The organism is Paenibacillus sp. MBLB1832 (assembly GCF_032271945.1).
Taxonomy (GTDB): domain Bacteria; phylum Bacillota; class Bacilli; order Paenibacillales; family NBRC-103111; genus Paenibacillus_E; species Paenibacillus_E roseopurpureus.
Genome location: NZ_CP130319.1, coordinates 2,865,146 through 3,787,891, shown reverse-complemented (window position 1 = coordinate 3,787,891; position 922,746 = coordinate 2,865,146). Strand labels below are relative to the sequence as shown.

At 46.3% G+C, this 922,746-nt stretch carries 867 protein-coding genes, 1 tRNA gene, 12 pseudogenes, 2 riboswitches and 1 other annotated feature (2 of these 883 only partly in view); of the genes and pseudogenes, 721 read left to right on the top strand and 159 right to left on the bottom strand.

All coding sequences use genetic code 11. The features are described 5' to 3' along the window. The 13 genes from MJB10_RS17055 to MJB10_RS16995 form a co-directional block, all read left to right on the top strand. On the top strand, positions 1–2,081 hold the 3' portion of the coding sequence (locus tag MJB10_RS17055; RefSeq protein ID WP_314796588.1) for a right-handed parallel beta-helix repeat-containing protein. Its footprint begins 817 nt before the window's first position; the window shows 2,081 of its 2,898 coding nt (coding positions 818–2,898); its start codon lies beyond the left edge, outside the window; its stop codon occupies positions 2,079–2,081. A gap of 241 nt (positions 2,082–2,322) precedes the next feature. After that, positions 2,323–2,601: a helix-turn-helix domain-containing protein gene (locus MJB10_RS17050; protein WP_314796586.1), complete on the top strand. Its 279-nt coding sequence runs from the start codon at positions 2,323–2,325 to the stop codon at positions 2,599–2,601. Positions 2,602–2,698: 97 nt separating this feature from the next. Beyond that, positions 2,699–3,658, top strand: a complete 960-nt coding sequence (locus MJB10_RS17045) for an ABC transporter permease (RefSeq protein WP_314796584.1) — start codon at positions 2,699–2,701, stop codon at positions 3,656–3,658. Between the two features lie 14 nt (positions 3,659–3,672). Further along, on the top strand, positions 3,673–4,566 hold the full coding sequence (locus tag MJB10_RS17040; protein ID WP_314796582.1) for a carbohydrate ABC transporter permease: 894 nt from the start codon (positions 3,673–3,675) through the stop codon (positions 4,564–4,566). Between the two features lie 86 nt (positions 4,567–4,652). Beyond that, on the top strand, positions 4,653–6,149 hold the full coding sequence (locus tag MJB10_RS17035) for an ABC transporter substrate-binding protein (RefSeq protein ID WP_314796581.1): 1,497 nt from the start codon (positions 4,653–4,655) through the stop codon (positions 6,147–6,149). Positions 6,150–6,244: 95 nt separating this feature from the next. Next, the gene (locus MJB10_RS17030) at positions 6,245–8,026 is read left to right on the top strand and encodes a hypothetical protein (protein WP_314796580.1); all 1,782 of its coding nucleotides are present in this window, start codon (positions 6,245–6,247) and stop codon (positions 8,024–8,026) included. A 26-nt stretch (positions 8,027–8,052) separates the two neighbouring features. Next, positions 8,053–9,099: a beta-galactosidase BglB gene (gene bglB, locus MJB10_RS17025; protein WP_314796578.1), complete on the top strand. Its 1,047-nt coding sequence runs from the start codon at positions 8,053–8,055 to the stop codon at positions 9,097–9,099. A 54-nt stretch (positions 9,100–9,153) separates the two neighbouring features. Further along, positions 9,154–11,088, top strand: a complete 1,935-nt coding sequence (locus tag MJB10_RS17020; RefSeq protein ID WP_314796576.1) for a hypothetical protein — start codon at positions 9,154–9,156, stop codon at positions 11,086–11,088. Between the two features lie 36 nt (positions 11,089–11,124). Then, on the top strand, positions 11,125–11,742 hold the full coding sequence (locus MJB10_RS17015) for an SGNH/GDSL hydrolase family protein (RefSeq protein ID WP_314796575.1): 618 nt from the start codon (positions 11,125–11,127) through the stop codon (positions 11,740–11,742). A 132-nt stretch (positions 11,743–11,874) separates the two neighbouring features. Then, on the top strand, positions 11,875–12,963 hold the full coding sequence (locus tag MJB10_RS17010; RefSeq protein ID WP_314796574.1) for an amidohydrolase family protein: 1,089 nt from the start codon (positions 11,875–11,877) through the stop codon (positions 12,961–12,963). Position 12,964: 1 nt separating this feature from the next. Beyond that, positions 12,965–13,327: a Rieske (2Fe-2S) protein gene (locus MJB10_RS17005; protein ID WP_314796572.1), complete on the top strand. Its 363-nt coding sequence runs from the start codon at positions 12,965–12,967 to the stop codon at positions 13,325–13,327. Positions 13,328–13,405: 78 nt separating this feature from the next. Beyond that, positions 13,406–14,899: a glycoside hydrolase family 88 protein gene (locus tag MJB10_RS17000; protein ID WP_314796570.1), complete on the top strand. Its 1,494-nt coding sequence runs from the start codon at positions 13,406–13,408 to the stop codon at positions 14,897–14,899. A 57-nt stretch (positions 14,900–14,956) separates the two neighbouring features. Further along, a complete protein-coding gene (locus MJB10_RS16995; protein ID WP_314796568.1) occupies positions 14,957–15,790 on the top strand; it encodes an AraC family transcriptional regulator in 834 nt (277 codons plus the stop codon). Positions 15,791–15,846: 56 nt separating this feature from the next. Here MJB10_RS16995 and MJB10_RS16990 read toward each other — a convergent pair whose 3' ends face one another. From MJB10_RS16990 to MJB10_RS16980, 3 genes are all read right to left on the bottom strand, one after another. Then, positions 15,847–17,382, bottom strand: coding sequence for a type 2 periplasmic-binding domain-containing protein (locus MJB10_RS16990; protein WP_314796566.1), 1,536 nt, complete (start codon positions 17,380–17,382; stop codon positions 15,847–15,849). Positions 17,383–17,465: 83 nt separating this feature from the next. Continuing rightward, the gene (locus tag MJB10_RS16985; protein WP_314796564.1) at positions 17,466–18,347 is read right to left on the bottom strand and encodes a carbohydrate ABC transporter permease; all 882 of its coding nucleotides are present in this window, start codon (positions 18,345–18,347) and stop codon (positions 17,466–17,468) included. Positions 18,348–18,359: 12 nt separating this feature from the next. After that, positions 18,360–19,277, bottom strand: coding sequence for an ABC transporter permease (locus MJB10_RS16980; RefSeq protein ID WP_314796562.1), 918 nt, complete (start codon positions 19,275–19,277; stop codon positions 18,360–18,362). Positions 19,278–19,553: 276 nt separating this feature from the next. Between MJB10_RS16980 and MJB10_RS16975 the strand changes: the two genes are divergently transcribed. The 3 genes from MJB10_RS16975 (at position 19,554) to MJB10_RS16965 (ending at position 23,287) form a co-directional block, all read left to right on the top strand. Next, complete coding sequence (locus MJB10_RS16975) at positions 19,554–21,848, top strand: helix-turn-helix transcriptional regulator (protein WP_314796560.1); 2,295 nt, start codon at positions 19,554–19,556, stop codon at positions 21,846–21,848. 184 nt (positions 21,849–22,032) lie between these two features. Further along, the gene (locus MJB10_RS16970; RefSeq protein ID WP_314796559.1) at positions 22,033–22,473 is read left to right on the top strand and encodes a hypothetical protein; all 441 of its coding nucleotides are present in this window, start codon (positions 22,033–22,035) and stop codon (positions 22,471–22,473) included. A gap of 70 nt (positions 22,474–22,543) precedes the next feature. Next, positions 22,544–23,287 carry a GntR family transcriptional regulator gene (locus MJB10_RS16965; protein ID WP_314796558.1) on the top strand — a complete coding sequence of 248 codons (744 nt, stop codon included), beginning with the start codon at positions 22,544–22,546 and terminating at the stop codon, positions 23,285–23,287. Between the two features lie 65 nt (positions 23,288–23,352). Here MJB10_RS16965 and MJB10_RS16960 read toward each other — a convergent pair whose 3' ends face one another. Beyond that, on the bottom strand, positions 23,353–24,645 hold the full coding sequence (locus MJB10_RS16960) for a GGDEF domain-containing protein (RefSeq protein ID WP_314796557.1): 1,293 nt from the start codon (positions 24,643–24,645) through the stop codon (positions 23,353–23,355). 285 nt (positions 24,646–24,930) lie between these two features. Between MJB10_RS16960 and MJB10_RS16955 the strand changes: the two genes are divergently transcribed. From MJB10_RS16955 to MJB10_RS16935, 5 genes are read left to right on the top strand one after another with little or no spacing between them, the layout of a single operon-like run. Next, on the top strand, positions 24,931–25,914 hold the full coding sequence (locus tag MJB10_RS16955; protein ID WP_314796556.1) for a phosphotriesterase family protein: 984 nt from the start codon (positions 24,931–24,933) through the stop codon (positions 25,912–25,914). A gap of 1 nt (position 25,915) precedes the next feature. Then, positions 25,916–26,692, top strand: coding sequence for an SDR family NAD(P)-dependent oxidoreductase (locus tag MJB10_RS16950; protein WP_314796555.1), 777 nt, complete (start codon positions 25,916–25,918; stop codon positions 26,690–26,692). Between the two features lie 23 nt (positions 26,693–26,715). Further along, positions 26,716–27,507 (top strand): SIS domain-containing protein, encoded by a 792-nt coding sequence (locus MJB10_RS16945; protein ID WP_314796554.1) that lies wholly within the window; start codon positions 26,716–26,718, stop codon positions 27,505–27,507. A 16-nt stretch (positions 27,508–27,523) separates the two neighbouring features. After that, positions 27,524–28,798 carry an FAD-dependent oxidoreductase gene (locus MJB10_RS16940; RefSeq protein WP_314796553.1) on the top strand — a complete coding sequence of 425 codons (1,275 nt, stop codon included), beginning with the start codon at positions 27,524–27,526 and terminating at the stop codon, positions 28,796–28,798. Between the two features lie 38 nt (positions 28,799–28,836). Beyond that, positions 28,837–31,068: a hypothetical protein gene (locus MJB10_RS16935; RefSeq protein WP_314796552.1), complete on the top strand. Its 2,232-nt coding sequence runs from the start codon at positions 28,837–28,839 to the stop codon at positions 31,066–31,068. 140 nt (positions 31,069–31,208) lie between these two features. Here MJB10_RS16935 and MJB10_RS16930 read toward each other — a convergent pair whose 3' ends face one another. The 4 genes from MJB10_RS16930 to MJB10_RS16915 all read right to left on the bottom strand — a co-directional run bounded on the left by MJB10_RS16930 (position 31,209) and on the right by MJB10_RS16915 (position 34,649). After that, positions 31,209–31,727: a DUF3231 family protein gene (locus tag MJB10_RS16930; RefSeq protein WP_314796549.1), complete on the bottom strand. Its 519-nt coding sequence runs from the start codon at positions 31,725–31,727 to the stop codon at positions 31,209–31,211. A 36-nt stretch (positions 31,728–31,763) separates the two neighbouring features. Beyond that, positions 31,764–32,150, bottom strand: a complete 387-nt coding sequence (locus MJB10_RS16925; RefSeq protein WP_314796547.1) for a WGxxGxxG family protein — start codon at positions 32,148–32,150, stop codon at positions 31,764–31,766. A 332-nt stretch (positions 32,151–32,482) separates the two neighbouring features. After that, positions 32,483–33,676 carry an MFS transporter gene (locus MJB10_RS16920; protein ID WP_314805697.1) on the bottom strand — a complete coding sequence of 398 codons (1,194 nt, stop codon included), beginning with the start codon at positions 33,674–33,676 and terminating at the stop codon, positions 32,483–32,485. A gap of 139 nt (positions 33,677–33,815) precedes the next feature. Then, complete coding sequence (locus MJB10_RS16915; protein ID WP_314796546.1) at positions 33,816–34,649, bottom strand: MBL fold metallo-hydrolase; 834 nt, start codon at positions 34,647–34,649, stop codon at positions 33,816–33,818. Positions 34,650–34,903: 254 nt separating this feature from the next. Here MJB10_RS16915 and MJB10_RS16910 point away from each other — a divergent pair, with 254 nt between their 5' ends. The 3 genes from MJB10_RS16910 (at position 34,904) to MJB10_RS16900 (ending at position 38,083) form a co-directional block, all read left to right on the top strand. Next, complete coding sequence (locus tag MJB10_RS16910; RefSeq protein ID WP_314796544.1) at positions 34,904–36,577, top strand: ribonuclease J; 1,674 nt, start codon at positions 34,904–34,906, stop codon at positions 36,575–36,577. Positions 36,578–36,653: 76 nt separating this feature from the next. Continuing rightward, the gene (locus MJB10_RS16905) at positions 36,654–36,836 is read left to right on the top strand and encodes a hypothetical protein (RefSeq protein ID WP_314796542.1); all 183 of its coding nucleotides are present in this window, start codon (positions 36,654–36,656) and stop codon (positions 36,834–36,836) included. A gap of 104 nt (positions 36,837–36,940) precedes the next feature. Then, positions 36,941–38,083: a zinc-dependent alcohol dehydrogenase gene (locus MJB10_RS16900; RefSeq protein ID WP_314796541.1), complete on the top strand. Its 1,143-nt coding sequence runs from the start codon at positions 36,941–36,943 to the stop codon at positions 38,081–38,083. Between the two features lie 177 nt (positions 38,084–38,260). Here the strand turns inward: MJB10_RS16900 and MJB10_RS16895 are convergent, their stop codons facing one another. Next, positions 38,261–40,069, bottom strand: coding sequence for a sensor histidine kinase (locus MJB10_RS16895; RefSeq protein ID WP_314796538.1), 1,809 nt, complete (start codon positions 40,067–40,069; stop codon positions 38,261–38,263). Beyond that, complete coding sequence (locus tag MJB10_RS16890) at positions 40,053–41,654, bottom strand: response regulator (RefSeq protein WP_314796537.1); 1,602 nt, start codon at positions 41,652–41,654, stop codon at positions 40,053–40,055. Before MJB10_RS16890 ends, MJB10_RS16895 begins: the two co-directional genes overlap by 17 nt. A gap of 230 nt (positions 41,655–41,884) precedes the next feature. Here MJB10_RS16890 and MJB10_RS16885 point away from each other — a divergent pair, with 230 nt between their 5' ends. The 24 genes from MJB10_RS16885 (at position 41,885) to MJB10_RS16770 (ending at position 71,687) form a co-directional block, all read left to right on the top strand. After that, positions 41,885–42,853 (top strand): ABC transporter permease, encoded by a 969-nt coding sequence (locus tag MJB10_RS16885; RefSeq protein WP_314796535.1) that lies wholly within the window; start codon positions 41,885–41,887, stop codon positions 42,851–42,853. Between the two features lie 36 nt (positions 42,854–42,889). Then, on the top strand, positions 42,890–43,783 hold the full coding sequence (locus tag MJB10_RS16880; RefSeq protein ID WP_314796533.1) for a carbohydrate ABC transporter permease: 894 nt from the start codon (positions 42,890–42,892) through the stop codon (positions 43,781–43,783). A gap of 92 nt (positions 43,784–43,875) precedes the next feature. Continuing rightward, positions 43,876–45,480 carry an ABC transporter substrate-binding protein gene (locus MJB10_RS16875; RefSeq protein ID WP_314796531.1) on the top strand — a complete coding sequence of 535 codons (1,605 nt, stop codon included), beginning with the start codon at positions 43,876–43,878 and terminating at the stop codon, positions 45,478–45,480. A gap of 146 nt (positions 45,481–45,626) precedes the next feature. Continuing rightward, positions 45,627–46,979 (top strand): alpha-L-fucosidase, encoded by a 1,353-nt coding sequence (locus MJB10_RS16870; protein ID WP_314796529.1) that lies wholly within the window; start codon positions 45,627–45,629, stop codon positions 46,977–46,979. Between the two features lie 383 nt (positions 46,980–47,362). Then, positions 47,363–47,782, top strand: a complete 420-nt coding sequence (locus tag MJB10_RS16865) for a hypothetical protein (RefSeq protein ID WP_314796527.1) — start codon at positions 47,363–47,365, stop codon at positions 47,780–47,782. 38 nt (positions 47,783–47,820) lie between these two features. Continuing rightward, positions 47,821–48,690, top strand: coding sequence for a hypothetical protein (locus MJB10_RS16860; protein WP_314796525.1), 870 nt, complete (start codon positions 47,821–47,823; stop codon positions 48,688–48,690). After that, positions 48,687–49,010, top strand: a complete 324-nt coding sequence (locus MJB10_RS16855) for a hypothetical protein (RefSeq protein WP_314796523.1) — start codon at positions 48,687–48,689, stop codon at positions 49,008–49,010. The genes MJB10_RS16860 and MJB10_RS16855 overlap by 4 nt, the downstream gene beginning before the upstream one ends. Continuing rightward, positions 48,973–49,380, top strand: coding sequence for a LamG domain-containing protein (locus tag MJB10_RS16850; RefSeq protein WP_314796522.1), 408 nt, complete (start codon positions 48,973–48,975; stop codon positions 49,378–49,380). The genes MJB10_RS16855 and MJB10_RS16850 overlap by 38 nt, the downstream gene beginning before the upstream one ends. Positions 49,381–49,468: 88 nt before the next feature. Then, complete coding sequence (locus MJB10_RS16845) at positions 49,469–51,739, top strand: DUF5703 domain-containing protein (protein ID WP_314796520.1); 2,271 nt, start codon at positions 49,469–49,471, stop codon at positions 51,737–51,739. Positions 51,740–51,773: 34 nt separating this feature from the next. Continuing rightward, the gene (locus MJB10_RS16840) at positions 51,774–52,700 is read left to right on the top strand and encodes an aldo/keto reductase (RefSeq protein ID WP_314796519.1); all 927 of its coding nucleotides are present in this window, start codon (positions 51,774–51,776) and stop codon (positions 52,698–52,700) included. A gap of 162 nt (positions 52,701–52,862) precedes the next feature. Continuing rightward, positions 52,863–53,477: an SGNH/GDSL hydrolase family protein gene (locus MJB10_RS16835; protein WP_314796518.1), complete on the top strand. Its 615-nt coding sequence runs from the start codon at positions 52,863–52,865 to the stop codon at positions 53,475–53,477. A gap of 162 nt (positions 53,478–53,639) precedes the next feature. Further along, entirely contained in the window at positions 53,640–54,626 is a 987-nt protein-coding gene (locus tag MJB10_RS16830) for a DUF5703 domain-containing protein (RefSeq protein WP_314796517.1), read from the top strand. Continuing rightward, a complete protein-coding gene (locus MJB10_RS16825) occupies positions 54,610–54,870 on the top strand; it encodes a hypothetical protein (protein ID WP_314796516.1) in 261 nt (86 codons plus the stop codon). The genes MJB10_RS16830 and MJB10_RS16825 overlap by 17 nt, the downstream gene beginning before the upstream one ends. 166 nt (positions 54,871–55,036) lie before the next feature. Continuing rightward, positions 55,037–55,897, top strand: coding sequence for an alpha/beta hydrolase (locus tag MJB10_RS16820; protein WP_314796514.1), 861 nt, complete (start codon positions 55,037–55,039; stop codon positions 55,895–55,897). Positions 55,898–56,431: 534 nt separating this feature from the next. Beyond that, a complete protein-coding gene (locus MJB10_RS16815; RefSeq protein ID WP_314796512.1) occupies positions 56,432–56,701 on the top strand; it encodes a hypothetical protein in 270 nt (89 codons plus the stop codon). Beyond that, positions 56,698–56,967, top strand: a complete 270-nt coding sequence (locus MJB10_RS16810; RefSeq protein ID WP_314796511.1) for a hypothetical protein — start codon at positions 56,698–56,700, stop codon at positions 56,965–56,967. Before MJB10_RS16815 ends, MJB10_RS16810 begins: the two co-directional genes overlap by 4 nt. Positions 56,968–57,126: 159 nt before the next feature. Then, complete coding sequence (locus MJB10_RS16805; RefSeq protein ID WP_314796509.1) at positions 57,127–57,327, top strand: hypothetical protein; 201 nt, start codon at positions 57,127–57,129, stop codon at positions 57,325–57,327. A gap of 43 nt (positions 57,328–57,370) precedes the next feature. Further along, complete coding sequence (locus tag MJB10_RS16800) at positions 57,371–59,665, top strand: AraC family transcriptional regulator (protein ID WP_314796507.1); 2,295 nt, start codon at positions 57,371–57,373, stop codon at positions 59,663–59,665. Positions 59,666–59,916: 251 nt separating this feature from the next. After that, a complete protein-coding gene (locus tag MJB10_RS16795) occupies positions 59,917–60,834 on the top strand; it encodes an ABC transporter permease (RefSeq protein ID WP_314796505.1) in 918 nt (305 codons plus the stop codon). A 1-nt stretch (position 60,835) separates the two neighbouring features. Further along, positions 60,836–61,690: a carbohydrate ABC transporter permease gene (locus MJB10_RS16790; RefSeq protein ID WP_314796504.1), complete on the top strand. Its 855-nt coding sequence runs from the start codon at positions 60,836–60,838 to the stop codon at positions 61,688–61,690. Between the two features lie 113 nt (positions 61,691–61,803). Continuing rightward, complete coding sequence (locus MJB10_RS16785; protein ID WP_314796503.1) at positions 61,804–63,375, top strand: extracellular solute-binding protein; 1,572 nt, start codon at positions 61,804–61,806, stop codon at positions 63,373–63,375. 152 nt (positions 63,376–63,527) lie between these two features. Then, positions 63,528–68,342, top strand: a complete 4,815-nt coding sequence (locus MJB10_RS16780; RefSeq protein WP_314796500.1) for a CBM96 family carbohydrate-binding protein — start codon at positions 63,528–63,530, stop codon at positions 68,340–68,342. Positions 68,343–68,535: 193 nt separating this feature from the next. Next, positions 68,536–69,321 carry a sugar phosphate isomerase/epimerase family protein gene (locus MJB10_RS16775; RefSeq protein WP_314796498.1) on the top strand — a complete coding sequence of 262 codons (786 nt, stop codon included), beginning with the start codon at positions 68,536–68,538 and terminating at the stop codon, positions 69,319–69,321. Between the two features lie 173 nt (positions 69,322–69,494). Continuing rightward, positions 69,495–71,687 carry a malectin domain-containing carbohydrate-binding protein gene (locus MJB10_RS16770; RefSeq protein WP_314796497.1) on the top strand — a complete coding sequence of 731 codons (2,193 nt, stop codon included), beginning with the start codon at positions 69,495–69,497 and terminating at the stop codon, positions 71,685–71,687. 174 nt (positions 71,688–71,861) lie between these two features. Here the strand turns inward: MJB10_RS16770 and MJB10_RS16765 are convergent, their stop codons facing one another. The 4 genes from MJB10_RS16765 to MJB10_RS16750 all read right to left on the bottom strand — a co-directional run bounded on the left by MJB10_RS16765 (position 71,862) and on the right by MJB10_RS16750 (position 76,878). Then, positions 71,862–73,394, bottom strand: a complete 1,533-nt coding sequence (locus MJB10_RS16765; RefSeq protein ID WP_314796495.1) for an ABC transporter substrate-binding protein — start codon at positions 73,392–73,394, stop codon at positions 71,862–71,864. Positions 73,395–73,540: 146 nt separating this feature from the next. After that, positions 73,541–75,097: an ABC transporter substrate-binding protein gene (locus MJB10_RS16760; protein ID WP_314796494.1), complete on the bottom strand. Its 1,557-nt coding sequence runs from the start codon at positions 75,095–75,097 to the stop codon at positions 73,541–73,543. Between the two features lie 63 nt (positions 75,098–75,160). After that, positions 75,161–76,042: a carbohydrate ABC transporter permease gene (locus tag MJB10_RS16755; protein WP_314796492.1), complete on the bottom strand. Its 882-nt coding sequence runs from the start codon at positions 76,040–76,042 to the stop codon at positions 75,161–75,163. A 20-nt stretch (positions 76,043–76,062) separates the two neighbouring features. Beyond that, positions 76,063–76,878: an ABC transporter permease gene (locus MJB10_RS16750; RefSeq protein ID WP_314796490.1), complete on the bottom strand. Its 816-nt coding sequence runs from the start codon at positions 76,876–76,878 to the stop codon at positions 76,063–76,065. Between the two features lie 370 nt (positions 76,879–77,248). On the opposite strand from MJB10_RS16750, the gene MJB10_RS16745 reads away from it, so the two are divergent. Beyond that, positions 77,249–79,483, top strand: a complete 2,235-nt coding sequence (locus MJB10_RS16745) for an AraC family transcriptional regulator (RefSeq protein WP_314796488.1) — start codon at positions 77,249–77,251, stop codon at positions 79,481–79,483. Between the two features lie 231 nt (positions 79,484–79,714). Here MJB10_RS16745 and MJB10_RS16740 read toward each other — a convergent pair whose 3' ends face one another. Both MJB10_RS16740 and MJB10_RS16735 read right to left on the bottom strand, forming a co-directional pair. Continuing rightward, positions 79,715–81,436, bottom strand: a complete 1,722-nt coding sequence (locus MJB10_RS16740) for a cache domain-containing sensor histidine kinase (RefSeq protein WP_314796486.1) — start codon at positions 81,434–81,436, stop codon at positions 79,715–79,717. A 104-nt stretch (positions 81,437–81,540) separates the two neighbouring features. Next, on the bottom strand, positions 81,541–83,097 hold the full coding sequence (locus MJB10_RS16735) for a response regulator transcription factor (protein ID WP_314796485.1): 1,557 nt from the start codon (positions 83,095–83,097) through the stop codon (positions 81,541–81,543). Between the two features lie 152 nt (positions 83,098–83,249). Here MJB10_RS16735 and MJB10_RS16730 point away from each other — a divergent pair, with 152 nt between their 5' ends. From MJB10_RS16730 to MJB10_RS16690, 9 genes are all read left to right on the top strand, one after another. Further along, the gene (locus MJB10_RS16730; RefSeq protein WP_314796484.1) at positions 83,250–84,200 is read left to right on the top strand and encodes an ABC transporter permease; all 951 of its coding nucleotides are present in this window, start codon (positions 83,250–83,252) and stop codon (positions 84,198–84,200) included. A gap of 18 nt (positions 84,201–84,218) precedes the next feature. Continuing rightward, positions 84,219–85,115 carry a carbohydrate ABC transporter permease gene (locus tag MJB10_RS16725; RefSeq protein ID WP_314796482.1) on the top strand — a complete coding sequence of 299 codons (897 nt, stop codon included), beginning with the start codon at positions 84,219–84,221 and terminating at the stop codon, positions 85,113–85,115. A 46-nt stretch (positions 85,116–85,161) separates the two neighbouring features. Beyond that, positions 85,162–86,904: an extracellular solute-binding protein gene (locus MJB10_RS16720; protein WP_314796480.1), complete on the top strand. Its 1,743-nt coding sequence runs from the start codon at positions 85,162–85,164 to the stop codon at positions 86,902–86,904. 97 nt (positions 86,905–87,001) lie between these two features. Next, positions 87,002–89,293, top strand: a complete 2,292-nt coding sequence (locus MJB10_RS16715) for a DUF5703 domain-containing protein (RefSeq protein ID WP_314805695.1) — start codon at positions 87,002–87,004, stop codon at positions 89,291–89,293. A 2-nt stretch (positions 89,294–89,295) separates the two neighbouring features. Beyond that, positions 89,296–91,530 carry a hypothetical protein gene (locus MJB10_RS16710; RefSeq protein ID WP_314796478.1) on the top strand — a complete coding sequence of 745 codons (2,235 nt, stop codon included), beginning with the start codon at positions 89,296–89,298 and terminating at the stop codon, positions 91,528–91,530. A 122-nt stretch (positions 91,531–91,652) separates the two neighbouring features. Next, the gene (locus MJB10_RS16705) at positions 91,653–92,552 is read left to right on the top strand and encodes an aldo/keto reductase (protein WP_314796476.1); all 900 of its coding nucleotides are present in this window, start codon (positions 91,653–91,655) and stop codon (positions 92,550–92,552) included. A 33-nt stretch (positions 92,553–92,585) separates the two neighbouring features. Beyond that, on the top strand, positions 92,586–94,514 hold the full coding sequence (locus MJB10_RS16700; protein WP_314796475.1) for a hypothetical protein: 1,929 nt from the start codon (positions 92,586–92,588) through the stop codon (positions 94,512–94,514). Between the two features lie 28 nt (positions 94,515–94,542). After that, positions 94,543–94,848, top strand: a complete 306-nt coding sequence (locus MJB10_RS16695; protein WP_314796473.1) for a hypothetical protein — start codon at positions 94,543–94,545, stop codon at positions 94,846–94,848. 104 nt (positions 94,849–94,952) lie between these two features. After that, a complete protein-coding gene (locus MJB10_RS16690; protein WP_314796471.1) occupies positions 94,953–95,234 on the top strand; it encodes a hypothetical protein in 282 nt (93 codons plus the stop codon). A 126-nt stretch (positions 95,235–95,360) separates the two neighbouring features. Here MJB10_RS16690 and MJB10_RS16685 read toward each other — a convergent pair whose 3' ends face one another. Continuing rightward, positions 95,361–96,281 carry an AraC family transcriptional regulator gene (locus tag MJB10_RS16685; protein WP_314796470.1) on the bottom strand — a complete coding sequence of 307 codons (921 nt, stop codon included), beginning with the start codon at positions 96,279–96,281 and terminating at the stop codon, positions 95,361–95,363. Between the two features lie 128 nt (positions 96,282–96,409). On the opposite strand from MJB10_RS16685, the gene MJB10_RS16680 reads away from it, so the two are divergent. The 10 genes from MJB10_RS16680 (at position 96,410) to MJB10_RS16635 (ending at position 117,371) form a co-directional block, all read left to right on the top strand. Next, positions 96,410–98,344, top strand: coding sequence for a cellulase family glycosylhydrolase (locus tag MJB10_RS16680; RefSeq protein ID WP_314796468.1), 1,935 nt, complete (start codon positions 96,410–96,412; stop codon positions 98,342–98,344). Positions 98,345–98,403: 59 nt separating this feature from the next. After that, complete coding sequence (locus MJB10_RS16675) at positions 98,404–100,206, top strand: sensor histidine kinase (protein ID WP_314796466.1); 1,803 nt, start codon at positions 98,404–98,406, stop codon at positions 100,204–100,206. 3 nt (positions 100,207–100,209) lie between these two features. Then, positions 100,210–101,298: a response regulator transcription factor gene (locus MJB10_RS16670; RefSeq protein WP_314796464.1), complete on the top strand. Its 1,089-nt coding sequence runs from the start codon at positions 100,210–100,212 to the stop codon at positions 101,296–101,298. A gap of 184 nt (positions 101,299–101,482) precedes the next feature. Then, complete coding sequence (locus tag MJB10_RS16665) at positions 101,483–103,651, top strand: glycoside hydrolase family 52 protein (RefSeq protein WP_314805692.1); 2,169 nt, start codon at positions 101,483–101,485, stop codon at positions 103,649–103,651. 102 nt (positions 103,652–103,753) lie between these two features. Then, positions 103,754–104,734: an ABC transporter permease gene (locus MJB10_RS16660; RefSeq protein WP_314796461.1), complete on the top strand. Its 981-nt coding sequence runs from the start codon at positions 103,754–103,756 to the stop codon at positions 104,732–104,734. A 10-nt stretch (positions 104,735–104,744) separates the two neighbouring features. Further along, positions 104,745–105,626, top strand: coding sequence for a carbohydrate ABC transporter permease (locus MJB10_RS16655; protein ID WP_314796459.1), 882 nt, complete (start codon positions 104,745–104,747; stop codon positions 105,624–105,626). 112 nt (positions 105,627–105,738) lie between these two features. Next, positions 105,739–107,307 carry a type 2 periplasmic-binding domain-containing protein gene (locus tag MJB10_RS16650; protein WP_314796456.1) on the top strand — a complete coding sequence of 523 codons (1,569 nt, stop codon included), beginning with the start codon at positions 105,739–105,741 and terminating at the stop codon, positions 107,305–107,307. A gap of 159 nt (positions 107,308–107,466) precedes the next feature. After that, on the top strand, positions 107,467–114,099 hold the full coding sequence (locus MJB10_RS16645; RefSeq protein ID WP_314796454.1) for a CBM96 family carbohydrate-binding protein: 6,633 nt from the start codon (positions 107,467–107,469) through the stop codon (positions 114,097–114,099). Between the two features lie 104 nt (positions 114,100–114,203). Next, complete coding sequence (locus MJB10_RS16640; protein WP_314796452.1) at positions 114,204–115,601, top strand: carbohydrate-binding protein; 1,398 nt, start codon at positions 114,204–114,206, stop codon at positions 115,599–115,601. Between the two features lie 33 nt (positions 115,602–115,634). Further along, positions 115,635–117,371: an S-layer homology domain-containing protein gene (locus MJB10_RS16635; protein ID WP_314796449.1), complete on the top strand. Its 1,737-nt coding sequence runs from the start codon at positions 115,635–115,637 to the stop codon at positions 117,369–117,371. A 47-nt stretch (positions 117,372–117,418) separates the two neighbouring features. On the opposite strand, the gene MJB10_RS16630 is transcribed toward MJB10_RS16635, so the two are convergent. Beyond that, positions 117,419–118,345 carry a helix-turn-helix transcriptional regulator gene (locus MJB10_RS16630; protein WP_314796447.1) on the bottom strand — a complete coding sequence of 309 codons (927 nt, stop codon included), beginning with the start codon at positions 118,343–118,345 and terminating at the stop codon, positions 117,419–117,421. Further along, positions 118,285–119,106, bottom strand: a complete 822-nt coding sequence (locus tag MJB10_RS16625; protein WP_314796445.1) for a sugar phosphate isomerase/epimerase family protein — start codon at positions 119,104–119,106, stop codon at positions 118,285–118,287. Before MJB10_RS16625 ends, MJB10_RS16630 begins: the two co-directional genes overlap by 61 nt. Before the next feature lie 235 nt (positions 119,107–119,341). On the opposite strand from MJB10_RS16625, the gene MJB10_RS16620 reads away from it, so the two are divergent. Beyond that, complete coding sequence (locus MJB10_RS16620; protein WP_314796443.1) at positions 119,342–120,085, top strand: phytanoyl-CoA dioxygenase family protein; 744 nt, start codon at positions 119,342–119,344, stop codon at positions 120,083–120,085. Between the two features lie 47 nt (positions 120,086–120,132). On the opposite strand, the gene MJB10_RS16615 is transcribed toward MJB10_RS16620, so the two are convergent. Continuing rightward, positions 120,133–120,885, bottom strand: a complete 753-nt coding sequence (locus MJB10_RS16615; RefSeq protein WP_314796441.1) for a helix-turn-helix domain-containing protein — start codon at positions 120,883–120,885, stop codon at positions 120,133–120,135. 163 nt (positions 120,886–121,048) lie between these two features. On the opposite strand from MJB10_RS16615, the gene MJB10_RS16610 reads away from it, so the two are divergent. The 5 genes from MJB10_RS16610 to MJB10_RS16590 all read left to right on the top strand — a co-directional run bounded on the left by MJB10_RS16610 (position 121,049) and on the right by MJB10_RS16590 (position 125,874). Beyond that, complete coding sequence (locus MJB10_RS16610; RefSeq protein ID WP_314796439.1) at positions 121,049–121,963, top strand: nucleoside hydrolase; 915 nt, start codon at positions 121,049–121,051, stop codon at positions 121,961–121,963. 12 nt (positions 121,964–121,975) lie between these two features. Next, positions 121,976–122,116: a hypothetical protein gene (locus MJB10_RS16605; protein WP_314796437.1), complete on the top strand. Its 141-nt coding sequence runs from the start codon at positions 121,976–121,978 to the stop codon at positions 122,114–122,116. 121 nt (positions 122,117–122,237) lie between these two features. Beyond that, on the top strand, positions 122,238–123,677 hold the full coding sequence (locus MJB10_RS16600; RefSeq protein WP_314796435.1) for a spore germination protein: 1,440 nt from the start codon (positions 122,238–122,240) through the stop codon (positions 123,675–123,677). Continuing rightward, positions 123,674–124,774, top strand: a complete 1,101-nt coding sequence (locus MJB10_RS16595) for a GerAB/ArcD/ProY family transporter (protein WP_314796433.1) — start codon at positions 123,674–123,676, stop codon at positions 124,772–124,774. The genes MJB10_RS16600 and MJB10_RS16595 overlap by 4 nt, the downstream gene beginning before the upstream one ends. Continuing rightward, entirely contained in the window at positions 124,771–125,874 is a 1,104-nt protein-coding gene (locus MJB10_RS16590; RefSeq protein ID WP_314796432.1) for a Ger(x)C family spore germination protein, read from the top strand. Before MJB10_RS16595 ends, MJB10_RS16590 begins: the two co-directional genes overlap by 4 nt. Before the next feature lie 443 nt (positions 125,875–126,317). Here MJB10_RS16590 and MJB10_RS16585 read toward each other — a convergent pair whose 3' ends face one another. Continuing rightward, positions 126,318–127,226 (bottom strand): AraC family transcriptional regulator, encoded by a 909-nt coding sequence (locus MJB10_RS16585; RefSeq protein ID WP_314796431.1) that lies wholly within the window; start codon positions 127,224–127,226, stop codon positions 126,318–126,320. Positions 127,227–127,356: 130 nt separating this feature from the next. Here MJB10_RS16585 and MJB10_RS16580 point away from each other — a divergent pair, with 130 nt between their 5' ends. Genes MJB10_RS16580 through MJB10_RS16570 form a run of 3 tightly spaced genes read left to right on the top strand, consistent with a single transcriptional unit; the run spans position 127,357 to position 130,243 of the window. After that, positions 127,357–128,730, top strand: coding sequence for a hypothetical protein (locus MJB10_RS16580; protein ID WP_314796429.1), 1,374 nt, complete (start codon positions 127,357–127,359; stop codon positions 128,728–128,730). Next, positions 128,727–129,464, top strand: coding sequence for an SDR family oxidoreductase (locus tag MJB10_RS16575; protein ID WP_314796427.1), 738 nt, complete (start codon positions 128,727–128,729; stop codon positions 129,462–129,464). The genes MJB10_RS16580 and MJB10_RS16575 overlap by 4 nt, the downstream gene beginning before the upstream one ends. Further along, a complete protein-coding gene (locus MJB10_RS16570) occupies positions 129,461–130,243 on the top strand; it encodes an alpha/beta hydrolase (RefSeq protein ID WP_314796425.1) in 783 nt (260 codons plus the stop codon). The genes MJB10_RS16575 and MJB10_RS16570 overlap by 4 nt, the downstream gene beginning before the upstream one ends. A 68-nt stretch (positions 130,244–130,311) precedes the next feature. On the opposite strand, the gene MJB10_RS16565 is transcribed toward MJB10_RS16570, so the two are convergent. After that, positions 130,312–132,651, bottom strand: a complete 2,340-nt coding sequence (locus MJB10_RS16565) for a helix-turn-helix domain-containing protein (RefSeq protein ID WP_314796423.1) — start codon at positions 132,649–132,651, stop codon at positions 130,312–130,314. Between the two features lie 147 nt (positions 132,652–132,798). Here MJB10_RS16565 and MJB10_RS16560 point away from each other — a divergent pair, with 147 nt between their 5' ends. From MJB10_RS16560 to MJB10_RS16490, 15 genes are all read left to right on the top strand, one after another. Continuing rightward, positions 132,799–134,316 (top strand): ABC transporter substrate-binding protein, encoded by a 1,518-nt coding sequence (locus MJB10_RS16560; protein WP_314796421.1) that lies wholly within the window; start codon positions 132,799–132,801, stop codon positions 134,314–134,316. Positions 134,317–134,626: 310 nt separating this feature from the next. Continuing rightward, complete coding sequence (locus MJB10_RS16555; protein ID WP_397386639.1) at positions 134,627–135,502, top strand: ABC transporter permease; 876 nt, start codon at positions 134,627–134,629, stop codon at positions 135,500–135,502. 12 nt (positions 135,503–135,514) lie between these two features. Continuing rightward, positions 135,515–136,390: a carbohydrate ABC transporter permease gene (locus MJB10_RS16550; RefSeq protein WP_314796417.1), complete on the top strand. Its 876-nt coding sequence runs from the start codon at positions 135,515–135,517 to the stop codon at positions 136,388–136,390. A gap of 63 nt (positions 136,391–136,453) precedes the next feature. Beyond that, a complete protein-coding gene (locus MJB10_RS16545; RefSeq protein ID WP_314796415.1) occupies positions 136,454–138,028 on the top strand; it encodes an ABC transporter substrate-binding protein in 1,575 nt (524 codons plus the stop codon). A gap of 122 nt (positions 138,029–138,150) precedes the next feature. Next, on the top strand, positions 138,151–140,616 hold the full coding sequence (locus MJB10_RS16540) for a glycoside hydrolase family 38 N-terminal domain-containing protein (protein WP_314796413.1): 2,466 nt from the start codon (positions 138,151–138,153) through the stop codon (positions 140,614–140,616). Between the two features lie 148 nt (positions 140,617–140,764). Beyond that, positions 140,765–142,051 (top strand): Gfo/Idh/MocA family protein, encoded by a 1,287-nt coding sequence (locus MJB10_RS16535; RefSeq protein ID WP_314796411.1) that lies wholly within the window; start codon positions 140,765–140,767, stop codon positions 142,049–142,051. After that, a complete protein-coding gene (locus MJB10_RS16530; RefSeq protein WP_314796409.1) occupies positions 142,048–142,818 on the top strand; it encodes an SDR family NAD(P)-dependent oxidoreductase in 771 nt (256 codons plus the stop codon). Before MJB10_RS16535 ends, MJB10_RS16530 begins: the two co-directional genes overlap by 4 nt. Before the next feature lie 2 nt (positions 142,819–142,820). Continuing rightward, positions 142,821–143,708, top strand: coding sequence for an ROK family protein (locus MJB10_RS16525; RefSeq protein ID WP_314796408.1), 888 nt, complete (start codon positions 142,821–142,823; stop codon positions 143,706–143,708). Positions 143,709–143,729: 21 nt separating this feature from the next. Then, positions 143,730–144,461, top strand: coding sequence for an SIS domain-containing protein (locus tag MJB10_RS16520; protein ID WP_314796407.1), 732 nt, complete (start codon positions 143,730–143,732; stop codon positions 144,459–144,461). A 26-nt stretch (positions 144,462–144,487) separates the two neighbouring features. Then, a complete protein-coding gene (locus MJB10_RS16515) occupies positions 144,488–144,667 on the top strand; it encodes a hypothetical protein (protein ID WP_314796404.1) in 180 nt (59 codons plus the stop codon). 142 nt (positions 144,668–144,809) lie between these two features. Further along, positions 144,810–145,136, top strand: a complete 327-nt coding sequence (locus MJB10_RS16510) for a hypothetical protein (protein ID WP_314796402.1) — start codon at positions 144,810–144,812, stop codon at positions 145,134–145,136. 767 nt (positions 145,137–145,903) lie between these two features. Then, a complete protein-coding gene (locus MJB10_RS16505; RefSeq protein WP_314796400.1) occupies positions 145,904–146,029 on the top strand; it encodes a hypothetical protein in 126 nt (41 codons plus the stop codon). Positions 146,030–146,261: 232 nt separating this feature from the next. Next, on the top strand, positions 146,262–147,479 hold the full coding sequence (gene fdhA / locus MJB10_RS16500; protein WP_314796398.1) for a formaldehyde dehydrogenase, glutathione-independent: 1,218 nt from the start codon (positions 146,262–146,264) through the stop codon (positions 147,477–147,479). Between the two features lie 148 nt (positions 147,480–147,627). After that, positions 147,628–147,882 (top strand): hypothetical protein, encoded by a 255-nt coding sequence (locus tag MJB10_RS16495; protein WP_314796395.1) that lies wholly within the window; start codon positions 147,628–147,630, stop codon positions 147,880–147,882. Between the two features lie 342 nt (positions 147,883–148,224). After that, complete coding sequence (locus MJB10_RS16490; protein WP_314796393.1) at positions 148,225–149,094, top strand: AraC family transcriptional regulator; 870 nt, start codon at positions 148,225–148,227, stop codon at positions 149,092–149,094. Between the two features lie 293 nt (positions 149,095–149,387). On the opposite strand, the gene MJB10_RS16485 is transcribed toward MJB10_RS16490, so the two are convergent. The 5 genes from MJB10_RS16485 to MJB10_RS16465 form a co-directional block, all read right to left on the bottom strand. Then, positions 149,388–149,678 (bottom strand): hypothetical protein, encoded by a 291-nt coding sequence (locus MJB10_RS16485; RefSeq protein ID WP_314796392.1) that lies wholly within the window; start codon positions 149,676–149,678, stop codon positions 149,388–149,390. Positions 149,679–149,859: 181 nt separating this feature from the next. Beyond that, entirely contained in the window at positions 149,860–149,997 is a 138-nt protein-coding gene (locus MJB10_RS16480; protein ID WP_314796390.1) for a hypothetical protein, read from the bottom strand. Between the two features lie 248 nt (positions 149,998–150,245). Then, the gene (locus MJB10_RS16475) at positions 150,246–150,464 is read right to left on the bottom strand and encodes a hypothetical protein (RefSeq protein ID WP_314796388.1); all 219 of its coding nucleotides are present in this window, start codon (positions 150,462–150,464) and stop codon (positions 150,246–150,248) included. A gap of 9 nt (positions 150,465–150,473) precedes the next feature. Further along, complete coding sequence (locus tag MJB10_RS16470) at positions 150,474–150,680, bottom strand: hypothetical protein (protein ID WP_314796386.1); 207 nt, start codon at positions 150,678–150,680, stop codon at positions 150,474–150,476. After that, the gene (locus MJB10_RS16465; RefSeq protein ID WP_314796384.1) at positions 150,662–150,784 is read right to left on the bottom strand and encodes a hypothetical protein; all 123 of its coding nucleotides are present in this window, start codon (positions 150,782–150,784) and stop codon (positions 150,662–150,664) included. Before MJB10_RS16465 ends, MJB10_RS16470 begins: the two co-directional genes overlap by 19 nt. A 276-nt stretch (positions 150,785–151,060) precedes the next feature. Between MJB10_RS16465 and MJB10_RS16460 the strand changes: the two genes are divergently transcribed. The 13 genes from MJB10_RS16460 to MJB10_RS16400 all read left to right on the top strand — a co-directional run bounded on the left by MJB10_RS16460 (position 151,061) and on the right by MJB10_RS16400 (position 163,715). Beyond that, positions 151,061–152,149 carry a fatty acid desaturase family protein gene (locus MJB10_RS16460; protein ID WP_314796381.1) on the top strand — a complete coding sequence of 363 codons (1,089 nt, stop codon included), beginning with the start codon at positions 151,061–151,063 and terminating at the stop codon, positions 152,147–152,149. 51 nt (positions 152,150–152,200) lie between these two features. Continuing rightward, positions 152,201–153,415 carry a formaldehyde dehydrogenase, glutathione-independent gene (gene fdhA / locus MJB10_RS16455; protein WP_314796379.1) on the top strand — a complete coding sequence of 405 codons (1,215 nt, stop codon included), beginning with the start codon at positions 152,201–152,203 and terminating at the stop codon, positions 153,413–153,415. Between the two features lie 28 nt (positions 153,416–153,443). Then, the gene (locus MJB10_RS16450; protein ID WP_314796376.1) at positions 153,444–153,767 is read left to right on the top strand and encodes a MocE family 2Fe-2S type ferredoxin; all 324 of its coding nucleotides are present in this window, start codon (positions 153,444–153,446) and stop codon (positions 153,765–153,767) included. 13 nt (positions 153,768–153,780) lie between these two features. After that, positions 153,781–155,907 carry an FAD-dependent oxidoreductase gene (locus MJB10_RS16445; RefSeq protein WP_314796374.1) on the top strand — a complete coding sequence of 709 codons (2,127 nt, stop codon included), beginning with the start codon at positions 153,781–153,783 and terminating at the stop codon, positions 155,905–155,907. A gap of 70 nt (positions 155,908–155,977) precedes the next feature. Next, positions 155,978–156,232, top strand: a complete 255-nt coding sequence (locus MJB10_RS16440) for a hypothetical protein (RefSeq protein WP_314796372.1) — start codon at positions 155,978–155,980, stop codon at positions 156,230–156,232. A gap of 145 nt (positions 156,233–156,377) precedes the next feature. Next, complete coding sequence (locus MJB10_RS16435; protein WP_314796369.1) at positions 156,378–156,809, top strand: MarR family winged helix-turn-helix transcriptional regulator; 432 nt, start codon at positions 156,378–156,380, stop codon at positions 156,807–156,809. 127 nt (positions 156,810–156,936) lie between these two features. Continuing rightward, positions 156,937–157,413 (top strand): thioredoxin family protein, encoded by a 477-nt coding sequence (locus MJB10_RS16430; RefSeq protein ID WP_314796366.1) that lies wholly within the window; start codon positions 156,937–156,939, stop codon positions 157,411–157,413. Continuing rightward, on the top strand, positions 157,406–157,651 hold the full coding sequence (locus tag MJB10_RS16425) for a thioredoxin family protein (protein ID WP_314796364.1): 246 nt from the start codon (positions 157,406–157,408) through the stop codon (positions 157,649–157,651). Before MJB10_RS16430 ends, MJB10_RS16425 begins: the two co-directional genes overlap by 8 nt. 21 nt (positions 157,652–157,672) lie before the next feature. Beyond that, the gene (locus MJB10_RS16420; RefSeq protein WP_314796361.1) at positions 157,673–158,734 is read left to right on the top strand and encodes a gluconate 2-dehydrogenase subunit 3 family protein; all 1,062 of its coding nucleotides are present in this window, start codon (positions 157,673–157,675) and stop codon (positions 158,732–158,734) included. 15 nt (positions 158,735–158,749) lie between these two features. Then, on the top strand, positions 158,750–160,582 hold the full coding sequence (locus tag MJB10_RS16415; protein ID WP_314796358.1) for a GMC family oxidoreductase: 1,833 nt from the start codon (positions 158,750–158,752) through the stop codon (positions 160,580–160,582). After that, a complete protein-coding gene (locus MJB10_RS16410) occupies positions 160,582–161,748 on the top strand; it encodes a cupin domain-containing protein (protein ID WP_314796356.1) in 1,167 nt (388 codons plus the stop codon). Before MJB10_RS16415 ends, MJB10_RS16410 begins: the two co-directional genes overlap by 1 nt. 15 nt (positions 161,749–161,763) lie before the next feature. Then, positions 161,764–163,023 carry a cupin domain-containing protein gene (locus tag MJB10_RS16405; protein WP_314796355.1) on the top strand — a complete coding sequence of 420 codons (1,260 nt, stop codon included), beginning with the start codon at positions 161,764–161,766 and terminating at the stop codon, positions 163,021–163,023. Positions 163,024–163,079: 56 nt separating this feature from the next. Beyond that, entirely contained in the window at positions 163,080–163,715 is a 636-nt protein-coding gene (locus tag MJB10_RS16400) for an NADPH-dependent F420 reductase (protein WP_314796353.1), read from the top strand. Between the two features lie 86 nt (positions 163,716–163,801). Here the strand turns inward: MJB10_RS16400 and MJB10_RS16395 are convergent, their stop codons facing one another. Next, positions 163,802–164,686: an AraC family transcriptional regulator gene (locus MJB10_RS16395; protein WP_314796351.1), complete on the bottom strand. Its 885-nt coding sequence runs from the start codon at positions 164,684–164,686 to the stop codon at positions 163,802–163,804. 287 nt (positions 164,687–164,973) lie between these two features. Here MJB10_RS16395 and MJB10_RS16390 point away from each other — a divergent pair, with 287 nt between their 5' ends. The 9 genes from MJB10_RS16390 (at position 164,974) to MJB10_RS16350 (ending at position 174,326) form a co-directional block, all read left to right on the top strand. Beyond that, positions 164,974–165,951 carry a Gfo/Idh/MocA family protein gene (locus MJB10_RS16390; RefSeq protein WP_314796349.1) on the top strand — a complete coding sequence of 326 codons (978 nt, stop codon included), beginning with the start codon at positions 164,974–164,976 and terminating at the stop codon, positions 165,949–165,951. 32 nt (positions 165,952–165,983) lie between these two features. After that, a complete protein-coding gene (locus MJB10_RS16385; protein ID WP_314796347.1) occupies positions 165,984–166,886 on the top strand; it encodes an aldo/keto reductase in 903 nt (300 codons plus the stop codon). Between the two features lie 24 nt (positions 166,887–166,910). Next, positions 166,911–168,029 (top strand): glycoside hydrolase family 88 protein, encoded by a 1,119-nt coding sequence (locus MJB10_RS16380; protein WP_314796345.1) that lies wholly within the window; start codon positions 166,911–166,913, stop codon positions 168,027–168,029. Between the two features lie 14 nt (positions 168,030–168,043). Continuing rightward, a complete protein-coding gene (locus MJB10_RS16375) occupies positions 168,044–169,471 on the top strand; it encodes a glycoside hydrolase family protein (RefSeq protein ID WP_314796343.1) in 1,428 nt (475 codons plus the stop codon). A gap of 45 nt (positions 169,472–169,516) precedes the next feature. Further along, positions 169,517–170,476 (top strand): fumarylacetoacetate hydrolase family protein, encoded by a 960-nt coding sequence (locus MJB10_RS16370; RefSeq protein ID WP_314796341.1) that lies wholly within the window; start codon positions 169,517–169,519, stop codon positions 170,474–170,476. Continuing rightward, complete coding sequence (locus MJB10_RS16365) at positions 170,463–172,394, top strand: hypothetical protein (protein ID WP_314796339.1); 1,932 nt, start codon at positions 170,463–170,465, stop codon at positions 172,392–172,394. Before MJB10_RS16370 ends, MJB10_RS16365 begins: the two co-directional genes overlap by 14 nt. A gap of 26 nt (positions 172,395–172,420) precedes the next feature. After that, on the top strand, positions 172,421–173,056 hold the full coding sequence (locus MJB10_RS16360) for a hypothetical protein (protein WP_314796337.1): 636 nt from the start codon (positions 172,421–172,423) through the stop codon (positions 173,054–173,056). A gap of 38 nt (positions 173,057–173,094) precedes the next feature. Next, positions 173,095–173,868 carry an SDR family NAD(P)-dependent oxidoreductase gene (locus MJB10_RS16355; protein WP_314796334.1) on the top strand — a complete coding sequence of 258 codons (774 nt, stop codon included), beginning with the start codon at positions 173,095–173,097 and terminating at the stop codon, positions 173,866–173,868. A 68-nt stretch (positions 173,869–173,936) separates the two neighbouring features. Beyond that, on the top strand, positions 173,937–174,326 hold the full coding sequence (locus tag MJB10_RS16350) for a response regulator (RefSeq protein ID WP_314796332.1): 390 nt from the start codon (positions 173,937–173,939) through the stop codon (positions 174,324–174,326). Here the strand turns inward: MJB10_RS16350 and MJB10_RS16345 are convergent. After that, positions 174,298–175,188 (bottom strand): AraC family transcriptional regulator, encoded by an 891-nt coding sequence (locus MJB10_RS16345; RefSeq protein ID WP_314796330.1) that lies wholly within the window; start codon positions 175,186–175,188, stop codon positions 174,298–174,300. The genes MJB10_RS16350 and MJB10_RS16345 overlap by 29 nt on opposite strands. A gap of 118 nt (positions 175,189–175,306) precedes the next feature. Here MJB10_RS16345 and MJB10_RS16340 point away from each other — a divergent pair, with 118 nt between their 5' ends. Together MJB10_RS16340 and MJB10_RS16335 are read left to right on the top strand one after the other, a co-directional pair. Beyond that, positions 175,307–178,636, top strand: a complete 3,330-nt coding sequence (locus MJB10_RS16340) for a DUF5107 domain-containing protein (RefSeq protein ID WP_314796328.1) — start codon at positions 175,307–175,309, stop codon at positions 178,634–178,636. Beyond that, positions 178,633–179,586, top strand: coding sequence for a hypothetical protein (locus tag MJB10_RS16335; protein WP_314796326.1), 954 nt, complete (start codon positions 178,633–178,635; stop codon positions 179,584–179,586). The genes MJB10_RS16340 and MJB10_RS16335 overlap by 4 nt, the downstream gene beginning before the upstream one ends. A gap of 33 nt (positions 179,587–179,619) precedes the next feature. Here the strand turns inward: MJB10_RS16335 and MJB10_RS16330 are convergent, their stop codons facing one another. Then, on the bottom strand, positions 179,620–180,804 hold the full coding sequence (locus MJB10_RS16330) for a helix-turn-helix domain-containing protein (protein WP_314796324.1): 1,185 nt from the start codon (positions 180,802–180,804) through the stop codon (positions 179,620–179,622). Between the two features lie 236 nt (positions 180,805–181,040). Beyond that, entirely contained in the window at positions 181,041–181,784 is a 744-nt protein-coding gene (locus tag MJB10_RS16325; RefSeq protein ID WP_314796322.1) for a phytanoyl-CoA dioxygenase family protein, read from the bottom strand. A 148-nt stretch (positions 181,785–181,932) separates the two neighbouring features. On the opposite strand from MJB10_RS16325, the gene MJB10_RS16320 reads away from it, so the two are divergent. The 14 genes from MJB10_RS16320 (at position 181,933) to MJB10_RS16255 (ending at position 198,812) form a co-directional block, all read left to right on the top strand. Then, positions 181,933–182,751, top strand: coding sequence for an AraC family transcriptional regulator (locus MJB10_RS16320; RefSeq protein ID WP_314796320.1), 819 nt, complete (start codon positions 181,933–181,935; stop codon positions 182,749–182,751). Between the two features lie 363 nt (positions 182,752–183,114). Next, positions 183,115–183,351 (top strand): hypothetical protein, encoded by a 237-nt coding sequence (locus MJB10_RS16315; protein WP_314796318.1) that lies wholly within the window; start codon positions 183,115–183,117, stop codon positions 183,349–183,351. A 23-nt stretch (positions 183,352–183,374) separates the two neighbouring features. Beyond that, the gene (locus MJB10_RS16310) at positions 183,375–183,704 is read left to right on the top strand and encodes a spore coat protein (RefSeq protein ID WP_314796316.1); all 330 of its coding nucleotides are present in this window, start codon (positions 183,375–183,377) and stop codon (positions 183,702–183,704) included. A 188-nt stretch (positions 183,705–183,892) separates the two neighbouring features. Further along, on the top strand, positions 183,893–185,929 hold the full coding sequence (locus MJB10_RS16305; RefSeq protein ID WP_314796315.1) for a MerR family transcriptional regulator: 2,037 nt from the start codon (positions 183,893–183,895) through the stop codon (positions 185,927–185,929). Between the two features lie 200 nt (positions 185,930–186,129). Then, the gene (locus tag MJB10_RS16300) at positions 186,130–186,579 is read left to right on the top strand and encodes a chemotaxis protein CheX (protein ID WP_314796313.1); all 450 of its coding nucleotides are present in this window, start codon (positions 186,130–186,132) and stop codon (positions 186,577–186,579) included. A gap of 14 nt (positions 186,580–186,593) precedes the next feature. Then, complete coding sequence (locus tag MJB10_RS16295; protein WP_314796311.1) at positions 186,594–186,950, top strand: response regulator; 357 nt, start codon at positions 186,594–186,596, stop codon at positions 186,948–186,950. 329 nt (positions 186,951–187,279) lie between these two features. Further along, the gene (locus MJB10_RS16290; RefSeq protein ID WP_314796310.1) at positions 187,280–188,851 is read left to right on the top strand and encodes a methyl-accepting chemotaxis protein; all 1,572 of its coding nucleotides are present in this window, start codon (positions 187,280–187,282) and stop codon (positions 188,849–188,851) included. A gap of 16 nt (positions 188,852–188,867) precedes the next feature. Continuing rightward, entirely contained in the window at positions 188,868–189,314 is a 447-nt protein-coding gene (locus tag MJB10_RS16285; protein WP_314796308.1) for a chemotaxis protein CheW, read from the top strand. Continuing rightward, positions 189,307–191,847 carry a chemotaxis protein CheW gene (locus tag MJB10_RS16280; protein WP_314796306.1) on the top strand — a complete coding sequence of 847 codons (2,541 nt, stop codon included), beginning with the start codon at positions 189,307–189,309 and terminating at the stop codon, positions 191,845–191,847. The genes MJB10_RS16285 and MJB10_RS16280 overlap by 8 nt, the downstream gene beginning before the upstream one ends. Next, the gene (locus MJB10_RS16275; RefSeq protein WP_314796305.1) at positions 191,816–194,005 is read left to right on the top strand and encodes an EAL domain-containing protein; all 2,190 of its coding nucleotides are present in this window, start codon (positions 191,816–191,818) and stop codon (positions 194,003–194,005) included. The genes MJB10_RS16280 and MJB10_RS16275 overlap by 32 nt, the downstream gene beginning before the upstream one ends. A gap of 169 nt (positions 194,006–194,174) precedes the next feature. Beyond that, the gene (locus MJB10_RS16270; protein WP_314796303.1) at positions 194,175–196,121 is read left to right on the top strand and encodes a glucosidase family protein; all 1,947 of its coding nucleotides are present in this window, start codon (positions 194,175–194,177) and stop codon (positions 196,119–196,121) included. Between the two features lie 77 nt (positions 196,122–196,198). Continuing rightward, complete coding sequence (locus tag MJB10_RS16265) at positions 196,199–196,948, top strand: IclR family transcriptional regulator (RefSeq protein ID WP_314796301.1); 750 nt, start codon at positions 196,199–196,201, stop codon at positions 196,946–196,948. A gap of 166 nt (positions 196,949–197,114) precedes the next feature. Further along, positions 197,115–197,888 carry an SDR family NAD(P)-dependent oxidoreductase gene (locus MJB10_RS16260; RefSeq protein ID WP_314796300.1) on the top strand — a complete coding sequence of 258 codons (774 nt, stop codon included), beginning with the start codon at positions 197,115–197,117 and terminating at the stop codon, positions 197,886–197,888. 21 nt (positions 197,889–197,909) lie between these two features. Further along, positions 197,910–198,812, top strand: a complete 903-nt coding sequence (locus MJB10_RS16255; RefSeq protein ID WP_314796299.1) for a fumarylacetoacetate hydrolase family protein — start codon at positions 197,910–197,912, stop codon at positions 198,810–198,812. 16 nt (positions 198,813–198,828) lie between these two features. Here the strand turns inward: MJB10_RS16255 and MJB10_RS16250 are convergent, their stop codons facing one another. After that, on the bottom strand, positions 198,829–199,899 hold the full coding sequence (locus MJB10_RS16250) for a YncE family protein (RefSeq protein WP_314796297.1): 1,071 nt from the start codon (positions 199,897–199,899) through the stop codon (positions 198,829–198,831). A 179-nt stretch (positions 199,900–200,078) separates the two neighbouring features. Here MJB10_RS16250 and MJB10_RS16245 point away from each other — a divergent pair, with 179 nt between their 5' ends. The 5 genes from MJB10_RS16245 (at position 200,079) to MJB10_RS16230 (ending at position 205,590) form a co-directional block, all read left to right on the top strand. Beyond that, positions 200,079–200,546 (top strand): SDR family NAD(P)-dependent oxidoreductase, encoded by a 468-nt coding sequence (locus tag MJB10_RS16245; RefSeq protein WP_397386539.1) that lies wholly within the window; start codon positions 200,079–200,081, stop codon positions 200,544–200,546. 332 nt (positions 200,547–200,878) lie between these two features. Then, entirely contained in the window at positions 200,879–201,940 is a 1,062-nt protein-coding gene (gap, locus tag MJB10_RS16240; protein WP_314796294.1) for a type I glyceraldehyde-3-phosphate dehydrogenase, read from the top strand. Then, positions 201,919–202,098 (top strand): GapA-binding peptide SR1P, encoded by a 180-nt coding sequence (locus MJB10_RS26735; RefSeq protein WP_397386538.1) that lies wholly within the window; start codon positions 201,919–201,921, stop codon positions 202,096–202,098. The genes gap and MJB10_RS26735 overlap by 22 nt, the downstream gene beginning before the upstream one ends. Continuing rightward, positions 202,095–204,776: a pyruvate, phosphate dikinase gene (gene ppdK / locus MJB10_RS16235; RefSeq protein WP_314796292.1), complete on the top strand. Its 2,682-nt coding sequence runs from the start codon at positions 202,095–202,097 to the stop codon at positions 204,774–204,776. Before MJB10_RS26735 ends, ppdK begins: the two co-directional genes overlap by 4 nt. A 13-nt stretch (positions 204,777–204,789) precedes the next feature. Further along, positions 204,790–205,590 (top strand): pyruvate, water dikinase regulatory protein, encoded by an 801-nt coding sequence (locus tag MJB10_RS16230; RefSeq protein WP_314796290.1) that lies wholly within the window; start codon positions 204,790–204,792, stop codon positions 205,588–205,590. Positions 205,591–205,595: 5 nt separating this feature from the next. On the opposite strand, the gene MJB10_RS16225 is transcribed toward MJB10_RS16230, so the two are convergent. Beyond that, entirely contained in the window at positions 205,596–206,444 is an 849-nt protein-coding gene (locus MJB10_RS16225; RefSeq protein WP_314796288.1) for an AraC family transcriptional regulator, read from the bottom strand. A gap of 121 nt (positions 206,445–206,565) precedes the next feature. On the opposite strand from MJB10_RS16225, the gene MJB10_RS16220 reads away from it, so the two are divergent. The 7 genes from MJB10_RS16220 to MJB10_RS16190 all read left to right on the top strand — a co-directional run bounded on the left by MJB10_RS16220 (position 206,566) and on the right by MJB10_RS16190 (position 213,959). Continuing rightward, on the top strand, positions 206,566–207,759 hold the full coding sequence (locus MJB10_RS16220; RefSeq protein ID WP_314796286.1) for a Gfo/Idh/MocA family protein: 1,194 nt from the start codon (positions 206,566–206,568) through the stop codon (positions 207,757–207,759). An 85-nt stretch (positions 207,760–207,844) separates the two neighbouring features. Next, positions 207,845–208,672, top strand: coding sequence for a sugar phosphate isomerase/epimerase family protein (locus tag MJB10_RS16215; protein ID WP_314796285.1), 828 nt, complete (start codon positions 207,845–207,847; stop codon positions 208,670–208,672). Between the two features lie 101 nt (positions 208,673–208,773). After that, positions 208,774–210,126 (top strand): GGDEF domain-containing protein, encoded by a 1,353-nt coding sequence (locus MJB10_RS16210; RefSeq protein WP_314796283.1) that lies wholly within the window; start codon positions 208,774–208,776, stop codon positions 210,124–210,126. A gap of 147 nt (positions 210,127–210,273) precedes the next feature. Continuing rightward, positions 210,274–211,071, top strand: coding sequence for a polysaccharide deacetylase family protein (locus tag MJB10_RS16205; RefSeq protein WP_314796282.1), 798 nt, complete (start codon positions 210,274–210,276; stop codon positions 211,069–211,071). Positions 211,072–211,209: 138 nt separating this feature from the next. Then, the gene (locus tag MJB10_RS16200) at positions 211,210–211,377 is read left to right on the top strand and encodes an aspartyl-phosphate phosphatase Spo0E family protein (protein ID WP_314796280.1); all 168 of its coding nucleotides are present in this window, start codon (positions 211,210–211,212) and stop codon (positions 211,375–211,377) included. Positions 211,378–211,498: 121 nt separating this feature from the next. Further along, entirely contained in the window at positions 211,499–212,131 is a 633-nt protein-coding gene (locus MJB10_RS16195) for an SGNH/GDSL hydrolase family protein (RefSeq protein ID WP_314796277.1), read from the top strand. A 10-nt stretch (positions 212,132–212,141) separates the two neighbouring features. Beyond that, the gene (locus MJB10_RS16190; RefSeq protein ID WP_314796275.1) at positions 212,142–213,959 is read left to right on the top strand and encodes a heparinase II/III domain-containing protein; all 1,818 of its coding nucleotides are present in this window, start codon (positions 212,142–212,144) and stop codon (positions 213,957–213,959) included. Positions 213,960–213,964: 5 nt separating this feature from the next. On the opposite strand, the gene MJB10_RS16185 is transcribed toward MJB10_RS16190, so the two are convergent. Both MJB10_RS16185 and MJB10_RS16180 read right to left on the bottom strand, forming a co-directional pair. Then, positions 213,965–214,795, bottom strand: coding sequence for an AraC family transcriptional regulator (locus MJB10_RS16185; RefSeq protein ID WP_314796273.1), 831 nt, complete (start codon positions 214,793–214,795; stop codon positions 213,965–213,967). 85 nt (positions 214,796–214,880) lie between these two features. Next, positions 214,881–215,645 carry a phytanoyl-CoA dioxygenase family protein gene (locus MJB10_RS16180; protein ID WP_314796272.1) on the bottom strand — a complete coding sequence of 255 codons (765 nt, stop codon included), beginning with the start codon at positions 215,643–215,645 and terminating at the stop codon, positions 214,881–214,883. 223 nt (positions 215,646–215,868) lie between these two features. Between MJB10_RS16180 and MJB10_RS16175 the strand changes: the two genes are divergently transcribed. The 8 genes from MJB10_RS16175 to MJB10_RS16140 all read left to right on the top strand — a co-directional run bounded on the left by MJB10_RS16175 (position 215,869) and on the right by MJB10_RS16140 (position 224,141). Next, positions 215,869–217,515, top strand: coding sequence for a putative bifunctional diguanylate cyclase/phosphodiesterase (locus MJB10_RS16175; protein WP_314796271.1), 1,647 nt, complete (start codon positions 215,869–215,871; stop codon positions 217,513–217,515). A 154-nt stretch (positions 217,516–217,669) separates the two neighbouring features. Then, a complete protein-coding gene (locus MJB10_RS16170) occupies positions 217,670–219,040 on the top strand; it encodes an aldehyde dehydrogenase (protein WP_314796269.1) in 1,371 nt (456 codons plus the stop codon). 30 nt (positions 219,041–219,070) lie between these two features. Continuing rightward, on the top strand, positions 219,071–219,700 hold the full coding sequence (locus MJB10_RS16165) for an alanine racemase (RefSeq protein ID WP_314796267.1): 630 nt from the start codon (positions 219,071–219,073) through the stop codon (positions 219,698–219,700). Continuing rightward, a complete protein-coding gene (locus tag MJB10_RS16160; protein ID WP_314796265.1) occupies positions 219,682–220,041 on the top strand; it encodes a hypothetical protein in 360 nt (119 codons plus the stop codon). The genes MJB10_RS16165 and MJB10_RS16160 overlap by 19 nt, the downstream gene beginning before the upstream one ends. A 101-nt stretch (positions 220,042–220,142) precedes the next feature. After that, positions 220,143–221,111 carry a quinone oxidoreductase family protein gene (locus MJB10_RS16155; RefSeq protein WP_314796264.1) on the top strand — a complete coding sequence of 323 codons (969 nt, stop codon included), beginning with the start codon at positions 220,143–220,145 and terminating at the stop codon, positions 221,109–221,111. A gap of 163 nt (positions 221,112–221,274) precedes the next feature. Further along, positions 221,275–222,339, top strand: coding sequence for a Gfo/Idh/MocA family protein (locus MJB10_RS16150; RefSeq protein ID WP_397386537.1), 1,065 nt, complete (start codon positions 221,275–221,277; stop codon positions 222,337–222,339). 30 nt (positions 222,340–222,369) lie between these two features. Beyond that, the gene (locus tag MJB10_RS16145) at positions 222,370–223,230 is read left to right on the top strand and encodes a sugar phosphate isomerase/epimerase family protein (RefSeq protein WP_314796263.1); all 861 of its coding nucleotides are present in this window, start codon (positions 222,370–222,372) and stop codon (positions 223,228–223,230) included. 38 nt (positions 223,231–223,268) lie between these two features. Next, positions 223,269–224,141: a sugar phosphate isomerase/epimerase family protein gene (locus tag MJB10_RS16140; RefSeq protein ID WP_314796261.1), complete on the top strand. Its 873-nt coding sequence runs from the start codon at positions 223,269–223,271 to the stop codon at positions 224,139–224,141. Between the two features lie 38 nt (positions 224,142–224,179). On the opposite strand, the gene MJB10_RS16135 is transcribed toward MJB10_RS16140, so the two are convergent. Further along, on the bottom strand, positions 224,180–225,016 hold the full coding sequence (locus MJB10_RS16135) for an AraC family transcriptional regulator (protein ID WP_314796259.1): 837 nt from the start codon (positions 225,014–225,016) through the stop codon (positions 224,180–224,182). A 134-nt stretch (positions 225,017–225,150) separates the two neighbouring features. On the opposite strand from MJB10_RS16135, the gene MJB10_RS16130 reads away from it, so the two are divergent. From MJB10_RS16130 to MJB10_RS16010, 25 genes are all read left to right on the top strand, one after another. After that, the gene (locus MJB10_RS16130) at positions 225,151–228,297 is read left to right on the top strand and encodes a glycoside hydrolase family 2 TIM barrel-domain containing protein (RefSeq protein WP_314796258.1); all 3,147 of its coding nucleotides are present in this window, start codon (positions 225,151–225,153) and stop codon (positions 228,295–228,297) included. 180 nt (positions 228,298–228,477) lie between these two features. Next, positions 228,478–229,359 (top strand): NAD(P)-dependent oxidoreductase, encoded by an 882-nt coding sequence (locus tag MJB10_RS16125; protein ID WP_314796256.1) that lies wholly within the window; start codon positions 228,478–228,480, stop codon positions 229,357–229,359. A gap of 29 nt (positions 229,360–229,388) precedes the next feature. Continuing rightward, positions 229,389–230,534: a glycerate kinase gene (locus MJB10_RS16120; RefSeq protein ID WP_314796255.1), complete on the top strand. Its 1,146-nt coding sequence runs from the start codon at positions 229,389–229,391 to the stop codon at positions 230,532–230,534. 3 nt (positions 230,535–230,537) lie between these two features. Continuing rightward, entirely contained in the window at positions 230,538–230,759 is a 222-nt protein-coding gene (locus MJB10_RS16115; RefSeq protein WP_314796254.1) for a DNA-directed RNA polymerase subunit alpha C-terminal domain-containing protein, read from the top strand. 74 nt (positions 230,760–230,833) lie between these two features. Beyond that, positions 230,834–232,915 carry a right-handed parallel beta-helix repeat-containing protein gene (locus tag MJB10_RS16110; protein ID WP_314796252.1) on the top strand — a complete coding sequence of 694 codons (2,082 nt, stop codon included), beginning with the start codon at positions 230,834–230,836 and terminating at the stop codon, positions 232,913–232,915. Between the two features lie 31 nt (positions 232,916–232,946). Continuing rightward, on the top strand, positions 232,947–235,283 hold the full coding sequence (locus MJB10_RS16105; RefSeq protein ID WP_314796250.1) for a helix-turn-helix transcriptional regulator: 2,337 nt from the start codon (positions 232,947–232,949) through the stop codon (positions 235,281–235,283). 190 nt (positions 235,284–235,473) lie between these two features. Continuing rightward, entirely contained in the window at positions 235,474–236,418 is a 945-nt protein-coding gene (locus MJB10_RS16100; RefSeq protein WP_314796248.1) for an ABC transporter permease, read from the top strand. Between the two features lie 11 nt (positions 236,419–236,429). Then, positions 236,430–237,329 (top strand): carbohydrate ABC transporter permease, encoded by a 900-nt coding sequence (locus tag MJB10_RS16095; RefSeq protein WP_314796247.1) that lies wholly within the window; start codon positions 236,430–236,432, stop codon positions 237,327–237,329. A gap of 83 nt (positions 237,330–237,412) precedes the next feature. Then, complete coding sequence (locus MJB10_RS16090; protein ID WP_314796245.1) at positions 237,413–238,963, top strand: ABC transporter substrate-binding protein; 1,551 nt, start codon at positions 237,413–237,415, stop codon at positions 238,961–238,963. Positions 238,964–239,103: 140 nt separating this feature from the next. Continuing rightward, entirely contained in the window at positions 239,104–240,555 is a 1,452-nt protein-coding gene (gene katA / locus MJB10_RS16085; protein ID WP_314796243.1) for a catalase KatA, read from the top strand. Between the two features lie 99 nt (positions 240,556–240,654). Beyond that, positions 240,655–241,164, top strand: coding sequence for a hypothetical protein (locus MJB10_RS16080; RefSeq protein WP_314796241.1), 510 nt, complete (start codon positions 240,655–240,657; stop codon positions 241,162–241,164). 95 nt (positions 241,165–241,259) lie between these two features. Further along, positions 241,260–242,204 carry a DMT family transporter gene (locus tag MJB10_RS16075; protein WP_314796239.1) on the top strand — a complete coding sequence of 315 codons (945 nt, stop codon included), beginning with the start codon at positions 241,260–241,262 and terminating at the stop codon, positions 242,202–242,204. Between the two features lie 296 nt (positions 242,205–242,500). After that, positions 242,501–243,136, top strand: coding sequence for a helix-turn-helix transcriptional regulator (locus tag MJB10_RS16070; RefSeq protein WP_314805686.1), 636 nt, complete (start codon positions 242,501–242,503; stop codon positions 243,134–243,136). A gap of 16 nt (positions 243,137–243,152) precedes the next feature. Then, on the top strand, positions 243,153–243,956 hold the full coding sequence (locus MJB10_RS16065; protein ID WP_314796237.1) for a pyruvate, water dikinase regulatory protein: 804 nt from the start codon (positions 243,153–243,155) through the stop codon (positions 243,954–243,956). Positions 243,957–244,002: 46 nt separating this feature from the next. Then, complete coding sequence (gene glpX, locus MJB10_RS16060; RefSeq protein ID WP_314796235.1) at positions 244,003–244,968, top strand: class II fructose-bisphosphatase; 966 nt, start codon at positions 244,003–244,005, stop codon at positions 244,966–244,968. An 89-nt stretch (positions 244,969–245,057) separates the two neighbouring features. Then, positions 245,058–245,723, top strand: coding sequence for a hypothetical protein (locus MJB10_RS16055; RefSeq protein WP_314796233.1), 666 nt, complete (start codon positions 245,058–245,060; stop codon positions 245,721–245,723). A 173-nt stretch (positions 245,724–245,896) separates the two neighbouring features. Continuing rightward, entirely contained in the window at positions 245,897–246,982 is a 1,086-nt protein-coding gene (locus tag MJB10_RS16050; RefSeq protein ID WP_314796232.1) for a Gfo/Idh/MocA family protein, read from the top strand. A gap of 156 nt (positions 246,983–247,138) precedes the next feature. Next, positions 247,139–247,921, top strand: coding sequence for an SDR family NAD(P)-dependent oxidoreductase (locus tag MJB10_RS16045; protein WP_314796230.1), 783 nt, complete (start codon positions 247,139–247,141; stop codon positions 247,919–247,921). 377 nt (positions 247,922–248,298) lie between these two features. Further along, a complete protein-coding gene (locus MJB10_RS16040; protein ID WP_314796229.1) occupies positions 248,299–249,315 on the top strand; it encodes a LacI family DNA-binding transcriptional regulator in 1,017 nt (338 codons plus the stop codon). A 19-nt stretch (positions 249,316–249,334) separates the two neighbouring features. Next, a complete protein-coding gene (locus MJB10_RS16035; RefSeq protein WP_314796227.1) occupies positions 249,335–250,456 on the top strand; it encodes a glycoside hydrolase family 88 protein in 1,122 nt (373 codons plus the stop codon). A gap of 13 nt (positions 250,457–250,469) precedes the next feature. Continuing rightward, the gene (locus MJB10_RS16030; RefSeq protein ID WP_397386638.1) at positions 250,470–251,606 is read left to right on the top strand and encodes a DUF2264 domain-containing protein; all 1,137 of its coding nucleotides are present in this window, start codon (positions 250,470–250,472) and stop codon (positions 251,604–251,606) included. A gap of 185 nt (positions 251,607–251,791) precedes the next feature. Continuing rightward, positions 251,792–253,447, top strand: a complete 1,656-nt coding sequence (locus MJB10_RS16025) for a PucR family transcriptional regulator (RefSeq protein ID WP_314796224.1) — start codon at positions 251,792–251,794, stop codon at positions 253,445–253,447. A gap of 122 nt (positions 253,448–253,569) precedes the next feature. Beyond that, complete coding sequence (ald, locus tag MJB10_RS16020) at positions 253,570–254,685, top strand: alanine dehydrogenase (protein WP_314796222.1); 1,116 nt, start codon at positions 253,570–253,572, stop codon at positions 254,683–254,685. A 195-nt stretch (positions 254,686–254,880) separates the two neighbouring features. Beyond that, on the top strand, positions 254,881–256,521 hold the full coding sequence (locus tag MJB10_RS16015; RefSeq protein WP_314796220.1) for a hypothetical protein: 1,641 nt from the start codon (positions 254,881–254,883) through the stop codon (positions 256,519–256,521). 24 nt (positions 256,522–256,545) lie between these two features. Then, positions 256,546–257,505, top strand: a complete 960-nt coding sequence (locus MJB10_RS16010) for an acetylxylan esterase (RefSeq protein ID WP_314796218.1) — start codon at positions 256,546–256,548, stop codon at positions 257,503–257,505. Positions 257,506–257,519: 14 nt separating this feature from the next. Here MJB10_RS16010 and MJB10_RS16005 read toward each other — a convergent pair whose 3' ends face one another. Both MJB10_RS16005 and MJB10_RS16000 read right to left on the bottom strand, forming a co-directional pair. Then, a complete protein-coding gene (locus MJB10_RS16005) occupies positions 257,520–258,446 on the bottom strand; it encodes an AraC family transcriptional regulator (protein WP_314796216.1) in 927 nt (308 codons plus the stop codon). 1 nt (position 258,447) lies between these two features. Then, complete coding sequence (locus MJB10_RS16000; protein ID WP_314796214.1) at positions 258,448–258,654, bottom strand: DUF2536 family protein; 207 nt, start codon at positions 258,652–258,654, stop codon at positions 258,448–258,450. Between the two features lie 157 nt (positions 258,655–258,811). Between MJB10_RS16000 and MJB10_RS15995 the strand changes: the two genes are divergently transcribed. The 5 genes from MJB10_RS15995 (at position 258,812) to MJB10_RS15975 (ending at position 266,315) form a co-directional block, all read left to right on the top strand. Then, a complete protein-coding gene (locus MJB10_RS15995; protein WP_314805683.1) occupies positions 258,812–260,566 on the top strand; it encodes an ABC transporter ATP-binding protein in 1,755 nt (584 codons plus the stop codon). Beyond that, on the top strand, positions 260,550–262,370 hold the full coding sequence (locus tag MJB10_RS15990; protein WP_314796212.1) for an ABC transporter ATP-binding protein: 1,821 nt from the start codon (positions 260,550–260,552) through the stop codon (positions 262,368–262,370). The genes MJB10_RS15995 and MJB10_RS15990 overlap by 17 nt, the downstream gene beginning before the upstream one ends. An 86-nt stretch (positions 262,371–262,456) precedes the next feature. After that, complete coding sequence (locus tag MJB10_RS15985; protein WP_314796211.1) at positions 262,457–264,676, top strand: GDYXXLXY domain-containing protein; 2,220 nt, start codon at positions 262,457–262,459, stop codon at positions 264,674–264,676. A 36-nt stretch (positions 264,677–264,712) separates the two neighbouring features. Continuing rightward, a complete protein-coding gene (locus MJB10_RS15980) occupies positions 264,713–265,579 on the top strand; it encodes a DMT family transporter (RefSeq protein WP_314796209.1) in 867 nt (288 codons plus the stop codon). A 109-nt stretch (positions 265,580–265,688) separates the two neighbouring features. Beyond that, positions 265,689–266,315, top strand: coding sequence for a hypothetical protein (locus MJB10_RS15975; protein WP_314796207.1), 627 nt, complete (start codon positions 265,689–265,691; stop codon positions 266,313–266,315). 57 nt (positions 266,316–266,372) lie between these two features. Here MJB10_RS15975 and MJB10_RS15970 read toward each other — a convergent pair whose 3' ends face one another. Genes MJB10_RS15970 through panD (MJB10_RS15960) form a run of 3 tightly spaced genes read right to left on the bottom strand, consistent with a single transcriptional unit; the run spans position 266,373 to position 268,789 of the window. Next, on the bottom strand, positions 266,373–267,614 hold the full coding sequence (locus tag MJB10_RS15970) for a threonine synthase (RefSeq protein WP_314796205.1): 1,242 nt from the start codon (positions 267,612–267,614) through the stop codon (positions 266,373–266,375). Positions 267,615–267,648: 34 nt separating this feature from the next. Further along, positions 267,649–268,395 carry a YheC/YheD family protein gene (locus tag MJB10_RS15965; RefSeq protein WP_314796202.1) on the bottom strand — a complete coding sequence of 249 codons (747 nt, stop codon included), beginning with the start codon at positions 268,393–268,395 and terminating at the stop codon, positions 267,649–267,651. Next, positions 268,388–268,789: an aspartate 1-decarboxylase gene (gene panD / locus MJB10_RS15960; RefSeq protein WP_314796200.1), complete on the bottom strand. Its 402-nt coding sequence runs from the start codon at positions 268,787–268,789 to the stop codon at positions 268,388–268,390. The genes MJB10_RS15965 and panD (MJB10_RS15960) overlap by 8 nt, the downstream gene beginning before the upstream one ends. Positions 268,790–268,952: 163 nt before the next feature. On the opposite strand from panD (MJB10_RS15960), the gene MJB10_RS15955 reads away from it, so the two are divergent. The 20 genes from MJB10_RS15955 (at position 268,953) to MJB10_RS15860 (ending at position 288,019) form a co-directional block, all read left to right on the top strand. Further along, entirely contained in the window at positions 268,953–269,075 is a 123-nt protein-coding gene (locus MJB10_RS15955) for a hypothetical protein (protein WP_314805877.1), read from the top strand. 41 nt (positions 269,076–269,116) lie between these two features. After that, the gene (locus MJB10_RS15950) at positions 269,117–270,466 is read left to right on the top strand and encodes an MFS transporter (RefSeq protein WP_314805680.1); all 1,350 of its coding nucleotides are present in this window, start codon (positions 269,117–269,119) and stop codon (positions 270,464–270,466) included. A 66-nt stretch (positions 270,467–270,532) separates the two neighbouring features. Then, entirely contained in the window at positions 270,533–270,973 is a 441-nt protein-coding gene (locus MJB10_RS15945) for a GNAT family N-acetyltransferase (protein WP_314796199.1), read from the top strand. 161 nt (positions 270,974–271,134) lie between these two features. Beyond that, complete coding sequence (locus tag MJB10_RS15940) at positions 271,135–272,265, top strand: Gfo/Idh/MocA family protein (RefSeq protein WP_314796196.1); 1,131 nt, start codon at positions 271,135–271,137, stop codon at positions 272,263–272,265. Between the two features lie 172 nt (positions 272,266–272,437). Further along, complete coding sequence (locus MJB10_RS15935) at positions 272,438–273,334, top strand: LysR family transcriptional regulator (protein ID WP_314796194.1); 897 nt, start codon at positions 272,438–272,440, stop codon at positions 273,332–273,334. Between the two features lie 137 nt (positions 273,335–273,471). Continuing rightward, positions 273,472–274,356, top strand: coding sequence for a transporter substrate-binding domain-containing protein (locus tag MJB10_RS15930; protein WP_314796192.1), 885 nt, complete (start codon positions 273,472–273,474; stop codon positions 274,354–274,356). Between the two features lie 39 nt (positions 274,357–274,395). Then, on the top strand, positions 274,396–275,172 hold the full coding sequence (locus MJB10_RS15925; RefSeq protein ID WP_314796190.1) for an amino acid ABC transporter permease: 777 nt from the start codon (positions 274,396–274,398) through the stop codon (positions 275,170–275,172). Then, positions 275,169–275,879 (top strand): amino acid ABC transporter permease, encoded by a 711-nt coding sequence (locus MJB10_RS15920; protein WP_314796188.1) that lies wholly within the window; start codon positions 275,169–275,171, stop codon positions 275,877–275,879. Before MJB10_RS15925 ends, MJB10_RS15920 begins: the two co-directional genes overlap by 4 nt. Further along, entirely contained in the window at positions 275,876–276,628 is a 753-nt protein-coding gene (locus MJB10_RS15915; protein ID WP_314796185.1) for an amino acid ABC transporter ATP-binding protein, read from the top strand. Before MJB10_RS15920 ends, MJB10_RS15915 begins: the two co-directional genes overlap by 4 nt. Positions 276,629–276,662: 34 nt before the next feature. Beyond that, on the top strand, positions 276,663–277,673 hold the full coding sequence (locus tag MJB10_RS15910) for an LLM class flavin-dependent oxidoreductase (protein ID WP_314796183.1): 1,011 nt from the start codon (positions 276,663–276,665) through the stop codon (positions 277,671–277,673). A 27-nt stretch (positions 277,674–277,700) separates the two neighbouring features. Continuing rightward, a complete protein-coding gene (locus tag MJB10_RS15905; RefSeq protein ID WP_314796180.1) occupies positions 277,701–278,888 on the top strand; it encodes an amidohydrolase in 1,188 nt (395 codons plus the stop codon). Then, positions 278,885–279,361 carry a DinB family protein gene (locus MJB10_RS15900; protein WP_314796178.1) on the top strand — a complete coding sequence of 159 codons (477 nt, stop codon included), beginning with the start codon at positions 278,885–278,887 and terminating at the stop codon, positions 279,359–279,361. Before MJB10_RS15905 ends, MJB10_RS15900 begins: the two co-directional genes overlap by 4 nt. 13 nt (positions 279,362–279,374) lie before the next feature. Then, positions 279,375–279,905, top strand: coding sequence for a GNAT family N-acetyltransferase (locus MJB10_RS15895; RefSeq protein ID WP_314796176.1), 531 nt, complete (start codon positions 279,375–279,377; stop codon positions 279,903–279,905). A 16-nt stretch (positions 279,906–279,921) separates the two neighbouring features. Next, positions 279,922–281,256, top strand: coding sequence for an LLM class flavin-dependent oxidoreductase (locus MJB10_RS15890; RefSeq protein WP_314796174.1), 1,335 nt, complete (start codon positions 279,922–279,924; stop codon positions 281,254–281,256). Between the two features lie 312 nt (positions 281,257–281,568). Further along, the gene (locus tag MJB10_RS15885; RefSeq protein WP_314796172.1) at positions 281,569–282,402 is read left to right on the top strand and encodes an electron transfer flavoprotein subunit beta/FixA family protein; all 834 of its coding nucleotides are present in this window, start codon (positions 281,569–281,571) and stop codon (positions 282,400–282,402) included. A 24-nt stretch (positions 282,403–282,426) separates the two neighbouring features. Then, entirely contained in the window at positions 282,427–283,569 is a 1,143-nt protein-coding gene (locus MJB10_RS15880; protein ID WP_314796171.1) for an electron transfer flavoprotein subunit alpha/FixB family protein, read from the top strand. After that, positions 283,566–284,876: an FAD-dependent oxidoreductase gene (locus MJB10_RS15875; RefSeq protein WP_314796170.1), complete on the top strand. Its 1,311-nt coding sequence runs from the start codon at positions 283,566–283,568 to the stop codon at positions 284,874–284,876. Before MJB10_RS15880 ends, MJB10_RS15875 begins: the two co-directional genes overlap by 4 nt. After that, a complete protein-coding gene (locus MJB10_RS15870; protein ID WP_314796168.1) occupies positions 284,873–285,160 on the top strand; it encodes a ferredoxin family protein in 288 nt (95 codons plus the stop codon). Before MJB10_RS15875 ends, MJB10_RS15870 begins: the two co-directional genes overlap by 4 nt. 87 nt (positions 285,161–285,247) lie before the next feature. After that, complete coding sequence (locus MJB10_RS15865) at positions 285,248–287,437, top strand: alpha-galactosidase (protein ID WP_314796166.1); 2,190 nt, start codon at positions 285,248–285,250, stop codon at positions 287,435–287,437. Between the two features lie 69 nt (positions 287,438–287,506). Beyond that, positions 287,507–288,019, top strand: a complete 513-nt coding sequence (locus tag MJB10_RS15860) for a DinB family protein (protein WP_314796164.1) — start codon at positions 287,507–287,509, stop codon at positions 288,017–288,019. A gap of 51 nt (positions 288,020–288,070) precedes the next feature. Here the strand turns inward: MJB10_RS15860 and MJB10_RS15855 are convergent, their stop codons facing one another. Together MJB10_RS15855 and MJB10_RS15850 are read right to left on the bottom strand one after the other, a co-directional pair. Continuing rightward, positions 288,071–288,298, bottom strand: coding sequence for a 3-dehydroquinate dehydratase (locus tag MJB10_RS15855; RefSeq protein WP_314796162.1), 228 nt, complete (start codon positions 288,296–288,298; stop codon positions 288,071–288,073). A gap of 203 nt (positions 288,299–288,501) precedes the next feature. Then, entirely contained in the window at positions 288,502–289,263 is a 762-nt protein-coding gene (locus MJB10_RS15850) for an AraC family transcriptional regulator (protein ID WP_314796161.1), read from the bottom strand. 168 nt (positions 289,264–289,431) lie between these two features. Between MJB10_RS15850 and MJB10_RS15845 the strand changes: the two genes are divergently transcribed. Further along, positions 289,432–290,202, top strand: a complete 771-nt coding sequence (locus MJB10_RS15845) for a sugar phosphate isomerase/epimerase family protein (protein WP_314796158.1) — start codon at positions 289,432–289,434, stop codon at positions 290,200–290,202. A gap of 37 nt (positions 290,203–290,239) precedes the next feature. Continuing rightward, on the top strand, positions 290,240–291,259 hold the full coding sequence (locus tag MJB10_RS15840; RefSeq protein WP_314796157.1) for a Gfo/Idh/MocA family protein: 1,020 nt from the start codon (positions 290,240–290,242) through the stop codon (positions 291,257–291,259). Between the two features lie 76 nt (positions 291,260–291,335). On the opposite strand, the gene MJB10_RS15835 is transcribed toward MJB10_RS15840, so the two are convergent. After that, positions 291,336–293,447, bottom strand: a complete 2,112-nt coding sequence (locus tag MJB10_RS15835) for an LTA synthase family protein (protein ID WP_314796155.1) — start codon at positions 293,445–293,447, stop codon at positions 291,336–291,338. 214 nt (positions 293,448–293,661) lie between these two features. Here MJB10_RS15835 and MJB10_RS15830 point away from each other — a divergent pair, with 214 nt between their 5' ends. Beyond that, positions 293,662–294,522, top strand: a complete 861-nt coding sequence (locus MJB10_RS15830; protein WP_314805678.1) for a YitT family protein — start codon at positions 293,662–293,664, stop codon at positions 294,520–294,522. On the opposite strand, the gene MJB10_RS15825 is transcribed toward MJB10_RS15830, so the two are convergent. Both MJB10_RS15825 and MJB10_RS15820 read right to left on the bottom strand, forming a co-directional pair. Beyond that, a complete protein-coding gene (locus MJB10_RS15825) occupies positions 294,519–295,232 on the bottom strand; it encodes a response regulator transcription factor (protein WP_314796152.1) in 714 nt (237 codons plus the stop codon). The genes MJB10_RS15830 and MJB10_RS15825 overlap by 4 nt on opposite strands. A 30-nt stretch (positions 295,233–295,262) precedes the next feature. Further along, positions 295,263–296,615 carry a sensor histidine kinase gene (locus tag MJB10_RS15820; RefSeq protein ID WP_314796150.1) on the bottom strand — a complete coding sequence of 451 codons (1,353 nt, stop codon included), beginning with the start codon at positions 296,613–296,615 and terminating at the stop codon, positions 295,263–295,265. A gap of 265 nt (positions 296,616–296,880) precedes the next feature. On the opposite strand from MJB10_RS15820, the gene MJB10_RS15815 reads away from it, so the two are divergent. Together MJB10_RS15815 and MJB10_RS15810 are read left to right on the top strand one after the other, a co-directional pair. Then, the gene (locus tag MJB10_RS15815; protein ID WP_314796148.1) at positions 296,881–297,702 is read left to right on the top strand and encodes a CPBP family intramembrane glutamic endopeptidase; all 822 of its coding nucleotides are present in this window, start codon (positions 296,881–296,883) and stop codon (positions 297,700–297,702) included. Continuing rightward, the gene (locus MJB10_RS15810) at positions 297,689–298,666 is read left to right on the top strand and encodes an aldose 1-epimerase (protein WP_314796146.1); all 978 of its coding nucleotides are present in this window, start codon (positions 297,689–297,691) and stop codon (positions 298,664–298,666) included. The genes MJB10_RS15815 and MJB10_RS15810 overlap by 14 nt, the downstream gene beginning before the upstream one ends. A 2-nt stretch (positions 298,667–298,668) precedes the next feature. Here the strand turns inward: MJB10_RS15810 and MJB10_RS15805 are convergent, their stop codons facing one another. Beyond that, positions 298,669–299,049 (bottom strand): YmaF family protein, encoded by a 381-nt coding sequence (locus MJB10_RS15805; protein WP_314796144.1) that lies wholly within the window; start codon positions 299,047–299,049, stop codon positions 298,669–298,671. 55 nt (positions 299,050–299,104) lie between these two features. Further along, complete coding sequence (locus MJB10_RS15800) at positions 299,105–301,198, bottom strand: LTA synthase family protein (RefSeq protein ID WP_314796142.1); 2,094 nt, start codon at positions 301,196–301,198, stop codon at positions 299,105–299,107. 323 nt (positions 301,199–301,521) lie between these two features. Between MJB10_RS15800 and yidD the strand changes: the two genes are divergently transcribed. The 7 genes from yidD (at position 301,522) to MJB10_RS15765 (ending at position 308,136) form a co-directional block, all read left to right on the top strand. Further along, the gene (gene yidD, locus MJB10_RS15795; protein ID WP_314796140.1) at positions 301,522–301,746 is read left to right on the top strand and encodes a membrane protein insertion efficiency factor YidD; all 225 of its coding nucleotides are present in this window, start codon (positions 301,522–301,524) and stop codon (positions 301,744–301,746) included. A 407-nt stretch (positions 301,747–302,153) separates the two neighbouring features. Beyond that, positions 302,154–304,154, top strand: a complete 2,001-nt coding sequence (metG, locus tag MJB10_RS15790) for a methionine--tRNA ligase (protein ID WP_314796138.1) — start codon at positions 302,154–302,156, stop codon at positions 304,152–304,154. A gap of 101 nt (positions 304,155–304,255) precedes the next feature. Further along, positions 304,256–304,687, top strand: coding sequence for a hypothetical protein (locus MJB10_RS15785; RefSeq protein WP_314796136.1), 432 nt, complete (start codon positions 304,256–304,258; stop codon positions 304,685–304,687). Between the two features lie 146 nt (positions 304,688–304,833). Then, entirely contained in the window at positions 304,834–305,751 is a 918-nt protein-coding gene (locus tag MJB10_RS15780) for a metal ABC transporter substrate-binding protein (protein WP_314796134.1), read from the top strand. A gap of 38 nt (positions 305,752–305,789) precedes the next feature. Then, a complete protein-coding gene (locus tag MJB10_RS15775; RefSeq protein ID WP_397386536.1) occupies positions 305,790–306,569 on the top strand; it encodes a metal ABC transporter ATP-binding protein in 780 nt (259 codons plus the stop codon). A 48-nt stretch (positions 306,570–306,617) separates the two neighbouring features. Continuing rightward, positions 306,618–307,418, top strand: coding sequence for a metal ABC transporter permease (locus tag MJB10_RS15770; protein ID WP_314796132.1), 801 nt, complete (start codon positions 306,618–306,620; stop codon positions 307,416–307,418). Between the two features lie 4 nt (positions 307,419–307,422). Next, the gene (locus tag MJB10_RS15765; protein ID WP_314796130.1) at positions 307,423–308,136 is read left to right on the top strand and encodes a cytochrome c biogenesis CcdA family protein; all 714 of its coding nucleotides are present in this window, start codon (positions 307,423–307,425) and stop codon (positions 308,134–308,136) included. On the opposite strand, the gene splB is transcribed toward MJB10_RS15765, so the two are convergent. Further along, the gene (splB, locus tag MJB10_RS15760; protein WP_314796128.1) at positions 308,133–309,194 is read right to left on the bottom strand and encodes a spore photoproduct lyase; all 1,062 of its coding nucleotides are present in this window, start codon (positions 309,192–309,194) and stop codon (positions 308,133–308,135) included. The two genes, MJB10_RS15765 and splB, sit on opposite strands and share 4 nt — an antisense overlap. 167 nt (positions 309,195–309,361) lie before the next feature. Here splB and mntR point away from each other — a divergent pair, with 167 nt between their 5' ends. Then, a complete protein-coding gene (gene mntR, locus MJB10_RS15755) occupies positions 309,362–309,787 on the top strand; it encodes a transcriptional regulator MntR (protein WP_314796126.1) in 426 nt (141 codons plus the stop codon). Positions 309,788–309,896: 109 nt separating this feature from the next. Continuing rightward, positions 309,897–310,868 carry a patatin-like phospholipase family protein gene (locus MJB10_RS15750; protein WP_314796125.1) on the top strand — a complete coding sequence of 324 codons (972 nt, stop codon included), beginning with the start codon at positions 309,897–309,899 and terminating at the stop codon, positions 310,866–310,868. Here MJB10_RS15750 and MJB10_RS15745 read toward each other — a convergent pair whose 3' ends face one another. After that, positions 310,869–311,126, bottom strand: a complete 258-nt coding sequence (locus MJB10_RS15745) for a DoxX family protein (RefSeq protein WP_314796124.1) — start codon at positions 311,124–311,126, stop codon at positions 310,869–310,871. Further along, complete coding sequence (locus tag MJB10_RS15740) at positions 311,123–312,013, bottom strand: DUF1385 domain-containing protein (protein WP_314805671.1); 891 nt, start codon at positions 312,011–312,013, stop codon at positions 311,123–311,125. The genes MJB10_RS15745 and MJB10_RS15740 overlap by 4 nt, the downstream gene beginning before the upstream one ends. 201 nt (positions 312,014–312,214) lie before the next feature. Between MJB10_RS15740 and MJB10_RS15735 the strand changes: the two genes are divergently transcribed. The 5 genes from MJB10_RS15735 to MJB10_RS15715 all read left to right on the top strand — a co-directional run bounded on the left by MJB10_RS15735 (position 312,215) and on the right by MJB10_RS15715 (position 316,272). Continuing rightward, on the top strand, positions 312,215–312,703 hold the full coding sequence (locus tag MJB10_RS15735; protein WP_314796122.1) for a YqhR family membrane protein: 489 nt from the start codon (positions 312,215–312,217) through the stop codon (positions 312,701–312,703). Between the two features lie 77 nt (positions 312,704–312,780). Next, positions 312,781–313,212: a type II 3-dehydroquinate dehydratase gene (gene aroQ, locus MJB10_RS15730; protein WP_314796120.1), complete on the top strand. Its 432-nt coding sequence runs from the start codon at positions 312,781–312,783 to the stop codon at positions 313,210–313,212. Between the two features lie 18 nt (positions 313,213–313,230). Further along, positions 313,231–314,304 (top strand): M24 family metallopeptidase, encoded by a 1,074-nt coding sequence (locus MJB10_RS15725; protein WP_314796118.1) that lies wholly within the window; start codon positions 313,231–313,233, stop codon positions 314,302–314,304. Between the two features lie 15 nt (positions 314,305–314,319). Beyond that, on the top strand, positions 314,320–314,886 hold the full coding sequence (efp, locus tag MJB10_RS15720; RefSeq protein ID WP_314796116.1) for an elongation factor P: 567 nt from the start codon (positions 314,320–314,322) through the stop codon (positions 314,884–314,886). Between the two features lie 129 nt (positions 314,887–315,015). Then, complete coding sequence (locus MJB10_RS15715) at positions 315,016–316,272, top strand: aspartate kinase (RefSeq protein WP_314796114.1); 1,257 nt, start codon at positions 315,016–315,018, stop codon at positions 316,270–316,272. 19 nt (positions 316,273–316,291) lie between these two features. Here the strand turns inward: MJB10_RS15715 and MJB10_RS15710 are convergent, their stop codons facing one another. The 3 genes from MJB10_RS15710 to MJB10_RS15700 form a co-directional block, all read right to left on the bottom strand. Beyond that, positions 316,292–316,756 carry a DUF441 domain-containing protein gene (locus tag MJB10_RS15710; RefSeq protein ID WP_314796112.1) on the bottom strand — a complete coding sequence of 155 codons (465 nt, stop codon included), beginning with the start codon at positions 316,754–316,756 and terminating at the stop codon, positions 316,292–316,294. Between the two features lie 91 nt (positions 316,757–316,847). Beyond that, positions 316,848–317,567, bottom strand: coding sequence for a 2-phosphosulfolactate phosphatase (locus MJB10_RS15705; RefSeq protein WP_314796110.1), 720 nt, complete (start codon positions 317,565–317,567; stop codon positions 316,848–316,850). Positions 317,568–317,573: 6 nt separating this feature from the next. Further along, positions 317,574–318,377, bottom strand: coding sequence for a phosphosulfolactate synthase (locus MJB10_RS15700; protein WP_314796108.1), 804 nt, complete (start codon positions 318,375–318,377; stop codon positions 317,574–317,576). A 133-nt stretch (positions 318,378–318,510) separates the two neighbouring features. Between MJB10_RS15700 and MJB10_RS15695 the strand changes: the two genes are divergently transcribed. The 26 genes and pseudogenes from MJB10_RS15695 (at position 318,511) to spo0A (ending at position 339,976) form a co-directional block, all read left to right on the top strand. Beyond that, a complete protein-coding gene (locus MJB10_RS15695) occupies positions 318,511–318,774 on the top strand; it encodes a YqhV family protein (protein WP_314796106.1) in 264 nt (87 codons plus the stop codon). Between the two features lie 72 nt (positions 318,775–318,846). Next, positions 318,847–319,809, top strand: coding sequence for a stage III sporulation protein AA (gene spoIIIAA / locus MJB10_RS15690; protein ID WP_314796104.1), 963 nt, complete (start codon positions 318,847–318,849; stop codon positions 319,807–319,809). Positions 319,810–319,835: 26 nt separating this feature from the next. Next, the gene (spoIIIAB, locus tag MJB10_RS15685) at positions 319,836–320,354 is read left to right on the top strand and encodes a stage III sporulation protein SpoIIIAB (protein WP_314796102.1); all 519 of its coding nucleotides are present in this window, start codon (positions 319,836–319,838) and stop codon (positions 320,352–320,354) included. A 53-nt stretch (positions 320,355–320,407) separates the two neighbouring features. Continuing rightward, positions 320,408–320,611 carry a stage III sporulation protein AC gene (gene spoIIIAC / locus MJB10_RS15680; RefSeq protein ID WP_056614718.1) on the top strand — a complete coding sequence of 68 codons (204 nt, stop codon included), beginning with the start codon at positions 320,408–320,410 and terminating at the stop codon, positions 320,609–320,611. A 20-nt stretch (positions 320,612–320,631) separates the two neighbouring features. Beyond that, entirely contained in the window at positions 320,632–321,021 is a 390-nt protein-coding gene (gene spoIIIAD, locus MJB10_RS15675) for a stage III sporulation protein AD (protein WP_314796098.1), read from the top strand. A 25-nt stretch (positions 321,022–321,046) separates the two neighbouring features. Continuing rightward, the gene (gene spoIIIAE / locus MJB10_RS15670; protein WP_314796096.1) at positions 321,047–322,246 is read left to right on the top strand and encodes a stage III sporulation protein AE; all 1,200 of its coding nucleotides are present in this window, start codon (positions 321,047–321,049) and stop codon (positions 322,244–322,246) included. A 13-nt stretch (positions 322,247–322,259) separates the two neighbouring features. Continuing rightward, complete coding sequence (spoIIIAF, locus tag MJB10_RS15665; protein ID WP_314796094.1) at positions 322,260–323,003, top strand: stage III sporulation protein AF; 744 nt, start codon at positions 322,260–322,262, stop codon at positions 323,001–323,003. Positions 323,004–323,007: 4 nt separating this feature from the next. Then, positions 323,008–323,646 carry a stage III sporulation protein AG gene (gene spoIIIAG, locus MJB10_RS15660; protein WP_314796093.1) on the top strand — a complete coding sequence of 213 codons (639 nt, stop codon included), beginning with the start codon at positions 323,008–323,010 and terminating at the stop codon, positions 323,644–323,646. A gap of 39 nt (positions 323,647–323,685) precedes the next feature. Continuing rightward, positions 323,686–324,408 (top strand): SpoIIIAH-like family protein, encoded by a 723-nt coding sequence (locus MJB10_RS15655; RefSeq protein WP_314796092.1) that lies wholly within the window; start codon positions 323,686–323,688, stop codon positions 324,406–324,408. A gap of 155 nt (positions 324,409–324,563) precedes the next feature. Next, positions 324,564–325,058, top strand: coding sequence for an acetyl-CoA carboxylase biotin carboxyl carrier protein (gene accB, locus MJB10_RS15650; protein WP_314796091.1), 495 nt, complete (start codon positions 324,564–324,566; stop codon positions 325,056–325,058). A gap of 14 nt (positions 325,059–325,072) precedes the next feature. Further along, positions 325,073–326,431, top strand: coding sequence for an acetyl-CoA carboxylase biotin carboxylase subunit (accC, locus tag MJB10_RS15645; RefSeq protein WP_314796089.1), 1,359 nt, complete (start codon positions 325,073–325,075; stop codon positions 326,429–326,431). 134 nt (positions 326,432–326,565) lie between these two features. Continuing rightward, positions 326,566–326,979 (top strand): Asp23/Gls24 family envelope stress response protein, encoded by a 414-nt coding sequence (locus MJB10_RS15640; protein ID WP_314796087.1) that lies wholly within the window; start codon positions 326,566–326,568, stop codon positions 326,977–326,979. Between the two features lie 83 nt (positions 326,980–327,062). Further along, on the top strand, positions 327,063–327,623 hold the full coding sequence (gene amaP / locus MJB10_RS15635; RefSeq protein WP_314796085.1) for an alkaline shock response membrane anchor protein AmaP: 561 nt from the start codon (positions 327,063–327,065) through the stop codon (positions 327,621–327,623). A gap of 14 nt (positions 327,624–327,637) precedes the next feature. Further along, positions 327,638–327,865 (top strand): DUF2273 domain-containing protein, encoded by a 228-nt coding sequence (locus tag MJB10_RS15630; protein WP_314796083.1) that lies wholly within the window; start codon positions 327,638–327,640, stop codon positions 327,863–327,865. Between the two features lie 86 nt (positions 327,866–327,951). Then, positions 327,952–328,413 carry a transcription antitermination factor NusB gene (gene nusB / locus MJB10_RS15625; RefSeq protein ID WP_314796081.1) on the top strand — a complete coding sequence of 154 codons (462 nt, stop codon included), beginning with the start codon at positions 327,952–327,954 and terminating at the stop codon, positions 328,411–328,413. A 58-nt stretch (positions 328,414–328,471) separates the two neighbouring features. After that, positions 328,472–329,338, top strand: coding sequence for a bifunctional methylenetetrahydrofolate dehydrogenase/methenyltetrahydrofolate cyclohydrolase FolD (folD, locus tag MJB10_RS15620; RefSeq protein WP_314796080.1), 867 nt, complete (start codon positions 328,472–328,474; stop codon positions 329,336–329,338). 8 nt (positions 329,339–329,346) lie between these two features. Continuing rightward, positions 329,347–330,717 (top strand): exodeoxyribonuclease VII large subunit, encoded by a 1,371-nt coding sequence (xseA, locus tag MJB10_RS15615; RefSeq protein WP_314796078.1) that lies wholly within the window; start codon positions 329,347–329,349, stop codon positions 330,715–330,717. Beyond that, positions 330,704–330,955: an exodeoxyribonuclease VII small subunit gene (xseB, locus tag MJB10_RS15610; RefSeq protein ID WP_314796076.1), complete on the top strand. Its 252-nt coding sequence runs from the start codon at positions 330,704–330,706 to the stop codon at positions 330,953–330,955. The genes xseA and xseB overlap by 14 nt, the downstream gene beginning before the upstream one ends. Before the next feature lie 2 nt (positions 330,956–330,957). Continuing rightward, positions 330,958–331,866 carry a polyprenyl synthetase family protein gene (locus tag MJB10_RS15605; RefSeq protein WP_314796075.1) on the top strand — a complete coding sequence of 303 codons (909 nt, stop codon included), beginning with the start codon at positions 330,958–330,960 and terminating at the stop codon, positions 331,864–331,866. Between the two features lie 115 nt (positions 331,867–331,981). After that, positions 331,982–333,868: a 1-deoxy-D-xylulose-5-phosphate synthase gene (gene dxs / locus MJB10_RS15600; protein WP_314796074.1), complete on the top strand. Its 1,887-nt coding sequence runs from the start codon at positions 331,982–331,984 to the stop codon at positions 333,866–333,868. A 41-nt stretch (positions 333,869–333,909) separates the two neighbouring features. After that, the gene (locus MJB10_RS15595) at positions 333,910–334,740 is read left to right on the top strand and encodes a TlyA family RNA methyltransferase (RefSeq protein ID WP_314796073.1); all 831 of its coding nucleotides are present in this window, start codon (positions 333,910–333,912) and stop codon (positions 334,738–334,740) included. A 102-nt stretch (positions 334,741–334,842) separates the two neighbouring features. Continuing rightward, complete coding sequence (locus MJB10_RS15590; protein WP_314796071.1) at positions 334,843–335,289, top strand: hypothetical protein; 447 nt, start codon at positions 334,843–334,845, stop codon at positions 335,287–335,289. 2 nt (positions 335,290–335,291) lie between these two features. Next, a complete protein-coding gene (ahrC, locus tag MJB10_RS15585; protein WP_314796069.1) occupies positions 335,292–335,741 on the top strand; it encodes a transcriptional regulator AhrC/ArgR in 450 nt (149 codons plus the stop codon). Positions 335,742–335,756: 15 nt separating this feature from the next. Further along, positions 335,757–337,484, top strand: a complete 1,728-nt coding sequence (recN, locus tag MJB10_RS15580; RefSeq protein WP_314796067.1) for a DNA repair protein RecN — start codon at positions 335,757–335,759, stop codon at positions 337,482–337,484. A 117-nt stretch (positions 337,485–337,601) separates the two neighbouring features. Then, positions 337,602–338,942, top strand: coding sequence for a SpoIVB peptidase (gene spoIVB / locus MJB10_RS15575; RefSeq protein ID WP_314796064.1), 1,341 nt, complete (start codon positions 337,602–337,604; stop codon positions 338,940–338,942). A 231-nt stretch (positions 338,943–339,173) separates the two neighbouring features. Further along, positions 339,174–339,976, top strand: a pseudogene (spo0A, locus tag MJB10_RS15570) (sporulation transcription factor Spo0A). A 130-nt stretch (positions 339,977–340,106) separates the two neighbouring features. On the opposite strand, the gene MJB10_RS15565 reads toward spo0A, so the two are convergent. Beyond that, a complete protein-coding gene (locus MJB10_RS15565; protein ID WP_314796062.1) occupies positions 340,107–340,199 on the bottom strand; it encodes a YjcZ family sporulation protein in 93 nt (30 codons plus the stop codon). 238 nt (positions 340,200–340,437) lie between these two features. Between MJB10_RS15565 and MJB10_RS15560 the strand changes: the two genes are divergently transcribed. The 3 genes from MJB10_RS15560 (at position 340,438) to MJB10_RS15550 (ending at position 342,290) form a co-directional block, all read left to right on the top strand. Then, positions 340,438–341,538, top strand: a complete 1,101-nt coding sequence (locus MJB10_RS15560; RefSeq protein ID WP_314796059.1) for an MBL fold metallo-hydrolase — start codon at positions 340,438–340,440, stop codon at positions 341,536–341,538. A gap of 89 nt (positions 341,539–341,627) precedes the next feature. Further along, entirely contained in the window at positions 341,628–342,044 is a 417-nt protein-coding gene (locus MJB10_RS15555; protein ID WP_314796057.1) for a hypothetical protein, read from the top strand. Between the two features lie 15 nt (positions 342,045–342,059). Further along, positions 342,060–342,290, top strand: coding sequence for a hypothetical protein (locus MJB10_RS15550; RefSeq protein WP_314796055.1), 231 nt, complete (start codon positions 342,060–342,062; stop codon positions 342,288–342,290). A 60-nt stretch (positions 342,291–342,350) separates the two neighbouring features. Here the strand turns inward: MJB10_RS15550 and MJB10_RS15545 are convergent, their stop codons facing one another. Then, positions 342,351–342,617 (bottom strand): hypothetical protein, encoded by a 267-nt coding sequence (locus tag MJB10_RS15545; protein WP_314796053.1) that lies wholly within the window; start codon positions 342,615–342,617, stop codon positions 342,351–342,353. Positions 342,618–342,831: 214 nt separating this feature from the next. Here MJB10_RS15545 and MJB10_RS15540 point away from each other — a divergent pair, with 214 nt between their 5' ends. After that, positions 342,832–343,077 carry a hypothetical protein gene (locus MJB10_RS15540; protein WP_314796051.1) on the top strand — a complete coding sequence of 82 codons (246 nt, stop codon included), beginning with the start codon at positions 342,832–342,834 and terminating at the stop codon, positions 343,075–343,077. Here MJB10_RS15540 and MJB10_RS15535 read toward each other — a convergent pair. Continuing rightward, positions 343,058–343,282, bottom strand: a complete 225-nt coding sequence (locus MJB10_RS15535; protein ID WP_314796049.1) for a hypothetical protein — start codon at positions 343,280–343,282, stop codon at positions 343,058–343,060. The two genes, MJB10_RS15540 and MJB10_RS15535, sit on opposite strands and share 20 nt — an antisense overlap. Positions 343,283–343,378: 96 nt before the next feature. Between MJB10_RS15535 and MJB10_RS15530 the strand changes: the two genes are divergently transcribed. After that, positions 343,379–343,561 carry a hypothetical protein gene (locus MJB10_RS15530; protein ID WP_314805668.1) on the top strand — a complete coding sequence of 61 codons (183 nt, stop codon included), beginning with the start codon at positions 343,379–343,381 and terminating at the stop codon, positions 343,559–343,561. A 54-nt stretch (positions 343,562–343,615) separates the two neighbouring features. Here the strand turns inward: MJB10_RS15530 and MJB10_RS15525 are convergent, their stop codons facing one another. Next, positions 343,616–343,801, bottom strand: a complete 186-nt coding sequence (locus MJB10_RS15525; RefSeq protein WP_314796047.1) for a hypothetical protein — start codon at positions 343,799–343,801, stop codon at positions 343,616–343,618. 246 nt (positions 343,802–344,047) lie between these two features. Between MJB10_RS15525 and steA the strand changes: the two genes are divergently transcribed. Beyond that, positions 344,048–345,100: a putative cytokinetic ring protein SteA gene (gene steA, locus MJB10_RS15520; RefSeq protein ID WP_314796045.1), complete on the top strand. Its 1,053-nt coding sequence runs from the start codon at positions 344,048–344,050 to the stop codon at positions 345,098–345,100. A 38-nt stretch (positions 345,101–345,138) separates the two neighbouring features. Here steA and MJB10_RS15515 read toward each other — a convergent pair whose 3' ends face one another. Further along, positions 345,139–345,396: a DUF2627 domain-containing protein gene (locus tag MJB10_RS15515; protein ID WP_314796043.1), complete on the bottom strand. Its 258-nt coding sequence runs from the start codon at positions 345,394–345,396 to the stop codon at positions 345,139–345,141. A 173-nt stretch (positions 345,397–345,569) separates the two neighbouring features. Between MJB10_RS15515 and lpdA the strand changes: the two genes are divergently transcribed. From lpdA to MJB10_RS15495, 4 genes are all read left to right on the top strand, one after another. Continuing rightward, positions 345,570–346,994 (top strand): dihydrolipoyl dehydrogenase, encoded by a 1,425-nt coding sequence (lpdA, locus tag MJB10_RS15510; RefSeq protein ID WP_314796041.1) that lies wholly within the window; start codon positions 345,570–345,572, stop codon positions 346,992–346,994. 109 nt (positions 346,995–347,103) lie between these two features. Further along, positions 347,104–348,114, top strand: a complete 1,011-nt coding sequence (locus MJB10_RS15505; protein ID WP_314796039.1) for a thiamine pyrophosphate-dependent dehydrogenase E1 component subunit alpha — start codon at positions 347,104–347,106, stop codon at positions 348,112–348,114. A 1-nt stretch (position 348,115) separates the two neighbouring features. Further along, positions 348,116–349,096 carry an alpha-ketoacid dehydrogenase subunit beta gene (locus MJB10_RS15500; RefSeq protein ID WP_314796037.1) on the top strand — a complete coding sequence of 327 codons (981 nt, stop codon included), beginning with the start codon at positions 348,116–348,118 and terminating at the stop codon, positions 349,094–349,096. A gap of 40 nt (positions 349,097–349,136) precedes the next feature. Next, positions 349,137–350,477: a dihydrolipoamide acetyltransferase family protein gene (locus tag MJB10_RS15495; protein ID WP_314796035.1), complete on the top strand. Its 1,341-nt coding sequence runs from the start codon at positions 349,137–349,139 to the stop codon at positions 350,475–350,477. A 5-nt stretch (positions 350,478–350,482) separates the two neighbouring features. On the opposite strand, the gene prli42 is transcribed toward MJB10_RS15495, so the two are convergent. Further along, on the bottom strand, positions 350,483–350,587 hold the full coding sequence (gene prli42 / locus MJB10_RS15490) for a stressosome-associated protein Prli42 (protein ID WP_314796033.1): 105 nt from the start codon (positions 350,585–350,587) through the stop codon (positions 350,483–350,485). Positions 350,588–350,670: 83 nt separating this feature from the next. Here prli42 and MJB10_RS15485 point away from each other — a divergent pair, with 83 nt between their 5' ends. Next, positions 350,671–351,801 carry a M20/M25/M40 family metallo-hydrolase gene (locus MJB10_RS15485; protein ID WP_314796031.1) on the top strand — a complete coding sequence of 377 codons (1,131 nt, stop codon included), beginning with the start codon at positions 350,671–350,673 and terminating at the stop codon, positions 351,799–351,801. Between the two features lie 75 nt (positions 351,802–351,876). Here MJB10_RS15485 and mciZ read toward each other — a convergent pair whose 3' ends face one another. Next, positions 351,877–352,077 (bottom strand): Z-ring formation inhibitor MciZ, encoded by a 201-nt coding sequence (gene mciZ / locus MJB10_RS15480; protein ID WP_314796029.1) that lies wholly within the window; start codon positions 352,075–352,077, stop codon positions 351,877–351,879. Between the two features lie 94 nt (positions 352,078–352,171). On the opposite strand from mciZ, the gene MJB10_RS15475 reads away from it, so the two are divergent. From MJB10_RS15475 to sigF, 17 genes are all read left to right on the top strand, one after another. Then, positions 352,172–352,726 (top strand): NUDIX hydrolase, encoded by a 555-nt coding sequence (locus MJB10_RS15475; RefSeq protein ID WP_314796027.1) that lies wholly within the window; start codon positions 352,172–352,174, stop codon positions 352,724–352,726. After that, a complete protein-coding gene (locus MJB10_RS15470; protein WP_314796025.1) occupies positions 352,727–353,908 on the top strand; it encodes an endonuclease Q family protein in 1,182 nt (393 codons plus the stop codon). It begins immediately after the preceding gene. 66 nt (positions 353,909–353,974) lie between these two features. After that, complete coding sequence (gene spoIIM, locus MJB10_RS15465; protein WP_314796023.1) at positions 353,975–354,616, top strand: stage II sporulation protein M; 642 nt, start codon at positions 353,975–353,977, stop codon at positions 354,614–354,616. A 105-nt stretch (positions 354,617–354,721) separates the two neighbouring features. Further along, positions 354,722–355,192: a ferric iron uptake transcriptional regulator gene (gene fur / locus MJB10_RS15460; RefSeq protein ID WP_314796022.1), complete on the top strand. Its 471-nt coding sequence runs from the start codon at positions 354,722–354,724 to the stop codon at positions 355,190–355,192. Positions 355,193–355,371: 179 nt separating this feature from the next. Next, the gene (gene ald, locus MJB10_RS15455) at positions 355,372–356,502 is read left to right on the top strand and encodes an alanine dehydrogenase (protein WP_314796020.1); all 1,131 of its coding nucleotides are present in this window, start codon (positions 355,372–355,374) and stop codon (positions 356,500–356,502) included. 54 nt (positions 356,503–356,556) lie between these two features. After that, positions 356,557–356,793, top strand: coding sequence for a DUF4227 family protein (locus MJB10_RS15450; RefSeq protein WP_314796018.1), 237 nt, complete (start codon positions 356,557–356,559; stop codon positions 356,791–356,793). A gap of 88 nt (positions 356,794–356,881) precedes the next feature. After that, entirely contained in the window at positions 356,882–357,778 is an 897-nt protein-coding gene (xerD, locus tag MJB10_RS15445; RefSeq protein ID WP_314796016.1) for a site-specific tyrosine recombinase XerD, read from the top strand. Positions 357,779–357,890: 112 nt separating this feature from the next. Beyond that, entirely contained in the window at positions 357,891–359,066 is a 1,176-nt protein-coding gene (gene deoB, locus MJB10_RS15440) for a phosphopentomutase (protein ID WP_314796014.1), read from the top strand. A gap of 36 nt (positions 359,067–359,102) precedes the next feature. Next, a complete protein-coding gene (locus MJB10_RS15435) occupies positions 359,103–359,933 on the top strand; it encodes a purine-nucleoside phosphorylase (RefSeq protein WP_314796012.1) in 831 nt (276 codons plus the stop codon). A gap of 24 nt (positions 359,934–359,957) precedes the next feature. Further along, a complete protein-coding gene (locus tag MJB10_RS15430; RefSeq protein ID WP_314796010.1) occupies positions 359,958–360,812 on the top strand; it encodes a purine-nucleoside phosphorylase in 855 nt (284 codons plus the stop codon). A gap of 150 nt (positions 360,813–360,962) precedes the next feature. Continuing rightward, on the top strand, positions 360,963–361,415 hold the full coding sequence (locus tag MJB10_RS15425; protein WP_314796008.1) for a flagellar protein: 453 nt from the start codon (positions 360,963–360,965) through the stop codon (positions 361,413–361,415). A gap of 186 nt (positions 361,416–361,601) precedes the next feature. Continuing rightward, entirely contained in the window at positions 361,602–361,985 is a 384-nt protein-coding gene (locus MJB10_RS15420; protein ID WP_314796007.1) for a cupredoxin domain-containing protein, read from the top strand. Between the two features lie 72 nt (positions 361,986–362,057). Then, positions 362,058–363,359: a pyrimidine-nucleoside phosphorylase gene (locus MJB10_RS15415; protein WP_314796005.1), complete on the top strand. Its 1,302-nt coding sequence runs from the start codon at positions 362,058–362,060 to the stop codon at positions 363,357–363,359. A 171-nt stretch (positions 363,360–363,530) separates the two neighbouring features. Beyond that, positions 363,531–364,706: a D-alanyl-D-alanine carboxypeptidase family protein gene (locus MJB10_RS15410; RefSeq protein ID WP_314796002.1), complete on the top strand. Its 1,176-nt coding sequence runs from the start codon at positions 363,531–363,533 to the stop codon at positions 364,704–364,706. A 177-nt stretch (positions 364,707–364,883) separates the two neighbouring features. Then, positions 364,884–365,237 carry an anti-sigma F factor antagonist gene (gene spoIIAA, locus MJB10_RS15405; protein WP_314796000.1) on the top strand — a complete coding sequence of 118 codons (354 nt, stop codon included), beginning with the start codon at positions 364,884–364,886 and terminating at the stop codon, positions 365,235–365,237. Further along, positions 365,234–365,680: an anti-sigma F factor gene (gene spoIIAB, locus MJB10_RS15400; RefSeq protein ID WP_314795998.1), complete on the top strand. Its 447-nt coding sequence runs from the start codon at positions 365,234–365,236 to the stop codon at positions 365,678–365,680. The genes spoIIAA and spoIIAB overlap by 4 nt, the downstream gene beginning before the upstream one ends. A gap of 11 nt (positions 365,681–365,691) precedes the next feature. Continuing rightward, positions 365,692–366,447, top strand: a complete 756-nt coding sequence (gene sigF / locus MJB10_RS15395; protein ID WP_028554229.1) for an RNA polymerase sporulation sigma factor SigF — start codon at positions 365,692–365,694, stop codon at positions 366,445–366,447. A 137-nt stretch (positions 366,448–366,584) separates the two neighbouring features. Here the strand turns inward: sigF and MJB10_RS15390 are convergent, their stop codons facing one another. Beyond that, entirely contained in the window at positions 366,585–366,794 is a 210-nt protein-coding gene (locus tag MJB10_RS15390; RefSeq protein ID WP_314795994.1) for a DUF378 domain-containing protein, read from the bottom strand. A 195-nt stretch (positions 366,795–366,989) separates the two neighbouring features. Here MJB10_RS15390 and MJB10_RS15385 point away from each other — a divergent pair, with 195 nt between their 5' ends. The 21 genes and pseudogenes from MJB10_RS15385 to MJB10_RS15285 all read left to right on the top strand — a co-directional run bounded on the left by MJB10_RS15385 (position 366,990) and on the right by MJB10_RS15285 (position 384,724). After that, positions 366,990–367,619, top strand: a complete 630-nt coding sequence (locus MJB10_RS15385; RefSeq protein ID WP_314795993.1) for a stage V sporulation protein AA — start codon at positions 366,990–366,992, stop codon at positions 367,617–367,619. Between the two features lie 5 nt (positions 367,620–367,624). Beyond that, on the top strand, positions 367,625–368,038 hold the full coding sequence (locus MJB10_RS15380) for a stage V sporulation protein AB (RefSeq protein WP_314805665.1): 414 nt from the start codon (positions 367,625–367,627) through the stop codon (positions 368,036–368,038). 22 nt (positions 368,039–368,060) lie between these two features. Next, a complete protein-coding gene (locus tag MJB10_RS15375) occupies positions 368,061–369,701 on the top strand; it encodes a spore germination protein (protein ID WP_314795992.1) in 1,641 nt (546 codons plus the stop codon). Between the two features lie 363 nt (positions 369,702–370,064). After that, positions 370,065–370,436 (top strand): hypothetical protein, encoded by a 372-nt coding sequence (locus tag MJB10_RS15370; protein ID WP_314795989.1) that lies wholly within the window; start codon positions 370,065–370,067, stop codon positions 370,434–370,436. Further along, positions 370,412–370,864 carry a hypothetical protein gene (locus tag MJB10_RS15365; protein ID WP_314795987.1) on the top strand — a complete coding sequence of 151 codons (453 nt, stop codon included), beginning with the start codon at positions 370,412–370,414 and terminating at the stop codon, positions 370,862–370,864. The genes MJB10_RS15370 and MJB10_RS15365 overlap by 25 nt, the downstream gene beginning before the upstream one ends. Before the next feature lie 195 nt (positions 370,865–371,059). Continuing rightward, positions 371,060–372,391: a diaminopimelate decarboxylase gene (gene lysA, locus MJB10_RS15360; protein WP_314805662.1), complete on the top strand. Its 1,332-nt coding sequence runs from the start codon at positions 371,060–371,062 to the stop codon at positions 372,389–372,391. Positions 372,392–372,502: 111 nt separating this feature from the next. Next, a complete protein-coding gene (locus tag MJB10_RS15355) occupies positions 372,503–372,934 on the top strand; it encodes a peptidylprolyl isomerase (RefSeq protein ID WP_314795986.1) in 432 nt (143 codons plus the stop codon). Between the two features lie 333 nt (positions 372,935–373,267). Then, the gene (locus MJB10_RS15350; protein WP_314795984.1) at positions 373,268–373,861 is read left to right on the top strand and encodes an FMN-binding protein; all 594 of its coding nucleotides are present in this window, start codon (positions 373,268–373,270) and stop codon (positions 373,859–373,861) included. An 8-nt stretch (positions 373,862–373,869) separates the two neighbouring features. Continuing rightward, positions 373,870–374,766, top strand: coding sequence for an FAD:protein FMN transferase (locus tag MJB10_RS15345; RefSeq protein WP_314795983.1), 897 nt, complete (start codon positions 373,870–373,872; stop codon positions 374,764–374,766). Continuing rightward, entirely contained in the window at positions 374,759–375,577 is an 819-nt protein-coding gene (locus MJB10_RS15340; protein WP_314795980.1) for an RnfABCDGE type electron transport complex subunit D, read from the top strand. The genes MJB10_RS15345 and MJB10_RS15340 overlap by 8 nt, the downstream gene beginning before the upstream one ends. 160 nt (positions 375,578–375,737) lie before the next feature. Further along, a riboswitch (FMN riboswitch) is annotated at positions 375,738–375,910 on the top strand. Positions 375,911–376,143: 233 nt separating this feature from the next. Then, positions 376,144–377,253, top strand: a complete 1,110-nt coding sequence (ribD, locus tag MJB10_RS15335) for a bifunctional diaminohydroxyphosphoribosylaminopyrimidine deaminase/5-amino-6-(5-phosphoribosylamino)uracil reductase RibD (protein ID WP_314795978.1) — start codon at positions 376,144–376,146, stop codon at positions 377,251–377,253. A 16-nt stretch (positions 377,254–377,269) separates the two neighbouring features. Next, a complete protein-coding gene (ribE, locus tag MJB10_RS15330; RefSeq protein WP_314795977.1) occupies positions 377,270–377,941 on the top strand; it encodes a riboflavin synthase in 672 nt (223 codons plus the stop codon). A 12-nt stretch (positions 377,942–377,953) separates the two neighbouring features. Beyond that, positions 377,954–379,183 carry a bifunctional 3,4-dihydroxy-2-butanone-4-phosphate synthase/GTP cyclohydrolase II gene (locus MJB10_RS15325; protein WP_314795975.1) on the top strand — a complete coding sequence of 410 codons (1,230 nt, stop codon included), beginning with the start codon at positions 377,954–377,956 and terminating at the stop codon, positions 379,181–379,183. A gap of 54 nt (positions 379,184–379,237) precedes the next feature. Further along, entirely contained in the window at positions 379,238–379,708 is a 471-nt protein-coding gene (ribH, locus tag MJB10_RS15320) for a 6,7-dimethyl-8-ribityllumazine synthase (RefSeq protein WP_314795973.1), read from the top strand. Beyond that, positions 379,708–380,349: a site-2 protease family protein gene (locus MJB10_RS15315; RefSeq protein ID WP_314795971.1), complete on the top strand. Its 642-nt coding sequence runs from the start codon at positions 379,708–379,710 to the stop codon at positions 380,347–380,349. The genes ribH and MJB10_RS15315 overlap by 1 nt, the downstream gene beginning before the upstream one ends. Before the next feature lie 16 nt (positions 380,350–380,365). After that, positions 380,366–381,157: a segregation and condensation protein A gene (locus MJB10_RS15310; protein ID WP_314795969.1), complete on the top strand. Its 792-nt coding sequence runs from the start codon at positions 380,366–380,368 to the stop codon at positions 381,155–381,157. Further along, complete coding sequence (scpB, locus tag MJB10_RS15305) at positions 381,141–381,746, top strand: SMC-Scp complex subunit ScpB (RefSeq protein WP_314805660.1); 606 nt, start codon at positions 381,141–381,143, stop codon at positions 381,744–381,746. Before MJB10_RS15310 ends, scpB begins: the two co-directional genes overlap by 17 nt. A 98-nt stretch (positions 381,747–381,844) precedes the next feature. Beyond that, positions 381,845–382,549, top strand: coding sequence for a DUF2953 domain-containing protein (locus tag MJB10_RS15300; RefSeq protein ID WP_314795967.1), 705 nt, complete (start codon positions 381,845–381,847; stop codon positions 382,547–382,549). Positions 382,550–382,668: 119 nt separating this feature from the next. Then, positions 382,669–382,785: pseudogene (locus tag MJB10_RS15295) on the top strand (sporulation protein YtfJ); the annotation flags it as partial. A 173-nt stretch (positions 382,786–382,958) separates the two neighbouring features. Next, complete coding sequence (locus tag MJB10_RS15290) at positions 382,959–383,279, top strand: hypothetical protein (protein WP_314795965.1); 321 nt, start codon at positions 382,959–382,961, stop codon at positions 383,277–383,279. 89 nt (positions 383,280–383,368) lie between these two features. Then, entirely contained in the window at positions 383,369–384,724 is a 1,356-nt protein-coding gene (locus tag MJB10_RS15285) for an SIR2 family protein (RefSeq protein WP_314795963.1), read from the top strand. 1 nt (position 384,725) lies between these two features. Here MJB10_RS15285 and MJB10_RS15280 read toward each other — a convergent pair whose 3' ends face one another. Next, positions 384,726–384,926 (bottom strand): helix-turn-helix domain-containing protein, encoded by a 201-nt coding sequence (locus tag MJB10_RS15280; protein WP_397386637.1) that lies wholly within the window; start codon positions 384,924–384,926, stop codon positions 384,726–384,728. A 243-nt stretch (positions 384,927–385,169) separates the two neighbouring features. On the opposite strand from MJB10_RS15280, the gene ytfJ reads away from it, so the two are divergent. From ytfJ to MJB10_RS15230, 10 genes are all read left to right on the top strand, one after another. Then, the gene (gene ytfJ, locus MJB10_RS15275; RefSeq protein ID WP_314795961.1) at positions 385,170–385,661 is read left to right on the top strand and encodes a GerW family sporulation protein; all 492 of its coding nucleotides are present in this window, start codon (positions 385,170–385,172) and stop codon (positions 385,659–385,661) included. Between the two features lie 280 nt (positions 385,662–385,941). After that, positions 385,942–387,135 (top strand): D-alanyl-D-alanine carboxypeptidase family protein, encoded by a 1,194-nt coding sequence (locus MJB10_RS15270; protein WP_314795959.1) that lies wholly within the window; start codon positions 385,942–385,944, stop codon positions 387,133–387,135. A gap of 12 nt (positions 387,136–387,147) precedes the next feature. Beyond that, positions 387,148–387,747: a nucleoside recognition domain-containing protein gene (locus tag MJB10_RS15265; RefSeq protein ID WP_314795957.1), complete on the top strand. Its 600-nt coding sequence runs from the start codon at positions 387,148–387,150 to the stop codon at positions 387,745–387,747. A 6-nt stretch (positions 387,748–387,753) separates the two neighbouring features. After that, a complete protein-coding gene (locus MJB10_RS15260) occupies positions 387,754–388,287 on the top strand; it encodes a spore maturation protein (protein WP_314795955.1) in 534 nt (177 codons plus the stop codon). A gap of 59 nt (positions 388,288–388,346) precedes the next feature. After that, the gene (locus tag MJB10_RS15255) at positions 388,347–389,093 is read left to right on the top strand and encodes a pseudouridine synthase (RefSeq protein ID WP_314795954.1); all 747 of its coding nucleotides are present in this window, start codon (positions 388,347–388,349) and stop codon (positions 389,091–389,093) included. 82 nt (positions 389,094–389,175) lie between these two features. Next, complete coding sequence (resA, locus tag MJB10_RS15250; protein ID WP_314795952.1) at positions 389,176–389,706, top strand: thiol-disulfide oxidoreductase ResA; 531 nt, start codon at positions 389,176–389,178, stop codon at positions 389,704–389,706. A 35-nt stretch (positions 389,707–389,741) separates the two neighbouring features. After that, positions 389,742–391,403, top strand: a complete 1,662-nt coding sequence (resB, locus tag MJB10_RS15245; protein WP_314795949.1) for a cytochrome c biogenesis protein ResB — start codon at positions 389,742–389,744, stop codon at positions 391,401–391,403. Beyond that, on the top strand, positions 391,400–392,656 hold the full coding sequence (gene ccsA / locus MJB10_RS15240; RefSeq protein ID WP_314795947.1) for a cytochrome c biogenesis protein CcsA: 1,257 nt from the start codon (positions 391,400–391,402) through the stop codon (positions 392,654–392,656). Before resB ends, ccsA begins: the two co-directional genes overlap by 4 nt. A gap of 35 nt (positions 392,657–392,691) precedes the next feature. After that, entirely contained in the window at positions 392,692–393,405 is a 714-nt protein-coding gene (locus MJB10_RS15235; RefSeq protein WP_314795945.1) for a response regulator transcription factor, read from the top strand. Next, positions 393,406–395,295, top strand: coding sequence for an ATP-binding protein (locus tag MJB10_RS15230; RefSeq protein WP_314795944.1), 1,890 nt, complete (start codon positions 393,406–393,408; stop codon positions 395,293–395,295). A gap of 117 nt (positions 395,296–395,412) precedes the next feature. On the opposite strand, the gene serA is transcribed toward MJB10_RS15230, so the two are convergent. Beyond that, a complete protein-coding gene (serA, locus tag MJB10_RS15225; RefSeq protein ID WP_314795942.1) occupies positions 395,413–396,993 on the bottom strand; it encodes a phosphoglycerate dehydrogenase in 1,581 nt (526 codons plus the stop codon). 71 nt (positions 396,994–397,064) lie between these two features. Further along, positions 397,065–397,296 (bottom strand) — a binding site (T-box leader). A gap of 251 nt (positions 397,297–397,547) precedes the next feature. Between serA and MJB10_RS15220 the strand changes: the two genes are divergently transcribed. Further along, entirely contained in the window at positions 397,548–397,871 is a 324-nt protein-coding gene (locus MJB10_RS15220) for a rhodanese-like domain-containing protein (protein ID WP_314795941.1), read from the top strand. Between the two features lie 67 nt (positions 397,872–397,938). Here MJB10_RS15220 and MJB10_RS15215 read toward each other — a convergent pair whose 3' ends face one another. Then, positions 397,939–398,862: a hypothetical protein gene (locus tag MJB10_RS15215; protein WP_314795940.1), complete on the bottom strand. Its 924-nt coding sequence runs from the start codon at positions 398,860–398,862 to the stop codon at positions 397,939–397,941. Positions 398,863–398,953: 91 nt separating this feature from the next. Here MJB10_RS15215 and MJB10_RS15210 point away from each other — a divergent pair, with 91 nt between their 5' ends. Beyond that, entirely contained in the window at positions 398,954–399,580 is a 627-nt protein-coding gene (locus tag MJB10_RS15210; RefSeq protein WP_314795939.1) for a CPBP family intramembrane glutamic endopeptidase, read from the top strand. Between the two features lie 20 nt (positions 399,581–399,600). Next, positions 399,601–399,768 carry a hypothetical protein gene (locus MJB10_RS15205; RefSeq protein WP_314795937.1) on the top strand — a complete coding sequence of 56 codons (168 nt, stop codon included), beginning with the start codon at positions 399,601–399,603 and terminating at the stop codon, positions 399,766–399,768. Positions 399,769–399,851: 83 nt separating this feature from the next. Here the strand turns inward: MJB10_RS15205 and MJB10_RS15200 are convergent, their stop codons facing one another. Continuing rightward, positions 399,852–400,703, bottom strand: coding sequence for a polysaccharide deacetylase family protein (locus MJB10_RS15200; RefSeq protein ID WP_314795935.1), 852 nt, complete (start codon positions 400,701–400,703; stop codon positions 399,852–399,854). 173 nt (positions 400,704–400,876) lie between these two features. Here MJB10_RS15200 and MJB10_RS15195 point away from each other — a divergent pair, with 173 nt between their 5' ends. The 59 genes from MJB10_RS15195 to MJB10_RS14905 all read left to right on the top strand — a co-directional run bounded on the left by MJB10_RS15195 (position 400,877) and on the right by MJB10_RS14905 (position 448,544). Then, the gene (locus tag MJB10_RS15195) at positions 400,877–401,188 is read left to right on the top strand and encodes a hypothetical protein (RefSeq protein WP_314795933.1); all 312 of its coding nucleotides are present in this window, start codon (positions 400,877–400,879) and stop codon (positions 401,186–401,188) included. A gap of 249 nt (positions 401,189–401,437) precedes the next feature. After that, on the top strand, positions 401,438–402,037 hold the full coding sequence (locus MJB10_RS15190; RefSeq protein ID WP_314795931.1) for a genetic competence negative regulator: 600 nt from the start codon (positions 401,438–401,440) through the stop codon (positions 402,035–402,037). A 157-nt stretch (positions 402,038–402,194) separates the two neighbouring features. Continuing rightward, positions 402,195–402,893 (top strand): glutamic-type intramembrane protease PrsW, encoded by a 699-nt coding sequence (gene prsW, locus MJB10_RS15185; protein ID WP_314795929.1) that lies wholly within the window; start codon positions 402,195–402,197, stop codon positions 402,891–402,893. Between the two features lie 70 nt (positions 402,894–402,963). Continuing rightward, positions 402,964–403,122 (top strand): hypothetical protein, encoded by a 159-nt coding sequence (locus MJB10_RS15180; RefSeq protein ID WP_314805875.1) that lies wholly within the window; start codon positions 402,964–402,966, stop codon positions 403,120–403,122. 106 nt (positions 403,123–403,228) lie between these two features. Then, a complete protein-coding gene (gene ypeB / locus MJB10_RS15175; protein WP_314795927.1) occupies positions 403,229–404,602 on the top strand; it encodes a germination protein YpeB in 1,374 nt (457 codons plus the stop codon). Between the two features lie 47 nt (positions 404,603–404,649). Continuing rightward, the gene (locus MJB10_RS15170; protein ID WP_314795925.1) at positions 404,650–405,354 is read left to right on the top strand and encodes a flagellar brake protein; all 705 of its coding nucleotides are present in this window, start codon (positions 404,650–404,652) and stop codon (positions 405,352–405,354) included. Positions 405,355–405,421: 67 nt separating this feature from the next. Further along, the gene (locus tag MJB10_RS15165) at positions 405,422–405,643 is read left to right on the top strand and encodes a DUF5359 family protein (protein WP_314795923.1); all 222 of its coding nucleotides are present in this window, start codon (positions 405,422–405,424) and stop codon (positions 405,641–405,643) included. 139 nt (positions 405,644–405,782) lie between these two features. Beyond that, complete coding sequence (gene cmk, locus MJB10_RS15160; RefSeq protein WP_314795922.1) at positions 405,783–406,466, top strand: (d)CMP kinase; 684 nt, start codon at positions 405,783–405,785, stop codon at positions 406,464–406,466. A gap of 1 nt (position 406,467) precedes the next feature. Next, positions 406,468–407,049, top strand: a complete 582-nt coding sequence (locus tag MJB10_RS15155; protein ID WP_314795921.1) for a lysophospholipid acyltransferase family protein — start codon at positions 406,468–406,470, stop codon at positions 407,047–407,049. Positions 407,050–407,198: 149 nt separating this feature from the next. Further along, positions 407,199–408,509 (top strand): 30S ribosomal protein S1, encoded by a 1,311-nt coding sequence (gene rpsA / locus MJB10_RS15150; protein ID WP_314795918.1) that lies wholly within the window; start codon positions 407,199–407,201, stop codon positions 408,507–408,509. Between the two features lie 27 nt (positions 408,510–408,536). Continuing rightward, positions 408,537–409,595 carry a type 2 isopentenyl-diphosphate Delta-isomerase gene (fni, locus tag MJB10_RS15145; RefSeq protein ID WP_314795916.1) on the top strand — a complete coding sequence of 353 codons (1,059 nt, stop codon included), beginning with the start codon at positions 408,537–408,539 and terminating at the stop codon, positions 409,593–409,595. Positions 409,596–409,724: 129 nt separating this feature from the next. Next, positions 409,725–410,351, top strand: a complete 627-nt coding sequence (locus MJB10_RS15140; protein ID WP_314795913.1) for a YphA family membrane protein — start codon at positions 409,725–409,727, stop codon at positions 410,349–410,351. A 108-nt stretch (positions 410,352–410,459) separates the two neighbouring features. Then, positions 410,460–411,785 carry a ribosome biogenesis GTPase Der gene (gene der / locus MJB10_RS15135; protein ID WP_314795911.1) on the top strand — a complete coding sequence of 442 codons (1,326 nt, stop codon included), beginning with the start codon at positions 410,460–410,462 and terminating at the stop codon, positions 411,783–411,785. Between the two features lie 13 nt (positions 411,786–411,798). Then, positions 411,799–412,401, top strand: a complete 603-nt coding sequence (plsY, locus tag MJB10_RS15130; protein ID WP_314795909.1) for a glycerol-3-phosphate 1-O-acyltransferase PlsY — start codon at positions 411,799–411,801, stop codon at positions 412,399–412,401. A 42-nt stretch (positions 412,402–412,443) separates the two neighbouring features. Beyond that, the gene (locus tag MJB10_RS15125) at positions 412,444–413,472 is read left to right on the top strand and encodes an NAD(P)H-dependent glycerol-3-phosphate dehydrogenase (protein WP_314795906.1); all 1,029 of its coding nucleotides are present in this window, start codon (positions 412,444–412,446) and stop codon (positions 413,470–413,472) included. A 106-nt stretch (positions 413,473–413,578) separates the two neighbouring features. Next, complete coding sequence (locus tag MJB10_RS15120; protein ID WP_314795905.1) at positions 413,579–413,860, top strand: stage VI sporulation protein F; 282 nt, start codon at positions 413,579–413,581, stop codon at positions 413,858–413,860. Positions 413,861–413,957: 97 nt separating this feature from the next. Then, positions 413,958–414,137 (top strand): DUF2768 family protein, encoded by a 180-nt coding sequence (locus tag MJB10_RS15115; protein WP_314795904.1) that lies wholly within the window; start codon positions 413,958–413,960, stop codon positions 414,135–414,137. Positions 414,138–414,157: 20 nt separating this feature from the next. Then, a complete protein-coding gene (locus MJB10_RS15110) occupies positions 414,158–414,451 on the top strand; it encodes a 2Fe-2S iron-sulfur cluster-binding protein (RefSeq protein WP_314795902.1) in 294 nt (97 codons plus the stop codon). A 30-nt stretch (positions 414,452–414,481) separates the two neighbouring features. Next, positions 414,482–415,069, top strand: a complete 588-nt coding sequence (locus tag MJB10_RS15105) for a nucleotidyltransferase domain-containing protein (RefSeq protein WP_314795900.1) — start codon at positions 414,482–414,484, stop codon at positions 415,067–415,069. A 56-nt stretch (positions 415,070–415,125) separates the two neighbouring features. Next, positions 415,126–415,449: a 2Fe-2S iron-sulfur cluster-binding protein gene (locus MJB10_RS15100; protein WP_314805655.1), complete on the top strand. Its 324-nt coding sequence runs from the start codon at positions 415,126–415,128 to the stop codon at positions 415,447–415,449. 29 nt (positions 415,450–415,478) lie between these two features. After that, entirely contained in the window at positions 415,479–416,213 is a 735-nt protein-coding gene (locus MJB10_RS15095; protein WP_314805652.1) for a hypothetical protein, read from the top strand. Positions 416,214–416,463: 250 nt separating this feature from the next. Further along, positions 416,464–417,942: a stage IV sporulation protein A gene (gene spoIVA, locus MJB10_RS15090; protein ID WP_056614411.1), complete on the top strand. Its 1,479-nt coding sequence runs from the start codon at positions 416,464–416,466 to the stop codon at positions 417,940–417,942. Between the two features lie 246 nt (positions 417,943–418,188). Further along, positions 418,189–418,461: an HU family DNA-binding protein gene (locus tag MJB10_RS15085; RefSeq protein ID WP_029193008.1), complete on the top strand. Its 273-nt coding sequence runs from the start codon at positions 418,189–418,191 to the stop codon at positions 418,459–418,461. A 167-nt stretch (positions 418,462–418,628) separates the two neighbouring features. Continuing rightward, positions 418,629–418,702, top strand: a tRNA-Pro gene (locus tag MJB10_RS15080). A gap of 98 nt (positions 418,703–418,800) precedes the next feature. Further along, positions 418,801–419,727, top strand: coding sequence for a phosphatase PAP2 family protein (locus MJB10_RS15075; protein ID WP_314795893.1), 927 nt, complete (start codon positions 418,801–418,803; stop codon positions 419,725–419,727). Positions 419,728–419,803: 76 nt separating this feature from the next. Further along, positions 419,804–420,070, top strand: a complete 267-nt coding sequence (mtrB, locus tag MJB10_RS15070) for a trp RNA-binding attenuation protein MtrB (protein WP_314795892.1) — start codon at positions 419,804–419,806, stop codon at positions 420,068–420,070. A 117-nt stretch (positions 420,071–420,187) separates the two neighbouring features. Beyond that, positions 420,188–420,721, top strand: coding sequence for a hypothetical protein (locus tag MJB10_RS15065; RefSeq protein WP_314795891.1), 534 nt, complete (start codon positions 420,188–420,190; stop codon positions 420,719–420,721). 105 nt (positions 420,722–420,826) lie between these two features. Beyond that, entirely contained in the window at positions 420,827–421,693 is an 867-nt protein-coding gene (locus tag MJB10_RS15060) for a heptaprenyl diphosphate synthase component 1 (RefSeq protein ID WP_314795889.1), read from the top strand. A gap of 13 nt (positions 421,694–421,706) precedes the next feature. Further along, positions 421,707–422,462 (top strand): demethylmenaquinone methyltransferase, encoded by a 756-nt coding sequence (locus MJB10_RS15055; RefSeq protein WP_397386535.1) that lies wholly within the window; start codon positions 421,707–421,709, stop codon positions 422,460–422,462. Between the two features lie 7 nt (positions 422,463–422,469). Next, complete coding sequence (locus MJB10_RS15050) at positions 422,470–423,345, top strand: UbiA-like polyprenyltransferase (RefSeq protein ID WP_314795888.1); 876 nt, start codon at positions 422,470–422,472, stop codon at positions 423,343–423,345. Next, positions 423,342–423,953 carry a UbiX family flavin prenyltransferase gene (locus tag MJB10_RS15045; RefSeq protein WP_314795887.1) on the top strand — a complete coding sequence of 204 codons (612 nt, stop codon included), beginning with the start codon at positions 423,342–423,344 and terminating at the stop codon, positions 423,951–423,953. The genes MJB10_RS15050 and MJB10_RS15045 overlap by 4 nt, the downstream gene beginning before the upstream one ends. Then, entirely contained in the window at positions 423,934–424,797 is an 864-nt protein-coding gene (locus tag MJB10_RS15040; protein WP_314795885.1) for a menaquinone biosynthesis protein, read from the top strand. Before MJB10_RS15045 ends, MJB10_RS15040 begins: the two co-directional genes overlap by 20 nt. Continuing rightward, positions 424,794–425,771, top strand: coding sequence for a polyprenyl synthetase family protein (locus MJB10_RS15035; protein ID WP_314795884.1), 978 nt, complete (start codon positions 424,794–424,796; stop codon positions 425,769–425,771). The genes MJB10_RS15040 and MJB10_RS15035 overlap by 4 nt, the downstream gene beginning before the upstream one ends. 14 nt (positions 425,772–425,785) lie before the next feature. Beyond that, positions 425,786–426,229, top strand: a complete 444-nt coding sequence (gene ndk / locus MJB10_RS15030; protein ID WP_314795883.1) for a nucleoside-diphosphate kinase — start codon at positions 425,786–425,788, stop codon at positions 426,227–426,229. Between the two features lie 127 nt (positions 426,230–426,356). Continuing rightward, complete coding sequence (locus tag MJB10_RS15025) at positions 426,357–427,139, top strand: CheR family methyltransferase (RefSeq protein ID WP_314795882.1); 783 nt, start codon at positions 426,357–426,359, stop codon at positions 427,137–427,139. Positions 427,140–427,231: 92 nt separating this feature from the next. Continuing rightward, entirely contained in the window at positions 427,232–427,396 is a 165-nt protein-coding gene (locus tag MJB10_RS15020; protein ID WP_314795880.1) for a hypothetical protein, read from the top strand. Between the two features lie 205 nt (positions 427,397–427,601). Beyond that, on the top strand, positions 427,602–428,765 hold the full coding sequence (gene aroC, locus MJB10_RS15015) for a chorismate synthase (RefSeq protein WP_314795878.1): 1,164 nt from the start codon (positions 427,602–427,604) through the stop codon (positions 428,763–428,765). 1 nt (position 428,766) lies between these two features. Beyond that, on the top strand, positions 428,767–429,858 hold the full coding sequence (gene aroB, locus MJB10_RS15010; protein WP_314795876.1) for a 3-dehydroquinate synthase: 1,092 nt from the start codon (positions 428,767–428,769) through the stop codon (positions 429,856–429,858). Positions 429,859–429,865: 7 nt separating this feature from the next. Then, the gene (gene aroH, locus MJB10_RS15005; protein ID WP_314795874.1) at positions 429,866–430,252 is read left to right on the top strand and encodes a chorismate mutase; all 387 of its coding nucleotides are present in this window, start codon (positions 429,866–429,868) and stop codon (positions 430,250–430,252) included. 289 nt (positions 430,253–430,541) lie between these two features. Further along, a complete protein-coding gene (trpE, locus tag MJB10_RS15000; RefSeq protein WP_314795872.1) occupies positions 430,542–432,089 on the top strand; it encodes an anthranilate synthase component I in 1,548 nt (515 codons plus the stop codon). Positions 432,090–432,108: 19 nt separating this feature from the next. Further along, positions 432,109–433,149, top strand: a complete 1,041-nt coding sequence (gene trpD, locus MJB10_RS14995) for an anthranilate phosphoribosyltransferase (RefSeq protein ID WP_314795870.1) — start codon at positions 432,109–432,111, stop codon at positions 433,147–433,149. Further along, positions 433,139–433,933: an indole-3-glycerol phosphate synthase TrpC gene (trpC, locus tag MJB10_RS14990; protein ID WP_314795869.1), complete on the top strand. Its 795-nt coding sequence runs from the start codon at positions 433,139–433,141 to the stop codon at positions 433,931–433,933. The genes trpD and trpC overlap by 11 nt, the downstream gene beginning before the upstream one ends. 26 nt (positions 433,934–433,959) lie before the next feature. Next, entirely contained in the window at positions 433,960–434,658 is a 699-nt protein-coding gene (locus tag MJB10_RS14985; RefSeq protein ID WP_314795868.1) for a phosphoribosylanthranilate isomerase, read from the top strand. Then, a complete protein-coding gene (gene trpB / locus MJB10_RS14980; RefSeq protein WP_314795866.1) occupies positions 434,655–435,848 on the top strand; it encodes a tryptophan synthase subunit beta in 1,194 nt (397 codons plus the stop codon). The genes MJB10_RS14985 and trpB overlap by 4 nt, the downstream gene beginning before the upstream one ends. 3 nt (positions 435,849–435,851) lie before the next feature. After that, the gene (gene trpA, locus MJB10_RS14975) at positions 435,852–436,667 is read left to right on the top strand and encodes a tryptophan synthase subunit alpha (protein WP_314795864.1); all 816 of its coding nucleotides are present in this window, start codon (positions 435,852–435,854) and stop codon (positions 436,665–436,667) included. Between the two features lie 16 nt (positions 436,668–436,683). Continuing rightward, positions 436,684–437,784 carry a histidinol-phosphate transaminase gene (gene hisC / locus MJB10_RS14970; protein ID WP_314795862.1) on the top strand — a complete coding sequence of 367 codons (1,101 nt, stop codon included), beginning with the start codon at positions 436,684–436,686 and terminating at the stop codon, positions 437,782–437,784. Between the two features lie 27 nt (positions 437,785–437,811). Further along, positions 437,812–438,900, top strand: a complete 1,089-nt coding sequence (locus MJB10_RS14965; RefSeq protein ID WP_314795861.1) for a prephenate dehydrogenase — start codon at positions 437,812–437,814, stop codon at positions 438,898–438,900. Between the two features lie 169 nt (positions 438,901–439,069). Next, a complete protein-coding gene (locus MJB10_RS14960) occupies positions 439,070–439,951 on the top strand; it encodes a polysaccharide deacetylase family protein (protein ID WP_314795860.1) in 882 nt (293 codons plus the stop codon). Positions 439,952–440,358: 407 nt separating this feature from the next. Beyond that, a complete protein-coding gene (locus MJB10_RS14955; RefSeq protein WP_314795858.1) occupies positions 440,359–440,940 on the top strand; it encodes an RNA polymerase sigma factor in 582 nt (193 codons plus the stop codon). A 6-nt stretch (positions 440,941–440,946) separates the two neighbouring features. Beyond that, positions 440,947–441,576 carry an anti-sigma factor family protein gene (locus MJB10_RS14950; RefSeq protein ID WP_314795856.1) on the top strand — a complete coding sequence of 210 codons (630 nt, stop codon included), beginning with the start codon at positions 440,947–440,949 and terminating at the stop codon, positions 441,574–441,576. Positions 441,577–441,594: 18 nt separating this feature from the next. Beyond that, a complete protein-coding gene (locus MJB10_RS14945; protein WP_314795853.1) occupies positions 441,595–442,185 on the top strand; it encodes a histidine phosphatase family protein in 591 nt (196 codons plus the stop codon). A 166-nt stretch (positions 442,186–442,351) separates the two neighbouring features. After that, positions 442,352–443,464 carry a hypothetical protein gene (locus MJB10_RS14940; protein ID WP_314805640.1) on the top strand — a complete coding sequence of 371 codons (1,113 nt, stop codon included), beginning with the start codon at positions 442,352–442,354 and terminating at the stop codon, positions 443,462–443,464. 179 nt (positions 443,465–443,643) lie between these two features. Beyond that, positions 443,644–443,832, top strand: coding sequence for an IDEAL domain-containing protein (locus MJB10_RS14935; protein ID WP_314795851.1), 189 nt, complete (start codon positions 443,644–443,646; stop codon positions 443,830–443,832). 186 nt (positions 443,833–444,018) lie between these two features. Then, positions 444,019–444,450 carry a DUF2487 family protein gene (locus tag MJB10_RS14930; RefSeq protein ID WP_314795849.1) on the top strand — a complete coding sequence of 144 codons (432 nt, stop codon included), beginning with the start codon at positions 444,019–444,021 and terminating at the stop codon, positions 444,448–444,450. Between the two features lie 281 nt (positions 444,451–444,731). Continuing rightward, the gene (locus MJB10_RS14925; protein WP_314795847.1) at positions 444,732–445,277 is read left to right on the top strand and encodes a QcrA and Rieske domain-containing protein; all 546 of its coding nucleotides are present in this window, start codon (positions 444,732–444,734) and stop codon (positions 445,275–445,277) included. Positions 445,278–445,294: 17 nt separating this feature from the next. Further along, positions 445,295–445,966, top strand: coding sequence for a menaquinol-cytochrome c reductase cytochrome b subunit (qcrB, locus tag MJB10_RS14920; protein ID WP_127451419.1), 672 nt, complete (start codon positions 445,295–445,297; stop codon positions 445,964–445,966). A 20-nt stretch (positions 445,967–445,986) separates the two neighbouring features. Continuing rightward, positions 445,987–446,877, top strand: coding sequence for a c-type cytochrome (locus MJB10_RS14915; RefSeq protein ID WP_314795841.1), 891 nt, complete (start codon positions 445,987–445,989; stop codon positions 446,875–446,877). Positions 446,878–446,951: 74 nt separating this feature from the next. Next, complete coding sequence (locus MJB10_RS14910; protein WP_314795839.1) at positions 446,952–447,611, top strand: DUF1405 domain-containing protein; 660 nt, start codon at positions 446,952–446,954, stop codon at positions 447,609–447,611. Positions 447,612–447,665: 54 nt separating this feature from the next. Further along, the gene (locus MJB10_RS14905) at positions 447,666–448,544 is read left to right on the top strand and encodes a sporulation protein YpjB (protein ID WP_314795837.1); all 879 of its coding nucleotides are present in this window, start codon (positions 447,666–447,668) and stop codon (positions 448,542–448,544) included. A 57-nt stretch (positions 448,545–448,601) separates the two neighbouring features. On the opposite strand, the gene MJB10_RS14900 is transcribed toward MJB10_RS14905, so the two are convergent. Then, positions 448,602–449,474, bottom strand: a complete 873-nt coding sequence (locus MJB10_RS14900) for a YitT family protein (RefSeq protein ID WP_314795835.1) — start codon at positions 449,472–449,474, stop codon at positions 448,602–448,604. A gap of 113 nt (positions 449,475–449,587) precedes the next feature. On the opposite strand from MJB10_RS14900, the pseudogene MJB10_RS14895 reads away from it, so the two are divergent. The 14 genes and pseudogenes from MJB10_RS14895 to MJB10_RS14830 all read left to right on the top strand — a co-directional run bounded on the left by MJB10_RS14895 (position 449,588) and on the right by MJB10_RS14830 (position 462,921). Then, positions 449,588–449,925: pseudogene (locus MJB10_RS14895) on the top strand (nucleotide pyrophosphohydrolase). 63 nt (positions 449,926–449,988) lie between these two features. After that, on the top strand, positions 449,989–450,489 hold the full coding sequence (locus MJB10_RS14890; RefSeq protein WP_314795833.1) for a tetratricopeptide repeat protein: 501 nt from the start codon (positions 449,989–449,991) through the stop codon (positions 450,487–450,489). A gap of 39 nt (positions 450,490–450,528) precedes the next feature. Beyond that, positions 450,529–451,332 (top strand): 4-hydroxy-tetrahydrodipicolinate reductase, encoded by an 804-nt coding sequence (gene dapB / locus MJB10_RS14885; RefSeq protein WP_314795831.1) that lies wholly within the window; start codon positions 450,529–450,531, stop codon positions 451,330–451,332. Between the two features lie 25 nt (positions 451,333–451,357). Continuing rightward, positions 451,358–451,777 carry a methylglyoxal synthase gene (locus tag MJB10_RS14880; protein WP_314795829.1) on the top strand — a complete coding sequence of 140 codons (420 nt, stop codon included), beginning with the start codon at positions 451,358–451,360 and terminating at the stop codon, positions 451,775–451,777. A 1-nt stretch (position 451,778) separates the two neighbouring features. After that, a complete protein-coding gene (gene bshB1, locus MJB10_RS14875; RefSeq protein WP_314795827.1) occupies positions 451,779–452,471 on the top strand; it encodes a bacillithiol biosynthesis deacetylase BshB1 in 693 nt (230 codons plus the stop codon). Positions 452,472–452,488: 17 nt separating this feature from the next. Continuing rightward, positions 452,489–453,661, top strand: a complete 1,173-nt coding sequence (gene bshA / locus MJB10_RS14870; RefSeq protein WP_314795825.1) for an N-acetyl-alpha-D-glucosaminyl L-malate synthase BshA — start codon at positions 452,489–452,491, stop codon at positions 453,659–453,661. A 42-nt stretch (positions 453,662–453,703) separates the two neighbouring features. Beyond that, positions 453,704–454,978: a CCA tRNA nucleotidyltransferase gene (locus MJB10_RS14865; protein ID WP_314795823.1), complete on the top strand. Its 1,275-nt coding sequence runs from the start codon at positions 453,704–453,706 to the stop codon at positions 454,976–454,978. A gap of 332 nt (positions 454,979–455,310) precedes the next feature. Then, the gene (locus tag MJB10_RS14860; protein ID WP_314795820.1) at positions 455,311–456,279 is read left to right on the top strand and encodes a biotin--[acetyl-CoA-carboxylase] ligase; all 969 of its coding nucleotides are present in this window, start codon (positions 455,311–455,313) and stop codon (positions 456,277–456,279) included. Positions 456,280–456,520: 241 nt separating this feature from the next. Further along, the gene (gene panB / locus MJB10_RS14855; RefSeq protein ID WP_314795818.1) at positions 456,521–457,375 is read left to right on the top strand and encodes a 3-methyl-2-oxobutanoate hydroxymethyltransferase; all 855 of its coding nucleotides are present in this window, start codon (positions 456,521–456,523) and stop codon (positions 457,373–457,375) included. Positions 457,376–457,399: 24 nt separating this feature from the next. Next, the gene (gene panC, locus MJB10_RS14850) at positions 457,400–458,269 is read left to right on the top strand and encodes a pantoate--beta-alanine ligase (RefSeq protein ID WP_314805636.1); all 870 of its coding nucleotides are present in this window, start codon (positions 457,400–457,402) and stop codon (positions 458,267–458,269) included. Between the two features lie 6 nt (positions 458,270–458,275). Continuing rightward, complete coding sequence (panD, locus tag MJB10_RS14845) at positions 458,276–458,659, top strand: aspartate 1-decarboxylase (RefSeq protein WP_314795816.1); 384 nt, start codon at positions 458,276–458,278, stop codon at positions 458,657–458,659. A 95-nt stretch (positions 458,660–458,754) separates the two neighbouring features. Then, positions 458,755–459,348, top strand: coding sequence for a tetratricopeptide repeat protein (locus MJB10_RS14840; protein WP_314795813.1), 594 nt, complete (start codon positions 458,755–458,757; stop codon positions 459,346–459,348). A gap of 88 nt (positions 459,349–459,436) precedes the next feature. Further along, the gene (dinG, locus tag MJB10_RS14835; RefSeq protein WP_314795811.1) at positions 459,437–462,295 is read left to right on the top strand and encodes an ATP-dependent DNA helicase DinG; all 2,859 of its coding nucleotides are present in this window, start codon (positions 459,437–459,439) and stop codon (positions 462,293–462,295) included. A gap of 5 nt (positions 462,296–462,300) precedes the next feature. Next, entirely contained in the window at positions 462,301–462,921 is a 621-nt protein-coding gene (locus tag MJB10_RS14830) for a redox-sensing transcriptional repressor Rex (protein ID WP_314795809.1), read from the top strand. A gap of 53 nt (positions 462,922–462,974) precedes the next feature. Here the strand turns inward: MJB10_RS14830 and MJB10_RS14825 are convergent, their stop codons facing one another. Both MJB10_RS14825 and MJB10_RS14820 read right to left on the bottom strand, forming a co-directional pair. Continuing rightward, positions 462,975–463,976 carry an inorganic phosphate transporter gene (locus tag MJB10_RS14825; RefSeq protein WP_314795807.1) on the bottom strand — a complete coding sequence of 334 codons (1,002 nt, stop codon included), beginning with the start codon at positions 463,974–463,976 and terminating at the stop codon, positions 462,975–462,977. A 61-nt stretch (positions 463,977–464,037) separates the two neighbouring features. Further along, the gene (locus MJB10_RS14820; protein WP_314795806.1) at positions 464,038–464,664 is read right to left on the bottom strand and encodes a DUF47 domain-containing protein; all 627 of its coding nucleotides are present in this window, start codon (positions 464,662–464,664) and stop codon (positions 464,038–464,040) included. Between the two features lie 259 nt (positions 464,665–464,923). Between MJB10_RS14820 and MJB10_RS14815 the strand changes: the two genes are divergently transcribed. From MJB10_RS14815 to MJB10_RS14780, 8 genes are all read left to right on the top strand, one after another. Further along, positions 464,924–466,222 (top strand): amidohydrolase, encoded by a 1,299-nt coding sequence (locus MJB10_RS14815; RefSeq protein WP_314795804.1) that lies wholly within the window; start codon positions 464,924–464,926, stop codon positions 466,220–466,222. 42 nt (positions 466,223–466,264) lie between these two features. Further along, entirely contained in the window at positions 466,265–466,753 is a 489-nt protein-coding gene (locus MJB10_RS14810) for a cell wall elongation regulator TseB-like domain-containing protein (protein WP_314795803.1), read from the top strand. 123 nt (positions 466,754–466,876) lie between these two features. Beyond that, a complete protein-coding gene (locus tag MJB10_RS14805; RefSeq protein ID WP_314795801.1) occupies positions 466,877–467,413 on the top strand; it encodes a hypothetical protein in 537 nt (178 codons plus the stop codon). Further along, positions 467,406–468,914, top strand: a complete 1,509-nt coding sequence (locus tag MJB10_RS14800) for an AAA family ATPase (protein WP_314795798.1) — start codon at positions 467,406–467,408, stop codon at positions 468,912–468,914. The genes MJB10_RS14805 and MJB10_RS14800 overlap by 8 nt, the downstream gene beginning before the upstream one ends. 72 nt (positions 468,915–468,986) lie before the next feature. Next, positions 468,987–469,859 (top strand): 3-hydroxyacyl-CoA dehydrogenase family protein, encoded by an 873-nt coding sequence (locus MJB10_RS14795; protein WP_314795796.1) that lies wholly within the window; start codon positions 468,987–468,989, stop codon positions 469,857–469,859. Further along, positions 469,856–471,073 carry an acetate kinase gene (locus tag MJB10_RS14790; protein WP_314795795.1) on the top strand — a complete coding sequence of 406 codons (1,218 nt, stop codon included), beginning with the start codon at positions 469,856–469,858 and terminating at the stop codon, positions 471,071–471,073. Before MJB10_RS14795 ends, MJB10_RS14790 begins: the two co-directional genes overlap by 4 nt. A 69-nt stretch (positions 471,074–471,142) precedes the next feature. Beyond that, positions 471,143–472,432, top strand: coding sequence for an asparagine--tRNA ligase (gene asnS / locus MJB10_RS14785; RefSeq protein WP_314795793.1), 1,290 nt, complete (start codon positions 471,143–471,145; stop codon positions 472,430–472,432). A 51-nt stretch (positions 472,433–472,483) separates the two neighbouring features. Beyond that, positions 472,484–473,167, top strand: coding sequence for a DnaD domain protein (locus tag MJB10_RS14780; RefSeq protein ID WP_314795792.1), 684 nt, complete (start codon positions 472,484–472,486; stop codon positions 473,165–473,167). A gap of 177 nt (positions 473,168–473,344) precedes the next feature. Here MJB10_RS14780 and MJB10_RS14775 read toward each other — a convergent pair whose 3' ends face one another. From MJB10_RS14775 to MJB10_RS14735, 9 genes are all read right to left on the bottom strand, one after another. Continuing rightward, complete coding sequence (locus tag MJB10_RS14775; protein WP_314795790.1) at positions 473,345–473,650, bottom strand: hypothetical protein; 306 nt, start codon at positions 473,648–473,650, stop codon at positions 473,345–473,347. Positions 473,651–473,677: 27 nt separating this feature from the next. Continuing rightward, the gene (mtnB, locus tag MJB10_RS14770; protein ID WP_314795788.1) at positions 473,678–474,313 is read right to left on the bottom strand and encodes a methylthioribulose 1-phosphate dehydratase; all 636 of its coding nucleotides are present in this window, start codon (positions 474,311–474,313) and stop codon (positions 473,678–473,680) included. Continuing rightward, a complete protein-coding gene (locus MJB10_RS14765) occupies positions 474,310–474,972 on the bottom strand; it encodes a 2-hydroxy-3-keto-5-methylthiopentenyl-1-phosphate phosphatase (protein WP_314795786.1) in 663 nt (220 codons plus the stop codon). The genes mtnB and MJB10_RS14765 overlap by 4 nt, the downstream gene beginning before the upstream one ends. Continuing rightward, on the bottom strand, positions 474,969–476,237 hold the full coding sequence (locus MJB10_RS14760; protein WP_314795785.1) for a 2,3-diketo-5-methylthiopentyl-1-phosphate enolase: 1,269 nt from the start codon (positions 476,235–476,237) through the stop codon (positions 474,969–474,971). The genes MJB10_RS14765 and MJB10_RS14760 overlap by 4 nt, the downstream gene beginning before the upstream one ends. 29 nt (positions 476,238–476,266) lie before the next feature. Next, entirely contained in the window at positions 476,267–477,148 is an 882-nt protein-coding gene (proC, locus tag MJB10_RS14755; RefSeq protein ID WP_314795782.1) for a pyrroline-5-carboxylate reductase, read from the bottom strand. Positions 477,149–477,169: 21 nt separating this feature from the next. Next, entirely contained in the window at positions 477,170–478,417 is a 1,248-nt protein-coding gene (locus MJB10_RS14750) for a glutamate-5-semialdehyde dehydrogenase (protein ID WP_314795781.1), read from the bottom strand. Positions 478,418–478,428: 11 nt separating this feature from the next. Continuing rightward, complete coding sequence (locus MJB10_RS14745; RefSeq protein WP_314795779.1) at positions 478,429–480,126, bottom strand: proline--tRNA ligase; 1,698 nt, start codon at positions 480,124–480,126, stop codon at positions 478,429–478,431. A 26-nt stretch (positions 480,127–480,152) separates the two neighbouring features. Beyond that, the gene (proB, locus tag MJB10_RS14740; protein ID WP_314795777.1) at positions 480,153–481,253 is read right to left on the bottom strand and encodes a glutamate 5-kinase; all 1,101 of its coding nucleotides are present in this window, start codon (positions 481,251–481,253) and stop codon (positions 480,153–480,155) included. Between the two features lie 457 nt (positions 481,254–481,710). Beyond that, the gene (locus MJB10_RS14735; protein ID WP_314795775.1) at positions 481,711–482,910 is read right to left on the bottom strand and encodes a pyridoxal phosphate-dependent aminotransferase; all 1,200 of its coding nucleotides are present in this window, start codon (positions 482,908–482,910) and stop codon (positions 481,711–481,713) included. Positions 482,911–483,062: 152 nt separating this feature from the next. On the opposite strand from MJB10_RS14735, the gene MJB10_RS14730 reads away from it, so the two are divergent. From MJB10_RS14730 to MJB10_RS14720, 3 genes are all read left to right on the top strand, one after another. Then, positions 483,063–483,593, top strand: coding sequence for a DUF1572 family protein (locus MJB10_RS14730; protein WP_314795773.1), 531 nt, complete (start codon positions 483,063–483,065; stop codon positions 483,591–483,593). Between the two features lie 85 nt (positions 483,594–483,678). Continuing rightward, entirely contained in the window at positions 483,679–484,479 is an 801-nt protein-coding gene (locus MJB10_RS14725; RefSeq protein ID WP_314795772.1) for a carbon-nitrogen family hydrolase, read from the top strand. Between the two features lie 338 nt (positions 484,480–484,817). After that, a complete protein-coding gene (locus MJB10_RS14720; RefSeq protein WP_314795770.1) occupies positions 484,818–486,200 on the top strand; it encodes a glycine--tRNA ligase in 1,383 nt (460 codons plus the stop codon). Between the two features lie 102 nt (positions 486,201–486,302). Here MJB10_RS14720 and MJB10_RS14715 read toward each other — a convergent pair whose 3' ends face one another. After that, the gene (locus MJB10_RS14715) at positions 486,303–486,794 is read right to left on the bottom strand and encodes a cysteine dioxygenase (RefSeq protein WP_314795769.1); all 492 of its coding nucleotides are present in this window, start codon (positions 486,792–486,794) and stop codon (positions 486,303–486,305) included. 462 nt (positions 486,795–487,256) lie between these two features. Between MJB10_RS14715 and MJB10_RS14710 the strand changes: the two genes are divergently transcribed. The 17 genes and pseudogenes from MJB10_RS14710 to MJB10_RS14630 all read left to right on the top strand — a co-directional run bounded on the left by MJB10_RS14710 (position 487,257) and on the right by MJB10_RS14630 (position 507,341). Beyond that, complete coding sequence (locus MJB10_RS14710) at positions 487,257–488,102, top strand: LuxR C-terminal-related transcriptional regulator (RefSeq protein ID WP_314795768.1); 846 nt, start codon at positions 487,257–487,259, stop codon at positions 488,100–488,102. Between the two features lie 626 nt (positions 488,103–488,728). Then, a complete protein-coding gene (locus tag MJB10_RS14705; RefSeq protein WP_314795766.1) occupies positions 488,729–489,730 on the top strand; it encodes a VanW family protein in 1,002 nt (333 codons plus the stop codon). Between the two features lie 70 nt (positions 489,731–489,800). Continuing rightward, positions 489,801–491,531, top strand: coding sequence for a GspE/PulE family protein (locus MJB10_RS14700; RefSeq protein ID WP_314795764.1), 1,731 nt, complete (start codon positions 489,801–489,803; stop codon positions 491,529–491,531). Positions 491,532–491,570: 39 nt separating this feature from the next. Continuing rightward, the gene (locus MJB10_RS14695) at positions 491,571–492,794 is read left to right on the top strand and encodes a type II secretion system F family protein (RefSeq protein ID WP_314795763.1); all 1,224 of its coding nucleotides are present in this window, start codon (positions 491,571–491,573) and stop codon (positions 492,792–492,794) included. Between the two features lie 35 nt (positions 492,795–492,829). Further along, entirely contained in the window at positions 492,830–493,453 is a 624-nt protein-coding gene (locus tag MJB10_RS14690) for a prepilin-type N-terminal cleavage/methylation domain-containing protein (protein WP_314795760.1), read from the top strand. A gap of 69 nt (positions 493,454–493,522) precedes the next feature. Then, on the top strand, positions 493,523–494,521 hold the full coding sequence (pilM, locus tag MJB10_RS14685) for a type IV pilus biogenesis protein PilM (RefSeq protein WP_314795759.1): 999 nt from the start codon (positions 493,523–493,525) through the stop codon (positions 494,519–494,521). A 6-nt stretch (positions 494,522–494,527) separates the two neighbouring features. Then, positions 494,528–495,139, top strand: coding sequence for a PilN domain-containing protein (locus tag MJB10_RS14680; protein ID WP_314795758.1), 612 nt, complete (start codon positions 494,528–494,530; stop codon positions 495,137–495,139). An 8-nt stretch (positions 495,140–495,147) separates the two neighbouring features. Further along, on the top strand, positions 495,148–495,870 hold the full coding sequence (locus tag MJB10_RS14675; protein WP_314795756.1) for a hypothetical protein: 723 nt from the start codon (positions 495,148–495,150) through the stop codon (positions 495,868–495,870). Positions 495,871–495,902: 32 nt separating this feature from the next. Further along, positions 495,903–496,973, top strand: a complete 1,071-nt coding sequence (locus MJB10_RS14670) for a type IV pilus twitching motility protein PilT (protein WP_314795755.1) — start codon at positions 495,903–495,905, stop codon at positions 496,971–496,973. Beyond that, the gene (locus MJB10_RS14665; protein ID WP_314795753.1) at positions 496,974–498,173 is read left to right on the top strand and encodes an S-layer homology domain-containing protein; all 1,200 of its coding nucleotides are present in this window, start codon (positions 496,974–496,976) and stop codon (positions 498,171–498,173) included. A gap of 16 nt (positions 498,174–498,189) precedes the next feature. After that, positions 498,190–500,565: a vWA domain-containing protein gene (locus MJB10_RS14660; protein WP_314795751.1), complete on the top strand. Its 2,376-nt coding sequence runs from the start codon at positions 498,190–498,192 to the stop codon at positions 500,563–500,565. A gap of 37 nt (positions 500,566–500,602) precedes the next feature. After that, positions 500,603–501,133, top strand: a complete 531-nt coding sequence (locus MJB10_RS14655; RefSeq protein WP_314795749.1) for a type IV pilus modification PilV family protein — start codon at positions 500,603–500,605, stop codon at positions 501,131–501,133. A 6-nt stretch (positions 501,134–501,139) separates the two neighbouring features. Further along, positions 501,140–501,679 (top strand): PulJ/GspJ family protein, encoded by a 540-nt coding sequence (locus MJB10_RS14650; RefSeq protein ID WP_314795747.1) that lies wholly within the window; start codon positions 501,140–501,142, stop codon positions 501,677–501,679. A 26-nt stretch (positions 501,680–501,705) separates the two neighbouring features. Next, positions 501,706–503,595 (top strand): pilus assembly PilX family protein, encoded by a 1,890-nt coding sequence (locus tag MJB10_RS14645; protein WP_314795745.1) that lies wholly within the window; start codon positions 501,706–501,708, stop codon positions 503,593–503,595. 35 nt (positions 503,596–503,630) lie between these two features. After that, positions 503,631–503,981, top strand: a pseudogene (locus MJB10_RS14640) (response regulator); the annotation flags it as partial. A 1,284-nt stretch (positions 503,982–505,265) separates the two neighbouring features. Next, positions 505,266–506,045, top strand: coding sequence for a prepilin peptidase (locus MJB10_RS14635; protein ID WP_314795743.1), 780 nt, complete (start codon positions 505,266–505,268; stop codon positions 506,043–506,045). A gap of 36 nt (positions 506,046–506,081) precedes the next feature. Next, positions 506,082–507,341, top strand: coding sequence for a methyl-accepting chemotaxis protein (locus MJB10_RS14630; protein ID WP_314795740.1), 1,260 nt, complete (start codon positions 506,082–506,084; stop codon positions 507,339–507,341). Here the strand turns inward: MJB10_RS14630 and MJB10_RS14625 are convergent. Both MJB10_RS14625 and MJB10_RS14620 read right to left on the bottom strand, forming a co-directional pair. Beyond that, a complete protein-coding gene (locus MJB10_RS14625; RefSeq protein ID WP_314795738.1) occupies positions 507,323–507,634 on the bottom strand; it encodes a DUF5658 family protein in 312 nt (103 codons plus the stop codon). The two genes, MJB10_RS14630 and MJB10_RS14625, sit on opposite strands and share 19 nt — an antisense overlap. A 32-nt stretch (positions 507,635–507,666) precedes the next feature. After that, positions 507,667–508,560 carry a LysR family transcriptional regulator gene (locus MJB10_RS14620; protein WP_314795736.1) on the bottom strand — a complete coding sequence of 298 codons (894 nt, stop codon included), beginning with the start codon at positions 508,558–508,560 and terminating at the stop codon, positions 507,667–507,669. 411 nt (positions 508,561–508,971) lie between these two features. Between MJB10_RS14620 and leuC the strand changes: the two genes are divergently transcribed. The 15 genes from leuC to gyrA all read left to right on the top strand — a co-directional run bounded on the left by leuC (position 508,972) and on the right by gyrA (position 532,374). Next, complete coding sequence (leuC, locus tag MJB10_RS14615) at positions 508,972–510,393, top strand: 3-isopropylmalate dehydratase large subunit (RefSeq protein WP_314795734.1); 1,422 nt, start codon at positions 508,972–508,974, stop codon at positions 510,391–510,393. A 27-nt stretch (positions 510,394–510,420) separates the two neighbouring features. Further along, positions 510,421–511,026: a 3-isopropylmalate dehydratase small subunit gene (gene leuD / locus MJB10_RS14610; protein WP_314795732.1), complete on the top strand. Its 606-nt coding sequence runs from the start codon at positions 510,421–510,423 to the stop codon at positions 511,024–511,026. A gap of 222 nt (positions 511,027–511,248) precedes the next feature. After that, complete coding sequence (locus MJB10_RS14605; RefSeq protein WP_314795731.1) at positions 511,249–512,667, top strand: N-acetylmuramoyl-L-alanine amidase family protein; 1,419 nt, start codon at positions 511,249–511,251, stop codon at positions 512,665–512,667. Positions 512,668–512,732: 65 nt separating this feature from the next. Beyond that, the gene (locus tag MJB10_RS14600) at positions 512,733–513,314 is read left to right on the top strand and encodes a GerMN domain-containing protein (protein WP_314795730.1); all 582 of its coding nucleotides are present in this window, start codon (positions 512,733–512,735) and stop codon (positions 513,312–513,314) included. A 30-nt stretch (positions 513,315–513,344) separates the two neighbouring features. Beyond that, positions 513,345–516,074, top strand: a complete 2,730-nt coding sequence (locus tag MJB10_RS14595) for an S-layer homology domain-containing protein (RefSeq protein WP_314795729.1) — start codon at positions 513,345–513,347, stop codon at positions 516,072–516,074. Between the two features lie 194 nt (positions 516,075–516,268). Then, positions 516,269–516,940 (top strand): endonuclease III, encoded by a 672-nt coding sequence (gene nth / locus MJB10_RS14590; RefSeq protein ID WP_314795727.1) that lies wholly within the window; start codon positions 516,269–516,271, stop codon positions 516,938–516,940. Positions 516,941–516,965: 25 nt separating this feature from the next. Further along, positions 516,966–517,241, top strand: coding sequence for an NAD/NADP transhydrogenase alpha subunit (locus MJB10_RS14585; RefSeq protein WP_314805633.1), 276 nt, complete (start codon positions 516,966–516,968; stop codon positions 517,239–517,241). Between the two features lie 31 nt (positions 517,242–517,272). Beyond that, the gene (locus MJB10_RS14580; RefSeq protein ID WP_314795725.1) at positions 517,273–520,998 is read left to right on the top strand and encodes a dynamin family protein; all 3,726 of its coding nucleotides are present in this window, start codon (positions 517,273–517,275) and stop codon (positions 520,996–520,998) included. 264 nt (positions 520,999–521,262) lie between these two features. Next, a complete protein-coding gene (locus MJB10_RS14575; protein WP_314795724.1) occupies positions 521,263–523,107 on the top strand; it encodes an ABC transporter ATP-binding protein in 1,845 nt (614 codons plus the stop codon). Continuing rightward, entirely contained in the window at positions 523,104–524,948 is a 1,845-nt protein-coding gene (locus MJB10_RS14570; RefSeq protein ID WP_314795723.1) for an ABC transporter ATP-binding protein, read from the top strand. Before MJB10_RS14575 ends, MJB10_RS14570 begins: the two co-directional genes overlap by 4 nt. A gap of 150 nt (positions 524,949–525,098) precedes the next feature. Continuing rightward, on the top strand, positions 525,099–525,914 hold the full coding sequence (locus MJB10_RS14565; RefSeq protein WP_314795721.1) for a GDSL-type esterase/lipase family protein: 816 nt from the start codon (positions 525,099–525,101) through the stop codon (positions 525,912–525,914). 12 nt (positions 525,915–525,926) lie between these two features. Beyond that, positions 525,927–526,889 (top strand): ABC transporter ATP-binding protein, encoded by a 963-nt coding sequence (locus MJB10_RS14560; RefSeq protein ID WP_314795720.1) that lies wholly within the window; start codon positions 525,927–525,929, stop codon positions 526,887–526,889. A 15-nt stretch (positions 526,890–526,904) separates the two neighbouring features. Beyond that, positions 526,905–527,897 carry an ABC transporter permease gene (locus tag MJB10_RS14555; RefSeq protein WP_314795719.1) on the top strand — a complete coding sequence of 331 codons (993 nt, stop codon included), beginning with the start codon at positions 526,905–526,907 and terminating at the stop codon, positions 527,895–527,897. Between the two features lie 29 nt (positions 527,898–527,926). Then, the gene (gene parE, locus MJB10_RS14550; protein WP_314795717.1) at positions 527,927–529,900 is read left to right on the top strand and encodes a DNA topoisomerase IV subunit B; all 1,974 of its coding nucleotides are present in this window, start codon (positions 527,927–527,929) and stop codon (positions 529,898–529,900) included. A gap of 32 nt (positions 529,901–529,932) precedes the next feature. Next, the gene (gene gyrA, locus MJB10_RS14545; protein ID WP_314795716.1) at positions 529,933–532,374 is read left to right on the top strand and encodes a DNA gyrase subunit A; all 2,442 of its coding nucleotides are present in this window, start codon (positions 529,933–529,935) and stop codon (positions 532,372–532,374) included. On the opposite strand, the gene MJB10_RS14540 is transcribed toward gyrA, so the two are convergent. Beyond that, the gene (locus MJB10_RS14540; RefSeq protein ID WP_314795715.1) at positions 532,365–532,532 is read right to left on the bottom strand and encodes a hypothetical protein; all 168 of its coding nucleotides are present in this window, start codon (positions 532,530–532,532) and stop codon (positions 532,365–532,367) included. The genes gyrA and MJB10_RS14540 overlap by 10 nt on opposite strands. Before the next feature lie 272 nt (positions 532,533–532,804). On the opposite strand from MJB10_RS14540, the gene MJB10_RS14535 reads away from it, so the two are divergent. After that, complete coding sequence (locus MJB10_RS14535) at positions 532,805–533,209, top strand: MarR family winged helix-turn-helix transcriptional regulator (protein ID WP_314805630.1); 405 nt, start codon at positions 532,805–532,807, stop codon at positions 533,207–533,209. A 23-nt stretch (positions 533,210–533,232) separates the two neighbouring features. On the opposite strand, the gene MJB10_RS14530 is transcribed toward MJB10_RS14535, so the two are convergent. From MJB10_RS14530 to MJB10_RS14520, 3 genes are all read right to left on the bottom strand, one after another. Beyond that, a complete protein-coding gene (locus MJB10_RS14530; protein ID WP_314795714.1) occupies positions 533,233–533,946 on the bottom strand; it encodes an RluA family pseudouridine synthase in 714 nt (237 codons plus the stop codon). Between the two features lie 3 nt (positions 533,947–533,949). Further along, positions 533,950–534,816, bottom strand: a complete 867-nt coding sequence (locus MJB10_RS14525) for a class I SAM-dependent methyltransferase (RefSeq protein WP_314795713.1) — start codon at positions 534,814–534,816, stop codon at positions 533,950–533,952. Positions 534,817–534,900: 84 nt separating this feature from the next. Further along, complete coding sequence (locus MJB10_RS14520) at positions 534,901–536,022, bottom strand: peptidylprolyl isomerase (protein ID WP_314795711.1); 1,122 nt, start codon at positions 536,020–536,022, stop codon at positions 534,901–534,903. Between the two features lie 182 nt (positions 536,023–536,204). Between MJB10_RS14520 and glgB the strand changes: the two genes are divergently transcribed. The 5 genes from glgB (at position 536,205) to cls (ending at position 543,486) form a co-directional block, all read left to right on the top strand. Then, positions 536,205–538,211, top strand: a complete 2,007-nt coding sequence (glgB, locus tag MJB10_RS14515) for a 1,4-alpha-glucan branching protein GlgB (RefSeq protein WP_314795709.1) — start codon at positions 536,205–536,207, stop codon at positions 538,209–538,211. After that, positions 538,154–539,302, top strand: coding sequence for a glucose-1-phosphate adenylyltransferase (locus tag MJB10_RS14510; protein ID WP_314795708.1), 1,149 nt, complete (start codon positions 538,154–538,156; stop codon positions 539,300–539,302). The genes glgB and MJB10_RS14510 overlap by 58 nt, the downstream gene beginning before the upstream one ends. Before the next feature lie 6 nt (positions 539,303–539,308). Further along, on the top strand, positions 539,309–540,421 hold the full coding sequence (glgD, locus tag MJB10_RS14505) for a glucose-1-phosphate adenylyltransferase subunit GlgD (RefSeq protein WP_314795706.1): 1,113 nt from the start codon (positions 539,309–539,311) through the stop codon (positions 540,419–540,421). A 44-nt stretch (positions 540,422–540,465) separates the two neighbouring features. After that, positions 540,466–541,896 (top strand): glycogen synthase GlgA, encoded by a 1,431-nt coding sequence (gene glgA / locus MJB10_RS14500; protein WP_314795704.1) that lies wholly within the window; start codon positions 540,466–540,468, stop codon positions 541,894–541,896. Between the two features lie 111 nt (positions 541,897–542,007). Beyond that, positions 542,008–543,486, top strand: coding sequence for a cardiolipin synthase (gene cls, locus MJB10_RS14495; RefSeq protein ID WP_314795702.1), 1,479 nt, complete (start codon positions 542,008–542,010; stop codon positions 543,484–543,486). Positions 543,487–543,546: 60 nt separating this feature from the next. Here the strand turns inward: cls and MJB10_RS14490 are convergent, their stop codons facing one another. Further along, the gene (locus MJB10_RS14490) at positions 543,547–544,950 is read right to left on the bottom strand and encodes a DUF4832 domain-containing protein (protein WP_314795701.1); all 1,404 of its coding nucleotides are present in this window, start codon (positions 544,948–544,950) and stop codon (positions 543,547–543,549) included. A 261-nt stretch (positions 544,951–545,211) separates the two neighbouring features. On the opposite strand from MJB10_RS14490, the gene MJB10_RS14485 reads away from it, so the two are divergent. The 7 genes from MJB10_RS14485 to MJB10_RS14455 are packed head-to-tail and all read left to right on the top strand — an operon-like array spanning position 545,212 to position 556,065. Then, positions 545,212–547,404 (top strand): NAD-dependent epimerase/dehydratase family protein, encoded by a 2,193-nt coding sequence (locus tag MJB10_RS14485; RefSeq protein WP_314795699.1) that lies wholly within the window; start codon positions 545,212–545,214, stop codon positions 547,402–547,404. After that, complete coding sequence (locus MJB10_RS14480; protein WP_314795698.1) at positions 547,397–548,326, top strand: hypothetical protein; 930 nt, start codon at positions 547,397–547,399, stop codon at positions 548,324–548,326. The genes MJB10_RS14485 and MJB10_RS14480 overlap by 8 nt, the downstream gene beginning before the upstream one ends. Further along, positions 548,301–550,121 carry a DUF2194 domain-containing protein gene (locus tag MJB10_RS14475; RefSeq protein WP_314795696.1) on the top strand — a complete coding sequence of 607 codons (1,821 nt, stop codon included), beginning with the start codon at positions 548,301–548,303 and terminating at the stop codon, positions 550,119–550,121. The genes MJB10_RS14480 and MJB10_RS14475 overlap by 26 nt, the downstream gene beginning before the upstream one ends. Positions 550,122–550,126: 5 nt before the next feature. Next, positions 550,127–551,560, top strand: a complete 1,434-nt coding sequence (gene pelF / locus MJB10_RS14470) for a GT4 family glycosyltransferase PelF (RefSeq protein WP_314795694.1) — start codon at positions 550,127–550,129, stop codon at positions 551,558–551,560. Next, complete coding sequence (pelG, locus tag MJB10_RS14465; RefSeq protein ID WP_314795693.1) at positions 551,548–554,649, top strand: exopolysaccharide Pel transporter PelG; 3,102 nt, start codon at positions 551,548–551,550, stop codon at positions 554,647–554,649. Before pelF ends, pelG begins: the two co-directional genes overlap by 13 nt. Next, positions 554,646–555,359: a polyphosphate polymerase domain-containing protein gene (locus MJB10_RS14460; protein WP_314795692.1), complete on the top strand. Its 714-nt coding sequence runs from the start codon at positions 554,646–554,648 to the stop codon at positions 555,357–555,359. The genes pelG and MJB10_RS14460 overlap by 4 nt, the downstream gene beginning before the upstream one ends. Positions 555,360–555,381: 22 nt before the next feature. Beyond that, the gene (locus MJB10_RS14455; protein ID WP_314795691.1) at positions 555,382–556,065 is read left to right on the top strand and encodes a DUF4956 domain-containing protein; all 684 of its coding nucleotides are present in this window, start codon (positions 555,382–555,384) and stop codon (positions 556,063–556,065) included. 30 nt (positions 556,066–556,095) lie between these two features. Here MJB10_RS14455 and MJB10_RS14450 read toward each other — a convergent pair whose 3' ends face one another. Next, positions 556,096–557,082: a copper amine oxidase N-terminal domain-containing protein gene (locus tag MJB10_RS14450; RefSeq protein WP_314795690.1), complete on the bottom strand. Its 987-nt coding sequence runs from the start codon at positions 557,080–557,082 to the stop codon at positions 556,096–556,098. A 166-nt stretch (positions 557,083–557,248) separates the two neighbouring features. Next, positions 557,249–557,674 (bottom strand): VOC family protein, encoded by a 426-nt coding sequence (locus MJB10_RS14445; RefSeq protein ID WP_314795689.1) that lies wholly within the window; start codon positions 557,672–557,674, stop codon positions 557,249–557,251. A 162-nt stretch (positions 557,675–557,836) separates the two neighbouring features. Between MJB10_RS14445 and MJB10_RS14440 the strand changes: the two genes are divergently transcribed. From MJB10_RS14440 to speD, 10 genes are all read left to right on the top strand, one after another. Then, on the top strand, positions 557,837–558,820 hold the full coding sequence (locus MJB10_RS14440) for a substrate-binding domain-containing protein (protein ID WP_314795687.1): 984 nt from the start codon (positions 557,837–557,839) through the stop codon (positions 558,818–558,820). Next, positions 558,817–560,256: a sensor histidine kinase gene (locus tag MJB10_RS14435; RefSeq protein WP_314795685.1), complete on the top strand. Its 1,440-nt coding sequence runs from the start codon at positions 558,817–558,819 to the stop codon at positions 560,254–560,256. Before MJB10_RS14440 ends, MJB10_RS14435 begins: the two co-directional genes overlap by 4 nt. Beyond that, entirely contained in the window at positions 560,253–561,830 is a 1,578-nt protein-coding gene (locus MJB10_RS14430; RefSeq protein WP_314795684.1) for a response regulator, read from the top strand. The genes MJB10_RS14435 and MJB10_RS14430 overlap by 4 nt, the downstream gene beginning before the upstream one ends. Positions 561,831–561,921: 91 nt before the next feature. Beyond that, complete coding sequence (gene xylF, locus MJB10_RS14425) at positions 561,922–562,962, top strand: D-xylose ABC transporter substrate-binding protein (protein ID WP_397386636.1); 1,041 nt, start codon at positions 561,922–561,924, stop codon at positions 562,960–562,962. Between the two features lie 111 nt (positions 562,963–563,073). After that, entirely contained in the window at positions 563,074–564,171 is a 1,098-nt protein-coding gene (locus MJB10_RS14420; RefSeq protein WP_314795681.1) for a sugar ABC transporter substrate-binding protein, read from the top strand. Positions 564,172–564,263: 92 nt separating this feature from the next. Continuing rightward, positions 564,264–565,784, top strand: coding sequence for a sugar ABC transporter ATP-binding protein (locus tag MJB10_RS14415; RefSeq protein ID WP_314795680.1), 1,521 nt, complete (start codon positions 564,264–564,266; stop codon positions 565,782–565,784). 68 nt (positions 565,785–565,852) lie between these two features. Next, the gene (locus tag MJB10_RS14410) at positions 565,853–566,971 is read left to right on the top strand and encodes a sugar ABC transporter permease (protein WP_397386635.1); all 1,119 of its coding nucleotides are present in this window, start codon (positions 565,853–565,855) and stop codon (positions 566,969–566,971) included. Between the two features lie 6 nt (positions 566,972–566,977). Continuing rightward, complete coding sequence (locus MJB10_RS14405; RefSeq protein ID WP_314795677.1) at positions 566,978–567,619, top strand: hypothetical protein; 642 nt, start codon at positions 566,978–566,980, stop codon at positions 567,617–567,619. Between the two features lie 249 nt (positions 567,620–567,868). After that, complete coding sequence (locus tag MJB10_RS14400) at positions 567,869–568,360, top strand: dihydrofolate reductase family protein (RefSeq protein ID WP_314795675.1); 492 nt, start codon at positions 567,869–567,871, stop codon at positions 568,358–568,360. Between the two features lie 101 nt (positions 568,361–568,461). Further along, positions 568,462–569,274 (top strand): adenosylmethionine decarboxylase, encoded by an 813-nt coding sequence (gene speD, locus MJB10_RS14395; protein WP_314795674.1) that lies wholly within the window; start codon positions 568,462–568,464, stop codon positions 569,272–569,274. Between the two features lie 314 nt (positions 569,275–569,588). Here the strand turns inward: speD and MJB10_RS14390 are convergent, their stop codons facing one another. Then, a complete protein-coding gene (locus MJB10_RS14390; protein WP_314795673.1) occupies positions 569,589–570,551 on the bottom strand; it encodes a serine hydrolase domain-containing protein in 963 nt (320 codons plus the stop codon). Positions 570,552–570,798: 247 nt separating this feature from the next. On the opposite strand from MJB10_RS14390, the gene MJB10_RS14385 reads away from it, so the two are divergent. Genes MJB10_RS14385 through MJB10_RS14360 form a run of 6 tightly spaced genes read left to right on the top strand, consistent with a single transcriptional unit; the run spans position 570,799 to position 579,263 of the window. Continuing rightward, positions 570,799–571,878, top strand: coding sequence for a hypothetical protein (locus MJB10_RS14385; RefSeq protein ID WP_314795671.1), 1,080 nt, complete (start codon positions 570,799–570,801; stop codon positions 571,876–571,878). Positions 571,879–571,898: 20 nt separating this feature from the next. Then, positions 571,899–573,425 carry a glycan biosynthesis hexose transferase WsfD gene (wsfD, locus tag MJB10_RS14380; protein WP_314795670.1) on the top strand — a complete coding sequence of 509 codons (1,527 nt, stop codon included), beginning with the start codon at positions 571,899–571,901 and terminating at the stop codon, positions 573,423–573,425. A gap of 52 nt (positions 573,426–573,477) precedes the next feature. Further along, positions 573,478–575,052: a DUF2334 domain-containing protein gene (locus MJB10_RS14375; protein ID WP_314795668.1), complete on the top strand. Its 1,575-nt coding sequence runs from the start codon at positions 573,478–573,480 to the stop codon at positions 575,050–575,052. Then, positions 575,049–576,299, top strand: coding sequence for a glycosyltransferase (locus MJB10_RS14370; RefSeq protein WP_314795666.1), 1,251 nt, complete (start codon positions 575,049–575,051; stop codon positions 576,297–576,299). The genes MJB10_RS14375 and MJB10_RS14370 overlap by 4 nt, the downstream gene beginning before the upstream one ends. Positions 576,300–576,324: 25 nt before the next feature. Then, positions 576,325–578,412: a cellulose biosynthesis cyclic di-GMP-binding regulatory protein BcsB gene (locus MJB10_RS14365; RefSeq protein ID WP_314795665.1), complete on the top strand. Its 2,088-nt coding sequence runs from the start codon at positions 576,325–576,327 to the stop codon at positions 578,410–578,412. Further along, entirely contained in the window at positions 578,409–579,263 is an 855-nt protein-coding gene (locus MJB10_RS14360) for a GGDEF domain-containing protein (protein WP_314795663.1), read from the top strand. The genes MJB10_RS14365 and MJB10_RS14360 overlap by 4 nt, the downstream gene beginning before the upstream one ends. Before the next feature lie 86 nt (positions 579,264–579,349). Here MJB10_RS14360 and MJB10_RS14355 read toward each other — a convergent pair whose 3' ends face one another. After that, entirely contained in the window at positions 579,350–579,508 is a 159-nt protein-coding gene (locus MJB10_RS14355; RefSeq protein ID WP_314795661.1) for a DUF1540 domain-containing protein, read from the bottom strand. Between the two features lie 165 nt (positions 579,509–579,673). On the opposite strand from MJB10_RS14355, the gene MJB10_RS14350 reads away from it, so the two are divergent. Beyond that, positions 579,674–579,892: a hypothetical protein gene (locus MJB10_RS14350; protein WP_314795660.1), complete on the top strand. Its 219-nt coding sequence runs from the start codon at positions 579,674–579,676 to the stop codon at positions 579,890–579,892. Between the two features lie 33 nt (positions 579,893–579,925). Here MJB10_RS14350 and MJB10_RS14345 read toward each other — a convergent pair whose 3' ends face one another. Continuing rightward, a complete protein-coding gene (locus MJB10_RS14345) occupies positions 579,926–581,848 on the bottom strand; it encodes a glycosyl hydrolase family 18 protein (RefSeq protein ID WP_314795658.1) in 1,923 nt (640 codons plus the stop codon). A 178-nt stretch (positions 581,849–582,026) separates the two neighbouring features. On the opposite strand from MJB10_RS14345, the gene MJB10_RS14340 reads away from it, so the two are divergent. The 8 genes from MJB10_RS14340 to MJB10_RS14305 all read left to right on the top strand — a co-directional run bounded on the left by MJB10_RS14340 (position 582,027) and on the right by MJB10_RS14305 (position 591,298). Beyond that, entirely contained in the window at positions 582,027–582,560 is a 534-nt protein-coding gene (locus tag MJB10_RS14340; protein WP_314795656.1) for a DUF309 domain-containing protein, read from the top strand. Then, entirely contained in the window at positions 582,557–583,285 is a 729-nt protein-coding gene (locus MJB10_RS14335; protein WP_314795654.1) for a response regulator transcription factor, read from the top strand. Before MJB10_RS14340 ends, MJB10_RS14335 begins: the two co-directional genes overlap by 4 nt. Next, positions 583,278–584,741, top strand: a complete 1,464-nt coding sequence (locus tag MJB10_RS14330; RefSeq protein ID WP_314795652.1) for a sensor histidine kinase — start codon at positions 583,278–583,280, stop codon at positions 584,739–584,741. The genes MJB10_RS14335 and MJB10_RS14330 overlap by 8 nt, the downstream gene beginning before the upstream one ends. Before the next feature lie 91 nt (positions 584,742–584,832). Beyond that, positions 584,833–585,444, top strand: coding sequence for a hypothetical protein (locus MJB10_RS14325; RefSeq protein ID WP_314795650.1), 612 nt, complete (start codon positions 584,833–584,835; stop codon positions 585,442–585,444). Positions 585,445–585,473: 29 nt separating this feature from the next. Then, a complete protein-coding gene (locus MJB10_RS14320; protein WP_314795648.1) occupies positions 585,474–587,222 on the top strand; it encodes an efflux RND transporter periplasmic adaptor subunit in 1,749 nt (582 codons plus the stop codon). A gap of 26 nt (positions 587,223–587,248) precedes the next feature. Further along, positions 587,249–587,968 (top strand): ABC transporter ATP-binding protein, encoded by a 720-nt coding sequence (locus MJB10_RS14315; protein ID WP_314795647.1) that lies wholly within the window; start codon positions 587,249–587,251, stop codon positions 587,966–587,968. Next, positions 587,965–589,143, top strand: coding sequence for an ABC transporter permease (locus MJB10_RS14310; protein ID WP_314795645.1), 1,179 nt, complete (start codon positions 587,965–587,967; stop codon positions 589,141–589,143). The genes MJB10_RS14315 and MJB10_RS14310 overlap by 4 nt, the downstream gene beginning before the upstream one ends. 25 nt (positions 589,144–589,168) lie before the next feature. Then, positions 589,169–591,298, top strand: coding sequence for a hypothetical protein (locus MJB10_RS14305; protein WP_314795643.1), 2,130 nt, complete (start codon positions 589,169–589,171; stop codon positions 591,296–591,298). Positions 591,299–591,346: 48 nt separating this feature from the next. Here the strand turns inward: MJB10_RS14305 and MJB10_RS14300 are convergent, their stop codons facing one another. Both MJB10_RS14300 and MJB10_RS14295 read right to left on the bottom strand, forming a co-directional pair. After that, positions 591,347–591,919 (bottom strand): beta-class carbonic anhydrase, encoded by a 573-nt coding sequence (locus tag MJB10_RS14300; RefSeq protein WP_314795641.1) that lies wholly within the window; start codon positions 591,917–591,919, stop codon positions 591,347–591,349. Positions 591,920–591,970: 51 nt separating this feature from the next. Continuing rightward, the gene (locus MJB10_RS14295) at positions 591,971–592,294 is read right to left on the bottom strand and encodes an iron-sulfur cluster biosynthesis family protein (RefSeq protein WP_314795639.1); all 324 of its coding nucleotides are present in this window, start codon (positions 592,292–592,294) and stop codon (positions 591,971–591,973) included. Positions 592,295–592,434: 140 nt separating this feature from the next. Here MJB10_RS14295 and MJB10_RS14290 point away from each other — a divergent pair, with 140 nt between their 5' ends. The 17 genes and pseudogenes from MJB10_RS14290 to MJB10_RS14210 all read left to right on the top strand — a co-directional run bounded on the left by MJB10_RS14290 (position 592,435) and on the right by MJB10_RS14210 (position 613,625). After that, a complete protein-coding gene (locus MJB10_RS14290; RefSeq protein ID WP_314795637.1) occupies positions 592,435–593,955 on the top strand; it encodes a carboxypeptidase M32 in 1,521 nt (506 codons plus the stop codon). 128 nt (positions 593,956–594,083) lie between these two features. Further along, positions 594,084–595,094 (top strand): ABC transporter substrate-binding protein, encoded by a 1,011-nt coding sequence (locus MJB10_RS14285; protein WP_314795635.1) that lies wholly within the window; start codon positions 594,084–594,086, stop codon positions 595,092–595,094. Positions 595,095–595,148: 54 nt separating this feature from the next. Further along, positions 595,149–595,928, top strand: coding sequence for an ABC transporter ATP-binding protein (locus MJB10_RS14280; RefSeq protein ID WP_314805627.1), 780 nt, complete (start codon positions 595,149–595,151; stop codon positions 595,926–595,928). After that, positions 595,915–596,757: an ABC transporter permease gene (locus tag MJB10_RS14275; protein WP_314795633.1), complete on the top strand. Its 843-nt coding sequence runs from the start codon at positions 595,915–595,917 to the stop codon at positions 596,755–596,757. The genes MJB10_RS14280 and MJB10_RS14275 overlap by 14 nt, the downstream gene beginning before the upstream one ends. Before the next feature lie 77 nt (positions 596,758–596,834). After that, positions 596,835–597,794: an aromatic acid exporter family protein gene (locus tag MJB10_RS14270; RefSeq protein ID WP_314795630.1), complete on the top strand. Its 960-nt coding sequence runs from the start codon at positions 596,835–596,837 to the stop codon at positions 597,792–597,794. Between the two features lie 114 nt (positions 597,795–597,908). Continuing rightward, positions 597,909–598,475, top strand: coding sequence for an outer spore coat protein CotE (locus MJB10_RS14265; protein WP_314795629.1), 567 nt, complete (start codon positions 597,909–597,911; stop codon positions 598,473–598,475). 183 nt (positions 598,476–598,658) lie between these two features. Continuing rightward, on the top strand, positions 598,659–600,113 hold the full coding sequence (locus MJB10_RS14260) for a putative amidoligase domain-containing protein (protein ID WP_314795628.1): 1,455 nt from the start codon (positions 598,659–598,661) through the stop codon (positions 600,111–600,113). 318 nt (positions 600,114–600,431) lie between these two features. Then, positions 600,432–603,050: a DNA mismatch repair protein MutS gene (gene mutS / locus MJB10_RS14255; RefSeq protein ID WP_314795625.1), complete on the top strand. Its 2,619-nt coding sequence runs from the start codon at positions 600,432–600,434 to the stop codon at positions 603,048–603,050. Positions 603,051–603,105: 55 nt separating this feature from the next. Beyond that, positions 603,106–604,545, top strand: a complete 1,440-nt coding sequence (locus MJB10_RS14250) for a S41 family peptidase (RefSeq protein ID WP_314795624.1) — start codon at positions 603,106–603,108, stop codon at positions 604,543–604,545. Between the two features lie 4 nt (positions 604,546–604,549). Beyond that, a pseudogene (gene mutL / locus MJB10_RS14245) lies at positions 604,550–606,543 on the top strand (DNA mismatch repair endonuclease MutL). A 4-nt stretch (positions 606,544–606,547) separates the two neighbouring features. Continuing rightward, positions 606,548–607,324 carry a class I SAM-dependent methyltransferase gene (locus MJB10_RS14240; RefSeq protein ID WP_314795623.1) on the top strand — a complete coding sequence of 259 codons (777 nt, stop codon included), beginning with the start codon at positions 606,548–606,550 and terminating at the stop codon, positions 607,322–607,324. Then, complete coding sequence (gene miaA / locus MJB10_RS14235; protein WP_314795621.1) at positions 607,318–608,286, top strand: tRNA (adenosine(37)-N6)-dimethylallyltransferase MiaA; 969 nt, start codon at positions 607,318–607,320, stop codon at positions 608,284–608,286. The genes MJB10_RS14240 and miaA overlap by 7 nt, the downstream gene beginning before the upstream one ends. A 190-nt stretch (positions 608,287–608,476) precedes the next feature. Beyond that, positions 608,477–608,716 carry an RNA chaperone Hfq gene (gene hfq, locus MJB10_RS14230; RefSeq protein WP_314795619.1) on the top strand — a complete coding sequence of 80 codons (240 nt, stop codon included), beginning with the start codon at positions 608,477–608,479 and terminating at the stop codon, positions 608,714–608,716. A 155-nt stretch (positions 608,717–608,871) separates the two neighbouring features. Beyond that, a complete protein-coding gene (locus tag MJB10_RS14225) occupies positions 608,872–611,397 on the top strand; it encodes a transglycosylase domain-containing protein (RefSeq protein ID WP_314795618.1) in 2,526 nt (841 codons plus the stop codon). A gap of 83 nt (positions 611,398–611,480) precedes the next feature. After that, on the top strand, positions 611,481–612,191 hold the full coding sequence (locus MJB10_RS14220; RefSeq protein ID WP_314795616.1) for a peptidylprolyl isomerase: 711 nt from the start codon (positions 611,481–611,483) through the stop codon (positions 612,189–612,191). Positions 612,192–612,242: 51 nt separating this feature from the next. Then, on the top strand, positions 612,243–612,902 hold the full coding sequence (locus MJB10_RS14215; RefSeq protein WP_314795614.1) for an alpha/beta hydrolase: 660 nt from the start codon (positions 612,243–612,245) through the stop codon (positions 612,900–612,902). A gap of 6 nt (positions 612,903–612,908) precedes the next feature. After that, positions 612,909–613,625: a YdcF family protein gene (locus MJB10_RS14210; RefSeq protein WP_314795612.1), complete on the top strand. Its 717-nt coding sequence runs from the start codon at positions 612,909–612,911 to the stop codon at positions 613,623–613,625. Positions 613,626–613,676: 51 nt separating this feature from the next. On the opposite strand, the gene MJB10_RS14205 is transcribed toward MJB10_RS14210, so the two are convergent. Continuing rightward, a complete protein-coding gene (locus MJB10_RS14205; protein ID WP_314795610.1) occupies positions 613,677–614,546 on the bottom strand; it encodes an SDR family oxidoreductase in 870 nt (289 codons plus the stop codon). Positions 614,547–614,580: 34 nt separating this feature from the next. Then, complete coding sequence (locus tag MJB10_RS14200; protein WP_314795609.1) at positions 614,581–615,387, bottom strand: GNAT family N-acetyltransferase; 807 nt, start codon at positions 615,385–615,387, stop codon at positions 614,581–614,583. A gap of 104 nt (positions 615,388–615,491) precedes the next feature. On the opposite strand from MJB10_RS14200, the gene MJB10_RS14195 reads away from it, so the two are divergent. The 10 genes from MJB10_RS14195 (at position 615,492) to MJB10_RS14150 (ending at position 627,189) form a co-directional block, all read left to right on the top strand. Further along, the gene (locus MJB10_RS14195) at positions 615,492–615,968 is read left to right on the top strand and encodes a GNAT family N-acetyltransferase (protein ID WP_314795607.1); all 477 of its coding nucleotides are present in this window, start codon (positions 615,492–615,494) and stop codon (positions 615,966–615,968) included. 102 nt (positions 615,969–616,070) lie between these two features. Further along, positions 616,071–617,045, top strand: a complete 975-nt coding sequence (locus tag MJB10_RS14190; RefSeq protein WP_314795606.1) for an AAA family ATPase — start codon at positions 616,071–616,073, stop codon at positions 617,043–617,045. A 183-nt stretch (positions 617,046–617,228) separates the two neighbouring features. Beyond that, positions 617,229–618,716: an FTR1 family iron permease gene (locus tag MJB10_RS14185; RefSeq protein WP_314795605.1), complete on the top strand. Its 1,488-nt coding sequence runs from the start codon at positions 617,229–617,231 to the stop codon at positions 618,714–618,716. A gap of 34 nt (positions 618,717–618,750) precedes the next feature. Further along, positions 618,751–619,917, top strand: coding sequence for an EfeM/EfeO family lipoprotein (locus tag MJB10_RS14180; protein WP_314795603.1), 1,167 nt, complete (start codon positions 618,751–618,753; stop codon positions 619,915–619,917). A 19-nt stretch (positions 619,918–619,936) separates the two neighbouring features. Continuing rightward, positions 619,937–621,196: an iron uptake transporter deferrochelatase/peroxidase subunit gene (gene efeB, locus MJB10_RS14175; RefSeq protein ID WP_314795602.1), complete on the top strand. Its 1,260-nt coding sequence runs from the start codon at positions 619,937–619,939 to the stop codon at positions 621,194–621,196. Between the two features lie 177 nt (positions 621,197–621,373). Beyond that, positions 621,374–622,702 (top strand): GTPase HflX, encoded by a 1,329-nt coding sequence (gene hflX, locus MJB10_RS14170; RefSeq protein WP_314795600.1) that lies wholly within the window; start codon positions 621,374–621,376, stop codon positions 622,700–622,702. Positions 622,703–622,730: 28 nt separating this feature from the next. Beyond that, entirely contained in the window at positions 622,731–623,954 is a 1,224-nt protein-coding gene (locus tag MJB10_RS14165; RefSeq protein WP_397386634.1) for a methionine gamma-lyase family protein, read from the top strand. A gap of 95 nt (positions 623,955–624,049) precedes the next feature. Further along, entirely contained in the window at positions 624,050–624,460 is a 411-nt protein-coding gene (locus tag MJB10_RS14160) for a MerR family transcriptional regulator (RefSeq protein WP_047676992.1), read from the top strand. Positions 624,461–624,499: 39 nt separating this feature from the next. Next, complete coding sequence (gene glnA, locus MJB10_RS14155; protein ID WP_314795593.1) at positions 624,500–625,840, top strand: type I glutamate--ammonia ligase; 1,341 nt, start codon at positions 624,500–624,502, stop codon at positions 625,838–625,840. Positions 625,841–625,947: 107 nt separating this feature from the next. Next, positions 625,948–627,189: an aminopeptidase gene (locus MJB10_RS14150; protein WP_314795591.1), complete on the top strand. Its 1,242-nt coding sequence runs from the start codon at positions 625,948–625,950 to the stop codon at positions 627,187–627,189. A gap of 91 nt (positions 627,190–627,280) precedes the next feature. Here the strand turns inward: MJB10_RS14150 and lexA are convergent, their stop codons facing one another. Continuing rightward, positions 627,281–627,898 carry a transcriptional repressor LexA gene (gene lexA, locus MJB10_RS14145; RefSeq protein ID WP_314795589.1) on the bottom strand — a complete coding sequence of 206 codons (618 nt, stop codon included), beginning with the start codon at positions 627,896–627,898 and terminating at the stop codon, positions 627,281–627,283. 214 nt (positions 627,899–628,112) lie between these two features. On the opposite strand from lexA, the gene MJB10_RS14140 reads away from it, so the two are divergent. From MJB10_RS14140 to MJB10_RS14130, 3 genes are all read left to right on the top strand, one after another. Further along, positions 628,113–628,445, top strand: a complete 333-nt coding sequence (locus MJB10_RS14140; RefSeq protein ID WP_314795587.1) for a LysM peptidoglycan-binding domain-containing protein — start codon at positions 628,113–628,115, stop codon at positions 628,443–628,445. 144 nt (positions 628,446–628,589) lie between these two features. Beyond that, positions 628,590–628,775, top strand: coding sequence for a DUF896 domain-containing protein (locus tag MJB10_RS14135; RefSeq protein ID WP_314795585.1), 186 nt, complete (start codon positions 628,590–628,592; stop codon positions 628,773–628,775). A gap of 40 nt (positions 628,776–628,815) precedes the next feature. Continuing rightward, positions 628,816–629,607 carry an HAD family hydrolase gene (locus MJB10_RS14130; protein WP_314795583.1) on the top strand — a complete coding sequence of 264 codons (792 nt, stop codon included), beginning with the start codon at positions 628,816–628,818 and terminating at the stop codon, positions 629,605–629,607. A gap of 81 nt (positions 629,608–629,688) precedes the next feature. Here MJB10_RS14130 and MJB10_RS14125 read toward each other — a convergent pair whose 3' ends face one another. Continuing rightward, positions 629,689–630,228: a 1,2-dihydroxy-3-keto-5-methylthiopentene dioxygenase gene (locus tag MJB10_RS14125; RefSeq protein ID WP_314795581.1), complete on the bottom strand. Its 540-nt coding sequence runs from the start codon at positions 630,226–630,228 to the stop codon at positions 629,689–629,691. Between the two features lie 215 nt (positions 630,229–630,443). Between MJB10_RS14125 and metH the strand changes: the two genes are divergently transcribed. The 5 genes from metH (at position 630,444) to MJB10_RS14100 (ending at position 637,986) form a co-directional block, all read left to right on the top strand. Next, positions 630,444–633,881, top strand: coding sequence for a methionine synthase (gene metH, locus MJB10_RS14120; protein ID WP_314795579.1), 3,438 nt, complete (start codon positions 630,444–630,446; stop codon positions 633,879–633,881). A 21-nt stretch (positions 633,882–633,902) separates the two neighbouring features. Next, positions 633,903–634,832, top strand: coding sequence for a ribonuclease Z (gene rnz / locus MJB10_RS14115; protein WP_314795578.1), 930 nt, complete (start codon positions 633,903–633,905; stop codon positions 634,830–634,832). Between the two features lie 418 nt (positions 634,833–635,250). Further along, on the top strand, positions 635,251–636,021 hold the full coding sequence (locus MJB10_RS14110; protein WP_314795577.1) for a GNAT family N-acetyltransferase: 771 nt from the start codon (positions 635,251–635,253) through the stop codon (positions 636,019–636,021). Between the two features lie 18 nt (positions 636,022–636,039). After that, positions 636,040–636,984: a lysophospholipid acyltransferase family protein gene (locus MJB10_RS14105; protein WP_314795576.1), complete on the top strand. Its 945-nt coding sequence runs from the start codon at positions 636,040–636,042 to the stop codon at positions 636,982–636,984. 3 nt (positions 636,985–636,987) lie between these two features. Next, entirely contained in the window at positions 636,988–637,986 is a 999-nt protein-coding gene (locus MJB10_RS14100; protein WP_314795574.1) for a metal-dependent hydrolase, read from the top strand. Between the two features lie 73 nt (positions 637,987–638,059). Here MJB10_RS14100 and MJB10_RS14095 read toward each other — a convergent pair whose 3' ends face one another. After that, positions 638,060–638,653 carry a nitroreductase family protein gene (locus tag MJB10_RS14095; protein ID WP_314795572.1) on the bottom strand — a complete coding sequence of 198 codons (594 nt, stop codon included), beginning with the start codon at positions 638,651–638,653 and terminating at the stop codon, positions 638,060–638,062. A 153-nt stretch (positions 638,654–638,806) separates the two neighbouring features. On the opposite strand from MJB10_RS14095, the gene MJB10_RS14090 reads away from it, so the two are divergent. The 9 genes from MJB10_RS14090 (at position 638,807) to MJB10_RS14050 (ending at position 648,520) form a co-directional block, all read left to right on the top strand. Continuing rightward, positions 638,807–639,022, top strand: coding sequence for a hypothetical protein (locus MJB10_RS14090; protein ID WP_314795570.1), 216 nt, complete (start codon positions 638,807–638,809; stop codon positions 639,020–639,022). Between the two features lie 59 nt (positions 639,023–639,081). Beyond that, a complete protein-coding gene (locus tag MJB10_RS14085; RefSeq protein ID WP_314795568.1) occupies positions 639,082–641,370 on the top strand; it encodes a DEAD/DEAH box helicase in 2,289 nt (762 codons plus the stop codon). Then, positions 641,367–642,797 (top strand): ribonuclease H-like domain-containing protein, encoded by a 1,431-nt coding sequence (locus MJB10_RS14080; RefSeq protein WP_314795566.1) that lies wholly within the window; start codon positions 641,367–641,369, stop codon positions 642,795–642,797. Before MJB10_RS14085 ends, MJB10_RS14080 begins: the two co-directional genes overlap by 4 nt. 83 nt (positions 642,798–642,880) lie before the next feature. Continuing rightward, positions 642,881–643,684, top strand: coding sequence for an Fpg/Nei family DNA glycosylase (locus MJB10_RS14075; RefSeq protein ID WP_314795564.1), 804 nt, complete (start codon positions 642,881–642,883; stop codon positions 643,682–643,684). A gap of 15 nt (positions 643,685–643,699) precedes the next feature. Beyond that, entirely contained in the window at positions 643,700–644,536 is an 837-nt protein-coding gene (locus MJB10_RS14070; protein ID WP_314795562.1) for a deoxyribonuclease IV, read from the top strand. A gap of 2 nt (positions 644,537–644,538) precedes the next feature. Beyond that, on the top strand, positions 644,539–644,886 hold the full coding sequence (locus MJB10_RS14065; RefSeq protein ID WP_314795560.1) for a cyclic-phosphate processing receiver domain-containing protein: 348 nt from the start codon (positions 644,539–644,541) through the stop codon (positions 644,884–644,886). Between the two features lie 24 nt (positions 644,887–644,910). Next, positions 644,911–645,684 (top strand): ABC transporter ATP-binding protein, encoded by a 774-nt coding sequence (locus MJB10_RS14060; RefSeq protein ID WP_314795558.1) that lies wholly within the window; start codon positions 644,911–644,913, stop codon positions 645,682–645,684. Positions 645,685–645,745: 61 nt separating this feature from the next. Then, positions 645,746–646,783, top strand: coding sequence for an SAM-dependent methyltransferase (locus tag MJB10_RS14055; RefSeq protein ID WP_314795556.1), 1,038 nt, complete (start codon positions 645,746–645,748; stop codon positions 646,781–646,783). A gap of 90 nt (positions 646,784–646,873) precedes the next feature. Continuing rightward, positions 646,874–648,520, top strand: a complete 1,647-nt coding sequence (locus tag MJB10_RS14050; protein ID WP_314795554.1) for a serine/threonine protein kinase — start codon at positions 646,874–646,876, stop codon at positions 648,518–648,520. Here MJB10_RS14050 and MJB10_RS14045 read toward each other — a convergent pair. After that, complete coding sequence (locus MJB10_RS14045) at positions 648,504–648,986, bottom strand: TspO/MBR family protein (protein WP_314795552.1); 483 nt, start codon at positions 648,984–648,986, stop codon at positions 648,504–648,506. The genes MJB10_RS14050 and MJB10_RS14045 overlap by 17 nt on opposite strands. Positions 648,987–649,117: 131 nt before the next feature. On the opposite strand from MJB10_RS14045, the gene MJB10_RS14040 reads away from it, so the two are divergent. From MJB10_RS14040 to MJB10_RS13965, 16 genes are all read left to right on the top strand, one after another. Next, entirely contained in the window at positions 649,118–649,639 is a 522-nt protein-coding gene (locus tag MJB10_RS14040; protein WP_314795550.1) for an acyl-CoA thioesterase, read from the top strand. A 271-nt stretch (positions 649,640–649,910) separates the two neighbouring features. Next, on the top strand, positions 649,911–651,065 hold the full coding sequence (locus MJB10_RS14035; RefSeq protein ID WP_314795549.1) for a P-loop NTPase family protein: 1,155 nt from the start codon (positions 649,911–649,913) through the stop codon (positions 651,063–651,065). Beyond that, positions 651,043–652,305, top strand: a complete 1,263-nt coding sequence (locus MJB10_RS14030; RefSeq protein WP_314795547.1) for a CpaF family protein — start codon at positions 651,043–651,045, stop codon at positions 652,303–652,305. Before MJB10_RS14035 ends, MJB10_RS14030 begins: the two co-directional genes overlap by 23 nt. 47 nt (positions 652,306–652,352) lie before the next feature. Continuing rightward, entirely contained in the window at positions 652,353–653,174 is an 822-nt protein-coding gene (locus MJB10_RS14025) for a type II secretion system F family protein (protein ID WP_314795545.1), read from the top strand. A gap of 82 nt (positions 653,175–653,256) precedes the next feature. After that, positions 653,257–653,964, top strand: coding sequence for a type II secretion protein F (locus MJB10_RS14020; RefSeq protein ID WP_314795543.1), 708 nt, complete (start codon positions 653,257–653,259; stop codon positions 653,962–653,964). 15 nt (positions 653,965–653,979) lie between these two features. Continuing rightward, positions 653,980–654,207: a Flp1 family type IVb pilin gene (locus MJB10_RS14015; RefSeq protein WP_314795541.1), complete on the top strand. Its 228-nt coding sequence runs from the start codon at positions 653,980–653,982 to the stop codon at positions 654,205–654,207. Then, positions 654,197–655,201: a TadE/TadG family type IV pilus assembly protein gene (locus MJB10_RS14010; protein ID WP_314795539.1), complete on the top strand. Its 1,005-nt coding sequence runs from the start codon at positions 654,197–654,199 to the stop codon at positions 655,199–655,201. The genes MJB10_RS14015 and MJB10_RS14010 overlap by 11 nt, the downstream gene beginning before the upstream one ends. Positions 655,202–655,215: 14 nt before the next feature. Next, positions 655,216–657,495 carry a hypothetical protein gene (locus MJB10_RS14005; RefSeq protein WP_314795538.1) on the top strand — a complete coding sequence of 760 codons (2,280 nt, stop codon included), beginning with the start codon at positions 655,216–655,218 and terminating at the stop codon, positions 657,493–657,495. A 16-nt stretch (positions 657,496–657,511) separates the two neighbouring features. Continuing rightward, a complete protein-coding gene (locus MJB10_RS14000; protein ID WP_314795537.1) occupies positions 657,512–658,177 on the top strand; it encodes a pilus assembly protein in 666 nt (221 codons plus the stop codon). 1 nt (position 658,178) lies between these two features. Beyond that, positions 658,179–658,685, top strand: coding sequence for an A24 family peptidase (locus tag MJB10_RS13995; RefSeq protein WP_314795535.1), 507 nt, complete (start codon positions 658,179–658,181; stop codon positions 658,683–658,685). 17 nt (positions 658,686–658,702) lie between these two features. Then, complete coding sequence (locus tag MJB10_RS13990; RefSeq protein ID WP_314795533.1) at positions 658,703–660,187, top strand: DUF6382 domain-containing protein; 1,485 nt, start codon at positions 658,703–658,705, stop codon at positions 660,185–660,187. Positions 660,188–660,281: 94 nt separating this feature from the next. Continuing rightward, positions 660,282–661,844 (top strand): ABC-F family ATP-binding cassette domain-containing protein, encoded by a 1,563-nt coding sequence (locus MJB10_RS13985; RefSeq protein ID WP_314795531.1) that lies wholly within the window; start codon positions 660,282–660,284, stop codon positions 661,842–661,844. A gap of 46 nt (positions 661,845–661,890) precedes the next feature. Further along, the gene (locus MJB10_RS13980) at positions 661,891–662,181 is read left to right on the top strand and encodes a Dabb family protein (protein ID WP_314795529.1); all 291 of its coding nucleotides are present in this window, start codon (positions 661,891–661,893) and stop codon (positions 662,179–662,181) included. A gap of 149 nt (positions 662,182–662,330) precedes the next feature. Beyond that, positions 662,331–663,380 carry a M42 family metallopeptidase gene (locus MJB10_RS13975; protein ID WP_314795528.1) on the top strand — a complete coding sequence of 350 codons (1,050 nt, stop codon included), beginning with the start codon at positions 662,331–662,333 and terminating at the stop codon, positions 663,378–663,380. Continuing rightward, a complete protein-coding gene (locus MJB10_RS13970; RefSeq protein ID WP_314795527.1) occupies positions 663,377–665,323 on the top strand; it encodes an ABC-F family ATP-binding cassette domain-containing protein in 1,947 nt (648 codons plus the stop codon). The genes MJB10_RS13975 and MJB10_RS13970 overlap by 4 nt, the downstream gene beginning before the upstream one ends. Before the next feature lie 59 nt (positions 665,324–665,382). Beyond that, the gene (locus tag MJB10_RS13965) at positions 665,383–666,996 is read left to right on the top strand and encodes an ABC-F family ATP-binding cassette domain-containing protein (protein WP_314795525.1); all 1,614 of its coding nucleotides are present in this window, start codon (positions 665,383–665,385) and stop codon (positions 666,994–666,996) included. Between the two features lie 67 nt (positions 666,997–667,063). On the opposite strand, the gene MJB10_RS13960 is transcribed toward MJB10_RS13965, so the two are convergent. After that, on the bottom strand, positions 667,064–667,282 hold the full coding sequence (locus MJB10_RS13960; protein WP_314795523.1) for a hypothetical protein: 219 nt from the start codon (positions 667,280–667,282) through the stop codon (positions 667,064–667,066). 73 nt (positions 667,283–667,355) lie between these two features. Between MJB10_RS13960 and MJB10_RS13955 the strand changes: the two genes are divergently transcribed. From MJB10_RS13955 to MJB10_RS13945, 3 genes are read left to right on the top strand one after another with little or no spacing between them, the layout of a single operon-like run. Further along, entirely contained in the window at positions 667,356–667,880 is a 525-nt protein-coding gene (locus tag MJB10_RS13955) for a hypothetical protein (protein ID WP_314795521.1), read from the top strand. Continuing rightward, positions 667,880–668,203 (top strand): thioredoxin family protein, encoded by a 324-nt coding sequence (locus MJB10_RS13950; RefSeq protein WP_314795519.1) that lies wholly within the window; start codon positions 667,880–667,882, stop codon positions 668,201–668,203. The genes MJB10_RS13955 and MJB10_RS13950 overlap by 1 nt, the downstream gene beginning before the upstream one ends. A gap of 14 nt (positions 668,204–668,217) precedes the next feature. Continuing rightward, positions 668,218–668,604, top strand: coding sequence for a kinase-associated lipoprotein B (locus tag MJB10_RS13945; RefSeq protein WP_314795517.1), 387 nt, complete (start codon positions 668,218–668,220; stop codon positions 668,602–668,604). Here MJB10_RS13945 and MJB10_RS13940 read toward each other — a convergent pair. Continuing rightward, positions 668,601–668,822: a hypothetical protein gene (locus tag MJB10_RS13940; protein WP_314795515.1), complete on the bottom strand. Its 222-nt coding sequence runs from the start codon at positions 668,820–668,822 to the stop codon at positions 668,601–668,603. The genes MJB10_RS13945 and MJB10_RS13940 overlap by 4 nt on opposite strands. A 235-nt stretch (positions 668,823–669,057) precedes the next feature. Between MJB10_RS13940 and MJB10_RS13935 the strand changes: the two genes are divergently transcribed. The 15 genes from MJB10_RS13935 to MJB10_RS13865 all read left to right on the top strand — a co-directional run bounded on the left by MJB10_RS13935 (position 669,058) and on the right by MJB10_RS13865 (position 681,258). Continuing rightward, entirely contained in the window at positions 669,058–670,131 is a 1,074-nt protein-coding gene (locus MJB10_RS13935; protein ID WP_314795513.1) for a Gfo/Idh/MocA family protein, read from the top strand. Positions 670,132–670,150: 19 nt separating this feature from the next. Then, positions 670,151–670,786 carry a trimeric intracellular cation channel family protein gene (locus MJB10_RS13930; RefSeq protein WP_314795511.1) on the top strand — a complete coding sequence of 212 codons (636 nt, stop codon included), beginning with the start codon at positions 670,151–670,153 and terminating at the stop codon, positions 670,784–670,786. 29 nt (positions 670,787–670,815) lie between these two features. Further along, on the top strand, positions 670,816–671,295 hold the full coding sequence (locus MJB10_RS13925; protein WP_314795509.1) for a hypothetical protein: 480 nt from the start codon (positions 670,816–670,818) through the stop codon (positions 671,293–671,295). A 127-nt stretch (positions 671,296–671,422) separates the two neighbouring features. Continuing rightward, positions 671,423–671,578, top strand: coding sequence for a hypothetical protein (locus tag MJB10_RS13920; protein ID WP_314795507.1), 156 nt, complete (start codon positions 671,423–671,425; stop codon positions 671,576–671,578). Between the two features lie 33 nt (positions 671,579–671,611). Then, on the top strand, positions 671,612–672,268 hold the full coding sequence (locus tag MJB10_RS13915) for a hypothetical protein (RefSeq protein ID WP_314795505.1): 657 nt from the start codon (positions 671,612–671,614) through the stop codon (positions 672,266–672,268). 1 nt (position 672,269) lies between these two features. Further along, complete coding sequence (locus MJB10_RS13910; protein ID WP_314795503.1) at positions 672,270–672,482, top strand: hypothetical protein; 213 nt, start codon at positions 672,270–672,272, stop codon at positions 672,480–672,482. Between the two features lie 77 nt (positions 672,483–672,559). Continuing rightward, entirely contained in the window at positions 672,560–673,441 is an 882-nt protein-coding gene (locus MJB10_RS13905; protein WP_397386534.1) for an AAA family ATPase, read from the top strand. Positions 673,442–673,444: 3 nt separating this feature from the next. Next, entirely contained in the window at positions 673,445–675,370 is a 1,926-nt protein-coding gene (locus MJB10_RS13900; RefSeq protein WP_314795501.1) for a nitric oxide reductase activation protein NorD, read from the top strand. A 183-nt stretch (positions 675,371–675,553) separates the two neighbouring features. Beyond that, complete coding sequence (gene purT / locus MJB10_RS13895) at positions 675,554–676,732, top strand: formate-dependent phosphoribosylglycinamide formyltransferase (RefSeq protein ID WP_314795500.1); 1,179 nt, start codon at positions 675,554–675,556, stop codon at positions 676,730–676,732. Positions 676,733–676,902: 170 nt separating this feature from the next. Then, a complete protein-coding gene (locus tag MJB10_RS13890; RefSeq protein WP_314795498.1) occupies positions 676,903–677,376 on the top strand; it encodes an acyl-CoA thioesterase in 474 nt (157 codons plus the stop codon). A gap of 186 nt (positions 677,377–677,562) precedes the next feature. Next, the gene (locus MJB10_RS13885; protein WP_314795496.1) at positions 677,563–678,045 is read left to right on the top strand and encodes a DUF2975 domain-containing protein; all 483 of its coding nucleotides are present in this window, start codon (positions 677,563–677,565) and stop codon (positions 678,043–678,045) included. A gap of 10 nt (positions 678,046–678,055) precedes the next feature. Then, positions 678,056–678,271, top strand: a complete 216-nt coding sequence (locus tag MJB10_RS13880; RefSeq protein WP_314795494.1) for a helix-turn-helix domain-containing protein — start codon at positions 678,056–678,058, stop codon at positions 678,269–678,271. A 9-nt stretch (positions 678,272–678,280) separates the two neighbouring features. Then, positions 678,281–679,519 (top strand): DUF4153 domain-containing protein, encoded by a 1,239-nt coding sequence (locus MJB10_RS13875; protein ID WP_314795493.1) that lies wholly within the window; start codon positions 678,281–678,283, stop codon positions 679,517–679,519. Between the two features lie 105 nt (positions 679,520–679,624). Further along, positions 679,625–680,455, top strand: a complete 831-nt coding sequence (locus MJB10_RS13870) for a VanW family protein (protein WP_314795488.1) — start codon at positions 679,625–679,627, stop codon at positions 680,453–680,455. Then, on the top strand, positions 680,452–681,258 hold the full coding sequence (locus MJB10_RS13865; RefSeq protein ID WP_314795486.1) for a DUF817 domain-containing protein: 807 nt from the start codon (positions 680,452–680,454) through the stop codon (positions 681,256–681,258). Before MJB10_RS13870 ends, MJB10_RS13865 begins: the two co-directional genes overlap by 4 nt. Positions 681,259–681,282: 24 nt before the next feature. Here the strand turns inward: MJB10_RS13865 and MJB10_RS13860 are convergent, their stop codons facing one another. Genes MJB10_RS13860 through cysT form a run of 4 tightly spaced genes read right to left on the bottom strand, consistent with a single transcriptional unit; the run spans position 681,283 to position 685,140 of the window. After that, positions 681,283–682,398, bottom strand: coding sequence for a sulfate ABC transporter substrate-binding protein (locus tag MJB10_RS13860; protein WP_314795483.1), 1,116 nt, complete (start codon positions 682,396–682,398; stop codon positions 681,283–681,285). 42 nt (positions 682,399–682,440) lie between these two features. Beyond that, entirely contained in the window at positions 682,441–683,526 is a 1,086-nt protein-coding gene (locus MJB10_RS13855; RefSeq protein ID WP_314795481.1) for an ABC transporter ATP-binding protein, read from the bottom strand. Then, positions 683,516–684,346, bottom strand: coding sequence for a sulfate ABC transporter permease subunit (locus MJB10_RS13850; protein WP_314795479.1), 831 nt, complete (start codon positions 684,344–684,346; stop codon positions 683,516–683,518). The genes MJB10_RS13855 and MJB10_RS13850 overlap by 11 nt, the downstream gene beginning before the upstream one ends. Further along, a complete protein-coding gene (gene cysT, locus MJB10_RS13845; RefSeq protein ID WP_314795477.1) occupies positions 684,343–685,140 on the bottom strand; it encodes a sulfate ABC transporter permease subunit CysT in 798 nt (265 codons plus the stop codon). The genes MJB10_RS13850 and cysT overlap by 4 nt, the downstream gene beginning before the upstream one ends. Positions 685,141–685,423: 283 nt before the next feature. Here cysT and MJB10_RS13840 point away from each other — a divergent pair, with 283 nt between their 5' ends. The 3 genes from MJB10_RS13840 to MJB10_RS13830 all read left to right on the top strand — a co-directional run bounded on the left by MJB10_RS13840 (position 685,424) and on the right by MJB10_RS13830 (position 687,571). Next, the gene (locus tag MJB10_RS13840; protein WP_314795476.1) at positions 685,424–686,254 is read left to right on the top strand and encodes an alpha/beta hydrolase; all 831 of its coding nucleotides are present in this window, start codon (positions 685,424–685,426) and stop codon (positions 686,252–686,254) included. 20 nt (positions 686,255–686,274) lie between these two features. After that, positions 686,275–686,484, top strand: coding sequence for a YezD family protein (locus MJB10_RS13835; RefSeq protein WP_314795475.1), 210 nt, complete (start codon positions 686,275–686,277; stop codon positions 686,482–686,484). A gap of 139 nt (positions 686,485–686,623) precedes the next feature. Next, complete coding sequence (locus MJB10_RS13830) at positions 686,624–687,571, top strand: alpha/beta fold hydrolase (RefSeq protein WP_314795474.1); 948 nt, start codon at positions 686,624–686,626, stop codon at positions 687,569–687,571. A 357-nt stretch (positions 687,572–687,928) separates the two neighbouring features. On the opposite strand, the gene MJB10_RS13825 is transcribed toward MJB10_RS13830, so the two are convergent. Genes MJB10_RS13825 through MJB10_RS13815 form a run of 3 tightly spaced genes read right to left on the bottom strand, consistent with a single transcriptional unit; the run spans position 687,929 to position 690,330 of the window. Continuing rightward, a complete protein-coding gene (locus tag MJB10_RS13825) occupies positions 687,929–688,909 on the bottom strand; it encodes an electron transfer flavoprotein subunit alpha/FixB family protein (protein ID WP_314795473.1) in 981 nt (326 codons plus the stop codon). Positions 688,910–688,939: 30 nt separating this feature from the next. Then, entirely contained in the window at positions 688,940–689,704 is a 765-nt protein-coding gene (locus MJB10_RS13820; protein ID WP_314795472.1) for an electron transfer flavoprotein subunit beta/FixA family protein, read from the bottom strand. Between the two features lie 38 nt (positions 689,705–689,742). Continuing rightward, complete coding sequence (locus MJB10_RS13815) at positions 689,743–690,330, bottom strand: TetR/AcrR family transcriptional regulator (RefSeq protein ID WP_314795471.1); 588 nt, start codon at positions 690,328–690,330, stop codon at positions 689,743–689,745. Between the two features lie 274 nt (positions 690,331–690,604). Here MJB10_RS13815 and MJB10_RS13810 point away from each other — a divergent pair, with 274 nt between their 5' ends. From MJB10_RS13810 to MJB10_RS13770, 9 genes are all read left to right on the top strand, one after another. After that, the gene (locus tag MJB10_RS13810; protein ID WP_314795470.1) at positions 690,605–692,635 is read left to right on the top strand and encodes a (Fe-S)-binding protein; all 2,031 of its coding nucleotides are present in this window, start codon (positions 690,605–690,607) and stop codon (positions 692,633–692,635) included. 12 nt (positions 692,636–692,647) lie between these two features. Next, entirely contained in the window at positions 692,648–695,041 is a 2,394-nt protein-coding gene (locus MJB10_RS13805) for a 3-hydroxyacyl-CoA dehydrogenase/enoyl-CoA hydratase family protein (RefSeq protein WP_314795469.1), read from the top strand. A gap of 303 nt (positions 695,042–695,344) precedes the next feature. Further along, positions 695,345–696,532: an acetyl-CoA C-acyltransferase gene (locus tag MJB10_RS13800; RefSeq protein ID WP_314795468.1), complete on the top strand. Its 1,188-nt coding sequence runs from the start codon at positions 695,345–695,347 to the stop codon at positions 696,530–696,532. Between the two features lie 57 nt (positions 696,533–696,589). Next, the gene (locus tag MJB10_RS13795) at positions 696,590–698,362 is read left to right on the top strand and encodes an acyl-CoA dehydrogenase family protein (RefSeq protein WP_314795467.1); all 1,773 of its coding nucleotides are present in this window, start codon (positions 696,590–696,592) and stop codon (positions 698,360–698,362) included. A 36-nt stretch (positions 698,363–698,398) separates the two neighbouring features. After that, positions 698,399–700,069: a long-chain-fatty-acid--CoA ligase gene (locus MJB10_RS13790; protein WP_314795466.1), complete on the top strand. Its 1,671-nt coding sequence runs from the start codon at positions 698,399–698,401 to the stop codon at positions 700,067–700,069. 64 nt (positions 700,070–700,133) lie between these two features. Continuing rightward, positions 700,134–700,550, top strand: a complete 417-nt coding sequence (locus MJB10_RS13785; RefSeq protein WP_314795465.1) for a PaaI family thioesterase — start codon at positions 700,134–700,136, stop codon at positions 700,548–700,550. Positions 700,551–700,762: 212 nt separating this feature from the next. After that, on the top strand, positions 700,763–702,349 hold the full coding sequence (locus tag MJB10_RS13780; RefSeq protein WP_314795464.1) for a PucR family transcriptional regulator: 1,587 nt from the start codon (positions 700,763–700,765) through the stop codon (positions 702,347–702,349). A 126-nt stretch (positions 702,350–702,475) separates the two neighbouring features. After that, the gene (gene ytxJ, locus MJB10_RS13775) at positions 702,476–702,817 is read left to right on the top strand and encodes a bacillithiol system redox-active protein YtxJ (RefSeq protein WP_314795463.1); all 342 of its coding nucleotides are present in this window, start codon (positions 702,476–702,478) and stop codon (positions 702,815–702,817) included. Positions 702,818–702,941: 124 nt separating this feature from the next. Further along, on the top strand, positions 702,942–703,823 hold the full coding sequence (locus MJB10_RS13770) for a DMT family transporter (protein WP_314795462.1): 882 nt from the start codon (positions 702,942–702,944) through the stop codon (positions 703,821–703,823). 90 nt (positions 703,824–703,913) lie between these two features. Here MJB10_RS13770 and MJB10_RS13765 read toward each other — a convergent pair whose 3' ends face one another. Next, the gene (locus MJB10_RS13765; protein WP_397386533.1) at positions 703,914–705,077 is read right to left on the bottom strand and encodes a M20 family metallopeptidase; all 1,164 of its coding nucleotides are present in this window, start codon (positions 705,075–705,077) and stop codon (positions 703,914–703,916) included. Positions 705,078–705,209: 132 nt separating this feature from the next. On the opposite strand from MJB10_RS13765, the gene MJB10_RS13760 reads away from it, so the two are divergent. Both MJB10_RS13760 and MJB10_RS13755 read left to right on the top strand, forming a co-directional pair. Further along, positions 705,210–705,494, top strand: a complete 285-nt coding sequence (locus tag MJB10_RS13760; RefSeq protein ID WP_314795461.1) for a hypothetical protein — start codon at positions 705,210–705,212, stop codon at positions 705,492–705,494. 92 nt (positions 705,495–705,586) lie between these two features. Further along, the gene (locus MJB10_RS13755) at positions 705,587–706,240 is read left to right on the top strand and encodes a GDSL-type esterase/lipase family protein (protein ID WP_314795460.1); all 654 of its coding nucleotides are present in this window, start codon (positions 705,587–705,589) and stop codon (positions 706,238–706,240) included. Positions 706,241–706,246: 6 nt separating this feature from the next. Here MJB10_RS13755 and trhA read toward each other — a convergent pair whose 3' ends face one another. Further along, complete coding sequence (trhA, locus tag MJB10_RS13750) at positions 706,247–706,873, bottom strand: PAQR family membrane homeostasis protein TrhA (protein ID WP_314795459.1); 627 nt, start codon at positions 706,871–706,873, stop codon at positions 706,247–706,249. 61 nt (positions 706,874–706,934) lie between these two features. Here trhA and MJB10_RS13745 point away from each other — a divergent pair, with 61 nt between their 5' ends. The 3 genes from MJB10_RS13745 to MJB10_RS13735 all read left to right on the top strand — a co-directional run bounded on the left by MJB10_RS13745 (position 706,935) and on the right by MJB10_RS13735 (position 709,537). After that, positions 706,935–707,705 carry an SDR family NAD(P)-dependent oxidoreductase gene (locus MJB10_RS13745; RefSeq protein ID WP_314795458.1) on the top strand — a complete coding sequence of 257 codons (771 nt, stop codon included), beginning with the start codon at positions 706,935–706,937 and terminating at the stop codon, positions 707,703–707,705. A 123-nt stretch (positions 707,706–707,828) separates the two neighbouring features. After that, positions 707,829–708,677: a DegV family protein gene (locus MJB10_RS13740; RefSeq protein ID WP_314795457.1), complete on the top strand. Its 849-nt coding sequence runs from the start codon at positions 707,829–707,831 to the stop codon at positions 708,675–708,677. A 17-nt stretch (positions 708,678–708,694) separates the two neighbouring features. After that, the gene (locus tag MJB10_RS13735) at positions 708,695–709,537 is read left to right on the top strand and encodes a DegV family protein (protein WP_314795456.1); all 843 of its coding nucleotides are present in this window, start codon (positions 708,695–708,697) and stop codon (positions 709,535–709,537) included. 59 nt (positions 709,538–709,596) lie between these two features. Here MJB10_RS13735 and MJB10_RS13730 read toward each other — a convergent pair. Next, positions 709,597–711,757 (bottom strand): annotated as a pseudogene (locus MJB10_RS13730) (HelD family protein). Positions 711,758–711,944: 187 nt separating this feature from the next. Between MJB10_RS13730 and MJB10_RS13725 the strand changes: the two are divergent. From MJB10_RS13725 to MJB10_RS13700, 6 genes are all read left to right on the top strand, one after another. After that, entirely contained in the window at positions 711,945–712,424 is a 480-nt protein-coding gene (locus tag MJB10_RS13725) for a glutathione peroxidase (protein ID WP_314795455.1), read from the top strand. Between the two features lie 30 nt (positions 712,425–712,454). Next, positions 712,455–713,138: a PIG-L deacetylase family protein gene (locus tag MJB10_RS13720; protein WP_314795453.1), complete on the top strand. Its 684-nt coding sequence runs from the start codon at positions 712,455–712,457 to the stop codon at positions 713,136–713,138. A gap of 71 nt (positions 713,139–713,209) precedes the next feature. After that, positions 713,210–713,413 carry a hypothetical protein gene (locus MJB10_RS13715; protein ID WP_314795451.1) on the top strand — a complete coding sequence of 68 codons (204 nt, stop codon included), beginning with the start codon at positions 713,210–713,212 and terminating at the stop codon, positions 713,411–713,413. A 24-nt stretch (positions 713,414–713,437) separates the two neighbouring features. Continuing rightward, the gene (locus MJB10_RS13710; protein WP_314795449.1) at positions 713,438–713,764 is read left to right on the top strand and encodes a DUF1904 family protein; all 327 of its coding nucleotides are present in this window, start codon (positions 713,438–713,440) and stop codon (positions 713,762–713,764) included. 124 nt (positions 713,765–713,888) lie between these two features. Then, a complete protein-coding gene (locus MJB10_RS13705; protein ID WP_314795447.1) occupies positions 713,889–716,126 on the top strand; it encodes a type IA DNA topoisomerase in 2,238 nt (745 codons plus the stop codon). 18 nt (positions 716,127–716,144) lie between these two features. Then, positions 716,145–716,813, top strand: a complete 669-nt coding sequence (locus tag MJB10_RS13700; RefSeq protein WP_314795445.1) for a uracil-DNA glycosylase — start codon at positions 716,145–716,147, stop codon at positions 716,811–716,813. 60 nt (positions 716,814–716,873) lie between these two features. Here MJB10_RS13700 and MJB10_RS13695 read toward each other — a convergent pair whose 3' ends face one another. Next, positions 716,874–717,806, bottom strand: coding sequence for a zinc dependent phospholipase C family protein (locus tag MJB10_RS13695; RefSeq protein WP_314795443.1), 933 nt, complete (start codon positions 717,804–717,806; stop codon positions 716,874–716,876). Between the two features lie 190 nt (positions 717,807–717,996). On the opposite strand from MJB10_RS13695, the gene MJB10_RS13690 reads away from it, so the two are divergent. The 6 genes from MJB10_RS13690 (at position 717,997) to MJB10_RS13665 (ending at position 722,907) form a co-directional block, all read left to right on the top strand. Then, entirely contained in the window at positions 717,997–719,814 is a 1,818-nt protein-coding gene (locus tag MJB10_RS13690; RefSeq protein WP_314795441.1) for a PAS domain S-box protein, read from the top strand. Positions 719,815–720,320: 506 nt separating this feature from the next. Continuing rightward, the gene (locus MJB10_RS13685) at positions 720,321–720,977 is read left to right on the top strand and encodes a deoxynucleoside kinase (protein WP_314795439.1); all 657 of its coding nucleotides are present in this window, start codon (positions 720,321–720,323) and stop codon (positions 720,975–720,977) included. A 92-nt stretch (positions 720,978–721,069) separates the two neighbouring features. Next, on the top strand, positions 721,070–721,222 hold the full coding sequence (locus MJB10_RS13680; RefSeq protein WP_314795437.1) for a hypothetical protein: 153 nt from the start codon (positions 721,070–721,072) through the stop codon (positions 721,220–721,222). An 89-nt stretch (positions 721,223–721,311) separates the two neighbouring features. Further along, positions 721,312–721,497: a hypothetical protein gene (locus tag MJB10_RS13675; RefSeq protein ID WP_314795436.1), complete on the top strand. Its 186-nt coding sequence runs from the start codon at positions 721,312–721,314 to the stop codon at positions 721,495–721,497. A gap of 18 nt (positions 721,498–721,515) precedes the next feature. Next, complete coding sequence (locus MJB10_RS13670) at positions 721,516–722,490, top strand: NAD-dependent epimerase/dehydratase family protein (protein WP_314795435.1); 975 nt, start codon at positions 721,516–721,518, stop codon at positions 722,488–722,490. Between the two features lie 111 nt (positions 722,491–722,601). Next, positions 722,602–722,907 (top strand): DUF4870 domain-containing protein, encoded by a 306-nt coding sequence (locus tag MJB10_RS13665; RefSeq protein WP_314795433.1) that lies wholly within the window; start codon positions 722,602–722,604, stop codon positions 722,905–722,907. Between the two features lie 82 nt (positions 722,908–722,989). Here MJB10_RS13665 and MJB10_RS13660 read toward each other — a convergent pair whose 3' ends face one another. Continuing rightward, positions 722,990–723,760, bottom strand: coding sequence for an MBL fold metallo-hydrolase (locus tag MJB10_RS13660; RefSeq protein ID WP_314795431.1), 771 nt, complete (start codon positions 723,758–723,760; stop codon positions 722,990–722,992). Between the two features lie 254 nt (positions 723,761–724,014). Between MJB10_RS13660 and MJB10_RS13655 the strand changes: the two genes are divergently transcribed. The 6 genes from MJB10_RS13655 (at position 724,015) to MJB10_RS13630 (ending at position 730,102) form a co-directional block, all read left to right on the top strand. After that, on the top strand, positions 724,015–724,275 hold the full coding sequence (locus tag MJB10_RS13655; protein ID WP_314795429.1) for a hypothetical protein: 261 nt from the start codon (positions 724,015–724,017) through the stop codon (positions 724,273–724,275). Between the two features lie 232 nt (positions 724,276–724,507). After that, positions 724,508–725,485, top strand: a complete 978-nt coding sequence (gene cyoA / locus MJB10_RS13650) for a ubiquinol oxidase subunit II (protein ID WP_314795427.1) — start codon at positions 724,508–724,510, stop codon at positions 725,483–725,485. Positions 725,486–725,525: 40 nt separating this feature from the next. Then, positions 725,526–727,496: a cbb3-type cytochrome c oxidase subunit I gene (locus MJB10_RS13645; protein ID WP_314795425.1), complete on the top strand. Its 1,971-nt coding sequence runs from the start codon at positions 725,526–725,528 to the stop codon at positions 727,494–727,496. Further along, positions 727,496–728,116 carry a cytochrome o ubiquinol oxidase subunit III gene (gene cyoC / locus MJB10_RS13640; protein ID WP_314795423.1) on the top strand — a complete coding sequence of 207 codons (621 nt, stop codon included), beginning with the start codon at positions 727,496–727,498 and terminating at the stop codon, positions 728,114–728,116. Before MJB10_RS13645 ends, cyoC begins: the two co-directional genes overlap by 1 nt. After that, the gene (gene cyoD / locus MJB10_RS13635; protein WP_314795421.1) at positions 728,117–728,443 is read left to right on the top strand and encodes a cytochrome o ubiquinol oxidase subunit IV; all 327 of its coding nucleotides are present in this window, start codon (positions 728,117–728,119) and stop codon (positions 728,441–728,443) included. A 165-nt stretch (positions 728,444–728,608) separates the two neighbouring features. Further along, positions 728,609–730,102: a L,D-transpeptidase family protein gene (locus tag MJB10_RS13630; protein WP_314795419.1), complete on the top strand. Its 1,494-nt coding sequence runs from the start codon at positions 728,609–728,611 to the stop codon at positions 730,100–730,102. Positions 730,103–730,106: 4 nt separating this feature from the next. On the opposite strand, the gene MJB10_RS13625 is transcribed toward MJB10_RS13630, so the two are convergent. Beyond that, a complete protein-coding gene (locus tag MJB10_RS13625) occupies positions 730,107–731,222 on the bottom strand; it encodes an aminopeptidase (protein WP_314795418.1) in 1,116 nt (371 codons plus the stop codon). 110 nt (positions 731,223–731,332) lie between these two features. Between MJB10_RS13625 and MJB10_RS13620 the strand changes: the two genes are divergently transcribed. Then, positions 731,333–731,938, top strand: coding sequence for a hypothetical protein (locus MJB10_RS13620; RefSeq protein ID WP_314795417.1), 606 nt, complete (start codon positions 731,333–731,335; stop codon positions 731,936–731,938). Further along, complete coding sequence (locus MJB10_RS13615) at positions 731,928–733,094, top strand: MFS transporter (protein ID WP_314795415.1); 1,167 nt, start codon at positions 731,928–731,930, stop codon at positions 733,092–733,094. The genes MJB10_RS13620 and MJB10_RS13615 overlap by 11 nt, the downstream gene beginning before the upstream one ends. 44 nt (positions 733,095–733,138) lie before the next feature. Here the strand turns inward: MJB10_RS13615 and udk are convergent, their stop codons facing one another. Further along, complete coding sequence (gene udk, locus MJB10_RS13610) at positions 733,139–733,774, bottom strand: uridine kinase (RefSeq protein WP_314795414.1); 636 nt, start codon at positions 733,772–733,774, stop codon at positions 733,139–733,141. A gap of 109 nt (positions 733,775–733,883) precedes the next feature. Continuing rightward, positions 733,884–734,201: a hypothetical protein gene (locus tag MJB10_RS13605; RefSeq protein ID WP_314795413.1), complete on the bottom strand. Its 318-nt coding sequence runs from the start codon at positions 734,199–734,201 to the stop codon at positions 733,884–733,886. Between the two features lie 325 nt (positions 734,202–734,526). Between MJB10_RS13605 and MJB10_RS13600 the strand changes: the two genes are divergently transcribed. From MJB10_RS13600 to MJB10_RS13510, 19 genes are all read left to right on the top strand, one after another. Next, positions 734,527–734,907: a hypothetical protein gene (locus MJB10_RS13600; protein WP_314795412.1), complete on the top strand. Its 381-nt coding sequence runs from the start codon at positions 734,527–734,529 to the stop codon at positions 734,905–734,907. An 8-nt stretch (positions 734,908–734,915) separates the two neighbouring features. Continuing rightward, positions 734,916–736,451 carry a sensor histidine kinase gene (locus MJB10_RS13595; protein ID WP_314795410.1) on the top strand — a complete coding sequence of 512 codons (1,536 nt, stop codon included), beginning with the start codon at positions 734,916–734,918 and terminating at the stop codon, positions 736,449–736,451. After that, the gene (locus tag MJB10_RS13590; RefSeq protein WP_314795408.1) at positions 736,448–738,010 is read left to right on the top strand and encodes a DUF3369 domain-containing protein; all 1,563 of its coding nucleotides are present in this window, start codon (positions 736,448–736,450) and stop codon (positions 738,008–738,010) included. Before MJB10_RS13595 ends, MJB10_RS13590 begins: the two co-directional genes overlap by 4 nt. 76 nt (positions 738,011–738,086) lie before the next feature. Next, positions 738,087–738,227: a hypothetical protein gene (locus MJB10_RS13585; RefSeq protein WP_314795406.1), complete on the top strand. Its 141-nt coding sequence runs from the start codon at positions 738,087–738,089 to the stop codon at positions 738,225–738,227. 256 nt (positions 738,228–738,483) lie between these two features. After that, entirely contained in the window at positions 738,484–739,335 is an 852-nt protein-coding gene (locus MJB10_RS13580; protein WP_314795404.1) for a patatin-like phospholipase family protein, read from the top strand. A gap of 250 nt (positions 739,336–739,585) precedes the next feature. Beyond that, positions 739,586–741,136, top strand: coding sequence for an ABC transporter ATP-binding protein (locus MJB10_RS13575; protein WP_314795402.1), 1,551 nt, complete (start codon positions 739,586–739,588; stop codon positions 741,134–741,136). Continuing rightward, positions 741,133–742,182, top strand: a complete 1,050-nt coding sequence (locus tag MJB10_RS13570; protein ID WP_314795400.1) for an ABC transporter permease — start codon at positions 741,133–741,135, stop codon at positions 742,180–742,182. The genes MJB10_RS13575 and MJB10_RS13570 overlap by 4 nt, the downstream gene beginning before the upstream one ends. Beyond that, positions 742,179–743,093, top strand: a complete 915-nt coding sequence (locus MJB10_RS13565) for an ABC transporter permease (protein ID WP_314795399.1) — start codon at positions 742,179–742,181, stop codon at positions 743,091–743,093. The genes MJB10_RS13570 and MJB10_RS13565 overlap by 4 nt, the downstream gene beginning before the upstream one ends. A 61-nt stretch (positions 743,094–743,154) precedes the next feature. Next, the gene (locus MJB10_RS13560; RefSeq protein WP_314795398.1) at positions 743,155–744,318 is read left to right on the top strand and encodes a BMP family ABC transporter substrate-binding protein; all 1,164 of its coding nucleotides are present in this window, start codon (positions 743,155–743,157) and stop codon (positions 744,316–744,318) included. A 36-nt stretch (positions 744,319–744,354) separates the two neighbouring features. Next, on the top strand, positions 744,355–745,050 hold the full coding sequence (gene biuH, locus MJB10_RS13555) for a biuret amidohydrolase (RefSeq protein ID WP_314795397.1): 696 nt from the start codon (positions 744,355–744,357) through the stop codon (positions 745,048–745,050). A gap of 22 nt (positions 745,051–745,072) precedes the next feature. Beyond that, complete coding sequence (locus MJB10_RS13550) at positions 745,073–745,528, top strand: cupin domain-containing protein (protein WP_314795396.1); 456 nt, start codon at positions 745,073–745,075, stop codon at positions 745,526–745,528. Further along, complete coding sequence (locus MJB10_RS13545) at positions 745,476–746,210, top strand: cysteine hydrolase family protein (RefSeq protein WP_314795395.1); 735 nt, start codon at positions 745,476–745,478, stop codon at positions 746,208–746,210. The genes MJB10_RS13550 and MJB10_RS13545 overlap by 53 nt, the downstream gene beginning before the upstream one ends. 19 nt (positions 746,211–746,229) lie before the next feature. Then, positions 746,230–747,927, top strand: coding sequence for a PucR family transcriptional regulator (locus MJB10_RS13540; RefSeq protein ID WP_314795394.1), 1,698 nt, complete (start codon positions 746,230–746,232; stop codon positions 747,925–747,927). A 281-nt stretch (positions 747,928–748,208) separates the two neighbouring features. Further along, the gene (locus tag MJB10_RS13535) at positions 748,209–749,225 is read left to right on the top strand and encodes an ABC transporter substrate-binding protein (RefSeq protein WP_314795393.1); all 1,017 of its coding nucleotides are present in this window, start codon (positions 748,209–748,211) and stop codon (positions 749,223–749,225) included. Between the two features lie 26 nt (positions 749,226–749,251). After that, a complete protein-coding gene (locus tag MJB10_RS13530) occupies positions 749,252–749,542 on the top strand; it encodes a thiamine-binding protein (protein ID WP_314795392.1) in 291 nt (96 codons plus the stop codon). Beyond that, on the top strand, positions 749,542–750,309 hold the full coding sequence (locus MJB10_RS13525) for an ABC transporter permease (protein WP_314795391.1): 768 nt from the start codon (positions 749,542–749,544) through the stop codon (positions 750,307–750,309). Before MJB10_RS13530 ends, MJB10_RS13525 begins: the two co-directional genes overlap by 1 nt. An 18-nt stretch (positions 750,310–750,327) precedes the next feature. Next, a complete protein-coding gene (locus tag MJB10_RS13520) occupies positions 750,328–751,104 on the top strand; it encodes an ABC transporter ATP-binding protein (protein WP_314795390.1) in 777 nt (258 codons plus the stop codon). Further along, positions 751,091–751,891, top strand: a complete 801-nt coding sequence (locus MJB10_RS13515) for a TatD family hydrolase (protein WP_314795389.1) — start codon at positions 751,091–751,093, stop codon at positions 751,889–751,891. Before MJB10_RS13520 ends, MJB10_RS13515 begins: the two co-directional genes overlap by 14 nt. An 81-nt stretch (positions 751,892–751,972) precedes the next feature. Continuing rightward, positions 751,973–752,530, top strand: coding sequence for a DNA-3-methyladenine glycosylase I (locus MJB10_RS13510; RefSeq protein ID WP_314795388.1), 558 nt, complete (start codon positions 751,973–751,975; stop codon positions 752,528–752,530). Positions 752,531–752,673: 143 nt separating this feature from the next. Here MJB10_RS13510 and MJB10_RS13505 read toward each other — a convergent pair whose 3' ends face one another. The 3 genes from MJB10_RS13505 to MJB10_RS13495 form a co-directional block, all read right to left on the bottom strand. Continuing rightward, entirely contained in the window at positions 752,674–752,979 is a 306-nt protein-coding gene (locus MJB10_RS13505; RefSeq protein WP_314795387.1) for a hypothetical protein, read from the bottom strand. 120 nt (positions 752,980–753,099) lie between these two features. Then, entirely contained in the window at positions 753,100–754,089 is a 990-nt protein-coding gene (locus tag MJB10_RS13500) for a YpdA family putative bacillithiol disulfide reductase (RefSeq protein WP_314795386.1), read from the bottom strand. A 158-nt stretch (positions 754,090–754,247) separates the two neighbouring features. After that, a complete protein-coding gene (locus tag MJB10_RS13495) occupies positions 754,248–754,424 on the bottom strand; it encodes a hypothetical protein (protein ID WP_314795385.1) in 177 nt (58 codons plus the stop codon). A 165-nt stretch (positions 754,425–754,589) separates the two neighbouring features. Here MJB10_RS13495 and MJB10_RS13490 point away from each other — a divergent pair, with 165 nt between their 5' ends. Next, complete coding sequence (locus tag MJB10_RS13490) at positions 754,590–754,847, top strand: DUF2164 domain-containing protein (protein WP_314795384.1); 258 nt, start codon at positions 754,590–754,592, stop codon at positions 754,845–754,847. 30 nt (positions 754,848–754,877) lie between these two features. Next, the gene (locus MJB10_RS13485) at positions 754,878–755,513 is read left to right on the top strand and encodes an NUDIX hydrolase (protein ID WP_314795383.1); all 636 of its coding nucleotides are present in this window, start codon (positions 754,878–754,880) and stop codon (positions 755,511–755,513) included. Positions 755,514–755,571: 58 nt separating this feature from the next. Here MJB10_RS13485 and MJB10_RS13480 read toward each other — a convergent pair whose 3' ends face one another. Further along, entirely contained in the window at positions 755,572–755,736 is a 165-nt protein-coding gene (locus tag MJB10_RS13480; RefSeq protein ID WP_314795382.1) for a hypothetical protein, read from the bottom strand. A gap of 14 nt (positions 755,737–755,750) precedes the next feature. Then, positions 755,751–756,005 carry a YpbS family protein gene (locus MJB10_RS13475; protein WP_314795381.1) on the bottom strand — a complete coding sequence of 85 codons (255 nt, stop codon included), beginning with the start codon at positions 756,003–756,005 and terminating at the stop codon, positions 755,751–755,753. A gap of 152 nt (positions 756,006–756,157) precedes the next feature. Here MJB10_RS13475 and hrpB point away from each other — a divergent pair, with 152 nt between their 5' ends. Genes hrpB through MJB10_RS13460 form a run of 3 tightly spaced genes read left to right on the top strand, consistent with a single transcriptional unit; the run spans position 756,158 to position 759,640 of the window. Continuing rightward, positions 756,158–758,641, top strand: coding sequence for an ATP-dependent helicase HrpB (gene hrpB / locus MJB10_RS13470; RefSeq protein WP_314795380.1), 2,484 nt, complete (start codon positions 756,158–756,160; stop codon positions 758,639–758,641). Between the two features lie 23 nt (positions 758,642–758,664). Then, positions 758,665–759,384: an alpha/beta hydrolase family protein gene (locus MJB10_RS13465; RefSeq protein ID WP_314795379.1), complete on the top strand. Its 720-nt coding sequence runs from the start codon at positions 758,665–758,667 to the stop codon at positions 759,382–759,384. Next, complete coding sequence (locus MJB10_RS13460) at positions 759,377–759,640, top strand: hypothetical protein (protein ID WP_314795378.1); 264 nt, start codon at positions 759,377–759,379, stop codon at positions 759,638–759,640. Before MJB10_RS13465 ends, MJB10_RS13460 begins: the two co-directional genes overlap by 8 nt. A gap of 64 nt (positions 759,641–759,704) precedes the next feature. On the opposite strand, the gene MJB10_RS13455 is transcribed toward MJB10_RS13460, so the two are convergent. After that, positions 759,705–760,850 (bottom strand): FAD-dependent monooxygenase, encoded by a 1,146-nt coding sequence (locus MJB10_RS13455; protein ID WP_314795377.1) that lies wholly within the window; start codon positions 760,848–760,850, stop codon positions 759,705–759,707. Between the two features lie 243 nt (positions 760,851–761,093). Between MJB10_RS13455 and MJB10_RS13450 the strand changes: the two genes are divergently transcribed. Further along, positions 761,094–762,446: an MFS transporter gene (locus MJB10_RS13450; RefSeq protein WP_314795376.1), complete on the top strand. Its 1,353-nt coding sequence runs from the start codon at positions 761,094–761,096 to the stop codon at positions 762,444–762,446. Between the two features lie 59 nt (positions 762,447–762,505). Here the strand turns inward: MJB10_RS13450 and MJB10_RS13445 are convergent, their stop codons facing one another. Both MJB10_RS13445 and tlp read right to left on the bottom strand, forming a co-directional pair. Further along, positions 762,506–763,213: a DNA alkylation repair protein gene (locus MJB10_RS13445; protein ID WP_314795375.1), complete on the bottom strand. Its 708-nt coding sequence runs from the start codon at positions 763,211–763,213 to the stop codon at positions 762,506–762,508. Between the two features lie 174 nt (positions 763,214–763,387). Beyond that, positions 763,388–763,603 (bottom strand): small acid-soluble spore protein Tlp, encoded by a 216-nt coding sequence (tlp, locus tag MJB10_RS13440; protein WP_314795374.1) that lies wholly within the window; start codon positions 763,601–763,603, stop codon positions 763,388–763,390. A gap of 158 nt (positions 763,604–763,761) precedes the next feature. Between tlp and MJB10_RS13435 the strand changes: the two genes are divergently transcribed. From MJB10_RS13435 to MJB10_RS13410, 6 genes are all read left to right on the top strand, one after another. Beyond that, positions 763,762–764,859: a GntR family transcriptional regulator gene (locus MJB10_RS13435; protein WP_314795373.1), complete on the top strand. Its 1,098-nt coding sequence runs from the start codon at positions 763,762–763,764 to the stop codon at positions 764,857–764,859. A gap of 95 nt (positions 764,860–764,954) precedes the next feature. Then, positions 764,955–766,442, top strand: a complete 1,488-nt coding sequence (araA, locus tag MJB10_RS13430; protein ID WP_314795372.1) for an L-arabinose isomerase — start codon at positions 764,955–764,957, stop codon at positions 766,440–766,442. A 312-nt stretch (positions 766,443–766,754) separates the two neighbouring features. Continuing rightward, positions 766,755–767,756 (top strand): aldose 1-epimerase, encoded by a 1,002-nt coding sequence (locus MJB10_RS13425; protein ID WP_314795371.1) that lies wholly within the window; start codon positions 766,755–766,757, stop codon positions 767,754–767,756. 109 nt (positions 767,757–767,865) lie between these two features. Next, positions 767,866–768,039, top strand: a complete 174-nt coding sequence (locus MJB10_RS13420; protein ID WP_314795370.1) for a hypothetical protein — start codon at positions 767,866–767,868, stop codon at positions 768,037–768,039. A gap of 88 nt (positions 768,040–768,127) precedes the next feature. After that, positions 768,128–768,475: an ASCH domain-containing protein gene (locus MJB10_RS13415; protein WP_314795369.1), complete on the top strand. Its 348-nt coding sequence runs from the start codon at positions 768,128–768,130 to the stop codon at positions 768,473–768,475. 58 nt (positions 768,476–768,533) lie between these two features. Continuing rightward, positions 768,534–768,980, top strand: a complete 447-nt coding sequence (locus tag MJB10_RS13410) for a DUF2269 family protein (RefSeq protein WP_314795368.1) — start codon at positions 768,534–768,536, stop codon at positions 768,978–768,980. Between the two features lie 29 nt (positions 768,981–769,009). Here MJB10_RS13410 and MJB10_RS13405 read toward each other — a convergent pair whose 3' ends face one another. The 3 genes from MJB10_RS13405 to MJB10_RS13395 form a co-directional block, all read right to left on the bottom strand. Continuing rightward, the gene (locus tag MJB10_RS13405) at positions 769,010–769,702 is read right to left on the bottom strand and encodes a class I SAM-dependent methyltransferase (protein ID WP_314795367.1); all 693 of its coding nucleotides are present in this window, start codon (positions 769,700–769,702) and stop codon (positions 769,010–769,012) included. A gap of 144 nt (positions 769,703–769,846) precedes the next feature. Then, complete coding sequence (locus MJB10_RS13400) at positions 769,847–770,278, bottom strand: threonine/serine exporter family protein (RefSeq protein WP_314795366.1); 432 nt, start codon at positions 770,276–770,278, stop codon at positions 769,847–769,849. Position 770,279: 1 nt separating this feature from the next. After that, positions 770,280–771,050 carry a threonine/serine exporter family protein gene (locus MJB10_RS13395; RefSeq protein WP_314795365.1) on the bottom strand — a complete coding sequence of 257 codons (771 nt, stop codon included), beginning with the start codon at positions 771,048–771,050 and terminating at the stop codon, positions 770,280–770,282. Between the two features lie 173 nt (positions 771,051–771,223). Between MJB10_RS13395 and MJB10_RS13390 the strand changes: the two genes are divergently transcribed. The 5 genes from MJB10_RS13390 (at position 771,224) to MJB10_RS13370 (ending at position 775,975) form a co-directional block, all read left to right on the top strand. Next, positions 771,224–771,769: a DUF1697 domain-containing protein gene (locus tag MJB10_RS13390; RefSeq protein WP_314795364.1), complete on the top strand. Its 546-nt coding sequence runs from the start codon at positions 771,224–771,226 to the stop codon at positions 771,767–771,769. A gap of 252 nt (positions 771,770–772,021) precedes the next feature. Then, the gene (locus MJB10_RS13385) at positions 772,022–772,819 is read left to right on the top strand and encodes a polysaccharide deacetylase family protein (protein WP_314795363.1); all 798 of its coding nucleotides are present in this window, start codon (positions 772,022–772,024) and stop codon (positions 772,817–772,819) included. Between the two features lie 153 nt (positions 772,820–772,972). Further along, positions 772,973–773,905, top strand: a complete 933-nt coding sequence (locus MJB10_RS13380) for a manganese-dependent inorganic pyrophosphatase (RefSeq protein ID WP_314795362.1) — start codon at positions 772,973–772,975, stop codon at positions 773,903–773,905. A 123-nt stretch (positions 773,906–774,028) separates the two neighbouring features. Beyond that, on the top strand, positions 774,029–775,012 hold the full coding sequence (gene msrB / locus MJB10_RS13375) for a peptide-methionine (R)-S-oxide reductase MsrB (protein ID WP_314795361.1): 984 nt from the start codon (positions 774,029–774,031) through the stop codon (positions 775,010–775,012). 75 nt (positions 775,013–775,087) lie between these two features. Further along, positions 775,088–775,975 (top strand): multicopper oxidase family protein, encoded by an 888-nt coding sequence (locus MJB10_RS13370; RefSeq protein WP_314795360.1) that lies wholly within the window; start codon positions 775,088–775,090, stop codon positions 775,973–775,975. 6 nt (positions 775,976–775,981) lie between these two features. Here MJB10_RS13370 and MJB10_RS13365 read toward each other — a convergent pair whose 3' ends face one another. Next, a complete protein-coding gene (locus MJB10_RS13365; RefSeq protein ID WP_314795359.1) occupies positions 775,982–776,872 on the bottom strand; it encodes a cation diffusion facilitator family transporter in 891 nt (296 codons plus the stop codon). A gap of 193 nt (positions 776,873–777,065) precedes the next feature. Here MJB10_RS13365 and MJB10_RS13360 point away from each other — a divergent pair, with 193 nt between their 5' ends. Together MJB10_RS13360 and MJB10_RS13355 are read left to right on the top strand one after the other, a co-directional pair. Beyond that, on the top strand, positions 777,066–777,350 hold the full coding sequence (locus tag MJB10_RS13360; RefSeq protein WP_314795358.1) for an HPr family phosphocarrier protein: 285 nt from the start codon (positions 777,066–777,068) through the stop codon (positions 777,348–777,350). A 22-nt stretch (positions 777,351–777,372) separates the two neighbouring features. Next, on the top strand, positions 777,373–778,026 hold the full coding sequence (locus MJB10_RS13355) for a Gfo/Idh/MocA family oxidoreductase (RefSeq protein WP_314795357.1): 654 nt from the start codon (positions 777,373–777,375) through the stop codon (positions 778,024–778,026). Between the two features lie 253 nt (positions 778,027–778,279). Here MJB10_RS13355 and MJB10_RS13350 read toward each other — a convergent pair whose 3' ends face one another. Continuing rightward, the gene (locus MJB10_RS13350; RefSeq protein WP_397386532.1) at positions 778,280–779,182 is read right to left on the bottom strand and encodes a YitT family protein; all 903 of its coding nucleotides are present in this window, start codon (positions 779,180–779,182) and stop codon (positions 778,280–778,282) included. 258 nt (positions 779,183–779,440) lie between these two features. Between MJB10_RS13350 and MJB10_RS13345 the strand changes: the two genes are divergently transcribed. From MJB10_RS13345 to MJB10_RS13300, 10 genes are all read left to right on the top strand, one after another. Next, a complete protein-coding gene (locus MJB10_RS13345) occupies positions 779,441–780,508 on the top strand; it encodes a YheC/YheD family endospore coat-associated protein (RefSeq protein WP_314795356.1) in 1,068 nt (355 codons plus the stop codon). A gap of 71 nt (positions 780,509–780,579) precedes the next feature. Then, positions 780,580–780,744: a hypothetical protein gene (locus MJB10_RS13340; RefSeq protein ID WP_314795355.1), complete on the top strand. Its 165-nt coding sequence runs from the start codon at positions 780,580–780,582 to the stop codon at positions 780,742–780,744. Positions 780,745–780,970: 226 nt separating this feature from the next. Continuing rightward, the gene (locus tag MJB10_RS13335) at positions 780,971–781,279 is read left to right on the top strand and encodes a hypothetical protein (protein ID WP_314795354.1); all 309 of its coding nucleotides are present in this window, start codon (positions 780,971–780,973) and stop codon (positions 781,277–781,279) included. A 15-nt stretch (positions 781,280–781,294) separates the two neighbouring features. Continuing rightward, positions 781,295–781,795 (top strand): hypothetical protein, encoded by a 501-nt coding sequence (locus MJB10_RS13330; protein ID WP_314795353.1) that lies wholly within the window; start codon positions 781,295–781,297, stop codon positions 781,793–781,795. 89 nt (positions 781,796–781,884) lie between these two features. Then, on the top strand, positions 781,885–782,643 hold the full coding sequence (gene hisA / locus MJB10_RS13325; protein WP_314795352.1) for a phosphoribosylformimino-5-aminoimidazole carboxamide ribotide isomerase: 759 nt from the start codon (positions 781,885–781,887) through the stop codon (positions 782,641–782,643). A gap of 37 nt (positions 782,644–782,680) precedes the next feature. Further along, positions 782,681–784,051, top strand: a complete 1,371-nt coding sequence (locus MJB10_RS13320) for a S16 family serine protease (protein WP_314795351.1) — start codon at positions 782,681–782,683, stop codon at positions 784,049–784,051. Between the two features lie 67 nt (positions 784,052–784,118). Next, a complete protein-coding gene (locus MJB10_RS13315) occupies positions 784,119–785,669 on the top strand; it encodes a tetratricopeptide repeat protein (RefSeq protein WP_314795350.1) in 1,551 nt (516 codons plus the stop codon). Between the two features lie 115 nt (positions 785,670–785,784). Continuing rightward, positions 785,785–786,681: an S-layer homology domain-containing protein gene (locus MJB10_RS13310; RefSeq protein WP_314795349.1), complete on the top strand. Its 897-nt coding sequence runs from the start codon at positions 785,785–785,787 to the stop codon at positions 786,679–786,681. Positions 786,682–786,819: 138 nt separating this feature from the next. Next, positions 786,820–786,993, top strand: a complete 174-nt coding sequence (locus MJB10_RS13305; RefSeq protein WP_314795348.1) for a hypothetical protein — start codon at positions 786,820–786,822, stop codon at positions 786,991–786,993. 88 nt (positions 786,994–787,081) lie between these two features. Then, positions 787,082–787,864, top strand: coding sequence for an alpha/beta fold hydrolase (locus MJB10_RS13300; RefSeq protein WP_314795347.1), 783 nt, complete (start codon positions 787,082–787,084; stop codon positions 787,862–787,864). 148 nt (positions 787,865–788,012) lie between these two features. On the opposite strand, the gene MJB10_RS13295 is transcribed toward MJB10_RS13300, so the two are convergent. After that, complete coding sequence (locus MJB10_RS13295; RefSeq protein WP_397386633.1) at positions 788,013–789,053, bottom strand: LLM class flavin-dependent oxidoreductase; 1,041 nt, start codon at positions 789,051–789,053, stop codon at positions 788,013–788,015. A 233-nt stretch (positions 789,054–789,286) separates the two neighbouring features. On the opposite strand from MJB10_RS13295, the gene MJB10_RS13290 reads away from it, so the two are divergent. The 7 genes from MJB10_RS13290 to MJB10_RS13260 all read left to right on the top strand — a co-directional run bounded on the left by MJB10_RS13290 (position 789,287) and on the right by MJB10_RS13260 (position 796,078). Next, positions 789,287–789,682, top strand: coding sequence for a zinc ribbon domain-containing protein (locus MJB10_RS13290; RefSeq protein WP_314795345.1), 396 nt, complete (start codon positions 789,287–789,289; stop codon positions 789,680–789,682). Between the two features lie 372 nt (positions 789,683–790,054). Beyond that, positions 790,055–791,086 (top strand): BMP family lipoprotein, encoded by a 1,032-nt coding sequence (locus tag MJB10_RS13285; RefSeq protein ID WP_314795344.1) that lies wholly within the window; start codon positions 790,055–790,057, stop codon positions 791,084–791,086. 96 nt (positions 791,087–791,182) lie between these two features. Beyond that, positions 791,183–792,682 carry an ABC transporter ATP-binding protein gene (locus MJB10_RS13280; protein WP_314795343.1) on the top strand — a complete coding sequence of 500 codons (1,500 nt, stop codon included), beginning with the start codon at positions 791,183–791,185 and terminating at the stop codon, positions 792,680–792,682. Then, the gene (locus MJB10_RS13275; protein ID WP_314795342.1) at positions 792,675–793,742 is read left to right on the top strand and encodes an ABC transporter permease; all 1,068 of its coding nucleotides are present in this window, start codon (positions 792,675–792,677) and stop codon (positions 793,740–793,742) included. The genes MJB10_RS13280 and MJB10_RS13275 overlap by 8 nt, the downstream gene beginning before the upstream one ends. Beyond that, positions 793,726–794,649 (top strand): ABC transporter permease, encoded by a 924-nt coding sequence (locus MJB10_RS13270; RefSeq protein WP_314795341.1) that lies wholly within the window; start codon positions 793,726–793,728, stop codon positions 794,647–794,649. Before MJB10_RS13275 ends, MJB10_RS13270 begins: the two co-directional genes overlap by 17 nt. A gap of 21 nt (positions 794,650–794,670) precedes the next feature. Further along, complete coding sequence (locus MJB10_RS13265; protein ID WP_314795340.1) at positions 794,671–795,348, top strand: sulfite oxidase-like oxidoreductase; 678 nt, start codon at positions 794,671–794,673, stop codon at positions 795,346–795,348. 1 nt (position 795,349) lies between these two features. Next, complete coding sequence (locus tag MJB10_RS13260; RefSeq protein ID WP_314795339.1) at positions 795,350–796,078, top strand: nucleoside phosphorylase; 729 nt, start codon at positions 795,350–795,352, stop codon at positions 796,076–796,078. Between the two features lie 70 nt (positions 796,079–796,148). On the opposite strand, the gene tatA is transcribed toward MJB10_RS13260, so the two are convergent. From tatA to MJB10_RS13240, 4 genes are read right to left on the bottom strand one after another with little or no spacing between them, the layout of a single operon-like run. Then, complete coding sequence (gene tatA, locus MJB10_RS13255) at positions 796,149–796,346, bottom strand: twin-arginine translocase TatA/TatE family subunit (RefSeq protein ID WP_314795338.1); 198 nt, start codon at positions 796,344–796,346, stop codon at positions 796,149–796,151. A gap of 22 nt (positions 796,347–796,368) precedes the next feature. Continuing rightward, entirely contained in the window at positions 796,369–797,097 is a 729-nt protein-coding gene (gene tatC, locus MJB10_RS13250) for a twin-arginine translocase subunit TatC (protein ID WP_314795336.1), read from the bottom strand. Continuing rightward, positions 797,097–798,818, bottom strand: coding sequence for a GMC family oxidoreductase (locus MJB10_RS13245; RefSeq protein WP_314795334.1), 1,722 nt, complete (start codon positions 798,816–798,818; stop codon positions 797,097–797,099). The genes tatC and MJB10_RS13245 overlap by 1 nt, the downstream gene beginning before the upstream one ends. Positions 798,819–798,850: 32 nt before the next feature. Further along, positions 798,851–799,630, bottom strand: coding sequence for a gluconate 2-dehydrogenase subunit 3 family protein (locus tag MJB10_RS13240; protein WP_314795332.1), 780 nt, complete (start codon positions 799,628–799,630; stop codon positions 798,851–798,853). Positions 799,631–799,784: 154 nt separating this feature from the next. On the opposite strand from MJB10_RS13240, the gene MJB10_RS13235 reads away from it, so the two are divergent. Both MJB10_RS13235 and MJB10_RS13230 read left to right on the top strand, forming a co-directional pair. Further along, positions 799,785–800,138, top strand: coding sequence for a c-type cytochrome (locus tag MJB10_RS13235; RefSeq protein WP_314795330.1), 354 nt, complete (start codon positions 799,785–799,787; stop codon positions 800,136–800,138). A 74-nt stretch (positions 800,139–800,212) separates the two neighbouring features. Beyond that, positions 800,213–800,812, top strand: a complete 600-nt coding sequence (locus MJB10_RS13230) for a hypothetical protein (protein ID WP_314795328.1) — start codon at positions 800,213–800,215, stop codon at positions 800,810–800,812. Positions 800,813–800,858: 46 nt separating this feature from the next. On the opposite strand, the gene MJB10_RS13225 is transcribed toward MJB10_RS13230, so the two are convergent. The 3 genes from MJB10_RS13225 to MJB10_RS13215 all read right to left on the bottom strand — a co-directional run bounded on the left by MJB10_RS13225 (position 800,859) and on the right by MJB10_RS13215 (position 803,199). Beyond that, positions 800,859–801,281, bottom strand: a complete 423-nt coding sequence (locus MJB10_RS13225) for a cupin domain-containing protein (protein ID WP_314795326.1) — start codon at positions 801,279–801,281, stop codon at positions 800,859–800,861. 351 nt (positions 801,282–801,632) lie between these two features. Beyond that, positions 801,633–802,169 (bottom strand): inosine/xanthosine triphosphatase, encoded by a 537-nt coding sequence (locus MJB10_RS13220; protein WP_314795325.1) that lies wholly within the window; start codon positions 802,167–802,169, stop codon positions 801,633–801,635. 130 nt (positions 802,170–802,299) lie between these two features. Continuing rightward, positions 802,300–803,199 (bottom strand): helix-turn-helix transcriptional regulator, encoded by a 900-nt coding sequence (locus MJB10_RS13215; protein ID WP_314795323.1) that lies wholly within the window; start codon positions 803,197–803,199, stop codon positions 802,300–802,302. Positions 803,200–803,380: 181 nt separating this feature from the next. On the opposite strand from MJB10_RS13215, the gene MJB10_RS13210 reads away from it, so the two are divergent. Continuing rightward, positions 803,381–805,492: a glycoside hydrolase family 52 protein gene (locus MJB10_RS13210; RefSeq protein WP_314795321.1), complete on the top strand. Its 2,112-nt coding sequence runs from the start codon at positions 803,381–803,383 to the stop codon at positions 805,490–805,492. Positions 805,493–806,002: 510 nt separating this feature from the next. Here MJB10_RS13210 and MJB10_RS13205 read toward each other — a convergent pair. Then, entirely contained in the window at positions 806,003–807,058 is a 1,056-nt protein-coding gene (locus tag MJB10_RS13205; protein ID WP_314795319.1) for a cyanophycinase, read from the bottom strand. A 478-nt stretch (positions 807,059–807,536) separates the two neighbouring features. Between MJB10_RS13205 and MJB10_RS13200 the strand changes: the two genes are divergently transcribed. From MJB10_RS13200 to MJB10_RS13135, 14 genes are all read left to right on the top strand, one after another. Beyond that, complete coding sequence (locus MJB10_RS13200; RefSeq protein ID WP_314795317.1) at positions 807,537–808,118, top strand: YdeI/OmpD-associated family protein; 582 nt, start codon at positions 807,537–807,539, stop codon at positions 808,116–808,118. Positions 808,119–808,140: 22 nt separating this feature from the next. Beyond that, the gene (locus MJB10_RS13195; protein WP_314795315.1) at positions 808,141–809,313 is read left to right on the top strand and encodes an alanyl-tRNA editing protein; all 1,173 of its coding nucleotides are present in this window, start codon (positions 808,141–808,143) and stop codon (positions 809,311–809,313) included. Positions 809,314–809,700: 387 nt separating this feature from the next. Continuing rightward, positions 809,701–811,029, top strand: coding sequence for an ABC transporter substrate-binding protein (locus MJB10_RS13190; RefSeq protein ID WP_314795313.1), 1,329 nt, complete (start codon positions 809,701–809,703; stop codon positions 811,027–811,029). Positions 811,030–811,108: 79 nt separating this feature from the next. Further along, positions 811,109–812,011, top strand: coding sequence for a carbohydrate ABC transporter permease (locus tag MJB10_RS13185; RefSeq protein ID WP_314795311.1), 903 nt, complete (start codon positions 811,109–811,111; stop codon positions 812,009–812,011). Positions 812,012–812,017: 6 nt separating this feature from the next. Further along, positions 812,018–812,848 carry a carbohydrate ABC transporter permease gene (locus MJB10_RS13180; protein ID WP_314795309.1) on the top strand — a complete coding sequence of 277 codons (831 nt, stop codon included), beginning with the start codon at positions 812,018–812,020 and terminating at the stop codon, positions 812,846–812,848. 39 nt (positions 812,849–812,887) lie between these two features. Next, a complete protein-coding gene (locus MJB10_RS13175) occupies positions 812,888–813,934 on the top strand; it encodes a glycoside hydrolase family 43 protein (RefSeq protein WP_314795308.1) in 1,047 nt (348 codons plus the stop codon). 152 nt (positions 813,935–814,086) lie between these two features. After that, the gene (locus MJB10_RS13170; RefSeq protein WP_314795307.1) at positions 814,087–815,409 is read left to right on the top strand and encodes an ABC transporter substrate-binding protein; all 1,323 of its coding nucleotides are present in this window, start codon (positions 814,087–814,089) and stop codon (positions 815,407–815,409) included. Further along, the gene (locus tag MJB10_RS13165; protein ID WP_314795306.1) at positions 815,351–817,171 is read left to right on the top strand and encodes a cache domain-containing sensor histidine kinase; all 1,821 of its coding nucleotides are present in this window, start codon (positions 815,351–815,353) and stop codon (positions 817,169–817,171) included. Before MJB10_RS13170 ends, MJB10_RS13165 begins: the two co-directional genes overlap by 59 nt. A gap of 15 nt (positions 817,172–817,186) precedes the next feature. Further along, positions 817,187–818,797 carry a response regulator gene (locus tag MJB10_RS13160; protein ID WP_314795304.1) on the top strand — a complete coding sequence of 537 codons (1,611 nt, stop codon included), beginning with the start codon at positions 817,187–817,189 and terminating at the stop codon, positions 818,795–818,797. Positions 818,798–818,888: 91 nt separating this feature from the next. Further along, complete coding sequence (locus tag MJB10_RS13155) at positions 818,889–819,239, top strand: zinc ribbon domain-containing protein (RefSeq protein ID WP_314795303.1); 351 nt, start codon at positions 818,889–818,891, stop codon at positions 819,237–819,239. A gap of 127 nt (positions 819,240–819,366) precedes the next feature. Next, positions 819,367–819,819, top strand: a complete 453-nt coding sequence (locus MJB10_RS13150; protein WP_314795301.1) for an SRPBCC family protein — start codon at positions 819,367–819,369, stop codon at positions 819,817–819,819. 39 nt (positions 819,820–819,858) lie between these two features. Continuing rightward, on the top strand, positions 819,859–820,404 hold the full coding sequence (locus tag MJB10_RS13145) for a GNAT family N-acetyltransferase (protein WP_314795299.1): 546 nt from the start codon (positions 819,859–819,861) through the stop codon (positions 820,402–820,404). A gap of 130 nt (positions 820,405–820,534) precedes the next feature. After that, positions 820,535–821,749 carry a hypothetical protein gene (locus MJB10_RS13140; protein WP_314795297.1) on the top strand — a complete coding sequence of 405 codons (1,215 nt, stop codon included), beginning with the start codon at positions 820,535–820,537 and terminating at the stop codon, positions 821,747–821,749. 167 nt (positions 821,750–821,916) lie between these two features. Further along, on the top strand, positions 821,917–822,720 hold the full coding sequence (locus MJB10_RS13135) for a metallophosphoesterase (protein ID WP_314795295.1): 804 nt from the start codon (positions 821,917–821,919) through the stop codon (positions 822,718–822,720). A 73-nt stretch (positions 822,721–822,793) separates the two neighbouring features. On the opposite strand, the gene MJB10_RS13130 is transcribed toward MJB10_RS13135, so the two are convergent. Beyond that, complete coding sequence (locus MJB10_RS13130) at positions 822,794–824,098, bottom strand: UDP-glucose dehydrogenase family protein (protein WP_314795294.1); 1,305 nt, start codon at positions 824,096–824,098, stop codon at positions 822,794–822,796. A gap of 14 nt (positions 824,099–824,112) precedes the next feature. Continuing rightward, positions 824,113–825,270: a glycosyltransferase family 4 protein gene (locus MJB10_RS13125; protein ID WP_314795292.1), complete on the bottom strand. Its 1,158-nt coding sequence runs from the start codon at positions 825,268–825,270 to the stop codon at positions 824,113–824,115. 146 nt (positions 825,271–825,416) lie between these two features. On the opposite strand from MJB10_RS13125, the gene MJB10_RS13120 reads away from it, so the two are divergent. The 3 genes from MJB10_RS13120 (at position 825,417) to MJB10_RS13110 (ending at position 827,437) form a co-directional block, all read left to right on the top strand. Further along, the gene (locus tag MJB10_RS13120) at positions 825,417–826,433 is read left to right on the top strand and encodes a Gfo/Idh/MocA family protein (RefSeq protein ID WP_314795290.1); all 1,017 of its coding nucleotides are present in this window, start codon (positions 825,417–825,419) and stop codon (positions 826,431–826,433) included. 96 nt (positions 826,434–826,529) lie between these two features. Then, positions 826,530–826,673, top strand: coding sequence for a hypothetical protein (locus MJB10_RS13115; protein WP_314795289.1), 144 nt, complete (start codon positions 826,530–826,532; stop codon positions 826,671–826,673). A gap of 101 nt (positions 826,674–826,774) precedes the next feature. Then, complete coding sequence (locus tag MJB10_RS13110; protein WP_314795287.1) at positions 826,775–827,437, top strand: hypothetical protein; 663 nt, start codon at positions 826,775–826,777, stop codon at positions 827,435–827,437. Between the two features lie 73 nt (positions 827,438–827,510). Here MJB10_RS13110 and MJB10_RS13105 read toward each other — a convergent pair whose 3' ends face one another. Both MJB10_RS13105 and MJB10_RS13100 read right to left on the bottom strand, forming a co-directional pair. Beyond that, positions 827,511–827,684: a hypothetical protein gene (locus MJB10_RS13105; RefSeq protein ID WP_314795286.1), complete on the bottom strand. Its 174-nt coding sequence runs from the start codon at positions 827,682–827,684 to the stop codon at positions 827,511–827,513. A 241-nt stretch (positions 827,685–827,925) separates the two neighbouring features. Next, positions 827,926–828,150 carry a hypothetical protein gene (locus tag MJB10_RS13100; protein WP_314795284.1) on the bottom strand — a complete coding sequence of 75 codons (225 nt, stop codon included), beginning with the start codon at positions 828,148–828,150 and terminating at the stop codon, positions 827,926–827,928. 142 nt (positions 828,151–828,292) lie between these two features. On the opposite strand from MJB10_RS13100, the gene MJB10_RS13095 reads away from it, so the two are divergent. The 13 genes from MJB10_RS13095 to MJB10_RS13040 all read left to right on the top strand — a co-directional run bounded on the left by MJB10_RS13095 (position 828,293) and on the right by MJB10_RS13040 (position 844,807). Beyond that, complete coding sequence (locus tag MJB10_RS13095; protein ID WP_314795282.1) at positions 828,293–830,770, top strand: S9 family peptidase; 2,478 nt, start codon at positions 828,293–828,295, stop codon at positions 830,768–830,770. A gap of 143 nt (positions 830,771–830,913) precedes the next feature. Then, positions 830,914–832,212: an NCS2 family permease gene (locus MJB10_RS13090; RefSeq protein ID WP_314795280.1), complete on the top strand. Its 1,299-nt coding sequence runs from the start codon at positions 830,914–830,916 to the stop codon at positions 832,210–832,212. Positions 832,213–832,322: 110 nt separating this feature from the next. Then, positions 832,323–832,454, top strand: a riboswitch (cyclic di-AMP (ydaO/yuaA leader). Positions 832,455–832,460: 6 nt separating this feature from the next. Further along, positions 832,461–833,108: a CAP domain-containing protein gene (locus MJB10_RS13085; protein ID WP_314795278.1), complete on the top strand. Its 648-nt coding sequence runs from the start codon at positions 832,461–832,463 to the stop codon at positions 833,106–833,108. Positions 833,109–833,222: 114 nt separating this feature from the next. Next, on the top strand, positions 833,223–833,936 hold the full coding sequence (locus tag MJB10_RS13080; RefSeq protein ID WP_314795276.1) for an MOSC domain-containing protein: 714 nt from the start codon (positions 833,223–833,225) through the stop codon (positions 833,934–833,936). 120 nt (positions 833,937–834,056) lie between these two features. After that, positions 834,057–835,811 (top strand): sensor histidine kinase, encoded by a 1,755-nt coding sequence (locus MJB10_RS13075; protein WP_314795274.1) that lies wholly within the window; start codon positions 834,057–834,059, stop codon positions 835,809–835,811. A gap of 241 nt (positions 835,812–836,052) precedes the next feature. After that, positions 836,053–836,712, top strand: a complete 660-nt coding sequence (locus MJB10_RS13070) for a hypothetical protein (protein ID WP_314795272.1) — start codon at positions 836,053–836,055, stop codon at positions 836,710–836,712. Between the two features lie 13 nt (positions 836,713–836,725). Next, positions 836,726–837,817, top strand: a complete 1,092-nt coding sequence (locus MJB10_RS13065) for a toxic anion resistance protein (protein WP_314795271.1) — start codon at positions 836,726–836,728, stop codon at positions 837,815–837,817. Between the two features lie 120 nt (positions 837,818–837,937). After that, a complete protein-coding gene (locus MJB10_RS13060) occupies positions 837,938–839,416 on the top strand; it encodes an Lsa family ABC-F type ribosomal protection protein (protein ID WP_314795269.1) in 1,479 nt (492 codons plus the stop codon). 517 nt (positions 839,417–839,933) lie between these two features. Continuing rightward, positions 839,934–841,442 carry a malate:quinone oxidoreductase gene (locus MJB10_RS13055; protein WP_314795267.1) on the top strand — a complete coding sequence of 503 codons (1,509 nt, stop codon included), beginning with the start codon at positions 839,934–839,936 and terminating at the stop codon, positions 841,440–841,442. A 125-nt stretch (positions 841,443–841,567) separates the two neighbouring features. Then, positions 841,568–843,037, top strand: coding sequence for a serine hydrolase domain-containing protein (locus MJB10_RS13050; RefSeq protein WP_314795265.1), 1,470 nt, complete (start codon positions 841,568–841,570; stop codon positions 843,035–843,037). After that, entirely contained in the window at positions 843,034–843,789 is a 756-nt protein-coding gene (locus MJB10_RS13045) for a cyclase family protein (protein WP_314795263.1), read from the top strand. Before MJB10_RS13050 ends, MJB10_RS13045 begins: the two co-directional genes overlap by 4 nt. Positions 843,790–843,883: 94 nt before the next feature. Beyond that, on the top strand, positions 843,884–844,126 hold the full coding sequence (locus MJB10_RS26730; RefSeq protein ID WP_397386531.1) for a DUF6886 family protein: 243 nt from the start codon (positions 843,884–843,886) through the stop codon (positions 844,124–844,126). 30 nt (positions 844,127–844,156) lie between these two features. Further along, the gene (locus MJB10_RS13040) at positions 844,157–844,807 is read left to right on the top strand and encodes a class I SAM-dependent methyltransferase (RefSeq protein ID WP_314795262.1); all 651 of its coding nucleotides are present in this window, start codon (positions 844,157–844,159) and stop codon (positions 844,805–844,807) included. 73 nt (positions 844,808–844,880) lie between these two features. Here MJB10_RS13040 and MJB10_RS13035 read toward each other — a convergent pair whose 3' ends face one another. Both MJB10_RS13035 and MJB10_RS13030 read right to left on the bottom strand, forming a co-directional pair. Continuing rightward, a complete protein-coding gene (locus MJB10_RS13035; protein WP_314795261.1) occupies positions 844,881–845,765 on the bottom strand; it encodes a C40 family peptidase in 885 nt (294 codons plus the stop codon). 186 nt (positions 845,766–845,951) lie between these two features. Beyond that, positions 845,952–846,203: a DUF2642 domain-containing protein gene (locus tag MJB10_RS13030; RefSeq protein WP_314795260.1), complete on the bottom strand. Its 252-nt coding sequence runs from the start codon at positions 846,201–846,203 to the stop codon at positions 845,952–845,954. A 166-nt stretch (positions 846,204–846,369) separates the two neighbouring features. On the opposite strand from MJB10_RS13030, the gene icmF reads away from it, so the two are divergent. The 26 genes and pseudogenes from icmF to MJB10_RS12900 all read left to right on the top strand — a co-directional run bounded on the left by icmF (position 846,370) and on the right by MJB10_RS12900 (position 878,132). Further along, on the top strand, positions 846,370–849,627 hold the full coding sequence (icmF, locus tag MJB10_RS13025) for a fused isobutyryl-CoA mutase/GTPase IcmF (RefSeq protein WP_314795259.1): 3,258 nt from the start codon (positions 846,370–846,372) through the stop codon (positions 849,625–849,627). Between the two features lie 130 nt (positions 849,628–849,757). Next, on the top strand, positions 849,758–850,405 hold the full coding sequence (locus MJB10_RS13020; protein WP_314795257.1) for a DUF975 family protein: 648 nt from the start codon (positions 849,758–849,760) through the stop codon (positions 850,403–850,405). Positions 850,406–850,745: 340 nt separating this feature from the next. After that, positions 850,746–851,964, top strand: a pseudogene (locus MJB10_RS13015) (putative glycoside hydrolase). Positions 851,965–852,050: 86 nt separating this feature from the next. After that, a complete protein-coding gene (locus tag MJB10_RS13010; protein WP_314795256.1) occupies positions 852,051–852,806 on the top strand; it encodes a polysaccharide deacetylase family protein in 756 nt (251 codons plus the stop codon). Between the two features lie 124 nt (positions 852,807–852,930). After that, positions 852,931–854,406 carry a glycoside hydrolase family 26 protein gene (locus MJB10_RS13005; RefSeq protein WP_314795254.1) on the top strand — a complete coding sequence of 492 codons (1,476 nt, stop codon included), beginning with the start codon at positions 852,931–852,933 and terminating at the stop codon, positions 854,404–854,406. A gap of 59 nt (positions 854,407–854,465) precedes the next feature. Further along, the gene (locus tag MJB10_RS13000) at positions 854,466–854,909 is read left to right on the top strand and encodes a cell wall hydrolase (RefSeq protein WP_314795252.1); all 444 of its coding nucleotides are present in this window, start codon (positions 854,466–854,468) and stop codon (positions 854,907–854,909) included. 185 nt (positions 854,910–855,094) lie between these two features. Then, complete coding sequence (locus tag MJB10_RS12995) at positions 855,095–856,333, top strand: D-alanyl-D-alanine carboxypeptidase family protein (RefSeq protein WP_314795251.1); 1,239 nt, start codon at positions 855,095–855,097, stop codon at positions 856,331–856,333. Positions 856,334–856,418: 85 nt separating this feature from the next. Next, positions 856,419–858,674 carry an excinuclease ABC subunit UvrA gene (locus tag MJB10_RS12990; protein ID WP_314795249.1) on the top strand — a complete coding sequence of 752 codons (2,256 nt, stop codon included), beginning with the start codon at positions 856,419–856,421 and terminating at the stop codon, positions 858,672–858,674. A gap of 22 nt (positions 858,675–858,696) precedes the next feature. Further along, positions 858,697–859,290 carry a YdeI/OmpD-associated family protein gene (locus tag MJB10_RS12985; protein WP_314795247.1) on the top strand — a complete coding sequence of 198 codons (594 nt, stop codon included), beginning with the start codon at positions 858,697–858,699 and terminating at the stop codon, positions 859,288–859,290. Between the two features lies 1 nt (position 859,291). After that, complete coding sequence (locus MJB10_RS12980; RefSeq protein WP_314795246.1) at positions 859,292–860,158, top strand: MBL fold metallo-hydrolase; 867 nt, start codon at positions 859,292–859,294, stop codon at positions 860,156–860,158. A 176-nt stretch (positions 860,159–860,334) separates the two neighbouring features. Further along, positions 860,335–860,658, top strand: a complete 324-nt coding sequence (locus tag MJB10_RS12975; RefSeq protein WP_314795245.1) for a hypothetical protein — start codon at positions 860,335–860,337, stop codon at positions 860,656–860,658. 135 nt (positions 860,659–860,793) lie between these two features. Continuing rightward, complete coding sequence (locus MJB10_RS12970; protein ID WP_314795243.1) at positions 860,794–860,955, top strand: hypothetical protein; 162 nt, start codon at positions 860,794–860,796, stop codon at positions 860,953–860,955. Positions 860,956–861,201: 246 nt separating this feature from the next. Continuing rightward, positions 861,202–861,423, top strand: coding sequence for an IS66 family insertion sequence element accessory protein TnpA (tnpA, locus tag MJB10_RS12965; RefSeq protein ID WP_314795242.1), 222 nt, complete (start codon positions 861,202–861,204; stop codon positions 861,421–861,423). Positions 861,424–861,625: 202 nt separating this feature from the next. Then, positions 861,626–861,871 (top strand): annotated as a pseudogene (gene tnpB, locus MJB10_RS12960) (IS66 family insertion sequence element accessory protein TnpB); the annotation flags it as partial. A gap of 67 nt (positions 861,872–861,938) precedes the next feature. Further along, positions 861,939–863,516, top strand: a complete 1,578-nt coding sequence (gene tnpC, locus MJB10_RS12955) for an IS66 family transposase (protein WP_314805424.1) — start codon at positions 861,939–861,941, stop codon at positions 863,514–863,516. Between the two features lie 238 nt (positions 863,517–863,754). Further along, on the top strand, positions 863,755–864,480 hold the full coding sequence (locus tag MJB10_RS12950; RefSeq protein WP_314805421.1) for a hypothetical protein: 726 nt from the start codon (positions 863,755–863,757) through the stop codon (positions 864,478–864,480). Positions 864,481–864,785: 305 nt separating this feature from the next. Further along, the gene (locus MJB10_RS12945) at positions 864,786–865,253 is read left to right on the top strand and encodes a VanZ family protein (protein WP_314805419.1); all 468 of its coding nucleotides are present in this window, start codon (positions 864,786–864,788) and stop codon (positions 865,251–865,253) included. A 25-nt stretch (positions 865,254–865,278) separates the two neighbouring features. After that, complete coding sequence (locus tag MJB10_RS12940; protein ID WP_314805417.1) at positions 865,279–865,674, top strand: (R)-mandelonitrile lyase; 396 nt, start codon at positions 865,279–865,281, stop codon at positions 865,672–865,674. A 206-nt stretch (positions 865,675–865,880) separates the two neighbouring features. Continuing rightward, positions 865,881–867,176, top strand: coding sequence for an ABC transporter substrate-binding protein (locus MJB10_RS12935; RefSeq protein WP_314805415.1), 1,296 nt, complete (start codon positions 865,881–865,883; stop codon positions 867,174–867,176). Positions 867,177–867,199: 23 nt separating this feature from the next. Continuing rightward, positions 867,200–868,999, top strand: coding sequence for a sensor histidine kinase (locus MJB10_RS12930; protein ID WP_314805414.1), 1,800 nt, complete (start codon positions 867,200–867,202; stop codon positions 868,997–868,999). Positions 869,000–869,012: 13 nt separating this feature from the next. Next, a complete protein-coding gene (locus MJB10_RS12925) occupies positions 869,013–870,545 on the top strand; it encodes a response regulator (RefSeq protein WP_314805413.1) in 1,533 nt (510 codons plus the stop codon). A 251-nt stretch (positions 870,546–870,796) separates the two neighbouring features. Then, positions 870,797–873,499, top strand: coding sequence for a beta-galactosidase (locus tag MJB10_RS12920; protein WP_314805412.1), 2,703 nt, complete (start codon positions 870,797–870,799; stop codon positions 873,497–873,499). A gap of 123 nt (positions 873,500–873,622) precedes the next feature. Continuing rightward, the gene (locus MJB10_RS12915) at positions 873,623–874,492 is read left to right on the top strand and encodes an ABC transporter permease (RefSeq protein ID WP_314805615.1); all 870 of its coding nucleotides are present in this window, start codon (positions 873,623–873,625) and stop codon (positions 874,490–874,492) included. A 31-nt stretch (positions 874,493–874,523) separates the two neighbouring features. Continuing rightward, a complete protein-coding gene (locus tag MJB10_RS12910) occupies positions 874,524–875,420 on the top strand; it encodes a carbohydrate ABC transporter permease (RefSeq protein ID WP_397386632.1) in 897 nt (298 codons plus the stop codon). A 41-nt stretch (positions 875,421–875,461) separates the two neighbouring features. Beyond that, positions 875,462–877,036 (top strand): ABC transporter substrate-binding protein, encoded by a 1,575-nt coding sequence (locus MJB10_RS12905; RefSeq protein ID WP_314805409.1) that lies wholly within the window; start codon positions 875,462–875,464, stop codon positions 877,034–877,036. An 82-nt stretch (positions 877,037–877,118) separates the two neighbouring features. After that, the gene (locus MJB10_RS12900; RefSeq protein WP_314805612.1) at positions 877,119–878,132 is read left to right on the top strand and encodes a LacI family DNA-binding transcriptional regulator; all 1,014 of its coding nucleotides are present in this window, start codon (positions 877,119–877,121) and stop codon (positions 878,130–878,132) included. 51 nt (positions 878,133–878,183) lie between these two features. Here MJB10_RS12900 and MJB10_RS12895 read toward each other — a convergent pair whose 3' ends face one another. Further along, the gene (locus MJB10_RS12895) at positions 878,184–879,029 is read right to left on the bottom strand and encodes an RMD1 family protein (RefSeq protein WP_314805405.1); all 846 of its coding nucleotides are present in this window, start codon (positions 879,027–879,029) and stop codon (positions 878,184–878,186) included. 89 nt (positions 879,030–879,118) lie between these two features. On the opposite strand from MJB10_RS12895, the gene MJB10_RS12890 reads away from it, so the two are divergent. Further along, complete coding sequence (locus MJB10_RS12890; protein ID WP_314805404.1) at positions 879,119–879,649, top strand: hypothetical protein; 531 nt, start codon at positions 879,119–879,121, stop codon at positions 879,647–879,649. A gap of 71 nt (positions 879,650–879,720) precedes the next feature. On the opposite strand, the gene mreB is transcribed toward MJB10_RS12890, so the two are convergent. Then, positions 879,721–880,764, bottom strand: a complete 1,044-nt coding sequence (gene mreB / locus MJB10_RS12885) for a rod shape-determining protein (RefSeq protein WP_314805402.1) — start codon at positions 880,762–880,764, stop codon at positions 879,721–879,723. Between the two features lie 377 nt (positions 880,765–881,141). Here mreB and MJB10_RS12880 point away from each other — a divergent pair, with 377 nt between their 5' ends. From MJB10_RS12880 to MJB10_RS12805, 16 genes and pseudogenes are all read left to right on the top strand, one after another. Continuing rightward, positions 881,142–881,993: a DUF4846 domain-containing protein gene (locus MJB10_RS12880; protein ID WP_314805400.1), complete on the top strand. Its 852-nt coding sequence runs from the start codon at positions 881,142–881,144 to the stop codon at positions 881,991–881,993. A 225-nt stretch (positions 881,994–882,218) separates the two neighbouring features. Further along, complete coding sequence (gene hppD / locus MJB10_RS12875) at positions 882,219–883,334, top strand: 4-hydroxyphenylpyruvate dioxygenase (RefSeq protein WP_314805399.1); 1,116 nt, start codon at positions 882,219–882,221, stop codon at positions 883,332–883,334. A gap of 39 nt (positions 883,335–883,373) precedes the next feature. Then, positions 883,374–884,303: a hypothetical protein gene (locus MJB10_RS12870; protein ID WP_314805397.1), complete on the top strand. Its 930-nt coding sequence runs from the start codon at positions 883,374–883,376 to the stop codon at positions 884,301–884,303. 4 nt (positions 884,304–884,307) lie between these two features. Next, a complete protein-coding gene (fahA, locus tag MJB10_RS12865; protein WP_314805396.1) occupies positions 884,308–885,573 on the top strand; it encodes a fumarylacetoacetase in 1,266 nt (421 codons plus the stop codon). A gap of 156 nt (positions 885,574–885,729) precedes the next feature. Next, positions 885,730–886,888 (top strand): annotated as a pseudogene (locus MJB10_RS12860) (homogentisate 1,2-dioxygenase). A gap of 14 nt (positions 886,889–886,902) precedes the next feature. Beyond that, the gene (locus MJB10_RS12855; protein ID WP_314805394.1) at positions 886,903–888,648 is read left to right on the top strand and encodes an aromatic amino acid hydroxylase; all 1,746 of its coding nucleotides are present in this window, start codon (positions 886,903–886,905) and stop codon (positions 888,646–888,648) included. Beyond that, positions 888,641–889,336 (top strand): CoA transferase subunit A, encoded by a 696-nt coding sequence (locus tag MJB10_RS12850; RefSeq protein WP_314805393.1) that lies wholly within the window; start codon positions 888,641–888,643, stop codon positions 889,334–889,336. The genes MJB10_RS12855 and MJB10_RS12850 overlap by 8 nt, the downstream gene beginning before the upstream one ends. A 30-nt stretch (positions 889,337–889,366) precedes the next feature. After that, positions 889,367–890,014 (top strand): 3-oxoacid CoA-transferase subunit B, encoded by a 648-nt coding sequence (locus MJB10_RS12845; protein WP_314805392.1) that lies wholly within the window; start codon positions 889,367–889,369, stop codon positions 890,012–890,014. 79 nt (positions 890,015–890,093) lie between these two features. After that, the gene (locus tag MJB10_RS12840; RefSeq protein ID WP_314805391.1) at positions 890,094–890,852 is read left to right on the top strand and encodes a gamma-glutamyl-gamma-aminobutyrate hydrolase family protein; all 759 of its coding nucleotides are present in this window, start codon (positions 890,094–890,096) and stop codon (positions 890,850–890,852) included. A 68-nt stretch (positions 890,853–890,920) separates the two neighbouring features. Beyond that, on the top strand, positions 890,921–892,306 hold the full coding sequence (locus tag MJB10_RS12835; RefSeq protein ID WP_314805610.1) for an NAD-dependent succinate-semialdehyde dehydrogenase: 1,386 nt from the start codon (positions 890,921–890,923) through the stop codon (positions 892,304–892,306). 30 nt (positions 892,307–892,336) lie between these two features. Beyond that, positions 892,337–893,725 (top strand): glutamine synthetase family protein, encoded by a 1,389-nt coding sequence (locus tag MJB10_RS12830; RefSeq protein WP_314805389.1) that lies wholly within the window; start codon positions 892,337–892,339, stop codon positions 893,723–893,725. Positions 893,726–893,741: 16 nt separating this feature from the next. Then, the gene (locus MJB10_RS12825) at positions 893,742–894,512 is read left to right on the top strand and encodes an SDR family NAD(P)-dependent oxidoreductase (RefSeq protein WP_314805387.1); all 771 of its coding nucleotides are present in this window, start codon (positions 893,742–893,744) and stop codon (positions 894,510–894,512) included. A 75-nt stretch (positions 894,513–894,587) separates the two neighbouring features. Continuing rightward, complete coding sequence (locus MJB10_RS12820) at positions 894,588–895,091, top strand: glycosyltransferase (protein WP_314805385.1); 504 nt, start codon at positions 894,588–894,590, stop codon at positions 895,089–895,091. A gap of 18 nt (positions 895,092–895,109) precedes the next feature. Continuing rightward, positions 895,110–895,709, top strand: a pseudogene (locus tag MJB10_RS12815) (glycosyltransferase); the annotation flags it as partial. Then, positions 895,699–896,199, top strand: a complete 501-nt coding sequence (locus MJB10_RS12810) for a PIG-L deacetylase family protein (RefSeq protein WP_314805383.1) — start codon at positions 895,699–895,701, stop codon at positions 896,197–896,199. The pseudogene MJB10_RS12815 and the gene MJB10_RS12810, both read left to right, overlap by 11 nt. 87 nt (positions 896,200–896,286) lie before the next feature. Then, positions 896,287–896,460 (top strand): annotated as a pseudogene (locus MJB10_RS12805) (small acid-soluble spore protein H); the annotation flags it as partial. Between the two features lie 126 nt (positions 896,461–896,586). Here MJB10_RS12805 and MJB10_RS12800 read toward each other — a convergent pair. The 3 genes from MJB10_RS12800 to MJB10_RS12795 all read right to left on the bottom strand — a co-directional run bounded on the left by MJB10_RS12800 (position 896,587) and on the right by MJB10_RS12795 (position 900,567). After that, on the bottom strand, positions 896,587–898,920 hold the full coding sequence (locus tag MJB10_RS12800) for an immune inhibitor A domain-containing protein (RefSeq protein ID WP_314805608.1): 2,334 nt from the start codon (positions 898,918–898,920) through the stop codon (positions 896,587–896,589). 326 nt (positions 898,921–899,246) lie between these two features. Then, complete coding sequence (locus MJB10_RS26725; protein WP_397386602.1) at positions 899,247–899,462, bottom strand: DUF6954 family protein; 216 nt, start codon at positions 899,460–899,462, stop codon at positions 899,247–899,249. Positions 899,463–899,529: 67 nt separating this feature from the next. Then, a complete protein-coding gene (locus MJB10_RS12795; RefSeq protein WP_314805381.1) occupies positions 899,530–900,567 on the bottom strand; it encodes a stalk domain-containing protein in 1,038 nt (345 codons plus the stop codon). Positions 900,568–900,887: 320 nt separating this feature from the next. On the opposite strand from MJB10_RS12795, the pseudogene MJB10_RS12785 reads away from it, so the two are divergent. Beyond that, positions 900,888–900,989, top strand: a pseudogene (locus MJB10_RS12785) (PEP-utilizing enzyme); the annotation flags it as partial. A gap of 54 nt (positions 900,990–901,043) precedes the next feature. Here MJB10_RS12785 and MJB10_RS12780 read toward each other — a convergent pair. Next, positions 901,044–902,021 carry an effector binding domain-containing protein gene (locus MJB10_RS12780; RefSeq protein ID WP_314805379.1) on the bottom strand — a complete coding sequence of 326 codons (978 nt, stop codon included), beginning with the start codon at positions 902,019–902,021 and terminating at the stop codon, positions 901,044–901,046. 136 nt (positions 902,022–902,157) lie between these two features. Between MJB10_RS12780 and MJB10_RS12775 the strand changes: the two genes are divergently transcribed. From MJB10_RS12775 to MJB10_RS12715, 13 genes are all read left to right on the top strand, one after another. Then, positions 902,158–903,126, top strand: coding sequence for a helix-turn-helix transcriptional regulator (locus MJB10_RS12775; RefSeq protein ID WP_314805378.1), 969 nt, complete (start codon positions 902,158–902,160; stop codon positions 903,124–903,126). Between the two features lie 548 nt (positions 903,127–903,674). Beyond that, on the top strand, positions 903,675–904,373 hold the full coding sequence (locus tag MJB10_RS12770) for a sialate O-acetylesterase (RefSeq protein WP_314805376.1): 699 nt from the start codon (positions 903,675–903,677) through the stop codon (positions 904,371–904,373). A 1,180-nt stretch (positions 904,374–905,553) separates the two neighbouring features. After that, positions 905,554–907,101 carry a response regulator transcription factor gene (locus tag MJB10_RS12765; RefSeq protein ID WP_314805374.1) on the top strand — a complete coding sequence of 516 codons (1,548 nt, stop codon included), beginning with the start codon at positions 905,554–905,556 and terminating at the stop codon, positions 907,099–907,101. A gap of 5 nt (positions 907,102–907,106) precedes the next feature. Further along, positions 907,107–908,885 carry a cache domain-containing sensor histidine kinase gene (locus MJB10_RS12760; protein ID WP_314805372.1) on the top strand — a complete coding sequence of 593 codons (1,779 nt, stop codon included), beginning with the start codon at positions 907,107–907,109 and terminating at the stop codon, positions 908,883–908,885. Between the two features lie 155 nt (positions 908,886–909,040). Beyond that, positions 909,041–910,009: an ABC transporter permease gene (locus tag MJB10_RS12755; protein ID WP_397386631.1), complete on the top strand. Its 969-nt coding sequence runs from the start codon at positions 909,041–909,043 to the stop codon at positions 910,007–910,009. Continuing rightward, the gene (locus MJB10_RS12750) at positions 910,003–910,863 is read left to right on the top strand and encodes a carbohydrate ABC transporter permease (protein ID WP_314805370.1); all 861 of its coding nucleotides are present in this window, start codon (positions 910,003–910,005) and stop codon (positions 910,861–910,863) included. The genes MJB10_RS12755 and MJB10_RS12750 overlap by 7 nt, the downstream gene beginning before the upstream one ends. Positions 910,864–910,967: 104 nt before the next feature. Continuing rightward, entirely contained in the window at positions 910,968–912,524 is a 1,557-nt protein-coding gene (locus tag MJB10_RS12745) for an extracellular solute-binding protein (RefSeq protein WP_314805368.1), read from the top strand. An 85-nt stretch (positions 912,525–912,609) separates the two neighbouring features. Continuing rightward, a complete protein-coding gene (locus tag MJB10_RS12740; protein ID WP_314805604.1) occupies positions 912,610–913,410 on the top strand; it encodes a phytanoyl-CoA dioxygenase family protein in 801 nt (266 codons plus the stop codon). Positions 913,411–913,850: 440 nt separating this feature from the next. Continuing rightward, positions 913,851–914,315 (top strand): DUF4362 domain-containing protein, encoded by a 465-nt coding sequence (locus MJB10_RS12735; protein ID WP_314805366.1) that lies wholly within the window; start codon positions 913,851–913,853, stop codon positions 914,313–914,315. 57 nt (positions 914,316–914,372) lie between these two features. Continuing rightward, on the top strand, positions 914,373–914,828 hold the full coding sequence (locus MJB10_RS12730; protein ID WP_314805364.1) for a DinB family protein: 456 nt from the start codon (positions 914,373–914,375) through the stop codon (positions 914,826–914,828). A gap of 779 nt (positions 914,829–915,607) precedes the next feature. Then, a complete protein-coding gene (locus MJB10_RS12725; protein ID WP_314805362.1) occupies positions 915,608–915,952 on the top strand; it encodes an ArsR/SmtB family transcription factor in 345 nt (114 codons plus the stop codon). Between the two features lie 30 nt (positions 915,953–915,982). After that, the gene (locus MJB10_RS12720; RefSeq protein ID WP_314805360.1) at positions 915,983–916,498 is read left to right on the top strand and encodes an SRPBCC domain-containing protein; all 516 of its coding nucleotides are present in this window, start codon (positions 915,983–915,985) and stop codon (positions 916,496–916,498) included. Between the two features lie 73 nt (positions 916,499–916,571). Continuing rightward, positions 916,572–916,973 (top strand): DoxX family protein, encoded by a 402-nt coding sequence (locus MJB10_RS12715; RefSeq protein ID WP_314805354.1) that lies wholly within the window; start codon positions 916,572–916,574, stop codon positions 916,971–916,973. Between the two features lie 407 nt (positions 916,974–917,380). Here the strand turns inward: MJB10_RS12715 and MJB10_RS12710 are convergent, their stop codons facing one another. The 9 genes from MJB10_RS12710 to MJB10_RS12675 form a co-directional block, all read right to left on the bottom strand. After that, on the bottom strand, positions 917,381–917,680 hold the full coding sequence (locus MJB10_RS12710; protein ID WP_314805353.1) for a nucleotidyltransferase domain-containing protein: 300 nt from the start codon (positions 917,678–917,680) through the stop codon (positions 917,381–917,383). 137 nt (positions 917,681–917,817) lie between these two features. Further along, positions 917,818–918,654 carry an imm11 family protein gene (locus tag MJB10_RS12705; RefSeq protein WP_314805352.1) on the bottom strand — a complete coding sequence of 279 codons (837 nt, stop codon included), beginning with the start codon at positions 918,652–918,654 and terminating at the stop codon, positions 917,818–917,820. A 185-nt stretch (positions 918,655–918,839) separates the two neighbouring features. After that, entirely contained in the window at positions 918,840–919,289 is a 450-nt protein-coding gene (locus MJB10_RS12700; protein WP_314805350.1) for a GNAT family N-acetyltransferase, read from the bottom strand. A gap of 365 nt (positions 919,290–919,654) precedes the next feature. Beyond that, positions 919,655–919,984, bottom strand: a complete 330-nt coding sequence (locus MJB10_RS12695; RefSeq protein WP_314805348.1) for a hypothetical protein — start codon at positions 919,982–919,984, stop codon at positions 919,655–919,657. 162 nt (positions 919,985–920,146) lie between these two features. Beyond that, complete coding sequence (locus tag MJB10_RS12690) at positions 920,147–920,719, bottom strand: hypothetical protein (RefSeq protein ID WP_314805346.1); 573 nt, start codon at positions 920,717–920,719, stop codon at positions 920,147–920,149. 229 nt (positions 920,720–920,948) lie between these two features. After that, complete coding sequence (locus MJB10_RS26720; RefSeq protein ID WP_397386630.1) at positions 920,949–921,095, bottom strand: UPF0158 family protein; 147 nt, start codon at positions 921,093–921,095, stop codon at positions 920,949–920,951. Beyond that, entirely contained in the window at positions 921,053–921,424 is a 372-nt protein-coding gene (locus tag MJB10_RS12685) for a hypothetical protein (protein ID WP_314805343.1), read from the bottom strand. The genes MJB10_RS26720 and MJB10_RS12685 overlap by 43 nt, the downstream gene beginning before the upstream one ends. A 278-nt stretch (positions 921,425–921,702) precedes the next feature. Then, complete coding sequence (locus MJB10_RS12680) at positions 921,703–922,269, bottom strand: 5' nucleotidase, NT5C type (protein WP_314805341.1); 567 nt, start codon at positions 922,267–922,269, stop codon at positions 921,703–921,705. Positions 922,270–922,448: 179 nt separating this feature from the next. Next, positions 922,449–922,746 carry the 3' portion of a DUF3139 domain-containing protein gene (locus MJB10_RS12675; RefSeq protein ID WP_314805340.1) on the bottom strand. Its footprint extends 41 nt past the window's final position, so only the last 298 of its 339 coding nucleotides appear in the window; its start codon lies beyond the right edge, outside the window; it ends in the stop codon at positions 922,449–922,451.

Sequence of the window (922,746 nt, the reverse complement as noted above, 5' to 3'; positions counted from 1 at the left end):
ATACGGGCATTTCTACGCTGTACTACAAACCCCGCAGCGTCGAGTCGATGGGGTCTGTAACGGTCTTTGCTCCACAAACCGATACTTTATTTGATCTGGTCGGAACAACTTCGAATCCGGTTCATCATATTGAATTTAACGGACTTGTTTTCAAGTACTCCGGCTGGAACGATCCAAGCAATAACGGTCTGGTCGCAACTCAAGGCGTACAACCGATCGGTAATACACTGACCAATCAAGTAACAGTTTCAGCGGCAGTACAGGTACAATATGGTAACAACCTGCGTTTTATCGGTAATACATGGAAGCATACAGGAGCAAATGGACTTAAGTTTACAATTGGGGTAAAGAACAGCCAAATTGTCGGCAATCAATTTAGCGATATCGCGGCGAATGCCATCGTTCTAGATTCCGGTTCGCCTGCCCCCGATAAGACGAGTGATATTCTTGTAGCCAATAACACGATATCGCGTGTAGGTCAGCTCTACACGAACGGCATGGGGATTATCGGATTAGCGATCAAAAACACGATAATCGAGCATAATACGATTTCGTATGGTCCTTATATGGGGATGCAGATTGGCCAACAGGTTGGCTGCCATTGTGACGGGGGTATGAGTGGCAATGAAATTCGCTACAATAACATTCATCATATGATGCAGCTCCATGATGACGGCGGCGGCATTTACACGCTAGGACGCCAGCCAGGAACGAGAGTTTTCGAGAACTACATTCATGATATTGCTAGAAGCACGTACGCCATGAGTTTTCCTGTAGCCGCAGTATATCTTGATAACTTCAGCGAATTCATCACGGTGGAGCATAACGTTATCTCCAACATCGGTACCGGCGCCCAAAATACTTATGAACAGACAGGGGTCGGCGCTCAAAATAACACTTTGACGAATAATGGCACACAGGACACTTCGGTTATTAATGCTGCCGGTGTTCAAGCAGGTTATATTGAACCGACATACCTCCTAAGCGAAGGGTTCAACGGCTATACGACAGGCGCCACTCTTTCGGATTGGACCACCGATTCATCAGGGGGCACGGCTACTGCCGAACTTACGGATAAAAGTTTGAAGATCAGGAAGACCAACTCCGCAACTTCGACAACTGTAGAGAATGATTTCATGCCTACAAGCGGAAAAGTTTCCGTAAGTGCCAGAGTTTGGGCGAATGAGACAACAGGCTGGAAGATGGCCCCTTATATCCTGGATAGCACAGGTACGATTGCAATTTCAGTGATCTTTGATTCCGGCTACATCAAAACGTATAATGGCTCAACGTTGATCTCCTTGGAGCCTTTTACAGCCAATAAGTGGTATTCAATTGGAGTTGACCTTGACACCAATACGGATACATTCGATCTGTCCGTGAACGGTCTCAAATTGATCGATGATGCCGCATTCCGCAACCCTGTCACCAATGTGGCGGCTGCATATGTCGGTATTGGTGTCAACAATACGGGAACCTTTTATGTGGATGATTTTAAGGCGATTTATACCGGAGCCAACCCACCTACTTTGTTGGCTTTCGATGACTTCAATAATACTGCAGTGGGTACTGCTCCTACAGGGTGGACGATTACTACAACAGACGGTACAGCCACGGCAGAAGAAGTTGCTGGCCAATCGGATAAAGGACTGAAGATCAATAAGTCCGGCACGGCAAACACAGCATCTGCAACGAAATCGTTCACGCCCGCGAGCGGTGTGGTAACCATGGTAGCTGAGGTAATGGCGGAACAGACGACGGGCTGGAAGTCGGCCCCTTATATCATGGATAGCACAGGTACGACTGCAGTTTCAGTGATCTTGGATTCCGGATATATCAAAACGTATGACGGAGCCACCTTGTTATCTTTGCAATCCTTTACACCTAATACTTGGTATACCATAAAAGTTGTCATGAACACGAATACGGACACATTCGATCTTTATGTGAATGGTGCTCTCTTGAAAAGCGGAGCGGCATTCCGAAACGCAGTTACCAACATAGGTAAGGTTTACGCCGGAATCGGCGTCAACCATACGGGTTCCTTCTACGTGAATCAAATCATCGTTTCTACACCATAAATTCAATGCGCCATAAAGTCTCTAACTTTGTCCGAATGGAGCCCGCGAAAATCGCGGGCTTTTTTTTTCCTCAAGCAAGGATCTTAAACGAGAAAGTTGTCGGGTGCGTAATTGTGCTTAAGAGTCAGTTTTTAAAAGAGCCTCAGCTCAGCTGGCGTAAGCGAGATGTTAAATCATGACGCTTTTTCAAAATGTCCACATAATGCTTCCTTCGATCAAGGATCTTTAGAGATTCGTCGGATTGTCCGTCATGCACTATATTCATAATTACCGGCTGGACAAATCAGCCGATCTGTTGCTTGCGACGGAGCTGAGCATCACTGAGATTATGGAGAGAACGGGTTTATACAATGAAAGCAGTTACTACAAACGGTTTAAACGCAGGTTCGGTACTACGCCAAAAGTGTATCGAGTTGACAAAGAAATCTTGAACAAACTGGAGAAATTACACGCATTCGTCGTGTTTTTTTCTCTTTTTTTATCGAAAAGCATACTTTTCTTTAATTCGTACAGTCATTAAAACAACAATATGGAATTGAACAGTAGTGCAATTGGGCGTTGGGAGATATATTCAATTTGCAGATCTGCAGTAAAGAAAACGAGGAGGAGGTGTGAAAATGGAAACAAACGCATTGTCGCAAACGGTGCCTGGCGTGAGAAAGGTGTCGCGCAAAAGTACCCTGCGAAAAAATGTAGACTATACATTACTGGCGCTTCCAGCACTGGTGCTTATGATTGTTTTTAATTTTGTTCCGCTGCCGGGCATCATACTTGCCTTTAAAAACTACAATTTTGTCGCTGGTATTTTTGGCAGCCCGTGGGTCGGATTTAAAAACTTTACGTTTATTTTTTCAACGAACGATGCTTTGCTTGCACTCAAAAACACGCTTGTCTACAATGCCGCTTTTATTATTACGGGAATCAGTGGAAGTGTCCTGCTGGCGATTCTGTTAAATGAAGTCTTGAGCAGGAAAATGTTGAAAGCGTATCAAACCGCTATATTTTTACCGTATTTTCTTTCCTGGACGATTGTTGCTTACATTGTTTTTGCCCTGTTGGATAACAGCAAGGGAATGGTGAATTTCATTTTACATGGGTTGGGCTTCTCGACAGTGGAATGGTATTTCAATCCGCAGTACTGGTTCTGGATACATGTTATCTTGCATTTTTGGAAATTAATGGGGTATTCAACGCTACTGAATTACGCTTACATCTTATCTGTGGATCCCGCTTATTATGAAGCGGCATCCATCGACGGAGCAAGCAGGTTCCAGATGGCGATGAAAATTACACTTCCAGCTTTGCGGCCTATTATTTTGATCAATTTCCTATTAGCGTTGGGTCGAATCTTCAATGCGGATTTCGGGCAGTTTTTCCTAGTGCCATTAGAGTCGCCGGCGTTGCATGACGTCTCGTCTGTTTTGGACACGTATGTATACAGCGCACTACGCGGAGGGGCAGATCTAGGGATGGGTGCTGCGGCAGGATTATTCCAGTCATTCGCCGGATTCGTGCTTGTATTAGCCGTAAACTTTTTCATCCGGTACAGAAATGGCCGGGAAAGCGCCATGTTCTAGAAGGAGGAAACAGAATGATATCAGCTGTAAAAAAGCGGGGACTACGCCCCAACAACTGGATTCCGCACTCGGTATTTACACTGCTGGCATTAAGCTGTGTAATACCAATGCTGCTGGTGGTGATGATCTCCGTCAGCGATTCAAAAAGTATTGTGGAGCGCGGGTACAGTCTGTTCCCAAGCTTATGGAGCTCAGCCGCGTATCAATTTATTTTTCATTCGCCTAAGCTAATTCTTAACTCCTATGGAACGACGTTATTCGTCACAGTAGTCGGAACTGTTGTAGGCTTGCTGTTGACGGCGATGATAGCTTATTCGCTATCGCGAAAGGAGTATAAGCTTGCCGGCGCAATCGGGTTTCTGGTGTTCTTCTCGCTTCTATTCAATGCGGGGTTGATTCCAAGCTATATTGTATTTACCAAATATTATTCGCTCAAGGATACGTATTGGATCCTCATTCTTCCAGGTCTCATCTCCGCCTGGAATGTCATCCTGCTACGCACATTTTTCTTCGATTTGCCGCAGGAAGTACTGGAGTCGGCAAGTATGGATGGGTGCAGCGAAATGCGCATTTTTTGGCAAATCGTTCTCCCAATGTCCAAGCCAGCACTTGCGACAATTGGACTGATTTTGATGCTGAACTACTGGAACGAGTGGTTCCGTTCATTGATCTACATCGACACGGAGAGCAAATTTATGCTGCAGTTTTTACTGTATAAAATTTTGCTAAATGCCGAACTTATGATGAAAGACTCTCAAATGGGATTAAGCATTGGTACTACAGAATTCCCTTCCGACAGCGCGAGAATGGCGATTGCCGTCATTGCAGCGGGTCCGATGATGTTCGTATTTCCATTTTTTCAAAAATATTTTGTTAGAGGCATTACATCCGGAGCAGTTAAAGGGTAATATCAACTGTTTGATCTCAAACGTCGATATAATTAAGAAAAAAAAGGGAGTTGTTCAGGTTGAAAATGTTGAAAGCACTTACGACGATGACAGTAGTATTGGTGACAGCAACAAGCATTGTGGGTTGTTCAACGAAGGAAAGTTCCAATGGATCGACGCAATCTCCTAAAGTAACAGCGACGCCGACTGCAGCAGCACTAGCGCCGGTTAAGCTCAAGTGGGTGCTCCGCATTCCAGCGCAAAAAGAAGGAGAAGCGGTATTAACCGAGGTTAATAAGATTTTGAAAGATAAGATTAATGCCACGCTTGATATCCAGTTTATTGAGGCTGCATCTTATATTGAGAAGACGAAACTAATGATTGCTGCGGGCGAGGATTTCGATATCATGTTCACTGCCCCAGGATACAGTTTTTATGACAACGTTGCTAAAGGCGCTTTCCTTCCGATGGACGACTTGTTGAAGAAATATGCGCCGAAAGCGTATGGCCAAATTCCGGCAAACTTCTGGAACGCGACGAAAGTTAACAATAAAGTGTATGGTTTCCCTAACTACCAAATTGCAGCTCGTCAGTCCGTTGTTACGTTTAGAAAAGATATGGTCGATAAATATGGCATCGACGTCAACGCGATTAAGAAAATGGAAGATCTAGAACCAGCTTTAGCCAAAATGAAGGCCGGCGAAGGCGCAGACAAATTCATTTTTATGAGTCCTGGCACTACTATCACTGGTGTTGATACCATGAATTATCTGAAATTGGAAACGTTAGGCTCCGACGGATCACCAGGCGTGATTGAAGCAGCAGGCTCCGACTATAAAGTCAGCAATCAATACGAACATCCAGCGTTCGTGAATTTACTGAAATTGTTGAAAAGCTGGTCGGAGAAAGGCTATCTCAATAAAGATCTGGCTTTGGTGAAAGACCCAACGGAGCTTATGAAGACTGGCAAAATTCTTTCCTCCGGGCTGAATACTTACAAACCTGGCGCAGAAGCCGAAAACAAAGCTCGCTACAATTACGACCCTGCGTATGCGACTTTAGCGGAACCGATCGTTACCACGAGTTCCGTAACTGCCACGATGCAAGCGATTAGTCGTACGTCTAAAAACCCGGAGCGGGCTATGATGTTCCTAGAGTTAATGAACACCGACAAACAGTTGTACAACATGGTTCTTTATGGACTGGAAGGCAAGAACTACAAGAAAACCGGAGATAATTCAATCGAAGTCATTCCGGATTCCGGATATGCGACGAACGTTGCTTGGATGCTTGGTGACCAGTTGAACGCTTACCTGCTTCCAGGGGTTGCTGCGGATATTCCACAGAAGACAGATCAACTAAATAAAAGTGCGAAAGCTTCCAGAATTATGGGCTTCTCCTTCGATGCAGAGCCAGTCAAAGCGGAGCTTGCACAGGCTAAAACCGTTACTGATAAATATATCCTCGCCTTGGCTTACGGCATGATGGATGTAGACAGTACCCTGGCTACGATGAATAAAGAACTGAAAGCGGCAGGTATGGATAAAATCATCGCTGAGAAGCAGAAGCAGTTAGATGCTTGGGTAGCGGCAAATAAAAAGTAAGCGATTACAAATCATTGAACGGCCTTTGTCCTGAATTCCATTGGACAAAGGCCGTTTTAGAAAATAACTTTAGATAAAGGATTGGAGCAGAAAACATGAACATTCAAACGGAACGAGTTTGGCGAGAAATGTGGGAGCAATTCGGCAGTAAGCTAAGGTTGGACGAGGGTCTTGTGAATGCGGGAAAACCCGGCCATACGGCAGAGGCATCGAAAGTTAAGGAAGCTCATGATGGTCGACTCACCGCAGCTCATTATGTGATTAGCACTGCGGTCGGAACCTTAAATGAGAAACAAGGACTTCAGATTCTACAAGCCATTGCAGCCTTGCAGTTCACAGATAAGACAAGATCGGATTATGGAGCCTTCCGCTGGTATCGGGAAGAGACCCGGGTCAACGATTCGAACGCGGCTTTCTTTATTCTGATGCCGTTAATTGCGCTGAGGTTGTATCTGGATGAACGAATACCAGATGCTGATCGGGAACTTATCGATGGCATGCTGGAACACGGTGCTGCCTGGTTCGCGCACGAGTTGAAGGATCCTATTCTTTATTATACGAACAAGATTGTGAGTGATGGCGCATTATTGTTAGCGATTTCACACATTCGCGGTTTGCCGCAGCATTATGAAGAGGGCGTTGCCTTCTTCGAGCGATGGATCGATTATACCATGCGTAGAGGTTGGGGCTGGGGCGAAAATATCAGTTTAATTTATATTGGCATCACCATGAATGCGCTTCGAATAGCAAGTGATTCCTTGAATTCGGAGCATGCTGTGTTAAAGGAGAGGATCAGAACCATCATGGATGGACTGGTGGATTATGTTCGTTTTCATGATGGGAATGAATTTGTGCCAGCCATACGCAGTTATAATGTACAAGGCGATACACAGCCGAAAAGCTTGCTTTGGCGGATTGCAGGGATGGATATGCCACCATCGATTGAAGCAGAAACAGGAGGCAGTCTTTGGAATGGCTTATCTTATGTGCTGTTTGAGAGAGAGCTGCAACATGTGTCCCCATCGAAACTTCCTATCCCGCGCAACAGGAGGGAACGTATCATGGATGCCAGTCACGCCCATACCTGGATTGGAATGACCGGTAGAATTGGCAGTGTAGATCGTTTCCCTGTCATTGCGGGAAGTTATCAATGGCCGACTTGGGGCTTAGCGTGGCAATCCTATCCCATCTCCCTTTCAGTAGAAGGGCATCAAGTCTCCTACCTGCGCTGGTATGCACATGACGGTGAGAAAGTAAGAACTCATCCGGCAGCTTATGAGAAAGCATACTTAGGTCCTGCATTGTTTAAGGAGTCCTGGTATCCAGATACCCAACTCAGGTCGGTTCAGAATGAACAAGTTGTGCTGGTAGTGCGCAGCATGAGTCGCATTCATAACGAAGCCAGTGAACTTGCTGACGAGTGGGTCGTCAATCGCTGGAAGGGCGAATTGCACACCGCTGCTGGATCAGATGGGCGTGAGTGGACGATTTTGCAATATCCTCACGCTGCTGTGCTGATTGCCCCGCTGCTGGCCATCGCTCATGGCGATATGGCTCGCCAAGTACCTGCCCTCCATGTAGCTATTGATGGAGATACGCTTCGATTAAGGCAGGTACTTTATGCAGGTGAATCGCAAGTGCTTCAGCAAGCGAGGCTGGAAACAGGCTGGGCGATTTATTATGCGGATGGCGTAAATAGCTTAGGTAAATCCCGTGAGCTCGCAGCCCAGTTACAAATTATAGAGCGTTCATATAAGGACGGAGAAGTTCCACGAGACAGTTTTACGGAAATTAGAAGTGCAGTCTTGTTTGAAGGTGACACGAAATTGGCAGAGCTTGTTGTCGATCCCCATAAAATTGAAAGCGGTGAAGTGTAATGCATACAACAATCGAACTTACCAAAATGGAAACCCACGCAATCATTGAGAAAGTCATTGGGCAGCTCAAGCAATTACAAGGCGGCGCTGTAGAAGAAACGTGCCCGATCGGTATTATTTCCATGGAGAACTGGGAGTGGCCGCAGGGTGTTGGGCTATTCTCTCTTTACTTATATTATCGCAAGACAGCCAGACAGGACATCAAGCAGTATTTGATCGACTGGTTTAATCGTAGAATTGCCGAAGGCCTTCCTTCCAAAAATGTAAATACCATGTGTCCGATGCTGACGCTGAGCTTCCTCGCCGAAGAAACAGGGCGCGAAGATTACATGGCGCTTTGCCGTGAATGGGCTGAATATGCGGTGAAGGACATGCCAAGAACGGAAGAAGGCGGCATTCAGCACGTAGTCTCCGGTCATTTGAATGAAGGCGAAGTCTGGGATGATACGCTGTATATGACCGTGCTGTTCGTATGCCGCATGGGGCTGCTGCTGAATGAGCAATCTTTTATCGACGAAAGTGTGTATCAATTCCTGATGCATCTCAAATATTTGACTGACCGCCGCACCGGACTATTGTTCCACGGCTGGACCTTTAACGGTCGTCATCACTTTGCCGAAGCGCTATGGGCGCGCGGTAATTCATGGTATACGGCAGGGCTTGTTGATTATTTGGAAATGATCGAGCTTCCGAAACCGGTTGAACGTCTGCTGCTCTCCGCGCTGGAACAGCAAGCGGCGAAGCTTGCCGAACTGCAAGCCGCAGACGGCATGTGGCATACGCTGCTGGACGATCCGAATTCCTATACGGAAACATCGGCCACGGCTGCTTTTGCCTACGGCATCTTGAAGGCGGTAAGAAAGGGCTACCTGCCTGAGTCTTACAGAGAAGTCGGCTCCAAAGCATATGCCGCTGTCGTATCTCAGATTGATGCGGAAGGCGTTGTGAACGGCGTTTCCTACGGCACAGGAATGGGGCGCACGCTTCAGGAATATCGCGATATTCCAATTTGCCCGATGCCTTACGGTCAATCCATGACACTGCTTATGCTGACTGAGGGATTGGAACACTAAAGCAGATCATAATTCCGGGCTTGCGGGTGTTGATAGTTGTGGGAGGGTGTACAAATGGAAAAGACATATTATGACATACAAGGACAAAAGGAGAGAGCAGACCAGATTCTAGGTCTGCTCGTCCGTTATCACTTGCACGATTTCAATGCGGAAGGCCAGTATACAGGTCCCGATGAGGTATTCGGCGCTATTCGGGAGCGATTATGGTTTGGGTATACGTTCCTGGCTGAAGGCTCGGAGCGCGCTCGCGCGACGGGGAATACCATTATTGAAACAAGCAACTATCATCACTGTCACTTCGCGCCAAAGATTGCGATACAACTTATCATGAAATATGGCGATCGATTGACCGCGGGAGCTAGGCAAAGGCTGATCAGTTACCTGGAAGAGTCCATCGACGAATGCGCCATTGAAGAAATGAACTTTGTCGGCGTCAACGACAATTTCCCTTGCATGAGCACCTACGCCGCGCTGCTCGGCGGCAAGCTTCTGTCGAGACCTGATATTTATGCAATCGGTGTGAAACGCTTGCATCAGCTGAAGTGTATGCTGACGCGCAGAGGTTTCGTCAGTGAATACAACAGTCCTACCTATACGGGAATTCAAATCGAAACCTTGGCTAGTTTGGCCGAGCATCTGAAGGATGCTGAACTGAGACAGATTGCACTGCAATGTGAGGAGCGCCTGTGGGCCGATCAGTTGGCGCGTTTGCATTTTCCTACCTCGCAAGTTGCTGGACCGTATTCACGCGCTTACACCATTGATTCGGTGGGGCATCGGTTACACGCTGAGATCTATGCCGTGCTTGGCGACCTGCTGCCTGTCAATCCGTTCAATACGATATTTGCTTCTCGGAATGCAGATCCAGGATATCAGCTTCACCTCAATATGGCCTTTGAACATGTGACAATAGCCGCGACGATGTGTACGACCTACCATTGCCCCGAAGAGCTGGTTCAGCATGCGCTGAACAAGAGCTATCCTTATGAAATAACAGGCACATCCGAATTTTCTTCTTCATCGGACGACCATGCTGCGCCATCTGATCTCGATCCGATTTTGACGGCGGACTTGGTTGAGTATCCCGCAGGCTTCGGCCCGAATACGACTTATATGACGGAGAATTACGCGCTGGGCACAGCAACACATGAGTTTCATAACGGAGATCAGACGAATTCCATTCATCTCCTGTTGCGTCGCGATCCTTCACAGGAACCTTCCCTTCGCAATGCTCGGGCTGTATACCCTAAGTACATCGTGAATGATAAGAAGCCTGGGCAGACGAACGAGTATGAGCGGATGTCGACATCTGCAGGGAATTATCACTTGTGGGATGAAGGGAGGAAGCTTGCTTTCCAGCACAAGCAGACAGCTATGGTGCTTTATAAGCCGAAGCGATTTGGCCGATTGCAGGTGACAAGCCTGAAGCTGACCGTCTTATTACCATGCCCCTACAGCGAGCCTGACGAAATCTGGCTGGGGAATCGGAAGCTGAAAGATTTGACGGGAGAAAATCTGGAGCCTTGTCCAGTCTATGTCAAAGACGGCGCCGTTTATATGGCGTTTCATCCGTTGCTGCTTACCAATCATGGCAGACAGGCGGCTGTCCGCGTGGAACGAGTGAATGGTTATCTGGCGTTGTCTTTCTTTAACTACGAAGGCGACGCCCGGGATTTTGATCCGCATACATTCGTGTTAACTGGCAACGGCTTCGTCGTTCAAGTATCCAGCGAAGACGAGTCAGGGGGCTTTGAAGCGTTTCGTGAGAGGGTTAGTCAAGCACAGATTGAAGATAAAAACTTGTCAAGCCCGCATTCCCGCCGTACAGTGCTGAGACGTACAACGTTCCAGTCAGAAGGCGTAACACTCGCTTGTGAATACAGTCCGATCAGCGAAGGAATCCGCTATATGGAGGTGAACGGGCAGGCGCTTGCAAATGAGAAGCTTGCCATTACCGGGTACGATGTGAGTCGACTGCCGTTTATGTAATCGGTTGAGAAATTCGTAAATAAAGGAGTTTTGTCCATGCATACTTTGAAGACAATTGCTAATCTTGAAGCTGGCAAGAACCAGTGTATCGTTACTTATGGAACGAGTTTGACTGATGGAGCAGCCTGGGTGGAGGATATGAATGCTAAGCTACAGGAGCGATATCCTGGACTTGCTACCGTCATTAACAGCGCGAAAGCCGCCATGTGGTCACAGTGGGCGATCGACAACTTGTCGGAAAAGGTGTTCGCACACAAGCCCGATTTAATTTTTATCGAATTTGCCATCAACGACGCTTATTTGCCGTATGAAACGACCATTGATCAATGCAAAAGCCGATTAGAATCCATGATTGACCAAATTGTTGAAAGTAATCCTGCCTGCGAAATCGTACTTATGACCATGAATCCTCCTGTAGGAGTTTCACTGGAGTCGAGGCCTGTGTTTAATGATTACTACGATGTATACCGCTTGGTTGCCAAGGAACGGAGTTTGCCTTTGATCGATCATTATGAACAATGGAATGCAATTTTACAGCATAATCCGGAACAATTTCATCAATGGGTACCGGATAGCATTCATCCGATTCCTGAGGGCAGCCTGGCTGTGACGGCAAGAGGTGTCCGGGAATTGTTATTCAACTTGATTGCATAACGATGAGCAGGGGTCATCTGATCGAACAATAATCCAGATTTCTGAAACGTATCTTCATGTACGGGATGAAGAATCGCCGTTATAGTAATACATATAAGGGATTACAAGCTCAACACAGAGGAGATGCGGAAGATGAACAGACCGAATATTATTGATACTGATGTTCACAATGCGATTGCTCATAGCAAGGACTTATTGCCTTTCCTACCGAAAGTTTGGCACGATAATTGGTTATCTGCAGGTCCAGGCTATGGTGGGGGCTGGCACTCTCCGATCGGCGTCATGCGCAAGGATGCTATTCCTGCTGGCGGAGGCATTCCAGGCAGTGACCCTAAGCACATGTTGACGCATCATTTCGAGAAATACGGGATTGATTACGGGATATTAACGGGCTCTGGCATTTTGGGCATATCGCTGAACCCGAATCCAGATTACGGCAATGTCGTTGCCAGCGCCTATAATGATTGGCTGGTTGAAACATGGTTGAAGGCGAGTCCTGTGTACAAAGGATCGATTTTAGTTAATCACGCGGATCCGCTGGCGGCAGCAAAGGAAATCGATCGGATGGCCAAACATCCAGATATGATACAGGTCATCATGTGCAGCGGGTCCAGAATGTTATTCGGTCAGCGCTTCTTTCATCCGATTTATGAAGCGGCGGAGCGCAATGGACTGCCTGTAGCTGTTCATCCTGGCACAGAAGGACGGGGTATCGCGGGTGCTCCAACACCGTCTGGGTATCCGACTAGCTACCTGGAGTGGCACAATATCTTGCCTATTAACTACATGGCTCACGTCAACAGCTTGGTGTGTGAAGGTGTGTTCGAGAAATTCCCGAAATTGAAATTTGTCGCTATTGAAGGCGGAATCGCATGGCTGCCCCATCTCATGTGGCGTATGGACAAGAACTATAAAGGACTTCGGGACTTAGTGCCATGGCTGAAGCGATTACCTTCCGAATACATCAAGGAGCATGTTCGTTTGACGACACAGCCGATTGAAGAACCTTCACATCCAGAGCACATTAATCAAATCCTTGATATGCTGGGTGCTGACAATATGGTTATGTTCTCTTCGGACTACCCGCATTGGGATTTCGATAATCCTAGAATGGTGCTGCAGCCTATTCGTAAAGATGTAAGACAGCGAATCCTTGTTGACAATGCATTGGAGTTGTATGGAAAACATACATTCCCAGGTGTGAAACAGGAGGTTAAGTAGGATGACCAAAGTGAAAACGAGATATGCGGCAACTACGGTACAAGCGCTGGCAGAGAAGGGACGTATCATTGTTGAGCTAAAAGGGATAGAAATTGGTGTGTTCTCGGTGAATGGAACCTACTATGCCTGGAGAAATATGTGTCCGCACGCGGCTGCACCGGTCTGTGAAGGTGTGGTTTGCGGTACGCGTCTGCCATCGCTGGTGTATGAATATGAATACGGCAGGGATCAGGAGATATTGCGTTGTCCTTGGCATGGCTGGGAGTTCGGTTTAACAGATGGCAAGCATCTGGTCGAAGGCGGCGTTCAATTGCGAGGCTACGAAGTTGAAGTCGAAGGTAATGAGATCTATGTGTTGATGTAGGGCAGCAAAGAAAACGAAAACGGAAGTCCTCTTTTTCTAGGGAAAAAGGGGGCTTTTTTCAAACTGGAGGCATGCCATATGAGTACGTATGCAACACTACATGCAGAGGGAAATCAAGATAGCGTCATACCCGTGGGAAAGCGCCTTCCTTTGGGATGGAAGGCACTTCCAATCGGTGGTGTCGCCAAAGATTGTGTAAGGCTTTCATTGGGCCGCGCAGTGATGAAACAACCTGCCTGGCTGCGAGTGACCGTGGCTTTGGATGTGCGCGAAGCCGTTCGGATTGAGGTGCTCTCCGCAGTTTCAGAGACGGTGCTTGGTGAGTTAGATATTCGGTATGCCTCTGTTTTCCAGCCTTTTCAGTTATGGCTTAGCGCAGCACAAGCTGAGCGTCTCTCCTATGAAGGCGTCTTGCTGCGGCTTCGACAAGGAAGCTCACCTATTTGGGTGTTCATAGAAGGACCTTCAGAGGCACCGCTGCTGCTCCCACATCTTCGTGCAGAGGCTGTAGGTGAAGAGCGTATGGATCCGTGGGAAGTCATGCCACAATTCCTTGCCACCCTTTCTTCCCTGCAGCCCTTTGGCTGGCTGGAAGGGTGTGTGCTGGACGGGCTGCTGGATTTGGAGCGAAGCAGGGGAGGGGGGCGCTTTCGAGAAGCTGCTGAGGCTCATCTACGGATGTTCTTTGATGAGCAAGGCTCTCTCCACTATGAAAATCCTCGCAGTGAGCCAGTTGATGGAGCTGTATACGGTATTGAAGGTACGTTGCCATTTGCTGCGCTCGCACAGCTCTACCCGCAGCATCCAGCTATTGAGCAAGCGATTGCATTCTGGTTATCCGAAGCATCTGAAGATGGCACCATTCGAGATGGAACAATGCTGTCTGCCGAAGGCAGCTATACAATTGCCTATCCGATGGCCATCATGGCCAAGCTGTACCATCGCCAAGATTTAGTTCGGCTGGCTATCCAACAGTTAAAGATAAGGAAAGAGCTGCTTTTTCATGGGAATGATCTGTACCTGCGGTATCATGAGGATGGAAGCCGCAGCTTTCGCAATTGGTCCAGAGCGTATGCTTGGTATATGCTGGGGCTGGCTCGAACACTAAGAGAACTTAGGAAATTTAGGGAGCTGACAAAGCTGCCGAAGGAGATGCATCCAGCGTCTGTAAGTGACCTTGAGCAGGAACTTGCGAGAATCGCCCAAATAGCCATCAATCACCAATCGGAACAAGGGTTATGGTATGTATTTGTGGACGAGCCTCATACCCGAATTGAAACTTCAGGCTCAGCTGCGATCGCAGCCGCACTAGCCATTGGCGTGGAGCTCGGCATCCTGAGCGGAAACGCACTTGACGCAAGTTTGCGAGCAAGGCAAGCATTATCTGCGTATTTTACGACGGACGGTATATTACAGGGGGTAGCCCAGAATAACAAGGGAGGCGAAGAGCTTCAGCGCGGGGGATATCGCATCATGTCTCAGATGGCAACAGGGTTAGCAGCGCAGCTGGATTCAGCTCTGCAACGAGCTATGAATAAGACAAGCCAACAGGAGCCTTTGCCAGAACCATGAGAATAACCTACAATACGAATTAGATAGCGTTTCATTCATAGGGGGTTTGAGAAGACGATGAATTACGAATTTCTCAATCGTTTCAGTCCCAAATTGTTGGATGTGGTAGAACGGAATGCGGAGTATTGGGATAAGTTTAACTATCAACTGCTCAGAGAACATACCCTCTTGCATTCTCTGGCCTATGTCCATGCGGGCGAGGGAACATTGCGAGTTGGCGAGGGAATACGGCCATTGCTGCCAGGTACTGTTTTCCAGATATGGCCAGGACAACGGATGCAGATTGATACGGATCGGCTGAAACCAGTCTGCTTCTACTCTGTGCATTTTCAATATGGATTGTTGCATTGGGAAGGTGTGAAAGGCGAATGGAGGGAAGCTTGTGGTCCGCTGCCAATCGGAGATCATCTTAATTTGCTGAGTAATCCAGAGGTGGAAGACGTTTTCCTTCGCATGTTTCAGGATTGGAAGCACAAACATGCAGGCTACGAATGGCAAGTGAGAGTTGGATTTCTCGAAGCGCTCAGGCTCATTGTTGCAGCAGACGCGAAGGAAATTGCAACCAAAGAAGAGGGCAGCGCAGCAGCCGTGCGTGAAGCTATTTCCTACATAAAGGCCAATCTTCATGAGAATGTCACACGAGATGATATGGCTCAGCATGTTACGCTGTCACCTGCGTATTTCTCAAGTTTATTCAAGAAACATACAGGTACCTCGCCCATTCAGTATTTAACACGGCTCCGACTTGATCAGGCCAAGCATCTGCTGCGGCAGACGGAACTGCCCATTAAACAAGTAGCGGAGGCCGTTGGATTCGAGGATTCCTTTTATTTCACACGACTTTTCACGAAGGAAACGGGCATATCCCCGAGAAACTATCGTCACGCTTAAGTTCACTTCTGTCATCAATAGAAAAGGCTGTCCATTGGACAGCCTTTTTCGGCATTCTATTTGTTTTTGTAAGCTTCCGTCATCTCTTGCACAATTTTTTGAACCGTAGGATCGGCTTTCGTTTTGGCAACGAACTCATCCCAAGCGGCTAAAGACTCTTTGCCCATAATGACTTTAATTTTCATATCCAGAATTTTCTTATTCAAATCAGGGCCGCTCGTTAAATTTGTTTGTGAGATGAGGCCATAAGCTGGATTCGTTTTACTGAAGGCACTTCGGTCGTCGATAATTTTCTTGCTGCGATCATAGAATTCTTTCGGAATGCCGTTGTAGTAGGCGCGTTGATATTTATCGTACTTTTGGAAAATTTGAAGCAAGTTATTGGTAACGTCCGGAATGTTCTCTGTTTTAGCTTGCTCTGTTGCAATTTTGAATCCATCTTTTACCGTATAATGCTTGTCAAGAATGCCGTATGCTGCAAGATCAGCGACATCATCCGTTAATGCTTTATCCATAAAAGCCAAGATTTGTTTCATTTTGGCTTGTGGAACCGTCTTAGGAATGACATACATCCCGAAGTTACCGGAATCTTGACCTGCAAATTTATTACCCTCCGGTGTCATGAGATAAGGGAGCGGGTAGGAGTCTGCTTTCGGATCAATTTTGCGCATTGCGTCTGTATAGAGCCATTGTGGATTTAGCGCAGAGCCAAGAGCGCCAGCTTTACCGCCCATATATTGTTCGCGGGCTTGTGAATTTTTAATTACAGCAAAATCTTGGGTAAGCACTTTCTCGTCATAGGCTTTTTTGAGCCATTCCAACGCTTTGCGTTCACTCGGTTCTAGTGCAGCAATCGTAATTTGATTATTGACAAGCTTCCAATAGCCGAAATTGTTATTGAAGACGTCTTCAACCCATCCATATAATCCCATGCTGTCAGGATCGACTTGACCCGTTAGACCAATCGTGTCAGCTTTGCCATTGCCATCTGGATCCTTCTCTGTGAAGGCCTTAAGTACAGCATACATCTCATCCATCGTCTCAGGAACTTTCATGCCAAGCTTATCTAACCAATCCTTGCGAACATGAACTCCCCAGATGCCTTCTAATGCACGTGGACGCGGGATTCCGTAGTTCTTGCCTTTAATCTTAGCGTTGTCCCATACAACAGCTGGCAGTGCACTTAAGTTCTTATAGTCTTTAATGTAAGGAGTGATGTCCCAGAAAGCTCCGGATGTTGCCATTTGCACAACCTGGGAGTCAAAGACGTTCGTCACCAAGTTAAGATCAGATAAATCGCCAGATGCGAGCATGACTTTCGTCTTCTCATTGTAAGTGTTCACGGGTACCCAAGTTATGTTCAGCTTGGCGTTCGTTTTTTTCTCTATTTCTTGTATAAGCGGATTGGAAGGATCAACCGCCTGAGCCCCCTGTTGATTGGTGTAGATAGAAATTTTCACAGGTTCATTGCTAGTAGCTGCTGGTGTTGTCGTGTTAGTAGCCTCTTTCGATGTACTGCAGGCTGTCAGCGTTACAGCGGCGATGAGAACAATGAATGTGCTTTTCATAATACGTTGTTTGTTAGTGTGCATGTGAAATTAACCTCCCAAGGATATCATACATGTTTTTGTCGGCAAACGCCTAATGAATCTAAATCAAAGCAAAGCGATTTTGACTACCCCTTAATAGACCCAACCATCACTCCTTTAGCGAAATGCTTTTGAAGCAGCGGATACACAAGCAGAATCGGAACAGTTGCAATCACCACAGCCGCCATTTTCAACGTGTCTGTTGGAATTGCGATTTCCCCAGCCATACTATTTGCAATCTCTCCAGATGAGGAGGATGAGGAATCAATCAAGAGCATTTGCAACACAATCTGCAAGGGGCGAAGATCAGGCTTCGTAATATACAGAACGGCAGAGAAGAAGGTGTTCCAATAAGCTACGGCATAGAACAATCCGAAAGCGGCCAGTGATGGGAGCGATAAGGGTAAAATGATGCGGAACCATACGCCCATATCCGTTGCACCATCAATTTTGGCAGCTTCTTCAAGCTCGTCGGGGATACTGTCGAAAAATCCTTTCATAAGAATCACATACCATCCGCTAGTCAGCACAGGTAAAATAAGAGCCCAGATGGTATTGATTAGATGTAAATCCCTGACGACCAAATAGGGGGGAATAATGCCAGGGTTAAACAGCGTTGTCATCAAAATCAAGATCAGCAGCACTCTTCGCCCCTGAAGACGTTTCCTGGATAGCGCATAGGCACCAGCCGATGTAACAATAAGGCTTAATGCTGTGCCTACAGTAGCTAGAAAGGTGCTTACTCCTGCTGCTCGGATAAAGACATTGTTAGAAAACAAATATCGATAGGAGAGCAGTGTCCAATTTTCGGGAAAGAGAACGATCGATTTACGCAAGTATTCAATAGGGGCAGTAAATGAAACCGCCGTAATATAGTAGAAGGGAAATAACATGACTAGGGCAACCATAATTAATGAAGCTAAAATCGTTCTATCAAACCACTTGTCGGATGTCGTACGTTGATTCATCAAGCAGCCCTCCTAATAAATACCTTCATCGCCAAATTTCTTAGCGAGACGGTTCGTCAATACAACTAAAATCACACCAATAATGGATTTAAATAATCCAACGGCCGTGCTGAAGCTGAATTGGGCTTGTTGGATACCGCTTCGATAGACATAGGTATCGAAGACATCGGCTACATCCGAAACTGCGCCGTTCATCATCAGGTACACCTGTTCAAATCCAACATCCATCATGTGCCCGATACGCAGAATGAGCAAAATGATGATGACGTTTCGGATCGCGGGTAAGGTGACGTGCCAAATTTGTCGAAGTCGGCCGGCCCCATCCATGCGAGCTGCTTCGAACAGCTGCGTGTCCACCGAAGCGATGGCAGCAAGGAAAATAACAGTGCCCCAACCCACTTCTTTCCAGATCGATTGCAAGGTAAGCAGACCCCAGAACATGCTGGGACTCGTTAGGAAATCAATGGAGTCATAGCCCATTGATGTAAGTAACTTATTAACGAAACCGCTGGATGTCGATAACATGAGATACGTAATCCCTACGATGACTACCCACGATAGAAAGTGGGGCAAATAGATAATGGATTGAATGATTCGCTTGATCCATTCTTTCCGTACCTCATTTAGCATGAGCGATAAAACAATAGGAAGCGGGAAGAAAAAGACCAGATTAAGCAAGTTGATCGCTAACGTGTTGCGCAATAGAACAAAGAAACTCTCATTTGAAAAGAACCTTTCAAAGTGTTGCAAACCAACCCAAGGGCTGTCCCAGAAGCCCGAATATGGTGAGTAGTCTTTGAAGGCGATGAGAACGCCCCACATCGGTAAATACTTAAAAATAAGAAAGTAAGCCAACATCGGAGTGGCGATGAAGTAGAGCATACGATCTCTAATCAATCCCTTCCAAATGCGTGTGTGTTCAGATTTCATTCCATTCACCTTTCCCAGAAGAAGTAGTTGCTGTCTCATGGCTTTACTTTAGGATGAAGATGAATTTCCATCAATTAGAACCTTTTTCTCCGAGATTTCCGCGAATATCACTTTTCGGTATGTTAAATTTCCTGCTATTGCACTTTCATTCTTTGTTTAAAATTGTCGATTTTTCCTTTGCAGACGGCTTTTTTTCTTATATGATGGATGGTATATTGCAGATGTAACGTAAGGAATTACAGAATCGGCAGCAGCAGAGCAGGGAGGAAGTAGAGCATGCGTAGACATCAGTATCAGCGAAAAGGTTTTGTAATTGCCATTATCAGCGCTTGTCTTCCTGCAGCGGTAATCGGAATGATTCTTTATGTCCTCGGTACCCATCAGATTGAAGCAGAAGCACAGAAAACACATCGAAATCAAGTTGCTTATGCGACAGAGCGGATTAATGAGAATTTAAATCATTTGGAATCGATTATGGCTGGGTGGTCCTTTAATTTAAATTTAAGCAGCAGTTATTCAGAGTTAGATCTCTATAAGGATTTCAAAAGCACACGATCTATTTATCAAGCGCTTTCATGGATTAAATCGTCGGATCCCCTCATTCAAGAAGTAACGCTGTACTTGGATAAGCAGCAAGTTTTGATTAAAGAAAGTACAGGGATTCGACCGATTGGCTCAGAAGCTGACAAGCAATTGTATCGCGACTTAGCTTCCTATCAACGTGATGTGTATTGGACCAACCAACTGAAACCGAGCAATCAGACCACACCTTACGCTTTGATTGTCCGTATCCCTGGGGGGTTGGTGGAGACAGAGGCGGCGCTCTTCATTGAGATCAATGCTAAACAACTGAATGCGCTTATTGCGGAATTGGATTCTGAAGGCACGGGTTCAACCGTTCTCATGAAGCAAGGAGGGGGGATTCTCTCTCTCGGAAAAGGGGATATTGAACATCCAAGTCCCTTGGATGTAACACTGATGAAATCGATTAATCCTCAAATTACCGAAGAGGCTTCCACGATCGAATCCTGGGAGGGAGAAGCCTATTCAGTCTCCTATGGACTAATGAAGCGCATTGACGATAAGTGGATTATTGCCGCGGCAACTCCGTTAGAGCAAATGACCAAAGCCGTACAGACGTTATCACGCGTCATGATTTGGACAGGCGGCTTCGGCGTCTTGCTAGCTTTATTTCTCTCGTGGTATTCCTATCGTCAAATGTACCAGCCAGTTCAGCGGCTGTTGCAGCAGTTGCTGCCTGGCCGGACGGTAGATACGGCCGATGAATTTGCCTACATTGCAGATGAGTGGAAGCATCTCTCCCGAGAGAGCCAAATTTTGCAGGAGAAGGTAGAACAGCAGCTGCCATCCTTACGCGAGAACTTTCTTCTACAGCTACTGCAAGGACATCTGTCCTACTTGAGTGAGGAGGAATTGTCCGATCGCATGGGGCAATACGACTGGGAAGTTAACGACCGTGTATTTGCGGTGCTCGCTGTACAACTGTATGGCATCTATCGCTCGGAAGGAAAATTCTCGCAGGGCGACGAGCAGTTGGTATCGTTTGCTGCCATGAATATTACCCAGGAAATTACGAGGAGTAAGAGCATGGAAGTGAGTATCGTTAATTTCCATGATTTAACGCTTGGGCTGCTTGTGCGTCAACCGATTGAAATGACGCCGGAAAGCAGGCAAGCAGCCTTATTCCATTTTGCTGAGGAGCTTTCCCATACGCTGAACAGTCTGCTCAAATTAGAAGTGACCGTTAGCGTGGGGACAAGCACGACAGAACTACGCAGGCTTCCTGTCTTGTTTGATAATGCGCGAAACGCACTCCATCATCGCAAACTAGGCGAAGAGCAGCAAATTCTGGATGTGGACGATTTGATGCCAGTTGGGCATGATGTGATCCATTATCCATTTGAGGAAGAAAGTCTTCTATTGAAGGCTTTGCGTTCTGGCAACGAACCTGAATTAATGCAATTGTTGGATGAGTTTCTTCATATTCTGAAGCAGCGATCGACGATCGAGCTTGGTGTGAGGCAAGGGCTTCTCCAGCTCTGCGGGAATATGCTGAACACGATTATGATTTCTGGATATAACCTGCTTGAACTCAATGAAGGTCTTGATATGTGGGAGCAGCTTGCGGATGTCCGAGAGTCTGAAGCTATTCTCTCATGGATGAAGCAGCATATGATTGAGCCTTACATCCAGCGCTTGCACAGCACACAAAATATGCAGTTGAAGCAGCTTGTGGAAAATGTGCTTCTGACGATTCATACGAATTACGCTAAGGATATTTCGTTAGAGGGATGTGCCGATCTGCATGGCACGTATTCCAAGAAATTAAGCCTAGGTTTCAAACAAGTCACAGGGGAAACGTTTATTGATTATTTAACGCAATATCGGTTAAATCAAGCCAAAAAGCTGCTTGTGGAAACGGATGAGAAAATTAACGATATTGCAACGAAAGTCGGCTACCAGCCTCCTTATTTCAACCGGTTATTTAAGAAGTATGAGGGCATTACACCAGGGCAGTATAGGGAAAAGTCAGAGAAACTTCTGCGATAATCGGGCTTTTTCCAAATCGAATTCCTGCTTAAACAGCAGGCACAGGTAATGGCGCCATTTTAGGTTTCTCACGAAGCCTGAATGGCGCTTTTTATTTTTCATTCATTTCCTGTCATTGAACTATTTTTCTATGGGGAAAATACGAAGGAATGATGAGTCCAAATGAACGTGAGAAACTCTCTAATTGCAGGATCCAGATCGCGGAGCTTATGAAAGTCAGAATTTAATTGGTAATCCAAGCTTTGAGTGGGGCAGTCTGAATGGAGGATGGATCAAAGAACAGAATAGCACAGGGATTGCGATTCAAAATACGGGTTCGTACTCTGGAACTTATAAGGCTGCTTTCAACACAAAAGCAGCTACCAAGTTATCCCAATCTGTAACAGCACCTACGACAAAAACGTACACAGTTACAGCTTATGTGGTTACGAATATAGCGAGCAATGTGCAAGTCGGAGCGGATGTAGCTGGGGTGAATCAGGCCCAGCAGACGGTCACAACCGGTAGTTACAAAAAGATAACGTTCACCATTACCGCCTCGGTTGGACAATCGATCAAGGTGTGGATCAGTGCCCCTCAATCTACCAACGGTTGGGTTGGTATTGACGATGTTTCTGTTCAGTAAAGGTTTGCTGTACCTATTCTTGCATGTTATTATTTACGTACAATCGTAATAACAGAGCGAGAGGTGTACCATGCAACCGATAGACCGTGATATTCCTGTACCCTTATATTTTCAAATCTATCAGCAGCTCGAGGTCGAGCTGAACGATGGTTCTAGGAAGCCAGGCGATTTTTACTCCACCGAAATGGAACTTCAAGAAAGATTTCAAGTAAGCCGAGCCACCATTCGAAGTGCGCTGACTATGCTGGAGAAAAATGGGCAGATCAACCGAATTACGGGAAAAGGAATTTTCCTTGCACCTGTGAAATTAAAGGTTGATCTTCCTAATCTACTAAGCTTTAGCGAGGAGATGAAGCGTCGAGGGATGAATCCCGGCACTCGACTCGTGGAAGTAACGATTGTTTCTCCGCCACAGAAAGTTACGACTGCCTTGTCGCTGAAGGACAACGAGAACACGTTGCTTATCAATCGAATTCGGACAGGTGATCATAAACCGATCGTCTATTCGCAATCGTATCTTCCACTTTCATTAGGTTTGACTCCAACGTTCGATTTCACAGGATCTCTCTATGAGTTGATTCAAACCCAGACGGGAAAAGCTGTGACAGAGGCGGTCCATCTTATTGAAGGTGCTCTTGTAGAAGGTGAAACAGCCGATTGGCTGGAGGTTGAATCTGGTTTTCCCGGATTAAGATTTCGTCGAACCGCCTACGACCAATTAGGCAATCCGCTGGTCTATGAAGAAGGGATGATCAGAGGGGATCTGTATTCGTACGAAATTCGATTGAAAAAATTACCTGCCAATGGCGAATAGATCGTTGCCACGACCGTATTCCTGTGAGTTATCTTAGGGAATACGGTCTTTTTATTGCGATATTTCTAAGAAGAAAGAGGTAATATTCTAAATGTGTCCTTATCGGTTGCGATCGCGATCCTATTTTTTCCAGATTTCTTAGCCTTATACATAAACTCATCGGCTTGATGAATGACACGATCTGCGGATGCTTCCCAATAGCAGGAGGGCACAATTCCAATACTCAATCCGAGCTGAATGTCAGCTCGGTCATACGCATATTTCTGGATATATAGCTCATAAGAGTGAAGGATCTGAACCGCGATGACAATTGCCTCATTTTCATTACAATCCTCGAGGAGTAAAAGGAATTCATCTCCGCCAAACCGCGTAGGGATGTCCTGCTTGCGGCTATTCTTTTGAAGGATGCGGCCCAGCTCCTGAAGCGCGGCGTCACCAGTCAAGTGACCAAACGTATCGTTGAGATATTTGAAATTGTCCATATCGATAAAGATCAGAAAGCTATTTCCTGCCCAGGGCGCTTGCTGCAAGTGGTGCATAAGGAAAGAACGATTGTATAATCCAGTCAAATTGTCTGTGGATATTTGACGGAAGAGATGTTCTTTCTCCTGAATGAGTGTCTCGTAGCGTGCGTATGTAAGCTTTCCGGTGAAAATACCGGTAAAGAAAACAAGAAGGATAGGTCCGATAGCCGAAATATCGACGAGCGGGAAGAAATTGTGCCAGATCCCAAAGGTGTAGCTGACATAGATAGATAGAAATCCAGCTGCAAGAGGCCATTGTTCGTGCAGCATCGCAGGAGGTGACAGTATGAACCGCATGTAGTTTACAATAATAAAAGTAGCGATGACAAATAGGATCACATTCAAATAAGGATACAAGGGTCCTTTAACCATCGATGGATGAATGCTTGTCTCAATTGGCTTTAACGTACTAGTAATAATGGAATCTCCGCCAAACCAAATCAACACGAAGGTGACAGTACAGAAAAAAACAAGAAACACGGATGCGAATCTGTACGGGCGATTAATGATCGTTTGGGTTAGCCAATGGAAAGCAAGGATGCTTAAGAGGCTCCCCGAGAGGCTGAGCCGAACTAAAGCTTCGATGGAAGCTGGATGGGTAGAGGAACGGTAGGCGGCGTCGCTGGCAAGAATGACCAGTGAGCTGAACTGGACCAGGATAATGGTCCCAATTTCACGGTTGCGACGATGAAAGACATAGATCAGTACAGTGTATAATAACAGGGTCGCTACCATAAGGCTCCCTATAGCAGAAAGTAGCGCATCATGATGGATATACAGGAGCTTATCGGTGGGTAGCTTCAAATCTTCAAGAGCAAGTTGTTTTAGATGCATCGCAAGTATCCCTTCTCAAGATCCTTGTACTTCCGACTGAAAGCAGAAGCAAGCTGTCGTATCTAGTTTACCACAATAGAGCAGTAAAATTGTTTTTTTTATACATATATGAATGGCAATAAACTCATTTTTTGTTTTATAAATACGAACAATCGTAATAAGTTGTGGACAGATTGGGTTGTATATTTTATAATTATGAGTATAAATATGATTGTACGTACAATCATAATTAACTAATACAAAGTAGATTTAAATTTCCTTGTTCATAGGTTATGGAGGTGCGATATGGAGGTACGTAAGGTAAGAACCGTTCTTGGCGACATACCGTTGGATCAATTAGGTATCGTGTATGCCCACGAACATCTGATTATCCAGGGTGGATTAGGGGTCATGAAAAATAAGGATCTTCAGCTTAATCGCGTGGATGCGGCAGTCTCTGAGGTTAAGGATTGTATGCAGTACGGAGCGCGAACCTTCGTGGATTACATGCCTCTGGACAGCGGTAGGAACCCGGAAGCACTTGTGGAGATAGCTAGGCAGACTGGCGCACATATCATTGCCGTGACTGGCTTCCATAAGCCAATGTACTATGATGATCTGCATTGGATCTATCACTATTCCGTGGATCAGATCGCCGAGCTGCTTATAGCCGAATGCACGATAGGTATGGATCGTCACAGTTATAACGGACCTATCGTAGATCGCCTTTCAGCAAGGGCGGGGCTTCTCAAGGGTGCTTCTGATTACAACGTGATTGCGCCTGTATCCAAAAAGCTGCTGGAAGCAGCAGCCATCGCCCACCTAGCAACAGGTGTACCTATCGCGACACATACGGAGCATGGAACTTGCAGTTTGGAGCAGATCAGGCTGTTGGAAAGTTACGGCGTGGATCCTTCCAACGTGATTATATGCCATATGGATCGCAATCCCGATTTATACCTTCATAAAGAATTGGCGGCTACCGGCTGTTATCTGGAGTACGATAACGCCAGCCGGATTAAGTATCACCCCGATTCCTACAGCAGTAAGCTCATTCGCGGGATGTTAGAAGCGGGTCACGAGAAACAACTTCTCTTAGGGACGGACTTTGCCCTTCGTTCTTACTGGAAATCTTATGGCGGGGGTCCGGGAATGGCCCACCTGCTCGCCTCCTTTGTGCCTCGACTAAAGGCCGAAGGGGTATCTGATGAGCATCTGGATGGGATGCTTCGACATAATCCAGCAGAGGCTTATGCGATTCGAAGTTTGAATCGGATAAGGGAGGTTTAACATGCGATTCAACAACTCGCAAGTACTTGTTGTAGGCGGTACAGGCGGTATCGGACTCGAAACCGTCAAACGTTTTTTAAGCGAGGGAGCTAGGGTAGCGGTAATTGGATTGGAGTCTGAAGAGCAACTGTCTGATCAACAGAAGCAGGTGTTATTCAGTTCCCAAGTCATTTATAAGCAGGGAGATGTGGTGGATACAGAGCAAATGAATTCCATCTCAGCTGAATTAGAAAACAGGATGGAACGGCTGGATGTGCTGGTCCATGTAGCTGGAATCAGTGCGAGAAGATTTGGCGACGGGCCCCTCGACCAATGCACAGAAGCAGGGTGGGACCAGGCAATGAGTGTGAACGTGAAAAGCGTTTATAACAGCAATCGGATCGCGCTGCAACGCATGCTTAAGCAGAGCGGGGGAGGGGCAATCGTCAATATATCCTCCGTGCTGGGGATGGTGGGAACGAGGGAACATTTTACAACGCATGCTTACGCTGCAAGCCGCGGGGCCGTCATTTCGTTAAGTAAGTCTGCAGCCGTCTACTATGCCAAAGATAACATTCGCATTAATGTGGTTTGTCCAGGACTGCTTGATACACCAATGTCCCAAAGGGCCATAAATGATCCAGTTATTCGTGAAGCATTAACAGAGCTTCAGCCTCTTGCGCCGCATGTGGGTTATCCCCAGGATGTAGCAGAAGCCATTCTTTTTCTAGCAAGTCAAGAGGCCAAATTTATTACGGGTATCGCATTGCCTGTCGATGGCGGCTGGAGTGCGCAATAAAACAACTATGAGGAGATGATCGTATGACAGTGAAGAATTCAGAAGCATACGCCGTACTGGAGAATAATTATATGGATGGCGTCAAGAAAGTAATTGAGCGCGTAGAACAGTCCCAAATGGATGCGATTGACCGCGCGGTAGAAATTTGCTTCAACAGTATCAACAAGGATGGTTTGGTTCATCTTTTTGGAAGCGGACATTCGCGTATGGCAGTAGAGGAAATGTACCCTCGTTACGGCAGCTTTCCTGGCTTCCATCCCATGGTGGAACTATCTTTAACGAACCATCACGCGGTAGTCGGCAGCAATGGACAGCGTCAAGCTATGTTTTTGGAAAATGTTGAGGGCTTCGGACGTGTCATTGCAGACAATTTCCATTATGGCGCTCATGACAGTATGGTCTTGTTTTCACACAGCGGAGCGGGAAGTGTCGTGATCGATATCGCTTTGAGTATGAAAGAACGCAAGATCCCGATTATCGCGGTTACGTCTGTCGGACATAGTCAGCAAAGCCGTTCTAAGCACAGTTCCGGTTATCGGTTATTCGAATTGGCAGATATCGTTATCGACAATGGCGCCGTTCCAGGGGATGCCATGGTCAAGATTGACGGGTTGCACACACCAGTAGGACCAGGATCGACCATTGGAAATACGATTATCGTAAATTTGTTGAAATGTAAGATTGCTCAGAAATTGACGGATGCAGGGAAGCCGCCGAAAGTCATCACTAGTGCTATATTCGTAGGCGATGAGGAATCCAAACAGTTGTTTAACGCTTCTTATGAGGAATACTGGCGTTCAACCAGATCAATCTAAGAGGAGATGAAGACCAATGTCTTATACGCAGAAAAAAGTGGATGTGCTTGTGCTCGGCGGTGGAGCAGCAGGCGTATGTGCGGCGATTAGTGCGGCACGTGCTGGAAAAAAGGTGCTGCTCGTGGAATCACAGGGTTGCCTTGGCGGCTCCCGAACGGCTACAGGGGTAGATACGTTCTATGGATTTTATACGCCAAAGGGGCAGCAAAGAATCGTCGGCGGCATTCCGTGGGAGATCGCTCAACTGCTCACAGAAGCCAATGCCGCATTTGAACGCAAAAACACCTATGGCGCTGGAACGGGGATCACATACGATGTAGAGATTTTGAAGGTCATTTATGAGCAATCCGTTCTGGACTCAGGCGCGGAGCTTTTGTATCATACTTATGCAAGCAGGGTTCACGTATCTGACGGCTATATTACAGGTGTGGTATTAGCTAACAAACAAGGGTTAACAGAAGTTTCTGCGAATATCTACATTGATACAACTGGTGACGGGGATATTGCTGCCAGATCTGGTGCACCATTCGAGAAAAGTGACGCCGCTGAGCTGCAATCTTTGTCCACCATTTTCTTCATGGCAAATGTAGACATCTCAGCTGCCAAGAGCGTATCCCATGATGAACTTGCTGCTCGGATGAGAAAGGCCAATCAATCCGGTCATTACAGCCTTCCTAGGGAGGAAGGTTCATGGCATATCACTCCCCATGCTGGGGTAATCCAAGCGAATATGGTCCGGGTCAGCGGTGTTGATGCCACTGATCCTTATGCACTGACGCTTGCCGAAGTGGAAGGACGCAGGCAAACGAGACAGTACGTGCGTTTTCTTAAAGAATACGTTGCTGGGTTTGAGGATGCTTTCCTAGTAGGGACCTCCCATCATATTGGCATAAGGGAGACCCGTCGTATTCAGGGCGAATATATGCTGACGGAAGAGGATGTGGTGATCGGCCGCAAATTCGAAGATGGTATCGCTTGCTGCGGCGCCCCCGTGGAGGATCATGGCGCTGGGAAGGACACGCGTTGGGTTTATGTGAAGGACGATGGCTACTATCATATCCCTTACCGCTGTCTTGTACCGAAAGAGATTCAGAATCTTCTGGTAGCTGGACGCTGCTTGTCTGCAACTCATAGCGCTCAAGCTTCAGCACGGAATTCTGCCCAATGTATGGCTATGGGGCAAGCGGCGGGAACGGCGGCGGTAATCAGCTTGGAACAACATGTACCAGTCAGTTCGATTCCTATACCTTTACTCTTAGAGCGCCTTCGCTCTCAGGACGTTGTCATTTGAATGCATAAGAAAACGTAGTCAAGAGAGGAAGATCTTACATGCATCGGGTTGGTTATTGGGATTGGGATCAGGATCAGTTTCCCGTGTATCATTACACGGGGGGATATCCCGTTTTTGCTAAAGATAAATTAGGTCATGATGCAAAGCTTCCTGAAGATCCTTGTTTTTTATTAGGAAATTATCGCGCAACGGTATTCGTTCATGTGAGTGGAAGTTATGAATTCATTACTGGCGAGCGGGGCTGGGCCAGATTGAACCATGGTGGAAAGAACAAGGGCTGGAACCAGTCCATCGTCACGATGGCAACAAACCAAGGCGAAGAAGTGTATGCACTGGTTGGCGGGAATGCCTGCGAAGAGCTCGTAACGCAGCAAACATTTGGTATCGGGTACGCGAATCTGCAATATAACCTGAATGACCTGAAGTTGAGCAAGGTGTATGCGATGCAACCGTCGATGGATCTTCATAACGGCAATCCTTCGTTGTTGCTTGAAGTGTCACTGACGAACAGCGGTGATCGTCCATTAACGATTACTTATCAGGAACAACTGCTTGCTCATTATATGATGATGAACGATCAGAATGGCGCTGAGTTGACGGGAGAAATATGTTATCGAAACAAGGTGAACGTGGATGCGGAGCGGCACTTTGTGAAGGCCGATATTTGTTACGAGCCGCTAAAGCTGCAAGTTTTGCCTTGCGATTTACAGGAAAGCTACACGCATGATATTGCACCGCCATCCTTGTTTATGAAAGCCATTCCTGTTTCTAGCGGCAGCACAAGCGTGTCTAATCGCAAAGTAGAGCGAGGCGATCTCTTGTGTGCACAATCGACAGTTACGCTGGCAGCAGGTGAACAAAGGACGCTGCAGTTCGTTATCGGTCTAACATTTGAAAACGACATGACATCCATTGCGAATCAAATTAGAGACATGTTCGAGCAAGCGAAACCAAGCGGGGGTTGCCTAGGTGCATATACGCATCTATGGCGCCAAGTTCTTCCCTCATTAGTGGATGAGCCTGATGTAGAATTGCGCTGCGAGATGATATGGAACGCCTATTGCTTGGAAGCCATGGCAACATACAGTCAATATTTTGGCGAAACGTATATTCCGCAAGGGTCTGTATATGCGTATCATCTCGGCGAGAATGCCTCCAATCGTGACCATCTGCAGCATTGTCTTCCACTCATCTACACCCATCCACAGTTAGCCAAATCTTGCCTTCGCTATGCGATGAAGCACTCTGCCCGAGATGGCGAGATTAAGCGGCAAAATATTGGATTTGGCTATAGTGATCCAGGTGTCTATATGGAGAGCGATGCACAGCTGTACATGTTTCAGGCTGTTAGCGAATATTTGAGAGTAACGAGGGATTATTCCTTTTTAAACGAAAGAGTGACTTATTATCCGGTTGAGGCAGGCTGGACGGACACCGTACTTACTTTTCTAATGAAGCATTTCATTTATCTTAGAGATGTCGTTGGCAGAGGCCGAAATGGTTTGATCAGAATGCTGAATTCAGATTGGAGCGACAGTTTCTTTCATCCGTATTCGCCTAATATTTACAAAAATTTTGCTCAATCGCATGTAAACACGTCAATGGCTCTGGCAATTTTCCCACCTTTCCTAAGAGAATTAACGCAAGCTATGGCCTATGCATTGGATACAAGCAACCTAACCTCTTTTATTCAAAGCGTAAGCGAATATCATGACAGCGTGTATGCCGCTTATATGAAGGATATGGAGGGGAGAACGTTCTCGCCACGTTGTTATTTAGGCGAGCATGATGAGCCCCAATTAAAATTTGGTATGGACACCCTGTGTATTGAACCCCAGCCATTTTTGCTCCAAGTAGAGAGCTTTCCAGTAGAGAGAAAACGCCAGCTGCTTCAAGAGATCCAATTAAGGGTACTGGGTGAAGAGAAGTATGGAGCACGCACCAGGGAGGTTCCGCTGTGGGGGAATGGGGATGGAGAGGATGGCGGTGTCTGGTTTGCTCACCAAGGGCCATTGATTGTGGGCATTGCCAGCTTTGATAGGGAGGAAGCTGTAAAGCTGATGCGTAAGTTGATGTTTCATCGGTTTGCAGAACAGTATCCAGACTACTGGGTAGGTCATTGGACATTTGCAGACAGCGTGAATTCGTCGCTTTCAACGCGAGAAGGGTTATATTCCTTCTGGGTGCAAGATGCGTTTCACCCTTTCTGTGCGCACGTACATGCTTGGCAGCTCTACTGCTATTACAGGGTGTATAAAGAAATGGCATAACGTCGATCGCTAATCTTCATAAGGAAGTCATATGTGGCGAAAACCCTACGAGAAATCGTAGGTTTTTTTGATGATACATAAGTTGAGCCAGGATCCCGCTGCTGTTAAGGGACCCTGGCTCACTTTTTTACCTTAAAGCATCAAGCATTAACCGTCTCAGGTCTTTTAATTTGTAGTGGTGGGGGAATAAGCCAACCTTTATCTTTACTCATCTCAAGTATTTTTAGTCCTAAGGTTGTTTTAGTTACATGGTATTTCGCAAAAAGAGCGCCGATATCTTCTCTAATTGCTTGTCCCATAGCTTGACTACAAGCAACCAAGCCTAGTGAGGTATCAGCCGCTATTTTGGCTGAAATTTCAGGATCTGTAAATCTTGCACCAACTGGGATATCCTCGAGTTTTACTGGCGGTCTTTCAGGAAGCATAGGAATAGAAGGAATTCCGTTATCAACAAGGATTTTATCTAGTTCTTTAATTTCCAGCTTTGCTTGATCAATTAGATCGTCTAGAACTTTTTTTAGCTCTTTGTCACCTGCGTGATTTAAATAAGCTTGATAGCAAGATACAGCCCCTTTAGCTACTGTGGAAGCTTGCCATACACTATAAATTTCACCGTAATGTAGAGGTTCATCTTTTGGATTTCCACTTAAAATTCCCAATTTATTCTAGCTCCTTTATTTTTATATAGTGTTAGCTTACTTTTCCCGAACATGATTTCTTGATCTCATTCCTGCCAGGCCAAGGAGACCAATCAATCCAAGCCAACCCCAGTTCGATCCATTCGATCTAGAATCTGACGTATTATAAGCACGGATATTTGAAGAATTAGTAGAATATGAGTGTGTTCCTGTGCCGTAATTTGTTTGGTTTTGCGTAGTCATTGGTGAAGCAGAAGGTGAGCTAGTTGTTCCTGTACTTGTGCCATAAGTACCGTAATTATTTACATTATTATTTGTACTCATACTTGTTGTACCTGCCGGAGAATTCATTCCAGCTCCAGTATTGTCATAGGCTCTAACTGTTCCTAAACTTAATGTTGATGTTAATAAAATAGCTAATGTAAGAGTTTGAATCTTTTTCATTCTAACCAATCTCCTCTCAACGTCTTATTTGGTATCGCGTAGTTAGGATGTTCATTAGACGTGTTTCTCAAACATAAATGGAGTCAGGAAAGATGTGGTCTAAATTAAGAAGTATGGAGGAATAAACAATTTCTTCATCTTACATAATAAAGGTGTACCATGTATGACAAATGATTCCTATGAGGCAAGGGAGCCCTGTATATGAAAAAGTTAATTACTCCTAGTTCCATCGTTTGTTTAAGCATAGCAACCGCAATTTCTTTTCCAGTGTACTACACTCTTAAGGGGAGATGACTGGCCAAAAGATGTAGAATGTAGAAGCCTGGATAGCATTATTGCCACCAGGCTTCTCTTTTACTTGATTTTGGGGAGAGTTCTTCTTCTTGACTTGGTTTAATAGCGAATAAAGCTAGTACCGCCGCTACCACACAAGTGCCAGATATACTATAGAACATGATTTGCGATGAAAATTTAACAAGAATTGACGCCAGTGGGGGACCTAGCGCAACACCAATGAACCTCATAGAGCTATAAATGGAAGTTATGGTGCCGCGCTCCGCTTTATCAATCCCTTCCGTTATTAAGGAATCTAAGCAGGGAAGCGTGACACCAATTCCAATACCAGCCAAACTAATTAAACCGATCAGCCAGTATAGAGATTGAACAAAACCACAAAAAACTAGAGAGGCAGTGGTTAACACAATTCCAGAAAAAGTGATCCACTTCATTAATTTTTTGTTTTCACCAATTTTTTTGCCTGCAAGGAATGAAGCAAGGCAAAGCACTGCCGATGGGATGGCTATTACACATCCTTTCCATATGCTTTTAATATGATATTTGTCCTCGAGTGTGTCTGATAAATAAAACAGTGTTCCAAAAATAACAAACATACAAATACAGCCAATGGCAAAAGTAGCGGACAACCATCGGCCGTTATTACCAAATATTTGCTTAATGTTTTGAAGAAAGTGCCTAAACGTTACTTTTTCTTCTTTCCCATCTTTTCTCTTGGGAGATTTGACTAGAAATGCAACTAATAAAGTAGATATCGCACACAACACAGGGATAGCTAGAAAGGGGAGAAACCACACCACAAAAGCCAGTAAGGATCCCAAAATTGGACTCAGTACTTTACCAAGCGTGTTAGCTGTTTCTACGATCCCCAGGTTCTTACTTACTTCACTCTCATTTTTGTAAATGTCACCGACAAGTGGCAGCACAATGGGGAATGCTCCTGCCGCTCCTACTCCTTGTAATGCACGACCTATTAAAATCACCACATAAGGGTGCTCCAGCCACCATGCCCCTAAACCGGATATCAAACCTCCAATGCCAGTAATGAGTAAACTGGGGACAATAATGATTTTCCTGCCAAAGCGATCCGACAAGTAACCTGCCATCGGTATAAGTATGATAGCAACGGCAGAGTAAACGGTAATGATAAGGCTCACTTGAAACGAAGTGATCTGTAGGTGGTTACGAATCGAAGGCAGGACGGGAATTAGCATGGAATTTCCCAACGTCATAATGAATGGAATGGATGCAATTGGAATTAGACTCCATTTATGTGTCTTCAAAATCTTGCGCCTTGCCGCCAATAGGAAAACACATTATCACCTCCTTTTATTACTTTTCGCCAATGTTAATGAAATAATCCGATGGGATTTATTGAATTTCAATCTTGTCATCTACATAACGTCCATGGTTAGGGACAGCTAGTCTTTGGAAATCGGTGGCCAATTGAAACAATCCGCTAGTTAGTTCCTCACCAGACATAGGTACCCCATGACCAGTTATGGCTACGCTCGGCTTTAGAGCTTCTAACTTTCTCACGGAATGCTCAGCCGCATGCCAATCGGTTGTAAAGTATACCGGAGGACCTGTCAGCTGCTTCTTCTGAGTGAAAACCTTGTAAATTGAGTCCTGCTCAACCGTTACAAATGCATCTCCCGCAATAAGTGTCTTGTCCTTACCTCGAAATAGTGAAACATGTCCAGGCGTATGACCTGGTGTATGAATCCATCTCCATCCTAGCATGCCAGGGATGCTTCCATCAGAGGGCAAAGGTCGTACATGACTTCCAAGATTAATGGGTTCATTTGGAAAGAATGGTGAGATCTTTGCGATTAGTCCACCTTCAACCGATCCGTCTGGCTCTGGGTAACTAGCTTGACCAGTTAAATAGGGTATTTCTAACTCGTGGGCATAGACCAATACATGCCAAGCTTCAACAAGGTCAATAACAGCGCCAACGTGATCAAAGTGCCCATGTGTTAGAATAATGGCCTTTGGTTTCGATTCTGCGCCAAATCGATCTTCAACTACTTCTAGAATACGTGTGGCGGATTGCGGCATGCCCGTATCAACTAATACCCAATTTTCGGCAGTGCCAACCAAATTTATGTTAACAATCTGATTGGTATAACAGAATAGATTGTGGCTGACCTCTTCGCAGACACCGCTTCTAACAGAGGTCATCGGTATATAATGATGTTCCATTAGTTTCCCCCTAAATAAATTGACTTAAAATAGTATGTCCAAGCTAACTTAATTGCTATAACGGATAGAATAAAATTACTGAAAAGTGAATTTTTGATTATTTTATATGGACACAATACAAAAGAGGTGATCACATGCGTTGTCTACATTGCGAAAATGAGCAATTGTTAAAAGGAAAAAAGGCGAAGTGTTTTATATGTACCATTATCAAACGGTAACATTTAACTAATCGTAAGCTATGGAGGTTTTATGGATTGAGATCGACTCAAGATCAGCTTTCAATAGTAGCCCTCGGAGGTGTGAATGAAATTGGTAAAAATATGTACGTCATCCAATATAACGATGATATCATCGTTATCGACTGTGGTTCCAAGTTTCCAGATGAAAGTCTGTTGGGCATAGATCTGATTGTCCCTGATATCTCCTATCTACTAGAAAATGCGGATAGAGTAAGAGGTTTGGTTATCACTCATGGACATGAGGATCATATCGGAGGTATCCCCTATATTATTAAACAGCTGCATATGCCCATTTATGCTACTCGACTTACTCTTGGCCTTATCAAAGAAAAACTTAAAGAACATGGGCTTCTCAATACAACGGCCTTGCATGAAATTGATGCCAATTCTATTTTAACATTAGGGGCCATTCCGTTAAGTTTCTTTCGAACGAACCACAGCATTCCCGATTGTCTAGGTATCGTCTTTGATACCCCGCAAGGCGTAGTTGTACATACAGGAGATTTCAAATTTGATTTGACACCGGTTAACGAGCAATATGCGGATATTCATAAGATGGCAGCGATCGGTCAAAAGGGCGTACTTGCTCTACTCTCTGAGAGTACGAATGCTGAGCGGCCAGGATTCACACCTTCTGAACGCTTAGTAGGCGATCATATTGAAGAAGCATTTACAAAAGCTACAGGAAAAATATTCCTATCTACGTTCGCCTCTAATGTCAACAGGTTGCAGCAAGTGATCGATGCAGCAGAGAAAACAAACCGTAAAATTGCCCTTTTGGGAAGAAGTATGGTCAATGTTGTAGATATCGCCTTAACACTTGGTTATTTGAGAATGCCTCCTGACATGTTGATTGAAGCTCAAGATGTGAACCGTTTTTCTCCAAATGAGCTCGTCATTCTATGCACGGGAAGTCAAGGGGAACCCATGGCTGCATTAGCCCGATTAGCCAGTGGCACACATCGCCAAGTCCAAGTTTCACCGGGTGATACGGTTATTCTAGCAGCTACACCTATTCCTGGTAACGAACGGAACGTATCTCGTATCGTAGATAACTTATTTGCGAAAGGAGTTAAAGTCATTTATGGATCTGGTTCTGTAACGGGCATGCATGTATCGGGACATGCAAGTCAAGAAGAATTGAAGCTCATGCTGACATTAATGAAGCCGACATACTTTATCCCTATTCATGGGGAGTATCGCATGTTGTATCAACACCGTTTATTAGCTGAAGCTATTGGTGTTGAATCGGATAACATTTTTATCATCAATAACGGGGAGGTAGTGGACTTTACAGGCTCTATAGCTCGTCAAGAGCGGCGAGTTCCGAATGGAAATACGCTGGTTGATGGGCTTGGTATTGGAGATGTTGGTCATATTGTATTGCGAGATCGTAAAGTTTTATCCGAAGACGGCATTCTGATTTTTGTGCTTTCCCTAAGTAAGTCGGATGGCACAGTTGTTTCTGGACCGGATATCATATCCCGCGGATTCGTTTATGTCAAAGAATCTGAGGAATTAATGGAGGAAGTACATCGGATTGCATTAACGACCATCACACAACTACAAGACGCCCAAACGAACCAATGGGGGCTCTATAAGCAAGCTCTTAAAGAAGCGGTAGGAAAATATGTATACACGCATACTAAAAGAAGACCGATGATCTTACCTATTATCATTCAGGTTTAATATTCGTGAATAAGGGTGGAAAATAGCATCATAATATAGCTGGAGTCCATTTACCGAAAGGGAGGGTACAAACATAATGACATCAAGTCGAGGACATCAAGGTGCACATGGCACTGGTCAAATTATTCAGCAATTGAACAATCAAGCCGAAGCAGCGGAGCAAATTCAAGGGAGTAATAAAGTCGATCAAGACATCCAGGCAGCCGCAAACGAACATAGTTCAGAGTTAGATGAAATATTTAATAATGATAACAATTAACAGGTAACCTAAGCCCATCGAAAATAAACAGGCTTACTCCTGCTGAACCGGAGTAAGCCTACGCGTTTCAATCACCAAAAACCTGAATACAGAGGGGCGAATAAATGAAAGCATTAACTTACCAAGGGATGAAGAATGTAAAAGTCAAAGAAGTACCCGATGCAAAGATAGAGAAGTCAGATGATATCCTTGTACGTATCACCACAACTACCATATGCGGCTCGGACCTTCATCTTTATAATGGGGAAATACCCAATATGCCAGATGACTTTATTATCGGCCATGAGCCAATGGGAATTGTCGAGGATATTGGTAAAGATGTGACGAAAGTGAAGAGGGGAGACCGCGTAATAATTCCCTTTAACGTTGCCTGTGGTCAATGCTGGTTTTGTACGCACCAGCTGGAAAGCCAATGTGATAATTCTAATGATTATTTACATGGTGATACGGGAGGGTATTTCGGTTACTCCGAAACGTTTGGAGGGTACGCGGGAGGGCAAGCAGAGTTAATTCGTGTTCCATATGCGAACTTCATCCCTTTTAAAGTGCCCGAGGATGCTGAAATGGAAGACGAGAAGCTTCTATTTCTATCCGATATAGTTCCTACAGCCTACTGGAGTGTTGACAATGCTGGGGTGAAAGCTGGTGACACGGTTATTATCCTTGGTTGCGGTCCTGTCGGATTATTAGTGCAGAAATTTGCTTGGCTGAAAGGTGCTAAACGAGTCATCGCAATCGATCATGTTGATTACCGATTGGAGCATGCACGGAAAACTAATCATGTTGAGGTTTTCAACTTTAAAAAGCAAGACGATCTTCTGAAGTATCTTGCTGAACTTACTGGTGGCGGAGCTGATGTTGTCATTGACGCCGTAGGACTGGATTCGGAGAAGACTTTTGTGGAAAAGGTGGAAACTCTGCTTAAGTTGCAAGGTGGCGGACTTGGAGCTTTCCGGATGGCTACTAAACTAGTTCGAAAAGGAGGCACGATACAAGTAACTGGGGTTTATGGCATGAATTATAACGCGTTCCCCTTCGGTGATTTGTTTTCCCGTAATATTACAGTGAAAATGGGACAAGCTCCTGTTATTCACTATATGCCTGAATTGTATCGTCAGATTAAGGAAGGTGTGTTTGATCCGACAGATATTATCAGCCATCGGGTCCGCTTAGATGACTCTGAACACGCCTATAAAATCTTCAATAATAAAGAGGATAACGCAATCAAGATTATTTTAAAACCATGACAAGATTCTTTGGTATAATGAAGAGTATGCAGCGAACGAAGAACTGAACGATATCTCCACGACAACAGGCTACCGAGATTTTCGGTAGCTTTCATTATTGAAACTGTATGAAATTAATAAACAGCCGGTTAAGAGTCGAGTGGCTCTTCGACCGGCTATTTTGATGTATGTTACTACTTATATAATATCATGACTATCATTCTTCTCAGGAATAACGATAAACACGGCTAAGCCTCTGTGTAGATTTGGTGAAACGAATACCCCGTATGCATCACCAAATAGTAATTTAATCCGTTGATTTAAGTTTTTTAAACCAATATGATTTTCCTCTAAATTAATGCCGCTGGCAAGTTTTTGCTGAAGACTTATGAGTTGGTCCTCAGGCATTCCTTGTCCATTATCGGAAACGGTAATGACGATTCCATCCGATGTACGCAGTCCCGTAATAATAATCTGCCCAGGGTTACGAGTAGGAAGAATACCATGTTGAAACGCATTTTCTAGGAGCGGTTGAATGGAAATCTTTAAGATTTGGCAAGAAAGTAGCGTTTCCTGAACTTGCCAGATGACGTCAAATTTATTCGGATATCTAGCCTGCATAATTTCTACGTACTGCTTGGCATGCTGGATCTCATCGCTTATTGCGGTTAGCGGAGTATCTGTATCCAGACTGCGTCGTAACAGATCTGAGAGCGCTGTGACCATTTTGGACACGTTATTATGTCCTTTCGTTAATTCAATCGCAAGATACTTAATCGTTTCCAAGGTGTTATACAAGAAATGCGGTGTCGTTTGATTTTGCAAAGCAATCGTTTGAGCTTTCCGTAAGGAATGCATGCGTAGTTGTAGCTCTTGTTCGAGGCCGCGCTTTGCATCTATGGTTCTGAATATCGTATTGGTAATTGTTCTCACCTCGTTCCATTTGCTTTTCTCGTTATTGTCCATGAGAGGCTCTAACTTTTCCTGGTCGTCAATCATCGACATGATCTGATTAACGGGTGAGAAGGTTTTAATAGAGATCAATAAGGATACGACTAAGACGATGATCCCGCCTATTGCGAAAAATAAATACAAGAATGTTCGGAGATCCTTCAATTTTTGTTCATAATTCTTGAGAGGTAATATCGAGATATAAGTCAAATTCCGTTCACTCGAAGGTAGCACGGAAAGAATATATTTCTGTTTATTTATGGTTTTAATCAAGGTAGTTGGGGCAGAGATATTAGCAGGGACATCTGCGTTATTTAGCATATCGATATCATGGATATTGGACATAAATTCGTTGCGATTATTGCTATACACTACCATAACATCACTGACTATGTACGTGTTTTCAATTTGCGTATCTGTTTGATAAAGAAACTTACGAAGTTCTTCGATATCAATATTCGCGGTAACAGCCCCTATTTTCGTCTCATAGAAATAAGCAGGCAACGTAAAGGAAATGAAGTAGGGATAGGTGCCGTTCCGTTTACGTAAATCGAAATAGGGGCCCTTGCTGTTTATTTTCTGGTAGACGTTTTGGTACCAGGTTTTGTCATCGAAGTCTGTTAAAGTAGAGTCAAATCGATTGGATAGCATGTATGCATTTTTCTCCGAAAACACATAAAGAGAATCCATGTATTTAAAAGAACGTGTGTACATCGAAATTTTATCATGGATAGATTGCATTTTAGAATTGAGATTATTATTCTCCGTAGGAGAAAACATGAAGGAAGCAACATCATCCTGATAAGTCATCTCCAGGGAAACACGCTCCATTTGTTTGAAAATGGTCTCGATATTGTCCTTTACGCGGTACAATGAATTCATGTTCACGCCGCTTATTTCCGTCTCAATGGCTTTATTCATTTGAACATACATAACAACGCCTAAACCTGTAAATGGAACGATAACTAGGAGGAATATCAGAATTAAACTTTTGATAAAAAGACTTTGAAACTTGTACATTCGCACAGCTTGAATTAAATTACGGTTTGTTTTCATTTTCAGCACCTTTTGAAAGCAAGCTTTGTTGTCGAATATAATCTTTTGGACTGACACCTGTTGTTTGTTTGAACAAGCGGGCAAAGTATTTACTATTGAGATAGCCAACTTTTTCGGTTATCTCTTGAATTTTGAATTGACGTGATTCTAACAATTCAATTGCTTTATGAATGCGCAATTGGGTTAAATAATCAATATAATTGATACCTAAGGCTTGCTTGAAGATTCGACTAAAATAGATATGATTCAAGAAAACGTGATTAGCCACTTCTTCCAGCGACAAGTCCCGATGAAAGTTCTGTAAAATATATTTCTGCGCTGCTTCGACAATCAGGGTGGCATTAGATTCTTTCGTGTTAACATTGAGGATCATAAGGTCATGGATAAACTGCTTGGCCCACTTACGGATTTCCTCTAGATCGTTGATTTCAATAACAGCATGGTAATTGTGAGCGGTCTCATGCGGAATCTTACCAACTTGCCCGCGATCCGCGTAGTATCGAAATACCATTGCGAATAGATCCATTATCAAACGATGGATAAATGAGATGGGCAAATCACGAAATTCGTCCATGAGTCGATCAAGCATGCTTATGGTATTCTCAATTTGGCCGTCCATTATATGCGCCATGAATAATTTGTACTTCTCCAGCAAATTGTCATATTCGATCGGCTCCAATCGGTCTTTACCTCGCGTCTCTTCATAGACGAGCTTTAAGGGTAGGCTAAATTGGGCCAATTCAATCAAATTAGAAAATGTGGCTGTCACATGATAACGAATCTCGATGTCAAAATTGGTTCGGATTCGGGAAATAATTTCATTCAGCTCAGTATCGAGTTGCTTACGAAGTTCTTCCTGAGTTACAGCATGATTTGGAAAAGCAAGTAATTTCATCCCCTGATATTCATTGAAGACGGCTTTGTACAAGAAATTAGCATTTTCAGCAAGGAAAATGCTTTTTAACGAATAGGTTAGTTTTTCTGGCTTAATTGTCAGCTTCTCTCGCTCATATAGTTCTAAATCAATTAAAGCGCAAGGACAATGGGCAGGGTCTAAGGAAAGAGATAATAATTGGATGCGCTTATGCAGCTCATTCGTATTACGCAAGGCACCCATCACCAGATCGGTATAGAATTGCTCTTTCAATAGTGGAAGAAGCTCATCAAAGCGAACAGATTTCTGTTGTTGCCGAATAGAATCACTTTTCTGTTGATCTAACTTTAGCTTCAAGTTCTGGAATACATCGGTAATTACATCGTATTTCGTCGGCTTTAATAAATAATTCTCTACATTATAGGCAATGGCTTGTTGAGCATACTCGAAATCTTTGTAACCGCTAATGATAATGACACGAATCTGCGGATAGTTTTCATATATATGCTTGGCTAATTGGATGCCATTAACCTCTGCCATTCGAATATCGCTTAGAACAATGTCAACCTCATGGGTCTTTAAATATTCAATGGTCTCTCTACCGTCCTCGAAGTCAGCAACGATCTGAAACCCAAGTGATTCCCAGTCTAGGAAATATCGTAACCCTCTGCGTACTATCTCTTCGTCGTCTACCAGAATAAGCTTGTACATCGTACGTCCACCTCTCGATGTTTTCACTTCATTATAGCGTAATGATACGCTGTTATTGGAGTCTTTCTACGTATATGCCAAGGATTAGTTGAAAAAAGTAACTTTAATTGCTTTAAGTGCCTTCTTCGTCGCGATTTGCACAAGTTTCGTAACCGTATCTTTAATTTGGCTACCTATTCAATTATACCCCTATTTCGTAGAATTAAATTAAGCAAAGGGGGATACGACACATGAGAGAGAGCGCACTGCATAGCATGACAGATAAGGCATTGACGAAGCCACTTCGTCGCAATTCAGTTAAAAGAATGGTCAAAGAGAATATAGCCTTATTTCTCCTAACCTTACCGGCTATTTTATATTATCTAATTTTTCACTATACACCGATGGTTGGTGTCATACTCGCATTTAAAGATTATAAGTATAGCGAAGGTATCCTTGGAAGCTCATGGGTTGGTTTCAAAAATTTCGAATTCTTCTTTACGTCCATGGATGCATGGCGAATTACAAGAAATACAGTAAGTTATGCTGGTGTATTTATCGTATTGGGTAATATTGCGGCCGTTACAGTTGCACTCTTGCTGTTCGAGGTTCGCGGGAAATTGGCTTTAAAATTCTATCAAACATCCATGATCATGCCAAAATTTTTATCATGGGTTTTAGTCGGATATATGACGTATGCGTTATTTAATCCTTCATTAGGTTATTTCAATCAAATCATCCATTTCTTTGGATTTGAGTCGATTGATGTTTACTCTAATTCCAAGTACTGGCCCTATATCATCGTCTCAGTGGAAATTTGGAAAACAGTTGGATTAAGCTCCATTATTTATTACGCGGCTTTGATGAGCGTTGATCCAGAATTGTTCGAAGCAGCCAAAATTGATGGTGCTGGACGATTGAGACAAATATTTGCGATATCACTTCCTTCGCTTACACCAGTGTTAACCATTATCATCATTCTGGCAATTGGCAATCTGTTCAGAGGAGATTTTGGATTGTTCTATCAAATTCCTAGAGATATCGGTGTGTTGTATCCAACAACGGATGTGATTGACACTTACGTTTACCGGGGATTGCGTTCAGGAGATTTCGGGATTTCAGCTGCTGTAGGATTGTTCCAATCTGTTGTTGGACTTATTCTAATCGTCATCAGTAACTGGATTGTTACGAAAATAAGACCTGAAAATGCATTATTCTAAATTACAAACAAAAGCGTAAGAAGGAGGCGGATCAGAATGCCAAAGTCGTTATCTACTAATATCGGCAATACGTTGATTCATGTGTTCTTGATTCTATTAAGTTTAGCGTTTATCATACCATTTCTTCTGGTTATTTCCGTCTCATTCTCCAATGAGGATTCGTTATTGCAATATGGATATAAATTAATCCCTGTTCAGTTCGATCTGGCGGCATATAAGCTCATTTTCGGTAAGCCCCAGCAAATCTTGTTTGCTTATCTAACGACTTCTGTTCAGGCGGTAGGCGGCATGATTTGTGGATTGTTCGTGATGTCCACTTGCGCATATGCGTTATCTAGAAGAAGTTTTAAACTTCGCAGACCAATTACTTTGTTTATTTTCTTCACAATGCTATTCGGTGGAGGACTTATTCCAAGCTATATTCTCATTACGCAGTATCTTCATCTCAATAATACAATCTTTGTGTATATTTTACCGACGCTAGCCAATGCTTTCTATATCATTATTTTACGCACATTCTTTCAAGGATTGCCTGATGCTCTTGTTGAATCGGCCAAAATGGACGGTGCTAGTGAATTTCGAGTCTATTGGCAAATTATTCTCCCACTGGCTAAACCAGCTCTTGCAACCATTGCATTGTTTGTACTGCTGGACAAATGGAATGATTGGTTTACATCCTTGATTTATATTCGTAATGAGAAACTCTATACCTTGCAATTCCTGTTACAACGAATCTTGTTGGAAATAGATTTCCTCAAAAATTCCATGACTTATAACTTGACGATGGAAAATGTAAATCTGTATAAATTGCCATCAGAATCCATCCGATTTGCTATGGCGATCGTTGCGGCTGGACCTCTTCTTATGGTGTTTCCATTCTTCCAGAAATATTTCTCTAAAGGACTTACGGTTGGTGCAGTAAAAGGATAACTACCTGTTTATACCAGTTCTGGGTCGTATAAAAAACAAGTTCCAGGGCTGTATAATATATTAGTAAACATATTGAAAGGGGCAAAACAAAAATGAAATCGTTTAAAACGGTGTTTAGCAAGACGATTATTCTTAGCATGACAACAGCTTTAATCTTAACCGCGTGCGGTAAAACAAGCACGCCTTCGGCTTCTACTAGTGCAGCACCAAGCGCTGCAGCAACAGCAGACACATCTAAACCAGTTACACTGAAGTTTGTAACAATGGGGCCTGGTAAGCAAGCAGATTCGCAAGAGGTTTATGATGAGTTTAACAAGAGATTGGCAACATTACTGCCAAATACGAAGGTAGAATTCGTACCACTAACGCAAGCAGAATACGCTGATAAATGGAAGCTTATGGCAGCATCTTCTGAGGAGATTGACATTGCATGGACAGGATTTGTATTGGATTATCTAGGTGAAGTCAACAAAGGCTCCTATGTGGCTATTGATGAACTGGTTAATAAATATGCACCGGATATTAAGAAAGAAATTCCATCTTGGGTGTTGGATCGCGCTCGTGTGAACGGCAAATTGTATGCGATTCCAAATTATCAACAAGCCGTAGATGCCCGTCCAACGTTGCGTGTACCGAAAGAGTTTGTTGATAAAGGATACATCGATCCGAAGGCAGCACAGGATACATTCTATAAAACAGGCCCTGTATCCAAGGAGTCTCTCGCTGTCATCGGAGACTACCTGGAGAAATTGAAGCAGAACAATCAATTGCGCAAAGGGTTTAGCCCGAACGTACTTACAACAATGCAGCATCATAATTTGTTAATTTCAGCGGCACAACCGTTCAAATTAGTAGGTGATTTGAAAGATCCGAAAAGCTTAAAGGTTGTCAATTGGTATGACACACCGGAAGAGCAGAATTTTATCAAAACGATGACGGATTGGTATGCGAAAGGTTACATTCGTAAAGATATGTTAAGCTTGCAAAATCAACGTCAAGACGAAGGAAAGCCAGACGGAAACGTTGGTTGGTTCCATACGATCGTTGGTAGTGTTGAGGATGCTTCAGCGGCGGAATCCAAAAGATATGGTTTCCCAATTCAGTTCATCCCGATGGAAGAGAAGTACGTAATCTCCGGCTTGACCGATTCCACGAACCTAGCGATTACAAGAACATCTAAAAACCCTGAGCGCGCAATGCAGCTTATTAACTTGTTAGATACAGCTAAGGGTAAAGATCTTTACAACCTTCTCGTATGGGGTATTGAAGGCAAGCACTATAAGAAAACGGGCGACAACAAAATTGAAACGATTGGTTACTCCGGCCAAGGAACTGCAGATGCCAAATATGGCACATTTGCCTATGCAATGGGTAACACAGGCAATGCTTATGAAACGCAAGCGAACATCCCTAACTTTGTGAAAACTTGGCAGGACATGAACAGCGGCGCAACGGTTTCACCATTACTTGGTTTTAAACCTAATCTTGATCCAATTAAAACAGAACTGGCACAAATTGCGGCAGTTGTTAAAGAATATGCTGGGACTACTGCACAGCTTGTCCTAGAATCAGGAGCAGTTGCTGACTCTGATAAGAAATATGCAGAATTCATTAGCAAAATGAAAGCTGCAGGTTCTGACAAAGTAGTAGCTGAGTTACAAAAGCAAGTTGATGAGTTCTTGAAAACTAAGAAATAATTAAGAAAAATATATCCAAGGAACGAGTCATTGCTTTCTCTATATGAGAAGTATTGACTCGTTTTTACAATAGACTGTTTCTCTTAATATCAAGTAGCTGACAGGGGCGTAAATTGTGAGAACAGAGACTTAGGAGATGAGAAACTATGACTAGTACAAAGGGAAATCATGGAAATGCCGTGCAAGACCAACATCAATTGATTGGTGCTGCAAGTTCGCAGATTGAGGGAACATACGCGAGCAATTCCCATTCAGGCGCACAATGGTTCAAAGACGCGGGGCTTGGACTGTTTATCCATTGGGGAATATCCAGTGTTCACGGAGATAGCGACCTCTCTTGGGGGATGATAGCAGATACGCCCTGGGATTCAAATCCACATAGAGTGAAACCCAGTGATTACTTCAAATTAGCAGAGCAGTTCCAGCCGGACAGCTACGATCCTGATCTTTGGCTGAAGCCTGCTGCCGACGCCGGATTTACTTACGCCGTGCTTACAACACGCCATCATGACGGATATGCTATGTGGCCGAGCCGATTCGGCGAGTATGGTACTCGAACGCACATGAACAGTCGCGATTTGGTCCGTCCGTTCGTCGAATCTTGCCGGCGCAACAACCTGAAGGTTGGGCTCTATTATTCTCCGCCTGATTGGTATTACAACAGGGAGTACATGTCTTTTGGATACAAACACAGGAAAGGTGAAGGTCCAGCGTTGGGACTTGAGCACGAACCTATTGAGCTGCCAGCCAAACCAGATGGCTGGGACGAGCAATTTCAGCAGTATGTCCGCGGACAAATTATCGAGTTGCTCACGGAATACGGGCAAGTTGATATTATCTGGTTCGATGGTGGAGAAGAAGTGAAGGATGCAATTTCCATTGAAGAGATCCGCGAGCTTCAGCCGGGGATCATCATTAGTCCGAGAATGCATGGCGGCGGCGATTATATTTCATCCGAGTGTTACAACTGGGTCAAAAGCATTACCTCGAAACCTACCCAAATCTGGGAGCATTGCGATGTCTGGAGTAGTCATCCAGCAGGAATCTGGGGGTATACGCATAAGACAGAGGCTTATAGACCAACGTCTTGGATGCTGTCCCTTCTATCCCGTGTCCGAGCATGGGGAGGCAACCTGTTACTTAACATAGGCCCGAGACCTGACGGGACGTTGCCAGATGACTTGTTCGTACGCTTCGATGAAATTAAAGAATGGATGAGTGTACACCGTCAGGCCATCTTCGACGTGGATAGTGATGATTATCAATTATACAGCAGCGTTCCCGTTACGAAGCGTGGCGATACCTGGTACCTGCATCTATTACCTGAGCATACGGGTCCTGTTACGTTGGAGGGCATTTCCAGACCGGCTTCAGTTCGACTGCTTCGCAATGCGCAAGATCTGAGTTTTGAATGGAACGACTCAGACAACAGATTCACTCTCAACCTACCAGCATCATGGAATGGGGAGACGTTGGACATCGTGGAGATTCGGTTATAGGGGGGAAGCTTATAAGATTCGTATTAACTGTTAAAAACTCATTACTTCATTTCTCAGTCAGATGTCTAGCAATACACACTAATTGAGGAGTGATCGTCACGTGAAGAAAAGTTGGTACTTATTGATCTGTTTCAGTTTGCTCTTTGCATTGAGTTCTATGAAAAAACACGATTTTTTTATTAGAATGTTGAAATGTTGATTCTATGTATTTGTTTAACTTTAATCCAGGCCTTGCTACCAGTTCATCCATCCATTGCACATACAGAAGAAGATTCAGCAACTTATTATGTAAGCGATAGTATGATGGAGCTTCGACAACATCGCCATTCAATACGATACAAAAGGCAGCAAGCGTTGCGGCAGCGGGGGATACTGTTAATATTATGGCAGGTACCTACAGGGAAACGGTAGCGCCTGCGAATAGCGGGACATCAAGTAATCCTATTACGTTCCAAAATTATAACAATGACATTGTCACGATTAGTGGTTTGGATGTTGTAGATCAAACAGGATGGGTGGTTGATTCCGGAAACATTTATAAGCAATCTGGAGTTACATATTCCTTAGATTTGGCTAATGTGCAATTGTTCGTAGATGGACAGGAGATAACATTAGCTCAATGTCCCAATAAAGGCAGAGCACTTGCAACAATCACCACCGTTGGATATCCCTACATCGAGAACGCTTCGATTCCCGGGGGGACGATGCTTGGAAAGGTGGCGTCATCGTTGCCGCCAGTTATGACAGTTGGGGAACTTTCGGCTGGTCGATTACAGGCTATACTTCAAGTAACCCTAGGATAACCTACCTTGATCCAGGTCTAGGTGCATATGCTTGGCAATTGCCGGCATATACAAAACCTGGTTATGCACCTGATACAGGCACCAAAAAGTTTTATTTAGCTGGCTCGCGCGCTGGCTTGGATGTTGCTACTGAATGGTATATCGATGCTTCAAATAGTACCTTATTTTTATACACGCCAACAGGCGATTGCCCGGCTAATCATTTGGTGGAAATGAAGTCCCGCAAATGGGGCTTCGACTTGGGGACTTCAACAAATATCCATATTAAAGGTTTGAATATCTTCGGAACTGGAATAAGAACTTGGGATTCACAAGACTCAGGTATTGATGGGATTGTTGCAGATTATCCGGCAATTTCAAGAGTGTCATATTCTGCTGGGTATGATCCGGGAAATGTGGGATTCTCAGGTGCAATGACAACAGATAGCGGAATTGTACCTGGGGGTATGGCTTATAACCATTATGGTCGGGCCAATATACTTAAAAATAGCGTCATTAAGAATGCTAAAACAACAGCTGCTTTTGCGCTTGGTGGCGAGGAGTCTAAAGTCGTAAACAACGACATCCATGACGCATTAATGGCTGTGATTGCAAATGGCAGAAGATTTTTGATCAGTTACAATACGATACATGATATCGGCAGCAATGCTGTTCAGGACTACTATTACAATACGATCATTGAGCACAATGATATTTCACAAATACTTAAAGATGGCAATAAGGATGATGAGCCTTTCCATCCTTATGGCATGGACGTTGGGAACTCCGAATGGAGGTATAACCGAATACATAATTTTTCTGCCTTGCATTATGCGGCTGGTCTATATGCAGACAACGGAACCTCCAACCTTTTAATATGCAGCATCCCACACTTCAATTTACGACTGGACCTAGTAGCACTAGCGTGACCATAAGAGTTTATAAAGATGGAACTACTTCCAATACAGCCTATGTTGACAGGGTATCCTTAGTCGCGCTTGAGCCAGGTATTCCTTTGTCGCAAGATCCGATCGGGCAATGGCAGCTAAATGAAAGCAGTGGAACGACGGCGTCCGATTCATCAGGAAATTCATTTAATGGGATGGTTAACGGTACGTCAAGTTGGATAAGTGGCGTGAATGGGAACGCAATAAAATTGGATAGTACGACAAGCAATGTCGATATCGGATTCCACAATGTAGGCAGCCCCGATGGGTATGTGGGTCAACACGACCTCGACGGCGAATAATCAGTATTTGTTCGGGGGATGGAATGATGGTCCAGGCGTGCAATTTTCAATGAATGTCGGTTCATCAACTGGAAAAATAAACTTATATCACAGTTCGTTCGGAAGAATTAACTCTGCGACAAGCGTAAATGACGGGAAGTGGCATTTGGTGACGTGGAGATATGCAAAGAATGGTACTTTTAAAATCTATATTGACGGGAACGAAGAAGCATCGGCAAATTTCGGAACGATAAATTGGAACAGCTGGTATTGGATTATCAGCGCTTCGGGGTCATCCAAATCAAATGGTTTTATCGGTTCAATAGATGATGTTAGAATCTACAGTCGAGTTTTAAGTCCGTCTGAAATTCATGATTTATCTATTCAATAATCTAGGAGAGAATTTTGTTGGATTCTCCATAGCCCTTGCTAAGTGAGGGGCTCTGGAGACTAACATGTTTATGGAGGATGGTGTGAAAATGTTAAAACATAAGATTATAACGACTTCAAAAAAGATAGTTTCTTCGTTGGATTCCGACATTCAAGCCAAATTGGACAGCTACAATGTTGCCTTCTCGGCTCCAAGCACAATTGGCTCAGCGGGTTCTATGCCTATTGGAAATGGCGATATTACTTTAAATGTATGGACGGAAGTTAATGGGGATCTTTTGTTCTATATAGGAAAATCAGACACTTGGAGCGAAGCGACTCGACTATTAAAATTGGGAAGGGTGCGTGTTAAAATTACACCTAACCCATTCGCTACAGATCATCAATTCTCGCAGATCTTGAAACTACGTCAAGGAGAGATCCTAATAACTGCCGGACCGGTAGGCCAACAGGTTACCCTCAGGGCTTGGGTGGATGCCTATCAGCCTGTAATTAGAGTTGAGGCAACAGGAGAGCAACCTTTTCAGATCGAAGCAACTACAGAGATATGGCGCGATACTGTTATCTCTATGAACGATTCAACGAAGCATAGTTATTACGGAATAGCTAGCTCTGGACTTACACCAAATCCTTCGGAGAGTGCTGATCAGGTATTGCCAAGAACCAATGAAATACTATGGTATCACAGGAATAACACCAGTCTATATTACCAAAAGACACTTGATGCTCAACACTTAGGCGACTTAGTAAGTACACACCCCGATCCTTATGTTAACTCGACATTTGGGGCTATCATGAAAGGCACCAATATGGTTTCCATTAGTAACACAACGCTTCGTTCAAGTTCTAACGGGACTAATTTTGTGCTTTCCGTTTATCCCTATACGGCAACCACAAACACAGTAGACACTTGGGAAAGCCAGCTTAATACCATCATTACCAATATTGAAGCCACAGATATAGCAACGGCGCGTAACAACCATATTAACTGGTGGGATTCGTTCTGGGGCAGGAGTTGGGTCTTTGTAACAGGTGACGCGGATGCAACCATAGTAACAAGGGGTTACCTGTTGCAGAGGTTTATGGAAGCTATCCAAGGAAGAGGAAAATATCCAATTAAGTTTAACGGAGGTACAATTAATTTCGATTTTGAAGATCAGAATGCAGACTATAGGCTCTGGGGTCCGCCCATATGGTGGCAGAATACAAGGCTTTTGTATTGGCCAATGCTTGCATCTGGTGATTATGATATGATGCTTCCGCTATTTAATATGTATAAGAAAATGCTCAACCTGCAAATGGACGTCACTAAGCACTATTACAACCATGAAGGTGCATTCTTTCCTGAAGTCACAAATTTTTATGGATTATCCAATATTGATAACTTTCAGCACAATTCTCCGATCCCGAATCCGACTAATGAGGCGAAGAATCCTCATATTAAATATTATTGGCAGGGGGGCATAGAACTTTCTGCAATGATGCTGGAATATTTCGAGTATACGAAGGATCATGCATTTGCTTCCAATACGCTTATTCCGATAGCTGAGCAAGTGGTGAAATTCTATGATCAGCACTATCCGCGAGAGAATGGGATAATAAAGATTAATCCCGCACAGATTTTGGAAACGTATGGGACTGATGTTGCTAATCCTACTCCAGAGTTAGCCGGCCTTAGAGCTATTCTGCCCAAATTACTTGCACTACCTACAACCATTACAACACAAGCGCAAAGAGATGAATGGCAAAACTGTTTGAATGCCTTGCCACCAATTCCTCTTGGGACTAACGCTAATTCAGAGACTATTATCAAACCAGCCGAATCCTACTCTACAGCAAATCGTACTAACGAAGAGAACGGTGATCAATATGCTATATTTCCCTATAAAATATACGGACTTGGGAAGCCTGATCTAGATATTGCTATTAGATCTTTTAACGAACGTGAATTTCAAACTGGAGCAACAATAACGGATTGCTGGCATTATGATTCCATACTTGCTGCTTATCTTGGACTAACAGCCAAAGCCAAGGAGGAAATGATTATAAAATTCAAAAGTTATTCGTCTCTTACAGATTTTCCAGCATTTTGGAATAAAATGGACTGGATACCTGATTTGGATAATGGCGCTGTGGCCATGAACGCTTTGCAGACAATGATTTTGCAAAATAATAATAATGAAATCAGAATTTTACCATCCTGGCCGTCTAGTTGGAATGTAGATTTTAAATTACATGCTACAGGCAACACTACGGTAAGGGGGAAATATGAAAATGGGGAAATAACCCTATTGCAAGCAACTCCTGCTGACCGTCTGGTAGATGTCATATATCCTGTCAAAACTGCTAGGAGTAGATGAAACCAGTAAACCTAGTAAGAAAGAGGAGAGAAACATGGAGTATACGACTTTCGGTAAAACGAGTCTCAAAGTATCTAAGCTTGGTCTGGGTGGAGCTCCGCTTGCAGGAGATTTCGGTAAGACAGATGAAGCCGAAGTGCAACGATTAATTCATGAGGCAATCGGTTCTGGCGTCAATTTCATTGATACTGCGCCTAAATACGGCAACGGAGAATCGGAGCGACGTATCGGCAAAGCGCTTAAAGGACTCAGAGATCAAATTGTCATAGCATCTAAGGCAACGCGATTCGACATGAGTTACGATTACGAAACGACCATTCGATCTGTGGAAGAAAGCCTGCAAAGGCTGGAAACAGATTATATTGATATTTTGCAAATTCATGATGTGGAAAAGCAGTCTTACGAGATAATTGTGAACGAGACGATACCGGCTCTGGAGAAACTGCGAGAAGACGGGAAAATCCGTTTTCTCGGTGTGTCGACGAGGGATCTACCTTTGATGTTGGCCTATATGAAAACTGTGAAATTTGACGCGATTCAATTTTACGCGCGATATATGCTCATCGATCATACGGCTAAAGATGAGGTAATGCCGCTTGCTAATGAGATGGGAATAGGTGTCATTAATGGCAGCGTCCTTGGTTTAGGCATGCTGGCCGATGCGCCTGCTCACTTCTTGGAAGAAGATGTTCGAACGAAATCTTTAAATCGGATTGAGCAATTGGCTTTTCTACGTAAGACGGAGCCGAAAGGGCTGGTGGAGCCTGCTATGCGATTCAGTTTAAGTAACCCTGACATTCATGTCACTCTTACTGGGACGGCTTCGCTCCAATCGCTGCGCACAAATTTATCATTTTGTGATGGAAAGGGCTTGGAGCCCGAAGAACTTCAAAAAGTATATGGGCTATTTCAAGGCCAACCGTTGTTTGATTACAGGAACAGCTACTCTTTGAAACTTTGAACAAGGCGGCCAAAGAGTTCGTTTAGGGGAAGTGGTGAGACGGGTACTGTTTATTTGATGACATAAGTGTACAATCAACATTGCCTTAATAGAAGTCAAGCTGAAATCGATGATTGACAGATGTCAGCTTTTTGCTATCACTCGAAAAGATGGAGGATGAAGATGGTTCAGCTTGAACAAAATGAATGGTGCGATTTTTGGTGGCAAGAAGCACCGCAACAGAACAAAAAAAGAGTATTGTTGGTAGGAGATTCGATTTCGAGAGCTTATCGTCCTTATGTGAATGAGAAGCTTAAAGGTGAAATTTATGTGGATCAGCTTTCTTCCTCACGGGCATTGGATAATTCCGCCCTTTTAATTGAATTGGACTACATGCTTAAGCTAAACGAAAGTAAGTATCATGGTATTCATTTTAACAATGGATTGCATGGCATGCATTTATCTGCGGACCAGTATGAGCATCATTTGGAAAAGGTGATTCAGCATATTATCGCTCAAATCGACGCTGAAAAAATGATTTTGGCGTTCTCGACGCCAGTGACAATTACGGACGTTCCAACTGAATTAGACAGTAAATTAAATCATATCGTCATCGATCGCAACAAAGCAATGGAACGATTAGCCCATAAATATCAATTGCAAATCAATGATTTATATACACCAATGCTTGGCAAAAGCGAATATAGGGTGAATGATGGTTATCATTACAATGCGTTGGGTGATAAAGCATTAGCAGAAATTGTAGTAAGCTCAATATTAAAAAGTATGGACAAATAGATGAAGCAAGTAAGGCTTAATATTTTCACCCTATTTCACTAACGGCGAACGATAGTTAAATTAACCGCCTTTTCAAAGGGCGGTTTTCTTTTGTTGTAAAAACAACATTAAGATTTAACATAGCCTTTAAATTAGATGATAAATAGAATATGAGGTGTGAGAATGTATAGCAAGCATGATGTTATTTGGGAAACGCCTAGCAGCGGTTCCAAGGGCTCGATGCCGCTCGGTAACGGCGATGTCGGAGTGAATGTATGGGTCGAAGAAAATAGCGATTTGCAGATGTTGATTGCAAAGACGGACGCGTGGGACGAGAACGGCAGGCTGGTAAAGCTGGGGAAAGTTTGCATTAAGGCATCGGGACAAGTCTGGAACACCCGGCAATTCCAGCAATGTCTGCGGTTGGAGGAAGGGGAGATTACCGTTTCGATCGACGAAGCTGGCAAGCAGCTTCGTTACCGCGTAAGGGTAGATGCTCATCATTCGGTCATACGCATTGAAGTGGATGCGGATCAGGAAGTGGGGCTGGCTGTTTCAACAGAACCTTGGCGAATGGAGCGGCGCGAAATAACGGGCATCGAATTGCATAGTGCATACGGGCTTAATGGAGGCCCAGAGCGTGTCTTCGCTGAACCTGATACCATTCTGCCTGAGGATGAGGACAAACTTATCTGTTATCACCGCAATGAAAGATCCGTCTGGCCGGAGAACATGCGTCTGCAAAGTATCCCGTATGAGGACGGTTCCTTCCGTGATCCATTGCTGCATCGTACCTTCGGGGTGATGGCAAAAGGAGACGGATTGCTCCGGAGTAGCCTGATGACGCTCAGTTCTGCAGTGCCAGGTAACAAATATTGCATTGAATTACATGCACTTTGCTCACAGACAGATACTGCCGAGGAATGGGTAAGGCAGATCGAAATGTCCGCTGCGGTCTGCGAGTCGACACCGCTCGAAACGAGCCGCGAGAAGCATCGTGATTGGTGGCAGGATTTTTGGCAGCGGAGTTGGATCGATTCGGACGACGAGTCGTTGCAGACCATCCTAAGCGGCTACACGCTGCAAAGGTATATGCATGCTTGCAGCGGAAGGGGTGCTTTTCCGATCAAGTTTAACGGTTCGATCTTTACGATTGGAAACATGGTTTGAGGCAATAATCCCACTCCCAGAAATCGCTGGATTGCAGTACGTCCTGAACCAACTTGCGGCAGGCGTCTTGGAGGATACAAGCCTGCTAGCCCGTTGGAGACAGTTACATGCAAAACTTCCCGATATTCCACTGAACGACGACGGAGAACAATCGGTATTATTGCCCGCAAAACAAGTGTTTGGGGAAATTCATAATAGTGAGAATCCGGAGTTGTATGCGATTTTCACTTATCAGCAATGGTAAAGATTTTCTGTGACCTAGAGACCGAAAGCCAACTCTGATGCAGACAATACCTGTATTGAGGTTTTTCACAGAATCTTAAACAGTGAATTCATCTACAACAACTCAAAATTTAAGACAAAACAAGAAGCCCAGCAGAAGCAATGAAAACGAGGTGACTGTAAATTTAATGGATGTAGCAAAAGAATGGGAGATTCTACAAATAGACAAGCTAGAAAAAAGGATATATCGCAGGATTGCCGATGTGGAACTGCGTCTTTTGGTGATGGAGCCTAAAGAGCCTGCAGATTCTCCTCGTCCCTGCCTCGTCTTCATTCATGGGGGCGGCTTTACAGGCGGCAAGCCTGAGATGCTTTTGCCACAATGCCGCTATTTTACGAGGCTTGGGTATGTGTGCGTTTCAGTCGAGTACCGTCTAATTCAGATGGAAGGTGAGTTCCCCACAGGAGACAGTATTAAGTTGGAAGATTGTATTGTCGATTGCAAAGAAGCTGTGCGTTATGTGCGCAGCCATGCCCACCAGTGGAACGTTGACGCGAACAGAATCGGACTAATTGGTGAATCGGCGGGGGGCTACTTGGCTTGCGCTGTGACCACGCTAATTCATATAGAGGACACTACGACAAGCCCTTCTGTTTCCTGCGTGCCAAATGTACTGGTTGCGTATAATCCCATAACTCATTTGCTATGCGGGTGGAAGGCAAGATTACATTACAATTTTATCGGCGAGGATAGTGCCGAGGGGTGGTTAATGAAGCACCAACAGGCTCGCAATTTGTCTCCGCTTGTGTATTTGTCGGCTGAGCACCCACCCACGCTAAACATCCATGGTCTTATGGATTCAGTTGTACCTCCAGAGCATAGTGCAGAATACGCCGAGCGGCTTCGGGAGCTAGGGGTAACGGTTAGGCTGGAACTACTGCCCGCAAGTAAACATGCATTTGCCTTATTCAATTACACAGCGACAGAAGATGAAATTGCCCGTACGCTGAACATAACAAGAGAGTTCCTGTCTTCCATACTCCTCTGACAAGAAGGTCGTCCACCCATTTATTAAGAGTGTACAGAGCTATCATTTAAGATAAGGTAATTACTAGTCCCGTAAGAAAGATACTTTGAAAAAAGTATCCTTCTTACGTTTTTTCTTGATGCATACTTTAGGTGCTTGTGGAGAGGCTGGGATGGGGCTCCAACCGTCCTCGATTCGGTATTTAAAAGTCACAATTGTATTTCAAATGATACCGTTGCTGGCATCTTGCAAGCGACAAAGCATGAATCGTATATGCAAGTATAAAATCTGAACATGCAGCTACGAGAGGTGACCAAGTGTGGTATTATCGGTAAGCAATCGTCGTGTCATGTCCGTGCCTGCCTGTTTTTATAATTCATACATTAGCAGGAGAAGATTGAACTCATTACTACGTATGAAAACTATCATCCTTATCAATAATTTGAAAAAAAGGTAATATGGAAAAAAATTCCTGATACGATTCGAAGCTATTGGATTTCCAGAGGACAAATTTTCCTTGACTTTCCTTGGCCTGCACTTACGGCTGTAGATTATATGCAATATGTTAGAAATGGAAATGTCGTTCATTTCCAGTACAAATTTGAGGAACGCAGGACGGCATTGGCTTCCTTAGTTTTTGCCGAATGTATGGAAGGAGCAGGCCGCTTTATCGACCAGACTATGAATGGTATCTGGACCATTTGCGAAGAATCGACCTGGGTAATTCCCCCACATATGGTTATTTCCAAAGCAAGCGCTGCTGATAATTTACCTAATATTGCCGATCAATACATCGACTTGTGTACCGAATTCGTATGGAAATGAAGCGTCGAATTTTCGATCCATATTTGGAGCGCAGTGATTTATGGTGGATGGGGCTGGAAACGAACCGTAAAATGAACAATTGGAATCCGTGGATCAATGCTAATTGCCTTTCTGCTTTCCTTCTCCTAGAGAATTGTGATGAGCGTCGTTGCCAAGCAATTGAAAAAGTCATGCGCAAACTTGACAGGTATATTAGCGATTGCTTCAGAATGACAGTGACGAGAAGGTGTATATTTACTACGACGAAAGCACTCTTCTTGTATTAAACGAGTCCATCAAATTGACGGATGAGAAGCTACAGGCAGTCTGGGGTGATTACCTGTATAGAGTCACTTTAAAAACTAAGAAAGCTTTCTCCGCTGCTTTACGGACAATGCGTATTGCAAAGGAGGATGATGCAGCATTTGGATATCTCACTGGCAATCATGAATGATCATAACGATACATGTATCATTTATAGCGAGATTGAGATTGTTATGTGGTTAGAGCAATATTTAGGAATAAAAGGTAGAAAATTTACCGTGGATCAAGACTATCAACGGGATAACGATGATCAATTGGCACATTCTCGAATGAATGAGCAAAAATTGTGCCTTACTTGTGACAAAAGGTATCTGTTACAATAAACATACCCATGCCATGTTACACCATTAGGAGGTAACCGTTGAAGTGAAAATTTTCAATTTTTTTCCCAAAAAAAAGAAATCAATGCTGAGGAAAATGATCATCGTCTCGCTTTTTATTTCGATTGTCCCGACGGTAATCACTGGATTGGGCAGCTATCTCTATGCTTCGTCCGTTGTAGAAACGGAAGTCAACAAAGCTAATTATCAGATTTTGAAGTCTGCATCCGAAAATGTGGATAAAAAGCTTCAGGCGATTCAGATTAATCTATTGCAAATATTGAACTCGCCTTATTTTCTTACGGAATACAATGATGATTTAGAAGTGGATCAAATCGACTTCTTTGGCAAAGTGTATAAGATACTCGGAGCTTTTCAAAATACGAATAAGGATTTGAACGAACTCGCTCTCTATATTCGGGACACTGCGTATATTTCCCCGACGAATGGTACGATCCGGCCAGATGTTATTAGCATGGCCGTTCGGGATAAATTCGATCATGAGATGAAATCTGATTACCGGCTGCGTTGGTTGAATGAGACATTCCCTGTGACGCCCAATAGCGTTACAGATAGAGGTGTAACGTTGGTTAATAAGTTTCCACTCGGCAGCAATGATCCGATTGGGCTCGTCCTTGCGTCAGTAAACTCTACTCAAATACGTGAAACCATTGGGGATTCGAAAGTCTATAAAGGACAATTCATGTTCGTAGTAAGCGAGTCAGGGAAATTAGTCACCTCAACATCGAACGAGCTACAGCCAAGCAATTTCTATGAGAGCATTTTACAAGCAGGCGAAGGGAAGTCCAAATATAATTTCACTTGGGATGGCACCCAATTTCTGGTTACAAGCATATCTTCGAACTACAGCGGGTGGAAATATATCGATGTGATTCCTGTTAATGAATTGCATGCCAAGTCAAAAGGAATAGCGTCTATCACGATGGGCATCGTCTTGTTTTTCATTCTAGTAAGCGTTGGAGGTTCTTTCTTCGGCAATCGAAAAATTTACCGGCCCGTTGAGCGATTACTGGCGAATATTAGAAGTGATTCTGATACGGAGATTGATTCTGATGAGATGGGCTTCTTCCATCGAAATTGGTTGGAGCTCAGGCATACGGCATCTCAACTAAAGAATGAATTGACGCATCAACAGCCGATCATACGCGAGTCTTTCGTTCTGCAGATGCTGCAGGGTCAATTTGCCTACTATACCAATAATCAATTAGGCGAACTGTTAAAGCGTTATCAACTTCCTGATCAAGGGGAGTTCGCTGTGCTTGCGGTTGCGTTCGATATGGATACAGACCGACAGGGGAAATTTCTCGACAGTGATAAAGAGCTAATGCTCTTTTCCATGAAAAATATTATTGACGAATTTATTCCACTGAATAATTGGCGAGGCGTAACGGTAAATGTATTCAATGATAGCCTAGCGACTTGGATTTGGAGTGCGCCTGAGACGCCGGAAGCAGACAAGGAGGAACCTGATTTCTTTGCTTTTGCTGAAAATATGCGGCATACACTCTCCAACTTTTTACAGCTCCCAGTGACGGTTGGGTTAAGCGTAATCGGATATGAGGCGAAGGAAGTGCCGGGATTGTACCGCCAAGCCATGCTTGCATTGGAATCGCGCATCATTACGGGAAGGAATATGGTGCTGCTAGACGAGGGCAGCCTCGCCAGCGAGAGCAGCTATCCCGTTGAGCTAGAGCAGCACTATGAGAACTCTCTGAAGCTTGGCAATCAAGAGGAAGCAGAGCGAATGTTGAATGATTTCATGGAGACGGTCAGCAGGCAGGCAAGATCTCCAGAAGGTGTGCTGCTCTACTGTAATCAGCTGCTTGCCGCAACGATGAGAACGGCTTATAGCTTGAAGGTAGAACCGAAGCAGCTATTCGAACAATACGATCCTTATACGCATTTACGTAAATTGAAGAGTATTGAGGATATTAAAAGATGGTTTGTGACAGCGCTAATTTCTCCAATTATTACGGCCGTGCAGGGCAATCGGCATGGCGAGTATGAACGAATGGTGATGACAGCCGTAACTTACATACATGAACATTATCATCGGGAAATCTCTCTTGAAGAATGCGCAGATTATTGCGGGGTGAGTACGTTCCAGATTAGCAAATGGTTTAAGAAAATTAAGCAGACTGCCTTCATTGATTATTTGACGGAATATCGTATTGAGAAAGCAAAGCAATTATTAGCGGAGACCGATTTGCCGGTTAGCGAGATATCTAATCTTGTCGGGTATCAGCGTCAAAATTTCATGCGTGTCTTCAAGAAACAGGTAGGTATAACGCCTGGTCAGTATAGGGAATCAGTCAAATGATAGTAACGAATAATGCTTGCGGGATCAGTCCTGCGAGCATTATTTTTGTTAAATAAACTGGAATCCTGTGGTGAGTCGCATTTTATTGTTTTTAGGTGCTCCCTTTGACGCAAATAATGCGACTAACTCGAAAAAGTCTTGATCTAACGGGGGTTGTGGCTGCGCAACAATTGCATCTTGCAGGCGACAAAGTTTGAATCGTATATTGCAAGTATTAAATCTGCACTTGCAGCTACGAGAGGTGACAAAATATGACACTATGGTTAAGGGGCTGGGGAACTGCCCTGAGACGAGACAAGTATTTGTACTTATTAATGATGCCTGGCTTGCTCTTTTTTCTGATATTTAAATATGGGCCCATGTGGGGGTTGTCGCTAGCATTCCAGAACTACTCCCCATTCCTTGGGTTTTGGAAGAGCGAGTGGGTTGGCTTTAAATATTTCAGTGATTTCTTAACGAATCCTGATTTTTTCAAGCTCTTGAGGAATACGCTAGCCATTAGTTTCTTGAACATTCTGTTCTTTTTCCCGGCGCCGATCATCTTGGCGCTAATGCTTAACGAAGTGCGTCGAGTACGGTTTAAGAAATTTGTGCAAACAGCCATTTATTTACCTCACTTTGTCTCATGGGTCGTCATTGCAGGTATTTGCTTCATTTTGCTTAGCAAATCTTCTGGGATCGTTAATGGACTGATTGTAGATGCTGGCGGAACGAAAATTGATTTTCTGACGAATGCGAATACATTCTGGCTATTATTAACGTCGCAAAGTATTTGGAAGGATGCTGGATATGGGACGATCATTTTCCTTGCGGCGCTGACTAGTATTAATCCCGAGCAGTACGAGGCAGCTCAAATCGATGGAGCTAGCCGATGGAATCAACTGATTCATATAACGCTGCCAGGAATTAAGTCCACGATCGTCGTTCTGCTCATCCTACGATTAGGAACGGTGATGGATGTCGGTTTCGAGCAAGTCTACCTGATGAGTAGCGCTCCTGTTGAAAGCATTGGGGACGTATTCGACACGTATGCATATCGCGTCGGTGTTCAGCAAGGGAGATTCAGCTTTGCCGTAGCCGCAGGTATGTTCAAATCGATTGTTGGCTTCATTATGGTCGTCGCGGCGAACCGTATCGCAAAGAAAATGGGCGAGGAGGGAGTGTACTAAGATGGATCGTTCCTCCAAATGGTTAGATGTCTTCATTTATACAGCACTGTTCTTATTTTCACTTTCTACCGTATTGCCGTTCATCTACATTACGATTGTGTCCTTCACAGAACCGCATGAATTTATATCCACGCCGGTTATGCTGTTTCCGAAAACATGGAGTTTAGCGTCATATCGTTACATTATGTCTAACAATTCGTTTATGAACTCCTTCTTCATTACAGCGTTACTGACAATCGTCGGTACGGTTGGTGCTTTGCTCGTGACGTCAGGGTTGGCATATGGATTATCGCGCAAGAGATTGAAAGGCCGTAATTTCATCCTGACCTCGATTTTGTTCACGATGCTGTTCAACCCTGGCATTATGCCTAACTATTTATTGATTCGAAATTTAGGATTGTTGAACAGTTTCTGGGCACTAGTGCTGCCAGGATTAGCGACTGCTTTTTACGTGCTGCTCATGAAAAGCTTCTTCCAAGACGTACCTGCAGAGCTGGAGGAATCAGGTAAAATGGACGGCTGCTCGGATGTCGGCATCTTCTTCCGGATTATTCTTCCGATATCCTTACCGGTCATAGCCGCATTCAGTTTGTTTTACGGAGTCGCGTATTGGAACACGTATTTCAATGGCGTACTTTACATCAATAAGGACACGCTGCGTCCGTTGCAAGTCGTTTTGCAGCAAATGCTAGCCGCAAGCGCGGCTCCCCCTGATGAAGCTTCAGGAATCGTGATTCCAGCGGAAACGGTGAAAATGGCAGCTGTCGTGCTTGCAGCAGTTCCGATCGTCATGGTGTATCCATTCTTGCAAAAATATTTTGTCAAGGGTTTAACGCTTGGTTCTGTGAAGGGTTAAGTAAAACTTTCTTGAGAGGGGTGATACTGCGTTTTGGAATGGCAATAATGTAAACATGTTTTCAAAAGGCGGGCAGCAACATCTAAAAAAAAAATTTGAGGAGGCAACACACAATGAAAAAGGTTTTAAAAATGAGTGGTCTTACGGCAGCAGCAGCCCTTATGCTGATTTCGACAGCGTGCGGTAGCAATAAACCTGCGGAAAGTCAGTCATCGACATCTGCAGCTACACCTGCAACTTCAGCAGCGCCCAAAGCACCTACGGAAGTTACGATTATCGCACCTACTTACAATGATGCACCTACTAACGATTTGGAAAACATTCAACAACTCAATCAGAAGTTGAATGTTAAAATCAATGCTTCTTACGTGCCTTCCAACAATTACGATGATAAAGTTAACGTTATGCTGGCGTCGAATGACTTGCCGGATTTGACAGTTGTGTGGGATATTACGAAGCAGAATTGGACTCAAGCGCTTGGTCAAGGTGCGTTCTGGGATTTAACACCATACCTCAAGAACTATCCGAATTTATCCAAGATCGATCCTGGTGTGTATACCGCATTATCGTTTAATGGCAAATCCTTTGGAGTACCGCGGGTTAGACCGCAGGATGGCCATGAATCGCTCATTATTCGCAAAGACTGGTTGGACAAACTGGGGTTACAGGCGCCGAAGACGACAGACGAATTCTACAAAGTCATGGAGGCGTTTACGAAAAACGATCCAGACGGCAACGGAAAGCCTGATACTTACGGATTTGCCGCATATGCTACGCCTACGCCTCAAACCTACTTATACTCGATGTTCGGTTCTTCTTCAGCTGGCGGTCTTATGCAAGGCTGGGCAAACAACGCTGGTCAATTAACTCCGGCATTCGCTTCTCCGCAGATGAAAACTGCGCTAACTTACTGGAGCAAAGCGTACAAAGATGGATTGGTCGTGCCAGATTATCCGGTTATGAAGGCCCAACAGTTAAAGGATATGTTCATTCAAGGGAAAATCGGCATGTATATCGGAAATATTTATGACATTTACAACACGCCGAATGTGATCAAAGAACTACAAAAGGTGAATCCGAAAGCAGACGCAGTTGCTTATGAACTGCCTGCAGCACCGGATGGCAAGCGTTACTATGAAAAAAGTTCAGGAAGTTTCGGCCAACTGATGATCAGTAAGAAAGTGTCAGAAGATAAAATGAAAAAGATTTTGGAACTCATGGATTATGGCAATACACTAGAGGGTTGGAAGCTGCTCAACTACGGTATTAAGGATAAAGACTATACAGATACTAACCTTCCGACCATTGCAGTACAGTCGGATGCCGCCAAAAAGCAGAATATGTTGCCGAACACAAGTCAATGGATACCATCCTTCTTTAACAAATATGCAAGAGCCGAACATGGAGAAATGTCACCAGAGGTTCTCAAGTATGACCACGATCTGGTTGATGCGATCAGCAAGCAATCCATTTTGGATCCGGCCACAGGCATCAATACACCTACGAATGCAGAAAAGGGCGCAGATTTCCTCAAGAAAATATATGACAATGAAATCAATACGCTTGTAGGCAAAAGCAGCTTGGACGATTGGGATAAGTTCGTCAAATCCATGCAGGAGGACGCTTCTTTCCAAAAGTTAACGAAAGAAGTGAACGATGCCTATAAAGCAAGAGGCGGTAAATAAGAAATCGTTTTTAGAAAAGGGCTATTCGGCGGGTGAATCATACTTGAAAAAAGTAGATCATCCCGCCGTTTTTTATATGCCAACTATTTAGAAAGGAGGCCATGTAATTATTTGATGTAAGCGTTTTAAAAAAACGTGAGGAGATGAAAATATTGAAAGCTAAGCAATCGGTACGTTCACGCAAACTGGTATCACTAGTAACAACAGGCGTTATGCTCACACAGATTTTATGTGTTCCGGCTTTTTTTGCGGGTGTAGGTACGGCTTATGCCGCTTCTACGACGATTCAGTCAGCCAAAATGCAGGTAACAATTGACGATCAATTTCCACGGGTTATCCAGTATCAATGGTTAAGCAGCGGGAAAATTATTTACGGGCAAGAGGATGTTATCTCAACAGTGAATATTAACGGAGTCTCCTATACACCTACGGTTACGTTCGTGAAGAATGCGGCGGATAAAGCCACATATACGCTGAATTTCTCGAGTATTAACGTTCTCATGACAGTTGTAATCGATGTTGTCGATAACGTGCTGGATTTCAAAGTGACGAACATCCAAGAAAGCGGTTCCACATTGGTTCAGACGGTTGAATTTCCGAACCAAAGTCTGTTGTCGATCCGTGATACGCAAGCTGGTGCAAAGGAGACAGGTGCTGACATCGGATCGTGGAATTCCAGCAAAGAAGAATATAACGTACTATCAAGCAAAGCAACGGACGCTGCTCCTGTCGCGAAGACTTATGTGATTCTGAATACGAATGAGTTAGCTGGTTCGATCTACAGCAATGCATTCGAGATTTTGGCAAACAAAGATGCCGATTTAAGTTATGCAGGCAATGAACAACGGTATTATTACCAAACCGTTGCCAAGACCGGTTACAAGAAGCTTGGAGTCTGGAGTCTTCCCTGGACGTATAGGGAAACGGATGGAATCAACTCGGAAATCGTCGAGCTTCCGTACGCGAAGGTTGCGATTACGGACGATGCGAATGGAGACGGGACATTAGATTGGCAGGATGGCGGTATTGCCTACCGTCAAATCATGACGCTACCGCAGGGATATGATGTGATCCCTAAAGTGATGCCGGAAATCGCTTATTCACGTCAGAGCTTGAGCCAGTGGCCGTTCCTGCGGACGTTGGATATGATCAAGAAATTTTATTCGTATACGGACGGTTTCGGTCAATTGCTTCAATACAAAGGCTTTCAGCATGAAGGGCATGATGACGGTTTTGATGATTACGGAAACGTAATTAACAAAAGATTAGGCGGCTTAACCGATCTGAATACGTTAGTCAACGAAGCAAGCCAGTATAATGCGTATGTCGGCGTTCATTTAAATTTGAACGATGCTTACCCGGAAGCGCAGCATTATTCCTATGATAAAATTGGTAATATTTCATGGCAAACGATGGATACAGGGTATTATCTGAATCGCCATGCAGATTCTCTTGACCCCGGGTCGAACGGTTTGGCTGCCAGATTAAGTGAACTGAAGCAGAATGTTCCGAACTTAAAATGGACTTACATTGACGTCTACACGGGTCTTGGTTATAACCAGTGGAAGTTGGCGAAAGAACTGAACAACAACGGCTGGATGATCGGCTCGGAAATGAGCGGAGCATTGAATCGCTCTAGCATCTGGAGCCATGTGAATGAGATTGAGAGCAAGGTCGAACGTTTCATTAAAAATAATGTCACTGACCAATTTATGTTCGATCCGATCTTGCTGACAACTCGACATGCGAGCGCGATGGGATACGGGAACGATAAAGACGAGGACCAGGGTGCCGTAGGTTCGACAATTAATGATCAGATGAATGTCTTCTATAACCAAACGCTGCTATTCAAATACATGCAGAATTACAGCATTATGAAGATGAATGTGGATCAGGCACTGAATCAAACGACCACTGTTACGTTCCAGAATGGACTTACGGGACAGGTTGTTGATCCGGGCACCGTATCGAATACAACCGAAGGAACCAATCAATACGTCACGAACAATCCGAAAGTTGAATTGAGAAAGAACGGTAACTTGATTGCCACTTACCAGAATCAATTTAAGAAAAAGGTTGTTGCATCGAGTGCAGTTGGGTATCACAATAAGACAATTACACCGCAATTGACACAATATTTGCTCCCATGGGATCCGCAATCCGAGACGAAGTTGTATCACTATAACTCTGTTGGCGGAAATACGACCTGGACGCTGCCGGCAAGCTGGGCAGGGGTAACTAGCGTTGATCTATATCAACTATCCGATACAGGCAAAACCTTGGTAACGACTTTGCCAGTAACCGCGGGTCAAGTTACGATCAATGCCACGGCCAATACGCCGTATGTCGTCTATAAACACGGTCAAGCCGATGCGATCACACCGGTATCATCATTAAACTTCGGTTCAGGCGGATTCGTCAAGGATCCGGGATTTGACAGCCGCGCGTTGAACAATTGGAGCGTATCCTCCATAAGCGGCAGCACGAACCACGTCTCGATCCAAACGAATGCGGCGGGAGACCCTTACCTGCAAGTGAGAGGGAACAACGGGGCTGACGCAACGATTTCCCAAACGATTATTGGGTTGACAGCTGGCAAGACGTATCAAATGTCGGTTTGGGCAGAAGTGAAGAACGGTCAGACAGCCACGGTCGGTGTGAAGAACTATGGCGGAACTGAAGTAACCAATACGATGACCCTATCGAACATACCGAATAAGTACTACAATTCGATGCGGAGCACGATCGGTAATAACATGCAACGGCTCAGTGTTAATTTCACGGTGCCTACCGGTAATTCAAGCGCAACGATTTATATGAAAGCAGCTCAGGTGGCGGGATCTTCCACAGCGGAAGTCGATTTAGACGATATTCGCGTGGTGGAGCTTACGAATCCAGCACCGCCAGGAAGCCACTACTTCTTCGATGATTTCGAGAGCAACAATGAAGGACTTGGGCCGTTCATTCCAATTAATACGAATAAAGCCCATATTTCGGATTTACATGCAGGATTTACGAACGACACGATAAACGGTAATTATTCATTGAAAATGCGTGCCAATAGCACGGATGCTTCTAGCATCACAGGCGAAATGATGAGAACGATTCCTTCGACTGTAAGGCTGCTTCCAAACACGACTTATACGATAAGCTTCCCATATCGAATGTCGCTGCAGAACAGCTATAACATCGCAGTAACAAGCGGCTATGGCAGCGGAATGGTCGATCTATTCAATGAAACGATCGATTACTCTAAATATTACTACAATAAGACATTCACAACGGGAAGCGCGAACGATTATAGCATTCGATTCATCAATAACATCGGCGGATGGGATAATTTCATCATCGACGATTTCACAGTGGATCTAGGAACCGTAGCTCCTCCAGTCGAGACACCGGATCAAACTTTCAATAACGGGCAAATCGGCGGTTGGATTGCTGCTTACGGTAATGGTTCGGTTCAGGCTGTCAGCCAACAATTGGCGCTGAGTACAGATCGTTATGAGACGGTAGCGCTTGATCAGAACACTGCGGATATTGCGGACGGAGAAATGACGTTCACGATTACGCCACAGTCCAACAATGTGGCAGGAGCTATCATCCGATATACATCGCCAACCAGCTATACGCGCATCGGGTTCGACTCGGCGGCTAACGGATGGAGATACTGGGATCCGCAAGGGAATACAGGCATTATCAATATGCCAGGTGTCGCGCTAACGACAGGAGTGCCGCATAAAGTCAAGCTGACCTATACAGGAACTCATTACACGCTTTATGTGGACAACATCTTGAGCTATGACGGCAATATTCCTGCATTGAAAACGACGGCAGGACGCACTGGTTTCTCGGTAAGAAACAAGTCGACTGTCTACATCGACAATGTTACGCTCCAAAATCTGGGTGCATCGTCGGGATCAACGCCAATTGTACCAACGCCAGCAAACGCTCAATCGACGCCAGGCAAGATTGTGCTTGATTCCTATGATGACGCGTATGTAAGAGATGGGGCATCTGCGACAACGAATTTTGGTGTGGATCCATCGCTCGCTGTCAAAAATGACGGAGTAGGCTACTCCCGCGAATCGTACCTGAAATTTGATCTGTCTGGAGTCACAAGCTCTGTATATGCGGCTCAAATTAAGCTGAATGCAACTGCCAAAGGCAGCACGGCGCCAAATCAAGTGGTAGAGCTCGTCAGTGACAATACGTGGAGCGAGACCACGATCAATTGGAATAACAAACCGGCCTCATCTACGGTCATTGCAACCTTTACCCCTGTCTTGGGCGTCAATTCTTTCGATGTGACGAGTCAGGTTCAGAGTGCGCTGGCTGCCGGCAAGAAGCTGTCAGTGAAAATTCATGGAGCTTTGCAAGTAAGCGGATCATCCGAAGTGGACTACGGCTCGTTCGAGAATACGACGGTCAGCAACCGTCCGGTACTTGAACTTACAGTACCGACAACGTCAATATTGACAGCAAGTGCAGACAGTTACGTGCGTGACGGATTTTACGCTAGTCAAAATTTCGGAACCAGCGCAACGCTGGATGTAAAAACAGATGGTACGGACTATTCCCGCGAGGCTTATGTGAAGTACGATCTTACCTCCGTCACAGGTACGGTTACTTCGGCTAAGATCGATCTGAACTTAACGACAGCGGGTGCCACTGCTCCGAATCAAGTCGTGGAGCTAGTAAGCGATAATTCATGGACGGAAAGCGGTATTACATGGAACAACAAGCCGGCTTCAAGCGGTACCGTGCTTGCGACGTTCGCTCCGACAGTTGGCGTTCATGAATTCGACGTGACGAGCCAAGTTGTTGCTGCTATGGCAAGCGGTAAGAAGCTATCGATCCGAATTTATTCATCACAGTTGCTTTCGGGCACAACGGACACCCACTATGGTGCTCGTGAAAATACAACGGTAAGCAATCGTCCAGTCTTAAAAGTAACCACGCAATAAGCGATCTTACAACAAGTATAGTGGCAGGTACGGTCATGTCCGTGCCTGCCGAATTTATTATTAAACGTCTATAGAAGCAACGTATCGCCATGACCGATCTACGAACAGATGGAAGGTCAAAATACTGCACAGATTGGACAGAATCTTTCTTAGTGTAAGGGTAAGGGATTCCCTTATAGTTGTTTTATTATCAATGAAAGTGAGTGATGAAATGAAAATAGCAGCACAGCTCTATACAATAAGGGATTTTTTGAAAACTCCTGAGGATATTTCCATCAGTCTAAGCAAGATTAAACAAATCGGCTATACGGCCATTCAAGTTTCAGGAATAGGTTCCATCGATAATAAGGAGTTAAAGGAGATTGCAGACAGAGAGCAATTGACAATCTGCGCCACCCATATTCCATATTCGGATTTAACAAATCATTTAGATGCGGTTATTGAAAAACATAAAATTTGGGATTGTAAATATGTGGGATTAGGCGGGATGCCGCCGGTAAATCGCAGCAGTAAAGAAGGATATTTGGCTTTTGCCAAAGAGGCATCAGAAATTGGAAAAAAATTAAAACAGGCGGGATTGCAATTCTTTTATCATAACCATTCATTTGAGTTTGCCAAATTTGATGGGAAAACTGGCATGGAGATTCTCTTGGAGGAAACAGACCCAGATACCTTCGAATTCTTGCTTGATTTATACTGGGTTCAAGCTGGGGGCGCAGATCCGATCGAGTGGATAAACAAATTGAAAGGAAGAATGAAACTCGTTCATTTGAAAGATTTTGCAGTAATGAGTGATATGGAACAGCGATTTGCCGAGATTGGCGAAGGTAATATGAATTACTACCAAATACTGAAAGCATGTCAAAGTGTTGGTGTGGAATGGGCGCCAGTTGAACAAGATGAATGTTATGGCCGAGATCCATTTGCGTGCTTGGCGACCAGTTTCAATAATTTGAAGAAGCTTGGTGTGGGTATTTGAACCACGGACAACAATGGCGAAATTTAATATGAAAATGGATCGTGCCAAGCGGAGTTTCTTCCCTGCTTGGCATGATCAATTTCAGATACAAAAGTGATAATTGCAGACATTGTTGTCAGTCACCAGACAAAGTAAGATGAATGTACAAAAAAGAGAGAGAGGCGTGATTCCAAATGCCAAATTCCTTGTTCATTTGCTATCCGGGAAGCGCTTCCCGTCAAGAGAAGTTCGCCGCAAAGGAAATACGCCGCTATTTGTATGTTCGGACTTCCGTCTTATTGCCGTTGGTTGAGGAAGATTCCATGCCTAAAGAAGCAAGCGGCTTTATTGTTGGTTATTCGGACAGCAGGTTAATTACAGACATAATTGTTACTCCGCAGAATCAATTAGCATCTATGAGTGAACAAGGCTATCTGCTGAAGACTGTTGCTACTTCAAGCAGAAAGCGTCTTGTTATCACAGGAGGACGCAAAGGCGGATTGCTATATGCTGCATACCGTATAGCAGAGCATTGGGGCATTCGGTTTGCTCTTCATGGCGATATTATTCCCGATAAGCAAATTCCGCTAGTCCTGCCTGACATCGAGGAATCTGGCTCTCCTTTATTTCCACTGAGAGGTATTCTCCCTTTTCATGATTTCCCTGAAGGTCCGGATTGGTGGAACCAAGATGATTATAAGAGCGTGTTGTCCCAGCTTCCGAAGCTTCGTATGAATTTCATCGGCATGCACACCTATCCAGAAAGACCTCGGACGAATCTTTATGCTAGTGCTGAGCCTGCAACTTGGATTGGACTTCCAGAGGACGTGAAGGACAATGGAGATGTGAATCATAGTTATCCTTCAAGACATTTTTCGACCATTAATGGTGCATGGGGATATGTCTCGAAGCAAACAGGGAGTTATTCGGACGGCGGAGATCAATTGTTCGAAAGGGACGATTATGGCGCGGATTATATGCAAGGTATGGCGCCATGGCCTGAAACGATGGAGGCCAGCAATGAGCTTTTTAATCGTTTCGGCCGCTTGTTGAGAAACGTGTTTTCGTATGCGCAGGAGCTTGGCATTTCCACATGCCTTGGGACGGAAGGGCCGCTTACGATACCGGAGGAGGTTAAATCTCATCTGATTCGAAAGGAAATGGATCTTGAGAATGAGAAGACGATTCAGCAGCTTTACGAGGGGATTTTTACACGAATCAAACAAACGCATCCGCTTGATTACTTTTGGTTATGGACACCGGAATTGTGGACATGGGGGGGCAACACGGAAGAGCAAACGCAAGCGACATTGCGCGATATTCAAGCAGCCATTCATGCAGCTGAAAAGGTAGACGCTTCGATTCAAGTTGCCACTAGCGGCTGGGTGCTAGGCCCTCAATCGGATAGGACCCTGTTTGACCGCCATTTGCCTAAGTCAGTGCCATTCAGCTGCATTAACCGAAATCTCGGCAATGAATTCGTAGAGCCTGGTTTTAAAACCATTGGGCAGCGTCCAACTTGGGCGATTCCATGGGTTGAAGATGATCCTGCCATGATTCTACCGCAGCTTTGGGCGGGACGTATGCGAAGGGATGCGGCTGATGCTGCATCGTATGGATGCTCAGGTCTTCTGGGCATTCATTGGAGGACGAAAGTGATAGATCCGACGCTTGCTGCACTCGCGGCTGCAGGATGGGAGCAGGCTGGTTGGAGCGAGAACCAGGAAAAGCCTGAAGATACGAGTTCTACAGAAGGATATTGGGACGGTCAAGCACGGACAGTAGAGGTGTTGGCAGGACTGCACGACGAGCCATATAGAACGGCCAGAGTCGGTATGAAAGGATACCGTTTGCAGGTGCCGAATGGAACCTATACGTTGACTTTAACATTTATGGAGTGGGAAGTTACGGAGCCCGGCAAGCGAGTCTTTGACGTTTTCACGAATGGAAGTATTGATAAAAGAATTTACCAACTTGATATTTTCAGCGAAAGCAAAGAGGGAAATCGACCATTGGAGCGTACGATCCATGAGCTGAAAGTGTCTGATGGGTTCATTGATATTACCTTCAATTGCCATAGCGGCGAAGCTTGCCTGTGTGCCATACAGGTGGAAGGGCAAACGGATGATATCAATCAGTTCAAGGGTGAGGCTTATTCGCGCCTGATTAACTGCGGAGGACCTGCAATCGACAGGTATGAGGGAGATCTTTCGGAGCTTAAGATTCGCGAACGTGATTTGCCAATCGCCGATTTCTATACGGATTGGGCCATGGCACAGTTTGGAGAAGAAGTTGCGGCTGATATGGCCGAGGTGTTTACTGAGCTTGACGGCAAGCTCCCTCGTCCAGCAACTTGGGTGTCCGGTCCTGGAAGCACAATAACATAGAAACAGTCCTTCCTGATAGCGAGAAGCTGCGATTTCCAGCAGGTGCGCCGTATCTTAATCAAACCGTTGTCATAAACGGTTGAGTCTTGGGCTTATGTTCAAGTTGACATAAAGAAGGAAATGATAAAACCCTGTCTACAGTAAATGAACTGTTGACAGGGTTTTCATCATTTCTCATTTCGAAGCTTTCCAAGCATCGACTTGTTTTTGCATTTCAGCAATGATTTTATCAGAACCGGCCGTCTTCAATTTAACCAAAAATTCATTGTACTTATCTATCGAAGCGATTCCCAGTTCAATGGATCTGGAGTATTCGTCATAAACAGCGCTCGACTTCGCAATCTCGGATTTTACCGGCGCTGCATCGAAGTTAAATCCTAGCAATTTAGAGGCTGTTGCCGTTTCGTTCATTTTCTTCGTGTCTTCCCAAACCGTTTTAGGCATACCTTTTTCAACATTAGCAAGGAAGTTGGTAGCGAACATCCATGGAACTTGCGGATTGTACGCTTTTTGATTCTCGCCAGGAATCATGAACCCATCCCCATCGATTTTGAAATGGACATCCTTCATACCGAAGTTCAACAGATTATAGAGGTCTTTATCTGTATTCAGAAGCTCGAGCACCATCATGGCTCTCTCAGGATTTCTTGAATTTCTGTTGATACCTTGCATCGCAGCGGTAATAGCGCTTGTTGTAAGATGTGGTGTTCCAGCAGGAGCATCCACCATGGGATAACCGGCTTGAGCCGTTTCCCCGACATCGCCGCCTGGTTTAAAAGCTCCGCCGAGATTCACTGCCCATTTACCAGCCTTCGCATCGGTCCATTCATCTTTTTTCTTAGAAATGCGGTCTTTGGAATTCAATAAACCTTTGGCGTTCCAATCTCTCATTGTAGCTGCAAACTTCTTGGCTTGCGGAGTTTCGAACTGGTTAATGACTTTAAGTGATTCATCGGAGTAAGCAACCGCACCTGGAACATTAAAGCCAGAAATGGCATCAAGATTAAACAATTCACTGCCAGCTTGATCAAAAGATGTAATAAACGCTTTCTTTGCATCATCCTTATGAACGCTCGTTACATATGGCTCCAACAGGTGTAAGGTGTCCATATTCATTTTTCCGCTTACAGAACTGAGATCGAACTTGTATTTGTCTACCAAATCTTTGGGGAACATCAAGGCAGGGGTTCTGGCAGAGATCTGTTGGTTGACAAAGCCATAAATGTTACCCTTCACTTTTGCAGCGTCCCACATCACTTTTGGCACGGAAGCATAGGTTTTAGGAGCATAGGTTACGAGCAAATCATCGAGAGGAAGAAAGGCGCCTCTTGCAACATTTTGGTTGAAGTTGGCAATCCAGCTTGATGTAAAGGCAATATCATACGGTTCGCCGGAGGCAATGACAACTTGCATTTTCTGATCATAGTCTCCAAATGCGAAAGGTTTGAAATCTACGGTTGCGTTGATTTTCGCTTTCAATACCTTGTTCACTTCAGTGAATACTTTATCCTGCTCAGGCTGCGGGAAGTTCCCAGGGAAGTACCAAGTCAATTTAACTTCCGGGAGAGCTTCAGCTGTTACAGCGGGTTTGGCAGCTGGGCTTTTATGCATCGTATTGCTGTCGCATGCGGAATGCATCATGCTGATAGCTAGAAGCATACTGCCTGCTAGAAGAATTGGTCTTACTAGTTTTAAGGTTTTGAACATGTACAAAGTCCTCCCTTTATTGTAAACATTATATTATTTAAATGGAGGATAAGCCATGTTTAGTAATGATTTATTCCTTGAAATCATAGCAAAAACCCTGCCCATCAGATCTTATCTGTGGTCAGGGTTTTCGTCATGCCATTTTATTATTTTGAAGACTTCCAAGCATCAACTTGTTTTTGCATTTCAGCAATGATTTTATCGGAACCGGCTGTTTTCAATTTAGCCAAGAATTCATTGTACTTATCTTCGGAAGCAATACCAAGCTCAATGGATCTGGAGTATTCGTCATAAACAGCGCTCGTTTTCGCGATCTCGGATTTTACTGGCTCTGCATCAAAGTTAAAACCTAGTAATTTAGAAGGTGTTGCCGTTTCATTAATTTTCTTCGTATCGTCCCAAACTGTTTTAGGCATACCTTTTTCAACGTTAGCAAGGAAGTTGGAAGCAAACATCCATGCAACTTGTGGATTGTACGCTTTTTGATTATCGCCAGGAACCATGAATCCATCTCCATCGATCTTGAAATGGTTATCTTTCATACCGAAGTTCAACAAATTGTAAAGATCTTTATCCGTATTCAGAAGCTCGAGCACCATCATAGCTCTTTCAGGATTTTTGGAGTTTCTGTTAATACCTTGCATTGTCGCGGTAATACCGCCTGTTGTAAGATGTTGTGTTCCTGCAGGAGCATCCACCATCGGATAACCAGCTTGAGCCGTTTCGCCGATATTGCCGCCTGGTTTGTAAGCGCCGCCGATATTCATTGCCCATTTACCAGCTTTCGCATCTGTCCATTCATCCTTTTTCTGAGAAACGCGCTCTTTGGAATTCAACAATCCTTTGGCATTCCAATCTCTCATTGTAGCTGCGAATTTCTTAGCTTGCGGTGTTTCAAATTGGTTTACGACTTTAAGTGATCCATCTGCATAATCGACACCACCCGGAACATTAAAGCCGGAAATGTAATCAAGATTAAACAAATCGCCAAATTGATCAAAGGAAGTAATGAATGCTTTCTTTGGATCGTCTTTATGCACGTTCGTTACATACGGCTCCAACAGGTTTAGAGTATCTGCATTAATTTTGCCGCTTACAGAACTAAGATCGAGCTTGTACTTATCAGTCAGATCTTTCGGGAACATTAAAGCAGGGGTTCTGGCAGAGATTTGTTGGTTAACAAATCCATAAATTTTTCCCTTCACTTTCGTCGCGTCCCACATCGATTTAGGCACGGAAGCATAGGATTTCGGCGCATATTTAGTTAGCAAATCATCAAGAGGCAGCAAGGCGCCTTTCGCTACATCTTGGCTGTAGTTGTTAATCCAGCTTGCCGTAAAGGCTATGTCATACGCTTCGCCTGAGGCAATGACGACTTGCATCTTCTGATCATAGTCACCAAATGCCAACGGTTTAAAATCTACGGTTGCATTAAGTTTCGCTTTCAGTACCTTGTTCACTTCTGCAAATACTTTATCTTGTTCAGGCTGCGGGAAGTTCCCAGGGAAGTACCAAGTCAGTTTGACTTCTGGAAGAGCAGCAGGTGTTACAGTGGCTGTGGCAGATTCAGCTGGTTTGGCCGCCGCTGGGCTTGCTGTTTCTTGCGTTGTTTTGCTTCCGCAAGCGGAAAGCATCATGCTGACTGCGAGAAGCATACTGCCTGCTACTAGACCTGTTTTAACTAACTTTAAATTTTTGTACATGTACAAAATCCTCCCTTTATTGTAAACATTATATTCTTAAAATGGATGTAATCCATGTTTAAGTTACCCTTTTACTGCACCTACGGTAAGGCCTCTGACGAAGTACTTTTGGAAAAACGGAAATACCATTAGCATCGGACCAGCGGCAAGTATAGCCATAGCCATACGGGCGGATTCCGAGGGGAGATCGGCATTTTTCATACCAGGCGGCATCATATTGCTTGCACTAGTGAGATATTGAATATTATTCATCATTCTATAGAGCATATATTGGAGAGGAACGAGGCTTTCTTTCTCGACATACAGCAAGCTTAGCCACCAATCATTCCAATAATGTAAAAGCATGAATAGCCCAACAGTAGCAAGCCCCGGCTTAGCTAACGGGAGAATGATTTGAAAAAAGATTCTGAATTCGCTTGCTCCGTCAATCATGCAGGATTCAACGATACTGAGAGGGATCTTTTGCATAAAGGATCTCAAAATCAAGATAAACCAAGGAATAGCCAAATAGGGAAGAATAAGCGCAAAGATCGTATTTTTCAAATGCAAGTAATTCGTAATTAAAATATAGGTCGGAACGAGTCCACCGTTAAACAGCATAGTGAAAAAGACATAAAAACTTAACGAGTTTTTAAATCTATAGTCTTCACGAGACAACGCATAGGCAATGCCTGCCATGACTGCCACTGAAACGAATGTGCCGAAGAAGCTGACAAACAGAGACACCTTAAATGCATTTAAGAGCTGTACAGGCTGATACAAAATGTATGCATAGGCCGTAATATCAAATATTTTTGGAAATAAATGATAGCCATTCTTCACAATGTCGACTTCGTTGCTGAATGAAATGGAGATAATTGAAATAAGCGGAATAATGCATGTGAGACTGAACAGAATGAATAAAAGGTTAATTATGACCTGAGGCCACGTTTTTCTTGCCAGCATGTGCTCACCTCTTTGTGGTTCTAGAATAATTTGTTCTCTTCGTCTACTTTTCTTACGATAAAATTGCTTATCAAAACAATGATGAATCCCATTGTAGATTGAAATAGACCTACAGCTGATGACATGCCAATATCTCCGGAAACTTTCAGCATTCGGTATACATACGTATCAATAACTTGCGTTACAGGGTACAACTGGCCGATCTCTCTCGGAACAAAGAAGAACAAACCGAAATCGGAGTAAAAAATTTTTCCTATAGATAATAAGGTCATTATTGTAATTAGCGGCATGAGCAACGGAATTGTAATGGTTCGAACCATTTGCAACTTAGATGCGCCGTCAATAGCCGCAGCTTCGTAATATTCTTGTGAAATACCCAGGATGCCCGCATAAAAGATGATGCTCACATAGCCTAGACCTTTCCAAATGTTAATAAACGTTAATAGAATAGGCCAGATCCAAGTCTCTGTGTAAAAATCAAACGATTGATTGCCTATACGTTCCATATAAGATGTAATAATGCCATGGGGGCCCAGAAAAGAATAAGCCATGTAGGCGACGATGACCCACGAGAAGAAATACGGAAAGAAAAATATGGTTTGATACGCTTTTAGAATCCTTCTGCTCACGATTTCATTCAATAGGATGGCAAACAACACGGATAGTAAAGTACCGACTACGATAAAGATGGTGTTGTAGGCCAACGTATTTCTCACCACGATCCAAGCATCGCTTGATGTGAAGAAAAATTTGAAATTATCGAAACCGACCCATGGGCTGTGAAAGATGCCATCTGTATAGTTGATGTTTTTGAAAGCGATGAATATCCCGCCCATAGGGATATAAGAAAAAACAAAAATTATGAGGATAGCTGGAAACGCTAACAAAGTTAACTGAACATTCTTTTTCGTGTTCTGAGACTTAAGTATGGTTTTTATCAATTCGCTTCATGCTCCTTTAACCAGATTTTTATCGATGTGCTTGATGGCTGGTTTCTGAATATATCGTAGCCTGTGACTGTTCCATTAAACAATTTCTGATCTTACGGATTAGTTCAGTTCCGAGTCAAAATGTGAGTTCTGAATGGAGTAGTAAGTTCTTAATTCAGCAAAATGCCTCTATAGCTTAGGGGAGGGTTCATTAAAATCTGTTTTTGTGATAATCTTTTGGCAGAAGGAGTTGTTACTTGTGTTCAAAAAATTCAGCATGAAAAACCCATTTCAACTGTTTCTTACGATACTGCTGCCATTTCTTCTTAGTACAGTATTGCTTCTTTTCGTACAATCTTCGTTTTTAACCCAGAACTTTGAAAGCTTTGCTCTTCAAATGGTATATAATCAACAAAAAAACGACTTGCAGAATTCAAGTCGGAATGTCAGCGTAATGGCACAGTCAGCCCGGTCCGTGGCGACAACAGCATTTTTTGATGAAACGATTAAGGAGTTGCTTTATTCAGATGTAAATGCCGTAGACTACATTAAATACCAGGACAAGTTAGCATCTTATAAAAACATTTATCCTTTCTTACAATCGATCTATATTTATAATGGAAGTCATATTCATGCATTGCCAAGCCAGAAATTTGTTTATGATCGTTCAACCTTCGAGGACATGGGTATTTTCCCGATTTTGGACGACATTCAGCATAATCGCTCTCATAGCATTGTACTTAGACAAATACCTAATATGATGTACGGAATTTCATCAAACGCAGAGAAAGATGTGTATGTATATTCCTACCTATTTTTCGATTCGCAAGTTCAGAGCGGTAAAGTTAGCGAAGCCATTATTCTTAATATCTCGGAAGAGTCGATTAAACAAACGATCAGCACATCCGACCATATAAATGACAATCGCATCTTTATTATTGATCGTGACGGAAGGCTGATGTCTAGCGATGGCAAACATCCTTTGCTCAGTGCATTAAAGGAAAATGACTATATCCAACGGATTCAATCGTCAAAGGAAGCTAGTGGAAACCTGCGCATGAATGTTGATGGTGTGGATTCATTCATTACGTATGCAGACACAGATGCCTTTGGCTGGAAAGTAATTAGCATTACTCCCTATCTTAGCATCGTCAAAGATGTGGAACAGATGAAGCAAAAAACCTATCTGCTTGTTATTTGTTTCATTGTCGGCAGTATCTTATTATCGTTTTATTTATCGCGCAGACTATATAAGCCTATCAACGTCGTCATTCAGAACTACATCGAGTTGGAATCTGAAAAGAGAAATGAGCTGTACAATCGTAAGCAAAACTTCCTGCGAAGTATGGTCCTCTCTAATGAAATGATGCCTGTTGACATTCTTCAGAAGCGCTTCCATGCCTATCACATTGAGCTTGAGCTAGCAGATTCGTTTTTACTCTTACTAATTAAGATTGATCATTTTGCGGATTTTTGTTCAGCGTTCAGCTTGAAGGATCGAGGCTTGTTGAAATTCGGCATGATCAACATTATTTCTGAGCTGCTGTCCAGTACATATAAACATGAATGTATTGAAATCGAAGAGGATCAGATCTTAATTTGGATGAATTACTATGGTTCAGAGTTCCCATCAAAGGATGACAGTTTAGTTTCGCTTGTCAAAGATATTCAAGGGAATATAGAGAAATTTCTGAATGTTTCGATTTCGATTACCTTTAGCGAACCTTTTCGCATGTTGAATTCCATCAATTTTCATTATTTGAAAACGCTTGATTTATCTAATTACAGATTAATTACGGGGCACCAAGCGTTAATTTCTTACGATCGTATTGATATTCAGACAGGTGAGTTTAAATATCCGCAGGACCAAGATAAGGAACTGGCAGATGCCTTAATTCAGGGCCAATTTGCTGAAGCCAAACAGGTGTTGTCCAGTGTGATCCATGCCGCATCACGATATAGTTATACTGTGCTAAATTCAGTGCTCATCCGATTATTGTTATCGATTCGTCATGCGATTGAAATCACTGAAGCTAATCATGCGATTAAGGTAAACTTCAATTTCAATACCTACCTGACAGCTCTTCAAAAGATGGAAACAATCGAACAGATCCAGTCTGACTTTCACGAACTGTTTGACCATTTAGCAATTGAGCTAGAAGCTAAAAAAGACAACAAATATATCAAACTGATTGAGGACGTGAATCAGATCGTTCATGCGGAATTCGCAAATCCAGCTTTATCATTGGAAGAAATAGCTGAAAAGGTTAATTTATCCTCTCCTTACCTGGGCAAACTATATAAGAAGCATCGTCTCATTTCTGTCACCGATTACATCAATCATGTTCGGCTTAGTTATGCAAGTAAGCTGATCGCCGAATCAGAGGAAACAATTAACGATATTATGGAGAAGTCAGGGTTTATCAGCCGAAGCCATTTTTTTACTTTATTTAAAAAAGCATTCGGCGTTACACCTAATCAGTATCGAAGTAATGCGAACGCGCGTAATTGAAAGAAGAACATGCACTGGCAGTGTAAAGTTCCAGATTGACAGCGCTGATAAGACAGCGAATGGCACCTACGCTTGTAGTAATTTTGATTATATCAATATAAGTTAAAGTGCGGCGTTTTAGAACCACCATGTACCGCAAAAAAACCTTCAAATAATCACGTTTCTCGTGAATTTGAAGGGTTTTTTACACGGTTATTGTTGTTTAAGGCAGTGTCATATGCCCTGCTGCCCTCAATGATTGGAGGGCAGGTTTTTCAGCATTGTTATGTTTTGCTCCTTGATTTCTTCTGGCCTCAGGCAAGGAATACGCAGGGTAACGTTGCTTCCATTTGAACCATCGCTTTCGATATCCAGTCCATAGGAAGAACCGAACAGAAGCTTTATCCGCTCATTCGCATTATGAAGGCCGATGCTTCCTATCGTCGATGGTGAAGCTGTGTTTAGTTTTCGTTTAAGTTCATTAAGTTTGTCAAATGGGATACCGATGCCATTATCTGAGACGGTTATGCAGATCGTATTGCCTTCTTGGTAACCGCGAATGGACAATACATTGTCTTGTCTCCTGCGATCAAATCCATGAATAAGGTAGTTTTCTACAATGGGCTGAAGAATTAATTTAATGATCCCACAGTGCTTAATGTTATCTTGGATGTCGATATGGAACTGAAATAAGTTTTGATACCTGACCTCAAAAATGTTCAAATACATGTGGCAGAATTCGATTTCTTCAGCGATCGTGACGACCGAATCCGCTTTCAGGGATGCTCTAAACAACGTTGCGAGGGAGTAAATCATTTGCCCGCCTTCATCATTCCCGTCGATTTCCAGCCGTGCTCGAATCGCCTCTAAGGAATTGTAAAGAAAATGCGGGTTAATTTGATTTTCAAGAATTTTCATTTCGGCAACCTTCTGCTGCAATTCATAGACATAAGATTTATTAATATAATCCTGCAGATTGTCGCACATCTTGTTAAAGTGTATGGCGATTTGTTCAAATTCATTGTCTTTATGGGTCAAGGGAATTCTATGAAGCAAATTACTTTTAACCGTTTTCCCCATCGCATTCACGATCCGATTGACTCTTTTCGAGATGATCCCCGTTACAAAGAAGTAAACGGAGAAGATAAATAAGAGAAGAATAATCGCAGCCAGATAGGTTGAGTTATTAAAAATACTCAGTTGCTTGCTCAAAGTCGATTTCGGCAAAACCGACGCGTAAATGAATTTACTCTGATCTGAATTGACGACATTTACAATACTATCCTCCGCTAATTGCACGGAGTCAGACGATTGACCTATTTTATCGAAGTAAGGATATTTCTTACCGTAATAGGTAGAAGATGAATCGAATATAACATCTCCTTCTTTGGTTAAGATCAACAGGTAGCCCTGCATATCTTTGCCGAATTGGAGGACCGTGTTCTGCAGATCCTCAATGCCAAACTCGATAATGAATCTTCCCAGAAATAAGCTAGAGCGAGGATAGTAAAAATTACTAGCTATTCCGAACTTATATTTGGAACTTTGGAGTGCATAGTATGGATCTAAATGCGCTGGAATAATAAAACTTTCCTGTGTTGGTTTCTGCAATTGAGGAATATTTTTGATAATAGGCTTTGTAAAATCAGAAAACGTATAGTTTAAATCATATAAATACAAGTACGCTTTTTTAGTCGTGTTATTATACAAAATGAGATGGCTGATATTCTTGTCAACACTTACAAGATCGTCCAGTTTATTAACGATAGTTTGCTTATCGAACGTATTATCGGCGTAAAATTCGCCAGGTTCCGTATCGTCCATCATGCTCATGATGTAGGTGTTCAGATCTTGATCATTATAAATTTTCAATAAAATATCTCGTATCGTTTTTGAACGATTATCCATAATATTTTGCAAGGCAGCGATCATTTGTTGGTGAATTCCGATTTGCGCCTTTTTTAAAAGTTCCATGGAATTGTCAGCAACATATCGTGTGAAGCCATAAAGCGCAAATGAAAGAATCAGGATATATAACAACAAGATTTTTGTAAATAGTTTGATAGGAATTAATTTTCTCATTTGTATTGTGCAGGGGAGACCCCAGTCGCCTTTTTGAAAATTTTGTAAAAATGACTAGGTTCTAAATAACCGACCTTAGCGGATATATCGGTTACCTTCATGTCTGTATGGATAAGCAATTCTTTTGCTTTCTCGATTCGTAAATGGTTGAGGTAACTGCTAAATAGGATGCCTGTTTCCTTGCGAAATAGCTGCCCTAGATAGGAAGCATTGACGTTGAATTGAAATGAGAGTGTCTTTAATGAAAGATCTTGCTCCGAATTTTCTTTGACGTAATCCAAAATTTGCTTGATTGTTGCATTTGTCGCGTTGTCTCTCACAGAAAGTAAATCGCAAGCTGTACGGATGGTCTCATATACCAGCCCGATCAAGTCCTCATATTTATCCGATACTGCAAAGCGGTGATACAGATTTCTAAATGATAAAGGGATACATTCAGGATGAATGATCGTATTCTTTACCGTATTGGAGACTTGAAATAAGAGCTCCAAGATCGCATTTTTAAACATAACAGGTGTAATCTGGCTATTCCCATGGATTTTGGTGAATGCAATTCGGGTGATTTCAAGGCATTCTTCTTTTTTGTTTGACAAGATGAAATTATTTATTTGTTCAAGTGGCAAATCGAGATACCATTCACCATCGTTTCTATTTTTTTCGATATCGTCAGATGTAATAAGGCTGTTAGGCGGTAGCAGAAAAGCGTATCCCTGTAATTCCTTTGCTGTATTGTAACTTCGATAAGCGGTGAATAAATCAGATTCTATTTGGCCAATTGTACAGAGTAATTGCAGTTCGGTCTGTGCGGTTAGTAAGGTTAGAATAGAAGACAGTCTATCTTGCAAGGACAAGTCCTCGCACTTAAAATAACGCTCTGGCAGCACAGCAACGAGATCGTAGGATGAATCAAAAAACGACAAATCTTTGAGTGTTGCCCCGAACTGTTGCGAAAGAAATTCCTGAATGGCTAGTGCTCCCCTATGCTTTTCCAAATTATTGTCAAGATTGAGTATTTTAAAAAGTACAATACGATACTCATCTATATTTGTGTCAAATCGGGCTATTTCCGCCTTCTCTCGAAATTCCGTTTTATTTACGGAGTTGGTAACCCATCGAAGGAGGAAGCTTTCTCGAAACGCGTTCATCTGTTCGTTCATGTTGATTTGGCGATTGGAATCTGCTTGCAGCTTGTCTACGACACCGGTTAGGGTGGCGAGCAATTCCGATTTATCAAGAGGTTTTAACAAATAGTTTTCCACGCCTAATTTGATAGCTTCCTTCACATAACTGAAGTCATCGTGCCCGCTTAAAATAACAATTTTTACATGTAAACCTTTTTCCCGTATGTGTTGGATTAGCTCAATGCCATCCATTTGGGGCATTCGAATGTCTGTAATCAGAATATCGACGGGATATTTATCCATCCAGTCAAGTGCATCTAGACCGCTGTAAGCGTTGCCGAGAACTTCAAGTCCTAGATCATCCCAGATGGGTGATATTATGAGTGCTTCAGCTACAATCGGCTCGTCGTCAACAATAAGTACATTATACATGCTCGAGTCCCTCCAGTTGCTTCCTATCATAGCAAATTAAAAGTGAAAATGAAAACGCTCTATAATTTTGACAGATGCATGTAGAGTTTAAACAATTGAGTTGGAAACAGCTCCGTATTAACATTAGATATGAAGGAGGGGATATACAGAACATGAGCAGTCAAGCAAGAAAACGCGTTGTAACCGTTTCCCAAAGGGAAGGGAAAAAGCTATTTTACCTGTCGATGCCATTCATTTTACTCGTTTTCGTCTTTTCTTATTTACCGCTCTACGGTTGGATTTATGCTTTTTTTGACTACAAACCAGGTTATAAACTTTTTGATACGGAGTTTAAAGGTTTCTTCTTCTTTAAGATGCTTTTGAGCGATCCGATGACGGTTGATGAAGTGAAAAGAGTCATGTCGAATACGCTTGGCATGAGTGTATTGAGCTTATTCGTTCAAATTTTACCTCTAATTTTTGCAGTATTCCTTGTGGAGATTAAATTTGAACCGCTCAAGAAAGCCGTCCAGACGATAACTACACTTCCGAATTTTCTAAGTTGGCCACTTGTGTATGCGTTTGCATTCTCTATGTTTTCAGAATCGGACGGTTTTATAAACAAATTTCTCATGCATCTTCATATTATCGAAGAACCAATTAGCTTGCTAGTCAGTTCTGACCATGTTTGGTTAACCCAAACAGCCTACTTGGCGTGGAAGACGATTGGTTGGACGGCCATTATCTATATCGCAGCGGTGACGTCTATCGACAATGAACTCTACGAGGCGGCACGAATCGACGGGGCTGGCAGGTTCCGGATCATGAGATATATAACGATTCCTCATTTGATGCCAACCTTTTTCGTTCTCATGCTGTTAAGCGTTGCCAACTTTTTGAATAACGGTCTCGAGCAATACTTGATATTTCAAAACGCATTGAACAAAGACTCGATCGAAGTGCTTGATCTCTATGTCTACAACATCGGCATACGCAATGGGATGTCCGGATACAATTATTCTTTCGCCACTGCCGTTGGCATCTTGAAGTCAGTCGTCAGCGTTGCACTACTATTCTCAGTCAACTACGCATCGAAGAGGGTTCGTGGAGAAGGCATTATTTAAGAAGGGGATTGTACACCCATGAAACAAAAAGTGACAATCGGAAATCTAAGTTTCAGTGTGATCAACAGTTCGATATTTATCCTATTTGCAATCATTTGTATTTTCCCGTTGTACTATATTTTCGTACTGACCTTAAGCAACAACCAGTGGGCTGCTTCAGGAGCGCTCGTCCTGTATCCAAAAGGTTTTCATATCGAAAACTACGTGCAGGTGTTGAAGTTGAATGGCATTGGAATGGCGTTAGGAGTTTCCGCATTGAAAACCGTCGTTGGTACGGCTTTTACACTGGCAGGTTCATCATTCTTGGCCTATTTGTTTACGAAACCGAACATGTTCATGAAAAAGTTTTTGTACCGTTTCGTTATCGTAACCATGTATTTTAATGCTGGTTTGATTCCTTGGTATATCAATATGAAAAATCTGCATTTGATGAATACGTTTGCCGTATACATCATTCCTTATATTGTTGCTCCCTTCTATGTCATTCTTATCAAAACATTTATTGAAAGTATTCCAAAGGCATTGGAAGAGTCAGCGCAGATTGATGGTGCAGGAGTATTCCGGATTTTCTGGAGCATACTAGTTCCATTATCCAAACCTATTTTAGCTACCGTAGCTGTTTTTGAATGTGTCAATCAGTGGAATAATCTGCGAGATAATTTGTTTTTGATTACGGATTCGAGACTGAATACGCTTCAATTTGTTCTGTATAAGTTCATGTCCGAAGCGGACGCATTAGCAAGAAAGATCATGGTTGACGGTGGAGCGAGTTTGTCGGCATCGAGCTTTAAGTTAACGCCGACAGCAGTCAGCATGACAATTGCAATGGTTGTTATTCTTCCTATTGTCTGCATTTATCCCTTCATGCAACGCTATTTTACGAAAGGGATTATGTTAGGTGCAGTAAAAGGGTAGAATTCAATATATAGGTAAACCAAATTGATTGAGGGGGAAGCACCAAATGAAAAAGAACTTCTCGAGTATTACAGGCATGGTTATTGTTGGTACGATGGCGATCAGTTTAACAGGGTGTGGAAGTACAAAGACGGAAACACCATCTGAATCCACCCAACCTTCGGCAGCAGCAACGGCTTCCGCAGCAGCGAGTACGGCGTTGGAGCCTGTTAAGATTCAAGCCCTGATTGGGCCTAGTGCACTTTCAGGCATACAAAGCGATGAAATTTCCAAAGAAATTTTCGAAAAGAAATTCGGATTGAAAATGGATTACATTTTCGCTGGAGATAAGTTTGATGAAAGGTTGTCCGCTATTATGGCTAGCGGCGATATGCCGGATTTGATCGAATTCAAAGATAAGAAGCAATTTGAGAGCGCTGTCAAAGCGGGCGTTCTCATGTCTCTGGATGATTTAGTTGCTCAATACGGTCCTAATATTACGAATAACTTGCCTTCAATGCTGCAGTATATGCGAGATAACTATAGCAACGGTACGGGGAAACTATTTGGCTTGGCTTCTCAAATCGGTGCTGGACAACCAACCAATTTACTCCATATGGCTCTCTATTCGAGATGGGATTTATACAAGAAAATCGGAACGCCAGAATTGAAAACGTATGATGATCTGTTGCAGGCGATGAAGAAAATGCAAGCTGAATATCCTGCTACCGCTGCAGGACAGAAAGTCTACCCGATGCAATTATGGAGCGATTGGGATTCCATTAGTATGAGCCTTGTCGACTTCACTTTGCCAGGTTATATGGGTGTCAATGCGAACGCGGGTACTTTGCAATTTACGGAGTACGATCCGGCCTCCAAGCAGATCAAGAGCGTATTTGATGCCGATAGCAAGTACTTCCAAGGTGTAGATTTCTATTATAAAGCGAAAAAGATGGGGCTTCTGGATCCAGACTCCATTTCCCAAAAATGGCCGAACGCGGAAACGAAAACGAAGGAAGGCCGTACGTTAACTGCACTATGGGGATGGCAATCACAAATCTTTAACGGCAACGATTTCGTGAAAAGCAATCCACAGGCTGGTTTAATTCCGTTGTTCCCGAAAGACGAGGCTAAATTCCTCGTACAAGCGGAGCTGCCTGTAGGTGGTGGATACGTATTCGGAATCGGCAAAAACTCCAAGAATGCGGATCGCATTATTAAACTGCTTAACTACGCTGCAACCGCACAAGGCTCCACTGAACTAATGAACGGTGTAGAAGGCAAAGCGTTTACGATCAAAAACGGCAAAGCTGAATATGCGCCGGAGTATTTAGAAAAAGTGATGAAAAACGACCCTTCTACAGCTGGGTATGAAAGCTTCACGATGCTTAACAAGTGGAACATCGATCCAAGAACGAACGAGCCTATTACTCACGAAGGTTGGTCACAGTTTGTGAAGCAGAACCTGACGGCCGCTGAACAGGAGTGGACGAAAGCCAACAACGTTTCGAATGTGTATGAATACGCTAAGAAAAATCTGAAAGTCGTTCAAGACGATGGTGTTACTGCTCTCGCGGGAGCTCCTACGGATGATATTAAGGTCATTCAACAAAAACTGGGTGAGCTGCTGAAGACGGCATCATGGAAGATGGTATACGCTGCGAGTGATAATGAATACAATACGCTCAAACAAGACTTGATGGACAAAGCATCGAAATTGGGTGCTGATAAAAACTTCACTTGGGCAAAAACAGAGTTTGCTGCTGCTGCTCAAAAAGCATCTAAGTACAAGGATTACAAAGTTAAGTAATGGTTTCAGGTCATAAATTAAGTTAATGGACCGCGGTTGTATTTGGAAATTACTCCACTCCAAGTAAACCGCGGTTTTCATATGCAGATAATTGAAGGTGAGAAAGGAATTCAACAATATGGGACATCTTGTGGAGAACTATAATGTTAGTTGGAAATCTCCAAGTCAAAATGCTGCGGGATCCATGCCGATTGGAAATGGCGATATCGGGCTTAATGTTTGGGTCGAAGAAGAAGGGGATCTGATCTTCTATATCGGGAAGACAGATGCATGGGATGAATCCCATCGCTTGCTGAAACTTGGTCGAGTACGTTTGAGATTGCACCCTAACCCGTTTGAAATAGGCAAGTTATTCGAGCAGAAGCTAAGCCTCATTGATGGCGAAATTATCATTTATTCAGGCAAGCATGATGAGGGTGTAAGGCTCTGGATTTGGGTAGATGCCTACTCGCCGGTTGTTCATATTGAAATTGAAAGCAAGCAAGAGGTGGATTGTGAAGTTGAGCTGGAGCTTTGGCGGAATGAGATAAGGCCAATGGTCTTGGAGGATAAGCGTGAAGGCAGAACGTCTGGCGGATCAGATTGCTCGCATAGCGAACAAGGGCTGATTGCCGCAGGCTTGAATCCATGTATCACGGCGGATACCGTCGTTCCAGCATCATCAGATCGAGCAGGCAGCATGACGTGGTATCACCGAAACGAAACGTCGATCTGGTATGGGGAGCTTGCCCATCAAGGGATGGAGGCGTTTGCCTCAGAGGCAAACGATCCGCTACTGCATCTTACAACTGGCGGCAAGATCTGGGGGGAAGACTTTGTTACGGTCAGTTCCACGTCTATAAAGACCCAGCAGCCAGCTACAAAGATTCATTTGTCGGCTTGTTTATTAACGATGCAAGCGGCGGAAGCTGAAGATTGGACGAAGGCGCTTGATGAGAAAGTCGCAGAAGTCTCTCAGATTCCAATTGAACATGCGCGAGAAGCGCATCGTCAGTGGTGGAAGTCGTTTTGGGACCGCAGCTGGATTCATGTGAGCGAAGGCGATCATCAAGAAACGGATACTTTATCGTCTTCCTGGCATTTGCATCGCTATACAGTTGCTTGCACGGCAAGAGGGAATTTTCCAGTCAAATTTAATGGATCCATCTTTAATGTGGATGGAAATCATGACGTTCTTAACCAATTTTGCCACCAAGGATACGATGCCGACTTTAGAGCTTGGGGAGGCTGCTTCTGGTTTCAAAATCAAAGACATATTTACTGGCCGATGCTCGCAGCGGGCGATTTCGATGGCATGCTGCCGTTTTTTAAGATGTATTTGGATGCGCTGCCTTTTGCCAAAGCGCATACCCAAACGTGGTTTCAGCATGAAGGTGCCTTTTTTCCAGAGACGATGTATTTCTGGGGTGGTTATAACCGAACAGATTACGGCCAAGTGCCAGCCTCCGAGCGAACAGATATCTCGCTTACAGACAGCGGTTATGTTCGCAGATATTGGCAGGGCGGGCTTGAGTTGCTTTGCATGATGCTTGATTATGATGCTCATACGCGAAATGAGAGGTTTTTAACCGAAACGCTTCTGCCGATAGCCACCGAGATCATTCGTTTTTATAATGTGCATTATCCAAGGAATCCAGAAGGTCAGTTGTTAATCGAACCTGCTCAAGCGCTGGAGACGTTATGGGATGTTACGAATCCCCTGCCAGAGATAGCGGGATTGCAAAAATCATTGAATGGCTTGCTGGCCATATCGACCGATCACGTCTCGCAAAGCACAATGGATATGTGGCAGAAGTTGTTGTCCGAACTGCCTCCGATTCCAGTGAAGAGTAGAGACGGCAGCACGTATATTGATTCTTGCGAAAAAAGTCACGGTGAATCTCATAACTACGAGAATATTGGCCTTTATTCCGTTTTTCCTTATCGGTTGTACGGGGTGAATAAGCCTGGATTGGATATAGTTCAGAACACATATTGGATGAGGCCGTTTGAAGGCATGTATAAATGCTGGGGCACAGATAATATATTTGCCGCTTATCTTGGGTTGACGGATGAGGCAAGGAAAAACCTCGCGATGCGCTATACGCTGCATGACGGTTATCGCTTTCCTACCTTTTACGTCGATGGCGATTGGGTCCCCGATCATGATAATGGAGGCGTCGCCCAGATGACGTTGCAGGCTATGCTGATGCAGACGGATGGACACGAAATTGTGCTGTTTCCTGCTTGGCCGGAGGAATGGGATGTCGAATTCAAGCTTCATGCGCCGATGAATACCATCGTGGAAGCGAAGCTCAAGGGGAAAAGGCTGGAATATATAAAGGTTGAACCGTCCTGGCGGAAAGAGGATGTTGTTATTTGGAACGGTGTAAAGGAAATGGGGATGTAATTATGGATGCAGTCATAACGGCTTTTAAAGGTTCTCATGCTATGGATTCACAAAGTATCACGCTTGCAGAAAGGGACTTACAAAGCTACAAAACTCATTTCAATGGAGCGGAATGGGAAATAATTTCCAAGAGGTCGCCTGTACCAGAAAGAAAAGATGCAGTGGATCTAGAGGTGTCATTCCGACTTTGCGAAGGCTTCTCTGAAAATACGAATGTGGCGATACGTTTAACTTTCAATAAATGGTCTACCGATAATTATGTCCTGATGCCTTCAGCGGCATACAATGGAAATCGCTTCGAGGTAAGAAAAATAGGGTACCCGCCTCAATTGTCCGAGGAAAAGGATTTTGGTGTTGATGTACCTACGTTAATTACCGATGTTCCACGGTTAAATATCGGTGAAGGACGTTCGAGAATACAACTGCTTACAGGAGATCTGGCAACACCAGCAGTGGGCTTTGCGGATCTTCATACAAAACAGGGATTCTGGCTTCTGACTGAGCAGGGTACGGGGGTTGGAGACTCCAGAATTACCATGGAGGAAAATACTGAAAATCAGACATGCACAATTTCGATTTCTGCTCCTGGCGTCAGAGAGGATTACAGGTATACGATTTGTGATACGAACTATCCTTCCGAAGACACGGGAGTAGATTTTAACGAAGGGGATACAGTCAAACTATATCTCAGACTATTCTTTTTCGAATGTGAGGATGTCCAAGATTTATTCGACTATTTTACTGAAATTAGAAAGGATCTAACGGGTAAGGTTAAGTTCAGTCACGAACTACCTTTTTCAGGCGCGTGGGACATTCAAGAGACGAAATACAATACACAGAACTGGGTAGAGAAATATGGCTATTACTCGGTTGGAACGGTGGAAGGTGTACATCAAGATTGGCAGATTGGTTGGGTAGGGGGTCTCATGGCCACATACCCGATGCTTTTCGCAGGCACGAGCCTTTCTAGAGAAAGGGCGCTTCGGAATTTTGACTTTGTATTCTCTGAAGGGCAGGAGGAATCGGGATTTTTCAAAAGCTGCGGATATAAAGGCAAATGGTATGGAGATAACTTTAAAGACTTGGACAATAAATGGCATTTGATTCGTAAAAGCAGTGATGCGCTGTATTATATCATCAAACAATTCATGCTTATGAATAAGATGGAGCCGTCTCGACCATTACCTGATGCATGGATGGATGGCACCAGAAAATGTGCTGATGCCTTTGTGAGGCTGTGGACGAGATATGGGCAGTTTGGGCAATTCATACATGCTGAAACTGGGGAAATCCTCATCGGGGGTTCGGCAAGTGCGGGAATAGCTCCTGCTGGCCTTGCGTTAGCGTATCAACTGTTTGGAGAAAAAGAATATCTCGATATTGCAGCAGAAGCAGCTACTTATTATTACGAACACTTTGTCAAAAAGGGCTTTACGACTGGAGGTCCCGGGGAAATTTTGCAGTGTCCGGACAGTGAATCTGCTTTCGGGCTATTAGAGTCTTATGTCGTCTTATATGAGGTTACTGGAGAGAATCATTGGCTTGAAAAAGCTGTTGATATCGCTAACCAATGTTTCACATGGTGTGTTTCCTATGATTTTACATTTCCTGAGGGGTCAACCTTCGGTAAATTAAATATGCGTACGACAGGCTCGGTGTATGCCAATGTTCAAAATAAGCATAGTTCACCAGGCATCTGCACGCTTTCGGGAGATTCGCTGTTCAAGCTTTACCGGTATACAGGGAATTTGAAATACTTGGAGTTAATCAAGGAAATATCGCATAACCTGACTCAATATCTATCTAGATTGGACAGACCTATCCATGCTGCAGATGGCAGAGCTATGCCTCTAGGATGGATGAATGAAAGGGTCGAAATGAGCGATTGGCTGGAGCCAGTTGGCGAGATCTTCTATGGTTCGTGCTGGTGTGAGGTTTCCAATATGCTGACCTATGTAGAAGTTCCGGGGTTGTATGTACAATCGGATAGCGGTTTTGTTGCTGCTATTGATCATATTGACTATGAAATGAAAGAAAACACAGACGATCGATTGATTCTAAACGTCATAAATCCGACTAATTATAAAGCGAAAATAAAAGTTTTCGAAGAAACATCTTTGTCGATGAATCGCATTTTAGGACAGAATGGTTTATTCGGCTGCAGGCATGTAGAACTTGAGCCTCAATCATCGTTAGAGCTTGTTTTTGAAAAAGCGGATTTAAGAACTGATATCTGATTTAAGAACTTTTATTTTGCCTGAAACAGTACTGATCAATGGTATAAGAAATTGTATTCGTTTTTAGGTCTGATAGGATTAGATGATAATCAGTCAACCTTAATATGAAAGAGGAGAGAAACATGGTGTACACGACTTTCGGTAAAACAGGTCTCAAAGTATCGAAGCTTGGCTTGGGGGGAGCTCCGCTTGCCGGAGATTTCGGCAAAACGGATGAAAGCGAAGTGCAGCGTTTAATTCATGAGGCTATCGGTTCGGGCGTTAATTTCATTGATACTGCGCCTAAATACGGCAGCGGTGAATCGGAGAGACGCATCGGCAAAGCGCTTAAAGGTCGCAGAGATGGCATTGTGCTGGCATCAAAGGCAACGCGATTCGACATGAGCTACGATTACGACACGACCATTCGTTCTGTGGAAGAAAGCCTGCAAAGGTTGGATACCGATTATATCGATCTTTTGCAAATTCATGATGTGGAAACGCAGTCTTACGATCTAATTATGAACGAGACGATACCAGCTTTGGAGAAACTGCGGCAGGACGGAAAAATCCGTTTTCTTGGCGTATCGACGAGAGTTCTACCTTTGATGATGACCTATATGAGAACTGAGAAATTCGATGCGATTCAATTTTACGCGAGGTATATGCTCATCGATCATACAGCTAAGGATGAGGTTTTGCCGCTTACCAATGAGATGGAAATAGGTGTCATTAACGGCAGTGTCCTTGGTTTAGGTTTGCTGGCGGATGCGCCTGCTCACTTCTTGGAAGAGGATGTTCGAACGAAATCTTTAAATCGGATTGAGCAATTGGCTTTTCTACGTAAGACGGAGCCGAAAGGGCTGGTGGAGCCTGCTATGCGATTCAGTTTGAGCAACCCTAGCATTCATGTTAGTCTTACTGGGACGGCTTCGCTTCAATCGCTGCGTACGAACTTGTCATTTTGTGATGGAAAAGGCTTGGAGCCTGAAGAACTGGATAAAGTATATGCGCTGTTTCAAGGACAGCCGTTGTTTGAATAATGTAACGGCATGATTCAGAAGGAGAAATGTGCAATGAATTCATCTCACAGTCACGAGTCGATCGCGTACGTCCGTGCCTCAGAGCGAATCGCTCCCCCGCAGTGGGCTTTACAGGAACAGCTGCTCTTCGAAACGTTGAACAAGGCGGCGAAAGAGTTCGTGCAGCGTTATACGCATCCAGACGGAACGCTGATTTGGTTTGAACATTGGCCAGGTATGGATGGGTCAGATGATCCCTATGAAGGGTTTATGAATCTGGCACTCCTCTATGTACTTGGGGGGAGCAGCGAGCTGCACGAGGTATCCCGCAAAATATGGGAGGGCATAACGTGGCAGTGGACGGAATACGGACAAATTCATCGGGAGTTTGACGCTTATTATGATTGGATGCACCATGGCGAGGGCTATTTGTATTTGTATTTTCTTGGGCTGGCAGGACCTGCAACTCTGAAGGATCGGCAGCGGGCCAAGAGGTTCGCAGCGATGTATACGGGGGATGCTGCAGAAGCTCCAAACTATGATAAGGATCTGAAGCTGATCCGATCACCGCTGACGGGCAGCCGGGGCCCTCGATTCGAGGTTTCGGAGGAAGATTGGAGTACGCACAGGGGGATTTTGGACGATTACTTAGCTCCTTATGAGGATATCGCGGGAGTGGATTTCGCAAGCGGCAAATGTGCGTGGTCGAACGACGAGGTCTATAGGCAGATTATTGCCATGATGAACGAGCGAATGAATCGCGGTGATGTGCCGCTGAATTTGAATGCTACAGGATTGATCACACATGCGTTTCTTCATACCGAAGATGAGAAGCTGCGCAGCTGGGTCATCGAGTATGTGAATGCTTGGCAGGAGCGAACATGCTTGAACGGTGGCATTATCCCTGATAATATCGGGCTTTCGGGCCAAATTGGCGAGTACAATGATGGCAAATGGTGGGGCGGCTATTATGGCTGGCGGTGGCCTCACGGTTTTATGACGATTATCGAGCCGCTGACGAACGCATGTATGAATTCAGTGTTATTAACAGGAGACTTGAATGGGCTGCAGTTGGCTAGAGAGCAGTTGGATCGCAACTGGGAGCTGCGCAAACAGCACGACGGCAAGTGGGTCGTGCCGTATAAGCGTTTCGACAGCGGTTGGACCGATTATCGCGAAGCGTTGCCGAAATATCCGATCTACTTGTGGACGATGTCGATGGCAGATGAGGATCTGGAGCGTGTCGAGCGGATTCCGAAAGACCATGACTGGAATGAGGTCATCGTGCCGGCGTTCTCAGGCAGAGATCCGAGGACCGGACGGGAAACGAAACACTATATAGGTAATACGCAGCCGTGGTATCAATATATTCGCGGGTACAATCCGGATTATCCGCAGGACATTCTAAGTGCCAATTACGAGATGATTGGCAACCAGCTCGCTAAGATGCGCGCGCCCGAAGGCGACCCGCATCAATGGACCGAGCACTACAGCGAGGGGATGTATTCTGCCATTCACATTTGGCAGGAAATGTGTCCGCTATATTTCGAAGGACTTGTGCAACTGACGCTTGGCGGGCCAATGCATATTTCGCATGGGGGTCTGCAGCATGGCCGCGTCCGCTATTTCGATGCTGCTGCGAAGCGTCCAGGACTTCCGCTTGGAGTTTCTGCTTTGGTGGAGAAGCTGACCCCAGATTCGGTAACGATTCATTTGGTGAACACGAGTCTGTTTGATGAGAGGGAATTGATCTTGCAGGCCGGCGTATTTGGCGAGCACCTGTTTCTGCAAGGGGAAATCATCAATAAGAACGGCGCTGTAACAGGAATAGTGGAAGTGGACGGGAAATGGCTGCATGTTTCACTGCCAGAAGGAACGGGAATCAGCTTACGTTTATCGATGCAACGATTCGTGAATACCCCATCCTATGAGATGCCGTGGCCTAGCGAAGACAAGACGGCATTCATTCGGGGGCGAAGCTAACTATGTTTATTGATTCGCATCAGCACTATTGGAAGCTTCAGCGAGGCGATTAGGGCTGGCTGACTCCAGTAGTCTTAATTTTAATATGCAAGCCGCTTTCATATTTCTGGGCATCGACAAAGCTGTTTTCGCCGAACAGGTCCAAGCAGGGAAATCATTCGCAGAAATCACAAAAGATCATGGCATATCCCGTCAGAAGCTAGTCGATACGCTTATGTCTGACTTCACTGCCAAAATTGACGATGTAAAAGCAAAAGGCGACATTACACAGAAACAAACAGATCAGAAGAAACAGGCGCGGACGCCATTGCTCCCTCTACATCCACAATTTTAGCGTGTTGGTATGACAATATTTCACCTTTGATTGGACACGTATTACAAAGTAAAAAAAGTAAAAAAGAGCCGTACGACAAATTCGCACGACCCCGTTCAATCTTATTGTTTATCGTCACGTCCTCCGAGCCAATTGCCGCCTTGATGTTGACCTGGATGAGGCATTCCTTGCCATCCGCCCTGCTGACCATGCCAATGGCCATGATGCATCCCATGATATGGCATTGGGTGATGGGGATGTTGAGTTGGATGAATAATCACATGATGGAAGTGGTGATGGTGATGTATTTGGTGAGGGTGTTGTTGGTGATGGTGATGGTGTGGTTGACTTTGATGTTGTTGGTATGGTTGATTGTAACTCATTGGGCAATCTCCTCCAAATTTTGATACATCAACTTATGTGGAATTGTAGTAATTGGATGCTTGACTTTATCTAATTGGGCGTGCTTGAACGAAAGCCTGTTCGTGAATCCGTCTCCCGTGAAGAATACCGCCGCATGACGTCAACGAACCTTATAAGGGCTCCAAATTCAACCTATCTTTCCTATACCGTTTAGGGGAAACACCCTTGATCCGTTTAAAATGTTTAATGAAGTAACTGGAAGTTTGGAATCCTGTCTCTAATGCAATTTGCGTTATACTTTTCGTGGGGTCGAGCAGAAGCTGCTCGGCTCTTCTTATTTTGATAAACATAACGTATTGGGTGAACGTGGTGTGCATCATGCGCTTAAAGAAACGAGCAAATTGACTGTAGCTCATCATGCACATTTTGGCTGCTTCTTCCGCTGTAATTGGTAGATGGCTATTCTCATTGATCGTGACGAGAACCCCGCGAAATGCCGCCATTTTGACCGAATCGTCGATGACATCCTCAGCAAAAGCTGGGGAAAGAAGCGTGCGCTGATAGCGAAGCAGCCAGAGAATGAGCTTGAAAATGGAGGAGCTCACTGCCAATTCGAAGGCAAATGCTCTGTCCTGATATTCGCTGTACATGGTTTCCACTAAAACGTGTAAGGGGGCTAGGTCAGTGGCTTCAGGTTGAATCCATTTATGCAGCCCGTGCAATGGCGTCGTATATGGCAAATAATACTGCAACTCGAAAGCAAGCTGCGGCATCGGGTTCAGCAATTCGGGATCAAAGCCGATGACATAATGTCGGGAGGGCTGATTCGTTTCAATCGTGACGCTATGCACTTCACAGGGATGAATGAGAATGAAAGAGCCCGCGGTGGCCTCAAAGCTATCATTGCCAATCGTGATCCAAGCTTTCCCTGCAGCGATGTAGATGATTTCCATATGATAATGCCAGTGCGAAGCGATTTGGTACCCTTCCTGTTCGGTATCCTGAATACCGACATAGAAGGGCCGATCGATATCGCGTAAGTCGCTTTGGTTTTTATTTTGCTCAAAATAGGGGGGATGAACCTGACTCATGAACAAGTCTCCTCGGGTGTAAAAAGTAGAATCGTTATATTTTTCGATAGTTCTATTATAGTGTATGCGCAGGATATTTTGTACGCTTAAATTACGCTTTCATACCTAACTTTCAGGAGGAACGAACTATGAATCACTTACTAGATCTGCCAAGCACTTTTTTCGTTGGATGTAATTATTGGGCGTCACACGCTGGAACCGCGATGTGGTCGGATTGGAATCCCGAGCAGGTCGAACTCGATTTGAAAAGATTGTCCGAAGCGGGCATTGAGGTTATACGCGTATTCCCGTTGTGGCCTGATTTTCAGCCGATTGAAAATATGTATTCGGGACGAGGCGAACATTTTGGATACCGCTTCGGGGAGGAGAGGCTTCCCGATACTGAAGCGGGTAAAGCTGGGATGTCTGTCGTCATGATGGAGCGTTTCCAGGCGTTTACTGAAATCGCAAAGAAGTATGACATCAAGCTGATTGTTGGCTTGATTACGGGATGGATGAGCGGTCGATTATTCGTGCCGCCAGCGCTGAGAGGCAAAGCCATTTTGACTGATCCCGATGCAATCCGTTGGCAGGTTCGATTTGTTCGCTATTTCGTGAAACACATGAAACATAACGATACGATCGTTGCATGGGATCTCGGGAATGAGTGCAATGAAATGGGGAAAGTGGCGTCCCAGGAAGAAGCTTACGTATGGACATCTTCTGTGGCGAATGCGATTAAGGCTGTTGATACAACGCGTCCGCTCATTTCGGGCATGCATAGTCTGCATCCAAAAGGCAATTGGACCATGCAGGATCAAGGGGAGCTAACGGATATATTGACGACACACCCGTACCCATTTTGGACGCCATACATGGATTTCGATCCGTTGACTTCGATGCGCCCAACGATCCATGCCACAATGGAAAGTCTGTTATATGCGCAAATTGGCGAGAAGCCTTGTTTTGCCGAAGAAATGGGAACCATGGGGCCGATGGTGTGCAGTGAGGAAGTGGCTGCGGATTTTGCTCGTACAAGCATGCTTTCGCAGTGGGCGCACGGTCTGCCAGGTTTATTATGGTGGTGTGCGAATGATCAAACGAAGCTCAATCATGCGCCGTATGATTGGGTAGCTTGCGAAGGAGAACTTGGTCTAATGACGGAGGAGGGGCGGATCAAGCCTGCGCTTCAGCAGATGGGCCAGTTGAAAAAGATCATTCAAGAAATGCCTTTCGGGAATCTCCCAGCGCGCAGCGTGGAGGCGGTTTGTATCCTGAACAGCACGCAGGATCATTGGGCGACAGCCATCGGCGCCTTTCTATTAGCGAAGCAGACTGGCTTTGATATCGACTTCCGTTTCGAGGATCAGCCGCTTCCAGATGCGAACTTCTACATGCTGCCTTGTGTGACAGGCGTTTATGGCGTGCCGAAGCAGCGTTGGGAGCAGTTGCTGGATAAAGTACGTCAAGGAGCGACGCTCTATGTCTCATCTAACGACGGATATATGCTTAACTTCGCAGAGTTGACGGGCTTAACCGTACAAAATCGCAGCCGCCGAGCTAGCGATGCTATTGCGATTCTTGGAGATGAGAATGGCGGCATTCCTCTCACATTACCAAGCACATTTAAGTTGGATTTCCGCAATGATCGCGCCGAAGTGTTAGCGGCAGAAGCGGACGGCAATCCTGTTTTGACCAAAGCCACGTATGGCAAGGGAACGGTGTATTTCTGTGCACTGCCAGTCGAGTTGGCGATGTCTCAGCAGCCAGGGGTAAGCTTCAAACCAGAACAATATCCATACTGGAAAATGTATGAAGTGATTTCCAAAGATGCGCGGAGCGCTAGGGTTGTCCAAGTCAATGAACCTCACGTTGGTCTAACCGAGCATGCCATGGATGCCCAAACACGTATTGGGGTGTTGATCAACTATTCTCCTGATGAAAGAGAAGTCATGCTCAACATCCATGAGGGATGGCTAGCTAGCGAAAGCTTGTACGGCAGCCATCCGCAGCAGATCGCAGGCAGAACGACAGTGAACATCGCTGCAAATGATGCGGTTATCGTGCGTTTTATTCAAGGCTAAACAAATGCCCGCTCAAGGTGTATAATGCATGCTAGATAGGAACGAAGGAGGGCATCACGTTGTACAGTTTTATCAAAAGTTCCTTGCAATGGAAGCTCATTCTTATGATCACATGCATTGTCATCTTGGTGGTCATCACCATTGGCAGCTTCAGCTATTACAAAAGCGCACGAGCGATTGAGTCCGATGCGCAGCGCTTCAGCAATCAGATTTTGAAACAGGCTACCTTAAATTTAACGCGTTATATTAATGATAATGAACAATTTTTTCAAACGCTCGCGGTCAGTCAAGATTTTCAAGATTGGACGCGAATTGCCCCTGGCGATTCCTATGGGAACTATAGTAAGCTCAAAGATATGGAAAATCGAGTGATTAGTCCGTATATTAGTTACCATCAGGAAACGCTTTCAATTATTTTGTATAATGAAAATGGAAACGAAATTGTGTATCGAAATGGGATTTGGGATGCTGTGTTGAATACGAAATTTTCTTTCCAGGCTGTCGGTATTATGGAGAAGATGATCGAGAATGGACGTATTCAATCTTTCGTCGAACTAAGAAGTGATTATCGGAACAGCAACGGAGAACCCATTCAGCTTCCTATTCTAACGTATGTTCAGAAGCTGTTTTACAGCGATCATCCCGTCTATCTAGCCGTAGATATTTCACTCATGCCGACGCAGCAAATTCTGAACGAGATTGAACTAGGCCGCAATGGCCAAGCCTTAATTACGGACGCGGAGGGCATGGTGATCTCGGCGCCAGACATCAAGAAGATCAATACACAGTTAGAGTTATCGGTTATGGCGAAAATGGGTAACAACGCATCTGGCTATCTCTATGATAAAGACAATGTGCAGATGATTGTGTATCAGTCCATTCCGAAGGTAAATTGGAAAGTCATTGTGTTCGTGCCTTACAAGGATTTGGCTCAGCGCATTATCGAGATTCGCAATTGGACGATTGCGATTGCACTGGCTAGTTTAATCAGCGCGATTGTCCTCGTCTATCTCGTTTCACATTCCATTACGAAACGCATCAAGCTGCTCCGCAGGACGATAAGTACCACGAAATTAGGTCGTTTTGATATACGAACCGATGTGAAGGGGACGGATGAAGTAGCGGATTTGGCAGAAACGTACAATTTGTTGCTCGATCGGATTGACGATTCAATTCATTTATTAGCAGAGTCCAAAATGGTTCAGCAGCAAGCGGTCCTATCTGCCCTGCAATCGCAAATTAATTCGCACTTCCTGTATAATGCGTTAGAATCGATTAATGCGATGGCCAATTTGGCGGGGCACCAACAGATTCGCAAGTCAACGATTGCTCTTTCTAATATGCTGCGTTATACATCGAATTACAAAGAATCATTGGTGACGTTAGAAGATGAAATTAGTCATATTGGTGACTACATGAAAATCATGGATAACCTGTATCCAGGTGAGTTGGAGTTTCATTTTCAGATCGAAAGTGAAATTGCCCAATCGGCATGCCTCAAAGCCTGCTTGCAGCCATTCGTTGAGAATTGTATCAAGCATGGTTATGAAATGACGGGTGAGAAGCTGCGCGTGGCCATTTCCGCATACCGCTATGAACACGACAATATTCGTGTCGATATTGAAGATGATGGAACAGGCATCTCAGATGAGAAGTTGAGTGAGATCAGAGAAGCGCTTCATCAGGTGAGGACCGAGCAAGAATTTCTACAGCTGTCACGGGTCGGGATGTTGAATGTTCACTACCGTCTCCGAACGTACTATCCGCATCATAGTCATGCAGGGATTCGGGTAGAGCGTGTATCAGAGGGCGGAGGCACGAGAGTCAGTGTCATTTTTCCGAAAAAGATGAAGGAGGAGTAACGGATGATACGTGTACTTATTGTCGATGATTCCTCCCTGATCCGGGATAGTTTATCGGCATCTATTGAAGCTTATAATCAAACAACAGTTGTTGCTGGGACGGCTGCTAACGGTGCGAAAGCTTTGGATTGGCTGGAATATCATTATGTTGATCTATGTATCACGGATATTCGGATGCCAGTCATGGACGGGTTAGCCTTAATTGGCGAGATTAATCAGCGTTATCCATGGGTGCGGTGTATGGTCGTATCCAGTTATGATGATTTTCAATATGCCAAAATGAGCATTCAGCTCCATGCCTTGGATTATATTCTGAAGCCCGTGGATGAAGATCTTCTCTTCAGCGCCTTGGATAAGGCGAAAGAGAGACTAGATGAAGATCGCAATCGGGATGCTGCGCAGTTAATGCTAAGAAAGCTGCCCCATCATAAGCAAATGGTGGACAAGTGGCTGGAGCACATTCGTACCCTGCATGTGGAAACACTGCCACTACTCATCGTGGAAACGTTGGAGCTGCTCGAAGAATGGGTCGAGGGAAACTTTAACTTGCTGAATCCGCTAAGTAATTTATGGCTGAGTACGATCATCGAGGAGCTTTCTTCGGAACGTTTCAAGCTGGAGCTAGAAGAGGGCAATGACCTCGGGCTTGGGGATGCGACACTGACGCTGCAGGCGGTTCGGAGCTATTTTCGACTGTGTGCGGTGCGCAGGCTAGAGGAAGGTGCGAACCAATTAGTCGACACGATGCGTGGCATTCGTGATCAGCAATCGGTGAAGGTGATTGATAAAGTCAAACAGTACATCGATCAGCACTATGGCGAGCAGATTAACTTGCAAGACCTTGCGGATCTTGTCGCCATGAACAAAACGTATATGTGCACGTTATTCAAGCAAGAGACCGAGATGACCATTGGGACCTACACGGTAGCCGTCCGGATGAAGGAAGCTCGGAACATTTTGATGGAAACGTCGGAGAAAATATATACGATTGCCAATCAAGTTGGCTACGAAGATGTGACGTACTTTTCGCAACTATTCAAAAAGCACTACGGTTTAAGCCCGCTGGACTATAAGAAGCGGATGAAATCTTAAATAGGGAAGACCGTGCCTGGTGGGGTGCGGTCTTTTTTTGGTTTTATTTCTATCTACCACTGATTTCCCGAAGATTGTCGTAGTAAATCGAAAGCCCCTCTAGTGTTAGGAAGATATCGCTAGTCCTATAATTAATGTATAACTCGACACATGCCATCTTCAGGAGGAATGAACATTGCAATTAATGGGAGACGCATTAACTGTGCTGGGATCACGGCTAGGACTTGCCTGGGATCCAGCAAATCACCAAGCCTATCTAGTAAGGCACGGCAACCATCCAGGCTTGCCGCTTCAGCTTCATGCGGGGATTGATCTGGGAGACCGCATTCTCACACTGCCGCTCGCAGGGGAAGAACGATCCTTTGAATTTATGGATCAAGAAATCACAGCAACGACGATGTCGTTAAGCGGCATTGATCCTACGACGGGAATTCATGTGAAATTGACGGCACGCATTCCTTTTCGACCAAGGGATAATTTCTTCAGCACCGTACCGGTTGTGTACTTGGATTTAGAGGTGAAACGCTTACCCTCCTCGTTCCGCTGGACTGCACAGTACGATGAAATCGTCGAGGGCAAGCTGTTTCTAGGCTTTTCGGGCAAAGGTTTCGACTTCCATATCCATGAACCAACAGGTCATATCGAAGCGACGTATAATTCCGTGATTCTACGTCCGTTCGAAGAAGACGATCACCGCCAAGCGATTCGATCGAACGAAGAGACGATTGCCTGTAAGGACCGCATTGCCATTTTATCTGGTGAGTGGGATGGGGCTTGTGTAACCGCACCGTTCTCGCTCCATAAAGGGAATGAAGGAACGACGCTTTCACTCGCTTGGTGCGTATGGGATCAACCGCTGCTTAATGTTCTAGGCAAACGCAGCCCATTCAAATACACGCAGAGCTTTAAGAATATCGAGCAAGTTGTGGACTGGTCCATCCAGCATGCCAATGCCGTGAAAGAAAACTCAAGCAAGGTGGATCACATTTTATCCAATCACACACTGGGCGACACCACTTCCAAATTACTGGCACAAACCTTGCACGCGTGGTTAATGAATACATGGTGGGTTGTGCGAGACAACGGTCAAGACTGGTTCACTGTGTGGGAGGGGAATTGTTATTTCCACTCCACGGTGGATGTGGAATACACGCAAGGGCCTTTCTACTTGGCCTTCTGGCCAGAGTTGCTGGAGCTTGAACTAAATGAATGGCCGTTTTTCGGTAAGGATGGTCAGCGAGTGCTGGGTGAAAGTGGAGAGGGTACGCTGTTTTTATCACACGATATGGGTGTATTTGGGGATAGCACGAAGCAGTATTACCACCATGAGATGGAAGTCGAAGAAAGCACGAATTACATCCTGCTTGCCTATACCCATTGGAGACGAACAGGAAGAGACGCTACGATCAAGCAGCACGCCCAATTTATCCGCCAATTAATGGATTTTATCGTTCGATGTGATACGACGGGCAATGGCATTCCCGACAAAGGATGCGCCAATACGGTAGACGATGCCTCCCCAGCTATTCAGTATGGCTCGGAGCAAGTTTACTTAGGCGTAAAATCGCTGGCTGCGATTCAGGCAGGTATTCACATTTTGCAGCATGTGGGCGAGCTGGAGCTGCAGGCGTATGATCATTTCACTCAAGCTGCACTCGCGACCATTGAGGAACAGGGCTGGCTGGACGATCATTATGCCGTGACGTTATCGCGAACGATGGATGGCACCGTTGATCCATGGACAGGCGAACCGCAAACAGGTGAGCTGCTAGGGTGGGATGCTTATCATGTTTATACGCCTAACGGTTTGTCACTACTCGATATGGTTGGGCATCAAACTGGCTTGCGCAATGATAGACTCCGTCGTGATATGGCAACGGCTACGGATAAGACCCTAGGTCGCTATGGCTGCCGCCACACTAGCTATATTGATATGCAGGACAAGAGTATTTTCATCCCAGGGCTGGCAAGTCATTCCCGCAAGGTTGGTTGGATATCGATGAATATGCTCAGAGACATTGCTGCGGCATATCGCGGACTTGATCTTTTGCATCTCGCAGAAAACTACTGGAGCTGGCAAACCACGACGAACTCGCAGCAGATCGCGTTGTTCTTCGAGACCTTTTATGGCAACAGCTTGAGCTTCTACCCGAGAGGTGTAGCGGTGTTCGGGTATTTGGATGCAGCTGCAGGCTTCGTGTACGATGCGGTGGTTGGGACGAAGTCTTTTGCCCCAGTCCGAGGCTCCCTCCAAGTCCCTATTCTGTTGTTCGCTGATTGGGAACAAGGCACCGTGCCGATGGTTATGTCTAGCTTGGATGACGGACAGATCACCTATCGTGTCGAAACCTGACAAAAGAACAGAAGATTACCATGAACTTCGAAAGATTCCCTACTAGGACCGCGAAACGAAGGTTTATATAATTGGAGTATAAAGAGAGAAGGAGTGGGACCCATGAATGAAGAGACGATAGGAGTGACATCGGTCCAACCGATTCAGCCAGCTGCAGCCAGGAAGCACAGATCGGGAGAGCTGAGTTTTATCGGATTTGTCAGAAAAAACAACGCATTATATGTCATGTTGATTCCCGTATTTCTTTATTTTATCACATTCAAATATGTACCGTTGCTGGGCAGTATAATCGCCTTCAAGGACTACAATATCTTTGATGGTTTTATCAAAAGTAAATGGGTTGGATTCCAATGGTTTGAACTCATGTATACGAATCCGCAATATGTTCGCTTGGTCAAGAATACGTTATTGATCAGTCTTTACCAGATAGTATTTTCTTTTCCAGCGCCAATTATTCTAGCTTGTCTTTTGAACGAAGTTCGCCAAATGGCCTTGAAGCGGTCGGTTCAAACGGTGCTGTACTTGCCGCACTTTTTATCCTGGACGCTCGTATATGGGTTGGCCTACATGATGCTTTCAGAGCAAAGTGGTCTCGTGAATGACATGTTCAAAGGCTTGGGCTTGCCGACCTTCGATTTCCTTCAATCACCTTCGGCTTTCCGAAGTGTAGTCGTATCAGCTGGTATTTGGAAAGAGATGGGATGGAGCACGATTATCTTCTTGGCTGCCTTATCGGGCATTAGTCCTTCCCTGTACGAAGCGGCGAAAATGGATGGCGCAGGACGTTGGAAGCAGTTCCAGTACGTAACGCTACCCGGGTTGCTGCCAGCCATCACGATTCTCCTGCTATTGAAAATAGGGAATGTCATGGATGTTGGTTTCGAACAGGTGTATATCTTCTTAAGCCCGATAACGTACGAAGTCGGAGAGATTCTAGACACTTACGCCTACCGCTTAGGTATCATGAATGGACAGTTCTCCATTACAACGGCGATCGGATTATTCAAATCGGTGATTGGCTTCGTGCTGCTGGTTGGCGCGAATAAAATAAGTAAATCAACAACAGGTGAAAGTTTATTCTAGGAGGCTTCTAATGAAAATCAAACGATCTATGGGCGAGAAATCATTCGATGCCTTCAATATCACACTGCTGGTGATCATGAGTCTTCTCGCGTTGCTGCCGCTTCTACACGTTGTGGCAGGCTCATTCTCTTCCAATAACGCGCTCATTCAATCCAGAGTTTCCTTCTGGCCTGTGGAGCCAACACTGCAGCAATTCAAATATGTGGCAGCGAACGACTCCTTCTGGCGAGCAGGCTGGATGACGGTGAAAGTTGTCGTCATTGCCACGACCCTTAATATGGTTCTCACCATTGTCGGGTCATATCCACTGTCCAAATCGTATTTACGAGGCCGCAGGGGCATTATGCTGTTCATTATTTTTACACTGGTCTTCCAGGCGCCTCTGATTCCTACGTATTTGGTCGTCAAAGAGCTGCATTTGATCAATTCCATGTGGGCTTTAATTGTGCCTGGCGCGATTAGCGCATTCAACATGATTCTGTGTATTACGTTCTTCCGCAATTTACCCGAGGAGCTCTTCGATGCTGCAAAAGTGGATGGGATGAATGACTATCGCATTGTTTGGCAAATTGTCGTTCCATTATCCAAGCCGATCATGGTGACTTTGCTTCTGTTCTATGCCGTTGGGCATTGGAACAGTTACTTTGCCCCACTTCTGTACATTAACGATCGGCATCTTCAGACCTTGCAAATGTATATCTACTTCTTAATCGCCGCAGGCAGCTCCAACGATATTGCGGCAGCGGTTGCTGGTGATACAGGAGGCAAGCTTCTTCCTAAGGCGCTTGAAATGGCGACCATTGTGCTCGCTACAACACCAATTGTGATTCTGTATCCGTTCTTACAGAAGCATTTCGTGAAAGGAGCCACACTTGGCTCTGTGAAAGAATAAGTCGTTATGTCGACAGTTGGAAAATGTTGTATCGTGCACGGTTTCGGCATTTTCCTCAAGTCTTCATATATAATGAAATCAGCGATGTATACAAAAAGGGAGGAAATATTGAATGACTTCAACAAAAAAATGGGTTAGCTTAGCTGTAGCTGTATCGATGGTAAGTGTACTTGCTGCATGTGGCACCAAAGCAACAGAAAGCGGCTCGACAGCAAGTCCAGCCACAAGCGCGAAAGCCACGGAAGCACCTAAAGCACCAGTCAAATTCAGCTTGCTTTCGACGGACAACAATCAGCCTGTTCCAGGCGGGAATCCGATGGATGACCCGACAATTAAATATATGGCTGAGAAAACGAACACGATCCTAGATATCACATTCTTACCTCATGCACAGGCTGACCAGCTTAAGAAAGTTAAATTTGCGAGCGGTGAATTACCAGATGCCATTCAAGATTATGGTGTTAATGGCGATTTGTTCGCTAATAATCAGCTGGTTGCACTAGATGAGTATCTGGATAAATACGGACCAAACTTGAAAAAGGTCATTCCGAAAGCAGCGTGGGATGGCGTAACACGTGGCGGGAAAATCTATGCAATACCAGAATCTGCTAACGGAGATTCACCTGTTAACCGGATGTTCTTTGTACGTAAGGATTGGATGGATAAAGTCGGCATTAAGGAAGCACCGAAAACACCGGAAGAATTTATGAATATGTTGATCGCATTCCGTGATAAGGATCCGAATGGCAACGGGAAAAAAGATGAAATTCCATTGTCAGGCCGAGAAAACTTCACATGGCTAGATACCGTGCTTGGCATGTTTGGCGCTAACGAGTTCGGCGGTAAATTAATTAACGGTGAAATTGTTCCTTCCAACACAAGTCCACAAATGAAGCAAGCGCTTGCTTATCTCAGAAAGCTAAATGATGAGAAATTATTAGATAGCGAGTTCATGACGAATAAACGTAATACATGGGAACAAAAGATTCAGAATGACCAAGTCGGCGTATGGGTTCACGATCCTAGCCTTGCATGGGATTGGCAGGATAAATTAAACAAAGCGCTTCCTGGCAAAGGTGCCATTGTAGCTCCGCTTCTTTCTCCTAAAGCGCCTGGCGTTGAATATGCTGGATTCGGAATTTCTGCATACAACAAAACATTCTCGATTACCAAAAAAGCGAAAGATCCTGCAGCGATTGTTAAATTCTTTGATTGGTTAGTGACACAAGAAGGACAAGAGTTCATTAACTTCGGTGTTCCTGGCAATACGTTCACCAAAGATGGAGCAGGTAAAATTACGTATAACAAACAAAAAGATACGGACGATAAATCCATCCTTTGGAGAAGCTTAACGTTTAACCTTGCAGGTTGGAATCCAGAGTTGAAGAAAGTTCAACTAGGCGCAGATGCAGTAGCGAAATTGGAAGAATTCTTTACAGTAGGTAAAAAAGAAGGACAACCTAACGTCTTGTTAGGAGCTCCAACATTTAAGTCTACACAACCAGAAATCGGTGAGTTTGGTGTTCCTGGTACCATGTTCATTGAAACAGCAGCGAAGATTGTATTGGGTAACCAACCCGTTGACTATTTTGATGAATTCGTGAAAAATTGGAAAACGCGTGGCGGTAACGATCTGGTGAAGCAAGCGACGGATTGGTACAACGCGAACGGTAAGAAGTAGGATCGTTGGTTGGAAAAAGAGAACAAGGAAAGTGGAGGCCGCAGGTCTTCACTTTCCGAATTGCGATATGACAACGGAGCAATTTACTTTATAACATCAAATGAAAGCGCAATCATTTATGAAGTGGGGAATCAATAAAGTATGAAAGGATGGAGCCAATTGAAATCCTTCAAGTGGAAAAAACTTCTAAGCAAAGTATTAGTAGGCAGCTTGACGCTCGCTATATTAAACGGTCCAGTGTTGATTCAACCGCAGACGGCACATGCTGCAACCAATTCGGTTGTGGCCGAAGCAGACGCCTATGTAGATGGCGGCAGTGGAGGAACGACAAACCAAGGTACAAATTATAACTCGGCAACGATCCTTCCTTTGAAAGAAGATAGCAATACGGCAACAACGACGCCTTTTACACGAAGAATATTCATGAGATTCGATTTGGCCACTTTGCCAAATGCCAATGCGATTACCAATGCAAAAGTCAAAATATATGCAAAAGCGTTAGCGGGCTCTACAGTGACAGTGAATGTTTATGAGGCGAATAACACGTGGGATGAGACAACGGTAACATGGAACACGAAACCAAGTTATAATCCTGCCAAATTAGGGACGATCACGCTTGGCGAGACGGCAGGCTTCTACGAAATTGATCTCACAACGTTTATTAAAACACAAAAGTCCGTTGGAAAAGCAACGATCATGTTGTCGAGTACTTCTACGACTTCAAGAGATATTTATAGCAAAGACTATACGACGAATAATGCACTAAGACCTTATCTCGAATACACAACTGACGATGTACCGCCAGCCTATCAAGCGTCAACCGTCAGTCCCGATTACAAAGGAATCTCAGTTAACTTTAATGAGTCTCTCGTGCTTAATGCAGCAGGTACCATTAAGGATAATGTGTATCTGGCGACAAATGGCGTTGACTTCTCACCCCTAGGTGTGAACGATTCGGCAACCCTTAGCGGCAGCGGGATTCAAATTCAATTAGAGCAAGCACTAAGCGGATCCACGAATAAGATTAAAGTTGCAGGGGCGTCATTAAAAGATGCTGCTGGCAATGTCCTTTCGACTCCGGTCATAACGGAAGCGCTTATTGGACAGCAAGATGTGAGCGCACCTGCGTTTACCACGGCTGTGGTCGGTAGTGATGGCAAAAGCATTACACTCACTTACGATAAGCCCATCAGCATGACGGGCACAGCACTTCAACTGAAAGATAGTATCACGCTATCACTCAATGGCGGAACTACCTATGGGGCACTGCAATCTGGAGATAGTGTTTCCATTAATGGTAATCAACTATTTATTACATTGAATCAAGCCCTAACCGGATTACAAAATAAAGTGAAAGTAGCGTCTGGCGCGCTGAAATCAACAAGCAGTGGAACCGTAACGGCGGTCGACACGGTAACTGCGATTTTGGGCGGTCTGGAGAATGCCAGAACGATTATCGTCTCTGAAGATGCGAGAGTAGACAGTGCTGCCCTCAATGTTGGAACTAACTACGGTACAGAATCAACGATGGTGCTAAAAGAAGGCGGATCTACCTTTAATCGACGCATCTTCTTGAAATATGCGGTTGGAACTGCTGGCATTTTCAACTCGGCGAAAGTACGCTTGAACTTTGCCGACGCGGGAGCCACAGCGGAGACGTTAACGCTTTATGCGGTTGGCGATAACTGGACGGAAGCAGGACTCACGTATACGAACCAACCTGCCTATGGGACCGCGATTAGCACAACGAGTGTAGGCGGAGCCAACGGTTGGTATGAATGGGATGTTACTTCCTATGTGCAGCAACAGAAACTGGCAGATGGCACGGCATCCTTCGTACTCTTGGGGAATAGTTCACCTAACCGCACGGTGAATGCCAAAGAAAGCGGCGCGAATGCCCCGCAATTGGTTCTGAACTATGATACCATTCCACCTGCTTATTCGGATAGTACAGTAAGCAATGAGAATAAGACGATCGAACTCAATTTTAACGAACGATTGAACAATGCGACAGCGGGCGCGAGTACTTTGAAAGCTGCGATTACATTAGCTAGAGATGGGAATACGTTCTCTGCTCTAGACAGCAGTGATCAAGTCACTCTGAATGGTACGAAGCTAACCATTACACTTGCTAATCGGTTGAGCCTATCTGGCGCGAAGGTCAAGATTAATGCCAACACGTTGCAAGATGACGGGCAAAATATCCTAACAACCACTGTCACGACGAATGCCCTGTCCTATGATGACGTGGCACCGGTGCTCAATTCGGTGCTGCAAACCGATGCGACCAGCAAGCAATTTACAGTGTCAGCGAATGAAGGCTTGCTCTCGAATATGGCGAATTCTACTGATTTGAAAGCAGCGGTTACGTTCTCCACAGATGGCACGAACTTCTTGGCATTGGCAGGCGGGGACACCGTAGTAGTTACGGGCGGCACGCTCAAAGTCACGCGAGCTGCGCAACTAACAGGCAGTCTGAATCAACTTCGCGTAGCGGCAAACACCTTGAAAGATGCAGCGGGTAATGTGGTTTCCACTCCATACACGTCTGATCCCGTGATTGCGGATACAAGCGCGCCAGAAATTCAGGCAGCGTTCCCATCCAATTTTAACAAGAAAATTGTTGTTGTTTTCAGTGAAAATGTGGTCAATAACGGTGCGGATGAAGCTGCGCTGAAGCAAGCCATTATGCTTTCTTCCAATGGAGGCACAAGCTATAGTGCACTTGGCAATTCAGATCGTGTGATTCTAAGCGGAAGCACGCTTACTTTAATTCTTACCCAACCTATAGCGGGTAGCAACAATAAGCTTCGCATCAACGCGAATGCCATTAAGGATGTTATCGGAAATGTAGCAACAACAGAACTTGCTACAGCTGCAATTGCTGCGGCAAGTAATGTTTATCCGTATTTGCCCCCTAGGCAAATTGATTTGCAGAAGGCCATGGCGGATACGGAAAATATTACGTTTGGCAATAAAGATGCAGCGGAAGGTTCTGGTGTGGAACTAAAAAATACGAAAGGGCTCAGTAATATTGCCGAAGAAATTGTAACCGGTGATCGGGATCCTGTCTATATCAATCGGTATGTGTCGACCGTGAAGAAGATGCTTTCAACGCCAGCGAACATGCCTAACCTTCAAGGAGGGCTGGATAGCAGAGGGCAATCTCCGATGCTCTACAGTATCGCACTCTTGTGGAATGATCAAGAAGTGATGAGTATGTTCACAGATGCAGAGAAATCCAAGCTCCTGACGTTGTTCAAAGCGGGATTAATTAGTACAGCCTACACGATTAACGATTACAATGAGTCCGGAAATCTTCGCCCAGGGGATCGCCTTGCCATGAACGGGGACCCGAATACCTGGAATGGTACTGGAGTTAACTACTGGGAGCCAAATCTCACGATTTTCTTTACATCTTCCTTTATTTTGGGTTTGGAAAATGTGAAGGATATCCTGCAAAATTATGATCATATCGCCTTTATCAATGAGTTGAATGCGCAGGGATTAACCAAAATTAAGGAATCGTTCGAGAAAACTACGAATTTCTCCACGGCCTCTACAGAAGCAGCCAAATTGGCTGAAAAGGCAGTTAAAGTACAAAGCACCATTCAGCCTGCTAACTGGTCTTTTAAAGGGGTGACTTTAGATCAATTCCTCCAAAATCCGTTGAAGCTGCACGATGTTTCTCAACGCAATTCGTGGACGCATTTAGCACAAGAAGGCGACTATATGGGGCAGCTCGGCATGGGTCATGAGTTTGACGCGACCGATTCGAAGGGTTCCAGACAAAGCGCAAGCTACACGGTTCTAGGGATTGACCCTAGCTTGCAGAATACGCGTATTATGTCGTACTTCGGATTCATGAGTGTACCAGGCAATGAGTCCATGGCGGCCAATATTGTGAAACTGCAACGTGTTGGCGTATCGGATTATTATGCCAAAGTCATTAATGGCTATTTCACCCAATCTTCATACGAGATCGCAATGAGCTACTTACCGGAAAGCTTCTATATCAACAGTATGATATCAATGGGGTATCTGAAACCAGCATTGTTTAACGATACCTTTAACTATGACGGTGCCACAAGCAGTTTGACGGATAACTGGATTGTTAAAAGCGGCAGTTGGCAGGCGGTTAACGATAGTATCGTTCCGTATAATACGAAGGATCCTGTTTCACACATGACAGGCGCCAAGCCTGTTGATGAGAATGAAAAGCTATTAACTCAAACCAATGCTTCTGGCAACGGAGTTGTGTATGCCAAGAACAGTTTTGATAATGTCAGCTACTTCGCTTGGATCAAGGATATGGCAGCTGGCGAGACGGGATTGCTTGGTCGCGTACAAGATGAGAACAATTTCTATCTCTTCTCCTACAAGAACGGAAAGCTAGCAATTAAGAAGAAATCAGCAGGCACATTGACAACACTTGTGGAGAAAGATGTCAGTTTATCAGCAGGAACGGCACATCGTCTTCGCGCTGTACTTGAAGGTAATCATTTAACACTTCATGTTGATGGTGTAGAACAGTTAACGACGACAGATTCGACATTTACCGCTGGTGCTGTTGGGCTTTATTCAGATCTAACCAGTGCGAAGTTCGATGGTGTACTCGTGCAAAATGCAAGCGTCCATGCGCCGGATTTCCAATCCATTGGCGTAGGAAATGGGAAGCTGTCCCTGAAGTACTCAGGAGTAGCTGGCGTGAGTGCTTATAAAGTGAAGTATGGCACTGCACCGGGTCAGTATACGAACTCTTATATCACAACTAGCACGACGCCAGTTATTACGGGTTTAACGAATGATACGACCTATTACATGGTTGTTTCATCCATTGATCCGTCAGGTGAAAGTTTGAATTCCAGGGAGTTATCCTTGGCGCCGAAGGTGCCAGATGCTGTTGTTCCAACGATTACAGACATCATTTCTGACGGCAATCAGCTCCGTATTAACTTTACAACGGATCCGAAGAATACGTCATATACGCTGAAATATGGCATCAGCTCAGGCAATTACACCAAATCGATCGACAATATCACGGCTTCAGGCTATGTCGTAACCGTACCCGTTGCGCAAGCACCTTATTATTTCGCGATTGAAGGTCGAAATGCCAATGGCGCAAGCGCCCTTTCTGCGGAAAAGGTAGCGATTGCGAACAGCACGACGATGTTCAGCGACAATTTCAACGACGGTGAGTATGTCAGCGATTGGGTATTATCAATAGGCTCACCTGTGATGGAAAATGGTAAAATCAAAACGGGTATCGGTAATCCGGAGCGACTGTGGCTGACGCAAGGCTCTAATTGGAGTAATTATGCAATTTCAACTAAATTCACACTTCCGACAGATGATATCACGAAAGAAGTAGGTTTGCTTGGCAGAGTGAATACTGCTTCAACTTACTATGTGGCTGAGTATAAATATGATAAAACCGCAAACACAGAAAAAGCAATGCTTAGAAGAAAAGTGAATGGTGCGTTCCAAGCGGATATTGCTTATGACTTTACACTGAATAAGGCATTGCTTGAACACACGATGAAGGCAACCTTTGAAGGTAACCGCATCAAGCTTTATATTGATGATGTGTTGGCTTATGACCTTGTCGATACAACGCTAACGCAAGGAACTGTCGGTATTTTCTCGGTACTTACGCCTGTATATTTCGATGATTTCAAGGTTGAGTTATTGAGTGGGTTAAGTCAGCCTGTGATTACTTCCGTTGTACCAGGCGACGGTCAAGCAACAGTCAAGTTCAGTGCTGTTGCTGGTGCTACAGGCTACAACATTAAGTATGGTGATGCTTCGCATACATACACGAATGTGATGAGCGTTGCGGCGCCGCTTGCTGATGGCTCTATCATTACGGGTCTTGATACAGCGAAAACCTACTATGTCACGGTTAGTGCATTTAAGAATGGCATAGAAAGTGAAAACGCTACTGAAGTAACAACACTTACCGCTAGTCCAGTTGCCAACGTGCTAGAAGGCGCTGCGACCATACGTGCTGGTGAAGAAGTAGCGTATACATATCACTTGAATGGTGTCGCTCAAAGTATGTATCCGAATATTTATGCACAAGACATTCAGATCTCCTACGATGCAACTAAGTTGGATTTTGTCAGTGCAACCGCTGTAAAGCCGAATTACACGATGGTTGGCGGCCCGGAAACTTCGCCAGGACAAATTCGTATTAAGATGGCGAGTCTAGGAGAGCAAGGAGTCGTCACAGGGAATGAGAATTTGCTGAGCCTTCGATTTAGAAGCAAACCTTCATCTACGGCGAGTACAACGGTGATCACGGCAGTTTCTGATATTACAGACACCATTAGTAAGAAGACGACAGTCAGCGGTTCGCTGAGCATACAATTGCCAGCGCTTGATAAAGCAGCTTTAGTAGCGATGATCACGGCTGCACAAACATTGCTTGCTAACGCTGTTGAAGGAACGAATGCGGGTCAGTACCCTGCTGGTTCCAAAAATGTACTAAGTGCAGCGATTGCAGCAGCCGTCATTGTCAAAAACAATGCTTCTACTTCGCAAGCTGAGGTTGAGACAGCAGCAACTACACTTCAAGCAGCAATAGACACCTTTACAACTTCGGTTCATGGTCGCGAGCGTGAAGACGTGAATGGTATTGATGGAATTGACATTGTTGACCTCGGCCTTGTGGCTAAGAACTATGGCAAAACATCATCAGCTTCCGATTGGCAAGGAATTAAAAATTGTGATATTAACAACGATGGCGTGATTAATATTGTTGATCTTGCCGCAGTTGCACTAAAGTTTTAGATAGAAAATGGCTGGGGGAGAGATTCATCTCTCCCGGTCACTCATCCATAGGGGGTAGTCGTAGAAGAAACCTAATACTAACAATTAAAAGGAGTGAATGATGAATGAGAAAACAAGGAAAAAGAGTTGTAAAGCTTTTGGGGTGCCTAGGTATGCTGAGCTTGGTCATTAGCGTATCAACAGCTTTTGCAGCAACACCAGGTTCGGTCATTTTTCAATCTGGTTTTGAAAGCGGTTCAACACTTTCTCAGCTTGATGCACAAGATGATGATATAACGGGTACCGATACTTCGTACGCGACCAAGAACAATTGGGTGACTGATTTGGAAGGCAACTCGCAGATCGGTACATTTAAAATTCAATATGAAGGGGGAGCGGCGACAGATCGATATGCGAGTATTATCACAGATCCCGCTTATTCAGGGAATAAAGTGCTTCATTATTGGTTGAAGAATGCGACCATCCAAGACACTGGTTTCTTGAAAGGAAGAATTCAAACCAGTATCTATGATGAAACAGGAAATCCGCAGCAATCGTTAAATGAAATGTATTATAAAGTGCGTCTGAAGCTGCATCCCGACATGCAGAAGCTGGAGAGCTTCAGCAATGCCATTCCTTGGCTAACGTTAGCAGAATTCTGGAATGACCCCACGTGGACGGGCAGCAGCTACCCATTCCGCATTACGTTCGGTTTGAATAAGGATGCAAATGCTGGGTCCAATAAACCTTTGTATTTCAGTGTGAATTCGGAAAACATGGAAAATAATACACGCGTTGAAATCTGGCGCGCAGATGCCAAATCGTTCACGGTTTCCTATAATCAATGGATCACGCTGGAGTTTTACTATAAGAAAGGAGATGCATCAACGGGTAGATTTTATGTAGCCGCGACCCCGAGTGGAGGAAGCCGTCAAATTTTATTTGATGTGAAAAATTGGACTTACAATACGCATAATGCATCACCAGTCGGTCTCGCTAATTTCAATCCCATGAAGCTCTACACCGGCGAGGAGTATATCAACCACATTCGAAATAACGGCGGCATCATGCAGCTGTATTGGGATAATTTCGAGCTGTGGAACGGTTGGCCGCAAGCAGTCTATCAGGCAGAATCGATGACACTCGGGACAACATCAGGAGAAACGCTGACCAATTCCAGTGATGTCAATTGCAGCGGAGGGGTTTGTCAAATTTTCGACAGCAATGGTGTCGGGGACTATATTAACTATTTCGCCAACGTGTCTCATGATGGAAAGTATGATATTAAAGTTGGCGTCAAAAAAATGAGTACCCGAGGCAAGTTTCAAATGTCGATTGACGGCGTAAATATAGGAACTGCGCAAGATTTGTACGCGGCTTCTGCCCAGTACACCGAATTGACAATTGCCAATGATGTTCAGTTAGCTGCTGGCGATCGCAGATTTAAATTTTATGTAACAGGTACGAGTGGAACAGGTTATCAGCTAGGCATTGATTATATCAAGATCATACCTAAGGATTAAACGAAATTATTTTTTTAAAAGGGGATCAAAACTATGAAGTATTTTACATGTCTCGTTACCATCATTATGATGTTAGTATTCGGTTCGGCCGTGACGGTACTTGCCAACACTGAAGAAAATGCTGGGTTTACATTAACGGCAAGCAACGCTACTGTTGCGCCAGAAGGAACCTTTACTGTAACAGCAACTGGAAATGTAACGGCCATGTATGCTTTCGAGTCCAAATTCACCTATGATACGAGTAAGCTTGCCTTTGTTTCCGCGACAACAACGCTGACGAATGGTATCAGTGTCCCGCCCGCGGCGGACAGCAGCGAATTAGTGTTTGCTTTTACGAAAGTGGGAAAAGATGCAGCTGTAGAAAATGGCAGTAAGGCATTAACTGTACTAACATTTTCGGTGAAAAAAGGCGCGAGCGGCAATGCATCCATTACATGGGATCGTTTCATGAATGTGGACAAAAATTTGGCTACAACACCGCTCGCCCTTGGTAAAACGGCAACAATTACAATTGGCAGCAGTACGCCTACGCCGACAGATCCAACTCCACCAACTCCACCAGCTCCACCAGCTCCACCAGCTCCACCAGCTCCACCAGCTCCTTCATCAGGAAACATCATTCAGGTTACGCCTGTTGTAACGGGAGATATTGCAAAGTCAGTCATAACATCGGCATCGATCTCCACCGCAATGAGCCAAGTAACTTCTGATGCTTCTGGCACGAAGACAGCAGTGGTTGAAGTGAAACCAATGGCGGGAGCTAGCATCTATTCGCAAGAGTTGCCTGCTCAATTGTTCCAAGCGGGAACAGGTCACCAGAAGCTCGAAATTCAAACTTCTTTGGGTACAGTCACGATTTCTGACAATATGATAACAACCCAATCATTGGGTAATGCGGCCAAAGTTAGTATTGTCGTCGGTCAAGGGGATAAATCCCAACTAAAGGATTCCATTCAGAAACAAATTGGTGACAAACCGCTCATCGAGCTATCGGTCATGCTAGACGGCAAACAAGTTGAGTGGAAGAATAACATGGCGCCCGTTACTGTAGCGATCAAATACACACCAACACCAGATGAGCTCAAGCATCCTGAGCATATCGCCATTTGGTACATTGATGGAGAAGGCAAGGTAAATAAGGTTCCATCTGGCAAATACAATGCGGCAACAGGTGAAGTCACATTTAGCACAACACATTTTAGCAAATATGGGGTCGGCTATGAAGTCAAGTCCTTCGCCGATTTGGCGGCTTACAGCTGGGCTCAAACGCAAGTCGAAGTGATGGCTTCCAAAGGCATTATTGAAGGGACCTCGGAGGGGCATTTCAGTCCAGCCAGCTCGATAACAAGAGCGGATTTCATCCTTCTTCTTGTGAAAACGTTGGGATTATCTGCTGACGGTATAGGCCGTTTCAAAGATGTGCCCTCCGATGCGTATTACGCCGAAGCTGTCCATATTGCCAAGTCACTGGGCATCGCACAAGGAAATGACGACAATGTATTTAATCCTTCACAACCCATTACACGTCAGGACCTGATGAGTTTGTTAGCGAGAGCCATGATAGTGAAAGGACTGCTCCAAGATTCATCCGGAACAACGGCGCTCAATGCGTTCATCGATAGTAAAGACGTTGCTTCATATGCGAGGAAACCAATCGAAACGCTTATCCAATCAGGCATTGTACAGGGAGATGGCAATCAGCTCCGTCCTGTTGGCGAGACAACTAGAGCTGAAGCTGCCGTGTTGCTGTACCGAGTCTATATGAAGTAACACATGTCGACAGAGATGCAGCGCCATAACGATAAAGGACAGCGACCCTAATGGGCGCTGTCCTTTTGTGCTTCGCGAGGCGACATGCCGTAGTGTAAACGGAATACGCGCTCAAAATGCGTCAAGGTATTGAATCCGCTTATCAAGCAGATCTCTGTTACGGGCAATTGTGAGGTAAGGAGTAGTGCATGAGCGAACTGAAGGCGAAGCCCCTGTAAATAAAGTTGAAAGGAGATGCCAGTTGACTTTTTGAATTGTTCGCTGAAATAGTTTGGGGATAAGTGTGCTTGTTTAGCGGCATCTTCTAAGGTAATGGATTGGCGAAAATGATGCTGAAGGTAGATCAGCGATTTCTGAATACCTGGGTGAGAGGGATAAATGAATGAACGATGTTCCTCTTTGTCTATGCCCTCAGCTTTCGCATCTTCATGCACTCGATTCCGTTGCCATGCCAGAAGAAGGCGATTGAGATCACCTGACAAGGCAATATCTCGGCCTGCAGCATGAAGTTGTTGTTCTTTCATCATACTGTTAAATCGGAAAAGCACATCCGCAAAGGAATCGTCAGTTAGAAATGCAGCATAATGACCTTCATTTTGATAGAACAAGAGCTTGACCATGTCGTCAGTCAGCATCGCTTGCGAGAAGATCAGGTTGTATAATTCCAGCTTGGTTCCTGAATCTGGAGCAATTTCATGGAAATCGGCAGGTGTGAGCAAGAACATGTCTCCTTGCTTCAAACGTTGCGGAAAACCATTGACCCAGTTCATTCCTTGACCCTCTAGGACAAATGCTAGCTCATAAAATTCATGCCAATGCAGCTCAACGGGTTCAGTGAGGATATGTTTTTGTAATTGAACATGGATATCATCATGAAAGTAAGACTTATTAAGGTGTCGATTAGGTGTGGTTTTCATCGGTTTTTGGAAGACATCCAATCTTGATAGTGTTGTTGGAACGTACGGAACATCCATAGATTAACTTCCCATAAATCAGTGACAGGTTGTTTGGTGAAAGGCAGAACCTGCAGGTAGGGCGGCGGACCAAACTCAGGCGTGAACGTCATACTCGTAGCCCCGGCGGCAAGCCGATTCTCGCAAATAGTCAGCCATAATCCGATAAACGTGCTTACATGCTCTGCATATTCAGGTGCGCGTGGATCCGCGACTTGCGGTCCTTCAGGATAACCGACACGCCCGTGAATATGAATCGCGCGCTGCATCGAGAGCACCACATCTTCATCGAGAGCACTCGGCATGCTTTCACAAGCGGCACACCAATGACTGAAATCTGCGCCTATCTTCAGCTCAGGCAGAGCGCGAAGCACTTCGGCCGTTTGCCACGGTGTGAAAAAGGCCCTGCCGCGATGCGTCTCATGCGCAATGGGAATACCAATTTCCTGTTCCAATTGAAGTGCAGCACCAAAGAACTCGAGTTGTTGAACCAGCGGCATTCGGTCAGCGGCACTATGCGCATTAATAAGCACGGGAGCAAGCTCGGCAACCCGGAGGACTTGTTCGCGAAAGGAAGCGAAGTGATCAGGACCACGCGTGACAACCTGCGCGATATACGCTAATTGGTGCGCATCCAGCGCTTTTCGAAACGCAGGATCATCCGCTTTTTGAGCTGGCGGTGTGTATTCTACTCCGCAGTATCCAACCTCCGCGATCATTTCCAATTTTCCCTGCCAATTGCCGTTCCATTCCCATAAAGATTTAAACGCTTTCAGCTCCATTATAGCAGCTCCTTCTATTTTAATTACTTTCAAGTATAAAAGAAATCCACAAACACGACTTTGCCTATGTTCAGAAGCATTCAACTTATTTTCAGATCTGGTTGGATCTTTCAAGATCCCGAAAATAAGCGTACTTTTTCAGAAGATGACATAAGCATTCAGGAGCGAAGAAGTCGTATCATGAGGTTATTCCAGTCCATTGAATCTAATTTGATAACAAAGGGAGCGAACAACAATGAGTTTAATTCTGAATCAAGAAGTCGCAGCGTATCAGGAGAAAGGTTATCATCTGCATAAGAAGCCTTTATTTTCGAAGGAGAAACAAGCAAAGTTGAATGAAATTTTCGAGGAGCAATTAGCGCAGAAAGGGTCCAAGCTATCGGATGAGCTGGATACTCCGCATTTTCGAGATGAGCGCTTGCTCGAGTTTTTGCTATCAGATGAGGTGTTGGACTTAGTTGAACCTTTCATTGGGCCAAATATCGCGCTGTGGTCGAGTCATTTTATTTGCAAAGATCCTTTCGTAGGACGCGCAACACCGTGGCATGAGGATTCGGCCTATTGGAAAAATCGGGTGGATGGTTTCGATCAAATCATTACGGTATGGTTAGCAATGGATCGCAGCAATCAAGAAAATGGCTGTATGCGCGTCATTCCTGGCACACATCGCAACGGTTTCTCCGAGTATGAGGATGTTGATGGTACAACCAATACGTTCAACACACAAATCAAACAGGTTGATGAATCCCAAGCCGTGTACTTTGAGTTAGAACCAGGAGAATGCTCCCTGCACGATTCCAGAATTATTCACGGGGCTGCAGCGAATACAAGTCCCTATCGCAGATGCGGTTACACGATGAGATACTTTTCAACGAATATTAAAGTGCTGCAAGAAACGGATCATCGCGGGGAAGAGTTTAAAATTTGGCTGGCTAGAGGCAAGGATTTGGCTGGAAATAAGTATGCGAATGTGAAATAGAATTAGACGAAGGACAGTGGCCCTCATGGGTGCTGTCCTTTTTTACGTCACGATTCTCCGCTGAGCCTAAAGTGACGCGGCGTCATCCCCATCTCCTTCTTAAACAGCGAGCAAAACTGCGCATCGTTCGCAAAGCCGCTCTCACCACCCACAGCTGAAATGGAGAGATTTGTTTGCAGTAAGAGTCGTTTGGCAATTTCAAACCGCTTGGACATCACGTAGTTCATGGGGGAAAGTCCATATGTCTCCTTAAAAAGGTGACGGAACCGATCATAGCTATAACCTACGAGTTCAGCTAATGTTTCAACGCTAATCGGATGACTCACGTTTTCATCGATGTAGTTTTTTGCATAAATCAACTTATCGATCGTGGGATTTGTTGAGGAGAACGTATCATAACGAAGCAGTTCAATGATCAGTTCGCCTACCAGATGATTCAATTTGGCCGCGTAGTAAGAGCGTTTATGCTGCATTTCCATCCGCATCGCTTGCAATAAAGGAAGGATTGGTGAATCCAGTTGATCGAGGTATAAACCTTCGCGTAATGCATACGTTCCTGCGTTCATTTGAAACCCGATACATATGACATTCGTGTCAAACTCGTGCCGCTCGTCATGGCGGGTATGCGGTTTAATTACCGTAAAGGTGCTGTCGTGGAACTGGTAGGTGACATCGCCTACACGGGTCGTACCAAGACCTTCCCGATAGTAAACCAATTCATAGCATTGATGCTGATGAGGAGCGATGCAAGCATGTTGTTCTCGCGTCGTTTGAAGCAGAAAACTGAATTGTCCGTTCATCGAATCGCATATCCTTTCGGATTCACATTAGCCGAATCGTATAAGATTTAAGCCGAATAATGATAAAAATATATCATAAAAAGATCTAATATTACAGTATATTTAGTTTTAGTTTAATACATAAAAGCCAAATCATAATAAAAGTTTGCGAAGGAGTTGTCCCATGAAATTTCCTCCTATTCCCGAAGAACAACGTATTCAACGCTTGCAGCCGAAATCCGGCAAACTTCGTATGGTGCTCGATACCGACACATTTAATGAAATCGATGATCAGTTCGCTGTTGTCTATGCTTTGCAATCACCTGAGCGCCTTCAAGTAGAGGCTTTTTATGCAGCGCCTTTTTTTAACGATCTGTCCACTGGACCGAAGGACGGCATGGAGAAGAGCTATTACGAGCTTCATAAAATTGTAAAGTTGATGAATCGCACAGAAATTCCGATTTACAAAGGGTCGGAAAGCTACTTGAGCGGCCCTGAAGCACCTGTGGAAAGCGAAGCTGCTCGTAATTTGGTTGAGCGGGCTATGCAGTCTTCGCCAGAGGATCCGTTATATGTGGTCGCGATCGCTGCGATTACGAACGTAGCTTCTGCCATTCTGATGGAACCTCGGATCATCGAGAATATCGTTGTCGTCTGGCTCGGGGGTCATGGCTTGCATTGGATGGATACCCGCGAGTTCAATTTGGAGCAGGACATTCACGCGGCACGGGTTGTTTTGGATAGCGGAGTTCCGTTAGTGTTGATTCCATGCCATGATGCGGCCTCCAATTTGAAGACAACGCTGACTGAGATCGAGGCTTATGTGAAAGGAAGCGGGGCTATCGGTCACTATTTGTATGAAACCTTCCGCGATTGTCACCCCGACCATTTTGCCTACTCCCGAGTGATTTGGGACATTTCAACCATTGCGTATCTCGTTGATGAAAGAAACACGCCGAGTGTACTTATCTCGAGTCCAGTCCTTTCGGATGACGCCAGATGGAGTATTGATCATTCGCGCCACCTGATTCGCTATGTGCAGCATATTAAGCGTGATCCAGTCTTTCGGGATTTGTTTCTAAAGCTGCGCACGGAATGAGGAATAGATTATTTGGCACTCCTCAGGGGGTGCCGATTTGCGTTTGTTCGTTTAACCTCAGCGGGGGCGGAGGAAAATGCCGCAACTGCGGAGCATTTGGCTGAATTGGCACATACGTTAAATCGATTAATTGGTGAGTTCAAAGTATCCTAACCACACATCTTTTAGAGGAGTAGCTTGCCATGCGGCAGCTGCTCCTTTTTTGTCATGAACCCCACATATTATAGGCACGCTCTGGACACAGTAAGGGAAGTACTGGGAAAGGAGGGTCAACATGGAACAAAAGCCAACCGTTGAAGAGATCGAGCAATATTTTAAGCAAATATTTACCGAACAAAGTGACTTTCAAACGAAATCTCTGACGATTGGGGGAAAGCAGATTAGGCTGTTTTATTTAGAAACCTTGATTGATTCCTCGATCGTACAAGCGTTCATTTTGAAACCGCTGCTTCACCATCCGGATGGTGAGGTTCGTGAAGTCGTGTCGATTCTTGACTATGCCGAAACCGAGCTACTGGAAGAAGCGGTCCAGGCGATGATGTATGGGAAAACGGTGCTTCATCGCGATGGAGAGAGCCGTCTTTATTTGCTAGGTGCTGAATTAAAGAAGGAACGCTCGATTAATATCCCGACCAATGAGCGGGTACTGCGCGGCCCGCACGAGGCGTTCATTGAAAATTTAGATACGAATCTCAATCTAATGCGTAAGCTGATAAACTCAACTGATTTCATCGTTAAATCCTATACGATCGGGCGGCTATCGCAAACGAAAGTGGCTGTGATGTACATCAAGTCGATTGCACAAAAAGCAACTGTTGAAGAACTGGAGAGAAGGCTTCTAAGCATCGATATCGATTACGTGGAGGCGCCAGGATTTATTGATGAATTAATACGGGAGAAGAAATTCAGCCTGTTTCCACAGCTGCTCATTACAGAGCGCCCAGACCGTGCACGCGCCTATATGATGGAGGGGAAGGTCGTCATAGCAACTGCAGGTTCGCCCGATGTAATCATTCTGCCCGTCACGTTCTGGTCTTTTTTCCAAAGTCCAGATGATTACCAAGTCAGTTGGCTGGTAGGCACCTTCTTTCGGCTATTGCGAATCTGCAGCTTTTTAATAACACTTACCGCGCCTGCCCTGTATGTGGGGGTCAGTGCCTTCAATCCACAGCTGCTACCAGTCAATTTCGTAAATACACTGCAGAGCTCGCTTAAATACGTCACACTTCCGCCAGTCTTAGAGGCGCTTTCGATGATGCTCGCGTTTGAAATTTTAAGAGAAGCGACGATTCGGCTGTCGAGTCCTGTCGCTCAAACCATTGGCGTAGTTGGCGGTATTGTCGTCGGAACAGTGGTCGTTCAGGCTAATTTGGTTTCTAATGTCATTGTTATCGTTATCTCTTTAACGGGATTGGCATCCTTCGTCCTGCCATCGTACGAGATGAGCAGCGCAGTTCGCCTGCTAAGCTATCCTGCGCTCCTTCTGTCCTCGTTGTTCGGCCTATTTGGCCTGGCCTTCTTCTTCATGATGATTTGTATACACATATGCCAAATGACTACGATGGCCCTCCCTTACTATACGCCGCCCTTCTCTTTAAGTGATATGAAGGATACACTGTTACGTGTTCCGCTTTGGAGCCTGCGCAACCGACCGGGTGGAACAGCGCCGAGCAATCGAACAAGGATACGGAATCCAAGGAGTTGGAAGCGTTGAGGAAGGAAGAAACTATCACTGGAAGACAGCTGATCGTGCTCGTGATCATGGCCCAGCTCGGAACCGAAGTACTATCCCTCCCCCATGTAATGGCTGGAAAAGTCGGTCATGATACTTGGCTGTCCGTATTGCTGAGCGGACTAGCCGCAGAGCTAGGCATCGTGCTGATTTGGTGGCTTGGCAGCCGATATCCAGCGCGTAACCTGTTTGCTTATATTCCGCTTATTGTCGGTAAGCCGATTGGGTCTTGCATTAATTTGGTATATGGAAGCTATTACGCCATTTCTGGACTCTTGTTGACATTGCTTTATGCTGACATTTTAAGAAGATGGCTGTTTGTGGAGACGCCTAGATCGATCATCATTCTTATGCTACTTGTCGTGTGCGGCTATGCGGCATCATCATCACTGAAGCAGCTTGCTCATATATCGCAAACCTTTATGATCTTCGCTTACATCAGTTTTTTGCTTATCGTTTTTACTGGAATCTACGGACTTGACGTAAAAAACTTGCTTCCAATTTTACCCAGTGGCTGGCTACTGGTTATGAAGGGAGCATATACCGCATTTAGCGCTTATATCGGCTATGATCTGCTCCTTTATGCCTACCCGTACGTGCAGACATCAAGCAAAAAGAAACTGCTTCTTGCGATGACGTTGGCGAACGCCAGCACGGCCGTGTTCTATGTTGCGGTTTGTCTGATCTGTTCAATGAAGTTCAGCTTGGAACAGCTCTCCGTTATTCCAGAGCCGATCGTTTTTATTCTAAAGAACTATAAAATTGACATCTTACAGAGTATCGATATCTTGTTTCTCATCTTCTATGTATGCATTGTATCGGCAACGATCTATGTCTATTTCTTTATGGCGGCTAAAGCATTCGTACATCTACGTAGTCAAGGCTTGGGTAAGCAGCATATTTGGGTATGGGCTATAGTATGCGTCTGTTTCATAGGAAGTTTCTTCATAATGAGGCGATTATCCATTGTGAAATTTGGCGCGATTCAGGACGTAATTTCTATCATGATGGTCGTTGTTCTGCCAGCCTTACTGCTCTTGATTTCTGGACTGCGAGGCACGGGGAGGAGCGAAATATGAAGAGAGTGATTGCAGCGCTAATCATTTGCTTGCTGCTGACAGGATGCTGGGATCAGGTTCAACTGAAGAAGATGCTATTTGCCGACATTATCGGGCTCGATTATGAAGGTGACGGCAAGCAGCTCAAGGTGAGTTTTGTTATTTCCTCGCTTCGAAATGTCCATCAGGGAGGAGGCATCGCGAATAACTTATACCTTGAATCAAAAGGCAAAAACATCTATCACGCCGTGGATAACACAAACAAGGAAATGCCTGGCGTCCTTGCTGCGCTTGAGACCAGGTTGTTTCTACTCAGCACCCGATTCGCCAAAGATCAGCCGCTGAACTATCTGGATATTACCAGTCAATTTAGGACCAATCCGTTATACGGCTATCTAGCGGTGTATGACGGCGATCTTTCCAAGCTGTTGGCTACGAAAAAATTTAAAGAAGATCTGACCGCAGCGGATTTTTTAGTAGGCTTATTAGAAGATGAGCATAAGAGAGGAACAATCCCTTCAAACCAATTACTCGATTATATTCTCGGGGGAGGGCGGTTCTTGAACGATTTCGCTCTCAACCGGTTTGAGCCTTATGAGAACGGGGCTCGCCTTGCAGGTACTGCTTTGTTTAAAGACGGAAAATATACTGGCGTCAATCTGAATAATGAGGATACCCAACTAGCCGTTCTGATGAATGGCGCAGTTGGCAGATCCCAGCCGCTCGTTGGTAACATTGGCGGAAAGCGTTATACAACCCTGGTAAAGGAAGTTAAAAATGATGTCCATATTATCAGTAGTGATGACGGTCTTAGCGAAATTAACCTCTCGTTAAAACTAGATCTTAAATTAATCGAAGATGGACATAAAGTGAAGAAACATACGAACACGATGCTCACGGAGTTGGAGAAGAAAATAACAGATGATCTCACAGCGAAAATATCTAACATGATTGCAACCTTGCAGAAGGCCAATTGCGATATCTTCCAGCTTGGGCATGAGGTTGCTGCCTATCATCCGAAGCTGTTTAAAGGCAAAGACTGGTGGCGCGAGCAGTATCCGAAGATCAACATTAAGCCGATTGTGAGGGTTAGGATTCTGAACAGCGGTGTTTTGGATTAATGAGGGGATAATCAGCGAATGCTGGAGCAATATAGGTCAATAAATAGTTTTCTGCATGCAGCAAGAATCTACTTCTTTCAGAGCTATGAACGCTCTTTGATTGGTCATGACGAACACATTGCGTTTATACATGCATTAAAGCGTTACGATTTAAAAGATGCCTGTGCGAAGCTTGAAGAGCACATTATGAATAGTAAGATCAATATGATTGATCACTTAAGTCAAAATGGAGGGGGCTTAAGGGGCCACCGAAGGGTATCCTTGGTTTGGACGGCATTACAATATCGGCTTGGAGCCGTTCTCGAGCTATCCTACGCTCGGGCTTGAAGAAGCCATCCGTAACGATAGCGCAGGATCGATTGGTCCACGAGAAAGCAAATCTTTCTGTTTAAAAGCATCACCCTATCAGTTGGGGTGAATATGTTAACTGAAATAACCCCCTTTCACGCGAAGGGGGCTATTTCCTGCTTGTGTGAAGATCTGAAATTACCCGGTGTTAGCCCCGTTATTCGCTTAAATGCATTCGCAAAATGTGGGACGTCCGTAAAACCGCAAAATTGCGTGATATCTTCCATGGTGTAATCCCCTTGTTTGAGCAGCTCCTGGGCATGCTGAATGCGCAAATGCAAAAAATATTGATGGGGAGAAACACCGAATTTGTTTTTGAAAAGAGCGGAAAACCGGGAAGGAGAAAGACGGGCTCTCTTTGCCATATCTTGAAGGGATAACGGTTCAGAAAGATGGATCGAAAAGTAAGATGTGATCCAGTTCAATGACTGCGGTCTTACCGATTTATCTTCTTGCTGAAGATCACTAAACTCTTTAAGAAGGCCGAGAATCATTTCCTCGAGCAAATGATTGGCCTCCAGTTGGCTAATGACATCGCCATTTTGCCAAAGTCCAATCATTTTTAACAAGGATTCTTTATAACTGGAATTGTGATGAAGTCGAAATTTTACAGGAATCGAGATATTCGTAAAATCGTTCAGGCGAGGTTGTATGAGATGTTGATACTCACTCAGATCAATAAGCCCTGGCTTCGTTGGGAAACTATGCTCCCGCTCTACCTGATAGAAAAGATCGAAATGAGCGAAAGGTGTAATCGTTCGAGTGATTCCTTTTAGAGAGCATAGAACATTAGGTTGAATGAGACAGAATTCCCCTTCCACACATGTATAAGTCACACCGTCTATTTCAAATTCGCAGGTACCTTCCTGAATATAAATCAGTAAGTAATCCAGTAGTTTACGGTTCGGAACCGTCCACCCAGGCTGCCTCACGGCATAGTCAGATTCTCGGATATAAGGGACGATCGGTTGCTCTTTGATCACCTCAAGAAACGATCGATTCATGGCGGTTCTCCTTTTTACTAGTAGTTACAATAAGATTTTACAAGAAAACAGTAAGGTTTCACAATGCCTTTTTAACAGGTTTCCTATATAGTTATGTTAATTCTGAAAGATAAGAAATGGAGGATTAACGATGACTAGAGTAAATACTAACAATTTAGGGTTGATCCCGCTTGCAGGTGTTTGCAGTTATGAAGACGCTTGCAAGGTTGGTTATGACATCGATCATAACGTGGATTTACTACGAAGATATTTGTATTCCGAATCACAATTGACTAAAATTTACGCAGCGCATATCGCCAATACGCCCGAGTGGGAAGTGAAAGGTGCTTTTGGACTGCATATTTGGCTTGATGCTGAGCATAGTGCCGCACTTCGTAAACGGGTGACCGAGATGAGGGAACCGCCTTTACATTTGGATAAAGTACCCGATGATCTACTGGAGGCATTCTTTAGCGAAGTGATACGCGCGGAGACCACGTTGGAGCTTCTTGTGGGCATTTACCGAGTTGCCAAACCAGAATTGGTACGTTCCTTGAAAAAGCATTTATCGGAAACGAATCCGTTAGTTGATCATCCGACCTGTCGTGCCTTAAAGTTGATTTTGGTCGAGGAGGAAGAGATGATTCCATGGGGAGAAGCTGCTATTCAAGCACTGATCCTTACGGATGAAGATCAGCAAGCCGCATTAAAATGGCAACAACATCTCGAGTCAATCCTTTATGCTGCAGGAGGCATTTCAGGGGATTTGGCTAAGCCAGCAGATTGGCAATTAACAGTTCCACGTTCAGATGGACAGCCATTCGAAATGAAAGTGGAGCCTCGTCGTGACGCGAGATTTTCAGACAGCTATAATTCAACCGCTAACTTCGACCAATACTATTTTGATGAGAATCGTCCTGCAGACGAAAGAACGTATGCCCTCCTTTTCAAACGTCTCCGTGAGATGGACGTACCTGAGTGGATGGGGCCCATTATTTATAAAACAACTGGCAAGCCATGGGAGTTTTATCAGGATTTGAGCAGACAGTTATGGGACGAGGCTCGTCATTCAATGATGGGGGAAGTAGGTCTATACCAGGATGCTGTGGAGTTTTACATGTATCCAGTAGAATTTTTAACAACAATGGCATTGAACAATACAGCTACGCCACTAGAGGCGCATCTTGTTCTTTGGTACATTGAGCAAGGTTTAATGCCGAAAGATACCGGAAAACATTTTGAATGGGTTGTAGCCAAAGAATCGGATAACGATCTTGCCAAAACGTTCCAGGATTACGACTGGGCCGATGAGGTCTTGCATGCGCAAATCGGTAGAAAATGGTTGGTTCCTGAATTTAAGGATATGGGGGAACTTAAACAGCAAGCGGAAAGCGTCATGAATCGGAACCTAGCAGAGAAGGTCAGATTGAGCCAGAGATCCGAGCAGAAAGAATGGTGGCCAGATTTCTTAGCTGAAATTCGTGCCGGAAGAGAAAGAACACGAGGAGGAGTGACAGCATCATGATTTTAAAGGATAAAGTATGTGTAGTTACGGGTGCTGCTAGAGGGATTGGCTTCTCATTAGCGAAACAACTTCTTGCTGCAGGCGCTAAAGTGATGCTTAGTGACGCCGACGAGAAGGCATTAGAGGAAGCTGTGAAAAGCCTATCTTCGGATCACGTAATCGGCTTACAGACGGATGTTCGTTCTGAAGCCGATATTGCTGCTTTGACTGCGGAGACTGAATCTCGTTTAGGACCGATCGCTGTCTGGATCAACAATGCGGGCGTTGCCCGACATAAGTTGATCACCGAGTATACAGAGGCAGATATCGATTGGATGATGGATGTAAATTATAAGGGTACGATCCTTGGCTGCAAGTATGCGCTTCGCAGTATGCAAGAGCAGCGTACAGGCCATATTATTAATATCATTTCTACAGCTGGATTAACGGGAGTGCCAACGGAATCCGTGTATTGCGGAACGAAATTCGCAGTTAGAGGATTTACACAAGCCCTTCAAGAAGAAGCGGCACAATTCAATATTCGTGTTTCCGGGATTTATCCTGGCGGCGTAAATACAGGTTTCTGGGATATTGCGCGCGCTCAAAAATCTCCCGTCGAGAAATATTTAACACCTGACGATGTGGCAAGTGCCATTGTCTCCGTTATCCAAATGGATGATAACTGTGTGACACATGAAATTGTGCTTCGTTCGATGAAAGATGCGAATTTCACCTTACAGGAATTAAATCAATGAAGATGCGATTATATTCCGATATCATTCAATCTGAAGCGCTAGGCTCACGTCGCGTCTATCGTCTCTTATTGCCAGAACCGCGGCCTTCTGGTGAATTGCCTTTATTGATTTTACTGCATGGCGTTCATGGTTCCGAGATTGACTGGACGGAACAAGGCCATGTCATGCAGTCCATGCAGGCTTTGCTTAATGAGAAACAGGTGGGCCCGATGGCAATCCTTATGCCTTCGGATGGATTATCCGCCATCGGAACGGGTTATTTGAACTGGGATGCAGGAAGACCGCATCATTACGAAGATTATTTGTTAGAAGACTTGATTCCACATGTTGAACAAAAGTGGAACGTAGGCGGATCAAAGGAAACACGTGCGATTAGCGGATTATCCATGGGGGGGTATGCCGCCATTCGGTTGGCTTTCGCCTATTCGGAGCGATTCGCATCTGCGTCCAGCTTAAGCGGATTCTTCGATGTTCAGGAGCTTGGTGAACTGATTGGTTGGGAAGATTTCTCGCTAATTTTTCAAAAGGACGAGAAGCGATTGGTCGAGGTGTCTCCCTTAACGATGGCAATTCCCTCCCCGAACGATTTGCCTAAGCTTAAAATGGATTGCGGAGTCGAGGATCGTTATATTTTGATGAATCGTCAGCTGCATGAGCGGTTGGAGGGAGATGAGATTCCTCATTCCTATGAGGAGCATTCTGGTGCTCATACGTGGGATTATTGGCGTGAGCATATCAGTGAACATTTGATTTTTCATTCGCAGTGGATGAAGGTGTAAGACGAAATCCACTTTTAATCGGAAATGCCCCCTAGCACAGGGGGCATTTTTGCGTATTAATGAAATTGTTATAAAATCTCTTTCTCACTGTTTACCTTCACATTTTGTAATCGATATTCGGTTAGCGAGACGCCAAAGTACTTTTTAAAGCTGGTATAAAAGTAGTTCGATTTCTCGATTCCACATCTATCCAAAATATCATTGATGGGCATTTGTGTTTGTCCCAGTAAGTCCTTAATATTCTCCATGCGAACAGTCGTAATGAACTCGGCTACTGATTTACCTGTTGCATTTTTAAACAGTCTACCGAGATATACGGAAGATATGGACAACGCTTCTGCAATACTTGTTAAGGTAAGGTTTTTATCCGCATAGTTTGCGTGGATCATGTGAACCACGTTGTCGACGATCATGTTCTTTTTCTTATCTTTGGTGCCATCTTTCATTAGGACAATATCATCGAATAATTTGAAAAATGTTCTTTCTATTTCTTCTAAGGTCTCAAATTCGGCAACTTGATTGAAAAAGTCGATCGAAATCGCGTTGAATGTTGATTGAGAGCCTTCGACGATCCGATTGAGCGAATTGTAAATGGAGAAAAACAAATAGATCACTGATGTTAAGATCGTGTCGTAAGATGAATGCTCCATCGCCTGAATAATGTCATTGTAGGCTTCCTTCGCATCTTCACTGTTCCCTAACTTCAAGGAATCAATGAGCTGTTTTTCTTTAGAGGCGGGGAATTGGAAAGAGTTGTCATCTAAGTCGTTTAACATCTCAGACGTAATAATGCTATGATGGCCTAATTTCATGCGATACATGGATAAGCTAAGCGTTTTTTCATACGCGTATTTAATTTGATCGGGCGAATTGATCACATGTCCAAGCGTTCCCGTTAATGAAATGTTTAAATATTTTTTGACACAAGCTTGGATTCTAGTCACGATGTCTTGAAAGATGCCCATGTACGAATCGGATTCCTCAGTTTCTTCTCCAATATCGACCAATAAGGTGAATTGATCGAATCCAGTCTCGATAACTTCATTTCTGTAATACTCGTTGGTGATTTCCTGAGCAATATTTGAAATCCCTATTTTATATAAGGAACGGTCTTTTTCATTATGTTGGTCGAGGAAGTCTTTATAAAAGTCAATTTTTAACATAAACAAGAACAGTTTGTTTGTAAGGTTTAGTTCGACTTGAAGTTCTTTTCCCTTGGCCAATATTTTTTCAAGAGGCAGATACGCTTGACCAGTGATTACATTTTTTAGAAAATCATTTTTCAGAAGGGGAGCTGTATTTCGTTTCATATTTTCTAATAGGATAGTTTTATCGATCATGCCATTGAAAGCAGTGGAGAGAAAGCTAACCTCATCGATGTTTTTCTCAGGTTTGCTTTCTTGGCCCAGCTTTTGTTTGATCCCCTTAGTTAGCGTACCGATCGGATGGTAAAGTTTCTTAGAAGCAAGGAAGGCGAATAATAGCCCCAAAATAAGAACGATGAGACAAAAAGCGAGTGTAAGGAGGCCATTCTTTTTAACACTCGAAAAAAAAGTATCATACGGGGTTAAGCTTATAAATTTCCATTTCAATTCATCCGAAGAAACATAGGAAACTACGTATTTTTTATTATGCAGCTGTTTAAAGAAGGTTCCTGATGGGGCTACTGTTTGAAGAACATCACGAATATAGCTCTGATCTGAAATGTTTTGCTTGAACATATCGGGAGAGTAGTGGCTTACGATATCGCCTTTCTCATCCAAGACGAAAATTTCATTCCCATCTTCGCCCATTTTGTTGTCTAAGGATGAAATCGTCAGTCTGAGCCAATCTGCATCCACGTTCAACACGATCGCACTGTCGAAGTCGCCCTTGTTATTATTTGTATCGAACAAAAGATAGGTGTATACATTAATCTCGTTTACTTTTGAACCATCTGTTACTGGGATTTTTCTTGGGATGGGATATAAACTTGGCGATTTGACTGCTTGAGGACTTTTTAACATCGCGACGATTTCTTTATCATAAAAATCATGGCTATCATAGAATGTGTTCGTCGTGAGAAAGGTATCGATGTTTTTATTGTAGATATAAGTAGAGTAAATATAACTGTTGGGGATCGTTAAATTATTCAATGTTTTCATGGCACCGCTAATCGTTAGAATATCCTGTTCCTTGCTGTATGCGAAAGACATGATGGAATTGTTAAGCATTAAGGATTGGCTGAACTTTTTAGCGATATTATCCATGTATACGGAACTGTAGCTGATATTAGATAAAATATTTCCCTTCATTTCTTTTACAGTCTCAATAGAAGAAGAAGTGTAGTTGTAGTACAAAAGCGAGGAAAGGATTATAATCAAGGCAGTGATACTTGCAACGAACGTTATCAGTAATTTTTTGTACATATAATCACCTCTATCTACAGATGTACGACGCAAATTAATTTTATTATATCCCCTAATGAAACTCAATTTAAAAAGTGTTATTTTCCCAGCTTAGTTCATTATTTGGAGATTAGATCAGTTTTCGTAGCTGCGAATGGAGGGCAATCAATGAATAAATCAAAGAAAGTGAAACGTTTGCTTGCTTTACTGAGTATGGGAATTTCCGTTGCGCTTGCTGGATGCAGCTCCCAAACAGCTCAACCGACAGCAACCTCACTAGTGCCAGTTGAACTTACGTATTATTTCCCGAACGGGCCGCAGAAGGATTTGCAGTCTGTAGAAGATGCGGTTAATAAGCTCATCAAGCCCAAAATCAACGCAACGGTTCACCTGAAACTGATTGATATGGGCGCATACGAAGAAAAAATGAAAGTCATCATGGCCTCTGGTGAACCCTATGATCTCGTATGGACAGGGGCGGGCTTTAACAATTACTTTAAAAATGTGGCTAATGGCGCTTATGCGCCGTTGGATGATTGGATTGCCAACTATCCTGACATGAAGAATGGTATTCCGGATATGTTCTGGAATGCTGTTAAAGTAAAAGGACATATTTATGGTGTGCCTGTCTTCCAACAATCAACCGCAGGGTACGGCTATCTCATCCAGAAAGCAGTAGCGGATAAGTACAAATTGGATTGGAAGTCTGTTACTAAGTTATCAGATCTGACGCCTTTCCTGGAGACAGTCAAGAAGAACGAGCCCAATCTGATTCCTTGGGAATTTTCAGATGCCTTTACGACAGCTCCTCCTATGTTTGGTTTAGAGAGTTTAGGGGATGCGAAGACGCCAGGAAATCTTTACATAAAAGACGGTAGCAAGGTCGTTAATCAGTATGAAACGCCAGAATTCAGAAACTATATCACGATGATGAGGGACTGGTACACCAAAGGATATTTGCGTAAAGACGCAGCGATCTATAAAGATACCATGGCTGATCGTAAGGCTGGAAAGAACGCCCTTCAATTGGGTCAGATCGATATGGACTCCGTGGCCTTAGCAGCAGCAGGCATGGATGCAACAGGCAGAATGTCCATTTTCAATCCGGATACACAGTCTTACGACTTCCAGTTCGTGAAGCCGCTGCTTACAACCGATAAAGCTGCAGCGACAATGACGGCGATCTCTGCGAATTCGCCAAACAAAGAAAGAGCGATGATGTTCCTCAATTTGCTTAACACGGACAAAGAAATTTATAACACGCTTGTCTGGGGCGTTGAAGGTAAGCACTATAAGAAGGTTACTGCAAATCGGATTGAGACCATCAAAGACGGAGGGTTCCAAATCTTTGCTCCTTGGGAGTTCGGCAACATGTCACTCTCGTATTTGTCAGAGGGTGATCCTAAAGGAAACGATCAGAAATTTACACAAATGTGGGTAGATCTCAATAAAAACGCAACACCATCCAAGGCGTTAGGTTTCGTATTTGACTTTATACCGGTTAAAGCAGAGAAGGCGAATGTTGACGCTGTCATCGATGAACTTTATTATGCGATCGCGAGCGGTTCTGTCGACCCTGAGAAGTACTTGCCACAATTCCTGGATAAGTTGAAAAAGGCAGGCGCCAATAAAATTATTGCTGAGAAGCAAAAGCAATTGGATGCTTGGAAAGCGACAACGAAATAAGCTAGTAAAAATTAGCTTAGAGCACTCACCCATTTATTTCGGTGGATGCTCTTTTTTTCATGAAATTGTTCTATTCGGATCACTTTTCAGAGAATTTATTTATTTTTAGAGTCCTATTTTATATAAAAATCGGTGATAAACCGCTTTTTCTCTGTATTCAGCTGGCTCATTTTCGATTTATGATGGGGACATCAAATTCATCGCCACAACGCAAAGGAGAATGCTTGTGAAATCGAAAGCAACCATAAATAAACGAGCGCCTGTCATACCCGTGATAAGCGAACTCGTTAAAAACAAAATCTTTTATCTCATGATGCTTCCTGGACTGCTCTACATCATTGTGATGTTTTATCTACCGATGTTAGGGGTTGTCATTGCGTTTGAACAATATAACCCCATTAAAGGGATCTTTAAGAGTAAATGGGTAGGCTTCACGAATTTTAAGTTTCTTTTTCAATCCGATGCCCTATTTCAAATCACATTCAATACAATCGTCTACAACCTGATCTTCATTATACTTGGTATTGGTCTATCGCTGGTGATAGCGATACTCATCAATGAAATCGGTAACCGCTTTCTTGCAGGAGCTTACAAAAGCATTTTGTTGCTTCCTTTTCTCTTATCCTGGGTGGTAGCTGAATATTTGCTTTTTACTTTCCTAAGTATGGACAAAGGCCTATTAAACAGTCTACTCGCACAGTTCGGTGTAGAACCTGTTCAATGGTATTCCGAACCGTTCTATTGGTGGTTTATTTTACCAGCGGGCTATATATGGAAGAATGTCGGTTACTTCTCGGTCATTTTTGCTGCAGGAATAGCAGGGATTTCAACGGAGTATTATGAGGCTGCCAAAATGGATGGCGCAAACAAATTTCAGCAAGCTATCAAAATTACGATTCCGATGCTGGCTCCGATCACGATTACTTTACTGCTGCTGCAGGCGGGAAAAATTTTTTACGCTGCATTTGGCGATTGGGGAATGTTTTATAACCTGCCGAAGGAGTCGGGTGTTTTGTTCAGTGCCACGAACGTCATTGATACTTACGTTTACAGATCTCTGAAAAGCATGAGCGATTTCGGCATGTCTTCCGCCGTTGGACTGTATCAAGCATGTGTTGGATTTATCCTAGTTCTTGTATCGAACTTTTTGATTAGATTATACGATCGTGACAGTGCATTGTTCTAGGGGGATGACAAGATGATCAAACGAATTACGTTTCCTAACTTTCTACTTAATAGTATGTTTATGGTGTATTGCGTACTATGCCTAATTCCTTTGTTTGTTGTACTTTCCGTTTCACTATCCGATGAGCAGTCGATTTTCCAGTCTGGTTATAAGCTGCTTCCGATGAAATTTAGTTTAGACGCTTATGCCTTCATTCTGAACGGAAATTCTCCGATACTGAGAGCCTATGCCGTTACCATCATCGTGACACTGGTCGGCACAGTATTGCATCTGATGATTTCGTCCTTGTTTGCCTATAGTCTTTCAAGAAAAGAAGTGAAGTATAGAAATATCGTATCCTTCTTGGTCGTCTTCTGCCTGTTGTTCAATGGAGGGTTAGTACCGTGGTATATTCTGCTTTCGAAATACCTTCATTTGAAAGATACGGTCTTTGTACTTTTCATACCTTACTTGGTTTCATCGGTCAATGTGTTAATTATGAGAAATTTCTTTACTCATACAATTCCTGAATCCATTATAGAATCTGCAAGAATTGACGGTTCAGGCGAGTTTCATACCTTTTTAAAGCTGGTACTCCCCTTATCGACGCCAGTGCTGGCAACGATTGGTCTTTTCACGGCTGTCTTTTATTGGAACGATTGGTTTACTGCTGCTTTATTCATTGAGAATGGCAAGCTATATACGCTGCAGTTTCTTCTTCAATCGATCATGAACAACATCGCCTTTCTTCAAGCCAATTCGTTAACAGCGAAAGCCGCACTTGCCCAACCAGATGAGACAGCCAGAATGGCAACATGCGTCCTATCCGTCGGGCCGATTATGCTCGCTTACCCATTTTTACAGAAATATTTCGCCAAAGGACTTACATTAGGCGCAGTGAAATCGTAAAGATAGGCTTTACCGGGTTTCAACCCGTTTAGCATATAAAAAAACAAATATGGAGGTCAAACAATGAACACATCAAAGAAAATGAAACGTTCGCTTGTTATGCTAAGTATTGGTATCTCTGTCGCACTTACGGGGTGTAGCACTCCGAAGGCTGAGCCAACAGCTTCAGAGCCTGCTGCGAGTACGGGTGCAGCACAAACAGCTCAACCAACAGCAGCCCCATTAGCACCAGTTGAACTATCCTACTATTTCCCGTCGGGGCCTCTGAAAGATATGCAGACTGTAGAAGATGCCCTGAATAAGCTGATTAAGCCGAAAATCAACGCAACGGTTAAACTTAAAAGCATTGATTGGGGTGTTTACGAAGAAAAAATGAAAGTAAGCATGGCTTCTGGTGAACCCTACGATCTCGTCTGGACATCGGCAGGCTTCAACAATTACTTTCAAAATGTAGCGAACGGCGCATATGCACCGCTCGATGAATTGATTGCCAAATATCCGGACCTGAAGAAAGGGATTCCAGATATGTTCTGGAATGCCGTGAAGGTAAAAGGAAAAGTGTATGGTGTGCCTGTTTTCCAACAATCAACAGCTGGTTACGGTTATACCATTCAGAAAGCAGTAGCGGACAAGTACAAAATGGATTGGAAGTCTGTGACGAAGCTATCTGACCTGACGCCTTTCCTTGAAACAGTGAAGAAGAACGAGCCCAATTTAATACCTTGGGAATATAGCCAGGGAGCCGATCCGTTCCTTACGGCTCCTCCGATGTTCGGATTTGAGACTTTAGGAGATGCGAAGACGCCTGGAGATCTGTATTTAAAAGATGGAGGCAAGGTTGTCAATCAGTATGAGACTCCGGAGTTCAAAGCATTTATAACGATGATGAGAGACTGGTTTAATAAAGGATACTTACGTAAAGACGCTGCGACCTTGAAAGAAACCACAGCAGATCGTAAAGCTGGAAAGAACGCGCTGCAATTAGGTCAGATCGATATCGACTCCGTGGCTTTTGCAGCAGCTGGTATGGATGCTACAGGTAGAATGTCTGGGCCAAATCCTGCTACACAGTCTTACGACTTCCAATTCGTGAAGCCGCTTCTTACAACTGATAAAGCTGCAGCAACCATGACGGCGATCTCTGCGAATTCGCCAAACAAAGAAAGGGCCATGATGCTCCTTAATCTGCTTAACACAGACAAAGAAATTTACAACACACTTATCTGGGGCGTTGAAGGTAAGCATTACAAGAAAGTCGCTGAGAACCGAATTGAAACGATGAAAGATGGCGGCTATCAATTGCTTTCCCCTTGGGAATTCGGCAATATGTCGCTTACCTATTTGTTTGAGGGTGACCCTAAAGGAAACGATGCGAAGTATACGCAAATGTGGGTAGATCTCAATAAAAATGCACAACCTTCCAATGCGCTAGGATTCGTGTTTGACTTTACACCGGTTAAAGCAGAGAAAGCGAATGTTGATGCTGCCATCGATGAACTTTATTATGCGATCGCGAGCGGTTCCGTAGACCCTGAGAAGTACTTGCCGCAGTTCCTAGATAAATTGAAAAAGGCAGGCTCCGACAAAATTATTGCTGAAAAACAAAAGCAATTGGATGCTTGGAAATCTACAAAATAGGAAATTGAAACCAACGTAATAAATGCGCGATAGTAATGAGGGAACTTTCGATGTAATCCTACTTGTAGTGAATACATTAGAAAGTTCCCTTTTCTGTTGAGAGGGAGGATTCAGAGGGAGCAATGACAATTTTGAAAAAAAATAAAAAGTGGAAGATTTACGTCATTCATCATTCACACACGGACATCGGCTATACGGAAAGACAAGAAAAGATTGAGCAATTTCATGTGGACTTCATTAAGCAGGCTGTAGCGATTTGCAATGCTGCTCATAGCGGAGAAAAGGAAGAATGGACCGGGTACAAATGGACTTGTGAAACGTTCTGGGCAGTGGAACGGTTTCTCGAGCAGGCGAGCGAGGAAGAGAGGGAACAATTCGCCGAAGTCTTGCATAGGGGGGATATCGAGCTATCGGGTACTTACCTGAATATGACGGAGCTCGCGGGGTATGACCTGCTCACCAAAATGCTGGAGAAATCAGGCAATTATGCTCGCGAAATCAATTTAAATACGCAAGTGAAGTCAGCCATGACTGCGGACATTACCGGATATAGCTGGGGGTACTCACAAGCGATGGCTGACGCGGGAATTGAAAATTTGCTTTCTTGCGTTCATACGCATCACAGTATGTTTCCTATAGGCCGGAAGCAGTTTCCTTTCTATTGGGAGACGCCTAAGGGGGGGCGTATCCTTGTGTGGAATGGCGAGCATTACATGTTTGGAAACGATTTAGGGTTGAATCCAGATGCCGTTCTTTCCTACACGCTCAGGGGGGAGGATGAGTATTCGGTATGGGGGATCGCGAAAGATCATTGGCAACTCGCTGAGGATCGTATCTTCCGCTATATCAACCAGTTAGAGCTGGAACAATATCCTTTTCATTTTCTCCTTGTGAATGTCATGGGGCTCTTAAACGATAATGCGTCGCCTAATCCGAGAGTCATCACGTTTATCAAAGAGTGGAACCAGAAGCATGGAAATCAGGTTGAAATCAAAATGACGACGTTGAACCAGTATTTCGATCTGGTTCGTGAGCAGTCCGTCGAAATTCCTGTCTATCGTGGCGATTGGCCGGACTGGTGGAGCGACGGAGTCAACTCAACGCCTATGCAAACGCAAATTTTCCGCGATGCTCAACGTATGCTTCGTGTCGTTCGCAAGTTGGAGCCTAATGTGGAGACGATACAAGGCTACCGGATCCGCGAAGCGGAGTATCAGTTGATGATGTATGCCGAGCATACGTGGGGCTACCACTCTTCCATTAAAGAACCGTGGCACTTCATGGTGCAGCAGCTAGGTGTCCGAAAAGAAGCTTACGCGGCCAACGCCAGCCGGTTGGTTTACGCAACCCTGGATGAAGTGCTGAAGCAACAAGGCGAGGTCATGCTTCGCTACGATCGCAAGCTCACGTATCGCGTTGTGAATCCTTATAGCTATGCCATTGAAGATGTAGCTCATTTCTATTTGGACAGTTATTCGGAGCTGGATAGGTTGAAAGACGGATTGGAAGTGGTCGAAGAGAGTACGGGAAGCGTGATTCCACATCAGCTGGAACGAGTAAGCCGAGGCAATCAAATAGAAATTGTGGTAAGGCTGGAAGCGAATGAAACCAAGTCCTATTTTATTCGGCATGCACAGGATGTGAAAGCCAAAACTGCCAGCAGTACTAGGCTTTCGGGCCAAGATCGTGTATACGATCTGACAGATCTTTTTGTTTTGAAAGAGTCATCGCCTGAGCAAAAGCTAACGATCTCGGAGCATTCCATAGAGAGCCCGTATATTCGTATTGACTGGGCGGAAGGCGATGGCATCAATTCATGGTACGACAAACGTACGGGTAAAGAATGGTTAGCTGACAACCGGCTTGCGGGCGCATTCACGCCAATTTACGAAAGGACACCCGCGAACGACAGTAATCAGGTTCAAGTAAGAGGTAGCATGGGCAGAAACCGCAAAGGGATGAATGTTCAGAGGTCAATCGGGAAGCTGTGCGGCGTCAAAAAAATAGCGGAAGGCTCCGTTTATGGAATCGTTGAATTAACGTATGCCGTGGCAGGAATGAGCCACTATTCGGTCTATTTGAAGGCCTACAAGGAGCTTGCCCGGATCGATGTTTCCGTTCGGATTCATAAGGACAGTGTCTGGGATCCCGAAAATGTCTTTATTTCGCTGCCATTTACGCAGGAAAATAGCGAGCTTTGGCTGGATAAACCAGGGGGGCCGATTCGCCCAGGTACGGATCAGCTGCCTGGCACCTTAATCGATTATTATTGTATCCAGGAAGGACTCGCTTTACTGTCCCCTGAGGGCAGCATGCTATTGGCAACGCCGGATACGCCGCTCTTGCAAACAGGTCCCATCAAGCACCAGCCTCGCAAGCTCAACGGCCAAAAACCGGCCGATAGGAAAGAACCGCTTTATTCATGGCCGCTTTCCAACTATTGGGAGACGAACTTCAAAGCTACCTTAGGCGGCTTTTATGAATTCCGATATAGACTTCAATTTGACGATCAATGGGAAACGCCAGAACATCCGCTTGAGATTTGTCAGGCTATCAACACAGGTACGATCGCTTATCGGACTAAATAACTCTCATTTATATTAAATATTAATTGCTTGGAGCTTGTTTTCGCTAAAAATCGAAGAAAGTTCCATTTTTTATTGTTTTCGAGTGTGAAGCCAGCATGTATGATCAGGTCAATAAAGATGATTTATCATTAAAAGGAGAGAATACAACATGTCAACCATAACTGCAGTATTAATAGGAGCGGGACAAAGAGGGGCCGATGCTTATGCTACCTACGCGCTGGATTACCCAGATGAAGTGAAATTTGTGGCGGTGGCTGAGATGGACCCCATTAGAAGGATGTGTTTCCAGGAGGCACACGCGATTGAGGATGCCTCTGCATTCGAAAGCTGGGAGCGGTTGCTTGAAGGGCCTAAACTTGCTGATGCGGTTTTGATTTGTACACAGGACCAAATGCATTTTGAACCGTCGATACGGGCTTTGGAGAAAGGGTATCATGTTCTACTCGAAAAACCGATGTCTCCAAGCCCAACGGAATGTGTCCTTATGGGCGAATACGCCGAAAAATATAACCGAGTGTTTTCCATCTGCCATGTGCTTAGGTATACCGAGTTCTATAAAAAGCTTAAGCAAGTGCTCGTAGATGGTGCAATAGGCAGACTTATTTCCATCCAGCATACGGAAAATGTCGAGCATCGGCATCAAGCTCACAGCTTCGTGCGAGGAAATTGGCGAAATTCCGAAACTTCCAGCCCGATGATTTTGGCGAAGAGTTGTCATGATATGGATATTTTGTTATGGCTGGCGGATGCCGACTGCACGAAGGTGTCATCCTTCGGCTCGCTAACGCATTTTCGTTCAGAAAGTGCCCCGGAAGGTGCGCCATTGTACTGTTTGGACGGTTGCCCCGTAGAGAAGGAATGTCCGTATTATGCGCCTAAAATGTATTTGGAAAGAGAAGATTGGGCAGGACCTATTCTGCGAAAAATTGTCAGTAACGATCACAGCAAAGAAGGAGTTCTTCAAGCTTTGAAAAATGGGCCCTATGGCCGATGCGTATATCATTGCGATAATAATGTTGTGGACCATCAGGTCGTCAATCTGGAATTTGCGAACGAGGTTACCGTCGCCTTTACGATGTGTGCCTTCACCAAAGAAGGCGGCAGATCGATGAAGTTGATGGGAACAGGTGGTCAGATCAGAGCCGATATGGAGAAGAACGTCATCGAAGTGAGCAGCTTTATCACAGGTGAGACGACAATAATCGATATTGATGCTCCATTGGGAGGCCATGGTGGCGGTGATCACGGCATCATGCGCGATTTTGTTCGGTTAGTGAGTCGAAATGGGGATGAAGTTGGACTTACGGGCGCGCGCAATTCCGTACAAAGCCATCTGATGGCGTTCGCTGCCGAGAAGTCACGGTTGGAAAGCCGGGTTATTGGAATAGAGGATTATAGGAATGAATTGAAAACGAATATGAGCATACCGGGGTGAGGGAGATAAAAGATTTACGCGGCAAAATTGCCCTTATTACTGGCTCAACAAGCGGCATCGGCAGAGCGGCTGCGATCAAGCTTGCGCGGCATGGCGTAAAAGTGTCTGTACATGGGATGAATGAAGAACGCGGTCGCCAAGTTGCAGAGGAGATTCGGGGGGCAGGCGGGGAAGCCATCTTCCTGCGTCAGAATTTATCCCTTCAGGAATCTCCGAAGTTACTGATTGAACAAGCAACAGGCCATTGGGGAGGGCTTGACATTCTTGTCAATAATGCGGCGCTTGCTTGCAATAAGCCAATGGAAGATATCCAGCATGAAGATTGGGATGCTTTGTTCGCAGTGAATGTGAAGGCTCCATTCTTCATGACACAGGAAGCGCTTCCGTGGTTGAAACGAAGCGATCAAGGCGTTGTGATCAATGTTAGCTCCATTAACCGGTTGATTAATTGCCCGAATAATCTCGTATATGATGCAATGAAAGCGGCATTAAATCATATGAGCCGTGGGTTGTCACTAGATCTCCGCGAGGCTAATATCAGAGTGAATGCACTCATGCCTGGAGGAACGGCAACACCTTTACTAAACGAATGGTTCAAAACGACCAATCATTCGCCCGAAGAAATTGAAAAAATCTACAGAGAATCGAAAAAAATTGCTACTCCCGAGCAAATTGCCGATGCGATTGTCTTTTTCGCGAGCAAGAGTTCATCCTGGATCAATGGTGCGGAAGTTCCGGTTGATGGCGGATTTTTTATTGGAGGCTAATGATGAGCAACTTCGCGATTGGGGTCGATATCGGTGGAACCAATTTGAAAATGGGTCTTGTGAATCAAGAGGGTCTTATTCTGGATGAGATGTCGACCTCATTAAATCGTAATGATGCTGGTATAGCAGACATTTCATTCATTTGCCAGCAAATTGCTAGTTTTATCGATAAAAATAAAGAAGCAGACGGGCTTTTAAAAGGAATTGGAATCGCCTCTCCGGGGATTTTAGATACTGAAAAAGGTATCGTTCAATACGCCGTAAATTTGGGTTGGTATGAGGTTCCGTTAATAGATTTCATACAAGTGCAACTGAAGCTGCCGGTCCGATTGGTAGGCGATGCAGCCGCTGGAGCAATAGGCGAAAGTAAATTTGGAGCAGGTTGCCGTTTATCGAGCTTTCTGTATGTATGTTTAGGAACAGGTGTTGGGGCAGGACTAATCCTTAAAGGTAAGATCTATGAAGGGGATTGGGGACCGATTATCAACATTGGACATACCAGTGTGATTCCTGATGGATTGCCTTGTAAGTGTGGGAATCTAGGTTGCTTAGAAAATTATGTTTCCGCTTCTGCTGTCAAGGAGCGTACAGGAACAGATGCCCAACAGGTTTATGAAGCAGCTAGCAATGGCGACCTTTATGCAAGAAGCTTGTTTCAGGAAGTAGGCGAATTATTAGGGATTAGCTTGGTCAATTGCATGCAACTTTTTGGTGTTGGCAATGTGATCATTGGCGGCGGCATGAGCAGAGCTGGCAATGTGCTATTGGATCCTGTACGAGCGACCGTATTGAAAAGGATGCATCCTTCTGGCTCGCTCAGTGTTCAGATCACACCAGCTGCCTTTACATCGACAGCTGGAATATTAGGAGCGGCTGCTCTGCACTTTTAACATTAGGGAGAAGAGAATAACATGCTAATAGATAAATATTTCGAAACTTTACATGCTCAACTGACCCAAATTCAAGAAACGCAACAGGATAAGATATCTGATATTGCTGTTAAAATTGCAGATTCCATTGAAGCTGGCGGAATTATGCATGTGTTTGGAAGCGGACATTCCCACATGATAGCAGAAGATGTATTTCATCGCGCGGGCGGCCTTGCTTGTGTGAATGCCATGTTGGAGCCTTCGCTGATGGAGTTAAATGTTGGGCGTGCCACATTGTTGGAGAGATTATCCGGTTATGCCGATGTCCTGCTGACTGGCTACAGTCTGCAACCTGGAGAAGTGATTGTTGTCGTATCAAATTCCGGTATTAACGCTGTTCCGATCGAAGTTGCGCTGGCATGTAAAAAGCTCGGCATGTTTGTAGTAGCGTTGACGAACATGGAGCATTCGTTGCAGACAGCTTCACGGCATGAGAGTGGAAAAAAATTATATGAGGTTGCGGATATCGTGCTAGATAACTGCGGTGTCCATGGAGATGCTGCATTATCATTCGATGACAATGGAAATAAAACGGGAGCTACATCAACTATTGGCGGCATTGCCATCATTCAAGCCTTAACGGTTGCTATCGTTGATGAATTGTGTAGGAGAGATGTTTCTCCTCCGGTTTTGATCAGTGCCAACCGCGACGGTGGCGACGGTCATAACCGAGAGTTGATTGACAGATACCGGAATCGGATTAGATACCTTTAATTAACAGACTGAAGGAGCTTTCCAATATGCCTGCATCCTCACAGCGCTATGATAAACTACCTAGCATCACTGCATCCCGTCGGATCGTACCGCCGCAATCGGCGCTGCAGGAGCAAATTTTGTTCGATACGCTGAACAAAGCGGCGAAAGAATTCGTTAAGCGGTATACCCGTCCAGCCGGAACGCTCATTTGGTTCGACCATTGACTAAGTTCACGCTTGGAAGGAGCGGGCGGAACGTAACGGAGTCATCATTCCAGACAACGTCGGCTTAACGGGAGAAATCGGAGAATATAACGATGGCAAATGGTGGGGAGGCTACTACGGCTGGCGACGGCCACACGGCTTCATGACGATCATCGAACCGCTGACCAATGCCTGCATGGATCTGGCTATGCTTACCAGAGATTTAGGTGGACTACAGCTGGCGAGAGAGCAATTGGACCGCAACTGGGAATTACGTAAGGAACAGGACGGCAAACTACTTGTGCCTTACAAGCATTTCGACAGTGGCTGGGCCGATTATAGGGAGGCGCACCCGAAGTATCCGATCTATTTATGGTTGATGTCGATGGCCGAAGAAGATCTGGAAAGAATCGAGCGTATTTCGAAGAATCACGATTGGAACGATGTCATTGTACCTGGGCTTTTCTGGAAAGGATTCAAAGACTGGTAGAGAGACGAAGCATTTTTAAACGCCAATTACGAAATGATTGGGAATCAGCTCCCCAAGATGCGTGCTTCCGAAGGTGACCCCTATAGCTGGTCGGAGCATTATAATGAGGGGATTTATTGGGCTATTCATATTTGGCAAGAAATATGTCCGCTGTACTCTTACAGGACGCCCTCGCACGACCTTTAGTACGGTATAAGAAGAACGGGATCTTGAAAGCGCAGGTGGATTACCTAAAAAAGCGGTACCCAAATCTAGTAAAGGAGAGGCATCTAGTCAGGGAGATAACTATGAAATAGTCTAGGTTACTCGCTTGCTAGTCATAAGGGATACTTAGAGCTAGTTACTACAAATGGCGAAGCACACAGCTACAGCGTGCCGCTAGGCACGAGCTTGATTATGAGTTGAAAGAGCACATGATAGCCATCCATTTTGCACATCCCGGCTTTAATATCCAACGGACTAAATTTGCTAGGCGTCGATGTCTATTGACAATCTTTTGTCGTCGGCGCACCCCTCTTGGTTGCTGTTATGTTTGATTAATATACGATTTACCGAAGTCCAAAGTATTAGTGAGAAGTTTCAATAGTAATATCAATATCAACTAGGGATACAAACATGTAATTTGTAGACATTGGAAAATTGTGTCTGAGCTCTTACAATGGAGGTAAGCGCTACCATTCATGTCGACAACCTAGTAAGAGTGATAGTTTATGGCATTTCTAGAAGGAAGATAGAGAGATAAATGACAGCAAAGGAGAGAATGGTGGATGGCAAATGAATGGATAGAAGTATGCCCTGCGGATGCTGAGGCTGGTGTCATGTCGCAATCAGGTATGGTTATTATTTGGGCGGGGAAGCTGGCGCGTGTGCTGCTGTCGAGTTACGAACGCTAGGCTGGACGGGACCGATTACGCTTGTTGGTGAGGAGCCTAAAGCTCCTTACGCCCGGCTTGTTGCTGTCAGTGGCATAGGCGAAGGCTCTTCGATTGCGAAGGACATTCGCATCGGTGAGATGATGGTGCAGAGGTCGTTTAAGAAGCATTTCCATCAGGGATGGGATGTAGTCGGAAGTTTTTCCTGAAGTTTTATACAAAAATAAGATTAATTAATGGGAGGAATTGGAATATGGTGGGAAATAGAGCAGTTGTGTACAGTAAGCCAGGTGTCGTGGAAGTGAGCAATACGCCTTATCCAGATCTCGTGCTGCGGGACGGCCCTGGGGTAAACAAGCTGAATGTTGGACGTAAATGTAACCACGGTGTTATTTTGAAAGTCGTCACGACGAACATTTGCGGCAGCGACCAGCATATGGTCAGAGGGCGGACTACCGCTCCGTCAGGTCTTGTTCTCGGCCATGAAATTACAGGAGAAGTCATTGAAGTCGGCAGCGACGTCGAGTTTATCAAGAAGGGCGACCTCGTCTCCGTACCGTTCAACATTGCATGCGGCCGGTGCCGCAGTTGCCGCGAACGCAACACGAACGTCTGCTTGAACGTCAATCCGGACCGTCCAGGTTCCGCTTACGGCTATGTCGATATGGGCGGCTGGGTCGGCGGACAATCCGAATATGTCATGGTTCCGTACGCAGATTTCCAATTGCTCAAATTCCCGGATAAAGACAAAGCAATGGAAAAAATCCTCGATCTCACGATGCTGTCCGACATCTTCCCGACGGGCTACCACGGTGCGGTCAGCGCGGGCGTAAAGCCAGGTTCGACTGTGTATGTTGCGGGAGCTGGCCCAGTCGGTCTCGCTGCGGCTCATTCCGCCCAACTGCTCGGCGCTGCTGTCGTTATCGTAGGGGATTTGAACGCAGAGCGTCTCGCGCAAGCCAAAAGCTTCGGTTGCGAAACCGTTAACTTGCGCGAGCATCCGAATCTCGGCGAGCAAATCGACCAAATTCTCGGAGTACCTGAAGTGGATTGCGCGATCGATTGCGTCGGCTTCGAGGCCAGCGGACATGGGAAGGATCATGGCGAAGCGCCAGCTACGGTGCTTAATTCCATCATGGAAGTTACTCGTGCAGGAGGTCGTCTCGGTATCCCAGGACTGTACGTGACTGGCGATCCAGGGGCAGTGGATGAGGACTCCAAAGTCGGAACACTAAAAATTCGTATCGGCCTCGGCTGGGCGAAATCGCATACGTTTGTCACTGGGCAAACGCCGGTCATGCAATATAATCGCGATCTGATGATGGCCATCTTGAGCGGCCGTGCGCAAATTGCCAAAGCGGTTAACGCGACTTTGATCTCACTGGACGAAGCACCGAATGCTTATCAACAGTTTGACCGCGGTGTTTCGCGCAAGTTCGTTATCGATCCGCACGGACTTGTCCGCAAGTAATCGGTTGTTGGATGCAAAGGAGGAGACCATCATGGCTGCACAGCCAACACGCAGAGATTACAGTATCCTTGGATCGGAAAACTAATTAGCGCAAGACAAATGCTTGTCGGAGGCAGAATGGTACACTTGTCCCATTCCGCGCCAACGGATGAAGGAACTGATAAATCGCAAAGACAGACCCGCGATTCGCGATACGCTCATCTGGTTCGCAGCCCTCGGCATTACGGGCACGCTGGCGCTTATCAAGCAAGGCGAGGATCCCGCTTATACGGTAATCAAGCCGCTTCCGCATTCCGCACGTCTGTATTACTACGGTCTGGCAGGTGGCGCCAGTGATAGCGCGGACTCGGCTGCCACACAACAGGAAGGAGCCAACTTGCATGAGCAATTGGAATCGGATTAATGATGGAAGTTAGAGCCCGCCAGCGCTGGACATTCAGCAATCCTGGTGGGCCATGAGAAGTATTTAAGAGTGTTGTAGGTGGTAAAACAAAAAGATCGCCACACTTGTCTGTTTGAACAAGTGATTGGCGATTTTCTTTACTTCCTCCGGATAACTTTCTATTTTATAATAGGTAATATTTAATTGAAGCGTGGAGGCTCAACGATGATGATGTATCTCGAATACTTGCTACACGCCAAGTCAATACAGAAGCTTTTCATGCGTTGAACTTAGAAGTTAGAGTAAATTAAAAAATGATGGTCGTAAAGGATCCCCATGACAGCCAAATCAGATTACAAGAAGATGAGTCGCATTTTAAATGAAACCGCAGTCAATTTGCCTGGTGAAGACTTAGGCTTCAAGGTGCATTATTGGGGGGCTATGCCTGAGCACTTTGATAATCCAGAGCATCGGCACTCCTTCTTCGAAGTTTGTTATGTATTGACAGGTGAGGGAGTCTACCGGGAGTCTGGTGAAGATTACCCTTTGCAAGCGGGGACATTATTTTGTTCTAGGCCAGGCAAATGGCATCAAATAAAAAGCGAGTCAGGTATCGAGCTGTACTACGTTGCTTTCGAAGTAGACGATTCTAGTTCGAAAGAAGCAAGTATTAATCGGTATATGCAGATGATGAATTTGAATAAAATTATCGTGCCTATGGCCGATGATACCGTGACAGCGCAGACTTGGCGCATGCTGTTTACGCTATGTAAGCAAGAGCGCAGCATGACAAAGGAGACAATTCGGAGTTTCGCCTATGCTTTACTTATTTCTTTTTGCAGTGAATTCGTGGAGGTTGCTGAGAGTAATGAATTGCCCGAGCATCAACAAATTTCTTCGTATTATTTAGAAAGAACCAAGTTATTCATCGATGATAATTTACTGTCCTCATTAAGCATTCAGCAGGTATCGAATTATTTGAATATAACAGAGCGGCATTTATCACGATTGTTTGCCATGAAAGTTGGGCAATCTTTTTCCCATTATGTTCAAGAACGAAGAGTTCGGAAGTCCATCGAGCTTTTACTTGAGACGGACTGGACGATCAGTCATATCGCGCAGGAAACGGGCTTTGAATCGGTCCATTATTATACAAGGGTTTTTACTAGCAAAATTGGCGTGCCCCCAGGGAAGTTCCGTAAATCTCAGTTGTCAGAAATTCCTTTTAGCTGAATGTGTCATTATAGTATAATCATTTCAGGTCGTGAAGAACACACCGTCTGTTACTGGTTCCTAGAACCGTGCAGGCGGCTATTTTTATTTCTGGGAGGCAGATGACGATAGAGACGATAAAGGAGCTATTGAATTCGGACAAGTCATTCACTCATGCTTACATAAGATTTATGGAAGAGCAAGTCAAGGGTAGCGCGGGGGAGAGAAAACGGAGGCTGCTTAACGAGAAACGGTTTGCAGAAACTTTGTTCTTAAAGGAAGTATGGTGGCCAGCTTTCGGTAACTTTCAACGCCTATTCGCCGAGTTTGAGATCCGTGATTTCAAGGATGGCTGGCGGTACTTGGATTTTGCATTCATCCTCAACGTTATACGCATATGCATCGAGATTGACCCGTTTGGGACACACTTTCGCAACATTGATCGGAATCGATACGATGACAATTTGCACCGCCATAATGATCTCGTCTTGGACGATTGGAAGATCTTTCGGTTTTCGTTGGATGATATTAAGTATAATCCCCGCAAATGTCAACAGACGATCATGCAAGCAGCCGCGAAATGGGGGTTGGAAGACGCCAATCATCTACGCCAATTACTTCCTATCGAATATACGGTTTGGAAATGGGTTGAAAACTGTGACGATATGGTTACGCCAACATCAGTAGCTAAGGCGCTTCGAATCAATCGAGAAACTTCCACCAAATATCTAAAGTCACTTGTTTTAAAAGGTTTAATTTTTCCTGTTTCTAAAGAAGGAAAGAAGATTATGCGATATCGCGCAAAATAGTCGGATTCCCCGCATCCCACCCACCTGACGCTGGAAAATCCAGCGTTGAGCTAGTCGGCTTCCCCGCGTCCGATAGCTGAAGCTGGATTATCCAGCTTCGGAATGCGTGGTACACCAAGCCCCCCCACCTGACGCTGGAAAATCCAGCGATGAGCTAGTCGTATCCCCTGCATTCTATCGCTGAAGCTGGATAATCCAGCTTCAGTATGCGCGTTGCACCAAGCTCACCCACCTGACGCTGGAAAATCCAGCGTTGAGCTTGTGCGATTCCCCGCATCCTATAGCTGAAGCTGGATTATCCAGCTTCGGAATGCGTGGTACACCAAGCCCCCCCCACCTGACGCTGGAAAATCCAGCGATGAGCTAGTCGTATCCCCTGCATTCTATCGCTGAAGCTGGATAATCCAGCTTCAGTATGCGCGGTGCACCAAGCTCACCCACCTGACGCTGGAAAATCCAGCGTTGAGCTTGTGCGATTCCCCGCATCCTATCGCTGAAGCTGGAACAACCAGCTTCGGGATGCGTGAACCACGAAGCCCACCCACGTGACGCTGGAAAATCCAGCGTTGGGCTAGTCGGCATCCCCGCATCCTATCGCTGAAGCTGGAACAACCAGCTTCGGGATGCGTGAACCACGAAGCCCACCCACCTGACGCTGGAAAATCCAGCGTCAGGTGGGTGGGCTTCCCCGCGTCCGATAGCTGAAGCTGGATAATCCAGCTTCAGTATGCGCGGTGCACCAAACTCACACACCTGACGCTGGAAAATCCAGCGTTGAGCTAGTCGGCTTCCCTGCATTCTATCGCTGAAGCTGGATAATCCAGCTTCAGTATGCGCGTTGCACCAAGCTCACCCACCTGACGCTGGAAAATCCAGCTTTGAGCTTGTGCGATTCCCCGCATCCTATCGCTGAAGCTGGAACAACCAGCTTCGGGATGCGTGAACCACGAAGCCCACCCACCTGACGCTGGAAAATCCAGCGTTGATCTAGTCGTATCCCCCGCAGCCTATAGCTGAAGCTGGATAATCCAGCTTCAATAAGCGCGGTGCACTTTAAGAATTAGATTAAAATGTCCGAATAGTGCAAACGCGTGTCTTGTTACTTCAAAGACAATGAGCCGCCAACCGTTTATCATGAAGTAAGCGCTAACACACATGATGAATAAGGAGGCAATACGGTGTCTAGTACCTATACGAAAAGGGATTATTCGCTTACAGGACCAGAGAACAAGCGTGCACAGGAAAAGGGATTGGCCGCTGCTGAGTGGTACATGAGTCCAATTCCACGGAAACGACTTAAAGAACTCATGAAGCGTAAAGATGGCCCCGCCATTCGGGATACCATCATCATGTTTGCTTGGCTCATCGGAACGGGGATGCTTGGGTATTACACATGGGGGACTTGGTGGGCAGTACCGGCTTTCATCGTATATGGCGTGAGCTATGCATCGATGGCTGATTCCAGATGGCATGAATGCGGACATGGCACAGCTTTTAAAACAGCATGGATGAATGATGCTCTCTATCAAATCGCTTCATTTATGGATTTAAGACCGCCAACTCCTTGGCGTTGGAGTCATGCTCGTCATCACACCGATACGTATATCGTTGGCCGTGATCCGGAAATTGCCATGACTAGACCGCCCGTTTGGCGAATCCTTTTTGGGGAAATCATTCATATTTATGGCGGTAAAAGAGATCTCACAAGCATTTTCACACATTGCCTTGGAAAACTGACCCCCTCGGAAAAAGACTATGTTCCTGAGAGTGAATTCAGAAAATCTGTTTGGATTTCACGTGTTTGGGTACTAATCTTTCTAGGCCTAATTATTTGGTCCTTTCAAATCGGGAGTATTCTACCACTGATGTTTGTTGGACTTCCGACCTTCTATGGCCCGATTCTACTCATATTAGTGGGTATTACGCAGCATTTGGGTCTTCATGAAGATGTTTTGGACCATCGCTTAAACACACGCACAATTTATTTGAATCCCATAACTAGATTTCTTTATTGGAACATGAATTATCACATAGAGCATCACATGTTTCCTATGGTTCCTTATCATGCTTTACCTGCTCTGCACAAAGAATTGATGTTTGATTATCCGGCACCAAGTCCTAGTCTATGGGCGGCTCTCAAAGAAGTTATTTCAGCGCTGATTAAACAGAAGAAAGACCCGCATTATGTGGTTGATCGGCCTCTACCTAGTACAGCAAACCCTTATTACTACGGCGTACAAGCTGAAATAGCTGTTACTTCGCAGTGAGCAGCGAGCCTTAAGCAATGATTAACTAAATCATGAGAGGAAGATGAGAACATGGGTGGAAACAGAGCAGTTGTCTATAACAAACCAGGTAGCGTTGAGGTACGCAACACGGATTATCCAGAATTGGTGCTTAAAGATGGTCCAGGTGTCAATCCATTAAACGTAGGACGGAAATGCGAACATGGTGTCATTCTCAAAGTAGTCACCACGAACATTTGCGGCAGCGATCAGCATATGGTGCGAGGTCGGACAACTGCGCCGTCAGGTCTCATTTTAGGTCATGAAATAACGGGTGAAGTCATTGAAGTAGGTCGTGATGTTGAATTCATTAAAAAGGGAGACTTGGTCTCCGTTCCGTTCAATATTGCATGCGGACGTTGCCGCAGCTGTAGAGAGCGGAATACGAATATCTGTTTAAACGTCAATCCGGATCGTCCAGGATCTGCCTACGGGTATGTAGATATGGGCGGATGGGTCGGCGGACAATCGGAATATGTCATGGTTCCTTACGCAGATTTCCAATTGTTGAAGTTCCCTGATAAAGAGAAAGCGATGGAGAAAATTCTTGATTTAACAATGCTTTCTGATATTTTCCCTACGGGCTATCACGGTGCGGTTAGCGCAGGCGTTCGACCGGGTTCAACGGTATACGTCGCGGGTGCTGGTCCTGTAGGTCTTGCTGCAGCTCACTCCGCACAGTTGCTAGGAGCAGCGGTTGTCATTGTCGGCGACTTAAACGCAGAACGATTAGCGCAAGCGAAAAGTTTTGGCTGTGAAACGGTTAATCTTCGTGAGCATCCGAACTTGTCTGAACAGATCGACCAAATCCTCGGCGTGCCTGAAGTGGATTGTGCAATCGACTGTGTCGGTTTCGAAGCAAGCGGCCACGGGAAGGATCATGGGGAAGCGCCAGCTACTGTGCTAAATTCCATTATGGAAGTTACTCGCGCAGGCGGTCGTCTAGGCATTCCAGGATTGTATGTGACGGGGGATCCAGGGGCTGCTGATGAGGACTCCAAAGTAGGAACGCTAAAAATCCGCATAGGCCTCGGTTGGGCGAAGTCCCATACGTTCGTGACGGGTCAAACACCTGTTATGCAATACAACAGAGACTTGATGATGGCGATTCTCAGTGGGAGAGCACAAATTGCGAAAGCAGTGAATGCCACACTCATTTCGCTGGATGCGGCACCGCAAGCATATCAAGAATTTGACCGCGGTGTTTCTAGAAAATTTGTTATCGATCCACACGGATTAGTTAAATAAACCTACACTTACTTACTCGGAGGTACGTATGCAGCATTTAGAGGGTTGGGTTGAAGCATGTGAAGTTGATGATATTGAAGAGGAAGATGTCATTCGATTCGATCATGGAGATCGTACGTTTGCTATTTATCGGACAGATAAAAGGCAGTTTTATGCAACGGATGGTTATTGTACCCACGAGAAGTTCCATCTCTCTGAAGGGCTCGTGATGGGCAACACGATCGAATGTCCGAAGCATAATGGCCGGTTTGACTATACCACTGGCGCAGCGAAGCGCACGCCCGTATGTGTTGATCTCAAAACTTATCCCGTAAGGATTGAAGATGATAAGGTCTTCATCAAGATCGACTGAGGAGCGTAACGATATGGCTGATTTAGGCATGGTTATTGTAGGCGCTGGTGAAGCGGGTGCGCGAGCAGCCGTGGAGCTTCGAACGGAGGGATGGCGTGGACCGCTCACGCTAATTGGCCAAGAAAAGCTGGCACCGTATGAGCGGCCGCCGCTTTCCAAAAGCGCATTGGTCGATGAAGGCGAGCCTTTGCCAACGAAGATCCTTGATGAGGCGAAGCAATCGGAATACGGCATTCAATTCATCTCGGACAGCTCGGTTGTGAAGATTGATCGAGACCAGCATGTGACAGAACTGAGCAATGGGCAAGAGATACGATATGAACGGCTTTTGCTTGCCACTGGCGCTGCTCCGCGTCAATTGAATATGGAAGGCTTAGATACAACAGATTTGTTGTATCTCCGGACATTTTCTGATTCAATTCAACTGCGAAGCCGAATCCAATCAGGAAAGCACATTGCTGTCATAGGTGCTGGCTTTATTGGACTTGAAGTAGCAGCAAGCGCGAGGGAGCGAGGTTGTTCGGTAACGGTTCTTGAAGTTGGGCCGCGTATTCTGATGCGTGGAGTTCCAGCAGATATTGCGAACCTTTTAGAGGCGCGTCATCGTAAAGCAGGTGTCGAGTTTAAACTTGGGATTGGCATGCAAAACATCCAAAAAACGCGCGATGGACATGCGATTACACTAGTCGATGGAACCGTCATCCATTGCGATACCGTTGTCGTAGGCATCGGAGCAATTCCTGAAACCTCTTTAGCTGCTCAAAGCGGACTTACCGTTGAGAATGGCATCTGGGCGGATGAAACACTCGCCACAAGTGACTCGGATATTTTTGCGGCAGGTGACTGCTGTTCCTTCCCGCACGGTCTGTTTGGAGGCAAGCGTATTCGTCTTGAAGCTTGGCGCAATGCACAAGATCAAGGCACGCATGCCGCACATAATATGCTAGGCGCGTCTAAACCTTATCTAGAAATACCTTGGTTCTGGACGGATCAATATGATCTTACCTTGCAAGTCACTGGGTTGCCCGATTGTGGCGTGAAGACCGTGGTTAGACATTTGAGTGAGTCTGACAAGTTCTTCTTCCAATTATCGGGGGATGATCAATTGGTTGCGGCAAGCGCAGTAGGATTAAACGCGAAGATTGCCAAGGATATTCGATTAGCGGAAATGCTGATCCAAAAACAGGCGATTCCTCGATCCGAATGCCTTAGAAAACCCAGAGGTGAAATTAAAGGGGCTATTGAAATGAGTCATTGGAACCGCATAAATGATGGAACCTCAAATCCACCTAGATTGGATGTTCAACAAGCCATTTGGGCGATGGAAGGACTAGGGGAGAACGGCAAAGAGTGGTCTTTGGAGCAAAAGTTTGAGAAAATCGCAGAAGCGGGATTTACAGGTGTTAGCTATTTGTTGCCTACTCCAGAAAATATGGATACCTGGCATCGTTTACTTGACCGTTATAAGCTGAGCTTCAGTGCCATTGCGTACCCAGCTAAACCTCAAGATATGATTGATATTATTAAGCATGCCAATGAATTTGGCAAAGTTCAATACATTAACTCGCAAGTGTCGAATGCCTTCGTCATCGATAATGAAGCGATTCATTTACTTGATGGTTTGTTACAAGTATCTGAGGAATCGAAGATTCCACACTTTATCGAGACCCACAGAGGGACAGTCACACAAGATTTGATTCGCACAGTAGGATATGTAGAAGCTTTGCCAGAGCTCAGGCTCATGATCGACTTATCTCATTATGTCGTTGCGGGTGAAATGCTTGGAACGAATGAGCATGTGGAAGCCCATTTCGATAAGATTCTAGCACGTTCCGCGGGAATGCATGGCCGTGTTTCAAGCGGCGAACAGATCCAGGTCGATGTGGGGGGAGATGGCGATCATCCGATGGTGGAGCATTTTACACGCTGGTGGCTTAAAGGCATGACGCATTGGCTCAAGCAAGCTCAGCCAGGCGATTTATTCCCATTTTGCTCGGAGCTTGGTCCGCCCAACTATTACGGGATCACGTATCGAGACTCAACTGGACAGGTTCATGAAGCATCCGACCGCTGGCAGCAGGCGTTGCTGTTTAAGCGAATTATTGAAGAGCAGTGGAGGAAAGCGCAAGAGGAAATCTGATATGTGTTAGAAATATAGCTATTTTGAGCTCTACTTTAAAAAGTAGAGTCTTTTTCTCATTTTCCATCAGATGAAGGACAATCTTCGGATGGGAAAGAGCGCGTTCTGGAGCGGATCTTCACAGGAAATCAATGGGTCAATTCGAAGGTGCTTCAGCCAGATCGACGTAGCGGCCTCATCATGCATGTTCTTGGATACGCCGAATACGCATCTGTTGCAAACTGGATCCAACTACAGAGGCGTATTCGGCGTCTTTTTTAGAGGTTATCAACGCTTCCGCGCCTGCCAAGAAAACCAGTTTGATTTCATCGCTATTCGTACATGAAAGAATCTGATGCGCGGGTTGGGCTAAGGTCCTCCCGCGCAATCTAATTTGAAAGCCAAGATAAAAAATGGAGAAGTATTGACGTTCAAAAACAACTATCGATTTTATGCTTGACATTAGTTTTATATAAAACTATACTAAAGACATGAAAACAAACGTCCCCCCAGACCGAATTATTTCCATTTTAGCGAAAATCATTCGAAGCTCTAACAAGTGGATTGAAGAGGAGCTTCATCAAGCAGGCGTTGAAGGCTTGGCGCCGTCGCATGGCGACATTTTGTTTCGATTGTACAAGAGTGAATCGTTGCAAATGAATCAAATCGCGAGTCTCATACGACGCGACAAATCAACAGTTACCGTACTCGTCAACAAGCTGATCAAGCTTGGTTATGTAAGCAAGCAGCAAGATACATCGGATTCACGAATATCTCATATTTGCTTAACACCAAAGGGAAAGGAACTCGAACCGATTTATGAAGACATTTCGCGCCGCTTAATTGACAAGGTTTACGAAAATTTTAACCCGGATGAGAAAGAGCAATTGATGAACCTGCTTAGCAAAATTGAATTATTATAGCAGGTTCTATTTTTTAAGTAAATAGTTTTATATAAAATTAATATTCCCATAATAATTCCATATTTCATAAAAATTTGGTATGATACAAAATGTAGAGTTTTTGCTAACTCAGAGAGCGAGGGTTGAAATGAGTGCATTCCATTGCAAGCATTGTGGGAAGGCGATCTTCCGCAAAGAAAGCATTATCGAGGAAGTGAATTTGTGGGATTTGACAGAGTACCAAGCCCATTGCTATGCGATCACCGAGGCGATTGAGCTTGAAAGCTTCAGACGCTATGATGCTTCTCTGCATGAAGGATGGTACTGTTGCAGATTTATTATGATGAGGATGATTGTTGATAAGTTCGGCACAGGCGACAAGCTGCTCGTGTATGCCGATTCAGTGGTCGAAGTGAAGGACGGAGAACCTGTCCCTAAGCAGCAGGGGCCTAGCCATCAAATCAAGCTTGGTAAGATCGACTTTGATCAAGTCGTTCATCATCCAGAAGCCGCGAATTTGCAAGACAAACTCCTTGTTGTGAAGCTTGGCGCCATTTGGTGCCCGCCTTGCCGGCTAATGGATCGTGTGATTGATTCGTTGAAAAGAAAAAAACGATTTGCCTGACGTTGAGTTTTTCGAAATCGATGTTGATGAAGAAGAAGATCTTGCGTCCAGATGGCGAAATCAAAGCATTCCTTATTTCATTTTCTTTTACAATGGTCAGCAAGTGAAAATCTCTAGCTCGTCATTGTCTATTGTGGATGGCGGCCTCGTTGGTGCCATGTTGGAACATCATTTGCGATCACTGGTCAATACGCTGCTGGCTTCGTGCAGATCAGGATCGTATAAAGTGCTTATTTAAGTAAAACAAGGGAGGTCGGGTATGTCAGCCAGGATCTATGAGAGATCGAATTGGGATCAATATGTGCTGAATCACTGTACGAAGTACTTGGCACGTGAGAATGAAACACCGCGTCACAATTACAACATGGAATATTCGTATGACGATCCGAAAGCATTTATATCTGAAAACTGGCGGTTTCCCATTGTTGATAGCTCGAATGTCCCCAATAACAATGCGGTGACATTCGTTTATGCGGCACCCACGACATACCCTGCATGGAAGGTTAGCGTTGTCGGTACATTCAGTGATTTATTCGATGGCGTGCCGCTTAAGCAAATCGTGTTTGGCGGTGAACCGACGCGCTATTATGCCTGTTCCGTGCTTGTCCCGATGGGAGAAGTACATACGTATAAGTTTAATGTTAACGGTCAATTCAAACTAGATCCAATTAACCCTCAGATGACCACCCTCGGCAACGCACAAACATGGTCCCGCTTCTTCACACAGTTCTGTACGACACCAATCAGTTTCCAGCCATGGGAAAGAAAAATTCTAGATCGATTTGCCGAGCATATTTTACCTTTTCGCACCGAGGAAGGAAGCAAGTTCCTTCAAAATTACTATAATTACCTCGACCGCGGCACGAAAGAGCGAGAGTACCACGAAGTGTACCAGCTCGATGAGCAGGTAGGTGTGTCCAATTTCATTGATAAGCTGGTTGCCAAGGAAGAGTTTCATCGTTTGCAAGATTATCGCATTTGCTTATCGATCATCGATGGCGTGCTTCGAAAGCGCAGACCCGGGCAAGAGCCGACGGCCATGTCACGTGAAGTGTACGTGGATTTGTACAATGAGATGGCGCAAGGCAACGTGGATGGCTGGGATTATGCACGTTACGGCGATCCGAAGTTCTTCCTTCAACTTGTGAGACGTCATACGATCATCGGTGCATTCGCACATCCGAAATATGGCGGTAACATCGGGGCAGCTGGCTGGTCGTTCCTGAGCGAGACGTTCTGTGACCAGGCTGGCAATCTCGTGTTCGACTGGCAGCGAGCGATCGAAAAACCGCTTGGACATAACAACGATTACGTGGGTTGATAGGAGAGAGGTCAATTGGCGAACGAACAAAATCAATTTGATGTTGTAATTATCGGCAGCGGCGCAGGCGGAGCTCCGATTGCACATACGCTAGTGAAAGCAGGCAAGTCCGTTCTCGTGTTAGAGAAGGGCCCCTTGTTCCTTCCTCAATATCAAGCGCCTGACGGCATAAGTGATTTCAAGCGCGATGAGATGTTTGCAACGGGGTCCGAGAAAATCATTAACCATGATGTGTCCAATAAAGGTCAGTCGTATTATTCAAGTCACGTCGAGCCTGATCTCAACGATGAACCGCATATTTATCGGGAGACAGGCGAGAATCACACGAGAGCTGCAGGCGATTATGCAACGATTGAAGGCTATACGGCGCAGGTCGTTGGAGGCGGTACACAATTGTACGGTGCGGTATCGCTGCGATTTTCGGAGACGGACTTCCGATTACAATCGTTCAATGAAAATCGCAGAGATTTAGTGAATGATCCAAATGATGATGTTCGACGGAATGCGCGTGACTGGCCAATCTCGTATCAAGAGATGCTGCCGTGGTACGAGAAAGCGGAAACGCTTGTCGGTATTAATGGTACGGTACAAAATCAAAAGAAACCGTTCGACCATGATTGCTATCAGACGCCGCTTGATCCCAATCCGATTTCCAGCTACGCAGCGAAGGGAATGGATGCGCTCGGCATGACCAGATTCCGTACCCCGCTTGCGGTCATTACGCAAGATCATGCACCTAGCGGCCGCAAAGTACCAACCGATCCGCAAACAGCCAAAACAGGCTATGTGAATCGATACGGCGATCCGCTCGGTCTGAAATCCAACACGTGGGTATCGCTGCTGTCACCGATTAAAGACCAGCCGAACTTTGAGCTTCGTCCGAACTGTACAGTGACGCATCTTGAATGCGATAACCAAGGCAATATCTCGAAAGTCTTTTACAAAGATCCCTCTGGTGAAACCAAATCGGTAAGCGGCAAAGTGACTGTCGTTGCTTGCTCCGCCATTGAATCCGTACGTCTTCTTAAAATTTCGGCGCAGCACCACCTTAATTTCGACCGTCGCATTCACCATAACGGCTTATTGGGCAAATATTTCTTAACCCATTGCTTTGGCGGTGCGAATGTCATCGTACCAGGTCGATTCGACAAATCCATTTCATTGGATAGTGATTGGGCGACTGAATTTTGTGCTACGGATGAGTTTCTTCATAACAACCGTCTGTGGGCGGGGGCTGCCATTTACAACAATACGTCGGACGCGGCATTGCCAATCTCGCTGGCTCGCACCATGTATGCCCAAGATCTGGATACGATTTGGAAAGGTTTCACCGAAAGCACAAACTTAACAGGTGAAGTGCTGCTCGATTGGCTGAATAAAAACTTCGGAACGACACTTTCGATTGCGTTCATGGCGAATCAGGTACCTCTAGATACGAATCGTATCGAACTGCATCCATCGATTAAAGATAAATGGAATCGACCTGCTGCCTATATCATTAAACGTTGGCATGATCACGACAAAGCATTGATGGACATTATGGCCAATCAATGTGCGCGCATCCTGGAGAAAGGCTGCGGCATGCCGGAAGGTTCGATTCATGGCGGCGGGGTGTACAGCGCAGAGAACGGCTTAGCACGTATTGCGAATCACATCCTTGGCGGCGCCAGATTCGGTACCGATCGTAACGATTCTGTGCTCGATGTGAATTGCCGAGCCTGGGAGTTTGGCAATTTGTACGTCACAGACGGCTCGTTCATGCCAACGTCTGGCGGAGCAAATCCCACATTAACCATTCAAGCCAATGCATTCCGGGTTGCGGAACATTTGAAGGAGGTACTGCAGTAGTGGAGCCGAAATTTGAAGATATTTTTACGAGCCCCGAAAATTCAGTGTTTCAAGTCGTCTTTTTCCCAGACCGTATCTATCATGCCCAGTACTTGAATGCGACTCGCTCCTCGCGTTATCGCTATAACGTGCAAGAAGTACGAACGAAAGGCGATGCTAACGTCTTGAAAGGTGAAGTTTACCTCGACGGCCGCTACTTAACGAATTTCTTGCGGGTCGAATACCACCCTGCGCGCTTGACGGAAGTGACTCGTCTGAAAAACAGATTCCTTGGACATAAAATCAATACGTTTATTAAATTGCTTTCTGGTGATTCGAATTTCACACAAGAAGCGAACGTGACGATGCACTATTGCGATTGGATCGGCGCTTATCAAGTAGAAATTTGGGAATCGCTAGAAGCGCCGAATGGCTCGAGGCATGATTTTAAAGTTATTTCGCAAATGGGTAAAGAAATGCCGATTACACGTGTTTCGCAATTTTCCCCACATATCCGTGATATTAAACACCTCCAGAAACTGCAGCTTGCTTTCAGTGAATATCAGATTGATTTGCCTTTCGGCAATGCCATTGACGACCCGCAGTGGGACAATAACTTCTTCCGTTCACATCAAGAACCTCGCACGAATGAACCTAGCTCGCAGCAAAACACGATTAAAGACTGGAACTACGAAGTGAACTTCCAACGCGGTTGGTTCATGAACTCCCATGACGTACAGCCTGTTCGCTACTTGAACGCCATGATGGAAGTCGAGAAGAATGAAGATGCGCGGCCGGACAACATTATCGAGATGCGATGGATTTTGCAGCGTGAGTTTGGCGGGAAAGTGGCGTACTTCCATGAAGTCAACATTCCTCCAGGCAAAGTGGAAGGCACGCATCATCATATCGGTTCAGAGGAGCTTTATTACATCGTTGAAGGCGAAGGTATTGGTTATATGGCCGTCGGTGACGACCCTTGTCTTGAAGCACTCGATCCTGTGACGAATAAGCCGAAGTATCCGACAGTGGAACGTGAAATATTCGGTATTGGTCGAAAAGCGTGCAAAGAACTGCCGATTGGGCCTGGTAACGTGATTTACACGAAGAGCGGTGGTTTCCACGGCATTCGCAACACGGGCGACAAGCCGTTGAAATTCGTCGCCTTTTTATACCACTGCAATTAATGGAGGGAAACCAAGATGGCGATGATCTTAACTCAGCAAGACGAAGTCATTCGTGTCAATCAACCGAATTACAATGATCAGAATCCAGTCATGAAATTGCTGCAACTGGTGGAAAGCACTCATTTTGCTGCAAGCCTGGAATGTTATAACACCGAATCGCTTCAATACTTATTTCCATTTGACAAGCTTGTCCTTTATGCGCCGAATCAGCAGGATCCTGCGCGAGATCAGCTTGATTTCCGTGGTCAAGACAATAAAACGGATTTCCAGAAGCAAAATATCCAAAATTTCATCACGACCGATACGACGCTAGTTCGCGGTCTTGTGACAGCAGGGAATTGGACTGGGCCCTTCTTGCGTCTATCATATCGCGGGGGGCCAGATTCCAAGCTGTCGCAAGCGGCCAATCACCAATTAGGCGACCGTATTAAGCTTTACTTGAATGTGCAGGGCCGCGCAACGGCAGAGCCCATTTCCGTAATCTACAATCAGGCGACAGATTGCTACGATGCCGAGCTCTGGGGTTACGAAGGCGGTTATGAGGATCTCTTGCACGATTTGGATGATAAAGGGAAAGCGGCGCTGCAAAGCGGACAGTTGCAAATTCGCCCTGACCTCATTCAAGGTCACCCTTCTGACTTCAAGCGTGAAACCGTTGATAGTCAAAATATGTTTAATGTCGCTTCGCAAAGCGATATTCATCCGCTCATTCCGCTGCACATCGAAGCCGCGTGGAGTGATGTCTCCGGGAAGTATTGGGATTCGCAATTCGGTGCGAATTATCATTATGAATTTAACATGCGCTTACGCGGGTGGAATAATTACTTAGCGGTTGGTTCCAGCTCGAATCCGCATGGCGGCGTGGGGTCGCTGGAATATCGAAACCTTTTCTCGAATTACGGTCAATATATGGGCACGCGCGAGCTAGCTCGTCAGTTGGATGCTTGGAATTTCGATGCGAATGGCCGCAAAGTGGACGGCAAGCGCAGTGAGTCGTTTATGGCGGTTGATTATATGGATTTGCATATCTTACGACCGAACTGCTCCATTGGCATTCATCGACACCGTGACAATCAAGAAGCGTTCTTCCTTATTGAAGGGTGCGCATATATGGTCACAGGCGATTGGCTAAAGCATGATGATCGCGAGCGATGTTTGGAGGTTCGCATGATGCAAGCTGGCGATATTGTGTTGCTCAAAAATGGCGAGATGCACAGCTTAATCAATACGACAGATGAAAACATCAAGTTACTTATGTTTGGAGGCTACGATTGATCAATATGGTATGACAATCGAGCTTTACTATATACTTTCAAAGGAGTGTTTTGGAAATGGCTAAAATCGCAATCATTGGTACAGGAAATATGGGTAAAGGTATCGCATCCTCTTTCGCAAGAGCGGGTCACAAGGTGTTGCTTGGTTCTCGCAGCCAAGAGCAAGCACAAGAAATTGCTGTACAATTAAAACAAGTGAATATTCAAGGCGTGAGTAACGCTCACGCAATTCAGGGTGCAGAAATCATCTTCTTGGCAGTTCCGTTCCAAGCCGTACAAGACATTATTACGCAGCATGCACCTGAGTTAAGTGGCAAAATCATTGTTGATATTACCAATCCACTCAATGCTTCGTATGACGGATTAACCACAAGCGCAGACACTTCTGCGGCAGAAATTATTGCGCAGCAGCTCCCGAATTCTCGTGTCGTTGGCGCATTCAAAAACACATTCGCCGGCGTGTTTGCAAATCCGAGCTTCGAGAATGAACGGAAATCTGCGGTACTCGTCATCAGCGACGACGAAGAAGCGAAGGCGCAAGTCATCAGCTTGATTTCTGAACTTCCTTTTGAAGTGCTTGATGCGGGCTCATTGAACAACGCTCGGACGATCGAGCAAATGACTGTGTTGCTCATAGGACTTTCTGCTAAGCACAATTACAACTGGCATGCGGGATTTGCGATTGTATCTTAATCGTTAGTTGAAATAAGTAAAGCACGATAGAGACTGGTCTCGCATAGAGACGGCTCTGTCGTGCTTTTTTTACGGATACTTTCTAGTCATAGAAAAGGTGGAGCAAATTTGTTTTTGCGCAATTGATTAGGTGAAAAACCAGTATGTTTCTTGAACACTTGACAGAAATAAGAAAAATTAGGAAAACCGACATTCTCACCAATTAGTTCTACAGGGAGATCGGTCTCATGAAGCAGAAATGTGGCTTGACGAATTCTACGGGCAGTTAAGTAGTCCATCAAGCTGGCCCCGGTTTCCTCTCGAAAAATTCGGGAAATATAGGTTTTGGACAGATGGAGATCTTCCGAAATTTGCGCTAGCGTTATGTCCTTCATGTAATGCTCCTCGATCCAAGTCATAATGGTCTCAGAGTGACGTTTCAACCTTAAAGAATCCGTATCCGAGATCGAATCCGAATCATTGAAGCCCATTTCATGAAGTGCATGCAGTAGTCTAATAATTAAAACCCCGAATTCATGTTGAATTTCGGTCTTTTTGCATGTTGCTAATCGTTTATGAAAGAGCTCAAATATACGATATAGATCACTATCTTCCGTTAATGCTTCAACATATTGTTTGGGCAGTTTACCTTGCCACAGATAATTGTAATATTCCGCCAAATGTACCAAGGGATCTATATATGAAGTAAATACGGCAGGTTCAAAAGAAATGACTGTTCGTTCATAAGGCTGATCAGTAGAAATATTTATTTGAACCCGGTGCAGTTGATAAGGTTGAAAATATATTAAGGTTCCAGGGGCTACTCTGATAATTTGATTGTCAACCTTTACATGGCCGTTTCCTTGGTGGATAAACAGAAATTCCATTCCCTGATGACAATGGTAATATCCTTGGTAATCTCGATCAGTTAAATGGCGGAAACTCAATCGATAGGGGGTAGTGGATAAATTAATGTTCTCGATACGTTTCATGCTGGAAGGCCCCTTTTTCAAGAGTCGGTGAATAATATTTTAACATAACGATGGTTATGTGCAAGATAACAACATTATTGTGAAACTCAACTAAACTTTTGGGATATCACTGATGCTAATATGAAGTCAGGTACGGGTGGCTTTCTTTGGGGCAGAAAACACAGTGTTTTCCGCATTGTATGTATAAAAAGTAGAGTTTTATTCATTTTTTACAGTGGAAGCTGGGTACTATTAAGCTGATAATTAGACCATCTAAAAACTTTCATTAAATGAGGAGGGGAAATCGTATGGAGCAAAGACCGCTTCGAGTCTTTTGTATCGGCTTGAATCATCAATGGCTTTCACTTTGGGTTTCTCACCCAGATGTTCAGGTCGTAGGCGTAAGCAACAGATATCAGGAATCAATGGAACATTGTGCTCATCTTCCTCAGTTCGAGGATATCCAAGAGGCACTGCGAGAGCTGAACCCTGATCTGGTCACATTGGTGACTCCGCCTTATGCCAAAACTTGTATGGAGACGATCCGAACTGTAGTGGGAAGCGGATTCGATATATATCTTCAGAAATTCAGACCGCAGTCCTGGGAAGATGGGGCGACGATGGTTTCGCTGTCCCGTACGTCAGGCAGGCAGATCGTAATTGGAGAAGCTTACAGATTTGATAAATTTGTGGAGCGAGCCAAGCAGGTCATTCTCAGCGGCAAACTTGGTAAGCTGGAGCAGATCGTATGGCGATGTCAACGGCCGAATATTCGAGCAGCATGGATGAATGATTATGAGCATGTCATGCTGGAAGATCTAACCTATCATCATCTCGGTGTGATTCACTACCTGATCGGTGTCGAGTCATTTAAGCAAGTATATGCGACTTCCGTGCTTCCTTCTTGGTCCATCGAGCATTCACCTTCGATTGTATCTCTCCTTGCGGAGAGTGACGAGGGGTTGAATTTAAATTATTACGCTTCTTGGGTTGCGCATGGCGCGGCAACATCATGGCTGGGCGAATTTCAATTCGATGGCTCTGAAGGAAGTTTACAACTGCGCGGCGATCGCCTAGTCTTCATCCATCGCGATGGAACAGAGGAAACAATTGAACCTGATGAGTCCCTTGGCTTTGAATTGAGCGAAGGTATTATCAATGAATATATTGCGGCATGTACGCAAGGACGTGAGTCTGCATTAGACATTTCGAAGTTCCAACCCGTCATTCGAATGATTCAAGCGTCATTAGAATCTGTACGAAAAGGGAATAAGGTCGACATATAGTTCTGAACTTTTAAGAAGAGGCGATGATAGCAGTGGAATATACGATTTTAGGAAAAACAGGCTTCAAAGTTTCAAAAATTGGTTTAGGCGGCGCTCCGCTAGGCGGAGATTTCGGCGGAACGACGGATGAGACTGTGACGAGTGTCGTTCATGGTGCTTTGGACCTTGGTATTAATTTTATTGACACAGCGCCGTTATATGGCCGTGGAGAGAGCGAACGCAGAATCGGACTGGCGCTGAAAGGAAAGCGCGATCAAGTGATTTTGGCCACGAAGGCGGTAATGCGTGGAACGCCATACTCGTATGAGAACACGATTCAATCCGTAGAAGAAAGTCTGCAAAGACTACAAACGGATTATATCGATCTCATTCAGCTGCACGAATTGGAGCAGACAACGTACGAACAAGCAGTGAACGAGGTGCTGCCAGCGTTTTTGAAGCTGAAGGAGCAAGGTAAAGTTAGAGCGATCGGTGTGAATGCTGGAAAGCTTGAACTTCTGATGCCATTTCTGCACGAGGACTTGGTCGATACAATTCAGACTTACGCGAAGTATACCCTTGTTGATTATACAGCCAAAGACGAACTGCTGCCGCTCGCCAAGGATAAAAATATCGGCGTCATTCACGGCAGCCCGTTAGCCATGGGCATTTTGGCGGATCAGCCAGCACCTTTTTTACAACAAAACCATGCCTTGCTTGAAGAATCAAATAGAAGGATAGAACAGCTGCAATTTCTGCGTAAAACTGAACCAAAAGGACTTGTTGAGCCATCCATGCGCTTTAGCCTAACTTGTCCAGAGATTGCGATTACTTTGACGGGAACAACTTCGATCCGTTCCTTGCAAGCCAATGTGAATTATTGTGATGGAGTCGGATTATCGAATCAGGAACTTGAGAAAGTATTTGCTTTATTCCCAGGACAGCGATTGCTATAGCAGAATAATCGGGAGGATTTGGACATGACAACAGTAGTTAACGAACAATGGATTGAGGACGTATGGGGAAAGATCGTTGCAAAAGTTGAACGAACGAGCAAACGAATCGGAGCGACATTTCCGTATGCTTCTGTGAATGGAACCTATAACAATGAAACCAATGACTGGTGGACCAATGGCTTTTGGCCGGGTCTGCTTTGGCTGATATACAAAGAAAACGAGAATGCGGATTTCCGTGATATCGCCGCATCCGTCGAAGAGCAGATGGATGAAACGCTGCTCGGCTACGAGAAGCTTCACCATGATGTCGGCTTTATGTGGAGCTTGACGTCGGTTGCTCAATACAAGTTATTGGGCACGGAAGCGTCCAAGATTCGCGGGTTGATGGCAGCGAGCCACTTGGCAGGTCGCTACAATATCAAGGGACAATTCATTCGCGCATGGAACGGTGAAAATCAACAAGGCTGGGCCATTATCGATTGCCTCCTAAATTTGCCTCTGCTGTATTGGGCGAGCGAAACAACGAATGATCCGCGATTCCGTCATATTGCGGAGTTACATGCCGATATGGTACTTCGTGAATTTATCCGTCCTGATGGCTCCTCGCATCATATCGTTTGCTTTGATCCTGAGACTGGTGAGCGCCTCGAAGCGAGAGGCGGACAAGGGTACTCGCCAGATTCAGCGTGGGCGCGCGGTACATCATGGGCACTGTATGGGATGGCTTTGAGCTATAAATACACAGGGCGTGCCAGATATTTGGACGCAGCCAAACGCGTCGCGCATTTCTTCATGTCCAATATGCCGGCAGATCGCGCCCCCTATTGGGATTTCCGCGCGCCAGTTGAGCCAGAGACTGCCTATGATACATCAGCGGCAGCATGTGCAGCTACGGGATTGCTGGAAATTGGCCGTGCAGTTCCTGAGAACGAGGCACATATTTACAATGAGGCTGCGAAGCGGATTTTAAAGCTTTTGACAGATGAATATGTTTCATGGAGTGAAGAAGAAGAGGGCATTTTGAAGATGTCGACAGCGAATTTTCCGAAGAGAGCCTTCGTCAATGTACCAATCATATACGGTGATTATTACTATGCCGAAGCGATTGCCAAATTGCGTGGACGCACGGACCTGTTTTGGTAGGGAGGAAGCGCAACATGAAATCGAACATTAACGCACTCGGCAATTGGCTAATGTCTTGGGTACAAGAGGACGGTGCCATTCATGGCTTCCATAATCATTCTGTCTGGGGATCTAATCCCTATCGATGGGCAGACTTTACTAGCGGGCATAGCACATGGGCAAGCCCGTTGATGGCGGCTTTGAGCCGAATTGTTGCAGAACAGCGAGGTTCCTCGCTTGAAGAGCAAGCCTTACAAATGATTCGGTTACAAACGAGCCGCTTTCAGGAGGATGGGCAATACATGCACATCGGCTTCCAGGTCGGCGAGATGCTGAATCGAGGGCTGATTCACAACATGATGCCGAATGTTGCATTGGGACTAACGGCGCTGCACGGACGCTCTTGGCTGCCCGCGGAAGCGATGGCAAGCATCCAGCAAGCGATGCTGCGTAATTTGCAGGCTTGTGATGAGATTTATCCGTTCAAAAAAACGAGAAATATTAGCAATCAAGAGTATTGCCGCCTATGGGGCAAACTGCTGTATCAGCAGTTGTTCCAGGATTCACCATGGCGAGAGCATATTCAAGATGATTTGAACTTTATGATTGAGAATTATCACGTTATAGGCATTCCCGATGAGGATTGCGAAGCCAGCAACCGCTACTTGGGAGATTCGACGATGGTCGAGCCTGCCGAATATTACGGCTTAATGATCGCGCCGCTGGTGCAGGCATATGAAATGTTCGGCGAGCCACACTATTTGCAGCACGCAGGTGGTTTATGTCGTCACTTGGCCCGATCTGCCTGGACCGATGAGAACGGACAGACGCGGTTTAATCGCAAATGGCTGCTTCGCGGAGGCGAATGGATTCGACTTAAAGAACCTATGCTCATTGCGGGAATGGGCATGTCTCTTTATGGAATTGCGCGATACTTGGAGCATCAGGCTGACGAAGAACTGGCGCAGTTCCTGGAGAAATGCGACGAAACTTACGCTTACTATCAAACCCCGCGAGGCTATATGGCTTCGGCGACTGGCTGGCAGAACGAAGCTGATATTGCGCCATGTGCAGCCTGGCATACGCACGATTTTTATTACCTGCTGCACCGTCATGGGTTAGTGGAGAAAATGGCCCCCAAGCTCAAAGAACCTTATCCGCGTATTTCCGTCCTGCTGGGCGACCAATGTATGTGGGTGGAAGAAGGCGAGCATTGGGCAATCAACGATTATTACTTTCAAGATGTGTATAAGCTGATTGGCCGCAAAGACGAAGCCGTGTTTGGTCGAGATTTGGGTTGGGTAGGCGGGGAACGTTCGCTTCCAGACCATTTATTATTCCCGAATCAGCCGGTCTTTATCAAAACCGATGAGGGGATCTATTTGAAAGCAGATGAGCAAACCGCTCAAAACATAGATGTCAGCAGCATTGCAGATTTGCCTTACTTGGGATTGTGGGAATAAGAACCAATCAAGTTAGTATCGAACATATTGGGGAGGATTATTGCAATGAAATTGCTTACTTTTGTTCAAAACGGCGAATACCGCCTAGGAATTAAATTGGATCAAGGCGTTTTGGATCTCCAAGCTGCCTTAGAAGCAGTGCCTTCCAAGGAAATACTGCCTGCCACCGTACACGAGGTGATTAAAGGCGGCAGCGAAGCTGTGGAACTACTTCGTACTTATGCGGAATCTGTCATGAGCTCAGGGGATAGTAAGGAAGCGTATGTATTAGAGGAAGCCACTCTGACCTTAGGGCCTTGTGTGACAAACCCTGGCAAAATGATTTGCGTTGGCTTGAATTACCGTAAGCATGCAGAAGAAACGCATGCTCCGATTCCAGCATATCCGATTCTTTTTAATAAATTTAGTAATACGTTAGCGGCGCAAGGCGATCAAATTCCACTTCCAGCGGTATCGCAAAAAGTTGATTACGAAGCAGAACTAGTCATCGTTATCGGCAAAAAAGCGAAGTATGTTAGCCGCGAAGACGCGCTGTCCCACGTGTTCGGCTATTGCAACGTGAACGACTTATCTGCCCGCGATTTGCAATTGCGTACGCAACAATGGATGCTTGGCAAAATCTGTGATAAGTTTTCTCCGCTTGGACCGTACTTAGTAACTGCGGACGAAGTCGGTGATCCGAACCAACTCGATATTCAATGTATCGTGAATGGTGAGGTTCGTCAGAGCTCGAATACGTCCGATATGATTTTCTATTGCGACGAGATTGTCAGCTACATTTCGCAGCACATGACGCTTGAGCCTGGCGATATCATTTTCACAGGGACTCCAGAAGGTGTTGTATTGGGTTACCCGCTTGAGAAGCAAGTGTACCTGAAGGACGGAGATCAAGTGACGATCCAAATCGAGAAGTTGGGCGCTTTGACGAATACGATGGTCGCGGATAAGGGAACACCTTCTGCACAAGTTTTAAGATCAGGGAGTGATAACCATGTCCACGTCTAATTCGCGACATGCAATTCCACGGATTTCTGCTGCGCGTCAGGTTGTTCCGCCGCAATGGGCATTAACGGAGCGACTGCTTATCGATCAATTGAATAAAGCTGCTTTCGAATTCGTGGAGCGCTATACGCGACCAGACGGCACGTTAATTTGGCGAGAAGATTGGCCAGGGATGGACGGCTCGGACGATCCGTATGAAGGCTTTATGAATTTGGCTCTTCTGTATATGCTTGGCGGAAGCAGCGAGCTGCACGGTTTGGCTCGTAAAATTTGGGAAGGTATTACATGGCAGTGGACGGAATACGGGCAAATTCATCGCGAGTTTGATGCGTATTACGATTGGATGCATCACGGTGAGGGGTATTTGTTCACGTATTTCCTTGGTCTTGCAGGTCCCGTAACGTTGAAGGATCGCCAACGTGCTGTGCGTTTTGCTGGAATGTATACCGGAGAAGATAAAGAAGCTCTCAATTATGATGCCGAGCACAAATTGATCCGTTCAGCGATTTCAGGAAGCATGGGGCCGCGTTTCGAGGTAACGGAAGAGGATTGGAGCACACATCGCGGCATTTTGGACGATTATTTGGCACCGTATGAAGATATTCCTGGCGTAGATTTTGCAAGCGGCAAATGTGCATGGTCGAACGATGAAGTGTACGCGAATATCATTCGGATGATGAACGAACGTATGACGCGCGGTGACGTTCCGTTGAATCTCAACGCGACGGGGTTGGTAACCAACGCCTTCCTTCATACCAACGATGAGAAATATCGCGCTTGGGTGCTGGATTATTTAGCTGCTTGGGAGGAAAGGACACGCCAAAATGGCGGCATCATTCCAGATAATGTCGGCTTGTCGGGTGAAATCGGCGAGTATAACGACGGCAAATGGTGGGGCGGCTATTATGGCTGGCGCTGGCCGCATGGTTTCATGACGATCATTGAGCCATTGACCAATGCGTGCATGAATGCTGCGCTGATCACAGGCGATATGAAAAAGCTTGATTTGGCGCGTCAACAATTGGATGAGAACTGGGCGCTTCGAGAGGAGCAAGACGGCGAGCTGCGCGTTCCTTATAAACGATTTGATGCTGGCTGGACCGATTATCGCAAAGCTGCGCCACAGTACCCTGTTTATTTATGGACGATGTCGATGGCGGATGAAGATATGGAACGGATTGACCGTATTCCGAAAGACCATGATTGGAATCAGGTCATCATTCCGAAGCTATCCGGTACAGATAAGAAAACGAAAAGAAATACGAAGCATTACATCGGTAATACTCAGCCGTGGTTCCAATATATCCGCGGGCTTAACCCAGATTATCCGCAGACGATTCTCGATGCGAACGTGGAATTGGTCGCGCAGCAGTTGACCAAAATGCGCTCCGAAGCAGGCGATCCGTATAACTGGGCAAATCAATTCAGCGATGATGATTTCTCCAGTATTCACATTTGGCAAGAGATGTGTCCGATCTACATGGAAAGTCTCGTCCAGTTGACATTAGGCGGTCCCATGCATATTTCACACGGCGGCTTGCAGCATGCGAGAGTGAGATACTATGATGCGGATGCGAAACGTCCAGGTCTGCCTGAATCTGTCGCTGCCCTGGTTAAAGATCTTACCGCACAATCGGTAACGCTTGAACTCGTAAACACAAGTCAGTTTGATAATCGCTCTGTCATCATCCAGGCAGGAACATTCGGGGAGCATCAATTTAAAGAGGTTTACTTCGTAGAAGCGGTAAATTCAAGCAATGAGAAGAGCGTTGTTAATCATAAATGGCTGCAAGTCGATCTTCCTGCAGGGACAGGCGCTTCCTTGCTTTTGACAATGAACCGTTATGCCAATGCCCCATCCTATGATATGCCTTGGGCAGATCGCGAAAAAGACGTCCTGCTTGAAGGTAGAAAGCAATAAACAAGATGGGCGAGAGGAGTCTGCAAGTGCAAAGACATCTTTTTTATTCGTTATTGAAAAATGGAACTGAAGAAGCCTTTCGCGCTTCGATCCGTCAGAATGAGGGGGACCTGCGAAGCCAATTGCATTCGGAGCAGGTCCTCACCGTCTCTCTGTTCCAAAACGGAAGTAATGTGTGTCTATATTTGGAGACTGAGCTTGATAACTTCCATTGGGACTGGCCGGATGCTTATGCAGATTGGCTGGAAGCTTGGCCGTGCGAGCAGGAAAGCCGATTATCTGTCCCCATGATAGACATTTTTCACGACGGCGTGCCGACAGATCCGGAATCGTGGAGAGGTAACCGCCAAGTCGAGGACCGAGTCGGATGTATCGCAAGGCTGAAGCCGGACATGGCGGCAAGCTATATCTATTATCACTATCAGATGCAGGAAGAACGTCCTGAGAGTTTCAACAAGACCTACATCATCGGCGCTCATGGCACGCTCTTATTCTCTTATCGCGAGCACCCTGCCTCCGTTAGTGAGACGAAGCGCGCAGGCAAGCTGTCGAGCCAGAACACGCCTGCCAATTGGCAGGAGGTTATGGAACCGCATTTTGATATGTGGACTGATGTACCAGACAATGAAAAAATCTGGCGAAGCATGGAGCGGTTGCTGTAGGGAGCCATCAAATATGAAGTGAATCAAGGAGAGAAGATATGCGATTACAACATAAAGTGACGCTGATCACAGGCGCGGGTTCAGGTATCGGCAAAAGCACAGCCCTATTGTTTGCTAGCGAAGGGGCGACTGTTATTGTTAACGACTTGGATGCGATCAAAGGACAGGAAACGGTCAATGAAATTAAGGAAAAAGGCGGCGAAGCCCTCTTCCTTCAAGCGGATGTCACGAATCCTGAGTCAGTGAAAGCGATGGTGGATGCTGCCATTGCCGAGTACGGTCGGATCGACGTGTTGTTTAACAATGCCGGCATTAGCGGCGTCGGGGCTCTGCACGAAATCGAGCCAGACGCGTGGGACCGCATCATGAGTATTAACGTCAAAGGCGTATACCTGCCTTCGAAATATGCGCTTCCTCACATGATGGAGCGCAAAGCAGGCTCGATCATCAACATGTCGTCCTGCGTTGCCGAGATGGGGCTGGCGCGAAGAGTTTCGTATGCGGCGACGAAAGGCGCAGTGCTTGCTTTGACCAAATCGATGCAGGTTGATTATGCCGCTTACAATATCCGCGTGAATGCGCTGCTGCCAGGGACAATTTTCACCCCATTTGTTGAAAATTATTTGAAAACATCTTATGACGATCCGACTGCGGCGATTGAGTCTTTGAAACAGCGTCAACTCAGCGGTGAGCTTGGGAAACCTGAAGATGTTGCGAATGCAGCGTTATTCCTCGCATCAGACGACTCGAAATTCATGATGGGGTCGCCGCTTTACATTGATGGCGGTGTTGTTTTCGGTAAAAACGCTTAATAAAATAGAGTTCTTAGTGGATGTTTACTTCTGTGAACATTCACTTTTTTTAGAGAGAGGGTTTGTATATGATTAAAGTTATGATCGTTGATGATTCACATGTAATGAGAACCATTTTAAATAAAATCATCGTCGAAAGTGGATTTGAAGTCGTATGTGAAGCTGCAACTGGCTTTGAGGCGATTCAGCTTTATGCTGAATATCATCCTGACATTGTAACAATGGATATTACGATGCCAGATTTGGATGGTGTTCATGCAGTAACGAAAATTATGCAGCGTTTCCCCAATGCAAAAATCATCATGTGCTCTGCGATGGGCCAGAAACCTTTGGTTATAGACGCGGTCCTTGCGGGCGCGAAAGACTTTATCGTAAAACCGTTTGAAGCAGAACGGGTCAAGGAATCTGTTTTAAAGGTTTTAGGTCTCGCTACCCCTTCGGCACATTCCGATAAGTAGTAGGCGATGACCCCGTCATTTTTTTAAACAATCGCGAGAAATAATAAGGATCGCTTATGCCAATGCTCGCGGCGATTTCTTTCATTGACAGACCCGTTAAGCTAAGCATTTGCGCTGCTTTTTGGATTTTAATACGGAGAAAATAGTCAATCGGTGGGAAGCCTGTTTCTTCTTTGAATAACAGGATTAAGTGCTGTTTAGACAATCCAATGTGCTTGGCCAATTCAGGGAGCTTAATGGAACCCTCCAATCGATCATTCATGTATCGGATGGCGAGTTCCAGATATTGCTCTCTTTTTTTGTCTTTGGCCGTTTTACCTGCGCTAATCCCAATGCTGCTAATCAATTGGCGCATCGACTGAGAAACGTGCGTGTGAACGGGTAACGAGTACGTTTTGTCCGAAAGCAGCACATAGCATTGATGAAATACATCCCTGAATTCGGTTTGTGCGCCGATTGGCAGCTGAACAGGCCCTGCATCCATTCCATATAAGTGAAGGAAGGCGGGAACGTGGTCGCCATGTAAGTGAAACCAGTAAATACTCCATGGTGCTTGTGTTGATGCCCCATAGCGATGCGGGGTATTAGCTGGGATGACAGCAAGTTGATCTTGGGTCAGAGTAACCGATTTCTCATGATTTTGCTCTATCCAACCTTCCCCGTCCGAGCAGAAAATAAAGATATGGGCATTGCTGCCCTCCGGTCGTTCCCTATAATGATGGCGCGCCTGGGGGAAATATCCAATGTCACTGACGAATAAATCACGCGTCAATTCCGAGCGGGATAGTTCCGTTTGCATGTAGTCAGGTAGAACGAATAGTCGTTCTTCCGCAAAGCCTTCTTGTTTTCTAGTATGTTCCATGGGAATTAAATCCTCTCATTGAAATAAGAATATAATCCATCATATTAAGTGTTTTGTCAATTGGCGATTGCGTTCAGACGAGGTAAAGTAAAGACAATCAGAGTAAGGAGTGATCACTATGAGTCAGAAAGTTCGTGTGTGGGAAGAAGATACTTCGATCCCAACGTACGGTGTCGGTGAGCCTGATTGCAATCCGATGTTTTTGGAAAAGCGCGTGTATCAAGGAAGTTCAGGTAAAGTATATCCGCATCCGGTTATAGATAAAATTGAAGATGAGAAAAAGCCGCAAAGCTACCGTCTCGTCATTTTGGAAAACGAATATGTGCGCATTGAAATTATGCCAGAGCTTGGCGGGCGCATTTATCGCGCGTTGGACAAAACTAATGATTATGATTTTGTTTATTACAACCGAGTCATTAAACCAGCCTTAGTTGGTCTTGCAGGTCCTTGGATTTCTGGGGGCATCGAGTTCAACTGGCCGCAGCATCACCGTCCGAACACGTACGGTCCTGTTGAATATAAGCTGACTGAACAAGAAGATGGAAGCGCAACCGTGTGGGTTAGTGAAATTGACCGTATGTACGGGACAAAAGTAACGGCAGGCTTCACGCTATATCCAGGCAAGGCATATCTGGAAATTTCCGCACAGCTCTATAATCGGACACCAGAGCCGCAAACGTTCTTATGGTGGGCGAACCCGGCGGTTGCGGTCAATGATCATACGCAATCCGTATTCCCTCCGGACGTGACAGCTGTATTCGACCACGGTAAGCGCGATGTATCTAGATTCCCTATTGCAACAGGCACTTATTATAAAATGGATTATTCCGCAGGCGTCGATATTTCCCGTTACAAAAACATTCCAGTACCTACGTCATACATGGCGTACAAGTCGGATTATAACTTCGTAGGCGGTTATGACCACGGCGTTCAAGCGGGTCTGCTGCACGTTGCGAACCATCACATTTCTCCAGGTAAAAAGCAATGGACATGGGGGAATGGCGAGTTCGGACAAGCATGGGATCGCAACCTGACCGACGAGGACGGACCTTATATCGAGCTGATGACGGGCGTTTACACGGACAATCAGCCAGATTTTACGTGGCTGCAGCCGTATGAGGAAAAATCATTCAAACAGTATTTTATGCCATATAAAAATATCGGTGTTGTGAAGAACGCATCCATTGACGCCGCTGTTAACTTAGAGGTTGACGAGAAAGCGCGCGAAGCGGTTGTGATGGCGTATGCGACGTCCTTATTCCAAGGCGCTGTCGTGGAGCTTAAAGGTAGCAAACGAACGTATTTGAAAGAAGTGACGGATCTTTCGCCGACGAACACGTTCAAAACGGTGATAACGCTTGACGAAAACGATCAGCCGCACGATTTGAAGCTGATTGTACGGGATGCGGCAGGTACTGTGCTTATCGCATATCAGCCTGCAAAGCCGTCCATCGAGCAAGTTCCAGATGCCGCGAAGCCGCTTCAAGCGCCTTCCGAGCTGAAAACAAACGAGCAGCTTTACTTGGCTGGCCTGCATTTGGAGCAGTACCGACATGCCACATTTGAGCCTGCGGATTACTATTTAGAAGGCTTGAAACGCGACCCAAGCGACAGCCGCATCAATGTGGCTTACGGCACACTGTTGCTGCGCCGTGGATTGATCACTGAAGCAGAAGCTCATTTCCGCACAGCTGTAAAATCACTCACTTGGCGCAATCCGAATCCGTATGATAGCGAAGCATATTATCAATTAGGGGTAGCCTTGAGATTGCAAGGACGTTTAGAGGAAGCCTTCGCGGCGCTTTATAAGTCCACTTGGACCGCTTCTTGGCAAGATCCTGCTTACTTCTCACTTGCGCAAATTGCGTGTCACAAAGGCGCGTACTCAGAAGCACTTGAGCTCGTGGAACGTTCGCTTGTTCGTAACTCCCACAATTACAAAGCTCGCCATCTGAAAGCTGCGCTTCTTCGGAAGTTAGGTAACGTCGAAACAGCAATGGCTTATGTGCAGGAAACGCTCGCGCTCGATATTGCGGATTTCGGCGCTGCCAACGAGAACTACTTATTGCTTAGTGTTCAAGGCGAGGTTGAAGCCGCAAGCTTAGCGAAATCGGAGCTTCTGCGCTTCATGCGCGGAGATGCCCATAATTATTTGAATTTGGCGGCGGATTATGCGAATAGCGGTTTGTTTACGGAAGCGATTGACTTGATTGAACGCATTGTGCCGAATCATGAAACAGCGGCTTACCCGATGCTTCATTACACATTAGGTTTCTGCTATGAACAGCTGGGCAATCTCGAACAAGCTCAATTAAATAGAAAAGCGGGTCAAGCGGCTGCGTCAGATTACTGCTTCCCGAATAGCTTGTTCGACTTGCAGGTGTTAACATACACGATTACTGCCGACGCTAGTGATGCCAAAGCGCATTATTATTTAGGGAACTGGTATTATGACAAAAGAAGACACGAAGATGCGATCACGCACTGGGAAGCTTCACGAGTCATTCAGGAAAATTTTGCAACGGTGCATCGCAATCTGTCACTTGCCTACTTTAATAAACGCGGGGATGCGTCAAACGCACTGGCCTCGATGGAGATAGCATTTGCTTGCAATACCGAAGATGCACGCGTACTTTACGAACTGGATCAATTGTACAAAAAACTTGGTTACGATGCAGATTTCCGATGCGCTAATCTAGAGAAGCACCAAGCACTGTTGAATAAACGTGATGATCTCTATGTGGAATACATCACATTGCTGAACACAAAAGGGCTGCATGACCAGGCCGTTCAAGCCATGAAAGCTCGGAAGTTCCACCCTTGGGAGGGGGGAGAAGGTAAAGTGACCGGTCAGCATGTATTTGCCCATGTTGAATTGGCTAAGAAAGCTTTGACGGAACAACGCTATGAGCAGGCCGTTGGCTACTTGCAAGAAGCACTGGTCTACCCGGATAATCTTGGAGAAGGCAAGTTATCGGGAGCACAAGAAAACAACATTTTTTACTATCTCGGACTTGCCCATCAAGGATTAAATGAGATGGAGCAAGCGAAGGAATGTTGGATGATCGCTTCTCAAGGATTGGAAGAACCAGCAAGCGCCATGTACTACAACGATCAGCCGCCAGATATGATTTTCTATCAAGGTATGGCTTGGCTGGCACTAGGCAATGACAATGAAGCTAAGCGCCGCTTTAATAAGCTGATTGATTATGCGGAGAAGCATCTGTTCGATGATGTGAAATTTGATTATTTCGCTGTTTCGCTTCCTGACTTCCTCGTGTTTGAAGATAATTTGAACGTGCGAAATGAAGTGCATTGCCGATACATGATGGGACTTGGTCATCTTGGTTTAGGAAGTGTCAAACTTGCGAAAGAGCAATTTGAGCAAGCGCTTCGTATGGAAGCCAACCATACGGGTGCGCGCATTCATCTTGCAATATGCAAATGAAACAAGAAACGATGGTGCAAATAACGACTGGTGATTACAAGGGTTTGTTTTCGATTACGCTCGAAAGCGCAGATATCCGCCTGGAAATGGTGCCAGAGCACGGCGGAAAACTGGTTTCAATTCTCTATAAACCAAAAGGCAAAGAATGGATGCTGGACTCGGGGAGCCGCGCTTTTCGGCAACCCGTTTATGGCTCTACCTTCACAGATTGGGACATGAGCGGCTGGGACGAGTGCTTCCCAACGATCAATGCGTGTCCCGCTGGCGGGAAGTCGAGTAGGATGCTGCCTGATCATGGTGAGCTCTGGGCGCTGCCGTGGGAATATGAGATTGAGGAGGATGCGGTCACCTGCATGTTCCGAAGTCCTAATCTGCCTTACCGATTCACAAGACGAATTTCATTCCCATCGGCTGATCGTGTGCGATTTAATTACAGTGCCGAGAATACCAGTAAAGAAGAACTGCCGTTTCTGTGGGTACCGCATCCACAATTCGCGATCACAGAACCAACTCAGATTCTCCTTCCAGAAGCTATGGAGGACCTGCTGTGCGTATATGGAGGTCATACACTTCAAGCTGGTGAATCATATCCCTGGCGTAACCATGCACAGCTTTCACCGATCGTTACAGGCGATGCAAGAAAGTTTTACTTTCAAGGACGGGTAACGGATACTTGGTCAGGACTATCTGGAGAGGAAAGCGGCAACTATTTGCTCTTCTCAGTCCCGACAGACAAGGTGCCTTACCTCGGAGTTTGGATGGACGAAGGCATGTTCAATGATCGAGTGACCTGCGCGTTGGAGCCGAGTATTGGCTATTTCGATTCGTTGGAAACCGCGATTGCCAATGGAACAGCACAAGTGATTCCAGCTGGTGGCTCGTTCGAGTGGCATTTGGAGTTTGTTACAGGTGCAGGGGATTGGCGAGAAGCCGTTCAGGAACTTAAATGAGAAAGCGGGGCTTAGCGCCCCCGCTTTTTTATTTTAGCTGAGGGGATCAGCGACATTCATCCGCTGTTTATTTCGATATTCGGAGGGCGTGATACCCGTTATCTTCTTAAATACCTTTGAGAAATGGTTCTGGTAGTCAAAGCCGACGGCGACGGCAATTTCATTGATCGACTTTTGAGAAGCTGTCAGAAGTCGTTTACTCTCAGTTATACGAATCTCATTTAAATTATCGCTAAAGGACTGTCCTGTTTCGAGATTAATTTTATTCGATATATAAGAAGGATGCTTGCCGAATTTATCTGCCACTTCGTTCAACGTTATTTTTTCAAAAAAGTGTACATGCATGTATTGGATGATCTCTCTCACCAAGGATGAATATTGCGGATTGGCAAACTGTTTGATGGCCGCAGTGAATTTTAGAATCATCTCTTTCATGAGCAGTACAATCTCTGCTCTTGTACCAAGGTTCTCTGCTCGTACGACAAATTTGTAAGCCATTGTTCTTGCATATTCATTTTCTACGCCGCTTTGCACGGCAATTTGGCAAACGATCGCGCATGTGGAAATGAAGTGATTTTTGGCAGAACGAAGTATGTCCCCGCTTGCAAGCTCGAATCGGTTGAAGCCCTCTTGGAAGCTGGACAAGGCGTCCAAATGGCTTTGAACGATGGAGACGTCCCCGGTCTGCATTTTTTCTTTTATTCGATCGTATTCTTCAAGCGTTATGTGCAAGGGTTCTTGTTCGTAATAGAGATTGACAAGTGAAACCTCAGGACTGATGTGAAGAGAAGGCGTATGCGAGATGTTGTATGTAAGGGAACGAGGTATTTCACTTTCTTCTTTTACGAAAAGCCAATAAAATAAACGGCCTAGATATTCAAGTTCTTTTCTATTCTTGGAAAGGATCCGCTTATCGTAATTGCTTTCAGTAGACGTAAGTCCAATGGGTCCTAGTAAGAGGGTAAGCTTCTCAGTCTCCATACCAATCGAAAGGGCATGATACAAACAGGAGTCTGGCGTCCAAAATGTAAAGAACGGATGATTAACGCGGGCCATTTCCCCCATCATCTCTTTTAATAGTGATGGTGCATTGGCGTACAATTGTTGCCTCTCTGGGTGGATACAGGCAAACAGAAGCTTTCCATCGTGATCTGCTCCAAGGATATCAATCCCATGCAAATAATGAAAGCATCTTGCTTTCTCCTCAACGTCCCTCATGTTAACCCTCCACGACCTTAACTTTATATCTACAATATTAACAATCGTTCAATGGATAAATCAATTTTCCAAAAACATGTATAGTTTAATTTGAATTCTGGAAAATTAAGGAAATTATTGTTTTCGGGGGGAGAATCTGTCTGTTGAATGCGAAGACAAGAAGGGCGCAAGCTCCATGGAGGAGTTTGCGCCCTATTTCGTTTGCAACGGATGCTTCAATCAGCCTTACGCCATCTCTAGTACAACGGATACTTCGTACGCAGATCTTCACGGAACAGGATGTTGGAATCCTCCCGAATGTAGTGACACACGTAGGAGCGACGCCAGCGATCCTTGCTGCGGTTTTTCGTTGAGGAGTGAATGAGCAACTCACTGAAAAATAAGATGTCGCCTTTTTCCATGATAACAGGAATTTGTTTGCTTGTATCAATACCCTCAGTTTCTTCAGTCCAACTCTCGTGTTCTTCGAGATTTTTGACAGCACCATGCGGTAGCAGCCCTAATTTGTGCGTGCCTGGCATAACCCATAGGCAGCCGTTCTCAACGTCGACCACTTCTTCCATCGCTGTCCATGCGGCAATCATCGTCATAGGGTCATTCTTGATGTAATAGTAGTCCTGGTGTGACGCTTGACCTGGCGATCCGGGTTCTTTATAGAAGTACATGCTTTGCACACATACCGCTTCTTTGCCCATAAGCTGGGCCAACGCACCGCGAACGATTTTGTTCTTCATTAATTGGCGTGAAAAGCTGTCATGCTTATGCGGATTGAAGAGACGGCGAGAGAACTTTTGGCTTTCTTCGCAAGCTGCCCAATCTGGCACGTTGTCTTGATGGCGGATATCATAAATGTGTCCGTTAAACGCATCTATGATATCGTCGCTCATTCCTTTTTTGAATAGAAAGTAGCCATTTTCTTTGAAAAATTCGATTTGCTCATGCGTCAGTGGCGTTAATGGCGGTGTAAACGTCGTGTTCATAATGTACACTCCTTAGGATTCGTGATGTTTCTTCTCCTTAATCATACGTTTACCAGGGTGGGGGCGACAATAGATGTGATTTGCGTAAATGTGTCTGTAATTGATATTCAGTGGGATACGTGTATACTGTATGTAAAGGGGGAAAGGGATGATAGAATCGGGTAGAACGACCATGGATATAGGGGCGATAGAATCTGTTACTGCAGGATCCATTGTGTATCCACCAGGAGGTCGATTTGGTCCGCGTATTCAGCGGGATATTCAGCTAGTCATGCTCTATTCAGGTCAGATGGATGTTACCATCGGTGATCGAACGATTCATGTTAAACCTGGACATCTCATTATGTTAATGCCTGGGCACGAGGAGTATTTTACTTTTTCGAAAACGGAGGATTCTTGGCATCGATGGATTGCTGTTCACGTACCTGGTTTGGAGGGAGAAGTCCTTGAACAGCTTTCCGCTATGCCAGAGTGTCTTCCATTGTCGGAGAACATGAATCGACTGTTGGATTTGATGCTGAGGATTCAGCAGGATACATCGAGCTCGGACCCGTTGATGATCAGTTTAGGACTTGCCGCTTTGCAGCTGTATCCGACAGAATCCAAACTGACGATTCTGCAACAAGAGAAGCATCCGGCAGTTTATGCGGCAATTGCTTGGATAACTGTGCATTACGCGGAAGATATTACACTGACGGAATGGGCGGAAGTTGTGGGCGTTTCAGCGGAGCACCTTGTTCGCTTGTTCAGACAACATGAACATACCACGCCAATTCAGTACTTATGGCATTATCGCGTGAAACAGGCCGTCGGGCTGCTGACGAATACGGGGCTTAGCATTACCGAGATCGCGCAACGCTGCGGATTCAAGACGTCTCATCACTTCGCACGTTTAGTCAAAAAGACGACGGGACATACGGCGTCGGAGCTTAGGCAGCTGTCGTGGAGCGGGCTTAGGGACAGATGATACGGGGGCATCCGTATAGCCTAGTACAGTCACGCAACCAGTCACCATGTTGCAGAAACTGCAACATGGTGAGCCGGCTCAGGCCATCTCCGTCTCCTACGTTGTACTCCGTACAACAAAACTAAAAAGGCGAAAACGGGGCTCAACTCCCTCTTTTAGGCCGAAAATGTTGTACGACATACAACCACTGAGCGCAATCTGGAACTTTTTACTATTTAAAGTTGCATGCAATACAACATACTAGCGCGACAGATGACAGGATGCACTAGCATCCTTTTTTCACATGGATAATTTCGCGCAAGATGGCAAATAGTACATGAAGTGAGACCCAATATAAGGAACCGAAAGAGAGGAGGGACAACGATGAATCAAATGATGCAACAAAGTCAAAGCCAAACGCAAACGACGACAGATCGTAATGTGATTACGGAGAAGGAACTCTCCTATGTGAAGGACTTTATGTCCTGGGAGCTGCTCGCGATGAAGAAGTGCAAGGACACTGCAAATCACTGCACAGATCCACAAATTAAAGCACTAATTAACCAAACGGGGCAAAAGCACCTCGATCACTACAACACGCTGTTATCAATGCTGCAGTAGCATAATCCTAAGGAGGTAGAGGTATGAGTCTTGAGTTGGCAATGCCCCAGACCGGGGAGCTTCCCCAGGTGAAAGGGCCGGAGCTGAACGATCGTGATTATATCAATGACATTTTAACGAATGAGAAGTATTTGTCTTCAGGTTACAACATCGGTTTGATTGAAATGCAGAACCCAAAGCTGCACGAAACGGTGCAGAGTATCTTGAGCGATACGCATAATACGCAATTCCAGCTGTTTGACCTCATGTTTCAGAAGGGCTGGTATAAGATGAAGGTTGCGGATCAGCAAGAAATTCAGCAGGTGAAAACACAATTCACCAACTATCAGACCCAATTCCCGACCTTTCACTAATAAAGAAAGCGGAGCCGCACACCCAGTGTTCTGCCAAATAACAAAGGAGTCTTCCGTTCATTCGGAGGACTCCTTTTTACTTCATTAAGCCGTTATTCTCATTGTCATTTGGACCAAGTGCTGAATAAGATGTTGTAGCGAATGCCTAGGCTAATGGACATAAGTAGAGAGGATGTCGACGGAAGACAATGAAAAGGACATATAAGCTCAACCAGATCGCCAGCAAAATCAGAAAACCACAAGCAACCTTAACGGAGTGGTCTACGCAGTATAGTGATTTTCTTCCAACTGTCACAGTGGGAAGAACGGTGATGTACACAGAAGAAGCCATCGAGATTTTCCGAATTATTGCGAAAATGAGAGAAATGAATAAACCGCTGAAATGGATACGGGAGCATTTACATGACCTATCCCAAGCTCAGAAATTGCAAATTGCCGCGCACACAAATGTAAGCGAAGAAACGGAGGAGGCAACCCAGGAGGTAAATGAAAACGTAGATCTCGCGTCGCCAGTATTCACTAGCCAATCTGACTCCGAATTGCTGCATAAAGACGAACCCGTTCCCCTCCAATTCAACAATGAAACGATTGAACTGCTTCAAATCTTACAAGTGCTCACGCAAAAAATGGAAGCGAACCGCGCCCCACGATTGCCAAAAGACCCGGCGAATGACTTGAATCAGTTGGTTGGTATCGCGTCCCTTTCGAGCAGCAGTCGATTTGCGCCTGTTGTGGATACCACCCCTACACAGATTGCACAGCTAACGACGGACATCACAGAGCTTAGAGATTTGATGCATGTGCTTACAAATAAAATGATCGAAGTTTCCGACAATACGATGCAGAAGGAAACAAAGCAGAATGAAACGATCACAGCCCTGACCGAGACATGCAATGAGCAATTTCAAGGGATATCGGAGGAATTCACCGAGCTGCGCAACGTGATTAAGCTTTTCACGCATCGCGTCGCTGAATTGATCGAGCTCAATGATCGAAGCGAACTAACCGCCTCGATCGAACAACTGCAGGAGCAAATGATGTACGTTGCCACGGATAAGAAAGAGCTCCAAGATGAGCTGCGCAGCATACTACCTCAAGTTGAACAATGGCTGGAGCAAGCGTTGAAAAGGGAAATTTCTACATCAGCCCAACAGTTGGAGTTAAATTTTCAAAATAAGCTTGAAGCTTTTGCACAGCCCATGGACACGAAACTTCATTCGTACGATGCCATCATCGAGGGATTGCGCAATGAGCTGCTCGCTCAAGTTCAAACTGCCAGTGATGAGCTTGAGAATTCCTTCCAAAATAAGCTAATTGAACTATCCGCACCGATCGATGCCCGTTTCGAAGCGTTAGGCGTCACCTTCCACGAATTGAGCAGCGAGCTGTGCAGTGGACTGCGAAATGAACTGCTGCTCCAAACGCAAAAAGTCAGCGAAGACCTGGAGCAATCTTTTCAAACTCAATTAACGGCCACTGCGGAGGCCATTACGGAACCGATGAATGCCTGGTTAGAAACTTTAGGAGCCACCATCGACGAACGAAATAACGAACTGCGTAGTGAGTTGAGCTCCGAACTGCGCAATGAATTCCTGCTCCAAACAGAACCGATCAATGAGCGAGTCCAAACATTAAGCGTCTCCATGAACGAACTCAACAGTGAACTGCGCAATGAGCTGCTCATTCAACTTCAAAATGACAGTAACGAACTTCAGAAATCGTTCCAAACTCAACTAGCGGCCACCGCAGAGGCGATAACAGCACCCATCGATGCGCGATTTGAAACACTAGGCGTAACCATCGAAGAGGTAAACAATGAGCTGTGCAATGAGTTTCGCAATGAACTTCTCATCCAAACGCAAAATGTCAGCAGTGAGCTGGAGCTCTCTTTTCAAACGCAATTAATAGCCGCCGTAGAGGCGATATCCGTACCGATCAATGCCCGATTCGAAGCGATCTGCTCCGAAGTCGATGCTCTGAGAGCTTTAGCACAAACGACAGATCAACTAGGTGTCCGTTGCGATACTGTAGCAAATGAAATCGCCGACTTACGCAAAGATCATAACGCGCTTTCGCAACAGGTAACAGATCAGTTGGAGCAACTTGTCTCCACTCGGATTACTGCCTATGAGGAAACAATTACGCGACGTTGCGACATGTTGACCATGCAAATTGCTTCACAGCAACGATTGCTCGATAAAATCGCGAAGTTTTTGGGTAACTAGTTTGTAAAAATTGAACCTGTCAATGAACTCCCGTTTGAGTCCATTGACAGGTTTTTCATGTTGGATCGTTTCAATGTATGATATATTTTCCTATTTCACACACATATCTAACAGTTTGGTTGGTAGTTCGCTAACATTTATCGGCTAAAGTAGACGTATTGAGGCAAGACGGTTAGACACAATTGAATAGGAGAGAAACCATGGTAGAAAATATGCAAAACCTGTTGCTGGACAGTGTGAGGACTTCAATCGGTAACATCATTCCAAGACCGTTAAGTCAAGCCAAAGTATGTACGGACAATGAACCGCTCATTAAGGATGAGATTGGCGTCGCGATTCAATTTACGAACAGTGATTACTGCATGGTTTTAGATGGACAGCGTGTCGTATTTAGTCGAATTAGTGAAGCGGTTTTCGGCATGTACATGGAAGGCGAGATGCTTGACAGCTGTGTGAGCGAAATTGCGAACATTATTGCAGGCGGAACGACGACGATTCTTGGTGAGCAAGGGATCTCGCTAGATATTACGACCCCATCGCTGTTGGAAGATAATTTTGATTGGAAAGATCAAGGCAATAAGCTGACACTGCCGATCTCCATTGACGCTGTCGGTGAGATTCGGGTGGTTCTAATGGAAGGCAATTCGTAAGAGGAGCGGATAACATGGCTAAAATTTTAATCGTTGATGATGCCGCATTTATGCGCATGATGTTGAAGGATATTTTGACCAAAGGCGGCCATGAAGTGATTGGAGAAGCGGAGAATGGACTTGTCGCTATCCAGAAGTATCAAGAGTTAAAGCCAGATATTGTAACCATGGACATCACGATGCCCGAGATGGAAGGCGTGGAAGCCGTTAGGGAAATTCGGAAGAAGGACGCCAATGCCAGAATCGTCATGTGCTCCGCGATGGGGCAGCAAGGGATGGTCGTCCAGGCGATCCAGGCTGGAGCCAAAGATTTCATCGTAAAGCCATTCCAAGGCGATCGTGTGCTGGACGCAATTCGCAGAGCTGTGTAAGACCTAAGACAAACGCACATCCACTTGCTGAAGATGCAGGAGGGTGTGTTTTTTTTGTAGATGATTGTAGGTAATTAGATCCAATTTAACATTTATCTAACACTTTTCGTGGGTTAAAAGTCATGGGGGCTAGGAAATCGCCTAGGTATATATGGCTTTTTTGCTTTTACTAGGTTAATTGAGAATAAGAATCATTAGATAAGTATGAGGTAAAAACATGAATTGCTAAGATTCGGCGTGTAAGTTTTCCAACATTTGCTCAGTAAGATAAGGGAGACTCAAGCAGGCAGACAGAAACTAATTGACCAATTACTAGGGGGATATTTGTGATGAAAGCAACAATTAAAATGAAGTTATTAGCTGGTTTTATTCTCATCATCGCACTGACGCTCGTCGTTGGTGTAGTAGCTATGTATAGCATGAATGGCATTCAGAAATCAGCTGTCAATGTGCAAGGAAATTGGCTTCCAAGTATTCTTAAAATCGATCAAATCAAAAGCGATTTCAGTGAAGTTAGAGTAGGACTTCACCAAATTATTCTAGAGAATGAACCTGATAAAATCGCATCTGTGCAAACGACAATTGCGAAAAGCAAAGATGACGCGCTGAAAGAATTAAAAACGTATGAGCCTTTTGTCAACTCCCCAGCCGAGAGGAGTATCTATGATGATCTTGTGAAATCCATGACAGCTTACATGAGTCAAACAGAAGCGATTACACAATTGGCAGCGAAAAATGAAGACAAAGCAGCCTACGATGTCATTTCACAAATTCGCACCTATCGCATCCAAACAACAGACCTCTTTGATAAATGGATTGATTACAATACAGTAGGTTCGAAAGCTGAAGTAGACACTGCCGTTTCCAAAAATCATTCGGGTACGATTCTAATTATTGTTTTAACCGTATTATCCATTGCCTCTGGCCTCTTTATTGCCCTGTATTTATCTTCCACAATGTCCAACACTGTAAATTCGCTACTTGCTGTCGTGATAAAGGCTTCTGCAGGTGATCTTCGCGATAAAGCTGTTACGAAATCGAAAGATGAGCTTGGCGCATTAGCAGACGGCTTCAATAGTATGTTGGACAATTTAAGAGCGCTTATTTCACAAACGATCTCCTCTTCTCAAAATGTAGCCGCAGCTGCAGAGGAAATTTCGGCAACGACGGAACAAATCGCTAAAGGCAGCATGCACCAAGCCGAGTCTACACAAACGGTGAATAGTCTATTTAAAGAGCTTTCCATTGCAATCGACTCCGTTGCTCAAAATGCAGAAGCTGTTGCGGACTTGTCTGAAAAAACGAGAAATGGCGCCAAAGAAGGCGGGAACGCGGTTCAAGCTTCCATCACGTCGATGGGAAATGTTTCGAAACAGATGTCTTTGTTAGAGCAGGATGCACACAAAATTGGCCAAATTATCGAAGTGATTGATGATATTGCGGATCAAACGAATCTACTAGCCTTGAATGCCGCGATTGAAGCGGCACGTGCAGGAGAACAAGGCAGAGGCTTTGCGGTTGTAGCGGAAGAGGTTCGTAAACTAGCAGAACGCAGCGGTGAAGCAACGAAACAAATTGCTACGATTATCAAAGGGATGCAAACCAATACAGAGCTTAGTGTCAAAGCGGTTGCTGAAGCGGCTACACTCTCCGAGCACACAGGTGTTCAGTTCGAGAATATAGTTCGCATGGTCGCCAACACAGCCAATCAAGTTTCTGAGATTGCTGCAGCCAGCGAGGAACAATCCGCGCAATCGGAGGAAGTACTTACTTTCATGCAAGGCATCGCAGCGGTGAGTCAAGAATCAGCTGCTGCCGCTGAAGAAACAGCAAGTTCATCCCAATCTTTGGCCTCATTAGCAGATGAATTGAATCAATCGGTTTCGAATTTCAAAGTGTAAAGATGAGGTGCTGAATATGACGACAACGAAAGTCACACCTTTGTATGTGGAGTGTCTAATTCAACAAGAACATTATGCATTCTCGATCTCGACGATTCAAGAAATCATTCCTATGCATGAAGTTACGGTGCTTCCAGGAAAAAAGAAAAATTTGCGCGGTGTCATTAATTTGCGCGGCAATATTATTCCGATCTATTGTTTGAGATCGATGCTGAACATCCCGTCGATTGCAAATACGAAACATACACGCATCATCATTGCGCAACTCGCTGGCAAAACACTAGGGCTTGTCGTCGATTGTGTCAGCAGAGTCATCGGATTCTCCGAAGTAAAGCCAGTTACCGAACAATTCGGGCACAAAGGAAATATTTTTTTACACGCGATCGGTGAACTGGAAGGTAATTTTGTGGGGATTTTGGATATGCAAGAGCTATTCCTTCAGGAGGTAAGAGGGTATGAGTGAGTTTCAAATGGAAGTCTACATCGGCGTATTCGTGGATGAATTGAGCGAGCAACTGCTTCTTCTAGATAAGAGCTTATTGGAATTAGAGGAAAATGGCTCCTCGCCGGAGACGATTCAAACGATTTTCCGTATCGCTCATACACTCAAAGGCTCCTCTGCAGCAATGGGCTTTGATAAACTCAAAGAGATGATGCATAAGCTGGAAAATATTTTCGATCAATTGCGCAATGGGAAGCTGCAAGTGTCAACGGAATTGATGAATGTCCTGTTTCAAAGCATTGACTACGTCAAGCATCAGCGAGAGCTGTTCTTGAAAGGGACTTATGAGGAACAGCCTGCGGAGCACCTGATCGAAGTGCTGGATCGGATATCCCGGGGCGATGGGAAACCCGTCGAATCCGAAGTCATTAAGCCAGTTGTATCCGCGATGCCTGATACAGAATTGTTAACTATTCGTATTCTGATTGAGCCTACATCCGAAATGAAAGCTGTTCGTGCGATGCTCGTTCTACGCGAACTGCAAGAGTCGGGGGATGTCATTTCTACGCAGCCTGCCATTACAGCTGAGAGCCAAGACGAAGAATTGTCAGGACCGCTTCAGTTTATTGTGAAGTCTCGACTTGGTGCAAATGAACTGCAAGCGAACATCAATCAAGTCTCGCAACTAGCAGAAGTTATGGTGAGTCCGATCCTGCATGCCCCCGCTGTGTTAAGCAGCCCAGAGGAGATCAGTTCTGTCGCACAAGAGCCTGCCATGAAGAAGGCTGCTCCAGTCAGCAAGCCCGTACTATCAGCAGCGAAAGAGACTGCGGCACCGGTTTCGCATACGGTTCGGGTGGATGTTCATCGATTAGAGCATTTGATTAATTTGGTCGGCGAGCTGTTGATCGATAATACACGTCTCGTCGATGTGAAGAAACGGCTTCATGATAAATTCAAAGGTGACGGTGACGTCCAGCTGCTCGAAGATATTACCCATCATTTGGGCAAAATCGTCAGCAACATGCGCGATGGGATGATGAAAACGCGGATGATTCCCATCGAACAGTTGTTCAGCAGATTCCCTCGTCTCATTCGGGATTTATCGCAAACCGCTAATAAGGAAATCGCCCTAACGATCGAGGGCAAAGAAACGGAATTGGATCGTACCTTGATCGAGGAAATCAGCGATCCGCTCATTCACATTTTGCGTAATGCCGCTGACCATGGGTTAGAGAGTCCAGACGAGCGGGAAGCCGTAGGCAAGCCGCGCAAAGGGCAAATTTTCATGAAAGCCGCACATGAGGAGAATTCCATTGTCATCACAGTCCAAGATGACGGACGAGGGATTGATCCAGAACGGATCCGACTGAAAGCGGTAAGTAAAGGGTTTATTTCAGAAGAAGAATCTCGTCATATGACCGAGAAAGAAATCATTTCTCTCATTTTCCACTCAGGCATGTCAACAGCGGAGAAAGTCACAGAGCTATCTGGTCGTGGCGTTGGCATGGATATCGTTCGTACACACATCGAGAAACTGAATGGGATCATTGATATTGAGACGAAAATAGGAATCGGCACGACGATTACGCTCAAATTGCCGCTAACCTTAGCCATCATTCGGTCACTGCTGGTTCGTCAACAACAGCGCACGATTGCGGTGCCGCTCTCCAATATCATTGAAATTTTCCGATACAATGAATCGGATATTCAATTGCTGCACGGTCAAGAGATGTACCACGTACGTGGAGAAATTCTTCCGCTGCTGCGATTGAATACGCTATTGTCAGGCAGTCAAGGCGGGGATGAGAGAGGGAACAAGAAGTCCATCCTCATGATCGGCATGGCAGAGAAACGCGTCTGTCTTGTTGTGGATCAACTCATTGCAAACCAAGAAATCGTCATCAAATCGCTCGATGATATTGTGGGTCACATTCCTTACATCACGGGTACGACCATTCTAGGTGATGGGCTAGTCGCCCTGATTTTAGACGTGAGCGCTGTCATACAGATGTCTTCGTCAGGTCAGGTTCGTTTCGGCACCAAGGAGCGCGTACTCAAGGGCAAGAACAATGCCAAAAAAGAAATGGTTACACTCTACCTGGATTCCCAATGCTACGGTTTCCATCTGGAACATGTGCAGGAGATTGTCGCGATGCCAGCCATTACAAAAGTGGCGGGAGCGGAATCCAACGTGATCGGCCTCATGAACATCCGTGATGAGTTGATTTTTGTTTATGATTTGCGAGCTTCCATGGGACTTCCTCCATTCCCAGTTTCGAATTATTCGCGTGTGCTGATTGTCCGCAATAAGGAGCAATCCATTGGGATTGCTGTCGATTCTTTAACGCAAATTGTTGCCGTGTACGATCACGAGCTGGCTCAAGATATCGTTCATAGGAAAGAATCATTCATGAGCATCCAAAGCATTTATAAGAAGGATGGCCGACTTATCCAAGTGTTTGATCTGGATGGGATCCTCACGCAACTACAGACGAATTCCTTAGAATCAGGTGACATGTATGAGAACATTCCGCGTACTCATCGTCGATGACTCCATCGTCATGCGCTATATGATTGCGAAGCTTTTCGAACAAGATGCTGGGTTCACCGTAGTTGGCTTCGCAGTTAATGGCGCAGATGCCCTGGACAAAATTGTAGAATTGCAACCAGAATTGGTAACGCTCGACATTGAGATGCCTGATATGGATGGTTTCACTGCATTGAAACAAATCATGAGCTTTCATCCTGTCCCTGTTATGATGTTAAGCAGCTACACGGAAGAAGGCTCGAATGCAGCCATGAAGGCGTTGGAATATGGCGCAATGGATTTTTTCCAGAAAGAATCCTTGTTCCAAAAAGAACGCAATATCCGCATGGAAGAAGAGTTCCTACTCCGTTGTCGAACAGCGATGAGAAAGAAACAGTTTCTGCGGAATGATACTTCGCTTTCAGAGAAAGAAAACTCGGTCAAGATCCATATGGAGATGCTGACGTTCCTTCTGAAATTGGAAGAGGATATGCATCAGTTTCACGCTGAGCTGCACCAGAAGATCAAGCAGCAAAATGGACTTCTGGTTAAATTTCGCAAAGTACAGAATCAATTTATCTACACCCAATGGGAAGGCTCTCTTTTTAGCTGGTACGGGATTAAAGAGAGTGATGTTGTAGGTAAACAATTAGGTGATGTGTTCCCTGCACACTTAGCGGAGTTCATGGAGCCTTACTACCATGCGTCTTGGGAGAAAGATGATGTGTTTCATTTCGAGACGGAATGGCACGGCAGCTACTATTCGACGGTGCTCCGTCCAATCTTGAGGAATGGGACAGTCATCGAAGTCATCTCCTTAACGGTCGATATCACGGTTTCTAGAAGTATGGAAGAACGCATTCGGTATTTAACGCACCATGATCCCCTGACAGGGCTGCCGAATCGACATGTGTTAACGAGATGGATGGAAGATGCGATTGCGCAGCAGGAGCAGTTTGCCATTATCTTTGTGAATTTAGATCATTTCAAATTGACGAATGAAACACTGGGTCATGAAACGGGAGATCGCATCCTGCAAGTTATTGCGCGACGGTTGAAAAACAGCTTGTTGATAGAAGAAGTCCATGTGTTCCGCGTAGGCAGTGATGAGTTTATCGGATTGGTGAAGCATCAGTCGCAAGAAGAATTGGATCGATATACGAGTAATATCATTCAAAATATAAATCAGCCGATCCGTGTCCTTGACCATGAGGTATATATTTCACCTTCCATTGGGATCAGCCAGTACCCGCAAGACGAGAAAGATCCAGAATCGTTAATTCGATTTGCCGATATCGCCATGAATTATGCGAAAGAGCTGGGCGGGAATCAAGTCCAACATTTCAATGCAGAGCTTCATGTGAAAATTGAACGTAGAATGAAGCTGGAGAAGTACTTGCGCAAAGCGCTGGAGAGAAACGAATTTATTTTGGTGTATCAACCGCAAGTTGAAGTGTCAGAAAACCGTATTGTCGGGTTCGAGAGCCTAATTCGCTGGGAAAGTCCAGTACTTGGGCGCGTATCTCCCATGGAGTTTATTCCCATTGCTGAGGAAACAGGTCTCATTTATCCCATCGGCAAATGGCTGATCGAAGAAGCATGCGCGCAAAATAAACGTTGGCAGGATATGGGATTACCGAAGGTGTCCGTTGCGGTGAACTTGTCTTCGAAGCAATTTTTTGACAGAACGCTACAGGAGCAAATTGGCAACATTCTTCTTCAGACAGGGCTTGAGCCGCAATACTTGGAGCTTGAGATTACAGAAAGTATGGCCATGGACGTTCAGGTTGCATTAGCAACATTACATAGCTTTCGAAGCATGGGTTTAAAAATTGCAATGGACGACTTCGGAACTGGGTACAGTTCACTAAGTTATTTAAAAAAATTCCCCATTAATCATCTCAAGATTGACCAATCTTTCGTCAAGGAAATTTCCAAGAATCCTACGAATGCGGCAATCGTGAACACGATTATTACCCTGGCTCATAATCTGGAGATCGCGGTTATTGCCGAAGGTGTCGAGCACGAAGAAGATCTGAAGGTGCTGCAGGATTTCAATTGTCCGACGGCGCAAGGATATTTATTTAGCCCACCGATTGAGGCTAGTGAAGTGCCAGAGCTATTCACACGGTTCGGAATGCGCACGAAGGAAGCATCCAGGCAACAAGTGATGATGGACTAAAGTGTGGGAACAACATCAGGAGTAGAATTGAGAACAAAGTGTAGATGAACAGCAGTTAACTCGGTGGAGTTGGATGCTGTTTTTTGCTTTTTTCAACAAAGGACCTCGAGGCATAGAAGTGACTTGCACGTCGTAACGTTACATATAGCAGGAAGGAGGCGGAACCAGTATGCAGGCACCAAAGAAGGGGTCATCCCATGCAGAGCAAGGCACACGTTGGCAAATTAGCGATGATGGCGGAATTCGGTGGGACATCCAACCAGGGGATGCAGCGCATGAAGACCATATCGAAATGAGTGGACAAGAGATTTCACTTATCGTCAGGTACGGTATCGATGCGGAAGGATGCTTGCGCATTGTGCGAAGGGCAGTTTGGCCACATCTGCGCACGATCCCCAATGACACGCATGCGAGTCTGATCGAAGATTTTCATGGCGAATGTAGACCAGAGATTCGTGCTGAAGGTGTCCTCATAGAAGAAAAACCGTATCGCATCTCATTTAACGGGATACTGGAGCTCGAGAGTCAAGCAGGAGCAGGGCTTCGTATTCGAAGATCCATCTTCCCCGCAAGGTACATTCCGTATGGGTTAGAACGGGTACATATTCAGAATGAATCGCCAGACGGGATAGCCATCGAGATTGCACAGTCGGACGTCACAAGATACCGCAGAGGAACAAAAGGGATTTATGTCGTGAGCGCAGGCCATGATGCGCGGCGAGCTTGTGAACTCGGCCCAGGCGAGTCGATCTCGTACACGAGCTGGGTGTGCGCGATGACGCTGCAGCGGTTCCAGCCGAAGCTTGAAGCCCTTGCCGAGGAAGCGCTGCGGCGCCAATTCGTGAATGAGCTTGGCGCCTCCTTAACGCTGGAAACACCAGAGCCCGTGCTGAACCGGATGTTCGGACTGGCCAAAATCCGCGCAGCGGAAAGCGTGTTTCGCACACGAAGCGGACTGCTCCACGGGCCAGGCGGCGGCTCGTATTACGCAGCGGTTTGGACGAACGATCAGGCGGAATACGCGGGCCCCTTCTTTCCTTTTCTCGGCGATCAAGCAGCTCTGGAAGCTTCGTTGAATGCGTATAGGCTCTATATGCCGTTCATGGGGCCCGATCTTTATCCCATACCCTCGTCGATCATCGCGGAGGGGCTGGACATCTGGGAAGGCGCAGGGGATCGCGGCGATGCTGCCATGTATGCATACGGGGCTGCACGGTTCGCACTGGCCAGCGGCAGCCGATTGATGGCCGAAGAGCTGTGGCCAGCGATCACGTGGTGTTTGGCTTTTTGCAGGAAGAAAAGGACCACAGACGGGGTAATCGCATCGGACTCCGATGAGCTCGAGAATCGGTTTCCGAGCGGGGAGGCGAACCTCTGCACCTCATCACTAACATATGGTGCGCTGCAATCCGCGGCACAGCTCGCTCGTGAACTTGGGAAAGGTGCCCTCGCGACGGAGTTTGAGGCAGAAGCAGCATCGCTCCGACAAGCGATTGAGACCTATTTCGGTGCAACGGTCGAGGGGTACGAAACGTACCGCTACTATGAAGGAAACGACATTCTGCGAGCTTGGATCTGTGTACCGCTCACGATGGGCATTTTCGAACGCAAGGACCAGACGATTGCCGCTTTGGTTTCGAATCGGTTATGGGTTGGCGGCGGCTTAGTGACGCAGGCCGGCGAAACGACGTATTGGGACCGCTCCACGTTGTACGCCCTGCGCGGCATTTTGTTTGCTGGCGAAACTGAGCTAGGCATGAAGAAGCTGATGGAATACGCGAATAATCGACTGCTGGGTGATCACGTGCCTTATGCGGTTGAAGCGTATCCCGAGGGCAATCAACGCCATCTTTCTGCGGAAAGTGCGCTGTTCGCGCGTGTGATTACGGAAGGCTTATTCGGCATCGTGCCTATGGGATTGCGTTCATTCACCTGTTGTCCGCGATTGCCCCAAGGTTGGAATACGATGGCGCTGCGCGCGATCCAAGCGTTCGGCACGTGTGTCGATCTTGTTGTGACAAGGCAAGGTGATCTCGTCAACGTTGATTGCAGGACGCCAGATAAGTGGGAGAGTCATAAATGGGATCAGACAGTACCGCTTTTCATCTGTGTATGACTTGACAACCCTGAAATGATGGTTTATTTATTAGATACGTTTAATATGTCAGTATTTCGGGTATGTGAGGTATAACGATGGAAAGAAAGTACTGGGTTCCAGCGCTAGAACGAGCACAAGATGTGCTCAAGCTATTGGCAGGGCAACCCTCCAAACTGAAGTTAATGGATTTGAGCTTGGCGACAGGCATTAATAAAAGTACGATGTTTTCCTTATTGCACACGATGGAAGCCTTGGATTGGGTGGTCAAAGAAAAGGGGGACACGTATGCACTAGGATCATTCTTCGGTGGTATAGGTAATGCCTACTTTACAGGCATGTCGTTGGTGAAGCATTTTCAGGAGCAAGCCGAAATGACAGTACACCGATTAGGTGAATCAGTCCAGCTTGCCCGTCTGGATAAAGGTGAGCTTGTTTATCTGGCGAAAAAGGAAGCGGCAACCCATGTTCGTTTGATTTCCGAGCCAGGCATGCGCCTGCCTGCGTATGCGACAGCGATGGGCAAAGCTTTGTTATCCTCGCTGGAGGATGCGCAAGTTCTGGCGCTGTATGCGGAGAGCGGTTATCAAACTTTCACGCCGCATACGGTGAAGACCGATATTGAGCTGCTGAACCAGCTAGGGCAAGTAAGAGCTCGCGGTTATGCTACGGAATTTGAAGAAGTTGTGCAAGGTTTCTGCTGTATAGCAGTGCCCGTGTTGGATCGAAGCGGCCAACCGATTGCCGCGGTTAGCACATCCATGTCGACGCATCTCTGGGCAGAGAAGGAAGAATTGGCACGAGAACAGATCGAACAGCTCGCGAAGAAATTATCGGGCTTACAATGAAAACCAAATAGGAACGGATGAGGCCTTCCATGGAGTAGAAGTTTTTACTTTGTGGACGGTCTTTTTTTTGAATTTACATTGAAAATTTCAATCGCACCTGATAAACTCAAATTATAGATTAAAATAATAAACTTAGTTTATTATAATAAACTGACGAGGTGCTCAAATGAGATTACAGAACAAAGTCACGCTGATCACAGGCGCAGCTTCAGGAATCGGCAAGAGCTCTGCGCTTCTTTTTGCACAAGAAGGAGCTTTCGTTATTGTGAATGACTTGGACGCTGTCAAGGGAGAGGAAACCGTAGCGGAGATTCAAGCGAGCGGCGGCAAAGCGCTATTCCTACAAGCTGATGTGACGAATCCTGATTCCGTCAAGGCGATGGTGGAAAGCGCGATTGCACAATGCGGGCGAATTGATGTACTTTTTAACAATGCGGGAATTAGTGGTGTGGGCGCGCTTCACGAGCTTGAGCCTGAGCAATGGGATCGTGTAATGTCCGTTAATATTCGCGGTGTTTTCTTGCCGTCCAAGTATGTAATTCCACACATGATGGCGCAGCGCAGCGGTTCGATTATTAACATGTCTTCTTGCATAGCCGAGATCGGGCTCGCCCGACGTGCCTCCTACGCAGCCACCAAGGGTGCTGTCCTGGCATTAACCAAATCGATGCAAGTGGATTACGCATCTTATCAAATTCGTGTGAATGCGCTTCTGCCAGGTACCATCTTGACTCCTTTCGTTGAGAATTATCTGAAAACCTCGTACGATGATCCAGAGGCTGCGATTGCTTCCTTGAAAAGCAGACAGCTCGGTAATGAGCTAGGAACTCCTGAGGATGTGGCACAAGCTGCTGTATTTCTAGCATCGGATGAGTCCAAATTTATGATGGGATCGCCGTTATATATTGATGGTGGTGTCGTTTTTGGGAAAAATGCATAAGCAGAGAGAGGATGTATACGTATGAAACTAGTTACCATTCATGAATCCGGTTTAGGTGTGAAGTTGGAAAATGCCGTGTTAGACATCACGAAAGCATTAAGCGTGTATCCAGAAGAGGGGATCCCGACAGATGTCATGGCCGTTATCGGTCATGCGGAGTCAGCGATTCCACAGATTGAACGCTATGTTGAGCGGGTGCTGGAGGCTAGTAAGGGAGATCAAACCGCTTATCTGTTGGAAGAATCGCAAGTGAAATACGGGCCATGCGTCACTCGTCCTGGCAAAATGATTTGCGTCGGCTTGAACTATCGCAAGCACGCCGAAGAAACGAATGCACCGATTCCCGCATATCCGATTTTGTTCAACAAATTCAATAACACCTTGGCTGCGCAAGGCGATGACATTCCGTTGCCGACTCGTGTGACGAGTCAGGTCGATTATGAAGCCGAATTGGTCATTGTCATCGGGAAGCAGGCGAAATATGTCTCGAAAGAAGCTGCGTTAGATCACGTATTTGGCTATTGTAATGTGAATGACTTGTCCGCCAGAGATTTGCAAATGCGAACCCATCAATGGCTCTTGGGCAAATCGTGCGATAAGTTCAGCCCGCTGGGACCTTATTTAGTCACAGCGGACGAAGTGGGCGATCCGAATCAGTTAACGATTTCGTGTACGGTGAACGGTGAAACCAGACAACTGTCGAATACGTCTGATATGATTTTCCATTGTAACGAAATTGTTAGTTATATTTCGCAGCACATGACGCTGTATCCAGGTGATATCATTCTAACAGGCACACCGGAAGGCGTTGTACTCGGTAAGCCAGTAGATGAACGTGTCTATCTGAAAGATGGCGATGTTGTCACAATTGAGATTGAGAAGCTGGGCGCATTGACCAATCGGATGGTTGACGAGCAGGTTTAAGCAGATTTATGCAAGTTTAGGAGATCACCATAATTCGGTTGTCTCCGCCAACATATAGGCGATTCGTCTTCGGATGAATCGCCATTGTTCGTATACTGGCGCCTAATTGCAGCTTCGTTAGCTGTTTGAGGCTGCCGCCATGATAAATCGTTACGGAAGCTTTTCCTTCCTCAGGTGAATGGGATACGTAGAGATAGTTGGAAGCTGGATCAATCAGCGTGTTGGAGAAGGTTGGAACGGTCAACGTCTTCACGATGCGTTTCGTGCAGCCATTAATGACGAACAATTTCCCCTTGCCTGTCACTTGAGCGCTTGTAATAAAGATGCGATTCGTGTTGGGATTGTAGGTGATGCCGCTCTGTCGCCTGCCAAGCCCAATCTTACTAACCTTAGCGGTACGAAGATTAACCACCGAGCAGTAGCGGCTGAGATTATTGGCGACAACTAATTGGCTCCTTTTCTTCGTTAAGACGGGAGTAATAACGGGGTTGCGCCCTACCTTGACCGTTTTTAGAATCTTATGATGTAGTCCGTTTAGAATGGATACCGAATCCGTGCTCGTATTCGTTACATAAATCCGGTTGGCTGCTTCATTGACGACAATGTTCGAGGGACGTCCTTTGAAGGCTATTCGACGCTCAATCGTATTCGTTTTACCATTCAGTACGACAAGCGAGCCATTCTTGGAAGATAACGAAATCGTCGATACATAAATGAAATTCGTGCATGGATTGACCGCAATCTCGTCACAGCGTTCGCCGACAGGAATCGTCGTAATGACTTTGTTCGTAATACCATGGATGACGGACACTGTGCCATCATAGAAGTTGGAGACATAAACACGGTTCGTACGAGGATTAACAACCAGATACTGAGCCAATTGTCCAACACGCAACGTGGTTAGGATTTTGTTCGTCTTTGTGTTCATAACGCCTAGTCGATCATCGTCTAACAGAAAATAGCACCGATTCGTAATCGGATTGAAGGCAAATTCGTTGACGGGTCGGCTCGTTGGAATCGTGACAAGGAGTCGCGGGAGCGCTACAGATACGCTTGCTTGCTGAACAGGTTGCTCGTTTCGGATCATAAGTCAGGCCCCTTCCGAATAGCTTGTGATCCTTGTATCATATTCAAGTTTGGAGGAAGCGTGTTTTTCTCTATGTCGATAATTGTATGGGGGACAAAGGAGATTTGGAGGTACCGTTAATGAATCTATCAGGAAAAACAGCCATTGTAACTGGCGGCAGATAGGGCATTGGTGAAGCCATGGTCCGATTGTTCACTTCTCAAGGAGCAGCGGTCATCATTGCCGACTGGAATGAGAAGGAAGCAGCGCGATTGACGGATGAGTTAACTTCTTCTGGACTTCAAGCCGTGGCGATAAAAGTCGATGTTTCGAAAGATGCGGATGTCCATTCACTCATTCAAGAAACCGTGCGACGCTTTGGACAGGTGGATATTCTCGTCAATAATGCTGCTGTTATTTTACCCAAATTCTTAGAAGACGTGGAGGAAGAAGAGTGGGATCGTCTCCTCAACATTAATGTGAAGAGTGTGTACTTAACGGTCAAACATGCACTGCCATATTTACGGAAAACGAGAGGCTCGATCGTCAACATGTCATCTCTTAACGGGCTGATTGGACAAAAGATGAATCCGGTTTATGCCGCAACCAAAGGAGGAGTCGTCCCCTTGACCAAGGCACTAGCATCGAGTATTGCCAAGTTGACGTGACGCGTGTTGGCGGTATAACCGAATGGCTGCAAGTGGCGGGCATGGTGAAAATAGACGCACATTAACATTTTTAGAATCTGGAAAAGTAAGTGTTTTACACCGATTAAAACATATCTATGATCAAAGAATCTAAGCAAATCAAAACCTCTATATGCGGTCGCTCATCTCGGATGGCATCGCTAGAGGTTTTTTTATATATATGACGTCATATATGAAGTTTGAATAGACTTCTAGCGGAAAAAATGGCGAAATTGTTACAATAGTCAAATATATATTGTGTATTATTAGAGAGGGTGTTACATTTATGACATACTAAATAAAGTTTTGGGGGGATGGAGATGCGAGTTGGTTTAAGTGGTACAGGAAGAATTGGCAGGTTGTGTTTAAGAAGAGCATTGACCCTTACCCAGCAGGAATTCGATGTGAGGGTAATCAACTCAACAAGTCCCATTCATGTGTTGGCCCATTTATTGAAATATGACTCGGTTCATGGCACTTGGGACGCGGAAATCGAAGTGTTGAATGAGAACTTAATTAGGATTAACAGGCGGCAGATTCCTGTTATCTGTGAAAGAGAGCCGGATTTACTGCCATGGGAAGAGTATGATGTTGATTTAGTCATAGATGCAACTGGAAAGTTTAATCATCGGCAAGGTGCTGAACGACACTTATTAGGTGGAGCCAAGAAGGTGCTGATTACCGCACCAGGCACGAACATGGATCTGACTGTTGTCATGGGCGTGAATGAAACGCGGTATGAACCCAAACAGCATCATTTACTTTCCGCTGCCTCCTGTACAACCAACTGTATTGCTCCAATTCTCCATATTCTAGATGAAGCATTTCATGTCAAGATGGGGTGGATGACCACGGTCCATGCTTTTACGAATGATCAAAATCATATGGATAACCCGCATAAAGATCTTCGCCGTGCTAGAGCATGTACGAATGCTATAATTCCAACGACAACTGGGGCGGGCAACGCACTTATTGATGTTATTCCTCATCTCGCATCGCATATTCAAGGGGTATCTGTACGTGTGCCGACACAAGATGTTTCACTGCTGGATCTGCAAGTCGTAGTTGGCAGGAAAGTAGAAGTCGACGAAGTCAAATCAGCCATTAAACAGGCAATTGCCGGACGAATCGGAACATTCGTTGACTACAATGAATTGCCGCTTGTTTCAGCAGATTATATCGGCAACGAGAAGTCTGCCATCATTGATGGTCTTAGCATTATGACCCAGGATGACCAAATTAAGCTGCTCGCTTGGTATGACAATGAATGGGGTTACGCAAATCGAATTATTGATCTCGTCTCTTATATGTCACGTGCGGAAAATGAAAGCACTCAACTAAAGGGGGAAGTGAAATGTCTAACACAAACCATGTAATATTGGAGACCATTCATCGGCATGATCTGGGGGTAATTATTTGCAAATCATGCAATGAAGTAATTGCAACGTTACCAACAGACGGTTACAAGAAATTCTATAGTCTGTGCGATTCGCTTAACTGCAGGGATACAAATAAGGGGGCAATCAAACAATGACACAGAAACAAGTGGTATCTTTTCTTGATGGAAATGCTTCAATGAAAGCTTTACTAGGTGGAAAGGGGGCCAACCTCGCTGAAATGACTCGCGCCGGCTTACCCGTACCTCCGGGTTTTACAATTACAACAGAGGCTTGCTTGCACTTTTTTAAAATTGGTAATCGCATCTCCGAAGAACTTTTTGAACAAATCGAAACAGCACTCCAGCAATTAGAGAAACAGAAGGGACAAACCTTCGGACATGCAAGTAATCCGCTGCTTGTCTCTGTACGCTCAGGTTCCGTAAGCTCGATGCCAGGGATGATGGATACGATTCTAAATCTCGGCCTCAATGATGTCACAGTTCAAGGATTAGCTTCGCTAACGAACAATGAAAAGTTCGCTTATGACTGCTACCGCCGGTTGATGCAGATGTTTGGGAACGTGGTGCTGGGTGTTGAATCCTACCATTTCGAGCAGCTGTTGCACCGTTTGAAAGAGGATGCGGGTGTAGATCACGATCAAGATGTAACGGCTGAAGGTTGGAAATCACTGATCGAAGCGTATAAAACGTGTATCCGAGTGAAAACAGGTCAAGATTTCCCACAGCATGTTTACGAGCAGTTGAGAATGGCCGTTGAAGCTGTTTTCAAGTCGTGGAATAACCAAAGAGCGCAGATATACCGCAGATTGAATCGCATTCCGGATGAGCAGGGAACAGCGGTCAATATACAGAGTATGGTATTTGGTAATATGGGCGGCGAATGTGGTACAGGCGTTGTCTTTACGAGAAATCCATCCACAGGCGAGAATACATTTTTTGGTGAATACCTGATTAATGCGCAGGGGGAAGATGTGGTTGCGGGGATCAGAACACCGCTGGCGATTGCAGCGCTGCAAGATGAAATGCCTGCGATTTATGAGCAATTGCTTGGGGCTTCCAAGTTGCTAGAAATGCATTATAAAGATATGCAAGATATCGAGTTTACCGTAGAAAATAACAAGCTTTACCTGCTGCAAACACGCAATGGTAAACGCAATGCGCAAGCTGCGCTTAAGATTGCGGTTGATCTGGTCCATGAAGGTGTATTGACGAAGCGGGAGGCCGTTGACCGTATCGAAGTTTCGCATTTGGATCAGCTTTTACACAGAGGTATTGATGAACAGGCAATAACGGATGTGTTAGCAAAAGGTCTTCCTGCTTCTCCAGGCGCAGCCGTCGGCCAGCTAGTATTTGACGCCGATACGGCTGCAGAATGGAGCCGTGCCGGCAAGACGGTGATTCTAGCTAGAAATGAAACGACGCCAGAAGATATTCATGGGGTGATCGCTTCCGAAGGCGTGCTCACAAGCAGAGGCGGGATGACAAGCCATGCTGCTGTTGTGGCAAGGGGAATGGGCAAGCCCTGTGTGTGCGGCTGTGAAGAAATCCGAATCGTGCCCTCCGAGAAGCGGATGATGGCTGGAACCAAGATCGTGGAAGAGGGCGATTGGATTACTCTTGACGGAGCAACTGGACGCGTCATTAACGGTGCCATGCCTTTACATGAAGCCAAGATGACGGATGAACTTCTTGTTATGCTCAAGTGGGCAGATGAGATTCGCACGCTGAAGGTGTTCGCGAATGCGGATAATCCGCACGATGCGAAAATCGCGAGACAACTAGGAGCAGAAGGGATCGGGTTATGCCGAACGGAGCATATGTTTTTCTCACCAACTCGCCTTCCTGTTGTACAACGAATGATCTTGGCGGAAGATAAGGAAGAACGCTTGCAGGCTCTTGCCCAGCTGCTTCCAATGCAGCAGACAGACTTTGACAGCATGTTCGAGGAAATGGACGGTCTCCCAGTGACAATTCGATTGCTCGATCCGCCACTGCATGAGTTTCTGCCCAACCTCGAAGAGTTGCAAAAAAGACATGCGCAGCTGATGTATGAGGAAGAGGCTTCAGACGAGGAAAGAGATGAGAACGCTCACCTGATCCGCAAAGTGCAGGCACTTCACGAGACTAACCCTATGCTGGGGCAGCGAGGCTGCAGATTGGGAATTGTATACCCAGAAATCTATGATATGCAGATTGAGGCTATATTCCGCGCAGCTTCTCGCTGCATAGATAGAGGCATTCGAGTACTTCCTGAAATCATGATTCCACTGGTCGGTCATGCTAATGAACTGAAAATTTTGAGAGAGCTAGTTGAGTTCGTTGCGGAGCAAGTACTGGGGAAAGAGAAGCTCCGAGATTGTCCGTACAAGGTTGGTACCATGATCGAGGTACCACGTGCAGCTCTTACTGCGCGCCAGATCGTGGCTCATGCGGATTTCTTCTCCTTTGGCACGAATGACTTAACGCAGATGACATTCGGATACAGCCGTGACGATGCGGAAGGGAAGTTTTTAACGCATTATGTCGATCAAAAACTTCTGCCTCATAATCCGTTTCAAGTGCTTGACACAGAGGGTGTAGGACAACTGATAGACATAGCGGTGAATACGGGACGCTGCGTAAAGCCATCACTGAAAACAGGGATTTGCGGGGAGCATGGCGGAGATAAAGATTCGATTTTCTTTTGCCACTTGACTGGATTGGATTATGTGAGCTGTTCGCCTTACCGAATTCCTTTGGCTCGGATTGCTGCAGCGCAAGCGTTCATCCTACATGGTGTCTCTGGAGAAAGTAACATAGCTATTGCCAACTAGGAGGAAATCACAGGTGGAAGAGAAAGTCCGTACGATTTTCGTATGTTCCGATTCGGTTGGGGAGACGGCAAATTCCGTCGTTCAAGCGACAATTCGTCAGTTTAATGCCAGCAAAGTTCATGTAAAACGCTTTGGGACCATGCGTACGGAGCAAGAAATCCAATTGATGATGGAGGAAGCTTCGAGGCTGAACGGTTTCGTTGTCTACACACTGGTTCTTCCAGAATTAAGAGAGATGATGCGACAAGAAGCGATTCGTTTAAACGTGACCAGTATAGACGTTATGGGTCCTGTCATGCAAGCATTCATAGATAACTTTCATGATTCTCCTAAAAAGCAAGCGGGATTGCTGCACCAAATGGATGAAGATTATTATAAGCGGGTTGAAGCTATTGAATTTGCAGTGAAATGCGATGACGGCAAAGATACAGGTGCATTTAAGCAAGCGGATATTGTTCTTTTGGGCATATCAAGGACATCCAAAACACCGTTAAGTATCTATCTGGCACATAAAGGATATAAAGTAGCCAATTATCCGTTAGTGCCGGAAGTAAGACCGCCGAAAGAATTGTTCACGTTGAATAAAAGCAAAGTAATCGGATTGACGATGAGCGCGGATCAGCTCGTTAAGATACGAACGGAACGACTGAAAGCGGTTGGGCTGCCATTTGGCGCTAAATATTCGGCCATAGAAAGAGTTGCAGAAGAGCTGGAGTACGCCTTTGGCTTGTATAAGCAGCTTGGATGCAGGGTAATCGACGTCACGGAGAAAGCAATTGAAGAAACAGCTGGCCTTATCATGGATAGGATGTAGAGCCCCTACTCCTGTACATTCGCTTGCTTCGCATACTGCTTCGGCAGTACGCCTACTTTCTTTTTGAACATCCGCAGAAATCCTGTATAGTCATTAAAACCAGACCCCATGCAAGCCTCGGTGACATTGGCGCCATCTTTCAAAAGCTGCTTGGCTAATGCGATGCGCTTATATACGATGTATTCGTGGATGGTGCTGCCCGTGTGCTTTTTGAAGAGGCGGCTGAGATGATATCTGGAAATAAAGAATGTCATCTCCAGCTTCTCCAAGGATAAATCCTCGGCGAGATGCTGATTGAGGTAAGCAAGAATCGGGGTCAACCGAGCATGCAATCCTATGCCGAGCTCCTTTTCTTTATTCGTGTCAAAGGCACGTTGCACCAACGTGACGATTTCCAACATACAACCTAGTTTAGTCAAAGCAACTCCAGAATGGGGGTGCTTTTTTGTTTCGTGATACCGCTGGAAAAGCGCCACCAAAGTTGACGTCTCCTGCTCGGTGAGCGTTATTTTGTTATTTTCGCCAAGCGGGCGGTCATAGAAACACTGAAGAGGCTGAATAGTCTCCGTTTGAAAGAGCGCGATAAGTGCCGGATTAAACTCAATCGTCACACGTTCATACATCGCATCCGTTGTAAGGGCAGGCTTATGAATTTCATGCTCATTCGTAATAATGAGATCGCCGTATTGCAGAGGATACACCGTTTTCTCAACAAAGTAATTGACGTCGCCGCGGATGAGGAAGAAAATCTCACAGCCTTTATGCAGGTGAAAGTGAACATTGAATGGGGGCTTTCGCGTGGCATGGACGAAATTCACATGGTTATCCAAGTAAGTCAGATAGTCAGCTAACATCTCGAATCCTCCAGATCAATTGAGCAAGATTATCCACTTCTGAGGCAATTTCATCAAGGAAGTTGTAATTGTAATGATATAGGATGAGAGTGTGAGATTCAATATGTTTTGGAGGGAAATTATGAGTCAGCGAAAATTGAAATTCGGATTAGTTGGCGTTGGGAACATCGGTAAGGTGCATGCGAAATATTTGAGTGAAATGGCAAAAGTTGAATTCGTTGCTGTTTGTGACATGGTTCAAGAGAAAGCCGATCAAGCCGCGAGTCAGTATGGGGCAAAAGCGTATTATACCGCTAGCGAATTGTTAGCGCATTCGGGTCTGGATGTGGTCATCATCGCGGTACCGCATTATGATCATCCGACAATTGCCATCGAGGCCTTTGAACGAGGGATTCACGTGATGTGCGAGAAGCCGATTGCTGTGCATGTGAACGATGCGAATCGGATGATTGCGGCCTATGAAGCAGCGAAAGGGAGCTATCCAGATTTGCAGTTCGCGATCATGTTCCAAGAGAGAACGCTTCCTTTCTACGCGAAGCTCAAAGAGCTGGTAGCCAGCGGTGCGTTGGGCCAATTGACACGTGCAACATGGATTCACACGAAATGGTTCCGCTCCCAAACGTATTACAATAGTGGCGGCTGGCGAGCAACATGGGCTGGAGAAGGCGGCGGTATTCTGACGAATCAATGTCCGCACACCTTAGACATGTACCAATGGTTGTTCGGGTTGCCTGCTCGCATTTCAGGACATGCGCATATTGGCAAATATCATGACATTGAAGTTGAGGATGAAGTCACGGCATATTTCGAGCATGCGAATGGGATGATCGGACATTTAATCGTCACGACGGCAGAGCTGCCAGGAACGAATCGATTAGAAATCGTTGGCGATCTGGGGAAACTCATACTTGAGAATGGCAAATTGCTTCACTTCCCCTATGGGCAATCGATGCTGACGTTCACGCGCGAAACCGAGCAGCATTTTGCAAATTGGGAGATCTCACCGGTTGAAATCGAGGTGGATACTTCCGCTGAAACAGGTCATAGCTTCGTCACACAGCGTCTAGTCGCTCGCTTGCTCGGTCAAGATGTGGATTTAATTGCTGAGGGACCAGAAGGGCTTGGCGCCGTAACACTTGCCAATGGCATCATGCTGTCCTCATTCGAGAACCGTCCTGTGGACGTTCCCCTGGATGGAGATGCGTTTCAAGCTCATCTAGAAGAGAAGATTCGGTCATCCAACTTTGTGAAAAAAGTCAATACAATGCCTGCAGCTGCGGTCGATATGTCGGCTTCGTTCGGGAGTAAATCATAGAGCGAATGCTTCCGAAGCGAGTTTAGCTGCTACAACACGCCGCTTCGCTTGCATGGGTTGCTCAAAACTTTTAGGAGGTATCTACATGTCCACAGTAAAACTAACTTGCTTCGCGGATGAAATTTCGGGAGATTTGGAGGAACAACTGGATGTTCTTGCTCAAGAAGGGCTGACCCATCTGGAGATTCGTAATGTATGGGGGAAGAATGTGCTTGAATTAAATGAGGAAGAATTGGTGCAAATTCGCAAAACGGTAGATGAACGTGGATTCGCAGTTTCTTCCGTTGCTTCACCAATTGGGAAATACCCTCTCGCCGAAGATTTTGCTCCGCAGCTGGAAGCCATGCATCGCGCAGTGCGCGCCGCGCAGGCGTTAGGCACGCCATATATTCGGATCTTCTCTTATCATCCACCAGAAGGTAAAGACCTGGACGCTTGCAGGGAAGAAGTCATGAGCCGCCTATCGCAATTAACGAAGATCGCAGAGATGCATGGCGTCATTCTTATTTTGGAAAATGATAATAAGTTGTATGGCTCCAAGGATGAGCGGTGTTTGGACATTTTGCAGCATTGTTCGTCGCCATCTCTGCGCTTAGCCTTTGATCCCGGTAATTTCGTTATGAATGACGTGAAGCCTGTGGAGGAAGCATATCCCAAGCTGAGTGAATACATCGACTATGTTCATGTCAAAGATGCGAAGAGTGCACCGCATCAGTTCGTTCCAGCAGGAAAAGGCGAGGGGCAAATCGAGCAGTTATTCGTCAACTTGCGCGAACGCGCGTACACGGGATATCTCTCCGTGGAACCGCATTTACATCACTACTTGCCGCATGCGAGCAATCCGAAACGTGTCGTAACGGCGATTCGCGCAGTACAAGATCTGCTATCTCGTGCCGAACTAGCCTGGAAGTAAGTTTCGGGGTACAAGTATTAAAAGACAGGATAACGATTTGTCTTTTAGTCGCTGAGGGGCGTATACTTGATGAAGATGATCAAGTAGAGGAGCCGAACGTGATGGAAATTCCGAACCGTATTGCCATTGGTATTCTCGGGCCTGAGGCGCTGGTGAATAAGGTGTTGAGCGTAATCGCAACGTCATTCCCTTTTTTTCAACCACTCCATTGTGCTTGTTCAACAGAGAAAGCGCCAGCGGCAGCAGAGCAATTACTCACCGAAGTAGAAGTACTTCTTGTCACTAGCCCAGCCTTGTATCGACGGGTGAAGGAACATGTCGTTACGCGTCTTCCCGTACATATGATTCCATTAACGGACGCAGGTTTGTTTAGCGCCTTGTATCGTTTACGTCATCATAAAGAACTTGCAACAAGGTCATCGGTGTTCAGTATCGATTCCTTTACTTCTTCCGACCTTCATCAGCATGTCAAAGAAATCGGCGAATCGGCGTCCAACTTTTTGATTTACGATGGTGCTCCTTATCCGCAAACCGATGAATTAATCCAATTCCATATGGAAGCGTATAGAGAAGGCAAAACGCAGGCAGCGCTGACCACCGAGACTGAAGTCGCGGAGGAGCTAAACCGAATAGGCATTTCCTGCGAATGGATCGCACCAACCGACCAGAATATCACGGTTGCCCTAGAGCGTGCGCTGCTAACGACAGAAACCCGGCGAAGCAAAGAAGCGCAAATACTCGTCGGGATGCTGAACGTGGATAATTTCGGCAAGAAGCTGCAGCAGCAAAGCTCCGAGCATGAGATTCAGCGGTTTAAGCTGGAAATTCATCGCAAATTGATTGACTATGTAGAATCACTGGATGGCTATCTCACGCATTTGGGTGCGGATGATTATGTGTTTTTCACGACCCGAGGCATCTTCGAACGGGAAACAGTCGGCTATAAATTCGTACCCCTTGCGCGTGAAGTATGGAAATCATTGGGTCTGTCTCTAAGTATGGGGATCGGTATGGGACGCAGCGCGAATGAAGCAGGCGCCCATGCGCGTCTCGCGCTGCGCCGCTGTAAAGAGGCTGGGGGCAATACCTGTTTTATCGTGCATGAGGACAAAACACTAATTGGCCCGCTGGAAATGGCGGACCCGTTAAGCCGAGATCTGTCGGTGACAGATCCTGTTTTGCTGAAAAACGCCGAAGAAGCGGGCATGACATCAGCCTATTTGAGCCGGCTTCTCGCCACCGTAGCGCGTACGAATAAGTTGAATTACGAGGTTCACGAGTTGGCGAATATTCTGGGTGTTACCGTTAGAAGTACACACCGCTTGTTACTGCAATGGATGGATCACGGCTTGATTGCCATCGTGGGGTATGTGAAGGTGCCGAAAGGAAGACCGAAGCAGACGTTTCGTCTTCAATTTTTAGAGAAATTTGCAGGTAATTCCTACGTCACTTAAAAAAGAGGCGATGCCTCAACTTCACCGCTCTTGGTTAGCCTACAGCTAGCGAGAGCGGTTTTTTTATCTATCGAAAATGGCGATAGCCTGATGATAGACTTTCTGATAGAGTGAATAAGAGTGAAAGTTTATCATGGAGGTTATCGCATGCGTATTCGGTTGGATCGGTTTCCACAAGGCGTGACGAAAGCAGTAACATTGAGCTATGATGATGGGAAGGCGCACGACCGTAGGTTAGTGCATATACTGAATGAACACGGACTGAAGGCCTCTTTCCATTTGAATAGCGGTTTTTTTGGAAAAGAAGGCTATATTTCGGCGTCTGAAGTTAAGTCTCTTTTTCACGGTCATGAAGTGTCCGCCCACACGGTGGATCATCCGTTTCTGGAGCAGTCTCCTTCCGATCAAATCGTACGTGAGTTATCTATGGATAGGGAAGCGTTGGAAACGCTTGTCGGCTATCCCGTACGTGGAATGAGCTATCCATTCGGTTCTTACTCAGAACGTGTTCTTAGTCATCTTCCAGGACTAGGAATTGAATATGCAAGAACAACCGCCAGCCATGGTGGTTTCCATATGCCAAGTGATTTCCTGCAATGGCATCCAACTTGTCACCATAAGCAAATGCTGGAGCAGGCGGATGCTTTCCTCGCCTTGCAGCAACGGTTTTCCCGTATGGCTTTGCTGTATGTTTGGGGGCATAGCTACGAGTTCGAGGATGACAACAATTGGGAAATCATGGAACAATTCGGCGCGAAATTCAAAGGCAGAGATGATATCTGGTTCGCTACGAACGCCGAAATTGTTGCCTACATGAAAGCTGTGGAGAGCCTGCGTTTCTCAGCAAATTGTAAGATCATCCACAATCCGTCTGCAGTCTCAGTTTGGCTTAGTGCAGAAGGGGAAACCGTGGAAGTTCCAGCAGGACAAATCGTGCAATTATAATTTTTTTGTAAAATTTTCTCGAAAAAAATGTTTTTATAATGATTTACTAATAATTTCTTAACAACTTTATTTTATATTTAAAGTAACAAAACGTGTAAGTTATCCACAAAAGGAAATTTCAAAATCGGAGGGGATCACATGGCGCAACGATATGAGTTGGAAGAGAAGATTGAAGCACTTCGCAATGAGCTGAATCTTGCTAGTCAAACATATGGCCTATTGTCTGAAACGGTATTGAAACTTTCTATCGATTTGGATCAACTTCTGAACAGGTATTATGATCTATCCCCAAAGCAAATAGCGTAATGAGCAAGCCGAGTTCACACGAATATGTGTGAGTCTCGGTTTTTTTTGTGTCTTATTTTCTGTATTTAAGCGTTTCAACCTGTATGGTATAATTTGTGAGGAAAAGGAGGGGGTTATCACAATGGCAACATGGATCGAGCAGGGCGATATCGTTTTATTCCAAGGTGACAGCATTACAGACGCAGGACGTATTCGCGAGAATGCGAATGATTTGGGGAAAGGCTATGCGCTGATGGCAGCGGCTCAGTTCTCGGCGAAATATCCAGAGAAAGGGGTAACGTTCTTCAATCGCGGAATTTCCGGCAACCGTGTACCTGATCTTCAGGAGCGCTGGCAGCAGGATTGTTTGGATTTAAAGCCTAAGGTTGTATCGATTTATATTGGTATTAATGATACATGGCGCAGATTTGACCGAAATGACGCTACCTCGACTGAGAAGTTCAGAGAGGGATACCGTCAATTGCTGGACACGACAGCTAATACAGGCGCTAAGCTGTTGCTGATTGAGCCATTTGTTCTTCCAGTACCGGAAGATCGCAAGCTGTGGCGTGAAGATTTGGATCCGAAAATTACTGTGGTTCGTGAATTGGCAAGAGAGTTCGGAGCCAAATTACTATGCTTGGATGGCTTGTTTGCACAAGCTTCTACGCAAGCTGACAGCGCTTTCTGGGCACCTGACGGCGTACATCCTTCACCAGCAGGGCATGCATTAATTGCAAATGCTTGGTTGAAGGTTGTCGGTGCAACAGATTAAGGAGGTTCAAATGAATCATCGAAACTTGTTGAAAGCCTTGCAGGAGGCGGAGTCTAATCATGGCCAGCTTTTTCAGGAAGCGAAGCAAATCATCCATCGAGGTCATTTGCATACAGATAGTGCCATCTTATCTACGATTTATAACGAGGTAACACCACTTGTACAGGAATTTGCTGCGAGACCGATTGCAGCCTTACCATTCACAGAATATGACCTTTACCGTGCGAAGGGTTCACGGATTGAATTTGAAGCAAGCTATTTTGATCGTCGCCGCCGTTTGGCCGCATTGGTTGTCGCGTCGTTGAAAGATGGCGTTCACACGTATCGTTCGGACATCGAGAATACAATTTGGGCTATTTGCGATGAGTACACATGGTGTTTACCTGCGCATTTAATGAATCATGATGCAGCCACCCAAGGCGAAGAATATAAACATATTGATTTATTTGCCTCCGAGACCGCGCATGCGCTGAGTGAAACATGTTTCCTGCTCCGGGATCAACTAGATGGACAAGTGGTTCGGAGAGCTGAGCGTGAGATTATGCGGCGAGTGCTTGAACCGTACATGAGTGTGAAGCGGGCATATTGGTGGGAGACTTGCGACATCAATTGGTCTGCGGTATGTGCGGGTAGTATCGGCATGACGGCGATTTACACCCTGCCTGATTCCAAAATGCTTTTCCCCATTCTACAACGTGTTATTAGTTCCATGGATTGCTTTCTGGAAGGCTTCTCAGAGGAAGGCGCTTGTTTGGAAGGCTTGGGGTATTGGTATTATGGCTTTGGGTATTATGTGTATTTCTCAGAATTGCTTAAGCAGCGTACGGGCGGTCAATTCGATTTGCTGCAAACGAGTGAGAAAGCGCGCAAAGTCGCTCAGTTCCCTCAGAGCTGTTTTTTACAAGGCAACCATATTGCCAATTTCTCAGATTGCTCCAGGCAAAATGGCATTCAAGTCGGTATTTTCAGTCGATTGTGCGAGCAGTTTGCCGACATTCGAATACCAACGCTCGAGAATCAACCTCCAACCGTAGATCATTGCGGTCGATTCGCTGGGGCCGTTCGCAATGTCGTCTGGCTGAATGAAGCACTGCTGGGGGAAAGAGAAGGATTGGCGCAACGTACGGATTTCTTGCCAGAAGCACAATGGATGGTCAGCCGTTCGCAGGTCGGGTCGAAGCTCATTAGCTTCGCCGCCAAAGGCGGGCACAATGATGAGCCGCACAATCACAATGATCTCGGCCATTTCATCTGGGTCGTTGATGGGGTCAGGTGGTTTGAGGATTTGGGAGCAGGTTTGTACACGAAGCAATACTTCGGTGAGGAACGCTATAATATTTTATGTAATAGTTCAGCAGGACACAGTGTACCTATGCTGAATGGTCATCATCAAGTTGAGGGCGTACACCATCGGGCGCAAGTGCTCGACGTTGAGCGTGCCATGGCTTACGATCGTCTGACGCTTGAGTTGCGCGGTGCGTACGAGATGCCTGCACTTCAAGGACTGGAGCGAGAGTTTTACGTGGATAAAATGCAAGGGACATTGACGCTCACCGACGAATTCGTATTCAACGAAACAGGTGTAACGGTTACGGAGCGATTCGTTACCCAGCATAAGCCAGTCCTTGTTCGAAGCGGAGAAATTAGGCTCGAAGCGCACGCGAATGAGCAATTTGTGCGCTATGATGGCGAACAATGGAGCGCATCGATCCATGAAGCGGAGCATTTCAACCATGAGGGCCATACAGAAACAGTCTACCTGATCGATTTAACCGCAACTGCGCAAGCAACGGAGATGCGTGTAGTCGTCACGATTGGCCCCCAGTAAAAGATTCACTCATTTAACCACAAGCCATATTGCTGCCGATATTGCAGCGGAGTCAGGCCTGTCTTCGCTTTAAACAAGCGCGAGAAATAATTCGCATTGTCGATGCCAAGCTCGTATGAGATTTGAGAGATGGCTTTCACGGTGGAGGCGAGCTGCTTCTTGGCTTGTTCAATCTTGATATGATGGACAAAATGAAGAGGAGCTTGCCCTGTTTGCTTTATAAATAATTTGCGAACATGGGATTCACTGAGCTGTACGAGCTCAGCAAGCTCCTTCATTTCTGGCATCCGATTCGGATGCGCATGGAGGTAATGGATGATCATATGAATCCTTTTATCGAGCTGGGAATATGCCCCGCTAGTGTCATCGGTAATTCCCTTGCGCAGCAGTTCATATAGAATCCGAAGCAAGCATGATTGCTGCAGCAGATAGACGAACGGCGCCGTATCACGTGCATGCCCAAGCATCTCCGTCAGAATCGATTGAATCGGAATCGAGTCCCCTTCTAAGAGAAGCGGGACATTTAGCAGTTGTGCCCAACTTTGATGGCTAACGAAAGATATATGGGCATCAAAGTTGATGCTGACCAGCTTAATCTGATCAGAGATCGCGTGAGACGAAATGACGCAATCTCCAGGCAAAATCAGAATGTGCCCTTCTTTACAGCGAAAGGATACTTGATTGATCTCCAGCTGGAAGCTTCCTTGTTGCACGAACCACAAGACGGAATGTCGCAGTGTGCGCTGGCTTTGCTGCCACCGATAGTCCAATTCATAGTGGGTGATATGAAGAAAGCGAACGGCCAACGCTTCAATTAAGAGTTGAAATGAATTCACTATGCGCGACCTCCTTTCACTGCGACAAGTCTTGTCTTTTCACTTATTTTAGCATGTAAATACAGACTAGACGAGGCGAATTGCTTTAAGCCTGCGGCACGATCCCTTTAATGTCCTCATTGCGCTTCCACGTATCCTCCCCACTTACGAGATAGGTCCGAATGCGGGTTGTATCGCCGCCCCATTGCTCAATCTGAAATTTAACTTCAGGCGTCGTGTACCGTACAGAGAACGCAACACGCGGAATATTTGAGGTATTATTTTCAGACCCATGAAAGGTTGCTTCGTTAAAAAAGGCCATTTGGCCAGGTGACATTTCCAAGTCAATCGCTTTGGATTCGTCAATCGACTCAGGTGGCAACCCTTGCTCGAAGGCGCTGGCGTCTGTTCCCGTTGAGACATGTTCCACGATCGATTTGTGCGTACCTGGGATGACGCGCAAGCAGCCGTTCTCGCGGATGGACCAGCCCAAGCTTACCCATGCCGTTGCATTGATTGCGGGCTCCATCGGCCAATAGTTGATGTCCTGGTGCCAAGGGATGAACTTATCGTTATTCGGTTCCTTGTACCAGAAATGCATAGCCCACAGAACCAAATTGTCGCCAAGGATTTGCTTCATGGCAGCGACAATACTTGGATGCGTAGCTAACGTATAGGCCCAATGATGACGCTGATGCCAGGCGGATAAGTTCATTTTGGTAGGGCCAGGCTCGTATTTATTTTGTTCAATGGTATCGAAAAATAGGTTGTAGTACCGATCAGATTCTTCCAGCGTCAGACCTTGCGTCGGGCCGCTAAAGCCTTCTTCAACGTATTGCGAGTGAGAGAATGGGTTTCCTTTGGTAATCATGAGATTGACCTCCTGTGGCACTCTGCCAGTATTGGTTGCTGATTTTATTGTAAATCTTTGAAGCAGTTGGAATAAGGGAGTAAAACGATTATGCATAGCACAAAACGCTCATTTAGCTAAGGGGGTGCTTAGAGGAAGAAGGGGAAATGTGAGATTATGTCGAATGTACTAGTATAGTCAATGGCGGGCAAATATTTTGCACAATCGACAAAGGAGTCCTCCCATGCCAATTCCTGCGGAACCACAACTCGATTTGAATTTACTACACCACATGCTGGATGAAATTGAAGACTCTATTTATATCATGCAAGTCCATGGTACGGAAATTACCTATTATTTCGTCAATGTTGCTGCTACCCGATTCAGCGGTATAACGATGAACCGTGTTGGGAAATCATTCTATGATGTTCATTCGATCAAGATGGCGAATTATTTATATAACAAGTATGCGCGAGTTGTACATGAAGGCCGGACGATTCGGTATGAGGATGGATTCGTGATGCCGAACGGCATGGTAAGCGGAGAAAGTATCCTGACACCGATTCGAGATGAGCATGGCAACATTACGCATATTTTTACGATTACACGCGATATTACGGAACGTAAACAACATGAAACGACCCTATACAATTATGCATATCAGGACGATCTTAGCAATTTGTATAACCGCAGATATCTCTTGGAATATGTCACGGAGCCTTCGACGATCTACTTGCTGGACCTCGATTTCTTCAAAAATATTAATGATACATTCGGTCATCAGGCTGGCGATAAGGTACTCGTTGAGGTGGCTTGCCGCTTAATTGAAATTTTCGGAGAAAGTCGCTATGCGTTGATTCGACTAGGCGGAGATGAATTCGTCGTTGTCGATTCCGAGGCAAATGACAACATTCAAGAAGTTGCGGATCAGCTCATTGGTCTCTTCCAAGAGCCGTTTCTTGTGAATGAGCACACATTAAGAGTGAGTGTGAGCATCGGTGTCGCCCAACGCAAGCAAGATGAAAACATTCAGCTGTTGTTGAAACATGCTGACATTGCGCTGTACAGGGCCAAGGGTGCTGGCCGGAAAAGCTTTCATCTCTATGAAGCTACCTCCCGCTACGATCATGTGGAAAACTTCATGAATGAGCTAGCTCTATCCAAAGCGATTGAGAAAAACGAATTACAATTGCATTATCAATTGATTTATAACCCAAGCGCAGACGAAGTCGTCGGTGCAGAAGCGCTTCTTCGCTGGCAGCATGGGCAAACGTTTAAAATGGAACCGTCGGAATTCATCCCTGTTGCGGAAGAAACTGGACTCATTGTGCCCATCGGTTATTGGGTCATTCGGCAAGCCTGCAGAGATTGGCACCATCTGGTGAATGAGTATGGCTCCTCATTTAAAATCTCGGTGAACATCTCACGCATTCAGCTTAATGAAGAGAGCTTTGTTGCGCGTGTGTTGGCGATCTTACGGGCGGAAGGTGTACAACCTACCGCGATGGAGTTGGAAGTGACGGAGAGTACGACGCTGCATTCACTTCAGGAAGTACAACTAAATCTCGCCAAGCTGCGCGAGGCAGGGTTTACGATTGCGTTGGATGATTTTGGGACGGGATATTCCTCCTTAAGCATGCTGACCCAACTCCCGATCGATAAGCTCAAAATCGACAGGAGCTTTATTAGCGAAGGCAATCTACCATTGATCTCTGCGATTCTGGCCATGGCGAATGCTTTGCAGCTCACGGTTGTCGCGGAAGGTGTTGAAACGCGGGAACAATTTCACTTGATGTCGGAAATGCAGTGCTGGGGCATTCAAGGGTACTATCTGAACGTGCCCATGCCGTATATGGAACTGCCAACGCTGGCCGAAATTTCATTTAAATAGCGGGCAAATGATGTCGTCATACATGAACATGTATGGCGGCTTTTTCGTAGGATTTGTTGTCACTACTGGGATTGGGGTGGTAAAATAATGACAGCGTTTTCAATTATTGACCGCCCAGCGGGGAGGTCAAACATCCCCAGAGAAGGAGTTCCGAATGACGATAAGCCAAATCATGGAACAACACAAAACGTACTATTATACTGGCGCAACGCGAGGTCTCGATTTCCGCCTAACACAGCTTAAAAAGCTGCGACAAGCGATCATTGAGCATGAAAAGGAAATTATACAAGCGCTGCGCATGGACCTGAATAAAGGAGAGAAGGAAGCGTACGCGTTTGAGATCGGCATCGTGTATCAAGAAATTTCACACGCCATCAAGCATCTCAAGGGTTGGATGAAGCCGAAGAAAGTGAAATCTCCGCAAACGCATACTGGCAGCCGCAGCTATATTATCCCAGAACCGCTAGGCACGGCCCTGATCATTGCGCCATGGAACTATCCGTTTATGCTGGCGATTGATCCGCTCGTTGGTGCAATTGCGGCAGGCAATACGGTCGTGCTGAAACCCTCGGAACTGGCGCCAGCCGTATCAAGTGAGTTAAGCAATCTGCTGCGCAAAACGTTCGATCCGCAATACGTGGCCGTAGTGGAAGGCGGCTTGGAAGAGAGTCGAATGCTGCTGGAGCAGCCGTTTGACAAGATCTTTTTTACAGGAAGCGTAGCGGTTGGAAAAGTAGTGATGGAGGCAGCAGCAAAGCGGCTCACTCGCGTCACACTGGAGCTTGGCGGCAAGAGCCCGTGTATCGTCCATCACGATGCGCAAGTGAAACTTGCTGCGCAGCGTATTGCTTTCGGCAAATTCTCCAACGCAGGTCAGACCTGCGTCGCCCCAGATTATGTGCTCGTGCATCGCAGTGTGAAAGACAAGCTGCTGGATGAGCTTAAGCGAACTGTTGTTTCTTTCTATGGGGAAAAGCCGCTGAACGACCCCGATTATGGCAAAATCGTTTCCCGCCGTCATTACGAGCGATTGCGCGCGTTTTTACAGGATGGAACGATCGCTTTCGGAGGGGCGTCAGATGATCAGAAGCTGCAGATCGAACCGACGGTACTTGACCAGATCACATGGGCGATGCCCGTCATGCAGGAGGAGATTTTCGGACCTATTCTTCCTGTGCTGACCTATGACAGCCTGGATGACGTCGTCACGATGGTGAATGCCCGGCCGAAGCCATTGGCGTTCTATGTGTTTTCGGAAGATAAAAAGGTGCAGGACACTTTGTTGGAGCGCGTTCCGTTCGGCGGCGGCTGTGTGAATGATACGTTGATGCATTTTGGTTCCTCGCATTTGCCTGTCGGCGGTGTCGGTGAGAGTGGAATGGGGAGCTACCATGGTGAGATGAGCTTTCAGGTGTTCTCGCATATGAAAAGTATTCTGAAGATGACGACGAGGTTCGATCTCCCTTTTCGCTATCCGTCTAGTAAAATCGGGTTGAAAATTATTCGCATGTTGACGAAGCCCTAGAGAACGGCTCATTAGGAAGAGGGAATTCTCATGACAGGAACCTATGCGTACTATAAACAACTATTCAAGGATGTTCCGAAACCATTTGCATTCGTCGATTTGGATATGCTTGACGCGAATATCAAGGCAATTGCGAAGGAAGCTGGCAGGAAAAAGGTGCGGGTGGCGAGCAAATCGGTTCGCTGCCCCGAGGTGCTTCGTCGTATTTTAGCAGCAGATGATGTGTATCAGGGGATTATGTGTTACACGGCGTCCGAGGCTGCCTTTTTGGTGCGACAAGGATTTGATGATTTGCTGCTGGGCTATCCGCAATGGCATGCAGAGGCGTTGTTGGAAGTTTTTTCACTGCTCCGTGAAGGCAAAACAATTACGTGCATGGTCGATTGTATGGAGCATCTGGATCAGATCGAGGGGCTTGCAGCCGAGATGCAGGTTGTCGTGCCACTTTGTATCGATATCGATATGTCGACCGACTTTCCAGGGCTGCATTTTGGTGTGTATCGATCGCCGTTGACACGCTGGGAGCAGGTACGCCCACTAGCTGAGCGTATTGCGATGGCCAAATGGCTGCGACTCGCCGGCATCATGGGCTACGAAGCACAAATTGCCGGCGTTGGCGATCAGGTGCCTGGGCACGCGGCGTGGTTCTTCTATCGCTAGCGGCGAGTGCGCTGCTCTTGATTGGACTTGCGGTGGGCATGCTGCAGTGGATATTCATTAGCTTGCTCGCCGTGTGCGGCGGCTTTCTTCTGCTTGCGGATTTGCCTGTGATGCTCTCTATGGCAGAAGCCAGATCGGAGCCGAATTCCGTCGGAGCTGTTACAGGATTGCTTCTTCTGTTCGGCAATTTGGGAGGCATCGTGCTCTCCCTTATTGTGCAGTTGCTATTAAGTAACCGACTCGTAGCCATTGGTGTGTTAGCTATGGTTGCCATTCTGATTGTCCCCGCGGCATGGCTTTTACGCACACCGCCACCGCATAGGCATCCTAAATCAATGTAACAAACAAGCTGGTTCTGGTGCATATCCAGAGACAGCTTGTTTTTGCATTAAGAGGGGATTATGTTAAAATTACAACGGTTAATTCAGCGGGGAGGTTGCATATGAAAGCTTTAATTTTTAATCAATTCGGTGGTCCAGACGTGCTTCACTATGCAGAGATTCCCGATCCTGTCGTTGGAGAGGAACAGCTTCTTGTCCGCATGAAAGCGATCGGTTTAAATTTTGCTGACGTGTATCGCCGTAAAGGCAATTATCATTTGGCTGGCCAACCGCCGTACATTTTGGGGTATGAAGGGGCTGGTGTCGTGGAGTCAGTGCCTGCGCATGTCACCCATATTCAGGTAGGCGATCGGGTTGCCTTTGCGGATGTGCCGTTTGCTAACGCGGAATTAGTTGCACTTCCCTTGGATCGGGCGATTCCTCTGCCTGCAGACATTTCGTTTGAGCAAGCGGCAAGCGTTCTGCTGCAAGGCATGACGGCGCATTACTTAGTAAATGACAGCTATCCCGTGAAAGCTGGAGATGACGTTCTAGTCCATGCCGCGGCAGGCGGAGTCGGTCAGATTTTGATCCAATTGTGCAAAAGAAAAGGGGCTAACGTCATCGGTTTGACGTCATCCCAGGCCAAAAAACAAGCTGCGCTTGAAGCAGGAGCGGATGCGGTGTTCCTCTATCAAGATGATTGGGTTCAACAAACGATCCAATGGACGCAAGGGAACAAGGGCGTAAATGTAGCCTATGATTCCGTCGGCTCAACCCTGATGGACAGCTTCGCAGCTGTGCGAATCGCAGGTACGGTTGTCTTCTATGGCATGGCAGGCGGCGACCCAGCTCCCGTAGATCCGCGAATGCTGATGGATACGTCCAAAACATTAACAGGCGGCGACCTCTGGAATCATGTCACAAGCCTTGACAATCGGATCGAGCGCGCACAGGATTTGTTCGCAGCTTTGCGAGATGGCAGTCTGCGTATGGAGGCTATTCAAACTTTTGATTTAAAGGACGGCGCGAGAGCGCATCAATTCCTGGAGAGCAGGCAAAGTATTGGTAAAATTTTGTTAATTCCTTAAGCGTGAAGCGGTGGAGCATGGATGGTTTCCGTGATTGCCGCTTTTTTGCTTGCGGCTCATTTTGAATATATAGTCCATGGGGATGCCTATTCTAGGTATTCACCCTCCGCCCAAAGCGTGCTACCTTTAAGTAGTCGATATGAATAAGGAGGCGTGAAACAAAATGAGTTTGAATAAAATAAGAATTGGTGTTATCGGTGCTGGATCCATTTCGGACATGCATTTTGCGTCTTATACGAAACAAGACAACGCTGAAATCGTGGCGGTGTGTGACCTTAATCAGGAACGAGCAGCTGGGAAAGCGGAGACATATAAGATCCCTAACGTTTATACCGATTATAAAGAGTTATTGGCTAATCCAGAGGTGGATGCGGTCAGTATTTGTACATGGAATAATACCCATGCGGAGATCAGTATTGCTGCGTTATATGCAGGTAAGCACGTGCTTGTGGAGAAGCCGCTATGTAAATCTGTGGAGGAAGCACAGCGTATTCAAGACGCGGTTCGTGAGACGGGTAAAATTTTGCAAGTAGGATTTGTAAGAAGATACGATACGAATGCCCAGCTTGTGAAGCATTTCATCGATCATGGCCAATTAGGTGAGATTTATTACGCCAAAGCGTCCTGCTTGCGTCGTTTAGGTAACCCTGGCGGTTGGTTCTCAGATGTTGAACGTTCAGGCGGCGGTCCGTTAATTGATATCGGCGTCCATGTCATTGATGTGTGCTGGTATTTGATGGGTAGACCTAAACCAGTTGCGGTTAGCGGTCATACGTACAACAAGCTGGGGAATCGCTCCAATGTGCAAAATCTTTCTTTTTACAAAGCTGCCGATTATGATGCCGAACGCAATACGGTCGAAGACTTGGCGAATGTATTGATTCGTTTCGAGAATGGTGCTTCCCTCATGGTGGACGTCAGTTTCACGCTGCATGCCAAGAAGGATGAAATCGTTGTCAAGTTGTATGGTGACAAAGGCGGCGTTGAGCTAGAGCCAGAAATTGTTTTCGTTACCGAAGTTTTGGACACGATTACGAATGTGACACCGCAAGTGAATAAAAAATCGATTGACATCCATGGCGCTTTTCAAAATGAAATCAATCACTTCGTCTCCTGTTGTCAAACTGGTGAAACGCCTATCAGTCCTGTTGAGGATGGCCTCGAGATGATGAAAATTCTTTGCGGGATTTATGAATCAGCCGCGAAGGGACAAGAAATCAGATTATAGACCTATAGCAGGCAAAAAGGAGAATGACCTATGAAACTTGGCGTTAGCACATATAGCTTGTTTCAAGCCTTGAAATCTGGCGAGATGACGATCATGGATGTCATCGATTGGATTGCAGATCACGGTGGCGAACATGTGGAGATTGTCCCAATGGGATATGATTTACGGGGTAACTTTGAGCTTGCGGATGCGATCCGCGAAAAAGCGAAAGCAAGAGGATTGGATATCTCTAACTACGCCATCGGCGCTAATTTCTTGACGGAAACCGAGGAGGCGTATCTCCAAGAGATTGAGCGTGTCAAAGGTGAAGTCGATCTCGCAGCCCGATTAGGTGTGAAAAAAATGCGTCATGACGTAGCTCGCAGTGAGGACCTGTCGATTCGTAATTTCAATGCCAATTTGGGTCGACTTGCAGATGCATGCCGCCAAATTGCCGATTATGCCAGTCAATATGGGATTGTGACCAGTGTCGAGAATCATGGCTATTTTGTGCAGCATAGCGAACGTGTACAAGCGCTGATTCACGCGGTTGATCGGGACAATTTCAAAACAACGCTGGATGTGGGTAATTTCTTATGCGTGGATGAGGATTCCGTTGCAGCGGTGACGAACAATTTACCTTTTGCTTCAATCATTCATGTAAAAGATTTCTATGTTCGACCGTCCTGCCAAAATCCAGGCGAAAGCTGGTTCAAGTCTTCCCATGGAAACTATTTGCGCGGTGCGATTGTTGGTCATGGTGATATCGATATGCGAGAAGTGCTGCGTGTGGTCAAAAGCTCGGGCTATGACGGCTACATCTCCTTGGAATTCGAAGGAATGGAAGAGTGTAAGAAGGGGACGTTGATTGGTTTGCAGAATATTAGAAGAATATGGGATGAATTGAATTAACATAAATCGGATGGCTCAATAGAAGGAGTGTTAATCGAATGCTCATAAATCCAATTGGTATTATGGTAGATAGCTTGCGACTTGGCCTACATGAAGGTTTGAAGAAATCGAAAGAACTCGGTGCAGACGGCGTACAAATTTATGCCGTTTCCGGTGAGATGGATCCGGCTAACTTATCTCCGCAGGCGCGGAAGGACTTAAAGAATTATATCGCTTCGCTGGATCTGCAAATTTCTGCATTGTGCGGGGATTTGGGCGGTCACGGCTTCCAGGATGCCAGCGTAAATCCCGTGAAAATCGAGAAGTCCAAGCGGATTCTGGACCTTGCAGTGGAGCTGGGTACTACCGTTGTCACAACGCACATTGGTGTTGTTCCAGCTGATCGGAATGATCCGATTTATGAAACGATGCTGGAAGCTTGTGAAGAGCTAGGGGTTTATGCGAACAGCTTGGGCGCTTATTTTGCCGTAGAAACAGGTCCAGAAACGTCTGCGCATCTGAAAAGCTTCCTCGATAACCTGTCCACCAAAGGTGTCTCGGTGAACTTCGATCCAGCCAACATGGTGATGGTCACTGGCGATGATCCGGTTCAAGGTGTTTACACCTTGAAGGATTACATCGTACATACGCACGTGAAGGACGGCATTCGCCTTCGTCAAGTCGACCCTCGCCAAGTCTACGGTTCGCTTGGCTACAAGCCGATGACGCACGAGGGGATCGCGGCCGAAGCGACTTCTGGCGACACGTATCGTGAATTGGCCCTAGGCGAAGGCCATGTGGATTTCGGCCGTTACTTTGCAGCGCTGCAGGACATTGGCTACAAAGGCTATCTGACGATTGAGCGCGAGGTTGGCGAGCAGCCGGAGAAAGACATTGCAAGCGCGATTGCTTTTATTAAAAAATTTAAGTAAGGGTAAGCTACTCCGTCCGAATGGATGGGGTAGCTTTTTTACTTCGTATAAGGCAACCGAAACACCTCGGGTGTTTGGCCAACTGACTTGCGGAACGACGAGATGAAATGGGAGGCGTCCAAGAATCCCGTTGCTTCGGCAATTTGTTTGACGGTGAAATCTCGGTGAGCGATCAACATTTCCTTGGATTTCTGGATGCGAAGCTGCAGTAAGTATTGGTATGGTGAGAGGCCGAAGGCACGGCGGAAGAGGGTATTCACATGCTGTGGAGATACACCGAGCTGTTCGGCCATCCAGCCAAGCCCAACGTAATCCTCCGCATAGCACAGCTCCAGCTCAAGTAGTAACGGAAGCAGACGTTCATGGCTTTGCGAGAAGGAGGCGCTTTTATTCACGATGCCATGTTTCTTCAATAGTGTCAGAAACTGATAGATTTCCAAGGAACCGTTCGTGCCTGTGAAATCGTGACTGTCGTTATATTTGTCATAGTAAACCTCATGCAAGCGTGCAAGGGGTGTATCGGCGCCCCAACTGATCAAGGTCGATAGCGGTATCTCTAAGGCGTGGACGATGGAAGCTGCCAAAGCGCCATCGAACGTCAGATACCAGGTTGACCAAGGCGCGTCAGGTACACGATACTCATGGGGAACACCGCTGGCAAGCAGCATGCCTTGATGCTCTTGGAGCTTGACAGGGCCACTGTCCAAAATAATTTCACCAGAGCCCTGAATGGTTTGCAGCCAATGGAAACAGGGGTATCCTTCTTCCCGTTTATAATAATCCTGTGCGTACTCAAAACCGATCGTTTCTAAGATCAGTGGAAGCTTGCGGTCCGTCTCGGTGATGACAAAAAATTTACGGTAATCCGTTACCATTCGCGTGATCCATCTCTTTCATTTTTTAATATGCGAAGCGCTGTATCTCATATTTTAAAATAAAACGCTGTCTTGTACAATGAGGGAAGTTAGTTCATTCACCCCATTTGACAATAAAGCGAGGAATCACCTACATGGCGAATAAATTCGTATACACAGCTCCTGAAAACGGATACCCTGAATGGAATAATAACCCACAGATTTATCAACTGAATCGTCAACCGGCCCATGCGACGCTGATGCCTTATCATACGGAAGAGGAAGCAATAGCTGGTGTGCGTGAGGCCTCTCCATTTTACCAAAATTTGAATGGCACCTGGAAATTCCATTGGGCTGAAAATGCGGAGGGACGTCCGCAAGATTTCTACCGCACCGACTATGATAGCTCGAATTGGGCCGACATTGCCGTGCCTTCTCATTGGCAGCTGCAAGGCTACGATTACCCGCAATATACGAACATCATCTATCCGTGGGTGGGGCATGAGGATCTGAAGCCTCCTTTTGCACCTGTCAAATATAATCCCGTTGGTTCCTATACCCGCAGTTTTTCCATTCCTGAGGGCTGGAGCGGGCAACCGGTGTACATCTCTTTTCAAGGTGTGGAATCGGCTTTTTATGTGTGGGTAAACGGCGATTTGGTCGGTTTCAGCCAAGATTCATTTACGCCTGCGGATTTTGATCTTACTCCGTATCTCGTTGAAGGTGAAAATAAACTTGCAGTTGAAGTATACCGCTGGAGCGATGCGAGTTGGTTGGAGGATCAGGACTTTTGGCGATTGAGCGGCATTTTCCGCGATGTGTATCTGTACACGACGCCTAACGCGCATATTGCGGATTTCAAAGTCACGACGAACCTGGATGCGAAATGCGTAGACGCTGAGCTTCTCATTCAAGCAACCGTCACGAATTATGATCAACTAAGCCAGGGCAACCATCAAGTCGAAGCGATGTTGTATGATCATGAAGGGCAAGCACTTTGGGCAGAACCGCTGCTTAAGAGCATCGATGTAAGCGGCACTGGGCAGCAAGTCGTAGACTTGTCTGCACACATCGAACGTCCATCCAAATGGAGTGCGGAAAAACCTTATCTCTATACACTCGTCCTTCGTTTACGCAATGAAACAGGTGAGTTGCTTGAAACCGAAAGCTGCAAAGTAGGCTTCCGTAAGTTCGAAATTGAAGATGGATTAATGAAAATCAATGGCGAAATCATCGTGTTCAAAGGCGTGAATCGCCATGAATTCGATCGCGACCGCGGGCGCTCTGTCGAAGAGGAGAGCATGCTTGCGGACATTTTGCTCATGAAACAATATAACATCAACGCAGTGCGTACTTCGCATTACCCGAATCATCCGCGTTGGTATGAGCTTTGCGATCAGTATGGACTCTATGTCATAGATGAAACGAACTTGGAAACGCATGGTTCCTGGAGCTACTTGCAGGAGGAAGAAGGAGACACAGTTCCTGGAAGTAAACCAGAGTGGAAAGGAGCTGTACTCGATCGTGCGAATTCCATGCTGCAAAGGGATAAAAATCATCCATCCATCGTCATCTGGTCGCTAGGTAACGAGTCCTTCGGTGGAGATAACTTCTTGCACATGCATGATTTTCTGCGTGAAGCTGATCCTACGCGCATCGTGCATTACGAGGGGGTCTTCCATTGGCGCGCTTCAGATCGTGCTTCCGATATCGAGAGCCACATGTACTCCAAAATCGAGAAAATCGAAGAATACGCAAAGAGCAAACCGAAAAAGCCATTCATTCTATGTGAATACAGCCATGCGATGGGGAATTCCTGCGGGAATTTGTTTAAATATTGGGAGCTATTCGATCAATATCCGATTCTGCAAGGCGGTTTTATTTGGGACTGGATTGATCAATCGATCCGTACGACTACACCAGACGGCATTTCCTATCATGCATACGGCGGTGATTTCGGCGACTCGCCGAATGATGGCAATTTCTGCGGGAATGGACTTATTTTCGCCGATCGTTCCGTATCACCGAAGCTCATTGAAGTGAAGAAATGCTATCAGAACGTGAAGATCACCTCCGTTGATCCTGCAAAAGGACGCATGAAAGTGACGAATCAATTCCTGTTCACTAACCTGAACGAATTTGACTGGACATGGAGCATCGCGCGAAACGGGGAAACGGTGGAAGGTACGGTAAAACAAGCGTCATTCGCGGTTGCGCCTGGTGAAACAGTCGAGATTGAGCTGCCGCTCACGGCCGTCGAGAATCAATTACCGAGTGATGAGTTCGTGCTGACACTCAGCTTGGTTCTGAAGGATGATACGTTATGGGGGCAAAAGGGGCACGAAATCGCATGGGAACAGTTCCTCCTCCCAACTGCGAAGCAAATGGCCGTACGCAATTGGGCCGTGGAGCAAGAATCTGCTGCAGCTCTTTCCACAGAGGCAGCCCTTCAAGTACTGACAAGTTCAGACGCCATTCAAGTGAAAGGGGAGCGATTCGCGCTATCATTTGATGCAGCTACTGGGGATCTTACATCGTATGTGTATGAAGGCTTGGAGCTGTTCCGAACAGGCCCAGTCCCTAACTTTTGGCGTGCCTATACAGATAATGACCGCGGCAATGGGCATCACATCCGTTGTGCGCCTTGGCAAGAGGCAGGAAGCGGCCGCAGGCTGATCACCTTGAATGCTAAACAGCTGGACGCTGGATGCGCTGAAGTTCGTGTGCTCTTCGAGCTTGCTACACAGCCGGTATCAGAAGTACAGTTCGTCTACACAGTATCAACCAACGGTGAGGTTGAGGTGAACATGCAGTTGACCCCTGGTGATAAGCTGCCTGAGATCCCAGAAGTAGGCGTGATGATCGAGTTGGATGCTTCCTTCGAGAACTTGGCTTGGTATGGCCGCGGCCCACACGAAAACCATTGGGATCGTAACACAGGCGCGAAGTTAGCGCTGCATAGCGGAACTGTGGCGGAGCAATTCGTTCCGTATTTGCGCCCGCAAGAATGCGGAAATAAGACAGATGTCCGCTTTGCGACATTAACGAACGCAGCGGGACGCGGGCTTCATATCGCCGGCTTGCCGACGGTTGAAGTCAATGCACTTCCGTATTCGCCATCTGAACTGGAAGCGCACGATCATCCTTATAAGCTCCCTGTGAGCGACAAAGTTGTCCTTCGCGTCAATTACAAGCAAATGGGCGTTGGCGGCGATGACAGCTGGGGCGCGAGAACACATCCAGAGTTCACGTTGTTCGCAAACCGAACGTATGCGTATGCTTTTACATTTAAAGGGATTTAGGCGTGGTCAGGATACGCGATGTAAAAAGCACCCCGAGGGGTGCTTTTTACCGTTGAATAGGTGTCAGAGTGTGCCTGATGAGGTTTGACCTGATCGGATCGGGATGATAAGTTTAAGTTGATCAAACAAACAGCATGGAGTTAACGATCAGCGGGTTACAGAAGAAAGGTGGATATACACATGACAACACATACAAATAAACCGATCATCGGACTCATCGGAACAGGCGTTATGGGAAAAAGCATGGCAGGCCATTTAATCAACGCAGGTTACGAGGTTCATGTATATACACGAACACAATCGAAAGCGCAGGATCTGTTGGAACGCGGCGCGAAGTGGCAGGCTTCCCCAGGGGATTTGGCGGCAGAGTGTCAAATTATCATGACCATGGTTGGCTTTCCTAGCGATGTAGAAGAAGTATATTTTGGTGAAAATGGCATTCTCGCACGTGCGCAAGCGGGCAGTTATCTCATCGATTTTACGACGTCGAGCCCATCTCTTGCCAAACTCATTTACAAAGAGGGTCTCGCTCGGCAGCTTTTTGCGTTGGATGCACCTGTATCTGGCGGCGATATTGGCGCAAGAGAAGCGCGATTGTCCATCATGGTTGGTGGCTCGCACGAAGTGTTCAATGAGATGCTGCCTATTTTCAAGCTGATGGGTACAAATATTGTGCATCAAGGCGCCGCAGGAGCTGGCCAGCATACGAAAATGTGCAATCAAATAGCGATTGCCAGCAATATGATGGGCGTTGTTGAAGCGCTCGTTTACGCGAAGAAAGCAGGTTTAAACCCATCTACAGTACTTCAAAGCATTGAGACTGGCGCTGCGGGCAGCTGGTCCTTGAGTAATTTAGGACCGCGCATGATTGCGGATAACTTTGCGCCAGGCTTCTATGTGAAACATTTTATAAAAGATATGAAAATTGCCTTGCAGTCCGCTGAGGAGATGCAGGTGGACCTTCCTGGTTTGAAGCTAGCTAAATCGCTATACGAACAACTGGCAGCTATGGGAGAAGAGGAAAGCGGCACCCAAGCTTTGTATAAGTTGATTAATAAATAAACTGTCGCATCAAAGCGGGAGGATGACATATGAAGATCGTGATTGCACCGGATTCGTTCAAAGGAAGCCTAAGCTCTGAAGCGGCAGCTAGGGCAATTCAAGAGGGCATTTTACGTGCGCTGCCAGACGCCGAAATCGTTCTAATCCCCATCGCTGATGGGGGTGAGGGTACCGTGGACAGCCTCGTCCAAGCGACCCAAGGCAAGAAAGTAGCCGTAACGGTGCAAGGTCCGTTGCAAGAACCTGTCACGGCATCCTATGGCGTGTTGGGGAATGGCACGACCTGTGTTATCGAAATGGCGCAAGCGTCGGGACTGATGCTTGTTCCAGCAGCGCAACGGAATCCGCTGATCACGACGACGTATGGCACAGGGCAATTGATCAAGCATGCGCTGGATCAAGGTTATCGTGACTTTATCCTTGCGCTGGGCGGCAGCGCAACGAATGATGGAGGCGCTGGCATGCTGCAAGCACTGGGCTTGCAGCTCCAAGATGCGGAAGGACGGGAGTTGGCCCCTGGCGGACAAGCCCTTGCGCAGCTCGCGCAGATCGATGCTTCCCAGTGGGACGCCCGTATCCAAGAGGCCCACTTCCTTTTAGCTTCTGATGTAACGAACCCCTTTATCGGCCCGCATGGCGCATCCGCGGTATTTGGACCGCAGAAGGGTGCGACGCCTGAGATGGTTGCGCTGCTCGATCAGGCACTCGCCCATTGGGCAGACCTCATAGAAGCGCATACGGGGAAAGCAGTACACGACATGCCGGGAGCAGGTGCAGCGGGAGGTCTTGGCGGTGCGTTTCAAGCTTTTTTCCCATCGCGTACAAGGCGAGGGGTCGATGTGATGATCGAGTTGACGAAGCTGGTGGAGCAATTGGATGGAGCTTCGCTAGTCATTACTGGTGAAGGGCAGACCGACGGCCAAACTGCTTCAGGTAAAACGCCGATGGGGATCGCGCAAGCGGCGAAGCTCAAGGGGATTCCTTGCATCGTCTTGTCAGGATCACTTGGCAAAGGAATCGAAAAGCTCTATGAGCATGGCGTAACCAGCATTCATAGCATAGTGAATGCACCGATGAGCCTGCAAGAGGCGATGAGCCGCACAGCGGAACTATTAGCCCAAAAGGCAGAGCAAGTAATGCTTACATTTTTAGCAGGGAAAAGGAAGGAGGAATAGAAGTTGTCAACGAATCAGCCAACGGAACTGGAGCTTGTGCTGCCACGAGGTGTAGCCAATCCTGCTAGACGTGCGTTAGCAAACGCGGGCATTACAACGATCGAAGATTTGACCCAAATATCGGAGAAAGACCTCTTGAAGCTTCATGGCATGGGGCCCAAAGCGGTAAGGATCATGGGTGAGGAGCTTGCCGCTCGCGGCATGTCCTTCCGAACAAGTTCTTGATCTACAAAGATGTGGTATAAATCAAAGACCCTCGTCATACATAAGGTTATCATTATGAATAAAGGAGCAAGCCTATGACATTGGCAGCCCAATTTTATGTAGCGACAACCGGGAATGATGATCACGATGGGAGTAAAGAAGCGCCGTTCTTAACGATTACAAAGGCACAGGTGGCGGTTCGCGATTTCATTCGTAACGGGATGAATGGCGATGTCACCGTATTTGTGTACGGCGGTACCTATTATGTAACGCATACTTGGAAATTGGATGAGCGAGATTCAGGCAGAGATGGTTATCGTGTCTCCTACCAGAATGTACCTGGCGAAGTAGTAAACATCATTGGCGGCAGGGTTGTTACGAACTGGGAGCCGTACCAATTGGATAAGTGGCGCGCATACGTTGGACAAGGAAACAGTTTTCAAACGATGTATGCCGATGGCGAACGGATTGTCAAAGCTAGACTTCCAGCAACTGGGTATTTCCAAACTGACGGGGAGCCAGCATCCTCTAATCAAGAAGGCATCCAATACCGTGCTGGGGATATTCCAAATGGATGTGACTTATCGCAAGCACAAGTGTTCATTTGGCCTGGAAAAGGGGAATGGAACTGGTTCTCGGAACTGCGCAAGCTGAAGTCTCATGATGATGCGGCGAGATATATGCAATTTCAGCGTTCCTCGATATGGGGGATTGGTGAAGGGTCACGCTATTTTATCCAGGGATCCATCGATTTTTTACAAGCACCAGGGCAATTTCACTTGGACGAAGTAGAAGGATGGCTCTATTACCAACCGAAAATGGGTTCACCGTTACAGCAAGAGATTATTGTACCAACGGTCACTAGGCTGATTGAAATGAGAGGCAACGCTCATGATGAGCCTATTCAGCATCTCTTATTTCAGGGACTCCGTTTCTCATGCACAGATTTCTGGCCGGAGTATCAGATGATTCAGGAAAATGAAGGCTTAAGCAACGTGGAGCGGGATGAACATCGGGAAGGTTTGTTTTACTTGAATTACGCGGCGGATATTGAAATCAAGGATTGCGAGATCCTAAATTCAGGCAGCTCCGGTATTTTCATGGATCAGCATACGCTAAACATCCAGATCATCGGTAATCTCATCGAACATATGGGTTATATTGGCATCTGCGCATCAGGTTATTCACCACTGCAAGGCTCATTTACCTCTCCCACAGAGGCTTACACGAACAAAGAACATCAAATAACGAACAATAGGATTCGTCATGGCGGCGAGCTGATTGGACATGGTTGCGGGATTATGCTCTATCAAAGCGGAAATAACGAAATCACGCATAATCTGATTTCGCATATGCCGCGTTATGGCATTTCGCTGAAAGGCTTACGCCACAAGGTCATGCCAGAAAGCTGCTATGGCATTCCAGTAACATGGGATAATCATTGGGATTTCCTTCATACAAGGAATAATCGGATTGCGTATAATGATATTTCTAATGTCATGATGGATAGCCAAGATGGCGGAATGATAGAGTCATGGGGCGTAGGAGCTCACAACACCATTCATGGTAACCGCTTACACGACAGCGGCATTCATTTTTCCTTTGGTTTTGGGATTTATTTGGATGATGCTTCCGACTATTTTACGGTAACACAGAATGTGTTAACGCGACTCTACAGCACTGGGGATGGGAAACTTTGGATGCTTATTTTCTCCAAGGGGATAGGCAACCTCATTCAAGGGAATTTGCTTGTCGACAACCCTGATGCCATATCCGCAATTGGTACACAAGAGATGGCTGGCGAGGAGAATAAGGATGTTACTGTAAAAGGCAACATCATTTATAATTCCGGCTACTTGTACTATTTCGTTAACTGGCGTGATGATAAATTTGCAGAAGCCGACTACAATCTCTACTGGCAGGTTCAGGACCAAGGCATGTGTCATGTTGCCGGTCAACTACCGTTACCATCTGCGCAAGCAGATTTGCTTGGTCGTTATGTGTATAACTTGCAAGCCTGGCAAACCTTGCTGGGAGGGAAGTTCGATGCGCATACCCGCATAGCGGATCCATTGTTTATTCAGTCAGGGGATGGGAAGATGCGCCTTCATCCAAATTCACCCGCCTACACACTCGGATGGGTGGACATCGATGAAAACCGAATAGGACCACAGTAACATCATCGTTCTAAGAGGAGGCTTGGTACTTATGAAAGGATTTGGGTTCTATAAATCTAAGAAATATTTGCAGCGCGTACTGAGCTCGATCATGTTATCGATGGTTATCGTCCTCTTAGCCTCATCATTTGCTAATACATATCTCCTGGAGAATTCCGTGAAAAGAATTCAAGAGGACTCCAATCTCAAAATTCTTACGCAAATGCAATACAACTTCTCCTACATGAATGAAATCATCACACACTTATCGTATTTCGTCTTTAAGGATAACCTGCTCATCCCGCTTATGTATGATGAATCCTTACCTAAGATGGATTTAATTCGTAGTTACCAACGCATGTCGAGCATCTTGGAAAGCTCATCATTTCTGCATTCCATGGTCGTCTATAACTATTCCCAAAATGAGATTTACGGTACGACGAGCAACTTCTTATTGGATGGCGGCGTAACGAAAAAGAAAATCTCAGATTGGCTTCTCGACCCCTCCGTGTCTCATGAAACCTCCCGACTCATCCCAGTAAGTCTTGATCGCGAAGACGGTGAAATTGATGCTTTTGCATTCGTCGTAACCAATTCCTTAAAACCTTTCACTCGCAATGAATCAGCCATCATTTTGTATATCAAGTCAGACTGGGTGTTCGATAGTTTAAAGAAAATGAATGATACGGGCAGTCGCTCTCAAGGCGATATCCTAATGTCCGATCAGGGAGGGCGATTATACTCATCTCGGAAATTGGATGAATACGCGAGTAAGTCGACGCAGGAGAGGATACACAGCTATATCGAAGCTCATAAACTTGCAACCAGCGAACCTTCTGGATTCGTCATTGGCAATTTCGAGCATCAGAAAAGCATGATTACGTATATGGCTGACCCTATACCGAATTGGACGATTCTCTATGTACAGTCGTACGACAAGTTGATGGCCGTCGTTACCCAGACACGAACGAAGTCGCTGATTGTTTCTGGAGCTATGTTGCTCATTGCAATCGGGATTTCACTGTGGCTATCCTATAAGTTGTATCATCCAATTGAGGATATGCTGCAACGGATTCGGTTTCAGCATCCCAGAGAAGGAAACACGCGACAAACCGAGGACGATGAGCTTCATGCGATGAGTGAGGAGTATTCGAAATTGTCTCATACCCTTCATGAAATTAGTTCGGAGCACATCGTGAATAAATATTACATCCGTAAATTTATGACGGATGGGCAGATGTTCTCTCATCACGATATGATCAGTTTGATCAAGAAGCATCGATTAAACATCGCTTATCCTGCTGAGATCCTTGTTTGCGTACTCCGATTAGATCATTTTCAGTCTTACGCCAGTCATACTGCCCTTCCATTGAAGAAAATGCATAGCTTTGCCATCACCAATATTGCACAGGAAATGATGTCCCAGCTGCATCCTTGTGAAACGGTGGAAGTATGGGGGGATCATGTTGTACTCATTGTCTCATTGAATGAAACAGGTGTAACAGACTCTTATCAAGAGATACGTCCAGTTCTGCAGGACATTCAGAATACGATTGAGGCTTTTTATGGTTTGAGTCTATCCTGTGGGATTAGTGACCGCATTTCACAGCTGACACAGTTGTCAGCGGGCTACACGCAAGCGTATCAGAATAGCTTGTACTCCGTTATTTTCGGCTATAAGTCCATCATTTCGAGTGAACAAGTTCAAGTGAATAATGCCAATAAACGAGTTTCCATTCCTGAAACCATTGAGAGGAAATTGGCCGAGAGCTTGAAGAAGGGCATGATGACGGAGGCGGGGGTAGAGCTGGAGAAGGCATTCTCCTTGTTCGCCACGTACCATTATCATGATATTCAACGCGCTGTCACGAATTTAGCCTGGGTGATCCAGTATACGGTCGCTGAAATTATGGAGAATCGTGTCACGAAAATGAGTTTCAACGTGGACTACATTCATCATATTCCACAAGAGAAAGAAACACTTGAGGAAATGTACGTATCCTTGCTGGCGCTTTGTACACAAATTTGTGACGGACAGAAGCCATCCAACGTGGAGCGGAATGACATGATCCTGGAAACAGTCAAAGAACTTATCCATCAGAAATTTGCCGATTTCAATTTAAGCCAACAATCCATCGCCTCGACGGTCAAGCTTTCTTCCGCGTATTTGGGCAGATTGTTCAAAGATAGTTACCAATGCACGATTACCGAATATATGAATGAGGTTCGTTTACAGCATGCCCAGTTTTTACTTGAGAATGGGGATCATGCCGTCTTAGATATTATGGAAAAGTGTGGTTATACGAATCCAAGTTATTTCTTCCGCCTTTTTAAAGGCAAATTCGGGAGTACCCCGAAGGAATACCGCATGAAGAAATCCATTTCATAATTTGGAGAAATGGTTTAGCCAGCCGCCAATTCTTTCACCAATAGGTGAATGGAGGGCGGTTTTTAGCATGTATATCATAAAAAGAGAGTAATTCGATTATTGTACACACGATTTTTACATGAATTCGAATATCGTACGCTTTGTAATCGCTTTAATCTGTGGCAAGATACGAATATGGAGGAGGAGCACAATGACCACATCACAACCTTTCAGAAAACGAAGGCTTTTACAGGAATTCAAACACCTGCGAAAAAATAGGGAGCTGCTGTTGCTTGCGATGCCAGGTTTTTTGTTCGAACTCGTCATTGCGTATTTGCCCATGATTGGACTTATCTTAGCCTTTAAGTATTTCCGGTATGATCAGGGTATTCTGGGAAGCAAATGGGTCGGACTTAAAAACTTCGAGTTCTTATTTAAATCGCAGGACGCAATACGAATCATCCGAAATACCCTTTTATACAACATGACTTATATCGTTTTAGGCACGCTTGCCGCACTAGTCCTCTCGATTATGTTATACGAGGTAAGCGGCCGTATGGTGAAAGTGTATCAAACGACGTTATTTCTTCCCTATTTCATTTCCCTTGTGTTGGTTGGTTACATTACCTACGCTTTCTTGGAACATAAGAGTGGTTATCTGAATCGCCTGCTGCAAGATATTGGACTTTCACCGCATAAATGGTACTTTGAGACAACGCCATGGCTAGTAATTCTTCCTTTGGTTGCCGTATGGAAAAGTGTTGGTTTCTCAACTTTGATCTATTACGCTGGGATTGTTGGGATCAATACAGATTATTACGAAGCTGCTAAACTGGATGGCGCATCACGTCTCCAGATGATTTTCCGCATTACGCTTCCGCTCTTAAAGCCTTTAATCATCGTTGTGTTTATTTTGGGCTTGGGCAACATTTTTCGAGGAGATTTCGGACTTCATTACTTTGTACCGAATAATGCAGGAGCCAATTTGGCAACGACAGACGTCATTGATACGTATGTGTATCGGGCTCTGTCCAAGTTGGGAGACATCAACTCAGGGGCGGCGGTAGGCTTTCTACAATCTGTGGTAGGGCTCATCACGATTGTGTCAGCGAATGCAGCAGTTCGCCGTATCGATGAAGAAAACGCGCTATTTTAGGGAGGAGTTCCATGGAGCTTGCCTTAGCTAAACCAGTGAAGTCAGCGTCAAATTGGTATATCCATCTGTTTTTTACGCTCATATGCCTATTCATGATCATCCCTTTTGTACTCGTTATTGCGGTGTCGCTTACTTCAGAGAACAGTTTACTTCACGACGGATATCGATTTATCCCCAAAGAGCTTAGCTTGGAAGCCTATCGAATTGTTTTGAAATCACCGGAAATCTGGCTGAAATCGTATGGGGTTACCATCGCGATTACGGTGGTGGGCACAGCGACATCTCTACTCTTCACGACATTGACGGCATATCCAATGTCTCGACGTGATTTTCGCTACCATCGTCCGCTCACGTTTTATATCTTTTTCACCTTGCTATTCAATGGGGGCACAATTCCGTTCTACATCCTGATGACCCAGTACCTTCATTTGAAAAATTCCATACTTGCCCTCATTATTCCGCTTCTGATGAATCCGTTCAACATTATCATTATGAAAAGTTACCTGGATAAAATGTCGGTGGAAATCATTGAGTCCGCCAAGATCGATGGCTCTAGCGAGTTTCGCATCTTCTATCGGATCATCCTGCCGCTCTCGACACCCGCACTGGCGACACTCAGTTTATTTATCTCATTTGCCTACTGGAATGACTGGTTTAATGCGCTATTGTTTATTGATGATAACAAATATGTCCCCCTTCAACTGCTGCTTGTTCGCATTCTGTCACAAATTGAATTTCTAGCTAATTCTCCTTTGGCAGAAACGGCAAGTAAATTACAATTTGCGAATTTCCCAACCTTATCAGTGCGCATGGCAATGGCCTTAGTTGCAGGTGGACCGATGATGGTGATGTTTCCATTTTTCCAGAAATATTTCATTAAAGGAATTACGGTTGGTTCATTAAAGAACTGAGGGGAGGTGGGGCGCGCGTTTAGAAGGATCGTTGGATGGTTGTTCGATTGAGACAAGGGGTAATTAATATGGAGGTGTGTAGGTTGAAAAAAGGAAAAAAAGCGTACCTAAGCAGTGTAGCTATCATGCTACTGAGTATGACCGTGCTAGCTGGATGCAAATCTGATCCAGCAAGTGAAACGACTTCACCAAAGGCAACAACACCAACCACGACGGCATCCACGACTCCAGCAACGCCTGCTCCAAGTACACTGCCCGAAGTCAAGTTGACATTCTATTATCCTAGTAACCCGCCTGGTAAAGATCAAGCTCTGGTAAATGAGGAAATTAACAAATATGTAAAGAGCAAGATCAATGCTACGATTGATTTGAAACCTCTTTCATTTGATGAATATGATCCGAAAATGAATACCATTATGGCTTCTGGTGAGGCTTTCGATTTGGCGTGGGGTTCTAAATATTGGCTGCTGAGTTATCAACCGAATATTGATAAGGGCGCACTCTTGGAGTTAACGGATGCCATGATTAGCAAATATGCGCCTGAAGCTCGTAAGAATATTCCTGATAAATTCTGGCCAGATATGAAAGCGACCGATGGCAAAGTGTATGGCTTCCCCGTCTATCAAATCGCTGCAAAAACGAAGAGTCTTGTCATCCAGAAGCAATTCGTCGATAAGTACAAATTGGATGTTAATTCGATTAAAACTTACAAAGATATCGAGCCATTCTTGAAAACGATTAAGGACAATGAGAAGGATGTCATTCCTTTCGGTATGGCTCAGAACTCATGGGGCCTATATACAGACCCGAATTTGGTAGCTGCTGATGGGCTCGCTGTCGCGTACAAAAAAGATGACAAAACGTACACATCCATCACGAAAATCCAACAACTTCAGAATAAGAAGGACTTCTTTACGACGATGCATAACTGGTCAAAAGCGGGCTATATCAATGAGGATGCTCCGCTGTTGAAAAACATTGTTGATCTCAAGAAAAAAGGAAAAGTGGCAGTAAGTCTCGAGTTTACTACCAAACCAGGCGGCGAAGTGGATGAAATGGTCAATAATGGCGGAAACGCTGTTGTGTACGTACCTATTTCCGATTCCTACTTCACTGGCGTCGCGAGCGCTATGCAGGTTATCTCCAAAACTTCCAAAAATCCAGAGCGTGCATTGATGTTTATTAACTTGCTCAATACGGATAAAGTGTTATACAACCTGATTTCCAATGGTATGGAAGGCAAGCATTACACGAAGAAGGATGACAAATATATTGAGCCGATCAAGGATTCGGGCTATGCTCCTAATGTGGATTGGGTGTTCGGCAATCAATTTAATGCTTACTTGAAAGGTGCACAAACACCTGATGTTTGGGCGAAAACGATTCAATTGAACGAAAGCGCAATGGTGCCAGTCTCCTACGGCTTTGATGTGAACAGGGATTCGATCAAATCGGAGGTTGCGAACGTGACCGCTGTAGATAACGAGTTTCAAGTTGCACTTGAAACAGGTGCTGTAGACCCTGCGGACCAACTGCAGAAATACATTGACAAGCTGAAAGCAGCAGGTCAAGACAAGATTGATGCCGAAACGACGAAGCAATGGCAAGCTTTCTTGAAAGCAAAAGGCCTATAGGCAGGCAGCGAAAGAGGTCGTTCCAAGAGGTTTAATCACCTTAAGGGGCGGCCTTCTTGTCTTGCTCCCTATCATATCAGGCCAAGTTCCCGAATATAGTTGAGTTGAGGGAATTGACGAAATGAGGTGGATGTCTCGAGATGAGTACGGACAAAAAGAAGCTGACCACAAGCTGGGGAGCGCCCGTTGGGGATAATCAGAATTCGCAAACGGCAGGTGCCCGCGGCCCGACATTAATCCAGGATGTACATCTTTTGGAGAAATTGGCGCATTTCAATCGCGAACGCGTGCCAGAGCGGGTTGTGCATGCCAAGGGTGCGGGCGCGCATGGTTATTTTGAGGTAACGAATGACTTGACAGCGTTTACGAAGGCGAGCTTTCTGGCGGAGATTGGCAAGCAAACACCTTTGTTCGTTCGTTTCTCTACCGTAGCCGGCGAGAACGGCTCTGCGGATACGGTGCGGGATCCTCGCGGGTTCGCGGTGAAATTTTATACCGATGAAGGCAACTATGATCTTGTTGGCAACAATACGCCAGTCTTTTTCATCCGTGATGCGATCAAATTTCCTGATTTCATTCATACTCAGAAGCGGCACCCGCAAACGCATTTGAAAAATCCGAATGCCGTATGGGATTTCTGGTCCTTATCACCGGAATCCCTGCATCAAGTGACGATCCTCATGTCGGATCGCGGGATTCCAGCAACACTTCGACATATGCATGGCTTTGGCTCGCACACGTTCAAGTGGGTCAATGCCGAAGGCCAAGCGTGTTGGGTGAAGTATCATTTCAAAACCGAGCAAGGCGTTCAGAACCTCGCGCCTGCCGTCGCTGCGCAGTTAGCTGCGGATAATCCGGATTATCATACGGAGGATCTGTTCGAGGCGATCAAGAAGGGGGATTTCCCCGCTTGGAAGCTATGTGTGCAGATCATGCCGCTTGAAGATGCGAATACATATCGCTTCGACCCATTCGACGTGACGAAAGTCTGGTCGCAGAAGGACTATCCGTTGATTGAAGTGGGGCGCATGGTGCTCAACCGCAATCCGGACAATTATTTTGCCGAGGTCGAGCAGGCGACCTTCTCGCCTGGCACCTTCGTGCCAGGCATTGAGGCATCGCCGGATAAAATGCTGCAAGGACGCCTATTCGCCTACGGTGACGCGCATCGCTATCGCGTCGGGGCGAATCATCAAGCGCTTCCGATCAATCGGCCGCGCAGCGAGGTCAACACCTACCAGCGCGATGGCGCCATGCGCGCTGACGAGAATGGCGGCGGCTCACTATACTACGAGCCTAACAGCGGCGGCGGTCCTTCGGAGACTCCGGCCTACAAGCCGGCAGCGTTCGATGTAACGGGATCTGCGGACAGCGTTGCGTATGATCATCATGATCATTACACACAGCCTGGAGATCTCTATCGACTGCTAAGTGAAGAAGAACGAGAGCGTCTAGTGCAAACAATCGTTGGCGCTATGAAGCCTGTAGAGCAGGATGCGATTAAGCTCCGGCAGATTGGTCACTTCTACAAAGCAGATCCTGATTACGGCAGACGGATTGCCATCGGTCTAGGTCTTCCCGTTCCTGAATAGCGTAATAAACAGCCAACCTTTTGTCATAAAAGGATGGCTGTTTTCATTTGCTCGCATATACTAATAGCACAATGGCTTTCAGCGAGAGAGGTGATCTTAGTGGGAACTCGATTACGGTCAGAACAACAGGTCAAACTCCGCTTCCCCCATTTAAGGTACATCCGAATTTATACCAGCGCGAAGTATCGTGCAACGATCTATGCTTGGACGGAGGATATGCAGTTATCGAGACATGATGCGCTCAATCTGGAACGATATGCAAACGCTTACTTGTACCCGCATGTCGTGTTTACTGTCAAGGCCTATAACGCCGTGCGTGCAGATCGTGTTCCATTGCTTGATGAAGTGCCTGTCGATATTACACAAGCCGCGCTTCGCCCGAATTTGAATCAATATGGCATTTTCGCAGCGATTCATCGGCAGTTTCCTAGAGGACGCTTATCCTTCCAACAATATGATGCGATCCAGAGCATTATCCATTTTACGTATGACGCTGCGCTGCCTTTAAGTGAAACGGAGAAGGGGAACATGCTGCGCTATTTGTGCGAACTGATTCCCCTAGGCTGCTATTGCGAAGTGCATGAGCTGGAAGCGGCAGGCGATCAATGAATTATCTCAGATAACTTTTGAGAGAGAGTCCTTGATGAGACTGCGAATCAATGATAAGTTGGTTGATATGATTCTGTGAAGGAGTACCTCATTTTATGCTAAAACGATCTCCCTATGTCTTATTACTGCTGGCAACTTGTATATGGGGCGGCAATTTTGTTGCTGGCAAGGCGCTCGTTCACCTCATCCCCCCAATCACACTGGCTGCCTGCCGATGGAGCATCGCCTTTCTATGCTTACTGCCCTTTTTTGGCAAAACGGCATGGCGCCTGCGACAGGATTACCTTTTACATTGGAAAATGGTGCTGTTCCTCTCAATCACTGGCGTTGCCGGATTCAATACATTCACATATGTGGCTGTCCAATACACCGGCTCGATCAATGCCTCACTCATGAACTCAGCTACGCCGATTTTCGTAGTGCTCATAACGTGGATCGTGATGCGTGAGGGACTCGCTTGGCGGGCGCTTCCTGGGATTCTCGTCTCCATGATCGGAGTGGGCTGGATTATCAGCGGAGGGGATATGGCTGCGTTACTGCGCCTATCTGTCAATAAAGGCGACTTGTACATGCTTATAGCCATCTTGTGCTGGGCGTTGTATTCGGTTGGGATGAAAAGGGTTGCGGGCCGCTTCCCAGCTAGCCCTTTTCTCCTTGTACAAGTTGCCGTGGCTCTCCTCCTCCTATTGCCAATCTCGGCCATTGAATGGGCGATGAAATCGCCTGATGTTCGTTGGAGCCCGTCGCTGATGAGCGGATTGCTCTATGTCGGCATATTTGCCTCGATCGTCGCCTTTCTCAGCTGGAATAAGGCGATCGAGCTAGCAGGCCCGCAGCGCTGCGCAGGCTTTCTGAATTTCATTCCGCTGTTTAGCGCAATTTTCGCCACAGCGTTTACGGGCGAATCCTTGCGGCTGTACCATTTGCTCGGCGCATTCGGCATCGTGCTCGGTGTGTACATGACGAACGCTGCTATGAAAAAGCGGACGCGTCAGATCAACGCTCAACCTTCTGAACCGGGCGGCGTTTCGTCGAAGTAGCACCCGAGTCCCTCGAAAGTAGCACATTCTGTATCCGAGCCTCCCGAAACGGGAGGCTCGGACGCAGTTCACCTGAGCCTCCCAATCTGGGAGTCTCAGCACCCTTGGATGCTTCACCCACCATACCGCTTTCACGCCTAACAGGCGAGTGGAAGGGGTATTTTCTTTTATAAGTGATAAATATTTGTTTTATAGGCAATAAACAATTTAATATGTTGTTTATTTATTATATAATGTACAATATATAATAAATAGAACACACTATATGGCAGTGGTCCATGCATTAGGAGGGAAACATCATCGAACTTACAACACGCCAGCTAGAAATCATCGAGCTTGTCGGTCGGCATGCTCCGATAACAGGCGATCGAATCGCAGAATTGCTTGGCGTAAGCCGACCAACGATTCGATCGGACTTGGCTGTTCTGGTCATGCTGCGACATATTGATGCGAAGCCGAAGGTCGGTTATTTCTTGGGGACAGAAGCCTTCGACGCTCGCTCGCCAGTCAAGGCTATTGAGAACATGAAGGTGAAAGACGTCATGGGTATTCCCGTCGTCCTGAGAGAAACAGTGACCGTCAGTGATGCGGTTGTTACCCTTTTTCTCGAAAATGTAGGGAGCCTAACGATCGTGAATATGGAAGGCGCCTTAGTAGGCGTCGTTTCACGGAAAGATTTACTGAAGGTGACGCTAGGGCATTCACCCGCATCAACGATGCCAGTATCGCTCGTTATGACGAGGCAACCGAATATTATTACTGTAAGACAAGAAGACAGTGTGCTGGAAGCAGCTAGAAAAATCATACATCATGAAGTGGACAGCTTACCTGTCGTGAAGCCAATGGAGGGCTCTGAACAGTTGGAAGTCATTGGCCGAATTACGAAAACAACTTTGACCAAATTGCTGCTGGATGTAGCGCTAGGGACGTAGATCAGGGGGAGTAAACATGGGAGAGAAGCTGCATACCATTTTCGTTTGTTCAGATGCGGTGGGTGAAACGGCCAATACGGTTGTACAAGCAACGATTCGGCAATTTAGCGCAAGTCAGGTACAGGTGAAGCGTTACGGGTCCATTCGAACGGAAGAAGAAGTGCGAGCGATTGTTGAAGAGGCTTTTCGGGTAAAAGGATTCATTGCCTACACACTGGTTCTCCCTGAATTGCGGGAGATGATGCGCCAGGAAGCGAATCGCTTGCAGGTGAATGCCATAGATATTATGGGACCGATGATGCAGGCTTTTATCGATACGTTCAAGGATTCACCAAGTCGTAAAGTTGGACTTTTATATCAATTGGATGAACAGTATTTTCAACGGGTCGAAGCCGTGGAATTTACCGTCAATAGTGATGACGGGAAGGATCCGAGCACGATGAAACAAGCCCATATTGTGCTGCTAGGACCATCAAGAACATCGAAAACACCGCTGAGCATCTATTTGGCGCATAAAGGCTACAAGGTTTCCAATTATCCACTGGTGCCAGAGGTGAAACCGCCGGCTATTCTCTACGAATTGGATCCTAAGAAACTGGTCGGTCTCGTTATGAGCCCCGATCAATTAATCCGCATTCGAACAGAACGACTGAAAGCAGTCGGACTTCCATTCGGCGCCAAATACGCGACACATGAGCGTGTGGAGGAAGAAATCGCTTTTGCCCTCAGACTGTACCGTGAACTGGGCTGTAGAATCATTGATGTGACCGAGAAAGCCATCGAGGAAACAGCGGGCCTCATTTTAGCAGAACGAGCTTAACGCAATGACTGGAAACGATACCTTAAATCAAAAAGGAGGAATGTGTATGCATCGAGATTTGTCATTGGAAATTGTGAGAGTGACAGAAGCGGCAGCAATCGCCTCAGCGAGCTGGACGGGCAAAGGAAACAAGAATGACGCTGACGGAGCTGCGACTGCTGCCATGCGTGAGGTGTTTCGAACGGTTCCTTTTCGCGGGACTGTCGTCATTGGCGAAGGAGAAATGGATGAAGCTCCCATGCTTTATATTGGGGAAGAAGTGGGCAGCGGGACTGGCGCTGAGTTTGATGTTGCTGTTGATCCGCTGGAGGGAACGGAAATCGTGGCGAGCGGCCGCAACAATGCGCTTTCGGTTGTCGCTATCGCAGAGAAAGGGAATTTGCTGCACGCACCAGATATGTATATGGCGAAGCTGGCGGTCGGTCCCCTTTTGGCAGGAAAACTTAGCTTGGAGGATCCGCTAGAGGTAACGATACAAAAAGCTGCCCAGCTTTTGCAGAAAAAAGTAACAGACCTCACCGTCTCAATCCTCGACCGTAACCGGCATGCAGCGCACATCCAGACACTTCGCTCACTTGGGGTGAAAATTTATTTGCTCAGCGACGGCGATGTCGCAGGTGCAATGGCGGTTGCCTTCCCTGAGACTGGTGTGGATCTGCATGTGGGATCAGGCGGAGCGCCTGAAGGTGTACTGGCTGCTGCAGCACTGAAATGCATGGGTGGCGAATTGCAAGGCCGACTCCTGCCTGAAAATGACCAAGAAGTGCTCCGCTGCCAGCAAATGGGTGTCGCCGATCCTTCCAAAGTGCTTCATATGCGCGATCTTGTTGGCGATTCGGACATTATATTCGCAGCGACAGGCGTTACCCCTGGTGATTTCTTGAACGGCGTCAAATATGACTGGAGCGGCCGGGCTCAAACGCACTCAGTCGTGATGAACGCCCGCACCCAAACCGTACGATTCATTCAGTGTGTGCATCATATCGGAGTTGAACAGCGAGGGAGCGCTTGAGGGGAGTAAAGAGAATTGTCAAGCTTGACATGGGTCAAGATCCCAAACGCATATACTTGAGTTGAGAAAATGCGAAAAGAGGGATGACCATGAGCTTAGCTTCAATTGATTTCCTTTCCGTCGTCCGCAGCTGTATACCCGAGGAAGCTGAGGTCGTACAATTGCAGCAAGAAGGAGAACCTGCGGCAATTCTGTATGCCGATGTGGATGGCGATGGATTTCCTGAAATTACAGCCTTGTATAGATATTTGGGCAATCAATACCTGTTTTCCTTGAAGGAATATTCGGGCAACTGGTTTCCAATTGCGTCAGCTTCAACAGGGAGACACTTGGCAGTAAGAGATTTCGCCGCTGCACCGATCTCGCGCACCGAAGGTTGGGACGTCGTGATTGGCTGGGAGAAGCCCGATGAAACGGGGGCCGAGCTCGATATTATTCAGTGGACACAGTCTGGATATCAACGTGTGATTCCGTATGGAACAACGTACAATCATGTGGAAATCGAGGATATGCCGACGCGAAGCGGGCAAGATGGGCGTTGCGAAATCGCCTTGTGGATTCAGGAGAAAGGGCAGGCTTATCGCATTGACACGTATCGTTGGGAACCCCATAAGCTCGTGCCGACAACGGATGTTCATGGTTACTATTTTCAAAAAGTTGCCCGCTACTATGAAGACTTAACGCGGGAGCAACCGAATGAGCAGCTCTACCGGACCTACTTGGAAGAAGCGCAGAAGAAGGCAGGAAACAAATGAATTTATGACATGTAGAACCAGGGGTTATGGACTCCTGGTTTTTTTATGTCGTAATTTCTGAGTAACTTTGTCCGAAACTTACAATTTTAATAAGCGTTTTCATGTGATAAATTAAGTTTAATGTCTTTATATCCTATCTTGCATGTCTACTAGATCTTAATGGAGGTAATATTATGTCACGTACGTATCGAATTGGAATTATAGGTTGCGGTGGTATCGCTAATGGCAAACATTTGCCAAGCTTGAGCAAGCTCAAAAATGTCGAGCTAGTCGCGTTTTGTGATATTGAGCTGGACCGCGCTGAAACTGCTGCTGCCAAATATGGCGTAGAGGGTGCGCTCATTTGTGAGGATTATCAAGAGGTTCTTCAAGACAAGACCATCGATATTGTTCATGTGTTAACTCCGAATATTTCTCATGCGGAAATTACAATTGCTGCGCTGGAAGCTGGTAAGCATGTTATGTGCGAGAAGCCGATGGCGAAGACGGCGGCAGACGCGAAGCGCATGCTGGAAACGGCGAAGCGTACAGGTAAAAAGCTGACGGTCGGCTACAATAACCGTTTTCGTCCAGACAGCCAACACTTGAAAACCGTTTGTGCAGAAGGTGAATTGGGTCACATTTATTTCGCGAAAGCCCATGCGATCCGTCGCCGTGCGGTTCCAACTTGGGGTGTTTTCCTGGATGAGGAGAAACAAGGCGGAGGTCCGCTAATCGATATCGGGACACATGCGCTAGATTTGACTTTGTGGATGATGGACAACTATAAACCGAAGGTTGTATTAGGTACATCTTATCATGAGCTCTCCAAAAAAGAGAACGCAGCCAACGCTTGGGGTCCTTGGGATCCAAGCAAGTTTACCGTAGAAGACTCTGCATTCGGGATGATCGTTATGGAAAATGGCGCTACGATCATGTTGGAATCCAGCTGGGCCTTAAATACGCTTGAAGTGGACGAGGCGAAATGTTCGTTAAGCGGAACAGAAGGCGGCGCGGATATGAAAGGCGGACTTCGTATTAATGGCGAGAAGCACAGCCGCTTATTCACAACGGACGTTGAATTAAAGTCGGGCGGCGTTGCCTTCTATGATGGGGCAAGCGAGAGCGCTGCAGATGTGGAAATGCGTTCTTGGATCGAGGCCATCGATCAAGACAAAGAACCCGTCGTCACACCAGAGCAAGCTTACGTCGTTTCACTTATTCTTGAAGCGATTTATGAGTCAGCGCGCACGGGCAAAGCGGTTTATTTGAACCAATAATTGTGAAGAAGGTGTCCAAGCCATAAGGTGGCTGATGGGCACCTTCTTTCGTCTGCGTCTCTAGGTAGTAGTATTTGAATAAATGTGGTGAGTTGGCGTATGCTTACAACATGAATAGGACTTATTGATTCCCCACTAGGAAAGGAAGAGAGCGTCATGCAGTTAGGCTTACATAATAAAGTGGCTTTCATTACAGGAGGCAGTAAGGGGATTGGGCTAGCGACGGCCATTTCACTTTCCCGCGAAGGCGCTAAAGTCGCGATTATGGCTCGAAACGAAGCCCAGTTACAGGAAGCAGCGGTTCACATCGCTAATTTGACAGAGGGAGAAGTACTTCCCATTCAAGGGGATGTGATGTCAGAAACAGACTGTCAGCGTGCGATTGCACAAACGGTTCAGCGATTCGGCGGACTGCATATTCTGGTAAATAACGCAGGTACAGCAGCAGCTGCTCCTTTTGAAGAGGTGGGCACCGAGCTATGGCGTCAGGACTTGGAGCTGAAATTGTTCGGGGCGATTCATTGCTCTAGATTTGCCATTCCCCATATGCGTGAAGCGGGTGGCGGTTCGATTATAAACATAACAACATCTGCTGCCAAAACGCCTCCAGCGTCATCGCTGCCAACCTCCGTTAGTCGTGCGGCTGGCTTAGCTCTTACGAATGCGTTGAGTAAAGATGTGGCAGCGTCCCAGATTCGCGTGAATACAGTTTGCATTGGATTGATCCGCTCAGAACAGATTGAGAAAGTCTGGAAGAAGGTCGCTCCCGAGTTGACTTGGGAACAATTTGCTAGCCATCCGCAGCATGGTATTCCGTTGGGACGGATCGGCAATGCGGATGAAGCGGCAAATGTGATTACGTTTCTTGCCTCGGATGCCGCGTCCTATGTTACGGGAACATCGGTCAATATTGATGGCGGTAAAGGGGCTTCGTTATAATCACAGCATGTTGCTATTGGAATAACAAAACAAAGCCCAAGGCTCTCCGATTGGAAAGCCTTGGGCTTTGTTCTTCTATGTTTCGAGGGAAATGACTTGTTTACGATCTCCGCTTCTTTCTCAGGTACCAAATGATCATAGAGATTGTGTCCCGAATTGAAGTGTTGTTGTGATAAGTCCATGTTATTGTCATAAGCAAGAAACCTCCCTAACCCTGAAAGAATGTCATGCATGAATAGTACTACGTAAGAAAGTCGTCCAAGGTTTTATTTTTTTTTGTAGAAATGTAAAGCTAATTTTTGCTTGACAGGTTAAACGTTTCAATTTAATCTAAAAGTGTGAGTTAAACGTTTAACAAATGATGGAGTGAACCACGAATGAGCAATCCAAAACAAGTCACAATTGTAGAAGTGGCAGCAGCAGCAGGCGTCTCTATCGCTACGGTCTCCAATGTGCTGAATCGAGGTGGAATTCGTTCATCCAAAGAGACAATCCGTAAAGTCGAATTAGCCGCTGAGCAATTGGGTTATCGACGGAATACGAATGCAGCTGGTTTAAGTCGGAATAAAACATTTGAAATCGGTCTCATCGTGCCTGTTTTGGGCGGATATTATGGACAATTAGCCGAGCAATTGCAGTTGGAAGCGCATCGAGCAGGGTATCATTTGTCTGTCTTCTCTTCGGGGGGGTTCGATCCTGCGATTGAGCGAAGGAATCTCGAGGTACTGCTGCAACGCAGAGTTGATGGTCTCATTTGCCACGGTTTAGCCATGGGTTTTGAATCCACACGTTCCATTGTGAATAGTGGTACACCGCTCGTGCTTATTAATGGGTGGGGTTGGCCAGAGGACATTGCTTTAGGTGCAGTTAACTTGGGTTTTAGCGAGGCTTGCCGGCAATCCACGAAGCTGCTTGCGGATCGCGGTTGTGATTTACTTGTTTATGTAGGAAACAAGCACTCGAAGGTCATCGATGGTCAGCGCCGCCAAGGCTTTGAGACGGGGATTGCGCAGTTGAGCAGCCCAATTCCACATCAGTTCGTGGATACCAAAGACCTGGATATGGAGCGCTTCCTTCAAGAGTTGATGATGGGGCCTGCGAAACGAGTCGGGATCATGGCTTTTGACGATTATGTTGCTTTACGGCTATTATCCATGGCAAACAAGCTAAAGATCGACATGCCAGATCGACTTCAGCTGATTGGGATTAATAATGACTCTGTTTCTTCACATGCCTACCCCAGCATCTCAACCTGGGACATCCCCTACTATCTGCAAGCGAATACAGCTATTAGTAAATTACTTCATAAGTTTGGACATAACGTTGCAACATGCGAAGAACGAGAATTCGAAGTTCCGCTAACTTTTATCGAACGTGAAACAACCAAAATATAGATGATGGAGTGATCTGATTATGTGGAAACAAGCGATTGAAGATACGTTACAGAAGACGAGAGCGAATATTGAGCGTTTTGGGGATTTGTTCCCGCATGTCAGCGAGAATGATATTTATCATTTGAATCCGAATAATGAATGGACCGATGGGTTCTGGTCAGGCATTTTGTGGCTCAGCTATCAATATACGGGGGAAAAAGTGTTCCAAGAAGCCGCTCAGCGAACAGTAGCGAGCTTCAAAGAAAGACTCGAGAACAACGTTGCACTTGAGCATCATGATATTGGATTCCTATATTCCTTATCCTCGAAAGCACAATGGATTCTTGAAAGGGATGAGAACGCCAGACAACTTACCTTGCAAGCGGCTGATGTTCTTATGAAACGATGGAGACCGAAAGGGCAATATATTCAAGCATGGGGTCCTGAAGGGGATGCTGCAAATGGCGGACGTATCATCATTGACTGCATGTTGAATTTACCGCTGTTGTACTGGGCTTATGAGCAGACTGGCAATGAAAAATATAAAGAAGTGGCGATCATTCACGCGGATCTGTCCCGTCGTTACTTAGTACGTGGCGACGATTCTTCCTATCACACGTTCTACTTCGATCAAGAAACAGGCGAACCGCTTCGCGGCGGCACACACCAAGGGTACCAAGATGGTTCTACATGGACACGCGGTCAAGCATGGGGCATTTATGGATTTGCCCTGTCGTATCGCTATACGAAAAATCCATTATATTTGGAAACAGCGGTACGCATGGCTCGTTATTTCTTTGAGCGTTTACCACAAGATGATGTCGTATATTGGGATTTCAATGCGCCAGTCAATGCAGAGACGAAACGCGACAGTTCCGCTTCAGCGATTGCATCGGCTGGAACCTTGGAAATTTTGGAGCATTTGGCGGCAGACGATGCCAATCGTGCTTATTTAGAAAACGGAGTTCAACGCTCGATGACAGGTCTTGTGAAATCCTATGCAACGATCGGCAAACCAGATGCGCAAGGCTTTATTGAGCGCGGTTCCTATAGCGTTCGCGGCGGAGCAGCACCAGATGATTACATGATTTGGGGCGACTACTACTACTTAGAAGCGCTTCTTCGCTTGGAAAAAGGATTTAAAGGGTACTGGTATGAGTAATTCATCAATGACGATGAACTCCGATCGCAAATATTGGGTGGATACTATGCTGCGCATAGCTGAGCCCGTAATTCAATCGCTTGCGGCTAGAAAACTAAGAGCCACGATGCCTGTTGAATGTAAAAAAGAAGAGCAGCGTCAGTACACGCATTTGGAAGCATTCGCGCGCACGCTTGTTGGAATTGCTCCTTGGCTGGAGCAGCCTGCGCTTGATTCCGAGGAGGAGAAGCTGCGGCTCTCCTTCGGGGAATTGGTTCGTGAAGCGATGGACGCGGGAACGGATCCCGAATCTCCAGATTTCTTGAACTTCGCCACAGGCTTCCAGCCGATCGTGGATACGGCTTTCTTGGCACACGCGATCCTGCGAGCTCCCAATACGTTGTGGCACTCCCTGGATGCTAGAGTCCAAGCTAATCTTGCGGCCGCGATGAAAACTTCTCGTACACGCAAGCCTGGGTTCAACAACTGGCTGCTATTCGCAGCGATGACAGAAACTGCGCTCGGCTACATGGGCGAGGATTGGGATCATATGCGTGTTGATTTCGCCTTGAAGCAGCATGAGCAATGGTATCTCGGCGACGGCATGTACGGCGATGGCGTAGAGTATCATGCCGACTACTATAACAGCTTCGTCATTCAGCCGATGCTCGTTGATATCATCGAGCATGTTCAAGTGCACTATGAGGATTGGGGGCGCATGCGCGCCCAAATTGTCCAACGTGCACAGCGCTACGCAGAGGTTCAGGAGCGCTCGATCTCGCCAGAAGGCACATTCCCTGCCATCGGACGATCATTAGCGTACCGCTTCGGTGCCTTCCAGTCGCTAGCCCAAACAGCATTGCGCCGTGAGCTGCCGACAGTGGTTGCGCCTGCGCAAGTACGAGGCGCTTTAACCGCGGTCATCCGCAGGTTGATCGAAGCGCCTGGTACTTTCGATGACAACGGCTGGCTCCGCATCGGACTATGTGGCCACCAACCAGAGGTGGGTGAGCATTATATCTCAACAGGAAGCCTGTATTTATGTTCCGCCGTCTTCCTGCCGCTTGGCTTAAGAGCAGACGACGAATTCTGGCAAGCACCAGCAGCGCCATGGACTTCACAACAGGTGTGGTCCCATCAAACGGTTGCGATTGATAAAGCGTTATATTAGTTCGATGAAGCTGTCCGCGGATGCGGATGGCTTTTTTTCACCCTATTTTCGTGTAAACTAGAAGTTGAGAGGCAGCGGCGCGGCAAGTTGTGTGACTGCTGCTATTATCCACAAGTATTCCAAGTCATAGATTGTGGATAACTTTCGACCATACCTTTTAGAACAAGAAGAGAGAAGTGACCCGTGTGAGTCAACAGTTTCAATTAACGGTAGCGGATGTGTTGAAGCGCCCATCCTTTCAGCATGCTTATATTGCGGCGGGGCATGCCCATCTAGGAAATCATGTCCGCTGGGTGCATATTATCGAAGTCATTCAATTCGAGCAGCTGCTGCAAGGCGGCGAAATGATTTTGACGACAGGTGCGGCATTCAAGGACGATATCGATTCATTCATGACCTATTTCAACCAGCTGGTGCAGCGGAAGGTATCCTGTTTGTGCGTAGAGATGGGGCATTATGTGAATGCCGTTCCACAAGCTTGGAAGGATGCGGCGGAGGCGCAGCAGCTTCCCCTTGTCATTTTTCCAGAAGCCGTACGATTCATTGATATCACGCAGGATATACACGCAACTATCATCAATCAGCATCATCAAGCACTTCAGGATTTGGAGAAAATTTCTCGCGAGTTTCATCGGATGACGTTGACTTCGCAAGGCGTATCGCATGTTCTATCGCTTTTACATAGCAGTACGCAGGCTGACGTCATCTATGTGCCCTCAGATTCACAACCTAAATTCGTTCCACCGATGGGCAAGCGTGAGGCGGCTCAATGGCTCACTTTTCTCGAAAGCATCGAAAGAGAAGAGCGGCAAGATGGCCGCGGGACATCCCCCCTGGTTGTCGAGAATGGCAAGGGAACAGTGATCGTTCAACCCGTCGGTGCGATGGGCAAAACGTGGGCGCATCTCCTGCTCGTGCTCGATCGCAAGCCGCAGGAATACGAGTATTTAATCCTGGACTCAGCTTCGCTTTCGATTGCGCAGGATTTACTTCGCAGGCGATATATGGAAGAACGTAAGTTGTATGCACAGACGCTGTGGGTCGATGACCTGCTCCACATGCGAATTCATGATGAAGAGCAGATTAAAGTGCTTCTAGGAGCAGAGTTTAAGCGATTGAATGCGTTGCCTTATCATGTGATATTAATCGAATTTAAAGAGGGCATGGAAGATAGTCAACTAGGCGAAAATGAGGGCATTGAATCCGCTGGTTTGCATCTTTCGCTTGCGGTTCGATCGCTGTTTGAAGGACAGTTGTTCCATCCCTTAATTACATTGAAACACAACCGGCTCGTTGTAGTAGCGTTCGATAAAGCCCCCAAAAAACCAAGCAAAGAGCGGCTGCAGCATGTATTCCATACACTTCATTCCCTGCATGCAGACGAGCACATTGACTTGAAAATTGGTGTCGGTCAGTCGAAGACGACCTTCCTGCAAGCGCACCGCAGCTATCAGGAGGCGCTTCAAGCGATGTCTCTGGCCGAGACGACGGGGGGGAAGAAAGTGATGTTTTACGATGAACTAGGCGTCTTCGTACTGCTTACACAGATATCGGACAAAGAGATGTTAGCTTCCTTCGTACGCACTTACGTGGGGCCACTCATCGATCATGATCTACAGAAGGGCAGTGAGCTGCTGCGGACCTTGAAAGTATATTTAGACCACGATGGCTCGAAGCAGATGGCTGCTGGGCAGCTGTTCATTGTAAGGCAATCACTCTATTATCGCTTGGACAAAATCGAAGAGCTGCTTGGGGCTGATTATATGCTGCCTGAGAAGCGGTTGGCGCTGCAAGTTGCGATTCGAGCTTACCAATTGTTGTATCCGGAGAAGAAATTGTGAAAAGATTTGGCGATGTTTTTTGACAAAATGTCTAATGGAACGGGTGTCAATCTCTCTTATACTTGGAGACAAGAAGCGAGCGATCTTGAAGTGATAGGGTCCTCATGAGAGGTTGATACAGCATGAAAATTGGCGTACCTAAGGAAATTAAAAACAATGAGTTTCGCGTCGGCATGACACCGAGCTCCGTTCTTTCATACACAAAAGCAGGTCACGATATTTATGTAGAAACGTTAGCAGGACACAGCATCGGCTTCACGGATGAAGAGTATGCGGCAGCGGGCGCAACGATCGTTGCTACCGCAGCTGAGGTGTGGGCTTGTGAAATGGTCGTAAAAGTAAAAGAGCCTCTTCCATCTGAATATGGGTATTTTCATGAAGGGCTGATTTTGTACACGTACCTTCACCTTGCGCCAGAAGCTGAGTTGACGCATGCCCTGGTCACTAACCAAGTAACCGCGATCGCTTATGAGACGATTCAACTTGACAATGGCAGTCTCCCGTTGTTAACGCCGATGAGTGAAGTCGCTGGACGTATGTCTGTGCAGATCGGTGCGCACTTTCTCGAGAAAGCGCATGGCGGCAAAGGCATCCTGTTAGGCGGTGTGCCAGGCGTCGAGCCAGGCCGAGTTGCGGTAATCGGCGGAGGTATTGTTGGTGCGAACGCAGCGAAAATGGCCATTGGCCTTGGTGCAGATGTTACAATCGTCGATTTGAACGCAGATCGACTGCGTCAATTGGATGATCTCTTCCAAGGACGTGTCAAAACGATCATGTCCAATCCATATAATATCGCGGAAGTCGTTCGCCGCGCAGATTTGGTTATCGGCGCTGTCCTCATTCCTGGTGCACGCGCACCGCGCCTCGTTTCCGAGGAAATGGTCAAAGCCATGAGTCCTGGCAGTGTCATTGTTGACGTTGCCATTGATCAAGGCGGTTCAATCGAAACCATTGATCGCATTACGACGCATGATCAACCTACCTATGTGAAACATGGTGTCATTCATTATGCCGTAGCGAATATGCCTGGTGCGGTAGCACGTACGTCCACACTTGCGTTGACGAATGTGACGACAGCATACGGCTTGCAAATTGCGAACAAAGGTTACGCACGCGCGGCTATTGAGAATAAGGCGATTGCCAAGGGCATCAATGTCGCCGAGGGGTACGTTACGTATCAGGCCGTTGCCGAAGCACACGGGTATGAATATACAGATATCTACGCGATTATTCAGTAAAAGAGTAGGGATAGCGGGAGTAGTTTTGGGGACCTTCGGGTCCCCTTTTGTGTTGTGGCGACTAATAAGCAACTTCGCATTGACGATAGTTTTGATAGGGGATAAACTGAAAGTGAAACGTTTCAACTCGACATGCAGATAAACAGCGAAAGAGTGTGTTTCGTTCCATAGCTTTTACAATGGGAGATGACAATGTTGAGTACAAGGCAACAACGACAAGCCGAAATTATTGCGAACATAGCTGCAGCAGCGTATAGCAAGCCGGTATTGAGCAATGGATTTCTTTTTGAACAAGACGTTCGCGATAATTTCTACTATGCCTCATATCTGTTCGCAGCAGCCGTAGATTCACAGATTGCCTTTGACGGCGATCGGCAGGAAGCCAAGGCGAAAGCAGAGCAAATTATGTTTCAGCTTCTGGAGATTCAAGATCAGCATCCAGAGAGCAGCACCTACGGCCATTGGCCGCTTAATTTGCGTCCAACGCCTCAAGAAGCAGCTAAGAATACGCTGCCTGTCGAGCTGATGGGGAGCTTAATGGTGTATTTTGCCCAGCGATATGAGGAGCACTTAAGCAGTCCCCTGAAAGCGGCGCTGGAGCAGGCGATTACGCATATTTATCATTCCAATTTTTACCGGAAGCCACTGTCGAATTACGGTCATCACGAAGCCAAATATACGGCAGCCAAGCTCATCCTCGGCCAACGTTTCGCAGATGAAGAGCTACTTCAAGACGGTATAGACAGTTTGCGTGCAACGTATGGGCGTGTAACAAAGCACGGAATGTCGGAATACGGCGGACTTCCGTGGTTTTGGCATTGGGTGCAAGCTTTTACCTGTGCGTGGGAGCTTATTGAAGAGGCAGCCATCAAGCGTGAGCTATCACAGATGCTGGATTACTTATGGAACGTGCGAGCAACGTACTACCTTGGCGGCGCATGGGTGGGCCCGCATTCCCGAATCTGGCCGCACGATATGCCGAAGGATACCAATGTGCTGCATGATTATGTGCAGTTCGGTGATTTCAAGCTGCCGACGGAGATGCCAAGAACGGAATATGCAGGTTTCTTGGCCTATGATGCGCCTGAAGCGAGCCTACGCACAGCATTACACCGCATAACACCCATTGAAATACGCCGTCAAATTCCGAGGCAAATTGGCACGGAGACGCATCGGGACGATGTGGTGCACAGCTATGTTTATATGACCGAGAGCTTCGCGATGGGCGGGATGTGGGAGCGCATTCGTGAGTTCGACAACGAACAGCATCGCTGGGACGTTGCCTTTCCGATCGGGACTTTTGGCGATGGTGTGAATCATGCTTATTTTTTCCATCCTGATCAGGCTCAGCCAGAAGGAGATTTGCGTCATCAAAGCGAATACACGGAAGTACTCTTTCATCGCAATGTTGTGATGGCTTCCTATGACATTCCCGAGCATGCCCCGTCCTATATCAAAGGTTGTCTGCCATTAGGTGAATGGGTTGAGGAGCCGAACGCGCTATTCGGTCTATGTGGAACCGTATATATGGCGGTATTTATCCAACAAGCGTTCAAGCGTGAAGTGCTTGCGGATCGCTGTTTTGTCACGAGCCAAGGTTACCGAAATGGCGTGGTCGTGGAATGTATAGACAAAGCCGATGCCGACCGATTAGGCATACAGTCATTCAGTCAATTCGTTAACTTGATGCGTACGAAGCAGCCAAGCTTTGGGAACGAAATTGCGTATGAATCTCTGTACCACCACCGATTGTTGTTAAGCAGCGACCCGAATCAAGAAATCAGTGCAGTCATTGATGATGAAATGATTGATTTTTCTTCCTATACGGTCGCTTAAACTCATAGAAAAGAGGTCTTCTACATGCCAGCTATTGATATGCCGTTAGAAAAGCTACACACGTACCAAGGAATTAATCCTCGCCCAGACGATTTTGATGCGTATTGGGAGAGAGCTTTAGCTGAAATGAAAGCGGTGGATCCTCAAATTGAGCTTCGCCCCAGCGAATTTCAAGTCCCTTATGCAGAGTGCTTCGATCTTTATTTCACAGGGGTAAAAGGTGCGCGTATTTATGCCAAATACGTTCGTCCGAAACACGCAACAGAGCCGCATCCCGCTATTGTCCAATTCCACGGGTATACGGGAAATTCAGGGGAATGGTCGGACAAACTGGCCTATGCAGCGCTGGGTTACTCCTTCTTCTCCATGGATTGCCGCGGTCAAGGCGGATTGTCTGAAGATGTAGGCGGCGTGAAAGGAACGACGTTACGCGGTCATATTGTTCGCGGATTGGATGATCATCCGGATCAACTCTTATTCCGTGACATTTTCTTGGACACGGCGCAGCTAGCAGGGATTGCCATGAACATGCCAGAAGTAGATGCAGCACGTGTTGGTGTGATCGGTGGCTCACAAGGCGGCGCATTAACGATTGCCTGTGCTGCGCTTGAACCGCGCGTGAAGAAGCTGGCCCCCGTCTTTCCTTTTCTAAGTGATTACAGACGGGTGTGGGAAATGGACCTAGCGAAAGATGCCTACCAAGAGCTGAAGGATTTCTTCCGCCGTCATGATCCACAGCACAAACGCGAAGAGGAATATTTTACAAAACTAGGCTATATTGATATTCAAAATTTGGCAGATCGCATCCAAGGCGAAGTGATGATGGCTGTAGGTCTCATGGATACCGTATGCCCGCCGTCTACGCAATTTGCGGCTTATAATAAAATTAAATCAGAGAAGAAGCTTGAAATTTATCCTGATTTTGCGCATGAACATTTGCCAGGATTCAGCGATTTAACGCTTCAATTCATGATGGGACTTTAACAGAAAGACCACTCTCACCTTCGTGATGGGAGTGGTCTTTTGCGCTCATCGTGCTGCTGGCGATATTGACTTGGCGTCACACCGATCCTTTTTTTGAACAACTGATTGAAATATTTCATGTCTTGATACCCGATCAAAGCGGCAATTTCGCTGATTGTGTGGTTCGACTCTCTCAGATACTTACAGCACGCCTCCAATCGTGCATGCTGCACATTCGCAGTAAAGCTCATGCCTGTCAATTTCATCAGTTGTCGCTGAAGCTGACGATCGCTCACCGCTAATTGGTCGGCTGCTTCGCTGAGCGTCATCGGGTTGTTGTAACTCACTCTAAGATGGGCGAGAAGACTTTCCAAATTCGACAATGGGGTGACGCCTGCAACAGGGAGGGGCGCCTGAGCGGAACGATGCATGGACACGAGTAATTGCGCAATGCAAGCTTGCATAACCGTGATGTAGCCTGAACGGCGCGAGTTAAACTCGAGATGCAAGCGTTCAAATAGCGGCTGGAATTCGCCGAATTGCTCACGAAACGTCAGCCATGGCGGTTGCTCCGCATGATCATCGGGTTTCGACAGCTGTGAAAAAAAGGTGGAGATCTCGTGCTCGCCCACTCGCCATGTTTGTTGCAGTAATTCATCCATCCAAGATTGGGTGAAGATGCAATTATAGACGATCAGCGGTTTCTTCTGATTCGTTGACGATGGACGAAACACATGCGATACCCCAACGGGTAAGTAGAACAGATCGCCTTTGGTTACGGACATCCGCTCGTTGTTCATGTAATGGGAGCCATTTCCTTCAGCCACGTAGCTGATTTCAATGAAATCGTGGGAGTGCTGCTGCATCTCGAACGATTCCTGAACACGATTGACGAACATCGGCAAATCTTGAGCAAAAAACAATTGTCCTGATGATTCCACAATGCTGCGTTTAATTGTCATGTTATTTCACTTTGAAATGAACAACAGCGCTGTAGAGCATTTTACCCGCGTTCGGGTCGAAAACGACGTCATGTGAAATGGCGAACACATCGAGTAACAACGCTTTGTTATTGTCGATTTGCTCGTTGATGAGGGATTCAAGCTTTTTCAAATCGTAGGATTGGAAAAACTCGATCTTCGTTTCCAAGCGATCCAAGATAAAATCCATGTTGTGCAGCCTCCATAAGTGAGAAGTAAAATGATGCCTGTTTCTCTTATTATAACGTCAATATCTGATATAGGAAGTACATATGAATAGGCGTATACTGAGAAATGTGAAGAGAAGAGATCAAGTCAGTCAAAAAAGATTAGGAAGTGATGTTGTGTTGAAGCCTACACGGTTATTGGTTGATTTTCTGCTGAAGAAATGGCCGTTGTATGTCATTGCGGCACTCTCGATTTCAATAGGGAATATTGTTCACTCGTACTATCCGAAGCTGCTTGGCAAGTTTACCGACCAGTTGCAGAAAGGCGGGCTTCATCCCGATTTGATCGTGACGTACAGCCTCCAGTTGCTCGCGATTGGGGTAGTTTTCGGTGTTCTCGTCGCGATTGGTCAGTACATGATCATGCGAAACGGGAGACGGTTCGAGTTTGAAACGAGAAATCGGTTATTTGATCATTTTAGCAAATTAGGAGCGACATTTTATTCCAAGAATGGTGTTGGAAAATTACTCAGTTATGTGATTAATGATGTTACTGTGATTCGGGAGTCGATCTCCATGGGCATTAACCAGATCGTCAACTCGGTCATTCTCATTGCAGCGGTGCTGGTTACCATGGTTTTCAGCTCCATCCCGTTATACGTTATCGTGATATGTATACTGCCAATGGTGCTGATCCCTATTCTGTCGGTGAAGTTTCAACCGGTTATCAAAACGAGATCGCTGCAAGTCCAAGAGGCGCTAGGCACCATGACCGAGTCTGCCGAAGAACAATTCGGAGGCATTCGTGTAACGAAGAAGTTCGCGGTAGAACCAATTATGATGGCCAGATTCGGTGAGACGGTGGATAGAATTCGTGTCCATCAGCTTCGACTCGTGCGGCTGTCCTCGTTATTTGAGGCTCTAATCCCATTTCTTGGTGCCGTTTCGCTCATGATTGCGATCGCTTTCGGGGGTTATTTGACGATTCAGGGACGGATCACGATCGGTCATTTCGTTGAATTAACCCTGTATATTCGGATGATGGTGAATCCGCTGCAGCAAATTGGACGCGTCATTAATGCGATGCAGCGTTCGAAAGCTTCCTTGGAACGGGTGAACGAGCTGCTAAGCTTGGAGTCCGAAATTAAGCAGAGGGAACTGGCTCAGCCAACTCACCTCGATCAACAAGAAATTCGAATTGAACATTTGTCATTTGCCTATCCAGACGATGAAGATGAAGTGCTTCATGATATTTCATTGACGATTGAACCAGGCAAGTCCATTGGGATCATTGGTAAAACGGGCAGCGGGAAATCGACGTTGATGAAAATTATGCTGCGCATCTACGATCCGCCTGAGGGCACCGTCTACATCGGAGACAGCGACATCCGGGATGTCACGCTGGAGAGCTTGCGCAACCAGATTGCATATGTGCCGCAGGAAGGCTTCCTGTTCAGCACCTCGATCCGCGATAATATCGCGTTTTTCCGAAGAGAATCACCGATCGAACAGGTGGAGCATGCGGCGAAGAAGGCGCAGATTTTATCCAGCATCATCTCGTTTCCTGAAAAGTTTGAGACGAAGCTGGGCGAGAGGGGCATTACCTTATCTGGCGGTCAGCGCCAACGCACCAGCTTAGCGAGAGGGATCATCAAAGATTCGCCAGTCATGATCTTAGATGACAGTGTTAGCGCCGTAGATGCTGTGACGGAGAAGCATATCATCGACGCGATTCGGCAGGAACGATTGAATAAGACGACGATTTGGATTGCTCATCGTATTTCGGCGCTGAAGCATACCGATGAAATTATCGTCTTGCATGAAGGCAGAATCGTGCAGCGAGGCACGCATGAACAATTGCTTGCAGAAGACGGCTTGTATGCCGAGTTGTATGCGATACAGGAAGGAGGTGGCGAGGATGTCCAAGCCAATTAATCCGACCCACGATCGAACGAAAACCAAAGCGCCGTATCGCGCACTCGCAGTCTATGCGAAACCGCACACGTTCACATTTATCGCAGTCGTGTTATGCGCTTTACTCGGCATTGCAGCCGATTTGTTTCAGCCCTATCTGGTCAAAGAAGTCATCGATGACAACTTGATGATTGGGAAAAATGATTACCATTCACTTATTATGATCTGCCTGCTGTATGGTGGGCTTTCGATCGGTTCCATGCTCTTCAGCTATGTGCAGAACAACTTACTGCAATTCGCAGGCCAGAGTATCGTCGCCAAAATTCGTAAAGATTTATTTGGTCATATTTTCAAACAATCCATGTCTTACTATGATAAAACGCCTAGCGGCAGCCTTATTACGCATGTCTCCAGCGATACGGAAACTCTGAATCAATTTTTCACGCAAGTATTGCTGAGTTTAGTGCGAGACAGCATGACCTTAATTTTCATTATCGTGATGATGTATCACTTGGATCCACAATTGACCTTGTACAGTATGATTGTCATTCCGATCATTATTCTTATTGCCGTGAGTTTTCGCCGTTATATGCGCAAAACGTATCAATTATCGCGTACACAGCTTTCGCAAATGGTGGCTTTTACCGCTGAGAATTTATCCGGCATGCATTTGATTCAGGCGTTTCATCAAGAGAAAGAGCAAATGAAACGTTTCACAGAGCGCAACACGAGTTATTTCGGAGCCAATTTACGTGAAATCCGGACGAATGTGCTCTTTAACCGCTCTTTTGATATTCTGGGCAACTTATCAGTCGCGTTCATCACATGGATTGGCGGTATTGCTGTGTTTGATAAAGCGATTGAGTTTGGCGTGCTGTACGCGTTCATTACGTATATTCGCCAGTTTTTCCAGCCGATCAATAATATTACACAGCAGTGGAACACGCTGCAATCGACGAATGTGTCGATGAGCCGGATTTGGAACATTTTCGCCGCACAGCCAGAGGTAAAAGAGAAAGAAACGGCAGCCTTAATTCCGCTGGCGGATGTCAAAGGCGACATTCAATTCCAACATGTTCACTTTGGCTACCAGAAGGACATGGCCGTTATTGAGGATCTGAACTTGCATATCGCGCCAGGCGAGATGATCGGAATCGTCGGTACGACAGGTGCAGGCAAAAGCTCACTCATCTCACTGTTATGCCGCTTCTACGATGTACAGGGAGGCAGCATTCGGATCGACGGTATCGATATTCGTGATGTGTCACATCGTGACTTGCATCGAACGATTGGGTTGGTGCAGCAAGAACCCTTCTTATATGGGGGCAGCATTATTGAAAATGTGAGGATGTTCGATCCCTCGATTTCTCGTGAGGCAGTGATCGCGGCGTGTCAGCTTGTCGGCGCTGATGACATGATTTCACGCATGAAGGATGGTTATGACACACGCATCTCAGAACGCGGAAGCGGACTATCCGCTGGAGAAAGGCAGTTGATTTCTTTTGCCCGCATCATCGTGTTTGAACCGAAAGTGTTAATTCTTGATGAAGCCACCGCCAATCTAGATTCACAGACAGAGCAAATGATTCAATCGGCGCTCCACATTGTCGCAGAGGGTAGAACCACGATCGTCATTGCGCATCGAATTTCAACGATTATGCATGCCAATCGCATTATTGTGATGAGTCATGGGGAAATTGTAGAAGAGGGAACTCATGCGGAACTGCTGGCTCTGCAGGGCTTCTATGAGCAGCTGTACCAGCATTCGCAAGGAACGCAGTCGGTCAGCAGCGCAGATCGAGACCGTTTATCCTCCATAGGCTAATGAGCAGGTACTAGGAATAGATAGTACTTCTCAAACGTGGGATCTCCTGTACAATTAGAAGCATGGTAAGAGAGGAGATGAATTGCATGAAATCCAACCAAGTCATGATTCAATTAGGTTATGTATTGGGGGCTAGTGCTCTTTTAACTGCGATCGGTTACTTCTTCGCTTCGAACTGGGAGAAGTTAAACCGAGTTGAGAAATTTATTCCTATATTTGTGCTCATTTTGGGGCTATATGGACTATCTGTGTGGCTTTCACGCCAACCAGGGAGAGCTTTCTTGAGTAAATTAAGTGGGTTTGCCAGCTGTATCTCGTTCGGAATTGGTGTTGGATTAATTGGCCAAACTTACAATTCGCATGCGGATAGCTACAGCTTGTTTCTCGTATGGTTCGTACCTGCCTTCCTGTATGCGATATTGACGAGGTGGCAGCCTTATTATGTGTTGAGCTATATCCTGTTTCACCTGACCTATGGATTTTTCTTCTTCCCAAGGTGGGGCAATTATGCCGAGGTCGAAGGGACTGCCATCGCGATTTGGTTAGGCTTAGCAGTGGTGAACGGCGTATTGTTCATCTTGTTCGAGAAAGGGCGTCTGCATTCACCATTTCTGAAATGGCTGACGTTCCAAGCAACTCTCTGTGTTTTCCTAATTGTTTCGAACGCTCAAGCGTTTGAGACCTATGGCATCTGGATGAACCTGCCGCTCATAGCCATTCTAATAGCAGCGATTCGCTATGCGCACAAGACACAGAACAAAATGTACCTTCTGTTTGCAGGCTTGTGGGTATCGGCAGCCATAACCATGAAATATATTGAGCTCATCATCGAGTACCATAATGAGCTATTCTTTATCGTGAGCTTATTGTTCGTCATCGTGTTTATCGGCGCGAATGTGATGTTCATGAACTATGTGCGAACATGGCGCCCTGGCTCCGAGAAGCTGGAAGCAGAAGTCGAGAAGGAGCATGAGGCACCTGTGAAAGTGGAGGGTGACTTCACGAAATGGATCGTCCGCGTGCTCAGTATCTCCGTGATCATTATCGGTTCTCTGCTAGGCAGCTTAACGTTGCTGGGGCTTGTGACCGTTGTATTCGGATTGGATGACCCCGTAAATTTTCTTATCGGCTACGGATTCGTTGCCCTCATCGCGATGCTGCTTGCCAAAAAGTTCAATATACTGGCACGTTATACAATCCTTCTCAGCGGACTGATGATGGGAACCGTTTCCGCTGTTTTGACCGAGAGATCGGGGATGCTCCTCATTTATTTGGTTCTCACCTTAGTCGCATTTGGATATTTAACGGGGTTACTAACTCGCATTTTATTTTTCTTGGCTTCCGTCATCATCTTGGCGTTCATTCTGTTCGATTGGACGAATAGCGATGTTGTGGCATGCAGTTTGCTGGCAGGCTTGCTCTTCATCTTATTCGCAGCAGGTCAAATTATCCGAGCGTCGTCCTTCAGAGAGCCCATTCTTTACAGCAGCTTGCCAACGTTTCTGCTCGCGTTTTTTAGCTTAACGTTCATGACCGAGTCAGTTTGGTATTATGTCACCAATGTATTGTTCTTCCTGTTAGTTCTTGCAGCCATTGTGATCTCGCGGCAGCTGCATGTTCGTTGGGTTTACATGTGGTCGATGAGCTTCTGGATCGCCTTCCTCGTTTACAAGTACTATGATTTAGCCTGGAAATTACTGCATAAGTCCATTAGCTTCGCGATAATTGGCGGGCTCATACTAGGGATTACGGTGTGGTTGGAAAAAAGGCAAAGACGTAACGACGGTGTTGTTGAAATTGCGCCGGTTAGTTATGAAGCGAATCGCTGGCTCATCGCATTGTTAGTTGTCTTGCAAGTCGCCGCGCTGTCGCTGCAAATTGGCAAAAGTGAATACTTGCTCAGCCACGGCACGTTAGTAAAACTTCAGCTTAAGCCATTAGATCCGCGCTCTCTGATGCAAGGCGACTACGTGCGCTTGCGCTATACCATCTCAGAGCCGCCTTTCTGGCAGAACCGGAGCTTGGAGGAGCGAACATCGAAAGGCAAAATTGTCATGGTGCTAGGCCTCAACAAGGATACAGGCGTGTATGAATATAGACGTGTCTATACGAATGGTGAGGGGCTCGCCCCTGATGAAGTGCGAATCAATGGGAAGCAAGTGGGGTACGAAGGTGTCGAATATGGCATCGAAACCTATTTCATCCCTGAAGGCACGGGGAGAGACTATGAAGTAAATAGTAAATTTGCGGAAGTAAAAGTGTCAGCGAGTGGGGATGCGATCTTGGTTCGCCTGACCGCTCATTAAGCCTTCCATGTTAGAAAGAAAGAGGTATTAGACACCATGTGGCTTCTGTATTCTGTATTGGCCGCGCTATCCTTCGGGCTGCGCGGCATCTTATATCATTGGACGAGTCAGCAATCGCTGAATCGCAATGTGCTGCTCTGCGGTACATTCGCGATGGGGGCAATCGTCAGCATGATCTGTGCGTTGATTTGGCAGCCAGAATGGCAAGTGTCAGCGCTGATTGGCATTCAGATGGGGCTGTTTTCCTTTGGAGCCAATGCGGCTATGTTCAAAGGCTTTGCCGTAGGCAAAGCGTCGTTAGTTGCGATTTTAACCGGATTACCGTCGGTTGTCGTAGTGCTCTTCGCTTATCTGTTCTGGGGTGAACGGCTGAACGTGCTTCAGCTGTTTGCCTTTGTTGTCATTGTCATCGGCATTTTATTCGTGCGATATTCTAACGATATTACGTTGAAAAACTTGCAAGGAGCAGGCTGGGGAGCGATCGCACTGCTGCTCTTCGCGGCGAATGACTTGTCCAGTAAATGGACAACGCTCGTGCATGCCTCCCTGTTCCCGACTTTGTTCTATATGTTTACAACGGGTACGTGCTGCTTCGCGATCTGGTGGTGGAGAGATAAGAAACGGGGCGCTGCGCCTACCGAGTCGGTAAGCACATGGTCCGAGCGCCGTACATTCCAGTTCGGTATGCTGATTGGCATTACAAATGTGCTTGGCATGATTCTTATTATTCATGGCTTTGCACATGGCAAAGCAGGCCTTGTCTCCGCAGTTGTCGCGCTTAATGTGTTAATTGTGCTTCTGTATACCCGATTTGTGCTCAAGGACAAATTTACCAGAATAGAACAATCTGGGCTTGCAATCGCGATGGTGGGTATCCTGATGTTGAAGCTGGTCGGCTCTTAAAAAGGCATTCTAGTGTGAAATTAGAAGTGATACTTTCTGATCTGGCGTAAATGCGGTACAATAAGAATATTCGTGCCATTATGAAATGATTCAGGAGGCTTTAACGACAATGACAGACAAAGATATCGAAACACAAGAACCCGTTAGCCAGGAAGATCTAGAACGTGAACAGGCCCAGATCATTATTACATGGTTTCAACATATTCAAGAAGTTGTGAAAGAGCAATTTCCCGAATATGAAGTCGATGGTCAAATTGGGAATAATCCGACATATGGTCCGATGTTTGCCTTTACGCTTAAGAAAGATGAAAAGTCCACAGCTTGCGGATTTTTCTTAAACGAAATTATGCGTAATTTCCAAACGAACCCGAATGCAGGACTATGGTTATCCTCGTTCTTCGTTGATTTGCTAAGAAGTGACGAGAGTCACCTGCTTCCGAACCCGCCGCAATCCGAGGATGAAGCGAAGGAACTGTTAGACAAACATATCGTTCCTTATTGTGCATCAGCTGTACGCGAAGAGTTCCCGGATCAGAAGATCTATGTCGATCTTGAGCTTCATGAGGAGCACGGCCCTGTTCTGGAAGCTGGCTTCGTAGCGGTCGAAGAGGGGAATAACACATGCGCGCTGCCGCTGCAATATTTAATGACGTTATTCTTATTAAATCGTGACCCAGCCGAGCCGATGATACAAGCGATGTATCGCTTGTATGAAGAGAATAATTTAGGTCAATAAAATTTTTTACAGTAAAAAGCCAGTAGGTTAGATTATAACTTACTGGCTTTTCTTCGTCTAAAGACTGCGATACATCACAAAGTCATCGTAGGTACGAATGATCGGGATGGCTGCGCTCGTACCGAGCTTCGCATATTTCATCGCATGCGACGTGTTGAAAAGGACAACGGAGTCGCTAGGCTTTAGCCAGCCGTCGGTACAAAGTTGGAGCATAGCGGCCCATGTTGCCGCGCCTTCCGGTGAGGAGGAGATGCCCTCCGTCCCGAGACAGCGCATGGCTTCCGCGATTTGTACTTTGGATACCGCGAGCGCGGTTCCTCCACTTTGCTCAACAATCGCGAGCAGCAGCGGCAAATCAGGCGGGTTAGGCACACGCATCCCTGTCGGGTTTGGAATCGTGCTGCTGGCTGCGAGCAGAAGCGAATCATCCTCGCCAGCACGCGTCGGCTGGCTGCTTTGGTGCACACCATCGACAATCGGCTGACAGCCCTCCTCTTGGACGCAAACGAACTTCGGCATCTCACAGTCAATGAGGCCGAGCTCTTTTAGCTCTAAATACGCTTTCCACATGCCGATAATGCCAGAACCGCCGCCTGTCGGATAAATAATGACGTCGGGGAATGTCCAACCTAGCTGCTCAGCAAGCTCGAAGCCCATCGTCTTCTTACCCTCCACGCGGCCGGGTTCTTTCAAGGTCCCGACGTTCACCCAGCCTTGTTCACCTCGGCCAGACTCGATAATCGCGGCGGCGTCATGGATGAAGCCGTCGACGAGGATCGTCTTCGCTCCGTATAACGGGCACTCATCTACGATGAGGGAGGGGCAGTCCATCGGGATGAAGACAAAGGCTTCGATGCCTGCTCTTCCCGCATAAGCGGCAAGGGCACCTGCCGCATTGCCATTGGACGGAACGGCGGCTTTCGTGGCGCCAGCTTCTCGTAATAGCGAAACCGCGACAGAGAACCCTCTCGATTTGAAGCTCCCCGTCGGATTCTGCTCTTCTCTTTTTACCCATAAGCGCCTTAATGAAAGTTTGCTCTCCCATTTGGGCATTCGCAGCAGCGGAGTCCAACCTTCGCCTAACGAGATGATATTGGCGGGATCATGAACGGGAAGCAACTCTTGATATCGCCACATCGAAGGATAGCGTTCATGCAAAGATGCTTTCGTTAATGTTTTGGCTACCAGCTCGAGATCATAATCAACCAACAACGTGCCACCGCAATCGCATTTCATGTTCTGATAGCGGAAGGGTAGCCTTGCAGAACATCGTGAGCAAGTTAATCCCCACTGATTCATATTTCGGCCTCCTCAGCGTTTCGGTCAAGTGTCCCTAGCGAGATTTCCTGCGCGCATGAAATGATTTAATGGTGTGATAGACAGATTTGTTGGGCAATCGTAAGAATAACTCCAGCATAGGCGCGAAATTAACTTCAATAATCCAGATGCGTCCCTGATTGTCAAAAGCCATATCAATGCCCATCGTTTTCACCCAACGATAGCTGGGGCCAAGAAGTTTGGCTGTACGCAGCGCTACAGTATGAAGAAGAGCCAGAAGATCGGCAGTGTTTTTATCAGCAAGTTCAGAGTGGCGAAGCGCGTTCCCGACGGTAACGACTTTCCCGTTGCTGCGGCGAATATTCGTCACGATAAAGCCTTTGCCAGCCACCTTGGCAAGCTTTCCAGTCACTTGCCACTTGGTCCGAGGGGTGCGCTGTACCATGACACGAAGATCAAATGGACGCCCATTCATTTTAGCTAAAGAAACACATTGCTGGACGATGTAATTTCGAGCGGCTTTCTTTTTAATCGTAGCCGTGACATCTTCTGCTTTCGATAGGGTCTGGATCTTGGCACCATCTTGAATGGCATAAGTGGAGGCATCAATTTGTTTGATGCGAATGACCCCATTTCCACCATAGCTGCCTGTTGGCTTCACTATCACTTGGCTGTATTTCGCGAGCATTTGCCAAAAGGCATCGACGGTTAACCATCTCGTCTCTGGCAGATGCACACGGATATTCTCTGATCGATGAAGAACTTTGTACTTGGTCCATTTACTCGTTGAAAGACTACTCATTGGCTTTCTCTTCTTGCCTCTGGATAACAAGATCGTGCTCTTCCACCTGAAGCAGTTGATTGTGGGCATCAACGAACACGACCTGCGGCTTAAGTCGGCTGATTTCTTCTTCGTCCATGAGTCCCATGCTCAAAATAATAACGAGGTCGCCAGGTGAGAATAGGTGGGCTGGTGGTCCATTCAATCCAATTTTCCCGCAGCCTTCTGGCGCAGGAATCGCATAGGTTTTCCAACGTGTCGCATTTCGCAGGCTAGTTACTTGCACCATTTCATAGGGGTGAATATTCGCTTTGCGCATCAGCAACCCATCTATAGTAATACTGCCTACATAGTCCAAATCAGCTTCCGTCACGGTTGCTCGGTGAATTTTACCCTTACACATTAGTCGCTGCATGTGCAGTAGCGCTCCTTTATGATCACATGTTTGTTCTTCACAGCGTATGAGGGGGACAATCATGAAGGTGTAGGCATGTGCCTATTTGCTTGAAAAAAGGCATTACATCGGAAATAACCCTAGGTTATTTCCCAGGCAACCGCAGAAATCGACAAGATCGGGCATGAAAAAAACAGAGCCATCGGCTCTGTTTCAAGATATCAGTTCCAAAAAGCTGTGCGGGGATCATTCGGAAGAAGTAGATCATGGCAAATCGCGTACAAGGAGCCAGAGCCGAGGATTGTAAAGAAAAATTTTCCGGAATCAGGTACAATAAATATATGTGTAATAGACAGCTTAGGAGGATCAACTATGCGTAATCGAACTACCGTCATGGTCAGTATCGTACTGGCCATGTTAGTCGCGTCCATGGATACGACAATTGCCAACACCACCATGCCCATCATTGTGAATGACATTGGCGGAAACAGCCTATTTGCTTGGGCGTTCACCTCTTATATGGTGCTTTCAACCGTGCTTGCACCGCTAGCAGGACGACTATCCGATTTATTCGGTCGGAAAAGAATTTATGCGGCAGGCATCGTGCTTTTCTTAGCCGGTTCTGTCCTTTGCGGATTAGCGGATAACATGGTACAGCTTATTATTTTCAGAGCCATTCAAGGCATAGGCGCTGGGGTCATGATGCCATTCCCTTCCATTATCGCGGGTGATATCTATCCCGTGGAGCAGCGTGGGAAAGTGCAGGCTTTTTTTACAGGTATGTGGGGATTGTCGGCCATACTTGCTCCTTCATTAGGTACTTTTTTTGTCACCTATATGAGCTGGCGCTGGATTTTTTTCGTCAATGTACCTATTTGCTTAATCGCATTACTCACGTTATTGCCGTATAAAGAGGTTTACCAACCGAAGAAAGCGGTCATCGATTACTGGGGAGCGCTCCTGTTTGCCAGCGGAATATCCTTGTTATTGCTTACGACCGTGGTTCATTCTTTCACCTATCTATACGGCGCAGTCGGCGCGATCCTGTTAGTCGTATTTTTCCTTTATGAAAAAAGGCATGCAGCGCCGATTGTACCTCTGACGTTAATGCGAAATCGCCCTGTGGCATTGATGATCGCGGGGTCTTTCGTTAGCTGTGCGGCCCTTTTTGGGACGTCCAGCTTTATCCCACTCTTTTTGCAGCATCAGGGCCATTCGCTCTTCGTAAGCGGCATTGCACTTTTGGGTACTTCGATCGGTTGGATGGCGGTTGCGGTCCCGAGTGGGAAGTGGGTGGTGCGGTTCGGCTATAAACCGCTGCTGATCAGTGGTAACGCCTTACTTCTCGTAACAGCCGTCATGTTATTTTTTCTCGGTGAAGATACGTCCTTCTGGTACATTTGCAGCACGTTGACGATGCTCGGTCTTTCATTCGGGCTCCTGTTTACCGTATCCACGATCGGTGCTCAGCAGCTTGTTGAGGGAAGTCAGAAGGGGATATCCACCTCGTTGCAGCTATTCGCGCGGAATATCGGAACGGCGGTTAGCGTGACGGTCATGGGTTCGATTTTAACCAAAAATACTGATTTTGTTGCTGGGATTCACGGGATGTTTGTATATGGCTTACTAGCTACAATCGCAGCTTTCGCTGTACCGCTGATGCTGCGCAAAATGGGGAATGAACAGGCATCGACATAAGGAGTCGCAAGTTGACAGCTTGCGTCTTTTTGTAGATGATGGGAAGAGAAACGAATTCAGAAAGAAGTGATCGACTTGTTACTAAATGTGAAATCCCGCCTGCACGAAGGTGACATTCAGCAATTGCTGAGCTATAGCGTATTTCCTGATTGGGATCGACTTGAGGCTGTTATTCGCCAATATGAGCAAAATGAAGATGCATGGCTATTCGCCTATGAATCCGAAGGCATTCTTGTCGGTATTATCGGTTTCGAATTGAATGCAATGCAGGAAATGACGCTGCATCATCTGGCGGTTGAGCCGGAGAGCAGAGGCGTAGGATTCGGTAGGGGTCTGCTGCTTGAAATCATTGAAGAGATGCAGCCTACTCGCATTACAGCGGAAACGGACGAAGAGGCGGTTCAATTTTACCGTAATGTCGGGTTTGTGGTCCGAAGTTTAGGGGAGAAATACCCCGGTGTTGAGCGGTTCCTGTGTACGTATGAGGTTGAGGAAGACGAAGAATAATGTAAAAATCCCGAGTGTCTGCATGCATGCAGCATTCGGGATTTTTAATATGAAAATGTGGGTTCGCACGGAAATAACAAAAAAATCGGCTTTTAGGACAAAGAAATGGCAAAGGTCATCTTTTATAATCAAGGTATCATCAAGTTTGAGGGGGAGCTAGTATGAAGATCGGTGTCATTGGGTATGGGAAAAGGATTGAGACAGTCATTCATGAAGTGATGAAGGCAGATACGGGCTGCCAAGTTGCGGCAATTGTAGATATACGTAAAGATGCGATTAAAGATCAGCTTGAAGCGAAAGGTTGGGATCACGTCCATTATTATGATACGCCTGAACAGATGCTGGAAACCGAGCAATTAGATGGGGCCATGATTGGTACGCGCTGCAATCTTCATGCAACGATGGGGGCGAAAGTGCTGCAACATAATCTGCCCCTCTATATCGAGAAGCCTGTTGCTACCAATTTTGAAGATTTACTCCTTTTAAAATCAAGCTACGAGGCATCCACCTCACCTGCGGTGGTTTCCTTCCCATTAAGAGTCACCTCCATCGTGGAGTTGGTCAAGGAGATCGTTCAATCTGGCAAAATAGGCACAGTCGAGCATGTGCAGGCAATTAATAATGTGCCGTATGGTCGTGTGTATTTCCAGAGTTGGTACCGTAATGAAGAAGAGACCGGCGGTCTTTTCCTGCAAAAAGCGACGCACGATCTTGACTATATCCAAGCGATTCTCGGTCAGCGTCCAGTCAGCGTGTGTGCCATGACCTCCAAGCAAATTTTCAAAGGCACGAAATCGGCTGGACTTAAATGTGTGGATTGCGAAGATAACCGCACATGCTTGGAGAGCACTGTTTCCGCTAAAGAACCGCTAGATCCTACTTGGCAATATTGCTGTTATGCCGAAGATACGGGGAATGAAGATTCAGGAAGCGCATTGTTCCGCTATGAAAGCGGCATGCACATGTCCTACACGCAAAACTTCTTCATTCGCAGAGGAGCCGCTGCTCGTGGAGCGCGCTTCATGGGATATAAGGGCACCGTAGATTTCGATTTCTACAGCGGTCAAGTCAAGGTGCATATGCATCATACGGGCCGCGTTGAAACCTACGAGCTTGAAGCAGGTGATAATCATTTCGGCGGTGACGAGAAGCTGGCAAGCAACTTCGCTGCGATCATGAGGGGAACAGCGAGCTCCATCTCTACACTTGATGATGGTTTGATGAGTGCACTGATGTGTATGAAAGCACAGGAGTCGGCGCGGACAGGGACTTTCCAAAACTTAAGCTGGTAAACTTCATACGATGAGTATGATGCGAAAACTGCCTCCAATGAAGATTGGAGGGCAGTTTTTTTGTGTATTGACACATGATTCGTGTTGATCTATAGTTATACCAACATTAAACCAAGTTTTTTAATCGGAATAATAAGTTTAGTCCTCGGATTAACGGATTGGGGGAATCCCATTGAACATCGAGAATATCGAAGCCTTTGTTTATGTCATTCATTATGGCAGTTTCAACAAAGCGGCAGAAGTGCTTTTTTTATCCCAGCCATCTGTGACTGCCCGCATCCAATCCCTCGAACGTGAGCTGGATTGTCGGCTTTTCGAACGAATCGGGAAACAGATCTCCTTGACCGACGATGGGAAGAAGTTTCTGCCGTATGCGCAGCAGTTACTGCAAACTTTTCAGAAGAGTAAAATTCAATTAAAGCAAAAGCGGACACTGCCCAACGAACTGCGAGTAGGCTGTACGGTATCGGTGTCTAACTATATCATCCCAACAATTCTTCCGAAACTGAAGAACAAATACCCCGATGTCAACTATAAGCTGACAACGGCCGCGTCCGAGGAGATCATTAACAAAGTTTTAAATCGGGAGTTAGATATCGGATTTGTGCGAAATATTAGTCACCCGAATCTGCTCTCCGCCAAAGCGTATGAGGATCCAATTCGTCTTTATGTGTATGAAGGGCATCCGTTTATTGGGAACCATATGATTTCGATGAATGATATTGGGGAGTATCCGCTTGTTTTCTTCGAGTGCGGGTCGCTCGATTGGATGCGAATTCATCGCTTATTTGCGAGCATGAGCCAGCCGCCGAATATCGAATTTCAGACGGATACGCTGGAAACAGCGAAAAAATTAGTGCTGGGGCGCGTTGGCATCGCCTTTCTGCCTAGCCTATGTGTGGAACAGGAAGTGAAGGAAGGGAAGCTGTTTCCGATTCAATTCCCCGAAATCGCTGGTATTTCGCTGCAAACGAACATGATCGCATTAAACGGCGAGAATGGCTTATTTTTCAACGCTGCTTTAGATTTGTGCAAAGGGATTGCCCAATCGATTCGGGAACCGATTTGACTTCTCGATATGGATATAGAAAAACTCTATTATCCAGTTCGTGAACTCCATGATAAATTATTGTCATAGCTATGATTCATACAAAACAAGTAGGAATTATAAGAATTATAAAAACGGGAAATTTGGAGGGGTTCACAATGAAACAATTCACAACACTAGCGGTAACAACAGTAACTTTAGCTTTAGTGGTAGCAGGCTGCGGCTCCAAAAGTGCAACGACGGACGCATCCCCGAAGGCAGCTGCAGAGGTGACGAAAGCACCAGCGGCAAGTACGGCAACAACAGCAGCTGCAACAGCGGCACCTGTCAAAGTGAAGAAAATTATCGTGGGCACGGGGACGCAATTTCCGAATGTAGCCTTTTTAGATAAAGACGGCAAGTTGACGGGGTATGATATTGAACTAGTGAAAGAGCTGGATAAACGGTTACCAGATTATGAATTCGAGTTTAAAACGATGGATTTCGCCAACCTGCTGCTTAGCTTGGAGACGAACAAAATTGATTTCGTCGCACATGAAATTGAGAAAAACAAAGAAAGAGAACAAAAATATTTGTTCAACAATGAACCGTATGCATATTGGAAAACCAAAGTTATTGTTGCCAAGGATAATACAACCATTCAATCGATCGATGATTTGAAAGGGAAGAAAGCACTAACGACGGCCACAAGCGCTGAAGCTACTTTGCTGGAGAACTATAACAAGGCACATGATAATGCGATCAAAATCGTGTATCAAAGCGGCGCAGCCAATGATTTGGTTACACAGCTTACAACAGGACGTGTGGATGGTTCGCTTGGGGCGGATTTCTTGCTTCCGCTGGTAGACCCGCAAAGCAAACTTAAAGCGGTTGGACCGATCATTGAAGAAGCTGAGGTTCGTTTCCTATTCCGCAAAAATGATAAAGACGGGCAAGAACTTGCAGACAAAATTGACGTAGCCTTGAAAGCTGTCAAAGCGGATGGCACACTCTCGAAGTTAAGCACACAGTGGCTGGGCGGAGACTTTACGAAAAAAGACTAGATCAACCTACATGATGCTAAGAAAGGTGAGATCGCCATTATGGCAACCCAATTCGATATCACCTATGTATTCGATTTTTTACCAAAACTACTGAACTACATTCCCATTTCATTATTCATTGTTGCCTGTTCGATGGGGCTGGGGATCGTCATTGGATTTCTCATTGCGCTCCCCCGGCTTTATCAAATACCTGTGCTGCAGCGGTTATCACAGATTTATGTATCCTTTTTTCGCGGGACCCCGATTCTTATTCAACTGTTTCTGATTTACTACGGACTTCCCGAAATGTTGAAGTCGATTCATGTGGATGTGTCGAAAGCTCCTGTGTTGACCTTTGTCATTCTGACATTCGCGCTGCATTCGGGCGCCTATATTTCGGAAGTCATTCGCGCAGCGGTCAAGGCTGTGGACAGAGGGCAAGTAGAGGCGGCCTATTCCGTAGGCATGACAGGTTATCAAGCCTTTACGCGAATTATAATGCCGCAAGCATTGGCCATCTCGCTGCCTAATTTTACGAATCTGCTCATTGCGAACTTGAAGGATACGTCGCTCGCTTTCTCCCTAGGTGCGATGGAATTGATGGGCAAAGCGCAGACGCTCGGTTCGGCTACCCAGCATTTTATGGAAACGTACATTTCCTTATCGATCATTTATTTCATCATTTGCTTCGGTCTAGAAAAGCTGTTCATGTACGTGGAGAAACGCTTGCTGCAACACGAGCAACCGCTTGTCACCGAAGCGCGTCAACCGCTATCACGCCGCTGGTTCAAAGGCATCCCATCAACGCAGCCAGATAAAGGGGGCTTCCAAGCATGAGTATCGATCTTGAATTCATCTGGACGGCCTTTGTTCAATTACTGTCCGCTCTGCCGACGACACTGTTGATTACTGTGGTTTCTGTCTTTTTTGGATGTATTATCGGCGCATCCGTCGCTTTAATCCGACTATACCGCGTGCCTTATATTCATTATCTCGCAACGGCATATGTAACATTTGTTCGCGGTACGCCGATGTTAATGCATTTACTGCTCATTTATTTCGGATTGCCTATGGTGATTGACGGGATCGCTGCCGCCTTCGGTTGGAGCTTCCGTTCCGTTTCCATACCGATGATTGGGTTTGCTTTTCTCTCCTTCTCCATTACAGCTGGAGCTTACCTCTCCGAGGTTGTGAGATCAGGCATTGTCGCAATTAATCGGGGGCAAATTGAAGCTGCCTATTCGATCGGCATGACGACACCGCAGGCGCTTCGCCGCATTATTTTGCCACAAGCGTTGGCTGTTAGCTTACCGAATTTGTCCAATACACTCATTGGCATGCTGCACGGCTCTACATTGGCATTCACAGTATCTGTCGTAGAAATTAACGCAAAGGCACAAATTGTGGCGACGACGAACTGGAAGTTTTTCGAAGCTTATATTGCAGCTGCACTGCTGTTCTGGGGAATCACTTTCCTTATTGAAAGAGCCACTGGCTTACTAGAGAAACGAATCAATCTGTTTAACCGAGGTGGCGTATCATGATTCAACTGACGAATATCACCAAGTCGTTCGGGAAGAACGAAGTGCTGAAAGGGATTAATCTGACAGTGCAAAAAGGAGAAGTCGTCTGTATTCTTGGCCCCAGCGGTTCAGGAAAAACGACGTTGCTTCGTTGCTTGAACTATTTGGAAAAGCCGAATCTCGGCGAAGTGAAGATTGGGGATTTCACAGTGAATTGCAAGCGGCCCAGCAAAGTGGAGATTCACGCGCTTCGTCAAAAATCAGCGATGGTGTTCCAACATTACAATTTGTTCAAACATAAAACGGTGCTCGAAAACGTCATGGAAGGGCTCGTCATCGTCCAGAAACAGCCGAAGGAACAGGCAAGAGAAGTCAGCGTGAAGGTGCTGGAGAAAGTCGGATTGGGAGGCAAATTGGATGCTTATCCAAGCCAACTGTCTGGCGGACAGCAGCAGCGTGTAGGCATTGCGCGTGCGCTGGCATTAAATCCTGAGGTCATCCTGTTCGATGAACCGACATCTGCACTGGATCCGGAACTTGTTGGCGAGGTGCTCGATGTCATTCAGAAGATTGCCAAAGAAGGCATCACGATGATTATCGTCACCCATGAGATGGGCTTTGCCCGTGAAGTAGCTAATCATGTGGTCTTTATGGATCAAGGCGTCATCGTTGAGGAAGGCAAGCCGAGGGAGATTTTCAGCGCGGCCAAGGAAGAACGGACAAGACAATTCTTGAAGCGCATTACGCCCGAATGGAGTTACAACATCTAGCTGTAAGTCAGATCAGGAAATGGAGTGTTCGAACATGGGGATTAAATTGAGCATTTTGGATCAAAGTGTCGTGTTTCCTGGCGAAACCGCTTATGACGCTTTTCAGCATACAATCGAGCTTGTTCAGAGGGCAGAGTCGTTATCGTATCACCGATTCTGGGTTTCTGAGCATCATGATTCCGAGCAGGTAGCGGGCTCTTCACCTGAGGTTCTAATTTCACATTTACTAGCTAAAACAAACCGAATTCGCATTGGCTCCGGCGGCATTATGCTGCAGCATTACAGCCCCTATAAGGTGGCTGAGAATTTCAATGTGCTGGCTTCCCTTGCTCCAGGCAGGGTAGATTTGGGGATTGGCCGTGCACCTGGCGGATTGCCTCGTTCAACCAAAGCGCTGCAGCAGGGCATTACCGAAGCAGCATCCTTAGCAGATAAATTAGAGGATCTTCAGCAATTTGTGAAAAATCAAATCCACGACAAGCATCCTTTAAAAGGGTTGCGCGTCTCGCCAATTCCTACTGTTCCTGTGGATATTTATGTCCTCGGTGCGAGCGCGGCAAGTGCGCAATCGGCGGCTGAAGCGGGATTGCCGTACGTTTTCGCGCAATTCATTAATGGCGATCAGGCGATTGCGGAAGCGGCGTTTGAATCCTATTATCACCATTTCAATCCAGACAAAGGCACTCAACCTAATCTAATCTTGGCTCTTTCACTAATTGTCGCGGACACAGATGAAGAGGCTAACGAACTCGCAGGTGAATATAAGAACGTCAAGATTCATTTGGAAAATGGTAAAACCTTAACCGTTGGCACACTGGAACAGGCGGAGGAATACGGCCGCCAAACACAAGCCAAATTCACGGTTGAAGAGAAGCAAGCAGAAATAACGCGCGGTACGAAGGAAACCGTACGTCAGAAGCTTCTGGAGCTTCAGAAGAAATATCGGATTGACGAATTTATCGTCACAACATCAGTCAAGGATTTTAGCAAACGATTGCGTTCGTTTGAACTGTTGAGTGAAGCCTTCACGGAATTGCATGTATAAGTGGACAGATTTGAAGGAGGAAGAGGGATGAGTCTACACGCTTCCATACAGATGTCCGAGGATTTTGCTCAGAAGCTGGTAGAGTTCCGACGTCATTTGCATCGTTTTCCTGAATTATCGCATGAGGAGGTACAAACGACCGCTGCGATTCGTGACTGGCTCACGGAAGCAGAAATTCGTATTACTGATTATCAACTCCAAACAGGGCTCATCGCCGAGGTAGGCGGCTTGCATGCAGGACCGATTGTAGCTATTCGAGCCGACATTGATGCCCTGCCTATACATGAAGAAACAGGCCTTCCTTTCGCGTCGCAAGTTCCAGGCAAGATGCATGCGTGCGGACATGATTTTCATACAGCAGCCGTATTGGGTGCAGCCCTCTTGCTAAAGGGGCAGGAACAAGATCTCAAGGGAACGGTTCGATTTATTTTTCAACCCGCTGAGGAGAAAGCACAAGGCGCAGAGCAAGTCATACGCAGCGGTGCACTTGAAGGGGTGAGCGTGATTTATGGCATGCATAATAAGCCAGATCTCCCCGTTGGAACAATCGGCATCAAAGCGGGTCCTTTAATGGCGGCTGCGGACGGATTTGTGATCGAGGTTGAAGGGACTGGCACGCATGCGGCAGTTCCAGAAGCAGGAATAGATCCGATTGTGACAGGCGCACACATTGTGACCGCGCTTCAATCGATCGTTAGCCGCAACATCTCCTCTCTTGAAAGTGCGGTAATTAGTGTGACACGTATCCATAGCGGGACAGCTTGGAATGTGATCCCCGAGAAGGCCATCCTGGATGGCACGCTCCGCACGTTTGAAGAGAGTGTCCGAAACCTTGTTATCAAGCGGATGGAACAGGTTGTACAAGGCGTAGCTGCAGCTTATGGAACAAAAGCTACGGTTCGATGGATCAAGGGACCGCCATCGGTGTTCAATGATCAGGCTTTCGCGCAGTTAGCCTCAGAGGCAGCCGAACAAACGGGTCTTCAAGTGATTACACCTGTGCCATCACCTGCAGGGGAAGATTTCGCTTTTTACCAGAAGCAAATTCCCGGTGTCTTCGTCTTTATGGGCACTTCGGGTCCGCAAGAGTGGCATCATCCTGGGTTCGATATCGATGAGCGGGCGTTGCCGATTAGCGCGCGATATTTTGCCATTTTAGCAGAGAAAGCACTACTTAATTTATCATCCGACACCCCATTGGAGGTATCAACATGAGTTTAACGATCCCCGATTTGTCAGCCTATTTATACACGCATCAACAACTGCAGGAAGCAATTCAAGGATTGAACAAAGGTCAATTGACTTGGAAGCCAGCACCAGATAAATGGAGCGTAACCGAGGTACTGTCTCATTTGGCCGATCATAATATCGTCGTTTCCTTTCGAATACGCGCCATTATTTCAGGGGCATCAGCCCAATTGCCAGCCTTTGACCAAGATCCATGGGTAAGCAGCGCCAAAGCCAATGAAGGCTTAGCTTCCGATATTTTAGTCCTATTTCAGTCGTTATTAGTGTATAACCATGCTTTGTTCGAACGGTTATCACCTGACGATTGGAACAAAACGGGCGTAAATGTCAAAGGACAAACGCTCACATTAACGGATGTTGTTCAGTCCTTTGTCTCTCATGTGCAGGTTCATTTGGCACAAATCGCACGAATCAAAAGCGCGTTAGAATCGCGTGAATAAGGAGGATTAGCGCATGGCGGATGCAAGAGAAGTACACATTCGGGAAGCGAAGGATAGTGACCGTGAAGCGATTCGAAGAGTGCTGGAAGATGCCTATGACCAATATCGCGCTGTCCTGCCTCCAGAAGGCTGGGATCAATATAAAGAAAATATTATCGCATCTGTGGATAGCGCAAAGCCCATCGCGCGGATTATAGCGCTGATTGATGATGAAGTTGTCGGGAGCTCGCAATTGTTCCAATCGTCCGAGGCCGCATATGGCGCGCCAGAGCTAGAGATCGAGTCTCCCATTCTTCGATTATTAGCAGTTTCGCCAAGTGCAAGAGGAAGAGGCATCGCAACAGCGCTGATTAAAGAAAATATAAAACGCGCCGTCGAGTTAGGGGCAGATACCCTGCATTTACACACCTCGGACATGATGGAATCGGCTGTGAAGCTTTATGAACGGTTGGGTTTCGAGCGCGCATATGACAAAGATATTCAAAAAGGCGAGATTCTCGTGAAAAGCTATCGGTTACACATTCAGACTGCAGCGATATTGTGAAAGGATGGAGAAGACAATGGCTAAACAAAAACAACTGAAATTAGGCGCCATCATTCATGGCGTAGGCGGAAATGTGTCGGGATGGAGACATCCTGAGGCGATTACGGATGCGAGTGTGAATTTTGGCTTTTATAAACAGCAGGCGCAGAAAGCCGAATCAGGCAAATTCGATCTTGTTTTCATTGCGGACGGCCTGTATATAACGGAAAAATCAATACCTCATTTTCTCAATCGGTTTGAGCCGATTACTATTCTTTCCGCCTTGGCTTCGGTCACCTCGCATATTGGATTGGTAGGCACGTTATCCACTTCGTACAGTGAGCCGTTCACCGTGGCTAGGCAATTTGCCTCCATTGATTTGATCAGTGATGGACGTTCTGGTTGGAACGTAGTGACCTCTCCGCTGGAAGGTTCAGCGAAAAACTACAGCAAAGCCGAACATCCTTCGCACCCAGAACGATATCGCATTGCGAACGAATATTTGGAAGTGACCCGCGGACTATGGGATTCCTGGGAAGATGATGCGTTCGTTCGTGATAAGGAGAGCGGCGTGTTTTTCGACCCAAGCAAGCTGCATACCTTGAACCATAAAGGCGAATATTTCTCCGTGCAGGGTCCCCTGAATATCGCTCGTTCCAGACAAGGTCAGCCAGTAATCTTCCAAGCGGGTGCGTCTGAGGATGGTCGGGCGTTTGCAGCGAAAGTGGCGGATGCAATTTTTGCAGGACATGAGACAATTGAAGAGGCGAAAGCGTACTATGCGGATATTAAAAAGCGAGTAGCCTCCGAAGGACGCAATCCGGATGAAGTCGTTATTTTACCGGGCATTGCCCCGATTATTGGCCGTACAGAAGAAGAAGCAGAGCGCAAATATCAAGAAGTCGCAAGTTTAGTGACCATTGATAAGGCGCTGGATTACTTAGGTCGATTCTTCGAACATCACGATTTCTCCCAATATCCGTTGGATGAGCCATTCCCAGAATTAGGAGAGTTCGGCAGCAATAGCTTCCGCAGTGGTACGGATAAAATCAAGCAAACAGCCAAAGAGAAAAACCTTACGCTGCGCCAAGTGGCATTGAGTGTGGCAACGCCTCGTAATGAGTTTACGGGAACACCTGAGTATGTCGCAGATCGCGTACAAGCGTGGTTCGAAGAAAATGCGGCAGATGGATTTATCATCGCGGCTGCCTTGCCGAAAGGGCTTGACGACTTCGTTGATCTCGTCGTGCCGATTCTGCAAGAGCGTGGGTTGTACAGGACGGAATACGAAGCGGATACGCTGCGCGGGAATCTGGGGGTTCCAGTTCCGGTGAATCGGTATACGAAGAAAGCAGCCGTAGCTGCTGAGTGATCAGTTCATTTTTTTCGTGATATGACAATTAGTTTATGGCTGTCCAATGGGCAGTCTTTTTCTTGTTCATTTCTATAGGAAACCTAGTCCCTCCCCTCCCAGATATCACAGAAAATGATTTCTCGCGAGATATCAGCCTAACTTGAAGAACAGCGATGTTCTGAGATCCTAACGTTCCCGCATATACTGTGATAGATTCTGTAAGCGATTCCCGTCGACATTTACGTGACAAATTTCACAATGATGACAAGCTTTTACACTTGTTGTGAAAACGTGCAAGCCAGTTCTCCACAGAATTAGGAGGGTGCAGAGATGCTGCATATTGTTGTGTGTATTAAACAAGTTCCAGATTCCCGAGAAATTCGCATCGATCCCAAGAATAATACGCTCATTCGCCAAGGTGTCCCCAGCATTGTGAATTTCTATGATATGCATGGCTTAGAAGAGGCGCTTCGCATCAAAGATGAGCAAGGAGCGCGCATCACAGTCGTTACAATGGGTCCACCGCCAGCGGAAAAGGGACTAAAGGAATGCATTTCGCTTGGCGCAGATGATGCTGTCCTCGTCACAGACCGTGGCTTCGCAGGCGCTGATACGCTGGCAACGTCGTATGTTGTGGCCCGAACGATTCGTAAAATCGCGGAAACATGGGGACACGTGGATATCGTGTTTTGCGGGAAACAGACGCTAGACGGCGATACGGGACAAGTAGGTCCTGGTGTTGCTTGCCGATTAGATTTGGAACAGCTGACGTATGTCAATAAAGTGGAGAAAGTCGATGAAGAGAATCGGAAAGTACGTGTTCACCGATTGTTGGAGGATGGCATTGAAGTCGTTGAGACAAGCATGCCCGTGCTAATTACAGCGTTGAAGGAATTAAACAAGGTCAGACGTGCTTCGTTGCCAGGCATGATTCGAGCGGCTCGCTATAAGCCAACGGTTTGGACGACAGCGGATTTCCCAGATCTTGAACGTGCCAAGATTGGGCTCAAAGGCTCGCCAACGATTGTCGCGAAAACGTGGGTGCCCGAAGTCAAAGCAGTGAAGACGAAAATGATCACATACGATAGTCCAGAAGCAGCGGCAGCTCAGCTCGCTGATCAGCTATTAACGAAGGACATGCAGACCCTGTTGGATTGGGCTTGATCGAGAGGAACGGAGGGTGACACGATGGCAAAGGAACAGTCAACTGAGCAAATAGATCCATCGATGCCGGATTGGTCGGCATATCGAGGGGTGTTGATAGTAGTAGAGCAGCGCGAAGGCATAGCGAAAAAGGTGTCCTGGCAGCTGCTAGGTGAGGGCAAGAAGCTGGCCGCGAAGCTGGAGGCGCCGCTCATGGCGCTCGTCCTCGGCGAGAATGTCGCACATCTCGCCGAGGAAGCCGTGCACTACGGCGCCGACCGGGTGTATCTCTGCGAAGCTCCCGAGCTTCGCGATTATAGGACCCGGCCTTACAGCCGGGTCTGCTTGAAGCTGATCGAGGATGCGAAGCCCGAGATCGTGCTGTTCGGCGCGACCGCGACGGGCCGTGATCTAGCAGGTGCGATCGCAACGCACCTGCCGACAGGGCTGACGGCCGACACGACGCAGCTCGATGTCGAACCGCATCCATCGCGGCTGCTGCTGGCCAGCCGGCCGGCTTTCTCTGAGAAGATGATGGCCACCATCCTCTGTAAACAGTACCGGCCGCAGATGGCGACAGCGCGCGCCGGCGTATTTCAGGCGCTGCCGAAGGACGCAGCGCGCCAAGGCGAGATCGTGCGCATCGAGGCGACGATGCGCGAGGAAGAGATTGACGCGCAGGTGCTCGAATTCCTGCGCGAAACAGGCAAGCTCAATCTCGAAGAATGCGAGATTATCGTCGCTGGCGGCCGCGGGCTGGGCGGGCCCGACGCCTTTGGGCTGCTCGCCGAGCTGGCGGACGCGCTCGGCGGTGTCGTTGGCGCGTCGCGCGCTGCCGTGGATGCGGGGTGGATCTCCCATGAGCATCAAGTGGGGCAAACGGGCGCGACGGTGCGGCCGAAGCTGTACTTTGCCATCGGCATCTCTGGCGCCGTGCAGCATACGGTCGGCATGAGCAACGCGGATGTCGTTGTTGCGATCAACCGCGACGAGAATGCACCTATTTTTCAATTCGCTCACTATGGCTTGGTTGGTGATCTCTTCAAAATTGTGCCAGCGATCACAGCAGAATTCAAAAAACGTCGGACGCTTTTCGGCATCCAACCTCCTTCGGATAAGGACTCATTATCCGCTGCACCTACGGAATCCGAATCGACCGCCACACGCGAGAGGAGTGAAGCGAAATGAATGAGAAATGGGATGCCATCGTCGTTGGCGGCGGCCCCGCCGGAGCGGCGGCGGCGCTGACCATGGCAAGAGCGGGCCTATCCGTTGTTTTGCTGGAAAGAGGCGAGTTTCCTGGCGCCAAAAATATATTCGGCGGCGTCCTCTATCGCAAACAGATTGAGGAGCTTGTCCCTGAGTTTTGGACAGAAAAAAACTTTCCCATGGAGCGCTACATTGTTGAGCAGCGAATCTGGATGATGGGCAAGGAATCGATGGTTACCTTCGGCCATCGCAACGAGGCGTACAAAGAGCCCTACAATTGCTTCACTGGCCTGCGTGTCAAATTTGATCAATGGTTTGCCGAAAAAGCCGTTGCCGCTGGCGCGATTCCCATCTATGAAACCGTCGCGCTTGACGTGATTCGCGAAGGCAATAAAGTCGTCGGCGTTCGGACGGATCGGGATGACGGCGATTTGTATGCGGACGTTGTTGTCATCGCGGATGGCGTGAATTCCTTGCTGGGCAAGGCGATGGGGATTCATAAAGAATGGATGCCGGATGAGGTATCTTTGGCTGTAAAAGAAGTCATTGCGCTTCCTCGGGAGAAAATTGAGGATCGCTTCGGTCTCGAAGGCGACGAAGGGGTCACCATTGAATTCATGGGCGAAACCTCGCTCGGCATGGCGGGCATGGGCTTCCTCTATACGAATAAAGAAACTATCTCCTTAGGCGTCGGCGTGATGGTCAATCATTTGCGGGATAAAAGGATCAAGCCTTATGCCGTGCTCGACGCAGTTAAGCAGCATCCGATGATTCGCAAGTTGATTCAAGGCGGAGAGACGAAGGAGTATTCAGGACACTTAATTCCTGAAGGCGGCTTCCACTCGATGCCCACATTATCTGGCGATGGGTGGTGTGTTTGCGGGGATGCTGCGCAGCTAGTGAACTTTGTCCACCGGGAGGGGACGAATCTCGCGATGACCTCTGGCCGCTTGGCAGGGGAAGCGATTATTGAAGCAAAAGCGCGCGGAGATTTCTCTGCGCCTACGATGCACATTTACGATAACAAGATTCGGGCATCATTCGTACACAAGGATTTGCAGAAGTACAAAGGCATGCATCAATTCCTGAAAGAGCAGGATCCTGAACTACTGTTTGATCGTTTGCCGCGGGCCGTGAATGAAGCAGCCTACAACATGTTCCTAGTGGACGGAATTACGAAAGCCGAGAAGCAGAAAATGGCCATGAAGCTCATCAAGAACGCAGCAGGCGGCACCATGAACCTGATGAAGCTGGGCTATAAGGGATGGAGGGCGATGAACGGATGAGCCAAAACGGAATTTCAGATAGATTGTTCACCATTCGTTACAAATGCGATGATAAATCCCACCTCGTGATCAAAGATACACAAACTTGCTTAAATTGTGTTACCAAAGACTGTAACTATTTCTGTCCCTCGGATGTGTATGAGTGGGAGAAAAAATTGAAAATTACGACGGTCGCCTATGAAAATTGTATTGAATGCGGGACTTGTCGGATTGCGTGCCCTTCGTACAATATTGATTGGGTGTATCCGAAGGGCGGTCATGGCATGACGTACAAGTTCGGTTAAAAAAATACATTTCTCCATATGTAGGTGCATTCTCTCCATAGTTTTGTTCCAGAAACCATACGATAATAGACATTAGGAGGGATTCTAATGTCTATTTTTTTTGAAGAAGATCAAGGTATTTTCCATTTGCAAAATAGCCAAATGAGCTATGTCATTCAACTTATTAATCATGCGTACCCAGCCCATGTGTACTGGGGCCGTCCGATTCGATCAGGTCAATTGGGTACGATTATTCAATACACAGAACGCGCTTCCTTTTGCCCGAATCCAGTGAAAGGAACCAGGCTGATATCGTTTGACACGCTTCCACAGGAGTATCCAGCGTATGGGACAAGTGATTATCGTGAGCCTGCTTATCAGGTTGCGCTGCCGAACGGTTCAACGATTACAGAGCTAGTGTATGACAAGCATCGCATTCTGCCAGGTAAACCAGCGCTTGTTGGTCTGCCTTCCACCTATGTCGAGGGAGATCAAGAAGCAGAGACATTAGAAATCGAACTTGTTGATCGCGTAGCAGGTTTGCGTGCCATTTTGTCCTACACGATTTTTGCCGATCATGCGGCGATTACTCGCTCTATACGTTTTGTGAATGAAGGGAGGGCTGATCTGAAGCTGCTTCGTGCATTAAGTATGAGCGTCGACTATTCGCATGCAAATTGGGATTTGCTGCAGCTCTCTGGCAGCTGGGCACGGGAGCGTCATATTGAGCGCAGACCGCTTGCTCCTGGCAAGTTGACCGTAGAAAGCCGCCGCGGCGCAAGCTCGCATCAACATAACCCGTTCGTCGCGTTGCTCGCTAAGGATGCGAATGAGGACTACGGTGAAGTGTACGGCTTTAACCTCGTGTACAGTGGGAACTTCGCTGCGCATGCAGAAGTGGATCCTTTTGCGACAGCCCGTGTTTCCATCGGGATTAATCCTTTTGACTTCAGCTGGCTGCTAGAGCCAGGTGAGCAATTCCAAACACCCGAAGCTGTGATGGTGTACTCGAGTGGCGGACTCGGCGACATGTCGAGAACGTACCATCGGTTGTATCGGACGCGCCTGTGCCGCGGTGAGTTTCGAGATCAAGTGCGCCCTGTATTGGTGAACAACTGGGAAGCTACTTATTTCAATTTTGACGCGGATAAAATTGAGAGCATCGCTCGTGCCGGCCAAGAGCTGGGTATCGAACTGTTCGTGCTTGACGATGGATGGTTCGGCAAACGAGACGATGACACGACCTCCCTGGGAGATTGGGTTGTCGATAAGGCGAAGCTTCCAGGCGGTTTGGAAGATCTCGCTCAGCGTGTGAATAAGCTGGGGCTCTCGTTTGGCCTTTGGTTTGAGCCAGAAATGGTGTCGCCGGAAAGCGATCTCTACAGGAAGCACCCAGATTGGTGCTTGCATGTCCCTGATCGCCGCCGCACAGAAGGCCGCGGGCAACTGATCTTGGATTTCTCGCGCGCCGATGTGCGTGAGGGGATTATGGCGATGTTGCGCAACATTTTGAGCAGTGCACCAATCACCTATGTGAAGTGGGATATGAATCGGAATATGAGCGAGATAGGGTCGGCTGCACTTCCGCCGGAACGTCAACGAGAGACCGCTCATCGGTATATGCTAGGCTTGTATGAAGTGCTCGAAGCCATCACGTCAGAGTATCCGCACATCTTGTTTGAGAGCTGTTCAGGCGGCGGAGGCAGGTTTGATCCAGGCATTCTGTATTACATGCCGCAAACCTGGACAAGCGATAATACGGATGCCGTGTGTCGTCTGAAAATCCAATATGGGACTAGCATGGTCTACCCCGTTAGCTCTATGGGCGCTCACGTATCCGCTGTGCCCAATCACCAAGTTCATCGCATAACGTCCTTAGAGACGCGCGGCAATGTCGCAATGTCGGGGAACTTCGGCTATGAGCTCGACCTCACGAAATTCACAGAGGAAGAGAAAGCAATTGTCTCGAAGCAAATTGCCGAGTACAAACAAATTCGCCCGTTGGTCCAATTTGGCGATATGTATCGTTTACTGAGTCCGTTCGAGGGGAATGAAACCGCGTGGATGATAGTCTCCGAGGACAAGACACAAGCGATGGTCGTATTCGTTCGCGTTCTTGCTGAACCGAATGCGCCGCTTGCGACACTGCGCCTCAAAGGGCTGAACCCTGACTTCGACTATCGAATCGAAGGAACAGATGGCGTATACCCTGGTGACCATTTGCTATATGCAGGTTTATCAGTCGCTGGTCTCCACGGCGACTTCCAGAGCAAAATCTGGCTGCTGGAGCGATTCTAATTAGAACCATTTTAAGCTATGATAGGTGATAGTTAACGATTTCCATAAGGTGAGAGGAGACGAATCACTATGCTGCAACGACCAGGTCAAGACGAATATGCATCCTTTTATACGGGGTACATCCAAGTAGTTCCAGAAGGGGATTATGTGTCCATTTTGGACGAGCAGGAGAAGGCTCTTGTTGCGATGTTCTCCTCCTTACAGGAAGAGCAGGCGCTTTCAGGTTATGCGCCAGGCAAGTGGAGTTTGAAAGAGGTTCTTGGTCATATCACGGACACAGAACGAATAATGAGCTATAGACTGCTGCGAATTGCCCGCGGCGATCAGACAGATCTGCCAGGCTTCGATCAAGATGTTTTCATTGCCCATTCGAACTTCGATGGGGTGGCGTTGAAGGATCTTATTCAAGATTTCCAAGCTGTACGACAAGCGACGCGCGCATTGCTGCCGACGATTGCAGACGAAGCATGGACGCGTTTTGGCACAGCGAATACATTTCGAATTTCAGCCCGTGCGATTGCATTCGTAATCGCTGGTCATGCTCAGCACCATTTGAACGTGGCGGAGCAGAAATATTTATAAAAAGTGTTAATAAGTAAAAAAGCCTGAAATCCATTGGATTTCAGGCTTTTTTTAATAGAGAGATAACGCGAGTGAGTCGCGTTCATTCAAGGAGTGAAGGATCGCTTCACAGCCAACAATCTCGATCGAGATGATCGAATCCAAGCATTTCTTCAGGGTAGCTCTGCCCTTCGTTACTTTCGCCTCAAGTGCGGATTTCAGCAGATTGAATTTCTTTCTATTTTTCTCATCGGAGTATACGGGCACAGGTTTGTTGTGAATCGTAATAAACATTTTCATGAGTTCCACCATCCTAAGAATTGGATATGCCTCTAGCATATCGGAATATTATTAATAGAACCTTAAAATAGTTTTACAATTTTAAGACAAAAAAGCGAGTTTGCTATGTAAATTCTTCTATATAGACAATACGGATGAGATTGCGGATTTGTTTCATGTTTTTCAATGAAAAATTGAATATTTTGTGAAATTTATTGGTGCAATTACGTGTGATGCATCTGTTGACGGTACGTCTTTGGCGAGATGCCGAATCGATTTTTAAACGCACGGTGAAAATAAGGATAAGAGCCGAAGCCGCAGCTTAAAGCAATTTGTTCGAGGGACATCGAGCCGTCGCGCATGCGTTCAACCGCGCTGGTTAAGCGAACTTCGGTCGCGTATTGGATCATTGTTTTCCCGAAGTACTCTTTGAATAAATGAACGGCCCGAGAAATGCTGAGCCCAACGTGCTCCGCTACATCCTCAACTTTAAACGCCGCGGTCGCATGCGCTTCAATAAACCGCTTCATTCGTGTGCCAGTAAACGGGCGTCCCTGCAAGGTGAAGGTTTCTGTCGCCGCACGCTCCAGCGAAACGCATAGCGCTTGCAGCAAGTATCCGCTAAGCTCCACGTTTTCCTCTTCCATTCTCCGTTTCTCAAGAATCATTTGCCGCCACAGAGAGATTAATCGAGGATCTAAATCAATGCGGCTGCAGGTCGGCTTGGCGCTGCGGCTCCACCAGGCATCAATCCAGTCCCCTTTGCAAAATAAGTAATAATCGCCGCTGGCGATTTTGAGATCGGGTTGCGCGGATTCCTGTTCAATGCGTAATTCGTATGGCGCCCCTGGCGGGAATAATAGCAATGTACCAGCTTCAATCGGGACCATGCGGCCGTCAACAAGTGCTTCACAGCTGCCTTCGGTTTGTAATCGAAAAAGATAAGTTTGAAGTCCAGATTTTGCACTGTTATAGAACGGCTCCATGTGAAAAGAATAGCCGCAAGTTAATAGTTCTGCATGCATAAGGTTCGCCTTTCGTAGCCAAATAAGAGATGTTTTAATTATATCGTGAATGGTCAAAATAGGCCAATCTCGTTTATACTAGTGTTAGGTTCAATTAAACGAATTCATTCTATGAAAAGAGGCGAACAAATGGGACGTTTAGGAATAGGTCTTCAATTGTACACACTTAGAGATGATATGGCACGTGACATGGAAGGAACACTTCGTCATGTTGCTAAGTTAGGATATGAAGGTGTTGAGTTCGCAGGGTACTACGGGATGCCAGCTGAGCAATTGAAAGGGCTTCTTGATGAGCTTGGTTTGAAAGCTTTCGGAAGCCACATTAGCTTGGAAAGATTCCGTAATGACTTCCAAGGTGAGATTGATTACTTGAAAACGATCGGTGCGAAATATGCGATTTGTCCATACGTTGGTGCAGAAGAGCGTGAATCCGTTGATCAATGGAAAGCACTGATCGCAGAATGCCAAGCATTAGCGGTTGAAACCCAAAAGCAAGGCCTTCAATTCCTTTACCATAACCACGATTTCGAATTCCATTATAAAGTGGAAGATGAGTTCGTTTTTGATGCGATGTATGCGGGTAACGATGCCATCAAAGTGGAAATGGACGTGTGCTGGGTGAAATTCGCGGGTCAAGATCCTCTTGCCTATATTGCGAAATATGCTGGCCGTCTGCCGCTAGTTCACTTCAAGGATTTCTCCAGAGATGAAGAAGGGAAATTGGTTACATTGGAGCTAGGGCTTGGTGAAGTTCCGCTTCCAGAAGTGATTCAAGCTGCTGAAAAAGCTGGCGTAGAATGGCTAGTAGTGGAACAAGATCACTGTCAGAAAGCACCTCTAACTAGCATTGAAAACAGCTTCAACTGGGTAAAAGAGAACTACCTGAACGTTCATAACTAATTCATTCATTAATTCATAATAGAGGAGCATTTCACGCATGAGCAAAATTAAAGTTGCCGTTATCGGCTGTGGTTCCATTTCCAAACATCGTCATATCCCAGAATACGCATTGAATGCCAATGTTGAGCTGGTTGCTTTTGTTGATCCTGTGATCGAAAGAGCACAGCATTATGCAGAACTTCATGGCGGTAAAGCGTACAGCAATTATGTGGATATGCTAAAAGCCGAAAAAGTTGACGCGGTAAGCGTATGTACACCTAACTATTTGCATGCTGAAATCTCGATTGCCGCGGCAAATGCGGGCGCTCACGTGCTTGTTGAGAAACCGATGGCAACTTCCGCTGCTGAATCGGAGGCTATGATCGAAGCTGCGAAGAAAAATGGTGTTTTCCTGATGGTTGGCCACAACCAACGCTTGATGCCTCCGTCTGTGAAAGCAAAAGAAATCTTGACGTCGGGCAAGCTTGGCAAAGTACTTACGTTCCGCACATCGTTCGGTCACCCAGGTCCTGAAGGCTGGAGCGTTGACGGACGTGAGAGCTGGTTCTTCCGTAAAGAAGAAGCGCTGATGGGCGCAATGGGCGATCTTGGCGTTCACAAATCCGACTTGATCCGTTGGCTGTTGGATGATGAAGTGGCACAAGTTGCCGCGTTCGTAGGTACCCTGCATAAAGAAGGTACAGACATTGACGATAACGCAACATGCTTGCTTCGCATGAAAAGCGGTGCAACAGGTTCTTTGGTTGCGAGCTGGACGTACTACAAAGGTCAAGACAACTCAACGGTTCTCTGGTGTGAGAATGGCGTTATCAAAATTGATACAGATCCGAACGATCAAGTAATCGTTGAGCTTCGTGATGGCACCGTAGAGCGTTACAAAGTGGGTCAAGTAGCAACGAATGAGAAACAAACAACTAGCGGTGTTATCGACGAGTTCGTCGCATGCATTGTGAACGGCCAAGAACCGCGCATTTCTGGTGAAGAAGGCTACCGCGCGCTGAAAGTCATTTTGGCTGCATTCGAATCCGAAGCGACGGGTAAAATTATTAATCTGTAAGCTTCGAATAAAATAAGCGATCAGCAAAGAGCCCTCATTCTCAACTAGAGAATAAAGGGCTCTTTTGTGTATCATTTTAGCGGCCGCCGATATCAATCGACACCGAGTTCGATTTTCCAATGATCGTTTCTTTAGAGTCTTTCACATTCACTTGAATGTCCCAAAGTCCGGCTTTAAGCAGTGCGCCATCAACGACAGCTGTTGCGGTATGCTCGTCTTTCCAAGTCGTTGTCAAAGGCTTGCCATTCAAGGTGACATACCCTAATGGAGGGATGTTGCTGCCTTGCACGGTCAACGTGATACTACTGCGACCAGATAGATCGAGAGAGTCAGCCTCAACTTTATCCAACGTAATCGGGCCAAAGCCAAGCATATATTTTGGATCGATAATCGGTGTTTTGTAATCCTTATATGCATGGCGATCTCCGAACAAAATATCATATTGAAGCGTCTCGTAATCTTTCAGATCTTCCCCTTTGATATTCATTTCCTGGTAGTGATCTTTTGGTGGAATGACGGGATACTTCTTAGCCAATGCACTCAAGAAATTCGTGTAATAATTGCCTTGTTGACCAGACAATTCAATCAAGTAAGGTCCAAGGAACGAAGGGCTAATGTTCAATTGATCTTTGCGCGTCTTGTCAATATTGTTCCAAACGACTAATGGCACGCTGTACATTTTTTTCAAGAAATCAGGATCATCTTTGCCGCTAATATACTTTGTGTCGATGTAAGTTGCATAATCATCGCCCAGCGCTGGTAAATGATCGCCCCAGAACGCGATAATCGTTGGCTCGCCTTTTTTCTCATAGTACTCAACTAATTCTTTCAACATACGGTCAGAACCGTTAATACCTTGCGCTAGCGTCTCCAACATCCCGATAGATGAAGGCGAGAAGTTACCTGTGACGTCGAACGTATTTTTCGGGAATTTCCCTGGGTAGAAATGGAAATGGTTTTCCATCGTATTGGCAAATACGAAGTCAGATCCAGCGCTTTGCTCGGTGGCATGAATTATGTTCGCCGCTACTTCGCTGTCCGCAATATAAGGCCCAGAATAGTTAGGCTTGAAATACTCGATCGGAATATATTTAGAGAAACCGAAATCTTGATAAATTTTATTACTGTTAAAATACCAATTGTAGAAAGGGCTTATCGCCGTTGACGTGTAGCCTTGACGTGCATAAATACTCGCTAACGAATCTACTTCATTAGAAATGTATTGATTGTAAGCAATGGAACCTTGAGGCAAGAATCGCATCGAGTTCCCTGTTAGAACTTCGAATTCCACGTTGGCTGTACCTCCGCCATATTGTGGAGAGAGCATCGTTCCGCTTGTGCCTTCCTTCTGCAACTTGTGGAAGAAGGGAATCGGGTCTTGGCTGAATTTGGCGCCAGGGATAACGGTAGGGTCCCAGAACGCTTCACTTAAAATGACAATGACATTTGGTTTAATCGGCGTGCTAGAGTCACCAGCTTTGACAGGCGGTGGCGAAGCATTCACAATCGCTTCAATGGCTTTATCGTCATAGCCTTCACGCTTGTCAGAGAACATCGATCTCGTGTTCAAAACGGTTGCTAATGCATATCCATTTGTTTTGGTATTCTGAGCTTGATTCCATACCGCGGCTTCAATGCCGAACCATTTCTGAAGGGGCAGCGGCAGATCCGTGTAAACTGCCAAGAACATAAGCAAAGCAATGCCAGCTAGAATTCCTCGTTCTTTTAAAGCTACTTTTTTAATAAACATGGATGTACGGTAGAGCAATAGATAACTGCCGACGATAAAGATTACGATGACGGACAGGACGTTTATTGTCAAAATGTTAGAAATATACTTCACCATATCCGAACCTTCGCCAGCGACGGCAAGATCCCATGGAGTTAAAGGGACTCCTAAAATTTTGAGTTTTACACCGCTAATGAGCGCCACAATGATTAACAATACGGCGATCACCCAATAAGCGATGCGAGTTCTACCAATGACTGCGCTCATAAACAGGAGCAAGCTTACAACAATCCATTCATTGAAAAGCAACGCCAGAATATGTTTGTAGCTCCAGCTTATCATTTCAATATAGTTCCCGCGGCTCAAGATTTCCATGATCAGAACGGGAATAAGGGCGAGAAGTAGGAGGGGCAGTCTGCGCCGAACTTCAAATAACACTTGTGCAAGATGTGGTTTCATAGTTTCTCCTGTACGAATAAGATGAATGCAGTGGAACAGCCATTATTATACCATGCATTTCGACATTATTCGATGGTATCTCTATGAAATTGAGCGGTGAAGGCAGGAAAAAGGTGGTTATCTCCAGAATATTTTAAGATAGATAAATAGAGTAGGAGGGGACTCACAAATGGCGAAGGAGCAAGTGCAAGTAAGACGACAAGCAGTCATCCAGATGCAGCATCGGAAAATGACCAAGAGCATGTTTGTTCGGCGTGGTTTGTTTCTATTTCTCGGTGCCGTGTTGATGTCAGTTGGGCTAGAAATTTTTCTAGTGCCTAACAAGATTATTGATGGAGGCATAACGGGGATTTCTATTATTTTATCGTATTTGTCACATGTTCAAATTGGTGTGTTCTTAACCTTACTTAACATCCCGTTCTTATTTATTGGATATAAACTAATCGGAAAAACGTTCGCATTATCAACGCTTTTCGCCATTCTGGTGATGTCAGTGGGTACGTACTTACTGCATCCGGTGAAAGAGCTGACGAATGATCCGTTATTGGCTGCCGTATTCGGCGGGATTATTCTTGGCATTGGCGTAGGGATGGTCATCCGTTTCGGAGGGTCGCTGGACGGCACCGAAATTATTGCGATTCTTGTCTCGAAGAAGATCCCGTTCTCTGTAGGTGAGATTGTGATGTTTTTCAACTTATTCATTCTAGGCAGTGCTGGATTCGTCTACTCGTGGGATCGTGCGATGTACTCATTAATTGCGTATTTCATCGCTTATAAAATGATTGATGTCACCATCGAAGGTTTTGATGAGTCGAAATCGGTTTGGATTATCAGCGACAGCTTTCGACAAATTGGGGAAGCGATCTTGGACCGTTTAGGACGCGGTGTGACGTATTTGGAAGGCGAAGGCGGATTTTCGGGGGATAACAAGAAAGTCATCTTCTGTGTGATTACGCGGCTGGAAGAAGCGAAGCTGAAGTCCATCGTGGATGAGCTGGATCCGAAAGCATTTCTTGCGGTTGGCAATATCCACGATGTGAAAGGCGGAAGATTCAAGAAACGCGACATCCACTAATCGTTGGATTTTTCTTTCTCGATAGTCTCCACATGTTGTGCATTTCCTCGATCAAACAAACCCAAACTGCGCAGTAGCTGAGCAGCGTCTTTGCTGCTTGGGCTGCCTAACTTCTTTAGAATATGCCCCACATGAATTTTAACCGTCCGCAACGAAATATAGAAAGAGTTCGCGATTTCCGTTTGTGTGTGACCTTGATCAATCAAATCCAACACCTGCAGCTCGGTAGGCGTGATGAGGTCACGAACTTCTTTAATTTTGAATTGAAGCTCCAATTTTTTGAGTCTTCGAAACTCCTCTCGCATCTGTTCGGCGACAGCTGCATTGATGGCAGATTGCCGCGCATGAGCAGCCCGAATAATGCCAGGAATCTCTTCGAATTGTGATTTGATCTGGTAATCGATGGCGCCAGCCTGGAAAGAACGGAAGATGAAATCCTTCGTCTCCATGGACGTTAACATGATGACTTTCGCTCCCCACATCGTAAAAGCAAGCTCCGCGAGTTCAATGCCCATCGGTTCATTTTGCAGCATAATATCCATGAGAACGACATCTGCCAGCGCTTCGTCGGTGGTCAATAGGGCTCTCGCCGTTTCGGCGGTTGAGCGGCATGCGACAACGTTCATATCACCTTGGCGATGCAAATAATCCGTAAGACCTCGCAGCCAGTCAGGATCATCTTCAACAATAAGGACGCGAATCGGTTCCATCCTGTAATCTCCTCTCAATCGATATGACAATTACTTAAGCTGACTTGGAAAAGTTAGATAAACGCGTGTACCAACGCCCCATTCACTGCTTATTTCCAGGCTGCCTTTGTGCTTTTTCATCACGCTATAACAATACGCAAGGCCAAGTCCAAAGTTGTTCCGCTGTCCGCCTTTGGTGGTAAAGAATGGCTCAACCGCTTGTTTCAGTACGGATTTGTCCATACCTGCCCCCGTATCTGTAATCAGAATAACGACATTCTTTTTATTAGGAATTGCGGAGATCGTCAACTCGCCTTGACTCCCCATCGCTTCAATCGCATTCATTAAAATGTTTGTCAATGTTTCCGTGACTTGAATGTGATCTATGCGGAGATTAAGTTGGTCCGGAAGCTGCAATTGAACGCGAATAGCACCTAAATGTGATCTGAGTGAGTCAAGCACATCATGGATGAGCTGAATCATGTCGATCTGAGTGAAGCGCAGCGGCAGTTCCTGAGTCTGTTCATGGACGCGGCTAATCATTTCACGGATATGACTGGATGCTTTCATGACAACTTGAATGTCCTGAACAAGTTCGTTTTGTCCAGTTTCTATGGCGTGTTGGTGCATTTTCTCCAAGAACAAGCGCATTTTACCTACATCATTCTTAATCGCATGATTAAGGATGGCGGTGCCTGATGTGATGGCGCGCAGCGTGGAATCTAGTTTTCGTCGTTCAATGAGCAAGCGAATTCCGAGGAACCCATATTTGAAAAACGTAAAAATAAAAAAAGGTACAACAAACGCTAAAATCCATACATGATAAACCCATAAGCGATAGAAGCCAAAGCTGGGCATGACGTAATTAAGGACCCCCACAGAGAGAATGGGTGGAAGCAGCGCTAGACAAGTAAACAAATGCGTTCGTTTCATGGCAGGTAATTGCTCTCTTTTTAGCATAATCAGAAGCGCACCGACTGCAATATAAGGAAAAGCCCAAGCCGTGACAACGGGGAAGTCGATTGGCATTTCCTCTGTATACCCATGCGTGAAGAGTAAGCAAAGGATTGGTGGAACAAGCATAAATAAGGGCAGCCAGGTGCGGACAAAAGGCTTTTGCCAATGGGTTTGATACGCTAAGGCCAGCATGCCGAACGAGTAAGGCAATCCGTAATAGGAAAGCAATGAACTAACGCTCATCCATCGATACGTCAGTGTGACGACCGAGGAATGGGGGGCAGTCTGTTGGAAGTAAGGTAATAGGTAGGCTGAAATGACGGCCGCAAGCGCGCCTGATCCACCTGTAAATGCGACGGCACTCATCCAGCGCATCGTACGAGAACGAGGATCTACGATCAGAAGACCAATGGAGATGCTCCAAAGAGCAATAAGAACAAAGAGCATGCTATCCTCCAACCATGTAAGTAAGAATAGTTTTATTTTGGCATGGTGTAATCGATTGCACAAGAGGGTTATTGCGAACAACTGGGAGGAATTAGGAGGGATGCCTCGAAAACATGTAGGAAGAAAGGAGTGATACGTTATCGAGAAGAAACACAGGAAATGGAAAGCTATATTAAAACTAATAGGGAAAATTATCATAACGCTTATTTTTATAGTCATCATCACGGTTATTTTATCGATTGCAGCGGCGGTTGCCGCTGTTCGCATGCAGCCCGATTTGATCGAGAGTATGAATGCGATATCCAAAGATCCATTTTTTATGAAAGCAGCCTTATGGGCGCAGATCGTCGGATTTATAAGCGGAGTCTTGCTGTCTTTTTATGTGTTTGAGCGTAAAAAAGGGTGGAAGCTAGGATTCGGAAGTCGGGGCTTTCTACGCAAGGGTGGAGAGGGATTAGCCTGGGGAGCTGGGCTGATTACGTTAAGCGGCATCTGTATTTGGTTGTTTGGCGGAATTCTAATCGTGGAAACTCATTGGAGTTCATCAACGGCATATGAAATCGGAGCAGGTCTCCTACTTTTTATTGGTGTAGCGTTGAATGAAGAGTTATTTGCACGCGGTTATCTACAAGGTCTTCTAAAGCATCAGTATGGTGTAAAAACGGCGGTCACCGTCTCGACGTTGATATTTGCATTCTTGCATAGCTTTAATCCCGGGATGTGGAGCTCTCCCATTCCGTTCATCAACCTCGTATTGGCAGGACTTTTACTGGGGCTAAGCCGAGAGTTTACAGACAGTTTGTGGATGCCTGTGGGACTTCACTTCGCCTGGAATTTCATGCAGGGCTGTGTGTTTGGTTTTGATGTTTCTGGCATTGAGATGTCTTCTCTGATTAAGACAACCACGCAAGGAGCTGATCTCATCTCTGGCGGTAGATTCGGGGCCGAGGGTAGTGTAGTCACTAGTTTTATTCTTGTGCTTGGTCTCATTATGATTTATAACTATTATCAAACACGAAGTGCCATCCAGCGTATGGGACGTGCACCTGCAGGGCACGAAGGAGGACATAACCATGAGTCAATATGAAATTGTACATAGTGAGTGGGAAGGGGAGTCAACACTTCAACTCGTTGACCATCACAATGAAGCCGTGGCCGAAGTTATACCGGCCGTCGGATTCCATCTGTTCCGCTTTGATGTGCGGAACAAGGGCTATATCGCGAAGCCAGCCGCCTTGGCGGAGCTTCGCGTCAATTCTTCGCGCTACGGCGTGCCCATTCTGTTCCCGCCGGGGCGCGTCAAAGAGGCCGCCTTCACCTTCGACGGCCGCAAGTACCAGCTCCCTGCGAATCGGGAGCCGGACCATGCCCACGGCCAGCTGCGCGAGCGGCCGTGGAACGTGATCGCCAGCGGCGCGGACGCGGCTGGCGGGGCGTATGTCTCCGCGGAGTTCGACATCGCGGAGACCCCGGACATGCTGGCGTATTTCCCGCACGCCGCATGCTTTCGCTTCACGTACCGTCTGAAGGAAGGTACGCTGTCACTCAGCGGTGAAATTACCAATCGAGGCGGCGATACGATGCCGCTCTCGCTTGGATTTCACCCGTACTTCGCTTTTACGGAAGGCGAAGCCAGCCGCGTGCGAGTGACCATTCCTGCTGAGGCGGAATGGCCGCTTACCGCGGGAGGCTTCGCAGCAGCGGGGCCAGCGCCTTCGCCGCTCACAGCGGCTCTACAGCGCGGCGCGGTTGTGAGCGAGCTGCCTGGGTATCCTGGGGGTTCGCAGATGCTTAGCATCGCGCCTGGCCCGCAGGTGTGCGAGGTAGCGTATGAAGCTCGCGGCACAAAGCTTATTTTTGACATGGGTGATCAGTTCCCGATCCATGTGCTATTTACGGCGCCATGGGCGAATGCGGTGTCACTAGAGCCTTACACCAGCATTATGAACGTATTCAATGAAAGCTTTGCACCAGAAATGTCAGGTGCGCAAGGACTTGATCCAGGTGCTGTATTCACATTCGAGTGGTCCATTCGGATCGAGAGTCTCTAACCTTACCAAGGCTCATAACCGAACCCAACGGACGTATAGCCTTGATACAAATGTTGATGAAGCTCAAGGATGATTCCTTCCAATTTAGCCGATTTCATTAATGTGCCGCGTCTACTCGTATTATATAAATTGAGGTCGACAATCCCGTCCAGCATATGAAAATGCTCGCCATTCGCTAGCGCGATTGGTGGGCCTGTAACGCCGTAATACGCATGATAATGCCCATACTTGATACCTGAAATGCCCTGATATTGATGGACATGCCCATCATAGGAAGTGCCGTTCACACTGAACGTATACAGCCGTAATAAATGATGATGAGAGAGAGTTTCTGACGTAATCGTCGTAAAAAAATGCACATGAGCTGGTGGAACATTTGACACCACACGAAAGCCCCCTAAGCGTAGGATATTTCATCCTATTCATAGGGGGCTTTCGTCATGACGCAGGCATCAGGTAAAGATTCGACTGCCCGATTTTCATCTTTTTGTCATCGTAAACGCGAACCTCGACTCCATGCTGTTTGCCAGTCTCCAGCGTTGGTATTGTAGTTAAATCAACATATAACGTATCCTTGCCGTCGAAATTCGACTTCACTTCATTTCCGTCAATATACACATTACAGGAAGAGAAGAAAGGCGAGCCAGTAACCAGCATTTTATGATCGGCAATGGTGATATTTGAAATAACAGGATCTCCATAACCCAGTACATAGGAAGGTTGAACGATCGTATCCTTGTATCCCTTATCCTCATAACCATACCGCTTGCCAAACAAGTTATCATACTGCATGTTCTCATACCCAATCAAGTCACTTTCTTGAATGTTATACTTCGACCACATCTCTTGTGGCGGAATAACTGGAATTTTCTTCGATAATTCATACAGATAATCGGTGTAATAGCTGCCTTTAACACCAGCCATATGAAGCAGGATCGGTCCTAAGAAAGAAGGGCTGGAGGTTAAATTCAACTTTTCTTGATCTGCTGGCAAAAAGTTGTTCCAAATTAGAAAGGGTGTTAAATGCGTCTTCGTATATAAATCCGGATCATTCGGTAACACATACTTCGCATCGCGATATACTTTATAATCTTCCTCAAAAAACGGGAAATGGTCGCCGAAAAATAAAAGAATCGTAGGCTCCGACTCCTTAGAATAATAGTCAACGAGTGATTGGAGCGCCTGATCTGTTGCGGTAATGCCTTGCGCATAAGTCTCTAAAATGCTCTTGGACTCAGCCGTTATATCACCAGTAACCTGGATCGTATTCTTGCTGAACTTGTTAGGTCCATAGGGATGGTGATTCTCCATCGTATTGGCGAAAATAAAATCAGGACCAGAGCTCTTTTCCGTTGCCTCAATAATTTTATTAACAACCGCATGATCGGCATAATTGGGTCCCGAAAAGTCATTCGGAAAATATTCACTCGAGATGAACCTCGAAAAACCAAAATGCTTATACACCTTTCGACTATCAAAAAAGTAACTAAAGAACGGATTAATCGCTGTCGCGGTGTAGCCTTGTCTCGTTGTAATACTGGCCAAAGAATCAACGCCATGATTCATGTATTCGATATAAGGAATGATTTTATCTGGAGATTTTCCGAAAAACCGCATCGAATTCCCCGACAAAACTTCAAACTCTACATTAGCCGTGCTGCCGCCAAATTGGGGGGAAAGCATTTTACCGCTCGTGAATTTCTTCTGTAATTCATGCAAATGAGGGATAGGGTCACGACTAAACGTTACGTTTTTCATTTGCGTCGGATCAAAAAACGATTCTCCTAGCATAACAATAATATTCGGTTGTTTCTCACTGGTTGCAGTGCTCTCAGGAATCTGATTGATCAGCTCTGTAATCGTTTTTTTGCTATAGTCCTTAGGCTTGGCCACATCCAAAAAGTTTAGCATCTGAACTGACGAATAAAGGAACCCGTTGTCATCATAGGTAATCGTCTGGTCCCACGGAACCGTGTACATGCCATACAATTTAGTGAAAGAAATGGGCTTATCCCAATACAGACTCGTCGCCACCACAATCGCAATTACACCATAGACACTACGCTCAATCCAATGAAAACGTACGCTCCGTTTGCGCAAAAGTACATAAAAAAGACAAGATACGAGAATGAGGAACAGGAGAACGCTTATTATAATATTTTTCGATAAATAGCCATTCAAAAATTTTTTATACTCCATAAGCTGATTATGAAAATAAAGATCCCACGGGTAATACGGTGAACCAATTGCCTTTAATTTACTGCCGCTGATTGCTCCGAGTGGCAACAATACCGCACTTACGATCCAAAATGCGATTCGCGTCCCGCCAATTATTGCAATTAGCAACCAGTAAAGCGCGGCAACAACGAAAAAGGCCAAAAGCATCGCGTTCGGATGATCCGTGTACCACTGATGAAAATCTTTGTAGGAGCCTCTTTCTAAGTACTCAACCATACACATGAGCAAAAAAGGAAGCACCACAATCATGATACGTGTAGGTAAATGTTTCAATGCTTTAAGAAATGTCGTCATCCGATAAACTCCTATTATCAACTTTCAATTGCGAACCTGAAGCCACTCTCAAGCTAATAAAATGCTCCATCCAACATTATAACGCAAACTCACAACTTGTCACCAATACCCACAGAACTTGTGAAATACATCATACATATCTTCGATAAAACTGGAAGATCCACTTTGAAAAAGTTTGTATCCATTCATCAATATTCTAGGTTCTTAAAATGTTATCGGATTTGAGTGGCAGTTTGCCCAGTATTTGACCTGCTACTCATTTTCATGCAAGATAAAGTGGAGTACCAGTAAGTTGATCTTGTTTGAGGTTAGGGTGATTACTGATGAAAAGGGCGCTTCAAGTACCCATCCACTTTTATAGAAAGTTTATTTCTCCTCTGAAACCCCCGACATGCCGTTTTTACCCGACTTGTTCGCAATATGCGTTAGAGGCACTTGAGATACATGGCCCTTTAAAAGGTTCCTGGTTATCGGTCAAGCGGATCTGTAAATGTCACCCTTTTCATCCTGGTGGTGTAGATCATGTACCTGCCAAGATGGAAAATTAATTCTAATGAATTTGCCAACTTGACATGGGGTCGTTTTTTTCGATATATTGTGCTTAAAGATAGCTAAATATGGTTGATTTCGATGAACGGATAAGTACATTCGGAAGCCTATGAACAGAGAGCCGGACTAGGTGAAAGCCGGTATAGGAAGATGTCTGGAATATGGTCCTGGAGAATAGGTTTACAAGCTGCTTAGTTGATTTGTGATGCGTCTCGTTCGCACAAGATCATCTGAGAGTGAGTTGATCTCGTGTCCCAGCGTTAATGGGCAAGTCGTCATAGACTTACTGAGCCCCGAGCTTGTGAAAGGCGGGGGAACCTGGGTGGTACCGCGTGAGTTCAGCTCTCGTCCCAAGATGGATGAGGGTTTTTTGCGTTTTCTATAATTGATTAATGGAGGAACGATGATGTCTGACCAATCCAAGACGTTTTATATTACAACCCCAATTTATTACCCTAGCGATAAGCTGCATATCGGGCATGCTTACTCAACCGTTGCTGGGGATGCCATGGCTCGCTATAAGCGACTGCGTGGCTACGATGTACGATATTTAACGGGTACTGATGAACACGGACAAAAGATCGAACGCAAAGCGCAAGAGAAAGGAACGACTCCGCAGGCTTTTGTCGATAATATTGTCACTGATATTAAGGAACTGTGGGCCAAACTGGATATTTCGTATGATGACTTTATTCGTACAACAGAAGATCGTCATAAGATTGCGGTTTCTAAAATTTTTCAACGTTTATTGGATCAAGGTGATATTTATTTAGGGGAGTATGAAGGCTGGTACTGTATTCCAGATGAATCCTTCTTCCTTGAAAGTAAGCTTGTTGATGGGAAATGCCCTGACTGTGGACGCCCCGTTGAGAAAATGAAAGAGCAAACGTATTTTTTCCGGATGAGCAAGTACGCGGATCGATTGGTCCAGTACTACGAAGAGAACCCAGAGTTCATTCAGCCTGAGTCGCGTAAGAATGAGATGTTGAACAATTTCATCAAGCCGGGACTTGAGGATCTGGCTGTCTCCCGTACGACTTTTGACTGGGGAATTAAGGTGCCTGGGGATCCTAAACATGTTATTTATGTTTGGATCGATGCGTTATCGAATTATATTACTGCACTTGGCTATGCGTCTGATGATGAGTCGATCTTTAAGACCTACTGGCCAGCTGATGTCCACTTGATGAGTAAAGAAATTGTTCGTTTCCATACAATCTATTGGCCAATTATGTTGATGGCGCTTGATTTACCATTACCTAAAAAGGTGTTCGCTCATGGTTGGCTGCTGATGAAAGATGGCAAGATGTCAAAGTCAAAAGGAAATGTGGTCGATCCAGTAACGCTTATTGATCGTTATGGGTTGGATGCGCTCCGCTATTATTTGATGCGCGAAGTTCCTTTTGGGGCGGATGGTACATTTACGCCTGAAAGCTTTGTTGAGCGCGTAAATCATGATCTAGCGAACGATTTAGGTAACTTGTTAAATCGAACGATTGTCATGATTGACAAGTATTTTGCAGGCCGAATTCCAGCCTATGTGCCAGGGGCTACGGAATTTGATGAAAGTCTGTTGGAAACAGTACGTTCAACGGTTGAGAGATATGAAGAAGCGATGGAGAAAATGGAGTTCTCTATTGCGCTTTCCGCGGTATGGCAGCTTATTAGCCGTACGAATAAATACATCGACGAGACACAGCCTTGGTCGATGGTGAAAGATGAAGCGAAGCGCGATACGCTCGGCTCCGTCATGTATGTGCTGGCAGAATCTCAGCGCATCTCATCTGTGTTGCTTCGTCCTTTCTTGACGAAGACACCAGGTCTGATCTGGTCGCAGCTAGGTATTGCTGCTGAAGACTTGCCGCGTCTAACCGCGTGGGAAAGCGTGCAATCCTTCGGTCACCTGCAGGCAGGCACTGTTGTGCAAAAAGGTGAACCGATGTTCCCAAGACTCGATGTAGCGGCTGAGGTTGCCTATATCGTTGAAGCGATGGGCGGCGGCGCTGCTAACGCCGAAGAAACTACAGCCGCAGCAGCACCTGCTGCTGCGACGGAAAGTGCCGTGCCTACGCCGGAAACAAAAGAAGAAATCGGCATTGACGATTTCGCTAAAGTGGAGCTGCGTGTGGCACAAGTGCGATCGGCTGAGCCTGTGAAAGGCGCCGATAAGCTCTTGAAATTGCAGCTCGATCTAGGCTATGAGCAGCGTCAAGTTGTATCGGGCATCGCGAAGTTTTATACGCCCGATGAGCTTGTTGGACGCAAAGTGATTTGCGTCACCAACTTGAAGCCCGCCAAGCTGCGCGGCGAGCTGTCGCAAGGCATGATTCTCGCCGCTTCACATGGCGATCAGCTTACGCTCGCAACCGTTCCAGATGCTATGCCGAACGGCGCGATCGTTAAATAACCATGACCCCGTCCTGCTTGCAGGGACGGGGTCTGTTTTTGTTTCGGGTATTTTCCCCGACAAAGGGCAAACTAGAGGAAACTAACCACGGAGTGAATGACATGCGTATTCAACGTTTCATTAAAGCGATCACGATTTTGATCATGCTCATTCTGGTAACAGCTTGCTCGCTATTCGGCGGTGACTCGAAAAAGAAAGAAGAGAAGAAAGATACGAAGTCGCAAGAACAAAGTGCTGACAAAGCGAGCGTCATTGATCAAGAATTAAAAAAACAATATCAGATGTTCAATGAGGTTATTCAATATCAAAGGGAACAAAACGCTAAACTGATTAAAGAGTCGGAAGAGCGTTATAAGAAGTTAAAAGAAGAAAGTGACAAACCTGCGAAAGACGCAAAAGGTAAACAGAATAAAGAGGAATCCAAAAGTTCCGACAAAGACTCAAAAGGCTCAAACGCTTCTGACGGTTCTGAAGGATCTGATCAATCCGATGATTCGGGTGAAGAGGAGAAGGCGGGGGATTCCGGGGAGTAGGAAGCTAAACATGAGAAATGGCCGTGCTGTGAACGAGGCAGCAGGCTTTTTTGACTTTCATGGCAAGGTATATTGACTTCATTATAACGACCTCGTATAATCAAAAACGTTAATAAAAAAAATTACGATTTAGAGCAGGTGATTTCGTGTTAAGAAGACATGCTAAGCATTTAGCCTACATAGGATTAATGATAGTTATTGCTTTATGTATCTCAGGTTGTAGGAAAACGAAGGCAGGTTTAGTTGAAGGTAAAGTGAATGTTGTCACTAGCTTTTATCCGTTATATGATTTTACAAAAAAAATTGGCGGGGACTATGTCAATGTCATTAACCTTGTTCCAGCAGGCGTTGAGCCGCATGACTGGTCTCCCAAAAGCCGTGATATCAAAAATATGACGGGTGCCCAGGTTTTTGTCTATCAAGGTGCAGGTTTCGAGGGTTGGGTGAAAGATTTTCTGGGAAGTTTATCAAAACAATCAACTGTTGATGTGGTTGAGGCGAGTAAAGGTGTAAATTTCATCTATACTGACGAGAAAAAGGAAGAATTTGATCCACATGCATGGCTTAGCCCGTTAAATGCGCGACAAATGGCTAATAATATTAAAACAGCACTTGTAAAAGCAGACCCAGCTCACAAAGATGTCTATGAGCAAAACTATCAAAATTACGCGTCTCAACTAACAGAATTAGATGGGCGCTACACAACCGCGCTAGCGCAAACTTCCAAAAAGGAAATTGCCGTCTCTCATCATGCTTTTGCCTATTTGTGTAAAGATTACGGTTTGACACAAATGTCGATCATGGGTCTTTCTCCTGATGCAGAGCCTACGTCACAGGATTTGAAGAAAATTAATGCTTTTATTAAGGATCATCAATTGAAATATATTTTTTTTGAAGAACTGGTTTCCGATAAATTAGCCAAAACGTTAGCTAAGGATGCGAATGTGAACACACTTGTGCTGAATCCGTTGGAAGGCTTGACAGAAGCTCAGCTTGAGGCTGGCGAGGATTACATTTCGATTATGGATAAAAACTTAAAAAACTTAGTTATGTCTTTACAATAAACCTAGCGTTCAATTTTTGGTGAGTCAGGAGTTAGCAGATGGAGATGAACAATAGAAATTTATGTCATCAACGGATTGTGTCGATCGATCATGTTTCCTTTTCTTATGAGAACAAAACGGTCATTGATCAGCTGCAATTCGATGTGCTTGAGCGCGATTTTGTGGGTGTGATCGGTTCTAATGGAGCGGGAAAAACGACACTGCTCAAAATGCTTGTAGGGCTGCTCAAGCCTACGAAGGGTGAAATACGCCTTTTTGATCGTCCGTTGAGTCAGTTCAAGGATTGGGAACGCATTGGGTATGTGCCTCAGAAGAACTCTTTTAATCCACTGTTCCCAGCTACCGTTCGAGAAGTTGTTCTATCGGGGATGTACAATAAGAAACGCGTGTATCGCAGGCTCACCAAAGATGAGCTCAAAAAGGCAGAAGATGCCATGCTTGCCATGCGTATCGAAGATCTGGCAGATCGCCGTATCGGCCAACTGTCAGGCGGCCAGCAGCAGCGCGCGTTTCTAGCACGTGCGATCGTGAACAACCCAGAGCTGCTCATCCTGGATGAGCCGACGGTGGGGATTGACGTCGAAACGCAAATTGGTTTCTTCCGAATGATCAAGCACATGCATCTCCATCATCATATGACCTTTATTATGGTCTCTCATGATATGGATATGATTCAATCCTATTTGGGAACGGAGCCAAAGCAAGTAAAAGGCGGCATCAAGTTTTACGTAAAGCATACGCATGATCCAGAGGATTGCCGTGAAACGAATTTGACACACTCGTTAGATCAAATTCGTGAAATGATTGTTGTACAATAAGCTTACGAAAGTTAGTTTTCCATTGGGAAACTTTAAGGAGCGGACATGTTGGACATATTTTCAGAGTATTTTTTTCAACGAGCATTAATCGGCGGTATACTGATTGGGCTCACGGCGCCATTAATGGGCGTATTTTTAGTACTGAGAAGACTATCTATGATCGGCGACACGCTTGCGCACGTTTCCATCGCTGGTGTAGCACTTGGATTTTTAATCAACGTATATCCGTTAGGTGTTGGCTTAGTATTTGCACTATTGGCTTCGTTCGCCATTGAGCATTTGCGTAAAGCCTATAAAACCTATGCAGAGCTATCCATCGCCATCATCATGTCAGGCGGTGTTGCGCTTGCTACGTTGCTTTTTACGTTAGGCAAAGGCTTTAATATGAACGTGATGAGCTACTTGTTTGGCAGTATTTATACGCTGGATTCCACCGACTTGTGGGTGGTTCTGATCGTATGTTTACTCGTCGTAGGTGTGATTGTGATCCATTTCAAAGAGTTTTTCCTCATGTTTTTTGATGAAGATGCAGCGAGCGTAAGTGGACTTCCTTTGAAATTTTATAATATGATGATTATAATGCTTACGGCGTTGGTGATTTCGGTTGCGATTAAAATAGTAGGAGCCCTCCTGGTATCTTCGCTATTAACGATTCCAGTTGCTTGCAGCTTGCTGATCGCCCGAAGCTTTAAGCATTCGGTATTCTTGGCCATTTTATTCTCGGAAATTGCTGTTATCTTCGGTCTTGTCGTTGCAGGTATTTGGGATTTGGCCCCAGGAGGAACGGTCGTACTAAGCCTTATTGCCATTTTGATCGGTATTATTTTAAAAAGAGGACTGAGGGTATAACGTCATGGATTCTGTTAACTTATGGATCGCCCTCTGGGCGGGAATTGCTTCATTCATTTCGCCTTGCTGTTTGCCGCTGTATCCATCCTTTCTTTCCTACATCACAGGTATTTCGGTCAGCGAACTCAAATCGGGCAGAACCTCCTCGCAAGTGCGGCGACAAACGATGCTGCATACGATTAGCTTCATTCTAGGATTTTCGATTATTTTCTATGCGTTAGGATTGACAGCAGGTTTTCTAGGTAATTTTTTTATTGATTATCGGGATTTGCTTAGACAAATTGCGGCCTTATTAATATTTGTCATGGGACTTTTTTTACTCGGTATTTTTCAGCCGCAATGGCTCATGAAAGAGCGTAAATTGAATATTAAGTTTCGACCTGCAGGGTATATTGGCTCCGTGTTTGTCGGTATGGGTTTCGCTGCGGGCTGGTCACCGTGTGTTGGACCGATTCTATCCGCGATTCTAGCGCTAGCCGCTACTGAACCAGGCACTTGGATCCAATTAACGACGGCCTATTCGTTGGGTTTTGCAATTCCTTTTTTTGTGCTTTCCTTCTTTATCGGATCGACGAAATGGATCGTGCGTTATTCCAACTCGATCATGAAAATTGGCGGAGGTTTAATGGTCGTGATCGCGGTGCTCCTGTATACAGGTAAAATGACGCAAATTACCCTCTGGTTGAACACGATCACGCCGGATTTCTTAAAATTTTAAGTGAAATATTCGATCTTTGCTTGCGGGAATTTTTCAAAAATTTGTTCAGTAATAAACTCTCTCAGCGCTGTTGCTTGCTCATCTTTGTATACATATTTGCCTTTCCCGTATTTGCCCCATTTGTATTTCCGTTTCTCTTCATCCATTTCTAACTTGGTTTTGGGATACCGTTTTTCAATAATATTTTTGGCTGTTTTGGTGAAACGATGTTGAATCATCTCGAAGGTCAGGTCTTGCGTTGCCTTGGGTGGAAGTGTATGATGCAGCTTCTCTAGAAGCGTCCTGTAGCCTTCTTCCCAGCCATCATGCCATATAATCGGTGCGATAATGAAGCCAAGTGGATATCCCGCCTTGGCTACTTTACCTGCCGCTTCAATCCGTTCGTGGAACCTTGAAGTGCCAGGCTCAAAATTTTTGATCACATAATCAGCGTTTACACTGAAGCGAAATCGCGTATGTTTATTATGTTTGGCGTCCAACAGGGGTTCCACATGATGATATTTGGTGACAAAACGCAATCTGCCGTGCTCCTGCTGTCCCATGAACTCGATAATTTGTTTTAAAGAGCCTGAAATATGCTCCAGCCCAACTGGATCCGAGGTGCACGCGGCTTCAAAGCGTGTAATTTCTGGTTCACGCTCTTCGATGTATCGTTTAGCTGCATCCAGAATATCGTCGATGTTCACATAGACTCGGATATACGGCTTTGCACCCATCGTCGTTTGCAAATAACAATAATGACAATGCCCCATACAGCCCGTTGCGATCGGAATCGCGTACTCGGCGGACGGTTTGGAAGTTTCAAACTTTAACGTTTTCCGGAGCCCGACAACGAGTGTACGCTTCGCAATTCGATATTTATCCAGATCAGACTCACCAGGCAAATCACGAATTTGATTATGTGAGGTTGTCATATGAATCTCGAGGCCTTCTTGCTGGGCCCAAGCATAAATTTGTTTACCTTTTGGATATAGTAAAGCGTCTGGTTCGAAATAAACGAGCTCTGGAACGAAAATTGACGTGCTGGGTGCGGGTCTCGTTAGCAATTCAGTTGACATGAGTGCCTCCTCGTCCTTTTCTGAAATCCACTCTAGTAGGATATGAAGGTTAGTGTGCCAAAGAGATAGCTTAGCGAAACATGGGAGATTTGACCGCACCAATGTTGATGGATTATGATAGGAAAGCAGTATGGACTAGAAATACGCACAGCAGGGGAAATAAAGCAATGGCTACGCCAAGTATGGAAGATTATTTGGAGAGAATATACAAGCTTATCGATGAGAAAGGCTACGCTCGTGTTTCTGACATTGCTGAAGGGCTTGAAGTGCACCCCTCTTCCGTAACGAAAATGATTCAAAAGTTGGATAAAGACAACTACTTAATCTACGAAAAGTATCGCGGACTCATTCTGACGCCAAAAGGGAAAAAGATGGGCAAGCGTTTGATGGATCGGCACGAACTTCTTGAAGGCTTCTTAACGATGATTGGTGTCCACGAGGACAACATATATAAGGATGTCGAAGGCATCGAACACCATTTAAGCTGGGATTCGATCACATGTATTGAAACGCTTGTGGAGTACTTCCGCAGGGATCCTAGTCGTGCAGAGGAATTAATGAATGTACGTAAAGAATTAGAGGCTGAAAGCTAGGCAGAGACCGAAAAAGGGGCTCTGTCTTTTTTTTGGTCATACGAACGAACTCCCTCCGCATACATACGTAAGAAGTCCTAGTTATAGTTGTGAACGGAGGGATGCCGTTGTGAAGATTAATGGTGTATTTGAAGGCGGCGGGGTAAAAGGAATTGCCTTGGCGGGTGGCGTGAGCGCAGCGATGGAGCGAGGTTACACGTTCCATGAAGTTGCAGGTACAAGCTCTGGTGCGATTGTCGCCGCGTTTCTGGCAGCGGGGTACACGGGGGAAGAGATGAAAGAATTAATCATCCGAGCCCCGTTTAAGTCGTTTATGCAGCGTTCTCCGATCTTCAATACGAAGATCATCGGTCCCGCGGCGCGACTGCTTCTTAAGAAGGGTCTCTATTCCGGCGAAGCGCTCGAACATTGGGTGGCGAAGCAGCTTGCTGCCAAAGGTGTCCGCACCTTTGGCGATCTATTGCCCAATCAGCTGCGCATTATCGCCTCCGACATCACACAAGGCAAACTGCTCGTACTGCCGAATGATATCGCCCAGTACGGGATGGACCCTGCGAAGCTTTCGGTGGCCAAGGCCGTTCGAATGAGTACGAGTATTCCGTACTTTTTCGACCCCGTGCGCATTCGCCACAATATAAAAAGCTCCGAGAAGACGAAGCCTTTCTCAGAGCAATTTGTTTATATCGTGGATGGCGGCTTATTGAGCAATTTCCCACTCTGGGTGTTCGATAACGAAATGCCGCGGGATAAGCGCATTCCCGTCATAGGCTTCCAGCTCGTTGGTAAGAATGATTTGCAGATGCATGACATTCGAGGTCCGTTTACCATGCTGGAAGCGCTCTTCAGCACGATGTTAAGCGCACATGACGAGCGTTATATCGAGCAGAAGAATCGCTTCCGTACCGTCAAGATCCCAACGCTTGGCGTCGGCAATACACAATTCAACTTGTCGAAGGAGTTAAGTATGTCTTTATACGACTCCGGTTTTCGAGCGTCCAACGCGTATTTTAAGGGCTGGTCGGCAAGCAGCTATGAAGAGAATTATGAGAAGTACGTCATGCGTCCTCCTGTAAAATCGTAATTAGTGATATTTCGGATAATCATCAGAAGAATGATCTTTGTTTCCATTAATGACGCGAAATTTCGCGTTTTTTGTTTTCCCTCGTTCAGGTCCGCGACGAATCGTCGTCTTTTTCCAACGAGAAGGGGGCAATTTGTACAAGAGGAAGATCGCCCCAAGCACAATAATCGGGATAAATAAGGCTTTCAGACTCATGAGTAGACCAATTGCAATTAGAACACCAATGGCGATCTCAATCGGAGAAAACTTTCTTCTCATAGCCGTCCCTCCATAATTCGTTTTTCTGCTTCCAGCATGCGGTTGAAAGAGGCGATAGACACTTCGACTTGAGCATCCTCAGGCTCTTTGGTCGTTAGCAATTGCAACCACAATCCCGGATATCCCAAATAACGCAGCACAGGCACTTCTCGTAAGGAATTCGTGAATCGCAGAACTTCATAGGAAACACCAATAACGAGCGGCAACAAAATCAAACGCTGAACAATTCGTTCCACATAGCCATCATAGTGAAGGAATGAATAAATCACAACACCAATCAATACGGTAAATACGATAAAACTGCTCCCACACCGGTAATGAAGTGTATTGAATTTCTGCACATTGCTGACAGTGAGCTCAACGCCAGCCTCATAAGCACTGATGACCTTATGCTCAGCACCATGGTATTGGAATAGACGGCGAATCATGGGGGTTAGGGAGATGAAATATATATAGCCCACTAGCAAAATTATTTTGATAACACCTTCTATAAGATTATGAAGAATTTGATTGCTAAATACATTTTGAAATAAAAACTGCTCAATAATAGCAGGTACTAACGTGAATACAAATTTACCGAATAGGAAGGAGATCACACCTACGACTGCAACGCCAAGAACCATGGAAATACTCGAGAATAAGCCCGATTTCTCATCCCTTTTCGAAGCTGTATCCTCACCTTCTTGCTCGGCGAATGACTCTGCAGAGAAATTCAGATGCTGCGCACCTTTGGCGCTAGACTCAATAATACCAACAATGCCGCGTACGAAAGGAATTTTCTTAAGTGCTTGAACCCAAGGGATGACCTTTTTTGGTACCTCGAGAAAATCAAGGGAACCGTCTTTTTTGCGCACCGCGGTAACGTGCACATTTCGTCCTGCGAACATGACGCCCTCGATGACGGCTTGTCCGCCGTATATATTGTTTTGTTCTGCCACAAGATTCACCTTCTCATCTTTCTCGAATTCAGTTATTTACTTTCTTATTGTAACGGATTCAAGGTTTGAATGCTACCGATAGCGACAGAACATACTATGATTGCCAATGAAAAGACAAGCCGTATCAGTAAAGAAAGGAAGAGAACGCGAATGAGTGCGCATGCGAAGGAGAAAAAGAAAACCAATCGAGGGGTTTTTGTCCTATATATCGGTTTTTTTGCTGGCTTAATCTGGGGAGCTGTTAAAATTTTTGAAAATTATTTTAAATTTACCTCCATTGGAATCGGGTTTATGGCCGAGCCCTTTTTTAAACATGACTTTTTCAACACTTGGTTGGGATTATTTATCGGCTGGTTCATGTTCACCCTTTTTTCCATATTTGCAGCTTCCATCTATATGATGACCCTTTGGAGGCTGAGAAGTGCGATCTGGGGACTTTGTTATGGCGCGGTGTGGTGGGCGTTACTTTACTTCGTCATTGGGCCGATTACAGGCATGTTTTACTGGGTGCACGAACTTGAGCTTACGACAGTCATCAGCGATTTTTGTTTATTTCTCGTGTGGGGAATGTTCATCGGGTACTCCATTGCGATTGAGTATACAGATGTGCCGCGAAGACAGGCTATACCCAAGTCATGAAAGTTATGGTAAAATATCAAAGGTTAATTAGCAAGAAACGCTAGTTGCTAATGACGTTTTATGGGGAGGATGTCGAATTGAAAAGGGTTTTGGTTTTGAATGGACCGAATTTGAATATGCTCGGTGTACGTGAACCTGGTGTTTATGGAACAGTAACCTTGGCTACCATTATTGAAGGTTTGCAAGAGCTAGCTGGGGAACTGACGCTTCAATTGGAGTGCTTCCAATCGAACCACGAGGGTGCGATTATTGATAAAATTCACGAAGCCTATGGCACGAAAGACGGCATTCTCATCAACCCTGGCGCGTTTACGCATTATAGTTATGCGATTCGGGATGCACTGGCGACGGTTCAATTACCAACGGTCGAAGTTCATATTTCGAATATACATAAACGTGAGGAATTCCGTCATCATTCGGTGATTGCCCCCGTCGTTATCGGTCAAATCTGTGGATTTGGCGATCAGAGCTATGCGCTTGGATTGCGCGCTTTACTACCCCATTTGTAAAAAGGAATGGTGATTTGGATGCAGGAGAAACGTATTGAACGTCTTCGCAAGGTTATGCAAGAACAGAATGTACCCGCTATACTCATCACGAACGCATATAACCGTACATATGTATCTGGATTCACAGGTTCCTCGGGTTATGTACTTATGACGTTAGACCGTGCTTTTCTAATTACTGATTTCCGCTATATGACGCAAGCGCCGCAGCAAGCCAAGCTGTTTGAAGTGGTTGAACATAAAGCGAGAGCAATGGATACTGTCTTGGAGCTCTTGCAGAAACAGGGATTAACGAAGCTTGGCTTTGAACAATCGGACGTAACCTACGGTGACTTCTTAAGCTACCAATCCGCGCTGCCTGGCATTGAATTTGTGCCGACGGCACGTGTTGTTGAAGGCATTCGGATGGTGAAAGATGACGCAGAGCTCCAGATCATGCAAGAAGCTGCGGACTTAGCAGACCAAACCTTCTCGCACATCCTTAATTTCATTAAGCCAGGTGTCAAAGAAAAGGACATTGCCCTTGAAATTGAAATGTTTATTCGCAAAAATGGCGGTACGTCAACGTCTTTCGAGACGATCGTGGCGTCGGGTGAGCGCTCAGCATTACCACACGGGAAAGCAAGCGATCGCATTCTTCAATTAAATGAATTTGTCAAATTAGATTTTGGAGCGTATTATAAAGGTTATTGCTCCGACATCACAAGAACAGTTATGCTAGGTAAGCCAACAGACAAGCATAGAGAAATTTATGATATTGTCTTGGAAGCACAATTGCATTGCTTGGCGAACTTGGGGCCTGGCATGACAGGCAGAGACGGCGATGCCTTCGCGAGAGATGTGATCGTGAAGCGTGGTTATGGCGATTATTTCGGTCACGGTACCGGACACGGTCTAGGGATGGAAGTTCACGAATCTCCTCGCGTGTCGAAAACCGAAGATACAATTTTAACTCCTGGTATGGTTGTTACTGTTGAGCCTGGTATTTATCTCCCTGATTTTGGCGGAGTTCGAATTGAGGATGACGTAGTAATTACTGAGACCGGCATTAAAATACTTACACATTCTACCAAAGATTTTCTTATCATTGACTAGCGGAGGGATTTACAAGTGATATCAGTAAACGATTTTAAAACAGGTTTAACAATCGAAGTAGAGCATGACATTTTTACAGTTCTAGATTTTCAACACGTGAAGCCAGGTAAAGGTGCAGCATTCGTGCGCTCCAAGTTGAAAAACCTGCGTAACGGCAATACGGTTGAGCGTACATTCCGTGCGGGTGAGAACGTTGGCCGTGCTCACATTGAGAACCGTGAAATGCAATATCTTTACGCTGCTGGCGACGAGTACACGTTCATGGATACGGAGACGTTTGATCAAATCTCCCTTTCCCACGAGCAATTGAAATGGGAATTGAACTTCCTGAAAGAAAACATGAACATCAAGATCATGAGCTATCAAGGTGAAATCCTTGGGATTAACCTACCAAAAAGCGTTGACTTGAAAGTTGTTGAAACAGAGCCAGGTGTGAAGGGCAACACATCACAGGGCGCTTTGAAAAATGCGAAAGTGGAAACAGGTCTTAACGTGATGGTTCCGTTGTTTATCAACGAAGGCGATGTACTTTCCATCGATACAGATGACGGTAAATACCTGTCCCGCGCTAGCAACCAATAAGTCATTCAAAAGCCTTTCAGACTCACTGGAGTCCGAAAGGCTTTTTTGCATTTTCATACCACAGTTTGTCGATTATATGTTATAATATTGAATTGTTATGCACTAGTATGCGTTAGGAGTGGGTCAGCTTTGTCTCTTATAGTGATGAAATTTGGCGGTAGCTCTGTTGGTGATGCGGAGCGAATGAAGCGAGTTGCAAAAAGAATCGTAGAGCGTAAACAAGCTGGTCACAGCTGTGTGGTTGTCGTCTCTGCGATGGGTGATACAACGGATGAATTAATTGACTTGTCTAAGCAAATTTACGATGGAGCCCCTCCGGCTCGTGAAATGGATATGCTTTTAACAACAGGTGAACAAGTTTCCGTAGCTCTTTTATCAATGGCTATACATAGTCTAGGTGAACAAGCGGTTTCGTATACGGGCTGGCAGAGTGGCATTTTTACCGAGCCTGTCCATGGGAAAGCAAGAATTACCGATATTCAGCCGCACCGCGTGTTGAATGCGATTGAGCAAGGGAACGTTGTGATTGTTGCAGGTTTCCAAGGTATGACGGAAGCAGGGGAAATCACAACATTAGGGCGCGGCGGATCTGATACAACGGCTGTAGCGCTTGCGGCAGCGATCAAAGCGGATCTGTGCGAGATTTACACAGATGTTGACGGCATCTACTCCACGGATCCTCGTATCGTGAAAGTGGCTAGAAAGCTGTCGGAAATCTCATATGATGAAATGCTCGAGCTTGCAAATTTAGGGGCAGCCGTGCTTCATCCAAGGGCTGTTGAATACGCGAAAAATTACAATGTAACCCTCGTGGTTCGTTCAAGCTTTAATTACAATGAAGGCACCAACGTGAAGGAGGAAGCAGTCATGGAACAAGGAATCGTCGTTCGTGGTATCGCATATGACAAAAACGTAGCAAGAATTAGTATTCTGGGTGTTCCTGAGAAACCAGGTCAACTGGCAAAGGTATTTCTTGCGCTCGCAGAAGTACAAATCGATGTGGACATCATCGTTCAAAGCGGTGTAATCAACGGTTCGGCCGATTTCTCTTTCACAACAACGTTGGCTGATCGTGAGAAAGCCTTGGATGTTATTGAACAAATTCGCTCGGAAGTGGGCTACCGCGAAGTGACATCTGAAGTAAATTTGGTTAAAGTATCAATCGTTGGTGCGGGCATGGTTAGTTCCCCTGGCGTTGCTGCAACGATGTTCAAGGTGATTTCCGATCTAGGCATTACCATCTCATTAGTAAGTACATCGGAGATAAAAATGTCCTGTGTGATCGACAATGCACAATTGACGGATGTTATTCGTGCGCTCCATACAGCGTATGGCTTGGACACCTCCGTGCAAGCATTTGTTGGCGGTCCAGAAGATCGTCGCTAAGACGGCGAAACCTCCCCGTTCAGTGCAGTTTACCTGCGATGAAATAGGCAAGCTTTAATAAGAATGCGGTGATTCCCGCCGCCATCAAGGGACCTACGGGAATGCCGCGCATAAACAAAATGCCGAAAATCGAACCAATGACAAGACCCACAATTAATTGTGGGTCTACTTTTAGTAACTCCAAACCCTTGCCATTCATATAAGTGGCGATGGCTCCGCCTAAGAGCGCAACAATTCCTGGTGGAGTCGTAAACACGGATAGAATATCTTTCATCGAGATGCGGTCGCTCGCGAAAGGGATTAAGACGCCAATCGTAAGAAACAACAGACCCAGCTCCAAGCCTCTGCGCTCCATGGTCGGGAAGTATCGATCCAACCCGATTAATTTGATGGCAAGTAAAATACAAGCCGCAGTCGTAATAATTGGCGAGCGGCCGATCAATCCAATAATGATCAGAACAACTAACAGCAAATCCCCGTTCATGCACACAGCCCCTTGTCTATAATCATCGTCATACTAAATTATGACGGGGGCTTGTATTTAGAACGCATAGTGCAGAGTGTGTTACCACAGCTTACCGAAGATAAGGTATCATATGATCCTGTTCAAGAATGGGTACACAATCGAATAAATTGCACTGCGCGCAAAGTTCGACATCCGCAAGGAAGCCGGACTTTTTCATTTTTTTACCGTTGCTGGAAGCTAGGATGGTGTCAAGCAGTCGATCCTTAGATTCGTGATAGCAACTGCGCATCGCAAGGCCGAAATCATTCGTCTGCATGCTGGCTTCGCCAAGCTGACTTGCGATTTCATCCAGAAGGAGTCCGGCGCAGAGTCCGTCTTCTAAGGAGAAAACATCCTGTGTCCCCGCACAGACGATGACGGTATCACGCTTAAGCTCGATCGCGGCAGCTGCCGCGGCTCTGCCATTCAGTAAGGCGCCGGCAAGCACATGATCGGCTTTAATCGCTTTTTGAATACCGCGTGTGCCGTTCGTTGTCGTCAGGATAATCCGTCTGCCTTCCACAGCTTCTCTAGTGTATTCGATGGGTGAATTCCCCAAGTCAAATCCAGGAATTTTTTTGCAATAGCGTTCGCCGCCTAACAAATCACCCCTGCGAGCGCATTCTTTGGCTTTGATGACTGTTTCAACAGGGATGACTTCCCTGCAGCCATTCATTAAGGCGGTGATGATGGTGCTGGTAGCACGTAAAACATCAACGACGATGACGGTCTTATTAAGGTACTCGTCACTTCTTGCTTCGCCGATGTTGGCGATCACCTCGATATGCATGTGTTGTTAACCCTTTCTAATGGTCGAGATCAGCGTGTCAGAACGAAGTCCTCTCCGCAAAGCTTCTAAAGCAATAACTTCATCCGGCGAAATATTTCCCAAATGGATATCTGCACCGAGTGTACGAATAAGATGTACTTGTTGATGTTTGAGCGGTGCTTCCCACAGGAGCAATTCTCCTGAGATCGAAGCCAATACGCTTTGTAATTCTTCATCTTTACAGGCGCCGTTGTCATCGAAAATCCCTACACCCTTGCCAGATTCACGGGCTTCAATCGTAACAAGCGATGCGCCAAGCTCCGAATCGATCAAGACGGTTTCAATTAATTCGGCGAGTTCAATCGTGGAACCCCACCCTTTTTTACCATACTCCGTAATGACTGCTAATCCTTCATCTAACCCTCGTGCAATGAGCTCATTTCTAAGTCTGCGCTCCATATGAATGGTGCCGTCTGATATTTCTACTGCATTAAATCCAAGTTCAATGATCATGTCAAAAAAAGAATCCACCGCGTTCTGATGAACGGCCGCTTCCAGAAATGTGCCTCCTGGATAAATGAGTATGCCATTCTCTTTGGCCAAGTTTATTTTACTTCGCAGCACGGCTTGCGGGTAAAGGACGGAAGTGCCGAAGCCAAGCTTGATCATATCCACATGAGCTTGCGAAGTTTGGATGAGATCTTGGAAAGCGAGCAGTCCGAGCCCTTTATCCATGACCATTGTTTTCCCCAACGTTCTTGGTTTCATCTGTCTCCTGCCTGTAGGGTCGACTAGAACGGGGTTCCATTTCAATTGAGAAGTCATCTCCATCGGTAATTCTCCTCACTGTCCTTCGAAGGATCAATTATGTGTTCAGCATATGCATTAGCGCAAATGGAGGTGCCCAGCATGCCTAAAATGAGACGAGCTCGCATAAGGTAGGTTAAAAAGGGAGGAATCATGGATGAACAAAATCGTGCTGACCATGGCTTCGCTGAGAATCATGTCTGGAAGCATCGAATTGATTGCAGCCATTCTGATGCTGCGACTGGCAACGATCGAGAAAGCGCTTCTAGTAAACGCAACACTTGCTCTAGTAGGACCTCTAGTACTACTAACAACGACAACGATAGGTTTAGTAGGCATCGCGGAAAAACTATCATATGGCAAGCTGTTGTGGATCATTGTAGGGGTGTGTTGTCTGTTTATTGGGATTATTAAAAAGTAATCGGTCATATTTCTTTCTAGTAAGCATAGAAATAAATATAGAAGACTGGACAACTTGGAGGGCTGTCTCCCCATGCTAGCGAGTATTGCGCATTTGCTGCCACAGAACATTCGAATGCTGCTTAGTGAGCTTCCGGCTAACGTACAAGCGAATCTGGAAGAGATTAGAGTGAGAGAGTCCCGCCCTTTAGAAATAAGCTGGGAGGACCGCTACGCCTTCATTAGTGAACGCGGGCAAATGATGAATCAGGAATCGCAGGCGTACAAGCCAAATCGCCAAGATTGTCAGACACTGCTTGAGATGCTGACGAATCACTCGCTGTATACCTTTGAAGAAGAACTACGGAGAGGGTATATCACCGTGTCTGGCGGCCATCGAGTGGGACTGGCTGGTCGAACAATTCTGGACCAGGGGCATGTGAAACAAATTCGCGATGTGAGCTCCTTCAATATTCGGATCGCGCGCGAAATACGAGGTGTGGGTCAAGACATTTTGCCTTATCTGGTAGATCCGAGCAGAGGGAATATCCATCACACACTAATCATCTCGCCGCCTCAGCAAGGTAAGACAACACTGCTTCGCGATCTGGCCAGACTGATATCCCGGGGAGAGTGGGGCCATCGAAATGCCGACTTGTCTGGTAAAAAAGTTGGCATCGTCGACGAACGCTCCGAACTCGCAGCTAGTGTAAAAGGCGTTCCGAGGTTTGATTTGGGTCCGCGTACCGATGTTCTCGATGGATGCCCGAAGGCAGAAGGCATGATGATGATGATTCGCTCCATGTCGCCAGAGGTGCTCATTGTGGACGAGATTGGCCGATCCGAGGACGCAATTGCCATCCACGAGGCTGTTCACACGGGGATACGCGTGTTGGCTTCTGCGCATGGCGCGAGCTATGAGGATGTACGAAGAAGGCCAGTACTGAAGCAGTTGATGGAGGAAGGAGTATTCATGAAATATGTCATCCTCCAGCGAAGAAAAGGAGCACCAGCTTCCTATCGAATCTTGGACCATCAAGGCAAGGCAACCCAGTGACATGACGCATGCAAAGGAAGATGATGATGCTGAAATTTGTTGGCGGAGTGCTCATTTTCGGAGCAGCTACCCTGTATGGCTTCTTGCAAGCAGCACATTACGTTAGGCGACCTAAGCAAATACGCGGATTAATCAACGCATTAGGTCGGTTAGAGACCGAAATTGCGTATGCGCTGACGCCGCTCCCAGAAGCCTTCTCATCAGTTAGCAAGCAAGTGGGAGAACCGCTAGCCTCCTTGTTTCGCAACGTGTCTGAGCGATTACAGATAAGCAATGGAGCCTCCCTTCGAGAGCTGTGGCAGGATGTCGTGAAAGAAGTATGGGTTAGAACCTCCATGCGACAGCCAGAACAAGAGGTGATGCTCCAATTGGGTCCTAATCTGGGCTTATCGGATCAAAGCGATCAAATCAAGCATTTGCGGCTAGCCATTTCGCAGCTTCAATCCGAAGAAACCGACGCGAGAGACGATCAGCAGCGCTACGAGAAAATGTGGAAAAGCCTAGGCGTACTTATCGGTGCCCTAATCGTAATCTTAATGTTTTAACGGGGGAGCCCCGTGAATGACAAGTTCAATGTGGGCAGAGTGAGGTGCCAGGAATGAACGTAGATGTGAATGCCATCTTTCAAATTGCCGGTATCGGGATCATTATCGCTATGATTCATTCGGTGTTAAAGCAGATGGGAAAAGAAGATATGGCGCACTGGGTCACAGTAATCGGCTTTGTGGTCGTGCTTTTCATGGTCGTCAGCATGCTGGATAACTTGTTTAAAGAAATCAAAACCATCTTCCTATTCCAATGAGGTAGCAATGAGGTAGCCGGATGGAAATTATCCAAATCGTAGGATTAGGACTTATCGTTACGATTTTAACGCTCATCATCAAGGAACAGAAGCCGATGTTCGCCTTCCTGCTCGCTGCTTTTACAGGCATCATGATTTTCTTGTTCTTAATAGGCAAAATTTCATCCGTCATCGGCGTACTGGAGGATTTAGCCGTTAAGTCCAATGTGAATATCGTGTTTCTCAAAACGATACTTAAAATCATTGGCGTCGCGTATATCGCGGAATTCGGAGCCCAAATCGTCCGTGATGCCGGCCAAGAATCCATCGCTTCCAAAATCGAGCTCTCTGGCAAGGTGCTCATCATGGTGATGGCGATTCCGATCATAACAGTCATCATTGAGACGGTCGTGAAATTGCTCCCTACCTAGAAGATTCACCCAAGGAGTGACATGCATGATTCAACTCTATTCGCACCAGAAGCTGAACAACAGGTGGGTCTTGGTTTTCATTTTGACCATAGGATTATGGTTAGGGATGTCGGGTTCGCTTACCGCAGAATCGCCGACAGACGCCGTCATTAAAGAACAAGCTAACCGATTGCATACCGAGCCGGTCGAGCAATTTTGGGATGGGCTCATGAAGGAATATGGGGGCTATTTTCCTGAAAATAAGCCGCCGACTTTTATGGAACTTCTCTTGGGAACCAAGGGAATCAGCATGAAAAGCATTTTCAAAGGATTGCTCAGCTATGTGTTCCACGAAATCATTATTAACGGCAAACTGCTGGCATCCATTGTGGTGCTTACAGTGTTTAGCATGATTTTGGAAACACTGCAGAGCTCATTCGAACGAAATACCGTCAGCAAGCTCGGATACACGATTACCTACATGGTCTTGATCATTATTGCCGTCAACAGCTTCAGTGTAGCGATCGGGTATGCGAAGTCGGCCATTTCTTCCATGATTCAGTTCATGATCGCCATAATGCCGCTGATGCTCACTTTGTTAGCCTCCATGGGCAATGTGACGTCTGTTGCGATTCTTCATCCCTTGATTGTATTCATGATTCATTCGGTAGGTACAGCCATCTATGTCTTTGTCTTTCCGCTCTTGTTTCTCTCCGCTGTCCTGCATATCGTGAGCTCGCTGAGTGATAAATTCAAGGTGACCCAACTGGCTAATCTGTTGCGAACCGTGAGCCTAAGCCTGCTAGGAGTATTCGTGACAGTATTCCTTGGCGTCATTTCCATTCAAGGTACTGCGGGAGCTGTTAGAGACGGTGTGGCCATTCGGACCGCCAAGTATATTACGGGCAATTTCGTGCCCGTCGTTGGCCGACTGTTCTCGGATGCAACAGAAACTGTGATTGGTGCCTCCTTGCTCGTGAAAAATGCGATAGGACTTGTAGGCGTTGTGATTCTCGTCATGCTGTGTGCGTTTCCTGCCATCAAAATTTTAACCTTGGCATTCATTTATAACTTATCAGCAGCGCTTATGCAGCCATTAGGCGATAGCCCCATGATTTCTTGTCTCCAGACGATAGGTAAAAGTTTAATTTATGTGTTTGCGGCACTGGCGGCCGTAAGTCTTATGTTTTTTCTGGCATTGACGATCATGATTACGATCAGCAATGTATCCGTCATGATGAGATGAAAGGAGCTCCGCGATGGATTGGTTAGCTGGATGGCTGAAAACCGTCATTATGGTCATCATGCTTGCGACATTTGTAGATCTGCTGCTCCCGAGTAACACCATGCAACGCTATGTGAAGACGGTCTTAAGCCTCTTCATTCTGCTGACACTGCTGACGCCGGTCCTGCAACTGTTCAAGAAAGATTGGGATATCGACAAGCTGCTGAGTCAGGCAGAGAAGTCTCAGAACGAGCGAACGATGCTCGCCAGCGGTGGGGGAAATGCCACATCAATACCGACGTTGAGTGATATCAAGAACAGTGCACGCAAAATGCAAGATGCCGATGGGAAGAAAACGGTAGAACTCGTACAAAGACAGCTAGAAGGATTAATGAAAGAGGATCTTCAGAAACAAACGAAATGGCCAGTCCAAAAGGTTCAAGTGCAAGTACAACTGGACAATAACGGGAAGCCTGCCATCTCCAATGTGAAGGTGACCCTTGATGATATAGAAGCGAGAAAACAGTCTGCAACACAGGCCAAGAGCATCGCGGCGATGGAGCCCATTAAGCCTGTGGATCCAGTCAAAATTGGATCAATCCCGACTTCACACAAGCAACAGTCAATCGGGTCAAACGAGGCAACTGGGGATCAACCAGCCAAAATAAGTCAGCAAGAAGTAGATCAACTCAAACAAGGGTTGGCACGAAATTGGCTAGTCGATCCAGACCTCATCGAAATTGGAGTCGAGCAAAGTAAAGGACGGATGGCGAGGTGAATCGATGGGAACATTGCTGCAATGGATGGAGCACAAATTCGGAGGCGGGCCTGGTGGACCAAAACGTAAAAATACGTTGTTATGGCTCATTATGGTAGGGCTTTTAGGAGCTGCGCTGATGATTATTAACTCATTTATCACTGTCAAAGATCTGGATCCCATTGGCACAGGCAGAGCGTCCCCGCCCCCAACTAAGGAAGTGTTTGCAGGAAGCTCCTCCAAGGAAAACTCGAGTTTTCATGATTATGAGAAGACCTATGGTGATCAGCTGAAGGAAATCCTGCAAAAAATTGTCGGTGTCGGCGATGTGGAAGTTCTCGTTACCATTGAATCAACGGAAGAAATGACCGTGGACAAAAATTATAACGATAATCAGACTATGACGACGGAACGCGACAACGGTGGAGCAACACGTAATATTTCCCAGGTAACGCGAAGCGGTGAAGTTGTCTTGTATCAAGTTTCGGGCGATCAGAAACCGCTTGTGCTCAAATACATTAAGCCCAAAATTCGCGGTGTCATCGTCGTTGCGAAAGGCGCTGAGAACCTTACCGTGAAGAAAATGATTATGGAAGCTGTTGAACGAGGTATGGATGTGCAAGCGAGTAAAATTTCGATTCTGCCCCGCAAAACCGGGGAATAAATGAGGAAATCATTCAACCATTCTAAGGAGGAATTAACAATGAACGCAAAAAGACAAACAATTTGGCTAGTTTCGATGCTTAGCTTGATGGTGGTACTGTCCGCTTACTATCTCTTTACGGAAGATGTTAATAAACTGGATTTGGCATCAACGGATGGGATCAGTCAGTCGCAAGAAGTCAAAATTGATATGAGCCAAGTTGATCCGAAAACAGGTGCAACAACGGATGTGAAAGCAACAACAGGCACAGGCGCAAAAACCGACACAAAATCAACAACGCCGCAAACTTCAACAAAAACAGATGCTAAAGCGACAACTACTCAAGATGCATCCAAAACAACGACAAAAACGCCTGCGAAATCTGACGATCAAGTCTTGAAACAAGTCGAAGAACAATCCAAAACAACGTCGGCAAGCGACTACTTCATCAATGAGCAAATGAAGCAAAATGACTACTTCAGTAAAGCTTCTACCGATTTAATGACGACCATTTTGGATACGAAAAAATCACCAGAAGCGATCGCCAAAGCAACGAATGACCTGACAGCGCTTGAAGATCTCCAACAAAAAATCGAAAATCTCCAAGATTTGTTGATCCAAGATTTCCCGCAAGCGATTATTAATCAAGAAGGAACCAAATGGAAAGTGACTGTACAAAGTGAGAAATTGGAGAAAAGTCAAGGGGTATCCATCATCGATATGGTTGTGAAAGAGCTTGGAGCTGCGCCTGAAAATATCAAGATCCAATACGTACGTCCGTAATCGAACTGTGGAAAAATAGCCACACATAATCGTACTGGAAAGGGTCCGGCTAAACTGGACTCTTTCCATTTCTTGCGTTTATGGGTATAATACATACGTTGCGGCTATGAAAACGCATTTTTTAGGATTCACCAATGTCTAAAGGAGTGACTTGAATGTTTAAATTGAGTGAAATCAAAGAGTTAATCAAACTCGTCGATCAATCCTCTTTACAAGAGCTTGAAATTGAAAATGAAGGTGCACGCCTTTCTATTCGTAAGCCGAATAAATCGGAACCTGTTTATGTATCGGCTCCTGTTCAACACACGTATGCGCCAATTAGTCAGCCTAGCTACTCCAACACAGCACCCCCTGCTGCGCTTGAAGTTCCTGTTCAAACGGGCGGACAAGCTAAACAAGAAGACTCATCTTTACATAAGATCGTTTCTCCGATGGTAGGTACTTTCTATCAATCCGCATCACCAGGTTCTGCGCCGTTCGTAAGCGTTGGCTCCAAAGTGTCGGACAAGACGATTGTTTGTATCGTAGAAGCGATGAAGCTGATGAACGAGATTGAAGCTGAAATAAAAGGTGAAATCGTTGAAGTTCTCGTTGAGAACGGTCAGCTTGTTGAGTACGGACAACCTTTATTCTTGGTGAGACCAGAGTAATTGGAGGACAAATCATGAAATTCAATAAAATTCTCATAGCGAACCGCGGCGAAATTGCGGTTCGTATTATCCGCGCTTGTCGCGAGCTTGGCATTTACACCGTTGCTGTTTTCTCAGAAGCGGATCGTGATGCGTTGCACGTGCGTTTAGCGGATGAAGCATATTGTATTGGACCGACAGCGTCCAAAGACAGTTATTTGAACTTTACGAACCTGATGAGCGTGGCAACATTGACAGAGTGTGATGCCATTCATCCTGGGTACGGCTTCTTGGCAGAAAATGCAGATTTCGCTGAAATTTGTGAGAGCTGCAATATTACTTTCATTGGACCTTCCCCAGATGCGATCTCCCGAATGGGCGATAAAGCGGTTGCGAAACAAACGATGAAAGAAGCGAGAGTTCCAATTATTCCAGGCTCCGATGGACTCGTGGAAGATATTGACGACGCTGTCGTTATTGCACGTGATATCGGGTATCCGATTATTATTAAGGCAACTGCAGGCGGCGGCGGTAAAGGGATCCGTATTGCAGAAAACGAAGAAATGCTTGTTCAACAAATTACAGCAGCCCAACAGGAAGCACAAAATGCTTTCGGGAATGCGGGTATTTACTTAGAGAAGTATTTGACGGGCATGAAGCATGTGGAGATCCAAATTATTGCGGATAAGCATGGCAATGTTGTTCACCTTGGTGAGCGCGATTGCTCCGTGCAACGTCGCAGACAGAAGCTCGTCGAGGAAGCGCCATGTCCAGTTCTGACAGAAGAAACGCGTCAAGCGATGGGGCAGGCAGCTGTTCGTGCAGCGTTAGCTGTTAATTATTCTGGAGCGGGTACGCTTGAATTTTTGTTAGGTCCAGACGGTAAATTTTACTTTATGGAAATGAACACAAGAATCCAGGTTGAACATCCTGTTACCGAAATGATTACGGGTGTTGATATCATTCAAGAGATGATTCGAGTTGCTGAAGGCAATCCGCTTTCCTTCCGTCAAGAAGACATCAAGATCAATGGCTGGTCCATTGAGTGCCGTGTCAATGCGGAAGATCCGAATCGTAACTTCATGCCGTCCGCGGGTCAAGTGAAGTTTTATTTGCCGCCAGGCGGGTTTGGTGTTCGTGTGGATAGCGCGGTCTACCCTGGCTATACGATTCCTCCGCATTATGATTCCATGATCGCGAAGCTAATCGTATGGGGAAGCACGCGTGACGAAGCGATTAACCGTATGAAAAGAGCGCTCAATGAATTCGCGGTTGATGGTGTCAACACGACGATTCCTTTCCATCTGAAGCTGCTTGAACACAAGAAATTTATCAAGGGCGACCATGATATTAAATTCTTAGAAGAGCACGATGTGAACGATGCGGATTCGTAAGACAAACATTTGTCATAATTCTGGCAAAATGCTATACTAATATATTAAGATGGCTTATCCAAATTTGCGTCATAAACTTAAGCGTATGCTTTCGAAGTGAATTTTGCTTCGCAAAATTTTTAGGAGGTGCCACAATGAGCACAATCGCTCCGGATTACGTCAAGACAGACATGGGCAGCATCCAGATTGCCCCCGAAGTTATCGAAATCATTGCCGGTTTGGCAACGGTGGAAGTGCAAGGTGTAGCGGGGATGAGTGGCGGATTAGCTGGCGGCATTGCTGAATTGCTTGGACGCAAGAATTTGTCCAAAGGCGTAAAGGTAGAGGTCGGACAACGTGAAGCTGCCATTGACGTCTCCATTATTATTGAGTACGGTAATCGGATCCCAGAAGTCGCGAATGATATTCAGAACAACGTGAAACAAGCGATTGAGTCAATGACGGGACTTAACGTCGTTGAAGTCAACGTCCATATTCATGATGTTCATTTCAAACAGGCAGACAAACAGTCGGATGAAGAACCAGCATCTGCCCTGCGTGTGAAGTAGGCAGCTGCTGAGTCATATGGATGAATGGAAACCCCCTACAGGTTGCAGGGGGTTTCCTCTAACTTAGGAAGGGGACAAGCGTAGTGGGTAAAATTGTGGACAGGCTCTTGCTACTTTTCTATAGCCTGATTATTTTCGTTGCATCTCTCGTTGTATTGTTCACAGCATCTAGCTGGATCCCACTTGATCAATCAAGTCAAACGCTAAGTCATTTCTATTATGAGAAAAATTACGCCTATACAGCTATTATCATCAGTTTGGTGATGTTGCTGATTTCGGTGCGTTTTCTACTTGTAACGCTTCGTCGCGGACGTACACAAGCGCCATCGATTGATCAACGCACAGATTTCGGTGATATCCGCATTTCCATTGAGACGGTGGAGAACTTGTCATTGAAAGCAGCAGGTCGTTCCAAAGGTGCTAAGGATCTGCGGGCTAGAGTGAGAGTAAATCAATCGGGATTAGAAATAACTATTAGAACCATTGTAGATGGGGAAAGCTCGATTCCGGAACTAACTGAAGAAATGCAAGGTACAGTAAAGAGTTACATCGAAGATATTACGGGTATTCCTGTAGCATCCGTTACTGTATTCGTCGCAAATATCGTGCAATCAGCCCCAACGTTTAAAAGCCGAGTCGAATAGGGGTGAATCCACAGATGTGGAATGATCTATGGGAGCACCATAGGGGCAAAGTGATCGGAGTTGCTGGTGGCGTATTCTTTGGTTTCATTTATTTATTTTTTGGTTTTTGGGATATGTTGATTTTCGGATGGATCGTTGGGATCGGTTTATACATAGGAAATAAGCTGGATCGGAAGGAAAGTTTCGTGATGTTGGAAGACATTTGGCGCTATCTCACACAAAAATGGAGAATGTTTCGCTAAAATCCCTGGTTCAACCATGGATTTTTTTGTTTGGATTGATTCCAATTTGACGTATACTAGGAGAAAGAGCTTTTAGGAGGAACAGAATGAAACGCAGAATTGCACGGGAAATCGCGATACAAAGTTTATATCAAATCCAAATGAATGAGGCTTCGCCACAGGAAGCTGTTCAAATAGCGATTCATGAAGCAGAGCATGATAATGAAACGCAGTTGGATTGGCCTGGGGATAAGATTGAGTCTGCCTATATTATTGAACTCGTAGAGGGCACGTCTACGCATAGAGTGAATATTGATGAGCTGTTAGAGGAGTATTTGAAAGGCTGGGCGATGGACAGGCTCTCAAGGATTGACCGTGAAATTTTGCGATTAGCTGCTTATGAAATGTTGTATCGTGACGATGTTCCGCCTAAAGTCGTCGTGAACGAAGCAATTGAACTTGCTAAGCATTATGGCACGGAAGAGTCAGGCAAGTTCGTAAATGGTGTACTTGGGAAGATGATCAAAGAAATCGATTCACTGAAAGAAAAGGTCAAAAGTACACAGTAGTGTTGGGGATTTTACATGCATACAGAGAAATGCCTTAATAAGCTAAGGGGGAAATAACATGCCAGCTCATGTAATTAATGGGAAAGAACTCGTAAGCTCGATTCGGGAGGAGATCAGGTCGGACGCAGCGGCTCTAACAGCAGAAGGGAACCAGCCAGGACTCGTTGTTGTTATTGTTGGGGAGGATCCAGCTTCTCAAGTGTATGTAAGAAATAAAGCAAAGGCTTGCGATGATGTAGGCATTTATTCGGAAGTCCATCGCCTGCCTGAGCAAACAACGCAAGAAGAACTTATTGCCCTTATCCATACTTTTAATAAAAATAGCAAGATTAATGGGATTCTGGTTCAATCGCCTTTACCTAAGCATATCAACGAAGAAACGGTTGTAGATGAAATTGATCCTGCCAAAGATGTGGACTGCTTCCACCCTGTGAATGTCGGGAATTTGATGATTGGCAAAGATGGCATGAAACCTTGCACACCTCACGGCGTAATAGAAATATTGAAACGCACGGGTGTTCAAATTGCTGGTAAGCATGCTGTTGTTGTAGGCCGAAGCAATATTGTCGGCAAACCGATGGCAATGCTGTTATTGCGTGAGCATGCTACCGTTACTGTTGTTCATTCACGTACTCCGAATATGGAAGAAATCACAAAGCAAGCGGATATCCTCGTTTCTGCGGTAGGTAAGGCGAATTTCATTAAAACGCACCATGTGAAGCCAGGCGCTGTTGTCATTGACGTTGGCATTAACCGAAATGCGGAAGGTAAAGTGACGGGGGATGTCGATTTCGAAGAAGTCAAAGAAGTTGCAAGCACGATTACGCCGGTTCCAGGTGTAGTGGGTCCAATGACAATTACGATGCTGCTTCGCAATACCGTTGATGCAGCTAGCCGTGCAGCTCGTGCGAATGTGAGTGTTTAGGCAACCCTATGGCGAGAAACGAGACTAAAATCTTTGGCGTCAAGGATTTAAACCGTTATATCAAGCTGCTGCTCGAAGGAGATTCGCGTCTTCAAGATGTGTGGGTGAGAGGCGAGATCTCGAACTTTACGCATCATTCGAGCGGTCATATGTATTTTACATTAAAAGATGCCGAAGGCCGACTCAAAAGCATTATGTTTGCCTCGCATAATCAGAGGCTTGGTTTTATTCCCAAAGAGGGGACGAAAGTCATCGCTCGCGGGAATATTTCCGTGTATGAACGGGATGGAGCCTACCAGTTCTATGTGACAACGATGCAGCCTGACGGCATCGGCAGTTTGTATTTAGCATTCGAGCAGCTGAAGAAGAAGCTCGAAGGTGAAGGGCTGTTCGCGCCAGAACGCAAGAAACCGATTCCTCGGTTTCCACGCGCCATCGGCGTGATTACGTCCCCGACGGGTGCTGCCATTCGTGATGTCATCATCACGCTGCAGCGGCGCTTCCCGTCGATTCCGATCTTGCTGTACCCTGTCCTCGTACAGGGCACAGGGGCGGCGCCTTCGATCGTGAAAGCGATCGAAGCCATGAACAGACTCGGTGAAGCCGACGTGCTCATCGTAGGCCGCGGCGGAGGCTCACTTGAAGAGCTGTGGGCCTTCAACGAGGAGATCGTAGCGCGGGCTATCAGCGCCTCAGCGATCCCGGTCATCTCGGCCGTCGGCCACGAGACGGACTTCACGATCGCAGACTTCGTCGCCGATCTCAGAGCGCCGACGCCTACGGCGGCGGCTGAGCTCGCGGTGCCGCACCACCTCGAGCTGAAGCAGCAGCTAGCCCAGCAGGCGCAGCGCCTGCATTACGGGCTGCTGCAGCAGCTGCGCCGCAAGCAGGAACGGCTCGCGCGAGCGAATCGCTCGCCGTTCCTGACGAACCCCCGCAGGCAGCTGCTGATGCAGCCTGCGGAGCGACTTGACCGGCTGGCGGAGCAGCTCGGTTACCGGATGCGCCAGCGCGTGACGCTGCTGGCTCAGCGCAGGTTGAAGCTGGAGCGTCGTTTATCCAGCTTCAACCCCACAGAGCAGGCCGTGATGGCGAGACAGCGTTTGGAGGCTTCCAAACGCACGATGCTCACGGCCATGCAGACCCTCCTGCGTTCGAAGAAGCAGGAGTGGCAGTCCAGCGTCCGTCATCTGGACGCGCTCAGCCCGCTGAAGGTCATGCAGCGGGGCTACAGCTTGGCGTATGACGATCAAGAGAAGCAGCTTGTCCGATCTATCGTCCAAGTGAAAATTGGAGATCGACTATCGATCCGTCTCAAGGACGGTAAAATACAATGTCAAGTTTCGGGGATGGAGGCGAACACAGATGTCAGCCAATGAGACAGAAGTGAGCTTTGAAGCGGCAATCGAGCAGTTGGAGCGCATTGTGAGTCAACTGGAAAGCGGCGATGTTCCGCTGGAGAAAGCCATTGAGTTATATCAAGAAGGCGTTAAGCTTTCACATCTATGCGGTGTCAAACTCGAGCAAGTCGAGAAGAAAATTGAGATGTTGGTTGAAGGGGAAGCTGGAGTAACACGAAAGCCTTTCCAGCCTGTCTTGGAAGATAAGGGGAATTAGGTTTGAACAACACGTCGTCGAATATACATATCTATATTGCTGCGCATGCTGAGCAAGTGGAAACTGCGCTGCGCCAAACATTGCCTGCTGCCTGGGATGTACCATCCTCCCTGCGTGAATCGATGGACTACTCCCTTATGGCAGGCGGCAAACGGCTGCGCCCGATCATGGTACTGGCTGCTGCGGAAGCGCTTGGCGGTTCGCTTGAAGCTGCCATGCCGATCGCGATTGCGATTGAGTTAGTACATACGTATTCCTTGGTTCACGATGACCTGCCTGCGATGGATAACGATGATTATCGCAGAGGGAAGTTGACGAATCACAAAGTGTACGGCGAGGCGATGGCTATTCTTGCTGGAGATGCCTTGTTGACGCATGCCTTTTATAGCATCACGCAAGCGCATAAGAAGCATGGCGCACAAGCGGATCGCGTCCTTGCGATCACCGAAGAGCTTGCGGTGCTAGCTGGCGCACGGGGCATGGTTGGCGGTCAAGCCGCAGATATGCTTGGTGAGCAAGGGCTTACCAAGCTGGAAGAATTGACGTACATTCATACGCACAAAACAAGTGATCTGATCGTTTTCTCCTTGCGCGCTGGCGGTCACATCGCTGGAGCAACCGATGAGCAGCTCGAGGCGCTTAGTAAGTTCGGGCATGCCCTGGGACTCGCGTTTCAAATTCAGGATGATATTTTGGATATCATCGGAGATGAAAAGAAGCTGGGTAAGCCAGTGAAAAGCGATGAGAAGCAAATGAAGGTCACTTTCCCTTATTTTATCGGGATGGAAGCGTCGGAGCAGAGAGTTCACGAGTTAACCCAGCAAGCCAAAGATGCGCTCAATCACTCCACAATTGCAAATCCGGATCGTTTACTGCAAATCGCGGATTACTTGATGAAACGCGATCATTAGGAGAAATTTGTCGCAATGGGAGCGGCTATTTCGGGGCAGGTTTACACGAATTACCCAATTCTATGATATAATGGTGAAATCTTAGCATTTTCACATTGAAAGTGAGGAAACAAGCGTGCTGCTCGAACAAATCAATCGGCCTGAAGATTTGAAGAGGTTAACCTTAACAGAGCTGGAACAATTGGCAGAAGAAATCCGTCAATTTTTAATTGAGAAGCTTTCTGTTACTGGTGGACATCTGGCACCGAATCTAGGCGTGGTTGAGCTCACAATTGCTTTACACACCCTGTTTCACAGCCCGTATGATAAACTGATCTTTGATGTGGGTCACCAAGCGTATGTGCACAAAATTTTGACTGGTCGCAAGGACATGTTCGACACGTTGCGCAAATATAAGGGCCTTTGCGGCTTTATTAAGCGTTCCGAAAGCGAGCATGATGTATGGGAAGCTGGACATAGCTCTACCTCGTTGTCAGCTGCCATGGGGATGGCCTTAGCGCGGGATTTGAAAGGCGAACATAATAAAGTGGTTGCCATCATCGGTGATGGTGCATTAACAGGCGGCATGGCGCTCGAAGCCATGAATCATATCGGTCATGAGAAGAAGAATATTACCGTCATTCTGAATGACAACGAAATGTCCATTGCGCCCAATGTAGGGGCTCTTCATAATTATTTGAGCAAAATCCGCTCTGATCGTCATTATCTAAAAGCCAAAGAAGAAGTCGAATATCTGCTCAAGAAAATTCCTGCCATCGGCGGCACGCTGGCCAAAACAGCGGAGAAGCTGAAGGATAGTCTTAAATATTTTGTACTCAACGGCGTTTGGTTTGAAGAGTTAGGCTTTACGTATATTGGTCCAGTAGACGGTCACAACTTGCATGTCCTTATGGACACTTTGAAGCAAGCGGAGAAGGTTTCGGGACCCGTTCTCGTTCATGTTGTTACAACCAAAGGCAAAGGGTATCAGCCTGCTGAGAAGGATTCCCATACTTGGCATGGAATCGGCACTTATAAAATTGAGTCTGGCCAAGTTCTAAAGTCTTCTGGTCCTCCTATGTATACCCAGGTGTTCGGAGATACGCTAATTGAGCTTGGGGAGAAAGATTCTCGTGTCGTTGCCGTTACGCCGGCTATGCCAGGCGGATCTGGCTTGTTAAAGTTTGCAAAGCAATTCCCGAACCGCATGATCGATGTTGGTATTGCCGAACAGCATGCGGCGACATTGTGTGCAGGATTAGCAAGCGAAGGCTTGAAACCTGTATTTGCTGTCTACTCGACATTCCTGCAACGTGCATATGACCAAGTCGTGCATGACATTTGCCGTCCTAAATTGAATGTTACGTTTGCTATTGATCGTGCAGGCTTTGTTGGGCCGGATGGCGAGACCCATCAAGGTGTGTATGATATCTCGTTCCTGCGCACCATACCGAATATGGTTTTGATGATGCCAAAAGACGAGAAAGAATTACGCGATATGATGCAGACTGCACTTGAATATAACGATGGACCGATCGCTTATCGTTACCCTAGAATTAACGGTACTGGCGTTGACATCAGTGAGGCTCCTAAGGCAATCACGATCGGGACTTGGGAAGTCGTTCGCGAAGGTGATTATGCGGCAGTGCTGGCTGTAGGACCGATGGTTCAAGTTGCGGAAGAAGCAGCGGCTTTACTCGCGCAAGAGGGCATCGAGCTTCGCGTCGTGAACGCACGATTCATTAAGCCTATGGATGAAGCGTATCTGCTTCAGTTAGCGAATGAATCAATGCCAGTTATTACGATGGAAGAAGGCTCCATACAAGGCGGCTTCGGTAGTGCGGTGTTGGAGTTTTATGCGGAGAAGCGTATCGTTGGTTTACAAGTTGAACCGCTTGGCATTCAAGATTACTTTGTTGAGCACGGCAGTGTGAAAGAACAGCGTGAAGAAGTAGGCTTAACCGCTCAGAATTTGATTGCAGAAGTGAAGAAGCTTGTGCCGCGGAAGACACAGCGCGCATAAGCACGTAATGATTCCATGGGAATAGGAGCAACACACGATATATGTCATCTGATAAAGAACGATTAGACTTACTTCTGCTGGAGCAGGGCTATTTCGAGAGCAGGGAAAAAGCAAAGGCCGCCATCATGGCAGGCCTTGTTTTTGCGGATGAAGAGCCGGTTGATAAAGCAGGTATGAAAATTAGTCGCAAGGCTATTCTGAAAGTAAAAGGCGCGATTCATCCTTATGTTAGTCGCGGCGGCCTTAAGCTGGAGAAAGCGTTAAAGCAATTCGAGATCGACCTGCAAGGTGCAGTTATGTTGGATATTGGCGCTTCAACAGGCGGATTTACAGATTGTGCACTGCAAAATGGCGCAGCTTCTGTTTACGCGGTAGACGTCGGTTACAACCAATTAGATTGGTCGCTGCGCAATGATGAGCGTGTCCATGTCATGGAACGCACGAATTTCCGTTATACGAAATTAGAAGATTTGATTGGTCCTAAACCGACGTTTGCGAGCATTGATGTTTCTTTCATATCACTGCGGATCATACTGCCCCCATTGAAAGAGATTTTAGGAAATGAAGGTCATGTCGTTGCTCTGATTAAGCCGCAATTCGAAGCGGGACGAGAGAAAGTGGGCAAATCGGGCGTAGTCCGCGATACAGATGTCCATATCGATGTCCTGACAACCGTCCTTTCTTTTGCAGAGGAGCTAGGCTTCCGTTTAAAAGGTCTTACGTATTCCCCTATCACAGGTGGAGAAGGTAATATCGAGTTTCTTGCATATTGGAGTAGTCATGTCGAAGAAGAGTCGTTGGCCGCGGCATCATCCCTGCAAGCGATTGTGGCGGAAACAGTGAAAGCATCACAGAAATTGCACGGAAAATAAAACTCATCTTTGAGAACGCCTTTTGCGGCCCTGAGATGGGTTTTTTCTAGCTTGAAAAGGATTTCCCCTCCGAATTCTCGAATAAATAGGCGAGGTGAGGAGATGGAACAAGGCGATGTTAGCGTCATTTTGTTAATTGGGATCGGTGCGATCGTTATCCTCTTTTGGCGTATGCGTAACTGGAACAATAAACGAGTCGGGGGACGTATTCCAGAGCAATCGAATGTACCTGTAGACGACGTCGTAGAGCTGCTTGAAGGGGCAGGTTTCGATGTGCTTGCAGGTAAAACGAAGATTCCCATCACCATGACGGTTAACGAGAGAGAACAGTTGGAAAGCCGTTTATTTATCGATTATTTTGTACAAAAGGATGAGCAGGTGTTTGTAGTGAAAGTGGCAAGAGAGCGAAAGCCGCTAGAGATGTCAGGCAGCGCTGTTCGGGATATGCTGCTTCCATATTCCCTCTTGTATCCAGAGGCTCAAGGCATCCTATATGTCGATATGACCGTAAGCAAAATCAAGAAAATCACTTTTCACATAGAGGTGTAAGGATGAAAGGTCAAAGACATGTAAAAATCAGAGAAATTATTACGAATCATGAAATCGAAACGCAGGACGAGCTTGTAGAAGAACTGCGCGCGGCTGGATTTCATGTTACACAAGCGACCGTTTCCAGGGATATCAAAGAGCTGCATTTGATCAAGGTGCCGTTGGACGACGGTAGATATAAGTATTCCATGCCTGCTGATCAGCGTTTTAATCCAATGCAAAGACTTCGCAGAGCGCTCAGTGACCATTTCGTCAGTATCGACTATACGAATAATTTGGTTGTGATGAAATGCTTGCCTGGCACAGCGAATACGATTTGCGCGCTAGTCGACAATTTGGAGTGGCATGGCGTGATGGGTACCATTTGCGGGGACGATACAATACTGGTTATTTGTCGCGAGAAAGAGAATAGCGTTACCTTTGTGGATGAAATGATGTCTTTATTATCTTAATTGCAGGAGGCGTTCATGCTTACAGAAATTTCGATTCGTAATTTGGCTGTTATTGAACATGTACATATTCGATTTAAGGCAGGCTTTCATGTCTTGACAGGGGAAACAGGCGCTGGTAAATCGATTATCATAGATGCGTTAACACTCATTGTAGGCGGTAGAGGTTCCTCGGATTTAGTTAGGTACGGGGCGGATAAAGCAGAGATAGAAGCGATGTTTGAGCTGCCTGCGACCCACCCAGTTTGGCAGACGCTTACAGCATTCGGGATTGAGGCTGATCCGAGTGAGCATTTAATTATTCGGCGTGAAATTACTTCGACAGGGAAAAGCTCCAGCCGCATCAATGGTCAACTCGTCAATATGACGATGTTGCGTAAGACGGGGGAATGGCTCGTCAATATTCATGGACAACATGAGCACCAATCTCTGCTTCAAGTTGAAGAGCATATTCATTCGTTGGATTTATTCGGTGATGCGGAGATTGCCGCGGCCAAAGCTGCTTACCAAGCGAGCTATGATCAGTATATCAAACTCCAAAAAGAGCTGAATGATTTGCAAGAAACGAGTAAGCAAGCGCTTCAAATGCTGGATTTATACCGATTCCAAATTGATGAAATCTTAGCGGCCAAGCTGAAAATCGGTGAAGATGAAGCTTTGGCTGAAGAAAAAAGAAAGCTCGCTAACGCAGAGAAGCTGTATCAAAGTTCGTCAGAGGCTTACGATTTCTTGTATGCCACGAATAAGGGTTTGGATGCCGCGGGGAAGGCCATATCACGACTTCAGGATATCGTTCAGCTTGATCCAGCGAAACTAAGCCCACTGCTTGAGCAGGCACAGTCTGCCTTTTATCAAATGGAGGACGCTGCTTACCAGCTTCGCGATTATCGCGATGGCATTGAATTTAATCCGGCACGATTGGATTTCATCGAACAACGATTAGACAGCATTACGACGCTTCGCCGCAAATATGGAGAAAATATTAAAGAAATTTTGGCCTATTTGGATAAGATCAAAGATGAAGTGGACACAATTGAGAATAAAGATGAGAACATTCGCAAATTAGAGGAACAGCTGACGAGTGTTGAGAAGCAGCTTGGAATTCATGCGCTGGATTTATCCAATTTACGCAAAGGCATTGCCAACGATCTTTCTGTACAAATTGAGCACGAACTTCGCGATCTCCAGATGGAACGAACGCAGTTCCGTGTGCAAATTGCTCATATCATCGATGATCGCGGTATTGAAGTCGACGGGAACAAAGTCCGCTATTCACGTCAGGGTATCGATCAAGTGGAGTTTCTCATGGCTCCAAATCCAGGCGAGCCGCTAAGAGGATTAAGCAAAATCGCTTCAGGCGGGGAGTTGTCTCGGATCATGTTGGCGATGAAAGCGATCTTTGCTCGCATTGACCAAATTCCTGTTCTTGTTTTTGACGAAGTTGATACGGGAGTAAGCGGACGCGCGGCACAAGCGATTGCTGAGAAAATGTCCGTATTATCGCGAAGCTGCCAAGTTTTCTCGATTACGCATTTGCCTCAAGTTGCGAGCTTCGCTGATGTGCATTTCTACATTCGCAAAGAAGTGGATCAAGAGCGCACCTTTACAAAGGTTCATGATATGCCAGAAACGGGTCGGATTGAGGAACTGGCACGTATGCTTGGGGGCGTAGAAGTTACGGAAACGACCCTTCACCATGCGGGAGAAATGCTTGCCATGGCAAATAATAAGAAAGCAAGGGTTTGAATGAAGAGATAGTCATCATTAACAGTTATAAAAGAGGGGGTCTGGGGTTAACTTATAGGTACGCATTTGACGAGGTTTTGGTCAGGGCTCAAGGAATTATGAAGGAGCGTGTTGATAGTGCAATCCAACAAAAGAAAAAGATTGTTCGGACTCCTGCTCGTCTTCTTCGTTTGCTTGGTAAGTATGTCCCCGCCTTTTCAGAGCTTCGCCTCTTTTCCGCAGGAGCTTCGCTTATTTAGCGGTCAAGGGAAGCAGCTTCAATTAACAATGCCGGTCAGCGCCCAGGTTACGGTCAAGGATACGGATATTGTAAAGGTTAACGGCAACGCCGAGCACTCATTTCAAGTTAATTTAAACGAACCCATTTCTCTACAATCGGATCACTCTGGACAAACGGAAATGAAACTCAAATTGTTCGGTGCGATCCCGATTAAGACCGTCAAAGTCAATGTTGTACCTGATTTAAAAGTGATCCCAGGGGGCCAGACCATCGGAGTGAAAATTAAGTCTGCTGGTATTTTGGTCGTAGGTCATCATCTAGTGACTGTTGCCTCAGAGCAAAAAGTTTCACCAGGGGAAGAAGCCAAAATTCAAGTTGGCGATCTCATTACGAAAATTAATGGCAAAGATTCAAAGGATGTTAGCAAAGTGGCTGAGCTTGTGGCCAAGTCTGGCGAGAGCAAAAATCCACTCGTATTGCAAATTCTTCGGAATAATCAAGAAATCGTTGTAAAGCTGCAGCCCGTCTATGATGTCGTGGACAAGTCGTATCGTTTGGGGCTGTATATTCGGGATTCAGCAGCAGGGGTTGGCACTTTGACCTTCTATGCGCCTGATCAGGGCGTGTACGGCGCCTTGGGTCACGTTATCACCGATATGGACACGCAGACACCTATTATTGTTGGCGATGGGGACATCGTGTATTCAAACGTTACCTCCATATCGAAGAGCCGCGGAGGCGATCCAGGCGAGAAACATGCAACGCTCTACAAAGACAGTAAAATTATTGGCAATATTGAGCGAAATACGGCATTTGGCATTTTCGGAAAAATGTATGCAGCACCTGATCACAGCTTAGAAAAAGAGGCGATTCCTGTAGCTTTTGCGGAAGAAGTGAAAGAAGGTCCCGCACAAATCTACACGGTGCTTGAAGGGCAGAAGGTAGAGAAGTTCGATATTCAAGTTGTTCATGTATCGAAACAAGATGTGCCAGGCACCAAAGGCATGGTCATCAAGATTACAGATCCGCGTTTATTAGATAAAACAGGCGGTATTGTGCAAGGAATGAGCGGTTCTCCGATTATTCAAAATGGTAAATTGATTGGGGCTGTCACGCATGTATTCGTGAATGACCCGACAAGCGGCTATGGCTGCTATATTGAGTGGATGCTGCAGGACTCCGGTATTATTTTGCGGCCAACTTCAAATGATGCTTACAAAGAATCAAAGGCGAGTTAAGCCTTTGGTTCTTTATTTCATTTTAACCTCTTTCTACAAACGCTTGACGAGTAAATAGGGGTTTTGTCGAATAATGTTGGAAACGGGAGATAAATATTTTATTATATAAGAAACTGCAACAAATGAAAAGAAAAATAATATTCGACAGAAGGATTTTAAATTGGAGTGTCGAATACCTTACTTAAGAGAGAAAATACCAACTTGTTTCAGTAGCTAAAGGAGGATATTAAGTTGCAAAAAATTCAGGTGTTACTTGCAGACGATAATCGTGAATTTACTCATTTACTTTCAGAGTTCATTGGTGAGCAAGAGGATATGGAAATTGTAGGCGTTGCGTATAATGGTAACGAGGTCCTCCGTTTTCTAGAACAACAACGTGAGCTTCCTGATGTCCTCATTTTAGATATTATCATGCCGCATTTGGATGGACTTGGCGTGTTAGAGAAAATGCGTGAAATGAATCTGCCTTCTCAACCGAAAATCATTATGTTAACGGCTTTCGGTCAAGAGAAACATAACGCAGAAAGCCGTGCAGCTTGGCGCTTCTTATTACATATTGAAACCTTTTGACATGGAAACCCTTACCAATCGTATACGTCAGCTTGCGGGGAATCCGTCTACGACAACAACAACGACGTCTTCAGCACCAAGAGCAAATGTGGTGCATATGCCGAAAGGCAAGAACTTGGATGCCAATATTACGAGTATTATTCATGAAATTGGTGTTCCTGCACACATCAAAGGTTATCAATATTTGCGTGAAGCCATTACAATGGTTTACAACAATATTGAGATTCTCGGTGCCATTACCAAAACACTTTATCCTGCCATTGCTGAAAAATATAAAACAACGCCTAGCCGCGTCGAAACGTGCGATTCGCCATGCAATTGAAGTCGCTTGGACGCGTGGCAATATCGACAGCATTTCCTTTATTTTCGGATATACGATTAATATCTCGAAATCAAAGCCGACGAATTCCGAGTTTATTGCCATGGTTGCGGATAAATTGCGCATTGAGCATAAGGTTTCCTGAGAGAGTTAGAATCGGGATATAATTATACAAGAAAGGCGCTCATTCATTGAGCGTCCTTTTTGTTATGGGGGTGAAAAGGTCAGAAAGACTGCCTAGATGACTAGGCAGTCCCTCTGTATGAGTGTTTAGATTACCAAACAAATGCGCTAGTGATGATAACCAACAAGATGAAAAGTACCAAGACAGCTGCTGCAGAAGTACCTACGCCAACTCCACAACTCATTCAAATCAACCTCCAACTGTTATTTGGTTTGTGTTTCGAGATAGCTTATGACTATTTCTGAGGAATGTTTGGGCGAATCGACTGATTGTGCTCATGTCCCTGTCCATGCAAATAAATTTGTAAATTGGGCACCGTGAGAATTCTTGAAACCTTAAGGAAGGTAGTTACGTTATTACAACTTAGTCCTGCTCATTTCCAACGTGCAGACTGAACTCGAGACAGCTTGGAGGCAATGAGAATGTTGGTAACAGTCGGAATAATTGTTGGGTTGATTGTTTTGTTTCTCGTTTTTATGCGTGTGTACCCTGTTTTCGGGCGGAAACCGTCAAAGCTTGCTGCAAGCGGTTATATGCAATCTCCCCAATACAAGCAAGGGAAATTTGAAAATCCGATTCCTGCGATGACGAATATGAATTTCTCGGCAACGCTCGGCATACTTCGAGATATGCTCAAAGGAAGTCCTCGTCGACGTCCAGCTGATCCGCTCCCTATGGCTGCCCCGCGATTCTCGACGTCAGGAGAATTGACCGTCACGTGGTTCGGTCATTCGGCCAGCTTGCTAACCATAGAAGGCAAAACATTGCTCTTAGATCCGATGTTTGGCAGAACACCATCGCCATTCCCGTGGTTCGGCAAGCCGCGATATAGCGCCGGTTTACCCATAGAGTTAGATCAACTTCCAAGCATTGATGCAGTACTATTATCCCATGATCATTATGATCATCTGGATTATGGTTCGATCCAGCAAATCAAGCACAAAGTCGCAAAATTCATCGTGCCACTTGGCGTTTCCAGCCATTTAATTCGGTGGGGCATTCCCGCGGACATCATCTCCGAGTATGATTGGTGGGATGAATTGAACTTTCAAGGACTTCAATTAGTCTGTACGCCTGCCAATCACTTCTCAGGGCGCAGCATTAATGACCGCGGCGCTACCTTATGGTGCTCTTGGGTTATCAAAGGGGAGCGTAAAAGCGTCTTTTTTAGCGGGGATAGCGGGTATGCACCTCATTTTAAACAAATTGGTCAAAAGTATGGCCCCTTCGATCTCACGCTCATGGAATGCGGTCAGTATGAAGAGCGATGGGCAGATATTCATATGATGCCAGAAGAAACGGTTCAGGCCCATTTGGATGTAAAAGGGAAGGTCATGCTGCCTATTCATTGGGGAGCTTTTACCCTCGCTTTGCACGACTGGAATGATCCTGTTATTCGTGCAGCGAAGGTTGCAGAGACGCTTGGCGTAGAGATGGTAGTACCGCAGATTGGCCAAACGATTACCATGCAAGGTGATTCTGTAATTCCGTTCCCTAACAGTTCCTGGTGGGCAGAGGCATAGCTTAAAACTGGCTACGGAAGGCGCCACATGGTATTATGAGTGAGGTATTGGATTAGTAGATCGAAGTGATCAGGAGAGAATACGTGTCTATGACAGAACAAAAAAGTGTACGAAAGTTTCATTTCCTAGCCGTTGTATTAGGTATCGCAGTTGATAATATCGGGACATTGATCTCTTCCGGATTGATTGGCAGTCTCTATTTCTCGATGCGACCTGAGCTAGAGCAGGATGTTAGTGCTATTTATTCTAATGTGGCTCTTATGTTATTTTTACTCATTGTGGGTCTGTTTTGGACCTTCCTTGGCAGTTATCTTACGGCAAAAGTGGCGAAACGAGCAGAGTTGTTTAATGCGGCTATTATCGGCGTTATTGGGGCAGGGATCGGCTTTGATTCCATTCTGACGAATGATGTCATTCCCGTATGGTATGAATGGGTTGGATTTATTGCAATTATTCCCGTAGCCCTGCTAGGTGGGTATTTAGCTTTGAAGAAAAAGAAGGCATAAAGGAGTCGATGCGTTTTGCCGAAGTTCGCGAATCATAGTGAAGAGGCGACTGCATTTCTTCGCAGTAAGACAGGGAGCATCCAGTTGGAGTGCTATACGTATATTGATCCAGAGGAAGCGGCAGATAGTTTCTTTATCGTCAAAACAAGCAATAAGGTCATTTCGGTATCTTTCGCCGAAATTTCTTATGATCCGAAAAGCTATCAGAGTTTATTAGAAGGTCTTTACCGCGTGATTTATGAGTAACGCTTGAGAGATAAATAACAAAACCCCTTAGCCGTTGGCTAAGGGGTTTCTGTTCGGATATTATTTAATCAAACTCAACGCTTGATCTGCGATGGAGAATTTATAACGATCTAAGCAATTACAAAGGTAATCTTTGCGGCAGATCGGGCAAGGCTCCTTCATAAGGCGATTCAAGTCCGTAACGCGGCCAACGCCAGTTTCTGCGTCTCTTTCAAAGAAAAGACGGCATTTGTTGCGGTCTTTCAAAGAAACAACCACTTCGAACAGTCCATTTTTTTTATTATCGCTTACTATTGTTGCATCAACTACCTGCGGATCGTAGGCCATATGTATTTCCTCCTAAGAGTTTGCTAAGTCCTTATTCTACTTCGCAAATTCATAAATTAGCATTCGCTGCGCTTTGTGAGCTTAATCGCATTAGTATATTATATAAATAAAAAAGATTTTATTCAAGCAAATGCTGCAGATAGCTAGTTTTGACGCTGCAATATTCTACTTCGTTTGCATGGGCTTTTCAAAACTTTTAGGAGGTCATGTTGAGATGATCAAGGACTATTGTGAACAGGAAATCATAGACGGGAAGGCGCATATTCACATCGGTCTTCAGTTCGAAGATGAGCCTGATTCTTTATATGTGGCTGTATTAGAAGGGGACGAGATTGGGGCTGTGTCGCGGTGGCAATTATTTTATAACGGATTTGACTGCAATTATCAATTCAAACCGCATGAAAAGGAAGAGCTGATACATTATGCGGCGGAGCAAGGCATCACGCTTCGCGAGGCATGAAATAACAAAAGGAATCATCGCCATATCCATGGGTCAAATTCCTTGATTTGTGTTTATGCAGTTTTTTTGCTTGCTTCTCGGCAAGTGTGGGAGTTATTTTGGTTACAGGATTCGTACCGAACCAATGTAATCGCTGAATGGTTGGATCTAACTTGCCTTCGCGGACGAGGCGTTGGCGTATTTTCTGTGCTTTGGAATGTGACATGAGCTGTCCCTCGTTTCTTTCTTTGATTTAATTTAATTGTATACAAAGTAACGGGCAGTAACAATGGAAAGTTTAGATATAACGATGAGAAGGATGATGATATTGCGTATACAAATTCAGCTTACGATTGATGGAGAGATGAATAAGTCGGATGTGCTCGAGATTGCAGAGCATAAGCTTGGTGACATGACTGATGAGGAAATTGAGCAAGCCATCGAGGTGAAAATACGCACTTGGGTGGATCAGATGGTTCAGGTGGAGTGGGAAGTCATCGAATAAAAACGGCTCCGACAGGATCGCCTGACGGAGCTTGAGGGTGTAATCTATGTATGTTTAGTGAACGATGTTGCTTACTCCTGTCTTTTGCAAAGCATGTTCCCAACTAGGGTAGTAATACAGGGCGTTTTTCATTAGATCAGGATGCATTTTCTTCACACTTTTTTTGGCCAATGATTCTCCTGTGCTGTGAAGCTGTACAATTTGGCCTAACACTTCATCTGCGCTCATGTTTAGCTCCATGGATGATTTCTCTCCTTTCTTTTAAGAATATAAACAATGTTTTCCATCCCTGTGTGAATCTATACATACTATTTTGTGGGATCGGGAAAATTACCTAGGTCAAGAATCGACGTTTTTAGGAAAGCCAGGTGACGTTGCTTGAATGGGTCTTCCCGATCCTTATTTACATCGAAATCGACTCAAATTTGTCAAGGGAAGCTGGCAATATGGCCATCAAGGTCAGCGGATGGCGAACGCACGCAAGTCATGCCGTCAAACCGAATCTTAGTATGCTCCCACAGCGATCTAGAAGAGTCAGAAGCTATGCGGTTCGTCGATAACAAAGTGAAAGCTGTCATTCATTGTGGACCCGTCATGAGCGGTCAAATACCGAGGCAAGGACCGTTGCTGCTTCTTCAACACGGTATTCTTATTTGGGAGGTCGCGGTCAGTTATCAATCCATATTTATTCCGGATGCAGAGGCCATTTTATTTTCAGATTACTTGTTGATTGGGGAGTATCAAGTACCTTGTCGTTTATACGGGAAGGAAGATTGGCTGCGCGATCAGCAAGTTGCCAGTGAACATTGGGAGAATCGTCAGGAGCTCTTCCTTGCACATACTCTCGCTTATGCAGAGAATCAGAAGAATGAAATATTCAAACCATTACCTGAGCTTTTGCTCCGTACGAAATTCGATGGTAAACACGTTGTGATCGTTTCGAATGGGAAAGGATACTTGACGGAACTTGAAGCGGCAAGCCGACTGTGGCGTCGACTCCGATCAGTCCTAATTGGAGTTGGTGAAGTTGCGGATCATTTGCTCGCAAGTGGCTTTATTCCGGATCTTGTAATCGCAGAGCGTCATCAGATATCGGAGCGAGTGTGGACATGCGGTGCGGAAATCGTCATACATACGCGCAAGATGGATCAAGATATACAGCAGCCAAGGCAATTTAGCAGTCCGACTAGGTATCATGAGTTGAATGGTTTAGGTAGTACGGAGGATGTGGCGCTTCGCTTGGCGTATGAGCAGGGCGGAGAACGACTGATGACGGTTGGCGTGCAGTTGCATATGCACGAATTTATGGCGAGCGGGATGCCAGAAATGGGGAGTTCTTTGCTAGTGCGCCTGCGTATTGGCGACAGGCTGGTGGATATGAAGAGTTTGAGTGTTCTACAAGAAGCTGCTCAACCCCCGCGAAGAGAATTCCTATCAACGCTTATTCTGTGCGGAGTGTTTATCGGACTTAGCTTCCTTCAGCTGCACTGGATTCTCCAAAGAGCCGTCCATACGGTCTGGAAGCTGGTTGGCTTGTAGATCCGTATACAAAGAAATAGACCAGACAGGTGTCTGGTCTATTTCTTGCGTTTAGGCTTGAAGCGTGGGGCTAAATAGTTGCGCTTGCGATCACGGAAGAATGTCCATCCGCCAATAAAAGCAACCCCTAAGAGAAACAACAGTAAACCTAAGAAAAATTTCCCCCAAAGCATACCGCTGTCGGCATCGAATTGAGCGAAAAAAGCATCTTTCATCGCAAGAAACCCATACGTAGCGGTAAGGCCTGGAATTACGAGTAGAAGAATAGCGATAAAGCGATAAAACGGTGCTTTCATAACGGCTCCTTATATGACTGAAACTTCGTTTTCTAACATCATACCCCGAAATTGCTAGTGTGTCTATTTCACAAATAAGACTATGACTTCATCCCCAAAAAAGGGTAATATAATAGAGATGTGCGTATACATAAGAAGAAATCGTTGATTTTCATAGGGAGGAAAATACATACATGAGTGAACATAGATATGATGTTGTCGTCTTGGGCGGAGGCATTGGCGGGTACACAGCAGCTATTCGAGCAGCACAATTAGGCAAGACAGTTGGGATCGTTGAAAAGGAGAAAATGGGCGGAACCTGCTTGCATCAGGGTTGTATCCCAAGCAAGGCGCTACTGCGCAGTGCGGAGATGTTTGCCGCGATGAAACATAGTGAAGATTATGGGATCTCGGCAGAGAATGTTTCGCTGAACTTTGAGCGAGTCCTGGAACGCAAGGACCGCATAGTGAATCAACTTCATCAAGGTCTGCAATTTCTGATGAAAAAAAATAAAATTACGATTCACCACGGCAATGGCCGAGTCATTGGTCCTTCGATCTTCTCGCCTCGCAGCGGCGCTGTTTCGGTTGAGAAAGAAGAAGGTGATATCGAGACGCTGTTATCTAACAATTTAATCATCGCAACAGGATCTAGACCTCGCAGCTTGCCTGGATTAGAGATCGATGGCACTTACATTATGACGAGTGAAGATGCTTTGCGGATGGAAACACTGCCGAAGTCGGTTATTATTATTGGCGGCGGCGTGATTGGTGTAGAGTGGGCATCCATGCTACATGATTTTGGAGTCGAGGTCACGATTGTTGAAGTGGACAACCGATTGGTGAATCTAGAAGACAAGGATGTTTCAAAGGAACTAGAACGCCTCTTTAAGAAACGCGGGATTAAATTGGAAACAGGCGCTAAGCTGATTTCTGAATCCGTCAAAGTTGCTGATGGCAGTGTGACGTTGCAGGTGGACAAACAGGGTGAGCTGCAAGAATTGTCAGCGGAACGAGTATTAGTTTCAGTTGGACGCGTTGCGAATGTAGAAGGCATAGGTCTTGAAAATACAGATGTGAAAATTGATAAAGGCGTCATTCGCGTGAACGCTTCTATGCAAACGTCGGAGTCACACATTTATGCGGTTGGCGATGTGATTGGCGGATTAATGCTTGCGCATATGGCAGGACATGAAGGGATCGTCGCGGCTGAGCACCTTGCGGGACATCAGCCAGAGGAGCTTCAAGCGCATCTAGTGGCGAAGTGCACCTATACAAGACCTGAGATCGCCAGCGTCGGTTGGACGCAGGAACAAGCCGAAGCGAAAGGTCACCAAGTAAAAGTTGGTAAATTTAGTTTCAAAGGGGTGGGTAAAGCGCTGGTGTACGGGGATTCCGATGGCTTCGTGAAAGTGATTGCAGATAAAGAGACGAACGATATTCTTGGTGTGCACATGATCGGACCGCAAGTGACGAACAGTATTACGGAAGCCGCGTTGGCCCAAGTACTGAATGCGACACCGTGGGAAGTTGGACAGACGATTCATCCGCATCCGACATTGTCAGAAGCATTGGGAGAAGCGATGTTGGCTGTTGATGGTATCGCAATTAGTGGATAAAAATTGTAATCATAAACGTTTGCGTTTATAATATGCTTATAGAGTCTAGTATTAGGACCAGGTATTAATCTTCTGGCACTCAATCAATCTCAATAAGGAGGCAACCTCCATGTCCATTGGTCAGCTATATAAGCACAGAAGTTTAGGATTATCAGATGAAGAAGCACTACGGATGTATACGGTGATGAGTCTTGCCGCGAAATATGATGAGCGTGCCTTCATGCTTCAACGCGCTGGGAAAATTCCTTTCCACGTTTCAGGGATGGGTCAGTATGCGGGACAAGTGGGTATGGCTTTCGCCATGAAAGCGAATCATGACTACTTCTTGCCGTACTATCGCGATTATGCGTTTGTTCTTTCCGTAGGGATGACAGTGAAAGACCTTATGCTGGCTGTTTTCTGCAAAGCGGAAGATGTGAACAGCGGCGGCAGACAAATGGCAGGACATTTCGGCGATAAGAAAAATCATATCGTGACAGGCTCTTCTCCTGTGACGACGCAAGTGCCGCATGCGACAGGGTTCGCTTTGGCAGCTAAAATGAAAAAGCAAGACTTCGTTACATTCGTTTCCTTCGGCGAAGGCTCAAGTAATCAAGGCGACTTCCACGAAGGTTGCAACTTTGCAGGCGTACATAAACTGCCGGTTATTTTTGTATGTGAGAACAATCAATACGCGATTTCCGTGCCATTGCATAAGCAAGTTGCAGGTAAAATTGCAGATCGTGCAATTGGCTATGGCTTCCCAGGCGTTCGCGTCGATGGCAGCGATGTCTTGGAAATGTATCGCGTGACCAAGGAAGCCAGAGAACGCGCATCGCGTGGAGAAGGCCCGACGCTGATTGAGATGATGTCGTACCGCCTTATGCCGCATTCGACTTCGGATGACGACATGCTCTACCGTACCAAGGAAGAAGTCGAAGAAAACCGTCAGAAAGATGGTATTTTGAAATATAAAGAGTATCTGATTGCTTGTGAGCTGTGGAGTGAAGAACAAGATCGCGAGTTGCAAGAGCGTCAGAAACAAGAAATTAACGAAGCGACGAAGTATGCTGATCTTGCCCCTTATCCGAAGCCGGAAGATACGCTTCTTCATGTTTATGCGGAAGGAGATGGCAACTAAGATGGCGACAATTACGTATTTGGAAGCAATCCGTTCTGCGATGCAGGAAGAAATGCAAAAGGACGATAATGTTTTCGTCCTTGGTGAAGACGTAGGGAAAGGCGGCGTGTTGAACACGACGAAAGGTCTTCGAGACCTATTCGGCGAGGAGCGCGTCCTGGATACACCTCTTGCCGAGTCCGCCATTGTAGGTGTGGCGATTGGCGCCGCGATGTACGGTATGAAACCGATCGCAGAAATTCAATTCGCAGATTTCATTTTCCCAGCAACGAATCAAATTCTAAGCGAAGCGGCCAAAATCCGTTACCGCTCCAATAATGACTGGAACTGTCCAATTGTTATCCGTGCGCCGTATGGTGCGACGGGAGCAGGCGCATTGTACCATTCCCAGTGCCCAGAGTCTGTGTTCTTCGGCACGCCTGGTTTGAAAATTGTAGCTCCATCGAATCCCTATGATGCGAAGGGATTATTAAAAGCGGCGATTCGAGACGCTGATCCTGTCCTTTATTTTGAACATAAGAAATGTTACTTGGCGTTAACGGCTGACGTTCCAGAAGAAGATTATATCGTTCCGATTGGGAAAGCGGATGTGAAACGCAAAGGAACAGATATTACGGTCATTGCTTACGGGATGGTTGTGAATTATGTGCTGCAGGCAGCCGAGGAGTTGGCGAAGGAAGGCATTTCCGCGCACGTGCTTGATTTGCGTACACTTCAGCCGCTAGACAAAGAAGCAATCCTGGAAGCGGTTCGCCACACAGGCAAAGTATTGATCACGCATGAAGATAACAAAACGGGCGGTGTTGGTGCCGAAGTTTCCGCGATTATCGCGGAAGAACTATTATTCGAACTTGATGCGCCGATTGCCAGATTGTGCGGCCCTGACGTTCCAGCTGTAGGCAGCAACCCTCCGATGGAGAAGTTCTTCCTGCTGAACGCAGACAAGCTCAAAGACGCGATGCGCCAATTAGCTTTGTTCTAAACGGATCATCGATTTCGTTTTTATACTAGGAGGAACATATATGAACCAAACCGGACGCCTGACCGAGGTGACGGTTCCGCATCTGGCGGAAAGTCTCGTGTCGGCTACAATCGGCAAATGGCTGAAGAAGCCTGGCGATTATATTGAACAATATGACGTGCTCTGTGAGATGTTTACAGAGAAAGTGAATACCGAAATGCCGAGCCCGATTGAAGGCAGATTGATCAAAATCATCGTTGGCGATGGTGAAACCGCGGCAGTCGGTGAAGCGATCTGTGTGATCGAGGAGCCTGCAAGTGCAGATGGAAGCTTTGCGGAAGCTCCAGTGGCGGCACAAGCAGGAGAAGCATCCGCTGCGAATGACAGTGACCAAAGCATGCGCGGGCGCTTCTCGCCTGCTGTGCATAAGCTTGCGCAAGACAACCGTGTTGACTTGGCGCGCGTGGCAGGAACAGGTCTTGGCGGGCGTATTACCCGCAAAGACGTAGAGACCTTCATCGCGTCTGGCGGTGCCAACGCGGCGCCAGCAGCTGTTCAGGCGACCGCGCCTGCAGCGACCGCATCTGTAGCAGCTCCTGCTGCTCAAGAGCCTGTAAACATGCCTGTGCGCAGCTCAGGCATACATTTATCTGCGGAACCGCAAACCCCGCTGCTAGAGGCGGAAGGTCACACGCAGGATGCGCGCAACGAGCATTTCATCGATGTGACGCCAATGCGCAACGCGATTGCCACGAAAATGCGTCAAAGCGTCACGGAAATTCCGCATGCTTGGACGATGATTGAAGTGGATGTTACGAACTTGGTTGTTCTGCGGAACAAAGTAAAAGATGAATTCATGCGCCGCGAAGGCATAAACTTAACTTATCTGGCTTTCATGTTGAAAGCTGTTGTGAATGCGATCAAGGACTACCCGATCATTAACTCGGTCTGGGCGGTAGATAAAATTATCGTGAAACGCGATATTAATATTTCATTGTCGGTAGGTACGGAAGATTCCGTTATGACGCCAGTCATCAAGAAAGCCGATCAGAAAAATATCGCAGGCTTGGCAAGAGAAATCGATGAATTGACGAAGAAGACACGTGCGGGGAAATTAGCGCTAAGCGATATGGTTGGCGGTACGTTCACGGTAAATAACACAGGCTCCTTCGGTTCGATTCTGTCGTACCCAATCATTAACTACCCGCAAGCGGCGATTGTGACGTTCGAATCGATTGTGAAGAAGCCTGTCGTGATTCAAGATATGATCGCGGTGCGCTCTATGGTTAACCTTTGCTTATCGCTTGATCATCGGATTCTAGATGGTGTAATCTGCGGAAGGTTCTTGCAAAGAGTGAAAGAAAATTTAGAAAGTTATAATGCGGATACTAAAATTTACTAGAGCGTTTAAGATGAGAAAAATAGTCCTGCTGTAAACAATAAGCTAGATGCAAGCATAACACCGAGCATAATGTAAATCACGACCTTGAATAACTTCTTATTCTGCAGCATGATGTCACTCCCTTTTCAAAATATAAGAAGACTTGTACAGTTACAATTCATTGTAACTCAAAGTGTATATCGGAGGAAAGTATATGATTAGGCAAGATCGTTTAGTCGAAGAGTTTATATCCCTCGTTCAGGTAGATAGTGAAACTCGTTTTGAGCAAGAGATCTGTGTCGTTTTGAAAGAAAAGTTTAGCGCGTTAGGTTTGAAGGTTGTGGAAGATGCATCGATGGCTAAGAGCGGTCACGGCGCGGGGAACCTCATTTGTACCTTGGAGGCAACTGATCCGAATGGAGCCATTCCGACGATTTTCTTTACTTCACACATGGACACAGTAGCACCAGGTAACGGCATCAAGCCTCAAATAGGCGAAGACGGTTTTATTCGCAGCGACGGCACGACGATTCTGGGCAGTGATGATAAAGCAGGTATTGCTGCGATGTTTGAAGGGATTCGTGTGCTCAAAGAGAACAATATCCCACATGGCCGTATCCAATTCGTTATTACGGTTGGGGAAGAGAGCGGGCTGAAAGGTGCGCGTGCCATGGAGCGCAGCGCCATGGAAGCGGAATTCGGCTTCGCGCTGGATTCCAACGGAAACGTAGGCGATATTGCAACTGCAGCACCAGGCCGCGCTGAGATCGAAATTATTTTCCACGGGAAATCGGCGCATGCAGGCGTTAACCCTGAAGATGGGATCAGTGCCATCCAGGTTGCAAGCAAAGCGGTGTCCCGCATGTCATTGGGCCGCATCGATAGCGAAACGACAGCGAATATCGGCAGTTTCTCAGGTGTAGGACCGCTGAACGTCGTTTGCGATAAAGTGAGAATGGAAGCCGAAGCACGCAGTATTGTTCAGCACAAGCTAGAAGCGCAGATCGCAGCAATGAAGCAAGCTTGCGAATCTGCTGCAGCAGATGCGGGAACGACTTGCGAGTTTAAGGCGGATATTGTGTACGCATCGTACATGCACGATGATTCAGCGCCAATCGTACAGTTGACTTCGCGTGCGATGAGTACGTTGGGGTTAACTGCTCGAACGTTCCATTCGGGAGGCGGCAGTGATGCGAACATTTTCAATGGCATGGGGATTCCGACGGTGAATTTGGCTGTTGGCTACTTAGAAATCCATACAGTGAAAGAGCGTATCGCGATCAGCGATCTCGTGAAAACGGCCGAACTCGTCGTTGCTCTTGTGAAAGAAGCAGCGAAGGTGTAACTCAGCAATCAACAAAAAAACCGATTCGTCCGCCTTCTGGCGTGGCTAATCGGTTTTCGTTATTTCATATAGTTGTTATTTGACTGGAAACGGGACCAAATGAGCGCCAGATGCAACGCCTTGAGTTCGAAGTTGGGGAGATTGAACGGAGCGTTGGAGATAATCCGAAAGTGTGGTCGTTTTCCCATGTTGATGGATGAGTTGATGCAACTGCAGCTTGATCTCCCAAGCTTTACCCACTAGTCGTAATTGTCCCCCGCTCACATATCGTTTCATGTTGGAGTCCCTCTTTTCAGGAAATTTTTGTTATAATGATCGATATGCGGCAAGTGGACAAGTTAGACCAATAATAAGTTGACGAGGTGCTGAAATGACGGATCTTAAAAAGTTCGAGGAAGTAACGATTAGCAGCGAAAAAATATTTCAAGGGAAAATTATTTCCCTTCAAGTCGATCAAGTTCGACTGCCGAATGGCAGTGTCGCCTCACGTGAAATCGTGAAGCATCCAGGCGCGGTTGCGGTTATTCCACTCCTAGGAGACAAAATGATTGTAGTAGAGCAGTACAGGAAGCCGCTGGAAAGAAGTCAGGTGGAAATCCCAGCAGGTAAATTAGACAGCGGTGAAGAGCCATTGAAAGCAGCTTTGCGTGAGTTAGAGGAGGAGACGGGATACCGCACGGAACAGATCCGATTAGTGAGTTCGTTCTCAACATCGCCAGGCTTTGCCGATGAAATTATTCACTTATATCTCGCGGAAGAACTCGTGAAGGGGACAGCTAATCCAGACGAGGACGAGTTCTTAGATTGTGAAGCAATTACCTTGGAGCAGGCTCAGCAATACATTCAGGAAGGCCGAATTAGCGATGCGAAGACGATTATGGCGGTCTATGCCTGGCAGCTGTATCGCTTAACTGGGCGGATTTAGATGCTGCACGATTATTACGTTGATCTCCATATTCATATCGGGCGTTCTGAGAATGGTCAAGCGGTCAAAATTAGCGCAGCCAATAACCTGACGTTTTTCAACATTGCTCATGAGGCCTCTCATCGCAAAGGGATGGACATGATCGCCATCATTGATGCTCACGCGCCATCTGTACAAGCGGATATCATGAACTATTTGGACCGTGGAGACATGGTGGAGCTTGAAGGCGGCGGGATTCAGTATGGGGACACGTCGATCATACTAGGCAGTGAGATTGAAGTCAGAGATCCAGGTATGGGGCCTGCTCATTTACTCGCTTATATGCCGAACTTGACCGTCATGCGCGAATTTACAGCTTGGATGAGTAAGTATATGAAAAATGTGGAGCTCAGCTCTCAGCGTATTTATGTGCCTGCAAGAGAGCTTCAGAACGAGGTGTTAGGTAGGGGCGGGATGCTCGTTCCTGCACATATTTTTACCCCTCACAAAAGCGTATACGGCAGTGCTGTGGGGCGCATGAGTGACTTGCTTGAGGTAGAAGAGATTCCTGCTGTTGAGCTTGGGTTGAGCGCGGATTCCGAAATGGCAGGACACTTATCCGAATTGGATGCATTCACGTTTTTGACGAATTCCGATGCCCATTCCCTTGCCAAGATCGGCCGTGAATATAACGTGATGAGACTCGCTTCACCGACGTATCAGGAGCTTGCGAAGGCGCTATGGCGGGAAGAGGAAAGAGGAGTCTCAGCGAATTACGGTCTCAATCCACGGCTCGGCAAGTACCACCGCACCTATTGCAGCCAATGTGAGGAGGTCGTTGACGAATCAGAGACAGCGGTCACTCGTTGCATGTATTGCGGCAGTACCAAAATCGTCCGAGGCGTCTTAGACCGTATCATGGCGATCGCAGACCGTGAGCAGACGTATCTGCCGCCTCATCGTCCGCCTTATCATTTTCAAGTCCCGCTCGAATATTTGCCTGGCTTGGGACCAAAGAAACTGGAATTGTTGTTGCAGCACTTCGGAACGGAGATGCATGTTCTGCATCGCGCTTCTCCACAGGAGCTTACCGCTGTCATCGGTGAAGAGATTGCCACGTACATCGTCAAAGCGCGAGAAGGCACGTTATCGCTAGACGTTGGAGGCGGCGGCAAGTACGGTAAAGTGAAAAATCAATCATAGTTTCTAGCATTCACTCATAAGCTTGTCTTTGTAGAGGTTGATCTACATAAGAAGGGAGCGGCGAGTGTGAATAGGAACTTAACGATGAAACAATATATGAAGGATAATTTGCCTTTATTTATATTCGTCTCTGTACTCTTTGTCATCGGAGTTGTCTTCGGGGCGGTGATGGTCAATGCTTTATCACTGGAGCAACGAACGGAGATGTCTCGTCATCTGGGTAGTTTCTTTCATGAAATCAATGATGGTGCTCAAATGGATAGCCAACAATCGTTTACGCAATCTTTTGGCATGCATATGAAGTGGATTTTGTTGATCTGGTTATTTGGGTTGTCGATTATCGGGCTCCCGCTCATTCTTGTGTTGGATTTTCTAAAAGGGGTATTGATCGGCTTCACTGTTGGTTATTTGGTCGGGCAAATGTCGTGGAAAGGCATGCTCTTTGCACTGGTTGCCGTTGTTCCGCAAAATCTGATCGTCATTCCTGCCATTTTATTTTGCAGTGTGGCGGCGATGTCCTTCTCCATTTATATGATTAAGCATCGTATCATGAGTAGGAATGGGAATATCTACCAGCCTTTCATGAGATATACAACGATTACACTCATGATGGGCGGATTCCTGTTCATAGCGGCATTATTGGAAGGTTACATCTCACAATACATGATGAAATGGGTTACCCCCATGCTGGTAGGCATTTACGGGTAATCTCTTCCACTCGGAATGTGTTTGACTTTGTCAGTTCGCTCCCCCTATAATGAAAAGAGTGGCTAAAAATGGGCAAGGATGCCCACCTTTCTGAGGGGGAGGCATATGGAAACAAGGATTGAGAAGATTAAACAGCAACTGCAATCCCAGGGGTACAAGCTTACACCCCAGCGGGAAGCGACGGTTCGCGTGTTATTAGAGAATGAACAAGATCATCTCAGTGCCGAAGACGTGTTCATGCTTGTTAAGGATAAAGCGCCGGAAATCGGTTTAGCAACGGTCTATCGAACGTTAGAGTTGTTAAGTGAGCTGCATGTCTTGGAGAAAATGAATTTCGGTGACGGCGTCGCGAGGTACGATTTGCGTGACGACAATTCGCGTCATCATCACCATCATCTGATTTGCGTGCAATGCGGGGCCGTAGATGAGATCATGGAGGACTGGCTCGGACCTTTCGAAGAACGGTTAGAGCAAGAGTTTTATTTTCAAGTACTCGATCATCGACTTGATTTTCAAGGAATATGCTATCGTTGCTCTGACAGAGGGAAACCGGACTCATTGAACAAATCCCATTAATATCAGCCTTAGCGGATGTTAATATGATGAAAATGCCTGTATGCATAGAGGATGCATACAGGCATTTTTGTGCTTTTTACATATACTAGTTAGCAGCAAGGGATTGTGCTTCTTCACATAATTGGCGAGGGAGCATGGGTACATTATAAACGAAGAACCGAAGGAAGAAGGTGGCGTTTGTGTCGAATCAGTCCCTAGTTATTGGCGTTCCCAAAGAGATTAAGAACAATGAAAACCGCGTTGCTTTAACGCCTGGCGGTGCAGGCATGCTGCAGATGTCGGGACATCGTGTGCTTGTGGAAACAGGAGCAGGTACGGGCAGCGGCTTCACGGACGACGATTATAAACAAGAAGGCGCGACAATCATCGGGCGAGCAGAGGATGTATGGGCGCAGAGCGATATGATTATGAAAGTGAAGGAGCCCTTACCTGCCGAATATGGCTACTTTAAAGAAGGACAAATCCTATTTACGTATTTGCATTTGGCTGCGGCAGGGGACTTAGCAGCACAGTTACTAGCGAAACAAGTAACCGGGATTGCATACGAAACGATTCAATTGCCCAATGGCTCCCTCCCCTTATTAACTCCAATGAGTGAAGTCGCTGGCCGAATGTCTGTACAGATCGGGGCGCATTATTTGGAGAAGTTTTATGGGGGCCGAGGCATCCTGCTAGGCGGTGTTCCTGGTGTGCCTCCAGCAGATGTCATCATATTGGGCGGAGGCATTGTAGGAACGAATGCGGCCAAAATGGCGCTCGGACTCGGTGCGAATGTGGTCATTATTGAACGGAGTGCCGATCGGATGAGAGCAATCGACGATACGTTCGGCGGCCATCTGCGGACGCTGATGTCGAATCCTTATAATATCGCAAGCGCAGTACAGAAGGCAGACTTGCTGATTGGCGCCGTCTTAATCCCAGGAGCGAGAGCGCCTCGGCTTGTCACGGCTGCGATGGTACAGAGTATGAAGCCTGGTGCAGTCATTGTCGACGTCGCTGTGGATCAAGGCGGATCCATCGAGACGATTGATCGTGTCACGACGCATAGCGATCCTACGTATGAGCGTTTCGGCGTCGTGCATTACGCGGTAGCGAACATGCCAGGAGCTGTTCCCCGCACCTCGACGCTGGCGTTAACGAATGTTACATTACCGTATGCACTGGAGCTCGCGAATAAAGGCTTAACGCAAGCCTTATCCGACAATGCGACGCTGAAGCTCGGTGTTAACACGTATAAAGGTCATGTGACACATCCAGCCGTTGCGGAAGCACTGGGGATGTCCCATACCCAGCTGGGGGACTTGTCATAATCGTAACCCACGACTCATATTCTGTTCATAAATGGATAGAAATGGGGAAGGTCTATGATATTTTCGTATCGGAAAATAATCGTTCGGTTGCAATATATGTTCATCTTCATGGCGTTGACGGTCATTCTCTATCAAGTCATGATGGTCGTGACGGGCTGGATTCAACCTGTGAACAAATATAAAACCCCAACAGGGCATGCCCTTAAGGTTTTTGGACAAGGGGAACATGTTTCCTTCGAGTCTAGCAATATGGGTGAACGGCTGCGATTATTTTACTGGTATGGAGAATGAATCGTGAAATAGAGGAGTCACTCGCCTAGGCGTGGAATGCTATAGACTAAAGAAGCTGTAGCAGGCATACGAAGGAGAGACGGACATATTGACGAGTGAGCTGCAATCCTTCATCCGATATCTAACGACTGAAAGAGGTCTTTCCAAAAATACGCTCGAATCTTATGAGAGGGATCTTCTTCAGTTTGCTGCTTATCTAGAGCTGCAAGGCGTCACGAACTGGCGGGATTCGGGCAAAATGCACCTTGCAGGTTATCTGTCGCAATTAAAAACAATTGGACGGGCATCAGCTACCCTATCACGTATTCGGGTTTCCTTGCGTTCTTTTTATCAATACTTGGTTAAGGAAAGATTCATGGATTCCGATCCGTCTGTATTCATTGAGGTTCCTAAGCTGGAGAAGAAAGCGCCGAAGGTTTTGAGTGTCAATGAAGTGGAGCAGCTGCTGGACGCGCCGCCACCTGATCAAGTGAATGGCGCCCGCGATAAGGCGATGCTGGAATTGCTCTATGCGACAGGCATGCGTGTCTCGGAGCTTGTCTCCTTAAATCTCACAGATGTGAATCTGGAGATGGGCTTTATTCGCTGCATAGGCAAAGCCGACAAGGAGCGCATGATACCGCTGAGCGGGATTGCGATCCGTACTTTGACTAAGTATGTGCAGAACTATCGAGCGAAACTTCTCAAAAGAACAACAGAGGAAGAGGCCCTCTTTATCGGACACTTGGGCACACGCATGACGCGGCAAGGCTTCTGGAAAATCATGAAGCGCTACGCAGCTGAAACTAAAATTACGAATGAGATTACGCCTCACACGCTTCGTCATTCGTTCGCAGCGCATTTAATTGAGAATGGCGCTGATCTGCGATCCGTGCAAGAAATGCTGGGGCATTCCGATATTTCATCGACACAGCTATATGTCCAAGTGACGAAGCACAAAATGAAAGATGTGTACAATCGTGCGCATCCTAGAGCGAATCGTTAACTAACGCAGCGGCAGTTCCTTCAGGGATGCTGCTGTTTTGCATTGAGAGGGCGGAAATGAGATAATTAAGGTTGGACACTACTAACGAGAAGTATGATTTGGAGGGACATGCGTGCGCTTTGAACGAATAAGTTTAATCGTCTTAGATAGCGTGGGTATCGGAGAATTACCAGATGCAGAGCAGTTTGGCGATAAGGGAGCACATACACTTGGGCATATTGCGGAGAGGGTTAATGGATTCGCTTTGCCGAATTTGCAACAATTAGGATTAGGGAACATTGCGGACATTCAAGGTATTCCTGCAGCCGCGCAGCCTGAGGGGTATTATGGTAAAATGGCCGAGGTGTCGGTAGGCAAAGATACGATGACAGGGCATTGGGAGCTGATGGGATTACGCATTACAACGCCTTTTAATGTATTTCCAGATGGATTCCCCGAAACTTTGATTTCTCAATTTGAGCAGGAAACAGGCCGTAAAGTGATTGGGAATAAACCAGCTTCCGGCACTGAAATTTTGGATGAGCTTGGCGAGGAGCAGATGACTACTGGGGCATGGATTGTATATACGTCCGCGGACAGTGTATTCCAATTGGCAGCCCATGAGGAGATCATTCCGTTAGAAGAGTTATATCGCGCTTGTGAGATCGCTCGTCGACTCACGATGCAAGATGAGTTCGCTGTCGGTCGTGTTATAGCAAGGCCGTATACAGGAACGCCAGGGGCCTTCAAACGCACGCCGAATCGCCATGATTATGCGGTAAAGCCGCCAGCGCCGACCGTGATGAATCAACTCAAGGATGCGGGATTCGATGTCATTGCTATCGGGAAAATCAACGATATTTTTGATGGGGAAGGGGTTACGCAAGCCGCTTCGACCAAAAGTAATTTGGATGGCATTCAGAAGTCAATCGAGGTACTTGGTACGACGTTCAAAGGACTGGCCTTTACGAATCTGGTTGATTTCGATTCCCTGTATGGCCATCGTCGTGACCCTGAGGGATACGGCCGTGCGCTGGAGGAATTTGATGCCTGTTTGCCACAGCTGAAGGCGGGGATTGGACCTAAGGATTTACTAATCTTGACAGCGGATCATGGGAATGACCCGATTCACCCAGGGACTGATCATACGCGCGAATATGTGCCGATTCTCATATATAGCCCGAGCTTACAAGCACCCGTTTCGCTAGGGATTCGCCATACATTCGCCGACCTTGGCGCAACGATTGCCGATAACTTCGGCGTAGCTCCAACAGCGAATGGCGAAAGCTTTTTACATTTGTTGAAGTAAACGATGATTTAAAATATACCAAGGAGGCATGGTACGATGTCACAACCATCCATGATGCAAGAAATTCAAGAAGCAGCTGCTTTTATTCGGCAGGAGACGAATCAGGTGAAGCCGCAAATCGGACTCATTTTAGGTTCTGGATTAGGGGTGCTGGCGGATTTAATTGAACAACCAACGGTCATTGATTACTCGCGTATTCCACATTTCCCAGTATCCACGGTTGAAGGACATGCTGGCGAACTCGTCGTTGGTTCAATCCAAGGAAAGCAAGTCCTGATGATGAAGGGGCGTTTCCATGCGTATGAAGGCTATGGCGCAGAAACAGTTTCATTCCCTGTACGTGTCATGAAAGAACTTGGTGTTGAGACGCTGATTGTCACGAATGCAGCTGGCGGCGTCAATGAATCGTTCCAGGTGGGAGACTTGATGGTGATTAGCGATCATTTGAATATGACGTTCCGTAATCCATTGATCGGACCTAATGATTCGGCACTGGGCGTCCGTTTCCCAGACATGTCGGAAGCTTACAGTAAGAGATTGCGCAAGCTGGCCCATGAGGTAGCAGCTAATCAAGATTTTAAACTACAAGAGGGTGTGTATGTTGGACTTCTTGGTCCGAACTATGAAACACCAGCTGAAATACGGATGTTCCGCACACTTGGCGGAGACTCTGTAGGGATGTCCACAGTGCCAGAAGTTATCGTTGCAAGACATGCAGGCATTGAAGTGCTTGGATTTTCATGCATCTCCAATATGGCATCAGGCATTCTGGATCAACCCCTCTCCCATGAAGAAGTAATGGAAACAACGGAGAAGGTTAAACCTAAGTTTCTAAAGCTTGTCCTAGGCATTATCGAAGCGCTCTAACATAGAAAGGAAGACAAAACGATCATGGCATTGTCCTACATACAACAAATTAATGAAGCTGCAAGCTTTATACAAGCGCGTTTAGGAAACGTATCTCCCTCCATTGGACTCGTGTTGGGTTCTGGTCTTGGCGATATGGCGAACCAAGTGGAACAGCCTATCGCGATTGACTATAGCGAAGTACCGCATTTCCCTGTTTCCACGGTAGAAGGGCACGAAGGCCGATTCGTTGTGGGCACGTTAGAAGGAAAGCAAGTTATAGTCATGCAGGGACGTTTTCATTATTACGAAGGCTATGATATGAAAAAAGTCGTATTTCCTGTCTACGTGATGAAAGCGATCGGTGTGCAAGCGGTTGTGATGACGAACGCGGCAGGCGGTATGAATCGTGCTTTCCAAGCAGGCGATCTTATGCTCATTAGCGATCATCTGAATATGACCGGAGATAATCCACTGATCGGCCCTAACCATGGGGAATTGGGTGTGCGTTTCCCAGATATGTCTGAGGCCTACAACCGTGAGTTCCGAGCGCTGGCTCGTGAGTTAGCTGCGGGTGTTGTTGGCGAAGACGGTGTTCCACTGAAGTTGCAAGAAGGCGTGTATGCGGGCATCACAGGCCCTACGTATTGCACGCCAGCGGAGTTAACGATGCTCGCGCGAATCGGCGGAGATGCTATCGGCATGTCGACGGTTGGTGAAGTGATTGCGGCTCGTCATGCTGGGCTTAAAGTACTAGGTATCTCTTGCATAACGGATATGGCGATTGGAGAGGAACTTGAGCCGTTAACACATGAGCAAGTCGTGGCTGTCGCGAATCGGACGAAGCCGAAATTTATCGCGCTGGTAAAAGCGTTCGTCCGCGAGTTGCGATTGGGATAAAATGGTAGTGAAATTAGTCAATTCTTAATGCTTTTCAGCGTCGAAAGACCTATCTTTTTTCGGGGTGGTCATGGTACTATATAGTTAATTAGAACTATATACGGCCCCGCCGGTTGCGGTTGCCGAATCCAGAACAAGGATGTGATGGAGATGCCAGCCCCTCAACTAATGGTAGCGAATTGCCCAACGTGCGGCAAAGTGTTTCAAAAAAATGTGCGGAATCAGTGTATGGGCTGCAGTACGAACATCCATCAATTACTTTCTGCTACGCTGGATTTCCTGCGTAGAAATTATCGAGCATCCCTTGAGCAGGTAAGCGCCTCGACAGGTGTATCCGAGCTTCAATTGCAAGTATGGATTAAAGAAGGCAAGATCATGCTGCGAGATTACCCGAATTTGAGCTATCCTTGCGCTTCATGCTCAGCGCCGATTCGTGAGAATAAATGTTGTACCAGTTGCGCCATGCGGCTCACACGTGAAATCAAGAGATTGAACGAGCAGGTACCAGCTTCAGCTGTGAAACAATCTACGAATCAGCCTGCTATGGAACCGCAGGGAAAATCTCGTGGCTTCCAAATCGGAGATCGCTGGAAGCATTCGTAATCACGGTTTTCCATTCGGAGATTGATGGAAACGTGTGTATTTTGAAGGTGATTGGGAATAGTAAGATGGAGCTTAGTTCACAATTCCGTCACGAAATAGTCAAGATTTTGCCACCTACTAGCTATGGGATTATTCTCCGTTGTTAGGTAGAATAGATGAAGTGAACACACGATGAGGGGGATATGCATGCAAAAGTGGATTTTCTTTGTACTATTTATACTTGCGGGCGCATTGGGGCTAGGAGTCCTCTTTCAAGATATTTCTGATCGCCAAGAGGCACAGGAAGCAGAGGCTGCTGCTAGCAAATTACCGCAATTAAAAGTTGCAGCATCGAACTGGCAGTTTGATGCAACGGATTACAAAGTGAAAAGTGGACAACCTACGAAAGTCTCCTTATCTTTGAAAGAAGGCGTTCATGCCATTGAAATCGTTGGTCTAGGTGTTAAACTTGATAAAGATAACCCTACCAAAGAAGTGACCTTCGACAAGCCAGGTACATATGAAATTGATTGTGTTCTTCCTTGCGGCGAAGGACATGCTAAAATGAAAGCTAAGCTAGTTGTTGAATAGGAATAAAGCAAGTAAAGAGAGGGGGCTCTTAAAGCTCCCTTTTTTCCATTTTAATTTAAAGGAGGAATTCTCATGAGAATGGTCGATTTGATTCATAAGAAGCGCGTTGGTGAAGCACTAACCGAAGAAGAAATTACATTTATAATTGGGGAATACACTGCAGGCCATGTGCCCGATTACCAAATGTCCGCTTTCCTGATGGCAACCTTCCTCAATGGCATGACGGATGAAGAGACTTCATTCCTTACTTTAGCTATGGCTGGATCTGGGGAGATGATCGATTTATCAGCGATTGCTGGGGTGAAGGTCGATAAGCATTCAACGGGTGGTGTTGGTGACAAAGTAAGTCTTATTGTTGCGCCTGTTGTAGCTTCATTGGGCATTCCTGTTGCCAAAATGTCAGGCAGAGGCCTTGGTCATACTGGCGGTACGTTGGATAAGCTAGAATCGATTCCAGGCTTCCAGATAGAGCTCTCCAAAGAAGCGTTCATCGAAGCGGTAAACACAATCAAAATCGCGATCGTCGGACAAAGCGGCAATTTGGCGCCTGCCGATAAAAAAATATATGCGCTGCGCGATGTGACAGCGACTGTGGATTCCATCCCATTGATCGCCAGCTCGATCATGAGTAAGAAAATTGCATCCGGCGCTGAAGCGATCGTGCTGGATGTGAAAATAGGCTCCGGCGCTTTCATGAAGACGGTGGAGGATGCCAGGGTGTTGGCGCGCACGATGGTCGACATTGGCACACGGTTGAATCGCAAAACGATCGCGATGATTACGGATATGGATCAACCGCTGGGGCGCGAAATTGGCAACGCCAACGAGATTCGAGAATCCATTGAAGTGCTGCGCGGCACGGGAGACAAGGAGCTAACAGAGGTAGCCATTTCCGTAGCGGCTTACATGGCTGTGCTTGGGAAGGCTTTTGCGACGTTCGATGAGGCACATGATGCGGTAAAGGGCATCATCGCGCAGGGGCAGGCTCTGGAAACGTTGAGACGTTTCATTGCCAGCCAGGGCGGGGACGCACGCGTCGTTGATCAGCCTGAGCTGCTGCCGACAGCTCAGTTTCATTATGAAGTTATTGCGGGGCAAACAGGCTTCGTAGGTGAGATTCACGCGGAGCAGATCGGCATCGCCGCGATGGTGCTCGGTGCAGGACGGGCGAAGAAAGAAGATCAGATCGATTACGCGGTCGGATTGACGTTAAATAAGAAAATTGGCGATCCCGTGCAAGCGGGTGAGTCGATTTGTACCATTCATGCGAATCGGACGGATGTAAGTGAAGCTCAAGCGATGATCTTGGACGCATATAAGATTGTGCCATCGCAGCCTGCACCCAAGCAGCTCATTTATGATGTCATTGAATAATTCAAATTCCAATAAGAGCACTTTCCTTTATTTCAAGGGGAGTGCTTTTTTTTTCTCATTTTCACGTACAGGGAATAATTTACTGGGAATTCGTCAACACTGAGTAGCAGTCATTCATGCTGCAAAATGCCAAACTTTCACTTCGTACATCACAGGAGGGGTACCATTGCTATGCGAAAAAAAGGGCTAATCAGTTTCATTTGTTTACAACTAAGTGTGATGCTGTTCTTACCGTCTCTCTATGCGGCGGAAACGAAAGTGCAACCCGTAGATTTAACACCGAACGCGCAGTCCGCGGTCTTGATGGATGCCGACACAGGCACGATCATTGCGGAGAAGAATAAGGATGCAAAGCTTCCGCCAGCGAGCATTACAAAAATTATGACGATGCTGCTGATCATGGAAGCGATCGACAAAGGTACGCTCAAAATGGATGAGAAAGTTAGCGTAAGCGAATATGCTGCATCCATGGGAGGCTCGCAGATCTTCTTAGAACCAGGCGAGCAGATGACGGTTCAAGAAATGCTCAAAGGCATCGCCATGGCATCAGGTAACGATGCATCGGTTGCAATGGCTGAGAAAATTGCAGGCTCGGAAGAAAATTTTGTAGCGATGATGAACGAACGCGCAGGCCAGCTTGGCATGAAGAATACCCATTTCTCCAATTGCAATGGGTTGCCGGTTGCGAATCACTATACGACGGCGAATGATATCGCCATTATGTCGCGCGAGCTGCTGAAGCACGAGGGAATCACGAATTTTACAGGCGCCTATCAAGATTATTTGCGCAAAGATTCTCCGAAACCATTCTGGCTCGTGAATACGAACAAGCTCGTTCGTTTCTATAGCGGTGCAGATGGATTAAAAACAGGATACACAAGCGAAGCCAAATTCTGTTTATCGGCAACAGCGAAACGAGATAATTTGCGAGTCGTAGCTGTCGTGTTGGGTGAACCGAATACGAAAACACGGAATGCCGAAGTGTCGAAGCTGTTTGATTTTGCTTTTGCCCAATATATGAATTATCCGTTGTTCAAAACAGGAGACAGCCTTGGCGAGTTCAGGGTTAATAAAGGGCAAGTGTCCTCCGTGCCTCTTGTTGCGAAGCAGAATTATAGCATTTTAATGAAAAAAGGAACCGATACGGCTCAAATCCGACATGAATTGCAGCTGGATCCAAGCGTAAAAGCGCCAGTTCGCGAAGGTCAGCCCATTGGCAAAATTGTGGTGTACAACGGTGCAAACGTTGTCTCGGAGTACCCGCTAGCCTCTCCGGTCGCAGTGGATAAAGCATCCTGGTGGAAGCTGTTTAAACGGACAACGTCTCAACTTTTCACCACGAATTAAGTGCAGATCTGCGAATAAACGCGCATTTCATAACCTTTTAGCGGTTTTCTTCTAGTTTTGTCGGGGGGCAGGATTTACCAATTGGATTGTAGAAACTACTGTTCATGACTTAAGATAGAGATCTTTGAGCAGGTCTTACCAGCTCGGGATCTCTCTACTGAAAGGGAGTGAACAATTGTGGGACTGCAAATCGAATTCGAACAGGGCAGAAGAGCACTCATTGTTAGATTGAAAGGCGAACTGGACCATCATGCTGCAGATAGTGTGAAAGCTAGGATGGAGGAAGCGATTGCAAAGGAGCAAACGCATCATGTCATTCTGAGTTTGAAAGATCTTTCCTTCATGGATAGCTCAGGTCTTGGTGTCATTCTTGGACGGTATAAGCAGATCACGAGTAAAGGCGGCAAAATGGTCGTATGCGATGTTTCGCCAGCTGTGTATCGATTGTTCGAACTTTCAGGTTTGTTCAAAATCGTGTCTATCCAAGAGAATGAACGGAATGCAATGTCCAGTTTGGAGGTTGCATTATGAGTGAGCGTAACTTCATGACGCTGCAATTCGCCAGCCGTTCTGAGAATGAAGGATTTGCCCGTGTGGCGGTAGCTGCATTCGTCTCGCAACTGGATCCAACCATCGATGAGTTAACCGATATCAAAACGGTCGTGTCTGAGGCCGTAACGAACTCGATCATTCACGGTTACAACAATGACAAGGATGGGGTCATTACCATTTCTGCAGAAATTGAAGATGACACCATTCGTTTAACGATTGAGGATAAAGGCGAAGGAATTGCTGATTTAGAGCAAGCGAAAGAGCCTCTCTATACATCCAAACCAGAGCTTGAGCGCTCAGGCATGGGCTTCACGATTATGGAAAATTTCATGGACGAAGTTGAAGTTATTACGGCTGTTGGGATCGGAACCAAAATAAACATGTTGAAGCGAATTGAATCTAAAAAAGCTTTATACAATTAGGGGTAGGATCTATGGATGTTGATCTGAAGCATGCTTCTCATAGTTATTTAGACGATTCGGAAGTCAAACGGTTAATCGCCCTCAGCCAATCCGGAGATGGACTCGCTAGAGAAACACTTGTCAGCTGCAATATCCGATTGGTCTGGTCTGTGGTTCAGAGGTTTTTGAACCGAGGTTACGAAGCCGAAGATTTGTTCCAGATCGGTTGTATCGGGCTGTTAAAGTCCGTGGACAAATTCGATCTCTCGTATGATGTGAAATTCTCAACGTATGCGGTGCCGATGATTATCGGTGAGATTCAACGGTTCCTGCGGGATGACGGCACACTGAAGGTGAGTCGTTCCCTCAAGGAGCTGGCGAATAAGATTCGCAAGACGAAGGATGAACTTTCGAAGCGTTTGGGGCGGCTCCCCACGATCAAAGAGGTTGCTGAGGAGCTCATGATAACGCCGGAGGAGGTTGTGTTCGCGCAAGAAGCGAATAAACCGCTTTCTTCGATTCATGAGACGGTGTTTGAAAACGATGGCGATCCCATCACGTTAATGGACCAAATTTCTGACGAGTCAGGGGAAAAATGGTTCGAGAAGCTGGCGCTGAATGAGGCCATTGGGACGCTCTCCGAGCGAGAACGACTCATTGTGTATCTGCGTTACTTCCGGGATCAAACGCAGTCGGAGGTTGCGAGCAGGTTGGGTATTTCCCAAGTGCAAGTGTCTCGACTGGAGAAGAAAATATTGCAATCGATCAAGGATCAAATCGCCCAATAGTAAGTCAGAACCGTTCTCTCTTCGGGGGGACGGTTTTCTACTTTATATCACATAGAGCCGCTAATTCCCGAATGATGTGCGTGCGCACAACAAGGGCGATAAGCGGCTTTAGCTTTGAGCATGGGGCGAGCGAGGAGTTATCGAACGGAATGTCGATCGACAGAATAGAATCTCGTGCAAACGAGCCCGCATAAGCCTACAATCGTATAAACAATGCGACTTAATACGGATGATTCACGATGTGAATCGCCTCCCAGCAATGCAGAAACCAAATCCCATTCGAAAAGCCCAACTAGAAGCCAATTCAGCGCACCAATAATGACGAGTGTTAGCGCGAATTTTGTCATGTTATCACCTTCTTTTTATGGAAATTGTTTGCGGTATTCACTACTTAACATGCCAACCCTTTCAAGAGATTATTCATGGAGAATTTACCATTGTTCATTCCGATTAGGTGAAGGAAACATTTTGCATACTACTCCTATACATGGATAGATCACGCAAAGTCTGACATTGTAAAGCTCTGAAAGGGGTAAACCTTGATGCAGCCCGCAAACAATTACTTGTACATTCGACTTCGTCGCAAAGCACGTGTACGTAAAGGACAAATCGTCAGGCTGTGTCATATCGCTCAGCTCGTGGTGGAACCGAAATACGAAAGAGCACTGAACGAAATGGTCATGCATCAACCCCAGCAGGAAGACGGGAATCGCGTTCTTATCGATATGCTGCATATCATTCGCAAGGTGAAAGGCTTGTTTCCAGAGCTGCAAATTGAACATTACGGTGAGCCGCATGTGCTGCTAGAAATCTACACAGATAATCGCCCAGCGAATCCCTTCGTGATCGGGGTTGTCTGGCTCTTGCTGTTCATCGGCTCAGGTCTTGCAATTATGAATTTCCATGCTGACGTCTCGATGATCGCTGTACATCAACGTCTATATGAGCTGTTGACGGGAAAAAAGGTGGACCATCCGCTTATATTGCAGATCCCTTATTCGATCGGTATTGGAGCAGGTATGGTATTATTTTTTAATCATTTGTTCAAAAAGAAATTCAATGAAGAGCCCAGTCCCCTTGAGGTTGAGATGTTTATGTACCAGGAGAATATCAATCATTACGTGATTACCGAAGAGTACTCAAAAATTCATGAAGAAGGGGACGCAAAGTGATTACGATGCTTGGGGAATCGTTCCTGTCTGCATTCATTGGACTAGCTGCGGGTATTACGGTTGGAAGCGGAATGGTTGCCTTTCTCGTGGTGCTGGATATTATCCCTAGACTTGCTCAGATCACACGGACGTTTTCCAGAATTCATGCGTACGAGGCAGCCGTAGTTCTTGGGTCACTCGTGTTTACTTGGGTAGATTTCAGTGATGTTCATATGCACGTTTTTCCATTAGGAGCAGCCATCGTCGGTCTATTTGCAGGTTGTTTTGTTGGCTTGCTCGCAGCCGCATTGACCGAAATTGTGAATGTGCTTCCGATTTTGGCCAAACGGGTTGGGATGGACTCCTACTTGATTGTGTTTCTGATGGCGATGATCTTCGGCAAAGTATTTGGTTCTTTGTTTGAGTGGTTGTTTTATTAAAGGTGAAAGAAGGAGGCCAACCATGAAATTTATCGTACGAAACGGATCGCAGGACGAAGATAGAACGGCGCAAGGGACTGATGACGATGAGAATCCTAGTCAACAAGAAGAAAAGCTAGAGAAGATAGCTGTAGATGCTGATGGAAACTTGTCGCCTTATAATCCGATAACGAATATGACACCGCGTGAGAAAGCTTTGAAAATTCAAGAAGATATTCCCAAAAGTCTGCGTGAAGTGCAGCGCGTGCTAGAAGAACGAGTAGGGCTAAACCGCAGCTTTGATATCGTACTTCGAGAAATGGTTTTCGGTCATAAACGGGTCGGGATCTTCTATTGCAATGGATTTGCCAAGGATACTGTTCTTACTGACATAATTACGCGGCTGTCCTACGCTGAGAAAGAAGCCGTTGCCCATCATACGTTAGAAGCGTTTATTGAGAAGCTTATTCCACACATTCAGGTTAAACACTATAAAAAAATGTCTGAAGTCGTTGGACAGGTGCTCATGGGTGGGACGGCCTTCTTTATCGAGGGGGAAACCGTAGCCATTACGGTCGATGCGAAAAGCTTTCCGGTTCGGTCCATCGGTGAACCGGATTTGGAGCGGGTTGTCCGCGGTTCACGAGACGGTTTCGTCGAAACATTGCTCGTGAACGTGACTCTTGTTCGCAGACGAATTCGGGATGAGCGTCTGAAGCTGGAAATCTCACAGATCGGGAAACGTACGAAAACCGATGTGTGCTTAGCGTACATTAATGATATTGCCGATGCCAGCCTTGTGCAGAACATTCAAGATAAATTAAAGGAAGTCAACATAGACGGTCTGCCATTGGGTGAAAAGCAATTAGAAGAAATCATCGTGAATAAAGGCTGGAATCCGTACCCGATGGTTCGCTATTCGGAGAGGCCGGATGTTGTCTCCGCACATTTACTGGAAGGACATGTCTGTGTATTCGTGGACACATCACCCAGTGTGATGATCTTGCCAACAACGTTCTTCCATCATGTTCAGCATGCGGAAGAGTACCGAAATACCCCCTTTATCGGCACGTATTTGAGGTGGGTTCGTTTTGCAGGCATCATGATGTCGATCTTCCTGCTTCCGCTGTGGTATCTCATTGTGATGAATCCTTCTATGAAGCCAATTGGGTTAGAATTCCTTGGTCCGCAGAAGGAAGGCAGTCTCCCACTCCTGATTCAATTTTTGATTGCAGACGTCGGGATTGATCTCATGCGAATGGCAGCGGTGCATACACCAACGCCGCTTGCTACTGCGATGGGCTTGGTTGCTGCGATTCTCGTTGGCGACATCGCCGTGAAGACAGGGCTCTTCATCAACGAGGTTATCCTGTACCTGGCGCTCGCGTCTATCGGGATGTTTGCTACGCCAAGTTATGAATTAGGTTTGGCTAATCGCATCATCAGGCTAGGCTTGCTGGTCGTTGTGTCGATTTTCGGTCCGCCTGGATTCATAATAGGCTCAACCCTATGGTTAATTTTGCTGACGATGAAAAAATCCTACAATGCCCCCTACATGTGGCCGTTCATTCCCTTCAATGCGAAGAGCTTCTTCTCTATCCTGCTGCGGCGCCCAGTATTGGCGAGTAAAACGAGGTTAAGTATTACGAAACCAATCGACGGTACCCGACAACCCAAATCATAGTTATATAACCACAATGCGAATTAACTTCGTATTGTGGTTTTTTCTTTTTATAGGAATCAGATTAGTAATCTTAGGCGCTAGTTTGGCTCTCCTTGTCTCAAAATGTGCGATTTCCCTAGAACTGGCTATTTTATAGGTACATACAATGATAGTGCAAACATCCACTAGGTAAACGAATTCCAAACGGTAATATCTAACTGATCTGGAAGGAGGGGTTTATCATGATAAAACGATCACGCGTATTTTTCCATCCTATCACTTCTCGCAACAATGTGTTTCGGGCAGCAAAGATCGTTGCTGTTCACCGTGTTGTTACAGTGACGAAAGAGCTTGATGCCACTGAACCCGAAAAAAGCGCTTTAAATGAACATGAGCTCTGTATCCATTGTAGAAAATATAAGCCTTGTAAATGTAAAAAGCATAAGAAGAGAAAATGTCATAAACGTAGAAAGTGTCATCCTTGCAAAAAACATCGCTGCTGTAAACGAGGCCCTAAAGGACCGAGGGGTCCAGCAGGGCCAATGGGGCCGATGGGACCCAAAGGAGGGCATGGGCCTGAAGGTCATGAAGGTCATGAAGGACCTGAGGGGCCAGAGGGACCTGAGGGATCGGATGGACATAAAGGTCATAAAGGAGATCGAGGGCACAGAGGTCCTAAGGGACATCATGGGTCACATAGGTCACGGAGTGAATGTTGCTGTGGAGAAGCTATGGAACAACTCCTTCATCACTTGAAAGGCCGTAAATTGAAAGATTTGTACACGTTAGACTATGAAGATGGGAAATATTCGAATGCGAAAATTATTTCTGTCGAAGACCATCTCTTAAAGTTTGCAAACAATGGAGAAGAACGCTATGTGCCTACTCATCTTATCGTAGGTTTAGAGATGGAAGAGGAAGATTTTGACAGAGACTGCTTGAAAGAATATGCCGATCATCACGAATCGGAGTGCTGTGAAACCTCAGGCTGGATAAAATTGCTGGAACCGTTGGTTGATAAGGCGAAGATCAATTTCAATACGTTGGCTGAACAGCTGCACGATATTGAGCATGCGGCTATTATTGGACTCTACGATGGCATCGTTGTGCTGTCTAAAAAAGATGCTGTGTATGCGGTTGCCTTATGCAGTCTTTCTGAAGTATCGCACATTAAGAAGGCATAACACTTTCCCCTCTCGCCCAGAATCATACCTGAAAGAACCGTCAGGAGCTTCTTTCCTGACGGTTTTTCTCACATCATATGGGCGTATGTATTGTCAATTATGCGTGCACTATGATACTTTTATTAGTAATGTGTGCGGGCCTCTTTAGTGATTTTGGATAAAGGATGGTTCGAGATGAGAGGGGAACATTCAGCTATGTACTTACACGGAACTAGTAAAATAAATGACCTAGGCCACCTCGAAATTGGCGGCGTCGATACAACGAAATTGGCTGCCGAATATGGTACCCCTTTATATGTATTTGACGAAGCGCTCGTCCGTCAGCGTTGTCGTGAGTTTGTCGAAGCTTTTCAAGCGTCTGGCTTGAAGTTTCAAGTAGCGTATGCGAGTAAAGCGTTTTGCGTGATGGCGATGTGTCGCATTGTGGAAGAGGAAGGAATGTCGCTTGACGTTGTTTCCGACGGTGAGTTATATACCGCACTGCAAGCGGGATTCCCTGCGGAACGTATTCACTTCCATGGAAACAACAAGACGATTTCAGAGATGGAAATGGCGATTGACGCCAAAATTGGCTGCTTCGTCGTTGATAACTTCGTTGAGCTTCACATGTTGAATGCGATCGCGGCTGAGAAGCGTCAAAAAGTGAAAATTTTGCTGCGCATTACACCTGGTGTTGAGGCACATACGCATGAATATATTTCAACAGGCCAAACGGATTCCAAATTCGGTTTCGATTTGGGTAATGGATCGGCTTATCGTGCGATTGAGGAAGCTTCTCAGCTTTCAAACCTGGAGCTATTAGGTATTCACTCACATATCGGTTCGCAGATTTTCGAAGTGGAAGGTTTCCGCATCGCAGCTGAGAAAATGGCTGAATTTGCGATCGCCGTTCGCAATCAATTGCAAGTGACGTTCTCCGTCATTAACTTAGGCGGCGGCTTTGGCATTCGTTACGTAAGTGAAGATACACCTCTTCCAGTCGCTGTGTATGTGAAGGCGATTACGGAGGCAATCACCTCTAACTTCGGAAGCAATGGCTATCCGGTGCCAGAAATTTGGGTAGAGCCAGGCCGCAGCATCGTTGGTGATGCTGGCACGACCTTGTATACGGTAGGAACAACGAAAGACATTCCTGGTGTGCGTAAATACGTGGCGGTCGATGGTGGTATGACGGACAATCCGCGTCCTGCTCTTTACGAAGCTGTTTATGAAGCAGGTCTTGCCAACCGTGCAACAGAGCAGCCCGTGGAGATCGTGTCCATTGCAGGCAAATGCTGTGAGAGCGGCGACATGCTGATCTGGGATGTAAATTTGCCGAAGGTCGCGGCAGGCGATCTATTGGCGGTATCGAGCACAGGTGCATACAATTACTCCATGGCCAGTAACTATAACCGAATTCGCCGACCAGGCGTTGTGTTCGTGAAGGATGGGCAAAGCGATCTTGTTGTGAAACGTGAATCCTTTGAGCAGATCGTGGGCAATGATGTGATTCCCGCTAGAATGAAGCACGTTAGCAAAACAGTCTAATACATGGTGAAGCGGCAGGGAGCCCTGAAACACAGGGATTTCCCTGCCGTTTGTGTTTTGGCGCCAATCTATAGTAGAATAAGGTATTATTTCCTAAAGGAGTGGACCACAATGGCCAAACAAGCAAAAATTACACTAGCAGGCGGCGAGGAAGTACTAATCGATCTATTCGAGAAAGATGCGCCCAACACGGTTGCAAACTTTGAAAAACTAGCAAACTCTGGTTTCTACAACGGCCTTGTCTTTCACCGTGTTATCCCAGGTTTCGTAGCGCAAGGTGGTTGCCCAACAGGTACAGGAACTGGCGGCCCTGGCTACCAAATCAACTGTGAAATCAACCCGAATAAACATGAGCGCGGCTCATTGGCGATGGCGCATGCTGGCCGTAACACAGGTGGCAGCCAGTTCTATATCGCTTACCAACCGCAACCGCATTTGGATGGCGGACACACGGTTTTCGGTAAAGTTACGAAAGGTATGGAGTTTGTTGATGCTTTCAAAGGCAGAGACAAGATGGAGAAAGTAGAAGTTGTAGAAGTATAATTAGTGTACATAGGAACTGCTTATACTTAGGTCTGGGCAGTTTTTCGATGAATGCGCGAGTCGAACAAACCTTGGGCATTCGTAGAGAGCCATTTGTCCGATGGTGCCACCAAGCTCAGAGGGGACAAATGACTCTTCCTTAAACGTCAAATACAAGAACCGCCATTGATATTGACTGACCAATTTCAGTCTAATGCGATGTCGGTTCTTTTTACTATGGCTCCATCGCAAACTTCATCTTCGCATTCATCTAATTTTAATTATTTTAGTTTATACTTAAGATATTAATCTCAAATTGTTTCTAGGCATGTACACCCAATTGGAGGGTTTATAATGGCAAAGATGGATAAAAAGTGGATAGCACTTTGTACGACAGCGATAGGTGCCATTTATGCGGCTGGCTATTACATCACAGAGCCAGAGGCTAATGCCTTGTTGGCTCAGTCTGTGCCCTTGCAGCAAAAGGCACAAATTTTACATACGGAACCCGATGCTTCGACGCAGGCTCCATTAACGACACCAGTAGAAAAAACTGCGCAATTGCCAAAGACTACGCCAGCTCATTCGGTACAAGCTTTACAGCCAAGCACAAGCAGCCAGCCCCTGCCATCGGCCGTTCCTACGCCAACAGCAAAGCAAACGGCTCAAGCCAAAAGTACATATAAAGATGGTACGTTTGAAGGAACGGGTAGTAATCGACGCGGAAGCATCCAAGTAGCCGTGACGATTAAAAGCAATAAAATTATTGATGTAGAGATCAGTCATTTTGCTATGCACTACTCCGAAAGTGATGTGGTCGGGCTACCCAAAGAAGTTGTCCAAAGACAAAGTGCGGAGGTAGACAATGTATCTGGAGCGACCTATAGCACACGTGCTTTTCAAGATGCGATTCAAGCTGCTCTATCTTTAGCAATGAACGCGAAATGAGGCCGACTATGATCCGAAAGACGAAATTATTCATGGATACTGCCATTGAAGTAAAAGTCGTTCCTGGTCCGAATGCCGTAAATATCGAGCGTAAAATAGAGCGAGCCTTTGATGCCTTTCGCAAAGTAGAAGAAGCATGCAGTCGATTTCATCCCAATAGCGAGCTAATGCTGGCTTGCGCTCAGATTAATCAATCTATAAGCGTAAGTCCTTTCTTATTCGAACCGCTGCGTTTTGCCTGGGAGCTTGCCAGCTTAACGAACGGTGTATTTGATCCTACTGTGGGTGGACTTATGGAGAAATACGGCTTTAATATGCATTATTTAACAAGAAATCGGATAGAGAGACCTTATGATCTTGACGTCACTTATCGCGATGTTACATTGAACGATGCCGATCGAACGCTGTGCCTGAATAAACCGATGATCATTGATTTGGGAGCTGTGGCCAAAGGCTTTGCGATCGATATTGCGGTAAATGAGTTGAAGGAAATGGAAGGCTTTATCATTAATGCTGGCGGCGATTTATATGCCGGCGGTAAAGATGAACAAGGTGCTCCATGGAAAATTGGCATTCAGCACCCTGTGGAAAAGGACCAAATGATTGCCGTACTTTCCGTCACTGATGAAGCCGTTTGCACAAGCGGCAGCTATGAACGGCCAAGTGAAACTTCTGCGGATGTACATCATCTGATCCATCCAATTACTAGGCAATCGCCGAATGAGTGGTTCAGCTGCACGGTGATTGCTCCTTACGCGATGATGGCTGACGCGTTTTCCACAGCTTCATTTTTTTTAAGCACAGAAAGCGCCAAGGATTTCATTAGCCAAGAAGATTTGAAAGCCATCTTTATCTCATCCAATCTCGAGCTAGTAACAGTAGGAGAGTGTAATTTCCGTGAGTAAATGGGTAAAAACGCCAAAAGGCTATTTAGTTTCTGTCATGTTGGTTTGTCTCTTCAGCGCCGCGTTCTTTTTGCAGGACATAAAAGGGATTGAACATGCGGGCGTAGCCGTTGCTACAGCTGTTGCCACGGATTTGCTCTTCGTTTTATTTCAAAAACGAAAACGTAAACTGCCGGATGGGGCGATTATAACGGGACTTCTTATTGCACTTATTTTAAGCTCAACTACATCCTGGACGATTGTCGCCGCGACCTCGGTGATCGCCATATTGTCGAAGAAATGGCTCGTTATCAACAAAAAGCCTATTTTTAACCCTGCCGCGTTCGGATTGCTCGCCTCTGTCATCATTTTTCATACTGGTCAAAGCTGGTGGGGTTCTTTTGCAGATCTATCAAGCTGGCTGCTCGTCCTTCTAGGAATTGGAGGATACGTTATAACTGATCGTGTGAATAAATTTCCACAAGTATTTTCCTACTTGGCCATCTATCTGGGATGCTTGCTGATTTTCGGCTATTTCCATATCGGAGATGCCGTTGATGCGCTGCGAGCGCCATTTATTCAGGCCGCGTTGTTCTTTGCCTTTTTTATGTTGACGGACCCCCCGACTTCGCCAGCGAAAACGAAGGATCAAATTATTTTCGGGATGATAACGGCACTTGTAGGCGCTATGATTTATGCTATCTTTGGGGGTTTAATGTATTTATTCATCGGATTACTAGTGGGGAACGGATATTTCTATTTGAAAAGCAAAGTGCGCCTGCATTCAAATATAGGAAACAATGTAAAAGGAAGGGGGTCGCTTCAAGGGTAGAATCCGCGTGTTGGCATTCTGGGCATAACCGACAATTCCGACAAGTTTTCTTTGAAAAAATGAAAAAAAGACCTTGCAATTTTCATGCGTGAGTGATAAATTTTTGTGTAATAAAGAAATTAGTAGCTAAGGTTTAGTTATTACTTCTTTTTATAGTGTGCAAAACCTTCGGGGCGTGGTGAAATTCCACACCGGCGGTGATTCGAGCCCTACCATGGCTTCGATCAGTCCGTGACCCGTTGTGAAGCTAGCGGTACCTGACAACAGCTTCGCTACGGTTGACCTGGTGCAATTCCGGGACCGACAGTATAGTCTGGATGGGAGAAGGAAAATGCGAATGCCACATTCGCTTGCATGCTTGTACATTTTTTAACGTGAACAAAAATTCGGCAGGTCTGTCTTCAAAAAGGCAGTCGGGTCGGTCTTGTTTGATTTGATTAAAAATGCGACAAGCATACATGCTGAGTCTTATTCGTGTGATCTCAACAATCTCTGGCCCCCATCCGAACGCGGAAGGGGCTTTTTTGCATGAATGTAAGTGCTAACGAGGAAGGCGGTGAACAGCTATGCAGCTGTTGAACGACGAAGCTTATATGCGGCTAGCCCTGCAGTTGGCGGAGAGTGCGCTTGGTCAGACGGGCATTAATCCCGTTGTGGGCTGTGTACTCGTGAAAGACGGCCGCATCGTTGGCATGGGCGCTCATTTGAAGCGGGGCCAAGGCCACGCGGAAGTGCTGGCGTTGAACATGGCTGGCGAGGAAGCCAAGGGAAGCACAGCCTATGTGACTTTGGAGCCTTGCAGTCACTACGGCAAAACACCGCCATGCAGCGATCGTCTGATTGAAGCGGGCGTTGAGCGCGTCGTCGTTGCTGCGACAGATCCGAACCCGCTAGTAGCAGGGACGGGGATCGCTAAGCTTCGTGCGCATGGGTTGGACGTCATTGAAGGCGTGCTTGGGGACGAATCGATGAAGTTGAACGAAGCGTTTAACAAGTTTATCGTCTCGCGCATGCCGTTCGTGACGATGAAGACCGCGAGCACGCTCGACGGCCGCATCGCTTCCAAAACAGGCGACAGCAAGTGGATTACATCCCCTGCGTCGCGTGCTTTTGTTCATACCCTGCGCCATCGGCACCAGGGTATCCTCGTCGGCGTGGACACCGTCATCGCCGACGACCCGCAGCTGAGCACGCGAGGCGACGTACCGGCTGTGCAGCCGGTACGCATTATCGCGGACTCGCAGCTGCGAGTCCCGCTCGGCGCCCGCGTGCTCACGGAGCAGGATCGTCAGCCGACGATCCTGCTCGCGAGCGCCCAGGCGCCCGCAGAGCGGCGTGCCGCGCTGGAAGCGCGCGGCATCGAAGTGCTCACCTGCGGCGAAGGCCCGCAGGTGGATCTGACGCTCGCCATGCAGCAGCTGGGCGAGCGTGAGATCGGCTCCATCCTCCTCGAGGGTGGAGGTCGGTTGAACGGCGCCATGCTGGAGCGGCGCCTCATTGATAAGCTGGTGCTGATGTTTGCGCCGAAAATTATCGGCGGGGGCGCAGCAGCACCTGTGAACATCCACTTCGACGGCTTCGCGAAGATGGATGAGGCCATTACGCTCGACCGGGTGAGCGTCGAGCAGTTCGGACCGGATGTGTGCATCACCGGCTATCCGAGTTACAAGAGCTAGAGAATGGAGGAATGGCATGTTCACCGGCATTGTAGAAGAAATCGGCCACATGCGCCGCATTCATAGTGCAGGGCAAGCGATGGTCTTAACCATCGGCGCCAAAAAAATACTAGAAGACGTCCATCTCGGAGACAGCATCGCCGTGAATGGCGTGTGTTTAACCGTTATTTCATTCGATAGCGATTCGTTTTCCGTAGATGTGATGCCAGAGACGTATCGCAAGACGAATCTTCGCAAGCTGCAAAGCGGCACGCGTGTGAACCTGGAGCGGGCCATGGCAGCGAATGGTCGATTTGGCGGCCACATCGTGCAAGGACATGTAGATGCAACGGCAACGATCCTGTCACGCACACCGGAAGAGAATGCCGTGGTTTACCGGTTCGAGCCGGAAAATCCACACATTTTCCGATACATTATTCCAGGCGGTTCCATCACGATTGATGGCATTAGTCTCACGGTTGTGAATGTCACCGAAGGGGATGTGTCGGTTTCTATTATTCCGCATACCCTTGCGCAAACCGTTCTACATGACAAGAAAGCGGGAGACACGGTTAATATCGAATGCGATGTGCTTGGCAAATATATGGAGCGTCTACTCAAATTTGGTCCAGGTTTTTCATCGGAACGCACGACCTCTAAAAAAAGCACACTTACCGCTGACTTTCTGGCGGAGAATGGCTTCATGTAAGGAGAGATGATTATGGCGGAAGACATCCGATTCCATACAATAGAAGAAGCAATAGCCGATTTGAAATTAGGCAAAGTCATCATTGTTGTCGATGATGAAGATCGCGAGAACGAAGGCGACTTTATCGCGCTCGCAGACAAAACGACACCTGATGTCATCAATTTCATGATTCGCGAAGGACGCGGCCTTGTGTGTGCGCCAATCACGGAAGAGCGTGCGAGAGAGTTAGATTTACCACCGATGGTTGCTCGCAATACGGACTATCACGGTACAGCGTTTACGGTATCTGTGGACCATGTAGAGACAAGTACAGGAATTTCGGCACCTGAGCGTGCCCGTACCGTTCAAGGCTTGATCGATCCGTCAACGAAACCGCATGATTTCCGCAGACCAGGGCATATTTTCCCATTGATCGCTAAAAAAGGCGGAGTTCTCCGCAGAGCGGGTCATACGGAAGCTGCGATCGACCTTGCGATCTTGTGTGACTCTTATCCCGCTGGTGTCATCTGTGAAGTGATTAAGGAAGACGGCACGATGGCGCGTGTGCCTGATCTGATGGAAATTGCTGCGAAGCATGAACTTCGCATCATTACAATCCAAGACCTGATCCAGTATCGGAATCGTCAGGAAAATTTGGTGAAGCGCGAAGTGGAGGTTGACTTGCCTACCGACTTCGGAACGTTTAAAGCCATCGCCTATACGAATCAGTTGGACGATAAAGAGCACGTTGCCTTAGTGAAGGGCACTATCGATTCCAGCAAACCTACGTTAGTTCGTGTCCACTCGGAGTGCTTAACAGGCGACGTCTTCCATTCTCATCGGTGTGATTGCGGTCCCCAGCTCGAAGCCGCATTAAAACAGATTGATGAAGAGGGCAATGGTGTATTATTATATATGCGACAGGAAGGCCGCGGCATCGGTTTAATTAATAAACTAAAAGCCTACGTGCTGCAAGAGCAGGGATTAGACACCGTAGAAGCGAATATTAAGCTTGGATTTGCTCCAGACCTTCGGGATTACGGCATCGGCGCTCAGATTCTCAAAGATCTCGGCATTACGAAACTTCGTCTACTAACGAACAATCCGCGTAAAATTAAAGGACTTGAAGGCTATGGCATTGAAGTTGGCGAGCGTGTACCGATTCAGATGGCGAGCAAGAAGCATAATCGCAACTATTTGCAAACGAAGAAAGATAAACTCGGTCATATGTTAACTTTTATCGATTCAGGTAAAGACATATAAATACTTACCAATCAATGAATTCTATCCGTGTACAGAGAAAAGGAGATTCCAACCATGGCAACGATTTATGAAGGACATTTAATTTCGCAAGGTTTAAAATACGGGATCGTCGTTGGTCGTTTCAATGAATTTATTACGTCCAAATTGCTTGGCGGCGCGCAGGATGCGCTTAAACGTCACGGAGTCGAAGAGAACGAAATCGATATCGCATGGGTACCAGGCGCATTCGAACTTCCGCTGATTGCACAGAAAATGGCAGAAAGCGGAAAATATGATGCTGTGATTACCTTGGGTGCCGTTATTCGTGGGTCAACGCCTCATTTTGACTATGTGTGCAGCGAAGTGGCGAAAGGTGTTTCCGCGATCAACTTGAAAACTGGCGTGCCGACGATTTTCGGTGTATTAACAACAGATTCCATCGAGCAAGCGGTAGAACGCGCTGGAACGAAAGCAGGCAACAAAGGCTGGGAAGCGGCTGTTACTGCGATTGAAATGGCGAATTTGACGAAACAATTCTCTTCCTAATGCTTTCTTATTATCATCTGGAAACGTTGTTGCCTAGGCTGTTTGCGTTTCTGATTGCAATGACACTGCATGATTTCGTGCAAGCAGGCGTTGCTCAGTTGCTGGGAGACCCGACAGCCCGGAACAACAAACGATTCTCGCTGAACCCCTTGGCACATTTAGATGCCTTGGGGCTGGCGATGATTGTATTCGGTCCCTATGGCTGGTCGAAGCGAATACCAGTCAATCCCGACCATTTTCCCAAGTATCGCAAGCTGTCACTGACGTTGATTTATGCCGCGGGTCCACTCACAAACCTTGTGCTCGTTCTCATATTCTGGTGGCTTAATTTCTACTTGCCCGACCTGCTCGGTGCATCGGCAGAATCCATTGCACCAGAGCAATGGCGTGTTTATTTGCAATATTGTGTTATCGTTAACTTAATGATGGGTCTCCTTCATGTACTGCCTCTCTATCCATTAGACGGGTGGTTTATTGTAAGAGAATATCTATCCCCAGCCAAACAACGCTGGTGGCATCGGCAAGAGAAAAAAACACTTATTCTTGTAATCGTTTTATTGGTTACTCCAGCAGGGCAATGGCTGCTCAGTCATCTATATCCTTACGCTGTTCAATTCATTATGCATCTTTACTCACTATGACAAGGGGAAGAACGACATGAAGGTTACGTATAAGCTCGAAGCATTTGAAGGTCCCCTTGATCTATTGCTGCATCTGATTGATAAAAATGAACTCGACATTTACAATATTCCGATCAAAGAAATTACAGAGCAGTATCTAGGGTATGTACAAGCCATGCAGGAATTAGAGCTGGAAATTACTAGTGAGTTTCTTGTGATGGCCGCAACGCTCTTGTCGATTAAGAGTAAAATGCTGCTGCCCAAGCCGCCTGTTATTGAATTTGACGAATATTTTGATGATATGGATGACTCGTTAGACCCTCGTGCTGAACTTGTTGCGAAGCTGATTGAATACCGAAAGTACAAGTCGATCGCCGACATGCTGCGGGATAAAGAGGTTGAGCGTAGTCTTGTGTATACGCGGGAACCGGAAGATTTAACGCCTTTCTTATCGGATGTGCAGGAAAATCCAGTGGAAGGATTAGATGTCGCGGATCTTTTGTATGCTTTTCAGCGAACCTTACGGAAGCTCGTGAATCGTAACGTTGTTACCCGGATCAGACGCGATGAGATTTCTGTGAAGGAACGAATACGCGAGGTTGTCGAATTGCTTCAACTGAAAGGTGGAAAGCTGCTGTTTTCCAAGCTGTTTGACTATGAAATGACGCGCGAGGAAATCGTAGTAACTTTTCTGGCTATTCTTGAACTTATGAAAATGAAGAAGATCATGTGCTATCAAAACCAGTTGTTTGATGATATCGTCATTCACGCCAAAGAGGAGGGGACAGACCTTGACACTCAATTTCCAACAGATGAAATCAATTATTGAAGGACTTCTCTTTGCCTCTGGCGACGAGGGTCTCGATCTCAAGCAATTAGCTGAAGTGATGGAACTCGATACATACATCGTAAAAGATTTGTTGAAAGACATGCGCACCGATTTCAAACGTAAAGGCCGCGGCATTCAAATCGTTGAAGTTGCAGGCTCATACCAACTCACAACACTTGCGGAGCATGCGCCTTATTTTGAACGATTAGCCTATTCGCCATCACGGTCTTCGCTTTCTCAGGCAGCCTTGGAAACGTTATCGATCGTTGCGTATAAGCAACCAATTACTCGTGTGGAAATCGAAGAAATTCGCGGGGTCAAATGTGATCGCGCCCTTGCGACATTAACGAGCAAAGATTTAATTGTAGAGGTCGGACGTGCCGATGCTGTCGGGAGACCAATCTTGTATGGCACTTCCAAGCAATTTCTCGAGTATTTCGGACTCAGCTCCATTCAAGAATTACCGGATTCTGCTGACTTTCAAGGCAATTTCGATTTGGAAGAAGAAACACGAATGCTCTTTGATCGCTTAGGCGGGGATTCAAAGCAGCTGACATTGGAAGATGTCAATGATGAGCCGTTTGAGTAATGCCAAACATGCATTTCATTTCCTTTTAGGGTCATACTAACTCCATTGGCGAGAAGACTTCTTCTTGCAGATGGAGTTTTTTTGTTAAGGAGGCGTACGTGTTGTTATGGGTAGGAGTGGCCGCTGTGGTCATCGCAATCGCTGTCATTGTTGTTTTATGCAGCTTCGTTCGGGGAGAGTTTTACTTCTCAAGGGTTAAAGATAATGACACCCTCTCGGTTGAAGTACGGGGGCTTTTCGGTCTTATCCGTTATCGGTACGTCATTCCGATTATTCAATTCAAAGGCTTTGCTCAAGGGATTATGATTAAATCAGAGACGATTCGTAAATCCAGCAATGAATTGAAAGACGAAACGCGAGATCATATTACGAAGGATCGTGTGATAGCCTTTTATAAACAAGCGAAAGATGTTCTCGTGCACACCATGAATTTATATGGCTGGATGAAAATGACTCTGGCTAAAGTGGAGTGTACGGATTTGAAATGGATTACGCGCGTTGGTGTAGGCGACGCGCCTGAAACGGCGATAACAACTGGGGCTATCTGGGGAATTAAGTCATCCCTGCTCGGCTTTACGATCCGCTATGTAAATCTGGTCGCAAAGCCTAGAATTGATGTGATTCCGCAATATAATGAGAAGCAATTTGCAACGGAGTTTCGGTTTGCTGGACGTATACGAGTATGGTATGCCGTGACAGCGGGAGTTAGATTAATGTACCGCGCGTTAAAAGTGAAAGGCGGCATCCGCACTTGGATCCAATTTGTACTTAAAGCGAGAGCGAGATTTAAACCAGCTGCTTGAGCTGTACATAACCTATGTCTCTATGGGCACCCTAAAGCTGAACCATGATTAATCTTTTTGGATTCTAGAGCTTTCGAAGCCAGCTTAAGTGGCGAAAAACGCTAAGGAGGAATATGAAGATGTCCGAACACCCGATTCAAGGCCTTATGAAAGTCGCCATGGAGAATATCAAAGAAATGGTCGACGTGAACACAATTGTTGGTGACCCCGTCGAAACGCCTGACGGGTGTGTAATTCGCAAACGAACCATATAAAACCATGTATGGTTCGCAAACGAGACAATTGCTACATTAAACCCCTATAATTAGGTTCTATAGATATAAATAAAACACCCTTTGTAACTATTGCCTTTACAGATATTTTAAACTTTACTTATCTGTAGACTATAGTATGCAAAGGGTGGTTTAATTTGAATCAAGATTTGTTAAAAGTGAAAGTTAAGATGTTTGATATCGATTACATTGTTAGAACAGATTCACAAGGCGATGAAATGTATGTGAAAATGGCTAATGGGGAAGATTTGGACAAAATCAGCACTAATGAAATATTACTTTTTCTTGAAAAAAGTTCTTTCTCTAAGTTGATCGCAGAAAGTCCCGATCCAAATGAGTTGATAATTCAGAGGATGAACGATGGCGGCACTTTGATCGTTCAAGGAACTCCATCAATTGATAATTGTAAAATCTTTTTACGAACCTTGCTTCGTATGCAAAGAAGGATAAGAAGTTAGGAATAAATGTCTTTGTACAAACAAATGTTCCAATTCATTCAAAGAGAATGTATAATTATTACAATGAATGAATTGGAGGGATTCATACGATGTCCTACGATAATTACATAGAAGAATTAACAAACGATATTTCACTTTGTATAGAAAACATGGGTTGCCAGCCAATTTTGTTTGTGGGTTCAGGTCTTTCGAAGAGATATTTTAATGGTCCCAATTGGGAACAACTACTGAAGGAAATGGCTGCTCTTTGTCCTAGAATCGAAGCTGATTTCGTTTATTACAAACAGACATATAGAGAACTTGTCACAATAGGTAAAATATTCTCTGATGAGTTTCGAGAGTGGGCATGGAGGGATGGGAAGTCTTCGTTTCCAGAGGAATTATTTTCAGAAAATGCTCCTTCAGATATTTATATTAAACATAAAATAGCGGAATACTTTGGGGCAATTACACCCAAAAGATTAGAGGACATAACAAATGAACAAGTATTGAGGGAAATTAAATTATTACAAGAGATTATACCTCATGCACTTATTACCACCAATTATGACCCTTTTCTAGAAATAGTTTTTCCAGAGTATACCCCAATAATTGGTCAAAAAATTTTACGAACAAATCACGCTTCAATTGGAGAAATTTTAAAAATCCATGGTTGTATAACTAAGCCAGATAGTTTAGTGCTTACAACAGACGATTACGAGAATTTTGGTGTTAAAAAGAAGTATCTGAGTGCTAAGTTGCTCACATACTTTGCGGAGCATCCTTTATTGTTTATTGGATATAGCGCTGAAGATAGTAATATTAAAAGTATTCTTTCTGATATTGACGAAATAATATCTACAAACAACGAATTGATACCGAACATATACTTACTTGAATGGGATAAAGATATAGAACAAAAAGCATTACCTTCTAGGGAAAAACTCGTTTCAATTGATTCTCATAGAAGCATAAGAGTGAAAAGTATTGTAGCTGATTCATTTGAATGGGTATTCAAAGCTTTTGGTTCACAAGGACAGCTTGAAAAAGTTAATCCCAAGATTTTGAGATCTTTGCTGTCTAGAACTTACGATATGGTTAGATATGATATACCTAAGAAAACAGTCGAAGTTAACTATCAGGCATTAGAGAATGCACTGAACAATGAAGGTGAATTGGCGAAGTTATATGGCTTTACAACTGTGTCAGACCCAACCGCATTAAATGCAAATTACCCATACAACCTGACTCAGATTGGAGAATGTTTAGGTTACAATCACTGGAATCCAGCGAACCAATTGCTGGAGAAGATCAAGATGGAAAAAGGGGTCAATATTAAATCTAGTGATAATAAGTATCACATTCGAGTCAAAATAGGGAAGTCTTACTTTAGTAAGTACTCGGAATCGACTATTCCAATTCTTAAAGCGGTAAAAGAAGGACAACCATATTCAATTGAAATTTAAACTATTTCAAATAAATGGTTTCAACTTCTTTAATTAACAATGATGGACTTACATTTAATGCTTTTGATATGGAGAAAATAGTTGTTAAAGTTGGTTGTCTTTTTCCTCGTTCAAGCATGGAAATGTAAGTTCTATCTAAGCCAGAGTTAAAAGCCAATTCTTCCTGTGAAAAGTTATTGTCAATTCTATGCTTTTTTAATATTTCGCCAAGCCAATTCTTCCTGTGAAAAGTTATTGTCAATCCTATTCTTTTTTAATATTTCGCCAAAAATGGATTCTAGTTTCATAGGAGAAAAGTTCCTTTTTAGAACCATATTGACAACCGTTGTTACTAAAAACCACGGACTATAGTCTACATGTTTTCGGTCATAAATAAAATACATAAAGTAAAACCCTGCTGGGAACAATATTCTTGTAATCAACAAGTGAACAGGGAGGGTTTTAAGTGAGCGAACATCCAATTCAAGGTCTGATGAAAGTAGCAATGGAAAATATTAAAGAAATGGTAGACGTAAATACTATAGTAGGCGATCCAGTAGAAACCCCCGATGGCAGTGTTATCATGCCGATTTCCAAAGTAGGATTCGGTTTTGCAGCAGGCGGCAGTGAGTTTGTGACAGACTCCGAAATTGAGATCGAAAGCGGCTCAATTAACCGTGTCGATGCACTGAATGCTAAAGTCGCTCTTCCCTTCGGCGGCGGTAGTGGCGGCGGGGTGTCCATTACGCCTATTGCATTCCTTGTAGTAGGGAAGAGCGGTGTGAAGGTTGTGCCGTTGGATAACCAAACCCATATCCTAGAGCGTTTGATTGACTCTGCACCGCAGGTCGTTGACAAAATTCAAAGTATGATCAAGGGGATGTCTGCGAAGCCAGCTGTGACCCCGACAGGCGCCAGCACGGTCACCAACATTGAGAATCAGAATTTTATCGTCTAAGCTTTTGGTCATTATGAGCTGTCCTTGGAGGGCAGCTTTTTTCTATATGCGGCTATAAGGCGAAACCACCACGATAAAGAGTGCTCCTCACCATATAGATGGTGATGGGGTGCTCTTTTTTTTACCGCACGTTCCTATCAGAGCGTCATTCCTCCGCAGCATGAGCACCGAATTCACGGACATATCCCACGTCCGCTCGCATATACTTGTACAAAGTTTTGCCAGTTGAAAGTGAGCGAAATAGGCACAAGTCCGTATGTGTAGGGGGAAATCGAGACCGATGAAAACCAAAATGATGTTCATCTCCATGTGCTGTGCTTTACTTGGCTTGCTAGTCGTACCGTGGACCGATGTCCAAGCGGCGCCGCCTGCTTTTCATACAAATGCGGTTGGTGCCTCCTTAGTTGATGTGGCGTCAGGGCGTATCTTGTATAGCCAAAAAGGGGACACGCCTATGCGCATAGCTAGCTTGACCAAAATCATGACGGCCATCATTGCCATCGAGCAAGGTGACTTGAATAGCATGGTCAAAGTCAGCAAAAATGCTTTCGGCAAGGAAGGCTCCTCGATTTACTTAAAGCTGGGCGAAGAGATGCGGCTTCATGACATGCTCTACGGTCTGATGATGCGCTCAGGCAACGACGCGGCTACAGCGATCGCAGAGCATATTGGCGGCAGTGTGGAGGGGTTCGTCTATCTGATGAATGAGAAAGCGGTCAGCCTGGGCATGGATCATTCCCACTTCACGAATCCATCGGGGCTTGATGAAGGGGAGGGCCATCGCTCGAGTCCCAATGATATGGCGAAGCTTACAGCATACGCTTTGAAAAATAACGTTTTCGCTGAAATCGTCGCTACGAAGTTGAAGAAAGTTCCTAATCCGAATGAGACTTGGGACTATACGTGGCTGAACAAGAATAAGATGCTGTCCATGTTCGAGGGCGCTGATGGCGTCAAGACAGGTTATACGAAGCTGGCTAAGCGCACCTTAGTTTCGTCGGCGACGCGGAACGGTCAACAGCTTGTTGCCGTTACCTTAAATGATGGTGATGACTGGGCGGACCACGGCCGCATGCTCCAGTATGGCTTTACCTATTTTCCTCTTCAAACGCTGGTGAAAAAAGGGGATGCCATCGAAGGCACACCTTGGGTGGCCAGTCGTACCTTTCAATATCCGCTCGCAGATGGTGAAGCCGCTAGCTTAACGCATCAACTCAAGCAGGTGGATCCTCAGTCCACGGAATATCGATTATCCGAGCGAGGTGCGCTCCAAATCTCATTGAAAAACAAGCTAATTCAGACCATTCCGCTGTATGAGAAGACGAATCCATTGTTGCGGCAGCCAGAACAAACGACGTTTTCTTTTCAGCCAAGCAAGCCGTTTATGACAACCTTGCGGACACAGTATGGCTACATATGGCGCATGTTGGTTCAGGAGTTATTTCGTGTCTCTGGTTCTAATTGGGTGGATTAAGGAGAGCTTACTATGGTGAATTGGATCTGGTTGTTCTTTATCGTCGTTGGGTTTCTCGTTGCAGCGATCAATGGGGATGTGGAGTCAGTGACGCAGGCTGCATTTGATGGGGCTAAAAATGGGGTCACGGTTTGTTTTGGTTTGATCAGTGTGCTTGTGTTCTGGATGGGGATGATGCGCATCGCTGAAGATGCCGGGATTCTTGCCAAACTGGCTAGGCTTTTGCAGCCGGTTGTCCGTTTTCTTTTTCCAAGTATACCGAAAAATCATCCAGCCCTTGGCTACATCATGTCGAACATGAGCGCGAATATATTAGGGCTTGGCAACGCAGCAACGCCGATGGGCATTAAAGCGATGCAGGAGCTTCAAAAGCTCAATCCCAATAAGGATGAGGCAAGTACGGCGATGTGTACCTTGCTTGCCCTTAACACATCCAGCATTACGCTAATTCCCACTACATTGATTGCCATTCGAATGAATTTTAATTCCATGAATCCTGCGGAAATTGTAGGCACAACGTTGATCGCAACGATCATCTCGACGACTGCCGCGATCTTCGTTGATCGCTGGTATCGAAGGTCGCGTTCCCCCATCCCGCCATTGAAAGGATGATCCCGCATGTACGCACTCGTATCTCTCATCTCGGCGTGGGCCATTCCGATCATGATCGTGTTTATCCCGTTGTACGCCGCATATCGCAAGATTCCTGTTTACGAATCATTCGTTGAGGGTGCGAAGGATGGATTCGATACTGCGATCAAAATCATTCCGCATCTCGTCGGCATGATGGTCGCGATCTCCGTGTTTCGTGCCTCTGGCGCAATGGACATGCTCATCGGGTGGATGAGGCCCTTTTTCGAGAGCATCGGAGTGCCGACAGAGGTGCTCCCGCTGGCGATTTTGCGCCCGATTACAGGCGCGGGCTCCTTGGCTTTTACAACGGACCTGATCGAACAATTCGGGCCAGATTCCATGATTGGGCGGATTGCGTCAACCGTCCAAGGCAGCACAGATACGACCCTGTATGTGATTACGGTGTATTTCGGCGCCATCGGTATTCGGAAAGCAGGCTATGCGCTGAAAGTTGGCTTGATTTCTGATGCAGTAGGGTTCATTGCTTCGCTGGTGATCTGTTATCTCGTCTTTACCTGAGATGCCGCTTGAGATTTATGAGTAACTCCGTTATCATTAGTTTGAGGTGAAAGCGGATCATGGAAAGACTGCAAAAAGTATTGGCTGAAGCGGGTATCGCATCCCGCCGCAAATGTGAAGAAATCATTACAGCGGGACGTGTGCAAGTGAACGGTGAGGTTGTCACGACGCTGGGTGTGAAAGTAAATACAGCCCAAGACGAAATTAGGGTTGATGGACGTGCGATCGGTCAACAGAAGAAGATTTATGTGATACTGAATAAACCGAAGGGTGTTATCACAAGCGCTACTGATCCTGAAGGTCGGAAGGTCGTTACGGACTACTTGCCTGGGATTAAGGAACGGGTTTATCCAGTAGGCCGCTTGGATTATGATACAGAAGGCTTGCTTCTGCTCACAAATGATGGAGAGTTTGCGCATTTGCTCACGCATCCGAAGCATCACGTTCCTAAGACGTATCAAGCGACGGTGAAAGGTGTTCCGCACGGCACGTTATTAGATAAGTTAAAAGTGGGCATACAGTTAGAAGACGGGATGACAGCTCCAGCTGAAGTCGAATATGCGGATGTGAATATGGAGAAAAATGAGTCCATCATTCAGATTACGATCTATGAGGGCCGTAATCGACAAGTGCGACGGATGTTTGAATCGATTTCGTTTCCTGTGATCAAATTGAGACGGATTAAATTTGGTCCGATCTTCTTAACGGGACTGCCAAGAGCGAAGTATCGACACTTGACTCCTAAAGAAATTGAAGAGCTTCGGAACGAAGCGCTAAGGACACATAACGTTCAAAAAGGCCAATAAGAATTGGCCTTCTTTTCGTTATAATAAGGGTATAATTCGATATAAAAACTGACGATTGTCGACAAAGTGAAGGTGATTTACAGTGGGACGTAATAAGAAGTGGGTACAGATTGGTATTTTTACAATCGTGCTTATTATTGGCGTGTTTACGATTATTACAAATTTGTCTGCTTCAGACAGTAAGAAGTATCCTCAGCAAGGAGATAAAGCGACCAATTTCTCCTTAGTCGGGTTAGATGGCCAAACGCATGAGCTTTCAGACTATAAAGGTAAGCCTGTGCTAATGAATTTCTGGGGTACATTTTGTCCGCCGTGCAAAGAAGAAATGCCTGATCTTCAGAAGATGTATGATAAGTGGAAGAGTCAAGGGGTTGTTTTCTTAGAAGTCAATGTGGACAAGAATAAAGTAACGGTGCAAGGTTTCATGGATCAATATAAATTAAATATGCCAGTGCTGCTTGATGCGAACGAGGTTGTTCGGAAACAGTATGGTGTGATGGATTATCCAACGACATTCTTCATCGGGCCTGACGGCAAAATCGTCACGAAAAAAATCGGCCAAATGGACGAAGCTTTCATCGATGAGACGTTGTCCAAACTAAGCAAATCGTAATCTGATCTTGTGCTTAACGTTTTTAGGAGGTCATCATGTTCTACAATACCAAATGTGATTGCGGGCATCAGAACCCAACAGGCACAACGCTGTGTGAATCGTGTGGTAATCCCTTGATTGATGCGGATGGCAGAGACATTCTGGAAATGCGTTATGATGGCATGGCGCGCCGTTCACAGAAATCGAATCCGTCCTTATTGGATAAGGTATGGAATTTCTTTTCTTCCGTCAAAATAGCCGTATGGATTATCTTATTCACAACACTTGCTTCTGCAGTGGGCACGATTTTTCCGCAAGAGAACACATTTCTCGATATGGACCCAGCAGAGTACTATACGAAAAACTATGGCACGCTCGGGACCATTTATCATGCTCTAGGCTTTTCACACACCTTTAGCTCTTGGTGGTTTATCACGCTGCTCTTTATGATAGGGACATCACTAGTCATCTGCAGCTTAGACCGTGTACTTCCCTTGTATAGAGCGCTATCGAAGCAGCAAATTCGTAAACATCTTAATTTTCTAGTTAGGCAAAATGTAACGCTCGTGACGCAATTACCCCCTCAGACGGATGAAATTGCGTGGACAGAGCAGCTAGGCGCACACTTACGAAAGAAAAATTACCGCGTACATACGGACGGTTCAGCGCTGTTGGCCGAGAAATACCGATTCAGCCGATGGGGACCTTATATTAATCACATCGGACTTATTATTTTTCTGATTGGTGTATTAATGAGAAGTATTCCTGGGTGGCATATGGATCAATACATTGGGATCTTAGAAGGCGAGACAAAGCCGATCCCGCATACGTCCTATTACATCAAGAACGAGAAGTTTACGATTACGCTTTATGATGAGCAAGATATACCTGCAAGCATTAAAGCGAAAGGGCAAATCGTTCCGAAAACGTATGAGACCCAAGCTGTCCTTTATCATTGTACCGCCAATTGTGAGGCTACTTCAGGCACTCCCGTTCTGGAAGAGGTCAAGAAAGCGAATATCATCGTCAATCACCCGTTAGATTATAAGGGTTTGCAAGCCTACCAGTTTGATTATAAAGCGACACCGCTGTTGATCGCTGTGAAGCCAACGCTAAGTAATCCAACAACAGGTGAGACCTACGGAAGCTTTGATCTGCCGATGAATAATCCGAAGGATTCCTACCAAGTGGGACCTTATAAGCTGACACTGAAAGGATTTTACCCTGAATTCGGACTTGAGAAGGGTCAGCCGATTTCCAAGTCGAATGAACCGAAGGCGCCTGCTTTTATTTTTAGCATCACTGGTCCTGGTCTGGCTGAAAAGGGTGAACCTTATCTGTATTTCCCACGGCAAATCGATAAGGAAACCTTCTCGCAGGATACGATTAACGGCGCAATCAGCCAGAAACTGAAAATCGCGGTTGGTTCGATGGAGGGTGTTCAATTTGCCAACTATACGACGTATCTGAACATCCGGGTAGATAAAGCGATGCCTTATATCTGGGTAGGTGCTGCGATTTTTATGATCGGTGTCATCATGGGCTTCTACTGGCAGCATCGCCGTGTGTGGATACGCATTGATGACGGGAAGCTTACGCTAGGCGGCCACACGAATAAGAACTGGTTTGGATTGCGCAATGAAATTGCATTCGCGTTGATTAAAAATGGTTTGGAAGTTTCGCAGAAAACATTAGCAAATGGAGGAAACCAGGGGTGAACGTTAACTCTGTCAGCAGTACTTTTCTATTAATCGCTTTCTTCGTCTACCTGCTTGCGTTCTTTCTATTCGTCCTTTCCATTACCGGAAAGAGATGGAGTAACCGCGATCCTGAGGTACACACGAAGCAATGGGGCTTCGTTGCTTTTCTAACGTCTGTGTTCGGCTTTGCCTGCCATGTGACGTTCTTCTTTACACGCTGGGCCGAAGGGGGCCATATCCCGACGTCCAATATGTATGAATTTATGACATTCCTCGGTATGATGATTATGTGTGCGTTTTTGATCGTCTACCTGATTTACCGGACGCCCGTACTTGGGGTATTCGCGTTGCCAATAGGCTTCATTATTATTGCTTATGCTTCTGTATTCCCAAGTGAAGTGCAGCCGTTAATTCCAGCTTTGCAAAGCTATTGGCTGAAAATTCACGTGACGACAGCTGCAACTGGGGAAGCCTTCTTCGCAGTCGGTTTCGCGGGCGGTTTAATGTACTTGCTTCGCGCAGTTGATTACAAAGGAACCTCTAAAGCGGACAAGCGGGAACAACGAGGTGTAGAACTTACCCTGTTTTTCATCCTGATGCTGATCGCCTTTATCGCTTCGATTTTTACATGGAATGGATCAGGGTATAAAGCGGTTTTCTCCAAAGATGTCGTAACAACCGTTGAGGGCGTTCAACAGACCATACAACAAAAAGAAACGTATGTACTACCTCCAATTGTTAAACCGTACGAAACGGAAGTCGTAGAAATGAAACCGTTCCTCGGGATGACAGAGCCTTTATTCACGGCGCCATCCTGGATGGAAGGGGCAAGCGCTGGTCGTAAGCTGAATACCGTTATCTGGTCAGTGCTCGGCGGACTTATCCTGTATGGCCTTGCACGTCTCGTGGTGCGCAAGCCGTTAGGAGCAGCAGTCGGACCGATCGTGAAGGGGATGGACCCCGAAGATCTGGATGAAATCAGCTATCGCGCAATTGCGATTGGTTATCCGATATTTACCTTGGGCGCATTGATCTTTGCGATGATTTGGGCGCAGGAAGCTTGGGGCCGATTCTGGGGCTGGGATCCGAAGGAAGTATGGGCCTTGATCACGTGGCTATTCTACGCGGTATTCTTGCATCTTCGCCTCTCCAAAGGCTGGCAAGGCAAGAAATCCGCCTGGTTAACGGTGATCGGATTTATTGTAGTAATGTTTACATTAGTGGGTGTGAACTTGGTTATTGCCGGACTTCACTCCTATGCAGGAGTTTAATCGCTTAGAACTTGTAGAGAGGGATGTGACAAGCCATGGAATTGAAGCCTAGTATTCTTGTTGTCGATGATGAAGAGCGTATTCGGCGCTTGCTTCGGATGTATTTGGAGAAAGAAGGCTATCTCATTGAAGAAGCTGAGGATGGCGAATCTGCATTGCGTATGGCGACAGAAACCGATTATGATCTCATCTTGTTAGACGTAATGCTGCCAGGCATCGATGGCATAGAAGTGTGTGCGCGCCTACGTCAAGTGAAATCGACGCCTGTCATCATGTTGACGGCCAAAGGCGAAGAGACGAATCGGGTAAGCGGGTTTGAAGTAGGGGCAGATGACTATGTTGTGAAGCCATTCTCGCCTCGTGAAGTGATTTATCGTGTGAAAGCTATTTTGCGCCGCTCATCGGCGACGGCATACCTATCCAAGGATGCAAGCTCCAGCAATAACATCGTGTTTCCGAACTTGATCATCGAGCATGATGCGCATCGGGTAACAGCAGGCGGTCAAGAGGTAGCCCTTACACCGAAAGAGTATGAATTGCTGCATTATTTGGCTGTATCGCCAGATAAGGTGTTCTCTCGCGAGGAGTTATTAAAGGATGTCTGGAACTACGAGTTCTTCGGTGATTTGCGAACGGTCGACACGCATGTGAAGAGGCTTCGTGAAAAATTAAACAAAGTATCCCCTGATGCTGCAGCAATGATTACAACTGTGTGGGGAGTAGGCTATAAGCTAGAGGTACCTAAATAAGTGTTTATTTTCAGAAGTATTGTCGGTAAACTGTGGTTAACGATTATTGGCCTAGTTGGGGTTGTACTGCTCATACTAGGTTTTTTTCTTGTCAATTATATGGAAAATTATTTCTCACAGGCGACGAATCAAAGAGAGCATATGCAGGAGATGGCGGTCAAATTTTCAGAAGAAGCTACGCAGCATATGTACAATGAACAGTTTTATAAATTAAGCAATGAACTGCTTAGCTTTCAAGATTCACGCATGCTGGTCATTTCGAAGGACATGGAAGAAATGGACATACCTGCAACGCCCGGAAGTAAACTGGCTAATTTTCATGTTGCTGATTTCTATCAGACGAATGAATTGGCACCCGTCTTTGGTGGACAGAGTATCTACAAGACAGTGAATAAGACAGGCGCAGGACGTCTTGGCTCTGGTGAAGAATACCTCGTAGTGGCGGTGCCGCTTTACAATCTGGAAGGCGGTATTGTAGGAGCTACGCTCCTGTATCAGTCCTTGCAATCGCTGGAAGCTACTCAGTCCTATATGCTCCGATTATTCGTCTACGTGTCGATTGTTGGCTTTCTGATGACAACGTTCTTCGCCTTCTTCTTGTTCTCACGCATAACGAGACCGCTTCAGCAGTTGAAGAAAGCAGCGGACTTCATCACACAAGGGGAATATGGTACGCGGGTCCCGATTTTGTCTAAGGATGAGATTGGTGAGCTCGCCAAGACGTTTAATCACATGGGGGAAAAAATGCAGGACAGCATCCATGCGCTCAGCCAGGAGAAAGAGCACCTGTCGAGTATTCTGCGCAGTATGACCGATGCGGTGATAACGCTGGATGTGAATGGCTTCGTCATGTTAAGTAATCCGCAGGGCGAGAAGATCGTAGAAGAGTGGAGCACCATTGCATGGTCCGAGGACGAGGGTGAGCCAAGACGCTTCCCGATGCCTGACCGCTCACTGGGAGATTGGGGTTTGATGAGCTTTACGAATCCGTATTCGAGTCCAATTCCAGTACCCTTGATTCCACTCTTCGAGGCGGTGGTCGATGAGTCGTCAGAGGCTGTTACGAAGCTTCATGTGCAAAATGGGGTGTGGTCCGTCGCGATGACACCGCTCTACTCTCTGAACCAAGTGCGCGGCGCGGTGGCCGTTCTCCGTGATATCACGGAGGAGGAACGGCTTGATAAGCTGCGCAAAGATTTCGTGGCGAACGTCTCGCATGAGCTGCGTACGCCGATCTCCATGCTGCAGGGCTATAGTGAAGCCCTGCTCGATGATATTCCCTCCACGCCGGAGGAGCGCGTGGAGCTCGTGCAGGTCATCCACGACGAGTCGCTCCGCATGGGGCGCCTCGTCCGTGACCTGCTCGATCTGGCTCGGATGGAGGCCGGCCATCTCGAGCTGAGCTTCAGGGAGGTCGAAGTCGACTCCCTGGTGAAACGCATGCACCGCAAATTCGCGGTGCTGGCCAAAGAGCGCGGCATCGCGCTAAGCGTGTCGCTGCCTGCTGAACCCCTCATCCTGCAGCGTGCGGATGAGGATCGGTTGGAGCAGGTGCTGACGAACCTGCTCGACAATGCCTTCCGGCATACGGCCGCTGGGGCGCGTATTGCCATGCTGGCGGAGCCCGGCCTCTACAAGGATCGGCCTGCCATCCGCATCGAAATCGCAGACGAGGGGAAAGGGATCCCCGCCGAAGACCTGCCCTTCATCTTTGAGCGCTTCTACAAGGCGGATAAAGCGCGTACGCGCGGATCTTCGGGCGGAACGGGGCTTGGGTTAGCCATCGTCAAGAACATCATTGACTCTCACCAAGGCAGTGTAACTGTGCAAAGTGTATGGGGCCAAGGAAGCACATTTACGATCTGGCTGCCCGTGAGCACAAATAACTAAGGATAGTGCGAATTTCGACATAAGAAGAGGCGATTACTCCGTTGGCACGGGGTAATCGCCTTTATTTTGTAGAATATTCAGACAAAATCTTGTTGTTCGTGAAACAATTTGTGCTTATTAGAGCGTTAGAGCGCGAACATTAACGATTTCATCTTGTTTAGAAAGTTCAGACAATACGTCAGTAGGAGCTGTTTTATCAATTGTAAGTACCATGATTGCGGAACCGCCGATAACTTTACGACCCACTTGCATTGTTGCAATGTTGACTTGATTGTTACCAAGCAGCGTACCAACGCGTCCGATAATACCAGGCTTATCATTGTGAGAGATTAACAGCAAGTTGCCTTCAGCAGCGAAGTCAACTGGGTATTGATCGATACGAACGATACGCTCGCCGTAGCCTGCAAGCAATGTACCTGCAAGAGTTTTTTCTTCTTGCTTCGTTTTCACCGTTACAGTTACGAGATTCGTAAAGTCATTCGCGGTGTTCGATGTTTGAACAACGATGTTAACGCCGCGTGATTTCGCAAGGTGCATCGCATTAATGATATTTATAGATTCCAATTGATTTTCGAAAATACCTTTGACGATATAACGCGTTAACGGGCTTGTGTCGACATCGATTAATTCGCCAGCGTAATTCACAACGATTTCAGCAACAGCGCCTTGTGCGATTTGACCAAGTACAGAACCGATTTTCTCGCCCAGACGGAAATACGGCTGCAATTTGTTCAGCACGTTAGCTGGAACTGGAGGCAAGTTGACCGCATTTTTGAAAGGCTCATTGCGAAGGATGTGAAGCACTTCTTCGGAGACGTCGATCGCAACATTTTCTTGCGCTTCGATTGTTGATGCGCCAAGATGCGGAGTTACGATAACTTTTGGATTATTTAAGAATGGGTGATCCTTTTGTGGCGGCTCTACTTCGAATACGTCGAATGCTGCGCCAGCAACGATGCCTTGATCGATCGCTTCAACTAATGCCAATTCATCAATAATGCCGCCGCGCGCGCAGTTGATAATGCGAATGCCTGGTTTCATCAATTCGAATTGCGTCTTACCAATCAAGTGGCGAGTTTCTGGTGTAAGTGGCGTATGAACCGTAATGAAGTCAGCTTGAGCAGCGATTTCGTTTACAGTTCCCAGCTTAACGCCCATTTTCTCAGCGCGTTCTTCCGTTAAGAATGGGTCATACCCGATAACTTCCATGCCAAATACTTTCGCGCGTTTCGCAACTTCGCTTCCGATCCGTCCCATGCCTAGAATACCAAGCGTTTTGTTGCGCAACTCAACACCGATAAATTTACGATCCCACTCGCCGCCAACTGTTTTCTTGTAAGCTTGCGGTATCATACGAGCAGTTGCCATCATCATAGCGAAAGTAAGCTCGCAAGTCGCGATTGTATTTCCGTCTGGTGCGTTGATGACGATGATACCGCGCTTCGTTGCTGCCTCCAAATCAATATTGTCGACACCTACACCTGCGCGGCCAATCACTTTCAACTTCGTGCCAGCTGTCATGATTTTTTCGGTTACTTTGGTTTGACTACGAACTAGCAGGGCATCATACTCACCAATAATTGCGATGAGTTCGTCCTCGGATAGACCTGATTGCTTCACCACTTCAACGTCGGCTGCATCATAAAGCATTTGAATTCCCATGTCACTAATTGGATCGGATACTAGAACTTTGTACATAATTCGGTTCCTCCTTAGATTTGAACATAAAAAAACTCCCAGCCCTCGGACACAGACAGTTAGCCTGTAGCCAAAGGGACGAGAGATTGCTTTCGTGGTACCACCCTAGTTCGCTGCTCATTCGCATGAGAAGCCTCATTGGTCTTGCGACCTGGAACTGTAACGTGTTCCTAACCCGATTGCATCTACTCAGATTCAATGCAATAACTCTGGAGTGCTCCGCAATTTTTTCGCTACCGATTCACACCAACCACCGGTTCTCTGAAAGCTACTATTTTTGCTTGGCTCCGTCAACGCTGTACTGTGATATAGAATTTTTATTAGATTACCATGCGTCCGAAATCGTGTCAATACATGTCGAACGATTTTCACGTATAAGTCATAAAATGTTCGGATTGACAACTATTCAAAAGCTTTTCGTTTATTTTAAAGCATGAATGTTCAGAAAGCAATGAGTTTTTGCTTGTCGGAGGGCCCTGTTTTCGGTTATGGTACAAAGGGTAGCATAATCTTGAAATAAGCTTTCAATCGAAACATGCAGGAGGGTGTCTTATATGGAAATTGCTCGTATTTATCCGCAAATTTTTCTTGATGCGGTGAACAATAAAACGCTCGGAAACAGCGTCATTATTGATGTTAGAGAGCCGCATGAATGGGATTACTATCATATGGAAGAAGCTAAACTTATTCCGATGGGGCAAGTTCCACATCGCATGGGTGAGCTTCCAGTGGATGAAGATATTTATCTGGTTTGTGCACATGGTGTCCGCAGTATGCGAGTTGCCGAATATTTGAAAGAGAACGGGTTTGATCGTGTTATTAATGTCGACGGCGGTATGGCAGCCATTGCGATGTTCCGCGGCTTTCAATACGATTAATTCAGTAAAAAATGCTAAGGACTTAAGTGGTTCTCCACGTTATCCTTAGCATTTTTTATTTTTCTCTTTAATTGACATCGGAGAAGAACGGAAGCTGCGGGAGCGGCTCGTTCCCATACCATTTGGCCTTGCCTTTGACGAAGTCGCCTGTTCGAACCGCATTCGTGCTGAGCAGCAGTTCCATCGTTTGATTGACATCCGCCACATTCAACTTCTTGGCTTGACCCGAGGAGATGAATTCATCAATGCGTATCGTTAAATCCTGTGGGTAAAAAGGCGAAAAGGCTTTGTTATTTAGAAGCTTTGCTGTTATGTACACATTCTTAACGTTAAAATTCATGGCGCGCCATTGATCCAAGTTAGCTGTCTTGGTGCTGTCGAAATATTCAATATCCGGATCGAAAGTGCCATTCCAAGCGAGAATTGAATCAAAATAATTTTTTTGAGCCGTCAATGCTTGTGTTTTCGCTTCTTGGAAGTAAGCATCCTTCTGTATGGCATCTAGCAGTTGGGTATGGCTTTGGCTGTTCGCTTTACTTTGGAAGCTGTTTAACGCATCTGCAAAAAGCTTTAGACTTTTTAAGTAGCCTTGATGCGACTGTACGAGCATCGGCGAGGTTTGGGGAACATTTTTACTTTTTAAAATCGCATATTTATCATCTGCTACTTTGTAAAGTTCTTTCAATACGGCTGCTGCATCAACAGAAGAATTACCCAGCTCAATTTGACTCAATAATTCAAACCATTTATTCTGAAATTCCCTAAAGGGTAAAAAGATGGTATGGTAATAGGACACTAGCACTTGCTGGTCATACGCGCCTACTTCAGGTACGGATGACGCTTTATCAGCATGTAATATTTTTTCATATTTCTGATCGGATTTCGTTTGGCCCAATCGTAAACCATAGAAGAATGCGCCCAGTATGCAGACCAGCATAAAGATAAACATAAGGGCGAATAAATAGTCGGTGCGGGTAAGACGTTTCTCCATAATCTAGCTCCTTATTCTCTCTTGTTTGTTTTACTAGTATAGGTGAATTCGGTTTAAAAAGGAATAATATGAGGAAATGAGGTTGCTTCCTTTGAAAAAATTCGATTTCAAGAACCTTCGCATTGGAAAAGTCGATATCAATCAACTGACCGATCGCACATTATTACTTAATTTGTATGTCACGCAACTGCTTACGCTTATTATCGGAATTATTATTGGATTATTTCAGAGCAATTCAAAGATTCTTTCGGCACTCAGCTTTCATGGGGGATGGCAAGTCCTGCTATGGGGCTGCGGATTCGCGATTGTTGTCCTGGGTGTGGATCTGCTGATTTCGCGGTGGGTACCGAAGGAAGTGTCGGATGACGGCGGAATTAATAGAATGATATTTGGAAATAGGGCCCTTTGGCATATTGCACTTATTTCATTTATCGTGTCAATTTGTGAAGAAGTCCTTTTTCGCGGAGCGATTCAGCACGCATGGGGGCCTTACTGGACTAGTATTTTGTTCGCGGCTATTCATGTGCGTTATTTGCAGCATTGGTTAATGACGGGGATGGTCTTCAGTATTAGTTATGGCTTAGGTTGGATTTACCTTCATACGGGAAGCCTATGGACACCTATAATTGCGCACTTTATGATTGATATGGTGATGGGGTGTATACTTCGGTTTAGCAAGGAGGAAGATCAAAGTTCATGCGTTCAGGAGAAAGATTAGCTTCACGGTCAAATCCCATCATGGAGGATCAACAGGGCGATGAGACCTATTTACCGCCGCGTAGAGCCGTTCATCCGTCTGAGCGGGGGAAATGGACGAATCTTTTTTATATGACACTACTTTGGTTATTTGTCGCGTTAGTCGTGAGTTTAACGGTTTGGGGAGTCAAATATTCATCCCTTTCGTAAGACGCTATGGCTATGCAAAAAGAAACGAAGGGAGCCTTGCTGTACCCACGTCGCGAACGTGGCATCAGCAAGGCTCTTTATGATTATCTCATTTCTAGTTCGATGGCATTGGGATCTACGAAGGAATAGCCTTTCTCTTCGAGCTTCGTTAGCAGCGTATCCAGCGCGTTAATCGTCCAGGGCAGCTCATGCATCAAGATATTGCTGCCGTTATGGAGCTGCTGCAGGACATTTTCGATCACCTTATTGGAATCGTTGTTTTTATTCGTCATGTCCCAGTCTAAGGAACCGTTGGACCACGTCATATACAGCATTTTGTTTGACTTGATTTTGGACTTCAAATAGTCATTGCCTGATCCGAATGGAGGACGGAAAAATTGAGGGGTTTCTCCGATGAGATCCTTCACGATTTGTTGAACATCATCGACTTGTTTATCAATTTTGTCGTTGGACATATCTTTTAAATTGTCATGATCCCACGCATGATTCCCAATGATGTTGCCGCTATCGTGCACTAGTTTGACGAGCTCAGGCTTCTGCTTGATTCGGTAGCCATTCATGAAAAAGATGGCCTTCGCCTTATGCTTTTTCAGAATATCAATTAGTGATTGATTCATGGCTTGTTCTTTCGGTCCATCATCAAAGGTCAGTAAGACGACTTTCTTATTGCCATTCGAATCGTTAGGCACAATATCATAGTTCTTATTCATGTGATAGGTCTTCTGAACGACTTCTGGCGTTGGGATCGGTGCTGGTGTAGGGGATGGTGTTGGCGACGGTGTCGCTGTTGGTGTTGCGATTGGGCTTGCAGTTACTGTAGGCGCAGGTGTTGAACTAGATGTCGCGGCAGGACTTGTCTCCGCTTGGTTTGCACTGCAGGCAGTGAGCAATAAGATCACAGTTAGTAGAAGCGTACTTGCTTTCTTTTTTTTCATTTCGATTTCCCCTTATATTAATGCGGTTTTGGTCATCACTTATAGTACCATATTACAGTTATTATTCGCAGATGTCTGATCTCCTATGTTTTCCTTATTCTTATGTGTATGTCTACTTCTAAACACGCACAACCTAGAAGTGATTCATATTACGTATCATGGAGGGAGATCCAATGAAATTAGGCACATTTATGCTCGGCGGTATTGCGGGAGCGGCTGCTGTAATTTATCTCAATCGTAAAAGTAAATCGATGTTATTCTCTGCCTTCAGTTCATCCACGGATTCGATGGGCAAAGTTATGGACAAGGCGAAAGACACGTTTGTGAACAAATCATTCGGGGAAGCGATCTCCCCAAGTTTCGCTTCAAAGAGCTCTTCCGGGCTCAATCCCATTGAAAAAATAGTAAAAGAAGACCCATCTTTGAAGGCGACGGTGAACGAAATCTTGCAAGATAATAAGGTAAGCACGTCGACAATCCAGTAACCCATAAGCTCTCAGCACAGACTGGCATACCCACAGGGCCGGCTGTGCTTTTTCTTTTTATACATAACTTGCACGTGCATTTGTACAGATTTAGTGTTAACATGATAGGTGAAAACAATAAATGGATGCATGTCCATTTCTCATTTAGTGGTTCACCTTTTTAATTTTCTTACATATTCTGAAAGAAATAAGGTGACCATGCTTTCGATGCAAGCTTTCCAAGTGGGAAGCTCAAAGGAGGATCCTATCATGAAAATAGAACGCTTAAGTCAGGATAAGATACGGATTTTCCTAACATTCGATGACTTAACTGAACGTGGAATTCAAAAAGACGATATGTGGAGAGAAATTCCTAAAGTACACGAATTATTCAGTGAAATGATGGATCAAGCTTATTCCGAGCTCGGATTTGACCCGTCCGGCCCGCTTGCCGTTGAAGTATTCGCACTTCCAGCGCAGGGTATGGTCGTTATTGTGACCAGAGGAAAACTTGATTTGTATGCCAGTTCAGATGCATATGATGAAGCTGAAGAAGTGTACGAAATGGAAGTAACGCTGGAACAAAGCGATCTGGTCTCTTACGCATTCCGTGATTTTGAAGATCTCTTGCGCGTCTCCAAAGTAATTAATCCCTTATTGATTGAAGGCGGTACGCTTTATTCATATAAAGGGAAATATATTTTACAGCTAGAGCCAGTTGATCTCGAAGAAACGAAATATCAAGCGTTAATCGCTGTCTTGTCTGAATTTGGTGAAGCGGCTTCCGTGACGCAAGCAGTCTTGGAAGAATACGGAAAGACGATTATCGCGGATGACGCCGTTAAGGTGCTGTGCCGCCATTTCAAATAAGCAGGAGCATAGGACTTCCTGCTATAGAATGAAACAAGCATCTCCAAAAACGAACGTTTTTGAGGATGCTTGTTTTGTTTTCCATTGTGAAGATCATAGAAATGTTGCACAAGAACGACTATAATAAACTTATCATTCGAAAAGGGGGAACTGGAACATGGAGATCGTGCCGATCTTGCTGGCAGCTGTAGCCCCAGGACTCTCATTGCTCGCGTACTTTTATCTGAAGGATCGCTATGAACCTGAGCCTATCCATTTAGTCATACGGATGTTTATATTTGGTGTCATTCTGGTGTACCCAACCATGGTCTTGCAGAACGCATTCATTGGGGAATTCGGTGAGGGTACATGGATTACTTCCTTTTTTCTTTCTGGTGGAATCGAGGAGTTTCTGAAATGGCTGCTGTTGTATCATTTGATTTTTCGACATCCAGCGTTTGATGAGCCGTATGATGGCATCGTTTACGCGGTATCCGTCTCGCTGGGATTTGCTACGTTAGAGAATATTATTTATGCCTTCTTACATGCGTCATCCTTCTCAGCTCTCATGCTGCGAGCGTTGCTGCCTGTATCAGGTCATGCCTTATTCGGGGTTATGATGGGGTATTACATGGGGAAAGCGAAATTCGTACCCGACAAACAAAGACGCTACCTTTGGTTCTCCCTGCTATTCCCAATTGTGTGGCATGGAACATTTGACTATATTTTGCTCATTTTCAAAACAGCTTGGATCTGGATCATGATCCCGTTAATGATTTTCTTGTGGCTGCGCTCGATCTGGCGGGTTGATCGCGCCAATGCACTCTCTCCATTACGAGCTGTCACGATAGATGAGAAAAAGATTAAAATGGGTTGATTTGGGCAATAATGACTGTATAATTGGTGAACTCGTGCCTTCATGGGCGGGAACGTCCGGGAGGGTATACATGCCATCAACCATGCGTGTGAAAGTGAAGATCCGTTGTCGGATTTGCGGCGAGAAGTTTGTGTTACGGGGTAAGAAAGAGAAGGACAAAATAGAAACAGGGTTCCGTCAATGTATATGCAGTAATGAGCATGATTTCGAAATTGAAACGGAAAGTTAGCGAGAGGCCATTCTACCGAATAGGCCTCTTTTCGTTTTTCCTTTGCATAAACCTGGCTGTTCACGTAAAAACTAACCGTAAGATTGGGTATGAAAGGAGAAATTTTGTGTACAAAAGATTGAGCATTGTCATGTTTCCATTCCTCGTGCTGGCTCTCATTGGAGCTTCGGTATGGGGGTATTTGGAGCACCAAGAGAAGAACACGATCTTGATCAAAGCAGAAAACCAGTATCAACGGGCGTTTCACGACTTATCATTTCATATGGATAAGCTACATACGGAGCTAGGCAATACACTGGCTGTGAATGCGACTTCGGAGCCTTCGTACCGCAAGGGACTCGTAAATGTCTGGCGTTTAACCAGCCAAGCGCAAAGTGACATTACTCAACTGCCGCTCATGCTGCTGCCTTTTAATAAAACGGAAGATTTCTTAGCGAATATGGCAAAATTCTCTTACCGGATGTCTGTTCGTGATATGACGAAGCAGCCGTTGACAGAAGAGGAAATGAAAACACTGAATACGTTATACAACCATTCAACCGAAATTACGAATGAAATTCGCGGTGTTCAGAACAAAGTAATTGCGAACAATTTGCGTTGGATGGACGTCGAATCTGCGCTAGCCTCGGAAAATGAAGTGCATGATAACGCCATAATTGATGGCTTTACCATTGTTGATAAAAAGGTTGGCGGCTACGATGAGTTGAATTGGGGGACGGGAAGTTTAAGTGTGTTCTCCAAACATGATGTTAAAATGCTTTCAGGCGACGAAATGACTGCCGATCAGATTAAAAAGAAAGCCGTAGAATTTCTCGGTATTCCCGATTCCAATGGTATAAAAGTCGTTGAAAATGGCGGCAGCGCGCCTGAATTTCAAAGCTTCAGTGTCGTGGTGCCAAGCCAGGATTCCTCGAAAAACGAAACCCAATTGGATTTTACCAAAAAGGGCGGGCATCTCGTTTATTTTATGAAAACTAGAGATGTGCCTTCGGCGAAATTCAATCTGCGTCAAGCGCGCGATATCGCAAATGAATTCTTGGATGCGCATGAATACAAAGACCTGAGCGCGATTAGCTATGACCAGTATCAGAACGTGGCGACGATTACTTTTGCTAAGAAAGAGAAAGATGTCACGATTTATCCCGTTCAGGTGACGGTGAAGGTGGCGCTCGACACACTGGAAGTGACTGGCCTCCAAGCGACTGATTACATTTACTCGCAGAAGAAGCGTGAGATTGGCACGCCGAAAATGACCGTTCAAGACGCGCGGAAACAATTGAATCCGAAGCTGAAAGTGACGGGTGAATCGTTAGCTATCATTAAGAACGATCTGGATGAAGAAGTGCTATGTCATGAGTTTATCGGCACCATGAATAACAACATTTATCGCATCTATATCAATGCAGATATCGGTATGGAAGAGAAGATTGAAACGATTCGTCAAGATCAAGCGGAAGCGGCTAAAGAAGCGAAAACATAAGGGAAGAGGAGCAGGGGAATAGCCTGCTTCTTTTTTTTATATCCAAAATGGATGAGCATGGTATAATTAAAGCATCATTTTTAGCGGAGGTGCAGAAATTGCTTCCTAAAGTCAACCAGATATTACATATGCAAACGAACAGCATTGATGAAGAAGAGTCCAAAATCGAATATAAGTCGAGGATTGCTGATGTGACTGAACAGGCGATCATTATTGAAATCCCGATTAACGAGAAGACAGGTCGACTTAAAAAAATGTATCAAGGGGATGAAATCAGTGCCCACTTCCTTGGACAAGGCGGAGTGAAGCATTATTTCACAACGGAGGTTATTGGTTTTAAGGAAGATGTCATTCGACTCATTGAACTGCGTGTACCCGAGCTTAGCGCGATTACACAAGTTCAACGAAGAAACTTCTTGCGTGTGTTGGCGGAGCTGGAAATTGCGGTCAAACTGTCCGATCAAATCCAATTTATTGGCGTGACGGACGATGTTGGCGGCGGCGGGATTTCTTTCATCTGCGAAGGACATATTCCGATTGGTTTGAATGCTATCGTTTCTTGTTGGGTACTCGCGCCTTTCAAAAATGGTACCATAGAGCACATTCCTTTCTCAGGCGAGGTTGTTCGTGTGAAAATGACGGATACAGGCCGGCAATTGGTCATGATTCGGTTTGCTGAAATCGCGGATCGCGAGCGTCAGAAACTGATTCGATTCTGCTTCGAAAGGCAAATGGATTTCCGTAAACGCTAAGGCATGAGACGCACGGGGAAAGGGAATACTGCTAAGCAGATTTGATTGTTGGCAGGAGCGTGATCCCATGTCTGAACAAGAGCCCCAAGAATATGAGCAACTATTTATCCGATTTTCTGCAAAAATGGAAAGGATGCTCATTCGAGCCGTGATCGTATGTTTGATCCTCCTCGTGTGTGTACAAGTCCTGCTGCAGAATGCGTATATTCGCAGGCATTTTACCCGTGTTGAACCCTTGGAAGGACAACCTTATATCGTGGCTCAGCCGTCTTCCAAGGAACGCTCTTAAGCGTTCGCATTCCATCGGAATGACGTGCCAAGTTTTGCATATGACCTTGTTGTGTGGTATAATTTCAAGTAATTAGCAGGCAAGTGCCTGCTTTTTTGTACGTAATGTACTGTGAGTTATTGTTAGGAGGAAGGGCAGCTTGGATAAGTTCAATATTGCCTTAGATGGTCCTGCTGGAGCCGGTAAAAGCACCATTGCTCGTTTGGTTGCCAGAGCGCTTGGTTTTATTTACGTGGATACAGGAGCCATGTATCGGGCAGTAACATGGAAAGTACAGCAAGAAGGGCTGCGACCAGAGCAAGAAACCGAAGTGGCTGCGTTAGCCAATCGCATGAAGATTGAGCTTATACCAGGCGAAGAAGGGCAGCAAGTATTCGTAGATGGGGTAGATGTGACGAAAGCGATTCGTTCAGCGGAAGTGACGGCACATGTATCGCAAATTGCCAGCTATGGTGCGGTGCGTCAATTGTTAGTTGCGTTACAACAGCAAATGACCGTTTCCAAAGGTGTTGTGATGGACGGACGTGATATCGGGACGCATGTGATGCCAGATGCAGAAATAAAAGTGTTTCTGACAGCTAGCGTGAAGGAGCGCGCAGAGCGCCGATTCAAAGAACTGCAGGAAAGTGGTACGAATACACTAACACTTTCGGAGTTGGAGCAAGATATTGCACGTCGGGACCAATTTGATGAAGCACGCGAAATTTCGCCCCTTCGCAAAGCGCACGATGCCGTGTTAATGGACAGCACGTCCATGACGATTACTGAAGTCGTCGACGAAATCCTTGGGCTTTGCAAGAACAAAGTCGGAGGTGGGAAATAAGATGCTGTACCGTATCGGAAGAGCCTTATTTCGATTCATTTTCACTGTGTTTTTTCGAATGCGTGCGATCGGGATGGAGAATGTCCCTGCAAATGGCGCAGTAGTTCTGTGTGGAAATCATACAAGCTTATTGGATCCTCCCTTCCTTGGAACACCCCTTCGAAGGAAAGTTCATTTCATGGCCAAAGCTGAATTGTTTGAGATTCCAGTGCTTGGCTCCATTATTTCCAAAGTCGGCGCATTTCCTGTCAAACGCGGGGGTGTGAGCAGAGAGTCCATTCGACTTGCGGTGCAACTGCTCAAGGATGGCAACATGCTAGGCGTGTTTCCAGAGGGCACGAGAAGTAACGCAGGAGGCATGGGGAAGAAGGGCGCAGCTAGTCTAGCTCTCAAAGCAGGCGCAGCCGTCGTTCCTGTTGCCATCGTTGGCAACTATTCCATTTTCCGCCGCATGACGATCGTCTATGGGAAGCCATTGGATTTAAGTGCATATGCAGGTTCAAGCTCAGAAGATTTGGAATTAGCGACGGAAGCCATTATGACTGAAATCCGTCGACTACATAAGATGACGAGTGATGCTTAATCCGTCATGTATGGAATTGAAACCTTGGAATTATACTAACCTTACAGGATTTGAATCTTATGGATATGTTTGAAACAAAGTAGGAGCTTCATACTGCTTTGTGACTTATAAATTAGTATTGTTGGTTGTTAATAGAGGAGGCTAATCTCATGTCAGATGAAGTAAAAGTTGAAGATCAAACGCAAGAAGCTCAAGAAACAGCAGTATCCCAAGCAGAAGCTGAACACGCGCTTAACAATGTGCCTGTGTTGAAGAAAGGTGCAACTGTCCGAGGTAAAATTGTTAAAATTGATGCTGATCAAGCTTTCGTAGATATCGGTTACAAATACGATGGTGTTATCCCAATTCGCGAGCTTTCTTCGGTTAGCGTAAGTGAAGCTGGGCAAGCGGTTGAACTTGGCCAAGAAGTTGAATTGAAAGTTGTTTCGATTAACGACGCGAAAGAAACATTAGTATTGTCCAAGCGTGTCGTTGATAATGCGAAAGCATGGGAAACGCTGCAAGGTCAACTAGAAAGCAAAGAAATTATTGAAGCGGCTGTCGCTGAAGTTGTAAAAGGTGGACTTGTAGTGGATATTGGCGTACGTGGTTTCGTACCTGCTTCCATGGTAGAGCGTCAATTCGTTGAGGATTTCTCCGCATACAAAGGCCGCACATTGCGTCTTCGTGTGAAAGAAATCGATCGCGAGAAAAATAAAGTCATTCTTTCCCAAAAAGATGTACTAGATGAAGAGTTCGAAGCAAACAAAAAGAAAATTGTCGAAGGGCTTCAAGTTGGTCAAGTATTGGACGGTACAGTTCAACGCTTAACACAATTCGGTGCTTTCGTTGATATCGGCGGAATTGACGGACTTGTCCACATTTCCGAGCTTGCTTGGCACCATGTAGGTCAAGCGTCTGATGTTGTTAAAGAAGGCGACAAAGTGAAGGTGCAAATCCTTAAACTTGATCCATCCAACGACAAAATTTCCCTAAGCATCAAAGCGACTCAAGCAGGTCCATGGTCCAATGTTGAGAATGATTTCAAAGCTGGCGATATCGTAACTGGTACAGTGAAGCGTCTTGCCGCTTTTGGTGCATTTGTTGAAGTAGCGCCTGGTGTTGAAGGTCTTGTGCACATTTCTCAAATCGCACACCGTCACATCGGTACGCCTCACGAAGTATTGAAAGAAGGTCAAGAAGTTCAAGTAAAAATACTCGAAATTAACTCGGCTGAGAAACGTGTAAGCCTGAGCATCAAAGAAACAGAAGATGCACCTGAAGCGCCAGCTAGTGCAGCTGCGCCTGCTGCGGGCAAGCCAGAAAGAGAAAGACAGCCTCGCGGCGATCGCGACCGCGGTAATAGCGCTAGCCACCAGAAAGAAATTGCTGGAAACGAGAATGTTTCCTTGAGCAACCAAGGCATGTCCATGACGCTTGGTGAGCGTTTTGGTGAGAAGCTGGCTAAATTCAAAAAATAATAGATCCAATTTCTAGGAGGTAAAGGTATGCGCATCTCACGTAAAATGGAGCATGTCCATTACGCGCTAGAGCTTGGTCAATCCCGGCAGCAAGGGCTGTCGGATATCAAGCTTGTGCATAACTGTCTTCCTGAGACTTCGACGGATCATATTGCTTTAACAACGACTATCGGCGATCTCACTATGAGTTCGCCGATTTTAATTAATGCAATGACCGGCGGGGCCCATGAGACAGAGAGTATCAATCGCGAACTGGCCATACTCGCTAGAGAAACAGGCATGCCCATGGCCGTTGGTTCTCAAATGTCGGCGATTAAGAATAAGGAAGTAGCGCCGAGTTATGAAGTGGTCCGACGGGAAAACCCAAAAGGGATTATCTTCGCTAATTTAGGTAGCGAGGCAACCTTGGATCAAGCGCTTCGTGCAATCGAGATGATTGAGGCGAATGCGTTGCAAATTCACTTGAATGTTATGCAAGAGTTGATAATGCCCGAAGGGGATCGAAGCTTTGTCGGCATGTTGAGCCGAATTGAGACCATCGTTCGTCACTCACCAGTGCCGATCATAGTGAAGGAAGTAGGTTTCGGCATTTCACGGAGTAATGCCAAACAATTGCAGGAGATCGGCGTGAAAACGCTCGATGTTGGCGGATCTGGCGGCACGAATTTCGCAGCCATTGAGAATGCGAGACGCCCCTCAGCCTTAGCATGGCTGAATGATTGGGGGACACCAACCAGCATCTCTTTGCTGGAGGCGCTGTCGGTATATCCAACTGGCTCTGTCATCGCATCTGGCGGAATTACGAATGCCATAGAGGCGGCGAAAGCGTTAACCATAGGCGCATCTGCGGTTGGGATGGCAGGCGCTTTTCTGAAAGTACTGCAAACTGAGGGGGCCGATGCCCTTCACAGCTTCGCGAAAGAGCTTCATCAAGGACTTATTCTGATTATGACGGCGCTAGGCGCTAATTCGATCCAAGCTTTGTCAGGATGCCCTGTGGTTATCATGGGGGAGACAGCTGAGTGGTGTCAGGCTCGCGGTATTAACCTAACTTCATACGCAGCGCGAAGCAATCAGAGTAAATAATCAAATAATTGCCATACTAAGGATCAGGCAGTTTTCCCTTCTCTTCTCCAGGAGCAGGGGGACTGAAGATCCGCAGCCCCTATCCAACAAGGATGGATGAGATCGCTGTGTAAATTAGGTGGTTTGATTATGAATGCTGGTTATTTGTCGCTCATTCTTCTTTGCATTATGCTGATTTTACTTGCCAGCGGATGGAAGGAGCTATACATAAGAAGTATCTCGCATAAAGGTATGCTTCTTTTTTTTGTCTCATGGTTAATCGGCATGAGGTTAACTGTTGTGATTCGTCAAGTACATATTCAAGTCGTCTATTTCGTTGTTCTCGCCCTCGCACTGCTCATTCTCTATGTGACTCAAGGGTTTATCCATAAGCTTCATCTACTCTCGATTGGACTTCTGCTGGGGTCATTGCATTTTTTAGTTGAGCAGTTGCTTGTGATGGACCCTATTCTCATCGTACGGAATTCTGCTTGGCAATCGGCCCTTGTACTAGCTCTGGTAGCCGTCGTCTTGCAGCGGAACGCTTGGGAGCAGATTGGTGCTATTTCGATCGGCTACCTATTAGGTGATTTATATCAATCTGGCATTCATAAGGTGGATGGGAATCAAATGCTTGGACTAGCTGGCTTCCAAGATCAATGGTGGCTTACGGTCTTTACCGCAAGAACGATTACGATTATGGTGCAGTTTGCGTATAATAGTTGTCGTTCTGTGTGGAAGCAATGGATGAATCGGAATGGGTCCAATCGCGAATAGCGGATTCGAAGTCTCAAAAGAGATTAGCCAAGGCGTGTCTTTTTTGTTATGATGTAAGTTGCGTAATTTTCCATGAAACATCATGGAATTCGAAGGAGTGAATGTAAATTGGCTAGACCCGTACTTGCAATTGTTGGCCGACCGAATGTCGGAAAGTCCACCATTTTCAATCGAATTGTTGGCGATCGCATGGCGATTGTAGAAGATAAACCAGGCGTTACGCGTGATCGTCTCTATGGAGTGGGCGAATGGTTAAACACATCGTTCAGTGTTATCGATACAGGCGGGATTGAGATCGAAGGCGATGATACGATTATGAAATCCGTTCGTATTCAAGCGGAGCTTGCGATCGAAGAAGCGGATGTCATTGTGTTCATGGTAGATGCCAAGGCAGGCGTGACCCCGTCTGATGAGGAAGTCGCACAGCTGTTATTCCGCTCGAAGAAACCAGTAGTATTGGCTGTCAACAAAGTAGATAATTTGGCTCGCCAAGACGATATTTATGAATTCTATTCTCTTGGATTCGGGGATCCTGTCGGCATTTCCGGCTCCCACGGTATTGGGATTGGTGATCTGTTAGAGGTCGTCTGTAATTTATTCCCGGATAAAAAAGATGATGAATACGGCGAAGAGGTCATCAAGTTTGCCTTGATCGGTCGACCGAATGTTGGTAAATCTTCGATGACGAACGCGATTCTTGGGGAAGAGCGAGTCATTGTGAGCGATATCGCGGGAACAACGCGTGATGCCATTGATACGCCTTTTGAACGGGATGGGCAGCAATTCGTTATTATCGATACCGCTGGTATGCGTAAGCGTGGCAAAGTGTATGAAAACACGGAGAAATACAGTGTCATGCGCGCGATGAAGGCGATTGAACGTGCGGATGTTGTGTTGGTTGTCATCGACGGTCAAGAAGGGATCATTGATCAAGATAAGCATATCGCTGGTTATGCGCATGAAGCAGGAAAAGCGATTGTCATTGTCGTAAACAAATGGGATATCGTGGAGAAAGATGATAAGACGATGCAGCATTTCACAACGACGATTCGCGATCACTTCCTGTTTTTGAGCTACGCGCCGATTGTATTTGTTTCAGCCAAAACGACGCAGCGTTTGCATAAGTTGCTGCCAGTCATCGTACAAGCTGCTGAGAACCATGCATTGCGTGTTCAGACGCATTTGCTCAATGACGTTATTTCCGATGCGGTTGCTTATAACCCGCCGCCAACAGATAAAGGGAAGCGTCTGCGGATCAATTATGTGACACAAGTTGCGGTGAAGCCTCCCGTCTTTGTACTCTTCGTGAATGAGCCTGAGCTCATGCACTTCTCTTACGAGCGTTATTTGGACAATAAGATCCGTGCTGCATTTGGTTTCGAAGGAACGCCAATTCGAATCTTAAGCCGTAGGAAAACTTCGGACAGAGAATAGGAGATGTTGAAACTTGCTTTCGATCATAACCATCGTAGTGGGCTATTTACTTGGATCCATAAGCTTTAGTTATTTATTCGGAAAATGGTTCAAAGGCATTGACATCCGTAAGCATGGCAGTGGAAATGCAGGGGCAACCAATACGCTTCGCGTCCTAGGGAAAGGTCCTGCCATACTCGTTCTACTGCTAGATGCTTTGAAAGGTGTCGTCGCCGTACTGCTAGGAGTCTGGGCTGCGCCTGGATCCGATGACATATGGGTTCGCGTTCTTTGTGGGTTAGCTGCGATTATCGGCCATAACTGGCCTGTGTATTTCGGCTTCCGAGGAGGTAAAGGGATTGCCACCACGATTGGTGTCATGGCTACACTTTGCTTCCTGCCTACGTTGATTGCAGGACTAACGGCAATTGTCATTATCGCGATTACTCGCTTCGTATCGCTCGGTTCCCTTATCCTTACTGCACTTTTACCTATATTAATTTGGGGAATGGACCGGCCTTTACCTGATTTCTGGATAAGTATTCTTCTTTGTGCTTTTGCGATCTTGCGTCATCGCACGAACATTGTGAAACTGATTCAAGGGAAAGAAAATAAACTAGGCCAGAAAAGGGCTTAGTTAATCGGCATGCAGTGCAACAACGTCATAGGAGGGGAATCCGTGTCAAAAAAAGTATCGGTCCTTGTAGCTGGAAGTTGGGGGACTGCTCTCGCTTCTGTATTAGCAGATAATGGGATGAACGTACTTCTATGGTCTCGCAACGAAGAGCAAGTGCAAGAAATTAATGACAAACATACCAATACACGATTTCTAAAAGATGTAACCCTCTCGCCTGCCATTGTAGCGACTAACTCGCTGCAAGATGCTGTGCAGGATGCGGATGCCATCGTGATGGTGGTACCATCAGCTGGCATGCGCGATGTAGCTTCGCGTATTCGTCCTTTTGTGAAGAAGGATGCTTTAATCATTCATGCGACCAAAGGGTTCGAGACTGGCACCTTGAAGCGGATGACCGAGGTGCTGGCTGATGAGTTGCCCGACATGGATCCGAACCGTTTCGTCGTCCTGTCAGGGCCGAGCCATGCAGAAGAAGTGATTTGCAAGATGCCGACGACAGTCGTCGTGGCTGCGCAGCAACTGGAAGCGGCGGAAGCCGCACAGGATTTGCTCATAACTAATTACTTCCGCGTCTATACGAATCCGGATGTTGCAGGCGTAGAAGTAGGCGGCGCGCTGAAAAATATTATTGGTCTCGGTGCGGGCTTAACGGATGGGCTTGGATTTGGCGATAATGCCAAAGCTGCGCTCGTGACACGGGGGCTTGCGGAGATTACACGGCTGGGCACTGCTATGGGGGCAAATCCATTAACATTTGCTGGGCTAGCTGGAATCGGTGATTTAATTGCTACGTGTACTAGTTTACATAGCCGGAATTATCGAGCAGGAAGTAGATTAGCCGAGGGTATCCAATTGGACGATGTCCTAAAGGAGATGGGAATGGTTGTAGAAGGCGTGAAAACGACGAAAGCAGCGTATGACTTATCTCGCCAATACGGTGTCACCATGCCCATAACGAATGAGTTACATAATGTGTTATTTGAAGGGAAATCACCACAACTTGCTGTTCGTGATCTTATGGGGCGAGTACGCACGCATGAAATGGAAGAGCTTCCGATGACGCGCATTTAAGCTCAATTGTGCTAAAAGTGTGGGAACCGCCTACACCAGATGTTCTCCGCATTCATACTATACCATAAGCAATTGTCATCAGCTTGGGGATAGGGAGGCGGCATAATTGGCAAATAAAGATATGTCGAAAGACGTATTGAGTGTGGTCAAGAAGAAAACGGGCAAATCGGTTACGTCCAAAGATATTGAGAAAATTGCAAGCGGTGTGAAACCTTCTACGATGCAGAGTGAAACGCAGTTGAGAGCGCTCATTAAGCAGGTTTCAGGACTAGTGAATGTGAAAGTATCCGAAGAGACGATTAACGATATCGTGCAAGCGGTGAAAAGCAGCAAACTAGATACGAATAACATGCAGCAATTAATGAATATGATGATGGGCAAGAAATAGGAGGCATGAGGGGAGTTGTTCCCCTTATGCTTTTTTTCGTTTTATGCTATACTAACAGGTGTTTCATTTCAATGATTTTACATAAGGAGTTTAATCTATGTCACCCTTAGACAAAATGTGGGCCTCATTCGTAGCCATTGGGTTAATGGTTTTTGCATCATTACTAATTTCCTATGCAAGAACAAAAACTACGGGCATTCTACGAGGCGTATTGTCGTTTATCGCTTTTATTTTATTCATTCCAATCTTACTTTATATGCTGCTATCTTTGTTTTAAATGGCCGGAGGACAATGTAGATGTTAGAATTGAAAACGCGCAAAATGGTCAAGCAAGTAGCGCCCGAAACGGGCCTAACTGTGTTGGATCACGCGATGAAAACAGATGTCGATTGGGGATTTTCGTGCACAAGAGGAACATGTGCCAGATGCCGCTGTTACGTTGCAGAAGGCCGTGAGCTATTGTCTCTGCCGTCCGATGCGGAAGAAGACCGCTTAGAACCTGAAGAACTCGAACAAGGCTACCGTTTAGCCTGTCAATGTGTGGTGAAACAAGAAGGCACGATTTCTGTTATCCACAAGCCTTATTTCTAATACATGATGTGCCTGAAAGGTGTGAATCGCATGAATCTGCTGGAGCCGCTTATCCCGTCCATCTCGATTATTCAAACCCGGTTGCAGCAAGCTCACGACATTCCCTGGCTCATAGGTGGAAGCTGTGGTCTATTGCTGCAAGGAGTTGACATCGGAAGAAGTCCGAGAGATTTGGACATTTACGTGGACCAGAAAGATGTGCTCGCCATTCATGCGTTGCTGGTGCCTTATGCAATTGATGCGCCTGCGTATAGCGAGACACCGATCTATGCCTCGACGCTAAGTCATTATAAGATTGATGGTCATATGGTTGAGGTTGTGGGCGATTTCAGAGTCAGCGCGCTGGCTTCCTTATACCAGGTTGAAGTTAGTTACTTACAGGAAACCTATCATTCCCTATCTGTTCTTGATAATCAAGAGATTCATCTGATGCCGCTCGCACATGAGTTTTTGTTCAATGTCCTTCGCAATCGTCCTGATCGTTATGCAATAATTTTAAGAACGATGCTCGCTTCGCCTGAGAAGCACATGCCAGTGTTGGCGGATCTCATGGCACGTAATCAGTGGGGACAGGCTTTTCACGACAAACTGAAAGAAATACTAGACAACGCTGGCTAAATCGGCGGAGGTCTCGGTAGAAGGTGATAGGGTTGAGTACCTTAGACGTACATTTTATGCCTGATAATAAGAAAATTAAAGTTAGACCTGGCACGACCTTATTGGACGCAGGAAGTCGCGCTAAGGTTCATATCCGAACGCGCTGCGGTGCGAAAGCAGCTTGTTTAATGTGTAAAGTTAGCGTGCCGGACCAAAGCGGACTAGCACCAATGAATACGAACGAACGATTAAAGCTGGGATCGCAAGGGGATCAAGGTATAAGGCTTGCTTGCCAAGCGAAAGTAACGGGGGCTGTTGTGGTCCATATTCCAGAAGACCCTCTAAAGGCAGCTATTCGTGCGCAGCTTGCTAGGCAAGCGGAGGATGACGATTTATTTTAATCAAGAAGGATGGTTGGCTTGTGAACATAATGCGAAATCTACGCCAAGGTAGAGGCGTTTATCTGTCTCTCATCTTGGTTATTTTGCTTAGTGGATGTGCATATCCACAAGAACTGAGGAAAGAGAATCAGATCAATCCAGCCGAATTTATTACGGTTGTTCAGCAGGCAATTGATACCTTTCAAGAGAAAACAGGCGTTCTTCCCATTAAAAATAGTGACATGTCTACCCCGCTTTACGAGAAATATGTGATCGATTTTGCGAAATTGCAGAAGTCGAGTCTATTGAGCGCTGTTCCTGCCAATGCGTTTGAGAGCGGCGGTATTTTCATTTATGTCCTTGTCGACGCCGAGACGAAGCCGAAAGTGAAGTTAATGGATCTATCGGCTTATCAAAGCGTTGAAGATGTGCAGAAGAAAGTGAATGACTATATTGCCAAGCATGGAGGCGCGATGCCTCAAGAGGTCGCGATTAATGACTCATTTGCCTATGTAGATTTCAAGCTGCTTGGTATGAAAGAGCCGGAGATCAAGTCGGTGTATAATCGTAAGAATGCCGTCACGTATATCCTCAATTCCCATACGGGTGGAGTCGCCATCGATTATGCGAGGGATATTCAAACGTTCATTCAGAACAATGCGCTAGGCAATTCCATTAAGCCTGATCAGGATTTGCGGCAAATTCTCATAGATAAATCCTACTTTGTGCCGATACGCAGTGTGCCTTATACCTGGATGAATAATCAGCCTATGCCGCACCAATAGATAAGCAGGGAGCCTCTTACTTTCGAGTAGGAGGTTTTTTTCTTTTTAAAGAATAAGCGATCTCCACCCATCATATATTCTTTCGAAAGCGGTATGTGCTTCATAAAATATGAGCGAAAAAAAGTTGCAGCGCATCTATCATATTTCTATCGAAAGTACATATATTTTTACTAGTCCAAATGAATGTACGAGTAGTCAATTGTTACCGTCACGTGCGTCAGTTGACGACCAAACTGTAGGAGGGATTCTCTTGGAGAAAGTGGATATCTTTAAGGACATTGCAGAACGAACGGGAGGGGACATTTACCTGGGGGTTGTCGGCGCAGTCCGGACAGGGAAATCAACCTTTATAAAGCGTTTTGTGGAATCTGTAGTGCTTCCGAACATTCAAAGCGAAGCGGATAGGATCCGGGCTACCGATGAACTCCCGCAGAGCGCTGCTGGCCGCACGATCATGACAACGGAGCCGAAATTCGTTCCGAATACCGCCGTTCAAATTTCGGTGGCCGAGGGGCTGAACGTCAATGTTCGCCTTGTTGATTGTGTTGGATATGCGGTGGATGGCGCCAAAGGGTATGAAGACGAGAATGGACCGCGAATGATTAATACGCCATGGTTCGATGAGCCTATTCCTTTCCAGGAAGCGGCTGAAATCGGAACGAGGAAGGTCATTCAGGAACACTCTACCTTGGGTGTTGTCGTAACGACAGATGGCACGATTTCGGATATACCGCGCTCATCGTATGTACTGGCAGAGGAAAGAGTGATCAATGAGCTTAAAGAAGTCGGCAAGCCGTTCATTGTGATCATTAACTCTCAGAAGCCGAACAGCGAGCCAGCACTTGAACTCCGCAGCGAGCTGCAAAGCCGCTACGATGTACCTGTCGTGACGATGAGTGTAGCCAGTGCAGGGGAAGAAGAAATGGTCTCCGTGCTTCGTGAGGTCTTGTATGAGTTCCCTGTACATGAAGTCAATGTGAACCTTCCAAGCTGGGTAATGGTGCTCGATGAGAACCATTGGCTGCGCACACAATTCGAAGCATCCGTACGTGACACTGTACAGGATATCCGCCGCTTGCGTGATGTCGATCGTGTGGTTAGTCAATTTGCTGAATATGAGTTTATTGATAAAGCAGCGTTAGCTGGCCTGAATATGGGGCAAGGTGTAGCAGAAATTGACTTGTTCGCGCCAGATGAGCTCTATGATCGCATTCTCGTTGAAGTCGTGGGCGTTGAAATTCGCGGGAAGGACCATCTCCTTCAGCTGATGCAGGATTTCACGCATGCGAAGCGGGAATATGACCAGTTCGCAGAAGCGCTAGAGATGGTCAAAACGACCGGTTACGGCATTGCGCCTCCTACCTTAGCCGAGATGGCCTTGGATGAGCCAGAGCTCATCCGCCAAGGCTCTAGATTCGGTGTAAGGCTCAGGGCGACAGCGCCTTCCATTCATATGATTCGCGTCGATGTCGAGTCGGAGTTCTCGCCGATTATCGGAACCGAGAAGCAAAGTGAAGAGCTGGTTCGCTATCTCATGCAGGATTTCGAAGATAACCCGCTTAAAATTTGGGAGTCAGACATTTTTGGCAGATCCTTGCATTCCATCGTCCGCGAGGGCATTCAAGGCAAGCTGGCCCAAATGCCGGATAACGCAAGATACAAGCTGCAAGAAACACTTGGCCGGATTATTAATGAAGGCTCAGGCGGCTTAATCGCCATCATTTTGTAACCAAAACGGGACAAAAACACTCGAAAGAGTGTTTTTTGTCGTTTTTTAGCAAAAAGTCCCACATAAAATGGAAATAGATACTTGAAATTGCTCTTGGAGTGTATTACTATGAATTTATTCGTCTGCTTTCAAAGTTCATTTTGCTTGGAAAATCAACGTTTTTTCAGGAAGTTAGGTATAATTTCCGAAAAAACGGTGAAAACAGGAAGTAACGGAAGTGAGAAATCTTGGGGGGAGGTGAATGGCATGAATAAATCTGAATTGATTAACAAGGTTGCTGAAACTTCTGAGCTTTCCAAGAAAGATGCAACAAAAGCTGTTGATGCAGTTTTTGACGCAATTTCCGAAGCTTTGCAAGGTGGAGATAAAGTGCAATTGGTAGGTTTTGGTAACTTCGAAGTTCGTGAACGTTCTGCTCGTAAAGGACGTAATCCACAGACTGGTGATGAAATCGAAATCCCAGCAAGCAAAATCCCAGCTTTCAAACCAGGTAAAGCACTTAAAGATGGCATTCAATAATTTGTAGTTATACATAGGATTGAACGTTACATAATTATAAAGCCGTTGCCGCGAATCCGCGGGAAACGGCTTTATTTGTTTCAACTGGAAATGCCTTTACAATTTGAAAAACAGCTACTATAATTACAAAAGTGAAAGCGTATATCTTTGCTGTAAACGGGGAATGGCGGGGTATGGCGCAGCCTGGTAGCGCGCACCCTTGGGGTGGGTGAGGTCGCACGTTCGAATCGTGTTACTCCGATTATGAGAAAAAGACATCGATCGTCCGATGTCTTTTTCTCGTTAAGAGACGTGTTGCGTACGAGATAGAACGCTAAGGATGATGTAGGGGGAACGGTTTTGACTAAGGGGAAATTGAGCACACTTGTGAAATCACAGGATTGGACGATGTTTGGGATCGTCGCGTCGATTTACTTGATCTGGCGGATCGGTACAGTTGGAAACTGGAGCAAAGAATGCTGGATTCTGCTGCTTCTTTGTCTGCTGGGAGTTCGTAAGGATCAAATTGATGTGGATTGGAAACGCTTCTTTCTAATCGGCATCCCGTTATTAGGTGTCTTTTATTATTTCTATGGAACGGGCAATGGTTTTTGGTGGAAAATTGCGAATTGGATGTTCGAAAATAACCGTCATCCATGGCACTGGGATAGCTACATGAACGCGATCCCGCTGAATACGGGCGGCTGGGCACGATGGATCGCAACACCGTTTCTGGACCGGGCTATGGTCTGGGTCTATAATTATGGATTTGTACTGTCTTTGTGGATCTGTATTGTACGCAGTTTCTGGACGCGCAGTATTAAGAAAATGCTTTCCTACGCATTATCAGGGCATATGCTGCAGTTTCCGCTCATTTTGCCATTTTACAATCTCATTCTTCTTCATGAAGTATGGTACGTCAATAAGCAACCGGATTTATTGCATCGCGTGTTTGCCGACGAGAACTCCTTACTTGTCGCGGTAATGAACTGCTTCCCGAGCATGCATACGTCCATTTCATTCGCGATGCTGCTGTTAGCACTGCGGGAGAAAGATCGCATTTTCAAAACGATGATGGTTACCTACTGTTCCGCTATCATTTTCTCAACGTTATACTTGCAAATTCACTGGCTAATCGACGTCTTCGCTGGCATGCTATTCGCCTATGGGACGGTTAAATTGACAGATCTTCTTCTTCGTCTGGGATCCACACATGCGCTGCCTGCAAAGTTTAAGAAATTTTACAAAAAGCGCGCCGTATCCACTACAGGTGAATTATCCGTATAGTTCATGTTGACTTCCAGTTGCTTTTTTAGCATCATTAGCATTAAGTAAAATGTAAAGGGAAGAACGGAGGATGGACATGGACCACTCGAATAAAGCGAATCAATCCAACTCAAATCAATCCAATGCGAACGGGAATGAGTATTTCGTCATCAAAGCCAAAGATAATGGCGTGCATGTGATTGGTTTGACCCGTGGACAAGATACACGGTTTCATCATACGGAGAAGCTGGACAAGGGTGAAGTGATGATCGCTCAATTCACCGAGCACACTTCAGCCGTTAAAGTACGCGGCAAAGCCGTCATTATGACCAAATACGGTACGATTGATACCGAAGAATCCTAGTTAATTCATGAAAGCAGGCATAGCCTGCTTTTTTATTTTGTACAATGATATATAGGCTTGTAATAGTGGAAGCTCTTTGTTGAATAAGCTCCTACCCATGACTAGGAGGTATTGCGCATGAAATGGTCGATGCGAATCTTGATCACACTGGGGATTTCCGCTGTGATTGCAATTAGTTTATCGAATCTCCCTCACTTGGATCAGTCCTCTGGCCTAGAATCAGACTACGCTTGGTCGAATCATCGCGGCGGACAGCTCACCTCGAACAATTTGCCAGATCTGCTTGTCCAGGTGCCGCTGCAATTACGCATACGGAAGGTCGATTTAAGCACATCCCGTGTTTCGCTGGATCTCAGCTTGCCCAAGAACGCGGATACAGCAGCGGTGTATCGTGACTTATATACCATAGCGCAAACGATGCTGATGAATACTAAAAATGTGAATCAAGTATGGGTCCGCGTGATTGACTATTCCGGAGGGACGGAATATCCCTCTTCCCAATTGGTGCTGGCGATGGTCGCACAGCGTGAATTTGTAAAAGATATGGACAAAAACCCGCGTGATTTAAGTTTGATTCAGCTAGAGCAGGAGCTGCAAAATCGGTTTCGGATTACATATACATCCAAATGGCAGCAGAAATATCCGCTATGAGTGGTAAATAAATGTGCTTCTAGGAACACGTTATGCTATAATAATTTGGATTGAGACACTGAAACTGATTGATGATGGTTGGCATACGGTTACGGAGGCTTTTGAATGAATTCTTATCGGATCCTTGAGATCGCTAAGCAGTATACAGAGTATGATATGATCCAAATACACACAGACCTTCCCAATTTTCCAGAGTTGCGTACACGTCTGTTGTTCGCCTTCTTGGATGGTAATACTAAACTGAGTTCAACGAGTGAATTGTTCACGTTAGTGACGGCACTGGTGGAATTAGGACTCGATACGCACGACATGGTCAGTGTTTCGAACGAGATCAAAGAGAAGAAGGCCGCAAGATCGAGACAGCTGAAAGTACTGGCGGGTGACTATTTCAGTGCCCGCTTTTATCATCTGCTCGCGCAGGCTGGACAGATCAATATGATAAGTAAGATATCCAGTGCGATCTGTGAAGTGAATCGGTTCAAGATGAGTATGTATGTGAAAATGAAGCAGCTGAAATTAACGGCAGAAGATTACGTTTCCCACATGGTGGAAATTAAGTCTCAGCTTTTTTTGTCTTTCTCAGATGTGATTTCGGAAGCCTACGAGGATCAATGGGCAGATGCCATGAGAGGCTTTGCACGATGTGAGCTACTCATGGAGGAGCTATTCCGTACGGAATCCTTGGGCAAGTTCAAATGGAGCTGGGGATACTGGTATATTATGCAGCATGGCACACGCGAAGAGCGAAAACAGCTTCAGGTCGAGGAGATCGATCCGATGATGGCGCGTTCATTGTTGTATAAATATCAAATTGCTGCTCACTTGAATCAATTGTTTCATACGCACTGGCAACAGGTGCGAGATCGTATGAAGATGAGCTATTCGGACAAGCTATTAAGTGAACTCTTTCACATTTGGGAGCCATTCGTTAAGATTGCAGGCAATAAGCCCAAAGTGTTGGAAGAGATATAAGGGGATTGGGATCATGAGTGTTAGCAAAACCAATATGGAAGCCAACAAGCCCAAGAGCAAAGAAGAATTCGTTCATGGCGTGTTTGAGAGTATCGCACCCAAGTACGATCTGATGAACGATATTCTTAGCTTCAATCGGCATAAAGCTTGGCGTAAATATGCAATGAAGAAAATGAACGTGCAACCTGGAGATACAGCTATCGATCTTTGCTGCGGGACATGCGATTGGACGATTAGTATGGCTAAAGCTAGTCGCACAGGTAAAATGGTAGGGCTTGATTTCAGTCAGAATATGCTTGATCATGGTGCGATTAAAGTAAGAGAAGAACGACTGGAAGGGCAGATCGAACTGATTCAAGGCAATGCGATGAGTCTTCCGTTTGACGACAATACGTTTGATTTTGCTACAATTGGCTTTGCGCTGCGCAATGTTCCCGATCTTGAGCAAGTTATTCGTGAGATGCAACGCGTCGTTAAGCCCGGAGGGCTAGTTGTGTCTTTGGAGCTGTCCAAACCAACTTGGCAGCCGTTCAAGTCCATTTATTATCTCTATTTCCGTCGCATACTGCCTTTCCTTGGGAAGCTCATCGTGAAAAAGTATGAACAGTACAAGTGGCTGCCAGAGTCGCTCATTTCTTTTCCCGACCATAAGCAATTAGGAGCTATTTTCGAGAAAAATGGCTTGAACGATGTGCAAGCTCACCCTTTATTTGGGGGCGTAGCAGCACTTCACACGGGCACTAAGGGAAAAACGAAATCAGGAGTGTAACTATCAGATGTTGACTAAACTTAAAATTTTTCTTGAAATGATTAAATTTGAGCACAGTGTATTTGCACTGCCGTTCGCGTTCATGGGAGCCATTCTAGGCTCCGTTGTCTTGTTAGGTCATTTGCCCACGTGGGCTCAAATCGGGTGGATTACGCTTGCTATGGTGGGCGCAAGAACAGCCGCGATGGCTTTGAATCGTGTTATTGACCAAGCGATTGATAAACGTAACCCGCGAACAGAGAACCGTGCGATACCAGCAGGGTTAATCTCGGTTCCACAAGTTCTTATTTATATCCTTATCTCTTTCGCATTGTTGTTTTGGGCGACCTATCATTTAAGTGCCTTATCGATGAAACTGTTGCCAATTGCTGTGTTTTTCTTAGTGATCTATTCCTATACCAAACGTTTTACATGGGCATGCCATTTCTTCCTGGGTATTACGTTGGGTTTAGCTCCATTAGGGGGTTGGGTGGCGGTGACAGGTGAATTCACGTGGGCGTCCATCATCTTTTTCTTAACAGTCGCATGTTGGAGCGCGGGTTTTGATCTCATTTATGCGTGCCAGGATGCTGAATTTGACCGTTCGGAAGGATTACATTCCTATCCTAGTCGGTTTGGTATTAAAGCTTCGCTATTAACTGCACGCGTCTTGCATGTGTTAACTGCGATTGGACTTGTGACGTTATTCTTCTTAACACATCTAAGTTGGTTATATCTAATTGGTCTTATCATTTCATATTTGATTTTATTTAAAGAGCATAGACTTGTTACTCCGCAGGATTTATCGAAATTGAATACCGCATTTTTCACAATGAACGGCATCTTGAGTCTTGTCATGTTTAGCTTCACCTTACTTGATATTCTAGTGAGACAGTATTCATGAGTGGCAATTGGGTTATCGGAATTACTGGTGCAAGCGGGGCACAGTACGGGATTCGGCTTTGTGAAGTGCTGCTGGATCTCGGTTTGAATGTTCATCTTCTTATTTCGGATGCAGGCTGGCGTGTCTTGCAGGACGAGCTGGATTGGCAAGTATCCAAACGACAAGATGAGCTAGAGAAGCATTTTGGCGGCAGATTAGGTTCCTATGAATATCACCCCAATGCGAATATCGGAGCGACCGTGGCCAGTGGGTCCTTTCGAACCAAAGGCATGGTGGTCATTCCTTGTTCCATGGGAACCTTATCTGGAATCGCTCACGGTTCTTCGGATAATCTGATCGAACGGACCGCTGATGTGATGCTTAAAGAAGGCAGAAAATTAATTATGGTACCAAGGGAAACACCGCTGCATGCGATACATCTAGAAAATATGTTAACCCTCTCGAAAATGGGGGTGCGCATGATTCCAGCGATGCCAGCCTTCTATAATCGTCCTCGCACAATTGAGGAGATGGTCGATTTTTTAGTAGGCAAAGTAATGGATAGCATGGAAATCGAACATTCCTTGTACCGAAGATGGGGAGATACAGATGAGCAACCGAGACCCTAAAATCCGAATTGGCCGCATCAATTATACGAATGTGTGGCCGATCTATTATTATTTCCCAAATCTTATGCAAAGCGCAGAAGTCGATATTATAGAACAAGTACCCACGTCGCTCAATCAGGCCATGGCAGCAGGAACGATTGATATGGGGCCTATTTCTTCTTTTTCCTATGGTCAATATTTCGAAGATTACATGCTGTTCCCAGATTTATCGGTTAGCTCCTATGGCGAAGTGAATTCCATCTTGCTGTTTCATGACAAGCCGTTGCGAGAAATTGTAAATGGCCGCATTAAACTCCCAACAACTTCAGCTTCATCCGTGAATTTATTGAAAATAATCCTAGAGAAGTTCTATAACGGAAAGCCGACTTATGCCTATGCCAACCCCAATTTGGACGTCATGATGGAAGATGCGGATGCGGCATTACTGATCGGTGATGATGCGATTAAAGAAAGCTGGCGAAACAAATCGTATATGATTACCGATCTTGGGCAAGAATGGGCCAAATGGACGGGAAAATGGATGACATTCGCGGTTTGGGCCATTCGTAAAGACACGATTCGTAAGCATCCAGAACTTGTGGCTGACATTTTCGAAGCTTTTAAGAAAAGTAAAGTGCAAGCTCACCAAGAACCGCAGCACATGATTGCAGAAGCTCAGGCTACTGTAGGCGGCACGTCTGAGTATTGGCATCATTATTTTCATACCTTATGCTATGATTTTGGAGCTGAACAGTGGGAAGGTCTAGCAGCCTATTACCAATATTGTTATGAGCTTGGCTTTCTCCCTAAGCCCGTAACCATTGGGTTATGGGAAGATAATAAAGTGGCACGGGTGACGGAATGAAAAACTTATTGGACATTTATGCGAGGAAAAAGAGAGATATTGCGGCGATCGAGAAGGAACTCGAGGAAACCGTCTATAGTGATCACTCCTTGTTAAGAGATACCTCGATCCATCTTCTCAAAGCAGGGGGCAAGCGGATTCGCCCTGTGTTTGTTCTGCTCTCTGGGGAGTTCGGCAGCTACAAGCTTCAGACCATGAAACATGTAGCTGTTCCCCTTGAACTTATCCATATGGCTTCGCTTGTCCACGATGATGTGATTGATGACGCTAACACACGCCGCGGGCAGTTGACGGTACGTTCCAAATGGGATAATCGCATCGCGATGTATACGGGAGATTATATTTTCGCCAGAGCACTGGAAGTTATTACGCAAATCCATAAACCTGAAGTGCACCAGATCATGTCCAAAGCCATTGTGGAAATGTCTATTGGAGAAATGGAGCAGATTCGTTTCTTTTTCAACGCAGATCAAACGATTCGGGATTATTTATTGCGGATTCGCCGTAAAACTGCGCTATTAATTGGGATTTCCTGTCAACTAGGTGCAATTGGTGCAGATGCTCCTGAATGGATGAGCACTAAATTGTATAATTTTGGCTATAATGTAGGTATGGCCTTCCAAATTCGCGATGATATTCTGGATTTAATCGGGACCGAGAAGCAAATCGGAAAGCCGCCAGGCAGTGATATTAAACAAGGGAATATTACCTTGCCTGTGTTGCTTACGATGAAAGATCCCGCCATGAAGCCGATGATATTGACAGAACTCGAACGAATACATAAACTGGATGGACAAACGGATGTTAGTCGATTCCTAGATCTCATACGAGGCGGAACAGGCATTAAAGAAGCGGATCGACTGTCCCAGTGCTACATTGATAAAGCCATTACTGCACTGGACAAGCTGCCGGATATTCAAGCGAAGAAAGATTTAATTGAAGTCGCTTATTTTATCGGGAATCGATCTTACTAAGGAGGTATTTTTCAATGGAAAAAACATTTCTAATGGTGAAGCCAGATGGGGTTCAGCGCGGGCTTGTCGGCGAAATTGTGAAACGATTTGAGCAGAAAGGCTTCCAAATGATCGGCAGTAAACTCATGGTGATCTCACGAGAGCAAGCCGAGACTCATTATGCGGAACACAAAGGGAAAGACTTTTACGAGCGACTGGTTAATTTCATTACTTCTGGCCCTGTCTTTGCAATGGTGTGGCATGGTGATCAAGTCATTGCCTTATCTCGAACGATGATGGGGAAAACGAGTTCGCTGGAAGCCGCACCAGGGACCATTCGAGGTGATTTCGCAGTACATACGCACTTAAATTTGATCCACGGCTCGGATTCGCCTGAAAGCGCAGAGCGTGAAATCAGCAACTTTTTCCAACCGCACGAAATTATCGATTACGATAAAAACATCCAGCCTTGGATTTAGTCGACATAAATTGCTAACTTTAGCCTGCAATCACTTCGTGATGCAGGTTTTTTGTTGTTTTAGGAAGGAATCTGTCTATCTGCCACAGAATGTAACCAATAGATACTGATCAAGGTGGGTGGACAGCATGGAGGATCAAGATTTTTTATTATTTATTAAGAAGATTAAGGAACAAACGTCCATCGATCTGGCCCTTTACAAAGAAGCACAGATGAAGCGACGCTTAACTACCTTGCGGATGAAGCGAGGTTACAATACATTTGTAGCCTTTTTCGATGCGATGATGAAAGATAAAGAATTATTCTATGAGTTCCTGGATCGCATGACGATCAATGTGTCAGAGTTCTGGCGTAATCCGAATCGCTGGGAGCTGGTAGAACAGAAGTTCATTCCTGAGATGCTGAAACGGAATCGCCGATTGAAAGTTTGGAGCGCTGCATGTTCCACGGGGGAAGAACCGTATACACTTGCAATGATTTTAGCCGAACATGGAGCACTGAACGAGACGAGCCTGCACGCAACGGATATCGACGATGGCGCGCTAGAGAAAGCACGTAAAGGCGCGTACTTAGATCGTTCGATTCGGGATGTGCCAGCAAACTATGTGAAGAAATATTTCCGACAAGATCAAATGATGTATCACATTTCGGATGAGCTAAAGAAAGCGATTAAATTTCAGAAGCAGAATTTGCTTGTGGATACCTTCGATACGGGCTTCGATCTGATCGTGTGCCGGAATGTGATTATTTATTTTACCGAAGAAGCGAAGCATGTGCTCTATCAGAAGTTCGCCAAAGCGCTTAAACCTGGTGGATTGCTGTTCGTCGGATCGACGGAACAAATTTTCTCGCCAGGACAATATGATTTGGAAGCGGCTGATACGTTTTTTTATCGAAAAAAGGGTGTATAAGAACTTCCATAACTTCCAATACTAAGATGTAGCACAACAAAGTTGGACAGGTTTCTAGCTTTGAACAATGCATACACGTTGAGGGGGCTATCATGGACAAACGCAAGGTAATTACCGCGTATCGCAGGGGAATGATTTCCATTCAAGAATGTGCACAAATTTTAGGAGTCGATTCCTCACAAATCTCAGGATTGATGAATGATCCTCAGCTATGTGAACCTCTTAGAATCGTCCAGAAGCAGCCTATGCACGGATAAATGCAATTCATGTCTTGTTGATAACACGCTTGCGTGGGAAGGAGATATCCTTACCTGTGCAGCGTGTTTTTGCATTTGTGTTGTTGCCAAACCTGAGTTGCTATACTATAATGACAAGAAGTAATCGCGCGTCAAAGCGCTAAAGCGAATGATATAGAATCGGATCTTTATTTTTTTTCGTAAAATTCTTAGGGGGTAACGGATTGTGAGATATTTAACAGCAGGTGAAACGCATGGCCCGCAGCTCACTGCGATCATTGAAGGGTTTCCAAGTAATGTAACCCTGAACTTTGATGAATTAAATCACCAATTACATAGACGTCAGAAGGGCTACGGCCGCGGTCGTCGGATGCAAATTGAGAAAGATACAGCTACGATCGCTGGAGGTGTGCGTCACGGTAAAACGACAGGTGCACCAATCGCACTCGTTGTCGTGAACAATGACTGGAAACACTGGACTTCCGTTATGGGTATTGAGCCTGTTGAGGAAGATAACGAAGGCAAACGCCGCGTGAATCGTCCACGTCCTGGACATGCCGATTTGAATGGCGGACTTAAATATAATCAAAAAGATTTACGTAATATTTTGGAAAGATCCAGTGCGCGTGAGACCACAATGCGTGTAGCTACAGGAGCTGTTGCTCGTCAATTGCTCGCTGAGTTCGGGATTAAAGTAGCTGGACAAGTCATTCGTATTGGCGATGTTGAAGTGAAGCGTCAAGAGCTGCCTATCGATGAGTTGATCGCGGTTACTGAAGAATCACCAGTTCGCGTTGTGGACAAAGAAGCAGAAGCGAAAATGATCGCTGCGATCGATGCAGCCAAAGAAGATGGCGACACATTAGGTGGTATCGTTGAAGTTATCATCGAAGGCGTACCTGTCGGTCTTGGCAGCCACGTACAATGGGATCGCAAATTGGATGGCAAAATCGCACAAGCGGTTCTCTCCATTCAAGCTTTCAAAGGTGTTGAGTTCGGAATTGGCTTTGAAGCGGCAGAGCGTAGAGGCTCTAACGTTCATGATGAAATACTTTACACGCAAGAAGAAGGTTTCAGACGCAGAACGAATCGTGCGGGTGGATTTGAAGGCGGTATGACCACAGGTGAGCAAATCATCGTTCGTGGTGTAATGAAGCCAATTTCTACCTTGTACAAACCATTGCAAAGCGTGGATATTGATACGAAAGAAGTATTTACGGCACAGGTTGAACGTTCCGATACTTGTGCAGTCCCAGCGGCAGGCGTGATCATGGAGAACGTCATCGCATGGGAAGTCGCGAATGCTTTCCTCGATAAATTCGGTGGAGATTCTATCGAAGAAATTCGCGCGAACCTAACAAACTTCCTCAAACAAGTGGAGAACTACTAGGATGAGAGAGCTAACCGTAGAGCTTGGCGAAAGGTCTTATCCGATTTATATTGGTCAAGGCATACTATCCAATATCTCGGCGCTGTTCGAACGCGCGAAGCTGAGCCGCAAGTCGCCGATGCTCATCGTCACCGACGAATCGGTGGCGGCGCTGCACTTGGAGCGCGTGCTCACGCTGCTCCGCGAGGGCGGCTTCGCCGCGACAGCCTGCGTCGTGCCGGCAGGCGAAACCTCCAAATCCCTCGCGCAGCTCGAGGGAATCGTAACCGCCGCCCTCCAGGCGGGCCTTGATCGCAATTCTGCGATCGTTGCCCTCGGAGGAGGCGTGGTCGGCGATCTCGCCGGCTTCGCGGCAGCGAGCTTCATGCGCGGGATCCGCTTCGTGCAGATCCCGACAACAATTCTTGCCCACGACAGCTCGGTCGGCGGCAAGGTGGCGGTCAATCACCCGATGGCGAAGAACATCATCGGGGCGTTCCACCAGCCGGAGCTCGTGCTGTTCGACATCGACTTGCTCTTGACGTTGCCGCTTCGCGATGTGAAAGCGGGGCTTTCTGAGGTGATCAAGCATGGCTTGATTTGGGATGCTGCGTTTACCCAGTGGTGCGAAGAGAATGCTGAGAAGCTGTTGGCACTAGATCCAGAAGCGCTCAGCTATGCGCTCTATATCGGCTGCCAAGTGAAGGCGATTGTGGTATCGCAAGACGAACGTGAGAACGATCTCCGTGCGATTTTGAATTTGGGACATACGATCGGACATGCTTTGGAAGCGGTAGCAGGGTACGGCGAACTGCTGCATGGCGAAGCCATTGCGATTGGCATGGTTGGCGCTGCAAAGCTTGCTCAGCAATTCGGATATAGTGAAGACATACATACCGTAACTAAGGGATTGTTCCTGAAATATGGACTACCTGTTCGAATTCCTGCTCATTTGGATACGGATGCGATTATGAGTGCGATGATGCATGACAAGAAGTTCAGGGAAGGTACGATGGTGTATATCATCCCGACTGAAATAGGCAAAGTCGAAATCCGTAAGGATGTAACGACAGGGCAAGTAAGACAAATTGTTGACCTTCTAAAAGGGGAGTAATTAATCGATGTACTTACGGGGAATTCGCGGCGCGACGACGGTTGAAATGAATGATGCGGACGAAATTTTGGCAGCAACAAGCGAGCTTCTTCAAGCGATTGTAGAAGCCAATGATTTCCGTCCAGAGGATATAGGTTCTGTTTTCATTACAGTGACAGAAGACATTACGGCAACGTTCCCAGCGAGAGCGATTCGTACCATGGTTGGTTGGGAATTAGTTCCTTTAATGTGTTCGCTAGAAGTGCCGGTTGAGAATGCATTGCCGAGATGTATTCGTTTGATGGTTCAGGTGAATACACCCAAAGCACAAGCGGAAATCAATCATGTGTATTTGAAAGAAGCGAAGGCACTTCGCCCTGATATTGTTAAATTGACAAATGAAGCTACCCGGTAGTATAGTGGAATTAGATGAGTGTTAGGTAAGTAGAGCAGAGTTAGCCCAGTAGAGCAGAGACCAGTTGAGATGAGATTAGTAGAGCAGCTACATAATGAGGTTACACGTACGTCTCCCTATGGAGAGCGTTTGTTTACTCATATTTTGGCTCCTTACTTATTTCGAATTCATCCTAATCGTCTACTGAAACTAAGTCAACCTCTACCCCTAGGTAGAGGTTTTTTTGTATTCGAATAGAGTTTGGAGCGCCGAAAAGCGAGCAGCTAGCAAACTGAGAGGGGATGTTTCCATGTATACACCTGAATTGCAAGAAGTCATTCGTTTGTCCCGAACTTATAATTTGATCCCAGTCGTTCGTCATTTATTAGCAGACACAGAGACACCGATTCGTGTGTTTCAACACTTATATCAAGAGCCGCGTGCTTTCCTCTTAGAAAGCGTAGAGGGAGGCGTGAAATGGGCCCGTTATTCCTTCATTGGCAGCGATCCGTTCTTGATGATTAAGGCGAAGCATGGAAAAACAATGGTCGAGACACAATCCGAGAATAAAGTTACGGATGAGAAGCCCATCGAAGTGTTGAAAGCGTACCTTCGTTCCTACTCCAGCCCTCAGCTTGCTGATCTGCCGCGATTCACAGGCGGTGCTGTTGGATTTTTCGGATACGACTTGCTGCAATACTATGAGAAGCTGCCAGCTCATCAAATCGATGATCTCCAAATGAATGACATTCAATTCATGTTCTGCGATCAAGTTATCGTATTTGATCATTTCAAACAACAGATTAAAGTGATTGCGAATGTACATGTTCCTCAGTTTGCGACCGATGCTGATATCGCGAATGCGTACCATGCAACGTGTGAGAAAATTGATGCAACGATCGAGAAAATTAAACGGCCATTAGGTTCAGACACGATGACCCACAATCCGATCGTATCCGAGCCAGAACTAGGCGATGTGCGTTCCAACATTACGAAGGAAAAGTACATTGCCAATGTGAACAAGGCAAAGGAATATATCCGAGCTGGGGACATTTTCCAAGTGGTGTTATCGCAACGCTTCGAAATGGAAACGACCGTTTCCCCGCTGCAAGTGTATCGTGTGCTGCGGACGATGAATCCTTCACCTTATATGTATGTCTTGAAAATGGATGATGAAGTGATCGTGGGAACGTCTCCTGAGTTGTTAGTGCGCGTCGAGGAAGAGAAAGTCGAAACAAGACCAATTGCGGGCACGCGTCCGAGAGGCAAAACGCCAGAAGAAGATCATGCTTATGAAATTGAATTGCTCGCGGATGAGAAAGAACGAGCAGAGCATCTGATGCTCGTTGATCTTGGGCGCAATGACATCGGTCGTGTTTCTGAATTTGGAACGGTGAAATGCGACACATTCATGGACATTGAACGGTACTCACACGTGATGCATATCGTTTCTAACGTATCTGGAAAGATTGCGAAAGATAAGGATTTCTTTGATGCTTTCTTATCCTGTATGCCCGCAGGTACGGTGTCTGGAGCGCCGAAGCTGAGGGCGATGGAAATTATTGCGGAATTGGAGCCAGAATCACGCGGTTCTTATGCAGGTGCAATCGGATACCTCGGTTTCTCTGGGAATTTGGATACTTGTATAACCATTCGTACGATTGTCTTCAAAAATGGCAAAGCTTACGTGCAAGCTGGCGCAGGCATCGTATGGGATTCAGTGCCTGAGAGCGAATATCAAGAAACCGTAAACAAAGCGACGGCTTTGCTGAAATCAATCCGAATGGCGGAAGCCATGTTCAGTCCTGAGCCGAGACCTGTTAGCGATATTAACAAAGATTATTTTGTTAACTCATAAAAGGAGGAGGAACTTGGATATGAGCGGGTTCATTACTATACAGCAAGCGTTAGGTAAAGTTACTTCAGGCACTCATTTATCTAGAGAAGAAGCACGTGTTGTCATGTCAGAAATCATGGAGGGAGCTGCTTCAGCTGCCCAGATTGGCAGCCTCCTAACGGCTTTACGCATGAAAGGCGAAACGCTCGATGAGATTACTGGTTTCGCAGAAACGATGAGAAGCAAGGCGCTTCACGTCGATGTTATACAAAGTGATCTTCTCGATACTTGCGGCACGGGAGGAGACGGAGCGGAAACCTTTAACATCTCGACAACAGCGGCAATCGTTGCTGCGGCAGGCGGAATTCGCGTTGCGAAGCACGGTAATCGGGCCATGTCGAGTAAAAGCGGCAGCGCAGATGTGCTGGAAGCACTTGGCGTGAAAATTACGCTGAACAGTGAGCAGGCAGCCAAATGCTTGGATCGTACAGGAATTTGCTTTATGTTCGCGCAAGCGTATCATCAATCGATGAAGCATGTTGCTGGGCCGCGCAGGGAGCTTGGCTTCAGAACGGTATTTAATTTGTTGGGGCCATTAACGAATCCCGCAGGTGCTGATCGCCAAGTGCTAGGTGTATTTGACAGATCCAAGACGGAATTGATTGCACAGGCGCTGCAAGCGCTCGGTCTGAAAAGAGCATTAGTCGTGGCAAGTGAAGACGGTTTGGATGAATTCAGCATTTCAGCGCCGACGAAGGTGACTGAACTGAAATCAGACACGATCCGCACGTACACGATTACTCCTGATGATCTAGGCTTACGCGCGCACAGCATCAAAGATGTTGGCGGCGGTGATGCAATTCTCAATGCGGAAATTATTCGGCATATTTTCGCAGGTGAGAAAGGTCCGCATCGTGATATCGTGCTTGCCAATGCAGCAGCATGCTTCTATGTCACGGGTCATGTGGGTACTTTGCAACAAGGTGTAAAGCTTGCAGCGGATGTGATTGATTCTGGCCGTGCGGAGCAGAAGTTGAATGACTTAATCCATTACACAGGAGAATTATGCCATGTTTCTTGATAAAATTGTTGCTACAAAACGCATCGAAGTTGAAGCGATGAGCGGATTTTCAATAGCTGAGGCGGAGAAGGTTATTGCACAGCTTCCTCCCTGCTTCGGCTTTGAGCAGGCGCTGACAGCGCGTAAGAACCGTTCTGTTGGGCTCATCGCGGAAGTCAAAAAAGCTTCGCCATCGAAAGGACTCATTCGAGAGGATTTTGAACCAGTTGGCTTAGCGCAAGCTTATGAGCGAGCTGGTGCCGATTGTATTTCCGTGCTGACGGACGTTTCATATTTCCAAGGAAGTAATGCCTACTTACAAGCTGTTAGAGAAACGGTGAAGGTGCCATTGCTTCGCAAGGATTTTACGATTGACCCTAAGCAAATTTATGAAGCGAGATTGCTGGGCGCCGATGCGATTCTACTGATCGCAGCGATTTTGACGACATCGCAGATGAAGGCATATTTAGCGCTTGCGAAAGATTTGGGCTTGGATGTGCTTGTCGAGGTGCATGATCGGGAAGAGTTGGAGCGTGCCTTGGAGCTTGACACGAAAATGATCGGTGTGAATAACCGGAATCTGAAAACCTTCGTAACCGATTTAGGTACGACAGAAGAGCTAATTGCCCAAATGCCTCAAGGCATTACCGTAGTTAGTGAAAGCGGGATTTCAACGGTGGATGATATGGCCTATGTGGAACGTGTGGGAGCGAAAGCCGTACTCATCGGTGAGCATTTCATGAGACAGCCTTTCGTCGAGCAAGCGGTCCATGAATTGATGGGTGATTGGGCTAAAAAGGCGTAACAACGCGAAAGAAAGAGGGAAAACACATGGCTTTGGGCTCGGTTCCAACGGTAAAAATTTGTGGACTTCAAAGCGTTGAAGTGTTAAAATCAATCGTACATTTGCCGATAGCTCATATCGGTATTGTTTTTGCACCTAGCAAGCGCCGGGTAACGCCTGAGAAGGCTGCGGAGCTTATTGCTTATTTAAAATCCGAAGCGTCGGAGGGACGTGTTGTTCCGCTTTCCGTTGGTGTTTTTGTAAATCCGACGAAAGATGAATTAACGGACATTCTAGCTGTTGCTCCGCTTGACGTTGTTCAGCTGCACAGTCAAGAAACGCCTGCATTTTGCAAGTGGGTACGCGAGCAGTTTGGCGTGAAAGTGTTTAAGTCGGTTTCGATTTCCAAAACCGAAGATCAAATCCCTACAATAGACCGTGTGGCGGATCAATTAAATCCGTATATCGGCTCCATTGATGCGGTTTTACTAGATACGTTTGACCCTGTCTATGGCGGCGGATCTGGTAAAACGTTTGCGTGGGATTGCATCCCCGTGTATAAAGAATGGGCTCGCTCAGCCAAGTTGCCATTGCTCGTAGCTGGCGGATTGAGCATTGATAATGTCGATCAATTAGTGACCGCCTATGCACCTGACGGTGTTGATTTGTCTAGCGCCGTTGAGACAGATGGCGTGAAAGATGTTGCGAAAATTACCGCGTTTGTGGAAAGGGTGACCCGTACGTGACACAAGTACCTGATCAGCATGGCCGATTTGGCAAGTTCGGCGGCCGTTATGTACCTGAAACATTAATGAATGCCTTACATGAGCTTGAAGAAGCTTATGCACGATATAAAGATGATCCTGAATTTATTGCGGAAGTTCGCTATTTGCAAAAGCAATATTCGGGCAGACCTACCCCGCTTTACTATGCAGAACGTTTAACTGAACTGCTGGGCGGGGCTAAAATTTATTTGAAGCGCGAAGATTTAAACCACACTGGCGCGCACAAAATCAATAACACCATCGGACAAGCCGTTTTGGCGAAACGCATGGGCAAAAAGAAAATTATTGCTGAGACAGGTGCGGGGCAGCACGGCGTAGCATCGGCAACGGTAGCGGCACTGATGGGCATGGAATGTAAAGTGTTCATGGGCGAAGAAGACACGAAGCGTCAACAATTAAACGTATTCCGTATGAAATTGCTCGGTTCCGAGGTTATTCCTGTTACTTCAGGTACGCGGACGTTGAAAGATGCATGTAACGAAACACTTCGTTACTGGGTGAGTAATGTTCAGGACACGTATTACATTTTAGGTTCCGTTACGGGGCCTCATCCTTACCCGATGATGGTACGCGATTTCCAACGTGTTATTGGTGATGAATCCCGTGAGCAAATTCTGGAAACAGAAGGCCGTTTGCCAGATGCCGTCGTAGCGTGCGTGGGTGGAGGCAGTAATGCGATGGGCATTTTCTATCCTTTTGTGCAGGATGAAACGGTGAAGTTAATCGGTGTTGAAGCTGCTGGACGCGGTGTGGAGACGGAAGAGCATGCAGCGACGATGACCAAAGGGACGCCAGGCGTATTCCAAGGCTCACTGAGCTATTTGCTTCAAGATGAGTATGGTCAAGTGTTGCCAGCGCATTCCATCTCTGCGGGTCTGGACTACCCGGGGATTGGACCTGAGCATGCGTATCTCAAAGATTCAGAGCGCGCAACCTACTACCCCATTACCGATCAAGAAGCATTGGATGCCCTTCAATTGCTCAGCCGCACAGAGGGGATTATTCCTGCCCTAGAGAGTGCTCATGCGATTGCACAAACATTGAAGCTAGCTCCTACGATGTCCAAGGATCAAATTATTGTTGTCAGCCTGTCAGGCCGCGGCGATAAAGATGTGGAATCCATTATCAGCTACCTAGGCAAGGAGGTTTAAGCGATGAACCGTATTGATAGTCGTTTTGCAGAACTCAAAGCGCGCGGTGAAACCGCGATGATCCCTTTCCTAACGATTGGTGACCCTTCGATTGAATCTTCGCTTGAACTTATTTTAGAGATGGAAAAAGCTGGTGCAGATTTGATTGAGCTGGGTGTTCCTTACTCCGATCCATTAGCCGACGGTCCTGTTATTCAGCGATCCTCGGAGCGCGCACTGAAACGTAAGATTTCTATCTTCGATGTTATTGATGTTGCTCGTCAAGCGCGGAGTCGAGGATCGAAGCTGCCCTTCATTCTTTTCACTTATTACAATCCGGTTCTGCAAATCGGACTGGAACATATTTTCAAAATCATGCAAGAAAATGAAATCAGCGGTATTATTATTCCAGACCTGCCACTCGAAGAGGACAGTGAAACAAGAGCGATTGCAGAAAGCCATGGCGTTCACTTGATTCCCTTAGTGGCACCTACCTCGAATGAGCGAGTACAACGCATCGCTGCGGGTGCACGCGGTTTTGTGTATTGTGTGTCATCGCTAGGTGTTACTGGCGAACGCGCTGAGTTTTTCGGCGGAATTGAGGATTTTCTCACAACCGTGCGTGAAGCAGCTTCCGTTCCGATCGTCGTTGGATTCGGCATCTCGAATCGCGAACAGGTTGAGCGTTTTGAGAAGCTCTGTGACGGCGTAGTCGTAGGCAGCGCAATTGTTCGTACGATTGAGAATGCATTGCCTCATTTGGAGAAGGATGGAGCTCATCCCGAAGGTCTTGCGCAAATTGGAAAATTTGTAGGTCAATTAAAACGTTCAGCTAATTAATTGGTGAGGTGACTTCATGAAACCGAAAGCAACGATTGTCCATTTACCCGTCTATCAACCAGGAAAACCGATTGAAGAAGTGAAACGCGAGCTAGGCTTAACCGAAGTAATTAAGCTTGCTTCCAATGAGAACCCGTTCGGTTCGTCGCCTAATGCGAAAGCCGCTATTGAGGCAGAACTTGCGAACATCAGCCTATATCCTGATGGCGGAGCCGTTCAGCTGACCGAAGCAGTTGCATCTTCAGTTGGCGTTGCAACGAATCAACTTATTTTCGGTGCTGGCTCAGATGAAGTAATTCTGATGCTTGCTCGGGCATTCCTTGTGCCTGGAGACGAGTCCGTAATGGCTTCGCACACGTTCCCACAGTACAAACATAACTGTGAAATCGAAGGCGCGATTTCCATCGAAATACCTTTGAAAGAGGGTACACACGATTTGGATGCGATGGCCGCTGCGATTACAGACCGTACGAAGATTGTATGGATATGTAACCCGAACAATCCGACAGGTACTATGAATACGGATGCAGAAATTAAAGCTTTCCTAGCCAAAGTTCCAGATCATGTCATTGTTGTCCTCGATGAAGCTTACTGTGAGTACAATACGACGGGTCAGTTCCCAGATAGTATAGAGCTGATTGGCCAATACCGTAATGTTATTGCATTGCGCACTTTCTCCAAAATTTATGGCTTAGCTTCGCTTCGAATTGGATATGGTATTGGACATCCAGATGTCATACGTTCGATCAATCAAGTGCGTGAGCCATTCAATACGACACGCTTTGCGCAAGCCGCAGCTCTTGCCGCTATCAAAGATCAAGAGTTCATCGCTAGATGCCGCGAAGCGAATACGGCTGGATTGAATTATTTGAAAGAACAGTTCGAAGTGCTTGGCTTGTCTTCCTTCCCTGCACACGGCAACTTTATTATGGTGGATGTTGCTCGTCCAGCAGGCGATGTGTTCAATGGATTGCTGCGTAGGGGCATCATCATCCGCGGCGGTCATATGCTTGGCTTCCCGACTTCGCTTCGAGTGACCATCGGTTCGCGCGAGCAGAATGAAAAATTCATTTCGGCTCTAACAGAGGTGCTTGCTGAGGTTCCTGTTGGCGTCTAATTCCAAGGATAAAGGTTGATTCATTTCATGACGAAAATAGCAATATTCGGCGTAGGTTTGATTGGCGGCTCACTCGCCCTCTGCTTTAAAGGAAAACCTGACTTCACCGTTGTCGGTCACTCGCCGAATCCTCGATCTGTTGAGAAACTGTTGAAACGTAATGTCGTTGATATCGCGACTACGGATATGGCGGAAGCTGTGGACGGAGCTGACTTTATTTTTCTATGTGTTCCCGTTGGAAGCTTGGAAGAATATGTGCAGCAGTTGATGCAGCTGCCTCTCAAATCAGGTTGCATCATTACCGATGTCGGCAGCACGAAAGCTTCAATCACAGCGAGTGCTTCAGCGCATTTGAAAGAGGGCGTTTATTTTATCGGCGGTCACCCAATGGCAGGTTCCGAGCGGCATGGGGTGGAGGCAGCGTCTTCCCATCTCTATGAGAATGCTTTCTATGTGCTGACACCCGCTGAAGGTACGCCACAGGCTGAAGTGGATCGCTTGACTAGTCTTCTAAGCCTGACAAAGGCGCAGATCGTTCAAGTGGGCGCGAGTGAACATGATGATATTGTTGGTGCGATTAGCCATTTGCCGCATATTATTGCTGTTGCCTTAGTGAACCAGGTAAGAGGGTACAATGAGCATAATACGTTATATCAAAATTTAGCTGCTGGCGGTTTCCGTGATATTACGCGAATTGCATCGAGTGAACCTATGATTTGGCGAGACATTCTCGTAAATAATCGGGAGGTCCTGCTCAAACTGCTGAAAGATTGGAACGAGGAAATTTCGCGGTTTGTTCATTTGCTTGAAGTTAGCGATGGGGAAGGGATTGCTGAACAGTTCCGTTTGGCTGGGGCATTCCGTAAATCGTTGCCTGAACGGCGCAAAGGTGTTCTCACTTCGTTATTCGATATTTATGTCGATGTTCCCGATCATCCCGGTATTATAGGATCTATAACCTCTCTGTTGGGGAATGAGCGAATCAACCTCAGCAATATTCAAATCATCGAGAGCCGTGAAGATGTGCCAGGCGTATTAAGATTATCATTCCGCAGTCAAGAGGAAGCAGATCGTGCGTCTGAACTCCTCAGTACTGAATACAAAGTCCATGTGTAGTACCTACACAATAAGACTGAATAAGCAAGCTCCTAACCTTTGATCAGACCAGAGGCATAGGGGCTTGCTTTTTTTTATTTTTTGTAAACGGATTCACAGGACTGAAGACCCATGATATAATAACTTTTATTTTTTCTATTTTATATTGAAGTTGATGGGGCGGTTTGAATTGAAATTTCGGATGTTAGTTGCTAGTGTTTTAGCTTGTTTGATTGTATTTCTTAATTTTTCCCCTACTTTTGCAAGTACCAAAGATGTGTTTTACACGGACAAAGTCGCGGTGTTGGTTTATCATCATCTTGATGATCAGGAATCAAGCTCTGTGACGATTTCACCACAATTGTTCAAACGGCAGCTGCAATATTTGAAACGCAGAGGGTTCGAATTCATTACACTCGATCAATTCAAAGCATTCAAGCAGGATGGGAAGCAAATACCTGATAATGCGATACTCGTGACATTTGACGATGGATACGAAAGCTTTTTTACGTACGCATATCCTATTCTTAAAAAATTACAAATCCCAGCCGTCAACTTTGTGATTACGAAAGACTTGGACGATCCTAAGAAACCAAAGTTAGCCGCTTTATCGCCTGAAGAGATTACACAAATACGCCAGGATGACCCCGACATTGAGTTTCAATGTCATTCAGACCATTTGCATGCGGCACAAGATGGTAAGCCTATGCTGTCCAATAAGCTTTTCATTAACGGCGTCCAGGAAACAGATGATGTTTACAAGAAGCGAGTCGTAGATGATACGAAGTCTTGTATGTCGAAGCTCACAAGCTTGAATGCTGCAACGAAAGTGGATGCGTACGCCTATCCATTTGGCAGCTATACAGAAACGACCATGGCTCAACTGCAGGAAGCGGGCATACAGTTTGCCTTCACGACCAAAGCTGGATTAACTTCACGGGATCTGGACTCCATGCAAATTCCTCGCATTAATGCGGGGAGCCCTTATGTACGGCCGCATTCGATTAACAATTTAATCAATCAAGCGATGGGACAACATGATCCCAAAATGGTAGCAAAAAACCTCGAGTAAACGTTTTCAAAAAAGTGTTGACAGAATGAAACCGTATACATATAATAAAAGTACAGTATGGTTTCTCTCCACTCCTATCCGATAATCGCACCATAAGTGCAACCGCCGTTTACGGCGGTTTTTTTTTGTTTATTTTGCTCTGAGTTTCTTATAACGAACATATAGTTCTTAGAGTGCATGTAGTCCATTGGATACTACGGAAAGACTGAATTATGAACTTTATCCAACAAATTGTCGAATCTAGCAGGATTTTTGCGATGAATCAAGAAGTATTACGAGGGACATATTCTGCACAATAAATATGCATATATTTTTTTATTTGTATCGCAACTTTTCACTCCAACACTAGTACAACAAATAGGAACAGTTGGAGTGGTACCCGGAATCGCGAGGAGGGTCGCCACGTAATGACCGATTCCCAATTGATCAGAGAAATCAAGGATGGAAATGTTCAGCTATATAACGAGCTCATGCGTCGTTACGAGCGTAAAATCCTTGCATTTATCTTTCATATGTTAAAAAACACACAAATGGAAGCCGTTGCGGAAGATTTGTGTAATGAAACATTCTATAAAGCGTATCGCAGTTTGCACTCATTTCGCGAAATCGAGGCTTCTTTTTCAACATGGTTATATACGATTGCCCGTAATACGGTATTGAGTGAGCTGCGCAAAAATAAAAGTGTTCAAGTATCGCTGGAGCAAAGCGGTTTAACGCCGCATGCCTCTTTCGATGCGATGCCAGAACAAGCGATGTTGAGGAACGAGAAAGTATCCATGGTGCGTGATGCGATTAACAGCTTACCAGAGAAGCAGCGTTCCGCGTTGATTTTACGGGAGTATGATCAGATGGATTATCAGGAAATTGCTAATATTTTAGGACAAACAGTAAGCTCTGTGAAATCGCTTCTGTTTAGAGCTAGGGCATCCGTCAAACTGCATCTGGATCCTTATTTCAGTGAACCGATATTCGAAGAATCGAAGGGATGACAAGCGATGAATTGTAGTGAGATCCAGGAATTATTTGGAGTCTATTGGGATTTGCCGAATGATGACCTGCGTCGAGTCGCAGTGGATGAGCATTTACTTACTTGCTCTTCTTGCGCAGAAGAATTTCAGATCTGGGAAGAGAGCATGATCCTGATCCGATCCGCCGCGAACGAAGAGGAGTTTACCGATTTTGAACCTGTCATTTCAGGGAAAGTCATGAATCGGATTTATCAGGATGAGTCTTGGCGAATTCCCGTTTCGGAACGGATGTATGCCATTTCGTATAAACTGAGACGTAACCTGACGGTTGTAATCGCATTTTGTTTAGCTTTGTTTATATTCAGCTTCTTATTTGCGATTGTTTATGATGGCACGCCTCCTTCCACGGTAGCTTCTGCAGATAGTTCCATTTTTGATTTGGAAGCACCACAGGCTTTGAAGTCAAGCGGTACAGAGTCGATGAATGGTCATAAACTAGGCGACGCGGTAGCGAGTCTCAATCCAAGCTTTATGGAGCCTTTGCGTTTCCACGTGGGACCGATTCACTCTTATCCGCATTATTTATTAGTCGTTTCCTTGTTAGGGTTAGTTGCAACAATTATCATTATGAATTGGTTATCACGAACGAAGAACTAATGCAATGGAGGTAGAGCATTGACTACGATAGGCTTTATTCGTCACGGTAGTACGGAATGGAATCGCCTTGGCAAGCTGCAAGGTCAATTGGATACCGAATTAACGGATGAAGGTCGGGAACAGGCTCGGCTGCTCGGGTTGAGATTGGCTGATGAAAGCTGGGATGGGATCATTAGCAGTGATTTGAAAAGAGCTAGTGAAACTGCTTCGATTATTGCGCAGCAATCACGTATCCCTCTTTTGGCGATGGACGTTAGGTTGAGAGAGAGAAGTTACGGTCTTGTTGAAGGTACGACGGCTGTTGAGCGTGAAGCTCGCTGGGGGGCTGACTGGAAGCTTCAGGAGCTAGGCCAGGAGAAGGATCACGAGCTGTGGGCACGTTGGTTAGCGTTTGAAGCAGGCATTTTAGACGCTTATAAGGGTAAAAAAGTGCTGTTGATCTCTCACGGCGGGTTCATCGTTCAGGTGCTTCGCGAGTTGCAATTGAATCAGGAACAATTCCTGGAGAATACGTCTTTAACTCTATTATCACGTGCAGAAAACCAATGGCAATTACAGCTATACAATTGTTTACTGCATTTGCAGTCACCAACTGAATCTTCGATTTAAGCGAAGCATGACTCGTTAAGAGTCATGTTTTTTTATTTTCAGCGGAATATTTTCGGGAAAAAATCCCATAATGGTTACTAGAAACATCGACGTCGATCATGTTGCTCTAGCGAATGCTTTCGATGCTAGTTTGCTTCGCAAACTTTAAGGAGGATGCAGGATGGAAATGAACCTAGCCGATATGCTCAGTTATGCCGATATCCATGAATTAGGCCGCATTGCAACGACCTACGAGTGTGAGTGCAATGGTCATTCCAAGAATGAACTGATTCAATCAATCCTCAGCACGGCCATGCGCAAAGACATCTTTGAGAAGCACATTCAGAGTCTTTCTTTGGAAAACGTACGTTTTCTGAATTCCCTCTTATCTGATCCTCGCAATGCATTCAGTATGGAGGAACTCATCGCTAGAGTTCAACAGTCGCGATTTGGGCAAGATGGTGCCGATGAATGGAATCCAAGGGATATGATTGTGAAATTCAAGAAGTTAGGTTGGTTGTTTAATGGTTACTCCCAGCAAACCAAGTTTCTATTTCACGTACCATCGGATTTGAAGCGCAAATTCAACGATGTGTTAGCGAACCAATTTAAGCAATCGTTGATGAAGACAGATGAACCTGCCGTGTATCGAGATGAGCAGATGCTTCTCGTGGATGATATCTATCATTTCCTAATGGCAGTTGCCCAGCAGGACATTTCACTAACGACAGAAGGGTTCATGTACAAAAGGCAGCTTCAACAAGTACTTCAAATGTTATCCGTGCAAGAAGAGATGGTGGCCAAGGGTCAGTGGAGATTTGGCTATGGGCGTATGTTCAAGGAATATCCGAACCGATTCTCATTGATCTATGATTATTGTTATTACCACCAACTGATTAGTGAACATGATTTGACACTACGATTAACAGAAACAGGAAAAGTCCGGTTACAACATGGTAAAAAGGAAACTATGAGTGACGTGTATACCTTCTGGCTACGTCTATACAAGAATCCGATACCGAATATTCAAAGTTTAGCATGTTGGCTCGACCGATTGTGTGAGCAGTGGGTGACCTTGGCATCGCTTGTTGAGCTATTAAGCAAGTTAGTAAAACCTTTCTATTACGATAGCTCAGAATCCATCGTCGAGCAGCGCATTATTCGAATGATGATGCACTTAGGTTTGATCCGAATTGGAGAAGATCTCACTAATGGAGCCGTCATACAAGTGACCAAATTAGGCTCAAGTGTCATTAAGGGGATCAGCATTGCGAATGAGGACAAGGTCGCCTTGCTTTGAAAAACTAGGTACTAACACATTCCCGTTCATACGGGCATTTGAATGAAGCGTTGACCATCGAACTGAATATGATGAACTAGGAGCATGTAAACGGGTTGGGGAATACCAATATCGACACATCACTTTTTGCGAAAACAAAGCTCCTGACAAACCGCGGACAACATTTGGAGGTAGGTCTCATGGGAAAAATGAATGTATCTAACGATGCGCTGCTGGCACTTTTCGCGGAAATGATTTGGGATAATGCCTTACGCAAATATAGAGAAGAAAATCTTTATAAGGAAATTGATCGTGCTTTAGCAAAGGGAGATCAGTCAACCTTCTTGGCGCTCACTTCTGAATTAAAGGTTTTACTATCACGAGGGTAATCATCGCTGCGCATACAAAGTTTCAAACCGAGGGCATGTGGAATCATTCACATGTCTCTTTTGCTTTGTTGCAGATCGATCCGCTCAGCTTTGATTGACAGTCGTGTTGCGAAGCGATTAAAGTACAAGTTGAGCATAGCCTACATAGCCTATGTGGTTTTGGTAAATGATAGGGAGGCGCACACCTTGAAATTTAATGACATTGCCCCACAAGATTGGCCGGAATTGAAACCATATCTAGACACATGCCTGCTGCCGATTACTGGGCTGACAGGCCGTGAAGACCCCATGCAAGTGACTTCAGCCCTAGAACATCTCAGAGACGTGATGGAGGTCATTGAAATACCTTTCAAAGGCAGAGTCGTTACATATCCAGCACTTCATTATATAATCAGTGAAGATGGCAGCAAGTATGTAGAAAAGGTAACACAGCAAGTCAAGCAGTCAGGTTTTCGGTATGTCATTGTCGTAACTTCATGCCAGGAAGCGTTGACGTGGACATCCAAGCACACAGATTTGTTAATTGTTGTAGATCGAGATCAATGGGCTGAACAAGTGGAAGCCATTCGAGCTGGCATTACGGGGCAAGTGCAGCAACTTTGGTACCCGGTAGATTAAGATCGGCGAGCGCATGTATTATTGGAAAAAAAATGTGCAAGATAAGGGTAGTAATGGAGGAAAGTGGCTTCCAAAAAGTTGTGACAATTTCGTTAAAATTTGTCCGAATGCGCAGATTTCAAATGAATAAAAGGAGTTATGAATTCTTGACGACCTAGTAGTCGTAGGCTATTATTAGAAATGTCCTAGTTATGTAGTGTAATGTCGAACGACACGTGATAGAGGTAACTGATGTCCGAGAGGGTTCGGACTTCGGCCAATGTAGGAGGGTAGACCTGAGAATGAGTGATCATAACAATCACAAAGAAGAACAGCATGGGAAGAAACCCGGGACCAAACGCGAAATGTCTCGTCGACAATTTCTTTCTTATACCCTTGGTGGCGCTGGAGGATTCATGGGAGCAGGAATTATCATACCGATGGTTCGGTTCGCCATTGATCCAGTTCTTCAGAAGAAATCAGCATCGGATTGGGTTAAAGTTGTCGAAGAAAGTAAAATTACAAATGTACCACAAGCGTTTACGTTCCAAGTTCATCAGGTTGATGGTTGGTACGAGAGCGATGCTGAGTTGGTAGCATGGATTTCCAAAGGCAGCGACGGTAAGCTGTTTGCGTTAAATCCAACGTGTAAGCATCTTGGATGTACGGTTAACTGGAACGATAACCCTGCATACAAAGATCAGTATTTCTGTCCATGTCATGGTGCTCACTATACGCAAGATGGGAAGAACCTTGCTGTAGCGCCTAAACCTCTAGACGAATATACGACTAAAGTAGAGAATGGTTTCGTGTATGTTGGACAACTGCATGCTAACACAAGAGTATAAGGGGGCGTCACGATCAGATGTTTAAAAACGTATACAACTGGATTGACGAACGTCTTGATATTACGCCTATGTGGAGGGATGTAGCGGATCACGAGGTGCCAGAGCACGTAAACCCTGCTCATCATTTTTCCGCATTCGTTTATTGCTTTGGCGGCTTGACGTTTTTCATCACAGTCATTCAAATTTTGTCAGGTATGTTCTTAACGATGTATTACACACCTGATATTATCAATGCGTATGCAAGTGTTGATTACTTACAACATAAAGTAGCTTTCGGTGTTATCGTCAGAGGTATGCACCACTGGGGAGCTAGTTTAGTTATCGTAATGATGTTCTTACATACCCTGCGCGTGTTCTTCACAGGTTCTTATAAAGCTCCACGTGAAATGAACTGGGTAGTAGGCATGCTCATTTTCTTCGTTATGTTAGGTCTTGGTTTTACGGGATACCTGCTTCCATGGGATAACAAAGCTTACTTTGCAACTCAAGTAGGTATGAAAATTGCAGCTTCGGTACCATTGGCTGGGCCGTACATCGAAACATTGCTGCAAGGCGGAAGCATCGTTGGTGCCCAAACACTAACTCGATTCTTTGCTATTCATGTGTTCTTCCTGCCTGGCGTTCTTCTAGCTTTGCTTGCCGGACACTTCTTCATGATTCGCAAACAAGGTATTTCCGGACCGCTATAATTTAGGGAGGGGCGAATAGCGTGGCGCATGGTCATAAGTCTGATGAAAAAATCGTTTACGTTGGAGATTCCCGCGTAATTAAAAAAACTCCAGAGCAACGTCTCATTCCTAGAGATTACTCGGCTTACCCTGGTAAGTCAGAGGCATTCATTCCAAACTTTTTGCTAAAAGAGTGGATGGTTGGGGTTGTTGTCCTGGTAGGTATGTTAGTTCTAGTAATGTCTGACCCAGCTCCGCTTGGTTATCCAGCGGATCCTAAGAACACCGCATTTATTCCGATGCCAGACTGGTACTTCTTGTTCATGTATCAATTGCTGAAGTATCCATACACATCGGGAGATTACGTCGTTCTTGGAGCGGTAGTTGTTCCTGGGTTACTTTTCGGTGGTTTACTTCTAGCTCCTTTCTTGGATACAGGGAAAGAGCGTCGCTTCTATAGAAGACCAATCGCTTCAAGCCTTATGATTTTATCTTTGGTTGCTTGTACATACCTTACGTACACATCTTGGGGTCACTACCAACTTGAGCTCAAAGAGAAGAACATTATCCCAGAGCACATCAAGCGTGAAGAAGAAATGCACAAGAACAAAGGTGCAGCTGCTGGTGAAGGCGCGAAGAAAGAAACGAAAAAAGCGGCAGCTATCGTTGCTGCTGATGATCCAGCTGCTGCGATTTACGCGAAAGCAACTTGCTTAGCTTGTCACGGCGCACAACTTAAGGGAATGCCTGCTTCGGGTGTACCTGCTCTACTAGGTGTAGGTGACGGTCACACGAAAGAAGACATTCTGGGTATTATTAAAAATGGTAAAGGCAACATGCCTGCCATGTATAAGCCGAACATTGATAAAGGCTTAACAGATGCCGATATTGATAAATTGGCTGAATGGTTATCGAAACAAAAAACTCAATAATCCAAAGAACCTGGTCGCGAAAGTGATCAGGTTTTTTTTGAAAAGAAATGTTGGTATACATGGGAGGAGCCTGCATGTCCGTTTCCTATTTCTGGAGTCGAGAATTCTTGCTCGATAAGAAAATGTTATGGTTGTTGTTCATCTGCAATATCCTTGGGACGATCTATGGCTATGAATGGTATTGGGGGCAAATGATAGACACCATCGCTGAAAATCCTGTATGGTATGTGTACTTTGTGCCAGATAGCCCGACGGCTAGTTTATTTTTCACATTATCCGTAGGTTATTTGATTGCCGATCGCTCATCAACGCGAACACCAAGTAAGCTATATAAAGCCATTCGCAGTTTTATCGAAGCTTTCGGATTAATTACTTCTTTTAAATATGGGATATGGGCCGTTACGATGATTTGGGCAGGGGCTTACCAAGGCGCATCCGTGGGATGGGATGGTTGGATGTTAACGGCGTCACATTTGGCAATGGCGGTGGAAGCGCTATTATTCGTACGGTGGTTTTCCTACGGGATACCAGCTGTCGTTATCGTCGCCATTTGGACCTTGTGGAATGACTATATGGATTATGAAAAAGGCGTGTTCCCACGCTTGCAACGTGAATTGCATCCTTATTTAGGCACCATACAATTTTTCACCATTTGCTTGAGTATCATTGGAATTTGGATTGCGATCACGTGTTATTTGGCAAGAGAGAAAAGCAGGGTCAAACTACCGCAATAATGGTCTAAAATGGGACGAACCTCCATATGATGATGGTGAAGGAGGGGAAGTCCCATGTTTTTCGTTAGAGGCAAACGAAGTCTAATGATCCTACTACTCATCACAGCAGTCGTATGTGTACTTGCTGCTTGCGGAAAAAGCGTTGGTACCACCGGACAAGCTCTGAAGCCGATGGATCCCGTGCAACTAGAGAAAATTGCTTTTCTGAATGGAATTGCAGAAGAGATGTATACGTTGACGATGTCTGGGCAAGTATCGGATGCAAGAAATAAACTAAGCCAAATTGCAGATCAAATCCCGAAGATTCAGTTCGAAGGCATTACCTCGGTTGAGGGCTTGAATGCGTTGACTCAAACGATCACAGAGGCGAAACGCGTGTATAACGCGGCTAATTATTCACCTGCAGAGGGTCAAATTGCTGTGGCTAAGATCCGTTTAGCAACGGATGCACTTACGCATAAGAATCAGCCGATGTGGCTGCAATACTATAAAGTTTTGCTCAACGATAGTGATATGATGCGCAAACAAGTTAAAGCGAATAATCCAGGGGATGCCATTCGAGAGTACGGTGTACTCGTGCAGCATATTGCAATCATTCATCCTTCTCTCCTGATTAGTCGTGAACCTTCATCGGTAGAGAAGCTTGATTCTCTCTTACGCTACATTGGAACACAAGTGAACACGAAACCAATGCCCATGAAGCAAATTGACAGCGCGCTTACAAGCTTGAATGCCGTACTGGATGAGTTGTTCATGAAACATAAGGATGCACTAGCTTATGTACCGCTAACGGATCCGAATCAACCGATTATTTGGTCGATTAGCATGGGGTTCATCATTGTATCCGTGTTATCTTACGTCGGATGGCGCATGCGCCAATCGGGACGTCATATTGTGCCAGTCAAACAGCGGGAAAAAGGCGAGAATATTTGAAAAAAGTGGATGGAGCAAGCTCTTGGAGCTGGCCCATCCACTTTTTTGTATACAAATTTAATGTGCTTTAAAGCCTTCCCCAAAAACCTCATGTACATCCCCAACAATGATGAATGCGCGAGGGTCTAAAGCATGAATCAATTCTCGCATTCGTCTCGTTTCATGCCGATATACGACACAATAAACGACTTCTTTGGTATTGCCTGAATATGCGCCTCGCGCTGGGAATAAGGTAACACCGCGATCTAGTTCTTTTGTAATTGTATCGGCCAGCATACCGGGTTGCTCGGTGATGATTGTGAAAGCTTTGGCCGCGTAAGCGCCCTCTGATATGTAATCGATCAGCCGCGAAGTGACGAATACGGCTACTAGTGAATAGAGCACTTTCTCTTTCGGTAAGTAAATGAGCGATGAACCGATTACGAGGACGTCGATAATGAGAATGACTTGTCCAACGCTCCAGCCCCGTTTCTTATGACCAATTCGGGCTAAGATATCAGAGCCGCCAGTGGTGCCGCCAAAGCGGAATACGAGTCCAAGCCCTGTTCCGAGTGTTATACCCGCATATAAAGTGGCCAAGAAGTAGTCCTGCGTCGTCTGAAAAGGAATAAGCCAGCCCATATGGATGAGCCATTCCATGACCCATAGAAAGAAGGATAGGCAAACAACCCCGTAAATTGTATATAACATCGGGCCTCTTCCGAAATTTCGCCATCCTATATAAAATAAGGGGATATTAAATAGGAGTGTGGAAATGGAAGGAGGTACATTAAGCACATATTTGAGCAATAGGGAAATTCCTGTAACGCCGCCCTCCATAAGTTCATTGGAAATAACAAAATAATGCAACCCAAACGCATAAATTGCCGTGCCGATACTGATGCCTAGCACATTAATAAATTGATCTTGCAATCTTTCTTTGAATATCATGTGAATGTCCTCCAAACCTAAGTTACCTGCGGGTTAAAAAAATTTGTCAACTTTTCTTGTTTAGTTTAACATAAGGAGGATAACCTTTGTAGAAGATGGAAAGAAGGATGCCAATGTCAGAGCGCTCATTAAAAGACCTGCAACAAGAGGTTGATATTTATATTTCCCAGTTTAAGGAAGGTTATTTCAGTCCGTTGTCCATGCTGGCAAGAATGTCGGAAGAAGTGGGCGAATTGGCCCGTGAGGTGAACCATTCTTTTGGGAGAAACCTAAAAAAAGCACAGAAGCCGATAATTCAATTGAGTTGGAGCTTGGCGATATTTTGTTCATTACGATCTGCTTTGCCAACTCGCTTGGGATTGATTTGACAGAAGCCCATGATAAAATCATGCACAAGTTCAACACGCGTGACGCAGGGCGTTGGACTAAAATAAACACCGAAACAAACTGAACTTCATAAACTATACCATCCCCATAAGTCGGGAAAACCGCGAATGGTAAGGAGGATGGGCAGATGAATGGAGAAAACGAAATACAGAAAGCGTACGAATCCATACTTGGGCATGATTTCGAAAAGGCCATTGAATGGTTTGAAAAAGCGATAGCGGAAGAACCAAACAATGCTGCCTATCATCACAAACTTTCGATTACATTCACAAGAAGTAATAAATTAAACAAAGCGGTCGAACATGCGTCGAAAGCCATTGAGCTAGAGCCGGACAATGAGGCGTTTCGCTTTCATTTGCAGGTGCTTCATGCACGAGAAAGGGTGGAAGAAGCGAGAAAATTGCTGAGTACGCCTACCGAGCATGCGGAACGTGCGATTTTTTTACTGAAAGAAGCGATCGTACTCGATCCCTTGGCCATAGAAGCCTATTTAATATTAGGGGAAGCCTTCGCCTTGCGGAATGATTTCACAAGAGCCTATCAAACCGTCATGGAAGCAGTCCGCTTGGAGCCCGTTAATGAAGTGGCAAAGCGGCAAGCAGCATTGTACCAATTGAAAATGAAATGATCCCAAGCTAGAAGATGAGATAAAGGAGATTCTTACGATATGGAACAGAAAATTCGAGTAGCTGTCATTGGCGCAAGTGGTAGAATGGGTCGGGAAGTTGTGAAAACCGTTCTGCGCGAATCCGATATGGAGTTAGTTGCAGGGGTTAGCCGAACGACCGGCCCAATTGATTTGGGTAAAATGGTTGGTATGGATGATTGCGGCGTTCTCATGAGCAATGATATCGAGCAAGCATTATCGGAAGCAAGACCAGATGTGTTGGTTGATTTTACAGGACCGCAGACGGCGGTTTCACATACAAATCTAGCAATTCGACTAGGCATTCGCCCAGTCATGGGTACAACCGGATTCACGCCGGGGGCGATTGCTGAGTTGGACAAGCTGTGCCAGGATAACGGAATCGGCGGACTGATTGCACCTAATTTCTCTATTGGAGCAATTCTGATGATGCGTTTTGCGGCGCAAGCGTCGAAATATTTCCCTCATTTAGAAATCATTGAATATCATGGCGATCAGAAATTGGATGCACCTTCTGGAACGGCGGTGAAAACTGCGGAGCTTATTTCCGAAGTTCGTGAAGAAATTAAGCAAGGGAATCCGAAGGAAGAAGAAACAATTGAAGGTTCTCGCGGCGGGTATTACAATGGATTTAGAATACATAGCGTTCGTTTGCCTGGTGTTTTCGCACAACAAGAAGTGATTATGGCTGAACAAGGTCAAGCGTTGAAAATTAGACATGATTCCTATGATCGCGCAGCCTATATGCCAGGTGTTGCCATTGCAATTCGTAAAGTCATGACTTATTCTGGCATGATTTATGGATTTGAGCATTTTATAGATTAATGACCACTAGGAGCGTGGAACGCAGATGTTGAACATTGCACTTATTGCCCATGATCGGAAAAAAGATGAGATGGTAAATTTCGTTACTGCGTATGAGCAAGTTTTCGCAGGGCATAAATTATACGGAACAGGCACGACCGGGCAACGCATTATGGATAACACGCAATTGAGTGTACATCGTTTTATGTCGGGTCCGCTCGGCGGCGACCAACAAATCGGTGCAATGGTTGCTGAAAATGAAATGGACTTTATTATCTTCCTTCGTGATCCATTGATGGCCCAGCCGCACGAACCAGACATTATCGCTTTGCTTCGTCTATGTGATGTGCAGGGCATTCCGTGTGCGACGAATATCGCGACAGCAGAATTGCTGGTTAAGGCGTTGGATCGTGGCGATTTTGCATGGAGAGAACTCGTACATAAATATAAACCAGGAATCGAATAGAATGAGTGAACAACTAGATATTCTTATTTTTGGCGCCCATGCGGATGATGCCGAGATCGGGATGGGAGCTTCCATTGCGAAGCATACAGCACGCGGTTCGCGCGTTGGCTTGTGCGATTTGACCTATGCGGAAATGTCCTCGAACGGAACAGTGGAAACGAGAATTAAAGAAGCGGAAGAAGCGGCGAAAATCTTAGGGGTTGTGTCGCGTACGAATCTTGGACTTCCCGATCGCGGGTTGTTTGTGAACGCAGATCATATCGAGCGCATTACCCAAGAGATTCGTAAATTTCGCCCTAGAATCGTATTTGCTCCGTACTGGCAGGATCGTCATCCCGATCATATTGCTTGCTCTCATTTGATTCAGGAAGCTGTGTTCAACGCGAAATTGCGTAGATATTTACCAGATTCAGAGCCAGTGAACGTGGAACAGTTATATTTTTATTTTATAAATGATGTGTATGAAGCTGATGTCATGGTGGATGTAACCGATGCCTATGAGCTGAAAATGGCTGCGTTACGTGCTTATCAATCACAATTTATGACAGGTGCAGGAACGGTGGCGACGCCACTCAATCAAGGCTATGTCGAACGCGTAGAAGCCAGGGATCGCTTAATGGGGCAAAGACGTCAACTGACGTACGCGGAAGGGTTCGTTTCGAAATTGCCCTTAGTCATCGAACAGTTTGATTGATCGGAAAGAGGTGTAACATGAAAGACAAATTGAAAATCGGGATTACTTGTTATCCGACGCTTGGCGGATCTGGGGTTGTTGCGACAGAGCTAGGGAAATTACTTGCGGAAAAAGGACATGAAGTTCATTTCATCACGCATAGTATGCCGTTTCGGTTAGGCAAGTTTCATAAAAATATTTTTTATCATGAAGTCGAAGTCAGTCAATATTATGTGTTTCGCTATCCGCCTTACGACCTGTCGCTTGCTAGTAAATTAGCGCAAGTTGCGAAGATGGAAGAGCTTGACTTACTGCACGTGCATTATGCCATTCCGCATGCGGTGTGCGCATTGCTGGCGAAGCAAATGGTGGGAACGAACTTGAAAGTCGTTACCACGCTGCATGGAACGGATATTACGGTGTTGGGTCAAGATCAATCGATCTCCGATCTCATTCGTTATGCGATTAACGAGAGCGACGCTGTGACGGCTGTGTCGAAGGATCTCATTAAAGAAACAAGAGAATTATTACACATTGAACGTGATATCGATCTCACTTACAACTTCGTTGATAAACGCGTGTATTATCCGCGTGATATTACGAAACTGAGAACGGAATTTGCGCGTCCTGACGAAAAGATTCTCATTCATATTTCCAATTTCCGACCTGTGAAAAGGGTGCAGGATGTTGTTGATATTTTCGCAAAAGTAAGTAAAGAAGTGCCTTCCAGATTGTTATTCGTCGGGGAAGGACCGGATCTTTCGAAAATGATTTCGAAAGTGAAGGAGCTCGGCCTTACAGATAAGGTGTTGTTCTGTGGAAAGCAAGATGACGTCGCGCAAGTGATTTCACTAGCTGATGTGATGTTGCTGCCGTCAGAGAAAGAAAGCTTCGGGCTAGTGGCTTTAGAAGCGATGGCTTGCGGTGTCCCAACGATCGGATCGAATGCAGGCGGAATACCTGAGCTGATTACACATGGTGAGACAGGATACTTGGCTAATGTAGGCGATACAGCTGAAATGGCGGAGTACGCGATTCAGTTATTGAAAAATCAAGTACTGTATGAACAAATGGCTCAAAATTGTTTGAATCGTGCACGCTATACGTTCTGTAATGACATTACAACGTTGCAATATGAAGAAATTTATTACCGTGTATTAGGGAGAGAACTCCCGGAATCTCATCGTCTTTCAGCATCGTCTTGTCAATAAGGCGAATGTTGGCTAGGAGCGCTATATTTGGAAGCAAGACATATGAAAATCAAGGATACTGGTGCAGAGGCTGTGCTTGCGAAGTTGACGGAAGCGGGGTACGAAGCGTATCTCGTTGGTGGATGTGTTCGCGACGCTGTACTGCATAAACCGATCAAAGATATCGATATCGCCACTTCGGCGCGGCCTGAGCAGGTAATACAGATTTTCCCGCGCACCGTCCCAACGGGACTGCAGCATGGGACTGTCACGGTGTTAATGCCAGAAGGGACGTATGAGGTGACTACCTTCCGCAAGGAAGAGGCGTATGAGGGCTTTCGACGTCCTGCGGCTGTCGCTTATATTTCAGATTTGAATGAAGATTTAAAACGACGCGATTTTACGATGAACGCCATGGCGATGGCTCTAAACGGCGAGGTGCTGGATCCGTTTGGAGGGCAAGCCGACCTGGTTGCGGGAATTCTGCGCTGTGTAGGCAATGCCGAGGAGCGTTTCGGGGAAGATGCGCTGCGCATGCTTCGCTGTATTCGCTTCGCCTCGACCTACGGACTCGAGATCGAGAGCAGCACGTGGCAGGCGCTGCTGAGCCATGCTCATCTGCTGCGCCATATCGCGATGGAGCGCGTGCGCAGCGAGCTGCAGCGCATGGTTGAAGGCCCAGCCCCTGCGCGGGCTGTGCGGCTGCTCTTGGCGAGCGGCCTGCTGGCCCACCTCAAAACGCAGCTTCCGCTGCCTTTTGAGGCTTGGCTCGCCTGGGACGACGCGCTGGACGCCGTCAGCGCGCTCGAACACCAGCATGACCGCTGGGCCATGCTGATTACGCTCCTGGAGGTGCCAGCGGACACGGTCCGCGCGGCTCTCCAGGCATTGACCTTCTCCCGCGCCGACGGCACAGCCGTCGCGGGCGTACTGGCCCTGCGCGAGGCTGTGGCCGCGCAGGCAGAGGCGCCAGACCCGGCTCCGCTGGAGCGGGTCTGGAAGCTTGGCGCGGTGCGCCGCGGCGAAGCCGCAGCCCGCGCCTTGCTGCGGCTGCTGCGCGAGCTGCCGCAGGAGACTGAGAAGCGCGGCGAGCTCGCGCGCTTCCTTCAGACCGTGGCGCCGGCGCTGGTGCGGCGCGGTGAAACTTGGCTGAAGGAGGTTCCCTGCTTCAGCCTGAAGGAGCTCGCCATATCCGGTCAGGATGTGGCGGAAGCTCTAGGCCGGCAGCCAGGCCCATGGATGGGCGTGCTGCTGCAGGAACTGCTCGAGCGAGCCGCTCTCGGGGAAATCCCGAACGAGCGCGAGGCTCTTATTCACGCCGCGCAGGCTGCGAAGTAGCAGCGCTGCGCGGTTTTTCTTTACTCGGAATAGCCGACGTGGAGTTGGCGAGTTACTCGATTCTTTCGATTAACTCCACCGCAGCAGCCCTAATTGTCTGCGAGATAAACGGTTTTTCCGACTAACTCGATCGCAGCAGCCTGATTGTCTGCGAGATAAACGGTTTTTCCGACTAACTCCACCGCAGCAGCCTTAATTGTCTGCGAGATAAACGGTTTTTCCGACTAACTCGATCGCAGCAGCCCTGATTGTCACCTAGTTAATCGATTCCTTCGACTTTACACCAAAAAATTGAATTTGAACGCTGGCGAAAGGATTTCAGGTGAATCCCTATGAATGAACAAATTTTACAACTATTCGATGAGGCGTCGGAGGGGTATGTGTCTGGCGCTGAAATCAGTCGGCGGCTGAATGTAAGCCGTACGGCGATCTGGAAGCATATTGAGGAGCTTAGAGCGGAGGGGTATGAATTTGAGGCTTCCCCACGCAAAGGGTACCGTCTCATCAGCAAGCCTGCCAAGTGGCAGCTAAGTGAGTTGCTGAATGGGATGCGGACGAAAGTACTAGGCCATAAAGTACATATTTATGATGAGGTAGATTCGACACAGACGATTGCGCATCAATTGGTGGCTTCTGGCGCTCCTGAGGGCACGATTGTGCTCGCGGAGAAACAGAATGCAGGGAGAGGCCGTATGGGGCGCAAATGGCATTCTCCAGCGGGGAAAGGGATATGGATGAGTCTCATTCTAACCCCGCGGATACCTGTATATTTCATGCCGCAGCTGACGCTTTTGAGTGCAGTGGCTCTATGCCGATCTATCCAAAAAGTGTGTCAGGTGGAGATTGGGATCAAATGGCCGAACGACTTGTTGATTCACGGCAAGAAAGTGAGCGGCATTTTGCTGGAAAGCAGCGGCGAGGACGAGCGATTGAAATATGTGATTGCAGGTATTGGCATTAGTGTGAATTTGCTGGATGAAGACTACCCAGAGGAACTAAAGCACATTGCAACCTCTTTGGCTATTGAATCAGGCGCACTCGTCTCACGTGAACGTATCGTACAAGCCTTTCTTTTTGAATTCGAAGAGCTGTATGCCTTGTACTTAGAGAAAGGCTTTGCCCCGATTCGATTGCTTTGGGAAGCGCTGAGCGTCACGTTGAAAAGACCAATCCGTACGAACACACCAACAGGAGTGATCGAAGGGATCGCAGATTCCTTGGACGATTCGGGTGCTTTAACGGTTATTACGCCGAGCGGTGAGCATCTCAAAATTTATTCGGGCGATATCGAATTGCGGTAATGGGAGATATAGGGTATCCTCTTGAAGCAAGGTTTGGTATAATAGATAGATAAGGCGGTATCCTTATAGGAACTGCACTTGTAAGCTTGCAAGTACAATGAGATATGAAGTACCAAGATGTTGGATTCTGCTCTGAGCCGCCTAGGACCGAGACAGAGGGATCATTGATTCTTTCTGCATGCGTTCCTTTTAGCTCATAGCTAAAAGGTTTTTTATTTTATATGAGGAAGCTGGGATTACTTTGGACCAACGTAAGGCGCTAACGACAGCTAAGATGAGAAAAATGAAGGGAGACGGCGTACCGATTACGATGATTACGGCCTATGATTATCCCTCAGCTCGTTTATCCGAGGAAGCAGGCATTGATGTCATTTTAGTTGGGGATTCCCTGGGGAATGTAGTGCTTGGCTACGATTCAACATTGCCAGTCACCTTGGATGACATGGTGTATCATACGCGATCTGCCGTGCGCGGCGCACCGAATACGTTCGTCGTTGCCGATATGCCGTTCTTAACGTACCACGGCAGCTTGGATGCGACGCTGAATGGGGTTGGCCGATTGATGCGTGAAGGCGGCGCGAAAGCGGTTAAGCTGGAAGGCGGAGCTGAAATCGCCGCAACAGTTAAAGCGATTACCGATGCAGGTGTACCTGTCGTTGGACACTTGGGTTTAACGCCGCAATCTGTACATCAATTGGGTGGTTTTCGGGTGCAAGGGCGCAGCTCTGAGCAGGCTAAGAAGCTTCTAAGCGATGCAAAAGCGATTGAAGAAGCAGGCGCATTTGCTGTCGTACTAGAGCTTGTCACAGATGAACTGGCAGCTTGGATTACAAAGCAGCTTTCGATCCCAACGATTGGCATCGGGTCTGGTGTACACTGCGATGGGCAGGTTCTCGTATATCATGATCTGCTCCAGTATGGTTCTGACAGTGCACCCAGAAAGTTTGTTAAAGCCTATGCAAATATCGGGGAAACTATCCGTACAGGTATTGGCGAATATGTGAAGGAAGTAAAATCACGCGCTTTCCCTGCACAGGAAAATACGTTTCATATGGACAATGATGTCGTTCAATATTTGTACGGCGATAAGGAGTGATTGATCATGGCAGCGATCCACACGATGGAAGTGGTTCATACAATTGCTGATTTGCAATCTCGGATTAAAGCCTACCGACGCCGAAATGACCAAGCGGTTGGCTTCGTGCCAACGATGGGTTTTTTGCATGAGGGTCATGCGAGTTTAATGAATAAGGCACGCTCCCAATGCGGTCTAGTTGTGTTAAGTATTTTTGTGAATCCGCTCCAGTTTGGACCTGGCGAGGATTTCGAGCGGTATCCGCGCGATGCAGAGCGGGATTTGGCGGTCGCAGAGGCCGCGGGTGTTGATCTCGTGTTTATGCCATCCGTCAGCGAAATGTATCCGTCCCCGACCCGTACAACGGTTAGCGTATCGGATGTCACGACAAGACTGTGCGGGGCATCCAGGCCTGGTCATTTCGATGGCGTTGCCACGGTCGTCTCGAAGCTGTTCCATATTGTGCAGCCAGATCAAGCCTTCTTTGGCTTGAAGGATGCGCAGCAGGTTGCGGTTATTGAGCAAATGGTGCAAGATTTGAACATGCCGATTGAAATCGTGCCATGCCCAACACTGCGAGAAGCGGATGGTCTTGCGATGAGCTCGCGCAACGTGTATTTGTCGCCAGAAGAGCGACAGCAAGCGTTAGTGTTGTCACAATCCTTACAAATCGCGAAAGAGTACATTCAAAGCAAATCTTCACAAGGATTTACCTCTACAGAGCTGGCAAGTTTGGTCCGTGCACACATTGAAACGGCGCCGCTTGCCGTAGTCGATTACGCGGAAGTGCTTTCCTACCCAACTTTAGAGCCATTTGACCATAGCCATTCTATTTCTTCTCTAATTATTGCTTTGGCTGTGAAGTTCGGGAAAACACGATTAATCGATAACCTTATTCTACAAGTCAGGAAGTGACGTCTTATGTTTCGCACGATGATGAAAGCCAAGATTCACCGCGCAACGGTGACCGAGGCGAATTTGAACTATATCGGAAGTATTACGATTGACGAGGATCTCATTGATTTGGTGGATATGCTGCCAAATGAGAAAGTACAGATCGTGAACAACAATAATGGTGCGCGTCTAGAGACTTATATCATCCCAGGACCGCGCGGCACTGGCGTCGTTTGCTTGAATGGAGCCGCAGCGCGATTGGTTCAAACAGGAGATACAATTATTATCGTTTCGTACGCCATGATGAGTGACGAAGAAGCGAAAAAACATCATCCAACAATTGCCATTATGGGCGAAAACAACAAAGTCGCCCAGCTGCTCAAAGAAGAAGAGCACTCCACTATTCTCTAAGCCAGGACATGATGCAGAAGTTGAGCTCCATGCATGAAATCGGCCTTGTTTACAAAGAATGAGGGTAAGCTTTCGAAGCAAAGGTGGGATGCCAAATGTTTAAGCATTTATTTTCCACAATGAATGAGGTTTTGGAAGAAATCCAGAAGGAATATCCGAACAGCGATGTGGAGAAAAAGGCGGAGCTCGACGAACAATTGCAAGTGTTGAAAACGATGAGTGACGAATTCATCGAAGCTTGGCTGCTTTTTGAGGAGAAGCTGGGAAAGTTTTATGGGGCGGTACCGATCCCCACACAAACCTTACATGATGAATTAATGGAGCTTGACGTATCGGGTAAGCAAACCGAAGAATTCATGCGGGGGCAGGGATATTACAAGCTGTATATGTACGATCAGGCAATTAAAGAATTCGAGGTCCTCATCCGAAGACAGCCAGATTTTTTACTAGCTCGGGTGTACTTAGCAATGGGGCATTTGCGCAAGGGGGAGTTTGGAGATGCGTATCAGCACTTCAAATTTCTTCTGCCACTGACCGAAAATTCAAAGATGAAAGCTATCTCTTACAATGCGATGGGCTGCATCCACGTTCAGAATCAGAACATCGAGAAAGCGTTCGAATATTTTCAAAAAGCGTATCATACTGATCCTTCCTGCATGGAACCTCTTATCAATCTGGATGAAACCTAGTCCAAAAAGAGTTCAAGGTATTCCCTTTTCCTAATCAGATTTGGTATGCTAGGAGAAGTGCACGACGAAGGGATTGAAGATAGACGTCATGAAATTTGCTGTTTTGGATTTTGAAACAACGGGAAGTCAGCCTGGAGACGAAATCATACAGGTTGGACTCGTCATTATAGATCAATTTGAAATAACTGACAGGTATACTTCTCTGGTAAATCCAGGGATTAGTATACCTTCTTCGATTACAACCTTAACGGGCATTACGAATGACATGGTTACGGAAGCGCCTTCTTTGGATGATGTCATGTCAGACATGTTCCCGCTCTTATTCGACTGTGTGCTGGTCGCGCACCACGCGGCGTTCGACCTGGCGTTCTTGCAACGGGGCTTGACACGGACAGGCTATCCACCCTTCTCGGGGCGCGTATTAGATACGATGGATATGCTGCGCATCTTGTTTCCTTCGATCTCAAGTCTGCAATTGAGCATGGTAGCTGCGCTGTTCGGCATCGACCATGAACGACCGCATCAGGCGGATAGTGATGCTGAGGTCACCGCCTTGATTTGGATTCAATGTCTGAATCGTTTGCTAGGGCTGCCGTTATTAACGGTGCAACGACTGTTCCACATTTTCGAAAACGGTAACACGGACTTAGGTTGGTTCTTGGATGAAATTTGTACGTATAAGGAATCGATCACAAGCGTGGACACCGACACGAATCGCTATTTTCGACAGTTCACTCTGAATGTGTCCGATTGGGGTGAGGAAGAGGATACTCGTTCCGACTATGAAGTGACTCAGGCATTAGGAGGTTCCTTTCTAGCGTTCCAACAAGGCCTGAAAGCAGCGCTGCAGCAGCGATTCGAGGTTTATGAGGATCGAGAATCGCAGGATTTGATGATCCAAGAGGTTGAAAAGGCGCTTGAAAACGAGCAGCATTTGATGATTGAAGCAGGTACTGGGACGGGGAAATCGCTCGGCTATTTGATTCCTTCGATTTATTACGGCTTGAAGTATGAGAAGAAAGTCGTTGTGTCTACCCACACAATTAACCTTCAGGAACAGCTGCGCGAACGCGATATTCCACTGTTGAAAGATATTTTTCCTGTGCCGTTCAAGGCGGCCGTTCTCAAAGGAAGAAGTCACTATCTCTGCTTGCGCAAATTCGAAACAAAGCTCACCACGCGTGATTATGAAAATGGCAGGGAAGACCCGATCACCGCGGCGCAAATGGTTGTGTGGCTGAGTGAAACGGAGCATGGCGACGAAGAGGAGCTTCATTTCGGTAATAAAGGAGCCCAATTCTGGTACTCGGTTGCCAGTGATACGGATTCATGTCTCAATCGCATGTGCCCCTGGTACAAAAAGTGCTTCTACCACCGCGCGCGGAATGACGCCAATACGGCAGATGTGATCATCACGAACCATTCCCTCCTGTTTACGGATATGAAGGCTGAGAACCGCCTTCTACCGTCTTACAAGCAGCTTGTGATTGATGAGGCACATCACTTCGAGGAAGTTGCCAGCAAACACTTGGGTATCGAGCTGCACTCATCGGCGTTCTATCAGTCTTTGCTCTGGTTGTATAAGGATAATCGCAGCGGTCAGCTTCCCATGCTTCGATTCCGACTTCAGAAGTCGGATGAAGCGCAGGATCGTGTGGCGGCATGGAGTCAAACGATCGATGGGGTGTTTCCGCGAATTATTTCGATCAAAGAGGATTGGGAACGGCTAAGCGAAGCGCTTTACGAATTAGTTTCGTCGCGCAGTGACCCTTCACAATCGGAAAATTCCCAGTATGTACTACGCTTAAAGCCTGAGACGCTTCCATCCAATTGGCGCGAGCTGCTCATCATGGAAGATAATATTTATTTGAACGCCAATGAACTGCTGCGCACCCTCGACAAATTGCTGAATGACTTGAAGGAGCACCAGGACGGGCTAGGCATCCAAGGATTAGTAACCGATCTGAGCGGCACGGTGAAAGAGATGTATGAGCATCGCGATGCCTTACATTTCTTTATGAAAATGGCGGATGACGGCTATGTGTATTGGATTGAAGCTGGCACCTACGCAAAGGCCAAATCTGTTCAATTGAACTCTGTACCAACTGATGTAAGCGGATTGCTGCAGCAGCATTTCTTCGAGACGAAAGATAGTATCATCCTGACTTCTGCAACGCTGTCTGTGAACAAGTCGTTTCAATATTCCGCGGAGCAACTCGGATTAGCGATTCCTGCGGACGAAGAGTCGGGCAAATTGAAGACGGTTCAACTGCCTTCCCCTTTTAACTATCGTGAGCAGGCGTTGGTTGTTATTCCACGTGATTTCCCTACGATCAAAGGTGCGGGTGATCCTGTGTTCATCGAAGCACTCATCTCCTCACTCAGTGATGTGGCGATCGTGACGAGGGGAAGGATGCTCGTTCTTTGCACGTCGAACCGAATGTTGAAGCTCGTACATGCAGGGATGAAGGACCGTCTAAATCAGCACGGTATTACTGTGCTCGGTCAAGGCGTGGACAGCGGCAATCGCAGTAAGCTTACCCGTATGTTCCAAGATAACAGCATGTGCGTGTTGCTGGGCACCAGCTCCTTCTGGGAAGGCGTGGACATTCCAGGCGATGCGCTCAGCTGTCTGGCTATTATTCGATTACCGTTTCAGCCGCCGAACCATCCATTGGTTGAAGCCAAATGCGAGAACATTAAGAAACGCAATGAGAATCCGTTCATGAAGTTTTCGGTTCCGCAGGCAGTGATCAGGTTTAAGCAAGGTTTTGGCCGTCTTGTGCGCCGAGCTTCCGACAAAGGGATCGTTATTATTTATGACACACGTGTGATTGAAACGTACTATGGGAAGCACTTCCTCTATTCATTGCCAGGTCCAAAGATCGAGCATATGACGGGTGAACAGATGTTACCGAGGATTGAGCAATGGATGGGGGGAGCCTAAGAAACGTGAAGACACAGAAAATTTCGGAAGCCGTTGTTCGACGATTGCCAATCTATTTGCGGTATCTGAATGAATTAGCAGCGAATCATATTTCGACCGTATCTTCTCAGGATTTGGGTCAGAAACTGGATCTGAATCCTGCGCAGATTCGTAAGGATTTGGCGTATTTCGGGGAATTTGGCAAGAAGGGGATCGGGTACGATATCTCCTATTTGATTGAGAAAATAAGACAAATTCTGAAGCTCGACCGTCATATTCAAGTCGCACTTGTTGGAGCAGGTAATTTAGGCAGAGCCTTATGCAATTATAATACGTACTTACGCAATGATATGAAGATTGTCGCTGTTTTTGACGCTATGCCTGAAAAAGCAGGGGAGATCATTAACAACCTCGTCGTATATCCCATGAACAAAATGAAACCAGTCCTTTCCGAGCTAGGCGTTCGCATTGGGATCATTACGGTTCCTGCTCCAGAAGCGCAGAATGTGGCGAATGAATTCGTTGCCTGCGGCATCGAGGCCATTTTAAATTTTGCCCCAGTGATTATCAAGGTCCCCACGGAAGTACGGGTGCATTATGCTGATTTTACAACCGAGCTGCAAAGCTTGGCTTATTATTTGGATTAAAAAGAAAAGCACGCTCCGCGGGATTTATCCAGCGCGAAGCGTGCTTTATTTGTTTAAAAGATGAGACGGAATAGAACGAAGTAGATAGAGAACGCGAGTACGATGGAGATCGGGATCGTAATTAACCACGTGACCAACATTCGTCCTACGGTGCCCCACTGTACTTCATGGAATCGCATCACACTGCCCGTCCCGATAATCGCGGAGGAAATAACATGTGTCGTGGATAATGCTTTACCGAAATGTGTGGAAAATTGAATGACAAGTGACGATGTTAGATCGGAAGCAAAACCGTTGATCGGTTCAATCTTAACAATTTTACCTGAGACGGTTTTGATGATGCGCCAGCCACCAATTGATGTACCTAAGCCCATCGCTAATGCTGCAGCAATTTTGACCCAGATGGGAACGTTTAGATCATCTTGAAACCCTGCGGATACGAGTCCGAATACGATGATACCCATCGCTTTTTGCGCATCGTTACCGCCGTGAGAGTAGGACAGTAGGCCAGCAGATACGATTTGTAAGGAGCGGAATATCCGATTGAGCTTGGACCTTGACGTATTGCCCGACCAAATGATGATATATTTGATGAGCAACATAATCAGGAAACCAAGGACGAACGCTATGATTGGCGATAAAACTAAAATGATAATAATTTGTGTGAACCCATTCCAATTCACAGAGTGAAATCCTGCTCCTGCGATGACAGCCCCCGCCAAAGAGCCAAACAAGGTGTGGGAGGAGGAAGATGGAATGGAGAGATACCATGTCAATAAATTCCAAATAATAGCTCCGAGCAATGCCGCAATAACAATCTCAACGCCGTTCTCAATTTTGGCCGGGTTGGCAATGCTGCCTCCAACGGTTTTGGCAACCTTGGACGAGACCATAGCACCAATGAAATTGAGCGTGGCCGCCATTATTATTGCTACCCGCGGACTTAGAGCACGGGTGGAAATGGATGTAGCAATCGCATTGGCGGTATCGTGAAATCCATTAATGAAGTCGAATGCCAGCGCCAAAATGACGATGATGATTAGATAAGTTAACATGAAATCCTCCTTGCGTTTTCCACTTGGAAAACGTTCTTCGAACACAAAGACACGTTAAGTCTTAAGAGTAACGAAGGACAACGCTATCTAAAATATTTGCGACATCTTCGCAAGCATCTGTTGTTTCTTCAAGACGCTCATAAATTTCTTTCAGTTTAAAATCTTCATACGGATCTTTACGAGTCAGGAAAATTTGACGAATACCTTCGCGCATCAAGCGGTCGCCGTCATTTTCCAATTTATTGATAGCTACGGTATGTTCAGGAATTTGGATATATTTTTTCTTTGCTAGCAGCTTGAATGCATCCAGCATATGTTGACAAGAGTCAACGATAACGGCTGAGAAATCTTTCATATATGAATCGGTATGGGACACAGTCAAGTAGTCAAAACGAGCGATTGTCGCTTCAATCCCGTCTGTTACATCATCAACTTTGGACGCTAGAACCATAATGTCTTCACGGTCAATCGGCGTGATGAACACTTTATTCAACCCGCGGAAGATGTCATGCGTAATGGAGTCGCCTGCATGCTCAAGATCGTGAATGGCTTTAACATAATCAATAGGCGGTTTGTCACCCATCATGGCCGTACGAAACAATTGAGCTGTTTTCAGCGCATTCTCAGCGGCGCGGATCAATAGCTGCAAGAAATCGACTTCGTTCTTTTTTGTAAATAACGTTGTCATAATATCCTCCTAATATTTACTATATGTACTAGTTTTTAAACGAATTTGAGTAACGAAGTTGACCAAATTGTAGAAAAAACTCACAATGTTTAAAGTATCATACTCATCACTGGGAAAGCAACGAAAATTACGTGACAATTTACAATTTCTCAACAACTAGTGAAAGGTACGTAGCTTCCTTGATTTTACAAGCCTGAAGATGTAAAGTTTAGGGTGCAGATTGTACTATTTAGAATGAGCAAAGAGAGGGTTTTTTAGTATGAAAAAAACATTAATTTCGAACGGCATTTTCATTTCTAATAAGGAAGACAACAAATCATCCATTCGCGGCTGCATGGTAATCGAAGGCAGTCAAATTACATACATCGGAGAGCAAGCACCAGAATCCATCGAGAGCTATGATGAAGTCATTGACGGCAGCAATAAGCTGTACATGCCTGGTTTAGTCAATACGCATGGTCATGCTGCCATGTCCCTATTGCGCGGCTATGGAGATGATTTGGCCCTTCAGATCTGGCTGGAGGAGAAAATGTGGCCGATGGAAGCCAAATTTACTTCCCAAGATGTGAAATGGGGAACGCGGTTATCGATCCTTGAAATGATCAAAGGTGGAACGACCACTTTCGTAGATATGTATGACCATATGAATGAAGTCGCATTCGCTGTAGAGGAATCGGGTATGCGCGGTGTTCTGACCCGCGGTGTCATTGGCTTATGTCCGCCAGATGTACAAACAGCGAAGCTCAAAGAAGCGACGGAGTTCGCGAAAAATTGGCACGGCAAGGCGGATGGACGCATCACGACAATGATGTCGCCGCATGCTCCTTATACATGTCCACCGGATTATATTGAGCGCATTGTGCAAGTTGCCCATGATCTGAATCTTCCTATTCATACGCACATGTCGGAAACAAGACGAGAAGTTGAAGGTAACGTAGAACAATATGGCGCACGCCCTGCTGCCCATTTGGAGAAGCTAGGTGTGTTCACGAGACCGACCTTGGTTGCGCATGGTGTCCATTTGAACGATGAAGAAATCGCGATTCTGAAGCAATATGATGTTCGGATTTCACATAATCCTGGAAGTAATCTTAAGCTGGCAAGCGGTGTCGCCCGTTTACCTGAATTGCTGCGCGCAGGTGTTAAAATGTCCCTAGGAACGGATGGCGCGGCATCCAATAACAATTTAGATATGTTTGAAGAGATGCGGCTAGCCGCTTTGATTCATAAAGGTGTTTCAGGCGATCCACTAGCCATTCCTGCGAAAGAAGCCCTGTTGCTTGGTACACGGATGGGTGCAGAGTCGATCTGGTTGGATAACGTAGGTTCTTTAGAGCCTGGCATGAAAGCTGACTTCATCGCGCTGGATATTGATCAGCCGCATTTCTTGCCAAAAACAGATTTCGTCTCCCACATTGTGTACTCAGCAAGTGCAAAAGATGTCGTTGATGTCTGTGTAGACGGTACATGGATCGTGCGTAAAGGCGAATGCTTAACATTAGATGAAGAAAAAATTAAACGTGAATTCGAAATTTGCTTCGATAGATTGAGAGGCTAACTTCAAGCCGCGGGAGTCGATTTAAGGGAGGTACACAGCTTCATGAATGCGAAGCGAACGATTATGCTAGGCGTTTTTATCGTAGGAACGCTTGGCGTTGTGCTTAGCCGCTTTTATCTCAACATTCAAAATGAACATTGGGATGAGAAGCGTGTTGCTGTCGAGAAAGCGTATGAGAACAGTATGATGACGAAAGCTACGAAGGTTGATTTCTTCTATGGGGATGAAGCCTTCCAAATTGTTTATGGCGAGAATAAACTAGGACAATCGCTCATTGCCTGGGTGAATGATCAATCTGTTCATACAGAAATGACGGAAGGTGCATTTACGGAAGCGGGTGCTAGAGAAGCTGTTCTAAAGAAAGCTGCTACCAGTCAGATCGAACGTGTTATGCCAGGCAAGCTAGGGAATGACTACGTATGGGAAGTGTTTTACAAGACGAAGGATGATAGAGGTACGCGGTATTTCTATGATTACTACTCGTTCAAAGACGGGACTTATATGGATACTTATCGACTTAGCCTTCATTAAGAAGGCTGAGTTTTTTTGTTTCCACTCTTTACATAAGGCATAGGTGTATATGAAAGTGATATACTCTTCGTATAGCTTTTTGAGCGAAATCAAATATGAACGATGAGAGGTGGACGCGAATCCATGAAGATGAAGCTGCGCCTTTTTCCTGTTATTTTGAGCGTGATTATTTCAGCTGGCGTGCTTTTTGGCGGCTGGTTTGCTTATACGAGTTTTGCCATGGAAAATCCGTTATCACAGATCATTAGTGAAGCACCTGGTGTTACGCATTCAACGATGAAGCTGTCATCGAATGATGTCAATATTGAAGTGACGTTAAAGCCAGACGCGAATTTGCGGACTGTCGTGGAACAAATTCATAAAGAAGGCGCCTCGATTATCGGGAAGCGCACGGTAAATATAAAAGTTAACAACCCATCCTCGGCTGAACTTGACGCTTGGTGGTCCAAAGCGCTGTTTGATGTTGCACAAGCGATGGAAACTAGACATTATGCCGATATTCCAACAACGTTGCAGAAATTTGCGGATGGTGTTGGCCAACTGAAAGTAGATAGTGAAATGGATGAGCAAAATGTGTATATCCGTTTGACAGATGGTGATGCAACGAAATTCATCCTACTGCCAAGAATCTCCCAGATTGGAGTGTGGCCGAATGATTAAAATATATAAAGAAATTGGTATCGGTGTAGTCCCAGTTTTACTGGCTTTTCTGATTTATCAAGGTGTGAATGTGCTGCCGATCCTATTCATATGCGGTTTGGGTGTTACACTATTCTATATGATGAAAACCCGCGGCGGCGGTATCAGTACTTCTGCAGGCGGTGGAGATCGGAAGAGCAAGAACCGGACTCCGTCCATGCTGACATTCGATGAAATTGGTGGACAAGATCGTGCAAAGAAAGAATTAATGGAAGCTCTTGATTTTTTGATTAAACATGAGGAAATTAAGAAATTAGGCATTCGACCGTTGAAAGGCTTATTGTTAACTGGCCCGCCAGGGACAGGAAAAACCTTAATGGCGAAAGCAGCTGCGCATTATACAAACTCCATTTACCTAGCTGCATCTGGCTCTGAATTTGTTGAGATGTACGTGGGTGTTGGTGCAAGCCGTGTTCGTGACTTGTTTCAAACAGCAAGAACGCGTGCCATCAAAGAGGGCAAGGAAAATGCCATTATTTTTATCGATGAGATCGATGTAATCGGTGGTAAACGTGACGGCGGTCAGCAGCGTGAATATGACCAGACGTTGAATCAATTGCTTACCGAGATGGACGGGATTCATACGAATGATGCGCCTCGAATTCTCATTATTGCAGCAACGAACCGTAAAGAAATGCTGGATAGCGCATTGCTGCGTCCAGGGCGTTTTGACAGACATATTGAAGTGGATTTGCCCGATAAGAAAGGCCGCCTTGCGATTCTAAAGATTCATGGAAAGAACAAGCCGCTCGCGGATGGCGTATCATTGGATCAGACAGCAGAGCAAACTTTCGGATTCTCGGGTGCGCAGTTGGAAGGCGTGCTGAATGAGGCTGCGATTTATGCAATGCGTGAGGATAAGCAAGCGATTGAGAAGTCCCATTTGGCCTCAGCGATTGATAAAGTCATGATGGGCGAGCGTACGGATAAAGAAACGGCCCATGGCGAGAAAGAACGTGTGGCATATCACGAATTGGGTCATGCTATTATTGCGGAGCTTGTTCGACCTGGTTCCGTATCTCAGGTTACCGTTAGTCCGCGCGGCAAAGCATTAGGCTATGTGCGTCACAATCCGCCGCAAGATCATTATCTATACACGAAGGATTATATTGAAGAGCAGATCATGATCGCACTTGGCGGTGCGGCAGCAGAGGAAATGATTTACGGCGGTCGCAGCACAGGATCTCGTAATGATTTCGAGCAATCGCTCTCGATGGTGCGTAATATGATGGATGCGGGTTTAACGGGTTTAGGTATTATCGACCGTGAAATGGTGACCAAGGAACAGCTGATGAAAGAAAATGCGGCCATTCTGGATGCATTAATGCTTCGAACGAAACAGATGTTAGAAGAACAGCGAAGCATTTTTGACCATGCTTTTGCAATTCTAATGAGGGAAGAAGTGCTTTCAGGCGAGACATTTCGAACGTTATTTGACGCCTCGGTGTCACAAAGTGCATAATAATGACCGTTGGCCAATTAGGCCAGCGGTTCTTGTATTTTTTGATGTGCATGGAAGAAGGAGAAGTGCGCTATGATGTATAAAACGATTGGAGTCATTGGTGGGGGTACGATGGGACAGGGGATAGCAGAGATGCTTGCAGCCCGTGGACTGGACGTTATGCTTGCCGAAAAAACGATAGAGAAACTAGACCGCGCGATCGAGCAGATTACGGTTAGTTTAGATAAGCAAATCGATCGGTGGGCATTGACGGAGGCGGAGAAGAAATCCATTTTGTCTAAAATCAAGAGAGCCGATTCGATTCTGGACATGGCCGCTTGTGATTTCGTCATCGAAACGATTTCTGAAGATTTGAATGCTAAGAAGCATGTCTTTTTTCAATTGAATCAGATTTGTTCTGAATCGATCATCCTGGCTACGAATACCTCAACACTTAGCGTTACCGAGATTGCGGCAGTTACCACGCATCCCGAACGAGTTATTGGCCTGCATTTCTTGCATCCCGTTGCAAAGATCAATCTCGTTGAGATCGTCCGCGCAATGAAAACATCCGACGATACATACAAGCACACACGACAATTCATTGATGAATTGCTGCATAAAAAAAGTATTAAAGTCACGGAATCACCAGGCTATATCACAACACGGCTCATTTGCACCTTGATAAACGAAGCGCTGCATACGTTATCCGAAGGTGTTGCCTCGGCGGAAGATATCGATGGAGCGATGCGAATCGGGTATGACTTCAAGTACGGTCCACTCGAGATGTGCGATCGTTTCGGACTGGATGCCGTACAGGCTGCGCTTGAAGGAATGTTCCGTGAATACGGTGATATCAAATACAGACCTTCCTACCTGCTGAAGCAAATGGTTCGAGCTGGTCATCTAGGCGCTAAAACGGGGGAAGGCTTCTTCCGTTACGATAAGGATGGTGACCGATTATGAATATTCTCGTTATTAATGCAGGAAGCTCCTCGGTGAAATATCAGCTTTTCCAAATGGAGGATGCCTCTGTTCTGGCCAAAGGCCGTGTGGAGCGCATCGGGATGGATTCCGCGATCCTCCTGCATGAGCCAACCGATAAACCGGATTATCATAAAGTTGATGAAATACTGGAGCATACAACGGCTATTCGCAAGGTGCTGGACATTCTGGTGCATCCTGAGCATGGCGTCATTGCGGATATTTCTGCGATCGATGCCGTCGGCCACCGCGTCGTTCACGGCGGCGAATCGTTCAAGAGCTCCGTCCTCGTGACAGACGAGGTGAAGAAAGAGATCCGGCGTCTCTTCGATTTGGCGCCGCTGCACAATCCAGCGCATATGCTGGGCATTTCGGCGGTGGAGGCGAACATGCCTGGGGTTCCGCAGGCTGTCGTTTTCGACACCGCCTTCCATCAGTCGATGCCGGCGAAGGCCTACCTGTATCCGGTGCCGATGGCCCTCTACCGGAAGCACAAGGTGCGCCGCTACGGTTTCCACGGTACGTCGCACCAGTACGTCAGCGAGCGTGCCGCTGCCTTCCTAGGACGCCCGCTGGGGCAGTTGAAGCTCGTTACCTGTCACATTGGTAACGGAGCTTCCTGCGCCGCCGTACAGGGCGGCCAGTCGGTCGACACGAGCATGGGGATGACCCCGCTCGAGGGGCTTATGATGGGCACGCGCAGCGGCGATCTGGATCCGGCCATCGTGCCGTACGTGATGGGCAAGGAGGATTTGACGATCGGCGAGGTCAGCTCGATGCTGAATAAGCATAGCGGCCTGCAGGCGATCTCGGGGATCTCCAGCGATATGCGGGAGATTGTAGAGGCGATGGAAGCGGGCGATGGGAACGCTGGCCTGGCATTTGAGATGTATGCGTATCGTTTACGCAAATACATCGGCGCTTATACAGCCGCGATGAATGGCGTGGATGCGATTGTGTTTACAGCGGGCGTCGGCGAGAATTCGGCGCCGCTGCGGCAAGCAGTGTGCGAGCAACTGAGCTTCTTGGGGGTTGATTTTGACAGGGAAGCGAATGAGGCGGGCAGAGGCATTGAGAAGCGTATTACGAAGCCAGGCTCCAAGGTTGAAGTGCTAGTTATTCCGACGAATGAGGAGTGGGTGATTGCGCAGGATACCTATGGCCTTATTGCTACTGGGGCAGGTCAGTCCCTCTGAATCTTTCGTGGCAAGTATGAAATAGTGTACAATGGAAATGATCTGCAGTTTAGGGAGGATGAAGGTTAGATGAAAAGTACAATTGGCGAAGTTAAACATCATGTCGGGCAATCTGTCACAATTGGCTGTTGGTTAAATAAGAAACGTTCGAGCGGTAAAATACAATTTTTGCAGCTGAGAGACGGCTCCGGATATATACAAGGTGTTGTTGTAAAAAGCGAAGTAAGCGAAGAGGTCTGGGAAGCGGCCTCCAAGTTGACACAAGAGAGCTCGTTATACATAACAGGTACAGTGAAAGAAGATACGCGCAGTAAAGGCGGCTTTGAGCTTGACGTGACCGGTGTGGAGATTATTCAAGTGACAGAAGAGTATCCGATTACGCCAAAAGAGCACGGGGTCGATTTCCTCATGGATAATCGTCACTTGTGGATCCGCAGTCCGCGTCAGCGTGCCGTGCTCGTGATTCGCGCGGAAATTATTAAAGCAGTTCAGCAATTTTTCAACGATCGCGGATTCCATCTAGTCGATCCTCCTATTCTGACGCCATCTTCGTGTGAAGGAACGACCAATTTGTTCCATACGAAATATTTCGATGAAGACGCATTCTTGACGCAGAGTGGACAATTGTATATGGAAGCCGCGGCGATGGCACTGGGGCGTGTATATTCATTCGGTCCGACCTTCCGTGCAGAGAAATCTAAGACACGCCGTCACTTAATTGAATTCTGGATGATCGAGCCTGAGATGGCGTTCGTGGATCATGCAGAGAACCTTGAAGTGCAGGAGCAATTCGTTTCACACATCGTGCAAACCGTGTTGGCGAATTGTAAAGCTGAGTTGGAAACGCTGGAGCGAGATACATCCAAGCTGGAGAAAATTAAAGGCAGCTTCCCGCGCATCACGTACGATGAAGCTGTAGACTATTTGCAAAAGAATGGACATGAATTTGCTTGGGGTGAAGATTTCGGAGCTCCGCACGAAACGGCGATTGCCGCACAGTACGAGACGCCAGTTTTCATCACACATTGGCCAACAGAAATTAAGGCTTTCTACATGAAGCCAGATCCGAGCCGGCCTGAAGTTGTGCTTTGTGCCGATATGATCGCACCTGAAGGATACGGCGAAATCATTGGCGGAAGTCAGCGGATCGATGATCCAGAACTCATGGCGCAGCGTTTCACGGAGCACGAGCTTTCACAAGAAGCATACCAATGGTACTTGGATCTTCGAAAATATGGTACAGTGCCTCATTCAGGCTTCGGGCTAGGTTTAGAGCGTACCGTTGCTTGGATTTGCGGATTGGATCACGTACGTGAAACGATTCCATTCCCGCGTTTGTTATATCGTCTTTACCCATAAGCTGAGGATGGTAGGGAGATTTAGGTTTCATGGGAGAAAGGGGATCAACGTGTGAGTCCATCAACATATAATCAGGCTCGAATCGAAACGATCCTGTTAAAGAGCTTACAAGAAGGAACTGTCGCGGTTCCGAGCCTTCTGCTTAAGCTGTACCGCAGTTTGCAGTTAAGTGAGGTCGATGTGATGACACTCATTCATTTGATTTCATTCGTAGAGAAGGAGAACAATAGCTTCCCGACATTGGATGAAATTCAGGAGCGCATGTCAGCATCGCCTGATGCGGTTATCGCAAGTGTTCAAAAGTTGATTCGCGATCAATTCATTGCGATTGATGAACAGACCGATATGACGGGCTTCCGCAGTGAGGTGTACAACTTAACGCCTCTCTATACGAAGCTGGCGAAGGGAATGGCCGAGCAGCAGCTAAGGGAGTTGAGCGAAGCCGCACCTACTCAAGCAGCACAAGATGATCGGGTGAAAAATATTTACACGACGATTGAGAACGAATTCGCACGGCCATTAACGCCGATGGAGTTTGAAACGATCTCCAATTGGCTAGATAAAGACAATTATAAAGAAGAACTGATCCTGACAGCTTTGAAAGAGGCTGTATTCGCAGGTAAAGTGCATTTTCGTTACATTGATCGGATTTTGCTGGATTGGAGCCGTAATCGGGTTTCGACAGCAGAGCAGGCCAAGGAATATTCACAGCGTTTTCGGCAGACGCGCTCATGAAAAAAACGTCCAATTCTCACATTATCAGGGTGGGGAGTGGGCGTTTTTTTTTGAAGAGCTCGCTAAGAAATTGATGAACACGTAAGCTAGTGGTGCTAAAAGTACGGAGATAATCGAAAAAATCGATTATCTCGCAGCAATGTGGCGAAAAGTGCGGAGATAATCGGAAAAAAACGACTATCTCGCCTGCAACGAGGCGAAAAGTACGGAGATAATCGGAAAAAAACGACTATTTCGCCAGCAATGTGGCGAAAAGTGCGGAGATAATCGAAAAAAAACGACTATCTCGCCAGCAACGAGGCGAAAAGCGCGGAGATAATCGAAAAAATCGACTATCTCGCCAGCAACGCGGCGAAAAGTACGGAGATAATCGAAAAAATCGACTATCTCGCCTGCAACGCGGCAAAAAGCGCGGAGATAATCGGAAAAATCGACTATCACCCGCCACTCCACCACCCCGTCAGAACGAAAAAAGCCTCCCATCGCGGGAGGCTCTATCCACAAAATTTTTTACTTCGTCATCATGTGATAACGGTACACATACTCGAACAAAAACTCGAACGCCTCGAGGTGGCGCTTCGCCTCGAACGCGTTCGCACCCCAAGCATAAATACCGTGCTTGCGCAGCACGATGCCTGGAATGCGCGGCACGATTGCACCTTCAACCAGCTCAGCAATACGCGGAATGGCTGCGTAGTTCGGCAGGATCGGAATCTCAATTTGAGCTTCCTCGTCCCAGATGTTGAACGCTTTGATCAGCTCAACCCCGTTAACTGGGATGCTGCCGCGTTCACCATACAGCTCAGACACCAAGTTGTTGTAGATCGTGTGTACGTGAAAAATAGCCCCAGCACCTGTCAGGCGATAAATCTCACTGTGGATCAACGTTTCTGCCGAAGGCTTCAAGCTAGTCGCCTCGGTAGGAAGCCCCTTCTCATTGACGAGGAGGAAGTCTTCCGGGGTTTGCACCGATTTATCTCGACCACTGGATGTAATCGCAAAGGTAAAAGCGCTTGGATCGAACTCGCCAACACGTACAGACAAATTTCCGCTAGTCGCTGGAAACCAGCCGCGTGCCGCCAAATTCGCTTTAATCTCGCGCAGTTCAGTAAACGCGCGTTGTTTCTCTTCTAGTAAAATACTCATAGAACGGGACTAGCCTCCAGTTGCTTAATAATATCGAAAAACGTTTCAAACGGATGGTATGCATAACCGAGCTGCTCACAGCGCTCAACGAGATGGGATCTAGCGAAGATCGTATCCACCAGCTTAGCTCCCTCGAAATCCGTTACACTGTCGCCGATAATAATGCGCTCGTACCGATCCCCATCATAGGAGCGGATGATGCTTGTTTTGCACATGCCGCAATCTGTCGCGCAATGCTCATCACACTTATTTGGCCAAAGAATCTCAATCGTTTCTCCATCAAACGAGCTCGCATTACAATAAATGTGATCCACTGGAATCGGAAACGCGCTCAGAAGCGGGTAGATGAAGAAATCAATGCCGCCGCTTGTAATCAAGAGCTTGATGCCTTGTTCCTTGCAGTAGGAAACAAATTCAGCGAACCCGTCGCGAATGACAGCGTTGTTAATCGCATAATCGACAATCTCCGCTTTGCGGGAGGTTGGCAGCAGGGCAAACATGGCCCCAACACCCTCGCGAATGGAGATTTGCTGGGTAATAATTTGCTCGACAATGCCTTCCCAGCCTGGCGGGTTGAAATGTTTCATAATCGCAACAATGTTATCGTTAACGGTAATCGTACCGTCAAAGTCACAGAAGATAATGCGTTCCTTACTCATTCTTTGATCCCCCAAGTGTCAATAGCTGATTGTAATTCTGGATGTGTTTGGGCGTATTCGCGTAGTAGGTGGCCTTGCAGTGTTGCATCAATCGCTTGACGGAACGCTCGACCGCCAGCAATAGTACCCATCGGATGACCGTGGACACCGCCGCCTGCATTGACGATGACATCGTGACCGAAATCGCGCAAGATGAGCGGTACGAGGCCAGGATGAATGCCAGCGGAAGGCACAGGGAAGCTCGTGGCCAATTTTAATTTTACATCAGCAGGAACTTGATACGTGTAATCTTTATGTAAATCTTGCGTAAGCAGCACATGTTTAATCGCTAAATTCTCTTCCTTCGGCATAACGACGGAGCCATATGGGGAAGGGAAGAGCACGAGATCAGCGCCAGCGAGTCGCATCAACTTACCTAACAACACGGAAGCCGAGATGCCGTAATGCGGTGAAGGATACATCGCTCCCGCCATAGCAGGATGCGCCATAATCGGAATGTTGATTTCAGGGTCTGCGCTCAATTCATGCAGGACATCGAAACCGTAGGACAGCACATTGAACAACAATGCGTTTGCGCCTTCCGCTACGGCTTTTTTCGCTTGAGAAGCAAGCTTAGAGGTTGGACCCGTTAAATTCGTCGCGTACAAAAGCTTCTGATGGGTTTCCTTCTTCGCTTGCTCAGCAGCTTCCAAGCAAATCGCGATACGTTTCTCAATCGGCGTTAAAGGATTTTCGAACAGGATTTCATCATCCTTGATGAGATCCACACCGCCAGCGGCTTGCAAGTAAAATTGTTCGCGCAATGCAGGCAATTCATAGCCGACAACGGATTTGAAGATACTCATGAGCAAGGGGCGATCATACACGCCAAGAAGATCCCGTACGCCCTGCATCCCGAATTTCGGGCCAGGGAAGCCAGCAAGGAAATCCGCGGAGAAGGCGAGGTCAATCAGTTTGATTTTGCCATCCATCGACAGCTTCCCAAACACCGTAACCAACAACGCGGGAATATCGCGGCTAAAATTCACATCCGGATAAGCGATGGTGATATCAGCATAACGAGACGAGGCAGGCTCGCCTGGCGCAGGTTCGTGAACCTCAACGGCAACGACTTTGCCGAGATGCTTCTCCATGGAGGCTTTCTGAGCCTCAGGGAGATCGGTCCAGCTGCCAACCGTTAGGCCAACGGCGATGCCAGTTGCTTTTTTATGGTAATCGGCCTTCTCATCGAAGCTCCGATACGTAGCTAAACAATAGGAACTCATACCCAATCTTCACCTGCTTTTATTTAAAATTAAACGGACTTGCCAACTGGGCTGGAAGTTGACACAGCAATTTGCTCACCCATTTCCTTCGCACGCGCGGCGGAGTGGAACACAGCTTGAGCGACAGCTTCGGTGAACTTAAAGCGATCCAAGGCCTCGATGGAAGCTTGTGTTGCCCCATTCGGGGACGTCACTTTGCGACGCAGCTCGGCTGGGTCTTCTTTCGTTATTTTCACCATATGAGCAGCGCCTAGAACGGTTTGCAGTGTTAACTGTCTCGCATCTTCCTCTGTCAACCCGCCTTCAATGCCAGCTTTAATCAAGGCTTCCATGAAGTAATACACATAGGCAGGACCGCTGCCAGATACGCCCGTCAGCACTTCAAGCTTATCTTCCTCGATGATCGTCACCGTTCCGACTGCTTCAAACATTTGGATAGCGAGCTGTTTGAATGTATCATTAACTTTTGACGAGAAGCTCATTCCTGTTGCGCCTAATCCAATGGTCGAAGACGTATTCGGCATCGTTCGAACAATCGGCAGCCCGACTTGCAGCAATCGCTCTGCTTTCTCGATCGACAGCCCCGCAATCACGGATATCAGCAATTGTTTCTCATGCAGCATCGGCTGAAGCTCTGCGAAGGCAGACTCCACATCTTTCGGTTTCATGCAAAGCACAACAACATCAGCTTCACGCAAATATGCCTCTTTCGTTGCTGGGTCGCAAGAAGCATGCAGCCCATATTCCGAGCGCAGAAAAGCTAGTCGATCTTGATTCGCGCGATTCATCATATAAATGTGCTGCGGGTTGGCGACTTCGGTCTGGATCAATCCACGGACAATGGCTTCCGCCATGGAGCCCGCGCCTACGAAGGCGATTTTCGCTTGCGATAATGTAATAGACAACGTCATTCCTCCTCAAATCAATCTTAATTATTCGCGTATTTGTCCGCTTCCGTAGATGCGGTATTTCGTTGAAGTTAAGGCTGGAAGACCCATTGGCCCGCGGGCGTGCAGCTTCTGGGTAGAGATGCCGATTTCAGCGCCGAAGCCGAATTCAAACCCATCTGTGAAGCGCGTAGAAGCATTATGGTAAACCGCAGCCGCATCCACTTCTTGAAGGAATCGCTCTGCGTTCCCCGCATCCTCTGTGACGATACATTCAGAATGCATCGTGCCGTACGTGCGAATGTGAGTGAGAGCTTCATCCAAATTTTGGACAACTTTGATTGATAAAATATAATCGCCGTACTCCGTACCCCAATCGGACTGTTCAGCGACGACCATGCTTGGGACTAACGTTCTTGCGCGCTCATCGCCTCGTAGTTCCACATTCACGCCTTGGAAAGCTTCAGCTATCGCAGCAAGATGCTGCTCCGCAATCGCTTCATGCACAAGTAAGGTTTCCATACTGTTGCAGACGGAAGGGCGCTGCGCCTTGGCATTAATGCCGATACGAATGGCCATGTCGAGCTGTGCGCTTTGATCTATAAAAGTATGACATACGCCCGCGCCTGTTTCAATGACAGGGACAGAGGCGTTATTGACAACATTTTGAATAAGTGAGTGACCGCCACGTGGAATAAGTACATCGATCAAGCCATTCAGCTTGAGCATTTCGTCAACCGAGCTGCGATCCGCGCTCAGAATGAGTTGCAAGGCATCCGCTGGCACAGCAGATCGTGTTAAGGCGCCATGCAGGACCTCGACAATTTTCTCATTGGAAAATAAAGCAGAGGAACCGCCACGCAGTACGACTGCGTTGCCGGTTTTGAGGCATAAGCCTGCGGCATCGACCGTTACATTTGGTCTAGCTTCATAGATCATCCCGATCACGCCGAGAGGTACACGGATTTTGCGAATCTGCAGTCCATTCGGGCGGTCAAAAGATTCAAGCGTATCACCGATCGGATCAGGTAACTCTACGATTTGACGTAAACCTTCCGCCATCGCTGCAATGCGCGTCTCATTCAAGGCTAAACGATCAAGGAGGGAAGCACTCGTTCCGAGCTCCTTGCCACGCTGCAAATCTTTCCCGTTCGCTTCAATGATAGCTTGTTGCTCTGTAAGTAACGCATCTGCCATAAGAAGCAAAGCTTCGTTTTTCTGTGCGGTGGTTAGATTGCCCATGGTTCGGGCTGCTTGCTTCGCAAGCTTGGATTTGCTAATAACTTCACTCATATAGAAACCTCCTATTTGAAAAAGGATTGGCAGTGCGGTAACAACTGATCGACACTAAGCTCATAGCTCTGTCCTGACCGGCGTTCTTTGCATTCGACGATGCGTTCGTTGGCTTTTTTACCAATGGTTATTCTCAATGGGAAGCCGAGAAGGTCGGCATCATTGAACTTTACGCCAGGACGTTCTTCCCGATCGTCCCAAAGGACCGTGAAGCCTGCGCGCTGCAATGTCGTATAAAGCTCCTCTGATAATGCAAGCTGATGTTCATCTGTCACATTCATGGTGAGTAGATGGAAGTTGAAAGGGGCAATGGCGTTTGGCCACACGATGCCTCGCTCATCTTGATGCTGCTCAATGACAGCCGCTAGGACACGAGAAACACCGATACCGTAGCAGCCCATAATCATAGGTTCAGCTACGCCATTCTCATCGGTGAACGTAGCCCCAAGGGATTCGCTGTACTTCGTGCCAAGCTTGAATACATGGCCCACTTCAATCCCTCTAGCAAATGCAAGCTCCGTGTCGCAATGGATACAGTGCTCGCCATGTCCTACATTCCGAACGTCAGCATAGGTGAGTTCACCTAAATCTCGCTCTACATGGACATGTTGCAGATGGTAGTCGGCCGTATTCGCCCCAACCACGGCGTTCACCATGCCTTGAATGGACGTATCCGCAATCAGCTTGCAGCCAGTTAGTCCAATAGGACCAATAAACCCTGCAACCGAACCAAGCGCTGTAATCTCAGCTTCAGATAGCATCTCTACTTCCTGAACACCTAGCACATGCTTTAGTTTAATTTCATTGATCTCTAGATCGCCCCGAATTAGAACGATGGCAGGAGAGCCTTGTGATTTTACAGCAAACGATTTAATGATTTGTGTTGGTTCAATCGCTAAAAACTGACTTAACTGCTTGATGCTCGTGACACCAGGTGTATGCACACTTGAAGGGCTGCTAGCTTCCTGTAAGGAGGAAGGTTCATTCGTGATTCTACCGATCGCTTTCTCTAAGTTCGCCGCATAGTGGCAGGATGGGCAGTGTACGATTGTATCTTCGCCAATGTCGGCTAGTGCCATGAATTCATGGGTATCTGTGCCGCCAATGGCGCCGGAATCCGCTTCAACGGCACGGAATTGAAGTCCGCAACGTGTGAAAATATGGACATAAGCTTCATACATTGCTTGATAGCTGGCATCGAGACCGCTTGCGCTGCGATCGAAAGAGTACGCATCCTTCATCAGAAACTCGCGACCGCGCAGCAGGCCGAACCTAGGACGACGCTCATCTCGGAATTTCGTTTGGATTTGGTACAAGGTGACAGGGAGCTTCTTGTAAGAGTGAATTTCATCCTTCACAAGCGTTGTAATGACTTCTTCATGTGTCGCACCGAGTGCAAATTCGCGCCCATGACGATCTTCTAGCCGCATCAGTTCAGGGCCGTAGACATCCCAGCGTCCAGATGCTTTCCATAATTCGGCAGGATGGAGTGCGGGCATGAGCATTTCTTGTGCGCCAGCACGGTCCATTTCCTCCCGTACAATCGTTTGTATATGCTGTAAGGCTTTCATGCCTAGGGGTAAATAGGAATATATGCCACTGGAGAGCTGGCGTATTAATCCTGCTCGCAGCATCAGTCTATGGCTGGCTGCTTCGGCGTCTCCTGGAACATCTCTAAGCGTTGGAACTAAAAGTCGTTGTTGTTTCATGTTGTGAAATCCTCACTTTCGCTTCGTTAAGCTAGCGGCACCCATTCATCACGGTGGATGACCTCGATGCGCGCGACTTCCACGCGACGCTGCACGTCGTCGGTGGAGAGGCCAGCCGCGGCTTGCACTTGCCAAGCCGCATAATTGACGACGCCGCGGCCTAGCAGCGTGCCTTCACTGCACACCACCTCGACGACGTCGCCGGGGTGGAAGTCGCCTGTAGCTCCCGTGATGCCAGCCGGGAGCAGGCTCTTGCCGCCGTTGATCAGGGCCGCTCGGGCCCCTTGATCAACGATGATTTGCCCTTGGGGCAGCGAGTGGAAGCCGACCCACTGCTTCTTGACCGGCAGATTGTTCAGCGCCGTGTCAAAGTAAGTTCCCTTGCCTGTGCCTTGCACGGCAAGGTTTAAATCACCGGGCTCGAGCACGCGCCCGATGAAGACCGGCACGCCCCCGCGCATTGCGATGCGGGCGGCTTCGACCTTGGAGCGCATCCCGCCGGTGCCGACCGCGCTCCCTGAACCTCCAGCGAAGGAGAACAGCTCATCGCTGATGGCATCTACGCGATCGATGCGCTGCGCGTTCGCATTCTTGCGCGGATCGTCCGTGTACAGGCCGTCCATATCCGTAATGATGATTAATTTGCTCGCTTTGACCAAATTGCCCACCAGCGCCGACAACGTATCGTTGTCGCCGAATTTCAATTCATCGACCGAGACGGTGTCGTTCTCATTAATGATCGGGACGACGCCGCGCTGCAGCAGCTCGTCGATCGTCATCATCGCGTTCTGGACGCGCTTGCGGTTGGAGAAGTCGTACCGAGTCAGCAAAATTTGCGCCACGCTCACGCCGTGGGATGCAAATGCTTCATGGTACGCCTGCATTAAAAGCGCTTGGCCGACCGCAGCTGCGGCCTGCTTCTCGTGCAGCACCTTCGGCCGCGTGCGATAGCCAAGGGAGGTGAATCCCGCGGCAACTGCGCCTGAAGTCACGAGCAGCACTTGGTTGCCTTCGGCCTGCAAGCGGGCTAGTTCCGCTGCGAAAAATTGTATTTTATCCGGATTCAATCCGCCGGTCTCTGAGGTTAAAGAGGAACTGCCGATTTTGACGACGATGCGTTGTGTCATCCCGATCCCATCCTTTGATCATTAGAGTTTATGTATAAACAAAAAAGACTCCCGTCCTTAACTTAAGGACGAAAGTCTGTAGCTTCCGCGGTACCACCTTAGATTAGCGCATGTCAAATAAACTGCACTCCACTCTAGATTCCCTTGGTAACAGAAGGGCGCTGTTCAACTCATCGTTGACGGTTCAGGGGCGGGTTCAGATTCGGTTCACGGCAAGCTCTCTCAGTCGGTGGAGCTTACTCCCTGGTTACGTGCGGCACGATTCTTACTATTCCCATCATAACGTTGCTGTTTGCAATTTTAAAATATAAGAATTTATAAGTTTCACGCAATAAATTGTCTTATATTTCTGGATAAACGCTCCCGTCCTTAAAGGACGGCGTAGCCGTTTATTTTGATTCTATCTAGAATAGCATGGTGTGCAAGATTTTGTAAAGGAGTAATCGTCTTGTTTCAGTTAAAACAAATTCAACTTTCCAATCCGTTGCACTGCCTCTGCGAGTCGTTCTTCCGATGATAAAAGACCAAGTCTGACATAGCCCTCACCGTGTGTACCGAAGCCTACACCTGGCGCAACAACGACTTTGGCTTCATCTAGGAGAAGATCGGCTAAGCTCTGGGACGAATGGCCTTTTGGCACGGGCAGCCAGGAAAAGAACGAGCCCTGTGACGGCTTAGCGTTCCAGCCGATGCTGGCCAGCGCTGTATATAGCGCATTGCGACGGCTTTCGTACACATCGCGCAGTTCAGTCACGCAGTCTTGTGACGCTGTTAAGGCCGTTGCAGCCGCAACTTGTATGCCGCCAAACAAGGAGCAGTAGTAGTGATCCTGCATTAAGTTAATGAGGCGGATCACTTCTTTATTACCAAGGGCGAACCCTACGCGCCAGCCGGCCATGTTGTACGTTTTGGAAAGCGTATAGAATTCAACGCCGACTTCCTTCGCACCAGGTGTTGAAAGGAAAGAAACAGGCTTCTGCCCATCAAAGCCGATCGCCCCATAGGCAAAATCACTTGCAACAACGACACCAGTTCGCTCAGCAAAAGCAACGGTTTCTTCATAGAAAGAAGCGGAAGCCATCGCGCCAGTCGGGTTGTTTGGATAGTTGATGAACATGAGTTTCGCACGATCTAGATCGGATTGCTTCAATTGGGTGTAATCTGGCAGGAAGTTATTTTCTTCCCGAAGCGGCATAAGAGCCATCTCTGCACCCGCAAGGGCAACCCCTGACCAGTAATCGGGATAACCTGGATCAGGAACAAGGCATACATCGCCTGGGTTCAATAAACATTGGGCAATTTCGATCAAGCCCGTTTTGCCGCCGAACAAGATAGCGACTTCCGTATCGGGATCGAGATCCACGTTGTGATCTTCTTTATAACGCTGTGCGATGGCTTGTTTCAAGAAGGGAAAGCCAGTGAACGGCGGATATTTATGATAAAGCGGGTTTGCTGCGGCTTCTTGCATGGCAGCTACAATGTGCGGGGGCGTTGGGCGGTCTGGATTCCCTTGGCCTAGATTGATAACATCATGCCCTGCGGCAATTTGGGCGTTCGCTTTGCCAACCAATGTTGCAAAGAATTGGGTCGGAAGACCTTTCATTCGTTCGGCAGGTTGAATGGTGAAGCGGGAAGAAGTTGAAGAAGAGTTCGTCACGGTTTAATTCACACTCCGACAGTCGGGATTTTATCTATCTTTTAATGTAACATGATTAAACTTTTTTTCATAGTCGATGAAGATATTCGATTTTACTTGGAAGAACGGCTATCTTACAATGGGGATAACCACGGCAAGGGAGTTGAAGAGAAATGTCAATCAACGAAGGTGTTGCCCAAGTTTTTCTGCAGGAATCGATACGCGCCTTTCAAAGTATGAAGGAGCTGGGGGATAAGGCGTTTGCCCAAACGGATGCCTCACATTTTTATGAAGCGTTAGACCCCGAATCGAATTCTCTTGAAGTGCTCATTAAGCATATGCATGGGAATAAGTTGTCCCGATGGACCGATTTCTTAACCTCAGATGGTGAAAAGGAATCACGGGATCGCGATGGTGAATTTGAAGGTGAGAACTTGTCGCGCGAGGAACTATTGTCTCTATGGGAAGAAGGCTGGCATGTCCTATTGTCGACACTACATGCGCTGACTGCGGAAGATGTGCTCGCCAAGGTGACAATTCGAGGAGAGAGCCACACTGTTCTCCAAGCGATTCAGCGTCAAGTATCTCACTATGGGTATCATGTTGGTCAAATTGTGCTGCTTTGCAAGCATTGGGCAAGTGGGGAATGGCAGACACTCAGCATTGCTAGAGGACAGTCTAAGCAGTACAAACCTGCACAGTAGGAGGACACTATATTGAGTTGAAATTGATTTTCGACTAGTATGTATTCATATATCAATGTTTTGGAATTGGAAGGAGTCATTTGGCATGTCGCAATCACAACTGCTTCACTTAGCTCTCATTCAAATGGATATTACAATTGGAGAACCCGACACGAATTATGGCCATTTAGCCCAATTGCTTCTTCAAGCTGTTAACGGTGAGCAGAAGCCAGACGTCATTATTTTTCCCGAAATGTGGAATACAGGCTATGCGTTAACGGAAATTCATCAGCTTGCGGATGTGAACGGGGAGCGGACGAAAGCGTTTCTGAGCGCTTTTGCTCATGAACATCAAGTGAATATTATCGGCGGCTCGATTGCGAATAAGCGCGGGGATCGTGTGCTCAACACGATTTATGCATGGGATCGCGAAGGACGTGAGATGGCGGAATACTCCAAAATTCATTTGTTCCGCTTAATGGATGAAGAGAAATTCCTGCACAGCGGGGATCAGCTAGGTTTATTTGAGCTGGAAGGCGTTCCTGCGGGCGCAATGATCTGCTACGATATTCGTTTCCCTGAGCTTTCACGCAAATTAGCGCTGGATGGCGCGCGTATTTTATTCGTCCCTGCGGAATGGCCGCATCCGCGTCTGCATCACTGGCGTACACTGCTTATGGCCAGAGCCATTGAGAACCAAATGTACGTTGTGTCCTGCAATCGCGTCGGGACGAGCGGCACGACGAATTTCTTCGGTCATTCCATGGTGATCGACCCTTGGGGCGAGGTGCTGGTGGAAGGCGATGAGAGCGAAGCGATTTTGCGCGCAGAGATTGACCTTGAGGAAGTTGTCCGTGTACGAGGTAAAATACCCGTTTTCGAAGATAGAAGGCCTCATTTGTATTAAGGAAGTTGATTTTTGCAACGATATTTTGTAAACTAAGACCAATTGAATGATCAATTGTGGCTGTGAAGGATGAATAGTACTTGAAATACTTCATATTCAGCGAGTTGGGGAATGGTGTAAGCCCAGCATGAAGCTCAAGGAAACGGCTATCCGGAGCCAATACGATAAAGGGGATACATGCTTGTGTGAGGTGTATCAACTAGGGTGGAACCGCGGGTGCAGAAGCTCTCGTCCCTAGGCATTCTTTGATGCCTTTGGATGTTGAGCTTTTTTGTATCCAAATGGACGTCAAGGGTCTTAGTCCTACATTAAATGAAAGCTTAAGGAGCGATTGAACAATGAGTGTTACGATGGATCAAGTTGTTGCGTTAGCGAAGCACAGAGGTTTCGTATTTCCAGGTTCAGAAATTTACGGCGGTTTGGCCAACACATGGGATTACGGTCCCCTTGGTGTTGAGCTGAAGAACAACATTAAGAAGGCTTGGTGGAAAAAATTCATTCAAGAGTCCCCATACAACGTAGGTTTGGACGCGGCGATTCTGATGAACCCGCAAGCTTGGGTGGCATCCGGTCACGTAGGGAACTTCAATGATCCGATGATCGATTGCAAAAGCTGTAAAGCCCGTCACCGCGCGGATAAATTGATCGAGAACAAGCTGGCGGAGAAAGATATTGAGATCGTCGTTGACGGTATGACGTTTGACGATATGATGAAGCTGATCGTGGAACACAACATCGTGTGTCCAGATTGCGGGAGCAAAGATTTCACGGACATCCGTCAGTTCAACCTGATGTTCAAAACGTTCCAAGGTGTGACAGAAGCAAGCTCCAACGTGGTGTATTTGCGTCCTGAAACGGCACAAGGGATTTTCGTGAACTTCAAAAACGCGCAGCGTACGATGCGTAAAAAGCTGCCATTCGGTATTGGCCAAATCGGGAAGAGCTTCCGTAACGAAATTACGCCAGGAAACTTTACGTTCCGTACGCGTGAGTTCGAGCAAATGGAACTTGAATTCTTCTGCAAACCAGGCGAAGACTTGAAATGGTTTGAGTACTGGAGAAGCTTCTGCCACGAATGGTTGCTTAAGCTTGGTGCGAAAGCTGAAAATCTACGCCTTCGTGACCATAACGAAGATGAGTTGTCCCACTATAGTAACGCAACAACGGATATTGAGTACAAATTCCCGTTCGGTTGGGGCGAGCTTTGGGGTATCGCGGACCGCACGGACTACGACTTGAAACAGCATATGGCGCATTCTGGTGAAGATTTCAATTACATCGATCAAGAAACGAACGAGCGTTATGTTCCGTATTGTATCGAGCCTTCCCTAGGTGCAGACCGTGTAACGTTGGCGCTTCTGATTGACGCGTTCGAAGAGCAGCAATTAGATGGCGATGACAGCCGTACCGTGCTTCATTTCCACCCAGCATTGGCGCCGATGAAAGCAGCGATTTTCCCGCTTTCCAAGAAGTTAAACGAAGGTGCGCATGCGGTATTCGCTGATCTTGCGAAGCATTTCATGGTCGATTATGATGACACAGGTTCCATTGGTAAAAGATACCGTCGTCACGACGAGATCGGTACGCCGTTCTGTATCACGTACGATTTCGAGTCCGAAACCGATGGTCAAGTAACCGTTCGTGATCGTGATACGATGGAGCAAACGCGTATGCCAATTTCCGAATTGAAAGCCTTTATCGAAAATTCCCTTCAATTCTAATCGGATTAGCCAATTGAGATTGGCGCGTATAGCGAAATAGATAACCCCCTGCTGGATCCTCCTTTAACGAGAAGGTCAGAAGGGGGTTTTGTTCATTTTTGATCAAATCACATAGTCCAGAACTTCACTATAAGGCAAATATCGTTTCACTTCACGAAGCGGCGGGCTGTAAACATGAATGGAAATCGCAGGCTCGTGAAACGGATTGCTAAGCTGATGAATTTGCTCCTTCGGGGCGATGAAATAGTCGCAAGCTTGTATGAAATGATCCCTGGATGCAACAGGGTAGCCAGTTTCATCTAAGGTGTAGATCGAATTCACCAATGTGCCTGTGACTAAGCAGGCTGCGCCAATGGACGAGCCGTGGTTATGGATGGCCGTGGAACGTGAAGGGGGAATGTGAATGATAATGACTTCCAGATGAGGCGTGCTATACACCACATTTCTTCCATAAGCGTGCTGTGATGGCTCGGTTTTTAAATCAGGGACGTACGTTAGGTTTCGTTCGATCGATTGGAGTGCTTCTACTAATTGCTGGGTTGTAGGGGATTGCAATTTACAGAATGTCTGTTCAATAGCTCGGATGAGCGACATCGCTTCCGCCTCCTAGGCAACCTATCCATTTATCAACAAAATTTTGTGAAATGATAAGTTTTTGTTATATAGTATGCCGCTGAAGTGAAAATGGTTAGAGATACATGTTAAGTTTTTCACACTTTAAAGCTAGGTCTCTTAATTATTTGAAGAAGGGGGGCCTGCGGATTGTTGGTTTTATCCTACGAACGGCACATGTCTGCAATCCTTAATTGGTTACGAATTTATGCAAACGCTATCTTTTCCTAGTGCAAGTATACTATCTTCTAACAATTACTACCTTTGCACTATACCAAGCATTCGTTTTGAGCCTTATAGTTAGTGTCACATGCATGAAAATGGCATAATTTTGTAAAGCTTTGATAAATTCTACGGCATCCGACATTATTTACTATTTTGTGAGTGAGAAGTGTGGGTATGACTAGGATTTTCATTTTATGGAAATAGAAGGGGAGTGGGAGATTGACAGGTTTAGCTGAAGAGACGCACATGCATGAATTTACAGAGAGAATCGGCATCTCACAAGCGGAGATTGCTAAGCTGCATGAGAAATCATTTCTGAATGGCGTTCAACGAGATTCGACACGAGTCCGATTTCGGGTGCAAGGCAAAATGATGGAACGGCTGTTAGCTAAAAACCAAGCGCTCATGGATGTCATCCTACGGCAATCACATTTGAAGACGAACACCTTCTACTTTCCTTATTTACTCATCGTGACAGATAGTCATGGCGTCATCTTGTCGATCAACGGTGATGAGAAATCTGTCAACCAAGCAGCCAATTTAAACAATATAGGGATTGGTTCCTCGTTATCTCTCTCCAGTGCAGGGACGAATGCAGTTTCAGCCGCGATCGATCTTCAGCGTCCTGTGTGGATTAGCGGTGAGGATCATTATCTAGATACGATGCATAATTGGGTGACCATGTGCGTACCGATCCATAATTCGGATAATGTGAGCATGGGTTACTTAGTATTAACGGCATTTCAACCCATCTCGGGGCCATTCATGTACCCGTGTATCAAATCCATTGCCTTACTGCTCGAGTATGAGCTTCGGAAGACAGAGTTGCAGAGCAAGACATGGTTCATTGAGGAAATGCTGGAGGAACGGTTGAAAGCTTTTAAGCTGACGCTGCGCGAGAAAGAAGTTGCGACCTACTGGCTGCTGGATTACGATTATAAGCAAATTGGCAAGGTACTGGGCATAAGCGAGAATACGGTGCGCGTGTATGTCACCAAAATCAATCGCAAGCTGAAGGTGAACTCCAAAGCTTCCTTGATTCTTAGTGTTCTTGGCGCGATTTAGCAAGCAGGGCATGATTGTCATACATATGCATTACTGAATTGTTAGAAATGAAGTACATGATACCGCATATAGCGTATACATAATTCCAAGAAGACTTCTATCTCACACACGTGTGGGGTGGAAGTTTTTTTATTCTTGCAATGATGTCTTCCAGAACCATGATTCTAAGCCCAATTCCATGGGGTGAGTCAGGCGATTTCCTCCATGGAGATGCTTCTCTCTACAAAATGCGATGCAGTTTTTGTCGATACGGATACGCGGAAGACCCATTTTTCGAGGAAAATGAGGAAATGCCGCGGTATTCCACACATCTAAACATGTGTTAAATAAACAGTGGTATCTGATTGGCTTTCAAATGCGCTCCGATAGAACTACGCCTAACCGTTTCCTTAGCACGACTCTTGGTTGAAAATCCTGATTTTGGATCCCAGATTGCTGCCCGAATAGCTTGAAATCCCTATAAAACAGGTATTTTCATGTCGAAGTGGCTTGCGGATTACAGTAAATGCATTAGGTCATTTGAATTAAACACTATGTATGATTTGCGCTTCCGACATTACCGTCTATATTTGAGGCATCCCACCGAAACGGGAGGGAAAATGTCGAGCTTTGAGGGACGGTAGGCTATGAGACAAAGAAGAAAGGCCTTGATCCTGCAGCCTATTAAATGGGTTCTTCTACTAGGCGTTGTCGGTTCAGGATCGGTTTACGGATTAACGAAGGCAGGCTTCATCGAATGGAACTCCGATCATCAATTATCCAGTCTGATGTTCTGGAAATCAGACACGCAAGCATCGACCAAAGGTGTTGCGTTAGCAGCTGGCGCAGATCCAACTGCCAAGGTTTCCAGTAAGCCAACGCCATCAGCAGCGTCATCAACAGCACCAACAAGCACACCAGCAAGCACACCAGCAGCTTCTACGCCGCCCAGTGCAACACCCCCTGCAACACCGCCAGCAACAACTCCTTCGGGAGCTGTTCAACTGATCTCGCAAGCACAGAGTATTGTTCCTGTGAATGCGAATGAGAAAGCGTGGTTGGAACTTGCAGGTGAGATCAAACTGGATCCAGGCAAGTTGTTCTCTTACCAAGCTTGGTTGAATGAAGTCAGCAAGGGTAAGGCGCCGGAGAAAAAAAATGACGACCTGTCACATGTTGCAAGTCTGTTATACGAAGCAGCGCTGCGTGCAGGTATGGGGATCGGTGAGCGATATGCGCATCAAGATAATCCTGCTTATGCACCTGCCGGTTTCGATGTTGATTTTCAGCCTGACAAAAAAGATTTAACCTTCTATAACTCGCTTGGTGTTCCAGTAACAGTAGGAGTCATTTATAACGGTGAAACTCCAGTAGTTACGCTTAATGGAAAACCGAAAGGCGATTGGAAGGCTCCTAAAATTACAGTGAGTAAAGAAGTGTTCGCACCTGAAAACATGATTGTGACGGACTTTACTTTAGTTGGACAAGGCGATGTGAAACGAAGTGATGGCCTGCCTGGTCTGCTGGTCAAAGTGTTCAATGATGAGAAGAATGACGGTAAGAACCAGCTGATATATAAAGATTTCTATGCACCGCATCCGATCATTATCGCCAAGGCACCAACGGGGGAAGAGGTTAAATCACCGTAATTCAGGTGTATGAACAAGGAAGCTGCACAGATCCGTTACGTACTCTATCAACAGAAGGGAGGACCCCCCAATGCGCATAGGTGAACTATTTGTCATGAACGGACTCATCACAGAGGACCAGCTCGAACAAGGGCTGAAACAACAGGTGCACACCCGAAAGAAGATTGGTGAAATTCTGATCGACAAAGGGCTAATTACCGAAAGACAACTCGTCGAAGTGCTGGAGTTTCAACTTGGGTTTCCAGTCGTCAATATGTATGAGACGCAATTAGATATGCAAACGGTTCAATTAATTCCAGAAACGTTGGCAAGAAAACACTGTGTCATTCCGATCGAGCGTAAAAATGGCAAAATCAAAGTCGCAATGGTCGATCCGCTAAACTATGGAGCCATTGAAGAAATTCGTATGGCGACGAATATGAGTGTACAACCTGTGATTGCGATTCGCTCAGAGGTTGAACAAGCTATCACGAAAAATTACGGCTTGAAAGAATCCGTCGATGAGTTGATGGTCGACTTAGACAAAATCGAGATCAAAGATGAGGAGCAAGAAGCGAACGATCAAGGATCGCCGATTGTGAAGCTCGTTAATCAAATTATACAATCCGCCGTGCAGCAGAAGGCGTCCGACATTCATGTTGATCCTCAAGAGAAATCATTGATCGTCAAGTATCGGATCGATGGTGTGCTGCGAACGGAGAAGGCGCTGCCGAAACATATGCAAGGCGTATTGACGGCAAGGTTGAAAATTATCGCCAAGCTGAACATCGCGGAACGTCGATTGCCTCAGGATGGTCGGATTCAAATGCAAGTGGATAACCGTCGCATTGATATCCGGGTATCTACCCTGCCTACGGTCCATGGCGAAAGTATCGTTCTGCGGATTCTGGATCAGTCAGCTGGGATCAAGAAAATTGCTGAATTAGGCCTAAGTGATGCTAATTTAGTGAAATTCGACAAAATGATTCAGAAACCGAATGGAATCATGCTGATATCGGGACCTACTGGAAGCGGGAAAACGTCCACATTGTACTCGGCATTAGGTCAACTCAATGTGGATGATGTGAAAATCATCACTGTCGAAGATCCTGTCGAGTATCGGATGAATGGCGTAACGCAGGTGCAGGTGAACTCGCAAATCGGTCTCACTTTTGCCTCAGGACTGCGCTCTATCCTTCGTCAAGATCCTAATATTGTCATGGTAGGGGAGGTTCGGGACGCGGAAACCGCGGAAATCGCCGTACGCGCCTCACTAACGGGTCACTTGGTGTTAAGTACCATCCATACGAATAGTGCGGTTAGCACCATTAGCCGTTTGGTGGATATGGGCATTGATTCGTATCTCATCGCTTCATCGCTTTCCTGTATCGTAGCGCAACGACTCGTTCGGCGCGTATGCCGTGAATGCGCGGCTCAGGTACCAGCGAGAGAAGATGAAATGAAGATGTTTGAAGCTCATGACTTGCTTGGTGGCAGTGAGCAACAGCTTGCTGGCACAGGAACTGGCGTCGTCGTTCCATTGATAGGATCCAAATCTACTGAGAAGCCAGTTATGGTAACACGAGGCAAAGGCTGCGGCACTTGCAATAAAACAGGCTATCGCGGACGTATTGCCGTACACGAGCTGCTCGTCGTTGATGAACCGCTGCGCAGTCTCATTGTACAAAATCGCCCTGTAAGCGAGTTGGAGCAGCATTTAACGAAGCATGGTTACAAAAACATGCTGTATGATGGTCTGCTCAAGATTAGACAAGGTCATACCACCATTGAAGAAGTCTTGAAAGCCGTATCAGATGAATAGACGGTAAGTGTGGGGAATCAGCGTAAGCCGTGAATGGGGGTGAACACGAAGTTGGCGAACTTTACGTATGAAGCCGTGAACGAAAACGGCAAGAAAATGAAAGGGATACTCAAGGCCCAGAACAAGCAGCTCGCCATCACGGAGCTGCGAGGAAAGGGAATGACCATTCGCAGCATTCAAGAGAAAAAGGCTACGAAGATGGATTTAGAAATCCATATTGGCCGCGCCGTGAAGCTAGAAGACTTCGTTATCTTCTGCCGGCAATTTGCAACGCTGATTCGTGCAGGTATTCAAATCGACCAAGCGGTAGCGATTCTGGAAGATCAATCGATGGCCAAATATTTGAAAGCCGCATTGGGTGATATTTCCGAGAAGATCCGCAGCGGGCATCCCTTATCGAAAGGAATGGACGATCATCCGAAAGTATTTCCTGCGATGTTCGTCAATATGATTGCCTCTGGGGAAACGGGAGGGAATTTGGACGAGGTCCTGGATCGTATGGCGGAGCATTACGAAAAGGAGCACAAAACGATTCAGAAGGTTAAATCCGCAATGACGTATCCGATTATCGTTCTCTTCATTGCCATCGGGGTTGTCATTTTCCTATTAATGAAGATCGTTCCAACATTCGCTTCCATGTTTATGGAGCAAGGATCGCAGTTGCCGCTCATTACTAGATTCGTAATGAACTCCAGTGATGCCATTGTCCATTACTGGTGGATGTTCTTGGTTGGCTTGGTCGGTTTAATTGTGCTGTATCGCAGTTTCGCCTCCAGCGAAGAAGGGAAGTTCTGGGTCGATACGATTAAATTTCGTATTCCAGTCTTTGGCATCATCCTCAAGAAAGCGGCAGTCGCTCGGATGGCGCGTACGATGTCCTCCTTGTTCGTAAGTGCAGTACCTGTGCTGCAAGCGCTGGATGTTACTGAGAAAGTCGTTGGCAATCGCGTCATTGCCAAGGTGTTGCGCGATGCGAAAGACAGTTTGCAGCAAGGAAAGATGCTCTCCGAACCGATCCAGAAAAGCGGTATATTTCCCAAAATGGTCGTACAAATGCTGATCATCGGCGAGGAAACGGGTCAAGTCGATAATATGCTGGCGAAGATTGCGGACTTTTTTGAAGCGGATGTTGATCAAAGTGTAGATCGATTAAAGGCGGTGATTGAACCACTCATGCTGCTCTTCGTCTCGGGTATCGTTGGGGTCATTGTTGCGGCGATCATGAGTCCGATGTTCAAAATGTACGATAATTTCTTGAATTAACAACTATAGGCTTGAAGGGAGGTGATAGTCACAACATGACACTGGTTTTAAATGCTTCACAACATAAGGTAAGTTTGCAAGACGGGCTACATAACCAAACTAAACGAAGAGGTGGGAATGCTATGCAAGAATTAGTATTGGACAACAACAAAAAAATGGGTTTTCGTTTTCCGACATTTAAGAAGTTTTCTTTGAAAGAACTGAACAAAAATCAAAAAGGTTTAACATTGATTGAGTTACTTGCAGTTATTGTTATCATCGCCATCATCGCTGCAATCGCTATTCCGTCCATCGGCGGCATCTTGAAAAATACACGCGTTAGCGCGCATAAATCCAATGCACATATGATTATCGATTCAACTAGAACGATGATTACAGGCGAAGGTATCATTCCTTCTGCGACAAAAGATACTTGGACGCTTAAAGAACTTCACGATGGCGGCTTCCTAGAAACGATCCCGAAAGATCCATCTGACAAAACAAATCCTTACAATGAAACAACTTCCCTTGTAAAAGTTACGCCTGATGCTACAACTGGCAACAATAAATACACAATTACTTTAGTTGGTACAAATGGCGTTTCGCACATTACAGCACAAGATGAAGACAAAGTTGACACATTGAAATTCGGTACTACAGCAGCAGACGTACAAGAATAATCGAAGTTCCGTGCGCCGTCTTCGGGCGGCGCACCCTTTATTAGGGCAAAACCGAGAGGAGTTACCGCAATGTTCGCAAAGAAAATGAGCAAGTACACATACGGCATGCAAATTTCGGATACAGAAGCGAAGCTTGTTGAGATTATGAACATGAATGGGCAAGTCATTCTAACACAGCGGCATTCCATTGCGCTGGATCGAGGCAGTATTAAACATGGAAAATTCGTAGATGAAGAGTCGGTCATCGGTCGTATCGCCACCTTAGTGAAGCAAATTGGCCTGCAAGGCGCTCACGTGAACGTGACAGTGCCGCTTTCTAATGTCGTGCTTCGCAAATCGGTCTTTTCATCATTAAAAGATAAAGCTCTTCGCAATATGATCGATGTTGAATTGCATGGCGGTCAACAGCTGCCGTTCAAAAATCCCGTGTTTGATTTTGTTCGTTTAGGTCCGCCTAAGGATGAAGCTGCCGCTTCAGCGGAAGGTATCGTGAAATCCTCCAAAGCCTCAGCGCAAGAAGAGGTATTAATTTTTGCCACACCTGGCGAAGTGGTTGAAAGCTATGCTCACGTCGTGAAGCAGTCGGGTTTGGTTCCAGTTGCTGTAGATTTAGCGCCACTTGCTTTACATCGCATGCTGGTGCGCCATAGCAAACTTACAAGCTCCGCGATGAAGGATCGATTCATGCTGCTGCATGTCGAGCCAGATCATGCGGATATCAGCATATTCGTGGACGGAATCCCCGTATTTTTCCGTTCGATTCAAATCAACACGAGTTTCTTCTTGGATACGGGTACCGATCAATTGGCAGCGTATGGCCGCAATTTATCCATGGAGTTGGGACGAGTTCTGAACTATTTCCAATACACGGTGTCCACGGATCACAAACATATCGAAATGGTGTACTTGGTTGGCGACCATGAGTGGATTACTGCCTTGCCTGAGCACTTGGAAAGTGCGTTTTCCGGTGAAATTACATCTTTTCCAATGCAGGCTATTCTGAAAGATGAAGACACAACATGTCATGCCTATGCGGTTTCCGTGGGATTGGCAATGAAAGGGGCTTAGTTGACGATGAGTGCAGCGATGCAGAAGCTACAGTCCATCGAGATTAATTTGCTGCAAATGCGGCAAGACGAACAAACGGGTACAAGTCCACTCTTGCGATATGTGTTCATTGGGGCGTTCCTTGTCATCGTGGGTGGCATGGGTTGGATGTATATGAGTGCCAAATCAGAAATTAAACAAACGAATTTGGCATTGGAACGCATCAATCAACAAATTAAAGAAGGCCAGACGAAACTCGCGATCTCGCCTACAGCGGGAGGCGTAGCCGATTTCGTTGCACTGCCGAAGCAGTTGCTTGCCAGCAAGCCGCAAGCGACGGAAGTGCTGGATAAGCTATCGGCCTTAATGCCTAACGCGTCCAATATTACCGCACTCTCCTTCGGAGAAGGCAACAAGCTGAAGGTTACAGGCAATTTTGCAACGAGTGAAGATGTGATTACGTTTATGCAAGCAACGAAAGCATCCGCTTCGTTCACCTTGCTGTCCAGCAGCGGTATGAACAAAATAGCTGCTGTTGCAGAAGATAAAAACGCGCCTGTCGTAATCGATCCGCCGCTTCCTGTCATTCAGGCAACATTTGAACTGCAGTACAAGTCCGATGCGACTAAGAAAGGTTGATGGAACGAATGAGCTTGCTAGGAAACTTGAAAAATCAAATCATTGTCGCTGTCATCCTGACATTAGCGCTGGTGATGGTGTATATCAACTTCATTGCTCCTGTGCAAAGTGAAAAGGCTTCGAAAGCATCGCTTCTGACTCAGAAGAAACAGGAATTAGAAGCCATTACTAAGCGGACGACGGGAAGCAACACAATTGGCGCAGAAGAGCAAGTTAGTCTATCGAAGACACGCAACCGCGTGCCTGAGGTACCAGACCAGGAAGGATTAATTCGTGAAGTGCGAATGCTCGAGGTCATTTCAAAGATGTCATTAGCGAATTATAATTTCGAAATTGGCAAGGTAGCGGAATCAACTACACCTGCGACTACAGCATCAACAGCGACACCTGCTGCGGCAAGCACCTCGGCTCAAGCCAATGGCACAACGGCGGTTGCAGCACTCCCATCCCTAGCGATTCCAGTGAAACTGAACACGACGGCTAAAGGCGACTATCAGCAAATTCACAGGTTTCTAGATGAACTGCAAACGACGAATCGTTTGATTCAAGTAGATAAGATCACATTCGCTGTGAAAGGCGGAGCACCTGTGAAGCTTAATGCGCTAAAACGTGAAATTACAGTGAACGTTTCGCTCGTTTCGTATTATGCCCCGGGGTTGCAGAAGTTTTTCAAATCGCCGGTTCCTGTGAACTATACCAAACCAACTGGCAAATCCAATTTGCTTTACTAGTAAGAATTTAAGAATCCACAGGAGGAATTACGATGAGTATGATGGCGCCAACTTCGTCCAACACACTATCACTAAAGGATTTGCTGCGTATTTCGTACGAATCCAAAGCTTCTGATTTGCACATCAATGCAGGAACGGAGCCATTAATGCGCTTGCACGGCAAGTTGATGAAGGTGGTTGACGCCGTACTTCACCCTGAGGACACCCTTCGGATGGCAAGAGAGATCTTAACGAACGAACAGTATGAGACATTATCAAGCAAAGGGGAAGTTGACTTCTCCTTCGAACTTCCAGGTTTATCGCGGTATCGTGGAAATGTATTTAAGCAGAAACGTTCCATTAACATGGTGTTCCGTGTTTTATCAACAACAGTACCCTCGTTGTTCAGCTTGCATTTGCCTGATCTTGTTCAAGAGTTTGCCTTTAAGCATCAAGGACTTGTGCTTGTGACAGGACCGACAGGAAGCGGCAAATCAACGACGCTGGCTTCCATTATTGATTTTATTAATGAAACACAGAAGAAGCATATCATTACGTTGGAAGATCCGATTGAGTACATTCATCCAAGCAAAAATTGCCTAGTCGCACAACGTGAAATCGGTATCGATACGCATTCGTTCTCTAATGGACTGCGAGCAGCGCTGCGGCAAGATCCAGATGTGATTCTCGTCGGAGAGATGCGGGATTTAGAGACAATCAAGACCGCAATTACAGCTGCGGAGACAGGACATCTTGTCCTTGCTACGCTGCATACCCCAGATGCCCCGCAAACGGTGGATCGGATTATTGACGTATTTCCAACCGAGCAGCAACGACAAATACGCGTTCAGCTCGCCTCTGTGCTTATCAGTGTGTTATCCCAACGATTAGTGCCAAGAATGGATGGCCGAGGACGAGCGATGGCGCTGGAAATCTTAATCAATACACCAGCTGTTGCTAACTTGATTCGCCAAGAAAAAATTTATCAAATCAAATCCGTCATACAAACGAACCGCCAAATTGGTATGCAGACCATGGTGTCCAGCCTGAAACAACTCGTAGAGGAAGGCATCATCCACCGAGATGCGATTAAAGAATATGAGATGAGTATAGGAGACGATTAAATGAAGAGAAGAAAACACCTACTCGCAACGTCGTTGTTTGTTGCAGCCATGCTCTCATCAACCGCGATGTTAGCTAGTGCTGAATCTGCGAGCAAACCTAGCATTGTGCAAGCGAGTAACCCGTTCACTAATTTGCTTGGACTCGATTATGAAGCGAGGAACGCACAGTATGATTCGTTGAAGCTTTCCCCAGCAGGTTGGCAGGTTGGCATGGTTATTTCTAAAGAACCTTTTGCCGTAGTGACCAAAGTAGATGGAGCAGGTGCGCATGTCAAAATTTGGACGGGCGCAATCGCACGCGATTACAATGACTTGCTTGTATTTTGGGATGAAATTGGGGTAACCGCAGATGGTGCACTTGATTTTCACGCAACAGATGTCGAAGAGACGACTCGCAACTATTTTGAAAGCACAACTCAAGAATCCTATCGGGTCAAGGCCTATCTGGGCAAAGTCCCTTGGGCGAATATTCCTACAGATGCGGAGGCTCAGCTTAATGGGGTTGCGAAAGTGACCACCACAGGGTTAGTCAATGTCTACGGCATCCATTTCCAAGATTCCGATCGCGCAGTTGCGACAACGCTTGGTTCTGTGAATAAATCCACTGATATGCCAGAGAAAATTCCTACATTACGCTTGTGGAAGCAAACGAAAGTGACAAAGGTGCCCACGGATGCAGAAACGCACTGGGCGAAAGAAGACATTCTAGATCTGATGCAAAAATCGATTATCGATGGCTATGAGGATCAAACGATTCGCCCGAACCGCACGCTTTCGAAGGCGGAGTTCGTAACACTGCTTGTTAAAGCCTTGGGTATTGAGCCCGTCAAAACACCCGTAACGGGTTATGAAGATATGGGTAGTCATTGGTCAAAAGGGATGGTCGCATCAGCACAAGCCATTGGCTTGCTGGATCAACGCCCTGCAGATATGCGATTTTCGCCGGATTTACCCATTACCCGCATCGAGATGGTGGGGCTGGTTGATCGGATTTTACAGAAATATGAGGTATCGCTTCCCCCAAGATCGCAAAATTTTACAGACACAGCTAACTTACCAGATATGAATAAAGAAGCACTGATCAACGTTATTCGTGCAGGTATCGTCGGCGGGTATGAGGACGGTTCTTTCCGGCCGCAAGGCTCGTTGACACGTGCAGAAGCGTTCAAAGTGATCTCAAGAATTATACATTTACTGTAGGAAGGAGTTCGAATACATGCATTGGTTTCCTAAGTTAAAAAAGAAAAGTGCGATCTTGCTGGCAGCTGCGCTGCTGACAAGTTCAGCGTCCTCCCTCGCGGGAACTTCGTCCGTCTATGGGGCGGAGACCGATAATGGCTGCTTGGCGATTAGCGGAGTTGGGAACGTGCCCGTGACGAGCGTTGAACGAAATCAGCTCGTGACGATTAATTACACCTTGGACCCGAATGGAACCCATACGGTAACCCAAACCCGTGATCCGGTAGACATCGCCTTTGTCGCCGACGTTTCAGGGAGTATGGATTACCATATGGACAAGAATAACAGCCAAACACCGATTCGGATTGATATCTTGAAGAGTGCTTCTGCGACGTTAACGAACAAGTTCAAAACCGTGAACATGGGGGATCGACTCGGGCTTATCAAGTTTAGTTCTGGGGCAACCAAAGTGCTTGATTTATCAACGAATTATACGAATGTGCAAAATGAAATTAATAAGCTTTCTGCTGGCGGCAGTACAAATATTGATGACGGTTTAGCGAAAGCCAAAACGATGCTAACGGCGTCTGGCACGAAGCCAGTTAAGCAAATTATTTTGCTAACGGATGGAAAAGCGACCGTATGGACCGATGAGAACGACGGCAATAAGCAAAAAAGCGGCGACGTCAGCGCAGCTAACGCAGCTAGAGCAGACGCGGATGTCTTAGCGGGGTTAGGCATTAAGGTGTTCACCATTGCGCTTGCAACGCCAGGTTCCGACGAAATTGATTTGGATTTGCTTCAATACATCGCGACCAAAACAGGAGGTACTGCTTACCAAGCTAGTTCAACGAGTCAGCTATCTTCGATTTTTGATAATATCGCGAAGACGATTGAAGCACCCGCTCAACTCAAGAACGTGACACTTCGTCAACCAATTCCTTCTGGTTTCATCTTGGCGCCAGGCGAGAATGCCTCAAATGTCAGTTATGATACGGCGACACATGAAGTGGTTGTCAACGTGGGCAATATTGATTTCCCGTATGTGCAAGATACAATCGATTTGTCGATCAAAGTTATTCCAGATACAGCAGCTGGGGATTATCCGTTGCAGGATGCCAAAGTGACGTATCGCGATGCGTGTAATGCGAATCGGCAGTTCAATATTAGTTTCAATACACAGCTCTCTGTCAGCATTCGAATCGTAGATAAATACGGCAATGTGTATATCGGCAATAGTATCGGTGAAGTTCAGCGACTGCGCAACCGTGATAAGCAGAAGCAGTGGACGATTAAAAACAAAAGCGTTGCCGTATCGGATATTCGATTTGTCGATACAGATCATTCGGTCGTTCGGATTTATTATACTGACGGAACGAGCGAGCAATGGGATTTGAAACCGTCAGCACCTGCGAGCTATGAGCTTGTTGACGGCAATGGAAAGTCGATAACGACCACAGGCTGGCATATGGGTCCTGGTACGATTCGATCCATAGCGGGATCCACCAATCAACTGCCAAGCAGCGCCGTTTATGCGAATGATGATTTCAGTACCAGTTACATCGCAGGCTATGAGAATGCTGTGAATGATGGCAATTGGACGACACAAACGGAACAAGGTGCAACGATTCCCGATGGGAATAGCGTGAATTTCCAAACACGCGCATTCACTTATGCGATCAGCGGCAGCACATCCATTCCAATCGCTGGAGCCGTGGCAACAGGAAATGTTTCCTTAGATAGCACGGGGCCAATGGTGAGTTGGAGCAAGTCGATCGAGAATCCGACGGATGACGGCATTATTTATGTAACGGCAACGGACAATTTAAGTCCTGTGACGAGTGTGAAAGTTTGGTTCGATAATAAAACGATTTCCATTTCTTCCTCCTCTCCGAAGATGAAGAAAAGCGGAAATACTTATGCGTTCCGACTCAGTGATGTCGTTGGTTTTGAAACGGCAGACAAACGTGCAGGCTGGCATCAAATACAATTGGAAGCCACCTCCATGGGAGGCACAACCTCTACAGCGAATTCGCCAGAATATTTCGTTGTCAATCCAGGGCCGTCGGCGGTGCTGAAAGGTGTAAACTATGCAGCAGGCGATATTTCCGATAAACCAGTAAGCGTCATCGTGACCGATGAGAAACTTCCTGTAACGGATCGTACATTTGGCAATCACACGGAAAAAGGATTCACCTTAAAAGGCATGTATTACGTCATCAAGCAATCCGCGACAGCACCTGAAGCAGGAGAGTGGAAGCAGCTGGCGTCCAAACGTTTAACGGTTACGACCAAGACGAATACGACAAGCGGAACGTACTATGTGTTTCTAAAGCTTGTTGACAGTTCGAACATCGAGAAGGTTCAAGAACCACTGGTAATTCAGTTCGATACCGAACAGTACAACAATTAACAGTTAGAAATCGCTAAGGTAATGAGGAGGACTTACAGTGCGCCGCAATAAACGCTTGATGCATGCGAAGATGAACGAAGACGGAATGTCACTTGTGGAAATCTTAATTGCCGTGACGATTATGTCGATCATTAGCGTGACGTTGATGGGGTACTTTACATCAGCCGTTGATAAATCGGCACAAGAAAGCCGTAAAATCATCGGTGCGAACCTAGCCCGTCTGAAAGCTGCAGAGCTGCGCGATACATTCAAGTCGGGATACGATGAGGCGATTGCCTCTCAATTAGCCAGTTCTCCCAAGTTTACAGGAGATCTGTCTAGTAATGGGTCTGACATTATGAAAGGTAAGCTCGCGCCAACGGAAATTAATGGCACCCTGTATCACTATCTGGTGGAGCTCGATAAGAGCTCTTCCCGATGGGAATCAGCTGATCCGTTTCGCGTTGATTCTGACGCGTATTTAGCGCAAATGCTGATTACTGTGTACTGGTCAGGGCAGGATTCTCTTGATCCGCCTAGCGCAAAGCTATCAACAACGCTGGATACGTATCTTATTAAAAGGTGGTAACCTCGCATGGAACGCAATGAGAAAGGGATGACGTTAATCGAGATCCTGGCTGCCTTACTGATCTTCGGTATGGTAGCCTCCATCCTGTATTCATTTATGCTCATGGGCGTGTCGATGTATAAGCGCGTCACGATGGAAACCCAGATGCGTAATCAAGGTGACGGTATTTACAGTCAGATCATTTCAGAGTTAAAAGAAGCGATCTATGTGCAGGATGAAGGGACGGATAAAAAGATTATCCGCTATGCGAAGCGCTCCGATGATCCCAGATCGTATATCGATTTATATGAAATGGAGATTTTTCCATCTGTCACTGGCGGTGGGAAAATCGAAGTGAGGCAGGCTGGCAGCAACGTTGTGAAAGATGTTTTTCAGCTTGGCAACAAATTTACAATTCGCGCTGGCAGTTTAAGTGAAGCAAGTGAAAATCATGACCGCGTACAAGTGACACTCGAATATGCAAGAAGTAACGCAGACCAATATAAACAGGCTGATAGTCCAAAGCTTGTTATCAATTCGCAAATTCCATTGTTCCGCAATGATTAAATGGTACCGATTGGAGGAGGAACTGTTTGAACTCCGAGAATGAAGACAACAAGGGCCTCCAACCGAGGCCCCACAATGAAGAAGGCTCAGCACTCGTGATTGCGCTGCTGGCCGTCGTCTTAATGACCATGATGGGGCTTATCCTCATGGGCGTATTGCGTGGAGGAGCTATTCAAGCTGCAACGACAGAGTCCAAAGTGCAGGCAGAGGCGATTGCGCAGAAAGGCTTGGATGAAACACTTGCACAAATACGCCGAGCGGTTGCTAATGGAGAATCATTAGGCGGTACGAATTATCGCAGCCGTGTCCGCAATGTGGACAATCAACTCGCACAAATTTTATCGTTTATCGATAAAAATGTCGGCGATCCCGACAATCCCAAAGATAAGGATGGGGAAGTCATAGCGGCGAATAAAGGAAGCTATCAAGTGGACTTGATTTTACCGAAATCGACGAACCCTGAATCGCCGAAAATAAAGCCAGTAACAACACCGGATTCACCTTATGTTCGCAAATTCATCGTCACTTCGCGAGGCTTTTTGGGAGATAGTCCCTCCAAAATCGTAACAAAGCAGATGACCGTTTACGTCAGTACGATTAACCCTGTATTTCGTTATCCTGTTTCTTCAGGCGGAGATTTGGTGCTCAATGGTACACCTTCCATCGTCGGTGATCTCTATGTGGCTAATCATCTTCATCTTCGGGATGAAGCGCTATTTACGGGAGCGACGAGCGGGACGAATCGAAGTAAATATGGGATTCAAACAGGTTTACCTGCGATTCGCGGATTCATCCGGGTGAATGGTGATGTGGATGGCGTTGCGCCAGGCAAGTTTAACTTAACCCAGTCCGACGGAGTGACAGAATTTCCTCCAATCTCAAGTACGAGTGAAATTGTTCAGCCTTCCTATTTTGCACCACAAACCTTTCCTTTAGAAGATCCTACCCTGGATGCTGACGTGGATGTCGATGTGCAGAGGTATGTGTCGAATAAAACGGTGACAGAACTTTCGGCGAAATTAGCCGCTTTAGGCGGTTATAAAGAGCCTGATCCGACGTTGCTAGAAGTTCCGCTTTTTTCCGATTTGACCAAAAGTACGCTGTACAACGATCAATGGATTACTGTGCAAGGCGGGGTGAACGTTAAGGATGGAGCGTCCGCAGCGAATGAAGCCGATGTGTTCGTAAATAACGGTGTTCTTACGATGGATAGTTCATCCTCAAAGCTGACCCTAGGTAATGGCTCACTGTATGTGAAGTCGTCCGACCCCAACCTTGTAGCAGCTGATCTTCGTGGAGAACTTTCGGTCGAACCTGGTAAGTTTGTAGCTGTGGATGGCAATGTGACCTTGAATAACGGTTTTCGCTTTCCACATGGCACGATGTACATTAAAGGTGATTTGAAAATTGTAGGCAATGTGTGGTTGCAAGGTACAGTTTATGTAGATGGCAACGTAGAGTTAAAACAGATGACGTCGATTAATAAGGAAAACCAAGGGGTTACAAGTTCCTCCCAAACCCCGCTAATAGTGGTCGCTTCAGGTGAGATCGTACTAGGAAATAGTACTAATGCTGGTGATGAAGATGTACGCGCTTTCTTCTATACGAAGCAAGGGATTCGCCTTTATGGGGTTATGTCAAAGCTAACATTGAAAGGCGGGATCCATGGCGGAGCAGGAGGTGTTGAGCTTAACGCTGTGCGAGGAGATTTGACATCAGGCGGCGGAAGCGCTGTTGCTCGCTATCAAGGAGCCGCGAATTGGAATAAAGACGTCCCAGAAGTGCAGTTGAACAATACGAAGCCGTCTAGGTTGCAAATTTTCTATGATGACAATTTATATGACTCACCACCGGATGGAATTCCAACAACGGATCAGTTCAACGTATTTGTGAAAAATGTTCAATACATCAAGTGAAGACAGCGTAACCATTCTGGAAGGAGGTCCATTCTATGTCATTCCAAATCCTGGTTGTAGATGATACGAAATTTATGCGGAAAATGTTGACGGATATTTTGAAGCAATATGGTCACGAGGTGGTTGGGGAAGCTGAGAACGGCAGACAAGCCGTTCAGAAGTATGAGGAGCTTCAACCGGATATCGTGCTCATGGATATTACGATGCCGGAAATGGACGGAATCGAAGCCATGAAAGCTATTCGTGTCATTAATCCGTCAGCTGTCGTGTTGATTTGCTCGGCCATGAGCCAGCAGGATCTGATCTCGGATGCGCTGAAAGCAGGTGCAAATGGGTATGTCATGAAACCATTTAAACCGAATCGCGTGAATGAAATCGTGCGCAAATATGGCGTACCACGCGTCATTGGCCATTTAATTCCTACCGATATGCAGCCGCTGGAACCCTCTTTTGAGGATTCAGAGTTGGAAGATTTCCTGACCCAGAAGGATGAGTTGACTGTTCAAGCGAGTGTAACGGAATCTTTACCTGTTGAAGACAAGGTAGAGACTGTGCACATAGAGGAATCCACACAGGAACCAATCGTCTCGCAGGAAGTGGTTGATTCATCCGCTCAAGAAGAAGTCGGTACACCAGAGATGGGAGAACAGAGTGTAGTCGAGTTCGCAGCTCCTGTTATAGAAGAGAAGAAAGCTCCTGTAAAACAGCCGCAATCACAAGTTGTTAATGCGCTCGAGGTCTTGTTGGCATTCGCCGAAGTGGCGGAGTCCAAAGAGAAAGAAGAGCAATCGCAATTTCTTGCAATATCCCAATCGAACGAGACGGAATCGAACGAGGCGGAATCGATAGACGAAGCAATGACTGAAATGCCGAGTGTTGTGGAAGCTATCGACGAGGCAGCTCCCGCAGCATCTGATGTGAGCAAATCAGACGAAGAACTGGAGTTTCAACGCGAATTCGAACGTCTACTGGAAATGGAACGATTGGCTGCGATGATGCAAGGCGATCTGGACAAAGAATGGAAAGAGGTTGCTGTGGGAGCAGAGAATCAGCAAGTTGAAGAGGTTAGTGAAGTCCACGCGTTGGATCAACTTGAACAACAAGATCAAATCGCTGAAGTGATTGATGTAGTCGCAGAGCAAAGCTCCCCAGCGATTAGTTTGGATGAACTGAACGATCTTACTATGGAGATGGCAGCTTTAGAATCTACAGAAGATGAAAGTAAAGCGATGATCAGTGAGAGCCCTGAGGTTCAGGAACAAGTAGTCGTCAACACGGCTAAGCCTCAAGAAATGGTTGACATGAACAGAGGAAGTTTTAAGGCTGTGAATGGCGGTAAGATCATCAATTTATTCAGGGGGAATGGACCAATGAAAAATTTCATCAGCAGCTATATGTGTAACTGGAACGAGGAATTGAACGGAGATATGACACAATATTTGGTCAAATGTACAGAAGCCGAGAATCGTATTGAAATCGAGATGGGCGGAGTGAATGGTCAGAAGCAGACAGTTATGATGACCATTGAGAGCTTTAATCAATTGGCCGCATGGTTGCAAGTGCAGCTTGGAACGGCTCCAGCACCGGTGCAAACACGAGAATATTCGAAAAAAGCTGATTTCTAATCGATTTGCAGGAACGAAAGTAGTCATCATGAGGAGGGTTTTACGATGGGATGGGAAGCATGGAGTTACACAATCGTTTTATTTATAGTGGGAGCTCTGTTCGGTTCATTCTTTAATGTGGTGGGGCTTCGCGTGCCGAAAGGAATATCGGTCGTTGCCCCGCGGTCCAGCTGTGGAAACTGCGGGCGGCAGTTGAATGCAATTGACTTACTACCGATTCTAGGATGGTTCATCCGAAGAGGGATATGTCACAGTTGCAGCACGCCGATTTCTCCCGTGTACCTTGTAGGAGAATTGGCTGGCGGACTCTTGTTCGCGAGTCTTCCCTTCCTGGTCAGCACAGATGAGCTTTGGATCGCGTACCCGCTAGTGTCCGTGCTTCTCATCTTAACGGTCAGCGACTTAGCCTATATGCTGTTGCCAAACAAAATTATTTACCCAGCCATGCTGTTGTTTACAGGCTTGCGTTTGTTCATACATCCGCTGCCTCTGTGGCACTATGCGATTGCTTTCGTGCTAGGCGGTGGGATTCTCATCAGTGTGTCCCTCGTGGCAACCTGGATGGGGAAGCCAGCCATGGGCTTTGGTGACATACGTTTGATGGCTTTAGTTGGACTGGTTATGGGAATCAAACTCGTGCTGCTGTGTATCTTTTTGTCGGCGCTGCTTGGAAGCGTCATCGGGTTAGCACTTATTGCCTCAGGTAAGATGGATCGGCGATCACCTCTACCTTACGGTCCGTTCATCGCAGTCGCTGGTTTAGTCTGTTTTTGCTTTGGTGATCCCTTAATGACGTGGTACATGGGCCTCATGACATGGCAGTAATGCTAAATTTTGAAAATAAAGAGAGGTTGAATTCCGATGAACTGGTTTCTAAATCAATCGTTTCGCGCTAAGCTTCAGCTCGGTTATTATACCATCGTTGCTTTCTACACGATTATTATCTTAATCCTCATGTTAACAGCGGATGTGTCCATCATTTTCGCATTATCTTCATCATTAATTCTGATGGTGTTCAGCTTTCCATATGTCCGATTTCTTGAGAAAGCGTTAACAGACCCAATCGATAACGTAACCCGCGTAGCTATGAATATTGCCAAAGGCGATTTCACCCAAACCGTAGACGCTTCCTCCAAGGATGCGCTAGGTGACATGGGACGTTCCTTCAATGCGATGATTGTGAAATTAAAAGAATTGCTGAATGAAACGGCTTCAATTTCCAAGCATGTCGCGGATTCCAGCCGTGATATTTATCAGAAAAATGAAGGCATTAACACGATGATTGTTGAAGCTACTGGTTCCGTGACATCACTCGCGGAAGGAGCAAATGAAATTTCATCTGGCGTATTAAAAAGCTTCTCCGTCGTGAAAGAGATTGAAACGAAGATTACGGATTACGTCGATTCGACGCATGAAATGAACAACCGTTGTGGTCAAACGATGGAATTGGTGGAGAAAGGGAAGAAGGCGGTTGAAAGCCAAGCGGAAAGCGTGTCCCACATCGTAGCGGCTACGACGAATGTATCTGGCACCATTGAAGATTTGGTGAAGGAAGCGGCAGGAATCAGTTCGATTACAAGAACGATTTCGGAAATTGCGGAGCAAACAAATTTGTTATCTTTGAATGCCTCCATTGAGGCAGCGCGCGCTGGCGAACATGGAAGAGGCTTCTCCGTTGTAGCGCAGGAAGTACGCAAATTGGCAGAAGAGTCTTCGAAGTCAGCTAGAGGCGTGTTCCACATGGTTCGAAACATTGAAAACTCGATCAGACAAGCTCAAACGAATATTCAAATTAATGAGGAAATTGCTCGAAGACAGAAAGAGTCCATCGAAGAAACACAGAAAGTTTTCGGTGAGATGGTTAAGAGTATTCAATTCATTACCCAACGTATGAGTGAATTTACGGGTGAAAGTCAGAAAATGTTGAATGCGGCGCAATTTATTACAGGCACAATGGAAAACATTTCGGCGATCACGCAGCAATCCGCTGCTGGCACAGAACAAGTTTCAACTTCGATGGTGCAGCAAACGCGATCGGTTAAAGCGGTCGTTATTCAATCCGAACAAATGCTTCGCATGGTGACGCAGCTGCAACGTACGATTCAAATATTCAAGCTTTGAGACAAGGTAGAGGAGATCCAAAAAGCGTGCATGACAAGTATTCCCATATAACAAATGGTCGAAAAGCGGAATAAATGTTTGATGTACAGGTGTTTGCTTACTTTGGCTGCAAGAAAGAAGAGTGGAATCGGGATTAAAATTTTTATCCCATAAAATGCCAAGTGGCTATGTTCATACAGAAATCTCATGACCGGATTCGCTTCGCCGATCACGTGCAGGCGAATCCCCATATCGGTTAATCCTGCATCCATCAAACTAGCCAAACATAGGAAAATAATAAGATTTCGGCTCATTGGAATCGCTCCTCGGTAGTTAATAGGTTATGCTAACGAATCGTTAGCATAACCTCTTTCATTGTTGAGATAAAAGCTTCTGCAGCCTTGGAAATATAGCGGCCTTTGCGGTAGGCGATGACAAGTTTACGTGTCGGATTGCCTTCTAATGCAACATTAACGGGCGACAGTTCACTTAAACTGCGCTTTGATATGAGGTAAGGAACGAAGGCGATGCCCATTCCAGCTGCGACCAGTGATTGAACGGTTTCCATGTTGCTGGATTCGAAAACGATGTTAGGTGTGAAACCGGCTTCCTGACAAAGATCCAGGGTAAGTTTGCGAAAGCCTTGTCCTTTTTTTAAGGAGATAAAGGATTCTTTCTCCAGCACAGCGATGCGAACCGGTTCATGACTTTTCGCAAGCGGATGCTGGGGCGGAACGGCAAGCACGATATCCTCTTCCAGTAGAGTCTCATAGACAAGTGATTCTTCACGAAGCGGTAAAGAAAGTAGTGAAATATCAGTCTGACCGTTTACTGTTAGCGTTTCCAAATTTGAAGACGTCTCTTCCACAAGGGAAATTTCGATATCAGGATAGGCCGTCTGAAAAACAGGTACGACGAATGGCAAAATGGTGGATCCGGTAATTGGCATACTGCCGATGACGAGTCGACCTTTTTTCATTTGCGAAATATCTTCCATTTCTTTCTTGAGACCTTCAATCATATCGAGTATCTTTTGAGATTTCTCCACAAAAAGGGAACCCGCATGCGTGAGCTCAACCGAATTGGTGCTTCGTTGAAATAAGAGAACGCCGAGTTCTTTCTCGAGCTTGGATAATTGCTGGCTCAGAGATGGCTGGGCGATATGGAGCTTCTCGGCCGCTCGAGAGAAATTTCTCTCGATGGCGATCTGGATCGCGTATTGTAATTGACGTAATTCCATGCGAAAATGCGTCTCCTTTTCATCGTGCTAGAAGCCTATCATATCAAGCTTTGCAAGGCGTTTCAAGCCGTCTTATAGGAAAAAATACTCAAGAGGCAGTGACGGATGGAATCATTCAGTTTCATTGACTTTTTTGGGTGATGATGATGCCCCATGAGAGAGACGGACGGCATGAGACGCAAGTAAACTGAATGAAACAGGCGTATCACCTGTAACTTAAGACCTAGTCCTTGGGATACACGATTGCATTCACTTAAATTGAAGGCTGTTTCGATATGAACTCTCTATAGGAATAATCTATCAAGCTTATAGTTATTATATCTTGGAACTATGACGCAGTTCGTGTTAAAGTACGGTATGAGGGTAAGACATTAGCAAACTAATGCGGATAATGACAAGAGGTGACTGGATATGAGTAAAAAGACAATGTTCGAGAAGATTTGGGATAATCACGTTATTAACCAGGAAGAAGGCAAGCCTAGTGTTATTTATATCGATTTGCATCTAGTACATGAAGTAACTTCACCGCAAGCGTTCGAAGGACTTCGCATGTCTGGTCGTAAAGTTCGTCGTCCTGATTTAACGTTCGCTACTATGGATCATAACGTTCCTACGAAGGATCGTTTCAACATTACAGATCCAATTTCCAAACAACAAATTGATACACTTTCACAAAACTGCCGTGACTTCGGGGTTACGCTGTTTGATCTAGATAGCATTGACCAAGGTGTTGTTCACGTTATGGGTCCTGAGCTAGGGCTTACACACCCTGGTAAAACGATTGTTTGCGGCGACAGCCACACATCCACACACGGCGCTTTCGGCGCACTTGCTTTCGGTATCGGAACAAGTGAAGTTGAGCACGTGCTTGCTACTCAAACACTTCAACAATCCAGAGCGAAATCTTTGGAAGTTCGCATCACAGGCAGCTTGAAGCCAGGTGTTACTGCGAAAGACTTGATCCTAGGCGTTATTGCCAAATATGGTACTGACTTCGCAACTGGCTATGTTATTGAATATACAGGTGACGCGATCCGTGGTCTTTCCATGGAAGAACGTATGACTGTTTGTAACATGTCCATCGAAGGTGGCGCAAGAGCGGGTCTTATCGCACCAGACGAAACGACGTTCAACTACCTGCGTGGTCGTGAATACGTACCGCAAGGCGCTGATTTCGACGCAGCAGTAGCAGAGTGGTCGAAGCTGGTAACAGATGAAGGCGCTAGCTATGACTGGGTATTGGAATTTGACGCGGATACATTGATCCCGCAAGTTACTTGGGGTACGAGCCCTGGTATGGGAACGAGCATCACGGCTTTGGTTCCAGATCCACAAAGCTTTGAAACAGAGAATGAACGTAAAGCTGCTGAAAAAGCGCTTGAATATATGGAATTAACACCAGGTACTCCAATGACAGATCTGAAAGTGGACTATGTGTTCATCGGATCTTGTACGAATGGACGTATCGAAGATCTTCGTGCAGCGGCTAAAATTGCACAAGGCTACAAAGTAGATCCAAGTGTAACAGCGATCGTGGTTCCAGGATCTGGCCGCGTTAAAATCCAAGCTGAAAAAGAAGGTTTGGATAAAATCTTCTCCGACGCTGGCTTCGAATGGCGTGATGCAGGTTGCTCGATGTGTCTTGCGATGAATCCTGACGTGCTACAACCAGGTCAACGCTGTGCTTCCACGTCCAACCGTAACTTCGAAGGTCGTCAAGGCCGCGGCGGACGTACACATCTTGTATCCCCGGCTATGGCAGTTGCAGCAGCAATCAAAGGTCATTTCTATGACGTACGTGATTGGGAAATCAAAGAATATCAACAAGCTTAATTCGGGCTGAAGAAGGAGAATAAAACCATGGAAGCTTTTAAACAACATACAGGCCTCGTTGGTCCTGTTGATCGTGTCAACGTAGATACAGATGCAATTATTCCTAAACAATTCCTTAAACGTATTGAGCGTTCTGGCTTCGGACAATTCCTTTTTTTCGAATGGAGATGGGATGAAGCAGGTAATGTGATCGAGAGCTTCCCGCTTAACCAAGAACGTTATCAAGGGGCTTCCGTATTGATCTCCCGTGCGAACTTTGGTTGTGGATCTTCCCGTGAGCACGCGCCTTGGGCGATTCAAGATTTCGGCTTCCGCGTCATTATTGCACCATCCTACGCGGATATTTTCTATAACAACTGCTTCAAAAACAGCATTCTGCCAATCAAGTTGTCGGAAGAGCAAGTAGAAGACTTGTTCCAACGTACGGCTAAGCATGATGGCTACAAGTTGAATGTGGATCTTGAGAATAAAAAGTTAAGCGATGATTTTGGTCTAGAAATCCAATTTGACTTGGATGAGCACCGCCGTCAATTCTTATTGCAAGGGTTGGACGATATCGGTCTAACATTGCAACATGAAGATAAAATTACGGCTTATGAGCAAGCACACCAAAAACGTTTGGCTTACAAATAAGCAATAGCTTGAGACGTATCCTCGTATCGGGGATGCGTCTTTTTTTTGCAACTTTTGGCAATATCATACGTCTAATAGTTTACTAGAATGTCGAACGAATGGAGGTTGTGCTGTCAGGAATAGGACGATTTTGGTATAATGACGGTAATGCTGATAGAATCATAGAGTGAGTGTAATAGAATGACCAATACATGGCTTAATTCCGACATGAGATAGAGGTGAATGATGAAATTTCCTACATTTTGTTTATTCCTGTTAGCTTTCTTATTGCTGATGCCAACGACATCTTTCGGTGCGGAAGCGGCCAAGCCGATCAAACTGTATATGAATGAAAAACCATTGCAAACCCCAGACGTAACGCCGCGAATCGTCAGTGGGAATACGATTGTACCTTTGCGTGTCATCGTCGAAGAAATTGGCGCGAAAGTTGCTTGGGATGAAGCCACACGGAAAGTGACGATTAAGAAAGATGAGGTTCAAATTGAACTTGTCATCGATCAAACGACGGCGCTCATCAATGGCAAACAAACGAAGCTTGAAGTCGGGCCGAAAATTGAGAATGGCAGTACGATGCTTCCCCTGCGATTCATCGGTGAACTGTTGGGGATTGAGTTCAAATGGGACGGACCAACCTCTTCGGTACATATGTTTAAACCGATAGACGGCGATTCCAAGCCAGTTACGGGTCCTGTTGACGTCGAGGTGCCTGAAGACGGGAAAGATACCAAGCCGAATCCAGGCACAGGAACGACTTTTACGCCTGCGGATGGCGTTCATTTGGTGACGGCGATTTCAATGTCAGAAACAGAGCTTACCGTGACAGCGAAGGATGGCACACTTACTCCGAAAGTTTTGACGTTGACTAACCCATCCCGCCTCGTATTTGATTTCCCAAATACGACACTGGATGAACCCCTGCGTAAATTACTAGTGAAAAATTTAGGTGAGTTGCCGTCCAAGCAGCCGCAAGTAACCAAAGTGAGATTTTCAAACTATAGTGATGATCCCGCAACGGTACGCATTATTTTAGATTTGAATGGTCCGATGGACTATCAAGTGCAATCTTCCAAGCTGCCTAATCAGTGGAAAGCGAGCATTGGGGAACGGAAATTAACGGTCGTCATTGACGCAGGGCACGGTGATAATGACCCTGGTGCGCTCTCGATTACGGGCAAGAACGAGAAGGATTTTACACTTGCAACAGCGAAGAAGGTAGAGGCGTTGCTGGCGAAAGATAAGCGAATTCACGTCTTAATGACGCGTTCGGATGATACGTTTATCCCACTGGATGGCAGGGTTTCTTTTGCCAACGATATCTCAGCAGATCTTTTCCTTTCAATTCACGGGAACAGTGCGAAAGCGACCGTTTCTGGCACTGAGACGTATTATAACAGGCCTGAAAGCTTAGCTTTTGCCACAGTTGTACACAAATTTGCGATACCAGCTACGGGGTTCCCTGATCGTAAAGTGCGTGAGGCGGATTTCCGCGTCATTACGAAAACATCCATGCCAGCAGTATTGCTTGAGGTTGGATACTTATCCAACAAGAACGACGAAGCTGCAATGTACAAAGAAGAATTTCAAGACAAGCTAGCGGCAGCGCTAGTAAGCGCGATTAAAGAATATTTGAATCTCAAATAAGGTATACGTTCAGGAAGCTTAACAGGCTAAATAGACAATGCCTAACTACTCAAGGAGTGAAGCAGATGACCATCACAACTCGCCTAGTTCAAGGAGCGCTTCTTGTAAGTGCCATCACATTGTCGATAACCGCCTGCGGGCAAAAGGCTCAATTCACAGGATCAACATCGACACCGCATGCAAGTGTTACGCCAACAGCTACGCCCATCGTTGCAACGGCAGTGCCGACACCAACAGCGGTTCCAATGAAACAACGACAAATTAAGGCATATTATAGCGATCAAGATGAAATGAAGCTCGTTGAGAAGGCTGTAACGATTAGCTTCCAGAAGGATGCTGACGTATATGCGGCTGCACTTCAAGCGCTTCAGAAAAATGATGATCCGAAAGCCATCTCCCTGTTTGATGATCTGAAATTCAAGTCTGTAGCGTTTGATGCGACCAAAGGAGAGCTGAAAGTGGATGTAGCTTTTGGGCCTAAGACACAATTGGGTGCTCCAGGTGAGGAATTATTCTTGCAAGCGCTAAAGAAAACGGTATTTCAATTCACGGAAGTGAAGGCGTTATATGTGCTAAAAGATGGCAAGCAGGTTGACAGCCTAATGGGGCATTTGGAGCTGCCCTATCCAATAAAACGACCTAACTAAACAGGATTTGTAGAGGAGTTTAAACTAATCATGACTAATAAGAAATTGGCGAGTGCTGTCCTAACCTCATTGATCATTACGAGCCTAGCAGGCACACCAGTCCTTGCCGCACCGGTAACTACAACGAGCACGTCGACTACATCCGCCTCCACTGTCAGGTTATCTTTTAATGATGTAAGCAGTGACTATTGGGGAATTCGTCATATATCCAAATTAGCGTTAGAAGGAGTCATTCAAGGCGTTGCAGACGGAATCTATGACCCTGAGAAAGCCGTATCCCAACAAGACGTTCTCATTATGGCGACACGGATGATGGGCTTGCAATCTGAGGTAGATTCGCTGACATCTGAAACCGTATTCCCTGATTTCATGTTAGTTGATAAGTATGCCCGAAACTATGTGGCTGTTGCTTTACAAAAAGGTCTGATTTCAACTGCAGATGAGAAGCTGAGAAGCAGCGGTGCCCCAAAAGGTGAGATTTGGGGTCAGAAGAAAGCAACCAGAGAATGGGTTGCCGAGGTCGTCATTCGTGCGATTGGCAAGGCGTCTATGGCGAGTAACCTAGCTGGTTCAGCGTCCTCTTTTACCGATAAAAATCAAATTAGTACAGCAACACTTGGATTTGTGAACGCAGCTGTCGCGTTGAAAATCGTCGATGGCTTCGAGGATGGTTCCTTCCAGCCAAGAGGTGCTGTCACTCGTGCGCAAATGGCTACTTTCCTCAGCCGATCACAGAAAAATTTGACGACCTTGCCAGACCGTGCAGTCAAAGGATACATGACGAGTCTGACAAGCGGCAGCATTGCGATTATGGATGGGAATGGCAATACAAGTACATACAAATTGTCGCCAAACACGAAGTTCTTCGGAACAGCGGATGATAAGGCTATTTCATCAAAGGATCTGCAAGAGACGTATGAAGTATCCCTCGTGCAGGTGAATGGGACGGCCTACTATGTTGAGATTCTAAATGATGAGCTTCACATGGACGTCCATGAGGGTCAATTGTTGAAGTTAAATCTTACTACGATGAAGGTGACATTGGATGACTTTGAAAGCTATGATCTTGCTTCGGATGTTTCGGTAACGGATGTTGACGGACGTGGACTTAGCTTAGGCGATATTATTAAGGGCAGCACGATTCAAATACGCAAGAGTCAGCTCGTGGAAAGCGATAAATATACGTCAATCGTCGTGAAACAAATTCCAGTTAACAAAACATCGGTGGGCGAAATTCAAGCGTTAGACAAAAATGCGATGCAACTTTCCATGCTGGAGGCTTCCTCTGGAGAGGTGGAGACTTTCGGTTTCTCGAGCAATGTCATTGCGACGCTAGCAGACACTACCTTGATTACGGTTGATTCGATACACATTGGCGACACGTTGGAATATACCGTGAAGAACAGCGAGATCGTCAAAATCGTGGTGAAGAAGCAAGCAGACGTTGGAACAACGGTTGAAGGCAGCTTCAAACAATTAAGTGATGATAAGTCTACCATTCTCATTAATAAAACGTCGGGTAAAACAGTGGATGCTTACGAGTTAAGCAATAATACACGCGTCGTTATCAGTGGTTTAGCGAACGCGAGTATCTATGATTTAACTGTCGGCGATCAGCTGAAGCTTGATGTTTTGAATAATAAAGTGACGAAAATTACAGTAACGAATCGTTCGATTGAAAATGTTTCTTTTGCTAAAATTATTGATTATTCGGACTCATCTAAAATTTTAACGGTTACGGATAGCGAAGGTAATCCAAATGCTTATAAACTGAATGATGATTTAACAATTAACTATGCAGGAACTATATTGCCGTTCAGTTCCTTCAACGGTATTTTTACGAGAGGTAAATTCGTAGACATCCAAGTATCCAATAAAAATGTGAAGCAAATCCAATTGTCCTCCCAATTGGACGGAGCGTTAACGCAATTAAATGTGCAGACCAATGATGTGACTATAAAAACAAGCAGTGGTCAAAGCCTAACTTTTAAATTGAATAGCAATACAACGGTTGAGCTTGCGAATAAGCCTGGCAGTACGTTTGCAGATTTGAAAGTCGGCGATAATATTAGTCTAATTCTTAGCTTCGATCAATCAACAATTACGAAAATCGTGACGAGTCAAACCGCTGTGTTCAAAACGATTCTATTGAATCCAAATTTGAAACAAGTGACTGTACTTGATTCCGCGAACAAAACGTTCAGCGTTGCGCTGGATGGTGTTCCAATTGTCAAAGGAGACGGCAGCACGGGGACGATTGCTGACTTTGCAATTGAAGATTATGTGAAGTTATCGTTCAAAGGGCTTGCCGTGACACAAGCGGAAGTTATTACCCCGGTAAGAGGGAAAGTTACAGCTGTTAATGCGGCTAGCGGGAGCCTTACAGTCCAAGATTTTACAGGGAAAAGTCAAGTTGTGAATGCAGGCAGCAAATATGATGTGACGTTAAACGGCGGCACAAGCTGGAGCTTCTCCTCCATAAAAGTTGGAGATCGTGTCCAAGTGATGAAAGGCGCTGCTGATGGCACTATGCACATTCAGGTTGCCATCGCTTCTAAACGGGAAGTTGATAGTTACAGCTCATCTCTTGGCCAATTTTATGTGAAAGCAGCTGGTGCGGGCGATCAAACGACGTATAACGTCTTCTCCCGCGTATATGCACACAAAGGAACTACCGTTGTCTCACCTTCAGCATTCGTAAGTGGTGAACAGGTGACGATCTATGTCCTTGATAACAAAATTGTAGAGATCGAAAAATAATTTTTGAACAAAGCTTTCGTTAGATCCGTCTGATTGGGAGAAGGTTATCTTCTCGATCAGGCGGGTTTTTCATTCATTTCAAAAAAAATTGATGTTTTTTTAGAAAATGTTCGCATTTTGACGCTTTCAAGGATTGATTCTGACCCTACAATTCGCTAAACTGAAGAATATTACGACCCTAAGGAAGATCAGCTATGACACAGAAGGCAGTTAGACATATTCTGGATACCATTGGAGAGCTCTTCCCAGATGCGCATTGTGAACTAAACCACAGTAATCCGTTCGAATTGACGATTGCTGTTCTGTTATCTGCACAATGTACCGATGAGACCGTGAATAAAGTTACGAAGGACTTGTTTCAGAAATATAAGCGACCCGAAGATTATTTGGCAGTTCCATTAGAGGAATTAGAGCAAGACATTCGGAGGATTGGGCTTTTTCGAAATAAGGCTAGTCACATTCATAAGCTGTGTCAGTTGCTACTGGACAAGTTCGGTGGCGAAATTCCTGAGAAGCATGAGCAATTGGTGGAATTGCCAGGCGTCGGTCGCAAAACGGCCAATGTTGTCATGTCGAACGCATTCGGTGTTCCTGCAATAGCTGTAGATACGCATGTGGAACGTGTTTCTAAACGTTTAGGTCTTGTTGGCGCAGATGATTCGGTGCTTGAAGTTGAAAAGAAGCTCATGAAGAAAGTACCGCGAGAAGAATGGACGCAAACACATCATCGGTTGATTTTTTTCGGTCGATATCACTGTAAGGCTCAGAACCCGAATTGTATGTTATGTCCCTTATTGGACAATTGCCGTGAGGGCAAGAAACGTATGAAACCGAAGCCAACTAGGAAAACTATTACAAACAAATGAAATGCTGACAAAGGATGGGATTGAAATGAAATGTATCGCCGTATATACGAATAGCTTTGAATTGTTCTCCGATATTTATGAGCAGGTTATTAATACACCACTAGCTGATAATGAGGAAAAAATCATTGAGGGTGTAACCGTCAGTGAATCCGGTGAGGTTCCTCAAAATTACATAGACAAAATGAAAACAAAATCCGAGGTTGTCGTGATGAAGGTCAAAGACTCCGATATTACGATTCTTCAACACCGTGATGTGTTCGAAATTTTCTTACCAGAAAAAGAAAAAGTGGCTCTTACGTAATACCTAATCTCCCTTTGGGAGATTTTTTTCTATGAAGAGGAGAGATTGGACGACAATGACGCAATTGGTGGAAAAGAGCATCGAGGTCATGCCAGAGGCGATAGAAAAGATGAAGCAGGCGCTTCAGCTTGCTGGCGATGAAGTGAATGCAACGAAAATGGGGCAATTATTAGAAAAAATCGAGAGCGGCCGGATGAATATCGCGTTCTGTGGACATTTCTCAGCAGGAAAGTCGACTTTGATCAATCAGCTGTGCGGACATGCTTTGCTGCCTTCGAGTCCGATTCCGACTAGTGCGAATATCGTTAGCATTCGTAATGGGAATCCTGGCGCGCATGTCACACACAAAACAAACGATGGCGTGATCGGCGCGCGAGGGAAGACGACGACGATACCATTGACCGAGCTTGAAGCGTATTGTGTGAACGGAACGGATATTGAAACGGTGGAAATTACGTATCCGATCACCTTTTTAGGAGAACATACCGCGTTGTTGGATACGCCAGGGATTGATTCGACGGACGATGCGCATCATCAGTCCACAGAATCCGCGCTGCACTTGGCGGACGTCGTGTTCTATGTTATGGACTATAACCATGTTCAATCTGAAGTGAATTTAGCATTTACCAAGAAGATGAAAGAGTGGGGGAAACCGCTCTATCTCGTCGTGAATATGATTGATAAGCATAAAGAGTGGGAGTTGCCCTTCGCTCAGTATCAATCTGGAACGCATTCGGCGTTCTTACATTGGGGGATTGAACCTGACGGCTTGCTTTATGTGACAATGAAAGAGCCTGCGCACCCTCATAATGAGTACAGAAAGCTCCAATGGCTGTTAGGACGTCTTATCGACCAAGGGGACGAATTACGTAGTTACAGCATCGATGCTTCGGCACGCTTCTTGACCGCTGAGCATGGCAAATGGTTGGCTGAACAGCATGAACCGCAAAAGGCGGAGCTCATGGAACAGATCAGTCAAGAAGGCGATGTGGCCGAGCTTCAAGCTCAAGCAGCTTCAAAGCAAGAGGAACTTGCTGCACTGAATGCTCTTCCTGAAACGTTAACGCTTGAACTCCGTAAAGATGTTACGTCCATTATCGAAAATGCGAATATTACCCCTGCGTTAACTCGGGATGCGGCTCATACGTTTTTAGAGAGCCGCAAGCCTGGGTTTAAGGTTGGCTTTTTCTCGCGAGCGGCTCAAACCGCAGCGGAAATGGAGAAACGTCTAACGGCGTTTCAAGCCAATTTGGCTGAGCAGGTAGAGGCGCAGTTGGATTGGCATTTGCGGGATGGATTGAAAAAAGCTGCACAAGAGCAAGGTCTTCATGATCCGCTGCTCATTCAGTATATTGAGGCGTTGAAGGTTGAAGTCACGAGCGAATTATTAATATCGCAAGTGAACACGGGTGCAACCTTCGGCGGTGAATATACGCTCAACTACATGAAGCAGTTGGCTGGGGAAATCAAGCTGCAATACCGCAAACAGGCGTTTGCGGTGATTAATCTCATCGCGTCTGCCGTCCGCGATGGCTCTACCGCTGCCGCGGCTGCGCTTGCGGCGGCGCTGGAAGCCCTGAGCGGCAGGCTGAGGGCCTGCCGCGAGCTCGCCCGCCTCGAGGAAGCCGAGGCGGCGGCAGAGGCCCAGCTGCTGCGCAAAGCCAGCTGGGCAAGACCCGCTGCGCCGGCGCTGCCGGATGCGCAGCTCTACACAGCCATGGAGGAGCCGTCAGCTGCCCCGCTGGGCGGGGCAAGTCTGCACGTGACCTCCATGGGCACGATCTTGCAGGCCGCAGCTACCGCTTCGGCGGCTGGAAGCACCGCAGCTGCTCCTAAAGAGGCAGCTGCGCCACTAGCAAGCGCGTTCACCGCGGGTGAACGCGGGAAGCGCATGGAGCGCAAGGCCGCCGACTTGCAGGCGGCCGCTCACCTCATCGACGGCATGTCGTCGATGAAGTCGCTCGCTCGATCCATGCGCGAGAAAGCGGAACGTCTGCGCCAGCGGACGTTCACGATTGCGCTGTTCGGCGCGTTCAGCGCAGGCAAATCCTCGTTCGCCAATGCGTTGATTGGTGAACGCGTACTGCCCGTGTCGCCGAACCCAACCACGGCGGCAATCAATAAGATCATGCCGCCGCAGGAAGGCTGGCCACATGGCACAGCGAAGGTCAAGATGAAGAAGGCGGCAGCGATCCTGGAGGATGTACTGTACTCCTTGAACATCTTGGGTGTTCAAGCAACGGATATGACGTCTGCATTGAAGGGGATAGGCAAGCTATCACCAGCCGATGTGACGGCCAAAGGTAAGCCGCATTTCTCATTTTTGAAAGCTGTGGAGAAAGGCTGGACAGCCGCTGAAAGCCATTTGGGCACAGAACTGAAAATTACGAAAGACGAGTTCTCCGGTTATGTCGCGGAAGAGCACAAATCCTGTTTCGTTGAATGGATTGAATTATATTATTCGAATCCACTGACGGATCAAGGCATTATTTTCGTTGATACGCCAGGAGCGGATTCGATCAATGCGCGTCATACCGGCGTTGCGTTTAACTATATCAAAAACGCGGACGCGATTCTTTTCGTCACGTACTACAATCATGCGTTTTCCCAAGCTGATCGTGAATTTCTGCTACAGCTCGGTCGTGTGAAGGACAGCTTTGAAATGGATAAAATGTTCTTTATCGTCAATGCCGCTGATTTGGCGGCTAGTTCCGAAGAACTAGCTGGAGTTGTGAAGCACGTAGAGACGAATTTAGTGCAGCATGGCATCCGCCATCCGCGCATTTATCCAATTTCAAGCTATTTGGCTGCTGAAGGTAAAATCAATGGAAATGCAGGTTTGGTTGCACAATCTGGCATTGAACCATTTGAACAGGAATTTGTTCAATTTACATTGAACGAGCTCAGTGATGTGGCGATTCATGCTGCGAATCTAGAGCTGCACCGTGCGATTGCCACGATGCAGAAATGGCTGGAGCGTGCCCAAACGGGCGAGGAAGAGCGCAGAGTACAATTGACGATGCTTGATGAATCGGAGCTGCAAGCGCTGGAATTACTTGAAGATACGCGCTATGACGCCGAGTCCAAGGAACTGAGCAAAGAAATCCAAGAGCTGATGTATTATGTGAAGCAAAGAGCAATGTTCCGCTTTGGCGAGCTGTTCAATTATGCGTTTAATCCTTCGACATTCCGTGATGAGGTCAATGATCCGAAAACAGCGCTGCAATTTGCATGGAATGAGCTGGTGCGATTGATCGCTCACGATCTTTCGCAAGAAGCGCTTGCAACGACACTTCGTGTAGAGAAACGGATGAATCTGATTAGCGCGAATCGTATGAATCGCTGGGGAGAAGAGCTGGGACTGCTGCTAGAAGGCTTTGAGCGAGCTTCGTATGAGTCGCATGCGTTCGTTACACCCGAGATTGCGACGAAGCTGGAAGCTGGCGACGTGACGTTGAAATTGCTGCAGAGCTTCTTCAAAAATGCGAAGCAGTTTTTCGAAGGCGATGGCAAGAGTAAGCTGCGTGCCGAATTAGAGAATCGGATCGGGGCGCCTGTGGTGGCTTGTATCGAGCAGATGACGTCTGAGTTGGTCGAGGCGTACAGCAACCAATTGGAAGCCTGGTTGATTGCGCAGAAAGTCATCATGGAGCAAGCGGTGAAAGACCATGCAGATGGGCTGCGCCAAGCCCTGCAAATGAAGATTGATTTAGATGAACTGATATCCAAACAGCATCAATTAAAGGCATTTGTTTAGTAGATGAACCAAAGAGTGGACGGGGTTATTTGGAACCCCATTCACTCTTTTTTTGCAACCTTCATGTAAGGGCTTTCATTGGAGGGTATTGGGATGATTTAAAAGAATAGGGGGGATTCCTACACGATTTCGTGAAATTATGCCCCTTTAAGCGTTTAAATCCGAGTATGCTCTGATTGCTCACATATAGGGATGGTGTTAAGATTCATAAAGTGTTCACAAATCCTACGCGTTTCAAATCTATCCTTTTAAGGAGGGCCCAAAGTGGATGTATTCAGGCAACTGAAGCCATATTTTTGGCCAGAGAAAAAACTGTTATTTGGTGCTATTGCTTGCTTAGCGATAGCAACAGCACTTGGCTTGGTGTATCCGAATTTGCTGCGGTATTTGATTGATGAAGTCATTACCAAGAAGCGATTTGACCTCGTGCCTCGATTAGCTTTAATTGTTGTCATTGTCGTTTCAATGAAAGGGCTGTTTCAGTTTCTGCACGGTTTATGCGGGGGGCGTTTGGGTAATCGTGTTGCCTACCATCTGCGTAATGCGATGTACAACAAATTGCAATACTTGTCGTTCCAATACTACGATCAAGCGAGAACGGGCGATTTGATGTCGAGGCTGACGGCTGATTTAGAGGCCATTCGACAATTCATCGGTTTCGGATTTGCTCAATTACTAAATGTCATGTTGATGCTCGTGTTTGGCATGGGGATGATGTTCTCGATCAATTGGAAGCTAGCCTTGCTAACGATGATTTCGATGCCGTTTCTCGCGTTTACGGCGGTGCGATTTGAGGGCAAGATTCATCCCGCATTCCGGATGGTTCGTCAATCGCTAAGTTCTATGACAACGGCCGTTCAAGAGAATATTACAGGTGTTCGCACTGTCAAATCGTTTGCCCGCGAACCTCATGAAGTCACTAAATTTGCTGCACGAAATGAAGATTACAAATCGATGAATATCGGGTCCGCTGGCATCTGGGCGAAGTATTTCCCCATCATGGAAATTCTAGCGAATCTAAGTGTAGTTATCCTGCTCGGCGCTGGCGGTTACATGGTCATCCAAGACACGATTACTCTTGGGGAATTAGTCGCATGCTTCTCACTGATTTGGTACATAATCGGACCGATGTGGGGTCTAGGCTTCCATATTAACAACTTCACGCAAACGAAAGCTTCTGGAGAGAAAATTTTGGATGTTCTTCATCACTATATGCATGTTAAAGATGGCGAGAACGCTGCTCCTGTTACGAAAGTTGATGGTCATGTCCGGTTTGATCATGTCACCTTTGCTTATCCAGAGAAACAGCCTGCATTATATGATTTCAATTTGGATGCGCCTCCAGGCTCCGTTATCGGGCTTCTAGGAAGCACGGGTTCAGGGAAAACAACGGTGATCTCCTTGCTCATGCGAGCTTACAACGTGAAGGAAGGCAAGGTCATGCTCGATGGCAAAGACATTCGCTCCTTACAGCTTGAAAGCTACCGCAGTCAAATTTCAACCGTGTTCCAAGAAACGTTCTTATTCTCGTCAACCATTCGCAACAATATTGCGTATGGCTGCAAAGATGTATCGATGGACGAAATTATTCGGGCTGCCAAGCTCGCGAAAGCGCATAACTTTATCTCGGAGTTGCCAGAAGGCTATGACACGGTTGTTGGTGAGCGTGGCCTAGGCTTATCAGGCGGGCAGAAACAGCGGATCGCGATTGCTAGAGCGTTAATTAAAGATCCGAAAATTCTCGTGCTTGACGATGCAACAAGTGCTGTTGATATGGAAACGGAGCATGAGATTCAAGCTGGATTCAAAGAGGTTATGGCGGGCCGTACAACGTTCATCATCGCCCACCGTATCTCTTCCCTAAAGCATGCCGATGAAATCATTGTGCTCGATAAAGGGCGAATTATTCAACGCGGCACGCATCAAGAGCTGTTGCAGCAAGAGGGCATATATCGCCAGACCTATGAGATTCAATATTCCGATGGGCCACGACAAGCCGAGAATCAAGCGGCAGCGGCACGTGAGGAAGCACCGATCTCTGAAGGTATCGAAGCTGATCCCAATTCAATCAAGATCTCCTTGAATTCAGAAAGAAGGTTAGCACATTGAGTTCACAAGCGAAGCAAGCTGAGTCAGCACCTAATTCAGATTCGCAACAAGGGCAACGGTTCGTCTATCAGGACGATGAGTTGATCGAGAAGCCTTTTGACTGGGGCCAATTAAAGCGCTTGTTCAGTTATATGAAGCCGTATCGGAAACAGCTGCTGCCCATCATTATCATCATGATGCTCGTTGGCGCCATTACGAAGCTAACCGTTCCGTTACTCATTCGCGTTGCGATTGATGATGCCATTATTCCGAAAAAGACCAATCTTCTCGTCCTTATTGTCGGCATTATGCTAAGCGTCTATATTGTGCAATGGCTTGCAAATACATTTCGTATTAAATACACGAACATGATCGGACAGCGCGTCATTTATGATTTGCGCCATGATTTGTTCAGTCATATTCAAAAGCTTTCCTTCCGCTTCTTTGATACGCGGCCCGCAGGATCCGTACTTGTTCGTGTCACGAATTATGTGAACTCACTCCAAGATTTGTTTACGAACGGTGTCGTCAACTTGTTAATCGATGTGGTTCAACTGGTCGGGATTATCGTCATTCTGCTTACGTTTAACTTCAAGCTAGGGGCTTCAATTATCGTTACCGTGCCGATTATGTTCATCGTATCCACGAAGCTGCGTACCAAAATCCGCCGCGCCTGGCAGGACCTAACCATGAAGCAGTCTCGCTTGAATGCGCATTTGAACGAATGTATTCAAGGGATTCGAGTGACACAAGGGTACACGCAAGAGAAAGAGAATATTTCCTTTTTTACAAAAATGAATATGACCAATCGCTTATCGTGGAATCGCGCGTCCTTGCTGAATCAATCTTTTGGTCCGCTTATCGAAATTACAGGCGCGATCGGGTATTGCATCTTGTTCTGGCTAGGCGCGCATCTCATTCAAACAGAGGAAATTTCAGTCGGTTTGCTTGTCGCATTTGCCACCTACATCGGCTATTTCTGGGAACCGATTACGCGGCTCGGTCAAATGTATTCACAGCTCTTGATTGCGATGGCTTCGGCAGAGCGGATTTTCGAATTTATTGACGAGAAGCCGACTGTTGCTGAGATCGAAGGGGCTAAGGATTTGCCGCAAGTACAGGGGAATGTGAAGTTCAAAGACCTTGTGTTTGAATATGAGCCTGGCCGCCCAGCGCTAAACGGGATCAATTTAGATGTGACCGCAGGTCAATCAATTGCCTTAGTTGGTCATACCGGTTCAGGGAAAAGCACGATTATGAACCTCTTATGCCGCTTCTATGATCCAAATCAAGGCCATATCGAGATTGATGGGCAAAATATTAAGGAAGTTAGCATCCAGAGTCTTCGCTCTCAGATCGGTGTCGTTTTGCAAGATACGTTCATCTTCTCGGGCACGATTCGCGATAATATTCGCTTCGGACGTTTGGATGCGACGGATGAAGAGATTGAAGAAGTGGCTAAGGCCGTCCACGCACATGACTTTATCTCGCAGCTGCCGCTGGGCTATGAAACGGAAGTGCAGGAGCGAGGCAACGTGCTTTCCATGGGGCAGCGGCAGCTGATTTCCTTTGCCAGAGCGCTGCTGGCGAATCCGCGCGTGCTCATCTTAGATGAGGCTACGGCGAGTATTGACACGGATACAGAGCTCAAAATTCAGGAAGCGCTCAAAATACTTCTCGCGGGACGCACATCTTTCATCGTGGCACATCGCCTGTCAACGATCCGAAATGCGGATAAAATCGTCGTACTTGACCACGGTCGAATGATGGAAATCGGCAACCATGATGAGCTCATGAGGGAACAGAAGATTTATTATGGCTTAATTCAAGCGCAATATAAGTTTTTGCAAGATGCCGTATAGGCATCTCGCGTGTAAACTGCTTAGCCACCCTCGGGTGGTTGGGCAGTTTTTTGATTTTTCGCCATGAAAAATCACAATGTTTGCAAATTTTGACGAGAAGCTATACTCTTAAAATGACAAAATGCCAAAGATTCGCAGGAGGGGACAGCCTTGAAATCTTCACGCTACATCTGGGGTGCAATTGGTTTAACTGCATCCATATCGACCATTGTTTTCGCTGTTGGCTTCGCTTACGCGGCGAATCAAATATGGTTTCCCAAAGCTTCGAGCGAGCTGCAGCTTGCAACAGCTGCGCCAACAAAGCCCTCTGTTATCGAGCAGGGCAATAAATTGCAGATTGTCGCGCTGGGCGACTCTTTGACAGCAGGAACTGGCGACAGTACGGGGAAAGGCTACGTTGGCCGCGTCCGTGAGAAGCTCGAGAAGGAAAGCGGCAAGCCGACGTTCGTGTTGAACAATCTGGCAATCCCAGGCTACAAAAGTGATCAATTGCTTACTGATCTGGCTTTAAAGAAAACGCAAGATGCGCTTGCTCAGGCGGATATTATTTTGCTTACTATTGGCGGAAATGATATTTTTGCAGGCGGCGATGGACTTTTCAAAGGAGAGAATCAAACGGAATTCAACCCTGAAGCAGCTGAAAAAAGGGTAGATCCTGCCCTAGCGAAAATGGACAAGATCATCGCTGCCATTAACAAAGCGAACCCGAAAGCTACGCTCTTATATATCGGCTTATACCACCCTTTTTTAGACTTAGATCCATCGCGAGTAGGATCGTTGACGGTCCAACGCTGGAATAACGGTGTGTTTAAACTCACCAATCAATTTCCGCAGATGCTGATTGTTCCTACTTACGACCTATTTGAACAGAATTTGATCAAATATTTGTCGCCAGCTGATCATTTCCATCCGAATGGTGATGGCTATGAGCGAATTGCTGATCGGATTGTGCAAATTTTAAAATAGGGAGTGAGCAAGATGGCCATTGCAACGAATCCTAAGGTCGTTCTTTCTGTGAACAACCTCAAGAAAAGCATTAAAAATAAAGAGATTATCAAAGGTATTTCCTTTGATGTCTATGCAGGTGAGATTTTTGGTTTTCTGGGACCGAACGGTTCTGGTAAAACAACGACGATACGTATGCTCGTTGACTTGATACGCCCAACGGAAGGGACGATTCACATTTGTGGACATGACGTCCATAAAGAACATAATCAAGCGATGAGCAAAGTCGGCTGTATCGTGGAGAATCCTGAGTTGTACTCTTATTTGACGGGCTGGGAGAACCTTGAGCATTTTGCCCGCATGCTGCCTGACGTAGATGAGAAACGAATCCAGGAAGTTGTCGATATTGTTGCGATGGATGGGCGTATTCATGATAAAGTCCGAACATATTCATTGGGCATGCGCCAACGGTTAGGTATTGCACAAGCGCTGCTGGGGCGACCAAGTTTATTGATTTTGGACGAGCCTACGAATGGCTTGGATCCGCAAGGGATCAAAGAAATGAGAGAGTTTATACAACGATTAGCAGCGGAGGGGCTTAGTTTATTCGTGTCAAGTCATCTATTAAGTGAATTACAGCAAATGTGTCATCGTGTTGCGATTATTTCGCACGGTGAAGTCATCAAGGTAGGGGCTGTAGACGAACTAATTGCCCAAGGGGGCAAAGTCGTGTGGACGGTATCGCCAGGGGATGAGATGATACCTATTCTTCAAACTTCCGAGCATGTCGCAGCCTATCAAGATGTAGCGATTGAATCGCAAACGAACTTGCCATCCACAGTCAAACAATTTTCGACCCAAATGAACCAAGCGGATATACCTAAATTGAGCCGAATTTTATTTGAAAAAGGGATTTCAATATATGCGGTGGAAATAAAAAATCCGACGCTCGAGGATTTATTTTTGCAATTGACCGAAGGTGAACGAATCGAGTAGGAGAAGGTGAATGCCATGAGGGGTCTCTATGATTTAGTGAAAAATGAAATGATCAAAATGATCAAGAAGAAGCGATTTTACGTAATCTTGCTAATTCTGCTTGCTTTAATTCCGATGTTCACTTATGCTCAAATGCGAGTTGCTCAACATACCCAGAAGCAATTTGGGACGACAGACTGGAAAGCGGATCAACGGCAAAAAATTGCCGACTGGGAGAAACGCCTTGGTTCCGCGCGAACGCCAGACGAATGGAAGCAGCAGCTGCGTGTTCAAATTCAGATTGCGAACTATTATTTGGAAAAAGACGTGAATCCAAGTTCGCCGAATGCGGTTACATTTACGCGTGAATTCGTTAAAAATGCGGTTGGCCTCTTCATTCCTTTAATTATTATGGTGATTTCGGCGGATATCGTATCATCTGAGCATTCTACGGGGACTATTAAATTATTGTTGACAAGACCGGTCAGGCGTTGGAAAATTCTATTGAGTAAATTAATTACCGTGATCTTCTTCACTTCGCTGACTGTTTTGGCAACAGGATTGACCTGTTATTTGATTTCTGGGGTCGTTTTCGGCTATAACGGATGGAGCATGCCTGTATTTACAGGCATCCAACTAAAAGGTACAGATGTAGATTTTAGCTATGTGCGAGCAGTAGACCAATGGTTCTTCCTCCTGATGGAGTTCGGGCTTGTCTGGTTCACAGCCATCGTAGTGGCGATCATGTCGCTCATGCTTTCTGTACTCATTCGTTCAACCGCAGCAGGTATGGGGGTCATGCTTGCCGTATTAATATCTGGAACCATTCTTTCGAACATGGTTTCATCATGGGAAACCGCCAAATATTTATTTATGGTCAATCTGGATTTAACGAAATATTTAACAGGCGGCATTCCACCCATTGAAGGGATGGATTTATCGTTCTCCCTCAGTGTATTAAGTGTATGGACTGCGGCAGCACTGATCGTATCCTTCACGGTGTTCTCCCGGAAAGATATTTTAAACTAGTGGAAGTAAAGAGATAAAGGAGGGCTCCAATGGCTGAGCAGCTAGAAATTGCGAATGGGAAAGCCCCAGCTCCATCGTCGAATTATGAAGCGGACGATATTCAAGTCTTAGAAGGACTAGTTGCGGTTCGTAAACGACCTGGGATGTATATCGGCAGCACCAGTTCGTCAGGTTTACATCATCTGATTTGGGAGATTGTCGATAACGCCGTCGATGAGCATTTAGCAAAGCATTGTTCCAAAATTAATGTTACGATACATAAAGATCAATCGATTACAGTCCATGATAATGGACGCGGTATTCCTACGGGGATGCACAAAACTGGTGTTCCCACGCCGCAGGTCGTCTTTACGATCTTGCATGCGGGCGGGAAGTTTGGCGGATCTGGTTATAAGAAATCAGGCGGTCTCCATGGTGTAGGCGCTTCCGTAACGAATGCCCTTTCGGAGTGGTTGGAAGTCGAGATTAACCGTGACGGCAAAGTGCACAAGATGCGCTTTGAGTACTGGGTCGATGAGAAGGGGATCGAGCATGTTGGCGAGCCTGTAACAGGACTTGAAGTGGTTGGTAATACGAATCGCACAGGAACCAAAGTTACGTTCAAGCCTGATAAACGTGTGTTTCAAGGCGGTACAACGATCAATTACGATACATTAGCGGAGCGTCTGCAGGAAATAGCCTTTTTGAACTCTGGGCTGCAAGTGAATTTGAAGGACGAGCGGACAGATAAAGTCGATGTGTTCCAATACGAAGGCGGAGCGAGTCAATTCGTTGCTTTTCTGAATGAAGAGAAGACGGTGCTTCATCCTGTCATTCATTTTGCCGCTGAGAAGGATGAAATTGAAGTTGAAGTCGCCTTGCAATACAATGACGGTTATACGGAGACGATTGCATCCTTCGTTAACTCGATTCCTACCCGAGGCGGCGGTACCCATGAAACGGGTTTCAAGACGGCCTATACACGCGTGATGAATGAATATGCCCGTAAAGGGGGCATTCTCAAAGAAAAGGACAAAAACCTCGACGGAACGGATCTCCGAGAAGGTATGATGGTTGTCATCAATATCAAAATGGGCGATGTGGAGTTCGTCGGCCAAACGAAGGATCAACTAGGAAGCGCAGTTGCACGTAGTGCTGTGGACGCGGTTGTTTCGGATAAGATGACGGTTTTCCTCGAAGAAAATCCGCAAATCGCGCAAATGATGCTCAAGAAGGCCGTACAAGCATCCAAAGCCCGAGAAGCCGCGCGCAAAGCTCGTGAGGAGATTCGCAGCGGTAAGAAAGGGAAGAGCGAGAGCTCGAACCTGAACGGGAAATTAACTCCTGCACAATCCAAGGATTTGCAGCGTAATGAGCTGTTTATCGTGGAAGGCGATTCCGCTGGGGGTTCAGCCAAGCAAGGACGAGATTCGAAGCATCAAGCGATTCTGCCATTGAAAGGCAAGCCGATGAATCCGGAGAAGGCGAAGTTGCTCGATATTTTAAAAAATGAAGAGTATAAAGCGATTATCTCAGCCATTGGTGCAGGCGTAGGATCTGAATTTGAATCGGAAGAGACGAATTACGGCAAGATTATTATTATGACGGATGCTGATACGGATGGTGCGCACATTCAAGTTCTGTTGCTGACCTTCTTCTATCGCTACATGAAGCCGCTGATTGACTCCGGTCGCGTATATATCGCACAGCCGCCGCTATACAAAGTAACGCGCAAAGGAAAAGGCGGAGGTCATAAATATGCTTGGACGGATGACCAGCTGCAAGCGGTAGTCAAAGAATTAGGGAAAAACAGTGAACTGCAGCGTTATAAAGGTCTTGGCGAGATGAATCCAGACCAGCTGTGGGAAACAACGATGAATCCAGAGAGCCGAACACTGCTTCAAGTCCAAATTGAAGATGCGGCCAAAGCAGAACGGCGTGTAACAACCTTGATGGGAGACAAAGTCGATCCCCGCAAGCGTTGGATTATCGAGAATGTGGATTTTACCGAATATGTTGAGTAGATGAGTAGACCAAAAAGAGTGGTGACGGGAAGTTGAGTATTTTAGAAGAGTTTTTGCCCGCCTATCTGGAGGAGATCGTTGGGGATCGCTTCGGACGGTATTCCAAATATATTATTCAAGATCGGGCCATTCCCGATGTTAGAGACGGCTTGAAGCCTGTTCAACGTCGTGTTCTGTATGCCATGTATGATTCAGGTAATACGCCTGATAAACCGTATCGGAAATCGGCTAAAACCGTCGGGGATGTTATGGGTAATTACCACCCGCACGGTGACTCGTCGATTTATGACGGGATGGTTCGTATGGCACAGCCTTGGAAAATGGGACATACACTCATCGATGGACATGGTAACTGGGGTTCCCTCGATGATGATCCGCCAGCGGCTATGCGTTATACCGAGGCACGGTTATCCGAGATCGCGATGGAGTTGCTGCGCGATATCGAGAAGCGTACCGTTCTATTCAAAGATAACTTTGATAATTCGACCAAAGAACCTGTTGTGCTTCCTGCGAGATATCCGAATTTACTGGTGAACGGGGTAAGCGGGATTTCAGCTGGTTTTGCAACGGAAATTCCACCGCATAACCTGCGGGAAATTATCGATGCTTGTACAGCGATGATTGATAAACCCGACATCACGGTAGACGAAATCATGTCCATCGTGAAAGGGCCGGATTTCCCAACGTCAGGCATTATTATGGGCGAAGAAGGCATTCGCGAAGCATATCGAACGGGAAAAGGCCGTATTTATATTCGCTCTAAAACAGCGATTGAAGAGATGCGCGGCGGTAGACAGCAGATTGTCATCACCGAAATTCCGTATCAAGTCGTGAAATCACGCCTCGTGACCGCAATGGAAAACATTCGCTTAGAGAAGAAGGTTGAAGGCATTGCAGAAGTTCGCGATGAAAGCGGGCGGAACGGGCTTCGCATTGTGATCGAGCTGAAGAAGGAAGCGGATGCACAAGGGATTTTGGCCTATTTGCTGAAGAAAACGGACTTGCAAGTCACGTATAACTTCAATATGGTTGCGATTGTGAATAAAGCGCCGCGCCAGCTCGGGATACGTGAGATTCTTGAAGCATATATTGAGCATCAGAAAGAAGTAGTGACGTACCGCTCGCAATATGAGCTTGAGAAAGCGGAAGATCGTGCACACGTCCTCGAAGGGCTTGTAAAAGCTCTAAACATTCTAGATGAGGTCATTGCAACGATTAAAGCATCCAAAAACCGTCAGGACGCGCAAAATAATCTCGTGGATTCATTTCATTTTTCGGAAAGACAAGCTGATGCGATTCTCGTCCTGCAATTATACCGTCTTACCAATTTAGAAATTACAACGCTGGAGAAGGAACTCAAGGATGTTGAGAAAACGATCGCTTATTTGCGCGGCATTCTTGGCAGCTTGAAGAAGCTCCTTGGCGTTATTAAAGATGAGATGGGCGAGATCCGTAAGAAATACGGCATTGACCGCCGATCCGAAATTCAAGGCGAAGTCGAAGAACTGAAAGTGAATCTCGAGGTGCTGGTCAACGCGGAAGATGTCTTCGTCACCTTATCAAACGAAGGCTACTTGAAACGGACAAGCAAGCTGTCCTTCACGCGTTCAGGCGGAGAGTTGGAGAATACAGGCATGAAAGAAGGCGATTACCTTCGTTTCTTGCTGGATGTGAATACGATTGAAAGCCTCTTGATCTTTACGAAGAAGGGACAGTATTATTTATTGCCTGTCCATCAAGTGCCTGAGTACAAGTGGAAAGAGAACGGGACAGCCATTGTGAACGTCATTCCGATCGCCAAGGAAGATCGCATTGTGAATGTGATTCCGGTGAAAGGGTTTGATGATCCGACGAAATCCTTAGTATTCGTTACGCGTAAGGGTCAGGTCAAGCGTACAGAGCTCAAGGAGTATATGACCAACCGCTCGAACGCGATAGTTGCTTGTAAACTTGGGGAGCAGGACGAAGTGCTGCATGTTCACCTCAGTGATAACTCGAAGGAAATCCTGCTTGTGACCAAATTAGGGATGAGCATTCGTTTCCGTGAGGAAGAAGTGAACCCGATGGGCCGTGCGGCAGCAGGTGTGCGCGGCATCCAGCTCAAGGAGGACGATGAAGTCGTCTCGGCTGAGTGGATTTATGGGGATGAAGGAGAAGTACTGGTTATTTCGGACCTCGGGTATGCGAAGCGATCGCTCGTCGTCGACTATCCAATTCAAGGTCGCGGCGGCAAGGGGATTATTACGTTCGAGTTCAAAGAAGGCAAGCGTGTGAGGCCTAACGGTTCCGCGTTAATTCGAACTTTTATTGTGAAAATGGATTATCTGATTACCGCTGTTATGAGTACAGGCGAGAAGCTGCGTTTCTCCACGGAGGCTGCTCCGTTAGAGGATCGTAAGGCGCAAGGCAAGCCGCTGATCCCAGTCGGAAAAACAGATACCATCCTGGAAATTTTGCGATTTCCTCAATCATAACTAATCGTTGGAGGATCCAGCTTCTCGATCAGTGTAAATGCTAATTCCAATAAGACCCACAGAGGCATTGGTTCGTCTAATCGATCCAGCCACTGTGGGTCTTTCAACATGCCGGTTTCCAACGCTTTGCGGCCAAGTGCCACTTTCCATTCTTCCACATTGATCACTCCTTGTTCGTACGTTGCGGTCTTACCCCTTCAAGCAGTATATGACGCTGCTGGGCAGTTTGTTAAAAAAAGTCGAATGAAGTGGGAGCTACGGCAGAGATGGACAAAGGCGTGGAAGACTCGACAAGAGATGTCACTAAGCTACAGCATGTCCTTCTGACTTGCATTTTTTGTAAGAAAATATTAACGACATTAACCTTTAAACGTGTGTACAAGCGTGCTATACTTGCTGTAAATAGGCACATGGAAGCGAGTTGATGAGGATGTATTCCGATGAGTTCGGAAAGCTATGGCTAAAATTATCGAAGGAATTGAAAAATCAGATGGAGGTAGGCTTAGCCCCTACGATCACAGAAGGACAGCTGAACGTATTAGAACTGCTCTTGATTCATGATCGAATGAAGCCTTCGGATTTGATCGAATATTTATCCACGACGCCTGCTGCCGTGACAACCTTATTAGACCGGATGGAGAAAGCGGAGTTAATCGAACGTGTGCGCGATGAGAAGGATCGACGCATCGTCTGGATCCATGTCACAGACAAAGGAAAAGCGGAATGCGAGAGAGGTCGCGGCATCCGTGAACAACTGCTGGATACGTACCTCAATCGCGTTTCCGCTCATAATCAGAAATTGCTGATTTATTTATTGGGCAAGGTTGCGAACTAAGCAACACTTACGAATACCCATTCCTATAGCTCAGGTATGTTAAAATCGCTCCACGGCCGCTGCACAGGAGGCAGCGATCGGAAATGCATTCCTTCCTTGAGCACGGGATGCTCAAACGAAAGCGCTGTCGCCCAGAGCGCGAGCTGCTGGCCGGGTTTATTGACCGCGCTGCCATAGCGCTGGTCGCCATACAGTGTGCAGCCGATGGCAGCCAGCTGCACGCGGATCTGATGCGGCCGCCCGGTGTGCAGCTTGATCTGAATCAAGCTGAGCCCGTCATGGCTGCCGAGCAGCTTGTAGTCCAGCACCGCCTCTTTGGCGTCATGCTGGCCTGCCTTTACGACGCTGACGGTATTCGTCCGCGTATCTTTCCACAGCCAGTGGCGCAGTGTCGCCGCTGACTGTGCGGGTTTGCCGTGCACGACAGCGACGTACGTCTTGTCGAGCTGGCGGGTTCTGACCGCGTCCGATAATCGGGACGCGGCTTTTGACGTTTTGGCGAACACCATGACGCCGCCAACGGGACGATCCAAGCGATGCACAAGCCCGAGGTACACATTACCGGGCTTGTTGTAGCGCTCCTTCAGATCTGCCTTCAAAGCATTCAGCAGATCCCAGTCGTGGGAGTCATCCTCCTGCGTTGGCATGTTGACGGGCTTCTCAACCACGAGAATGTGGTTGTCTTCGAACAGAACGGGAATTTGCGAAGCGCCATGCGCATCTTTCGATACTGCCACTGCCTACGCCTCCCAGCGTCCTAGAATCCCGCAAGGGAGCATGAGGCCGGAATGGGTAATGGGCAGGCCGATTTCACCGCTGGAGATCGTACCGCCATGCTTCTCTTTCATCGCCATGCTCAAAATATTGTGCAGCACAGTTGCCGAAATCCCTGTTGTGTAGGAATTGATCAACAAGAACAAGGGATTGTCCGTCAGAATGGACATGCAGGTTTGGATGAACGGATATAGATCATCCTCCAATTTCCACGTTTCCCCGTTAGGTCCGCGACCGTAGGATGGTGGATCCATAATGATGGCATCGTATTTGCTGCCGCGGCGTTGTTCGCGTTGTACGAATTTGAACACGTCATCCGTAATGAAACGGACAGGTCTGGAACCCATGCCGCTTAGATGCAAGTTTTCCTTTGCCCATTGGACAACCCCTTTGGAAGCGTCGACATGACATACTTCAGCGCCTGCATAGGCACAAGCGAGAGAAGCGCCGCCTGTATACGCGAAAAGGTTCAGAACTTTAATCGGGCGGCCTGCGCCCTTGATTTTGTCCATCATCCATTTCCAGTTGACGGCTTGCTCGGGGAAAAGACCTGTATGCTTGAAGCTGGTTGGTTTGATATAGAAAGTCAGCTTCTGATCATACGTGATCGTCCAGCGCTCAGGGAGCTCGGCGTGATTCTGCCACTGCCCGCCGCCGCTGGAGCTCCGGTGATAATGCGCGTCGGCTTGTTTCCAAGCTGGCGTTTCTTTTGCTAAGGGCCAAATGATTTGCGGGTCAGGTCTGCGAAGCACGATCGTGCCCCAGCGCTCCAACTTTTCGCCGCCTCCTGTATCGAGAAGCTCATAATCGACCCAATCTTTTGCATAAAACATGCTGTAATCCATCCTTCAACTAATAGACTTAACTAATAAACACTAATTGTACACCATTTATAAAGGTTCTTCAAAAAGTCGACTTTATTGACTTAAATCGATCTTTTCAATTAATCCTGGCAGTTCCTTTTCCGTAAATTGTGTGTAAGTACTTTGCTCTAAGCCTTGGCGTAAGGAATCTTTCACGGAATCAAAGGATTTAACGGAACGGGATTCCACTTTGATGACATGGTAGCCGTATTCCGTTTCAACGGGATCGCCGATCACACCAACGGTTTGGGAAATGGCTGCGTTTTTAAAGCCTGTCACCCATTGGCTGACCTCCGCGTCTGCATAAAGGCCGCCGTTATCTTTGGAGCCTGGATCATCGGAATATTGTTTGGCGAGTGCGGTGAAATCTCCACCATTTTTCAACTTCTGCTGAACATCCTTCGCAAGCGTAAGTGCTTCTTCCTTCGTACGAAGAGTTTTGCCCTCTTGATCGTTTAAGCCGATCAAAATATGACGTACGGAAGCAATCGTGTAGGCATCTTTATTTGCAGCCAGCGTCGCATCATATTGCGCCTTCAACTGAGCATCGGTAATGCTGGACTTCACAGCATTGTTAGCCGTCATGCTGCCGACCAGATAGTATTGAATCGCGGCTTCGGAGGAATTGACATTTTTCAAATCCGTCTTAAATTTATCTTCACCCATTTGCTGTTTCCAAGCAGCAACCTGAGCAGCGGCACTCTTTTTCGCAGCTTCAATATCAGCCTCGGTAGCGCGGCTGTACAGAATGCGATTCGTGATCAATTCTTTCAGGATAGTCGTTTGATACTCAGCGTTATCTTTCGAAGTCGCATGTCCACTGTTGAAGAGAGCTTTTAAGTTAAAGAAAGCATCAAACTCGCCTTTCGTTACTGTCCCGCCTTTGTAAGTTGCTACGACAGCGTTCGGGTTATTGCCGACCCAAATCGTGCTGGTTGCTTCATCCCAAGTTACTTTCTTTCCTAGCGATTCGTTCATAAACCGCAGCGGCACATACGTCGTACCTTCGTAAATAAATCCTTTGCCTTCTGTCGGCACCTTTTCGACACCATCAAACATATACGTCAAATTTCGGAATGCGACTTCAATTTGATTGCCTGCTGCTAGAGCTGCAGTTCCGCTTAGCACAGAACCAATGGTTAAACCTACGATAAGTCCTTTAACTTTGTCTTTCATTATGATTGATCCACCTTTCGTGTGTTGTTCTCCCAATAATTCACCGAAGGTTTATACATTTCCTTTATTTCTTCTTATGGAATTGAAGGAATTCATTACCTGTTTGTTGTATTTGTACAAGTATAGACATCTTGCAACAAGCAGCTCAGATGAAAAGACATGTCGAAATAGGGGGGGATAGAGTGGGAGCAAACATTGGAATACCCAGCTCAGAGGATTTGTTTCTGCTTCATGAAGGTTCCCTTTTCCACAGTTATCGTATCTTAGGGGCACATGTTAGCAAAGTGAAGGAACAAGAGGGTGTTCGTTTTGCCGTTTGGGCACCGCATGCACGCAATGTGCATGTGCTTGGTGACTTTAATGAGTGGCAGTCTGGCGAGCATCCGATGAACAAGGTTAGTACGCTTGGACTCTGGATGGTGTTCATACCCGTTGCTAGAGAAGGCGACTATTACAAGTTCGAAATTCAGAGCCAATCGGGACAAATATTGTTAAAAGCCGATCCCTACGCGTTCTACTCCGAGTTGCGGCCTGGCACCGCATCGCGAGTTGTTGATTTGGATGGCTATGCCTGGCAAGACGAGGCGTGGCAGCAGAAGAAACAGGAAGCGTCTTCGTACAACAAACCGCTGTCAATCTATGAAGTGCATATGGGCACTTGGCGTAAAAAAGATAGGAATAGCGAGGAAATGTACACCTACGAACAATTAACCACGGAGTTAGTCGATTACGCTGTTGAAATGGGCTACACCCATATCGAGGTCATGCCGCTGGCGGAGCACCCGTTCGATCGCTCTTGGGGCTATCAAGCCACAGGCTACTATTCGGTTACTAGCCGCCATGGTGAACCCAAAGATTTCATGCGCTTCGTCGATACGTGTCACCAGAAAGGGATCGGAGTCATTATGGACTGGGTTCCGGGCCATTTCTGTAAAGACAGTCATGGACTGCGCATGTTTGACGGCAAACCGCTTTATGAATATGAGGATCCACGAAAAGCTGAGAAGCTGGAGTGGGGAACGCTCACTTTTGACTTTGGTCGGCCAGAAGTGCAGAGCTTTTTAATCTCAAATGCCGTATTTTGGATGGATATGTATCATATGGATGGCATTCGGGTCGATGCGGTTGCTTCGATGCTGCACCTTAATTTCGGCAGATGGGATGAAGCCCCGATCAAGAACAAGTACGGCGGGGACGAGAATCTGGAAGCGATTGATTTCATCCGCAAATTGAATAAGGTCATATTTGAGTATTTCCCTCATGCGTTAATGATGGCGGAAGATTCCACAGACTGGCCGTTAGTCACTGCTCCTGTGCATGAAGGCGGTCTTGGCTTTAACTACAAGTGGAATATGGGCTGGATGAACGATATGTTGAAATACATGAAGATGGATCCCATCCACCGCAGGTATCACCACAAGCTCATTACGTTCTCGTTCATGTATGCTTGGAGTGAGAATTATGTCTTACCGCTCTCTCATGATGAAGTGGTACATGGCAAGCGCTCCTTGTTGAATAAAATGCCAGGTGACTATTGGCAGAAATTTGCTAACCTTCGCGTATTATATGGATATATGTCCGGCCATCCAGGGAAGAAGCTGCTCTTCATGGGAAGTGAATTCGGTCAATTCGACGAATGGAAAGACCTTGAAGAAGTGGATTGGTTCTTATTGGATGGGTATGAGAAGCATGAACAAATGCATCGTTATGTAAAAGCACTCAATCAGTTTTATCTGAAGGAGCCAGCACTTTGGCAGTTGGACCACAGTCCAGATGGCTTTTCCTGGATTAACCCGCATGATGAGACGCAAAGCGTTGTCACGTTCCTGCGCAAAGGCGAGTCACCAGAAGATGAGCTCATTCTCGTGTGTAACTTCACACCGGTCGTTCATCCGGATTACCGCATTGGTGTTCCTAAGCACGGCGTATATGAAATTGTGTTTAACAGCGATAACCAAGAATTTGGCGGATCAGGGCAAGGCAATTCACTTCCGATTACGAGTGTGATAAGCCCGATGCACGGTCAAGCCTATAGTCTAGCTCTATGTATTCCGCCGCTTGCGGCTGTCTATATCAAGTGTGTGAGTGAATTCCAAGCAGAGAATAACGAAGTTGAAGGGGGAAATCAAATATGCGCAGTAAAGAATGTGTTGCTATGCTCCTCGCTGGAGGAGAAGGGCGAAGATTAGGCGTACTGACGAACAATTTGGCTAAGCCAGCTGTACATTTCGGCGGCAAATACCGCATCATTGATTTTACTCTCAGCAATTGTACGAATTCAGGGATTGATACCGTCGGCGTGCTAACGCAGTATCAACCACTCGTATTAAACAGTTACATCGGAATTGGAAGCTCTTGGGATCTTGACCGCAAATACGGCGGAGTAACGGTGCTGCCACCGTTCATGGAGCAAAAAGGCGGCGATTGGTACAAAGGTACAGCGAATGCGATCTATCGCAATATTGGCTTTATCGAGCAATACGATCCTGAATATGTGTTGGTCATATCGGGTGACCATATTTATAAAATGGATTACGATCTCATGCTCTCTTATCACAAAGAGAAGAAAGCAGACGCGACTATCGCGGTCATTGAAGTGAAATGGGAAGAAACGAGCCGTTTCGGCATCATGAGTGTGAACGATCAGCAAGAAATTACCGAGTTTGCTGAAAAGCCGAAAGAAGCGAACAGCAATTTGGCTTCGATGGGCATTTACATTTTTAACTGGAAAGTGTTGAAATCCTATTTGGTAGAAGATGAGGCGAACCCTGAATCTAGTAAAGATTTCGGGAAAGATATTATCCCGATGATGCTGAAGGATGAAGCGAGAATGTTCGCGTATCCGTTCCAAGGCTATTGGAAAGATGTCGGTACGATCGACAGCCTGTGGGAAGCGAATATGGATCTATTAGATGAGAATAATGAGCTTAATTTAAATGATAAAGACTGGCGTGTATATTCACAGAATCCGTACCAGCCAGCTCAGTATGTTGCGCCTTCGGCTAATGTTAAACGATCTTTGGTAAATGAAGGGTGCGCCATTTTCGGTGATGTCGATCACTCGGTTCTCTTCTTCGGTGTTCAGGTTGGCGAGGGCTCGCTCATTAAGGATTCGGTTATTATGCCGAACGCCAAAATTGGAAATAATGTCACGATCATTAAAGCGATTATCGGAGAAAATACCGTTGTCGAAGACGGTGCAGTTGTAGATGGCAGTGGAGAAATTGTACTAATCGGCGGGAACGAACGGGTTACAGGCTACGCTAATCAGAAGGGATGATGTCAGATGAAACACGTGATGGGAGTCATTAATTTAGTCAATGAACCGGATGATTTGGAGGAACTGACCTATTTCCGTTGCCCAGCGTCTGTGCCATTTGGCGGTCGATATCGATTGATTGATTTTACGTTGTCCAACATGGTGAATTCGGGTATTGATAACGTAGCGGTGTTCACACAGCACAAATATCGTTCCTTGATGGATCATCTTGGTTCTGGAAAAGAGTGGGATCTAGACCGTAAACGAGGCGGATTGTTCGTTTTGCCGTCAGTGCTAGATGAGCCGACAGGCATTTCCCGCGGCGATTTGTATCAATTCTATAGCCATCGTGACTATTTCTACCGCGGCAAGGAAGAGTTCGTTATCATTTCACGCAGCCATATGGTGTGCAATCTCGATTTGCGCGATGTTGTGCGTTATCACGAGGATATGCAAGCGGATATTACGGTTATTTATAAACAAACAGATGAAGAAGTTCATGGGAAATATCGCCGATTGGCTGTGAAAGACTCTGGTCAAGTAACGTTGATGGAGGATCACACAGGCCGTTTACGTACGAATAACATCTCCATGGAGATGTACATTATGAGTAAAGCGTTGCTGCTTGATATGGTGGAGTCCTGTCTTGCGCAGGGCTACGATCATCTCGTGCGTGACGGTATTATGAAAAATATAGATAAACTGAGCGTATATGGCTACAAGTTTGAAGGACATTTGGGTATCGTGAATTCGATCCAAGGTTATTACAAACACAGCATGCAATTGCTGAATCCTGCGATCTGGCGGGAGCTGTTCTTTCAGAAGAATAACCTTGTCTATACGAAGGTTAAAGATGAGCCCCCTGCGAAATATTTGGAATCCGCTGCCGCGAAAAATTCGCTTATTGCGAACGGCTGCCAAATTGAAGGCAAAGTGGAGAATAGCATTTTGTTCCGCGGTGTGAAGATCCGTAAAGGCGCCTACGTCAAAAACAGTATCATTTTGCAAAACTGTGAAATTGAAGAGAATGTTATTATCGAGAATTCAATCCTGGATAAGGATGTCTTCATCAGCCGCGGCCGCGTGTTAACGGGCGACAACAAAGCGCCGTTCATTGCTGCGAAAACCAAAGTGATCTAAGTGAAAGAGAGAATTCGTTTCATGGAAGACGGAGGAGTGGCACGATGAAAATATTGTTCGCGGCTTCAGAAGCCGTGCCTTTTATTAAGACAGGCGGATTAGCGGATGTGATCGGTTCCTTGCCGAAGGAATTGATACGTCAAGACTTGGATGTTCGGGTCATTCTTCCGAAATATGGGGATATTCCAGCTAAGTATCGCGAGGCTATGACGCATGTGACTTCATTCGAAGTTCGGTTAGGTTGGCGGAAGCAATACTTGGGCATCGAGATGCTCGTGCAAGATGGAGTTACCTTTTACTTCGTGGATAATGAATATTATTATAAACGTCCTGGGATTTACGGTTACGGGGATGAAGCGGAGCGCTTCGGTTTTTACTGTCGCGGTGTGATTGAAGCTTTGCCGCTCATCGACTTCCAGCCAGATGTCATTCATTGTCACGATTGGCAAGTAGGGATGATTCCAGTTCTGCTCAAAGCGCATTATCAACATCTTCCATTCTTCCATGACATCAAGACGATGATGACGGTTCATAATTTGAAATATCAAGGTGTATTCAGTCAAGAAGTATTCCGTGATTTGTTCGGCCTTTCGGATGATCATTTCTCGGGGACGGCGTTGGAGCTGCATGGCGGTGCAAGCTTCTTGAAGGGGGGACTACTGTATTCTGATCAGCTCACGACTGTGAGCCAGACGTATGCAGAGGAAATCCAGACGCCGTATTACGGGGAGTTCCTGGATAGTTTACTGAGACATCGCAAGGATCAGCTAACGGGGATCGTGAACGGCATTGATTATGAGATGTTCGATCCGATGACGGACCCGCATCTTGTGGTCAACTATCGTGATTCGCTGTCCAAGAAGACCCAGAATAAGTTGGCTTTGCAAGAGCGGCTTGGCTTGAAAGTAGATGCCGAAATTCCGATGATCGTCCTTGTGACGCGACTTGTTCAACAGAAGGGTCTAGACTTGATCCAGCATGTTCTGTCGGAAATTATTTCGCTGAACATCCAATTAGTCGTGCTAGGGACTGGCGATGCTGCATATGAGCAAATGTTTCGGAATGCTGCTGCGCTGCATCCGACGAAAGTATCTGCACAGATTTACTTCGATGAGGCGCTGGCACATCAATTCTATGCGGCGTCCGATCTGTTCTTGATGCCATCGCAGTTCGAGCCCTGCGGGATTGGTCAGTTGATTGCGCTGCGCTATCGCTCGGTGCCGATCGTCAGAGAGACGGGCGGGCTGAAGGATACTGTGCAGCCGTACAATGAATTTACAGGAGAAGGCACTGGCTTCTCCTTCACGAATTATAACGCTCATGATATGCTGCACAGCATACGGCGCGCGGTGTTCTTTTACAAGAATGACCGTGAAAGTTGGATGAAGCTGTTGCACAATATGAAGAAAGGCGATTTCAGCTGGCGCAAATCCGCGCAGGACTATATCGCACTTTATCGTAAAATGACGTCCTAGACGAACGAAATGGACCCTTAATTCGGTGGAATTGGGGGTCTTTTTTCGTATTCTTGGAATTTCAGGTATAATAAGCATAGCAGATTGAGCTAGATGTGGAGTGGTGCTTGGGTGGCTGGGATAGATTGGCTCTCACATATGTTGACCCTGGTGTTTGTTGTTAATATTTTGTTGGCTTTGACGGTTGTGTTCTTGGAAAAGCGCAATGTTGCCGCAACCTGGTCTTGGCTGATGGTTTTGTTATTTATTCCGATTCTGGGATTTGTTCTCTATGTGATGTTAGGTCAAAATTTGAGTCGAAGAAAGCTGTATAAATGGAATAAACGGATGCTGGAGCGCGTTCAATCGATCACTGCGGAACAGCGTCAGCAGTTGATGGACGGCACGTTTCCTTATCAGGATCCGATGGTGAGCGACTATCGCTATTTGATTTATCTGAATGTGGCTACGAATGATGCCTTGCTGACGCAGGATAATGAGGTGACGATTTTCACAGATGGGGTCGAGAAGTTCAATGATCTTATCGGTAAGATCGAGGCCGCCAAACATCATATTCATATGCAATATTATATCGTGAAGAATGATTCCCTAGGCAAACGAATCATGGAGGTGCTTACACGTAAAGCGGCTGAAGGTGTCGTGGTGCGCTTCCTCTACGATGACATCGGTTCGCGAACGTTGAAGGACTCGTTTTTTAGGGAGTTTGTGAAGGCAGGCGGACAAAAGGCTGCATTCTTCCCGTCACGCATTCCTTTTCTGAATTATCGCGTGAATTATCGTAACCATCGCAAGCTCGTGGTAATTGATGGAGAGCTTGGCTATCTGGGCGGTTTTAATATTGGGAATGAATATTTGGGCTTGAACCCGAAGTTAGGTTATTGGAGGGATACGCATCTTCGACTTTCAGGCACGGTTGTAAGAGCGCTACAATCCAGGTTTATCCTTGACTGGAACCTGGCGTCGATGACAGCGATTGAGCTGGAGAAGGAGCGGCATTTGCATTATTTTCCGACACTTTCGGAGTCAGCTGCGGGCTCAACTCGTGTGCCGATGCAAATCGTGGCGAGCGGCCCGAATGAGTCGTGGCCTCATTTCGTGTATACGTTTCTGAAGCTGATTCATTTGGCTGAACGCCGAATTTTGCTTCAAACGCCTTATTTTATCCCAGAAGAGAGTATGTTAAATGCACTACGCATTGCGGCGCTCTCAGGGATCGATGTGCGCATCATGATTCCGGAGAAGGCCGATCATTTATTCGTCCATTGGGCGTCGTTATACTACGTTGGGGAGCTGCTTCGCGCTGGCGTGAAATGCTACCTGTATGATTTCGGTTTCCTCCATGCCAAAACCATTATTGTCGACGGTCAGGTAGCGTCGGTGGGCACGGCGAATTTGGATATTCGCAGTTTACGGTTGAATTTTGAGACGAATGCGCTCATCTTTCATGAGGAAACGGCGAAGAAGCTGGAGAACACCTTCTGGGCGGACATGGAAGGGTGTATGGAGTTGACGCTTGAGGAGTATGAGAAGCGGTCGCTGCGCGTGCGGTTCCTGGAGTCGATTTCGAAGTTGGTGTCGCCGATTTTGTAGGAATGGAAACATAACAATGTAAGGCAGGCCCATGGTAAAAGCATGGGCCTGTTTAGCGTTTTATTTACGCAATATCTCAACCGTTCCAAGTGAATAATGACCGTCGCTGCTTCTACCATCGATTGCAAAGTCCACTTCTGGTTTATTGGTTTCTGGGTTGAGTATCGCGGCGTTAACTATGTAAATGCCATGGGCAAGGTTCGCAGGAATAGGTAATACGTGAGATACCTCTTGTGCTCCCGGGAGCCATTCTCGTATGTCCAAATTTGTTTGTATGCGGGAGACGATGATTCCCTGCTCATTTGACAACGAAAGCTCCAATGGCCAGGCAAAATAAAACGGTGCTACACCTCTATTGATAATATTTAGTTTGACATGAAGTGAGTTTCCAGTGCGAACTTTCTTCTCGTGAGACTCTTTGGCAATGACAAAACGATATCCGATTGTTTTCAAAAATCGGTCAATATTCGGTTGAAGCCGACCGCCATATGGTTCTTGAGAAGGTGCACTAGGGCCAAGCCAACTTACATGCGTCAGTTTCGATTGAAGTAGAGTCTCTTCCATGTTCGAATCATTCAAATATGTAACATCAGGTCGAAATTCCCCGCCGCTCGGTGCTGATTTCCAGAAGTAAGGCATTGCTGGCTGATCGTTTTGCGTAAGCCAAGACTTATAGCCATCCGTGTACCATTTTAGGAATCCATCAATTGTTGATTCGTGTGAACCGAAAGCGTCGTTAAATAATCCTAGATGATGGGACAATGCGATTTCATGTGGTCTTCTCATCAACAGTAGCTTTCGATCAAAATAACGCAAGTAATGATTCACATAGTTATCGGTAACATCTTCTTTAGGAAATTCAATTCGCTGGCTGCCTTCATCCATCGTATGCCACTCGCCCCAATGTCCTATGCTTCCCAGCTCGATAAAAGCGACTTGTGGGTCGTTGTTATATCGTTCTCCTAATGCTTGGATTAAACGCTCGTGATTTTCGATCAGTCTAGGATTGTTATAATCGGGACTGAATCCTTTTCCATACGCAAGATTGTACGATACACCCTTTTTGCTGGTTTCTTCATACAGCCAGTTGGGAATATCCAGATGCTCTACCTCAGTTGGATAATCGAGAACTACGCGCAAAATGAGAGACACGCCTTTTGTCTTCCAAAATGCAAACTGAAATTTTCTCTCAACTGCATCGAATGCGTACTTTCCTTTTTCAGGTTCAAGGTCAGCCCATGTTAAATTTGCATAAGCAAGCCGAAAGGGCTGCTTGGCTTCTTTGTTTCTGGCATCTATCACAAACCCCATATAAGGGTTGTTCAAAACTTGATCCGTTTCCGCGGGGAAGTAAGATACTCGGTCTACAACTTCAGTCGCCATTAAGTTTCTATATCCTATTACAATTATCGATGCTAAAACAAGGACTATTGGACTAAATAGACGAAGACGACGGGCGTTCAATATCGCTACCTCCTTCATGATCTTTGAGATCTATCTTTGAAATAGTATCAGACGGGGATTGACGTTACAATACAATTGTTGGAAGTAGGTATGAATAATGTTCAAAATTAGTTCTTAAGTACTATAAAATCATGAATTTTGACGATATTTCGCTTTATAATTGTCGGAAAATATGCTATAAGTACTATATTGATGTAATACTTGCGAACTGGTTTAGGCAAAAACGAAACACAAAAATAATCTATCCTGGAGGAACTCGGAATGAAGGTGTTAATTACAGGAGGATATGGATTTATAGGATCTTTTGTCGCGGAGCGCTTCTTTAAAGAGGGATATGAAGTTTTTATTATAGATAATATGTCAACGGGTAATAAGCAAAATGTGGACTTTAAACATAAGGGTTATATATTATCCGTAGAAGATCGGAAATGTGAGGAAATTTTTCGCAGCAACAGGTTCGATACAGTTGTTCATCTCGCGGCTCAAGTGAGCGTGAAGACATCGGTTGAAGACCCGATTCTGGATTCACGATCAAATGTCCTCGGTCTTTCCAACATGCTGTCATTAGCTCAGAAGTACAATGTTCATAAGTTTATTTTCGCTTCATCCGCTGCTGTATATGGGAACAATGATCAAATTCCTATTCCTGAATCTGCGAAATGTGATCCGATTTCACCTTATGGTATTAATAAATGGATTGGTGAAACGTATTGTCACAAGTGGAGAGAACTGTACGGACTAGACACGCTATGCTTCCGATTTTCAAATGTATATGGACCACGCCAAGGCAGTGTAGGTGAAGGTGGCGTCATTTCCATATTTATGGAAATGGTAATGAGCGGAACAGAACTCGTCGTCTATGGCGATGGTGGTCAAACCAGGGATTTTATCTACGTTGAGGATGTAGCTGATGCTATCTTTCGTTCGTCTTATTCCAATTTGAAAGGTGTTTATAATCTATCTACAAGTACGGAAAATTCGGTCAAGGATCTAATACACGCTTTGCAAAGTATGCATGGCACAGTGAACCTAACGTATGCTGGTCAACGTGAAGGAGACATCTACCGTTCTAAGTTAGATAACCAGCGAATTGTGAACGATTTGGACTGGGTGCCCAAGTATTCCTTTCAGCAGGGACTTGCGAAAACGTATGATTGGTTCTTACAGCAGCACCCATCCCGAGGACAATCACGAATTAAGGTAAAGGAACAAAGGTCATATTCAAGACTTGCCAAGGTCATTCGCACGATATTGCCTTATGCAGAGAATCTTCTAGCTCTCGGATTAACAGCATGGATCGGTACATTGACCCAAGGACTCATGTCTGAGTTAATCGACATCAAAATTATTTATATTATTTTACTAGGCATTCTTTATGGCAATAGACAGTCCATGCTTGCCGTCTTTATGTCAACAACGCTATATATGTATAATGAACTGGATAATGGCAGGGAAATGCTTTCTTTATTTTATGATACGGACTTCTTCTTTCATTTAGCTGTCTATTTGTTTATCGGATTAGTCGTAGGCTATGCCGTGGAGCGTAAAAACACGATCCTTGAATCGAATAAGCAACAGTTTGTAACACTGTCGGAAAAACATGATTTCTTAACCGAAGTATTCAAGGAAACACGTCAGGTTAAAGAGGAACTGCAGCAGCAAATCATGAATAATGGCGATAGTTTTGGGAAGATCTATTCCGTTATTAAAGAGTTAGAGAGTCTTGAGCCAGAAAAAATCTTTACTTCGACGGTAAGTGTTGTTGAATCCATTATGAAATCGCAATCCGTTACGATTTATACGGTAAATAAATACGGTAGTTACCTTCGTTTATTGGCGAAATCCAATAGTACGCAATTCGAAGCGAGCAAATCGATGAAGGTGGAGGATTTTCCTTATATCCAAACCCTGCTTCAAGAGAAAAAACTGTTTGTAAACAAAGAACTAAATGGAGGAATTCCTCTCCTCGCTGCGCCTATTTTTAACCATGGTAAAGTCGTTGCGGTTATTTCCGTGTATACGATGAAATTTGAAAATTTCACACTATATCACCAAAATCTGTTCAAGATTATGGTGGAATTAATCTCATCTTCGCTCTCAAGAGCACTCTCCTATGTTGAAGCGACTGTCAGTCAGAGGTATATGGATGGAACGACAGTCTTGAGACCAGAGGTTTTTGCCGATATATTAGCTAGCAAACAACTTGCTAATGCTAAACATGGCGTTGAATTTATACTGCTTACCCCCATTGACACATTTGAAGTTTCGGAGGAAATCCCGCAAAAGGTATCAAAATATTTACGAGAAACGGATTATTTGGGTATGAGCAGGGACGGAAAGCTTATTGTACTGCTATCCAATTCGAATCAGGAAGAAGCCTCTTTCGTTTTGAATCGATTTGAACAAAATGGGATTTATATGCGTATGTTCCAAGAGGAGTTCAGCTATGCTTGAGTGGGTGCTGCTAATATATGTCTCCACGTGCACTGTGTGGATCGGTTTCCGTCATCGACATGATAAGAATGAAGCCTGGGTTCGTATTGTACTAGCTGTTGGATTTCCAGTGATCGGATTTTTGCTTCCTACATTTCGCTCCAAGCGTTGGCATGAACGGAGTGATGTAAGGCATGAAAAAGCGAGGAACACGCTGTTCGATGATTTGCTCGTTGAAAATTCCACCATTCCGAATGTTCTGAGTAAATTGGAAACGGAGAAGGAAATGAACGTTGTTCCTCTAGAGGAAGCTTTACTTGTCAACGATTTATCAACAAGACGTCGAGCCATGATTGATTTGCTGAAGCAAGACTCATTGGACTACCTTGAAATTCTTCAAATGGCTGTTAGCAATGAAGACACGGAAACGTCGCATTACGCCGTCAGTGCGATCATGGAATTAAAACGGAAAATTGTCATCAACATGCAAGAGTTGGCAGTTAAGTTTGAGGAGAATAAGAAGGACGTTCAAGTACTCCAATCGTATTCGGAAATATTAAAGTCTTATATGCGCAGCGGTTTCCTTGATGAACGGACACGGATTAAGTATGGCTATACCTACACGAACGTGTTGAAATTGTTGATTGATGAAGTCCCTGATGCAGCCCAAGCCTATGTCGACAAGATTGCTACCGACCTTGAATTGAAAGAATATACAGAGGCGGAACAAACCGCCTTACTGTATTTAAAGCAATTTCCATTGCATGAGGAGGCTTATCTCAGTCTAATAAGAGTGTACTATACGATGCGCTCGATCGAGAAATTAAAATCGACGCTAAACCAACTTAGAAAATCTCCCATACGATTATCCAGTCAGGCATTAACGGTAGTAAGGTTTTGGTCAGAGGAGAATGCAGATGAAAAAAATCGGATTCAAACGTAACGTCTACATGATTCTTATCGGTATTTTTTTGCTGGCTGTTGCTGTGCAAGTCACAAATTCACAATTCATTCTTCAGTTCAACCGTAACGGCACTGCGAATGGCAGTCTGAAAGGATTGAAACCTGCGGTCGCACAGGTTCAGACTTCAGGTAAATCCTATTGTGTACTTTTCGATAGATCAGATGAATTCAGCGTGAAATTAAAAACGCAAACAGAAAATGTGTTAGGTTATCTGAAAAAGCCAATGAAGACTTTTGATGTGCGAAGTGAAGTTGTTCAAACAAACGGATGCCAAGTTGTTATCTCGACATTGACGAACATGTCGTTAATCGGCAATGTTGATGAACTCGCACAGTATGTGAAACAGGGCGGATATGTATTTCAGGAGACAACACCCGAGAAGGGAGATTCGTTTTATCGCCTGTATCGGAAGATGGGCATTGTTAACGTAAGAGAGAATCTTAATTCGAGGGGTATCCATCTAACTTCAAATGTATTAATTGGTGAAGATGAGTTAACTATTAATGATCCTTTCATCTTCAATTCGATGATGTCCGTTGAATTAGATTTGAAAAGCAGGGTGTTGGCGAAATCAGCGGAAGGAGTCCCTCTACTTTGGGATTACCCTTATGGCCAAGGAAAATTCATGGTGTTTAATGGGACGATGCTGCAGGAAAAATTAAATAGGGGACTTATTGCGGGCGCTCTAGGTATGCTGGAACCTGTGTTTGTATACCCAATCTTCAATTCGAAAATTGTCTATCTTGATGATTTTCCGATGCCGATAGCGAACACAATGGATACTATGATTTATGACGAGTATCATAAATCAAGGCCTGCGTTTTTCAAAGATATTTGGTGGCCGGATATGCTGTCATTAGCGAAAAAGAGCGATGTGAAATATACGGCAGTATTGATTGAATCCTATCAGCAAATTGTCCAACCTCCTTTCAATTCTCCGTTAGATAAGGATACCAAAGGACTTGTCTCTTATGGACGAGAGGTTCTTAAGAGCGGCGGTGAAATTGGCCTTCATGGGTATAATCATCAATCCTTAACGACAAGTAAGGAAGTCGCGGATGCATTTGAATATGTGCCATGGGGCAGCATCAATGATATGACGGAAGCAACCAAGGAAGTTATTGATTTCGCGAAGCAAGCTTTTCCGAATTATTCTATGGTTTCGTATGTTCCTCCATCGAATGTGCTTAGTCCTGAAGGACGAGAAGCTTTGAAGAAGGGCTGGCCAACGCTTGCGGTCATCTCATCCCTATATCCAGAGGATGGAAGCGATCTAGCATATGTACAGGAGTATGCCATAGCGAGTGACGGTATTCTAGAAATGCCTCGTATGACTTCAGGTTATTCAGAAGGGAATTTTCAAAGATGGTTAATCGCTAATGCTGTGACGACACATGGGATATTCTCGCATTTCATCCATCCGGATGATATCATCTCGAAGGATCGCAGCGAAGGATTGAAATGGGACAAGATGTATAAAAACCTTTCCGAAATGCTTGAACGTGTTCATCAGACCTATCCATGGTTAAGAGCGATGACTTCATCAGAGGCTGCCATCGATATGGAAGCAGAACTTGCGAGTCAGGTATCGTTAAGTGTGGAAGGGAACATTCTGCGAGGTAAGATGACCAATTTCCACGACCGTGCCTACTTTGTTGCTAGGATGACCAATAAAATAGGCAAGCTTCATGGATGCAAAGTTGAAAAAATTGATACGAACACATATTTAATTACAGCTTCTACGACTGAATTTGACATTGAATTAGGTGGATGAATAATATGCGGATTTGTATGATCGCCGAAGGCTCCTATCCTTATGTGACGGGAGGGGTCTCAAGTTGGATTCATTCATTGATTACCAATATACCAGAGCACGAATTTGTGATATTCACAATTGGTGCATTCGAGAAGCAGCGAGGCCAATTTAAATATAAACTGCCACCCAATGTTGTTGAGGTGAAAGAAATATTTCTTGACGCTTACATGCGCGAATCGGGAGAATGGGGGCATCGCTTTCGCTTGTCAGACATTGAACAGGAATCGTTCCAATCCTTGCTTGGTGGAAGAGGACATGTGGAATGGGGAGTTCTCTTTAATTTACTGCGTACCAAACAGTTTCGTGTAGCGGCAGATTTTTTAATGAGCAAGGACTATTTTGATCTGCTGGTCGAGTTGTGTAAGGAGCGCTATCCCCAGATCCCATTTACGGAAATGTTTTGGACAGTTCGTTCGATGGTGCTGCCGTTGTTTTTGTCCATTCGACATGATATTCCGAAAGCTGATCTATATCACAGTGTTTCCACAGGTTATGCGGGTGTCATTGGCGCGTTGGCCAAGCATCTTCACAAAAAACCTTTCATTGTGACTGAGCATGGTATTTATTCTCGTGAACGTGAAGAGGAAATTATTAAAGCGGGTTGGGTGAAAGGTTATTTTAAAGATTTATGGATTGAATACTTTTACCGTCTATCGGAGTGCGCTTATGATAGCGCGGACGAGGTGATTACCTTATTTAGTCGGAACCGTGAAATTGAAATTGAGCTTGGCTGTCATCCAGATAAAATAAAAATTATTCCAAACGGGGTCAATTTAAGCGATTATGAAGAAGTGGTCATGGAGAAACGGCCTGATGATTCTATTGTGCGAATTGGCGCAATCGTGCGTGTTGTACCGATCAAAGATATCAAGACTATGATTCAAAGCTTTGCACTAGTTAAGCGGGAAGTGCCGCATGCTGAACTATACATCATGGGACCGTCGGAAGAGGATGAGGAATACCTGATGGAGTGTCAGCAGCTTGTAGATACATTGCAAGTGGAGGGTGTCATTTTTACAGGGGAAGTGCGAATTATAGAATATTTAGGCCGTATGGATATCATGGTATTGTCAAGTGTGAGTGAAGGTATGCCGCTTGCGATTTTGGAAGGGATGGCCAGTGCCAAGCCATTTGTAGCTACTGATGTAGGAAGTTGTCGCGATCTGCTTCATGGTAGGGATGATGACATAGGTCCAGGTGGAATCATTGTGCCTGTCATGCATTATGATCAGATGGCCACAGCAGTTATAAAGCTGTGTAAGAATAAAAGATTGCGAGAAGAGATGGGACGCAACGGCTTGGAGCGGGCAGGCAAGCACTATACACGGAAGCAGTTTATTGAAGGTTATCAACATCTCTATGACTCGTATGGGTGGGTGAACGCATGGCGGGTATAGGATTCGAACTTCGGAGATTGTTCGGACAGAAAGGGCTGTTTAATAGCTTTAGGGCATATGCCTATTCCTCCATGACGACAGTGGGACCGATGATTTTGTGCATGAGTACCATTGTATGTATGCAGAGGTTCATGCTCGCAGCAGAATCTCCTTACTTGGATCGCCAGCTGTTTCTTGCGACCGTCGTGTATTGTTTCATTTTCTCTGTACTCATTACCGGAGGATTATCTATGCTCGTGACCCGCTATATTTCGGACATGATCTATCTGAGAAAATATGAGCACCTACTATCTTCTTACTATGGAGCGATTGCAACGGCATTACCGATAGGATCTCTACTTGCATGGTTATTTCTTCGGAATGTTTCAGCTGGACTCGGATATAAAGCAGCAGCCTATCTGTTTTTCTCTGAATTAATTATTATTTGGCTGCAGTCTGTTCACTTATCTGCGCTTAAGGATTACAAAAGAATCGTTCGAAACTTCTGTTGCGGTGTTGTTATTGCTATCGCTGGCTCTTGGCTGCTTTTGAAGTATACGCCGTATAAGAGTGCTGCTGCCGTGCTTACCATGATGGATATTGGCTTCATGCTCATCGTGCTGCTGACCGCCTATCATTTTGAACAAAAGTTTCCAAGAAAGTCAAGTCGGGTATATTTTAATTTTTTCACATATTTCCGTAAATATCCTTCCCTCTTCTTTATTGGCACCTTTTTTTATTCGGGTGTATATGTGCATAGCTTTGTTTATTGGTTCAGCCCTTATAATGAACGGATCGGAGAGAGATTTGTCATTTCACCTTTCTACGATTTACCAGTCTTTTACGCGTATTTAACAGTGGTTCCGACATTAGTCACTTTTGTTGTATCTGTGGAGACGTCCTTTTATGACAAATTCCGCGGATATTATGATAAAATTTTAAATGGAGGAACACTGCAGGAGATTATGCGTGCCAAATTGGATATGCAGCGAACATTGATGCAGGAAGTCAGCTTCATGATGGAGGTGCAGCTGCTGTTTACAGTGATTTCTCTTGCTTTAGGTATCAAGCTTCTACTTAAGCTCGGCTTCTCTAATGAACAGCTCTATATGTTCAACATACTCGTCTTAGGTTACTTTGTTTTCATCATGTCGTTCATTATTATGCTCATCATGCTGTATTTTGACGATCGGAAAGGCGTGCTTGCTATTAGCAGCTTGTTTGTTTTATTGAACGCAGGTTTCACATATTGGTTCATGAAAATAGAATATCATGGTTTTGGCATTTTCATTGCGGCCTTCGTGGCATTGTTATGCGCGTTAGCAAGGCTCATAATGTATGTAAGAAATATAGATTACTACACATTTTGTGCTCAACCGATTACCGTACCGAAGAAGGTTTCACGTTGGTATCACTTCAGGAGAAAATCTTCAGTTGTTACGATGCTATTGGTTATCTCGGTGATTTTTCTATCCGCATGTTCTAATGATTCATCCCACGAATCTGGGACTGGACCTCAGATGTCCCCTGTCACGGCACCAATTGCTGCTAATGATAAGTTGATAGAAGATAAGCGACTCTATCAGCAGGATAATGACACGTCCGTTGACACGATCTACTTAACGATCCTGCCAGATAAGCGCGGCAAAGAGAATCCACTCACTTGGTATGCCATGAATCGTATTAAGAACCGAATGGATGAGGGCGATCTCAAAGTCATTGTACAAGAAGGCGCTCCAGACGGAAGCGGTCCTAAATCTGGCATGTTCGGATATGGGAGCACTGGAAGCAACGGGAAAATCAGTATACGCGGGAACACCGCTCGTTATGCTGCGCAACGCTCCTACAAAATTCGCTTAGAGGATCAAGCGGGACTGTGGCATGACCAGAAGACGCTGAATCTGAATAAACATATCTTAGATAGCACACGGATCCGTAATAAATTAAGTTTCGACATTTTTGAGACGATTCCTAATATGACAAGTCTTAGGACCCAATTCGTTCATCTTTACGTTAAGGATCTATCCGAAGGAAAAGGGGAATCCTTCGAGGATTATGGCTTGTTTACACATATCGAGCAGCCGAATGAAAAGTTTTTGAAGAGTCATTGGTTGGATCCGAACGGACAATTGTACAAAGCGATCATGTTCGAGTTTTTCCGGTATCCGGATGAACTTAAGTCAAAATCTGACCCAGCTTACAATAAAGCAGCGTTTGAAACACGCTTGGAGATTGATGGGTATGAGGATCATGAAAAGCTTCTGACGATGCTCGATGATGTGAATAATTTGACTATACCCATTGACGATGTGGTAGCCAAACACTTTGATTTAGAAAATTACTTGACGTTTCTTGCTGCTAACATTCTCATGGATAACATGGATACAGATGCACAAAATTTCTTCTTGTATTCGCCATTAAATTCCGAAAAATGGTATTTCCTTCCTTGGGACTATGATGGAGGATGGGAGCTTCAACGGGGACAAGGAAGTATTAGTCCGTATAGCGAAGGAGTCAGCAATTTTTGGGGAAGTGTGCTCCACAATAGATTTTTCCGAAGCGAAAAAAACGTCCAATTACTGAAAGATAAAATCGATGAGCTTTACGCAACGATTAATAATGAGACTGTTGCCAAACGTCTGCAAACGTACCGTGGAATTGTCGAGCCGTTTATGGTAAAGGCGCCGGATATCAACTTTCTGCCGACTCATCTAAGCAAATTGAACGATGAATTCAAAAGGATTGAGGGAGTTCCGCTCCGCTCACTGGAGCGCTTTAAAGAGGATATAGAGAAGCCGAAGCCATTTTTTATGGGGGATTTAATTCATGAAAACGGCAAATACAGGTTTGAATGGGATCCATCCTTTGATTTGCAAGGGGACGATCTGACATATGAATGGACATTGGCCAAAGATCCTGCATTTACAGAAGTTATCGAGCAACGGAAAAATCTGAAGGATACTAGCGTAGAATTAAGCAGCCTAAAGTCGGGGGAATATTTCTGGAAAGTTACCGTTCAAGATGGGAAGGGACATCAGCAAATCGCTTTTGAATTACAGTCGATTGATGGCAAGCCATACTACGGTGTACGAGCAATAAAGGTGGAGTGAACTTGGAATTTCTAGGAAAAAAACTGCGACATGAACAAAAATATTATATACACCCATACGAATACGTTACGCTGAGGCAGCGACTTGCTGCTATGCTCCCACTGGATGGTAATTCGGACGACAACGATGGGTATAACATCTCCAGCTTATATTTCGACAGTCCAAAGGATCATTCACTTTACGATAAAGTGAATGGCATCTTTGGTCGCCAGAAGTTCCGCATTCGTATTTATAATGGCGGAGACCAGACGATTAAGCTAGAGAGAAAAAGCAAGTACGGGGATTACGTGAGTAAAGAGTCCGTTCAGTTAAATCGAGTTGACTATGATCGAATATTGAATAGAGACATTTCCTTCTTATTAGAGTACAACCATCCCCTGATTAAGGATTTCCACAGAGCGCTGCAAGGCGGTTACCAGCCAGCAGTCATTGTAGATTATGTTCGTGAGGCCTACGTCTATGAATTAGGCGATGTCCGTATTACGTTCGATAAAATGTTGTCAGCAGGCATAAATACACATGATTTGTTTGATCCCAATTTGGCGCTGACCGAAGCTCTTGATTCAACCAAGACCATTATGGAGATTAAATACAACGATTTTCTTCCAGAAGCGATCCGGCTCATCGTCCGTCCGGAAACGCATAACCGTTCCAGTATTTCTAAGTACGTCATCTGCCGCGAAGTAGGTTTTCGGCATTTTAGACCATAAAAGTTAAAGAGAAAAGGGAGACATGATGGGAGATTCGTTGAACTTTCAGGATGTAGTCAAGAAGAGCATCCTTCATTTTGAGGCTTTCCGCAATATTTCATATATTGATATTTTGATTGGGCTTGCGGTTTCATTTGGGATCGGTATGTTTATTTATTATATTTATCGTAAAACGTTCCGCGGCGTCGTCTACAGCTACAATTACAATGTAACTTTTGTTCTCATGAGTATGATTACGGCACTTATTATTATGACGATCTCCACGAACATCGTATTATCACTTGGAATGGTCGGTGCGCTCAGTATCGTACGGTTCCGAACAGCAGTAAAAGATCCACTGGATATCGTTTATATGTTTTGGGCGATCTCGGTGGGAATCGCCGCTGGAGCGAAGTTATACCCAGTTGCATTGCTCGGCTCTTTGGCCGTGGGTGCTGCACTTCTATTTTTGTCAAGGCGTAAAATAAGAGAACAGCCCTACTTGTTGATCATCCGTCATTCGGACGATTCCATAAGTGAGCTGCGCATAAGGTTAAGACAGATGAACTATCAGGTGAAATCGAAAACGGTCCGTAAAAACTTCACGGAGTTGACACTTGAGATGCGTTTGCGGGATGATAACACTGCTTTTGTGAATGAACTGTCCCGCATTGAAGGCGTGCATGACGTTTCTTTGATTAATTATACGGGGGACTATGCCCAATAACTTTAAGTGACCATTGTCATGGGCGCACTTTTAGCTGATAATTTGAATAGTTCGGGTTGCATTCTCCCAGATCACGGTAGCGCCAAGTGATTCTCCTACGAATCGAAGCGGCACATACATGCTTTGCTGATAGAGGACAGGTGGCGCATCAAGTTGAATCTTCTTTCCGTTCAGATAAGCCATATCGTTATTTAACGTTAGCTTAATGGTTCGATTTCCTTTTGTCGCGATAACAGTTTGAGAATCCTCGTTCCAGTCGACCTTCGCTTGCATGGCTTCAAAAATGGAACGAAGAGGCACGAGCGTGCGGTCGTTCATAATTTGCGGTTTTTGTGTGAAAAAACGCTCTTTGCCATCCAGAATGAGGCGAGGGGCGTTTGTTTTTTCTCGAATAGCAAAGATACCAAGTTGAGGTGAAGTACAGAAAGCGTCTCCGGACGGAGCAGTTCTGCACACAAGCTCGTTATCTTGATCTTGCAAAATCAACTTGTAGCGCTCTTTTCCGGTTTGGTCAAGCGAATACCAACTGCCGCGTGTATCCTGAAAATAGATATGCTCGGATGCATCATATTGCAGTGAACTTGGTCGGATTTGATTTGTTCCAGGGAGTGAGTAGGTCCAACGAGTTTGTAGATTATCAAGTAGGCTCAGACTGCCCTCAGTTACTTTGAAATTTATCGATATTGGCGTATTTACGGGTTCTGGGAGCAAGGAACTTTGCATTATAGGCAACCGTTCACCGCTTGGAAGAACAGATTTCCATTGATCGTTGACTTGATAATAGGCCGTGTTATCGCTTGAAATAAACAGCTTCTGGTTAGTCATTTCTTGCAATCTCCAAGACACCTCAAATTGCTCAGCACCATGCAGGACCGCTTTAATCGGCTCCGTGTTTGGAGCAGTTTGCGAACGGAATTGCAGCATTTCTATATGATCGCTGTAGGTCTCTGATGAGGAGGAATCAGCACCTAGCAGGAATATGGCAAAAATCAATGATATACGAGGAGTCCAGCGCATAGTGTCATCCTTCCAAAAGGAAATAAGCTTTATCGGTGAGACGGAAGGCTACTACTAATATATCAAGAATTCAAGTAGAATGACATCGAAAAAACCGCTGGTAGCCAGCGGCTTTATTTAACAAGTAGAAATGTTCATCGAAGCTAGAGGAATAACTTCTGTTGAATTAGAAGCCTTCACCGCTATCTAGATTAAATTGCCATAGAATTCCGAATTTGTCTTCAACCTGCCCATACAATTTGCTCCAATCGGTTGCTTGAAGCTCCATTTTAACTTCGCCGCCTTCTTTCAATTTGTGGAAGGCATCCTTGATTTCATTGATGTCTTTGCTGACAAGAGACATGCTGAAGTTATTACCTGCCGTGAAAGGCATGCCAGGGAATGTGTCAGAGAACATTACTGTGCTGCCGCTTAGTTCAAGGCGTGTGTGCATAACGAGGTTTTTTGCTTCCTCAGGTAGTGGATAGTTCGGGTTTTGCGGCATATCGCCGAAAGCAAGAATTTTTGGAGCTGGCTGGTTAAAAGCTTCTGCATAGAAAGCTACGACTTCGCGCGTGTTGCCAGGGAAATTTAGATAGATATTAATTGACATAACCATTCTCCTCTTAAAGTGAATTGGGACAATCCCCTACATTTTACCATTGGAAAATGGAAAAAGCCAACTTGGTCCTATGTGCCGGATTTTTTAATGGTATTCGAATGACAGAAATCATGATAGAATAACTGAAAATTGGCATAGGCTGTAGGTGAAGTCATGAAAAAACTAATGGTGATCGCCATTCTCGTGTGCAGCTGTATCACGCTGTCCTTTTCCTTATACTATGTGGGCGTGATTTTCCAGAGTGATTTGAGCTTGTCCAGTGAGGCCAGACCGATGTATAACGAGCATGCAGAACGGATCGTCATCATCTCGCAAGAGCAAGGCAGCTTTATGATGAATGAAGTTCAGAAGGGGGCGAGGAAAGCCGCCGAGCTTCATCAGCTGAAGATTGATTTCTGGGGTGTGTATCGGTCGAACCTGGAAGGGTTAATTAAGCAGATCGATATTGCAATCGCTTCCAAGGCGAGTGGGATCATTGTTGAAGGCGTGGATCACCCTGATTTCGATGCGATCGTTAAGAAAGCTACGGAGAAAGGGATTCCTGTCATCACGATTAACTCGGATGCGCCAAACAGTTTACGCAAGTCCTATATCGGGTCCGATCACTATCAAGAAGGCATTATCATGGGGCAATATATTGCAACGCAGCTGAAAGGGCACGGAGTTGTTGGTGTGATTCAGAATCTCGTTTCACCGACAACCGATGATTTGCGGCTTAAGGGGCTGAGGGAAGTGTTGAGCAAATTTGACGGAATCCAAGTCGTCCTTGCCTCGAATGACATCGAGATGTCGCAGCCCAAGGGGCAGACGAATGATATTTTGAACCACAATCCAGCGGTCAACGCCTTCATCGGGCTGTCGACAGATTCGGGAGAGAGCATTGTACAAGCTGCACGCGCACGCGCGGGTAAAAAGGAATATCCGATCTACCTCTTCGATGACTCTCCGCAAACGGTCATGTTGATTAAAAATGGTCAGGTCAAGTCGGGGTTGTCGCAGCACTACGAAGAAATGGGCGTAATGAGCGTCAATCTGATGAAACGTTGGTTGGATGCCACTCAGCTGCCTCTAGAGAACAGCTACTTCACACCGATCAGTGTCGTTACCTCACCGGAAGTTGAGGTGAGCGCGCCATGAAAACGATACGCAGCAAAATGATGATGCTCTCGATCCTCATTTGGATCATTATGGCGATTATTTGGCTCTCGATGAGTCTGTATAACCAGCGGACGGTTGAGAAATATAACGGCATTTTACAGCGGTATTTGCAAATGAACCAAGCTTCGCAGCTCAGCCAACAGTCGTTGACGTCGCTGAATAAATATCGGATTGCGCCTACGCTGGAAAACTTGAATCAGTACGGGAACGATAATGCGAGTTTGCTCCGTACGAAAGTCGAGATGGATTGGCTGCGCAACGTAACGAACAGTATGCTGCTGGACAGTCTGCAGAACATGCTGGAGAGTCAGTCGGAGGCGATGGATTTAGCGGTTCGTTTTCAGAAGGATAACGATGAAGAGAACGCGGCCAAGCAATTCGACGAGGCGTCTAATATTTCCAAATACATATCAGAAGCAACACTTACGTTAATTAGCGGCGAACAAAACACCTATGATGCGTTCTACCGCAAAATTATTAAACGCAGTGATGAGATTAAGAAAATGGGGTTATGGACGCTGGCGTTCGTGTCCTTGCTGCTCTTGCTATTTTCCTATCGGTTCGTCAATAGTGTGACCCAGCCGCTTCTGAAGCTAACGCTGTCCGCTCGCGAGCTGTCTCGCGGGAATTTCAAGAATCCAATTGAAGTGGCTACGAATGATGAAATGGCGTTTCTGGCGATTACGCTGGATAGTATGCGACTCAAGATTGGTACGTTGATCGATGATATTCAAAGCAAAGCACAGCTGGAGTATGACCTGCATCGGCATAAGCTCATGTTAAAGGAAAGTGAACTTAAGAGCTTGCAAAGTCAAATCAATCCGCATTTTTTATTTAATACACTTAATATGCTCTCTAAGGAGGCGTATTTGGCTGGGGCAGGCAAAACGAGTGAATTAATCAGTTCTGTCGCAGGGATGCTCCGATATAATCTGCGTAAGCTGGACAGCCGTGTTTCGTTGAAGGATGAGCTTGAAGTGTTAGAGGAATATTTGACGATTCAGAAAGCAAGGTTCGGAGAACGGCTGCAAGTTGTTCGAGAAATTGACAAATCGGCCCTAGGGATTGAGCTGCCAATTCTGATCCTGCAACCGCTTGCAGAAAATGCGTTTATTTATGCGATTGAACCAGCGGAAGAAGGCGGAACCTTAACGATTCGCGTTAAACAAGACGAGAATTACGTATTGGTCCAGGTGCAAGATACAGGGCAGGGTATGGAAGAAGAGCAGCTCACGAGATTGCTTTCACAAACGGAGAATACGATGTATAAGGGACATTCAACAGGAATCGGCATCTGGAACGTGATTCATCGCCTGCAGCTTTTCTACGGAGTCGAAGAAATTATAGACATCGACTCCCAAGTTGGCGTAGGGACATGTATTACTTTGAAACTGCCGAGGGGGCATAAATCATGATTCGTGTACTCATTGTCGACGATGAACCGATTGAGCGTATGGCGCTTCAAAAGATCATCGAGGAAGGGTTTACAGAAGTAGAGGTAGTCGGTCAGGCTTCGAACGGACGGGAAGCGATTGAAGCTGCGGCACGGCTCCAGCCTGATCTCATTACGATGGATATTAAAATGCCAGGCATTAATGGTCTTCAAGCCATTGAACAGATTAAAGCAACGAATGAGCGAATCAAATTTATCATGGTCACGGCTTTTGATACGTTCGAATTCGCCCAACAAGCGATCCGACTCGGTGTGTACGATTATATGCTGAAGCCAAGCCGAATCTCCGTCGTACTAGACACGATCAGTCGGGTTGTCGAGGAAATGAAGCATCTCCAGCTAGAGGAGGCACACCGCAACCACGAGAAGGAGAAGCTGCGGAAGATGACGCCATTGCTCGAAGCGGATCTCGTGGAGCAGTTGTTATTTACGGAAATGCCTGCTCAGATTTTACACGAGATGATCGATCTCATCGGGCTTCCTCCCGCAGGCGATGGTTTTGTCATGACCTTAGTTTTTTCGGAATTTGGTGAGCAGGAGGAAGAGCAGCCGGATTTGGATGCGGTTTATGCGCATGTGAAAAATCAGTTACAGATGTACGCACAACCGTATTGGATTGGCAAAATGTCAGGGCATCAAATTCCGCTAATCGTATTCCTAGATGGCGAATTAACGCCGCGTGCGCAAGCGATCGGACTAGCAAGGCGTTTGTTGCAATCCATGAATGGCATTTGGGACCGCCACCGTCTATTCATCGGCATCGGAGGTGTGTGCCGCGATATGCGCGACATGCGCAAATCGTATCATGAAGCGCTGCTCGCTTCGATGGATGTCTCGCTGCCTGCCCGCTATTGTCTGTACGAAGATGTGTCCAGACAAGATATCCAGAGTGTCGGAGGACATACGCTTGAGATGGAAAAAGGCGTGCTAGAGGCAGCACGATGCGGAAATATGGATGGGGCAAGTGACATCCTCATGAAAATGATTGATGTGTCGGAGGGCTTCGGTCAGGGAATTGCGATGGCGCAGCAGCGTATTTTTGAAGTGCTGATTATCGTATCCCGCATGCTGGAAGACATGGGGATGGTCGTGAATAAGCCGTATTTTCCATATCCGCCAACCAGTTATAAACAGCTGAAAGCCGAGTCTCACCTGCTGATTCATCAATTAGTGGATATGGGAGATGCGGTAGAAACGGATTTACTCCAAACGATGAAGGCCTATATCCAAGCACATGCACATGAGGATCTTTCCCTGGAACGATTGGCGGCTACGGTTAATCGGAATCCGTTCTATGTCAGCAAGCTGTTCAAGGAACATTTTGGCATGAATTATATCGATTTCCTCACGGAGCATCGGATTGAAACGGCGAAGGGGCTGATGCAGGAAACGGAAATGAGTTTGAAAGAAATTACGTACGAGGTCGGCTATAACGATCCCAATTATTTCAGCCGCGTATTCAAGAAGCTTGTCGGTCTCTCGCCGACAGATTATCGGAAGATGCTGCTGCGGCCATCAAACAAAAAGCAGCTATAAGGAGGCGTTGGCATTGAAAAGTCGCTTAAAGCAAGGAGCAGCAACAGGATTAGCTGTCAGTTTGACGCTACTCCTGTCTGCCTGCTCATTGATGCAAGCAAATACCACAACTGTCGACCAAGGGGTCGCCATGCAATCGAATCAACCAACGCCTCGCCCGTTGAGGCCAGCCAACCAGAAGGTCGTCGTCGGATTATCGATCGACACGTTGCTGGAAGAACGCTGGCAGAAGGATCGCGATCTCTTCAAAGCGGCCGTTGAGAAGCTGGGGGCTAGCATTGAAGTGCAAGCTGCGAATGGCGATGATGCGAAGCAGCTGTCACAAGCGGAGAATTTGATTTCGCAGGGGGTTGATGTGTTAGTCGTTGTACCTCACAATGCGGAGGTTGCTTCGGCCATCGTGCAAAAAGCGCATCAATCCGGCATCAAAGTAATTTCCTATGATCGCTTGATCGTGAATTCGGATGTGGATTTATACATCTCTTTCGATAATGAGAAAGCAGGCGAGCTGCAGGCGAAAGCGATTGTGTCGAAGGTTCCGAAGGGGAACTATGTGCTCATTGAGGGAGCAGACACAGACAATAATGCGCATATGTTCAAAAAGGGGCAAATGAACATCTTGAAACCGTTTGTCGAACGCGGCGACATTACGATTGTGTACGATCAAGCCACGAAGGAATGGAAGCCTGCTAATGCGCTTGCCAATATGGAGCTGGCTTTAAGAGCGAATCGTAACAACGTGCAAGCCGTTGTCGCGGCGAACGACGCCACGGCTGGCGGAGTTATTCAAGCCCTTGCGGCTCAGAGTATGGCCGGCAAAATCCCTGTATCTGGCCAGGATGCAGAGCTGGCGGCTGCACAGCGGATCGTTGAAGGCACGCAGACGATGACGGTGTATAAGCCGATCCGCAAGTTGGCGGAAACGGCTGCTGAGCTTGCCGTGAAGATGGCGAAGGGTGAAAATGTCCACGCGGATAAAAAAGTAAACAACAAAAAAATCGATGTGCCTTCAATTTTGCTTGACCCGATTGCGGTCGACCGCACGAATATGGATGCAACGATCATTGCGGACGGCTTTCATACGCATGAAGATGTATATCGCAATGTAAAAGGGACACAAATCACAAAATAGTATAGCATTATTAAAAAAAGTGCTAATATAAAGCGGTTTCATTCGCAAAAACCGATGATATACTCAGTTTGTAGTTGGCGAAACGCCAAAACAATTGAGAGGGGTATACGAATGAAACGTAGTGTGAAAGCGATTTCCATGATGTTAGTAGTGATGATGCTTGCTGTTTTCGTAGCAGCTTGCGGCAACTCGAGTTCGAAAGTAAGTGTAGGGATTGTTCTTCCAACGAAAGATGAGCCAAGATGGGTTCAAGATGAGCAACGATTCAAAGATGCGCTAAAGGGTTCGAAATATACAACTGAAATTTTGTTCAGCCAAGGTTCATCTGCAAAGGAAAAAGAAAATGTGGATGCGTTGATTGCAAAAGGCATTAAAGTTCTGATTATTTGTCCACAAGATGGTGACGCAGCAGCAGCTGCAGTTGAAGCAGCTAAAAAAGCTGGCGTTCAAGTTATCTCTTACGACCGTTTGATCACGAAAACAGATGCTGTTAACTACTATGTAACGTTTGACAGCGTGGCAGTAGGTAAAGCGCAAGCGCAATACCTCGTAGATAAAGCACAAAAAGGTCAACCGCTTTACCTGTATGCAGGTGCAGCTTCCGATAACAATGCGTTCTTGTTCTTCGATGGAGCTTGGCAAGTTCTTCAACCTAAAATCGCGGACGGCACTTTCAAAATTGCTAACTCCAGCGAAGCGGTTGCATTGAAAGGCAATGCGAAATTGACACGTGAGCAAATGAGTAAAATCATTGGTCAAATTACGACGAACTGGGATGCGAACGAAGCGAAAAATAAAGCACAAACGCATTTGACTGCAGCAGCAGCCGACATGAAAGGTAACGTTGCAATCTTGGCGCCAAATGACGGAACTGCACGCTCCATCGCAGATGTATTTGCAGGAGATAAAGCCGTAACGAAATTCCTTGTAACTGGTCAAGATGCTGAGAAAGCGTCCATCCAATACGTAATTGACGGCAAACAATCTATGACGGTATTTAAAGATGTTCGTACATTGGTTAAAGATGCGATGGGTATGGCTGTAGCGATTCTTGACGGTAAAACACCTGAAACTACAGGTTCTTACAACAACGGCAAAATCGATGTAAAAGCGAAGCAAACGAACGTCATCGTTGTTGATAAAGCGAACGTGAAATCCGCACTTGTTGATTCCGCCTACTACCAAGCAAGCGATTTCAAAGGTCTATAAAGTAAGCAACTATAGCTTGGTCGGAATAGTGATAGATACGTCTATCACTATTCCGCTATTCCAAGAGTCGTCTTGTTAAGGAGCGCTCAACAATGAGTAAATACATATTAGAAATGAATGGAATTTCCAAAGAGTTCACGGGCGTTAAAGCGTTATCCAACGTGAATTTCAAGGTGCATGCCGGTGAAATTCACTGTTTGGTTGGCGAGAATGGTGCGGGCAAATCGACACTGATGAAGGTGTTGAGCGGCGTGTATCCACATGGCACATACGCAGGGGATATCGTTTTCGAGGGTCGCGTTCAGCATTTTGCTAAGATTAGTGACAGTGTCAAAACAGGCATCGCCATTATTTATCAGGAATTAGCACTATTCCCCGATCTGACGGTCTATGAGAACATCTATGCGGGCAATGAAGTGAGAAAAGGGATCATGGTGGATTGGAACCAAACGATCCAACAAGCCAAAGAGATGCTGAACAAAGTGAAGCTGGATGTAAATCCCGAGGTTCTCGTCAAGGATCTAGGCGTAGGGAAGCAGCAACTCGTGGAAATTGCCAAAGCGCTAAGCAAAGATGTAAAGCTGCTCATCCTGGATGAGCCCACAGCTGCGCTGAATGAGAAAGAAAGCGAAAACTTGCTGGAACTACTGAAAGAGCTGAAGAAGCAAGGGATCACGAGCATTATGATTTCACATAAGCTCAAAGAAGTTACGGCTATCGCCGATCATATCACGGTGCTTCGTGACGGCAGGACGATCTGCACGCTGGATGCTGCCAAAAGTGAAATTTCCGAAAGCGTCATCATTAAGAGCATGGTGGGGCGGGAAATCGACGACATCTATCCGAAAAGAGATAAAAAATCGTTCGGCTCCAACATCCTCGAAATTCGGAATTGGACCGCATACGATCCGCAGCTCGGCCGTGACGTTGTGAAAGATGCCCATTTGCATGTGAAAAAAGGTGAAATCGTCGGTATTGCTGGACTCATGGGCTCGGGAAGAACCGAATTAGCCCAAAGCATTTTCGGCAATCCCAAAGGATTTAAAATCCGCGGGGAGCTCTTCCTCGACGGCGAGAAAAAACAGTTTCATCATCCGAAGGATGCCATTGCCGCAGGGATTGCCTATGTAACAGAGGATCGCAAAGGTGATGGATTATTTTTAATCCAGGATATTAAGCAGAACATTTCGGTCGCCAATTTGAATGGCATTTCGGATAAAGGGGTCATCAACAATAACGAGGAAGTCAAAATTTCGACGCATTACAAAACCTCGTTAAATATCAAAGCTCCATCCGTTGAGCAAATTGTCGGCAATTTGAGCGGCGGTAATCAGCAGAAAGTATCGCTTGGCAAATGGTTGTTTGTGAAACCGAATTTGTTGATTCTCGACGAACCTACCCGTGGGATTGACGTTGGCGCCAAATACGAAATCTATACGATCATGAATAAATTAATCAGTGAAGGCATGAGCATCATTATGATTTCTTCGGAGCTCAGTGAAGTGCTAGGGATGAGTGATCGTGTCTACGTCATGGCCGAAGGGAAAATGAAAGGCGAGCTTTCCATCGAAGAAGCGGATCAAGAAACCATTATGAAGCTTGCTACGCAATAGGAGGAAGACCAGTGCAATTATATAGTGAAGCGAAATCGCTAATTAAAGTGAATATTCGGGAATATGGGATGTATATCGCGTTATTCATCATCATGTTAACCTTCTCCATCATGACTGATGGATTATTTATGTCCTCACGCAACATCAGTAATTTGATCGATGCAACAGGCTACATTGCGGTTTTGGCCGTAGGTATGACGCTCGTCATCGTGATCAGGCATATCGATTTATCTGTCGGGTTCGCCGCTGGTTTCTTGGGAGCTATTGCGGCCGTATTGCTGACACAGGCTGGAGTACCTTTTTATATCACGATTCCGATCATTTTGGTACTTGGTATCATTGTAGGTTTGTTTAACGGTCTATTGGTCGCACAATTCGGTATTCCGTCCTTTGTGGCCTCATTAGCGGGGATGTTGATTTTCAGAGGTGCGTTGCTGCGTGTCACAGAGAAGACGGGGACAATCATCATTAAAGATGAGCATTTCAATGCGATTGGGAATGGTTTCATTCCTGCGATTACGAAAGTAAATGGTCTTGATCTGCTTTCCTTGCTGCTCGGCGCATTGATGATTGTCGTATACATCTACAGCGAGTTCTCTAAACGCAACAATAAATTGAAGTACAATTTTGATGTCGTGTCCAAAGAAATTTTCGCGGTAAAAGTCATTTTCGTATCAGCGATTATCGCTTATATTACTTGGATTTTAGCGGGTTATAATGGCTTCTCCTGGACCGTCATTATCGTCATGGTTGTCGTGATGGTGTATCATTTCTTGACGACTTCGACTGTGCTCGGAAGACATATTTATGCGGTCGGAAGCAATCCAGAAGCAGCGAATTTGAGCGGGATTAGCGTGAAAAAGATTACCTATATCGTCTTCGGCTCGATGGGGCTGCTCTCAGCGCTATCGGGGATTCTCTTCACGGCTCGTTTGCAATCCGCAACAACGACAGCGGGAACTTTGTTCGAGTTGGATGCGATTGCAGCAGCTTATGTTGGCGGTGTTTCAGCGGCAGGCGGCGTTGGTAAAATTACCGGGTCCATCATTGGCGCGATCGTCATGGCTTCATTGTCCAGCGGGATGAACTTGATGGGGATTGGAATTTCCTACCAGTACATGATTCGCGGCGCAGTGTTGGCGATTGCCGTTATTTTCGATGTTGTGACACGTAAGAAAAGAGCGTAAACCGAGATGACCATTCGCACACCTCAAGGACTTCTCATTAAGCTTGATGTGGCAACGAGCTTCGGCCTGATGGCGCGATTATATCCCGAAATCAGCCCGAAGCAAATTCTCAAAACGACGGAAGACATTAGTTTAATGTCCACGTCGATGGGCTTTGCGACAGGCATGCTATGCTTCTTTCTTCAATTGAGCCCGCAGGGTATAAGCGTATGCACATTTACCGCGATGCTGATTGGGATGATTTTTAGCGCGAGCGGCCTGATCTTGTTTCCATTTATCCAGTTGGGAGCTGCATATGGACGGATTGCCATTGGTTTCATTCCCACCATTTTGTCGATTGTAGTTGGTTATTTGCTGACAGGATTAGAGGGCGTGGTGGCGTATTTCCTGACGAAATGTTTGGCAGTATGCATATCGATGCTTGTGGGGATTGGAATATCAAGGCAGTCCTTGATAGCGGGTGGTAATGCGTACAGCTCATCGGAGCGCAATTTCTTTCATGCTTATCGTTATTATGCCGAGCAAATCGGGCAGTCGATGAGCTTGGAGCTCACCTACGAGGAGAGAAACGAGGCCTTCTGGCGAGGGACTTATCATGTGTATGTGGAAGAGGATGACGCGTACCTGGATATGCAAGAGGTTGAGTAAGTAATAAGCGATGTTCCGCGATGCGGGGGCATTGCTTATTTTGTTTTTCAATAGCTTCGCCGCTATACTGAGGAAAGTTAGAGATGGAGGGGAAATGTGACGATGATGAAACGGAAAGTTGTATTTTTTACCACATAAGAAAGTCTAAGTTTTCGTGTTACGAAAACAGCTTGCTTATTGGCGATAAAACCTACCTCTAAACGCGGTCGCTCATCTTCGAATGGCCTCGATAGAGGTTTTCTCATAGCGATGAGCTTGGATGGATTTATCGCGCGGGAGAATGGCAGCCTGGATTGGATGTTTTCGGTGGAAAGTGAAGGTGATGTAGGATATTCGGAGTTCTATGCGACGACAGATACGATGCTGATGGGCAAAAGTACGTATGAACATGTCTTATCCATGGTAGACACGTTCCCACATAGTGACCGCATCTGCTACATTTTCTCACGCACGGAAAACCGTCCCGATCCGTATGTGACCTACATCAACTCGGATCCTGTAGCCTTCACACGTGAATTGAAAGCGCAAGAAGGCAAAGATATTTGGCTAGTCGGCGGCTCTGAGTTGGCCGATGGCATTATCAAAGCAAAGCTAGTTGATGAATGGATCGTCACCATTGTACCCATCGTGTTAGGGAGGGGGATTCCTCTATTTAAAACGAACAATCCAGAAACAGAACTCACCTTATTGCGCACGACACAATACGGACAATTTGCTCAGCTTCATTACGTGACCAAGTAGAATAATTTCACGTCTTCCTTACCATGCTAAGTGTAGCTTATCAGCTTCATATATTCGTGCCACAAGCGGCACAGTTAGCTGGACATTTAGGGGGAACCGCAGTGAAATTAACGACGGAACAGCGGGTAACGCTGCATGGCTTTAATAATTTAACCAAATCACTAAGCTTCAATATGTACGATATCTGTTTCACAAAATCCAAGGAAGAGCGGGAAGCCTACATCGCTTATATTGATCAACAGTACAATGCGGACCGGCTAACGACTATTTTGAAACATGTGGCCGATATTATCGGGGCACACGTGTTGAACGTCGCCAAGCAAGACTATGATCCACAAGGTGCCAGTGTGACGATGTTGGTATCGGAAGGGCCAATTGAGCAAGCGCCGAATGAATCGTTTGAGGAGTCGCCAGGGCCGATGCCCGAAGCGGTTGTGATACATCTTAACACGAGTCACATCACTGTACATACGTATCCCGAGTATCATCCAGATGAAGGCATCAGTACCTTCCGCGCTGACATTGATGTCTCGACCTGCGGCGAGATTTCGCCGCTGAAAGCGCTGAATTATTTGATTAGATCCTTCGATCCAGATATTATGACGATGGATTATCGGGTTAGAGGGTTTACACGCGATATAAGCGGATATAAGTTATTTATCGATCACGATATTTCCTCGATTCAGAACTACATCCCGATGGAAATTCAAGATCTGTACCAGATGATCGACGTGAATGTGTATCAGGAAAACATTTTCCATACGAAGTGTAAACTGCGTGAGTTTGACTTGAATAACTACTTGTTCGGTTACACGAAGGACAAGCTCAGCAAGGAAGAGCAGCTGGACATCGAGAAAAGTGTGAAATGGGAAATGGACGAAATTTTTTACGGGAAAAATATGGTGTTTGCATAGGAAAAAGCTTGCACAGTGAAGGCTCGGAAGCAGGTGATCTGCTTATGGGCCTTTTTAACGCTTATTGTCGCCATCGCTAGTCTTTGTGCAGAAAGTCGTCCGAAACGGAACGTGAGTGCCTTATTTGGCCGATAATCGGTATTATTGGCTCTGAGCGGAACGTCAGTGCTTTATTTGCCCTATTTTCAGGTTTTTGGGCGGTTTTCGAGCGAATAAGACACTGACGTTCCGTCTGATGTCCGATATGTGCATATATGGAATAGATAGCGTACTGACGTTCCGCTTAGAGATAGGTTTGTGGCGTTGCGGATTGCCTACTCGAAACTCATAGTTCCCTCAGCCAACTTCGGCGCAATGAATCGGCGGAACACTTGCAGCGGAATCTGGTTTTTCTTGCGGGGCTCGCAGGTTAAGACGACGACGATTTCCAAGCTTGGGATGACGTAGATCGCTTGTCCACCAAAACCGTAGGCGTTGAAATACGTGAAACTCTGCGTTGCCTCATTGCCTTCGCCTGGATCTGGATATGCATCCGCCCACCAATGCCAACCGTAATAGCCGCGGCGCGGCGCTTCGGCAATGATGGCAGGTTGCGTGGAGCGGGTCACCAGCTCTTGCGTGATTAACTGCTGATTCGCCCAGCGTCCCTTTTGCTCGTAGAGCTGCCCGAACTTCAGCATGTCGATCGGCCGAAGCGATAGCCCGAAGCCACCGGTATGGATGCCTTGCGGGTCGCGCTCCCACGTGTATTCTTCGATGCCCATTGGGCCGAATAAATAGCGCTCCGCGAAAGAAGCGACGGACATACCCGCCGCACTCGCCAAGATCGCGGCTAACAGCTGTGATCCGCCTGAGTTGTAAACCATCCGTGCTCCTGGCGGATCGGATAGTGGCTGTTCCAAAACGAAATTCACCCAATGGGGTGATTTCGTCATGCGCGGGAAGGAATTTTGCCCGCCGAACTCGGTCCAGTTCATGCCTGAAGTCATCGTGAGTAGATGTAGCAGAGTGATTGAATGAAGATCACTTCCTCTCGCCACAGGGAAGAATGCCGACATCGGTGTCGACAGATCTGGCAGATGACCTTGATCCATCGCGATGCACAGGAGCGCAGATAGAACGCTTTTGGTACAGGAATTGATTCTTGCTATTTCTGCGGCTTTATGGCCTGTTTTATCAAATTCAAAGATGAGTTGACCGCGCTTGGACATTAAACAACTGGCAAGATCCAATTGGGCAAGTTCAGACGTGAGTGTGGCTGCATTCAAACGCTTCATTCCTTTAACAATTTCTACTCGGCAGCAATTACCTTTGGAGCGATAAGTTTCTTATGATACACTAGCAGTAACATCGGATTTTGTCGAACATGCTCTGAATCATGCCGACAGATCAACAACTCGGCTACACACTGTAGTGTGTTAACTTTCCGTGCATTCATGCCACCATTTGTCTGGAAATGATTATGTTAGGAGCTCATGTGATCGAATGAATCGACTGTGCACTTTAACCCTTTTGGGAATCGTCTTGAGCGTACTATTAATGGGTTGTCAGTCGGACAGCGCATTAGCATTTGCTGAGCGCCAGCCGCTGAGTCATTACGGCTATATAATGCCAATCGAACAAAATCGTAATCTATTGGCTCATTTTATTACAGACAAGCTGTCTGGTGACTACGGCGTTTACACGAACTACTTGGATACCAAACAGACGGATGAGGTTGCGACAGGTCATGAGGTGTTAAGCGAGTCGGCTGGGCTTATGATGCGCTACTATGCACTAACAAACCAGAAGGAGAAGTTCGATCATGTCTGGGCGCAAGCGAAGCGAACTTTCGATCGATCATCCGGACTTAGCTACCGCTACTCTCCGAAAAACCACAAACAATTTGCGATGAATACGACGGTCGATGATTTACGTATTTTACGTGCACTGGATGAAGCTTCTACCACGTTTCAATTGGATAGTTACAAGACAGATTTAAAAGAGTACGGCAATCGATTATTTCAATATAACATGAAAAATAACACCTTGCGTGATTTCTATGATGACACCTATCACATGACGAATTCGTTTATCACGCTGTGCTACATAGATATGGCTTCTATGGAGCTTTTACCCGTTTCATCGAAGAAAAAAAACGCAGCACTTACATCCATGCTAGACATCGTTAAACAAGGTTTCTTGACAGAGTCGTTTCCATTTTATCAAACTCGTTATGATTATGACTCGCATTCCTATCGATCGGAAAGCATCAATACCGTAGAAGCTCTACTCACGATACTTAATTTGGCCGAGATTAAACAGGAGCAAATGGCAAGCATTCGTTATATCAAAGATCACGTGAAGGCTGGGACGCTTTACGGCAAATATGCGTTGGACGGTACTCCGCTTAACAATGTGCAATCGACAGCCATCTACGCCATAACGGCGATGATCGGTTCAACCATTGGGGATCAAGAGCTCTATGTAGAGAGCATTACTAGAATGAATGCTATGCAGGTGCAAACACCTGGCAGCCCGCTTCACGGCGGATTTGGGGATGAAGGGACACAAATGGCGTATTCGTTTGATAATCTGATGGCTTTGTTGGCGTATATCTACTAGAGGAGAGGAAGTGCGAAACCATGATGTTATTTCACCGTGCTTGGCAATGGATGCTGCGTTTCGTTTCACCCGCTGCGTTTGCCGCGGCAGGCGTGTTCGTGATAACGGTGCTCGCACTTCTCGTACCTCCTTATATCGGTATGGCGGACAACGGCGATTATTTTCGGATTCTCAACAGTAATGGACTGTTCTTCAATGACCCTAATTATATGAACCATTATCTCGGATATTTCGTCAAAAATTACGGAATTTATCAGTACTACAACGAGAATGGGGCTACCTTTTTTTCAACGCAATCCTGGTTTATTAAAGCTTCTATGTGGATGTCACAGCTGATTCACCCTTCGACTACCTTTGATATTCGTTATCAAGCCGGGATGTATATGTTGCTTTATACAGGTGCTGTTTATTTGCTCGTCGAAGCTTTAACTTGGAACATTGCAAGGAAACTCGGTTATCTCATCGCGGCGATCGCCATTTTCATTTTCGGGGATACCGCTTACACAGCTTATTTTAACTCGTTCTATGGGGAAAGCGTCGTGTTGATCATGATGGTGTATATGGTCGCTTTCGGATTGCTTCTTTATCGGAAAAGATATAATGATTACGCCATGATCTCGTTATTCGTCCTAAGCGCAATGATACTAACAGCAAGTAAACAGCAGAATGCTCCCGTCGGCATCATCACAGCGCTACTCGGGATCTTTTTTATTTTTATACGGGAAAAAAGGGGGTACCGACTCGTAACAGGTATGCTGTTGATTGCGCTGCTGGGAGTAGGAATTGGCTCCTACGTTTTGATTCCAAAAGAGTTTGAACTAATTAACAAGTACCATGCGATGACCCGCGGTGTGCTGCTCAACTCTGCCGATCCAGAGAAGGCGCTTGAGAGCTTCCATATCGATAAACAATATGCAATTCTCACTGGAAGTCTTTACTATGATCCGTATACCCCGTATAAAATGGATTCGCCGGAGATGAAGGAGCAATTTTTTGATAAATATGGCTTCGGATCCATCTTAGTCTACTATATAACGCATCCCGATCATGCAGGCAAAATGCTGAATATCGCTGCGCAGGAAGGGTTTACGATTCGCCCCAATGCGATGGGGAATTACGAAGCATCGGTGGGTAAAGCGTTCGGAGCACATACGGCATTTTTCTCTGGCTATAGCTGGTTAAAGGAAGCGACCGCTCCCAAAACATTCGGTTTCATTCTCATTTGGATCGTGGTCATTTGTGGCTTATATATGCCATCCTTTGTCTATGCGATCAGGTCGCAGGAATGGCGAGAGTCACTCCGATTTGTGTTAATTTTCCTATTTATTGTGATCGGACTTTCGGGCATTTTCGTTTCTATTATTGGCGCGGGGGATGCGGATTTGGGGAAACATGAATTTCTATTCACGTTAAGCTTCGATGTAGTGAGCCTCATCACGTTACGGGATTTGTTAGCCAAACAATTATGGAACAATCGATCGATTGGGCGTACAACCCCTGTACAAGCAGGACAGCCTCCACATGGGGGACAAGCAATTCAGGCTTAAGTTAATGCTTACGAAGCCAGTTTTCTTACGAAAACTTTAAGGAGGAGAAGGAATGAAGAGAAAGTGGCGCTTACGATTGTGTATGGTTTGGCTTTGTGTGCTTATCGCTTGGCAAGTGTCACCGCGGTTGACGACAGCTGCAGAAACAACGTCACCGACTTCGGTCCTTCTCCTTTACGATCGTTTAGGGGTGGGTACATCCCAAGAAGGTAATGTCGATGCACTTCAGCAGCAGTTGGCCGCATTCCGTGTGTCTGTTCAGGTAATGAGCTTGGATGCCTATGTGCCCAACAAGCTGTACGCATACAGCCATGTCATTGCGATACGAAATGCGGATGATGTGACAGAGTTACCGAAGGCGTATATAGATGATTTGGCAGCGTACAACGGTTCCTACTTGCAGATTGGATATGGAAGCGGGCTTCCAGAGCGTGTGCAGTCATCACTAGGATTGGAAGTAACCAATGCGGTGGAGGATACGTCGACTCTTCAAATTGGCCAGCTAACGCAAAATGGGTTGACAACACATCATATTCGCTATATCCAGAAATTTACAGGTGAAACCTATGGGAATTGGCATTCCGAACTGTTCAACCTGCATGCGCCGTACGGTGTCGTGGAAGATAAATTCGCCTACATTTCGTATCTGGAGAGAGGGAATGCTAGTGAACTCGCCGCGTCGTATGTCTTACAGGATTGGCTGCACGTCAAGGGATATGCGCAAAATTATGTGCTTATTGATGACATTAATGCGTTCTCAGATATGGATATGCTGAATGAAATGGCGAACCGGCTGTATGATGCTGGAATCCCTTTCATGGCAAGCGTCCAGCCTGTGTTTACGAATTTGGATTATCCAGCGATGAAGCGTTACGCAGAGAGTTTAAAGCATGTGCAATCCCGCAACGGCAGTATTGTGATTCATGCACCTTTTGCAGGATCAGCGCTCAGTCAAGATCGGACAGTTCTTCGTAAGCAAATGAGTACGTTCCTGGATACACTTGCAGCTAACGAGGTAGCTCCATTAGGGATTCAGGCCGACATGGGCTGGATCTATGATCCGCATTTTATCTCGAATGGACTAACGTTCTTTGATTCAGGGTTGATGCAAGCTAGTGATTCGGCAGCGTTCCAACCTTCCTCGCAAACTTCTGTTTCCTTGGGCTTTGCCATTTATCCCGTGAAAGCGGACGTGTTAAGTGCGGTGGTTAAGTCAGGAACACCCTTGCAGACGTTGCCTATGAATACTGCCCTGATGTACAAGCTTCCTAAAGATCAAGCGGAGCTTGAAACGCTCATGACCAATATGACTTCCTTGTGGACGACGTTTGCGGACTACAAGAACACGTCCCACACCGTGCGCACAGAGGCGAACGAAATTACGTCCAAGAACGGTCATTTGCTTATTAACGGTGATCCGGTTCAACTCAATGCAGCGATGCTTGATATGGATAGTGAACATGCGTATGTGCCTAAACAAAAGGCAAGCTTAAGTTCGCTATTTGTAGTCCAAAGCCATATTCTTATCGCTCTTATCGGTACGGCGCTTTTCATTTTCATCATTTTTCTTATTATTGGGCACCGTATGTATAAGCGAAAATATACGTACAACGGGAGACAACTATGACGGTAGCCGACGTGCTCATGTTGATTGCGGTGTTATGTATCTGGTCATTGCTGCTAATTAACATTGTTCTCATCGTGGCAGGATACCTCTATTACATGCAAATCGAGAATAAGCCGGTTCCCCCTCTGAAGGGCGAACCTCCTTTTGTTACCATCATGGTCCCTGCGCATAACGAAGGGAAAGTTATTACCAAAACCGTCGAGTCCTTGCTCGCGTTAGATTATCCCCATGATCGCTATGAAATCATTGTGATTAACGATAATTCATCCGATAACAGCAAGGAGCTGCTTGCCGGTGTGCAAGCGAAGAACCCAGGACGTCAGCTGATCATTATTAATACGGATGCTGTCATTGGCGGGAAAGGCAAGTCCAATGCGCTGAATCTCGGTTTCCAGCAAAGCAAAGGTGAACTCATTGCCATCTATGATGCGGACAACACGCCTGAGAAGAAGGCCTTATTGTATCTCGTTTCCGAGATTACAAACGATGCCACGCTCGGGGCTGTTATTGGCAAATTTCGTACCCGCAATCGGGATACGAATCTGTTAACTCGTTTTATTAATGTGGAAACATTGTCCTTTCAGTGGATGGCGCAAGCAGGCCGTTGGAAATTGTTTAAATTATGTACGATTCCTGGAACGAATTTCATTATGCGCCGCGAAATTATTGAGCATATTGGCGGTTGGGATGTGAAAGCGATCGCGGAAGATACCGAGATTAGTTTTCGCATTTATTTGATGGGCTACCGCATTAAGTTCCAACCGAAATCCGTGACCTGGGAGCAAGAACCGCAGACGGTCAAGGTATGGTTTAAGCAACGGACAAGGTGGGCGAAAGGCAACATTTATGTGATTGTCAAAAATATCCCACTCTTATTTCAATCATCCGCACGTGTAGTTCGATTCGATATTCTATACTTCCTTTCGATTTATTTTTTCTTATTAACCTCGCTGGTCATGTCTGATGTCTTACTTGTTCTACATGCCCTAGGCTACGTCCGAACAACGATCGCGAGCTTCAGTTCCTTCTTATGGGTGCTGGCCATCACCTTGTTTGTCGTGGGAACCTACATAACCTTAGTGACAGAGAAAGGCGAAATGCGCTTATCTAACGTTTGGATCATCATGCTCATGTATGTGTCCTATTGTCAGATGTGGATGGTTGTAGCAGCGTATGGCTTTTATACGTATTTGAAGGATTTGATTCTGAATAGAGAAGCGAAATGGTACAAAACTGAGCGGTTCTAAGGCTGGAATGATGGGAGGTATTCTCATGAATCGACGTGTATTGGTGATTATCATCTTATGTATGTTAGTTTGGTTTCCTATCCATGGGCTAACAGCTTATGCGGATACCCCACAGCTGACTGGGGAGAAACAATTTCAGACGAATTTTGCGGATACCGTCTTAACCGGAGGTATTACCTATACACAGCAATATGTTCAGCTGGAATCGTATTGGAACGTAACCAGTTTCGATATTCACCTAGACTATCAGATCTCACAGCTGCTGCGCATTGAGCGGTCCAGTGTAACGGTTTTTGTGAATGGGACTCCGATCCATTCCTTTCGGCCGAAACAAGAAGACACTGGACTGCAACAGCTTACGATTCCAGTCCCCAAAACGGCGCTGATTCCGGGCATCAATACGATTATGGTTCAGGGTCATTTAGAAACGACTTCACCTGTCGCAGATCATGTATGTTTGCCCACGGACACGAGAGATAACTGGTTGCAAATCGCCAAGTCCTCACGGATTACAGTGCGGTATGTGCCCGAGCTCAACTCGACTCGTATTGGGGATTTTTATGAACGATTTATCGGTCTAGATACGGTGAAAAATGGCGAAAATGCCATCGCGGTCGCTTTAGATAGCGAGCCAGCAGAGTTGGAAGCGGCAACGTATGCCTTGTCAGGTTTAGCCAAAGCCAACAAAGTAACGGACAAGCCGATTCCACTAGTGCCATATTCCGATGCCCTATTTCAGCAGAAACAAATGGTCATTCTCATTGCTAACTACGATCATTTACCCGAGATGTGGAAGCCAGTTAGAGATGAGACGGACCTAGATCAGAATGCCCTTATTCAACTTCAAGAAGCAGGGGGTCACTCCGTTCTTGTGGTCACGTCCAAAGATGCTGCACTGCTTGTGAAAGCAGGAAGGTTTATCGCGAATACCTCTTTGCTGAGTCAAGTTAGTGAAGCCCGTATCGCCATTTCAAACAATACGGAAGTCGATACACCGCCTGTCAATGTAAGCTCTCAGATGAGCCTAACCGAAACAGGTGATAAACTCACAGGTGACCGCCACCGGGAGAAAGCCTATTTCATATCCCTGCCAGGCAATCGCTCGATCGCGGAAGGAAGTAAATTGAGAATCAATTATCGCTATGCGCGAAATGTGGATTGGGATCGTTCGCTGGTGACCGTTCTGATTAATGATTCACCTATAGGGAGTAAAAAACTATCAACCGAGCTCGCTGATGCTGACCACTTAGAGCTGACAATTCCGAAAACGCTGAATATTAGCGGCAATTTTACGATTAAAGTCGCGTTTGACCTTGAGTTGAAGAACGCTGGCTGTATCGAAAATCAAGATCAAATGCCATGGGCTTACATAGAGAAGGATTCCATCCTTCAACTAAATACCAAAGATCGAACAGATCTACTGTTTAACAATTATCCATACCCGTTTTTACGAGATGGCAGTTACAATCAAGTTGCCGTCGTTTTGCCCGATCAGCGTGATACCTATTTGTATCAAACGCTGACGAATGTGTTTAATTTGCTGGGGCGCTATGCGCAAACGAACACGGGAGAGGTTCTCTTTTACCAAGACACGGTGAAAGAATCCTTGCTCAAAGGGCGAGAAATCATCGCGATCGGCAGTCCTCAAGCGAACAGCATCATTAAAGTGAATAATCGGTCGCTCTATTTTCAATATGATTCTGCTGGACAAGGCTTTGTTTCTAACGAGAAAATGAGCATTGAATCGTCCTATGGCAAGCGAATTGGTTCCCTGCAGCTATTGGACTCGCCATATGAGCAAGGCTATGGGATGCTCGCATTGACGGGAAGTACGCCGGAATATACGTATTTGGCTTCCAAACTCATCGGCTCCGAGGGCAGCTTATGGAAAGTTTTCGGGGACGGAGCAGTCACCGATAAAGATGGTCATGTCCAAGCCTTTCGCTTCAAGAAAACAACCACAAAACAGCCCTCGAACGTAATCAGCGACGTGCTGGAGAGAAAAGATGTCCTAGGGTTTATGACCGCGGCCACACTTGTTGTGCTCTTAGTTATTATTTCGCTCCTCCTTATGCTTCGTAAATACAAGAAGAAGCGGAGGGATCGTGGATGAACCGCAACCGTAGCAGTATAATCTCAGATGGCGCATTCCTGTTGCTGATTTTAGCCTGTTTTGTCTCTATCGTATTTACAACCGGCAACCCTAATCTCTATTTGCAAAATATTATTTTTCTGAACCTCGCGTTCTTAATCGCGGTCGTTACGTATTTCACTAATGTGACAACAGGGCTGTTGTTGAACATTTTGTTTATATTCGGATATGGCACCTTTACACTGTATCAAACCGTTGTCGTGGGTGGCCTTATCGGGACACAGAACTATTTTTGGCTAATCATGACACCTATTTTCACAATCGCTACTTGGTTGTTTACGTATGGAAACCGCCAGCTGCAGGCGGAGAATGAGCAATTAGTGAAAGCCAACGAATCGCTGGCTACGGTTGACGCGAAGACGAGCTTGAAGAATACACTGAGCTTTCAGAAGGATGCAACAGTGTTCATGGCGTTATCCGTACGCTATCACATTCCTCTGACGTTGATGGTGATCGGCGTCAAGTATTGGGATGAGATCCGACGCATGATTAATGAAGAGCAACTGATGGAAGCCATCCATGATTTGTCTAAAATGAATCAAACCAGCATCCGCACAAATGACTCGCTGTATTTGCTGAATAAGGACAATCCGATGTGGGGGATGCTGCTGTTCACGGATCGTCAAGGCGCATCAATAGTCATCAATCGGTTAAAGAAAAGTATTGACGAGCGGAACCGTGATGCGTATGCGGAGAAATTTCGTATCGAGCTTGATCTGAAAATGGGTGCCGTAGAGTACGATGCGCAGGGGATCGCTAATCCGCTGGAGTTCATCGTGCAAGCGAAGAAGCAATTGGAATATGATGTTTAGGGGGAGTGATAATAATTATCATTCTTGGCTACAATAGGAGTAAGGCATGAAAAAAGAGGCCTATGGGGCCTCTTTTTTTAGTACCATTAGATTTTCGACTCAAACGTTTGACAGTCCGTTTCCTCTGATTTGCGAGCTTGATTACCGCCGTGGTGGCTCACGATGGAAATCGAGCTTGCATTGCATCTGTTCTCGTTGGCCCAATACTTACAAGAATTCACTTCACACTTGACATCTTTCGCCATGTCCTTTTCACCTCCCCTATCCGTATAGGGTGGGCGAAAGAGACCTCTTTTTATACATACTTATTAAAATAATCGGCTCAAAGCCCACCGTCACACCTCAGCCAATGCGATACATATACTTGAAGTAGAAGATGGTAAGCCCAACTTCAAGGGGATGATGGGACAATGGCAGCCAAAGACGAGACGCAGACCTGCGTGAGATGCAAGTACGTTGCTGTGAAAGAAGACAGGTATTGCATTCATTGCGGGGCGCCGCTCAAAAATCGTTGCACGAAAGAAAAAACGCTGCTCCACAAAGGATGCAGCAAGGTGAATAAAGCGGATGCCAAGTATTGTGCCGATTGCGGGACAGCGACGACGTTTAGTGAATGGGGATTATTATAGGAAAAAGGCTCGGGAGCTGCCCGAGCCTTTTTCCTATTTGTTCTGGAGAATTATCTGCCAGAGATCCGCTTGATCGTAACCTAATCGCCAGGCGGCAACGCCAGCGATGTCATACTTCTTGGCGATCGCCAGCCGCGCCTTCACGGTTGCAGCATCCTCAAGCCAGAAGACATAGGTCGAGCCATTCTCTTGATAGGAAATACGGTATTGACCGAACTCGTTATCCCATGTTTGTGTGGTTTGCTTGGAGGCGATGAGCGCCGGAATATCTTTCATCAAGACGGTGCGATTGCTGAGCAACGCGCCGCTCGCGTCCAACTGCCATTCACGTACATAGTAAGGAATGCCCAGAATGATTTTATCCCGCGGAACCCCGTAGGAGAGGAACTCCTGAATGCCGCCGTCCGACCAGGGCAAGCCTGATACGGAACCGGCTGAGGTGCTGCCGCGCCAATACTGATCATACGACATGATCACGATATAATCGACGAGTGCGCCCAGCTTTTCATGGTCAAAGGCAGACAAATGATTCCATTTTACGCTCCCGCGCGGTAAATCGATGGAAATCGTAAGCCCTTTGGCATGCGCGTAAATCGTCAGCTTGGAGATGAAAGCCGTGAACGCATTGCGGTCACTGCCAGCGAGGCTTTCGAAGTCCACGTTGATGCCAGGGACGCCCAATTGAACGGAGCGGTCAACTAGCTTTGTAATGAACAGGTCTTGTGCAGACGCATTGGCAAGAAACTGTGTTGTTAAGGATGCGTTAAACTGATTGCTCACGAGCGGATAAACGGTTTTGCCGTTATTTTTCAACCATTTCACGGTATCCGCATTCGATGTATCTTTCAGATTCCCGCTGGCGTCAGCGAGTTCGAAATACGTAGGTGAATCCACATCCAACCCGATCGTATTGGCGACCTGTGATTTGATCGTGTCTCCGCTTGATACGCCATTCCAACCCCAGACTTGCAATTTTTTGAAATTGTCCCACAGGATGCGGTGTTCCAGTGTTTGAACAGAGGCATTGCTGTATTGTTTGCCGTAGGCTAATGCTTCTGGCAAGGTCCGGAATTCACCAATTAGGTTCGTACTTTGAAAGACTTGATAGGAAGCGTAGTTGTTCCAAATTTTCCGACCATCGCGGTAGATCGAGCTATGACCCCACAGCTGTCCATACCGAATCGCATCATCGATGGAGACAAATTCCTGCAGAAACGTATCGTTTTGATACACTTTATATGTTTTAAGATTACTGTAAACGGTTTGCTTCGTGTTGATATTCACGACGGTTGAATTTCCCCATCCGAGCGCCTCGTGAATGGCGTCCTCTAACGAGGCAAATCCCCAATTGGGCGCCGTATAGGTGCCTTGGTACACTTGATACGTAACCGTGCCTTCACGGTTAGCTTGCTTGGCATCTGGGGTTAGATTGTCCCAAATCCACTGATTGGTCCCCAAATCGATAATATGGGCATTGCCCCATCGTTTGGCTTCATTGATCGCATCGGTCAGACTTGTAAACTTCCAGCCCTCGAGGGAAATCTCATTTTGGTAAAGTTGATAACGGGGGTAATTGTTCCACACCCAGCCCGTCGATTGCAAATCGCGCACACTTGCATTGGACCATTTCTTGGCTTCCGCAATGGCTTCGTTCAATGTCGCGAATTGCCACTCGGGCAGCGTCACATCTTGCTGGTACACTTGATAGCGCGGTAGATTGTTCCATACCCATGTGCGGGAGCCGATTTCCTCCACGTGACTGTTAGAGTAGCCTCTTGCATACGCTTCGGCTTGTCCATAAGCAGCGAATTCCATCAACACTTGATTGTACTGATAGACGCGGTATTTTGTCGTTTTGTCAGCGCCCGAGGGATTTGCATTCGCTGCTGAAACCGTAGCGGGAACCGTCATTGCAAACACTAATGAAGAACAAAGTAGCCATTTTCCTATTTTCATCGCTTCAGCCTCTTTCTAGTAAGCTACTCTATTGGACGCAAGAAGTGATAGAATGGTTGCGTTCTCGGAGACTTGGTAGTTCATGGATAGCTGAGCGAAGTTGGACGATGACGTGACTTTTTAGTAACATGATAGAGATGGGTTGTACCGTGATTTTAGCAGGGTGAGGAGCAGTTCGATGACACAGTATCCAGAGGCGTATATCTCATATTTATGTTACTTTCACGGTGAGCGTGATTATTTCGAATGTCATGAAGTGATGGAGGAATTTTGGAAGGAGCACCCCGACGATCCGCGCAAACCGACGTATGTCGGTTTGATCCAGATTGCGGTCGGACTGTATCACAGCCGAAGAGGAAATGTAGCAGGAGCGGTGAAAATGCTGCGCAGCGCCCTTCGCAATCTGAAGCACGAGGATGTGCATTCCTTAGGCTTGCAGGATGAGGAGCTGCGAGACCGCATCTCACAAGTCATAGAAGCCATAGAAGGTGAGAACTATCAGTTTAAGGATATGAATTTACCGATTGTCGATGATGAACTGATCGAAGCTTGCCTGGCTATTTGTGCTGAACAAGGTCTTACCTGGGAAGCCCCCAGTCAGATGGACAACGAGATGCTTACCCTGAAACATACACGTCGTGACCGTACGGAGGTCATTGAGGAAAGAGCGAGACAACAAGCGATGCGAAAGGCAGGAGGGAGTTCTAAATGAGTTCAGAAGGCAAAATTCTAGTCGTAGAAGATGAACGAAATATTTCAGAGGTCGTTAAGCTGTACCTGGAGCACGCAAATTTCGAAGCGATTCAACTTTATCGCGGCGCTGATGTGCTGCGGACGATTATGGCGGAAAGACCGCTGCTCGTGCTGCTGGACATCATGCTGCCCGATTACTCGGGTTACGAGCTGTGCGAACAAATTCGCAAAATGGATAGCCCATATCACCATACGCCGATCATTTTCCTGACAGCCAAAGGGGAATCCCTCGATAAATTGAGAGGGTTCAACTTAGGCGTTGATGATTACATGGTCAAACCATTTGACCCGAATGAACTGATTGCTCGAATCAAAGCTGTGCTTCGCCGGACGGTGCAACCTCCTGCCGAAACCACGCAACCGCAGAGCTCGAGCCGCAAATGGCTGGAAATCGCCAATATTGTGATCGATTTGGAGCAATATCGGGTTACGGTTGACGGTGCCCGCATTGAATTAACGCCGAAAGAGATTGAATTGCTGTTCTTCTTGATGAGCAACCCGAGCCGTGTCTTCTCACGCGAGGATCTGCTGGGTTATGTGTGGAACTTTGATTTTACGGGGGGAACACGAACCGTGGATGCCCATGTGAAAAACCTCCGCAAGAAGCTCGGCCAGCACGATTCTTGGAACATTCAAACGTTATGGGGCATCGGATACTCCTTTGAGGTGACCAGCAATGCTTGAGGGGTGGAAGCTAGGTCGTTATAACAGTTTATATATTAAAATGTTTCTGTCCTTCCTCGCGACGTGCGTGCTTTTTTTCGTCGGACTTTTCGTTTTCTGGAATTATTATTTCACGGATTTGTTCTACAAGGATAAGATTGAACTGCTAGAGACCCGAAACACGGAAATCATTCGCTTGTTAAATTCCGTTCAAGACGGTACGATCTCGACACGTGAGCTGAAGTATACGGTGCGGATTTTGGCCAGAAGCATCAATGGTCAAGTTTGGCTAGTAGATGACAAAGGATCCATTACGAATGGCTCCTCCGATAATGAAGGCAAAGCGATCCCGAAGCCGATGGATGGCTTATTTATCGATGGCTTGCACGGGCATACGGGGCACAGCATGGTTACGGTGGAGTCGTCCGACGGCAGCCGCAACTTATTTGTCTTTTACGCACCTTATCAGCTGGACAATCAGCCGATGGTGATCATGCTGCATTTTCCAGCTGGTGATATTCGCGAGGTCATTACGGCTGTTCGATTGAATATTTTACTGCCGCTGCTATTCTCGCTTGTCGCCGTAGGCATCATCCTATTCGTCTTGTCCCGCAAGTTAGCAGGCCCCTTGCAACAAATGAATCGCGCTGCGCTCGAGCTTGCCCACGGCAATTTCACGACGCGAGTACCTGTCACTTCCCAAGATGAAGTCGGACAGCTGGCAACCAGCTTCAACTTTATGGTGGACAAGCTTGAGGAGTGGGAGGGAACGCGGCAGGAGTTTCTTGCCAACGTTTCCCACGAGCTGCGCTCTCCGCTAACAGCATTGCGCGGATTCATTGTGGCGATGAATGATGGCATCATTCCGCAGGAGAAGTACCCGCATTATTTGCGGATTTGTGATCAAGAAGTGCAGCGCTTGCAGCGGTTAGTTTCAGATTTGCTCGATCTTGCGCAAATTCAAAATGGCGGAGATGTGTATCGCGTGCGGCCTGTTGCCATCATGGATTTGTTGGAGGACTCACTTGAACTCTTGAAGCCTGCGATTGCCGAGAAGCAAATCAGTTTACATTTGATTGCGCCAAGTCCTCAAACGAGAGAGGCTCTAGTGCTATTGGATCCCGACCGTTTTACCCAAATTATTCATAATCTGATTTCGAATTCATTGAAATTCACTGCTAGCGGCGGAACACTGACGTTCGCCGTAGAGGAGCATGAGAGGGACGTACATCTCTATATGCGTGACACGGGAACAGGTATGAACGAGGAAGAATTAGCGCGAATTTGGGACCGTTTCTATAAAGGCGATGAAGCTCGGACGTTCAAGTCAGATGAGATGTCAGGAACGGGACTTGGTCTGACCATTGTCAAACATTTGGTTACGGGGATGCAAGGTACGATCGGGGCACGAAGTCGATTGGGAGAGGGAACCGAGTTTCATTTGATTTTTCCGAGGATTCCTCAAAATCTTCTGTAATTTTCACATTTTAGACACAATTAATTCATACATCATTCACAATTCTCCCCTATTCTGAGAATGATGGACGGGTTTAGAGGAGGTGCTCAGGTTGGGCTTTCCACGCACAATCTTGCTTAGTATGTCACTCTCTGCCATTCTGCTAGCCAGTTGTCAACAACACCGGACTGAGCTTTCTAACGCTTCTGCCACGATCATGCCGCAGGCGCCTGTAACGGAAGCCGTTCTTCAATCGCAACCTTCAACGGAAGATGTGCAAAATCAAAGAGAAATGCTGTTAGTCATGCTCTTCCAAGGACTGCTCGTGTTGGATCGGCAGCCTTCCTTGGCTTTGACAGCAGATCAGGCACATGTTATTTTGCCCGTTGTTCGGAGAAGCATCGAAGAAGGAAGCATTGACGAATCGGAACGCAAAGACATCATCGCTGCACTGACCGAGGAACAGAGAGCTTACCTGGAAGAACAGTCGAAACAAATGAAGCAGCGAATGGCTGAACGAAGGAACAGACCTCGGGAAAAGCTTTCGCAAGCGGAGAGGGAACGAATTGTAAACGCTTTCGAACGAAAGCGGAAGGTTGAACGACAGATTGAAGCTGGCGTGTCAGACCAAGTGAACAGTGAAGTTACAATCCCTGAACCGCGAGGCATGGGAGGAAGTGTGGAACAACAACTCGTGGAGTTGCTTGTTTCGAGAGGAAGATAGCGTAAACATGCTAAGGGGGAAGTATCAGAATGAAATGGGTTCGCAGTAAATGGTTCATTGTGCTAGTTGCAATTTGCGTTTGTGCGGGTGGGACTTATGCTTACATGGCAAAAGGGAAGAAAACCAAAACCGCAGTAACGAAAGAAGTCACTTTCGAAGTCAAAAAGGGGAATATTCGCTCCTCCGTATCAGGCACCGCGCAATTTGAACCGAAGGATACGCAAACCATTACTTCTACAGAGAATGCGAACATTAAGGCGATTCACTTGACGCGCAACCAGGCGGTCAAAGCGGGAGATGTTCTTATCGAGCTTACGAGTTCGACGTTAGAGAACGATCTTCAGGATGCTAAGCTCACGCTGGAGCAAATGACCAAGGATTTGGATACCCTTCAGGGGCAAAAGGGATTGATGGGTGTTACCGCTCCGATCAGCGGCAAGCTGACGTATGCGAATGTTGATCTGGGATCAACCATCAATAAATCAACCAAAATTGCGACTATTGGCGATGCCAGCAAGTTAACGGTGACGTTACCGTTCTTCCTGGAGGATGCTTCGCAATTACATAAAGGTGATCTTGTCGATCTGACTGTAGACGGCTTCATGATCACCAAAACGGGCACGATTACTGCCATTTCCAAAGATCCGAAATCGGACGGAAAAGGCGGCAAACTCGTCGACATCGACATTCAAGTTACGAACGACAATTCCATGGATGCAGGACAAAATGTGATGGCCTCGGCTGCCATTGGCGGTCGTACAGCGGATTCACAAGGAAAGGCCGCACTTCAATACAGCCAAGTAGCGACGGTTCTTGCGGGGACGACAGGAAGTATCTCCACGCTTCCGTTCAAAACTGGCGCCATTGTCCGCAAAGGCGATCTCATTGCCAGCTTCGCGAACGATACGCTTGATGACAGCATTCTGACGGCACAATCTGCTTTAGAGCGTCAGAAACTGAAAGTCACAGCAGCACAAGATAAAGTCGATTCGTTGAAAATCGTTGCACCGTTCGATGGTGTGTTCTCAACGGACTTCGTCAACAAAAAGAACGATATTTTAAGCTCGTTCCGTGTCGGAACGAAAGTGCCGAGCGGTACGCAGTTCGGTGCTGTTGCCAGCTTTGCGAAAATGCAATTGCCGGTTCAAGTGGATGAGCTGGATCTTCCGAACATTAAAGTCGGGATGAAAGCTGAGATTAAGGTAGATTCCTTCCCCGGCCGGACGTTCCCAGCCGAAGTGACGCAAGTGTCCACGGTAGGAACAACGACGAATGGCGTTACGTTCTATGATGTTGTTCTAGCGACTGAGAACAAAGATAATATCTTGAAATATGGGATGACCGCAACAGGCGAAATTTTGATTCAGGATAAAAAGGATGCGCTCTATATCCCGCCTGAGGCGCTGCAACTTTCGCGGGGGAAACGTTCGGTCACGCTGAAGAAAGCGGATGGCACGAATGAGACCGAGCATGAAGTGAAGATTGGGATTCGCTCTTCCACACAAATTGAAATTACGGAAGGTCTGAAAGAAGGGGACAAAGTTGTTCTTCCTCAGGCAATAAAAAGACAACAAAACTTAAGTCAAGATGAAATCAATCGTTTACGTCAACAATTCCAACAAAATGGCGGCGGCGCAGGCGGATTTGGCGGAGGAGGCGGAGGCTTCCAAGGCGGCGGTGCAGGAGGAGCTGGTGGCGCTGGTGGTGGCGGTAACGGTGGCAACGGCGGCGGTAACGCCCGGACTAATGCTGGTGGCGGTGGCGGCGGAGCCAGATAATACGCCCGGGAAAGGAGCTGTTGCGGTTGAATATCATTGAACTGAAAGACATTACGAAAACCTATCGACGCGGTGCGGAAGATCTTCCTATTTTGCGTAATATATCGCTTTCTGTTGCCGATGGTGATTTCGTAGCCATTATTGGTCCCAGTGGATCAGGCAAATCGACGCTTATGAATACAATCGGACTGCTGGATGTACCCACGTCTGGCAGCTACACCTTAGATGGTGTCGTTACTGAGCACATGAGTGATAATGCGTTAGCAGAGCTCAGGAATCAGAAGATCGGGTTTATTTTCCAGCAGTTTAATTTGCTGCCACGTTTAACCGCCATGGAAAATGTTGAACTCCCGATGATCTATGCGGGCATTTCGAAGAAAGAGCGGAAACAGAGAGCGCATGACATGCTGAAAATGCTCGGCATGGGCGAGCGCGGACATCATCGTCCGAGCGAGCTGTCAGGTGGTCAGCAGCAGCGGGTTGCGATTGCGCGTGCCTTAGCGATTTCACCTTCCTTGATCCTGGCCGATGAGCCGACAGGGGCTTTGGATTCGCGGACGGGGGAAGAAGTGCTGGAACTCATCCTGCAACTTAACGCCCAAGGGAACACGATCGTCTTGATTACGCACGATCATCATATTGCCGATAATGCGAAAAGGGTTGTTGCCCTCCGAGACGGCGTCATCATTGATGATTATCGCAATAGCTCGAAGCGCAATATCCAGCAGCAAGAGGTGAGCGTATGAAACTAAGTGAACTGATTCGGATGTCGCTGCGGACGATCATTTCAAGTCCATTGCGTACATTCCTGACCATGCTCGGCGTGATCATTGGCGTGAGCTCGGTCGTGACGCTGGTCTCGATCGGTCAAGGAACTTCCGAACAAATTGCCAAGCAATATGAGAATATGGGGACGAATCTGCTCGTTGTGACGGCGACGGGGAATGGACGCGCAACACAATTGAATTATGATGATCTCATGAATTTCGAGAACTTCCCTGAATTCAAATCCATTGCACCGACGATGACGAAGAACGGCTCCAATATTAAATACGATCGAACGCAGGAAAAATACAATGTCATCGGTACGAATGATCGTTATTTCGATATTATTAAAGCTAAGATCGATAAAGGACGAAATCTGTCACCTACCGATCTGGAATTTCGATCAAATGTGGCCATTCTCGGCAGCGAAGTCGCTAAGAAGTTCTTTAACACGTTAGATCCAGTAGGCGAATCGATCAACATTGATGGTGTCGTTTTCAATATTATTGGAACGCTGAAAGAGAAGGGGTCTAACATCGGCGGGGCCTCCGTGGATAGTTCAGTCATCGTACCGTTGGAATCAGCGAGACGTCAGTTCAAACTAGGGCAAATTCGGACAACGTACGTGGAAGCACCGACGAAGGACGATATTTACACCGCGCAAGAAACGATGAAGTCCTACCTGACGTACAAGTTCAAAAGCGATACAGGGTTCGTTCTTACGAATCAGGATGAACTGCTAAAAGCACGGACTGAAGCGACGAACACGCTTACGAATCAATTAGTGGCGGTTGCCTTAATTTCCCTCCTCGTTGGAGGCATCGGAATTATGAATATCATGTTAGTTACCGTCAGTGAACGTACGCGAGAGATTGGGATTCGCAAATCAATTGGTGCGAAGCGCCGTAATATTTTGCTGCAATTCCTGGTTGAAGCGGTTGTCATCAGCGGTATGGGCGGATTAATCGGATTGCTGTTAGGGATTGGCTTCTCCTATGCGCTACCTTACTTCAGCCCGAAACAGACGACTAGTCTTTCTTTTGACGTAGGACTCTATTCCTTCTTATTTTCTGTGCTGGTTGGTGTTATTTTCGGTCTCTACCCAGCGAACAAAGCATCCAAATTACGTCCAATAGACGCATTGCGTTCGGACTAAGATTATTTCATGAGGAGGACTACCTGTGAATCAACCACGTAAGATGAAACGCCTGCTCAGCCGTTCGGCTTTGCTTCTAACCGCTGCAAGCTTCTTAACACTTCCACTAGCTACATCAGCATTTGCTGGGAAAGAGGGCGTGTTCCTAAGCGACTCCGTTTATTTCACACTCGATAAAGTTGCTCTGTTGTCAGGCTCCGACGAAGGTTCACTTCGTTTCTCACTTGGACTCAACAACAATAGCCGATCCACTGTGGATTTCAACAATTACGGCGTGAAAGTCATTGATGCCAATGGTGTTACCTATACAGCTAAATTGAATGAGAAGGTAACAGCACGTGTCAAAGCGGGTGAGACGGGGACATTCAAATTTACTTCTGCCATTCCAAACAATCTATCACCTGCTGATCTAAAAGTTGATATTTTCCAATGGAATTATAACGATATGTCGGATATTGGCGCGCTTTCGGTCGAATCCGCGATGGTGGAAGCGGGACAAACCTTAAAGCCGCAAGCCGTACTCAATTTGCAAGAAATTGATAGCAATTTATCTGACAATGCCTTAGTATCCACACAGTTAGGTCAAAGCTACAAAGTGTACAAAGACGGGGTATGGATGGTCTATACCGATCTTATCCTTGAAAATCAAAGCGATGCGAGCTTGAAGCTGCCTGACGGGCTTGAGCTAAACTTCGCTGACGGCAAAGGGTTGACCTATGGTGCACAATTCGTCGCGAGCGTCGGTACGTTGCTGCCTGCTCAGCCTGTGAAAGTGACTGTGCAAGGCGCTGTTCCAGCGAACGTGGATACGAGCAAACTGTCCTTATTATTTTCGCCAAAAGGGAAAGTGAAAACGACGGTTCTCGGCACCTTGAACACAGCCAAATCTTTTGCGATCGCTGAGATTGGCGACAAAGTTGCTTATCCCAATAAAGATGCAAGTACGGAGCCGAATGGACTTCAGATTACAACATCTTGGTCTGCGGTTAACAAACAGTCGGATGGCCTTCACGTGCAAGCGAATGTAACCTTGACGAATACGAGTGAGGGGATCGCGACGATTCCTACACTAACAGCAGAATTCCAAGGTGTGCGTACGAATGTTGCTGTAACAACAAGTGACAATGCAGTTCGTTCCTCTTATTTATCACAAAATGAGTCGACGACGTTCCATTTCCAAGGGATTTTGCCGGCATCGATCTCCACAGACGCTTTGCAGCTTGTGGTTCTTGAGAAACAAGCAGCAGCGGCAACTACGGGTACACAAGGTACAGCGGGCGCTGGTAACACAGGTGCAAATGCAAACAGCAATGCTTCCGTGTTGCCAGTCGCTGTCATATCCTTATCAAGTGCTGGTGTAGGCGGCGTAGCTACGTCTTACGCGGCTGCACAAGATTATAAAATTGGTGATAAATTACCAGTAAACGCGAATACGAGCCTTGATTCCAATGTGGACTTTTCCCTTGTTGAACTAGGTATGAGCGAGAATTCCGATTTTGGGTATAAAACGATTGTCGCGAAGTACAAGCTCACGAATAAAGGTACCTCGACATTGGCTTTGCCAGATTTCCAATCCGATCTGACGAATGAAAATGGCTACATTTACTCAGGCGTTCGTCAAACGAATGTCGCGAAAAACATTGCGCCGAATACGAGCTACGTGCTTAGCTACTCGTACTTGGTGCCGGGTCTAGAGCAAGCGGATAAGCTAGCGCTTAATCTGTATGATACGAACCGATTGGCTGTCGGCTCTTACAAAACAGCCGTTCAATCCGTTCCGTCATCAGGACCGATCTCTGTGTATCCGTTCACGATTAACTTCGATGATTATACGTTGAGCTCAACGTATAATCGTGATACGTCCTACGGATATCGTCTGCGTTTAGATCTAGACGTTGTGCGTCAAGCACAAGTCATTACGGATGCGAACTTCTCGACGCTTGCGTTCGAGATCGTTGACTCTGAAGGGCGTCTGCTCACATCGAAATCGATGACCTTCACAGGACAGCAGAAGATCATGTCTGGCGTGCAATACATTGATTTTGGCAATGTGAAATCCGAACAATTGAATTCGGGTAACAAAATTAACATTTATGAAGTTGTAGCAACGCCGAACGGCGATGCGAAGCGTTTGCTCAAAACGATCACACCGTAATTGAGAACAAAAAAAATGGCTGTCCGCGATGGACAGCCATTTGTATTTTTATTCAGCTTTAGCATCATAGCCAGAATCGACCAGATCCAAGCGCCCTGTCTCAGGATCAATGATAAGTCCATGGACAGGAAGGTTCTTAGGAAGCAGCGGATGATTGCGAATAATATTTACACTTTTCTCAATTCCTTCACGCACATGATTAAACCCAGTTAACCAGCGATTGAGGTCGATGCCTGCATGGCCCAACGTATCAATGACCTCGTCGGAGACGCCTCTTGCTTTGACTTTCTCAATGACATTATCGGAATTAAGTCCTGTCATCCCGCAATCGTAATGACCGATCACGAACACTTCGTCAGCTTCCAACTGATATACAGCCACGATGATACTCCGCATCAAGCTTCCGAAAGGGTGCGAAATGATCGCGCCGGCATTTTTAAGAATTTTCGCATCACCATTATGTAAATTCATGGCTTTCGGAAGTAGTTCAACGAGCCTCGTATCCATACAAGTAACAACGACCATACGCTTGTCTGGAAATTTGGTCGTCAAAAACTCTTGATACTGCTTCGTTTCTACGAACTCTTTGTTGTAATCTAAAATCTCGTTAATCAATGACATGGTTATCCCTCCAAGTGAATTGATAGACTGCTTGTCTATGTATGTGCAGCTTTATCGTTTATCGACTAAGCTCATACCCGCGTTGTAAATCTGATTATTACTCTTCAGTATATAAGATTTCGTTGCTTCATGGTAGTCGATTTTCATGTTTTCCTCGAAAAAAATTTCATCCTTCGCCTTATAGATCAGTGGGAAAGCGTTGGTTTCAGCCGTAGCATCTTCCTTAGAAGCTTCAGGGACAAGCCACAAGGTAGGGACACCGTTGACGGAACAGCCGCAGCCTTCTGTATCAAAAACGAGCTTCAAAAGCGTATTGTTATTCGCAGTGAATGGTGTAAGACGTTCTAAGGCAGTATCTGTAAAAGTGATATACATCGGGAGCAGCTCCTTTAAAGTAAATGAAACTCAGCAAATCGATGAGGCTTTATTCATTCTATCATACTTAGGCAAGAATTTGATTCTAGTCGAGGGAGGAAGTATGATAAATAATGAAACATTTGGGAGGAGTTGAGCTCATGACTGTAGCCGTGGAGCAAGGAAAGCTGGAAGCGTTCAAAGCTTATGTCCGCAAAATGAAGCAGTACGAAGAAGCCATCTCATTGATTTATTGGGATATGCGGACAGGGGCCCCGAAGAAAGGGATCGAAACACGTTCCGAGGTCGTCGGAGAGCTGTCCACAGAAGTATTTCGGATGTCAACGTCAGATGAAATGGGGGACTATGTCACTTATTTTATGCAACCAGCGTTACTTGCGCAATTGGACCCGATTTCACGCAAAATGGTGGAAGAATGCAAAAAAGACTATGATCGCAGCAAAAAAATTCCTGCCGAAAAATACCAAGCCTATGTCGTGCTAACCTCTCAGGCGGAATCTGCTTGGGAAGGCGCGAAGCATAATTCGGATTGGGGTTCATTTCAACCGTATTTAGAGAAAATCGTCGCCACCACACAAGAATTCATCGAGCTTTGGGGCTATGAAGGCCATAAATATAACACCTTGTTAGATATGTACGAGCCTGGCATGACCGTGGAGAAATTAGATGAAGTGTTCGGTTCTCTGCGGGAAAAAGCAGTTCCACTTTTGCAACGCATCGCGGCGTCACCGAATCAACCGAATCGCTCCTTTTTGAAGCAGCAATTCGATATCGGCAAGCAGAAGCAGTTCTCGCTGTCCATCCTGAAGCAGATGCAATACGACTTCGAAGCAGGCCGGTTGGACGAAACCGTGCACCCATTCGCAACGGCGCTGAACCCTGGCGATGTGCGGATTACGACACGTTATTTGCCAGATGACATCACATCGGCGCTTTTCGGAACGATTCATGAAGGCGGACACGCCCTCTATGAGCAAAATATTTCAACGGATCTCGTCGGCACGAATCTCTGTTCAGGAACCTCGATGGGTATTCATGAGTCCCAGTCCCGCTTCTGGGAAAATGTGATCGGACGCAGCCAAGCGTTCTGGCAACGCTACTATGGTGAGCTTCAATCAACTTTTGCTGGGCAAATTGATGATGTAGGCGTCGATGATTTCTACCGCGCGATCAATCATATCGAGCCATCCTTGATCCGAATTGAAGCGGATGAATTAACGTATAACTTACATATCATGATTCGCTATGAGCTGGAAAAAGGGTTATTCAGCGGCACCCTAGCCGTCGCAGATTTGCCTGCGGCATGGAATGCCAAATATGAGGAATATTTGGGTGTCACACCTGCGAATGACGGCGAGGGCGTCCTGCAGGACGTTCACTGGTCGGGCGGCGCTTTCGGGTACTTCCCGTCTTATGCGCTTGGGAATATGTACGCGGCGCAATTCACGAACACGCTGCGCAAGGAGCTGCCGAACTTCGACAACTTGATCGCGGAGGGCAACCTCGCACCGATCAAAGCATGGTTAACCGAGAAGGTGTATCAACATGGCAAATTGTTGACACCGAACGAAATTATCCGAAAAGTTACAGGCGAAGCGTTGAACCCAGATTATTTGGTAGCGTATTTGGAAGACAAATATGCCAAGGTTTACGGTATTTAATTTAGTATCCAGCTGTCAAGCTAGACATCTGCGGGCCTCCCTCACGGGGGGCCTGTTGTCGTTTCACGGGCACCTACATCTGGGCTCCTGCATAGGATACTGTACATGATGAACTGGAGGGACGTCCTATGAGGAGTCGTAAGAAATGGGGATTCGCCTTATCCGCAGTGCTGCTGCTTAGCTTAATTGCTTCAGCCTGCGGAACGAAAACGGAAGTAACAACGAAAGTACGCATTGGCGAGGTGACGCGTTCCTTGTTTTATGCGCCGCAATATGTGGCGTTATCGCAAGGATTTTTCAAGGATGAAGGACTGGATGTGGAATTGACAACGACGCCTGGCGGAGACAAAACGATGACCGCACTTCTCTCGAACGCAATCGATGTCGCTTTGGTCGGTTCGGAAACGTCCATTTATGTGTCACAACAAGGCTCGGACGATCCTGTCATTAATTTTGCGCAGCTGACCCAAACCGACGGTACATTCTTGGTTGCCCGCAATAAGGTTGAAAATTTTGATTGGAATATGCTGAAGGGGAAAGTGTTCTTGGGCCAAAGGAAGGGCGGCATGCCGCAAATGGCTGGCGAATTCACATTGAAGAAGCATAACATTGATCCGCAGAAGGATTTGCAGCTGATTCAGAATATTGAGTTCGCGAATATCGTCACGGCCTACGCTTCAGGAACAGGGGAATTTGTGCAGTTGTTTGAACCGCAAGCGTCCATCATCGAAAAAGAAGGCAAAGGCTTCGTGCTCGCCTCCTTCGGTGTAGAAAGCGGACATTTACCTTATACCGTCTTTATGGCGAAGCAAAGCTACATGAAGGCCAATGCTGGCACGATTCAGAAGTTCACGAATGCGATTCAGCGAGCTCAGAAGTGGGTAGCAGCCAAGAGTGTAGATGAAATTACGGATGCGGTACTGCCTTATTTTAAAGATATCGATGTCTCGATTGTGAAAAATGTTGTGAAACGCTACAAGGAGCAAGGCTCCTACGCAACGGACGGGATTGTCGATGAAGCGGAATGGAACAACTTGTTAGATGTGATGTCATCTGCTGGTGAGCTGAAAGAGCGAGTGGCGTGGAGTAAACTTGTGAACAATTCCTACGCTGAGAAAGCGAAAGCGAGCGTAAAATAAAGCATCATGAATGATCTAGGAGATCCCGCTTCGATGCGTGAAGGAGGCTTTGCCATGGAAACCGCTGTGCGCGTGCAGGATGTGACGCAGGTGTATGTGACGGAGGAGCGCGCTACGCTTGCTCTGCAGAACATTACATTTGAGTTGAAAAAAGGGGAATTCGTCAGCTTTATTGGGCCCAGTGGTTGTGGCAAAACAACCCTTCTCTCGATCATCGCGGGACTTCTTCCGCCTACCAAAGGTGAAGTCACCGTGTCGAATCAACTAGTGAGATCACCTTCAACGAAAGTGGGCTATATGCTTCAGCAAGACTACTTGTTCCCTTGGCGAACAATAGCGGATAACGCGAGTATGGGACTGGAAATTGCCGGCATGTTGACGAATGAGAGCAGGCAAAGGTCGCTGTATTTACTAGAAGAGATGGGGCTTCTCCCTTTCAAAGATTATTACCCTGCCCAGCTTTCGGGAGGGATGCGCCAGCGTGTCGCACTCGTTCGAACGTTGGCCGCAGAGCCAGAGTTGCTGCTGCTGGATGAACCCTTTTCCGCGTTAGATTATCAAACGAAATTGCAATTAGAAGAGCTAGTCGTCGAGACGCTTCGGGCAAAGCAGAAAACAGCCATTTTAGTCACACATGACATTGGTGAAGCCATCGCGATGAGCGATCGGATCTTCGTCCTAGCACCGAATCCAGGTCGTGTTCGTCAAACATTCGAAATCCCAGCAGCGATTCGAGCTGCGGTGCCTTTGGAAGCAAGGGAGCTGCCCCAATTCCATCGGCTTTTTCGGGAAATTTGGCAAGAGTTTGGAGGCGCTGGGCATGGAGAATCGTGAAATAAGACCACAAGGGCATTTAGAGTCGGAAGAGTCACTGCAACGCGAGGTCCATGCCAGCTACCTTTTCGCATTGAAGAAGGAAACGAGATGGGTCAGATTGCTTCAAGCCGCGCTATTGCTCGGATTTCTAGGTCTTTGGGAATTGGCATCCCGCTTGAAGTGGATTGACGTGCTCCTGTTTAGCTATCCGACGAAAGTATTTCGATTATTATGGGAAAAACTGGTGGATGGTACGCTGCTGCCACATGTCACCGTAACCATTGAGGAAACGATCATCGGCTTCATCCTGGGAACCCTTTTCGGAACAGCGCTTGCGGTAATGATCTGGTGGTCACCATTTCTATCAAGAGTGCTAGATCCTTATATTGTCGTCATTAACAGCATGCCGAAGGTCGCATTAGGACCCGTATTTATCGTCGGATTCGGGCCAGGGTTACTATCCATTATTGCCACAACCTTATCGATTACCGTTATTATTACGACACTCGTCGTGTACGGCAGCTTCAAGGAAGTAGACCCGAACTATGTCAAGGTTGTACGGCTTTATGGCGGCAATCAGCGAACCGTTTTCCTAAAAGCAATTCTACCCGCTTCTTTCCCCGCCATTGTATCCACATTAAAAGTGAACGTAGGTTTAGCATGGATCGGCGTGATCGTTGGAGAATTTCTGGTGTCTCAGAAGGGGCTGGGATACTTAATCATATATGGCTTTCAGGTGTTTAATTTTACATTGGTCATTTCAACGTTATTCGTCATTGCGCTTGTAGCAACGGTTATGTATCAGCTTGTAGCTATGCTGGAAAAGAAACTAACCAAGCATCGTTAAAGATAGAAAAGCTTGCCACCATGTAGACAAAATGAAATAATGAGCCCATAGATGAACCTGATAGAGGTGAAAAAGCTATGGGCTTTCGTGTGATCAAAACAGCCATTGCGGTCATAATTGCTATGTATTTAGCGTATGTATTAGGGGTTCATACCCCCGCTGCTGCGGGACTGCTTGCCATTCTAGGCATTGAAGTGACGAAAAGAAAAGGCATTCTGAGCGCTCTGCATCGTATTGCAGCTTCGATCTTAGCTCTGCTCATTAGCTCTGTATTATTTATGCTGCTTGGCTTTCATATTTGGGTGGCTGGCCTTTTCGTTCTAATCGTATTTCCAATTCTCGTCCGACTGCGAATTACGGAAGGTGCCGTCACAGGTGCGGTTGTGATGTTTCATCTATATGCGTACGAATCAGCGACTTTCGCCTCCGTATGGAATGAATTATTACTCCTTCTAATTGGGTTAGGTTCTGCGACCGCCATTAATATTGCTTATATGCCAAAGGCGGATGCGCAGCTTTTGGCTCATAAACAAAAGATTGAGCAATTATTCTCCGATATTTTCGTCAACATTGCTCAGCATCTTCGAGACAGTACAATCGTATGGGATGGGAAAGAGATTTTAGAGGTAAGTGAGGAAATCGAGCGCGGCGCAAGTCTAGCCAAACGTTCCATGGAGAATACGCTGCTATTCGGAGGAGATCCGTATTGGCGCGTGTATTTCTTCATGCGGGGAGAGCAATTGGAATCCATTCATCGCATGTTGGATTTGGTTGCCGGCGTTTATCAAACTTTGCCTCAAGGTGAATGGGTGGCAGCGATCTTCGAAGATATTAGCCAATCTGTGAAGGAAGACTATTATACGGGAGAAGCAGAGAAAGAATTAGAAGAGCTTAATACCCGTTACAAAAGGATGCCGCTGCCGGAAAGCCGCGAAGAATTCGAAGTGCGATCAGCGATTAGACAGCTTAAACGCGAGTTAATGCACTATTTAGCCATCGCCAAAAAGCAGAAAAAACACCGTCCAGAAGCGGGTTGACTCTGACAGAAATCCCTATTTTTGAAGCTCAAAAATAATATAAAATAATTGTCACTCTAGACTACTGTCCTGCATACAATTGTAATGAATGATTGTATGGAGGAGGTTGAAAGGATGTCATTAGATAAAGATTTGCAGTGCAGAGAGATCATTACAAAGGCTGTCTGCGGTAAAGGTCGCAAATTTTCTCAAGTAAGTCATACCGTGACTCCGCCTTATTCTCCAACCAGTATTTTGGGCGCTTGGATTATTAATAACCAATTCGAGGCAGTCCATTCTGGAGAGGGCGTAGAGGTAGTTGGTACTTACGATATCAACATCTGGTATTCTTACGATCGAAACACAAAAACAGACGTAGCCAAAGAAACTGTATCGTATGTAGAAATTGTCGGACTCAGTTACTTAGACAAAAAACATAAGTCGACGACAGCCGAAGTATCAGCTGTTGCGACCCAAGAGCCTAACTGCGTAGAGGCCAGCGTGACTTCGAGCGGCAACAGCGTCAGTATTCGAGTGGAACGTGAGTATCAAGTCGAACTCGTTGCCGAAACGAAAGTCTGTGTAGTCGTTTGCACCAACGGCTGCAATGACTTCGACGACAAGCACGTGGATTTCGATGACAGCGGCGAAGGCGATTTCGAGGATCTGGACGCCGATCTGATCGAGGATGAACTGGATTAAGGGAGCTTTCTGAAATTCGATACTTGATTTCGGAAAGTCTCCTAAGGAACTTTATACGCTAGTGTATGCGGGCGAACGAAGTTCGGCAGAGGGCATTTGCCCTCTTTTTTGTTGTATTCACACATTTGGGCGTTTTAGGGATAAGTGGTTACGTGTTGATAAAGTAATGTGGAGGCTGATTGCATGGAAACCTTCTTCCTGCACGGACAGGAACAAGAGGTGATAGCATTAACCGAACGCATCCAGATCCCAAGCGGGACTCGTTTGCCCGAGGATTGGCAAGGGCAGCGGGTGATTCATTGGGGAACTTCCCATGACGATGTTCCGAATGTCCCTTGTTTACAACCCGTTAAGGCCATACGGCTAGCCCAGAATCGCCGCAAACGGGAGGAAACGCTGGCTCTTCACGGTATCAAAACAGTCTCATCACATGCAGCGAAAACGCATGGTAAAGCGGACGTTCAAACTTTTATCCGCAAATATAAAGTGGCTGTCTTTCATTTGCAAACTTTGCTTGTCTATGAGAAAAAGATGACCCATCTGCTTACGGAGCAATCCCTACAGCAGCAGCGGCAACTGCAGGGAACGGCGGCTTATGCCGAAGTTCAGCCGTCCCAGATGAGCTTTCATGTGCGGAGGGCGAGCCGCGAAGCTGTGAAAGCGATTTACGCTTTAGGGTTGGATTATGGCCTTGTCACGATTGGAATCACACGAGCGGGGCATACGCTCGTACTGGATGTTGAGCCTGTTCCGAGGCTCAATAATAGGCTCATCCAACTCTTCGCACAAGCGATCGATCTCTATGATCAATCGCTTGAGAAAGAGCTGGGCCGCCAAGAGCATGCGATGCTCGGCTGCGATCCAGAGTTCCTGCTGGTGAACCCGCAGGGCAAGGTCGTCTTCGCCGACCGCTTCCTAACGCGGGATGGCGCCGTTGGCTGCGACGCCATCGTACTCAGCGGCCATCGGGTGATTTTGCCGCTGGCGGAGCTGCGGCCGCAGCCAGCCGTAGAGCCGCTGCAGTTGATGCGGAACCTGCGCGTCACGATGGGGCTCGCCGCGCGAAAAATCAGCGACGCGAGCCTGGCGTGGCTCGCAGGCGGCATGCCTGTGCGCGGCTATCCGCTTGGCGGACATCTGCATTTCAGCAGATGCTGGCTGAATTCGCATCTGTTGCGCGCGCTGGATACGTATCTAGCCTTGCCGCTCATCCTGATTGAGGATCTCTCGACGTGCGACCGCCGCCCGAGATACGGCTTCTTAGGCGATTACCGCAAGAAATCGCATGGCGGCTTCGAATACCGCACATTGCCAAGTTGGATAGCTACACCAGAGTTGACCGAAGGAGTATTTACATTAGCTTCGCTGATTGTGAACAACTATTGGCGTTTGCCGAGGCAGCCGCTGCAAGAGCACGATGTACAAGCGGCTTATTACCGCGGCGAAAAACACAAATTGCTGAGCATCGTCCACAGTTTGTGGCGGGATTTGGAGCAGCTCAGAGGGTATGAGCTCCATCAGAACGTGCTCGACCGTCTGAAGTCCCAGCTCCTCTCCATGACATCTTGGAAGGAAACAGTGGATATCCGCATTGCATGGAGAATGACAAAGGTGGAACCTTTGGTGGTCCATACCTGAGTTCGTGCTGATGTGCCGAGCCTCCCAAAATGGGCGTCTCAGCAGCGAAAATCGCACAAAGCAGCCAAACTTCCAGCTGAGCCTCCCGAAACGGGAGTCTCAGCATCACTTCGCGCCCCCACCTGCGACGAGCCTCCCAAAATAGGCGTCTCAGCAGCGAACCCATCCCCAATCTCAACATCCCTGAACTTGGCAGACATGCCACAACGTGAAGTTATCTAGCATTACGCTCTCTACTACATTATAATAGAGTATCTATAGAGTACTAGAATTAGCGTGTGTTCGAACACGTGAAATATGAGGTTGGAGGAAATGTAAGTGGCCACATATACGCCGATGATTCAGCAATACTTGGCCGTGAAGGCGCAGGTCCCGGATGCTTTTTTATTTTTTCGTCTGGGCGATTTCTATGAAATGTTTTTTGATGATGCAATCAACGCTTCGAGAGAGTTAGAGATTACGTTAACAGGCCGCGAGGGCGGAGGCGCAGAGAAAATACCGATGTGTGGCGTGCCTCATCATGCGGCAGAAAATTATATGTCCCGTCTCATCGAGAAAGGGTACAAAGTCGCCATTTGCGAGCAAGTGGAAGATCCAGCTGAAGCGAAGGGCGTTGTTCGCCGTGAGATTGTGCGGATTGTAACCCCTGGAACAGTCATGGACAGCAAACTTCTAGGTGATTCAAGTAATAACTACATCGTTTCCTTGGTGGGGCAGGATCAGGGATACGCTTTTACAGCCTGCGACATTTCAACAGGTGAACTTTACGCGACACAGCTGCCGCCTTCTTGGGAGCTCGTGCTGGATGAGCTGAACGTCTACAACCCATCTGAAATCATTACTAGTGAATCTCTGCTAACTACGATCCGTGAAACAGGCGCGGCATGGGGACGTAACATGGTACTCACGGAATGGACACAAGCGGACGAGGGGCTGTTGGATGAGCATTTTGCAGAGGATGAAGCTTTGTCATCGCTGTCCGACCTATCACGACAAGGCGTAGCCCTGCTGCTGGCCTATTTAAAAGAAACGCAAAAACGAGCACTCACCCATGTGAAGCATATTCGCATCTATGAGCCAGATCAGTTCATGACGATGGATCCATTCACGCGTCGCAACTTGGAGCTCGTTGAGACCGTTCGAGAACGTGCGAAAAAAGGATCCTTGTTGTGGCTACTGGACAAAACCGTTACCGCCATGGGCGCGCGCATGCTGCGCCGCTGGATTGAGAAACCGCTTATGAACGTTTCACGCATTGAAGAGCGTTTGGAAGCGGTCAATCTGCTCTATAACCAGCTCATCGTACGAGAAGATGTCAAACTTGCGTTGAAAGAAGTATACGACTTGGAGCGGTTGGTTGCTCGTATTTCCTACGGCAACGCCAATGCACGCGATATGATCGCGTTGAAGCATTCGTTGCAACAAGTTCCGATGCTCCAGCAGCTTTGTGCAAACTCAGGCTCGGAGACACTTAAGAAGCTCGTCGCGAATATGGATGTCTGTGATGATGTCATGTCCTGGATTGCGAACGCGATCGAGGACGAGCCCCCAGTCTCCATTCGCGACGGGGGGATGATCCGAGAGGGCTATCAGCCTTATCTGGATCAACTGCGCGAAGCGAGCAAGAATGGGAAGCAATGGATTGCGGAGTTGGAGCGTCAAGAGCGCGAAGCGACGGGCATTAAGTCGCTCAAAATCGGCTACAACAAGGTATTCGGTTATTTTATCGAGGTCACCAAGGCGAACATGTCGGCTCTTCAAGAAGGCCGCTATGAGCGCAAACAAACGCTCGCGAATGCCGAGCGATATGTCACGCCAGAGCTCAAAGAAAAAGAAGCGCTCATTCTGGAAGCGCAAGATAAAATGATCGACCTGGAATATGAGCTGTTTACGGAGCTTCGCGACCGTATTTCACAGCATATTTCCAGATTACAGAAGCTAGCGGAGGTCATTGCCACCGCCGATGTGTACCAATCGCTGGCGACCGTCAGCGCGGCGCAGCATTTCCGCAAGCCAGAAGTCGGAACAGGCTTCGATCTTCATATCGAAGACGGCCGACATCCCGTCGTGGAGGCTGTCATTCAAGACGGCTCGTTCATTGCGAATGAGACGAACCTCAGTCAAGAAAATGGCCGCATCCTGCTCATTACCGGGCCGAATATGGCCGGTAAGAGTACATATATGCGGCAAGTCGCCGTGATCTGCCTCATGGCGCAGATCGGCTGCTTCGTGCCCGCGAGTTCCGCGCGTATCCCAGTCACAGACCGGATCTTCACGCGGATCGGCGCGGCCGATGACCTCATCGGCGGGCAAAGCACATTCATGGTCGAGATGATGGATATCCAGATCATGACTGAGAAGGCGACCAGTCGAAGCCTTGTCATCATTGATGAGCTGGGTCGCGGAACCTCGACGGGTGAAGGGATGGCGATCGCGCAAGCCGTCATCGAGTTCCTACACGATCGGATAGGCTGCAAGACGCTCGTATCCACGCATTTCCATGAGCTCGCGCATCTAGAAGAGAGCCTTGCCCATCTGCGCAACTACTGCATGGCTGTGAAAGAAAGCGGCAGGCAGGTTACCTTCCTGCGCAAGCTGATTCCAGGGGCAGCGAGTACGAGCTACGGCATCTACTGTGCCGAGATCGCAGGGCTGCCCGAAGCCATCATTCAGCGTTCGTATACACTGCTGAATGGGTTTGAGAAGGCGGCTGTTCCACAGGCCGCCAAACCCGCAATTATTGCGGAGACTGCGGCTACGCCAATTCGCCAGCTATCCCTCTTCGAAGAGGATAGCCCAGCCGAAGTTGCCGTCAAGAAGAAAGTCGACGGCAAATCGCAACTGGTACTTGACCAGTTGAAGGGCATCGATTTAATTAATATGACGCCGCTGCAGGCGCTTAATCTCGTTTACGAGTGGAAGCAAAAACTGCAATAGCGTGAAGCGATAATTCCCTTTTTTCAACTATTTCTCACCACAAAGGAGATCACATATGTTTGGAACTCGAATCAAAATAAAAGCCCTCAAGGCTTCCATAGCGCTTGTGTCGGCAATGCTGGCGATGATGCCAACAGCAGCAATGGCGCAAGAAGATAGCGTTACCCAACAGGTTCGAGAACTCATTGGAAATTATCATGTGAGCGGCGTAACGGAAGAGTCACTCGCGAATCAGAGCATTGAACAAATGATCAAGGGGCTCAAAGATCCGTATACGGTATTTTTCAGCCAAGAGGATTATGGTCAATTTTCCAATTCGCTGGAGAATAGCTTTGTCGGGATGGGTGCTCGCATCGGGATTGATGACCAAGGTGTGTATCTCACTGAAATTTTTGCGGGATCTCCTGCGGAAATCGCGGGACTTAAGAAAGATGATTACGTACGTGCCATTGACGGCGTTCCAGCTTCCGTCACTTCGATTGATGAGGTGAGGAACAAGATTGTCGGTAAAGAAGGCACGAAAGTGAAAGTAACCATTCTGCGCGGCACACAGGAAATGACCTTCGAAATTACACGTCGTGGCGTCAATGTTCCAGAAGTGTACAGCAGCTCGCTCACAAATGGGGTCGGGTATATCCAAATTACCGATTTCTCCAGTGATGCCGACGAAGATTTCGATAAACAGCTGAAAGCTCTGCAAGCGAAAGGGCTGAAATCATTGATCTTGGATGTGCGTAATAACCCAGGCGGGTTGGTGGATACAGCTCTTAATATCGCGAAGCATTTTGTTAAGGAAGGCACACTTATTCATACGCGTGATCGCAATGGCGTCGATGATCCTGTACTCATCACTGGCGGGACTACCGTTGATGTTCCTGTCTATATTTTAGCGAATGAGAATAGCGCAAGTGCTTCGGAAGTGTTGTCGGGTGCGCTGCAAGACTATAATGTAGCAAAAGTGATCGGCATGCAGACCTTTGGTAAAGGCAGTGTGCAGCAGATTCTCCCCCTAGATAAGAATAATTCACTGAAATTGACGGTCGAGGAGTACTTGACCCCGAATAAGCGTAAAGTGAATAAAGTTGGGATCACACCTGATCTCAAAGTGGATGGACCTTCTGCGCAATTTATTGCTGCCCTGCATGAGACAGGGATCGCGGATATTCGCGTGAACTTAACTAAACACGGCGCGACGTTTAACGGCGTTGATTTGGGATTCGGTTTTGGAAGCTTCCGGGAAGATGGGCAATGGTACGTTTCAACGCGTGGTTTAGCGGCGCTTATTGATGCGAAAATCACGTGGAACGACACGAATCACTCTGTTGTCATAACGGATGCGAACGGTGCGAAGGAATTTCCAGTTGAAAAAGGGAAACTCATCATTGATTATGGGACTAGCTATATCAATCTTGATCTGTTTGCCTCCTATTTCCCGCAGTTACACGTGACATCTCAAGGCGATATGGCAAGCATTCAGGCTACAAAGGGGAACTAGTTCAATGGGCAAAATTCAGCTCTTAAGCGAGCATATTGCGAACCAAATTGCAGCAGGTGAAGTGGTGGAGCGGCCTTCATCAGTCGTGAAAGAGCTGGTGGAGAACTCCGTCGATGCGGGCAGCACCCGAATTGACGTAACCATTGAAGAAGGCGGCTTAGCCTTGATTCGTGTGCTCGATAACGGCTCAGGGATGGCAATCGAGGATTGTGAACTTGCTTTTCAGCGTCATGCCACGAGTAAAATTGCGACCAGCAAAGACCTCTTTTCTATCAGTACCCTTGGTTTTCGGGGGAGGCACTGCCGAGTATCGCGTCCGTCTCCCGTTTGGACTGTGTAACGAGTTCCACGAACGATGGTCTTGCGCGTAAAATCTCCATCGAAGGCGGTACGATTCGGGGTGTGGAGGAAACGGCGGCCTCACGCGGTACAGAGGTGACAGTCAGAGATTTATTTTATAATACGCCAGCTCGATTAAAATATATGAAAACGATCCAGACCGAGCTCGGTCATATTTCAGATTATATGTATCGTCTTGCGCTAGCTCATCCCGGCATTGGCTTTACGTTAAAACATAACGGCAACACGCTGCTCCAAACATTGGGCAACGGCGACCTCTTACAAGTCATCGCGGGCATCTATGGCACCGCGATTGCCAAACAAATGCTTCCACTCCAAGTGGAAAGCTTGGATTACACCATCTCGGGCTTCGTGGCGAAGCCCGAAATGACCCGCGCGAACCGCGGCGGTATCTCGACCATTGTGAATGGTCGATACGTGCGTAACTTCGCGCTGAACCAAGCCTTGCTGCAGGGATATCACACCCTGCTGCCAATCAACCGCTATCCCGTTGCAGCGTTGCACATCGGGATGGATCCGTCCTTGGTGGATGTGAACGTCCATCCATCCAAGCTCGAAGTCCGCTTCAGTAAGGAAGCGGAGTTAACGGCGTTGATTGAAGCCGAGGTAAAACGGCTTTTTGGCAGACAAGTGCTGATTCCGCAGGGAATCAAGCCGTCTGAGCCCAAGGGCGCCTACGTGCAAGAGCAAATGGAACTCTCACGTACGGTTGAAACGCCAGCTCCGCGCAAAGAGAATCGCGGCGGCGAGCTGGAAGCTGAATTTTATAAGGATCACCAGGAAGATAAAACGGATAAAGTGAAAAGTACCCAGATGAAATTAAATGCTGAGTGGTCTTCCCATATCAAAGAGCGAGCCCCAGAGTATCGGGAACCCGCTCGGACACCGATGCCGTCGCCAACTCAAGGTAGCGCACGGCCAACTTCGCCTAGCTACACGCCTACAATCGATGCGCCGAATCGTCAAGTATCCATTCAGCAACAGCGTCGAACGAATGAAGCTTTCATGGATGTGATGCCCTCGAATGAAGAGGGAAGTGCGCCGAAGCTGCCGTCCTTTCCGAGCTTGGATCCCATTGGTCAAATGCATGGTACGTATGTCATTGCACAAAATGAATTGGGCTTATATTTGATCGATCAACATGCGGCGCATGAACGTATTCACTATGAATATTTTTATGAACGTTTTGGCAATCCTGCTGAGGCGAGCCAAGAATTGCTTGTGCCGATTACGTTGGAATTTACCCCTTCGGAAGCGGGTGTGATTACAGATAAGCTGGCGCTTTTCGAACAGGTTGGTGTCTACATGGAAGCCTTCGGCGGCAACACCTTCCTCGTTCGGGCTCACCCGCATTGGTTCCCAGCAGGAGAAGAGAAAGCGATCGTTGAAGAAATGTGCGAGCTGATGATTTCCGATCGCAAAACACTCGATATCTCAAAGCTGCGTGAGAAAGCTTCCATCATGTGCTCATGCAAAGCTTCCATCAAAGCGAATCAAAGTTTGAGCAGACTCGAAATGGAAACGCTGATTGATCGGCTTGCTGGATGTCGAAATCCATATACATGTCCGCATGGACGTCCGATCGTTGTCAGTTTTACGACCTATGAGCTAGAAAAAATGTTTAAGCGAGTGATGTAGCCCTGTGTTAGTAACAACATCGTATAATCCTTCTGCCGAGTTGGTGGCAGAAGCTGCACGACTAGCTGCCCTGTATGGCGGAAGAATCGTGCCCAGGAAGAAGTATTCTTTGGAACATATTAGGAGAAATTATGAAGATGCGACCGTTCTGCTTGTGACGAGAGAAGAGATCAGGTACTATGAAGAAGACTATCCAGCAACTTTTTTCCATCCTAGCATGGCACTTGTCCGAGTCAAACGGATGCAGCGGGGAGAGTCGGATGGATTAATTGCGTCCTCTGGGGCAGCTCCAGGTGACAGCGTTATTGATTGTACAGCAGGTCTAGCCTCGGATGCTATCGTTTTCTCCTATGCGGTGGGCACAGAAGGACACGTAACAGCTCTCGAGAGCGAAGCGATTCCAGCCATGCTGATTCAGGAAGGTTTAGCACAATACGAGTCCGAGATCCCTGAGTTAAATGCCGCGATGCGGCGTATTTCGGTGAAGAGGACTCATCATCTCCCTTATTTGCAGCAATTGGAGGCAAAGAGTGTGGATGTGGTGTATTTTGACCCGATGTTCCGCTCCCCTATCGAGGAGTCTGAGGCGATTTCACATCTTCGCCGCCGCGCCAATGATGAAGCTGTTAGCTTAGCTTCGATCACCGAAGCAAAGCGGGTCGCTCGCAAAAGTATCGTCCTCAAGGAAAATAGAGACAGCTCTGAGTTTGCTCGGTTAGGTTTCGAACACGTATTAAGATCAACGACGAAAACAACGTATGGAGTGATTCGACTGTGTTAGCCCCATCTCCCAAGCCGAAATTACTCGTGCTACTTGGTCCGACCGCTGTCGGCAAAACTAAGCTAAGCTTGGAAATTGCTCAGCGCTTCAATTGTGAAATTATTTCTGGCGACTCCATGCAGGTATATCGTGGCATGGATATCGGTACAGCGAAAGCAAGCGAAGCCGAGCAGAAGCTCGTCCCGCACCATTTGATTGACATTCACGATCCATCCTATCCCTTCTCTGCTGCAGAGTTTCAAGAACGAGTCAAAGCGTTGATCAAGGACATTCATTCACGCGGCAAACTCCCTTTTATCGTTGGGGGCACAGGCCTGTATATCGAATCTGTGTGTTACGACTATCAGTTCACGGATGTGAGCATGGACGAGGAGTTCCGTCAAGCGCAGGAGTTTTACGCCGATCAGCATGGGGAAGAAGCGTTGCATGCCAAGCTGCGTGACATTGATCCAGAAAGCGCAGATCGCCTGCATGCGAACGACCGAAGACGTGTGATTCGAGCCTTGGAAATCTATCATATTTCGGGCGAAACGATGACCGATCATTTGGCCGCCCAGAAAAAAGAGTCTCCTTACGAACTATGTATCATTGGGCTCACGATGGACCGGGCCTTACTATATCAGCGCATTGAAGAGCGAATCGATGCGATGATGGATGAAGGACTCGTAGAAGAGGTCCAATCGATCTTGGCGAGCGGCTGTCCGAAACAGGCCATTTCCATGCAAGCCTTGGGCTATAAGGAAATCGTCAGCTACCTGGAAGGCGAGCTTACCTTGGATGCGGCTGTCACCTTGCTCAAGCGGGATACACGCCGTTTTGCCAAACGTCAATTGTCCTGGTTTCGGCATATGAAGGACATCCAATGGGTAGATGTTACGGATCTTGCAAATTTTTCTGCCCATTTCGAAATGATTAGTGATATACTAGCAGGAAAGTTTGTACATAAAATCGAATATAATTAACAAATATCACCAATGATAAAAACTTCTATCGAAGTCATTTCGAAGACGAGCGACCGCGTTTAGAGGTTGTTTTTATCGCCAATAGGAAAGTTTGTTACGCACTTTAGCGCTTAACAAAGGTAAACTTTCCTATGTGGTAGAAAATAGCGCCGTCTGGCGAAAGTTTCATTCCATTGAGGGGGACATACTGATGAACCGATCCATTAACATTCAGGACAATTTTCTAAATCAGCTGCGCAAAGAAAGCATTCCCGTTACGGTTTATTTAACGAATGGCTTTCAAATCAGAGGACTTATTCGTGCATTTGACAACTTTACGATCATCATTGACAGCGAAGGCCGTCAGCAAATGGTGTACAAGCATGCGATTTCAACGTTCACACCACAACGTGCTGTTTCATTAATGGCGGCTACCGAATCAGCGGAGTAGTCCTTGATTTATTCATTTTGCAACTTTTAATGGACTGAAACGTCTAACAGAATAGAAACTTTTGGGAGCAACCTTGCATAAAGGTTGTTCTTTTGTTGAGGTTTCTTCCTTTTTCGAACAAACAGGGAGATTGAAATGTAAGGGAGTTGGTGAAGATGGATAAACCTACTAGAAAACAATCCACACCGCAAACCAAACCGAATGAACCAAGAAAGGGCAATAATAAAGGCCCTAAGAAGAAGGGCTTCAATGCTCGCAAGCTCATTATGGGCTCCATTATTGCCGCTATGGTTGCGGTGATCTGTGCGATGGCGATTTATATCGTCGTTATTATGAGCGGCTTCAAAATTTTGGACGCGAATATCGATAAGATCGATAGTACGACGGAGTCGACTCTTATTTATGCACAGGAAGAAGGGAAAGATAAACCTGCAACCGAAATTTCCAAAATATATAAAGGTGAAAATCGCGAAAGCGTCAATATCAAGGATGTGCCTGAGCGGTTGAAGCAAGCTTTTATCGCGACAGAGGACCGTCGCTTTAACGAGCATTCAGGTGTAGATCTTCGTGCAATCGGGCGTGCGCTTGTGACGGATATCGTGCATATGAGCGCAGTGGAAGGCGGCAGTACCATAACTCAGCAACTGGCCAAAAACGTGTTCTTGAGCTCTGAGAAGACAGCGTTCCGTAAAGGAACGGAGATGTCAATCGCGTTTGCCTTGGATGAACGGTTTACGAAGGATGAGATTCTGGAGAAATATCTAAATCGCATTTACTTCGGGAGCAACTCTTACGGTATTAAAGCAGCAGCCAAAGTCTATTTCGGAAAATCGAACTTGAACGATTTGAAGGTATGGGAAATCGCTACGCTAGCTGCGCTGCCGAAGGCGCCTTCGCGCTATTCACCGCTCACGCATCCCGATCTTTCTAAAGAACGGCGTGCGGTCGTCTTGCGGTTGATGACGGATCAAGGCTATATTACGGAGGCGGAGCGCGCGGAGGCTGCATCCGTTGACTATGTGCCGCCAGCGTCAGCAAGTCAGACAACGAAGGAATATGCGTCGTTCGTCGATTATGTGGTGGATGAAGCGGAAGAGATGTACGGTATCGAAGAAGATGAGCTGCTAACCAAAGGCTATCGCATCTACACGACGATGAATATCAAAGCGCAAAAGGTAATGGAGCAAACCTATGCGAATGCGAGCTTTTTCCAAAAAGATGCGTCAGATGGGCAGAAAATCCAAAGCTCCATGGTTATCTTGGATAATAAAACAGGCGGTTTAATGGCGCTGATCGGCGGTCGTGATTACAAAACGAAAGGGTTTAGCCGTGTCTATGCCAAGCGTCAGCCAGGCTCTTCTTTTAAACCCATTGCGGTATACGGACCTGCTCTAGAGAGTGGGAATTATAATCCATACTCCATGCTGGATGACACACAGACGTCGTTCGGCAACGGCACGTATACACCGCAAAACTATGATCGACAAACCCATGGTCAAGTAACGATGTTCGAAGCCGTGAAAAAATCATACAATTTGGCGCCCGTGTGGTTGCTGGATCAAATCGGTGTGAAAACAGGCGTGGATTTTGCAACGAAAAAGCTTGGTGTTACACTGAATGAGGCCAAGGATAAAAATTTAGCCATTGCATTAGGCGGTTTAACGGATGGCGTGTCGCCATTGCAAATGGCTAGAGCGTACACGGCTTTTGCGAATCAAGGTTCACAAAATAAAACGCATGCAATACTAAGAATTACCGATGCGCAAGGGAAAGAAATTGTTGCTTACAAGGCAGAGAAAAAGCAAGTGATCCAACCGCAAACCGCCTACTATATGACCTTGCTCCTGCAAGGTGTCGTAGAAACGGGCGGTACTGGGGTCAAAGCGAAGTTCAACCGACCTGTTGCGGGTAAAACGGGATCAACAGGGCTAGATATTAAAGGGATTGAGCAGTATGACCGCGATGTCTGGTTCGTTGGCTATACGCCAGAATGGACAGCGGCTGTGTGGGAAGGCTTCGATAAAGTCGATTCCAAGCACTATGTGACTGTTGGAAGCGGAAGCACGGCAGCTATTTTCAAAGAGGTCATGTCCAAATCATTAGAAGGAAAACCCGTTACCAATTTCGTGAAGCCTTCGAATGTGCCGGATTTGACGGAACCGCCTAGCGGCATTTCGGATGTAACGGCCGTCTATGTGCCCGAAACGAAATTAGTGAAAATTGGCTGGACATCGCTTGGCGATAAAGTTGGGTACCAATTGTATCGCAAAGCGTCCACAGAGGCCGAGGCGAAGATGATCGTTCAAACGCCGAAGGCTCAAATTGAGGATACAACGGTAAACCCGGGCGAATCCTATCAGTACTACGTGGTACCGATTAATTTGGATAACAATACGCAAGGTGTGAAGTCTAACGTAGCAGCTGTTGAAATTCCGAAGGATACGACACAGCCAAATGGTAGCCCAATGCCATCGCCGGTGATTTCGCCTTCCCCTTCGCCTGGTAATGGTAAAGAACCGATACCTTCACCAAGCGGCAAGCCTGTTCCATCGCCAAGTGTAACGACCAAGCCCGGTGCAGAAACGAGTCCAAGTCCATCGCCTTCGACAAGTCCCAAACCAAGTCCAACCCCGCAACCTGGAGTGAAGACGAATGAGGAGCAGCCGAAGAACGGTGGCTAAAGAAACAATTTAATCATGCGTGTGCTGTAGGGCTATCCAGCGTTACAGCACCGTTAATTTAAACAATGGAGGAATTACGACAAATGCGCCAATCATCCAAGCTTTTATCGACCAAATGGCTTCTACCCATCACTTTGCTTAGTTTAACGATCCTTGCATCGGGCTGCGGCAATAAGCCTGCTGCGACGGCGACACCAGCATCGACGGCAAAAGCGACAACTCCTGCTGCTGCGACACCAGCCGCTTCTACGACTGCTGGCAAGCAATGGAGCAAAGCGCCTGACATGACGATTGATCCTAATAAAACGTATCAAGCCGAAGTGACGACATCGAAAGGAACTTTCACGATCGACCTTTATGCGAAAGAAGCACCGAAAACGGTGAACAACTTTGTCTTCTTATCGAAGGAAGGCTTCTATAACAATGTTACGTTCCACCGTATTATCAAGACGTTTATGATTCAAACCGGCGATCCGCAAGGGACAGGCATGGGCGGTCCTGGCTATAAATTTGCCGATGAGTTGAAAACAACACACACTTACGAGCCAGGTACGGTAGCGATGGCGAATTCGGGGCCGAACACGAATGGAAGCCAGTTTTTTATTTGTTCCGGAGCGGATTGCGCGTCGTTGAATAAGCAGCCGAATTATACCATTTTCGGTAAAGTCACAGCAGAAGGTTTGGCAACCATTACGAAAATTGCTGAAACACCTGTTGAAATGGGCGGCGAAGCTACACCGAGCAAACCAAAAGAAAAAGTGACAATTAACACCATTTCCATCAAAGAAAAATAAACTAAGAGTAAGCATTGCACCACTATTTCAAGCAGGATAGGAGTGGATCTCATGAAACAGCCATGCTTATTGTTCCATGGATTTACAGGTGGACCTTATGAAGTAGAGCCGCTTGCTCGGCATTTGCGAGAGCGCGGCCAACTATGTGAGGTGCCTATGCTCCCTTGGAATGGGCAGAACCAGCAACAGCTGCTAACGACCCGCTGGGAAGATTGGGTACAGGCAGCGGAACGGCATGCCGAGCAAATGACGGCGACTTACGGCTCTTTTGATATGGTAGGTTTCTCGATGGGGGGATTGCTGGCGGCGTATTTATCCATTCGCTATCCGGTAAGGAAACTGATTTTACTCAATACCGCGGTCATTTATGTGAGTCCAGGAAGACTTCTGAATGTCATTCGGGATGAGTGGAAGTATCAGCGCAAAATCAGTCTTGTGAAGGCCAAATCGACACCGTTGCTTGCCACCTGGCAATTTACACGGTTAGTACGGCACTTGAAACCTGAATTGAGCCTCGTGAATAAGCCGACGCTTATCGCACAGTCGGAGAGAGATCAAGTGATTCATCCTCAGAGCGCTCGCTATATTTACAGCAAGGTCCGAGGTCAACGAGAGCTTCATTGGCATGCGAGATCCGATCATTTAATTTGCTTAAGTGAGGATGCGCCTATGTTGTTCAAGCAAATAAGCGCATTTCTAGATAAGGAGTAGGGAAGGATGACGGTTAAGCCCAGCATGAACAGAAAACAACTCGCGAGCCAACCTCAAGCATCCTCATCTGCCAATAAGAAAGCCAGTTCGCGCAAAGGCATGAAACGATCTCCTATAATGAAGACTTTCGTGCGGTTGTTTCAAGTGGCGCTGGTCGCCTTCGCGATTGTCGTTGCATGGATCATCTTCATTCAGTGGAAAGTGCAGCTAGGGACTAATCAAACACTGCCTAAGCAGGTAGATGTCGGGATCGTACTAGGTGCATCACTGCGCAACGATCTGCCTAGTCCTGGATTGCAAGAACGATTGGACCTAGCCTTGGAGTTGTACAAGCAGGGGCGCTTTAAACAGCTTATCGTCTCAGGTGGCTTGGACCATAATGGCTCCAAGCTAACGGAAGCGGAAGGGATGCGCAACTATTTGGTGAGTCATGGCGTGCCGCAAGGAAGTATTTTCCTGGAGCCGCATGCAACAAGCACGTATGAGAATTTGCTGTATAGCAAATACATTATGGAGGAAAAAGGCTTGGTTAGCTCGATCATCATGACCCATCGATTCCACAGTTCACGGTCACTTGATATTGCCGAAACGATCGGATTTAAGCAGCCGTATGTGTCCTCAACGAAGTCTGATGTGCTCTTCATGCCTTACCATGATGTAAGAGAGACGCTAGCTTATACGAAGTGGTATGGAACGAAGTTGCTGCTTAAGCTAGGACTGTAGAAAAAGCATGACCATTCAGCGGGTAACCGCGAATGGTCATGCTTTTTCAATTCATCCGTTCACGATGGCGCCGCCATTGACGTGAAGAATTTGTCCCGCCATGTAGGAGGAATCCTCACTGGCTAAGAAAACATAGCTGGGCGCCAGCTCGCTTGGCTGCCCTGCGCGTTTCATCGGCGTCGTGGAGCCGAATACTTCGACTTCTTGGGCCGTGAAGGTGGAAGGGATAAGCGGCGTCCAGATCGGCCCAGGTGCGACACCGTTCACGCGGATTCCCTTGGCGTTCAGCTGCAGCGACAGAGAGCGTGTGAACGTAACGATCGCTCCCTTCGCAGCGGAGTAATCGATGAGCTGCTCATGCCCGTGATAGGCTGTAATGGAGGCCGTGTTGATGATGGCACTTCCCGCTTTTAAATGTGGGAGAGCCGCTTGTGTCATATAGAAGAACGAAAAGATATTTGTGCGAAACGTTCGTTCTAGCTGCTCGGGTGTAATATCCGCAATGCTCTGCAACGGATGCTGTTCAGCGGCATTATTCACCAAAATATCGAGCTTGCCGAATGCCTTAACGGCTTGATCGACAACTAGCTTACAGAAATTCGCATCGCCAATATCCCCAGCGACATGCACGCATTTGCGGCCCGCTTGTTCCACATGTCGATGTGTTTCTTCGGCATCGCCATGCTCATTGAGATACACAATCATCACATCGGCACCCTCTTTGGCATAGGCCACGGCGACGGCACGTCCAATGCCACTGTCGCCTCCCGTGATAATCGCAACCTTATCTTGGAGCTTCCCAGCAGGCTTGTAGCTGGCTTTCTCAAATTCAGGCAGTGGATTCATTTGAGATTCAATGCCAGGCTGCTGGTTCTGATGCTGAGGGGGGAAAACGGGCTTCTCTTTCGTCGTGGAAGACATTCCTTACGACTCCTTTCATCCTAAAAATTCCTCCTTAGGATGATACAAGAGAGGGAATATCATACTTCACACGATAATGATAGCCATATACCGATCGATAGCTTAGTTTCTCGTATAAGGTGACTGCAGGCACATTGGATGTGATCACTTGTAAATACTGCTGAGTTGCGCCATTAACCATACTCCAAGCTGTCAGGGCATGAAGTATCGCGTAGCCGTACCCTTTACCGCGGTAAGCTTCATCAACAATGACATTGACGAATCCTGCCCAGTCTCCCTCGACAAGAGCTGTTCCTAATGCAACAACCTGTCCATGTTCCAGCAAGGTAATGAAAGCCTTTGGAGCAGGCATTCGCTCACTTAACCCTCGATAGAAGCTCATACGTGTATCGGGAAATTGTTCGAGTCGTAGAAAAGCCTCCAGCCAAGCGGCTGTTGCCACAGGGGAGATGTCTATTTGGAGATCACTGGCGTCTACATACTGTGACTTTAATCTTTCCTCAGCGAACTGAAGAACGGTTTGACTCTCAGCGGTCATGATCAGACATGGCGTATCAATTACATACCCTTGTTCTTGCAGATAGGCATCCAAGGTTGCGGGTGAAGCGGGACTGATATGAAAAATAGCGGGCAAATCTTGATTATGATAAAATTGTTCAACACGCTGTAACCAATCAGGTTCAGGTGGATATCCGCCTATGGCTAGTACACTATTCGCTCGTTTTGTTACGCCTCTTGAGGCGCGAAGCTGCCATTGGCCTAGGGTAGAACAAGTCTCAGCGGGCCAAGTGTTGGCGGCAATGACATCTAATTGTTCGTAGAAATGTTGTTGCATGACCATGATGGTGACCTCCGACTCCTAATGATACTCATAAATATACATTTTAATGTATAATAATTCAATCCTTTTCCATCTCTAGACCTATGAAATTGGAGGTGTTTGTCATGAACATTCGGTTGCGATCTGCCGTTGCAGGGGATTATGATGCCGTGAACGCGATCATTCGTGAAGGGCAGGATGAGCATGCGGAAGCATTGCCAGATCGTTTCGCAAGACTAGATCAAGTTGTCGCGATGGGGTGGTATCGGAGCTTTTCGAAGCAGCCGAACAAAGAGATCATTGTCGCGGAATGCGGGGACAAGCTCGTCGGCGTTGCCATGCTGGAGATGAAACAAAGCCCGTCGTTCGAGGCGCTAGTCCCACGGACATATGCCTATCTGAACGAGCTGGCTGTTGCTTCAACCCATCAGCGGCAAGGAATTGGGAAAAAGCTGTATACTGCGTCACTAGCATGGGCTCGTGAGCGTGGAGCATCTTCATTAGAACTGAATGTGTGGGAATTTAACGAGCGCGCCCAGCAATTTTATGCATCTGTCGGGATGCGCACCTTGCATCGAATGTTATTCACAGACTTGACTTAACTTACATAAATGATGGACATGATCTTCGGTCTAAAATGAGCCTCTCGCGCGTAGGATGGTGGATACGAACTAATAAACCATCATGTAAACGAGGTGATCCTCATGAGTGGCAGAAGCCTGCCATCCAGACAAATCAACATCGTTTTGCGGCAGCCTGAACCTGGCCAGCGAAGGGCAGCTGAGTCTCCTGGCAGTCAAGCAGGCGCTTCATCCCTTGCCGATGCCGAGCCCGTTCTCACAGGCAAACGATCGCAGATGGAAGGCCCGCTCTCGGATATTTTCAAAGAGCTGAATGGACTCATTGGCTTAGATAATGTCAAAGAATTAGTACATGAAATTTATGCGCTTCTCCAGATTTCACAATTTCGTGCAGAAGCTGGACTGATGAGCAATGCGCATGTGTATCATATGATTTTCAAAGGCAGTCCAGGCACAGGCAAGACAACAGTTGCACGGCTGCTGGGCCGCATGTTTCATGCAATGGGTGTGCTCAGCAAGGGCCATTTCATCGAGGTAGAGCGGGCTGATCTCGTTGGCGAGTATATCGGACATACGGCACTGAAGACGCGCGAATTAATGAAAAAAGCGATGGGCGGCATCCTTTTCATTGATGAGGCCTATAGCTTGGCGCGCGGCGGAGAGAAAGATTTTGGTAAGGAATCGATCGATGCGCTCGTCAAAGGGATGGAAGATAAGAAAAACGAATTTATTCTAATTCTAGCTGGGTATAGTGACGAAATGGAGCAATTCCTGGCGACCAACCCTGGCCTTCCGTCCAGATTTCCGATACAGATTGAATTCGAGGATTATCCGATTGATCAGCTGCTGCAAATAACGGAATTGATGGCCAAAGAGCGCGAATATGTACTCCTTCCGCAAACCCTAGCGAAGCTAAAGCAGCATCTGACAGAGGAAAAAGCGATGACATGGCGTGCGTTCAGCAACGCGCGATATGTACGAAATATTTTGGAAAAGGCGATGCGCCATCAAGCCGTGAGGCTATTAAGTCAGTATGTGAATGCGCCCTCCAAAATTGAACTCATGTCCATTCGCCCCGAAGATGTGAAATTTAAATGAACAGATTGGATAAACCGTTGAACTGACCATAGTTCAATGGTTTTTTCTTTTTAATAAAGGATTGACAGTTTGAAAGAAGGGAGTAAAATATACAGAGAACTATTCTCGCTGATAATGATTATCAATATTAATTCTAAATAAGCCCGTCATAATTGGCTACATAACTGGAAGGGATTGGGGTTCATGAAAAAATGGCTGTTAGCAAGTTGGATGGTGCTGTTATTGCTTGTAGCACTTCCTTTGTCCGTGGCAGCGAAGCCGCAAGATGATCTAGCTAAGGAAGATGAGGGCGTTGTCAAAGCCATTCAGGCGGCAGAGAGCGGGAACGTCGAGCTTGCAACAAAGCTCTTCGAAGCTTTTCAGATCAACTGGTTGTCGTATGAGGATGGCATTAAAAAGGAGTCATTAGCAGCGTATCAAAAAATTGAAGGCGCCATGGGAGAAGCTTCGCTGCAAACGTTGAAGCAACCCGTAGATGCGCAGAAGCTAGCTACAAAGCTTAAGGAGCTTCACGCACTAAACGTGAGTTTTGCGGAAGGCAAGCTCGATGCTTTCGGTTCGGCTGCTAAAAGCGATAAAGCCGTTACGGTCGCCTCCTTGGTTACTTTGCTGGATAAAGCGTTGGATCAAGTGAAATCGAAGGATTTCACAGGTGCCTCGGATAGCATTCAAGAGCTGCGTAATTCTTGGTTACTCATTGAGGGCATCGTACTTACACAATCTTCTTCTGTGTACACCTCGATGGAACGCGATATGGTTACGGCGTATGCACAGCTATCCGCATCACCCGTGCAAGCAGATGAAGCGGCAGTGACGATCGCAAGAATGCATGCTGATTTACAACCGCTAGCTGCAAAGACGAGCTACACGATGTTAGATGCGACTACGATTATTTTACGTGAGGGCCTTGAAGCTTTACTCGTCGTGATTGCTTTGCTTGGTTTTCTAACGAAGTCAGGGCATGGGGATAAGAAGCGTTGGATCTGGTATGGGGTGTTTGGCGGTCTAGCGGTTAGTTTGGCCTTAGGCGTGATCGTTCAGCAGTTATTTTCGGCAAGTGCGTTCGGAAATAACAACTTTCTCATCGCAGGCTGCACAGGCGTATTCGCTGCACTGATGCTGCTCTATATGAGCTACTGGCTGCACAGCAAGTCAAGTGTTTCGAACTGGCAGTCGTATATTCGCAATCAAAGTGTTAAGGCGTTAGCAACAGGAAGTTTGGTTTCGCTTAGTTTTCTTGCCTTTCTTGCGGTGTTTCGTGAGGGTACTGAGACGGTTCTTTTCATGATTGGCATGGCATCATCCATCTCCCTTGCCTCGTTACTCGGGGGAATCGGCATTGGTGTTGGATCGTTACTTATTATTGCGTTCCTTATTCTCAAAGTTGGATTACGTATTCCGATGCGGCCATTCTTCCTAGTCTCAAGTTTCTTCGTTTTCTATTTATGCTTCAAATTTGCGGGGATGGGTGTACACGGGCTTCAATTAGCAGGTTACTTGCCAGCCACAACGGCTTCCTGGTTGCCTAGCTGGGATGTTATTGCCCTGTATCCAACCTTAGAAAGTGCAATCCCGCAGTTCCTATTATTGCTTCTTGCTCTAATTGCAGTCATTGTAGATCGTCGTAAATCCATTCAAATTAGAAACGCGGCACTGCCCAATAAATTCTAATCTTAATTATTTAAAACAGTGGAGGGTTATTCATATGAAAAAAAGTAAACAACTTATTTTGCTTGCAACAGCGACAACGCTTGTCTTGGCAGGATGCAGTAAATCCGAGTCAACGGAAGCTGCAAAAGTTCCATTCAAAGATGGCTCAGCCCAATTCGTTACGACCATTGATACTTTGAAAGGTCAATTGGACGCATCCAAAGTGAAAGATGCCAAGAAAGTTGCAGATCAACTGGAAGATCAATGGGCTAGCTTCGAAGATGAAGTGAAACCGAAGTTCCCGGAATTATATTTTAAAGTAGAGAAGTTTCTGACACCGTTGGAAGCGGGCTTGAAAGAAGACAAGCTAGATCTGCCTACGCTGTCTGCATTAACTAAGAACTTGAAATCAGCTATGACTGAATTGACGACGTCATTTTCTTCGAACACAGGTGCCGTGAACAAAGATACGATTGAGGCTTCTAAGGCGCTGCAGGATGCGGCAAAAGCATACAATGCCTATGTACAAGATCAAGGAAATCAATTGGTTAAGTTGCTAGATGATCTTAATAATGCAATTAAGAGCGGCGACATGAAGAAAGCATCGGAAGCTTATGTGCTGTCTCGTATGCCTTATGAAAGAATTGAGCCGATCATTGAGACGTTTAGTGAACTGGACGGCGTCATGGATGCGCGTGTCGATGATTTCAAGAATGAGAAGGATCCTGCATTCACAGGCTACCACCGTATTGAGTACTTATTGTTCGTGAAGAAAAATGTGAAAGATGCAGAGCCGTTTGCTGCTCAACTACTTGAAGATGGCAAGAAAATGCAGAAAGCCATTGCATCTACAACGATTGCTCCTACAGACTTCATTGCAGGCGTAGGTGAACTGATGGAGGAAGCTCAGTCCAGCAAAATTACAGGTGAAGAAGAGCGTTGGAGCGGTGCTACTGTTCCTGTCATTCGCGCGAACGTAGAAGGCGCACAAGTGATTTATGACTTGGTCAAAGCTGAATTGAAGAAGAAAGACGCAGCGTTAGATGAGAAAATCAGCAAGAGCTTAGCGGCGGTCATCGAAACAATGAACACGTTGTCGCCAGCGGGAGCAACTTGGAATGACTTTGGTAAAATGGAGCAAGTCAAACAAGTCGATTTGAAAAATAAATTAGAAGCACTTGCCGAGCCGTTAGTGAAAATGCCAGGAACATTGAGCAAATAGGGGAAAGAGGTTAAGCGAAATGTCAGATAAAATGAATCGTCGCGCCTTTTTGGGAATGACCGCCGCAGGTGCTGCGGGTGTTGTCCTAGGCGAATTAATGGGGAAAGCTCAGCATGTGCTTCCAACGAATAAAGCAACAGCGAGTACGAACAATCAAACATTGGACTTCTATGGCGAGCATCAGACAGGCGTTGTTACTCCTGCTCAGAACTTTGCGAATGTAGCTGCCTTTGATATCACGACGAATGATGTGAAAGAGCTTCAAACACTTCTGAAGCAATGGACAGAGATGGCTGCTACGTTAATGGCGGGCAAGCCGCTTGCCGTTGAGCCGCAGGATGGAGCTTTTCCACCTACGGATACAGGTGAGCAGATCGGCTTGGACACAGGTAAATTATCCATTACCTTCGCAGTCGGTGCTACATTGTTCGAGAAGGATGGCGTCGATCGATTCGGTCTTCGTTCCCGTAAACCAGCCGGACTTACGGAAATGCCTATTTTTCATAAAGATTCGTTGGAAGATCAGTTGACGCACGGGGATATCGTTGTGCAAGCTTGCTCGGATGATCCCATGGTGTGCTTTCACGCCATTCGGAATCTCTCCAAAGCTTCACGCGGTGTAGCGCATTTACGTTGGCAGCAAACGGGGCAGTTAGGCGTGAAATCGCAAGGGACGAAACGGAACTTGTTCGGTTTCAAAGACGGCACAGCGAACCCGTCATTGCTGGATGAGGCTTTTATGAAAAATAACGTATGGATCAACGCAGGTGATGGTGCTTCTTGGCTAGCTGGCGGGACTTACATGGTCGTTCGCCGTATTCAAATGCGCATCGAAACCTGGGACCAGCAGTCATATTCGGACCAAGAGGAAATCATTGGCCGTCAGAAGGTATCTGGTGCTCCGATGGATGGAAAGAATGAATTTGATACCCCGCAATTTGCAGAGGATCCGAAGGGGGAGGTTACACCGCTGGATTCACACATTCGATTATCGAATCCACGAACAGGTGAAAATTCTGAGCGTGAGCGGATCCTGCGTCGCGGATATAACTTCATGGAAAATTTGGACAGCGTTGGTCGCATGAGTGCAGGTCTGCTGTTCGTCTGCTTCAATCGAAATTTGCAAACACAGTTTGAATCGATTCAGAAGCGTTTGACGAATCCAAATTTGCCAGACAAAATGTTATCGTATACGGAAACCAAAGGTGGAGGGTACTTCGCAGTTCTGCCTGGTGTCCCAAGGAAGGGCGCCTACTTGGGCCAAGCTTTATTTGAGTAATGATGCGAGTCTGATTGGGGGTTGTCCTAGTTGCAGAGTCTTCTGCAACGGGATAACCCTTTTTTTTCACAGAAGGAGTCGGTTATAACTGAATTTTCCTGCGGGGCAAATTGACTTTCCATACCATTTCCTCCACAATGATGAGGGAATAAGTGGCAAGGTAAAGGAGACATATACATGAAAACAACTTCACATATGGTTGAAAAAGATATCGATGACCGCGCTATCCTTGTAAGCCTGGTTACGCAGAAGCAGAAAAAGAATGAGCTCTTAGCCGAGTATTCGTTAGAAGAACTCGTCAAGCTAGCTGAAACGGCCGGTGTCCAAGTTCTGGAAACGATGACTCAGAACAAGGAAACGAAGGATACCAAATGGTTTATTGGGAAAGGGAAAGTAGAAGAATTGAAGCTTCGTCTTGAGGAGCTTGGGGGCAACACAGCAATTTTTGATCAAGAGCTTTCGGGCGCCCAAGTGCGCAATCTAGAAGCAGCGCTTGATGTGAAAATCATCGATCGTACGCAGCTGATTTTGGATATTTTCGCGCAGCGCGCCAAAACGCGTGAAGGGATTATTCAAGTTGAGCTTGCGCAGCTCAGCTACCTATTGCCGAGGCTTTCGGGACAAGGGAAGAATCTTTCACGGTTAGGCGGTGGGATTGGAACGAGAGGTCCAGGGGAATCCAAGCTGGAAACCGATCGCAGACATATTCGTGGACGTATCGACGAGCTGAAAGCGCAGCTGGAAGAGGTCGTTCGTCATCGTAATCTGCATCGGGAACGACGCAAGAAAAGCGGCGTATTTCAAGTCGCCCTAGTTGGGTATACCAATGCAGGGAAGTCGACGTTATTGAAACAATTAACACAAGCTGACGTCTATATCGAGAATCAGCTTTTCGCAACGTTAGATCCGACTTCACGAACGATGGTCCTGCCAAGCGGCAAAGAAATCGTGTTAACCGATACCGTAGGATTTATTCAAAATCTCCCGCATGATCTGGTAGCATCGTTCCGCGCAACTTTAGAGGAAGCGAATGAGGCTGATCTGATTCTCCATGTGGTGGACAGCTCAACCGATATGCGAAACGAGCAAATGCGTGTCGTTGCTGAGGTGTTAGAAGAGCTTGGTGCCCATCAGAAGGAGCAGATTACGGTATTTAATAAGATTGATCTATGTTCGCCAGCGGAGCGTGACATGCTCTCTGCCGAAGGTGAGTTCATGAAGATGAGCGCATACACGCCTGAGGATCTGGAGCGTCTTCGCATTACGATCGAAAATAAGCTGATGGGAGACAGCAAAGAGTTCCGTATTCCAGCGAATAAAGGGGATATTATCGCCTTGATGTATCGCATTGGTGAAGTATTGGAAACCGATGTTGATGGAGAAGATATGGTGTTCAAAGTTCGAGTAAATAAAGACGATTACGTCAAAATGGCTTATTTATTAGTTGACTATGATCAGCAGCTCGCGCAGCCAGAGCAGGAAGAGAACGAGGGAGAGAGCTACTAGGATGTATTTCGGGGAAAAAGTAATGGGAATGATGGAAAAGGCGGAACAGCGCTCGGAACGTGCCTTTCGCCACATTGAACAAACGATAGACCGCAATCAATGGAAAGTGATACATGCTTTCCAAACGCATAAAGTGAGCGATTATCATTTCGCCTCATCCACGGGCTATGGCTATAATGATCGCGGACGTGAAGTGTTGGATCTCGTCTATGCGGATGCAATGGGCGCTGAAGCGGCCCTCGTTCGCCCGCACTTCGTGTCGGGTACGCACACGATTGGAACGGCCTTGTTCGGCGTACTTCGCCCAGGCGAACATTTACTTTACATAACCGGTAAGCCTTATGACACGTTGCATAAAGTGATCGGAAAGCCTGGCGATGGCACAGGCTCCCTGCAAGACTTCGGCATCGCTTACAGCGAGGTAGCGCTGCTTGAAGATGGATCGCCTGACTGGTCGGCGATCCAAGCAGCCATTCAGCCGAACACGAAGGTGATCGGCATTCAGCGTTCCCGCGGCTACTCGTGGCGGCCGTCGTTCACGGTCGAGCAAATCGGTGAAATGGTCCGATTTGTCAAAGAAATCAACCCCGAGCTCATTGTCTTCGTCGACAATTGCTACGGTGAATTCACCGAGGAGCGGGAGCCGACGCAAGTTGGCGTCGATCTCATGGCCGGCTCGCTGATCAAAAACCCCGGCGGAGGCATCGCCCCTTCGGGCGGCTATATCGCCGGGCGGCGCGACCTCGTCGAGCTTGCCGCGTATAGACTCACCGCCCCTGGTATCGGGGGCGAAGTTGGAGCCATGCTCGGTGCGACGCGAGCCATGTTTCAAGGGCTATTCCTTGCCCCGCATTTGGTGGGGCAGGCGGTCAAGGGCTCGGTCTTCGCGGCAGCAATCTTTGAAGACCTTGGCTTCGAAAGCAGTCCGCGCTGGGATACCCAGCGGACGGACCTGATTCAGGCGATCCGCTTCACGTCCGCGGAGCACTTGATCACCTTCGTGCAGGGCATCCAGAAGGCGGCTGCTGTCGATTCGCATGTCGTCCCAGAGCCATGGGACATGCCTGGCTATGAGCATCCCGTCATTATGGCTGCGGGAACTTTCATTCAGGGAGGCAGTCTTGAGCTGTCGGCAGATGCCCCGATTCGTGAACCTTTTATCGCCTATATGCAAGGAGGCTTAACCTACTCACACTGCAAGTTAGGTGTACTAACGGCAATCCAACATATGGAAGACAAGGGATTACTGTGAAAATTTCGAAGGTGAACAAACCTGACACTCCTTGACACGTTTTTGTTAGAAAGGTACAATAAGGATGAGGTACTTACTGACCAGGAGTGATTAGCATGAGTGATGAAATACGTAGGAATATGGCGTTGTTCCCCATCGGGATCGTCATGAAGCTGACTGATTTGACAGCCAGACAAATTCGTTACTATGAACAGCATGAACTGATTATTCCAGCGCGTACAGCTGGGAATCAGCGGCTTTACTCATTTAATGATGTCGAACGACTTCTTGAGATTAAGGATTTGATTGAGAAGGGCGTTAACATCGCAGGTATTAAACAGGTGCTTATCCCTGTGGATAAGGATTCTGAGGATGCTACGATCCTTAACGAGCACACAGAAGTGAAACGTAAGGAATTAACGGACTCCCAGTTGCACAAAATGCTTAAGCAACAATTGATTGGCGGCGGTAAACGTCCAGATCAAGTTTCCTTGATTCAAGGGCAGCTTTCCAGATTTTACAAATAGCAAGAAGAATCGCTTAACATTTGAGAGGAGAATGCATGCGTGACTTACAACAATAACTATTCCAAAGAAGATATTCTTCGCATTGCCAAAGCAGAGAACGTTCGTTTCATTCGTCTGCAATTCACTGATTTAATGGGAAGTATCAAGAACGTAGAGATTCCTTTGAGCCAGCTGGAGAAAGCGCTTGATAACAAAATGATGTTTGATGGTTCCTCCATTGAAGGTTATGTTCGCATTGAAGAATCGGATATGTACTTATATCCGGATTTAGATACATGGGTTATTTTCCCATGGGTAACGGAAAGCAAAGTCGCACGTCTAATCTGCGATATTTATATGCCGGATGGCACGCCGTTCCCTGGCGACCCGCGTCAAATTTTGAAGAATGCGTTGAAACAAGCGGAAGAGATGGGCTATACAGCGATGAACGTTGGTCCAGAACCAGAATTCTTCTTGTTCAAAACAGATGAGAAGGGCAATCCAACGACGGAATTGAATGACCAAGGCGGTTATTTTGATTTGGCACCGATGGATCTTGGTGAGAACTGCCGTCGTGATATCGTGTTGACACTGGAAGAAATGGGCTTTGAGATTGAAGCATCTCACCATGAAGTAGCGCCGGGACAGCACGAAATCGACTTCAAATACGCGGATGCGATTAAAGCAGCTGACCAAATTCAAACTTTTAAACTAGTGGTAAAAACGGTAGCAAGACAACATGGCTTGCATGCTTCTTTCATGCCTAAGCCGCTGTTCGGGATGAATGGTTCAGGGATGCACTGTCACCAATCGTTGTTCAAAGGCGACACGAATGTGTTCTATGAAGAGAGCGACAAATTAGGTTTAAGTACGGTTGCAAGACAATACATGGCTGGCGTTCTGCGTCATGCGCGTTCTTTCGCAGCGATTACGAACCCAACAGTTAACTCCTACAAACGTTTAGTGCCTGGTTATGAAGCACCTTGCTATGTGGCATGGTCCGCTAGTAACCGTAGTCCGATGATTCGTATTCCGGCTTCTCGTGGTTTAAGCACGCGTGTTGAAGTCCGTAACCCAGATCCAGCTGCGAATCCTTACTTGGCTCTAGCTGTGATGTTAGCTGCTGGTCTTGACGGCATTAAGAACAAAATGCAGCTTCCTCCGCCAACCGATCGCAATATTTACGTTATGACGGAAGAAGAGCGTGAAAGCGAAGGCATCCCAAGCCTGCCGCTCAACTTGAAACAAGCCTTGGATGAGCTGCTTCGTGATGATGTCATCTGCGATACGCTAGGCGAACATGCGTTGGCCCATTTCTATGAGCTCAAAGAAATCGAGTGGGATATGTACCGCACACAAGTTCACCAATGGGAAAGAGATCAATATCTGTCCCTGTACTAAGTTTTACATAAATGAAAGTAAGGTTCCTAACACACAACTAGATATGTGAAGCCCGTCAGTCTTGGAAGAGCTGATGGGCTTTTTCACGCGGAGGAGACAATAAGATCATGGACAACTTTCAACGTAATCTAGAAAAATATGCAGAACTCGTCATCCGAATTGGCGTTAATTTGAATAAGGGGCAGGATCTCTTAGTCGAGGCTCCGATCGAGACGTTAGAACTAACAAGACTTATTGTGCAAAAAGCGTATGAGGCAGGTGCAAACTATGTCCATGTGCATTGGCAGGATGATGTGGTTTCGCGGAGTAAGTTTGACTATGCGGATGATGCGAGCATGGACTACTATCCACTGTGGTATACGTCGATGTTGGAGAAATTCGTAGAGAATGGCGGAGCTCTGCTGAACATTAAAGTGCCTAATCCGAATCTTTTCGATGGGATAGACGCAGGCTTGATTTCAAGAGTTTCCAAAGCGACTTCGACCGCTAGAGCGAAATATCAGCATTATGTGCGAACTGGCGAATTTAGCTGGTGCCTAATCAAAGCTCCAACGGAAGCTTGGGCATCAATTGTCTATGCGGATCTACCTGAAGAGGAGCGCGTGCCTGCGATGTGGGATGCGATTTTCCATATCAACCGTGTGTATGAAGAGGACCCTATCGCCGCATGGAGAAAGCATCTGGATACGTTAAAAGCGACGCGTAAAGTGCTTAATGCTAGGAATTATAAAGCACTTCGTTATCGCGCTACGGGCACCGATCTGCGTGTTGAATTGCCAGAAGGCCATATCTGGCTTGGCGGGGACAAAGGAAATGCGAGAGGGATTCGTTATGTGGCGAATATGCCAACCGAAGAAGTGTTTACGTTGCCTAACCGAACAGGTGTTTCTGGAACGGTGGCGAGCACGATGCCGCTAAATGTGAACGGTGCTTTAGTGGATAGATTCTCCTTTACATTTGAGGCGGGGAAAGTAGTGGACTTTCAGGCGGAAGTTGGCTACGAACACTTGGCTCGTTTATTGGATATGGATGAGGGTGCACGCTACTTAGGGGAAGTCGCTTTGGTTCCGTTCGATTCGCCGATTTCCAATTTGAAACGCATTTTCTATAATACTGGCATTGACGAGAATGCATCGTGCCATCTGGCGTTAGGCAGTTGTTACCCGATTAATTTGAAGGAGGGTACAACGCTGTCTAATGAAGAATTAAAGGCGCGCGGCGGCAACCATTCCTTGATTCATGTTGATTTCATGATCGGTTCCGCGGAGCTGGAGATCGATGGCGAATTAGCGGATGGCACGGTTGAACCCCTTTTCCGTGAAGGGAATTGGGCGTTGTCTTTTGAATAAAAGAGTAATTTACCTGCTATAGTATGCTAATTAGCTCAAAAAACGGCATCGCCCTTTAAGGACGATGCCGTTTTTTTATTGCGTTTTGAGCTTACATATCCCGGAATAGCCCGATTACGCGACCAAGTATGGTCACATTCTTGAGTCGAATCGGCTCTAACGCGGAGTTCTCCGGTTGAAGGCGAATGTGATCCTTTTCTTTGAAGAAACGCTTCACAGTAGCTTCATCATCTTCCGTCATTGCGACGACGATATCGCCATTGTTCGCCGTTTGCTGTTGTTTCACGATAACGTAGTCACCATTGTGAATGCCAGCCTCGATCATACTGTCTCCCATGATGCTCAACATAAATACGTTGTCATCTTTGACCATGCTGGATGGGAGAGGGAAGTAGTCTTCGATATTCTCTGTAGCTGTAATGGGAACACCTGCTGTTACTTTACCAACGAGCGGAACGCGAGCAACGGATACAGCGAAATTGGATTCTGCCCCATCGAGGCCAAGGATTTCGATCGCCCGTGGTTTAGTAGGGTCACGGCGAATCATTCCCTTCTTCTCTAGACGCTCCAAATGACCATGTACAGTTGAGCTGGAAGCAAGTCCAACAGCTTCGCCGATTTCTCGAACAGACGGCGGGTAGCCCTTATCTTTCACTTCATTCTTAATGAATTCCAATATAGCTTGCTGACGCTGCGAAATTTTACTCATTGATATCACTCCAATACTGGGAATCATTACCCAAAGTATAACATAGAACCCGAGTTCGTACAAACATAAGTTCGAACATTTGCTTGACTCAAACATTTGTTCGTGTTATTCTCATATCAGAACAAATGTTTGGGGGATGAATTTTATGTATATGGCTTATTCACAATCGAATGGAACGACAACACGTCAAGGTAAGGCTCACACATCTAAGCAGATGACAAATAGACGAGGGCAGACTATCTTGTTGCTGCGTTTTTTCCTGGTAGCTGTTATTCTTGGAACGGTGTTTTCATTCGGTGCGATCGTACAAGCCTATGCAGGTGAAGGGAGTACAGTGACTTCAGCGCCAACTCAGATTGTTCAGGTATCTTCGAAAGCTTCATCCGTGGAGAAGATTGTTATTCAAAGCGGCGACACACTCTGGGAGGTAGCTTCTTCGCATAAGAAAGATGGAGAGAGCGTACGTTCGTATATCGAGAAATTAAAATCAGTTAATCACTTATCTTCGAGTGCATTGAAAGAAGGGCAAGTTTTAGTGCTTCCATAATGAACACAAAGGGTACGTTTTACATAGATTTAGTTTATAGGGACAGGGATGTCATATCCTTGTCCCTTTAGGTATGTTCTTGACATTCCTATTCGGGGATGGCAAAGTAATACTCATATTGAAATTTTGAGTGGGAGGATCACAATGAGTGACAGCATGGATAAGAACATAGAGCGGATCAATGAACTAGCTCGGAAGGCGAAGACAGTCGGCCTAACAGATGCCGAAATCGAAGAGCGCAACGAGCTTAGAAAGAAATATATCGAAGCCTTCCGGGGGAACCTGAAGATTCAATTGGACTCCATCAAGTTTACAGACGAAGAGAAATAGGCAAGCACATAGATACTACATTCAAAAGGGGAAATGAATGATGTCGTTGAAAGCTGTACTTTTTGATTTGGATGATACGTTATTATGGGATGATCGTAGTGTGGAAGAGGCTTTTGCCGCTACATGTGCAGAAGCAGCGAAGCAAGTTCAGGTTGACGCTGTCGCGTTAGAAGCAGCGGTTCGTAAAGAAGCGAGAGGCTTGTATGAATCGTTCGACACGTTTCCTTTTACCAAAATGATCGGAATTAATCCATTCGAGGGACTATGGGCCAATTTCACAGAGGGTGAGGATGAGAACTTCCGTAAACTTCAGAAGCTAGCTCCAGGGTACAGAACGGAGTCTTGGACTAGAGGACTTGCAGCGCTTGGGGTTGAGGATCGCGAGCTTGGGTACAGACTGGGTGAAATGTTCGCAGCTGAACGCCGCAGCCGTCCATATGTGTATGAGGAAACGTTCCGCGTACTGGACGAATTGAAAGGGAATTACCAACTGCTTCTTCTAACGAATGGTTCGCCAGACTTGCAGAAAGAGAAGCTGGCAGGTGTTCCTGCGATTGCTGGATACTTCGATCATATTGTCATTTCCGGTGAATTCGGTCAAGGCAAGCCAGCTGTTTCTATTTTCAATTATGCGATGGGTCTGCTTGGTATCGAAGCGTCTGAAGGCATCATGATAGGGGACAAGCTTACGACGGATATCCTAGGCTCAGGCAGCGTTGGTATGCGAAACATTTGGATTAACCATCATGGGCTGCAAAGCGGAGATGAGATCAAGCCTGTATACGAAGTAACACGTCTTCAAGAAGTTCTTCCGATCATTACACAAGGCTAATTCATGAATCATAAAAGCCCAACAGTTTTGCAAGACATGGAGTCCTGCGCTGTTGGGCTTCTTCATGCATATACTTGTAGTCTAAGCTTTAACAAAAGAAGGATCTTCTACGTTGTAAGCAATCCAGCCATCTTTTTCGATGAATAAGCGAACCGCGACGATTTCACGGTTATCCATGAGCGTAAAGAAATGGTTCGTGTTTTCTGGAACGGAGATCACATCACCTGGCTCAAGCTCAACATCATAATAACCGAGTTCTTCGGACTTGATGATGAAAATCCCTTTACCAGATACGATCGCACGGATTTCATCTTCGGTGTGCGTGTGAACTTGCTCGAATTTCTTCAACAGCTCTTCGATATTCGGTGTGGAATCGGAAAGGGAGATGACATCCCAAATTTCGTAGCCGCGTCTAGCTGCTAAATCTTTGATTTCAGCTTCGTATGTCGCGATGATTTCAGCTTTCTCTTCGTCATTGAGTACGAATTTCTCGCGTAGTGCCACAGGAAGCTTGTTCGCGTCCCAATGTTCATAGACAACCTCTTGACTATCCAAGAAGGCTTTCACTTGCGCTTCGCCCTCGATACGTTCGTTGGTATTGCGAATTCTAATTTGTGCCACGTTACATCCCTCTTTCTTCAATAAATATAATCATATTATAGAGGATACAGAGCTAGCTGTCGATGTGGTGAGATAAGAATTTCCGATAAAAACTATAGGAATTAATGATAATTCAAAATCTTTTCATAGAAGCCGTATTCTGTTACACTAAATCTTAACATATTTTGTCGTTTTTTTTCTAATCGTTTAGGGAAAAGTTGAAAGGGAGTTTTGCGATGAACAAGCCGCCAATTCAAGAACAGCTTAAGAAAAAGATTATGATCCTCGACGGTGCGATGGGGACGATGATTCAGCAAGAGAATTTGACAGCTGAAGATTTCGGGAGCGACGATCTCGACGGATGTAATGAAATCCTATGTGTGACACGTCCAGACGTCATTCAGAAAATACATGAAGCTTATTTAGCCGCAGGCGCGGATATGATAGAAACGAATACGTTTGGTACGACGAGCGTCGTGTTGGCGGAGTACGATCTGCAAGATCGCCACCGTGAACTGAATTTGGCTGCGGCTAAACTTGCGATTGCTGCTGCGAATAAATATTCGACACCTGAGTGGCCTCGTTATGTTATTGGTGCCATGGGGCCGACGACGAAGACGTTGTCAGTGACAGGCGGCGTGACGTTTGAGCAGCTGGAAGAGAGCTATTATCAGCAAGCGCTTGCGTTAGTGGAAGCTGGCGTTGACGCGATGTTGTTGGAGACTTCCCAAGATACGCTGAACGTGAAAGCGGGCAGTATCGGGATTCGTAGAGCTTTTGAAACACTGGGCAAAGTACTGCCAATTATGATCTCAGGTACGATTGAACCGATGGGAACGACGCTGGCAGGTCAAAATATTGAATCATTTTACATCTCGTTGGAGCACTTGAAGCCGATTTCGATGGGTCTAAACTGTGCGACAGGTCCAGAATTCATGCGTGATCATATCCGTACCTTATCTAGCATTGCGGAAACTGCGATCAGCTGTTACCCGAATGCGGGGTTGCCAGATGAGAATGGTCATTATCACGAGTCACCAGAATCTTTGGCGAAAAAGATGGCTGGATTTGCTGAGCAGGGCTGGCTGAATATCGCTGGGGGCTGCTGTGGAACAACACCAGATCACATTCGTGCGATGGCGGAAACACTGGCGAATTATAAGCCAAGAACGGAGTATGGTTCCCATCCGCCTGCTATTTCGGGGATAGAAACGGTGTATATTGAGCCTGAGAACAGACCAATCATGGTCGGTGAACGGACGAATATTTCGGGATCGCGTAAGTTCAAACGACTTATTAAAGAAGGTAAGTTTGAGGAAGGATCCGAAATCGCCCGTACACAAGTGAAGAACGGCGCGCATGTGATCGATATCAATTTACAAGACACGGATATTGATGAAGCGTATGCGACTGAAAACTTCATGCAAGAGGTCGTCAAAAAGGTGAAGGTTCCGTTGATGATCGACTCAACTTATGACCATATCATCGAATTAGGTTTGAAGTATTCGCAAGGTAAAGCGATTATTAACTCGATTAACTTGGAAGATGGCGAAACGAAATTTGCGGGTATTTTGCCGCTGATTCATCGTTATGGCGCATCCGTTGTTTGTATCTTGATTGATGAGCGCGGCCAGGCGGTTTCCCGACAAGCGAAAATTGAAGTTGCGACTCGCTCTTATGAATTGTTAACAGGCAAATACGGGATGAATCCCGAAGATATTATTTTTGACCCGAATATGTTCCCAGTCGGTTCTGGAGATCCTCAGTACATTGGTTCCGCGGTGGAAACGATCGAAGGGATTAAATTAATTAAAGAGAAGTATCCATTAGCCAAAACGATTCTTGGACTCAGCAATATCTCCTTCGGCTTGCCGGATGCAGGACGCGAGGTTCTGAACTCGGTGTATTTGTACCACTGTACGAAAGCTGGGTTGGATTACGCCATTGTGAATACGGAGAAGCTGGAGCGCTATGCGTCAATTCCAGAAGCAGAGCGTCAACTTGCGGAAGAGCTTATTTACAATACGAATGATGAGACATTGGCGAATTTCGTTGCTCATTTCCGGGAGAAGAAGGTCGAGAAGAAGGAGAAAATCTCGAACCAATCATTGGAAGAGAGATTGGGCTCCTATGTTGTAGAGGGAACGAAGGAAGGGCTTATTCCTGATCTGGAAGAAGCTCTTCAGAAGTATTCGCCACTTGAAGTGATTAACGGTCCACTGATGAAGGGGATGGAGGAAGTTGGTCGCCTTTTCAATAATAACGAGCTCATCGTTGCCGAAGTCCTGCAAAGTGCGGAAGTCATGAAAGCATCGGTTAACTTCCTGGAGCCGTTTATGGAGAAATCCGAGTCAGCGGTGAAGGGTAAAATTATTTTGGCCACGGTAAAAGGTGATGTTCACGATATTGGGAAAAATCTCGTCGAAATCATCCTATCGAATAATGGTTATAAGATCGTCAATTTGGGGATTAAAGTACCGCCAGAACAAATCATTGAAGCGTACCGTAGAGAGAATGCGGATGCGATCGGTTTATCAGGCTTGCTTGTGAAATCTGCGCAACAAATGGTCGTAACAGCGCAAGATTTGCGTACGGCAGGTGTGGATGTGCCGATTCTCGTTGGCGGCGCAGCGTTGACGCGCAAGTTCACCAAAACTCGGATTCAGCCTGAGTATGAAGGTGTTGTGCTTTATGCGAAGGATGCGATGGATGGATTGGATATTGCAAATCAGTTGAGTGATCCTGAGCAACGGGCCAGGTTGATCCAGGAACTGCGTGAGAGCTTAGAATCCGACGTATTGGATACGAGTAAAAAGGTAGAGAAGCTGCCTCAGCTCACACGTGTGAGTTCATCCGCTGTCTCCAAGGATCTGCCTGTACAGGTGCCGCAGGATACAGAACGTCATATTTTACGTGATTATCCAATTAGTCATTTGATGCCATATGTGAATATGCAAATGCTTTTAGGTCATCACCTTGGGCTGAAGGGTAAGGTAGAGCAGTTATTGAGCGACAAGGACGCGAAAGCGTTGCAGCTTAAGGACACTGTGGATTCTATCCTGTATGCAGCACAACATGAAGGCATTATCAAAGCACACGGGATGTATCAGTTCTTCCCTGCGCAATCGAATGGGAATGATGTCATTGTTTATGACCCTCAGGATACAAGCAAGGTGCTGGAGACGTTTACATTCCCTCGTCAAGATAAAGAGCCATATTTGTGCTTAGCCGATTACCTCAAATCGGTGGACAGCGGCGAGATGGATTATGTTGGTTTCTTGTTGGTCACAGCGGGGCACAATATTAATGAGTTGGCGAAGGAATGGCGCGACAAAGGGGATTACTTGAAATCCCATGCACTTCAAGCGACAGCGTTGGAAGTCGCGGAAGGCTTTGCAGAGCGTGTGCATCACATCATGCGTGATGTACTTGGCATTGCGGATCGCGTAGATATGACAATGCAAGAGCGATTTGGCGCGAAATACATCGGCCAACGGTTCTCGTTCGGGTATCCAGCTTGCCCAGATCTGGAGGATCAAGCGAAGCTGTTTAATCTGTTGAAACCGGAAGATATCGGCGTTGAACTGACAGAATCGTTCATGATGGAGCCGGAAGCTTCGGTATCTGCGATTGTGTTCGCGCATAAAGAAGCGCGTTATTTTAACGTAGGTTAGACATAGAATGGAGTAGGGCTTGTGGACTTGTATTTTTTGGGAACAGGGGCAGGCATGCCTTCCAAACAGCGGAATGTGACCTCGATTGCGTTGAATTTGCTAGATGAACGTGGCACCTACTGGTTATTCGATTGTGGAGAAGGCACACAGCAACAAATCCTGCATTCTCCTGTGAAGCTAGGACGCACGGAGAAAATATTCATCACACATCTGCATGGTGATCATGTATATGGATTACCTGGGTTGTTAACGAGCCGCTCCTATTTGGGCGGAGATACACCGTTGACTTTATACGGACCAAAGGGATTGAAGGCATTCGTGGAGACAGCGCTTGAGGTTAGCGGGGCGCATTTGACCTATACGCTGCATATCGTCGAGTTGACGGATGAAGGTGTTATTTTCGAAGATGAGAGCTTCCTGGTGGAAACAGCGCGGTTAGAGCATCGCATCGAATGCTTCGGCTATCGCATCGTTGAGAAAGATCAGCCTGGCAAGCTGCTGAATGAAAAGTTAAAAGAGCTTGGTGTGCCGCCAGGCCCGCTATTCGGCAAGTTGAAGCAAGGGCTAACGATTCAGTTAGAGGATGGCCGAACACTGAATGGGGAGGATTTTCTTGGCGCGCCTGTTCCAGGGCGTGTGGTGGTGGTTCTTGGCGACACCAGATATTGTGAGGGTGCCAAAAAGCTAGCGCGCGGCGCAGACGTCCTCGTCCATGAAGCGACATTCGCGATGGATAAGCAGGAGCTCGCGTATGCGTTTGACCACGCGACATCGACGGATGCCGCGCGGACGGCGCAAGAAGCAGGTGCGAATGCGCTGATTATGACGCACTTGAGCTCGCGCTATCAGGGCGATAGCGTGACGGAATTATTGCATGAGGCGCAGCATATTCACGCTAACAGCTATCTGGCGAAGGACTTCTGGTGCTTCGACATCCCACGTAAAGTGTGATTGAATAAGCTTCTTCCGTTCGTTTGAGACGGGAGGAGCTTATTTTTGCATATAGACGTCAATTTCTTGCCCTAACCTCATACACTAAGCAATAAAGGTAATCGAGGTGAAGGTATGGAAATTACACTTGGTGAAGTGCTGCTTTCTATCTTTATCTCTGCGATCTTTTTCATCATGATTAAAGAAATATGGAAATCGTTTAAAGATAATGATTCCTAAAGGATAGATCGAGGGGTCAGACATAGGTGGGGCCATGTGGATAGTGCAAGTCGCCGAGGAGGCGATTGCGCTATTTTTTTATTTTATATAGACGGATATCACGAAAGTTACAATATCTTTACAACACGCAAATCAACAGGAAATAATTCTCCGTTATGCTGAAGTTGTTAAACTTTTAGTCGAGAGGTGTGAGGCAAAGATGATGAGAGTACCTCTGCAAACGGCGCCACAACCAGCAAAGCTTGCGGTCAAGCTAGCCAGCAACACAGGTGAAATTGAGCAAGCGATGCGCCTTCGTTATCAAGTTTTTGTTGAAGAAGAGAACAATTTTCGGATGCTCAATGAGCGCAAGCTGGAATCTGACGATTTTGACGCGTATTGTGATCATCTGATTGTGCAAGATCTCGAGACCGAAGAGGTTGTCGGTACGTATCGACTCCTGCCTGGCGACCGCGCTGTGGAGGGCATTGGCTTTTACTCGGAAACGGAGTTTGATCTGAGCGCTTACGCGCAACGGAAAAAACAATCCTTAGAGCTTGGTCGAAGCTGCGTGGCACCCCCATATCGGGATGGCAGAACAATTCAATTGCTTTGGGAAGGCATTGCAGGCTATAGCAGTGAGAATGGCTTCTCACATCTTATTGGATGTGCTTCGGTTCATTTTGCTCAGATGGAAGCGTTGAATGAGATCTATTCGTTGTTGCGCTTGAAGCAGGTGTGGACAGACCGTTACGGTATCCAGCCCCTCCCATCATATCGAATCACAGGCCTCTCCCAGATTGAATTGAGTGGCAGCGAGAAAGAGTTGTTTCGAAAGCTTCCTCCACTGATGAAAGGCTACCAATGGCTGGGCGCGGAAATTGCTGGGGACCCTGCTTATGATGAGTTGTTTGGGACGGTCGATTTCTTCATTGTTTTGGAGAAAGAGAAGGTCACTCGCCGATACAAACGTCACTTTCTAGCCACATAGTCAGGAGGATGTCTTTACATGTATGCGTGGATTGCCAAATTAACCTCAGATTCACGTCGAATTGATCGAATAACCAGGCTTTCACACTGGATGCCACTGTGGCTGATGAATATCTTGTGTATAGGAGTAGCTCATGTCGTGTATGTGTTTTGCCGACGCGGCTTCCTAATGCGAGTAGAAAGTAACTTAGTTGATCTATTAGGCCCAATGCCGAGCAGGAAGCTCAGAAAGATTTTGAAAGGGTATATGCAAAATGTCATCTTCACCCTTTACGAAATTCTCGTTGGGGTTGATGGAACACGTATCCCTCACTTCGAACTCGAAGGGGACGAAAATATACAAGAAGCGCAGCGCATAGCGGCTGGAAAAGGCTTTATTTTATATACGCCGCATAGTGGCAACTTCTTTCTTTACTATCGGTACTTCGCTCATCGCTTCGATTGTCTGACGGTTGCTTCTGCTGGAAGCTCAGAGCTTAGACCGATCTATCTAAAGTTTGCCGAGATGGGTTGCAAAGGGTTGGATTATGACAGCGTACCTCCCTTGCAGCTGTATCGAGCATTGCGCAAGCATCTTCTCGATGGTGGAATTGTGTTTCTTCTAGGCGATTTCTGGCGACCGAATTTTCCGCTTTCAACGTTATTTGGTAGAACGACAAGGACGCCGGAAGGAACGGCAATGCTGGCCTTAGATGAGGGGATTCCCGTTGTACCTTTCTATGGATATCGCGTTCATGGCTTTGAGCACCGCCTAGTGGCTGAAGCGCCTCTACTGCTGCGTGCAGACAGTTCGTTTGTGCCAAAAGGACCGAGAGCGGCGCGAGCCGAAGCGAATGTCGTCTTGAATGCGTTTATGGAGCAAGTTATACGCGCACAGCCAGAATCGTGGTTCTACTGGTGGAATGTGCATGAACGGTGGGAAGAGCAAGCGAGTTTAAAACAGCATGAGAAAAAGGGAGCGTGACAGATGGATACAGGGAGTCATCTATTGTTTGGCGTCACTTTAGCGGGACTGGCTTGTTTGGAACCTGCCGTTGTGCAGGATCCAGCCTTAGCACATGCCATCCTGGCAGGTACGTTGCTGGGATCGCATGCTCCTGATTTGGATACCTTCGCACGGTTAAAAGGATATGCGTATTATGTCCAAATTCATCGTGGCGTGACCCACTCCTTGCCAGCTTTACTGATATGGCCTATCTTGTTTGCGCTGCCCTTAGCAGGTATTTTCGGTGTGTGGGATCATTTGCTCAGCCTGTATGCCTGGATTTTCGCTGCGGTCGTGCTGCATGTTGGTTTGGATTTATTCAATACGTATGGCGTGCAATGCTTGCGTCCTTTCTCGAAAAAGTGGCTTCACCTCGATACGCTATGTCTGTATGAGCCCTTCTTGTTCGCCTTACATGCGTTGGGCGCTGGCGTTTGGTTTTTTGCATGGCACGGCGGAGGTGGGAGCTATGTTGGGGAAATGTTTGCTCTGATTTATGCGGCCGCCATCTTCTACATGGCCATACGTACGATGCAGCGTAATCGTCATGTGAAACGTGTGAAAATTGCATTAAACAGGGAAGATGGCATTTGCCATCTCGTCCCCAGTCTGAGTTGGTTCTTGTGGCAATTTGTACTTGAGAGCGATTGCTGCTTTTACTTGGGGGAAATTCGGTTTGGGCAAGTCATCGTGCACGAGCAATATAGCAAAAAAGATTACAATCAACATGAAACGCATCCTGTTGTGCAAGCTAGCATGTCGACGAAAGGTGTTCGTGCCTTCCTAACTTTCGCACAGCGTATTCATGTGAGCTGGAAAGAGAAAAATGACGGCTACCTCGTAGAGTGGCGGGATGCACGCTTTTGGCATAAACAACGAAAGTTTCCCTTTGGCGTTGATGTTCAGCTAGATCGAGATATGAAGGTCGTTAGTGATCGGATTGGTATGGATAAGAAGGCGTGGGACCCGCCATTTGTTTAGATGAAAAGAACACATTCATTCACGGTCTGACTGTGAGCGAAAGTGTTCTTTTTTTCAATGCAAGCGATAATCTTTATTCGAATTTTCCGAAATAAGTGAATGTAGAGACTTCATTTCTGCTGGATGGAACTTCACGTTCCCGCAAATTCTCAGGAAGCGCATCAACAGGACCGCGATAGCCGATCGCAATGACCGCATGAATGGCATAATCGTTAGGAATGTTCAGCGTTTGGCGAGCGAGATCACGATCGAAACCACCCATCGCATGCGTGATCAATCCTTGATTATTTGCTTCTAGTGCCAAGTATCCCCAGGCTGTGCCTGTATCGAAAGCATGGCTTGCATTTTCAGTGCCGCGCGGAGTTAGCGTATGAGATATAGCGAGGGCGAGCACAGGCGCCTTCTCACACCAGACACGATTGCTTGGGTGAATGAAGGAATGGAAGGCAGTGAGGTGCTCAGGTGTACGTGCGATGATAAAACGCCAAGGCTGATTGTTGTTACCCGATGGCGCCCATCGAGCAGCTTCCAATAAGCAAAGTAGAACGTCTTCAGGCACGTCTTGATCGGAGAAGGAACGAGGCGACCAGCGTTCGATGAATTGCGGGTTGATTTCATGATCTGGTTGGCGATTAGCTTCAACCTCATTGGATGGAGATGTGGACATTATGAGTTCCTCCTTATTCGATTTCATCCTTATTTTACCTGAAAGGAAACAGGATTACGAATTTATGATCTTCTCATATGATTGTATGGACATGGCTTTATTTGGCAAAGCTAGAGGTTATGACAAGTTGACCAAAATGAGGTGCGAGAAGCCATGAATTTCACGAGCCATGATGTGATAATCATCGAAAGAGCTTTACGAACCGCTATGAAACATGAAAGTGAAGAGCAACGATCAAGAGATTATCAAGAAGTGTTATTTAAAATGCAAGAAAGTGCCAACCAAGCGTTCGCATTGACCACTCCAGTTTCAAGCGAAGTGCTGGACGGCATTCGGTACGATTATGACGATTCAGCTGATTTAATGTAGACATACGAACGTATATTCTGTAAAATGGAAGAAACGATATGGGTAAGGAGATTCGATTGATGAATCCTTTCACAGGTAAAGTCTCTTCTATGATAGAAATGATTCAAGGGCTGCGCCAAACGCCTGAAATCATGGCTCAAGTCACCTATTGGCACACGATACCCCCGCGCGATCCTAAGCTGGCTGATTTTCCAGAAGGATTACATGAGGGTATTCGTCCTGCTCTTCGACATAAACAAATTCACCAGCTCTATACGCACCAAGCGGAGTCTTTCCGCCATGCAACTTCGGGAAAGCATGTTGTCACGGTAACGCCGACTGCTTCTGGGAAAACATTATGCTATAACCTGCCAGTGATCCAAAAGGTTTTGGAAAATGATGCGTCGCGCGCGTTATATTTGTTCCCAACCAAAGCATTGGCACAGGATCAGGTAGCTGAATTACAAGAAATGATCGATTACATGGGTGTGGATTTGAAAACTCATACCTATGATGGGGACACGCCGCCTACTGTGCGTCAGGCGATTCGTAATGCAGGACATATTGTCGTGACGAATCCCGATATGCTGCATTCCGCAATACTGCCTCATCATACGAAATGGGTCAAGTTGTTTGAGAATCTCACTTATATCGTCATTGATGAGGTGCATTCGTATCGCGGTGTTTTCGGCAGCCATGTTGCGAATGTGATTCGAAGATTAAAGCGGATTTGCCGATTTTATGGCTCAAATCCGCAGTTTATTTGCGCATCCGCGACGATTGAGAACCCGAAGGAGCATGCAGAACGGCTTATTGGCGAATCGGTAACGTTGATTGATAATAACGGTGCTCCAGCAGGCGAAAAACACTTCGTGTTCTATAACCCGCCAGTTGTCAATCAACAGTTGGGCATTCGCAAAAGCTCCGTCTTGGAGACGCGCAAGCTAGCGGGTACGCTGCTGCGAAGCGGGATCCAGACGATCGTGTTTGCACGGAGCCGCGTGAGGGTCGAGATTTTGCTGACCTACCTGCAGGAGCTCGTAAGCCACGAGCTGGGCAGCAAATCGATCCGCGGCTATCGCGGCGGATATCTCCCGAAGCTGCGCCGGGAGATTGAAAGAGGCTTACGCAGCGGGGAAATCCGCGGCGTCGTGAGCACGAACGCACTGGAGCTGGGCATCGACATCGGCCAGCTGCAAGCGTGCGTGCTCAATGGCTATCCAGGGACGATAGCCAGCACTTGGCAGCAGTCCGGGCGTGCCGGGCGGCGGCAGGAGACCTCGCTGACGATTCTCGTCGCGAGCAGCAATCCGCTGGATCAATATTTGATCCAGAATCCGCGGTATTTCTTCGAGCGGCCGCCGGAGCAGGCTCGCATTCATCCAGACAACCTGATCATCCTTGTCGATCATGTGAAGTGTGCGGCGTATGAGCTGCCTTTCGAAGCCCATGAGAAGTTCGGTGAGGAGTCTCTTACCGATGTGCTGGAGTATTTGACAGAAGAACAAGTACTCCATCACGCGAATGATCGGTGGTATTGGATGGAGCAGTCTTTCCCTGCGCATAACATCTCGCTGCGCTCGGCGGCGCAAGAGAATTTTATTATTATTGATATGACGAATGGTCACCGGGTTATTGGGGAGTGTGATAGGTTTAGCGCGCCCACATTAATTCACGAAGAGGCTATTTATATTCATGAGGGAATTCAATTCCAAGTGGAAAAGTTGGATTACGAAGAGAAGAAGGCATTCGTTCGACAAGTCAATGTCGATTATTTCACAGATGCGAGCATGGCTGTTCAGTTGAAAGTACTGCATGTGAACCGTGAGGGGCGCACTGGCGGATTACTTCGTCAACTAGGCGAGGTGACGGTGAACGCGCAGCCTACGATTTTCAAAAAAATTCGATTGCGTACACATGAAAACATCGGATCAGGACCGATTCGTTTGCCTGAAGAGGAGCTTCACACCAGCTCTTACTGGTTCACGTTTGACGAGGAGATGGCTAAGGGACGTTCGGCGAATGACATGCAGCATGCGCTGCTTGGGATCGCGAACGTACTCGGGCATCTGGCGCCGTTGTATTTGATGTGCGACCCGCTGGATATTCGGGTCGTACCGCAGGTTAAGGCCGTGCATAATAAGCTGCCGACGGTGTTTTTCTACGACCGGTACCCTGGCGGCGTAGGGCTAAGTGATCGGCTGTACGAGGTCCACGGACAGCTGATGGACCAAGCGCGCAGCCTAATCACGAGCTGCGGCTGTATCAGTGGCTGCCCGGCCTGCGTCGGGCCGATCGAAGAGGTCGGTCTGCTCGGCAAGCAGCTCGCGTTGGAGCTGCTTGCGCAGCTCAATGGCGGTGCCCGATGAGCGGGCTCCGCGAAAGGCTCGGCCGCCTGCGGGGACCCGCAGCGGCAAGTGCAACGCCGCCGCCCCCGCCCGAGGCGGGGGGCGAATGGGCGCAGCTCGGCGCCCATATCGCGACGAGCCCTGGGGGCTCGTTCGTGATGCGGCGCCGTGTGTACGGCGCGGACAGCGTGCACGGCAAATATCGGCTGAGTGACCTCGCCGATGTGGCGCCGCAGCTGTCCAGCTTTCACGAGCACGACGCCGTCGTCCGGGCCGAAGAGTTGCTCTTCTTCGACACGGAAACGACCGGACTCGGCGTCGGCGCAGGGAACGTGCCGTTCATGGTTGGCATCGGCTACTACGAGGATGAGCAGTTCATCGTGGAACAGCTCTTCATTCGAAACCCTGCTGAGGAGCAGGCGATGCTCCTTTACCTGCAAGCGCTGCTCGGCCGCTTTACTCATATCGTCTCCTATAACGGACGTACGTTCGATTGGCCGATTCTTAAAAATCGCTTCGTCCTGAATCGACTAGCTCTTGAAGATGCAGAGCTTCTGCAGCTGGATCTTCTCTATTCAGCTCGTAGTTTGTGGCGGAACTCGCTGCCATCCTGCCGTTTGAGCAAAGTGGAGGAGGCCAGACTTGGCTTCGAACGAGTGGATGATGTGCCAGGATCGATGGCACCTGCGTTGTATTTTCTCTATTTAGCAGAGAAGGATCCTTCTGTCCTTAAGGGAGTCTTCGTGCACAATGAGCATGATATTGTGACATTGGCTGCGCTTGCGATTCATTTTGGTCGGTTATTGACACCTGCAAATGAAGATAGCATGGACGAAGAATACTGCTCTGATGTTGAAACGGACGAAGGCGGTTTTGGTGCAGAAGAACTTCATCAACTTGATTTGGAAGAGCTGTATCGTACCGGTGTTTGGCTCGACAAAATGGATCGCATCGCTAAAGCAGAGCGTTATTTCGATAGGTTATATACAAGATTACTAGATGAAGTACCAGATCGGCCGCCTGCGGATCGGGAAATTGCAGCAATGCAATTAGCGGATTGGTATAAGAAGAGAGGCCGTTATTCACGAGCAGTGGAGCTTTGGAAAACTGCTATTCTCTTGAAGCCATCAAGTATTTCGTCGCAATTGGAGCCCTATTTGGAGCTGGCGATGTACTACGAGCATAAAGAGAAGAATCTGGAACTCGCGGTTTTCTATACGGAAGAAGCGTGGGCGAAGCTCTGGCGCAGACGTGCACTGCAACGTGCGGATCGGAAGTTCTCGGAGCTAGAAGATGCTTGGGAGAAACGTTTGAACAGGTTGCAGGACAAAATTCGTAAGAAGAAGTCTACACATGCGCCAAAGGAAACGGTTAAGCAAGTGGCGGTTAGAACGAAGCCAAACAAGAAGTTGGAAAGGCCTTCCTATGTCGCTGAAAGCTTGATTTAAGATGTTCTGGCTTTTAAGGCTTGAGGTTTAGGTGCTCTGCCATTTGGTTATACCAAATATAAAAATGGCAAGGAGCGATGGACGTGCCTGAGCTGCCTGAAATGGAAACGTATCGTCAACAGTTATCCAGAAGAATCCTAAATGAGACAGTGACAAAGGTTGAAGTAACACGACCAAAGTCTTTGAATATAAGCGCTGACACTTTTGCCCAAAAGCTAGTCGGCAACCGAATTGTGCGCATGGAGCGTAAGGCGAAGCATTTGCTGTTTCATTTGGCGACAGGTGACGTGCTGTTGCTCCACCTCATGTTAGGCGGTTGGATGTTCTATGGTTCTGAAAAGGAGAAGCCTGATCGTACGGTTCAAATTGAGCTTCATTTTGGCGAGAAGCGGCTCTATTTCATTGGCTTACGGTTAGGCTACTTGCATGTGCACACACCAGATGAGGTCATTGATCTTTTGCATAAATTGGGCCCAGAGCCCCTTGGAATCAATCTCGCTCAATTTCGTCATGCACTTCGTATGAAGAAGGGAACGATTAAAGTTACCTTTGTTGATCAATCTTTTTTATCAGGTATTGGCAATTGTTACTCGGATGAAATTTGCTTTGAAGCGGGGATTTTGCCGACGAGAAAAGTGGCATCGCTGAACGAAGAGGATACCATGAGACTTTTTCAAGCCATGCAAGCACTTCTGCGAGAAGCGATTCAAGCTGGGGGATACATGGAGGAACCACTCTTTGTTGGTGATCGATTAACGGGTCAATATAATGATCGTTGCCGCGTCTATGATCGGAATGGAGAAGCGTGTTTACGCTGCGGGAACCCGATTATTCAAATTGAGCTATCCAGTCGGAAATGTTTCTATTGTGCTCACTGTCAATCGTGAAAGGTCGGATGGAACATGAGAATCGGAGCCCATGTACGAACGCGAGGCGACTACCTTCTTGCAGCTAAAACTGCCCTGACTATTGGCGCTCAGGCGTTTCAATATTTTCCAATGAATCCGCGCAGTCTGGCGTTGAAGGAGGCAAACCCACAGGACATGCATGCCTGTGCTCAATTCAGCAAGGAGCATGGTCTACTTTCAATCGGCCATGCTCCGTATGCGCTGAATCCAGCAGTCGATGAGCCAGAGCGTGCTCTAATGGTTGCCTTGATCAAAAATGGCTTAGACATTACGAATGCGTGCGGATCCCTCGGCCTTGTGGTGCATTTTGGCAAATATGTCGGGAAAGACCCGTTACAAGGGTACAAAAATATAATACAATGTTTGAATAGTGCCACAGAGGGCTATAACGGAGCTTCGCTGATACTTCTTGAAAATCAGGCAGGCGAAGGCGCTCAATTAGGATTGACCATGGAAGAAATGGTGCAGGTTCGCAAGCTCTGTCTTCGACCGGAGACTATTGGGTTCTGCATGGATACCTGCCATGCTTTTGCCAGTCGATTATGGCAAGGATCGGATTGGTCCGATCTAGAGCGAAGAGGGGCGCAATTGGACTATTTGCCTCATGTAAAAGCGATTCACTTGAACGATTCTGTGTATGCGTGCGGCTCACGACGTGATCGGCATGCCAATATTGGTAGAGGATACATCGGTCTCGATAACTTCCGAACGCTATTAGCATCGCCATTTTTACAAGAAATACCAATCGTCCTTGAGACAGGCGCTGGATGGGATGGGACACATCGGGATGAGATTGCGCTTGTACAATCGTTGCATGGAAAGGAAAAGTGAAGATGATTCATGTATACTTAGATGATTCGCGTCCCTGTCCTCAAGGATTTACGTTAGCGAAAGACGCCAATGAATGCATTACTTTACTGCAAGAGTGCGAAGTGGATATCCTTTCCTTGGATCATGACTTAGGCTGGATGTCGAAGCAAACGGGTACAGATGTGGTCATTTGGCTTATTCAACAGCGCAAATTTCCGAGAACGATTTATATTCACACTTCAAGCCCTTCTGCGTGCACACAGATGTATCAAATGCTATATGCCGTGAAACCAGAGGCAATGGCACTATTTGATCATCGTATACCCGACGACGTGCTGCTTGAGGTGGCAAGAGGCACCTATTCTAGTTAACGTAATTTGAAAGGAATCGAACTCATGATCCATTTATCACAAATTCATTTTATCCGAGAAGAACGCCATATTCTAAATGATGTGAATGTACTTATTGAATCCGGTGAACACTGGGTCATATTGGGCCGTAACGGCTCAGGTAAAACTACGCTGCTTGAACTGATGAACGGATACGAATTTCCGAGCCGTGGTACGGTAGATGTGCTTGGGAATCGTTATGGGCAGTGTGACGTTAGAGAAATTCGTAAAAAAATCGGGTATATTTCCCAGTCGCTCCTCGAAAAATTAAACTTGGGAGATCCTGTTCATGAGGTCGTGGCAACGGGTGAATATGCCTTTTTGCGTTTCTACCAGGAAATTCCGCAGGAAGTAACGGCACGTGCGCTTCAAATGCTGGAACGCGTTCGCATTCCACATCTTGCGAATCAGACGCTTGGCAGCCTTTCACAAGGTGAGCGTAAGAAAGTGATGCTGGCCCGTTCCTTGATGATGAAACCGGAGATTCTCATTTTGGACGAACCTGCAGCAGGGTTGGATTTATACGAGCGTGAGCGGTTTCTGGCGGATGTGAATGATTTGAGCAAACAGGACATCACCGTTGTGTATGTCACGCATCATATCGAAGAAATCATGCCGTTATTTACGCATGTTGCCATTATTGAGCAAGGGGAAATTATTGCTGCTGGACGCAAAGAGGAAGTTCTAACTCCAGCAAATATTCACCAAGCGTTCGGTATCGATATCGTCTTGGAGTGGTATCAAGGACGTCCATGGATTAAAGTGATTGACCCTAAGTAAGCCATGTAACTTGTAAGAAACTTATTAGAACAAGACCGAAGATGATATAAAGGATGCGGCTATGACACTTTTAAACACCTATATTGGGACCTCGAATCATGGGTTTGCGCAATATGCACAAGATGAACTGCGCAAATTATTTCCAACTACCAAATTTACTTTATTAGTACCCACCGAGGTGTTCATCTTCCATGTTCCTGACGAAACGGTTGATGTGATACCAACGCTGATGGAAAATGAACCGATTTTCCTTAGGCATCTTCAGCCTGTCCATCAAGAGTGGGAGTTGACTCGTACAGATGGGGATTTGGCGAATTTGACAGAGTGGATGAGAAACGCTTATCGCGAAGGATTATTTAGCCTTGGCGACAAAATAGCTACGCAAATTCGTAAAGAAGAGCGAGCGGATGTGCCGTATGCACCGTTTGAAATCAAAGCAGCGATTGATGAAATTCTCGTTTCTGAATGTCAGGCTGAGCCTGTCGTTCGTTATGCGGATCACATCATTTCCGTCTATATCAGCGCGAAAAAGCTCTTTGTTGGTATATCCAAGCCTCAGGAGAACTTGTCGGATTGGTCTGGCGGTGCTATTCGATTCATGAAAGAGGAAGACCAAATATCACGCGCCAAATTCAAATTGCTAGAAGCTGAACAACGTTTCGGTATTGATTTCAGCATCGCTCGCAAAGCGATAGATATAGGTGCCGCGCCTGGCGGTTGGACGTCCTTATTGCTAGAGCGTGGACTCAAAGTGACGGCAATCGATCCAGCTGCGCTGAATCCTCGCTTACTGGGTAATCCGCTGCTTACTTTTTTGAAGAAAAACGCTGGTGACGTGAAGCTGCGCGACAATGAGTTCGATCTGCTTGTCTGTGATATGAGCTGGGATCCTAGGCAAATGGGACGTCTCGTAGCGGATTTGCTGTACGGTTTGCAAAGTGGAGGCACGGCGATTATTACGGTGAAACTCATGCATAAGAAGCCTTTCCAGACGGTGCGAGATATTTTGCGTATCTTTGAAGATTCTCTCTTTTTGCTAAAAGCGAAACAGCTCTTTCACAATCGTGAAGAGTTGACACTCTACTTGCAGAAAATATAATTTTTGGGAAAATACATAGATTTTCCAGTGAACCTCCCTTATAATCAAGAACATATGGGCTTGAAACGAAGAGGAGGTTTTCTGTTTATTGTGAATCAACGATCACCATGGAACAACGTCATTATAGGCAACAGGTACCAACTCATCTCACTGCTCGGGCAGGGAGGCATGAGTCGCGTGTATCTGGCTAAAGATCGGAAACTAATCGGCAAGCGATGGGCGGTCAAGGAAGTTGATTGCTCGCTGTCTGATTCCGCCTCGTTCATGGAGGAAGCGGAGATGCTGGCGAAGCTCGGGCATGCGCAGCTGCCGCAATTAGTGGATTATTTTATAACAGAGCAAGGCAAGGGCTATCTCGTGATGGATTACATAGAGGGGCCTACACTTCAGGATTTATTTGAGAAAAAGGCACGTCATCTGACTGTGGATTTGATTGTTCACATTGCGCTTCAACTGCTGGATATTTTCCACTATTTGCATACCTTCCAACCACGCCCCATCATTTACCGCGATCTAAAGCCAGCAAATGTAATGCTCAACACTCACAATCAAGTTCGATTAATCGACTTCGGTGTTGCTCGTCAGTTCAAGCAAGGCCAAGCCTCAGATACTATGCAAATGGGAACCGTCGGATTCGCTGCTCCTGAGCAATATGTGGGAGGGCAAACGGATGCGCGGACAGACTTGTATACACTCGGCTCCATGTTGTATTACTTATTGTCAGGTGGACAATATGCCTATTTAAACGTGAAACCACTCGAGCAGCTTCGTGATGGAATACCAGAGCAGCTGCGAAGTACTGTGAACTTACTTTTGCAAGAATCTCCGCAACATCGCTGCCAAACCGCTTTGGAAGTGAAACAACGCCTTCAGCTACTTGATCCACATCCTCTTTTCCACGACATATCAACTTCTAGACAGTCTTCACATACTGCCTCATCCCATGTGTCAGATCAATTAATTATTATCGGGGGATTATTCGCCGGGGTAGGCTCGACTTTCACTGCAATTTCACTTGCTCGAATTTTTCATGCCTTATCAATCCCTCATGCACTCGTTGAACAACCAACTATCGAGCCTGATCTCTATATGCTGCTATACGGTGATCAACATGCGCCATCTTCCTATTCATTTCTCTCCGAACACATGCATGATCCCTCCCAGGCAATCACACCAACTTGGAAAAATGGTTTTACCACTTGGGTTCCAATTCCACCTGACGGCTATCAAGGCTCTTGGCAAACGGCAGATGCCTTCAAATTACTTCATCTCGTGAAAAAGCCGATTGTCCTATGGGACATATCGACGGATTGGGAACATCCTGCGGTGCAGGAGCTATGTTATCGCGCAGATCGTATCCTCGTGGTCGTTGATGCTTCGCCCGGAAAGTGCAATCGACCTAGTTCACGAAGGCATCTTGAACAATTAATGTCTTACCAAAATCGAGGTCAAAATGTGCATGTAATCGTGAACGGAACCGTCCCTAGCCAATTTAAAAAGGAATGGCACGAAGCATGGCCGTCCGCTCCATTATGCACCATTCCCGAATTACCTCGTTCAGAGGTGTTACAAGCGAATTGGAAAGGCGATTGTATCCAAGATCGGCCTCCTTATTTGCATGCAATATTCAAAGCTTTCTACCCCATCCTTGGTGAAATCGTCCCTAACGAGCTCCTAATGAAGTGGGGGAAACCGTATAAGAAATCGCTTTTAAACTGGTTTAATAGGCATGTGTAGTCCCTTTGTTGAGTTGATAAATGCTCCAAGCCAATAAGGTTGCGAAGCAGGACCACAACAAGTAAGGCAGTAATAGCCATGCGGCTAACTTAGAATAAGGGATTGTTGCGTAGATCAGCATGAACGTTGTGAACGCCACGAGAGCCGAATCTAAAAAGGCTAGCCGCAAGTTCTTTAACTTGAATTCGAAGAAGCTAAAAGCTTGATTCGCAACATAATTCAACAGTAATATGAGCATATAGCTCGAGGATGCTTGCTGAAATCGATCGGTTTTCATATACACGATAGCAACTGATGCAGAGATCAATCCATACAAAATAGCCCAGACGATGCCGAATAATGGGGCAGGAGGGGTCCAGCTTGGCTTTTTCAAGGCCGCATAATAAGGTCGATCCGTTGGGAACAGCACACCCGAAATCGAGAAAAGCGCATACGTTATCAGAAATACGATTATGAACGTAAACATCGAAACACCTCCATCACATTGATAAGCTTGTATTACTATATTATGTTCGAGGTCCAAGTTATAACCAAAACTAGCCAGAAGTATGGTATGATGAGTCATATTTTGCAAGTAATGACGTGGAGGGAACTGGCATGGAGCCGAGATATTCTAGAGAATCCAGATGTTTCAAAACATCGCGTATTTTTCCTACTGATGTAAACAATCATAATACACTATTTGGCGGCAAGCTGATGTCTTATATTGATGATATCGCATCGATTGCCGCGCATAAGCATTGTCGCAGGTCGGTGGTGACGGCTTCAACGGATTCGGTTGACTTCCTGTCACCGATTCATACGTCGGATTCGGTTTGTTTAGAGTCTTTCGTAACGTGGACAGGCAAAAGCTCCATGGAAGTATTCGTAAAGGTTGTGACGGAGGATTTGAAATCGGGCACGCGGAAAATTGCCGCGACTTCCTTTCTGACCTTTGTTGCGTTGGATGAAAATAAAGTGCCAGTCGAAGTGCCGGATGTCATACCGGAAACTGAAGAAGAGTTTAAGCTTCACGAATCCGCGCCAAACCGCGCAGAAATGCGTCGACTTCGCAGAGTTGAGAGTAAAAAGCTGGCTAGCTTTTTTACGATGAAATATCCGTGGGAAAAAAGCGAATAATCAGGTGTTGATTTTTCAGGTAAATGTGGTACAATTTGGTTAAATTGAAAGATGGACAAGCGGAAGCACCGCTGACTGTAGAGGAAACTCTATCGTCGGCGAGTGCTTTTTTTATTGTTCTACTAATAGTCGGAGGAGGGGATAGCGTGAGCGTTTTGAGAACCGAAACGATTAATCGTTTGGCGATTGTCATGGCCATGATGGGGGCAGTATTGATTGGTTCAGGGCTTTATGCCAAGTTAGTGGGCTAGCGTTGTTAGGAGGGTACTACATGAACATGAATATGAATAAGAGCAAAATTCACGTATACATCCTAGATGATGATCGTGATTACATCTTGCGTTTAACAGATTTCATTCGCTCAACAGCGTTTGCTGAGCAACTGTATGTAAAATTGTTCTCCAAGCCTGAGTTGCTGCTTCAACTCAGTGAAGATTCGAATATCCAAGGTATATTGCTGCTATCGGAGTCTTACTATCCGCTTTTTCAACATCATCGAACATCGTTATCATGTATGTTTCTAAGTCAGAACATAGCAAATTCGAACACAACAGATGCTGGGCATCCGTTCTTGTTTCGTTTTCAACCACTGCAATCTTTGGTCTCTCGTCTGATAACCCTTTACATGAAAGGGAGCCAGTTTGAACGACGTCCAGCAATGGATCGCAAAACACAGGTGATTTCTGTTTTCAGCGCTAGTGGTCATATCGGGAAGTCGATTACAGCCATACATATGGCGAAGCAATTAGCATTTCGCGGGGAGCGCGTTTTCTATTTAAGCTTGGAAAATGTAAGTGCAGCATCGCAATGGCTGCAAGGAGAAACGGGGCACATGTCTCAGCTCCTTTACTATGTGAAAACTTCACCAGCGCTTGTCGGTGCAAAGCTGGGGCAGCTCAAATCGCACGATGCCCGATTGCGTTTCGATTTCCTAACTCCCCATGAGCAGATGCGAGAAATGCAAGAAATGAATGGCGAACATATTCGAGAACTGCTTCATGCGATCATCGACTTGGCCGCGTACGATACGATCATCCTAGATTTAGAATCGTCGGTCCACCCGAGAATCCTAAAAAGTCTAGAGATGAGCGACACGATTGTTTGGCTTCTCCACGATGATTGGCAGGATGCTGTCAAAACAAGATCCATGTTGAAGCAAATGAGCGATTATCCGCACATTCATTTCGTGATGACGCAGTGGCGAGGGAAGACCATTAATGATTTTGATTTTCTAGGGAAAAAGCCAACGTATCAACTCCCATATATGCCCGAGTGGAAGACCATCCATGCTCCGGAGCAAATTTGGCAATCCGACTTGTTTGCTGAGCAAGTAGCAGGCATGCTGCATGCCATTTCGCAGCAAGAATCGATCTTTTCCTTTGTGGAAGGAGGGAGGGGGGAAGTTGGATCAACAGCTGTTTCATGACTTGAAACGAGAGATAAAAGAAAGCTTAGATCTTTCCCATGAGCTTAGTGATTCTCAACTGTTGGGTCATATTGAGGAGACGATTTTTCGTGCCGCCAGAGAGTGCGGATGGACATCGAGTGAGATGCAAACGGGTATCAAACGCTTATTTGACAGTTTTAGAGGATTAGATATTCTGCAGCCACTGATCGATGATCCAACTGTTTCGGAAATAATGGTGAATGGTCATACTTGTATTTTTTATGAACGCAGAGGAGCTGTGGAAAGATATCCCTTCGAACTGGAAAGTGCTGAGAAGTTGGAGGATTTGATTCAAATGATCGTTTCCAAAGTGAATCGCATCGTGAATCAAGCATCCCCGATCGTAGATGCCCGATTACAGGACGGTTCCCGGGTCAATATTGTTTTGCCGCCAGCCTCATTAAGTGGGCCGACATTAACCATTCGTAAATTCCCAGCGAAACCAATGATGATGAGCGATTTAATCGAGATGGGAAGTATCACAGCGGATGCTGCAGAAATACTGAGAATGATGGTGGAGGCTGGGTTTAATGTATTCGTTGGCGGTGGAACAGGGTCTGGCAAAACAACGTTCTTGAATGCACTTAGTGCTTGGATTCCAGCGCATGAACGCATTATCACGATTGAAGACTCGGCGGAGCTTCAGATCCAGAATGTACCAAACCTCGTCCGATTGGAGACAAGAAATGCCAATACCGAAGGGAAGGGCGCGATTACGATTCGGGAATTAATTCGCTCTTCGCTTAGAATGCGGCCCAATCGAATTATTGTAGGGGAGGTGAGGGGCGCAGAAGCTTTAGATATGCTTGCTGCGATGAATACTGGACATGACGGCTCTTTAAGTACTGGGCACGCAAACACCTCGAAGGATATGCTCAGCAGGCTGGAGACGATGGTACTGAGCGCAGCTCCGCTGCCAATTGAAGTCATACGGAAACAAATTGTATCTGCGCTGGATATTGTCATCCATATTTCAAGGCTGAGGGATCGAACGAGGAAAGTTACTGAGATCCATCAGGTTGCAGGATTGAAGGATGGCGAGGTTGAGCTGATTCCATTATTTCTTTTTGAAGAAACAGGTGACACATTGGATAGCCGAGTAGAGGGAGAACTTCGGTACACAGGCCAGCCACTTATTAATCTCCACAAAATTAGAATGGCAGGCAAGCAGTTGCCCGCTTGGCTAAATCAACAAGTAGAAGGCAGTGTGACCGCATGATGGTTTGGTTATGGGTCCTTGTGGTAGGCGGTGGGAGTTGGCTCGTCATGATATATGTTGATAAGAGAAAGCGCAGCCCAGCAAGGGCATTTAAACCTCAAGCAACTTTCCCGCAGTCCCCGAATAGCCCCATCGATTATAACCAGTACGAATTAACCTCCAAGGAAAAAGGTACCGCCATTCTAATGCTTGCCCTGCCAGCGTTCATGATCGGATTCATTTTTTACCAAAACGTCATACTTGCTTCCCTGTTAGCAGCATCGGGATTGTTCTTTCCGAAGGTAAGGCGAATGCAAGTAATTCATAAACGCAAACAATTGCTTTATGTACAGTTCAAACAAGCATTAAGCTGTCTGTCTTCCGCCATGACAGTCGGTAAATCAATTGAGTCAGCGTTCCGTGAGTCCTGGGAAGACTTAAAACTGTTATACCCCGATCCGGCCTGTCTGATCGTTGTGGAGTTCGGCATGATCTGCCGAAAGTTAGAAAATGGCGAGCCCATCGAGGCGGCGCTTAAACATTTTGCAGATCGAAGTCACCTAGAAGATATTCAAAGCTTTACGGATGTGTTTCTAACCTGTAAACGAACGGGAGGCAATCTCGTGGAGGTCATGAAGCGGACGGCTACGGTTATTGCTGAGAAGCTGGAAATTAAGCAAGAGATCGCGGTTATGGTAGCTCAAAAGCGGTTTGAATCTCGCGTTCTAGTTGTTGCACCAGTCGTGATTGTTGCTGTTTTGGCCTTTTCCTCGCCGGATTATATGGAACCACTTTATAGGGGGAGCGGGATTGTCATTATGACCATTTGCTTGCTTCTGTTATGTGTTTGTTACGTGATCACTCAAAAAATTATGAATATTAAGGTGTAGTATGGCCCAGGATCAGAAAAATCCGTTTCGGTTAAAACGATTAGCCCCTTACAGTTGTTATCTCATTGATAAACTGAGATTGATGGAGAAATTTCCGAATTTCACTTCGAGTATCCATCACAAAATTACCGTCCTATACGGCAGAAACCAAATCTCACATGGCAGCAAGTGGTTTATGGCTGAGCTCTTATCTGCGAGTGTGATAAGTCTGTTTGGTATGGCAATATTGGCACTAGTAGCTGGTGGGGACGGCACAGTTATTGTTTTTGGCGTGCTGCTTGCCATTGGAATGCCCTTACTTATGGTGCGTGATCTAGATGTGCAAATTCGCAAAAAACATACGAGGATGATCCTGGATTTACCAGAATTTCTAAGCACGATCGTGCTGCTGGTCAATGCAGGGGAAACCGTTAATCGAGCATGGATACGGTGTGTGCAAGCCAAACCCCAGCTAGCTGAGTCGCCGTTATACAAAGAACTGATACTTGCTGTTCATGAGCTTGAAATGAATACATCCTTTACGAAAGTTTTGGAGGATTTCAATAAGCGCTGTGCGCTGCATGAAGTCTCTTTATTTACGTCAACGTTGGGGCTGAATTACAAAAGAGGAGGGCATGACTTCGTCATTGCGCTTCAATCGCTTTCACTAGAGCTTTGGCAAAGACGGAAAAGTGTTTCCCGTACCCTTGGGGAAGAAGCATCTTCCAAGCTTGTATTTCCAATGGTGTTGATTTTCGTTGTGGTGATGGTCATTGTTGCTGCACCTGCTTTACTAATGATGAAACAATAAGAAGGGAATGTGAATATGATACGTATTACGGATTTTTTTAAGCGTGTTTGGCAGGAGGAAGAGGGGCTCGGAACGTTGGAAATTTTGCTAATTGTGGCTGTTCTTGTGGCAATTGCGATTATATTCAGAAAGTGGATTGTCTCATGGTTTCAAAAGCTAATTGGAGATGCTAACTCCGATCTTAAGGATAACAGTGGTGTTACTCCTTGTGCGCCGAGTCCGACAACTAGCTGTGCGCCATAAGCGAACACTTCGATTTGTACGGAATGAACAAGGGAGCTTCACGTTAGAAGCTTCACTGGTGTTTCCAATGATTTTGCTGTGTACAGTTGCATTGTTGTTTATCGGAGTGTATACATACCAGCACGTTTACATGCAGCAGCTAGCCACTACGACAGCGGAGAAGCTTGCTTTTACATGGGATAACAGCCATAAAGAGCTAGAGACGGGAAGTTTTCGTCCCGAAGAAAATGACGGTTTGTATTGGCGCCTAACGCAGGATGATTTGTCCGATCTATTCGGACTCTTGCGTGGAAGCGGTGGAGGCAATCTAGCCTTACCGTTTTCCAGCGCGACAAGTCTTGTTGATCGTAAGCTAGCGCGAGCTTCCAATTTGCTTCCTCAAGGGGTAACTGGCGAGGCTTCGTATTCGAATTATTTTTTAGATCATCAAGTGAAAGTGCGTATTCAAAGGTCGTTTCTTATGCCTGCTTATGTGCGTAAATGGTTGGGAAAAGACCGAGCCGAAGGTGCGGGAGTTTCACATGTGGTGGATGCTGTGGAACTCATTCGGACGACAGATCTTACTCGTACTTATCTGCTATCCTTAGTTGGCGTTATTTCGCCAGCGAAGGCGAAGGCGGCACTTATCGAGCCTGTGAACAATGATATGTCAGGTCCTGCTGTCATCATTCGATCCGAACGTGAGGCTGCGTCTTACCTGAGGTCGCTCGTTGGCGGCACTGCAGTGGTTCGTACAACTGCATCTGGAAAAAGTCGAACCATCGATGCTCTCGATGCGCGGGGCATTGGTCATCAAGCTTTTTATAGCATGACGGAAGCTCAATTACGACTAGAACAGATGCCGAAAGACGTTGAACTCCTCAAGAAAGATCCAAGTATGAAGGGAATTGTCTGGCACTTTTTTAAGAAGGATGCAAGTGGGAAAGGGATGCCAACAAATGCCTTTCGACAGGAGCTTGAGCGTAATGGCATTGTCGTCGTTATTCATAATTAGAGAGGGGAGAGCCTTTGCGGAGATTTCTGTATAACGAAAACGGTGCGGTTTCCGTCTATCTGATTCTTATCATTGTGCCTATTTTTTTGTTTCAAGCGGTACTTATTGATTTTGCTCGCATTCAAGTGGCGGAGGCAGAGACTGAATCGGCTGTACAAGCAGCTGCGCGATCGGTGATGTCCTCTTTTGATCTTGAGTTGCAGAAGCGAGGTTTATATGGCATGGGTCTCACGCAAGAGGCTGCCATACAGCAGTTTAATACTGTCTTCGAGAGTAATTTATCTGGTGGAATTACTTCAAAAGCATTTCACTTTATTAACAATGCATCGGTTAAAGACACTTCGCGTGTTACACCCGTATACTCCCTCGCCAGCCATGTCATATTTGAAAATCAGCTTCTTCAAGACATGAAATTAAAAGCCCCTATTACCTATACCCTAGAGATTGTGGATAAGTTTAAGAAAAGCGGTGTCCGCGAACCCTTTCAATCAGGTGCTCAATTTGTTAAAGATGCGGAAGAGATCGAAAGACTGATTGATCAACGCGAGGATGCGCTGGATGAAGCTTGGCGGCAAGTGGAAGTCCTGCATGCCAAACTAACCGCGTATCACAGTTACTATCACACCAGATTATCCGAACTAGATAATTTAGCTGCTCAAATCGGTCTTCATACCCTGGATGATGTGCGCGGCGAAATGACTCGCGTGCAAGAGGACATGCAATCGCTCTACACCTCCATACAAAACGTGGACGCCTCGATCTCATCCCTATCAAAGACGGGTAAAGAGGCAGCAGAACGTGTTCAGTCTCTTCTTGATGCCAAACAAGTATTAGAGTCACAGTTAAGCACGTTAAGTCAAAAATTTAGTGACCTGGATAATCTCCTAAAAACGATAAGTACCTACTCTGCGCTCCTCGTCAGCACAAAGCTGGAAATGTCGGCAAATGAGGCAGTGGTTTCCCAGCTTCAGCAAGCCATTGAGCCTGCAATTCGCAAGGCCAAACTAAAAAATGACGAGATTCGAACGAAATTAACTGGCATTTCCGCTGCAGTCAAGGGAGATGACCAAGGAGCGCGCGCTGTTTTTTCACACGTTTCATTGATTGCAGATACGTACTTTGATCAGTATCAAACGTCAGTGGCTGGCATAACTGCATTATTCGGAGCCTTTCGTTCAGCTCTCGAGGGTGTTTATTTGTTTACGAGCGAAACGACGAACAAGCTAAATCAAGCGAATGAAGCCTATTGGGGCGAATTGAATTCCTTTTATCAATGGATGAGCCCTCTTGAGCACACTAGAATGGGAACCAACAGCGACAACTCAGTCAATAAACATGCACAAAAAAATAAAATACAAGCTTTACTGGATCAAGCCAAAGCTGCCATAGGAGGATGCAGTGTAACGAATATGTCGAATGGGGATTCAGTCAACTATGAGAAACTCCAAGGAGTCGATGCTGATGCGCGCAAGGAGCAAGGCTTATATCAGAAATATCGTCAATTGAACGCGCAAGATGAAACGATCGGGAGTGATGTTGCTTACGAACTTAATCAGGCCGAGCCGTTTAGTATGAAAGCGATGGACATATTATCTGCGATTAATCAAGCGGGAGAAAACTTACGAAATGAACTGTATGTGAATGAATTTGCCCTAAGTAAATTTAACTATCGAACGTATGGTCAGGAAAAAGAGTCGTCAGGGCAGCCGAAATTGTCGCATGAACGCTTCGATCCGAGCACGCATCCTTTAGCCAACCAAGAAGTTGAATATTTGTTATATGGATTCTCTTCGTGTGTGGCGAATATGTCATCCGCCTATGCTGAAATGTACGCACTTCGTTTAGCTGTACGCACCTTAGAAGCTTTGTTAGATCCTCGGAAAGAACTGTTGAATATCGGTTCTCCACTTCTTGTATTCTTGGCTTGCGCGGCGGAAGGTGCCGTTGCAGCCCTTCAGGACATGAATGCACTTGTGAAAGGGGAAGCTGTTGAGCTTTCCTCCAAATTGTCGGCTGCGGCACTAAAGCTAACTTATAAAGATTATTTGCGTTTATTTCTACTGCTTCATAGCAATAACGAAAAATTAATGGCGAGAATGCAAGCACTGATTGAGCTGGAAACAGGCAAAGATCTTCAACAAGAAACCGCCTATGTCCAAACGAATGCGACAAGTGAAATTAAGCTTTGGTTTATTCCGAAATTGATGAAATTGTTAGATGAGTCCGGTTTATTAGGCTGTAAAGTCGTTGGATCAACTTGTCAATTCAATCGCACAGCTATCGTTTCATATTGAAGAGGAGTGGGAGGGTATGTTTCGTAAGCTAATCCAAGGACAAGAAGGTGGAATCGTATTGGAGGCTGCTCTGTTATTGCCTTTGTTCCTTGCGTTTGTACTAGGACTCATTGTGTGTATTCAGCTTGCCATCATCGAAATGGCGATGCAGTCTGGTGTTTCCGAAGCGACCAAATCAATTGCAGGACAGTTGTATCCCGTTCGACTACTCGTCCAAGAAGCGAAATCAACCTATGATCAAAGCAGCGCAGCAAAGATGTTGAATGGGGCTGTTGACCGCGTTCAGGATGTGAGGAGCCGCGTGACGAGTGCGGAAGATTTTGCAGAACAATATGAAGCTTACATTCCAGATTCCGTCTTAGCGCTGGTGCAATGGGAGAAAGAGAAGCGGAAATTAGGGGAAGGGTTAGCGCAAGAGGAATTAGATAATCTGTATGAAACTCAAGTAAAGCCACGGCTATTAGCGGCATTTACGCCGATTGTTTTTGCATTTTGTCATGGATCAGCGATTGATCAACGTCATTTTCAAGTCACGGATGTGACGCTTCCGAGTATGGAACAAGGGGGAGTCGCGTACTTTGGTGTTGAAGCTCAAATGACTTATAAGCTGCCGATCCCCTTCATGAGCCTGGTTATAGTTGTGAAAAAGAGAGCGTATGAACGCGCGTGGGTAGGAGCTTAATATGATTCCAATTACTTTTATCACATATATTTTGATTGCCTTTGTCATAGATATCCGCCACGCTAAACTGCCTAATAAACTTACTATGTGTGGAACTCTTATTGGATTGATGTTCCACTCCGTAACGCAAGGATGGACTGGATTTCTATTTGCCTGTATGGGGGCGCTTGCAGGTTTTTTCGTCGTACTTTTGCTTCATATCATTGGAGCTCTGGGAGCAGGGGATGTGAAGTTGTTTGCGGCAATTGGCGCCATGATGGGTGTTTCGTTTGCTTTACAAACATTGATGTATGCCGTGCTGTGTGCAGGACTTATCGGGCTTTTTCTTTTATTCATTCGTAAGCGGTTAAGGGCAACAAGTCATCGATTAACGAATTGGATTCTCGCCATTGTGGCGCTGCAGAAACTAGAAACATTGCTAGAAATCAAACATCAGAAAAATATGAAATTTCCCTTTATGTATGCTGTTCTGCCAGGTGTGGCTTGCGCTTGGGTTTATTCATTTTGAGAAAATGAGGTGGAAGGGTGACACAAGATGTTTTTGGATTTCGCTATGCATTTGTGTATCGACAGGGACATGCCATGGAGCTATATAAAGAAGATGGCTTACAAGTGGAAGCATTATCTTCCTTGCAAGTGCGGATGCTGGAAGCGAATCGCATTCCAAGACTGCTGCCTCTAACGATTCATGAAGAGGATCTACAAGTCAAACTGGTGTACGCATTATCAGCTACTCGTATGTTATCGCACCTTTTGAAAATCGAGGCTTTCTCTGTCCCGCAATTGGCCAAGCTGATGTATGCTGTTGTTTGTGCCATTGAAGAAAGTCATAACTACATGTTGCTCGAATCGAATTTTGTTTTGAAAGAAAATTTTATTTATATCGGACGAGATTGGTCAGATGTTTACCTAACGTATATTCCACTAGAAAAGCAGGAGGAAGCGGTCGATGTTTGTCAAACGATTGAAAAGCTCCTCTCCAAGCTTATTATGTACCTGAGCGATGAGAACCAGACCCATATGTTGTCATGGCAGCAAACCCTTTATGCGCAAAATCAGAGTATTCGAGGCCTCAAATCCGCATTATTACAACTGATGGATGAGTCGAGCGCGAAATGGCAACAGAAGGAAGAAGAGGTTGGACAGATAGAAGTTGGGTTACCAAAATCATATTTGAAAAGTGTAGATTTGGCTCATGAACCCCAAGCAGCTCAAGCAGCTCAACCTCATTCTCATAAAATTGAACTAGAAAGTTCACTTTCCTCCAACCCGAGTAAATCAATGACATTCACTCGACTTAATACGAGAACGTTATGGTACACGCTTGCTTTATTTCTCGTCTGTTTAGCCTTGCTATGGCAGCAATATGTGGCTCATCCTTCTACCAGTTCACTGCAGCTCGTGACAGGTGCAACATTGCTTCTGGGTGATATTGTGTTCATTCTTTTGTTTCGAGGGCTTCCAACCAGAGGTGAGAAGGACTCATTTAAGCAGTCAATTAATCAGCAGAAACAAGCAAATCGAATAGAGTCGCCGCACCTCATGGGCCTTCCAACGAATTTGGCAATGGCTTTGCCAGCCTCTCCAGCAGCTATGAACATGAAGCAATACTATGCGGATTTACCTAATCATACGACGCTGTTACGCCCGTCTCAATCGAATGCAACGGTTGTTTTAGGTCAATCCAAGCCTCAACCAAGCGGTCCAAGGCTGGAATATATCTGTCATGGGATGAACCAATCTGTTCTCATTCAAAAAGAACTTTTTACAATTGGCAGAAAGGATGACCAAGTTAACGTGGATCTTCCTCTCGAAGAAGCGGGTGTTTCCAGAATCCATGCAGAAATTATTCGTTTTGGCGTTACTTACCAGATCAGAGATGCAGGCTCTACGAATGGGACTTACTTGAACGACGAGCAGTTGGTTGTCTATCAAGGGTATCCATTAAAAGATGGCGATTGCATCCGAATTCTTCGTCATGAATGGCGATTTCGGATTGCAGACAAATAGTTCTTCTTCCTGTCAGCCTTGTACAGTGGTATAATAAGAAGTCGCGTGTAAAATGCGATTATCTTTTAACTGGACAGGAGTTTGGATTTACACAATGAGTCTGTTATCGATTGAAGATTTAAGCCACAGCTTTGGAGATCGGACATTGTTCAAAAATGTTTCGTTCCGCCTGCTGGCTGGCGAGCGCGTTGGCATTGTTGGTGCAAATGGCGTGGGGAAATCCACGTTGATGAATATATTGACAGGTAAGCTTTTAAAAGATACAGGAAAAGTCGAATGGACACCAAGAGTTCATTATGGCTATCTTGATCAGCATTCTGTGCTAGCGGCTGGCCGTACAATCCGCGACATTCTGCGCGATGCGTTTTTGCCCCTGTATGAAGAAGAGAAAAGAATGATGACGATTACGGACAAAATGGCCGACGCCACACCGGAAGAGCTTGAAGCGTTGCTTGAAGAAATGGGCGAAATCCAAGAACGTTTGGAAATCGGTGATTTCTATTTGCTTGATGTGAAGATTGAAGAGATGGGCAACGGTCTAGGATTAAATGCTATCGGCCTTGATCGCGATGTGACGTCACTTAGCGGCGGACAGCGGACGAAAGTGCTTCTTGCTAAGCTGCTCTTGGAGAAGCCAACCGTTCTCCTGCTCGATGAGCCGACCAACTATTTAGATGTGGAACACATTGAGTGGTTGAAAATGTACCTGAAAACTTATCCGTATGCCTTCATGTTAATTTCACATGATACGGAATTTATGAATGAAGTCGTGAATGTTGTGTATCATTTGGAGTTTTCCAAATTAACGCGGTATACGGCGAACTATGAAAAATTCCTTGAAATGGCTGAGATGAACAAGACACAGCACATTGATGCCTATGAGAAGCAGCAAGAATATATCAAGAAGCAGGAAGATTTTATCGCTCGGAATAAAGCACGGGCATCAACGTCAACAAGGGCGAAGAGCCGCGAGAAGCAATTGGATCGAATTGACCGTATCGAGCGTCCTGAAACAGCAATGAAGCCTACTTTCGTATTCAAAGAATCGCGGACAAGTGGTAGAATCGTATTTGAAGCGAAAGATTTGGAAATCGGCTATGATCGTGCTCTGCTTCCTAAGATGAACGTGACGATTGAACGAGGCGAGAAAATTGCGATTGTGGGCTGCAATGGTGTGGGAAAATCCACGTTATTGAAGACGATTCTTGGCAGAATTGAGCCATTCAGCGGTTCAACGTATCGTGGTGATTATTTAAGCCCTGCTTACTTTGAGCAAGAGGTTAAAGCGCCGAACATGACACCGATTGATGATGTGTGGAACGCCTTTTCATCCATGACTCAGAATGAAGTGCGAGGTGCACTGGCGCGCTGTGGGCTCAAAAATGAGCATATTACTCGTGCGATGAGCATGTTAAGCGGCGGTGAGCAAGCCAAAGTGCGTTTATGCAAACTGCTTATGCAGGAAAGCAACTGGCTGCTCTTCGATGAGCCGACGAACCATTTGGACGTTGTGGCGAAGGAAGAACTTCAACGCGCTTTGAAAGAATACAAAGGGACTGTACTGCTTGTGTGTCATGAGCCTGAATTCTATGAAGGCTGGGTTACACGGGTATGGGACGTTGAGGCATGGTCAGCGAAAGCGAAAGTGACGAATTAACGCATGTGCGATTAGAACGAATCGACGAATCCGAGGAGGTATGACAATGTTAACGCATGTTGTATTTTTTAAGCTCAAAGATCGCAGTCCAGAAGCCATCGAGGTAACAAAAAATGTGCTAACGAACATGGAAGGCAAAATCCCAGTTTTAAGACACATCGAAGTTGGTACGGATATTCTACATTTAGAGCGCTCTTATGATATTGCTTTGATCACGAAGTTTGATTCGCTAGATGATTTGAAAGTATATGATACACATCCTGTCCATGAAGAAGTTAAAGCTCATATGAAAACTGTGCTGGATGGAACGTCCATCTGTGTGGATTTTGTTAGCTAATCGAGTTTGAAAAACAGGGAAGAACAGTGTAGTATCCTTAGAAGAGACTCGTTCTTGATTGTATAAATCAGGGGAAAGTCTCATTCAGAGGCTGCACTGTTCTTTATGTGTTTACCCGCTTTTTACTTACTTAGGGGAGAGGAATCCATTTGAAGTCCCAATTAGATCAAGCCTATATGACAGAAATACTAGAGATGCTGCTGCGGACGCCTAGTCCGACAGGGTACACGCATCACATTATGAAGAAAGTTGAGCAAGAGGTGCAGAAGCTGGGCTTCGAGCTTTCCTATACAAATAAAGGCTGCGGCATTGTGACGATTCCTGGAGCGCACGCAGAGCGTGTGATCGGGATTTCAGCACATGTTGACACACTGGGGGCTATGGTTCGCTCCATCAAAGAAAACGGCACGTTGAAAATTACGTCGCTTGGCGGATTTATGATGGGTGCCATTGAAAATGAGTACGTCCAAATCCATACACGTGATGAGCGCGTTTATGACGGTACGATTCTAACTTCACGTCCATCGGTGCATGTCTATGAAGATGCAAGAGAGTACAAGCGTGATGAAGCGAATATGGAAGTTCGCATTGACGAGTTAGTTGCATCCAAGAAGGATGTTCAAGCGCTCGGTATCCGTGTGGGTGATTACATTTCGTTCGATCCGCGTGTGCAAGTCAAGACGAACGGCTATGTGAAATCGCGTCATTTAGATGATAAGGCCAGTGTTGCGTCCTTATTTGGGCTTTTGAAGCTGATAAAAGATGAGAATTTCCAACCTTATTACACCATCAAGCTGTTCTTCTCTAATTATGAAGAGGTAGGTCACGGCTCCGCGTTTATCCCAGCGGATATTACCGATTTTATCGCGGTAGATATGGGCGCATTGGGTGATGATTTGAGTGGAAGTGAGCGTGATGTGTCCATCTGTGCGAAGGATTCATCAGGACCTTATGACTACGCCATGACGTCGAAAATGATTGAGCATGCCGAGAAGCTTGGCATCGGCTATGCTGTGGACATTTATCCTCGGTATGGATCCGACGCTTCCGCTGCGCTTAGGGGCGGGCGCGATATCCGCGCGGCGCTCATCGGTCCTGGCGTCCATGCGTCACATAGCATGGAGCGCACGCATATGGATGCTGTAGTGAACACAGCAGCCCTGCTTGCGGCTTACTTGAAGGAGCCGGTGCAAGGATGAATATTTTAAGCGCGCTCGATATTACCAAAACATACGGCGACAAGGTGCTCTTCGATGACATCTCGTTCACCCTGAACGAGAAGCAGCGCATTGGCCTCATCGGCGTGAACGGCACAGGCAAGTCCACGCTGCTGAAAATGCTGGCGGGGCTGGAAAGCCCGGATCGCGGCAAGCTTGTGCACGCGAACCATTTCCGCGTGGAATACTTGCCGCAAAACCCGGAGTTCGATCCGAACTCCACGGTGCTTGAGCAAGTATTCCACGGCGACTCGCCGCTCATGAAGACGCTCCGCGACTATGAGCTGGCACTTGCCGAGCTGGAGCAGGACGCGTCCAGCGAAGCGAAACAAGCCCGACTGTTCAAGGCTCAGTCGCGCATGGATGAGCAAGGTGCCTGGGAGGCCAGCACCTTGGCCAAAACCGTGCTGATGAAGCTCGGCATCAGCGAGTTCGATAAGCCCGTCGGCCTGCTGTCCGGCGGTCAGCGCAAACGAGTTGCCATGGCACGCGTTCTCATTCAACCTGCCGATCTGCTCATCCTCGATGAGCCGACGAACCATATTGACAACGAGACGGCCATCTGGCTCGAGGAGTTCCTCAGCAAATGGCGCGGCGCCTTGCTGCTCGTTACCCATGACCGGTACTTCCTGGAGCGGGTTACTACCCGCATTCTGGAGCTGGACCGGGGTAAGATCTACAGCTACGAGGGCAACTACGAGTGGTTCCTTGAGAAAAAGGCGGAGCGGATGGAGTCCGAAGCCGCTAGCGAAGATAAGCGGCAGAACCTCCTCCGCCGCGAGCTGGCTTGGCTCCGCCGCGGCGCGAAGGCGCGCACGACGAAACAGAAGGCGCGCATCCAGCGCACCGAAGAGCTTAGGGACCGCAAGGTTGACGGTCCCTCTGATAAGCTAGACATGGCGCTGGCTGGCAGCCGCCTGGGGAAGAAGGTGATGGAGCTAGACGCCGTCACCAAATCTTTCACAAGCGGAAAGCCACTGCTCAGCGGCTTCAGCTACATCGTGATGCCGAAGGATCGTCTCGGCATCATCGGTCCAAACGGCAGCGGCAAGTCGACGCTGCTCAATATGCTGGCTGGGCGCATCCAGCCAGACAGCGGTACCATCGAAACCGGTACCACTGTGAAACTGGCGTACTATACGCAAGAAAACATTGAGATGGACGAGAAGATGCGTGTCATCGAGTACATCAAGGAAGCCGCGGAGCAAATTCGCACGTCGGATGGCGAAACGATTTCGGCCTCGCAAATGTTGGAACGCTTCTTGTTTTCGCCAAACCTGCAATGGTCGCCAATCGGCAAACTGTCTGGCGGAGAGCGCCGCAGACTCTATCTGCTGCGCACATTGATGGGTGAGCCGAATGTACTGCTTCTCGATGAGCCTACGAATGATTTGGACATCCAAACCTTGACGATACTGGAAGATTATCTGGATGGATTCTCGGGAGCTGTCATTACAGTTTCCCATGATCGCTACTTTTTGGATCGAACAGTGAACCATTTATTCGCTTTCGATGGGAAGGGGCATATCGAGCCTTATATCGGTACGTACTCTGAGTATTTGGAAGAGAAGCGCGAGGAAGAAGAAGCGGAGCAAGCGAGAAAAGAGATCATTCGTCAAACCGCGAATAAGCAAACAAACGCAAGCAACAATGCGGCTTCCAACACAAGCGGCTCCTCCAATCGGCCGAAGAAGCTTTCTTTCAAAGAACAGAAGGAATGGGACGAAATCGAGAACACCATTGCTGCGCTCGAGGAGAAAGCAGAGAGCTTGAAAAAGCAAATCGAAGCCTCTGGAAGCAATTTTGATTTGGCTCGCGAGCTGTATGAACAAGAGCAGCAAACGGCTGCTGAGTTAGAAGCGGCGATGGAAAGATGGACTTATTTATCAGAACTTGTAGAAGAAATAGAACGAAATAAGTTATGATAGTAGAAGCAGTTACACGCTTAAATAGAAAATACAATAAAGGTAGGTAGACAGACCCCATGATTAGTGTAAATAACGTGACGCTTCGGTACGGCAAGAGAGCCCTTTTCGAAGACGCCAATATTAAATTCACACCAGGCAACTGCTATGGCTTGATTGGAGCCAATGGTGCTGGTAAATCCACATTCCTCAAAATTTTATCCGGTGAAATCGAGCCAAACACAGGTGAAGTGAACATTACACCAGGTGAGCGTATGGCCGTTCTGAAACAGAACCATTACGAGTTTGATGAAATCGAAGTATTGAAAACGGTCATTATGGGTCACGCGCGCCTATTTAAAATTATGGAAGAGAAGGATGCGCTTTATGCGAAAGCGGATTTCTCTGAAGAAGACGGCATGAGAGCGGCTGAGCTTGAAGGCGAGTTCCAGGATCTTGATGGCTGGCAGGCAGAATCCGATGCAGCTGAGTTATTGATCGGTCTTGGTATTCCAACTTCCTTGCATGATACGAAAATGAAAGATCTAGACGGGAACGAGAAAGTTCGTGTTCTCCTTGCCCAAGCGTTGTTCGGCAACCCGAACATTCTTCTTCTCGATGAGCCTACCAACCATTTGAACTTGGAGTCCATTAAATGGCTGGAAAACTTCCTTGCACGATTTGAAGGTACCGTTATCGTCGTATCCCATGATCGTCACTTCCTGAATCAAGTTTGTACACATATCGCGGATATCGACTTTGGTAAAATCCAAATGTACGTCGGTAACTATGACTTCTGGTACGAGTCCAGTCAATTGGCGCTGCGTTTGGCTCGCGATGCGAATAAGAAAACAGAAGAGAAGCGTAAAGAGTTGGAAGCCTTTATCGCGCGATTTAGTGCGAATGCGTCCAAATCCAAACAAGCGACTTCCCGTAAAAAGCAATTGGAGAAGCTTACGCTTGAAGATATTCGTCCGTCCAGCCGTAAATATCCGTTCATTCACTTCAAAGGTGAGCGTGAAGCAGGTAAGCAATTGCTTACGGTTGAAGGACTTTCCAAAACGATTGACGGCGTTCAAGTATTGAACAATGTTTCCTTTACGATGAATAAAGGGGATAAAGTCGCTTTCGTGGGGCCAGACGGTATTGCCAAAACGACGCTATTCAAAATTTTGATGGGCGAAATGGAAGCAGACAGCGGCACGTTCTCATGGGGTGTCACGACATCGCAGGCGTATTTCCCGAAAGACAGCCAAGATTACTTCAATTCTGACTTAACGCTGGTGGATTGGCTGCGTCAATACTCCAAAGATCCAGATGAGTCCTTCCTTCGTGGATTCCTAGGACGCATGTTGTTCTCAGGCGAGGAAGCGCTGAAGAAAGCGAATGTCCTCTCAGGAGGAGAAAAAGTTCGTTGCATGTTCTCCAAAATGATGTTGAGCGGTGCGAATGTGCTTATTCTTGATGAGCCAACGAACCACTTGGATTTGGAATCCATCACAGCGCTAAATAATGGCCTTGTTGATTCCGATTGCACGATGTTGTTCGTTTCCCATGACCATCAGTTCATCCAAACGATCGCTAACCGCATTATGGAACTTACGCCGAAAGGTCTCATCGATAAGATGGTCACGTATGATGAGTACTTGGAAAGCGAAGATATCAAAAAACAACGCGAAGTGCACTACGCGTAAGCATAGTCAAGTAAAAAGCGCCCTGATGTCTTGCTCTCAGGGCGCTTTTACCTACATTGTGTGTAGACTAGCTGCCGCCAGTACGGCGACGTTGATTATTCACTTTTTTGGTCATTTGGCTTTTAGCCGTTTGATTGGTATTCCCGGCTGCCTTCGGGTTTGCGCGCGCTGCGGCTTGATCCGCTTGTTTCTGAGCAAGTTTTTGTTTAATGGCATCGGCTAAGCTAACTTTCTTAACTTGTGGTTCAGCCTGCACGGCCTGCCCATCTTGAGGCTTGTCTGACATATGAGCACCTTCTTTACGTGATATGTCTATAGTATAATCGAATCGTAGCAAAGATGAAAGAAGGGGTGACGGGATGTTTGATCCAACCATCTATGACAATATCAAAGTCGTGCTTGAAGGCGCCGTGTATGATCTGGATTTGGAAGGGAAAATCATCATTACGAGAAGAGAAGATCTCGTCCACTTATCTTCAATGTCTCGAACATTTGCGATTGAATTTGCCCGAAAGCTGGATTTACCAAGTCGATCCGAAATGTATTTGAATGTACATCTCAGTGACTTAGCAGCTGAAATTCTGGAGAATCCTACAGCCAAGCCAGGTTGTACGTTGCTCATTAAGTTCCACACGGTCGTCAAGGACCCTGAGATCGACTGTCCGATGATTGAAGCGAAGCTGAATATGATTTGGGAGCAGCGACCGCGCATCACACAGGAAATTTCTTATTTGTATGGAGAACAACAACCGGACGAGTTCCGCAATCTCATCACGTTATCGTTTGGACGCAAAATTGACGAGAGTCATTTAGACGATTTCCCAGACTTGATTGAATACGCCTATGACAGCTTAACTTGGCTGGACGAAAGAGGCGTGCAATGATGCAGGAATTATCTCAAGCTGAGCTTATCGTCAAAGTTAATCAAGCTAATGAAGGTCCATTCGCAGTATTTATGTACACGCCGTTATGCGGGACCTGTAAAGTGACGGAGCGTATGCTGGATATCATTATGACCATGCAGCCCAGCTTACCACTAGTCAAATGTAATATTAATTTTTTACCTCAAATTAGCCAAGAATGGCAAATCGCTAGTGTACCGTGCATTGTCATCGTGAGGCCAGGATCTGTGAAAGAATATATATATCGGATGCAATCCGTTGATGAGTTATATCGCAAGCTCAAACCTTTAGTGGAACAAGAATAGGAGTGGATCGTCGTATGAATTTTCAAGTCGGAGATCAGGTCATTGCTGAATATAAAACAGGAGTTTATTACGGTGAGATTGTCGAAATGTCCTCTACCATGAAAGCTGCAGTCCGCATACTTGCGGTAAAAGAGCATCCGACACAAGGGGATTTGCATAACCCAATGGATCCGAGTGTAGCATTTTTCCATCAAAGACGGGCATTGTCCCATCAAGAAATCGCGTTAATGCCGCTGGCTACAATTCGTCCTTATGCAGGGACTGTACCGAGTTATTCAGATTCGCTGAAGAGAGCGTTAGTGGCTCAGATCGATAAGTTGACGGACATGGAAGCGTGGGCCCGACGCTCTCTGCAGGAGCTTGCTCAGCTGAATAACGAATATTTTCCACCGTCCAATTAGGAAACTTCTAAGTACAATTTAGTACCATCGTTATATTTGAAAATAGCTACATCACCAATGATCTCGATCAGCGAGATCATTTTTAATTTTCTGCGGAATTCAAAATGAAGCTCATATTCCTTCAATTTTGTGTTCAATAGCTCCATATGTGAGTGCTTATGTGTAAAATTCATCACGGGAATCGTTTTGTCTTTGAATCGAATTTTATTAGCTTGCATGGCAAGCCCTCCTTTATTTCTACATTTTACATCTTTAGGATACAATTCAAATGTTAGATATGTTGCTGATAACTTATTAAAAAAGTTTTAGCATTTTATTATATGTGAATAATAGCGCTACAGGGCTAGTTCCGCTAAGATTAATTTTGAAGTGCAGATTCGTGGTTGCAGGTGGAGATATCGCCATTTATAATAGATAAGATTGTATTCTAACAGGTTCTGGAGGGTCAGCTACATGTCAGTAGAGAAACGAATTCGCATCGGTATAATCGGTGCTGGAAATATCGGGAATGTCCACATGGAGACAATTAAAACGTTGCCAGGGGCACAGCTTGCGGGCGTGACGGATGTTTATTTGCCACTTGCGGAAAAGAGAGCGAAAGAGCATCAAATCGAGAAAGTTTATGCAAATTCCGATCAACTGTTAGGGGATCCGTCAATTGATGCTGTCGTCATCGCTGTGTCGAATGAATGGCATGCACCGATTGCAGTTCAAGCACTGGAGGCTGGAAAGCACGTATTACTTGAGAAGCCGATGGCGATTGATCTAGCGTCTGCTCGTCTTATCGTAGAAGCTGAGCGCAAAGCAGGCAAAGTTCTCATGATCCCGCATCAAATGCGTTGGGAAGCACCTGCGATTGCTGTAAAGGAGCAAGTAGAGAAAGGCGCGCTTGGCCAAATTTATCATGCAAAAGCAACGTACTTACGTCGTAAGGGGATTCCTGGATGGGGAACTTGGTTTACGCAAATGGACAAGTCCGGCGGCGGTCCGCTGATCGATCTTGGTGTACATATGTTGGATTTATCCCTGTATCTCATGGGCAATCCGAAACCTGTATCCGTGTATGGCGCAACGTATGCGGAATTTGGCCCTCGCAAGCAAGGGATCGGCACATGGGGGGCACCGAACTGGCAAGGGAAATTTGATGTCGAAGATTTGGCGACAGCTTTAGTTAAATTTGATAATGGTGCAACGCTCTCGTTAGATGTAAGCTGGGCAGGTCTGCTGGAAACGGATAATTTGCCAAGTGTTCAATTGCTGGGAACAGAAGGCGGAGCTTATTTAAAAGGTTCTAAAGGGAAGTTGTTTGCGGAAAAATTTGATCGTATTGTGGAAACTGAAATTTCTGCGCCAGCAGCGAATGATGATCCGCGTGCTCGGATGATCCAGCATTTCTTGACTGCGATTGAGAGCAGTACACCCCCGATCACATCCGTGATGACGGGCTATACGAATAACTTGATTCTCGATGCGATTTACCGTTCGTCGCAATCGGGCGATGAAGTGAAATTGAACTGGGACATCTAGAAGACAGGGGCTGCAGGAAGTGAACTGGGAGTTGTTTAGTATCATCGGTACGATTGCCTTCGCGGTGAGCGGCGCAATTGTGGCAATGGAAGAGGAATATGACATCTTAGGTGTCTATGTGCTGGGACTTGTCACTGCGTTTGGCGGAGGAATTATCCGTAACCTGCTCATTGGTAAACCGATCGTCCTCTTGTGGGAACAAGGGGTGTATTTCCAAATCGCTTTATTCGCGATGACACTTGTTTTTTTCTTGCCTGTGAAGTTTATTCGTTTATGGAAAACGTGGGAAGCTTTCTTTGACGCCATCGGTTTAGCTGCATTTTCTATCCAGGGGGCGATCTATGCAACGAATATGGGGCATCCGCTGAGCGCGATCATTGTTGCTGCGGTACTTACAGGGATTGGGGGGGGGATCGTACGCGATGTATTAGCGGGGCGCAAGCCGTTGGTGTTGAAAGACGAAATCTATGCCGTCTGGGGGATGCTAGCTGGTGCGGTAGTTGGGCTTGGATGGTCGCAAGGTACATGGCAATTAGCTGTGTTGTTTTGCATAATCATTATCCTAAGGATGTTTTCAGTCAATTACAAATGGAAGCTGCCTAAGCGCTCTTTGCGTGAAGCGATGTCGGAATCGGTACATAGATCTGATAGCTAAAGGGAGCATGGTACGAGGAGGTGAGCCAATTGGAAGCATCATTGACACACATGCAGAAAATTGCCGCAGACGTGATGGCCGAACGGATCATTTCGGTAAAGGAATTACTTCAAACGGAGTTGGATTTGTATGAAGTCGTGAAAGATACGGTAACAGGCGAGCATTATTTGCACTATGCCTATATGCATCGTGATTTCACGAATACAGGCGTTCCGGAGTCATTCCATTACTTGATGCCGATAGAAAGCGATGATGTGTTGGGCTTTATTTTTGGTGAACAGGGGTATGCATATCCCGAGCATTGGAAGTCTTCATTTTTACGAAATGGGCCTGAGGGCTATTACATTTGGTGGGATCCCTCGCATGAAGCGGACCAATTGGAAGATGAAGCTGTCGCGGCGGACTTGCTGAATAAGCTTCGCGCATTTCATGAGCAGGGCCAAGTTGATCCCGACTCTGTGCGCAAGCTGCTCGAAGAAATGGACGAAAGCCGCAAACGAGACGAATAAGATTTATCGTAAGAGCCGTCAGGGTTGCCTGACGGTTTTTTCATGCTTCAATGTTTAGTAAAAATAAGGTAAATAGACCATATTAACACTACATACACTTGAGTAATGGGAAAGGAGGGTGCTTAACTTGGACATGGACGCATATCATTTTGCTAATTTAGGGGTACCTGAAGGTTTAATGCAAGATCTGCGAGATTTGGAGTCACGTATGAAAGAGGAATTAGGGTATGATGTCACACTCATCGCCTACGCGAAAGAAAACGCTGATCGTTTAAATAACTAATTGGATATAGATAGAGACATAGGGGGAATTCTGTTGAAAAAGTTTACGATGTACACGATGATGGCGGTTGCGTTTTGGACACTTACAGGATGTTCCTCGTGGGATGGCATTCACGCTAAGAAAGCGTCTGTATCTATTCAAAGTACGGGATTAGCCGATAAAAGTGAAAATGATCAAAAACATACTGTACTGGACATGTCATCCCCTTCACAGCAAGCGAAAGCGCAAGATGATCCACAGCCGCGAATCTCTTATTTATCGATGAATCGTGAATTAGCCGATCAATTGATGCAAGTTGCGCATCTCGGTTCGACGGCGGTTGCCATGACCGATAAGCATATTTATGTAGCTGTTGATTTGGGGGAAGCGAAAGAGAAAGGGGCCGATCAGACGGCCAAAGATTTAAGTAAAACGAATGATCCTGCGAAGGAAGCGGGTTTATTCGGATCAGGCAAAGGCGCGCAAATGGATTGGGTAACAGCAAAGCCGATCCCGACGGAAACGAGCCAAGCTATTCGCCACATGTTGACCCGTATCTATCCAGATTCAACGGTGTTTATGTCTTCGAATCCGCTTTTTGTCAGTCGAATGATGTATTATGACATGCAACAGCGCAATAACAAACGCATGGAGACTTACCTGAACGAGTTTAATACGATGGTCCAATATGCGTTTCCAGTAAGCCAATGATATGAGTAACAAGTTCAAAGTTCGTGCTTATTGCAGCTCGCGCGCATGTGAATATGTACATCCAGATGATGTGATGGTCGCCATTAACTATGAAACAGCTTATAGCTTGGCCCACTATTATAACGAATCTCCCAGCAAGCCCAGTTGTCCTCGGTGCGGGGAAGCGATTGCGTTCTATGCACATGCCATTATTGAGGAGCCATGGTTCAACTAAGTAGCTTGACAATATGTGCTTTCCTGATAAATAGTAAGGAGATATTGCAATCAGGAAGGGATTTTGAAGTTATGGAAATGAAAACGATGTACGGCATGCCTGGAGAGATTCACGCTTATTTGGACGAACGGAAAGCAATTGTTCATACAGAAGAAGACCGTCGCTTAGTGGGAAACGCAGCGTATGAAGCACCGTCAGAGGACATTCTTACGGATGCGTTGCTTTCCCTTTACCTAGGCAAAAACGTCCTGCTGAAAGGTCCTACGGGTTCAGGGAAAACCAAGCTCGCTGAGCATGTGTCTGCGCTTTATAATCTCCCAATGCATAGCGTCAATTGCTCCACGGATTTGGATGCGGAAGCGTTGCTCGGTTTCAAAACATTAATACATGATGAGCAGGGGAGAAGCCAAATCATTTTCGTACCTGGACCGATCACGAAGGCGATGACGAATGGACATCTCTTGTATATCGATGAGATCAATATGGCGAAGCCTGAGACCTTGCCATTAATTAATGGAGTGCTGGATCATCGCAGATCGATCACGAATCCGTTTACTGGCGAAGTGTTGACGGCACATGCTAATTTCCGCGTCGTGGCGGCCATTAATGAAGGCTATATCGGCACTGTGCCGTTAAATGAGGCGTTGAAGAATCGATTTGTGACGATCGAGGTCCCTTATCTTCAAGGCGATGTATTGTTCCAATTGTTAAAAAGCCGCAGCAAACTGCGCGATGAGAAGCTGCTTCGTACGTTCGTCAAACTGTCTGCGGATATGCTGTCGCTTATCGAAATGGGTCAATTGCCAGATGAAGCAGGGTCGATCCGAGCGTTGCTAGATGCGTGTGATTTAGCGGCATATATTCCGCCAATACGTGCGATTACGCGTGCTATTGCAGATAAATTGGAAGATGAAAGGGAACGTGCAGCCGTGCTTAATATCGCTGAAACGTTCGTATAAGCTATGTTCGTCGGGAATCTGAGCAGGCTGGATGATAAAATTGATGCCATGCTGCATATGCAGTTGGTGGATTTGGCACGTTTATTTACGAAACGAGGCAAGCTTGAAGTGGAAGCTGGCTTTCATGCTCATTATGAGGAATCTGAATCCCATATGGCGGTTAGTCAATTTTGGTGGGATTATGCATTGCCAGATAAGACAGCTGGCATGAAGAGCGATGTGTATCTTCGTTGTTTGGGAAGTGCATGGTTTACAGGTAGAGAAACGGTTAGAGAATATTTACTTTATTGTTCCACGGCGAAGTTGCCGAAGTTAGCGAACAGTCTGTTCGCCCTCTGCGAAGACATGAGGTTGGAACGCATTTGTCGGGGGATGCGGCCAGGGATGGGAGCTGTTTTTGCTCATCGGCATCGACTCTTAGGTGGATACTTTCACCATAAGCTGCGCACACATTTGAACAAAGGCGAGTTAGCTGATGCGCTGCTGCTATTGGTGTATGGGTGGTTTACAGGGAAATCGTGGCAGGCGGAATTGGATGCGCTAGAAGGCGGTCAAATGAGCAGGTGGATGTCAGGATCATATCGTTATCTCGAGCAAATGGAAGAAGCTAGGTATACAGCTGATGTCGCGGCGTTATGCTGGCAAATGATGGACGAGCTTTCAGGATGGCTCCTGAAGGATGCTGTGTCGGCTTATTTCTGGATGCAGCTTGGAAGCGGGACAGAGGAACCGCTGCCTGCGGATTATAAAGGCGAGCTCAAACGCGCGAAGCGGCTCGCGAACGATGATGTGCTCCCCGCGCAGGAAGGGGAGCGTCAGTTGCAGGGCCAAGAGCGGCTGCCGACTTGGCACCGCGAGAGTCAGGACCACAGCCCTGGGCTGCTGCGGTTCGAGCTCGAGCGCGGCTCACGCACAGCCGCGCAGGGCTCTGCGCCCCGTGAGGGCGATGCCGCCGATGGGGCGCTCGCCATCACCCAGGGGCGCTCGCAGCGCGCCCAGCGCACCGGCGCCGCCGCTGAGCGGCGCCAAGGGCTTGCCGTGCCCCCTGCGGCGGGGCACGGCGAAGGCGAGGTCGCCGCGTTCGCGACGGCGACCTGGCTCTTGCCTGAACGTCCTACTGCTTCGCAGGAGGACGGGTTCAGGCGCCTCCGCGAGCGCGCAGCGCCGCTCGCGAAAGCACTCCAGCGTGCGATACGGCGCACGCTGGAGCAGAAGCGGATCGCCCCGCGCGGCGATCGCAGGTTCGGCCGGCTCGACAAGCGGCTGACGCGAGCCGTAACACAGGAGCTGCCGCGCCTCTTTTACAAGAAGCAGGCGCCAGTCCCGCAGCTCGACGCAGCGTTCTCGCTGCTGGTCGACTGCTCTGCGTCCATGTATGACAAAATGGACGAGACGAAGCTCGGTCTCGTGCTCTTTCACGAGACCCTGCTCTCCTTACGAATCCCCCACGAAATTGTGGGATTCTGGGAAGACGCGGACCGCGTGACCGAGCAGGAGGCGCCCAACCTGTTCCAGGTTGCGGTTGATTTCAGCTCCTGCCTCGCGGTGGGCGTTGGGGCGGCTCTGATGGGGCTTGAGCCGCAGCAAGATAATCGCGATGGCTTTGCCATCCGCGAGATGACGAAGCGGCTGCTGCGGCGCACAGAGCGGCAACGGATCCTCCTTGTGTTCTCGGATGGTGAGCCTTCGGCAGCCCATTATAACGATATCGGCATTCTGGATACGCACGAAGCTGTCCTGCAAGCAAGACGGCTCGGCATCGAGGTGATTAGTGTTTTTCTAGCGAATGGTGCTGTACATGAAACGGAAGTTATCGCCATGCGCAATATGTATGGGCGAAGCTCCATCGTGGTACCGAATGTGGAGAAACTCTCCGAGCAATTAGTGCCTATTCTGCGCAGACTGCTGCTGCAATCGATTCAGAGCTGAATGGACGCGCTAACTCTGCATTTCAGCGATGTGATCTTTCTTTTACCTAAGAAATCCAGTACAATAGATCAGGGTTCATAACGGCAAATTTCGCCAACCTCCGACAAAGAAGCGGAATCGATTATTTTTTTCATCCATAATTCATTACATACATTCATTTTATTTTAGGGGGACCAATCGCACATGTACGGAGCACCATTATCGCATCAAGCAAAGAAAATTATGTTACTTGGTTCAGGTGAACTTGGTAAAGAAGTGATTATCGAAGCGCAGCGTTTAGGGATCGAAACGATTGCCGTTGACCGTTACGCGAATGCGCCTGCCATGCAGGTCGCGCATCGGAGTCATGTTATATCCATGTTGGATGGGGAACAGCTTCGTGCTGTTATCGAGCAGGAACGTCCAGATCTCATCGTACCCGAAATTGAAGCGATTGCTACTCACGTATTAGTTGAGCTTGAAAAGGAAGGCTACCGAGTCATCCCGACTGCGAATGCTTCCCGCTTAACGATGGATCGCGAAGGCATCCGTCGTCTAGCATCTGAAACATTAGGACTACGCACAGCCCAATATGAATTCGCGAATAGCTTAGAAGAACTTCATGCTGCCGTTGCAAAAATCGGAACACCGTGCGTGATTAAGCCGATTATGAGCTCCTCAGGCAAAGGCCAAAGCGTTTGCCGTACGCCTGAGAACGTCGAAGATTCATGGAACATCGCCATGGAAGGCGGGCGCGCCAAAAATGCTCGCGTGATCGTAGAAGAGTTTATTCATTTTGAATCGGAAATCACTTTGTTGACTGTTCGTTCCGTTTCTGGTACAACCTACTGTGAGCCGATCGGCCACATCCAGAAAGACGGCGACTACATTGAGTCCTGGCAGCCGCACACGATGAGTGAACAGCAAATTATGGATGCGCAGCATATGGCCAAAACAATAACGGACGCACTTGGCGGACATGGTCTGTACGGCGTGGAACTGTTCTTGACAGCTGACGGCGTCTACTTCAGTGAAGTATCGCCTCGCCCGCATGATACGGGTATGGTGACGATGGCGACGCAAGATTTAAGCGAATTCGCTTTACATGCAAGAGCCATTCTTGGTTTCCCGATCACAGGTGTCCGCCTGTTGACGCCAGGTGCCAGCTACACCTTGAAAGCAGATCGCGAGCAAGTTGAATATACCATTAGTGGGATCGATAAAGCGCTAACCGTCCCGAACACGCAAGTTCGTATCTTCGGCAAGCCAGAAACGAAGGTAGGACGCCGCATGGCGGTGGCCTTGAGTTCTGGAGAAACTGTGGAACAAGCGCGCAAGTACGCGAAGGAAGCCGCAAGTCAGCTCACCCTGAGCTACGAGTGAGAAAACCTCTATCGAGGCCATTCAAAGATGAGCGACCGCGTTTAGAGGTAGGTTTTATCGCCAATAAGAAAGCTGTTTTCGGAAGTCGAAAACTTATACTTTCTTATGTGGAAAAAACTGTATGACAGCAGTGCCTGTACATCTGAGGTCATCATCTGGAGGCAAGCCGTATGGAACCAAAAGCAGCAAGACTGTCACGTACCGTGTTAACGGAAATCATATTACCCGCGGATACGAATTATCATAATACCGTGTTCGGCGGTCGCGTCATGCAATATATCGATAAAGTTGCAACCATTGCGTCTATGCGTCATTGCCGTAAAAGTGTTGTCACCGCTTCGAGTGACAGCTTGGACTTTTTTGCTCCTGTTAAGTTGGGAGAAGCAATTCAGTTGGAAGCATTCGTCACATGGACCCATCGAAGCTCGATGGAAGTTTTTGTGAAAATCGAGTCAGAGAATTTGCTGACAGGTGATAAAAAGCGCACTGCGAACGCATTCCTGACCTTCGTCGCCTTAGACGAGAATGGGCAGCCGACGCCTGTGCCAGGTATTGTAGCGGAAACAGAGGAAGAGAAGCGATTGTTTGAATCCGCCGAGGCGCGGTTCACGGCTCGTAAGCTTCGCAAGGAATCCCGACTGTAAAAATAACGCCAAAAAGTCACTTCCGAATCTAATCGGAGTGGCTTTTTATTGTTTATTCCGACCCCTAACAGTTAGCCACCTATCAAACTCCAATAAGACATATCCATGAAAACAATCAAAATATATTGTAAAACGATAAATATTATGTTAAATTCAATGTAAAATTAACGAATTGAGGTGCGAGTGATGGAACGCGGAACAACACTCTTTTTAAAGGTGACGATCATTTTGATGGGATTGCCGGTGCTTGCTTTGTGCATATTTGTGGTGCCGGAAATAGCAGCATATGCCTTAGAATTGTATCCGAATTTTAGTGCGTTGAAGTATCTGTTAATGATCGATTTGTACGCTTCGGCGATACCGTTTTACATTGCGTTGTATCAATCCTTTAAACTTTTAACCTATATTGACAAGAACCACGCATTCTCGGAATTATCTGTCGAGGCACTCAAGAAAATCAAATACTGTGCATTCACGATCGCTGGTTTGTATGTGCTTGGTATGCCGCTCTTCTATCTATTTGGGGAGAGGGACGATGCCCCAGGTGTCATTGTTATCGGCATGGTTATGATTTTTGCCTCTATGGTGATCGCTGTATTTGCTGCTGTTCTTCAGAAGCTTTTGAAAAATGCCATCGATATTAAATCTGAAAATGATCTTACGATCTGAGGTGACTCCCATGGCGATAATTATTAATGTTGATGTGATGCTGGCCAAGAGGAAAATGAGCGTTACCGAGCTTTCGGAAAGAGTGGGCATCACGATGGCTAATCTTTCGATTTTGAAAAATGGGAAGGCCAAAGCCATTCGATTATCTACGCTCGAGGCGATCTGCAAAGCGTTAGATTGTCAACCCGGCGATATTTTAGAATATAGAATGGACGAAGGGAGGTAACACGAGGACATGAATAATCCGATTATTGAACATTTATCGAACCCCCATGAGCTGGAGAGGATGTTTAGAAGGGACCCTGAAGCTTTTAAAAGGTCATTCTCCTCCGCTTGGGAGCAAAACCCTGATTCACAGGTGCTTGCCGCATGGCACGAAAGACTGTATTTCAAAGAGGGCGACACGGCAGAGAAAGCGTCTTTTATACAGAAAGATTTTATCATAATGGGCATTTTAGCCATTCTAGCTGGGGTCATTACGAGGATCCTCTTTCAGTTTGTCGAAAAGGAAGCAATTGCTCCGATAAACCTTGTGTTTGGCGTTCTTCCCTTCATGGCGATTTACTTTGTTACCAATAATTCCCCGCGGAAAAAGATTGTGTACACCCTAGCAATTTCATTCCTACTCTCTGTGATTTTCCTGAATCTGCTGCCGCTTGAGCAAACAGACAGTACGATGCTGGCGTATATTCATCTGCCGATCTTCTTATGGGTCGTCGTAGGGCTTGCCTTTACAGGGAATGACTATGACAGGGGCAGCAAAAGATTAGCTTATCTGAAGTGGAATGGCGAACTTGGCATTCTCTATCTCAGCATGGCTATATGCGGAATGTTGCTTTTTGGATTAACGATGCGGTTATTTAGTTTTGTCGGCATGCATGTCGAAGATTTTTATTTTAGGAATGTCGTCGTATTCGGTGCTGCTGGGCTCTCCATTGTAGCTGCATATCTGGTATCCAAGAACCTTAAGCTTGCCAAAAATATTGTTCCGTATATAGCCAAAATCTTTAGTCCGCTTGTATTAGTCACCCAGTTGGTCTATCTGATCACGGTGATCTCAGTCGGTAAAAACCCGTTCTTGGACCGCGATTTCCTTTTATCGTTCAATGGCATACTGCTTGGTGTGTTGGCTGTCACGATTTTTTCCATTACCGAAAGCAACTCGGATGAGAAAAAAACATTTTCCGATTATATCAATTTTGCCCTCATTGTCCTTGCGCTGATCATTGACTGTGTGGCTTTATCAGCTATTGTGTTCAGGCTTTCTTCCTATGGCATTTCGCCCAACAGACTTGCTGTTTTAGGCATAAACATCCTGATCTGGGTCAATCTCATCTGGATTTTGCTGCCGTATTTGCGTTTTCTGCAAAATAAAACAGGACCCTCACCGATCCAAGATGCGGTTACGAAGTACTTGCCGCTCTACGGGCTCTGGGCAGCTATTGTGACTGTTGCGTTTCCTTTGATTTTTTAAGTAGAAATCTCGACCGCTCCACAACTTTTTTTGCACCACCGAAGTCAAATAGAAGAGGGGGCATGCTGCCGAGAACCCAATATCTGACTAAGGATGGAAAAAACCTTGAAACGACAAGAACTCAAACATCGCATTGGGAAGAGATTCCCTTTCCTGTATCAATTACGCGTGAAGCAGCTCATACTCAAAAGGCGTATTAAAAATCTCGATCCACGTATACGTTATGCAGCGAGAAGAGAAGAGCGGACGTTGCCTTTTTCTGTGAAAAAGCACAAATCGATTCTGCGACGCGTGTTAGGCAACACGGATCCTATTTTACAAGAGAACAAAATTGTTAATTTACAAATTGCGATTGGGCATGTCGATGGCATTGTAATTGGGCCTGGGGAAACGTTTTCCTTCTGGCAAAGGATTGGTCTTCCGAGCAGAGAAAAGGGGTATATCGAGGGTCTGATGCTGTCACATGGGGAAGTGCGTGTAGGACCTGGCGGAGGGCTGTGCCAACTGGCGAATATGTTATATTGGCTGGCTCTGCATACCCCTTTAGCCATTAAGGAGCGGCATCATCATAGTTTTGATCTGTTTCCTGATGATCGCAGAGTGATTCCATTTGGGACAGGAACGAGTGTTTTCTATAACTATGTTGATTTACAATTTTACAATCCGACATCGCATTCGTTTCAATTTCGTTTGCAGGTAACCGCCGAGTATTTGGAGGGTTCCATCCACTGTGAGTCGGAATTGCCGCTCGTCTACAAAGTGAAAGAAAAGAATCATGCCTTCTATGAGCGTGATGAGAAATGGTACCGAGGCAATGAAATATGGCGGCAAACGGTTTCGAAAGAAGACGGCGCCATCCTTACAGAAGAGCTGATGAACGTCAATCACGCTGAAGTGAAATACAGCCGATCTGACAATGCAAAGGAGAGCTCATGAAAGAGCAACAGGTGAAGGAATTTCTCATTTTTGTCTGGAAAGAAGCGTTATGCTGCATTTTTCCTGTTATTATCTTTATGACTTTAGCACTTTCCAAAGTAATTACGATTCCTTACTTACCCCGCTATGATTTGATTTTACTTGTCTGCATCCTTGCGCAAATTGGTTTGGTTTGGACAAAATTAGAGAGTGTAGATGAACTAAAAGTGATCACCGTCTTTCATCTTATCGGCCTAGGGCTCGAGTTGTATAAAGTGCACAAGGGCTCTTGGTCATATCCAGAGGAAGCTTGGACCAAATTCGGGGGCGTTCCGCTGTATAGCGGCTTTATGTATGCCAGTGTGGCGAGTTATGTGTGTCAAGCGTGGAAACGATTCGACTTGCATCTGCTGCATTGGCCGAGACCGTGGCTGGCTTTCCTATTGTCCGTTTGTATTTATGCGAATTTTTTCACGCATCATTATGCTTTTGATTTTAGATGGGTGCTCATTGCTGCGTTGTTCGTGTTGTTTTACAAATCGAAAATCCGATTCACGGTCACGACAAAGGCGTACCATATGCCGACGATGCTATCGTTTATGCTTGTTGCTTTTTTCATATGGCTTGCGGAAAATATATCTACATTCCTCGGCGCATGGCGCTATCCGGACCAAGAGATCTCCTGGCGTATTGTACACTGGGGCAAAATAAGTTCTTGGTTTATGTTGGTCATTATTTCTATCATGATCGTCGCAGAGCTAAAACGAATTAAATATCCGGAGCAGGTGGAGTCTCCGAACATGCGAAAACCCCAAAGCGAATGAGCTTCGGGGTTTCTTTGTGCGATATTATTTTGCTCCGCCTTCGGCAAGGATCGTTTCCCAAATAGCGCCTTTGCCGTAAAGCTCTTTGTTCACTTTATCCCAACCGCCCAAGTATTCAATATTGAATAGACCTGCAGGCGTTGTGTAATTTTTCTCATATTGCTTCGCAACTTCTGGAAGAACGGAGCGGAAGCCTTTGTCAGAGAATACTTTCTGAGCATCAACAGAGAAGAGGTAGTTATAGAAGGCTTGAACCGCTTCACGATTGCCGTGTTTATCAACGTTTTTATCAATAATAGCAACTGGATTCTCGATGGAAGTCGTGTATTGCGGAATCACTTCAACGTACTTTTTGCCCGATTGAATGCGCGCAATCAGCTCGTTCTCGTATGTGATAATCGCATCGCCAACGCCTTTATCGAAAGTAGCGAGGGAGTCGGCACCGCTTTTATCCAGTACTTTAATGTTTTTGTAGATTTTAGCGACAAGGTCTTTGGCAGCAGCAGGATCTTTTTTGCCAGCAGCTTCGGAAATTTTCAGACCAGCACCGTAGACTGCGTTAATATCCCATTTTGCGCCGCCAGACGTACTTGGATTCGGAATTAACACTTCCACACCTGGTTTTGTCAAATCGGACCAATCTTTGATGCCTTTCGGATTGCCTTCACGTACACCGATCGCCGCGATGGAGGTCGTTACGAATCCTTTTTGCGGAGTATTTTTCCAGTCGTGTGTGATGAGTCCTTTTTCTACGATTTTTTGAATATCGCCTTCGAGTGAAAGCGGCGCAATATCCGCTTCAAAACCTTGAATAATCGCAGTTGCTTGTGAACCTGAGGCTACGTAGGATTCTTGGAACTCAACGGTTGTGCCCGTTTTCTTCTTGTAATCTTCCTTGAATTTCGGCAGGATGACGTCAAAGGAATCTTTCAAAATCGAGTAAGCACCAATCGTAATCGTGACCTTACCGCCATCAGCCTTAGGCGTCGTGCTCGCCGCTGCTGTTGCAGCAGCCGTAGAAGCGGCTGTTGGTGCACTTGTGCTTGCAGTTTTGGTTCCGTTTGATCCGCAAGCCGTCAACGTAATACTTGCAGTGAGCAGTACGGCAGAAACTAGGCCTAGCGTTTTAACATTTTTCATGGTTAATAACTCCCCTTCTTTAGTAAACCTATAACTTTATAATTATATGAAGACAGGCTGTGGATCTTGTTTGGCCTGATTATCAATCCAGGATGTCCCTGATTGGGTGAAAACGGAAACCTGGTGAATCAGAATGTTGACCTCGTCACCGACTTGGTAAATGCGGTCTTTCACAGGTTGATAGGCGAATAGCTTGTAATGGCCCGTATCCATTTCCAAATACCAGGAATCGCCGCGGAAGTGGACGTGTGTGACTTTGCCTTTCTCTCCAGCCGTCGCGAGATGACTCACATTACTCGGTCGAACTTCGATATTCTCAGGTCGGATCAGGATATTCACATCGGGATACCATTTCCCATCGACTTGCAGATCAGCCAGCGTTGGAAACCCGACAAGCGGAGAGTAGGAGGGAAGCACGTTGGATTCGCCAATGAACGATGCAGCAAAAGAGGAGGCAGGTTTCGTGTAAATTTCCCACGGTGTGCCTTGCTGCTCGATTTTGCCGCCCTGAACCAAAATAATTTCATCTGCGACTTCAATCGCTTCATCTTGGTCATGCGTAACGAAAAGTGTCGTTACCTTGAATTCATTGATTAAATTTCGCAGCCAGACGCGAAGCTCTTTACGGATTTTGGCATCGATTGCGGCAAAAGGCTCGTCGAGCAGCAACAGCTTCGGCTCAGGCGCTAGCGCTCTTGCGAAAGCAACACGTTGACGTTGCCCGCCAGATAGTTGGTGCGGATATTTCCGCTCATGACCGGCAAGCCCCATTAAGTTCAATAGATAGGTTACCCGGTCCTGAATCTCGGCTTTGGATTTTTTAAGTACTTTGAGTCCGTAAGCAACATTCTCGAACACCGTCATATGCTTGAACAGGGCATAGCTTTGGAAAACGAACCCAATCCCGCGCTCCTGCACTGGGAGATGCGTGGCCAGCTTGCCATCGAAATAAATATCGCCGCCTGAGGGACTTTCTAAACCGGAAAGCATCCGCAGGATGGAGGTTTTACCTCCGCCGCTTGGGCCGATTAAGCCGACGAGATGACCCTCTTTTATTTTAAAATTGACATCTTTAATCGCATGAAACTCTCCGTAATGCTTATTTAATCCTGTGACCTCAATGTGCATGCGGGGTTCCTCCTCCGTGATTTCTCGTTGCTTCACTTCTGCGCTTCAACCACTCTAAAATTAATAAGATCGAAATGGAAATGAGTCCTAATACGAATGCCACGCTGTTGGCAGCGACGAGATGGAATTGCTCTGCGTCTTGATAGACAAGGGTTGTAGCGGTTTGTGTTTTATTAATGATGTTACCGGAGACGACCAAGATCGACCCGAACTCCCCAAGCGCCCTAGCTATTGTTAAAATCAATCCGTACACGACACCCCAGCGGATACTCGGCCAAGTAACTTGGATGAATGTGCGCCATGGACCTGCACCCAAGGTGGCAGAAGCTTCTTCTGACTGTGTGCCGATTTCCTCTAAGAGTGGAACGACTTCGCGTATCATCAAGGGGAAGGTGATGAACATGGTGGCAATTACCATCCCTGGAATGGCATAAACAATTTTCATGTTATGGTCTTCCATGAATGTTCCTAATGCCGTATTTGGTCCGAAGATCAAGATGACCATTAAACCGACAATGACGGGCGATACGGCGAAAGGAAGATCAATAATCGCGTTGATGATCGGTTTCAACCAGCGTGATATCCAAGTACCGCGTACAATTTCAATGGAAAGATAGACACCTATAATCGTATTAAGCACCGTTACGACTGTAACGATAAGGAATGAGATTTTCATTGCATGCAGGGCTTCTGGACGAACCAGTGCGTCTAAGAAGGCTTGAGGGCCATCAACGAATGCCCCAACGGTAATCCCTAAGAAAGGCAATATAATTAGTAGGAATATGACCAAAAAAGAAAGGCTGATTAGTAGTTTTCTCATGCAAAGCGCCCCTTCCCACGATGGATGACCCATAAAATCAGGACAGAGAGCGTTAGAAGGACGAGCGAGATGGCTGCTGCACCTTCAGGGTTATAGTTCTGCGTTTCACCATATATATAGACCGAGGCGACCATCGTTTTCCCAGGCAAATTCCCCGAAATTAACGAAATAGCTCCGAACTCAGCCAATGATCGTGAAAAGGCGAGCATACTGCCTGCAATCGTACCTGGTAGAAGAGCTGGTAGCACAATGCGGAAGAACGTATAGAACCGGTTTGCACCTAGGGTGAAGCTGGCTTGTTCTTCGGCGGGATCAATTTGCTCTAATAACGGTTGAACAGTTCGAACAACGAATGGAAAAGTTACAAAGACAAGACCGATAACGATCGCGGTTTGATTGTAAAGTAGTTTAATACCCGCGTGGTCTAGCCAAACGCCTAGTGGACTTTGAGGTCCTAGTAGGGTTAAGAACATTAAGCCCGCTACAGAGGTTGGAAGGGAGAATGGCAAATCCACCATACTATTGAGAAGACTTTGCCCCCAGAATCGGTAACGTACAAGTACGTAAGCGATCATTGTTCCAACTATAGCTTGAATTACCGTTGCAAAAATACTGAGTTTTACGGTTAACATAATGGATTTCCATGCTAAAGGTCCCGTGACTTCTTTCCAGAAAGGATCCCATCCTAGCGAAAAGCCTTTGACGTAAATGGTTGCGATGGGGATAACAAGAAGCACTATTAAGTAGCCAATAAGCACGGATCGAACCGTCGCTTTCCAAACCTTATTACGCATGAAACACCACCCAATCTTATAAAGCATACCAAATTACTTGGTTTTATTACATCGAATATAACAGCGTCATGATTATTCTGTCAATAAGAAAATACGGAAAATTTTCGGTAAGTTAGCTCTTATTTTTCCCTTATATAGTTAACAAATGTTTATGGCCAAAAATGAATGTGAATTACGCAAATGATGCATTGACACCCACAATTTGGCGTGCTAAGATAAGTTTAACTTTTAAATCCGACTAAACTAATCAGAATAATATGAGTAATGAAAGGGAGTTACCATCATGGAGCATGCCATCACGATTCAAAGCGAAGAAATCGAATTAGCCGCAACGTTGCATTATCCGACGAATCAACAACCTGCGGTTCAAGCTGATTGTCAGCGCTGGCCCTTAATCATTATTTGTCACGGATTTATTGGGAGCCGAATCGGAGTTGACCGGCTGTTCGTGAAGGCAGCTCGCACGTTAAGCGCACAAGGGTATTTTGTATTACGTTTTGACTATGGAGGGTGTGGAGAAAGCTCTGGTGATTATGGAGCAGGCGGGCTGGATGTGCTGATTGAGCAGACACGACGAGTCATTGATTATGGTGCTTCCCTTGATTGTGTGGATCTCAGCAGAATTATTCTTCTTGGTCACAGCTTGGGAGGAGCCGCGGCTGTCTTAACGGCAGCGAAGGATCATCGGGTGAAGACACTCGTGTTATGGTCACCTGTGGCACATCCGCACAACGATATCGTGCGCATTGTCGGGAAGAACGAGTACGAGAAGCTGCCGAGAGGCGGCACGATCGATCATCACGGGTATCGACTTACGAGTCGATTCTTCGAATCATTATCCCAGCATCAACCGTTTGAGCAATTGCGCAAATTTAGCGGTGATGTGCTTGTTGTTCATGGCACTGCGGATGAGATCATACCCGTAGATTATGCACCTCTATATCAGAAAATGTTCTGGCTGCGCCAACAAGGTCAATGTGATCTGGAGCTCGTTTATCAAGCTAACCATACGTATTCTACGTCATCGTCAACAACAGAATTGTTGGAGAAAACGGGCGATTGGCTGAATTTTACGTATAAACGAAACAAGGAATGGAACGATTGGACAATTTAATGAGAGTTGGAGGCAGGACGATGGCGAAACCACTAGAAGTAGATGAGATTTGGGTAGCAAGAATCAAGCAAATTTTGGATGGCTTAGAGTATGGATCCGTTCAGATTGTAGTGCACGATGGCAAGATCACTCAGATTGATAAGACCGAGCGCAAAAGATTCGAAACAGCTCCGGTCTCACAAGCTCCTTTGCAGGCTGTGAAATCCAATAAAGCGAAGAGTAAAGTTTAGCTCGCATTTGCAATCATACACATTGATTAGCCCTCTTTCCTCGGAAAGGGGGCTGTTTTCATTCGTTAGACAACGTATACTAAGGAGGAAAAGAAGTTCGTTCCATCGCTTTGAAAATGGTAACCGAAAGGGGCATCTTATGCGCAAGGAGCATTTCATTTGGATAGATTCACAGGATCATCCTCACTATGTGTATGAATGGCTTCCATCGGACGGAACCGATGTTAAAGGTGTTGTGCAAATCGCCCATGGCATGGCGGAAACGGCAGCCAGATACGAGCGATTAGCGGAAGTTTTAACGAAGCGAGGCTATGCCGTATATGCGCAAGATCATCTCGGACATGGCTTAACCGCAGGGTCGCAGGATGCGTTAGGCAAGTTCGGTAAAGACTGCTTTCACGCTATGGCTGCGAATATGGGGGGAATCACCCAGCATTTGCGAAAGCGCTATCCTAGTGATATTCCATTGTTTGTGCTGGGGCACAGCATGGGTTCCTTCCTAACTCAGTATTACATGGGCACATATTTGAAGGAACATCGGGATGATGTGCAAGGCATCCTATTATCGGGGTCCAATGGGAAACAAGGCGCAGCTCTCGTTGCGGGGATTTTTGTTGCGACCCTGGAAGCGGCATTGCGCGGGGATCATTATCGAAGCGTGTTGCTGACGGCGCTTACATTTGGCAGCTATAATACGAGCTTTAAACCGAATCGGACGGCATTTGATTGGCTAAGCAGAGATGAGCGTGAAGTTGATGCGTACATCGAGGACCCAGCATGCGGCGTTGTGTTTACTTCGGGTTTTTACCGCGATTTCTTCAAAGGACTGAAAGAAATTCATACCCCTGCGTATCTGCAGCAAATACCGAAGGATGTGCCGATTTATATTTTTTCAGGGGAGGAAGATCCTGTCGGCGAGCGTGGGGAAGGTGTGCGCAGGCTGATCAAGGCCTATGAACGGCTAGGAATAAAAGATGTAATTTACAAGCTCTACCCTGGGGGACGGCATGAGATGCTGAATGAAATCAATCGCGATGAAGTGATGGCGGATGTGGCGAATAAGTTGGATGCATGGGTGGGGAGTTAGTGAGCAGTGGTGCCAAGAGCAGAGAGTTAGTCGGAAAAATCGATTAATTCGGGAGGAGTGGCGTAAAGTGAGAGGAGTAAGTCTGAAAAATCGATTAACTCGGGAGAAATGGCGTAAAATGAGTGGAGTAGTTGGAAAAATCGATTAATTCGAGAGTAATGGCGTAAAGTGAGTGGAGTTAGTGGGTAAATCGAGTAACTCCGGAGAAATGGCACAAAGTGAGAGGAGTTAGTCGGAAAAATCGATTAATTCGGGAGAAATGTGGCAAAGTGAGCGGAGATAGTCGATAAAATCGCTTAACGCGTGAAAAAGCCCCCTTCGCGCAGTCGCAAAGGGGGCTAAACTATGTCATCTGCGCTAAGCGAGCAGCTTCCGGAACTCCTCGGTCAGCAGCGGCACGACCTCGAATAGATCGCCGACGATCCCGTAGTCGGCGACTTTGAAGATCGGCGCCTCCGCATCCTTGTTGATCGCGATGATGACGCGCGAAGAGCTCATCCCCGCCAAATGCTGAATGGCGCCGCTGATCCCGCACGCGATGTATATTTCCGGCGTCACGACCTTGCCGGTCTGGCCGATCTGCATCGCGTACTCGCAGTACCCCGCGTCGCACGCGGCGCGGGAAGCTCCGACCGCGCCGCCTAAGACGGCAGCCAGCTCTTCGAGCGGCTGGAACCCCTCGGCGCTGCGCACGCCCCGTCCGCCGGAGACGACGATCTTGGCTTCTGCCAAGTCGATGGCGCCGGACGTTTTTTTCACGACCTCCCGAATGATGCTGCGCAGGGAGGGAGCGGGATAAGCAACATCGATAAGCTGCGCCTGACGCGAGGCGTCAGGGGCTGCGGGCGCGATGTTGTTCGGTCGTACCGTAACGACCCACGGCGCAGCAGGGTCGGTGAACGCTTTCTTCTCCACGGCTTTGCCAGCGTACAGCGGCCGGGTGAACTGCACGTTATCGCCGCTGCGCTCGATGGCGGTAACGTCAGAGATTTGGCCCGCTGCCAGCGAAGCGGCAGCCAGCGGTGCAAGATCTCGGCCGACCGCAGTGTGGCCGAAATACAGTGCATTTGGCCCAGCGACCGCAATCACGGCCAACAATGCACTGAGGTAAGCTTCAGAGTTATAGCTTTCCAGCTGCGCATCCTCAACGACATAGATGGTGTCCGCGCCATAGGCAGCGAGTTCTCCAGCCAAAACCTTACTGCCAGCGCCGATCAAAACAGCGGCAAGTGTATCGCCATCGCTCGACGAGAGCTGTGCCGCGCGCAATGCTTCAAAGGATACTTGACGAAGCTTGCCGCCGCGAGCTTCTGCAACTACGAGAAATTGTTTTGCCATCGTTATAGCCTCCCATACTTTTCATCGTATTTAGATCACTTTTGATTCATTACGCAGCGATTGCACGAGCTCCGCCACTTGGCTAGCGAGGTCGCCTTTCAAGATGCGGCCTGCTTTGCGCTCAGGCGGCAAGGTTAAGGATGTGCGCGCAGTTTTGGCTATAATCGCATCAGCACCAGGGATATCATCCAGCGATAAGTGCTGGAACGGCTTTTTCTTCGCTTTCATAATGCCAGGAAGGGAAGGGTAACGCGGTTCATTCAAGCCTTGTTGTGCTGTGAAAAGGGCAGGGAGCGGCACCTCAATCACTTCAATGTCGCCTTCCGCATCGCGGTGGACGACAGCCGTGCTACCGGAAATGTCCAGTTTCGTTATCGAAGCGACATGTGGCAGGCCGAGCAGAGAAGCTAAGCGAATGGCGACTTGACCAGCCCCGTTATCCACTGAGAAGTTACCACCGAGCAACAGATCTATGGACTGTTCGCGCAAATAATGCGCAAGGATTTCTGCAATTTCATACTCATCACCAAGTATGCGCTCATCTGAGATCAAGACGGCTTCATCTGCGCCCATAGCAAGCGCAGTGCGCAGCGCTTCGGCTGTCCGTTCCCATCCAACGGAGACGAGCGTCACTTTACCGCCATGCTCATCGCGCAATTGAATCGCTTGCTCAACCGCATATTCATCGTACGGATTAATGACGAACTTCGCGCCATCCTCTTGAACGACGCCACCTTGCAACACAATTTTCTCCTCGGTATCAAACGTTTGCTTCAATAGTACAAAAATGTCCATAGTGGGGCTCCCTCCTGAATATACATGAATAGAAAGCTTTATTTCTCAATCCCATGCATGAAAAAATCGAGTGTAGGCCCAACCTGCGCCGTTAACGAATATTTCTGACCTGAAATCAGCCAGGACGTGACGACTTCATCCATGCCTCCAAAAATAAGAAGCCTCACGAGCTTCACATCCAGATCAGGGCGGAAGCTTCCGTCTAACTTCCCTTTTTCTAATATATTTTCGATGAGGATAATATATCTCTTGAGGGCAAGGCCAATCTCTTTGCGCAGCTCAAGATCGCTCTGGCGAAGCTCAATCTGGGTCAGATAAGCCATATGAATGTTATTTTCCAGCTCGCTAAAATGAATTTCACAAATCTTGCGAAGCGCATCCTTCGCGCTGCTGCTCTCATCGACGGCACGGTTGAATTTCTCAACAAGCTCGCCTAATTTTTCCTGAAAAAGGCTGGTAAGGATATCCTCCTTCTTCTTGAAGTAGAGATAGATGGTACCATCTGCGACCCCAGCTTCTTTGGCAATACGGGAAACTTGGGATTTATGAAATCCATTCTCCGCAAAAACCTTCATGGCGCCTTCGAGAATCGCATAATACTTGTCTGGTTTTTTGCTACTTGTCAAGGAGATCACCTCGGTGTTAAGATACAGATATCGGTGAATGAATACTCATTCATTTTCATAATTTCATCATAAAATACGCAGTACGCCTTGTCAACGACTTATTCCGCTTAGAGGGCAGTAGGGAGGTTTGTCGGCTTACTCTTCACCATGAAGCATGTTTCTACTCTTAGGAAAAAAGGGATCTATGAAATTTGCTTTTTTCTGTTGTCTAGATGTAAGCGTTATCAGAACAAGCGAAATGAACTGGTAATCCAATCATTAAGGGGGTTCCTCCATGATCTCTACGCTGATTCAATTTCTCCTCTTCCTGACGGTGACGGGTTTGGCGCTCTACGCGTTTGGTCGTGTCGTCTACCATCGATATCTATATATCCGCTTAGGGAAATCGGTGAATTTGAAGAAGGAAGCGAAACAAAGACTCCAAGTGTTTATGGTTCAAGTGTTTGGCCAGACGAAGTTATTGAAGGACAAAAAGAGCGGCATCATGCATATCGTCATCTTTTATGGCTTCATTATTCTACAGCTAGGTGCTTTGGACCTTATTTTAAAAGGATTAATTGACCATGGGTTACCGATTCCTGGTTACCAGTACTTCACTCTCATGCAAGAAGTGACGGTTGGCTTGATCGTACTTGCCATGGGCTATGCGACTTACCGCCGATATGTGGAGAAGCTGAAACGTCTCAAGCGCGGATGGAAGCCGAGTATTGTCGTATTTTTCATCGTGTTCTTGATGCTCAGCGTTGTGATTAGCGGTGGCTTTGAACGCGTGCGGGAAGGTCTTCCGGCTTCTGGATTCGCCCCGTTGACATCGGCTTGGGCCGCCTTATTTGAAGGGATGTCACACTCGGCCGCAACGGTTGGTTTCTACGCAGGCTGGTGGATGCATTTGCTTATATTGCTATCTTTTCTAATCTATGTACCGCAATCGAAGCACTTTCACATCATTACCGCTCCGATCAATATTTTGCTTAGGCGCACAGAGCCGACAGGGAAGTTGGCTTCGCTCAATCTGGAGGATGAAGATGCAGAGTCCTTTGGCGTAGGTAAAATTGAGGAGTTTACGCAAAAGCAGATGCTGGATTTCTACTCATGCGTAGAGTGCGGGCGTTGTACGAGTGTGTGCCCTGCGAATACGACAGGTAAGCTCTTGTCGCCGATGCATCTCATCACGAAGCTGCGCGATCATTTGACGGAGAAGGGTGCAGCGATTACGTCGAAGTCGGCATGGGTGCCAGCAATGGTATTTGCGCCAGCCGCACACGGCAATCCGCTGGAAGCGGAATTGATTGGCGACGTCATCACGGAGGAGGAGTTGTGGGCTTGCACAACTTGCCGGAATTGCGAGGACCAGTGTCCTGTTGCGAATGAGCATGTGGATAAAATCATTGATATGCGCCGTCACTTGGTACTCACGCAAGGCAATATGCCGCACGATGGTCAACGTGCGCTTCAGAACATTGAAAGACAAGGGAATCCTTGGGGTATCTCCCGCAATGACCGTGTGAAGTGGGTCAAAGAGATGGACCCGAACGATGACCTGCAAGTACGAACGGTTAAAGAAAACCCAACCTTTGAGTATTTGTTCTTCTTAGGGTCGATGGGCGCTTACGATAATCGCTCTCGCAAAATTACCCATGCATTCGTGAAATTAATGAGGGAGGGAGGTATTTCTTTTGCCATTTTAGGAAACGAAGAGAAAAATTCGGGTGACACCCCGCGCCGCTTGGGGAATGAATTCCTATTTCAACAGTTGTGTGCGGACAATATTGCAACGTTCCAGAAATATAAAGTGACGAAAATTGTGACAACTTGCCCGCATACGTATCATACATTCAAGAACGAGTACCCAGAATTTGGGTTAGAGGCTGAGGTGTTTCATCATACGGAATTATTGGATCTATGGGTTCGAGAGGGACGATTGCAGCCGCAGTATGAAGTCAAAGAGCGCATCACGTACCATGATTCCTGCTACTTAGGCCGCTATAACGAGGTGTATGAAGAGCCTCGCAACGTTTTGCGCGCCATTCCGGGTGTGGAACTTGTGGAACAATCGCGATCTCGTGAGAACAGCATGTGCTGCGGTGCAGGCGGCGGGATGATGTGGATGGAGGAAACGGCGGGAACGCGTGTGAATGTTGCGCGAACCGAGCAGCTTCTAAGTGTTAAGCCAACGGTTATTTCCTCCGCGTGTCCGTATTGTTTGACGATGGTGGAGGATGGCACGAAGTTGAAGGAAGTTGAGGAGCAAGTGAAAGCGCGAGATATCGCGGAAATTTTGGCGCAATCGGTATTTGGAAACTAGGAGGAGATAAGCATGACAACTATTCGTTCAGCAGCCGTCATAGGCTCTGGAGTCATGGGGTCTGGTATTGCGGCTCATTTAGCCAATGTAGGTATTCCTGTTTTACTGCTGGATCGTGTGCCCACTGGGCTAACACCTCAGGAAGAAGCGGCGGGTTTATCGCTTGCGCATCCGAAGGTTCGGAATCGGTTTGCCGTGAGTGCGATGGAAAAACTCGTCAAAACGAATCCAGCACCGCTGTATAGCGAAGCTTTTGCCTCACGAATTACGCCTGGGAATATTGAAGATGATTGGGCGAAGCTAAGCGGCGTCGATTGGATTGTGGAAGTCATTATCGAGAATTTGCAGGCAAAGCAGGAGCTTATTGCACGTATTGAAACGGTTTGGAAGCCAGGGATCATCGTCTCTTCGAATACATCTGGTATATCGATTAATGCGATGGTGGCAAATGCAGGTGCCCAATTTAAGAAAAGCTTTCTAGGGACTCATTTCTTTAATCCTCCGCGGTATATGAAATTGTTGGAAATTATTCCGAATACGGAAACCGATCCAGCTGTTGTTGCGTTTATGCGTGATTTTTGTGAGAAAAAGCTCGGCAAAGGCGTCGTGCAGGCGAAAGATACACCGAATTTTATTAGTAATCGAATCGGGACATATGGCCTTCTGGTTACATTGCGCGAAATGATAGCGAAGGGCTACACCGTCGAGGAAGTTGATGCCGTTACGGGACCAGCGATGGGGCGGCCGAAAAGCGCAACATTCCGCACGTTGGATTTGGTGGGGCTTGATACATTCGTTCACGTTGCGAACAATGTGTTTGAGCTTGTGACGGATCCCGCTGAGAAAGCGGTCTTCGACACGCCTGCTCTTCTGAAAGACATGGTGGCCAATGGCTGGATTGGTGAGAAGCAGGGGCAAGGCTTTTATAAAAAGGTGAAGTCAGCAGCGGGAACAGAAATTCAAGCGCTGAATTTGGAGACGCTGACGTATGCGGCTTCCCGCAAAATTAGCGGTGCCTCCCTAGAGGCTTCGAAACAAGCGAAGGGAACGGGAGCTAAGATCAAAGCGCTCCTGGGCGCGAAGGATCGTTATTCGGAGCTGGCGTGGAACATTTTGAAACCGGTACTGATATATGCTGCTGAGAAATGCGATGAAATTGCAAATAACATCGTGGATATCGATAATGCGCTGAAGTGGGGCTTTAACTGGGAGTTGGGACCCTTCGAAACGTGGGATGCAATCGGCTTGAAGCGCTCCGTGGAACGTATGGAGGCGGAAGGCAGCGCGGTGCCAGTGTGGGTAAAAGATTGGATTGCTGCGGGACATGACAGTTTCTATGAGCGGAAAGAGGGCCGAACTTTCGCATTATTGAATGCTGAGCTCCGTGAAGTCGAGTCGCGCCCTGAGGTGATTTCGCTTGCGTCGCTGAAGCAGCAAAACAAAGTAATTCGCTCGAACAGCGGGGCGACCCTGATCGACATTGGTGATGATGTGGCTTGCCTAGAGTTCAACTCGCCGAATAACGCGATTGGAGCGGATATTCTGACGATGATTCAACAGAGTGTGGATGAGGTGCGCAGTAATTATCGCGGACTCGTCGTCGCGAATGAAGGCAAAAACTTCTGTGTTGGCGCGAACCTCATGCTGTTGTTAATGGAAGCGCAGGATGGCGAGTGGGATGAGGTTGATGGCATCATTCGATTGTTCCAGAACGCGATGCTGAAGCTGAAAAGACTAGATAAACCTGTTGTTGCCGCTCCTCACAAAATGACGCTCGGCGGCGGCGTGGAGGCATGTATGCCTGCAGATCAGACGATTTTCTCGGCCGAAACGTATTACGGACTTGTCGAAACAGGCGTCGGACTCATCCCTGCTGGCGGCGGCTGCAAAGAGTTGGCGCTGCTCGCTAGTCAGCAAGTGAGGGACCCTGAAGTGGATCTTCAGCCTTGGATTAATGCAGCTTTCGAAACTGTGGCGATGGCGAAGGTGTCTACGAGCGGCCATGATACGAAGCGTCTCGGCTATATGCGGGCGGGGGATCGCGTCGTTGTGAATCCAGATCATCGGATTTATGAGGCGAAGCAAGCTGTCCTGCGGATGGATGCAGCAGGATATACGCCGCCACCACAGGAGAAAATCCGCGTGGTCGGCGAGAACGGCAAAGCGGTGATGCAGGTTGGCGCGTACACCATGCTGAAAGGCGGGTACATCAGCGCGCATGACCAAGTGATTGCGAATAAGCTAGCGCATGTATTGGCGGGCGGCAATGTGCCAGCAGGCACGCTGGTGACGGAGGAATACATGCTCGACCTGGAGCGCGAAGCGTTCTTGAGCCTGTGCGGAGAGCAGAAAACGCAGCAGCGCATGCAGTATATGTTGGCGAAGGGCAAGGCGCTGCGGAACTAGGGGTAGAATTAGGGGTGGAATTAGGGCGATTACAGCAGGTACGGACTTGATGACGGAACGTTAGTGCCTTATTTGGTCGGAAATCACCATTATGGCCGTGAGGCGGAACGTCAGTACTCTATTTGCTCCAAAAGTGGATAAAAACCTTGATTTAGCGGAATTAGCGAATCGACGTTCCGTCAAGGTGGCGAAAAGACTGCAAATGAGAAGAATAGCGCATCCACGTTCCGTTTTCAAAGAAAAACTGAGCGGATCGTGAGATAGAAGAGCTTTAATCCAATTACCGAATAAGAGGTGAGTTCGATGAAGGAAGCCGTCATTGTATCGATAACGCGAACTGCCGTTGGGCGCGCGAAGAAAGGCAGCTTCGCGCAAACCCGCGCGGAAGATTTAGGTAAAGCCGTACTCGAAGAAGCGGTACGGCGTGTTCCTGGCCTCGACAAGGGCGATGTCGAGGATATCATCATCGGCTGCGCGATGCCCGAAGGGGAGCAAGGGCTGAACTTCGCCCGCACGATGTCGCTGTATGCGGGCTTTCCCGTGACTGTGCCCGCGATCACGGTCAATCGCTTCTGTTCCTCCGGCTTGCAAGCCATCGCTTATGCGGCGGAGCGCATCATGCTCGGCCACGCCGAGGTGATCATCGCTGGAGGCGTTGAGAGCATGAGCCACGTCCCGATGACGGGCTTCAAGCTCTCACCGCATCCGCGGCTGGTCGAGACTATGCCCGAGGTGTACATGGGCATGGGGCACACCGCCGAAGCCGTCGCGGAGCGCTTCGGCATCTCGCGCGAAGCGCAGGATGGCTTCGCCACGCGCAGCCATCAGAAGGCAGCGGCGGCCATCGCAGCAGGCCGCTTCGTCGATGAGATCGTGCCGGTGAGCACGAGCGTGAAAGGCGTTGACGAACGCGGCAAAGCGTACGTTCGGGAGTTTGTGTTTGCCGCTGATGAGGGCGTACGCCCTGATACATCCGTGGAAGGGCTCAGCAAGCTGAAGCCAGCCTTCAGCTTGGGGGGCACGGTGACGGCGGGCAACGCGTCACAGACGTCAGACGGCGCAGCGGCGGCCGTGCTGATGAGCCGCGAGCGCGCCGAGGCGCTCGGGCTGAAGCCGATGGCGACGTTTAAATCGTTTGCACTTTCTGGCGTAGAACCGGAAATAATGGGTGTCGGCCCTGTGAAGGCGATTCCGAAGGCGCTTCAGATGGCGGGGATTTCACTTGCTGATGTAGATCTTTTTGAGATTAACGAAGCCTTCGCTTCCCAATGCCTTCATATCGTGCGCGAGCTGGGCTTAGATGAAAATAGAGTGAATGTGAACGGCGGCGCCATTGCGCTCGGTCATCCGCTAGGCTGTACAGGCGCGAAGCTGACGACGAGTCTGATCTACGAGCTGCAGCGCAGGGGCGGCGGTTATGGCGTGGTGTCCATGTGTATCGGCGGCGGTATGGGCGCCGCAGGCGTATTTCAAGTCCACGCAGCGGAGTAACCGGTCAGTGATCCCAAGTTTTTCCATTATCATCCACATGTTAAGGAGAGAAGCCATATGACAAGCAAAATTGTAGGTGGAAGTTTTGTCATTTCAGATCTTGACTGCCAAGCCATTGTAACACCGGAGGATTTTACCGAAGAGCATCGCATGATCGCGGAAACGACCCGTGATTATGTAAACGGGGAAGTGATGCCCAATGATGAGCATCTCGAGAAGTTGGATTATGATTTGACGGTTAAGCTCATGCGCAGTGCTGGCGATCTTGGTTTGCTTGGTGCAGACGTACCTGAAATTTATGGTGGACTTGGCCTGGATAAAGTTAGCTCAACGATCATCAGCGAAAATTTAGCGCGGGCGTCCTCCTTCGCTTTATCCATTGGCGCACATGTCGGGATCGGAACGCTGCCGATCGTGTTCTTCGGAACGACGGAACAGAAGAAGAAATATTTGCCAGATCTCGCAACGGGAGCGAAAATCGCGGCCTATTGCCTTACGGAGCCGACTTCGGGCTCAGATGCATTGGGTGCGAAGACGACGGCTCGATTGTCTGATGACGGGAAGCATTATATTTTAAATGGGTCCAAATTGTATATTACGAATGCGGGTTTTGCAGATATTTTCATCGTCTATGCCAAAATTAACGGCACGGATTTCACAGCTTTTATCGTGGAAAAAGGTGATCCAGGCTTCACGATGGGCCCTGAAGAGAAGAAGATGGGCATTAAAGGCTCGTCGACGCGCCCTTTATTTTTCGAAGATGTCAAAGTGCCAGTCGAAAACCTGCTCGGCGAGATCGGAAAGGGACATCTGATTGCGTTTAATATTTTGAACATTGGTCGATATAAATTAGCAGTGGGATGTTTGGGTGCAGCCAAAGAAACGATTGAGCTTGCGGTCAAATATGCGAATACGCGTCAGCAGTTCCAGACGCCGATCTCGCGTTTCCCGCTCATTGGCAAGAAGCTGGCAGAAATGAACATTCAAACCTATATACTTGAGAGCATGGTGTACCGCACGACAGGCCTTTTCGATAACATCCTCAAAGATATTGATCACACGAGTCATGATGCTGGGAAGACATCGGCCAAAGGGATTTCCGAATACGCGCTGGAGTGCTCAATTAATAAAGTGTTTGCTTCCGAGGTGCTGGATTTTGTTGCGGATGAAGGCTTGCAGATCCATGGCGGCTATGGCTTTATTCAAGAGTATAAAGTGGAGCGCATCTATCGCGATTCGCGGATTAATCGGATTTTCGAAGGCACGAATGAAATTAACCGCTTGCTCATTCCAGGCACACTGGTGAAAAAAGCGATGAAAGGCGAGCTGCCTTTACTGCAAAAAGCACAGGAGCTGCAAGGCGAGCTGCTTTCGTATATGCCAGGTCAAACGTTTGAAGAAATGTTAGCTGAAGAAACGCATCTGGTGTCGATGGCGAAGAAAGTATTCCTCATGGTCGGCGGACTTGCGGTTCAGAAGTATGGCATGACGTTAGAGAAAAACCAAGAGATATTGAGTTGTCTGGCAGATATGATGATTCAAATTTTTGCAGCAGAGAGCGGATTATTACGCACACTGAAAATCATTCAAAACCAAGGCGAAGCGAAAGCGGCCAACGCGATCCAATTGACGACGGTATTTGTTCATGAGGCTTTTGACAAAATTGAGGCATATGCCAAAGAAGCGCTTAGTACGATGGAAGAAGGAGATGTGCTTCGGACTCAGCTATCTATGCTTAAGAAACTGTCCAGACGCAGCAGTGTCAATACGGTCGGGTTGAAGCGTGACATCGCCGCACGTGTAATTCAGGGTGAGAAATTCATCAGTTGAGGAACGATGTCATGAACCTGAAGGGGATGGTTCTGTATGGGGGAGACAAAGCCTTGGTTGCGTCATTATCCTGCGGAAGTGGCGCCGACGTACGAGTACCCGAAACATAATCTAGCACGTTTGTTGGTTGATTCCGCAAGTCAATTTCCAGATCGTCCTGCCTTGTTTTTCTTGGGCAAAAAACTGTCATATCGTGAGTTAGTCACGGCATCGTATCAATTTGCTCATGTGCTGCTAGATCTCGGAGTTCGTTCAGGGGAGCGAGTATCGATTATGCTGCCGAATTGTCCCTCGGCCATTATCGCGTATTTCGGAACGTTAATGATGGGCGGGATTGTGGTGATGACGAATCCGTTATATGTGGAGAGAGAGCTGGTTCACCAGCTCTCGGATTCGGAAGCTGTAGTGATCGTCACATTGGATTTATTGTTTGAACGTGTACAGAAAGCGAAGTCAAGGACTTTCCTCCGGCATGTCATCGTCACTTCGATTAAGGATTATCTGCCTTTTCCAAAGAATTGGTTATATCCGATCAAAATGAAAAGGGACGGCGCCAAGCTCGATGTTGCGTATGGAGACGGCGTTTATGCCTTCAAGAAATTGCTGCGAGCTGCCTCGGCAGAACCGATTTGTGAGCAAGTGAATGCAGAGGAAGACATTGCGCTTCTCCAATATACAGGAGGCACGACGGGCTTAGCCAAAGGCGTTATGTTGACGCACGCTAATTTAATTGCGAATACGTATCAAACGAGCCATTGGTGCTACCGCGAAGAGGCTGGCGGTGATCGCTTCTTGGGTGCCATTCCTTGCTTCCATGTCTTTGGATTGACGGTGTTATTGAATCAAGCGATGCATCGAGCGGGCATGCTGATTCTCATTCCGAAGTTCGATATCGATATGATTCTTGACACGATCGACAAATTAAGGCCTACTATTTTTCCTGGCGCGCCAACCATGTATGTTGCCTTGATTAATCATAAACGGGTGAAAGAGGTTGATATATCCTCGATTAACGTTTGTGTAAGCGGTTCAGCCCCGCTTCCTTTGGAGGTGCAAGAGCGATTCGAGGCGCTGACGGGAGGTAAGCTTATCGAAGGGTATGGCTTAACGGAAGCCTCGCCTGTCACGCATGCAAATCCGATTTGGGGTTTTCGTAAAATAGGCACGATTGGTGTTCCTTTTCCAGATACCGTGACGAAAGTCGTTGATTCGGACTCAGGCGAGGAATTGCCGATTGGTGAGATCGGCGAGATTATCATTAAAGGTCCCCAAGTGATGAAAGGTTACTGGCGGCGTGAGCAAGAAACGGCAAAGACGATCAAGGATGGCTGGCTGTACACCGGGGATATGGGGCGCATGGATGAAGATGGCTTCTTCTCGATCGTTGACCGTAAGAAAGATTTAATTATTGCGGGTGGCTTTAACATTTATCCTCGTGATATAGAAGAAGTTCTCTACGAACATCCTGCTATTCTTGAAGCAGCAGTTGCCGGGGTTCCTGATGAATATCGAGGTGAAACGGTTAAGGCGTTTATCGTGCTTCGTGAGGGCATGACATTGACCGAGAAAGAATTGGACATTTGGTGCCGGGAACGGCTTGCAGCTTATAAAGTTCCTCGCAAGGTTGAATTCCGTCAATCACTGCCCAAAACAATGATTGGCAAAGTATTGCGGCGTCAATTGTTAGAAGAAGAAATGACCAAGTGAAGGTGGTGTAGCTTCGCTACCCAATAACGGAGCAGCCCTTTGCTAAAGACGTGGAGGGAGTCCGATGGATGATACGCAAGAACGCTTAATTCGTAAATTACAACAGTTAGCTGCCTCTGCGGAGTCCACTTTCTGGGGTTTTCTGGGATGCGAATTCGTTACCATGGAAAATGGCGCGATTACCATCGCACTAGAAGCGAAACCTCACCATCTCAATCCGATCGGGATGGTGCATGGCGGCGTGACCTCTTCGCTGCTCGATACAGCAATGGGAATCATTGCGATGATCGCTAGGCCCGAGGAGAAAGTCGTGACGACGAACTTGAATGTCCACTTCGTTTCTCCGCTTTACGCAGGGCGATTGTTGGTCACGGCGGAGCTTGTGCATCAATCCCGCAAAATGATTACTGCCCAAGGCCGTGTCGTGGACAGTGAAGGGAATTTGGGCACGATGGGGACAGGAACGTTCCGAGTCATTTAAAGATTATTGAATATGCGGCCTTCAATACCAAGTGATTTCTGGTGTTGGGGGTTCTTTTGTGTTGTTGATGTTATGTTATATAACATTAAAATGATGTTATTTCATTAAATTTTCATAAATACGTCTATAGTGTAAGGTTTATTGACACAAAAGCATTGACTGGATACTTCCTGTCATCCTATAATCGGTTAAAAGGCATAGGGGGAATCACAATGCATCTTACCATTCGTGAAGCATTAGCGATTTATCCGTTGACAGAGGCTAAGTTAGTCGCTGGTAAACAAGGGGATTCCCGTATCGTTAAATCCGTCAATGTCATGGATGCACCGGATATTGCAGATTGGACGAAATCGGGTGAGATGTTGTTTACAACTGCTTTCGCTATGAAAGACAGCCCGCAAGAAACCGTGAACCTCCTGCGCAAATTAAATGACCGCGGTGCCGCAGGTCTTGGGATTAAACTGGGGAGATTTTGGACGGAACTGCCGCAAATCGTCGTGGAGGAAGCGGATCGTTTGCATTTTCCAATTATCGAAATGCCCTTTCAGTTTACTTTTTCGGATGGAATGAATGCGCTGTTTAATGCTGAGTACCGCAGAAATACGGAATTACTGCAAACGGTGCTCGAGAAGCAAAAGAAATTAATGCATGTCGGTTTGAAGCAAGATCATATGCTAACGATGTTTCAGCTTATTCGTGATATTTTAGGGTATCCGATGGCTGTGGTCGGGGCAAGAGGTCAAATCTTATACAATGCGAGCACCTGGAGTCCAGATCAATTGGCTCAGAATTGGCCGAGTAAGCGTAAATCAGGGTGGGTCTACACAGGGAAAGACCGCGCCTATCGGATTGGTTTGCAGCAGCAGGAGGAGCCTTTAGGCCATTTGCTCGTTATGCCTGATGTGCTATTGCTGACGGCAGTCGAGGAAGGATTGTTTCAACAAGCAGCGGATATTCTGATGTTCCATATGAGCTACACGTTTCGTTCATTTGTTGAGGCGTCAGCGGAACGCGATATGCAAAATTATTTGAGCCGCTATCTGGATAAAGGGGCAGGACTCGAGGAGTTCATGGAGCAGGCCGAAGCGAGAGGCTTATTCATATTTACAGGTGCCTTTCAATGTGTCGTTGCCAAAGTGAAGAAAGAATCTCTTGGCGCGGAAGCGCTGCATGAAAATTTCAAAGACGTGAAGCACTATATGGAAACGCATGCGAAATCGAGTAATTTCCGCGGGTACCATTTTATGCTGAAGGATCGGATGTTCTCGATTTATTCGACAACACAAGGGGATGGATTTCCAGAGGAAGACCTCTCACAACTGCTTAGTAAATACGAAGGGAATTCGGCAACAGGAGATGGTCTAGTTTTCTACACGTCATCGCCAAAAGCGAAGCCTACTGCGTTGCGTGAAGCTTACATGGAGTGCGGCGAGACGGAGCGGATGGGCAGCTTGCTGCAGCTGCCTGACCGAGTGCTCAACTTTGAAACAATTGAGTTCGCGCATCTCTTTCAGCATTTATCGACGCCGACGATGGAAGATTATTGCGCCAAAATTTTGCGGCCGCTGCTCGAGAAAGACCCTGAATATTCCCAAGAGATGATTCGTACGCTAGAGGTTTTTATTCGGAATGATGGTCAAGTGAGTGAGGCGGCTAAGCAATTATTCATTCATCGCAATACCGTGACGTATAGGTTGGAGAAGATCAGCGATTTGTTGCAAGTTGATTTCAAAAAAGTCAATGATCTCTTGAAATTGAAGGCTGTATTTCTATTTCGCCAGTTCTTGCAAGTTCGATAGCTAGGAGAACCCTATTCGCCGAGTGGCGGGTAGGGTTTTTCGTACTCTAACAAGCAAGTAAGTTGCATATACCCACTCGTTATTCTATAATTTTCATGAAATCGTATAGAGAAGGAGATGTGTCACATGTCAGCTTGGAAAGAGTTAACAACGTTAACGGAGTGGCAAGAGGTATTCGACCGGTCATCCGAGAAGCCTGCTGTCATCCTGAAACACAGCACAACTTGTCCCGTAAGTGCGAGTGCACTTGACGAATATGAGCAATATTTATCTGGCACACATAATGAACAGGTAGATTATTACTTAGTGAAGGTGATCGAGTCGCGCCCAGTTTCGAATCAAATCGCGGAGGATCTCGGCATTAAGCATGCGTCACCGCAAATCCTTTACTTTAAGGATAAAGAATCGATCTGGAACACGTCGCACTGGTCTGTAACGAATAAGCATATGTCCGCAGTTTTGGACTAATTCATCACGTCAATGAGGCCCTTCGCTCAGCCTTTGAGTTGAAGGGCTTTCTCGTGTTCTGATTTAATTGAATATCGGTCAATAAATAAGAGACGCCGCTATTTTCACCTAAGGAGTTTACAACATGAACGCAATGAACCCAACCAAAATTCCAATTCCCATTTTTCTGCTTATTGGTATAATTGCTATTTCTTTTTCTTCTATTTTCGTCAAATGGTCAGACGCCTCGGCCGCAGTCATCGCCATGTACAGGTTGTTTATCACCAATGTCCTCATGCTCCCATTCCTATGGAAGTATCGCAACGAGTTTAAGCGGATCGTGCGGAGAGACTGGCTGCGCATTGCACTGTCAGGTGTTGCACTTGGCCTGCACTTCTTATTCTGGATGGACTCCCTTAGGTTTACGACGGTAGCCAGCTCCACAGCGATACTTACATTGGAGCCAATCTTCGTACTGGTAGGCGCGTTTCTGTTGCACGGTGTCCGGGCAAGTCGTTCTTCAGTGATCGCGATGTGTATCGCGATTATTGGCGCGATCTGCATCGGATGGGGGGATTTCCAATTTTCGGGAGAAGCGCTGAAGGGGGATGTCCTTTCCTTCGTGGGGACGATCGCAGTCGCTTTACATATGTTATTAGGCAAAAACTTACGTGAACGCATATCGGCCTTCGTCTATAGCTTTCTCGCTTTCCTATTCGCAGCGCTGACCTTGGCGATTACGAATGTGGCATCCCACGAACCGTTCACGGGGTACCCGCCAACGGATTGGGGGGTGTTCTTCCTTTTAGCGGTAGTATCCACGATATTCGGTCACTATGTGTTTAATTGGCTGCTGAAATATATGAAAGCTTCATCGGTCTCCATGACCGTCCTTGGTGAGCCATTGGGGGCATCTATGCTGGCGTATTTCTTGCTGGGGGAGACGATTACGACGATGCAGTTGTTAGCGGGATGCTTACTGCTGATTGGCGTAGGGTTGTTCTTGCGCAGCAATGAGAAGGGTTGAAAACAACCTTATATGAGCAATGAACGCGGATGTAACAAATAAGACCTCAAAGAGGTCTTATATTGAAAATAGGCTTTACGAACGACGTGGCTATTTCGAAGCAGCAAACTCCGCTTTAATCGCAGCAAGCAAATCTGGCTTCGAGAGCACTTCATACGCCGTAAAGGCGAGAGCTTTCGATGTGAACAGCATGCTGTCCAAGGCAGGTTCCGTCATCGCGAGATCGCGAAATTCCTTGGTATGCAGCAGATGACGTTCGTTCACGACTTTAACGAAGGGGTGAATGGTTGGACATTGCGTCGAGACATTGCCTAAGTCTAAAGAGCCATGGTCTTGGCCGGTTTGAATCTCTTTCGGGTCGACGCCTAAGGCGAATAACTGCTCCGTGAACACCTGCGACAATGTTTCATTCGTGCGGAGCTCGTCATAAGAAAACTCATAGAAAGATGTTTTCAACGTGCACCCCGTTTGCAACGCTGCACCTTCAGCGCAGTGGAGCACCTTCTGCACGAGCTCATTCGTATACGTCCGCGATGCCGAACGCACGTAGAATCGAGCTGCTGCGTAGTCCGGGATAATGTTCGGTGCTTTGCCGCCTTCGCTGATAATACCGTGAATACGGGCATGTGATTTAACTTGCTGGCGAAGCGCGTTGATGCTGTTAAAAAGCTGGATAACCGCGTCCAGCGCGTTGATCCCTTCATAGGGCTGTGCTGCGGCGTGAGCAGAACGCCCGAAGAACTCATACTGGATGGCATCCATGGCGAGGGATTCACCGGATTTTTCATAGGCATAATAAGGGTGTGCCATCAAGGCGATGTCAACATCCTTGAATAAACCAGCTTCTGCCATCGGCACTTTGGCGCCTTTGGTTTCTTCTGCTGGTGTTCCGTAGACGCGTATGCTGCCGCCTGTTTCGTTCAGGACGGTTTTCAAGCCGATAGCGGCGCCGATACTCATCATACAGATGAGATGATGGCCGCATGCATGACCGAGCTCAGGCAGCGCATCGTACTCAGCGAGAAACGCCACGACAGGGCCTGGTTTGCCTGAATCGTATGTAGCGATGAAGGCTGTTGGTATGTCTAATACACCGCGTTCAATTTGAAAGCCGTGATGCTCCAACTCTGCAGTCAGCCGGGCAAATGCCAGAAATTCTTCGTGTCCGAGTTCGGGATTCGCTCCGATATAGCTTGAGATTTCTTTGAATCTATCGGCGTTCCCATCAATGCTTTGAGAAATGGAGGATTTCAATGGCAGGTCAGCTCCTTTGTTGATCGGTTGTTCACTCCATTGTAGTATAAAGAAGTGTGTATTTCCAAATACAATCCATCATAGCGTACATCCGTTATGTCATAGTATGTAAGAGAAGGGGAGTAAAAGTCGATGATGAAATATGGGGCAGAGCATGAGGAACACCGGTTTAGCTTATCTTTTCAGGAAGCAGAGGATCGTGGGCAATGGCGTGATATCTACTTGAATTTGCATTTGGCGGAGGGGGAGGAGCTCCCGGAGGGTCTAACTGATCCAGCCATTTTAGTTATCTGCAATCAGGCTGGGGATATCGTTCAGATCGTTTTGCAGGATGAAGGTTGTGACTGTGAATATCAATTTACTCTTATGGAAAAAGCGCAAATCGAAGACTACACCCATCGTCTTGTAAACGCATAAAAAAGGACGAATGAACCCCTCTAGGTATCCATTCCCAAACTGGGCGGTGACGCATATAGTATTATACGTCATGCGATAGGGAGAGGTTAGCGATGGAAAAAAGAATTCAATATGTGGCGTTTGGCGATTCTTTAACCGTTGGTTATGGTGCCGAGGAAGGTCAAGGCTTCGTTTCAGTCTATCGGCATCGGCTGGAATGTCAATTGGCTGTTCCTGTTTCCTTGTGTCACGCTGGCACGAATGGTGCCACAACCGCGCAATTGTTGGAAACGCTTGAGTCTGACCTCCAATTACAGAAGGATATCCAAGAAGCGAACCTCATCACCATTACAGCAGGCGGAAATGATTTGATTCAAGCGGCGATTCCCTTCTTTTATGACGGTGACAATTCGGTGTTGAAGACAGCTCTTCAAACGTATGAAAGCAACTACAGAAAAATCGTTCATCAAATCGAGCAGCTGCGGCAAGGCATCCAAACTCCGTATTTGCTCGTGCTAATTGGCTTATACAATCCCATTCCGCAAATTCCCGACGCAGCGTATTGGATTCAACGCTTTAATTTGTTCCTGCGGAAGTTAGAGCAGCCTCATATTCAAGTCGTGCAAGTCTACGATAATTTCGTTGATCAAGCGGCACAGTTCCTCTCCGAGGATGCGATACATCCGAATGGATTGGGATATGAACAGTTGGCCAATCAACTGGAGTTGGTTGTCACCATGCAGCAGCTGGAGAAGCTCATTGGTTAGCATCGATTATCGGACATATCCAAAAATACAAATGAAATGACAGGCGCTGCCGGCCAGCACGAATAAGTGCCAGATGGCATGGTGATAAGGAACGCGCCTCCATACATAGAAGATTGAGCCGAGCGTATAGAGTAAGCCGCCGCCGCCGAGCCAGACAATCCCGCTGAACGGTAACTGCGTGTATAGCGGCTTGAACGCGATCACGATCAACCAACCCATCACGATATAACAAATCGTGGAGGCGAGGATGAATCTTTTTACGAAAAAAAGCTTCAGAACAATGCCGATGAGGGCTAAGCCCCAAATCACGCCGAAAAATGTCCATCCTAGGACCCCGCGCAGCGTGACTAACAGAAATGGCGTATAGCTGCCTGCAATTAACACATAAATCGCAGAATGATCCAGCAGCTCGAAGACATCTTTGGCTTTCTCGTGCGTTAAGCTGTGAACCAGGGTGGAACAGGTGTATAAAATAACAAGTGCTGTTCCGAAAATGCTGAAGCTGACAATATGCCACGCGTTTCCTTGGGAGCAGGCTTGCACAATCAGCATAACCAATGCGGCAATGCTCAATAGGACGCCGATTCCGTGCGTAATGGCATTTGCTCGTTCTTCTTTCATGGAATATTGCATAGGAACCCTTCTTTCTCTTGTGTTTGAAAAAAACTACCTCTATAGATTGGACGATGCTTACATGTATTTACCTTCATTTCAATTGAATAATAAAGTTGCCCTTGTCACAGGTGCTGGCAGAGGAATCGGAAGAGCACTGGCTATCGGTTTGGCTGAAGCTGGGGCAGATGTGGCAATCTTCGCTAGAACAGCGGCTGATCTCGAAGTTGTAGCGGCTGAAATTCGTGCTTTAGGTAGACAAGCCTATCCATTTACGGTGGATGTTACACAACGTGAACACATCGAGGAGGCCGTTGAGGCTATTATTGCGCAAACAGGACGTATTGATATCCTGATTAATAATGCAGGTATGAACATTCGCAGCCAAGCGCTAGCCGTCACGGATGAAGAGTGGGATACGATCATGCAGACGAATTTGAAATCAGCCTTTTTATGCTCTCAAATTGTCGGTCGTCATATGCAGGGGCGCGAATACGGCCGTATTATTAATATCGCTTCTGTTGCAGGACAAGTTGCTCTGCGAACAGGCGTTGTCTATGCAGCGACGAAGGCTGCGATGATTCAAATGACCAAAGTGCTCGCACTGGAATGGGGAAAATTTGGGATTCAAGTGAATGGGATCGGACCTTGGTACTTCAAGACGCCGCTGACTGAAAAAATATTAAATCAGCCTGATTATTTAGCTGAAATTATTGCCAGAACACCGTTGAAACGTGTTGGGGAGCTGGAAGAGTTAGTCGGTCCTGCGGTTTTCCTGGCATCAGATGCGGCAAATTATGTGACAGGTCAAACCCTATTTGTCGATGGGGGCATGACCATTTACGGATTTTAGCACATTTTGTCTAAAATTGTAGGATTGAGCTTTCGATTTCGTTCTATTATACTGAACACAAACAAGGTAGATTCATAGACGTCTTCTCATAGAGAAACATGAAGATAAGGTGGTTGACATAGGATGTCTCGGGTTCGAATTTTTACGGACAGTACTTGCGATTTACATGCAGAGCTTCTGCAACGCTTCCAAATTGAAGTAGTTCCGTTATACGTCATCTTCGAGGAGCAAACCTATAAGGATGGTGTGACGGTCAATGCAATGCAGCTATTCGACCTTGTAGAGCAGCAGGACAAGCTGCCCAAAACAGCGGCACCATCACCGCTCGATTTCGAACATGCCTTTGGCCCTGTTATAGCCGAGGGCGATGATATTGTGTATATCGGCCTTTCGTCTGAGCTGTCCTCGACCTTTCAGAATGCTGTTATCGCAGCAGGCAGCTTTCCCGATGATCGAATTACGGTGATCGATTCTCGCACGTTATCTACCGGCATTGGCATCCTTGTTCTAAAAGCGGCACAAGCGGCGCTAGAAGGGCGCAGCCGTGAGGAGATTCAGGCCCTTATAGAGCCAATGACCGCAAAGATGGAAGTATCCTTCATTATTGATACGCTGGAATATTTACATAAAGGCGGTCGATGCTCCAGTGTTCAAGCGTTTATCGGCAGCCTGCTGAAAATTAGACCGATCGTTAAAGTTATCAATGGCACGATGACACTTACGCATAAAGTAAGAGGTAAGCGGGAGAAAGCCCTGCAGCAGTTGCTGGATCAAGCTTTGGCCATGAAAGAGGAGCTGGACACGGACTTCATGTTCATTACCCATGCTCAAGCGTTAGATGAAGCTTTGTATGTCAAAGAGCAATTTGAACTGCACACCCAAGTGAAAAACGTATATATAACGGAAACCGGTTGCGTGATTTCGAGCCACTGCGGACCTCAGACACTAGGTATTGTTTTTGCCAAAAAATAAGAAATGAGTGGACGACCATGACGACAATCAAGATTATCACGGATAGCAGCTGTGACCTTCCTAGAACGACGGTGAACGAAATCGGAGTAGCAATTGTTCCTTTATCCGTTCATTTCGGCGAGGAGTGCATGAAGCCAGATATGGATCTCTCTGATTTCTATGCACGCATGAAGAGAGAAAGCGCTTTGCCGAAAACCTCGAGTCCATCACCTGGACATTTTCTAACGGAGTATCAGAAATGCGAGCCAGATCAGGATATTCTTGTGCTTTGTCTGTCATCGTCATTAAGCTCAACCTATCATCATGCGGTAATGGCCAAAGAGATGTTGCTGGAGGAAGGTTTCACAGGTAACATTGAAGTCATTGATTCGAAAACGACATCACTTGGACTTGGTGTGCTCGTGTATCAGGCGGCGCGATTGGTTGCTGAAGGCGTCCCTTTCCAAGATGTGGTTGCGTCAGTGGCGCAAGCGATCACGAAGTCAGACACGTTTTTCTTTCTGGATACTTTGGAAAATGTCATCAAGGGCGGAAGATTGGACAAAGTCCGCGGCGCTGTTGCCTCCGTGCTGAATATCAAGCTGTTGATGAAAGCGAGCGAAGAGGGCGCGATTGAAGTTGTGGAGAAGATCCGCGGCAGTCAGCAAGCCTTGAAGCGATTGATCGGCTTTCTTAGCGATAAGGAGCATGATTATGAGCGAGATGTGATTGCCATCGCCCATAGTAACTGTGAGTCTCGCGCACGTGAGTTCATGGCTCAGCTCCTGGAAAAGCATCCGTTTCGTCAGGTGCTTTTCTCCAATATGGGTACGGTCATCGGCACCTATGCTGGTGAAGGCGGCGTGTTGGTCGCTTATTAGAAAAGGGAAAGACACCGCTCAGTCGATCGTAAAGATCGGTTGAGCGGTGTCTTTATTTGTCACGGAAAATCCGTCGTCGTAATTTCTGGATCCTCGGTCGAGACTAGCGGTGATAGGTCGCCTGTCACAAGCAGCCACAGCTCATGCAGCGCACGCGTGCAACCGACATAGAGCAGCTTCGCATCTATTAAAGATGCCTCGTAGTGTTCGGCTGTGACATCCATCAGAATGACGGCATCGAACTCAAGACCTTTGGTTAAATACACAGGCAGCACAGAAATGCCGCCGCGATAAACACGCTGTTTCGAAGTGATGAGATTCGCTTCGATTCCCATTCCGAGCAAATCTTCATGCAGCTGTAACGCCATTTTCTCTGTGCGAGCCACGACCGCAATCGTGCTGGAGTTGCCGCTTTGCAAATGTCGTACGGCTCGTTCGAGATGAGTTAGACGCGCTTGGCGATTTGATTGCAGAACGCGAACCTTATTGCCGCTGCGGAAGACAGGTACAGCTAGCAATGGGTTCGGTACGCCTCGCTGGAGCACCAGATTGGCGAACTGAATGATCTCCATCGTGGAACGGTAGCTTCGTTCTAACTCGAAATAACCGCGTGCCTCAGGTTTGAACATATCTGAAAATTCGGGCCATGCCTGAATGCCTTGGTAGGCGTGAATACCTTGCGACAAATCGCCGAGAATCGTGAATGAGCTATTGCGCGTGTAGGCATCTAGAACCGCCACTTGGAATGGAGAGAAATCCTGTGCTTCATCAATAACGACATGATCGAAAAGCTGATCCGACGGAATACCGTGAAGACGTGTATGGATATAGAGTAGAGGCGCCAAATCTTCGACTTGCACGACTTTTTTCTTGAAAAGTTTTTCCGATTCCGTCACGATCAACGCCGGTATGGTTTGAAGTCGCTCAGCTGGGAAAATGTCCAGACGACCTTTTTCGGTGAACAACATTTTATATAAGCTAAAAGCCGTGTACTCGGGCCAGCTCGTCAGGTAGGTGCGAAGCCGCGCCGAAGCTTTCTTCTTCAATTCTTTCTTTAAGCTCATTTCCCACACCTTGTCGAGCTGCATTTCCATCCACCGCTTAATTCGCGCGACGACGCGCTCTCTGCGTTTGATGAGTGGATAATGCCTATTCTCAACGAAAAACCATTCGCGGATGGTCGCGATAGGAAGATTGACCCCATCCCAAGGAGAGAAGCTCGTTACAGGCACATAAGATGCTTCAAGACCCTCAAGACTTTCGTCTAATAGCGCTTTGAAGGCAAGTGCGCCTTTATAACGGCCAGGAGCTTGATCGTCGACAGGCGGGCGTTTACTGCCTAGGGCGAACCAACGCTGAAGGGTAAGTTCGGGATCAGCCATTTGGACATCATGATCAAGCACATCCAGAGCCCAATCAATAAAAGTGCTCTGCTGAATATTGCCAACGCCAAGTTCAGGTAATACACCTGAAATGTAATCAAGGAACATGGCGTTCGGCGCGAGAATAATCATGCGCTCTGCCCGCACTTGTTCGCGGTATTGATAGAGCAGGAAGGCGAGACGATGCAGTGCGACGGTTGTTTTACCGCTTCCTGCAACGCCTTGAATAATAAGTGCAGTGTTCTTCGCAGCACGAATAATGCGGTCTTGTTCAGCTTGAATCGTAGATACGATATCGCGGAGCTTGTTATCTTTATTTTCCCCAAGTCGGTAGAGCAAGAACTCGTCGCCGACAGAAAGAGAGTCTTCATTTCGATCATAGGTATCAACGACACGCTGGAGAATTTGCTTACGCACAACGAGGTTGCGTTTCAGATAAACCAAGCCTTCGATGATGCCGTCAGGCGATTCGTAAGATGCAGCGTCAAGCCCTCCCGTAAAGGAGTAGAAGAGGCTCGCAATTGGTGCGCGCCAGTCAATCACGAGCAGATGGCCTGTGCGCTCGTCTTCCACACCATTTTTGCCGATGTAAAGTGGTTGCGGTGAGCCTGTTCCTGATTCTTCAAAGTCAAGGCGACCGAAATACGGTTCGTCGATGGCTTTGGCCATATTGTGTCTGCCGCTTTCGCGTAAAACCTCAAGGGCTTGCTCCGTTAGAATCAGGGCCGTAATACACAGGCGTCGCTCTAAGCCGCTCCAACTGAGTATCGATTTCCTTCGTCGTCTGCGCTAACCTTTGAAGTTCTTCTTGATAGGCACTTTGAGTCTTTGTATCCAAGATCAGTTACCTCCTAAGAGTAGTGGCTGCCTACGATTTGTCATAAACAGGTAAACACTATACCACACCTGAGGCGAGATAGGAAGGGATACTGCGAAATGGTTTACACATGATTTGGGCTTCTGTGGAAAGGAATGGTATACTGGTCAAGTATGCATATATTTCGATGATGGAGGCGATAGGATTTATGTCAATATATCAAATTGAGGTACAAACCATTACTGGCGAGACGCAAACGCTGGCTGCTTACAAAGGGAAGGTCATGTTGATCGTCAATACAGCAAGTGCATGTGGGCTGACTCCGCACTATAAGGGGCTTCAAGAGTTGTACGAGCAATACCAGGCGCAAGGCCTCGTTGTACTTGGGTTTCCTTGCAATCAATTCGCGGGTCAAGAACCAGGGACGAATGAAGAAATTCAAGCATTCTGTGAGCTGAACTACAAGGTGACGTTCCCGCTATTTCATAAAATTGATGTTAAGGGCGAGCATGCCCATCCGCTGTACACCTATTTATTGAGCCATACGCCTGAGCCGTATCGGACAGGAGATATTGAATGGAATTTTGTGAAGTTCCTAGTTGATGCGGAAGGCAACGTGGTTAAACAATACAGCGCACGGACGGATCCTGCTGATATTCGCGCGGATATCGAAGCGTTGTTGGCTTAATTGGATCATAAAAAGAATGGAAGATGTGAAATGGTGTCACGATACGGGTTTAGTTATGCCCATCCCGATGATGAAACGTTCCTGAGCGGATGCCTCATTCGTCATCTCGCCGATCAAGGCGAAGCGCCTGTCTTACTCCTTGCTACGTGTGGAGAAGCAGGTAGGCAAGGGCTTGAACGAGCGAAGAACCGTGAGGAATTAGCCCAGCTGCGTGAACAAGAAATGGAGGCAGCAGCCGAAATTCTCGGCATCGCCAAGGTGGAACATTTGAAATGGCCAGACGGTCAGCTGGATGAAGTGGATTTTCCGACGTTAGTCCAAGGGATCGTTGCGTTTATTCAGCGTCACCAGATCGAAATCCTTTTCACGTTTGCCGAGGATGGCGGGAATGGTCATCGTGATCATATTGCGATATCCAAGGCGACAACGGCAGCGGTAATGAGCGGCGAATGTCCAAGTGTGCGAGAGTTGTACTACACAGCTTCTCCGTTATTACGTGAGCAGGGTTACCTCCCATCCATCGTAATTGATACAGAGCCTCTCTGGGAGGTAAAAGCTGCAGCGTTGCGCGCTCATGAAACGCAGCATGTGACAATTGGTCGATACTTCGGCAATCTGGTTGATTTTCCAGAAGAGCGACGCTGGGAGGCCTTTGTTTTAAGTTGGCAAGATGGTGTGTGGTGGCCAAAAAATAATGTAGAGGCTACCCCCTGAAAATGAATCGTGTGTTCGAAGGCTTTTAGGTAACGACCTAAATTATGGAATCGTACTGAAGGGGTGGAGACATGACACTTTGCAATTGTGATAAATGTGGACGCGTATTACTAACGAAATATGAGGAACGATGCACAAGCTGCGCGCAACTTGCATTAACCGAATCACATCTCGTAAAAGCGTATGTTCGTGCCAATCCTGGAGCTACGGTCATGGAGGTCTATCATCAAACGGGCGTATCTCTGCAAACCATCAAAGATCTCATGCAAGCGTAATCGAACTGTAAGGAGATTTTGGCAATGCCTCATATGATTATTCGTGGAATCAGCGTTCCACAGATTCAATCCATCTCTAAAGCATTAGTTGCTGATCTCGCGACACTTTGTGCGTGTGGAACTGACAATTTTATGCTGGAGTGTCTACCGACAATCTCAATCCAAGATGGACAAGTGAGTGATACATATCCTTTTATTGAAGTTGGCTGGTTTGACCGGGGGCAAGAAGTTCGCGATGCCTATGCAAGCATTGTGACGAAGCATATTTTGGCGACAGGCGTGCCTGAAGTGGAAATAGCTTTTAAGGTGTATCGGGAAGACAGCTATTATTGGAATGGCAAATTAGTCTAATACATACAACCTCTTGCGCGTCTGACGTGTTGGAGGTTTTTTTGCGGTTCGATATTGCAGGCGATACTAAAGTGGGATACACTGAATCGACAGAATCTGATTTTCGGTTAGGAGCGATTTGCGGTTGAAGACACTAATTATTGCGGAAAAGCCCGACATGGGACGTAACATAGCTGCCGCAATAGAACCTAAGGCCAAAAATATGAGATCTCATCTCGAAGGCGAGCAGTATATCATCACTTGGGCCATCGGCCATTTGATTGAATTGGCAGAGCCTGATCACTACGATGAGAAATATAAAAAATGGAATATCAATCATCTGCCCATTATTCCGTCCGAGTTTAAACTGATCCCGAACCCGCGCACGTATGATCAATTGAAGGTAATTGCAGAGCTGGCGAAGAAATGCAACCAGCTCGTCAATGCTTGTGATGCGGGGCGCGAGGGACAGCATATCTTCTCATTGATTCAACGTCATCTCGGGCTGATGCAGCCCGTCAAACGTTTATGGATTTCAGATTTAACCTCTGAAACGATTCGCAACGGCTTTGCCACCTTGAAGGATGGCTCCGAATATGAGAACTTGACGCGCGCTGCGCGTTCAAGAAGCGAGGCAGATTGGCTGATCGGGATGAATGGCTCGCGTGCTTTTACAACGAAACATAATGTCCTGCTGTCAGTCGGACGTGTGCAAACACCGGTACTCGCACTCATCTATGATCGGCAAAAGCAGATCGAGGCGTTCTCATCGCTCAAATTTTATGAGCTGGAAGGTCATTTTGCGCAAGGGGATACGCCGTATCGAGGGATGTGGCAAGGCGAACGCTTCACGGATGGCGAGAAGGCCGCAGCATTAGCTGCTAAAGTGAAGGGACAGCCAGCTCGCATTCAATCGTATGAGGTTAAGGACACGAAAGAATACCCCTTTAAGTTATATGATTTAACGTTGCTACAGCGGGAAGCAAATGGCAAGTATGCCTTTTCAGCTAAGAAGACGCTAGATACGGCCCAAGCTTTATACGAGAAGCATAAGGTCATTTCTTATCCGAGAACGAACTCCAACTATGTGACGGAGCAAAATATTCCAGACATGCATAAGGCGCTAAATGCCTTGCAAGGTACGGCTTATCACGAGCTGGTACAAGGAGCGAATCGCAGTCTCGTGCATGTGAACAATAAATTTATTTGCAACCCGTCTAAGGTTGAGGATCACCATGCGATTCTACCGACGAATAAGAAAGCATCGGGTTTAACGCCCGACGAGCAGAAGTTATATGATCTCATTGTTCGCAGATTCTTATCGCAGTTCTATCCTCCTGCGGCTTACAAGGTACATACGGTGATGACCGAAGTGGAGCAGGAGCTTTTCAAAACAACCGTCAAGGAGCTCCTTTCCCTCGGCTGGAAGGTCATCTATGCGGACCAGAAGAAAGAGAAAGCGAAAGCGACAAAGGGCAAAGAGAAGGAAGAGGCAGAGGACGAGGAAGAAGTCGAAGTTAGCGAGCCATTCTCGATCGATGCGCAAGGGGAAGTACGCTGTACAGATGCCATTGTGAAGGAAAAGGATACGCAGCCTCCTAAGCATTTTAATGAAGGAACCTTGCTAAAGGCGATGGAAAGCGCTGGGAAGCAGATCGAGGATGAAGAGCTGCGCGATGCAATGAAAGACTCTGGTCTTGGGACGCCAGCGACGCGGGCTGCGACGATTGAGCGACTGAAGAAAGTCGGGTACATCGACATGCAGGGGAAGAAAATCATTTTGACCCAGAAAGGTCGCATGGTTGTTGAGTTGATTCGTGGTGCAGGCATTGAGCTGTTGACGTCACCAGAGATGACAGGGCATTGGGAGCGCAGGTTGAACGAGATTTCCCGGGGGACAGCATCGGACGAACAATTCATGCAAAATGTGAAAAAGTTTGCAACGCTGATCGTTGATAAGGTGCGCAGGCAAGCAAGAGCTTCGAAAACGGATTTCGAAGGCGAACAAGCGCCTGAACCAACTGCAAAGCGTGCAGCATCGAAATCCTCCACGCGCGGAGAGGGTGCAGCCAAGTCGGCCGCACCGAAAAAGAAGACGACCTCTGACGGCGGAAGTACGTTCATCGCGAATTGCCCGCGACCAGGCTGCGGTGGGTCGCTGTTCATGGGACGGAAAGGCTACGGCTGTTCCCATTATAAAGAAGGGTGTGCCTTCGTGATCTGGAAGGAAAGCTTCGGTCGCAGCCTAACGGAAACGCAGGTGCAGGCGCTCGTTGCCAAAGGGAAAACGACGAAATTAAAGCTCGTTCTTGCTGACGGCACAGAAACCGATGGGAAAATCGTGCTAAAGGACGTTTCCACAGGTGCGCTTGGCACGGAGTAATGAAAGTGGGGGTGTCAAGTGAAGCATCCGACGAATGACTGGTTAACGATACTGGCTGACGAGTTTCAAGCGCCTTATTATGAACAATTACAGCAGTTCCTGCAGGAGGAATTTCGTTCACATACCATTTTCCCGCATGAGGACGATGTGTTCCGCGCTTTTGAACGCACGTCCTACACGAATACAAAGGTTGTGCTTCTTGGGCAGGATCCCTATCATGGAAGCGGGCAAGCGCATGGCCTCAGTTTCTCGGTAAAATCGGACATGCCTATCCCGCCGTCCCTGCGGAATATGTATAAGGAACTTGCTTCCGATATCGGATGCCATGTACCCGAACATGGATTCCTTGGCGCATGGGCGGATCAAGGCGTCCTGCTGCTAAACACCGTTCTGACGGTGCGAGAAGGCGAGGCTAATTCCCATAAAGGCAAAGGTTGGGAGCAATTCACGGATCGCGTCATTCAGGTATTGAATGCCAGAGAAAATCCCGTCGTATTCATTCTCTGGGGCAGTTATGCACAGTCCAAAGCATCCTTGATAGACGGCAGCAGGCATGGCATCATTTCATCTGTACATCCAAGTCCGTTATCCGCCTATCGCGGATTTTTCGGGAGCAAGCCGTTTTCACAGGTCAACGCTTATTTAAAACAATGGGATCAGCGAGAAATCGATTGGCAAATTCCCTAATTGAGACTAAAAAAAGCAGAGTCCACCGAACAGTATAGGTGGACTCTGCTTTTTTGCTTATTAGAGAATTGGATTGACATGTGTGATCGTCAAGGGAAGCGTACAATCTTTCCCAGTTTCGTAGGATCGATTTCCAAGCACGTTACTAAGTGCTTCATAATCGGCGTCTGTGCCGCGCAGCAGCACTTGAATGGCGGCTTCCAGCACTTTTTTGCCATCTTCCATCGCCAAATCCCAAAGCTCCCAGACGCTATATGTATATGTTTCATTCAGGTCTGTTGGGCAATTCCATACGATCTTCGCTTCGTTGAAATAGTCAAGCGGAGCCGGCTTCTTCTTAAATACGAACGGTGATATTTGACCGAAGGTTACCAAACGTTTCCAGCCTCTGGGATCGTGAAATAATCGCTGAGCTCGAATCATATCAAGATAAGCATCGTTCCATTCTGACTCGGACATGCTAGCGGCGATTTCGGGATAATGAATCGCGGATGCCGTTGACAGTGCAGAGAGGACGCCTGTTGGCAACATTTCTCCAACATAGATTTCTTTCCAAACAGGCGTTTGCCACGTCTGAATGTTGCGCTCATGCTTCGCTATGAGGGTATCCATGATAATTTCAAATCGTTGGTGATCCCATTTCTTAAAGCCTGACTTATAAAAAACGTAGGGATGCAGATTCCGATCTAAAATATGATGAGTCAAAAATCCTAAAACATACATAACTGCTGGGTTATAAAGGCCTCTGCCTCGCACTTGTTTAATCAATTCGAGCAGGAAAGGACCGCAGTTGTCCTTATGCATCTGACTGCCCAGCTCGACTAATTTTTTATCTTTTTTCCACGGAAGAAAGTTGTGATAGAACAGAAAGTCGGGTCCTTGGCAGCCGAGCGAGAAAATGTTTCGCATTTGTTTGTCGTTCAACACCGCGGTGTGATGGAGTTCATCCATTAATTTTTGACCAAAAATGAAGTGTGTCCAAATGTTAGGCAAGAGAGATTCCTCCTAAGGATCGGATCGTATTTGAAGAGCTATTTCATTTTATCATAGTTGCCAGAAAATGAGGGCACATTTCACGGACTAATTCGTTTGAATGCGAAAAATGGGCAGGATTGCCAGGGGTATCGTCGAATGTAACAAACAGAGATGGTCGCCATCCAAGCTGTAAGATGGAGGATATAGTATGAGCATGCAATCGGACATGGAGCGCAAGCTTGCTGAGAGCGAGCAACGCTACAAGTCGTTAATTAAACATAACCCAGCAGGCATTCTAACTTGTGATTTAGATGGCCGAATTCAAAGTCTGAACCCTGCTATGGAGCGTATTCTGGGATACACAGAAGCAGAATTAATGCATCAGTTCATTGATCACTTATTTCAATTGGAGGATGGGCAGGACGAGCCCCAAGATAAACTCATAGCGCGATCAGATAATTACATATTGATCTTTACACAATCGAATGGAGAAAGAATTGAACTTGGCGTCAAAAACGTGCCGATTATTGTGAACGAACAGATGGACGGCGTCTATTTGATAGCCAAGGATATTACGCAGTTCAACCGTGACCGTGAATCATTGCGAATTGCCCAGCAGGACTTGCATGATACTGTAAGAAGACAGCAAGGCATGACGCTGAAGTTCCGCGAAATTTGCGGGGAGTACGTCCATACCCTGTGTGACGGGGAGCTGCTATACCGCCTAGGCTATCAACCAACGCATATTTTGGGCAAAAGCTTGCATGATATTTGGCCGCCTGACTTGGCAGATTCTATTCAATCCTACTACGACCGTGCCTGGAACGGTGAAGAAAATGTGATGTACGAGGCGACATACCGCGGAATCACTTATCTAACCTCATTGCGACCGATCTTTGAGCATGAACGCGTGGTTGAGGTTATTGGTTCCTGTGTAGACATTACCGAGCGCAAACGGATGGAGACGGAGCTCCGCGAGACGAAGGAATTGCTGGAATCTGTCATTAACAACACGTCAGACGGGATTAGTGTGCTCGATTTGAATGGAAACGTCATTTCTGTCAATGCCGCACATGAGCATATGTTCGGCTGGAGCCAAGAAGAGTTGCGCGATCGGCCGTTACCTATTTATCCACCTGAACTAGAAAATGAGCGTAAGGATATATATGAAAAATTAAGCAAGGGAATGAAGATTTCGGGATTGGAATCCGTTCGTCTTCGCAAAGACGGCGAGCAGATCCATGTCAGTGTCACGAAGACGCCGATTATGAATGAACAAGGTGAAATCTTCGGCTTCGCTGGTATTACGCGAGATATTACGGAGCGAAAGCAAACTGAGGAGCTTCTGCGCAAGTCGGATAAACTCTCCGTTGCGGGGCAGCTCGCGGCGGGATTGGCCCACGAAATCCGTAATCCTCTTACTTCACTGCGCGGGTTCCTGCAATTGTTGCAGCATGATTTGAAGGAGAAACAGCACTATTTCGATATCATGCTCTCTGAGCTGGATAGAATTAATTTCATTGTCAGTGAGTTTCTCGTGATCGCAAAGCCAGAAGCGATTACTTACAAAAAGGGCGATTTGGCGGCAATTCTGAACTCGGTTATTGCGTTACTGGACACGCAGGCAATGCTTGTCAGTATACAACTACTGCTTGAAATCGAGTCTGACATTCCTGAGATAATATGTTCGGAGATGCACTTGAAGCAATTGTTTATTAACTTGATCAAAAATGCGATGGAAGCCATCCCGAAAGACGGGCAGATCAAAATCATCGTGTCTGTGGATGGCCCTGATTATATCCGAGTGCGAACGCAAGATAATGGCTGCGGCATCCCAGAGGAGCGATTGAAACAGCTGGGCGAACCTTTCTACACGACGAAAGAGAAGGGGACAGGTCTTGGACTGATGATGTGTTTCAAAATCGTGGAGGCGCACAAGGGGAAAATGACTGTACAGAGTCAAGTGGGGTATGGCACGACGATCGATGTTCTGTTGCCGATGAATACCCATGAGTTAGAGGGGTAGACAAGCGAAAACCGCCGAGAAGGGGTGTACCTTCACATCGGCGGTTTTTCTCATTTTTTAAAATGCAATACTAAATTCAGTTGTCTCTCTGGAATACCATGTGGATACGGTCTCATGATTGTCATTGTAAATTTGAACATAGTCAGGTGTATATTTGACGATGATCCCCGTATTTACTTTGTAATAAACCCCCAATAGATCAAGTGACCAAACAAAAACGGTAGTTTTCGAAAGGGCTGCTGCGAAAATTTCTATATCTGTATCAAGCAATTTCGTTCCGTAAATCATCGATACACCTCTGTCTTAAGGATTAGAATTGTTCTCACTTATTATTAGAGACAGTATGAGATTGAAAATCATCACATCGGATTTGAAATTTTTTTTGCTCAGTTCATAAAGGGAAGAAAAAGAGGGTTCCCACACGGTGATATTCCTTGTATAATAGGAAAGCTTTGCGGAATTGACAGTAGGTAAATAATGATTTGGGTAGAAGGAGAAAGGGGTCAATGGCAGTGATTGTGGTTGGGGGAATGATTGGTCTCGGTAAGACATCAGTATCCACGTTACTTGGACAAGAGTTAAATTCAAATGTTTTCTATGAGAGTGTCGATGATAATCCGATTTTGCCGTTATTCTACACGGCATCACCAGAAGAGATCGAGAAGCAACGTTATCCGTTTTTACTCCAATTGCATTTCCTAAATACAAGATTTAAAGCCATTAAACAGGCGCTGGTACATAATCGCAATGTACTGGATCGAAGCATATATGAAGACTGGTATTTTGCAAAAGTTAATCGGGAACTGGGTCGTATTTCTCAATTGGAATTCGATGTATATGAAGGTTTGGCCGATAACATGATGGCGGAATTAGCTGAGCTGCCGAAGAAAGCACCAGATTTGATGGTATATTTGAAAGCTTCTTTCGAAACCGTCATGCATCGAATTGGTCTTCGCGGCCGCAGCTTTGAACAAGATCAATCGTTGGTGGATTACTATCGTCAGTTGTGGTCTGGCTATGACGACTGGGTTATGAATCACTACCACGCTTCGGAAGTGCTGATTGTGGACATGGATCGTGTAGATGTCGTGAACCGACCTGCGGATGCGGCGAAATTGGTAGAGGAAGTTCGTGCTAAATTAAATGATCTGGCAATTGTTTAGATGTCGATATTTCGAAAGACCCCCTGAAATTTGAGGGGGTCTTTCGAATTTTATGATGAAAACGGACTTCTTAGAAAGAGAAGGTGATGATCGTGTTGTTTATCATTTGTTACAAAGGAAAGCCGATAAGTACACCGCTGCCGAAGCTAGCTGCCACAGAGAAACTGTCGAAGCTGAGTCGTTCATTTGCCAATTTAGAGCTTGTCGAAGTGACGGAAGAATGGCAAGCAGTTTCAAATTTGTAACATTCACAGACAAAGTCAGGTACATAGGCACGTTGCGCAGCTCCTTCTCTTGGTGAAGGAGTTTTTGGCGTGGTGTGATTTGTGATAAAGTGTCAGTATGGAAGCGAGCCGGTGCAGGCCTTACATTAGAGGCACTAGCTTCATTTGTTCAAACGACGGGTGTGTGTAAAGTCCATCTGGGTACTGCAATCAGGGAGAACCGTCGGATCGATGGCGCTGTGGAGATTGAGAAAGTAAAGCAAGCTAGAGCGCTGCTCGATGGTCTTATTAAATAAAGTAATCGGAGGTAACCCATGAATATTCTCATACTTGGCGGTACCAAATTTCTTGGAAGAGCGCTTACGGAAGCGGCATTAGCTAAGTCGCATGAGGTAACTTTATTTCATCGCGGACTGCATGATGGGGATGCTTTTCCGGAGGTGCGTCATTTGATCGGGGATCGCAATCAGGATTTGGACAAGCTCCGGCAGGGAAACTGGGATGCTGTGATTGATACGAGCGGCTATGAACCAGATGCCGTATCAGCTTCAACGCAGATGTTGAAAGATCGGGCAGCACATTACACGTTTATTTCTACGATTTCCGCCTATGCGCATCTGGATCAAGTTCAACTCGATGAAACAGCGACAGTGCTCCAAGTGGCGGATGCGAAAGATCCGGGGCAATTATATGGGGCTAAAAAAGCGCAATGCGAAGACATTGTACGAGAGGCATTCCCAGAAGGTGCGCTGCTCATTCGTCCAGGTTTAATCGTCGGTCCATACGATGCATCGGATCGATTCACGTATTGGCCAGCCCGCGGTCATCGCGGTGGTCATGTGCTTGTTCCGCTGCCGAAGGAGCGCATCGTGCAATTCATTGATGTGCGCGATCTTGCCGAGTGGACGATTCGGCTCATCGAAGCAGGCGTGACTGGAACGGTGCACGCAAGCGGTAGTTCCTATACGATGGAGGAAGTGGCGGAGGCGTGCATGTCCAAAGACATGGGAACCACGTTGACTTGGGTCGATGAGAAGTTCCTTGTTGAGGAAGGAGTGGGGCCTTGGATGGAGCTTCCGCTTTGGCTGCCAAGCGACAGTTTAGTTGGCATGCTGCATATGAACAATGCGAAAGCGTTCGAGATGGGGTTAACAACAAGACCGCTTGCGGACACGGTAGGGGACACATTGGCGTGGGATCTCACGCGTGATTCGAGCGTTCCGCGGGTTGCGGGATTAAAGTCAGAGCGCGAAGCGCAGCTGCTTCAGCAATGGGAGAATAGAGGTTAGCGTCTAAGGCGCGGTGGACAAAATATTTTGCATTTTAATCTATCGAGGACGAATAGCGCTGGGTTCGTGAATATACTGGAAGAGAAAACTCTGCGAAAAGAGGTGCTCTCCATGTACGATTCGACAGATATTCAAAACAATAAGGGAATGGCGATTCTGGCTTATATTTTGTTTTTCGTTCCGTTGATCGCGGCAAAGGATTCTAAATTTGCGTGGTATCATGCTAACCAAGGGCTGACCCTATTTTTAGCTGCGGTTGCGGCCAATGTCGTGCTCGGTATTCTGCCTTTTATCGGTTGGCTGCTGCTGCCTTTCGCGAACTTGGCTGTAGTGGTCTTAGCCATCCTGGGTATCGTCGCTGCCGCGCAAGGTCAAGTCAAACCGCTGCCTGTTATCGGCAGTTACACGCTTCTGTAGTCGTACATAGAGGTAAATAGGGCTGGTCTTCCTTAGTTTACAAGGAGGTCCAGCCCTATTGTCGTCATGAGTATGCGAACGATTATTCAGTTGGTGCCGCATCTGCGGCTTGCGCTAATTCGGCGATGCGTTCATTCACGTTATCCATTACTAATCCGCCGTGATAACAGAGAACCTGTTGTATATCAAATTCTGTGAATTTTTTTAAAGATTGAAGGGCTAACGGATAATCGGAGCAATAAGCTGGAATCGGGCCTTGCAGTAGGCCATCTGCAACGACCATTGCATCCCCAGCCAGCAAAGTTTTACTGCTTGCATGGTAGAGACTTAGGTGTCCTGGTGTATGTCCAGGGGTAAAAATGACGGTAATGCCGCCACAGCGGTCGATCACTTGTCCATCGGACAGTATCGTGTTAACAGGCCCCTTCGGCGGATTCTCAAGGCGATGCTTAAAGGCAGCGCGCGCTTCAGGAGATGTATCTGCTGGTAGGTTCGCTACTGCGCGTTCGATGGATGTGGGCGTAACTTTAATCAGTGGCTTAACGCCTTCAATATACGGCTTCTCTAATTCAGAAGCGAAAACTTCGATCGCCTCTGTGGCAGTTTCTAAGAGAGCGGATAGGCTCCCGATATGATCGATATCTTGATGTGTAAGGATGATACTGTCTAAGCTGGATAGTGTAATATCATTCGTTTCAAAAGCACTCTGGATCAGTTGTAAATTCCCTGGATATCCGGTATCAATTAACAATGAACCTTGCTCATCGATGATGACGGCTGGATGAATAACATTGACGCGTCCGAAGACAGGTACAGCGAGTTCGAGTGAATAAAGTCCTTTTGAAATCTGCATGTTTAGCCCTCCAAATAGGAATGATAGATGAAATGGAATAGGACTATCATAGCAATCGCCTGCGCGAGTGTCAAATAAATATTTAATCATATCATATTTTGATTAAAATATCAATATATTTATTGAGACCATTAATCACCACTGTAGATTTGTCCAAAATTTGATCATCATGTGAATAAAATATGAACAAATACGAAGAATTGTGGTATACTAGGAGCATACAATTAACAGAGTAGTCAGGAGTCGTGATGAAGATGGCGAATAAAGCTGTGTCCGTAAATCCGATTGAGCACGTTGAACGTGATGTCATGCCTTTGGTGAAATTAATGACATTTTCTGCTTGGGCGTTGCTTGCTATTGGTTTAGTACTTAGCTTAGCAAGTATAGAAAGTTTCAGTGATCGTAATACTTCACTAATGGTTGGTATTGGTTTCATGGTGGGCAGTGTCTTCATTTATGTGATTCGGACAGCAATTCACTTGGTGCATTCACGTAATGCTTCCAAAATTGAATAAAATCAAGCATTCGATGGGAACGCTAATCAAGCCTTTTAAGTGATAATACTTAGAAGGCTTTTTGCTGTTCATATTTTTACGGTAGAGTCAACAAACGTTCTGTGACATTTGTTTTACAGTACAACGTCGAACCGTTGACGTATTTGTTAAGTTCTGTTTGCCGATGATGAACTTTTATAAGTAAGATGATATGTTGATAGTAGTTAGTGACGTCGAAGGGGAGGTAAACAAGATGAAGAAGAGAAAGCTTAAACAAGCATCGTTGATCTTCATGATGGTCGCCATCATCGCTGTATTGTCAGGATGCAGTCATCAAGCTATGGTTTTTGATCCAAAAGGACCGGTGGGTGTCGAACTGAGAGATCTAATCGTCATTACCACTGTGTTGTGTGCGATTATCCTCGTGCCTGTTCTCATTTTAACGGCTTGGATCGTATGGCGATATCGCGATAAAAAGGGAAATAAAGCTTCTTACGAACCGAATTGGTCCCATAGTACAAAATTAGAAACGATTTGGTGGGCCATACCGATTATAATCATTGGCGCGATCGGTATCATCACTGTGAAATACACGTATGCGACGGATCCTGCCAAACCTTTAAAGTCTGATAAAGAGCCCATAACGGTTCAAGTCACTTCGCTGGATTGGAAATGGTTATTTACGTATCCAAAGCAAGGGATTGCGACTGTTAACTATTTGCAAATTCCCGAGGATACGCCAATTAAATTCGAATTAACATCGGATGCGCCAATGAATTCGTTCTGGATTCCGCAGCTAGGCGGGCAAATATATACGATGTCTGGCATGGCGATGACCTTGTATTTGCAAGCAGATGAAATCGGTCATTACTTCGGAACGGGTGCGAACTTCAGCGGCGAACATTTTGCTGACATGACCTTCGATGTGAATGCAACGTCACGTGAGGATTTCGATGCTTTCATTGCCACAACGAAAAAGGTTCCTACCAAATTGACAAAAGAAGGCTATGATGAATTAGCTTTGCCTGGTAAATCAGGCGTGAGGTATTTCTCTTCCATCCCTGACGGCCTGTTCGAGCAAATTGTAACCAAATACACGAAAGGTCAATCTGTTCATAGCGGGCATGCTGCAAGTCACTCCAATGAAACTGATAAGAAAGAGACCTCGATGAATCAAAGCGGTATGAACCACGGTGACATGGACCATAGTCAAATGCATGGTGCAAAGTAACGAGTAACAGATCAAAGATTCACGAAAGGGAGATCATCTCATGTTCGATAAAATAAAAGATTTCGCATCCGATTTTTTCGTTACAGGCGATCCGATGATTCTTGGGGCCCAAGTTAGTATTGGTCTCACACTGGTAGCGATTGTATTCGTTCTAACCTTCTTCAAGAAATGGGGATGGCTATGGCGCGAATGGCTAACCAGTGTTGATCATAAACGAATCGGTATTATGTATATCATCTGTTCGATTCTCATGCTGTTCCGCGGCGGCGTTGATGCGCTGCTGATGCGAGTACAGCTTGCTATGCCCAATAGCGAGTTCTTGCAGCCTGAACATTATAATCAAATTTTCACCACGCACGGCGTTATCATGATATTGTTTATGGCGATGCCATTAATGTTCGGATTGTTTAACATTGTTGTGCCACTCCAAATCGGAGCAAGAGACGTAGCGTATCCGTTCTTAAATTCGCTTAGTTTCTGGATGTTCTTCTGGGGAGCGATGCTATTCAACGTCTCCTTCATCATTGGCGGCTCACCAGATGCGGGTTGGTTAAGCTATCCTCCGTTATCTGAAATGTCGCATAGCCCAGGCGTAGGCGAGGATTTCTATATTTGGGGGATTCAAATTTCAGGGATCGGGAGTTTAGCGACGGGGATTAACTTTATTGTGACCATTTTGAAGATGCGTACACCTGGAATGAATTTGATGAAAATGCCTATGTTCACATGGTCTGTATTCTCGAGCTGCATCATTATTATTTTCGCATTCCCGATCTTGACGGTTACATTGGCGTTGCTATTTCTAGATCGCTTCCTGGGCGCGCATTTCTTCACCCTAGACGGCGGCGGCAACCCGATGATGTATATCAATTTAATCTGGATGTGGGGCCACCCAGAGGTTTATATCGTTGTTCTTCCAGCCTTCGGTATTTTCTCTGAAGTCGTAGCAACCTTCGCGAAAAAGAGACTATTCGGGTACAAATCGATGGTGTTTGCCATGTTGATTATTAGCTTATTTTCCTTCTTTACATGGGCTCATCATTTCTTCACGATGGGTTCAGGTGCTGATGTGAATGCGTTCTTCGCGATAAGTACAATGCTCATTGCCATACCGACAGGCGTCAAGGTATTTAACTGGTTATTCACAATGTTCAGGGGTAAAATCCAGTTTACGACACCGATGTTATGGACCATCGCGTTCATTCCTTGCTTTATTGTCGGTGGGATGACTGGCGTGCTGCTCTCCGTTGCTCCAGCAGATTTTCAATTTCATAACAGCTATTTCCTAATTGCACATTTCCATCAGGTATTAATCGGCGGGGTCGCTTTCGGTTACTTTGCGGGACTGTATTACTGGTGGCCGAAGATGTTCGGCTTTAGACTCAATGAGCATTTAGGGAAATGGGCATTCTGGTTGTGGAACATTGGCTTCTATGTTTGTTTCATGCCGCAATATTTCCTTGGTCTAGATGGGATGACGCGTCGTACGTATACCTATAGTTGGGATATGGGCTGGGGACCGCTAAACATCGTATCTACCGTCGGCGGTTTCTTGATGGGGTTAGCTTTCCTCTTCCAAGTGTGGCAAATCGCACACTCCATCAAGTTCTTTAAGGAGCACAAAGTTGGTAGCGATCCGTGGGATGGTCGTACATTGGAATGGTCGATTCCTTCACCAGCGCCGATCTATAACTTTGCCGTGCTGCCGAAAGCCGAAGTGGCTGATGTTGTGTGGGAAGAGAAGCAAGGTACGGTAAAAAAACAACCTGTTCCTACGACGTATGAACCGATTCATATGCCTAAAAATTCAGGGATTCCATTTATTATGTCAGCAATGTGGTTCTTCGCTGGATTCGGTTTTGTGTGGGGTTGGATGTGGCTGACGATTCCAGCTTTAATCGGTGTTGCCATTTGTATGTTGGCTCGTTCCTTCAGTTACGATACAGATTATTATATTCCAGCAGAGGAAGTCAAAGCGACGGAAGACGCATGGAGAGGAGTGAAGGTCTAATGGCACACGCGATTTCACAAGCTGGACATCATCATGGACACGATCATGATCACGAACATGAACATGAGTCGTTGAAGACGTTCGGATTTTGGATATTTTTGATCACAGACTGTATCTTGTTCGGATCTTTGTTTGCGACGTATGTGGTTCTTCATCAGAATACGAACGGAGGTCCGACAGCCGAAGAACTTTTCAAAATGCCCGGAATCATTGCAGAGACGTTCATCTTGCTTACAAGCTCCTTTACTAGCGGTTTGGCCGTGCTCGGCATGCATAAAGGCAATATGAAGCAATTGATTGGCTGGTTAATCATAACGGTTCTTCTAGGGGCATCCTTCGTTGGTCTTGAGCTCAATGAATTCATTCACATGGTTAATCATGAAGGGGCGAGCATTAGCACAAGTGCATTCCTATCTGCTTTCTTTACCTTGGTAGGGACGCACGGATTGCACGTATCGGTTGGATTAATCTGGATGATCGGATTAGTTATCCAATTAAGACGCCGCGGAATCACGACGGTGACGAAGCGTAAAGTTGCGGTTATTTCCCTCTATTGGCATTTCCTTGATGTGGTTTGGATCTTTGTTTTCTCAGTTGTTTATCTCATGGGGGTGATGTAGGTGAGTCAATCGCATACAAATTCGCACAATCATGAATCGCATGGTTCACTGAAATCGTATATCATCGGCTTCGCCTTATCGATCCTTCTCACGATTGTTCCGCTAGTCGCCGTGATGAATCACATGCTTGGAAAAACAGGCACCATCGTCATCATTCTAGTCACGGCAGTTCTGCAATTCGTTGTGCAGCTTTTCTTCTTCATGCACCTCAAAGAAGGAGAGAATGCGCGTTGGAACATGATGGCGCTGATCTTTGGGTTAATCATCCTTCTAACCATTGTTGCTGGTTCTATCTGGATTATGACTTATAATTCAGTAGTTCATTAAGATACACTTTCATGGAAATAAGACGTTTTTCTGCCAGAATATCTGGACGGCGAACGTCTTTTTCTTGTTTTTCTACACCCTTCATGATACATTATGTATCAGAGATACTTATTGTATCATGCATCGCGTGTGGACAAGCCAAATTCATGAACGGAGAGGAGCCGAATGATCCGACATAATCAACGCTTTCGCAATCAACTTGATGATCATCTCATCCATTTGCACAAGAATTTGTTCATAAGTCATTCTGATCCGCTCTATCATGAGAAAGTGATTCGTTATTTAGACGCGCATTCGCCCGAGGCACACTACAATTTGGGACAAAAGTTTCAGACCAAAGGGAATTGGCAACGCGCGCGATTTCATTATGCCGAAGTGCTTAAGACGTACCCGTCGCCTTTTTATTCTGCCGCGAATCGTGCTATTCACGATCTAGATCAGCGTCATGCCTCGCACGTGGCGAGTCTTGAGCAAGCGTTCCCGACGCGGAAGAAACCCTTATTACCGCCTTTTATGAAAATGCTGCTAGCTGTCCTGCTGATTATCAATGTGGTCTTGGTGCTGCTGTTCGCAGGGAGCCCGTCGATTCCTCGACTTGTATCCCATTTGAAAGTATGGGGAGTGGGAAGTGAAGTTACGTATGAAACGGTGGACAAGCCATTCATGCTGTATATTTCACCTGATGCTCCTCATGCGGAGATCGAGCAAGCGCTTCACAAACAAGCAGTGACGTTAGCGAAAGACATGCCCAAAGCGAATATTATTATTTATGGAATTGTGACGTCTGACCCAGCAGATAAGGGAAAAACAATGTTGCTGAGCAATGAAGACGTGATTCAACAAGCGATCGTTGTGGCCACGTATCACCCTGAAACAGATGCAAGTGTCCATATTCGCTTCTTAAATGGGGAATTTAAAGAGCACCAACCGCTTAGTGCGTTTGGTGCTAATTTAGTTCGAACCGCCTTGGAAACGTATCGAAAGGATATGGGGCATGTACCCGCGCAAATCGATGAGTTAATGCGGGATTACCCAGCCAATTACTTGAGTTTTATTCCTACTGAAGCAATTTCAGGTTCAAATCAGGTAGTCGCCGATTATGACGGGTATGGAGGCTGGATCTATAATCCCGCAGCTGGTGATATGGCCCATATGTTCTATCCGAATATAGCGGAAATGACGGAAATCAGCTACGCCCCCGTTCATATAGTAGTGAATAAAGCGGAGCACGAAGTGAAACTTGTCAGCGGTAATCTGCTGCTCTGGCAGAAACCAATCGGTCTCGGTGCCGGCGGAAGCACGCCTGAAGGCGATTATCGCGTCGTAGATCGTGTTCTGCAGCCCATGGGCAAAACAACGCAAAGTTATGGAACCGCAGGTTTAGGGTTAGGCGCAATCGCTTTGCACGGCACGTATGACGAGAGCTCTATCGGCAATGATAAATCCTTCGGCTGCATTCGACTAACGAATGCCGATATGGAGAGCCTATTTCCCTTCGTTCCCAAAGGAGCGGAGGTTCGCATTCTCTCCACGTCATCCTCGACACTAATTCATTCAACAATTGTTAATGTGATGAACCAAGCGCCCAGCCTTATTCCGTCTAACATGCCAAAGCATGTGGAGAGCTCAGAAGGGGTTGTGTTTCATTGGCTCGGATAATTAACTACATTAAATTTTCTGGATTTAGTTTCTCCAGCTCTGGAATTACGAAACGTCCATCTTTTCTAATGAGTACATCGTCAAAGTAAATTTCTCCGCCGCCATACTCAGGACGTTGGATAAGGACCATATCCCAGTGTACAGAGGAACGGTTCGTGTTATCCGCGGTTTCATAAGCCTGACCAGGTGTAAAGTGAATGCTGCCATCGATTTTCTCATCAAACAAAATATCTTTCATTGGGTGTTTAATGTACGGGTTCACACCGATGGCGAATTCGCCGATATAGCGCGCGCCGTCGTCGGTGTTCAGGATTTCATTCAATTTCTTCGTATCATTCGAAGTTGCGTTTATGATCTTGCCGTTCTCGAAGGTAAGTACGATATTCTCGAAGGAAGTGCCTGAATAGATCGTCGGTGTATTGTAGCTAATCACACCATTGACGGAATCTTTCACTGGTGCAGTGTACACCTCGCCGTCGGGCAAATTGCGTAGGCCTGAGCAAGGTACAGCCCCAATCCCTTTGATGGAGAAGCTAACGTCGGTGTCCTTCGCTACTAGTCTTACGCGATCCGTCCGATTCATCAAATCGACAAGGGATTCCATCGCTTTCGCCATTTTGCTGTAATCCAGGTTGCACACATTAAAGTAAAAATCTTCAAACGCTTCCGTGCTTTTACCTGCCAGCTGCGCCATAGAAGGGTTCGGGTATCGCATAACGACCCATTTCGTATTGTTGATACGCTCGTCAAAGAGCGGTCGTTGGAAATACTTGAGGTACATCTTCATTTGTTCGTCTGGGACATCGGATGATTCGGTAATGTTATCTCCGCTGCGCACCGCGACATAAGCATCCATCTGTTTCATTCGAACCATTTCAAATTCAGACCATTTGCTCAGCTGTTCTTGTGTACCTTTCATTTGCAAGCTGCGCATAATCGCAGGATCGCGCAATTCAATGAACGGGTTACCGCCAGCCGCGTACACTTCCTCAATTAAACATTTGGCAAGCTCCTGATCTTTCACACCTATCATTTCAATCAATATGTTCTCACCTGGTTGAAGGTTAACGGAATATTGAATAATGTTACGGGCGAATGTCTGTAGTCTTGGATCTCTCATGCATGAAGTCTCCTTAAATGAAAAATACGTACATCCGAATTATAACGCAACACCTTCCTGTAATCCAATCGGGGACATGGCTTCATGGGCTTGGAAGGGGTATACTAGGGATGTTAGTGAGAGTAGGTTACAATGCCACCAACAAGATGAACGCTCAACTAGAGGAGGACGCTATGGCAAGAGAGCAAATCAAAGTGCCTTTCGGTTATGAACCACAAGAGGAATCAACGAAAGGGACCGTTATTGTTTGCGAAACATTCGAAGACTGGACGGAGCTTGAGGTCAAAGCCTTAATCGCTTGGGCAGAGGAACGGAAATTTGTCCGTGTCATTCTGTATCCCCAGCATGAAGAGACACTTCGACGCATGGACATTCGGGCAGCACAGCCGTATTATGCCCGTGTCAAGCACATCACTGCGCTTGTGGATGAAATGGATACACCGCTGCAAGTAGATGTTGATACATGGGAAGGGAAGCGTAAGAAATATACGCCACTGGATACATCTTTTAGTTTTCTTACTGAGAAATCACCAAGTCCGCACTTCATATGCATGAGTGACCGTTATGCCAATCTGTTCGTGACATACCCATCCTTTAAGGAGTGGATTAAAAAGGCAAGACTCGTCATCTTTACCGAATTCCATGTGCCCCTTCACGGTAAGTTGAAAGATTATGAGGGTAGATGGGAAACGGTGGATTTCGGGCATGGTTCATAAATTTCTGACATTTTCCAAGTCATCTTATCAATTAACGACGTTAATTATGGTTGTCATTGTAGCAGGCATGAGCCAAGGCTTGCTTATGCCGCTTCTAACGATTTTGCTGGATCGTTCAGGTGTTTCACCTGATGCGAACGCGGTTAATGCTGTAGCAATGTATCTCGGTATTTTCGGAACAATGTTCGTCATAGAACGCCCTGTACGCCGATATGGCTATAAGCCTGTCATTCTTATTGGGATGGGGCTTATTATCGTTGCAACTGTGATGTTCCCGATCTGGCAGGGGGCAATCGTGTGGTTCGTGCTACGGCTCATCGTTGGCATCGGGGATAGCGCACTGCATTTTGCTACCCAGTTGTGGATAGTTGCAGCGAGTCCGAAAGAGAAGAGAGGACGTAATATCTCACTATATGGCATGGCATATGGCGTTGGATTTAGTTTAGGCCCGATCGGGATTACGCTGCTCAAATTCGGGGTTTGGGCGCCATTTGTGGCGACTAGCGCTTTTTTTGTGCTCATTTTCGCCCTAGTGAGCAGACTTGTTAATGAACATCCTGTGCGTGCTGAACGCTCGGAAGCGGCTCATCGCAGGGTATCAACGGTGTATGCATTGGCGTGGTTTCCGCTCTTTACTTCGCTTTTATACGGTTATATGGAAGCTACGATGAACAGTAATTTTCCGCTGTATGGCTTGCGGATTGGGATGACGGAGTCCGTCATTGGGCTGTTGCTCCCTGTGACAGGGATTGGCGGACTTATTCTGCAGCTGCCGCTAGGCATTTGGAGTGATCGAATCGGTCGCAAACCGATTCTGATTGGTTCCGCGATATTAGGTGCCTTTGCCTTCGGTTGTGTCCCTTTCGTTGGAACTAATCCATGGAGCCTTGGGCTATGTTTAGGGATAGCAGGGGGAATGGTAGGGTCGTTCTTCTCGCTAGGACTTGCTTATGCGGCAGACATTGTGCCGCGGCATTTGCAGCCGACAACGAATATCGTCGCCTCTATTCAATACAGCCTGGGAAGTATTATCGGGCCATTAGTTGGCGGTCTATCTTTGAGCTATATTAGTGTATATAGCATGTTTTACTTTTTAGGACTCATTTATCTGCTGTTTGGGCTTTCAGGGTTCGTCTTCAAACGTCAGGTGGAATAAGAAAAGCCACTCTTCCTCAAAGGAGGGAGGGTGGCTTATTGACTTTAGCCAATCTCGTAATTGGCCGCTTGATCGGTCATGTAACGTTCGGTGAGAATGGTCAGCAACGAGATGCCGATTTGATTTTCTCCACCTTCAGGAATAATGATGTCGGCGTATTTCTTCGACGGTTCAATGAAGGCGTCATGCATCGGTTTTACCGTGGTTAAATATTGATCAAACACGGATTGCAGCGAACGCCCGCGCTCGTTAATATCACGGGATAAACGCCGCAGAATACGAACATCTGGGTCGGTGTCGACGAAAACTTTGATGTTGAGCGCATTACGCAGCTCTTCGTCCGTCAGAACATGAATGCCCTCAATTAACACGATGGGCTTAACTTCAATCCGAATCGTCTCTTGCGAGCGAGCGTGCTGTGAGAAGTCATAAACAGGGATGTCCACCGCTTGACCGTTCTTCAAAGCTTGCAGATGCTGGAGCAGCAAGGCATTCTCGAAAGCATGCGGATGGTCATAATTAATGCGCTCCCGTTCTTCGAATGTCAATCCGCTATGATGAAGATAATAATTATCTTGTGAGATTAACGTGACGTTAGTGGATCCGAGTTTCGTCATAATCGATCGTGCTACAGTTGTTTTACCTGAGCCGGTACCACCGGCAATTCCAATCACGAGCATGGTTGTAATGCCTCCCCAAATAACTTGAAAACCTTCCTACGTAGTGTAACATACTGTACACCCAAAAGAAAAAGTGATCGAAAATCGATCACTTTGGAAAGGGAAAGGCCTAGCGAACTTGCTTAGGAGTATGGAATTTCTCTTGACTGGCCTCAATATCCTGAGCTGCTTGGTTTAACTGCTCGAAGGTTTGCTTGATTTGCTGCCCAAACTGATCGTTTGCAAACTCGGCCAACTGCTTTTGTGCTTGTGTGACCTGGTGATCCGCTTGAACAAGCGCTGCTTGAGCAGATTGAATCGCATGTGGATTAGACTCCTTGATCGCAACTTGCAGCTTATGCTGCGCGTCTTGGGCTTGCAGCATAGCGTGATCGGCTGCGTCTAGGGCATGCTGAACCGGTTGTTGATGTTGATTTGTTCCTGTCATGGGGGAGTTCCTCCTAATGGGCTTCATATGTTAGGGAGAAGCGATGATAAGCGACTTTACTACATTGCTCCAAAACTAGGGAAATCATTCGAATTTGGGAAATGAAATTATTTCCTGGGTAAGCGCAAAATGTGAGCGTTCTCATGAAGTTTCGACAATAATTGTCAGACAATTTAGAATATAGTGACAAAGCGTGCTGCGTAAGGTTATTCATACACTTGTTACCAAAAATAAAAGTGGACAAACGCTCCTTTTATTCTTAAGCTAGAGAAGATAGATTTTGTGACAGCAATAGACAAAAAACATCTTCATGGGGGATGAAAAAGTGAGTAAAATCAAGGGTTTATGCATGATTGCTGCGTTGGCACTCATGATTTCCGGTTGCGGAACTGCGAAGAAGACAGAAACGATGACAGCATCGTATACACCAACATTAGAAGTCACGAATGTCGTGAAGGATGACCAAGTGACAGTCCATATAAAGACGGATCTTAAGGTGAGTAAAGAACATTATGATCAACAACGTATTCAAGGTGAAGGACATATCCATATGTCTCTAGATAAAGGCGAGAAGATTGTTGTTTTGTCAACGGAGAAAGTTTTCGAACATATGACCAAAGGAACCCACGAATTAAAAGTCTCTTTACATAATAACGATCACACGCCTTATGATGTTAGTCAGACGATATCGTTTGATGTGAAGTAGGGATCGTCATGCCAATACGCCAGAAGAAGTTAAGCTTGCAAGGACGTATTATTTTGCTCGTGACAACAGTAACCGTTGGGATGCTCTCGACCATGATGGTTTTCGACACCATTTCCCTAAATCAATCCATTCGTGAAGCATATGTTAGTCAAATTAGCGGAATGACGATCGCGATTAATGGACGTTATGAAGAGTCTCGATCCATTAATGACGTTCAACAAATTTTCGATTACATCCAATATAAAAACAGCCGCGTCTTAGATATGAAACTGTACGACAGCAGCGGAACGATTCTCGCTGCGTCAAACCGCAAAGAGATTGCAACAAAACTAGATCCTTGGTTAGTCATGATTCCTAAAGGGGATCAAACCGTCGTCGATCGCGTTCCCTTGGCAGAAAGTGATAAACCTGTCGTTCGTTTGACAGCTCCGCTGCAGGAAGATGGCAAAGTGGTTGGGGCTGTGGAAGTCATATTCGATTCTTCCGAAGAAGAGCAGTTGCTTGAACGAAGATCAAGATTGATCCTCATCGTCGGCATCAGTATTGCGATTATTCTCTCAACGCTGCTATGGCTCATTTTACGGGTCATCGTAATCCGTCCATTGAGTCGGTTGCGGGAAGCCGCGGTCATCGTCAAGCAAGGCGGGGATTTACCGAAATTGCATTTTAAAGCTTCACCAGAGATCGCGGAAGTTTCGGAAGCATTCAACGATATGGTGAGCAATTTGGACGAGCGTTATCAAGAGCTTCAGCAAGCGTTAGACACACTCCAGCTGACACAAGACCAATTAGTGCAATCCGAGAAAATGGGAGCGCTAGGGAGCCTTGTGGCTGGCGTGTCGCATGAAATTAATACACCGATTGGTATCGGAGTAACAGCAATATCATTTATGGACCAGAAGACCAGGCAATTTCAAGCGTTATATGAATCTGGTAAGATGAAGAAATCGGATTTAGAACAATTCATGCAAATATCGCTCGAAACGAATGCCATGGTACAGTCCAATCTAGAGCGCGCCTCTTCGTTAGTTCGGAATTTCAAGCAAATTTCCGTGGATCAATCGACAGAAATGAAACGCAATATTCCAATCAAAGAATATCTCGATGGCATTATTGCCAGCTTGAAACCAGCGCTTAAAAAAACGCGACTTCGACTAGATGTTGCATGTAACGAACATTTGAAGCTATATACATACCCTGGCGCCTTATCACAAATTATTACGAACTTGGTTATGAACTCATTGAATCATGCTTATGAGTCAGATGAAGAAGGAAACTTATTTATTCAAGTTTTTGAGCAGCCCGAGCAGATTTTAATTGCTTATTCGGATGATGGTAAAGGCATGACGGAGGACGTGTTAGATCACATTTTCGATCCGTTCTTTACCACAAGTCGTGGTCAAGGGGGGACAGGCTTAGGCATGAACATCGTGTACAATCTTGTCACACAATCCCTTAATGGTTCGATTCAGTGTTCTAGTCAGCTAGGCCAAGGAAGCTTGTTTACTATCACAATCCCCAAAGAGGAGGAAGCTGATCTATGACAAATGAAGTGGACTCAACCGATCAGGATGAGCTTCTCTTTGCCGCAGAAGACGACGAAAGCCCATCCCTTGCAAACGTCGAGCATGATCCTTGGATTGTGCTCATCGTCGATGATGAGAAACAAATTCACCAAGTGACCAAAATGGTCCTTCAAGATTTTGAATTTGCAGGCAGAAAGCTAGAATTTCATAGTGCCTACTCCGCTTATGAAGCGAAGCAACTGTTGATGCAATATCCTCAAACCGCACTCGTTCTCCTGGATGTTGTCATGGAATACGAGGATGCGGGTCTGCATATTGTAAAATTCATCCGTGATGAATTAGCGAATCAAGCTGTTCGTATTATTTTACGTACGGGGCAGCCAGGCCAGGCGCCTGAGAGAACCGTAATTATGGAATATGATATTAACGATTATAAAGAAAAGACGGAGTTAACCTCTCAGAAGTTGTTTACATCTGTAGTGACTGCGCTTCGCTCCTACCGTGATATCAAAACAATCGAGAAGAGCAGAGTCGGGTTAGAAGAGATTATTAAGTCGTCTGCGACACTCTTTGAATTACAATCCATGAAGAAATTTGCCTCAGGTGTTTTGACTCAAATGACGTCCATCGTTAATCTACATAAGAATGCGATTCATTGCAGCTTCGCCGTCACCAAAGGTGTTGAAGATATATATATCCTCGCGGCTAGCGGTGATTACGCAACGAATCAAGACGCGAGAGCGCGGGACGTGGTGCCGCCCGAGGTGCTCGGTGAAATCGAGCTTGCCTTTCAGAATCGGAAGAGCAGCTTCGCGGCTGACCGCTTCGTCATTTATTTCCAAAGCAAGATGGGCATGGAAAATGTCATTTATATGAACGGGTTCAACGCACTCAGTGAGTGGGAGCATTATCTTGTAGATATTTATTGCGCGAATGTGTCCGTCGCTTTCGAGAACATTTACTTGAACAATGAGCTGGAGAGCACCCAGCAAGAAATTATTTATACGATGGGTGAAATTACGGAGACGCGATCGCAGGAAACGGGTCATCATGTCAAAAGAGTGGCAGAATACTCTCGCTTATTAGCGCTTAAATATGGTTTAGGTGAACAAGAAGCGGAGATCATCCGTTTGGCGTCGCCGATGCATGATGTTGGCAAGGTTGGGATCCCAGATGCAATCCTCAATAAACCAGGGGCGTTAACGACAGAAGAGTTTGAAGTGATGAAAACCCATGCGAATCTAGGTTACGAAATGTTGAAGCATTCGAATAAGAAAGTTCTTCATGCCGCGGCGATTATCGCCCACCAACACCATGAACGGTTTGATGGAAGCGGATATCCGCAAGGCCTCGCGGGTGAGGATATTCATATTTACGGGCGGATTACAGCCCTAGCGGATGTGTTCGATGCTCTATGCAGCGATCGCGTCTACAAGAAAGCGTGGGAGCTTGATCGCGTAATCGATCAGCTGCGATCAGAGCGTGGTAAACATTTTGATCCTGAGATCGTGGACTTATTTCTTCATCATCTAGATGAATTCATCACAATTAAAGAGAAGTATAAGGAAAATCGTTAAGGACATTAACCTTTCGTCAGGCATAAGTTAGGGAGCTCCTTCTCATACTAGCGATGAGATGATGGAGGTGAAACGAATGCCGAAAGTGAATAAGCCTGATAAGAAACATAATCAACAAAACGCAGCGCATTTTACAGAAGAGGCTCAGACGCTATCCAAGCAGAATGCCGCTGAATTTCCGCCGAGTTTGAATCAAATTAGTAAAAACAAGTCATGATTGTATAGCTGTTCGGTGCCCCTTGTTCATGGAACGAGGGGTTTTCACATTGTGTGGAATCTCCTCTTCAAAAGTTAACGTGAACGTAAATTTCGGCAAAATCACGGTTGACCTGTGATTATTCGGAACTAGTCGCAAAAAGGGAGTGAAAATCGACGGATTTGTCCAGTTTTCGAAGAGGAAGACGTATTTCTTTTAATTGACAATTCCTGTATGCTAGAAAGGGGCTTGAGACAGAGAGAAAGAAGGTGTCACCATGGAAGGAATTGGACTCGTACTGGAAGGCGGAGGTATGCGAGGGGTATACACCGCGGGAGTCTTGGAATACTTTATGGAACAAAATTTATATTTCCCATATGTAGTTGGTGTATCAGCAGGGGCGTGCAATGCCGTTTCCTATATTTCCAAACAGCCTGGGCGGAATAAGAAAGTAACGATCGGCTATATTGCAGATCCTCGCTATTTAAGTTATCGAAATTTACTACGTACGAAGAGTATTTTCGGAATGGATTTTATATTTAATGAACTGCCGAATCGGCTAGTTCCGTTTGACTATGACACGTTTTATGCTTCAACGCAGCAATTTGCGATTGGAACGACGGATGCTCACACAGGTGAACCGATTTATTTTACCAAAGAAGAATTGCAACAGCAGACGATGCCGATCGTTCAAGCGTCCAGCTCGTTGCCGTTCGTAGCTACGCCGATGCAGTATGCGGGCAGAACATTATTTGACGGCGGACTCGTCGATCCGATCCCTGTGCAGAAATCTGTGAAGGACGGCAATCGTAAGCATATTATTGTTCTGACCAAGGAATATGGCTATCGAAAAAGGCCTTTCAAACAGCGTTGGTTAGCGAAAAGCTTTTACCCGAAATATAATGGCCTAGTCGATGTCCTGGTGAATCGCAGTGAAATTTATAATGGCACGCTAGAAACCATTGAGCGCATGGAAGCGGATGGCAGTGCGCTGATTATTCGCCCTTCGACTAAGGTTGAAGTAGGCCGGATGGAGAAGGATCCGCGCAAGTTGGAGAAATTGCATGAGCTCGGTTACGAGGATGCCAAACGTATGGGTTCTCAGCTGGCGGACTGGTTAATACAATAGAGTTCGAATTGAATTGGATGTTGAAAGAAAGGAAGCCACTTCTGTGAAGAAGTGGTTTTTTGCCGTTACCCAATGATGATGGAATGAAAACTAACATAATCTGCTTGATCTTTAGTTATTTAAACCAAAGAATCCATCAAATTATTAGTTTTAATCACTAACGACATTCGAAACCCGTTGAAATATAATTAGACCAACAGAGAAAACCATATCTTGCGTCAAGTATTCTGACATATGAAGGGGTGGCGTGATGGAGACCAGCTTGGAATCACTTCCACAAGTTCCTTTGCTAGAAGCTTATCAACTGGTGAAACGATTCGGAGACCTTATTGCAAACAATGAAGTGAATTTGAAAGTCATGTCTGGCGAGGTACACGCGATTCTAGGCGAGAATGGTGCTGGCAAAAGTACGTTAATGAAGATGATTTCAGGGGTTTACCGTGTAGACGAAGGGAGTATGAGATGGCAAGGTGAAGACGTTCAACTGCATCCGCCTGTGAAAGCAAGGGCGCTTGGGATCGGTATGGTTTATCAAGATTTTCGTCTTGTACCAGCTTTGACCGTTCTTGAGAACATTGCACTAGCTGTTACAGAAAAAGGTGTTTTGCTGAATCGGAAACAGCTGCGGCAGAAAATAATGGACGTTACCGCGCGATACGGCATCGTCGTCGATCCTGATGCTTGGGTATGGCAGCTGGATTTAGGTGAAAGACAACGCGTAGAAATCTTGAAGGTGCTGTTGATGGAGGGGACACGACTCATCATTTTTGATGAACCGACCAGTGTGTTGACACCTGTTGAAGTTGATGCTTTCTTGCAAATGCTGGATCGTTTACGCAAGGATCACTATGCCGTTTTACTCATTACGCACAAAATCAATGAAGTCATGGCGATTGCGGATCGTGTGACCGTACTCAGGCACGGGCAAGTGATGATGACGGCGGACAAAGGTTCGAATTTCACGGGCGATCAGCTTGTGGCTAGCATGATGGGAACGAAGCAGCTCCTTGAGCTGGAACAGCGAACTCCATTTGCCAAGGATGAAAATAATCAGGAACTTGCTCTTCAAGCGAAGCAGATCACGATCCTCGATGATCATGGACAATGTATCGTGGAGTCGATGGATTTGTCGATGGCGAAGGGAAAAATCATTGGCATTGCTGGAATTTCAGGTAATGGGCAAAAGGAGTTGATCGAAGCTTTATTTGGACTTCGCGCGCTCACAGCGGGATCACTTTGGCTGAATGGTGTCAATTTGACCCATAAACCAGTGAAGGCTTACCTTGATGCGGGGATGGCGCTGGTGTCGGAAGATCCTTTAACGGATTCCGTGATTGCTGGCTTTACCATTCTAGAGCATATGGTGTTGGCAGGTCTCCCCATGAAACCCCGCGGACTGGGCATGGATTGGCATTACATTCGCAAGCAGCTTGAAGCAAGAAAGGAAGTGCGTATTCTAGGATTGGCAGATCCATCGAGACGAGCAGATCGATTATCTGGCGGTAATGTGCAGCGTATGATTTTATCCAGAGCGATCTTGAAGGATCCAAGTGTGCTTCTTGTCAGCTATCCAAGCCGCGGGCTGGATATCGGTACGACCCGTTCCATTCAGAATATGTTGATCGATCTCGCGGATCAGGGGGCGGCGATTTTATTAATTTCCGAAGATTTGGGTGAATTGTTCGCACTATCCGATGAATTGCTGGTGCTTGCGAATGCGAAGCTGCATGGTCCGTTCCTTCCTTCTGAAACGGATGCCTACACGATCGGTCAAATCATGTTGAAGGGGGAATCAGCATGAGTATCCTGCTGCCAGTGGAACGAAGAATGGGTAAACCGAAGTGGGAAGTGATGCTTGCGCCTGCACTTGTCGTCCTTGCACCTTTGCTTGCATTTGCCCTTTTTCTACTTGCATCTGGGGTTAATCCCATCACATTATATGGGACGATGCTGAAATCTACCTTTGGGGATTGGTACGGATTTGGCGAGGTTGTCATTAAAGCAACCCCGTTTATCCTAACCGCGCTAGCGGCTTCATTACCAGCAAAGGCAGGGATGATTAATGTCGGCGGTGAAGGTCAACTGGCCATTGGCGCACTTGCCGTCACGGCTGTCGGCGTTTATCTCCTCCCATCCGTACCAGGCTGGATTGGCGTTCCAATCCTCGTTCTGGTTGGCGCGCTAGGCGGTGCATTGTGGGCATCGGTTGCCGCCATTGGAAAAGTGAAAGGCAAAATGAATGAAACAATCACCACGTTACTTTTGAATTACATCGCGTACTTCACGATAGGTTTCTTCGTACATAGTCTCCTCAAAGATCCTGCCTCATTTAATTGGCCTTTCTCCAAAGAATTAGCTGGACAATTACGTTTACTTACTTTCTCAAGTGCTAGCCGTGTCCATGTCGGTATTGGTATTGCTCTGATTCTTGCTGCGATTGTGTGGTTTCTCATCACCCAAACACGGTTAGGTTTCCGCATTCGCGTTGTAGGCGGCAATGTATTGGCAGCAAAGCGAGCAGGCTTAAAGGATACGAAGATTCAGTTCTGGGTACTAATTGCTGCAGGTGCAATAGCTGGCATTGCTGGAATGATCGAAATCACAGGAATTGAGGGCAGGCTACGCCCGACGACAGGCATGAATTATGGCTACCTGGGCTTTTTGGCCTCATGGATGGCATGGAATCACCCCCTGTGGCTCATTGCTACATCGTTTATCATCGGCATGATCAGTGTCGCTGGCAATTCTCTCGAGATGAATAGCGGTCTGCCAGCCTCGTCCGTGCAAATCCTTATGGCGCTCGTGCTGTTCGCGATCCTTGCCGTCGGGAGGAGGAAACAAGCATGAATGGGATTGATATTGGCACAGGTGCCATACGAGCAGGCACTTCCGTACTTTACGCCAGTTTAGGCGAATTAATCGCGGAGCGAGCGGGCGTGGTAAATCTTGGCACTGAAGGCTGCATGTTAGGCGGTGCACTTGGCGCTTTTGCGGTAACTGTATGGAGCGGCAACCCTTGGCTGGGTGCACTAGCAGGAGGGATTAGTGGTTCGGTGCTAGCGCTTATTCATGCCTTTCTGGTCATCACACGTAAAGCGAATGCTTTGGCCAGTGGATTAACCGTGATGTTTTTCGCAATCGGATTAACGTCTTTTCTTGGTAGAGGATTCGTCAACAAGCAAATCCATGGATTTGAGCCGATTTCCATCCCATTATTATCGAAAATCCCTTTCCTAGGTCCACTTTTATTTCAACATGACGGTCTGACTTATCTATCCATGCTGCTTGTACCGACGCTCTGGTTTCTGCTCTTTAAAACTCGGCTCGGGGTCATTCTTCGGGCAACGGGAGAGCGAGAGGAAGTCGTCTACACGTACGGGTTCTCGCCGAAATGGATTCGATATGGCGCCGTAATGGCTGGCGGTTTTCTAACTGGAATCGGAGGTGCACAGCTTTCGACGGCTTATACCCATACATGGGTAGAGAATATGACGCAAGGTAAAGGCATTGTAGCGGTTGCGCTCGTGATTTTCGCGGCATGGAAGCCTGCAAGGGCGATGCTCGGCGCTTATCTCTTCGGTGGTGCTCAAGCTCTGCAATTGGTTGTGCAGCAGCAAGGGTATGAGATATCGCCATTTCTGCTGTTCATGACACCGTATGTGATTACGTTGCTGGCGCTCTTCCTAGTAGCGCGAAAGCAAAGAAGTCAAATGCCCGAAGGGCTGTCGAAAGTTTTTAATGGCGCGGGAGGTGGTTGAGGATCAAGGGGAGTTAGTAGAACGCATTAGATAAAAAAATAGGATGTGGAGGTCGTTAACCATGCGAAAAGTAGGTAGAAAGCTAGCACTCATCTCAAGTTCTCTCGCGTTTATGTTTACCTTTGTGGCCTGCAGTAGCAGCACAACATCAACAACTTCACCAGAAACAACCGCAGCACCCAGCCAAGCCGCGAGTGCGGCAGCAGGGACAGGTGGGAAAGCGGTAGGCTTCATTTTCGTAGGTGCCAAGGATGATTATGGATATAATCAGGCGGCTTACATCGGGAGTCAAGCGGTTGAGAAGGCATTCCCGAATCTGAAGGTGCTGCGCAGTGAAAATGTCCCGGAAACGGCAGAGGCCGAACGTGTCATGGAAGAGATGATACGCAATGGAGCCAAAATCATTTTTCCAACCTCTTACGGCCATCTGGATCCAGCGCTGAATGTGGCGAAGCGTCACCCTGACGTTCTTTTCTATCATCAAGGCGGTTTGAAAACAGCAGAAAATCTCGGTACATATTTTGGGACCATTTGGGAACCTGTTTACTTAGCGGGTATTGCAGCTGGGAAAATGTCAAAATCGGGTAAGTTGGGCTATATCGTTTCCGTACCGATTCCACAGGTATTGCTTAACGTGAATGCCTTTGAAATGGGGGCTAAATCGGTCAATCCGAGTGCGACAACGACGGTTGTCTTTACGGGCAGCTGGTGCGATCCTGCCCAGCAAGCTAATGCCGCGAATAGTATGATTGATCAGGGGATCGATGTGTTGTCGCAGCATCAGGATTGTACGAAAACAGTCATCGAAACCGCAGAACGACGCGGAGCACTTTCCGTGGGCTACCATGCTGAAGCATCCGTCCTTGCTCCGAAAGGTTGGATCACAAGTTCGATCTGGAATTGGTCCGATTTGTACGTGGATATGGTGAAAACGGGTGTTGAAGGCAAGTTTAAAGGCAGCAAATACGATGGTAAATATCGCGGTCAGCTGAAAGATAATGTGGTGCAGCTTACTTCCTTTGGCAGTCAAGTGCCGGATGATGTGAAGAAGCTCGTGGATAAAAGTAAAGCAGAGTTAGTTGCCGGCACGTTGAATCCGTTCAATGGCCCTGTCAAAGACCAAAAAGGTGCCGTGAAAATCGAAGCTGGCGCGAAGCTTGAGTTGGATAAGCTGGAAGCGACCGATTATTTCGTGGAGGGCGTCATTGGCAGCATTCCGAAATAAAGTCGGCCTTGAAATGGCATGCAAGGAGACGATGACATGAACATTGAAGCCATACCGTATGCGTGGCCCTATGATAATCAGTTGAATCCTGCCAAAATGGCACTGCTCATTATTGATATGCAAATCGATTTTTGCGGAAAAGGCGGTTACGTGGATCGGATGGGCTATGATCTCTCGTTAACGGCACGGACAATTGCGCCGATTAAGCGGCTATTAGCTGAAGTGCGCGCCGTTCCTGGCTTAACCGTTATTCATACCCGAGAAGGTCATCGTCCAGACCTCTCGGATTTACCACCGAATAAACGCTGGCGAAGCAAACAAATCGGTGCCGAAATCGGTTCAGAAGGACCTGCTGGTCGAATCTTGATTCGAGATGAGCCTGGTTGGCAAATCATTGAAGAGCTTGCGCCGATCGAAGGAGAACTCATCATCGATAAACCAGGCAAAGGAAGCTTCTATGCCACGGATTTAGACCTGATTCTGCAAACGAAAGGGATCACCCATCTCATTTTAACGGGAATCACGACAGATGTCTGTGTACACACCACCATGCGGGATGCCAATGATCGCGGATATGAGTGTTTATTGTTATCGGATTGTACGGGCGCAACAGATGAAGGTAATCATCAAGCTGCTTTGAAAATGATTACGATGCAAGGCGGTGTGTTTGGGGCAGTTTCACAGTCCGAGCGAGTTATAAGCGCTCTAAAGCAGATCGGTAACATGTTTTAGCCAACAAGATTGGAGGATACCCATGTTAGCACAAGAAACAACGGTACTACGAGGGGCGCCCATTCCGTGGACCCCAATTCCCGCTCATCCTGAGCTGTATCACCGCGAGATTGTCGATGCCGCAAAAGCAGATGCCTTAGGTGTACGGATCTCCTCGGTACTCTGGGAACGCATAGGCGTTGGGGGGCAGGTGCTTCCTCACTATCATGATGTTGTCGAGGTGATCCATATAACGGTTGGGAAAGTGAAGCTGCTGTGCAACGGGGTATGGCAAAGTTATCAGGCAGGTGACACCTTTCATGTGCCAGCTAGAACGGTCCATTCCGTAGCAAATGATGATACAAAGCCGACGGAGCAAATTAGCATCTTTCTACCCGCAGATGCGAATGTTCCGAGCAATCAGTTTTTTCAAACTTTTCTCGTCGATGCGGCCGTCTACGGACAGCCAACATCCTCGACCATGCATCCGAATGGCTGAGCTTCTCAAAGTCTCGGCTAAGCCGTTTCCTTTTCAATGCGACAAGCGCACCACAGCGCTTGTCGTTATTGATATGCAGAACGACTTCATCTCACCGGGCGGGTTCGGTGAGCTGCTGGGCAATGATGTTTCACAGACACGGGCCATCATTCCGAAGCTGCAGCAGGTGCTGGCAGCTTGTCGGGCGCATGGCGTGCCCGTTATCCATACCCGAGAGGGGCATCTGCCCGACCTTTCGGACTGCCCCCCATCGAAGCTGCGGCGCAGCCAGCTTCAAGGCGCTGGCATCGGCGACGCGGGGCCGATGGGACGTATTCTCGTGCGCGGCGAGCGCGGGCACGAGATTGTTCCGGAGCTCGCGCCCGTGGAGGGCGAGCTCGTCATTGATAAGTCCGGTAAAGGGGCCTTTTACCGGACTCCGCTCCATGCGATGCTGCAGGAGCGCGGCATCGCTTCGCTTGTGCTGACAGGCGTGACGACGCACGTCTGTGTGCATACGACGCTTCGCGAAGCGAACGATCGCGGTTATGAGTGTCTCGTCCTGGAGGACGGGACAGCGGCTTTTGACCCCGCGGATCAGGCTGCCGCGATTCGCATGGTGCACCAGCAGGGCGGTATTTTCGGCTGGGTCGCTTGGGCGGATGATTGGATCGAGGCTCTGCATGTGACTGCGATCAGATAAGGAGAGAGGGGGACTTGGCATGCGAGAGCAGTCTGCAGGGCATGGCTTAATCGGCAGTGAATTGCTTGCTATGCCGCATTTAGCTGGTGCTAAAGTGCTTGCTGGCAGCGCGGGTTTGAAGGCGGCAGTCATTCGCGTGAATGTGATGGAAGTTCCGGATGTCATCGATTGGGTGATGCCGGGCGAGTTTCTCATCTCCACAGGGTATCCCTTTCGTGATGACCCGAATGCCTTCGTGGAACTGATTCCCCAACTCGTAGCAAAGGGCGTGGCGGCGCTAGGCATCAAAACGAAGCGGTTTCTGGACGAAATCCCGCCTCGCGTCTTAGCCGTCGCTGATCAGTACCACTTCCCGATCATTGAATTGCCGCCTGGCACGGTTTTCTCTGAAGTCGTACGAGAAGTCATGGAACGAGTTCTGGTAGAGGAAGCGGCAGGGCTCGCGCTTCTTCAACGGCGTTTTCAGCGGTTCTCTGAGCTGCTTCTGGAAGGTAAAGAATTGGGAGAACTGCTGGGCTATGTGGAAGAGGAGTTAGGTAATCCCATTCTACTACTGAGTTCAGCTGGCAAAATGCACGTATCCCGCCAGACGAATCAATGGATCCAAACGGTAGGTTTCGCACAACATTTCTCGATAACACAGCTCCTACAAACGATAAAGTCAGGTATGCCAAACTTAATCGCGGGTGATCGGGAGCTGAGAGTAGCGGTGACGAAGATCAAAGAGCAGTTCGGAGCAGAATCTTACCTAACGCTGTTAGCTTGGCATCAAGAGTTGAAGCCTTTAGATACGCTTACTTTAGAGCGAGTAGGTGTTCTCATCCATTTGGAAATGATGAATGTGAATGCGCGTCGCGAGGTCGAGGCCAAATATATTGACCAGTTTTTGCATGATTGGCTGGTTGGGCGAATCGGGACACGCAGAGATCTTGATTTGCGATCTGAGGCATGTGGATGTCCGATCAATCATCAGGGAAGCTTTCATGCGGTTATCATTCGCTGGATTGATACGGCCCCGAACCTGCTCCAGCTCAAACGAATCGTACAGCAACTCAGGCAGCAAGAATCGCTGCGAAGTCGCGATTTGTTATATTCGATCGTCGAAGATCGATTAGTCATTCTCGTTAATTCAGAATCGGATGTACTAGAGAAAGAGCTCAAGCAACGGTTACGAGTTGCCCTGCAAGAAGTTCAATTTAACCATTCTCCGTATGCATTCTCGTTCTGTTTAGGCAATCGAGTGCAATCTGCAACAGAGGTAAGCAGCAGTTATATGCAAGCGGCCAAAGTGTATAGCATTAGTCAGATTTGCGGTTTGCAGCAGGAATGGATCAGCTATCAGGAATTAGGTGTTTATAAAATTCTGTACCTACTTCCGCAAGGGAAGGAACTTTCGCAATTTCGAGAGGAATGGATCACTCCATTAGAAGTGTATGACTGGAAGCATCAAAGCTCCTTAATCTTGACGCTGCTTGCCTATTTCGAACAACACGAGAACGTTCGTAAAACGGCGCAGCAGTTATACACCCACCACAATACGGTAATCTATCGTTTGGAGAGAGTGAAGGAACTGCTTGGGGTTGATCTTCAGCGATCGGATGATCGACTGCAACTTCAAATTGCTTTAAAGCTGCATGCCATGGAAGCCGGTATGCAAGAACGAACTGTCGAAGCAATAGCAGGTGAACGTACGCCATTTTTGGTTCATCTAGATTAACCTTGCGTCGTTCTTGTTGCATTTTGTCGAAACATACGGTATGGTAGAAGCTAAACCAATAAGAACCCACGGGGGCTTGAGAGAAGTCAGGCTGAGATTGTGACCGTATTTGTCACTAACCGTTAATCTGATCTGGATAATGCCAGCGTAGAGAATTCGAACGATATGCAAGTCTGTCGTCACGACCGATAGAACCAATCCTTTTCTACACATGGCGCTCCCGGATAACGGGGGCTTTTTCTTATGGTTACATACAGGAAGATCGAGAGGGGAAGGTACACATGAATTGGAAAAAAGCAGCACCTGCTATCCTGCTAGGCCTTACAGTGGTCGCTTCAGGTTGTGGGAACAGGGAAGCGAAGTCGGGGCAACCGACCGCGTCTCCCAAAGCATTAACCGATGTCAAAGTTGTCCTAGACTGGACGCCGAATACGAACCACACGGGACTATATGTGGCGAAGGATCAAGGATTTTTTGAACAAGAGGGCTTGAATGTTCAAATTATTGCGCCTGGTGAAGGCGGAGCGGATACAATGATCGCGTCCGGCGCGGCTGAGTTCGGTGTCAGCTACCAAGAAGGGATTACCCAAGGGAGAATTCAAGGTGTTCCCTTAGTTTCCATTGCAGCAATTATCCAACATAATACTTCTGGTTTTGCGTCACCCGTTGCCAAAAACATCAAGACACCTAAGGATTTTGAAAACAAAGCCTATGGCGGTTGGGGATCTCCAGTGGAAAGCGCAATGATTGATTCGCTCATGCAGTCAGAGAAGGCGGATCCGTCGAAAGTCAAAATGCTTAATATTGGTGAAGCAGACTATTTCACAGCGGTGAAGCGCGATATTGATTTCGCTTGGATCTATTACGCATGGACAGGTGTAGATGCCGAGCTTCGCGGCGAGCCGATCAATATGATTTATTTAAACAAATATTCGGATAAACTGGATTATTATACACCAGTGCTCGCGACGAGTGAGAAAATGATCTCAACGAAGCCTGATCTTGTGAAAGCGTTCGTTGCTGCAGCATCGAAAGGCTATCAATATGCGATTAGCAAACCGGAAGATGCGGCAAATATTTTAATCAAAGCGGTTCCAGATCTAGATCCTAAGCTTGTGAAAGCTAGTCAGAAATGGCTCAGTTCGCGGTACCAAGATGATGCAGCACGTTGGGGCGAACAGAAAAAGAGCGTCTGGGAGAATTATGCAGCGTGGATGCTGGATCACAAGCTTTTGGAGAAAAAGCTGGATGCGGATGCGGCTTTTACGAATGCCTTTTTGCCAGGAAGCGCGAAATAATTCAGTGACTAAAGAGGAGAATTCAGATGGCTAATGCCCTTGTCAGTATTCAAATCATTCCCAAAACGGTGATTAACGAAGACGTCATTCCCTATGTCGATCGTGCCATTGAAGTGATTGCGAAGTCGGGAGTGAAATATGTTGTATCCCCCCTGGAAACCACCATGGAAGGCGATTTAAGCCAACTGCTGCACATCATTGAAGAGATGAATGCGGCTATGATTGCGATGGGAAGTCCGAACGTAATCTCGCTGGTGAAAATTTATTTCAACCCATCAGGCGCTTCGATGGACAAGCTTACGGAGAAATACAGATAATGAACATGAAACGTTGGATTCAAGCTGGATGGCCGCCCCTTGTGGTAGTCATCCTTCTGTTGTTTACTTGGCAGGTTGCCGTCACTTGGGGAGGAACCGCATCCTGGCTGTTGCCTAGTCCCCTTAAAATTTGGAGAGAAGGAACCACGGATATGGCGCGCATATGGATGCATACATGGGCGACCGTGCGTCTGATGTTTATTGGCTTCGGCGTAGGGGCTACGGTCGGTGTCTTAGTTGCGGGCTGCTTACATCGTATCCCTCTAGTGAAGGCTGGGTTTTATCCACTTCTCATCCTTTCCCAGAATATCCCTGTCATCGCACTGGGACCGCTATTAATTATCCTATTTGGATTCGGACTTTTACCTAAAATTATTTTGATTTCGCTCGTTTGCTTCTTTCCTGTAACCATGTCTACCCTGGATGGGTTCATGCAGACAGATCGGAGTATGTACAACTATATGCAAATGATCGGTGCTTCTCGGCGCCAAATTTTTTATAAATTAGAACTGCCCAATGCGTTGCCTTTTCTATTCACAGGACTGAAAATCTCGGCAACCTACAGTGTCATGGGCGCAGTCATTGCCGAGTGGTTAGGCGGGAATGTCGGATTAGGTTACTATATGATCCTTCAAAAATCTGCCTTTCGAGCAGACCGCTTATTTGTAGCTATCGGCATCGTCGTGCTTTTAAGCTTACTCTTTTTCTGGCTCATTGCCGGCATTGAGAAGCTGGTCATTCGTTGGAATGCCAAACGATCTTCGTAAGGAGAGGAAGCGGAATAGATGAAGAAATTAGAGCTGACAGGCATTGGGCATTATTTTCAAGGTAAAAAGGGTTCTGTACCAGTCCTTGACCATATCGACTTGCATGTCAATCAAGGTGAATTCGTATCCCTTATTGGCCCTTCTGGGAGCGGGAAAAGTACGCTTTTTCACATCATAGGCGGTTTGATTCAGCCAAAGAGTGGTGATGTCCATCTAGATGGGGTGAAAGTAACTGGCGAGAAGGGGCTTATCGCTTACATGCCTCAGCAGCCTGCTTTGTTTCCTTGGCGTTCGATTGAATCCAATGCGGCACTCGGCCTTGAAGTAGCTGGGCAGGACCGCAGCGAAGCACTTGCGAAGGCGAGAGAGTGGCTGGTCAAAGTCGGACTCGGCGGCTATGAACGAGAGCTGCCACATGTATTATCTGGAGGGATGCAGCAACGGGTATCCTTTTTGCGAGCATTGTTAAGTCCGCAGGAATTGATGCTGTTGGACGAGCCGTTCGGCTCCTTGGATGCGTTGACGCGACAGGACATGCAGGCGTGGCTCCTTGCGATTTGGGAGCAAAATAAACGTTCCATCTTATTTGTCACACATAGCATCGAGGAAGCCTTATTTCTTTCCGATCGCATCTATGTGCTTTCCAATAAGCCAGCTTGTGTAGTAGAGGAGTTGACAGTGCCGTTCCCAAGACCAAGGGTGGAGACGGTGCTTCAAGATCCCAAATTCCAAGAGTTAAGACATTACGTTCAAGGCCTCTTACGACGGGAGACAACGACACATGGAAGCCATTGATGCACATATTCACCTGGACATGTACAGTGAATCCGATGCTGGGCGAATGATTGAAGAATTGCCAGCATCCCAAGTGGCTGCACTCATCGCTGTGTCGATGAACTTGGATTCCTGCCGACGAACAAGGGAGTATCAGCGTAGAGCACCTAATCGCATTTATGCAGCTTATGGATTCCACCCAGAACAGGAATTGCCGACAGGTGACGAGCTGGAACAGTTACTCACTTGGATGGGGGAACGGGTTGATGAGATGACGGCTGTTGGCGAAATCGGACTTCCCTATTATATGCGCAAAGAGGCAGAAGCCGATGGTGGAGCGTTCGATCTGGCACCGTATGTGGGACTACTGGAGCGTTTCATCGAGCAAGCGGCACAGTGGAACAAACCTGTCGTCCTGCATGCGGTATATGAGGATGCTGATCTTGTTTGTGATGTTTTAGGCAAATACGGTATCGAGAAAGCCCATTTTCATTGGTTCAAAGGGTCGAGCCAAACGGTTCAGCGAATGATCGAAGCGGGGTATTATATCTCTATTACACCGGATGTTCAATATGAGGAAGAGATTCAAACGCTTGTTCGCATGTATCCGTTAGAGCAACTGATGGTTGAAACGGATGGACCTTGGCCGTTCGAGGGCCCATTCTTGGGGCGTGCAACACATCCCATCATGATTCATGCTGTCATTGAACAGATCGCACGTATCAAAGGGATTCCGCTTGAAGAAACGGCTGCTGTCATTTTGGCGAACACGAAGCGCTTTTATGGATTGCCAGAGCACCTTGGTTAAATCGAACTGGACAAAGTGTTCGCGTTACGATTATAATAAAACAGAACACTTGTTCTATAATTTAATGAGGTGACCCTTTACATGACAAACCGATGCGGTTGGGTTAATGATGACCCGTTATATCTAGATTACCATGACAACGAATGGGGAGTTCCTATTCACGATGATCGTGTCTTGTTTGAGATGTTGAATTTGGAAGGCGCGCAGGCAGGACTTAGCTGGTATACGATTTTGAGAAAAAGAGAGAGTTACCGCGAAGCTTTTGACGGTTTTGATCCGAATATCATCGTGAATTACGATGAAGCGAAGCTCCAAGATCTCCTTCAGAATCCAGGCATCGTCCGCAATCGCTTGAAAATAGCCGCTGTTGTTCAGAACGCGAAAGCTTTCTTGAAAGTCCAACAGGAGTTCGGAACGTTCGATGCCTATATTTGGGGCTTTGTTGGTGGAGAGACGCTGAAGAATCATTGGGAGGACAGCCGCCATTTACCTGCGAAGACGGAGATTTCAGATGCCATGAGCAAAGATTTGAAGAAACGAGGCTTTAAATTCGTAGGGTCAACGATCTGTTATGCCTATATGCAAGCTGTTGGCATGGTTCAGGACCATACACAAACTTGCTTCAAATATCATTCATAGCTACTGGAGAATGTCCATATAAGCTTTCAGTATAAACTGGAGGCTTTTTTGTTGTTTCTAGGCGGTACTAATTATACGCAAGAACACGATAAGGCCATCTGAAAGGACGCTCGTACGTCCGAAACAGATGGCCTCATTGTGCTTCAATTGGCATGTTGTAGTTGTTTCTCCATTAAGTTGTATTTAATTAAATAAATGCGCTTGCGGATGTAGAAGTCGTAAACAGCACCAGTAAGCTCTCGCGGTTTAATTCGGTTGTTCGTGTCATTATCTATGATTGTCACCGAACCATCATCGTAAAACTTGAAGGTATAGTCGGCGTAATGTGTATGGGCTTCATCCAACATGGCGTCGATCTGCTCGGGTTGTAGATGGTCGGTGTCACACAATGCCTTGTGATACCAATAATCTCTCTCAATAAAACGGAAATTGTGACTGGTGTTCATCATGTTAACAACCTCCTCATCTAATTGGAACATTTGTTCTTGTTTTTATTATAGCAAACAAATGTTCGCAATGGAAGGGGTCTATGAAAAAAAAGGAAATATTTTCATAGAAAAAACCACCGATCAGGTAGATGGGTGGTTGAGGCTAGCTATGATGTGTTTAGTAATCGATATGCCATGTAAACGGCCTGATTCAATAAATATTTCATTCGCATCGTATTTGGAAGAAGCAACGACACCAGCTACATAGAGGCCAGAGATATTCGTTTCCATCGTATCGGGTTGAACCACCGGTGCGTTCGTTTCTGCGTGAAAGTGAACACCGATATCCGTGAGCAGCTGACGGTCGGGCCGGAAGCCAGTCAAAGCAAGAACAAAATCATTCGCTAACGTGACATGCTCAGTTCCTTTGCGAACATGTATACTTAACTCATCGATGCGTTGGACTTGTGCATCAAACCACATGTGAATACGGCCTTTGTTCACCATGCTTTCGAAAATCGGCCGAACCCAAGGCTTAATATTGGCCGAGAAATCTTTACCGCGATAAATCACGGTTACCTCGGCGCCGACCCTCAGTAAATCCATGGCAGCATCAACGGCTGAGTTGTTTCCACCAATGATGGCGACTTTGGCTCCAGCGTAGGGATGCGCTTCTTTATAATAATGCGTCGTCTTCGGAAGATCTTCGCCAGGGATACCAAGCATATTCGGATGATCAAAATATCCCGTTGCGACAATCACTTTGTGCGCATCATATGTGGCTAACTGACCAAACTGGTTTTTCGTATGAACCTTGAAATCAGTACCGTAACGCTCGATGAGGGTAGCTTCTTCATATGAATGGATACGTAAACCTTCTCTCCGCGCAACTTCACGATAGTACACGAGCGCTTCTTGCCGATACGGTTTCTCGTGCGGTGTTGTGAAGGAGTAGCCGCCAATTTCGAGAAGCTCGGGCGTGCTGAAAAATTGCAAATAAGTTGGATATTGATAAATGGCATTCACGATACAATTTTTCTCTATAAGTAACGGCGAAAGCCCTTCGCGTTGTAGAGCAACGGCAGCTGATAATCCGCAAGGACCTGCACCGATGACGATGACATTTTCCACGTAAGATTCTCCTCCTCCATCATGATTCTCCATCTATAGTAGCGCACGAGTAAGGTGATGCCAAGCTGGCGGCACTGGAGATTAAGGAGATTTCATGAAAAAAAGCAGCCCCCGCCGTTCAAATGGAACGACAAAAGACTGCTCTGATGGCGTGAAACCTAGTGTTGATTCAATTGTTTTTCTTCATTGTCTTCGCTAATATCGTCTTTGGCAAGGTTGATGGAGGTCGTATTTGGCGCGTTTTCAAGGGTGTCATTGACGAATGCCATGTCTTGATTTTCTGCGTTCATATTCGTTGTTCCCGTATAATTGCCTTGATGCTTCTTGTTTTCCATGCGTGCACATCCATTTCTTTAGAGTAGTCGTACTGCCTTACTATGTACCAAGGAAACGGCATTTATTCCCTTTTTCAGGTGGGGGCTCGAACCCATATGCATATATAGTTCCTTGCGCCTAAATCCGTTATAATAGACGGTAATGGCATAATAAGGAGTGTTTGGATGAAACCGATCAAGTTGCCCAAAGATGAAAAAGAAGCGATCATCAGCGATCTGCAGGAACATATGGACATCGAGCATGGTTTGGAATTAGGGCATTTGGCGGCAGAGCAGTTGATTGATTACATGCTTGGTCTGTTGACAAGTCCTATCTATAATCAGGCGATCGAGGATGCGCTTACAGCGGTTAGAGACAGAATGAGTGTGCTTGAAGATGATCTTTATGCGATGAAGGCGACGAAGAAGTCCACACGTCGGTAACTGGTTGGTGAGCGAAAGCGGGGACACTAAGTGAAGAAATCAGAAGAACTTTTTGATGTATATGATGAAAAAAGGAATTGGCTCGGCGTGGCGCCTCGCTCCGAGGTCCATGCCAAAGGGCTCTGGCATCAAACCTTTCAGTGCTGGATTGTACGAATGGAAGGGGATAACGCCCATCTTCTGCTTCAATTGCGGCATCCAGATAAAGACCTGTTCCCCAATCTCTTGGATATCTCTTGTGCAGGCCATCTGGCAGCAGGTGAATCCGTTGAAGAAGGCGCAAGGGAGTTGGAGGAAGAATTGGGGCTTCAAGTTTCCTTCGAAGACTTAATACCGTGCGGGGTATTTGCCGAGGAAGATTTTGTTTCAGAACAGGTGATAGATCGGGAGTTTTGTCACGTTTTTCTATATCAATGTGATCAAGATTTACGGAGCTACGAGCTGCAGCCAGACGAAGTTACGGGGTTATATGCCGTAAAAGTCAGTGCGTTGAAACAATTGCTTCACGGTGAGTGTGCAGAGATTCCTGCATTAGGATATCGAAGGGGAGCCGATGGAGCTTATGTGAAAGAGGTATGGGACATAACACTTGGCGAGCTTGTGCCGCATCCGATGGCTTATTATGAGCAATTGTTTCAGAAAATGGACGAGCGTGGCTGGTGTTGAAATAAAAGAAAAAAGAACCGGATCGTGATGAGATCGGTTCTTCCTCTGCATAAGCTGACTAGGCGAAGTAGGTATTCGCAATGTACACATATGCAATGTAACAGACGATGGAGAGTCCGATGCAGGTAATGCCCCATGCGATTTTTTGCTTAAAAAGCAGCAAGAAACCTGCGCTAAATGCGGAGCCCATGATCAGCATCGAAATAAACGTAAATACACCCATTGTTATGTATCTCCTTACCCTTTGTTTACATAATCACGAACCATTTCCTCAGTAACAAGGGAGCGGAGCGGAGAGATACCTTTTTGGGCATGGGCGATGATTTGGGCTGTGACCGCGTTGATGGCATCAACAGTGAAAGGAAGCCCGCGTTTGCACAAGTCGACCGCCACGTCAATGGCTTGCTCGCGCTGTGCATCCAACTCTGCAAAACGAACAAGATGCATATGCTGTGCATTCGAATGTTTGGAAATCGCTTCATGTACATTCATGTGAAAGTTCTCCTTTAGTGACTTGATTGTCTATTAGTATACACGATCAACATGAGAAGGAACAGGTGAATGGGGAGAAAGCAATGAACAAATCGTGATTTTTCGTCTAATTATTTACAACATTAAATACATGCGAGCTCGGAGTGAACGACATGAATAAGTTGCCTATTGCTGAAGTGCTTCCGCAATTACATGCAACCTTGCAAGAACGAAACTGTGCAATTCTCGTTGCTCAGCCGGGTGCGGGTAAAACAACACAGGTCCCATTAGCGCTAATGAATGCTTCGTGGCTCCAGGGACGAAAAATCCTAATGCTGGAACCGAGACGTCTGGCAGCACGCGCTGCAGCTCGTTATATGGCAAAGCTGCTAGGTGAGGAAGTCGGACAGTCCATTGGTTATCGCGTGAAAAATGATACACGTATTGGCTCGAAAACACGCGTTGAAGTGATCACAGAAGGTATCCTTACACGATTGCTTCAGCAGGATCCAGCGTTGGAGGGAGTTGGACTCGTCATTTTCGATGAGTTCCATGAACGGAGCTTGCATGCGGATCTCGGACTAGCCTTGACTCGCCAATCTCAAACGGTGTTCCGCGAAGATTTGCGGGTGCTGATCATGTCAGCTACATTGGATGGGAAAGCGATCTCAGCCATGCTGGATGATGCCCCCGTAATTGAAAGTGAAGGGCGTTCGTATCCTGTAGATACGCATTATTTGCCCCAGGCTGTTAGTGGTAAACTGGAGCCTGCCGTTGTGAGCAGTATACATAAGGCTTTGCAAGCTCATGCAGGGAGTTTATTGGTCTTTCTGCCAGGTGCCGCGGAAATTCATCGCGTTGAGAAAGGACTTGGCGCGTTGAATTTGGGGAATAACGTTGAAATAGCCCCTCTGTATGCAAATCTGTCTATTGAAGCGCAGGATAGAGCCTTAGCAGCTGTCACCAAGCCAGGCCATCGCAAAGTGGTGCTGGCGACTTCGATCGCCGAGACCAGCTTAACGGTTGAAGGTATCACGGTTGTGATCGACAGCGGCCTCATGCGTGTGCCGAAGTTCTCGCCTCGCACAGGCATGACCCGTCTGACGACGGTGCCTGTGTCCGTCGCCTCTGCGGATCAGCGCAGAGGACGGGCAGGGCGTCTCGGTCCAGGCGTATGCTATCGCCTGTGGACCGAGACCGAACACCGCCAGCTCCCGCCGAGGGGCACCCCCGAGATCCGCGAAGCCGATCTCGCGCCGCTGGCGCTGGAGCTGGCCGCCTGGGGCGTGTCAGACCCAGCGGAGCTGGTCTGGCTCGACCCGCCGCCTGCCGCTGCCTATGGGCAGGCGCGGGAACTGCTCGTGCAGCTGGGCGCGCTGCACGAGAATGCCCTAACGCCGCACGGCAAACGTGTCGCGGCGTTAGGGCTGCACCCGCGGCTTGCGCACATGGTGCTGCAAGCCATACCGCTTGCGCTCGGCGCGCTGGCGTGCGAGCTCGCGGTGTTACTGAGCGAGCGCGATGTTATGCGCGCCGCGGACCGCGATGCGGATGTGCGCAGCCGCATCGAAGTGCTCCGGCGCGCGCCCAGTGGCGAAGCGCGCGCGGACGTGGATGTTGGCCTCTGCCGCCGAATTACGGCGGAGGCCAACATCTTGATGCAATCGCTCGGCGTGCGGCCGAGCGACTGCTCTGCAGAGGCGAGCGGGCTGCTGCTCGCCTTTGCCTACCCCGACCGCGTCGCGCAGCGGCGGTCGGCGGGGCGGTTTACGCTCAGCAACGGCCGCGGGGCCGTGCTCCAGGAGCTGCAACCGCTCTCGCAAGAGCGGTATCTCGTCGCGGCGGAGCTCGATGATAACGGCGTCGACAGCCGCATTTTTCTGGCGGCACCGTTGTCGGAAGAAGAGCTGTTTTCTGTTTTTCACCAGCAAATTCGGAAAGAGCAAGCAGTGGAGTGGGAAGGGGCAACTGGCTCTGTGAAAGCCATAGAACGATGGCTGCTAGGCGCGCTAACACTCAAGGAGAGACCGATTCACGAGCCTGATCTTGATCTCGTTTTGCACGCACTTCTTGAGGGGATTCGTACAGAATCCCTCGACATCCTCCCATGGTCGCGGAGTGCCCGTCAGCTTCAAGAGCGTAGTCAATTTTTGCATCAATTTATAGAAAATTGGCCTGATCTGAGTGATGAAACGCTGCTCGCAACCCTAGAGGAATGGGCAGGTCCACACTTGTATGGGGTGAAAAGTAAAGGGGCGTTAAGCCGTCTTAACTTGACAAGTCTATTAGAGGAAATGCTAACATGGGAACAGCGTCGTCAATTAGACGAATGGGCGCCAACACACATGAGTGTACCTAGTGGATCGCGTATCCCCATTGACTATAGCAACAACGAGGCGCCGACCTTGTCCGTCCGGTTGCAAGAAATGTTCGGCTTAGCAGACACGCCGCGAATTGCGAAAGGGAGGGTTCCTCTCACGTTGCATCTCTTATCGCCAGCGCAGCGACCGATGCAAGTCACGAAGGATTTGGCAAGCTTCTGGAGAGAGGCCTATTTCGAAGTCAAAAAAGATCTCAAAGGCCGCTACCCCAAACATTATTGGCCCGATGATCCGATGTCAGCCATCCCTACGAACCGTGCAAAGCCGCGAATTTAGATTGAGGAGGACCAGAGTTTACCATGACCACTCCCGCTGAGCTTGAACACATCGCAATTTATGTCTCGGCTGGTTTTGCAACTGCGTCCAACTTTCTTAATGATTTTGCTGCAGCGATAGCTTTGCGATACGAAAATGAAGGGAAGCAAGTTCGCGTACATATTCATTTCCCTTATGGTGCTTGGGATCGCTCGAAGCGTGTTCAGCTCCAGGAAATTATCCGTGATATGTGGCACAATGCCCATCGCAAAGCATCCGTGTATGGTGGCAAAAATCTCTACAACTACGTTGTGGCAACATCTGTGCCAAGCGAGAAGCTGTTGTTCATTGGCCATAGCGGCGGTGCGGTTGCTTCCATAATGGCGGCAGAGCGGCTAGAGCGAGAGGGAAGGCTCATTACTGCTGTGATCCAAATCGGATCCCCTAAGTGCGCAATACCTGTTTCATTAAAGAGGAAGGTATTGAATATCCAAGGAGAGAATCAACAGAATCAGAAGCGAGATCCTGTCGCACGTCTAGGAACATGGGGAGGCTGGCGTAAAACTCGGTTAGGAATTCGATTGTGGCATCGGGAGAAACATGCACCCATCCATCTCCATCAGTTACCATTGATCGGTGGACATGCGGATTATTTTCGCGATCATGCACCCTACATTTGGGAGAACAATACCAACTTACAAACCACCATGAACACCATCTGGACATGGCTGAAATTCATAGAAAAGGATGTTAACGATGTTTGAAATTTTAAACGCACGCATGGAACACAGCAAGGAGGACGGCTACCTCGGCCACGTTGAATTCAAAGTCAATGGTCACGAGCATCCGTACGAAATCACACTTCAAAGCCCGAAGGGGAAAAATGACTGGAGCTACGCGCTCAATTTTTTGAATGAATCCGGCAAGGAAGAGGACATCGAGGCTGTCGAGGAGTTACTAGAGGAAGATGAGCATTTCGACCTGTTGGTCGATACAGCTATGAATTCTTTAGAGAAATAGAATATCATTTGTCATGTAAAAAAATAGGGGAAACCGCGCTGTTGCGCGGTTTTTTCATTTCACCTCATATCCAATAATAGGATCGAAGCGACTTATATAACGCGCATCCGACAAGGAAGCGACCGTAGATGAGAAAAGAGTTTTCAAGCTGCACCATTCGCCCCATAGTCCGCGACAACCGCACGATTCGGTTTACTCGAGTCATGCGTTCCTTCTCATAGGCTACAAGTGCAGCAGGAATATCCTGATGTTGCAGGCATCTCGCTAGTACAATGGCATCTTCAATCGCCTGTGCGCCTCCCTGTCCCAAATTGGGCAGCATCGGATGTGCCGCATCGCCGAGGAGTGTCATTCTGCCAGAACTCCAGCGAGATAGGGGAGAGCGGTCAACGATGTCATGAGCGAGGATAGTCGACGCCTCCGTTGCTTCAATTGCCGATAAGACGGGTTTGTACCAGCCGTGAAAAAGTTGTAGCAGCTCCGATTTTCTCTCCGCTAGTGGGGGGAAATCCCCTTGAGTCGCATTGATGGCAGCAAACCAGAATAGACGGCCGTTGCCGAGACTTGAGAGTCCGAATCGTTTGCCAGGCCCAAGTGCCTCAAAGCCTCCGCCAAGATTGGCATCTTGCTCTTCATCCTTCGAACAAACACCTCTTAATGCGATATAACCCGAATAATGAAGCTGACTAGGACCGAAAAGCCGCTCACGTACGGCAGAGTGAATCCCATCAGCACCGATCAAGACATCGGCTTCTTCCTGCGTACCATCTTCAAAAATAGAGATGACGCCTTGGTCACTCTGTATGCCATCGATCCATTGTTTATTAGTCTGAATAGGCCCTGACGTCATTGTTACAGTTTGCACAAGGATGGCTTGCAGATCAGCACGATGAATAACATAACTTTGCGTTCCGTATCGAACAGCCTGCTTGGCTGCAGGAAGACGTGTGATGAGTTTACCGTCCCAAGTCCGTATGTCAGCATGAACAACAGGTGCACCCACTTGCCTGACAATTTCGCCGACACCGAGCCGATCGAGTGCTTTCATCGCATTAGCAGCCAAAACGATACCCGCGCCAGCTTCTCTCAAAGATGTTGCTTTATCATAAATCGAAACTTGCCACCCCTGTTTCTGAAGGGACAATGCCGTACACAATCCACCAATTCCAGCCCCAACAATGTTTGCCTTCCGTCTCGTTACTGTGACCATGTCTATGTCCTCCAGCTTCACATTTTTTAATTAGTAGTCCCATCATAACAAGGAGGGGGGAGGAAGACCACCGAAAATGCTATACCCTCACCAATCTTATTGTTAATACCTATAAAAACCATACGAATAATATATTGGACCAATAGCTTCTTTGGTTATATGCTGGAGTCATAACGAAGAAAGCTATCAACCGTCGAAGTACCTGAGAAATGAGGTGAGATTGTGGTACTCCAACAGACCACGATGAAGCGAAAAGAAATGCTGCTTATTACTGCCGTGGCCCTGGGCACCTTGCTGAATCCGCTCAATACGACGATGATCTCGGTTGCTTTGGCCCGATTGCAGGAAGATTTCCATCTTACATTTGCCGATGTATCGTGGTTGATCTCGACGTATTATTTGGTCAGCGCAATTGGTCAGCCGCTCATGGGCAAGTGGAGTGATATTTTCGGCCGTAAAAAGGTGTTTATGCTTGGGCTTTTGCTTGTCACGTTGTCGTCGAGCCTTGCTCCGCTATCTCCAAGCTTTGGTTGGCTGATTGGGTTTCGGATTATTCAAGCATTGGGGAGTTCTGCATTGTTCCCATCTGGCATGGGGATGATCCGTAGTCAAATTACGTCTAACCAAGCAAAGGCGCTTGGCATCATCTCGATATTTTCCAGCACCTCGGCTGCTTTCGGCCCCTCGCTCGGTGGATTGTTACTGCACTATGGAGATTGGCAGTTGATATTCCTGTGCAATTTTCCGTTTATTGTGGCTTCATTTCTACTGGCATGGAAACTGTTCCCGACGGATCCGAGAACGACTGGACGCGCGGCCAATATGGATTGGCGGGGCGTAGCATTATTTTCTGCGGCGATTTTCATGTGGCTGCTGTTTTTCTTGTCGCTAGCGGAAGGATTCAGCCTATGGAAGCTCATCGTTAGCGTTGGATTGTCATTCTGGCTTTATCGATACGAGCTCGGTCAAAGTAATCCGTTCATCAATGTGGTTTTTTTGCGGAAAAATATGAATGTCACACGGATTTACGTGCAGTTTATATTGACGAATATCGCGTTCTATTCCATCATGTTTGGGATACCGTCATATTTGCAAAGCGTACAGGGGATGGACCCGCAGAAGACGGGTATTATCATGTTATCTATCGCTGGTTTTAGTGTGGTTATTACGCCACTGGCTAGTCGTTGGATTGACCAGAGCGGTTCCAAGTCGCCGCTGATGGCTGGAACTACTTTGGTTGCAGTGGGAAGCTTGCTGATGTTGCTTATACAGGATCATGCGAGCGCAGTGACGATCTTCCTAGTCCTTTGCGTGCTTGGAATCGCTAACGGCTTTAACAATTTAGCCATGCAGACAGCGCTCTACACTTTCGTATCAAAAGAAGAAACGGGCATTGCCTCTGGACTGTTCATGACATCTCGGTTTATTGGAACTATTCTTTCTTCGAGCCTGCTTGCAGCGCTCTTCGGCAAACACATCACAACCCCACATCTTCACAGTATGGCGTGGACATGTGCAGTACTTGGCATCATGATGCTTGCTTTGACCGTCTGGATGCCTGGAGGAAACGTGCAAAAAGCTGGATTATCCAATTAGCTACAACGACTACAGGCTGTCGACATCGTCGACAGCCTGTTTGGCATATTGGCAGGAAGTTAACACCGCACATGCTTGCGTTTGAAGCCAAGTCTATCCCTCGCTGATTGCTTTTGAATATTTTCGGAAGCGTTAAGAAAGCTGCTTTTTTTCGTATCCTTTTTGACTTCTACGGGGCCAACTGAATTTGCAGTCTCAACAGCCTTCTCATGGAGCGGCAAATAAGATATTCCTACAGTTGTGATGAAATTGTTCATCGAGTACTTCGCTCTCTCGGGAGCGTCATGAATGGTTTCAGCCACAAGATCAAGCATTCTGGCAATTTTGTCCTCGGAAAATTCACGGTCTGGTCGGTTCCCTAAGAGCCAACAATAGCAACTCCAGCCCGCTGACATTTTCAGTTCTTCGCCGCTTGCAATCCATTTATCGGCAACGTCTTGCGCGATATCTGCTTCGGACAGCGTAACGGCAACGACGAAATCTGACAGCATGTAGAAATAAGCTGCGTCAATCCAGCGTTCATAATCCGCTTCGGTCATTGCATTTGGATCTGCAATAATGCCTGCAAAGTACATGGCGTCATAGTTTCCAGTGTTGTAAAGCTCATCAGCCAAAGGTTGATTTATTTTTATTTTCTTGGAAATTGGCTTCATTTCGCCTGTCGCTACGCCAAAAAGCGGTTCGTGCGCGCCATTGGACATGTATATTTTCTTGGTTCTTTCTTTGCCGAGAGCTTCAAGCTCCTGCATGACCATTTCTGCATTCATGGTTGGACACTTCCTTTTAAATGAGAGTTAGTCTTTAATGTATAAGTCATCTATATATAAATATATCAAACGTAGGCAGATTTAGATAATTCAAAGTCCCGAGCAGCGCTTGTCCATAGCGTCCTCGGGACTTTGATGTTGACACTCATGCAGGGTTTCTACAAGAAGTCGATATTAATCGTTTTGCTCGTCCTGCTTCTCGGCAATGAAGCCGTTAATGGCTTCTTTGCGCTTTTGGTTCTTTGCCTCAATGCTGCTTTTATCATCTGCTGAAATTTCTTCGGCATGTTCATCCAAATAATCCTCTGCTTCACGTAAATTCGCCATCGTATGATCGATTGCATTTTGTAGGCGAGCTGGATTGTTAGAACGGTCATCTGGTTTTGCCATAACAAAGTTCCTCCTTTCATTTTTTAATGTGACCCTACTTTACAATGCCTCAGCTGAGATGAGATTATACGAAGCAGAGGGAGTATATGTGAGCCATATGTACATACAAGTTCACCCGATGGTATAATACGGTCACAAACAAAGCCTCGAGGTGAAGCATGAAAGAAAAGCCATTACCAAAGTACTTACAGCTAAAACAAGAGATTTTATCTTGGTTGCATGCAGGTAAGCTCAAACCTAACGATCAAATGCCTTCAGAAAACGAAATTGCCGAGCAATTTCTGATGAGCCGTCAGACCGTCCGCCAAACGTTTGGCGAGCTTGAGAAGGAGGGCTGGCTATATCGCCTCCAAGGCAAAGGGACGTTCGTCTCCACGCCGCAAACGCAAAAATCACGCGATGTTCAGACCATCGGCATCCTGACGACGTATATTTCAGATTACATTTTTCCGCATATTGTAAGAGGGGCAGAGGCTGCACTAAGAGCCAGAGGCTACAGACTGCTGTTGTCCTCAACAGATAACGACAAGGCGAAAGAAAGAGAGAGCCTAGACATGATGCTCAGTCAGCCGCTGAGCGGGCTTATTATTGAGCCGACGAAAAGTGCGGAAGGCAATCCGAATCTTAGCTACTATTTGTCCCTGGACTATCAACACATTCCGTATCTCATGATCAATGAACGTTACCCTGAAATGAATTGCCCATCACTTGTCGTGGACGATGAGGAGGGCGGCTTCAAGGCGGCACAACATCTGATTGAGCTAGGGCATCGGCGATTGGCGGGCTTTTTCAAGACGGATGACTTGCAGGGTGTGAATCGGTTAAAAGGATTTATTCGCGCGCATCAGCACTATCAGATCCCTTTGCAACCAGAATTCGTGGTTCATTATTCAACGGAGGAAAAACGCGAAAAGCCTTACAGTAGTGCGCTTGCCATGCTGGAAAACGAGGAAGTGCGGCCAACCGCATTCGTTTGTTACAACGATGAGCTTGCGATTCATTTGTTAGAAGCTGTACGTACAACAGGATTGCAAGTGCCACAAGATATCTCATTAATTGGGTTTGATGACTCTACTTTAGCCACGGCAACAGAGGTGAAATTAACGTCGCTTTCCCACCCGAAAACAGAGCTTGGCAGCGATGCCGCAAGTATTTTGCTTGATATGATTGAGAACAAGCGTGCAAATGGCAATGAGACGGGTAAAGTGTACAAGCCGGAACTAATCATTCGAGAGTCTACGATTCGTATTCACTAAGACAAAAAAATTAGAGTAGCCAACTTGTACGTACAAGTGTTATACTTGGGGCATGGAAATTCATTCTATTCATTCTCCAAGGAGGCATTTTGCCCATGAACGCTTATTCAGAAAAGGTATTTTGGTTTGTAACGGGAAGTCAGCATTTGTACGGGCCTGAAACATTACTTCAAGTGGAGGAACACTCTAAACAAATTACCGCAGGTATTGATCACGCTGAAGTCATTCCAAGTAAGCTAGTTTTCAAACCAGTCCTTACGACGCCAGATGCGATTCGCCGACTGTGTTTGGATGCCAACGCGGATGACTCATGTGCGGGAATTATTACGTGGATGCATACGTTTTCTCCAGCTAAAATGTGGATCGCCGGTCTTTCGGAATACCGTAAGCCGCTGCTTCACTTGCATACACAATTCAATCGTGATATCCCTTGGGATACAATTGATATGGATTTCATGAACTTAAACCAAGCGGCGCATGGCGATCGTGAATATGGCTTTATCGGTGCCCGCATGGGTATTTCCCGTAAAGTCGTAGTCGGCTATTGGGAAGACCCTGCTGTTCTGGATCGTATTGCTGGCTGGATGCGCACATCCGTTGCTTTCATTGAAGGACGCAATTTGAAAGTGGCTCGTTTCGGGGATAACATGCGCCATGTTGCGGTAACCGAAGGCGATAAAGTGGAAGCACAAATCAAATTCGGCTGGTCCATTAATGGATATGGCGTTGGTGATCTCGTTCAGCGCGTGGGGGATATCTCCGAAGCCGAAGTGGATCAACTTATGGACGAATACCATGAAACATATGATATTACACCAGAAGGCCGCACAGCTGGACCGATTCGTGATGCGATTCGCGAGCAAGCGCGCATTGAGCTGGGAATGAAGGCATTCTTGCAAGAAGGCGGTTTCGGTGCATTCACGACGACGTTTGAGGATTTACATGGCCTAAAGCAGCTGCCAGGACTAGCCGTTCAACGTTTAATGGAGCAAGGGTACGGCTTTGGCGGGGAAGGCGATTGGAAAACAGCAGCCCTGCTGCGTGTCATGAAAATCATCGCGGGCAATAAAGGTACATCCTTTATGGAGGACTACACCTACCACATGGAGCCAGGTAACGAGCTTGTGCTAGGCGCCCACATGTTGGAAATTTGTCCAACGATTGCGGCAACACGTCCGAAAATCGAGGTTCACCCGCTCGGTATCGGCGGCAAAGCGGATCCTGCGCGTCTTGTTTTTGACGGGGCTTCAGGCTCTGCGCTGAATGCTTCCTTGATTGATATGGGCAATCGCTTCCGCTTGCTGATCAACGAGGTGGACGCTGTTCAACCAGTTAAATCAATGCCGAAATTGCCTGTGGCACGTGTGCTTTGGAAACCGCAGCCTTCGCTGCGAGATTCTGCAGAGGCCTGGATTCTTGCGGGCGGCGCGCATCACACGGTGTTCTCCTACGAAGTTAGCACGGAGCAACTTGTAGATTGGGCGGAGCTTGCAGGTATTGAAGTGGTCATCATTAACAAAAACACATCCCCGTTGCAGTTCCGCAACGAGCTTCGTTGGAACGATGCTGTTTGGAAGCGTTAGGCATTACGAAGGAAAACCTGAGGCCGTTAGCCTCGGGTTTTTCTCTTATTTGGGAGGGGAGGCGTTAGTCGAAAAAATCGACTAACTCTCGCGCAAAGGACCGCCGCGTCCCGAGTAAGTCGAAAGAATCGACTAACTCCTATCACCAGAGGCAACACGTCGAAATTACTCTTTTACGAAGTCACATTTGTCTATATTCGTGCTATTTACGTCCATTGACTTTGCGCGCACACTTGGGCTAAAGTGAAATCAAATGACCTGTCCAACCTTTTGGAGAGAGTTGAGCAGTTACCTAGGAGGAGAACGATAAGGATGTCAACAAAAGCGTATGAAGGAACATACAATGGCGAGCAAGCCATCTGGCTGCAAGCGGGGCGTTATGAGGCGGTTGTTTTACCTGAAGTCGGTGCGAATCTTATTGCTTTTCGTGATATAGAGAAAGAATATCGTTTCCTGCGCGAGCCTAGTTTAGAAGAGATGGCCTCATTCAAAGAGCGTCCAATCATTCACGGAATTCCAGTCCTATTCCCTCCGAATCGGTACGAGGATGGTAAATTCCCTTGGAACGGGAAAGTTTATCAGTTCCCAGTGAACGAAGCGAAGACAGGCAATCACCTTCACGGATTTGTACACAATATTCCATGGGCGGTTGAGCATTTCAGCAATGACGGTCAAGAGAGCCGTGTTTCGCTTGCGCTTCGCGTGAGAGAAGGGCACTCGGTTTATACCTATTTGCCACATGAGTTTACCATTCGTTTAATCTATACATTGAATGATCAAGGACTACATCAACAAATTTCCGTACATAATGAAGGCCAAGACGCAATGCCTTGTTTGTTAGCGTTTCACACGACGATTAATGCACCATTTGCTGCGAACAGCGCGCCTTCGGACTACACGTTCCAAATGACAATTGGTAACCGTTGGGCGTTAAACGACCGCATGCTGCCTACAGGCGAGTATCAGGCGTTATCCGCAGAGGAAGAGAAGATGAAAGTTGGCGGCTTATCGCCGTTCTTCGAAGCGATGGATAATCACTACACCAGCGTACCGCAAAATAGCCGGAACTTCATGGCATTGACAGATGCCCGCGAAGGCATCAAACTAGTCTATGATGTGGGGACTTCGTATAAGCAATGGATGATCTGGAACAATGGTAAAACCGAAGGTTTCTTCTGTCCAGAACCGCAAATGAACCTGGTGAATGCGCCGAATGTCGACCTGCCTGCCGATCAAATCGGGCTCGTTTCCTTGGCACCAGGCGAAGTATGGGAAGAGACAGCTCGCTTGTACACGATTTCGTTGACGAAATAAGCTTAGAAGCAGCTAATAAGTGAAATGAACAGCCCCTTCCTTGCATGGAGAGCATCCGACTGGATGATTCCTTGTGATGAGGGGGTTTTTGAGGAAATGAGGTGGCGATATGGGAAAATGGGATCACTTAGATCGAGAGCAGATGATCGAGAAGGTTGAGCAGCTTTTGATCGAAAATGACAAGCTGCGAGCGGAGATTGCGCGATTACGTGGCGTAAAGCGTCCAGCTTCTGAGGCAATGGAAAGCATGTCCACTAAATTAAAGGAAGCTTTAAGAGAATAATTTCGCCCAAAATGTTAGGATCTTGAGCCAGTTCGACAAAGCGATTGTGTTTCGCTATAATGAAAACTGGCAAAAGGAGGGAACTACAATGAGTGAAACAAATGTAAATGAAACATTACCGCCAAAAACGTGTTCTATCGATCGATTAGTGACAAAGGAAGCGGAAGTCAGCAAAGTGCTTGCTGGTCAGAAGACAGCTTGCCGTCGCAACGGACGCTATGCCGATATCGGTGAAACCATGGATCTGCAAGGAACAGCGTTTGTCGTAACGAATGTGTATCAACAGTCACTAGGTGAATTGACAGCTGAGCACGCGAAAATGGAAGGTCACCAAACGGTTGACGAATACCGCGACAGCATCCTCGCGATGCATCCTGGTATGCCGTGGCTGCCACAGATGAAAGTCTGGGTACACGAATTTAAAAAAGCCGAATAACACCAAAAACCGTGTGGATCCTAGGATTCACACGGTTTTCAAATTCCTCATAGAACGGATGAACGACTTGTCTTGGTATATCGTCATGCTTTACATTCATATTTTTAGCGTTGTGTTAAGTATCGGTCCTTATTTTGTCTTATTTCCTTTACTCGCTATGATTCGCAGAGCACCATTTGAACAGCTTCCTGATTATTTAGAGCCTTTTCGGATTACCGTTCGACTCACGAAGCATGCAGGCCATGTGCTTGTAGCAACAGGTATTCTACTGACATGGATCACAGCATGGACATGGAAAACATCATGGATTATCGCAACTGTGCTGATCATGGTCGCATCATTGTATTTCATCGCTCGCGCATTCTCGCCGCTGATTCGAAAGCTCAAAGCACCGCATGATCATCGCGATGCCCTCGTTAATCAGCTGCGCAAAGCGTTGATCTGGTATGTGATAATAACGTTATCCATGATGTGGTTCATGGTGGCGAAGCCGATCATGTGGTAATGACTGCTTGCATGACGCCAAGCAGAAGCTTATGGTTTCTTCGCAAACATCACGACAAAATTATACGACTTGTAGACACAGTCCACCTCAATAAGCCCAGCATCACAAAGCCAGCCAAGCTGCGAAGTTAACGGAGCCATTCGATCGAGCTTGGTCCGCTCGTACGCGGCTTGCAGCGCTTCTTGGGATAGATCGGTTGCCTCGATTTTCGCCTCCCAATCCGTACGATACAGTCCATCGAGAAATGGTGTTGCACCAAGCACTTGATCGGCATTGACGAACAGCCCGCCTGGTTTCAGCCATTGATGTATACGATGGAATAGCGCCTGCTTTGCTTCATCCTCCAGATGATGGATGGACAAGGATGAAATAACCGCATCAAACGGCTCCGAATCCTCGAAAGTTGAATAATCGGCTGTTACGAATCTCGTTTCTGCTTCCGCATGGGCGAATCTTTCCTTGGCAATGTCGAGCATTCCTGACGAAAGATCAACTAACGTTAGCTGTGCTTGCGGATACATGGGAATCATGTATGAGGAAAATAGTCCTGTTCCGGCACCTAGATCCAAAATGCGAGGAGCTTTACCCTCCAGTCGAACGAGGGAAGCGGCCGTGTTGTAAAAGTCGTCAAAGCAAGGAATAAGCTTGCGCCGTTGGCTGTCGTATTTTTGGGCAACTTCATCAAATTTGGTTAAAATACGGTGGTTGGCCTGCTCAGTCATGGTACTTCACTCCATTTCCACGAATTGGGATGTCTCGATGGCTTTAGTGTAAAGGGGAAGAAAGAAAAAATCCAAGACGGAAAAAGGATGAAGTTATAGGTAATTCCTATAGAACACAGATCTCCGATAGTTAATAACGTTAACTTATGTGCGTGACCGCCGCACGAGGACATGAATGACCTCGGAAAACACAAGCCCAATGGCTATGGCACCAGATAGCAGAAATGCCTTGGCGGCAAGTTGAACTGCAACATCGTAATGATTCTGGACGACATTCCGCATCGCGTCATAAGCAAGTCCGCCTGGAACTAGCGGAATGATCCCAGACACGCTGAATACGATGACGGGTGTTTTGTACATTTTCGCAAAAAATTGAGAGACGATCGTCACCACAAAAGCTGCGATTAAGGTAGCTAAAATGGGGTCAACCGATGCTTTCTGAAACGAGAAATAGAGCATCCAGCCGACCATGCCGACGAACCCGCACTGCACAAGCGTTCTTCGCGGGACATTGAAAATAATGCCGAATGCGGACGTCGAAATGAAGCTCGTAATCAGCTGCTCCAACATCTCCATGCTAGAACCCCTTTCCTGGATAAAATGTTAAAACAAATGCGACCCCTGCGCCTATGGCGAATGCCGTTAGGAAGGCTTCGGCGCCTTTGGAGACGCCAGAAACGAAATGCCCGGCCATCAAGTCACGAACAGCATTCGTGATGAGAAGCCCAGGAACAAGCGGCATGACGGAACCAATAATAATCGTATCAAGATTATGTCCAAACCCTGTTTTGACCGAAAGATAGGCAATGAATCCAATAAGCAGGGAAGCGAGAAATTCCGCGAAAAATTTGATCGGAACGAGGCGATGGAAATAAGCAAGTGCGAATGTGCCGAGGCCGCCAGCCACGAAAGCGGGGAGGAAGTCCGACCACGCGCCTTGAAACATGATGAGAAAGCATCCGCTTGCGATCGCTGCGGCCAGCATTTGGACCCACAATGGATACCTCCTTTGATCAGCTTGAATGGATTCAAGCAGCGCATATGCCTCATTCGGGGTAAGCTCGCCTTGACTAATCCGACGAGAGACGGCATTAACAACGGTAACTTTACGCAGGTCAGTGGAGCGGGAAGATATACGAATCAAACGTGTCGTCTGCTCAGGACCATCAATCGAGAAAATGATGCCCGTCGGTGTGACGAAGCTGTGCGAATTCGCAATACCAAAAGCTTCCGCAATATGGGACATGGTGTCCTCCACGCGATAGGTTTCACCGCCGTTTTCCAGCATGATTTTGCCAACGAGTAAACAGACTTGTGCGATTTCATAATTCGTTGCTGCAGGCGGCATTCAAGTGTTCCATCCTTTCATCGCAGAAGTAATTGACCATAGTATAAATGATATTGGAAGATATTGAAAATCAAATGTGATGTCTGTGGATGCAAACAATTGCGGCTATGCTATACTGGATGGATAGTTTGGGGGAATTAAGACAAAAAGGAAGTAGTTAAGGAGGAAATAAGATGTCTCGCTATATCGCTTTACTGCGGGGGATTAACGTCAGCGGTCAGAAAATGATTAAGATGGACAGGCTGAAGCAGCTGTTTGAATCCATGGGCTTCACGCATGTGAGCACCTATATCCAAAGTGGGAATGTGATTTTTGATAGCGAGGCTGAGGGAGAAGCAGAGGTGCTTGCTGATCGCATTCGTCAAGAATTGCTGACACAACTGACGTTTGATATCCCAGTTATCATCCGAACGCCGGGAGAGTTACAAGAAGTAGTAGCATATTCGCCGTATGCTCATGTAGATGAAACTGCGAACGAACAGCGCTATGTGACGTTCCTGTCTGCTTCACCAACGGATGCCGTAATCGCCAAATTACTTGCAACGCAAAATCCAGTTGATGAGCTACAAGTGCAAGGACGCGAAGTATATGTCCTCATTCGCAAGAACTACGGCGACTCCAAATTCAGCAACAATTTCATCGAGAAGAAGCTAGGCGTCTCCGCTACAACTCGGAATTGGGAGACGGTGAATAAGTTGATCGCGCTGGCGGAGGGGTAGGCCGCCAATCGCCAGGCGACCGACCAACCGACGAACTAGCCAAATCATCATTTATCAGGCACTAAATAAGTAACATGCAAGCGTAATCCTGCAAAAGTGCATCATTTCCTGACGATACCCCCAGGTGGAGTTGAGAGAATAGTGTTCTTCACGAACGTCATCTCGCAGTCGTGTTGGGATATTTTGCATATTTGCAGGCGGCATAGGAGAGCCTTATCGATAATGAATATTCGATGAGAGGATAGGCAACCTATGAGCTTTCGGCTGCAAAAGAGTAACCCGCGCACGGCGCGCTTCGCGCGCGCACTCGCGTGCCTGCTGCTGGTCTGCCTCGTAGCGCCAGCACAATCCCTAGCCTCCGGGGCCACGGCGGAGGCCAAACCGCACGGGATCGCCATCCCCGTGCTGAACTACCACAGCATCGGAGCTGAGCACGGGAACCCGTACGTGCTCAGCCCCGATACGTTTGCGCGCCAAATGGACTATTTGGCCGCGCATCACTACACGCCGCTGACGCTGGCGCAATTCGCCAGCGTCATGGGGCACGAGCAACCGTCACCGCCACACCCCGTGCTGCTCACGTTCGATGACGGTTATGCCAGCAATGCGGAGGTGGCGCTGCCCATCCTCCAGAAGCACGGCTACCCCGCGACATTGTACGTGTCGACGGGCCTCATCTCCACGCCAGGGTATTTAACCTGGCCGCAAATCAAGCAGCTGAGCGCAGCAGGCTGGGATGTCGCGTCACACACGGTGACGCATCCGCATCTGCCGAAGCTCAGCAAGAAAGAGCAGCGCGAGGAGATTCTGGCCTCGCGCGCCCTCATTGAGCGTAACCTTGCCAAGCCGGCGGATACGTTCGCTTATCCGTTTGGCGAGTATAACCGCACAACGCTGCGTATTCTCCGCAAGGCGAAATTCCGGTACGCCTTCACGACATTAGACGGCTGGGCCACTTCGGAGCAGCCGCGGCTGCAATTGCATCGCATCGTTGTCGATAGCCAGAAGCCTTTTGAAGAGTGGGTGGAACAGCTAACACAGAGAGAGTAAGCTCTAGAAGCTCGTTCCTTCTTTCGTCAATCAATTCATGTGCTTTTCGTGACATTCCACGTTAAATAGTGGATTTGCCGAGCATTTTGAGTATAATCGTATATAGTGAAGTTAACTGCTATTACTAAAATATGTCATTTAAGGAGTCGTACCATGTCAAAAACACTTATTTTCGGACATAAAAATCCAGACACAGATTCAATCACATCCGCTATTGCTTACGCTGCCTTGAAAACAAAATTAGGTCAGGAAGTAGAGGCTGTTCGTCTTGGTTCCGTTAACGGCGAAACACAATTCGCGCTTGACACTTTTAAAGTTGCGCCACCTCGTGAAGTTCAAACGGTTGCGAACGAAGCGGCAAATGTGATTTTGGTTGACCATGTTGAGCGCCAACAAAGTGCTAACGACATCGATCAAGTACGTGTTGTGGAAGTGATTGACCACCACCGTATTGCGAACTTTGAGACGAGCCACCCGCTTTACTATCGTGCTGAGCCTGTTGGTTGCACAGCAACCATTCTTAATAAATTGTACAAAGAAAACGGTGTTTCCATCGATCCCAATATCGCTGGTTTGATGCTTTCCGCCATCATTTCAGATTCCTTGCTATTCAAATCCCCGACTTGCACGGAGCAAGATGTTGCGGCTGCTCGTGAGCTTGCAGCGATTGCTGGCGTAAACGCAGAAGAGTACGGTTTGAGTATGTTGAAAGCCGGCGCAGATCTTAGCGACAAAACGGTCGCACAATTGATTTCCTTGGATGCGAAAGAATTCCAAATGGGGGCTTACAAAGCAGAAATCGCACAAGTCAATGCGGTTGATGTGAACGATGTGCTTTCCCAACAAGCGGAAATCGAAACGGCACTTGGAGCGATCATCGCTGAGAAAAACCTTGACTTGTTCTTGTTCGTCGTAACCGATATCCTCAACAATGACTCTGTAGGTCTTGCACTTGGACGTAAAGCGGAGGCTGTTGAGAAAGCGTACAACGTCAGCTTGGTTGACAACAAAGCGCTGCTCAAAGGCGTTGTATCCCGTAAATCGCAAATCGTGCCTGTGTTGACGGATATTTTCAACAACATGTAGGCGGCATAACCAAATTGTAGAGAAGAACACCTTCATTTCGATGAATGGTGTTCTTTCGTTTTGGCGGAAGCGGCAACTTTTGATATGATAGTGAAATAACTTAAACGAAAGGTGGCGTTAGCAATGACGGACAATCAACACGAAGTTCTTATAGATAAAGCAACATTTGCAGGAGGATGCTTCTGGTGCATGGTGACGCCTTTTGAGTCACTGCCAGGCATCATTTCGGTCGTATCTGGGTACATTGGCGGACATACTAAAAACCCAACCTACCAGGAAGTGTGCTCCGAGACGACAGGACATGCGGAAGCGGTGCAGATTACATTTGACCCAGCGTTGTATCCGTATGAGAAATTGTTAGACACGTTCTGGCGGCAAATCGATCCAACCGACGCAGGCGGACAGTTCCATGATCGGGGGTCGTCGTACCGAACAGCGATTTTCACCCATAGTGATGAGCAGCATGCGAAAGCGGAAGCATCTAAGCAGGCGCTGCAAGATAGCGGGCGCTTCGATTCACCAATCGTAACAGAGATCGTGCGTATAGAAGCAGAAGCATTTTACCCAGGGGAGGAGTACCATCAGGATTATCATCACAAAAATCCGCTGCGCTACAAAGCGTACCGCAAAGGCTCAGGCCGTGATGCGTACATTGCGAAGCACTGGAATACGGCTAGAGATAAGGAAGCGCGGAAGAGTCAACTGACTCCGATTCAATACGAGGTTACGCAAAATAACGGGACAGAGCGCCCTTTTCAAAATGAATATTGGGATCACCACGAGAAGGGGCTGTACGTAGATATTGTTTCGGGTGAGCCGCTGTTCACGTCCTTTGACAAATTCGACTCTGGCTGCGGTTGGCCGAGCTTCACGAAGCCTTTATTTGAAGGTCATGTGAAGGAGAAGGTCGATACCAGTCATTTCATGGTTCGGACTGAAGTACGGAGCCATGAGGCGGATTCGCATCTGGGTCACGTGTTTAATGATGGTCCAGGACCGAATGGACTGCGCTATTGCATTAATTCAGCAGCGCTGCGCTTCATTCCTTATGCGGAGCTGGAGAAGGAAGGCTACGGCGCTTATAAGCGTTTCTTTGACGGTAACTAGGATTTGCAATTGCAGGGTAATCCCATCGCGAGGCGCATACATTGAAGTATGGATCGTTGAACGGGAGGGATGTGCATGGTTGTATCGCCGGATCTGTATGATCTTAGCTATGTGTATCTGCAAGGGGTGAAATTTTTCGAATTGGTCGCTGAGCCGGTTGATCGTGAAATATTGCCTGGCGTGTTTCTAAAAGGGTGGGGCTACAACGGCAGCATTCCTGGGCCAACCATACGTGTCTATCCAGGTGATTGGGTGACGATTCGCGTACATAATCGACTGCCAGAAGCAACGAGTGTGCATTGGCATGGGCTGGATGTTCCCAATCGGATGGACGGCGTGCCTGCCGTGGAGCCCTCTCCGTATATTGAGCAAGGCCAATACTTCGATTATCATTTCCAAATTGTGAATGGGCCAGGAACCCATATGTATCACACGCATGTGAATACATCGCATCAAGAATTAATGGGCCTTGTTGGCGGCTTCATTATTGAGGACCCGTATGAATGCAGGGTTGGGCGGGACTATTTCATTCAATTGCAGGAGTTTTATCTGAAAGGGATGGAGCGAGGTGTCGTCAAGCCAGGGCATTACGAATTGGAGACGATGACAGAGTCATTTAACTTTTTTACGATGAATGGCCGCTGCTTTCCGCATACTTCGCCGCTTACCATTCGATATGGGGAGGAGATGCGTGTCCGTTTCGCGAATGTGGGGATGAACGCGCATCCGATTCATTTCCATGGACATCAATTCTGGGTCACAGCCGTGGACGGAAATATGATTCCTACGTATAATCGAGAGCTGCGCAATACGGTGCTCGTGCCGAGCGGCGTTACTGTCGATATCGAGTTCACCGCTGAAAATCCAGGCGTCTGGCCGCTTCATTGTCATATGCCGCATCATACGTCCAACAACATGACGAAGCCCACAGGCGGGATGTTCACAACGGTGAACTATGTGTAGGTTGCTTTAGCTTTCGTACCAAGGGTTCAAATGAATCAGCACTTCGTCGACATCGAGATGCTTCTCCATAATGGATTTCTTAATCACGCGAGAAATGTCGTGTCCTTGTTGGATCGTTAGATCACCAGGCACGGAGATTCGCGCATCGACCAAAATATAATGTCCGTGCTCACGCGCGCGCACACGATCAATACGCTTCACGCCTGGAACCGCCGCAATCAACGCTGTAAATTCAGACAGCTTATGTTGATCGACGGTTTTTTCCATCAGGATGTCAAATGCTTCTTTCGCCATTTCGATGCCCAGCTTCAGAACGAGCAGGGAGACAATAACCCCAGCGCCAGTGTCACCGTAAGCTAGCCAGTGAATGTCGTTCGCTTGCCCGATGAATGCCAAGCCAATACCGAGAACAGCCGCAAGCGATGCGTAGACGTCCGCCAGATGATCGTTGGCAGTTGCTATCAAGCTTTTGCTATTCGTGCTGCGACCAATTCTTATCGTGTATACATAGAGAGCGTATTTCCATATTACGGAAACAGCGACGGCGATGAAAGCGATCAGACTAGGCTCGCTAGGCTCATGGAAGAGCGCAGCAATGGCGTGATAGCCGATATAACCGCCAGCAAGCACAAGAATAAAGGCAACAAAACCGGAGCCAAGCACTTCGGCTTTGCCGTGGCCGTAAGGGTGATCTTCGTCGGCTGGAAGCTTTGAGATTTGCATGGCGCTGAGCGCGGCAATGGTCGCAATAATATCCCCAGCATTGTGAACACCGTCCGCCAGTAAGACTTCGCTGTGGAAGATGAGACCGATAACAATTTTGATAAGCGTTAGACAAATGTTGCTGATCAAGGAGAGCCATATGGCCCAAACGGAAGACTTGTTGTTAGTATGCATGAATGATGACCTCCTGCAGAAGTGTTTCCCGAAGGAAAAAAAATCCCTCGACGGATCGTCGAGGGATGGGGCTTATTTGTAACCTATAGGAATCTAGTAAACTAGCAAAATTAGGCATAATCAACACTTCACTTTACATCATAATCTTTGTATAATACCACACATAGCAGCAAATCACAAACCGTCAGATGTCATGGAAGGGAAGTCGATCCTTATGCGTGTACATGAATTTAGGATTGCGAAAGATCTAGAGCGAAGCGATTTAACGGGTATTTCAGCGAAATCATCTCACTTTATCTCAGATATCACGTTGGATTTTCACTATGATGACATGCACCATAAGGTAGATGTGAAAAGCGTGATTGGCATGTTGTTAATTCCGATCAAAGCAGGTACCACTCTGCGCTTGCTCACAAGGGGCAAAGATGAGGAAGAGGCCATGCACTTCATGTTTGATTTATTTCAAATGTTTATGTAGTCAGAAATACGTATGCGCTTACATGTACAGATATGCTAGAAATGATGGAGGTTTTATCTCGATAAGTGCTTATCGTATGGTGGTTGTTGGCTGTAGCAATATGGCCAAAATGTGGGTGGAACAGATCAAGCAGCGGCCAGATTGTGACATTGTAGGACTCGTCGATATCAAGACGGAGTTCGCTCAAACGATGGCAGAGCGTCATGGGCTGACATGCTCGGTATATACGGATGTGGAAGAAGCAATAACAGCTGCTGCGGCGTATCTTGTGTTGGATATTATCTTCGAGATGACCGACGGCTCTGTGTTTTGCTACCGCGGCTCGTGGTGCGCGGAGGGGGCGCCAACCTCGTGGGAGGCGGACTGGCGCGTGACGGGTGAGAAGGGCACGGCGCTCTGGGACGGTGCGCATGCGCCGTACGCGGAAGTTGTCGCTGCTGACGGCGATCAAGCCGGCAAGTTCCTTCGCGAGTTCACGCGCGTGGACGCGGACGTGAACTGGGGTGGTCGCAGCGGCCATGCGGGCTGCATGGACGAGATGTTCGCGGCGCTGGCCGAAGGCCGCCGCGCGGAGACCGATTGCCGCGACAACATTCGGAGCATGGCCATGGTGTTAGGCGCACTGGAGAGTGCGAAGCTCGGACAGAAGGTCGATTTGACGACGTATTATTCATAACGCAGCTCCCAATTTGGCAAGTGGTGGCACCATTTTGCAAAAAGTACAACAAGATTGGCTACTTGGTGCCTACAATGAGCGTTATGTTGTATGAACTACAACGTGCTGGAAGGTACACTCACAAGTAACCTCGCAAGGTACAGATGTATGTATATCGCCACTCTTATCCTTGTAACCAACAAAAAAGAGACCCATCCTCTCAACAATCGAGAAGATGGGTCTCTTTTCATTACGCGCATTCGGCTGCACCAGCCTAATGTATATCCTTCTTCCTAAACCGTCCGCCCTTGACATCGTGGATGTTGCCAATCGCCAAGAAGGCTTTGGGATCCAGGTCGTCGACAATGGATTTCAATTTCGCTTCTTCCAGCCGCGTGATGACGCTGAAGATGACTTTTTTATCATCGCCGGTATAGGCCCCTTCGCCTTTTAAATACGTAACGCCCCGTCCAAGTCGGGACGTAATGGCATCGCCGATTTTCGCATATTCGTCACTGATAATCCAAACGGATTTGGATTGATCGAGTCCTTCAATCGTAATATCAATCATTTTGAAAGCAATAAAGTACGCAATAAGTGAGTACATCGCCCGATCCCAACCGAAGACAAAGCCTGCGCTACCTAGTATGAATAAGTTGAAGAACATGACGATTTCGCCTACAGAGAAGGGCATTTTTTTGCTGAACAAAATCGCAATGATTTCCGTTCCATCGAGCGACCCGCCAGACCGAATAACAAGCCCGACACCGATGCCGAGAATAATGCCGCCGAAAACGGCCGCTAATAACGGATCAATCGTAATCGCCTGAACAGGATGCAAGAGCGTGGTACCTATCGACATTAGAATAACGGAAAAGGTTGTAGAGATGGCGAAGGTTTTCCCGATTTGTTTATACCCGAGTAGGACGAAGGGCAGATTGAGGATAACGAGAAATAAGCCGATTGGAAAGCTGGATAGATGAGATAGAATAATGGAAATCCCGACAATACCGCCGTCAATGATGTGGTTGGGTACTAGAAAAATTTCTAAACCGACCGAAACAAGGATTGTACCGATGATCATGAAAAGAATTCGGCGTGCAAATTTCAAACGTGTTATTTTCTGATGCTGCGCTTGTGTTTGTTGTTGTCCAGCACCTGATAATGAGTTAGTCATAGAAGGATCCTCTTTTCCTAATTTTCATTTCGTTTCCTAGGAGTTAAGAAGAAATGATTCCTGTATACCGAGACGTAAAATGAAGGAAAACGAGCAGGATAAGTTTAAATTAAGGGAAATTGTAGCACTTCAAAACGAACGAGTCAAACCCGAAGCTCAATATCTGCCTAGCTTGTTTTCCAGTATTCCAACTAACCAATAGGGTGAAATGTGCATATAGTAGAGGATGGTGGTAACTCAACTGGATGAGGTGAAATTGTGCTTAATGTGATAGGAATTCTTCTAGCTTACCCAACCTACAAAGGCATACTCCGCCATCAGACCGGGTACGAAAGTATTGAGCTTTACAATAAAGCGGCTGAAGAGCTCGGCCTAATCCCTTTCTATATGACATTAAGGCATGTGGGTACCAAATCGGCTTTAGGTTTGAGCTATGAGAATCATACGTACATGTTGAAACGCTTGCCTATCCCTAAAGTAATCCATAATCGGGCCATGACACTGACCATGAGTTCGCAGCGAAAAATACAGCAAATGGCGAAAATTAGTCATATATTCAATGGTCAAACCCGCTATGATAAGCTGTTCATTCACCGGTTATTACGTAAACAGAAGGATGCTACGGATTTTTTGCCGAAAACGATAACCTGTTCGTTTAACAATTTGATTAAAGCGTTGTTGACCTATCCGTCCTTTTTCGTGAAGCCGACAAGCAGTTCTGTAGGTAAAGGGATTCTGAGAGTTACGGCTATGCCTGATGCGAAATGGCAGGTGTGCTGGCAAGATCAAGTCCCCCGATTGCTGGATGCGCAGAAGACATATGATTTCATCCTGCAGAAGACGAGAGGGAAAAAGTACTTGATCCAGGAAGCCATTTCTCTTGCGATGCATGAAGGCAGACCCTATGATCTGCGGGTAACCGTCCAACGCGGTGATCGAGGGGTATGGCAAGTCTCGGGAATTGCTGGCAAAGTTGCTGCCAAGGACCGGCATGTTACGAATTTGGCACGGGGCGGAACCGCGATGCGCTGCGAGACGTTATTCGTGGCAAGCGGCTTTGATCCAAGAAAGAAGCGTGAAGAGGTGGAGCAAGCAGCGCTGCAAATTGCTGAGAGCTTGAGTGGGCAAATTCCCTCAATATCAGATGTGGGGATGGATATCGGAATTGACGATCAAGGTGACATCTGGCTAATCGAAGTGAACGGCCGTGACCAGCGTTATCAATATAAGCATTTGAAACTGGATAAAACATTTTATCGAACGTACGAGACGCCGATGCAATATGCTAAGTTTTTATTAAGTCAAGGAACGGAGCAAGAAATGTAGATGGCACACAATGCGCAACCTGCGACGAGAAGGTGGAGTTCGGTGTGAGTACGCGTGTTTTGGTTATAAAAATGAATTTATTGCCTTGGTATAATGAACTTGACGATCAGTTGGAGTTATATCATTATTCATTTCCAGCTGAGGTGCGCGAGCGGATCCTCTTATTTGGTGAATATCGTATGATTTCCATCTCACGCTACCAGACCCGATTGCGACGTGTTCAGCTGAAGTCTTAATACCATCGTGCGTAGAATTTATTTCCTTGAGGCATAATAGAGCTATATGTGTAAGGAAAGGAGCAGGGAAAACCTGCTTCTTTTTTAGTGTGAAAAAATGAATTTGGCGTTAGTGTTGCTTCATTACCCTATATACAAGTAGAATAGATATGAAGCAAGAATCGTTCGATGCAGGCTTTGACCCAACAGTAACTACAGTGTGTACAGGAAAAGGGGACATTGAAAAGTGAACGTTCATTTAAATTTTACTAACAAGGGAAAAGTGGTTATCGAGAATTTCAATAATGAGGAGCTTATTGAAATTTTCAGCCGTTATATTAACACGTTGACGAAGAAATATGCGGTGGATATTACGGTGCCTGCTGAAGCGAATCAGAATATCGTCCAAGATGGTTCATTTAAGGTTGTACTTTCCAATGTACAGTGCGATGTTGATACGTTTTTTAAAGAGCTCGGGAGAGATATTAAAGTGCCTCTGAAGAAAAGAGCGGACGGCAAGCTAGAGAATGTGTTCAAAATTCAAGTGATTGATTAAGTTGCGGGGGCTTGTATGCTTAGTTTTGATGAGAAAATACGAATCGCCGCCTCCTTTTCGGAGCTGCAGCGGAAGGATGTATCCTTAGGCCGGGTGAATTTTCACTATGTGGAAAGTGACTATGAGAAGACGACAGTTCTCTACCATCTACATCCGAACGGAAATGGATTCGTCTACGCGGAGTACATACCAGGTTATAAGGCAGATGCCAAAGGATTGATCAACATTCGCGATTACTCGGAGGAAGCGCTCCGAGACATCATTGCGAAATCGATTCAGTCGTTAACGCGTAGTGACAAACCGAAGGCGCCAGTCGCGGAAGACAGGGTACACGTGGCAGATGCGATTGAGGATCAACCCGAGGAATTATGGGAAGATGAGGTCGGTAATCAGCTGAGCGTAACCTTCGTGGAAGATCTATGGTACATCTATGCAGGTGAGAATCTCGATTGCGCGTTCGAGACGTATGAAGAAGTACAGGAATATTTGGCTGAAGAAGGATTTTTGAAGCAATAAATGTAGGGAGCCCTCCTTTAGAGGGCTTTTTATGTAATAACAGGCGGAAAATCATACCAAATTGCATGAGTTGAAGGGGAAAAGCATTCATGAAATTTAGACCTTGCATCGATTTACATCATGGGAAAGTGAAGCAAATTGTTGGTGAAACACTGGGGGAAGCGGGTCAGCCGGTTGTAGAGAATTTCGTGTCTTCATATGATTCTACCTACTATGCGGAGATGTTTAAGCGTGATGGGTTAACTGGCGGACATGTGATTATGCTGGGTGGCGGTAATCAGGAAGAGGCGGTTCGAGCGCTGCAAACGTACCCAGGCGGGCTGCAAATTGGAGGGGGCATTCACGCAGAGAATGCAGCGGAGTACCTGGCGCATGGGGCATCCCATGTAATTGTGACCTCCTATATTTTCAAAGACGGACAGTTGAATCTAGACAATCTAGAACGAATAGTTGCTGCAATTGGCAAATCGAAATTGGTCATTGATCTGAGCTGCAAAGAGAAGGACGGCAAGTGGTATGTCGCTACTAATCAATGGAAACTGTTAAGTGATGTGGAACTGAACGAAACAACGATCCGTTATCTTGAGCAATATTGTGATGAGTTTCTTATTCATGCGGTTGATGTAGAAGGGAAACAGAGCGGGATTCAGCAAAGCCTAGTCTCCTCGTTAGCGCAGTGGGTGACAATACCAGCCACGTATGCTGGCGGTGCAAGATCGTTTGAGGATCTGGCGTTATTCCGAGAGTTGTCCCAAGGAAGATTAGATATTACCGTGGGAAGTGCATTGGATATTTTCGGTGGTAAGCTGCCTTATGACGAAGTTGTGAAGGTGCTGAACGAAGCGTAAGAAACATAGCACAATGGCTGTGAGAAGGAAGTGTGTGATGGCACGCTCTCAAAGATTGTACGTGTGGGGCATGGGACTCCTTCTGATTTTCGTTGTGATTGGCGAGCTGGTCTGGCTGCCAGATCCACTCAGATGGGGAGCTCACGTATATTGGATTGATCTGATTGATTGGTTGATTTATGGGTTGGCTTGCGTTCCCTTGTTATGGATGATTGTGGCAACTCATCGCCTGATTTCTTCGCAATCACTTGTAATGAAGCTGTATTTGGGTATGCAAAGCATTATTTGTTTGCTTACGGCCATGTTTGTAATAGGAATACCTAAGAAATTGGAATACTCAGCGACAAGTTTCATCTTGAGCTTCATCCTCGTGCTTGTAGATATGGTTATCATCGAACGTAGGCGGCGCAAAGTACCGTTACATAGTCTGCTCGTAGGCGTAGTGATGGCAGGTCTGTTAGCTGTGATGCTTTGGCCAACTTCCTACTTAGCGACATACCCTGGACTAACGCTCAATATGAATCGTTATGTGCAAGCAGAGGGCGGTTCTACGCATGGCGATATCTCGGGTGTGCTCATCTTCGAGCGCCCCGCGTTTCCAATCGATTGGATCTATGCGAAGCTATTCAAAGATTATGACTTTGAAATTCAAAATCTAGGCATGTCTCTAGGCGAATATAACCTGGAAGTGCGTGCCATGAAGGAAGATGCGAATGCCGCAGGCAGTGCGATCGCCTTCCACAAGGTCGGTTTAGGCAAAGGAATTACGTCAGAAGGCGTTAGAATTACGGCGATCTTGCAAGGAACGCAGGCGGCAGAGGTTCTGCAGCCCAGTGATGTGTTAACTGCTTTCAATGGGCATCCGCTGACGATGGTTAGCGAGCTTAGCGAGCAAATGAAGGCGATAAAACCAGGGGAATCGATTACTTTGACACTGCTTCGCAACCAAAAGTCGATGCAAGTCAAAGTCACAACACGAGCAAGTACGGATGATCCATCCCGCGCCTCAATCGGTATTATGATTGCCAATGAGCTGCATTATGATATACCTGATGGGGTATCGTATCACAATTATTTGCTGCATGAAGGCGGCCCCTCGCATGGCGCAATGCTGGCCCTCACGCTCATTGATCAACTGACGCCGTGCGGCGTGACTTATGGGCATCATGTGGCAGGGACGGGTACAATTGAACCAGATGGTTCCGTTGGACCTGTTGGCGGGTTAGTTCAGAAAGCGTACACGGTAAGCCGCACGAATGCGGATGTCTTCTTCGTCCCTGTAGAGAATGAGGCTGATGCGAGAAAAGGTGCCCCACAATTGCGAATCGTACCTGTTCGAACCTTAGACGATATCTTAAACTGGCTGCGAGCTAATCCTACTTCGGAAACTCCAGCCTGTTCCTCCTAATCGCGTGCGGCTCGACATAGAGGGGAGCACCCTTGGAAATGTGTTCGGAAAGGAAGTAGGTAGTTGGATGTCAGACGCAGTGCAGCGTACATATCGATTTAGTGAGGCGCCCATTTGGGATCTGCAGCGCACATATTATGAAGAGTCGGGAGAAGCCGCTTGGCAAAGCGGGGATGTTCCTCAGTATATTACGAGCAATCGGGTAATGGCGACCGCCTATGCAGAGATGGTATTCGGTTTTCTGCAAGATCGAGCTAGACATGGTTTTGTCAAAGAACGCGTCGTTATTCTTGAGTTGGGAGCGGGTTCTGGTCAGTTTGCCTTTTATGTGCTACAGGAATTAACGAAGCTTACCGACACTGCGGGGATTCCATTGCCGCCTTATTTGTATGTGATGAGCGATTTGGCAGCGAAAAATGTTGCCTTCTGGCAGCAACATGTCGCCTTCGCGCCTTTTGTGGAGCGGGGGATATTAGATTTTGCCGTCTTCGATGCGGTTCAGGATCACATGATCGTCTTGCAGCATGCAGGAGGGCGAATTCGCGAAGGTTCGCTGAGACAGCCGCTCGTTCTGCTTGCGAATTATTTTTTCGATAGCATTCCGCAAGAATTGATTTACGTCGAAGATGGGCAAGTATACGACTGTCGAATTTCCTTGCAATTTCCAGCGGATGCTGGCCAATTAAGTGTATCTGATCAGTTAAAAGAAGTCGTAGGGAGTTACGAGTATGTAAAAAATGATATTTATAACAATGAAGCGTATCCGTACCGTCAACTATTGGACGAGTATCGCGAGCATATGACGGATTCACATATTTTGCTGCCTGAAGTGGGATTAACTTGCTTGACTCGCTTGCAGGCTTTATCGAAAGCTGGCTTCGTACTCTTGACCGCAGATAAAGGGGATCATCGCTTGGAAAGCTGGGAGTTCAATGAACCTCCTAAGCTCATTCATCATGGCAGCTTCTCGCTAACGGCGAATTATCATGCCCTTCGATCGGTCTTTGAGTCTCGCGGTGCCCAATCTTTATTTACTCAACATCCCTACACCTATCTGAACGTGGGAGTCTTGCTCGCAACTCCGGAGCCTGAAAGCTATGGGTTGACCCAGCTGGCTTACCAGAAGTATGTCAATCAGTACGGCCCAGACGATTTTTTTAGTCTAAAAGAAGTGTTGGATACACAGATCACATCCATGACGATGCCTCAGATTCTTGCGATGTGGCGATTAAGCGGCTATGATACACAATTTCTGCTTCCGTGTACAAAGCGTCTCATTGAGTTAATTCCTGATGGTAAAGAACATGAATGGATGGCACTTATGCAAGGAGTTGAACGGATGTGGGTACATTATTATCCTATGGATGGAAACACGGATGTTGCCTTGGCGTGTGGGGTATTGTTATACCAGATGGAGATGTATAAGGAAGCCTTGCCCTACTATGAGCGGACGCAGCCAAAGTTGGGTCAAGATGTGAGTGTACTTTACGAAATGGCGGTCTGTTATTACGAAGTAGGCGAAGATGAACAAGCGATGCGTTTCGCACAGTCTACCCTTGTGCAATCCCCAGAGCACGAAGATGCCCAGGCATTACTGCAACTCCTTCAGTCCTTATAAAAGATGTTCACGTATTGCAACATTTCGGCCGGTCTTCACGTTTGAAGGGTAATCAAGGCAAATGGTCCAACTTACCATTTCTAATTATCCTTGGACGAAAGAGAGGAGTTTTCTTATGAAAAAACTAACAGCTGTCGCGCTTTCAGTCTTGTTATGCAGCTCTTTAACTTTAGGATCTGCGTATGCATTTACTGACCTTGAAGAAGGACAGGCCCATGCGATTCTAACGTTGAAAGAACGGGGGATCGTCAGCGGATTTGATTCTGAGCATTTTGTGCCAAAAGGTAAAATTAGTTATGCTCAGAGTGTGCAAATGATCGTCAAAGGCTTGAATTTGAATTTGGATCACATTCGTTTCATCAAACAGCCGTTAGCCTCAGATAGCTATACGAATATCCCGAATGATGCCTGGTATGCAGATGCTTTCATCATTGCACACTATCACAACCTTGACATCCCGAAGGATGTGAATCCGAACGCAACGATCACGCGTGAACAGTTTGGCCATCTGTTAGTTCAAGCATTGGAGACAAAAGGGCAGTTCCCGCTTGTCAAAATGTATATCCCCATCAAGGATGAAGATCAATTGACGGTAGACGATCAAGGTACGATTCAGCGCTTGCTGCTGTACAAAATTACCGCTCTGGATGGAGACGGTAAATTCAATCCAAAGGGCGAACTTACACGAGGAGAAGCCGCGACTTGGCTCTATAACGCCATTCAAGTGCTGGAAAAACATAGGCAGGTACCCCAAGAAGAAGTAGTTAGTGTTTCCATTGAGAAAGTGAATGAAGACGTGAACAAAGTGACGCTTTCGCGCGGCATGAAGCCGAATGGGGGCTACGGGCTCGTCATTGACAGTATTCAATTTCAAGAGGATGGGCAAGCGGTTGTCCGCTATTCTTTACGCAATCCAGAACCGGATATGATGTATCCGCAAGTCATAACGGAAGCGAAGGCAGTCACGTATGTGTCATCGGTCTATAAAGTGATCGCAGAAGCGAGTAAATAAGACGTGTAAAATGGTTTATGCTGTACCCCAGTGGGGTGCAGCATTTTTTTGTGCGTTTGGATGGCTGCCATTCGTCAGGTCGAGAGTAGCTAGTCTCACATACACTGTAGTATCTGCAGCAGAAAGGTGGTGAGACTTTTGAAAACGAACTATTACACATTAGCATTAGGATTATTAGGAGCAGCAAAATTGATTCTGGATGCATTCGGCGTTACTCTGCTTACAGATGAGACTGTGAATGCGGTTGCAAATGGTGTAGCTGCGATTCTTTCTGTCGTCGGTGTGTACACGAATCACCAAAAACCAGAGTAATGGATACGCTAACCTGCCCGCGCACCGATATTCGCCTAGCTGAATACCCTATCGGATAGATGTGAATTTCTTTTCGGAGGCGTCAACCATGGGGTATTATGTTCAGGTCGAAGAGGGCGTGAAATTGTTTGTTGAAGATGTAAATCCAAAAGGAAAACGAACCATCCTGTTTATTCACGGATGGCCGCTTTCCCATTCCCAATTTGAGTATCAATTCAATGTGCTGCCTGCACAGGGATACCGCTGTATCGGGTTGGACTGGCGAGGGTTCGGACAATCCGATAAACCATATGACGGGTACAACTATGATCGCTTAGCAGATGATTTATACTCGGTCATCCAAACCTTGAAGCTTGACGGTATTACACTAGCAGGACATTCGACCGGCGGCGCTATAGCGATTCGTTACATGTCTAAATACCACGGTCATGGGGTTGAGAAGCTTGTGTTAATCGATGCGGCAGCACCAATCGGCTTTACACCTGAAACTGCAAGAAAGTTCCTGTATGAAAATGCGAATGATCGCCCTGCGATGCTGCAAAATGTGACGGACCAATTCTTCTTCCAGTACATTACGCCGAGATTCTCGGATTGGTTTGTCCAGATGGGACTTGAGGCTGCCAGCTGGTCAACGGCCGCCGTCATTCGTATGCTTCGGGATGAGAACGTATCTGCCGATTTAAGCCGTATTGAAGCTCCAACGCTCATTGTGCATGGCATTCATGACCATGTTATTCCGTATCAGCAAGCGCTTGAGATGAATAAGCAAATACCGCATTCTCGGCTTGTTCCTTTTCACTACAGCGGACATGGCGGATTCTGGGAGGAGCGCGACCGCTTTAATCAAATTTTGATGCACTTTGTTGGATAGGGATGACAAGGAAAGCGTTATAGTGATGTCTCAGAGTGGAACAATATATCTAGATGGAAAAACCTAGTCAGCGGTGTGGTGCCGCGGGCTAGGTTTTTGTTTGAGTGAGTTAGTCGAAAAAGTCGATTAACCCGCTGCGTCCCAAGTACTAGCCTTTCGCTAGCTCCTTACGCACAATCGGCGCGACTTTCGTGCCGAGCAGCTCGATCGCATGCAGCATTTCACGATGCGGCATCGTCCCTACATTGAGGTGAAGAAAGAACCGCGTCACACCTAAGTTTTTGCGTAGAAGGAGGATCTTCTCTGCTACGTATTCGGAGTCGCCGACATAGAGCGCGCCGCGCATGCTGCGAGCTGCATCGAACGTCGCGCGGGAATAAGGCTGGCTCCAGCCGCGCTCCCGGCCGATGACATTCATCTGCGCTTGCGTAGGCGCGAAGAACAGTTCAGCGGCACGATCCGATGTGTCGCTGATGAAACCATGCGAATGCGTCGCGATTTGCAGCGTGTCGGGATTGTGTCCAGCCTGACGCGCGGCTTCTTTATATAGGGCAACAAGCGGTGCAAAGCTTTCCGGCATTCCGCCTATGATGGCGAAGGCGATTGGAAGGCCGAGCAATCCGGCGCGTATGGCGGATTCTGAATTACCTCCGCTGGCAATCCATACGGGCAGCGGACTCTGAACAGATCTTGGATACACGCCAAGATTGGGAATGTCCGGTCGGAAATTGCCTTGCCAGGAGACTTTTTCGGACTCACGGATTTTCAGTAAAAGGTCCAATTTTTCCTCAAATAACTCGTTGTAATCATCCAAACTGTATCCGAATAATGGAAAGGATTCAATGAACGATCCGCGTCCTGCCATAATTTCGGCTCGACCATTTGATAATCCATCCAACGTGGAGAAAGCTTGATACACCCGAACAGGATCATCCGAAGAAAGCACGGTTACTGCACTGGTAAGTCGAATGCGCTTCGTAACGGAAGCCGCAGCAGCTAACACAACGGCAGGTGATGTGCCTGCATAATCCGCACGATGATGCTCACCGATACCGTATACATCTAATCCGACCTGATCGGCTAGCACAATTTCTTCAACAGCGTTTCGCAAACGCTCGGCATGACTCATGATGGCTCCTGTTTGTAAATCCGGTGTAGTTTCTAGAAAGGTGCTAATCCCAATTTCCATGGTTGTAGATTGTTCAGACATCGTGAATCGCCTCCATGTTTCATGTACTTATTTCTATTGTCTCATGTCACGTATCAGGGGACAAGTTCACTGATATGAAATGCCTTATCCCACGATATTGCAAACGATCAGTTGCTATAGAGAAGCGGAGGATGGTAATGTATGGAAGAGAATATTCGGGCCTAGACGAAGGGAGGACCACGATGGTTGAATGTCCATGGTGTCAGGATCAGATGGAACTAGTGAACGATGTTTGTCCGAGTTGCAAGCAAGAGGTGTATCATCATCATTTGAACGTATCAGAGAAGGAAGATGAAGTTGATTCTTTCGATGAGTTGAATAAGCAAGAAACCGATACTTGGGAAGAAGAAGAGCTTAATAATTTAAGCTTAGAAGAAATCATCTCACAGCGTTTCTCCTGCTCAAAGTGTAAGCATACAGAGTGCAACGTCAATGAAGTAGCTATGACTGGCACGGGATTCAGCAAACTTTTCGATATTCAGCATCATCATTATCTTTTTGTTTCATGCAGGCAATGCGGGTTTGTTGAAGTTTTTGATCCTGACGTGCTGCGAGGTCACAAAACTGGGAAATTAGGCAGTGTTTTAGACACTTTGTTTGGTGGGTAAATCCGAATAGGTGTCACAAAATCGTCTGCTTAATTGTCAATAGAAGAAAGGGTAATAGGGTCCGGCAACAACGCTTACGAAAGGAGTTTCCCAATATGAATGTAGATACAATCTATTTCACCTATAAACCGTTATTATTTTCTGTGGCGTACCGTTGCCAGAGCCGCAAGTGACCGTACCGTGCAGCAGCTGGCTGCATGTAAAAATAGGCGAAAGTGTGCCCTTCTCCTCAAATGGAGAGGGGTTTTCTCATTTTTTTATGGATACTCATTCGACAATATAGTATAATAATTGACATTCGTTCAAATATTCATCGACTTTTCGGAAATTCGAACGAAGTATATATAAACAACAGGGGAGAGAATCACACCAATGAAAAAAGCGTTAATTTCCATTTTTGCCGTTTCGGTACTACTAACAGGATGTGCAACAGCAAAGACAGACACAGCAAGCCCAAGTGCTGAGGCAACGAAGGCAGCTGCAGCGAAATCAGACAAGAAGATCATTCTTATTACCCCAGAGAAAATCGGTTTGAACCCATTTTTCGCGCAAGAAGATGAAGGTGTGAAACGTGCGGCTAAAGAATTTGGCGTTAACGTAAAAACAGTAGAATCTACGGATGCAAGTGCGATTGAACAAAACTTGCGCGCAGCCGTTGCTGATAATTATGATTTGATCATTACAAGCTCCTTCGAATCCGAAGATGCGTTAAAAAAAGTGGCAGCAGAGAATCCGAAAAAATCCTTCGCGATTATTGACACAGTTGTGGATCTTCCAAACGTTCGCAGCGTCGTATTCCGCGAGCATGAAGCATCCTACTTGCTAGGGGCGGCAGCCGGTTTGGCAACGAAGAAAAATATCGTGGGTATGGTCGCGGCAGTTGATATTCCATTGATCAAAAAGTACACAGTTGGTTTCCAAGAAGGGTTAAAATCAACGAATCCAAACGCGAAATTGATCGTTAACTACGTAGGAAGCTTCACGGATCCTGCGAAAGCGAAAGAATTAGCGTTGACACAATTCGCGCAAGGCGCGGATTTCATTGCGGGTGCTTCTGCCGTGGGCGATTTGGGTGTATTTGAAGCGGCGAAAGAGAAAGGCTTCTTTACATCAGGTCAAGATATCGACCGTACCGTGACAGATCCACAGCATATCGTCCTTTCTCAATTGAAAGGAACAGATGCAGTTGCTTACCAAACGGTAAAGGATTTCGTTACGGGTTCGTTTAAATTTGGTGCTGTTGACTATGGCTTGAAAGAAGACGGCGTAGGTCTAACATTCGTAACGAAAGACAGCAAATCCGCATTAAGTCCGTTCATTGGACAAGATATTGTTACGAAAGTAAAAGCGATTCGTGAAGATATCGTATCTGGTAAAATCAAAGTTGAGAATCCGGTTAAATAAGAAAAAGAAACACCATCATATCATGTTGACCCTGGAGACTGTTTACGGTGACGTAAACAGTTTCCGCATGTCTAGATAGAGGAGCGATTAACCGTTATGCTGCTTCAGATGCGTCAAATTACGAAAACATATGGCAATTTAACAGCGAATGCCAACGTTGATTTCTCGTTGCGGCAAGGTGAGATTCATGCACTTGTTGGGGAAAATGGCGCTGGTAAAACAACGCTGATGCGAATCTTGTACGGCATGGAGCAGCCAACGGAAGGCAGCATCCTGCTGAATGGCACACCTGTCGTGTTCTCGAATCCGACGGAGGCTATTCGTCATCGCATTGGCATGGTTCATCAACATTTCATGCTATTCCCATCATTCACCGTGGCGGAAAATATCGTGATCGGTAATGAACCGAAGTCTGGCCTGGCATTTGACCGCGCAGAAGCGGTTAAACAAGTAGAGGCGCTCTGCGCGAAGTTTCGGTTACCGATCGATCCGCAGAAGAAGGTTGCAGATATGCCAGTGGGATTGCAGCAACGCGTGGAAATCTTGAAGGTCTTGTATCAAGGTGCAGACATTATTATTCTGGATGAGCCTACGGGGGTCTTGACGCCGCTGGAAGCGAAGGAACTTCTGGTGATCATGCGCAGCTTGTCCGATCAAGGCAAGAGCTTCATTATCATCACGCACAAGCTGCATGAAGTGATGGAAATTGCAGACCGTATTACGGTTCTTCGTGATGGACAAGTCACCGGTGTTCTAGAAGCGAAGTCAACGAACGTTGAGGAGCTTTCAAAGCGAATGGTAGGACGAGATCTCCTGCCGATGAACAAGAAACCTGTATCAGTGGGAGAAACTGTCTTGCAAGTGACGGACATCACGATCCTTGGTGAGAAAGGTAAGCCTGTTCTAAACAAGGTAAATCTGCGTGTGCATGCAGGTGAAATCGTCGGAATCGCAGGGATTTCTGGTAATGGGCAGTCGGAGCTGATTCAAGCGATTTCAGGACTTCAACGCATTGATGCAGGAGAGATTCGGTTGTTGGGGAACCCCGTCAACGGCAAATCGGTTCGTGAAATCAGGGAGATTGGCCTCTCTCATGTGCCAGAGGATCGATATCAGTGGGGCGCAGCGAAGGAAGGGACTGTATTGGAGAATGGCATGATGGGCCATCACAAAACGCGAAGTCGTCGTGGTATTCTGCAAGGCGGCCAACTTCGTGAGATGGTGAGCGGTTTTATTCGTCAGTTTCAAATTAAAGCAGGATCGCAGGACGCTAAAGTGAAGTATTTGTCAGGCGGAAATTTACAGAAACTGATCGTAGCTCGGGAACTCGCGCAACAGAAACCGCTTCTTATTGCGGCTGAACCGACACGCGGTGTAGATATCGGCGCCATGGAACTCATTCACGATGAATTGCTGCGCAAACGCGATCAGCAAGGTGCCATTTTGCTCGTATCTTCTGAATTAACGGAAATACTGAAGCTATCCGACCGCATTGTGGTGATGTACGAAGGACGAATTGCTGGTGAAATTGCAGCGGAGCACGCAACGGAAGAACAAATTAGTTTATGGATGGCGGGGGGAGAATCACATGCTTAAAAATCGTTTCCCACTAAGCGCTTGGCTCCATCCGCTGCTTGCCGTTCTCATCGGACTCATCGGCGGTGCGATTGCCATTTCACTTATTGGCGGCAACGTGATGGATACGTATGCGCAGATGTGGAAAGGCGCCTTCGGCAATACGTACTTCCTGACGAATACGTTAACGCGGGCGACGCCGCTCATTTTGGTCGGTTTAGGCGTTTCCATCGCCTTTCGTGCAGGATTTTTCAATATGGGATCCGAGGGTCAAATGATTCTAGGTGCCTTGTCCAGTGCAATTGTGGCGTTATATGTGCCTGGTCCTGCGATGTTTAAATTGGTTGCAGCGATACTGGGCGGAATTCTTGCTGGGGGTAGTTGGTCGGCTTTTGCCGGCTGGTTGGATGCGAAATTTCGGATGAATTTAATCATTACGACGCTCCTGTTGAATTACATAGCAGCATTATTCGCGGGTTATCTAGTGGCATATCCGCTCAAGGATAAATCAGGTTCGGCTGCGCTCGCTCAAACGATGATGATTGAAAAAGGCGTTTGGCTGCCAAAGCTATTCCAAGGTATGAGCATCCATGCTGGATTTATCATCGCGATCGTGCTTGCGGTTCTCCTGTTTTTATTTATCAAATATACGGCTGCAGGCTACGAAATTCGCATGTTGGGCTACAATCCGCTGTTCGCCGCTTATGGCGGTGTGAACAGAGGGAAAGTCATGCTGACGAGCATGTTCGTCAGTGGGGGATTTGCAGGACTTGCCGGCGTAGTTGAAGTGCTGGGTATGCAATATCGCTATACAGATGGGATGATCACGAACCCAGGCTACGCTTGGTCAGGTATTATGGCGACACTCCTATCTGGCGCTCATCCGCTGGGTACAGCAATTGCCTCGATTTTACTTGCAGCGTTGCAAACGGGCGGCATGGGGGTCGAGCGAAATACGAGCATCCCACTCGAAATTTCCAGTGTCATTCAATCCTTGTTGATTTTGTTCGTGACAGCGAAGTTTAGTTATACGTTCTGGAAGCGCCGGAAAGGAGGAAAAGACGATGCAGCAACTTCTTGATGTAGCTTTATTTAACTCGATGTTTCGGATGGTTGCCCCGATCTTACTAGCTGCGCTAGGTGGAGCGATCTGTTCCCGAGTAGGCTTGTTCAACGTGGGCTTGGAGGGCTTTGTACTGGTTGGTTCTTTTTCCGCGATTGTTGGAAATTACTATACAGGCAATGTGTTCGTAGCCGTGCTGATCGCCATCGCGATTACGATGCTGTTTTCACTCATTTTCGCCTTTATCAGTATTCATTTGCAAGCCAATGTCATTGTCGTCGGGATCTCCTTCAACTTTCTGGCGTTAGGCTTAACGGCATTTTGTTTGCGAGCGATTTTCCATGTCAAAGGTGCATTCTATGATAAAAATATGATTGGCTTGCCGAAATGGGATATCCCTCTCATTCAAGATATTCCTGTTCTCGGCGGTATCGTTTCAGGACATTCACCCCTGGTTTATCTAGCTTTTCTCCTTGTATTCGTGCTTCACTACTTTATTTTCAGAACCGTGTTAGGTTTCCGACTGCTGGCGGTAGGGGAAAATCCGGTTGCCAGTAAAAGTTTAGGCATTAAGGTCAATCGGATGCAATATCTAGCTGTTCTGATCTGCGGATTGCTCTGCGGGCTGGCTGGCGCGCAGCTATCGCTTGGTCAAGTGACCATGTTCACAGAAGGGATGACCGCTGGGCGAGGCTTCATTGCGCTCGTTGCGACGATGTTAGGGCAAGCGAATCCGATCGGTGTCATGGCATCCAGCTTGCTCTTCGGACTCATGGATGCATTTAGTATCCGACTGCAAGGCTTCTCGTTACCAACCCATTTCACACAAATGCTGCCGTATATCGTGACGCTGTTAGCGATGCTTTTCTTCCGAAGAAGCAATTATTTGGCTGATGCGCAGAAAGCGAATGGCAGCTCCCGATAAGAACGTTACGGAGGATGACAGATGAGTAAAGACAGCAAAGCGGAGCGCCTTAAGCGCATGCAAATGCCCGCTGTAGAAGTTCCACCGGAAATTGCGCATCGCGTGCCGCCTGGTCAAGCTGTGACCGAGAGGTTCCCGATTCTGCATGAAGGTGATGTGCCAAGCTATGAGATGTCCGCATGGACATTGCGTGTGTTCGGTGAAGTTGCTGAAGAGAAATCGTTCAGCTATGAGGAATTGCTTGCCCTTCCGCAAACGAAGAGTGTCTGCGATATCCACTGCGTAACACGATGGTCCAAGCTGGATACGGAGTGGGAAGGTGTTCGATTTCGAGATTTTCTAAAGGGGATTGAGGTAAAACCAGAAGGTAAATATGTCATGATCCATGCGGACCAAGACTACGAGACGAATGTGCCGCTCGAAGATCTGCTTGGCGATGATGTGCTCTTGGCGCACAGCTTCGAGGGACAGCCGCTTTCTCCCAAGCATGGGTGGCCGCTTCGACTTATAGTGCCGCACTTATATTTCTGGAAAAGCGCCAAATGGATTCGCGGTTTCGAGTTCATGACGGAAGACCGTGAAGGCTTCTGGGAGCGCAATGGCTTTCACAATGTTGCGGAACCATTCAAGGAGCAGCGATTCTCGGGTGAGGCGATCCCGATCCCTGAGGACGAGTGGGTTCGAAAGGAGTTCGATTGAAATGAAATTATCGATTTTACAGGTTGATACAGCGGATCTGACTCCGTATGCGATCGTTTGTGGAGATCCATTCAGAGCAGCAGCGATTGCTGCTAAGCTGGACAATGCAAGGGAATTAGCGTTCAGCCGCGAGTATCGCACCTTCGTTGGGGAAGCATCAGGTGTTCCGATCACTGTGGTGAGTCATGGTGTAGGATCACCAGGAGCAGCAGTATGCTTTGAAGAGTTGATCAAAGGTGGTGTGAAGACGCTCATCCGCGTTGGTACGGCTGGCTCTTACTCAGCAGATGTTCCGCCAGGGAGCTTGGTAATCAGTACCGCAGCCGTGCGAGAAGATGGGTTAACACGTCAATTGGTGCCAATAGCTTTCCCTGCCGTTGCTGACGCTGATGTGGTGAGAGCGCTCTATGAGGCCGCATGTGAGACAGAAGGTCTGGTTGCCAAAGGGATTACGGTCACGCTGGATGCGTTCTTCCAAGGGGTAGAGGAGTTTCCTCATCAGAAGTACAAGCGCGCAGGAGCTTTGGCCGTAGAGATGGAAATTTCAGCGCTTTATGTCATTGCCACACTGCGAGGTGTTCGTGCAGGAGCGATCGTGGCACTAGACGGCTACGCAGACGCAGACCTGAGAGAAGTATATAACCCGCACACGGACGTTGTGTCAGGCGCGATTGAGCGGGAAATCGAAGCAGCGATACGAGCTGTTGTGAAATTAAACGGTTGTGATTGAAAAAAAGCAGCGATGACGAAGTCTTCTTGAGAAGGACAACGCGTCGCTGCTTTTTATTTGCGTCTGAACCTTACAGAGGTTTCTTGCCTTCATTCTCAATCAAATGATCGCGATCCCCGTCTTCCATGATATTGCGGGTGGAATTGCGGAATTCACGGAGTGTATCTCCGAATGCGCGTCCCAGCTGCGGGAGCTTAGATGGACCGAACACAATCAAAGCAATAGCTAGGATGAGGATCAAGCCTGAAACGCCAATATTGTTGAACATGGTGAATCGCCTCTTTCTACGATTAGGTTAACTTCGCTACGCGCTGCATGGCTCGCCACTGCCAGCCTGCAACGATAACGCTAAGTTCAAACAACAAAATTAAAGGAACCGTCACCGACAAATGTGAGATCATGTCAGGCGGTGAGATACAGGAACCCGTGATGGTGAGAGCCAGATAGGCATATTTGCGAGATTTACTTAAAATCTCAGGTGTCAACAGTCCGATTTTCGTCAAAAACAAGAGCACGACGGGCAATTCGAAGGCGATCGCCATCGGCACGACAATTTGAAACAGAAACGCGAAATATCGATCAATGCCGTACGTTTCGACTGCACCAATCCGATGATTCATCCGCATCATAAAGCGAACCATCATCGGGAAAACAACCCAGTAACTGAAAGAAACCCCAATGATGAAGAGCGCGAAAGCTACTGGAATATACGGGAGCGCGTTCCGCGACTCGGTCTCAGTTAGGCCTGGCCGAACGAAAGCCCAAACTTGATACAGGATGACAGGCAATGTGAATAAAGCGGCGAATAGAAACGCGCATTTCACATAGATCATGAGCCCATCTGTGAAGGAGAACACATTCCAGCGGATTTCGCCAATCAGGGGCTGTGACTTCAAGTACAGCAAAATATCCGAGGAGAAGTAAAAGCCTAAACTGACGGTGACAATAAACCAGGCAAGCACGATCAGCAATCGTTTGCGAACTTCAGTTAAATGTAAGATCCAATCTTCCTGTTCCATTACACGATCATGCCGCCGGATTTCAAGTATTTGGAGATGCCTTCAGCCGCCCTGTAAGCTAATGCCCCAACGGTCCCTGTCGGATTGTAGCCGCTATTATGCGCGAATGCAGATGCGCCAACGACGAACACATTTTCCGCATCCCACATTTGCAAGTAGGAATTGACAGCAGAAGTGGAGGGATCCGCGCCCATAATGACGCCGCCTGTGTTGTGTGTTGACTGGTACGGGACGATATTGTACGGCCCAAGCTGATCGGATGAGCCAATCGTTGTTGGATTCATTTCTTTCATAATTTCTGCGGCTTTGCCTGCTACGAATTTTATCAACTGCCGATCTTGCTCCTCGAAATCGAAGGTGATTCGGGGTAAAGGCAGCCCATAAGCATCCTTATACGTAGGATCCAAGTCCACATAGTGATGGCGCCAAGGCAAGCTGCTGCCTTGCGGCGATACGGAAATGACACTGTTGGCATATTTCAGTGACTTGGCTTTGAAGTCTTTACCCCAGCTTGGTGTGCCTTTGGGCACCGAGTTCGTAGCAATCGGCCGTTGGCCTGTCTGCGAAATGCGAATGCCTGCCCCATGGAGGAAGTTCAGATTCGAATGGTCGAAATTATCGCCGTTGAAATCGGGAATCTCCATGCCTAGAGAGCCAGCGCCAGCGTACAAGTTGAACGTTTTGTCATCGAAAAAGCCAGAAGCAGTGCCACCGTTCGTTTGGTAGCAATAGTTTTTCCCGATGACCCCTTTGCCTGTGGCAGGGTCATACGGCTTGCCCAGCTTTGAGGTCAGAAGAAGCTTAATGTTGTTAAATACATAGCTCGCCATGATAACGACGTCGGCGGGCTGTTCAAATTGCTCGCCAGTGACCGTGTTGACGTAGACAACGCCGCTGGCTTTCTTCCCGTCATTGAGCACCTGAATGACGTTGGAGTACGAGCGAAGCTCGAAATTGCCTGATTTCTGAGCAACAGGCAGGGCTGTGACGATGACATCGGCTTTGGCGCCATATTCACAGCCAAACCGCTCACAGTAGCCGCAATATTGACAGGCGGCACGTGTAATGCCATCGGGATTCGTGTACTGTTCAGATAAGTTGGCGGACGGCATCATATACGGATGGTAGCCGAGCTTTTTGGTCGCATCCTCGAACAATTTCAAAATCGGTGTTTTCACCATCGGCTTCGTTGGGAATGGGGCGGAGCGCTTGCCTATGAGTGGATTTGTTTCTGAATCACCTGAAATACCAGCCAGTTTCTCGAATTTATCGAAATAGGGCTCCAACGTATCGTACGTGATCCCCCAATCCTGGATCGTCATGCCTTCTGGGATTTTTTGCTTGCCATAGCGTTCTACGGTTTTGCTGTGAATTTCAAAATCATAGGGCAGAAAGCGCAGCGTCTGACCGTTCCAGTGAACACTGGCGCCGCCAAGACCTTCACCCAACAAGAAGGAACCGTATTCGCGCATAGGGACAGCAGCTACTTTATCCGTATTTCGAAACGTCACGGTTTCTTTAGACAAATCCTGCATAAGATCATAGCGCGACGCATATCGCAATTCGTCATGCACCATGTAATAATCCGCCGTACCGCGAGGCTTCCCTCGTTCTAATCCAACGACTTTGGTGCCTTGCTTGGACAATTCAGCGGCAATGATACCGCCAACCCAACCCATACCTACAATTACAACAGGGACTTTCGGCATTTTAGTTGCCATAGTGGTGTTCCTTTCCTTAGCGATTCATACTGCTAGTGGACGAAGTGATCGTGAAGACTTCGCGGTTCCATAGCGACGAATTGATCCTTCTCGATGATAGTGATGTAGCTCATCTGGTTGCCTGGATACTTCCGCATTTTCCAACCTGCCATGTTTTTATTGCCGCCATATAGCGGATCCGAATAAACACCTTCCATCACGAGTGTGCGGAACTGATTGAAAAAAGTTTTTCCTGTGATGCCGTTTACGACACTGATTTCACCTTTCTCCATCGAGGTCAGAATCGCATCTTTTTCCTCCGGCGTAATATCGACGAAACCTTTGGAATGCTTACTTTTGGCAGTTTCCTCCAAGCTGTTTAGTCCCATGGTGATCAATTCATGCCGTTCGATACTCAAATAATCACCCTGCGTGACTTCTCCTTTGACGAAAGGGCCCATGCGATAGGTACGGGCATTAACTCCCCAAGGACTAGCTAACTGATGATCGATATAAAAGGCAACGCCTAGTTCAGCAGCGCCTGGTCCATTGTCATCTTTGGGGAAAATACGCTCAGCAGCGGCTTCTGTGATTTGTAATTGCTGCTGGTTGAAAAACATTGGAGCTTGATTGTAATCAGAAGCGAGATGCTCTTGTGGTGTACCCGAAGGGGTTGGAGAAGTTGAAGGGACAGCCGTATTTTTCTTAAAACCTCCCGACATGGCGCTACCAATCACGCCTCCAACGACGACCCCGCCAATGGCAGTGCCTGTGTACTTCAGAAAACGGCGACGTGATGGATCGAGCGATTGTTGCGATGGTTTGTCTGCCATTTTGTTGTGCCTCCTTCGCATAGAAATGGAATTGGTTAGTTATGGATATGATGAGCAGGCTTGGATCGTCTTATGCATGAAAGTTTGGAATATCGGGAATTGTATGGATATAAATTTTGCATTAGAACATATGAATGTGAGGAGACGTAAACACATGAACCGAAAATGGATGGCTCTTGCCATAGTGCTAACCTGTTGCTTAACGGCGTGCAGCAAGAACGAAACAAAACCTAGCGCGACGCCAGCTCCAACGACGTCGGCTTCAACAGGCACTACTACAGCCAAGGCAGATGCTCAAACGGTTTTCAAAGCCAATTGTGTGAGCTGTCATGGTGCCAATCTAGAGGGCTTGGTGGGGCCTAACCTTCAGAAAGTTGGGGGTAAGCTCTCCAAGGAGCAGCTCACAGCGATTATCACGAACGGGAGAGGCGCGATGCCAGCCTTCAAAGGTAAGCTCTCTGAAGATGAAATTAATTCACTTTCAATATGGCTTGCTGAGAAGAAATAGAAGGAAAATCCCGCCCCTCGCGTAGAAAGAGGTTTGGCGGGGTTTTTATTTCAGAAGCGGAGGAGAGGAATGGGATGAAGCGCAAAGATAGGGGAAATGATTTTTTTGAGCTAGGGATGTACATATTAGCTGTGGTATGCGTCGGCTATTTTCTGATAAAAGGAAATGGGGCCAAGGTATTCGAAGCAGCGCTGATTGCAGTTGTCTTACTGCTGATCAGGCTCGTAATAAAGATCACAAAAACAACGCTATTCCCAGCGCTGCGGTTCTGTATTCTATTGTTCATTTTCGTCACGATGTTTATCGCAAATGAATTTGGTTATTACGGTGTCATCCCTTATCTGGATAAAGTTGAGCATTTATTCTCAGGCGTCATACTCTGTTTCATCGGTCTGCTCATTTATAGTAAAGCCGCTAGCCATCAAAAAGGCGGAGAAGCGCCATCTTCTCATATTGCGGTATGGTTGTGTTTGTTCTTCTCTATCGCAATGGCTGGAGTTTGGGAAATATACGAGTTTGCGACGGATCATCTCTTCGGATTGAATTCGCAGAACGGAAGTTTGCTGGATACGATGACGGACATTATTTGCGGCACGATAGGCGCTATAGTGACAGCGGTTTATTTAGCTCTGAAGGCAAAGAAACGTGAACTGCCTCTCGTGGATATTGGTTGAAAAAAGGGTTCCATCGCCTTGTGCAAGGCACTGGAACCCTTCTATGTTATGGCTTCAACTTGGTATCCCAAAGCGCATCTAGATCGGGAAGGAGCAGAACGCTTTCTTGCTCGTTCGGATCCGTTCGGGAGATGACACAGGTGCATGATTCCGTTGCACTAGGGTTATAAGGCAGATGCGGCATTCCTGCCGGGATGTAAAGAAAGTCTCCTTTTTCCAACTCCATATGCTGTTCAAGATTATCTCCATACCACATGGCGGAATGGCCCTCAATCATATAGATCGCCGTTTCATGTGCTTGATGCAGATGTGCGGTTGCCCGTTGCCCTGGCAGAATTGTTAACAACATCATGCAGATCGCTTGTGAATCCGCACTTTCTTTGGAAATCGCTTCGGCATAATCAAATCCTTGCTTGCCATGATACGTCTTCGATGAACGGATGAGTCGACACGAACGTTTCGTATCCACGGTGCAGCACCTCCTACTACATCTTATGCATAGTTACATAATTTAGCCTTGTGCAACCCATTCTATAGAGGTGATTTGGAGGAAGTTGTCATCTGTAGGAGGTAGTAGCTCATGCGTTTATTTCACTTAGGGTATCTGTCATTTTTTAGCGCTTTATTAGCTGCTGGGATTATTGGGATAGCTTGGTTCGTTTATCATCGGCGGAAAAAAAGGGCACGTTAGGCTGAATACATAGAGTTCTAACGAATAGCTTGCTGATTTGATCGTATAGCTACATTGTATAGGAATGGGTAAACGAAGAAATAGGGTGTCCATCGTCATTGACGTTGGCACCCTTTCTTGTTAACGCCCCTAATTTGCTTTGTAAAAAGAAGACTGAAACGGTGTCAACGCCGCAATGACGGCTTCACGAAAAACATCTCGTCGGGTAATGCGCCCCTCAGTAAATAAGCCATAGGCTCCATCTTTATGGTTGCTGTCAACTGTATTGCTTAATGCATCTATGATGTGACGGAGCTCTGTGCCTCCTAGCTTCATCTTCTCGCCAATTTCATTAGGAATCGGGAAATAGAGCCCTTTGCCAAGGTATAGCTGCGACCCGTTCCAGGCGGCACAGACAGAGAAGAGGTACCATTGATTCGTATGTACTTGATCATACATGAGTCCACCTTCAAGGCCAAGACCAATCTCAGCACTAGGTTCAGCTTCAAGGACAAATTTAGCCCGATTAATCGCGCCGAGGATCGTTTCGTCTTCTGTCAAAGGCTGATCCGGCACGCCGGATGGAACTGCATGACAGATCGGTTCAACGCCTGTCGCCGACACGACAGCTGCGCGTTTCGCATGATTACTCGTGCCTAACGCCAGCTTCCATTCAAATCCAAACATTATTTTCCACTCCTAACCCAATGAAACATTCAAATCCAAACATTATTTTCCACTCCTAACCCAATGAAATACATCAAGCTTTACTGAGTATACCATAATTTAGGAATTAGCAAGGGTTATGATTATGTCTTCACCATGACAAATGTCGATAGGAAGTAGGCGATAAATTCGTCCATCGCTTGAATTGTTTACTGAATTGGGAAAGATCTTTGTAGCCCAACTTGTCAGCGATATGCTCAATGGAAAGCGTGGGGTCCATCAGTAGAAGCTTGGCTTGACGCAGCTTGATCGTGCTCAAATAATGCCGAGGTGAAATCCCATATGCTTTCTGGAACACGCGATTGCAATGAGCGGGGCTGTAACCAAGCTGCTTTGCGATATCTATGATGCGAAATGGATCCTGCTCATGCGTGGCTGTCGCGGCTTGCTGTTCAATACGTGCAGCAATCTTGGCAGCTAATCCGATGTCCTCGGACGGCAGCAAGGAGGTGTCTGCTTCTTGAATTAACACCTCGGTCAACGCGGCGAAAATCTGAAATGATGCTTGCATCGTCTGCAGTTTAAGACTTAGACCACTCGTGTCGGTTTGTCGCGCCATCTGAGCTAGATCCATCAGGATCGGATGCAGGGTCATTGCTATTTTACTCCCAGATGGATACAGCGTTTGCTTTAGCTGGCTTAATTGTTGACGGAACCAAGGATCTGCCACCTCAAAATGCACACACATGTACTCCATGAAACGCTCATCCGCCCCTCCTAAACTAGCATGCGCTTCATTGGGGAGAATCCATAGTAAATCCCCTTGTTTTTGGTTAAAATGGTGCTCGCCAACTCGCATCTTTTGCGAGCCTTCTAAGACGAGATTGAGCTCAAACATCGGATGATGATGTTCAGGAAACGACCAGTTCGCGTTCACCTTGCGCAGATGCGCCGCGAATATTCGGAAGGCGGCTTGGACATCCGGCAGCATACCGCCATGCAGCACATTCTCTTGTGGGGATGGTACGGGTTCTTTATAGAAAACTTCCATCAACATGGACTCCTTTGACTTGAAGAATTAGTTCCACCAATACTTTACTACATTAACTATCTCACTAACTTATGGTGAAATCAAATGTTTCTTTTGTCCAAATGAAAGATTGGATTGCCCATGGGTTAAGGGTTTATATCCATGTATAATAAGGGCAAATGAGTGAGAGGGGCTTTTTGAGATGAAGAATCAATTTTTCAATGCACACCATTCGCCAGTTGGCGCATTTGCTAGTTTTACTCTTGGATTTCCAGGTAAATGCGGGGGCTTTGATCTCGAACAAGCACGTCCTCCTAAGCAAAATATATATATTGGGCTTGAATCTACCCAAGGCGGAACCTACGACACGTTTCCTTTTTATGAACAGCCGGAAGAAGATGAAAGCCAACGTTATGATATTGAGAATCCAGATCCGAATAAGAATCGGCCGAAGCTGTTGTTTCCTTATGCCAAGGAAGCGATACAGCGCGATTTTCAAGTGGGGACAGATACGTGGAAATCAGGGGATTTGACGTTCAGTTTGATTTCACCTGTACAAGCTGTACCAGATCCGAAGACGGCAACGGATGAAGAGTTGCGTCTGGCACTCGTGCCAGCTGTTCTTGCCACAATCACCGTGGATAATAGCAAAGGGACAGCACCAAGAAGAATGGTTTTCGGGTATCAAGGAACCGACCCATACAGTACGATGCGCAGGTTGGATGATACGATGGAAGGCGCCGCGGGGGTTGGACAAGGCCGCATTACGGCTATTGTTACCCGTGATCCAGAAGTGCGCTCGGGGATGCATTTTAGAATCGAAGATATTTTGAATTTTAAACTGGTAGAGAACTTAACGTTCGGTCTTGGCGCGGTTGGCGCTCTGTTCGCAGATACACCTGCAGGTGAGATCAAAACGTATCGCTTCGCGATCTGCTTCCATCGCTCTGGCATCGTTACTGCGGGTCGTGATGCTTCATATATGTATGCTCGGCTTTTCAAAAATATCGAAGCGGTTGCCGATTATGCGCTGGGTCACTTCGACCAAATTGCAAAGCTCGCGCAGGATTCGAATGCTCGAATCAGCGGATCACAGCTCTCCGATGATCAGAAATTCATGTTAGCCCATGCGATTCGCAGCTATTACGGTTCCACGCAGCTGCTGGATATGGACGATGAGCCATTCTGGGTTGTGAACGAAGGCGAATATCGGATGATCAACACGTTTGATTTGACGGTGGATCAGTTATTTTATGAGCTGGCGATGAATCCGTGGACCGTTCGCAATGAGTTGGATATGTTCGTCAAACGCTATAGCTATGAGGATCGAGTCCGTTTCCCTGGTGATGATGTGGAGTACCCAGGCGGCATTTCCTTTACGCATGATATGGGCGTGGGGAATACGCTTTCTCGTCCAGGCTACTCGTCCTATGAGCTGTATGGAATCGACGACTGCTTCTCGCATATGACCCATGAGCAGTTGGTGAACTGGACGCTGTGCGGCGCGACATATGTCACGCATACGAATGATCAGGCGTGGCTGCAAGCGAATTTGTCCATTTTCGACAAATGTTTAACGAGTATGATAAATCGCGATCATCCGAATCCTGAGCTGCGCAACGGAGTCATGTCCCTGGATAGCACGCGGACGATGGGCGGGGCGGAAATCACGACGTATGACAGTTTGGATGTCTCCTTGGGGCAAGCGCGCAACAATATCTATTTGGCGGGAAAATGTTGGGCGGCTTATGTGGCGATGGAACGTATTTTTGCTGAAAACGGCCGAGAAGATCTAGCTCTGATTGCCGGCGAGCAAGCGATGAAATGCGCACGCACGTTGACCTCGTATGTGACCGAAGGAGGCTACATCCCAGCTGTTGTCGGCGAAGGCAATGATTCCAAAATCATTCCCGCGATTGAGGGACTTGTGTTCCCGTATTTCACGGGCAACCAAGCAGCATTGGATGAGCAGGGACGTTACGGCTTTTATATCACAGCGTTGAAAAAACACCTAGATGTTGTGTTAGTTGAGGGAATCTGCCTCTTCGAGGATGGCGGCTGGAAGCTGTCTTCCACAAGCAACAACTCGTGGTTGAGCAAAATCTATTTATGCCAATTCGTTGCACGCGAAATCCTTGGCTTGGTATGGGACGAGAAAGGTGCAGCAGCGGACGCAGCGCATGTGGCATGGCTGACACATCCGACCTTGTCAATCTACAGCTGGAGTGACCAGATCATCTCGGGTGAGATTACGGGGAGTAAGTATTACCCTCGGGGGGTTACGAGTATTTTGTGGCTGTTGGAGGGTAAGTAAGGATAGGCAAAGGGAAGGGAAAGCAACTAAAGCGTTTTCTTAGTGCTTATGTTAAGATAAGTCCCCTATTTAAGAACTACATGCTACTCGCGTATGTTCTTTAATTAGTAACTGGAAATTGAATACAATGAGGAGGACCTATGCATTAGGTCCTCTTTTTCTTTCTTAGTTGGCTCATTCATCTATATGGTTTTATGCTGTCATAATGGTATATTAGAAGTTCTATTTTCTTAGGTATTATGCTCAGAGGAAAGAGGCACGAAGGCAATGGGCCAACCAAACATGTCAACGACACAAAAATGAATTGGAAGGTATGTTAAAAGCCGTCGAGGCTGAGTTTTTTATACGAAAGTGGAAGCAACTTTTCTCGTTGGTTCCCATTCGTTCATTGTTCGAGCTTACAATCAGTATAGCTTGTACAACGTGCAACGGCTATATCTGAGCGATAAACAAAGAAGCTGACACCAATGGAATGCCGGCGCCAGCTTGAAGATTTATAGCGTGTATACGTTAATTCCCATAAATGTTACCTGTCGAGGACGTTACTGTTCCTGTATTTACGTTTAACGTGTAAGACAAGCCGCCGCTGCCCGACCATGTGGACAAGTTGAACGTTTTGCCTGGTGTTATTTTGTATGCGGAAACGTTGGTAAACGTAAGGGGAGAACCGCTTACGCAGATCTCTGGCGCGGCATTGCCCTTCAGGAAGTACGCGGCAGGATCAGGCGCCCCCGGTTGACTGACAAGCTGAACTGCCCCGTTTGCTTCAATCAGCAGCGCGGATTGCTCGTTCACGCCGATCCCCTTCGCTTGCGAGGTCCAGCCATCCTTCACAGTGCGGGCGATAAAGCTAAGCAGGCGTCCTATGCGATCTCTCTGCTCGAAGTGCGAATCTGCCAGGAAGCCTTGATTCACAGGGGTTGTCACCAAATTGCGCGATAGAGATATAATCCGATTGTAGGGATTAGTCAGCGCAATGGAGGAGGTAACGGTTTTGGTGCCAGCTGCAATAGCGTCAAAGACAAATTGGCTGCCGATCATTTCGCCAGCACTCGTTCCCCCGAACGGAATGCCCTGCGCAATGCGGTTGTTCAGTGCAGTCTGCATCGGAGTACCGTTTAGCAGCTTCGCATAATCCGCTTGATTGCCACCAGCAAAGAAGATGGCTTCTGCCTTATTAATTTTGTCCAGCACGGCAGCATCAGAAGAGCCAGCCGTCAAATTTGTCACGATCAGTGTACTTACTGAGTTAAGCGGCTTGCCCATCGCTGTGCCCAAATCGCGGATATACGTGTTATACGCATCCGTTCCCGTTGCCCGAATGACCAGGAAATCACCGCCGTTCGCTTTGTTGATCATCCAGCGCATCGCTTCATCTACGTCGGTGCTGCCACCCATCAATACCTGGCCGAACGTCGTGGTTGTGGTTACATCCGTCGTGCTACCGATACGATAGTACGTGTAATTGCTGGCTGCCGACACTTGCAGCGGTGCAGCAAGCGTAAACAACAAACTGAGCGCAGAGGCGCCCCAGGTCAGCTTTCTTTTCCAACGGCTTGTAAACATGAATCCACTCTCCCTTAGTCATATTGGCGGAAATGTACCCGCAACATAAGATGCAAGCAAATCTCATGCCAAATGTAAGGTAATATAACATGTAAATTCAGCTCGAATTTCGGTGAATATGGATGCTATTGGGCGTATTTGGGTGATTTTATAAAAACCAATGAAAGACACAATGTGTTGCTTGTGATAACACACATAAAACTGTGATATTCCAGAATTAATTAGAAACCGGAGCCCGCAAAATTTACTATAAACGGTTAGTTGATCGAGGAATGGCTAAGAGAAAAGCAATAGGTCATGTATGCGGTAAGATAGCCCAAGTTTTATACTCATGCCTATAATTAAGGAGCTTCCAAATTACGGTGATGGGCTGATTGAATTTTTATAAGCACTACATTACATTAGACTTTGGTTGCTTTTTTATTGCGGCTATTTGTAAAATGGAAAGAATGAGCTTTGTAAACTAGGAGGCAAAACTTTGAACCCTAAAAACGAATTGCCAGAGATGCTTTTTGAGAATCAACAGGCGTTTGAAGACTGGCTTGCGCTGCATCACAACACATCACCTGGCATTCGATTGCAATTAGCGAAGAAAGGTGCAAGTTTGTCTTCGGTTTCATACGATCAGGCGCTTGAGAGTGCTTTGTGTTATGGTTGGATTGATAGTCAGAAAGAAAAGAAAGATGAGCAGTCCTGGCTCCAACGGTTTACGCCTCGCGGTGTTAAAAGTATTTGGTCTAAAGTGAATAAAGAAAAGGCCGAGCGTCTGATTGAAAGTGGGAGAATGAAGCCATCTGGTTCGCAGGCGATTGAAGCTGCTAAGAAAAACGGGCAGTGGATGAATGCTTATGAGCCTCAAAGTGCAGCAAGCATTCCAGCGGATTTCGCGGTGGAATTGGATAAGAATAGCAAAGCGAAGGCCTTCTATGATACATTAAATCGGCAAAATAAATATGCCATTACGTTTCGCATTCAAACTGTGAAAAAACAAGAAACACGTGCGAAACGGATAAGTGATTTTATTAGGATGTTGGAAAATGGAGAGAAGATTTATCCTTAATCTTAGAGGAGTTGAAAAAACCATGACATCTAAATTATACTACCAATCCGCCTACCTGCAGGAGTGGCATACATCGATTACGCAAACCATTGAACGAGAAGATGGTGTCTATGTACTCCTGGAGGAGACGGCGTTCTATCCGCACGGGGGCGGTCAGCCTTGTGATCAAGGGAATATCAGTGGCATTCCCGTTCTTGATGTATCACTAGAGGGAGACAACGTGCTGCATAAGCTTGAGCGTTTGCCGGAGGGCACTGAGGTCTCATGCCAACTGAATTGGCAGGTCCGGTTTGATCATATGCAGCAGCATAGCGGGCAGCATTTGCTCTCTGCGGTGTGCCGCGACCTCTATGAGGCGAATACGGTGAGTTTTCATCTCGGAACCGATTATTGCACTATAGATGTAGAGAGTACTGACCTGGATGCAGGCAAATTGGCGGTAATTGAAGCCGAGGTGAATCGTCAAATTTACCTGAATCGCGCGATTACGAGCTATTTTGTGTCTCCTGAGGAGCTGGCTCAGCTGCCCATCGTCAAACAGCCGAAGGTGACGAACAACATTCGCATTGTTGAGATCGAGGGTGTCGAATATAATGCATGCGGAGGCACCCATGTCTCAGCGACAGGTGAAATCGGGATCATCAAACTGCTGAAAACAGAGAAGATGAAGGGGAACACCCGCATCTATTTTGCTTGCGGCGCTCGGGCGGTGGCTCAGTTCAATGAGCATATGCGCATTATTGGTACGCTTTCGGCGAAGTACAATACAGGTAAAGATGAGATCATGGATCGCGTGGAGAAGTGGGAGCAGGAGTATAAGCAAACCCAACAAGAGTTGGCTGAGCTTAGAACGAAGTACGATAACTACGTGGCAAAAGAACTGATTACAGGCAGTACCGGCATCGTTACTCAGCAATTTGAGGATTTATCCATGAAGGACATGCAGGGCTTGGCTAACACGTTAGCTAGTCAGACCGATCTACCTATTCTGCTCGTGACAACTTCAGAGAATAAGGTGATTTTTACGCATAGTGGTCAGTTTCCACAAGCGTGCGGAGCTTTTTTCAAAGCTCATCTCAGCACTTATCAAGGCAAAGGCGGAGGCAGTGACAAGATGGCGCAGGCGGGATTCGCCGACCAATCGGCGGCTCTAGCATTTTATACGTTTGCTAAGGAAGCATTGAAAGGGAATTAACATAGAAAAGTAAAGGGCTTTTCTCCAAGGACACGATCCCCAGGAGAAGAGCCCTTTTTTATTCAACCCCAAAATATGTCCACTACTCCATAAATATCGTCATGGTAACGTTTTCTTGAAAACCGTATAGTAAGGGTGTGGTTCAAATACGTTTTCGAGGTGATGCAAGATACCAACGAGTGCAAGGAAGTACCTAAATTTTCAGCGACGGGGATGCAAAAAGAAAAGAGCCATCTAAGGTCCATTGGCGTGGGAACTCCTTAGTATCGCTCTCGGTAGTGAGAATGAATTTCTACGAAATTCACAACTCACTACAATTTTGACACAGATTCAGCGAGATTAGCAAGCAAATCTTTGTGTGTTTAAAATTGAAGGGAGTTAACGACGATGAAAAAAATGAAAAGCTTACAACTCGTAGGTGCAGCAGGTTTGTCCATGACTTTGATTTTGACTGGATGTACGTCAACGAAAACAGCGGAAACGTCTCCAGCTGCAGTATCTCCAGCGGCTTCTAAGGCAGCCGAAGCAACGAAAGCCCCAGAAACGGTGAAAAGCGGCGAGAAAGTGACCGTCAACTTCTGGAATCCGTTCTCTGGCAACGACGGGCCTTTTATGAAGAAAATCGTGGATAACTACAATAAATCACAAGATAAGTATGTCGTGAAAATGACGATTCAACCTAACGGTGATTACTACAAACTGTTAGATACGGCGATTGCCACCAAGAAGGGTGTTCCCGATGTAGCCATTATGCATCTTGATCAAACGCCTACTTACATTGCGAAAGATATGCTGCAACCGGTTGATGCCATTGCTAAAGCCGTTGGTGTAGAGAAGAGCAACTTCCCGCCAGCAACGGTCGAGTATTCAACAAAGGACAATAACTGGTACAGCATTCCACTGGATATCCATCCACTTGTGATGTACTACAATAAAGATTTGTTTAAGGCTGCTGGCATTGCAGCACCGCCAACCAACCGTGAACAGTTCGTCGATGCGGCCAAAAAGATGACAGATCCTTCCAAGGGGATATGGGGAGCGGCGATGCCAACGTTCTGGATTCAAAACTTCTTGTTCCCAACGATTTTGTTCCAAAATGGCGGAGACTTCATAGACGAGAAAGGGAATATCGCCTACAACTCACCAGCAGGTGTTGAAGCGGTTACTTTCATGAGAAGCTTGACGACGATGAAAGTTTCACCTCCAACGGTTGCGGCTGACGGCGATTTCAACTTGTTCCAACAAGGGAAAAGCGCGATGCACTTCAACGGACCATGGGTAAAGGATGCTTTCGATAAAGCTAAAATTAACTACGGCGTAGCACCTGTTCCACAATTGGGGACAGTGAAGCAAGCTGTGTTCGGCGGCTCCCATAACTTCGTTATTCCGAAAGCGACTACAGACGCAAGTGTTCTAGCAGGTGTTGGTGATTTCTTAAAATATGTGAACGCGAATTCCATCGATTGGGCTGAGTCAGGTCAAGCAGTCGCTTCCAAAGTCGTGCGCGACAGCGCAGCTTTCCAAGCCATGACGCAGCAGCAAGTAGAAGTTGCGAAAGAATTTGAATATGTGAAGTTTGCACCGAAAGTGTTGAACTGGGGTCCGATTTCCGACAGCATCTGGACTGAGCTAGCGAATGCTCTGCAAGGTAAAAAAGAGCCAAAAGCAGCACTCGATGACGCAGCAGCGAAATCGACTGCCGCCATGAAGAAATAACGATAGTTGACCACGGGGAGACGGGTACTTAGTACCCGTTTTCTCTTACACATCAACAGGAAGAAGAGGAGGGAAACCATTGCCTGCCACAACATCATCCCATTGGAAATCCAAGCTGACGTCCAGCTTATTCATAGTACCTTACCTGATTGCCTTTATAGCGTTTACGCTAATCCCAATCATTTATGGATTCATCATTAGTTTGAAAGAATATAATTTGCTAGATCCTGTACATCCCTTCGTTGGACTCGATAATTATAAGAAAATATTCACCGATGGCACACAAGAGAATGATCTGTTCTTCATCGGCATGAAAGCAACCTTGAAATTCGTGGTGTTTTCAGTTCCCTTTTTAGTCGTGATCGGACTTGGCTTTGCCCTACTGCTGAATGCACTTCCAGCGAAATTACGATCGCTGTTTCGGTCTATTTACTTCATCCCGTATGCGGTTTCCGCAACGGTTATGGCCGTGATCTGGAAGCGAATGTTCGATGTTACAGGAGGGTTCCTTAATTTGCTCATGGCTAAAGTAGGAATTCGTGAGTTTGATCCGATACCTTGGCTAATGGATACACCATTTGTGTGGTTTTCACTTGTTGTTGCAACGCTCTGGTGGACCATCGGCTTTAACATGATTATTTTCGTGAACGCACTTAATGGTGTGCCTGAAGATCTGTACGAAGCAGCCAAAATCGATGGAGCGAATGGATGGGACAGACTGAAGAGTATTACTTTGCCTTTTATTAGACCCGTTCTTATTTTTGTCTTAATAACCTCAACCATAGCATCCTACAATGTATTTGCACAGCCGAATCTCATAAGTAACGCTGGTGACGAGACGAAGGTGCTTTTAATGGGAATTCTGCAAACTGCCTATACGGCGAGAGAAATCGGATCCGCGTCAGCGATGGCGATTCTCATGGGCTTATCGATCATGATCGTGTCCATCATTCAATTCAAAATCACGAATCAGAAGGAGTAGTGGACGATGAAATCGTTTAAAATCTTTTATGTACTATTAGCGTCCATACTTGGCATCATCTTCATCCTTCCGATGCTGTGGATGTTCTCGAATTCGTTCAAGACCGATGTGGAAGTCATGTCGCCGGTATTTCATTTATTTCCCCAAGAATTTACGATGGATAATTTCCATACGATATTCGTTGGCGGTGCTGTAGAGGTTCCGATTTTCCGTTGGATATTCAACTCCTTCTTCGTTGGATTTGCTGCGACACTGCTCGTGATCGTCGTAGATGCGATGGCAGCGTATGCGTTAGCGAAATTAGACATTCCTTTGAAACGGACACTATTTGCTTTGTTCATAGGCTCGCTGATGGTTCCTGGTATCATTTCATTTCTTCCCCAGTATTTGAATTTTAGTAATTTCAACCTGATCAATACCTACTATGTGTTGATTTTGCCATATTCGGGCGGTGCATTAGGTGTCTTTCTACTCATCCAATTTTTCCAATCGTTTCCTAATGAAATTATCGAGGCGGCACGCATTGATGGTGCGAACAAATGGCAGGTATTTATCTCTGTCCTGATGCCATCCTCGGTATCGATTGTGACGACACTAGCGATCTTCACGTTTATGAGCGTGTTCAACGATTATGTGTGGCCATTCTTTACAGTGACCGATCTTCAAATGCGGACTTTGACTGCAGGTGTCGCTGTGATGGCGACAGGAAGTTTCGTTCAGTCCTACGGAAAACTAATGGCGCTTGCGACGTTATCGACGATTCCAACGCTCATCATTTTCATCATTGGGCAAAGGCAATTTATCCAATCCATTACAGCGACAGGTGTGAAACAATAGAAAATCATTCCAAGCAGTAGATCGAGGTGAAGATTGGCTATGCGTAAATGGATGATTCTCATTATGAGTATCCTGTTCGTTACAGGATGTACGAAAGGAGACCCAGCAACGACGATGAAGGAAAGCAATGCAACGGCAACGCTTACGAAAGAAGCGAAAACATTCACGAACCCCATTCTCGATAACGGTGCAGATCCATGGGTAACGGCCAAAGATGGGTTCTATTACTACACACATACAACGGGGAACTCCATTCGAATTTGGAAATCAGCCACGTTAACGGGCCTTGCGGACGCAGACTATAAAGATATCTGGTTCCCGCCATCGACAGGTCCGAACTCTGCCAACATTTGGGCACCCGAATTACATTTTATCGCGGGAAAATGGTATGTCTATTACGCCGCTGATGACGGCCAGAATGAGAATCATCGCATGTTCGTGCTCGAATCGGTGACAGACGATCCGCTCGTTGCGTATGTCGAGAAGGGCATGCTGAACACGGCAGGCCGCTGGGCCATTGATGGAACGACACTGCAGAAGAAGGACGGCTCGCTCTATTTCATTTGGTCAGGATGGGAAGGGGCGGTGAACGTGAGCCAGCATCTCTATATCGCACCTATGAGCAATCCATATACGATTAGCGGAGTGCCTGTTGAAATCTCACGACCTACCTACGACTGGGAACTGGTGGGCAATCCTACGATCAATGAAGGACCGCAAGTGCTGCTTCACGACGACCGAATCTTCGTAATCTATTCAGCAAGCGGCAGCTGGACGGATGATTATTGCTTAGGCATGTTAAGTTCGTCCATGAACAGCGATGTTCTTAATCCTTCCTCCTGGAAAAAGCATGAGAAGGCTGTATTCTCGAAAACAGATACTGTCTTCGGTCCTGGACATAATTCATTTGCGAAGTCAGTGGACGGCAAAGAAGATTGGATCATCTATCATGCAGCGAAAACGCAAGGATCAGGCTGGAACCGCAATGTGCGCATGCAACGATTTACGTGGAATCGGGATGGTACGCCGAATTTCGGCATTCCGATCACGGAGGGTGTTCCGGTTCAGGTTCCAAGCGGTGAATAAACAATGACAAGCTGTAACGTCGAAGTCCGATGTTACGGCTTTTTCGTCCTACGATCTAAAAATATGTCCATAGTTAGAAGAAATAGGTCATTGGCGAGGAGAATGCTTGTTTGTATAATGAAGAGGGATAGTTGAAAGATGGGGGGATTCACGTGCGTGTACGGCACCGAACCGGTTGGAAAGCTGCGGTTGTTCTTCTCGTATTCAGTACATTTCTCGCTGGCTGTGAGTCACAGTCGGACACGGTGGCGAGTGATCAGACACCTAACAAACTGAGAATTACATTTTGGACACCGTTCAGCGGTGGTGACGGGCAGTTTATGGCCGAGTTAATTCAGCAATATAACAATGAAAATACGGATCATGTGAAAATAGATCAAATCAACAATAATTCAGGTGATTACTACACGAAGCTCTCGACGGCTATTGTGACCGAAGAAGCGCCGGATATCGCGATTGTCCATTCGGCGAAGTACGCGCAATACGCATCTGCGGGTTTTTTGACCGATTTGAATGCGCTTGCCGCGGAGGCTGGCGTGCATTGGGAAGATTTCAACCCAACCATCCTACAGAGCACCGTTGCGGATAATAAGCATCTCGGTATTCCACTGGATACGCATCTCGAAGTGATGTATTACAATAAGGATTTATTGAGGCAAGCTGGGCTATTGGATGAACGTGAGAAGCCAGTTCTGGCGAACGGGGAAAAAGGTTTTCTCACCTTTCTAGAAACCATCCGTCAGCATGTGCCTTCGAATGTCACGCCGCTCGCAGAGCCGAATCTTCGAATTGATTCCTTTTGGCTGTGGTATTCCTTTTATAACCAAATGAATCTAGATGGCGGAAGATTTTATTCAGATGACGGCCAATCAGCGGCGATCAATAATTCGTCCGCGTTGCAATCGTTGTCGTTCGTGAACTCGCTTTACACGAAGAAGCTTATCCTGCCCAACAGTAACGATCCCATTCAGACGTTCGCCAAAGGAGAGGCAGCCACCCTGATTTCAGGTGTATGGGGGACTGGGGCTATAGAGAAAGTACCCCATTTACATTTCGGAGTCACGAAAATTCCGCAAATTTATGATCACCCAGCGGTGTGGGGAGATTCCCATACGTTTTCACTGCCTACGCACGAGAAGCCGGATAAACAGAAACAACTCGCAGCGCTGAAGTTCGCGAATTGGGTAGCCGCGCATGGTGCCAGCTGGGCTAAAGCAGGCCATATCCCTGCTGTGAAGAAAGCAGTAGCTTCGGATGAATTCCAGAAGCTAAATTATCGGCCAGATTACGCAAGCGCAGCTGATGATGTGAAATATTTCCCCAAACAGCCGCGTCAAGGTACGATTAACGATGAGCTTGTGCGTGAGTTTGAGAAGATGATGGCGGGACAAATCACGCCGCAAGAGGTGCTGCAGAATGCGCAAAAAATCATTGATGACAATCTTCAAATTCAGCAAAACACGCCTAAACGATAGGTTAAGCTGGATTCAACATTTACCGATTGCGACGAAGCTCATCGGGTTGAGCGCCATCTTTATCGCAGTTCCCTTAGGAATTGCCAGTTATTTGACGTATACGAGCTATTCCGATTCGATTCAGAAGAATACAGGGAAATACCAGATGGATGTCGTGAAGGAGTTAACCGCGAACATCGATACCTATATGAATGAGCTTAATTTACTTAGCTTATTACCGTATCAATCCCCGCAAATTATGAAATTCCTTGAAGTGGGCGAAGGCTCTGCAACGACGATGTCGTTCAACGAACGCATTCTTATCGAGGATTTCTCGAGACGTGTTTTTGCCAATGGAAGGGTGGACATTTCGGGGTTGACGCTTTTTCGCATTCGAGGCGGGACTACGTACATGGCGATGTCCGAGGCACAGGCGAATTTCTCTCAGCGGGATGTGAGCAAGGAAGTCTGGTATCCCAAGGTTTCCCAAACGGGTAAAATCGTGTACCTCGGCACGTTTAACAAAAATGGCGCTGACGCTGGCAGCCAGGTGTACTCTTTTGCCAGAAAAATTCGAAGTGTAGATACGGGGGCAGATCTAGGGTATATGCTGCTCGATGTCGATAAGAATGTGATCCGCAACAAAATTGAAGCGATCTCCAATGAGAAGAAAAACATAATGATTGTGGATCAAGAAGGCACACTGATTTATAAAAGCATGCTAAATGACCTCGATGCCGAACAGATGAAACAGTTCAGAGGAACAGGCACGGTTGTTCATAAGCAAAATGGCGATTCCGAGCTTGTATCCTATGTGACGTCCCCTTTAACGGGTTGGACGATGATCGAGATGGTTCCCTTATCCATTCTGCTCCACGACACGGTGTATGTACGGAATTATATCATTCTCATTGGTGTGGTCTGTTTATTGTTAGCTGTCATTATTTTCACCTTATTTGCACTGCGCATCACGAATCCCATCAGTGAATTGCGTAATCTCATGAAAAAAGTCGTGCTCGGCGATTTAGCCGTATCCATTCCCATTCGAAGCCGAGATGAGATTGGCCAACTCAGCCAGTCCTTTAATATCATGGTGTCCAAATTAAGTGATCTCGGCTATCGGTTGTTTGAATCGGAAATTCGTGAGAAAAATGCTCAAATCTCAGCTTTGCAAAGCCAAATTAATCCGCACTTTCTGTACAATACGCTTGGATCGATTTCTATGTACGCGGAAATTGGGGGCAATAAGGAAGTCGTGAATATGACGAATCATCTGAGCAAACTGCTGAGATACAGCATCAATAGTCATCATAATCAAGTACCTCTTGCCATGGAAATCGAGCACGTGACAGGTTATATGGCGATTCAGCAGATTCGTTTTGAGGATAAAATCAAATTTCATGTTGAAGTTCAACCTGATTTGCTGCAGTGCTCTGTTATCCGTTTCATGCTTCAACCAATCATTGAGAACAGTATTGTACATGGCATCGACAAGGGGAATGGATATGGGACAATTCGATTACTTGGGATGAAGAAGGATAACCGAATGATCATTCAAATTCAAGATGACGGTGCAGGCATGAGTCCTAGCCAATTGCAGCGCCTGATCGATCGTAAGTTTGAAGTTACCTCAAATGAGGAGGACACAGGCGGGACAGGTTTGATGAATGTTCATCGCCGAATCGCGCTGCGTTATGGGAATCAATACGGGGTCACGATCGAAAGCAATCAAAGAGAAGGCACGACCATTACACTGACATTACCGCTCATTGAAGGTCATTAGAAAGGAGAATGTGGAATGCCGAGCCTGATTATCGTGGATGATGAAGCCATTTTCCGCAAAGGCATACGTTTAATGATAGCCGAGATGCAGAGCGATTGGTATGTCATTGATGAGGCGTCTGATGGAGCAGAAGCTTTGGAGAAAATGGAAGCTCTGCAGCCAGATTTGCTAATCACCGACATTAAAATGCCCCGCGTAGACGGCATACAGCTGCAATATATCGTCAAGGAGCGTTATCCGCATGTAGCTTGTGTTGTGGTGAGCGGATACAACGACTTTCAGTATGCGCGTGAGTCGCTGCGACTAGGTGCCAAAGATTATCTCATGAAGCCGTTCCAAAGGGAAGAATTGTATGCCCTGCTCCATAAATTGCAAGAAGAATGGCATCTCGAACAGAAGCCAACGAAAGAGAACGGGAAAGATCTGCTGCTTCAGAATCAAATGCGGCAGCATGTGTTGACAGGACTCCTGACGGGCAATGTCCACCACGGGGAGACAGAGTTGTTGGAGAACGTCGGCATTTCGCTTCCGCATACGTACATTTCCTGTTTAATTGCGAAGCTGGATCGTGACTCGGTCACGGATGAGCGATACTATCAGCTGAATCCAGCGCTTTTCTCTGTGTATATTCAGCAGTTCATTCAAGAAAGTCTGAATGAAAGTTTGCATAGCTATGTGTTCATTCATCACGAGAATGAAGTCGTTGCGTTGATTAATCACGATTCACTTGATACCATTGTTGCCGAAATTGAGCATATTACCAATCAGATTCGCAAAGATATTCGGGTACAATCGAATTTTACACTTACGTTTGGGTTAGGCAGCCCAGCGAAAGATCTGGAATCGATATCTAAATCGTACAAAGAGGCGGGATTAGCCTTACTTTATCGATTGGTCATCGGGGGCGATCGGCTGCTTTCCAATGAATCCGTGACAGAGATCGCCATGGAGAAGCAGGAGCGGCAGGCGGCGGACTGGCAGGCTTTGAATCAATTCGTGCAAGAAGGCGACTTAGCGAATGTGCATCAGCAGACGATCCATTACGTATCGGCCTTATGCCAGCAGTGGAAAGACCCTGAGATCATCCATCAACAAATTTGTAAAATGCTCCTGCACTTCTACGAATTAGCCGTGAATCTCGCGATCGTGAAGCAATGGCTTCAGCATACCGAGGTAAAGCAGGTGCTAGTGGACATCTACTCGTATTCATCGAGCAAGGAGCTGACTGAACGGTGCCAGCAATTACTGGGGGACCTGACCCAATGCATTGCGAATCGGAAGAAAAAGTTCGTCACAAGTCCAATCGAAATCGTCGTTCGATACGTCGAGGAGCATTACGCAGAGTCGATTACGCTGAATATGATGGCGGAGATCGTCTATCTGAGCCCGTCGTATCTGAGTTCCCTTTTCAAAAGCAAACAGGGCTTATCCTTTATCGATTTCTTAACGGAGAAGCGCATTGAGAAGGCGAAGTCGTTGCTGCTATACTCGGATGAGAAAATTCAATCGATTTCCGATTCTACGGGGTTTACGAATATTCGGCATTTCAACCGCGTCTTCAAAACGCTGACGAACCGCACCCCGTCCGAATTCCGAGAAGGAAAAGGTGCCGTTGGCGAGTTGTGAGATTCTATAACGGCTGTATTACTTTGCGACATGCCCGCATATGATTCGTTAGTAGTTGTTTTTAAGACGGATGTAAGGGAGTGGAAGGGGCATGTCTTTTTTTGATAAAGTAAAGCAGGGCGCATCAGAAGCAGCGAAGAAAGCCCAGCAAACGGTCGAAATTACGAAATTTAAAACCCAAATTTCGCTGAAAGAACGCGAGATTGATAAGATTTACAAGTTGATCGGTGAATCGGTGTTTGCCTCGCATCAATCGGGCAATATGGATCAAGTCGCCTCTCATGTGGCAGACTATTGCACTGGAATAACGGTCATTCAACTCGAGATTAGTGATCTTGAACAAAAGATTGCCGAGATTCGGAATGAGAAGGAATGTGTGTGCGGCAAAGTTGTTGCCACGGATACGAAATTTTGTTCATCTTGCGGTCATCATTTCGTGTAATTGTTCAAGCCTATGAGCGCCAAGGCAGTTCTCTCAGAACGTTACTGGGGGAGCTGCTTTTCCATTTTGGGGAGGACGGTTTCCTGTGATATGATGGAAGAAATAGATCTTGAGAGGAGTTCAGTCCATGTCACAGGCGCCAGTAGCCAGAGTAGAAATGCTCATACGAAAGCCCGTCCAAGAGGTATTTGAAGCTTTTATCGACCCTGCGATTACGACCAAATTCTGGTTTACCAAAGGAAGCGGACGATTAGTAGAGGGCGCCCGCGTCCAGTGGGAATGGGAGATGTACGGTGCATCCGCCGAGATTTTGGTGAAAGCGCTGGAGGTCAACAAACGGATTGTCATTGATTTTGGTTATCATGTCGAATGGACGTTCGCCGCTCAAGCGGATAACACAACTTTCGTGACGATCACGAGCACCGAGTTCAGGGGAAGTGAAGAGGAAGCCGTGCGTCAAGCGCTCGACGCGACCGAAGGCTTTACGATCGTTTTGTGCGGACTTAAAGCGTATCTGGAACACGGGATTCAGTTGAATCTGGTTGGAGATAAAGCGCCCTATGCGCATCGTCAAAAGTAGCTCATAGACATCATCGTACTTGTATAAGGAGTTAGTCAGATGAAAGACATTTTGACCACAAAGAGGCTGTCCTTAGTTCAACTAGGACCATCTTCCAGTGAGTTGGTTGTGGATTATGTGAAACGCAATCGCACGTTTCTTGCGCCATGGGAAATGGAGCGGGACGAGGCCTATTATACGAAGGCGTTTCATGCGGAATTATTAAATATTGAGGCAAAACTGATCGAAGATGGGCATTTATTTAAAGTGTGGATGCTATATGAAGAGCGGATCATTGGCTCGATTGCGTTAAGCAATGTCGTGCGAGGTGCTTTTCAATCGTGTCATTTAGGCTATCGAATGGATGGAACGCTTGTCAATCAAGGCCTTATGACCGAAGGGATCCAAGCCGTTATCACGTATGCCTTCGACGTCATGAAGCTCCATCGTATCGAAGCGAATATTATGCCTAGCAACACGGCTTCTTTGCGGGTCGTGGAGAAGCTTGGTTTTTACAACGAAGGATTGGCACACAAATATTTGAAAATACATGGCGTATGGGAGGACCATATTCATATGGTGCTTCGCAATGCCGCGATGGAATGAAGAAAATCCCCACGGAACCTGCACATCGCAGGTTCCGTGGGGATTTTCTTAGGAACTTTTTACCAATCGACCACGTCTAACTAAAACAAAGGAGCTGATTCACATTTTTAAAAGAAAGTTAACGTGGTTAATGATTGGCGCAATCGTTGTGTGTTCTGTTCCTCAACATACATTTGCCGAGGAGATCTTTGCCTCATCGAGCGAGATGCCCTATGTAACACTGCTCGACGAATTTACGTTGTATCCGACGAAAGAAACAAAACCTAAGGAAGCTTTGGGGGCGCTAAGCGCGCTGCAGTCCGTTCATCTTGCTCCGATTCGGTGCGATCAACTGTTGAATATCACGAACATGGACAAGGTGCAGATCGAGACGTGGCTGGGCAGCGTATGGATCAATTTGAAGGAAGGCAATTATAAGTATGGGAAGTTAACGTATGAGGAGCAAAACTTAACGCTGCTTGAAGATGAAACCGCGCTGTACGAGGCACCATCGGTCGTGACACCGTATACGTTAGCCCCACAAAAGGTCCAGGCTTTCGCCTCATTGCCCGCTTGCGACCCTTATTCGCCATGCCGGATAGATGCAACCTGGTATCTCATTCATACTTCGTGGCTTGGGGATCAATGGATACGTCCTGAACATTATGCGGAGAAATATGGCGCAAGGAACAATGGAGCGCAGGTCGAGGGACTTATTCCAATTCCTCAAGAGAGTGAAGTCTACTTATATCCATTTGACAAGCCTATTAAGAGCGAGAACAAGATTCAACCTCAAGTCATCAAACCTTTAGGAAAATATATGCGTACAAGTATGGCAGGGGCGAGTGTGTGGTACCAGATTTCAACACCGAAAGGACCGCGTTGGATCTACCAGACCAGCGATTACGGCTTGGGATTTGAACGCGTCGATAGCGTTGATCAAGTGATCGAGATGCCTGTTCCTTTTCACTATTACAAAATCCCTAATGGTTACTTAGACGATAAGTATGGCGAGGTGCCTCCTCAAGATGTACATGTGATTGGAAAATGGGGCGATTGGTATTTTACGATTGTGTCTGGTATGAAAAATGGCATGTGGCTGAATCCTTCCCTGGAAATAGCAGGCGGATTAACTGGTAATTTCGAGCATGATCAGAAGTTTGGTGTTACAGCTAGTCAAAAGCGTATTGAACTTATGCTTACGTCTATTGTCTTAGACAAGCCATATGAGGATACGTCGAGGCCAGAAACAGCACTGACGTTCTCGCAACAGACCGTTACCGCACTGCGGGAATGGATAGCTCCGAATGGACAGACGTGGTATTACATCCAAACGTGGCAAGGGTTCAAATGGGTAAGACTATAGAGAGCAATTAGCGCGGTTTTTGCGTTGAGAATGAAAATTCCAGCTGATCGCGCCCGAAATGGAATTAAATGAGAAAAAGATGTATATTAACAAGATCATCAAGTTGTGGAGGGTGTTCGTTTGAAATTGTTAATGCCATTAACAATACACATGCAAACGTGTGAGGCATGATCGTTATTCTTATATTTGCATTACTTGCACTTATTTGTTTGCTGCTCATGATCAGTACGTTGTGGGTTCACTATACACATGTTCATCTTGGAAAACCTTCCGCTAACAAATTGACCGTGGTGCAAATTACGGATCTCCATGGACGCACACGATTTATGAATGGGTCGTTAAGTCAGCTGGTGAATAAAGTTAAGCCGGGTTATGTGATGGTTACAGGAGACTTGGCATCACGTTTGCCCTCATTTCATAATGTTCTTGCCGAAGTCAGACGGATTACATGTCCTCATCGTTACTTCGTTCCAGGGAATCATGAGCGGCAAGAGTTGGTTAGCAGGCAAAGAAGACGCTATTCGCAAGACGAGTATGCGCAAATTCTACGCATGGTAGAAGCCGCGAATTTGAAGGTGTTATCGAATCAAGGAACTTCCATCCAAATAAGTGATAAACGAATCTTGATCTACGGATTTGATAATTCGATAAACAAGGAAGAACAGCTAACGTTAACCGCTGAGGACATTCAGCAATACGACTATGTCATCATGCTCGCGCACTCGCCTAGTATTATCCATACCGCGCTTTCTGGCAAAGTTCCTTGGGATTTACTGCTTGTCGGCCATACGCATGGCGGACAAATTCGACTGTTGGACCGTACGATCGGTGCGTATAAACATTGTCATGTTGGCCTGAAGGCATTGGATTCGCGTAAAATGTTCTATATCAATCGCGGGCTCGGGACCGCACGCATTCCGATACGCTGGGCTTGTCCGCCGGAAATTGCGGTGTTCCATATTTATTTGTAAAAAGGGGAGATGAAGCCTGCCTAACAACTGCGCTTCAATCTCCCCATTATTTATTACACGATTCACTAGTCGCTCAATCTCCCCAACAACTAACCACGCTTCGCCCCACAGGGATATACACCGCGGCATCATGCTCCAAGAATCGCTCCACCGCCTTATTCGGCAGTAGATTTCGCCCATCGAGCATAATGGGCTGACGCATGCCTTGTGCCATCCGGGCCCAATCCAAGCTTACAAATTGCGGCCATTCAGTGAGTATCATAATCGCATCCGCGCCAACTGAAGCTGTATAAGCGGAATCTGCAACGTGTACGCCATCATACGGCACATGCTGTACCACAGGATCATAGGCTTGCACAGCAATCCCATGAAGCTGGCATTGCTTGAGCAAGGTTAGAAACGGCGCATCACGCACATCATTCGTATTCGGCTTGAAGGAGATACCGAGAACAGCTAGTCGTTTGCCTTGCAGATTCCCCCAGCAAGAAATTAACTTGGCAATAAAACGCGGGATGCGCTGCTCGTTAATATGAGCCGTCGCCTCCAGCATGGGAAGGGACAGACCGACCAATTTGCCAGAGGTTAACAGCGATTGCAAATCTTTCGAGAAGCATGAGCCGCCATAGCCGACGCCAGCTTGCAAGAAGTGCGGCCCGATTCGTCGGTCCGATCCAACGCCCGCCATAACCTGGCGAATATCAGCTCCGTACCCTTCACACAAATCGGACATCATATTGGCAAATGAGATTTTGGTCGCTAGAAACGTATTCGCGGCATATTTAATCAGCTCTGCACTGCGCCGATCGCAGACTTGCACAGGAGCATCTATTCTCGCATATAAATGGCGGAGTTCAGCTTCCGCATAAGGGGACTGACAGCCGACAACGATCCGATCCGGATACATGAAATCTTGAATGGCGCTGCCTTGGCGCAAAAACTCGGGATTACTCACAATTTCAGTACGCAGACCTGTCTCGCGCAGACTAACTTCCAGCTCATCACAGGTGCCCACGGGAACCGTACTCTTCACAATGATAAGAGGCGGGCAATCGCCATGGTGCATGAATTTTGCCAACACCTCATGAAGTTGACTCAGATCGGTGTGACCATCAGGACGCGTAGGTGTTCCTACAGCAAGCATAAGCGCCTCTGCATCCAGACTTGCGCGAACGACGTCCGTCTCCCAGCGTAAATTTCCGCTTGCACGTCCATCGGCAAATAATTCTTCGAGCCCTGGCTCCCAAATCCCAAGTACTCCAGCTCTTAATCCTCTAATCACAGGCTCACGATCGACTGCCGTCACTTGATGTCCTTGTTTCGCCAAACACACAGCCGCCACTAACCCCACATATCCCGTTCCTACAATCGTTATACGCATGTGCAAACCCACCTTTACGCGGAGTAGAAACCAGATTTGGTGCCAATTCGGCGAAAATCAACGATTTGTTCGTAGTCGTGGAGCAGGTTGTCAAAAATACGGTCCCATGAGCGTCCAAGCGCGTAATTTCTGGCTTCAACACCGAAGCTGGTCATGCGATCGGGATTTTCGAGTAAAGAGGCAATGCCCTGTACAAAAGATTGTGGCTGACGCGGCGTACAGAGTACGCCTGTTTGGCCATTCAGCACGATATCGCGCACGCCGCCGCTATTCGCTGCAATGACGGGCAGTCCCGAGGCCATGGCCTCTTGGACGACATTACCGAAAGTTTCCGTGCTCGACGGGAAAACGAAAAGATCGGCAGAAGCGTACATTTGCGCAAGCGTCTCGCCAGATTGATAACCAGCGAAAGTGACATTCTTGGGTGCTTGCTGGCGCAATTCAGGAAGTTGTGGGCCGTCTCCGACGACTAGCCAGTGAACTTGATTTTTTATCGAATCGGGGAGTGTTCTCATAATCCCAATCAGTGTATCGATATCTTTTTCAGGCGCGACGCGGCCAACATATAAGAAGAGATATGGTGCCGTGATGCCGTATCGGGTACGCACATCCGCACTTTTTTTAAGAGGATCATATAACGTGCAATCAATCCCTCGCGACCACAGCAGCAAGCGATCGATACCTTGTTCTTGTAACGTTGAAATCGTATCCTGGGAAGGTGCGAATGTCGCGTCACAGGATTGATGGAACCATTTCATGTACGACCAGTACAAGGGGACAGCTGCTTTCATCCGATAATAACTCAAATAACGGTCGAAATGGGTATGGTAAGAGGCAACATGCGAAATGCGATGCTTCCGTGCATAATGAAGACCGCATAATCCAATGTTGAAAGGGGTTGCCAAATGCATCAAATCCGGCTGGAATTGATCGAGTTCAGCTCGTAGAGCCAAAAGATTGGGGAGCGCTAATCGACATTCGGGATAGAGGAAGAAAGGAATGCTGGTAATGGGACGAATATCATCGGAATAACCTGGATCCGCCGAAGATTTTGGAGAGAATACGAGATGCTCAACCCCTCGGCGATGCAAATATTGAGAAAACCGTCCAAGCGTAAGTGCTACACCGTTCATTTGCGGAACAAAAGTATCGGTAAATAACGCAAGACGCATACGTACCCCTCCTGCAGGTCCTTTTTAAGATAAGCGTAGCATCAAATTATTCGGAGAATGTTAATGGCATATAAAGGTATTATGTTACTTCCATTTCCGAGCATAAAGCTTTACAATTTAGATATGCAGGAAAAAAGGGGGATATCATGAAACAAATTGGTGTTGCATTAATCGGTTGTGGAGCCATTTCTGGCGTACATTTGAGAGCGATTTCCGAAATTCCTACGGCCAAACTTATCGCCGTTGTGGATACGAATGAAAATCTGGCGAAAGCGACAGCCGAATCCTACGGTTGTGCTTACTATACGGATTATGTGGACATGCTAGCGAATCCAGACGTTGACGTCGTACATATCACAACAGCCCATTACCAACATGCGCCTATGGCGATTGACGCCCTGAAGGCAGGCAAGCATGTATTGACTGAAAAACCGATGGCGGAATCGAAAGCAGCTGCGCAATCGATGTTACAAGCCGCAGAAACCTATTCGCAGGTACAGCTCGGTGTTATTTTTCAAAACCGCTATAACCCCGCATCTCGACTTATGAAAAAGGCAGTGGAATCCAGCGAACTTGGCAAACTGCTTTGTCTCAAAGGCATTGTTACGTGGAATCGAACTGCCGCTTATTATGAAACCGCATGGAAAGGGAAGTGGGCCACAGAAGGAGGCGGCGCACTCATCAACCAATCCATTCATACGCTAGATTTATTGCAATGGCTGGGCGGTGAGGTAAGCAGCGTCAAAGGAACGATGTCGAACGATTCCTTGGAAGATGTCATTGAGGTGGAAGATACCGTACATGTACATCTTACTTACAAAAACGGGGCAACGGCCGTGTTCTATGCGACGAACGCCTATGGGGTGAATTCTCCGCCGGAGATCGAGCTTGTTTTTGAAAAGGGCAAGCTGGTGATGATCGGTGATACCTTGTACCAGGTCATCGATGATGTGCAGACATTGCTTTCTTCCCCAGAAGCCAATAACTTGGGTGCGAAATCTTACTGGGGCATCAGCCACAGCAAGCAAATCGCTGATTTCTATGAGCATCTTCTTACAATGCGTCCGTACTGGCTGAATGGGCCAGAGGGTTATAAGGCTTTTGAACTCGTCATGGATATTTACGAATCTTCACGAACAGGTAAACGCATCACTTATCGTTAATTCCTTCTAAATCTCGTATACATCGAAAATGTCAAGCATAATATCGGATAAGCGCGACATTGTTGGAAAACCTACAGGATGAAAGGGGCTGACAAGATGCCAAACGAGATGGATCGAGATTTGGAAGCGATCTTGCAAGAAATTGAGCAGTTGAAGGGTGTAGAGGCTGATGCGGATTATGATCAAATTCGTTCCTACGCGGATCAGCTCAACGGTGAGTTGCTAATAGACGAAGAGTAAGGTAGAGGCATATTGCCAGAAGATCAGCGGCCATTGTATGCTAGGGAAACCGAGCGCATAATGGCTCTTTGTCATGCCTTATCATTGAAGGGGAGCGTACGATGAGAAAAAAGATCGGCTGTTTACACGCACATTATTCGAATATTGCGTATATCCAACAGGCTCTTGCCACCTATGAGCTGGAACTCGTCCATTACGTTGATCCTGGCTTAATCAGCCGAATTACGAACGATTCAAGCTTTAATGCGGAGAAAGCGACATCCAAAGTAACGGAGCAATTGCGATGGATCATGGGGAATCAAGTCGATGCGATACTCCTAACATGTACGAATTACATCGCACTTCTGGATGAAGAGCAGCTGCAGCCCACAGTTCCCATTATTAAAATCGACGAGCCCTTCTTTGCACAGCTAGCTGCGATCAATCAGCCTCATGTGCTGCTCTTTACAAATCCCGCGACCGTCGAGGGGACGATCGAGCGACTCATGGCGCATACAGACAAGCAGGGCGTATCACTCCTGCATTTGGAATCACATGTCATCGAGGACACGTTCGATCTTCTGATGCAGGGGAAGCAAGAGGCATATGAGAAGGTCATTTGTTCTTATATTGAACAATTACACGAGGATCAACCAGATATCCAGATTTCGGTGGCCCAGCTTTCCATGGTGAACGCAGCATCACGCATGGAGCAAGAACTCGGCATGAACATCGGCAATCCGCTGAAACCATTGGTGAAGCATATACTTGATGCTTTAGCGTGAACTTACATAAACAACGAATGCCCTCCCGTTCAATAGCCATTGATCGGAGAGGGCATATCTATATGAACGACGTTTAGTTCCATCCTTTAGCTGTGACCGACAGCTTTTTTCGCTGAAATAAACGTTTGAACAAACTGATTTGTTTCTTCCGCCGAAGCGTTAGACGTACACCTTCAATGAGCAGTAAAGAACGTAATGAATCGCGACGATTAAGTGAATGTAACCTTTTGATGAACTGCTCGTCCATATCAATCATCCTCCTATAAGTACACACAATTCGTTGGTGAACTACCATCACGCATACTAGTATTATAGGGGAAACGCTGAGCGAAGAATGTCATTTCGTTGCATGCGAAATCAATTCTTTTGTCGAAACCCAGAGAAATTCTGACCTGCCAAAAAGTGGTTTACATGTTTCTCCATAGGGCACCCAATAGGGTTGATTTTTTCCTGTAGTCAATATTTTGTCCCATCGGAAACTTGATTTTTTAAAATGAAATTTCGACATAAAACATAGTCCCATCATCGCGAAAATAGAAGGCGATTTCATCCGTTACCGTGCTCATCCGGACCGTTTTCGGCGAAAACTCCTCAATGATGCCTCGATCCACCTGGACTAATTTACCTTTCCCATCCGTCTGCCATACAGAAACCGTGGATTGGGAAATGGCTGCAGCGAATAAATCACCATCTGATCTCAATAACTTTTTCATCCGCTTAATCCTCGCTTTCTAGTTGTAATGCTTTATGCACATATATATGTCTACGATATGCAAGCTATGAATCTATGATTATAACCTGATTTGGTATATAATGGGGCAGGTATGTTGTATGCAGATGACAAGGAGGAACACAATGAAGGTTTTTTTAACAAAAGGAATCGTTTCCACCATGGCAGCGGCATGGATTGCTATGGCTGCGATTCCGCTAGGCGCCCAGGCGAGCGGTAGTGATCTTGCTTATCCGGACGTCTCCGAAAGCCATTATGCAAGTCAAGAAATTGCGAAATTGAAACAACAAGGCATCGTTACAGCGGAAAATGACGGAAGCTTTCATCCCGATGACGCGATTACTCGCGGGGATGCAGCCGTTTGGTTGAGTAAAGCGTTACATTTGAATAAGCCGAAAGCGCTGAATGGTTTCCTTGATATTACCGAGAAAAGCCCCTATGTGGATGCTGTAAATGCGTTGAAGGAGCATGCCATTGTTGAAGGCAATAATGGGATGTACGAACCAGATTCGTTCTTAACGCGTGAACAGATGGCTAGCTTGCTCGTACGTGCCTTCCAACTGAAGGACAATGGCATTCAGGCGTGGCTGAAGGACGAAGCCCAGATTGGGAAATGGCATCATGATGATGTGGTGAAGCTGAAGCAAAATTTCATAACGGATCAAATTACGTATATGCCACAGGATCTTGTAACGCGTGCGCAGCTTGTTTTATTCCTTTCTCGTACACTGGCGCAAAAGGAAATTGCTACTTCGGGCGAGACCTCCTTGGATGATTTCTTACGTCTGCCAGACAGAGCAGTAATGCGACTATCACCAGACAGCCAAACCTTGGCCTATTTGCATCCTTCGGACAATAACCGTATGAATATCTATATTCAGAAGCTAGGCGAAACGGCGAGTAAGCAAATTACGAACGTCAAGGATGAATATATTAGCAAAATATTCTGGATTACGAATAACGTGCTGGTCTACGTTGTGGATACGGGTGGAACAGAGAATACACATCTCCGTGCGCTCCAAATAGATGGTTCAAGTGACAAGGATCTGACGCCGTTTCCCAACGTCAAGGCGGACTTATTGGATGTGATTCCAAGTAAAAATGAGAGCGATATTGACATTCTAGTCACCATGAACAAACGCGATCCGAAGATCATGGATGTATATCGCATTAACTTGCTAACAGGGCAATTGTCCGTACAAGAAACGAATCCAGGGAACATTGCGTTTTATTTGACGGATAATTATGGGCATATTAGAGCGGCGTTAGCTAAAGACGGGGAGAAGAAGACACTTCTTTATCGGGAAGAGGAGACGAAACCCTTTGATCAAATTGCAACTTTCGATCGGAAGGATACGTTTGCTCCCGTCATGTTTTCCTTCGATAATAAGCAGCTGTTCGCAGTGTCTGATGTGGGCCGGGATAAACAAGCGCTCGTGGTGTATGATCCGATATTGAAGAAGGAAACCGAGATCATTGATATGAACGATCAATACGATGTCGATGACTTCTTAGTCTCGTATGCGACTGAATCCATTCTTGCTGTCTCCTACGAAGGAGATGACATTCAGACGAATTATCTAGATGCTGGCTTTGAAAGAGTTGCTGGCGTAATTTCATCCTTACTGAAAACGACGCAATGGAAAATTCTTGGCTCCGTCGATAAAGAGAACTTCTTAGTGTATTCGAATGATGATACATCGTACGGTAGTTACTATTACTACAGTCGTAAAGGTCATTCCCTACATAAAATTGCTGACATCAATCCTTACTTGGATGCGACGAAAATGGCTGACATGCAACCTATCTCCTTCAAAAGCAGAGATGGACTCCTTATTCACGGCTACTTGACATTGCCGAAAGGATTGCCACCTTCTAAGCTTCCCGTTGTAGTTCATCCGCATGGCGGCCCATGGGCACGCGATTCCTGGGGTTTTGATCTAGATGTTCAATTGCTGGCGAGCCAAGGTTACGCCGTTCTTCAGTTGAATTATCGTGGTTCAACTGGTTATGGCAAAGAGTTTCTCCACGCAGGGGATAAAGAGTGGGGACGAAACATGCAAAACGACATCACGGACGGCGTGAATTGGCTGATCAAGCGAGGAACTGCCGATCCTGAGCGAATTGCGATATATGGCGCATCATACGGCGGATATGCCACTTTGGCGGGCCTGGCATTCACGCCGGACTTGTATGCAGCAGGTGTTGATGTAGTCGGACCTTCGAATTTATTCACATTCCTGAATACGATGGCTCCTTATTGGGAGCTTAGTCGTCCAGAAATGTACCAAGAAGTTGGTGATCCCGTCAAAGATAAAGCACGACTCGAAGCTGCTTCACCACTTTTACATGCAGATCAAATCAAAGCACCGCTCATGATTGCACAAGGTGTGAACGATCCTAGAGTGAATAAGGCAGAATCCGATCAAATGGTCGCAGCCATGCGCCAATTAGACGTGGATGTGCCGTACATGCTCAAGCAAGGTGAAGGACATGGTTTCTACAAGCCAGAAAATGAACGTGATTTCTATCAAGCACTTATTCAATTTCTTAATAAATATGTAAAGAACAAGAAGACGAAGAGCACAGAAACGGCGAACTAAATAGGTGAGACGAACACCTCCTGTTATCGGAGCTAGCGGCATTCTTTTTATGAATGCGCTAGTGCATGATAGGAGGTGTTTTGCTGACTAACAATCCAAATATTGGGGAGAATAAACGTATCTCATTCTCAGGAGGCGCCTGCATGGAGCGTTTGTTTAAATTGAAAGAACGAGGTACGAGCATTTCGACTGAAATTATCGCGGGAGTGACCACATTTCTGACGATGGTCTATATCGTTATTGTGAATCCAGGCATATTGAGTACAACAGGGATGGATTTTCACGGCGTGTTTATGGCAACGGTGCTGGCGAGCATAATAGCTACATTGATTATGGGTCTTTTTGCAAACTATCCGATCGTTATCGCGCCTGGCATGGGGCTAAACGCTTATTTTGCTTTTACAGTTGTTGGCGGCGGGGGAGTTGATTGGCAAGTAGCTTTAGGGGCTGTCTTCATTGAAGGAATCTTATTTATCATTCTGTCGTTGACATCGTTCCGCTACGTCTTGCTTGACGCTATTCCAGCCAGTTTGAAGCATGCCATCACGGCTGGTATTGGGCTTTTTATCACCTTCATCGGCCTGCAAAATGCGAAAATCATCGTCGCCTCTCCAGCAACCTTGCTGACGTTGGGAGATTTGAGAGTACCGATGACAGCTGTGACCTTAATCGGATTGATCGTTTCCCTCATTTTATTAGCTTATAAAGTTCGTGGCTATTTGTTTTTCGGCATGTTAATTACCGCAGTGATCGCTTGGATGATGGGTTTGCTGACGATGCCTGATGCTATCCTTGCAGCGCCTTCTGGGCTATCGGCAACAGCTTTTAAGCTTAATCTAAGCGATATCTTCACAGGGAGTATGTACACGGTCATTTTCACATTCTTATTGATTACCCTTTTCGACACGACAGGGACGATGTTAGGGGTAGCTGAGCAAGCTGGGTTGCTGCAAGGCAACAAATTTCCGCGTTCGCGCGGGGCATTATTAGCCGATGCAGTAGGGACAACAACAGGTGCACTGCTAGGGACAAGTCCAACGTCAGCCTATATTGAATCCAGCTCAGGTGTCGCTGTTGGAGGCAGAACGGGTTTGACAGCCGTGGTCGTTAGTGTGCTGCTTGCGCTAACTTTGTTATTTTCCCCAATTGTTGCCGTGCTTGCCAGCATTCCCGCGATAACAGCGCCGACGTTAATCATAGTTGGATTTCTCATGATGAATGTGCTTCGCAAAATTGAGTGGCATGACCTGGAGGAAGCGTTTCCCGCATTTCTCATTGTGGTCTTAATGCCACTTACCTATAGTATCGCAACGGGGATCGGGATTGGTTTTATCGTGTATCCGATTCTCAAAGTGGTTAGAGGCAAGCGTCGGGATGTGCATCCCATTTTCTATTTATTTGCGGTCTTATTTTTCGTTCAGATCGTGTTTTTCACTCATTAAGCCGATCCATAAACCCTTATGGTGCCTGACTTGCGACGTATTGGCATATTTTGAGCCATGTTTGAAACCGTCTCTCATGTTACACTTTGTAAGACCCAAACGGGTCACAAACAACATAAAGGCCGAAGTTTCATAGGAAACACGGGGGACCCAACTTTGGGGTGAAGCCGCTTCTGCGGCCGGGTGATTACTCTTTGACCCGAATCCGACAGCTAACCTCGCAGGCCGTAAAAAGGAGAGGTTTCAACATGAAGCGTTACATGAAATGGGCAGCAACAGGTGCACTTAGTTTGAGTTTACTTGTCGGAGCTAACGCGGCAATGGCCGCGACTGCAACACATACAGTATCAGAGAATGATACGATGTGGTTAATTTCTAAGAAATATGGTGTAAGTCTGACGGAACTGATTAAAGCAAACCCGCAGATCGCCAACCCCAATATGATTTGGTCGGGTATGCACGTCACTATTCCGAGCAAAACGGCAGGGACAGGGACTGGATCCAACACAGTGACGACGCCTTCGCAATCTACGTTTGCCAGTCAAGTGGTGACGTTAGTGAATCAGGAGAGAGCGAAAGCTGGGCTCAAAGCGTTAACCGTTAATAGCGCCCTCACAACCATGGCGTTGGACAAGGCCAAAGATATGTACAACAATGGCTATTTCGATCACACGTCGCCGACGTATGGCTCCCCATTTGATATGATGAACCGTTACGAGATTAGCTATTCGTACGCAGGCGAGAACATTGCCAAGGGTCAACAAACGCCAGCAGCCGTCATGACGGCATGGATGAACAGTGCTGGCCATCGTCAAAACATTCTAAGTCCGAATTACACACAAATTGGTGTCGCTTATTATAATGGCGAGTGGGTCCAAGAGTTTATTAGTACGTAAAAATAGGCAAGATGAAGAAACCAGTAACGTTTCCGACGTTCACTGGTTTTTTTGCTTTTTAAACATGATACAATAAGCTGAAGCAATTTTAGCGATCGGGAGGAGCTCAATCTTATGCATTCAATCGTTGGTCATATTACAGAAATCAACCGTTATCCCATTAAATCTTTTGCTGGGGAACGCTTATCCGAATGTCAGATTGAACCTTATGGCATGTTAGGTGATCGTCATGGCACTTTCTATGATACGACGAAATCGGGATGGTCGCGGTATGTTACCGCTCGGAATATTCCGAAAATGTTAACCTATCAGGCTAGCTTTCAGGACGGCGAGATTCAAGTAACATCGGCCAACGGCCAAACATTCGGATGGAACGAAGCGTTGCTATCCGAAATACAAAGCCTAACAACTACGCCAATCACCATGTCACGGTTAAAGGAAGCTCATCCCGAGCATCCACATTTATTATCGGTTGATGGCGCCAGTATTCTACTTGTCACGGATGCAAGTTTGCGTAAGCTAGAGGCTGCATGCCAAAAAGATTTGGACCAGCGTAGATTTCGCGGTAATTTCGTTGTGAAGGTCAACGATGAATCCGTACAAGAAGGCGACTGGATTGGCAAGCAGCTTTCGATCGGAGAAGTCATCTTTCAAGTTGACAGTTATTGCGAACGTTGTGTCATGATTACAGTGGACCCTACGACGTTAGAGAAGGATCCAGCTGTATTGAGACATGTCAATGAGTCCTTTGATTTACACTTTGGTGTGTACGCATCTGTAATTCAACCAGGTCGCATTCAGCTTGGTGACGCCGTAATTGTTAAGTAAGATCATAATTCTCATCGAATATAGGGTTCCAAATCTTCCCTAGTAGATTCATGTGCAAATTTCGACAAAATTCTACTATAATAGAAGGACATCAAGATTGCCGAGGGAGTTACATTACATATGTTTGCATCATTAGATAAATTCCCGTTCAAAACGATACTAATTTTTCTCATCGCCATAATCGGCCTGAATATTACCTACTATCAACATTCCAAATCGCTTCTGGTCTCCCATCAGAAAGAGAAAATTAACATTTATACGTCGACTATTGCTTCAAAAATTGTCAATCAGAGTGAAAGTGAAGCCGTCTTTGATGAGATGCTGGCGCGAGATTTGCGATCAACTTCTATCGCGATCAAGCAGTCATTGGATGCAGACTTTCACAATGTCACGAATGAGCAGCTAGAAAACTTGGCTAAATTGCTGAATTTGGAGGGCATCACCTTATTCGAACGACGAGGCGATGATTTCGTCGGTGTTCGTTCCTCCGATCCGAAGGAAATCAATGCAAGTTCCAAGACGTGGGGTAACGTATATTTGGCACATTTGCAACTCACGGATAGGAAGCCTGTCGATGTAGGAATTGGCTTGACACTTGAGAATTATTGGAGTGGTCCGATTAGTACAGCTTCAACTGACGGTTCCAGCATTCGAAAATGGGGAGAATATTATGATGGGACAACGAACTACATCATTAATCCATTTGTGAATGTGACGGACTCTTTGACTCATTTCCGAGCTAAAGTCGGTGTGGATGTGAGTATTCAAGATATGATGAGAACCCAAGATGAAAATCTGCTAGAGATCGCCGTGCTCAATCCGGAAAAGCTTTTCCAAAAGGGCCCCTTACCTAACAATAGGGTCTCTTGGTATTCGGATCGCGTAGTTGAGAATGGCTCTTATACTTACCGCGATGAGTCGGAAGAGTCCAAAATAAAAGAAGCGCTTGAAACAAAATCTACGATTTTCTACACGGTTACCGTGGGCGGGAAATCCATTCTAAAGAGTGTTACACCGATTGATACATCGAATTTGAAGTACACCCGAGATAAATTGCCTAAAATTGTCGTTGTGGCCACGGACTATAGTTTGATCGAAATGGCGCTGAAGCAGCAGCTTCGTGATGTTGTCATTTTTATGATTGTCGTCACCTTACTCGCTGGCTTCGTGATCGCAGTCCTATTTCGAATCACACGCAGGAAAAATGAAGGCGCCGTCAGAAGAGTTCAAGACGTGTATCTAGACAACATCAATTCGATTGTCCAATCGATCAAAGAACAACGCCATGATATTATTAATCATTTGACCGCGATCTCCTGGATGATCAAATTGCAAAAGTACGATAGTTTAAACGATTATATTACGCCATTGATTCAAGATGCTAAGATGATGGAATACAAAATTAAAGCGGTTGAGATCAATATCCCGGCGCTTAGCGGCATTATACAAGCGAAATTAGCGCAATCCGAAGTGCATAACATCGATATGCAAGTGGAATTTACGAATATGGCCAACTTGCAGTTAACGACAATTAAAACAACGGATCTCGTGCGGATCATCAGTAATTTAATCGATAATTCATTTGATGCGACGATCGAGCTGCCTATGGAGAAGCGAAGAGTGAGTGTTGAGGGAGCTGTCCGAGCAAATCAATTATTTTTACAAGTTGAAAATACGTGCAATCCGTTAAGTTCCGATATCCAATCCAGGTTATTTGAATCTGGCTTTTCAACGAAGCATGGTAAGAAAAATAAAGGATTAGGCCTTCATATTATTAAACAATTAATTGAACGCTACCGCGGCACAATCGACTATAGTTTGTTAGACGATGGGATTCGCTTCTCGATTGCCATCCCCCTTAAACAAGAAAAATGAGCTGAGACCGCCTATTGGGCGGTCTTTTTCAAATATAAGCGCTTATATGTTTCACATCATAAGTGTTGCGTTGCAGAACCGCAAAGTAACAAAAGGCTATAAGGGAAAACATATGAAAAAGAGCACATGGTGACGAATCTCTGTTTAGAGAAGCGTCACCATTTGTCTTAAATTGACATCGACCGCCAGGGGAGATATGATTTTAGAAGGTTGTAAGATGAAACAGGGGTGAGAATCCATCATGCAGAAGCCATTACGAATTGCAGCAGGCATTTCGATTGCAGGGTATGTCGTCAGCCTCTTAACCGCGCGATTTTTACCCAGTTCACTGAACTTATTAGTACCTACTTCCATATCGATCGGCAGTTTTATTCTACTTAGTCGCCACATGATTGCAGTGAAAGGCAATCGCATTCAAGAACCCGCAAGTCGTCCCACAGTTGCTGCTCGGCCAGCTGTTCCTTTAACGACGACAAGCGAAGTTGAACATGGGCTGGAGAATGATCCATTCTGGGATCCGATTTCCGAATATATCCATGTGATCGAAGAGACGATCATCTCAGAAGGACAGAAAAATACCCTAGATAATGAAATCGTCGAAAAAACACTAAGCTTGCTTTCCCGTGTGGGTCGATTAATTCCTCAGTTGAAAGAGCTCAATGATGCGAGTATGAATCATAATATTCAACGATTAATTTTCAAGGATTTGAACAGTGCCATTAATCCGTTCCTGAAACTAGGCGGAGAAGCAAAGCGGCTGAATCGTCGACTTCTCTTAACCGGCATCAAGGATATTAATTCGAAGCTTTCTGATTATGTTGAAACAATAGAGCAGAAGGATCTAATGGAATTGCAGACGCGGATGGAACTGATCCAACAACGATATCGTACAGAAGACTAAAGGAGGCATGCATATGACAACCCAATTGGTACAATTGAAGCCAACCGATGTACAGAAGGTCGAAGACGAAGCGAAGCAGCTGCTTCAAAAAGTTGCAACAACCGATACGATGGAATTAGAAACGTTAATGGATTCGATCGGGCGCATGGGTGCCAAAACGATGGAACAAGCTGGACAATCCTTGGCTATGCTTGAACGCCCCGTTAATGAACTTATGTCAGGCAAGCGTTCAGAGGTTCAGAATAACATTCTGAAGCTGCGCGGAGAGATTGATGCGTTAAGTAAAAGCAAACAGCTTGGTTTCTTTGAGAAAATGATGAAAAAGACACCGCTGAAAAACTATATTTACAAATATCAGTCGGTCAAAACGAACGTCAATGCGATTGTGCAATCCCTTCGAAATGGGAAGGAAACACTGGAAGAAAACATGGCGTACATGAAAACGCTGAAGAAGAATTCCCTGGAATCCGTTTATAATTTGCAAATGCGGATCGCGATGGGCGAGAACTTGAAGCAACTGTTCGAGCTTGAAATCGCGAAGCCCGAGAATGAGCATCGTCGTACCCATCTGGAGAGAGGACTGCGTAAAGTAGTCACACGCCTTCAATCGTTTCAAGAAATGGTGATTTTGTATCAGCAAGCCATTGCAGGAACTGACATCATTAACGATAACAACGACAAACTGATCGACGCTGTCGATGCGACTATCGATAAAACGCAGAATCTTCTGACGGTATCCGCGATGATCTCCATGGCAATTGAGGATCAAGTTCAAACGATAGAAGCTGTGAATTCTGCTAATTCAACGTTGAATAAAATGTTCGAGGATAACTCGCGGTTATTGAAAGAGACGACACAACGAACGAACGATCTGCTTGGGAAGCCAGGCTTGCAGATGGACTCCATCGAGCGAGGTATGAACGATCTATTTGCTGCTCTGGACTTGTTCGAACAATCCAATCGGACTATCATCCAATCGGCGACAGAGCACACGCAACGCTTAGGCACAATCAGCCAGCAGATGACCCAGAGACTTGGACTTGCACCAGGGGCGAAAACAACGGCTGAGCTGAAAGCCTCCGAATTAGGCGGTTTACTGGAATAAATGAGTATAAACAAAGTTTCTGTACAAAGCGAAGTATGCCTATGCTAAGCTAATGTTAATAGTAAAGCTACAAGAAAGTAACTTTCTTGTAGCTTTTTTTGTTTAGGGAGTTGATCATTTATGTCATTAATTAATATTTCGAACTTAACGTTTGCCTATGACGGCAGTTACGATAACATTTTCGAAGAGGTTAGCTTTCAGATTGATACGGATTGGAGGCTAGGATTCACGGGAAGGAATGGGCGTGGCAAGACGACTTTCATGAATCTGCTGCTTGGCAAGTATGAGTATAGCGGGACGATTTCATCGCAAGTCAGCTTTGAATATTTTCCTTTTCCTGTGGAGGATAAGGAAGTGAATACGATCGATGTGATCGGCGACATTGTCCCTGAGTACGTCCATTGGGAGCTTATGCGTGAGCTTACATGGCTGCGGGTTGCGGAGGATGTGCTATATCGCTCATTCGCTTCTTTGTCCAATGGGGAACAAACGAAAGTGTTGTTGGCCGCGTTATTCCTGAAAGAAAATAGCTTCTTGCTCATCGACGAGCCGACAAATCATCTCGATATGGGGGCAAGGTCGTTGGTCAGCGATTATTTGAAGAGTAAAAGCGGATTTATTCTAGTCTCACACGACAGGTCGTTCCTGGATAACTGTGTCGATCATATTCTTTCCATCAATCGAACGGATATCGAGATTCAACGAGGCAATTTCTCCACCTGGTGGGAAAATAAACAGCGGCAAGATCAGTATGAGTTTGCTGAGAACGAAAAGCTTAAAAAAGACATTAAACGCCTAGAGGAAGCGGCAAAACGAACGAGCAATTGGTCGCATGAAGTGGAGAAATCCAAGAACGGAACTCGTAACTCTGGCTCCAAGGTAGATAAGGGGTATATCGGACATAAAGCTGCCAAAATGATGAAACGCTCCAAATCGATCGAACAACGCCAACAGTCCGCCATGGATGACAAGTCGAAGCTTCTGAAAAATGTGGAAAGCGCCGAGAGTTTGAAGCTGACTCAGCTATCCTACCACAAGCACCAGCTTGTGGAACTCGATCATGTATCGATCTTTTATGAGGAGAAACAAATATGTTCGGATGTTCGTTTCACGATTGAGCAGGGGGATCGCATTGCGCTTTCTGGTCAAAATGGTTCGGGAAAATCCAGTATTATCAAACTGATTTGCGGGGAAGACATTACCTATACGGGAACGTTCCGACGGGGTAGTCAATTACGGATCTCCTATGTGTCTCAGGACACGTCCCATCTGCGTGGCAACTTAACCGACTTTGCTCGAACACATGGCATTAACGAAAGCTTGTTTAAAGCCATCTTACGTAAGCTGGATTTCGCGAGAGTACAATTCGAGAAAGACATGGGGGATTTCAGCGGTGGTCAAAAGAAGAAAGTATTGATTGCCAAAAGCTTGTGTGAACCTGCGCATCTTCATATTTGGGATGAACCGTTGAACTTTATTGACGTTATTTCACGTATGCAAATCGAAGAATTACTGCTTGAGTTTGGACCAACGCTCCTTTTCGTGGAGCATGACCGTGAATTCTGTGAGCAAATTGCAACGAAATGGGTTGAGTTGTAACATTTTCCATTGGATTGCGTTATACATTATACTTATATAACCGATGAATGGAGTGTTGCACATGGAGACATTTGGGAGAGGCTGTTTGTATATCATCGTCGGAGTGATTGTTTTACTCATTTTAGCCTTCTTAACGAGTTCTACTATCCATATACCATGGTTCATTTTTATTCCGCTCATCATTCTCGCGTTCTGGATTGCAAGTAAGAAAAGTAAATAAGGATGGGAGTAAAAGTCGCCAACTTGGCGGCTTTTTCAATTTACATGTAGTCGTTTTTATAATTTCTTCATTATCCTTTGGATTCAAGCTCGAAATTTGTTATAGTAGTAATTAATGTAAACGTGGTTCGAATTATATGGTAAGGCATCTTCATTGCACTTCTTGTCGAATACCTGATAAATATCATATAATAGTAAAAATAATAATTAAATCTAAGTGTTTCATTGATCCAGAATGGGCTTGTGATGTTTGTCACAACCTTTTTTTGCAAATCTTAGGGTATAAGGACGGGTAGAAATGAGCAACAGACATAATAGCACAGACGTTATCTTAATTGGTGCCGGCATTATGAGTGCGACTTTGGGAGCCATGCTGAAAGAATTAGTACCTGAGTGGAAAATTACAGTATTTGAGAAGCTTGCAACCGCAGGAGAAGAAAGTTCAAATGAATGGAATAATGCAGGTACAGGGCATGCAGCACTGTGCGAGCTTAACTACACGGATGAAAAACCAGATGGAACCGTTGATATTAGTAAAGCAATCAAAATTAATGAGCAATTCCAGGTGTCCAAGCAGTTCTGGTCTTATCTGGTCAACAGCAAACAACTGAATAATCCACAGGATTTCATTGTACCGCTGCCACATATGAGTATGGTGCAAGGTAAAAATAATGTCGCGTTCCTCAAAAGACGCTTTGACGCGCTATCCAGTAATCCTTTGTTTCAAGGGATGGAGTTTTCCGACGATCCTGAGAAATTGAGCGAATGGATTCCGCTTATTATGGAAGGCCGTTCCAAGAATGAACAGATCGCAGCCACAAGAATCGAATCCGGTACGGATGTTAACTTTGGCGCTTTAACGCGCAAATTGTTTGATTCCTTGAAAACGAAGCAGGTCGATATTAAATATAAGCACAGTGTTGATAATATTACACGGACACGCGAAGGTTTGTGGGAATTGAAAGTACGCAATCTAGACAGTGGCGAGTTGGAACGTCACACGGCGAAGTTCGTCTTTATCGGTGGTGGTGGAGGTAGTCTGCCATTACTGCAAAAGTCTGGTATTCCTGAAGGAAGAAATATTGGCGGATTCCCAGTAAGCGGACTGTTTATGGTATGTAAAAACCCAGAAGTGATTGAGCAGCACCATGCGAAAGTATATGGCAAAGCCCCTGTCGGCGCACCGCCAATGTCGGTTCCACATCTAGATACGCGTTATATCGATAACAAAAAATCACTGCTTTTCGGACCGTTTGCGGGCTTCTCACCTAAGTTCTTAAAAACGGGTTCGATGTTTGATTTGATTGGATCCGTTAAGCCTAACAATGTGGTAACGATGCTCGCGGCAGGCGCCAAAAACGTTTCGTTGACCAAATACCTGATTCAGCAAGTCATGCTGTCGAAAGAGAAACGGATGGAAGAATTGCGCCAATTCGTCCCGAACGCCAAGAGCGAGGATTGGGATCTTGTGGTAGCTGGACAACGCGTCCAAGTTATTAAAGATACCGATGCCGGTAAAGGAACACTTCAATTCGGTACGGAAGTGGTCAGCGACGCGGATGGCACCATCGCAGCATTGCTCGGTGCTTCTCCTGGTGCGTCTACAGCCGTCTCCGTGATGCTGGAATTAATCAAAAAATGCTTCCCAGAACATGTGAAAGAATGGGAACCGAAAATAAAAGAAATGATTCCTTCGTACGGCGTTTCTCTTGTCAAACAACCGGAGTTAAGCCGCCAAATTCAACAAGCAACTTCACGTACGCTTGGTCTTGACGAAGCTGCAGCATTGCAAACTTCACACTCCTAGTAAGGAAAATGTCGCGGGTAACGCGGCATTTTTTTTATTTTAAAAAGAGACTTACTAGTTACTAAGGTATGTTAAAATAAGGAAATGCAAGAAGGATTTTATCAAATTTGGATGGAGTGGTTTGCATGAGTTTGAATGTGAATACTGACGCTACGTTGCCTCGAAGTCACCCAGGTGCGCAAGGTGTATCCGCGGCAGCCATTGCGGCATTCCTTGATGATGTACAAGCAAAGAACTTAGAGCTACATAGCTTTATGTTGCTTAAAAATGGCTTCGTCATTTCCGAAGGATGGTGGAAACCGTATGCACCGGATCTTCCACATTCGCTTTTTTCTCTGAGCAAAAGTTTCGCAGCAACTGCAATTGGTCTAGCTGTATCCGAAGGGCGCTTGTCACTAGAGGATCAAGTTATCTCCTTTTTTCCAGATGAATCGCCAAGCGAAGTGTCTGCCAATTTGCACGCAATGCAAGTGCGGCATTTGTTAATGATGGGTACAGGGCACGATCAAGATGTTACGAATTCGATGGTTAAACATGCTAGTGGCAATTGGGTGGAAGGCTTCTTGCAACAGCCAGTCGACCACGCACCAGGAACGCATTTCGCTTATAACAGCGGCGCTTCTTATATGCTTTCAGCTATTATACATAAGGTAACAGGACAATCTTTGCTGGACTATTTGCGTCCGAGGCTTCTGAACCCGCTTGGTATTGCACATGCAACTTGGGATACATGCCCTCGCGGTATACCCATTGGTGGCTGGGGTTTAAGTGTGACCACAGAGAGCATTGCGAAATTCGGGCAACTTTATTTGCAACAGGGCATTTGGAATGGGGAACGTATCCTAAACGAGGACTGGGTTAAGGAAGCATCAGTTAAGCATATTTCAAATGGTGACGGCGGAGATAGTGATTGGGCGCAAGGATATGGGTACCAATTTTGGCGATGCCGGCATGGCGCCTTCAGAGGTGACGGTGCATTCGGGCAATTCTGCGTCGTATTGCCAGAGCATAATGCCGTAATTGCGATTACTTCTGGACTTAAAAACATGCAGCTCGTGCTTGATTCGGTTTGGGAGCATTTGTTGCCTGGCATACGTTTGAACAATGGGGCAGAACCTGATGAAACTAATACCGACTTAACGCAGCGATTGCAAGCGTTGCAATATCAAGCACCAGCGTCAGCGCCCTTGCCAAAGATCGAAGAAACTGGACTCGCAGGGCAATTCCAACTTGAGAAAAATGAGTTATACTGGGAGCGCATTGGTCTTCGGTTTGAGGGGGATGAAGCGCACGTCCAGCTATGCGATCCTAGTGGTGATCATTACATTCGTTGTGGGGAAGGAACTTGGATCGAGCAACGTTCTTGCCTTAATGATGGTAAAGATCAACTCATCGCGGCGAGTTTCGCTTGGCTTGATTCCGATTCAATTGAGCTTACCGTGCGGTATTTAGAGACACCTTTTTGCCATACAGCCGTGTTCCAGTTGGATGGTGAACAGCTTAGCATTGATGTCACAATCAACGTCAACTTCGGGGAAAGCTTTTCGACAAGAATTATTGGCCAAAAAAATGAGAGAGAGGTATCTTCACTGTGAAGCTTATCGATTTAAGTGTATCTATTAGTCCGCGTATACGTGAGCCGCTGCCTGCCAAGATTGACTATGCCAGCCATGAGGATGGTGCTCGTCAGGCTGCAGCAGTGCTCGGACTTTCTGCCGATGTCTTTCCAGAAGGGAAGGCTTGGGCAACGGAAACCGTGACGCTAAATACACATGCGGGAACGCATGTAGACGCGCCTTGGCATTATTGGCCGACCTCAGAGGGGCAGCCTGCTCGCACTATCGATGAGTTGCCACTCGAGTGGTTCTATTCGGATGGCGTCCTGCTCGATTTCAGCATGAAACCGCCAGGCTACGAGATCACAACAGATGATCTCATCGCGGAGCTTGATCGCATCGGCTACATCCTCAAGCCGCTCGATATCGTGCTGATTCGCAGCGATGCGGATAAACGGTTATACCACGAGCACTATGCGTTTTTGCATGCGGGCGTTTCGGCAGAAGCGACGCGCTGGCTGCTCGAGCAAGGCATCAAAGTCGTCGGCACCGATGGCTGGGGATGGGACATCCCGCTCAACCTGCAGGCGGAGGCTTATCGCAAGGATCCAAGGGAAGGTGTACTGTGGGCCGCACATTATGTCGGCAAAGATAAAGAATATTGCCAAATCGAGAAATTGGCGAACTTGGACCAGCTGCCGCAGGCATTTGGTTTCAAAGTAGCTTGCTTCCCAGTTAAAGTAGAGCGAGCAAGTGCTGGGTGGGCTCGGCCTGTGGCTATATTTGAGTGAGGAATCATACATAGAACGAAACCATCTATCTGGACAGTTACTCCATTTGGAGTGCTGTCTTTTTGATTGAGTTGCAGGAATAGTCCAGGTATATATGAGGGAACCAATGAACCTATATCATTTTAGCGAAGACCCTGATATCAAAATCTTTAAGCCCATTGAAATTGAACGAGTAGATGACTTAATTGCAGCTATTCTGGAGAAAAATATAGAATTACGGGTCACACCTTCCTTATTTCCATTAAAAAAGTGCATTTTGGAGTCGACTATGAATTTTTCGATGATACGAATGAGAAATGCTGTACAGGAAAACGAATTTGAGAACACACACAAATAATTGCTTTAATGTTTCAGATAGGAGCCCCCAATGAAATCACTCAAACAATATTGGAATGAAACTTACAAAAGCCCGAATCTCAAAATCACATATGATAATTGGCTGAACAAATACGACGAATATCTGACAAATGAAGGCGACCTTATTATTGATTTGGGCTGTGGGATCGGTAACAATTCCCTTTACTTGTTCGAGAAAGGTATTCTCCCCGTTGCCTGTGATATTTCGGAAGAGGCGCTGCATACATTGCGTGAGAGACTCCCGTCACTTCCAACACTTTGCCTAGATATGACCCAAGGGCTACCTTTTGAAAATAAATCTGCCCACGTGCTGATTGCGGATCTATGCCTCCATTATTTTGATGAGGAAACCACGCTCAACGTAATTAAAGATATCCATAGAGTGATGAAGCCAGATGGAATCGTACTCTGTAGATTAAATTCAATTAATGAGGTTAACAATCTAGGACCAGTCAAGCAAAGTGATGATCGCTATCTGTTTGAAAATGAAGGCATTTATCGGCGTTTATTTGATCGGGCAGAAATTGATCGTTTTTTTGATAAGACCATGTGGGAGCTGGTCCATGCGGAAGAATACGAAATGGATCGATACACGAGGAAGAAGATGTTGTGGGAGATTGCGATCAAGCCGCGGCAGCACGATCAAGCCTCAATTCTTTGACAAATCGAGGCAGGCTGTGTCAAAACCTTCATTGATCCCATCTATTCAAAAGGAAAGTTGTGATTCGCATTCGTTAAGCAACGCGTTTACCAAACAAAAACCGATGCTTCCAATACGAATTGAAGTCCGAAATGATAACACCTGGAGCCCCATACGTATTGATGAATCGCCCATTACCCGCATAAATCCCCACGTGGCCTACAATGCGATTGCTCGCATATCGCCCTGGCGTGTAAAAGAACATTAAATCACCAGGCTGCAGACTACTCATCTTAACGGTTCTCCCAACTTGAGATTGTGAGCGAGAAGATCTTGGCAGTTTTACACCGAAATGACCATATACGTATTGAACGAAGGAAGAACAGTCAAATCGATGCGTCCTCTCGTATGGACCTGCTGAGAATTGGTAGCGAACTCCTAGAAATTTCTTTGCGAATTGGAGCAATTGCGTTTTATTGACATGCACAGCAAGACTATGTATTTGACCAGATGAATCAGTTTCAAGCTGGCTAAGCGTATTGTCATTGATTGGACTCAAAACAATTTTATGATTGGACTCGTTCCAATTCACTTGAGTTCCCATTAGGGTCGATAGTGCCTGAGTGGTCAGATACGGTTTGTTGTCAATTAATTTCGGTGCTTGCGGCAGTTCGATCGTTTTATCGCCTACTGTCGCCTGGCTTTGATTGATTTTCACCGAATAATTAGGATCTGTTGCACCCATCGCGAAACTGTCGCCTTCCGCATGCAAATCATAATCAAAGGATGCTGCGGCTTCCTCCAACGGAACCCACACTTGGCCATTCGCTTCTTTGTGGATTTTCAAATTGGCAATTGTTAAATTATCTGCGACAAACATGCTCGCATTCAGGTTTGATGGGGCAGAGGTGGCTGTCGGTGTCGCCGTGTTCACCTTTGGCTGTTGCTTGCTTGTACACCCGCTACTCATGATACTCATTGTGATACAAAGTGTAGAAATTACCAAAAACCTCTGTGTCTTCTTATTATTCATTCCTAAACGCATCCCCTTTATTTAGAGTAGAGTTTAGGTTGTGTCAGAAATGATAAATTATACATGTATGAAAACGTCGAAGACCCTCATCACCTGGATGCGGGTCTGTTTATTCTTTTTTATTATAGAAATTTAGAAAGGTCTGAAAGGGAAACATGACCCTCGATCCACTAGAAAAATAGCTAATAGATCAAACAGAACTAATGGGAGGATGAAAGGCAGGAAAGAGATGTGGGCTTTATTCCCGTTACGAGTTTGCTTCAAATAGACGTGATTACCGTCCACCTTCGTAATGGTTCCTTGAAAAGTGCCATGGACCGTTCTGATCATCACTTCACGATTGAGGTACTTTTTACAAATCAAATAGGATTGGGATAGCTTCAACGTAAATACCTCCTTTCTAGCTTCTTTAATCTAGTATATGTTCGTCCAATAGAACGAGTGTGTGTTGTACACATGATTTAGGCATACCAAGCATAGAAATCGGATAAGCCGTTATGGATGGGTGACGCCGATCTATGACGAATCTGCCAACAAGGGTGGGATTACCTTGACCACACATGTATATCGCCCCAAACATCACGTGCGATTTGTAACTGCGGCTGCTTTATTCGATGGGCACGATGCTGTCATTCATATCATTCGAAGAATTCTGCAAGCGTCAGGCGTGGAAGTGATCCATCTTGGACATAACCGGTCTGTTGATGAGGTCGTCAATGCGGCTATACAAGAGGATGTACACGGCATTGCCATAAGCACCTATCAAGGTGGGCATATGGAGTATTTGACATACATGTTCGACCTCTTACAGCAGAAGGGTGCCGGGCATATCAAGATTTTCGCAGGCGGAGGGGGCGTTATCGTGCCTTCCGAAATCAAACAATTAGAGCAATATGGGATTGCCAAAATCTTTTCACCCGACGATGGCCGTGAATTTGGCCTGCAAGGCATGATTAACTACATGATTAGCGCTGTAGACACACCGCTTCCCGAATTACCCGATGAGGAAACAGCCTCACTCAAGGATTGGGGCGCAATCGCCAGAGCGATCACGAGCGCAGAGGCATCTACTGAGAGTCCCGACAGCACCAAGCAGGAGCCTACTTTGCCTCCCGTGGCATCAGCACCAGTCATAGGCATTACGGGAACGGGTGGAGCCGGAAAGAGCTCACTGACAGATGAACTGGTTCGGCGTTTCCTCGAGCAGTATCCCGATCGTAAATTAGCCGTCATTTCAATTGATCCATCTAAAATGAAAACAGGCGGCGCTCTGCTCGGAGACCGGATTCGTATGAATGCCGTAAACAACCCACGTGTGTATATGCGCAGCCTAGCGACTCGACAAGCCAAGTCTGAATTAAGCCAAGCAACGAAGCAAGCGATCGACATCGTCAAAGCGGCAGGTTACCACTTGGTCATTGTGGAAACGAGCGGGATCGGACAAGGGAACGCTGCCATCGTGGCACTATGCGATGTGGCGATGTATGTCATGACGAGTGAGTTCGGGGCGACGACACAGCTGGAGAAAATCGAAATGATCGACTATGCGGACATCATCGTGATCAATAAGTTTGAAAGGCGCGGATCCGAAGATGCCTTACGTGATGTGCGTAAACAGTTCCAGCGCAGCCATCAGTTGTTTGAAACTCCAGTTGAAGAGTTGCCCGTTTACGGCACTATCGCCAGTCAGTTTAATGACCCTGGGACGAATGTGCTATTCGCGAAGCTCATGAAGCTCGTGGCTGATAAGACAGTTAGAGATTGGCCTGTTGCGAAGCAGGAAACGATGACAGTAGTTCCGATAAAGAATAGGATCATACCGCCCGACCGTGCGGGCTATTTAGGCGAAATCGTGCAGACGATTCGGCAATACAAGAAATTTGCAGATGAACAGGTCACGATCGCCCGTCAAATCTGGCAATTGCGTGGAACGAAACTCATATGGTTGACGGCCCATCAGGAGCAGCGCAACTCACTGGAAGAAAAGCCTTCTTTTGTCAGCACATTAGACGAAATGATCGCCCACTATGATGCCAAGCAGCACCCCGCATGCAGGAAGTTGCTTGATGAATGGCCGAGCATACGCGACGCCTATCAACAAGATCAGCTCGTTACCAAGGTTCGCGGTCAAGACATCATTTCGGAGATGTACACGACATCCTTATCAGGGAATCCAATTCCCAAAGTCAGCTTACCGCGTTACGATGATGAGGGAGAACTGCTGCGCTGGCTGCTAAAGGAAAATTTGCCTGGCTATTATCCCTACACCGCTGGTGTGTTCCCATTCAAACGGACGAATGAAGATCCCAAGCGCCAATTTGCAGGAGAAGGCACACCCGAGCGAACCAACCGACGATTTCATTATTTATGTCAAAATGATGAGGCGAAGCGGTTGTCTACGGCGTTTGACAGTGTTACCTTATACGGGCAAGACCCCGATTATCGACCCGATATTTACGGGAAAATTGGGAACAGCGGCGTCAATGTATGTACATTGGATGATATGAAGAAGTTGTTTACCGGCTTCGATCTATGCCACCCATCAACTAGCGTATCGATGACGATTAATGGGCCTGCTCCCATGATGTTAGCCATGTTCATGAACACAGCCATCGATCAGCAGGTAGAAAAGTTCGCATTATCAAATGGCCGTCTCCCCACTGACGAAGAGTATGTGCAAGTGAAATCGAGGACACTCAAGACAGTTCGAGGAACCGTGCAGGCGGATATTTTGAAAGAAGACCAAGGTCAGAACACCTGTATTTTCTCAACAGAATTTGCATTGAAAATGATGGGTGACATCCAGCAGTATTTCATTGATCATCAGGTGCGCAATTACTACTCGGTCAGTATAAGCGGCTATCATATCGCCGAAGCGGGAGCGAACCCCATTTCCCAGTTGGCTTTTACCCTTGCTAATGGCTTTACTTTCCTAGAATATTATTTGAGCCGCGGGATGCCGATCGACGATTTTGCGCCGAATCTCTCTTATTTTTTCAGCAATGGGCTTGATCCCGAATATACGGTCATGGGAAGAGTGGCGCGCCGCATTTGGTCAACGGTCATCAAGCATAAATATGGTGGTAATGAGCGGAGCCAGAAGCTGAAATACCATATTCAAACGTCAGGCCGTTCTTTGCATGCGCAAGAAATGGATTTTAATGATATTCGTACCAGTCTGCAGGCACTCATGGCGATCTACGATAATTGCAATTCCTTGCATACGAACGCGTATGATGAAGCGATTACGACACCAACGGAAAATTCAGTCCGCAGAGCGATGGCAATTCAACTCATTATTAATAAAGAATTTGGCTTGGCGAAGAACGAAAATCCGCTTCAAGGAGCTTTTATTATCGATGATTTAACCGATCTAGTGGAAGAAGCTGTATTAGTCGAATTTGGTCGTATTCATGATCGAGGCGGTGTATTGGGTGCAATGGAAACGCAATATCAGCGTGGCAAAATTCAAGAAGAATCCCTTCATTACGAACATAAGAAGCATTCTGGCGAGCTGCCGATTATTGGGGTGAATACATTTCTGAATCCGCATGCGGATGCCCATGATTATGACATTGAGCTAGCACGCTCAACCGTAGAGGAGAAAGAAACGCAGATCCGACATCTGCAAGCTTTCCAATCTCAGCATAAGCAGGCATGCGATGCGGCACTTGAACGTCTAAAACAAACAGCCCGCAATCATGGAAACCTATTCGAGGAACTCATGGAAACCGTCAAAGTTGCTTCGCTCGGACAGATCACAACGGCCTTATATGAAGTGGGTGGACAGTATCGCAGGAACATGTAAGCGAAAAATTGATTGATCCCTTAAATTTCTTGTCATATAATAGAGTTTCATATACATAATTAACCAATAATAGTTGGGACTTACTTTGGTTTTACATTCTTACAAATATACATTGAGGGGTGTTTATGAAGTGGTTAATTCAGAAATTCGTCAACATGCAAGAACGGCATTGCAAGGATACTGGTGGAAGTCAGTTGGCCTTATTGTGATTCTTGGCCTTATTAACTTAATTCCACAGTTTATTGCCAAATCCGTGGATACAACGCTTGTCAATGTCATTGCCTTCGTAGTTGAAATCATACTTAGTGTAATGGTTACGGCAGCGACTTCTTATTATTTCTTATTTGCATCCAGAGGTAACTCCCCCACTTACGGAGATGTCATGAAGTATGGCATGGATCATGTCTGGCCATTTCTCAAATTAACTTTCCTCGTTGGCTTGAAAACGCTTGCTTGGACTTTATTATTCATCATTCCAGGCATCATTGCTTCGATTCGTTATTCGCAAGCTTTCTTTATTCGAATTGATCAACCAGACTTATCCACGGTTCAATGTATTAACGCGAGTAAGGAAATGATGAAAGGTAAAAAGTGGCAGTACTTCGTTCTAGGCTTAAGCTTCATCGGCTGGTGGTTCTTAACCATCTTTACATTGTTTATTGGTATGTTATGGTTGACTGCGTACATTCGTACAGCATTTGCAAAGTTTTATGACTCACTAATAGATGCGAAAGACACTTCATTGAATATGGATGTAGACCCATTTTCCAAACAATAATCTTCAACCGATTTGTACACAGGAGCAGTTTGCCGCGGCAGCTGCTTCTTTTTATTTCCCCTGAAAGCAACAAGAACTGCATAGTTCACCCGCTTCACGAATATCTCAATAGGGAGCAATGAAATATCTGTACATATGGAGAAAAGGGGAGAGGTTCGTGAAGAAACGAGTTCTCATTGGTATTTCGCTACTTATGGTATTCACATTGTCCGCTTGTTCCTCCTCGAATGACGTCAACAACACGCCAAATCCATCTGAACAGCCATCTACAACTGCACCGGAGTTCACGCCAACCCCTACACCCGAACCTACACTTTCACCAGCTCCCTCGCCAACACCTATCGTGGCATCACCAACACCTGCGCCAAGTCAAGTACCTGCATTTGATCCTCCTGTTCATTTCACATATCCTGACGCGGTACGCGGCATATATGTCACGGGTTGGTCTGCAGGCGGTGAACGCATGTCGAAGCTGCTGTCACTGGTGGATAACACCGATCTGAATGCGATGGTTATCGATATCAAGGATGACGATGGGTATATCACATTCAAGCCAGAGGGCAAATTGGCCGAATTTAGTCAGCCCTATATGAAAAACCCGCAGGAAGTCATGAAAACTCTTGAACAGCATCATATTTACCCGATCGCTCGAATTGTCTCCTTTAAAGACACGGTTTTGGCAAAAAAAGAGACCAGATCTCTCCTATCTTGACGGAGGCAGCCTTTGGCGGAATGGGAACGGTGACGGGTTTATTAATCCCTTCCTGAAAGAAACGTGGGATCATAATGTTGAGGTCGCTAAACTAGCTGTAGAATTGGGGTTTAAAGAGATCCAATTTGATTATGTGCGTTTCCCAGAAGGATTTGAAAGCAGAGATAAGACGCTTACCTATTCCATGGGGGAGTACAAAGATAAAAAACCGTCTAAATTTATACAAGACGAAAAGGATTATGCGGAAGCCTTGAAGGCTTATCAAGACGCAATCGCTGTGGATAATAGTCAGAAGACTGCGACTGATTCCAAAAAAGTAACACCACCTAAAGAGCCTGATTTTAGTGAAAAAGCCCGTTTGACGCAGCTTCGCGTAGATGCGGTTAGCGATTTCGTGGCCTATGCCAAAGAACAATTAAAGCCTTATAACGTCCATGTCTCTGTCGATATTTTCGGATATTCGGCTACCTTGCCTGAAGCTCCTGGTATCGGGCAAAACTTTAACCGCATTTCTAGCTCCGTCGACGTGATTTCGTCCATGATTTATCCGAGCCACTGGTCCAATGGGTATTTCGGAATTCCGAAGCCAGATAAAGAGCCATATCGACTTGTTACCGAATACATGAAAGCCGAGAAAGGGAAGTTCGCGCAACTTCAACACCCGCCGATTTCACGGCCGTGGATTCAAGACTTCACCGCTAGCTGGCTAGGTGCGGGCAATTATATGAAGTATGGGAAAGACGAGGTAGATGCCCAAATCAAGGGGTTAAGTGATGCTGGTGTGCATGAATATTTGATCTGGAATGCAAACAATTCCTATTCGGAGGGTGTGAACTATATCCCATAGGCGGAGCGGCGGACCCATTTAAAGGAAGATTATACAGGACCTCGATCATCCATACTAAAAGCACTTCCTAATAAGGGGAAATGTCCATGTATAAGTCTTTTTTTCAATGGAAGACGCTAACAGTAAGCATTCTTGCCGTCACGATTTGGAGTTGTCAGCCCCCACTCATGCGTACCGCATCTGCTTCACATCCTGTCATTGAAGCGTCCAATGGAAATAAACATGCTTATTTAACCTTTGATGACGGGCCTTCTGAGAATACAGATCGCATCCTGGACATTTTACATGAATATCGTGTTCATGCCACGTTTTTCGTGGTCGGAAATTCATCGTTTGAGGGTAAAAGGTTGTATCGGCGTATCCACGAGGAGGGGCATGCCATTGGCAATCATACGTATTCACACGAATATCCTTCTCTGTATGCATCCGTCCAGGCGTTCTTGAGAGATACCGAGCGGCTTGAACGCTTGCTAGAGCAAACAATTGGGATCAGACCCACCTTGCTCCGTTATCCTGGCGGCTCGAATAATCTTGTTAGTCGGCATTTCGGGGGAAGGGGCATCATGCCACGCATCATTCAGGAGATGGGAAGGGAGGGTTACGCGTATACCGATTGGAACGTAAGCTCCACAGACGCTGCCAGAATCGTTCAGCCGAAGAATGAGATTATCGACGCTGTGCTGAGTGCCAGTAGAACGAAGAAAGAAGCGATTATCTTAATGCATGATGTCAAGGTCAAAACAACAACGGTTGATGCATTGCCTGCCGTCATTGAAGGTCTGCGTAAGCAAGGATTTAATTTTGGCGTGTTAAGTAAGGATTCTTATCAATTTCATTTCTGAGTGTTGTGTGAAAGGCGGCCGATGGAGGCTGTCTTTTTTTATATAACAGAATGAAATGGGAATACTTGTACTGTCACATATACCAACTAAGCAGCATGATTTTCCCCCTATAGGAGAACATTCAATGAACATAAAATGGGTTTCATTTATCCTCATTCCCTTGATTTTCATCATCATGACTGAGCGGACAACCATCGATTCATTTGCGAATACCGAAGGGAAACTGCTGGAGGATAAAGTCAATGGGTTCAGTCTGATTTACCCCAGATCCATGCAAGTCGACACCTCATTGCAGCCCATTCGAACCGTGTTGCAAGATGCATACACCAAGATCGAAATTTATTATGATCATTTTACAAATACGTTAGCGGATTCGGCGATTTACATGAGTTATTCCAATCAAATGGTCATTGCGGACAGCCATCATACCGTGGAGAATGACGAAACGAGGACAATCAATGGGATGACTACTCATATGCTTAAGTGGCATCGCGAGAAGCTGGCGAAAATTTCTAATGACAAGAATTATTATGTGTCCATCGAAATCGCTCGAACAAATCGGGAAGTCTACACGATTCTCATGAAATCAAGTCAGCCTATTAATAACGAGTCAGTCATTATGAATAGTTTCAAGTTTATTGAAAAAACAGAGACCAAGCCTTTAGACGTTCATTTTAAAGAGTTGCCAGTCATAAGAAGTGATGAAACCTTACAGATGTACAATCACCATTTCAAAAGCAATCGACTCCGTTGGGGCATTTATCAGCCAGATGCGCCTGATTCCTTTACGAATTTAAAGCAATTAGAAGCCAATTTTCAACACACCTTTGACTATTTGGTCCGATATCAATCTATCCAACATGAGCTGCCCAAACAAGCATTGAAGAATGCATGGGATCAGCATCGCTTAGTGGAATTAACTTTGCAAACCTTGAGCAGCGATCATAAGGCCAATTTCACCTATGATATTTTAAATGGGAACTACGATACTTATTTTCAGCAATATGCGGCAGATTTGAAGGCTTTTGGTCATCCTGTTTTATTTCGGCTAAATAATGAGATGAACGGGGACTGGGTGGGGTATTCCGCCTATTACAGTTCGAAAGACACGGATCTGTATAAAGCCGTCTGGACATATGTGTACGATATGTTCCTCCGTAATGGGGTTGACAATGTAATCTGGGTGTGGAATCCTAATCATGAATCGAAGCCGGGTTTTGCCTGGAATCACGAGCTGATGTACTATCCAGGTGATGAATATGTGGATGTCATCGGACTAACCGCTTATAATACAGGAAATTATTACGAAACCGTTGGGGAAAAATGGCGAACGTTCAAAGAACTGTACGAGCCATTGTACCAACGTTACGCGCTATGGTCGGACAAGCCGCTCATGATCACGGAGTTTGCCTCAAGTTCAATCGGCGGGGACAAAGAAGCATGGATCAGGGACATGTTCCGCGTGATTCCCCAATATCCGAAGATTCGAGCTGCGATCTGGTGGAATGGCATCGATTGGGACGGGGACACCCCAGCTCGTATCTATACATTGGATGATGACAAGGCTATGATGGATACGTTACGCCAAGGATTCAAGTAACACTTCAGCTTCACCTACAATATGATGGGTACAGACATACATTTTGAAGAGGTGAGCCAATGGCAGTCGTGAAAGCTAGAAAACAGGATATTGACATGTTAGCAAGGTTACTGAGAGCCGAAGCGGAGACAGAAGGCGAAAAGGGAATGCTCCTTGTTGGCAACGTTGGTATTAACCGAATAAGAGCCAATTGCTCTGATTTCAAAGGCCTTCGGACCATTCCCCAAATGATTAACCAGCCGCACGCGTTCGAAGCATTGCAACATGGCACGTATTATCAAAATGCAAGAGAGAGAGAACGCCGTCTGGCGAGACGGGCCGTGGACGGGGAGCGGCTTTGGCCGGGCAAATTCTCCCTCTGGTATTTCCGTCCAGGGACGTTCGAGAATCCGAAACCATGTCCTGAAACCTGGTACAATCAGCCGCACGCAGGGCGATACAAGAAGCACTGTTTCTATGAGCCGACTCCAAAAGAGTGTCAGAATGTGTATAATACGTTTTGACGTAGTAGAAGAGACAATAGAAAATGTCTAGGAGCAGTTTGCGCAAGCGAGCTGTTCCTTTTTCATGAACATAGGAAAGATTGCCAACCCCAATCACATATATTTATGGCATAATGGGAATTAGTCTTGTCGAAATTGAACGGAAGAAGGGATTCATCATGAAACACAGCAGGGGAGGAAAACATATGAAAAAGACAGCGCTCCTCTTCATCTTCCTGTATGCCATGCTATGCCAAAATGTAAACGCTTCCGACGATAGCGAGGCACTCTCCATTCGAAGCGGTTCAGCGATTGTGATCGATAGTGTGGCCGGCGAAATCCTGTATGAGAAAAATAAAGATGAACAAGCCTATCCGGCCAGTTTAACAAAATTGATGACGGCGATTCTCTTGGAAGAAAAGATGAGTAACGAGGAATGGATGACAGCGAGCAAGAAAGCTGTGGACCAGGAAGCTAGCAATTATGTGTTTAATTTACACGTAGGCGAGCAAATGCAAAAAGAAGAAGCGTTGAAGGCGCTGATCGTGGTTTCTGCCAATGACGTGGCGATGATGATTGCTGAACATATCGGAGGTAATCAGGCTGATTTTGCCGCGATGATGAATGAAAAGGCATTGTCGATTGGCATGCTCCATACCCATTTCGTAACGCCGAACGGGTTGCACAACTCGAAGCATTATTCAACCGCTTACGATCTTGCCCTGCTTGCCAAAGAAGCCATGAAGTATCCCGCGATTATGGAAGCAATGGGGACGGAACGGACTGCGGTAAAAACTGATCAGCGGCAGGTGACGATTACGAATCGCAGCCTCATATTTAAGAATCCTTTCGCATTGGGCGGAAAAACAGGATTTACAGATCAAGCTCGAAATACATTAATCGAATATATGAAAAAAGACAATAAAACGGTCATTTCGGTCGTATTGAAATCGTCGCGTGAGGACGAATACCGCGATGTGGAGGCGATTGGCCAGTACGGACTAGATCGTATTGCAACTCAGATGATGTTTCATAAAGGAGATTACGCCGGAGATGCAACCTTCTATGATGAGACGGTTACGGGGATTCTGGGAGATTCCTATGCACTAACCATTCTTAGAAAGGATGACGCAGTCTATGCGTACAAGGCTGTCTTCAATCCATGGTTAAATGACCAACAAACGGTAGAGACAGGCGATGTGATCGGTACGTATCAAATTTGGAAAAACGGTGAATTTCTGAAGCAAATTCCAATCGTAGCTGCCAATCCAGTTACACACAAACAGCCGGCAACTCCTCCTGAAATGAGCAGCGAAGAGGAGAAAAGTACAACGAACTGGCCATTCTATGCGGCAAGTGGATTTTTCCTGATCATGTCGTTTGGATTATTTGTTTGGCAAATTATACGAAATCGAAGAAAACAAACAGATTCCAATTCGGATTGAACAAGTCTTATTAAACAGGAAGCGGTCGGATAAGGTATAATGTGTGAGTATCTAGAAAATTAACACGATCGGAAGGATGTCAGGCATGAGCGAAACTAATCAGGAATACATCGTCATTTCGGGTGCGAGGGAAAACAATCTCAAGAACGTGTCCTTGCGTATTCCCAAGCGGAAAATAACGATTTTCACCGGAGTATCGGGATCTGGTAAATCATCGATCGTTTTCGATACGATTGCTTCAGAATCTCAGCGTTTGCTGAACGAAAATTTCAGTATGTTTGTACGTAATTTTTTACCGCGATTTCCGCAACCCGATGCCGATGCGATCGAGAATCTGAGCATGGCTGTTATTGTAGATCAGAAACGACTGGGCGGCGGATCCCATTCCACAATGGGGACGATTACTGATATCTCACCAATTCTTCGTCTTCTTTTCTCCCGAGTAGGTCAACCCTTTGTCGGGCCCTCGAATATGTTCTCGTTTAATGATCCGCAAGGCATGTGCCTGGAGTGCAACGGGCTTGGTCGCAGGCTTGGCGTCGACATGAGTAAGTCGATTGACATGACCAAGTCGTTAAACGAAGGGGCCATTCTACTACCGGACTATAAAGTGAATAGTATGGATTGGAACATAATCGTTGAGTCTGGCTTTTTTGATCTTGACAAGAAATTGAGCGACTATTCGGAAGAGGAACTAGAGCAATTGCTATATGGCAAGGCAAGGAAAGTGCAGATGCAGTTTGGTGGTAAGGCCATCAATATTACAGTCGAAGGTGTCATCGAGAAGTTCACCAATAAGTACATCAAGCAGGATGTGAAAACGAAGTCAGAGCGCACGCAACAAGCTGTTGCACCATTCATCTCCGAGGGTGCTTGCTCCAGTTGTCGCGGTGCAAGACTTAGTCAAGCAGCGCTCCATTGCAAAATCAATGGACTTAACATTGCGGAAATGTCTTCCTTGGAAGTTGGACAACTGATCCGCGTCATTCGGGAAGTTGACGATCCGATCGCTGCGCCAGTCGCCAAGTCGCTGACAGAGCGGCTGCAGCATCTCGTGGATATCGGGTTGGACTACTTGACGCTTGACCGTGAGACGGATACCTTATCCGGCGGTGAGTCACAGCGCGTCAAGATGGTGAAGCACCTGAGCGGCAGCTTGGTGGACGTCACTTACATTTTCGATGAGCCAAGCGTTGGTTTGCACCCCCGTGATGTCCATCAGTTAAATGAATTGCTTCAGAAGCTGCGCGACAAGGGCAATACTGTACTTGTTGTTGAGCATGATCCCGATGTGATCAAAGTAGCAGATCATATCGTCGATGTCGGGCCACATGCTGGCGGTCGCGGCGGTAACATCGTATTTGAGGGCAGCTACCCAGGCTTGCTTGCTTCAGGTACGCTGACAGGCAATCATATGAAGCGACCGCTAGAGCTGAAGCAGGATTCCAGGCAACCATCAGGCAAGCTGGCCATCAAAGACGCAACACTTCACAATCTCCACAAGGTGAGCGTAGATATCCCAACTGGCGTTCTTACAGTCGTGACGGGTGTTGCAGGCTCAGGCAAGAGTACGCTGATTAACGAAGTTTTCCTCAGCCAGCATCCTGATGCTATCGTCATTGATCAATCGGCGGTAGGAGTGTCAACACGCTCGAATCCCGCAACGTATACGGGCATTATGGATGATGTGCGCAAGGCATTTGCTTCCGCCAATAAGGTGAACCAAGGTTTGTTCAGCTTCAACTCCAAGGGAGCTTGCGAGAATTGCCAAGGACTGGGAGTCGTCTACACAGATCTCGCATACCTAGACAGTGTGAAGCTGCCATGTGAAGTTTGCGAAGGCAAACGTTTTAAAGAGGAAGTGCTTACTTACAAACTGGACGGCAAGTCCATTGCCGAAGTGTTGGAGATGACGGTCGAGCAGGCTTTGGAATTTTTCCAACTGAAAGAAGTCGTGCGCAAGCTTCAAGCTTTGAGTGATGTGGGGCTGAACTATATCACCCTCGGCCAGCCGCTAAGCACACTTTCGGGCGGGGAATGTCAGCGCATTAAGCTGGCAAGTGAGTTGCATAAGAATGGCAGCATCTACGTGATGGACGAGCCGACGACAGGGCTCCATATGTCAGATATCGGCCACTTGTTGGAGATCATGAACCGCCTCGTGGATACCGGCAATACGGTGATCGTAATCGAACACAATCTTGAAGTAATCAGCCATGCGGATTGGATTATTGATATGGGACCAGATGGAGGCAGCAAGGGCGGCCAAGTGGTGTTCGAGGGCACACCTACGCAGATTATCCATTCTGAGAAGTCGATTACGGGGAAATATTTGAAGTAAAAGGGAAGGGGAGTGTTCCTTGATGACAAATCGTACATTGAATCCGAAAGTTGATGGATTTCTAAGAAAGGCAAAACAGTGGAAAGAGGAATTTGAGAGACTGAGAAGTATTATTCTTGATTGTCAGCTGACCGAGGATTTTAAATGGATGCATCCTTGTTACACGTTCCAGAATAAAAACGTTTTATTATTCCATGGATTTAAAGATTATTGTGCGATCCTGTTTCACAAAGGCGTGTTGTTGCAAGATGCCCAAGGCATTCTCATTCAACAAACGGAGAATGTACAGGCAGCGCGCCAGATTCGTTTCACCAACGTACAAGAAATCATTGCATTGGAATCCATCATTAAATCTTATATTTATGATGCGATTGAAGTTGAGAAATCTGGTGTGGAAGTGCCATATAAGAAGACGGAAGAATTTGCATTTCCTGTTGAGTTTCAAACGCGGCTCGATGAGATGCCTGCGTTGAAAACAGCTTTTGAAGCCTTGACACCTGGGCGGCAAAAAGGATACTTGCTTTATTTCTCTCAAGCGAAACAAGCGAAAACGCGCGAGGCACGCGTTGACAAATATGTGCAGCACATTCTCGACGGCAAGGGAATTGATGACTAGGATGGGAAACGAACGCTTAAGACCTATTTACAATGCGGGTGAATCGCTGCTCAAGGAAATGCAAAGAACGAACGTGCCTGTAGGGGCTGTTGCCATTTGGAGTTTGGGGCAAGCTGGCGTGGTGATCAAAGGCGGCAGCACCGATGAGATCATTTGTGTGGACCCGTACTTGAGCTTTTCGATTGAAGAAGAAAATCCCGACACTGAATTTAAGCGGGAAATTCCGCCTCCGTTAGCTCCGCATGAGCTTGATGTCAATACGGTTTTGATCACACATTTTCATAATGATCATATGGATGTAACCACGATTAACGGTGTGGCCCGAGCTCATCCTGAGACGAAATTTGTAGCTCCAGCATCTCATATCCATTTGCTGCAAGATATCGAACTCGATGCTGGACGCATCATTCCCGCCAAACAGCAACAAGCGATTTCTTTGAAAGGGGTAACCGTTACCCCTGTAGCAGCCGCACACACGGAGTATGAGAGGGATCCAGAGGGTAATCACTACTATTTGGGCTTTTTTATCGAGATCAACGGCGTCCGCATTTTCCATACAGGCGATACTGTGGTCACACCCGAATTGATTGAACAAGCCAAACAATTTCAGCCCCATGTAACGCTGCTGCCTATTAACGGAGGGGATTATGCAAGAACCGCCAGGGGGATTGTAGGCAACATGAACTTCCGCGATGCGGCAGATTTCGGCGTGGAGATCGGAACGGATCTGCTCGTTCCTATCCATTTTGATATGTTCTCTAAGAATCGCGATAACCCGTCCTACTTCGTCGATTATTTGTTCCACAAGTTTCCCGCGCAGAAATTTCATATGATGTCGGCGGGAGAGAGATTGATATATTTTAAATAAATACGCAATCATCCCGAGAATGGTTTCATTCTTGGGTTTTTTGTGTCGATTTATGATGAAATCACTATGGAAAAGACGGCAAAGAGAGCAGCACACCTGTCATTTCCCAATCAAATCATTACCATTTATGGTGTCCGAAGGTCTATTTATTAGATAATAATGATCAAATTCTCTATATGCTTGCAGAAATTTCGAAAAACGAATTGACTGCCTTTATGCTGCCAAGGTATAGTGGCGTCACAAAGATCGGGATTGGCATCAAAGATACATCTGGACGTAAATCCGCTAATATGATCAGCATTCCGATCTACGATCATGTTTCGAGAGAGCAAGTAGAGGAACAGTTATTTAATATTCGAATGACGTATTTCCCAGGAGTCTATCCGTTAGACCTAACGCATATTGTGAGCCTAATGCAGCCGACGGGAGCTTATAATTTCAACAAGCAAGAGGTTCAGTTGTTACTATCTTTGATTGCCCCGAATATAGAACCAAAATAAATATAACGCAGAAAAAGCGGCTCCTTTGGCTTCCCATGAAGAGTATGCTAAAATAAGGATTGGCAGATACATACTCTGCGAATTCGTATTCAAGCGCACAGAGATTTCCAAAACTATCTTTTGGGAGGTTATCGTATGGATGACTATTTTTTGGTTAAGGACGGTAGAATTGTACGCTGGGACGGGCTTACTCTAGGGGGAACCAAAATCCGAGCCGATGAGCTAATCGAGTCTTTTGGACGTAAAGCGCTTGATGAAATCGAGCAATATGGATTCTTCTCCATTAAGAAATCTTAATGTATCTCTGCCACGCCAAATAGGAACAAATTGAATAATCCGAATGCATCGGGACAGTTACTCCAGTGGGGGGCTGTCCTTTTTTGATTTTGGTGGATTTTTTTAAAATAATCATAGGGATACCGATTTTTTACTGTAGTGGTATAGTAATAAGGTACCTATGTAAGCGTCAAAACCTGCACACCTTCTAGAACCCAAATATACATGAGAAAATGAAGGCATCCCATTTAAACTGGAGGTTGCCTTATGACCACAAAAGAACAGCGTCGCAAGGATTGGTCCACTCGTATCGAGGATTATCGAGCGAGTCATCTTTCAATGGCAGCTTGGTGCGATGCTCACCAAGTAACCAAAGAGCAGTTGAAGTACTGGCTCCGCAAACTAAAAGTAGTTCATTCAGAGGCTGATGGCCCTATCTCTCCTAGCTGGTATCCGCTAAAGGTCTCCAATCCAAACTACTACCCATGAATCTTCACTTGTCGTCCGTATCGGTCCAAATTGAGATCCGTGCTGGATTTGACCCACGCTTGCTTAGAGAAGTTGTGCAATTACTGGAAGAGACATGTTAACATTATCCACTGTCCAGCATGTCTATCTTGCTACTGGTTCAACAGATCTGCGAAAGTCTATCGACGGATTAGCCGCAATCGTGTAGGAAGGCTTTGGACTCAATCCCTTTTCTTCATGCTTGTTTGTTTTCTGTAACCGCGAGTGCAAAAAGCTCAAGATTCTACACTGGGAGCACAACGGTTTTTGGCTGTTTTACCGCAGACTTGAACGAGGCACGTTTCAGTGGCCGAACGAAAGCGTGGGCACCGCAACAATTACCTCCCGTGAGCTTCGCTGGCTGCTGGATGGACTTTCGCTTAGTCAGCGTCAGGCAAACCAAAAAGTTATAGCCGAAACGGTCATTTAACTTGAATGTTCGCTGTATCGCCATACCTTGCGGCAGGGATGTAGCGATATTTACCGAAGTATATGGTATGGAAAATCGAGCGGAAAACTTGGAAACAATCGAAAAACTGAATCAGCGAATTGCCAAGCAGGAACAGCAAATTGCTGAGCTTACTGCTATGCTCAAATGGTATGAGGAGCAATCCCGTATTGCGAAACAAAAACGCTATGGTGCATCGAGCGAGAAGACGAGTCCTGACCAATTGGAACTAAATCTGTTTAACGAAGCCGAAATACTCGCGACACCTGAAGGACAAGAACCGCCGATGGAGCAAGTGACCTACGAGCGCCGGAAAACGAACGGTAAGCGTGAGGTGGATTTTGAACATTTGCCGGTTGAAACGGTGACTTATGAACTCATTGAGACGGATCAGGTCTTTTCGTGCTGTGGCGGTGCGCTCCATGAGATGAGCACCGAGACGCGCAGCGAAATCGCTATTGTGCCGCCTCAAGTCAAAATTATCCGCCACGTGAGGCAGGTTTATTCATGCCGATCATGCGAGCGCAATGAAATTCAGACACCTATCGTCACAGCACCTATGCTAAAGCCTGTCTATCCAGGGAGCCTAGCTTCACCATCGATTCTGGCGCATGTGATGTGCCAGAAATATGTGGAAAGCTTGCCGCTTTATCGGCAAGAACAGCACTTTGCTCGCCTAGGCTTCACATTATCCCGGCAAACGATGGCGAATTGGATGATCTACGGAGCGGAGAAGTGGCTGACGCCAGTGGTTAGCGCCATGAAAGAAATCTTGCTGAAGAAAGATATCTTACAAACTGATGAGACCACGTTACAGGTATTGCGCGAGCCAGGAAAATCGGCCGAATCCTCATCCTATCTGTGGTTATATCGCAGCGGACGCGGAGAAGATCCGGCTGTGGTGTTCGATTACCAGAGAACCCGAGGCGGTGAGCATCCGCGAAACTTGTTGACTGGATTTAAGGGTTACCTTCATGTCGACGGTTATCCAGGGTATCACAAAGTGGTCGGTGTGACGCTTGTCGCCTACTGGGCACATGCACGGCGTAAATATGACGAGGCTTTAAAGGCGGCGCCGCCAGAGGCAAGGAACAATCCGGAAACGGTGGCGAAGCAAGGCCTGAAGTACTGTAATCAACTCTTTGCTATTGAACGGGATCTGAAAGAAGCAATGCCGGAGGAACGCTATGCAGCAAGGCAGGAACGAAGCCTTCCTGTGATCGAAGCATTCCATAAATGGCTGAAGCAACAGCAGTCCCGAACGTTACCTAAGAGTTTGACAGGACAAGCGATCGCCTACAGCTTAAATCAATGGGAGAAACTGACGGCATTCCTTGCAGACGGACGACTCGAGATCGACAACAACAGAAGCGAAATGTCGATCAAACCATTTGTAATCGGTCGGAAAAATTGGCTCTTTGCTAATACCCCGCGAGGCGCAAAGGCCAGTGAGAGCATCTACAGCGTTGTCGAAACTGCCAAGGAAAATGGGCTCAAGCCATTCGACTACTTGCAGTTTCTCTTTGAACAGCTGCCTCAGTTAACCGGTCAGCTCGATCTGCAAGCGCTGGAGCCATTCATGCCATGGTCAGCCTCGCTGCCAGCGCATTGCCGGCTAAAGTCTTAAACAGAAGATATTTCGTCTCTTCCCTCACTAGGTAAGGGCTGTTTGACTTTCAACTCGAAGGAGAATTCTATTTTTCGCTTTCGTAGATGGGAATAATATGCAAAGAGGTGATGTTATGAAGTATAGTTGTTCAAAGCTTCTTCAATGCTGTGCATGGATCGCGATCATAATGCTTATTACAGGATGCTGGCAACGATCCGAATTTGCATATAATAGCATCAAAAAGGACGTACTTAGAATGATGAAGAAGAAATATGATCTTAACTTCCAAGTAGATAAGATTAGTTATCATGATTGGAATTTAGTTGATGGCGGGGGCTATAGTTTAGAGGTTAGCACTCAAGATTATAAGGGAATATATGTTGGCGGTCACCGAGGAAGTGAGTATGTTGAAAATTTTCTTGAGATTGTTGTGAAATCCGCATTTAAAGAAAAATATCCTAGCGTCGAAGATTTGGTCAAAAATGATAGTTTCGCGTATCAGTTCAATTCTTACATACCCGAAAAAATAAAAAAAGATCTTAATAATATTTCAAATGACCAGAATCGATGGCCCATCAATTTGGAGGAATACCGGACGTATCCAGAAAAATACCTTACTTGGAACGGAATTATTCTCGGGCATTGTGATCTTGGCAATAATGTAGCCAAAATAAGTTGTTATGATTTTGTATATCAGACCCTCCAATCTAAGATTAACATAACTAATGTAAGCGTTAAGGACATTACGATGCATATTTTTCCTCTGCAGTCCGTTGATCAGAATAAATTTGAAAGTATTGGTACAAGAGAGGAAATTCGAACAATTAAACAGGAAAATGAAACCATTAATATACCACATCGCTATTCAATCTATGATTATATTCGGGAGATGTATAGTATTAATGTAAAGTCAAGTAAAGTATATAAAATCACTGACATTATTTCGTCACCTTTGGATATTGAAAAATACTTAATTAATTGATTCAAGATGTAATGTATCGGACGACGCTCTCGTAGAAATTATGCGATTTGACGATATCGCGACTACTAATATGACAAACGTTTTCGGTTGGATTTTGATTAGTTCCCAATTCTTTTGATTTCCTCCATGTTGTCTTGTTTTTTTTGAAGCCTTGCTCTTTAAAAACTAGCTTTAACCACTCAATTAACGTAAGCGTCAATAGACCTCGTCCTTAATTAGGTGAAGGCTATGTGACGCTTACGTACCTATTAATAAAATGTTTACATAAATAATGTTATGTAAACAATGAAGAAGAAGAATTCCCCATGTTAAGGCATGTATATTTTAAAAACTCGATACTCAATACCTTTATTATGATTGGCAGCTCTGTTTACATTTTGATAATGCTTAAGTTGCTATTCCTAAGGGCACATTATTTGTTTGCTGATTATAACTTAGTCCCTTTCAAAACGATAAACGCGTACATCGTGAATAGAGATCATTATAATACAGACATTCTAATCAAAAATTTATTCGGTAACATCGTTTTGTTTATACCTATGGGCTTTATCATTCCATTGCTTAATAGAAATTCCATTAATTTCTGGCGGTTTCTAACATGTTCATTTCTTATTCTTTTAGCGGTTGAACTGACGCAATTGATTACTCGAGTTGGGAGTCTGGATATTGATGACATTATTTTGAACATGTTTGGAGCCATAATTGGATTTGGAATTACTAAGATTTTGATAATATCTTTTAGTAAAGATACTCGTAATTTAATGGATAAATGATAAGAAAAATTGGAGGTATGTAAAAATGGAAATCAGAAGAGTAGGGTCCCAGGCTTCAGGCAAAGGATCATCTGACTATTTTACAGGTACGGTTCGCATCGATCCACTGTTTGAAGCAACCGATCCTGCCCGCGTTGTTGGGGCAAACGTCACGTTCGAGCCAGGTGCACGAACAGCATGGCACACGCATCCGCTCGGTCAAACGCTTATAGTAACGGCAGGCCAAGGAAGGGTTCAACGCTGGGGAGGTCAAATCGAGGAAATTAATCCTGGTGATGTGGTCTGGTTTCCGCCAGGCGAAAAACACTGGCATGGTGCTTCGCCAACTACAGCAATGACTCATATCGCCATTCAAGAACGACTTGATGGCAAGACAGTGGACTGGATGGAACAAGTGAGTGAGAAGCAATACGAGTCCTAAACCAGCAAATATAACCACTTTTAAAAAAGCTTGAGAAATCAGGCTTTTATTTTTTTATATAGGCATCTAAAGTCGCTCAACATGATAAAGGATATCTATGATTTCATGCGAAATAGTAAGGGTTGAGTGTGTGGAAGTTATAGAACAGAAATGGCACTTGCCTTACGAATCACTATGTAAACGCTATCAAAAGAAAGAGTGATTGGATGAAATCTCGTATCATCTCCCTTAGTCTGACGATTGCAATGGTGTTAACCGCTTGCCAGTCATCACATGTAACTAAAATGCCCAGAAATAAGCCAGAGGTACAAACACTCTCTTGGGTTCACCATTTTGATGAAGAGGGGGCTCGAAAATGGCTAGAAATAGGGACGCAGCAATTCAGTAAACAGGATCCATCGTATTCGTTCGCACTTACAGGTGTCGATGGAGGCAACTATTTAAGTTTGCTGCGTACTTGGGCGATATCTGGCAATATGCCAGATATGTATATGATCGATAATTTGGATACGGCTATGGATTTTATTCGTTCTGGGTATGCGATGGATTTAAGTAAACAGCCATTTCTAGCTCAAATTGATGAACGTTACCTAAGTGGCGTCAAGTCAAACGATGGGCGAATATGGGCATTACCGATTGATGTGAATGGTGCTGGTGTCATTTATAATAAAGAGACTTTTGCCAAGGCAGGTATTCAAGAGCCGCCAAAAACATGGCAACAATTCCTAGAAGCCTGTGAAGCTCTGCAAAAGGTGGGGATTACCCCAATCGCAGCAGGTTATAAGGATGCTTGGACGATTAGTTGGGACATCGCGGCAGATATGTTAGTGAATCAATATGCAGCCAATCCCACATGGATTGCGGATATCGAAGCAGGAAAAACCTCATTTAAAAACAATCAAATCCATTTTAAAGAGATTTTGCAGCGATTTGGTGATCGCTTGAAATACGTCAATAAAAATCCATTTGAAACGGACTGGAACCAAGCGCAAATGCTCCTTGCAGAAGGAAAAGCAGGGATGATCATCAACGGCACTTGGACGGTGGATGGGGTGAAATCCAAAAATCCAAGAAGCAATTTGGGTTTGTTCGCCTTTCCTTATTCGTCAGATCCGCAAAAGGCAATATTCGGTTTGAAATCGACAGGCGGTATTGTTGTAAATCCCAAATCCCCACATAAGGAAGCTGCATTACGAACATTGGAGCTTTTTGCAACGCAGCAAATGGGCCAAATTTTCCAAACGAATAAGAAGGCGCTATCCGTTATTAAAGGTTTACCCAAAGATTTTGACCCAACCTATATCGAATTAGATTCGACCTATATTCAGACAGGAAAAACGTACGATTGGTCAAGCATTTATATTGATTTTGTAAGCCAAGATTTGCAGAAGGTGTTTCTGAATGCCATTACAAAATTCATTATAGACCCCACTCACAATGTGGATGCATGCATTCAAGAGTTGGATCAAGCGTTTAATCGAAATCGGCGTGCATCCAAATGAGATAAGGTAAGGAGCTTGGAGGAATGAGAGCTTTTCAACCGTTATTCAATCGCATCAAAGATTTTCGAATCCGCACGAAGCTTTTTCTTTCCAATATGATTCTGATTCTGTTCATCTCTACGACAATTGGCGGGGTAGCGATTTATGCCTCTACCAAGTTTATTGAAGCCAACACCAAGGATCTCTCTATGCAGGTCATCCATCAAGTTTCGGATAATATCGAGAACAAAGCGAAGGAGGCCTTCACTTCCTCGGTGTATGTACTCAGTGATACAAATATTCGGCAAATTGTCGCAGAACAAGGGGAGCAAGTAACGAACGAGAGCTATCCTGCCTTCCGGAGTCGCATGGAATTTCTGCTGGCGCAATATGGGAATGGAAATCCGTATCTGAATGCCATCATGATCCAAACGAACACAGGGCAATTGTACTGGTGGGAAAATAAAAAGGGGCTGGATCATACACTGAATCGTGAAGCCGTTTCTGACATGACGATACGTGCGGAAGCTTATCTGCATGCAAACCAGCTTAGCGTGGGATGGATACCTTCTATACGTGAACGAAATGAAGTGTTTCTAATCCGAGATTTCGTGGATGTGAACCAAATTGATCGCAGCCTAGGGACCATCATTTATAGTCTTGATGCTAACTTTTTCCTGTCCCTCGGCAGCGGTAGTTCCATAATTAAGCAGAGTAATGTCGCCATTCTAAATCCTTTAAACGAATTGCTGGTCGGTGGAGGAAGTCCAGAAACTAACAAACTCATTCGGAACAGTATAAACAATGTGCTTAGTGAACAGGATGCGGCCATGGCTACAGTGGAATACGCTGGCACAGATAGCCATCTATTCGTACAAGAACGAACTCCGACCATGGGGTGGCGTGTACTCTGCTTTATTCCAATGTCCGTTTTGTTGTCGGGAACGCAAATATTAGTTTTGGTCATTGTACTTGTGTCTCTGATAGCTGTACTCATCTCGACAGGTTTTGCCGTCATATTTTCCAACTCTGCTACGCGAAATATCAAAATATTGGAGCAAACGATGCGTCGCGTAGAAGATGGAAATTTCGATGTACGCATTGTTCCACTAGGCAAAGATGAAATCGGTAGTTTATCACTCCGTTTTAATTTCATGTTAGCTCGGATCAATGAACTCATTAATATCGTTTACAAAGAGCAAATCGCAAAACAACAAGCGGAATTCACTGTGTTACGAAGTCAGATTAATCCGCATTTTCTATATAACACCCTCGGTACGGTGAAGTGGTATGCGCGCATGAACGAACAACCAGAGATTGAGCGAATGATCAGTTCTGTCATCGATTTATTGAAATCTTCGGTACGTCGCGTAGGTGAATTTCATAGCCTGGACCAAGAATTGACGCAGTTAAAGAACTATATTTTTATCCAAAAAATTGGGTATGGGGAAGCTTTTCAAATGGAATATGAGGTGGATCATTCGCTATTGGCTTGTGAAGTTCCTTATTTTATCCTACAGCCATTGGTCGAAAATGCCATTCTTCATGGCATCGAAATGTCGAAGGGAATAGGCAAAATCCGTATTACCGCGGAGGTTATTGAGCGAGATTTACTACTTGTCGTTGAAGATAATGGGAAAGGCATGGAGGCCAGACAAGTCTTGAATATCCTGCATGCGGGCTCGCAGAAAGAATCAGTCCCAGGCGTTACAGGTATCGGCATTCAGAACGTTCATGAGCGAATTCAGCTTTACTATGGTCAGCAATATGGACTTAGCTATGAGAGTGCTATAGGCGTGGGTACCAAAGCCATTGTACATATTCCTTTTAAAATAAAACGTTAAGGGTGATCTTACTATGTTAAACGCCATGATCGTTGAGGACAATGCGATCTATCGCTATGCGATTAAATCGATTATTCGTTGGGAAGATTACGGCTTTCATATCGTGAGCGAAGCTCTGAATGGTGTCCATGCCTTAGAATTACTGCACCATCAACATGTCGATTTCATTCTGACCGACATATCAATGCCCGAAATGAACGGAATCGATTTGATTCAGAAGGTGAAACAAGAGGATGATTCAATCAAAATTGTTGCGCTAAGCTCCTTTGATGATTTTCGATTCGTGAAGGAGGCACTGAAGCTAGGGGCTGAGGATTATTTGCTCAAACATGATCTGGAACCTGAATCTCTGGAACAACTGCTCCAGCAAATGAAAACGAAAATAGAAGCAGGCCAGCATCTAAAGAGACAAGCAGCCATTCGAAATGAGAATCTGCATGAAATGTGGCATTTACTAGGACGTAAGCTCATATTCGGGGAATTGAAGTCGGTTGATGAGATGGAGGAGCAAGCAAGAGCGATACGGTTTCCTATCTACACAGGTCCTCTAGCCATCATCATAATCGAGGGCAAGTTTACCTGTAATTCTACGCATACCCTTTATACTGAACTAGGAGAAGCCCCTATTCTTGTACCGATTTCTGAGCATCGGACCGTGCTGATGACCCATTTTCCAAATGAACATAGCGAACGAAGATGTAGAGAAGAATTGATACTGCAAGCTTCCGTTCTCTTGGAAAATAAAAGCGAACATAGCCCCCTGACAATAGGCATCAGTTCGATCGGCTATGGGATCAAGGATTGGGCAATGTTATATCGCCAAGCAGTAGCAGCACTCGAACTTGCGATATATGATGGTATCGGTTACATTTACTCCTATCTTAGTGAGAAGCCAAAGGAAACAGAAGATGCATTGATTTCGATGAAAGTCTTCGCTTCTGCCATACAGAGCGGTAAATTCGAAGAAATTGACAGGCAAACAGATTTATTCTTTGATTCTCTCAAGGCGAGGAGGCTCTTGTTAGAGGAATTAAAAGTCGTCATCCAAGAAACGGCCATCTTAACGAAAGCAGCTGCGATTGGCAGAGGTAAGTTTACTTCCAATGCGGAGACAATTTATCGCCAGATTAATCGTGAGCTTGAAGGTTTCCCAACCATACAGCAGTTGAAGCAATTATTTCATAAGTGGCATCAAGAGATGTGCTATGAAACGATGGGGAATACGCCATTTCGAAAAGAAATTCAAGCGGCCATTGCTTATATCGAAGAGCACTATGCGGAAGATATCACTGTTGCAAAGTTGGCTGAAAGTCTTCACCTTAGTTCTAATTATGTGTCTAATTTGTTTAAAAGTGAGACAGGTTTGCGTTTCGTAGAATATTTGAATCGCTATAGAATTCGTAAGGCCAAATTGTTGCTTCAGAATCCTGCCTTAAAGGTTTATGAAGTAGCAGAGAAAACGGGCTTTCAAGAAACCTCCTATTTCTGTAAAGTGTTCAAAGAGCTTGAAGGGAAAACCGTTAAAGAGTTTAGAAGTGAGTCATAAAATATGTAAAAAATATAAGAAATCAGTGAATTATAGAAGGCATGGAGTTGTGAATTGATTTATAATTCACAACTTTTTGCTTTTTAAGGATGCAATGAACACTGGTGTTTTCTTATGCATTTAGAAGTTTATTCGAATGAAAGCGCTTTATATTATCTCTATACTAGCAATAGAGACAACATGAAACTTTCTTATCGAATGAAACGGGTTTCATAAGGGTAGTAGCGAGGCCAACTGAAGGGGGATCATACGTGCAACCATCCATCAGCCAAAATCAACGGATTCAATTATCTTCTGAAACGCTGCGCATAGATGGCAACTCTGAAATTGTTCTTTGTGCTTCTTTATTTTACTTCCGACTCCCGCGGGGGGAATGGAAAGATCGTTTGCGTAAAGTGAAAGCTTTTGGTTATAACGCCATCGATGTGTATTTTCCTTGGAATTATCATGAAACTGAACATGGCGTATGGGATTTCAGCGGAGAGAAAGATGTTGCCCACTTTCTTCATGAGGCTTCGGAAGCTGGCTTATGGGTCATTGCAAGACCAGGTCCATACATTTGTTCCGAATGGGATGGGGGAGCATTGCCAGCCTATTTATTTATCGATGAACATATGCGCATTCGGGATCATGATCCGCTTTTCCTGGCACATGTGGCTAGATGGTATGCACAGATTCTACCCATTCTTCAGCAGTATCAACATGGACAGGGAGGCTCCATTATCGCAGTTCAGTTAGAAAATGAGCTTGATTTCTACCCTTGCGAGGATCCCCATGGTTATATTTCAGCGCTCAGAGATCTCGCCTTACAACATGGCATCCTGGTACCCCTGATCGCATGTGCAGGTCAAGGCGGTTTGTTTCAAGCATCCGGCTTCGCTGAAGGCGTGGTGCCCACTTGCAATTTTTATCCGAACGATCGTGATCCGTCCTTCGAAGAAAAAGTTCATTATTACAAAGAAGAATTAAGCCGCAGAGGCTTTCCCTTACTCGTAACCGAAACGAACCGCTCTCACTTTCTGCTTAGGAGACTTTTATCAGCGGGAGCCAAATTGCTAGGTCCTTATTTGCAGGCGTCAGGGACAAACTTTGGCTTCACGAATGTCGCCAACAATTGGGGTAATCCGCTGTCCTTCCTGACATCGGATTATGATTTCCATGGCATGATCACGCCAGAAGGGCATATTCGAGAAGAAGCCTACGAGGGCAGGTTGCTGCATCATATCCTACAGACTTATGGCGCTTCGCTAGCTGAAGCAACGTCTAGTGACCTTCATCGTCTAGCTTTGAAGCAGGGCGGAGAGCTCGTATTCGAATTGAATGTCTCAACACTAAGTTGTCCAATTCTGCCACTTCAGGTGCCTTTACAAACATGGGGCATCGCTGGCGGACAACTCGATTATGCAACCGCTGAACTGTTCATAGTGAAGCGACTCGCACATGAGCAGCGCACTTTTTTCATTTTCCATATGGAAGGGGAGGGGGAAGTTCAGTTCACCTTTGATTCGGAGATGGAAGTAAAGAGTACGGAGATGACCGTACATGGGCCTCAATCTGAACGAAGCGTAACTTTATCCTTTCACTCATCGGACAATGAAGCTAGAGCCAGGATTCACTTCTTGGATGGGCATATTCTTGAAATCATCGGGATGAGCCGATCACGTGCGCTCCGTTTGGAAGGCATCGATGAGAATGGTGAGCTGCTCATTGGTACACTAGCTGTACAAGAGAGGAAAAGCCAAGATATGGAGGGGAGATGGCAGCTATCATCCGTTAACCCAGAACTGTCTCTTGCAACCAATGAGATTTCACTTGGAGACCATGCCGAGCAGTTAGAAAAGCACGGGATCTACCGTGGATTCGCTTGGTATAAAGCACAATTCCCACAAGCTGCAAACTATAAAGGCATCATCCTACAGAAAGCTAGTGATGTAATTTCACTCTATACGGGTAATGCATATTTGGGCACCGTAACGCCAGGAGGAACAAGCTGCTATCTGCCGATTACTGAAGGTAAACACGTCGCGCCAGATCTGACAGCTCGCGTGGAAATTTGGGGGCATACCAATTTCCATGATACGACGCTTCCAAGCCTTCATTTAAATAGTTTGAAGGGACTTACTAGCGTTGTTGGTGTCACGTCGACAAGGGATTTGAACCAAAACTGGCGAGTCAAGCTTATGCAATCCGGCGAGATCCAAGACGATTATGCTTCTGCGGATGTGGATGACGGGCAATGGCCGATCGTGAGCATAGGTGGCTGGTTATCCGCAGCTCAGCCTGCGCATCATTGCTATCGCAAACACGTTAAGCTCTCGGACGAAGCTGATCGTTGGATCCTTCATACACCAGGTAACTTCAGCTATGCCTATGCTTATGTAAATGGACAATTACTTGGACAAGTGAATCTACATGATCCATTCCTTGATCTTACTCCTTTCGTATCTGCGGGAGAAACGGCAATCATTACGGTATTTCTGGATAAAACGTACATCGCTTTGAGCGGACATATCACCCTGTACGAAGGAACGTCGGCGAATCATTGGACCGTCGCGGGGTGTCAGGAACAAGGCTTATTGCAGCATGCTCAGATCTCGCAAATAGACGCACAACCTGTCACAGAGGCGATAGCAATGAAGCCAGGAACTGTCGCATGGCTCTACAGCGAACTCGAAGATAGCAACGAAGGCTTGGGCTGGCGAGTATATGTCAGCGGTCGAGATATGAAACTGACGGTGTTTTTCAACGGTCATCTGGTGGGGCGTCTATGGACCAAGGGCGGAGAGAATCGTCCGATATTCCGTGGCGGATGTGATGAATCCTTTTATTTGCCTGGGCCCTGGTTCCATGAGCGAGAAGTGGGGAATGAACTTGCGATTTGGTTGGAGGCAGTTGGGTTAGATCATGACGCGATCTTAGAGCCTTTCCGATTCGTACCCGTCTCTGCTAGTTAATGAGAAAGGAGTTTACGTATGAAAACTGCCGCAACACCAAGGGCATTAGAAGGCGTATCGCCACATGTTAGAAAGCGAACAAAACCGTTGCGTAGATTTTGGTCACATCGCACCTTGATACTCATGTGTTTACCCGCGATCCTTTTTTTCTTAGTCATGTCCTATCTGCCAATGCCTGGGCTCTATCTTGCCTTTATCAACTATAACTACTCGGCTGGAATCTTCGGCAGTCAGTTCGTTGGGTTCGACAATTTCAAATTTCTAGTGACTTCAGGCGCGTTGTGGAAGTTAACGACCAATACCATCCTCTATAATCTGGCTTTTATCTTATTCGGAAATATCCTTCAGATCGGGATCGCCATTCTTCTCAATGAGCTTCGAAAAAGGTGGTTTAAAAAAGTCACGCAATCACTCATGTTTCTGCCCTTTTTTATTTCATTCGTGCTTGTTGGTCTCATTGCTTATAACATTCTCAGCTATGATTTCGGTTTGCTGAATGGCATTCTGAAATCGATCGGATGGGATCCTGTCAAAACCTACTCGAACCCAAGTATTTGGCCTTTTATCATTGTTATCACCTATTTGTGGCAGTCCACGGGATATGGCTCCATCGTATATTTCGCCGCCATTATGGGATTAGACTCTGAGATTGTAGAGGCTGCAGAAATTGATGGTGCCAACGCCTTGCAGCGTATTCGCTTTATTGTTCTGCCTTGGCTAAAGCCGACTTTCATTATTTTACTGCTGTTCTCATTGGGGGGAATCCTCAGAGGCAATTTCGGCTTATTCTACAACTTAGTCGGTGCCAATAATACAGCATTGTTTGATTCCACAGATATTATAGAGACATTCGTGTTCCGCTCCTTAATGAACAATTTTAACTTTTCTTTAGGAAGTGCTGTCAGCTTGTATCAGTCTGTTTTTGGATTCTTCATCGTGATTACAGCAAACTGGCTTGTGAAAAAAGCTTCGCCTGATAACACACTATTTTAGGGCTGAGGAGGGGCATCCCGTGGAGCAAGTCATCGCTCGCCAGAGAGGGACGGATTTTTCGTCCGTGGCCATAAGATTATTCGGCTACTGCTTTATCGGTTTTTTCGCACTATGCTGTCTAATCCCATTTCTTCTCGTCCTAGGCACTTCGTTCACCTCAGAGAAGTCCATTACGCTGCATGGCTATAATTTGTGGCCGAGAGAATTCAGTGCATTTGCTTATAAAATCGTGTTTGAAAACCCAGGCGTTATTGTTGGCTCTTATGGTGTGACGCTGGGGATTACAATTGCGGGAACAATCCTGGGATTGTTCATCGTCGCGATGACAGGATATTCCTTGCAACGTCCAGACTTTCCGTATCGGAACCGGATCTCCTTTTTCATCTACTTCACAACATTGTTTCAAGGTGGGGTCGTTCCTTTTTACTTAATCATGACACAATGGCTGCATCTCAAGGATAATTATTTGGCCGTTCTGCTGCCAGGACTCATGAGCCCCTTTCTCATTATTATGATGAAAAGCTTCGTCACCTCGATTCCACATGCGATTACGGAGTCAGCCAAAATGGATGGAGCAGGCGATTTTAGAATTTTTACTAGGCTAATCCTGCCGATGACGACACCAGCGTTGGCTACGATCGGATTGTTTATAGCGCTGGGCTATTGGAATGAATGGTACAATGCCATGCTCTTCCTTTCGCCGGATTTGAAATATAGACCGCTTCAACTGTTTCTCTATAACGTTGTCACCAGCGCGGACTTCATCAAGAATTCATCGGTCGCCTCCAACGTACAGCCTAGGGATATGCCGCTTGAATCGATGAAAATGGCCACGGCGGTCGTTGCAACTGGACCCGTCATCCTGTTTTACCCGATGGTACAGAAATATTTCATCAAAGGTATCACCGTTGGTGCTGTTAAAGGCTAACGTTATGCATAGATCAAAAATAATATTGGGGAGGCAATTCCATGTTCAAGAAAAAGAAAGCGCTTAGTATTGCACTCGCTGCGACGCTTGCAGTAAGCTTGACGGCTTGTACCTCATCGAACAGCACTTCTTCAGATTCGACATCGGCTGCAACAGCAGGAGGCAAAATCGATACATCTGAGTTTCAAACGATTTCTTATGTCATGTTAGGCGACAAGCCGAAGAATGGTCAGTTCGAGAAAGTCATGGAAAAGCTCAATGCCCTGTTGAAACAAAAGGCCAATGCAAAACTGGAAATTAAATGGGTGGAATGGGCAGATTGGCAAACGAAATATAATTTATTACTCGCGTCTGGGGAGCCAGTTGATCTAATTACCGTTGCAACTGACTGGTTGGATACGTGGCAAAATGCGCAAAAAGGCGCCTTCATGCCATTAGATAAGCTGCTGCCAACCTATGCGCCGATCACGTGGAAGGAAGTACCGCCAGAGAACTGGGCAGAGACGAAATACAAGAATCAGATCATGCTAATCCCGGAAGATCATTATACGCAATGGGTGAATCACGGCTTCCAGTATCGTGGCGATTGGGCCAAGGAATTCGGCATCACGGCGCCTATCACGGATTGGAAGATGATGGAGAAATATTTACAAGGTGTCAAAGATAAGAAGCCAGGTGTTGTTCCTTGGGATACGAATGGTACGTCATCCGACCATGTGGGAGGATATATCAATTCCTACACGGACGCGATTGAGCTCCCCATCAATACAGGTATGTTCGCATTAATCTACGGCAAATCTTATGCAGATAAGTATAAAGCCTATAGCCCTTTCCTCGATGATACGTTCGTGAACTTTGCCAAAATGATGAAAGACTGGGGTGACAAGGGCTTCTGGCGCGAGGATGTCATGAACTACAAAGGCGACAACCGTGCGGAGCTCGAAGCGGGGAAAACATCTGTGGATCAGCATCATACGCAAACCTTCCTCGGTGAGCGCATCAAAATGGATAAACTGCAGCCAGGCTCAGATCTGCAATTCTTCCCATTCTCGGCGACTAAAAATAATCTCGTTTCGATGTCGATCACACATGGCGGTACGTCCGTTGGTGCAAAAAGTAAGCATCCGGAGCGTGCGTTAATGGTCTATGATCTTATTCGCCAAGACCCTGAAATTTATCATCTGATGAATTATGGTATTGAAGGCGTGCAGTATGTTGTGAAAGATGGCAAACGCTTCCGTCCTGACGGGTATGATGTTCAAAGGGATGACTTCTATTCCGACTTCTGGGGTGGTCGCATCGATAAGAACGAAATCCCTAATGGCGAAGATTGGGCTGGAAAAGGCGCTTTGTTCGCTTCTTATGATAAGATCAAGAAGGCGTATCCTTACGGCCGTTTTGTTTTCGACAAATCCAACGTCACGAATGAGTTAACGGCAATTACACAAGTAGTCGGACAAAAGGGACCTGCAATCGTTCACGGAAAAGCGGGTGATCCTGTGAAAGCAGTAGAAGATTTCAGAGCGAGTTTGAAAGCTGCCGGCTTTGACAAAGTAATGGCGGAAGTACAAAAGCAACTGGATGAATTCAAAAAAATGGTAGAAAGCACGAAATAAGAGGTTTCAGATATCGAAGGTCTGTTGTAGAACAGGCCTTCGATCTTTCGCTTTTCATTTTGGTGTAACGGAGAGTGAGCTCCTGGAAACCATTACAGTCTACGATATTGCTAGGGAAGCGAACGTTTCCGTCGCGACGGTTTCCCGAGTGCTCAATGATACAGCACCAGTTCGAGAATCGACTAGACAGAAGATTATGGCCATTATTGAAAAGCATAAGTTTCAGCCCAATGCTCTCGCACGCAGTCTGGTCAATAAGAAAACCGGCATGATTGGCGTATTGTTTCCGGATAGCAGCAATATGTTTTTCCCCGAGGTGTTCGGAGGGGCGGAGCTTGCAGCGCAAAAGTTAGGGTATACCCTATTTCTGTGCAATACCTTTAGCGATTACAGCAGGGAATCGGAGTATTTAAATTTGCTATGTGAAAGACAAGTGGATGGACTTATTCTCATGGGAGGCCGAATTAATGCACGGCATTGTCCCGCTTCACTCGTGCAGGAAGTGGTGGATATTCAGAGGAAAATCCCTATTGTTATGATCAATGGGACACTGCCAGGATATTCTTTTCACCGCGTGAAAACAGACGAATACCTAGGTACCAAGCTGATCGTTCAGCACTTGATTGATCGGGGCCATCGTCACATCGGTTTCTTAGGCGGGAGCGCAGCAACAACTACGACGGTGGAGAAACTGCAAGCATACCAGCGTACACTTGAGGCGAATCATCTTACTTATCGCAAAGAATGGGTGCATTTCGGGAGTTTCTCTAAGTCCTGCGGTCAACAATTGATGGAAACATTTCTAGCCATGTCCAATCGACCTACCGCTATCTTATGTATTAATGATTATGTTGCCATAGGTGCAATGAAAACAGCACTATCACGCGGGATACGGATTCCAGAGGATATCGCGATTGCTGGGTTTGATGATACGCAATTGGCTTCAGCGATGAATCCAGAACTAACGACGGTATCGCAGCAAAGCGAACAGCTGGGCAGGCAGGCGATGTTGAATTTATCCAAATTAATTCAGAAAGAAAAGGTGAAGAAAGTTACGGTCTTAGCGCCAAATCTCATGATTAGACAGAGTACATAATGGGAGAAAGCCGTGTTCATATGGATCGCGACTTTCTTCGTTACTACTCATCTAATGAGAAGAGGGTAGCCACCCGATAATTTGCAATACCGTTAATACCACCTCGATGACGATAAGAATGACGACAATCCATTCAACGAAAAGTCCTCGGATCGAATGACTAATTGTCGAGAATCCTTCTAAGATATGATAGAGAATATCTGTTTTACTTTTCAATATGGTATAGCGATCGTTTAACTCAAAAAAGCCGATCATTTCATCGTAAAATTGACTTGCTGAGCTATGTGTCCACGTCAACTCAGGCTTATCCAGTATCATGATATAAGCTAATGTGTTATACTCGTGGCGAACAATTTTGGCGGTCGTTCTAGCCAATTCTTTGTTACCAACGCGAAGCTTTCCTTTTTCCAGCCTGTCTATGATGACTTCCAGGTTATCTTGGATCTTCCCGAGCTGCTCCTCACTTCGTTCGAGTGCCACGGACTTGGCGAGTACGGTTGCAATCATTTCAGGTAAAAAGAACTCATACTCCGACACCACCACATATTCATCTGTCAAGGTCATATGCTCGATTTCTTCAATGTGGAGACTATAATCATCCGTGAATTTATCGGCTCTTTCGAGTGCGATATCGGGCTCGAACGATTGAATAAACTTCAATAAAGCTGTGATTTCATCCTGATGTGTCAGATTCACGAAGACAACACTGCCAAAGGAGAAGACCAGTACTTGCTGTAAGTCGTCTAATTCCTTTTGATAAATTTTTTGTAGAACTTTATGCCTGAGGATTAGAGGTTGTTCCCATGTGTATTTTTTCGGAATCCCACAGTGAATCGCAATTTTGTTTAGATCAATTTCATTGGTAATTGCCAACGCCTTAAACGAAATAATTTTCATAATTCACCACTCAACGATATAATATGTATACTCGCTAGTATTAGCAGTAAATGGAAGAAATAATCTCATTTCCTTGGGGGCAGTTCAGCATGGAATTAGAGCAACAAAGAGCGAAGGCGTTATTTACCCAATTTCGAGGCAGCACGATTCTAATGCATCGAGAAGGCGTTTACAACGAATATAAGTCCTATTTGGCTTCGAAGGAAATGGAGCTGCAATGGGTGCAAGAAATGATAGATCGCTTCACGCGTGAACTTTCCATTCGAGATTGGGAAGTACTTAGCAGTTTGGCATCGATCGCCAGGGATTTTAAAGATGTTCGTGTGTTAACGAATGTCGTCAGTTTCGCTTCCAAGCATATTAAAAGCGCGGATAGTCTAGTCAAACTTAAGTATGCCGAGTCGATTGTCGATATGCTTACTTCTGTAAAAGCTGTCATTTCACAAGAAACATTGTTTGAGTCCTTGAAAACGACCAAAATAATTCTTGATGATATCATGTTGAATCCATTAATTTTAGATCCAGGACATGAACTGAAGCAATTCAATTTGAAGGACAAAAAGTCACTCAATCTGAGAGCCAACAATAGTATCGAGCAATTAAAAAGCTTTATGTCCTAGTTCCATTCTTGTATGTCATGAAAAAAAGCTTAGTCTTTGTGCCAACGGCAAATCAGACTAAGCTTTATTCATTATACTGCCGTATCTTCTGCAGCTGTATCGATCTGCGATACGGGTTTGATCTTACTTTTATATGCGCCAAGCATCATCCCCGTACCTAATGCGGTACATTCAAGCGGTTGATCCGCGATATGAACGGCAACACCTGTTTCAGCTCGGATTCGATCAGCGATACCTTCCAGTAACGCGCCTCCACCACATAATAGGATGCCTTGTTCCATGACATCGCCTGCAAGCTCAGGAGGACAAAGCTCTAAGGTTGCTCGAATCGCATCGATCAAAGTCACTAAGAAATCGTTGATCACCATGTAAATTTCACTAGAGACTAACCGAATGGATCGTGGCAATCCATTAACTAAATCGCGTCCTCGTATGTCCAGTGTTCGTTCGTCTGTTGTGGTGCTGGCCGTGCCAATTTGTGTCTTGATGAACTCGGCTGTTCGTTCCCCGATTTCCATATTATATTGCCGTTTCACGTAATCCATAATGTCACGATCAATCGACAAGCCTGCACGGTTTATCGTGTGGCTGGCAACGATTCCTCCAAGCGAGAGGACGGCTACTTGGCATGTCCCACCCCCGATATCCAGTACTAAGTGACCGATGGGTTCGTCGAGCCTAAGTCCTGCACCAAGGGCTGCCGCAAGTGGTTCCTCGACGACGATCGCCTTTTTGCCCCCTTTGTGAATGATAGTTTCCTCAATCGCCCGTTTCTGTACATTCGTAATGCCGCATGGCACCGAGATGTAAATCTGAGAACCGCGAAAAAAAGAGGGTCTGCCTTGGATCTTTTTAATAAAATATTTCAACATAATGCTTGTCTTGTCAAAATTAGCGATGACACCATTTTTCAACGGATACGTAATCTCTACATGGGCAGGGGAGCGGCCAATCATTGACTGTGCTTCAGAACCTGCGGCAAGCAATTCACCCGTATCGTGATGAAAGGCAACAACGGATGGTTCGTTAAGCACGATTCCTTTACCCTTTTCGAAAATAACGGTGTTCGAAGTACCTAGGTCAATTCCATAACATTTATCAAACTGTTTGAACATCAATCATGTCCTCCTTAGTAGTAGGTTGAATGGCTTGGGAGGGGGAGTCGCGTCCTGTATAGTATTCTTGGTTGGATGTGGATTTAAGGGGGCAGGGAGAACAAGGAACAATTCCATTTTAATATCCATGAAAGGTCTCGAATATTTACTATCAAAAAATAGAATACAAGAACACATGCTTAAAACGTATTTAATGGATTGGGATACGAACAAGATTAATCTAGTGAATTCATTAGCCGCTCATATAAAAATGAATGAATTGAATCGACGCTTTGAATCATTTAGATAAATGTGTCTTAGAGCTTAGTGGTAGAATGGTGGAGGAAATTAGTGTAGGATATTACTAATGACACCACCATTTACCAACGGAGTGCTATATGAATAAATGGATAACGATTACTGGCCTTTCTGCGCTGCTGCTTAGTTCCTGCTCCGCCGCGGATTCGGTTTCGAGCACGAAGTCCCACAAACAACAATTGATTCATGCGGAAGGAACCAATGTGATGGAAAGGATAGCTGTTCCTAACGGTTATGAAAGGGTTCCTGTTGAGCATGGGTCCTATGGCGATTATTTTCGGAATCTGCCTCTGAAGCCGCATGGCTCCAAGGTGCATTTGTATAATGGGGAGCTTAAGTCCAAAGAGGTTTACGAAGCTGTGCTCGATGTGGATGTAGGGGAGCGGGACCTGCAGCAGTGCGCTGATGCGGTTATGAGGCTGAGGGCCGAATACCTGTACGGCAGTGGCAAGCAAGATCAGATTCATTTCAACTTTACTAATGGCTTTAAAGCTGACTATGCAACATGGAGGAAAGGAAATCGGATTGAAGTTTCCGGCAACAAAGTTTCATGGGCAAAACGGGGAGCGGCTTCTGACAGCTACGAGGTGTTTCGAAGCTATTTGAACATGGTATTTGCGTACGCGGGAACATTGTCCTTGTCGAAGGAAATGAAGCAGGTTCCGCTGTCAGAAATGCAGGCTGGCGATGTGTTTCTGGAAGGGGGCAGCCCAGGTCATGCCATCGTTGTTTTGGATATGGCTAAGAACCCTGAGACCGGTGAAAAGCTCTTTATGTTAGCTCAGGGCTACACGCCTGCGCAAGAAATCCACATTCTAGAGAATATGGCTAACGGGAAGGGGAATCCTTGGTATTCCACTTCATTTGAGGGGAAGTTGAATTCCCCCGAATGGACATTTACGAAGGAACAACTGTATAGGTTCACAGAATAGGGAGAAGGTCCAATTGGATCTTCTCTTTTTTTTGTCATCTCGAACGGTCCAGTCATATGCTTTAGAAGGACGAAAAAGGGCACACTTCAATCATTTTAACAGGTTAAAGCGGATGTGCGTCGATACGTGTCTACATTATCGTATGTTTTTGCACGATTTTTGGAAGCTCACTATACTCAAATTAAAGGCAAAAGGATATTTTTCCCAAGGAGGCTGTAATACATTATGAAAAAGGAAGCTTTGAGCAAAAACAAAAAGCAGCAGGATTTCTTCCCGATTCATGACTTTGATTATGTCGAAATGTATGTTGGGAATGCCAAGCAAACAAGTTACTTTTTGAGCAGAGCTTTTGGTTTCAAAATTATTGCTTATGCAGGGTTGGAAACTGGTCAACGGGATAAAGTGTCTTATGTGCTCGAACAGAAGAAGACTCGGTTTGTCGTAACTGGTTCGCTCCAAGATGATCATCCGGTCAGCGATTTTGTGAAAAAGCATGGCGAAGGCGTAAAAGACATTGCACTCCGTGTAGTAGATGTTGAAAAGGCTTACATGGAGGCTGTCTCTAGAGGGGCTATCCCGATTCATAAGCCGCAAGTTTTAACGGATGAAAACGGGATAGTGATAAAAGCAATGATAGGAACTTACGGCGATACGGTGCATTCGCTTGTGGAAAGAAAGAATTACAAGGGGATTTTCATGCCTGGTTATCAGCCCATTGACCATGTGATTCCTTATGAAGAAACAGGCCTGATTGGCGTCGATCACGTTGTTGGAAATGTGGAACAAATGGAAGCGTGGGTTTCCTATTACGAGAACGTCATGGGTTTTACGCAAATGATCCACTTTGATGATAAGGATATCAGTACAGAGTACTCAGCGCTCATGTCGAAAGTCATGCATAATGGGGGACGAATTAAATTCCCTCTGAACGAACCGGCAACCGGAAAGCGTAAATCGCAGATTGAAGAGTACCTTGAATTTAATAATGGCGCAGGTGTTCAGCATGTCGCGATATTGACCAACGATATTCTGGATACCGTGCAAAAGCTTCGCATTAACGGCGTCGAATTCCTTGACACTCCGGATGCCTACTATGAGATGCTTTCCGAACGCGTAGGTACGATCGATGAAGACCTTCAAAAGCTTCAAGAAAATAAGATTCTGGTTGATCGTGACGATGAAGGTTATTTATTGCAAATTTTCACAAAGCCTATCGTAGACCGTCCAACTTTATTTTTCGAAATCATTCAGCGCAAAGGATCGAGAGGCTTCGGCGAAGGCAATTTTAAAGCATTGTTTGAATCGATTGAAAGAGAACAGGCGCGACGAGGAAATCTGTAAAAGGGAGGTGCAGAGATGTACCCGAGCGTTCGGCATTTCATGGAGAAGCTAATTGATTATGCAGGACTTTTTCCTCCGGCGGGGCTGCCGATTGAAGCTGCAATCCAAAATTACCATGGTTACCGTCTCGATCAAGATAGCTGGATGTTAGGTAAATTTATTATCCCAGTCACGCGGTTGCATGAGTTAGACCCTTATATACCTATGTTTTCAAAAGATAATCCACTTCTGCTTTCCGTCATTGGGAATCGAAGTCGAGAAACTGATGAATGTATGGAGCTGTTGAGGGGAAGTTTCGAGAAAATTCAAACGTTTAGGAATCACGCTAGAGCAGCAGCCCGGATTAATGTACTTGATGTGCCGTTACCTCCGATTGCCTTACAAGATCATCTTCTTGAGGAAATAGGAAGAGGGGCATCCAAGCTAGGTTTGCAGATATTCTGCGAATTGACAGATGAATTAAATGATGATTGGAAAACAAGAATGATTGCTGGATTGAATGCAATTGCTGCATATAATGTAACAAGCGGATCTAGGCTTGGTATAAAACTTAGAACCGGAGGCGTTACAGCAGAAGCATTTCCTACAGCTAATCAGGTTGCCCTTGTTCTGGCGGCGTGCAGAGACAGAAATCTTCCACTTAAATTTACCGCAGGGCTGCATCATCCTGTTCGCATATACCGCGGTGAGGTCAATACGAAGATGCATGGATTTCTTAATGTGTTTTTTGCGGGATTACTGGCCAACTCGCACAAGTTGGACATTCAGACAATCGCGGAAATCCTTGAAGACGAGAATCCGGAAAGTTTCCAATTCTCAAGTGACGGCTTGCATTGGAGGCATCTCTCCATGACTTCTTGTGAAATCCAGGCCTATCGCAATAAAGGATTGTGCTCTTATGGGAGCTGCAGCTTCGACGAACCGCGTGACGAGATGCGAGCATTTCAAATCCTTACGCAGAGGAGATAATCGCATGGTCCGTTCTTTTATTGACGTGGAGCCAGATTCGCATTTTCCTATACAAAACCTGCCATATGGTGTATTTCGTCCCCTTAAAGGCGGACAGCCGCGAATCGGCGTAGCGATCGGGAACTATGTGCTGGATCTGGCCCAGTTAGACAGTGCTGGATATTTTGACCAAACGGCAGTGTCCGGCAAAAACATATTCAGTCAGCCATCGTTGAATGCGTTAATGTCCTATAGCCGTCCAGTTTGGAAGGAACTTCGGTTGACGATTAGGCGTCTGCTGGATGTGGAAGAACCCGCATTACGTGATAACAAAGGACTACGAGCCACAGCCCTGTATCTTCAAAACGACGTTGAGTTGCTGCTGCCTGTAGAGATTGGCGATTATACAGACTTCTATGCTTCCAAAGATCATGCAACGAATGTTGGCACCATGTTCCGTGGCAAGGAGAATGCGCTTATGCCGAACTGGCTGCATCTGCCCGTCGGTTATCACGGGAGAGCCAGCTCCATCGTGATCAGCGGCACGGATGTCCGTCGCCCGCAAGGACAGATGAAGCCGCTGGACTCGGCTCCGCCTATTTTCGGATTGAGCCGTCAGCTAGACTTCGAATTGGAAGTGGGCTGTCTGATTGGAACAGGAAATGAACAAGGTTTGCCGGTCTCAATTGAAAAAGCAGAAGATTATATATTTGGGCTTGTACTCGTCAATGATTGGAGCGCGCGGGATATCCAATCGTGGGAATACCAGCCGCTAGGCCCTTTCCTAGCCAAAAACTTTGCTACCTCGATATCGCCATGGGTCGTGCCTTTTGAAGCCTTAGAACCATTTCGTGTTCCTGCTCCGAAGCAGGATCCTGAGCCGCTTCCCTATTTGCGGCAGAACTCTCCAGGCTCTTTCAATATCCAGTTGGAGGTTTATTTGCAGAGCGATGCCATGAAGCGACGGAACCGTATCTCAGCCAGCAACTTCAGCTATTTGTATTGGACGATGGCACAGCAGATTGCTCATCATACGATAGGCGGCTGCAATTTACGGCCCGGGGATTTGTTGGCTTCCGGAACGATTAGCGGTCCTGCGAAGGACTCACGAGGCTGCATGTTGGAATTAACATGGCGTGGCAGCGAGCCGCTGCAATTGGAGAATGGCGATGAACGTACTTGGCTGGAGGATGGCGACACAATAACGATGACTGGCTGGTGTCAGGGAGACGGATATAGAGTCGGCTTCGGCGAGGTGACTGGCCGAGTGCTGCCAGCCGCTCTAAGCTAATGCTTACGAAGTAAGTTTTCTCACGAAAACTTTTAGCTGATGCTTACGAAGCAAGTTTTCCACGATAATTAAATATTTCGGGGTCCCCGCAAAGTAATCGGACTATACTTCGAAGTAACACGTCACTTTGTGGGGTAATTTTAGGAGGAAGGTCATATGCCTTTTTATCACCGCATGGGTGAAATTCCCAAGAAAAGACATACGCAGTTCAAGAAACAGGATGGCTCTTTGTACCGGGAACAAGTGATGGGTACGAAGGGCTTTTCGGGCATACAGTCTATTCTTTATCATCATTCCGCTCCGACGGACATCGTGAAGTCCAATATCTACGCTCCCTTCAAGCTAGAGTACGAAGAACAAGGCGCGTTGACATGCAGGCACTTCTTGGCGGGACAGTACTTAGATACAGGGGATGCGATAAATGGCAGGTACTATCTGCTTGGAAATGAAGATATTTTAATATCCGTTTCTAACCCGACGCAAACCATGGATTATTATTATCGTAACGCTGACGGGGATGAATTGTTATTTGCTCATCGCGGGTCGGGAAAAGTTGAGTCTATGTTTGGTAACCTCAGCTACCGTCCAGGGGACTATATCGTGATTCCAGTGGGTACGATTTATCGAATCGTTTCCGGAGCCAGGCGAATCCAAATTTTTAAACATAGAAACGAATAGCTGGGTAAGCACACCGAAGCGCTACCGGAACGAGCATGGACAGCTCCTAGAGCATAGCCCTTTCTGTGAGAGAGATATTCGACTTCCTGAAACTCTGGAAACCCACACAGATGTTGGCGAATTTGAGGTTAGAACCAAAAGCAGAGGGTATTTACACACCCATATCTACAACCATCATCCATGTAACGTCGTGGGTTGGGATGGCTATTTGTATCCTTATATTTTCAACATCGGAGATTTTGAACCGATTACAGGTCGAATTCACATGCCGCCACCCACACACCAAACGTTTGAGGGGAATAACTTTGTTGTCTGCTCGTTCGTTCCGAGATTATTTGATTACCATCCGGAATCCATTCCAGCTCCGTATTTTCATAGCAATGTGGATAGTGATGAGGTGCTCTACTATGTCCAAGGCAATTTTATGAGCCGCAAAGGCGTGAAGGAAGGCTCGATTACCCTGCATCCGTCTGGAATACCGCATGGACCGCATCCTGGAAAAATTGAAGCCAGCATTGGTAAAAAAGAGACGTTAGAGCTAGCGGTTATGATTGATACCTTCCGTCCACTACGGGTGGTGAAAGGAGCTTTACAATTAGAGGACCACAAATATCCGTACAGTTGGGTTCAAAAATAGAGGGAGTTGTTGATATGAAAATGATTCCAACTCATTTAAAACCATTTGTAACAGAGCAACATTATGATAGGTATACCCCCATTGATCATGCCGTATGGCGATATGTCATGCGTCAGAATCATCATGCTTTACTTCATACAGCTCACTCTGCATTTGTAGACGGACTCCTACAGTCAGGTATTCAAACAGAGAAAATACCTCGCGTTTCAGAGATGAATACGTGTCTTTCGAAAATTGGATGGGGCGCGGCGATTGTAAATGGATTGATCCCAGGCTCTGTCTTTTATGAACTGCTGGCGAACAGAATCTTACCTATCGCAACAGAAATCAGAAAATTAACGAACATTGAATACACGCCTGCCCCAGACATTATTCATGAAGCGGCAGGGCATGCGCCCATCTTGTTTGATCGGGAATATAGGGCGTATGTGCAAACCATCGGCTCGATCGGCGCAAAGGCTTTTTCCATGAAGGAAAATCGGGAAGTATTCGAGGCGCTTCGGCAATTAACGATCATCAAGGAGGATCCAAAATCAACGGTTGAAGAAATAGCGGCCGCCCAAAAATTCGTTGAGGAAAAACAAAATGCGATCATCGATCTGTCGGAAGCAGAGAAAGTATCCCGTTTATTCTGGGCTACGGTTGAATATGGACTGATGGGGGACATGGATAATCCGAAAATTTACGGCGCCGGTTTATTGTCTTCCGTTGGTGAAAGCAAGCATTGTTTTACAGAAGCAGTAGTGAAATTGCCGTACTCTGTTGAAGCGTGTATAGCGAGCCCAAAAACGGTGACAGAGATGCAAACTAAATTATTTGTTTGTAATAGCTTTGAAGAATTAATGGCTGGCGCCGAATTTCTAGCGAATACGATGGCATTCCGAGTTGGCGGAACGGAAAGTCTAGAGAAAGCACTGCGCTCGAGAAATGTTGCCACCTTCGAATTCAATTCCAGCATCAGCGTAACGGGCATCGTTCATGCACTAGTAAAGGATAAGAACGGTGAAGCGATCTATGTGAACACAACAGGTGAAACCGCGCTTTCAGTTCATAACCAACAATTGAAAGGTCACGGAAAAGACTATCATGCTAAAGGATTTGGTACGCCAATTGGTATGCTGCAAGGAAATATTGCCTTAGAAGCGTGCGATGATCAAGCACTTGTAAATTTGAGTATTGTTGAAGGAAATTTCGTTGATCTCTTGTTTGTAAGCGGTATACGCGTTTCTGGACGCATTAAAAGTATCATCAAAGACAATCAAAAAGTCATTTTAATTTCATTCGAGGATTGTACCGTGACATTGGATGGACATGAGCTATTTAAGAAGGAATGGGGCACTTATGATATGGCCGTTGGCTCGCGAATTGTTTGCGCATATCCGGGTGCTGCTGACCCTGCTTCCTACTTTAGTGAAACCCTTCAGCAAGCTGAAACTATCAAAGAGCCACCTGCTTCTCTCACCGAATTAGAAATGCTCTATCAGCAAGTTGCAACAATAAGAGAGAACAACACTTTCACCAACGAAAGTATTCAAGTACTTAATGACATTAATAATCAACTTCATCTTTCTTATCCGAATGACTGGCTACTACGGCTAGAGTTACTTGAATTAGCGGCGTCTAAACTGTCATTGAAACATTTGGAATTACCAATTAAAGAAGAGTTGAATGAGTTAAGTAAGGTGGCTTCTTTTACTAACCTAATAAACAATGGACTTTCAGTCATTTATGCGCAAACAGGAGAGGACCGCGATGAATAAACTGATTCATTCGGTTGAGGAAGCCATTCAGGATATTCGGGAAGGATCCACGCTGGTTGTTGGGGGATTCGGGTTGTGCGGCATTCCAGAAACGCTTATAGAGGCTTTGAAAATACAAGGGACTAACCAACTAACCGTGGTTAGTAACAACTGCGGCGTGGACGATTGGGGACTTGGCCTGCTGCTAGCCAACAAACAAATTAAGAAAATGGTATCTTCTTATGTCGGTGAAAATAGAACGTTCGAGAAGCAGTTCCTAAGCGGCGAGCTGGAAGTGGAGCTCGTACCGCAGGGGACGCTGGCAGAACGAATCCGAGCTGGCGGTGCAGGTATACCAGGCTTCTATACAGCGACTGGGGTAGGCACTTTAGTCGCGGAAGGCAAGCCGCATGAGACGTTTGACGGACGCACCTACATCTTGGAACGGGGCATCGTTGGCGATTTTGCCTTAGTCAAAGCTTGGAAAGCGGACCCGCTAGGCAACCTCATTTTCAGAAAAACGGCCCGCAATTTTAACCCGATCGCGGCAACGGCTGGCAAAATTACGATTGTAGAAGCGGAAGAAATCGTAGGCGTGGGAGAGCTGGATCCGAATGATATTCATACGCCAGGCATCTACGTACAGCGCGTTGTGAAGTGCGTCAGCAACGTCAAACGGATTGAGCGCCTCAAGGTGCGGAGCGTATAAGTTCTTGTTTGGGGAGGAGGAAACTGCAACATGAGTGATGACCGTATGAAAATCATACTGCGTGCCGTTCAAGAAATCCACGATGGTATGTATGTGAATCTAGGGATCGGTATGCCAACCATGATTGCAAGCTATATACCTGAGGATATCCAAGTGATGCTTCAGTCTGAGAATGGGCTGCTTGGCATCGGTCCTTACCCGGTGCAAGGCGAAGAGGATCCAGATTTGATTAACGCGGGCAAAGAAACGATTACCGCCATGCAAGGGGCAGTATACTTTGACAGTGCAGACTCTTTCGCGATGATTCGCGGCGGCCATGTGGATCTGGCGATTCTTGGCGGTATGGAAGTAGCCGAGAATGGCGACCTTGCCAACTACATGATTCCAGGGAAAATGGTCAAAGGAATGGGCGGAGCGATGGACCTCGTCAGCGGGGCTAAACGTATTGTCGTAATCATGGAGCACGTCAACAAATTCGGTGAATCGAAAGTGAAAAGCGTATGTACACTTCCATTAACAGGAAAAAGGGTTGTGAACCGTCTTATTACGGATTTGGCCGTGTTTGACTTCAATGAGAATGGCATGATTCTGGTAGCGTTACAGCCTGACGCCACTCTGGCAGACGTAGCTGCAAAGACCGAGGCAGCTTACAGCGTGTCTCCTCTCCTTAAGGTGTAACTATGCCTCTCTTTTCCATACCAACAGGTTATGTGTTTCATTCACTCCGAATAACATAGTGGAGAGAAGAGGTGTAGCGATGAGGAAAAAGCCGCTAATCGGAATAACGGGTTATCATGTGCCTGGAGAGGAAGGCGTCGGCGGTACCTTTCGAGGAGTGAAGGGACAAGGCTTCAGCGTCATTGGCCACGATTATATCCAGGCGGTGAAGCAGGTTGGGGCCATACCAATTGGTATCCCAGTTGGGGATCGTTCAACTTGTTCTGAGATTCTGCAGGCAATCGATGGATTGATTTTGGCAGGCGGGGAGGATATTGATCCGCAGCTGTACGGCTCGAGTCCAGATCTTCGCTGTTGGACGATCACCCCGGAGCGGGATTATTTTGAGCTTGCATTGATCGAAGAAGCTCTGCGCCTTCATAAGCCGATACTCGCTATTTGCAGAGGGATGCAGCTTTTGAATGTGTGCTTCGGCGGCACGTTATATGTAGACATATCTGATCATGGTGAACATGTACTGGCTCATCAATTTTCACGTGCGCCTCGGTGGTATTTGGGTCATCGGGTTAAGCTGCTGACACCGTCCCTTAAGAAGCTTTACCAGGCTAATGAAATCCGAACGAACAGCTACCATCATCAAGCAGTCAATCAGCTCGGAGCTGGGCTTGAAGCGGCGGCCGTTGCAGATGATGGGATTATTGAAGCTCTCATTCATCCTAATCATCCGAACTTATTGGCAGTGCAGTGGCATCCGGAGATGATGGCGGTGAAGCATGAGGAAGGACTCATACCTTTCCGATGGCTCATCGATCAAGTGAACGGAGGGGGATCACCGTGACAACTGGGGATCAGAAAAAATGGAACTTTCTATGGATTAACGGGGAGCAAATTGTGCTGCCAGAAAGTATGAGGGTCTACAATCCCGCCACTGGAGAGGTGGTTGGCAAAGTTCCCAAGGGCGGTGGGGAAGCCGCTATGAAAGCGGTCGACGCCGCAGATCAGGCCCTGACCGCATGGAGGCAGCTAACAGCGAAAGAACGTGGCCGCTATCTCTGCGAATGGGCGGACCGAATTTTGCTGCATCGGGATGAGCTGTCCATCTTGATGTCCAAGGAGCAGGGTAAGCCGGTCGAAGAAGCAAAAGGGGAGCTGGAGGGTTCGGCAGAGTTTATTAGGTGGTATGCGGAAGAAGGGAAGCGGATCTACGGAGAAACAATACCGGGCTCCAGCAAAAATCAGCGAATCATGGTCTGGCGTCAGCCCATTGGTATCGTCGGCATGATTACCCCTTGGAATTATCCTGCCGCCATGGTGGTCCGCAAGGTCGCTCCGGCTCTGGCTGCAGGCTGCACGGTTGTTGTCAAGCCGGCTCGTCAAACGCCGTTAATCGCTGTGGCGCTGTTTCAGCTGTTGATCGAGACTGGACTTCCAAATGGTGTGGCTAATCTCGTAACGGGAGATGCAACTGAGATAGGCCAAGTCCTCTTAACCGACTCCCGGGTGCGTAAAATTTCATTCACAGGTTCAACTGAAGTGGGCAAGCACATCATGCAAAGCGCTTCTAAGCAGTTAAAACGGCTTTCCTTAGAGCTTGGAGGGATTGCGCCAGTGCTTGTTTTTCCTGATGCCGATCTGGACCTAGCGGCAGACTGCATTGTCAGCAATAAATTCGAGAACTGCGGCCAAGTCTGTAATGGCATTAATTTAATTTACGCGCATGAAGACATTCGGGCATCTTTGAGTGAGAAAATCGTTTCGAACGTTCGCCAACTTCGAGTGGGGGTTGGAACGGAATTGGGGATGGACGTAGGTCCCTTGATCGATCAGGCAGCCCTTGAAAGAGTAGAACGCCTAGTAAGCGAAGCTGCTGCGAAAGGGGCCAAAATTTTAACAGGCGGGCATCGATTAGAGGAAGGTGACTATGCGAAGGGTTATTTTTACGCCCCAACCGTGTTAGACGATGTTCATGATGAAATGGCACTTACGAAAGAGGAGATTTTCGGCCCTGTCGCGCCTATACTCGCTTTTCAATCCGAAGAAGAAGTGATCGCCCGCTGCAATAATACGCCATATGGATTGGCCGCCTATTTGTTTACGCGTGATGTGAGCCGAGTATACCGTGTGTGTGAAAGGCTGGAATTCGGTATGGTCGCGGTCAACGGAACATCGCTCAGTGTTCCTCAAGCGCCATTTGGCGGAATCAAGGAAAGCGGAATGGGACGCGAAGGCGGACATCATGGCTTGGAGGAATTTTTAGATCTGAAGTATATCCATTTAAAAATAGAGGATTAAATGCTGACGTTTCCGAAGGAGGGGATGTCTATGGATGAGAACCGGCTTTCAGGGCTGATTACTCCAGCGGAGCTGGAACAGGCCATTCAATCAGGGCTTATTGATACGGTGATGATTGCCTTTTGCGATATGCAGGGCCGATTGATGGGCAAACGACTTACTGGCGAATTTTATTTACGCAATGTGCAGTCCAAAGGGACTCACTTCTGTACATATTTACTTGGAACCGACATGGAGATGAACACTCCCAGCGGGTACGAGCAGATGAATTGGGAATCCGGCTACGGAGATTGGTTAGCGAGCCCCGATTGGTCCACTTTGCGCGTCATCCCTTGGCTGGAAAAGACAGCAATGGTCCTCTGCGATGTCGCAGATGAAAAAGCAGGCTCCCCCATCGGTATTGCACCGCGCAATATTCTTAAAAAGCAAATGTTAAGAGCGGAACAAAAGGGATTTCGCTTGATGATGGCGAGCGAGCTTGAATTTTATTTATTCAAAGAATCGTATGAGAACATTCATGATAAAGGTTACCAGCATATGCAGACCTCAGGTCACTATAACGAGGATTATAATTTGCTGCAGGGAACACGCAACGAGCCGCTTTATCGGAAAATCAGAAATCATATGAATGCGGCGGGAATTCCGATTGAATCGACGAAGGGGGAAGCGGCGGTTGGGCAGCATGAGATTAATATGTTGTATGCGGATGCCCTCACTTCTGCCGATCGGCATGTCATGCTAAAGCACGGGGTCAAAGAGATTTGCATGCAGCATGAGCATGCGGTGACCTTCATGGCCAAACCCCATAATGGGTGGACAGGATCGAGCGGTCATATCCACATCAGTTTATGGGACCTACAGGGAGAACAGAATCTATTTTACGACGCTGCTGAGCAGCCGTACGGGATGTCACAGACGATGAAGTATTTTCTAGGCGGTATCTTAGCGTGCACACGCGATTTTTCTCTTTTTTTCGCCCCAAATGTGAATTCATACAAACGTTTTGCCCCTGATAGCTGGGCACCTGTACATATCGTCTGGAGCCATGATAATCGAACCTCCGGCTTGCGAATTGTTGGGGATCAACAAAGCCTGCGAATTGAAAACCGAATTCCCGGCGCAGATATGAACCCTTATCTCGCCTACTCGGCGATGATCGCTGCCGGCTTATATGGCATCGAGAATGGGATCGAGCCTACAGCAGAGTGGAAAGGAAACGCCTACACCATGAAAGGACTTCCCCGTGTTCCGGCGTCGCTGTATGAAGCAATGGAGCTTTGGAAGGAAAGTCCGATTGTGCGCAGCGCACTCGGAGATCAAGTGACAGACCATTACTACAACATGGCTAAAGTGGAGCAGCAGGCTTTGAATACATTTGTCACCGATTGGGAGAGAGCCAGATATTTTGAGCAAATCTGATAAGGGAGGGCCGACGATGGGGCGTTTACAGGATAAAGTATGCATCATTACGGGTGCAGGCAGCGGTATGGGGCAGACGGCGGCTCATTTGTTTGCACGGGAAGGAGCAAAGGTTGCACTCTTTGAGGTAAACGAACAGGCAGGGCTTAAAGCAACTTTGGAGATACAAGAGCATGGAGGAGTCGCGGCTTTCTTTCCTTGCAACGTGGCCAATGAAGAGAGTGTGCAGACAGCAGTGGCTCAGGTCATACAACACTACGGTAAAGTGGATGTTCTCTATAATAATGCAGGCATTATGCCTTCGGAGGACGGCTCTGTCCTTCATACGACCGTCGACGTATGGGATCGGGTCATGGGTGTCAATGTGAAAGGAACTTTTCTTACGTGTAAGCATGTTATCCCGCATATGGTAAAGCAACAGAAGGGATCCATTATCAACATCGCCTCTTTCGTTGCGTTCATGGGATGCAGTGTGCCTCAGGACGCTTATACGGCATCCAAAGGAGCCATCGTTTCCTTAACTCGGTCGCTGGCGATTCAATTTCGACCCCAAGGCATTCGCAGTAATGCGATATGTCCAGGACCGATTGAGACTCCCTTATTAACCGACTGGCTGCTGAAAGATGAGGAAGCGAAGCGGATTCGACTGGGTCGACAGCCAAGCGGGCGTTTTGGAAAACCTGAAGACATTGTGAACAGCGCGATCTATTTAGCATCGGATGAATCGGATTGGACCAACGGTGCGATTCTTAATATCGATGGGGGGATTACTTGCAATTATTTTTGAACAAGATAACCTAATCTTCGCTTCCATACTGAAAAACCGCTCACTGAGCGGTTTTTTGTTACATATATTAACCTTATGAAAGGAGAGGAAGAATTGGAAGGTCATGAGGTAAGGGTTCTTTTGGTGCTTGATGCTTTTGATATTGGCGGAACAGAAACGCATGTTCTATCACTTGCGAAAGAATTAATAAAACAAGGTAGTTCTGTATTTGTAACAGGGGATCCTGGACCGCTCGAAAATCAATTTAAAAAGCTTAGTTGCGAAATTTATATAGATAAAACCAATAAACAGAAACTTGAGAATTGGATTCGAATCAACAAAATTAATGTGATCCACGCTCATTTACAGGATAGTGGCATTGTTGCCGTGCAATTGTCTAAGAAATTAAATATACCATTGATTTACACATTTCATGGGATTTTTTACAACCTGGAAGAAACAAAAGAGTTATTCAAGCAATGCTCAATTAAACCTACACTAATTAGTGTTAGTGAACCCGTTCAGCATCATTTGAAACAGAATGGCATCTTCACCGTATTCATTCCGAATGGGATTGATATGAAATTATTCAGGCGATAAAAGTCGAATCTAAGAAGGACTTTAAACATTCCCGAGAAGTCCAAAGTCATACTGTACGCCAGCAGGTTAGAGGATACCAAGTATAAGATTTGCAATCTGTTGTTAGATGCTAGTGAAGAAAAATTACTAGATGCATTCCCTAATCTATATCTTCTTATCGCTGGCGGCGGTATGAATGCCGAGAAAATTAAGACACGTATTAACTCTAAAATAAATTCAAAGCGAATCCAGTATTTGGGGAACCTAGAGGATATGTCTGAGTTGTACGCAATATGTGACTATGTTGTGGGAACTGGCAGAGTTGCATTAGAAGCCATTTCTTGCGAGTGCCCCGTAATCGCGATTGGTACCGAAGGAACGTTTGGCTTAGTTACACTTGATAATTTCAATAAGGCTTTGAACTATTATTTCTGTGATCATAAATGTTATCTGCCTATGGATAAGAATCATATTACAAAAGCTATCCTGGATGGCATGTGTTATAAAGTACCGCATGCGCATTGGAAAAAAGAGTTGAGGCGAAATTTGAAGAAATCTATGGATATTTCCAAAGTAACAAAGAAAATTTTGAACATATATAGAACAAGGATAATTGAGATGAGAATTAATGAACTATGATAAAATGATGATTGTTGCTCATCCCGATGATGAAATGATATTTGGCGGGGCCCAGCTCATACAAGAAAAGGGATGGCTGGTCATTTGTGTGACAAATGGAAACAACAAGCTCAGACGCAAGGAATTCCAGAAAGTCATGAAGAAGGTTTATACGGAATTTGAAATGTGGGAGTATGAAGATAAATGGGATGGCGATTTTGATCAGCTTCGTTTGAAGTCCGATCTAGCCAAGGTGCTTGCACGGAAACCTGTTTCCAAAGTGGTGACTCATAACTTAAAAGGAGAATACGGACACACACAACATATCGCGCTATCCAAAATTGTTCATGAATTGGTTGATCGAAATCTCTACGTATTCGAAACATCGGAAAAAAAATTAGATAAAAACATATTAGCAAAGAAACAGCTTCTGTTAGCATGCTATAAAAGTCAGGATATTGAATGGTTACAACCATATATTGATTATGAAATCATTAAGCAAGTACGGTAAGCACCTCCGAAAGCGGGGGTGCTTTTCCATGAATACATCCTTTCACATTTACAAATAATGTATCTAGTACTTGAAGGAGGACTGAAAATGAATAAGCTACGCGCCCAAGAGATTGCAGTTTCACCTACCATGGTTGATGTCACTTATAACGGGACACCAATCTATATCCAACATGTCGACGAGAAGAATGACACGGCCAGAATTTATCCTTTGGATCAACCAGAAAACGAGCAAAGCGTCCCTTTAAGCAGTTTAGTCGAGAGTTCTCAATTGTTAGATATGGAAGACGTTAAGATGATATGTCCAATACCTGATTAATCGAAAAGATGTAAGTCAAAAGAAAGAGGATACTTTGTCGTATCCTCTTGTCTTGTGGTATGAGGTTGCTTATTTATGAATCCAAATTAATCCAGCTGAATTATCTTTGGCTTCACCCAAGACTTTAAACTTTAATCCGAAAGTTGGCACGAGTCGGCCAGCATCTGGGATGAGTGAATTCATGTAAACCGTTGCATCTGAGAATTCCGCGACACCCTGCAAGGATGTATAGTTGTATTCGCCTCTAGTAGGGTTATTGATGTACCACGCTGGCGTATTGTCCAAAGAGAAAGCGGCATCAGCAACTTGATAGCGAGTCGTTTGCGCAACGGAATCTTGGCCGTCTTTCTTGAACACCAATGCATCAGAGTGAGAGTCAATTACGCCTAGGAAGCCTTGTCCTGGATGGATGCCAGTCCAGTTGTCTAAATAACTGTCATCCGCATACCATACGAGAAGTCCTGTATTGTATTTTACACCACGGCTAAAGGCAAGGGCTTTATCTGATCCAGCATAATTTCTCCATTCCAGATAATAGTAGTGCTTTTTATATTCAATTCCATTGGAAACCACGAAACCGTCCAAGTTAAAGGAAGGAGTGCTTTCAGCGTCGTCAGAAAGGACGACTTGACCGTTTACTGTTAATTTCGCATTATCCATGGCAAATCCATTTAATGCGAGTCCGCCGTCTGTCACATAATCAAAGTGGAGAGTCACTTTTTTGCCAGCAAATTGGCTTAAATCATAGGACTTGTCTACCCAGGCGCCATTCGTAGATTCTGCACGTGCGTCGCCGTTCGTGTCATCATCACCAATGATATCTAGGGTTACAGTTTCGTTAGAAGTTGTAGCAGTTACCGTTAAGTAATCATATTCAAATTCGATATCATATAGCGTTTTAAAATCAAATGAGGCCGTTTGTGCTTGGGTTAAATCAAACTCTGGCGTGGAGAGGGACGTATGAAGATTATCGCCCTTCGTACTGTAATAATAGTGAGCGCCAAACGCAGGTTGAATGCCAGCAACCGCTTTGTCAGGCAAGTTCACTTTCACGATTCCTGGGTTCTTCGATTTCGTTACACTCTGATCAATTAGGGTAGATGTACCTACATTTGTAATATCCGCAGCGTCAATTTCTGTGATTTTGGCCCAATTGCCGCCCATTGTTTTCTGGAAAAACTCTTTATTCTGAGGTGAAAAAGAGCTAGGCGTCGTACCCGCAATGTTACCATTCCAGCTGCCGCCGCTCATGATGGACCATGACGCAATTGGCTCACCATTTCCACTGTATTGCGTATCATATTCGTCTGGAAGACCTAAGTCATGGCCAAATTCATGGGCAAACACCCCAACTGCGCCATCTTCAGGTTGAATCGTATAATCATAAGCCGCCATGGAGCCGCCCCAATAATCGACCGCAGCTGTGGTGCCAGGAACAGGGTATACACCATTTAGTGTCCAGCGATGCGACCAAATCGCATTATCGCCTAATTGACCGCCACCCGCTTCTTGCCCCGAACCTGCGTGAATAATCATCAGGTGGTCAACCAGACCATCGGGTTCGTTCAAATCGCCATCGCCATCCAGATCATATAAGTCAAACTTGTCATAGTCCGCTAAATTGATGCCATTTGCAGCAGCTGCTTTCAGTGCATCCTTCACAAGATCGCGAGGACCTTTAGGGTTTAGATTATCATGACCGCCAGCTGGATTGTCATCACCATATTGAACGGCTTGTCCAGGCACCGTCAGCCAATCAGACACAAAGCCATCTACCGAATAACTGCCACCCGATTGCTCTTCGTAATATTGTTTGAAGGTTTTAATCTTAGAACCGTCAAATAACGTGAAATCCTTATTGCCAAACATAAGCTTCTGGTAATGTTCACGATCGAAATTATTGGCATACATGAAACCAGGCTCTTGCACCACATTGTTGTGCTTAAAGTCAGCGAATTCTGTCAAAAGCACAAGGACTTTATCTACACGTACAGGTCCGTTGTAGCCATCTTGTTTAGCAGCAGGGATGGGGGCGCCGTTGGGAAAATTATTTTTCGGGTCCAGACGGTCTTTATTCATTTGCGTTAAAAGAGTAGCCTTTTGCTTCGCAATAAATTCTTTCGACTTTCGATCCATCTCTTCGTGTTGATTGATAGTTTTGGAACTAATCATTTTACTATTTTTCGTTGCAACGTACGATTTGACGGCTTTGGCAATTTGTTCAGGAGTAGCATTCTTACTAATAAGGCCCCGATCCATTAATCCTTTTGCCAAACGATCATCGTCAACAATGTTTAAATCTACGGGAGGTGCTTCAATTGCTCCTGCGTAGTTGTCGGATCCTGCTGCCATTGCGGTCGATGTACTGAAAAGTCCTGCGGTCAAACTCGTAACCAATAGCATTCTAGTAATCTTCGAGGTGTTGTTTTTCAATATGAAACCTCCTACAAGTAGAATATGAAACCTACTGATATATTTAACCAGTGGTATATAAATATTAAATAATAGATTCTACAAAACTAGTAAGTGCTTTTAGTCATGTGCACATTGGCCCATATATTTCCTTTTTCGACATTTGCAAGAAAGATGTCTAATCGTGTTACTTGTGCGCTCGGCGGCGGTTGAATTTGTAACAAAGCATAACTGCCGAAAAAGAAAGGATGAAAAAAAGCTCCGCTTAGGCTTATTACCTAAGGCGAAGCTTTTTGAAATTGCATGATGTTGCTGGATTATTTTTTTCGGAAAATTAAATATAGAGGTATCGTTAAGACGACATAGATAAGAATCACAACGAGAAGGGTAATCATTCGCTCTTTTTGGCTGCCGTCCGCAAAGAGAACAGGTCCTAGCCCAAAAAACGTCACCAGTGCATATAGAGTAAACATGACAAATCCTAGAAATCGTTTAATTCTCAACACCTCCTTAAGGCCGTCGGGACTATACATCCTATTATGACCCAATAACCTCCTCGAATTACCATTATGGAATTTGTGAGGAGAATCTTGATTACTGTTAGAACAACCGCTTGGCAACAACAAAACGTTTCTTCCAGGAATCATCGAACGCTTCGAAATGCACACCAAGCTCTTTCGAATAAGTATGAAGAAGCTGGCCGTTTCCCGCATACATGGCAACATGACCAATGTCTAGGCCACGAGCACGAAAGAACAGTAAATCGCCTTTACGGAGCTCGTTTATGCTTACTTCTTTTCCTTTCAGCGCTTGATCGTAGGAGGAACGTGGCAATTCGATCGAGAATACTTCGTTAAATACATATTTTACGAAAGAAGAGCAATCGAATGTGTACGTTTGTCCAACTGCGGCGCCGAACTCATAGGGGATTCCAAGAAATTTGGAACCAAAGGCGATCAATGCATCTGCTTGCTTCTCGGCCTCTGTTGAGCTCTTGAAATCAGAATACATCGGATCGGCAGAAATAAAACCAATGATTCCATCTTTGGTCTGCACCTCCAGCCAATTCGCATTGATGTCACGGATGACATGAATTTTATCGCTTTTCGGCAACATTTGAAGGATATGGGTAGTGGTATTCTTGTCAGGTGCATCACGTAAGTTCACGCCATATTGAATTGTAGTTTCAAAGGTATGTACGGATGATATTGTAATCGAACGGGAATATTCATGCCATTTCACGAGATTTCCAAGTGTTTCGCTTATCAATCGCAGGGGAACCATGGTAGACCCATCGATAATCTTTCCTGGGAGGGGGAGCTCCAACACTTCTTGATTTTTATGAGCAACATTTTCGCCAATTCGGTAAGTAAATACAGTGTCATCTTTCATCGCGGTAACCGTTCGCGTACTCTCCTCCCAAGTTACTGTAGCGCCTTCAGCCTCGAAGAGGGCACGCATAGGTACGAGGCTATAGCCGTTTTCGATCACAGGAGGTGACTGAAAGTTCAACTCATGGCCGTCCAAATAAACAGAAGGAGATGGCGTTGACTCGGCATGCAACGGAGAGGTATAGAGCAAAGCAGTAAATGTCATCGCCAGTGTGACACTAGTCAGAGCAAGCTTTGTTTTCTTCATGTTGTATTCCTCCTAACTGCCCATATATTTCGATGAAACTTCTGTTATTTAGTCCGTAAAAAATGAGGAGAGATGTTAATGAGTACTTTGATTCTCGATTTTAAGGAAATGAAAAAAAACCAACTTGGGCTCGTTGGGGGAAAAGGATTAAATGTAGGGGAATTATCGGTGGATCAGCAGAAAGATTCGACAAATCATTACGGAAGCAGAGATCCCTTCCGATGTTGTGAAAGCAGTTGCTTACTATCTCTTCCAATTTAGCGAGGAACATGCTTACAACTTCACTAAATGGTACGCACAAACAAACTGGATTATCAGATGGCTTGCCAGCAGTTGTTGGAGTGGAAAATGCTACGAGGCTGATCAAAGACGGGCAACACATTCGCGTGAATGGAACTGAGGGGTACATTGAGATCATATAAACCAGTATTGGATCCGAGCCCATTATTGGCAGCTCGGATCCTTGGCATAAACCTTTATTTTTTAACCACTGGCACCCAAAATTCACCGTAGAAAGTGCCATCACCGTTATCTTTGCGATACGTCGCGTTTGGACCGCCAATGTACGCATAATCCGTAATTTGAGCCAAGACTTCGCCAAAAGCGCGGTAAGTCAGCTGGTCAAACAAGGTTTCCTTGTCGCCATTTCCTGCAACCACGATGTACTCGCTCTCTGGAAACTCGATGATGCGTGTTGCGTCAGCCACTGATTTGCCAGCTTCTACCGCGAAATAATTCCACGGTTTACCTAGATAAACTTCGTTGACTGACCATTCACGATCATCTTTTGCAGCTTTTTTGAGCTTGTCAAAGCGCCCGTCATCCTTGAGTCTGCGCCAAAACTCGGTTTTTTCTTTTTGCATAGCCGGCATGTCTTGGAAATTCGACTGGATTGAGAAACCATAAGCGGTCAATGTGAATGATTTTTTGTGTTCAAGTGTATAGACTGTCATAGGAGTACTCCTTTTAACTGGATTAAACTTCAACTTTATTACACGAAGCCACATTTCACCGTAGAATTGACCGTTTTCAGCTTCTTTGACGAACGTTGAGTTACCAGGACCAACATATTTGTATTCTGTGACTGCTTGCAGCATGCCGCCGAAAACTTTACCTGTAATTTCGTCAGCAAGGCGGTCTTTGTCAGCACCTGTGCCTGGCACAACGAGATAGTCGCCAGCGAGGAAATCGAGGACGACCGCGCCTTCCACGTCGAACTCACCCATCACGCCGAAACCGCGCCAAGCTTTGCCGTCTAAAATGTAGTTGATTTGATATGCTTGGCCGTCAGCTAGTGCGAGAAGTTCAGCAAGCTTGCCGTTTTCCGTTATCTCGGCTTTTTTTGCTGCAGTTTTTGCTGCATTACCTGCCCAGTCGTTGAAATCTTCAAATGCAACACCGAAAGCAGTCATTTTGTAGTTTTCCGAGATTGTTTTGATTGCGTAATTAGTCATTTTATTATCTCCTCTGCAGAATTATTATTTACAAGATTGATTCTATTTGTTGAATGTATCAAAAAGTGATACTTTTTATCGAGTCCGCGTCAGCTCAGACATTTTTCTTTTGCTACTTTTTTGATACAATAAAATTATGAAAAAAACAGAACGAGTAAACTTGATCATGCGCTATATCAATAACCGCGCCCATTTTACAATCGCCGAGATTCAGAGGGAGTTCAAGATTTCCCGCGCGACCGCGATCCGAGACATTAACGAGATTCAGGCGATGGGTTTTCCGCTGACGACCGAGCTTGGACGCGGTGGCGGCTACAATGTCCTGCAAAATCAGTATCTGCCCGCCGCCCGCTTTACGCCAGAAGAGCTGAAGGCGATTTTTATCAGCTTTATCGCTTCAAAAAATTCACAGCTGCCTTATCTGCAAAATCGCCGCTCAATCACAGAAAAGCTCATCGGCATCGCTTCGCAAACCCAGCAGGACGAGCTGATTGAGCTGAATAATATTTTACTTTTTGAAAATACGAATCCTGCCAATCCGAATCTTTTGGAGCTCGATGACGCGGCACCAGCGGAGCTGAACCAGTTGATTTCACTTGCTGTGCGAGATAAGCATTTGCGCGTGACTTATGAGCAGAGTCTTGGCTGGCCACAGTTGCTGGACGTTTTTTTACTTCATATTTTTAACTCAAACGCTCGGTGGTTAGTAGAGGTGTATGATTTTGATGCGGATGAGTTTCGTTATTTACCTGTTGAGATGCTGCGAGATTCTGCAATATCTGAGCTTGAGATGAAGTTGTCTGAGCAAGAGATTTTAAACAAAAAACGCCTCGTTGCACGTGAGGCCAATCTTGTTGTGAAACTAGATACGACTGGGATTCAGCGATTTAAGCGAATGCACCCGCCAGGGATTAGATTGTCATTTACTGGTATGTTTCAGTCTAGCGGGATTTTCAATGTTCAGCTGGATGTAACCGATGTTGAAGCGCTGGCTTATTATGCGGATTGGCTTTTGTTTTTAGGAAAAGGGGTCGAGTTTGGTCGGATTCCTGATGAGTTGCGCATGATTTTGGAAGAACGTTTAGCCAATTTAAAATTTTCTTAAGTTTTATCTGAGAGACAAGAAAGCGAAGGAAAAGAAATAAATGTGGTATCTGTTAATGTACATAAAGAATAACACCCTCAATGAGATTTTATGTCAATTGGTAATTACAGTTTGAGTATGAAAATGGGGAGTTAAAATTGGAAAAGTAATAATGATGCTTATTTCAGTCAGCGACTAAAAACCCTTACCGAAAATGGTCACGTTACACGGCAATGGGAAGGGGATAACCGGTATAACCGATTTTATCAAATCACTTTTACAGGCGAGGAAACCGATTATATTCACTGATTGGTTATGAGAAAAATATTGAAGTATAGTAATACAAGCATTATTGATGGCTCAATGACCACCGCCTTAGGATTAAGCTGCTGGAAGGCAGGGTGCTGCTAAGCGTACGTTTTCAAATTTTCTAGTTTCCTTTCGTGCAAAAGATTGTAAGACTACATCTTCTTGGACAAGATAATGCCCAAATTGTCGTGTATTTTAAACTAGAGAAATAATATTTATAGGAATATTTTGGAATATATAGGATATAGTGGAGGGAATTTATGATGGATCTGTTCTTACTCATTGGACAATCAAATATGGCAGGTAGAGGCGCTTTAACAAAAAAGGATCTATCGGAAGCAAGTGATGAACGTATTCAAGTATTAAATCAAAATGGAGAGTGGCAGGCCGCGCAGGAGCCAATTCACTTTGATAAACCTGAACTTGTGGGTGTAGGTCCTGGCTTACCATTTGCAAAAGAAGTTCTACAGACAACTAATATATCTTCAATTGGATTAATTCCATGCGCCGTTGGCGGTACCAAAATTGAAAGGTGGGTTTCCACTGGAGACCTCTATTTGTCAGCTATAGATCGTTGTCGTTTGGCAATGAAGGAAGGGCAACTTCGAGGGATTTTGTGGGCACAGGGAGAGAGTGATTCTACCAATCTAGCAGATGCTGAGTCGTACGGAATGCGCTTTTATAGTTTACTTGCAGACATACGTAAAGAATTAATGGTACCGAGCGTTCCATTTATTGCATCGGAACTTGGGACATTCATTGAACAAGACAAATATCCCTACACTGGTCACATTAATTCCGCTTTAAAATCGGCTCGCTATGATTTTCCTTGCTATGAGTTTGTTTCTTCAGATGGTCTACAACACGGAGGAGACTGTTTACATTATGATGCACCTTCTGCACGAAGCTTAGGAAGACGAATGGCGGAAGCTTGGCTACGTATCAAGGAAAAGCAGTAATAAAAATAGTTAGTATGTCCATTTATTCGTAGGCTTCCTACTTCCGAATCGAAAATTCCTGGATATTAAACACAATGTAATTTAGTACAATGACTATTCTGATGAAGTTAATGTACGTTACGTAAAAGAGAAGTGGGAGGGTTGACCGCCATGAGCACATATGGAGATCCAAAGGTGCAACCATACACCATTACCATTCCATCCTTTTTTATATCTGATGGTTTAGGTAGAGAGTCTTTTGCCCCTTGGAATATCCATAATATTCTTCATCTACAACTTCATACCATTAAAATGTAATCTCCTGAAAAGTATTGATGGTCAAAAACTGAGAAAACGAGAGTATTTAAGAGCAAAGCGTTACTCCATAGAGGGAGTAGGCGTGGTGTTATCAGCATAAAAGGGAAAACTATACAAAACTATTGTCCAATGACACAAAAGTGCCTACATTGTATTCTTGCGACACAATTTCTTAGAGTTTTCGGGTGAGGCTGGAATTACAAAGGCATTGTTTGCTGTAAGACCAGACGACATTGAACTTGCGAGGTGAGACCAATATTCTCAGCTAATGATCAGCAAATTAACTATTTAATTCCATGCAAAGGTTGTAGTAAAGTTGACTGGGACTTTATTGATTTAAAAGATCGAGACAAAGCTGAAATAGGACCACTGGCAGGATAATTTGTAATTAAAATAGAAAGTTATTAGGATTTAAATTACAATTAGATTCTTCATTATGCTAACTGGGTTATCGAAGAACATGAGGTCATTAAAAATCAATATTTAGAATCAGTCAACTCTTGTAAGATGGAACTGTTCGAAGCAAAGATGGTTTATTCCAAATTTACATGTTCTTTTGGAGCCAATATTAAGGGGTAGATTAAATAGAGTCTGCTGAACTTTTTATTTACAATCATGAATCGACAAATACTGGGGACAAGAATCAAATAGAGGGAATTCTTTCGTTGAATCACACAAAAGCACCGCTGCCAACTGTTTTCAAAGTTGAAGCGATGCTTTGCTTTAGGTATCTCTAATATCTATTCCCTTATGATGGTTGCAATTTGTTTCCCATTGTGGATAAAATGATATAATTTCTGCATATTGTCTCCAGAGAGGAGTATGTTACACTTATAATTTGAAAGCGTTTACCAATTCATTCAAAGCAAATGGGAGGTGCCGGATGAACCGGGATTTACTGACCGTCTTAGTCGTAGATGATGAAGTCCCCCTGCGGCAGGAGCTGCGTTTGTTTCCTTGGGAGGCAAATGGCTTGGAGCTAGTGGGAGAAGCGGAGAATGGTGAAGAAGCGCTGATTTTCTGCCGTAATTTTTCCCCCGATATCGTATTGACCGATATTACCATGCCAGTCATGGACGGTTTAACGATGTTCAGCAAGTTGAAAGAGGAATTTCCCCTTACTCAGGTGATTCTGCTTACGTGTCATTCGGATTTCGCATATGCGCGCAAAGCGCTGCAGCTTGGGGCGACAGGTTATCTGGTGAAGGTCACTATGCAAGAGCAGGAATTAGCTGAGGCGCTGAATAAGGCCAGAGAGGCTCATGATCGGGCAAGATCGATTCACAGGAAAGAATCGGAAGATCGGCGCTGGCAGCTATCGAAGGAATGGGTTAATCTCACCAATGGCTCAGCTGTCAGTGAGAAGGAGATTAGCGAGTTCTTTCTAAGTCGGTTTAAATTGCTCATGCCCCTGTGGCTTACGGCTATCCATGTAGAGTCTCGCAAGGCCTACAGGCCTTTTGTGCATCGCGAGGTGGAGGAGATGCTAACCAGGCTGGAATGGCCGAAGCACCCTTTTCACTGGCTGCCTGCGGAGGATGGCGTGTATGTGCTGCTCTTCTCCCAAGAGTCGATGACTTCCATCAGTCTGAGAAGCCAGCTTGAGACGATCACAAGTACGTTATGCGATATGGTGGAGCGCCAGCTCCCTTATTTAAGCGGTGCGGTGAATATATACGCCGTAGTCGGTGAGCCGGTCCGCAAGCCCGAAGAACTAAGGGAGATGTACGAATTCGTCACGGAAGAGCAGACGCTTCGATTTTATGATCAGGCGGTGAAGGTGTTCATTGGAGGGAAAGCTTCAGCGGCGCCCCTCTCTTCGGCAGCTGCATCACAGATGGCAGAGAAGTTGCGGCAGACGAAAGGGGACCGCGTTAAGCTGGTGGAATGTCTGCGCAACGAGCTAACGCGTTGGGCTAGCAAGCACCGGCTTCCTGCAGAGGTACTGAAAAATTTGGTGCTCGAGTGGCGGCAGCTGTGGGTGGACGTTTCGGCCGAAGGGGGGATCGAGAAGCGCGTGGAGACGGCCAACGCCATGATGGAAGTACGCAGCTTAAGTGAGCTAATCGCCATTGCGGTCCATGAGATTGAGAGCGGGTATGGCCCAAAAGCTAAGCAGCGCAAGGAAATTACGGCAGCTCAGGCCTATATCGAGGTGCATCTGGATAAGCCGATCACGCTCACTCAGGTAGCGGAGCATGTCGAGCTAAGCTCCACTTATTTTAGCAGGTTATTCCGGGAAGAGACGGGGATCTCCTACAACGACTATGTCACGCGCAAACGAATGGAACGGGCCGTTCATCTGCTGCAGACAACTACGATGCGTGTCTATGAAGTCGCCATTGCCGTTGGTATACCCAGCTACCGCTATTTCACGACTACCTTTCGGGAGCATGCCGGGGCGTCGCCAACGGAATTCAAGAGGGGGTAAGTGCCATGGTGCTTTGGATCAGAAGCTGGAGTATGGCCACCAAGCAATTCTTACTGTTATTTCTCGTCACCTTCACATTGTTCGCCTTCCTGGCCGCCAATAATTACAACCGCGCCGCCAGTTTATTCAAGCATCAGATTGTAGATGACGCGCAGCAGCTGATTGCTAGAACGAATCAATTTCTAGACACATATCTCGATAATGGACAGAATATCCTTCTTCTTCTCTCAGCCAATATCGAATTGCTGAAATCAACGGACAACAAAAGTGTCGAAGATTTCCTTCGCTCGGTGGCGGATAATAACAGCAATACAGTTAAGAACGTCTATATTATGCGTACGGATGCAACTATCTTCAGCAATTCCCAAGTATTCTACGAGGTGTTAGGCAATCCAATGCTGCCAAAGCTTTATGAAATGGCGCAGGTGAATGCCTATTCGATTGTCAGCCAGCCCTATAACTCACCGCAATCTGGTTACACGGTAGCCATTGCCCGGCCTGTGTTCGATAAGCAAGGGCAGCGGCTTGGAGTCGCAGTCGTTGAGCTGAATTTGGATAAGCTGAGGAGCAAGCTGACTGAGCTGTCCCAGCACGAGCAAACCTTTGTACTGATATCCGATAGGAACGAGCTAGTGAGCTATGACAGGCAGACAGAGCTGCTTCCGAGCAAGAAGAATGCTTACCTTACCGAGCTTCCGGATGATTTCGTTAAGCACTTGGCCGAGCTTCCAGTCGGCTCTCAGGAGCTGGATGGACCGCAGGGAAGGATGGCTGTGCTGAAATCAGGTCAGAACCGGCTAGGCTGGTCGCTCATTTTCTTCATTAAGGAAAGCTACTTTTATCAGAATATCTCCACACTATATAACGACTATCAGACAGGCGCCATGATCATGCTGGCCGCTCTGCTGTTGACGGCATACGCGATGTCCCGCCTTATGACACACCCGATCCGCATGCTGGCTATTCGTATGGACCGCGTCCGTGATATGGAGGTCGTATCCAGCATTACGGTTCGCCGCGATGATGAGATAGGCCGCTTGACGCGAAGCTACAATGCGATGATGGAACGGATTCGAGTTCTGCTTCTGGAAACCAAGGAGATGGAGGCCCGGAAGAAAGAGCTGGAGCTGAAGGTGCTGCAGAGCCAGATTGCCCCGCATTTTCTATATAATACGCTTGCTTGTATCGGCAGTTTGGCCAGGCAGCATCGGACCGATGAAGTGAAGGAAACGATTCGAGCGCTGGTCGGGGTATTGAAATTTAGCTTTGATAAGACATCGGAGTTCGTCAGTGTAGATGAGGAGATGGAGGGACTTCTGCAATATTTGCAAATTCAAAAGACACGCTATGGCGATAAGTTCACCTTCGAATACCAAGTAGAAACTGCTGTAGGAACCTGCTCCATTCTAAAGCTGACGCTGCAGCCTATTGTCGAGAATGCGATCTTTCACGGCATAGCGCCAAGCCGCCGGCATGGGGCAATCAGTCTGCGGGGCGAAGTACGACGTGGATTACTGCGTTTCGTGATTCGAGATAACGGTGTAGGGATCGAGCCTGATCGGCTTCAGGGGGTCATCCAAACAGGCGGAGCTGCCCTTCAGAAGGAGCGGTTTACGGGTATTGGGCTGAACAATGTTCATGAGCGGCTTCGGCTCCACTTCGGAGAACGCTATGGCATAAAAATTCGCAGCATCAAGAATGTCGGAACGATCGTGGTCATTGAGCTCCCTGCCATTCCGTATGCTGGGAAGCGAACGACCGATGTGATTGATATACATGCTTAGGGGCGTGCCGTGTGGCACGCCTTTCGATTTGCTGCTGTACCTCCTATTTTCGTAACATTACTGCATATTCATGAAGATTGCTTGATTGATATACTAGGATCATCGAAATGAAAACGCAAACAAAAATGTCCGAAGCCGGCATACGAGGTGAATCCATGGAGCAGCAAATAGCTATACATAAACACACAGAGGCGGCAATAAGGCGTCCCCAAAAACGGGTTAAAGGCATGAAGCGGCTATGGCAATACAAGGCCATGTACGCCATGCTGCTGCCAGGGGTAATCTTCTATTTAATTTTTCGATACGTTCCTATGTACGGCATTATCATTGCATTCAAAGACTTCTCTATTGTCGATGGTATCCTGGGCAGTCCATGGGCTCAGCCTTGGGATAAGCATTTCCTGACCTTCTTTCACTCGCCTTATTTCGTCCAGCTGCTGACCAATACGTTCCTTATCAGTCTGTATAAGCTGGCATTCGGTGCATTGCCGCCGATCCTGTTCGCACTGCTGCTTAATGAGTGCCGGGTGGGCTGGTTTAAATCGCTGATCCAAACTCTGACGTATATGCCGCATTTTCTTTCGTGGGTCATTATTTATGGGATTCTGCTGGCGCTGCTATCCCAGAGTTCCGGCCTGTTCAACCAATGGGTCGTCCATCTTGGCCTTAGAGCGATCCCTTTCCTGACCTCAACGGATTATTTCCGCACCATCCTCGTAAGTTCTGAAGTATGGCAGAACTTGGGCTGGGGTGCCATTATCTATCTCGCGGCGATTGCCGGCATTGATCCGACGCTGTATGAAGCAGCGCGTGTCGACGGAGCGGGAAGGCTTAGGATGATCTGGCACATTACACTGCCCGGAATACGAAGCGTAATCGTGATGCTGCTGATTCTGCGGCTCGGCCATATTATGGACGCAGGCTTCGAACAAATCTACATCATGTATAACATTCAAGTATATCCCGTTGCGGACATTATCGACACCTGGGTGTTCCGTACTGGACTGCAGCAGTTGAACTTCAGCTTGGCGGCAGCAGTCGGATTGTTCAAGGCTGTTATTGGCTTAACGCTCGTGCTGGTGGCGAACCGGATTGCGAAGATTTGGGGGGATGGTATATGGTAAACAGCTGGGAAGATCGCTTTTTTAATACGGTTACGTTCATCATTCTACTCTTGTGCGGAGCGGCCGTCGTGTTTCCGCTGCTGTATGTCGTATCCGTATCAATTACCCCGATTAGCGAGGTGCTGAAGAACGGCGGCTTCATTCTGATACCGAGGCATATTACTTTGGCTGCTTATCATAAGCTACTGACGGATTCTGGTATACCAAGAGCACTTGGCGTCACCGCCTACATTACGATCGTTGGAACGGTTCTGAACATTATCGTGACCGCGCTGATGGCGTATCCGCTCAGTCGGCGGAAGCTGCCGGGACGTAGTATTATCTTGATGATGGTAGTATTTACCCTACTTTTCAACGGTGGAATCATTCCAACCTATCTCGTGGTCAAGTCCGTAGGGCTGCTCAACTCACTTTGGTCGTTGATCTTGCCCAACCTCGTATGGAGCTTTAATATCCTAATCGTCAAAAGCTTCTTCGAGCAGCTGCCCGAAGAGCTTTTCGAATCGGCAAGAATGGACGGAGCCAAGGAATTTCGGGTGCTGTGGCAGATTGCGCTGCCCTTGTCCGTACCGGTAATACTGACCGTGTCACTCTTCTATGCGGTCGGACATTGGAACGAATTTTTTCAAGCGATTATGTATGTGACGGATCGTTCATTCTTCCCATTACAGGTGATTGTGCGGGAGATTCTGATACAAACTCAGCAACCGCTGGAAAATGCCGAGAATTTGACACCTACTGAAACGCTGCAGATGGCCTCCGTAGTTATGGCGAGCCTACCTATTATCCTAGTGTATCCGTTCATGCAAAAGCATTTCACCAAGGGCATGCTGCTCGGTTCTATCAAAGGTTGAAATCGGTTTGGAGGAACGTTGACCTGCAGGGACGTTCGTCTGTAATCGCTTCAATAAAGTAGCTCCACTCATTCGTACCATTCAAAGAAAGAAGGGGAATATCTATGAAACGTCAACTGACGGCACGGAATTCAATAACGGCTCTACTGCTTGCAGGCACACTCCTCGCGGGCTGCAGCAGCGGCCACACAGGAGGGGCCGGCGGCAAGACAGTGACCGAAAGCGCACCGGCATCAACAGCAGCGCTAAGCAAACCGGTTAAGCTGGACATTATAGAGAACGCTAGCGGATTGCCGACACCAGATAAGGATTTCATTAAGCAAGAGCTGGATAAGGCGCTGAACACAGATATCAATCTGACCGCCTATGCGGCTGGAGACGATTATAAGAATCAACTTAACGTCCGTGTCGCTTCAGGCAATTTCCCTGATCTGTTCGGGGTAGACAAATCACAATTGAAGCAGTTCGCACAGCAGGGCCTGCTGTTGGACCTGACGCCTTATCTGGATAAAGAGCTGAAGTCGGTCAAGGATTTCATCGGGGCTGACAGTTTAAAGAAGGGCACGGTAGACGGCAAAATCTATGCAATCGCAAAAGCACCGCAAATCCCCTACAACACGTATTGGATTCGTAAAGACTGGCTCGATAAGCTAAATCTCAAGGCTCCAACCACCTTTGATGAATTGCTGAACGTATCCAAGGCTTTCACGGAGCAGGATCCGGATGGCAACGGGAAGAAGGATACGTACGGCCTAACCGGGGGCAAGCTACAGGCGTTCGCTCCGGTCTTCGGCGGCTACGGCGTAGGCAACCCTTATATTAGTGGCGGTGCGGGGGAGTTCTACGTCAAAGATGGCAAAATCGTAAATTCTTTGTATGACAGCGGTATGAAGGATGCACTTGCCTTTATCAATAAATTTATCGCCAGTGGTTCAGCTGACCCTGAGCTTATGGCTAACAATGGGCTTCAGCATCAGGAGAAGGCCATTAAAGGACAGGCGGGCATCGTCTGGTTGGATTGGCCAAACGTAACCAAAGAACAATTTGCTGACCAGATTAAGAAGGTCAACCCGAATGCGGAATGGCTTCAGATGGCGGCACCGAAAGGTCCTGTTGCTCAGAACGATGGCTCATGGGATATTGGTACCGCACCGGGGTTGTTCGTGATTCCGAAATCAGTGGAGAAGGACAAAGCTAAGCTGCAGAAGGTATTCGATCTGTTGAATTATGTATCCACCAAAGACGGATCCCTGCTTGTGCAGTTCGGCGTAAAGAGCAAACACTTTAATCTGGAAGGGGATAAAGTTATCCCTACGGATCTGATGGGCAAGGAAGCCGGTTATACGTGGCTGTATCAATTTACGGGGCGGCCGGAACAAGCTTACTTGTCAGTGAAATTCGCCCCTCAAGTGAAGTACATCGACTTTGCCAACAAACAGCCCCGAATTCAAGTGCTGAATGGGTTCCTGACTTATCCGGACGGTTATAATGCGGCAGATGCGAGCCGCTTCGTGGAGGAAGAAATAACAAAGTTTGTGTATGGCAAGCGGCCATTATCCGAGTATGACGGCTTCCTGAAATCGCTGGAGACGACAATGAATTACAAGACCTACATGGATTCGGCGATCAAGCAGCTGCAGACACTCGGTTATAGTAAATAAAATCAGCCAATTATTAATGACATTATGATATGTGTCTATAAAGGAGTGAGCCAACTTGGGAGTGGAACTTGCGATTCCGTCTTTGATGCAGCAATTTGAACAAGATGGGTACTTGATTCTGAGAGGCGTTCTCTCAGAAGATAAAGTGGCCGAGGTGAACGCGGCCGTAGACCGAATTCTGAAGGAGGAGCCCGAAGCGCTTTCCTACAATATCTATAATAGCGTGGAGCGGGATCCGGCAATTCTGTCACTGATCGATCATCCGGCGCTACTGCCGCTGATAGTGAATCTATTGGGATTCAACATCCAGCTGCATATTTCTCATCTCACGGTACGCAAGCCGAATCCGGACAACCGCAAGACAGAGACGAGCAGCTTCATTAATTGGCACCAGGATGGCCCCCACCCGGGATTTCCTTCTATTCAAGGGCTGACGTCAACGTATTATATCAAAATCGGCTATATTCTGAGCGATATGTCAGAGGAGAATCGCGGGAATACGAAAGTGATTCCGAGGAGCCATCTCATTCCGAACTATGTTCCGATACAGACCAACGTCGATGTTCCGTTAGAGAACGAGGTGCAGATTTGCGGCAAGCCGGGCGATGTGTTCATCTTTGGCCAGAATCTGTGGCATTCTGGAGCTCCGAACCGTTCTTCGCACACAAGACGGCAGCTGTTCATAGGCTACAGTCCCATATGGATGCGGCCGATCGATTATCATCAAGCGAGTCCAGCCCTGCTGGAAGGCGCCGATCCGATACGCCGGCAGCTGCTTGGCGATATCAGCACCAATCGATTCAAGTATTACGTGCCGGATGAATCGATGGTGCCGCTGAAAGCGATGAAGCTCCCCGCAGCCGAAGGGACGAACCCGTACACTTGATGAGAGAGACGATTAAGGTGCTAGTACGTTGGGGTTAAGGGTAGCAAATCGAGCCCGAATTTGTGAAACCATAGTTTAAGCCTGGATGGCACGGCTAACAACCAGGGCCGCCGGAAGTTATGCTTAACACGGACGCAGTAACAAAAGCTGTCCCTACAGTAACACGCCGAGCGTGGGTTTGCGTGAAACGCATCGCTTGATTTTCATGCTCACGCAACGACAAAACCTCCCCATGTCAATGACAACGGGGAGGTTTCCTCATTTTTGACCTATAGCCAGCGTGCTAGCTCCTTACTTATGGAGCCAAATAGATCCAGCAGAGTTATCCTTGGCTTCGCAAACTAGCTTGCTTCGCGGCAGCTCCTCTTTTGTTTATTAAAGTAAAGGGGAGGATAGTTTACTCCTTTGCCGAATATTTTAAATATTGAATTATTGTGGAGGTGGAAATCGTTAAATATAAGAAAACAATAAATTACATTCAAATAATCGTATTTATTGGATTGGTCAGTGTTATTTTTGTACTCATAAATCAACAATCCCATAAAGAAAATACAAACAAAAACAAGTCAATCATTATTAACTTTGATCAAGTGGATTTGGACCGTGTAGATGAAATGATGAATAGATTTAATGAAGGTAAAGGGGATAACTTAATGATTGTTTCTCCTACAGTGGAAGGCAGTCCAATTATTCATGACGTAAATTCAAATGGTAGGGAAATACATTGGATAGTTGATAACACAAGAGACGCATGGAGTGACCAAGGCAAGACAGAATATGTCTGTAAATCGATTCGAATGAATGAAAGGGACAACGAGTTCCTTGATGTTGAATTGTCTAAATGTAATAACTTCAAGGAAGATGAGCAACTGAGACTAATATCATTTAGAAAAGAGTTGTTATAGTCTAACGGGAGATCAGTAGGTTCAAGTAGTCGATGAGACGAAGAGGGGGAAACCGAAATGAAGACGATTAAGTGCATGATGAACCACCTGTACTGGGCGGACGGACGCATCTTGGACGCGCTCGAGGAGAGTGAGACAAAGAACAAGGACCTTCTGAAGCTGGTTCGGCACGTCGCGGTCGCGGAACGAGTCTGGCTGTACCGATTGGAGGGCAAAGGGAGCGCGCAATATACGTTGTGGGAGGAAGCGGAAGACCTGACGGCGATCCGGAGGATGTTCGAAGAAAACGCCGAGCAATATCGCGTCTATATCGAAGGGCTCGAGGAATCCGAGTTGGACGAGATGATGGACTATGCGAATCAGAGCGGGGTTCCGTTCCGAACATCCGTCCGGGACATCCTGTTGCAGGTCCTCTTACATGGGCAATATCACCGGGGACAGATTAACCGGGCACTTCGGATCGAATATGCAGATCCAGTTCAAGTCGATTACATCACGTTCGCGAGGCTCTAACAGGGCATAATAATCACCATTGCTCGGAATGGGTTTGGCATTGAACTCTAACGCAGAACGATAACTGAATACGATTGCTAAACGTAGCCGTTTTTGGTTCGTTCTAACGGGTTTAGCGACAAAATTGAAACGAGGAATAACATGAAACTACGAAGATTTGTTCTTGGTATTTTGTTAATCTTCATATTTGTACTGTTTTTTGGAATCATCGTTGCAATGCTTTTTGGGCAATATTTCATCCCAACGCCACTGAGCTGAGTTCGGTTTACAAGTTGACTGACCACATTAAGACTCGGTGAAAATAACGCTAAACAAGAGAAAGCTATATAAGAGCGAATCGTGCAGGATCTGAATGGTTTGCTCAGCATTCCACTAGATGGCGATATCAAACCGAGAAGGGTTAAGTTGGCTTGTATCGACTCCGGATCGGTACGTTTCGTGTCCTCTTTGAGAACAACCACAACGAGAAAGTGTTTACATACGAGCTATCGATTCTCGCGGCGGAATATTTAATTAATTTTGAAAAGGTCACCCCGATTCCGCATGAAGAATCGGTTTTTTTATTGTGGGGATTATGCTACGGAGTAATCTCTCTTGTGGATGAAAAGAAGAACCGTCGTGTAAGGCAAACGCTCAGAACTGAACAAAAGTGTCATTGTACAAATATTCCTTGACGTGAATATTCATTATGGAATATATTGGAGTCAACAACATGATAACATAGTATAGTGATAAGGGGATGGTAGAATTATTCAAATTGATTACGTGAGGTGAGCAGCATGTCAGTCAAAAAACAGGCCATGGAGATATCAACGTTGAGCTCTTTGGCTGAACCTAATCGTATGCGTATCGTAGAACTCCTGCGCCATGGTCCCCTGACTGTGGGGGAAGTCGCCGAACGTTTGGGGCTTCGTCAGCCTCAAGCCTCGAAGCATTTGAAGATGCTTAGCGACCACGGGATTTTAGAAGTAAGGGCAGAAGCGAACCGCCGTATCTACAGAATCCGGCTGGAGCCGTTCCAAGCGCTGAATAATTGGGCGCAATCCTTTCTGAGAGTGATGGAAGAAAGATACGACAAGCTGGACGACTACTTGCGGGAACTTCAGAACAAAGAAAAACCATAAAGTCATTCCTAATCACGAGGAGAAACTACAATGTCATACACAATAGTTTCAAGGGTAGAGAAAGAACGGGTGCTAGTGTTGGAGCGCATTTTCGATGCACCGCGCGATCTCGTATTCAAAATGTTTAAAGAGCCTGAGCATCTCAAGCGTTGGTTTGGACCTAAAGGCTGGGATCTACCTGTTTGCAACATTGATTTCCAGCCGGGAGGAGTTTGGCACTACTGCATGAAGTGTGTGGATCAGCATCAAGGCCAATTTTACGGTATGGAATCTTGGGGCAAAGCGGTTTTTAAAGATATTATCGAACCGGAGAAAATCGTCTACACTGATTACTTCGCAGATGCTGAAGGAAATACAAATGCCACAATGCCATCGACCAATGTCACAGTAGAGTTCATTGATTTGGGTGGCAGGACAATGCTGGTCAATCGTTCCGAATATGTGTCCCCTGAGGCTCTTAAACTCGTTATGGACATGGGCATGTTGCAGGGTATTACAGAAACTTGGGGTCGTCTAGAAGAACTATTGCACGAGTTAAAGAAATAGGGCAGCTGGAACCAAGACCATTATTGAATTATATATATGCGAAAAAGTAATCCCCTTAAGGAGTGTTTGACTTATGAAATGGGTTGTACGTATTCTGCATGGTCTAATTGCATTGAACTTTTTGTTTTCTGGGGCTTCGAAACTCTTCTCCACTGCCTCCCAAATCAGAGAATTGTTCACCGACAAACTTGGTACGCCAGTCTCATTGATTTACACAGTTGGCGTTTTCGAAGTTTTGGCCGGATTGATTCTTATAGCCGGCTACCGTAGCCAAAAAGCGGCAGCTTCATCGTTAATGATCATGATTGTCATCATGATCGGAGCGACTTTTACGAATCTCGCCGCAGGCCTCGTAACGGATGCAGCTGTTCCTTTATTGGTTTTAGTATTTGTGGCCGTACTCTTGTACCTGAAGCGTGAGACTCTCAAGAGCTTACGGTTTATCATCCGCAGGAGTATCAATACGTCCAAGTAAGTCGTATTTCCAGACGTTCATTACCAAGCCTATGGCAGATGTCGCCAGCGCTGCTGCAGGAATCATTGCGCACTGGCTAATAAGGCGCTGGGTGCGGGAGGGAAGGTGGATCATGGCTTTATGTATATCAGAAGCTTCGAGGACTTGGACGGACATCTGTGGGAAATTGCCTTCTTTGACCCAAGCGCCTATTCCCAGGGCTTAAGGTTCATGCCTGATAATCGGAAAACGAGTTCAGCAAAATGCAAAGTGAGGCTGCCGCTCGGGCAGCCTCATTAAGCTCCCATGAAAATTAATGTTGCAGTTATTGAAAAAGACAACACTAAAGAAGACGCTGTTTAGTCATTTTTAAGAGCCCTTACTACTTCACAAAATCCGTATTTTATACATATGTCTAATGATCGAAATTAACGAACCGCTACTTTAATTTCCCAATCATCAAAATATCGTAGTGCTTCATTAGCATCCTCACGGTAAATACAAATATCAAGATCGTCATGCTCCCTCGTTACTTTACCTAAAGCAATATCGATTACCCAACCCCCTGAAATAAACCAAGGCTTCTGGAAATTCTTCATTTCAGACATGATAAAATCTAAATCAGGATGAATAAATACTCCCCCTAAAAAAACGTTAAATATTATGCAAACTATTTCGACACCGCTTCTGGGTTCCCCTTCCAGAAGCGGTGTCTTTTGAAGTGCCACCACGCTCTACTGCCCGTTACTTCAATGAAACAAGGGACAGCTGCCTGTCGCGGCGATCTGTCCCTTGTTTTTGCACTATCGTTACCCGTTAGCGTAATGACATGACCTTTCATATTATTAGTTAATAAATCAATAATTTAAAATATTCCAAATAGCATATTTCTCTTCTCTTTAGTCCCCCATGTCAATCCTAAGATAATTGGTGGATAAAAAGCAGGGTTAATCCAAATATAACCTCCATCAAGTTGCAGTTGTCCAAGTAAAATTTCATTTTCGTCATCAACTTTTAATGCCCATTTCCCACTATACGCAACTTTTTCTTTGTTGTTTTTTACAAAATCAACAGCTTTCCCAAAGTCAAATGTTTTCTTTAACGATTTATCAACTGCTTCGCACATGTTTGAATATTTTTCTTCCTTCTGCTTCCACGAAAACTCCGAATCCCACATCTCAACAAGTTGAAATCCCTCAAGTTGATTCTCAATTAATGATTTAAGTTGGTCAGAAACGTAGATTTTAGGTAAAACTCTATCGCCTTCATGTAGCATGATTTTAAAAATGTCTTTATCTTGTACAACATCTTTATACAGCTCAAGTTCTACGTATTCCAATAACTTTCCAGAACTTAAACGTTTTTCTTTTGAATGATTTGGATTAACACAATTTAAAACTGTTAATACATTCAACACATAAAATTCACCATCTACACTTGTTAGTGGTAGAAATTCAACTTTGCAATCAGATAACTGAGAGATGACTTCCTTTGTTCGTCCGCTTACTATAAGAGCGCCACCCAATTCTCGGAGTATATCTGATGGTTTCTCCTTGTTCTCTAATACTACTTGATATTTTCCCCAGTTATCCGATATTGGAATAGCTTTTTTAACCAATTCTCTAACGTCTCTCTCATCTTCATCATTTGCAAAATTTACAGTGTTAAAAACAGGATGATAGTCTAGCCACCATACTTTCAATAAGAACACCCCTTAGCCTTAGCAATATAATATTTTGATTTTACCATATATTAGGGTGTACGAGTACGCCGCTAACGCTATAATTGTTCTACCACGCTCTACTGCCCGTTAACGTAATGAGGCTGCCAAACATTCTCGCGGCAGCCATGTGGTGTTTGTTTATTCAACTCTCGTCCTGCGTTAGCTTACGCTAACTGAAGTAGATGGGTGTCATTTTCAGAATCATCTTTTACCGAAAACCCGATTGAGCGATAAAACAAATCAGCAACAGGATTATCAGTCTTTAACACAAGCATTTGAAAGTAATTTCTAGCTTCTGCAATAACTGAGTCCATTAGCATCCGCCCTATCCCAAATCGGCGTACACTTGGTGAGACATACATTCGACGAACACGACCAATTTCTATGTTTTCTGAATGCGGGTCTTGATTCAATCCGCAAACTCCTACAATATTGCCGTTTTTAATAGCTAGAAAGAGTGCTTCCCCGTCCAAATCGAATTTATTTGTTCCAGCTTCATAATCGGTTACCAATCTTTTGAGGTGACGAAATCCTTCACTCGTACTCTCATCAACCAACAGATTAAGCTTATGGGTATCTAGATGATGCACTTTTGTAATTATGAATTCATTCACTTAAACCATCTCCCCCGAGAAGTCATTTCCAATGCTCCAATCTAAATTCAACACCTTTTGGAAGTTTCCTGCCAGCCTGCCAGTTAAACAATGAGGCTGCCAATCATTTTCGGGGCAGCCAAGTGGTGTTTGTTTGTTTATTCAACTCTCGTTTCCCGTTAGCCATCCATGCTGCAGCGCGGCACCACAGATTATGGAAGATATAACGTTCTTCCATGGGAACTGAATGGAACAATTTTCTTAAATTCCTTTGTAAAAAGCTTCAATAGTATTAATTCTCCTCATTAAAAGTTATATATTCAATTCAGTTGGACTGAGCTGACTGGCCTGCTGCCGTTATCTCGTTTTGGAACTATCCTCTCCTATTATTTCAACGATAACAGCTTGTTTTCTGAATGTTTGAAACTTAATAACGCACCTTTCTCCCTAGGTTTCCACCCCTGTATGATTGCCTCCGAAATAATTAAAGCTATTTCAGCAGGCATCACGATTTTATTATTGAGTGATTCAACATTCGGAAACTCCACCCAGAATTCGTTGATGTCTGACTCTATATCAACTCGGAGCAATTGCCCTTTCACTTCATCATGCTGAACGGTTAGCGTAATAATACCTCTTGCTGATGGAGTGATTACCCATCTGAATGGCTCTTGCCCGACAATAATCTTTCTTGACCCTTTTTTGCTAATTGTCATTACTTCAACTCCAAATTTTAGTCCCACTCATTTTAACACATATTGGAACTAAACTGCCCGTTACTTTAATAAGCAAAAGCTATTATCGTAAATTTCCTTGCTAATTGATCCAAAAAGAACCGTTTTCTAAGAAACTGTCGATTGCCAGTTAGTTCATCATTATTACATTCCCATGTCAAACATAGTTGGATTTTTGAGCAATTGATCCAAGCCTTTGCTCTTGATCTCTTGATGAGCGTCTAAAAGCGCTTGTCTTTGTTTTTCGTAGTCTGTGTGACGTATGATCGAATCGGTAAAATGATTACGAAAGATAGTGTAAACCTCTTTTAGCTTCGCTGTATCAACAGGGGAAGGAAGCGGATTATTTCCTGAACGAATCGGTTGTTTCAATCCGTTTTTACTCCAAACGTCTAGGGTGAAATTCGCTAAATCAGTCCCTACGTGTGAAAGTATGCTCTTGTATGATGTCGAATTTTGCACCATGGAATCCAAGAGGCTTCCATAATCCGCAATATGGTCGGGTGCGTACCATAGATCGTCCGCGTAAAGACTCAATTGGCTTTCATCTATTGTTTTTTGTATTCCTTCCGCACTTTGCTTTGCCTTGTCAAGTTGAAAGATAAATTTATCTGCCACAACATTATAGGAATGAACAAGACGTTTATATTGGTAGAAATTAATTCCTAAGTTGCAAATAAGAATTACCGTAAATACAAGCGTAAAAAGCTTTTTCATTTTTTGACCCCTTCCGATAAGTTAAGCATTTGTTCTAAATGATTCGGTGGTAGTAAAATTTGCCCGCTTACAATAGACAGTCGGTGTATCTCCCTTTTTGGACAATATAGACTTATCATAAAAAAAACGTTGCATTCCCTTAATACAAATTAATGGAGTCTCTCATTAATTTGCGAGTTAACGTAATGAAGCTGCCGACATAAACCGCGGCAGCCTACTAGATCCGTTCTTAATCTTGGAACTCAATATTGTGCTCATTACACCATTCAATTACTAATTGCCTTACCTTACTTTCTTTGTAAGTATACCATTGCTTATCAACGCCAAGTTCAATTATTCTATCTTTGAATCTTGGAAAAGCTCCTTTTCCTTGAATGGTGTCATACAGTGCTTCTCTATTTTTTGATTTTTATGACTTAAAATAAACTCCTCCATGATTTCATACTCATTGAAGTTGTTTCTTAATGTATAGTCTACGTAAACCCCATCTTCATCCTCAATTATGCTGATAGCTTTCTCAATATTCTCTCTTTGCCAGTCAGAAAATTTTTCAAGATGTTCTTCATCTTCTGCAGCTCTCATTTCTTCTCTCATTAATGTAATAACTTCGCCTGTATTAGTGTTTATAAAAGTAAAAGTATCATCAATTTGAATTTCAGTCTGACTAATTAGATCATCTAATTTTACTGGTTTTTTATTCTTCAATTGATTCTGCCCCTTTCAAATATATAAATATCATATCCAAAAAAACAAATGAAGCTACCTATCAGCAGCCTCAATCATGGATAATCCAAATATCTTCATCAAACTATCGTTCGTCGTTAGTTTAACGACCTGACTTCCATTTATGCTACGGTTCACCGTAATATATCTAAACACAAAGTACATTTTAAACACAAAATATATATCAGCATTTAATCAACAAACCACTCCAGACAATGGAGTGGTTTCTTTGATAGAACTTCTCTTCTCTTCTTTTTTAATTATGAAAGCGAATCTAAGTAATCAACATGTTTTATTACTTGAACCCAATTAGAAGCACGATACACTATGTCATTAGAAACCGATGAATTGTATGGCTGTTCAAACAAAATGATAGGCTTGTTTTGAAGGGCAAACTCCTCTGCGTAATGAGGTGCATCATCAATTAACACGTCTACCTTTGAGCTGATACATTCTTGGAGTTTATTTTCAGTAAGTGTAATATTATGATAAGGAATGTTATGGTGTTTAAGCCACTTAACGGTAACCTCATGAAAAAGTAACGGACGAGCAGTAATAATTGATATTTTATGCTTTTCAAATAACTGTTGTAAAATTTCTACTGCCATTGGAAAAGGCTTTGAGTTCCAATGAATATCGTATCCATATTTATGATATACCGTTTTACGTTGTTCATTGTCCCATCCATATAAACGATAAAAATAATAATCATTAACATCGGCTGGTGCTAAAGATAATCCAGAAGCCTTATTATAATATTGCAAGTAAGATGAGGTGGCATCAAGAACTGTGTTGTCTAAATCTACGCCAATATGCAGAACAAGCACCTACCTTTTTTATGGTCTATTGAAAATTAACAATAACATAAACGGGAAATTACGGGAAGCATCATATTGAACTATCCTGCCCTTTACTTGAATAAACAAAAGAGGAGCTGCCGCGTAGCAAGCCCCTCAAGTATCGTTCCCGTTAGCGGAATGGATTGCCCCTAAATTGATCAGACTTATTATCTTTGTTCAATATGTTTATACGTATAATGCTGAGCGTTATTTATTGTTGTATGGGAATATTGAAAAATTGATCGATCTTCACCGAGTTTGTAGTAATAAACTACTTCGGGTTCATCTTTAAATACGACGTTTACAGAAAACAAGGGAGCTTTGCCAAATTTGCTTTTAAGACTCATAATATTTGCCTTATTGAATTCTTTATCTTCCAGCAAATGTTGAATCGTTTTTGTTTCTATAGTGTGAAGATTAAACTTGATATAGGCAAAAATGAAAAGTGGAATCGCAATGACCAAA

Coding starts and splice junctions, on each gene's coding strand:
- MJB10_RS17045 (WP_314796584.1), top strand. CDS start 2,699: ATGGAAACAAACGCATTGTCGCAAACGGTGCCTGGCGTGAGAAAGGTG.
- MJB10_RS17040 (WP_314796582.1), top strand. CDS start 3,673: ATGATATCAGCTGTAAAAAAGCGGGGACTACGCCCCAACAACTGGATT.
- MJB10_RS17035 (WP_314796581.1), top strand. CDS start 4,653: ATGACAGTAGTATTGGTGACAGCAACAAGCATTGTGGGTTGTTCAACG.
- MJB10_RS17030 (WP_314796580.1), top strand. CDS start 6,245: ATGAACATTCAAACGGAACGAGTTTGGCGAGAAATGTGGGAGCAATTC.
- bglB (WP_314796578.1), top strand. CDS start 8,053: ATGGAAACCCACGCAATCATTGAGAAAGTCATTGGGCAGCTCAAGCAA.
- MJB10_RS17020 (WP_314796576.1), top strand. CDS start 9,154: ATGGAAAAGACATATTATGACATACAAGGACAAAAGGAGAGAGCAGAC.
- MJB10_RS17015 (WP_314796575.1), top strand. CDS start 11,125: ATGCATACTTTGAAGACAATTGCTAATCTTGAAGCTGGCAAGAACCAG.
- MJB10_RS17010 (WP_314796574.1), top strand. CDS start 11,875: ATGAACAGACCGAATATTATTGATACTGATGTTCACAATGCGATTGCT.
- MJB10_RS17005 (WP_314796572.1), top strand. CDS start 12,965: ATGACCAAAGTGAAAACGAGATATGCGGCAACTACGGTACAAGCGCTG.
- MJB10_RS17000 (WP_314796570.1), top strand. CDS start 13,406: ATGAGTACGTATGCAACACTACATGCAGAGGGAAATCAAGATAGCGTC.
- MJB10_RS16995 (WP_314796568.1), top strand. CDS start 14,957: ATGAATTACGAATTTCTCAATCGTTTCAGTCCCAAATTGTTGGATGTG.
- MJB10_RS16990 (WP_314796566.1), bottom strand. CDS start 17,382: ATGCACACTAACAAACAACGTATTATGAAAAGCACATTCATTGTTCTC.
- MJB10_RS16985 (WP_314796564.1), bottom strand. CDS start 18,347: ATGAATCAACGTACGACATCCGACAAGTGGTTTGATAGAACGATTTTA.
- MJB10_RS16980 (WP_314796562.1), bottom strand. CDS start 19,277: ATGAAATCTGAACACACACGCATTTGGAAGGGATTGATTAGAGATCGT.
- MJB10_RS16975 (WP_314796560.1), top strand. CDS start 19,554: ATGCGTAGACATCAGTATCAGCGAAAAGGTTTTGTAATTGCCATTATC.
- MJB10_RS16965 (WP_314796558.1), top strand. CDS start 22,544: ATGCAACCGATAGACCGTGATATTCCTGTACCCTTATATTTTCAAATC.
- MJB10_RS16960 (WP_314796557.1), bottom strand. CDS start 24,645: ATGCATCTAAAACAACTTGCTCTTGAAGATTTGAAGCTACCCACCGAT.
- MJB10_RS16955 (WP_314796556.1), top strand. CDS start 24,931: ATGGAGGTACGTAAGGTAAGAACCGTTCTTGGCGACATACCGTTGGAT.
- MJB10_RS16950 (WP_314796555.1), top strand. CDS start 25,916: ATGCGATTCAACAACTCGCAAGTACTTGTTGTAGGCGGTACAGGCGGT.
- MJB10_RS16945 (WP_314796554.1), top strand. CDS start 26,716: ATGACAGTGAAGAATTCAGAAGCATACGCCGTACTGGAGAATAATTAT.
- MJB10_RS16940 (WP_314796553.1), top strand. CDS start 27,524: ATGTCTTATACGCAGAAAAAAGTGGATGTGCTTGTGCTCGGCGGTGGA.
- MJB10_RS16935 (WP_314796552.1), top strand. CDS start 28,837: ATGCATCGGGTTGGTTATTGGGATTGGGATCAGGATCAGTTTCCCGTG.
- MJB10_RS16925 (WP_314796547.1), bottom strand. CDS start 32,150: ATGAAAAAGATTCAAACTCTTACATTAGCTATTTTATTAACATCAACA.
- MJB10_RS16920 (WP_314805697.1), bottom strand. CDS start 33,676: ATGACGTTGGGAAATTCCATGCTAATTCCCGTCCTGCCTTCGATTCGT.
- MJB10_RS16915 (WP_314796546.1), bottom strand. CDS start 34,649: ATGGAACATCATTATATACCGATGACCTCTGTTAGAAGCGGTGTCTGC.
- MJB10_RS16905 (WP_314796542.1), top strand. CDS start 36,654: ATGACATCAAGTCGAGGACATCAAGGTGCACATGGCACTGGTCAAATT.
- MJB10_RS16900 (WP_314796541.1), top strand. CDS start 36,941: ATGAAAGCATTAACTTACCAAGGGATGAAGAATGTAAAAGTCAAAGAA.
- MJB10_RS16895 (WP_314796538.1), bottom strand. CDS start 40,069: ATGAAAACAAACCGTAATTTAATTCAAGCTGTGCGAATGTACAAGTTT.
- MJB10_RS16890 (WP_314796537.1), bottom strand. CDS start 41,654: ATGTACAAGCTTATTCTGGTAGACGACGAAGAGATAGTACGCAGAGGG.
- MJB10_RS16885 (WP_314796535.1), top strand. CDS start 41,885: ATGAGAGAGAGCGCACTGCATAGCATGACAGATAAGGCATTGACGAAG.
- MJB10_RS16880 (WP_314796533.1), top strand. CDS start 42,890: ATGCCAAAGTCGTTATCTACTAATATCGGCAATACGTTGATTCATGTG.
- MJB10_RS16875 (WP_314796531.1), top strand. CDS start 43,876: ATGAAATCGTTTAAAACGGTGTTTAGCAAGACGATTATTCTTAGCATG.
- MJB10_RS16870 (WP_314796529.1), top strand. CDS start 45,627: ATGACTAGTACAAAGGGAAATCATGGAAATGCCGTGCAAGACCAACAT.
- MJB10_RS16865 (WP_314796527.1), top strand. CDS start 47,363: ATGGCAGGTACCTACAGGGAAACGGTAGCGCCTGCGAATAGCGGGACA.
- MJB10_RS16850 (WP_314796522.1), top strand. CDS start 48,973: ATGGGTATGTGGGTCAACACGACCTCGACGGCGAATAATCAGTATTTG.
- MJB10_RS16845 (WP_314796520.1), top strand. CDS start 49,469: ATGTTAAAACATAAGATTATAACGACTTCAAAAAAGATAGTTTCTTCG.
- MJB10_RS16840 (WP_314796519.1), top strand. CDS start 51,774: ATGGAGTATACGACTTTCGGTAAAACGAGTCTCAAAGTATCTAAGCTT.
- MJB10_RS16835 (WP_314796518.1), top strand. CDS start 52,863: ATGGTTCAGCTTGAACAAAATGAATGGTGCGATTTTTGGTGGCAAGAA.
- MJB10_RS16830 (WP_314796517.1), top strand. CDS start 53,640: ATGTATAGCAAGCATGATGTTATTTGGGAAACGCCTAGCAGCGGTTCC.
- MJB10_RS16820 (WP_314796514.1), top strand. CDS start 55,037: ATGGATGTAGCAAAAGAATGGGAGATTCTACAAATAGACAAGCTAGAA.
- MJB10_RS16815 (WP_314796512.1), top strand. CDS start 56,432: ATGCAATATGTTAGAAATGGAAATGTCGTTCATTTCCAGTACAAATTT.
- MJB10_RS16810 (WP_314796511.1), top strand. CDS start 56,698: ATGAAGCGTCGAATTTTCGATCCATATTTGGAGCGCAGTGATTTATGG.
- MJB10_RS16805 (WP_314796509.1), top strand. CDS start 57,127: ATGAATGATCATAACGATACATGTATCATTTATAGCGAGATTGAGATT.
- MJB10_RS16795 (WP_314796505.1), top strand. CDS start 59,917: ATGACACTATGGTTAAGGGGCTGGGGAACTGCCCTGAGACGAGACAAG.
- MJB10_RS16790 (WP_314796504.1), top strand. CDS start 60,836: ATGGATCGTTCCTCCAAATGGTTAGATGTCTTCATTTATACAGCACTG.
- MJB10_RS16785 (WP_314796503.1), top strand. CDS start 61,804: ATGAAAAAGGTTTTAAAAATGAGTGGTCTTACGGCAGCAGCAGCCCTT.
- MJB10_RS16775 (WP_314796498.1), top strand. CDS start 68,536: ATGAAAGTGAGTGATGAAATGAAAATAGCAGCACAGCTCTATACAATA.
- MJB10_RS16770 (WP_314796497.1), top strand. CDS start 69,495: ATGCCAAATTCCTTGTTCATTTGCTATCCGGGAAGCGCTTCCCGTCAA.
- MJB10_RS16765 (WP_314796495.1), bottom strand. CDS start 73,394: ATGTTCAAAACCTTAAAACTAGTAAGACCAATTCTTCTAGCAGGCAGT.
- MJB10_RS16760 (WP_314796494.1), bottom strand. CDS start 75,097: ATGTACAAAAATTTAAAGTTAGTTAAAACAGGTCTAGTAGCAGGCAGT.
- MJB10_RS16755 (WP_314796492.1), bottom strand. CDS start 76,042: ATGCTGGCAAGAAAAACGTGGCCTCAGGTCATAATTAACCTTTTATTC.
- MJB10_RS16750 (WP_314796490.1), bottom strand. CDS start 76,878: ATGGGCGGGATATTCATCGCTTTCAAAAACATCAACTATACAGATGGC.
- MJB10_RS16745 (WP_314796488.1), top strand. CDS start 77,249: ATGAAAAACCCATTTCAACTGTTTCTTACGATACTGCTGCCATTTCTT.
- MJB10_RS16740 (WP_314796486.1), bottom strand. CDS start 81,436: ATGGAACTTTTAAAAAAGGCGCAAATCGGAATTCACCAACAAATGATC.
- MJB10_RS16735 (WP_314796485.1), bottom strand. CDS start 83,097: ATGTATAATGTACTTATTGTTGACGACGAGCCGATTGTAGCTGAAGCA.
- MJB10_RS16730 (WP_314796484.1), top strand. CDS start 83,250: ATGAGCAGTCAAGCAAGAAAACGCGTTGTAACCGTTTCCCAAAGGGAA.
- MJB10_RS16725 (WP_314796482.1), top strand. CDS start 84,219: ATGAAACAAAAAGTGACAATCGGAAATCTAAGTTTCAGTGTGATCAAC.
- MJB10_RS16720 (WP_314796480.1), top strand. CDS start 85,162: ATGAAAAAGAACTTCTCGAGTATTACAGGCATGGTTATTGTTGGTACG.
- MJB10_RS16710 (WP_314796478.1), top strand. CDS start 89,296: ATGGATGCAGTCATAACGGCTTTTAAAGGTTCTCATGCTATGGATTCA.
- MJB10_RS16705 (WP_314796476.1), top strand. CDS start 91,653: ATGGTGTACACGACTTTCGGTAAAACAGGTCTCAAAGTATCGAAGCTT.
- MJB10_RS16700 (WP_314796475.1), top strand. CDS start 92,586: ATGAATTCATCTCACAGTCACGAGTCGATCGCGTACGTCCGTGCCTCA.
- MJB10_RS16685 (WP_314796470.1), bottom strand. CDS start 96,281: ATGAGTCAGGTTCATCCCCCCTATTTTGAGCAAAATAAAAACCAAAGC.
- MJB10_RS16680 (WP_314796468.1), top strand. CDS start 96,410: ATGAATCACTTACTAGATCTGCCAAGCACTTTTTTCGTTGGATGTAAT.
- MJB10_RS16670 (WP_314796464.1), top strand. CDS start 100,210: ATGATACGTGTACTTATTGTCGATGATTCCTCCCTGATCCGGGATAGT.
- MJB10_RS16665 (WP_314805692.1), top strand. CDS start 101,483: ATGGGAGACGCATTAACTGTGCTGGGATCACGGCTAGGACTTGCCTGG.
- MJB10_RS16660 (WP_314796461.1), top strand. CDS start 103,754: ATGAATGAAGAGACGATAGGAGTGACATCGGTCCAACCGATTCAGCCA.
- MJB10_RS16655 (WP_314796459.1), top strand. CDS start 104,745: ATGAAAATCAAACGATCTATGGGCGAGAAATCATTCGATGCCTTCAAT.
- MJB10_RS16650 (WP_314796456.1), top strand. CDS start 105,739: ATGACTTCAACAAAAAAATGGGTTAGCTTAGCTGTAGCTGTATCGATG.
- MJB10_RS16640 (WP_314796452.1), top strand. CDS start 114,204: ATGAGAAAACAAGGAAAAAGAGTTGTAAAGCTTTTGGGGTGCCTAGGT.
- MJB10_RS16635 (WP_314796449.1), top strand. CDS start 115,635: ATGAAGTATTTTACATGTCTCGTTACCATCATTATGATGTTAGTATTC.
- MJB10_RS16630 (WP_314796447.1), bottom strand. CDS start 118,345: ATGGATGTTCCGTACGTTCCAACAACACTATCAAGATTGGATGTCTTC.
- MJB10_RS16625 (WP_314796445.1), bottom strand. CDS start 119,106: ATGGAGCTGAAAGCGTTTAAATCTTTATGGGAATGGAACGGCAATTGG.
- MJB10_RS16620 (WP_314796443.1), top strand. CDS start 119,342: ATGAGTTTAATTCTGAATCAAGAAGTCGCAGCGTATCAGGAGAAAGGT.
- MJB10_RS16615 (WP_314796441.1), bottom strand. CDS start 120,885: ATGAACGGACAATTCAGTTTTCTGCTTCAAACGACGCGAGAACAACAT.
- MJB10_RS16610 (WP_314796439.1), top strand. CDS start 121,049: ATGAAATTTCCTCCTATTCCCGAAGAACAACGTATTCAACGCTTGCAG.
- MJB10_RS16600 (WP_314796435.1), top strand. CDS start 122,238: ATGGAACAAAAGCCAACCGTTGAAGAGATCGAGCAATATTTTAAGCAA.
- MJB10_RS16590 (WP_314796432.1), top strand. CDS start 124,771: ATGAAGAGAGTGATTGCAGCGCTAATCATTTGCTTGCTGCTGACAGGA.
- MJB10_RS16585 (WP_314796431.1), bottom strand. CDS start 127,226: ATGAATCGATCGTTTCTTGAGGTGATCAAAGAGCAACCGATCGTCCCT.
- MJB10_RS16580 (WP_314796429.1), top strand. CDS start 127,357: ATGACTAGAGTAAATACTAACAATTTAGGGTTGATCCCGCTTGCAGGT.
- MJB10_RS16575 (WP_314796427.1), top strand. CDS start 128,727: ATGATTTTAAAGGATAAAGTATGTGTAGTTACGGGTGCTGCTAGAGGG.
- MJB10_RS16570 (WP_314796425.1), top strand. CDS start 129,461: ATGAAGATGCGATTATATTCCGATATCATTCAATCTGAAGCGCTAGGC.
- MJB10_RS16565 (WP_314796423.1), bottom strand. CDS start 132,651: ATGTACAAAAAATTACTGATAACGTTCGTTGCAAGTATCACTGCCTTG.
- MJB10_RS16560 (WP_314796421.1), top strand. CDS start 132,799: ATGAATAAATCAAAGAAAGTGAAACGTTTGCTTGCTTTACTGAGTATG.
- MJB10_RS16555 (WP_397386639.1), top strand. CDS start 134,627: ATGATGCTTCCTGGACTGCTCTACATCATTGTGATGTTTTATCTACCG.
- MJB10_RS16550 (WP_314796417.1), top strand. CDS start 135,515: ATGATCAAACGAATTACGTTTCCTAACTTTCTACTTAATAGTATGTTT.
- MJB10_RS16545 (WP_314796415.1), top strand. CDS start 136,454: ATGAACACATCAAAGAAAATGAAACGTTCGCTTGTTATGCTAAGTATT.
- MJB10_RS16540 (WP_314796413.1), top strand. CDS start 138,151: ATGACAATTTTGAAAAAAAATAAAAAGTGGAAGATTTACGTCATTCAT.
- MJB10_RS16535 (WP_314796411.1), top strand. CDS start 140,765: ATGTCAACCATAACTGCAGTATTAATAGGAGCGGGACAAAGAGGGGCC.
- MJB10_RS16525 (WP_314796408.1), top strand. CDS start 142,821: ATGAGCAACTTCGCGATTGGGGTCGATATCGGTGGAACCAATTTGAAA.
- MJB10_RS16520 (WP_314796407.1), top strand. CDS start 143,730: ATGCTAATAGATAAATATTTCGAAACTTTACATGCTCAACTGACCCAA.
- MJB10_RS16515 (WP_314796404.1), top strand. CDS start 144,488: ATGCCTGCATCCTCACAGCGCTATGATAAACTACCTAGCATCACTGCA.
- MJB10_RS16510 (WP_314796402.1), top strand. CDS start 144,810: ATGACGATCATCGAACCGCTGACCAATGCCTGCATGGATCTGGCTATG.
- MJB10_RS16505 (WP_314796400.1), top strand. CDS start 145,904: ATGGCAAATGAATGGATAGAAGTATGCCCTGCGGATGCTGAGGCTGGT.
- fdhA (WP_314796398.1), top strand. CDS start 146,262: ATGGTGGGAAATAGAGCAGTTGTGTACAGTAAGCCAGGTGTCGTGGAA.
- MJB10_RS16495 (WP_314796395.1), top strand. CDS start 147,628: ATGAAGGAACTGATAAATCGCAAAGACAGACCCGCGATTCGCGATACG.
- MJB10_RS16490 (WP_314796393.1), top strand. CDS start 148,225: ATGAGTCGCATTTTAAATGAAACCGCAGTCAATTTGCCTGGTGAAGAC.
- MJB10_RS16485 (WP_314796392.1), bottom strand. CDS start 149,678: ATGATTGGCGTCTTCCAACCCCCATTTCGCGGCTGCTTGCATGATCGT.
- MJB10_RS16475 (WP_314796388.1), bottom strand. CDS start 150,464: ATGCCGACTAGCCCAACGCTGGATTTTCCAGCGTCACGTGGGTGGGCT.
- MJB10_RS16470 (WP_314796386.1), bottom strand. CDS start 150,680: ATGCAGGGAAGCCGACTAGCTCAACGCTGGATTTTCCAGCGTCAGGTG.
- MJB10_RS16465 (WP_314796384.1), bottom strand. CDS start 150,784: ATGCGGGGAATCGCACAAGCTCAAAGCTGGATTTTCCAGCGTCAGGTG.
- fdhA (WP_314796379.1), top strand. CDS start 152,201: ATGGGTGGAAACAGAGCAGTTGTCTATAACAAACCAGGTAGCGTTGAG.
- MJB10_RS16450 (WP_314796376.1), top strand. CDS start 153,444: ATGCAGCATTTAGAGGGTTGGGTTGAAGCATGTGAAGTTGATGATATT.
- MJB10_RS16445 (WP_314796374.1), top strand. CDS start 153,781: ATGGCTGATTTAGGCATGGTTATTGTAGGCGCTGGTGAAGCGGGTGCG.
- MJB10_RS16440 (WP_314796372.1), top strand. CDS start 155,978: ATGAAGGACAATCTTCGGATGGGAAAGAGCGCGTTCTGGAGCGGATCT.
- MJB10_RS16435 (WP_314796369.1), top strand. CDS start 156,378: ATGAAAACAAACGTCCCCCCAGACCGAATTATTTCCATTTTAGCGAAA.
- MJB10_RS16430 (WP_314796366.1), top strand. CDS start 156,937: ATGAGTGCATTCCATTGCAAGCATTGTGGGAAGGCGATCTTCCGCAAA.
- MJB10_RS16420 (WP_314796361.1), top strand. CDS start 157,673: ATGTCAGCCAGGATCTATGAGAGATCGAATTGGGATCAATATGTGCTG.
- MJB10_RS16405 (WP_314796355.1), top strand. CDS start 161,764: ATGGCGATGATCTTAACTCAGCAAGACGAAGTCATTCGTGTCAATCAA.
- MJB10_RS16400 (WP_314796353.1), top strand. CDS start 163,080: ATGGCTAAAATCGCAATCATTGGTACAGGAAATATGGGTAAAGGTATC.
- MJB10_RS16395 (WP_314796351.1), bottom strand. CDS start 164,686: ATGAAACGTATCGAGAACATTAATTTATCCACTACCCCCTATCGATTG.
- MJB10_RS16390 (WP_314796349.1), top strand. CDS start 164,974: ATGGAGCAAAGACCGCTTCGAGTCTTTTGTATCGGCTTGAATCATCAA.
- MJB10_RS16380 (WP_314796345.1), top strand. CDS start 166,911: ATGACAACAGTAGTTAACGAACAATGGATTGAGGACGTATGGGGAAAG.
- MJB10_RS16375 (WP_314796343.1), top strand. CDS start 168,044: ATGAAATCGAACATTAACGCACTCGGCAATTGGCTAATGTCTTGGGTA.
- MJB10_RS16370 (WP_314796341.1), top strand. CDS start 169,517: ATGAAATTGCTTACTTTTGTTCAAAACGGCGAATACCGCCTAGGAATT.
- MJB10_RS16365 (WP_314796339.1), top strand. CDS start 170,463: ATGTCCACGTCTAATTCGCGACATGCAATTCCACGGATTTCTGCTGCG.
- MJB10_RS16355 (WP_314796334.1), top strand. CDS start 173,095: ATGCGATTACAACATAAAGTGACGCTGATCACAGGCGCGGGTTCAGGT.
- MJB10_RS16350 (WP_314796332.1), top strand. CDS start 173,937: ATGATTAAAGTTATGATCGTTGATGATTCACATGTAATGAGAACCATT.
- MJB10_RS16345 (WP_314796330.1), bottom strand. CDS start 175,188: ATGGAACATACTAGAAAACAAGAAGGCTTTGCGGAAGAACGACTATTC.
- MJB10_RS16340 (WP_314796328.1), top strand. CDS start 175,307: ATGAGTCAGAAAGTTCGTGTGTGGGAAGAAGATACTTCGATCCCAACG.
- MJB10_RS16335 (WP_314796326.1), top strand. CDS start 178,633: ATGAAACAAGAAACGATGGTGCAAATAACGACTGGTGATTACAAGGGT.
- MJB10_RS16330 (WP_314796324.1), bottom strand. CDS start 180,804: ATGAGGGACGTTGAGGAGAAAGCAAGATGCTTTCATTATTTGCATGGG.
- MJB10_RS16325 (WP_314796322.1), bottom strand. CDS start 181,784: ATGAACACGACGTTTACACCGCCATTAACGCCACTGACGCATGAGCAA.
- MJB10_RS16320 (WP_314796320.1), top strand. CDS start 181,933: ATGATAGAATCGGGTAGAACGACCATGGATATAGGGGCGATAGAATCT.
- MJB10_RS16315 (WP_314796318.1), top strand. CDS start 183,115: ATGAATCAAATGATGCAACAAAGTCAAAGCCAAACGCAAACGACGACA.
- MJB10_RS16310 (WP_314796316.1), top strand. CDS start 183,375: ATGAGTCTTGAGTTGGCAATGCCCCAGACCGGGGAGCTTCCCCAGGTG.
- MJB10_RS16305 (WP_314796315.1), top strand. CDS start 183,893: ATGAAAAGGACATATAAGCTCAACCAGATCGCCAGCAAAATCAGAAAA.
- MJB10_RS16300 (WP_314796313.1), top strand. CDS start 186,130: ATGGTAGAAAATATGCAAAACCTGTTGCTGGACAGTGTGAGGACTTCA.
- MJB10_RS16295 (WP_314796311.1), top strand. CDS start 186,594: ATGGCTAAAATTTTAATCGTTGATGATGCCGCATTTATGCGCATGATG.
- MJB10_RS16290 (WP_314796310.1), top strand. CDS start 187,280: ATGAAAGCAACAATTAAAATGAAGTTATTAGCTGGTTTTATTCTCATC.
- MJB10_RS16285 (WP_314796308.1), top strand. CDS start 188,868: ATGACGACAACGAAAGTCACACCTTTGTATGTGGAGTGTCTAATTCAA.
- MJB10_RS16280 (WP_314796306.1), top strand. CDS start 189,307: ATGAGTGAGTTTCAAATGGAAGTCTACATCGGCGTATTCGTGGATGAA.
- MJB10_RS16275 (WP_314796305.1), top strand. CDS start 191,816: ATGAGAACATTCCGCGTACTCATCGTCGATGACTCCATCGTCATGCGC.
- MJB10_RS16270 (WP_314796303.1), top strand. CDS start 194,175: ATGCAGGCACCAAAGAAGGGGTCATCCCATGCAGAGCAAGGCACACGT.
- MJB10_RS16265 (WP_314796301.1), top strand. CDS start 196,199: ATGGAAAGAAAGTACTGGGTTCCAGCGCTAGAACGAGCACAAGATGTG.
- MJB10_RS16260 (WP_314796300.1), top strand. CDS start 197,115: ATGAGATTACAGAACAAAGTCACGCTGATCACAGGCGCAGCTTCAGGA.
- MJB10_RS16255 (WP_314796299.1), top strand. CDS start 197,910: ATGAAACTAGTTACCATTCATGAATCCGGTTTAGGTGTGAAGTTGGAA.
- MJB10_RS16250 (WP_314796297.1), bottom strand. CDS start 199,899: ATGATCCGAAACGAGCAACCTGTTCAGCAAGCAAGCGTATCTGTAGCG.
- MJB10_RS16245 (WP_397386539.1), top strand. CDS start 200,079: ATGGTCCGATTGTTCACTTCTCAAGGAGCAGCGGTCATCATTGCCGAC.
- gap (WP_314796294.1), top strand. CDS start 200,879: ATGGAGATGCGAGTTGGTTTAAGTGGTACAGGAAGAATTGGCAGGTTG.
- MJB10_RS26735 (WP_397386538.1), top strand. CDS start 201,919: ATGTCTAACACAAACCATGTAATATTGGAGACCATTCATCGGCATGAT.
- ppdK (WP_314796292.1), top strand. CDS start 202,095: ATGACACAGAAACAAGTGGTATCTTTTCTTGATGGAAATGCTTCAATG.
- MJB10_RS16225 (WP_314796288.1), bottom strand. CDS start 206,444: ATGTTAGCTGACTATCTGACTTACTTGGATAACCATGTGAATTTCGTC.
- MJB10_RS16220 (WP_314796286.1), top strand. CDS start 206,566: ATGAGTCAGCGAAAATTGAAATTCGGATTAGTTGGCGTTGGGAACATC.
- MJB10_RS16215 (WP_314796285.1), top strand. CDS start 207,845: ATGTCCACAGTAAAACTAACTTGCTTCGCGGATGAAATTTCGGGAGAT.
- MJB10_RS16210 (WP_314796283.1), top strand. CDS start 208,774: ATGGAAATTCCGAACCGTATTGCCATTGGTATTCTCGGGCCTGAGGCG.
- MJB10_RS16205 (WP_314796282.1), top strand. CDS start 210,274: ATGCGTATTCGGTTGGATCGGTTTCCACAAGGCGTGACGAAAGCAGTA.
- MJB10_RS16200 (WP_314796280.1), top strand. CDS start 211,210: ATGGCGCAACGATATGAGTTGGAAGAGAAGATTGAAGCACTTCGCAAT.
- MJB10_RS16195 (WP_314796277.1), top strand. CDS start 211,499: ATGGCAACATGGATCGAGCAGGGCGATATCGTTTTATTCCAAGGTGAC.
- MJB10_RS16190 (WP_314796275.1), top strand. CDS start 212,142: ATGAATCATCGAAACTTGTTGAAAGCCTTGCAGGAGGCGGAGTCTAAT.
- MJB10_RS16180 (WP_314796272.1), bottom strand. CDS start 215,645: ATGATTACCAAAGGAAACCCATTCTCTCACTCGCAATACGTTGAAGAA.
- MJB10_RS16175 (WP_314796271.1), top strand. CDS start 215,869: ATGCCAATTCCTGCGGAACCACAACTCGATTTGAATTTACTACACCAC.
- MJB10_RS16170 (WP_314796269.1), top strand. CDS start 217,670: ATGACGATAAGCCAAATCATGGAACAACACAAAACGTACTATTATACT.
- MJB10_RS16165 (WP_314796267.1), top strand. CDS start 219,071: ATGACAGGAACCTATGCGTACTATAAACAACTATTCAAGGATGTTCCG.
- MJB10_RS16155 (WP_314796264.1), top strand. CDS start 220,143: ATGAAAGCTTTAATTTTTAATCAATTCGGTGGTCCAGACGTGCTTCAC.
- MJB10_RS16150 (WP_397386537.1), top strand. CDS start 221,275: ATGAGTTTGAATAAAATAAGAATTGGTGTTATCGGTGCTGGATCCATT.
- MJB10_RS16145 (WP_314796263.1), top strand. CDS start 222,370: ATGAAACTTGGCGTTAGCACATATAGCTTGTTTCAAGCCTTGAAATCT.
- MJB10_RS16140 (WP_314796261.1), top strand. CDS start 223,269: ATGCTCATAAATCCAATTGGTATTATGGTAGATAGCTTGCGACTTGGC.
- MJB10_RS16135 (WP_314796259.1), bottom strand. CDS start 225,016: ATGGTAACGGATTACCGTAAATTTTTTGTCATCACCGAGACGGACCGC.
- MJB10_RS16130 (WP_314796258.1), top strand. CDS start 225,151: ATGGCGAATAAATTCGTATACACAGCTCCTGAAAACGGATACCCTGAA.
- MJB10_RS16125 (WP_314796256.1), top strand. CDS start 228,478: ATGACAACACATACAAATAAACCGATCATCGGACTCATCGGAACAGGC.
- MJB10_RS16120 (WP_314796255.1), top strand. CDS start 229,389: ATGAAGATCGTGATTGCACCGGATTCGTTCAAAGGAAGCCTAAGCTCT.
- MJB10_RS16110 (WP_314796252.1), top strand. CDS start 230,834: ATGACATTGGCAGCCCAATTTTATGTAGCGACAACCGGGAATGATGAT.
- MJB10_RS16105 (WP_314796250.1), top strand. CDS start 232,947: ATGAAAGGATTTGGGTTCTATAAATCTAAGAAATATTTGCAGCGCGTA.
- MJB10_RS16100 (WP_314796248.1), top strand. CDS start 235,474: ATGACCACATCACAACCTTTCAGAAAACGAAGGCTTTTACAGGAATTC.
- MJB10_RS16095 (WP_314796247.1), top strand. CDS start 236,430: ATGGAGCTTGCCTTAGCTAAACCAGTGAAGTCAGCGTCAAATTGGTAT.
- katA (WP_314796243.1), top strand. CDS start 239,104: ATGAGTACGGACAAAAAGAAGCTGACCACAAGCTGGGGAGCGCCCGTT.
- MJB10_RS16075 (WP_314796239.1), top strand. CDS start 241,260: ATGCTAAAACGATCTCCCTATGTCTTATTACTGCTGGCAACTTGTATA.
- MJB10_RS16065 (WP_314796237.1), top strand. CDS start 243,153: ATGGGAGAGAAGCTGCATACCATTTTCGTTTGTTCAGATGCGGTGGGT.
- glpX (WP_314796235.1), top strand. CDS start 244,003: ATGCATCGAGATTTGTCATTGGAAATTGTGAGAGTGACAGAAGCGGCA.
- MJB10_RS16055 (WP_314796233.1), top strand. CDS start 245,058: ATGAGCTTAGCTTCAATTGATTTCCTTTCCGTCGTCCGCAGCTGTATA.
- MJB10_RS16050 (WP_314796232.1), top strand. CDS start 245,897: ATGTCACGTACGTATCGAATTGGAATTATAGGTTGCGGTGGTATCGCT.
- MJB10_RS16045 (WP_314796230.1), top strand. CDS start 247,139: ATGCAGTTAGGCTTACATAATAAAGTGGCTTTCATTACAGGAGGCAGT.
- MJB10_RS16040 (WP_314796229.1), top strand. CDS start 248,299: ATGAGCAATCCAAAACAAGTCACAATTGTAGAAGTGGCAGCAGCAGCA.
- MJB10_RS16035 (WP_314796227.1), top strand. CDS start 249,335: ATGTGGAAACAAGCGATTGAAGATACGTTACAGAAGACGAGAGCGAAT.
- MJB10_RS16030 (WP_397386638.1), top strand. CDS start 250,470: ATGAACTCCGATCGCAAATATTGGGTGGATACTATGCTGCGCATAGCT.
- ald (WP_314796222.1), top strand. CDS start 253,570: ATGAAAATTGGCGTACCTAAGGAAATTAAAAACAATGAGTTTCGCGTC.
- MJB10_RS16010 (WP_314796218.1), top strand. CDS start 256,546: ATGCCAGCTATTGATATGCCGTTAGAAAAGCTACACACGTACCAAGGA.
- MJB10_RS16005 (WP_314796216.1), bottom strand. CDS start 258,446: ATGACAATTAAACGCAGCATTGTGGAATCATCAGGACAATTGTTTTTT.
- MJB10_RS16000 (WP_314796214.1), bottom strand. CDS start 258,654: ATGGATTTTATCTTGGATCGCTTGGAAACGAAGATCGAGTTTTTCCAA.
- MJB10_RS15990 (WP_314796212.1), top strand. CDS start 260,550: ATGTCCAAGCCAATTAATCCGACCCACGATCGAACGAAAACCAAAGCG.
- MJB10_RS15985 (WP_314796211.1), top strand. CDS start 262,457: ATGAAATCCAACCAAGTCATGATTCAATTAGGTTATGTATTGGGGGCT.
- MJB10_RS15980 (WP_314796209.1), top strand. CDS start 264,713: ATGTGGCTTCTGTATTCTGTATTGGCCGCGCTATCCTTCGGGCTGCGC.
- MJB10_RS15975 (WP_314796207.1), top strand. CDS start 265,689: ATGACAGACAAAGATATCGAAACACAAGAACCCGTTAGCCAGGAAGAT.
- MJB10_RS15970 (WP_314796205.1), bottom strand. CDS start 267,614: ATGAATCAGTGGGGATTAACTTGCTCACGATGTTCTGCAAGGCTACCC.
- MJB10_RS15965 (WP_314796202.1), bottom strand. CDS start 268,395: ATGAGTAGTCTTTCAACGAGTAAATGGACCAAGTACAAAGTTCTTCAT.
- panD (WP_314796200.1), bottom strand. CDS start 268,789: ATGCAGCGACTAATGTGTAAGGGTAAAATTCACCGAGCAACCGTGACG.
- MJB10_RS15955 (WP_314805877.1), top strand. CDS start 268,953: ATGAAAAAAACAGAGCCATCGGCTCTGTTTCAAGATATCAGTTCCAAA.
- MJB10_RS15940 (WP_314796196.1), top strand. CDS start 271,135: ATGAAGATCGGTGTCATTGGGTATGGGAAAAGGATTGAGACAGTCATT.
- MJB10_RS15930 (WP_314796192.1), top strand. CDS start 273,472: ATGAAACAATTCACAACACTAGCGGTAACAACAGTAACTTTAGCTTTA.
- MJB10_RS15925 (WP_314796190.1), top strand. CDS start 274,396: ATGGCAACCCAATTCGATATCACCTATGTATTCGATTTTTTACCAAAA.
- MJB10_RS15920 (WP_314796188.1), top strand. CDS start 275,169: ATGAGTATCGATCTTGAATTCATCTGGACGGCCTTTGTTCAATTACTG.
- MJB10_RS15915 (WP_314796185.1), top strand. CDS start 275,876: ATGATTCAACTGACGAATATCACCAAGTCGTTCGGGAAGAACGAAGTG.
- MJB10_RS15910 (WP_314796183.1), top strand. CDS start 276,663: ATGGGGATTAAATTGAGCATTTTGGATCAAAGTGTCGTGTTTCCTGGC.
- MJB10_RS15905 (WP_314796180.1), top strand. CDS start 277,701: ATGAGTCTACACGCTTCCATACAGATGTCCGAGGATTTTGCTCAGAAG.
- MJB10_RS15900 (WP_314796178.1), top strand. CDS start 278,885: ATGAGTTTAACGATCCCCGATTTGTCAGCCTATTTATACACGCATCAA.
- MJB10_RS15895 (WP_314796176.1), top strand. CDS start 279,375: ATGGCGGATGCAAGAGAAGTACACATTCGGGAAGCGAAGGATAGTGAC.
- MJB10_RS15890 (WP_314796174.1), top strand. CDS start 279,922: ATGGCTAAACAAAAACAACTGAAATTAGGCGCCATCATTCATGGCGTA.
- MJB10_RS15885 (WP_314796172.1), top strand. CDS start 281,569: ATGCTGCATATTGTTGTGTGTATTAAACAAGTTCCAGATTCCCGAGAA.
- MJB10_RS15880 (WP_314796171.1), top strand. CDS start 282,427: ATGGCAAAGGAACAGTCAACTGAGCAAATAGATCCATCGATGCCGGAT.
- MJB10_RS15875 (WP_314796170.1), top strand. CDS start 283,566: ATGAATGAGAAATGGGATGCCATCGTCGTTGGCGGCGGCCCCGCCGGA.
- MJB10_RS15870 (WP_314796168.1), top strand. CDS start 284,873: ATGAGCCAAAACGGAATTTCAGATAGATTGTTCACCATTCGTTACAAA.
- MJB10_RS15865 (WP_314796166.1), top strand. CDS start 285,248: ATGTCTATTTTTTTTGAAGAAGATCAAGGTATTTTCCATTTGCAAAAT.
- MJB10_RS15860 (WP_314796164.1), top strand. CDS start 287,507: ATGCTGCAACGACCAGGTCAAGACGAATATGCATCCTTTTATACGGGG.
- MJB10_RS15855 (WP_314796162.1), bottom strand. CDS start 288,298: ATGAAAATGTTTATTACGATTCACAACAAACCTGTGCCCGTATACTCC.
- MJB10_RS15850 (WP_314796161.1), bottom strand. CDS start 289,263: ATGGAGCCGTTCTATAACAGTGCAAAATCTGGACTTCAAACTTATCTT.
- MJB10_RS15845 (WP_314796158.1), top strand. CDS start 289,432: ATGGGACGTTTAGGAATAGGTCTTCAATTGTACACACTTAGAGATGAT.
- MJB10_RS15840 (WP_314796157.1), top strand. CDS start 290,240: ATGAGCAAAATTAAAGTTGCCGTTATCGGCTGTGGTTCCATTTCCAAA.
- MJB10_RS15835 (WP_314796155.1), bottom strand. CDS start 293,447: ATGAAACCACATCTTGCACAAGTGTTATTTGAAGTTCGGCGCAGACTG.
- MJB10_RS15830 (WP_314805678.1), top strand. CDS start 293,662: ATGCAGCATCGGAAAATGACCAAGAGCATGTTTGTTCGGCGTGGTTTG.
- MJB10_RS15825 (WP_314796152.1), bottom strand. CDS start 295,232: ATGGAACCGATTCGCGTCCTTATTGTTGAAGATGATCCTGACTGGCTG.
- MJB10_RS15820 (WP_314796150.1), bottom strand. CDS start 296,615: ATGCTCTTTGTTCTTATTGCTCTTTGGAGCATCTCCATTGGTCTTCTG.
- MJB10_RS15815 (WP_314796148.1), top strand. CDS start 296,881: ATGCAGCCCGATTTGATCGAGAGTATGAATGCGATATCCAAAGATCCA.
- MJB10_RS15810 (WP_314796146.1), top strand. CDS start 297,689: ATGAGTCAATATGAAATTGTACATAGTGAGTGGGAAGGGGAGTCAACA.
- MJB10_RS15800 (WP_314796142.1), bottom strand. CDS start 301,198: ATGACGACATTTCTTAAAGCATTGAAACATTTACCTACACGTATCATG.
- yidD (WP_314796140.1), top strand. CDS start 301,522: ATGAAAAGGGCGCTTCAAGTACCCATCCACTTTTATAGAAAGTTTATT.
- metG (WP_314796138.1), top strand. CDS start 302,154: ATGTCTGACCAATCCAAGACGTTTTATATTACAACCCCAATTTATTAC.
- MJB10_RS15785 (WP_314796136.1), top strand. CDS start 304,256: ATGCGTATTCAACGTTTCATTAAAGCGATCACGATTTTGATCATGCTC.
- MJB10_RS15775 (WP_397386536.1), top strand. CDS start 305,790: ATGGAGATGAACAATAGAAATTTATGTCATCAACGGATTGTGTCGATC.
- MJB10_RS15765 (WP_314796130.1), top strand. CDS start 307,423: ATGGATTCTGTTAACTTATGGATCGCCCTCTGGGCGGGAATTGCTTCA.
- splB (WP_314796128.1), bottom strand. CDS start 309,194: ATGTCAACTGAATTGCTAACGAGACCCGCACCCAGCACGTCAATTTTC.
- mntR (WP_314796126.1), top strand. CDS start 309,362: ATGGCTACGCCAAGTATGGAAGATTATTTGGAGAGAATATACAAGCTT.
- MJB10_RS15745 (WP_314796124.1), bottom strand. CDS start 311,126: ATGAGAAGAAAGTTTTCTCCGATTGAGATCGCCATTGGTGTTCTAATT.
- MJB10_RS15740 (WP_314805671.1), bottom strand. CDS start 312,013: ATGTTCGCAGGACGAAATGTGCACGTTACCGCGGTGCGCAAAAAAGAC.
- MJB10_RS15735 (WP_314796122.1), top strand. CDS start 312,215: ATGAGTGCGCATGCGAAGGAGAAAAAGAAAACCAATCGAGGGGTTTTT.
- MJB10_RS15725 (WP_314796118.1), top strand. CDS start 313,231: ATGCAGGAGAAACGTATTGAACGTCTTCGCAAGGTTATGCAAGAACAG.
- MJB10_RS15710 (WP_314796112.1), bottom strand. CDS start 316,756: ATGAACGGGGATTTGCTGTTAGTTGTTCTGATCATTATTGGATTGATC.
- MJB10_RS15705 (WP_314796110.1), bottom strand. CDS start 317,567: ATGCATATCGAGGTGATCGCCAACATCGGCGAAGCAAGAAGTGACGAG.
- MJB10_RS15700 (WP_314796108.1), bottom strand. CDS start 318,377: ATGGAGATGACTTCTCAATTGAAATGGAACCCCGTTCTAGTCGACCCT.
- MJB10_RS15695 (WP_314796106.1), top strand. CDS start 318,511: ATGAACAAAATCGTGCTGACCATGGCTTCGCTGAGAATCATGTCTGGA.
- spoIIIAA (WP_314796104.1), top strand. CDS start 318,847: ATGCTAGCGAGTATTGCGCATTTGCTGCCACAGAACATTCGAATGCTG.
- spoIIIAB (WP_314796102.1), top strand. CDS start 319,836: ATGCTGAAATTTGTTGGCGGAGTGCTCATTTTCGGAGCAGCTACCCTG.
- spoIIIAC (WP_056614718.1), top strand. CDS start 320,408: ATGAACGTAGATGTGAATGCCATCTTTCAAATTGCCGGTATCGGGATC.
- spoIIIAD (WP_314796098.1), top strand. CDS start 320,632: ATGGAAATTATCCAAATCGTAGGATTAGGACTTATCGTTACGATTTTA.
- spoIIIAE (WP_314796096.1), top strand. CDS start 321,047: ATGATTCAACTCTATTCGCACCAGAAGCTGAACAACAGGTGGGTCTTG.
- spoIIIAF (WP_314796094.1), top strand. CDS start 322,260: ATGGATTGGTTAGCTGGATGGCTGAAAACCGTCATTATGGTCATCATG.
- spoIIIAG (WP_314796093.1), top strand. CDS start 323,008: ATGGGAACATTGCTGCAATGGATGGAGCACAAATTCGGAGGCGGGCCT.
- MJB10_RS15655 (WP_314796092.1), top strand. CDS start 323,686: ATGAACGCAAAAAGACAAACAATTTGGCTAGTTTCGATGCTTAGCTTG.
- accB (WP_314796091.1), top strand. CDS start 324,564: ATGTTTAAATTGAGTGAAATCAAAGAGTTAATCAAACTCGTCGATCAA.
- accC (WP_314796089.1), top strand. CDS start 325,073: ATGAAATTCAATAAAATTCTCATAGCGAACCGCGGCGAAATTGCGGTT.
- MJB10_RS15640 (WP_314796087.1), top strand. CDS start 326,566: ATGAGCACAATCGCTCCGGATTACGTCAAGACAGACATGGGCAGCATC.
- MJB10_RS15630 (WP_314796083.1), top strand. CDS start 327,638: ATGTGGAATGATCTATGGGAGCACCATAGGGGCAAAGTGATCGGAGTT.
- nusB (WP_314796081.1), top strand. CDS start 327,952: ATGAAACGCAGAATTGCACGGGAAATCGCGATACAAAGTTTATATCAA.
- folD (WP_314796080.1), top strand. CDS start 328,472: ATGCCAGCTCATGTAATTAATGGGAAAGAACTCGTAAGCTCGATTCGG.
- xseA (WP_314796078.1), top strand. CDS start 329,347: ATGGCGAGAAACGAGACTAAAATCTTTGGCGTCAAGGATTTAAACCGT.
- xseB (WP_314796076.1), top strand. CDS start 330,704: ATGTCAGCCAATGAGACAGAAGTGAGCTTTGAAGCGGCAATCGAGCAG.
- MJB10_RS15595 (WP_314796073.1), top strand. CDS start 333,910: ATGTCATCTGATAAAGAACGATTAGACTTACTTCTGCTGGAGCAGGGC.
- MJB10_RS15590 (WP_314796071.1), top strand. CDS start 334,843: ATGGAACAAGGCGATGTTAGCGTCATTTTGTTAATTGGGATCGGTGCG.
- ahrC (WP_314796069.1), top strand. CDS start 335,292: ATGAAAGGTCAAAGACATGTAAAAATCAGAGAAATTATTACGAATCAT.
- recN (WP_314796067.1), top strand. CDS start 335,757: ATGCTTACAGAAATTTCGATTCGTAATTTGGCTGTTATTGAACATGTA.
- MJB10_RS15565 (WP_314796062.1), bottom strand. CDS start 340,199: ATGAGTTGTGGAGTTGGCGTAGGTACTTCTGCAGCAGCTGTCTTGGTA.
- MJB10_RS15560 (WP_314796059.1), top strand. CDS start 340,438: ATGTTGGTAACAGTCGGAATAATTGTTGGGTTGATTGTTTTGTTTCTC.
- MJB10_RS15555 (WP_314796057.1), top strand. CDS start 341,628: ATGACAGAACAAAAAAGTGTACGAAAGTTTCATTTCCTAGCCGTTGTA.
- MJB10_RS15545 (WP_314796053.1), bottom strand. CDS start 342,617: ATGGCCTACGATCCGCAGGTAGTTGATGCAACAATAGTAAGCGATAAT.
- MJB10_RS15540 (WP_314796051.1), top strand. CDS start 342,832: ATGATCAAGGACTATTGTGAACAGGAAATCATAGACGGGAAGGCGCAT.
- MJB10_RS15535 (WP_314796049.1), bottom strand. CDS start 343,282: ATGTCACATTCCAAAGCACAGAAAATACGCCAACGCCTCGTCCGCGAA.
- MJB10_RS15530 (WP_314805668.1), top strand. CDS start 343,379: ATGATATTGCGTATACAAATTCAGCTTACGATTGATGGAGAGATGAAT.
- MJB10_RS15525 (WP_314796047.1), bottom strand. CDS start 343,801: ATGGAGCTAAACATGAGCGCAGATGAAGTGTTAGGCCAAATTGTACAG.
- steA (WP_314796045.1), top strand. CDS start 344,048: ATGCCGTCAAACCGAATCTTAGTATGCTCCCACAGCGATCTAGAAGAG.
- MJB10_RS15515 (WP_314796043.1), bottom strand. CDS start 345,396: ATGAAAGCACCGTTTTATCGCTTTATCGCTATTCTTCTACTCGTAATT.
- lpdA (WP_314796041.1), top strand. CDS start 345,570: ATGAGTGAACATAGATATGATGTTGTCGTCTTGGGCGGAGGCATTGGC.
- MJB10_RS15505 (WP_314796039.1), top strand. CDS start 347,104: ATGTCCATTGGTCAGCTATATAAGCACAGAAGTTTAGGATTATCAGAT.
- MJB10_RS15500 (WP_314796037.1), top strand. CDS start 348,116: ATGGCGACAATTACGTATTTGGAAGCAATCCGTTCTGCGATGCAGGAA.
- MJB10_RS15495 (WP_314796035.1), top strand. CDS start 349,137: ATGAACCAAACCGGACGCCTGACCGAGGTGACGGTTCCGCATCTGGCG.
- prli42 (WP_314796033.1), bottom strand. CDS start 350,587: ATGCTGCAGAATAAGAAGTTATTCAAGGTCGTGATTTACATTATGCTC.
- MJB10_RS15485 (WP_314796031.1), top strand. CDS start 350,671: ATGATTAGGCAAGATCGTTTAGTCGAAGAGTTTATATCCCTCGTTCAG.
- mciZ (WP_314796029.1), bottom strand. CDS start 352,077: ATGAAACGATATGTGAGCGGGGGACAATTACGACTAGTGGGTAAAGCT.
- MJB10_RS15475 (WP_314796027.1), top strand. CDS start 352,172: ATGACGGATCTTAAAAAGTTCGAGGAAGTAACGATTAGCAGCGAAAAA.
- MJB10_RS15470 (WP_314796025.1), top strand. CDS start 352,727: ATGCTGCACGATTATTACGTTGATCTCCATATTCATATCGGGCGTTCT.
- fur (WP_314796022.1), top strand. CDS start 354,722: ATGGAAACAAGGATTGAGAAGATTAAACAGCAACTGCAATCCCAGGGG.
- MJB10_RS15450 (WP_314796018.1), top strand. CDS start 356,557: ATGATATTTTCGTATCGGAAAATAATCGTTCGGTTGCAATATATGTTC.
- MJB10_RS15435 (WP_314796012.1), top strand. CDS start 359,103: ATGTCACAACCATCCATGATGCAAGAAATTCAAGAAGCAGCTGCTTTT.
- MJB10_RS15430 (WP_314796010.1), top strand. CDS start 359,958: ATGGCATTGTCCTACATACAACAAATTAATGAAGCTGCAAGCTTTATA.
- MJB10_RS15425 (WP_314796008.1), top strand. CDS start 360,963: ATGCCAGCCCCTCAACTAATGGTAGCGAATTGCCCAACGTGCGGCAAA.
- MJB10_RS15420 (WP_314796007.1), top strand. CDS start 361,602: ATGCAAAAGTGGATTTTCTTTGTACTATTTATACTTGCGGGCGCATTG.
- MJB10_RS15415 (WP_314796005.1), top strand. CDS start 362,058: ATGAGAATGGTCGATTTGATTCATAAGAAGCGCGTTGGTGAAGCACTA.
- MJB10_RS15410 (WP_314796002.1), top strand. CDS start 363,531: ATGCGAAAAAAAGGGCTAATCAGTTTCATTTGTTTACAACTAAGTGTG.
- spoIIAB (WP_314795998.1), top strand. CDS start 365,234: ATGAGTGAGCGTAACTTCATGACGCTGCAATTCGCCAGCCGTTCTGAG.
- sigF (WP_028554229.1), top strand. CDS start 365,692: ATGGATGTTGATCTGAAGCATGCTTCTCATAGTTATTTAGACGATTCG.
- MJB10_RS15390 (WP_314795994.1), bottom strand. CDS start 366,794: ATGACAAAATTCGCGCTAACACTCGTCATTATTGGTGCGCTGAATTGG.
- MJB10_RS15385 (WP_314795993.1), top strand. CDS start 366,990: ATGCAGCCCGCAAACAATTACTTGTACATTCGACTTCGTCGCAAAGCA.
- MJB10_RS15380 (WP_314805665.1), top strand. CDS start 367,625: ATGCTTGGGGAATCGTTCCTGTCTGCATTCATTGGACTAGCTGCGGGT.
- MJB10_RS15375 (WP_314795992.1), top strand. CDS start 368,061: ATGAAATTTATCGTACGAAACGGATCGCAGGACGAAGATAGAACGGCG.
- MJB10_RS15370 (WP_314795989.1), top strand. CDS start 370,065: ATGAACATGAGCTCTGTATCCATTGTAGAAAATATAAGCCTTGTAAAT.
- MJB10_RS15365 (WP_314795987.1), top strand. CDS start 370,412: ATGGAACAACTCCTTCATCACTTGAAAGGCCGTAAATTGAAAGATTTG.
- lysA (WP_314805662.1), top strand. CDS start 371,060: ATGTACTTACACGGAACTAGTAAAATAAATGACCTAGGCCACCTCGAA.
- MJB10_RS15355 (WP_314795986.1), top strand. CDS start 372,503: ATGGCCAAACAAGCAAAAATTACACTAGCAGGCGGCGAGGAAGTACTA.
- MJB10_RS15350 (WP_314795984.1), top strand. CDS start 373,268: ATGGCAAAGATGGATAAAAAGTGGATAGCACTTTGTACGACAGCGATA.
- MJB10_RS15345 (WP_314795983.1), top strand. CDS start 373,870: ATGATCCGAAAGACGAAATTATTCATGGATACTGCCATTGAAGTAAAA.
- ribD (WP_314795978.1), top strand. CDS start 376,144: ATGCAGCTGTTGAACGACGAAGCTTATATGCGGCTAGCCCTGCAGTTG.
- ribE (WP_314795977.1), top strand. CDS start 377,270: ATGTTCACCGGCATTGTAGAAGAAATCGGCCACATGCGCCGCATTCAT.
- MJB10_RS15325 (WP_314795975.1), top strand. CDS start 377,954: ATGGCGGAAGACATCCGATTCCATACAATAGAAGAAGCAATAGCCGAT.
- ribH (WP_314795973.1), top strand. CDS start 379,238: ATGGCAACGATTTATGAAGGACATTTAATTTCGCAAGGTTTAAAATAC.
- MJB10_RS15315 (WP_314795971.1), top strand. CDS start 379,708: ATGCTTTCTTATTATCATCTGGAAACGTTGTTGCCTAGGCTGTTTGCG.
- MJB10_RS15310 (WP_314795969.1), top strand. CDS start 380,366: ATGAAGGTTACGTATAAGCTCGAAGCATTTGAAGGTCCCCTTGATCTA.
- scpB (WP_314805660.1), top strand. CDS start 381,141: ATGAAATCAATTATTGAAGGACTTCTCTTTGCCTCTGGCGACGAGGGT.
- MJB10_RS15285 (WP_314795963.1), top strand. CDS start 383,369: ATGTCCTACGATAATTACATAGAAGAATTAACAAACGATATTTCACTT.
- MJB10_RS15270 (WP_314795959.1), top strand. CDS start 385,942: ATGAAAACCAAAATGATGTTCATCTCCATGTGCTGTGCTTTACTTGGC.
- MJB10_RS15265 (WP_314795957.1), top strand. CDS start 387,148: ATGGTGAATTGGATCTGGTTGTTCTTTATCGTCGTTGGGTTTCTCGTT.
- MJB10_RS15260 (WP_314795955.1), top strand. CDS start 387,754: ATGTACGCACTCGTATCTCTCATCTCGGCGTGGGCCATTCCGATCATG.
- MJB10_RS15255 (WP_314795954.1), top strand. CDS start 388,347: ATGGAAAGACTGCAAAAAGTATTGGCTGAAGCGGGTATCGCATCCCGC.
- resB (WP_314795949.1), top strand. CDS start 389,742: ATGTTCTACAATACCAAATGTGATTGCGGGCATCAGAACCCAACAGGC.
- MJB10_RS15235 (WP_314795945.1), top strand. CDS start 392,692: ATGGAATTGAAGCCTAGTATTCTTGTTGTCGATGATGAAGAGCGTATT.
- serA (WP_314795942.1), bottom strand. CDS start 396,993: ATGTACAAAGTTCTAGTATCCGATCCAATTAGTGACATGGGAATTCAA.
- MJB10_RS15220 (WP_314795941.1), top strand. CDS start 397,548: ATGGAAATTGCTCGTATTTATCCGCAAATTTTTCTTGATGCGGTGAAC.
- MJB10_RS15215 (WP_314795940.1), bottom strand. CDS start 398,862: ATGGAGAAACGTCTTACCCGCACCGACTATTTATTCGCCCTTATGTTT.
- MJB10_RS15205 (WP_314795937.1), top strand. CDS start 399,601: ATGGAGGATCAACAGGGCGATGAGACCTATTTACCGCCGCGTAGAGCC.
- MJB10_RS15200 (WP_314795935.1), bottom strand. CDS start 400,703: ATGAAAAAAAAGAAAGCAAGTACGCTTCTACTAACTGTGATCTTATTG.
- MJB10_RS15195 (WP_314795933.1), top strand. CDS start 400,877: ATGAAATTAGGCACATTTATGCTCGGCGGTATTGCGGGAGCGGCTGCT.
- MJB10_RS15190 (WP_314795931.1), top strand. CDS start 401,438: ATGAAAATAGAACGCTTAAGTCAGGATAAGATACGGATTTTCCTAACA.
- prsW (WP_314795929.1), top strand. CDS start 402,195: ATGGAGATCGTGCCGATCTTGCTGGCAGCTGTAGCCCCAGGACTCTCA.
- MJB10_RS15180 (WP_314805875.1), top strand. CDS start 402,964: ATGCCATCAACCATGCGTGTGAAAGTGAAGATCCGTTGTCGGATTTGC.
- MJB10_RS15170 (WP_314795925.1), top strand. CDS start 404,650: ATGGATGAGCATGGTATAATTAAAGCATCATTTTTAGCGGAGGTGCAG.
- MJB10_RS15165 (WP_314795923.1), top strand. CDS start 405,422: ATGTCTGAACAAGAGCCCCAAGAATATGAGCAACTATTTATCCGATTT.
- MJB10_RS15155 (WP_314795921.1), top strand. CDS start 406,468: ATGCTGTACCGTATCGGAAGAGCCTTATTTCGATTCATTTTCACTGTG.
- rpsA (WP_314795918.1), top strand. CDS start 407,199: ATGTCAGATGAAGTAAAAGTTGAAGATCAAACGCAAGAAGCTCAAGAA.
- fni (WP_314795916.1), top strand. CDS start 408,537: ATGCGCATCTCACGTAAAATGGAGCATGTCCATTACGCGCTAGAGCTT.
- MJB10_RS15140 (WP_314795913.1), top strand. CDS start 409,725: ATGAATGCTGGTTATTTGTCGCTCATTCTTCTTTGCATTATGCTGATT.
- MJB10_RS15115 (WP_314795904.1), top strand. CDS start 413,958: ATGTCACCCTTAGACAAAATGTGGGCCTCATTCGTAGCCATTGGGTTA.
- MJB10_RS15110 (WP_314795902.1), top strand. CDS start 414,158: ATGTTAGAATTGAAAACGCGCAAAATGGTCAAGCAAGTAGCGCCCGAA.
- MJB10_RS15105 (WP_314795900.1), top strand. CDS start 414,482: ATGAATCTGCTGGAGCCGCTTATCCCGTCCATCTCGATTATTCAAACC.
- MJB10_RS15100 (WP_314805655.1), top strand. CDS start 415,126: ATGCCTGATAATAAGAAAATTAAAGTTAGACCTGGCACGACCTTATTG.
- MJB10_RS15095 (WP_314805652.1), top strand. CDS start 415,479: ATGCGAAATCTACGCCAAGGTAGAGGCGTTTATCTGTCTCTCATCTTG.
- MJB10_RS15085 (WP_029193008.1), top strand. CDS start 418,189: ATGAATAAATCTGAATTGATTAACAAGGTTGCTGAAACTTCTGAGCTT.
- mtrB (WP_314795892.1), top strand. CDS start 419,804: ATGGACCACTCGAATAAAGCGAATCAATCCAACTCAAATCAATCCAAT.
- MJB10_RS15065 (WP_314795891.1), top strand. CDS start 420,188: ATGAAATGGTCGATGCGAATCTTGATCACACTGGGGATTTCCGCTGTG.
- MJB10_RS15060 (WP_314795889.1), top strand. CDS start 420,827: ATGAATTCTTATCGGATCCTTGAGATCGCTAAGCAGTATACAGAGTAT.
- MJB10_RS15055 (WP_397386535.1), top strand. CDS start 421,707: ATGAGTGTTAGCAAAACCAATATGGAAGCCAACAAGCCCAAGAGCAAA.
- MJB10_RS15050 (WP_314795888.1), top strand. CDS start 422,470: ATGTTGACTAAACTTAAAATTTTTCTTGAAATGATTAAATTTGAGCAC.
- MJB10_RS15045 (WP_314795887.1), top strand. CDS start 423,342: ATGAGTGGCAATTGGGTTATCGGAATTACTGGTGCAAGCGGGGCACAG.
- MJB10_RS15040 (WP_314795885.1), top strand. CDS start 423,934: ATGAGCAACCGAGACCCTAAAATCCGAATTGGCCGCATCAATTATACG.
- MJB10_RS15035 (WP_314795884.1), top strand. CDS start 424,794: ATGAAAAACTTATTGGACATTTATGCGAGGAAAAAGAGAGATATTGCG.
- ndk (WP_314795883.1), top strand. CDS start 425,786: ATGGAAAAAACATTTCTAATGGTGAAGCCAGATGGGGTTCAGCGCGGG.
- MJB10_RS15025 (WP_314795882.1), top strand. CDS start 426,357: ATGGAGGATCAAGATTTTTTATTATTTATTAAGAAGATTAAGGAACAA.
- MJB10_RS15020 (WP_314795880.1), top strand. CDS start 427,232: ATGGACAAACGCAAGGTAATTACCGCGTATCGCAGGGGAATGATTTCC.
- aroB (WP_314795876.1), top strand. CDS start 428,767: ATGAGAGAGCTAACCGTAGAGCTTGGCGAAAGGTCTTATCCGATTTAT.
- aroH (WP_314795874.1), top strand. CDS start 429,866: ATGTACTTACGGGGAATTCGCGGCGCGACGACGGTTGAAATGAATGAT.
- trpE (WP_314795872.1), top strand. CDS start 430,542: ATGTATACACCTGAATTGCAAGAAGTCATTCGTTTGTCCCGAACTTAT.
- trpD (WP_314795870.1), top strand. CDS start 432,109: ATGAGCGGGTTCATTACTATACAGCAAGCGTTAGGTAAAGTTACTTCA.
- trpC (WP_314795869.1), top strand. CDS start 433,139: ATGTTTCTTGATAAAATTGTTGCTACAAAACGCATCGAAGTTGAAGCG.
- MJB10_RS14985 (WP_314795868.1), top strand. CDS start 433,960: ATGGCTTTGGGCTCGGTTCCAACGGTAAAAATTTGTGGACTTCAAAGC.
- trpA (WP_314795864.1), top strand. CDS start 435,852: ATGAACCGTATTGATAGTCGTTTTGCAGAACTCAAAGCGCGCGGTGAA.
- hisC (WP_314795862.1), top strand. CDS start 436,684: ATGAAACCGAAAGCAACGATTGTCCATTTACCCGTCTATCAACCAGGA.
- MJB10_RS14965 (WP_314795861.1), top strand. CDS start 437,812: ATGACGAAAATAGCAATATTCGGCGTAGGTTTGATTGGCGGCTCACTC.
- MJB10_RS14955 (WP_314795858.1), top strand. CDS start 440,359: ATGACCGATTCCCAATTGATCAGAGAAATCAAGGATGGAAATGTTCAG.
- MJB10_RS14950 (WP_314795856.1), top strand. CDS start 440,947: ATGAATTGTAGTGAGATCCAGGAATTATTTGGAGTCTATTGGGATTTG.
- MJB10_RS14940 (WP_314805640.1), top strand. CDS start 442,352: ATGAACCTAGCCGATATGCTCAGTTATGCCGATATCCATGAATTAGGC.
- MJB10_RS14935 (WP_314795851.1), top strand. CDS start 443,644: ATGGGAAAAATGAATGTATCTAACGATGCGCTGCTGGCACTTTTCGCG.
- MJB10_RS14925 (WP_314795847.1), top strand. CDS start 444,732: ATGAGTGATCATAACAATCACAAAGAAGAACAGCATGGGAAGAAACCC.
- qcrB (WP_127451419.1), top strand. CDS start 445,295: ATGTTTAAAAACGTATACAACTGGATTGACGAACGTCTTGATATTACG.
- MJB10_RS14910 (WP_314795839.1), top strand. CDS start 446,952: ATGTCCGTTTCCTATTTCTGGAGTCGAGAATTCTTGCTCGATAAGAAA.
- MJB10_RS14905 (WP_314795837.1), top strand. CDS start 447,666: ATGTTTTTCGTTAGAGGCAAACGAAGTCTAATGATCCTACTACTCATC.
- MJB10_RS14900 (WP_314795835.1), bottom strand. CDS start 449,474: ATGATATTCAAAGAAAGATTGCAAGATCAATTTATTAATGTGCTAGGC.
- MJB10_RS14890 (WP_314795833.1), top strand. CDS start 449,989: ATGAATGGAGAAAACGAAATACAGAAAGCGTACGAATCCATACTTGGG.
- dapB (WP_314795831.1), top strand. CDS start 450,529: ATGGAACAGAAAATTCGAGTAGCTGTCATTGGCGCAAGTGGTAGAATG.
- MJB10_RS14880 (WP_314795829.1), top strand. CDS start 451,358: ATGTTGAACATTGCACTTATTGCCCATGATCGGAAAAAAGATGAGATG.
- bshB1 (WP_314795827.1), top strand. CDS start 451,779: ATGAGTGAACAACTAGATATTCTTATTTTTGGCGCCCATGCGGATGAT.
- bshA (WP_314795825.1), top strand. CDS start 452,489: ATGAAAGACAAATTGAAAATCGGGATTACTTGTTATCCGACGCTTGGC.
- MJB10_RS14865 (WP_314795823.1), top strand. CDS start 453,704: ATGAAAATCAAGGATACTGGTGCAGAGGCTGTGCTTGCGAAGTTGACG.
- MJB10_RS14860 (WP_314795820.1), top strand. CDS start 455,311: ATGAATGAACAAATTTTACAACTATTCGATGAGGCGTCGGAGGGGTAT.
- panC (WP_314805636.1), top strand. CDS start 457,400: ATGGAAGTGGTTCATACAATTGCTGATTTGCAATCTCGGATTAAAGCC.
- panD (WP_314795816.1), top strand. CDS start 458,276: ATGTTTCGCACGATGATGAAAGCCAAGATTCACCGCGCAACGGTGACC.
- MJB10_RS14840 (WP_314795813.1), top strand. CDS start 458,755: ATGTTTAAGCATTTATTTTCCACAATGAATGAGGTTTTGGAAGAAATC.
- dinG (WP_314795811.1), top strand. CDS start 459,437: ATGAAATTTGCTGTTTTGGATTTTGAAACAACGGGAAGTCAGCCTGGA.
- MJB10_RS14825 (WP_314795807.1), bottom strand. CDS start 463,976: ATGTTAACTTATCTAATCATCATCGTCATTTTGGCGCTGGCATTCGAC.
- MJB10_RS14820 (WP_314795806.1), bottom strand. CDS start 464,664: ATGACAACGTTATTTACAAAAAAGAACGAAGTCGATTTCTTGCAGCTA.
- MJB10_RS14815 (WP_314795804.1), top strand. CDS start 464,924: ATGAAAAAAACATTAATTTCGAACGGCATTTTCATTTCTAATAAGGAA.
- MJB10_RS14810 (WP_314795803.1), top strand. CDS start 466,265: ATGAATGCGAAGCGAACGATTATGCTAGGCGTTTTTATCGTAGGAACG.
- MJB10_RS14805 (WP_314795801.1), top strand. CDS start 466,877: ATGAAGATGAAGCTGCGCCTTTTTCCTGTTATTTTGAGCGTGATTATT.
- MJB10_RS14800 (WP_314795798.1), top strand. CDS start 467,406: ATGATTAAAATATATAAAGAAATTGGTATCGGTGTAGTCCCAGTTTTA.
- MJB10_RS14795 (WP_314795796.1), top strand. CDS start 468,987: ATGATGTATAAAACGATTGGAGTCATTGGTGGGGGTACGATGGGACAG.
- MJB10_RS14790 (WP_314795795.1), top strand. CDS start 469,856: ATGAATATTCTCGTTATTAATGCAGGAAGCTCCTCGGTGAAATATCAG.
- asnS (WP_314795793.1), top strand. CDS start 471,143: ATGAAAAGTACAATTGGCGAAGTTAAACATCATGTCGGGCAATCTGTC.
- MJB10_RS14775 (WP_314795790.1), bottom strand. CDS start 473,650: ATGGGAGGCTTTTTTCGTTCTGACGGGGTGGTGGAGTGGCGGGTGATA.
- mtnB (WP_314795788.1), bottom strand. CDS start 474,313: ATGAGTATTTTACTAGAAGAGAAACAACGCGCGTTTACTGAACTGCGC.
- MJB10_RS14765 (WP_314795786.1), bottom strand. CDS start 474,972: ATGAGTAAGGAACGCATTATCTTCTGTGACTTTGACGGTACGATTACC.
- MJB10_RS14760 (WP_314795785.1), bottom strand. CDS start 476,237: ATGAGTTCCTATTGTTTAGCTACGTATCGGAGCTTCGATGAGAAGGCC.
- proC (WP_314795782.1), bottom strand. CDS start 477,148: ATGACGTTGTCTATTACATTATCGCAAGCGAAAATCGCCTTCGTAGGC.
- MJB10_RS14750 (WP_314795781.1), bottom strand. CDS start 478,417: ATGAGTGAAGTTATTAGCAAATCCAAGCTTGCGAAGCAAGCAGCCCGA.
- MJB10_RS14745 (WP_314795779.1), bottom strand. CDS start 480,126: ATGAAACAACAACGACTTTTAGTTCCAACGCTTAGAGATGTTCCAGGA.
- proB (WP_314795777.1), bottom strand. CDS start 481,253: ATGACACAACGCATCGTCGTCAAAATCGGCAGTTCCTCTTTAACCTCA.
- MJB10_RS14730 (WP_314795773.1), top strand. CDS start 483,063: ATGTCAATCAACGAAGGTGTTGCCCAAGTTTTTCTGCAGGAATCGATA.
- MJB10_RS14725 (WP_314795772.1), top strand. CDS start 483,679: ATGTCGCAATCACAACTGCTTCACTTAGCTCTCATTCAAATGGATATT.
- MJB10_RS14720 (WP_314795770.1), top strand. CDS start 484,818: ATGAGTGTTACGATGGATCAAGTTGTTGCGTTAGCGAAGCACAGAGGT.
- MJB10_RS14715 (WP_314795769.1), bottom strand. CDS start 486,794: ATGTCGCTCATCCGAGCTATTGAACAGACATTCTGTAAATTGCAATCC.
- MJB10_RS14705 (WP_314795766.1), top strand. CDS start 488,729: ATGAGACAAAGAAGAAAGGCCTTGATCCTGCAGCCTATTAAATGGGTT.
- MJB10_RS14700 (WP_314795764.1), top strand. CDS start 489,801: ATGCGCATAGGTGAACTATTTGTCATGAACGGACTCATCACAGAGGAC.
- MJB10_RS14690 (WP_314795760.1), top strand. CDS start 492,830: ATGACACTGGTTTTAAATGCTTCACAACATAAGGTAAGTTTGCAAGAC.
- pilM (WP_314795759.1), top strand. CDS start 493,523: ATGTTCGCAAAGAAAATGAGCAAGTACACATACGGCATGCAAATTTCG.
- MJB10_RS14680 (WP_314795758.1), top strand. CDS start 494,528: ATGAGTGCAGCGATGCAGAAGCTACAGTCCATCGAGATTAATTTGCTG.
- MJB10_RS14675 (WP_314795756.1), top strand. CDS start 495,148: ATGAGCTTGCTAGGAAACTTGAAAAATCAAATCATTGTCGCTGTCATC.
- MJB10_RS14670 (WP_314795755.1), top strand. CDS start 495,903: ATGAGTATGATGGCGCCAACTTCGTCCAACACACTATCACTAAAGGAT.
- MJB10_RS14665 (WP_314795753.1), top strand. CDS start 496,974: ATGAAGAGAAGAAAACACCTACTCGCAACGTCGTTGTTTGTTGCAGCC.
- MJB10_RS14660 (WP_314795751.1), top strand. CDS start 498,190: ATGCATTGGTTTCCTAAGTTAAAAAAGAAAAGTGCGATCTTGCTGGCA.
- MJB10_RS14650 (WP_314795747.1), top strand. CDS start 501,140: ATGGAACGCAATGAGAAAGGGATGACGTTAATCGAGATCCTGGCTGCC.
- MJB10_RS14635 (WP_314795743.1), top strand. CDS start 505,266: ATGGGATGGGAAGCATGGAGTTACACAATCGTTTTATTTATAGTGGGA.
- MJB10_RS14630 (WP_314795740.1), top strand. CDS start 506,082: ATGAACTGGTTTCTAAATCAATCGTTTCGCGCTAAGCTTCAGCTCGGT.
- MJB10_RS14625 (WP_314795738.1), bottom strand. CDS start 507,634: ATGAGCCGAAATCTTATTATTTTCCTATGTTTGGCTAGTTTGATGGAT.
- MJB10_RS14620 (WP_314795736.1), bottom strand. CDS start 508,560: ATGGAATTACGTCAATTACAATACGCGATCCAGATCGCCATCGAGAGA.
- leuC (WP_314795734.1), top strand. CDS start 508,972: ATGAGTAAAAAGACAATGTTCGAGAAGATTTGGGATAATCACGTTATT.
- leuD (WP_314795732.1), top strand. CDS start 510,421: ATGGAAGCTTTTAAACAACATACAGGCCTCGTTGGTCCTGTTGATCGT.
- MJB10_RS14605 (WP_314795731.1), top strand. CDS start 511,249: ATGATGAAATTTCCTACATTTTGTTTATTCCTGTTAGCTTTCTTATTG.
- MJB10_RS14600 (WP_314795730.1), top strand. CDS start 512,733: ATGACCATCACAACTCGCCTAGTTCAAGGAGCGCTTCTTGTAAGTGCC.
- MJB10_RS14595 (WP_314795729.1), top strand. CDS start 513,345: ATGACTAATAAGAAATTGGCGAGTGCTGTCCTAACCTCATTGATCATT.
- nth (WP_314795727.1), top strand. CDS start 516,269: ATGACACAGAAGGCAGTTAGACATATTCTGGATACCATTGGAGAGCTC.
- MJB10_RS14585 (WP_314805633.1), top strand. CDS start 516,966: ATGAAATGTATCGCCGTATATACGAATAGCTTTGAATTGTTCTCCGAT.
- MJB10_RS14580 (WP_314795725.1), top strand. CDS start 517,273: ATGAAGAGGAGAGATTGGACGACAATGACGCAATTGGTGGAAAAGAGC.
- MJB10_RS14560 (WP_314795720.1), top strand. CDS start 525,927: ATGGCCATTGCAACGAATCCTAAGGTCGTTCTTTCTGTGAACAACCTC.
- MJB10_RS14555 (WP_314795719.1), top strand. CDS start 526,905: ATGAGGGGTCTCTATGATTTAGTGAAAAATGAAATGATCAAAATGATC.
- parE (WP_314795717.1), top strand. CDS start 527,927: ATGGCTGAGCAGCTAGAAATTGCGAATGGGAAAGCCCCAGCTCCATCG.
- MJB10_RS14535 (WP_314805630.1), top strand. CDS start 532,805: ATGTATTCCGATGAGTTCGGAAAGCTATGGCTAAAATTATCGAAGGAA.
- MJB10_RS14525 (WP_314795713.1), bottom strand. CDS start 534,816: ATGTTTTATGCAAAAGATTGGGTCGATTATGAGCTTCTCGATACAGGA.
- MJB10_RS14520 (WP_314795711.1), bottom strand. CDS start 536,022: ATGAAAGACAAAGTTAAAGGACTTATCGTAGGTTTAACCATTGGTTCT.
- MJB10_RS14510 (WP_314795708.1), top strand. CDS start 538,154: ATGCGCAGTAAAGAATGTGTTGCTATGCTCCTCGCTGGAGGAGAAGGG.
- glgD (WP_314795706.1), top strand. CDS start 539,309: ATGAAACACGTGATGGGAGTCATTAATTTAGTCAATGAACCGGATGAT.
- glgA (WP_314795704.1), top strand. CDS start 540,466: ATGAAAATATTGTTCGCGGCTTCAGAAGCCGTGCCTTTTATTAAGACA.
- MJB10_RS14485 (WP_314795699.1), top strand. CDS start 545,212: ATGAAGGTGTTAATTACAGGAGGATATGGATTTATAGGATCTTTTGTC.
- MJB10_RS14480 (WP_314795698.1), top strand. CDS start 547,397: ATGCTTGAGTGGGTGCTGCTAATATATGTCTCCACGTGCACTGTGTGG.
- MJB10_RS14475 (WP_314795696.1), top strand. CDS start 548,301: ATGAAAAAAATCGGATTCAAACGTAACGTCTACATGATTCTTATCGGT.
- pelF (WP_314795694.1), top strand. CDS start 550,127: ATGCGGATTTGTATGATCGCCGAAGGCTCCTATCCTTATGTGACGGGA.
- pelG (WP_314795693.1), top strand. CDS start 551,548: ATGGCGGGTATAGGATTCGAACTTCGGAGATTGTTCGGACAGAAAGGG.
- MJB10_RS14455 (WP_314795691.1), top strand. CDS start 555,382: ATGATGGGAGATTCGTTGAACTTTCAGGATGTAGTCAAGAAGAGCATC.
- MJB10_RS14450 (WP_314795690.1), bottom strand. CDS start 557,082: ATGCGCTGGACTCCTCGTATATCATTGATTTTTGCCATATTCCTGCTA.
- MJB10_RS14445 (WP_314795689.1), bottom strand. CDS start 557,674: ATGTCAATTAATATCTATCTAAATTTCCCTGGCAACACGCGCGAAGTC.
- MJB10_RS14440 (WP_314795687.1), top strand. CDS start 557,837: ATGAAAAAACTAATGGTGATCGCCATTCTCGTGTGCAGCTGTATCACG.
- MJB10_RS14435 (WP_314795685.1), top strand. CDS start 558,817: ATGAAAACGATACGCAGCAAAATGATGATGCTCTCGATCCTCATTTGG.
- MJB10_RS14430 (WP_314795684.1), top strand. CDS start 560,253: ATGATTCGTGTACTCATTGTCGACGATGAACCGATTGAGCGTATGGCG.
- xylF (WP_397386636.1), top strand. CDS start 561,922: ATGCAAGCAAATACCACAACTGTCGACCAAGGGGTCGCCATGCAATCG.
- MJB10_RS14420 (WP_314795681.1), top strand. CDS start 563,074: ATGAAACGTAGTGTGAAAGCGATTTCCATGATGTTAGTAGTGATGATG.
- MJB10_RS14415 (WP_314795680.1), top strand. CDS start 564,264: ATGAGTAAATACATATTAGAAATGAATGGAATTTCCAAAGAGTTCACG.
- MJB10_RS14410 (WP_397386635.1), top strand. CDS start 565,853: ATGTATATCGCGTTATTCATCATCATGTTAACCTTCTCCATCATGACT.
- MJB10_RS14405 (WP_314795677.1), top strand. CDS start 566,978: ATGACCATTCGCACACCTCAAGGACTTCTCATTAAGCTTGATGTGGCA.
- MJB10_RS14400 (WP_314795675.1), top strand. CDS start 567,869: ATGAGCTTGGATGGATTTATCGCGCGGGAGAATGGCAGCCTGGATTGG.
- MJB10_RS14390 (WP_314795673.1), bottom strand. CDS start 570,551: ATGAAGCGTTTGAATGCAGCCACACTCACGTCTGAACTTGCCCAATTG.
- wsfD (WP_314795670.1), top strand. CDS start 571,899: ATGATGTTATTTCACCGTGCTTGGCAATGGATGCTGCGTTTCGTTTCA.
- MJB10_RS14375 (WP_314795668.1), top strand. CDS start 573,478: ATGAAGAGAAAGTGGCGCTTACGATTGTGTATGGTTTGGCTTTGTGTG.
- MJB10_RS14370 (WP_314795666.1), top strand. CDS start 575,049: ATGACGGTAGCCGACGTGCTCATGTTGATTGCGGTGTTATGTATCTGG.
- MJB10_RS14365 (WP_314795665.1), top strand. CDS start 576,325: ATGAATCGACGTGTATTGGTGATTATCATCTTATGTATGTTAGTTTGG.
- MJB10_RS14360 (WP_314795663.1), top strand. CDS start 578,409: ATGAACCGCAACCGTAGCAGTATAATCTCAGATGGCGCATTCCTGTTG.
- MJB10_RS14355 (WP_314795661.1), bottom strand. CDS start 579,508: ATGGCGAAAGATGTCAAGTGTGAAGTGAATTCTTGTAAGTATTGGGCC.
- MJB10_RS14350 (WP_314795660.1), top strand. CDS start 579,674: ATGGCAGCCAAAGACGAGACGCAGACCTGCGTGAGATGCAAGTACGTT.
- MJB10_RS14345 (WP_314795658.1), bottom strand. CDS start 581,848: ATGAAAATAGGAAAATGGCTACTTTGTTCTTCATTAGTGTTTGCAATG.
- MJB10_RS14340 (WP_314795656.1), top strand. CDS start 582,027: ATGACACAGTATCCAGAGGCGTATATCTCATATTTATGTTACTTTCAC.
- MJB10_RS14335 (WP_314795654.1), top strand. CDS start 582,557: ATGAGTTCAGAAGGCAAAATTCTAGTCGTAGAAGATGAACGAAATATT.
- MJB10_RS14330 (WP_314795652.1), top strand. CDS start 583,278: ATGCTTGAGGGGTGGAAGCTAGGTCGTTATAACAGTTTATATATTAAA.
- MJB10_RS14320 (WP_314795648.1), top strand. CDS start 585,474: ATGAAATGGGTTCGCAGTAAATGGTTCATTGTGCTAGTTGCAATTTGC.
- MJB10_RS14310 (WP_314795645.1), top strand. CDS start 587,965: ATGAAACTAAGTGAACTGATTCGGATGTCGCTGCGGACGATCATTTCA.
- MJB10_RS14300 (WP_314795641.1), bottom strand. CDS start 591,919: ATGTCATTGATTAACGAGATTTTAGATTACAACAAAGAGTTCGTAGAA.
- MJB10_RS14295 (WP_314795639.1), bottom strand. CDS start 592,294: ATGTATATCACTTTTACAGATACTGCCTTAGAACGTCTTACACCATTC.
- MJB10_RS14290 (WP_314795637.1), top strand. CDS start 592,435: ATGACTGTAGCCGTGGAGCAAGGAAAGCTGGAAGCGTTCAAAGCTTAT.
- MJB10_RS14285 (WP_314795635.1), top strand. CDS start 594,084: ATGAGGAGTCGTAAGAAATGGGGATTCGCCTTATCCGCAGTGCTGCTG.
- MJB10_RS14280 (WP_314805627.1), top strand. CDS start 595,149: ATGGAAACCGCTGTGCGCGTGCAGGATGTGACGCAGGTGTATGTGACG.
- MJB10_RS14275 (WP_314795633.1), top strand. CDS start 595,915: ATGGAGAATCGTGAAATAAGACCACAAGGGCATTTAGAGTCGGAAGAG.
- MJB10_RS14270 (WP_314795630.1), top strand. CDS start 596,835: ATGGGCTTTCGTGTGATCAAAACAGCCATTGCGGTCATAATTGCTATG.
- MJB10_RS14265 (WP_314795629.1), top strand. CDS start 597,909: ATGTCATTAGATAAAGATTTGCAGTGCAGAGAGATCATTACAAAGGCT.
- MJB10_RS14260 (WP_314795628.1), top strand. CDS start 598,659: ATGGAAACCTTCTTCCTGCACGGACAGGAACAAGAGGTGATAGCATTA.
- MJB10_RS14250 (WP_314795624.1), top strand. CDS start 603,106: ATGTTTGGAACTCGAATCAAAATAAAAGCCCTCAAGGCTTCCATAGCG.
- hfq (WP_314795619.1), top strand. CDS start 608,477: ATGAACCGATCCATTAACATTCAGGACAATTTTCTAAATCAGCTGCGC.
- MJB10_RS14225 (WP_314795618.1), top strand. CDS start 608,872: ATGGATAAACCTACTAGAAAACAATCCACACCGCAAACCAAACCGAAT.
- MJB10_RS14220 (WP_314795616.1), top strand. CDS start 611,481: ATGCGCCAATCATCCAAGCTTTTATCGACCAAATGGCTTCTACCCATC.
- MJB10_RS14215 (WP_314795614.1), top strand. CDS start 612,243: ATGAAACAGCCATGCTTATTGTTCCATGGATTTACAGGTGGACCTTAT.
- MJB10_RS14210 (WP_314795612.1), top strand. CDS start 612,909: ATGACGGTTAAGCCCAGCATGAACAGAAAACAACTCGCGAGCCAACCT.
- MJB10_RS14205 (WP_314795610.1), bottom strand. CDS start 614,546: ATGTCTTCCACGACGAAAGAGAAGCCCGTTTTCCCCCCTCAGCATCAG.
- MJB10_RS14200 (WP_314795609.1), bottom strand. CDS start 615,387: ATGGTCATGCAACAACATTTCTACGAACAATTAGATGTCATTGCCGCC.
- MJB10_RS14195 (WP_314795607.1), top strand. CDS start 615,492: ATGAACATTCGGTTGCGATCTGCCGTTGCAGGGGATTATGATGCCGTG.
- MJB10_RS14190 (WP_314795606.1), top strand. CDS start 616,071: ATGAGTGGCAGAAGCCTGCCATCCAGACAAATCAACATCGTTTTGCGG.
- MJB10_RS14185 (WP_314795605.1), top strand. CDS start 617,229: ATGAAAAAATGGCTGTTAGCAAGTTGGATGGTGCTGTTATTGCTTGTA.
- MJB10_RS14180 (WP_314795603.1), top strand. CDS start 618,751: ATGAAAAAAAGTAAACAACTTATTTTGCTTGCAACAGCGACAACGCTT.
- efeB (WP_314795602.1), top strand. CDS start 619,937: ATGTCAGATAAAATGAATCGTCGCGCCTTTTTGGGAATGACCGCCGCA.
- hflX (WP_314795600.1), top strand. CDS start 621,374: ATGAAAACAACTTCACATATGGTTGAAAAAGATATCGATGACCGCGCT.
- MJB10_RS14165 (WP_397386634.1), top strand. CDS start 622,731: ATGATGGAAAAGGCGGAACAGCGCTCGGAACGTGCCTTTCGCCACATT.
- MJB10_RS14160 (WP_047676992.1), top strand. CDS start 624,050: ATGAGTGATGAAATACGTAGGAATATGGCGTTGTTCCCCATCGGGATC.
- MJB10_RS14150 (WP_314795591.1), top strand. CDS start 625,948: ATGGACAACTTTCAACGTAATCTAGAAAAATATGCAGAACTCGTCATC.
- lexA (WP_314795589.1), bottom strand. CDS start 627,898: ATGAGTAAAATTTCGCAGCGTCAGCAAGCTATATTGGAATTCATTAAG.
- MJB10_RS14140 (WP_314795587.1), top strand. CDS start 628,113: ATGACAAATAGACGAGGGCAGACTATCTTGTTGCTGCGTTTTTTCCTG.
- MJB10_RS14135 (WP_314795585.1), top strand. CDS start 628,590: ATGAGTGACAGCATGGATAAGAACATAGAGCGGATCAATGAACTAGCT.
- MJB10_RS14130 (WP_314795583.1), top strand. CDS start 628,816: ATGTCGTTGAAAGCTGTACTTTTTGATTTGGATGATACGTTATTATGG.
- metH (WP_314795579.1), top strand. CDS start 630,444: ATGAACAAGCCGCCAATTCAAGAACAGCTTAAGAAAAAGATTATGATC.
- MJB10_RS14110 (WP_314795577.1), top strand. CDS start 635,251: ATGATGAGAGTACCTCTGCAAACGGCGCCACAACCAGCAAAGCTTGCG.
- MJB10_RS14105 (WP_314795576.1), top strand. CDS start 636,040: ATGTATGCGTGGATTGCCAAATTAACCTCAGATTCACGTCGAATTGAT.
- MJB10_RS14100 (WP_314795574.1), top strand. CDS start 636,988: ATGGATACAGGGAGTCATCTATTGTTTGGCGTCACTTTAGCGGGACTG.
- MJB10_RS14095 (WP_314795572.1), bottom strand. CDS start 638,653: ATGTCCACATCTCCATCCAATGAGGTTGAAGCTAATCGCCAACCAGAT.
- MJB10_RS14090 (WP_314795570.1), top strand. CDS start 638,807: ATGAATTTCACGAGCCATGATGTGATAATCATCGAAAGAGCTTTACGA.
- MJB10_RS14085 (WP_314795568.1), top strand. CDS start 639,082: ATGAATCCTTTCACAGGTAAAGTCTCTTCTATGATAGAAATGATTCAA.
- MJB10_RS14080 (WP_314795566.1), top strand. CDS start 641,367: ATGAGCGGGCTCCGCGAAAGGCTCGGCCGCCTGCGGGGACCCGCAGCG.
- MJB10_RS14070 (WP_314795562.1), top strand. CDS start 643,700: ATGAGAATCGGAGCCCATGTACGAACGCGAGGCGACTACCTTCTTGCA.
- MJB10_RS14065 (WP_314795560.1), top strand. CDS start 644,539: ATGATTCATGTATACTTAGATGATTCGCGTCCCTGTCCTCAAGGATTT.
- MJB10_RS14060 (WP_314795558.1), top strand. CDS start 644,911: ATGATCCATTTATCACAAATTCATTTTATCCGAGAAGAACGCCATATT.
- MJB10_RS14055 (WP_314795556.1), top strand. CDS start 645,746: ATGACACTTTTAAACACCTATATTGGGACCTCGAATCATGGGTTTGCG.
- MJB10_RS14045 (WP_314795552.1), bottom strand. CDS start 648,986: ATGTTTACGTTCATAATCGTATTTCTGATAACGTATGCGCTTTTCTCG.
- MJB10_RS14040 (WP_314795550.1), top strand. CDS start 649,118: ATGGAGCCGAGATATTCTAGAGAATCCAGATGTTTCAAAACATCGCGT.
- MJB10_RS14035 (WP_314795549.1), top strand. CDS start 649,911: ATGAACATGAATATGAATAAGAGCAAAATTCACGTATACATCCTAGAT.
- MJB10_RS14025 (WP_314795545.1), top strand. CDS start 652,353: ATGATATATGTTGATAAGAGAAAGCGCAGCCCAGCAAGGGCATTTAAA.
- MJB10_RS14020 (WP_314795543.1), top strand. CDS start 653,257: ATGGAGAAATTTCCGAATTTCACTTCGAGTATCCATCACAAAATTACC.
- MJB10_RS14015 (WP_314795541.1), top strand. CDS start 653,980: ATGATACGTATTACGGATTTTTTTAAGCGTGTTTGGCAGGAGGAAGAG.
- MJB10_RS14000 (WP_314795537.1), top strand. CDS start 657,512: ATGTTTCGTAAGCTAATCCAAGGACAAGAAGGTGGAATCGTATTGGAG.
- MJB10_RS13995 (WP_314795535.1), top strand. CDS start 658,179: ATGATTCCAATTACTTTTATCACATATATTTTGATTGCCTTTGTCATA.
- MJB10_RS13985 (WP_314795531.1), top strand. CDS start 660,282: ATGAGTCTGTTATCGATTGAAGATTTAAGCCACAGCTTTGGAGATCGG.
- MJB10_RS13980 (WP_314795529.1), top strand. CDS start 661,891: ATGTTAACGCATGTTGTATTTTTTAAGCTCAAAGATCGCAGTCCAGAA.
- MJB10_RS13970 (WP_314795527.1), top strand. CDS start 663,377: ATGAATATTTTAAGCGCGCTCGATATTACCAAAACATACGGCGACAAG.
- MJB10_RS13965 (WP_314795525.1), top strand. CDS start 665,383: ATGATTAGTGTAAATAACGTGACGCTTCGGTACGGCAAGAGAGCCCTT.
- MJB10_RS13960 (WP_314795523.1), bottom strand. CDS start 667,282: ATGTCAGACAAGCCTCAAGATGGGCAGGCCGTGCAGGCTGAACCACAA.
- MJB10_RS13955 (WP_314795521.1), top strand. CDS start 667,356: ATGTTTGATCCAACCATCTATGACAATATCAAAGTCGTGCTTGAAGGC.
- MJB10_RS13950 (WP_314795519.1), top strand. CDS start 667,880: ATGCAGGAATTATCTCAAGCTGAGCTTATCGTCAAAGTTAATCAAGCT.
- MJB10_RS13945 (WP_314795517.1), top strand. CDS start 668,218: ATGAATTTTCAAGTCGGAGATCAGGTCATTGCTGAATATAAAACAGGA.
- MJB10_RS13940 (WP_314795515.1), bottom strand. CDS start 668,822: ATGCAAGCTAATAAAATTCGATTCAAAGACAAAACGATTCCCGTGATG.
- MJB10_RS13935 (WP_314795513.1), top strand. CDS start 669,058: ATGTCAGTAGAGAAACGAATTCGCATCGGTATAATCGGTGCTGGAAAT.
- MJB10_RS13910 (WP_314795503.1), top strand. CDS start 672,270: ATGAGTAACAAGTTCAAAGTTCGTGCTTATTGCAGCTCGCGCGCATGT.
- MJB10_RS13905 (WP_397386534.1), top strand. CDS start 672,560: ATGAAAACGATGTACGGCATGCCTGGAGAGATTCACGCTTATTTGGAC.
- MJB10_RS13900 (WP_314795501.1), top strand. CDS start 673,445: ATGTTCGTCGGGAATCTGAGCAGGCTGGATGATAAAATTGATGCCATG.
- purT (WP_314795500.1), top strand. CDS start 675,554: ATGTACGGAGCACCATTATCGCATCAAGCAAAGAAAATTATGTTACTT.
- MJB10_RS13890 (WP_314795498.1), top strand. CDS start 676,903: ATGGAACCAAAAGCAGCAAGACTGTCACGTACCGTGTTAACGGAAATC.
- MJB10_RS13885 (WP_314795496.1), top strand. CDS start 677,563: ATGGAACGCGGAACAACACTCTTTTTAAAGGTGACGATCATTTTGATG.
- MJB10_RS13880 (WP_314795494.1), top strand. CDS start 678,056: ATGGCGATAATTATTAATGTTGATGTGATGCTGGCCAAGAGGAAAATG.
- MJB10_RS13875 (WP_314795493.1), top strand. CDS start 678,281: ATGAATAATCCGATTATTGAACATTTATCGAACCCCCATGAGCTGGAG.
- MJB10_RS13865 (WP_314795486.1), top strand. CDS start 680,452: ATGAAAGAGCAACAGGTGAAGGAATTTCTCATTTTTGTCTGGAAAGAA.
- MJB10_RS13860 (WP_314795483.1), bottom strand. CDS start 682,398: ATGAAAAATGTTAAAACGCTAGGCCTAGTTTCTGCCGTACTGCTCACT.
- MJB10_RS13855 (WP_314795481.1), bottom strand. CDS start 683,526: ATGCACATTGAGGTCACAGGATTAAATAAGCATTACGGAGAGTTTCAT.
- MJB10_RS13850 (WP_314795479.1), bottom strand. CDS start 684,346: ATGAGAAAACTACTAATCAGCCTTTCTTTTTTGGTCATATTCCTACTA.
- cysT (WP_314795477.1), bottom strand. CDS start 685,140: ATGCGTAATAAGGTTTGGAAAGCGACGGTTCGATCCGTGCTTATTGGC.
- MJB10_RS13840 (WP_314795476.1), top strand. CDS start 685,424: ATGGAGCATGCCATCACGATTCAAAGCGAAGAAATCGAATTAGCCGCA.
- MJB10_RS13835 (WP_314795475.1), top strand. CDS start 686,275: ATGGCGAAACCACTAGAAGTAGATGAGATTTGGGTAGCAAGAATCAAG.
- MJB10_RS13830 (WP_314795474.1), top strand. CDS start 686,624: ATGCGCAAGGAGCATTTCATTTGGATAGATTCACAGGATCATCCTCAC.
- MJB10_RS13825 (WP_314795473.1), bottom strand. CDS start 688,909: ATGGCAAAACAATTTCTCGTAGTTGCAGAAGCTCGCGGCGGCAAGCTT.
- MJB10_RS13820 (WP_314795472.1), bottom strand. CDS start 689,704: ATGGACATTTTTGTACTATTGAAGCAAACGTTTGATACCGAGGAGAAA.
- MJB10_RS13810 (WP_314795470.1), top strand. CDS start 690,605: ATGATCTCTACGCTGATTCAATTTCTCCTCTTCCTGACGGTGACGGGT.
- MJB10_RS13805 (WP_314795469.1), top strand. CDS start 692,648: ATGACAACTATTCGTTCAGCAGCCGTCATAGGCTCTGGAGTCATGGGG.
- MJB10_RS13800 (WP_314795468.1), top strand. CDS start 695,345: ATGAAGGAAGCCGTCATTGTATCGATAACGCGAACTGCCGTTGGGCGC.
- MJB10_RS13795 (WP_314795467.1), top strand. CDS start 696,590: ATGACAAGCAAAATTGTAGGTGGAAGTTTTGTCATTTCAGATCTTGAC.
- MJB10_RS13790 (WP_314795466.1), top strand. CDS start 698,399: ATGGGGGAGACAAAGCCTTGGTTGCGTCATTATCCTGCGGAAGTGGCG.
- MJB10_RS13785 (WP_314795465.1), top strand. CDS start 700,134: ATGGATGATACGCAAGAACGCTTAATTCGTAAATTACAACAGTTAGCT.
- MJB10_RS13780 (WP_314795464.1), top strand. CDS start 700,763: ATGCATCTTACCATTCGTGAAGCATTAGCGATTTATCCGTTGACAGAG.
- ytxJ (WP_314795463.1), top strand. CDS start 702,476: ATGTCAGCTTGGAAAGAGTTAACAACGTTAACGGAGTGGCAAGAGGTA.
- MJB10_RS13770 (WP_314795462.1), top strand. CDS start 702,942: ATGAACGCAATGAACCCAACCAAAATTCCAATTCCCATTTTTCTGCTT.
- MJB10_RS13760 (WP_314795461.1), top strand. CDS start 705,210: ATGATGAAATATGGGGCAGAGCATGAGGAACACCGGTTTAGCTTATCT.
- MJB10_RS13755 (WP_314795460.1), top strand. CDS start 705,587: ATGGAAAAAAGAATTCAATATGTGGCGTTTGGCGATTCTTTAACCGTT.
- trhA (WP_314795459.1), bottom strand. CDS start 706,873: ATGCAATATTCCATGAAAGAAGAACGAGCAAATGCCATTACGCACGGA.
- MJB10_RS13745 (WP_314795458.1), top strand. CDS start 706,935: ATGTATTTACCTTCATTTCAATTGAATAATAAAGTTGCCCTTGTCACA.
- MJB10_RS13740 (WP_314795457.1), top strand. CDS start 707,829: ATGTCTCGGGTTCGAATTTTTACGGACAGTACTTGCGATTTACATGCA.
- MJB10_RS13735 (WP_314795456.1), top strand. CDS start 708,695: ATGACGACAATCAAGATTATCACGGATAGCAGCTGTGACCTTCCTAGA.
- MJB10_RS13725 (WP_314795455.1), top strand. CDS start 711,945: ATGTCAATATATCAAATTGAGGTACAAACCATTACTGGCGAGACGCAA.
- MJB10_RS13720 (WP_314795453.1), top strand. CDS start 712,455: ATGGTGTCACGATACGGGTTTAGTTATGCCCATCCCGATGATGAAACG.
- MJB10_RS13715 (WP_314795451.1), top strand. CDS start 713,210: ATGACACTTTGCAATTGTGATAAATGTGGACGCGTATTACTAACGAAA.
- MJB10_RS13710 (WP_314795449.1), top strand. CDS start 713,438: ATGCCTCATATGATTATTCGTGGAATCAGCGTTCCACAGATTCAATCC.
- MJB10_RS13690 (WP_314795441.1), top strand. CDS start 717,997: ATGAGCATGCAATCGGACATGGAGCGCAAGCTTGCTGAGAGCGAGCAA.
- MJB10_RS13685 (WP_314795439.1), top strand. CDS start 720,321: ATGGCAGTGATTGTGGTTGGGGGAATGATTGGTCTCGGTAAGACATCA.
- MJB10_RS13670 (WP_314795435.1), top strand. CDS start 721,516: ATGAATATTCTCATACTTGGCGGTACCAAATTTCTTGGAAGAGCGCTT.
- MJB10_RS13665 (WP_314795433.1), top strand. CDS start 722,602: ATGTACGATTCGACAGATATTCAAAACAATAAGGGAATGGCGATTCTG.
- MJB10_RS13660 (WP_314795431.1), bottom strand. CDS start 723,760: ATGCAGATTTCAAAAGGACTTTATTCACTCGAACTCGCTGTACCTGTC.
- MJB10_RS13655 (WP_314795429.1), top strand. CDS start 724,015: ATGGCGAATAAAGCTGTGTCCGTAAATCCGATTGAGCACGTTGAACGT.
- cyoA (WP_314795427.1), top strand. CDS start 724,508: ATGAAGAAGAGAAAGCTTAAACAAGCATCGTTGATCTTCATGATGGTC.
- MJB10_RS13645 (WP_314795425.1), top strand. CDS start 725,526: ATGTTCGATAAAATAAAAGATTTCGCATCCGATTTTTTCGTTACAGGC.
- cyoC (WP_314795423.1), top strand. CDS start 727,496: ATGGCACACGCGATTTCACAAGCTGGACATCATCATGGACACGATCAT.
- MJB10_RS13630 (WP_314795419.1), top strand. CDS start 728,609: ATGATCCGACATAATCAACGCTTTCGCAATCAACTTGATGATCATCTC.
- MJB10_RS13625 (WP_314795418.1), bottom strand. CDS start 731,222: ATGAGAGATCCAAGACTACAGACATTCGCCCGTAACATTATTCAATAT.
- MJB10_RS13620 (WP_314795417.1), top strand. CDS start 731,333: ATGTTAGTGAGAGTAGGTTACAATGCCACCAACAAGATGAACGCTCAA.
- MJB10_RS13615 (WP_314795415.1), top strand. CDS start 731,928: ATGGTTCATAAATTTCTGACATTTTCCAAGTCATCTTATCAATTAACG.
- udk (WP_314795414.1), bottom strand. CDS start 733,774: ATGCTCGTGATTGGAATTGCCGGTGGTACCGGCTCAGGTAAAACAACT.
- MJB10_RS13605 (WP_314795413.1), bottom strand. CDS start 734,201: ATGACAGGAACAAATCAACATCAACAACCGGTTCAGCATGCCCTAGAC.
- MJB10_RS13595 (WP_314795410.1), top strand. CDS start 734,916: ATGCCAATACGCCAGAAGAAGTTAAGCTTGCAAGGACGTATTATTTTG.
- MJB10_RS13590 (WP_314795408.1), top strand. CDS start 736,448: ATGACAAATGAAGTGGACTCAACCGATCAGGATGAGCTTCTCTTTGCC.
- MJB10_RS13585 (WP_314795406.1), top strand. CDS start 738,087: ATGCCGAAAGTGAATAAGCCTGATAAGAAACATAATCAACAAAACGCA.
- MJB10_RS13580 (WP_314795404.1), top strand. CDS start 738,484: ATGGAAGGAATTGGACTCGTACTGGAAGGCGGAGGTATGCGAGGGGTA.
- MJB10_RS13575 (WP_314795402.1), top strand. CDS start 739,586: ATGGAGACCAGCTTGGAATCACTTCCACAAGTTCCTTTGCTAGAAGCT.
- MJB10_RS13570 (WP_314795400.1), top strand. CDS start 741,133: ATGAGTATCCTGCTGCCAGTGGAACGAAGAATGGGTAAACCGAAGTGG.
- MJB10_RS13565 (WP_314795399.1), top strand. CDS start 742,179: ATGAATGGGATTGATATTGGCACAGGTGCCATACGAGCAGGCACTTCC.
- MJB10_RS13560 (WP_314795398.1), top strand. CDS start 743,155: ATGCGAAAAGTAGGTAGAAAGCTAGCACTCATCTCAAGTTCTCTCGCG.
- biuH (WP_314795397.1), top strand. CDS start 744,355: ATGAACATTGAAGCCATACCGTATGCGTGGCCCTATGATAATCAGTTG.
- MJB10_RS13550 (WP_314795396.1), top strand. CDS start 745,073: ATGTTAGCACAAGAAACAACGGTACTACGAGGGGCGCCCATTCCGTGG.
- MJB10_RS13545 (WP_314795395.1), top strand. CDS start 745,476: ATGCGGCCGTCTACGGACAGCCAACATCCTCGACCATGCATCCGAATG.
- MJB10_RS13540 (WP_314795394.1), top strand. CDS start 746,230: ATGCGAGAGCAGTCTGCAGGGCATGGCTTAATCGGCAGTGAATTGCTT.
- MJB10_RS13535 (WP_314795393.1), top strand. CDS start 748,209: ATGAATTGGAAAAAAGCAGCACCTGCTATCCTGCTAGGCCTTACAGTG.
- MJB10_RS13530 (WP_314795392.1), top strand. CDS start 749,252: ATGGCTAATGCCCTTGTCAGTATTCAAATCATTCCCAAAACGGTGATT.
- MJB10_RS13525 (WP_314795391.1), top strand. CDS start 749,542: ATGAACATGAAACGTTGGATTCAAGCTGGATGGCCGCCCCTTGTGGTA.
- MJB10_RS13520 (WP_314795390.1), top strand. CDS start 750,328: ATGAAGAAATTAGAGCTGACAGGCATTGGGCATTATTTTCAAGGTAAA.
- MJB10_RS13515 (WP_314795389.1), top strand. CDS start 751,091: ATGGAAGCCATTGATGCACATATTCACCTGGACATGTACAGTGAATCC.
- MJB10_RS13510 (WP_314795388.1), top strand. CDS start 751,973: ATGACAAACCGATGCGGTTGGGTTAATGATGACCCGTTATATCTAGAT.
- MJB10_RS13505 (WP_314795387.1), bottom strand. CDS start 752,979: ATGATGAACACCAGTCACAATTTCCGTTTTATTGAGAGAGATTATTGG.
- MJB10_RS13495 (WP_314795385.1), bottom strand. CDS start 754,424: ATGGAAAACAAGAAGCATCAAGGCAATTATACGGGAACAACGAATATG.
- MJB10_RS13490 (WP_314795384.1), top strand. CDS start 754,590: ATGAAACCGATCAAGTTGCCCAAAGATGAAAAAGAAGCGATCATCAGC.
- MJB10_RS13480 (WP_314795382.1), bottom strand. CDS start 755,736: ATGGGTGTATTTACGTTTATTTCGATGCTGATCATGGGCTCCGCATTT.
- MJB10_RS13475 (WP_314795381.1), bottom strand. CDS start 756,005: ATGAATGTACATGAAGCGATTTCCAAACATTCGAATGCACAGCATATG.
- hrpB (WP_314795380.1), top strand. CDS start 756,158: ATGAATAAGTTGCCTATTGCTGAAGTGCTTCCGCAATTACATGCAACC.
- MJB10_RS13465 (WP_314795379.1), top strand. CDS start 758,665: ATGACCACTCCCGCTGAGCTTGAACACATCGCAATTTATGTCTCGGCT.
- MJB10_RS13460 (WP_314795378.1), top strand. CDS start 759,377: ATGTTTGAAATTTTAAACGCACGCATGGAACACAGCAAGGAGGACGGC.
- MJB10_RS13455 (WP_314795377.1), bottom strand. CDS start 760,850: ATGGTCACAGTAACGAGACGGAAGGCAAACATTGTTGGGGCTGGAATT.
- MJB10_RS13450 (WP_314795376.1), top strand. CDS start 761,094: ATGAAGCGAAAAGAAATGCTGCTTATTACTGCCGTGGCCCTGGGCACC.
- MJB10_RS13445 (WP_314795375.1), bottom strand. CDS start 763,213: ATGAATGCAGAAATGGTCATGCAGGAGCTTGAAGCTCTCGGCAAAGAA.
- tlp (WP_314795374.1), bottom strand. CDS start 763,603: ATGGCAAAACCAGATGACCGTTCTAACAATCCAGCTCGCCTACAAAAT.
- MJB10_RS13435 (WP_314795373.1), top strand. CDS start 763,762: ATGAAAGAAAAGCCATTACCAAAGTACTTACAGCTAAAACAAGAGATT.
- araA (WP_314795372.1), top strand. CDS start 764,955: ATGAACGCTTATTCAGAAAAGGTATTTTGGTTTGTAACGGGAAGTCAG.
- MJB10_RS13425 (WP_314795371.1), top strand. CDS start 766,755: ATGTCAACAAAAGCGTATGAAGGAACATACAATGGCGAGCAAGCCATC.
- MJB10_RS13420 (WP_314795370.1), top strand. CDS start 767,866: ATGGGAAAATGGGATCACTTAGATCGAGAGCAGATGATCGAGAAGGTT.
- MJB10_RS13415 (WP_314795369.1), top strand. CDS start 768,128: ATGAGTGAAACAAATGTAAATGAAACATTACCGCCAAAAACGTGTTCT.
- MJB10_RS13410 (WP_314795368.1), top strand. CDS start 768,534: ATGAACGACTTGTCTTGGTATATCGTCATGCTTTACATTCATATTTTT.
- MJB10_RS13405 (WP_314795367.1), bottom strand. CDS start 769,702: ATGACTGAGCAGGCCAACCACCGTATTTTAACCAAATTTGATGAAGTT.
- MJB10_RS13400 (WP_314795366.1), bottom strand. CDS start 770,278: ATGGAGATGTTGGAGCAGCTGATTACGAGCTTCATTTCGACGTCCGCA.
- MJB10_RS13395 (WP_314795365.1), bottom strand. CDS start 771,050: ATGCCGCCTGCAGCAACGAATTATGAAATCGCACAAGTCTGTTTACTC.
- MJB10_RS13390 (WP_314795364.1), top strand. CDS start 771,224: ATGTCTCGCTATATCGCTTTACTGCGGGGGATTAACGTCAGCGGTCAG.
- MJB10_RS13385 (WP_314795363.1), top strand. CDS start 772,022: ATGAGCTTTCGGCTGCAAAAGAGTAACCCGCGCACGGCGCGCTTCGCG.
- MJB10_RS13380 (WP_314795362.1), top strand. CDS start 772,973: ATGTCAAAAACACTTATTTTCGGACATAAAAATCCAGACACAGATTCA.
- msrB (WP_314795361.1), top strand. CDS start 774,029: ATGACGGACAATCAACACGAAGTTCTTATAGATAAAGCAACATTTGCA.
- MJB10_RS13370 (WP_314795360.1), top strand. CDS start 775,088: ATGGTTGTATCGCCGGATCTGTATGATCTTAGCTATGTGTATCTGCAA.
- MJB10_RS13365 (WP_314795359.1), bottom strand. CDS start 776,872: ATGCATACTAACAACAAGTCTTCCGTTTGGGCCATATGGCTCTCCTTG.
- MJB10_RS13360 (WP_314795358.1), top strand. CDS start 777,066: ATGGAAGGGAAGTCGATCCTTATGCGTGTACATGAATTTAGGATTGCG.
- MJB10_RS13355 (WP_314795357.1), top strand. CDS start 777,373: ATGTACAGATATGCTAGAAATGATGGAGGTTTTATCTCGATAAGTGCT.
- MJB10_RS13350 (WP_397386532.1), bottom strand. CDS start 779,182: ATGACTAACTCATTATCAGGTGCTGGACAACAACAAACACAAGCGCAG.
- MJB10_RS13340 (WP_314795355.1), top strand. CDS start 780,580: ATGAATTTATTGCCTTGGTATAATGAACTTGACGATCAGTTGGAGTTA.
- MJB10_RS13330 (WP_314795353.1), top strand. CDS start 781,295: ATGCTTAGTTTTGATGAGAAAATACGAATCGCCGCCTCCTTTTCGGAG.
- hisA (WP_314795352.1), top strand. CDS start 781,885: ATGAAATTTAGACCTTGCATCGATTTACATCATGGGAAAGTGAAGCAA.
- MJB10_RS13320 (WP_314795351.1), top strand. CDS start 782,681: ATGGCACGCTCTCAAAGATTGTACGTGTGGGGCATGGGACTCCTTCTG.
- MJB10_RS13315 (WP_314795350.1), top strand. CDS start 784,119: ATGTCAGACGCAGTGCAGCGTACATATCGATTTAGTGAGGCGCCCATT.
- MJB10_RS13310 (WP_314795349.1), top strand. CDS start 785,785: ATGAAAAAACTAACAGCTGTCGCGCTTTCAGTCTTGTTATGCAGCTCT.
- MJB10_RS13300 (WP_314795347.1), top strand. CDS start 787,082: ATGGGGTATTATGTTCAGGTCGAAGAGGGCGTGAAATTGTTTGTTGAA.
- MJB10_RS13295 (WP_397386633.1), bottom strand. CDS start 789,053: ATGGAAATTGGGATTAGCACCTTTCTAGAAACTACACCGGATTTACAA.
- MJB10_RS13290 (WP_314795345.1), top strand. CDS start 789,287: ATGGAACTAGTGAACGATGTTTGTCCGAGTTGCAAGCAAGAGGTGTAT.
- MJB10_RS13285 (WP_314795344.1), top strand. CDS start 790,055: ATGAAAAAAGCGTTAATTTCCATTTTTGCCGTTTCGGTACTACTAACA.
- MJB10_RS13280 (WP_314795343.1), top strand. CDS start 791,183: ATGCTGCTTCAGATGCGTCAAATTACGAAAACATATGGCAATTTAACA.
- MJB10_RS13275 (WP_314795342.1), top strand. CDS start 792,675: ATGCTTAAAAATCGTTTCCCACTAAGCGCTTGGCTCCATCCGCTGCTT.
- MJB10_RS13270 (WP_314795341.1), top strand. CDS start 793,726: ATGCAGCAACTTCTTGATGTAGCTTTATTTAACTCGATGTTTCGGATG.
- MJB10_RS13265 (WP_314795340.1), top strand. CDS start 794,671: ATGAGTAAAGACAGCAAAGCGGAGCGCCTTAAGCGCATGCAAATGCCC.
- MJB10_RS13260 (WP_314795339.1), top strand. CDS start 795,350: ATGAAATTATCGATTTTACAGGTTGATACAGCGGATCTGACTCCGTAT.
- tatA (WP_314795338.1), bottom strand. CDS start 796,346: ATGTTCAACAATATTGGCGTTTCAGGCTTGATCCTCATCCTAGCTATT.
- tatC (WP_314795336.1), bottom strand. CDS start 797,097: ATGGAACAGGAAGATTGGATCTTACATTTAACTGAAGTTCGCAAACGA.
- MJB10_RS13245 (WP_314795334.1), bottom strand. CDS start 798,818: ATGGCAACTAAAATGCCGAAAGTCCCTGTTGTAATTGTAGGTATGGGT.
- MJB10_RS13240 (WP_314795332.1), bottom strand. CDS start 799,630: ATGGCAGACAAACCATCGCAACAATCGCTCGATCCATCACGTCGCCGT.
- MJB10_RS13235 (WP_314795330.1), top strand. CDS start 799,785: ATGAACCGAAAATGGATGGCTCTTGCCATAGTGCTAACCTGTTGCTTA.
- MJB10_RS13230 (WP_314795328.1), top strand. CDS start 800,213: ATGAAGCGCAAAGATAGGGGAAATGATTTTTTTGAGCTAGGGATGTAC.
- MJB10_RS13220 (WP_314795325.1), bottom strand. CDS start 802,169: ATGTTTGGATTTGAATGGAAGCTGGCGTTAGGCACGAGTAATCATGCG.
- MJB10_RS13215 (WP_314795323.1), bottom strand. CDS start 803,199: ATGGAAGTTTTCTATAAAGAACCCGTACCATCCCCACAAGAGAATGTG.
- MJB10_RS13210 (WP_314795321.1), top strand. CDS start 803,381: ATGAAGAATCAATTTTTCAATGCACACCATTCGCCAGTTGGCGCATTT.
- MJB10_RS13205 (WP_314795319.1), bottom strand. CDS start 807,058: ATGTTTACAAGCCGTTGGAAAAGAAAGCTGACCTGGGGCGCCTCTGCG.
- MJB10_RS13195 (WP_314795315.1), top strand. CDS start 808,141: ATGACATCTAAATTATACTACCAATCCGCCTACCTGCAGGAGTGGCAT.
- MJB10_RS13190 (WP_314795313.1), top strand. CDS start 809,701: ATGAAAAAAATGAAAAGCTTACAACTCGTAGGTGCAGCAGGTTTGTCC.
- MJB10_RS13180 (WP_314795309.1), top strand. CDS start 812,018: ATGAAATCGTTTAAAATCTTTTATGTACTATTAGCGTCCATACTTGGC.
- MJB10_RS13175 (WP_314795308.1), top strand. CDS start 812,888: ATGCGTAAATGGATGATTCTCATTATGAGTATCCTGTTCGTTACAGGA.
- MJB10_RS13165 (WP_314795306.1), top strand. CDS start 815,351: ATGCGCAAAAAATCATTGATGACAATCTTCAAATTCAGCAAAACACGC.
- MJB10_RS13160 (WP_314795304.1), top strand. CDS start 817,187: ATGCCGAGCCTGATTATCGTGGATGATGAAGCCATTTTCCGCAAAGGC.
- MJB10_RS13155 (WP_314795303.1), top strand. CDS start 818,889: ATGTCTTTTTTTGATAAAGTAAAGCAGGGCGCATCAGAAGCAGCGAAG.
- MJB10_RS13150 (WP_314795301.1), top strand. CDS start 819,367: ATGTCACAGGCGCCAGTAGCCAGAGTAGAAATGCTCATACGAAAGCCC.
- MJB10_RS13145 (WP_314795299.1), top strand. CDS start 819,859: ATGAAAGACATTTTGACCACAAAGAGGCTGTCCTTAGTTCAACTAGGA.
- MJB10_RS13140 (WP_314795297.1), top strand. CDS start 820,535: ATGATTGGCGCAATCGTTGTGTGTTCTGTTCCTCAACATACATTTGCC.
- MJB10_RS13135 (WP_314795295.1), top strand. CDS start 821,917: ATGATCGTTATTCTTATATTTGCATTACTTGCACTTATTTGTTTGCTG.
- MJB10_RS13130 (WP_314795294.1), bottom strand. CDS start 824,098: ATGCGTATAACGATTGTAGGAACGGGATATGTGGGGTTAGTGGCGGCT.
- MJB10_RS13125 (WP_314795292.1), bottom strand. CDS start 825,270: ATGCGTCTTGCGTTATTTACCGATACTTTTGTTCCGCAAATGAACGGT.
- MJB10_RS13120 (WP_314795290.1), top strand. CDS start 825,417: ATGAAACAAATTGGTGTTGCATTAATCGGTTGTGGAGCCATTTCTGGC.
- MJB10_RS13115 (WP_314795289.1), top strand. CDS start 826,530: ATGCCAAACGAGATGGATCGAGATTTGGAAGCGATCTTGCAAGAAATT.
- MJB10_RS13110 (WP_314795287.1), top strand. CDS start 826,775: ATGAGAAAAAAGATCGGCTGTTTACACGCACATTATTCGAATATTGCG.
- MJB10_RS13105 (WP_314795286.1), bottom strand. CDS start 827,684: ATGGACGAGCAGTTCATCAAAAGGTTACATTCACTTAATCGTCGCGAT.
- MJB10_RS13100 (WP_314795284.1), bottom strand. CDS start 828,150: ATGAAAAAGTTATTGAGATCAGATGGTGATTTATTCGCTGCAGCCATT.
- MJB10_RS13095 (WP_314795282.1), top strand. CDS start 828,293: ATGAAGGTTTTTTTAACAAAAGGAATCGTTTCCACCATGGCAGCGGCA.
- MJB10_RS13090 (WP_314795280.1), top strand. CDS start 830,914: ATGGAGCGTTTGTTTAAATTGAAAGAACGAGGTACGAGCATTTCGACT.
- MJB10_RS13085 (WP_314795278.1), top strand. CDS start 832,461: ATGAAGCGTTACATGAAATGGGCAGCAACAGGTGCACTTAGTTTGAGT.
- MJB10_RS13080 (WP_314795276.1), top strand. CDS start 833,223: ATGCATTCAATCGTTGGTCATATTACAGAAATCAACCGTTATCCCATT.
- MJB10_RS13075 (WP_314795274.1), top strand. CDS start 834,057: ATGTTTGCATCATTAGATAAATTCCCGTTCAAAACGATACTAATTTTT.
- MJB10_RS13070 (WP_314795272.1), top strand. CDS start 836,053: ATGCAGAAGCCATTACGAATTGCAGCAGGCATTTCGATTGCAGGGTAT.
- MJB10_RS13065 (WP_314795271.1), top strand. CDS start 836,726: ATGACAACCCAATTGGTACAATTGAAGCCAACCGATGTACAGAAGGTC.
- MJB10_RS13060 (WP_314795269.1), top strand. CDS start 837,938: ATGTCATTAATTAATATTTCGAACTTAACGTTTGCCTATGACGGCAGT.
- MJB10_RS13055 (WP_314795267.1), top strand. CDS start 839,934: ATGAGCAACAGACATAATAGCACAGACGTTATCTTAATTGGTGCCGGC.
- MJB10_RS13050 (WP_314795265.1), top strand. CDS start 841,568: ATGAGTTTGAATGTGAATACTGACGCTACGTTGCCTCGAAGTCACCCA.
- MJB10_RS26730 (WP_397386531.1), top strand. CDS start 843,884: ATGAGGGAACCAATGAACCTATATCATTTTAGCGAAGACCCTGATATC.
- MJB10_RS13040 (WP_314795262.1), top strand. CDS start 844,157: ATGAAATCACTCAAACAATATTGGAATGAAACTTACAAAAGCCCGAAT.
- MJB10_RS13035 (WP_314795261.1), bottom strand. CDS start 845,765: ATGAGTATCATGAGTAGCGGGTGTACAAGCAAGCAACAGCCAAAGGTG.
- MJB10_RS13010 (WP_314795256.1), top strand. CDS start 852,051: ATGTATAAGTCTTTTTTTCAATGGAAGACGCTAACAGTAAGCATTCTT.
- MJB10_RS13005 (WP_314795254.1), top strand. CDS start 852,931: ATGAACATAAAATGGGTTTCATTTATCCTCATTCCCTTGATTTTCATC.
- MJB10_RS13000 (WP_314795252.1), top strand. CDS start 854,466: ATGGCAGTCGTGAAAGCTAGAAAACAGGATATTGACATGTTAGCAAGG.
- MJB10_RS12995 (WP_314795251.1), top strand. CDS start 855,095: ATGAAAAAGACAGCGCTCCTCTTCATCTTCCTGTATGCCATGCTATGC.
- MJB10_RS12990 (WP_314795249.1), top strand. CDS start 856,419: ATGAGCGAAACTAATCAGGAATACATCGTCATTTCGGGTGCGAGGGAA.
- MJB10_RS12985 (WP_314795247.1), top strand. CDS start 858,697: ATGACAAATCGTACATTGAATCCGAAAGTTGATGGATTTCTAAGAAAG.
- MJB10_RS12980 (WP_314795246.1), top strand. CDS start 859,292: ATGGGAAACGAACGCTTAAGACCTATTTACAATGCGGGTGAATCGCTG.
- MJB10_RS12975 (WP_314795245.1), top strand. CDS start 860,335: ATGCTTGCAGAAATTTCGAAAAACGAATTGACTGCCTTTATGCTGCCA.
- MJB10_RS12970 (WP_314795243.1), top strand. CDS start 860,794: ATGGATGACTATTTTTTGGTTAAGGACGGTAGAATTGTACGCTGGGAC.
- tnpA (WP_314795242.1), top strand. CDS start 861,202: ATGACCACAAAAGAACAGCGTCGCAAGGATTGGTCCACTCGTATCGAG.
- tnpC (WP_314805424.1), top strand. CDS start 861,939: ATGGAAAATCGAGCGGAAAACTTGGAAACAATCGAAAAACTGAATCAG.
- MJB10_RS12950 (WP_314805421.1), top strand. CDS start 863,755: ATGATGAAGAAGAAATATGATCTTAACTTCCAAGTAGATAAGATTAGT.
- MJB10_RS12945 (WP_314805419.1), top strand. CDS start 864,786: ATGTTAAGGCATGTATATTTTAAAAACTCGATACTCAATACCTTTATT.
- MJB10_RS12940 (WP_314805417.1), top strand. CDS start 865,279: ATGGAAATCAGAAGAGTAGGGTCCCAGGCTTCAGGCAAAGGATCATCT.
- MJB10_RS12935 (WP_314805415.1), top strand. CDS start 865,881: ATGAAATCTCGTATCATCTCCCTTAGTCTGACGATTGCAATGGTGTTA.
- MJB10_RS12930 (WP_314805414.1), top strand. CDS start 867,200: ATGAGAGCTTTTCAACCGTTATTCAATCGCATCAAAGATTTTCGAATC.
- MJB10_RS12925 (WP_314805413.1), top strand. CDS start 869,013: ATGTTAAACGCCATGATCGTTGAGGACAATGCGATCTATCGCTATGCG.
- MJB10_RS12915 (WP_314805615.1), top strand. CDS start 873,623: ATGTGTTTACCCGCGATCCTTTTTTTCTTAGTCATGTCCTATCTGCCA.
- MJB10_RS12905 (WP_314805409.1), top strand. CDS start 875,462: ATGTTCAAGAAAAAGAAAGCGCTTAGTATTGCACTCGCTGCGACGCTT.
- MJB10_RS12895 (WP_314805405.1), bottom strand. CDS start 879,029: ATGAAAATTATTTCGTTTAAGGCGTTGGCAATTACCAATGAAATTGAT.
- MJB10_RS12890 (WP_314805404.1), top strand. CDS start 879,119: ATGGAATTAGAGCAACAAAGAGCGAAGGCGTTATTTACCCAATTTCGA.
- mreB (WP_314805402.1), bottom strand. CDS start 880,764: ATGTTCAAACAGTTTGATAAATGTTATGGAATTGACCTAGGTACTTCG.
- MJB10_RS12880 (WP_314805400.1), top strand. CDS start 881,142: ATGAATAAATGGATAACGATTACTGGCCTTTCTGCGCTGCTGCTTAGT.
- hppD (WP_314805399.1), top strand. CDS start 882,219: ATGAAAAAGGAAGCTTTGAGCAAAAACAAAAAGCAGCAGGATTTCTTC.
- MJB10_RS12870 (WP_314805397.1), top strand. CDS start 883,374: ATGGAGAAGCTAATTGATTATGCAGGACTTTTTCCTCCGGCGGGGCTG.
- fahA (WP_314805396.1), top strand. CDS start 884,308: ATGGTCCGTTCTTTTATTGACGTGGAGCCAGATTCGCATTTTCCTATA.
- MJB10_RS12855 (WP_314805394.1), top strand. CDS start 886,903: ATGAAAATGATTCCAACTCATTTAAAACCATTTGTAACAGAGCAACAT.
- MJB10_RS12850 (WP_314805393.1), top strand. CDS start 888,641: ATGAATAAACTGATTCATTCGGTTGAGGAAGCCATTCAGGATATTCGG.
- MJB10_RS12845 (WP_314805392.1), top strand. CDS start 889,367: ATGAGTGATGACCGTATGAAAATCATACTGCGTGCCGTTCAAGAAATC.
- MJB10_RS12840 (WP_314805391.1), top strand. CDS start 890,094: ATGAGGAAAAAGCCGCTAATCGGAATAACGGGTTATCATGTGCCTGGA.
- MJB10_RS12835 (WP_314805610.1), top strand. CDS start 890,921: ATGAGGGTCTACAATCCCGCCACTGGAGAGGTGGTTGGCAAAGTTCCC.
- MJB10_RS12830 (WP_314805389.1), top strand. CDS start 892,337: ATGGATGAGAACCGGCTTTCAGGGCTGATTACTCCAGCGGAGCTGGAA.
- MJB10_RS12825 (WP_314805387.1), top strand. CDS start 893,742: ATGGGGCGTTTACAGGATAAAGTATGCATCATTACGGGTGCAGGCAGC.
- MJB10_RS12820 (WP_314805385.1), top strand. CDS start 894,588: ATGAAAGGAGAGGAAGAATTGGAAGGTCATGAGGTAAGGGTTCTTTTG.
- MJB10_RS12810 (WP_314805383.1), top strand. CDS start 895,699: ATGAACTATGATAAAATGATGATTGTTGCTCATCCCGATGATGAAATG.
- MJB10_RS12800 (WP_314805608.1), bottom strand. CDS start 898,920: ATGCTATTGGTTACGAGTTTGACCGCAGGACTTTTCAGTACATCGACC.
- MJB10_RS26725 (WP_397386602.1), bottom strand. CDS start 899,462: ATGTATAGTCCCGACGGCCTTAAGGAGGTGTTGAGAATTAAACGATTT.
- MJB10_RS12795 (WP_314805381.1), bottom strand. CDS start 900,567: ATGAAGAAAACAAAGCTTGCTCTGACTAGTGTCACACTGGCGATGACA.
- MJB10_RS12780 (WP_314805379.1), bottom strand. CDS start 902,021: ATGACTAATTACGCAATCAAAACAATCTCGGAAAACTACAAAATGACT.
- MJB10_RS12775 (WP_314805378.1), top strand. CDS start 902,158: ATGAAAAAAACAGAACGAGTAAACTTGATCATGCGCTATATCAATAAC.
- MJB10_RS12770 (WP_314805376.1), top strand. CDS start 903,675: ATGATGGATCTGTTCTTACTCATTGGACAATCAAATATGGCAGGTAGA.
- MJB10_RS12765 (WP_314805374.1), top strand. CDS start 905,554: ATGAACCGGGATTTACTGACCGTCTTAGTCGTAGATGATGAAGTCCCC.
- MJB10_RS12760 (WP_314805372.1), top strand. CDS start 907,107: ATGGTGCTTTGGATCAGAAGCTGGAGTATGGCCACCAAGCAATTCTTA.
- MJB10_RS12755 (WP_397386631.1), top strand. CDS start 909,041: ATGGAGCAGCAAATAGCTATACATAAACACACAGAGGCGGCAATAAGG.
- MJB10_RS12750 (WP_314805370.1), top strand. CDS start 910,003: ATGGTAAACAGCTGGGAAGATCGCTTTTTTAATACGGTTACGTTCATC.
- MJB10_RS12745 (WP_314805368.1), top strand. CDS start 910,968: ATGAAACGTCAACTGACGGCACGGAATTCAATAACGGCTCTACTGCTT.
- MJB10_RS12740 (WP_314805604.1), top strand. CDS start 912,610: ATGCAGCAATTTGAACAAGATGGGTACTTGATTCTGAGAGGCGTTCTC.
- MJB10_RS12730 (WP_314805364.1), top strand. CDS start 914,373: ATGAAGACGATTAAGTGCATGATGAACCACCTGTACTGGGCGGACGGA.
- MJB10_RS12725 (WP_314805362.1), top strand. CDS start 915,608: ATGTCAGTCAAAAAACAGGCCATGGAGATATCAACGTTGAGCTCTTTG.
- MJB10_RS12720 (WP_314805360.1), top strand. CDS start 915,983: ATGTCATACACAATAGTTTCAAGGGTAGAGAAAGAACGGGTGCTAGTG.
- MJB10_RS12715 (WP_314805354.1), top strand. CDS start 916,572: ATGAAATGGGTTGTACGTATTCTGCATGGTCTAATTGCATTGAACTTT.
- MJB10_RS12695 (WP_314805348.1), bottom strand. CDS start 919,984: ATGACAATTAGCAAAAAAGGGTCAAGAAAGATTATTGTCGGGCAAGAG.
- MJB10_RS12690 (WP_314805346.1), bottom strand. CDS start 920,719: ATGAAAAAGCTTTTTACGCTTGTATTTACGGTAATTCTTATTTGCAAC.